Origin of the sequence: Microbacterium sp. 22303 (assembly GCF_052045265.1) — a bacterium.
Classification (GTDB): Bacteria; Actinomycetota; Actinomycetes; order Actinomycetales; family Microbacteriaceae; genus Microbacterium.
The window spans coordinates 281,443-1,022,496 of record NZ_JBQEOQ010000001.1; the positions used below are offsets into that span (position 1 = coordinate 281,443).

Here is a 741,054-nt window from a genome sequence, read left to right on the forward strand (position 1 = left end):
CCAGCGCACTCACCTCGACGGAGCCACCGGCGGGCGGCAGGAACATCACCCGGCCCCCGTCGGGCCGGGTGATCCCGGCGAGCGCATGCAGGAGAGTCGTCTTGCCCGATCCGGATGCCCCCATGATCGCGACGGATTCCCCGGAGGAGATCCGCAGGTCCACTCCGGCCAGGGCGCGAGTGGATCCGAACGACTTGATCAGGCCATGTGCTTCGATGACTGCTGTGCTCATGTCTCCAGCCTGCTCGGCGAGACCCGATGGATCATCGGCCCCCGGAGTGAGGATCGCGATGCGACGTCATCCTCCGGGATGATCCTGGACCGAGGATCAGTCCAGCACCTTCTTCCACGCACCGCCGTGGGCGATCGGGACGAATCCGAGCTGCTCGTTGATGGACAGCATCGGGCGGTTCTCCTCCGCGTTGTAGGTGACCACGCGGGCCGACCTCGGAAAGCGCTCATGCCAGGAGAGCAGGCCCGCCGTCTTCACGAGCAGGCCGAGCCGATGGCCGCGGTGCGCAGCGAGCACGAGGGTGTCGTTCTGCTGCGTGACGCTGTCCTCGGGCCCCTTGAGGGAGAGCTCGTTGTACGCGCAGAGCTCACCAGTCGCGATGTGCTCGGCCACCGTCACCTGCACAGTGTGACCCATGTCGCGCCAGCGGGTGTCCTGTTCGCGGACGCGATCCGCGTCCCAGGTCTCTTCGGGCGAGCCCATCGCCGCGTCCGGCGCGTCGGTCGACATGCGGGACTTCATCCACGCGTACCCGTCGAGCCGTTCGTCTGGGGTCGGCAGCAGCCACTGCACGACGCGGTATCCGGATGCGGCCTCCTCGGCGGCGGCGCGCAGTGCCGGCAGGTGGTCGTCTTCGCCCCAGCGATACTCGCTGACGCGATCGACCTGCTCCAGGGTCCAGCCCTGTGCGAGCAGGAAGCGTGCGGTGTGGTCGCGCGGGACGCTGCCGAATCCGGTCGGCGGTACCAGCGCAGGCTCGTCCGCCGGGAGATGCTCCGTCCACACCTGCAGCGTGTGGACGCCGTCGGCGCGGGCGAGCTGCTCCAGGTGAGCGGCGACCGCGGTGGCGAGGCCTCGGCCCTGCTCCTCGGGGAGCACGCTGATCGCCATCGTGGCGGTGTCGCCTTCGCCGTCGCGCGAGATGTTCAGGAGTGCCACGCCGACCGTGCGCGGCCCGATGACGATCCGCCATTGGCGTCGCTGCGAGTACGCGTCCGAGGTGAGCAGCGGCAGCAGCTCCTCCGGGGTGAAGCTGTCGTCATCCCGGCCCGATGCCGCTTCGAGGCAGCGATTGCGCACCTCGGCGTAGTCGCGGAACGGGCCGGGCGAGCCCGCATCCGCCCGTGCGGGGAGCACGAGCGGATGCAGGGCCGCGCCGGCGGGCAGGGAGATGATCGGGTCGTCGATCCGAGAGCCGGTCATCAGAGGACCTGCCGAGTCGCCGTGCGAGCCAGGCGGTCGGCCTCGTACTGCTCCAGCATGCGGAGGCGACGTGCCTCGGCCTGGGCGGCGTGAGCCCGGTCCTGCATCGACGGCCGTGACCGCACGATGAGGTGCAGGGCGACGCGCAGGGCCACACGCTGGGTGAGCGACAGGTTGCGCAGCTCCTCCTCGCGGGGGAGCTGGATGGACAGGTCACGCTCGGGGAGAGCGCGCTGCTTCGACTCGGTGGGAGGCGAAGCGTGCAATGCGGTGTTCACGGTGATTCGCTTTCGTTGGTCGTGCCGGAAAGGCGGTTTCGCTCCACGGCAGGGTCGTCCGGTAGGACGCCGCGACGTGTCACGGGTGAGGGGACGGATCCGAGACGAAATGTCCGGATCTGCACGGATCCAAGGACACGGTGTCCCGGATCGGGTGGGCGATCGAAGATCGACGCGGAAATCGCGGATCGGATCGCAGACGCACGGAGCGTCAGGCCGGCCTGTGGCCGGGGCGAGGGGAGAGGCGCCTACTACGCGGCGAAACGCTCGCGGAGGCCGGCGGAAGTCGCCGAGGACGCATCGATCCCACGTGCTGGGTTGATATCAGTGCGAGTAATCATGTCGGCAACCTCCTTTCTCGGCTCGGGTTGTCACGCTAGCGGAGCTTCACAGAAGACGTCAAGCCGACACTCAGAAATCCCTGGACCTCGGGCGTTTCCCGCGCGGCCGCAGGGAGCACCGCGATAGCGTAGACGCCGTGAACTTCGCCGATCCCCGAGCGTGCCCATGCACCTGAAGAGCCTGACCCTCAAGGGGTTCAAGTCCTTCGCGCAGCCGACCACGTTCGCCTTCGAGCCGGGCGTCACCTGCATCGTCGGGCCGAACGGATCCGGCAAGTCGAATGTCGTCGACGCGCTTGCGTGGGTCATGGGGGAGCAGGGGGCGAAGACTCTCCGCGGCGGCAAGATGGAGGACGTCATCTTCGCCGGCACGTCTACGCGTGGTCCGCTCGGACGTGCGGAGGTGCAGCTCACGATCGACAACAGCGATGGGGCTCTGCCGATCGAGTACGCCGAGGTGACGATCAGTCGCACCCTGTTCCGCAATGGATCGAGCGACTATGCGATCAACGGCGAGAACTGCCGCCTGCTCGACGTGCAGGAGCTGCTCAGCGACTCGGGGCTCGGCCGGGAGATGCACGTCATCGTCGGTCAGGGGCGCCTGGACACGGTGCTGCAGGCCTCGCCCGAGGATCGGCGCGGCTTCATCGAGGAGGCCGCGGGCATCCTCAAGCACCGGCGCCGCAAGGAGAAGACCCTCCGCAAGCTCGACGCGATGGAGACCAACCTGACCCGGCTCAGCGACCTGGCGGGGGAGATCCGTCGCCAGCTGAAGCCGCTCGGTCGTCAGGCCGAGATCGCTCGCGAGGCGCAGACCATCGCGGCGGTCGTGCGCGACGCCAAGGCACGGATCTTCGCCGACGATGTGGTGACGCTGCGCACGGCGCTCGCCGACCATACCCGCAACGAACACGAGCGTCATGCCGAGCGCGTGGTGCTGAGCGAGCAGGGTGACCGCGTCCGGGCCGAGATCACCCGGCTCGAGGCCCTGCAGAACTCCGCGGCGGTCGACGAGGCGCGGCGGATCTCGTTCGGTCTGGAGCAGGTGCAGGAGCGCATGCGCGGTCTGTTCACCCTCGCGAATCAGAGACTCGCGCTGCTCGGATCCGACGACGATGATGCCGCAGTCACGGCCGTCACCGTCACCCAGGCCACGATCGACGAGGCGAAGCACGAGGCCGAGGAGATCTCGTCGAACATCGGCCGCGCGCAGGACGCCGTGCACGAGGCGACCCGCGAGGTCGCGAATGCGCGGGCGGAGCTGGACGCGCTCGATGTCGACATCGCAGAGCAGAGCGCGCTGGTCTCTGCGCACGACATGCGTCTGACCACCCTGCGCGGGCAGGCGGAGGCCGCCGCGTCCGCTTTGGCCGCCGTCCGCGGCGCGGTGCTCCGGCAGGAGAACGCGCTGGAGGCCGCGCACGAACGCCGTCGCGAAGCCGCAGATGCACGTGAGCGGATCGAGGAAGGTGAGGCGCCCGAGGGCACGGCCTCGGAGCACGCCGAGACCTACGAGCGAGCGCAGGCCCGGGCTGTCGCGGCCGAGACCGCGCTCGGCGAACTGCGCGAGCGGCTGCACGCCGCCGAACGCGAGTCCGAGGCTCTGACGGCGAAGGCCGCCGCGCTGAGCAGCGCCATCGCGGTCACGGGCGGCGCCGCGGAGATCGTCGCCGCGGGATTCGCCGGCGTGCGAGGGCTCGTCGGCGACGCGGTGCAGGTCAAACCGGGGTTCGAGGCCGCGATCGCCGCAGTGCTCGGTCCGCTCGCCGAGGGCGTGCTCGTGGACGACGTGGCGGCGGCTTTCGCCCTCGCCGGGGACGACGCGACGGCCGGCGCCTACGACTTCGTCATCGCCGAAGGAGCAGCCGTATCCGTCGTCGACGCGGGGATCGCGGGGGCGACGCCCGCCGCGCAGGTCGTGACCGCTCCGGCCGGCATCATCGGCGTCCTCTCGCACGTCGTCGTCGTGGAGGATCTGGCGTCCGCCCGTGCCGCGCATGCGGCCGCCACGGCCGCCGCCGGCGTGCCGCTCACGATCGTCACCCGCGCCGGCGAAGTGCTCACGGCGCACACCCTGCACACCGGATCCGGAGGGGAGCGCTCCCGGCTGGAGCTCGTCGCGGAGCGCGATGCGGCCGTAGAGCGCCTCGACGAGGTACGGGTTGTCGTCGACTCGTTGCGCGAAGCTCGCGAGGATGCGACCGAGACGCTGGAGACCGCGCGACGTACGTCCCGCGACGCGTTGCGCACGCTGCGCGAGCACGATGCGGCGCTGGCCGCGCACACCGAGCAGGTCAACAGGGTGGCCGTGCAACACGAGTCGGCCATCGCCGAGTGCGAGCGCCTCGAGTCGGGCCTCGCTCAGGCGCAGTCGGCTGTCGCCGACGCGGAGTCGAACGCGGATGCGGCGAAGAGCGCGCTCGCGGCGGCCGAGGCTGCACCGCGCCCCGTCCTCGACGCTTCGGCACGAGACGGCCTGCTGGAAGCGCTCGAGGCCGCGCGGGAAGCGGAGATCGAGGCGCGCCTCGGTATCGAGACGATGCGTGAACGCGTGCGCGCCGCCGAGTCGCGGGTCGCGTCGCTGGAACGGCAGCGCGAGCGGGAGCGCGAGGCAGCGGCGGAGGCCGCACGACGCGCCGTGGTGCGTCGTGCCCAGCGCGAGACGGCCTCCGGGGTCGCCGCCGAGCTGCCGCGCATCATGGACTCCGTGGATCGCTCGGTCGCGGAGGCGCGTCTGGCGCTCGCGGCCGCGGAGTCCGCCCGTTCCGCCCAGAACGAGGAGCTGGGCGAACTGCGCCGGCAGGATTCCTCGATCCGGGAGCGCCTGGCGGGCCTCACCGAGAGCGTGCACGGCCTCGAGCTGCAGATCCACGAGAAGAAGCTGCACCTGTCCAGCCTGCTCGAGCGCGTGCAGTCCGAACTCGCTCTCGACGAAGATATTCTGATTGCGGAATATGGTCCTGATCAGTTGGTTCCGCGCGATTCAGGTGCGGCGGGCGATACCAAGAGTCTGCTCGCGGCCGCCGTGGCCGAAGAGGCAGCGCAAGGCGCCGAAGGAGATGAGATCGGCGACGAATCCGTCCGCGACGTGAGCGCGCCGACCGCGAGCGGCATCCCGTTCGACCGTCGCATCCAGCAGCGCCGGCTGCAGGAAGCGGAACGCAAGCTCGCCCAGCTCGGCCGGGTGAATCCGCTCGCCCTCGAGGAGTTCGCGGCGCTCGAGCAGCGGCACGCCTTCCTCACCGAACAGCTCGCCGACCTCACCAAGACCCGGCAGGATCTGCTCACGATCATCACCGAGCTCGACGAGCGGATGCAGACGATCTTCGCATCTGCGTTCGAGGACACGCGGCAGGCGTTCGGCGAGGTCTTCCCTTTGCTGTTCCCGGGCGGCGCGGGGAGCATCTCGCTCACGAATCCCGACGATCTGCTGAACACCGGCATCGAGGTCGCGGTGCGCCCGGTCGGCAAGAAGATCGAGCGGCTCTCGCTGCTCTCCGGCGGGGAACGTTCGCTCGCCGCTGTCGCTCTGCTCGTGGCGATCTTCAAGGCCCGCCCCAGCCCGTTCTACATCCTGGACGAGGTCGAGGCGGCGCTCGATGACGCCAACCTCGGTCGGCTGCTGACGGTGTTCGAGCAGCTCCGCGCCAGCTCGCAGCTGCTCGTGATCACGCACCAGAAGCGCACCATGGAGATCGCCGACGCGCTGTACGGCGTCTCGATGCGCCAGGACGGCGTGTCGGCGGTGGTCGGACAGCGCGTCGGGGATCGCGCGGCCGCTGCCGTCTGAGCCGAGACGCTGAACAGCGGGCCGCGCCCTCGGCGAACACGCCGCGTTCGCCGGGTCGCTCCCCGTAGGCTGGAGCCATGGCGGAGAAGTCCTGGTCCCTCGGTCGCGCATTGCGCGGCATGTTCGTCAAGCCCACGATCGACGAGGAGACCTGGGACGATCTTGAGACCGCGCTGCTGACCGCCGACTTCGGCCCGGACATCACCGAGCGACTGGTCGACGAGTTGCGCGCCAAGGTCGAGAAGTACCGCACCACGGATCCGAAGGATCTGCAGCGCATGCTGCGGGAGACGCTCGAGGAGCATTTCGCGAAGTTCGACACCACGCTCAAGCTCACGGAGCGGCCGGCGGTCGTGCTCGTCGTCGGCGTGAACGGCGTGGGCAAGACCACTACGATCGGCAAGTTCACGAAGTTCCTGCGGGGCTACCAGCGCTCGGTCGTCGTGGGCGCCGCCGACACCTTCCGAGCGGCGGCCGTCGAGCAGCTGGCCACCTGGGCGCAGCGCGCAGGCGCCGCGATCGTGCGACCGCAGCAGCACGGGCAGGATCCGGCTTCCGTCGCGTTCCAGACCGTGGACTACGCCAAGCGCGAGGGCACGGAGATCGTCATCATCGACACCGCGGGGCGGCTGCACACGAAGGGCGGGCTGATGGACGAGCTGTCCAAGATCCGCCGTGTCGTGGAGAAGCAGGCGCCGATCAGCGAGGTGCTGCTCGTGCTGGACGCGACGACGGGCCAGAACGGGGTCATGCAGGCGGAAGCCTTCCTCGAGCACGCCGGTGTCACAGGGCTCGTGCTCACCAAACTCGACGGCTCCGCGAAGGGTGGATTCGTGCTGGCGGTGCAGGAGCGCACAGGCATCCCGGTCAAGCTCCTCGGCCAGGGCGAGGGCATCGACGACCTCACCGGCTTCACCCCGCACGTGTTCGTGCAGGCGCTCGTCGGGTCCTGATTCCACGATGGCGAAGAACCTGTCGGCGGCACGCGCGCCACGGACTACCGCCCCGCGCACAAGGCTGGTTTTATAGCGGTATGGCGATCGAACACGACTTCTTCGGACTGCTGTCCTCGGGACCGGACGGATCGATCTTCTGGTCCGAGACGGTGGAGTTCGGCGACCATGCCCTCACCGTGGACCTGACCGCGCCCGATCAGGAGGATGTGTCCCCGGAGTCCCTCGACATCGCGGCCGCGTTCGTGTCGGGCCTGGAGGCGATCGACGACAAGGCCCGCCGCGGCATGCTCGCCGAGGTCGACGACCGCACCAGCGAGGTCACCGAGTACATCCTGCAGCAGCAGGAGGAGTACGGCGACGAGCTCACCGACTATCTCGTCGATGTGAGCGGCGACGCCGCCGTCGACATCATCCGCTCGCTCCGATTGATGAGCATGACGCTGCTGGTCGACGAGCACGGCGGGAGTGAGCCGTTCGCTGTGCTCGAATACGCCCTCGACGCGGACGGCGCGGACGACGTGCTGCTGGTGAACTTCGGATCCGACGGCTCGGTGCTGTCGGTCATGAGCGCCGACTGAGCCCGAGTGCCGGCCGGGCCGGTCGCCCTCCGAAGGGGGAAGTACGGACCGCCGGACGGGAGCGGCCCCCCTGCTCCCCGCCCGGCGATCCGCGTCTCAGACGGCCTGCGCGAAGCCGAGGTCTGCGCTGGCGGCGATGTGAGCCAGGTGCGGCGGGATCTCGCGGCCCTTGGACACCATGGACTGCGCCCAGAGCCGTCCCGCGCGGTAGGACGAACGCACCAGCGGGCCGGCGAGCACGCCGAGGAAGCCGATCCGCTCCGCCTCCTCCTTGAAGGCGACGAACTCGTCGGGCTTCACCCACCGCGACACCGGAAGGTGGCGGGGAGTGGGGCGCAGGTACTGGGTGATCGTGATGATGTCGCAGCCGGCGTCATGCAGGTCCTGCAGCGCCTGTACGACCTCCTCCGGCTCCTCGCCCATGCCGAGGATCAGGTTCGACTTCGTGATGAGACCGGCCTCGTGTCCCTGCGTGATCACGTTGAGGGAGCGCTCGTACTTGAACGCCGGGCGGATCCGCTTGAAGATGCGCGGCACCGTCTCGACGTTGTGCGCGAACACCTCGGGACGCGCGTCGAAGATCTGCCCGAGGAAGGCCGGATCCGCGTTGTGCTCGTTCGCGAGCAGCTCGACACCGGTGTTCGGGTTGAGTTCGTGGATCTTGCGCACCGTCTCGGCGTTGAGCCACGCGCCCGTGTCGGGCAGATCATCGCGGGCGACACTCGTGACCGTGGCGTAGCGCAGACCCATCTGCTGCACGCTCTCGGCCACGCGGCGCGGCTCGTCGGTGTCGTAATCGGCGGGCTTGCCGGTGTCGATCTGGCAGAAGTCGCAGCGCCGCGTGCATTGCGAGCCGCCGATGAGGAAGGTGGCCTCCTTGTCCTCCCAGCACTCGAAGATGTTGGGGCAGCCGGCCTCCTGGCACACGGTGTGCAGGCCCTCGTCCTTCACGAGCGAGTGCAGGGCCTTGTACTCCGGCCCCATCCTCGCCTTGGTCTTGATCCACTCCGGCTTGCGCTCGATCGGGGTCTCCGCGTTGCGGATCTCCAGGCGCAGCAGCTTGCGGCCCTCGGGAGCGGCGCTCATGCTGCCACCTCCGTCGCATACTCCGCAGCGAACGCCATGGCGACCGCGTCGGCGATGTCCGCCGGCGCGATCTCCCGCCCCACCACCTCGCTGACCGTGGTGACGCCGGCATCGGTGATGCCGCACGGGATGATGCCGCGGAAGCCCGCGAGCGTGTTGTCGCAGTTGATCGCGAAGCCGTGCATGGTCACGCCCTGCTGCACGCGCACGCCGATCGCCGCCACCTTGTCCTCACTGAGCGGCCGGCGCACCCACACGCCGCTGCGACCATCGACCTGGTATCCATCCACGCCGAGCGGGCGCAGCACGTCGATGAGCAGGCGCTCCAGGCGGCGGACGTGGGCGACCACGTCCATAGGCTCCGGCAGGCGGACGATCGGATAGCCCACCAGCTGGCCGGGGCCGTGCCAGGTGATCTTGCCGCCGCGGTCGACATCGACCACGGGAGTGCCGTCCTGAGGTCGCTCCTGGGGCTCGGTGCGCTTGCCGGCCGTGTAGACGGCCTCGTGCTCGAGCAGCAGCAGCGTGTCGGGGCGGGTGCCGGCGACGACCTCGGCATGGATCCGGCGCTGCAGATCCCAGCCGTCGAGGTAGGGGACGAACGCGGGGGCGAGGCCCACCGTCTGGATGTCGAGCATGACCGATCCTTCTGATCGAGTTGTTGTATGCGGTTCAATAATAGGGGTGAATGGTCGGATGAGCGCATCGCGATACGGTGTGGTGGTGACCACCCCTGCCCGCGGCGTCGGCCGCCCCCGGGTCTCCTCACGCGAGACGATCGCCGAGGCGGCCTGCGAGCTGTTCCTGGAGTCCGGGTACGAGGGGACCTCGATCGCCGGCATCGCACAGCGCGCAGGCGTGAGCCGGTCGAGCTTCTTCAACTACTTCTCCTCGAAGAGCGATGTGCTCTGGTCGGGTTTCGACGAGCGCCTCGACCGGGCCGTCGCGGCGCTCGCGGAGCCGGATGCGGGAGCGGACTCGGCCCGGATCGAGACGATCCTGGCCGCGATCCTGCAGGGGCTCGAGCCGGATCCGCTGGCGCTCGCGTTCGGCAACGCACAGGCCATGGGTCTCGGCGATGAGCTGCAGCGCGAATCCGCGCTGCGTCAGGGTCGGCTCGCCGCCGCGCTCTCCGAAGCCGCGCGTGGTGCCGGCGTCGAGCGGATCCGCGCCGACGTGCTCGGCGCCGCCTACGCGGTCGTCGTGCTGTCGTCTCTGCGCGTCTGGGCAGAGGGCGGCGCGGGCCACGGATCGCCGCTCGCGCAGCTGCAGCACGCGCTGCCGCGCATCGCCGACCTGCACTGGGGCTGACGCGCCGCGGACGGGGGATCCGCTCGCGTAGAATCGGAGCACCATGGCTACATTTGGCACGCTCTCCGATCGGCTGACCGAGACCTTCCGCAACCTGCGCACGAAGGGCAAGCTGTCCGCCGCCGATGTCGACGGCACCGTCCGCGAGATCCGTCGCGCTCTGCTCGACGCCGACGTCGCGCTTCCCGTCGTGAAGGACTTCACGGCCAAGGTGCGCGAGCGGGCGCTGGGCGACGAGGTCAACAAGGCGCTGAACCCCGCGCAGCAGGTGGTGCAGATCGTCAATGAGGAGCTCATCGCGATCCTCGGCGGTCAGCAGCGCCGTCTCGAGTTCGCGAAGAACCCGCCGACTGTGATCATGCTCGCCGGCCTCCAGGGATCCGGAAAGACCACGTTCGCCGGAAAGCTCGCCAAGCAGCTGCAGGGCGAGGGACACACGCCATTGCTCGTCGCCGCCGACCTGCAGCGTCCGAACGCGGTGACCCAGCTCACCGTCGTCGCGGAGCAGGCTGGCGCCACCATCTACGCCCCGGAGCCCGGCAACGGCGTCGGCGACCCCGTGCGCGTGTCGCGCGACGGCGTCGAGCACGCACGCCGCCAGCAGCACGACATCGTCATCATCGACACCGCCGGACGCCTCGGCGTCGACGCCGAGCTCATGAAGCAGGCCGCCGACATCCGCGCCGCGGTGAACCCCGACGAGGTGCTGTTCGTCATCGACGCGATGATCGGTCAGGATGCAGTCAACACCGCCAAGGCGTTCCAGGACGGCGTGGACTTCACCGGCGTCGTGCTCTCCAAGCTCGATGGCGATGCCCGCGGTGGTGCCGCGCTTTCGGTCGCCTCGATCACGGGCCGGCCGATCATGTTCGCGTCGACGGGCGAGGGTCTCGACGACCTCGAGCCGTTCCACCCCGACCGCATGGCGAGCCGGATTCTCGACCTCGGCGACATCCTCACCCTCATCGAGCAGGCTCAGAGTGCGTTCGATGAAGCTGAAGCGCTCAAGGTCGCTGAGAAGCTTGCGACCGAGACCTTCACGCTCGAGGACTTCCTCGAGCAGATGCAGCAGCTCAAGAAGATGGGCTCGATGAAGAAGATGCTCGGGATGCTCCCGGGCATGGGCCAGATGAAGCAGCAGCTCGAGGACTTCGACGAGCGCGAGATCGACCGCACCGAGGCGATCATCCGCTCCATGACACCGGGGGAGCGCCGCAACCCCAAGGTCCTCAACGGCTCCCGGCGCCTGCGCATCGCGCGCGGTTCGGGCATGACCGTGACCGACGTGAACCAGCTCGTGCAGCGGTTCGAGCAGGCCGCGAAGATGATGAAGACCGTCGCCCGCGGAGGCACACCGAACATCCCCGGCATGGGCCCGGTGCCCGGCATGGGGCGCCCCGGCGCCTCTTCGAAGCGCGGCAAGAAGGGCAAGGGATCCGGATCCCGCTCCGGCAACCCGGCCAAGCGCGCGGCAGAGAACGCGGGCATCGCGACCGGCGAAGCCGGGACCGGATCGGGATTCGGTCTGGGTGGCCGGCCGGCGCCGAGCGAGGCCGACATGGCTGAGATCCAGAAGCTCTTCGGCAAGAACTGACGTCGACGCTCGCGGGCGCCGTGGCCGATGCGGCCCGGCGCCCGCGGCGTGTCCGGCGACGGCGGCGGATACCCAGAACCTCGCATCGTTGTGCGCCGCGACCACCGACGCGCCGGATTCGAGCTTCGCATCCGAACACTAAAGCGTTATAGCCTGGACGCGGCTTCGCGTCTCCAGTGACGGGGCGCGGATCCGCCACGCAACGGAGCGCAACCTGGAGGGTGCATATGGCTGACCTGAACCGCAGAACATTCCTGACCGTCGGAGGTGTCGGGCTGGCAGCGCTGCTCGCCGGGGCGCCGGGGATCGCCGACGCGGCAGCGCGTCCTGCCGCGGGAACCGATGCCGCCGCACCTGTGCCGGCATCCGGGGGAACGCCGCCCGGGCCCTATACGTTCGGCTGGGCCGCTGATGATCTGCTCGCCTTCGACCCCGGCACGACGCCGTGGGCGCGGCACCTGCGCTGTCTGATCCCACGGGCCACGCGCATCGCGCCCTTCGCCGCCACGCAGGCGCATCCGGATCTCGACCCCGCCGTGCAGCTGTCCACGCTCACGATCGACGACGCGGGGAGCACCTACGAGGGCCACAACCAGGCGATCGGCCTGGAGGCGCAGGTGTACACCCAGCGGTACTGGTCGTACATCGACATCTGGGGTACCTGGCACGGACAGGTCAAGGGGCCGGCACCCATCGAGATGATCGATGGGCAGCGTGCCCCCGGACGTCCGTACGGCGTGATCGACATCCCGAATCCCGGCTGGACCGAGGCCGCGCATAAGAACGGCGCGCGCTCCATCGGTGGCTGGTTCTGGCCGCGCCCCGTCGACTTCGACGCATTCCTCGTGCAGTCCGGCGACGGATCCTTCCCCGTCGCGGACAAGATGATCGAGATCCGGAAATACTTCGGATTCGACGGCCTGTTCATCAATCAGGAGGGCAGCGTCAGCGCGGCGCAGATCAAGAAGTTCCAGGACTTCCTGCGTTACCTCAAGCGCGCGGATCCCGATTTCTATCTGCAGGGCTATGACTCGGCGGACTTCGACAGCGGCGAGGTCAGTTATGAGAACAGGCTGAGCGAGAACAACCTGCGCTGGCTGGGCACGCCGGACGCGCCCATCTACGATTCCCTGTTCATGAACTACTGGTGGCAGGCGACCACCGGCGGCGCAGACCGCGATCTCAGCAAGAGCGCCGCATCAGCCGTCGCCGCGGGCTACGACCCTCGCACGGTGGGCTTCGCGGGCGTCGAACACCAGAAGGGCGGGTTCCGGCCCGAAGAGGACTTCGGCAGCGTGGCCGGCCCGGGTCGTCCTGCGCCGACCTCGGTCGCGCTCTTCGTGGACTCCCAGATCTGGCTGAACGGATCGTGGGACGGCACCACGTCCACCGCGGAGGGGCGCGCGACGTACCGCGACTTGGAGCAGCGGTTCTGGTCCGGCCCGACAGGGAACCCGGGGACGTCCGGACGGCTCGAGCCCCGCACGCCCCCGTATCGCACCGACACCCTCAACTACCGGCAGTGGGATGGCATCGCGCACTGGATCACGGAGCGTTCGCCGTACGGCAGCCTGCCGATCGCCACCGACTTCAACGTGGGCGCCGGATCCGCATTCTTCCTCGACGGAACGAAGGTGCGTGACGGCGGCTGGGACAACATGGGCTGCGCGGACCGGGCGCTGACCTGGCAGTACTGGACCGAGGGTGACCTCGTCGTCACGCTGGACGAGTCGGCCAGCTACGGCAGCGGGCACAGCCTCGCTCTGCGCGGCGGGGGCGTGATCCACCTGTTCAAGACCGACCTGACGGCCGCGAAGGCGATGTCTGTCGACGTCCGCGCGCAGGGGCTGCAGACCATCGACATCGGGATCACGTGGCAGGATGCACCGTCCGAGATCGACTGGCAGTCGCTGGCGAAATCGGCGTCCGCGGACTGGGACGGCTGGACCGGCGGGATCGAGATGCACGGGAGACGCGTCGCGCGGATCTCGCTGCGCACCAGTGGCGATGGCCGTCTCGGACGCGTGTCGCTGCGGGAGGCCGGCAAACCGCTGAAGCCATCGACGCCGACCGGCTTCCAGGTCGCCCACGCGGGGGATGCCGGAGACGGGCGACGGCATCTGAGCTTCGCCTGGGATCTCCAGGCCGATGCCGTCGGCTACGACGTGCTGCAGATCGGGGACCGCGGCACCACCTGGCTGGGACGCGTGCACCGCGACGTGTTCTTCGCCGAGGCGGTGGATCTCGCCGGAGGGTGGCAGTTCCAGCTCGTCGCATTCGGCGGCGACCTGCACCGCAGCGCTCCCGTGAAGGCCGCGTTGACCCCCTGATCCATCCCGTTGGAGACATGAGAAAGGCGGGCCCGGTGGATCGTTCCTCCGGGCCCGCCTTTCTTCGTGCGTCAGATCACTTCACGTCGTCGTCGACCCAGTCCATCGACTTGGTGACGGCCTTGCGCCACAGCCGGAGCTGTCGGTCGCGCTCCGCGGCGTCCATGCTCGGCTCCCAGCGACGGTCCTCCTGCCAGTTGGCGGAGAGGTCGTCCAGGCCGCTCCAGAACCCGACCGCGAGGCCGGCCGCGTAGGCGGCGCCCAGCGCGGTCGTCTCGGCGACCACGGGGCGGACCACCGGGACGCCCAGCACGTCGGCCTGGAACTGCATGAGCGCGTCGTTCGCGACCATGCCGCCGTCGACCTTGAGCTCGGTGAGGTCCACTCCGGCGTCGGCGTTGACCGCGTCGAGCACGTCGCGGGTCTGGAACGCCACCGCCTCGAGCGCGGCGCGCGCGATGTGGTTCTTGTTCGCGTAGCGGGTCAGACCCACGATCGCGCCACGGGCATCCGGACGCCAGTACGGCGCGAACAGACCCGAGAACGCCGGCACGATGTACACGCCGCCGTTGTCCTCGACCTGGCGGGCCAGCTCCTCCACCTCGGGGGCGGAGTCGATGATCCCGAGCTGGTCGCGCAGCCACTGGATGAGGGATCCGGTGACCGCGATCGAGCCCTCCAGCGCGTAGTGCGTCGGGCCGTCGCCGAGCTTGTAGCCGACGGTCGTGAGCAGCCCGTTCTTCGAATGGACGATCTCCTCGCCCGTGTTGAAGATCAGGAAGCACCCCGTGCCGTAGGTGTTCTTGCTCTCACCGGTGTTGAACGCCGCCTGGCCGAACGTCGCCGCCTGCTGGTCGCCCAGAATGCCGGCGATCGGGGTCTCCCGCAGCAGCGAGGATCCCTCCGCGGCCCCGTAGACCTCGGAAGAGGAGCGGATCGACGGCATCATCGACTTCGGCACGCCGAAGGCCTCGAGGATGTCGTCGCGCCACTGCAGCGTCTCCAGGTCCATGAACATGGTCCGAGAGGCGTTGGTGACGTCGGTGGCGTGCACGCCGCCGTTGACGCCGCCGGTGAGGTTCCAGAGCACCCAGCTGTCGGTGGTGCCGAACAGCAGGTCGCCCGCCTCCGCCTTGGCGCGCGCGCCCTCGACGTTCTCGAGGATCCAGGCGATCTTCGTGCCGGAGAAGTAGGTCGCCAGCGGCAGGCCGACGATCTGCTTGAACCGCTCGACGCCGCCGTCGGCAGCCAGACGGTCGACGATGGGCTGGGTACGCGTGTCCTGCCAGACGATCGCGTTGTACACGGGCTTGCCCGTGGTCTTGTCCCATACCACGGCGGTCTCGCGCTGGTTGGTGATGCCGACCGCGGCGATGTCGTGGCGGGTCAGGTGCGCGCGCGTCAGAGCGAGGCCGATGACCTCCTGGACGTTGGCCCAGATCTCCGACGCGTCGTGCTCGACCCAGCCGGCCTGCGGCAGGATCTGCTCATGCTCCTTCTGACCGGTGGCGATGATGCTGCCCTTGCGGTCGAAGATGATGGCGCGGCTCGAGGTCGTGCCCTGGTCGATGGCGATGACGTAATCAGCCATGTGCAGTTCTCCTTTGAATAGCGGTTCGGGTTACTTCGCGAGGTGCAGGAGCACCGGAGCGAGGAGAGCGGCGATGGTACCGCCGATGAGCGGGCCGACCACCGGAACCCACGAGTACGCCCAGTCGCTCGAGCCCTTGCCCTTGATCGGCAGGATCGCGTGAGCGATGCGCGGGCCGAGGTCACGAGCCGGGTTGATCGCGTAGCCGGTCGGGCCACCGAGCGAAGCGCCGATCGAGACGACGAGCAGGGCGACGGGCAGCGCCGTCAGCGGGCCGAGGCCTCCCGGCGTGCCGACCTTGACGTCGCCGTAGTCGGCGAACGCGAAGATCACGAACACCAGGACGAACGTGCCGATGATCTCGGTGACGAGATTCCAGCCGTAGGAGCGGATCGCAGGGCCCGTCGAGAAGACGCCGAGCTTGTTCGCCGGGTCGGGCTCCTCATCGAAGTGCTGCTTGTACGCCAGCCAGCAGAGCACGGCACCGATGATCGCACCGAGCAGTTCCGCGCCCGCGGCGACGGCGAACTGAGCGAACGAGATCTTGTTCGCGACCAGAAGTCCGATGCCGACGGCCGGATTCAGGATGGCTCCGGAGTAGGCGGAGACGAGCACGCCGGCGAAGACCGCCAGGCCCCATCCCCAGTTCACCATCAGGAAGCCGCCGCCCAGACCCTTGTTCTTCGCCAGGGCGACGTTGGCGACGACACCGCATCCGAGGAGGATCAGCATCGCCGTTCCGACGAGTTCGGACAGGAAATAGAGCCCCATATTCACTTCAGGCATGTCTCCATTGACCTTTCGCAGAGCATCGGCCCCTCTGCCGATGCGGTGTTCGAGTAGACGCCGAGGAGGGCGGCGGCGGAACCCCGTTACCCGCGGGTGCGGGCGACGAGGGACAGTCCGTGCCGGGTGTTCAGCAGTTCCCGGGTCAGTTCGATCTCGTGGGCAGCGCGTGCGCGGTCCCAGCCCTGCAGCGGCGCGAGCGCCTCGGCGACCTCTTCGAGGATCTCCTCGGTGACGTCGCCGGTGAACGCCAGGCTGGTGCGGCGCAGGATGACATCCTCGAGGCGCACGATCAGCTCGTTCTGCACCATCCATTCGAGTTCGCGCGTCGAGAGCTGCCCACCGGCAAGCGGGGCGTCCGGGCCCTGCTCGACGAATGTCCACACCTCGGCGGCGCGGGTGCCATAGCGCTTCAGCAGCTGCTCGGCACGCTCGCCGGCGCCGGGCAGGTTCTTCGCGATCCAGGCGACGCGCGCCGCGTTGTCCTGCGGGTAGTCCTTGCCGCCACCGATCGCCCGACCCAGGGTCGATACGACGCGCGTGCGACCCAGCAGCTCCAGGATCCGGTCGGAGAGCGACTCGCCGAGGGCGCGGAACGTGGTCCACTTGCCGCCGACCAGGCTGAGATGCGGGACGGCGCGGCTGTTGTCGACCTCCACGCGGTAGTCGCGCGAGACGAATCCGGGTGCGGTGTCCTCGTGACGGGGGAGGGGACGGATCCCACTGAAGCGATACACGATCTGATCGCGGTTCACGTCGATCGTCGGGAAGACGTGGTGCACGAGATCGAAGAAGTAGTCGATCTCCTCCTCGGTGCACAGCGGCACCTCGCGGGGGTCGGCGTCGATGTCGGTGGTGCCGACCATCACCTTGCCCTTGAGGGGGTATATCAGCACGATGCGGCCGTCGGAGTGCTCGAAGAAGATCTCACGGCCCCGGGTCGCGGCGTGCAGCTCGGGGTTGTCCAGAACGATGTGCGACCCCTTGGTGCCGCCCATGAAGCGGGTCAGCTCGCCCATGGCCTCGTTCGTGAGGTCGGTCCACGGGCCCGAGGTGTTCACGACGACGTCCGCGGCGATCGGGAACTCGGTCCCGCTCTCGCGGTCGCGCACGAGCACCGCGTCCCCTTCGTGTCCGATGGCCTCGACATAGTTCAGCGCCACTGCACCGGGGTGCGCCGCACGACCGTCCTGCAGCACGTCCAACGCGAGGCGCTCGGGGTCGTGCATGGAGGCGTCGTAGTAGGTCGCGGTGTACTTGATCTTCGGGTCCATCGAGGGGAGCTCGGCGAGCGACTTCTTGCGGCCGAGGAACTTGTGCCGCGGGACCATGCCGCCGTCGCGCGAGAAGGTGTCGTAGATGGTCAGGCCCATCTTGATGAGGAAGGCGCCGCGCTCCTGCGGCTTTCCGGACTTGTGCGTGAGGAACCGCAGCGGCGCGGACAGGATCCCCGAGAAGGTCGAGTAGATCGGGATCGTCGTCTCGAGTGGCTTGACGTAGTGCGGGGCGATCTTGAGAAGGCCGTTGCGTTCGGTGACCGACTCCTTGACGAGGCGGAACTCGCCGTTCTCGAGGTAGCGGATGCCGCCGTGGATCATATGGCTCGAGGCGGAGGACGCTCCCGAGGCGAAGTCGCCGCGCTCGACGAGGACCACGTCGACTCCCTGCAGAGCGAGGTCGCGGAAGGTGGAGATCCCGTTGATCCCGCCGCCGATCACCAGCACGGTGGTACGGCCCGCTTCGCGTACGCGAGTCACCTCGGGGCGTTCTGCGGCGTTGTGGACGTGGTCGGTCATCTTCGTCTCCTTCCGGATTTCTCACAGCATTCCCCCAGCCGCCCGTATGGTCAAGCGCCGTGCACGAATGTGCAAGAATCGGTCGAATCGATACGCGAAGGGCTCGAAATGGTTGAACGGAAGCGCCAGTCGAAGGCGGTCGCGGCCCTCACCGCAGCCCGGCTCTACTACCTCCAGGACAAGACGATGGATGTCATCGCCGACGAACTCGGGACCTCCCGTTCCTCAGTGTCCCGCCTGCTGAGCTATGCACGTGAAGTGGGGCTCGTCGACATCCGCATCAACTCGCCCCTCGAACATGCGGGGGAGCTCGAGCAGCAGCTGCACGACCGTCTGCACGTGACCGCGCACGTCGTGCCGATGCCGGAGAGCGTGACCGAGGTGGAGCGTCTCGAACGCGTGGCGCTGACCGCGGGCCGCCTGCTCACGCAGATCATCGACTCGAACATGGTGGTCGGGCTCGCCTGGGGTTCGACGATCAGCGCGGTCAGCCGCGACCTCGGGCAGAAGGAGACCCGCGGCACGACCATCGTCCAGCTGAACGGCGCCGGGAACACGCTGACCAGTGGCGTGGAGTACTCGAGCGAGATCCTGCAGCGCTTCGGTTCCGCCTTCGGCGCTCAGGTGCAGCAGTTCCCCGTGCCCGCCTTCTTCGACGACCCCCGCACGCGGGAGGCGATGTGGCGCGAACGCAGCACGCTGCGGGTGCTGGATCTGCAGGCGAAGATGGATCTCGCCGTGTTCAGCGTGGGTTCGCCGAGCGCCGAAGTGCCCAGCCGGGTCTATGTGGGTGGCTATCTGGGCCGGGACGACTATCGGAGCCTGCGCGAGGATCGAGCGATCGGCGACGTGGCGACCGTGTTCTTCCGTGCCGACGGCACCTGGAAGGACATCGCGGTGAACGCCCGTGCAACCGGGCCCGGTCTGGACCGGCTGCGCCGCGTCGCGCGGCGATTCTGCGTCGTGGCGGGGGCGCAGAAGCTGCCGTCGCTGCAGGCGGCGATCGGGGCGCGGCTGGTCACGGATGTGGTGCTCGATGAGGGGCTCGCGCGCCAGCTCGTGGAGGGCTGACTTTTCGAGAGCCGCGGAATCGCCTCGGAGAACCCGGGCTCGCCCTGCTCAGAGCGTCTCGGGGCCCGAGCGGAACTCGCGGATCAGGTGCTCGACGACCTCGTGCAGATCGCCGCCGGTCGCGTCGGCCACAGCGACCTGGCGCTCATAGCTCGCGCCGCCGTGCAGGATGTCGGCGACCCCGCCGAACTGCGCCGAGCACTGCAGATCCGCCGCCACCGGCGCGAGCCGTTCCAGCTCTTCGGTCAGATGTTCCCGCACCGAACGCTGCGCACCGTCGGCCGACACGATGAGCTCGGCATCGAGTCCGTAGCGGGCCGCACGCCACTTGTTCTCGCGGTGGAACCACGGCGCGAGCGGAGTCAGCGTCCGTCCCTCGTCGAGATCACGGGAGAACGACTCCACCAGCACCTGGGTGAGGGCGGCGACCGCGGCGAGCTCGTGCAGGGTCGACATGCCGTCGCAGGCGCGCACCTCGATCGTGCCCCAGCGCGGGGCGGGGCGGATGTCCCAGCGCACCTCGGTGGCATCGGACATCACCCCGGTGCGCACCATGTCGTCGAGGTAGCCTTCGTAGGCCGCCCAGTCCGGGAGCGGCCAGGGCAGGCCCGCCGTCGGCAGCTGCTGGAACACCAGGGCGCGGTTCGAGGCATAGCCGGTGCGCTCTCCGGCCCAGAACGGGCTCGAGGCGGCGAGCGCCTGCAGATGCGGCAGATACGAGGTGAGTGCGCCGATGATCGGCAGCACCTTGTCGCGGTCTTCGACCCCGACGTGCACGTGGATGCCCCAGATCATCATGTTGCGGCCCCACCACTGCGTCTTCTCGATGAGTGAGTGATAGCGGGTCTTGTCGGTGACCTGTTGGTCGTACCACTGCGCGAAGGGGTGGCTGCCTGCGGAGAGCAGCTCGATGCCGGCCGGATCCGTCGCGGCGCGGACGGCCGCGATCGCGGCGGCGATGTCGGCCACGGCGGCGGAGACGGTGGATCCGATGCCGCTCGTGACCTCGATCGTGTTGGTCAGCAGCTCGCCGGTGACGGTGTGCCGCTCGTCCGCGCTCGCCCCCTCCAGATCGCGCAGCAGCTCGGGAGCACGCCCGACCAGATCACCGGTGGCCGGATCGGCGAGCATGAGCTCCCACTCCAGTCCGACCGTGGAACGCGGCGAGGTGGCGAACTCGATCGGCATGGGGCCTCGATTCGGTGCAGGAGGTCGTCGGCCAATGATGGCATGCACGGCGCTAGCATGTGCCGTATGACGTTTTGCGACGGGTGCCGCGCATGAGCGCCGGCTCCATTCTCGTTCCTGCGGAGAGTCTGCGCGAGCAGGTGGAGCGCATGATCGGGGCGCGGATCGTGTCGGGGGAGACACCCCCAGGAGAGGTGCTGACGGTGCCCACCCTGGCCGGCGATTTCGGGGTGAGTGCCACCCCCGTGCGCGAGGCGATGCTGAATCTTGCGCGGCGCGGCTTCCTCCGGCCCATCCGCAACCGCGGCTTCCAGGTCACCGAAGTCTCCGCCGACGAGCTGAACCAGCTCACCGACGTGCGTCTGCTGTTGGAGGCACCGCCGATGCGGCGCGTCGCCGGGGCGATCGACGAAGCGCTCGAGAAGGAGCTCCGCGAGCTCGCCGAGCGCATCGTGGCGGCGGGGCAGGAACGCCGCTTCGAGGAGTACCTCGAGGCCGACACGACCTTCCACCTGCGCATCCTCGCGGTCACGGGAAACCAGAAGCTCGTGGACACCGTGCGTGAACTCCGTCAGCAGACCCGCCTGGTGGGGCTCGTGCGATTGGCTGACTCCGACACCCTCATGCCCACTGCGCGGGAGCATGCGGAGCTCGTCGATCTGCTCGTGGCCGGAGACGGCGAAGGCGCGGAGGCGCTCATGCGCCGGCACCTGGGCCACGTCGGCGGTGTGTGGAGCGGGCGCGAGGAGAACTGAGCCAGGACCCCCTTCCGCTGAGCCTTCCGCATGAGTAATGTGTCACATGGTATTCACCACGAATGCAATGTCGCATCCAGGAGGTCCTCACATGCACACCCGAACCACCCGCGCCCTGCGCGCACTTTCCGTCGTCGTCGCAGCGGGCGCCCTGCTCGCCACCGCCGGATGCTCCGGAGGTCTCGCGAGCGGCGGCGACAGCGGATCCGGAGGCGGATCTGGACCGATCAAGCTCGGCATGCTCGCGCCGTTCTCGGGCAGCGAGTCGGCGTTCGGCAACTACATGAAGAACGGCGCGCAGCTCGCCATCGACGAGATCAACGCGGACGGCGGCATCGACGGGCGCAAGCTGCAGCTCGAGGTGCAGGACGACGCGTGCGACGCGACCACCGCGGTCGCCGCCGCGAACAAGCTCGTCACCGACGGCGTCGTCGCCTCGGTCGGCGGGTACTGCTCGGGCGCCACGCTGCCGACCCTGCCGATCTTCAACGAGGCGAAGATCCCGACGGTGATCCCGGCGGCGAACTCCAACGAGCTCGTGAAGCAGAAGCTCCCCGGCGTGTTCCTCATCAACGGCACGGGCACCCAGCAGGCCGCGTCGGCGGTGAAGTACGCGCAGAAGTCCGGAGCGAAGACCGTCGCGGCGATCAACGATGCGACCGCCTACTCGAAGGATCTCGCCGATTCGTTCGCGCAGCAGGCGAAGGACGCGGGCCTCACGGTCGACTTCAATGCGGTGATCACGCCCGGTGAGAACGACTACTCCGCCGTGGCGACCCAGCTCTCCGGCGCCAAGCCCGACCTCGTGTACTGGACCGGGTACTACCAGGAGGGCGGTCTGATCGCCCGTCAGTCCAAAGACGCCGGCTTCAGCGGGTCCTTCCTCGTCGGCGACGGATCGGTGGACGCGAAGTTCGCCGAGATCGCGGGCAAGGGTTACACCGAGAACGTGCTCGGCACCTTCACCCAGACGCCCGACATGCTCAAGGGCGCCGAGAAGTGGATCGCCGACTACAAGAAGCTCGCAGGAGCCGACCCCGGTCCGTACTCGACCCAGTCCTACGACGCGGTCAAGGTGGTCGCCGAGGCGATGAAGACGGCCAAGGGCACGAAGTTCGACGGTGTGGTCAAGGCGCTCGAGGGACTCAAGGACTTCAAGACGCTCGCAGGTCCGCTCACGTTCATGCCCGACCACACCCGGTCGGGCGGCGGGTTCGTGATCGTCTCGATCGATCCGTCCTCCGGCCAGTTCGTCCTCAAGGACGACCTCCAGGGCTGAGCCGACCGCGGGGGCGATCTTCGCGGATCGCCCCCGTACGGCCTTCGCTCACCCCGGAAAGGACATCCTCGTGATGCAACTCATCTGGAACGGCCTCATCGTCGGCTCGTTCTACGCCCTCGTCGCGCTCGGATACAGCATGGTCTACGGGATCATCAAGCTGCTCAACTTCGCGCACGGTGACATCTACATGCTCGGCGCGTTCGCCGGCTTCGCGACGCTCTCGGCCTTCGGGATCTCGAATGAGAGCTCGATCCCGCTGCTGCTGGTGATCCTGCTGCTGTCCATGGTGACCACCGGCCTCATCGGCGTCGGCATCGAGCGGATCGCCTATCGTCCGCTGCGCAAGAGCCCACGGCTCGCCGTGCTGATCACCGCGATCGGCGTCTCGTTCACCCTGGAGTACGCCGTGCGGCAGATCTTCGGGCCCAACCCCGAGGCGTTCCCGGTGCGGCTGGAGTCCGCCGGCTTCGACTTCCTCGGCATGCGGATCACCCCGGCGCAGATCGTGCTGGTCATCATCGCCGCGGGCCTGATGCTCGTGCTTGCGCACATCGTCGAGCGCACCCGTCAGGGCAGGGCGATGCGCGCGATCGCGCTGGACCCGCAGGGCGCGCAGCTCATGGGCATCAACGTGAACCGCGTGATCGCGACCGTGTTCTTCATCGGATCCGCCCTCGCCGGAGCCGCCGGCGTGATGGCCGGTGCCTACTACGGCTCGATCGACTTCCTGATGGGATTCATCATCGGTCTGAAGGCGTTCACCGCGGCGGTCATCGGCGGCATCGGCAACCTCTACGGCGCGATGCTCGGCGGACTGTTGCTGGGCCTGCTGGAGTCGTTCGGATCCGCATGGTTCGGCGGCGAATGGCGCGACGTGTTCTCGTTCGCGTTCCTCATCCTTTTCCTCACCTTCAAACCGACGGGGCTGCTCGGCGCCCGCGTCGTCGAGAGGATGTGACATGTCCGGCACCGCAACCCCAGGCTCCGTGATCTCGGCGCTGCGCGACGCGAAGCTGCGCGCGCCCTCGCCGCTGTTCGACCGTCCGTCCGCGCCCCGCGGCGTGCTCTCCTCGCAGCAGGGCTTCCTGCGCGTCCTCGGCGGGGTGTGCATCGTGCTCCTCGCCGTGCTCCCGTTCATCGATGCCTCGCGGTACACGATGTCGATCGCGACCAGCGCGCTGATCTACGTGATGCTCTGCATGGGGCTCAACGTCGTCGTCGGCTACGCGGGTCTGCTGGACCTGGGCTACATCGCCTTCTTCGCAGTCGGCGCCTACGTCTCGGGCATCCTCACCACCGTGGTCGGGCTTCCCATGTGGATGGCTCTTCCGGCGACGATCCTGTGCTGCATGGTGGCCGGCATCATCATCGGCGCACCGACGCTGCGTCTGCGCAGCGACTACCTCGCCATCGTCACACTCGGCTTCGGCGAGATCATCCGGATCACGGCCAACAATCTGAAGATCACCGGCGGCCCTTCCGGCATCCACGGCATCCCGACGTGGAGCTTCGGCGGCTGGAGCTTCGCCGACGGCCTCACGATCGGCGGACTGGTCTTCCCGCAGCGGGTGCTCTTCTACTACTTCGTCGCGGCGATCGTCGTGCTCGTCGGCGTGATCGGCGCGGGCCGGCTCGCCAAGGGCAAGATGGGGCGCGCCTGGAAGGCGGTCCGCGACGATGAGGACGCCGCCGAGGCGATGGGGATCAACACCTACCTCGCGAAGATCTCCGCCTACATCATCGGCGCGGTGTGGGCCGGTGTGGCGGGGCAGCTCATGGCGACGCACCTCAGCGCGATCAGCCCGAACAGCTTCCAGTTCCTCTACTCGGCGCTGATCCTGATGGCGGTTGTCCTGGGCGGCATGGGTTCCACCCCCGGTGTGATCATCGGTGCGCTGTTCGTCTCGCTCGCCCCGGAACTGCTGCGCGACTTCTCGGAATGGCGCTTCCTCATCTTCGGCCTGCTGCTCGTCGTGGTGATGCTGTTCCGCCCGGCGGGGCTCTGGCCCTCCACGGCGATCCTGCCGTGGCTGAAGAAGCGGAGACCCGTGCCGCCGCCCACCCAGGGCTTCCTGTCGCCGGTGCCGGTCGACGAGGATGAGACGCCGGTCGAGGCGGAGGACGCGACGGCGGAAGAGGGTGAGACGCGATGAGCGCGCTGCTGGAGGTCTCGGACCTGCGACTGCAGTTCGGCGGCGTGAAGGCCGTCGACGGATTGAGCTTCTCCGTGCAGGAGGGCGAGATCCTCGCCGTCATCGGGCCGAACGGAGCGGGGAAGACGAGCGCGTTCAACTGCATCTCGGGGTTCTATCTGCCCACGTCCGGATCCGTCGTGTTCGACGGCAACGACATCGTGCGCCAGGCGCCGGGTTTCTTGCGGAAGCTGCGCCTGGTGGACCTGCTGCAGAGCTTCGGCCTCTACCGGGTGCTGCCGTCGCGGGTGACGAAGTGGGGGATGGCGCGCACGTTCCAGAACCTGCGGCTGTTCCGCGAGCTCAGCGTGCTGGACAACGTCAAGACCGCCATGCACGCGAACCTGCGCGAGGGCTTCTGGGCGACCTTCCTGCACACTCCCGGCTACCGCCGTGCCGAGCTCGCCTGTGCCGAGGCGGCGCGCGGCTGGCTGGACTTCGTCGGCTTCACGGACGACGAGAACCTCTACGTGACGCAGCTGCCGTACGGCGAGCAGCGCCGCGTGGAGATCGCACGGGCGCTGGCCACGAGTCCGAAGCTGCTGCTGCTGGACGAGCCGGCGGCGGGTCTGAACTTCAGTGAGAAGCAGGCGCTCATGCAGCTCATCCGGCGCATCCGGGACCTCGGCGTCGCGGTGGTGCTGATCGAGCATGACATGGGGCTGATCATGGAGCTCGCCGAGCGCATCGTTGTGCTCAACTACGGCAAGGAGATCGCCGTCGGAACGCCGGAGCAGATCAAGCACGACCCGATCGTGATCGAGGCGTACCTCGGTGTCGAGGACGAGCCGCTGGACGCCACGAAGCTGCAGACCGGCACGGTGGACCTGTCCCGGCTCGAAGGCGACGGCACGAAGAAGGGGAAGCGCTCATGAGCTCGCTCACAGTCCAGGCGGCAGACGTCTACTACGGCCGCGTTCACGCGCTGCGAGAGCTCAGCTTCGACGTGCACGAGGGCGAGATCGTCTGCCTGCTCGGTAACAACGGCGCTGGCAAGTCGACCACGATGAACATGCTCTCCGGGCTCGTACGGCCCAAGAGCGGCACGGTGCGCTGGGGCGACATGGACCTCGCCACCGCGAAGCCGTGGGACATCGTGGCCGCGGGACTCGTGCACGTGCCGGAAGGACGGCGGATCTTCTCCACGATGACGGTGCACGAGAACCTGCTGCTCGGCGGCTACACCGTGCGGGACCAGAAGCTGATCGCCCAGCGCGTCGATCAGGTGTACGCGCTCATGCCGAGACTGGCTGAGCGCCGCAAGCAGCAGGGCGGCACGCTCTCCGGCGGCGAGCAGCAGATGGTGGCGATCGGGCGCGCGATCATCGGAGGTCCGAAGCTGCTGCTGCTGGACGAGCCATCCATGGGGCTTGCGCCGCTCGTCGTGAAGCAGGTCATGGAGACGATCCAGGCGGTGAATGCGCACGGCACGACCGTGCTGCTCGTCGAGCAGAACGCGCGCGCTGCGCTGCGGATCGCGGACCGCGCCTACGTGGTGGAGACCGGTCGGGCGACGCTCTCCGGCTCGGCCGCGGAGCTGGCCGCCGACGCGCGCGTGGTCGACGCGTACCTCGGCGGCTGAGGATGAAGGTCGTCGTGATCGGCGCCGGGGCGATCGGCGCGGCATGCGCACTCGCCTTGACCGAGGCGGGCGCCGAAGTGATCGTCATCGATCGCAGCGGTGTCGCGGGGGAGACCTCGAGCCGGTGCGAGGGGAACATCCTCGTCTCCGACAAGGAACCGGGACCGGAGGCCGATCTCGCGATAGAGGCGAACCGCGCCTGGCGCGCCCTGGCCGCGCGCCTGGACGCGGATCGCGTTCCCGGTCAGCCCGCGACGGAGTTCGAGGCGAAGGGCGGCATCGTCGTCGCCTTCCCCGGGGGCGCCGACGCGCTGAGGTCCTTCGCGGTCTCGCAGCACGGCATCGGCATCCGCGCCGAAGCGCTCGAGGAGGCGGCCGTGCGCGCCGCCGAGCCGCACCTGAGCCCGGAGATCGCTCTCGGCGTGCACTACCCCGACGATGCGCAGGTGCAGCCGAGCCTCGCCACGCAGGCGATGCTCGCCCGGGCGGTGCACCTCGGCGCGCGGCTGATCGTGGAAGAGGTCGTCGCGGGCGTCGTCGTGGCGGGACGTGCGACGGGGGTGCGCACGGCGGGCGGGCTGGTCGAGGCCGACGCCGTGGTCGACTGCGCCGGCCCCTGGGCGGGAGAGACGGCGGCGCTGTTCGGCAGCGTGCTGGACATCCGGCCGCGCCGCGGCACGATCCTCGTCACGGCGGCGATGCCGCAGCGGGTGTTCCACAAGGTCTACGACGCCGACTACGTGAGTGCAGTCGGATCCGGCGACGCCGCGTTGCAGACATCGACCGTGGTCGAGTCCACGCCGTCCGGCACCGTGCTGATCGGATCCAGCCGGGAGCGCGTCGGCTTCTCGGGCGACGGCCTGCTCGCGCCGCTGTCCGAGATCGCCGCCAAGGCGACGCGGTTGTTCCCGTTCCTGCGCGACACCATGCTGTTGCGCACCTACTACGGTTTCCGCCCGTACGCGCCGGATCATCTGCCGGCGATCGGCGCCGATGCCACCATCGCCGGACTCTTCCACGCGGCGGGGCACGAGGGGGCGGGCATCGGACTCGCGCCGACCACGGGCGCACTCATCGCGCACGCCGTGCTGGGTACCCCCGCGCCGTTGGATCCCACGCCGTTCCTGCCCTCGCGGGCGAGCCTGCAGAGCTCCGACGGGCGGGGCCAGGGCGGCGTCGAGAGACGCAGTACGGGCGCACCAGGAAAGGAGGCCGCCGCGTGAGCGTGCAGATCATCGTGGACGGCGCCGCCGTGGAAGGGCGGGATGGCCAGACCATCGCCGGTGTGCTTCTGGGCGCCGGCCGGCGCACATGGCGCACGGCGGCGGGAGAGCAACGGGGCATCTTCTGCGGCATGGGCATCTGCCAGGACTGCGTCGTCACGGTCAACGGCGTGGAGGGCGTCCGCGCCTGTCAGCGCGCGGCGTGCGACGGCGATGTCGTCGAGCGGGAGGGACGGGCATGAGCGCGCGACGCGTGGTGGTCATCGGCGCGGGGCCGGCGGGGCTGGCTGCGGCCGCGGCCGCGGTCGAGGCCGGTGCCGCGGTCACGGTCCTGGACGAGGGGGAGCGCGTCGGCGGACAGTTCTGGCGGCACCACCCGGGGATCACGGATCCGCACCTTCAGCACCAGACTGCGCGGTTCGGACGGCTGCAGGAGCAGCTCGAGGGCGCGCGCGTGCTCGCCTCCGCCTCGGTGTGGCGCATCGAACCGGGGGCTCCGCTGCGCGTGCACGCGCTCATCGGACCCGCGGACGCCGCCCAGCGCCGCGGTGAGACGGTCCTGGCCGACGCCCTGGTGATCGCCACCGGTGCGCACGACCGCGTGCTGCCGGTGCCCGGCTGGACGCTTCCCGGCGTGACCTCGGCCGGCGCCGCACAGGCGCTCGCGAAGCGCGACGGGGTGCGGCTCGGAACGCGGACGGTCCTCGGCGGGGCGGGCCCATTCCTGCTCCCCGTCGCGCAGAGCATCGGCCGCGTCGGAGGGGAGGTGGCCGAGGTCGTGGAGGCGGCGAGCATCACGGCCGTCGCGCGAGGCTGGGGGCGGCGCCCGTGGGAGCTCGCCGCCGCGACCGCCAAGGCCGGGGAGCTCGCCTCGTATCTCGGCTCGCTCGCGGCGCACCGCACGCCGTACCGCTTCGGCGCGGCGGTCACGCGCATCCACGGCGGCACAGTCGTGGAAGCGGCGACCGTGCAGCGCATCGACCGGGACTGGCGCCCGATCCCCGGCAGCGAGCGCACGATCGAATGCGATTCCGTCGCGCTCGGCCACGGCTTCACCCCCCGGCTCGAGGCGGCGATCCAGGCAGGATGCGAGATCGGATCCGACCGATTCGTGCGCGTCGGGTCCCAGCAGGACACGAGCGTCGAAGACGTCTACGCCGCGGGGGAGATCACCGGCATCGGCGGGGCCGACGCGGCGCTCGCCGAGGGGGCGGTGGCAGGTCTCGCCGCGGCCGGGGTCGCCCCGGCGGACATCCGATACCGTGCGCCGCTGGCCGCGCGCCGTCGCATGCGCGCCTTCGCCGCCCGGCTTCAGACGCATCGGATCGAACCCGGCTGGACAGCCTGGCTGGACGCGGAGACCATCGTGTGCCGCTGCGAATCGGTGCGCCGGCGGACGCTCGACGAGTATGCCGACGTCTCATCGCGGGGGATGCGGCTCGCCACGCGTGCGGGTCTCGGCGCATGCCAGGGGCGCACCTGCGGCCGCAGCGTCGAGGACATCGTGGGCGCGCTGGTCGGCTACGACCGCCGTCCTGTGCTGTCCTCGGTGCGGATCGGCGAGCTCGCCGCGACCCGGTCGGACCTCGCGGACTGACCCACATGGAGGATCTTGTTCACTCGTTGTAGTGGGTGATATGTTACATACTACCGTGACGAAGACGTCGCGACGCATTTCGGAGTGGTCAGCGACCAGCCGACGAGCAGCACACGGACCACCCACGAGAACCCGGCCACGGCGGCCGGGCACAGGAGAGAATGGACATCGCAATGACTGAGCAGACCATGGACCTCGGCGGCGTCGTCGTCGCGACGACCCTCGCGTTCACCGAGGACTCCTCGGCACCCGCAGGCCTCGCCGTCGACTACGACAAGTTCGGCGAGCACGTCGACTTCCTGATGTCCAACGGCTGCCGCGGTGTCGGTCCGAACGGCTCGCTCGGCGAGTACTCCTCGCTCACCGACGAGGAGCGCCGCAAGGTCATCCAGGTCGCTGTCGAGGCCGTGGACGGCCGTGGCATCGTCATCGCCGGCGTGCACGGCGTGGGCAGCCACCAGGCGCGGAAGTGGGCCGAGCTGGCTCGCGAGGACGGTGCGGACGGCGTGCTGCTGCTGCCGCCGACCATCTATCGCGCCAACGAGGGCGAGGTCATCGCGCACTACGAGGAGGTCGCGAAGGCCGGTCTGCCGATCATGGCCTACAACAACCCCTTCGACACCAAGGTCGACCTGGTGCCGGCGCTCGTGGCGAAGCTCGCCCAGATCCCAGAGGTCGTGGCCATCAAGGAGTTCTCCGGCGATGTGCGCCGCGTCTACGAGATCAAGGAACTCTGCGACATCGACATCATCGCGGGGGCCGACGATGTGCTCTTCGAGCTCATGGTGAACGGCGCCGTCGGCTGGTTCGCCGGCTACCCGAACGCGTTCCCGCGCGAGGCGGTCGAGCTCTACAACCTCTGCGCCGACGGCAAATGGCACGAGGCCAAGGCCCTGTACGAGCAGCTCGTCGCCGTGTTCCGCTGGGACTCGCGCACCGAGTTCGTGCAGGCGATCAAGCTCTCCATGGACATCTGCGGCAATTCCTACGGCGGCCCCACCCGTCCGCCGCGCGGCCCGCTGAGCGCCGAGCAGCGCGCACAGGTCACCGCCGATACCGAGCGCGCCCTGGCTGCCCTCGCCGCGCGCTCGGCGGTCGTCGCCTGATGCGCACGCCGTCCGTGCTCCGGCGTCTGCACGCCCGGCCCGCCGGAGTCCGCTGATGCGCGCGCGCCGGGTGCTGCAGGCCGTCGACTCGCACACGGAGGGCATGCCGACCCGCGTCGTCACGGGCGGTGTGGGCCGGATCCCCGGCGCGACGATGAACGACCGCCGCCTGTACGCGATGGAGCACCTCGACGGGCTGCGCGGCTTCCTCATGAACGAGCCGCGCGGGCACGCCTCGATGTCGGGCGCGCTCCTGCAGCCGCCGGCGCGCGACGACGCCGACTGGGGTGTGGTGTTCATCGAGGCATCCGGATTCCTGCCGATGTGCGGGCACGGCACGATCGGAGTGGCCACCGTGCTGGTGGAGACCGGCATGGTCGAGGTCACGGAGCCGGTGACCGAGATCCGGCTGGACGTTCCGGCGGGGCTCGTGATCGCGCGTGTCTCGGTCGAGGACGGACGCGCCGTGAACGTCACGATCGAGAACGTGCCCAGCTTCGTGGACCGTCTCGACGAGAGGATCCAGGTGCCCGGGACCGGCGAGATCACCTACTCGGTCGCGTTCGGCGGCAACTACTACGCACTCGTCGACCTCGACGAGGTCGGGCTGCCGTTCGATCGCGCTCGGCAGGGCGACATCGTCCGCGCCGGCCTGCAGATCATGGACGCGATCAACACGCAGGCCCCACCGGTGCACCCGCTGCTGGAGGGGGCGAACCACGTGCACCACGTGGAATTCATCGCGCCAGGATCAGACGCTGTCCGCTCGCGTCACGCCATGGCCATCCACCCCGGCTGGTTCGACCGGTCGCCCTGCGGCACCGGGACGAGCGCCCGCATGGCCGAGCTGCACGCTCGCGGTGAGCTCGCACTGGACACGCCGTTCGTGAACGAGTCGTTCATCGGCACGGAGTTCGTCGGCCGGCTGGTCGGCGAGACGAGCGTGGGCGACAGGCCCGCCGTGATCCCCACGATCACCGGCCGAGCCTGGGTGACCGGGCTCGGCCAGTACATCCTCGACGGGGACGACCCGTTCCCCGAGGGCTTCGTCTTCTAGGAGGAGATGCATGTCTGAGAGCACGCCCACCGTGTCCGAGGTCGCCGCGCGGGCGGCGTCCGCGGCCCGCGCCTTCGCCGCCACGTCGCCTACCGATCGCGGCGCCGCGCTCGTCGCGGTCGCCGACGCCCTCGACGCGCACGCGGGAGAACTCATCGCGATCGCGATGGGGGAGACCGGCCTCACCGAGGCGCGGCTCACGGGCGAGGTGAAGCGCACCTCCTGGCAGCTGCGCCTGTTCGCCGACACGATCGCCGGCGGCGCCTACCTCGACGCGCGGATCGACGCGGCGGATCCCGACTACGTGATCGGTCCGCGTCCGGACGTCCGCCGCGTGCTGGAGCCGGTCGGACCGGTGCTGAACTTCGCGGCGTCGAACTTCCCGTTCGCGTTCTCGGTCGCCGGCGGAGACTCCGCGGCGGCCCTCGCCGCGGGCTGCCCGGTCGTGGTCAAGGCGCACTCGGGGCACCCCGAGCTGTCCCGGCGCACGGCCGCCATCGTCGCGGCGGCACTCGAAGGCGCCGGGATGCCGACGGGCGTGTTCCAGCTCATCGAGGGGCAGCAGAACGGCGTCGACCTGCTGCAGGACGAGCGGATCCGCGCGGGGGCCTTCACCGGCTCCACGCACGTCGGGCGTCTGCTCGCGGACATCGCCGCCGCCCGCCCGCGGCCGATCCCGTTCTACGGCGAGCTGGGCAGCGTGAATCCGGTGTACGCGACGTACGCCGATGCCGAGCTGCTGCAGGGCTTCGTCGCGTCCGTGGCCGGATCCGCCGGTCAGCTCTGCACGAAGCCGGGCTTCCTGTTCGTGCCGGCCGACGCCGACCTGTCCGCGGTCGCACCCGCGGTCGGGGGTGTGGCAGAGCACCGCCTGTTGAACCCCGGCATCGGGCGGGCGTTCGAGGGCCGCAGGTCCGCCGTGCTCGGCGCGGAGGGCGCGACCGTCCTCGCCGAGGGCGAGGTCCACGAGGACGAGGAAGGACAGCGCCACGCCACGCCCACGGTCGTCGCCGTTGACCTCGAAACGCTCCGCTCGCACCGAGAGGCACTGCTCGAGGAGTCGTTCGGACCGCTGTCCATTATCGTGCGCTACACCGACGCATCGGCGCTGCCTGCGGTGCACGAGGAGCTGTTCCCCGGCAACCTCACCTCGACCGTGCACGCGCGTCCGGCCGAGCTGGCCGACGGATCCCTGGACGTGCTCGTCGACGCCCTGGCCGCCACGAGCGGCCGCGTGCTGTTCGGCGGCTGGCCCACGGGCGTCTCAGTGACTCCGGCGATGCAGCATGGCGGCCCCTACCCTGCGACGACCACCGATGCGACCAGCGTGGGCACGGCCGGCATCACCCGGTTCCTGCGCGGAGTGGCGTATCAGAACGCGCCGCAGGAGCTGCTTCCGCCGCCGCTGCGCGACGACAACCCGTGGCACGTGCCGCAGACCCGCAGCGAGGCCGGCCGCTCCACCGAGTGGGGCGCGTCCGCCCGCTGAGGCGCGAGCACGAGTGAGGCGGCCGGCCCGACGACGGGCGGCCGCCCCTTCTCCGTCCTCGGCGGATCAGCTCTGCCGCCGGCGGATCAGCCGACGGCACGCCCGGCGCGCACGACGAGAGCGCGCGCGTCCTGCTCCCACAGCGCCGAGGGCTCGGCCAGGGGGTCGGCCGTCAGCAGCACGGCGTCGCCGTACGCGCCGAGGCCGAGGTGTCCGGTGCGCTCGTCGCGGATGAGGGCGGCGTTGACCGTGGTCATCGATCGCAGCGTCTCCGCCGCGCCGGCCGCCTCGACCTGCAGACGCACCCCGCAGAGCTGATCGTCCTCGAGCTCGCCCATGAGATCGGTGCCGAAACCGACCGGGACGCCGGCGGCGAGTGCGAGACGCACCGCCTCCTGTCCGTGCGAGAGGACCTCGGCGTTCTTGGCGAGGGAGACGGCGTTGAGGCCGATCCCCGCACCGCGTCGGTCCATGGCGTCGTAGGCGGCGAGCGTGGGAACGAGGAAGGCGCCCGCTTCGGCCATGCGCTGCGCCGTCGGGGAGTCGATGAGGTTGCCGTGCTCGATCGACCGGACGCCGTTGTCGATCGAGTGCCGCACCGCCTCCGCGGAGTACGCGTGGGCGGCGACGTAGGACTGCTGCCGGGTGGCTTCGGCGACGACGGCCCGCAGCTCCTCCTCGGAGTACTGGGGCACCCGGATCGGATCCGTCAGCGAGAACACTCCGCCGGACGTCATCACCTTGATCGCGTGTGCGCCCGTGCGCAGCCGGTTCCGGACGGCGAGGCGCAACGGTTCGACCCCGTCGACGATCTCGCACATGTGTCCGTGCGTGAAGCAGATGTCGATGTGCGCGGAGCGCGGATCCCCGTGGCCGCCGGTCTGGCTCAGTGCGGGGCCGGTGAACAGGTAGCGCGGCGAGTCGAAGAGGTCGGCATCGATCGCGCGCGCGAGGCCGATGTCGCCGCCTGCCACGTCGCGCACGGTGGTGAAGCCGCGTGCCAGCGCCGCACCGAGACGGCGGGTCCCGTTGATCGCCGCGAAACTCAGCGGGCCGCGCTCGTCCTCCAGCCCGTCCTGGCTGGTCGCGTAGGCGTGGAAATGCGCGTCGATGAGGCCGGGGATGAGCCACTGGCCATGACCGTCCACCGTCGTCGCGCCGCCGGCCGGGCGATCGGCGACGCGGCCGTCGACGATGTGCAGGTCGCGCTCCTCGAAGCGCTCGCCGTCCCAGACGGCTGCTCCGAGGATGCTGAGGGATCCGGTGCGCATAGGTGCTCCTTGACGGTGATCGGAGGTGAGGGTGAGCCGGGCGAGCCAGGATCCCTCACGATAGGGCAGGCCCCGGACGTCAGCGCAGACTGAAGCCGTCGGGCAGCGGGTCGCCCTCGTCGAGCTCGAAGGCGCACGATCCGACCCGATGCGCGAGGCCGCGCACCTCGGGGATGACGCCGTCCGCGGTGCGCTCGGCGACGCTCGCGTGGAAGCGGGTTCCGAGGATCGAGTCGTGCGTGAGCTCTTCGCCGTCGCCGAGCACGCCGGATGCCGCGAGCAGCGCCACACGGGCGGCTGTTCCGGATCCGCACGGGCTGCGATCCACCTCGCCGTCGGCGAACACCGTCACATTGCGCTGCCAGGGGCCGCGCTCGGTGCGTCCGAGGTCGTCGACCAGGATGGTGCCGTAGACGCCGCTCAGGCGCGCGTCGTCGAGCTGGGCGGCCGGATGCTCGTTCAGCGCCCACTTGATCTCGCGCCCGATGCGGATGAGGTCGGCGGTGTGCTCCGGGAGCACGGACAGGCCGACCGCGAAGGCGGGCAGCGTCGCGTACACGGCGCCGCCGAAGATCAGGTCGACGTCGACCGGCCCGTGCGACGTCTCCAGGGAGATTCCGCGCGCGAGCACCCGCGACTCCACGTTGCGGAAGACCACCTCGGTGATCCGGCCGCCCTGCTGTCGCACGCGGGCCTGCACGCGACCGCTCGGCACATCGATCGTGACCGTCGTCTCGCCGTCCGGATCCGAGGGCACGCGACCGGTGCGCACCGCCCAGGCTCCAAGCGCGATGGTGCCGTGCCCGCACGCCGTGGAGAAGCCGTCCTTGTGCCAGAACAGCACGCCGAAGTCGGCGCCGGCGTCGTCGGGCGGCGTGAGGAAGCCGCCGTACATGTCGTCGTGGCCGCGGGGCTCGAGGCAGAGGAAGCGTCTGACGCCGTCCGCCTCGCCGTTCATCGCGTCGACCCGGCGCTCGGCGACGGTGGCACCGTGGGTCGGCACGCCCTCGACGATCCGGAACGGCTCTCCGGCGGTGTGCCAATCCTCCGTGATCATGGTCATCATCGCTCCTCTCCGGTGCGGACGGCGCGGGCGGCGACCGCCAGATCCTGCCACCCCATGCCGCACGTCTTCACGATCCTCGGCCGGTCCTTGGCGGGGGAGACCTTCCCCGTGAACAGCTCATGCATCGTGACGAGCTCCTCCGGATGCAGCGCGCCGGCATCCAGGGCACGGATGACGTCCCCGGCCTCCGTCGCCGCGACGCGACGGCTCTCCACCACGACCTGACCGCGGCCGAGCAGAGCGGGCGGCAGCTCCGCCTTACCGGGCTCGTGCGAGCCGATCGCGACGACGGTGGCGTCTGTGCGCACCGCGTCGGCGACGAAGAGCGGATCCGTCGCCGTGGTCGCGCACACGATGAGGTCGGCGGCGGCGAGGTCCGCGACGGATCCGACGGCGACATCCGCCTCCGTCGCGAAGTCCCGGGCGTGGGCGACGGCATCCGCGGCCTTGGCCGGATCCCGTCCGATCAGGCGTACCGTGCGGAGCGCGCGCACGGTGCAGAGCGCCCGGACGTGCTGCACGGCCTGAGGTCCGGTGCCGAACACGACGAGGTCGCCGGCATCGGGGCCGGCCAGCGCGTCCACCACGGCGGCGCTGACGGCCGGCGTGCGCAGAGAAGTGAGAGCCGTGCCGTCCATGACGGCGATCGGCGCGAGCGTCGTGCCGTCCAGCACCACGTAGACGGCCTGGATGCGGTCCCGTCCGTGTGCCGGGTTGTCCGGAGCGACGGAGGCGAGCTTCTGTCCGGCCATCCCGCCGAAGGCGGCGGGCATGAGCAGCAGCTGCCCGTGCGGGACATCGAGGATCGTGCGGGGCAGGTCGCCCTCGGGGTCGAAGCCGCCGCGGAGCACCTCGCCGACGGCCCGGATCGCGTCGGCCATGCTCACGCGGGCCGCGAGGGTCGCCGCATCGATGAGGGCGAGATCGGCGATCACATCGGACATGCCCTCACTCTAACCAGTAATATGTCATGCAGTACAGATCGGATGGCAGTCAAACCCACCGTGATCCGCGTCGTTTCGCCTCAGGGCCGCGGATCTGGCAGAATGGACAGCTGGATCACCGCTCGACCCTCTATCCGGCCGTGATCCACCCGCAGAGCTTCCACCGGGTGTGCACCCCACGCTCCAGGTGATCAGTTCGTCTTCCTTCCACACCATTCAGGAGAATCGTGGCTGTCAAGATTCGTCTCAAGCGCCTGGGCAAGATCCGCGCGCCGTATTACCGCATCGTCGTCGCCGACTCGCGCACCAAGCGCGACGGTCGCGTGATCGAGGAGATCGGCAAGTACCACCCCACCGAGGAGCCCTCGTTCATCGAGGTCGACTCCGAGCGGGCGCAGTACTGGCTGTCGGTCGGCGCGCAGCCGACCGAGCAGGTCGCCGCCATCCTCAAGATCACGGGCGACTGGGGCAAGTTCAAGGGTGACAAGGACGCGAAGTCCACCCTCAAGGTCGCCGGCGAGAAGGTGGCCTTCGAGGCCGACTCCTCCAAGAAGTCGGTCATCAAGCCCAAGGTCGAGAAGAAGGAGGCTCCCGTCGAGGAGGCTTCCGTCGAGACCGCCGCCGAGGACGCAGCCGACGCTGCGACCGACGCGGAGTAATCCGTCGTGCTGGCTGCCGCGCTCGAGCACATCGTCTCGGGGATCGTCGATCACCCGGAGGATGTCACCATCACCGCCACCTCGTCGCCCCGCGGCGACGTCCTCGAGGTGCACGTGCACCCCGATGACCGGGGTCGCGTGATCGGGCGCGGCGGCCGCACCGCCAAGGCCCTGCGGACGCTGATCACCGCGCTCGCGGACGGACGTCGCGTTCGCGTCGACGTCGCGGACGACTGAGCGTGGCCACCACCGACCGCCCGTCAGGCCGCAACCAGCTGCGCGTCGGGCGCCTCGTCAAGGCGCACGGCCTCAAGGGCGCGCTCAAGCTGGAGCTGTACACCGACGATCCGGCCGGGCGCTTCGTGCCCGGCGCCGAGTTCACGTTGCAGGTGCCTGAGGCATCTCCGTGGCACGGCAAGTCCATCACCGTCCGCGAGCACCGGGTGATGAACGGCAGCTCCGTCGTGTTCTTCGAGGGCGTCGACGACCGCACCGCGGCCGAAGGCCTGGTCAAGGCGATCCTGTGGATCGACCAGGACGAGACCGAGGAGCCCGAAGACGACGCCTGGTATGACCACCAGCTCACCGGGCTGGACGTCGTCCGCGATGACGTCGTCGTCGGGCGCGTGATCCGCGTCGATCACCTTCCCGCGCAGGATCTGCTCATCGTCCGGCCTGCATCGGGGAACGGATCCGAGATCATGGTGCCGTTCGTCTCGGCGATCGTGCCGACCGTGGACATCGCCGCCGGACGCATCGTCGTGACGCCGCCCGCCGGACTGTTCGAGGAGCTCGCGGACGAGGACGCACCCGCCGACGCCTCCGAGCAGGACGCTCCCGGTGCGGATTGACGTCGTCTCGATCTTCCCGTCGTACTTCGACGGGCTGACCCTCTCGCTGCTGGGCAAGGCGCGCGACAGCGGGATCCTGGACCTGAACGTCCACGACCTGCGGGACTGGACGAGCGATCGGCACCGCACCGTCGACGACACGCCCTACGGGGGCGGCGCCGGCATGGTCATGAAGCCGGAGCCCTGGGGGCTCGCGCTCGACCAGCTCGCGGCCGAGCCCGCTCGCACGGCTTCTGTTCCGGAGCCGCTCGACGCTCGCCCCACCATCATCTTCCCGTCACCGGCGGGCGAGGTGTTCCGGCAGTCGACCGCGCGCGAGCTCGCCGACCGCGAGCATCTGATCTTCGGCTGCGGCCGTTACGAGGGCATCGACGAGCGCGTGTTCGAGGAGGCCGCAAGCCTGGGCGAAGTGCGCCTGATCAGTCTCGGCGACTACGTGCTGAACGGGGGAGAGGTCGCCGTCATGGCGATGATCGAGGCGATCGGCCGACTCATCCCCGGTGTCGTCGGCAACCCTGAGAGCCTCGTCGAGGAATCACATGAGGATGGCCTGCTCGAGTACCCCTCGTACACGAAGCCGTCGGTCTGGCGCGAGCGCGAGGTGCCGCCGATCCTGCTGAGCGGGAACCACGGCGCGATCGCTGCCTGGCGTCGGGAGCAACAGCTCGAGCGCACCCGTCGCCGCCGCCCCGACCTGCTGTCCGACGAGGGCTGAGCGCCGTCCCGCGCTGCTTCATGGCGACCGACCGGAGGCGGATCGGGATCCTGGCGGACCTTCTCAGAGCAGGCGCTCTGTTCCGTGGGCGAGTTCGAAGACGATCCCATGCGGGTGGCGCAGCGCGAGCGTGTCCGCATGCCCGTACCCGAGCATGGCGCCGCGCAGCAGCCGGCCGATCATCTCGTGCGAGACGAGCAGCGGTGTCCCTTCACCGGCCCAGGAGCACTCCTCCAGCGCCCGGAGTGCCCGCGGTCGCGCCGACGCGTAGCTTTCGCCACCGGGGAACGCCCATCCGTATCGGTTCTCCGACCGCAGGGCGCGGACACCGGGGTGGGTCTCATCGATCTCATCCCAGGTGCGCCCCGCGAAGGTCCCCAGATCCACCTCCGCGAGTTCGTCGACGACGACCACGGCCACATCGAGGTGTTCGGCGACGATCTCCGCGGTGCGTCGTGCGCGTCCCAGCGGACTCGTGCAGATCAGCCCGACGCCTGAGCTTTCCAGCCGCCGTGCGATCGCATGCGCGTGCTCGATGCCGGCGGAGGTGAGTGGGGAGTCGAGCCGACCTTGCATCCGGCGCTCGAGATTCCACTCGGTCTGGCCATGCCGCGCGAGGAACAGGCGATCCGGCATCCGTGCGGCGAGAGGCATGCCGACAGAATGGCACAGCACCCGCTTCGGCACAGCGGCCGCTCGGCTCCGGGGTACGCCTCAGCGCGGGCGCATCCGGGATCAGTCGACGCCGAGGAACGTGCGGTCGGTGAGGACGATCGGGCCGTCCTCGGTGATCGCGACCGTGTGCTCCGAGTGCGAGCCACGGGAGCCGTCGGCACTGCGCAGCGTCCAGCCGTCCGGGTCGGTGACGAGCTCGTCCGTGGTCGCGAGGAACCAGGGCTCCAGCGCCATCACGAGGCCGGCGCGCAGCGGGAAGCCGCGTCCGGGCCGGCCGTCGTTGGGCACGTGCGGGTCGCCGTGCATGATGCGGCCGACGCCGTGCCCGCCGAAGTCCGTGTTGATCGAGTAGCCCTCGCCGTGAGCGACGGCGGCGATCGAGGCCGAGATGTCGCCGATCCGGTTGCCGACCACGGCCGCCGCGATCGCTGCATCCAGGGCGCGCTCGGTCGTGTCGATGAGGCGAAGGTCCTCATCGCGCGGGGTGCCGACCACGAACGACACGGCGGAGTCGGCGACCCAGCCGTCGACGGAGACGGCGAAGTCGAGGGAGACGAGGTCGCCGTCGCGCAGTGTGTAGTCGTGGGGCAGTCCGTGCAGCACGGCGTCGTTCACGGACGTGCAGATGACCTTCCCGAACGGGCTCGCGCCGAACGAGGGGTGGTAGTCGATGTAGCAGGACTCGGCACCGGCCTTGCGGATCATGTCGTGCGCGCGCCGATCGATCGAGAGCAGGTTCGTGCCCACCTTGGTCTCGGCACGCAGCGTCGCCAGCGTCTCCGCCACGAAGCGTCCGGCCGCCCGCATCTCCTCGATCTCGGCGGGGGTGCGCAGTTCGATCATTCCCAGTCCTCTCGTCTGGTCCATTCTCTCCTACCTCTCTGGCGGCCGACGCCTCTCCGCCGGCGACGCTCACAGCGAACGCGCGGATCCGCGTCGGTGCCCCCGACGTAGCATCGCGGTATGTGGATCCGGCGCGCTTTCTTCTCCTGGCTGTTCCCGGCCGCCCTGGTGCTGCCGCTGTGGCTGTTCATCGGCTGGGGTGTGTTCCAGGCCGGAGGCTGGGCCTTCCTCTGGGTGCTGTTCGTCGCTCTGCCCTCGGTGCTCGTCGGTGAGGTGGCGTTGGGGTCGCTCGTGCGCGCGCGCCCGACCGTCCGAGAGGAGCGCGCGGTCTCCTGGCGCGACGTCATCGGGTTCACCGTGTGGCATGGCCTCACGATCGCCTTGGGCTTCTTCCCGCAGAGTGCGTTCGGCTGGCTGCTGACCGGCACCATCGTGGCGTTCCTCGGCCTGTTCTGGTCGACCCTCTGGCAGCTCTGGAAGGACCTGGCGGAGCGCGGCAGGGCCGCATTCGCGATCGACGGCGAAGCGATGCGCGCCGCGGCATACGGGGATCCTGGCGGCCCTCAGCGAGAGCGGATGTCGCAGCAGGGAGACGTCTTCGTCATCACGGAGACGGACCGTTCAGGGGCCTGACGCCCGGAGCGCGCGGCCGCGGTCTTCCTCGCGCCCCGGGCGCGACCTCTCCGCGCGCTGAGCCGTGGGCCGGGAGGAGCCGATCCCGTTTTGGTGCGGATCCGGTTCCATGGCAGAATGGTTCTTTGTGCCGTGACCCGGTTCTGCCTCAGGGGAACCCGCGGGCGCTCAGCGCTCCGTTCGGCACACAACACTCCTTTCACCCCTTCCTACATGCATGCGACCTGAGGCGAATGCAGAGAGAGACGATCATGCAGATCCTCGACGTCGTCGACGCGGCTTCGCTCCGCTCCGACATCCCCGACTTCTTCCCCGGCGACACCGTCAAGGTGCACGTCAACATCATCGAGGGCAGCCGCTCCCGTATCCAGGTCTTCCAGGGTGTCGTCATCGGCCGCTCGGGCGACGGTGTGCGCGAGACCTTCGTGGTCCGCAAGATCAGCTTCCAGGTGGGCGTCGAGCGCACCTTCCCGGTGCACTCCCCGGTGATCGACCACATCGAGGTCGTCACCCGCGGCGACGTGCGCCGCGCCAAGCTGTACTACCTCCGCAACCTGCGCGGCAAGAAGGCGAAGATCAAGGAGAAGCGCGACGCGCGCTGACCCATCCGCTTTCGAACAAGCGCCCCGAGACACGGTTCCCGGGGCGCTTGTTCGTTCCCTGGACATGAGAAGCTGGAAGGCGCCGTCAGTCGACGGCCGAGGCCTGTGAAGGATGGCGCATGACGGAAGAGCTCGCGGCGGCCGGACCCGCCGACGCGGTGCGGGAGCAGACGACGCCGCGACGACGCGGCTGGGTGATCTTCCTCCGCGACGTCGTGGTGATCCTGCTCATCGCGGTGCTGGTCTCCTTCCTCGTGAAGACCTTCGTGGTGCGCAGCTTCTACATCCCGTCCGGCTCGATGGAGAACACGCTGCTCGTCAAGGACCGCATCCTCGTCGATGAGGTCACTCCGCACTGGAACGGCTATCACCGCGGCGACGTCGTGGTCTTCAAGGATCCGGGCGGCTGGCTGCCGCCGGCGCCGCCGCAGCCGCCGCGGTCCCCGCTGTTCGAGGCCGGGGAATGGTTCCTCACCCTGATCGGGGTCGCCGCCCCCGACTCGGACGACCATCTGGTCAAGCGCCTCATCGGCCTTCCGGGTGATCATGTCGTGTGCTGCAACTCACTGGGCCAGCTCACCGTGAACGGCGCTCCGATCGACGAGTCGTCGTATCTCAAACCCGGCGTGGGCGACGCACGCGCGTCCAGCATCCCGTTCGATGTCACCGTGCCCAAGGGCGCGGTGTGGGTGCTGGGGGACAACCGCACGCGCTCCGAGGACTCGCGCTATCACCAGGATCAGCCCGGGGGCGGATTCGTGCCGATGCAGAACATCGTCGGGCGCGCATTCCTCACCACGTGGCCGTTCGACCGGTTCGGCCTCGTCGACGGTCACTACGCCGTGTTCAACGGGGTGTCGAAGCCGAAGCCACAGGAGCGCCGCCGTGGCGGTCGTCGAGCCTAGCCTGGTCCTCGAGCGGCGGCTGCTGCGGGAGCACTCCCATCTCATCGCCCTGGACGAGGTCGGGCGAGGAGCGCTGGCCGGCCCGGTGGCCGTCGGCGCGACCGTGGTGGACGCGGCCGCCGCACGACGGCGGGTGCCGCAGGGATTGCGCGACTCCAAGCTGGTGCCGGAGAAGCGCCGGCCCGAGGTCGCCGACCGTGCCGGCGCCTGGGCGCCTGCGAGCGCGGTGGGCTGGGCCTCGAGCGCCGAGATCGACGAGGTCGGCATCATGCGCGCACTGGGCCTCGCCGCGTCCCGTGCGATCATCGCGGCTTGCGGGGACGCCTGGGAGGCCTCGACGGCGCTCGTGATCCTCGATGGCAACCACGACTACGTCTCTGCCGTGCATCCCGGGCGCCTGACCGTGCGCTCGATCATCAAGGCCGACCGGGACTGCGCGTCGGTGGCCGCGGCCTCGGTGCTGGCCAAGGTGGCACGCGATGCCCTCATGGTCGACCTGGCGCCCGAGTTCCCGCACTACCAGTGGGAGCGGAACAAGGGTTACGCGAGCATCGAGCACCGCGAGGCGATCCGTCTGCGCGGGTTGACCCGCCACCACCGCTCGTCCTGGGCGATCGCCGACGCGCCCACGCTGTTCTGACCGCGCGCGAGGATGCGGCCCCGCGGATCCCGCTCTCGTAGGATGGGGGATCATGGATGACGACGCCTTCGACGACTACGACCGTGAGCTCGAGCTCGCCCTGTACCGCGAGTACCGCGACGTGGTCCTGCAGTTCCAGTACGTGGTCGAGACCGAGCGCCGCTTCTACCTCGCCAACGAGGTCAACGTGGTGCGCCGGGACACCGAGCATGACTTCTACTTCGAAGTGTCCATGAATGACGTCTGGGTGTGGGACATCTACCGCGCCGACCGCTTCGTGAAGTCCGTGCGCGTGCTCACGTTCAAGGACGTGAACGTCGAGGAGCTGTCGCGCCGCGAGTTCGAACTGCCGCAGGAGCTCTCACTCGACGGCGAGTGATTCATGCCGTGGCGGGCGCCCTCTGGCCTGACCGCTGCCCCTCCCGCGATCTTCCTCCCCAGGCGGATGATCCCGCCGATTGCGCACGGGTTGCGTGAACGGCGCTCCACGACGCCGCAGCGGCGGTCAGGCTGTCGATCATGGCAGCCAAAGACGATCTCGGACGCGCGGGGGAGGACCGCGCCGCAGCGCACCTGACCCGACTCGGATACCGGATCCTCGACCGCAACTGGCGGTGCGATCAGGGTGAGCTCGACATCGTCGCGCAGCGCGATGGCACGCTGGCGTTCGTCGAGGTGAAGACTCGGCGCACCCTCGACTACGGACACCCGTTCGAAGCGATCGACGAGCGCAAGCGGCAGCGGCTGTGGCGACTGGTGCACGTATGGGTGCGGGAGCACCCGATGGCGAGCCGGGGGCAGGCGCTGCGGCTCGAGGCGATCGGGATCGTGGGCGCGGATCCGGCGATCGGAGTCCTCGAACACCTGCAGGATCTGCGATGACCGCGCGCACCTGGGCGGTCGCCCTGACCGGGTTGAACGGACACATGGTGGACGTCGAGGCGGATCTCTCGCAGCAGACGCCGGGGTTCGATCTCATCGGGCTTGCGGACCGTGCGCTCGGCGAGGCGGTGCGCCGTGTGCACAACGCCTGCCGCAACAGCGGCCTCGACCTGCCGCGGCGCAAGCTCACGGTGAACCTGTCGCCCGCCGGCCTGCCCAAGCACGGGGCCGCGTTCGATCTCGCGATCGCGATCGCGGCGTTCGGCACGACCGGATCCCTCGATGAGGTCTCGCTCGCTCGCACGGTGCATCTGGGCGAGCTCGGACTGGACGGGCGGCTGCGCCCGATTCCCGGGGTGCTGCCGGCGCTGCATGCGGCGCGGGAGGCTGGGTTCGAGCGGGCGGTGGTGCCCGTCGCGAATGAGGCCGAGGCCCGGCTCGTACCAGGGCTCGAGGTGCACGCGGCCGTGAGCCTCGCCCACGTGGCGTTGCTGCACGGTGCCGAGCTGGCCGAGCTCGTCGATCCTGAACCGGTGCTCGCCGCGGCGACACCGGCGCGGAGTGGTCCTGCGCCGGAGCTGGCGGATGTGATCGGACAGGACGAGGCGGTCGCCGCCCTCGTGGCCGCCGCGGCAGGAGGGCACCACCTGCTCCTGTCCGGTCCGCCCGGCGCCGGCAAGACCATGCTGGCGCGCAGGCTCGCCGGGATCCTCCCGGACCTCGACGAGGAGCTGGCCCTCGAAGCCGCCTCGATCCGTTCGCTGATGGGGGAGAACCTCACCCGCCTGGACCTCCGGCCGCCGTTCGTCGCGCCCCATCACAGTGCGTCGATCGCCGCCATGATCGGCGGCGGATCCCGAGCGGCCCGGCCAGGTGCGATCGCCCGAGCCCATGGCGGGCTGCTCTTCCTCGACGAGGCGGCCGAGGCCCCGGGCGGTGTCCTGGACGCGCTCCGGCAGCCGCTGGAGGCGGGGATGATCGAGATCCATCGCGCCGAGTTCACGACGCGCTTCCCCGCGCGGTTCCAGCTGGTGCTCGCCACGAATCCGTGCCCTTGTGGAGCCTTCGGCGTGGTCGGCGAGGAGTGCATCTGCCCTCCCTCCGCGATCCGGCGCTATGCGGCACGGCTGTCCGGTCCGATCCGGGACAGGCTCGACATCGAGGTGCGGGTCGCCCGTGTCTCGGCCGCCCAGGTCAGCACGCAGGAGCGCGGCACGCTCTCGACGGCCGATGCGCGCGGGCGGGTCGAGGAGGCGCGGGACCGCGCTGCGCGGCGCTGGAGGGGCACGCCGTGGCGGCTCAACGCGCACGTGCCAGGCACATGGCTGCGCCAGGGAGATTTCCGGCTCCCCGCCGAGGCGCGGGCGCCGTTGGATCGCGCGTTGCAACGCGGGGCCCTCACGCTGCGCGGATACGACCGGGTCCTGCGGCTGGCGTGGTCGGTAGCCGACCTGGCGGGGGCGGACGCACCGGGGCTCGCCCATGTGGGGCGCGCCCTGTTCCTGAAGAAGGGGATGACGGCATGAGCGCGACGGAGCAGACCACTGCGGCGGGGAGCGCGGAGCGCAGCGAGCGGCGCGCACCGGGCGGCGGAGCACTCGCGGCACGGTTGCGCGCCTTCCGGGAGGACGAGCGCTTCCTTGAGGCGGCCACCCGTGTCCGTCCCGATGCGGAGCGGCCCGAGGTGCGTGACGGCCTGATCTGGAATCTCATCACCGAGCCTGGCGACGGCGTCGCGGGCGCGCTCGTCGCCGCGCTCGGGCCCCAGGAGGCACTGGACCTCATGGCGAGCGGTGAGGGGGATCGCCAGGATGGCGTGGACGACCGCCCGGCAGCGGGAGCGCTGCGGGACGGGCGGCGACGCTGGGCTCCCCGGCTCGACCCGCTGCCGCATCTCGGAGCGCTGCGGACCGCAGCACGCATCGGAGCGAGCCTTCTGCTGCCGCCCGATCCGGAATGGCCCGCGTGCGCAGCAGATCTGGGTGCGCATGCCCCGCACGCGCTGTGGCTGCGTGGCGATCCGACGGTGCTGACGGGAGACGGCGTCGCGCTCGTCGGCGCCAGGGCCTCGTCGAGCTACGGCGAACACGTCGCGGGGGAGCTGGCGGCCGAGCTCGCCGCAGAGGGGCGCGTGATCTTCTCCGGAGGCGCGTACGGGATCGACGGTACGGCGCACCGCGCCGCGCTTCGTGCCGGAGGAAGGACGGTGGCCGTGCTCGCCGGAGGGGTGGATCGGCCTTACCCGAGCGGGCATGCGCAGCTGTTCGAGCGGATTCTGACGAGTGGCGCGCTGGTGAGCGAGGTGGCCTGCGGCACCGCCCCGACCAAGTGGCGGTTCCTGGCACGCAACAGGCTGATCAGTGCGCTCTCCGCCGCGACGGTCGTGGTCGAGGCCGGGCACCGCAGCGGGTCCCTGAACACGGCGGGGCACGCGGCCGCGCTCGGCAGACCGCTCGGCGCCGTACCGGGTCCGATCACCTCGACGGCGTCCGCGGGCTGCCACCGGCTGCTGCGCGACTACGACGCGCGCTGCATCACGTCCGTCGCCGACGTGCGCGAGCTGCTCGGGGTCGCCGCGGTGACGCCGGCGACGGCCTCGGAGGATCCGGACATGGTGCGCCTGGCCGACGCGCTGAACGTGCGCACGCCACGCAGCAGCACGCAGCTCGCGCAGCGCAGCGGGCTGAGCGCGGATCGAGTCGAGGCGCTCCTCGGCATCTTGGAGCTGGATGGCAGCGCGGTCCGCTCCGAGCACGGGTGGCGCAGCATCCTGCAATGAGAGGTCGTGGTGCCCGCGCGTGCTCCCGCCGGTGCAGAGCCGGGGAGCGCATGCTGGAGTCATGCGCGTATCCGAGGCCGCCACGGCGTTCACGACGCACCTCGCCCAGGTGCGGCGGCTGTCGCCGGCGACGGTGCGCGCGTACCGGTCGGATCTGGCCGATCTCGCGGCGTCGACGGCGGATGCGGCGCTCGACGACGTCGATCTCGAGGCGCTGCGGGACTGGCTGTGGCGAGCCACGCAGCGGGGTGACGCGCGATCGACCCTGGCTCGACGGACGGCGGCGGTGCGCTCGTTCTTCGCCTGGGCCGCCGAGGCCGGGCTCATCGCGCACGACCCCGCGCTGCGCCTCGTGACACCCAAGCGAGGGCGCACCCTGCCGGCGGTGGCATCGGCCGACGCGATGCGCGTGCTGCTCGACGAGGCGCGCGACGCCGCACTCGACGGAGATCCTGTCCGGCTTCGCGACAGCGCGATCCTGGAGCTCCTGTACGGATCGGGCATGCGCGTCTCCGAGTTGTGCGGGCTCGCCGTCGACGACGTCGACCTCGACCGAGGCACCGCCCGCGTGCTCGGCAAGGGCGACAGGGAGCGCGTCGTGCCGTTCGGCGCGCCGGCGCGTGATGCGGTCGCCTCGTACCTGCGCCGCGCCCGACCCGTGCTCGTCGCCCGCGCGGAGCGGCCAGGCCCTGCGCTGTTCCGCGGTGCGCGCGGAGGAGCCCTGGGACCGCGCGCGGTGTACGAACTGGTCGCTCGTGTGCTCGCGCCCGTGATCGGCGCGGAGACCGTGGGACCCCACGCGCTCCGCCACTCCGCTGCCACGCACCTGCTCGACGGTGGAGCGGACCTGCGCGCGGTGCAGGAGATCCTCGGGCACGCGAGTCTGGGGACGACCCAGATCTACACGCACGTCTCGGCGGAGCGCCTCGCGGCGAGCTACCGCCTCGCGCACCCACGGGCGTGACGGACGCACGGACGCGCGTCGCCATCATGCCCGTGGCAGTGGTCAGCAGCCGTCGGTCCCGCAGGGCAGCAGCACCGCGCGCGGCACGTCGCCGAACAGCAGCATGGGGTTGATGTAGACGCCGTTCCAGCGCACACCGACGTGCAGGGCACCGGCGGGCGTATGCCCGCCGGTGGACAGGGTCGCGATGACCTCCCCTCGATGCACGATCGTGCCGGGGGCCAACTCCGACTGCACGGGCTCGAACGTCGTGACCAGGCCGTTGCCGTGGTCGATCGTCAGCAGCGGACGGTCGACGACCACGCCTCGGAACGCGATCACGCCGTCGGCCGGTGCTCGGGCCCCGCCTGTCGCCGCGATGTCCATGCCGCGGTGCCCGGGTCCGTAGTCGTGCGCGGGGGCCCGGAACGGCACGAGCACCGAACGCGCGCCCTCGATCGGCCAGAGCCAATCGTGGTCCGGCAGCGAGGAGGAGCCACCCGCCGAAGCGCGCCCCTCCGCTGCCGGACCAAGGCCCGGAGTCGCGGGACCAAGGCCCGGAGTCGCGGGACCAAGGCCCGAAGCTGCCGGACCCCGGCCCGAAGCCCGCGAACTCACCTCGATCTGACCGACGTCGCCGGTGCGTGCAGGACCTCCAGCCGCGACCGCCGCCGGCGACGCCGCCGAAAGCACCACGGGAAGCAGCCCGCCGAGCAATGCGGCCGCCACCGCGAGCAGCCCGAGCGGCGGACGCCCGCCGCGATTCGGGGAGGCAAGGCGACGAGGAGAGTTCATCCTCCGATCCTCCGCCGTGCGGCGTTCGCTCGGTGAGTCTTCCGCGCAATCGGTGCACAGCCTGCGCACCGGCGGGATTGTGCGGACGGATCGCGCGTGTTCCGGCGTCGCGACCCTGATATGCTTGCACGGCACCCCGTCTGTCGGGGTGACTACGCGTGCCCACAGCGTTCAACGTGGCGAACACTCCACAGGTCTCTCGCAGGAGAGCGGAGTGTGCGCCGGGCACCAGGATCGCCGATCACCCGATCGGCAGCACAACCTCAACGAACAAGGAGTACGACCATGGCCGTCGTCACCATCCGCCAGCTGCTCGACAGCGGCGTTCACTTCGGACACCAGACCCGCCGGTGGAACCCGAAGGTGAAGCGCTTCATCCTCACGGAGCGCAGCGGGATCCACATCATCGACCTGCAGCAGTCGCTGGGCTACATCGACAAGGCCTACGACTTCGTCAAGGAGACGGTCGCACACGGCGGCACCATCCTCTTCGTGGGCACCAAGAAGCAGGCGCAGGAGATCCTCGCCGAGCAGGCCACGCGCGTGGGTCAGCCCTACGTCAACCAGCGCTGGCTCGGTGGCCTCCTCACCAACTTCACCACCATTGCGAAGCGTCTCGCCCGCATGAAGGAGCTCGAGGAGCTCGACTACGAGAACCCGGCCGCATCGGGCTTCACGAAGAAGGAGCTGCTGCTCAAGAAGCGCGAGCTCGACAAGCTGCACAAGTCGCTGGGCGGTATCCGCAACCTGACCAAGACCCCGTCGGCCCTGTGGGTCGTCGACGCCAAGCGCGAGCACCTCGCCATCGACGAGGCCAAGAAGCTCGGCATCCCGGTGATCGGCATCCTCGACACCAACGCCGACCCGGACGACTTCCAGTACCCGATCCCCGGCAACGACGACGCGATCCGCTCGGTGTCGCTGCTGACCCGCATCATCGCCGACGCCGCGGCCGAGGGCCTGCAGCTCAAGCACAACCCCGAGGTCGGCGACGCCGAGCCGCTCGCCGAGTGGGAGCAGGAGCTCCTCGAGGCCCCCGCCGCCGACGAGGCCCCCGCGGCCGAGGTCGTCGAGGGCGCGGCCGCAGAGGTCGCCGCGACCGAGTCCGCTGCGGACGAGGCCGGCGCCGAGGCGCACGACGAGACGATCGCCGCTGCTGCCGACGAGACGGTGGCCGAGGTCGCCGCCGCCGAGTCGACCGACAAGTAATCGCCTATCGGTCATCTGGCAGAAGCCAGCTGACCGGCATCCACCACGCATACATACGAAGCAAGGAGCCACCACAACATGGCCAACTTCACCATCGCCGACATCAAGGCGCTGCGTGAGCAGCTCGGAACGGGAATGGTCGACACCAAGAAGGCGCTCGAAGAGGCCGACGGAAACGTCGAGAAGGCCGTCGAGATCCTTCGCCTGAAGGGTGCGAAGGGCAACGCCAAGCGCGCTGACCGTTCCACCAGCGAGGGCCTGGTCGTCGCCCGCGAGCAGGACGGCGCCGTGACGCTCGTCGAGCTCGCCTGCGAGACGGACTTCGTCGCGAAGAACGAGCGCTTCATCGCGCTGGCCGACAAGGTCGCCGACGCAGCCGCCGCCATCAAGGCGGACAGCGTCGAGGCCGCCCTCGCGGCGGACGCCGGCGGTCAGACCGTCGAGCAGCTGATCTCCGACGAGGCTGCGATCATCGGCGAGAAGGTCGAACTGCGTCGCGTCGCCACCATCTCCGGCGAGCGGACCGAGGTCTACCTGCACCGCACGAGCAAGGATCTCCCGCCGCAGATCGGCGTCGTCGTCGCCTACACGGGTGACGACGCGGAGACCGCTCGCAGCATCGCGCAGCACATCTCGTTCGCGAACCCCTCCTACCTCACCCGTGAGGACGTCCCGGCTGCGGACGTGGAGAAGGAGCGCGAGATCGTGACCGAGATCTCCCGCAACGAGGGCAAGCCCGAGGCCGCCCTGCCGAAGATCGTCGAGGGGCGCGTGACCGCGTTCTTCAAGCAGGTCGCCCTGCTCGAGCAGGACTACGCCAAGGACAACAAGCTGTCCGTGGGCCAGGTCGCGAAGGACGCCGGTCTGAACGTGACCGGCTTCGCCCGCTTCAAGGTCGGCGCGTAACAGCATCGAAGGGGTTCGGATCCACCAGGATCCGGACCCCTTCGTCATGCCCCCGCTCCTGCACGGGGGCTGCAGACGATATCTTTTCCCAGACGAGAGGAAGTACTCCATGACCGAACGACAGGGGCGACGACGCGTCGTCCTCAAGCTCTCCGGTGAGGCCTTCGGCGGCGGCCAGCTCGGGGTCAACCCCGACATCGTCAGCCAGATCGCGCGAGAGATCGCCGCGGCCACCGACCGGGTCGAGATCGCCGTCGTCGTCGGCGGCGGCAACTTCTTCCGCGGAGCGGAGCTGAGCCAGCGCGGCATGGATCGTGCCCGCGCCGATTACATGGGCATGCTGGGCACGGTCATGAACGCGCTCGCGCTGCAGGACTTCCTCGAGCAGGCGGGCGCGTCGCCGCGCGTGCAGTCCGCGATCGCCATGACCCAGGTCGCCGAGCCGTACCTGCCGCTGCGTGCAGAGCGGCACATGGAGAAGAGCCGCGTCGTGATCTTCGGCGCGGGCGCGGGCCTGCCGTACTTCTCCACGGACACCGTCGCGGCGCAGCGTGCGCTGGAGATCGGCGCCGACGAGGTCCTGGTCGCCAAGAACGGCGTGGACGCGATCTACACGGCCGACCCCAAGAAGGACACCTCGGCGGAGCGGATCGAGGAGATCACCTTCCAGGACGCGCTCGTGCGCGGCCTCAAGGTCGTGGACTCCACGGCGTTCAGCCTGTGCATGGACAACGGCATGGACATGCGCGTGTTCGGCATGGAGCCCGCGGGCAACATCACCCGCGCGCTGCTGGGCGAACCGATCGGAACCCGCGTCATCGCCTGAGAGCATCGGATCCCCGGGCCGCGCCGCTGGGCGTAGGGCCGGGGATCCGCACATCCTCCCCGATAGACTTGAATCGCAACCCCCTGACGAATAGGAGTCACCGTGATCGCGGATGTCCTCGCCGACACCACCTCCCGCATGCAGCGCGCCGTCGAGGCCGCCAAGGAGGACTTCAGCACGGTGCGCACCGGCCGTGCGAACCCGCAGATGTTCCAGAAGGTCCTGGTGGACTACTACGGCACGCCGACTCCGCTTGCACAGCTCGCATCGCTCGCCAATCCGGAGGCGCGCTCGCTGATCATCACCCCTTACGACAAGACCGCGCTCAAGGCCATCGAGCAGGCGGTCCGCGACATGCCGAATCTGGGCGCGAACCCGACGAACGACGGCAACATCGTGCGCGTCACGATGCCCGAGCTCACGGCCGACCGTCGCAAGGAGTACGTCAAGCTCGTGAAGAGCAAGGGCGAGGACGCGAAGGTGCATGTCCGCGGCATCCGGCGCAAGGCGAAAGATGAGCTGGACGGTCTGAAGAGCGACCTCGGCGAGGATGAGATCGCTCGCGGCGAGAAGGAGCTCGACGCCCTCACGCGCCAGCACGTCGACCTCATCGACGAGGCTGTCAAGCGCAAAGAGGCAGAGCTGCTCGAGGTCTGAGACCGCCTATGAGCACCCCTTCCGGCGACGAGGACGCGTCGAGGATCCCTCCGAGACCGCCGCTTCCGTCGCGCATCCATGACGCTGAGCAGCGCCGCGACGACGAGATCCCACCGCCGCGCGGCCAGGAGAGTCCGGCCCAGCGCAGCGGCGAGAACCTGCAGGCGCAATTCCGTGCGAAGAAGGCTGAGATCGAGACGCATGTCTCGCACGCTCGTGACCAGCTGGATCAGGCGAACGAGCGCATCAAGGAGCGCACCGGGCGCGACCTCGTCGTCGCGACCGGCGTCGGCCTGCTGATCGGCGGTGTGATCCTCGCCTCCCTGCTGCTGGCGAAGTGGTCGTTCGTGGTGATCGGCCTCGCGATCATCCTGATCGCCGTCTGGGAGCTCGTGCTCGCGCTGCGCAGCGGCGGACGCAAGGTCGACCTGTGGCCGCAGCTCGTGCTCGGGGCGGCGCTGGCGGCGGGCGGCTATTTCGCCGAGCCCTGGCTGACCTGGGTGATGCTGTTCGTCGCCGTGTTCGGCGTCGTCGTGTGGCGTCTGGTCGCTCAGATGGTCGCAAAGGACGGGCGCACCTACGGCGACGTCCTCACCGACGCCCTGGCCGGCGGGTTCATCCAGGTGTATGTGCCGTTCCTCGGCGCGCTGATGCTGATGTTGCTGCGTCAGCCCCGCGGAGAGTGGTGGGTGCTCTCGCTCATCGTGGTCGTGGTCGTGGCCGACACCTGCGCCTACGCCTCAGGCCTGCTGTTCGGGCGTGGCGGGCGTCATCCGATGGCGCCTCGCGTCAGCCCCAAGAAGACGTGGGAGGGCTTTGCCGGTGCGGTCCTCGGATCTCTGGTCGCCGGTGCCCTCGTCGGCGTCTTTCTCCTCGGCCTGCCATGGTGGGCCGGCCTCATCGTCGGCGCAGTCCTCGTGGCCTCCGCGACGATCGGCGACCTGGGGGAGTCGCTGCTCAAGCGCGATCTCGGAATCAAGGACATGAGCTCCTGGATCCCCGGGCACGGCGGTCTGCTCGATCGGCTCGACAGCATGCTCCCCTCCGCTGTGGTCGCGCTCGCCCTGTACCTCCTTCTCACCCCTCTGGCGGCAGCATGACCGATTCCGCACGAACCGATCGCGACGCCTCCGGCGCCGCGCCGAGCTTTCCCGTGCTCCCGCGAAGGGAGAAGGGCTATCAGCGCGCCGCTGTCGACACGTTCCTGCTCCGCGCGCGTCGTGCGTTCGAGGACGAGGCGGACGGAATCGGATCCTCCGACATCCGCGCGGCCTCGTTCCCGTTGGTGCGGGGCGGCTATGACATCGCCGCCGTCGACGCCGCGCTGGCCAGGGTCGAGGAGGCATTCGCGCAGCGCGAGCGCGCCCTCGTCGTCTCCACGGACGGCGCCTCCGCCTGGGTCGGGCGGGCGCGCACCGACGCGCAGGTGATCCTGGACCACCTCACCCGACCGCAGGGGCACAAGTTCGCCCGCACCGGGATGCTGACCTTCGGATACCGCGTCGACGAAGTAGATCACGTCGCCAAGCGCATCGTGCGCTTCCTCCGCGACGGCGACGCGCTGACAGCGGAGCAGGTGCGTCAGACCGCGTTCCGGATGCAGCGCCGCGGCTACCGCGAGGAGCAGGTCGATGCGCTCCTCGACGCGACCATCGACGTGCTGCTCGCGATCCGTTGAGCGATTCTCATGGCGAATTCAGGTTCGGCTGGCTAAACTCGGACCCATTGTGACTCCCGATAACGATTCGATTGCGGCGCGCCCCCGAACCGCCGTGCAGAACGACGCAGCCACAGCTCCCCGTCCGGTGGCGAATGCACGCCCCGGTCGGAGTGCGACCTCCGCGGTGCTCGCAGGGCTCGCCGTGGTCGGATTCTCCGTCGCGATCGTGGCTCCCGCCGGGTTCGCGATGTCGGCCTCGGAGCCCGCCCACGCCGCGGCGACCACGGCCTATTCGCTGGCGGCCCGCGACGCGCAGAACATCACCGTCTCCGTGCACGGCGTGACGCCCACCACGCAGACGCGCGATGCGTTCGACGTCTATGTCGCGCCGAAGCCGACTCCGACGCCTGAGCCGGTGGTCGCATCCAGCGATGACTCCTCCTCTTCTTCCGGTTCATCGGGGGATGCGGGACCGATGTACTACAGCGGCGGCGGCGCGCCGGCGGAGTGGATGGCCGCAGCGGGCATCGCATCCAGCGACTGGGGTTACGTCGACTACATCGTGAGCCGCGAGAGCGGTTGGAACCCGAACGCCACCAACAGCGGATCCGGCGCGTGCGGTCTGGTGCAGGCGCTGCCGTGCAGCAAGGTGCCCGGGAACGGCTACGACCCCGTCGACAACCTGCGCTGGGGCAACGGCTACGCCGTGGGCCGCTACGGCAGCTGGGGCGCCGCCGTGGCGTTCTGGTCCGCCAACAACTGGTGGTGAGCGGCGCTCACCCATGCCACGCCCGCACCGACGACGTCAGGAGCGCCCGCAGGAGGATTCGCTCGACCGGCTGATCGCCGGATGGAAGCGTACAGAGGCGCGGGGCGGCTCGGAGTGGTACGTCCAGCCTCTGACGGCGGCGCAGGCGCAGAAGGAGTACGTCTGCCCGGGCTGTCGGAGCGTGATCCCTGCGCGCACCGCGCATCTGGTGGTCTGGCGCGCGGACGGCGTGCTCGGTGACGCGGCCGACCTGGCCGCTCGGCGGCACTGGCACAACGGCTGCTGGAACAGGAGCTGACGTGGAGATCCGCGGACCTCGCCCTCTGCCCGCGCGACGCGAGGACATCGAACTGCGCACCGCGGACGGGCTGCGCCTCGTCGGCGAACTCGCCCTGCCGCAGGCCGCGGATCCGGTGGCGACGCTCGTCACGCTGCATCCGCTGCCCACCGCGGGCGGCTTCATGGATTCGCACATCCTGCGCAAGGCGGCGGCACGGCTGCCGGCGCTGGCCGATCTCGCCGTGCTGCGCTTCAACACACGCGGTACGAGTTCGCCGAGAGGCTCGAGCGAGGGCGTCTTCGACGGCGGAGCGGCGGAGCGCCACGACGTGGCCGCGGCGATGGCGTTCGCGCGGGAGCGCGGCCTGCCCCGGCCATGGCTCGTGGGCTGGTCGTTCGGCACCGAGCTCGCGCTCAAGTACGGCCGCGAGCACGACATCGAGGGCGTCATCCTGCTCGCGCCGCCGTTGCACCGCGCGACCGCCGACGAGGTGGCCGCCTGGGCGCACGACGAGCGGCGCGTCGTGGTCCTGGTCCCCGAGCTCGACGACTATCTGCGTCCGGCCGAGGCCGCGGCGCGGTTCGCAGCGATCCCGCACGTCGAGCTCATCGCCGTGGACGGCGGCAAGCACCTCTGGGTGGGTGAGAGTCAGACTCGTCGCGTGCTGGACGAGATCGTCTCGGCGGTGAACCCCGCCGCACTTCCGCTGTCGCGCGAGTGGCCCGCGGCCTGAGGGCGGCTATCTCTCGTTCATCCTCGGGATGAGCACCTGGCGGTAGATGATCAGGATGCTGGCCGCGACCGGGATCGCGATGAGCGCGCCGAGCAGGCCGAGCAGCGCGCCGCCCGACAGCGCCGCGATCACGACCACGGCTCCGGGCACGGCGACTGCGCGGTTCATCACACGCGGCGAGATGACGTAGGCCTCGATCTGCATGTACACGAGGTAGTAGGCGGCGGCGATCAACCAGGCCCACGGGGGAGACCCGAGCCCGGGGATCAGGCACAGCAGCACGATGAGCGTCGAGCCGGTCAGGGTGCCGACGAGCGGGATCAGGGAGAAGAAGAACGCGATCACTGCGAGCACGATCGGGAAGGGCGCCTGGATGATCGACAGGAAGATGAAGCTCAGCACGCCGTTGATCACGCCCATGGCGACTTGGCCCATGACGTAGTGCCCGACCGAGGCGGTGATCTGCTCGGCGAGATCGATGAAGCGGTCGCGCTTGGAGGCGGGGACGACCTGGTACACGGCGCCCTTGAGCGACGGGATCGCCGCCGTGAAGTAGATCGTCAGGATCAGCACGATGAACGTGCCGCTGATCCCCGCGAAGAGGGCACCTCCGACCACGATCACGCCCTGTCCGATCGAGCTGCTGATATCGCCGAGGTTCTTGTTCAGCCAGTCGTTGACATAGCCGAACACGGTGTCGACGTCGAGATTGGGGAGCAGCCCCTCCAGCCAGTGTTTGAAGTCGGCCATGGCCGTGCCGCTGTTCACGATCTGCGTGATCTGCTGAACGAGCTGGGAGATCTGGGTCACCAGGATGGGGATCACCATCAGCACGATGCCCGCGAACACCCCGAGCACGACCAGGATCGTGATCAGCACGGCCGCCCACCGAGGCAGACGGCGACGGGTCAGCCAGCTCACCATCGGATCCAGGCCGAGGCTCAGGAACAAGGCTGTTCCGACGTACAGCAGGATCGTGGACAGGGATTGCACGCTCTGGATGAGCATGATGCCCAGGCCCACGCCGAGGGTCGCCACCAGGGCGGTGCGGAACGGGTTGTGCAGCTTCATGGGATCCTTCGGGCTGGGCTCTTCAGCGTAACCGGCGCAGCTCATAGAGCCTCAGAGCATCGCCGAACGGCCGTGGCTGAGCGCGCCGAGGGGCCTCTCGTGGCATCCATACAGGTCGTTTCGCTAGTCTGAAACGTCGAGCGGAGATCCCGGGCGCCTGCCCGAGGATCGCGGAGGAGACTTTTCGTGCGTTTTGTATGGGCTGTTCTGGCCTTCGTGCTGGCGGCCGTCCTGATCGGGACGGGCATCGCGCAGCGGACCATCTTCCTCGGCCCGAAGGACGTCGCGGCCGAGCTGGCCGTGAAGGCCCCGCAGGCGTACACGGTGATCGACTCCGCCGTCCTCCGCGCCCACCCGGGGGAGCAGACGCTCGTCGCCCACGGTGACGGCACGATCTTCGTCGCTCAGGCGCGCACCGCCGATCTCGAGGCCTGGCTGAGCGACGCCAGCTACAACCGGATCTCCCTCGCCAAGAACGGCACCATCACCGCGAAGGTGATCGAGCCGACCGTCGCGAGCGACGGCGCGAAGGACGTTCAGCGCAACCCCGCCGGATCTGATCTGTGGCTGGACAGCTTCACCGACAAGAACTCGCTGGTCGATCGGATGCAGGTGCCCGACGGCGTGAGCGTGCTGGTCGCCTCGGACGGGAAGGCCGAGGCGCCCACCGATGTGGTGCTGAAGTGGCCCCTCGACACCGCGACGCCGTGGGCAGGGCCGCTCATGGTCGCGGGAGGCATCCTCTTCCTGGTCGGGCTGGTGCTGTACGTGCTCGCGATCCGGCATTCGCGCAGGGGCCGTGGCCCGCGCCGCAAGGCCCCGCCGCCCCTTCCGGTGACCGAACCCATCGACGTCGCGGACCGCGCCGCCATCGACGCGGCCCCCGAGGCGGACCCCGCTCCAGCCGGGGACCAGGCGTCGCCGGAGTCCGATCAGGCGTCGAGTCAGGACGGCGTCGTGCGCGAGCGCCGTGCCATGGGTCCGAGGCGTCGACGGGCGCTGCTCCTGCTGCCCGCGGTCGGCGTGACCGCCGCTCTGCTCAGCGGTTGCTCGCCGGACATCTGGCCGCATCCCGCGACCTCGCCGACTCCGACGCCGACCGAGACCCAGGCCGTCGAGGCGGGCCAGCAGGCTCCCGCCGTCACCGAGGCGCAGGCAGCACGGATCCTGGAGAGCATCTCGGGCACGCTCGCCGACGCCGACAAGAACCTCGACGCGGCCAAGGCGGGGACCCGCCTGGAGGGCGCGGCCCTCGAGGCGCGCAAGACCGCATATGCCGTGCGCAAGAGCGTCGCCGACTTCTCGCTGCCGGCGACGATCCCGGCCGACAAGGTCAAGATCCTCGTGCCCCAGGCGTACGACTCGTGGCCGCGCACCGTGCTCATGCTCGTCGAGCACGGCAGCGACGACAAGGTCGCCCCGCTGATCATGATGATGACGCAGCCGGATCCGTGGTCCGACTACAAGATCTCCTCGGTCGCCGAGATGCAGGCGTCCGCGAAGCTGCCCAACATGGCTCCTGCCTGGCTGGGCGCCAAGCTCACCCCGCCGGACTCTCCGTTCCTCGTGGCCGCGCCGGATGAGCTGGCCGCGGAGTTCGCGAACGTGATCGATCAGGGCGAGAAGAGTGAGTTCTACGACAAGTTCGACAAGTCGGCGCTCGCCTTCGCCAAGTCCGTGCAGGACAGCCGGGCGACCGTGCTCCAGGCTCTGAAGGACAAGGGCGCCGACGCCACGTCGAGTCTCGCCTTCGCCGCCACCGCCGGCGCCGGCGCGCCCGTCTCCATGTCGAGCATCGACAGCGGCGCGATCGTCTCGGTGACGGTCGACGATTCGCAGACGATCAAGCCGACCAGCGCCGACGCCTCGATCAAGAACGTCGACACGAACGGCACCGTGGTGAATGCTCCCGCGAAAGCTCTGACGGGCGTGGACGAGTCGAAGACGGGCTTCGTGTCCGTGTACGGGATGCAGCTGTTCTTCGCCGTGCCCGCGCAGGGATCCGACGACAAGATCACGCTGCTGGCAGCGTCCCAGCAGCTCCAGAGTGTGACGGAGATCAAATGACCGAGCTGTCCGCCGCCGCCCTCCGCGGCGCTGTCGACCTTTCCTCGCTGCGCAATCGCCCGGCCGCACCCGCATCAGGTGCTCCGGACCAGGAGCAGGGCCCGGTGGACGGCGCCGCGATCCCGCTGGTCGTCGATGTCACCGATGCGACCTTCGGGCAGGTGCTGGAGCTGTCGCAGCGCGTTCCCGTGGTCGTCGACCTGTGGGCCGAGTGGTGCGGCCCGTGCAAGCAGCTCAGCCCGGTGCTGGAGAAGGTCGTCACCGAGCTCGCGGGCCGCGTCGTGCTCGCCAAGGTCGACGTGGACGCCAACCCGCAGCTCGCCCAGGGGTTCCGCGCGCAGTCGATCCCGATGGTGGTGGCGCTCGTGGCGGGTCAGCCCGTGCCGCTGTTCACCGGCGCCGTGCCCGAGGAGCAGGTGCGGGAGGTGTTCGCGCAGCTGCTGCAGCTGGCGGCGCAGCACGGCGTGACCGGGACCATCCCGGTCGGCGAAGCCGCTGCCGGGGACGATGCGGCGGAGCCGGTCGAGCAGCCGCTGCCACCGCTGCACCAGGCGGCGTTCGACGCGATCGAGCGCGGGGACTTCGCTGCGGCGATCGAGGCGTACGAGAAGGCTCTGGCGGAGAATCCGCGTGACGAGGAGGCCCGATCGGGCCTCGGGCAGGTCCGGCTGTTGTTCCGCACCCAGGATCTCGACCTGAACGAGGCGCGCGCCGCGGCTGCGGCTGCGCCGACGGACATTCCCGCGCAGTTCGCCGTGGCAGACCTCGACGTCGCAGGCGGCCACGTGGCCGATGCGTTCGACCGGCTTCTCGACTTGTTCACCGCGGTGCCGGCCGACGAGCAGGGCGTCGTCCGCGAGCGCCTCGTCGAGCTGTTCGGCCTGGTCGGCGACGCGGATGCGCGTGTCGTCGCGGCGCGTAAGCGCCTCGCCACGCTGCTGTTCTGAGCGGTACTGCGGCGGCGGTCAGCCGTTGTCCCGCAGCGTCCGCACCCATTCCTCGGTCTCGCGCGGGTGCGTGAACCGCAGGATCGGCAGATCCGGATGCTATGCGGCGATCTCGGGCATGCGGTCGCGCCACTTGTGCAGTGTCGTGGTCTGCCAGCGCAGGATGTTCTCCTCGGGACCGTGGCGGAGCATGTCCCAGAGCGGCTTCTCGCGGTTGCCGTTCCACAGCTCGGTGCGGCGCACGCTGCGGGAGATCGTCCGACACAGCAGACGCGTGCGCACGATGCGATACGGATAGTCGAGCCAGATCACCAGGTCTGCGCGCGGGGCGAGGATCGGATCCGTGCCTCTGCTCGAGTACTGCCACTCCGTGACCCAGCTGTCGGTCGCGGCGAACTCCCGTACGTCGTCGAGAAATGTGGGACGCGGAGTCCAGTCGGGCCCGTGGAACAGCGCGTCCATCTCGACATGGCGCAGCCCCAGTGTCGCTGCCAGACGGCGTGCCAACGTCGTCTTCCCGCTCCCGGTCACGCCTGCGATGAGGATCCGCCGCGGCGCGGGGGCGGGGGCGGCGGGCACCGGATGAGGCTAGCATCCGGAATATCCCCGGGAACATGCGGTTGAATCGATGTGTGAGTGAACCCATCTCGATCGACATCTGGTCCGACATCGCCTGCCCCTGGTGCTACATCGGCAAGCGCAATCTCGAGGCGGGTCTCGCCGCCACCGCGGAGGACGAGGACGCGCCGCAGGTGTCGATCACGTTCCACTCCTTCGAGCTCTCGCCGGACACTCCCGTCGACTTCGAGGGCGACGAGGCCGACTTCCTCGCCGGCCACAAGGGGATGCCGCGCGCTCAGGTGGAGCAGATGCTCGACCGCGTGACCGGCGTCGCCAAGGAAGCCGGGCTCGACTACCGCTTCGACCTGCTGCAGCACACGAACACCGTCAAGGCGCACGAGCTCCTGCACCATGCCAAGGCACAGGGACGCCAGCACGACATGGAGGAGCGGCTGATGTCGGCCTACTTCGTCGAGGGACGCCACGTCGGCCGCATCGATGATCTGGCCGACCTCGCCGCCGAAATCGGTCTGGACCGTGAGGCCGCGCTCGAGGCCCTGCAGACGGAGCGGCACCTGGCGGACGTGCGTCAGGATCAGGCGCAGGCTCAGGCCTACGGCATCCAGGGCGTGCCGTTCTTCGTGATCGACGGGCAGTACGGCGTCAGCGGCGCACAGCCGCCGGAGGCGTTCGCGGGCGTGCTGCGCGAGCTGTGGGCGAAGCGCGGCGACACCGCCGAGGTGCTCGAGGGCTGACGCCCCGCCGCCCCCTTCCGATCAGGTGGCGGGGGTGGTCAGGCCAGGGCGTCCTCGATGGCCGCGACGATCTCGGGGTCGTCGGGGACCTGGCGCGGACGGAAGCGCCGCACGGATCCGTCCGGGGCGACGAGGAACTTCTCGAAGTTCCACTCCACCCGCCCCGCCTTGCCGTGACCGTCCTCGGTCTGCTTGAGGGTCTTGTAGAGATCGGCGGCGCCGCGCCCGTTGACCTTGACCTTGTCATTGATCGGGAACGAGATCCCATACGTCGTGGAGCAGAATTCGAGGATCTGGTCCACGGACCCGGGTTCCTGCCCGAAGAACTGGTTGCAGGGGAACCCGACCACGGTGAGGCCCCGGTCGCCGAACCGGCGCTGCAGCTCCTCGAGCTGCGCGTACTGCGGCGTCAGTCCGCACTTCGAGGCGACGTTGACGACCAGCACGGGGCCGGTGCCGTAGTCGTCGAGGGTGCGGGTGCCGCCGTCGGCATCGGTGAAGGGGATCTGGCGCAGCGAGGTGTCGGACATATCCCCAAGCCTAGGAGCGACGGGGATCAGAGGCTTCGGATCTGGGACAATGGACAGGATATGACTCTCGCCCCCGCCTCCGTCCGGCCCCTGCAGATCGGTCCGCTGCGCATCGACGTCCCCGTCGTGCTCGCGCCGATGGCGGGCATCACCAACACCGCGTTCCGTCGCCTGTGCCGTGAGTACGGCGCGGGGCTGTACGTCAGCGAGATGATCACCTCGCGGGCGCTTGTGGAGCGCAACGCGATCACCATGCGTCTCATCCAGCATCATGAGAGCGAGACGCCGCGATCGATCCAGCTCTACGGGGTGGATCCGGCCACCATCGCCGAGGCCGTGCGGATCATCGTCGCGGAGGACAGGGCCGACCACATCGACCTGAACTTCGGCTGCCCCGTGCCCAAGGTCACCCGCAAGGGCGGGGGAGCGGCGCTGCCGTGGAAGATCGGACTGTTCGCCGACATCGTCGACCGCGCCGTCAAGGCCGCGGGCGACGTGCCGCTCACCGTGAAGATGCGCAAGGGCATCAACAAGGATCACCTCACGTTCCTCGACGCGGGCCGGGCCGCGGAGGACGCCGGGGCCGCCGCGGTCGCGCTGCACGCGCGGACGGCGGGGGAGTACTACTCCGGACATGCGGACTGGTCGGCGATCGGCGAGCTCAAGCAGGCGGTGACCTCGATCCCGGTCCTGGGCAACGGTGACATCTGGAGCGCGGACGACGCGGTGCGGATGATGACCGAGACGGGCTGCGACGGTGTCGTGGTCGGCCGTGGCTGCCTCGGCCGACCGTGGTTGTTCGGCGAGCTCGCCGGCGCCTTCGGTGACGAGAACGCGGTGCAGGTCGACGCGACCCTGGGCTTCGTCAAGGACGCGTTCCGCCGGCACGCGGAGCTCCTGGTCGAGTTCTTCGAGGACGAGGACCGAGGCTGCAAGGACGTGCGCAAGCACGTCGCGTGGTACTTCAAGGGCTACCCGGTGGGCGGCGAGACGAGGGCAGCCCTCGCCCGCGTGTCGACCCTGCAGGAGATCGACGACATCCTGGGCACGCTCGGAGACGCGCCGTATCCGGGTGCGCCAGCCGAGGGCCAGCGCGGTCGCGCGGGCACGCCGAAGCGCACGGCGCTGCCGGACGGATGGCTGGATTCGCGCGAGGTCGCCTCCGAGGTCACCGACATGATGCGCGGCGCCGAGGTCGAGAACAGTGGCGGCTGAGGACGTCGTGCGCGTCGATGGCTACGACGCGCACGACGCCGCCCGCTTCTTCGCCGAGACCCACCGCTCCGAACGGGACGACTTCGCCCGCGACCGCGCCCGCGTGCTGCACTCGGCGGGGCTGCGCCGTCTCGCGGCGAAGACGCAGGTGCTGAGCCCCGCGAGCACGGCGGACTTCGCCCGAAACCGTCTCACGCACTCGCTCGAGGTGGCGCAGGTGGGACGCGAGCTCGCGGTTGCGCTCGGGGTCTCCGCCGACGTCGTCGACACCGCGTGCCTCAGCCACGACCTGGGGCACCCGCCGTTCGGGCACAACGGGGAGCGCGCGCTCAACGACTGGGCCGAGGACATCGGCGGCTTCGAGGGCAATGCCCAGTCGCTGCGGATCCTCACACGCCTCGAGGCGAAGGTGCTCGACGACCGCGATCGCTCGGTCGGACTCAACCTCACCAGGGCCAGCCTCGATGCGACCTGCAAATACCCGTGGACCGTGGACAGCCCTCTGCCCGATCCCGGCGGCCGGCTCAAGTTCGGCGTGTACCCCGACGATGAGGACGTGTTCCGCTGGATGCGTGAAGGCGCGCCGGGCCGCCTGCGCTGCATCGAGGCGGAGATCATGGATCTCTCCGACGACATCGCCTACTCGGTGCACGACTTCGAGGACGCGATCGTCAACGGCTACCTGGATGTCGCCCAGCTGGCGGATCCGGCCGAGCATCATGCGCTGGTGGGGCGCGTCCAGCAGTGGGTCGGATACGACTTCACCCGTGAGGATCTCGCCGACGCGCTGTACCGACTCACCCGGCAGCCGATGTGGTTGAGCTCCTTCGACCGGTCGCGGCGTGATCTCGCGAGGCTGAAGAACCTCACCAGTGACATGATCGGCCGCTTCGCGCGCGCCGCGGTGTCCGCGACCCGAGAGGCATATCCGGGCACGAGTCTCGCCCGGTACAGCGCGCACGTGGTGGTGCCGAAGGTGATCGAGGCCGAGATCGCTGTGCTCAAGGGGATCATGGGGCAGGCGATCGTCACGATCGACGCCCGTCGCGGCGTCTACAAGGAGCAGCGCCGGGTGCTCAAGCGCCTCGCCGACGCGCTGTGGTCCACGGATGCCCTGTGGACCGCAGGCGCCGACGTGCTCGAACCGGCCTTCGCCGCGGACTTCCACGCGGCCGGATCCGATGCTGAGCGCGCCCGAGTGGTCGTGGATCAGGTCGCCAGCCTGACGGATCAGACCGCGGTGGACTGGCACAACCGGCTGGTCGGGGACATCGACCCCGCCGAGGTCGGCATCTGGTCGCCCCGGCACGCCAGGCCGCGTTCTGCGCACACCCCCCGGGCTGCGCTCGTCGACGTCGAACACGGCGGGCGCTGATGCCCCGGATCCTGCAGGCCGACGTCGACGAGGTCAAGTCGCGCACCAACATCGCCGACATCGTGGGGGAGCGCGTCTCGCTGAAGTCCGCGGGGGTGGGCTCGATGAAGGGTCTGTGCCCGTTCCACGACGAGAAGAGCCCCAGCTTCCACGTGCGCCCGCAGGTCGGCTACTACCACTGCTTCGGCTGCGGCGCCTCCGGCGACGTGTACTCGTTCCTGCGCGAGATGGACCACGTCAGCTTCACCGAGGCGGTGGAGCGCCTCGCCGGTCGCGTCGGATACACCCTGCACTACGAGGACGGCGGTCCCGCGCCGGAGACGAGCGGGCGCAGCCGGCTCTACGCCGCGAACACGGCGGCCGCGGAGTTCTTCCGCGCCCAGCTGCTCAGCCCGGAGGCCGAGTCTGCGCGCGCGTTCCTCGGCCAGCGCGGGTTCGACGCGGGGGCCGCCGCCCATTTCGGCGTGGGTTACGCACCGCGCGGCTGGGACGGCATGCTCAAAGCGCTCAGCGCGCAGGGGTTCACCCGCGACGAGCTCACCGCGGCCGGACTCGTCTCTGCGGGCCAGCGCGGCGTGTACGACCGGTTCCGCGGCCGGGTGGTGTGGCCGATCCGTGACGTGACGGGCCAGACCATCGGGTTCGGCGCCCGCAAGCTCTACGACGACGATCAGGGTCCGAAGTACCTGAACACCCCGGAGACGCCGATCTACAAGAAGGCCCAGGTGCTCTACGGACTGGATCTGGCCAAGCGCGACATCTCCCGCGGCGATCCCAAGCGCGTCGTCGTGGTCGAGGGGTACACCGACGTGATGGCGTGCCACCTCGCCGGCGTCACGACCGCCATCGCCACCTGCGGTACGGCCTTCGGGGCCGAGCACATCAAGCTCCTGCGTCGGGTCATGGGCGACGACTCCGCGGCCGGCGAGGTCGTCTTCACGTTCGACGGCGACGAGGCGGGTCAGAAGGCGGCGCTGCGCGCCTTCACGGAGGACGACAGGTTCAACGCGCAGACCTTCGTCGCCGTGGCGCCCGACGGGCTGGACCCGTGCGATCTGCGCCTGCAGCGCGGTGACCAGGCCGTGCGCGGCCTCATGTCGGCCAAGGTGCCGATGTTCGAGTTCGTGATCGATCGGAAGATCGCCTCGTTCGATCTCGGTACAGCGGAGGGGCGCGTCGGCGCACTGCGCGCGGCGGCACCGATCGTCGGCGAGATTCGGGACGCCCTGCTGCGTCCCGAATACGAGCGAATCCTTGCCCGCCGGCTCGGCATGGACCCTACGGACGTGCATGCGGAGGTACGCCGCCATGAACGCCGCCGTCAGGGCGATGCGGGAACCCGGGAGCAGCGGACCACGACAGCGGCCATGGGCTCGCATCCCGGCGCGCTCGACGGCCCCTCCGCGCCGGTATCCATTCCGGTGGTGACGCTCGCCACGCTTCCGCGCACGGGGGAGGCCTCACTCGAGCGCGACGCGCTCATGGGAGCGCTGCAGTACGGGCATCAGCTCGATCCGGAACTGCTGCAGCGCGCGATGACCGCGCCGTTCTCCGTGCCCGCCCTGGACGCCGTGCGCGAGGCCGTGGCGCAGATCTCCGACCGGCAGCGACCGGGCTGGGCGCTGCAGGCCGTGGACGCCGTGCGGGAGCCGTATCGCGGACTGGGTGGTGAGCTGCTCATGGCGGCGTTCCCCGCGCGGGACGAGCAGGGCGCCCGAGCATCCGCGACGGACCTCTGCCGCCGGCTCATCGCGCGCGGCTTGGAGCGGGAGAAGCACGAGCTGCTGGGTGCGATCCAGCGCCTGCCCGCCGATTCCGAGGGCGCCCGTTCGATCGCGCGTCGCATCGTCGAGATCGACGCTGAGCGGCAGCGCTTCATCGAGTACTGAGGCCCGCCGCGGTCCAGAGCGCCGAGCCCGCAGGCATCGGGCAGGATGGGTGCATGGCACGTGCGACGGGGGATGCATCCACCGCGATCGTCTGCGAGGACATCGTCATCGACCGGATCGGGCACTCCGCTCCCACCAGGGCGATCGATGGCGTGACCTTCGCATTGCCGGCGGGGGAGCTGATGTGCATCGCCGGTGCCACCGGAGCCGGGAAGTCGACGCTGGTCGGCGCCCTCGCCGGCGCCGCCGACCCCTCGATCCGGGTCGTCGGCGGATCCGCGACGGTATGCGGCGTCTCGGTGCGTCATCCCGGACGCCGGCTGCGCGAGTTGACGTATCGGGCCGGCTATCTCCCGCAGAACGCCGGAGCGCTGCTCACTCCGCAGCTGACCGTGCAGGAGATCATCGCAGAGCCGATCCTGCAGCGCGAGCGGCGCGTGAACGTGAAGGCGCTGGCGATCCGGGTGGCGACGCTGCTGGACGAACTGCACCTGCCGCTGGGCCTCGCCGCGTCGTTTCCGTACGAGCTCAGCGCGGGCATGCGCCAGCGCGTCGCGATCGCCCGCGCCCTGGTGCTCGATCCGACCGTGCTGATCGCCGACGAGCCGCTCGCGAACCTCGACCTGGAGGTGCGGCCCGTCGTGTTCGCCGCGATCACGCGCCGTCGCACCGAACGCGGGATGGCGGCGCTCCTGGTCAGCAATGACGCGGCGTTCGCACGCGAACTGGGCGCGGAGACGCTCATGATCCGTGAGGGCCATGTGGTCGCACGGGGCGCGGGCGCGGATCTGCTCTGGACCCCGGGCACCGAGCACCCGCGCTGAGTCGTCCCGGCATGAGGTGAGCCGTAACGGCCGACGAGCCCGAATCGTCGCGGCTCTGCCCGCTCGGGAACGACGAAGGCCCCGTCGTGAGACGGGGCCTTCGAGGGGATCGCTCCCCGGCTTGGACTCGAACCAAGAACCTGCCGGTTAACAGCCGGCTGCTCTGCCAATTGAGCTACCGAGGAATGCTTCCCGCTGCGCGGGCAACTCGTCAACTATAGCAAAGGTTGCGTCCCGACTCCGCCACGGCACGACGCCCGGGCGCGTCGTCGCGCACGTCGTGAACGACGGAAGGGCCCGCCGCAGCGGACCCTTCCTAAGACGCGGCTTCCGGCGCGCTCAGCGCGCGGATCCCTTGAGGGAGCCCGTGGTCTGTCCGGCCGGGTCGCTCACGATGCACTGGACGAGACGGTCGTTCATCTCCTCCCACGTGTCCTTCGTCGGCGTCATGTACGCGACGTCGAGCGTCGAGTCGTCGTACGCGATGCCGATGAATGTCGTGAAGGCGTCACCCGCGCACTTCTCGACCTCCTTGTCGATCGCGGCGGAGTCGTACTCGCCGTCGGGGAGCTTGAACTCGTAGAAGACCTCTTCGTCATGCGGCTTGTCGCACGGGACGACGTCGGTGTCGCTGACGGTCGTCCCGGAATCGCTCATCTTGCAGTCGCCGAGCTTGAGATTGAAGATGCCGATGCTCGAGCTCTGGGTGACCTGGGCCTTGTCGTCGCGCGGCGCGTCGCCGCCCCCGTTGCCGAGGATGCTGCCGATCACGCTGCAGCCGCTGAGCCCGGCGGCCAAGACCAGCGCAGAGCCGACGACGGCGACGCGGCGGAGAAGAGCGCCGGTCGTTCATGGGAATTCCCCCTCTAGAAGCTATGAATCCACGCAGAACGCGGGAACGGTACGAACGTACCGGTGCGGAAGAGGAAATCTCAAACCTGCGCGAAAGATGCGCTGTCCTGGGGAATTTCTGTGCCGAGTGGAAGTTCTCGGGTTCAGCCTTCGAGATCGTCCACGCCGGGCAGCCAGCTGGCGCCGGGGCGGCCCCAGCCACGCTTGCGGGCGATCTTCTGCACGGTCTTCCAGTCGCCGTCGTCGAGGCGATCGACGTAGAGGATGCCGTCGAGATGGTCGAACTCGTGCTGCATGATGCGGGCGCGCCAGCCGTCGACCTCGATACGCACCGCGTCGCCGTTCAGGTCCATGCCGGTCACCAGCACTCGCTCCGAGCGGCGCAGCGGGAACCGCTCGCCGGGGAAGGACAGACAGCCCTCGGACTCGAGGTCCGGGTCGGGGGAGCCGGGCTCGAGGGGCGCCATCCAGAGCACAGGGTTGATGATCTCCCCGCGCCACGGGTTCTCGTCGTCGTCGACATACGAATAGACGTAGATCCGCAGGCCGACACCGACCTGCGGCGCGGCGAGTCCGACGCCGGGGGCGACGTCCATGGTCTCGTGCATGTCCGCCACCAGAGTGCGGATCTCATCGGTGATCTCGCCGACCGGATCGGCGGGGGAATGCAGAACGGGGTCGCCCATGATGCGAATCGGAAGCACAGCCACGCGTCAACCCTAGTCGGCGGCGGGCGGCAGGTAGGCTCGAAGGGTGCTGGAGAACGTGACGCGGACCATGGGGACGGCCGACGTCGGCGAGCATCTCGCCGGGGTGTTCCAGAACCCCGGTCTGCTGATGGGCATCCCTCTCGCCCTCGCCGGAGCCGTGTTCATGTCGCTCGGCGCGCAGTACCAGCACCGCGGTGTGGAGAAGGTGGAGCGACTCAGCGGCTCCGACGCCGCCACAGGCCTCAGCTGGGCGCAGGTCCGCGGGCTGCTCACACGCCCTTCCTGGATCATCGGCACCCTCATGCTGGCACTCGCCATCGTCTGCCAGCTTGCTGCGCTCACCAAGGCGCCGTTGATCGTGGTTCAGCCGCTCGGCGCGATCGCGCTCGTCATCACGACGCTGCTGAACGCCCGGGTGACGGGCGTCGCGCCGACCAAGCGCTCGCTCGTCTCGATCTTCGCGTGCGTGGGCGGCATCTTCATCTTCGTGCTGTTCGCGGCCCTGTTCGCCGTGGAGCGCGAGATCAGCGAGATCCAGCTGTTCACCATCCTCACGATCCTGCTGGTCGTCATCATCGTGCTCGGCACCTGCTGGCTGATCCTGCGGCGCCGTATGCGTGCGCTCTTCTATGTGACCGGCGCCGGCATCCTCTACGGCTTCGTGGCCACGCTCGCCAAGGCCGTGATCAGCCGGATCCAGTTCGGGCAGTTCGACTGGCTCACCGCCGTGTGCGTGATCGCCCTGATCGCGGCGGGTGCCGCAGGCGCCTACTTCGTGCAGACCGCGTACGGCTCCGGTCCGCCGGATCTGGTGATCGCCGGGCTCACCGTGGTCGACCCCATGGTGGCGGTGCTGATCGGGCTGCTCGTGCTCGAAGAGGGAGCAGCGGCGCCGCCGTGGGTGTTCATCGCTTTCGGGGTCTCCGGCGCGATCGCGGGCTGGGGCGTGGTGACGCTCGCCCGCTATCATCCGCAGGTCATCAGCGAGAGCCAGGAGCTGCCGATCACTCGGGGCAGTTCCGGCGATGCGACGCCCTCCGGCGCGCGCGAGGAATCCGGATCTTCGACGACGCAGACGCCGCCCAGCGGGGCCGCGTCGCAGGCCGCCGCGCCCTCGGCCTCGCCCGGGCGTGCTTCCGAGGGTGCTCCGGGTCATCATCCCGATGCGCCGGAGTGGCCGTCGAACGTGGCCCCGTTCCGCCGTGAGGACGCTCCCCGCGCCGGCGGAGACGCCGATGAGCGCGGGAACGGATCCTCCGGGGCCTGAGCGGGAACCGGATCCGGCCCTGCGGGGGTCGGTCAGTAATCGATGTCGATGAGGTCGGGTGCGACCTCGGCGGCCGCTGCCTCGTCGACGAAGTACACGGTGCGCTTGCGCCCCTTGGCGCCGGCGGCGGGCACGTTCTCGTAGTTCGCCCCCGCCAAGGCGAGACCGAGTGCCGAGGCCTTCTCCGCGCCGGTGAGCACGAGCCACACCCGCTTGGAGGCGTTGATCACCGGACGGGTCAGTGTGATCCGCTCTGGTGGCGGCTTCGGCGAGTTCCGCACCGGCAGCACCGCGGCGTCGGTCACCGTGATCTCCGGGCGGTCCGGGAAGAGCGAGGCGATGTGCCCGTCGGGGCCGACGCCGAGGAAGCACACGGCGAACGACGGCCAGGCACGCTCCGCATCGCCGAAGCGCGCGAGCTCCGCCGCGTAGGCCGCGGCGCCCTCGTCCAAGCTCAGTCCTGCATCGCTCGCCGCCATCTCGTGCACGTTCTCCGGCGGGACCGGGATGCGGTCCAGCAGCGCCGCCCGGGCCTGTCCCGCGTTGCGGTCGGGATCATCCGCCGGCACGAAGCGCTCGTCGCCCCACCAGAAGTGCACGAGCGTCCAGTCCACTTCGGTCGCGCGCGGGTGCTCCGCGACCGCCCGCAGCACAGCGGTTCCCATGCTGCCTCCGGTGAGGGCGATGTGGGCGAGCCGCCCGTCCCTGATGCGTGCGTGCACGCGGACGAGGAACCGATCAGCCACGATGCCGGCGAGAGACGCCGGGTCCTCGCCGATGACGACCCGCTTGGCGGGGGAATCCGCAGCCATCGTCAGGCCACCGGCTCCGGGGCCTCGAGCAGCTCCCAGCCCTCGGTGATCACGCGGCCGTAGAGCACGTCGGGGTCGAGGCGGCGCAGCTCCTCGGCAAGGCACTCGCGCAGCGTGCGCCGCGGCAGGTGCAGCTCGTGGTCGGGCTGCCCGGGCTGGGTGAGCACGGCGGATCCCGGTACAGGGCGCTCCAGCAGGATGTCGCCGTTCGCACGGGTCAGGCGCACCGACTTGATGCCCTCGTGCCACACCTCAGGGCTCTCATACGCCCAGCGCACCGGCACATCGAGAGCGAGGCGCAGCCAGCCGGCCAGAAGCGCCGTGGACGGCGAGGCGGCGGACCCGCGTACCTCGATGGCCGTGACGTCTTCGTACGGCGGCTGATCCAGCACCGCCGCGAGCTGCTCGCGCCAGTGCGTGAGTCGGGTCCAGGCCAGGTCGGTGTCCCCAGGCACGTGCGTACGGCCGAGAACTTCGAGCTGAGCGCGCACGTCCTGCGCGGTAGCGGCATCGGTGATGCGGCGCTGCGCGATACGGCCCAGGGGAGAGGCCGCAGGTGCTTCCGGAGCCTCGCGCGGCCACCACACCACCACGGGGGCGTCGGGCAGCAGCAGACCCGTGACGAGGCTCTCCTCGTTGCTCGCGGCGTCGCCGAAGGCGTGCAGCACGACGACCTCGCTCGCACCGGCGTCGCCGCCGACGCGGATCTGCGCATCGAGGTGGGAATCTCCGTCGCTCGTGGTCAGCACGATCACCCGCATCGGGTGCTCGCGGGATGCGTCGTTCGCGGCGTCGATGGCGGACTCGGCGACATCGTCGGTCGCGGCGATGATGAGCGTGAGCACGCGGCCGAGGGCGACGACGCCGCCCTCCTCGCGGGCCTTGACCAGGTTCTTCGCGACCTGGCTGGTAGTGGTGTCGGGCAGATCGATGATCACGGGCGCCTCCAGACACGTCCGTCGCGGGCGAGCAGGGCGTCGGCGGAGGCCGGTCCCCAGGATCCGGGAGCGTACTGCTCCACGGGACCGCCCTCGGCGGCCCAGTACTGCTCCACGGGGTCGAGGATCTTCCAGCTGAGCTCGACCTCCTCATGGCGCGGGAACAGCGGCGGGTCGCCGAGCAGCACGTCCAGGATGAGCCGCTCGTACGCCTCGGGGCTGGCCTCGGTGAAGGCGTGTCCGTAGCCGAAGTCCATCGTCACGTCGCGGACATTGCTGCCGCTGCCCGGGACCTTCGAACCGAAGCGGAGGGTGACGCCCTCGTCCGGCTGCACACGGATGACCAGCGCGTTCTGGCCGAGCTCGGAGGTCTGCCCACTGCCGAAGAGGTGCTCCGGGGCGCGCTTGAAGACGACCGCGATCTCGGTGACGCGGCGGCCCAGACGCTTGCCGGTGCGCAGGTAGAAGGGCACCTCCGCCCAGCGCCGGGTGTTGATCTCGAGCTTCACCGCGGCATAGGTCTCGGTGGCGGACTCCGGATCCATGCCGTCCTCGTCGAGGAACCCGGTGACCTGCTCACCACCCTGCCAGCCGCCCGCATACTGTCCACGAGCCGTCGCGAGAGAAAGGTCGTCGGGCAGCGACACCGCCGCCAGCACTTTCTCCTTCTCGGCGCGCAGGTGCTCTGCGGACAGGCTGATCGGCTCCTCCATGGCGGTGAGGGCCAGCAGCTGCAGGAGGTGGTTCTGGATGACGTCGCGGGCAGCGCCGATGCCGTCGTAGTAGCCGGCACGGCCGCCGACGCCGATGTCCTCGGCCATCGTGATCTGCACGTGGTCGACGTAGTTGCGGTTCCAGATCGGCTCGTACAGCTCGTTCGCGAAGCGCAGCGCCAGGATGTTCTGCACCGTCTCCTTGCCGAGGTAGTGATCGATGCGGAAGATCGAGTCGGCCGGGAAGGTGCCCTCGAGCGCGTCGTTCAGCGCACGGGCCGAGGCCAGGTCGTGCCCGAACGGCTTCTCGATCACCACCCGGCGCCAGTGGTCGGCGTCCTCGTGGCCCTCGACGAGCCCCGAGTCGCGCAGCTGCTGCGCCACGAGCGGGAACTGGTTCGGCGGGATCGACAGGTAGTAGGCATGGTTGCCCATGGTGCCGCGTTCGACGTCGAGCTTCTCGACCGTCTCGCGCAGGCGTCGGAACGCGTCCGGGTCGCCGAACTCGCCCGAGACGAACCGGATGCCCTGCAGCAGCTGTGCCCACGTCTCCTCGCGGAACGGGGTGCGCGCATGCTCCTTGACGGCGTCGTAGACGACCTGGGCGAAGTCCTGGTCCTCCCAGTCGCGGCGGGCGAAGCCGACCAGGGCGAACCCGGGGGGCAGGAGGCCGCGGTTGGCGAGGTCGTAGACGGCGGGCATCAGCTTCTTGCGCGACAGATCGCCGGTGACGCCGAAGATCACCAGAGCGCTGGGCCCCGCGATCCGGCTCAGCCGGCGGTCGTCGGGATCGCGCAGCGGGTTGCGGCCGCGGGAGACGGGAACAGTCATCAGTGGGGGATTCTCCTGAGTGCTCTGTGGAATGCCTACTGCGCGGCCTCGAAGAGGTCGAGCACATCGTCCTGTGGTTCGGTGATCGTCAGGGTCACGACGGGGCGGCCGTGCGCGGCGAGCACACCGGCGTCGCCCGCGGCCTGTGCCTCGATGAGCTGGCCGAACGTGAACGGACGATCCGGGATCTCCAGATCCAGGTCCGTACGCTCCAGGATCTGCAGGAACACGCCCTGGGCAGGACCGCCCTTGTGATACTGACCCGTCGAATGCAGGAACCGCGGGCCCCAGCCGAAGGTGGTCGGACGTGCCGAGTCCGCGGCCACGAGTTCGCGCAGGCCCTGCAGCTGCGGCATCTCGAGGCGGTTCACGTAGGCCTGGATGGACACGTAGCCATCCGTCGGCAGCGTATGCCACAGAGCGTCGAGCACCCCGGCGATCGTGCCGGACGTGAGCAGAGAGGCGTCGGACGCGCGCACCTCGACGCCGTCCTGCACGAAGGCTGCGGGCGACGGCGCCGGGCGCGCGTCCAGCAGCCCACGGGTGGCGACCTTCGCCGACTCCACGTCGGGCTGGTCGAACGGGTTGATTCCGAGCAGGTAGCCCGCGACTGCGGTGGCGTGCTCCCAGACCACGAACTGCGCGCCGAGCGTGCCGCTGACGAGGATCTCGCCGGGGTGGCGTTCGCGGAGGTGGAACTCGTCGGCATCGTCGACGAGGCGCACCAGCTGCAGGTCAACCGGCCGGTTCTCCACCTCGGGGGAGACGGGGAGCAGGACCACGGGAAGGATTCCCGTGCCTTCCTTGCCCGTCGACTCGGCGACGAGCTGCTCGATCCAATCGGGCAGACCCACGATGTGGGTGCCGTCGGTGATCAGACCCAGCTTGTCGCGGCGCGGCCCGCCCGGGGCCTGTGCGCTCGCGGCGATCGCCGCGCCGAGCAGCAGCGCCGGGTTCTCGGCGGAGTCGATCGCGACCTGCAGCAGCGTGGCCTCGGCCTCGTCGAGCAGCTCGGTGATGTCCACGCCGGCGAGACCCGACGGCACCAGTCCGAATGCGGTGAGGGCGGAGTACCGGCCGCCGACGTTCGGATCGGCGTTGAACACCCGGTAGCCGGCGGCGCGCGCCGACTCGTCGAGAGGCGAGCCGGGATCGGTGACGACGACGATGCGCTCGACGGGGTCGATGCCGACATCGCTGAATGCCGCCTCGAACGTGCGGCGCTGCGAGTCGGTCTCGACCGTGGAGCCGGACTTGGACGACACCACGAGCACCGTGTCGGAGAGTCCTGCGTCGATCGCCGCGAGCACCTGCCCGGGCGAAGTCGAGTCGAGGATCGTGATGTCGATGCCGGCGGTCTGCGAGATGACCTCGGGAGCGAGTGAGGATCCGCCCATCCCCGCCAGCACGACCCGGGTGACGCCCTTCGCCGCGAGGTCGGCTCGGAGTGCCAGGATCTCCGGCACCAGGGGGCGCGAGACGCTCACGGCGTCGACCCAGCCGAGGCGGATGCTCGCCTCGGCCTCGGCGGCTTCGCCCCACACGGTCGGATCGCCGTTGGTGATCCGGGAGGCGATCAGCTCGCCCACCAGGCGCGGGACGACCTCGTCGATCGCCGCCTTCGGCGCCCCGGACGTGTGGATCTCGAAGCTCACCGCTGGGCTTCCAGTCCTTCGCGGACCTGGCCGAGCAGCTCGTGCCAGGAGTCGATGAACTTCGCGACGCCCTCGTCCTCGAGCACCTGGGTCACGTCGTCGAAGTCGACGCCGACCGCGGCGAGGCCGGCGAACACCGCGCGGGACTCGTCGTAGGTACCGGTGACGGTGTCGCCGGTGACGACGCCGTGGTCGAAGGTCGCCTCGAGCGTCTTCTCCGGCATCGTGTTGACGACGTCGGCTGCGACGAGCTCGGTGACGTACAAGGTGTCGGGCAGCGCCGGGTCCTTCACACCTGTGGAGGCCCAGAGCGGTCGCTGGCGATTCGCACCGGCGGCGAGCAGGGCCGCGGCGCGGTCGCCCGCGAAGGTCTGCTCGTACAGCTCGTACGCGAGGCGAGCGTTCGCGAGACCAGCCTTGCTCTTGAGCGCGATGGCCTCGTCCGTGCCGATCGCAGTGAGGCGCTTGTCGGTCTCGGTGTCGACGCGCGACACGAAGAACGACGCGACCGACTGGATCGTCGAGAGGTCGATGTCGGCGGCCTTCGCCTGCTCGAGGCCCGCGAGGTAGGCGTCGATCACCTCGGCGTAGCGCTCCAGGCTGAAGATCAGCGTCACGTTGACGCTGATGCCGGCGGCGATCGCCGCCGTGATCGCGGGCAGCCCGGCCTTCGTCGCGGGGATCTTCACGAGCAGGTTCGGGCGATCGACCTTGGCCCAGAGCTCCTTGGCCTGAGCGATGGTGCCTTCGGTGTCGTGCGCGAGGTCGGGGGAGACCTCGATCGACACGCGGCCGTCGACGCGCCCGGTCTCCTCCCACACCGGGCGGAACACGTCGAGGGCGTCGCGGACGTCCTGCGTGGTCGCCTCGAAGATCGCCTCTTCGGCGCTTGCACCGGAGGCGGCGAGCTGCGCGACCTGACTGTCGTACGAGGTGTCGTCGGGGTTGGTGATCGCGTTCGCGAAGATCGTCGGGTTGGTGGTCACACCCACGACGTTGCGCGTGGCGATGAGCTCGGCGAGGTTGCCGGACGTGATGCGGCTGCGGGACAGATCGTCGAGCCAGATGCTGACGCCTGCGGCGGAGAGGGCTGCGGTGGGGGTGGTCATGCGGATCTCCTCTTACGTATTGCTCAAGCGGCCGCGGAAGCGGCGATGGTCTCGTGGGCGGCCGCGATGACGGCCTCCGTGGTGATGCCGAACTTTTGGAACAGGGTCTTGTAGTCGGCGGAGGCCCCGAAGTGGTCGATTCCAACCGAGCGGCCGGTCGAGCCGACGATGCCGTGCCAGCTGAGGGTGGATCCGGCTTCGACCGAGACGCGAGCCTTGACGCCCGACGGCAGCACCGCCTCGCGGTAGGCCTCGTCCTGCTCGGCGAACCACTCCAGGGACGGGGCGGACACCACGCGGGCGTTGACGCCCTCGGCGGCCAGAGCCTCGCGGGCGGCGACGGCCAGCTGCACCTCGGATCCGGTCGCGATGAGGATGACGTCCGGCGTGCCGTTCGGAGCCTCGGCCAGGACGTATGCGCCTCTGACCGTGTTCGACGCCGCGGCGAAGGTGTCACCCGATGCCTCGCCCGTGCCGCGCGCGAAGTTCGGCACGTTCTGCCGGGTCAGCGCGATGCCGGTGGGGCCGCCGTGGCGGCGCAGGATCTCCAGCCAGGCGGCGGCGGTCTCATTGCCGTCGGCCGGGCGCACCACGGTCAGGTTGGGGATCGCGCGCAGCGAGGCCAGCTGTTCGATCGGCTGATGCGTGGGGCCGTCCTCGCCGAGTGCGACCGAGTCGTGCGTCCACACGAACACGCTCGGCACGTTCATGAGCGCGGCCAGGCGCACCGCGGGGCGCATGTAGTCGCTGAAGATGAGGAACGTGCCGCCGAACGGCCGGGTCGGGCCGTGCAGCACGATACCGTTCAGGATCGAGCCCATGGCGTGCTCGCGGATGCCGAAGTGCAGCACACGGCCATAGGGGCTGCCGTCCCAGTCGTGGGTCGACCAGGTCGCGGGGATGAAGGACTTGGCGCCTGCGATCGTCGTGTTGTTGGATCCGGCCAGGTCGGCGGATCCGCCCCACAGCTCGGGGAGCTCGGGGGCGAGGGCATTGATGACCTTGCCGGACGCCGCGCGCGTCGCGAGTTCGGTGCCCGCCTCGAACACGGGGAGCGCGTCCTCGATGCCCTCGGGCAGCTCGTGTGCCTCGAGCCGGTCCAGGAGCGCCTTGCGCTCCGGGTTCGCCGCCGCCCAGGCATCGAAGTCCTGCTGCCAGGCGGCGCGCTCGGAGGCGGCGCGGGCGCCGAGCTCACGGGTGTGCTCGATCACCGCGTCCTCGACGACGAACGACTTCTCCGGATCGAAGCCCAGTACGACCTTGGTCTCGGCGACCTCGTCCGCGCCGAGGGCGTTGCCGTGCACGGACTCGGTGCCCTTCTTGTTGGGCGCCGGCCAGCCGATGATCGTGTTCAGGATGATCAGAGACGGCTTGGAGGTCTCCGCCTTGGCCTGCTCGATCGCGTCGAAGAGCTCCTTCACGTCCTCGACGTAGGTGCCGGTGCGCACCCAGTCCACGTGCTGCACCTGCCAGCCGTACGACTCGTAGCGCTCGCGCACGCCCTCGGTGAAGGCCACGTTGGTGTCGCCCTCGATCGAGATGCGGTTGGAGTCGTAGATGGCGATGAGGTTGCCGAGCTGCTGGTGGCCCGCGAGCGAGGAGGCCTCGCTCGTCACGCCCTCCTGCAGATCGCCGTCTCCGGCGATCACGTAGACGTAGTGGTCGAAGGGGCTCGTGCCGGCGGCGGCCTCAGGGTCGAACAGGCCGCGCTCGTAGCGGGCGGCGTAGGCGAAGCCCACCGCCGAGGCGAGGCCCTGGCCGAGCGGTCCCGTCGTGATCTCCACGCCCTTGGTGTGGCCGTACTCCGGGTGGCCCGGGGTCAGCGAGCCCCAGGTGCGGAGCGCCTCGAGGTCGGTCAGCTCGAGGCCGAATCCGCCCAGGTAGAGCTGGATGTACTGCGTGAGGGAGGAGTGCCCCACGGACAGGACGAACCGGTCGCGCCCGATCCAGTGGGTGTCGGCGGGGTCGTGGCGCAGGACGCGCTGGTAGAGCAGATAGGCCACGGGGGCCAGGCTCATGGCCGTACCCGGATGACCGTTCCCGACCTTCTGCACGGCATCCGCCGCCAGAACCCGAGCGGTGTCCACCGCGCGCCGATCGATCTCTTCCCACAGCAGTTCCGACACTCCAGAGCCCTTTCGAAGACAGTGTGTGCGCCCGCTGTCTGCGCGCCACCCGCGACATCACGGAAGGGCTGGCACGTTGACGGGCGCGCGAGTGTTTTCAGCATAGTGCGGACGCATCGCCGTGTGCCCGGTCACGACACATTGTTGCGCGACGCGCCTCGCAGCGGCGCTCGGGGCGGGAAGGAGGGGCGGGCCGGACCCGCACCGTGGCGTAGGATGAATGAGTTCCCGTGTGCGCATGAAGGAGGCGGTCAGCATCGCGACCACCATCGAGTCCGTCGCCGCCGAGCGCTCTCTGAAGCGGACAATCAAGGCCTACGTCGAGCTGACCAAGCCCCGTGTGCTCGAGCTCCTGCTCGTCTCCACCGTGCCGGTGATGTTCCTCGCGCAGCACGGCCTGCCGAACCTGTGGCTGGTCGCGGCCACGGTGATCGGCGGATCCCTGAGCGCCGGATCCGCCGCATCCTTCAACATGTACATCGATCGCGACATCGATGCGCACATGCACCGCACGGAGAAGCGCCCGCTGGTGACCGGCGAGGTCTCCCCGCGCGGAGCCCTGGTGTTCTCCTGGGTGCTCGCCGTCGCCTCCACCGTCTGGCTCTGGCTGACCACGAACTGGGTCGCCGCCGTGCTCTCCGCCGCCGCGATCTTCTTCTACGTCGTGATCTACACGATGATCCTCAAGCGCCGCACCGAGCAGAACATCATCTGGGGCGGCATCGCCGGATGCTTCCCCGTGCTCATCGGCTGGGCGGCTGTCACCGGATCGCTGGACTGGCCGGCCTTCGTGCTGTTCGTGCTGGTGTTCCTGTGGACTCCGGCGCACTACTGGCCGCTGTCGATGAAGTACAAGGACGACTACGACGACGTCGACGTGCCCATGCTCGGCGTCACCCGCTCCGCATCGCAGGTGGGGCTGCAGATCATCCTGTACGCGTGGGCGACCCTGGCCTGCTCCCTGCTGCTGATCCCGGTGGCCGGGATGGGCCTGGTCTACACCGTGTCGGCGCTGGTGTTCGGCGGGTGGTTCGTGTACGAGTCGCACCGGCTGTACGCGCAGGCGGTGAAGGGCGCATCGGCCAAGCCGATGCGCGTCTTCCACGCCTCCATCACTTACTTGACGCTGATCTTCGTGGCCGTCGCGATCGATCCGTTGCTGCCCTTCTGAGCCTCCTCGGTCGTCGCCTCGTCGGCTTCGGTCTCGATCTGCTGCTCCCGCTCGATCTCGTGCGGCGCGACAGGTGCGTCGAGCGCCCCCTCGGGGTCGAGTTCGGGCTCCGGGCCGAGGTCGACGTCGTCGAACGCGAGAGGCGCCCTGTCGACGGGCTGCGCCGTGGCGGCGCCGAGCAGGGTGGAGAGGACCGCGAGCGCGAGGGCGAGCAGCACGCCCAGCGCACCCGCCCCGATCAGGGCCGAACCGAGCACGATCCAGGACTGACCCCCGTACACCTCGAGCCCGGTCGCACTGCCGTCCTTGAGGGTGGCGGTCATGGTGCCGAGATGGTCGAGGACGGTGAGAACCCCTGCGGCGATGAGGCCGATCGAGGCGACGACGAGGATCCAGAACGGGAGGCTGCGATTCAATGCGCGTGTCATGGACCCAGCCTCACGGGCGAACTCGTGCGTCCGGTCTGCATCGCCTATGAGGCCGGTATGCGTCCGACGCCGACGCGATCCGCTGCACCACGCAAGTGCGGATCAGGGGGAGAGGTCCCGGCGTCCCTGCGCCGGGACCCGCGTCCCCAGCACGCAGGTGAGGATCCGTCCCTGATCCCGAACATCCTGCTAGCGTCCAGAACACATTCCAACTGACCTGATCAGGACGGCGCAAGGACCGGTTCGCGCGCTGTCCGCAAGAGGACATGACATGAGCGACGACGAGCTGCTGGATCTGCTGCTGCGCGAGCGCCCCTTCGACGTGCATGCGGTCGTCGCGCGTTCCGGGCTCGATCACGGACTCGCGCTCGCGAGTCTGGAGCGCCTTGCCGAAGCGGGAAGCCTGTCGTTGCAGGACGAGCTGATCCTGCTCAACCCCCCGGTGCACGCCGCGGCGATCGCGATCGAACGGGTGCTGCAGTCCGAACGCGCCCAGGCGCAGTCCCGCAGCGACCAGCTTGCGGCGATCGTGGACGCCGTGGCCCGTCGCACCTCGTCCTGGAACTTCGGCGAGGCGGTGGCTCAGGACCGGCTCTCGCTGCAGAGCGCCCACGGCCCGCACGCCGCCGAGGACCTGTGGTTCGCCGTCCAGGCATCCCGGGTGGGTTCCAGCGGTCGGGTGCGGGCCGTGCTCACCGACCTCGACCGGTATCGCGCGAGCAGTCCCGAGCGCAGCAGGGCGTTCGCCGCGGCGATGTCGACATACTCCTCGGTGCAGGCGATCATCCCTGCGATGCCGCTCGACGAGCAGCTGGCCGGCATGGTGCGCGCGTTCGGGGACTCCGGTGTGGAGTTCCGCATGCTGCCGGATCCGCCGAGTTGGTTCTGGGTGGACGACCTGGATGTCACCGGGGTGCCGTTGGTGTGGGGCGAGACGGCGCCCCAGAGCGTGCTCGCCGTCGCGAGCCCTGTGATCGCCGGGATGGCGAAGGCCTACTTCGCGGAGCTCTGGCAGCAGGCCAGTCCGGTCGAGAAGGATCCGGGCGGGTATGGACAGCTGCTGCACCGGATGCGACGAGGGATGACCCTGGATGCCGCATCCCGCTCGCTCGGCATCACGCCGCGCACCGGGCGGCGCAGGATCGCGGCGGCGATGGAGCGTTACGGCGTGGCCACGCTGTTCGCCCTCGGGGTCGCCTGGGCGCAGGACGGCAGCCCGGGAGCGGAACGCAGCGCCGGCTGACCGGCGGAGCGGATCAGCCGAGAGGGCGCGTCAGTCGCGAGGGTGCGAGGGCCCGGCGTCCGCGGTGCCGGCGCTCGGAGTGCTTGCGGCTGCAGGCCACGTCGCCCCGGGGCGCTTCAGCCGCAGCACGAGCACCGTGCACGCCGCGACGAGTATCGCTGCCAGCACCATGTGCACACCCACGGCGAGCGGAGGCAGCGCGTTGCGCGCCTGGTAGAGGCCCACGGCGATCTGCACGAGCTCGATCGCGAGCAGGGCGATCACCGCATTGCGGATCGCGGAGAGCGAGTTCGCCAGGGTGATCACGAGCAAGGCAAGGGTGAGTGCGAACAGGGCGTACGCCGGCCAGGAGTGCACGTGCTCGAGGAGGGTCGCGTCGAAGCCGTTGCGCAGCGTCACCGCCGGGTCCCCGGAGTGCGGGCCCGCGCCGGTGGTGAGCACCCCGAAGAGCACCGTCAACGCCAGCACGAACGAGGTGATGTGCACGAGGATCGCGACGCCCTTCGGGACGGCCCGCACCCGCGCCCCGCGCGGCTGTCCCATCCGCACCAGGAAGGCTGCGGACACCGCGACGAGCACGAGCGACACGAGGTAGTGGAACGCGACCATGTTCGGGTGCAGCTGGAAGATGACCAGGATCCCGCCGACCGCGGCCTGCACCAGCACGCCCGCGAAGATGATCCATGACATGACCCAGAGATCGCGTCGTTCCGCGCGGAAGCGGGAGATGAGCACGATCACGGCGATGGCGGCGAGACCGACGAAGAAGCTGAGTCCGCGGTTGCCGAACTCGATCAGGGAGTGGTAGCTCTGCGCGGCTGTCGGGAACAGCGAGTCCGGCGTGCACAGCGGCCATTCGCAGCCGAGGCCGGAATCGGTGAGGCGCACGGCACCGCCGGTGCCGACGATCGCCACTTCGAGAAGGAACGAGACCCAGGCGGCGATCCGCACGCGGAGGTCGACCCGATCGGGAAGCCGATCATGGACTCGGCCCAGGAATCCGGAGCGGGTACGGCGGGCGGGCGGTGTCACGATCTCGGGCATGGCTCCTCCGGAACCCTTCCGGCGGGCGCACTGCGGCCCGGATGTCGGAGGGAACCTGTAGAATCTCAGGTGTCGGCGATGGTCGCAGGAGCGCGGAATGCGCATGGCTCTGCCATCGACAACAGTTTAGGCGCGAATGCTTTGCGTCCATGATGAGGGCCCAGAAGCGGCACCCGTTCCCCTGCAGACTCGATGGGAGCGACGGTGTGCCGGGGCGGATGAACCGTTACGGCCCAAGAGGAGAGTGTGATGTCGGATGTGCTGATCGACCGCCCGGAGCTGGATGGTCTGGGGGTGTACGAGTTCGGCTGGCACGACACGGATGCGGCCGGCGCGACCGCGCGACGCGGCCTTTCCGAGGATGTGGTGCGAGGCATCTCGGCGCTCAAGAGCGAACCGGAATGGATGCTGAAGACGCGTCTGAAGGGCCTGCAGCTCTTCGGCCGCAAGCCGATGCCGACCTGGGGCGCCGACCTCAGCGAGATCGACTTCGACAACATCAAGTACTTCGTGCGCTCCACGGAGAAGCAGGCGCAGAGCTGGGAAGACCTCCCGGAGGACATCCGCGAGACCTATGAGCGCCTCGGCATCCCCGAGGCCGAGCGTCAGCGCCTGGTCGCCGGTGTGGCCGCGCAGTACGAGTCCGAGGTCGTCTACCACCAGATCCGCGAGGATCTGGAGCAGCAGGGCGTCATCTTCATGGACACGGACACCGCGCTGCGCGAGCACCCCGAGTTCTTCGAGGAGTACTTCGGCACCGTGATCCCCGCCGGCGACAACAAGTTCGCGGCCCTGAACACCGCGGTGTGGTCCGGTGGATCCTTCGTGTACGTGCCCAAGGGCGTGCACGTGGAGATCCCGCTGCAGGCCTACTTCCGGATCAACACCGAGAACATGGGCCAGTTCGAGCGCACGCTGATCATCGCCGATGAGGACAGCTACGTCCACTACATCGAGGGCTGCACCGCCCCGATCTACAAGAGCGATTCCCTGCACTCGGCCGTGGTCGAGATCATCGTCAAGAAGAACGCCCGCGTGCGCTACACGACGATCCAGAACTGGTCGAACAACGTCTACAACCTGGTCACCAAGCGCGCGGTCGCGCACGAGGGCGCGACCATGGAGTGGGTGGACGGCAACATCGGCTCCAAGGTGACGATGAAGTACCCGTCGATCTACCTGATGGGCGAGCACGCGAAGGGCGAGACCCTCTCCGTGGCCTTCGCCGGCCCAGGGCAGCACCAGGACGCCGGCGCGAAGATGATCCACATGGCGCCGTACACGCAGTCGTCGATCGTGTCGAAGTCCATCGCCCGTGGCGGCGGCCGCGCCGGCTACCGCGGCGAGGTCAGGGTGGATGCGAACGCGCATCACTCCGCCAACACGGTGCGCTGCGACGCGCTGCTCGTGGACACGAAGTCCCGCAGCGACACCTACCCGGCCATCGACATCCGCGTCGACGACGTGCAGCTCGGCCATGAGGCCACGGTCTCCAAGGTCAGCGAGGAGCAGCTCTTCTACCTGCAGTCCCGCGGCATGCCCGAGGACGAGGCGATGGCGATGATCGTGCGCGGCTTCATCGAGCCGATCGCGCGCGAGCTGCCGATGGAGTACGCGATGGAACTCAACAAGCTCATCGAGATGGGCATGGAAGGATCGGTCGGCTGAATGACCGCCGCTACGACCGCGCCCGTTGAGGCGCAGGACACGCACGCCCACATCGACCCCGCCGCCCAGGTCGCGAACGCAGCCACCGCGCCGGTGCAGACCCGCTCCGAGCGGCCGCACTCGTTCGACGCGGCCGACTTCGGCGTACCCACCGGTCGCGAGGTGAACTGGAAGCACACACCCGTCACGCAGCTGACCGGGCTGTTCCGGACCAGCTCCGACAGCGACGGTGTCACGGTCGATGTGACGCCTTCCCGCTACCTCCGTACGGCACTCGGCTTCGGCGATGCCCCGCGCGGCGAGTTCTTCCGTCCCGAGGACGTCGTCTCCGCAGTCGCCTGGCAGGGCGGCACCGAGGCGCAGCACATCGCCATCCCCGCCGACGAGGAGATCGCCGAGCCGATCTTCGTGCAGCTGGTGGGGCAGGGCGCCGAGCTGCGCGCCGATCAGCACATCGTGATCGAGGCCGGCCCGAACAGCTCGGCGACGGTCGTGCTCCGGCACACTGGATCCGCCCAGCTCGCCCAGAACGTCGAGATCCTCGTGCGAGACGGCGCCCGGCTCACGGTCGTGAGCGCGCAGGAGTGGGCCGACGACGCTATCCACGCCTCGGCGCATCAGGCCCGCGTCGACCGCGATGCGTCGCTCACGCACTTCGTGGTGAGCTTCGGCGGCGGTGTCGTGCGCGTCAACCCGAACGTCGAACTCGCCGGAGCCGGATCCGAGGCACGCCTGTACGGTCTGTCCTACGCGGACGCCGGTCAGCACCTGGAGAGCCAGGTCTATATGCACCACAAGGGCGCGCACACGGTCGGCGACGTGCTGTACAAGGGCGCGCTGCAGGGTCAGGGCGCGCACAGCGTGTGGATCGGCGACGTGCTCATCGGTCCCGACGCGACCGGCACCGACTCCTACGAGGCGAACCGCAACCTGGTGCTCACCGAGGGCGCACGCGCCGACTCGATCCCGAACCTCGAGATCGAGACCGGCGACATCCTGGGTGCGGGCCACGCCAGCGCCACCGGACGCTTCGACGACGAGCAGCTGTTCTACCTGCAGGCGCGCGGGATCACCGAGGAGGAGGCGCGCCGCCTCGTCGTCCTCGGCTTCCTCAGCGACATCGTGCAGCGTCTCGGCGTGCCCTCCCTCGAAGAGGAGCTGCTCGCCGCGATCGAGCTCGAGCTGCAGGCGGTGAACGCGTGACCGCCCAGCGGGCCTGCGCCGTGAGCGACCTGCAGGAGGACACTCCGCTGCGCGTCGAGCTCGACGGGGTGCCGATCGCGGTCGTGCTCGACTCCGAAGGGCAGATCCACGCGATCGGCGACACCTGCACGCACGGTGACATCTCACTGTCCGAGGGGTTCGTCGAGGGCACCACGCTGGAGTGCTGGGCCCACGGATCTGCGTTCTCGCTGTGCTCGGGCAAGCCGCTGAACCTTCCGGCCTACGAGCCGGTCCCGGTGTACGTCACGGAGATCGTCGGAGACGACCTCATGATCGACCCCACCGTCACGAAGGATGTCAGCGGCCTCTGAGCCCGGCATCCGCACACGAAGCTTCACGAATACGAAGGAACCATCCATGACCGTCCTGGAGATCAAGGACCTGCACGTCACCGTCGAGACCGAGGCGGGCACCACGCCGATCCTCAACGGCATCACCCTCACCATGCGCACGGGCGAGACCCACGCCATCATGGGCCCGAACGGATCCGGCAAGTCCACCCTGGCGTACACGATCGCGGGTCACCCGAAGTACACCGTCACGAGCGGTTCGATCACGCTCGACGGTGAGGACGTCCTCGCGATGAGCGTCGACGAGCGCGCTCGCGCGGGTCTCTTCCTCGCCATGCAGTACCCGGTCGAGATCCCGGGTGTCACCGTCACCAACTTCCTGCGCACGGCGAAGACCGCGCTGGACGGCGAGGCGCCCTCGATCCGCCAGTGGACCAAGGACGTGAAGGCGTCCATGGCGAACCTGCGCATGGACCCGAAGTTCGCGCAGCGCAACGTCAACGAGGGCTTCTCCGGCGGTGAGAAGAAGCGGCACGAGATCCTCCAGCTCGAGGTGCTCAAGCCGAAGATCGCCGTGCTCGACGAGACCGACTCCGGCCTCGACGTCGACGCGCTGAAGATCGTCTCCGAGGGCGTCAACCGCGCCAAGGAGCAGACGGACCTCGGCGTCCTGCTGATCACGCACTACACCCGCATCCTGCGCTACATCCGCCCCGACTACGTGCACGTGGTCGTCGCGGGCAAGATCGTGGAGGAGGGCGGTGCGGAGCTCGCCGACCGTCTCGAGGACGAGGGCTACGATCGCTTCCTCGACCCCGCCGCTCCCATCGAAGCGTAGGCTGAAGGCATGACGGCAACGCTGACCGGAGAGAAGTACGACGAGGTCACCGAGGCGCTCAAGGACGTCGTGGACCCGGAGCTCGGGATCAACGTCGTCGACCTCGGTCTCATCTACGACCTCTCCTGGGACGAGGAGAATGACGCCCTCGTCATCCACATGACGCTCACGAGCGCCGGGTGCCCTCTGACCGATGTGCTCGAGGAGCAGACCGGTCAGGCGCTGGACGATGTCGTCGACCGCTTCCGCATCAACTGGGTGTGGATGCCGCCGTGGGGCCCCGAGCGGATCACCGACGACGGGCGCGACCAGATGCGTGCGCTCGGCTTCGCGATCTGACACGCTTCGACCGAAGGGTCTGACGCCGTATGACGGCGTCAGACCCTTCGGCGTTCCCGCGTCGATAGTCTCGAAGGGTGACTTTCGCCGCCGCACGCACCGCAGCCCTCCGCGCGCTGCCGCTCGAACAGCTTCGTCGCCGCTCCAGCACCAAATGGCGTACCTATCCGGACGACGTGCTGCCGCTGTTCGTTGCGGAGACGGACTTCCCCCTGGCCGAAGCGATCACCGAGCGTCTGCACCAGGCGATCGGGCTGGGCGACACCGGATACACCCCGCCCGACCCCGGCCTGCGGGACGCGTTCGTCGCGTACGCGCAGCGCCGGTTCGGCTGGAGCGTGCAGGCCTCGCACATCAGGTCCACGTGCGACGTGATGATGGGTGTGGTCGAGATCCTGCGCGCGGTGCTGGCACCGGGGGACCGGGTGGTCGTGGCGCCGCCGGTGTATCCGCCGTTCTTCGACTGCATCGAGGAAGCCGGCGGCGTCGCGGAGCGCGTGCCGCTCCTGGACTCGGACGGATCCTGGGTCCTCGACGTCGACGGCATCGAACGCGCCCTCGCCGGCGGTGCGCGCGCCGTGCTGCTGTGCAACCCGCACAACCCCACCGGCACCGTGCACAGCCGCGCCGTGCTGACGCGATTGGCGGAGATCGCCGCGGCGCACGGGGCCGTCGTGGTGAGCGACGAGATCCACGCGCCGTTGGTGCAGCCGGGAATCGACTTCACCCCGTTCCTCGCTGCCTCGCCGCTCGCGGCGGAGATCGGCTACGCGGTCACCAGCGCGAGCAAGGCGTACAACCTCGCCGGGTTGAAATGCGCGATCATGGTCACCGCGAGCGAGCAGACCGCCGCCGTGGTGCGCGGACTGCCGCCCGAGGTGGAGTGGCGCACGGGCCTCTTCGGCGCAATGGCGGCGGTAGCCGCCTGGGATCCCGCGAGCGACGCCTGGCTGGACGGCCTCCTCGTCGCCCTCGATGAGAACAGGCGACTGCTCGGCCGACTGCTCGCCGAGCACATCCCGGGTGCACGCTACCGCCTCCCGGATGCGGGCTATCTCGCCTGGGTCGACCTCCGCGACCTCGGCTGGGGCGACGACCCCGCCGGCCGGATACTGCGCGAGGCGAAGGTCGCGCTCAACCGCGGACCGACCTTCGGCGCGGAAGGACGCGGGCATGTCCGCATCAATCTGGGCTGCTCGCCGGAGGTGCTGACCGAAGCCGTGCTCCGGATCGCGGCGCTGGTGCGCGGGTGACGACGCCGGCCCCCGCCGCGACCATCTGGGACCGCCACCGACTCGGCATCACGGTCGGATCCGTCGTGCTCATCTTCCTCGGCGCCATCGAGGCGCTGGCGGTGACGACGGTCATGCCGCTGGTCGCGGCCGATCTGCACGGTGATGCGCTGTACGCGGTGGCCTTCGCCGGGACGCTGGCGACCGGCGTCATCGGCATGGTCGCCAGCGGGGCTTGGAGTGACAAGGTCGGCCCGAGGGCGCCGCTGTACACGGCCGTCGCGCTGTTCATCGTGGGGCTGGTGATCGCGGGGGCCGCCACCGACATGTACACGCTGGTGCTGGGCCGGCTCATCCAAGGACTGGGCGGTGGCGGGCAGACGGTCGCACTGTACGTCGTCGTGGCGCGGGTCTACCCTCCGTCGCTGCACGGGCGCATCTTCGCCGCCTTCGCGGCCGCCTGGGTCGTCCCGTCGATGATCGGCCCGTTCCTCGCCGGCGCCGTCGCGCAGTTCGTGCACTGGCGCTGGACCTTCCTCGGCGTCGCCGTGCTGAACGTGATCGCATTCCTGCTCGTCATCGTCCGGCTCCGCGCCGTCGACCTGCGCACGCAACAGGATCACGCCGCCCCTGCGAACACGGCGCCGGCCGCCGGACGGATCGGCGTCCGGATCCTGCTCTCCGTCGTCGTCGCGGTCGCCGCGGTCGCCGTCGGGTTCGCCTCCGATGCCGCCCCTGCCGTCGGCTGGCCCGTCGCCCTCGCGGCCATCGTCGCCATCGCCCTCGCGATCCGACCCCTGTTTCCGTCCGGGGCGCTGCGCGCGGCGCCGGGACTTCCCAGTGTCGTGCTCATGCGGGGGCTCGTCGCCGGTGCGTTCTTCGCGGCAGAGGCCTACGTGCCCAGGATGCTCATGGAGCGGTTCGATTTCAGCCCCACCATCGCCGGACTCGCTCTGACTACGTCCGCCCTCGCCTGGTCGGCGGCGTCCGCCGTGCAGGGACGGTACGGCGAGAGGCTGGGCAGCCGACGGATGGTCGTCATCAGCCTGACGCTGCTGTCGGCGTCGCTCCTCGGACTCGTCGCCCTCGCCGTCACGAGATCGATGCCGTGGGCGGTCGTGGTGCTCTGGGGGATCGCGGGCGGCGGAATCGGGCTGCTCTACCCCCGTCTGAACGTGCTCACGCTGGCCTACTCGACGCCTGCGGACGAAGGGTTCAACTCCTCGGCGCTCTCGATCTCGGATTCGACGGGATCCGCGGTGACGATCGCCCTCGCGGGGCTGCTGTTCGTGAGCCTGCCGATCGGCGGTTCGGGGTTCCCTGCGGTGTTCGCCGTGTCGGCAGCCGCCATCGTGATCGCGGTGCTGCCCGGGCTGCGGATCGGGGACGGACCCGGTGCGACCGACGCGGATGCCGTCAGCGCGGTGTCGAGGTCAGATCCGCACCGCGGCTGAGCAGGGTGATCCCCGCGTCGAACACCGCGGCGTCATGGCCACCGCGGTCCAGGGCGCCCGTGGAACTCGCGGCGCCATAGCTCTCGCCGTGCATGCGCTGCTGCACGAGGGTGGTGTGGCCCAGGATGAACTGCAGGACGGCCGTGGCCGCGAGACCCGCGTCGGGAAGCGTCGGCGACAGCGCCGCGCGGAGCGCGTCCTCTGCGCGGGAGGGCCCTGGGCGCAGGGCCGCGGAGCTCATGACGACCTCGGCGCCGTCGCGGTACGACAGCAGTGCATCGCGTACGGCGTGCGCCGCATCGAGCAGGTCCTCACCGGGGGTCGGTTCGGGGATGCCCGCGAGGATCCGGTTCGAGACGGCTGACAGCAGGTCCTGCTTGCTGTCGAAGTGCCAGTAGAGGGCACTCGCCTGCACCTCGAGCTCCGTGGCGAGGCGTCGCATGGTCAGATCAGGCAGGCCGTAGCGGTCGAGCAGCTCGAGGGCGACGCCGATGATGTGCTCGCGATCGTGGCGTCCAGTGCGCGCAGGGGTCATGCGGATGAGTATACTGAACGCCGTTCAGGTGAACACTGTTCAGGAAGCGCGCCGGCCGTGACCGATCCGCCGCGCGCATGCAGATCCGAAGGGGAACCCATGACCTCGACCTCCCGTCCGTGGGGCGCCGACGCCGCCCGTATCGCCGTCTTCGCAGCGCTGATCATCGCACTGGGGCTCGTGATCTTTCCGCTGCCCGGGGGAGTGCCGATCACCGGACAGACGCTCGGCGTCATGCTCGCCGGCCTGATCCTCGGTCCGCGTCTGGCGCCGTTGTCCGTGCTCGCCGTCCTCGCCCTGGCCGCGATCGGCCTCCCGGTGCTGGCGGGCGGCCGAGGCGGCCTGGGGGTGTTCGTCGGTCCGAGCGCAGGGTACTTGCTGGGCTGGATCGCGGGTGTCGTCGTGATCGGACTGGTCCTCGGTTCGCGTCGTGTCACGTGGTGGCGAGCGGGTCTGGCCGCCGTGCTCGGGGGTATCGGAGTCGTGTACCTGTTCGGGATCCCGGTTCAGGCGCTCGTCACAGGTGTGCCGCTCGGCGCCACGGCGCTGTCGAGCCTCGTCTTCCTTCCGGGAGACCTGATCAAGGCGGCCGCCGCCACCGTGCTGTGCGTCGCGCTGCAGCGGGCCTATCCGCGGGCGTTCCTGCGGACGGGTGCGCGTGTCGCCTGACGTCGAGCTCAGCGCGGTCTCGCTGCAGCTGGACGGGCGGACGATCCTCGACGACGTGTCGATGACGCTGACGGCGCGAAGGACCGCCGTGATCGGCGCGAACGGATCCGGCAAGTCGAGTCTCGTCCGGCTGCTGAACGGCCTTCACGTCGCGACGACCGGATCCGTGCGCGTGGCCGGCATGGACCCGGCGCGGAACACGCGCGAGGTGCGACGCCGGGTGGGGTTCGTGTTCGCTGATCCGGAGGCCCAGATCCTGATGCCGACACCCGCGGAGGATCTGGCGCTGTCGCTGCGGGACCTCCCCGCGGACGAGCGCACCGCGCGCGTGGAGGAGGCGCTGGACCGGTGCGGCCTGGGCGCGCTGCGCGACGCGCCCGCGTCGGAACTCTCCGGTGGTCAGAAGCAACTGCTCGCCCTGGCCTCGGTGCTGATCGGCCGTCCGGAGCTCGTCGTTGCCGACGAGCCCACCACGCGCCTGGACCTGCGCAACAGCCGCCGCATCGGCGATGCGCTGCTGCAGCTGGAGGCACCTCTCGTCCTGGTGACCCATGACCTCGACCTCGCCGGGCGCTGTGATGAGGTCGTGCTGATCGAGCAGGGGCGCGTGCTCGCGCAGGGCGCGCCGGACGACGTGATCTCCGCATACCTGCAGGTCTGCGCCTGAGGGCCCTGGGATGATCTCGCTCTACCGTCCCGGATCCGGCTTCCTGCACCGGACGCCCGCGGGGGTCAAGCTCGCGCTCCTGGCGCTGAGTGCGTTCTCCTTCTCGTTCGTCCCGGCGACGCAGGGCGCCGGCATCGCCGTCGGCGGTGCGGCGGCGGCGATCAGCGCGCTGTTCCTGCTGGGCGGGCTCGGCGCTCGCGCTCTGGGGGAGGCCTGGTGGCGTCTGCGCTGGTTGGTGCTCATCCTGGGCGCGACGCTCGTGGTCTTCGTGGGCATCCCGGCGGCGATCGTGAACACGGGTCGGCTCGTTGCGCTCGTGCTGCTGGCCGAACTGCTCACCCGCACCACATCGACCAGCGAGCTGATGGCGGTCATCGCATGGCTGCTCCGACCGCTGCGACGGCTCGGGGTCAACCCCGAGGCCGTGGCCCTCGTCCTGTCGCTGACTCTCACGATGGTCCCGGTCGTCGGCGGCTTCGTGCGCCGCGTCCGCGAAGCGCAGGAAGCCCGCGGAGTGCGACTGGGGCCGCGGATGGCTGTTCCCCTGCTCGTGCGCACGCTGCGGCACGCCGACGCGGTGGGGGAGGCCCTCGCCGCGCGGGGGCTGGACTGAGGCCCGCTCGTCCCGTCCCCGGCACGCAGATCCGGCCCAGCCACGCGTCCTATACTGGGAGGCTGGCCATCCGGCCGCTCACCCCCTTCTGAAGAACGGACGTCTGCTGTGCTCGCCGTGCACGATCTCGAGATCCGCGTGGGAGCGCGTCTCCTCATGGAGAACGTCTCCTTCCGCGTCGCCGACGGCGACAAGATCGGTCTCGTCGGCCGCAACGGCGCCGGCAAGACCACGCTCACGAAGGTGCTGGCAGGAGATCTGATCTCCGCCGACGGCAAGGTGGAGCGCAGCGGTGAGCTCGGGTACCTGCCGCAGGATCCTCGTTCCGGCGATCCGGAGATGCTCGCACGCACCCGGATCCTGGATGCACGCGGCCTCGGCTCCCTGCAGCTCGGCATGCGCGAGGCTTCGGAGCAGATGGGCTCGTCGGATCAGGCCGTCGCCGAGAAGGCGATGAAGCGATTCGGGAACCTGACCGAGCGGTTCGAGGCGCTGGGCGGCTACGCCGCCGAGGCGGAGGCCGCGTCGATCGCGAACAACCTGTCGCTGCCGGACCGGATCCTCGACCAGCCGCTCAAGACGCTCTCCGGCGGTCAGCGGCGGCGCATCGAGCTCGCCCGGATCCTGTTCTCCGATGCCGAGACCATGATCCTGGACGAGCCCACCAACCACCTCGACGCGGACAGCGTGGTGTGGCTGCGCGAGTTCCTGAAGGGTTACAAGGGTGGGCTGATCGTGATCAGCCACGACGTGGAGCTCGTCGGCGAGACGGTGAACCGGGTGTTCTACCTGGATGCGAACCGTCAGATGATCGACATCTACAACATGAACTGGAAGAACTACCTGCGCCAGCGGGTGGCCGATGAGGAGCGCCGCAAGAAGGAGCGTGCGAACGCCGAGAAGAAGGCGACCTCGCTGCAGCAGCAGGCCGCCCGGTTCGGCGCGAAGGCCAGCAAGGCCGCCGCCGCGCATCAGATGGTCGCCCGTGCGGAGAAGCTGCTTTCGGGGCTCGACGAGGTGCGCCAGGTCGAGCGCGTCGCCAAGCTGCGCTTCCCGAAGCCGGCGCCCTGCGGCAAGACCCCGCTCATGGCCTCGGGGCTGTCGAAGTCCTACGGTTCGCTGGAGATCTTCACCGATGTCGACCTGGCGATCGACCGCGGCTCGAAAGTCGTCGTACTCGGTCTCAACGGCGCCGGCAAGACGACGCTGCTGCGCATACTCGCAGGGGTCGACCAGCCCGACACCGGTCAGCTCGAACCCGGGCACGGCCTCAAGGTCGGCTATTACGCGCAGGAGCATGAGAACCTCGACGTCTCCCGCTCGGTGTTGGAGAACATGATGTCGGCCGCCCCCGACATCACCGAGACCGAGGCGCGCAAGGTGCTGGGATCGTTCCTGTTCACCGGCGACGACGTGCTCAAGCCGGCGGGCGTGCTCTCCGGTGGCGAGAAGACCCGTCTGTCACTCGCGACGCTGGTCGTCTCGGCGGCGAACATGCTGCTGCTCGACGAACCCACGAACAACCTCGACCCGGCCTCTCGCGAAGAGATCCTGGGTGCGCTCGCGCACTACGAGGGCGCCGTCGTGCTCGTCTCCCACGACCCCGGTGCGGTGCAGTCGCTCAACCCGGAGCGGGTGCTGATCCTGCCCGACGGTGTCGAGGACATCTGGTCCCAGGAGTACCAGGACCTCATCGAGCTCGCCTGACGCTCGACCGCCGTCGCTCTCGGAGCGGCGACGACGCGGAGGTGCGAATCGAGCGCCTCAGTGCTGCTCGACGGCGTCCAGCAGGGCGTCCTCGTCGGCCATGTCGCGGTCGCGGCGGCGCCGCGGCCCGCGCGGGGCGCGACCGGCGGCCTCGTCGCGGTGCTTGACGACCTCGGTGCGGATCACGTATCCGATGAAGATGAAGCCCATGATCGCGAACAGGATCCACTGGATCGCGTAGGAGAGGAACGGACCGGGGTCGTCGGAGGGTGCTTCGAAGGCGTGCGGGCGGGTGGCCGGCGCAGGGGACTCGCTGACGAGTTCTCCGTATGCGCCGGTGTCGACGGCGGACCCGTCGCCGATCTTGTCCGCCACGAGTGCGAGGTTGATGCTGGGCACCTGGCCCTCAGGGGCCCCGCGGCCCGACGGCGGCAGCGGTTCGGCGGGACGCAGCCGTGCGACCACCGTGGCTTCTCCGGCGGGAGGCGCCGGGATCGACGTCGGCACGTCGGATCCGTCCCCGGCGATCACCCAGCCGCGATTGACGATGAACACGCGTCCGTCGTCGGTGCGGAACGGCACGAGCACTTCGAAGGCACTGGTGCCGCCGTGCGGTCGGTTGCGCACCAGCAGCTGTCCCGATGGCTCGTACCGGCCGTGCAGCTCGACCGGGTGCCACTGCGCCTTCTCGGGAAGAGCCTCTCCCGGCGCCAGCATTTCGCCGAGCGGCACGGGCTTCGCATGGTAGTTCTGCTGCACCAGCTCGAGCTGCGTCTGACGGCCGTCATTGCGGGAGAACTGCCAGTTCGACAGATACGCGCACACGACCGCGAAGACGAGTGCGACGGCGAGGTACGCGCTCCAGCGGAGCAGGCGCTGGCGCATCATTCGAGTTCGCCCTCACCCACGGCCGTGTCGATGCGCGCCGGGAAGTCGCGGGCGCGCAGATAGTCGTACAGGAACCTCAGGTGCTCGCCGCACGCGAGCCACACCTTCTCCCTCTCGGGTCCGTGGATTCGCGGGTTGCGCCACACGATCCGATGCGTCGCCGCCGCGCGACAGCCGGCACGCGAGCATTTCAGGACGGTTTCCCTGGGGTTCACGAGCGCGGCTCGGCGGGATGCGCGACGGTCTCGGAGATCGTGATCACCGAGGGCTCCTGCGACGCGGAGGGCCGCTCCTCGGCAGGGGCCTCGATCTCGATGCGCGGCGATTCGACGCCGGTGGGTACGGAGTCGTCGCCGGCATTGGCGAAGACGACCGCGATGTACGGCAGCACGGCGGCGGCGATGCCGAACGCCCAGGTCCACCAGCCCATCGGCTGCACCACGAACATCAGCACGAAGCAGATCATGCGGATCGACATCGTGATCACGTAGTGGCGCACACGATTCCTCGCCTCGTCACGCGGTGCGCGCGGGAGGGAGGTCACGGCGGCGTCTGGAGTCCTTCTCACGATGACTCCAGCCTACGCCGCCGCGACCGGGCGGGATGCCGGGGGCGGCGGATCAGTAGCTGCTGCTGCCCTGCGAGATGCCGTAGATGATCAGCAGGAGGAAGCCCACGCCGATGATCAGGTTGAGGACCGCGCCGACGTAGCCGAGCACGAGGCCGGTGATCGCGAGAGCCTTGCCGCCGAGCGCCGAATCGCGCTTGATCTTCCCCAGAGCCATGTGGCCCGTGATGATCGCGGTGAGCGATGCGAGGAAGGGGATCACGATGTAGGCGAGCCAGCACAGGAGTACGCCCGCGATGCCGCAGATGAGAGCCGTGATCGCAAGGCCGTTCGACTTCAGCGGCGCAGCGTACGGCTGGCCGTACGGCTGCGCATACGACGGCGCGGGGTATCCGGGGGACGCGGGGGCGGCACCCGGATAAGACGGCGCAGCCGACTGCTGCGGCGCAGGGTAGGCCGGCTGCTGCGGGGCCGAGGCCGGGTAGCCAGGCGCCGGCGGCACCGGAGCCTGCGGGGCGGCGGCCGGGTAGGCGGGCTGCTGCGGGGGCACCGGCGCGCCGGGATAGGCCGGGGGCTGCTGGCCCTGGGGCGGGATCCCGCCGTTGTCGTTGCTCATGCTGCTCCTCGCGGTCGATCACAGAGACTGGTCACCTCACAGATTCGCGTGCCGTCAGGGCTCTGTCAATTCCTGCCACCACTTCTGCTCGATAGGCTTGCGTGCCGTACACCTCGATTCTTGGGAGCCCGCATGAGCACTGATCGCGTCGTCCTCGTCACCGGCGGAAACCGCGGCATCGGTCGCGCGATCGCCGAGCGCTTCGTGCGTGACGGCTACCGCGTCGCCGTCACCGCGCGCAGCGGCGAAGGTCCCGAAGGCACACTGACCGTGCGCGCCGACGTCACCGACGCGGCGGCCGTGGACGCGGCGTTCACCGAGGTCGAGCAGAAGCTCGGCCCCGTGGAGATCGTCGTCGCGAACGCGGGCATCACGAAGGATACGCTGCTGCTGCGGATGAGTGAGGACGACTTCGACAGCGTCGTCTCGACGAACCTGGGCGGATCGTTCCGCGTCGTGAAGCGCGCGTCGAAGGGGATGCTTAAGGCGCGGTTCGGTCGGGTGATCCTCATCTCCAGCGTGGTCGGGCTCTACGGCTCGGCGGGGCAGATCAATTACGCCGCGTCGAAGAGCGGGCTGGTCGGCTTCGCGCGCTCCCTCACCCGCGAGCTCGGCGCCCGCGGGATCACCGCGAACGTCGTCGCGCCCGGATTCATCGAGACCGACATGACCGCCGAGCTGCCCGAGGACACGCAGAAGCAGTACAAGGCCAGCATCCCCGCGGGCCGCTTCGCCTCGGCCGACGAGGTGGCCGGGGTGGTCACCTGGCTCGCCTCCGATGACGCCGCATACATCTCCGGCGCCGTGATCCCGGTCGACGGCGGCCTCGGCATGGGGCACTGAAGCAGTCCCGACGGCATGCGCCGGCGGGACTGCTTCCGTCAGCGCACGGCTGCGATCAGGACCTCCGCGAGCCGTTCCGGCGCCGAATACTGCGGCCAGTGGCCGGATCCGATCCGCACGACCTCGGCGTTGCGGATGCTGCGGTATTCGTCGCCGTACGAACCCCACTGCTCGAGGTATCCCTCGAGTTCGGGCTGAGTGAGCGATCCCATGAGCAGCGTCACAGGCACGTCGTAGCGACGTGGATCCGTGAGCGCGATCGGATCCGTCGGCACCTGCACGGGCACGCTCTGCGCGGTCCCGGCAGCCGCCGCCCGCGCCCGGGCATCGAGGTCGGCGACGTCATCGGCGTCGAAGAAGTCCCAGCCCGGGAACGGGATCACTCCGTCGACGACGGGGAACTCGCTGATGCCGCTGCCGGGCGGAGGCGGGACGGTGTCGACGAACACGGCGCGATGCACGCGATCGGGCCGGCCGTCGACGGCGCCCCAGATGACGTTGCCGCCTCCGGAATGTCCGACGAGCACCACATCGCCCGCGGATTCGTCGATCGCGGCGACCACCCTGTCGACCCAGTCGCTCATGCGGATGCCGGACGATTCCGGCGCAGGGACGCCGACGCCGGGCATGGTCAGCGGGCGCGGCGTATGACCGGCGGCGCGGAGCGGGTCGAGCACAGGTGCCCACGAATCGGCATCGAGCCACAGGCCGGGAACGAGGAGGATGTCCATGGATCCACGCTAAGCAGGCCCACCGACAAAGCGCCAGACCCGGCGCCGTCCGGTCTGGCGACACGGGTGTGCGATCAGGGGAGCAGGGGGATGACCTCGGACAGGTCGACAGGGCCCACCACGAGAGAGGCCGCGGCGCGGACGGCGGGCTTGGCGTTGAAGGCGAGCCCGAGCCCGGCCGCCGCCATCATCTGCAGGTCGTTCGCGCCGTCGCCGATCGCGATCGTGGCGCGCGGCGCGACCCCCAGCTCGGCCGCCCACTCCCGCAATGAGGCCGCCTTGGCCGTGGCATCCACGATGTCTCCGTCGACCCGTCCGGTCAGGGCGTCGTCGCGGACTTCGAGACGGTTGGCGCGCCACCGGTCCACGCCGAGTGCGGGCGCGACGGCGTCGAGGATCTCGTGGAAACCGCCCGAGACCACGCCGACCACGCCGCCGCGCTCGTGCACCGCTACGATGAGCTCGCGCACGCCAGGGGTGGGCTCGATGCGGCTCCGCACACGCTCGAACGCCGCTGTGGGGACTCCCGCCAGCGCGTCCACGCGCGAGCGCAGGCTCGTTGCGAAGTCGACCTCCCCGCGCATGGCGGCCTCGGTTGCGGCCTGCACCTCGGCGCGGCGCCCGGCCTCGTCCGCGAGGAGCTCGATCACCTCGTTGCGGATCAGCGTGGAATCGGCATCGAGGACGACGAGGAAGCGCGCGGAGGTCACCCGACGAGCGTAGCGGCCGGGGTCGGCCGTCTCCGCCGCTGTGACGATCGCGGCAGGGGAGTGGTCAGCGCTCGATGCGCTGCCCCTTGCCCACCACCGTGAGCCCGGTCTCCGTGATCGTGAAGCCTCGCTCGAGATCGCGCTCACGATCGACGCCCACGGTCGCACCGTCCAGCAGCACCACGTTCTTGTCCAGGATCGCCCGGTGCACGCGCGCACCCTGGCCCACCCTCACGCCGTCGAAGAGCACGGAGTCGGTGATGGTCGATCCGCCGGCGGCGAGGGTCCAGGGGCCGACCACGCTGCGCTCCAGGTGTGTGCCGGAGAGCACGGATCCGAGCGAGACGATGGAGTCGATCGCGTTTCCGATCCGTCCCACGGAGTCCCGCACGAACTTCGCCGGCGGCGAGTTCACCGCTTGGGAGTGGATCGGCCACTCCATGTTGTAGAGGTTGAAGATCGGCAGCGTCGAGATGAGATCCATGTGCGCGTCGAAGAAAGACTCGATCGTGCCCACGTCCCGCCAGTAGGAGCGATCGCGGGGGGAGGATCCGGGAACCTCGTTCTGCTTCATGTCGTAGAACCCGGCCTCGCCGCGGTTCACGAAGTACGGGATGATGTCGCCGCCCATGTCATGGTCGGACCCTGCGAGCTCGCCGTCGGCCTCGACGGCCTCGATGAGAGCGTCGGCGTCGAACACGTAGTTGCCCATCGAGGCCAGAACCTCGTGCGGCGAGTCCGGCAGCCCGGTCGGATCGGAGGGCTTCTCCAGGAATTCGTTGATGCGGCCGGAGTCATCGCCCGCGACGTCGATGACGCCGAACTGCGAGGCGAGCGCGAGCGGTTGACGGATGCCGGCGACCGTGGCGCGTGCGCCGGAGGCGATGTGCGCCTCGATCATCTGGGTGAAGTCCATGCGGTAGACGTGATCGGCGCCGATCACGACCACGATGTCCGGCTTCTCATCCAGGATCAGGTTCAGGCTCTGCAGGATCGCGTCGGCGGAACCGGAGAACCAGCGCTTGCCGAGACGCTGCTGAGCGGGCACCGAGGCGACGTAGGAGTCGAGCAGGGCGGACATCCGCCACGTCTGCGAGATATGCCGATCCAGGCTGTGCGACTTGTACTGGGTGAGCACCACGATCTGCCGCAGGCCCGAGTTGATCAGGTTGGAGATCGCGAAGTCGATCAGCCGGTACTGCCCACCGAACGGCACGGCGGGCTTGGCCCGATCCGCCGTCAGAGGCATGAGTCGCTTGCCCTCGCCGCCGGCGAGGATGATCCCGAAAACCTTCTTTGGTGCCGACATGCGTCCACCATAGAGCCCCGTCGCCGCGATGTACTACCTTCAGGACATGCGCGTCGACATCATCACCAAGGAGTACCCGCCCGAGATCTACGGAGGGGCCGGCGTGCACGCCGCAGAACTGGTGAAAGCGCTGCGCGGGAGCGTCGACGTACGGGTCAGGGCGTTCGGTGCGGACAGGGATGAACAGGGGGTTACGGCTTATCGGACTCCTGCCGAACTCGCCGATGCGAACGCCGCACTGCAGACGCTCGGCACGGATCTCGACATGGTGCCGGACATCGCCGGGGCCGACGTGGTGCACAGCCACACCTGGTACGCGAACTTCGCCGGGCACATCGCCTCGCAGCTGCACGGCATCCCTCATGTGCTCACCGCGCACAGCCTGGAACCGCTGCGTCCATGGAAGGCCGAACAGCTCGGCGGCGGCTATGCCGTTTCGAGCGGCATCGAACGGCTCGCATACGAGAACGCGGCTGCGGTCATCGCGGTGAGCGGAGGCATGCGCAACGACATCCTGCGCGCGTACCCGCAGGTGGACCCGGCGAAGGTGCACGTGATCTACAACGGCATCGACGTCGACGCCTGGCAGCCGGTCGTCGATCCCGCGGTTCTCGCGAAGCACGGGATCGACCCGTCGCGGCCGTCCGTCGTCTTCGTCGGACGCATCACTCGGCAGAAGGGCTTGCCGTATTTCCTCCGCGCCGCCGAGAAGCTGCCCCCTGAGGTGCAGCTCGTGCTCTGCGCGGGAGCACCCGACACCCCGGAGATCCTGGATGAGGTGCGCGGTCTGGTGGCCGAGCTCACCGCGACCCGGACCGGAGTGGTCTGGATCGAGGAGTTCCTTCCGCGTCACGAGCTGTCCGCCATCCTCACTGCCGCCACGACGTTCGTCTGCCCATCGGTGTACGAGCCGCTGGGCATCGTGAACCTCGAGGCGATGGCCTGCGGCGCCGCGGTCGTGGGCACTGCGACAGGAGGCATACCCGAGGTGGTCGTCGACGGCGTGACAGGACGGCTGGTGCCGATCGAGCAAGTGCAGGACGGCACCGGGACGCCCGTGGATCCGGACCGCTACGTGTCGGATCTTGCCGCCGTGCTGACCGAGGTCGTCTCGGATCCGGAGCAGGCTCGGGCGTACGGCGAGGCGGGTCGGCGCCGTGCGGCGGAGGAGTTCAGCTGGGCCGCGATCGCCGACACGACGACGGCGCTCTACGAGGAGCTCACGGCCCGACCGATAGGCTGAGGGCATGTCTGCCGTCCTCGAATTCTCGGACGTCGTGGTGCGCCGCGACGGACGCAACATCGTCGATCATCTCTCCTGGACCGTCGAGGACGACCAGCGCTGGGTCGTGCTGGGGCCGAACGGCGCGGGCAAGACGACGCTCCTGCAGCTCGCAGACACGCTGATGCACCCGACGCAGGGACGGGTGGACATCCTGGGGGAGACTCTCGGGCGGGCCGACGTCTTCGAGATCCGTCCGCGGATCGGTTTCGCCTCTTCGGCGATGGCCCGCCGGATCCCTGCCGATGAGACCGTGCTGAACACCGTCATGACGGCGGCGTACTCCGTGATGGGGCGGTGGAACGAGTCGTACGAGTCGATCGACGAGCGCCGTGCGGTGCGGGTGCTCGAGCAATGGCACCTGGAGCACCTCGCCGAACGTCACTTCGGCACGCTCAGCGACGGCGAGCAGAAGCGCGTGCAGATCGCCCGAGCCGTGATGACCGACCCGGAACTGCTGCTGCTGGACGAGCCCAGCGCGAGCCTCGACCTCGGCGCACGCGAGGAGCTGCTCGCGTTGCTCGGCGGATTCGCGCAGTCGCCCACGACGCCGGCGATGGTGATGGTGACCCATCACGTCGAGGAGATCCCCGTCGGGTTCACGCACGTGCTGCTGCTGCGCGACGGCGCGATCGTCGCGGCGGGGCCGATCGAGCAGACCCTCACCGCAGAAGCGCTGAGCGAGGCCTTCGGCATGTCCATCTCGCTGGACCGGGCCGACGGGCGGTACGCGGCGCGCGCCGCGTGATCTGTTAGAATCGACCCTTGGTGCTCATTGCGCCACAGACTTCCCTCGCCCCTGGCACAATCCAGGGCACCACGTAAGGAATCCCATGAAGACTGACATCCACCCCACGTACCAGGCCGTCGTGTTCCGCGACCTTGGCTCGGGCGACACCTTCCTGACCCGTTCGACGGTCACGAGCGACAAGACGATCGAGCTGGACGGCGTGGAGTACCCCGTCATCGACGTCGAGATCTCCTCGGCCTCGCACCCGTTCTACACGGGCAAGCAGCGCATCATGGACTCGGCCGGCCGTGTCGAGAAGTTCAACCAGCGCTTCAAGAACTTCGGCGGTTCCTCCAAGTAATCGCTTCTCGGAAGGCCCCCGTCCTCGATCGAGGCGGGGGCCTCCCGCTGTCTAGGCGGCGCCCGGGCCGTCGACGGCGGGTGCCGTCGACCGGATCGTCTCGAGGGCGAACCGGATGCCGTCGATCTTGCCCTCGGCGTGCCGGATCACGCGCCGGAAGCGGTTCTTGCGCTTCGGCTCCTGGGCGAACGTCACGTGCAGGAAGTCGATGACCGTCTGCATCCTCTCGATCTCGTGTTCGAGCATCTCGATGCGCTCGGTGTCGGTCGTCATGGCGATCGCGTCTCCCTTCATCGGGTAACCCTCCATTTTACGACCCGGACCGTGGGGGCGGTATGGTGCACCGGGTTCTTCGCGATCGAGCGGCAGCGTCAGAAGGATCCTGCGGGGGCGTGACGGCGGGAGGCATCGTCGTCGCGGACGGGCCAGCGGCCGTCGACGCGTTCGGTGGGCTCGATCCGGCCTATCCGCACGAAGTAGTCGGTCAGACTCGCGGCCTGCGCACGGGCCCAGCCGATTTGCCGAGTGTGCAGCTCGCCCGCGCTCTCCGGCAGGGGGAAGCGCTGCGCGAGCGCCTGCGCGACCCGCCCTGCCGCGACGGCGTCGGCCGAGGCGTCGTGCGCGCCGGTCAGATCCACGCCGTAGTGCGCCGCCACGATCTCCAGCGTCCGCTTGCCAGGGCGGTACCGGTCATAGGTCTTGTCGATGATCAATGGGTCGATCACCGGGGAGGGGTTCTCCAGGGGCGAGATCCGGTGCCGACGCGCCTCATGAGCGAGCAGGGAGAAATCGAAGGCCGCGTTGTACGCCACGACCGGGACGCCCTGATCGAGCAGCGACCGCAGTGCGGCCACGACCCCGGCGACGACCTGCGCAGCAGGGGAACCGTCGCGGTACGCGCGTTCGGACGTGATGCCGTGGATTGCCGTGGCACCGGCGGGGATGGGGATCCCCGGGTCTGCCAGCCAGGTGCGGGCCGCGATCTCTGCGCCGTGGTGGTCGAGCACTCCGACGTGCGCGGTGACGATGCGATCCCGGGTGACGTCGATCCCGGTGGTCTCCAGGTCGAACACTCCGACGCGGGTCAACCAGGGCGGAAGGGGCGTCGAAGCGGTCATGACGCCACCGTAGGGTGCGGCTCGGACATCGCCGTTCCGGCACGCGGCAGTGCGCTCAGGCGATGCCGATCCCGCCCGTAGACTCGATGCATGCCCGCACCCTCGCCCTATGCTGCGCGTCTGGATCGCATCGCGGTGCACCGGCAGGAGGCCGAGGTCCTCGGCGGGCGTACGGCGTATTGGAGCTACGGTCCCGACGGCGCCGAGGTCACCGTGCTGGCAGTGCACGGCTTCCGCGGCGAGCACCACGGGCTGGAGCCCGTTGTCGCGCACCTGCACGGTGCCGGTAGGGCAGGCTTCGCCGCCGGGATCCGCGTGATCATGCCTGATCTGCCGGGGTTCGGTGAGACCGCGCCGCTGCCCGGCCGCGTGCACGACATCGATGCGTACGCGCAGTGGCTCACGGACTTCGCCGCGGAGGTGGCTCCCGGAGCCGTGATCCTCGGGCATTCGTTCGGTTCGATCGTGGCCTCTGCCGCTGTCGCCGGCGGGCTGGAGACCCCGCGGCTGATCCTGGTCAACCCGATCGGCGCGCCGGCATTGGAGGGTCCGAAGGCCGTGCTCACGCGTCTCGCGATCCTCTACTACGCGCTCGGTGCGCGGCTGCCCGAGGGCATCGGCACCGAGCTCCTGCGCAACAGGATCATCGTGCGGGGCATGAGCATCGCCATGGCGAAGACCCGGGATCCCGAACTGCGCCGGTTCGTGCACGACCAGCACGACACGTACTTCTCACGGTTCGCTGACCGCGAGGTCCTGAGTCAGGCGTTCCGCACGAGTGTCTCGCACGATGTCCGGGAGTTCGCGCCGCACATCGCCGTCCCGACGCTGTTGATCGCGGCGCAACGCGACGACATCACGCCGATCGAGGCGGAGCGGCGCCTGGCGACGCTGTTCCCCGACGCCGAGCTCGTCGAGATCGCGCACGTCGGGCACCTGATCCATTACGAGACGCCGGCCGAGGCGGCGGGAGCGATCAGACGCTTCCTCCGGCCTCTCGCCGTGCCAGCCCCATAAGACCACCGACGCGGAACGGGATGACCTCGCCCATCGCGAGCGAGGTCTCGGTCCGCTCGACGCCGTCGATCGAGAGGATGCGGGCGTCGGTGTCGAAGAGATGGCGGGCGTCGCGGCACGCGACCAGGGCGAGCAGATCGATCGAGCCGCTCAGCCCGTGCGCCTGCACGACCTCCGGCACTCGCGCGAGCTCCGCGATGATCCGCGGCAGCTCGGTCTGACGGACGCCGATGCTCACGAACGCCTGCAGCGGGTAGCCGATCACGGCGGGGGAGAAGGCGCGCTCGTAGGGGAGGAACACGCCGGTCTGGTCGAGGCGGGCCATCCGGGCCTGGATCGTGTTTCGCGAGAGCCGCAGCTTCTCGGCCATTGCGACCACGGTGGTGCGAGGGTCGGCCGAGAGCATCTCGAGGATGTCGAGATCGGTGCGATCGAGGGTTGCCATGTTGCCAAAGGCTAGCACCCTGTTCACAGCGCTGATTTGGCAACATGCTCAGAGCCTGCGGGGATGCTTGAGCGACGTGTCAAGCGGACGTACTCTCAAGGCAAAGCGAAGACGCACCGGATCCTTCTCACGAGGGCGGATCCACTGAGGAGGACGAAGATGTCAACCCACCTTGATCCGATCACCGTCACCGGCATCGGCCTGGACGAACCGGCCGGCCTCATCGATGCCCGCGGCCGTCGCCGCAACGACACGCGTCTGACCCCGTACGTGGCCGACGTCAGCTCCGCACAGCTGCTGTCGCTGCTGCGCGACATGATCGTGCTGCGCCGCCTCGATTCCGAGGGCGTCGCGCTGCAGCGTCAGGGACAGCTCGGCCTGTGGGCCCCGTGTCAGGGCCAGGAAGCCGCGCAGATCGGCTCCGCCCGCGCCCTCAAGAACGACGATGTGGTGTTCCCGAGCTACCGCGAGACCGGCGTGATGCTGGCGCGCGGGGCGCAACCCGGCGACTACGTGCGGATGTGGCGCGGTGAGGAAGGCGCCGCCTACGACCCCGCCGTGATGCACATGGCTCCGCTGCAGATCATCATCGGCGCGCAGACCCTGCACGCGGTCGGCTATGCGCTCGGCATCCTGCACGACGGCTCCGACCAGGTCGCGGTCACCTACTTCGGCGACGGCGCCACCAGCCAGGGCGACGTCAACGAGGCCATGGTCTTCGCGTCCTCCTACCGCGCCCCGGTCGTCTTCATCTGCCAGAACAACCACTGGGCGATCTCCGAGCCGGTCGCCGTGCAGTCGCAGCACCCGATCGCCGGGCGCGCCCCCGGCTTCGGCATCCCCAGCATGCGCGTCGACGGCAACGACGTGCTCGCGGTGTTCGCGGCGACCCGCTGGGCTCTCGAGCAGGCGCGCGGGGGAACCCCGGCTTTCCTGGAGCTCGTCACCTACCGGATGGGTCCGCACACCACGGCTGACGACCCGACCCGCTACCGGGATCCGGCGGAGCTCGAGTACTGGCGCGGCAAGGATCCGCTGGCACGAGTCGAGACCCTGCTGCGCGCCGAGGGTGCACTCACCGACGAGATCGCCGCGGGCTTCGCGGCGGAGGCCGATGAGGCCGCCATGCAGATGCGGGCGGCCTGCCTCAGCCTCACGACGCGCGAACCGCTCGCCGTGTTCGACGGGGTGTACGCGGAACCGCACACCGGCATCGCCGAGGAGCGCGCCGACTACGAGCGCTACCTCGCGACTCTCGCGGACGTGTGACATGGCGCAGATGACGATGGGCAAGGCGCTCGGCGCCGCCCTCCGGCAGTCGCTGGCGGCAGATCCGAAGGTCGTGCTGCTCGGAGAGGACATCGGCAAGCTCGGCGGAGTCTTCCGCATCACGGACGGGCTGCTGGACGAGTTCGGCGCGGAGCGGGTGATCGACACTCCGCTGGCGGAGTCCGGAATCGTCGGCACCGCGGTCGGCCTTGCCATGCGCGGCTACCGCCCGGTCGTCGAGATCCAGTTCGACGGATTCGTGTATCCCGCCTTCGACCAGATCGTGTCCCAGGTCGCGAAGCTGCATTACCGCACGCAGGGCACCGTCCCGATGCCGATCACGATCCGGATCCCCTGGGGCGGCGGCATCGGCGCGGCCGAGCACCATTCCGAGTCGCCCGAGGCGTACTTCGTGCACACCGCAGGGCTCCGCGTGGTCGCCGTGTCGAATCCTCAGGACGCGTACACGTGCCTGCGCCAGGCCATCGCCAGCGACGACCCGGTCATCTTCTTCGAGCCCAAGCGGCTCTACCACGCCAAGGGCGAGGTGGACCTGGAGACCCCACTTGCGGACGCGGCACCGATGGGGCTCGCCCGAGTGGTGCGCGACGGTACCGACGTCACCGTTGTGACCTACGGTGCGATGGTGCGCACCGCGCTCGATGCGGCCGAGGCCGCCGAGGCGGAGGGACGGTCGCTCGAGGTGATCGATCTGCGCTCGCTGTCGCCGGTCGACTACGCCACGGTGTGCGCCTCGGTGCGCCGCACCGGTCGCGTCGTGGTCGTGCACGAGGCCGCGCGCGAGGCGGGGGTCGCCGCCGAGGTCATCGCCAGCATCACGGAGAAGTGCTTCACCTGGCTCGAGGCGGCTCCGCTGCGCGTCACGGGCCACGACATCCCCTACCCGCCCGCGAAGCTGGAGAAGTTCCACCTCCCCGACCTCGACCGGATCCTCGACGCGGTCGACCGGGTCTGCGACGACGAGCAGCTGCTGGAAGGGGTCGACCGATGAAGCAGGAGTTCCTCCTCCCCGACCTCGGTGAGGGCCTCACCGAGGCGGAGATCGTGCAGTGGCTGGTCGCCGAGGGCGACACGGTCACCCTGAACCAGACTCTCGCCGAGGTGGAAACGGCGAAGGCCATCGTCGAACTGCCCTCACCGCACGCCGGCGTGATCACGTCGCTGCACGCCGCCGCCGGCGACGTCGTTCCGGTCGGCGCCCCGCTGGTGGGCTTCGAGATCGAAGGTCAGGCTGCCACGGCCCCCAAGGCTCCGGCGTCCGCCGAGGTCGAGGAGGGCTCAGGGCCGAACCTCGTCGGCTACGGCGCTGCGCCGTCGAACGGCCGCCCGCAGCGTCGTGCCCGCCGGGCCGCGGCCGGATCCGCGTCCGCGACGACCACCCTCGCCTCCGACGTCGACGTGCGGGTCGCCGCGCCGCACGATGACATCGTGGTCGTCCCCGCGCCGCCCGTGCGCGGGGAGCGTCCGCGTTCGACGCCGCCGGTGCGGGCCTACGCGAAGAGCCTGGGCGTGGACCTCGCGCTCGTCTCCGCCGAGCTGGGCGACCGGGTGATCACCCGCGCGGACGTGGACGCCTACCGTGAGCGCGTCGGGCAGCGCGGCGCAGGCGCGCCCGCCGAGACGACTGCAGCTCCGGCGCCGACCGCAGCGCCCGCCCGCGCCGCCAGGGGGGAACGGGCGACCACCCGCGTCCCGATCAGGGGCGTGCGCAAGCACACCGCCGAGGCGATGGTGCAGAGCGCGTTCACCGCACCGCACGTGACCACGTTCCACACGGTCGACGTCACCGCGACGACCGAACTGATCGCCTCGCTGCGGGCGAGCGCCGCACCGGACGCACCGCGCATCGGAGTGCTCACCGTGGTCGCGAAAGCCGTCTGCCTCGCGCTCGCGTCCTATCCCGGGCTGAACTCGCGGTGGGACGGCGAGGCGGGCGAGATCGTGCAGCAGCATTTCGTGGACCTCGGCATCGCCGCCGCAACCGAGCGCGGGTTGATCGTGCCCATCATCCGCGATGCCGAACGGATGCCGCTCGGTGAACTCGCGGCGGCGGTCGCCGAGCTGACCCGCACGGCGCGGAGCGGCAAGACCCCGCCGACCGATCTGGTCGGCGGCACGTTCTCGCTCACCAACATCGGCGTGTTCGGGATCGATGCCGGCACCCCGATCCTGCCGCCGGGGCAGACCGGGATCCTCGCGCTCGGCGCGGTGCGGCGCATGCCGTGGGAGCACAAGGGCGAGATCGCGCTGCGCGACGTCATGACGCTCAGCCTGTCCTTCGACCACCGGATCGTGGACGGGGCCGAGGGGGCGCAATTCCTGAAGGCCGTCGCCGACGTGCTGCAGGAGCCCGGCCGGGCGATGCTGCTGGGCTGAACGTGACTGACCGCGCGGTCCCGGGCCGCGCGGTCAGCGGTTCCGGGGGCGGTCAAGCCCGAGCACCCGCCGGGTCAGGCGCCGTTCCCGCACGATGAAGACGGTGCCGAGCACCCAGAGCGGGACCTGGGTGAGGAACGCCCAGCGGAACGCATCGAGCGAGTAGGTGGCGGGCGTGCCCGCGCCCTGCAGGTCGAGCGCGAGGCCGATCAGGAAGATCGCGATGAGTGCGGCGAGGAAGCCCCCGCCGTTGACCACTCCGGTGGCGGTGCTCAGCCGATGCTGGGGGTTGTGCGTGCGCGCGTGGTCGAACGCGACCATCGAGGCCGGGCCGCCGGTCGCCAGCGCGATGGCCAGCAGGATGAGCAGCCACAGTGGAGCCGTGCCCGGCCACAGGATCACACCGAGCCAGACGAGCACCTGGAGGGCGATCGTCGGCAGCACGAGCATCAGCGATCGGCTCGTCGGATGGCGCGCCGACAGCGTCCCGAGGACAGGACCGAACAGGATCCCGAAGAACACGTAGACCGTCGTCACGAGCGAGGCCGCGCCGATCGAGAGGCCCTCGCCGCTCGTGAGGAACGGGATGCCCCACAGCATCATGAAGGCCGTACCGGCGAACGGCGTCGTGAAGTGGGTCCAGAATCCGAGTCGGGTCCCGGGATGCGCGAGAGCTTCACGCAGGGAGACGCGCAGATCCGCCTGAGAGGTGACGACGCGAATCGCGCCGGTGTCGGTGTTGACCGAGACGTCCTCGGTCAGCTCGGGCGGGCGGTTGCGGATCAGGGCGAATACGAGGACCGTGAACAGCACGCCGAGCCCCGCGAGAGAGCCGAACGTGACGGACCACGTGGTGGAGTGCAGCAGGACGGGCAGGGGGAGCAGCGCGACGAGCTGACCGAGCTGGCCGACGATCCCGGTCAGTTGGGCCATCAGCGGGCCGCGCTGCGCGGGGAACCAGATCGCGACGAGGCGCAGCACGCCGGGGAAGATCGCGGCGTCGCCGGCGCCGAGGATCATGCGCGCGACGATCGCGACCCCGACGTTCGGCGCGAACGCCATCACGAGCTGGCCGACGGCCATGAGCAGCATGCCGGCGACCATGATCGGCCGGGATCCGAACCGGTCCAGCAGCAGACCCACGGGGATCTGCATGAGCCCGTACACCGCGAGCTGGAGCACCGCGAAGAGCGACAGCGTCGATGCGTCGGCCTGGAACAGGTGCGCGGCATCCACTCCGACGGCGGACAGGGACGTGCGGTTCGTGATCGACAGCACGTAGGCCGACACGCCCACGATCCAGATCAGCCACATCCGCCAGGTCGGTGCAGGGGCGGGATTCACGGCTCTCCTCGGGATCGGCGGCGTCTTCGATCCTACGCCCGACCTCGTTCCCGACCGGGTCGCCGCCCCACGGGATCGACGTTCAGACGGTGGCCGTGTCGAGCAGCCGCAACCCGCCGCCGTCCATGGCGAAGCGGTGCACGGAGGCGTTCCCCAGCCGTTCGCCGGGCGCAGGGAGCGTGCCACCCGAGGCATGCTCGAGCAGGGCCCGGATCACGCCGCCGTGGGTGCACACCAGCACCGACTCGACTCGTGGCGCCGAGCGGCGCCGCGCCGCCAGATCGATCCGGGCGAGCGATGCGAGTGCGCGCTCCGTCAGCTGCTGTGCAGTCTCGGCACCGGGCACCTCGTCACGACGCGCTCCGAACCGCTCCCGGTACTGGTCCCAGAGCAGGCCCTCCGCCTCACCGAACTCGTGCTCGCGCATTCCCACGGTGATCAGCGGCGCCGGGAGCCCGAGTTCGTGGGCGATGATCTCCGCGGTCTCCCGCGCCCGGCCGAGCGGGCTCGCATAGATGTGATCGAAAGAGGCGCCGGCGAGTCGCGCGGCGGCGGCTCGCGCCTGGGCGCGCCCGGTGTCGTTCAGAGGGATGTCGGTGGATCCCTGGATCCGGCCCTCGAGGTTCCAGTCCGTCTCGCCGTGTCGGATCAGGGTGATGAGGGTCATGAGAGCAGCTCCTGAAGGGCCGGGAGGACGACGCTCGTGGACGCCGCGATGGTCGCGGAGGCCCAGGCGTCGGCCCGGGTGGGCTCGAGATTGACGATGACGATGGGAAGACTGCGGCGGCGGGCGCGCTCGATGATGCGGATCCCGGAGTTCACGACCAGCGAGGATCCGGCGACGAGCAGCGCGTCGCCCGAGCGCAGCAGCGCCTCTGCAGTGGCGAACCGCTGGGCCGGGATGAACTCGCCGAAGAAGACGACGTCGGGCTTCAGCGGCCCTGCGCAGACCGTGCAGATCGGCAGGACGAAGCCCTCGGTGGTCTCGGGGCGGACGTCGCCGTCGGGCCCGAGCAGCACCTCGTCCGGAACGTCGAGCCAGGCGTTGCGCGCCTCGATCTGCGCTGCCACGGCGTCGCGGGAGAAGCTCTGCCCGCAGTGCAGGCAGAGCACCGCGCGCATGGTGCCGTGCAGCTCGACGACGCGCGCGGATCCGGCGGCGAGGTGGAGGCCGTCCACGTTCTGCGTGATGACGCCGGCCGCGCGGTCGGCCTTCTCGAGCCCGGCGATGGCACGGTGGCCGGGATTCGCCGCGGCGGTGCCGAACGAGCGCCAGCCGAGATGTCCGCCCAGCCAGTACCGGCGCTGCGCGTCCTGGGAACCGAGGAAAGTCTGCACAGTCATGGGCGCACGCCGCGGTGTCGATCCGGCTCCGCGGTATGCGGGGATGCCCGAGTCGGTGGAGAGCCCGGCCCCTGTGAGGAAGGCGATGCGACGGCCGGCGAGCAGTTCCGCGACGGGCTCGAGCTGCGCGTGCAACGACGACGTGCTGCTGTTCATCCGGCCTCCCCGCTCGAGTCTACGGGCGCGATCGTGGACGCCCGCCGCATCGCCGGGCGTGCGCGGCGGTCGCAGGGCTCATCCGCTCGAGCGACCTGCAAGAGTGGATCCGTGCATGAGACCCGCATCGACGACCCTGCAGATCCTCGCCTCGACGACTACCGCGGGCTCACCGACACCGCGCTGCGCATTCGCGGCGATGTCGACAACGGTCTGTACATCGCCGAATCCCTCAAGGTCGTCGAGCGCGCCGTGCGCGCGGGACACCGCCCTCGCTCCGTCCTGACCCAGGAGCGCTGGCTGGGCGGCCTTCGCTCGCTCTTCAGCGGCGGCGCCGACGTCGAGGTCTACGTCTGCCCGGACGCGGTGGTCGAGACGGTGGCCGGGTACCCGGTGCACCGCGGCGCATTGGCGGCCATGCACCGGCCTGCGCTGCCGCCCCTCGCCGATGTCGTGCGCGGAGCCCGCACGCTCCTGGTGCTGGAGGATCTCATCGAGCACCAGAACGTCGGATCCGCCTTCCGCGCGGCCGCGGCGCTCGGCGCCGACGCGGTGCTGGTCTCCGCACGCTGCGCGGATCCGCTCTACCGCCGCAGCGTCAAGGTCAGCACGGGTACCGTGTTCCAGGTGCCATGGACGCGTTTCGATGGCTGGGATGAACTCGCGCCGATCCTGCGCGCGGAGGGGATCCGACTCGCAGCGCTCGCGCTCCGGGACGACGCCGAGACGCTCGAGGCCTACGCCGCGGAGCGCCCGGAACGCGTGGCTCTCGCTTTCGGATCCGAGGGCCCCGGCCTGACCGCCCAGGCGCTGGAGGTCGCGGACGCGGTGGTGACGATCCCCATGTCGGGCGGGGTGGACTCGCTCAACGTGGCCTCGACCGCCGCCGTCGCGCTCTGGGCACTGCAGCACGCGTCGCGCAGCTGACAGCCGTCGCACCCCGGGGCAGGCGACCCGCTCACTTCATGCGGGCCGGCTCACTCGTCGTGCGGCAGCACCACCGGCATCGGCTCGGGACGCTTGGCCTCGATGCTGTCGCCGGAAGACTGGTGGCGCAGGCGCCGCAGAACCCACGGCACCAGATGCGTCCGCGCCCACACCAGGTCCTCATTGCGGGCCTCGCGCCAGGTGCGCACAGGGAACGGGTCCGCCACCATCTCCTGCAGATCGCTGGGCACGTTCAAGGCACGCAGCACCATGCGGGCGACCTCGTGGTGGCCGAGCGGGTTCATGTGCAGGCGGTCGTCGGCGAAGAACCGCGGATCCTGGATCGACTTCAGGCCCCACTGATCGGCGACGATGCAGTCATGCCGTTCTGCGATCGCCCGCACGTTCTCGTTGTAGATCGCGACCTTGCCGCGGAACGGGCGGAACACCGGGGTGAAGTTCGTGTCGATGCCGGTGAAGAGCACGATCGCGGCGCCGGTGCGATCCAGACGCGTGACCATGTCGTCCAGCAGCATGGCGATCTCGTCGGGATCCGTGCCGGGGCGGATGACGTCGTTGCCTCCGGCGCACACCGTGATCAGGTCGGGGTTCAGCGCGATCGCCGGGGCGATCTGCTCGTCGCTGATCTGCCCGATGAGCTTGCCGCGCACGGCCAGATTGGCGTACGCGAAGTCCTCGCTCTGAGCCCCGAGCACCTCGGCCACGCGATCGGCCCATCCTCGATGGCCTCCGGGGACGGCCGGATCGGGGTCTCCGATGCCCTCGGTGAACGAGTCGCCGATCGCCACGTAGCGGTGCCACGGATGCGGCGTCTCGTTGGGGATGTACGGGGTGCGCGGTTCGTGACCGGACATGATCGTCTCCTCCTCGCGGGCGCCTGCGCGGCGCGGCACAGCATCCGAGACTACCCGCGCGCGGCGGCATCGGGGCGGACACCGCGGGCGAGGTTCGCTCATGGTCCGGGCTGTCTCCGGCCTCGTCTATCGTGGAATCCCATGCTCTCCCCGTCCTTCCCTCAGCGCGCCCCTTGGGGTACCGCCGACAGGCTGAGGGCGTGGCAGCGTGAGGCCCTGGAGGAGTACTTCCGCATTCCCGAGCGCCGGGACTTCCTCGTCGCCGCGACACCGGGCGCCGGCAAGACCACGTTCGCGCTCACGCTCGCCGTCGAACTGCTGCGCACGAACGAGATCGACCGCGTGATCGTGGTCGCGCCCACGGAGCACCTCAAGACGCAGTGGGCGGACGCCGCCGCGCGCGTGCACATCCGGCTGGATCCGCGTTTCCGCAACAGCGATTGGGCGCCCTCCCGGCAGTACCACGGCGTCGTCGTGACCTATGCGCAGGTCGCGGCGAAGTCGTCGGTGCACAAGCACCTCACGGAGGACGCGCGCACGCTCGTCATCCTCGACGAGGTGCATCACGGCGGCGACGCGCTCAGCTGGGGCGACGCCATCCGCGACGCCTACGGACCGGCGAAGCGACGCCTGCTCCTGAGCGGCACCCCGTTCCGCAGCGACACCGCGCCGATCCCGTTCGTCGAGTACCTCCCCGACGAGTCGGGTGCGCGGATCTCCAGCACCGACTACGCATACGGCTACGGGCGGGCGCTGCAGGACGGCGTGGTGCGTCCCGTGCTGTTCCACATGTACGCGGGCAAGATGCGCTGGCGCACGAGCGCGGGCGACGAGCTCGAGGCGCACCTCGGTCAGGACAACACCAAGGACGTCACCTCCCAGGCCTGGCGCACGGCGCTGGACCCGGAGGGGGAGTGGATGCCGGCCGTGCTCTCGGCCGCCGACCGCCGCCTCACCGAGATCCGTCATCACGTCCCCGACGCGGGCGGTCTCGTGCTGGCGACCGATCAGACCGTCGCTCGCGCGTACGCCAAGATCCTGCACTCACTGACAGGGCAGCGCCCCACCGTGGTCCTGAGCGACGACGCCACCGCGTCGGAGCGGATCGAGAAGTTCAGCGCCTCCGGCGATCGCTGGATGGTCGCCGTGCGGATGGTGTCCGAGGGTGTCGACGTGCCCCGGCTCGCCGTCGGTGTCTACGCCACCTCGTCATCGACGCCGCTCTTCTTCGCACAGGCGATCGGCCGCTTCGTGCGCGCCCGCCGTCGTGGCGAGGCCGCGAGCGTGTTCCTGCCCAACGTCCCTGTGCTGATGAAGCTCGCCAACGAGCTCGAGAGGCAGCGCGACCACGCGCTGGATCGGCAGTCGAAGGACGACGACGGTCTCGAGGACTCGCTGCTGGAGAGCGCGAACCGCGAGGACGAGGCCTCCGACGCGCTCACCCAGGAGTTCAGCTATCAGGCGATCTCCTCGCTCGCGCACTTCGACCGCGTCGTCTTCGATGGCAAGGAGTTCGGTCAGCTCGCCGAGCCCGGCACGCCCGAGGAGGAGGAGTTCATCGGCATACCGGGTCTGCTCGAGCCCGAGCATGTGCACGAGCTGCTCATGCAGCGTCAGTCCCGGCAGTCGCGGCTGCGGGAAGCGCGCGAGGCGGTCACGCCTGCACCGACCACGACCCTCCCGGAGCCGCTGCATCGCACCCTGCGCGAACAGAGGCAGCTGTTGAACAGCCTCGTCGGCGTCTATGCGCGGCAGACCGGCGATCCCCACGGCGCCGTGCACGCCGAGCTGCGGCGACTGTGCGGCGGACCTGCGGTCGCGCAGGCCACCGTGACCCAGCTGCAGTCGCGGATCGATCTGCTCCGTCGCCGCGTGCGCTCCTGAGCGCTCCCGGCCGCTGAACCGTCCGGAAGGACGCGCCCGGATTCGGCCGGTTCGGATCCCCGAAATGCTGTCAATCCCGGTCCTGGCGGGGCATCCGGCCCCTTGGATCGATAGCGTGGAGCGGTTGCCCGACTCGTGAAGGACCTCATGAACAGCCCCGCCACTGCCCCTGCCGAGCCCACTGCGGCCGATCGCCGCCGCTGGGCGCGCTATCTCGTGGAGGAGCGCGCGGAGGCGCACGTCTATCAGCAGCTCGCTCAGCGTCGCGACGGCGAGGAACGCGAGATCCTGCTCGAACTGGCCGCGGCCGAGGGACGCCACGAGGCGCACTGGCTCGAGCTGCTCGGCGGGGAGCCGCAACGTCTGCCGCGCCCCGGCCTGCGCGCCCGCGTCCTCGGCTGGATGGCAGGCCGCTTCGGATCGATCTTCGTGCTGGCCCTCGCGCAGAGTGCCGAGGCGCGATCTCCGTACGACTCCGAGGTGTACGCCACTCCGGCGATGCGCGCCGACGAGAAGGTGCACTTCGAGGTGGTCCGCGGTCTCGCCGCACGCGGCCGGCGCCAGCTCTCCGGTTCGTTCCGGGCCGCGGTGTTCGGCGCGAACGACGGCCTGGTGAGCAACCTCGCGCTCGTGCTCGGCATCGGCGCCACGGGCGTGAGCAGCGGATTCGTGCTGTTCAGCGGCTTCGCGGGCCTGCTCGCCGGAGCACTCTCGATGGGCGCGGGCGAGTTCGTGTCCGTGCGCTCGCAGCGCGAACTGCTGGAGGCGACGGAGGAGAACGGGCACGGGGACGCCACCGCGAGCGACCTCGACCTCGACGAGAACGAGCTCGCCCTGGTGTACCGCGCCAGAGGCATGGACGCCGACGAGTCGCTGCAGCGCGCCCGCCGGGTCGTGAGCGCGGCCAAGGCGGGCATGGCGCAGCGCGCCACCGGGCCGTTGCGCGTGCCGACCGGAGACGGCGACGAGCATGAGATCATCGGCAACGCCTGGCCTGCTGCGATCTCGAGCTTCCTGCTGTTCGCCTCCGGTGCGATCGTGCCGGTGCTGCCCTGGATCTTCGGCATGCAGGGCACTCCCGCGGTGCTCGTGGCCCTCGCCCTGGTCGGCGTCGCTCTGCTCGGCACCGGCGCGACCGTCGGTGTTCTGTCCGGCGGCCCGCCCCTGCGTCGCGGGCTGCGCCAGCTGGCGATCGGCTTCGGCGCGGCCGCGGTCACCTACGTGCTGGGTCTGCTCTTCAACGTCAGCATGGGCTGAACCACTCCGGCGCGCGGCCTGCTGCGTATCGTCGGCACGCCACGGCGCCCCTGTTGTCAACCCGCTGGTCCCGCTGCGTCTGCGCGCGCATCCTGGGCGCAGACGAAAGGAGCATGCGATGAGTGACCAGGGCAACCCGCACGACGAGTCGAACGCCGAGCGTGAGGGTGTGCAGGACCAGACGCCGAGCCGCACCTCTCAGGAATCGGAGGCAGGCGACCACCGATCCGCAGAGACGAAGAAGGCCCCGGATCCTTTCGGACCCGGGGCCTTCCTACCAGCGTGCGCGAGGGGGGACTTGAACCCCCACGCCCTATTCGGGCACTAGCACCTCAAGCTAGCGCGTCTACCTATTCCGCCACCCGCGCTGGTGTTTTCGGCTGTTCCCAACCGAAGATCGAGATTAGCACGATCCGGGGGCCTGCTCGAACCAGGGTGCGCGTCGGGCGCGTCGCGCGGGTTCGATAGCCTGGTGCCATGCCCCAGCCGGATGCCGAACTTCCCGAGGTCGCGCGGATCGCCGCAGAGCTCATCCGCTTCGACACATCCAACTTCGGCGGTGGCGACGCGAAGGGCGAACGCGAGGCTGCGGAGTACGTCGGGGCGTACCTGGAGTCGCTCGGCCTGCAGCCGGAGTACTACGAGCCCATCCCGCGGCGCACCAACGTCATGGCGCGGGTGGAGGGTCGGAACCGGGACAAGCCGGCGCTCGTCGTGCACGGACATCTCGACGTCGTGCCGGCGATGGCCGGCGACTGGAGTGTGGATCCGTTCGCCGGCGTCGTGCGGGACGGCATGCTCTGGGGACGCGGCGCCGTCGACATGAAGAACATGAACGCCATGATCCTGACGTCGGTGGCTGAGATCCTGCGGGCGGGGGAGCAGCCCGAGCGCGACCTCATCCTGGCGTTCTTCGCCGATGAGGAGAACGGCGGCGTCGAAGGCTCTGCCCTCGTGGTGCAGAACCGTCCGGAATGGTTCACCGGCGCGACCGAGGCGATCAGCGAGGTCGGCGGATATTCGATCCCCGTCGGTGACCAGCGCGCCTACCTGCTGCAGGTCGGCGAGAAGGCACTGATGTGGATCCGCCTCATCGCGAAGGGCAGGGCCGGGCATGGCAGCCGCTTCCACCCCGACAACGCCGTGACGAAGCTCGCCGAGGCCGTGGCCGCGATCGGACGTACGGCGTGGCCGATCCAGCTCACCGACACGACCCGCGAATTCCTGGATCGCATGAGCGCCCTGACCGGCCTTCCTGTGGACGATCCCGATGCCCTCGCCGCGACGGCGGGCCGCGCGGAGGCGTTCCTGCGCTCCACACTGCGCACGACCACGAACCCCACGGTGCTGCAGGCCGGCTACAAGCACAACGTGATCCCCGAGCGCGCCGAGGCGCTCGTCGATGTGCGGGTGATCCCGGGGCAGGAGGAAGACGTGCTCGCGCAGCTGCGTGCGCTCGTCGGCGACGACATCGAGCTCGAGATGGTCGTGCAGGACATCGGCATGGAGACGCCGTTCGCCGGTCCACTCGTCGATGCCATGGTGGCGGCGCTCGAGAGGCACGATCCGGGTGTCCCGGTCATCCCGTACCTGCTCGGCGCGGGCACCGACAACAAGGCGCTCGCCTTCCTCGGCATCACGGGCTACGGCTTCGCGCCGCTCAGGCTGCCCGCCGACCTGGACTTCACCGGCATGTTCCACGGCGTGGACGAGAGGGTGCCGATCGACTCCCTCGTCTTCGGGCAGCGCGTTCTGACCGACCTCCTGCGCACCTACTGACCGCCGCTGCGGATCACGACCACACACCGACCCGCGCGAGCCTGCGCACGACGCGAAAGCGATCCATGCACCTTCTCGAAGCCATCTTCCTGGGGATCGTGCAGGGACTCACCGAGTTCCTGCCGATCTCCTCCAGCGCACATCTGCGGATCGTCGGCGCCTTCCTGCCGAGCGCGCAGGATCCGGGTGCCGCGTTCACCGCGATCACGCAGATCGGCACCGAGGCGGCCGTCGTCGTGTTCTTCTGGCGCGACATCGTCCGCATCGTCAGCCGCTGGTGGTCGGCTCTGATCGGCCGCATTCCGCGCAACGACCCCGACGCCAGGATGGGCTGGCTGATCATCATCGGCAGCATCCCGATCGTGGTGCTCGGGCTGGTCCTCAAGGACCAGATCGAGACCGTGTTCCGCTCGCTGTGGCTGGTCGCCATCATGCTGATCGTCTTCGGCGTGCTGCTCGGTGTCGCCGACGCGATCGGGGCGCGGCGCCGCACCCTCAAGGACCTCACCCTCGGCCACGGCATCGTGTACGGCCTCGCCCAGTCCCTCGCGCTGATCCCCGGGGTGTCCCGGTCGGGCGGCACGATCACGGCAGGGCTCCTGCTCGGCTACGAGCGCGAGGCGGCTGCACGCTACGCGTTCCTGCTCGCCATCCCCGCCGTGTTCGGATCCGGGGTCTACCAGGCGGTGAAGAGCATCGGCGAGCCGAGCGTGTTCTCCGCCGGCGAGACGCTCGCCGCGACGGGCATCGCCTTCGTCGTGGGCCTGGGCGTGATCGCGTTCTTCATGCGCTGGATCTCGCAGCGCAGTTTCCTGCCGTTCGTGGTCTACCGGATCCTGCTCGGCATCGTGCTCATCGTGCTGCTCGCACTCGGCGTGATCAAGCCCTGACCGGCCGCAGGATCGATCCCGGAGCCCGTCGACGCGGCCAGGCGGGTGCGGCTCGTCAGCGCTTGTGCTCGCCCGGGCCCTCGCCGTTGCGGCGGAAGAACCGCTCGAAGGCCTGCGCGATGGCCTCGCCGGAGGCGTCGGGCGACTCCCAGGTGTCGCGCTTCGTCTCGAGCTGCGCGATGTAGGCGGCCATCTCCTCGTCCTCCGCGGCGGCCGCATCGATCGTCGCCTCCCACATGGCGGCCTCGGTGGACAGGGATCCCCGGGGGACATCGACCCCGGTCACCTCGTGCAGCCGGTCCAGCAGCGCCAGCGTGGCCTTGGGAGACGAACCGCCGGTCTGCACGTAGTGCGGCACGTTGGCCCACAGCGACAGGGCGGGGATCCCGGCCTGCTCCGCGGCGTGCTCGAGCGCTGAGAGGATGCCGATCGGGCCCTCGTAGGTCGAGCGCTCGATCCCGAGCGCCTCGCGGACCTCGGCGTTCTCGCTCGACGCGAAGATCGAGATCGGTCGCGTGTGCGGCACGTCGGAGAGCATCGCGCCGAGGGTCACGAATCCGGTGACGTCCTCGCTCAGCGCCGCGTCGATGAACTCCGCACTGAACGCCTGCCACGCGCGGGCGGGTTCGGTGCCCGTGAGCAGCCAGAGTCGCGGCTCCGCACCGTCCGCGCTCCCCGCGGGCCGCAGCATCCGTGCCGTGGGCCAGCGCAGGCTGCGGTTGCCCTCCTGGTCCCGTTCCAGCGTCGGGCGGGCCCACTGGTAGTCGAAGTAGAGTTCCGGATCCGCCGTATGCACGACGTCGTAGCCGCCGTCCTCGATCTGCTCGGCGGCGGCCGACGCGGCTTCACCGGCGTCGTTCCAGCCGTCGAAGGCGGCGACGACGATCCGGGTTCCGAGTACCTGCACGGTCTTCCTTCCTGCGGCGACCTGCGCCGCGTGTTCCGTCCAGGCTAGTCCCCGCCATCATCGGTGGCGCGGCCCCCCGGTACGATGGGGGAGTGAATCAGCACCCTCGCGCGGTCCTCTGGGACATGGACGGAACCCTTGTCGACACCGAACCGTACTGGATGGACGCCGAGACCGATCTCATCGAGTCCTTCGGCGGCACCTGGACGCATGAGCAGGCGCTGCAGCTGGTCGGAAGCGGCCTGATCGACAGCGCGATCATCCTCCAGGGCGCCGGGGTGAAGATGGGCGCTCAGGAGATCGTCGACGACCTCACCGAGCGTGTCCGCGTGCGCCTGCAGCAGGACGGCGTGCCGTTCCGACCGGGCGCGCGTGAGCTGCTGCGCGAGCTGCGCGCGGCGGGCATCCCGACGGCGCTGGTCACCATGTCGCTGCGGAGGATGGCCGAGGACATCGTCTCGCTCATCGGCTTCGATGCCTTCGATGTGATCGTGGGCGGTGACGACGTCGAGCGGCCCAAGCCCTTCCCCGACCCGTATCTGCGGGCCGTTGACGCGCTCGGCGTCGACATCGCCGACACGGTGGCGCTCGAGGACTCGCCGACCGGTCTGCAGGCGGCGCTGTCCGCCCGTGCGGTGGCGATCGGCATCCCGCACATCGTCGAGCTGGACGGCCTCGGGGCCGATGCGATCTGGGAGTCGCTCGCAGGCCGCAGTGTCGACGATCTCCTCGCCGAGTTCACTCGCGTCCGCTCGCTCCGTGCGGAGGCCGCGCTGTGACCGCGCAGCGGCCGAGCGGGCCGTTCCGCGAGGGCGACCGCGTGCAGCTGACCGGTCCCAAGGGGCGGATGCACACGATCACGCTGCGCGAGGACGGGGAGCTGCACACCCACCACGGCGTGCTGCGGCACCGCGACCTGATCGGCTTCCCCGACGGATCGGTCGTGGAGAACAGCTCCGGCAACGAATACCTGGCGCTGCGCCCGCTGCTGCGGGACTTCGTGATGTCGATGCCCCGCGGAGCCGCGATCGTGTACCCGAAGGACGCCGCGCAGATCGTCACCCAGGCGGACATCTTCCCCGGCGCGACCGTGGTCGAGGCCGGTGTCGGGTCCGGGGCGCTCTCGCTCTCGCTTCTGCGCGCCATCGGGCCGACGGGGCGACTGGTCTCGTTCGAGCGCCGGGACGACTTCGCCGAGGTGGCGAGCGCCAACGTCGAGACCTTCCTGGGTGAGCTCCCGGACTCCTGGCGGATCGTCGTGGGCGACCTTCAGCAGGAGCTCGGCGCCGTGTTCGAGCCGGGCACGGTCGACCGCGTGGTGCTCGACATGCTTGCGCCGTGGGAGTGCATCGATGCCGTCGCCGAGGCTCTTGCTCCCGGCGGAGTGGTGCTCTGCTACATCGCCACGGCGACGCAGCTCTCCCGCGTCGCGGAGTACGTGCGCGGCACGGGTCTGTTCACAGAGCCCGAGTCCTCGGAGACCATGGTCCGCGGCTGGCATGTCGAGGGCCTGGCGGTGCGACCCGATCACCGCATGGTCGCGCACACGGGCTTCCTCATCACCGCACGTCGTCTCGCCCCCGGCGCCATCCCGCCCGATGTGAAGCGCCGCGCCGCCAAGAAGCCCAGCTACGGCGATGAGGACGTGGAGGCATGGACCCCCGGCGCCGTCGGCGATCGCGAGATCACCGACAAGAACCTGCGCAAGCGCGTCCGCGAGGCGCAGCGGGCCGCCGGCGGCGCGCGCCTCGCCGCATCGCGCGACGCGGATGCCGAAGGGGCCGAGGCGGGCGATCCGTCCGCATAGACTGGAGCGCGTGCGTAAGACTGCCGCTGCTCTGATCACCCTCGGCCTCGCCGCCCTCGCGCTGGCCGGCTGCTCCGCAGGCCCCTCGTTCGCCGGGAAGGCCTGCCCGACGCAGCCGAGTTCGTCCGGGCTCACCGACTCCGTGACGGTGAAGGGCGACTTCGGCGCCGAGCCGACCGTCACCATCGCGTCGCCCACCAAGGTGCAGAAGGCGAGCGTCGACGATCTCATCGTCGGCACCGGCACTCCGATCACGGCGAAGAACCAGCCGATCGTCGTCGACATCGCGCTGTACGACGCGCGGACCGGGCAGAAGATCGGCGCGACCGGTTTCGACAAGACGACGGCCGCTTCGGACGTGAACACCCTGGCATCACAGGCCAAGCCGCTCGGCGACGCGCTGCAGTGCGCCACCGCCGGATCGCGGCTGCTGGTAGGTTTCCCCGCCGGGACCGCGGCCGAGGGGGCCGCGGTCGCGGTGCTCGACGTGCGCACGGTGTTCCTGCCGCACGCGGAGGGCTCGCTGCAGTACAACGACGCGCTGGGCCTGCCCACCGTCGTGCGCGCCCCGGACGGGCGCCCCGGCATCATCGTCCCGGACGCGAAGAAGCCCGCCAAGCAGGTGGTGCAGACACTCATCCGCGGCGAGGGCCAGAAGGTGAAGAAGACCGACGGCGTCCGCGTGCAGTTCACCAGCGTGGACTGGGACACCCGCAAGGTGGTCAACAGCACGTGGGACTCCCAGTCCGCGGTGATCTCCGGTGCCGCGGGCATCGAGGGCCAGACCGTCGGATCGCAGGTCCTCCTGATCGTTCCGCCTGCGGATGCGAGCGCGGGTACCGGTGCCGACGGCAACGGCACGCAGGCGATCGTCGTCGACATCCTCGGCATCGACGACTCCGCCACGACGGGTCAGTAGATGGCGGAACGGATCCCCGCGGAGGAGCGTCTGACGAATCTCGTCGTGGCGCTCATGGCCACGGAGATCGGGCTGACCAAGCAGCAGATCCTCGCGTCCGTCTCGGGCTACCGCCAGCGGGCGGAGGGCAAGGCGGACGCCCTGGACAAGATGTTCGAGCGCGACAAGGAAGAGCTGCGCTCGCTCGGCATCCCGATCGAGACGCTGGGCGATCACGCCGATCCGAACGATCTGCGCGAAGCCCGCTATCGCATTCCGAAGGCGGAATACGATCTGCCCGTCGACATAGAGTTCACGCCGGCCGAGCTCGCCGTGCTGCGCCTGGCCGGCAGTGTATGGAGTGAGGAGTCGCTGTCCGCCGACGCCCAGGCGGGGGTGCGCAAGATCCGCGCCCTGGGGATCGACGTGGACGAGCCGATCATCGGCTTCGCGCCGCGCATCACCGCGCGCGAGGCCGCCTTCGCCCCGTTGCAGAGTGCGATCGAACGCAGTGTCTCCGTCGCCTTCGATTACCTGAAGCCGGGGGAGCAGGCTCCCCGACGCCGCCGTGTGCAACCGCTCGCCCTCGTGGAATACGAGGCGCGCTGGCACGTGTTCGGTCGGGATGTGGATGCCGAAGGCGATCGCATGTTCCTCCTCACCCGCATCGTGGGCGACGTCACGGTCACGAACAACGCGTTCCCCGCCGAAATGCGCGAGGGCGCGGGGGAGCGGGCACTTGCGAGCCTCGAGGCCGTCGCCGCTGCGCACTCGGCCCTGCTGGAGGTCACGCCCGGAACGGAGGCGGCGCTCCGCCTCGGCCGGCGTGCCGAGCCGGCTGCGCAGGGCATCCGCGTGCGCTACGTCGATCTGCACATCTTCGCGGACGAGCTCGCCTCGTACGGGCCGGAGGTCCGCGTGGTGGAACCCGCCGTGCTCCGCGACGCGGTGATCGTGCGTCTGCGCGCGGCGGCCGCGGCGCATGCAGACGCGAAGGACGGGGAATGATGGCGCAGCGCAAGCCCCTGCTGAGCTCGGACCGCGTCCGCGCCTATCTCACGCTCGTTCCCTATCTGCTCGAACGCGGCGAGGTCTCGCTGGCCGAGGCAGCAGCCGAGTTCGACATGACCGAGGCGCAGATGCGCGCCATGGTCGAGAAGCTCACGGTGATCGGCCTGCCCGGAGACGAGGGCTATTGGCAGGCGCCGCAGGAGCTGTTCGACATCAACTGGGACCTGCTGGATGAGCAGGGGATCATCGAGATCACCAACGATGTCGGCCTGCGCCGCGTGCCGAAGTTCACCGCTCGCGAAGCCGCGGCCCTGGTCGCGGGCCTGCAGCTGGCCTCGGCGGTGCCGGGCGTCGCCGACTCCACTGTCGTGCAGGCGCTCATCGCGAAGCTGTCCAGGGGCGCCGCCGGCCTGCCGGCGGACGTCATCGTCGCACCCGGTCCGGTCGATGAGGTCCGCACCGTCGTCGCGACCGCACTGAAAGAGCACGTCGCGGTGTCGTTCACGTACCGCGCGCCCGACGCGGCGCCCACGACCCGCACCGTGGACCCGGTGACGGTCCTGATCACGAACGGGCAGTGGTACCTGCAGGGCTGGTGCCATCTGCGCCGCGCGATGCGCACCTTCCACCTGGACCGCGTCAGCGAGCCGCGGCTCACCGACATCGCGATCACGCACGGCGACGAACCCGTGCCCGAGCTGTTCGCCGGGGACGGGGAGAGCGACGAGGCGGTGATCCGCTTCCCGGAGCGCCTCGCGCCGTTGCTGCGCGACTATCTGCGCCGCGCCGAGGCCGGCGTCCAGGACGATTCCATGACCGCTACGCTGCATGTGGGGGATCCGCTCAGCCTCAAGCGGCTGGCCGCTCGTTTCGGCGGCGCGGTGGAGATCCTCGAACCCGCATCGGCGCGTTGCGCCGCTCGGGAATGGGCCGTCGCAGCACTTGCGCTGTACTCCGAACAAACCAACCCGCAGTCACGGTAGACTGTGCGCAACACCCGATCCATCAAGGGAGATCATCATGTTCGCCGGACTCAACGGATGGCATCTGGTCATCATCCTCGCCGTCATCCTGCTGTTGTTCGGCGCGGCCAAGCTTCCCGCGCTCGCCAAGAGCATGGGCCAGTCTGCTCGCGTCTTCAAGGGTGAGATGAAGGCGATGAAGGACGAGGACGCAGCAGCTTCCGCGACGGACGCCGCCGCATCGACCCAGGCGCCCGCGACGACCGCTCTGCCGACCCCGGTGCAGAACGCGGCCGACACCACCGCCGTCAACCCGCCGCACGACGCCGGTACCCAGCGCTGACGGGCGTGACCGACGCGTCACCGGCGACGAAGGGGCGGAAGCCGCGTCGCGACAGCACCATGCCCCTGGCCGGGCATCTCATCGAGTTGCGCAAGCGACTCGTCTTCGCCGCCGGCGCTCTCGTCCTCGGCATGGTGATCGCGTTCTTCGTCACCGACCCGATCCTGCACTTCGTCACCGGGCCCATCCGTCAGGTCGCCGAGGAACGGGGCAAGGACCTCGTCGGGTTCACGTTCTCGTCGGTGACCGCGCCGTTCGACCTGCGCATGCGGATGGCGTTCTCGATCGGCATCTTCCTCTCCGCGCCCGTGTGGCTGTGGCAGATCTGGGCCTTCATCATGCCCGGTCTCACGCGGAAGGAGATCAGGTACACGATCGGTTTCGTCGCGTCGGCCGTCCCGTTGTTCTTCGCCGGTTGCTACGTGGGCGTCCTGGTCATGCCGCACATCATCGAGTTGATGGCGGGCTTCACACCTGAAGGTGCGCAGAACCTCTACAACGCGCAGGATTACTACGACTTCATCTTCAAGCTGATGATCGTCATCGGGGTCTCCTTCATCATCCCGGTGTTCCTCGTGGCCCTGAACTTCGCCGGCATCATGTCCGGCCGGGCGATTCTGAAGGCCTGGCGGATCGCGATCCTGATCGCGTGCCTGTTCGCGGCCCTGGCGACGCCCGCCGCCGACGTGGTGAGCATGCTCATGCTCGCCGGCATCCTGATCGTGCTGTACTTCGCGGCAGCAGGGCTGTCGATGCTCTTCGACAGGCGCAAGCACAAGCGCCAGCAGGAGTTCCTCGAGGAGTCCACGGTATGACGTCGCCGGCGGATCGATACGCCGCCGCCCGCGCCGCTCAGGACCACCCCGCCACGACCGCCTTCGCGGCGATGCAGCGCTTTCAGCTGGATCCGTTCCAGATCGAGGGCTGCCATGCCCTGGAGCGCGGCAGCAGCGTCCTCGTTGCGGCGCCCACCGGTGCCGGCAAGACGATCGTGGGCGAGTTCGCGATCCACCAGGCGATGTCGACTCCGGCGGACAAGGCGTTCTACACGACGCCGATGAAGGCGCTGTCGAACCAGAAGTTCCGAGAGCTCGTCGACGTGTACGGCGCGGACCAGGTGGGCCTGCTCACCGGTGACGTCAACATCAACGGCTCGGCCCGCATCGTGGTGATGACCACCGAGGTGCTGCGCAACATGATCTACGCGGATTCCCGCGCCCTCGAGGATCTCCGCTACGTGATCATGGACGAGGTGCACTACCTCGCCGACCGCTTCCGCGGCGCGGTGTGGGAAGAGGTCATCATCCACCTCCCGCAGAGCGTGCGGCTCGTCGCGCTGAGTGCGACGGTGTCCAACGCCGAGGAGTTCGGCGATTGGCTGGACACGGTCCGCGGCAATACCGAGGTGATCGTCTCCGAGATCCGTCCGGTGCCTCTGGAGCAGCACGTGCTCGTGCGAGACGACCTGCTCCCGCTGTTCGACGACCGCGCCGGGATCGCGACCGCGCAGGTCAACCAGGAGCTGCTCCGGATCCGCTCGTTCGGTGGGGCCAACTACGAGCGCAACCGCGATGCCCAGCAGTACCGCAGTGCGCGCCACGCGGGTGCCCAGGGGAGACGACCGCAACGCGGGGGCAAGCGCCCCGTGCGCTCGGCCAATGTGCGCCGCATCGAGCGGCTCGACCGCCCCCAGGTCGTGGACCTGCTGGACCGCGCGAACCTGCTGCCGGCGATCTTCTTCATCTTCAGCCGCGTCGGCTGCGATTCCGCGGTGCAGCAGGTGCGGCGCTCCGGGCTGCGGCTGACCACGGTGGAGGAGCGTCGCGAGATCCGCGCGATCGTCGAGGATCGGGTGCGCACCCTGCGCGACGAGGACCTCGCGGTGCTCGGTTACTGGGACTGGCTGGACAACCTGGAGCGCGGAGTCGCCGCGCACCACGCGGGGCTGCTGCCGGCGTTCAAGGAGGTCGTCGAAGACCTCTTCAAGCAGCGCCTGCTCAAGGTCGTCTTCGCGACGGAGACGCTCGCCCTGGGCATCAACATGCCGGCGCGCACTGTCGTGCTCGAGCGCATGGAGAAGTTCAACGGTGAGGCGCGGGTCGCGATCACTTCGGGGGAGTACACCCAGCTCACGGGTCGTGCCGGCCGCCGCGGCATCGACGTCGAGGGGCATGCCGTCGTGCAGTGGACCGAGGGCATGGACCCGCAGGCCGTCGCCGCCCTCGCCTCGCGGCGCACCTACCCGCTGAACTCCAGCTTCCGGCCCACATACAACATGGCGGTGAACCTGCTGGACCGGTTCGGGCGCAACCGCTCTCGCGAGGTCCTCGAGTCGTCGTTCGCCCAGTTCCAGGCCGACCGCGCGGTCGTCGGACTCGCGCGCACGGTGCGCGAAGCCGAAGCATCGCTGGAGGGCTACCTCGGGTCGATGACCTGCGACCGTGGTGACTTCACGGAGTACTCGGGGATCCGGCGCGAGCTCAGCGATCTGGAGAAGAAGAACCGCGCCGATCAGCAGGCGCCGCGCGCGGTGCGCGAGAAGCGACTGCATCAGATCGAGTCGCTCCGTCGCGCGATGCAGCGCCACGCCTGCCACCGCTGCCCGGATCGCGAACAGCATGCGCGTTGGGCTGAGCGGTACTGGAAGCTCAAGCGGGAGACCGACCGCACCCGACGCCAGATCGAGAACCGCACGGGCACGGTCGCCCGCGTCTTCGACCGGGTGCTCGACGTGCTCACCGAGGTCGGCTATGTGCAGGGGGGCGGAGACCAGCTCACCCTCACCGACGCGGGCCGCACCATGCAGCGCATCTACGGGGAGCGGGACCTGCTCGTGGCGGAGTCGCTCCGGCGGGGACTGTGGGACGGTCTGGACGCGCCGTCCCTCGCCGCCATGGCCTGCGCCCTCGTATACGAACCCCGGCGCGACGACGGCTCGATCGACCCCCGCGATCTGCCACGCGGCCGCTTCCGCATCGCCTGGGAGCGCACGCAGGAGCTCTGGGCAGAGCTCGACGACCTCGAGCACGACAACCGGCTACCAGGATCCGATCGTCCCTCGGCGGGACTCGCCGGCGCGATGCACGCCTGGGCGCGGGGGATGTCGCTCGATGCCGTGCTGGAGGATGCCGACATGGCAGCCGGGGACTTCGTGCGCTGGGCGAAGCAGACCATCGATCTGCTGGACCAGCTCTCCATCGTCGCGCCGAACGCCGACACCGCGCGCACGGCCCGTGCCGCGCTCGACGGTGTCCGCCGCGGCATCGTCGCCTACTCCTCGATGTGACCGTGACCGCCCGCATCGCCGAGCCCGCCGAGGCACGCTCCACGCGCCCTGCATCTCGCCCTGTGCTGCCGCTCTGGGCGGCGCTGCTCGCCGCGGCGACCGCAGGGGGGCTTCTCAACCTGGCGTTCCCCGCGCTGTCGGTGTGGATCGCTGCGTTCCCCGCCGTGGCTCTCCTCCTCGTCGCGCTGATCGGACGCCGCACTTGGTCCGCCCTGCTGGTGGGGTTCGTGTATGGCGCAGTGCTGTTCCTGGTCCTCGTCTCCTGGACGGCGCGCTACCTGGGGCCGATACCGTGGCTCGCTCTGGGCCTGCTCGAGGCGGCGCTGACGGCGGTCGCCCTGATCCCAGTGACGCTCGCGTACCGCTGGATCCCGGTGCTGGTCCGTCCGGGTCTGCTCCGCGCCGGCATCCTCTCCGTGGTGGCGGCGGCCCTGTGGATCGGCCGCGAGCTGTTCCTCGGGAACTGGCCCTACGGCGGGTTCCCCTGGGCGCGCATCGCCTACACGATGTCCGACACCGCGGCGGCGCGGGTGACGAGCTGGATCGGGATCAGCGGACTCGGATTCCTGATGGTGCTCCTCGTGGCGTTCCTCGTCGAACTCGCACGCAGTCGCCCGCGTTCGCGCGGCGCGGCGGTGGTGCCGCCGATCGTGCTGGTGGCGCTGCTCGCGCTCCTTCCGGCGTTCCCCACCGCAGCGGACGGCACGATGCGGATCGGCGCAGTGCAGGGCAACGGTCCGACCGGGTATTTCGACAAGCGCGAGCCACTCGACGTGCTGACCGCGCAGGCGGCGGCGACGGAGCCGCTGTACGGCAAGCGCATGGATCTGCTGGTCTGGCCGGAGGGCGGTCTCGACGGCGATCCGTTCCAGTACCCGGTGCTGTCGGACGCGCTCGACGGGATCGCCACACGCGCGCAGGCACCGATCCTCGCGAATGCGGCCACGCAGAAGGGCGAGCTGTTCTACAACACCTCGTTCCTGTGGCCGACCGACAATCACCGCACGCTGGCGAGGGGTGACGTGCAGACGCATTCGAAGCGGCACCCCGTGCCGTTCGGCGAGTACGTGCCCGATCGTGCGTTCTACAACGCGATCGTGCCGGATCTGATCGGCCTGATCGGCCGAGGGTACACGCCGGGCGTCGATGCACCGACCGTGCGCGTGGGCGCGAAGACGGTGGGGCTGGCCATCTGCTTCGACGTGATCTATGACGAGGTCATCGCCGAGGGCATCGACGGCGGTGCCCAGGTGCTGGTGTTCCAGACGAACAACGCGGACTTCCGCGGCACGGTCGAGAACCTGCAGCAGCTCGGGATCGCGCGCATGCGGGCCGTCGAGACCGGGCGAGCGGTCGTGAACATCTCCACGGTCGGCACCAGTCAGGTGATCCGTGCCGACGGCTCCACGCAGGCCTCTCTGGACGAGGATCGCCCCGGTGCACTGCTCGAAGATGTCGAACTGCGCACCGGGGCGACTGCGGGTGTGCTCATCGGGCCCTGGCTGGAGCAGGTCCTGCTGTGGGGCGGGCTGCTCGTGGTCGTCGTCGCGGGTGTGTCCGGTCGGGTACGACGGGGCCGGTCGGAGGCTTAGGCGCCGATCCGTTCGCGGGTCGGGTCTTCGCCGGCGCCGCGACGTGCGCGGATGAACGCGAGGCGCTCTTCCAGGAGTTCCTCGAGCTCGGCACGGGTGCGGCGCTCCAGAAGCATGTCCCAGTGCGTGCGTCCGCCCTTGTCGCCGTCCGCCGCGATCTCGACGGACTTGCCGTCGATCTGCAGTCGGGCGTCAGCGCCGCACGCGCGGCACTCCCAGGTGGCCGGCGGCTCGGCATCGGCCGCGAACATCAGTGTGGTCACGTGGCCGCAGGTGTCGCAGGAGTATGCGGTCTGCTGGCGTTCCATGAAGACGACGCCCTCTTCGCTCTGAAGGCTCTGGGCGCCGAGTCGGATTCCCCGAAGGCTGCGATCTGCCATTGTGTGGTCCTCTCGTCGCCCTCAGGTATATCGGCCCGGGCTGTGCAGAAGGTGCGAAGGGGGCAAACCATGAAGGCTTTCACAGTCGATACCCAGCCCGGGAGCGCTCAGCCTGCGAAATGGGACTGGGTCCGCCGTACGACGAAACTGGATCTCAGTGCGGGGCGAGGGCCTTGATCGCGACGTCCGCACGATCGGTGACGATGCCGTCGGCGCCGGCGGACACCAGCGCGCGCATGCGTTCGGGGTCGTTGACGGTCCACACGTGAACCTCGACGCCGGCGTCGTGCGCGGCGCGCACGAGTGCCGGCGTGAACACCCGCACCGCACCGAACCGCTCGGGGATCTGCACGGCGTCCAGCCCTCGCAGTATGCGGCGCACCCAGCCGCGAAGACGCAGGGCCGACGCCAGACGCAGCAGCGCGATCGCGGTCCGCCCGCCGGAGGAAGCCGGCAGCACCTCGGCGCCCGCAGCCGCGGCGGCCTCCAGCGCGGCGCGACGGTTGCGGTCGTCGAAGCTCGTGAGCAGCACCCGATGCCCGTGCGCGGCCGCAGCGCGTCCCACGTCCCCGGCAGCTGCGAGCGCCTTCACATCCACGTTGAAGCGCAGCAGCGGGAAGGACTCGAGCGCGTCGGCGAGTGTGAGCAGTCCGCCGTGGGCGGCGAACAGCGCGACCAGCTCGGCCGTCGTGACCTCGGCGACCGGGCGGGGATCTCCGAGCAGTCGTTGCAGCGTCTCGTCGTGGAACAGCACGGCATCGCCATCAGCGGTCGCCCGGCAATCCGTCTCCACGTACTCCGCGCCCGCGGCGTCAGCGGCGGCGATGGCGAGAGCGGAGTTGTCGAACACGGACGAGTCCTCGCCCACCAGACCGCGATGAGCGAGGACTCGCGGCGCCGAGGCGCCCTGGAAGTACGGGTGCGTCACGCGGCGCCGTTTGAAGCTGACGCGGGAGGAGTGGCAGCAGCGGCAGCCGCCGCGCGCGTGGTCGGGACCGCCGCTGCGGGTGCCGTCGAGGTGAACGGAGTGGATCCGCCCGCCCCCGGCGTGAAGGCGCCGCCGAAGTTCTTCAGCGCCTCGGTGAACTCGCTCGGGATGATCCACAGCTTGCTGGACGCGCTCTCACTGATCTTCGGCAGCATCTGCAGGTACTGGTAAGCGAGCAGCTTGTCGTCGGGCTGGCCCTGGTGGATGGCGTTGAAGACGTTCTGGATCGCCTCCGCCTCACCCTCGGCGCGCAGCACCGCGGCCTGCTTCTCACCCTCGGCACGGAGGATGTCCGCCTGCCGCTGACCTTCGGCCTCCAGGATCTGCGACTGCTTGGTGCCCTCCGCAGTGAGGATCGCCGCACGACGGTCGCGCTCGGCGCGCATCTGCTTCTCCATCGAGTCCTGGATCGAGACGGGCGGGTCGATCGCCTTCAGCTCGACGCGGCCGACCCGGATGCCCCACTTGCCGGTCGCCTCGTCGAGGACGATGCGCAGCTGACCGTTGATGTTGTCGCGGCTGGTCAGCGCCTCCTCGAGGTTCAGTCCACCGACCACGTTGCGCAGCGTGGTGGTCGTGAGCTGCTCGACGGCGCCGAGGTAGTTCGCGATCTCGTAGGTCGCGGCGCGGGCGTCGGTCACTTGGAAGTACACGACGGTGTCGATCGACACCACGAGGTTGTCCTCGGTGATCACGGGCTGCGGCGGGAACGAGACGACCTGCTCGCGCATGTCGATGAGAGGGCGCAGGCGATCGATGAACGGCACGAGCAGGTTCAGGCCCGGCATCAGAGTCTTGTGATACCTGCCGAGCCGCTCGACGACGCCGGCGGTGGCCTGGGGGATGATCCTGACCGAACGGGCGATGGTCACCAGCACGAAGATGATGACGGCGATCGCCAGGATCCATCCGATGGCGGTGGGGATGAAGGACGCGCTGTCCATGAAGGGCTGCTCCTGTTTCTCCTAGACGTGGGTGGAACGGACGTACGCGGTGGCGCCTTCGATCCGCTCCACCGTCACGGGGGCGCCGGGGGAGAGGGGCGCGATGACGGGAGCCTCGGAGGCGAGGCGGGCGGTCCAGGTGTCGCCGTTGCTGAGCTTGACCTGACCGGTGAGCGTCGTGACCTCGAGCAGCACAGTGCCGTGCAGCCCGATCAGTGCAGCGACGTTGGATCGGGTCTGGTCCTCGCCGCGATGGAGGCGACGCAGCAGCGGCGGGCGCAGCACGAAGATGAGCAGCACGGCGGCGAGAGCGGCGATGATCACCTGCACCCAGACGGGCCATCCGGTGAGCGTGGAGAGCAGGCCCACGGCCGATCCGAGTCCGAGCATGAGGAAGGTCATGTCGAGAGTGAAGATCTCGATGACGAAGAACAGGACCATGAGGACCAGCCAGCCGATCCACGCCCAGTCCTGGAACATCTGCAGGATCGTGTCCATACCGCCCCCTCTTTTTGCCAACCTATCACGCGGTCAGTGCGCCTCTTCCGCGTCACTCTCCGCGGAATCACGCGGATTGGTAGGGTGTTCTGGTCCCACCCGCGCGCCGCGTGCGCACCCTCTCCGAGGAGTCCCCGTGTCTCAGACCCTTCCCGCAGAATCGCTGACCGGCAAGGTCGCCCTCGTCACCGGATCCTCCCGTGGCATCGGCGCCGACACGATCCGGTATTTCGCGGAGGCGGGGGCGGACGTCGTCATCAACTTCCGCAACAAGGCTCCGCGCGCGGAGAAGCTCGCCGGCGAGGTGCGGGCGCTGGGCCGCCGCGCGCTGGTGATCGGCGCCGATCTGACGGATCCGACCTCTGTCGCCGGGATGTTCGACGCGGTGAAGGCGGAGTTCGGCGGGCTGGACGTGCTGGTGCTGAATGCCTCCGGAGGCATGGAGGCGAACATGGGTGAGGACTACGCACTGCGCCTCAACCGCGACGCCCAGGTCAACGTGCTGGAGACCGCGCTTCCCCTGCTGCGCGAGGGCGGGCGCATCGTCTTCGTCACCAGCCACCAGGCCCACTTCATCCGGACCACGCCGACGATGCCGGAGTACGTGCCGGTCGCGCTGTCCAAGCGTGCCGGCGAGGACGCGCTGCGCGAGCTGATCCCCACGATCGAGGCGCAGGGCGTCGAGTTCGTCGTCGTCTCAGGCGACATGATCGAGGGCACCATCACGGCGACGCTGCTCGAGCGCGCGAACCCGGGCGCGATCTCGCAGCGTCGCGAGTCGGCGGGGCGTCTGTACAACGTCGCCGAGTTCGCCGCTGAGGTGGCATTGGCGGCCGTCGAGCCCGTGCCCGCCGACCACACCCGTCTGATCGGCGACGTCAGCGGGTTCGTCGCCGAGTAGTCCGAACACGCGGAAGCGGCCCGGAGCAGATGCGCCGGGCCGCTTCCGCGTGCAGGAGGAGTCAGAGACCGGCAGCGTCCGCGACGGCCTTAGCGTCCTTCGCGATCGTGATCGCGCGCACGATCTGCATGACGCCGAGCACGACGAGCGAGATGCCGAGGAACAGCCAGAAGAACGGCACGGCTGCGAGCCCCAGGCTGATCACAGCGATGCCCGCCACGATGCTGAGCAGCGCGTAGAGCAGCGTCCAGGTCCTGGACCCGTCCTGCCCCATGAGGCTCAGCGAGACGACGCCGTCGAAGATCCAGCTGACGCCGATGAAGATCACGGTGACGAGCGCGAACGCGACGGTCGCCGCCTGGATGTTCGAGAACGCGATGACGCCCGCGACGATGTAGAGGAGTCCGAGGGCGATGTGGCCGACTCGGGCCCAACCGGACTTCGCGGCGCTGAAGATGCCGAGGCCGATGTAGACGACGCCGGCGACGATCAGATAGGCGGCAACGATTCCGGTGAGGACGAAAGCCGTCTTGACCGGCCACACCAGCATCACGATGCCCGCGATGAGTGCGATGATGCCGGACACGGCGAGGAAGATGCGAAGCGACTTCACGAGGCTCTTCGCATCGGCAACTGCTTCGGACATGGGGGACCCTTTCTGAGTAATCCCTGAGAATCTGGGATGGCCTTACTGTACCGCTCGGCACGGAAGGGATCCGCGAACCCCGCGCCGCCGTGCGAGGATCGGGGGATGAGCCCGGCCGCCGACGAGGATCACCTGCGGGATCTCGCCGCACTGCGAAGGGTCCGGGACCGCATCGATCGGGACTACGCCCAGCCGCTCGACGTCGAGGCCCTTGCCGCAGGGGTGCATATGTCGGCGGGGCATCTGAGCCGCCAATTCAAGATCGTCTACGGCGAGCCTCCGTACTCCTATCTGATGACCCGCAGGATCGAGCGGGCGATGGCCCTGCTGCGTCGCGGCGACGTGTCGGTGACGGAGGCGTGCTTCGCCGTCGGATTCCAGTCGCTCGGGACGTTCAGCACTCGGTTCTCGGAACTCGTCGGTGTCTCCCCGAGCCGCTATCGCGCCGACCCGGGCCTGGGACCGGGGATCCCGTCGTGGATCGAGAAGCAGGCCACCAGACCGATCAGGAATCGAGAAGCCCCGCAGGAGCCACCCGCGTAGCGTGAGCGGCATGGACATCCTGATCAACGCCAGCTTCCTCCCGCACACCGATGCCGAGGAGTCGCTCCACTTCTACCGCGATGTGCTCGGGTGGGAATTGCGCAAGGACGTCGGTTACCAGCAGATGCGCTGGCTGACGGTGGGACCGGCGAACCAGCCGGACACCTCCATCGTGCTCACCCCGCCGGCGGTGGATCCGGGCATCAACGACGACGAGCGGCGCACGATCCTGGAGCTCATGGCGAAGGGCAGCTTCGGGGGAGTGGTGCTCGCGACGGAGAATGTGGACGCGGCGTTCGCCGAGATCGAGTCGCGCGGCGGCGACGTCGTGCAGGAGCCGATCGACCAGCCCTATGGGATCCGCGACTGCGCGTTCCGTGACCCGGCTGGCAACATGATCCGTCTGCAGCAGGTGGGCTGAAGCCTGCGCGGTGCCCCCGGCGACGACGCCGGGCACCGCTATCCTGTGACGCGCCCCTTGCCACCCCGTCCGATCCGGAGAATCACGCCGATGATAGAGCCGCACGTCGCCGACACTCACGATGTGATCCGGGTGCAGGGCGCCCGGGAGAACAACCTGAAGGACGTCTCGATCGAGTTGCCGAAGCGCCGGCTGACGGTGTTCACCGGAGTGTCGGGTTCGGGTAAGAGCTCGCTCGTGTTCGACACGATCGCCGCCGAGTCCCGGCGCATGATCGACGAGACCTACAGCGCCTTCGTCCAGGGTTTCATGCCCTCGGTACCGCGCCCCGACGTCGACGTGCTCGAGGGGCTGACCACGGCGATCCTCGTCGATCAGGAGCGCCTCGGCGCGAACCCGCGTTCGACCGTGGGCACCGTCACGGACGCGAATGCGATGCTGCGGATCCTGTTCTCCAAGCTCGGAACGCCGTACATCGGCGGGCCGACGGCGTTCTCCTTCAACATCCCCACTCAGAAGGCCAGCGGCGTGATGACCGGGCCCGGCGGCGAGAAGAAGATCGTCAAGGATGCGATCTACCTCGGCGGCATGTGCCCGCGGTGCGAGGGCAGAGGGGTGGTTTCGGATCTGGATCTCACCCAGGTCGTCGATGAGACCCGGTCGCTGAACGACGGCGCGATCATGGTGCCCGGGTACACCGCCGACGGCTGGATGGTTCGTCAGTTCGCCGAGTCGGGCTTCTATCCGGCGGACCGGCCGGTCTCGACATTCACGGAGAAGCAGCGTCAGCTGTTCCTGTACGGCGAGATCACCAAGGTCAAGATCAACGGGATCAACATCACCTACGAGGGACTCATCCCGAAGATCACGAAGTCCATGCTGTCGAAGGACATCGACGCGCTGCAGCCGCACATCCGCGCCTTCGTCGAGCGGGTCGCCACGTTCGCGGTCTGCCCGGAGTGCGACGGCACACGGCTCACCGAGGGGGCGCGTTCCTCGAAGATCGACGGCGTGAGCATCGCGGATGCCTGCCGCATGCAGGTCACCGACCTCGCCGCATGGGTGCGTTCGCTCGACCTCCCCGGTGCCGGACCCCTGCTCGAGGCGCTGCGGGCCAACCTGGACGCATTCGTCACGCTGGGACTCGGCTATCTCTCTCTCGAGCGGCCGAGCGGCACGCTCAGCGGGGGAGAGGCGCAGCGGATCAAGATGCTCCGCCACCTCGGATCCTCGCTCACCGATGTCACCTACGTGTTCGACGAGCCCACGATCGGCCTGCATCCGCATGACATCCAGCGCATGAACCGGCTGCTCGAGCAGCTGCGCGACAAGGGCAACACCGTGCTGGTCGTCGAGCACAAGCCCGAGACCATCGCGATCGCCGACCACGTGGTCGACCTCGGGCCCGGTGCGGGCTCTGCCGGTGGCGAGATCTGCTTCGAGGGCACGGTTGAGGGGCTGCGGGCCAGCGGCACGCTAACCGGACGGCATCTCGACGACCGTGCGACGCTCAAGCCCTCGGTGCGGGAGCGGACGGGGGCGATCGAAGTGCGCGGAGCCACGACGAACAACCTGCAGGGCGTCGACGTCGACGTGCCGCTCGGCGTCCTGACCGTGGTGACCGGTGTCGCAGGCTCCGGCAAGAGCTCGCTGATCCACGGCTCCGTGGCCAAGGGCGAGGGCGTCGTCTCGATCGACCAGACGGCCATCAAGGGCTCCCGTCGCAGCAACCCCGCCACCTACACAGGGCTCCTGGAGCCGATCCGCAAAGCGTTCGCGAAGGCCAACGGCGTGAAGCCGGCGCTGTTCAGCGCGAACTCCGAGGGCGCCTGCCCTACATGCAAGGGCGCGGGGGTGATCGTCACAGAGCTCGGCTTCATGGACACGGTGGAGAGTCCCTGTGAGGACTGCGACGGAAAGCGCTTCCAGGCAGCGGTGCTCGAGTACAAGCTGGCCGGGAAGGACATCACCGAGGTTCTCGATATGCCCGTGGCGCAGGCGCACGAGTTCTTCCGTGGGGGAGAGGCCAAGATTCCCGCCGCGGTGACGATCCTGAGCCGCCTCGGGGATGTCGGCCTGGGTTACCTCTCGCTCGGCCAGCCGCTGTCGACGCTGTCGGGCGGCGAGCGTCAGCGCATCAAACTCGCGACCCAGATGGCCGACGGCGCCGCGACCTATGTGCTGGACGAGCCGACGACGGGTCTGCACCTGGCCGACGTGCAGAACCTGCTCGGGCTGCTGGACCGCCTGGTCGACTCCGGCAGATCCGTGATCGTGATCGAGCACCACCAGGCCGTGATGGCGCACGCCGACTGGATCATCGACGTCGGCCCTGGTGCCGGCCATGACGGTGGGCGCATCGTCTACGAGGGCACTCCGGCCGACCTCGTCGCGGCGAAGTCGACCGTGACGGGGGAGCACCTCGCCGCCTACGTGGGTGCGTGAGGGGGCGACGATGGCAGACCTCCGGATCTCGACGCGCAACTCGCGGTTCCAGCTGCTCGAGGCGCTGACGCGCAACCGCAACCACCGCTCACGCGAGCACCGCTTCGTGGTGCAGGGCGTTCGACCGATCTCGCAGGCGATCGAGCACGGCTGGACGATCCTCACCGTGATCCACGACGCACAGCGCACGCTGTCGCCGTGGGCCCGGGACGCGCTGCAGCAGGCGCAGGAGACGATCGCGATGAGCCCGGCCCTGCTCGCCGAGCTGGCGGACAAGGACGAGGGTGCCACCGAGATCATCGCCGTGGTGGCGATGCCGCCGGACGACCTGTCCCGGATCCCGGTGCCGCGCGACTTCCTCGGGATGGTGTTCGACCGGCCCACGCAGCCCGGCAACATCGGATCCATCCTGCGCTCCATGGACGCGCTCGGCGGGCACGGTCTGATCGTCTCGGGTCATGCGGCCGATCCGTACGACCCGAAGTCGGTCCGCGCCTCGACGGGGTCGCTGTTCGCGACGCCCGTGGTCCGCGCGGCATCGGGCGGCCCGGTCTTCGACTGGGTGCGAGATGTTCGCGCGCAGGGCACGCCGCTCACGCTGGTCGCGACCGACGAGCACGGCGATGTCGATGTGTGGGACTACGACTTCGCCCAGCCCTCGCTGGTGCTGATCGGCAATGAGACGACCGGCCTCGCGCGCGGATGGCGCGAGGCCGCGGACGTGATCGTCCGCGTGCCGATGAGCGGTTCCGCGAGCTCGCTGAACGCCTCGAACGCCGCCACACTCATGCTTTACGAGGCCGCACGGCAGCGCGCGGCCATGCGGGGGAGCGCGTGAACCGGGTGAGAGGGACTCCTGTCGCGCTGTGCGTCATCGCGACCGCTGTCCTGCTGTGCGGATGCGGCGCGCAGAGCGTCACCGGGGCAGATCCGACCGCCGTCGCGGCCACGCCATCGCCGTCGCCCACGCCTGCGGACCCGGCCGTCGAGGAGGCTCAGCAGCGAGCAGATCTGTGGCTCGCGACGGGGTCGGTGACTCCGGGCGCGGTGCGCGTCGAAAGCACAGGGGCTGCCTTCTCGTCGTATCAAGGCTGGGTCTGCACGTCGACGATCACGGAGAAGGGCTTCTGGACTGTCACGGGCACGACGGTCGTGGACGTAGCGAACTGGATGATGGATCACCCGACGCCGGGACTCCTGGCGAACCGCACGAGTCATCTCGATCCCGATCGTCCGGCTGATGGCGTTCTGATCGGCAACGTGCCGCGACGAGGCGCCCTCGAAGGTGTTGTCTTCACCGTGCAGTCGATGCCCGACGGTGGTGTCGCGATCCGCGCGGAGATTGGTGCCGAGGCGAAGAACGCGACGTGTCCAACTCCGCCCGGCGGTGGCCGGTGGGGAGAACCAGGAATGGGTTGAGGGGCGACGTTATGTCAGCTTTTCGGGCCCCCGTCGCCGGGCTCTCGGGGAGGAGCGCGCCGATCCGTCTCGGACGCGGTTGTCCTGCCCAAGGTGCTCGCGCCGAAGACCCCGGGTCCCGTTGATCGCACGGGAAACCGCGTACGATCCGATGCGCGCGCGAGGACAGCGACCGAGACAGCTCCCGTACGTGGCGTTGCATCGTCGCCGCGTCCGACCGTCCATTTTTCGACCGTGCGCAGTCTCCGCGGCGCCTTCGATATCGCCGATAATGCACATTATGTCAGATAGAAGTTGAGCGGATGCCACTCCTCCAGCGCTCTACACGGATGTGCTGCCGCGGAGAATGCATTCGACCGCGTCTTCCAGGCCGTGCTCCGTCAGCTCAGGGGTCAGCATGCCGCTCACTGCCAGGCTGGCGTATCCGTTGAGGCTGACGCGGGCTTACTGCAGGCCGTCTTCGCAGTTGCCACCGGGGCGCTGTCTCGACCACAGTTCGTACTCGGATCCGTCTTCGGTTTGGACCAACCACGGCGGAAACCTGACGAATTCATCCATCGCGAGGCCCCACGTCGAGCCTGCCGCAGCCCGGTGGGTCTTGGCCCATTCGTACATCAGCTGACCGGTCTGAGACCAGTCCCGTTCGTTCATCTGCTGGGCGATGTCTGCCGGCATCGGTGCACTCTTCGGAGTGCTGTAGTCATACGTGCACGAATACGTTCGTCCGCTGTCGCTGACGTAGCTCAGCGAGATGGTGACGTTGACCGGGTATCTGAAGTCGCGCACGAGGTCCATCGTCGCGATGACAGCAGCAATGGCTACCGTGGGCGCGACGGCGATCGCGATGGCCGTGATGATCCACGGTGCGAGTCGTCGTCGAGCCGACCCGGTGACCGGCTGGACCGCGGTGCGGGCATCTCCGGCGGGTGTGGTGCGCTCTGAATCCGGCATGTTCTCACGATAACAACTATTGAACACGTTCGAAACAGTGCCGCTCCCCTGGTGACCGAGCCCGGCCAAGGCTCGCCCGTAACGCTCCCCTTCCGAATGCCTCGGCGCGCGCCTATGCGGTTCCGGCCGGTTCCTTCGCGTGCGCCGACGTCTGAGGATCGCGCCAGTACGTCTGGACTACGGCCCCCGTTGCCAGAATCACTTTCGACCTCGGGCGGTACCCCAGAACCTCGTATCTCCTGTCGTTGACGGGATTGGAAGACTCCAGATAAGTCGGGATGCCGAGCGCGTCGTAACGCGACAGTGCTGCGCGAAGCAGGCTCATGCCGTGCCCTCCCCAGCGCCACTCGGGTGCAACGCCGAGGAGTGTGAGGTACGCGTGCGGTTCATCGGGTCGGGCGGCTGCGAACCGCTCCCCTGCTTGAGCGAGCCGGTCCGCAGCGGCGGCGCCCAGAAGTTCGAGAGTCATGGCGTCATAGGCGTCATGGGATGCGTCGGAGACCTCATTCGCGCCGGGTGGCAACCAGACGGATACAGCCTTGAGGGCTGGTCCTGCGGCGACCGTGACCATCGAGTCCGGGAAGCGCAGCGCCTCGGTGCACATGAAGTGCCAGAACGCGTCGGCCACCGCGCGCCGCCGACCGGACTCGGGAAATGCAGGCCCCCACACCGGGTCATCCAGGAACGCGAGCGTGAGTATTCGCGCCATCTCGTCCACGTCGGCTGCGCGTGCAGCGCGCGCGTCCTGCCTGAAGTCGCCCTTGCCCATGCTCTCCTCGAATCCGTTCCCGTCTGCCGCGCTGGTCGCTATCGGAAGCAATGGCCGAGCGATGGCAACCCTAACGCTAGTGCCCTCAGCGTGCATTATGCTGCACTCATGGAATCTCGGCCAGACCCACTTGCGCAGGCCATCGGCGTGCGAGTCAAGCGCGAGCGCATCGCACGCGGATGGACACTCGACCAGTTGGCGGAGCGCTCCGGAGTGAGCCGACGCATGATCGTCAACGTCGAGCAGGGCGCCGCCAACCCGAGCCTGGAGACGCTTCTGCGGATCTCCGATGCTCTGGGTATGGGCTTGCCTGCGCTCGTCGAGCCGCCTGCGCCCAAGACCGCCAAGGTGACCCGTGCCGGCGAGGGGGCGACTCTATGGAGGGGCGAACAAGGCGGATTCGGAATGCTCATGGCCGGCACGGAGCCACCGAACGTCGTCGAGCTGTGGGAGTGGGTTCTCGCCCCCGGGGACCGCCATGAGAGTGACGCTCACGCCAGTGGGACCCGCGAGATGCTGCTCGTGACCGAAGGCGCGGTCACCGTCTCCGTCGGCAACGACGCCTACGACCTGGCGGTCGGTGACACGGTGTCGTTCTATGCGGACATCGAGCACACCTACGTCAACGCTCAGGATAGTCAGGCTCGACTGGTCCTCTGCGCATATGAGCCGGGCGTCGGGATCGCACATGGAGCGGAGACCGACAATGACTGAGACCTTCACATCGCAAGCGCAGGGATCCGCGGGCCCAGGTCGTGGCCGCCTTTCTCGAATCCCGGCGTGGACCATGGCCGTGGTGGCGATGATCTCGGTCCAGCTCTCCAATGCGCTCTCCGTGCCGGTCATCGAGCAGGTCGGCCCGGCGGGCACAGCATGGTTGCGCATGTGCTTCGGGGCGGTGTTCCTCTGGATCATCGCGCGACCCGCGATCCGTTCGCTGCGCGGCAAGGACATTCCTGCTCTGCTCGCACTGGGCGTCGTGACCGGATTCATGACGACCTGCTTTCTCGCCGCGGTCGAACGCATGCCGCTGGGCACGACCGTGGCGATCGAGTTCCTCGGGCCGCTCACTGTCGCAGGCCTGATGAGCAAGCGACGCCGGGCGCTCGTGTGGCCGCTGCTCGCGTTCGTCGGCGTCGTACTGCTCACCGAGCCTTGGCGCGGGAACTTCGATGCCGTGGGCGTCGGCTTCGCCGCCGCCGCCGGAACATGCTGGGGGCTCTACAACGTGCTCACTCAGCATGTCGGGGATCGGTTCTCCGGCATCAGCGGGCTGTCGCTGACCATTCCCGTCGCAGCTCTGACGACGCTGCCGATGGGCCTGCCCCAGGTCATCGGCGGGACGTTCACCTGGTGGGTGCTGCCCGCCGCGGCAGGTATCGCGTTGATCACGCCGGTGATCGCATTCGGTCTCGAGATGATGGCGCTGCGACGGATGTCTCACACCGCGTTCGGCACGCTGCTCTCCATCGAGCCCGCGTTCGGCGTCGTCATCGGGTTGCTCGTGCTGGCCCAGGCACCCAGCCTGGTGCAGGTCGTCGGGATCGCGATCGTCGTCATCGCCGGCGCGGCGGCTCAGCGCAGCGGCTCTCGCACCGAGGAGCCCACGGTCACCGACGCTCCTCCGTCCGCCAGTGAGAGCAGATAGTCCGTTTGTCCGACGGCGCGACCGTGCGGGCATCCTGCCTGCCGACCCGCAGCGGCAGGGGGATCCCGATGCCCTACGCTGACGGGGTGATGGCTGCACCCCGACGGATCCCTGCCGGCGCCGAGCTGGAAATCCTCATGCGACTGTACGGATACCGCTTCACGCGCACCGGTGGCGTGGTCGGCGCCCAGGCATCGAACGAGGCGATCGATGTGACGGCGGCCGAGTCGTCCGGCTGGCCGGTCCGTGTCATCGAGCGGATCCGGCCGGTCGATATCGTCGAGCGCTCGATCGCCGCCGCATCGGTGCTGGACGAGGCAGCCGTGCTCGGCGCCTTCGTCGCAGGCCTCGGCAGTGCCCCGCACGGACGCCAGATCCTGATCTCCTTCGCCTGGGCACGGCATCTCGCGTCTGCGCCTGCGGCCGAGAACGGGTTGCCCGATTGCGGTCTGGACGCGCGTTCGGAGGATGCCTACGAGCTGGATTCGACCGAGGTGCTGCTGCGTCTCGCGCTCGGCTGGGCCTGGAACGAGCAGCCGCATCGCTATCTCCCCGATCTCGAGACCGCGGTCGCGGCGGGCCTCCCCTCCCCCACGGTCGATGACAAGGAGCGGCTACGCGCTTTGCTCGAGGTGATCTCAGCCCAGCCCGACGGCAGTCGCGCAAGCGAACTCGAGAAGGCGGTCGCGCGCGCGAAAGTCGTATCGGGCACAGACAAGTACCAGCGATATGGCATCCTCATCGGGCTCGCCGAGTACGGATTGCTGCCAAGCACTCTCGACCCCAGCTGGGACAGGTTCGTGTCTCGCCGCGAGATCGCCGAGGCTTGGTCTGGCGGACCTCGATCGGACATCACGCCGCCCCTGTCCGGCTGGCGCGGCGGAATCGACGCGGGACGGGCGGCGCGGCTGCTTGCCTTATGAGGATCCCCATGCTGGCGGAACCTCGGCGCAACAAGAAGCGGGCGTCCCGGCACGTGAGTGCCGAGGACGCCCGCTTGCCGTGAAGTCTCAGAGAGCCTGGATGTTCGCAGCCTGCATGCCCTTGGGGCCGCGCTCGGAGTCGAACGAGACCTTCTGGTTCTCTTCGAGGTTGCGGTATCCGTTACCGGTGATCGCGCTGAAGTGCGCGAAGACGTCGGCGCTGCCGTCGTCGGGCGCGATGAATCCGAAGCCCTTTTCGGTGTTGAACCATTTGACGGTGCCAGTGGCCATGTCGTCATTCCTTCTTGTCTGGGACCCGTTGAATGGTCCGCGAATCCGCGACGAGGCCGTCGGGAAATCTGGGGTGGCGCGTTCCGGCGCCAGGGTTCGTCCGTGAACGGACGGGCTGAGAGGGGTCCACGCGAGTCCCGGGGCCGGTGTCGGCCACGAGTCGGATACGGGAACAGCAGGAGAGATCAGAGAACCAACCGGTCAGAATGCATCACAATGGCTGACGCAACCAGAGTCACTGAACTGAATACCCGCTCGATCGATGATCGAGCCCAGAAGCTGGTCCGGAGCAGGACTCCGGCAGAAACCGCAACTTCAACAACCTGGGCAACAGCCTATCCCTTCCCACCTGGGTGAAGGCCCAGAGCGTCACCGATCATGCAGGTCCGTCAGGATGTGCCAGGTCGTAGGCACGAGACACCATCTTCGGTACGACCATGCGCCACGCGTCGACGACGAACTCGCGTGCCTCCCCCGGGTCGAGCGCCGCGAGTTCGGAACGCACCCAATGGAATCGCATGTCGGACGGCGACGGCAGCTGGAATTTCTCGGGTTGACCTCCGACGAGTCCTTCGCGCAGTTCTTTGGGGAAGCCGAACTCCATCGTCCGTTCGTCCGCCGAGAACGCGACATACACGAGCTGACCGACGCGGAACTTCAGCCGCCCTCGGACGTAGACCTCGTACGAGCGTTCCAAGGTGGATCCGAGTGCGCGTACATCCTCGATCGTCGCCATGCTCGACCTCCTTGCGTCGAGAATAGGCCGGTCAGGGAGTGGGATCCCGCACGGTGAGCAGTGAACGACCGTGTGTGCCTTCCTTCGTCACCGTGCCGGTCTCGACGAACCCGAGCTTCTCCAGCGCGCGCCGTGACGCGAGGTTCCAGTCCCACACGCTCGCCCAGAGGCGCGCATGCCCGGACGCGCCGGCCCAGGCGATCACCGCGCGACCGGCTTCTGTGGCGTACCCGTGGTTGTGCACCTCGCGGAGGAGCTCGAAGGCCAGTTCCGGCTGGTTCGCATCGACCGTGCCGTCGAACACCACACCGCAGTATCCGATCGCCTCACCGGTCGCGCGGAGCACCACGGTGAGCAGACCGGGAGCCTCCTGACCGCTCCCCCGACGGATGTCCTTCGCGATATCGGCGACAGTCGGTCGCCCCTCCGCGTCGAGTCGACGGTGGGGAGGAACGCGCTCATCGCGCTCGGTCCACAGCTGATGGAACACGAGGGCGTCTGCTTCCTGCTGCGGTCGCAGGATCAGGCGCTCGGTCGTCAGCGTCGGACGCGTGCTCTCGGCCATGATGCCATCCTCGCATCGGTGTGCACGGTCGGGGGCGGTGGCGCCTTTCGATGGAACACGCTCGGCGGGCGTCAGCGCCGGGGCGTCCAGCCCGACGGCAGCGGACCGGCGAGAAGCGCTCTCTCCTCGTCCGCGTTGAGCGACCAGCCCTGGGCGGCGTCGACGCCGTCGAACCCGCCGCGGGCGAGGCGGAAGCCCAGGTCGTCCTGCGTGGTGCGGGGGTCTCCCCCGCGACGTACCGATGCGCGCACGCTCCAGGCGTCATCGGCGAAACCGCCCCCGCGGAACACGCGGTACTCGCCGTAGCGCGCCGGATCCAGCAGATCCCAGCACCACTCCCAGACGTTGCCGAGGGTGTCGAAGAGCCCGTTCAGGTTCGGCATCCGCTCCCCCACACGTTGCGCGTGGCGCAGGCCATCAGCGGCGGTCCAGGCGATCTCCGGGAGCGGTCCGTAGTGCGGCGTGGTCGACCCGGCGCGGCACGCGTATTCCCACTCCGCCTCGGTCGGCAGGCGGTAACCGTCGGCTGTGACATCCCAGTGCACCTCCGTGCCATCGAAGCGATAGGCCGGATCCAGCCCCTCCCACTCCGAAGCGGCGTTGCAGAAGCGGATCGCGCGCTGCCAGGAGACGTCGACGGCAGGGCGATCAGGGTGCTCGGCCGCGATTCCGAGCAGCTCCGAGACCTGCTCCTCGGTCACCGCGAATGCGCCGATCTCGAACGGTTCCAGGTCCACTCTCCAGCGGCGCTTGGTCCGTGCATCGTGCAAGACGACAGAACCAGCCGGCAGGGCGCGCATCTCGATGTCACTCATCTCAGGGCAGTCTAGGAGCGGCCGAACGTACGATCGGGTCCATGACGGCCGCCGCTTCCCACCGCGCTCTGGATCGGGTCTTCGCGGTGAGCATCGTTCTCAAGGGACTGGACGGCGCAGCCGAGCTGATCGGCGGTCTTGCGTTGCTCTTCCTCTCACCCGCCCGACTGCGCGAGTGGCTCGGCGATGTGGTCGCCTTCATCCTCGTCGGACACGAGCACTCCCCTGTCTTCCACTGGGCGATACACCTCGGCGACTCATGGGGCACGAGGACGACGCTCTTCGCGGCCGCGTACCTGCTGCTGCACGGCGTCATCAAGGTGGTGCTCGTCTGGGCGTTGCTGAGACAGCAGTTGTGGGCGTATCCGTGGATGCTCTCGGCGCTCGCGGTCTTCATCGCGTTGCAGTGCTACGAACTGATCGTCCACTTCAGCTGGTGGATGCTCGCGCTCACCCTCTTCGACGTGTTCATCGTCTTCCTCACCGCGCGCGAGTGGCAACTGCACCTGAAGCGCCGCGCTGCGGGCGCCGATGTCGGAGCCGTCCCGTAGCGTCTCCGACATGACACGCGCGATCTTCTACACCGCCTCGACGCTGAACGGATTCCTCGCAGATCCCGACGACTCGCTGGACTGGCTCCTCACGATCCCGCAGGAGCAGGCCACGGGCGACATCGCGGCGTTCACCGAAAGGGTCGGCGTTCTCGTCGAGGGGGCGTCGACATACGAGTGGGTGCGCGATCACGAGGACCTCCTCCGCCACCCCGAGCGCTGGCAGCAGTTCTACGGCGATCGTCCGACATTCGTGTTCACACGGCGATCGCCGGAGCCCGTGCCGGGCGCCGACATCCGATTCGTGCAGGGAGAGGTCGCCGAGCACTGGCCCGACATCGTCGAGGCAGCCGGTGGCAGGGATGTGTGGATCGTGGGCGGCGGAGACCTGGTGGGCCAGTTCGCGGACGCAGGCCTGCTCGATGAGATCGTCGTCACCTTCGCTCCCGTGACTCTCGCGGCGGGCAAGCCGCTGCTTCCCCGGGACCTCGATCACAGCAGGCTCGTGCTCACCAGTGTTCGCCAGGCCGGGCCGTTCGCCGAGCTCACCTATCGGCTGACCGGACGCTCCTGAGCGCCCTGATGGTGCACCGTCGCCCGGCGTCGGCGGACTGTGCGGAACCTCTACGCTGAACACGTGCCCGAAGCCCTCCTGACCGCCGAGCGACTCGTGCGACGGTTCGCCCGCGACACCAACCTGCTGGTAGCAGGCCGAACCTTCGACGTCATCGGCGAAGGCGATGTTCCCGACGAACTCCGCACGCTTCTCGTTCGCCTCGGAGCTCGCGTGGGCGATGGCGCCGTCGCGTTCGTCCCGGGGGAAGAGGCCGAGATCCTGCTCGACGGGGCCCCGTTCCCTCCGCGGGAGGGCGCCGATGACCGGATCGACTTCGCGGGCGACCACATGCCCGTGTCGCGCGACATCGCCGCGAGGCTGAGGGACACAGGTGCGGTGCGCGGCGTTCGCATCGGCATCGCGATGGTCCTCGAGCCGAAGACGGCGCAGCTCGCCCTGCTCCTGCGCGACGCTGGCGCCGAAGTCGCGGTCTACGCCCACCCGGATGAGATCGACGTCGACGTGGCCGCCGCTCTGCGCGCTCGAGGTATTCCGGTCGACGGGGATCCTGCGCTGTCCGGCGTCGCAGAGCGTGAAGCCGCCGTCGCGTTCCTCCGCCGGGGCCACGAGCTGCTGCTTGATGACGGTTCGCACTTGATCCGGCTCGCGCACGAGGCCGATGTCCTGGCCGACCTCAGAGGCGCGGCTGAGGAGACGACGAGCGGGCTGACTCCCCTGCGCCGGATGGCGGCCGAAGGCGCGCTGCGGATCCCGGTGATCGCCGTCAACGACGCGCCCATGAAGACAGCCTTCGACAACCGCTACGGCACCGGTCAATCCTGTGTGTTCGCGATCGCCGACGTTCTGGACGTGGCAGGTATCGGAATTCGGGACCAGCCTGCGGTCGTGGTCGGCTACGGCCCCGTCGGTGAGGGCGTCGCGGCGCATCTGCGCGCACTCGGCGCCGCGGTCGGCGTGACGGAGACGGATCCGGTGCGCGCCCTGCGCGCCGCGCACGACGGCTATGCGACCGGTCTTCTGAGCGATCTCGCGCCGAACGCCCTTGTCGTCTCGGCCACAGGTGCGCCGCACACGATCGATGCCGAGACCCTCCGCGCGGCCCGCGTCGTGGCCGTGGCCGGCGGCGTGCCCGAGGAGGTGGACCTCGACCCCACGAGCCTGCAGCCGGTCTCGCACGCGGGAGCCGTGCTCCCGCACCTGGAGCAGGTCGGCGACGGCGCCCTGCTCGTGGCTCGAGGAGGCTGCGTCAACCTTGCCGCGGCGGAGGGCAACCCGATCGAGATCATGGACCTGTCGTTCGCGGTGCAGCTGTCTGCTGTCGAGCAGCTGCTCGCCTCGCCGCTGCCGGCGGGAGTGCACCCGTTCCCCGGCGACGCCGACGAGCTCGTCGCCCGTGCTGCTCTCGCGGCGCGCGGCGAGGCCGTCGATGTCCGCAGCACGGCGCAGCAGCGCGCGCAGCAGGGCTGGCGCTCCCCTCGCTACCGCCGGGAGGACGTTGCATGAACGACGTCACTCTCTACTCCGCGGGCCAGGTGTTGCCGATCACGGCACCGCCGATCACCGACGGCGCGGTGGCCGTGCAGAACGGCAGGATCCTGCACGTGGGTGAACGTGCCTGGGTGCGGAGATCCCTCTCGGATCGGGGTCTCACGCCCTCAGAAGTGCACTGGCCCGGCGTACTGATACCTGGGCTGGTCAACGCGCACACCCACCTGCAGTACACCGGCATGGCGGAGGTAGGCCGAGGCCGGTATCGCGGATTCGAGGACTGGGCGACGGCGTTCGACCCCGTGTACGAGCAGGGACGGGACTGGGCCGCGGATGCGGCGGACGGCGCGTCGCGCCTGATCCGCAGCGGGACGACTGCCGCCGCCGATGTCGTGACCGACCGCACCGCGGCATCCGCACTGCACGATGCGGGGTTGCACGGCATCACCTACTGGGAGGTGATGAGCTGGACCAACGCGGAGTGGGCCCGCACCGGACGCCGTCAGGTGGAGGAGTCGCTCGACGCACTGCCCACTCCCCCCGGCACCGGGCTGTCGCCGCACGCCCCCTACTCGCTCGATATCGAACCACTCCTGGAGATCCCTGACATCGTCCGCGAGCGCGGCGGACGCATACACATCCACCTCGGTGAGGCGGCGTTCGAGAGCGAGTTCGCGCACGATCAGGCGCACGCCTGGCATACAGCGGGCCTGGCGAGCTTCCAGGAGCTGCGCGACGCCGGCTTCGGCACGAGCGCGACCGAGTTCGTGGACCAGCTCGGGGTACTCGGACCCGACTGCCATATCGCTCACGGCGTCTACATGAGCGCGCGCGATCGGGCGATCCTGCGCGAACGGCACACGAGCGTCGCGCTGTGCCCCCGCTCGAACGCCGTCATCGGGTTGGAGGAGCCGCCGATCGCCGCATACCTGCGCGAGGGCAACCCGATCGCGGTGGGGACCGACTCGCTCTCGTCCAGCCCCTCGCTGGACCTGCTCGCGGACGTCGCCGAGCTCGCACGCATCGCCCGGTCGCAGGGGTACACCGACCGTGACCTGCACGCGCGGCTCCTGAACGCCGCGACCCTGGGTGGCGCGCACGCCATGGGGATCGACGTCGGCCCGGACCGCACCGGCTACCTCGCCGTGGGCGCGCTCGCAGACCTGGCGTTCTTCGACGTCGCACCGGGGGCGGACGCGGTCGTCGAGCTCGTGGAGTCCGGCGCGGGGCGATCCGCTGCCACCGTCATCGCCGGCGAGGTCCGACACGCGACCGCCGCCTTCGAAACACCCCTGACCGCCCTGTAACGGAGCCACCCATGACTGCGCCTGTTCCCGCGACCGCGATCCGCCTCGATCTCGAACCGCACCCCGAAGGAGGCTGGTTCCGCCGCACCTGGACGAGCGCCATTCCGGTCGAGACCGTCGGCGGCACGCGCCCCGCGGCCACCTGCATCCACTATCTCCTCACGCCGGAGGAATCCAGCGCGTGGCACGTCGTCTCCAGCGACGAACTCTGGCTCTGGCACGGCCCCGGCCGCCTCGAGCTGAGTCTCGGCGGATCCGGAGCCGCTCCGGGAGAAGCCGAGAAGATCGTGCTGGGCCCCGGCGATGCCGCGCAGGCGCTGGTCCCCGCCGGAGTCTGGCAGGCCGCACGCCCCCTCGACGACAGCGAGGTGCTGGTCTCCTGTTTCGTTTCGCCCGGTTTCGACTTCGCCGACTGGCGTCTCGCCGATTCCTCTACGGTATGAACGGGGCACCTGCGCCCGCAGCCATACCCGTCCGCCCCCGCCCCCGCACCTCAGGAGTCCCCGTGTCCCTCGCACCCGCTCTGCGCCGCACCGCGCTCACGGCGACGGTCGTCGCCGCCGCCCTCGTCCTTGCCGCCTGCAGCGGCCCCGCCTCGTCGTCCACGCCGTCCGCTGGTGCGGACGCCACCGGCGCCGCCCTGCAGACCGTCACTGCGGGCAAGCTCACGATCGCCACGGGCGACCCCGACTACGAGCCCTGGTTCATCGACAACGACCCCGCCAACGGCAAGGGCTTCGAGGGTGCTGTCGCCCACGCCGTCGCCACCGAGCTCGGGTTCTCCGACAAGCAGATCGTCTGGACGCGCACCGGCTTCGACGCCGCGATCGCTCCCGGCCCCAAGGACTGGGATCTCAACATCCAGCAGTTCTCGATCTCCGAGGACCGCAAGAAGGCCGTCGACTTCTCGTCGTCGTACTACACGACCACTCAGGCGGTCGTCGCCGCGAAGGGCACCCCCGCCGCCACGGCCACGAGCATCGCCGACCTCAAGAAGGCCAAGGTCGGCGTCGCCACCGGCACGACGAGCTACACCGTCGCGAAGGCGCAGCTCGGCACCGGCGACCTCAGCGTCTTCAACTCGGTCGACGATGTCGTCCAGGCTCTCAAGGGCGGCCAGATCGACGCGATGATCACCGATCTGCCCGGGGCGTTCTACGTGACCGGGGCACAGCTCGAGAACGCCAGCGTGATCGGCCAGTTCGCCGATGACAAGGGCGGAGACCAGTTCGCCTTCGTGCTCCCGAAGAATTCCGCGCTGACTCCGGCCGTCACCAAGGCCGTGGACGCCCTGCGGAAGAACGGCACCATCGCCGAGCTGCAGAAGAAGTGGCTCAGCGAGGCCGTGAACGTCCCCGTCCTGAAGTGACCTCTCCCCTCGCCGACGCGGCGTGGCAGCCGAGCCCCCTCGAGCTGTCGCGTCGCGCACAGCGCCGCCGTGCGACGACGCTTTCCGTTCTGCTCGCACTGCTGAGCAGCCTGGTGGTGGCTGGCGTCCTCGTCATCGTCATCGCCAACACCCCGGGATGGAAGGTCGTGCGTGAGACCTTCTTCGATCCGAAGGTGGCGATCGCGAGCGTGGGCCCGATCTTCCAGGGCCTGCTGCTCAACATCCTCGTGCTCGTGATCGCGGCGGTCTGCGTAGCGCTGCTGGGCACGCTGCTCGCCGTCCTGCGCTCCCTTCGCGGTCCGGTGTTCTTCCCGCTGCGTCTTCTCGCGGCCGCGTACACGGACTTCTTCCGCGGCGTCCCGCTGCTGATCGTGTTGTATCTGGTGGGCTTCGGGATCCCGGCGCTCATGATCTTCCCCCGGATGCCCGCGATGTTCTGGGGCACGATCGCCCTCGTGATCAGTTATTCGGCGTACGTCTCCGAAGTGCTCCGCGCCGGCATGGAGGCCGTGCACCCGTCTCAGCGGGTCGCCGCCCGGTCGCTGGGTCTCACGCATGGGCAGACCCTGCGGATCGTCGTGATCCCACAGGGCGTGCGCAAGGTCGTTCCCGCGCTCATGAACGACTTCGTCTCGATGCAGAAGGACGTGGGACTCATCTCAGTCCTCGGCGCCATCGACGCGGTCCGTGCGGCTCAGCTGCAGGTCGCCGAGACGTTCAACTTCACGCCGTACATCGTCGCCGGACTCTTCTTCGTGATCCTGAGCTGGCCGATGATCCGTCTCACGGACGTCGTCACCGCGCGTCTCAACAAGCGCGAGCAGGCCGGAGGGATCGTATGACCGCCCCCGTGATCGAAGCGATCGGAGTGCGCAAGCGCTTCGGCGACCATGATGTGCTGCGCGGGATCGACCTGGCCGTCGATGCGCATGAGGTCGTCGTGCTCATCGGCGCGTCCGGATCCGGAAAGTCCACGCTCCTCCGCACGATGAACCTCATCGAGCGCGTCGATGACGGGCAGATCCTGCTCTCGGGAACCGACATCACGGATCCGCGGATCGATGCGGACGCGATTCGCGCACGGATCGGGGTCGTGTTCCAGCACTTCAACCTGTTCCCGCACCTCACCGTGCTCGACAACGTCACTCTCGCAGCCCGGCGCGTGCACCGCATGCCGAAGGCGGAGGCGAGCCGGCGCGGCAGGGAACTGCTGACGGCACTCGGCCTCGGAGACAAGGCCGACGCCTACCCCGATCGGCTCTCCGGTGGACAGCAGCAACGCGTCGCGATCGTGCGGGCGATCCTCACGGATCCCGAGCTGCTGCTCCTCGACGAGATCACAAGTGCCCTCGACCCGCAGCTCGTCGGCGAGGTGCTCGATCTCGTCCGGGAGCTCAAGGGGCGCGGTACCACGATCCTCATGGCCACGCACGAGATGTCCTTCGCGCGCGACGTCGCCGATCGGGTCGTCTTCCTCAAGGACGGCGTGCTCGTGGAGCAGGGACCGCCCCAGCAGATCTTCGACGCACCGCAGCACCCTGCGACAGCCGAGTTCCTCGCCCGCGTCTCGCACTGACCGCACGGGGGCTGAGCAGTATCGCGCGACCTGCTCAGCCCGCGGAAGACGGTCTGATCTCGGTCCAGTCGGCGAACTTCGGCCGGCGGCCGTCGCCGGAAGACCGGCGCGTCACACGGCGCTTGATCCAGGGCCCGACGTGCCGCCGGTAGTACGCGGCGGTGCTCAGGGGCTCCTCCTCCGGCACGTCGCGGGCCTGCCACCACTCTTCGGGGGCACCGACGCCGACGGCATCCAGCACCCTCGCGGCCACGCGGTGATGTCCGTTGGCATTCATGTGGAGGCGATCCTCGGCCCAGTACTCGGGTCGGCTGAGTTGGCGGTCCGGCCAGTTCAGCGCCTGGAGCACGTCGGGGCGATCCTGGATCCGGCGGAGCACAGCGGCGGACAGCTCGTCGCCGCGGCGCTGGATCAGTGATGACAACGGGAGTTGTCCCGAGGGGTTCGCTCCGGAGAGCACGATGAGGGTGGCGCCGGCCTCGTCGCAACGCCGGAGCACCCGCGTGAACGCATCGGCGATGTGCTCGATGTCGGCCTTGGGGCGCAGCATGTCGTTGCCGCCGGCGTTGAAGGACAAGTGGGTCGGCTTCAGGGCCAGGGCCGGTTCCAGCTGCTCCTCGACCACCGGCCATGCGAGGCGTCCGCGGATCGCCAGGTTCGCATAGGCGATCGGCTCGCCGAGCGCATCCGCCCAGCCCAGCGCGGCGAGATCGGCCCACCCGCGGACCGTGCCGTCGGGAAGCTCGTCGCCGACGCCCTCACTGAAGGAGTCGCCGATGGCGACGAAACGAACAGCACTCATCCGTTCAGCCTACGACGACGGGGCCGGACAGACGCACGACCGTCCGGCCCCGTCAGCGACCGACGTGGATCAGTCCTCTGCGAGCAGCTTCCGCACCCGCGGGATCACCTCGGTGCCGTAGAGCTCGATGCTGCGCATGAGCGCCTCGTGCGAGGTCGTACCTGTCGCGTACTTGAGATCGAACCGGCCGAGACCGAGAGTGCGCACCGTGTCGGCGATCTTGGCGGCGACCCGCTCCGGCGAACCGGCGTAGACGGCGCCTTCCGGACCCACCTCGTTCTGGAACTGGGCTCGGCTGTACCCGGTGCCCCAGCCCCGCTCGGCGCCGATCGTGTTGCGCATCGTCTCGAAGCCCGGGTACGCGGTGGACCAGGCCTCGTCGTCGGTGTCGGCGATGTGCCCCGGTGAGTGCACCGCGATGGGGAGCGCCTTGTTCCCGAACGCGTCGACGGAGCGGTGGTACAGGTCGATGAACGGGCGGAACCGCGCCGCCGGTCCACCGATGATCGCGAGCATGAGCCCGAGGCCGTGTCGCGCGACGCGCACGACCGACTCCGGCGATCCCCCGACGCCCACCCAGGTGCGCATGCCTGCGGCGGTCTTCGGGAAGACGTCGGCGTTCTCGAGCGGGGGCCGGACGGTTCCCTGCCAGTTCACGGGCTCCTCCTTGAGAAGCTCGACGAACAGTTCGAGCTTCTCCTCGAAGAGCCGGTCGTAGTCGCGCAGATCGAAGCCGAACAGCGGGAAGGATTCGGTGAAGGAGCCGCGTCCCAGCACCACCTCGGCGCGACCGCCGGAGAGCGCGTCGAGCGTGGCGAAGCGCTCGTAGACGCGCACGGGATCGTCCGAGCTCAGCACGGTGACGGCCGTGCCCAGGCGCAGCCGCTCGGTGCGGGAAGCGATCGCGGCCAGCACCATCTCCGGGCTCGACACGGCGAAGTCCTTGCGGTGGTGCTCCCCCACGCCGAAGAAGTCGACTCCGACGCGGTCCGCGAGGGCGGCTTGCTCGACGATGTTGCGGATGGTCTGCGCGCCGCTGAGGGTGTTCCCCTCCGCGTCGACCGTGATGTCGCCGAACGTGTCCAGCCCGAACTCGATGTCCATACCCGATCCTCTTTCTATTCAGCTGAATAAACCGGGAAGGGGCCGCGGACATTCCCGCGACCCCTCGGGCCGGAGCGAGCGCGCTCAGTCGACCTGGAACACGCTCCGCAGCGTGTCGAGCCCGACCCCGCCCATGTCGAGGGCGCGCTTGTGGAACGCCTTGATGTCGAAGGCATCGCCCTCGCGCTCCTTGACCGCGTCGCGGACCTGCTCCCAGATGCGCTGGCCGACCTTGTACGACGGCGCCTGCCCCGGCCAGCCGAGGTAGCGGTTCACCTCGAACTGTCGGAACTCGTCGGACATGTTCACGTTGCGACGCATCATGTCGAGTGCGTAGTCGTGATCCCAGACACCCTCGCCGTCGAGGCGCGGCTTGCCGAGATGCACGCCGATGTCGAGCACCACGCGCAGCGCGCGCATGCGCTGCCCGTCCAGCATGCCAAGTCGGTCGGCGGGATCGTCGAGGTAGCCGAGCTGCTCCATGAGGCGCTCGGCGTAGAGCGCCCAGCCCTCCGCGTGACCGGAGGTGCCGGCGAGCACGCGACGCCAGGTGTTCAGCTCCGCCCGGTTGTACGTGGCCTGGGCGATCTGCAGGTGGTGCCCGGGAACGCCCTCGTGGTAGACGGTGGTGAGCTCGCGCCAGGTGTCGAACTCCGTGACGCCCTCCGGCACCGACCACCACATGCGGCCGGGACGGGAGAAGTCATCGGTCGGGCCGGTGTAGTAGATCCCGCCCTCCTGCGTCGGCGCGATCATGCATTCCAGTTCGCGGATCTGCTCCGGGATGTCGAAATGCGAGGCGCCGAGCTCGGCGATCGCCCGATCGCTGGTCTCCTGCATCCATCGCTGCAGGGCGTCGGTGCCGACGAGCTTGCGCGCAGAGTCGGCCTCGAGGTGGGCCACGGCCTCCTCGACGGTGGATCCGGGCAGGATCTCGTTCGCGATGGCGGTCTGCTCGGCGACCATGCGCGCGAGCTCTTCGCGGCCCCATTCGTAGGTCTCGTCGATGTCGATCGTCGCTCCGAGGAACCGGCGAGAAGCCAGGGCGTACAGCTCGCGTCCCACCGCGTCCTGTTCGCCGGCGACGGGAGCGAGTTCAGCGCTGAGGAACGTGCGCAGGCCGTCGTAGGCGACGCGGGCGGCGGCGGAGCGGTCGGCGAGGTCGCGGGCGAGGCTCGCGGGCAGCTGTCCCTCTTCGGTCGAGGCCTCGGCGACGAACGCGGCGAAGAAGCCGTCGTCGGCCGTGTACCGCGCGATCTGCGTGGCGACCTCGACGACCTGTCGCCGGGCCGGGACGACACCCTTCGCGATGCCCTCGCGCAGAGTCTCGACATATCCGTCCAGCGCGGCGGGAATCGCGCCGAGACGCTCGGCGATGACGCTCCAGTCATCGGCCGTCGCCGTCGGCATGAGGTCGAAAGCCTGGCGCACATCCTGTGCGGCGGAGGCGATGACGTTCAGGTCACGCAGATGCCACTGCGCATCGTGCTGCTCCAGCGTCAGCCCGAGCTCGGCGGAGAGATCCGTCTTGGTGACCCGGTCGATCTCGTCGACGGGCTCCGCCGCCTCGAGCTCTGCGAGTACGCGGCGGGTCTGGGCGATGGCGTGCTCGTGGCCCGCCGGGCTGAAGTCGTCGAGGCGGCCGTTCACCTCGTTGCGGCCGATGTAGGTGCCGAGGATCGGCGAGAGTTCAGCCAGGGTGTCGACCCAGCCCTCCGCGATGTGATCGATGGTGGACGGCCTGCGCGTCGTGGGCTGCTCTGCGGTCATCCCTTGAGCCTATCCACGGAACGGGCTCCGCTCCACGGAACGACGCGGCTGAGGGCGCGCATCGTGGAGCGGTTCCCGTTCCGCGGCGTTGCGTCAGTGCGCGGCCTCGTTCCAGTCGCCGCCGCGACCGACCTGCACGTCCAGCGGCACAGACAGGTCCGCGGCGCCGGCCATGCGCTCGCGAACGATGCGCTCGGTGGCATCCCATTCCCCGGGCGCCACCTCGACCACGAGTTCGTCGTGGATTTGCAGCAGCACCCGGGAGGCGAGGCCGGCCTCGAGCAGGTCGGCGTGGATGCGGAACAGCGCGACCTTCATGATGTCGGCCGCACTGCCCTGGATCGGAGCGTTGAGCGCCGCGCGCTCGGCGTTCTCACGGAGCACGCGGTTCGGGCTGACGAGGTCCGGGAACGGTCGGCGTCGCCCGAAGATCGTCTCGGTGTAGCCGACCTCCTTCGCGGCGATCACCGAGGCGCGCAGGTAGTCGCGCACGGCGCCGAAGCGGGCGAAGTACTCCATCATGAGCTGCTTCGCCTCGGACTGCTCGATGCGCAGCTGCTTGGACAGGCCGAAGGCGCTGAGACCGTAGACCAGGCCGTAGGACATGGCCTTGACCTTGGTGCGCATGGCCGGCGTGACCTCCTCGGGCTCCACGCCGAACACGCGCGCACCCACGAACCGGTGCAGGTCCTCCCCCGAGTTGAAGGCCTCGATGAGGCCTTCGTCGCCGGAGAGGTGCGCCATGATGCGCATCTCGATCTGCGAGTAGTCCGCCGTCAGCAGCGTCTCGTAGCCCTCGCCGACCTGGAACGCGCTGCGAATGCGCCGCGACTCCTCGGTGCGCACCGGGATGTTCTGCAGGTTCGGGTCGGTGCTGCTGAGCCGGCCCGTCTGGCTGCCCGTCTGCACATAGGTCGTGTGGACGCGGTGGTCGGCGCGGATGGCCGTGTCGAGCGACTCGATGATCTGCCGGAGCTTCGTGGCCTCACGGTGCTGCAGCAGCAGATCGAGGAACGGATGCGGGTTGCTCTCCTGCAGATCGGCGAGCACGGCCGCGTCGGTCGAGTACCCGGTCTTGGTCTTGCGGGTCTTCGGCAGCTCGAGCTGCTCGAAGAGGACCTCCTGCAGCTGCTTGGGCGAGCCGAGGTTCACTTCGCGCTCGATGATCGCGAAGGACTCCTCCGCGATGCGGCTCGCGCGCTCTCCCAGCTCCTGCGAGAAGCCGGAGAGGATCTCGTGCGAGACCGCGACGCCCGCGAGCTCCATGTCGGCGAGGGTGATGAGGGTGGGCAGCTCGATCTCGCGGAGCACCCGGTCGACGCTCTCCGGCACATCCGCGCGGAGGGCGGTGGCCACGCGTGCCGCGAACCAGGCGAGCTGCGCCGGCGAAGCGCCCTCGGTCTCGGGCACGAGCTGGCTCGGATCCGCCTCCGGCAGCTTCTCACCCAGGTAGCGGTCGACGAGGTCGGCGAGCGTCTTGTCGGGATAGCTCGGGCGGAGCAGCCATCCCGCGAGGTTCGTGTCGTAGGCCAGCCCGCCCAGGCGCACGCCTGCGCTGTGCAGTGCCTTCACCTGCGGCTTCGCGTCGTGGAAGATCTTCGGCGCGTCGGACGCGAGCCAATCGGCGAGAGCGGCCTGCACCTGCGGCGACCATGAGAGCTCGACGAGGTCGTCGCCGTGCGCGAGCCCCACGCGCCGTGGCAGTCCGCCGGCGGCGGTCACCTCGACCGCGACGTCGCCGGTGGCTGTGGCGAGCCACGCCGCGACCCCTTCGACGGAGAGCTCCGTGGCAGCCGGTACGGCGACGGTGGCAGCGGTCTCCTCGGCGGGCGCATCCTCGCCGACCGCCTCGAACACCCGCGGCAGCAGCGTGCGGAACTCCAGGCGGGCGAAGATGTCGCGCACGGCCTGCGCGTCGATCGGACGCGTCTCGAGGTCTGAGGGGCCGACGGGGAGCTCGACGTCCTGCAGCAGCCGGTTCAGCTTGCGGTTGCGGCGCACGTCCTCGATGTGCTCGCGGAGGTTTCCGCCCACGACGCCTTTGATCTCGTCGGCGCGATCGAGCAGCTCATCGAGCGATCCGAACTGCGTGAGCCATTTCACGGCGGTCTTCTCGCCCACCTTCGGCACGCCGGGCAGGTTGTCGCTCGTCTCACCCACGAGAGCGGCGATGTCGGGGTACTGCTCGGGGCGCACGCCGTAGCGCTCCTGCACGGCGATCGGGTCGTAGCGCTTGAGCTGCGACACGCCCTGCACGTTCGGGTAGAGCAGCGTGACCTCGTCGTTCACGAGCTGGATCGTGTCGCGGTCCCCGGAGACGACGAGCACGTCGAAGCCCTGCGAGGATCCCTGCGCGGCGAGCGTGGCGAGGATGTCATCGGCTTCGATGCCCTCCTTCGTCAGGACCGGGATCGACATCGCCGCGAGGCAGTCCTGCAGCAGCGGGATCTGCCCGCGGAACTCCGAAGGGGTCTCCGAGCGGGTCGCCTTGTACTCCGGGTACACGTCGGTGCGGAACGAGTGCCGCGACGTGTCGAAGGCGATCGCCATGTGCGTCGGCCGCTCCGCCTTGATGAGGTTCACCAGCATCGACAGGAAGCCGTAGATGGCGTTCGTGTGCTGGTTGTCCTTTGTGGTGAAGTTCTCCACCGGAAGGGCGAAGAACGCCCGGTATGCGAGCGAATGGCCGTCGACGACCATGAGGGTAGGCTTTGCGGAGTCCGTCACGACTCCAGCCTAACGAGCCCTGCGGACATCGAATCGAGGAGGATCCGCGTGAGCGACCCTGTGGACACGACCGCTGCACCGACCGGCTCCGGGATGGACTGGGCGGTCGAACGCGGCATGGGCGCCCTGGCGGAGAAGATGGGTCTGAGCTGGGTCGAGTTCTCGGTGGACCGCTGCGTGGCCACGATGCCGGTCGAAGGAAACACGCAGCCGGTCGGGCTCATGCACGGCGGCGCCTATGTCGTGCTCGGCGAGTCTCTGGGCTCGATGGCGGCGAACCTGCATGCCGGCCCCGGGCGACTCGCGGTGGGCGTCGACATCAACGCGACCCACACGCGCTCGGCCACCAGCGGCGTCGTCACGGGCGTGTGCACCCCGGTGCACCTGGGCCGCAGCATCACCGTGCACGAGATCGCCGTGAGCGACGATCAGGGCCGGCGCTGCTCCACGATCCGGATCACGAACATGATCAAGGACCTTCCCGGCGCCTGACCGCTCAGGACCCGCTGTCCGGAGCATCCTCCAGGATCCGCTGGAACAGCAGGTGGTCCTGCCACTCCCCCGCGATGCGCAGGTAGCGCGCAGCGTGACCGATCTCGGTGAAGCCGATGGCCCGCAGCACGCGCTGCGACGCCTCGTTGTGCACGAGCGTCGCCGCCTGGACCCGGTGCAGTCCGAGGTCGTCACGTGCGAGCGCGCAGACGGCGGAGACCGCGGCGCGCATGACCCCGCGGCCCGTCAGGTCCTTGTCGATCCAGTAGCCGAGGTGCGCACTCCAGAACGCCCCGCGCACGATGTCGCTGAGGTTCACCCGTCCCACGATGCGGTGGTCGGCGTCCTCCAGCACGTAGGCGGCAGTACGCCCTTCGTGCACACCGCGCAGAGACTCTCGGACGAACTCGTCCTGGCGCGCGGTGGTGAAGAACTCCGCTGTGCGGAGCGGCTCCCACGGCGCGAGGTGAGCGCGGTTACGGGTGTACGCCGCGGCGAGCTCGGCGCCGTCTCCGGGAAGAAGCGGGCGGAGCAGGATCCCGTCGCCGAGATCCACGCCCTTACTTCTTGGGGGCGAGCTGCTCGATGATCGCCTTCGCCACGTCCTGCATGGTGAGGCGGCGATCCATCGACGCCTTCTGGATCCAGCGGAACGCCTCGGGCTCGCTGAGGCCCATCTTCTCGTTCAGCAGGCCCTTGGCCCGGTCGACGAGCTTGCGGGTCTCGAAGCGCTCGACCATGTCCGCGACCTCGGCCTCGAGCGTGATGATCTGCTCGTGGCGGGCCAGGGCGATCTCGATGGCCGGGAGAAGGTCGTTCGGCGTGAACGGCTTGACGACGTAGGCCAGGGCACCGGCCTCGCTCGCGCGCTCGACGAGCTCCTTCTGACTGAACGCGGTGAGCAGCACGACGGGCGCGATGTTGCCCTTGTGCAGCTTCTCCGCGGCGCTGATGCCGTCGAGCTGGGGCATCTTCACGTCCATGATGACGAGGTCGGGACGCAGCTCCGTGGCCAACTGCACCGCGGTCTCTCCGTCTCCGGCTTCGCCGACGACATCGAAGCCGTTGTCGCGGAGGATCTCGACGATGTCGAGGCGGATCAGCGACTCGTCCTCGGCGACGACAACGCGTCGCGGAGCGGACGAGGCGGGCTGCTCAGGCTGCTGCTCTTCAGTCACGGATCCATCCTACTGGACAGCAGTTTCGGATCTTGTGAACCATGGTGCCGGCGGTGGGACTCGAACCCACACACCCTTCCGGATAGAGCATTTTGAGTGCTCCGCGTCTGCCATTCCGCCACGCCGGCCCGGATCGACTGTAGCGCACCTGCGGATGCCACGAGGGCCGGCCCCATGGGGCCGGCCCTCGTGTGCGCGTCCTACTTGGCCTGATAGGCCGGAGCGGCGCCGTGAACGGTGTCGCCGACACGGTGGATGCGCAGGTCGTTCGTCGATCCGACGATCCCGGGAGGGGAGCCGGAGATGACCACGACCTTGTCGCCCACTTCGGCGAGGCCCGACCCGAGCAGATGCTCGTCGACCTGGTGGAACATCATGTCGGTGTGCGGCACGAAGTTCACCAGGCTCGTGCTGACGCCCCAGGTGACGGCCATACGGCGGCGGATCGCCGGATCCGGCGTGTACGCGAGCATGGGGATGCGCGAACGGAGTCGCGACAGGCGCCGCGCCGAATCGCCCGACTGCGTGAACACGCAGAGGAACTTGGCCTCGACGAATTCGGCGACCTCGAGAGCCGCGAGCGTGATCGCGCCGCCCTGGGTGCGCGGCTTGGTGGTCAGCGGGGCGATCCGCTCCAGGCCGTGGTCCTCGGTGGACTCGATGATCCGAGCCATCGTCTCCACGACGATGACGGGATAGTCGCCCACGCTGGTCTCGCCCGAGAGCATGACGGCGTCGGCGCCGTCGAGGACGGCGTTCGCGACATCGGAGGTCTCGGCGCGGGTCGGCACCGGGCTGGAGATCATCGACTCGAGCATCTGGGTCGCGACGATGACGGGCTTCGCCATGCGGCGGGCGAGCTCGACCGCCTGCTTCTGCACGATCGGGACCGCCTCCAGCGGCAGCTCGACGCCCAGGTCGCCGCGGGCGACCATGATGCCGTCGAACGCGTCGACGATGCTCTCGAGGTTGTCGACGGCCTGCGGCTTCTCGATCTTCGCGATGACCGGGACCTTCACACCCTCTTCGGCCATGATCTCGTGCACGCGGGTGACGTCGGACGCGTCACGGACGAACGACAGCGCGATGAGATCGGCGCCGATGCGCAGACCCCAGCGCAGGTCGTCCTCGTCCTTCTCGCTCAGCGCGGGGACGCTGACCGCGACGCCGGGCAGGTTGATGCCCTTGTTGTTGGACACGGCGCCGGCGACCACGACACGCGTGGTGACGACGGTGCCGTCGGTCTCGATGACCTCGACGCGGACCTTGCCGTCGTCGATGAGGAGGAAGTCGCCGGGCTTGACGTCCTGCGGAAGGCCCTTGAAGGTCGTTCCGCAGATGTCCTTGTTGCCCAGGATGTCCTCGGTCGTGATCTTGAAGATGTCGCCGACCGCGAGCTCGTAGGGGCCGGCCTCGAACTTGCCGAGGCGGATCTTCGGGCCCTGCAGGTCGACGAGGACGGCGACGGCGCGACCGGAGTCCTCCGCCGCGCGGCGGACGTTCGCGTAGTTGTTCTCGTGCACGGAGTAGTCCCCGTGGCTGAGGTTCAGCCGGGCGACATCGACCCCCGCATCGATGAGGGCCCGCACCGTTTCATACGTCGAGGTTGCGGGGCCGAGTGTGGCCACGATTTTGGCACGTCTCAATGCGTTCTCCGATAAGTGTCAGGGGGATGGAATAAGGGCCACGAGGCCGGGGCCAGCCTACGCGGGCTGGACCCCGATCGCGACATCAGACGGGCGGACCGGAGCGGGCAGCACGGTCTGTCCCATGAGGTGCCTGTCCACAGCGGCCGCTGCGGCGCGTCCCTCGGCGATCGCCCACACGATGAGGGACTGGCCTCGTCCGGCGTCGCCGGCGACGAACACGCCCGGGATGGTGGATGCGTAGTCCTCGTCACGCCGGAACGCGCCGCGCTCGGTGCGCTGCGGACCGTCCTCGCCGTACGCCTCGTACTCGGGGCCGGTGAAGCCCATCGCGATGAGCACCAGATCCGCGGGGATCTCCCGCTCGCTGCCGCTCTTGGGAACGCGACGGCCGTCCACGAACTCGGTCTCGGCGACGCGCAATGCGCGCACCTCGCCCGCCTCGTTGCCGAGGAACTCCACGGTGGAGGCCAGGTACTGCCGCTCCCCGCCCTCCTCGTGCGCCGAGGAGACCTCGAACACGGTCGGCATCATCGGCCAGGGCTGGTGCTCCGGGCGTCCCGACGACGGCTGCCGTCCGATCGCGAGGTTCGTCACGCTGAGCGCGCCCTGACGGTGCGCGGTGCCGATGCAGTCGGCACCGGTGTCGCCGCCGCCGATCACGATCACGTGCTTGCCCTCGGCGGTGATCTGGTTCGACACGGGATCCCCGGCGACGGCCTTGTTCGACTCGACCAGGTACTCCATGGCGAAGTGCACGCCGTCCAGGTCCCGTCCGGGGATCGCGAGCTCGCGCGGCAGGGTCGCCCCGGTCGCGATCACCACGGCGTCGTACCGGGCGCGCAGATCGGCCCAGCTGATGTCGGTGCCGATGTTCACGCCGGCGCGGAACCGCGTGCCCTCCTCGGACATCTGGCGCAGGCGCGCGTCGAGGTGCGACTTCTCCATCTTGAAGTCCGGGATGCCGTAGCGCAGCAGCCCGCCGATGCGGTCGTCGCGCTCGAACACCGCGACGGTGTGCCCTGCACGCGTGAGCTGCTGAGCGGCGGCGAGACCGGCGGGGCCGGATCCGACCACGGCGACGGTCTTGCCCGTGAGCCGTTCCGGCGGCTGCGCCTCGACCCAGCCCGAGGCGAAGGCCTCGTCGATGATCGAGACCTCGATCTGCTTGATCGTGACGGCGGGCTGATTGATGCCCAGCACGCAGGCGCTCTCGCACGGCGCCGGGCACAGCCGTCCGGTGAACTCCGGGAAGTTGTTCGTCGCGTGCAGGCGGTCGATCGCCGCGCGGCCTTCGCCGCGCCACGTGAGATCGTTCCACTCCGGGATGAGGTTGCCGAGCGGGCAGCCCTGGTGGCAGAACGGCACACCGCAGTCCATGCAGCGGCTCGCCTGGCGGCGGAGCACGGCCGAATCGCCCGGCTCGTACACCTCCTTCCAGTCCATGATGCGGACCGGAACGGGCCGGCGGGCGGGGAGCTCGCGCTCCGTGACGGTCAGAAAGCCCTTGGGGTCAGCCACCGGTCACCTCCAGGATGCGGGTCCAGACGATGGAGCCGTCGGGGTCGATCCCCTCGGCCTCTGCCTCTGCGCGGGTGCGCAGCACGGCGGCGTAGTCCCGCGGCAGGATCTTCGTGAAAGAGGCGGCGAAGTCGTCGTCCGCCAGGATCTCCGCCGCGAGTGGGGATCCGGTGCGCTCCACATGCTGCGTCAGCAGCTCGCGCAGCTCCTGCGTGTCCACCTCGTCGAGAGCCAGGAGCTCCAGCTCCCCCGCGCTCAGCGAAAGCGGGTTCACGCGCTCGGTGTGCAGATCGCGCACGTAAGCGATGCCGCCGGACATGCCGGCGCCGAGGTTGCGTCCCGTGCTGCCGAGGATCACGGCGACGCCGCCGGTCATGTACTCGAGCGCGTGGTCGCCCACGCCCTCGGCGACGGCCGTCGCCCCGGAGTTGCGAACCAGGAACCGCTCCCCGACCACGCCGGAGATGTGGATCGTGCCGCTGGTCGCGCCGTAGCCGATCACGTTGCCGGCGATCACGTTGTGCTGCGGCACGAATGTCGCATCGGGATGCGGACGGACCGCGATCTCGCCACCGGAGAGACCCTTTCCGACGTAGTCGTTCGCGTCGCCCTCCAGACAGATCGAGATGCCCCGCGGCAGGAACGCGCCGAGCGACTGCCCCGCAGTGCCGTGCAGGGAGATCCGGATCGTGCCCGCGGGCAGCCCCTCTCCCCCGTGCTGCACGGTGACTTCGTGGCCGAGCATCGTGCCGACGGCGCGCTCGGTGTTGCGGATCGGCAGGTCGAAGGAGACCGGCGTGCCCTGAGCGATCGCCTCGCGGGCGGCCTCGAGCAGAGGAGCATCGAAGTGCTTCTCCAGCTCGTGGTCCTGCGCGCGAGCACTGCGACGGGGCTCCCCGGCGGGGAACACAGGACCTTCGAGCACCGGGGCGAGGTCGAGACCGTCCGCCTTCCAGTGCTTGATGGCCGCGTCCGTGCGCAGCAGATCCGCCCGGCCCACGATCTCTTCCAGGCTGCGGAAGCCGAGTGCGGCGAGGTGCTCGCGCACCTCCTCCGCGATGAACTCCATGAAGTTCACGACGAACTCGGGCTTGCCCGTGAACCGCTCGCGCAGCACCGGGTTCTGGGTGGCGACGCCGACCGGGCAGGTGTCCAGGTGGCACACGCGCATCATGATGCAGCCGCTCACCACGAGCGGCGCCGTGGCGAAGCCGAACTCCTCCGCACCCAGCAGGGCGCCGATGATCACGTCGCGGCCCGTCTTCAGCTGGCCGTCGACCTGCACCACGACGCGGTCGCGCATGCCGTTGAGCATGAGCGTCTGCTGCGTCTCGGCGAGGCCGAGCTCCCACGGGGTGCCCGCGTGCTTGAGCGAGTTTAGCGGGCTCGCGCCCGTGCCACCGTCGTGGCCGGAGACCAGCACGACGTCGCTGAGCGCCTTGGCGACACCGGCAGCGACCGCGCCGATGCCGGACTGGCTGACCAGCTTGGTGTGGATCCGGGCGTTCGGGTTGGCGCGCTTCAGGTCGAAGATGAGCTGCTTGAGATCCTCGATCGAGTAGATGTCGTGGTGCGGCGGGGGCGAGATGAGCCCGACCCCGGGCGTCGCGTGCCGGGTGCGCGCGATCCACGGATACACCTTCTGCGGCGGCAGCTGACCGCCCTCACCGGGCTTGGCACCCTGCGCGAGCTTGATCTGGATGTCGTCGGCCGCGGTGAGGTACTGGCTGGTCACGCCGAAACGGCCGGACGCGACCTGCTTGATCGCGCTGCGGCGCTCCGGGTCGACCAGGCGATCCGGATCCTCACCGCCCTCGCCGGTGTTCGACTTCGCGCCGAGACGGTTCATCGCGATCGCGAGCGTCTCGTGCGCCTCCTGCGAGATGGATCCGTAGCTCATCGCACCGGTGGAGAACCGCTTGACGATGGAGGACACGGGTTCGACCTCGTCGATCGGCACCGGCGGGCGCTGCCCCGTGCGCAGCTCGAACAGGCCGCGCAGGGTCTTCAGCTCCTTGGCCTGGTCGTCCACGAGCTGCGTGTACTCGCGGAAGATGTCGTACCGCCGGGTGCGCGTCGAGTGCTGCAGACGGAACACGGTGTCCGGGTTGAACAGGTGCGGCGAGCCGTCACGGCGCCACTGGTACTCGCCGCCCGTCCAGAGGCGCTCGTGCGCACGCGCCGCGGCGTCCTCGGGGTAGGCGAAGTCGTGGCGCGCCTGGTTCTCGGCGAAGACGTCCTCGATGCCGATGCCGCCGAGCTTGGTCTCGGTGCCGGTGAAGTACGCGTCGACGAGCTCCTGGCTGAGGCCGACCGCCTCGAACACCTGCGCGCCGGCGTACGAGCCGACCGTGGAGATGCCCATCTTGGACATGATCTTGAGCACGCCCTTGCCGAGCGCGTAGATCAGGTTGCGGACGGCCTTCTCCGGCGTGATGCCGGTGATGTAGCCGGTGCGCACGAGGTGCTCCACCGTCTCCATCGCGAGGTAGGGGTTCACCGCGGAGGCGCCGTAACCGATCAAGGTCGCGACGTGGTGCACTTCGCGCACGTCACCGGCCTCGACGATCAGTCCGACCTTCATCCGGTCCTCACGGCGGATGAGGTGGTGGTGCACCGCGGACAGCATGAGCAGCGACGGGATCGGGACGAGGTCCTTGTTGGAGTCCCGGTCGCTGAGGATGATCAGCTCCGCGCCGTCCTCGATCGCGGCGTCGACCTCGGCGCACATCTCCTCGAGGCGCCGGGCGAGCGCGTGCGGACCCAGATCGAAATGGTAGAGCCCCTTGATCGTCGCGCTGGAGCGCTCCGGGCGGGCGCGATCGATGTGACGGAGCTTGGCGAGCTCGTCGTTGTCGATGACGGGGAAGTCGAGCACGATCGTGCGTGCGTGGTCGGGTCCCCAGTCCAGCAGGTTGCGCTCCGGCCCGAGACCGAGCGAGAGGCTCGTGACGACCTCTTCGCGGATCGCGTCCAGCGGCGGGTTGGTGACCTGCGCGAACTGCTGCACGAAGTAGTCGAAGAGCAGCCGCGGACGCTCCGAGAGCACCGCGATCGGCGCATCGCTGCCCATGGCGCCGAGCGGTTCGGCGCCGGTCTGCCCCATCGGGGTGAGCAGGATCCGCACCTCTTCCTCGGTGTAGCCGAAGGTGCGCTGACGACGGGTGATCGATGCGACCGGGTGCACGATGTGCTCCCGCTCCGGCAGATCGGCGAGGCGCACGCGTCCCTCATCGAGCCACTCCTGCCACGGGTGCAGGGCGGCGAGGTCTCGCTTGACCTCTTCGTCCTCCACGATGCGGCGCTGGGCGGTGTCGACGACGAACATCGTGCCGGGCTGCAGGCGGCCGCGGCGCTTGATGCGCTCGGGCTCGAACTCCAGGACACCGGTCTCGCTGCCGATCACGACGAGGCCGTCCGTCGTCTCGGTCCAGCGCCCAGGGCGCAGTCCGTTGCGGTCGAGCGTTGCGCCCACGACGGTGCCGTCGGTGAAGATGAGCGCGGCGGGACCGTCCCACGGCTCCATCTGGTTCGCGTGGTACTCGTAGAACGCGCGCAGGTCCGGATCCAGGTCCGTCTGACGCTCCCAGGCAGCCGGCACCATCATCATCACGGAGTGCGGCAGGCTGCGCCCGGTGAGGGTGAGCAGCTCGAGCACCTCGTCGAACGAGGCGGAGTCGCTCGCACCGTCGGTGCAGATCGGCAGCAGCGGGCGGATGTCGCCGAGCAGCTCGGACTCGAGCTGCGACTGGCGGGCGCGCATCCAGTTGCGGTTGCCGCCGACGGTGTTGATCTCGCCGTTGTGCGCGAGCATGCGCAGCGGCTGCGCGAGCGGCCAGGACGGGAAGGTGTTGGTCGAGTACCGGGAGTGCACCACCGCGAGCTCGGAGGCGAAGCGCTCGTCCTGCAGGTCGGGGTAGAACGGCTCCAGCTGCAGAGTCGTGACCATGCCCTTGTAGCCCAGCGTGCGGGCGGACAGCGAGACGAAGTAGGCCCCGAGCTCATGGCCGGCGCGCTTGCGCAGCCTGTAGGCGACCCGGTCCAGCGCGATGCCGGAAAGCGCCTCGGCTCCGCTCGAGGCGGGGCGCGAGACGAACAGCTGCTCGAAGGCGGGGCGGGCCTCGTCGGCGAGCTTGCCGAGGTGCTGGTTCGCGGTGGGCACCTCGCGCCAGCCGAGCACGGTGAGGCCCTCGGCGCGCGCGATCTTCTCGATCCCGGCCTTCTGCTCGCGACGCGACCGCGAGTCGAGCGGGAGGAAGGCGAGCCCGGCCGCGTACTCGCCCACCGGAGGAAGCTCGAACGAGGTGACCGCACGCAGGAACGCGTCCGGCATCTGCGTCAGGATCCCGGCGCCGTCGCCGGTGCCCGCGTCGGAGCCGATCGCGCCGCGGTGCTCCAGGTTGCGCAGCGCCTCGAGGGCGAGCGCGATGATGTCGTGGCCCGGCTCCCCGCGGAGCGTCGCGACCATGGCCAGGCCGCAGGCGTCCTTCTCGAACGCGGGGTTGTACATCCCCTGCTTCGGGGGGTAAGCGCCGGAAGCGCCGTGGGGAGGCTGGAAGTACACCAGTCACCGTCCTCAGATTTCTGATGAACCCGGGGACATCATCGGCCCGCTCGTTCAGTGCGATATTCCCGGTGGACGTACGTCCACCGCAGCGAGGCTCCTGTCGGCGCCGTTCTCAGGGGCGGGAGACGGCGCTCGTGGCGTCCGCCTCCGCGCGATTCTCGTCGGTCTGAGGCTCGCTCAGGTCGACGAAATCATCGGGGTTTTGCGATTCTACCCCAGCGGTGCTCGGCTCCCGACCCGGCTGGTACGGCGAAGGCTCGAAGCCGGGGTGACGGCGAGTCTGCACGAACAGGACGACGATGCCCAGCACGACGCCGAACAGCGCGGCCCAGACGTTCGTGCGCAGCCCGAAGTAGATCTCGCTCGGATCGATGCGGATCGACTCCCAGACCATGCGTCCTGCGCCGTACCAGATCAGGTAGACGGCGAAAAGCTTGCCCCACTGCAGGCGCAGCTTGTGGCCGAGCCAGAGCAGGAACAGGCAGCCCAGAGTGTTCCAGATGACCTCGTACAGGAACGTGGGGTGGAACAGGGTCCCGGGGGCGAGTCCCGCCGGGAAGGCGGAGTTCGTCGACTCGATCTCCAGGCCCCAGGGGAGGTCGGTGGGCAGGCCGAACAGCTCGTGGTTGAACCAGTTGCCGAAGCGGCCGAACGCCTGCGCGAGGATGAGGCCGGGGGCCAGCGCGTCCGCGAAGGCCGAGAAGCGCACGCCGGTCCACTTGCAGCCCAGCCAGGCGCCGATGGCGCCGCCGATGAGCGCGCCGAAGATGGCGATGCCGCCCTCCCAGATGGCCCAGACCGAGCCGGGCTCGAACGGGTTCCAGGTGTTCTTGTCCGGCCCGAAGTAGAAGCCGGGGTGCGTGGCGACGTGGAAGATGCGCGCGCCGATGATGGCGAGCGGCACCGCGATGATGCAGATGTCCACGACGACCCAGCGCTCCGCGCCGCGCTTCGTCAGCCGGTGGTTGGTCAGCAGCGTGGCCACGATGATGCCGGCGATGATGCACAGCGCGTAGAAGTGGATCTGCAGCGGCCCGACCTGGAAGTAGCTGATCGGCGGGCTCGGGATGCTGGCATGCACGCCGATGAGAGCGTTCTGGAGCGCGAAGGGCATGGTCACGAGTCTACGTCGTCAGAGCGCCGTCACCGTGCGATCGCGGTGCCCCTGGCGAGTTCGCGGGTGACCTCCGCGAGCCGATCCACGCCCCCGTCCCGAAGAGCCCGCACGAGGGCGGTGCCGACGATCGCGCCGTCGGCGTACTCCAGCACGCCCGCGATCTGCTCCGCGGTGGAGATGCCGATGCCCACGCACGCACGACCGGCGCCATGTTCCCTGAGGCGTCCGACGAGCGTGCGGGCGGCCTTGTCCAGCTCGGCCCGCTCCCCCGTGATGCCCATGGTCGAGACGGTGTACACGAAGCCCGTGGAGCTTGCAGCGACCAGGTCGAGGCGGGCGTCGGTGGAGGTGGGCGCGGCGAGGAAGACGCGGTCGAGCCTCGTGCGCTCGCTCGCGGCGATCCACTCGGGTGCCGCCTCGGGAGTGATGTCGGGCGTGATCAGACCTGCACCGCCTGCGGCGAGCAGGTCGTCGGCATAGCGGTCGACGCCGTACTGCAGCACGGGGTTCCAGTAGGTCATGACGACCACGGGGGCGTCCACGGCAGCCGTGATGGCCGCGACCGCCGTGAAGAGATCGCGCATCCGGAAGCCGTTCGCGAGCGCCGCCTGCGTCGCCTCCTGGATGATCGCGCCGTCCATCACGGGATCGCTGTAGGGCGGTCCGAGCTCGATGATGTCCACGCCGTTGCGCGCCAGGGCGATCGCGGCGTCGATGCTGGTCTGCAGGTCGGGGTAGCCGACCGGGAGGTAGCCGATGAAGGCGCCCCGACCGGCGTCATGTGCGCGCTGGATGGCCTCTTCGACGCGGCTCATGCGCCGACTCCGTTCTCTGCAGCGCCCTCGTCGTACAGCCCGAAGTAACGGGCCGCGGTGTCCATGTCCTTGTCGCCGCGTCCGGAGAGGCAGACCGCGAGGATCGCGTCGGGGCCGAGCTCCTTGCCGATGCGGATGGCGCCGGCGAGGGCGTGCGCGGACTCGATCGCGGGGATGATGCCCTCGGTGCGGCTCAGCAGGCGCAGCGCCTGCATGGCCTCGTCGTCGGTCGCGGGGATGTACTCGGCGCGGCCGATCGCGGCGAGCCAGGAGTGCTCCGGCCCCACGCCGGGGTAGTCGAGGCCCGCAGAGATCGAGTGCGACTCGATGGTCTGCCCGTCCTCGTCCTGCAGGACGTACGTGCGTGCGCCGTGCAGCACCCCGGGGCGACCGCGTTCGATCGAGGCCGCGTGCTTGGGCGTGTCGACGCCGTCGCCGGCCGCCTCCACGCCGTACAGCCGCACGGTCTCATCATCGAGGAACGCGTCGAACATGCCGATCGCGTTGGAGCCGCCGCCGACGCAGGCGAGCACCGCGTCCGGCAGGCGCCCGGCCTCGTCGAGCAGCTGCTGACGAGCCTCCTCGCTGATGATCTTCTGGAAGTCGCGGACCATCGCCGGGAACGGGTGCGGGCCCGCCGCCGTGCCGAAGATGTAGTTGGTGGTCTCGACGGTCGCGACCCAGTCGCGGTACGCGTCGTTGATCGCATCCTTGAGCGTGCGCGATCCCGTGGTGACGGGCACGACCTCCGCGCCGAGCAGGCGCATCCGGGCGACGTTGAGCGCCTGACGCTCGGTGTCGACCTCGCCCATGTAGATCGTGCACTCGAGACCGAACAGCGCGGCGGCGGTCGCCGTGGCGACACCGTGCTGGCCGGCGCCCGTCTCCGCGATCACCCGGGTCTTGCCCAGGCGCTTGGTCAGCAGCGCCTGACCGAGCACGTTGTTGATCTTGTGGGATCCGGTGTGGTTGAGGTCCTCGCGCTTGAGGAAGATCCGCGCGCCGCCGGCGTGCTCGGCGAACCGCGGCACCTCGGTGATCGGCGAGGGACGCCCGGCGTAGGAGTGCAGCAATGTCGCGAGCTCGGACTGGAATGCCGGATCGGCGATCGCCTCGTGGTAAGCCACGGTGAGCTCGTCGATCGCCGCGATGAGCGATTCGGGCATGAAGCGCCCGCCGAAGTCACCGAAGAACGGCCCCGGCTGATCGCGCAGACTCATGATCCGGCCTCCAGGAAAGAACGCAGGGTGGCGACGGGGTCGCCGGTGACGAGCGCCTCGCCGATGAGTACCGCGTCGGCGCCAGCCGCGCGGTAGTGCGCGACGTCGGCGGGCGTGAGCACGGCGGATTCGGCGATCTTCACGGACGTCGAGGGGATCCGCTCGACCAGCCGGCCGAACAGGTCGCGGTCCAGCTCGAGGGTCTTCAGGTCGCGGGCGTTCACGCCGATGAGGTGCGCACCGAGATCGATCGCGACCTCGAGCTCCTCGGCGGAGTGCGTCTCGACGAGGGGCGTCATGCCCAGCTCGAGGATGAGGGCGTACAGCCGCTCCAGATTCGCGCGGTCCAGGCCCGCCACGATGAGCAGCGCGAGGGACGCACCCGCGGCGCGCGCCTCGAACACCTGGTACGGGGTGGCGATGAAGTCCTTGCGCAGCACGGGGACCTGCACGGCGGCGGTCACGGCCTCGAGATCGGCGAGGCTGCCCCCGAACCGACGTTGCTCCGTGAGCACGCTGATCGCAGACGCCCCGCCCTGCTGGTACAGGGATGCCTGCAGCGCGGGATCCGGGATCTCGGCGAGGGCGCCGCGCGACGGGCTCGCCCGCTTCACCTCGGCGATGATCTTGACCCGGTCCGCGGGCGCCAGCGCGGCGCGTGCGTCGAGGGCGGGGGCGCGATCGAGTGCGGCACGCTCCACGATCGCCAGCGGACGCTCCCGCTCGCGACGGGCGGCGTCCTCGACTGCGCCGGCCGTGAGGTCGGCGAGCACCATTAGTGCGCCTTCGGCTGGTACTTCGGGCCCTTCGCGCCGTATCCGGCCTTGGAGAGCACCCAGCCCACGATCGCGCCGACGACGATCAGCGCGACGCCCACCCAGACCACGACGGGGACGTCGAGGAAGAAGGCGGCGGTGCCCACGCTGAATCCGAGCAGCATGATCACCACGGCGGTCCAGGCCGCAGGCGAGTGTCCGTGGCCGGGATCTGCGATGGGGTTGCTCATGTTCTCCTCCGAGCGTCGGGTGGTCTGGTCAAGTCTATCGGGATCGTGCTTCTCGACGAGGACCGCGGACAGCGCGGGGCGTCGTCGAGGCGGTCTAGCGGGTGGGGTCGGCGCCGCGGCTGAGCTCGTCCCAGCTCTCCACCGCGTCCACCGGTCCGTCGTTCGGCGCCGGGGCGGTGCGATAGCGACGCCCGCCGCTGCGCCACTGCCCCGCGGTGACCAGGGCCAGCCCGCCGCCGAGGAGCAGCAGGATCCAGCCGACGAGCGCAGCCCAGGGCCAAGCGGTCACGGCGATGCCGTCGACGATGGCCTTCAGCGCCGTGTCCCCTGCGAGCCCCGTGGCCTTGGTGAGGGCGGGGCTCACGGCATCCAGCGGATGCTGGAACAGGATGCGCGTGGTCAGCACGAGCAGGAGGGCCCCGACAGCGACCGCGATCGCGGCGAACACGCGCCGCAGCACGGGCCCGACGAGAGCGATGGCTGCACACAGCGCGAGCGCCGTGAGGCTCAGCGGGGCGAGCACGGGCAGCGCCGCGTTGCCGGCGACGTCGAGCGACTCTCCCCCGTCGGCGCGGGTGACGGTCAGCCAGGTCTGCGTCGAGGACAGGACCCCGATCCCGCCCGCGAGCAGGATCAGCAGCAGGCTCGTCGACTTCGCTCGGCGGGCGAGCATCACGCCGTGGCCTTCCCGGCGTCGTCTGCCACAGCCCGGTCCTGCGCCGCGGCGACGACCGGATCCAGATCGCGCCCGTCGAAGCAGGTGCGTGTGCCGGTGTGGCAGGCCACGCCGATCTGGTCGACGAGCAGCAGCACGGTGTCGCCGTCACAGTCCAGCCGGGCGCCGCGCACGTGCTGCACGTGGCCGGAGGTGTCGCCCTTGCGCCAGTACTGCTGGCGGGAGCGGGACCAGTACGTGGCTCGCCCCGTCGTGAGCGTGCGGCGCAGCGCCTCCTCGTCGGCCCAGGCCATCATGAGCACCTCGAGAGTGTCCCACTGCTGCACGATCACGGGGACGAGACCCTGGTCGTTGTAGCTCACGTCGGCGAGCCTGGCATCGAGATCCGTGTTCATCGCACCGTCACCCCCGCGGAGTTCAGCGCCGCCTTCACATCGCCGACGGTCAGCTGTCCGGAGTGGAACACGCTCGCGGCGAGCACCGCGTCCGCGCCCGCGGCGATGGCCGGAGCGAAGTCCTCGGCCTTTCCGGCGCCGCCCGAGGCGATGACGGGCACGCTGGAGACCTCGCGCATGAGGCCCACCAGCTCCAGGTCGAACCCGTCCTTGGTGCCGTCGGCGTCGATGGAGTTGACCAGCAGCTCCCCCGCGCCGCGTTCGATGGCCTCGCGGGCCCAGTCGAGGGCGTCCAGGGAGGTCTCGGTGCGCCCGCCGTGCGTGGTCACGGCGAATCCGGAGGCCGTGCGCGGACTGCGCTTGATGTCGAGCGAGAGCACCAGCACCTGGGCGCCGAAGCGGTCGGCGATCTCGCCGATCAGAGCCGGACGGGCGATCGCCGCGGAGTTCACCCCGACCTTGTCGGCGCCGACGCCCTGCAGGCGGGCCACGTCGTCGACCGAGCGCACGCCGCCACCGACGGTGAGCGGCACGAAGACCTCTTCGGCGGTGCGGCGCACCACGTCGTAGGTGGTGGCGCGCTCATCGACGGTCGCGGTCACGTCGAGGAAGGTGATCTCGTCGGCGCCCTGCGCGGCATAGTGTCGGGCGAGCTCGACCGGATCGCCCATATCGCGCAGGTTCTCGAAGTTCACGCCCTTGACGACGCGGCCGGCGGCCACATCGAGACACGGGATGACGCGCGCGGTGAGCGACATCAGAGCCTCGCGGCGTGGATCGCGGTGACGAGGATGGCCCGTGCGCCGAGCGCGTAGAGCTGGTCCATCACCTGGTTCATGCCACGGCGCGGGATCATCACCCGCACGGCGACCCAGGCCGGGTCCCGCAGCGGCGACACCGTCGGGGACTCGCGCCCTGGCGCGATCGCGGCCGCCTGCTCGACGAGATCGGCCGGCAGGTCGTAGTCCAGCAGCACGAACCGGTGGGCGACCATGACGCCGCGGAGGCGGCGCAGCAGCTTCTCGGTGCCCTCGGCGTCGCCGGGGCGGCTGATCAGCACCGCTTCGGACTCGATGATCACCGGGCCGAAGATCTCCAGACCCGCCTGGCGCAGCGTGGTGCCGGTCTCCACGACATCGGCGATGGCGTCGGCGACGCCCAGGCGCACGGCCGATTCGACCGCGCCGTCGAGCGGCACGAGCTCCGCGGTGACGCCGTGTTCGCGCAGGTAGTCGTCGACGAGCCCCGGGTAGGCGGAGGCGACGCGCACGCCGTTGAGGTCCTCCAGCGTCTTGAACCGTCCGGGCGGGGCGGCGAAGCGGAACGTCGAGCGGGCGAAGCCGAGCTGCTCGATCTCACGGGCGTCCGGGCGGCGCACATCGCGCAGCAGGTCACGTCCCGTGATGCCGACGTCCAGCGCGCCCGAGGCGACGTAGGTGGCGATGTCGCGAGGACGGAGGAAGAAGAATTCGACGTCGTTGTCGGCGTCGATCACGTGCAGGGTCTTGGTGTCGCGGCGGCCGGCGTATCCGGCTTCGGCGAGCATCTCGGCGGCGGTCTCGGACAGCGATCCCTTGTTCGGGACGGCAATGCGCAGCATGGGAGGTCTTTCGTTCGAAGCGATCTGTGTGCGAAAGGAGCCCCGTCGGGGCGCCTCACAGATGTCGGTAGACGTTCTCCAGGGTCATTCCCTTGGCCAGCATCAGCACCTGCAGGTGGTACAGCAGCTGGGAGATCTCCTCGGCCGCAGCCTCGTCGCTCTCGTACTCTGCGGCCATCCACACTTCGGCCGCCTCTTCCACGATCTTCTTGCCGATCGTGTGCACGCCCGCGTCGAGCTCGCGCACCGTCCCGGATCCCTCCGGGCGCTCGGCCGCTTTGCGGCTCAGCTCGGCGAACAGTTCGTCGAAGGTCTTCACCCTCCCAGGCTACCGGCTCGTGCGAGACCCCGGAGCCGCGTGACGGCGGCTTCGATGTCGCGGGAGCCGTAGACGGCGGATCCGGCGACGAACGTGTCGGCGCCTGCGGCAGCGGCCTGCGCGATCGTCGCATCCGAGATCCCGCCGTCCACCTGCAGCCAGACGTCGGAGCCGCGCCGCTTCGCCTCGTCGGCCAGGGCTCGCAGCTTGGGCATCGTCTCGGGCATGAAGCCCTGCCCGCCGAAGCCGGGCTCCACGGTCATCACGAGAATCTGGTCGAACTCGCCGAGGATGTCGTAGAGCGGTTCCGCCGCCGTGCCCGGCTTGATCGCGACGCCCGCCCTGGCGCCGATGCTGCGCAGGGAGCGTGCGAGGGCGACGGGGTCGGACGCCGCCTCGAGGTGGAAGGTGACGCTCGCCGCACCCAGTTCCGCATAGCCCGGCGCCCAGCGGTCCGGATCCGTGATCATCAGGTGCACGTCGAGCGGGATCGGGCTCGTCGCCTGGATGCGCTCGACCATCTGCGGCCCGAAGGTGAGGTTGGGCACGAAGTGGTTGTCCATCACATCCACGTGCGCGAAGTCCGCCGTCGCGATGCGGGCGAGATCCGCCTGCATGTTCACGAAGTCGGCGGCGAGGATCGAGGGATTGATCCGGGGGGCTGCGGGCAGTTCGGCGCGGGATGCGGGCATGCGCCCATTATCCCGGTGCCCGCCGCCGCGATCGTACCGATGCCGCCGTCCGATGGCGGTTCAGGCGTCCTTGACGAGCAGCGACAGGAACATCGCGTCGGTGCCGTGCCGGTGCGGCCAGAGCTGCGCGTGACCGGATCCGTTCGACGGCTCCGGCAGATCGATCGGCTGCTGCGACACGGCACCGAGTGCCTCACGGGCATCGAGCTCGTGCACGTCGTCCCGGTCGCGGAGCACAGTCTGCACGACCGCTGCGGTCTCGGCCAGGTGCGGGGAGCACGTGACGTAGGCGAGGATCCCGCCGGGCTTCAGCGCGCCGAGGGCAGCCGAGAGCAGCTCCTCCTGCAACGCGGCGAGTTCGGGGACGTCGGCGGCGGTCTTGCGCCAGCGCGCCTCCGGGCGGCGCCGCAGCGCTCCGAGTCCCGTGCACGGCGCATCGAGCAGGATCCGGTCATAGGCTGCAGGGCGCTCGGCGGCGAGCACGCGGCCGTCCTCCTCGGCGACCTCGACGCGCAGCGGCACCGCGGCGACTGCCTTGCGCACCAGTCCCGCCCTGGCGGGCGCCACCTCGTTCGCGTCGAGTGTCGCCCCGCCGCGCAGCGCCTCCGCGGCGAGCAGGGCGGTCTTGCCGCCGGGGCCGGCGCAGAGATCCAGCCAGCGCTCCCCCGCCGCCACAGGCCGGACGCCGACGAGCGCGAGGGCGACGAGCTGCGACCCCTCGTCCTGCACGCGCACCCTGCCCTTGTTCGCGGCGACGGTCGCTCCGGGGTCTCCGCCTTCGGATCCGAATGCCGTCGGTGCGTACGGCCGCCGGGGCTCGCGCGGTTCTGCAAGTCCGGGCAGCGCGACGAGCGTGACCTCGGGAGCCACGTTGTCCGCCGCGAGAAGCTCCTCGAGCTCGTCCTCCCGCCCCTCGGCCGCGAGAGCACGGCGCAGGGCGCGGATGATCCAGACCGGATGCGCGTAGCGGAGCCCCAGGCGCTCGTCGTCGGAGCGCGCCGCTGCCGTGACGGCGTCGAGCCATTCCTCCTGCGTGCGCGCGGCGACCTTGCGCAGCACCGCGTTCGCGAACCCCGACGCGCCGCGCCCGCTCTCCAGGGCCACCAGATTCACCGACTCGTTGACGGCCGCGTGCGTCGCGACCCGGGTGGCGAGGATCTGGTGCGCACCGAGGCGGAGGGCGTCGAGCACCGGAGCATCAATGCCGGCGACTTCGCGTCCGGCCGCGGCGGCGATGATGGCGTCGTATGTGCCCAGACGGCGCAGCGTCCCGTATGTCAGCTCGGTCGCGAGGGCCGCGTCCGCAGCGTTCAGTCCCGCATCGCGGATCGCCCCCGGCAGCAGCAGATTGGCGTAGGCATCGGAGGTGCTGACAGCGCGGATCACGTCGTACGCGACGCGACGCGCAGGCTGCACGTCGCGGGGACGCGCGTTCCGCGACGCCGAGTGCTGCGTCGCTCCGCCGGTGTTCTGCCGGCGCGGTGCGCCCTGACCGTCCGCGCGCCGCTTCGGGCCCCGGCGGCCGTCGCCGTGCTGCCGTCCCTGTCCGCTCATCGTGCGTCGCTCTGCTCGCTCGAGGGCGCGGCGGCGTCGAACCGCACGGTCTCGCCGTCGCTGGCCCGCAGGCCGCGGAACCAGTCCGCGGCGGCCATCGCGGGTTTCCCCGCCGGTTGCACGCGCACGAGCAGCAGTGGCGCGCTGCCGGTGCCCACGAGCACGCCGCCCTTGATCCCGTGCAATACGCCCGGCGCCAGCGGATCCGCATCATGCGTCCGCGCGAGCTCGCGCACCTTCAGCGGCGCCCCGTCGATGGCCGTGTGCGCACCCGGCTCGCTGGTGACGCCGCGGTAACGGGCGAACACCATGTCGGCGGGCTCGGTCCAGTCCAGCAGGCCGTCCTCGAGGCCGAGCTTCGCCGCGTGCGTGGGTTCGCCCTGCTGCGGCACGGGGCGAGCGGTGCCACCGGCGATGGCGCCGACGGCTTCCGCCGTGAGCCCGGCACCGTCGATGGCGAGGGAGGCGAGCGCGTCGTCCGCGGTGGCGTTGCCGGCTACGGGGTACACCCGCATCGCGTGCACGTCCCCCGCGTCGAGCGCAGGGACGAGCTGGAACACCGTGGCGCCCAGCTCCGCGTCCCCCGCGATGAGCGCCCGCTGCACCGGGGCGGCCCCGCGCCAGGCCGGCAGCAGGGAGAAGTGCAGGTTGATCCAGCCGTGCTCGGGGGCGCTCAGCAGGGGTTCGCGCACGAGGCCGCCGTAGGCGACGATGACACCGAGTTCGGGGCGCAGCGCCGTGATCCGACCCGTCGCCTCCTCGTCCAGGCGCGCGGCCTTGATCACCGGGATCCCGAGCGCATCGGCCTCCTGCGCGACCGGCGAAGGGGTGAGTATCCGCTTGCGCCCGAGCGGCGCGTCGGGGCGGGTCACGACCGCGACGATCTCGTGCTCGCCGGCGAGGCGACGGAGGGTGGGTACGGCGGCCGCCGGAGTGCCGGCGAAGACGAGACGCATGAGGGTCCTTCGAAGGTGCTGCGGGTTGTTCGAGACGAACGGGGTGGATCGGGTGGTTCAGAGGTCGGGTTCGGTGACGTCGAGCCTCACCGAGAGCGTAGTCCGTGGGGTCCTGCCACGGGCTCGGCGACGGCCCATCGCCTCGGCGATCACGGCGGCGCGGAGCGCGCCCGCCACGCGCGCGCCCTCGGCGTAGGGGAACCGCACGAGCGCGCGCTCCCGGCCGTCGTCGTCGCCTTCGATCGGTACGGGCCCCAGCACGGCGTCCGGCGGCAGCTGCAGCGCGGCGATGTCGTCGAGGGCGCGACGGATGGCGGCGCCGGTGCCCTCGACCTGGGCGACGCGCACGGACGGCGGCATGCGCAGCGGCGCGCGCTCGGCGAGCTCCGTCCGCGCGTACGACGCCTGGGACCAGGTCGCAAGAGCACGAGCCACGGCACCGTCGACGCCGACGAGATGGATCGGCGCTCCGGGCGCGGCGAGGGCGGCCGCGTTCGACCACCAGCGCAGGCAGGACTCCCCGATCCGCAGCTCCGGCGCCTGCAGCATCCGGGAGCCGTCGAGCAGCACGACCGCCCGGTAGCCTCCCTCGGCCAGAGGCTCGGCGCCGCGGGTCGCGACGACGAGGGCCGGCTTCGCGTCGACACGGACCACCGGATGGTTGCCGTCGGCGACGATCACGCGGATCCCCGGGAACGCGCGCCCCAGCTCCTCCGCGGTCCGCTCACTGCCGGATGCGGCAAGACGCACCTTCTCCCCGCCGCAGGAGCTGCACGCCCAGAGGCGCGCCCCGCGTCCGCACCAGGCGCACACCGGTGTCGCCCCGCGATGCGCGGCACCGAGCGGCCCTCCGCAGGCTCCGCAGCGGGCCGGCGCGCGACACGACGCGCACACGAGCGTCGGCGAGAACCCCGGTCGCGCCACCTGCAGCAGCACAGGTCCGGTCGCGGCGGCCTCCCGTGCCGTGAGGAACGCCCGGGACGGCAGGCGTTGACCGCGCCGGTCCAGATCCTCGGTGGAGTCCAGGACCACGCGCGGCAGCTGCCGCTTGGCGGCCGTGATCGCCCGGATCCACCCGGTCTCGACCAAGCGCTCCACGTCGGTCGTGCGGGTGTGGCCGGCGAACAAGAGGGCGGATCCCTCCTGCTCCTGCCGCAGCAGAGCGACATCTCGGGGATGCGCACCGGGCGCGAGCGGCTCGGCCAGCAGCCCGTCGCCGTCGTCCCACAGCATCACCAGGCCCGCTCGCACCGGGGCGTACACGGCGGAGCGGTTGCCGACCACGATGCAGGGGGCGTCCTCGAGCGTGCGGAGGTACGCGCGGTAGCGGTCGGGGCCCGTCTGCCGGGAGTCGAGGCGGGCGATGGGGGCGTCGGGCGCGAGCACGTCGAGGGCGGCGAGCAGCAGGTCGAGGTCGCGGTAGTCGGGGACGACCAGGATCGCCGAGGCGCCGCCCGCCAGCGTGTGCGCAGCCGCAGCGGCCAGCAACCGGGTCCACTCCGGCAGATCGTCGGCGGCCAGGCGCGGGATCGCCTCCACGGCCGCCCGGCCGGAGTCCGCGAGCACATCGGCGAGACCGGCGTACCGCGCGATCGTCTCGGAGACGGCGGGGACCGTCGCCTGCGCGGTTGCGGCACTGTCGCCCTCCGCTTCCCCGGCTGCCGCCAGCCACGCCTTCTCCACGCGGACCTGTCGCTTGGGCACGATCAGCCGCAGCACATCGGATGCGCTGCCTGCGGCGCGGTCCGCCACGCGACGGGCGAGGGTGCAGAGCGGCTCGGGCAGCACCTGGGCGCGGGACACCACGGCGTCGACCTCCGCCAGTGTCCGGGCGTCGTCGTCCTCCGTGGCCACCTCGACCAGGTACCCGTCGATGACGCGCCCCGCGGAACGCAGCGGAACCCGTACCCGCACCCCCGGCAGGGCATCATCGATCAGCTCCGCCGGGATGGCGTAGTCGAACAGTCGATCCAGCTGCGGGACCGGCGAGTCCAGCAGTACGCGGGCGATCGGCCGGGGCACGAGCGGAGCTTGCGGGTGAACGGGGTCGATCAGAGTCCGGCGGCGCGGCGCAGGTCGTCGACGCGCGTCGTCTGCTCCCAGGTGAACGTCGGCAGCTCACGGCCGAAGTGCCCGTATGCGGCGGTGGCGGCGTAGATCGGGCGCAGCAGATCCAGCTCCTCGATGATCGCCTGCGGGCGCAGGTCGAACACCGAGCGGATCGCGCGGGTGATCGTCTCGTCGTCCACGGCGCCGGTGCCGAACGTCTCGACGTACAGCCCCACGGGCTGCGCCACGCCGATCGCGTACGCGACCTGCACCTCGAGCCGATCGGCGAGCCCCGCCGCGACCGCGTTCTTGGCGACCCAGCGCATCGCGTAGGCACCCGAACGGTCGACCTTGGACGGGTCCTTGCCGCTGAAGGCGCCGCCCCCGTGCCGTGACGCGCCGCCGTAGGTGTCGATGATGATCTTGCGACCCGTCAGCCCCGCATCGCCCTTCGGACCGCCGGTCACGAAGGGGCCGGCCGGGTTGATGTAGTGCATGACGCCATCGAGGTCGAGGCCCGTCGTCGCGAGCACAGGGTCGATCACGTGCTCCCGGACGAGCGCCTTGAGCTCCTCCTGGGAGATCTCCGGGTTGTGCTGAGTGGACAGCACCACCGCGTCGACCGTCTTCGGGGTGAAGCCGTCGTAGCCCAGTGTCACCTGGGTCTTGCCATCGGGACGCAGGAACGGCAGCGTGCCGTCGCGGCGCACCTCGGTCAGGCGCTCCGCCAGGCGATGCGCGGTCCACGCCGCCATCGGCATGAGCTGCGAGGTCTCGGTCGTGGCGAAGCCGAACATGATGCCCTGATCGCCCGCGCCCAGGAGATCGCGCGGGTCGGAGGAGCCGCCCTCGCGGTGCTCGTGCGCCTGGTCGACGCCGCTCGCGATGTCCGCCGACTGCTCCCCGACCGAGACGCTCACGCCGCAGGAGGAGCCGTCGAATCCGGTGTCGCTCGAGGTGTAGCCGATGCCGTTGACGACGTCGCGGACGATCGTGGGGATGTCGACGTAGCCCGAGGTCCGGATCTCGCCGGCGACGTGCACGAGGCCCGTGGTGACGAGCGTCTCCACCGCGACGCGTGCTCCGGTGTCCACCGTGAGCAGGCCGTCCAGGATCGAGTCGGAGATCTGGTCGCAGATCTTGTCGGGGTGCCCCTCGGTGACGGACTCGGAGGTGAACAGACGCAGCGCGCTCATCGGTGCTCCTTGGTGTGGAGGGCGGTCGGGCGGGACGGGTTGCGCCCCTGGCAACAGGTCGGTGCGCCCATGCCCAGTATGGACGGAGCCGCCGACATCCACGGACGGGATGACGGCGGCTCCCTTGCGTCGTGCCGGCGGAGGGTCAGCTCACTCCGCGTGGCGGATGCGGAGCTTGTCCTCGTTGATCTCGTGCAGCGCGATGGTCAGCGGCTTGTCCTCGACGGAGGAGTCGACCAGCGGACCCACGTTGTCGAACAGGTTGCCCTCGTGCAGGTCGGAGTAGTAGTCGTTGATCTGGCGCGCGCGCTTGGACGCGTAGATGACGAGCTCGTACTTGGACTCGACACGGTCGAGCAGGTTGTCGATGGGCGGGTCGATGATGCCGTTGTTGTGTCCGGCCATGGTGGACCTCCTGTTGGTGGGATGTTCGGCGACGCATGTCGCGAAGAATTCGGGCGTGCGCGCCCTTCGAGCCCTTCGACAGGCTCAGGAACCGGATGGATCCGTCAGCGCGCAGACGCCGAAGACAATTCTACGACCTCGCGGGCGGCCGTGGCGACGTCCTCGTTCACGACGCGGTGATCGAACTCCGACTGAGAGGCCAATTCGACCTTCGCAGTGCGCAGACGCCGGGCGCGCTCCTCGGCGTCCTCCGTGCCGCGACCGACCAGACGCTGCACGAGCTCGTCCCAGGACGGCGGCAGCAGGAACACGAGGTTCGCGGAGGGATCCGCAGCCCGCACCTGACGGGCGCCCTGCAGGTCGATCTCCAGCAGGACGGTCTTGCCCTCGGCCAGGGCCGCATCGATGGGCCGGCGCGGAGTGCCGTAGCGGAACCGGTTGTGCACGGTGGCGTGCTCGAGCAGCTCGCCCGCGGCGATCATGCGATCGAATTCGGCGTCGTCCACGAAGAAGTAGTGCACGCCGTCCTGCTCCCCCGGGCGCGGTGCGCGCGTGGTCGCGGAGACGGAGAGGTGGATCTCGGGGTGATTCTCGCGGATGTGCGCGGCCACCGTGCCCTTGCCCACCGCAGTGGGTCCGGCCAGCACGAGCAGCCGGCTCCGGCCGGCGCGGGGCACGGGCTGCGGGAAGCGCGTGTCGACCCAGTGACGCAGCGCCTGCTGCTGCCGCGACCCGAGGCCCCCGAGCCGCTTGACCGGGGAGATCTGCAGGTCGGCGAGGATGCGATCGCGCTTGCCCGCGCCGATCGCGGGCAGAGCCGTCAGGAAGTCCGGCACGCGCAGCGTTCCCGCTGTGGAATGCGGGTCGGCCGCGGCCGCGGCCAGCACGTCCTGCGGCGCGGTCACCCGCATGGTGAGATCGCGTTTCAGCGATGCGCGCGCGCGGCGGCGTTCGACCGCTCGACGAGCGGCGGCGACGCGATCGACCTCGGGGACTGCGCGTCCTGCCGGTTCAACCACCCATGACCTCCTGGTAGCGCGCGGCGCGCTCTTCGATCGTCGCTGCGATCCGGTCCGGACCAGCGGACAGGATGCTCCGGCTTTCGGAAGCCAGGACGTTACCTGCCAGCGTACCGAATCTCGAGCGCAGATCCGCGGGTGTCGCGCCCTGCGCGCCGAATCCCGGGGCCAGCAGCGGCACCGTGCGCAGCGTCTCATCGTCCAGTCCGAAATCCTCTCGGTCGATGGTCGCCCCGACCACCAGGCCGACGGATCCGAGCCCGCCCTGCGGTGAGTCGTACGCCGTCACATCCCGGGTGATGCGCAGCGCGGTGGTCTCCCCCGGCGTGACAGCGAGCGCTGCCGGCACGAGCGCCTGCTGCACCGGCGCCCCCTCGGGGTTGCTCGTCGCGGCGAGCACGAAGACGCCCTTGCCCGCGGGAAGCGCGCGCGTGATCGCCTCAGCGAGCGACCCGCCGCCGAGGTAGGGGCTGATCGTGAGCGCGTCGGCCTCGAGCGGTGAGCCCGGCTCGAGCCATGCCTGCGCGTATCCGGCCATGGTGGTGCCGATGTCGCCGCGCTTCGCGTCGGCGACGACCAGGAGCCCCGCCGCACGCGCCGCCGACATCACGTCTTCGAGCGCGGCGAACCCCCGGGATCCGAAGCGCTCGAAGAACGACACCTGCGGCTTGACGATGCCGACGCGCCCCGCGGCGGCATCGACCGTCGCGAGTCCGAACGCCCGCACGCCGTCGGCCGTCTGAGGCAGGCCCCAGGCGTCCAGCAGCGCCTCATGCGGGTCGATCCCCACGCACAGCGGACCGTGCGTGTCGAGCGCCTTGCGCAGTCGCGCTCCGAAGGATGTCACTGTCACGCGCGCGCCAGCCGGTCCTGGGCGTACTCCTGGAGGCTCCGCACCTCGAAGCCCTTGTCCGCCGCGTCCATTCCGCTCACGGCCGCGCCGAGCGTCGCGATCGTCGTGAACAGCGCCTTGTCCGCGGCGACCGCGGCCGCGCGGATCTCGTAGCCGTCGGCGCGTGCGGCCCCGCCGGAGGGCGTGTTCACGATGATGTCGATCGCGCCCTGGTCGATCAGGTCGACGATGTTCGTCTCGCCACTCGCCTGGGTCTCGCTGTACTTCTCGACGACGGTCACCGGGATGCCGTTGCGGGACAGGATCTCGGCCGTGCCCGTGGTCGCCACGATCGTGAAGCCGAGCTGGTGCAGCCGGTGCGCGGGCAGGATCACCGAGCGCTTGTCGGCGTCGGCGACCGAGATGAACACGGTGCCGGACGTCGGGGTGCCGCCGTAGGCCGCGGCCTGGCTCTTCGCGAACGCGGTCGGGAAGTCGCGGTCGATGCCCATCACCTCGCCGGTCGAGCGCATCTCCGGCCCGAGGATCGAGTCGACGATGCGGCCGTCCTTGGTGCGGAACCGCTTGAACGGCAGCACGGCCTCCTTGACCGAGACGGGCGAGCCGAGCGGCACGCGGGAGCCGTCGACCGGCGGCAGCATCCCCTCGTCCTTGAGCTCGGCGATCGTGGATCCGGACAGGATCCGGCTCGCCGCCTTCGCGAGCGGGATCCCGAGCGCCTTCGAGACGAACGGCACGGTACGGCTCGCGCGCGGGTTCGCCTCGATGACGTAGAGCACGCCGGCGCTGATCGCGAACTGCACGTTGAGCAGGCCCCGCACGCCGACGCCCTCGGCGATGGCCAGGGTGGCGGTGCGCACGCGGTCGATGTCGGTGCGGCCGAGCGAGACCGGCGGCAGCGTGCAGCTCGAGTCGCCGGAGTGGATGCCGGCCTCCTCGAGGTGCTCCATGACGCCGCCGATGTAGAGCTCCACGCCGTCGTACAGCGCGTCCACGTCGATCTCGATCGCGTCGTCGAGGAAGCGGTCCACGAGCAGGGGCTTGCCCTCCTCGATGATGACCTCGCCCGCGGTGCGCACGAAGTAGTCGCGCAGCGCCGGGGTGTCGTAGACGATCTCCATGCCGCGGCCGCCGAGCACGAAGCTGGGGCGGACGAGCACCGGGTAGCCGATCTCCTCGGCCACCGCGACCGCGCCCTCGACGTCGATCGCGGTGCCGTTGCGGGGCGCGACCAGACCGGCCGCGTCCAGCAGCCGGGAGAACAGCTCCCGCTCCTCGGCGAGGTCGATCGCCTCCGGGCTGGTGCCGAGCACGGTGTATCCCGCCGCCTCGATCCCCTTCGCGAGTCCGAGCGGGGTCTGCCCGCCGAGCTGGCAGACGACGCCGAGGATGGTGCCGGACTGCGCTTCGGCGTGCAGCACCTCGAGCACGTCCTCCAGGGTGAGCGGCTCGAAGTACAGCCGGTCGCTGGTGTCGTAGTCGGTGGAGACGGTCTCCGGGTTGCAGTTGACCATGACCGTCTCGTACCCGGCGGCGGACAGCGCGAAGGACGCGTGCACGCAGGAGTAGTCGAACTCGACGCCCTGGCCGATGCGGTTCGGCCCGGATCCGATGATGACGACCTTGGTCCGGTCGCTCGGGGTGACCTCGGTCTCGCTGTCGTAGCTGGAGTAGTGGTACGGCGTGAGGGCCGGGAACTCGCCGGCGCAGGTGTCCACGGTCTTGTAGACGGGCCGGATCCCGAGCCCGTGCCGGACGCCGCGCACCTCGGCCTCGGTGAGCCCGCGGAGCTCGGCGAACTGCACGTCCGAGAAGCCGTGGTCCTTGCCGAGGCGGATCGTGGCGGCGTCGAGCTCGGGCGCGGTGCGGATCTGCTCGGCGACCTCGTTGATGAGCACCATCTGGTCGATGAACCAGGGGTCGATCGCCGTGGCCTCGAACGCCTGCTCGATCGTGGCGCCCTTGCGCAGCGCCTGCTGCAGCACGACGATGCGCCCGTCGGTCGGCGTCTTGGAGATCTCGAGGAGCTCCTCGACGCTTCGGCTTTCGGGACCCCAGTGGAACGAGGATCCGCGCTTCTCGAGCGAGCGGAGCGCCTTCTGCAGCGCCGTCGTGTAGTTGCGGCCGATCGCCATGGCCTCGCCGACCGACTTCATGGTCGTGGTGAGCGTCGCGTCGGCGGCCGGGAACTTCTCGAACGCGAACCGCGGGGCCTTGACGACGACGTAATCGAGCGTGGGCTCGAAGCTCGCCGGGGTCACGCCCGTGATGTCGTTCGGGATCTCGTCCAGGCGATAGCCGAGCGCGAGTTTGGCGGCGAGCTTCGCGATCGGGAATCCGGTCGCCTTCGACGCGAGCGCCGAGGACCGGGACACGCGCGGGTTCATCTCGATGACGATGATGCGGCCGTTGGCCGGGTTGACCGCGAACTGGATGTTGCAGCCGCCCGTGTCCACCCCCACCGCGCGGATGATGTCGATGCCGATGTCGCGCAGCTTCTGGTACTCGCGGTCGGTCAGGGTCAGCGCCGGGGCGACCGTGATCGAGTCGCCGGTGTGCACGCCGACCGGGTCGACGTTCTCGATCGAGCAGACGACGACCGTGTTGTCGGCCGTGTCGCGCATGAGCTCGAGCTCATACTCCTTCCAGCCGAGGATCGACTCCTCCAGGAGCACCTCGGTGGTCGGCGAGTCGTGCAGGCCGGCGCCGCCGATGCGGCGCAGGTCGCGTTCGTCGTACGCGAAGCCGGATCCGAGTCCGCCCATGGTGAAGGACGGGCGCACGACCAGCGGGTAGCCGAGCTTCTCGGCACCCTCGAGGAGCTCGTCCATCGTGTGGCAGATCACGGACGCGGCGACGTCGGCGCCGGCGTCGAGCACCAGTTGCTTGAAGATCTGGCGATCCTCGCCCTTCTGGATCGCCTCGACCTTCGCGCCGATGAGCTCGACGCCGTACTTCTCCAGGACCCCGCGCTCGTGCAGCGCCATGGCCGCGTTCAGCGCGGTCTGCCCGCCGAGGGTCGGCAGGATCGCGTCCGGCTTCTCCTTCGCGATGATCGTCTCGATCACCTCGGGGGTGATCGGCTCGATGTAGGTCGCGTCCGCGAAGTCCGGGTCGGTCATGATCGTGGCCGGGTTGGAGTTGACCAGGATGACGCGCACGCCGTCCTCGCGCAGGACGCGGCACGCCTGGGTGCCGGAGTAGTCGAACTCGCAGGCCTGACCGATGACGATCGGGCCGGATCCGATGACGAGGACGGAGTGGATGTCGTCGCGCTTGGGCATTACTTGCTGTCCTTCGTGGAGAGGTGGGCGACGACGACGTCGCGGAAGCGGTCGAAGAGGTAGTTGGCGTCATGCGGGCCGGCGGCGGCCTCAGGGTGGTACTGCACCGAGAAGGCCGGGATCTCGAGGGCGCGGAGGCCCTCCACGACCTGGTCGTTGAGGCCGACGTGGCTGACCTCGACCTTGCCGTACCCGTTCGGGCTGTCGAAGGAGCCCTCGATGGGCGCCTCGACCGCGAAGCCGTGGTTGTGCGCGGTGATCTCGACCCGGCCGGTGGCCTTGTCGAGCACGGGCTGGTTGATGCCGCGGTGGCCGAACGTGAGCTTGTAGGTGCCGAGACCCAGGGCGCGGCCGAACAGCTGGTTTCCGAAGCAGATGCCGAAGTAGGGCAGACCTGCGTCCAGCACCTCCCGGAGCACGGCGACCTGGGCGTCGGACGCCGAGGGGTCGCCGGGACCGTTCGAGTAGAACACGGCGACCGGGTCGATGGCGGTGATGTCGGCGAACGTGGAGGCCTGCGGCAGCACGTGCACGTCGAACCCGCGGGCGGCGAGGTTGTCGAGCGTGGACTGCTTGACGCCGAGGTCGAGCACGGCGAGGTTGCCGATCCGCTCCGACGTCGCGGGCGTGACCTGTGCGGAGGTGACGGAGACCGCGGCGGACAGGTTCTGCCCGGCCATCTCGGGCGCCTCCGCCACGCGGCGCAGCTGCTCATCCGCATCCAGCGCGGCATCCGCGCCGGAGAAGATGCCGCCGCGCATGGATCCGGCCGAGCGGATGTGACGCGTGATCGCGCGGGTGTCGATGCCGCTGATGCCGACGATGCCGTCGCGCACGAGGGTGTCGTCGAGCGAGGCGTTCGCCCGCCAGTTCGAGACGACGCGCGAGGGGTCGCGCACGATGTAGCCGGCGACCCAGATGCGGCGGGACTCGGGGTCCTCGTCGTTCATCCCGGTGTTGCCGATGTGCGGCGCGGTCTGCAGCACGATCTGCCCGGCGTAGGACGGGTCGGTGAGCGTCTCCTGGTAGCCGGACATGCCGGTGGCGAAGACGACCTCGCCCAGGGCGGTTCCGGTCGCGCCGTAGGCGCGTCCGACGTGGCGGGTGCCGTCCTCGAGGACGAGCACGGCGGAGTCGTGAGGAGGGGTCATGCGGATTCTCCAGTCTCGGAGGCAGCGCAGAGGCGCTGAAGGTCGGTGAGCGCGGCGCCTGCGGCATCGGTGTTGCCCAGGTCGCCGGTGATGCGGAGATAGCTGTCGACGACGGTGCCGTCGTCCGTGCGCCAGACCAGGCGGATCAACCCGCCCGGTTCGACGACCCGGTCGATCGTGACCGTCGCGCGGTCGGCGCCGAGCAGCCGCGCCGAGGCGAGGAACACCGTCGGCGAGCCGTCCAGGCTCAGCGCCGCGCCGCGGTCGGTGATGGTGAGCTCGCCCCGTGCTCGATACACGAGTGGGCGCACCGCGAGGCGCTCGAGCGAGTGGTCGTGCCGGGTGGTCGCGACGTAGAGCGTCTCGTAGCGCGCCTGGACCTCGGCGTGCTCGGGAACCCCGATCGGTGCCGCGAGGCCGGAGTCGCGCCGCAGCCGGGCGCGCCACGCCCAGACTCCGGCGAGGATGAGCAGCACGGCGACCCCGAGGACGACCGCGCCGGCGACCTGCTGATTCACGAGCCGAGCTCCACGAGCACGCCGTCGGCGAGCGTCGCGTACCCGCGATGCACGGTCCAGAGGACCTTGCCCGGCAGGTCGCGACCGAGGTAGGGCGAGTTCGTGCTCTGGCCGTGCAGGTCCGCCTCGGCGAACACTCCTTGCGCAGCGGCGTCGTAGAGCGTGAACTCGGCCGGCTGCCCGGCGGCGATCGGCGTGCCGTGCCCGGCGAGGGATCCGATCCGCGCCGGAGCGGAGCTCATGACGCGGGCGACATCGGTCCAGTCCAGCAGTCCGGCCTGCACCATGGCCTGGTGCACGACCCGCAGCGCGGACTCCAGGCCGACCATGCCGTTCGCCGCGGCCTGCCATTCGCAGGCCTTCGCCTCGCTCGGGTGCGGAGCGTGGTCGGTGGCGACGATGTCGATCGTGCCGTCGGCGAGGCCCTCACGCACGGCGAGCACGTCCTCCTGGGTGCGCAGCGGCGGGTTGACCTTGAATCGCGCGTCGTAGCCGCGGGCGAGCTCGTCGGTCAGCAGCAGGTGGTGCGGGGTGACCTCGGCGGTCACCGCCACGCCGCGCTTCTTCGCCCAGCGGATCAGCTCGACGGATCCGGCGGTGGACAGGTGGCAGACGTGCAGCCGGGATCCGACGTGCTCGGCGAGCAGGATGTCTCGCGCGATGATCGACTCCTCGGCGACCGCCGGCCAGCCCGCGAGGCCCAATTCCGCCGATACGGCGCCCTCGTTCAGCTGCGCGCCCTCGGTGAGCCGCGGGTCCTGCGCGTGCTGCGCGATCACCCCGTCGAAGGCCTTCACGTACTCGAGCGCGCGGCGCATGATGAGCGGGTCCCAGACGCAGAAGCCGTCGTCGCTGAAGACCCTGACGTTCGCGCGGGACGAGGCCATGGCGCCGAGCTCCGCGAGCCGCTCCCCCTTCTGCCCGACGGTGACCGCGCCGATCGGCTGCACCGTCGCATAGCCGGCGGCCTCGCCGAGGGCGAGCTCCTGCTCGACGACGCCCGCCGAATCGGCGACGGGTGAGGTGTTGGGCATCGCGAACACCGCTGTGAAGCCGCCGGCGGCGGCAGCGCGGGTGCCGGACAGCACGGTCTCGCTCGCCTCGAAGCCCGGCTCACGCAGGTGCGTGTGCAGGTCGACGAGGCCGGGCAGCGCGACCAGGCCGTCGGCGTCGACGACGCGGGCACCTGCGGCGGAGAGGCCGGCGCCGACTTCGGCGATCCGTCCGTCCTGGACGAGGATGTCCGCGGAATCGGCGCCGAGGATCTTCGCGCCTCGGAAGAGCAGGCTCTCGGTCATCGGTCTCCTCGATTCATTTGAAACTCCTCGGTCCCTGAGCCGGTACCTGTTCTGACGGGCTCAGAGCGCTCCCCGGCCAGCAGCATGTACAGCGCCGCCATCCGCACCGAGACCCCGTTCGCGACCTGCTCCAGCACGGTGGAGCGGGCGGAATCGGCGGCGTCGGAAGAGATCTCCAGTCCGCGGTTCATCGGGCCGGGGTGCATCACGATCGTATCCTCGGGCAGCCGCCGCAGCCGGGCTGCGTCGAGCCCCCAGCGGCGGGCGTACTCGCGCTCGCTCGGGAAGAAGGCCGCGTGCATGCGCTCGAGCTGGATGCGCAGCATCATCACGGCGTCCGGCTCCTCGGCCAGCGCCGTGTCGAGGTCGTACAGCACCCGCGCCGGCCATGCGGTGACGTCCTGCGGGATCAGCGTCGGCGGGGTGACCAGGGTGACCTCCGCGCCGAGCGTCGCGAGCAGCCACACGTTGGAGCGGGCGACGCGGGAGTGCAGCACGTCGCCGACGATCACGACCCGTACTCCGCTGAGATCGCGGCCGCGGCTGTCCGCGCCGAACCGGCGCTTGCGCATCGTGTACGCGTCGAGCAGTGCCTGCGTCGGGTGCTCATGGGTGCCGTCGCCGGCGTTCACGACGCCGGCCGAGATCCAGCCGCTCGTAGCGAGAGTGCGGGGCGCGCCGGACGCGGGGTGGCGCACGACCACGGCGTCGGCGCCGATCGCCTCCAGCGTCTGCGCGGTGTCCTTGAGGCTCTCGCCCTTGGAGACGCTGGACCCCTTGGCGGCGAAGTTGATCACGTCGGCGGAGAGGCGCTTGGCGGCGGCCTCGAACGAGATGCGCGTGCGGGTGGAGTCCTCGAAGAAAAGATTCACCACGGTCTTGCCGCGCAGCGTCGGGAGCTTCTTCACCTCGCGGGACTGGGTGTCGGCCATGTCCTCGGCGATGTCCAGGATCCGCATCGCGTCTTCGCGTGCAAGGGTGCGGGTGTCGAGCAGGTGCCTCATTCGTCCCCTCCCTCGATCGAGACGTACTCCTCGCCGTCGTCCTCGCGCAGGCGCACGTTGACACGCTCGCTGCGGGACGAGGGGATGTTCTTGCCGACGAAGTCGGGGCGGATCGGCAGCTCGCGATGCCCGCGGTCGACGAGGATCGCGAGGCGCACCACGGCGGGGCGGCCGATGGACTGCAGCGCGTCGAGGGCGGCGCGGATACTGCGTCCGGAGAAGAGCACGTCGTCGACGAGGACGACGGTCTTGCCGTCGATCCCGCCCGCGGGGATGTCGGTGCGGTGCGGGGATCGGGTCGGGTGCTTCGCCAGATCGTCGCGGAACAGCGTCACGTCCAGCGAGCCGACGGGGACGGCGGTCTGTGCGATCTCGGTGATCAGCAGCGCGAGGCGCTCGGCGAGAGGGACACCGCGGGTGGGGATGCCCAGGAGGACCAGATCCTCCGCTCCCCGGTTGGATTCGAGGATCTCGTGGGCGATGCGCGTCAAAGCGCGCCTGATGTCGGCTTCCTGCAGCACGATACGTGCGCTCATCTGCCGGCTCCCTTCTCCGCCTCACGGGACGGTGTTAAAGGTTGCTTCTGAGGATGACCTCAGTCTAGCCGAGGCAGCTCCCCGCCATGGACACGACGAGGCTCCGCGGAACTCAGGACGCTTCGCTGAGCACGGCGTCGGTCACCGGATCGATCTGCTTGGCGCGGATCGGATGACCTGCGGTGGAGAGGCATCGGCCCGTTTTCAGATCCCATTTCCAGTCGTGCATGCTGCAGGTCAGCACGCCGTCCTCATCGATGGATCCGGTGCGGGTGAGGTCGGCGCGCAGATGCGGGCACCGGCGCTGGACGACCCAGTCGCCGATCTCGGCGTCCTCGGTCTGATCCGTCTGCTCCTGATACCAGTTCTCGACGTACTCGATCCGGTCGACCGACAGGCACTTGAGGAAGGTGGTGAGGAACTCGTTGAACTTGCCGCTGCGGCCCACGGAGAACTGCATCGACAGGAAGATCGAGTTGGACCAGTCGATCTCGTGGTCGGCGATGTTCGTCGAGACCAGGTCTGCGGGGATCGTGTACCAGTAGATGCACTCCTCCCCCGCGTACTCGCGCACCTTCGCCTTCGGGAAGTCCACGACCATGTCCAGCTCGCCGATGCGGAACCGGACGTTGCCACCGACGCCGAGGCGGATCGTGCGGGACTTCTTCAGCAGCGGCTCCCACCACTCCTTGATCGCGGCGAGCATCTCGTCGGGCGCAAGGATCGGCGAGCGACGTGCCTCTTCGTCGCGGATCTCCTGCTGCCGGCTTGCGCGCTGCTCCTCGAGGTAGTCCCACTTCTCGTCGAAGATGTGGCGCAGCTCATCCTCGGTGTACAGGGTCTGCTCGACCGACGCCACCTCGCGGTCCTCCAGCGTCACCACCGTGCCGGGCACGAACAGGTGCCCGTCGTACTGCGGGGCGAGCTCGTTCATGTGCGCGAGGAACTGCTTCTGGTCCGTGAAGATCGACTCGCCGTTGCGGCCGATCCCGTTGAAGTCGAAGAGCTCGTCGCGCAGGAACATCGGCGGGCCTGCCATCGGGAACACGTGCGGCGCGTCGACCTTCTCGATGTAGTACATCGCGCGCTTGTTCTGCGCCTCCCGCTTGAGGCGGGCGAAGTTCTGCTTGGCGTCGAGGGGCAGGTCGTAGACCATCGGCCACCAGATCGCGCCGGAGACCTGTGTGAAGTACGCGTCGGGCGTGCCGAACTTCAGCAGCTTCTCGAGGTCGAGCGGGTGCGAGTCGTTCTGATTCAGGACGGATCCCGAGCCGTCGTCCACGCTGAGCGACGAGTCTCCGATCGGGCCGTCGCTCGGGGCCCGCAGCGGCGTGATCATGATCTTGAGCGCGCCGCGCTCGATGACCTCGCCGGCAGGCGCGTAGGTGATGTTGTCATACCCGAGAGCGCGGAGATCCTTCTCCAGGTCGTCGGTCGGGTACTCCGGCAGGAGCACCTCGATGTCCTTGCGGATGTAGCGCTCGAGCAGGCGCGGGTCGAAGTGGTCGCGATGCCGGTGCGATACGTACAGGAAGTCGGCCTCGCGTCCGAAGCGCTCCCAGTCGAGGCCGCGGTTGTCGGGGAACGGGAACCAGGAACCGTAGAAGGACGGGCCGAGGACGGGGTCGCAGATGATGTTCCCGCCGACCGTCTCGATGAACATCCCGGCATGCCCGAGTCCCGTGATCCGCATGTTTCTCCTCCTGTGTGGACCTGTCGATCCTACCGGGGCGATTCACGGCGGCCCTGGAGACGGCCCGTGCATAACCCGGATCCGAGCGCTGGCGGCGTCGGGCCTCAGCCGAGCAGTTCCCGGATGTCATCCGCGGTCAGGGCCTGCGCGAACAGATCCTCGTCGTCCAGCACCGCCGAGAACAGGCGCGCCTTGCGCTGCTGCAGCGCGAGCACCTTCTCCTCGATCGTGCCTTCGGCGATCATCCGGTACACGAAGACGCGGTTCTGCTGACCGATCCGGTGGGCGCGGTCGGCGGCCTGGGCCTCGGCCGCCGGGTTCCACCAGGGATCGAGCAGGAACACGTAGTCGGCCTCGGTGAGCGTGAGGCCCGTGCCGCCCGCCTTGAGGCTGAGCAGGAAGGCGTCCTGATCCCCCTCGCGGAACTCCTGGACCACGCGGTCCCGGTCCCTGGTCGATCCGTCGAGGTAGGAGATCCGCAGGCCGGCACGGCGCAGGCGTTCGGCGGCGAGCCCGAGGAACGACGTGAACTGGCTGAACACGAGTGCCCGGTGTCCTTCGGCACGCAGTTCGAGCAGTCGCTCGACGAGCTCCTCGAGCTTGCGGGACGCGATGCCGGCGTCGTCGGGCTCGATCAGGCCGGGCGCCAGGCTCAGCATGCGCAGCATCGTGAGCGAGCGGAAAACGATGAAGCGCTGCCGGTCGAGGTCCTCCAGCAGCCCGAGGATCTTCTGCCGTTCGCGCTGCAGCACCGTGTCGTAGCGATGGCGGTGCGCGGGGGCGAGCTCGACGCGCAGCACCTGCTCCTGCCGCTCGGGGAGGTCCCGGGCGACCAGCTCCTTCGTGCGGCGGATGAGGAACGGGCGGATCCGCCGTCGCAGCAGGTCGATGCGGGATCGACGGTACGGGGCGCCCTCGGCGTTCTCGGGCACCTTGCCCTGCTCGATCGGCTGGATGAAGTCCTCCCGGAACTTCCGCGCCGACGCGAACAAGCCTGGCGACGTGAGGCTGAGCAGCGCCCACAGCTCCCCCAGGCCGTTCTCCAGCGGTGTGCCTGTGGCGGCGTACACCGCCCCGGTGTCGAGCGCGGCGACTGCCTGATGCTGCCGGGTGGCCGGGTTCTTCACGTTCTGCGCCTCGTCGAGCACGACGCCCGACCACGGCCGGCGGGCGAACTCCTCCGCGTCCAGGCGCAGCAGCGTGTACGAGGTGACCACGAGGTCCGCACCGTCGATGTGCGCGGCCAGCTCGACCCCGTGCGCATCCCGGGTGCGATCCACGATCGCGACCCGCATCCCGGACGCGAACCGCTCCGCCTCGCGCTGCCAGACCGCAAGCACCGACGTGGGCGCGACGACGAGCCACGGGGCGTCCCCTTCGGCGGCATCCTCGCGGGCGTGCGCGATGAGCGCGAGCAGCTGCAGCGTCTTGCCGAGGCCCATGTCGTCGGCGAGGATGCCGCCGAGGCGGTGCTGCCACAGGCGCGCGAGCCGCGTGAACCCCTCACGCTGGTACGGGCGCAGCTCCGCGGTGATGGCGGCGGGCAGGGGAACCGGATCCTGGCCCGGATCGGCTCTGAGGCCTTCGACGGAGGCGCGCCAGGCCTGTGCGGGCACGGTCTCGTCGGCAAGATCCTCGAAGTCCTCCCAGAGCGTCACGTGGGTGCGCGCGATTCGCGGACCCGTCTCCCACTCCGCGAGCTCCGCGGCCTCGTCCAGCAGCTCCTTGAGCCGGTCGAAGGCGGGATGCCGCAGCGAGAACCAGGTGTTGTCGACGAGCTTGAGCTTGCCCTGCCGCAGGGCGAGCGCTCGGAACAACGGCTCGAACGGGATCGAGCGCCCGTCGATCCGCACCAGGATGCCGAGCTCGAACCAGTCCGGATCGGTGCTCTCCACCGTGCTGACGGTGATCGACGGATCGCCGGTGAGCTCCGCGTACGTGCGCGGCGTGCCGGTGCGCTCGACGACGAAGCCGCGTTCTTCGAGAGCCGGCACGAGGTGCGAGACGAACTCGGCCGCATCGGCGTCGCGCAGCGTGCCCGCCAGCGTGAACGGCAGGCCCGTGACCTCGGTCCACATCGCGAGCACGGACGGACGCAGCCGCGCTTCCACGGCGCCGTCGCGCACCCCGGTCTCGGCGGCCCGCTCATCGAGGGGGAAGCGCGCGTACCCCGGGTAGTCCCAGTGCAGCCGGTACGCCACGACGTCGTCGGGGCGGAAGTCGACCACGAGCAGCGGGACCGGTTTCGGCGGCGCCGGCAGCGTGACCCCGTGGCCCGCGCGCACGGCAGCGCCGCGCAGGAGCGTCGGATACCCGTCCCGGAAGAACGCCTTCTTGTCGACGGGGGCCACGGTCAGTCCGGCCGGGGCTGCGAGGAGCGCCCGCACACCGTCGGTCAGCGCCACCTGCCCGAGCACGAGATCGATCCTCTTGCCGACGACGCGATGCGCGTACACACCGCCGGATCCCAGCGCCTGTGTGGTCGCGGCGGGGAATGCCTCACCCGTCGCGTCGACCGCGCCGGAGAGCAGGAGCCCGCCGTGGCCGTCCGCCGCGATGTCCACCACGATCCGCAGCTCGTCGGACCACTGCAGACGTGTGCTGCGCTCTGTGGCGACCATGCGGATCCCCGCGTCTGCGGCCGACTGCAGGTGCGGCCACAGCAGCGGCGACGCCACGGGATCCAGCAGCAGCCAGTCCCCCGCCGTGCCGGACAGCAGAGAGTCGCGCGAGATGCTCAGTAGATCGGCGAACCAGCGGGAATGCGCCGCGTCGTATCGTGTGCCAGGCCGGCGAACCGTGTCCCAGTCGGCGTCCGCCTGCACCCAGGCGGATCCGGCGTCGTTGCGCCGCAGCGGACGGACGGCGAGGAACAGCTCGCCCGGATCCTTGACCAGATCCCGTGCGGTGGCGGTGCGCAGCGGTCGTGCGGCCCAGTGCCGTGCGTCTGCACGATCGCGTCGACGCAGTTCGACGCCGAGCGCCAGCGGCACCCCGCTCGCCCGCGCGGACGGCAGCAGTACGCGCCAGTCGTCGGCGTCAGCGGAGCTCATGATCATCCATCCTCCCCTGCGCCGCCGACATCCGAGACCGCGGAGACGGCGAAGCGCCCCACCCGGATTCGCGGGAGAGGCGCCTCGACGGAATGCGTGACGTCAGGCCGTACGGGCGACCCGCGCCAGCACGCCGTGCACGAATGCGCCGGACTCGTCGGTGGAGAACTCCTTGGCGAGTTCCACGGCCTCATCGATCGCGACGGCCGTGGGGACCTCGTCGTTGCGCAGGATCTCCCACACGCCGATGCGCAGCAGCGCACGGTCCACGGCCGGCATCCGCTCGAGCTTCCAGTCCCGGCTGTGCGTGGTGATCTGCTCGTCGATCTCGTCGCGGTGGTCGATGATCCCGTCGACGATCTCGCGCGCATAGAGCCACGATCCTTCGCGCGCGGGCTCGGCGGCGGCGCGCTTGGCCTCCGCGGCGAGGGTCACCGCGAGGTCGTCACCGCGCACGTCGGCGGAGAACAGGATGTCGAGGGCGCGCTTGCGCGCCTTGGTCCGGGCGCCCACGCGTCAGTCGTTGATGCGGCCGAGGTAGCCGCCGGTGCGCGTGTCGACCTTGACCTTGGTGCCGGTCTCCAGGAACAGCGGAACCTGGATCTCGTACCCGGTCTCGAGCGTGGCGGGCTTGGTACCGGCCGAGGAGCGGTCGCCCTGCAGGCCGGGCTCGGTGTAGGTGACCTCGAGCACGACCGAGGCCGGCAGCTCGATGTAGAGGGGGTTGCCGTTGTTCAGCGCGATCTGCACCTGCTGGTTCTCCAGCATGAAGTTCTTCGCGTCACCGACCGTGGCGGCGGCCACGTTGATCTGGTCGTAGTCCTCCTGGTCCATGAAGACGTAATTGTCGCCGTCCGTGTACAGGTAGGTGAAGTCGCGGCGGTCGACGTTCTCGATGTCGATCTTGGCGCCTGCGTTGTAGGTGCGATCCACGACCTTGCCGCTGACGACGTTCTTCAGCTTCGTGCGGACGAACGCGCCGCCCTTGCCGGGCTTGACGTGCTGGAACTCGATGACGTTCCAGAGCTGTCCGTCGATCGAGAGGACGACGCCGTTCTTGATGTCTGCGGTGGATGCCATGGGTCTGAGAAGTCCGTTCTGAAGTCTGCGCGGTCGATCGACCGACGTCCCATCTTACGCGATGCCCGCCGGACGGCCGGTGGGAGCGGCTCTCGCGTGGGGATCAGCCGTCGGCTTGGCCGGCGATCACGAGGATCAGACGGCGGGTCGCGGTCGCGTAGCCCTGCACGCCCTCCCCTACGACGTGCACGGCGGCGACGTCGGTCAGGTACGAGTGATGGCGGAACTCCTCGCGGGCGTACACGTCCGAGATGTGCACCTCGGCGAACGGCAGCGCGACCCCCGTGAGCGCATCGCGCAGCGCGACCGAGGTGTGCGTGTAGGCGCCGGCGTTGATCACGATGCCGGCGCAGTCCTCGCGGGCGTCGTGGATCGCGTCCAGGAGCGCGCCCTCGTGGTTGCTCTGCACGGCACGGATCTCGTACCCGTAGGCCGCCGCGGCCTCGGCGGTGAGACGCTCGACGTCGGCGAGCGTCGCGGATCCGTAGATCCCCGGCTCGCGGGTGCCCAGCAGGTTGAGGTTGGGCCCGTTGACGAGCAGGAGGCGGCGCGGCGTGGTCACGTGCTCACGGTATCAGCGAGGGGCGGGCACGACCGGGCGGGTCATCACGTACTCGCGTCCGTTCTCGAGCTCGGTGATCTGACCCGTGCGCGTGAAGCCGCAGCGCACGTAGGCAGCCTGCGCGCGGTGATTGTCCACGTGCACCTCGAGGGTGAGCTCGGTCAGGCCGCCCTCAGCCGCCCACGCCGCACATTCGTCGAACAGCGCCTCGATCGCCCCGGAGCCGCGATGCCCGTCCGCCACGTACACGCCCACCACGAGCGCGGAGGGGGCCGCGTCCCGATCTCCGATCACCGTGGCCGATCCGAACCACTCGCCGTCGTCCGCGATCGTGACGAACTGGCCGTTGGGGCCGCCCTCGGCAGCCTGCTTCGCGCGGTGCTGCCAGAACTCATCGGGCTGCTCAGACGCGTTCTCGAATGTGTCGAGGAATGCGAGCGCGGCGACGGGATCCTGCAGGGCTCGCAGACGAAGATCCCGCACCTCGCGCCATTCGTCGGTCTCGATGCGCCGGATCGAGAAAGTCACTCGCCGACCTCCTGGTACGCGGCGAAGAGGAGGGACTCGTCGGGGGCCTGCAGCACAGTGGGCTTTGCGATGCCGTCCAGCACGATGAAGCGCAGCATCCCGCCGCGGCTCTTCTTGTCGCGCTGCATGGTGGACAGCAGGGTCGGCCACGCGCCGGCGCGGTACGACGTCGGCAGCCCCAGCGATTCGAGGATCGCGCGGTGCCGGTTGGCGTCGTCGTCCGAGAGCCGTCCGGCAAGCCGGGACAGCTCGGCCGCGAACAGCATGCCGACGGAGATCGCGGCGCCGTGCCGCCAGCGGTAGCGCTCGGCGTGCTCGATCGCGTGCCCGAGCGTGTGGCCGTAGTTGAGGATCTCGCGCTGCCCGGCCTCACGGAAGTCGTCGGAGACGACGCTCGCCTTCATGCCGATCGCGAGCTCGACGGCCCGCCGGAACTCCGGGGTGAGCGGATCGACGGCGCGAGCCGGATCCGCCTCGATGATGTCGAGGATCTCAGGCGACCAGATGAACCCGGCCTTGACGACCTCGGCGAAACCGGCGGTCGCCTCGTTCGGAGTCAGGCTGGACAGTTCGTCCAGGTCGCCGATCACCGCACGCGGGGCCCAGAAGGCGCCGACGAGGTTCTTGCCCTCGTTCGTGTTGATGCCGGTCTTGCCGCCCACGGCGGCGTCGACGAGCCCGAGCACGGTCGTCGGCACCTGCACGATCTGCACGCCGCGCAGCCAGGTCGCCGCGACGAAGCCGGCAAGGTCGGTGACCGCACCGCCCCCGTAGCCGACGACTGCATCGGTGCGGGTGAAGTCGGCCTGGCCCATGATCTGCCACAGGAACTGCGCGACCTCGATGCGCTTGCCCTGCTCCGCATCGGGGATCTCGGCCAGCAGCACCTCGCGCGGGCCGTTCGCCGTGTCGGCGACGATCCGGTCGCGCAGCTGGGCGGCGCGATCGGCGAGCGTCGGCGGGTGCACGACGAGCACCTTGCGCACGCTCGGCGCCAGCGCCGCAGAGACGCGATCGAGGATCCCTCGTCCCACGGTGATGTCGTAGGGGGTGCTCCCCGTCACGCCGATCGTCGTGACGCCGTCGTTCTGCTCCACGCTCATGCTCGTCCTCTCATCCATTCCACGACCTGCTCCGCCACCCGCGACATCGGCACCCGTGAGGTGTCGAAGTGCACGTCGGCGACCTCCTCGTACAGTGCGCGCCGCTCGGCGAAGATCCTCGTCCAGCGCTGCACAGGATCCTCCTCACCCTGCAGGAGCGGACGGGCATCGCCGGCGATCCTCGCCGCCACCGCCTCCGGTGACACGGTCAGCAGCACGACCGGCACTCCCTGCAGCAGCGCTCGGGTCTCGGGGGCGATCACCGCACCGCCGCCCAGGGAGATCACTCCCCCGCCTGCGATGGCCTCGGCGACGGCCTCTCGTTCCCAGGTGCGGAACTGCGTCTCACCGTGCTCCGCGAAGATCGCGGGGATCGGTCCGTGCTCGCGCACGATGACCTTGTCCGTGTCGACGAAGTGGAGCCCTGTGGCCTTCGCGACCCTGCGGCCGATGCTGGTCTTGCCGGACCCCATCGGCCCGATCAGGACGATCGCCGGCTCAGCCGAGTTCATCGTGCAGGATCAGCGCCGCCTCGGAGGCCGGCGTGGTGCGCAGCTCCTCCGGGATCGCGGCGAGGTACGCCTCGAGGTTGCGCCGGGTCTCGGCGACGTTGTCGCCGCCGAACTTCTCCAGCACGGAGTTCGCGAGCTCGATCGCGACCATGGCCTCGGCCACGACGCCTGCGGCGGGCACGGCGCACACGTCGGAACGCTGGTGATGCGCGGTGGCCTGCTCGCCCGACGCCACATCGACCGTGCGCAGCGCGTGCGGGATGGTGGCGATCGGCTTCATTCCGGCGCGCACGCGCAGCACGGTACCGGTGGACATGCCGCCCTCGGTTCCTCCGGCGCGGTCGGAGCCGCGGCTGATGCCGGCCCCGGTGGCGAACAGCTCGTCGTGCGCCGCGGAACCGCGCCGGCGCGTGGTCTCGAAGCCGTCGCCGACCTCGACGCCCTTGATCGCCTGGATTCCCATCAGCGCGTACGCGAGGCGCGCATCCAGACGACGGTCCCAGTGCACGTGAGAGCCCAGCCCCGGCGGCAGACCGTAGGCGAGCACCTCGACGATGCCGCCGAGGGTGTCGCCGTCCTTGCGGGCCGCGTCGACCTCCTCGACCATGCGCGCGGAGGTCGCGGAGTCGAAGCAGCGCAGCGGATCCGCGTCCAGCGTGTCGACGTCATCGGGAGTGGGGAGGTCGGATCCGTCCGGCACCTGGACGGGCCCGATGGACAGGGTGTGGCTGACCAGGCGGATCCCGAGCTCACCGAGGAACGCGCGCGCCACGGCGCCGAGCGCGACCCGGGCTGCGGTCTCGCGAGCGCTCGCGCGCTCCAGGATCGGGCGGGCCTCGTCGAAGCCGTACTTCTGCATGCCGACGAGGTCGGCGTGGCCGGGGCGGGGGCGGGTCAGGGCCGCGCTGCGGCCCCGGGACTTCTCGGTGAGCTCGACGGGATCGGCGCTCATGACCTCGACCCACTTGGGCCACTCGGTGTTGCCGATCCGCATCGCGATCGGGCTGCCGAGTGAGAAGCCGTGGCGAACGCCGCCGGAGATCGAGAGCTCGTCCTGCTCGAACTTCATCCGCGAGCCGCGCCCGTAGCCGAGCTTGCGGCGCTGCAGGTCGGACTGGATCGCCTCGCGGGACAGCGGGACGCCCGCAGGCAGGCCCTCCATGACGGCAATGAGTTCGGGGCCGTGCGATTCGCCGGCCGTGAGCACGCGGAGCATTCCCCTAGTCTCCCATGCGTTCAGAGCGCGACCGGCCGGATGACTTCCGTGTGCGCGTCAGCGCAGAGCCGCCCGCATGACGCCGAGCACGGCGGGCTCGTCCGGCAGCGCTGCATCCGGTGCGCCATTGAGGAAGATCCGGATCTGGGCGACCGCCTGGTGCAGCAGCATCTCCAGTCCGGTCAGCACCGGCGCATCGGTCCACGCCTGTGCGAGCGCGGTCGGCCACGGCGCGTACGCGGCGGAGAACAGCGCGCCGCCCTCTCGCGCGAGCACCGTCATCACGTCATCCGGCAGCGCCGCGCTGCCGGGCAGAGTCGAGACGGTCAGATCCACCGACGGCGGCGGCGGCGAGCCGGATCCGAGCTCATTCGTGGTCGCTTTCAGGCCCATGCGCTGGGCGAAACCGGCGAGCTCCTCGGCCTGCTCCGGTCGCCGCATCCGCAGCTCGACCTCATCGACGCCCAGGCGCAACAGTGACACCAGAGCCGACCGCGCCGTCGCTCCCCCGCCGAGCACGCGCGCGGTGCGCACCTGCGCGAGACCTGCCGCCACGAGCGCGGAGGTGAGCCCGCCGACGTCGGTGTTGAAGCCGTGGATCTCCTCGCCCAGCAGCAGCGTGTTCACGGCGCCGGTGAGGCGGGCGTCGTCGTCGAGGGCGTGGGCGCGTGCATGGGCCCGCTCCTTCAGCGGCATCGTCAGTGAGAGCCCGCGCCAGGTCGCGTCGAGGGAGTCCAAGGCCTCGTCGAAGCCCGCCTCATCCACTTGGCGACGGCCGTACTCCCAATCCAGTCCGAGCAACCGGTAGGCGGCGTTGTGCAGATCGGGAGAGCGGCTGTGGTCGATCGGATCCCCCCAGACGGCCAGTCGCGACGGAGAGGTCACGTCAGCATCCGGAGTCGGGGTTGGCCTTGCACCAGTCCTGCCACTGCTTGACCGCGGCCTCGTGCTCGGCGTAGGTCGTCGAGAACACCGTCTCGCCGGTGTCCAGGTTGACCGTGACGAAGTACAGCCAGGGTCCGTCCGCGGGGTGCATGGCGGCGTCGATCGCCTTGTCGCCCGGATTGGCGATGGGGGTCTTCGGCAGCCCGTCGATCACATACGTGTTCCACGGGTTGTCATCGGTCTGCGCCTCGTCGGAGGTGCTGGCCGAACCGCTGTGCAGTTCGCCGTAGCCGTACTGCGCGGTGGAGTCCATCTGCAGCTTCATGCCCTGATCCAGGCGGTTCTGGATCACCCGCGAGACCTTGTAGAAGTCCGCCTCGGCACGAGCCTCGCGCTGGATGATCGACGCGATCGTGAGCACGCGCTGCTCGTCGCTCGCGGGGACGGCCGCGGAGGCGAGCGAGTCCCTGGTACGCTTCACCATCGTGGCGACGATGTCCTTCGCGGTTGCTCCGGGGCCGAACTCGTAGAGAGCGGGGAAGAGCCAGCCCTCCAGCGACGGGGCGTTCACCCCGTAGTCAGCCGGACTCTGCACGGCCGCCTGGAGATCTGCCAGCGGCACATCCACGCTCTTCGAGATCCGTTCCACGGTCTCGGCGACGGTGTATCCCTCGGGGATCACCGCGGAGTTCTGCATCTTGTTCTTCGGGTCGTTGAGCGCCTTGAGCGCGGCGGCGGCGGTCATCTTCTGCTGCAGCTTGTAGACGCCCGGATAGAACGTGTTGACGATGTTCTCCTTCACCATCATGGTGTAGAACACGTCGGAGGTCTTCGTGACGCCGGCCCGGTAGAGCGCCTCGGACACCTGGTGCCCGCCGTCGCCCTTGTTGATGGTGACGAGCGCATTGCCGGTGGCCTGACCCGCTTCATAGTCCTTCGACGGGCCCCAGCCCATGACCTCGCTGATCTTGTCGCCGTAGGCGTTCCAGACCCAGAGCCCACCGCCTGCGGCGCCGGCGACCAGCACGAACACCACGAGCAGGGCCACCAGACAGCCGCGCCGCTTCTTCCGCTTCGGCGCGACGGGCGGCTCGGCCTCATGGCGGAACAGCGCCTCGAGCGTCGAATGGGTCTCGTCGTGCCGTTCCGCGGGGGTCCCGGTGCCCTCGTCGGAGGCTGCCGGCGTGGACGGGGAGGACGCGGCCGCGCGGGCCGCACGACGGGAACCGGGAACCGCAGGCTGTTCGGCCGGGCGCGGGGTCTGCACCTGCGGATCCGGCAGTGCGCCGAACAGGTCGTGCGAGACGGGGTCGTTCTCCGGCGTGGCGGCCGATGGCGATCGGTCGGACATGTCAGGGGTTCTCCTCGTCGAGGATCAGCGGGGAACCGGCTGGGTTGCCGGTGTTCTTCTCGATGTCGATCGCGTGCTGCAGCAGCACGACGGCGGCGGCCTGGTCGACCACGCCGCGCGAGTTGCGCTGCGTGCGTCCCGAGGCGCGCAGCGCCTGGTGCGCAGTGACCGTGCTCAGGCGCTCGTCGATCAGCCGGACGGCGATCCCGCTGGCACGGCCTAGGGACTCGGCGAACTCGCGGGCGTCGGCGGTCGAGGCGGTGTCCTCACCGCGGAGGTTGATCGGCAGGCCCACGACGAACTCGAGCGGTTCGTATTCGGCGGCGAGTTCCGCGATCCGGCCAACCGCCCCGTCGCCGCGGGGCACGGTCTCCACGGGCACGGCGAGCATGCCGTCAGGATCGCACCTGGCCACGCCGATCCTGGCGCGGCCCACATCGATGCCGAGCCGTACGCCCCGTCGGAACCCGGTCACGCGCGACGCAGCTCCTGCTCGATCGCGGAGAACGCCGCCGGCAGTGCCGCCGCATCGGATCCGCCGCCCTGTGCGACGTCGTCGCGGCCGCCGCCTCCGCCGCCGAGCACGCCGGCCGCGATCTTCGCGAGGGCACCGGCCTTCGCACCCTGGGCACGGGCGCCGTCGTTGGCCGCGACGACCACCATGGGCCGGCCGTTCGCCACGCCCGAGATCGCCACGACCGCGGCTGCGGATCCGAACGTGTCTCGCACGCCGGTCGCGATCTCGCGCACCTCGTCCGCGCCGCCGACCCCGCCGAGATCGTGCGCCACGAACTGCAGCGAGCCGAGGGGCGTGGCTGTCTGCGCGATCGCGGGGACCCGGCCGGCGCGTTCCGCGGCCTCGAACTGCGCGATCCGCTTCTCCGCCGCCTTCAGCTGCGCGGCCAGATCCGTCACGCGCTCGGTGAGCTGGTCGCGCGGCGTCTTCAGCGCAGAGGTGAGCTGTGACACGAGGGCGCGCTCGGCGGCGAACTCGCGGAACGCGTCCGCGCCGACGAGAGCCTCCACACGGCGGTTCGATGCGCCGACCGACGACTCGCCGACGAGATTGATGAGTCCGATCTCAGCGCTCGAGGACACGTGCGTGCCGGCGCACAGCTCCCGCGACCAGGGGCCGCCGATATCCACCATGCGCACGGTCGAGCCGTACTTCTCGCCGAACAGGGCCATCGCGCCGGCGGCCTTGGCGTCGTCCAGGGACATGATCCGCGTGGTGACCTCGAGCCCGTCCTGCACGGCGCGGTTCGCGATCTCCTCGATCTCGGTCTTGGTGTCTGCGGAGAGCGCCTGTCCCCAGGAGAAGTCGAACCGCAGGTAGCCGGCGCGGTTCAGGGATCCGGCCTGAGTGGCGGTCTTGCCGAGGGTGTCGCGCAGGGCCGCATGCACGAGGTGCGTGGCGGAGTGCGCCTGACGGGCGGCTCGGCGGTTGGCGGCATCCACGCTCGTCGTCGCGGGCGCATCGACGGACACCACGCCCGTGGTCACCTCGACGGTGTGGCTGATCAGCCCCGGAACGGGACGCTGGACGTCCAGCACCTCGAGCGCGTAGCCGGGTCCGGTGATGACGCCCTTGTCGGCGACCTGGCCGCCCGACTCGGCGTACAGCGTGGTCTCGGCGAGGACGACCTCCGCCACCTGGCCCTCTGCGGCGTTGCGCACGGGCTGACCGTCGACGAGGATGCCGAGCACGGTCGAGCTGGTCTCGAGCTCGTCATAGCCGAGGAACGCGGTCTCACCCTTCGCGCGCAGGTCGCCGTAGACGGACACGTCTGCGATCTGCCGCTTGCGATTGCGTGCGTCGGCCTTGGCGCGGGAACGCTGCTCCTGCATGAGCGAGTCGAACGCGGCGCGGTCGACGTTCAGGCCCGCTTCCTCGGCGATCTCGAGAGTGAGGTCGATCGGGAAGCCGTAGGTGTCGTGCAGCAGGAACGCCTCGGACCCCTTCAGCGTCTCGGATCCGGCCTTCTTCGTGTCGGCGAGGGCGAGGTCGAGGATCGTGGATCCGGCGTCCAGCGTGCGGCGGAACGTCTCCTCCTCCGCGTCCGCGGCGGCCGAGAGCTGCGCCCAGTCCTGCTCGAGGATCGGGTAGGCGCTCTTCATGGCGTCCTTGGACACCGCGAACAGCTCGGGGAACACCGGCTCGTCGACGCCGAGCAGACGCATGGAGCGGACCGTGCGGCGCATGAGCCGGCGGAGGATGTAGCCGCGGCCCTCGTTCGACGGTCGCACGCCGTCTGAGAGCAGCATGAGCGCGGAGCGCACGTGGTCGGCGACGACGCGGAAGCGGACGTCGTCGGCGTGCTCGGCGCCGTAGCGGCGGCCGGAGAGCTCGACGGCGCGGTCCAGCACGGGGCGCACCTGGTCGGTCTCGTACATGTTCTCGACGCCCTGCTTGAGGAAGGCGACGCGCTCGAGCCCCATGCCGGTGTCGATGTTCTTCATGGGCAGCTCGCCCACGATGTCGAACTCGGTCTTGCCGCGGATGTTCTCGATGAAGTCCTGCATGAACACGAGGTTCCAGATCTCCAGGAACCGGTTGTCGTCTGCGGCCGGTCCCCCGTCCTGGCCGTACGCGGGTCCGCGGTCGAAGAAGATCTCGCTGTCGGGGCCGCCGGGGCCGGGCTGACCCGTGTTCCAGTAGTTGTCCGCACGGCCGAGGCGCTGGATGCGCTCCGGCTTCAGGCCGATGACGTCGCGCCAGATCGCCTCGGCCTCGTCGTCCGTCTCGAAGACCGTGACCCAGAGGTCCTTCTCATCGAAGCCCAGGCCGCCGTCGCTCTCGGAGCCGGTCAGCAGCTCCCAGGCGTAGCGGATCGCGCCTTCCTTGAAGTAGTCGCCGAACGACCAGTTGCCGAGCATCTGGAAGAAGGTGCCGTGCCGGGCCGTGCGACCGACCTCTTCGATGTCGTTGGTGCGGATGCACTTCTGCAGGTCGGCGATGCGCGGGTGCGGTGCGGGGACCACGCCGGTGAGGTAGGGGATCATCGGCACCATGCCGGCCACGGTGAACAGCAGCGAGGGGTCGTCGCTGACCAGTGACGCCGAGGGGACGATCAGGTGATCGTTCTTCTCGAAGTAGCTCAGGTAGCGCTGCGCGATCTCCGCGGTCTTCATGCTCGTCGAGGGGTCCTTGCTGTCAGGGCGCGCCGGAGCGCAGGTTTCGGGAGAGGGAGCGATCCGCGTCAGTCCGCGGCGCCGTCCTGAGTGAGGCGCGCCTCCTCGGCGTGGAAAGCGCCGGCGAGGATCCCGGTGAACTCGTTGATCCGGTCGTCGACGGCCGCCAGCACGTCGTGTCCTCGCGGATCCTTGTTCATGAAATGCGCGGCGACGAAGCCGCCGATCACGCCGATGAGGAACCACAGCAGGGTCTTCATGTCACCACCTCCGGTTCGGGCCCGCTCGTCACAACGCTCTCCATCGTATGCGCAAACGCGAAGGAGGCGCCGGGGATACCCCCGACGCCTCCTCGGCGTGTTCGCAGAGTTCGCTGAACTCCGAGAGCAGAGTCGCTGTGGATCAGCGAGCCGCGTAGTACTCGACGACCAGCTGCACGTCACAGGTCACGGGGACCTCGGCGCGCTTGGGGCGACGGACCAGACGGGCCTCCAGCTTGTCGAGCTCGACCTCGAGGTAGCCCGGAACCGGGGGCAGGACGTCGGCGTGACCGCCTGCGGCCGCCACCTGGAAGGGCTCGAGGCCCTCGCTCTTGGGCTTGACGTGGATGAGCTGACCCGGCTTCACGCGGAAGGACGGGCGGTCGACGAGCTGGCCGTCGACGAGGATGTGACGGTGCACGACGAGCTGACGCGCCTGCGCGGTGGTGCGCGCGAAACCGGCGCGGACCACGAGCGCGTCCAGACGCATCTCGAGCTGCTCGACGAGGTTCTCACCCGTCAGGCCGTCCTTGCGACGGGCCTCGTTGAACTGGATGACCAGCTGCTTCTCGCGGATGCCGTACTGCTCGCGGAGACGCTGCTTCTCGCGCAGACGGACGGCGTAGTCGCTGTCCTGCTTGCGCTTGGTGCGGCCGTGCTCACCGGGAGCGTAGGGACGCTTCTCGAGGTACTTGGCCGCCTTCGGGGTGAGGGCGATGCCGAGTGCACGGGACAGGCGGACCTTGCGGCGGTCCTGGGACTTCGTGACCACGAAGTGTTCCTTTCGATACGCGGCCGTGTCGATCACGGCTCGCGGACGTATCGTCTCGATTCCGCCCCTCACGAGCGCACGCCGGGGCGGACGAGAGGGTGGTGCAGGAGTGGAGAGATGCCCGAAAACACGGTTTCGAGCCGATCCATGCTATCAGATCAGGCCTGTGCGCCTGTCGCAGTGGCTCTGAGTGCGACGACTTGTGCCACGCCCCGCCTACGCCTCCCCCAGGATCCTCCGGATGCGCTCGAGCCGCGCCTGCACCTCGCGCTCTCCGCCGAGCGCCTTGGGCTGATAGTAGCGGCGCCCCCGCAGCTCGTCAGGGAGATACTGCTGCGGCACGATGCCGGCGTCGCTGTCATGCGGATAGCGGTAGCCCTTGCCGTGTCCAAGGCGCTTGGCGCCCGGATAGTGCGCGTCGCGCAGATGCCCGGGTACTCGCCCGAACCCACCCGCACGGATATCCGCGATCGCCGCGTCGATGGCCAGGTAGGCAGCGTTCGACTTCGCCGTGGTCGCGAGGTAGATCGTCGCCTCGGCGAGCGGGATCCGCCCCTCCGGCATGCCGATGAAGGCGACGGCGTCTGCGGCTGCGACGGCGATCACGAGCGCCTGCGGATCGGCCAGGCCGATGTCCTCGGACGCCGAGATGACAAGCCGGCGCGCGATGAAGCGCGGGTCCTCGCCCGCTTCGATCATCCGGGCGAGATAGTGCACCGCGGCATCGACGTCCGAACCGCGGATCGACTTGATGAACGCGCTGATGACGTCGTAGTGCTCGTCGCCCTGGCGGTCGTAGCGCAGCAGCGCACGATCCACCGCCTGCGCCACATCGTCGTCGGTGACGGTCGGCGTCTCGTCCTCGGTGAGGCGATCCGGCGAAGCCGCGACGGCGGCCGCGGCCTCGAGCGCGGTGAGCGCCCTCCGTGCGTCGCCCGAAGCGAGTCGGATCAGGGCGGCCCGTGCGGCGTCGTCCAGCACCGCGCGCCCGCTCAACCCGCGCGGATCGGACACGGCCCGGTCGATCAGAAGGCCGATGTCCTCGTCGGTGAGAGGCTGCAGCGTGAGCAGCAGCGAGCGGGACAGCAGCGGGGAGATGACCGAGAACGACGGATTCTCCGTGGTCGCCGCGATGAGGATGACCCAGCCGTTCTCCACACCCGGCAGCAGAGCGTCCTGCTGCGCCTTCGTGAAGCGGTGGATCTCGTCGAGGAACAGGATGGTCGACTGGCCGTAGAGGTCGCGCTGGTTGAGCGCCTCCTGCATGACCTCGCGCACGTCCTTCACCCCCGCCGTGATGGCCGACAGCTCCACGAAGCGACGCCCTGACAAGCGCGCGATGGCCTGCGCGAGGGTGGTCTTGCCCGTGCCCGGCGGGCCCCACAGGATCATCGAGACGCTCGACGCGGTCTTCGCCGCCGGATCCGCGAGCGCCACGATCGGGGAACCCGGCCGCAGCAGGTGCTGCTGCCCGGCGACCTCGTCGAGCGAGATCGGACGCATCCGCACGGCGAGCGGCGTCTGGCCGCTCATCAGCGGTGCTGCAGGAGTCATGCGGTCAAGGCTAACGTCGTGCGCCGACACGGGGACGCGCGGCACCCCTGGCGAAGTCACGCGTCGCACGGCGCGTCGAGGCGCACGCGATATAAGCTCGGTCCTCGACATCCAGGGAGGATCCATGGCCGCTCGCCGCCCGACGAACGCCCGCGATCAGCGCGCTCGCATGCAGCAGGAGCGCGCGCGCCTGCACGCCGCACGCCAGGGCCTGCACGCCGCGAGCGTCCGGCGCAGAGTGCGTGACAACACCGTCGCCGTGGTCGTGGGAGCCGTCATCGTGATCGGCGCGATCGTGAGCCAGGTCGTGCATGCGGAGGCGACCGCGCCCGCCCCGTCCCCCTCTGCGACGGTCAGCCCGACGGCGGCTCCGAGCTCCGTTCCCGCGCCTGCCCCGACGGCGACGGAGACCCCGGCCGGCTGAGCGGCAGCCCTCTCGCGCCCCGCCCCGGCGTACTAGGCTGGCCCTGTCCTTTCCGCCTCCCGCGGCATGCCGCGCAAGGAGTTCACCGTGTCCACCGAAGAGCACACCCCCGAAAACCCGACGGCCGCCGAGCAGACCTCGCAGCCCGACGCCGAGAACGCCACGACGCCCGTCGCCGACGCAGCCGAGGCCCCGACCGCGGAATCGCCCGAGGTCGCCGCGGCACCCGTCGAGAGCGCCGACGCCGAAACTGCTGCACCGGTCGAGGACGCCAGGCCTGTCGAGGAGTCCGCGCCTGCCGAGCAGACCGGTGAGGCAGCTTCCGCTCCGGCCCCTGCCGTCGAAGCGCGCCCCTCGGTCCCGGCTCCGCGTCCGCCGGCGATGCCCCGGCCTCCGGCCATGCCCCGGCCCCCCGCCTCGGCGATCCGCCCCGCCGTGCCGGTGGCGCCCGTCGTCCCGGCACCGGTGAGCACCAGCGACGCGGCCGAATGGGGTCGCGTCACCGAGGACGGGACGGTGTCCGTTCGCGAAGGCGACGAGTGGCGCGAGGTCGGGCAGTACCCCGACGGCACCCCGGCCGAGGCGCTCGCCTACTTCGTGCGCAAGTTCGAGGATCTCGCCTTCAAGGTGAACACCCTGGAGCAGCGGGTGCAGGCCGGCGGGTCCGGCGCCACGGATCTCGCCAAGCAGGCGCAGCACCTCGTCACCGAGGTCACCGACGCAGCTGCGGTCGGCGACCTCGCGAACCTCCGTGCCCGCCTCGACACGCTGACCGGATCCCTCGCCGACGCCTCTGCGGCAGAGGCGGCCGAGACCAAGGCCGCCGTCGACGCGGCCATCGCCGAGCGCACCGCTCTCGTGGAGCGTTCCGAGGCGATCGCCGCGCAGGACCTCTCCTCCGTGCAGTGGAAGAAGGTCACCGAGGAGATGGGCGCGCTGTTCGACGCGTGGCAGAGCCACCAGCAGAACGGCCCGCGCCTCCCGAAGGGTGCGGCGAATCAGCTCTGGAAGCGATTCCGCGATGCCCGCGCGACGGTTGACCGTCAGCGCCGTGCCTTCTACGCCGAGCTCGACGAGACCCACAAGACCGCGCGCGACCGCAAGTCGCGCCTGGTCGAGCGCGCCGAGGCCCTGGCGCCCAAGGGCGTGGACGGGATTCCCGCCTACCGCAGTCTTCTCGACGAGTGGAAGGCCGCCGGTCGTGCGGGGCGCAAGGCCGACGACGCGCTGTGGGCCCGGTTCAAGGCCGCGGGTGACGCGCTCTACTCGGCGCGCGCCGAGCAGGCGGCGGCGACCGAGGCGGAGTCCGCTCCCCGTATCGAGGCGCGCACCGCGCTGCTCGAAGAGGCCAAGGCCGTCGCTGACGAGCCGAACCTCGCCAAGGCGCGAGCCATGCTGACCCGCATCCAGCGCCAGTGGGATGAGGTCGGACGGATCTTCCCGCGCGAGAAGGAGCGTGCCCTGGACGATCGCCTGCGCGTCATCGAGCAGGAGTTGAAGTCGCGTGAGGACGTCGATTGGAAGCGCAACAACCCCGAGACGAAGGCCCGCGCCGGCGCGATGAGCGATCAGCTCCAGCAGGCCATCGCCAAGCTCGAGGCCGAGCGCGACGCCGCGGAGCAGTCCGGCAACGCCAAGGCGCTCAAGGAGGCGACCGAGGCTCTCGAGGCCCGACGCGCCTGGCTGAACGCTCTCGGGGGCTGAACGACGACACGCACCCCGCATTCGCGGGAGTTGTCCACAGGGCGGGGTTCTCCGGATCCCCGCCCTGTGTCGTGTACCGCACACTGGAGGCATGCGCGACGCGTTCCTGCACCTCCCCGGAGATCGGCTCTCCCTGCCCGAACTCGCGGCAGCGCGCCTGGATGGGGATGTGGTCGAGCTCGGCGAGGCATACGCTCCGGCGGACCTCGTCGAGACGGCCGCTCTCCGGGCCGCTTCACTGGCCTCCCTCGTCGCGGGGCTGCACGGTGCCGCGTTCGCCGGCATGACCGCAGCGTGGATCCATGGCGCCGGGGATTCCCCACCGGATCTGCACGAGTTGCAGAGCGCGACCGGCCGCCGGCTGCGCGCCCCGACGACGCGACGGATCATCGTGCATGATCCGGTGCTGGACCCTTCGGACGTGCAGCACCTCGGCGGCCACGCGGTGACGACCCCGGAGCGCACACTCATCGACCTGCTGCGCTGGCCCGTGACGGTGCCGGAGCGGCATGACTGGGCCCGACTGCTGGTTCTCGCGGATCCGTCGCTCGTCGCCCGCACCGCTGTCCGCCTGGCACGGCTGCACCACGGCCCCGGCTATCACCGCGTCGCACGGTTCCTCTCCGCTCACGGAGCAGAACCGCCGTCCTGCTGAGCGAGACGACCGCGCCTCGGGGCGCGAAGACCTCGCTCAGGACGAGGTGACGCGGTAGACGTCGTAGACGGCGTCGATCCGGCGCACCGCGTTGAGCACGCGGTCGAGGTGCACCGTGTCGCCCATCTCGAAGACGAAGCGGCTGAGCGCCAGGCGATCGTTGGTCGTCTGAACGGTGGCGGAGAGGATGTTCACGTGGTGCTCGCTGAGCACCCTGGTGACGTCGGACAGCAGACCGGAACGGTCCAGCGCCTCCACCTGGATCTGCACCAGGAACACGCTGCGCGTGGTCGGCGCCCATTCGACGTCCACCATCCGGTCCTTCTCGACCGACAGTGCCTTGACGTTCACGCAGTCGGAGCGGTGCACGGAAACACCGCTCCCCCGCGTGACGAAACCGACGATCTCGTCCCCCGGCACCGGGGTGCAGCACTTTGCGAGCTTCACCAGGATGTCGGCCGCGCCGCGCACCAGCACCCCGGAGTCGCCCTCGCGCGGAATGCGGCTGCGTCCCTGGGCGGGGATGTCGATCGCGCCGGTCGAGGTGTCCTCGGTCGTGGAGATGAGCGCGGTGACCTTCTCCAGCACGGACTGGGTGGACACGTGCCCCTCACCGACCGCGGCGTAAAGCGCCGAGACGTCCTCATAGCGCAGCTGGTGCGCGACCTCGGTGAACGACTCCTGGCTCATCAGCCGCTGCAGGGGCAGGTTCTGCCGGCGCATCGCACGGGCGATGGCCTCCTTGCCCTGCTCGATCGCCTCCTCGCGGCGCTCCTTCGTGAACCAGCCGCGGATCTTGTTGCGCGCGCGTGTGCTCTTCACGAACGTCAGCCAGTCCTGGCTGGGTCCGGCGTCGGGGTTCTTCGAGGTGAACACCTCGACCACGTCACCGCTGTTCAGCGCGGTCTCCAGCGGCACGAGCCGGCCGTTGACCTTGGCGCCCATCGTGCGGTGACCGATCTCGGTGTGCACCGCGTAGGCGAAGTCCACCGGCGTCGCACCGGAGGGAAGCCCGATCACCCGACCCTTCGGCGTGAAGACGTAGACCTCCTTCGCGCCGATCTCGAAGCGCAGCGAGTCGAGGAACTCGCTGGGGTCGGCGGTCTCGGCCTGCCAGTCCGAGATATGCGCGAGCCAGGTCATGTCCGCGTCGGCGGTGCCCTTGCCCGTGCCGTTCATCCGCTCCTTGTACATCCAGTGCGCGGCCACGCCGAACTCGGCCTGCTGATGCATCTCGTGCGTGCGGATCTGGATCTCCACCGTGCGGCCGCCGGGGCCGATCACCGTGGTGTGCAGCGACTGGTACAGATTGAACTTCGGGGTGGCGATGTAGTCCTTGAACCGGCCGGGCAGCGGGGTCCATCGGGCATGGATCGCGCCCAGCACCGCGTAGCAGTCGCGCACCGTGCCGACCAGGACCCTGATGCCGATCAGGTCGTAGATGTCGTCGAACTCGCGGCCCCGCACGACCATCTTCTGGTACACCGAGTAGAGCTGCTTGGGCCGCCCGGCGACCTTCCCGCGCACTCGCAGGTCACGCAGGTCGCTCTCGACCGCGTCGACCACCTCGTGGATGTACTTCTCGCGCTGCGGCGTGCGCTGTTTGATGAGGCTGTCGATCTCGGCGTAGATCTTCGGATGCAGCACCGCGAAGGACAGGTCCTCGAGCTCGGACTTGATCGCCTGGATTCCGAGCCGATGCGCGAGCGGGGCATAGATCTCGAGGGTCTCGGTGGCCTTCTTCGCCGCCTTCTCCGGCGGCACGAAACCCCAGGTGCGGGCGTTGTGCAGGCGGTCAGCGAGCTTGATGATGAGCACCCGGATGTCCTTCGACATCGCGACGATCATCTTGCGGACCGTCTCGGCCTGCGCGCTGTCGCCGTACTTCACCTTGTCGAGCTTGGTGACGCCGTCGACCAGCATGGCGACCTCGTCGCCGAAGGTCGCGGTCAGCTCGGTGAGCGCGTAGCCCGTGTCCTCGACGGTGTCGTGCAGCAGCGCCGCCGCGATCGCGCGCGGGCCGAGCCCGAGATCCGCGAGGATCTGCGCCACCGCGAGCGGGTGCGTGATGTACGGCTCGCCGCTTTGTCGCTTCTGACCCTGGTGCTTCTCCGCCGCGACCGCGTACGCGCGCTCGATGATCGCGAGATCGCCGCGCGGGTGGTTCTGCCGCACCGTGCGGATGAGGTTGTCGAGGTCGTTGATCCGGGGCGCGCGCGAGAAGATGCGCGGGACGAGCCTGCGCAGACTCGACCCCTGCGCCGACGCCCCAGGCGTCGTGCCGACCTCGCTCATCCGACCTCCAGGCAGATCATCCTACAAGCGCCGGGGACGGCCGGACGCATCGAGGCTCAGACCTCCACCGCGGTGGCCGTGGCGCGCTCCCGCGCCGCGAGCACGCGCTTGTCGTGCTCACGGATCGCCGGCTCGTTCTCCCGGAACAGCGAGTACAACGGCGCCGCGACGAACAGCGTCGAGTAGGCGGCGACGATGATGCCGACGAAGATCGACAGCGAGATGTCGGTGAGGGTCTGCGCGCCGAGCCAGAACGCCCCGATGAACAGGATCGCGCCGACCGGCAAGGCCGCGATGACGGCCGTGTTGATCGATCTGACGAGCGTCTGGTTCACGGCGAGGTTCACGGCCTCGCCGAACGTGCGGGAGGACTTGGCGCCCTCCTCGGTCGTGTTCTCGCGGATCTTGTCGAACACGACCGTGGTGTCGTACAGCGAGTAGGCGAGGATCGTGAGGAAGCCGATCACGGCCGCCGGGGAGATCTCGAACCCGGCCAGCGCGTACACCCCGACCGTGATGATCAGCACGTCGAGCAGACCGAGGATGGACGCCGCCGACATCTTCCAGGTGCGGAAGTAGATCGCGAGGATCAGGAACGTCAGCGCGAGGAAGATCGCAAGGCCCCAGAGCGACTGGCGTGTCACGCCTTCGCCCCAGCTCGGGCCGATGAACGAGGTGTTCACCTTGTCCTCGGCGACGCCGTACGCCTTCGCGAGGGCGGCCGCCACGTCGTGGCTCTCCTGCTCGCTCTTGAGCTGGGCGGTCTGCACCCGGATGTCGCGGTTGTTGACGGTGGTCACCTTCGTGGTGACATTCGGCAGCACCGAGCGCACCGCGGTCGTCGCGATGTCCTGGTTGCGGTTCGCGGGGGCTTCGACCGTGAACTGGGATCCACCGGTGAACTCGATCGAGAACTGCACCGGACGGAACAGCGGCACCAGCGCGGAGCCCACGACGAGCAGGATCGCGATGATGAACCAGAGCCGCCGCTTCCCGACGAACGGGAACGAGGTCCTGCCGGAGTAGAGGTCGTTTCCGAACTCGTTCATGGAGCGCATCAGTCGTTCTCCCCGTTCCGGCTCGCGCCCTGGGACGCTTCGGCAAGAGCCTCCGCGCGCTTTCGTTCGGCGATGGTCTGACGACGCTCCGCCTCGCCACGGGAGCGGCCGGCGCGCGCCGCCTTGCCCTGAGAGCCGGTGGCGACGGCGCGGTACTCGGTGCGTCCGCGGTAGACGGCGCCGAGCGCCTCCGGGTCCATGCCCGAGAGCGGGTGGCCGTTGCCGAAGAAGCGCGTGCGGGCGAGGATCTGCATCATCGGGTGCGTGAACACCACGAAGATCAGCACGTCGATGAGGGTGGTCAGACCCAGCGTGAACGCGAAGCCCTTCACCGTTGCGTCGGCGAGGATGTACAGCACCACGGCGGCGAGGATGTTGATCGACTTCGAGATGTAGATCGTGCGCTTGGCGCGACTCCAGCCGTCCTCCACCGCACCGGTGATGGACTTGCCGTCGCGCAGCTCATCCCTTATTCGTTCGAAGTAGACGATGAAGGAGTCGGCCGTGAATCCGATCGAGACGATCAGACCGGCGACGCCGGCGAGCGAGAGGCGGAAGCCCATCCGCCAGCCCAGGATGCAGATCAGCACGTAGGTGATGACGGCCATCACGGCGATCGACGCGATGATCACGAAACCGAGGGCCCGGTAACTGAGCAGCGAGTAGATCGCGACGAGGCCGAGACCGATCAGGCCCGCGATGAGGCCGATCTGCAGCTGCTGGGATCCGAGCGTCGCGGAGATGGTGTCGGAGCTCTGCACCGTGAAGCTCAGCGGCAGCGCACCGAACTTGAGCTGGTCGGCGAGGCTCTTCGCCGTCTCCTGGGTGAACGAGCCGCTGATCGAAGGACGCCCGTCGAGGATCACGCCGTTCATGGACGGCGCGGAGATGACGGATCCGTCCAGCACGAACGCGAACTGATTGCGCGGCGTCTGGTTCTGCTGCGTGAACGCGTAGAGGCGCTGGCTGACCTTGCCGAACGCGTCGGTGCCCTTGCCGTCGAAGGTGAGGTTGACCTCCCACTGGGCATTCTGCTGGTTCAGGCCGGCGACGGCGTCCTTGATCGACGTGCCGTCCAGTTCCACCGGACCGAGCAGGTACTTGGCCTGGCCGCTGCTGTCGCAGGCGATCAGCGGCTGGTCCGTGGGCTGCTTCGCCGCATCGCGCTTGGTCTTGCAGTCGTATGCGAGGAACTCGGCCTGCAGCTTCGGCGTCACCCACGACATGTCGCTGCCGTCGGTCGGTGACGGCGACGGCGTGGAGGCGAGATCCGGCGCGGGGGTCGGATACGGCGTCGATTTGCCGTCGTCGCCGACGAAGGACGTGGACGGCGCCGTGGCCGCCAGCACGGCACGCAACTCCATCTTCGCGCTGGCCTGAATGCGGTTGCGCGTCGCCTCGTCCGCCTTGCCGGCGATCTGGACGACGATGTTGCGGCCGCCCTCCGTGGTGATGTCCGACTCGCCGACACCCGAGGCGTCCACGCGCTGGCGGATGATCTGCGCCGCCTGATCGAGCTGCTCGGCGTTGGGATCCTTGCCGTCCGCCGTCTGCGCGCTGAGGATGATCTGCGTGCCACCCTGCAGGTCCAGTGCGAGTTGCGGCGACCAGGAGCTCTTGCCGAAGCCGTACACGCCCAGGGCGTTCAGGCCGAAGAGCACGCCGATGGCGATGAGCAGGCCGAGCAGGACCCGCCAGGCGTGCTTGACGGGAGAAGACGATGCCACGAAGGTTCTTCGCTTTCTGAGGGGGACGGTCTGTCCGGAGGGACGGTCGAGCGGCGCGCGCGGACCGCGTCAGTTCTTGTCGTCGGCGTCGCGCTCCAGGCGCGCCTTGGTCTCCTCGGCCGACTCGATGCGGATGTCCTTGGCGCGCTCGTCCAGCGGGGTCTGCGCGTCGAGAGTCGTCTGCTCGTCGAGCGGCGTGTGCGCCTCATCGGCGACCGGAGCGTTCTGCTCCTCGTCCACGACCCGCAGGATCGCCTGCGAGTGCACCTCGATGACCACGCCGGGCGCGATCTCCACCTTCGCGGGACGGTCCAGGTTCTCCGGGTCGAACTCGACGATCGTGCCGTAGAGGCCGCCCTGCAGCAGCACCTTGGCTCCGGGGACGGTCTGCGTGGCCTTCTTCTCCTGCTCCTCCTTCATTCGCTTGTTGCGCTTGCGGGTCGAGAGGACCATGAAGACGAGCAGGATGGCCAGGACGAAGAACAGGCCGTACTGCGAGAAGAACGTCGCGAGATTCATGCGAAGAGGAGCCTTTCGAGGCGCGCGCCGGCGGTGGGGCGCGGAAGGGGTGGGGAAGGTGAAAGTCTCCAGCGATTATAGGTCATCGAACAACGCGGCCCCCTCGGGGTGCGCGATGCCGAGATGGGCGTACGCCTCCGGCATGGCGATGCGCCCGCGGGGAGTGCGGCCGAGGAATCCGATCCGGACCAGATACGGCTCCACGACGCTCTCGATGGTGTCCGCCTCCTCTCCGACCGAGACGGCGAGTGTGCTGAGCCCTACGGGTCCCCCGCGGAAGCGGCGCACGATCGCATCCAGCACGGCGCGGTCCAGGCGATCGAGGCCGATCCGGTCCACGTCGTAGAGCTCCAGCGCCGCCCGCACGTCATCGACGGAGGCCGAGGATCCGCCACCGTGCACGAGGGCGTAGTCCCGCACGCGCCGGAGCAGTCGGTTCGCGATGCGGGGAGTGCCCCGGGAGCGCCGTCCGATCTCGGCACGCGCGATCGGGGGCACCTCCACGCCGAGGACGATCGAGGAGCGCTCCACGACCCGTTCGAGCTCCTCCGCCTCGTAGTACTCCAGGTGGGCCGTGAAGCCGAAGCGGTCGCGCAGCGGGTTCGGCAGCAGACCCGAACGCGTGGTGGCGCCGACGAGCGTGAACGGGGCGAGATCGAGCGGGATGCTCGTCGCCCCGGCACCCTTGCCGACCATGATGTCGATCCGGAAGTCCTCCATCGCGAGGTACAGCATCTCCTCGGCGGACCGTGCCATCCGATGGATCTCGTCGATGAACAGCACCTCGCCGGGCGTGAGGCTCGACAGCAGCGCGGCGAGGTCACCCGCATGCTGGATCGCCGGCCCGCTGGACATGCGCAGCGGGCGCCCGCTCTCATGCGCCACGATCATCGCCAACGTGGTCTTGCCGAGTCCCGGGGGGCCGGAGAGCAGGATGTGATCAGCCGGGCGATCCTGGATCCTCGCGGCCTCGAGAAGCAGAGTCATCTGTCCGCGCACCTTGTGCTGGCCGACGAACTCGCTCAGGCTCGCCGGACGCAACGCTCCCTCGACGGCGAGCTCGGCCTCGTCGACGACGTCGCCGGAGTCGTGGAACTCAGCCACGAGCACTTCCGCCCTGGGCAGGACCGAGGGTGGCGAGCGTGCGCCGGAGAAGCAGCGCGACGGATCCGCGCTCGGTCTCGCTGGCCTCGGCGGCGCTGCGTTCCGCGGCGTCCGCGGCGATGCGCTCCGACCATCCCAGTCCGATCAGGGCGGCGATCAGCTGCGTTCCGATCTCGTCGGGGACGGACGCGGCGGCGGATGCGGCGACCGGCGCATGGAGCTTGCCGGTGAGCTGCACCACGATGAGCTTGGCGGTCTTCGGGCCGATGCCGGAGACCCGGCGGAAGGGCGCGTCGTCGTCAGCGGCGACCGCGCTCGCGATCTGGTCCACGGAGAGGTGCGAGAGCACCCCGAGCGCGGACTTCGGTCCCACGCCCGTCACCGACAGAAGATGACCGAACACCTCGAGCTCGGCCTGGTCTGCGAAGCCGTACAGCGACAGCGCGTCCTCCCGAACGATGAGCGACGTGTGCAGTCGGAGTTCGTGCCCGACCCTGGCGGTGTGCGCGACGTCGCCGGGCACGGCGACCCAGAAGCCGACTCCCCCGACCTCGACGACGACGGAATCCGTGCTCGCGGACAGCACGATGCCGCGCAGGGAAGAGATCATGAAAGCAGTCTACGCACGTGCTCGTATGTATGTTCGAGCGACACGCTCCGCGTCGGCCCAGGCCTTCTGCGCCGGGGTCAGGGCGTCGGATCCCGGATCCGCTCCCCCGCCGAGTCCCGCACCGCGCCAGGCATGGCAGAGCGCGATCGCGAGGGCGTCGGCGGCGTCGGCCGGCTGCGGGGGTGCGTCGAGCCTCAGGATCCGGGCGATCATCGCCTGCACCTGCTTCTTGTCGGCGGAGCCGTACCCGGTGACGGCCGCCTTCACCTCGCTCGGGGTGTGCGTGGCCGCCGGCAGCTCGTGCTCGGCGGCGATCAGCAGTGCCACGCCGCTGGCCTGCGCGGTGCCCATCACGGTGTGGCTGTTCTGCTGGGCGAAGACGCGTTCCACCGCGACCGCGTCGGGGCCGTGTTCGGCGATCACCGCACGGATCCCCGCAGCGACAGCGGCAAGGCGCTCGCCGATCGGCGCATCCACGGGCGTGCGGATCACGCCCACGTGCACGAGAGTGCCGCGGCGCCTCGCATCGACGTCCACGACACCCACACCGCAGCGCGTGAGGCCGGGGTCGATGCCCAGAACCCGCCGTACGCCCGTCATGCCTCCAGGCTAGGCGCAGCGCAGTCGGTCGGCGCCGAGGCGCGCGGCCAGCCCATATGGCCAGTCAGACGACGGTCCCTGAGCCTGTCGAAGGGACACCGTCGACACGGCCAGTTGTCCACAGCCCCTCCACGGCGGACCGTTTCCGGAAAGACTTGGCCGATGGCTTGGACGTACATTGTCGAGTGCGCAGACGGATCCTTCTATACCGGCAGCACTGCGCTCGACGATGTCGAGGCCCGCGTATGGCAGCACAACAACGATTTTGAACTCGGTGCGAACTTCACGCGCAAGCGGCGGCCCGTGCACCTGGCGTATGCCGAGTGGTTCGATCGCATTGACGAGGCGTTCGCGCGCGAGAAGCAGATCCAGGGCTGGTCTCGGGCAAAGAAGCTGGCTTTGATTCAACACCGCGGGGAGGATCTGCCAGCCTTGGCGCACCCTGTCCACGCTAGAGCCGCAACGTCATCCCGAGGAACCCTGTAACGAGTCGGCTCGTCGTGGTCACTTCGACAAGCTCAGTGACCGGTGCCTTCCGGACCAGAACAACGACGACAAAGGGGGCCGGTGCGCGCCGCAGCGCCACCGGCCCCTTTGCCCTCGGGCTTACTCGTCGTTCTCGAGCTCGGCCTGCACCTCGGCCGTGAGGTCGAAGTTCGCGTAGACGTTCTGCACGTCGTCGCTGTCCTCGAGTGCGTCGATGAGGCGGAAGATCTTGCGCGCCGCCTCGGCGTCGATCTCGACCTTGAGGTTCGGCACGAACTCGACGTCCGCCGATTCGTACTCGATGCCCGCCTCCTGCAGCGCGGTGCGCACCGCGACCAGGTCGGATGCCTCGGTGATGATCTCGAAGCCCTGCGCGTGCGGCTCGATCTCCTCGGCCCCTGCTTCGAGCGCCGCCATCATGACGTCGTCCTCGGTGGTGTTCTCGCCGTCGACGACGATGACGCCCTTGCGGGTGAAGTTGTAGGCGACGGATCCGGGATCGGCAAGCGTGCCGCCGTTGCGGCTGAGCGCTGTGCGCACCTCGGCGGCGGCCCGGTTCTTGTTGTCGGTCAGACATTCGATCATGAGAGCGACGCCGTTCGCGCCATAGCCTTCGTACGTGATCGAGGAGTACTCGACCGACTCGCCGCCGATGCCGGCGCCGCGCTTGATGGCGCGGTCGATGTTGTCCTTCGGGACGGAGGTCTTCTTCGCCTTGAGCACGGCGTCGAACAGCGTCGGGTTGCCCGCGAGATCAGCGCCGCCGAGCTTCGCGGCGACCTCGATGTTCTTGATGAGCTTGGCCCAGGACTTCGCACGGCGCGAGTCGATGACGGCCTTCTTGTGCTTGGTGGTGGCCCACTTGGAATGCCCGGACATATCTCTCCCGCTCGAATCAGCCCCGCGGTTCGTCCCGCCAGGGCATCGTCCATTCTAGAAGATCCGCGTCGGAAGCACCGACGGCGGGGCGCAGAGCCGCGAGACTACGCTGCGACAGCAGCCCGTCGGGCCGCGACCAGCTCCAGGAACCGCGCGTGCAGCCGCGCCTCGCCGTTCATCTCGGGGTGGAAGCTCGTGCCCAGCAGGTTGCCCTGCTGCACTGCCACCACTCCGCCGTCGGGCAGCGCCGCGATCGCCGTCGCCTTCGGCCCGACCCGCGTGATGAGCGGCGCCCGGATGAACGTGGCATCCACCGGCCCTTCGATGCCTTCGATCTCCAGCTCGGTCTCGAAGGACTCGACCTGACCGCCGAAGGCGTTGCGCGCGACCGTGACGTCGAGACCGCCGAAGGTCAGCTGGCCGTCGATCGCGCCCTCGATCTCATCCGCGAGCAGGATCAGCCCTGCGCAGGTGCCGTAGACCGGCAGTCCTTCGGCGATGAGCGCCCGCAGCGGCTCGCGCAGGCCGAAGATCCGGGACAGCTTGTCGATCACGCTCGACTCACCGCCCGGGATCACCAGGCCGTCGAGCCCGTCCAGCTGCTCGGGGCGGCGGACGCGAACCGCCTCCGCCCCGAGCGAGGTGAGGATCGCGGCATGCTCGCGCACATCTCCCTGCAGCGCGAGCACGCCGATCCGCACGGCGGTCGTCACCAGCCGCGCTCCGCGAGACGGTGCGGTGCGGGCAGGTCGGACACGTTGATGCCGACCATGGCCTCACCGAGCCCGCGCGAGACCTGGGCGATCACGGCGGGGTCGTCGTAGGCGGCGGTCGCCTTCACGATCGCGGCGGCGCGGGCGGCCGGGTCGCCGGACTTGAAGATGCCGGATCCGACGAACACGCCGTCGGCGCCGAGCTGCATCATCATGGCGGCGTCAGCGGGAGTGGCCACTCCCCCGGCCACGAACATGACGACGGGCAGGGCGCCCTTCTCGGCGACCTCGGCGACGAGCTCGTACGGGGCCTGCAGCTCCTTCGCCGCGACGTAGAGCTCGTCCTTCGGCAGCGAGGACAGCCGCGCGATCTCGCCGCGGATAGTGCGGATGTGCTTCATGGCCTCGGACACGTCGCCGGTACCGGCCTCGCCCTTGGAGCGGATCATGGCCGCGCCTTCGGTGATCCGGCGCAGCGCCTCGCCGAGGTTGGTCGCGCCGCAGACGAAGGGCACGGTGAAGCCCCACTTGTCGATGTGGTTGACGTAGTCCGCGGGAGAGAGCACCTCGGACTCGTCGATGTAGTCGACACCGAGCTCCTGCAGCACCTGCGCCTCCACGAAGTGGCCGATGCGCGCCTTGGCCATGACGGGGATCGAGACGGCGGAGATGATGCCGTCGATCATGTCCGGGTCGCTCATACGCGACACGCCGCCCTGGGCGCGGATGTCGGCCGGCACGCGCTCGAGCGCCATGACGGCGACGGCTCCGGCGTCCTCCGCGATCTTCGCCTGCTCGGGGGTGACGACGTCCATGATGACGCCGCCCTTGAGCATCTCCGCCAGGCCGCGCTTGACGCGACCGGTGCCGGTGGTCGATTCGGGTGCAAGTTCTGTCATAGGACAGATAATACGCTGTCTGCCACGAACGCTGACACACAGGAGCCGGTGACCGGATCCGCTCCGTCTGGATGAGAGGATCAGAGGATGCTGAAGGTGCTCTCGATCCAGTCCGCCGTCGCGTACGGCCATGTCGGCAACTCCGCGGCCGTGTTCCCGCTGCAGCGCATCGGGGTCGAAGTGCTCCCCGTCTACACCGTGAACTTCTCCAACCACACCGGCTACGGCGCCTGGCGCGGACCGCTGATCGCCCCCGACGACGTGCGCGCGGTCATCACCGGCATCGAGGAGCGCGGCGTGCTCGGCGAGGTCGACGCGGTGCTCAGCGGCTACCAGGGCGGCGAGGGCATCGGCGACGTCATCATCGACGCCGTGGCGCGCGTCAAGGCCGCCAACCCGCAGGCGGTGTACGCGTGCGACCCGGTCATGGGCAACGCCGCGTCGGGGTGCTTCGTCGCGCCTGCGATCCCCGTGCTGCTGCGCGACAAGGTCGTGCCCGTGGCCGACATCATCACCCCGAACCAGTTCGAGCTGGGTTTCCTGACCGAGACCGAGCCCGACACGCTCGAATCGACCCTGGCCTCGGTCGACAAGGCGCGCGCCATGGGGCCGAAGACCGTTCTCGTGACGAGCGTCGCCCGTCCCGATCGGGCAGAGGGCACCATCGAGATGCTCGCCGTGGACGACAAGGGTGCCTGGCTGGTCGCGACTCCGCACCTGCCGATGAAGGCGAACGGATCCGGCGATGTGACCGCGGCGCTGTTCACCGCGCACTATGTCGAGACCGGCGATGCCAAGCTCGCGCTCGAGCGCACCGTGTCGAGCGTGTACGAGCTGCTCCGCCTCACGCTCGAGTCGGACGAGCGCGAGCTGCAGCTCGTGCCGGCTCAGGAGTTCTACGCGAACCCGCCGCTCCAGTTCGAAGCCCGCCGGGTGCGCTGATCGCCCCACGCCCTCGCGCGGCGCACGGCCGCCTCAGACGGGCCAGGCGGCCGCGACCGTGTTGCGCACGTCTCCGAGCAGCTGCGGCAGCGCCTTCGTCTTCGCGATGATCGGGAAGAAGTTGGCGTCGCTGTTCCAGCGCGGCACCACGTGCTGATGCAGGTGCGCATCCACGCCGGCGCCGGCGACCGCGCCCTGGTTCATGCCGATGTTGAAGCCGTCGCAGCGCGATGTCGCCTTCAGCACCCGCATCGCGGTCTGCGTGAGCGCACCGATCTCGGCGACCTCCTCCGCCGTCGCCTCGTCGTAGGTCGCGATGTGACGGTACGGGCAGACGAGCAGGTGGCCGGAGTTGTACGGGAACAGATTGAGCAGCACATAGGCGGTATGCCCGCGGGCGACGATGAGCCGCTCCTCGTCGGGGTGCTTGGGCGCCTCGCAGAACGGGCACTCCTCGCGCAGCGGCTCCGGGCCCGCCTGGATGTAGGTCATCCGGTGCGGCACCCAGAGGCGCTGGAACTCGTCGGGGACGCCCACCAGATGCGCAGCGTCCTCCAGCTGCGCGTCCCCGGCGGCGCCCCCGTCGACGGTCATGCCAGGTCGCCCGCGGTCTGGATCAGCGCGTGGCTCTCGATCGCTCGACGCACGCGCTCGACGGCCTCTGCGAGCGGCACGCCGTTCTCCTGCGTCCCGTCTCGGAACCGGAACGACACCGTGCCCGCAGCGCGGTCCTGCTCCCCCGCGATGAGGATGAGCGGGACCTTGCCCGTGGTGTGGTTGCGGATCTTCTTCTGCATACGCTCGTCGGAGTGGTCGACCTCGGCGCGCACGCCCGCCTCGCGCAGGGCCGCGACGGCGTCATCGAGGTAGTCGGCGAACGCCTCGGCGACAGGGATACCCACGACCTGCACCGGCGACAGCCAGAGCGGGAAATCGCCCGCGTAGTGCTCGAGCAGGATCGCGAAGAACCGTTCGATCGAGCCGAACAGCGCGCGGTGGATCATGATCGGGCGCTTCTTCTGCCCGTCCTTGTCCGTGAACTCGAGTCCGAAGCGCTCCGGCAGGTTGGGGTCGACCTGCACCGTGGACAGCTGCCACACGCGGCCGATCGCGTCGGTGGTCTTCAGGTCGATCTTCGGACCGTAGAAGGCCGCCTCGCCGGGCACCTCGGTGAGCTTCAGACCGGAGGCCAGGGCGACGTTGCGCAGCGCATTCGTCGAGTACTCCCAGAACTCGTCGGATCCGATCCACTTGTCCTTCTCGTCGTCACGCATCGAGAGCTCGAGCTCGAAGTCACTGAGTCCGAAGTCGCGCAGCATCGAGAGGATGAACTCGAGGACCTTGGTGACCTCGGACTCCAGCTGCTCCGGGGTGACGAACAGGTGCGAGTCGTCCTGGGTGAAGCCGCGCACGCGGGTGAGGCCGTGCAGGGCGCCGGAGAGCTCGTTGCGGTAGACGGTGCCGTTCTCGGCGAACCGCAGCGGCAGGTCGCGATAGCTGCGCGCACGCTCCTTGTAGATGAGGATGTGCATCGGGCAGTTCATGGGCTTCAGGTAGTAGTCCTGGCCCTGCTTGGTGACGTGGCCGTCCTCGTCGCGCTCCTCGTCCATCCGGATCGGCGGGAACATGCCGTCGCGATAGGTGACGAGGTGGTTGGAGGTGAGGAAAAGATCCTCCTTGGAGATGTGCGGCGTGTAGACGTAGCTGTAGCCGCCGGCGATGTGCCGGCGACGCGCGTGCTGCTCCATCTCCCCGCGGATGATGCCCCCGCGCGGATGCCAGACCGACAGGCCGGATCCGATCTCGTCGGGGAAGGAGAACAGGTCGAGTTCTTTGCCGAGGCGGCGATGGTCGCGCTTGGCCGCTTCCTCGAGGCGCTGCTGGTAGGCGCGCAGCTCGTCCTTGGTGGGCCAGGCGGTGCCGTAGATGCGCTGCAGCTGCGGGTTCTTCTCGGATCCTCGCCAGTACGCCGCGGCGATCCGGGTGAGGTCCCAGCCGTTGCCGATCATGCGGGTGTTCGGCAGGTGCGGACCACGGCAGAGGTCCTTCCAGACGACCTCGCCGTCCTTGGCGACGTTGTCGTAGATGGTCAGCTCGCCCTCGCCCACCTCGACCGATGCGCCTTCGGTCTTGTCGGCGCCCGGACCCTTCAGCCCGATGAGCTCGAGCTTGAACGGCTCGTCGGCGAGCTCGGCGCGCGCCTCGTCGTCGCTCACGACCCGGCGCACGAAGCGCTGCCCCTCGCGCTGGATCCGCTGCATCTCCTTCGAGATCGCCTTGACATCCTCGGGGGTGAACGGGGTGTCGACGCCGAAGTCGTAGTAGAAGCCGTCGGTGATGGGCGGACCGATGCCGAGGTTGGCCTGAGGCTTGATGCGCTGCACGGCCTGCGCGAGCACGTGCGCCGTCGAGTGGCGCAGGATCGCGAGCCCCTCGGGGCTGTCGATGGTGATGGGCTGGACGTCGTCGTCCTCGTTCACGAGGGCGGCGAGGTCCTTCTGCTCCCCGTTCACGAGCATGGCGACGACGGAGCGGTCGCTGAAAGGTCCGTTCGCGCCGTAGAGCGCGAAACCGTCGCAGGGATAGGACGGCAGTTCGGGGGCGGACGCCGCGGCTTCAGACGGCACAGGATTCTCAGACAAAGGAAGTTCTCCAGTTTGGCGATGGTCTCGGCTCAGCTTCGGACGCGAAGGCGCCCTGCCCGCTCAGGCCCTGAGAGTTCGCGTGCCGGTGACCGCGATCACAGTCGCGTGCGTCACCCGGGCGAAGTCCATAGGAGAATCCTACGCCGCCCCGTGCGGCCGGCCGGTCACGGCACCACCCAGCGCCTCGTCCAGATGCCGCTGCGCGAGCCGCCAGCCGCCGGCCTCGTAGGCGACCACGACGAGCACCGGCCCGGCCAGCACCACGAGCAGGCAGACCCACAGCGGGAGCCCGCCGAAGGCCAGCACGATGCCGAGGAGCGGCAGGATCATCGCGATCGCGTGCAGCAGCAGGCCCCGCATGAGCGAGTGCACCAGATAGGAGTGCAGCAGCGCGACCGACACCATGAAGACGATCACGGGGATCGCGATCATCAGGATGACGACGGGCGTGGCGAGCGGATCCTCATGCCGGTACGCGAACCCGATCGCGTGCAGTCCGGCGCCGACGGCGGCGACGCTCGCGAAGATGAAGGCATGCCCGTAGCCCCATACGAAGGACCGACTCCGGTGCACGGCGAGGATCGGGCCGGACGGCATCACGGTGTACGACCACCACAGGGCGAAGGTCATCGCGACACCGGCGCCGATCACGACCACCGTGTCTCCGGACCACCCCTTCTCGTGCGAGACCTCCTGCGCGGCGGCGAGGGTGCCGATGACCGTCTCGCCCAGCGCGATGATCGTCAGGAGCGAGTAACGCTCCGCGATGTGGTGTGCGTGCCAGGGCGTTCCCCTGCGCTCGCCGTCGCCCTTGCGCTCGGCGACGACGGGGCCGCCCAGTTCGATCAGCCAGCACACCGCTGCGGCCGCGAAGGCGGCGCCGAGTGGCAGCGGCGCCCAGGCCACGATGACCCAGCCGATCTGCGCGACGGCGACGAACAGCACATAGGTGAGGGCGTGCCGGCGGTAGGCGGGTTCGCGCGAGGCGCGCAGCCACTGTGCGAGCAGCCCCACCCTCATGACGATGTAGCCGGAGACCATGACGCGGTTGTCGAAGGCGCCGTGCTCCTCGAGCGACGCGAACATGGCCGGCAGGCCGATCGCGAGCACGATGACGCCCGCCATCTGCACCATCGTGAACACGCGGAACAGCCAGTCGTCCGTGTCGAACGCCGACGCGAACCAAGAGAAGTTGATCCACGCCCAGATGATCGCGACGACCGCGAAGGCGAACGCTCCGACCGCTGCGCCACCGTGTCCGGCTGCGACGCCCTCCACCAGTTGTGTGCTGGCGACCCCGAACGCGGCGGCGAAGACCAAGTCGTACAAAAGCTCCAGCGGCGTGGCCGCTCTGTGCTGCTCATGCAGCGACCGCCCGCGCATCGGGCTCAGCCCATGCCGGTATCTTTCGACGGCGTTCGTCATGCTCTCCCCGATCCCCTCGGACTTCCAGTCCCCTTGGATATGCAGCGTCCAACCTAGCGCGAGCCCGGATCCACCCGACTCCGACGGCGTTCGACGAGCGCGAGCGCGGCGGCGACGGCCTTGATGACCGGAATCTCGCCGAACCGATAGTCGTCCGCGCGGATGAGTCTGGCGGCCAGATCCGGCCGGCGCTCGCGCAGCAGTCCCCTGGCCCGTTCGGCGTGCAGCGCGTTCGAGACGACGGCGATCTCCTCCGCCCCCTCGAGCAGAGGGATCGAGTTGCGGATGTTCTCCTCGGTCGAGTGGCTCTCCGTCTCCAGGAGGACCCTTCCTGGGCATCCCCTCTCGGCGGCGTACCGGGCCAGGATCCGCGCTTCCGGCTCCGGACCCCGCACTGCGCCGCCGGAGAAGATCAGCACGTCATCGGCGCTTCGCAACGTGCGAAGGCCGGCGCGCACGCGGTAGCGGTTCACGGCGTTGGCCCGAGGTCCGCGATTGCCGAAACCCAGCACCAGCACGGCACGGCGCGTGCCGGGGCGACCTTGCTCGAGACCCCGCGCGCTCGCGTGCGCCGAGACCACCTCGCCCCACAGTAAGAATGCGAACCCCGCCGCGGCTGTGCCGGCCGGCAGCATCAGGAGCAGCGACTTCCGCATGCGCCCCAGGTTAGACAGCCGAGGAGCAGTGTGCGCTCCGGCTCGCCTCGGAAACGACAAAACCCCCGGAAGACCGGGGGTTTCTGTTGTGCGCGATACTGGGATCGAACCAGTGACCTCTTCCGTGTCAGGGAAGCGCGCTACCGCTGCGCCAATCGCGCCTGTTCAGGCTATTCAGTTGAGAAGAGCGAGGTGGCGACGGGATTCGAACCCGTGTAAACGGCTTTGCAGGCCGGTGCCTAGCCTCTCGGCCACGCCACCATGTGGATTCGAACCCACATGCGGGAGCCCCCGAAGGGGCTCCTGCACTGGAGCGGATGACGAGACTCGAACTCGCGACCCCAACCTTGGCAAGGTTGTGCGCTACCAACTGCGCTACATCCGCGTTTTGTGTTTCCCCGGTGTCCCGGGCACTTGAAATACATTAGCCGAGGTTTGAGGCTTCACCAAACCGGGGCCCGTTCTCGGGCGTGTCCGGCGCGCGCCCTGGCACAGTCTGCCGCTCAGACGCGCGGGTTCTCCTGAGGCTCGGCGCCACACTCGCACGCCTTCCACGCCCCAGGCGAGCTCGAGCGACGCGATCCTGCGGGCGACGGCGATCACGCGATCCGGGCCGTCGATGAGCTCACCCAGGCCGGATCCTGCGACGGTCATGTCTTCGTGACCGAAGATCGAGGCGAAGTCGCTGCCTGGTGTCGACATCGCGTCGTACGTCCGCTCGACGAGTACCCGGACAGCATCGAACGTCTCCTGATCGGCCTCCATGGCGGTCAGCCTAGGCATGCACGGGCTCGCGACGGAAGCCCCGGCGTTCTCGTCGGGACGCGTCAGGAACAGATCTTCGATGTGGGCGAAGCCGCTTTCACACAGAGGTGCTGACTCAGTCGACGAGCGCCCCTGCCGACAGATTCGCGATCGCTCCCGTCATCGAGGCGGCCCGGTCGGATGCGGCGAACGCCAGATACTCGGCCACCTCGTCCAGCACCGGCAGCCGGCCGAGCAGTGTCGTACCGACGAGGCCACCGACCCAGTCCCCCATCGGGATCCCTCCCGCCGCCGCGATACGTCCGAACATCTCCCGCGTGTAGGACGTCTCCATCGCATCGGAGATGGCGTGCGGGCGCACGCACACGACCCGCACGCCCGCGGGTCCGAGCTCACCCGCCAGCGCGCGCGAGAATCCCTCGAGCCCCGCAGACTGCGCCGCGTTGCCGATCAGCCCGCGTCCCGTGAGGCGGGCGCCCGGCGTGGAGATCGTCAGGATCACTCCACCGCCCTGCGCGATCATGTGGCGCGACACGGCCTTGGCCGTCACGAAGTTGGTCTGCAGGTAGCCCACGACGGGGCGCAGATAGTCCTCCAGCGATGTCTCGCCGATGGGCAGGCCCTGCACGTGGTCGAAGCCGACAGCGTTGAGCGCGACGTCGATGCGCCCGGCCTCCGCGACGACGTCATCGGCATGGCGGTCGACGGCGGCCTGGTCCATCGCATCGACGACGGTGATGGAGACCTCTCCCCCCTCGCCCCTGGCCGCGACTGCCGCGGCCTCGAGGCGAGGGAGCGACCGACCGGTCAGGAAGAGCCTCGCTCCCTCACGGGCGAACACTCGCGCGGCCGCCGCGCCGATCGACCCGCCACCGCCGTGGATCACTGCGACCTTGTTCTCGAGCAGCATGATGCCGCCTCCTCTCCTGTCCTGTTGTGCAACTTTAGAATTGCACAACAGGACAGGGTGCTGCAACCATTGAATTGCAGTAAGCGGATCTACAGTCCCTCGGCGATCTCCTTGATCGCGGCCAACCGGTGTTCCCATTGTCGCCCGATCGCATCGAGCCGTCGCGCGGTCGCACTGAGCTCCTCACCGACGACGCGGTATCGGACCTCGCGCCCCACGCGGACGGGCTCGACCAGAGCGACCTCCGCGAGAACAGTCAGGTGCTTGGCGATGGCCTGCCGCGACACGGGGAACCTCTCGGCAAGAGCGGACGCCGACGCGTCGCCTTCGCCGAGTGCGGCGAGAATGCTCCATCGCGTCTCGTCGCCGAGCGCGGCGAAGACGGGAACGAGGGTCGATGTCATGCGACACCCCCGAACAGGGCGATGAGCTTGTCGAGCTCGGCATCCCACCCGCGACGATGGCTCTCGATGTTCGCCAGCGGATCCGAGGTCTTCTCGAACCCCGACTCCACGACGGTGAGTCGCGTGCCTTCTCCCTCGGGGGCGAGGGTGAAGCGAAAGACGGTCGAGTTCTCCTCATCGAGCTCGACCGGCAGCCGGTCGAGGGCGTTGTCGTTGCTCCAGCGGTAGGTCACCGATCGAGGCGCGTCGATCGCCTCAACCCGGATCGGGACGGCACCATGCCCGTCGAACGTCATCGTCCCGACACCTGCTCCGTCGAGAACGGTGCGCCCGAACCAGAGCGAGAGATGCTCCGGTTCGGTGATCGCGCGCCACACCTTCTCCGCGGGCGCAGCGATCGAGATGCTTCGAGTGACGGTGAAGGCCCGGTCGTCCGCGATCGATGCCTCATTGCGTGTCGTGCTCGTCATAGACGTGCCTCCCGTGGCCCTCCGGAGAGCCTGCGATACCCTCCTGCAACCCAGAGGTTACATCAGGAGCGTGGATCCGATCACGATGCCGGGTCCGCCGTGCGAGTCGACAAGCACCGGAACGACGAAAGCCCCTGGGTCTCCCAGGGGCTTTCTATGGTGGGCGATGCCGGACTCGAACCGACGACCTCTTCCGTGTGAAGGAAGCGCGCTACCAACTGCGCCAATCGCCCATCTGTGGTTTTCACGTGCCCTGAGGCACAGGTAAAGAGCATACCCGATCCCACGAGCACACGAGGACAGCGCCGGTCGGCCGGGCGTGGCGCACCGACCCCGGTCACCGATGTCGGAGGGCCCCGATACCGTCGGCCTCGTGAGCAGCACAGACGTGATCGAAGAGCTGGACGAGATGCAGCGGCGTGCCGTCGAGCATGGCGAGGGACCGCTCGTCGTCGCCACCGGCGCGGGGACCGGCAAGACGCGCGTGCTCACCAGCAGGGTGGCACGGCTGATCGATACGGGCGTGCCCCCGGAGCGGATCCTGCTTCTCACGTTCACCCGGCGCGCAGCCACCGCGATGACCGCGCGTGCGGCGGCGATGGTCGGCGACACGGCGCTCGCCCAGCGCATCGCGGGAGGGACGTTCCACGCCGTGGCGCACCGCGTCGTCGCCGAGTACGCGCAGCACCTGGGCCTGGCGGACGTCTCTGTGCTGGCCCCCGACGACGTCGTCGACCTGATCGATCTGCTGCGTAGCGAGCACGGGCTGGACGGCACCGACCGGCGGATGCCTACGAGCAGGGCGATGGCCGACATCGCCTCCCGTGCCGTGAGCCTGGAGAAGCCGGGACGCGAGGTGATATCCGAGCAGTTCCCCTGGGCGCTCGGACACGCCGACGCGATCATGGGGCTGCTCCGCGCCTATGCGCAGCGGAAGCGCGCCCGCGGCCTTCTCGACCTCGACGACCTCCTGGTGGCGTGGCGCGCGCTCGTACGCGACTCCCATGTGGGTGCGAGGCTGCGCACGCGCTGGGACTGGGTGCTCGTGGACGAATACCAGGACGTGAACCGCGTGCAGGCGGACATCGTGCACGGACTCGCTCCCGACGGGCGTGGCCTGACCGTCGTGGGTGACGATGCCCAGGCGATCTACGGCTTCCGCGGCGCGGGGGCCGGCCAGCTCCAGGAGGTGCTCGAGCGTCATCACGACGCCGAGCTCATTCGCCTCGAGCGGAACTTCCGCTCGACGCAGCCGATCCTCGACCTCGCGAACGCAGCCCGGCCGGAGGACTTCCCGATCCGGCTCGTCGCGGATCGTGCGGGAACCGCGCTGCGCCCCGAACTCATCCGATGCGAGAACGCCGACGACGAGGCCCGCGCCGTCGCAGATCGGATCCTGGCCGTCCATGCCGACGGGGTGCCCTTACGGGAGCAGGCCGTGCTGATGCGCACCGGATCGCACAGTGCGATGCTCGAGGTCGAACTCAAGGTCCGCGACATCCCGTTCGTCAAGTTCGGGGGCATCGGCTACCTCGAGACCGCCCACGTCCGAGACCTGCTCGCGGCATTCCGTGTGGTGCTCAATCCGGGCGACGAAATCGCGTGGTACCGCCTGCTCACCCGGCACCGCGGCCTCGGCAAGGTGAGCGCGCGGCGGCTCGCAGGCATCCTCGCGGATCAGGGCATCGCAGGAGGGTCCGAGGCGATCGCCTCCGCACCCCCGACCGCCCGCGTCGGGCTCGCCACTACGCTCTCACTGCTCGGCGTCGTCGATGCCCAGTCCCCCGTGCCGGATCTGGTGGAGGCCTGCCATGACGCCGTCTCGGCGCTGCTGGAGCAGCACTACCCCGACTGGCAGCGCAGAGCGTCCGATGTCCAGGAGATCGCCGAAGCCGCGGGGCGTCAGAGCGACCTCCGCACGTTCGTCGGCGAGCAGGCGATCGATCCGGTGACGCGGACAGGTGACTGGGCCGCGCAGCCGCATCTGGACGAGGACTGGGTGACGCTGTCCACGATCCACTCGGCCAAGGGCCTGGAGTGGTCGCACGTGCACCTGCTTCGCGCCACGGACGGCGCGATGCCATCGGACATGGCCCTCACTTCGCCCGCCGGCCTGGAGGAGGAGCGGCGCCTGTTCTACGTCGGGCTCACCCGCGCACGCGACACGCTGAGCGTCTATGCACCGGCGACGCTGCCGACGCACCCGACGGCGTTCACCGCACGGCATGTGCAGACCAAGCCGAGCAGATTCCTGACGAGTGCGGCGCTCTCATTCATGACGGTGCTCGATTCGAGGATCCCCGAGCCGGGTCCGACGGCGGCCGCTCCCGGTCCTCGCGTGAGTCTGGGAGAGCTGGACGCCCTGTTCGCGTGACGCCCGGGGCGCGGCTGTTCAAGGCAGTGTCTGCACTGTCTGGCGGGCGATCTCGAGTTCCTCGTTCGTCGGCACCACCAGCACCGTCACTCGGGACGCATCCGTCGAGATGACGCGGATCCCCGCCCCGGACGCCTCGTTGCGCACCGGGTCGATCTCGACGCCCGCGAAGCCCAGCGTGGCCATCGCCTCCCGGCGGACCAGCGCGTTGTTCTCGCCCACCCCGGCGGTGAACGAGATGACGTCGACGCCGCCGAGCTGGGCGATGTACGCCCCCGCGTACCCGCGCAGACGGTGGATGTACACCTCGAACGCAAGGGCCGCGTGCTCGTCGCCCGACGCGGCGCGAGCGAGGACGTCGCGCATGTCCGAGACGCCCGCGAGCCCCTTGAGTCCGCTGCGGGCATTGAGCAGCTCGTCGAGGTCGTGGGTCGTCATGTCGGCCCGACGGGCCAGCGTGAACAGCACGGCGGGGTCGATGTCGCCCGAGCGCGTGCCCATCACGAGCCCTTCCAGGGGCGTCATGCCCATCGACGTCTCCACCGAGCGTCCTCCGCGCACCGCGGTCACCGAGGCGCCGTTGCCGAGGTGGAACACGATCTGGCGCAGGTCGTCCCGCTCACCGCCGACGAACGCCGCGGCCGCCTCGGACACGTACTTGTGCGAGGTCCCGTGGAAGCCGTACCGGCGGATCCGGTGCGCCTCGGCGAGCTCGCGGTCGATCGCGTAGGTGTACGCGGCGGGCGCGAGGGTCTGGTGGAAAGCCGTGTCGAACACTGCGACATGCGGCACGTCCGGGAAGGCGGCCTTCGCCGCGCGGATGCCTTGGAGCGCGCCGGGATTGTGCAGCGGAGCGAGCGCGGAGAGCTCGTCGATGTTGATCTCCACGAGCGGTGTGATGAGCGTCGGCTCGAAGAAGCGCGCGCCGCCGTGCACCACCCTGTGCCCGAGCGCCGTGGGAGGGGACTCCTCGAGGGACGGCCCGTGCGCATCGAAAGCGTCCAGCATCACCTGGAACCCGACGGTGTGGTCGGGGATCGGCAGGATCCGCTCAGTCTCGTGTCCTTGAGCATCGACATGGACCGCTCGACCCTCCGGCTGGCCGATGCGCTCGACCAGCCCCGAGGCCAGGGCGACACCGCCGGCGACGTCGACGAGCTGGTACTTGAAGGACGAGGATCCGCTGTTGATGACCAGGACGATGCTCACGAGGCGCTCCCTTGCTGGGCCTGGATCGCGGTGATCGCGATCGTGTTGACGATGTCCTCGACGAGAGCGCCGCGGGAGAGGTCGTTGATGGGCTTGTTGAGCCCTTGCAGCACCGGCCCCATCGCCACCGCGCCGGCGGATCGCTGCACGGCCTTGTAGGTGTTGTTGCCGGTGTTCAGATCCGGGAACACGAACACGGTGGCCCGGCCGGCCACCGATGACCCGGGAAGCTTCGCCCTGGCGACCGCCGCGTCGGCCGCGGCATCGTACTGGATCGGTCCCTCCACGGGCAGCTCCGGCGCACGTTCACGCACCAAGTCGGTCGCGGCGCGCACCTTCTCGACTTCGGCGCCGGATCCGGAGTCCCCCGTCGAGTACGAGAGCATCGCGACCCGGGGCTCGATGCCGAACGCGGTCGCCGTCGCGGCCGAGGAGATCGCGATGTCGGCGAGCTGCTCGCTGGTCGGATCCGGGATCACCGCGCAGTCACCATAGACCAGGACGCGGTCCGCGAGAGCCATCAGGAAGACCGAGGACACCACGGAGACCCCGGGCCGCGTCTTGATGATCTCGAACGCGGGGCGAATCGTGTGCGCGGTGGTGTGCGCGGCACCGGACACCATGCCGTCGGCGAGGCCCAGGTGCACCATGAGGGTGCCGAAATAGGAGACGTCGGTGACGGTGTCGGCCGCCTGGGCGACGGTGACGCCCTTGTGCGCACGCAGCCGCGCGTACTCCTCCGCGAACCGCGGCACGAGCTCGGGATCCGTCGGCGACACGATGCGCGCCGCGTCCAGGTCGACTCCGAGCTCCCTGGCGCGAGCCCGCACCGCCGCCTCCTCACCGAGGATCACCAGGTCTGCGATCCCACCGGCGAGGACCGCACCCGCAGCCCGGAGCACGCGATCGTCGCCACCCTCCGGGAGCACGATCGTGCGGCGCTCGGTGCGCGCCCGGTCGAACAGCTCGTACTGGAACATCAGCGGCGTCACGACATCCGAGCGCGCGACGCCCAGCCGCGCGATGAGAGCCGGCACGTCGACGTTCTGCTCGAACATCGCCAGCGCCCGGCCCACCCTGTGCGGCGCGTCCACCGAGAGGCGGCCCGGCGCATTCATGATGCGCACGGTGGTGTCGTAGGTGCCGTGATCCGTCGCGATGATGGGCACCCGCGGCCCCAGCCCGTCGAGCAGGCGTTCGATCGGCTCTGGCAGCGCGAACGGCCCGTTCAGCACGATCGCGGCGATCGACGGGAAGGTTCCCGCCGCCTGCGCCAGCAGGGTGGCCAGCAGTACCTCCTCGCGATCGGCAGGCACCACGACCACCGACGACTCGATGAGCCGTGGCAGCACGTTCACCATGGACATGCCCGCGATCATCACGTCCAGCACCTCACGGTCGAGGAGCTCCTCATCACCGCGGACCATTCGCCCGTCCAGTGCCGTGCGCACACCGCGCACGGAGGGCGCAACGAGCGAGCGATCCTCCGGGATCACCCACACCGGCACCTCCTCGGCGCTCGGCGGCCGCTCCCCCAGCACCGCCGCGACGGCGGCCGCAATCTGATCGCGCTGCGCACCGTCGGCGCGGTTGACGACGATCGCGGAGAGCACGGCCCGCTCCTGTGCCAGCTCGGCCATGCCGAGCCTGGCGAGCTGGCCCACCTGCGCGGGTGTGCGCGCCTCGGTGACGCCGAGGCGCTCGCCGTGCCCCGCGGTGTCCCTTCCGCCCAGCACGAGCAGCACCGGCGCCCCGAGATTCGCCGCGATCCGCGCGTTGACCCCGAGTTCCGCGGGAGCCGCCACATCGGTGTAGTCGCTGCCCAGGATCACGACAGCGTCGCACTGCGCCTCCACGGCCCGATAACGCTGCAGGATCCGCCCGAGGGCCGCATCGGGGTCGGCGTGGAGCGCGTCATAGCCGACGCCGATGCACTCGGCCGCATCGAGCCCGACCTCGGTGCGGCTCAGCAGCATCTCCAGCACGTCGTCGGAGCCGTCGCTTGCACGGCTGACCGGACGGAACACGCCCACTCGGGCAGCGGCTCTGCTCAGCGCGTCGATCACACCCAGCGCGACAAGCGACTTGCCGGAGTGACCTTCGATGGACGTGATGAGGATGCTCTTCGCCACGCCCTCAGCCTACGTGCCCGCTCCCTCGCCGCCGCTCATGGCTTCTCGCTGAACGCGGCGAAGAGACGATCCCGGAAAGCGTCCATGCGCCAGGTCGGAGAGCCGTCACGCGGCTGAAGGCCGCGCGTCCACCCCCAGCCGTCGATCGCCGCGAACACCGCGGGGTCGCGGGCGATGACGCTGATCGGCACGTCGTGCGAGGCGCCGGCGCCGCTCACGATCGCGGCGGGCTGGTGATCGCCGAGGACGATGACCACGAGGTTCGGATCGTCGACGTTCTCGAGGAACGAAAGCAGGGATCCGAGCGAGTACTGCACCGACTGCCCGTAGAAGCGCTGGACCGTCTCCGCGCTCTGCCAGACCGTTCCTGCGGATTCGCTCTGACCCGGCTGCGGTTCGTAGACGGAGCCGTCGCCGATCTGCTCCCAGGGCACCAGTTGCGGCAGTGGCGCCCACGGGGTGTGCGACGACACCAGGTCGATCTCGGCCATCACGGGATCATGCGGACCCGTGAGCTCCGTGTCGGCGAAGTGCTTGAGTGTGAACTGGTCGGGAATGCGCGCGTAGCCGAAGCCAGGGCCGCGGTAACCGACGTCCGTCGCGTCGACCAGCGAGTCATATCGATAGAAGGACGACCCGGTGCGCCAGGCCTCGGTGTCCGAGGGCACGTCGGACACCGTCCGCCACCCGGCTTCACCGAATGCCCGCGCCAAGGAAAGGCGGTCGCTGGCGACGAGCTGATCGTATGCCTGCTGCGTCGGCGTCCACACGCCGGTTTGCAGGGTGCCGTGCGCGAGCCAGCTCAGCCCGCCGTAGGTGGGCGATGTGAGCCAGGCGCTTTGCGCGGCGTACCCGTCGGCGACCAGGGAAGCGTTCCCGGCCCGGAGCACATCCGTCACGCCGTCGGCGATCCCCGCGCCCTCCAGCGCGACCCGGCCGTAGCTCTCGACGAACGCGACCACGACGTCCTTGCCCCGGAGTCCGCTGAGCAGGCCAGACGAGGGCATGGCCGCGAACGGATCCTCCGCGATGGCATGCGCGACCGCCGCCTGCTCCGCGAGCACGCGCTCGGTGCGCGACACCGCGGTCGCGACGGAGCCGACCGAGGCGGCGGAGGCGAGGGGATCGCCGGTCGGCGGCGGCGCCACGCCCCCTGCGACCAGCCACACCACCGCGAGTCCCGCGATCACGAGTCGTCCCGCGGCACGTCGCTGCACCACTTCCGAGACGCGGAGGGAGGCCCAGGCCAGCAGCATCGCGCACGCGAGGGCCGCGCAGAGGAGGCTGAGCAGCAGCAGCTCTGCGAGGAAGGGGCCCACCGAGTCGACGACGACCCCATAGGCGGATCCGAGTTGCGGCCAGTCCACGAGGACGAACGGGGTTCCGACGGTGGTACGGAATCCGCGGTCGATTCCGGCGAGAGCAAGGGCAGAGGTGACGAACACACCGAACACCCCGGCTAGGACACGGCGCACGGCGCGCCACGGAACGAGCAGGAGCAGAAGCACGATCAGGAGCGACTCCGCGGGGATTCCGAGGAGTCCGTTCAGTCCGGGAGAGGGCCGATCCGTCGCCAGCAGTCCCGGAGCGAGCGGGAGGACGACGAGCGCCACGATCGCGACGGCCAGACCGGTGCCCCCTCCCCTCTGCGCCGGGGCCGAACCGAGGCGCGACCCTCCTGAGGTTCGACGCCGGGCCGACGGGCTCATGACCATGCGGAAGCGGCCATGGCGTGATCCCGGACGGCGGGATCGCCGTGATCCGTAGGGACGTCGCAGCGATCCGACAGCGCGTAGCGCAGCAGCACGACGTCGCCGATCTGCCGCGTGTCCGCCAAACGGGCACGACGCGAAGCCGTCCAGGGATACCGGCCCGCGGCCGCTGCCCGGGGCGCACCCGACTCGCCGACGAAGAAGGGCGCGATCACGAGCTGCAGCTCATCCACGAGATCGGCCTGGAGGAACTGTGTGAGAACGGCACCGCCTCCCTCGACCATGAGCCGGCGGACTGCGCGGCGTTCGCCGAGGTCGTCGAGCACGGCGGCCATGGTCACCTGCGCGCCGAGGCCGACCACCGTGGCCCGCTCGCCGAGCCGTGAGCGAAGACTGCGCACGCCCTGCAACGGGGTGTACACCAGACGCGGCACCTCCCCCGCGGTGAAGAACGCGGCGTCCGGGGACAGATCACCCGACGCCGTCACCGTCACCTTCATCGGAGACGCAGCGCATCCGGACGACAGCCGCCGCGCACGCCGCGCGGCATCGCGGACCAGCAGTCGAGGGTTGTCCCGCCGCACCGTCGACGCGCCCACCAGGATCGCGTCGTTGCGGGAGCGCACCTCGTCGACCCGGTCGAAGTCGGCCTCGTTCGACATCGCCAGGCGGCGCGGTGCGGAGCCGTCGAGGTACCCGTCGATCGACATCGCACAGCTGAGAGTGACGTACGGTCGCTCGCTCATGGCCTTCTCCTCTGCTCGACGAGAAGCACGACCGCGCCCGGCAGCACGCCGATGAGCGCCAATGCGCCGAACGCGGCGGAGACGGACACGCCGGCGGAGGCGCCGAGGCCGACGAGTGCGAATGCCGCGCCGGCCACGGCCTCCCTCGGGCCCCAGCCGCCGACGTTGAGCGGGATGGCGGAGGCTGCGAGCACGACGAGGCCGACCGCCGCGATCGCACCGTCGGGCCGCAGTCCGACGGCGAGGGACGCCACGAGGAACAGCGCGACGTGCGACGCCACGACTACGACCGATGCGGTGATGATCGTGAGCAGCGCGGCCGGTCTTGCCAGCACCGGGCGGAGCAGGAGGTACTCCTGCCGCAGGAGCCGCCGCGGGCGCGGCAGGGCGACCGCCGTCGCCGCCATCACGACGATCCCGGCCGCGATCGCTCCCGCGCCCCAGACGAGCGGCACGAGCCGGGACCCGAACCCGAGCGGCAACAGGATCGCGAGCGTCAGCACGATCTGCACGATCTGCCCGAGGATCCGTTCGACGGCCACGGCACGAGCGGCGATGCCCAGGCGCGCCTGGTCCCGGCCGTGCGCCCAGGCGCGATGCACGTCGCCGAGGATGCCCGCCGGAAGCACGGCATTGAGGAATTGCGACCGATAGTAGGCGGCGAATCCGGCGCGCCGGCTCAGCGTCAGCCCGTAGCCGGTGGCGACGGCCCTCCAGCGCCACGCGGCGGCCGAGGTCGCGATCACCGCAAGCACAAGGGCCGCCAGCACAGACAGCAGCGAGATGGCGGCGAGGCCTCGCAGGAACGGGCCGAGTCCGACGATCAGCACCGTCGCGACCAGGATCGCGATTCCGGCGCCGACGCGGGCGGCGAAGCGGATCGGGGAGTGATCGCGCCGCCGATCCGCTGCGTCGGGCGCGTACGGGAGGGTGTCCTCCGAGAAGGGGCTCACCGCGGCCATGCGAGCACATCCTGGTGCGAGACGGTGACGCGCAGCGTTCCTTCGTCGAGCTGGGCACTTCTCCGGGCGAGATAGGCGGCGGCATCGTCTGCGAGTTCGGGATGCTGCTCGACGGCCGCATCGACCCAGCCGTCCAGCCACGCGGCGACCAGGGGCGCGTCCGCGGGGCCGAGATGCCACGGCGTCGAGCTCGTTCGGATCCTCCATCCGGCGTCGGCGAACAGCCTCGCCAGGACGGGAGCGGCATCCGGGCCCAGCAGCCGCCGTCCGTCGGCGTCCCGCCGCTGGTGCGCGTTGAACGCGTCTCCGAGGGTGGCGTCGATGTCATCGGGAGGATCGAGGACCACCACTCCCATGACGGAGAGGCTGAAGAACGCGGGAGCACCCGCCGCGACGCAGGCACGGACGATGCGGGCCGCCTCGTCGCGGGTGACGACGTCGAGCAGGGCGGAGGCAGTGACGGCGGACGCGCCGGCGAACGCCCGAGCATCCAGTGCTTCCAGTACCTCGACGCTCGTGACGATGCGGATCGGCCTCCCGGCGTCGTCGACGACCGCGTCGAGGTCGAGGTGCTCGAGGATCCCTGCGTCCCCGTCGCGCAGCACCCACTCCTGGGGGCCGGGCAGCCGAGGGGCGAGCCACCGGGTCATGCCGCCGGTTCCGGCCCCGAGGTCGTGCAGCACGACCGGCCCGGACGGCAGCAGGCGCGCGAGCACGGCAGCGAGCTCCGTCGAGCGAGCGGCGTCATCCGCCGCGGACCGCAGCGCGAGCCACGACGGAGTTGCGGTCGAGACGGAGCTCATGACGTCTCCAGCGCGACGGACACGGCATCCACCGTGTCCGACCAGCTCGGCAGGCTGTCGCGAGCGGCGCGGGTCTCGGCGCGCAGCCGCCGGCGCAGCGCCGGATCCGTCATCCAGCCGTCAAGAGCGGCCGCGAGGGCACCGGGATCCTCGGGTGGGACGAGGAGGGCCCCGCCTCCGGCGACGGTGTCGGGGATGCCTCCCACCGCCGCGGCCAGGACGGGCACGCCGTGCCCGCGGGCCTCGGCGATCGCCATGCCCGAGCTCTCCACGCGGGACGGCGCCACGAGCAACCCGCTGCGGCGATACTCCGCGGCGAGCTCCGGCTCCTCGAGCACACCGGTGAGTCGCACCCTGCCGGAGAACCGCTGTGCCTCGCGTGCCACCGAGGAGGCGAAGCTGCCGGACGGTGGGGAGGATCCGACGATGCGGCACGTCCAGCCCCGTCCTGACAGCCGATCGAGTGCGGCGAGCAGCACGTCCTGTCCCTTGTGCGGTGCCACGATGCCGACGCAGAGAAGGTTCAGCGCGCTCGTCTCCGCGGCGGAGGACGCCTGAGCCCGGGGCACGTCGACTCCCGGCACCGCGATCGTCACGCGGTCGGAGTCCGCCAGCCCGCGCCGGCGGAGCTCCTCCGCTGTCCACCGGCTCGTCACGATCACGTGGTCCGCTGCCGTCAGGGCACGACGCTCCGCATCCGTCGCCCGCGCCGTCGCATCCGGGAACGCCGCCGCGACCATGTGCGCCAGGACCACTGTCCGCGCCCGGGCCGACGCCTCGGCCAACGCCTCCGATGCCCTGAGGGCGACGAGCCCGTCCACGAGCACGGTCGCGCCGCGCGGAACCTCCCCGAGGGCCGCCGCCGCGTCGGAGGAGCCGCTCGTCTCGACGGTCGTGACCCGCCATCCGCGGGCGCCCAGGCCGTCGCGCACGCGCCGGTCGTACACGTTTCCGCCGCTCACCCGGGCGGGATCGTCGATCCCCTCGGGGACGAGGAAGGTGACGGCGCGGCCGGTCACATCGTCACCTCGTACGAGGCCCACGCGATGTGCGATTCGTGCAGGGTCACGGCGATGCCGGTCAGCCTGGCATCGCCGAAGCCGCCGTCGCGCGCCCGCCCTGCGAGCCTGTCGCCGATGATCTGGCACAGCCGCTCGGTCGTGGTGTTGACGCCCTGCAGGTCGGGCTCGTCATCGAGGTTGCGGTACGAGAGCGCATCGACGATCTCGTGCAGCGCGGCCGAGGCCCGACCGATATCCACGACGATTCCGTCCGGATCGAGCTCCGCGGCGCGGAAAGAGGCGTCGACGACATAGGTCGCGCCATGCAGTCGCTGCGCGGGCCCGAAGACTTCGCCGCGAAGGCTGTGGGCGATCATCAGGTGGTCACGGACGGTCACGGCGAAGGTCATGGCCTGCTCCAATCGATGGTCTGGCAGAGCTCGGCCGCGGTGCCGTCGGCGAGGCCCGCAGTCACGTCCGGCAGCTGCCGCCACGATGCGGTCGCCCCGAGCAGGAGGTCGAACGCGGGGTCCTGCAGAAGGCCGAGCGCGAGTGTGAGCCGATCCCGCGTGCTTCGCCGACCGCGACGGGTCGTGGCGACTGCGCCGACCTGGCTCGAGCGGATCCTCAGCCGGCGCGAGTGGAAGTCCGCACCCAACTCGAGCGACACCGGTTCGGCGCCGTACCAGCTCGCCACGAGCACCTCGCCGTCCGTGGGCGCGCACCGCAGCGCCAACTGCAGTCCGGCACCGGATCCGCTGGCCTCGATCACCACGTCCGCGTCGCCGGGCGGAGCCGCAGTGCCGGCGAACCGCGCACCGAGCGCCTCGACGACGCTCCGCTTCTCGGGGTCGATGTCGACCACGGTGACCTCGACTCCGGGGATGCCGCTCGCCAGGCGTGCCACGGCGCAGCCGATCATCCCGGCCCCGACGATGAGCACGCGGTCGCCGATGGCGGGTGCTGCGTCCCAGAGCACGTTCACTGCGGTCTCCACCGCCCCCGCGAGCACCGCCCGCCGGGCCGGCACGCCCTCGGGCACGGGCACGACGGCTCCCTCCGGCGCGACGTACCCCGACTGGTGCGGGACCAGCGCGAACACTGTCCGTCCCCGCAGCGCCAGCGGGCCGTCCTCGACCACGCCGACGTTGAGGTAGCCGTACTTGACGGGGAAGGGGAAGTCGCCGTCCTGGAAGGGAGCGCGCATCCGCTCGTGCTCGGAGTCGGGCACCGCCCCGCGCGCGACGAGCGACTCCGTGCCGCGGCTGATCCCTGTCCACAGGGTGCGCACCGAGACCTCGCCCGGGGCGGCGGGCCGCACCTGTTCGCTGCGGAACTCGCCATGTCCCTGGCCCGTCGTCCACCACGCGGTCGCCGTCTCTGCGCGATCCGCGTGAACCTCGAGCGCCCGCTGCGTCGTGTCACCCATGACTACCATGAAAGTAACACGGAGGCCGGATGCGAAAGGTTCAGCTCACGCCCTGGCTGTGGGGGGCCGCAGGAGTCCTCGCGCTGCTCACGCTCGGTGCGTTCGAACCGCTGTCGCCGGCGGGTTGGACGGTTGCGCTCGGCTACCTGGCCGTGTCGTCCCTGCTGGTCTCACGCGGGCTCCGACGGCGCGGCAGCACGCGCTTCGGCGCCGCCAACGCCGTCACGGCCGCCCGATCGATGCTCGTCGGCATCGCGACGGGCCTCGTCGTGACCTCGTTCACGGATGGAATCTCCGTCGCGCTCTTCGCGACGATCGTGGCCGCAGCCCTCGCCCTCGACGGCGTCGACGGGTACGTCGCGCGCCGGACCGACAGCGTGAGCGAACTCGGCGCCCGCTTCGACATGGAGGTCGACGCGTTCCTGCTGCTTGTGCTGTGCGTGTACGACGTGCGATTCGTCGGCGGCTGGGTGCTCGCGATCGGGCTCATGCGGTACGCCTTCGTCGCCGCGGCATGGGCGCTGCCGTTCCTCGGCCGCACACTCCCCTACCGGTACTGGCGGAAGGTCGTCGCTGCGGCGTGCGGCATCGCGCTGGCGCTGATCGCCACGCAGCTGCTGCCGCCTGTCGCGAACATCGCCATCGCGGCGGGAGCGCTCCTCCTGCTGTGCGAATCCTTCGGTCGCGATGTCGTCTGGCTCGTCCGGATGAACCGGACGAGCTCGCATCTCGTGTCACCCCAGAAGGCCTCGGCTCGAGACGGAAGCAGGTAGCACGATGACGTCGACCACCACCCCGGCGCTGCGGGTCATGCGGATCCTCAGCGCGCTCGTCCTCCTCACCACCGGCGGGATCCACCTCTTCCTCGTGTTCGCAGGAGTCGGCGGGATCCTCGGCGTGATGTTCGTGCTCAACGCCGTGGCGGCACTCGTGCTCGCGGTCGGGATGCTCGTGCTCCACGGCAGGCTCGCGCAGGCCGCGACGGTGCTGTCCCTGCTGTTCCTGATCGCCACACTGGGCGCGCTTCTGCTCGCGCTCACCGTGGGTCTGTTCGGGATCACCGAGGTGTGGACCTTCACGCTCGTCCCGCAGACGGTCGTCATGGAATCGATCGGGATCGTCGTCCTCGCGGTGACGACTGTGCTCGTGCTGCGAAGCGGATCGCCGGCGCGGCGCTGAGCAGTGCGTTCAGCCCGCCCTCAGGCGGCCGCGGTCCATCCGAACCGGCGCTCCAGCACGCTCGCCACGCGCTCGAAGCGGGCGCGGTCGAGAGCGGCCGCTTCGCGCCGCACACCGGAGATGTGCACGCTGTAGAGCTGGTCGATGTCGACCCAGCTCTCCCTGCCCTGCCCGTCCCAGGGACCAGATCCGAGCGAGAGGAAGTCGCGGTCCCCGTCGTGCGACTTGCTGGTCAGCTTGACCGCGTACACCCGCTCCGCCGACTGCACCGCGATCACGAGCACCGGCCGGTCCTTGCCCCGGCCGTCGCGCTCGGCGTACGGCACCCAGGTCCAGACGATCTCCCCCGCGTCCGGAGCACCGTCGCGCCGCGGCGCGTAGGCGACGTGAAGGCCGCGCACCGAGCGGGGATCGAGCTCGAGGGTCTCGGTCGCTCCGCCGTGGCCCACCGTCGGCTCCAGCGTCGCGGTGCCTGTCGAGGCGCCTGCCATCGTGCGAGCTGCGGGGCCCTGCGGCGCCTTCTCACGGGTGGAGGTGTTCGTGACTGCCTTCGCGATCGCCGCCACGGCGGCGAAGAGCGCGGACAGGATGCCGTTGCCATTGGTGGTCACAACGACACCCTATCCGCGCCTGTCCCGCATCCCCGCGGGCCTCAGGAGGTGAGCGCGTAGCCCTCCTCGCCGTGCACCACGAGGTCGACGCCGGCGATCTCGTCCTCGCTGGTGACACGGAAACCGACGGTCTTCTCGATGGCGAAGCCGATGACCAGCGCCACGACGAAGGAGTAGATCAGCACGCCGCCCGAAGCGAGCACCTGCACCACGAGCAGCCGGAGGTCGCCGCCCGTGAACAGGCCCTGCCCCGTCGCGAAGAAGCCGAGGTAGATGGTGCCGATGAAACCGCCGACCAGGTGCAGACCGACCACGTCGAGCGAGTCGTCGTAGCCGAGACGGAACTTCAGCTCCACCGCCAGCGCGCACACCGCGCCGGTCAGCGCCCCGAGCAGCAGTGCCCAGCCCGGCGTCAGGTTGGCGCACGCCGGCGTGATCGCCACGAGGCCCGCGACGGCACCGCTGGCGGCACCGATCGAGGTGGCCTTGCCGCCGCGGATCCGCTCGATCAGGATCCATCCGAGAATGCCCGCAGCGGCCGCTCCGAACGTGTTGATCGTGATCAGCCCGACGCCGTCCATACCCTTCGTGGTCCACTGCGCGCCGGCGTTGAATCCGAACCAGCCGAACCACAGCAGCGCGGCACCGAGCAGCGTGAGGGGCACGTTGTGCGGCTTCTGGATGCCCTTCTGGAACCCGATCCGCTTGCCGAGCACGAGCGCGAGGGCGAAGGCCGCGGCGCCGGCGTTGATGTGCACCGCGGTGCCGCCGGCGTAGTCGATGAACTCGATGCCGCTGTCGGCTCCGAACAACATGGCGCCCAGATGCATGATCCAGCCGCCGCCCCACACCCACGCGGCGATCGGGAAGTAGCCGACGGTCGCGAAGACGCCGACGAAGATGAGCCACGGACCGAACTTCGCCCGGTCCGCGATGGCGCCGGAGATGAGGGCGACCGTGATGATCGCGAACGTGGCGCCGTACCCCACGGTGAGCAGCGCGACGTTGGATCCCTTGCCGCTCGCGAGCGAGGCCAGGCCGAAGTCGGCGAATGGGTCACCGGCAAACTGCGTCGGCGAGGACACACTCGCCATCGACGACCCGAACAGGATCCACAGCACGGCGACGAGCCCGATCGCGCCGAAGCTCATCATCATCATGCTGATGACGCTCTTGGCCTTGACAAGACCGCCGTAGAAGAACGCCACTCCTGGCGTCATGAGCAGTACCAGCGCCGTCGCCGTCACTCCCCAGGAGATGTTCCCTGTTGCTTCCATACTGTGCGCCTCCACCTGATCGCGTCGTGCGTTTCAGTGTGGCGGCGCTGTGTTTCGCGGGAGGGAGGCGCATGTTGCGCCGGTGTTACAGGATCCGCCGCTGTGTGAACAGCGTGTTTCGCGCGTCCGGATCAGCCGGCGACGGGGAGCTCGGCGTGCGAGAGAGCGTTCAGACGCGAGATCGCACGCAGGTACTTCTTGCGGTAGCCGCCGCCGAGCATCTCCTCGCTGAAGACCTCGTCCAGAGGACGTCCGGTCGCCAGGATCGGGATCTGCGCGTCATACGCGCGGTCGACGAAGGCGACGAACCGCAGCGCCTCGGACTGGTCGGTGAGCTGGCGCACATCGCGGATCCCCAGCGCCTCGACTCCGGCGATGAGGCGGATGTAGCGAGACGGGTGCACCTGCGCGAGGTGCTTGACGATGTCGTCGAACGCGTCGTCCGAGACGCGGTGACCTGTGCTCAGCACCGCGATCCGTTCGGCGTAGTCCTCGCCGGACAGCGCCACGGCGTGCCCGTCCAGCGCGCGCTGGCGGAAGTCGACGCCGTCGATGCGGATCGTCTCGAAGCTGTCCGACATCGCATGGATCTCGCGGAGGAAGTCCTGTGCGGCGAAACGGCCCTCGCCCAGCGCGTTCGGCGGGGTGTTGGAGGTGGCCGCGAGCTTCGTGCCGGTGCCGACGAGCTCGCCGAGCAGTCGGGTCATCACCATGGTGTCGCCCGGGTCGTCGAGCTCGAACTCGTCGATGCAGAGCAGATCGGATCCGCGGAGCAGGTCGACGGTGTTGCGATAGCCGAGCGCGCCGACGAGAGCCGTGTACTCGATGAAGGATCCGAAGTACTTCCGCCGGGCGGGCATCGCGTGATAGATCGACGCGAGAAGGTGGGTCTTGCCGACGCCGAAGCCGCCGTCGAGGTAGACACCGGGCTTCGTCTCGGGCACCTTAGGCGCCCGCCGGAACAGGCCGCCGCGCTTGACCGGCTGCGCGCCCGTCGCGAACGTCATGAGATGCTGCTTGGCCTCCTCCTGGGAAGGGTAGGCCGCGTCGGAGCGGTAGCTTTCGAACGTCGCGCCGTCGAACTGCGGCGGCGGCACGAGCCCCGTCAGCAGTTCTGCGCCGGTCATCTGCGGCTGGCGGTCGATGAGGTGGACGACGCCGGAGGTGGCGGCCTGATCGGTCATGCGGATCCTGTGTCGAAGTCTTACCCTGCGGGTGCGCAGGGGCGCACGGGGTTCTAGTGTCGAAGAGACGGATCAACCCTACGCCGTCGCCGTCACGGTTTCACCGCGCGTCATCGCGCGCGACGGGCCGTTCACGGACATCGTCGCCCTGCATCACCACTTCCGAGGGAGCCCCCTGTGACCGTCGAATTCGACACCGCGTCCGCATCGTTCGCCGAGTACGCCGAGCCCGGACGGCTCGTCAGCACCGACTGGCTCGCCACGCACCTCGGCGAACCGGGCCTGGTCGTGGTGGAGTCCGACGAGGACGTGCTGCTCTACGAGACCGGGCACATCCCGGGTGCGGTCAAGGTCGACTGGCACACCGAACTGAACGACCCGGTCGTGCGCGACTACGTCGACGGCGCCGGGTTCGCCGCGCTCCTGAGCCGTAAGGGCATCTCGCGCGACGACACGGTCGTCATCTACGGCGACAAGAACAACTGGTGGGCCGCCTACGCCCTCTGGGTCTTCTCGCTGTTCGGTCACGAGGATGTACGCCTGCTGGACGGCGGGCGCGACCGCTGGATCTCCGAGGGCCGCGAGATCACCACCGAGCTCCCCGGCCGCGCGGCCACCGAGTACCCCGTCGTGGAGCGCGACGACTCGGTGCTGCGCGCCTACAAGGACGACGTGCTCACGCACCTGGGCAACCCGCTCATCGACGTGCGCTCGCCGGAGGAGTACAACGGCTCGCGCACGTCGGCACCGGCCTATCCCGAGGAGGGCGCGCTGCGCGCCGGACACATCCCGACCGCGCAGAACGTGCCATGGGCGAAGGCCGTCGCCGAGGACGGCGGGTTCAAGCCCCGTACCGAACTCGAAGCGATCTATCTCGATGGCGCCGGGCTCAAGGCCGGCGACGACGTGGTCGCGTACTGCCGCATCGGTGAGCGCTCCGCGCACACCTGGTTCGTGCTGAAGCACCTGCTCGGGTTCGAGAACGTGCGCAACTACGACGGATCCTGGACCGAGTGGGGCAGCGCCGTGCGGGTCCCGATCGTCACCGGCGAGGAGCCCGGGTCGCTCTGAGCATGGGAGGATTGCGGTGATGACTGACACCGCTGCCTTCGCCCTCCCCGACGCGCTCGCAGAGATCCGGGACGCGTTCCTGGAGCTCCCCGAAGCGGACCGGCTGCAGCTCCTGCTCGAGTTCTCGAACGAGTTGCCTGCGGTCTCCGAGGAGGTCGCCGCTCATCCCGAGATGGCTGAACGCGTGGCCGAGTGCCAGTCGCCCGTCTACATCTACCTGGAGCTGGCGGGCGGCGCGGTGACGATGCACGCCACCGCGCCCGCAGAGGCTCCGACCACGCGCGGGTTCGCGAGCATCCTCGCGCAGGGCATCGCCGGTCTCAGCCCGGAGGCCGTGCTGGCGATCCCCGACGACTTCCCGCAGTCCATCGGTCTCACCCGCGTGGTGTCGCCGCTGCGCATCTCCGGCATGACAGGGATGCTCATGCGCGCCAAGCGGCAGGTGCGCGCCCGCCTCGCGGCCACCTGACCGATACGCGGCGGAGCCGGCCGACGGAGCCCTCAGCCCAGGGAGCTGTCCTGCGCGAAGCCCTGTTCGCCGAGCCAGTCCGTGATCGCGTCGGTCCACCGGTTCTGGTCGTAGTTCCACAGTTTGGTGTGGCGCGCGCCGGTGAACGGCGGCATGGTCACCAGATCCGGCCGCGCCTTCGCCAGTGCGTGCGAGGCGTCCGAGGGCACGAAGCCGTCGTCGTCGCTGTGCAGCAGGAGGATCGGCACGTCGAGCTCGGCGGAGCGGGCGACCATGTCCAGCGCATCGAACGGGATCGCCTGGTCCGCACCACTGAGCCGTGCGGACCAGGGCTGTTCCAGCGCGTCCATCGCGAGCTGCGGAAGCGGATCCGGCAGCCTCATCGCCTTCGCCTGGAAGCGCAGCACCGTCCGCCAATCCACGACCGGGGAGTCGAGGATCATGCCGACCACGGCGCCGCCGTGGTCCGAGCTCACCAGGGTCTGCAGCGCGATCGCGCCACCCATCGACCACCCCATGAGCAGGATCCGCTCCGCGCCGTGGCGGAGCGCGTACGCGATCGCCGTATCGACGTCGCGCCATTCCGTCGCGCCGAGGCCGTAGGAGCCCGGACGCGTGCGCGGCCCCTCCCCGTCATTGCGGTAGGAGGTGACGAGCACCGGCAGCCCTGCGGCATGCAGCACGGGCACGGCGCGCAGGCACTCGGACCTGGTGGCACCCCGGCCGTGGACCTGGATCACCCAGGTGGTCGACTCCGCCGGGAAGAGCCAGGCCGGGCAGGGCCCTGCCGGCGTACCGATCAGCACCGATTCGTAGGGCAGGTGCAGCTCCCCCGGTGCGAGGTAGTAGTAGCCGCTGAATCCCGCGCGGCGCCCGACCTCGGCACCCGGCTCGATCTGGGTCAGCAGCTTTCGACGCACGCTGCCGGCGTCCGCGTGCAGCACGGCGCCGAGCTTCACGTATCCGGGGGTGCCGTCGACATAGAGGCCGTAGCGCCCTGGCAGCTCGGTGTCCGGCGTCCGTGAGAGCTCGATCGTCTGCGCACCCGTGTCGATCGAGAGCACGTCAGTGTCGTTCTTGCGAGGGGCGGGGGTAACCACCTGGCGCGCGATGCGCAGCACGAGGGCGCTGCCGATCGCCGCACCCAGAGCCGCGGCGCCTGCCAGCGCGATCGCGCCGACCGTCGCGGCGTGCCTGAGACTCTTCATCGCCTCCTGACTCTAGTCTGTCCGCGTGAGCGCTCATCCCGGATCCGACGGCGTCTTCGCGCATGCCGCCGAACAGCTGCGGGCGCTGCGATTCCGCGACGACATCGTGGTGCACGAGATCCCCGCACCGTCCGGCCTCGCGCCCGATGCCCTCGCCCTCGCAGCCGACGTGCGCCCCGACGACAACGGCGACTCGCTGTACGGCACCGGGCGCTTCGTGCTGCTGCACGATCCGTCGGAACCGGACGCCTGGACGGGACCCTGGCGCATCGTGGCGTTCGCTCAGGCTCCTCTCGAGCCCGAGATCGGCACGGATCCGCTGCTCGCGGATGTAGCGTGGTCTTGGCTGATCGACGCGCTCGCGTCCCACGGCGCGACGCATCACTCCGCATCCGGAACCTCCACGAAGACCTTGTCCAGGGGCTTCGGCGGGCTGGCCGCGGAAGGAGACGGCGCGCAGATCGAACTCCGTGCGTCGTGGTCGCCGACCGGATCGCTTGCCCCGCATGCCGAGGCATGGGCGGAGCTGGTCGGAATGCTGGCGGGACTGCCGCCCGGCTCAGAGGACATCGCCGTGTTCGGCGCCAGGAGAAACATCCGTGACTGACTACGTCGTCATCGACAACGACGAGGACTTCGTCGCCGCGGTCCAGACTCTCGCCGCAGGAAGCGGCCCCGTCGCCGTAGACGTGGAACGCGCCTCCGGCTTCCGCTACTCGCAGCGGGCCTACCTGGTGCAGGCCTTCCGACGCGACGCCGGGGCGTTCCTGTTCGATCCGATCGCGATCAGCTCGTTCGCTCCGCTGCAGGAGGCCATCGGCGGTGAGGAGTGGGTGTTCCACGCCGCCAGCCAGGATCTGCCGTCCCTGCACGAGCTGGGGCTGGAGCCCGCGAGCGTGTTCGACACCGAGCTCGCTGCGCGTCTTCTCGGCTATGAGCGCGTGGGCCTCGCGGCCGTCGTCGAGCGCGCTCTGGGCATCGTGCTGGCCAAGGAGCACTCGGCCGCGGACTGGTCGACCAGGCCGCTGCCGAACGCCTGGCTCGAATACGCCGAGCTCGATGTGCTGCACCTCGTGGATGTGCGCGACTTCATCGCCGCCGAGCTCGCAGCGGCCGACAAGACGGCGTTCGCCGCCGAGGAATTCGAGGCGACGCGCGTGCGCCTGCCCAAGCCTCCGCGTGAGGAGCCGTGGCGGCGCCTGAGCGGCCTGCACCAGGTGCGCGGTGCGAGGAATCTCGCTGTGGCCCGCGAGCTCTGGCTGGCCAGGGAGGACTTCGCCCGCGAATCCGATGTCTCCCCCGGTCGTCTCGTCCCCGATCGCGCGCTGATCGCCGCCGTGCAGGCGAACCCGCAGAACAAGGGCGCCCTCGCCGCCGTCTCGGCGTTCACCGGTCGCGCCAGTCGCAGTCAGTTGGACCGGTGGTGGGCGGCGATCGAGCGCGGACGCGAGCGCACCGACCTTCCGCGTGAGCGGGTGCCCAGCGACGCTCCCCCGCCGCCGCGCGCGTGGGCCGATCGCAACCCCGAAGCGGACATCCGGCTGAAGGCCGCACGTGCCGCCGTCGAGGCCCGTGCGGAAGAGCTCGGGATGCCCACGGAGAACCTGCTCACCCCGGACACGCTGCGCAGGATCGCGTGGGAGCCGCCGTCGGAGATCGATGCCGCCTCGATCGGTTCCGCCCTCGCCGCACGCGATGCCAGACCCTGGCAGATTGAGGAAACCGCACAGCGGATCGCGGATGCTTTTGTGGAAGCCGCGCAAACGACCGACGAGGCGCCCGGAGACGCTTCGTAGGTTCAGCCCAACCGATTCATACTCCGTTCTGTGACCCCACCTAGGCTGAGGGGACACCCCTGGAATGCGCAGACCGCCATGACACTCGGTCTCACAAAATAGGGAACCGCGTTCCTCAGGACGTGCGAAACTGTAAGTCCGGCGTGCGTTGGCTGCCGGCAGAACAACGGAGGCCTTGTCCGCGCAGCGGACGGGGCATTGGAGGCAGAGTGGCCGAGATCTCGGACGTCTTCTTCGTCGATGGAGTGCGCACCCCCTTCGGGCGCGCCGGCGAGAAGGGCATGTACTGGAACACCCGCGCGGACGACCTGGCCGTCAAGGCCACGATCGGCCTGATGGAGCGGAACACGAACGTCCCGCTGGACCGGATCGACGACGTCGCCATCGCCGCGACGTCGCAGACCGGTGACCAGGGACTCACCCTTGGCCGTTCGGTGGCGATCCTCGCCGGACTCCCCCAGACCGTGCCAGGCCTGGCCGTCGAGCGGATGTGCGCCGGCGCGATGACCAGCGTCACCACGATGGGCGCATCGATCGGCGTCGGCATGTACGACCTCGCCCTCGCGGGCGGCGTCGAGCACATGGGCCACCACCCGATCGGCGGCAACGCCGACCCCAATCCGCGGTTCGTCGCCGAGAAGATGGTCGACCCGGGAGCCCTGAACATGGGCGTCACCGCGGAGCGCATCTTCGATCGCTTCCCGCACCTCACCAAGGAGCGCTCGGACCGCTTCGGCATGCTGAGCCAGCACAAGGTGCAGGCCGCGTACGACGCCGGCAAGATCCAGCCCGACCTCGTGCCGGTCGCGATCAAGGGTGCCGACGGCGCCTGGGGTCTTGCGACCGAGGACGAGGGCCGCCGGCCGCAGACCACGATGGAGGACCTGGCAGCGCTGAAGACGCCGTTCCGCCCGCACGGGCGCGTCACGGCCGGAACCTCCTCGCCGCTCACCGACGGCGCGACCATGTCGCTGCTCGCCGGCGGCGGAGCCGTCAAGGAACTGGGTCTCACCCCGAAGATGCGCATGGTCTCGTTCGCGTTCGCCGGCGTCCAGCCGGAGATCATGGGCATCGGTCCGATCCCTTCCACCGAGAAGGCGCTCAAGAAGGCCGGCCTGACGATCTCCGACATCGGCCTCTTCGAACTGAACGAGGCGTTCGCGATCCAGGTCATCTCCCTGCTCGACCACTTCGGCATCGCCGACGACGATCCCCGCGTCAACCAGTGGGGCGGCGCGATCGCGCTCGGTCACCCGCTCGCCGCGAGCGGCGTGCGCCTGATGATCCAGCTCGCCGCGCAGTTCGCCGAGCGTCCCGACGTCCGCTACGGCCTCACCGCGATGTGCGTGGGTCTCGGCCAGGGCGGTTCGGTCATCTGGGAGAACCCCTACTTCGACGGCAAGAAGCGGAAGTGACGGCAGCGATGACGAACTACGACGCGATCGACTTCTCGCCCATCATGGACCTCACCGAGGGCGAGGTCGTCACGCACTCCCCCGTGCGCGACGTGCGCCTGCCCTCCGGCAAGGTGCTCGCCCTCATCACGCTGGACAACGGCCGCGATCACACCCGTCCGAACACGCTGGGACCTGCCACGCTCACCGAGCTCGGCGAGACTCTCGCCGGACTCCGCGCCCGCGCTGCCGCCGGCGAGATCGCCGCGGTGGGCATCACCGGCAAGCAGTACATCCTCGCGGCCGGCGCCGACCTCTCCGACATCAGCAGGGTCGGATCCCGCGACAACGCGCGCCTCATCGCGCAGCTCGGACACAAGGTGCTGGGATCGCTCAGCACGCTCGGCGTGCCGTCGTTCGCGTTCGTGAACGGCCTCGCTCTCGGTGGTGGCGTCGAGATCGCGCTCAACTCGACCTACCGCACGGTCGACGCCTCGGCGGCCGCCCTCGCGCTGCCCGAGGTGTTCCTCGGGATCATCCCGGGCTGGGGCGGCGCGTACCTGCTGCCGAACCTCATCGGCATCGAGAACGCGCTCGAGGTCGTCATCTCGAACCCGCTCAAGCAGAACCGCATGCTCAAGCCGCAGCAGGCGTTCGAGCTCGGCATGATGGACGCGATCTTCCCCGCGGCGAACTTCCTCGAGGACTCGCTGCGCTGGGCCGACGCGGTGCTCGGCGGCAAGAAGGTCGAGCGCAAGAACGAGCCCGGCAAGATCGAGCGCCTCACCAAGTGGCCGATCGCCATCAAGATGGCCCGCGGCATGCTCGAGTCCAAGATCGGCACCGTGCCCCGCTCGCCCTACGCTGCTCTCGACCTGCTCGACAAGGCGAAGAGCGGAACCAGGGAGGAAGGTTTCGCACGGGAAGACGAGGCCCTCGCCGACCTCGTCACCGGCGACCAGTTCGCGGCGTCGATGTACGCTTTCGACCTCGTGCAGAAGCGCGCCAAGCGCCCGGTCGGCGCGCCCGACAAGACGCTCGCCAAGAAGGTCACCAAGGTCGGCATCATCGGTGCGGGCCTCATGGCCAGCCAGTTCGCGCTGCTGTTCGTGCGCAAGCTGCAGGTGCCGGTGCTCATCACCGATCTCGACCAGGCGCGCGTGGACAAGGGCGTCGCCTACATCCACGACGAGATCGGCAAGCTCGAGGCCAAGGGCCGCCTGGACGCGGACAGCGCGAACAAGCTGCGCGGCCTGGTCACCGGCACGACCGACAAGTCCCTCTACGCAGACTGCGACTTCGTCATCGAGGCCGTGTTCGAGGAGGTCGGCGTCAAGCAGGCGGTGTTCGGCGAGATCGAGAAGATCGTCGCCGAGGACGCGATCCTCGCGACCAACACCTCGTCGCTCTCCGTCGAGGAGATCGGCTCGAAGCTCGCGCACCCCGAGCGACTGGTCGGCTTCCACTTCTTCAACCCGGTCGCGGTCATGCCGCTCATCGAGATCGTGAAGACGCCGGCGACCACAGATGCCGCCCTGTCGACCGCTTTCGTGGTCGCGAAGGGCCTGGGCAAGAACGCCGTGCTGACCGCCGACGCCCCCGGTTTCGTGGTGAACCGCCTGCTCGCCAAGGTCATGGGCGAGGCGGCCCGTGCCGTGTACGAGGGCACACCCGTCGCCGACGTCGAGAAGGCCTTCGGTCCGCTCGGACTGCCCATGGGGCCGTTCCAGCTCATCGATCTGGTCGGCTGGAAGGTCGCCGCGCACGTGCAGGACACCATGGTGCACGCGTTCCCGGATCGCTTCTACGCGAACGAGAATTTCCATGCCCTGGCGGATCTGGCCGAGGTCGTCGAGAAGGACAAGGGCGGCCGTGTGACCGGCTTCACCAAGGCCGCGGACAAGCTCGTGAAGCAGGCCGCCGGTTCCACCCCGACGCCGGCCGCGGAGATCCTCCGCCGCGTGCAGGACGGGCTCGCGCACGAAATCAGGCTCATGCTCGACGAGGGCGTGGTGCCGGAGGTCGAGGACATCGACCTGTGCCTCATCCTCGGCGCGGGCTGGCCGTTCATCGACGGTGGGGCCTCGCCATACCTCGACCGCGAAGGCGCCTCGGAGCGCGTGTTCGGCGCGACGTTCCACACACCCGTGATCCGCGGGATCGCGAACGCCTGAGAGTTGCGCGACCGATCCGCACGACGAAGGCCGTCTCCCGAGGGAGGCGGCCTTCGTCGCTTGTTCAGGCCTGTTCCGGCCTCGGATCCGCCTCACCCCGTCGCGGCCAGTACGACATCGCGCGTTCGGCGAGGGCCGTGATCGTGAGAGACGGGTTGACGCCGGGGTTCGCCGGGACCGCAGATCCGTCCACGACCGACAGCCCGGGATGCCCCCACACGCGGTGGTACGGATCGACGACGCCGCGCTCAGGCGCATCCGAGAGCACCGCCCCGCCGAGGAAGTGAGCGGTGAGCGGGATCCCGAAGACCTCGGGCCAGGATCCGCGCGCGGACGCCGGGACGCCGGTCTCCCGCGTCATGCGGGCGGCGATCGCCTCGGCCGCGCGATGCGCCTCGGGCAGATGGCTCGGGTTCGGGGCGCCGTGGCCCTGGGCGCTCGTCAGCACATCGCGCCCGAATCGACGCCGCAGGGAGAGCGTGAGCGAGTTGTCGGCGGTCTGCATCACGAGCGCGATGATGCCGCGCTCGCTCCACCGTCGCAGCGTCCCGAGTCGGAACTGTCGGATCGGATGACCCGCGACGGCTCCGAGGAGCGCGCCCAGGCGGCGATGCAGCGGCACATCGCCAGGCACGAGCACGGTCGCCAACGCCCCCATGAGGTTGGATCCGGGCCCGTACCGCACGTTCTCCACATGGGTGCGGTCGTCGACGTGGAATGACGTGGTGATGGCCACGCCGCGGGCGAAGCCGGCCTCCTCCGGCACCGCGGTCGACACCGCGCCGTCCAGCGCCTCCGAGTTGGTGCGGGTGAGCCGGCCCAGCGCATCGGGGATGCGCGGCAGCGCACCGGAGGCCTTCATCCGGTGCAGCAACTGCTGCGTACCCCAGGTGCCCGCCGCGACCACGACCCGCTCCGTGGTGACGGTGCGCTGTCGACCCGCGATCCAGGCGCCACTGCGGCGGGTTGTGACGGAGAACCCGCCGCGCGGGAGCTCGCGGACCTCGACGACCGTGCGCAGGGCCTCGATCACCGCGCCGCGCCGCTCCGCGAGGGCGAGGTAGTTCTTCATGAGGGTGTTCTTCGCCCCGACCCGGCAGCCCACCATGCAGTTGCCGCACAGCGTGCAGCCCGTGCGCGCGGGCCCCTCGCCGCCGAAGAACGGATCCGGCACGGTCACGCCGGGCGCGCCGAAGTACACGCCGACCGGAGCCCGGCGGAAGGTCTTCGCGACGCCGAGGTCCTCGGCCGCTCCGGCCATGATCCGCTCCACCGGCCCGGTATGCGGATAGTGCTCCACGACGCCCAGCATGCGCTTGGCGGTGGCGTAGTGCGGCGCGAGTTCCTCCTGCCATGCGGCGATTCCGGCCCACTGCGGATCCTCGAAGAATGCGGCGCCGGGCTGATACAGCGTGTTCGCGTAGTTCAGGGATCCGCCGCCGACGCCCGCGCCCGCGAGGATCATGACGTGCGGAAGCCGGTGGATGCGCTGCACGCCGAAGCACCCGAACGCGGGAGCCCACAGGTAGCGACGAACGTTCCAGTTCGTCTTCGCGAAGTCCTCATCCTCGAAGCGGCGGCCCGCCTCGTACACGCGGACCCGGTACCCCTTCTCCACCAGCCGGAGCGCGGCGACGGAGCCGCCGAAGCCGGACCCGATCACGACGACGTCCTCGTCGAAGTCGCTCATGCCGCTTCTCCCTTCGGGACCATCACGGTCAGCGACGCCGGACGCACCCGGATGGTGCACTCCCGCTCCGCGATCCGCTCTCCGTCTGCGTAGACCACGAGATCCGGCGCGGAGACGGTGATCTGGCGCACCCGGCGATGCGTCACTTCCGACCGCATCAGATGCCGTCCGCGCAACAGCAGGGGGAACAGCGTGAGCAGCCGGGCGCGACGCAGCGGCGCAACGTGCACGACGTCCAGCAGGCCGTCGTCGGGGCGCGCATCGGGGCAGATCGGCATGCCGCCGCCGTAGCTGACGGTGTTGCCCACAGCGACGAGGGTGCCGGGGGCGTCGCGCAGGGGCGCGCCGTCGCAGGCCAGCCGGAACCGGGTGGGCCTCAGCCGCACGACCTCGATCACGATCGCCAGGTAGTAACGCGCAGCTCCCCGGGGCCACCGCAGCAGATTGGTGCGGTCGCTGACCTTGGCGTCGAAGCCGAGCGCCGCCACCGTGAGGAACGGGGTGGTCCGCCCGCCTGCCGTGATCTCCCCGACGTCGATCCGGCGCGGAACACCGTGCAGCGCGAGCAGCGCGGCGCCCGCCGGGTCGCGCCGAGGCACGCCCAGGGCTCGGGCGAGGTCATTGCCGGTGCCGGCCGGCACGAGCGTCATCGGCACCTCGGTGCCCGCGATCTCGGGCAGGATCTCCGATACGGTGCCGTCACCGCCGACCACGACGAGCGCATCCGGCGGTTCGGCGAGGGCGATCCCGACCAGGCGTCGCGTGTCCGCCGCCGAGGACCCGATGTGCACCTCGACCTGGGCACCGGCCGCTCGCAGCGCGGCCACGGCCTTGTCCGTGGCGGAAGCGCCCCGCCCCTTGCCGGAGCGCGGGTTGGCGATCAGCGCGATCCTCGGCACGTCTCAGGCTCCCGCGGACGGGGCGGGAATCGGCGTCGCCGCGCCGAGCACCGCCCCCGGGTTCATGATCCCGCGCGGGTCCAGTTCGCGTTTGACGGCCGCGAGGATCCGGATTCCCGTCTCTCCGATCTCGTCCGCGAGCCACGGCGCGTGATCGCGCCCCACCGCGTGGTGGTGGCTGATCGTGCCGCCGGCCGCCATGATCGCGTCACCGGCACGATGCTTGATGTCGACCCATGCCTCCAGCGCATCGACGCCGCGCGGGGCCAGCACGGTGAAATACAGCGATGCCCCGGTCGGGTACACGTGCGAGACGTGGCACATCACGAACGACCTGCGCCCCGCCTCGGCGAACCCGGTCTTGAGCGCCGCCGTGACCGCATCGCGCAAGCCCGCGAGCCGGGACCACGTCGTCGCGGTCTCCAGCGTCTCGCAGAACACGCCCGCATCCAGCAGCGCATCGCGCAGGTACGGCCCGTCGAAGCGGGTGCGCAGCCAGTCCTCCGAGGCGCCCTCGCCCTGCGAGGTGCCGCCGGCTGCCTGCAGCAGTGCGGCCGTGCGCGCGCGACGCGCCGCTACGTCGACGCCCTCGAACACGGTGACGGCGCTCGCGCCTTTGGCGAGGGCCTTGCCGATCTTCCCCACCTGGGCGAGGCTCACGCTGGTCTCGGCCTCGTCGGACAAGCGCATCACGGTGGGTCCATCGCCGTGCTGCGCCACGACCCGCAGCGCTGCGGCTCCGGTCGCGAAGTCGGGGAACGTCCACGACTCCATCACGCGTTCGGCCGGCATCGGGTGCACGCGTACCGTGACTTCGGTGATGACGCCGTAGATGCCCTCGGATCCGAGGAAGAGGCGGATGAGATCCGGTCCCGCGGCGCTCCCCGGCGACCGTCCCAGCGCGATGTCGCCCGTCGGGGTCGCGACCCTGATACCGGTGACCATCGTGTCGAACCGCCCGTATCCGGCCGAGTTCTGCCCCGATGAGCGCGCGGCGGCGAATCCGCCGATCGTCGCGTAGCGGAAGCTCTGCGGGTAGTGCCCCAGCTCCATGCCGTGCCCCGCGAGGAACCGTTCCGCCTCCGGCCCGGTCGTTCCGGCGGCGAGCACCGCCTCCGCGCTCACGGCGTCGTAGCGCAGCAGGCCGGTCATCCGGCCGAGATCCAGGCTCACGACGCACCTGTGCGCACCGCGCTCGGGGTCGAGGGCGCCGACGACGCTCGTCCCGCCGCCGAAAGGGATCACGGCGATGTCGCGCTCCGCGGCCAGGCGCAGACACGCGACGACCTGGTCGTGGTCGTGCGGGCGCAGCACCGCGTCGGGCGCGGCCTGGTCCTCCTCACGGCGGCGCAGCAGGTCGGGGGTGGAACGCCCCCCGGCGTGCCGGATGCGGGACTCCGCATCCGTCCGGACGTTGTCGACACCGATCGCCTCGGAGAACGCCTCGACATCGTCGGGGGTGAACCCGGACGCGCTCGGCCGCACGTCGGCGAGGGCGATCGCCGGCTGGGGCCGCCGGATGCGCCCGAGCAGGAGCGGAAGCAGCGATCGCACCGCGAACGGCAGATCCTCGGCCTTCCGGGGATCGCCCCACCCGTTCCAGCGCATGGGAGTGGCCGCCTCGATCGGATCGTCGGCGTCTCTGCCGCTCGGGTTCGTCATGCGTTACAGTGTGACAGATCATGACAAAACGTCAACCCGCGTTCGATGTCCCCCTGCCGAGCTGGGACCCGACGCAGACCCGGATCCTCGAGTCCGCTGAGGCGCTCATCGCGTCGCGAGGCGTACACGGCGTGACGATCGCCGAGCTCGCCCGCCGCGCGCGAGTGAGTCGCCCGACGATCTATCGCCACTGGTCGGATGCCGACGACGTGGTCCGCGCCGCCCTGTTGCGCCGCGTGGCGAGCATCCTCGACCAGTTCTCCGAGCCGGCGACGACCCGCGCCGAGATCATCGAGGACGTGCTCCGGTTCTCCACGCTGTTCCGCGGGGACCCGGTCTACCGGCACCTGCTGACGGATGAGCCCGAGGCGTTCACGCGCTACACCCTGGAGCGGGTCGGATCCAGCCAGCGTGCGATCCTGGCCTGGATCGCGGTCTCCATCTCGGCGGCCCAGGATGATGGATCCGTCCGCCGCGATGATCCGCAGGCGATGGCGGTGATGCTGCTGCTGATCGCGCAGTCCGCACTGCTCTCCCACGGCACGGTGAGCGAACTCATCGACGAGCTCTCCTTCGAACGCGAGCTGCGCACCGCCATCGACGGGCTGCTGCGGCCATGAGCGGCTCTTCGCAACTGAACGCTCGGCGCCGGAGCGAGGAACTGCTCCGCACTGCCGAGGACCGTGTCGACCTGCTCGTCGTCGGGGGCGGGATCACCGGCGCCGGAGTGGCCCTGGACGCGGCGAGCCGCGGACTGTCGGTCGTGCTCATCGAGGCCGAGGACCTCGCCTTCGGCACCAGCCGGTTCAGTTCGAAGCTCGTGCACGGCGGGCTGCGCTACCTCGCGACCGGTGACGTCGCCACGGCGCGGGAGAGCGCGGTCGAGCGCCACCTGCTGATGACGCGGATCGCCCCTCATCTCATCCGCCCGATGGCTCAGCTGCTGCCGTTCTCCCCCGCTGCCACCCCGAAGCAGCGGCTGACAGGCGCCGTGGGGTTCGCACTCGGGGATCTGCTGCGGCTGCGGGCGGGCACTCCGCACGCCGTCCTGCCCGCACCTCACCTCATCACGGCGCGCACCGCGGCTCGGTTGGTTCCGACCCTGCAGGCGGAGCGGCTGCGGGGCGCCGTGCTCGCCGCCGACGGTCAGCTCGTCGATGACGCCCGGCTCGTCGTCGCCGTCGCGCGGACAGCCGCATCCCTCGGCGCCCGGATCCTCACGCGGGTGCGGGCACTCGCGCTGCGCGCCGACGGCGCCCACGTCGAGGACGTCCTCAACGGCGAGAGGTTCGAGATCCGCGCCCGTGCCGTGGTGAACGCCACGGGCGTCTGGGCCGGAGATCTCGATGACGCCATCCGCATGCGGCCGAGCCGGGGCACGCATCTCGTGCTCGACGCCGCGGCGCTCGGGAACCCGACGGCGGCCCTCACCCTGCCGCATCCCGGATCCATCAGCCGCTTCGTGTTCGCTCTGCCGCAGCAGCTCGGACGCGTCGTGGTCGGTCTCACCGATGAAGACGCGCCGGGGCCGGTGCCCTCGGTCGCCGTCCCCACGGAGCCGGAGATCGCGCTCCTGCTCGAGGTCCTCAACCGCGCCCTCGCCACGCCGATCCGGCGCGACCAGGTCCGCGGTGCATACGCGGGGCTGCGGCCGCTCGTCGACAGCGGCGGATCCTCCACTGCGGACATCTCTCGACGCCATCTCGTAGCCGTCTCCGAGAGCGGTTTCGTGAACGTGCTCGGAGGAAAGCTCACCACCTATCGCCGCATGGCAGAGGATGCGGTCGATCGAGCAGTCGCGATCGCAGGTCTCCCCGCGGGGCCGTGCCGCACCGCCACGCTGCCTCTCGTCGGCGCGATTGCGGCTCCTTCGCGCCCCTCGGACGATCTGCACTGGCGTTACGGAGCGGAGGCCGGCCTGGTGCTGGCCCGCGCGCGCTGTGCGGATCCGCGGGAGCGCATCGCCCCGGGCATCGACGTGACACGCGCTGAGATCGAGTTCGCGGTGCGGGCCGAAGGCGCGCTGACCACCGACGACGTGCTGGACAGGCGAACCCGGATCGGCCTCGTGGACGATGACCGCTCCCTCGCCCACGACCAGGTGTCGCGCCTCGTGGCCGAGACGCTCGCCGACCCCGCCTGAATCCATCCCACAGCTTGCGGGACCTGGCGATGGACGCGTGCCTTGCTTCGCGCTATTCTTTGAACATGTTCAGTTCAGAGTCGGACGCCACGTCGAAGCCGCTCACCCCGAAGGCCGAAGCGACAAGAGCGCGGATACGCGCGGCCGCAATGGCCTCATTCGTCGAGCGCGGCTACCCCGACACCACCATCCGACTGATCGCCAAGGAGGCAGGCGTCTCGGTCGGGAACGCCTACTACTACTTCCCTTCCAAGGAGCACCTGGTCCAGGAGCTCTACGACCAGCAGCAGCGGGATCACGGAGCAGTAGCGCGCCCACGGCTCCAGGGTGTGACCGGCCTCGTCGATCGTCTGCGCATCTTCCTCGAGACCGGCCTGGAGACCGTCGGCGCCTACCGCGCCGTCGCACCGGGCTTCCTCAGCGCGATGGTCTCCCCCGACTCCCCGATCAACCCTCTGTCCGTGGAGTCCTCTCCCGCGCGCGAGATGACGATCGGCCTGCTCCGCGAAGTCGTCCAAGGCGCGTCGCATCGTGTGCCGGACGATATCGCCGAGCGTCTGCCCGAGGCGATCTTCCCGATGTATCTCGCGCTCATCCTCCGGTGGACCTATGACGAGTCTCCCGACCAGGCTAAGACCACCCGCCTCCTCGATACCGGACTCAGATTGTTCGCCGTCGCACTCCCGTTCCTGCGCGTCCCCGGTGTCCGCGGTGTGACCCGCGACCTCCTCGACCAGATCGCGGACGTGCGGCCATGAACGCCGAAGAGCTTGCGGCATGGCCGCGGACACCGAAGAAGCCGATGGCGTTCACCCCGGAGGAGTTCATCGCGGGCGCCTTCCGTGCTCTCGGGCTGCACCTCGTGCTGTTGCTCATCGCGTGCGTGCTGGCGGGCACGGTCGCCGCGTTCGTCGACAGACTCGACCAAGCGGATTCGTTGTTTTCCGCCCTCGGGAGAGGCGTGGGCCTCACCATCCTGGTCCAGTTCTACGCCGTGCCGATCTCACTCCTCGCGCTCCTGATCGGAGTGATGCCGGCGCTGCTCCTCGGACGTGCGATCGTCCGGGTGGCGGATTTCCGAACGCATGTCATCGCATGGGCCGGGTTCGGCATCGTCTTCTCGGGTGGGGTGACGGCAGCCGTGATCACCACGCTGCATCTGAGCTTCGCAGGCGTTCTGACCGTCATCGCCGTCGCCGGCTGGGCCTCGGGGTCGGTCGCGATCACGCTCGCCTGGGCGAGGACGGCGTCGCTCGCGCTGCGGAAGGACCGTGGGCTGACTCCGCAGCCCTGGTTCCGTCGCCGGCATCCCCATCCTCAGGCGGCTCCCCGATGACGATGAGCATCGGCACCGACGCGCCTTCTCCCCCGCGGACGCCCGCGAGGCCCATGGCGTTCACCAAGGAGGAGTTCATCAACGGTGCGCTACTCGCCTGGGGATTGACGCTACTGCTGCTGCCGGTTCTGCTGTTCGCGGTGCTGAGCATCGGCTGTGCTACCGAAGTTTCCTCCGTGCCTTGCTCGATCTCGGACGTCTCGTCCCGGCTCATCGGAGCAATCGCCCTCTCACTCGCGGGCGCAGTCGCCAGCGTCCCCGCGTTCTTCCTCTTCGTGCTGCCTGCACATGCGCTCAATCGGACGTGGGAACGGTCAGCACATCCTGCGGTGCACATCACCGTCAATGCGGTGCTCGGTCTGGCTGTCGGCGCCACAGGTTCCTTCGGCGCGCTGTTCGCCCTCGGGATCGTCGGCTTGTCCGCGCTCGCCGTTCCGGTGGTTCTTAGCAGCGCGGTTGCGGCGACGATCGCGTTCCCCCTCGCCTGGAGATTCACCGCGGCACGGGCGCTGAACGCCGATCGCGGCATCGCGGCGCCCTGCGCGTGGAGGTTCCCGAGGTCCGCATCATGACGGACTCCCACGTCCCGCGCTCGCCCCGCACCCCGCAACGGCCCATGGCGTTCACCGGGGAGGAATTGGCACGCGGCGGAGTCTGGACCTGGCTCGTCTTCCTCGCACTGGTGGCCCTGGTCATCGTCGTCCCGGAGTTGGCGTCGACGTTCGCGGCGGGGTGGGCAGGTATCTGGTCAGGGGACGACGCGGGCGCGATCTTGTCCTCCCGCATCGTCGACCTCTTCGCGGGGCTCCCCGTCCTGCTGATTGCGTTCGTCGTCTGCGGCATGCTCTCCGGGCTCGTGGCGCTCGTCGTCACACCGCTCGCCGGTCTGGTCGGACGCGGTCTCGCGCGTGTTCGGCACCGTGCGATCCATCTGTGCGCCCAACTCGCACTGGGCGCGGTCGTGGGCGCCGGCGTCGCCCTCGGGATCGGAGCCCTGAGCGGCTGGTGGTACCCGCCCCTCCTGGCGGCGACCACGGCCACCACCGCTGTCGCCACCGCCACCGGCTGGTGGCTCACGTCGCACAAGGCGCTGCGCGATGACGCCCGAGCCACCGCGGCGCGCTCGGATCCGTCCTAGCGTCGCCGGCGCTCCTCGGCGTCCGCGTCGACGGTGCGCCCCGCCACGATCTCGACCGTGCCCGTGTGCAGCGGCACCTCGCCCGTGGGGCGCGCGATCGGCACGCGGGTGCCGAGCACCTGCGCGACCACGTCCTGTGCGATCTTGCCGGCGGTGAGACCGGCGTCCTCGAGGATCTGGTCGCGGCTGGCGTGGTCGAGGTACTCGTCGGGCAGACCCAGCTCGTCGACGGCGGTGTCGATGCCAGCCTCGCGGAGCACCTGCCGCACGCGCGTGCCGACACCGCCCACACGGATGCCGTCCTCGAGGGTGATGACGAGGCGGTGCCGGGCGGCGAGCTCGACCACTGAGGGCTGCACCGGGATCGCCCAACGAGGGTCGATCACGGTCGCGCCGATCCCCTGGGCCTTGAGCCGTTCCGCCACGTCGAGCGCCAGCGTCGCGAACGGGCCGATCCCGATGAGCAGCACGTCCTCGTCCTCATCACGGGACAGCACGTCCACGCCATCGTGCAGGCGCTCGAGCGCCGGGATCTCGGGGGTCACCGCACCCTTCGGGAAGCGGATCACGGTCGGCGCGTCGTCGACGGCCACCGCTTCCTCGAGCTCCTCGCGCAGGCGCTCGGCGTCACGGGGCGCCGCGATGCGGATCCCCGGCACGATCTGCAGCATGGACAGGTCCCACAGACCGTGGTGGCTCGGGCCATCGGGCCCGGTGACGCCCGCCCGGTCAAGCACGAACGTCACCCCGGCGCGGTGCAGTCCGACGTCCATCAGCACCTGGTCGAACGCGCGGCCCATGAACGTGGCGTAGAGCGCAACCACCGGATGCAGACCGCCGTAGGCGAGCCCCGCGGCCGCGGTCACCGCGTGCTGCTCTGCGATGCCGACATCGTAGACGCGGTCGGGGAACCGCTCCGCGAACGGCGCGAGACCCGTGGGCCGCAGCATCGCCGCCGTCATCGCGATGACCTTCGGGGTGCGCGAACCGACGTCGACCAGCGCGTCGGCGAACACGTCGGTCCAGCCGGTGCCGCTCGCCGAGAGGGGGGCCCCGGTCTTCGGATCGATCTTGTTGACCGCGTGGAACTGATCCGCCTCGTCATCGAGCGCGGGCTGATAGCCCCGGCCCTTCTCGGTGATGACGTGCACGATGACCGGCGCGCCATAGTCCTTCGCGAGCTGCAGCGTCTCGAGGAGGGACGGGATGTCGTGTCCGTCGATCGGGCCCAGGTACTTGATGTCGAGATTGGAATACAGCTCCTCGTTGTTCGAGAAGCGCGAGAGGAAGCCGTGCGTCCCACCGCGCACTCCGCGATAGAACGCGCGCCCGACCGGGCCGAACGCGCGGAAGAACCGATCCGACTTGCGGTGCAGGTCGCGGTACACCCCCGCCGTGCGCACCCGGTTCATGTATCGGGCCATACCGCCGATCGTCGGCGCGTAGGAGCGCCCGTTGTCGTTCACGACGATCACCAGGTTGCGCTCGTTGTCATCGGAGATGTTGTTGAGCGCCTCCCACGTCATGCCGCCGGTGAGCGCGCCGTCGCCGACGACCGCGACGACGTGACGGTCCCCGCGACCTGTCGCGGTGAAGGCGCGCGAGATCCCGTCGGCCCAGCTCAGCGAGCTCGAGGCATGCGAGGACTCGACCACGTCGTGGGCGCTCTCCGAGCGCTGCGGGTAGCCGGCCAGTCCCCCGCGCGACCGCAGAGCGGAGAAGTCCTGACGCCCGGTGAGCAGTTTGTGCACGTACGACTGATGCCCGGTGTCGAAGATGATCGGGTCATCCGGGGAGGAGAACACCCGGTGCAGGGCGATCGTCAGCTCCACGACTCCGAGGTTCGGCCCCAGGTGTCCCCCGGTGCGGGCTACGTTCTCGATCAGGAATGAGCGGACCTCCGCGGCCAGCTCGACGAGCTGTTCGGGGGTGAGCCGATCGAGGTCGCGGGGACCGGAGATGCCGGAAAGGATCGCCACCGTGTCTGCCTCCTGAAGCCAATCGTGCGCGACGAGTCAGAACCCGCAGCACCGAGCCAGCCTACCGAGCAATGCTGCCGGACCGCTGGAGATCTGCCGCATCCGGGCCGACGTAGCGCCCGATCGGACGCAACCGCAACGGCGCGCGCCCGTACTCGTCCAGCGCATGCCCGCACCAGCCGGCGGAGCGAGCAACAGCGAAAACGGTCTCCCCGGCGTCCGCGGGCATCTCCCAGGCCAGCGCCATCACGGCCAGCGCGAGATCGACCGTGGGATGAAGACCGGTCCGGGAATGCACGACGGCGGTGACTTGATCGGCCACGTGCAACGCCGCTTCGGCCTGCGGATCCGCCGTCTCCTGCAACAGGCGCAGCAGCAGCCTCGCCCGCGGGTCGCCGTCCGGGTAGAGCAGCTGACCGAATCCGGGGATCCCCGCTCCGCCCAGGCGTGTCGCGGTCGCCACGGCGGCCGCAGGATCCGCGCCGTCCTGCACCTGCCGCAGGAGGGCGTGCACGGCGGCGCTCACGGCGCCGTGCAGGGCCGAGTCGAGCGCACCGAAACCGGCGGCCACGACGGCATAGGGATGGGCACGCGCCGATGCCGCGGCCCGCGCTGCGAGGGTCGATACCGCCATGTCGTGGTCGACGAGGAGCACGAGTGCGGCGTCAAGCACCCGCACGCGGGCCGGCGTCGCCGGCAGCGCGGTGAGCCGGGGCCAGAGCCGCGCCGCCACCGGTCCACCCGTCGTCCCGCTGGTCGACGCCCCACCGTCGTTCTCCTGACCGACACCGAGCAGCGGGAGCGCATCCACGAGTCCGGCGACGAGACGCGTCGCGACGCGTGCCACGGTCTCCACACGGAGGTCGTAGCGCTCCGGGTCCTCCGCCGCGAGAGCCGCGACCGCCGCGAGCAGTCGGCTGAACGCCCCGGCAGCGGGCGGAAGGGCTGCGACCACGCGGCTCGGCGCTGCGCTCCCGGACCCTTCCAGCGGCAACGCGTCCCGCTGCGGCAGGTCCGTGTGCGCGAAGAGCCACCGTACGATCGCGTCGAATCTCGGCGGCTCGCCCTCCCCCGCGACCAGCTCGTCGATCGGCACCCCCCGGATCCAGAGCTCCCCGTCCTCGATCAGCGCGATGTCCGTGTCGATGACCGCCAGCGGGCTCCCGTCCGCGCCGGCCGCGCGAGCCGCGCCGTGCGAGGGCGAGGTCGCACGGCGGCGGGCACGGGCGAAGCGCTCGACCTCGAGCGGGTCGAACAACGAGCCGTGCGCCCCGCGCTCGCGCGCGATCAGGCCCCGAGAGACATACGCGTAGAGCGTCTCCGTCCGCACACCGAGGCGCGCCGCGGTCTGCGCCGCCGTGAGTGCGTCCATCGCGGGCTCCTTCATTGATCCGATCAACATTGACGATATCCGGATCCATTAGCCATCGTGAGCGAAGAGCCGCCAGCCGCGACTCGCCAGAGAGGAGCCGACATGGCCATCACCATCGATCGCAACAACACGCAGCTCATCGACGTCCCGCGAGGGCTCACCAACGTCGTCGTCGCGGAGACCACGATCGGCGACGTCCGCGGCGAGGAGGGCTTCTTCCAGTACCGGGGCGTCTCGGGTGTTGAGCTGGCCGCCGAAGCCCGATTCGAGGACGCCTGGAGGCTGGTCGCACTCGGCGAGCTGCCCCAGAGCGGAGCGGACGCCGCAGAATTCCGCGCCCGCACCGCCACGACGCGAACGATCCCCGAACACCTGCACGGACCGCTGTCGGCGATCGCGGTCTCGGGTCTGGATCCCATGGCCCAATTGCGCACCGCGCTCGCTCTCGTCTCCGCCGCGGACGGACGGCGCGCGCTCTACGACGAGACCGACGAGGAGCGCGTCGACGACACGATCCGTCTCGCCGCCGTCGCGCCGTCCCTGATCGCGGCACTGCACCGGTGGAGCAGAGATCAGGATCCGATCGAGCCGGACGGCGATCTCGACCCCGTCACGGACTATCTGCGTATGCTCTCGGGCGTCACTCCCGACCTCCGTCTCGCCGCTGCGCTGGGCACGTACCTGACCGCGGCGATCGATCACGGCTTCAACGCGTCGACGTTCACGGCGCGGGTCATCGCGTCCACCGGCGCCGACCTCGCCTCGTGCGTCGGCGGTGCACTCGGCGCGCTCTCCGGGCCGCTGCACGGAGGCGCACCCGCGCGCACGCTCGACATGCTGGACGAGATCGGGACACCCGATCGTGCGGACGCCTGGGTGCGCGAGCGCGTGCAGAACGGCCGGCGGATCATGGGGTTCGGGCACGCGGTGTATCGCACGGAGGATCCCCGCTCGCGCTTGCTGCGCGGCGTCGCTCAGCGGTTGCGCACCGACGGACTCGCGTCGGACCGCGTCGACCTCGCCGTGACGGTGGAGCAGACCGTGCTGCGGGTGCTGGACGAGCTCAAGCCAGGCCGCGCCCTGCGCACGAACGTCGAACTCTACGCCGCAGTCGTCATGGAGGCGTGCGGGATTCCGCGCGAGCTGTTCACTCCGACGTTCGCATCGGCACGCCTGATCGGCTGGGGCGCGCACGCCTGCGAGCAGGTGCAGGACGGCAAGATCCTCCGCCCCTCGTCCCGCTACATCGGAGCGTCGTCACACTCTCGTTGATCGCCACCGACCCCGGGTCTATGCTCGGCGGCAGGCGGGCACGGGGACGCGAGCGATCGTCCCCGTGCGCCCGAAGGACCAGACCCGAACGGCCCGCCGGTGCGCTTGGACATTCCGCGATCGTGGATCCGAGGAGACGAACGTGAACGCGCAGACACCGGCATCCCGCGGCACCGCGCGGCGAAGGACGATCGTCGTCATCGCAGGCGCTGCTGCCATCGCACTGCTCGTGGTCATCGCCTGGATCGTGTGGCGGCCGGCGGGCGGGGCCGCTCCCGCCGCGATCGCGTCGTCCGCACGTCCGGACGTCCAGAACGCACGGGTCGACTCGATCATCCGAGAGTCCATGAAGGCCGACAGTCTCAAGGCGGTGATCGTGCGGGTCACGATCGATGGCAAGGTCGTCTCGATGCAGGCGTACGGCGACTCGATGACCGGCGTCCCCGCCACCACCGACATGCATTTCCGCAACGGTGCGGTGGCGTTCGAGTACGTCTCCACGTTGTTGCTGGAGTACGTCGACGAGGGGAAGATCACCCTCGACGACACGGTCGACAAGTGGATGCCCAGCCTGCCCGAGGCGAACAAGGTCACGCTCAGGATGCTGACGAACCAGACCACCGGATATCCCGACTTCGAGACGGATCCGGAGTGGACCGCGGCCTACAACGCCGACCCGTTCCACGAGTTCACGTTCGACGAGCGATTGAAGGACGCGTTCAATCGCCCTCTGCAATTCGAGCCCGGCACAAACTGGAGCTACGCGCACACCAACTTCATGATCCTCGGCCACATCCTCTCCATGATCGGAGGAGCTCCCCTCGACCAGCTGCTGCAGAAGAAGGTCCTCGGCCCGATGGGTCTGACGCAGACGGCGGCGTACAGCACGGCGACCGTGCCGGAGCCGGTGCTGCATGCGTACAGCTCCGAACGCCGCGTGGCCCTCGGCATCCCTCCGTCGATGCCGTTCACGGAGGAGTCGACGTTCTGGAACCCCGCCTGGGGCACGCCGATCGGAGCGGCCGAGACGACCACGATCACCGACATGGCGACGACCGCGGTCGCCGTCGGCACCGGCAAGCTGCTCTCACCGAAGAGCTTCCACGAGATGACCGATTCGACGTTGATCGGTTTCGGCACACCGCTCCCGGTCTGCGCCGGGTCGTGCTTCACCCAGGTCACCGGTTACAACTACGGGCTCGGGGTGGTGCGATCCGGATCCTGGCAACTGCAGAATCCTCTGCTGAGCGGCTACAGCGCCACAGAGGCGTATCTGCCCTCGAAGAAGATCGCGATCGCGGTGGCGACGACGTTCCTGCCGGGTGCCTTTGACGCGAACGGCATCTACGACAACTCGAGCGACCGGCTGTTCCGGCAGATCGCCACAGAACTCGCCCCGGACGACCCGCCGCCGACGCTTCCGGCGAAGAAGAGCTGACGAGATACACGAACGGGGCCGGCTCCCGAAGGAACCGGCCCCGTTGTGGTGCGCGTGGATCAGACCAGCGAGCGCAGCACGTACTGCAGGATGCCGCCGTTGCGGTAGTAGTCGGCCTCACCGGGGGTGTCGATGCGGACCACCGCGTCGAACTCGACCGTCGGCTTGCCCTCGGGAGAGAACTCGCTCGGCGCCGCGGTCACGCGGACCGTCTTGGGCGTGGTGCCCTCGTTGAGCTCCTCGAGGCCCGCGATCGAGACGATCTCGGTGCCGTCGAGGCCCAGCGACTCCCAGGACTCGCCCGCGGGGAACTGCAGCGGCACGACGCCCATGCCGATGAGGTTCGAGCGGTGGATGCGCTCGAAGCTCTCGGTGATGACCGCCTTCACGCCGAGGAGGTTGGTGCCCTTCGCCGCCCAGTCACGGGAGGATCCGGATCCGTACTCCTTGCCGCCGAAGATCACCAGCGGGGTGCCCTGGGCCTGGTAGTTCGTGGAGGCGTCGAAGATGTACGCCTGCGGGCCGCCGGGCTGGGTGAAGTCGCGGGTGTATCCGCCCTCGATCTGCTCGCCGCCGTTGACGGCCTTGACCAGCGCGTTCTTCAGGCGGATGTTCGCGAACGTGCCGCGGATCATCACCTCGTGGTTGCCACGACGCGAGCCGTAGGAGTTGAAGTCCTTCTGCGCCACGCCGTGCTCGGTGAGGTACTGGGCGGCGGGCGTGCCCGCCTTGATGTTGCCGGCCGGGGAGATGTGGTCGGTGGTGACCGAGTCTCCCAGAGTCGCCAGCACACGAGCACCTGAGATGTCGGTGACCGGAGCCGGGGTCGCCTGCATGCCGTCGAAGTACGGCGCCTTGCGCACGTAGGTCGAGTCGGCGTCCCACTCGAAGACCGGACCGGTCGGCGTGGGCAGGCTCGTCCAGCGCTCGTCGCCGTCGAACACCGTGGCGTACTGCTTGATGAACTGGTCGCGCGAGATCGACGAATCGATGATCTGCTGCACCTCAGCGGGGTCGGGCCAGACGTCCTTGAGGAACACGTCGTTGCCCTCGCCGTCGGTGCCCAGCGCCTGGGTGTCGAAGTCGAAGTTCATCGACCCGGCCAGGGCGTAGGCGACGACCAGCGGCGGGCTCGCGAGGTAGTTCATCTTCACGTCGGGACTGATCCGGCCCTCGAAGTTGCGGTTGCCGGAGAGCACCGCGGTGACGGCGAGGTCGTGCTCGTTGATCGCGGCCGAGACCTCGTCGATCAGCGGGCCCGAGTTTCCGATGCAGATCGTGCAGCCGTAGCCGACCGTGTAGAAGCCGAGGCCCTCGAGGTCCTTGTCGAGACCCGACTTCTCGTAGTAGTCGGTGACGACCTTGGAGCCCGGGCCGAGCGTGGTCTTGACCCACGGCTTCTGCTTCAGGCCCTTGGCGAGGGCGTTGCGGGCGAGAAGGCCGGCGGCGATCATGACGGACGGGTTCGAGGTGTTGGTGCACGAAGTGATCGCGGCCAGCGTCACGGCGCCGTTGTCGAGGATGTACTTCTGCCCGTCCGGCGTCTTGACCTTGACCGGCTTGGACGCGGCCTTCGGGGACCCCGAGGACAGCGTGGGGATCTCGTTGGTCTCGACCTCTTCCCCCGGGACGGATCCCGGGTCCGACGCCGGGAAGGATCCGGAGTCGTTGATGTCGATCGGACCCGTCACGTAGTTCAGGATGTCCTTCTCGAACTGCGCCTTCGACTCGGACAGCAGGATCCGGTCCTGCGGACGCTTCGGGCCGGCGATCGACGGCACGACGGTCGACAGGTCGAGCTCGAGGTACTCGCTGAAGCTGGGCTCGCTGCTGGCGTCGTGCCAGAGCTTCTGCTGCTTGGCGTAGGCCTCGACGAGGGCCACGGCCTGCTCGTCGCGGCCGGTGAGGCGCAGGTAGTCGAGGGTGACGTCGTCGATCGGGAAGATCGCAGCGGTGGAGCCGAACTCCGGCGACATGTTGCCGATCGTCGCGCGGTTCGCGAGGGGCACCGAGGCGACGCCGGCGCCGTAGAACTCGACGAACTTGCCGACCACGCCGTGCTTGCGGAGCATGTCGGTGATCGTCAGCACGACGTCGGTCGCGGTGACGCCGGCAGGGATCGCGCCGGTCAGCTTGAAGCCGACGACGCGCGGGATCAGCATCGACACGGGCTGGCCGAGCATGGCGGCCTCGGCCTCGATGCCGCCGACGCCCCAGCCCAGCACGCCCAGGCCGTTGACCATGGTGGTGTGCGAGTCGGTGCCGACGCAGGTGTCGGGGTAGGCGCGCAGCACGCCGTCGACGGAGCGGTCGTAGACGACCTTCGCCAGGTGCTCGATGTTCACCTGGTGCACGATTCCGGTGCCCGGCGGGACGACCTTGAAGTCGTCGAAGGCGGTCTGGCCCCAGCGCAGGAACTGGTACCGCTCGCCGTTGCGCTCGTACTCGATCTCGACGTTGCGCTCGATCGCGTCCGGGCGGCCGAACAGGTCGGCGATCACGGAGTGGTCGATGACCATCTCGGCCGGGGACAGCGGGTTGATCTTGTTCGGGTCGCCGCCGAGGGCGGTGACGGCCTCGCGCATGGTGGCGAGGTCGACGATGCAGGGCACGCCGGTGAAGTCCTGCATGACCACGCGCGCCGGCGTGAACTGGATCTCGGTGTCAGGCTGGGCCGCCGGGTCCCAGGATCCGAGAGCCTCGATCTGCGCCTTCGTCACATTCGCGCCATCCTCGGTGCGAAGCAGGTTCTCCAGGAGAACCTTGAGGCTGAACGGGAGCTTCTCGTATCCGGGGACCGTGTCGATCCGGAAGATCTCGTAGTCGGTGCTGCCGACCGTCAGGGTGCTCTTGGCACCGAAGCTGTTCACCGTGGACACGGATCCGTCTCCTTCTGTTCGGATGGAAGCGACAGTCGACACCATCTTGCTCGCCCGCTCCCCCGCGCGGCTAGCAAGGCGGGCCTTACCAGTCTGCTCTCGCGGACAGGCGAGCGAAAGGTGCTGATTTATCTTGACGTCAAGATAAATCTAGCACGGTGCGGGCGGCGCCGACTCACCCCTGACGCGTGTCGGCGTCGTGCTTCGGCGGGTACAGCGCGCGCACCAGCAACCACGTCACAGCGACCATCGGCGCGAACAGCGGGAGCCCCATCACGAGCTTGAGCGTGCCCAGCGCCTGCACGTTGCCGGAGAAGTACAGCGGCAGCTGCACGGCCAGGCGCGCGAAGAACAGGGCGGCCCACGCGATCGTGATCCAGAAGAAGGCGCGGCGCTTGCGCTTGTCGGTCCGCCAGCCACGCACGTCGCCCATGAGGAATCCGGCGGCGAGGCCGATGAGCGCCCATCCGATGAGGGCCGAGACGAGCAGCACCGTGCCGTAGAGCGCGTTGGTGAAGAAGCCGGGCACGAAGTTGTCCTGGCCACGCCCCGTCCACAGTGCGAGTCCCGCGGCGACCGCGACGGCGACGAGCCCGCCGAGCGCCGAAGCAGCGGGCGAACGCTGCAGCAGGCGGACCACGGAGAAGATCGCGGCGAGCCCGACCGACACGATCAGCGAGAGCCAGAGCGGATCCGGTCGCAGCGTGTAGATGATGAGGAACGCGGCGCTGGGCAGCACCGACTCGAGCACTCCGCGCCAGCCTCCCATCGCGCTCCACACGACGTGCCCCGTGCTGGCACCGGAGTTCGGATCGATGCCGAGGCGCTGCGCGGCGCCGCCGAGCGCGGCCCCGAGGCTCTGCGCGGCGTCGGGCGCCGGGGGCGGCGCGTACCGATCTTCGGGAGCACCCTCGGACCCGCGCTCCGCGTCGTCCGGCCGCGACGTGCTCACGCCGTGCCGGGGGCCGCGGGCATGCGCAGGGGGATGAGATCGCGCGGGGGCATGGGGGCTCCGCCGCGCACCACGACGATCGAGCGGAACAGGTCCTCGACGGCAGCGGCCGCAGTCTCGTCGGATGCCGCGGCTCCGCCGATCACGCCCCGCAGGAACCAGCGCGGACCGTCGACGCCCACGAACCGGGCGAGACGCGTGACAGCTGCGTCGCCGGCGACAGCGGGGATCTCCGCCAGCAGTTCGGCACCCAGGGCGCCTTCACGCTCGGTGACGGTGCCGCCCTGCTGCGAGATCTGCTCCTGGATCTGCGCGCGCGTCTCGTCCCACAGCCCACTCGAGCGGGGCGCCGCGAACGGCTGCACCTGCAAGGTCGAGTCGGCGTAGTCGAGGCCCACGGCGACGATGCGCTGCGTCTGCTCCTCCACTTCGAGGCGGAGGTTCAGCCCCTCACGCGGAAGGATCTTGATGGCACCGAGGTCGATGTAGGGACGGACCGGGTTGGCCTCGCTCTCGTCGAACGGGCCGTCGACCGCGCGGTCGCGGACGGGCGCCTCCGAGGCGTCCTCCACGGGCTCGATCCCGGACGTGGTGTCGTCGCTCATGCGTTCTCCTGGCTCTGGGTCTGATAGCCGGTGGATCCGAATCCGCCTGCTCCGCGCACCGATTCGTCCAGTGCGTCGACCGGGATGAACCGGGCTCGGGTGACGGGCATGACGATCAGCTGGGCGATCCGATCACCGACCGCGACATCGTACGCCGCATTGCTGTCGGTGTTCAGCAGGCTCACCTTGATCTCCCCGCGATAGCCGGCGTCCACTGTGCCCGGGGCGTTGACGACGGTGATGCCGTGCTTGGCCGCGAGACCGCTGCGCGGGACGACGAACGCGGCGAAACCCTCGGGAAGCGCGATGCTCACGCCGGTGCCGACCAGCGCGCGCTGCCCGGGCTCGAGCCGCAGCGCCTCGGTCGAGACGAGGTCGGCTCCGGCGTCGCCGGGGTGGGCGTAGACGGGAAGCTGGGGCGCGATAATGGGAACGTCCACGGATTCGGTCACGGAAAGAGGCTAATGCAGAACGCAGCACGCGATGCCGGGACCGCCCCGACGGCCACCCGCTACCACGAACGTCTCGCGCCGAGTCTGTGGCTGTTCCTCGCCGCGGCCCTCGGCGGCCCCATGCTCGCGCTGGTGTTCGTGCCGGCCGGATCGGGCGTCGCGCTGATCATCGGCATCGCCGCGACCGTCGCGATCATCGTCCTGATGATCGCCGGGTCGCCGCGCGTGGCGGTGGAAAAGCACGTACTACGCGCCGGCCGGGCCTGGATCGATGCCTCCTGGCTGGGCGAGCCGGAGGTCCGCACCGGGGAGGATGCGCGTCAGGCGCGCGGCCCCGGCCTTCCGGCCCGCGGCTGGCATCTGATCCGCGGCGGCATCGACGGCGTGGTGATCGTGCCGAATACGGATCCGGCAGACCCGGCGCCGAGCTGGACGATCTCCTCGCGCACGCCGGACCGATTGGCCGCTGCGATCGACGCCGCTCGCGCCGCGGCGAACCCGCAGGCCTGAGCAGACCGGATCGGGCGGCGGCCCCCGATGCCGATCGATGTCCCAGACGGCAAACGCCCGCAAACGCAGAACGCGCCCGGAACCGAGAAGGTCCGGGCGCGAGCAGCGAAGGGGAATCAGGCCGCGCATTCCTTGCAGATGGGGCCTGCCTTGTCCTCGTGGTCCAGCTGCGAACGGTGCTTCACGAGGAAGCAGCTGACACAGGTGAACTCGTCCTCCTGCGGGGGCAGCACCACGACGTCGAGCTCGACGTCGGAGAGGTCGGCTCCCGGAAGGTCGAATCCGCCCGGGTTGTCCGAATCCTCAGCGTCGATCGATCCCGACAGCTTGTCGGGGACGCGCTCCTTGAGAGCCTCGATCGACTCGCTCTCGTCTTCGTTCTTGCGCGGAGCGTCGTAATCGGTTGCCATGGGTTTGGATCTCCAGTCTCATCCTGCGAGCGGCTTGGCATCCTGCGTGTGCCGGGCGCCGGGGGTGTTCGGCGGCCCATAGTTTGCATGACGCGCGTGCAAATCGCAAATGCCGCTCTGTCTGCGCATCAGAACTCACGGCACGCCCGCGATATTCCCGGCGGCGCGCACACCGCATGACACCATGAACCGACACTCATTCTGAGGGGCTGAAGCCATGGAACACGTCACGATCGTCGGCGCGGAAGACGACGTCCTCGTTCTCGCCACCGAATCGGGAGAGCGATTCGCCCTCCCGATCGACGAGGTGCTGCGCGCCGAACTGCGCCGGGCCAAGGCCGGTCGCGAGGAGAAGGCTCCTCCGCTGGCTGCGAGTCCCCGCGAGATCCAGTCGCACATCCGCGCCGGGCTGTCCGCGACTGAGGTCGCCGAACTCCTCGGGGTGGACCTCGAAGTGGTGCAGCGCTTCGAGAGCCCCGTGCTCGCCGAGCGCGAGCACATCGTCGGTCAGGCCCTCGCCGTTCCTGTGCTGATCGGCAACGAGGTCGAGCCCGATGCACAGCCGACGTTCGGCGTCGCGATCCGCGCCAAGCTCTCGGAGCTGGCGGCCGCCGACGAGCGGTGGGCGAGCTGGAAGGATGACACCGGCTGGGTCATCAAGCTCGAGTTCACCGCGAACGACGTCGAGCACGATGCACGATGGTCGTTCGACCCGCGCCGCAGCGCGCTGGCGCCGCTCAATGCGGACGCCACGCAGCTGTCCCGCCAGGGCGCTCTGCCGGAGGGGCTGATCCCCCGTCTGCGCGCACTCGACAAGGACCGCTCGTCGCCGTACAAGGACGACACCCGATTCGATTCGGGCGCGTTCGGCCCGCGCCTGGTGCCCGCCCCTGCCGAGCCCGTCGAGGCGGAGGAGGACGGCGCGACCGTCGCACAGGAGCCCCGGTCTGCGCGACACCCTCAGACCGCATCCAACGCCCAGGAGGCGGCGACGCGCAGCGCGTCCTTCGCTCCTGCGACGCCGTCCGACACGGCTGACCTGCTGGAGGCACTGCGCCGCCGGCGCGGGCAGCGCGAGGTCCGACCCACCGTGGAGGAAGAGCCCGAGGAGTCCCGCCCGCTCGCCTTGTTCGAGGCCCTCGAGCCCGGATACGAGCCGGAGCCCGAGCAGTCGACGACGGCCCCCGTCTTGATCGACGGCGACTCCACCCCGCGCCGACGCCGGCGTGAGATGCCGTCCTGGGACGAGATCGTGTTCGGAGCCCGCAGCGACGACTGACCACGGCTGCAGCCGCTGATCGGCCCCGGTCGATCAGCGCGCGAAGGCGCCGAACCGGAGCGACGGCACGCGCAGCTCCTCCGGGCTGAGCGATCCGTGCTGACCGATCATGCCCTGTGAACGCTGATCCTCAGCGGTCCCGTCGTACAGCGCCCAAAGGCCACGGGCGGGTACCACGAGATCGCCGATCCGCTCCTGTGCCTCAGCGATCGGAGCGGATCCGAACAGGCCGCCGTCGATCGCCTGCGCGCGCGTGAGCACGTCCGCAGCGCCCTCGACCCCCGCGGCCCAGGCCGCAGCGATCTCGTCGCGCCTGGCCGGATCCTCCACGTAGACGTGCAGCATGCGCGGCTCCCCCGCGATCGCTGCGACCCCGTCATGCAGGCGGCTGCGCTCGTCGAGGATGAGATGCCTGGTGCGCGGCACGTCGACCATGCCGTGGTCGGCGGTGATCAGCATGCCCACGCCGTCGGGCGTCCCGGCGGGGATCGCCGCATCCAGCTCCTCGAGCGCGCGGACCCATTCCGCTGAGGCCATGCCGTGCTTGTGTCCGGCCTTGTCCGCCTCCGGGAGGTAGCAGTACACGAGTGACCCCTCGTGCTCCTCGGCGAGGCTCAGGGCCAATGCGACGCGCTCGGCCGCCGTGCGGGCGGAGCGGAACTCGGCACCCCGCAGGGTCGCCGCGGAGAAGCCGCTGCCGGCATACTCGGCCAGTCCCACGGCGAACGCCGGACGTCCTGCCGCGGTTGCGGTCTCGAACACGGTCGGCGTGCGCTGCCATTCGGTCGGATCGACGCGCGCCTTCTCCCAGCCTGCCAGCTGGTTGACGAGCACGCCGGTGCGCGGGTCTCTGACCTCGTAGCCGACCAGTCCGTGCCGGCCCGGATCCACGCCGGTCAGCAGGCTCGTGAGGGCGGCCGCGGTCGTGGACGGGAAGACGCTGGAGAGCACGTCCTTCTTCGCCATGGCCCCTGCCAGGCGGCGGGCATGGCCCGCATGCGCGCGCAGGGGGATCGCGCCCAGCCCGTCCATGACGACCAGTACCGCCGACCGCACCCCCGGCAGCACGCCGTCGCGGCCGTCCAGAGCGTTGAACAGGTCGTGCGCCACCCCGGTGATGCTCCGGAGTGAGGGCGGGATCGCCGGTAGCATGAGGGTCATCCGAGTCAGTCTCGCACAGAGCCCGGCACGGATCCGGCGTCGAGAACCGCTCCGCCGCCGCCCGAAACCCGCAGGAAGCCCATGCCCCGCACGACCACGCCGCCCGAGCCGATCGAAGAGCGCATCCAGGACATCGATCTCTCGAGCGAGATGCAGGGATCGTTCCTGGAGTACGCCTACTCGGTCATCTACTCCCGCGCGCTGCCGGACGCGCGCGACGGGCTCAAGCCGGTGCAGCGCCGGATCCTGTTCCAGATGGCGGAGATGGGCCTGCGCCCCGACCGCGGCCACGTCAAGAGCGCCCGCGTCGTGGGCGACGTGATGGGCAAGCTGCACCCGCACGGCGACTCCGCGATCTACGACGCTCTGGTCCGCCTCGCGCAGCCCTTCGCGCTGCGCCTGCCTCTCGTGGACGGACACGGCAACTTCGGCTCCCTGGACGATGGTCCCGCCGCCTCCCGCTACACCGAGGCGCGCCTCGCCCCCTCCTCTCTCGCGCTGACCGAGAGCCTGGACGAGGACGTCGTCGACTTCGTGCCGAACTACGACGGCCAGTTCCAGCAGCCCTCCGTGCTGCCCGCCGCGTTCCCGAACCTGCTGGTCAACGGCGCGAGCGGCATCGCGGTCGGCATGGCCACCAACATGGCACCGCACAACCTCATCGAGGTCGTGGCAGCGGCCATCCACCTCCTCGAGCACCCGGAGGCCACCACCGAGGAGCTCATGGAGTTCGTCCCGGGCCCCGACTTCCCCTCGGGCGGCATCGTGATGGGCCTCGACGGCGTCCGCGACGCCTACGCGAACGGCCGCGGAGCGTTCAAGGTGCGGGGCAAGGTCTCCATCGAGCCGCTCGGACCGCGCCGTACCGGCATCGTGGTCACCGAGCTGCCCTACATGGTCGGGCCCGAACGGGTGATCGAGAAGATCCGCGACGCCGTGCAGGCGAAGAAGCTCCAGGGCATCAGCGATGTCAACGATCTGACCGACCGCAATCACGGTCTGCGGATCCAGATCGGCATCAAGACGGGCTTCGACCCGAATGCGGTGCTGGAGCAGCTGTACCGGCTGACGCCGATCGAGGATTCCTTCAGCATCAACAACGTCGCCCTCGTCGACGGGCAGCCGCGCACGCTCGGACTCAAGGAGCTGCTCAGCGTCTACGTGCGGCACCGTCTCGAGGTCGTCACGCGCCGCAGCCGGTACCGCCTGGCCCGCCGCGAGGAGCGCCTGCACCTCGTCGAGGGCCTCCTCATCGCGATCCTCGACATCGACGAGGTCATCCAGGTCATCCGCTCCTCCGACGACTCGGAGCAGGCCCGCAGCCGCCTGCAGAGCGTCTTCGACCTCAGCGAGCGGCAGGCCGAGTACATCCTCGAGCTGCGCCTGCGTCGGCTCACCAAGTTCTCCCGCATCGAGCTGGAGACCGAGCGCGACGCGCTCCTCGCGGAGATCGCGGCGCTGCAGGAGCTGCTCGGCAGCGAGGCCCTGCTGCGCGGCCAGGTCGCGACCGAGCTCGATGCGGCGGCCGAGGCCTACGGCACCCCGCGGCGCACCCTGCTGCTCAATGCCGCGCCGCCCAAGGCACGCGCCGCCAAGGGCCCTGTGGACACGCAGATCGCCGACGCGCCGACCGTCGTGGTCCTGTCCACCACCGGCCGCGCCGTGCGGGTGGATCTCGAGCCCGGTCAGGAGCTCTCCCCCGCCTCCCGGCGCAGCAAGCACGATGCGATCCTCGCCACTTTGGACACCACCACCCGCACCGAGATCGGTGCGGTCACCACGGCAGGCCGGGTCCTGCGCTTCACCGCGATGGACCTGCCGTCCGTGCCGTCCGCCTCGGTGCACCTCGCGGCGGGCGTGCCGCTGCGCGACTACATCGGCCTGCTCGACAAGAGCGAGCGGATCCTCGCGCTCGTGCGCTTCGACGATGACACGCCGATCGCGCTGGGCACGCGCACAGGGGTCGTGAAGCGCATCGTGCCGTCGTCCCTCCCCGTGAAGCCCGAGCTCGAGATCATCGGGTTGAAGCCCGGCGACGCGGTCGTCGGCGCGGGTCCGGCCCCCGACGACGCCGAACTCGTGTTCGTCACGAGCGACGCCCAGCTGCTGCACTTCGCCGCGTCGGGAGTGCGCCCCCAGGGAGCGCCCGCGGGCGGTATGGCCGGCATCAAGCTCGGCGCCAAGGCCGAGGTGATCGCCTTCTCCGTGCTCGCCGCCGATGCGGAGGCGATCGTGGTGACCGTGTCCGGTGCGACCGGCATGATCGCCGGCACCGATGCGGGCCGCGCGAAGTCGTCCCGGTTCTCCGAGTTCCCCGGCAAGGGACGCGCCACCGGCGGTGTCAGGGCGCACGCGTTCCTGAAGGGCGAGGACCGGCTGACCCTGGCCTGGGTCGGCGCGGAGCCCGCGCTCGCGGTCGGCCCGGACGGATCGGCCCGGGCTCTACCAGAGGCCGGCGCCAAGCGCGACGGATCCGGACAGCCCATCGACGGCGTGATCGGGTCGATCGGCACCGCCCTCGGCGCCTGATCACCGGGTGCCGTCGCCTACAGCCGCAGCGCGAGCGCGTTGGCCGTGAGGCCGGCCGCCGTGCCGCACAGCACGACGGTGTCGCCCGTGCCGACGCGGCCGGATTCCAGGGCACGGGTCAGCATGAACGGCACCGACGCCGACACCATGTTGCCGAACGCCTCGACCTCGTCGACGCGCCGGTCACCGGGCACGCCGATCCGGTCGAGCATCGGACCGAGCGCCGCCGACGCCTGATGCGGGATCCACAGGGCGATGTCGTCGTGGGCGAGGCCGGCCCTCCGCAGGAACCGGTCGAAGAAATCGGGCAGCACGCGCATCATGCCGAGCAGCGCCCGTCGGCCGTCCATGTCGAACAGGTAGTCGGCCGGATCCGTGACGGCGTACTGCTGGGCGGGCGAGTGCGACAACCCTCCGCGCAGCTCGGTGTCGTGCGCGTGCGCGGGCCAGGTCTGCTGCTGGCTGGCCACCACGCCCCGATCCGGCGCGGTCGCGCGGCGGAGCAGGACCGCCACGGCGGCATCGCTGAAGAGTTCGAAGCTCTCCCGCTGGTCGGGGTTGAGGAACCGCGACGCGACGTCGCCCGCCACGACCAGCACGGTCTGGTGGTCGCCGCCCTCCAGATAGCGGGAGGCGATGTCGAGAGCGGTCACGAAGCTCGTGCAGGTCGAGTTGACGTCGAAGGCGGCTGCATGGCCGGCCGAGGTGAGGCGCTCCCACACGAGCGCCGCCGTGCACGGGATCGGCTGGACGCCGGCGGCGGATGCGCCGAGCACCAGATCGATGTCATCGGTCGTCAGGCCCGCATGTTCGATGGCGCGCCGCCCGGCTTCGGCGAGCATGTCGAGGTGCGACACGTCATCCTCGACCCGATATCGCACGCTCTCGCCGAACCGTACCGTGCGGCTCGGGAGCACCCTGCCCCATCCCGCGATCTCACAGCTCCGCATCGTCACGATCCCCCCTCCAGCGCCGCTCCACGCGCCGCAGCTTCCGTCCCGGCTCCGGTGCATACGGCACGAAACGCAGCTCTGCGCGGTCGGCACCGAGACGGTCCGCCAATGTTCCCAGTTCCGCCGCGACGTTCGCCTGCACCAGGGCGAGCGGTGTGTCCGCCGCCGCTTCGATGCCGACCTCGAGCTCGCGACGGCCAGTCTGCACGATCCGGTACTCCGCCACGCCGTCCGCATACACCAGGGCGCGGGACACGAGATCGGCGAACACGTCGACGACGCCGCCGTCCTGCCCAGGCAGTCGCAGCGTGTCGCCTTCGCGTCCCTCGATCCGAGCCAACGCGGTCAAAGCGCTCCCGCACGGACAAGGCGCCTCGCGCTCGCGCAACACGTCGCCGAGGCGATAGCGCACGATCGGCTGCGCCCGGCGGCGCAGATCCGTCACGATGGGCGCGAACCTGTCGTCGCCCAGCGGCTCGCGCTCGATGAGCACGCCGTCTTCGTTGAGGTGCAGCACGCCCTCCTCGCACGTGTGCGCGAGGAACCCTTCGGTGCACTGATACAGCTGATGGATCCGCTCCTGCCGGAGACCGGCCGCGATCCTGCGCGCATCCGAGACCTCGAGCACCTCGGCGACGGCGTAGACCTTCTCCGGGCGCACGGCGATGGCGCCGCTCTCCGCAGCGCGTGCGATCGCCAGCAGCACCGAGGGCGGTGCGACCAGGATCGTCGGCGCGTACCGGGCTAGGCGCTCGAGGTTCTCCGTCATCTCCGCGAACACGTCGAAGTAGGAAAAGGAGACGGCGCGAGATCGGACCGCCTCGTACAGCGTGTTGTCGGCCCGCAGGAACAGCGCGATGCGGTGTCCGAGGATGCGCCCTCGCGGCAGGGTGCGCGCGAGCACCGTCCCCGCCCAAGCCTCCCGCTCCGCACGGCTCACGAGGAACAGGCCGCGGTGTCCGCTCGTGCCGCTGGACAGCCCGATCGAGCAGCCCTCGAGGTCGGCCGCGAAGTCGCGGGAGCGCTCGTTCGCGAGGGCGATCCGCATCGCCTCGTCGCGATGGACGCCGACCGTGTTCAGCTCGTCGAAGCGTTCCATCATGACGCGCTTGTCCATGAGCGGCAGCGCGGCGAGATCGGCGGGGTTCGCTCCGATGAGCAGGCGGAAGTACGCCGATCTGCGCCGCAGGAACCGCAGGTGCCGGCGCAGCAGGCGCCGCTGCCGGCGTTCCACGGCCGCGCGCGTGCGCAACGGCCGCAGCCAGCGTGCGGCGGCGAACTCCGCGACGATGCGCAGCCGGCTCATCGCGGGAGCAGCTCTCGGTCACCGATCGGATCGTGACTGCACACCACTCTGATGCCGGCGCGCGCGAGCGCGACCAGTCGGCATGCGGTGTCGCGGTACGCGTCGCCGTCGTGCTGCAGTGCTCGCGGCAGGGCCCGCATGCGCGGCTCCTCGGCGAGCAGATCGGATCCCCAGGCGGCGTCTCCGGCGAGCAGCACCCGGTCGTCCGCCAGCGCCCCGATGTGCCCCTGCGCGTGCCCGGGGAGGTCGACGATTCTCAGCCCCGCCCCGGGGAACGGATCCGCGATGTGCAGCTCCACGCCCGCGACCTCCGCCTGAGTGAAGTCCGCCCGATCGAGGATGAGCGGATCGACCCCGGGGAACCACGCCGGCAGCAGGCCGGGCAGGATCGCGTCGCGCAGACGCGCACGCCGCAGTGTCTCCAGCTGTCCGGCGGTCGCCACGATGCGCGCCGACGGGAACCGCGCGATCCCGCCGATGTGGTCGGGATGCAGATGGGTGAGCACGACATGCGTCACGCTCTCCGGTGCGACGCCGTCGTCCGCGAGCTGTCGCGCGACGTCGTCCGGGGCGGACATCGTGGGCGGCAGGATGCGCCGGTACACGGCGCCGCGCCAGCCCGTGTCCCAGGGGTCGGGGGCATAACCCGTGTCCACCAGGATCCGGCGTCCGTCCCCGGGCTCGTACAGGAACACCCCGGACGGGAACCCGCGCACCTCACGTCCGCCGCCGCGGAAGAGGATGCCGATGTCGTGCACCGTGCTGCCGCACGCGTAGTGACGCAGCCGGCGCGTCATGCGGCCGCATCCGTTCGCGCGCGCAGGTCGGCGACGGCACGGTCCAGCGCCTCGTCGAGCGACACCCCGGGTGCATAGCCGAGGTGGTCGCGGGCACGGGAGATGTCGAGGGTCTGCGCATACGCGATGGTCGAGAGGGTGTAGCGGGTCAGCGGCGGCTCGGGGTGGGTGGGCAGCACGCGGCAGATCCCCTCGAGCGCCGACGCGAGCGCCCATGCTCCCCGGCGCGGCAGCCGTCGGAACCGGGGCGTCTCGCCGAGCCGCGACAGCAGGCCCTCGAGCAGCTCTCGGAACGGCCGGGGATCGCCGTTGCTGATGTTGTACACGCCGCCGGTCGGATCCCCTTCGCTCAACGCGAGGCGGAGTGCGGTGGCCACGTTCTCCACGGCGGTCACATCGATGAGGTTGTGCCCCTCATCGAAGAGCGGCACGCCGATGCGGCGATGCACGGCGAGCAGCCGCGGGACCAGGCTCGGATCCCCGGCGCCGATGAGTCCGCGCGGGCGCAGGATCACGAGTTCCCGGATCCGCCCGGCCCGCTGCGCCCGGTGCAGCAGCTGCTCGGCGGCGAGCTTCGAGCGGATGTAGTCGTTCAGGCGATTGCCCGGATCCACCTCTTCCTCACGGATGCCGATCCGATCGCGCGCGGCCGCGTACACGCTCGGCGACGACACGAAGACGAACCGGCGCGCCCCGCCCTTCTCGGCGAAACGCAGGGCCGCAGCCGTTCCCTCGACGTTGGCGGCCAGGAAGTCGCGCGGACGTCCCCACGGCGTCGACAGCGCTGCGCAGTGCACGACCGCCTCGACGGGGCGTGCCGCATCCGGAAGATCGGCCAGCGCAGAGACCAGGGTCTCCTCCGGGGCCGCGATCCGGGCGAGCGCCTCCGCATTGCGCCCCGAGGCCAGGACCGGAAGGCCGTGCGCCCTGAGCTCTCGCACGACGTATCCGCCGAGGAAGCCGCCGGCGCCGGTCACGAGCACGGGCCGGGCGGACGCAGACATGCCCCGATGCTATGGCACGATCGCGCCCCCGACGGGAGGTCCGGCGCACATGCGATGAGGCTCGGGGTCCGCCCTAGAGTGGGACGGTGCGCATCGCGATGGTCACGGACTACTACCTGCCCACGCTCGGCGGCGTCCAGACCGCGATCAAGGCGCAGCGCGAAGAGCTCGTGAGCGCGGGGCACGAGGTCGTCGTGTTCGCCCCTCTGAGCGAACCCTCGTCCGACCCGCCTGTCGTGCGGTTGCCGACGGCGCGCGGCTTCGCGCCCGACGGCTACCCGTTCACCTGGCCCCTGCGGGACGCCGCCGCCCAGCTCGAACGCGAACTCGCAGGCTTCGACGTCGTGCACGTGCACACCGAGATGTTCGCCGCGCTCGCCGCCTATCGCGCCGCCCGGGCGCTCGGCATCCCGCTCGTGCAGACCATGCACGGGCGCATCGACGTCTACACGCGCTCGGTGCTCCCCCTGCCGGCGATCACGACGGTGCTGCTCGCCGGCCTGCATCGCCGCGGGCTCGGCTCTGCGCCCGGTTCACGACCGCTTCCCCTCGACACGCGCGCGCACTACACCCGCACCCGCACGGCCCGTCGGATGTGGCGGCTCATGGTGAGCCAGGCGGAGCGCGCGGATCGGGTGATCGTGCCCTCCGCGCACTTCGCGGCGAAACTGGTGGCACAGGGTGTGCAGACGCCGGTGGACGTGCTCTCGAACGGGCTCGAGGCGACGGTGCTCGATGCGATCGGGACGCCCGTCCCGCGCCGGCCGGAGCCGGGAGCCGCGCTGCGGGTGCTCTGGTGCGGACGCCTGTCGCCGGAGAAGCGTCCTGAGATCTTCCTCGACGCCGTGTCCCGCACACCCGGGATCGAGGCCGTGATGCTGGGTGACGGCATCTCACGCCGGACGGTCGCGCGTGAGGCGTCCCGGATCGGATTCGGGCGGGTCGACGTGCGCGGAGCCGTGCCGCAGTCCGAGGTGCTCGACGCGATGCGCACGGCGCACGTGCTGGTGTCCAGCTCCTTCGATTTCGACAACCAGCCGATGGTGCTGCTGGAGGCCGTCGCGGCGGGGCTGCCGGTGATCGTCGCGGATCCCGAGCTGTCCGAGACCCTGCCTCGTCAGGGCCATCTGGTCGCGTCGCGGCCGGATGCCGCCGGTCTCGCAGACGCCCTCGCCGCGCTCCGCGACGATCCGGCGCGCGTCGCCGGCATGAGCGCGGCCGCGATCGCACATCGACCGCATGTCGCGCAGAGCGCCCACCGCGGTGAGCTGCTCCGCGTCTATTGTGCGGCCGGGGCCGCGCGAGCCGCGCGCTGACCCTCAGTCCTCGTCGACGGCGGTCCCGAGCTCCGCGAAGCCCTCCGCGATCACCTCGGCGAGGGTCGCCGCATGATCGCCGTCCGGATCCAGGTCCGGATCGAACACCGTCACGGCAGCGCCCCATGCGTGCGGAGCGAGGTCGCGCAGCAGGCCGATCAGCTCGTCCGGAGCGAGGCCACCCGGGTCGGGGCTGTCCACGGCCGGCATGTGCAAGGGGTCGAGGACGTCGACGTCCACCTGGATCCAGTAGTCGCGCTCGAGCCCCTCGACCGCCCGCACGCGCGACGCTGCCCGCGCGGCGCCGTGCAGGATCACGTCGTCCGCAGGGACGACGAGGGCGATCGCCTCGCGCACCTCGTCGACGAACGCGTCCTCGTAGCGGTGGCCGATGTGCGCCACGCGCGCGGCGTCGAAGTACGGCCCGAGTCCGTCGATCTCGGCGAGTTCCGGCGTGTGACGGTCGATCACGATCGCCAGATCCTCGCCGGCGACGCTGCCTACCCCGGTGCTGTTGCCGGGATGGCGGAAGTCGGTGTGACCGTCGATGTGCACGAGCCCACCGCCGCCGGTCACCCGCGACGCCAGACCTGCGGCGATCGCGAGGCTGCAGTCTCCGCCGAGCACGAGCGGCGCCTGGCCAGACTCCCTGATGTCGAACAGCCGATGGGCGAGCCGCCGGGCGTGCTCCACGATCGCCGCCTGGTTGCGCACCGTGCCCGCCGGACGGCGTCCGTCATCGTCCACGTAGCGTCCGGGCAGCACGATGCCGGCGTCGACCGCTCCCGCGGCGTACAGCCGCCGGTGCAGACCCGCCTCGCGCAGGGCTTCGGGCGCCTTCGCCGTGCCGGGCACACCGCCGCGCACCGGCGGGCGCAGTCCGAGGTTCGTGGGGGCGGAGACGATGGCGACCATCGACTCAGTCTGTCAAGACGCCGCGACGGACTCGGCAGCCGCGCGCGGATCGCGGCGCATCCAGATGTCGATGCCGTCGTTCTGCTCGACGACGAAGCCATGCCGCTCGTACAGACGCCGCGCGGCGGATCCGACGAGCACCTGAAGCCGCAAAGGCCGATCAGCGGGTGCGTCGGCCAGCACGGCACGGAGAACGGACGATCCGATCCCGCGGCCCTGGTGCGGTCCGTCGAGATAGAACATCTCCAGCCACAACGCGTCATGATCGGGGCGCAGTGTGATCGTGCCTGCGGTCTCACCGTCGACGGCGATCATCCAGGTGTGCTCCGGCGAGAAGTGCTCGACGACGCGGGCGCGCGAGCGCGCCGGATCCCATCCGACCAGCGGTTCCAGATCCTGCCGCAGCACCCTCTCCTTGAGCGCCGCGATCGCGTCGACGTCGCCCGGAAGCGCGGGACGCAGCGACACATCCGAGGGGAGCGCGGCCATCAGGCGTCGATCGCCTCGCGGGCCAGGCGATCGGACGAATCGATGATGAACTCGCGTCGCGGGGCGACCTCGTTGCCCATCAGCAGCTCGAACACCCGCCCCGCGGCCTCGGCGTCCTCCATGCGCACACGGCGCAGCAGGCGGCCGGAACGATCCATCGTGGTGGAGGCGAGCTGCTCGGCGTCCATCTCACCGAGACCCTTGTACCGCTGGATCGGCTCGTGCCAGCGCTTGTTCTGCTTGCGCAGCTTCGCGAGCAGGGTGTGCAGTTCGCCCTCGCTGTAGGTGTAGATCGTCTCGTTCGGCTTGGATCCGGGGTTCATCACGATGACGCGGTGCAGGGGCGGCACTGCGGCGAAGACCCGCCCGTCCTCGATGAGCGGGCGCATGTACCGGTAGAACAGCGTCAGAAGCAGCGTACGGATGTGCGCGCCGTCGACGTCGGCGTCGCTCATCAGGATGACCTTCCCGTAACGCGCCGTGGAGAGATCGAAGGAGCGACCGGATCCGGCTCCGATCACCTGGATGATGGAGGCGCACTCCAGATTCGACAGCATGTCGCTGACCGACGCCTTCTGCACGTTCAGGATCTTGCCGCGGATCGGCAGGAGTGCCTGGTACTCGCTCGTGCGGGCGTGCTTGGCCGTGCCGAGCGCGGAGTCGCCCTCCACGATGAACAGCTCGGTCTGTGCGACGTCGGTGGACCGGCAGTCGACGAGCTTCGCCGGCAGCGACGACGACTCCAGCGCGTTCTTGCGGCGCTGGGTCTCCTTGTGGGCACGGGCGGAGACGCGCGCCTTCATCTCGGCGACGATCTTGTCCAGCAGCATCGACGCCTGGTTCTTGTCATCGCGCTTGGTGGAGGCGAAACGCTCGCCGAGCGCCTTGCGGACCACCTGCGCGACGATCGTGCGCACGGCCGGCGTGCCGAGGACCTCCTTGGTCTGCCCCTCGAACTGCGGTTCGGGGACGTTGACGGTCAGCACGGCGGTGAGCCCCGCGAGAACGTCGTCCTTCTCGATCTTGTCGTTGCCGGCCTTCAGGCGACGGGCGTTCTGCTCGACCTGGGCGCGCAGCACCTTGAGGAGCTCCTGCTCGAACCCCTGCTGATGCGTCCCGCCCTTGGGCGTGGCGATGATGTTCACGAACGAGCGCATGCTCGTGTCGTATCCCGTCCCCCAGCGCAGGGCGATGTCGACGGCGCAGACGCGCTCCACCTCGGTCGCGACCATGTGGCCGTCGGGCTGCAGCACCGGCACGGTCTCCTTGAACGTGCCCTCGCCCTGCACGCGCCAGGTGTCCGTGACGGGCGCGTCCGTTGCGAGGTACTCGACGAACTCCGCGATGCCGCCCTCGTAGTGGTACGAGGTCTCGTTCACCGCGTCCATGGCGCCGGTGGCCGGCTCGCCTTCGACGCCGTTCTGCGACGTCGCAGAAGTCGCCGCGCGCTCGTCCCGGACCACGAGCTCGAGTCCCGGCACGAGGAACGCGGTCTGCCGTGCACGGGTCTCGAGGTCGGCGAGCTGGAACGCGGCGTCCTTGGTGAAGATCTGCCGGTCGGCCCAGTAGCGGATCCGGGTGCCGGTGACGCCCCGCGGCGCCTTGCCGATCACGCGCAGCTCGCTGTTGTCCTGGAACGGCGTGAAAGGCGCGTCCGGCCTCTTCTCCCCCGCATCCGTGAAGATCCCGGGCTCGCCGCGACGGAACGACATCGCGTAGACCTTGCCGCCGCGGTCTACCTCGACGTCGAGACGTTCGGACAGGGCGTTCACCACCGAGGCGCCGACGCCGTGCAGGCCGCCCGATGCCGCGTACGAACCGCCGCCGAACTTGCCTCCCGCATGCAGCTTCGTGAAGACGACCTCGACGCCGGTGAGACCCGTGCGCGGTTCGACATCGACCGGGATGCCGCGCCCGCGGTCGTGCACCTCGACGCTGCCATCGGGATGAAGGATGATGTCGATCTTCGAGCCGTTGCCCGCGACGGCCTCGTCGACGGAGTTGTCGATGATCTCCCAGAGACAGTGCATGAGGCCCGGGGAGCCGTTCGAGCCGATGTACATTCCGGGCCGCTTGCGGACGGCTTCGAGACCCTCGAGGACCTGGAGATGATGGGCGGAGTACTCGGCTGTCACAATCCCCCATCGTATCGAGCAGCACGGACTTGGCCCCGACGACACTCCTGGCCGTCACCCGCTCGTCACCGGGCGCGTACGCGGTGAGCGAAACACGCCGTCTCGCGGGCATGACTCTCAGCTCTGCGTGGTTGTATTGAGCACACTCCACACAGCGGACCCGAACAACGAGGAGGCATCGAGATGAACGCGACGACCGAACGGGATAGCACAGTCATCCCCCGCCTCACGGCGATGGACCGATGCGACTCCTGCGGAGCCCAGGCCTACATCGCCGCCGAGGTCAACGGCAGCGAGCTTCTGTTCTGCGCCCACCACGGACGCAAGTACGAGGAGAAGCTCCGCGCGGTGGCCACGAGCTGGCACGACGAGACGTCGCGTCTGCTCGAAGGCTGACCCGCCCATAGACAGAAGCGCCCGGTGTCCTCGGACATCGGGCGCTTTGCTTTCTGCGGCGGGCGACTCCGAGAACGGGAACTCAGCGCGCTTCGCGCCGCACGTGCGCGGTGAGCCGGCACAGGATCTCCTCGCCCACAGTGCCGATCGCCTCCGCGAGGGTCGTCGGCGTGCAGTCCCCATGGGCGCCACGGCCGAACAGCACCACCTCGTCGCCGACGGCGGCGTCGTCCCAGCCGGCCACACGCACCGTGTCCGCGCCGACGGCAAGGAGCGCGCGAGCTCCGGCGGGAGTGCCCACCTGCACGCGCCCGGCGAGGATGCTCGGCAGCCCGTCGAAGGATCCGACCCCGACGATGACCTCGTCGCCCTCGACCTGCAGCACCGGTGCGACGAGCTCGCCCGCGGGGGCGATCCCGGGCAGGTCGGGTCCGTCGGCGGAGCGCACGCCGAAGCAGAAGGCGCCCACACGCACGAGCGTGCCGCGCAGCTCGGGACGAGCCCAGGTGGCAGCGGACGCCGTGAGGTGCCGGTACGGCAGTTCTGCGCCGAGCTCGCCGGCACGTCGCACGGCCGCGAGGAAGAGCTCCTGCGCGGCGTCATCCTCGTCATCGCTCGCCTCGGCGAGGTGGCTCCACGCACCTACGAGCAGCACGTGCCCATCCTTCTGCGCGCGCAATGCCGCAGCGACGCCCTCGTCCCACTCCACGGCCGACAGTCCGTTGCGGTGCAGCCCGGTGTCGACCTTGAGATGGATGCGCGCGACGGCACCGAGTACCGCTGCCCGCGCGATCACCCGGCGCAGATACTCGAGCGTTCCCACGCCGAGGTCCACGTCGGCTCGCAGCGCCGCATCGATCTCCGCATCCGCGGAGGTCGCCCAGGCGAACAATCGGGGCGCCGCACCGATCTCGCCACGCAGCCGGATCGCGGTGGGGATGTCGTAGGTTCCGAACCATCCGACGCCTGCGTCCGCCGCGGCTCTGGCCGCCCAGACGGCGCCGAGACCGTATCCGTCGTCCTTGAGGACCATCATCAGGGTGGAGGGGGCGACGCGCGCGGTCACCGCCGCGATGTTCGCCCGCAGCACGCCCTGGTCCACCCGCAGCACGGGCCCGGTCATGCCTCCCATGCGCGCTCCGTCCGCTGCCCGACGACCGCCACCAGCTCATCGACGCCCATGCCGGTGATCCGCGCCCAGTCCGCGACCCCGGCCGACATCGGGCCGGATCCGCCGAAGTACGTCACCTCGGCGCCCACGGCGACGTCGGCCTCGCCGATGTCCACGACGCAGACGTCCATCGCGATCCGGCCGACGATCGGGTGCACCACGCCGTCGATCTCGACCGCGGCCCTGCTGCCGAGCGCACGCACGACCCCCTGCGCGTAGCCACCGGTGACGAGTGCCAGACGAGAGTCCTCCGGAGCGCGATGGATGTAGCCGTAGGAGACGCCCCCTCCGGCCGCGATGTCCTTGGTCGAGAGCACCCGCCCCGCCACCCGCATCACCGGCCGGCCCGGCAGCGCACCGGTCGCATCCGGCAGGCCGTACAGCAGGCGCGGATCCAGCTCGGGTGCCTCCGTGCAGGTCGCGTCGATGGCTTCCGCACGCAGCAGCGCGACGTCGTCCGCATCGTCCACACGCACGGCCCGCGCACCGGCTGCGGTGACGACCCGGGCCACCTCGAGGAGGCCATGCCCCCAGGCATCCCGGCGAAGATCGGCGACGCCCGCTCCCCCGGCGGCGACGGCTGCAGCCGCCCCGTCCTCGAGCGCGGATCGCGAGATCACGGAACGCAGCATCGCACTCTGCGCAAGCGTGTCGGGGAGCGGCTCGTTCACCGTTCCAGCCTACCCAGGCGGATCCGGCCGGGTCCGCCCGACGCCGGCGCCCGGGGGTTCTCGGAGGCGGGCCACCTAGAATGGACCGGTCCCCGCCCGATCTCCCCGGAGTACGCATGCCCTCGAACGGCCTCGGCCTCAAGTCCCGTCTCGGCTACCTCGCCGAGCGCGCCCGTCGCATCAACGTCGGCTCGGTGATCGAGCGCGCCAAGGAGGCGTCCGCGCAGCACGGCAAGGCCGTCCCCGCCGTCGTGGTGGACATGCTGTGGTCGGCCGGCCGGCACAATGTCGGCTTCCAGGACTACATCGACTACGACTTCGCGATCCTGAACAGGGCCGAGCGCGCCACCTACATGACGCACCCTGTGTCGAACCAGATCTCGGAGCGCTACGCCCACCCCGACTACCGGCACCTGTTCCACGACAAGATCGAGTTCGACGAGAAGTTCTCCGACTTCCTCCGTCGCGAATGGATGGTCGTCAAGCCGGGCAACGCCGACGAGCTGCGCGACTTCGTGCAGCGTCAGGGCACCGTCATCGTGAAGACGCCGATGGGCCAGGCAGGATCCGGCGTGTTCCGTTACCACGCCGCAGACATCACCGACTGGGACGCGTTCCACGCCGACCTGCTCGGCAAGGGCCGTCTGCTCGTCGAGGAGGTCATCCGACAGCACCCCGACCTCGCGGCCGTCTGCCCCGGCACCGTCAACACCACGCGCGTGACCGCGTTCTTCGACGGGGAGAAGACGCACATCCTCGCGATGGCGCAGAAGTTCGGCCGCGGCGAGGTCAGCGACCAGATGTCCTTCGGCGGCTTCTACACGATGCTCGACGACGACGGCCACGCCGTCAGCGCCGGCTACGACTCGCACGGGCACGTGCACGAGCTGCACCCCGACTCCGGCTTCCGCATCGCCGACTTCCAGCTGCCGATGATCGACGAGGTCAAGGCGTTCATCGACCAGGTCGCGCGCGTGGTGCCCCAGGTGCAGTACGTCGGCTGGGACATCGTGGTCGGCCCCGACGGCCCCGTGCTCGTGGAGGGCAACTGGGGCGCCGGCGTGTACGAGAACAAGCCGAGCGTCTCTGGCATCCGCACCGGCCACAAGCCGCGCTACCAGGCCGCCATCAAGTTCTGAGCGCGCCGTTCACGCGAAGAAGGCCGCCCCGTCATCATGACGGGGCGGCCTTCCTCGTGGATCCGGGTGGTCAGGCCGGGCGGATGATGCCCATCGGCGTCGATTCGGTGCCCTGGCCGAGCGGATTGTCCTTGAGGATCGCGACGAGGCGCTTCTCGGCGCCCTTCTCGAGCGTGGAGCCGAGGATGTTGCCGCCGAGGTCGTTGATGTCGACCACGGCCACATCGCACACCCCGCCGATCAGCCGCTGCATCTCGTGCGCCACCTCGCGCGGGCGCGCCGGCCCCAGCACGACCGAGCGGTCGTACGGCGGCATGGTGCCCTCCGTCGGTCCGTCGATCGCGCGGGCCTTCTCGCCGGCGATCCGGTAGAAGTCGCCGCGGCGGCCGAACGCCTTGGTCACGGCCGACACCGCCGCCGCGAACAGGATCCGAGGCGTGCCGCACTCCCGCAGCGCCATCTCCATGGTCTCGGGCATGCCGAGGCCGATGCCGTAGGGCGTGCGCGTCACGTACTTCGACAGGAAGAACGCGAGCCTGCGCGGCTGAATCTCCTCGAGCAGGAACGACCGGCCCTGAGTGATGCCGACGATCTTCTCGGTGATGAACAGAAGGTCGCCCTTCTGCACCTCACCCGCGGCGTACTCGGTGACGATGTCGGCGAGCACGTCGCCGGGCATCACCACTTTGGTGCGGATCGGAATCCGCAGCCAGCGGGCGCCATCGACCGAGATCTCGAGGTTCTTGCCGTCGTTGGGCTTCGGCTCCGCGCTCACTCGAGGTAGTCCCGCAGCGACTGCGAACGGCTCGGGTGACGCAGCTTAGCCATCGTCTTGGACTCGATCTGACGGATCCGCTCGCGGGTCACGCCGAACGTGTCGCCGATCTGGTCGAGCGTCTTGGGCTGGCCGTCGCCGAGGCCGAAGCGCATCCGGATCACGCCGGCCTCGCGCTCGGACAGCGAATCGAGCAGCTGCTCGAGCTGACGCTGCAGCATCGTGAAGCCGACCGCGTCCGCGGGGACCACGGCCTCGGTGTCCTCGATGAGGTCGCCGAACTCGCTGTCGCCGTCCTCGCCGAGCGGGGTGTGCAGGGAGATCGGCTCGCGGCCGTACTTCTGCACCTCGATGACCTTCTCGGGGGTCATGTCGAGCTCGCGGCTCAGCTCCTCGGGCGTGGGTTCGCGGCCCAGGTCCTGCAGCATCTGCCGCTGCACGCGGGCGAGCTTGTTGATGACCTCGACCATGTGCACGGGGATGCGGATGGTGCGGGCCTGGTCGGCCATGGCGCGGGTGATGGCCTGACGGATCCACCACGTCGCGTAGGTCGAGAACTTGAAGCCCTTGGTGTAGTCGAACTTCTCGACCGCGCGGATGAGACCGAGGTTGCCCTCCTGGATGAGGTCCAGGAACTGCATTCCACGGCCCGTGTACCGCTTCGCGAGCGAGACCACGAGTCGCAGGTTGGCGCCGAGCAGGTGGCTCTTGGCGCGCTGACCGTCGCGGGCGACCCACTGCAGGTCGAGTCCGAGCTGGCCGGTCTTCTCGGCCGCCGACATCGCCGAGAGCTTCTCCTCGGCGAACAGGCCGGCCTCGATCCGCATCGCGAGCTCGACCTCTTCGGCCGCGTTCAGCAGCGCGACCTTTCCGATCTGCTTCAGGTAGTCCTTGACCGGGTCGGCGGTGGCGCCGGTGATCTGCGTCGAGTAGACGGGGACGTCGTCCTCGTCGGTGGAGCTGATCCGGATCGCACCCGTGGGCAGCGGCTCGGTGAAGGCGGGCTTGCCGCCCTCCTCCTCGTCGCCCTCATCGTCCGCGGGGGCTTCCTCCGGAGCGGTCTCGCTCTCCGCCTCGTCCTTGCTCTTCGCCCTGGACGTCTTCTTGGCCGCCGGCTTCTTCGCCGCCGCCCTCTTCGGCGCGGCGGTCGCCGCGACGTCGACGGCCTCGGCCGCGACCTCCTCGGGCTCGGCCTGGTCGCTCTTGGTCCGGGTGTTCTTCTTCGTGGCAGTCGTCACGTCTCGCCTTTCAACGGAGCGCTAGCGCAGGCGCCCTGTGGTTCTTGGCCTGTGGGCCTTGACAGCCCGTGCCCTTGCGGGCACTAGTAAGACCCTTGTCAAGTCCCCGACCTTGCGGAGAGGGTATTGACAACGGGTCGTCAGATAAGTATCGCACACTCTGCGGGCGCAGACACCGGATCCCGCATTCCGCCTGAATCCTCCCGGGACACTCCCGGAATCGCTCAGATCCGGCCGTTCTTGTCCTCGTCGCCACCGGGCCGGGTAGCCAGGAATCGCTCCAGCTCCGCGGCGAGCTCATCGGCGCTGGGGAGTGATCCCTCGTCGAAACGCGCAGGCGCCTCGTCCTCCAACTCCAGCCCGGACATGTAGGCGTCATACCGGTGCTCAAGGGTCTGCACCATCTGACCGAGCTCCTCGTTGTCACGCACCTGCTCGTCGACCCGCTCGAGATACTCCGCGCGCTTCTCCCGCAGCGCATCCGTGAGCAGCACCAGACCCGTGGCCGCCATGACCTTCTCGGCGGCGGTGAGAACGGCATCCGGGTACTCGGTGTCGGCGAGATAGTGCGGCACGAGCAGGACGAAGCTCGCGACACTGCGCTCCGCCTGCACGAAGCGGTACTCCAGCAGATGGCCCGCCGTGCCGGGCACCTGCGTGCGCGGGCGCCACACCGAATGCGCCGCCGTGAGCTCGGCCCGGTTGCCGCTCGCGGTGACGCCGATCGGCCGGGTGTGCGGAACCGGCATCGCGATGGAGTGGACCCACGTGACGGTGGATACCTCGTACTCCGCGGCGAAGTCGAGGACCACATCGGCGAACGCGTTCCACGCGAAGTCGGGTTCGTAGCCGGCGAGAAGCAGGAACGGCCGCCCCAGCGCGTCGTGCGCCAAGGACAGCTCGAGCCGCGCGGGCTTCAGCTCCGCGATGTGGTCCTGATCGAAGGTGAGCACCGGGCGGCGCGCACGGTAGTCCAGCAGCATGTCGTTGTCGAAGACCAGCACCGGCTGCGGATCCGTCGTCTCAGAAAGGTGATCGATGAGCCCCGACACCGCGGATCCCGCGTCCGTGAAGCCGGTCAGCAGGATGACGAGCGGCAGGCCGGACGGCACGCCGCCGGGGTAGGCGACGCGTTCGTGGATCTCTCCGGAGATGGGCATGCCTCCATGCTACGAGTCGCCCCGCCCCGCGGATCCGCTGAGCGCTGACAGCGAACACGCGGGCGGGGCCATCCTCTCTTCGTGCACGGCGCCGAACCTAGGATGGAACCCATGACGTCACCTGCGCTCGAGCTGCACACAGGCGCTCCGGCGGACGCGAACGCTGATGCGGTCGTGCTCGTCGTCGCCGGTCTCACGGACACCCCGGAAGACCTGTCCCCCTTCTCCACCGCCCACGCCGCGCTGACCGCGGTCGGCTTCACCGGGAAGGCGGGCGCGTACGCGCGCATCCCCGCTCCCGAGGTCGCGGACGTCCCGGTCGCCGTCGTGAGCGCAGGATCCGCGCCGGATGCGGATGCCGTGCGCGAGGCCGTCGGTGCCGCGCTGCGCACACTCACCGGGTTCGAGCGCGTCTTGGTGCTGCTCGGCGACGCCGTGGCCGAGTTCGCGACGGCTGCGGCCGAAGGCGCGCTGCTCGGCGCCTACCGCTTCGACGACTACCGCTCCGGCGAACAGCCGAAGCGCGCCGGGACGGTCGTGCTGCATGCCGACCTCTCCCCCGACGACGTCGCGCACGCGACGGCGCTCGCCGGCGCTGTCGCGCTGACCCGCGATCTGGTCACCACCCCGGCCGAATGGCTGGGGCCGGCAGATCTGGCGGCGCGTGCCGTCGACGAGCTCTCCGGACTCGACGTCGCCGTCGAGGTGCTCGACGAGGCCGCTCTCGCCGCCGGGGGCTTCGGAGGCATCCTCGGTGTCGGTCAGGGATCCGACCGCCCGCCGCGCCTCGTGCGCCTCGACTACTCCCCCGCCGATGCGGTCAGCCACATCGCCCTCGTGGGCAAGGGCATCACCTTCGACACCGGAGGCCTGTCGCTCAAGCCGCCGGCGAGCATGGTCGGCATGAAGACGGACATGGCGGGTGCGGCCAGCATCCTCGCCGCGACCAAGGCCGTCGCGGCTCTCGGCCTGCCCGTCCGCGTGACCGCCTGGATGTGCATCGCGGACAACATGCCGTCCGGCTCGGCGATCCGCCCGGGCGACGTGCTGCGCTTCGCCGACGGGCAGACCGTGGAGGTGCTCAACACCGATGCGGAGGGGCGTCTCGTCCTCGCGGACGGGCTCGTCGCGGCGAGCCGTGAGCACCCCGATGTGATCCTCGACGTCGCGACTCTCACCGGCGCCATCATCGTCGCCCTCGGGATGCGCCACACCGGCGTCTTCGGTGACGACGACACCGTGCAGGAGGTGCTGACCGCGGCGGCCTCGACCGGTGAGGCCGCCTGGCACATGCCGCTTCCCGAGCACATGGAGGACGAGCTGAAGTCGCCGATCGCCGACCTGGTGAACGCCAAGATCGGCGACCCTGCCGGCGGCGCCCTCTTCGCAGGCCTGTTCCTGCGCCGCATGGTCGGACGCACCTCCGACGAGGCCGACGCACCGCGCATCCCCTGGGCGCACCTCGACATCGCCGGATCGTCCGAGCACAAGGGCGCCCCGTACGGCTTCACCGACAAGGGCGCCACAGGCGCGATCGTGCGCACGCTGATCGCCTTCGCCGAGGCCCGCGCGAACGGAGTACACGCATGACCGCTCACGCCTTCGACATCGTGATCCTCGGCGGCGGCAGCGGCGGATACGCCGCGGCGCTCCGCGCCGCCGAACTGGGCAAGTCCGTCGCGCTGATCGAGAAGGACAAGGTCGGCGGCACCTGCCTGCACCGCGGATGCATTCCCACCAAGGCGCTGCTGCACTCGGCGGAGATCGCCGAGAACGTCCGCGATGCCGCGAAGTACGGCGTCGGCGCTTCCTTCGACGGGATCGACCCGGCCGGTGTCCGCTCCTATCGGGAGGGGATCGTCGCCAAGAAGTACAAGGGCCTCGAGGGCCTCATCAAGGCGCGCGGCATCACCGTCGTCGGCGGCGAGGGCGTTCTGCGTCCGGACCGGACCATCGCGGTCGGGGACGACGTGTACACCGGATCCGATGTGATCCTCGCGACCGGGTCGTACAGCCGCTCGCTGCCCGGCCTGGAGATCGGCGGACGGATCCTCACCAGCGAGCAGGCGCTCGCACTCGAAGAGGTGCCTCAGCGCGTCATCATCCTCGGCGGCGGTGTGATCGGCGTCGAGTTCGCGAGCGTCTGGCGCTCCTTCGGCGCCGAGGTCACGATCGTCGAGGCGCTCGACCACCTCGCCCCCAACGAGGACATCGCGCTGAGCAAGGGGCTCGAGCGCGCGTTCCGCCGGCGGGGCATCACCTACTCGCTGGGCGTGCGGTTCGCGAGCGCCGCCCAGACCGAGCACGCCGTCACCGTGACTCTGGAGAACGGCACCGCCTACGAGGCCGACTACCTGCTCGTGGCCGTCGGCCGGGGCCCGGCCACGGCGGGCCTCGGCTTCGAGGAGGCCGGCGTCGACATGGACCGTGGTTTCGTGCTCACTGACCCCGAGCTGCGCACGAACGTCGACCACGTCTGGGCGGTCGGCGACATCGTGCCAGGGCTTCAGCTCGCGCACCGCGGGTTCCTGCAGGGCATCGCCGTCGCCGAGCGCATCGCGGGGCTGAGCCCTGCAGTGATCCCGGATGCGCAGATCCCCCGCGTCACGTACTGCAGCCCGGAGGTCGCCTCGGTCGGGGTGACCGAGGCCGCAGCGATCGAGGCGCTGGGCGCCGATGGGGTCGTCGCCTACGAGTACAACCTCGCCGGCAACGGCAAGAGCGAGATCATCGGCACGGCCGGGCTCGTCAAGGTCGTGCGCCAGAAGGACGGCCCCATCCTGGGCGTTCATCTGCTGGGCGACCGTGTCGGAGAACTCATCACCGAGGGGCAACTCGCGGTGAGCTGGGATGCGCACCCCGAGGACATCGCCCCGCTGATCCACGCCCACCCGACGCAGAGCGAGGCTCTCGGCGAGGCGTTCCTCGCCCTCGCCGGCAAGCCACTTCACGCATTGTGAAAGATTTCTTGCGCATCGTGGAATTCAAGGCTGGGCTGAACGCCCTGTTGCCCACTAAGCTGAACACCATCACGAACTTCCTTAAGGAGACTCCGTCATGAGCACACCCGTGGTCCTTCCCGCCCTCGGCGAAAGCGTCACCGAGGGCACTGTGACCCGTTGGCTCAAGCAGGTGGGCGACACCGTCCAGGCCGACGAGGGCCTGCTCGAGATCTCGACCGACAAGGTCGACACCGAGATCCCCTCGCCGGTCAGCGGCGTGATCGAGGAGATCCTCGTCGCCGAGGACGACACCGTCGAGATCGGTGCGATCCTCGCCCGTATCGGTGACGGCTCGGGCGCATCGGCTCCCGCCGCCCCCGCTGCCGAGGCCGCTCCCGCCGCCGAAGCGCCGGCTGCCGAGGCGCCCGCACCTGCCGCCGAGCCCGCACCTGCCGCTCCGGCTGCCGCTCCCGCCGCGTCTTCGGACGCCACCGACGTGCGCCTCCCCGAACTGGGCGAGAGCGTCACCGAGGGCACCGTGACCCGCTGGCTGAAGCAGGTCGGCGATGACGTGGCCGTGGACGAGCCGCTGCTGGAGATCTCGACCGACAAGGTCGACACCGAGATCCCCTCGCCCGTCGCCGGCACGCTGCAGGAGATCCTGGCCGCCGAGGACGAGACCATCGCCGTCGGCGCGGTGCTCGCTCGCATCGGCAGCGGCGCTCCGGCTGCTGCCGCACCGGCAGCCGAGCCGGCCCCGGCTCCCGCAGCCGCTGCACCGGCACCTGCCCCCGCCGCTCCCGCAGCTGCGCCGGCACCTGCCCCCGCTGCACCCGCCGCTGCTCCCGCACCCGCCGCTGCATCCGCACCGAGCGCCGCGACGCCGGCACCGGCAGCTCCGGCTGCCACCGACGCCGGCTCCGACTCGGTGTACGTGACGCCGCTCGTGCGCCGTCTCGCCGCCGAGAAGGGCGTCGACCTGGCGTCGATCACCGGCACCGGCGTGGGCGGACGCATCCGCAAGGAGGATGTGCTGAATGCCTCCGCGACCCCGGCTGCGGCACCCGCTGCAGCCGCCGCACCGGCGAAGGCCCGTGAGATCTCGCCGCTGCGCGGGACCACCCAGCCGATGTCGCGTCTGCGCAAGGTGCTCGCCGAGCGTGCTGTCGCATCCATGCAGCAGACCGCTCAGCTGACCACGGTGGTCGAGGTCGACGTCACGAAGCTCGCCGCGTACCGCGACGAGGTCAAGGGCTCGTTCCAGCAGAAGACCGGCGACAAGCTCTCGTTCCTGCCGTTCTTCGCCCTCGCTGCCGCCGAGGCTCTGCAGGAGTTCCCGATCGTGAACGCCACGGTGGACGGCACGGACATCGTGTACCCCGCGTCGGAGAACATCTCGATCGCGGTGGACACCGAGCGCGGCCTGCTCACGCCCGTGCTGCGCGATGCCGGATCGAAGAACATCGCGCAGATCGCCCGGGAGATCGCCGATCTCGCGGCGCGCACCCGCGACAACAAGCTGAAGCCCGACGAGCTGGCCGGCGGCACCTTCACACTGACCAACACGGGTTCGCGCGGCGCGCTGTTCGACACCCCTGTGGTGTTCCTGCCGCAGTCGGCGATCCTCGGCACCGGCATCGTGGCGAAGCGCCCCGGTGTGATCACGGTGGACGGCCAGCAGGCCATCGCGGTGCGGTCCTACGTCTACCTCGCTCTGTCGTACGACCACCGCACGGTCGACGGGGCCGACGCCGCACGGTTCCTGTCGTCGGTGAAGGCGCGCCTGGAAGCGGCGGACTTCGCCGCTCAGCTCGGCGCCTGACCACACTCACGGGGCTCCGGTCCCCTCGGATGGCGGGTTCGCGATGTCGTACACATCGCGGATCCGCCATTCGGCGTCCCGGCGGATGATCACGACCATCTGCGCTCCCTCTTCGGAGGCGTTCCTGATCGCGGCGATATCGCCGTAGTCCTCGATCAGCACCGGCGGTTCGTCTGCCTCCCGCAGGTGCCGGGATGTGGTCGCACCGCCGTCCCACACCTCCGCGCACTCCGGCTGCGGGTGCACCTCGCAGCTCCGGCCCGCAGCGATCAGCTCTTCGCCGGCGGCCCGTGGATCCGACTGCGCCGACGCACCGAGGGCGCGGGGCCGTACAGGAGCGGCCGGCGTCGCTCCCCCGCGGTCAGGCAGCGTAGGAGACGGGGACGGCAAGGGCGGCCGTCCGGTCGACGTTGGAACGGCCGGAGTCGCCGTGGACGGACGGTCGGCCGCGTCAGCACTGCCCGAGCCGGACGGCCACAATGCGCCGACCACAGCGATCACGGCGGCCGCCGACACGGCGACAAGAACTGGCCCCCTCCACCGCTTGCGTTCGACAGACCGATCCGGCCGCGATGCGGGGAGCCGGGACTGCACCCGGGCCGTTCTCCGGAACGGCATGACGCGCCCGGCACGTTCCCGCACATGCTCCAGGGCATCGCGCAGCCGCAGCATCAGCACCGGCCCGGGGGCGGAAGAGCGCCTGCCGCGTGCGTGGCGCCCCTTCGCCCCCGCGGGGCGATTCCGCTGTGCCACAACCTCCCGTCGCCCGTCGTCTCGTGCGGCGGTACGCAGGTCTCTCCGTCGCGGAGGACGGTCGCCTCCTTGCGGCGACGTCCGCAAGGTGTCCCTCCTCTGGCTCCCGTCGTCAGGATCCGGGACCCCGCCGACGTCCAGTCGCAACGCTCGCGGGGCGGCGATCTCGAGCAGTTCGCCTTCCCACCGCGCGGCTTCGACGCGGAGGCGGCGCGGATCATCCAGCGCGTCGGCGAGGCGTGTCAGCACGCGACGGAGCGCACGGTCCTCGATCCGCGCCTCGAGATCACGCAGCAGCCGTTCTCCGGTCTCGCGCGGCGATCCCCCGGCACCCGGCGAGTCGGCCGCTCCGATCGCGAACAGTGGACGCGCCTCATCGGTCAGCCACCAGCCGCCGTCCAGGCCTCCTTCGGCCTCATCGTCCGCGCTCGAACGTGCGCCTGCACTCCGCTCGCCGGACGGCGCGTCCTGCGGGACCTCCAGCTCGAGCACACCGCGCAGCACGCTGACCGCGAGGGTCACCGCTTCACCGTGTCCGATCCCGCCGGTGTCCGCCGATTGCGCGAGGTGCGCACGCACGGTGCGCACGCACCACGGCAGCAGCACGTCCTGCCCATCCGGCCTCAGCGCGACATCGAGCGGCGCGGCCACGTGCTCGGCGCCGGCGAACACCCATCCGGCCCAGCCGTGCAGCTGCGCCGCATCGACCCGCACAGCCTTGCCGTTCCTGCACGTGACGAGCTCGCCGTCATACGGACCCTCCCCCTCCGCGAGCACACGGACGGTGCGATGCGCACCCGCCACGGCGATGCCTCTGCTTCGTTCCGTCATGCCCCCATCCCAACGCGCCGGCATCCCTCACAACGGGGGCATCACGCAATCCGTGCACATTCCGGATCGCGAGCCCTCTGTGCAGGACGATGCTGTTCGCCCACCGCGTGTCCATCCGGGCCGTCACGGCCTCGCAGAATCGGTAGGCTGGAGGGCATGGCAAAAAGTCCCTCCGCGACGGAGAAGCAGCCCGGCTTCTTCTCGCAGCTGCGCTCGCTCTTCCGCTTCACCCGGGAGATCTACCCGTGGCTGCCCTGGGCGCAGATCGCGCTCCTGGTCGTCGGCGTCCTCGTCGGCCTGATCGTCGGCTACCTGATCCCCCCGTTCCAGATCTGGAGCCTCGTACTGTGGGGCATCACCGGCCTGCTGCTGGGTGTGCTGGGCGCCATGTTCCTGATGACGCGCCTGTCCACGACCGCGATGTACCGCAAGATCGACGGCATGCCCGGCGCGGCCGGCCATGTCCTCAGCACTTCGCTGGGCCGCAGCTGGCAGGGTTCCGAGGTCCCGGTCGGCGTGAACCCGAAGACGCAGGACGCGGTCTACCGCGCGATCGGTCGCGGCGGCATCGTGGTCGTCGCCGAGGGCGCGCGCGGCCGGCTCACCCGGCTCGTCAAGGATGAGAAGACGAAGGCGATGCGCGTGGCCCAGGGCGTGCCCGTGAACGTGTTCTACGTCGGTCACGGCGAGGACGAGGTCTCGATCGACAAGCTCTCCAAGACCATCAAGAAGCTGCCCAAGGCCATCGACAACGCGACCATGGCCGCCGTGATCAAGCGCATGGAGTCGGTCTCCCAGTCCGTCGCCTCGCTGCCGATCCCCAAGGGCATCGACCCGCTCAAGACGCGCGCACCGCGTCCGCGCTGAACCTGCTCCTGACGCGACGAGCGCCCGGTCCCCTTTCGGGGCCGGGCGCTCGTCGTATGGCCGAGGGGACTCGCTCAGCCCGTGGTGTCCGGCATGTGCTCCTTCTGGAGCTTGCGCACCTTGGCCCGCCGGCGACGGCGCTCCGGGATCATCGAGCGCATCTCGTCGAGCTTGCCGAAGCACAGCAACCGGTCCTCGTCCTCGAGCACGACGTGCTTGCGCGGATTCGGGATCACCGTGACGCCGCGGTGCAGCGTGAGGACGGTGATGTCGCGATCCCACAGACCGAGGTCGCCGAGCTGCTTGCCGACCTGCTCCGCGCCGGCGTGGATCACGAGCTCGGCCACGCCGTAGCCGGTCGAGACGCTCAGGCGCTGGCGCACGTCGATCTCGGGGAAGTTCACCTGGTTGGCGATGAAGTCGATGATCGCGCCGGCCACGTCCAGCCCGGTCGCCGCCTCGATGCCCTGCAGGCCCGGCGAGGAGTTGACCTCCATGACCAGGGGCCCGTCCTCCCCCTCGAGCATGTCCACACCCGCCACGCGCAGCCCCATGATCTGCGCGGCCCGCACGGCCGTCTGCTCGTAGATCGGGTCGAGGTGCACGGCCTCGACGGTGCCCCCGCGGTGCACGTTCGAACGGAACTCGTCGCCGTTCGCCACGCGCCGCATGGCCGCGACCACCCGATCACCGACGACGAGGGCCCGGATGTCGCGGCCCCGGCTCTCCGAGATGAACTTCTGGATCAGCACGTTCTGCTTGGTCGAGTGCAACGTCTCGATGATCGCCTCGGCGACTTTGACCTGCGGGGCGAGGATGACGCCGATCCCCTGCGTGCCCTCGAGCAGCTTGATGACGACCGGCGCCCCGCCGACGCGTTCGATCGCAGGACGCACGTCGGCCCGGTTGCGCACGAACGCCGTGGGCGGCATCGCGATGTTGTGCCGGGAGAGGATCTGGTTCGCGCGGAGCTTGTCCCGCGCGCTGGAGATGCCGTTCGCGGTGTTCGGCGTGTAGACGTCCATCTGCTCGAACTGACGGACCACCGCCGTGCCGAAGTACGTGATCGAGTTGCCGATGCGCGGGAGGATCGCGTCGTAGTCGCTGAGACGGCGCCCGCGGAAGTGCAGATCCGGTTCGTCCGCCGTGAGGTCGATCGCGAAGCGCAGCGTGTTCAGCACCTTGATCTGGTGACCGCGCTGCGTCGCGGCGGCACGGAGGCGCTGGGTCGAGTAGGACTGCGGGGCGCGCGAGAGCACGGCGAGCTTCACGGTGATTTCCTGCCAGGATGTGTGTTGTGGACCGACCTACTCATTCAAGCACCCTAATCGGGTGGCGGGAGTGGGTGTCGCTCCCCGACGTCGGAATCCCCTGGATCAAGGCGAAGGTCGACACCGGGGCGCGAAGCTCATCGCTGCACGCCCAGCACATCCGCGAGTTCGAACGCGACGGCGCCCCGTGGGTGCGGTTCGACGTGCGCCCCTGGCAGGGCGCGCACGAACTGGTCCCGGTGGAGCTGCCGGTGTTCGACCGCCGCGACGTGCGCTCCTCATCCGGGCACGCGCAGAGCCGCCTGGTGGTGCTGCTCGATCTCGTGCTGGTCGACCACAGGGTCACCGCAGAGGTCACTCTCAGCAATCGCAGCGAGATGGGATTCCGGATGCTGATCGGCCGCGAGGCGCTGCGACAGGGCTTCACGATCGACCCGGCGCGCTCCTTCGTCGGAGGCAAGGCCCCGAAGACGTTCCGCCGCCTCAACCGCGGTCACGCCGCCGCCTGAAGGCTCTGCGGAGCCTTGCCCATCTCCTGCGCGATCGCGTCGTAGCCCGGCGCGTCAGGCGCGGATGAGCACCGTTCCGACCGCCTTGTCGTGCAGCCCGCGCTGATCCGCATCGAAGATCACGGCCGGGATCACGAAGACGAGCAGCAGGGTGCGCACGATCGGACGCCACGGGCCCACCCAGGAACCGTTCATCATGACCAGGCGCAGGCCCACGATCCGGTGCCCCGGGCTGCCGCCGATAGTCGGGATGAACACGATCTGCAGCACGGCGAACACGATCATCGGCGCGAACTGGGTGATGCCCGCCTCCTTCGGCAGGGCGAACTGCTGGAAGCCGAGGAACGCGCTCGCGATGATCGATGCCGCGGCGTAGTCGATCACGAGAGCGGCGATCCGTCGTCCGATCCGGCCGACGCTGCCCGGGCCGGTCTTCGGGAGACCGAGTCGTTCTCCGGGGTAGCTCTGCGCGGTGTCGGACATCCCTCCAGCCTAGGCGAGCGCGCTCCCTGATCCCGCCGCGGACGCCTCAGCCGCAGGCAGACCCGTAACACGCCGGAAACATTCCAGACACGGCCGCGTCATCCCCTGCTCGTAACCTGCTTGCAGGTCGCTCGACCGCACCCGTTCCTCCAGGAGTTGATGCATGTTCACCACCCCCGCCGACGTGCTCGCGTACATCCGCGACAACGACGTCAAGTTCCTCGACATCCGCTTCACCGACCTGCCCGGCGTGCAGCAGCACTTCAACATCCCTGCCGCGACGGTCGACGAGGACTTCTTCGCCAACGGCCAGCTGTTCGACGGCTCCTCGATCCGCGGCTTCGCGTCGATCCACGAGTCCGACATGCAGCTCATCCCCGACGTGACCACGGCCTACGTCGACCCGTTCCGCGAGGCCAGCACGCTCGTCATGGTCTTCGACATCTACAACCCGCGCACGGGTGAGATCTACAGCAAGGACCCGCGTCAGGTCGCCAAGAAGGCCGAGAAGTACCTCGCCTCGACCGGCATCGCCGACACCGCGTACTTCGCCCCCGAGGCCGAGTTCTACATCTTCGACGACGTGCGCTACTCGGTCACCGCCGGTGAGAGCTTCTACAAGGTCGACTCCGAGGAGGCCGCGTGGAACAGCGGCCGCGAGGAGGAGGGCGGCAACCTCGGCAACAAGACGCCGTTCAAGGGCGGCTACTTCCCCGTGGCGCCGGTGGACAAGACCGCCGACCTGCGCGACAACATGACGCTGAACCTCATCGACGCGGGGTTCCACCTCGAGCGCTCGCACCACGAGGTCGGCACGGCCGGTCAGCAGGAGATCAACTATCGCTTCGACACCATGGTGCACGCGGCGGACGACATCCTGAAGTTCAAGTACATCATCAAGAACACCGCTGAGGAGTGGGGCAAGACGGTCACGTTCATGCCGAAGCCGCTGTTCGGCGACAACGGATCCGGCATGCACACGCACCAGTCGCTCTGGCTGGACGGCAAGCCCCTGTTCTTCGACGAGAACGGCTACGGCCAGCTCAGCGACACCGCCCGCTGGTACATCGGCGGCCTTCTCAAGCACGCGCACGCGGTACTCGCCTTCACCAACCCGACCCTGAACAGCTACCACCGCCTGGTGAAGCACTTCGAGGCGCCGGTCAACCTGGCCTACTCCGCCGGCAACCGCTCCGCCGCGATCCGCATCCCGCTCACGGGCTCCAACCCGAAGGCCAAGCGCATCGAGTTCCGCGTTCCGGACGCCTCGGGCAACCCGTACCTCGCCTTCGCCGCGCAGCTCATGGCCGGCCTGGACGGCATCCGCAACCGCATCGAGCCGCTCGAGCCCATCGACAAGGACCTCTACGAGCTTCCCCCTGAGGAGGCCAAGAACATCCCGCAGGTGCCGAACTCCCTGCTGGACTCGCTCGAGGCTCTCCGCGCCGACCACGCCTTCCTGCTCGAGGGCGGCGTGTTCACCGAGGAGCTCATCGAGACCTGGATCTCCTACAAGTACAACAACGAGATCCTGCCGATGGCCCAGCGCCCGCACCCGTACGAGTACGAGCTGTACTACGGAGTGTAACGAGATTCCGCGGATTTCCGGGCCCTGAGGGGCCTGGTTTCCGTGGAGGTTTCCGCACGAAACTTCAGAGAGCGCCCGTCTCAGGTTCCCCCGACTGAGGCGGGCGCTTTCGCGCGTCCAGGACCGCGGACACGGCGGCCCGCGACGACTCATCCCGATCGGGCCACAGGTGCCCGTAGGTATCGAGGGTGGTCTTCGCTGAGGCGTGACGGAGCCGCGCCTGCACGGTCTTGATGTCGAGGCCGGCGGCGATCAGCAGACTCGCGAAGTAGTGGCGGAGGTCGTGGATCCGGAAGTCCTCGGGCAGGCCCTTCACGGTGGCTCGAGCTTCACGCCACGCTGTCTCGATCGTGTACGGCGCCACGGGACGGCCGAACGCGCCGACGACGATCGTGCTGCTCCCCCACTTCACGACGTTGACGCGCAGCTGCAGGGCGAGCTCGCGCGGGATCGGGATCGGATTCTTTGACTCGTCGGTCTTGAGCGGCTCGGCCGGGTACTGGATCGCGGGCGTGATCACGCCCGCCTTCGCGTCGACGTCTTCAGCTCGCAGCGCGGCGATCTCGGCGACGCGGAGGCCCGCGAAGGCGCCGAGCAGCACGACCGGTCGGAAGTGCTCCGGCAGAGCATCGTAGAGCGCCCAGATCTGTTCCGTGGTCGCGACGTACGCGCGCTGCTTCGCGGCCTTCGGCGACGTGCTCCGGTTGCATGGGTTCTTTGGTGCGAGACCGTCCTGCACCGCGTCGGCGAACAGCTGCGACAAGCGCCTGTGCAGCGCGTAGACGTAGCTCGGCGCGTACCCGCGCCCAGATAGGCCCGCGACCCACGTTCGGACTTCAGACGGGCGCACAGCAGTCAACGGGCGGTGCCCCAGGTCGGCCTTGATGATCGCGAGGTGCGTGGACGCCTGGCGCACGGTCGACGTGCGGTGACGCTTGTACCCCTCGATCCAGGTATCCGCCCACTCGCCGACCGTGATGCGCGCCCGGGCGGCGGGCAGGTGGGTGCCGGCGTCGACGGCCGCGGCTTGCTTGTCGACCCACGTCTGGGCCTCGTCCTTGAGGCGAAACCTCTTCGCGTGTTCCTTGCCGGTCTCGTCGTGGTAGCGGGCGCGCCAGCGCAGGCCCTGGCCGTGGTTGCGGGACGCGATCTTGTTGCCGTCCCCGTCGCGCACCCACCAGCGATCCTCGACGAACTTCCTAGCCACGATCGGTCACCTTCGCGGCACTCGGGTCTCGACCCACTTAGGGAATGAGCGTGCGTACATCGAGCCCGGTTCGTCCTCGGCTTGCTTGCTCGCGTCGTGATCGGCGAGCACCCAGCCCCATGCGTCGTCCGCTGACATGCGGCCAAATCCGGTCATTTCTATCTCGTCTTCTGGGCCGCGCGTGTAGGGCATGAGGAGGCCCAGTGGGGACACACCCAGCGCGACCGAAAGTGCCATGAGGTCGTCCACCTCCACCCGGCGATCACCACTCTCGAGGCGACCCACGCTCGCGACGGGGATCGGATGCTCGAGCGCATCGAGGCGTTGGGATAGTTGCGCCTGCGTCAACTGGAGCACCGTCCGGACACGTCGAACGTTCTCCCCCACGATTGTCGCAGTCGGCCCTGCCGGGTTTCCGCGTTGCCGCGTTCGAGTCTCTGTTGCCATGCAACGAGACTAGTTGACTTGCAACGCAGAAGCACGTATCTTGCGTTGTAACGCAGAGCACCTGCGTTACAACGCAAGGGAGTTGAGATGGCAGACAAGGTCCTGTTCATCCGAGAGGTCGCAGACCGCCTCGGGCGCAGCGAGGCGCAGCTGCGCTGGATGATCACGAAGGGCACAGCGCCGAAGAGCGCGATGATCGCCGGCCGTCGGTGCTGGCGGGAGTTCCGACGTCGAGAAGTTCATCGACGACGCATTCGCCGATGCGGAGGTGCGGTGACCATGCCCGACACGAAAAATGCCCTCGCCGGCCAGGGCGAGGGCGAGATCGGCACCATCTCCCAGCACGGGGCAGGAACGATCCTGGATCAGGATACGCCGGAGAGCGTTGAGGAAGCGATCGAGCAGGGCTGGATCGCTGACCGCGCGCTCGGGTTCACACCGATCATGTCTTTCAACGTTGCGCGTGGCATCGCTGAGGCAGAGTTCGCGAGGTCCGGTCGGCGCTTGCTGATGGTGAACCGGAACCCGGGGCGCGGGCCCGATATCCTCTATGCGCCGGATCTCGTCAGGGCGCTTCGGTATTGGTACGCCGAGATCCCGAGCTATGCCGACGTCCTCCCTGACCGCCCGTCGCCGGCGCCCACCGTCGACGCGGAGCGGATCCCCTGCGCACAGTTCCCGTGGTGCGACAGACACTACGAGGGCGAGGCTGAGGCCGACCGCCTGGCGCACTCCGGGACGATCGCCGACCTCAAAGGCGAGCACGTGCAGACCGTGGTGAGCGCATGGTTCGCCGACGACGAGCCCGGTTCCCTCGAGTTCGACATCGCACCGTTCTCGGAGTGGTCGATCACGCCCGGGAACATCGAGGCCGAGATCGCGGAGGCGATCGCACACCTGGTGAGCGCTCGCGAGTCGATGCTCGCCGTGGCAGCGGGAGTGGTCTCGTGAGCGGCCCGGCGAAGTCGGCGCCGACTGAGCGGCCGCGGTACCTGTCGCCGGAGCAGGTGTGCGACATCGTCCCGGGGATGACGGTCGCGAACCTGCAGGAGCTGCGGAAGACCGGGCGAGGGCCGGCGTACTACAAGCCGACGGGGGCCGGTGGGAAGGTCATCTGCTACGACGAGGCTGAGGTGTACGCGTGGGTTCTAGGGTCGCGGATCGGGACGAGGGAGCAGCCATGACCGGTATCCAGGTGACCGTCTGCCGCCCTCAGCGTGGCTCTGCGGGTCAGGTGCTCGTCCAGGTCGAAGAGGCCGTCACGGTGGCGCTCACGTCCGATGAGGCCCGGGATCTCGGGAGGGGCATCCTGTCGGCGGCGATCGAGCTCGAGCGTGCCGAGCGCGCGAAGGGCCGGGAAGCACGGCACCGCGCCGCCGTGAAGGAGCTCCGGCGTCCGTCACGGGTCGATGAGGAGCTTCGGGAGCGCGATGCATGAGCAGGAAGCCGGCGCCCGTGTGGATCGCGCGCCGCGGATGCTCGCACTTCGGGCTGAGCGCGGTGGAACGCGCTGTGCTCATGTGCCTGTGGGATCACGCCGACGCGAGGAACGAGGCGTATCCATCGGCGCCGACGATCGCGGCCGAGACGGGATTCGGGGATCGGGCGGTGAAGAGTGCCCTGGCGGAGCTCGAACAGCGCGGGTTCACGGCTCGAGCGGCGGGGTCGTCCCCTCGGGGTGCGCATTCTCGGCATGCGGTCCGCTACGTGCTCACGACGTCGCCGAAGCTGGTGACGTCGTGAGCGGTAGTGCACCAGGTGCACTACGGAACCGGGCTGGTAGTGCACCACGTGCTGTACGCGGTAGTGCACCTGGTGCACCCAGAAGTAAGAACATGTTCCGTTGGCCGCGCTGCCGGGCGCAGGACGCCCTTTCTGAGGCGTCCCGAGCCGCACTCAGCGGTCGCCGATTCCGGAGCAGATTGATCCGAGATCAGATCATGCGTAGCGGCCGGCTTGCCGGTCGCTGCCCCTCCGGCGAGGAGGCTCAAGGCGACGTCACGCTGGGTGCACGGCAGAGGCATGTCCGGTCCCAGCGTGCTCGCGGTCTTGCCGCCTCCCGGCGGCGCTGGCTGGGGATGACGAGCTGGCAGGGTGCTTGCTCCCGTCACCCGGCCGACGGGTCCGAGGGTGCGCTCGAGGTGGCCGGTTCCCAGCGCAACCACAGACGCGCGCGGGGCGCGGTCGCATGAGCGGGGCACTGGCACGTCCCCCGGCCGGGTACATCTCCCCGTCCGGGGACGTGCTGGTCCCGCCGGAGCTCGCGCGGATCCTGTACACGCACGGGCACCTCGACGAGTTCCACCAGGCCAAGGGTCATGTGCGCCCGGATCTCGGGAACCTGCTCGAGGCGTTGCGGATGGCCGGCACGCGGTGGGCGGGTGCCGATCACGGAAGCATCCCGGCGGTAGTCGCGGAAGTCCGCGCAGAGTGGTTCACGACCAAGCAAGTGGGGCTCCGGACAGGGGTTTCGCCGCGCAGGGTGCTGCAACTGATCGAGTCGGGTCGGTTGCAGGCCGAGAAGTTCGGCGGTAGATGGCGGATCCGTGCTGAGGATCTCCGTCACCTGCTGGCCGCGAGGAATCAGGAGCGATGACATGGGAAGCGTGACGACTGCGCCGGCTGTGGTGTCGACGGAGCAGCTGCGATCTGAGGCGCTCGGCAGGGTGCGTGGCTACGTCGACCCTGTGTCGGGAGGGCGCAGGGAGAACGCGCTGCTCACGCATCTCGACGCGGTTGCAGCCCGGACTCGTGAGGCGTACGCGAACTACGAGCACGCGATCGAGTTCGCCGACACCTTCGACGAGATCCTGCAGGCGCAGCTCGCCGCGATCGACTCGGACCGGTACGCCCGAGCGGCCGAGCAGATCGGGATCGATCTTCGCGCTCTCGTCGACAGGACCCGCAACGTCCGGCCCACGTTCGGCGCTGACGACGTGGCGCCGGCTCTCGCGTTCCTCGACGAGCAGCTGCGGACGCTCATGGCCGAGGTGAGGGAGCAGGAACCAGCCCTCGCTGGCATCCACGACGCACGCTCCGCGCTCCGCGGCGGTGGCGAGGCACAGGACGCTTGGGCGGTCATCGAGGCTGCTGTGGACCGGTACGCGGCTCTGCGTGCGGCACAGCGGCACCTCGTCGTGAACCTCCTCGGCACCGACGGCGCGCAGTACCGCATCGAGGTGCTGAACCGTACCGGGCACCTGCGGAACCCGCTCGACCACGAGAGGGCCTTCCAACACCGTCGAACCACACACAGCGCCCGTGAGCTAAGTCTTGGCGAGGCTGCGCTCGTCGAGTGGATCCAGGCCGCGCCGCGGCCGCCGTTCAACCGCACCGGGAACGACGTCCTCCCCGTCGATCCGATCGCGTACCTGCGGTGGATCGCCGACGGCAACAAGGCGTGGATCCCGGGCGTCGACGAGATGATCCGCGTCGACGAGCTCGCGGACCGGATCCTCAATCGTGCTGGGAGTCCCGCACAGCGCACCGCCGCCCGAGACGCGTACTACGCCCGTGACGGTGTGACCAAGGAACCCGGCGTGAAGAGGGAGATCTGACATGGCTGACCACGAGAAGCAGGGCAGCATGCGCCGCGGCCGTGACCTCTACGACGAGATGCACACCGCGGAGGGACGCCAGTCCGCCCGGGACCAGCGCTCCGCAGGCACGCTCGCTGCCGGCCGTGACCTGTACGACAAGCACCATCCCCGACCGAAGGACGCAGACCAGTGAGCACCCCGACCCAGCACGGCGCCGCCGTCGACGCGTTTGTGACCCGTCAGGCCGCACCCGGCCTGACGCCGCCGCTCGACACCGAGTACCTCGCCGCTCAGGTGCACGCGCACCTTGCCGGCGCACTCGGCACCGGCACGGCGTACACCACCGCCGACGCCCTCATCGCCGCGGCGGAGGCTCTGCCCGCCGGCGCCGACAAGACCACACCGCTCCGCCTCGCCCTGATCCACGCGATCCGGGCAGCGCGGTAACGACAGGACTCCGAGCGTGATGGCCCGATCAGACCTTTCCGTTCACACGCTCGGAGTCCGCATGCCGCTACTTCGACGACACCTCGACGCTCCCGGGCTGCGGCCCGCCCTCGACCAGCCTGTACGCGTAGGCGAGATCCCTCGTCTTGCTCGACTGCGATGCCAACGTGTAGGTGTTGTCGCGGATGTTCGCCACCGAGTCAGCGATCAGATCCATCAGCGCAACGCGCGCCCTGTCCTGAGCCGCGATGATCTGCTCCGTCGTGATCTTGTCCGTCATCTCCACCATCCCTTCGTCCCCAGCCCAGCGCTGCGGCAACACCCCACATCGTGCCTTGAACCACCGACATCCGACCCTGGGGGGATGCCCCTAAGAGGCCGACCAGCACCGGACCGCCGGGGAGGTGGCTCCGGTTTGATTCGGATTCAAAGATTTACGAGAAGGGATTCAGCATGACGCTGATCACTGGCACCATCACCGACTCGGCCGGGGCTCCGGCGAACGGGCGTATCGAGTTCGTTCAGGCTCAAAGGCTGGATACGGGCTACTCGCTCGTAACCCAGACCGTTGCGACCGCGCAGGTCGTCGACGGACAGATCCGAGCGCTCGACGGGTCTCCGTTCGACATGCCAGCGAACCCGGAAGGTACAGCGGTGCGACTCCGGGAGATCCTGGGCGGGCGCACGTTCGAGTGGTGGACGCAGATCCCTGCGACGGACGCGGAGTACCGGTCGCTGATACCAGTGGAACCGGTCGGGACTCCGCTGTATGCGCCGCCGCCATGGCTGACCGACGTCTTCGCGGCACGCGGGGACGCTCTAACTGCCAGCGGAGCGGCTGTGGCCTCAGCGTCGTCGGCCGCGTCGGCAAAGTCTGCAGCGGAGACGGCACGTGACGAGGCGGTCGCTGTCGGGAACACCAACGACACGATCATGGCCGCGGTCGCCAGTAATGGTGTTAGCGCATTCGCTGGGGTGCTATCGTCCACGATCGACGGTGAAGCGCGCCCGATCGTTCGTAGCCGTGGACGTGCGCATGGAGTGTTCCGCATCGGCGAGGACTACGGCGGCGACCCAACCGGAGCAACCGTCTCCACGACATCTGTGCTGGCAGCGTTCGCTGACGCTGCCGCATGGGCATCGGGATCGTTCAACTCACAGACGTCAAAGGGTGCGACGGTCGTTGTCGACGGCATCTTCCTTGTGAACTCGCCGATCAAGTTGGTGTCTGCACATTCCGGGCTCAAGATCCTCGGCAACGGCCGCACCTCCTCGCGACTCGTCAACAACACCACTGATCTCATTCAGATCCTCGAGGGCAGCATGCCGATCGACGTCTTCGCGGCTAACGTCTCGTTCGAAACCGGAGCGGCGGGCGGGCATGTGCTCTCGGTCGGCACCGACATCACCCTGACGAGCGCGCTCACTTCCGGTGCAGCTGTGACCTCACTGGTGGTGTCCCCGCTGCCCGCGTCGATCGCATCGGGCGCGACCGTATCGACTGTGATCCCGAACGTGTCCCAGCAGGACTGGACAACGACCGCGGCTGTCGCGGCTGGCGCGACCTCCATTCCTGTGGCGTCTCAGACGGCGAACACCAACTACCCGATCGGTAGCTACGTGACGCCGCCGAGCGCGGCTATCCGCACGTCGAAGTTCGACCACTGCCGGTTTCTGACTCGCAACCCGGCGTCCTCGCTCATCCGGCAGCGCGGTAACTCCAACTTCCTCGCGACCACGTTCGACACTTGCGATCTCGACCGTGCCGCGGGCACGGTCCCCGCGGTTGACATCCAGACCGTCTCAGGGAGCCTCCACAACAGCAACCTGTGGCTGAACTGCTGGGCGCATGGCCACAACACCTCAGCGGCACCTTTCTTCTACCTCCGGCCCCGGTCGGGCTGGTACTACGACACGTCATTCGTGAACGTGACCGGTGAGCAGAACGGTGGAGGATTCATCCACCTGTACGCCTGTGACGCGGTCATTATCGAGAATTGCCCTGACTGGGACTACGCCCCGGCATACGCCGGGAGCCTGTTCAAACTCGCCCCGGTGGGGTCTGCCGTGTGCAACAACTGGGAGATCACGAACTCGTTCCGCCTTGCGAACGCGGGCGGTCTGGGTGCAGGCGTGTTTGACATCGAGGCCGGTTCGGCAACCCAACGCAACGGGCACATCTTCGGGTGTAAGCCTCCTGGTGTGGCCCCGGTGTACAGCCTGAACGGCGATGTGAAGATCGATGGCGAAGGGCAGGGGTTCAAGACGATCACGGCGGCGGGCACGACGACGCTGACGCTGTCCGACCCGCGCAACATCGTCGTGAACACTGCGAGCGCCGTCACGCTGGCGCTCCCTGCGGTCACGGCTGCTGCCCTTGGGCGCGAATTCAATGTCGTCAACGTCGGAGCAGGAGTGGTCACGATCGCCACCACCGTTTCCGGAACCGCGGGGCGGACGCTGAATCAATGGGATCGGATGACGATCCGCACGGACGGCTCAACTGCATTGTTCGGCCGTATCTGGTTCATGGTCTGAGAGGAACAACGATGGATCTGAATGCGCTGATCGCGAGGCAGAAATCGATGCTCGAGAAGCGGATCAAGACTCCGCTCGAGGTGGAGGTCGTGCTCGCCGACCACGTGGTGACCGTGGTGATGCCACTGATGATGCCGGGGGCCTTCTTCGACCTGTCGACGGCGTTTCCGGCGTCGTCGGCGCAGGAGCTCCGGCGGTTCGGGTTCGGGTTGGAGGAGGTCGCCCGGCACTATCCGGACATCGTGATCCGCGACGGTGACGAGGAGGACAACCTGCTCTCGGTGGCCGTCGACGGGAAGGATAAGGAGATCCACTACGGGTGGCCGGAGGTGTACGACGTTCGCGACTACGACGACCGTCAGAGCATCCGTGCTGCGATCTGGGGCGAGTACGTGTATCGGCCGCAGCAGGCGAGGACGGCTCCTCTCGGGAGGGACCGCGCTCACTGCCATTCCGAAGTGGCAGTCGTTCAAGGCGACTGTCGCCGAGGCCGGTCTGTCCCTCAAGGGCGTCGGGTTGTCGGCGGGAGCCGCAGGCCTCGCGCTCGGGGGCCTGTTCCTGGTCGTGGGTGAGCTCGCCGCGAAGCAGCAGCGGGGCGCGGAGCTCGCTCAGCAGTACGCGGACACGATCGCGGCCGGCGCGGACAAGGTCGGTGACGCGGCCCGGAAGATCACGGTCGAGCAGCTGAAGAAGGGCGGCGATTGGCTTTCGTTCAACTGGCAGTCCGCGTACGACGCGGCAGACAAGCTCGGCATCTCCCTCGACACGGTCACCGATGCGGCGATGGGCAACCAGGGCGCCATGGCCAAGCTGAAGCCGTACTACGACGCGCTCGGCGCCGACACGGCGAAGTTCTACGACCTCGCATCGAAGACCGGCATGAGCGCCGCAGAGACCCGCTTGGCGCTCGAGGCGCTGACGAACGGGATCGGCTCGCAGAACGAGGCGATCAAGCGCGGTGTCGAGCTCAAGGGGCAGGAGCAGCGCGCGAACGAGGACACCGTATCCTCGACGCAGACCCCGGCCGAGGTTCGTTCTCGAGGACCACTCGACGAATTACTCCTAAGACCCGGATGAGAAGGCGCGGGCGCAGCGGACACAGCTGACCCGGGCGCTCGACGCGCACGGGATCCGCTGAAGGAGCAGCGTGCGCCGGAGGTGTCCGCTACGCTCACGATCGTGAGCGAAGAAACGAAGGCTGAGATCGACCGAGCACGCACGGCCCTGGGTGAGGCACAGACCCACGCCAGCGCAGTGAAGCGATCCGCGCTGGAGAGTATCGCGTCAAACATGCCGGCAAAGGTCGATGCGATCGCGAAGCGAATCGCGCACGAGTATCCCGAGGTCACGCGCGAGCTCGGCGCCGATCGCGTCGCCCAGCTCCGCGAGGATCTTGCCAAGGAAGCAAAACGGCTGGGCGATCAGTTCGTGGGTGCTATCGACGAGATCAATTGGCCGCGCTCTGAGCCCTATAGTCAGGTCCGATCTCAGGACATCGAAAGCGCGCTGACCGCGAGGTTCCGGGGGAAGGTCAACGGTCCGTCGGACATCCTTGCGCGCGCCGGGTACCTCAAGACCAACCTCTATCACCGAGAAGCCGTTCAGACGCGTCCGAGGGAGCTCTTCGACGGCGAGGATTTCGGACCCGTGGCCGAGGCGCTTACCGCGCTGAGCAAGGCCGAGGATAGCTTCAAGAAGGCCCTTGCGGCAGACGACAGAGCGGTGGTCAACGACCTGTGGGGCGACTAGCACCGCGCGCGGAGCCTGACGTAGCCGTGGGGACAGAGCACGAGGTAGGGCTCGGAAGGAGAGACATCATGGCGAACGACTACTCGACTGCCTGGGACGCGCTGGCGAACGCGATCGGCGCCGCGAAGGGTGAGAGCTCGGGCTACATCGACGACGTGGAACACCTCACGGTCGATCAGCAGCTCAAGGTCGCCGAGATCGCGGCTCTGCTGTCGATCTCGCAGGAGCTCTCCGCGCTGAACCCGCAGAACACGAAGTCGCGCGGCAAGGACGGCGTCTGGCGGGATGGCTGGGGCCGCGAGATCGCGGACTGACGGTAGCTGCCGAGAAGGGAGTCCCATGGCCGTCCTCTACATCGCCGGTGCGCAGCTGCACGTCGACAGCGCGACCGCGGTACGCCTCGTGGAGCAGAGCGAACTCACCGCACCTGGCGGAGTGCTCTGCATCGAAGGCACCGGCGCCGATCAGGGTCTCTACATCAGGGTCCCGTACGGCACAGCCTTCGTGGTGGATCGTCGATAGCGTCGAGCGCTCCCGTGGGTCTCTGAGCGTCGCAGACATCGAAGCGCCGCGCGAGCACCTCGGACGGGATTAGGCCTGTCAGGCCGGGCGTAAGCGATCGGGGAAGGGCATTTGGCCCGCTACGCAGCGTGGACTGAGCCGGTGCGGCGGATGTCTGCCGGGGTCATCCCCGCCCACATCCCCGCCGCTGGACGACCGGCGATCGCGAACGCCTCGCAGAGCTCGAGCAGCGAGCACGCACGGCAGATGCCGCGCATCATCGCGGTCTCCTCGGGGTCATCGAACCGGTCGCGGGTGAACCCGTCGAGCCCGTCGCACGCCGGCGGGCTGTCTTCCATCGCCCGCACGAGCGCCGCGTGCGCGTGCTGACCGACGAACTCGGGCAGATCCGCGAGCAACGGCGCCAGGTCCACATGGCTCTGCGCGGACGTGTACGCCTCGCTGGCGGCGTCAGAGGCATCCTCAGGCACCTGGAGGTGTCCGCGGCCCTTGCGGCCTGTCACGGAGGTGGGGAGAGAGAGATCCGGTAGCCCGGCCGTGCGCCGATCCTTCCGGAGCCTGTAGAAGTGCACCGGGGAGGCCTTCATCCGGTCCCGCCACCACGCGAGCAGCACGTCCTCACGCACGACCCGGAACCGTTGCCCGGTGTCGTCGGTCCGCCACTCCATCGGCATCCCGTTCTGGCGCCACACGCGGATGCTGTGCTCGCTGCGCTTCACCCGCCTCGCCGCAGACGCGTACGTGAGCCAGGTTTCCGTGGCGGTTTCCGTCGCAGGTCCACTCAAGCCCATCATCGGCCACCACTCCCCTACGCCTAGATCCGCGGAATCACTCGGATCCCACCCTCAGCCGATGCCGTCCATTCATCCGCGGACAGTACGAGCTGTACTTCGGCGTCTGACCCCCGATCCGACGAACGCCCTCGACCTTCATGGTCGGGGGCGTTCGTCGTTCCGCCCGGCACGGCGTGGTTCGTCGCGGCGGATTCACGGACATGACAAGGTGAGGCCAGTCACCCCGGTGACTGCATCTCCGGCCCGCAGAGGAGTCAGCATGCTCACCCCCACCACCGTCAAGATCTCATTCTGGATCTTCCTGATCGGCATCATCCTCGACGTCGTCGGCGCCGTCCTGATCATCATCGCGGGAGCGGCCGTCACCACGACCGGCGACTCGGCCACTGTCGCGGGCACCAGCGTCGACGGGACCGTCCTCATCGCCACGGGTGCCATCGCACTCGTGTTCGCGATCATCGAGCTGTTCATCCTCCGGAGGATGAAGGCAGGCAGGAACTGGGCACGCATCGTGCTGACGGTCCTGGAGATCCTCTCGATCGGCTCACTGTTCAGCGGCACCAACGGCATCGGGATCCTCGCCCTCCTTCTCGGCATCGTCGCAGTCGTGCTCTTGTGGCTGCCCGCCTCGAACACCTACTTCCGCGGCGCCTGAGGTCTCGTGCGCTCGGCCCGGGCCGAGAGACCCCGGCACCTTATCCGGTTCAGGCGCGGACCAGCAGCACTCCGGGACGGATGCCCGCGGTGAAGGAGCGCACCTGGCCGCGCTCCTCGCCGTCGATCTGGAAGGGCTGCGGGCGCGCCAGCTCTACTCTGATGCGCTGCGCCGAAGCATGCCGCACCACGTCGGTGCTGGTCGTCTCGCCACCGAGGAGCCTGCGCAGACCGTTGTCCCAGACGACGGTGCGCACCGTCTCGAACCAGTCCGCCACGCCCTCCGCGCTGACGAGAAGGAGATCCAGCCGCCCGTCGTCCGGCACGGCGTCCGGAAGCAGGGTGATCCCGCCTTGGATCATGCCGCAGTTGCCGATCATGAGGGTGTGGATCCGCGCCCGGTCCGCGTGCTCCCCGTCCAGGGCGAGCTCGACGGAGACGAGCTCGGTCCCGGCGGCCGCGGCGCCCAGCGCCTTCACATAGGCGAGCCAGCCGGCCTTCGCCTTGAGCTCCTCGTCGGTCTCCTCGAGCATGCGCGCATCGAGCCCGAGGCCGGCCATCACGACGAACACGTGCTCTCCCGGAGCGTCACCCTCGCTCACCTCGATGGTGCCCACGTCGATGCGGCGCGGCTCTGCGGTGAGCGCGTGGGCGACCGCGGCCGCGACCCCGTCCAGCGGCACGCCCAGATTCCTGGCGAGCAGGTTGCCGGTGCCGTGCGGCAGGATCCCGAGAGCGGCATCGGTGCCGGCGAGCACCTCGGCCACTGCGCGGACCGTGCCGTCGCCACCCGCCGCGAAGACGAGCTCGCAGCCGGCATCGACCGCCTCCTGCGCCATCGCCCGTCCCGGGTCCTCCTCGGTCGTCAGGAAGAACCGGATGTCGGCATCGGAGATGTGCGCAGCGACCGCGGCGCGCACCTCATCCTCCGATTCGAGCTTCACCGGATTGCGGACCACGCCGATCATCGTCATGAGACCATCCTCGCCGCATCGCCGGCCGAACGCCGCGCACAGCGCCCGTCAGCCGTAGAACAGCGTCTCGAAAGCCTTCCTGGCGCGCCGCGTCACGCGCAGGTATTCCTCCTCGACGGCGGCCGCCGAGCGGTCGGGGTAGCCGAGGATCCGGCCGACGCCGTCGAGCTCGCGCGGATCAGCCGGCAGCACGTCCTTCGTCTGCCCGGTGAGCAGCGTCATCGCCGAGCGCAGCCGGCTGGAGAGCCGCCATGCCTCACGCAGCCGCTCCCCCGCCGCGGCCGGCACGAAACCGTTCTCGACGGCGACGTCGAGTGCCGCCAGCGTCGAGGTCGTGCGCAATGCCGGCACGGCATGCGCATGCTGCAGCTGCACGATCTGGATCAGCCACTCCACGTCGCTGAGAGTGCCGGGGCCGAGCTTGAGGTGCCGGCGCGGGTCCACGCCCTGCGGCAGGCGCTCGCCCTCGACGCGTGCCTTGATCCGCTTGATCTCCCGCAGTGACGTGAGATCCAGCGCCTCCGGATAGCGCACGCCGTCGGCGAGCTCCAGGAAGCGCTCGATGAGCTTGTGGCTGCCCGCGACGCCACGGGCGCGCAGCAGCGCCTGAGCCTCCCAGGACAGCGACCAGCGGCGGTAGTACGCGGCGTACGCGTCGAGGGTACGCACGAGAGGGCCGTTGCGCCCCTCTGGGCGCAGATCCGCGTCGAGCTCGAGCGGAAGCCGATGGTCGGTCAGGTGCTCCCGCAGCCCTGCGACGATCCGCGCGGCGAGCTGCTGCGCACGCTGCGCGTCGACACCGTTCGCGTCGTACACGAAGAGCACATCCGCGTCGGATCCGAATCCGAGCTCCGCGCCGCCGAAGCGCCCCATTCCGATGACGGAGAAGTCCAAGACGTCGTCTTCGTCAGGCACGACATCGCGGCGCACGGCTCGCAGCGCGGCCTGGATCGCGGCATCGGTGATCGTCGTGAGCGCCAACGCGACCTCGTCGATGCTCAGCACGTCCAGCACGGCGCCCATCGCGGTGCGCAACAACTCCCGGCGTCGCAGCGCCCGTACCGAGCGCATCGCATCCAGGATCGTGTCGTGCCGGGTCTGGATCGCCCTGGCCTCCTCATCGAGCGCCTGCCACGGCCGCGGTCGCAGCTGCTCGGTGCTCTCCAGCCACGCCACCGACTCCGGGATCCACTCCATCAGCTCGCCGATGTACCGCGAGGTCGAGAGCACGCGGGTGAGCCGCTCCGCGGCGCCCGACGAGTCGCGCAGCATGCGCAGGAACCAGGGCGTGTCGCCGAGCCGCTCGCTGATGCGCCGGAACGCGACCAAGCCGTAGTCGGGATCCGTGCCGTCCGCGAACCAACGCACCATCACCGGCATCAGGTGCCGCTGGATCGTGGCCTTCCGGCTGAGTCCGGTGGTCAAGGCGCCGATGTGGCGGAGCGCACCGGCAGGGTCGCGGAAGCCGATCGCGGCGAGGCGGTCGTGCGCCTGGTCCGTGGAGAGCGTGCGCTCCTCCTCCGGCAACGATGCGACCGCGCTCAGCAGCGGACGATAGAACAGCCGGGTGTGCAGGTCCCGCACCTCACGGCGCACGTCCTCCCACACCCTCCTGATGCCGTCCGCAGTCTCGGCGAGGCCGGTGGCGCGGCCCAGCACGCGCAGCGCCTCCTCCTCGCGCGGCACGAGATGGGTGCGCTGCATCTCGCGCAGCTGCAGCCGGTGCTCGATCAGTCGCAGCACCCGGTAGTCCTGCGCGAACAGGCCGGCCTCGGCTCGGCCGATGTAGCCACCCGCGACGAGCGCGTCGAGCGACTCCAGCGTGCCCCTCGTGCGGATCTGCGGATCCGTGAGGCCGTGCACGAGCTGCAGCAGCTGCACGGTGAACTCGATGTCGCGCAGTCCTCCCGGTCCGAGTTTGAGCTGGTACGGCACGTCCTCGGCAGCGATGTGCTCGGTGACGCGCTCGCGCATGCGCTGCACGCTGCCGACGAAGTCCTCGCGTGCTGCACTCGACCACACCTTGGGCTGCACAGCCTCGATGTATGCCGTGCCCAGGGCGTCATCGCCGGCGATCGCCCGCGCCTTCAGCAGCGCCTGGAACTCCCAGCTCTTCGCCCAGCGGTCGTAGTAGGCGACGTGTGAGCCCAGGGAGCGCACGAGCGCGCCCTGCTTGCCCTCGGGGCGCAGCGCCGCGTCGACCTCCCAGAGCGGCGGCTCGGACTCGATCCCGGCGATGACCTGCATGGTCTCCCGCGCCAGCCGTGTGGCGATGTCGATCGCCCTGGGCTCAGTCAGCCGCTCCTCATCCGCGGTGCCCGCGACGAAGATGACGTCCACGTCGCTGACGTAGTTCAGCTCGCGCGCCCCGGTCTTGCCCATGCCGATGATCGCCAGCCGGGTCAGAGCGACGTCCCGCCGGACGTCGGCGGAACCGGCCGCGATCGCGGTGCGCGCGATCGCGAGCGCCGCCTCCAGCGCAGCGGACGCCGCATCCGCGAGCGCCGCCGAGACGTCCGCCACCGCGGCGACCGGATCCGATGCGGTCAGATCCCACGCCGCGATCCCTGCAACCGCACGCCGGTACGCGATGCGCAGCCGGATCCGGGCCGCCGCGTCTCCGGTCGCCGCGAACCCGTCCGCCGCGTCCACTGAGGACAGCAGCAGGTCGCGCAGCCGCTCGGCGCTCGGCAGCGCCGAGCGGTCCTCACGCAGCAGCGCCAGCTCCTCCGGACGGCGTTCGAAGAACCGACCGAGGCCCGGCGAGGCCCCGAACACCGCCCAGGCGCGGGCGCGCGACGCCGCGTCCGACAGCACGGCTGACACCGCAGACGGATCTCGGCGGGCGACGCGGATGAGCCCGGCCAGCGCCTCGTCGGGGTCGGCGCTGCGCAGCGGCTCGATCAGCGTCGACGGCGTGAGCCCGGTGATCTCGCCCAGTTCACGCAGCCCGGCGGACGCGGCGGACAGGCCGACGAAGCCCAGCCGGGCGAGCGCGGACAGCGAGAGCGAGTCGTCGAAACGGGGCACTGCGACCCCTGCTCAGAGCAGTTCGAGGTTGCTCTTGAGCTCGAACGGCGTGACCTGACCGCGGTACGCCTCCCACTCCTTGCGCTTGTTCAGCAGCACATAGTTGAAGACCTGCTCGCCGAGCGTTTCGGCGACGAGTTCCGACTCCTCCATGAGTTCGAGTGCGTGGTCCAGGCTCGCAGGCAGCGCCGCGTAGCCGAGCGCACGCCGTTCCGCGTCGCTCAGAGACCAGACGTTGTCCTCGGCCTCGGGCGGCAGCTCGTAGCCCTCCTCGATGCCCTTGAGCCCGGCCGCGAGCATGAGGGCGTACGCCAGATACGGGTTGGCCGCAGAGTCCAGGGCGCGGTACTCGATCCGCGTGGACTGGCCCTTGTTGGGCTTGTACATCGGCACCCGGATCAGCGCGGAGCGGTTCGCGTGGCCCCATGTCACGAAGCTGGGCGCCTCGTCGCCGCCCCAGAGCCGCTTGTACGAGTTCACGAACTGGTTCGTCACCGCCGCGATCTCGTTCGCGTGCCGCAGGAGCCCCGCGATGAACTGGCGCCCCGTACGGGAGAGCTGGTACTTCGCCCCCTCCTCGTAGAACGCGTTCAAGTCGCCCTCGAACAGCGACAGGTGCGTGTGCATGCCGCTGCCGGGGTGGTTGTTCAGGGGCTTCGGCATGAACGTCGCGTACACGCCCTGCTCGATCGCCACCTCCTTCACCACGGTGCGGAAGGTCATGATGTTGTCGGCGGTGGTGAGCGCGTCCGCGTAGCGCAGGTCGATCTCGTTCTGGCCGGGACCGCCCTCATGGTGGCTGTACTCCACCGAGATGCCGAGGTCCTCCAGCATCCGCACAGCGCTGCGCCGGAAGTCGTGCGCCGTACCGCCGGGCACGTTGTCGAAATAGCCCGCCGAGTCCGCCGGGACGGGCCCCTCGGGTCCGAACTGCGACGACTTCAGCAGGTAGAACTCGATCTCGGGGTGCGTGTAGAACGTGAAGCCCGCATCAGCCGCCTTGGCGAGGGTGCGCTTGAGCACGTGCCGCGGGTCCGCGACGGCCGGACGACCGTCCGGCGTGGTCAGGTCGCAGAACATCCGCGCCGTGGGGTCGATCTCCCCGCGCCAGGGCAGGATCTGGAAGGTCGTCGGATCCGGCTGCGCGAGCAGATCCGACTCGAAGGTGCGGGTCAGGCCCTCGATCGCGGAGCCGTCGAACCCGATGCCCTCGGCGAAGGCGCCCTCGACCTCGGCCGGGGCGATCGCCACCGACTTCAGGGTGCCGATCACGTCGGTGAACCAGAGTCGGATGAACTTGACGCCGCGCTCCTCAATGGTGCGCAGCACGAAGTCCCGCTGCTTGTCCATTCCGCTCATCGAGTACCGTCCGTGCCCTTGCCCCAGTTGTCCTCGGCCGCATCCTCATCGGCCCAGGCCTTGGCACGCTCCTGGAGCACCTCCGGGGCGCGACTGGCCTCCTCGGCGGTGTCGAACGGGCCGATCCGGTCGATAGACGGCGATTCCAGACCGTATTCGACCTCACCGGTGCTGCTGTTGAACCAGTACTTGTTCTCGCCGGACATCGCTGCTCCTCCTGGGCTTTGTCACGATCCTACTGGCGTGCCCGCCTCTCGCTAGGCTGTTGCGCATGGCAAAAGCGATCGGCGTCGACATCGGCGGCACGGGTATCAAGGCAGGAATCGTCGACCTCGAGCACGGGACCATGGCGTCCGACCGCGTACGTGTGCCCACCCCCGAGGGCGCCTCGCCCCAGGATGTGCTGACGGCCGTCCAAACCGTGCTGCGGACCCTCGAGGTGCACGAGTCGACCCTTCCACTCGGCGTCGCCTTCCCCGCGATCGTCAAGCGCGGAAGGACGCTCTCCGCCGCCAACGTCTCGAAGAAGTGGATCGACTTCGACGCCGAGCGCTTCTTCCGGGACGGCCTGGGTCGCAACATCGTCTTCGTGAACGACGCGGACGCTGCCGGTGTCGCCGAGGCGCGCCACGGCGCGGCACGCGACGTCATCGGGCTCACCCTGATGACCACGCTCGGCACCGGCATCGGCTCCGCCTTCCTGTACGACGGCGTCCTGATCCCCAACTCCGAACTCGGGCACCTCAACTTCCGCGGGTTCGAATCCGTGGAGAAGTGGGCGGCCACCTCCGCCCGCGAACGCGAGGGGCTCAGCTGGGCGGCATGGGCCGAGCGCCTGCAGGCCTTCTACTCGCACATCGAGTTCCTCTTCAGCCCCGACCTGTTCGTCGTCGGCGGGGGCGTGTCCAAGAACGCAGGCGATTTCCTCCCGCTTCTCGAACTCAAGACACCGATCGTCCCGGCCATCCACCGCAACAACTCCGGCATCATCGGCGCGGCCTCGCTCGCGGGCGACTGACGCCCCCTGCACGCCGAAAGGCCCGGATCCGCTGAGCTGCGGATCCGGGCCTTCTTCGTGAGAGGAACGGGCCGGCCTGTACGCCGGGTTCTGTGCCGGGGCCCCTCTCGGGGCATCCCTTCGACGGTCATCTCTCTCGGCGACGCGTTGCCGCGCCGCTCCAGCGGCCTACCCGGGGACTCGGCGAGCCGCGTCATCATCCCCTGTCTGGCCTTGCTCCGGGCGAGGTTTACCTGGCGGGCCGTGTCGCCACGGCCCCGGTGGTCTCTTACACCACCCTTTCACCCTTACCTCGGTCCTTGCGGGCCGCGGCGGTCTTCTCTCTGTGGCACTGTCTCGCGGATTGCTCCGGGTGGGTGTTACCCACCGCCCTGCCCTGTGGAGCCCGGACGTTCCTCGGTGCGGTCTCCCGCCACGCGACCGTCCAGCCGACCCGTTCACATCCAGTCTACGAGTCCTTGCCCGCGTCCTCGGCGATGCGCAGGTCGAGGGGGATGTCGATCTCGAATCCGGGGAACAGCCGGCGCGTCGCCGCGTCCGCCGCGTCCTGCACCACACGCGCGGCCTCGTCGGCCTGCGCGACAGGCGCGTGCACGATCACCTCGTCGTGCAGGAAGAACGCCAGATGCGCGCGCCGTGAGAACACCGGTCCAGAACCGGACGCAGGCTCGGCAGCCTCGGGCAGCGCGGTCAGGCGGTGCCGGATCTCGGCCAACCAGAGCAGCGACCATTCGGCTGCGGTGCCCTGCACCACGAAGTTGCGGGTGAACCGGCCGCGATCCCTGGCCCTGCTGCGGGCCAGCCGCTCGTCGGCGCCGTCCGCATCGGGGTCGCTCGCCCGCGACTGCGTCGCGGTCCAGAGCACATCCGGCCGTGGCGAACTGCGGCCGAGCAGCGTCGAGACGACGCCCCCGTCCTCCCCCGTCTTCGCCGCGCCGTCCACGAGCGCCATCGCCCGGGGGAAGACGCTGCGCAGCCGCGGACCGAGCTGGCCGCTCGGTCCCGTGGTCGCGCCGTACATGGCCCCGAGGACCGCGTACTTCGCCTCCTGACGCGTCTGGACCGCACCCGAGCGCACGACGCCCTCGTACAGGTCGGCGCCACGCGCAGCCGCAGCCATCGCCCGGTCCTTCGACATCGCCGCGAGCACCCGCGGCTCCAGCTGCGCCACGTCCGCGCACACCAGCGTCCAGCCGGCATCGGCGCGCACCGCCGGGCGCAGGCTCCGCGGGATCTGCAATGCTCCCCCGCCGCTGGACGCCCAGCGCCCGGTGACCACGCCGCCGGTGAGGTAGACGGGCCGGAAGCGCTCCTCGCGCACCCACTCCGCGAGCCACGCCCAGCCGTTGGCGGAGTAGAGCCGAGCCAGCTTCTTGTACGTCAGGAGCGGTTCGACGACGGGGTGCTCGACCTCGCCGAGTTCCCAGCGCGAGGTCGAGTCGATCAGGATCCCGGCCCGCCGCAGCGCCTTCAGCAGACGCGGCGGGCTGTCGGGGTTGACCGTGGCGTCCTCCAGGGTCTCACCGATCACGGCCGCGAGCTCGGCCATCCGAGCGGGCCGCGCACCGGGCACCGGCCGCGGGCCGAGCGCCTCGGCGAGCAATTGCTCGTGCACGGCAGCGCTCCACGGCAGGCCGGCGGCCGTCATCTCCTCGGCGACGAGAGCCCCGGTCGACTCGGCGGCGCACAGCAGAGCGAGGCGACCGTCCGGGGCACGCCCCAGAGCGGCGCGCTGGCGAGCGTACTCGGCGAGGAGTTCATCGATCTCCACGTACGGGTCGCCGGAGGCCTGTGACGCGACCTCATGCAGATCGAACAGCGCGGGCGTCTCGATCGTCGTCGCCAGCGGATCCGACCGGATCCAGCGCGACGAAGCCGGGACCGGATCCGCCAGACTCGCCGTGTCGCGCAGGATCGCGTGGCAGAGCACCAGGTCGTGCGCGCGGCGGATCCTGATCCCGGCGGCGAGCAGCGGCGGGTACACCTCGCGGAGATGACGCACCACCCACCGCGGATGGGCCCGCTCCTCCAGAGCGGCCACCTCGGTGGTCAGCGCGGATGCCGCGATCTCATTCCTGCACAGCTCTGCGCCGTCCTCGTCGAACAGCACCAGAGTCCAGCTGGTTCGTGCGGACCGCCCCAGCACGACCTCGTGCGGAGCAGCCGATTCGATCATGTCTTCGAATCTACGCCCTCCGGGAGCCAGGCACGGCATCCGCGATTCTGTACACCGGATCCTCGGGTGTGTCGGTGTGTATCGCCGCGCGCGCACCCGAACCCGGCGGCGGTTAGCGTGGAGTCACCGGAGAGGAGTCCCCCATGTCCGATGCGTCCCCCTTCATCGCCCACAACGGCTTCGCCCTGCCTGCCCAGGGCCTCGGCACCTACGGTTTCCGCGGAGAGGCCGGTGCGGATGCGGTCCGCAGCGGCATCGAGAACGGCTATCGGCTGATCGACTCCGCCTTCAACTACGAGAACGAAGGTGCGGTCGGCTGGGGCATCTCCGGGGCAGCCGTCGACCGGGCCGAACTCATCGTCACCTCGAAACTCGCCGGGCGCCACCACGCGCGCGCCAAGGCGCTCGACGCGATCGAGGAGAGCCGGTTCCGCCTCGGCGTCGATGCGATCGACCTGTTCCTCATCCACTGGCCGCTGCCGCGCGTGGACGCGTACGTCGAGGCCTGGCAGGCGCTCATCGAGGCGCGCGACCGGGGCCTGGTACGCCAGATCGGCGTGTCGAACTTCCTGCCGGAGCACCTGGAACGCATCGAGGACGCGACCGGGGTGCGCCCCGTGGTCAACCAGATCGAGCTGCACCCACGCTTCCCGCAGGAGGAGGCCCTGGCGTACCACCGCGCTCACGGCATCCTCACCGAGGCGTGGAGCCCGCTCGGCAGGGCCGGCGAGGTGCTCGAAGATCCGGCGATCACCGCCGTCGCCGCAGCGCACGGTCTGACACCGGCGCAGGCTGTACTGGCCTGGCACGCCGGACGCGGCGTGGTGGCGATCCCGAAGGCCGCCTCGGCCGAGCATCAGGCGTTGAACCTCGCCGCGGCCCAGGTGCGGCTGAGCTCCGACGAGATCGCCGCGATCACGGCTCTCGGCGCACCCGACGGGCGCCTCTGGGACGCGGATCCGGCCACGCACGAGGAATTCTGAGCGCGCTCCACCGCCGGGGTCGGCGCCGCCCGGCTCACTCCGCGGGGGCGGAGCTCTTCAGGCCCGACTCCTCGGTGCGGATCAGGATGCACCCGCACTCGGGGCATGAGACCACGTCGTCGTCCGCAGCCTGGCGGATGGCGTTGAGGTCCGTACCGGAGAGCACCATGCGGCACCCCTCGCAGGTGGCGCGGCGCAACAGCGCCGCGCCCGCGGTGCGTCCGACGCGGCGCTGGTACTCGGCCATGAGCGACGGGGAGACCGAGTCGACGAGCGCGACGCGGTCTCGAGCGAGCTGCTCGCCCTCGGTCGTCGCTGCGGCGATGAGGGCTTTGGCCTCCGCGGTCAGCCGCGTGCCCTCGGCCACGGTCTGGTCGATGAGCGCCTGCTGGGCGGAGACGGCCGCCTCGGCATCCTCCAACCGGCCCATGAGCTCGAGCTCGGCGTCTTCCAGGTCGCTGATCCGGCGTGCGAGGCTCGCGATCTCCTGCTCGAGGGCGACCGCGTCCTTGGGGTTCTGCGTGGCAGCGAGCCGGCCGGCATCGCGGTCGCGGCGCTGTGCCGCGAGGGCGACATCCGACTCGAGGCGCTTCAGCTCGGTCTGCACGTCATCGCGCGTTCCGGCCAGTTCGGTCAGCTCGCGCAGCTGTCCCTGCCGCTGCGCGGAGAGCTCGTTGATCCGCTCCCCCTGCACCGGATGCGTGCGCGCGTAGTCGGCCTGCGCGATACGGCGGTCGATGTCGGCGATGTCGAGGAGCACGATCTGGTGCGCGGGGTTGGCTTTCACGCGTCCAAATCTACGCCAGGCGGGAATCCGGCCGCGCGCGCATCCCGCGTCAGGACACGTCGCCGTCGACGTAGAGCCATTGGCCGTCCTCGCGCACGAAGCGACTGCGCTCATGCAGCACGCCACGACCCGTCGCGTCCCGGTGGATCGCTTCGAACTCCACGATGCCCTCCGTGTCGAAGGGCCCTCCAGCGTGCTTCGCGAGGATGTCGAGGCGGAGCCAGCGCAGATGCGCGTCGAGGTCCAGCTGCGCCGGCCGGGTCGTCGGATGCCAGGAGCGCAGCAGGTACGCGGCATCGCCGACCACGAACGCCGTGTAGCGGGAGCGCATGAGACGCTCCGCGGTGGGCGCAGGTCGCCCCGCGAGGATCGGACCGCAGCAGGTCTCGAAGAGGTCGCCGCTGCCGCAGGGGCAGCGCTGCGCCGCCCTTCCGGCCATCGATCCATCGCTCATCCCGTCCAGCCTATTCGTTGATGTCGATACCCTTCGGAATACCCCTAGGGGGTATATGGTTGGTCCGATCATGGACGAACGAACGCAGAACGGCAGCCCCCACGCCGACGGCATCGCGACGCACGGTCATGGAACGGCGCACGAGACGCCGACCCCGACGGATCACACGCAGATGCACGACTCCCCTACGGATCACGGCGACATCGATCACGCGGAACTGCACGCCCACTCGGGCCATGCCGGCCACTCGGGCCACGCCGGTCACTCGGGCCATGCCGGCCACTCGGATCACGACGGCCACTCGGGCCACGCCGGGCACGGCGATCACGTCGCGCGATTCCGACGCCTGTTCTGGATCATGCTCGTGCTGGCGGTCCCCGTCGTCGCCTTCTCCCCCATGTTCGCCATGCTCGTCGGATACCACGTTCCCGACGCCCTCGTCGTGCGGGCGATCCCGCCGGCGATCGGCACCGTGCTGTACGCGTGGGGCGGACAGCCGTTCCTGGCCGGCGCGATCTCCGAGCTGCGCGCACGGCGTCCGGGGATGATGCTGCTGATCGCGCTCGCGATCACCGTCGCCTTCCTCGCCTCCTGGGGTGCGACTCTCGGACTCCTCGACCATGAACTCGACTTCTGGTGGGAACTCGCCCTCCTCGTCGTGATCATGCTGCTCGGGCACTGGATCGAGATGCGTTCCCTGGCCCAGACGACATCCGCCCTCGACTCACTGGCCGCACTCCTGCCCGATGAGGCGGAGCGCGTCGTCGGCGACGACGTGGAGCTCGTGTCACCGGCGGAGCTCCGGGTCGGCGATGTCGTCCTGATCCGCCCCGGCGGACGCGTGCCCGCGGATGCGGTGGTGGCGGAGGGATCCGCCACCGTCGACGAGTCCATGATCACGGGCGAGTCGCGCGCGGTGCCACGCACCGTGGGCGACCATGTCGTCGCCGGCACGATCGCGACGGACTCGGCCCTGCGCGCTCGCGTGACGGCGGTGGGTGCCGACACCGCCCTTGCGGGCATCGGACGGCTCGTGGCTGAAGCGCAGTCGTCCTCGTCCCGGGCGCAGCGCCTCGCCGACCGCGCCGCGGGCTGGCTGTTCTGGTTCGCCCTCATCGCCGGCATCGTGACCGCCGTGGTGTGGACCGCGATCGGCCTCCCCGACGCCGCCGTCGTCCGGGTCATCACCGTGCTCGTGATCGCCTGTCCGCATGCACTCGGCCTGGCGATCCCGCTGGTCGTCTCGATCGCGACGGAGCGGGCCGCGCGCGGCGGGATCCTGGTGAAGGACCGGATGGCCCTCGAGCGGATGCGCCAGGTCGATGCCGTGCTGTTCGACAAGACCGGCACGCTGACGGAGGGTGCTCCCGCTGTGATCGGGATCGCCGTCGCGGCGGGCTTCACCGAGGACGAGGTGCTCGGCGCCGCCGCCTCTGCAGAGTCCGACTCCGAGCACCCGCTCGCCACGGCGATCCGCACGGCCGCTGAGAACCGCGGTCTGGCCCGCGGCGCCGTGTCGGGATTCCGCTCCGAGCCGGCGCTCGGTGTCCGGGCCGTCGTCGACGACCGCAGCGTCGAGGTGGGCGGACCGGGGCTGCTCGCGCAGACCGGCGCGGCGGAGATGCCCGAGGCGTCGGCGTGGCGTGCCGAGGGTGCGATCATCCTGCACGTGCTCGTGGACGGAAGGCTCGCCGGAGCTCTCAAACTGGCCGATGCGATCCGGCCGGAGTCCCGCGATGCGGTGCGGGCACTCCAGCAGCGCGGCGTCGACGTCGTCATGATCACCGGCGACGCCGAGGCGGTCGCCGCGTCCGTGGCGGCGGAACTCGGCATCCGGCGGTTCTTCGCGGGCGTGCGCCCCGAGGACAAGTCGGCGCGGGTCGCCGAGCTGCAGGCCGAGGGACGGGTGGTCGCCATGGTGGGCGACGGTGTCAACGACGCCCCCGCACTGGCCACGGCGGACGTGGGCATCGCGATCGGGGCCGGCACCGACGTGGCCATCGGATCCGCCGGGGTCGTGCTGGCCAGCTCGGATCCGCGCTCGGTGGTCGCGACGATCGAGCTGTCGCGGGCCGCCTACCGCAAGATGCGGCAGAACCTGTGGTGGGCGGCCGGGTACAACCTCGCCGCCGTGCCTCTCGCCGCGGGCGTGCTCGCCCCCATCGGCTTCCTGTTGCCGATGTCGGTCGGTGCGATCCTGATGTCGGTCTCCACCGTGGTCGTCGCCCTCAACGCGCAGCTGCTGCGCCGGCTCGACCTGCGGCCCGAGAGCGTCGCCGCCTCACCGGAGCACGGCTCGCACTGAATGTCCGGTGGCCCGGCCGGATCGGACTCAGAGTCCGATCCGGTCCAGAGCGCCTGCCAGACGATCGACCGTGCCGTCCACATCCGCGAGCTTGTCGAGACCGAACAGCCCGATCCGGAACGTCGAGAACGATTCCGGCTCTCCGCAGTGCAGCGGCACACCGGCCGCGATCTGCAGCCCCTGCTCGCGGAACAGCGCTCCGGTGCGCAGTCCCGGCTCCGTGGTGTGCACCACGGCGACGCTCGGCGAGGCGAATCCCTCCGCGGCCACCGAGGGCAGACCACGCTCGGCCAGCAGGGCGCGCACCCGGCTGCCGAGGTCCCACTGAGCGGCACGCAGCGCCTCGAAGCCCCGCTCGCGGGTCTCGGTCATGAGTGCGGCGTTGTGCGCGAGCGTGTCGGTCGGCATGGTGGCGTGGTACGGCGCACGGCCCGCCACATACTCCTCGGAGATCCACAACCATTTCGCCAGGTCCATGGCGAAGCTCGTCGACGTGCGCGACGTCACAGCCTCGCGACCCGCGTCGCCGAGCATCACATAACCGGCGCCGGGTGATCCGCTCCACCCCTTCTGCGGAGCGCTCAGCAGCACGTCCACGCCGAGGGCTGCCATGTCCACCCAGAGGGCACCCGACGCGATCGAGTCCAGGACGAACAGCCCGCCGACCTCGTGCACCGCGTCGGCGAGAGCGCGCACATAGTCATCGGGCAGCAGGATCCCCGCCGCCGTCTCGACGTGCGGTGCGAAGACGACCTCGCTGCGCTGGGCGCGGATCGCGGCGACCACCTCGTCGATCGGTGCGGGGGCCCAGGCAGCCTGCGCGCCATCGGAATCCGGGCGCGCCGCGCACACAACCGTGTTGTGCGCGATGTCGCCGGCATCGAGGATCTGCGACCAGCGGTAGGAGAACAGTCCGTTGCGCACGATGAGGCAGCGGCGCCCGGTGGCGAGCTGGCGAGCGACGCCCTCCATCGCGTAGGTCCCGCCACCCGGGACGATCGCCGTCGTCGTCGCACCATAGGCGGCCCGCAGATCGGACTGCACGCTCTGCATCACGCGGACGAATCGCGCGGACATGTGGTTCAGGGAGCGGTCCGTGAAGACCACCGAGTACTCCAGCAGGCCGTCGGGATCGACATCGTCGTGCGGAAGGTTCATGCGCTCAGCCTGGCACACCGCTCCCGCTAGGCTGGAGGGAACGCGCCTATAGCTCAGTTGGTAGAGCACGTCCTTTACACGGATGTGGTCGGGAGTTCGAGTCTCTCTGGGCGCACCGCGAGCGGCGTCGCCCGTACGCGCGACGCCGCGAGGCGCCCATCGATCAGACGAGCCTCTTGCCCTCCGTCTTCGGCGCCCACAGCCAGGTGACCAGCGCGCCGAGTGCGAGCACCCCGGCGAGCCAGTACATCGACACGGACACTCCCCACTTCTCCAAGCTGATCGGCAGCAGGAATGTCCCGATCGCCGAGCCGATGCGGCTGGTCGCGTTGAGCAGGCCGACGCCGCTCCCCCGCAGATGCGTCGGGAAGAGCTCGGGCGGGTACACCTGGGTGATGTTCGACGCCGCGGACATCACGAACGAATAGACCACGAACGGGATGAGCATCAGCCACGGCGACGCCTCCGCGAGGAGCCCGAGCAGAGCCAGCATCACGGTCATGATGACGAACGTCCAGAACGTGAAGGCCTTGCGCGGGAATCGCACGATCGCCCAGAGGCCCGCGACGCCACCGGCCAACAGGAAGATGTTGATCAGCAGGTTCTGCACGTTCGCGTCCGACACCTTCATCGCCTCGAGGATCGTGTAGACGAACGTGTAGATGGCGAAGTACGGGAGCACCTGGCAGGTGTAGAACAGGATCCCGAACCAGGTGCTCTTGCGCAGCGCGGGGCTGAAGAGCTCGCGGTAGCTGCTCTTCTCCTCGACATGAGCTGCCGGGATGAAGATGTTCCCCGTCTTGAGATACTTCTCCGCGATCGCTGCGGCCTCATCGCCGCGCCCCCTGCTGATGAGCCAGCCCGGCGACTCGGGTGAGCCGATGCGCACGATCAGGACGAACAGAGCCGGGATGAATCCTGAGGCGAGAAGCCAGCGCCAGGTGTCCGGGCCCACGTTCACATAGGCGCCGATCACGTTGGCGATGACATAGCCGACGGTCCACAGCACGGTCAACGAGGAGAGCATAAGGCCGCGGGACTTGCGCGGCGCGAACTCCGACAGGAGCGTCGGACCGACGGCGTAGTCCGCGCCGAGACCGAAGCCGATCAGCAGGCGAAGCACGAAGATCGTCTCGACGTTCGGTGCCCAGAACTGCGCCAGGGATGCGGCGGCGATCAGGATGAAGTTCAAGACGTAGACGCGCTGCCGACCGATCCGGTCGCTGATCCGGCCGAGGATCAACGATCCGAAGAACAGGCCGATCAGCGCCGAGCTCGCCAGCATGCCCTGCCAGAACCCGTCGACGTGCCACTGCTGCGACAGCAGGGGCAACGCGCCGCCGATGATCCCCAGCGCATAGCCGTCCGAGAAGTTGGCGCCGAAGGTCATCATCGTGACCTTGAAGTGGAACCGTCCGAACGGGATCTGATCGAGAGCGATCTTCCCTTCGGGGACCGGCTCCTGGGCCTCGTCGGTGATGGCGGAATTCATCAGCAGCTCCCTTGCCACGTTGTGTTCCCATGTAGTGAAATAGTGATTGTTCACCACATGAAACTTGGTGACTGCCAGAATGTCAAGACCCGAGTGCGAAGCGCTCCGTCGGAAGGAGTCCCATGATCGACGCGAAGGGGCGGTCGAATCGAGCCACCGCGCCTGCGGCGGCGTCCGCAGGCGTCACGATCGTGCTCGGCGACCAGCCGCTGCAGTTGGACGACATCCGCGTCTTCGCCGAAGATGGCGCGCGCGCGGAATACTCGGCGGCGGCCGTTGATGCCATCGCTCTTGCCCACGACACCCTGCTGCACCTCGCCGAGACGCGCCCGGTCTACGGTCTCTCCACGGGAGTCGGCGCGCGGCGCAGCGTCGCCGTCGTGCGCGACAGGGCGTCGTGTCTGCGCCTCTGGCGCAGCCACGCGCTCCAATACGGTCCTGCCGTCGACGCCGAGCGCGTACGGGCGATGCTGCTCATCCGCGCCAACCAGCTCGCGCAGGGCGGATCCGGCGTCAGCCCGGCGCTCGCCGGCGCCCTGCTCGCCGCGACGACCCGCGAGGATCCGCCGACGGTGGCCTTCGGCGGCGCGCTCGGCACGGGCGATCTCGGCGCGCTCGCGGCCCTTGCGCTCCAGATCACCGCGGACGAGCCCTCCGGTCCGTTCGCCGCTTCCGACGGCCTTCCGTTCATGAGCAGCAGTGCGCTGACACTCGCCGATGCGGCGCTCACGCTCGTCGATCTCGATCGTGCGATCGATGCGGCGATGGTGCTCGGTGCCGCCACCGCGACAACACTTCGGACGACGGCCGAGCACTTCGCGGCGGCGGCGTTCGCGGACCGCTACCCGGCGATGCGCGATGCCGCGACCAGGCTCGCCCCCTCCGACACCGGCCCCAGCGCGCGAGTGCAGGACCCCTTCTCGATGCGCCTGCTGCCGCAGTCGCTCGGCTCCGTGCGGTTGTCCTGGGAGCGCTGCCGGGATGCGATGCTGGCCGAAGTCAACAGTGCGCACGAGAACCCCCGCGTGTTCATCCGTGAGGAGCAGGTCGCGCACACCGGCAACTTCTACACCGTCGACCTGGAACTCGCCTGCGGTACGGCGCTGCGCGCCCTCGCTCAGGACGCGAGCCTGCTCCTCGCGCGGCTCGGGCTGCTCATGAACCCCCGCTACACCGGTCAGGCCGAGTTCCTCGGCGACGGAACTCCCGATGCGACGGGGGCGATGATGCTGGAGTACGTCGCGGCCGCGGCGCTCGCCGACATCCGGGACCTCGCAGCCGCGCACGGGGGTCATGGCGTGCATCTCTCGCTCGGCGCCGAGGAGCATGCACCGTTCACGCCGCAGGCGGTGCGGCGCCTCCGTCTCGCGACGGAGAGCTACCGTACGATGCTCGCCTGCTTCGCGGTCGCCCTGCGTCGCCTGCCCGGTGCGGAAGACCTGCTGCGGGGTTTGCCGGAGAGGCACGGCGGGCTCGAGGATCGCGATCTGAGCAGTGAACTCGCCGACACCGCGTCGGCGCTGGATAGGATTCGGCTCGGTGAGTCGCACGAGTAAACGGAGGAGCATCGATGAGCACGATCGGACCCGGCGGGGTGCCTGCCGCGGAGGAGAGAGCTGAGGCGCTCGACTCGGGTTCGGGTCCCCGTTCCGTGCACAGGGCGCTCGAGCTGCTCACGATCGTGGTCGAGACGGGACCCCAGCCGCTCACCGAGCTGGCGCGCGCGAGCGGTCTGCCCACGAGCACGACGATGCGTTCGCTGCGCGCCCTCGAGCACTGGGGCTATGTCGCACGCACAGCCGACGGCGGCTACGTCTCCGGTCACCGCTTCGCCCGCTCGCGCTTCGACGCAGAACCCGCCACCGCGGAGCACCTCTTCGAGCGCTCCGCAGAGGTGCTGCAACGGCTCACGGACCTCAGCGGAGAGTCGAGCTACCTGACCGTTCGCGGCCCCGGGCGCAGCTGCATCTATCTGCGTGAGGTGCAGAGCGACCAGCCGATCCGGCACGTCGGCTTCGCCGGATGGGCGGGCCGTACGGTGCAGATGGACGGCTCGGCGGTCGGCGCCGTGCTGGACGGCGAGACGCCGGACACCGGGTTCGTGACTCTCGGTGCGGTGTCCGCGCCCGACGCCACCGTCATCGCGGCTCCCGTGCTCGACAGCGAGGGCGCCGTCGTCGCGGCCCTCAGCATCGTCGGGCCGAGTTTCCGCATGGGTGCGGATCGCGTTCAGCAGCTCGGCGGGCTCGTGCGCGACGCCGCGCAGAACCTGACTGCGGTACTCCGCCCCGAGCACTCCGCACCGACGACGGCGGACGCAGACCTTCGATAACCGGCCTGACCGCTGGGAGGGCTAGGCTGAGATCCGCGCGTCTTTTGTGCGGAGTCGACAAGCCTCCCCGGCGCCGCATCCCGATTTCGTTGGCATGACCTGCCAGACAGACGAAAGGCCTCCTGTGACTGTTCACGACCAGGATCCGTACTCCCAGGGCCCGCTCGACAGCGATCCCGAAGAGACCAGCGAATGGCAGCAATCGCTCGACGAACTCGTCGACGCGAAGGGCCACGGCCGCGGCCGCGAGATCATGCTCAGCCTGCTGAAGCGCTCGAAGGACCTGCATCTGGGCGTGCCGATGGTCCCGACCACGGACTACATCAACACCATCGCCCCGGAGAACGAGGCCGCCTTCCCCGGCGACGAGGACCTCGAGCGCCGATACCGGCACTGGATCCGCTGGAACGCCGCGATCACCGTGCACCGCGCGCAGCGGCCCGGCATCGGCGTCGGCGGTCACATCTCCACCTACGCCTCGGCCGCCTCGCTGTACGAAGTCGGCCACAACCACTTCTTCCGCGGGCGCGATGACGCCGCCGGCGGGGACCAGATCTTCTACCAGGGCCACGCCTCCCCCGGCATGTACGCGCGCGGCTTCCTCGAGGGCCGGATCACCGAGCAGCAGCTCGACGCGTTCCGCCAGGAGAAGTCCGGCGCCCCGAACGGCCTTCCCTCCTACCCGCACCCGCGGATGATGCCGGAGTTCTGGCAGTTCCCGACCGTGTCGATGGGCCTCGGACCGATCAACGCGATCTACCAGGCGATGACGAACAAGTACCTCGCCAACCGCGGCATCAAGCAGAACGACTCCCATGTGTGGGCGTTCCTCGGCGACGGCGAGATGGACGAGGTCGAGTCGCGGGGCCAGCTCCAGGTGGCCGCGAACGAGGGTCTGGACAATCTCACCTTCGTGATCAACTGCAACCTGCAGCGCCTCGACGGCCCTGTCCGCGGCAACGGCAAGATCATCCAGGAGCTGGAGAGCTTCTTCCGCGGGGCCGGCTGGAACGTCATCAAGGTCGTCTGGGGCCGGGAGTGGGACGACCTGCTCGCCCGCGACACCGACGGCGCCCTGCTGAACCTGATGAACGTCACGCCCGACGGCGACTACCAGACCTTCAAGGCGGAGAGCGGCGCCTACGTGCGCGAGAACTTCTTCGGCCGCGACGAGCGCGCGCTCGCCCTGGTCAAGGACTACTCCGACGACGACATCTGGCACCTGCGCCGCGGCGGCCACGACTACCGCAAGGTGTACGCCGCCTACAAGGCAGCGATGGAGCACAAGGGCCAGCCGACCGTCATCCTCGCCAAGACCGTCAAGGGCTACGGCCTGGGTCCGCACTTCGAGGGCCGCAACGCAACCCACCAGATGAAGAAGATGACGCTGGACGACCTCAAGCTGTTCCGCGACACCATGCACATCCCGATCTCGGACGCGCAGCTCGAGGCCGACCCGTACCGTCCGCCGTACTACCACCCGGGACAGAACGACGAGACGATCCAGTACATGCTGGAACGCCGTCGCGACCTGGGTGGCTTCCTCCCCGAGCGCCGCAGCACTCACGTCGGCCTGAACCTCCCCGAGGACAAGGACTACGCGCTGCCGAAGAAGGGATCCGGCAACCAGGAGGTCGCCACGACCATGGCCTTCGTGCGCATGGTCAAGGACCTCATGCGGGTCAAGGGCTTCGGCGAGCGGATCGTCCCGATCATCCCCGACGAGGCGCGCACGTTCGGCATGGACGCGTACTTCCCCACGGCGAAGATCTACAACCCGAACGGCCAGAACTACACTGCGGTCGACCGGGAGCTGCTGCTCGCGTACAAGGAGAGCCCGCAGGGGCAGATCATGCACGTGGGCATCAACGAGGCCGGCGCGGCTGCGGCGTTCACCGCCACCTCGACGGCGTACTCCACGCATGGCGAGCCGCTCATCCCGATCTACATCTTCTACTCGATGTTCGGCTACCAGCGCACCGGCGACGCGTTCTGGGCGGCCGGCGACCAGATGGGCCGCGGCTTCATCATCGGCGCCACGGCCGGTCGCACCACGCTGACCGGCGAGGGCACGCAGCACGCGGACGGCCAGTCCCCGCTGCTCGCCTCGACCAACCCCGCCACGCTCGTCTACGACGCGGCGTACGGCTACGAGGTCTCGCACATCGTGCAGGCCGGCATCGAGCAGATGTACGGCGGCACCCACCCGAACCCGGACGTCATGTACTACCTGACGGTGTACAACGAGCCGATGCGGATGCCGGCAGAACCTGCGGACGTGGACGCGGAGGGGATCCGGAAGGGTCTGCACCGCATCTCCGTCGGATCCGGCGAGGGGCAGCGCGTGCAGTTGCTCGCCTCGGGCGTCGGTGTGCCGTGGGCGATCGAGGCACAGGAGCTGCTGCTCGCCGATTGGGGCGTGTCCGCGGACGTGTGGTCGGTCACCTCGTGGACCGAGCTGCGTCGCGACGGCCTGGCCGTCGACGAGCACAACTTCCTGCACCCGGACCAGGAGCCGCAGACGGCGTACCTCACCGAGAAGCTGAAGGACGCCCAGGGTCCGTTCATCGCGACGAGCGACTACATGCACGCGGTGCAGGACCAGATCCGCCAGTGGGTCCCCGGTGCGTACTACACGCTGGGCGCCGACGGCTTCGGCTTCGCCGACACGCGTGCCGCCGCTCGCCGCTTCTTCAAGATCGACGGCCCGTCCATGGTCGTCCGCGCTCTGCAGGCGCTCGCGGACGAGGGGCGGATCGACCGCTCCGTCGTGGGACAGGCGATCGCGAAGTACGACCTGTACAACGTGAACGCCGGCACCAGCGGCAACGCCGGTGGCGACAGCTGATGCCAGCGGCACGATGAGCAGACCTCCCGAGATGACCAAGGAGGAGACGCTGGCGTGGCTGCGCCGCATCTCCGGGGATCTCGCCACGGCGACCCTGCAGCGTCTCGAGGACTCGCTGCCCTGGTACGCCGAGATGCCACCGGCCCGACGCTCCGCCGTCGGGCTGGTGGCCCAGGCGGGCATCACCTCGTTCATCCAGTGGTACGACGACCCCACGTCGACCCCCTGGATCGCCGCGGACATCTTCGCCGCCGCACCGCGTGAGCTGCTGCGCAGCGTGAGCCTGCAGCAGACGCTGCAGCTCATCCGCGTCACCGTCGAGGTGACAGAGGAGCGCGTGGCAGGCAACGGCCAGCACCTGCGCGACGCCATCCTGCTGTACTCGCGCGACGTGGCCTTCGCGGCCGCCGATGTGTACGCGCGCGCCGCCGAGGCCCGAGGGCTGTGGGACGCGCGCCTGGAGGCGCTCGTCGTGGACTCGATCCTCACCGGCGAAGCCGACGAGGAGCTGCCCAGCCGCATCGCCGCCCTCGGCTGGCACGGCCACGGCGAGGTCTGCGTGATCGTGGGAACCACACCGCCGCAGTTCGATGTGGACCAGGTGCGCCGCACCGCGCGCAAGCTGGCGGTCGACGTGCTGATCGGCGTGCAGGGGTCACGACTCGTGCTGGTGGTCGGGCGCGCCAAGCCCGCCGCCACGGACGACGCCACCGACGGCACTGAGCCCGCTGAGTTCTCCTTCGCGGAGATCGCCCGCACCTTTGAGCCCTCCTTCGGGCCGGGGCACATGGTGGTCGGCCCCGCCGTCGCCGCACTCGTCGACGCCGGGCAGAGCGCCCGTGCCGCCCTGGCCGGTTTCGCCGTGGCGCGCGCCTGGCGCGGCGCGCCGAGGCCCGTCGACGCCGACGAGCTGCTGCCGGAGCGCGCGATCGCCGGCGACCCGCTGGCCAAGCAGACCCTCATCGAGCGCGTGTTCCGTCCGCTGCACGACCACTCCACCGACCTCGTCACGACGCTGTGGAGCTACCTCGACAACGGCCGTTCCCTCGAGGCGACCGCGCGGGAGCTGTTCGTGCACCCGAACACCGTGCGCTACCGCCTGAAGCGCATCAGCGAGGTGATCGGCTGGGACGCCACCGGTCCGCGTGAGGCCTTCATCCTGCAGACCGCGCTCGTGCTCGGCACGATCGGCACGGCGGATCCGGTCCGGCGCGGACTTCGTCCTCGTCGCCCGCGCTGATCCTTCGACGCCGCGATACCGAACGCGTTGTACGTCTCAGATAACCGATCTGCGGATTCTTGTGAGGGTTGAGCCACCGAAACCGGCGGATCGTTGGCAGACTGGGAACGTGATCGTCTTCGCATGCCCTGGACAGGGCTCCCAGACCCCCGGCTTCCTCTCCCCCTGGCTCGAGCTCGACGGTGTCGCCGACGACCTCGCCGCGTACTCGGAGGCCGCCGAGGTCGACCTGATCCAACACGGCACCGTCTCCGACGCCGACACGATCCGCGACACCCGCATCGCGCAGCCTCTGATCGTCGCCGCCTCGCTGGTGGCCGCGAAGGCCCTGCAGGAGCGCGCGGGCCGCGGCCCTGACGGGATCGCCGGCCACTCGGTCGGCGAGTTCGCCGCCGTGTCGGGTGCCGGCGTGATCCCCGCCGAGACCGCGATGCGCTTGGTCGGCATCCGCGGCCGCGCAATGGCCGACGCCGCAGGCAGGACCCCGACCGGGATGAGTGCCGTCCTGGGCGGCGACGAGGAGGCCGTGCTCGCGCTGCTGTCCGACCTCGACCTCACCCCTGCCAACTACAACGGCGGCGGTCAGATCGTCGCCGCAGGCGCCCTGCCTGCCCTCGCGGCACTGGCCGAGGCCCCCGTGCGCGGATCCCGCGTGATCGCGCTGCAGGTCGCCGGCGCGTTCCACACGCACTACATGGCCTCCGCCGTCGACACGCTGCGCGAAGCCGTCGCCGGCGTCGACGCGGCAGATCCGACGGTGACGCTCTGGACGAACAAGGACGGATCCGTCCTCGCAGACGGCGCCACGGCGCTGGAGAACCTCGTCACCCAGGTCTCCTCCCCCGTACGGTGGGACCTGTGCATGGCCTCATTCGCCGAGCGCGGTATCACCGGCCTCATCGAGCTGACCCCGGCAGGCGCCCTCACCGGTCTTGCCAAGCGCGGGCTGCGCGGCGTTCCCGCCGTCGCTGTGAAGACCCCGGACGACCTCGACGCGGCGGTCGCGCTGCTGAACGGCGCTGACGACAACGGAGAAGCAGCATGACCACGCTCAAGCAGGCCACCGGCCCCGCGTACACCCGCATCTACTCCGTGGGCGCCGCCCGCGGGGAGAACGCCGTTCCGAACGAAGACCTCATCGGCCCGATCGATTCGAGCGACGAGTGGATCCGTCAGCGCACCGGCATCGTCACACGTGCCCGTGCGCTGCCGACCACCGACGCGATCGATCTGTCCACGGCCGCCGGGATCGAGGCGATCGAGAAGTCCGGCGTGGCGCCGTCCGACATCGACCTCGTGATCGTGGCGACGATCAGCAACCCGAAGCAGACCCCCTCCGTCTCGGCGATCGTGGCCGACAGGGTCGGCGCGAACCCGGCCGCCGCCTACGACCTCAACGCGGCCTGCGCCGGTTACGCCTACGCCGTCGCCCAGGCGGATGCCCTGATCCGCGCCGGCGCCGCTCGGTATGCGCTCGTCATCGGCGCCGAGAAGCTCTCCGATGTCGTGGACCCGACTGACCGGAGCATCTCGTTCCTGCTCGGCGATGGGGCCGGCGCCGTCGTTGTCGGCCCCAGTGACTTCCCCGGCATCTCGGGCACGGTCTGGGGCTCGGACGGCTCGAAGGCCGACGCGGTCGGCATGAACCACACCCTCACCGAGTTCCGCGATGGGCAAGCGCCCTGGCCGACGCTGCGCCAGGAGGGCCCGACCGTGTTCCGCTGGGCTGTCTGGGAGATGGCCAAGGTCGCCAAGCAGGCGCTCGAACAGGCCGGCGTCGAGGCATCGGATCTGGCCGCCTTCATCCCGCACCAGGCCAACATGCGCATCGTCGACGAGTTCGCCAAGCAACTGAAGCTGCCCGAGACGACCGTGATCGCGCGCGACATCGAGACCACCGGCAACACCTCTGCCGCGTCGATCCCGCTCGCCACGCACCGCCTGCTGCAGGAGCACCCCGAGCTCAGCGGCGGACTCGCCCTGCAGATCGGCTTCGGCGCCGGCCTGGTGTTCGGCGCGCAGGTCGTCGTGCTCCCCTGACCGGGCGCCGCCGACTCCTAGACTGTTCACCGGTTCCAACCATCCAAAGAAAGAGGAAATCATGGCCTTCAGCAACGACGAGGTCCTCGCTGGCCTTGCAGAGCTCATCACCGACGAGACCGGCATCGACGCCTCGGAGGTCGCTCTGGAGAAGTCCTTCACCGACGACCTGGACATCGACTCGATCTCCATGATGACGATCGTCGTCAACGCCGAGGAGAAGTTCGGCGTCACCATCCCCGACGACGAGGTCAAGAACCTCAAGACCGTCGGTGACGCCGTGAGCTTCATCGTCGCCGGCCAGGAGTGACACCCGCGGATGCCACCCCCGCGCTTCTGCGGGGCGTGGCATCCTCCTCTTCCGCCCCCAACGACCCCTGAGCGTTCGACAGGCTCAGCAACCGGTCGATCGCAGCACCCACCCGATCCCCGAGAAGGAACACGCATGACCAAGCGCATCGTCGTCACCGGCATAGGTGCCACGTCCGCCCTGGGCGGCACCGCCCCGGAGAACTGGGCGAACCTGCTCGCCGGTGTCTCCGGCACGCACACCCTCACCCACGACTGGATCGAGACCTACCAGATCCCGGTGACGTTCGCTGCGGAGGCGTCCGTCCGCCCGGAGGAGGTCCTTCCCCGGCACGAGGCCAAGCGCCTGGATCCTTCGGTGCAATTCGGCATGATCGCCGCCCGCGAGGCCTGGGCCGACGCGGGAGCCCCCGACATCGCCCCGGAGCGCCTCGGCATCGACTGGGCCACCGGCATCGGCGGCCTGTGGACCCTGCTGGATGCCTGGGACACGCTGCGTCAGAAGGGCCCGCGCCGGGTCATGCCCCTCACCGTGCCGATGCTCATGCCCAACGCGGGCGCGGGCAACCTGTCGCTGCATTTCGGTGCGAAGGCCTTCGCGCGCACCGTCGTGAGCGCATGCGCCTCCAGCACCGAGTCGATCGCGAACGCCTACCAGCATCTGCAGGACGACCTCGCCGACGTCATCATCGCCGGTGGCGCGGAGTCCGCGATCCACCCGATCACCATGGCCTCGTTCGCGTCTGCGCAGGCCCTGTCTCGTCGCAACGACGACCCCGAGCACGCCTCGCGCCCCGGCGCGATCGACCGTGACGGCTTCGTCATGGGCGAGGGCGGCGCAGCCCTGGTCATGGAGACCGAGGAGCACGCCAAGGCCCGCGGCGCGAAGATCTACGCCTACGTGGTGGGCGGAGGCGTCTCTGCGGACTCGTACCACATCACCGGCAACGACCCCGAGGGCCATGGCGCGGCCCGCGCCGTGGAGCAGGCGCTGGCACAGGCCGGCGCGACCCCCGACGAGGTCACGCACATCAACGCGCACGCCACGTCGACCCCGGTCGGCGACCCGAACGAGTACGGCGCCCTGAAGCGCGTCTTCGGCGACCGGATCGACGAGATCCCGGTGTCGGCGACCAAGGCGTCCACCGGGCATCTGCTCGGCGGCACGGGCGCGCTCGAGGCGGTCTTCACGATCCTCGCGCTGCGCGACCGGGTGGCTCCGCCGACGATCAACATGACCGAGCCGGATCCGGCGGTGCCGTTCAAGCTCTCCGGTGAGGCGCAGCCGCTCGGCGACGGCCCGCAGCTCGCGATCAGCAACTCGTTCGGCTTCGGCGGGCACAACGCGGTCGTCGCGTTCCGCTCCTACGACGGCTGATCCGCACGGACGAGAATCGCCCCGGTCGCTTCCTCATCGAAGCGGTCGGGGCGATTCTCATTCTTTTCGGTTGTGCTGTTCTGTTATCTCTCCGGCCCAGGACCGGGGATACGCTTTCTCGGGTTCCGGGTCCTTGCTCTCCGACCCCCGATAATCGCGCCTCCTCCGATCCCCGTCCCTTCGTGTGATCCGGTGCCCTCGATCCCTCGGACCCCGGAGACCGGATCACACGAGTCCTTTCCGACCCGCCAGCGCCGCGGTCAACCTAACCGCCAGCGCAGCGGCCTATCCCACCTTGTGGAGCCAGACCACGCGGGCGTCGTCGCTCGCATGCCGGAACGGCTCGAGCTCTTCGTCCCATGCGGATCCGAGTGCGACGTCGAGTTCGCGCTGCAGCTCGATCGGGCTGCCGGCGGCGATCTCCATGGCGTAGCGGATCCGGTCCTCGCCGACGACGATGTTGCCTGCAGCGTCGGTCTGCGCATAGTGCACACCCAGGTCGGGCGTGTGCAGCCACCGGCCTCCGTCACTGCGCGGGGTCGGATCCTCCGTCACCTCGAACCGGAGGTGCTCCCAGCCGCGGATCGCGGTCGCGAGAGCGGCGCCCGTGCCCACGGGACCGTCCCAGTAGAACTCGGCCCGGCGGGCGCCATCGAGGACGGGCTGCTCGGTCCACTCGAAGTTGACGGCGCGCCCGATAGCGCGTCCGACCGCCCATTCCAGGTGCGGGCAGAGCGCGCGCGGTGCGGAGTGGATGTACACCACTCCGCGTGCTTGTGCAGCCATGGTCTCTCCGTTTCATCAGGTGCGTCTTCCCCTACGACCTGATCCGCGAAGCACGGCGTTATGCGGTTATGGGCCCATTCTCACTGATCATCGGCGAAATCACAACTGTGTAACTCATTGCGAAAAGGAAACGGTCCCCGGCGCCGAAGCGCCGAGGACCGTCTATAGGACGAGGGAGGCTCAGGCCTCGCTCATCGCGATCTTCTCCTTCTGACCCTTCGCGGCGTAGTACGCGGCGCGGGCCGCGTCACGGCGGGCCTGCTCCTCGTAGCCGGCGTCGAGGGTCGCCTGGTCGACAGGGTAGTTCTCCACCTCGTCCGTGCCGTGGTACTTCTCGATGTAGGCGTCCAGCTCGGGGCCGGAGGTCCACGACGTGATGAGGCAGTAGCGCGGCTCGGTGCCGTTGTGGGTGGCGGCATGCCAGAGGCGCTGCGTGTCGACGATCAGCTGCGCGCCGGCCGGAAGGGCGATGCGGTACTCGACGCTCGGGTCGGTGCGGTTCTCGCGCAGGACGAAGTAACTGTCCTTGTCGTCGGTGAGGTTGAAGAAGCCGCGCACGACCCAGCCGGTGCCGTCAGGGTTGAGGCGGTTGTTGTCGTCCTGGTGCAGGTTGTAGAGGCACTCGCCGTAGGGCGTGGGCTGCAGCTCGATGACACGGCAGCGACCGACGTTCGCACCCGGCTCCTGCGCACGGCGCGTCAGGTTCGGGGCCTTCGAGGTCTGCGCGTCGATCCAGACGCCGTCCTTGTCGGTGCGCGGGGGCACGTGGTTCCAGAAGCCGTTGCACTCGATCTCGCCCTTGGCGGAGGCGAGCGGAGCGAAACGGGTGTCACCCGAGGACTTCCAGTCGTTGTACTCGATGTCGAGCCACTCCTTGGGGTCGAGCTCCTGGTTGTAGCTGTCGAGGACGACGAAGCCCTTGTCCTCGAGGGCGGCGGACTTGATGTATGCCATGAGCGAGTCATGTCCTTTCATAAAGGGGCCAGCACGTTTTAACAGGCCCTTCTTAGGACAGCCTAACAGCGCGCCTTCGACGCACCCGGAGGGCCGGCCGTGAATATCCAGGCGCCTCCGGTCGCTGAATAGACTGGTCCCGGCAGCACGCGATCCGAGGAGAAGCCCAGCAGCATGAGCACGGCCACGAACGTCGAAGCAACCGCAGTCTCAACGATCGAGTGGCTCTCCTCCCCCGCGACCACGATCGTCGTGCCGGTCTACCAGCGCCAGTACCGCTGGGACATCGGCGGCTGCGAGAAGCTCCTGTCCGACATCCGCGCCGTGGCGGACGAGGACGACGCGCATCGGCACTTCATCGGCTCGATCCTCTCCGCCGAGGACCATGCCCACCCGGACGCCGACCTGATCCTGATCGACGGTCAGCAGCGCATCACGACGCTCATGCTGCTCATCGCGGCCCTGCACCACGCGGTGCGCGAGATCGATCAGGAGCTCGCCGACGAGCTGGCGCGGGTGCTGGTGCGACCCGACGACGCGCACCGCACCAAGCTCCGCCCGCATGAGGCCTGGGCCGGCCTGTTCGAGTCCGTCGTGCTGGACCGGCGCGGCGCCGACCAGCCGGAGTCGCGCTTCGACGACAACTACGCGTTCTTCCGGTCCCAGGTGCACGCCGACGAGGCGCCGCGGATCTGGCGAGGGCTGCAGAAGCTCGAGCACGTCTCGATCACCCTCGGCGAAGCCGCCAACGCGCAGCAGATCTTCGAGAGCCTCAACTCCACCGGAGAGCCGCTGCGCGATCACGAGCTGATCCACAACTACATCCTCATGGGGCTCTCGCACGCGCAGCAGCAGCAGGTCGAGGAGGACTTCTGGCTGCCGATCGAGCGCAACACGGGCGAGGCGATCGGCGCATTCTGGCGCCACTTCCTGATCATGACCACCGGCCGCGAGGTGTCCGTCGATGGCGAGCACGGCGTCTACAGCGCGTTCCGGCATGAGTTCCCGCACATGGGCATGGAGGACCTGCCGGCGCAGGCGAGCGTGTGGCGGGAGTTCTCGGACATCTACCGGATGCTGCTGAATCCCTCGCAGGAGCGGGATCCGGAGATCCGGCGGCAGCTGGTCTACATCAACACCTTCGGGCGCTCCACGTATCCGCTCGTGCTCAGCGCCTATCGCGACCACCAGCTCGGCGTGATCTCCAAGGACGAACTGGTGCAGACGCTGGAGCGGATGCAGTCGATGCTGCTGCGCCGCGCGGTCGTCGGCATCCCGAACGACCGTCTCATCGCCCGACTCTGCCGTGCCAGGGCACAGGGACCGGAGGAGCTGCTGCGCGCCTTCGCCCGGATCACGCCGTCGGACGAGCGGATCCGGGTGGCGCTGAAGTTCACCGACCTCCCTCACGCGCTGTACGTACTGGGCCGGATCGAAGGCGTCGCCGACCCCGGTGGCTTCGACGTCGAGCACATCGTGCCGACCGCGCCGCACGACTCCTGGTCCGGCGACGGCGTGCGTGCATGGAGCGAGTACTCCGAGGACGAGCAGAACAGCCACCGCGCCCTCGCCGGGACGCTGGGCAACCTGACCCTGCTGGAGGAGCCTCTCGCCGAACGCGTCTACGGCGCGTCGTTCCCGGACAAGCGCGATGCCTACCGCCGCAGCAGGGTCGATGAGAACACCGCCCTCGCCGGTCTCGACGCGTGGGGCACCGCGGCGATCGCGGAGCGGACGGCCGCGCTCACCGACGCGTTCGTGCAGGTGTGGCGCCGACCCGCCGTCGTGGACATCGACGACGACGGACTCACCCCGATCCTCGACGCCGTGCGACGGCGCGGCTGGCCGACCGGATGGGAGCGGGAGTTCGACTACGTCGAGTATCGCGGTGAGCGCTGGGAGGTTCCGGACGTGAAGTACCTGTTCAACCGCGTCTTCCGGCGCGGCTGGACGGACACGCGCGACGCTCTCGACGCGTTCAACGACCGCAACGGCGGGCCGATCTACGACGAGAAGGCGTGGAACGGGACCTGGGACGAGCTGGACGAGGGCCACTTCCTCTACATGGGGTGGGACGCGAAGTACATGATGAGCGCGGTGCAGGGCCTCCTGGAGGAGTCGGGCCTGGCCGCGGAAGTGTTCGTGAAGTACTCCTACATCGGGAATGTGATGTGATGACGATCTCTGCCGCCGCTCCTTTCGAGAGCACTGTGATCCGCCGCCGGATGATGGACCTCGCCGTCGAGGAGCACACCCTCACCGTGCCGCTCGTGTGGTCGGATCCCTCCGACAGCCGCACGATCGACGTATTCGCCTCCGTCGTCGCACGCGAGGGCGGAGAGGATCTCCCCTATCTGGTCTTCCTCCAGGGTGGTCCCGGTTCCGAGGCGCCCCGCGCGCTTCATGCGCCGGCGGCGCCGTCGTGGCTGGATCAGGCCCTTCAGCACCACCGCGTGGTCATGATCGATCAGCGCGGCACCGGTCGGTCCACCCCGGTCGGCGACGGCATCCTGTCCCTCGGGTCGGAGACGGTGGCGGAGTACCTCACCCATCTGCGCGCGGATGCGATCGTGCGGGACTGCGAGGCGATGCGTTCGCATCTGGGAGTTGACCGCTGGAACGTCCTCGGGCAGTCGTTCGGCGGATTCACGACTCTCGCGTACCTCTCCACCGATGCCTCGTCGATCGATCGGGCGTACCTGACCGGCGGCCTCAGCACGGTGACACGCAGTCCAGACGAGGTGTACGCGCTCTGTTACGACAAGATGCGCGATGCGTCGGAGCGGTACTACCGGCGCTTCCCCGAACACCGCGAACGCATGCGCCGCCTGGTGGATCTCGCATCGGCCGGCGAGATCGTGCTGCCGAGCGGCGAGGTCGTCTCGCCGTCCCGGTTGCGCTCGGTGGGATCCGCCCTGGGCACCAACGACGGCTGGCAGACGCTCTGGCAGCTTCTCGAACTGGATCCGTCGAGCAACGCGTTCCGCTACGACCTCGCGAGCGCGATGCCGTTCGGCGGTCGCAACCCGCTGTACTTCGTCTTCCACGAGTCCAGCTATGCGAACGGCCATGTCACGGACTGGTCGGCCGAGCGCGTCGAGCCCGACGACTTCGTCCAGGATGTCACGCTGTTCACCGGCGAGCACATCCGTCGCGAGTGGACGGAGACGGTCCCGGCTTTCCAGCCGTGGCGTGAGGTCGCACTGACCCTGGCCGACCACGAATGGCCCGCGATCTACGATCCCGCGGCGCTGGCCGCATCCGGTGTGAAGGGCGCCGCCTCCGTCTACGTGAATGACCCGTACGTTCCGATCGAGTACTCGTTGGAGACCGCGGCGCTGCTTCCGGATCTGCGCCTGTGGGTCACGAGCGAGCACGAGCACAACGGGTTGCGCGCCGGGCGCGTGTTCGAGCACCTCGTCGACCTCGCCCACGACCGCCGGGTGCGCTGACCCCCGCCGACCTGACCCCGACGCTGGCGCACGGGAGCGGTGCGCGCGGCGTCAGCCGGCGCGCACCGCCTCGTAGCCGGGCAGCAGTGCCTGCCAGCGCTCCTTCCAGGCCGGCGCCGGCTGGGACGAGGACCACCCGGTCGGATGCGCTGTCGCGCCTGACTCCAGCGCACGCCGGAGGTCTTCGAGATGCACCTGCCATCCCGCGGCGTGGAAGTGGAGCACTCCGACGCCCAATCCGCGTTCCTCGACGACCAGCCGGGATCTCTCCCCCTCAGCGGACAGCCAGGCCTCGATCACCGTCTCCTCGTCCGTGCCCGGTTCCTGGGTGATGACAAGGTGATGCGGAGCCTCGCAGACGTCGATCCGCATGGATCCGGTCCAGGTGCTCGTGAAGGTGGCGCGCAGCATGCCACCCGGACGGAAGTCGCCCGCCAACTGGGCGATCCAGCGCGCCGCGCGCTCCGGATCCGTGCACGCCTGCCACAGGTCGTCCACGTCGGTGTCGTAGACGTCCTCCACGCGGATCGCGCCCGTGGCGTCGTCGAGCTCCCACATCGTGCCGGTCATGATCATGTCCTGTCCTTCTTCCCTCGGGCGATCTCGGTATGCAAGGCGTCGAGTCGCTGCGTCCACAGATCGCGGTACCGTTCGAGCCACTCGTCGAGGTCGGCGAGCGCTTCCGGCCGCAGCCGGTAGATGCGCCGCTGTGCATCCTGTCGCACGTCGACCAGACCCGCTTCGCGCAGCACCCGCAGGTGGCGGGACACTCCCGGCCGCGCGATCGGCAGCGCATCGGCCAGCTCCCCCGCGGTCGCATCGTGATCCCGCAGGATGTCCAGCACGACGCGCCGGTTCGGGTCGGCGAGGGCCTGCAGTACGGCGTCCATGGCCCTGAACGTACCGCATCGGGTACGTACCCACAAGGTTACATTCGGGCGGAACGTAGCGGCGTCGCGTGCGCTCGTCAACCCCGTGGTGTTCGATCCGCCGTCCTGTGAACGTGAGATCCACGACACACGAGAGGAGACGCGCACATGAGCGCTGCAGACCACGTGAAGAACGCGGCGGAGAAGATGTCCGGCAAGGTCAAAGAGGGGGCCGGCAAGGTCACCGACAACGAGGAACTCGAGAACGAGGGCCGGATGGATCAGGCCAAGGCCGACCTCAAGGAGGCGGGCGAGCACCTGAAGGACGACGCGAAGAACGCCGGCGAGCACATCAAGGACGCGATGGACCGCTGATACGAACAGACGCGCCGCCCCGCCGGACATCTCCCCGATGCCCGGCGGGGCGAACGCGACATCACGCTGACTCGTCTGCGTGCGTCACACCCGGGCGCCGTCGAACGATCCCGTCAGCACATCGACAAGAGCATGCCCGTGCGTCATTTGCGGGTGGTGTCCGGCACCGGGCACCGAGATCAGCTCGACGTTCGGACGCGACCTGAGCATCTCCTCCTCTCTGGGATCGAGCGGATCCTCGCTTCCCGTGATGATGCGGATCGGGCCGTCGAATCGCCCGAGCACCTCTCGGAGCTCGGACCGCCACCGGGCCGAACTCGCCAGGGCGAGCTGCGCAGCGACCCTCGCAGCCCCGCTGCGCTTGAGATCGCCGACGGTGGACTCGAGAGCGGCTGCGCTCGCGTCCGACCCGGTGAGCCGGAACGACAGCCGCACCGGGTCGATGCGGCGCAGGTAGGCGCGTACGAACGGCCGCAGGCTCGCTGAGACTCCGGCCCGGGGCTGGAGGAAGAACGGCGCGACCAGAGTGAGCGACGTGACCCGGCCCGGGAGCCGATCGGCCGCGAGCACCGCCGCGGCCGAACCGAGCGAATGGCCGATGATCTCGACGGGCTCCTCGCCCAGCAGGCCCGGCAGCCACCGATCCCAGTCCCGCACTCCGGTGCCGCCGCTGAGACCGAGGCCCGGGAGGTCCAGGGCGCGCGCATCGACGGCCTCGGCGACTTCGGTCCAGGTGTCGGCGTTGACGGGCAGCCCCGGGAGGATCAGCCGGGTGGCGTCGCGCCGGCCGAGCTCGAACGTCTTCAGCCCGCCGACGTCCACGAACCTCCGGTCGTCGGCCCCGGCACGGCCGAAGCGATGCGCCGCCAGATGGTCGGCCCAGCGATCGAGGGAGACCAGGACGTCCGGCGTGCGGATCCCGTTCCGCTGCGCCAGCTCGATCGCGGATGTCGTCGGATAGCGGTCGTCCGACAGGAAGCCGAGCGTCTCGGGATCCGCCTTGGTGATGCGCGACGGAAGCCGCTTGATGACACCGACGGGCACGCGCAGCCACGGAACCTTCGCGCCGAGGTGCCGGCCGACGTGCGTGAGCAGCTCCGCCAGCGGCGGGGTGTCGTCGTCGAGCACCCAGTAGGCTGTGCCGACAGCCGCCGGGTCGATCGCGGCCGCCGCCATGAAGGCCGCCAGATAGTCGACCGTGAGAACGGGCAGGAACGTGCCCCTGCCCGCGGGCAGCGCGGTCGCCGTCCCGTCCCAGATCTGCTCGATCGTGGTGGCCAGCCCGATGTGCTGATCGGACTCCCCCGTCGCGCTGTCGCCGATCACGCTCGCCGGATTGACGATCGTCCACGGGATCCCGCGCTCGTTGGCCTCGGCCTGGAAGATGGCGTCGGATTCCACCTTGGACGCCTCGTAGCCGCCGAGCTCCTTGTAGACCGCGGCACGATGTGCGTCCGACCACGGGACCGTGGCAGGATCCTGTCCCCCGACCCGGTAGCCGGAGATGTGGACGACGCGCTGCAGCTCGGGAAGCCCCTCGGCGAACTCGATCAGCTTCTCGACGATGCCGACGTTCGCGTCGCGCGCCTCCTGGGCGGGCATACCGAACCGGTAGGAGCCTGCGCAGTTGTGGATCTCGGTGACGGACGAGAACGCCGCGGCACCGCCGGAGACGATCTCCGGCGCATCGAAGTCGACGATCGTCGTGCTGATGCTGCGCGTCAGACCGTGCTCGCTCAGCCATCGTTCGACGCGTGCTGCAGATGCGGCACTCCGCACCGCGGCGGTGACGTTCGCACCGGACTCCGCGAGGGTCAGCACGAGGTGCCGGCCGATCAACCCCGAGGCCCCGAAGACCAGCGCGTGACGGGGCGCCTCCTGCGCGGTCATCGCGTGATCCCCTCAGCCTGGATGCGCTGCTCGATGAGCGTCGCCACGACGTCGGCGGCCGCGATCAGGGGTTGGACGCTCCGCATGGCACGGGAGACGATCACCGCTCCCTCGATCGTGGAGACGACGACCGTCGCGAGGGTACGGGCCTCTTCGGCGCCGATGCCTCCGGCTTCGAGGAGCGCGGCCGTCGGCGTGATCCAGGACGTGAAGGCCGTCGCGCACGCCTGTCGGATCCGCTCGCTCTCCGCACCCATCTCGAGAGCGACCACCGAGACCGGGCAACCCAGCCGGAAGTCGCTTTCACTGACGATGTCCGCCAATGCCTCGATCACGACGCGGGCCGTCGCAGCCGCGCCGTCCGCCGACTCGGCAGCCTCCGCGATCAAGGTCTCGAACTGCGTCGTGGCGAGCTCGACCGCGGCGACGCCCAGGCCTTCCTTCCCGTCAGGGAAGTGGAAGTAGATCGATCCCTTGGGTGCCGCGGCGTGGTCTGTCACCGCGTTCAGGCCCGTGCCGCTGTAGCCGCTGGTCTGGATGAGTTCGAGCATGGACTCTGTGAGCCGTGCCTTCGTGAGGTCTCCCTTTGATGCCATGCGCACAAGAATAGACCGGTCTACATATTTTGCAAGTCGACGAAGAGGTGCGCGCGTCGTACAGGACTCGAAGTGTGGGGCGGGCGGGACTTGAACCCGCGATCGTTGGGTTATGAGCCCACTGCCTTCACCAGCTTGGCCACCGCCCCGGATCTTCGAGACTACCGGGCCAGGGCGACCCTCCGGTGCACTCGGCTCAGAGCGGGGTCGCCTGGCGGTGCAGCGCCGAATGCTCGCGGTAGACCCGGGCGTTCTGGCGCAGCCCTTCCCTCTCCTCGGCAGAGAGTTCGCGGCGGACCTTGGCCGGCACGCCCGCGACGAGCGATCCGTCCGGCACTTCCATGCCGCTCAGCACCAGCGCACCGCCGGCGATGAGACATTCGGATCCGATCACGGCCCCGTTCAGCACCACGGCCCCCATGCCGATCAGCGATCCGTCGCCGATCGTGCAGCCGTGCACGACCGCGTTGTGGCCGATCGACACATCGTCGCCGATGGTGACGCCATGGCCAGGGTCGACGTGCACCGAGACGCTGTCCTGCGCGTTGCTGCCGGCGCCGATCCGGATCTCCGCGGAATCCGCGCGGAGTACGGCGTTGTACCAGACGCTGGAGCCCTCGCCGATCGTCACCGCCCCGATCACTTTCGCGCCCGCGGCGAGGAACGCCGTGGAATCGATGACGGGGATTCGGCCGGGCAGGGACAGGACGGTGGCATCGTCGCTCATACTGCGACCCTATCCGCCCCGCCCTCGCGCGCGTCCCCGGTCAGCCGATCCCCATCGCGCTCTTCAGCGCCGCGGTGTACTGCGGGGCGAGGGAGTTCGCGAACGTCACCGTGATGTGGTCCTGGTCACGGTAGATGTTGGCTCCGCCGACCACCGCACGGCAGTTCTCGTCGTCGCAGAAGACCTTTGTGAAGTCGAGCAGCGTGACATCCTTCTGACCATGCGCGGCCGCGCGCAGCGGGTCCTTCTCGGTCAGCAGGTCGGAGCGCGAGCCGTCGCAGGCGCTCGGGGCGCGGGTGCGCAGACACTTGTTCGGGTCGGTCTCCCAGACGGGGTTGTCGACGACGGTGACCACGGGCGTTCCCTTGGACGTCTGCGTGGCCCAGGCCTCGCGGTACCCGGCGACCGCCGCCTCGTAGGAGGAGGCATGATCCCCCGCGGCGTACGGCGTCGTGGAGAGCGCGGCGGTGAAGATCGCGTCGAAGTGCCGCTTCTCGAGCTGCTTCGCCACCGCGGCGCGATACTGCGTGCACGCGTCGCCGAACGCCCCGCCGGTGGACAGCGGCGTGGTGTTCCACGGACAGGCGCCCTTGAAGTACGTGGTGAGGTGCCACCCTTCCTTCTCCGCGATGCCCTGGAACGTGGTGAGCAGCTGATACGCGTGGCTGTCGCCGATCAGAGCGACCTGCTTCGCGTTCGGGTCCTTTGAGCCGAACTCGCACGAGACCGGCCGTGCGTCGTTGAGCTGCACGAAGCACTGCGACGCCTCCGGACGGTCGACGCCCGCGAAGCCTGGGGCGGGAAGGATCTCATCGGACTTGGTCCCCGCACAAGACTCATCGAGGATGGCCGCCGCACCGAAGCACGCCGGGGGATTCGCACGAAGTTCGGCGATGGCCTGCACGCCCTGCTGGTAGGTGCCCGCGTTCGCGGCCCAGCCGACGCCCGCGGCACCCGCGACGATCACCATCGCAGCGAGTGACGCCCACAGCGAGAGCCGCGGCTTGCGCGAGGTCAGGGGCTTCCAGGTGCGGGTCGGATCCTCCACGAACTTCTTGGTGAGCCAGGCCAGCAGGAAGCAGATGCCGACCAGCGCGACGCGGTGGTAGATCGTGAGGCCCCAGAACGGCACGGACGGCGCGATGATGATGAGCGGCCAGTGCCACAGATACAGGCTGTACGAGATGTCGCCGGTGAAGCGCATCGGCCGCATCGCCAGGATGCGGGTCGGATGCCACCAGCGCTCGGTGTTGGAGGCGGCGATGACCGCCGCCGCCGCAAGCGTGGGGATCGCAGCCATGTAGCCGGGGAACGGCGTCTGCGCGTCGAAGCGGTAGATCACGACGAGCAGCACGATGATGCCGCCCCAGCCCAGGATGAAGCTGCCGATCGCGTTGCTCACGCGGAGGCGGGGCACCAGGGCGAGCACGGCGCCCACACCGAACTGCCACATCCGGCCGAAGGTGACGAAGTATGCGGGCGCCGGATTCGTCGCCGTGAACCAGACGCAGAACGCGAAGGAGACCACCGAGACGATGCCGATCGCGATCGCCGCCGCGCGGAGGCGGGAGCCGCGGAAGTGCTTCACCGCGATCCATGCCGCGAGCAGCATGATCAGCGGCCAGAGCACGTAGAACTGCTCCTCGAGGGACAGCGACCAGTAGTGCTGCACCATCGTCGGATCGCCGGCGTGCGCGAGGTAGTCGGCCGAGTTCAGCGCGAGGAACCAGTTCTCGACGTAGAAAGTGGACGCCACGATCTCCTGCAGCTCCGCGGGGAGCTGGGACAACGGCGACAGCACCGGGATCGCCGCGACGATCGCGCAGAACAGCAGCACGAGCAGCGACGCAGGAAGCAGGCGTCGCGCACGGCGAGCCCAGAACTGGCCGAGGTTCACCCGCCCCGTGGCGTTCAGCTCACGCGCAAGGTGCGCGGTGATCAGGAACCCGGAGATGACGAAGAAGATGTCGACGCCGACGTAGCCGCCGCTCAGCCGTCCCGGCCAGAAGTGGTACAGCACGACGGCCAGCACCGCGATCGCGCGCAGACCCTGCACATGAGGGATGAAGTTCGATCCGACCTTCTGCGCGGCGGAGGTGCCCCGCGTTTCGGATGTACGGAGTCGGCGCAGGGCCGCACGGGAGGAGGTACCAGCTGTTGCCACCTGACGAAGGTATCCCGGATCGCTGAGTCCTCCCGTCCTCCACGCGGTGCGCTCGTGGATCCACAGGGAAGGCCAGCCTTGCCGAAATAGCATCTGACCTGCGAGTTAGCGTTGCCTCAGCTTGCTTGCGGAACAAACTGAGCCGAGTAGCGTTGCTCTCAAGACATCAGCACGCACGGATCCGAATGATCACCGAGGAGTCATCATGAGCAACGCCGAGACCATCACCCAGGCCACCGTCGACCCGACCGTCGCGGCCGGCGCCGCCCAGTTCCTGACCCCGGTCGTGCTGGGCCTCCAGGCGCTCACCGTGAACGGCAAGCAGGCGCACTGGCACGTGCGCGGCGCGAACTTCGTCGGCGTGCACGAGCTGCTCGACGTGATCGTCGACCACGCAGGAGACTTCGCCGACACCGCCGCGGAGCGCATCGTCGCTCTGGGCCTGCCGATCGACGCCCGCGTCACGGTCGTCGCCGAGAAGGCCGGCGCGACGCAGGTCCCCGCCGGATTCACCCGTTCGGACGACCTCGTGCGCGCCGTGATCGCCGACATCGACGCGATCCTCGTCAACGTGAAGGCCGCTGTCGAGGGCCTCGACGAGATCGACCTCACCAGCCAGGACGTGGCGATCGAGATCCAGCGCGGCCTCGAGAAGGACCGCTGGTTCCTCGTCTCGCACATCGCCGCCTGACCCACGGCGCACAGCTCGGAAGGACCTCCGCCCCGCTCAGGGACGGGGGTCCTTCTGCAAGTAGGCGAGCACGGCCAGCACGCGACGATGGTCGGTGCCGGAATCCTCGAGGCCGAGCTTGGCGAAGATGGCGGACACGTTCTTCTCCACCGCGCCCACCCCGATGCTCATGCCGGCTGCGATCGACGCGTTGCTGCGCCCCTCCGCCATCGCCTCGAGGACTTCGCGCTCCCGAGGGGTGAGACGACCGACCGGATCGGGTCCGGTACGCATCAGCTGCTGCACGACCCGAGGATCCAGCACCGTCCCGCCCTGGCTGACCTGCTGGACGGCTCCGGAGAGCTCTTCGAGTGAGGTGACCCTGTCCTTGAGGAGATAGCCGACTCCCCCGTCGCCGGCCCCGAGCAGTTCCCTCGCATAGACGCCTTCGACGTACTGGCTGAGCACGAGGATGCCCACCTCGGGGAGAGCCGCCCGCAGCGCCAGAGCTGCGCGGATCCCTTCGTCCCGGAACGACGGAGGCATCCGCACGTCCAGCACGGCCACCGTCGCGGCCGCAGCACGGGTGCGCGCCACCACGTCCTCGGCGTCGGCATACGCGCCGACGGTCTCGAATCCGGCCTCGGCGAGCAGACGCACGAGACCTTCGCGCAGCAGGATCGAGTCCTCGAAGAGGATCACCCGCAGCGGAGTCTGCTGATCGGTCACGCCCTTCAGACTAGGGCGCGGCAGGCCAGAGCGCGGGCGCTCACCGCGCCGTCGGTGCGGCCCGCGGCGGCGCAGCTCACGCGGAGACGGGCACCGTCACCGTCACGATGGTCGGGCCGCCGGCCGGGCTGTCGATGTGCATCGCGCCGCTCAGGCCCTGCACCCGCCGGGCAAGGCCTTCGAGTCCGCCTCCGGGGCGCGGGGCGGCACCGCCGTGACCGTCGTCCAGCACGGTGACGCGGACCACGGGTCCTTCCCGGACCGCGGTCACCGATGCGCTGTCCGCTCCCCCGTGCTTCACGGCGTTGGTCAGCAGCTCCGCGACCACGAAGTACAGGTTGCGCGCGGCTTCGGGGCTCAGTGCCGCCGTGATGGAAGGGGCGACCTCGACCCGAACCGGAAGCGCACTGGCGGCCGCGAGCCCGGCGATCGCCTCGGCGATCCCCCGGTCCTGCAGCAGCGGCGGCGCGACACCGCCGGCCAGCGCCCTCAGCTCGTCCAGCGCGGCCTGGGCGTGCCCGCGAGACTCCTGTGCGAGCACCGCCACCGCCGCGGCATCGCCGTCCGCCGCGCGCCGCTCGAGCGCGGCGAGATCCATCTGCAGGCGCACCAGGCGCTGCTGCGGGCCGTCGTGCAGGTCCCGCTCGAGCCGGCGCAGCCCGGCGTCCTCCGCCTGCACGGCCGCACCGCGTGAGGCGTCCAGACCCTGGACCTGCGCCACCAGGTCGTCGGACTCCCATCGCCCAGTCAATGCGGCGGCGACCGTGCCGTGCAGTCGTGCGAGGCCGCTGAGCACGAGCGGCAGCGTTCCCAGGAAGACCAGCCCGACGACCAGGTACAGCATCGAGGCCCACAGATGCGGATCCGGAGACGGGTCGAACCCGCCGAAGATGTGCTGCACCGCCCAGGGGACCCAGACGCTCTCGGCGTTGCCGTCGGGGATGAACGACGACCAGAACCAGTACGTCGGGCCGCCGAGCGCCATCGAGACCCAGATCGTGGCGATGGCGAACGTGACGATCGCCACGATCGGGCGCACGAGCAGGCTCGACAGCAGCGCCATCCAGTAGTGCGCGTTCCGCAGCGGTTGCGTCAGACGGGCCCAGGACCCGGTGCCCTTCGTGCCGCGGTGCCAGTCGGGCGCGGCGATGGCGGGGTGGTCGGTCATCCGCAGCAGCGCCCGCTCCGCCTCGGCGAAGCCGCGGGCGATGTAGAGAGACCCCACCAGCACCGGCACTCCGATCACCAGCACGAGGGAGCCGATGCCGACGCCGAAGACGGTCCAGGTCACTCCCATCGCCAGGATCGCGAGCGGTACCGACAGCAGCACGAGGAAGAGCGCGTTGCCGGGCGCCGCAGCCCATGCCCGCCCATATCCGCGCCGGGGCGCGGCCGGCGGCGCCGGGAGGCGCGAGTCGAGGGAGCGGGTCGCGGTTGTCATCGGGAGATCTCCTGGTCCATGCCTCTGGTGCGCTGATTCGCACCGGCTTCCACGATGCCCGTCCCGCGGGCGTCGGACCAGGGCGCCTGCTGCCGGATCCGCACGGGGGTTAACCCCCGTGCGTCACCCGTCCGCCGACCAGCGTCGCCGCCACGGGCATCGTGCGGAGCCCGTGCGCGTCGGCGGTCGCCGGATCGGCGCCGAGCAGCGCCAGATCCGCGGCAGCACCAGGGCGGATGCCGGCGTCACCGCCGGTCCCGCCGCGGGCGCTCGCGGCGAGGGCGGTCTGCAGGTCGACCCGCTCCTCGGGATGCCAGGGTGCGCGGTCATCGTCGGTGCGGAAGACGGCCGCCGAGATCGCGTGCCACGGATCCAGCGCAGCCACCGGCGCATCCGATCCGAAGCGCAGCGTCGCCCCCGCCCGGTGCAGCGAGGCCAGCGGATAGCCGATCGCGGTCTGCCCAGCCCAGAGCGCGTCCGCCGCGTCCCTGTCGTCGAGGGCGTGCTGCGGCTGCACGCTCGCGGCGACGCCGAGTCGCCCGAACCGCGCGAGATCGCCGTGGCGCACGAGCTGGGCATGCTCGATCGTGCCCTGGGCCCCGGTGGCGGCGAAGGCGTCCAGAGCTGCGGTGACCGCGAGGTCCCCGATCGCATGCAGGGCGATCTCAAGGCCCGCCCCGGTGGCTCGCAGCAGCAGCTCCTGCAGCTCGGCGGGCGGCACGGTGAGCACGCCGTGGTTGTGCGGATCGTCGGCATAGCCCTGACTGCTGGCGGCGGTGCGCGTGCCCAGCGACCCATCGGAGATGATCTTCAGCGGCCCTGCGTGCACGAGTCCGAGCGGGTCCTGATCCATCGCCTGACCCGTGTGCAGTCCCTCGGCGATCGCACGGTCGAGGTCGTGCGGATAGACGGCGAACTCGACGCGATGCATGTCGAAGCCGCGCGCGAGTCGTCGAGCCCAGGCCTCGGCGTTCCATGCCATGTCGAAATCCACCAGACCGACGACGCCGCGGCTCGCGGCTCGCCGGGCGGCCGCAGCGACCGCCTCGTCGGCGACCACCGGATCCGCGGCGTTCAGCCGGCGGGAGATCTCGAAGGCGTCCTCTTCGCGCAGCATCCCGTCCGCGGCGACGGGGAAGCCCTCCCGGCGGAAGGCGGCAGTGTTCAGCCACACGCTGTGCACGTCGGCGTTGATGAGGTAGGTCGGGATCTCACCCGTGTGCTCATCGAGCAGGGCCAGGGCGGGCCGGTCTGCCCAGCGCACGTCGCGGAAGCCGGATCCGACCCGGCGACCGTCGCCGAGCACGGACGCGAGCGACATGCGTGCGGCCGCCTCGACGGCGCTCGCGGTGCCGGCGAGGTCCTCCCGCTGCGCGGCGAGTGCCCATTGCACGGTGTGCACGTGGTGATCCCACAGGCCAGGGACGATCCACGCGCCGTCGCCGTCGAGCACCTCGCCCCGTAGCGGAAGGGCTCCGGTGGGGGCGATGTCGGCGATCCGGCCGTCTTCGAGCAGCACGTCCACCGGGCCATCCACGGCCAGCAGCCGACGGTCCGCCGTGGCGATGCGCACAGCGCGGATCGCGTCGAAGTGCGCTCCGACGTCCGACGCCGTCATCGGGTGCCCGCCCGCGCGGCGAGGCGGGCGTCGTGCGCGCGCTGCATCTCGGCGGCCAGCAGCGGATTCGCGTAAACGCCGTCGCCCTGCAGCTCGAGGATCACGTTCTCGATCACGTCGTCGGGCTTGTTCTGGCTGAGCTTGCGTTTGGCGGTGATGCGCGTCGGAGTGAGCCGGAAGCCGACGGTGCCCGCCTCGAGCCGGCGCACGAACGCCTCGTCGTTCGGCGGTGTCCAGATGCCGCGCGGGTCGGCGAGTCTGCCCTCGAAGTGGTCCACGAGATGACCGAGGACGCGGAGGTTCTCCGCGGTGTCGAGCAGCTCCGGGACGCCCGACAGATGCACCGCGACATAGTTCCACGTCGGCACGGCGGCCGCCGTGTCGACGTACCAACCGGGCGAGATGTATCCGTGCGGACCCTGGAAGATCACCATCAGCTCCTGGGATCCGAGTCCCAGCACGATGTCGTCCGGACGGCCGACGTGCGCGACGATCGTGAGGTCGTCGCGGTCCGGATCGAGCAGCACCGCATAGTGCGACGCGGTCGTGCCGTTCTCGTCTCGGCCCACCAATGTCGCCCAGGGATTGGCGGCGATGATCCGCCGCAGTTCTGCGACATCCGTCATGGCGAAACTGGGGTTCTGGCGCATGGTTTCAGCCTACGGTCGCCCGCCCTTCCAGAGCCTCAGCGAGCGGGATCCGTCACGCCTGGCATCGCGGGCACCAGTACAGCTTGCGGGCGCCGATCTCCTCGAGCACGATGCCGGTGCCGCACACACGGCAGGGCAGGCCCGTGCGGTGGTACACCCAGTGCCGGTCGTCTCGATGCGCCATCGCGGCGCGGTACTGGTCGGCCGTGAGGTCGTCCATGGTCATCATCTGACCGGTCTCGACGCCGATCGCGAGCAGACGGACCCAGTCCCGCCAGAGCGCGCGCACGGTCTCCTCCGGCACGTCGCGGCCCGGAGTGTGCGGGTTCAGCCGGGCCCGGAACAGCAGCTCGGCGCGATACACGTTGCCGATCCCGCTGACCACGGACTGGTCCATGAGCAGCAGAGCGATCGGCACCGCCCTGCGCCGCACAGCGGCCACGAAGCGCTCCTCGCCCTCGTCCACGTCGCCCACCAGCGGATCCGGTCCGAGCTTCGCGACCGTGGCGAGCATCTCGTCGGGCGTCTGCAGCACGCAGGCGGTGGGCCCGCGCAGATCGGCGCAGGTCGAGTCCGTCATCAGGCGCAGGCGCACCTGTCCGACCACGGGCGGCGGCCATTCGGCGCCCTCATCGGCGAGCCCCTTGGTGGCCTCGGACATGCGCACGTGCACACGCGTCTTCCGCGGGGCACCGATGGAGGCCAGCGAGTTCTCGCCCGCGTCGTCCAGGATCGGCGCCTCGTCCGCGATCGACGATGCGTCCAGATCGGTGCCGCGTTGATTCGTCTGGCCCATCCGCCCGTTCGCCGACGCGATCGTCGGATCCACGAGGATCTCGCCGGAGAAGTCCCAGGCCCCGTAGAGTCCCAGGTGCACGCGCAGCCACAGATCCCCCTCGGTCTCGAGGAACATCTGCTTGCCGACCGCCTGCACGCTCTCCACCGCACGACCGTCGAGCAGAGCGGCACCCTCCGCGAAACGGCCCTGCGGGCTCGATGCGAAGACGGGCTTGCCGACGAAGTTGCGGGCGAACTGCCGCGCGATCCGGTGGACGGAATGGCCCTCGGGCATCAGGCGCGCGGGTCCGGGAGCAGCGATCCGTCGCGCTCGAAGTCCGCGATCTGCGCGATCCGGCGCACGTGCCGCTCCTCGTTCGAGAACGGCGTGGCGATGAAGCGGTCGATGAAGCCGGCGACCTCGTCGAAGGTGTGCTGGCGCGCGCCGATCGCGATCACGTTCGCGTCGTTGTGCTCGCGGGCGAGCTCCGCCGTCGCGATGCTCCACACCAGGGCCGCGCGGATGCCCTCGACCTTGTTCGCCGCGATCTGCTCGCCGTTGCCGGATCCGCCGAACACGACGCCGAGCGCCTCGACTCCCGCGCGCTGGTCGCGGATCGTCGCCTGTGCCGCGCGGATGCAGAACGCGGGGTAGTCGTCCAGTGCGTCGTACTCGACCGGTCCGTGGTCCACGACCTCATGACCTGCCTCGGCGAGATGGTGCTGCAGCTGCGTGGAGAACTCGAGACCGGCGTGATCGGTGGCGATGTGGATGCGCATGCCTCAATCCTACGGAGCGCCGCGACCACCACGGGGCGGCGTGACACGGCCGCCGGGCGCTGTCAGGGCGCGATGCCGGCCGCAGCCGGCTTGAACCCTGCGCGGATGTTCTCGCAGCACCCCGGACGGCACACGTCGAACGCGGGACCGAGCGCGGTGACGTGCGCGCGATCCGCCGCCGGGCGCCCCTCCAGGCGCTCCTGGACGAGGTCGACGATGCCGGCGACGAAGGTGTCGGAGACCCCCGGGGTCGGCGTGCGGACGAAAGCGAGGCCCGCCTCGGCGGCCGCGTCCTTCGCCTCGGTGTCGAGATCCCAGAGCACCTCCATGTGGTCGCTCACGAAGCCGAGCGGGACCACGGCGACCGCGGTGCGACCGCGAGCGGGCAGCTCCTCGATCACGTCGCAGATGTCGGGCTCGAGCCACGGCTGCGAGGCGGGGCCGGAGCGCGACTGGTACACGAGCTCCCACGGCACGTCGGCGGCCGCGGGCAGCAGCTCGGCCACGCGGCTCATGACCCAGGCTGCGACCGACTCGTGCTGGGCGGCGTACGCGCCGCCGGGGCCCCAGTCGACGTCGCGCGGGCCGGAACGCAGGGCATCGTCGGTCGGCACGCTGTGGGTGGTGAACAGGACCTGGATCGCCGAGGCGTCGACGCCGTCGGCCGTGAAGCCGACGATCGCGTCGCGCACGCCCTCCACGAAGGACGCGACGAATCCGGGGTGGTCGTAGAACGGGCGGATCTTGTCGATCGTCACCGTCTCGCCGAGCTCCGTCTCCTCCAGCACGCGGGCGAAGTCCTCGCGGTACTGACGGCAGCTGGAGAAGGAGCTGTACGCGCTCGTGGCGAACGCGAGCAGCGTGGTGTCCCCGCTGTCGGCGGCCATGGTCACCGCGTCGGACAGGTACGGAGCCCAGTTGCGGTTGCCCCAGTACACCGGGAGGTCGATCCCGCGGCGGGTGAGCTCGGTCTCGAGCGCGGCCTTGAGCGCGCGGTTCTGCGCGTTGATCGGGCTCACGCCACCAAAGTGCCGGTAGTGATGCGCCACCTCTTCGAGCCGCTCATCCGGGATGCCGCGGCCTCGAGTGACGTTGCGCAGGAACGGGATCACGTCGTCCTGCCCCTCCGGGCCGCCGAATCCTGCGAGCAGGATGCCGTCATAGGCGACGGGCGTCTCCACGAACTCCGGCCCGCTCGCGGCGGGCGCGGAGGCGAAGGGAACGGTTGCTGCGGTCACGTTTCGAGCACTCACCCTTCCATCTTCCCCTGAGTTTCCTTTGCCACGGCCGTGCGCCGACTCGATGCCCTCCTGGAGGCAGCGGGCACCCGCGAAAAACCGCAACACGCGCTCTGGCGTAGGCTGGGACGGTTGCCGCCGGCGCCAGCAGCGCGAATCTTGCGGCCGAACCCCTCACCCCCTGGGAGTCTGAGCAGTGCCTGGAGAGAACCTCACCCGCATCGAGGCGCAGGAGCGCCGCGCGATCGTCGACACCGAGTCGTACGAGATCGCGCTCGACCTGACCAAGGGCGCGGAGGTGTTCGGATCCCGCAGCGTCGTGCGCTTCACCGCCACCGAGGGATCCTCGACCTTCATCGACCTCATCGCGCGCGAGGTGCGCGAGATCACTCTGAACGGCGAGCTGATCGATCCGACGACGGCCTACGCCGACTCGCGCATCGCGCTGGACGGCCTGGCGGGCTCGAACGTGCTCGTCGTCGACGCCGACTGCGAGTACACCAACACCGGTGAGGGCCTGCACCGCTTCGTCGATCCTGTCGACGGCGAGGTCTACCTCTACTCGCAGTTCGAGGTGCCCGACTCCCGCCGCGTCTTCGCCGTGTTCGAGCAGCCCGATCTGAAGGCGACGTTCCAGTTCACCATCACCGCGCCCGCTGCGTGGAAGGTCGTCTCGAACTCCCCCACCCCCGAACCGATCCGCCACGACGCGTCGAACGGATCCGGATCCGACCAGAACGGCGCGGTCGCGACGTGGGGCTTCGAGCCCACCCCGCGGATCTCCTCGTACATCACGGCGATCATCGCGGGCCCGTACGAGGAGACCTTCTCCGAGCTGACCAGCGCCTCCGGCCGCGTGATCCCCCTCGGCGTCTACGGGCGCAAGAGCCTGTGGGAGCACCTCGACGCGGACTACATCTTCGACAAGACCCGCGAGGGCTTCGCCTATTACGAGGAGAAGTTCGGCGTCCCGTATCCGTTCGCGAAGTACGACCAGCTCTTCGTACCGGAGTTCAACGCCGGCGCCATGGAGAACGCCGGCGCGGTGACCTTCACCGAGACCTACGTGTTCCGCAGCAAGGTGACCGACGCCGTCAAGGAGCGCCGCGTCGTCACGATCCTGCACGAGCTCGCGCACATGTGGTTCGGCGACCTCGTCACCATGAAGTGGTGGAACGACCTGTGGCTGAACGAGTCGTTCGCCGAGTGGGCGTCGACCATCGCGACCGCCGAGGCCACCGAGTGGACCGAGGCGTGGACGACGTTCAACGCCATGGAGAAGACCTGGGCCTACCGTCAGGACCAGCTCCCCTCCACGCACCCGGTCGTCGCCGAGATCAACGACCTCGACGACGTGCAGGTGAACTTCGACGGCATCACGTACGCGAAGGGCGGATCCGTCCTCAAGCAGCTCGCCGCGTGGGTGGGCATCGAGGCGTTCTTCGCCGGCGTCTCCGAGTACTTCAAGAAGCACTCCTGGCAGAACACCGAGCTCAGCGACCTGCTCGTCGAGCTGGAGCGCACCAGCGGCCGCGACCTCACCGTCTGGTCGAAGAAGTGGCTGGAGACCGCGGGAGTGAACACGCTCGCGCCCGTCATCGCCGAGGCTGGGGACGGCACCATCTCGCGCTTCGCCGTGACGCAGACGGCTCCCGCCGACTACCCGACGATCCGCCCGCACCGCCTGGGCATCGGCTTCTACAACCTCGACGCGACGGGCGCTCTCGTGCGCACCCACCACGTCGAGGTGGACGTCGACGGTGACCGCACGGAGCTTCCCGAACTGCAGGGCCTGAAGCGCCCGGATCTGGTGCTGCTGAACGACGAGGACCTCGCCTACGCGAAGATCCGTCTCGACGAGCGCTCCCTCGCGACCGCCGTCGCACACCTCGCCGACATCAGCGACCCTCTCGCCCGCTCGCTCGTATGGGGTGCCGCCTGGGACCAGACCCGCGACGCCGAGAGCGGCGCGAGCGACTACATCGACCTCGTGCTGGGCAACATCGGCCGCGAGACCGAGTCGACCACGGTGCGCACCACGCTCAGCCAGCTGCAGACCGCCGCCGCGCTGTACGTCACCCCGGAGCACCGTGAGGCCGCCCGCACCCGGGTCGCCGACGGCCTGTGGGCGCTCGCGCAGAGCGCGGAAGCCGCCTCCGACAGCCAGCTGCAGTTCGTGACGGCGTTCGCGAACTCGCTCACCACGCCCGAGCACGCCGACGTCGTGCGCCGCCTGCGCGACGGCGCACTCACCCTCGACGGCCTCACGATCGACACCGACCTGTCGTGGCAGCTGCTCGTCGGCCTCGCCACGGTCGGCGCCGTCGACGGGGCCGCGATCGATGCCGCGCTCGAGGGCGACAACACCGCCAAGGGCGCGGAGTTCGCCGCGCAGGCCCGCGCCGCGCTGCCCACGCCCGAGGACAAGCAGGCCGCGTGGTCGTCGCTCGTCGAGCACGACGACCTGTCCAACACGATCGTCCGCTCCGCCGCCCTCGGCTTCACCCACCCGGCCGGTGTCGCACTGCTCGAGCCGTTCGTCGCGCAGTACTTCGACGCCCTGCTCCCGATCTGGGAAGGCCGCACGTTCCAGGTCGCGAACTACCTGATCGTGGGCCTGTACCCGAAGGCGCTCGCGAACACCGCCCTGCGCGACGCGACCCGCTCCTGGCTCTCCGCCCACCAGGACGCCGCGCCCGCGCTGCGCCGCCTCGTGTTCGAGAACCTCGCCGACGTGGAGCGCGCCCTCGCCGCTCAGGCGCGCGATGAGGAGGCCTTCGAGTCCGCGGCCGCGCAGAGCTGACGCACGACCTCGAAGGGGCCGAAGGAGACTGCTCTCCTCCGGCCCCTTCGTCGCGTCCCGAGCGGACAGCGCCGGCTCACGGCGCAGCGCCGTCGACGCTCAGAGCCCGCCAAGGGCCGCAGCCATAGGATCGTGAACGATGAATATCGTCTCCTTCGAGGATCAGGCCGCCAAGATCGCAGACCTGTGGGCCCAGACGCTCGACGTCCTCGGCAAGATCGGCATGAAGGCGCTCTGGAGCGTCGTCACGATCGTCGTCTGCGTCCTCATCGCCTATGCGCTCCGCTTCGTGATCCGCCGCGTCGTCCGCCGGATCGTCGCCGGCGCCAAGTCCAAGGCCGAGGTCACCGACACGAGGGCGCTGGAGCGCTCCCCGCTCGCGGACATGCGGCTCGTACAGCGCACCAGGACCCTCGGCACCATCCTGCAGAACATCGTCAACGTGATCCTCGTGGTGGTCGCTGTCGTCCTGATCGTGAACATCATCGAGCCCACGCTGCTCGGGTCTCTGACGCTGCTCACCGCCGCCGTCGGCGCAGGCCTCGGTTTCGGTGCCCAGAACATCGTCAAAGATGTGCTGAACGGCATGTTCCTCGTCGCCGAGGACCAGGTCGGCATCGGAGATGTGGTCGACCTGGGCCTCGCGTCGGGTGTCGTCGAATACGTCAGCGTGCGGATCACCCAGGTGCGTGACGCGAACGGCACGCTCTGGTACGTCCGCAATGGCGAGATCACCCGGATCGGCAACATGTCGCAGGGATGGGCGCGCGCGATCATCGACCTCGGGGTGCCGGCGGATGCGGACGTCCCCGCGGTCGAGGACGCTCTGCTCGCCGCCGCCCAGGGGCTCGCGAAGGATCCGAAGTGGCGCACCCGCATCGTCGAGAAGCCCGAGATCTGGGGACTGGAGTCGATCGAGGGCGATGCTCTCGTGATCCGGGTCGTCATGAAGACCCGCACGAATGCGATGGACGACGTCGCCCGCGAGCTGCGGATGCGGCTGCGCGACGCCATGCTCGGCATGGAGCTGACCGTCCCCAGCATGGCCACGGTGCAGCTCGCCGGCCCCGAGGGTGCCCGCCGGGTGCACGGCGCGAACCCGCCGCGCACCCGCCCGAACCCGGTCGCGACGGCGCCCACGGTGCCGGAACGCGGATTCTGGCGCAAGAAGAAGACCGAGGGCGAGAAGCCCGCCACGGCCACGCCCCCGCCGCGCACCAAACCGGCGCCGACCGCACCTGCGCCGAAGAAGACCGAGAAGCCGAAGACGCCGCCTTCCGCCCCGCAGAGCCTGCCGCTCCCTCCGCTCCCCGATCCGCAGAGCCCGCAGGATCCGCAAACCCCTGGAGACGAACGATGAGTGAACCGGTGTCCTTCTACGACGAGGTCGGCGGCCACGCGACGTTCCAGCGCCTCGTCGAGGTGTTCTACCGCGAGGTTGCGCTCGACCCGGTCCTGAAGCCGATGTACCCGGAAGAGGATCTCGGCCCTGCGGCGGATCGCCTGCGCATGTTCCTGGAGCAGTACTGGGGCGGCCCCACGACCTACGGTGAGCAGCGTGGGCACCCGAGGCTGCGCATGCGTCACATGCCGTTCCACGTCGACCCGGACGCCCGCGACCGCTGGCTGCGCTGCATGCGCGCCGCCGTGGACGACGCCCGCCTCTCGCCGATCCACGAGGCGACGCTGTGGGACTATCTCGAGCGCGCCGCGCATGCGATGGTGAATACATTCGAGCCGAGCCGCACGACCACGACGGGCGCCCCGACCCCTGACGGGCGCCCCGTCCTCTAGCGGCGCCCACCGCACGTACACCGAGTTCGACGGAGATCTCATGACCGCGACCACGACCACTCACTCCACCGACGTCCTCGTCATCGGCTGGGGGCTGTCCGGCCTCGTCGCCGCCGCGGAGGCGACCGCCGCAGGCAGACGCGTGATCGTGGTGGATCAGGAGCCGCGGACGAACCTGGGCGGACAGGCGTGGTGGTCCTTCGGCGGGCTGTTCCTCGTCGACTCCCCCGAACAGCGCCGCATGGGCATCACGGACTCCTACGAGCTCGCCCGACAGGACTGGTTCGGCAACGCGGGCTTCGACCGCGACGAGGACGCCTGGCCGCGGCGCTGGGCAGAGGCGTATCTCCAGTTCGCGAGCGGCGAGAAGCGCGCATGGCTCCGGGAGCGCGGCGTGGGCTTCTTCCCGGTCGTGGGCTGGGCCGAGCGCGGAGGCTACGGCGCTCTCGGACCCGGCAACTCGGTCCCCCGCTTCCACATCACCTGGGGCACGGGCCCCGGCATCGTGGCGCCCTTCCAGGCCGCGCTCGAGCAGGCGGAGCGGACCGGGAGCCTGGTCGTGCTCCCACGGCACCGGGTCACCGCGCTCACCGCCCTCGACGGCGTCGTCACGGGCGCACAGGGCGAGATCCTCGCATCGTCCGCCGCCGCCCGCGGCGTGCAGAGCGATCGTGAGCCGATCGGTGCCTTCGAGATCACCGCGAGCGCGACGATCGTGACCTCGGGCGGCATCGGCGGCAACCACGACCTCGTGCGCGCCGCATGGCCCGAACGGCTGGGCGCACCGCCGACCGACATGCTCACCGGCGTGCCCGCCTATGTGGACGGATCCATGCAGGCCGTATCGGCGGCGGCCGGGGCACGGCTCATCAACGGCGATCGGATGTGGCACTACGTCGAGGGCATCCGCAACTGGGATCCGGTCTGGCCCGGTCACGGCATCCGGATCCTCCCCGGCCCGTCATCGCTGTGGCTGGACGCCACCGGCAGGCGCCTGCCCGTGCCGCTGTACCCCGGGTTCGACACGCTCGGGACCCTGGCGCATTTGCGCACGACCGGGCACGACCACTCCTGGTTCGTGACGACGCGGCAGATCGTGGAGAAGGAGTTCGCTCTCTCCGGTAGCGAGCAGAACCCCGACCTCACCGGCAAGGACATACCGCTGCTCGTGCGCTCCCGGCTCGCCAAGGGCCCCACGGACCCGGTGCAGGCGTTCCTCGAGCGGGGCGAGGACTTCATCGTCGAGGACGACCTCGGCCGGCTGATCTCAGGCATGCAGGAGCTCCCGGGCGGAGACGCCCTGGACCCGGCGCGGGTTCGCGAGGAGGTCGTCGCGCGGGATCGCGAGATCGACAACGACTTCACCAAGGACGCGCAGATCGCGATGCTGCGTTCGGCCCGCGCCTACCGCGGCGATCGGCTGATCCGCACGGCCGCCCCGCATCGTCTGCAGGACCCGTCCGCTGGTCCGCTGATCGCCGTGCGGCTGCGCGTGATCACCCGCAAGTCGCTCGGCGGCATCGAGACGGACCTGGACGGGCGCGCTCTCGGCGGCGACGGTGCAGCCGTGCCGGGGCTCTACGCCGCGGGCGAGGCGAGCGGCTTCGGCGGCGGCGGTGTGCACGGCTATCGGGCGCTAGAGGGAACGTTCCTCGGCGGCTGCCTGTTCTCGGGACGCCAGGCCGGGCGCGCGGCGGCGCAGGCGGTCTGAGCACCCGTCGAGCGCCTGGACCTCGCGCGGCGGGAGTGCCATGATCGCGGCATGGACGCGGAAGAGCTGCGAGCACGCCAGGCTCCGCTCAAGGAGCGCTACCGGCAGGATCCGGAACTGGCGAGGGTGATCTCCGGCGCGACCGGCGACTATCGCGACCCCGGCATCACCGCGACGATCGACGGATGGTCGGGGCCGGTCCGCGCTGGACAGCACCCCGCGACCGGGGGCGACGGATCCGATGCGTGCTCGGCGGACCTCCTCATGCAGGCGCTGCTGGGTTGTGTCGGCGTGACGTTCCGCGCCGTCACCACGGCGATGGGCGTGACCGTGCAGAACGTCAAACTCGCGGCGGAGTGCCGCTGGGACGCACGCGGCACGCTCGGTCTGGACCGTGAGGTGCCGGTCGGCGTCGGCGACATCGCCGTCACGATCACGATCGACAGCGACGCCGACGATGGACGCCTGGAACGGATCGCCGCGTCGACCGAGCGGTACTGCGTGGTCGGTCAGAGCCTCGCATCCCCTCCGACGATCACGGTCGTCCGGCGCTGACCGCCGCGGCGTGAACCCGGACGCGCCGCCCGACTCGTGCTGCGCCTCAGCTGGCGGCGCCGGTCGAGCGCACCGGCGTCAGCCCCACCGCGGCGGGCCCGCGGCTGAGCACGTGACCGCGCGCGAACGCGAGGCGCGTCCAGCGGCCGGAGGTGGTGATCGGCACCTGCTCGGCACCGGAGATGAAGCCGAAGGCGTGCGCGGCGAAAGCGATGCCGCGGGGCAGCCCGAGGAGGTCCTCGTCGGGCTCGCCCCAGATGGCGGCACGCAGCGCGCGGACCGCGTCCTCCCCTGCGCCGACCGGGGATCCGTGCGCGACAGCGGAGATGCCCCACTGCGCACGCTGCGCGATGACGTCGGCGCCGAGCGTCCCCGCCGTCGCCCAGCCACTCCGGGGCGGTGCGACGCCGGCCCAGGAGGGGCTGCGGCCGGTGTCCGGAAGCGCGAGGGCGCGCGGGTCCTCGGTGGTGGTGAGTTCGTCGATCACGATGTCGCACCGCAACTCGGGGTCGGCCCGGACGATCCGCATCGCGAGGATCGTCGGCGTCGCGTCGAACAGGGTCTGCGGCACGAGGGCCGCCGCCGTCATCGCGAGCACCCCTCCGTCGGCCTGCAGCCGGACCCCTTCATCGCCGGCGCGCGCGGCCCGGGAGACGAAGGTGAGCGCATCACGCGCAGTGTCGGCATCGGCGAGGATCAGCGGCGTGGGCACGCCCTCTAAACTAGCAACCGGCCGCGACCGGTCCCCCGGTGTGTCGCGGCGCGGAGAGGATCCCATGACGCCCGACGAGCACGCCCGCCGATCTGTCGAGATGCTGCTGGGGATCCTCGATCTCGACTCCTCGGACGCCCGCACCACCGAGGACATCTTCACCGGCGTGTCGCACCCGATGCCTACGGGGCGGATCTACGGCGGGCAAGTGCTCGGCCAGTCCCTCATCGCGGCGGAGCGGACGATGCCGGATGGCCGCGTCCCGCACTCCATGCACGGCTATTTCCTGCGCGCCGGGGACGCCTCCCAAGGCCTCACTTTCGCCGTGGACCGGATCCACGACGGCCGTTCCTTCTCGACGCGGCGGGCGCAGGCCTATCAGAACGGGGTGCCGATCTTCTCGATGATCGCGTCGTTCCAGGACGAGAACCCGGGCATCGAGCACGCGGCGCCGATGCCCGACGGCATCCCGGATCCCGAAGACCTCCTCCCCGACGAGGAGCTGTCCGACGGGATCCATCCCCTGTCCAAGCGCATGCTCACCGATCGGCCGGTGGACATGCGTCATGTGGAGGGCCCGCTGTTCGGTGCGGGCGCCGAGAAGTCCGCGCACCAGGCGGTGTGGATGCGCATGCGCGCGCCGTTCCCGGACGATCCTGCCCTGCACCGCGCGGCGCTGGCGTACCTCAGCGACATGTCGATCCAGGAATCGATCCTGCGCGCCCACGGGCTCAGCTGGAATGTGCCTGGCCTGAAGGTCGCGAGCCTGGACCACGCCATGTGGTGGCACCGCCCGGGGCGCGTCGACGACTGGCTGCTGTACGTGCAGGAGTCGCCGAACGCCCGCGGAGGCCGGGGCCTCGCCACAGGGCGGATCTACGATCGCGGTGGCGCATTGGTGGCCAGCGTCGCCCAGGAGATCACGATCCGGGTGCCGGAGGCCTGATCAGCCGGGCCCGTCAACGACGGCCCGGCCACTCCGCGACCGCGCTCAGCGGTGCGCGTAGACGATCGACGGTCCGGAGAACGGCGACCATGCCTCGCGCATCTCCGGGCCGATCCGAGTGGGACGACCGGTCGCTGCGTCCACCAGCACGATGATCGCCGTCGAGCGCGCGTACAGCACCCGCTCCTCCAACGCCGCGTCGTTGTACACCTCGTAGCAGACCTCGATGCTGGATCCGCCGAGCTTTCCGAACCACATCTGCACCTCGAGGGGATGACGCTGGTACGGCACGGGCGCGAGATACTCGATCTCCTGCCGGGCGACGAGCGTGATCACACCGGCGTCGAGCCCCGAGCTCAGTACGGCCGTGCTCGGGCCGTGCTCGCCCTCCCCCGGGCGCCAGAAAGCCCGCACCCGAGCTTCCTCGAGCAGCTTCAGCATCGAGGTGTTGTTGACGTGGTTGAAGGCGTCCAGGTCGCCCCAGCGCAGGTGGATCGGGATGTGCAGACGCTCCCCCGCCGCGGCCCCCTCGGGAGCCGCGGTCAGGGGAGCTTCCGCAGCGGTCCCAGAGGCCGTCGAAGGGTCAGTCACGCGTGAGCCTGCGGTGCGTGGAGCGGTGCGGGTTGGCCGCGTCGGCGCCGAGCCGCTCGATCTTGTTCGCCTCGTAGGACTCGAAGTTGCCCTCGAACCAGTACCACTGGTCGGGGTTCTCATCGGTACCCTCGTACGCCAGGATGTGCGTCGCGATCCGGTCCAGGAACCACCGGTCGTGCGTGATCACCACGGCGCAGCCGGGGAACTCCAGCAGGGCGTTCTCCAGCGAGCCGAGGGTCTCCACGTCGAGATCGTTGGTCGGCTCGTCGAGCAGCAGCAGGTTGCCGCCCTCCTTGAGGGTCAGCGCCAGGTTGAGACGGTTGCGCTCGCCGCCGGAGAGGACTCCGGCCTTCTTCTGCTGGTCCGGGCCCTTGAAGCCGAACTTGGAGACATAGGCGCGCGACGGGATCTCGATCTTACCGACCATCATGATGTCCAGGCCGTCGGAGACGACCTCCCACAGGGTCTTGTCGGGATCGATGTTCGCGCGGGACTGATCGACGTAGCTGATCTTCACCGTCTCGCCGACCTTGAGATCGCCGCCGTCCAGCGGCTCCAGGCCCACGATCGTCTTGAACAGCGTGGTCTTGCCGACGCCGTTCGGGCCGATCACGCCGACGATGCCGTTCGGCGGCAGGCTGAAGCTCAGCCCATCGATGAGCGAGCGATCGCCGAAGCCCTTCTGCAGCTTCTTCGCCTCGATCACGACGTTGCCCAGACGCGGACCCGCCGGGATCTGGATCTCCTCGAAATCGAGCTTCCTGGTCCGCTCGGCCTCCGTGGCCATCTCCTCGTACCGGGCCAGGCGCGCCTTCGACTTGGTCTGGCGGCCCTTGGCGCTCGACCGCACCCACTCCAGCTCGTCCTTGAGGCGCTTGGCGAGCTTGGCATCCTTCTTGCCCTGGATGTCGAGACGCTCCGCCTTCTTCTCCAGGTAGGTCGAGTAGTTGCCCTCGTAGCCGATCAGGCGGCCCCGGTCGACCTCCGCGATCCACTCGGCCATGTTGTCGAGGAAGTACCGGTCGTGGGTGATCGCGATCACGGCTCCCTTGTAGGCCTGCAGGTGCTTCTCCAGCCACAGCACGCTCTCCGCGTCGAGGTGGTTGGTGGGCTCGTCGAGCAGGAGCAGATCCGGCTTCTGCAGCAGCAGCTTCGCGAGCGCGACGCGGCGCTTCTCGCCGCCGGAGAGCTTGGTGACCGGCTCATCGGCCGGCGGGGTGCGCAGCGCATCCATGGCCTGCTCGAGCTGGGAGTCGAGGTCCCAGCCGTCCGCCGCGTCGATCTCCTCCTGCAGCACGCCCATCTCGGCGAGCAGAGTGTCGAAGTCGGCGTCGGGGTCCGCCATCTGCGCGGAGATCTCGTTGAAGCGGTCGAGCTTGGCCTTGATCGCAACTCCCTCCTGAATGTTCTCCAGGACGGTCTTCGACTCGTCGAGCTCGGGCTCCTGCATCAGGATGCCGACGCTGAAGCCGGGGCTCAGTTTGGCCTCGCCGTTGGAGGGCGTGTCGAGCCCGGCCATGATCTTCAGGATGGTGGACTTTCCGGCGCCGTTGGGACCGACCATGCCGATCTTCGCCCCGGGCAGGAACGCCATCGTGACGTCATCGAGGATGAGCTTGTCGCCGACCGCCTTGCGGGCGCGGACCATGGAGTAGATGTATTCGGCCACGAGGGCACTCCTTCTGTCGTGGTGACGACGATTGCGAAAGGCTGCGGGTCGCTCCCCGGGCCGTGCACCGCGGGATCGACACTCCAGCCTACCCGGGGCGGGTGCCCTTCCTCCCCGAGGAGATCTACGGTGCGACGGGCACGGTCCTGCCGATCAGGCAGCGACCGCCGTCCACCTGCGGCAGCACCGCAGTGACCGGATCCCCCGTGGACGGCCCGACCTGTCCGACCAGGCACCGATCCTTCCCCCACCGCACCGAGAACTGGATGCTCTCCGCCGGGTTGCCCACGGTCGACTCGTCCGCTGTGACCTCCATGTCGGCTCGGGCGAACCCCGCGGCGGCGAGCGCGTCGATGTACGCCGAGCCCGAGGCGCGGCGCTCCCCGGCCCAGACCTGCGCGACGATGGCGGCGAACACCGGAAGGTTGTCCTCGGCGGAACCGTCCGGGTGCAGCGCAGGCGGGGTGGAGGGCGACGCGGTCGTGCCGCTCGGGGTCGCGGTCGGCGTCGAGACAGGCGATGAGGACGGGACGGGGGAACCGTCCGAGCAGCCGCTCAGGATGAGCGTCGCGGCCATGGCCAAGAGCGCGAGGGGGCGGGTCACGGGAGTTCGAACGACCACAGCCCGGGATCCACGCACGCTCAGAGTCTATGCGGCACGCGTCGTGGACGATCCTGCCGACCCGACCCCCCGCTCGGTCCGATCAGTACGGCGACTCCTGGCTTCCTGCACTCCCCCACGCGTCGGACGCCGTCGACTCCTGCGCGCCGGCACCGACGACCGCCAACGCCGATCCGTCGCGATCAGCCGCACCGTCCTCGCTGGCGGGCGTCGTCTGATGCGACATCCGGTGATAGACGCTGCGGCCGCGTCGCAGATCCGGTCCGATGCAATCGGCCTCGATCTCCACGCTGATCCGCTTGCCGTCCTTGCCCTCCCACTCACGCAGCTTCAGGCGCCCGACGACCACGACCGCGTCACCCTTGGTGAGCGAGGCCTCCGCGTTCTCCGCCAGGGCTCGGTACGCCCTGACCTCGAACCAGTTCGTCCCGGCGTCGATCCAACCGCCGGCGCCGTCCGGGCGGCGGTGGTTGGTGGCCATCCGGAAGGTCAGGGTGGGGATGCCGGTCGCGGTGGCCCCTCGTTCCGGGTCCGTCGCGACGTTTCCCAGCACCGTGATGGTGTCGGCCATGATGATCTCCTCTGCTCTCGCGGAACCCGTTCGGGCCCCGATCCTGCAGGAAAGCGTGGCGCGCCGATCGTCCCTGTGGAGGGGGCTTCGCGCATCCGGTGAGCAACTGGTCGACGTGGCGTCCTGTGGAGGAGGATCGAGCGCGGTTCGGGTCAGTGCACGAACAGGAGCAGCGTCGCCACCGCGATGAACAACGCTCCGAAGACGATGTTGAGCGTGCGCTGGCCCCGCGCACTGGAGGTGAGCCGGCGGAAGCTCTGCGCCGTCGCGGCGAAGACGAACCACATCACGACCACGTCGATCACCACGGTCGTCCCGATGAGGATCAGATACTGCGGCCACGGATCGCGGTCGAGCCGGATGAACTGCGGCACGAACGCGAGGAAGAACACGATGGCCTTGGGGTTGAGCAGGTTCACCCAGAACCCACGGCGGAGCATGGGCCACCGCCCCTCGGGCGGTCGCAGTTGCTCGGGATCCGCGGCAGCCTCGGGAACGCGGGCGAGGATGAGCCGGATGCCCAGGTACACGAGGTACGCCGCGCCGAGGTAGCGGATCGTCTCGAACAGCCACGGCACGCGCGCGACCAGAAGGCCCACGCCCGCGGCGACGATCGCCACGTGCACCACCAGCGCGAGCTGCTGCCCGATGATCCCCCAGATCGAGCGCCGCCATCCCTCGTTGAGCGAGTTGGTCATGGTGTTGATCGCGCCCGCGCCCGGCGTGAGGCTGATCACCACGCACGCCACCACCAGCGAGAGCCACACAGTCACGGTCACCAGCACAGTGTAGGGACTGTGCGCGCGACCCGGATCCCGGCTCTTTGCGCGAATGTCGGAGGCCGTCCTTATGTTCGAAACAGAAGGAGGAACCATGACCACGAACATCACGCCGGCACCGACCATCCGCTGGGCGACTCCTGTTCTCACCCGCTCCGTGGAGACGCTGCAGCCCGCCGGAGAGCGTCTCTGGCGCGTACTCGACGGCCGCGGGGCGATCCGCGGACACCTGCGGATCATGCCGCACGACCTCGGCCTGCGTTACCGCGCCGAGCGTCTGCACCTCCCGTCGGGCACGTTCCGCGTCGTCGGAGACTTCTGGAGCGCCGACGACGCCGTCGCCGCATTGCGCTTCTGACCTCCGCCACCTGGTGGGACCGGCGCCTCGCTCGTTTCTTGGCCAATCCTTAGGCCAGGCATCGGAACATGGATCCGGCGCACGCGAACGCGGATGCCGCCTCCGGTGTCGTCATCGCGAGGGACGCGACGAGAGAGATCCCACCATGACCGAGCTTCGACGCTCCCGTACCCGCCCGCTCACCGGTATCGAGCGCGCAGCGCAGCGCCCCCTGGTCTCGGTGATCGTCGCCGTCGTAGGCGCGGTGGCGGTCGTGGCACTCGGCTTCGCCATGAAGGCCACTCAGGCGGATCAGGGTCTGGTCGCGGCCTTGAACACGACGCACACCGGTGCGTGGGGCGCTTTCTCCAGCTTCGTGTACAAGGCGATCGAACCACTGCCCGCCGTGGCGATCACGCTGGTGATCGCCGGAATCGTCTGGGCGGTGTCGCGCTCGCTGCGCATCGCGATCCTGTTCGGTCTCACCGTCGCGTTCACCTGGCTGCCCGTCGCGGCCGTCAAGATCCTCGTCGATCGCCCGCGGCCGGATGCGTCGCTCCTGGCTCACCCGTTCTCGCCTCTGCAGACCGACGGATCGTTCCCGAGCGGCCACACCGCCTACATCGTCGCCCTGGCGATCGCCTTCTGGTTCCTGCTCCGTGACACCCGGTACGCGTGGCTGCCGATCGTCCTGGGCATCATCGCGACGGTCGTGATCGGCCTCGCCGTGGTCAGCGACGGCCTGCACTTTCCCACCGACGTGCTCGGCTCGATCGCGTGGGCGCTGACCACGGCCGCTGCGGTCCGTTGGCTCATCGTCGACGTGATCGCGTCAAGAGTGCACCGCCGCGCAACGCGCTGATCGGCTCCTTCCCGCCGAACTGATGTCAGCAGCCCTCGGTACGGTGAGGACACGGGGCGAGGAGGGCCGACATGCCCAGCAAGGGCGCAAAGCTCTACGAGATGCAGGCGCAGCATCGGGCTCGAAACTTCGAGCGCATGATCGAGTACTTACTCGTACATCCGTGCGTCGATTGCGGTATCGCCGACCCTGTCGTGCTGGAGTTCGATCATCTCCCTGAGTTCACCAAGCGATTCGAGATCGCAAGGGCGATCACGGCTTCCACACGCTCATGGGCGGCCATCGCTGAGGAGATTTCGAAGTGCGAGGTCGTCTGCGCGAACTGTCATCGCCGTCGTACGGCGAGACGCGCTGGCACACGCAAGCATCTGATATCCCTGGCACTGATCAGATCTGAACGGGGCGGCCCGGATATGCTGAACAGCGACCCCCAGTAGCTCAGCGGAAGAGCATCGACCTTCTAAGTCGCCGGTCGCACGTTCGAATCGTGCCTGGGGGACGTCTTGCAGGCGTCAAGCTAGCGCGTCGGCGGCGCTCAGTAGGATGGCCGCATGGTTTCTTCGTCCGAGAACGATCGTCTGGTCTGGATCGACTGCGAGATGACGGGGCTCGATCTCGCCATCGATGAACTCGTGGAGATCGCGGTCGTGATCACCGACTTCGAGCTGCGCCTGGTGGATCCGGGGTTCCAGGTGGTCATCCGCGCGAGCGACGCCGCCCTGGCGCAGATGAACGACTTCGTGACGAACATGCATCGCACCTCCGGCCTGTACGAGGAGATCCCCGGCGGCGTGTCCCTCGCCGAGGCGCAGGCACAGACGCTCGCCTACATCCGGCGGTTCGTGCCGCAGGAGCGCAAGGCTCCCCTGGCCGGGAACACGATCGGCACCGATCGCATGTTCCTCGCGAAGTACATGCCCGACGTCGACCAGTACCTGCATTACCGCAACGTCGACGTGTCGAGCATCAAGGAACTGTCGCGCCGCTGGTACCCGCGGGTCTTCTTCCACGCCCCGGCGAAGGACGGCGGGCACCGCGCCCTCGCCGACATCCTGGAGTCCATCCGGGAGCTGGAGTACTACCGCCGAGCGGTGTTCATCGACCAGCCCGGACCGACCACCGAAGAGGTGCAGGCGACATCCGATGCCGTCGTGTCAGAGTTTGCCTCAAACCTGTAATACACTGGTCAGGTTGCCCGCTCAGGCAGGCACATGGTGGGTATAGCTCAGCTGGTAGAGCGCTGGCTTGTGGTGCCGGATGTCGCGGGTTCGAGTCCCGTTACTCACCCCATCGAAGAGGCCTGGATCCTTATGGATCCGGGCCTCTTCCGTTTCCATGGACCCCCGCGTCTTCGGCAGCTGCGTCACGGCTAGCATCGAACCATGGCCTCCTTCGTGCGCACCGCGACAGATGCGGACCTCGCAGAACTCGCCCGGATCGAGGACGAGGCCGACACCGTGTTCACCGCCCTGTTCGGCGCCGCGCTGGGCGGCGTCGCACCTTCTGGTGCAGCCCGCGCGTCCGAGCCGGGTTTCGTCCTCGTCGTCGCGGAACAGGAGGGCGGCGCGCCCGTGGGCTTCGTGCACGTGCTCACGGAAGACGACCACGCGCACCTCGAGCAGCTCTCCGTGCTTCCGGCGCACGCGCGCCGCGGCCACGGACGCGAACTGGTCGAGGCTGCTCTCGACGAGGCCGCCGACCGCGGCTACCGCACCGTCACGCTGCGCACCTTCGCCGACGTGCCGTGGAACGCGCCGTTCTACGCGTCGCTCGGCTTCACGGAGACCGTCTCTCCTGACCAGCCGTTCTACCGCGCTCTGCTCGACACGGAACAGCGGATCGGCCTGAACGACCTCGGACGCCGTGTGCACATGACGATCGACCTCGCCGGTGGCATGGAGATGGATCCGGAGGCGTTCGAGGAGCTCGTCGCGGATGAGCTCGACCGCCTGCCCGACGAGATGGTCGAGGGCCTGGAGAACCTGGTCTTCGTCGTCGAGGATCGTCCGGAGGACGGCTCGCTCGACCTGCTCGGAATATACGACGGCCTGGCTGTCACCGAGCGTGGGAACTACGGCATGGGCGAGCTCCCCGACCGCATCGTCGTGTACCGCGAACCCCATCTGGCCCAGTGCCGCGACGAGCAGGAGCTGCGCCACGAGGTGCACACGACGCTGGTGCACGAGATCGCGCACTATTACGGGATCGACGATGCTCAGCTGCACGAGATGGGGTGGGCATGAGCGCGCCTCTCCTCACTCCCGCCGTCGATGAGCAACTCGACCTGCAGGCTGCACCTGCCGTGCCGTGGGAGCTCGTCGTCTGGGACGATCCGGTCAATCTCATGAGCTACGTGGTGCGGGTGTTCCGCACCTACTTCGGATATCCGAAGGACCACGCGACCCGCCTCATGCTCGCGGTGCACAACGAGGGACACGCCGTGGTCGCCGTCGGTCCGCGCGAGACCATGGAGGTGCACGCGCAGGCCATGCACGACTACGGGCTGTGGGCGACCGTGCGCCGGTCGGGAGAGTGAGCGGGATGACCGGATCCGGGATCCACCTGCCGATGCAGTCGATCGAGGCGCAGCATCTCGCTGAACTCGTCGAGCAGTTCCTCGAGCTGCTTCGCGACACCGAGATCGGCGAGGACGCGGCCTTGAACCGACTGACACCTGTCGTGTACCCGGAAGACGCGGACGCGTCGGCCGAGTTCGCCGATGCGACCAGTGCTGATCTGCTGGACCGCCGCGCCGCCGACGCACGCGTGGTGCAGGCAGGGCTGGTCGCACTCGGCGAAGGACCCGACGCGCCGCAGCAAGAGCTGTCGCTGGCCGGTTCCGAAGTCGACCCCTGGCTGCGCACGCTCGCGTCCCTGCGTCTCGTCATCGCCTCGCGGCTCGGCATCGAGGACGACCCCGCCCCCGACCCGGACGATCCGCGGCTCGGGGTGTACGAATGGCTGGGCTACCGGCTCGACCTGCTGGTGGACGCCGCGGACGAGCTCGACGGCGTCTGACCGGCTACGGAATCGAGACCACCAGCGTGGCGTACCCGATCGGGTCGTCTCGGCGGATGTGCGCGACCTCCTGCTTCGCCCAGCGTTCCCAGTGCGGGCGGAACAGCTCGCCATCCCGATCCAATGCCCGGCGCTTGCGGCTCGCCTCGGGAGATTCGACCCACACCCGTACGTCAGCGATCCGCGCGGCTCGCGGAGTGAGGGATCCGCAGCCCTCCAGGATCACTCCGCGCGAGGGGTCGACCGCATAACTCTCCGCATACTCTCCGGCCTCCCAGTCGTAGCGCTGCCACGTGCCGACGAGATCACGTCCGTGCGGACGCAGGATCTGCTCGTAAGCCCGCTCGGCGCCGGCGTCCATTCCGTCCCAGCCGGGATAGATCGAGTCCAGGGCGATCAGCTGCGGAGCGGTGCGCAGCGGCCAGTGCTCGGCCAGGAGGCGCGCGAGAGTGGACTTGCCTGCTCCGCTGCGCCCATCCACGAGCACCACTGGGTTGGAGGCCTGCACGGCACGGACGGCGTCGGCGATGCGGGCGACCGCGACGCTCAGCGCGCGTGCGACCGGATCGTCACTTCTTGAGGGCACGGACGATGCGGGAGATCGCGCGTCCCGCAACCCAGACGAAGGGCACGGCGACGGCCAGTAGCGAGACCAGGTTCGGCTCGAATCGCAGCCCCTCCTCGCGGCGCACGTACACGCCGAGCGGGATCGCGATCCCGCCACCACCGCCGCCCTCGCCCTCGGCGCTGCCTTCAGCGCCGCCGGAGCCTCCGCCGAAGCCGGAGAAGGTGAGCGCGACCGGGGTGAACTGGGCGCCGTCCACCTCCTGGGGCTCGCCGTAGGCGCTCTTGACGCCGAAGGACGCGGAGTTCTTGCCAAGCTCGAGTGCGATGTGCGGCATGCGTCCACGCTAGCCCACGCCGGCAGCCTCGACCACCGGCCGCGTCCGCGTCGCGCTTGCGCACCGGCGCCTCACCGGATCAGTCCAGACCGTGCGCGCGCGGATGCGGCGCAGACCCCCGTCCCGCACGCGCACCCAGGTGCCGCGCGCGGGTGACCATGCCGGATCCGAACTTCGCTTGCGCGCTGTCCAGCGCGTCCTCGATACGCCGCCACTCGGCGTCGTCGTCCCACAGTCCGAGTGCACCGCCGGCGTCCGTGAGGCGCTCCGCTCGCACGCCGACCAGTCGCACCGGATCGCGCCTGTCGATCGCCTCGAACAGCGTGCGCGCGACCTCGCCGATGCGCTGACCCACGGACGTCGGCTCGGGAAGAGTCTGGGAGCGGCTCACCGTGGTGAAGTCGGAGAAGCGGATCTTGATCGCCACCGTGCCGGCCTCCCAGCCGGCTCGGCGCAGCCTCGCGGCGACCCGGTCTGCCAGCCGCAGCAGCTCGGAGCGCAGCGCCTCGCGATCGGAGACGTCGATGTCGAACGTCTCCTCATGCCCGACGCTCTTCTCCACGCGGTTCGTCTCGATGCTCCGCGGGTCCCGACCCTCGGCCAGTTCGCGCAGGCGCTGCGCGAGTGCGGGGCCGACCACCCGTTCGAGCGCCGACGCCGGAGTGGCGCGGATGTCGCGAATGAGTCGGATGCCGCGCGACTCCAGTGATTCCGCCGTCTTCGGTCCGACGCCCCACATCGCGCGCACCGGTTTGGTGGCGAGGAAGTCGAGGGTGTCGGCGGCGGCGACGACGAGCAGACCGTCGGGCTTGGCCATGGTCGAAGCCATCTTGGCGACGTGCTTGGTGGCGGCGACCCCCACGCTGCAGCTGATGCCGACTTCGTCCTGCACACGCTCGCGGATCATCGCGCCGATCCGCCCCGGGCTCCCCCAGAGGCGCCGCACACCGCGCACGTCGAGGAAGGCCTCGTCGATCGAGAGCGGTTCCACGAGCGGCGTGACCTGCTCGAAGATCGTCATGACCTGCTTCGACGCGTCACGGTACCTGGTGAAGTCCGGCGGCACGATCCGCGCAGCGGGGCAGAGCCGGATCGCCTGCGAGACCGGCATCGCCGAGCGCACGCCGTAGCGGCGCGCCTCGTAGGACGCGCTGGACACCACGGAGCGCCCGTCCGGGGATCCGATGATCAGCGGCAGCCCGCGCAGGGTGGGGTCGTGCAGCACCTCGACCGCCGCGTAGAACGCGTCCATGTCGACATGCAGGATCCCGGTGCCGGTGTCGTCGGCGTCGGGCGCGGAGACGATGCGCCCCGATCCGTCACCTCGTCCCATGGATCCATTCTCGCGGAGACCGCCGACATCGGATCCGCCCTCTTTGACCGGGCGGTCGATCAACGCGGTAGAATCGTGAGCGACCCCCTTTTCGGGAGCCATCTGACTGCAAGGAGGATGAGTTCGATGAAGAAGTGGACACGCTGGCAGGACTGGGTGGCGGTCGCCGCCGGTCTGGTCGCCGCTGTCGCGGGCATCTGGATGACACCCGCCATGGGCATGTCGATGACCATGATGCTCGTTCTGGGTGCGTTGATGATCGCTGCCGGGGTATGGAGCCTCGCAGCGCCCGGTCTCGTGTCGATGGAGTGGATCCTCGCCGCGATCGGAGCGCTGCTCTTCATCTCCCCATGGATCGGCTCCTACGCCGGAGATACAGGTCCCGCCTGGACCTCGTGGATCTGCGGAGCCGTCTGCGCGGTCGCGGGGCTCTGGGCGCTCGTGCCCGCCGAGAAGGCGCACCGTGCTTCGCACGGCGGCCCCACGGCGGCTCACGCGTGACCTGCGCGGCCGCACAGGGTGCGGGACGCTGGGAGGCCCCCGTCCCGCACCGTTCTGAGGAAGCATCATGACCGAGAGTCCCGATGCCGGCGACGCGCGCACCAGGATCCTCGACGCCGCCGAGACGCTTTTCGCGCGCCACGGCTTCGACGGCACATCCACCGCCCGGATCGCGCACGCCGCCGCGGTGCCCAAGGGCCTGCTCTTCTACTATTTCCCGACCAAGCCCGACATCCTCGCGGTGCTCATCGATGAGCGACTGCGCACCACCGCCCTCGATGCGGCGCCGCTCGCGGTGCGGGGCGACCCCGTGCAGACGCTCATGAACGTGGGCGAGCGCGTTCTGCGCGACCGGGAGGCGTCGGATGTGCTGCGCGAGATCCTCTGGCACGAGTCCCACGTGCGCCCCGAGGTCGCCACCGCACTCTCCCGCTACCGCCGAGCGCTGCACGATACGGTCGAGCGCGCGCTGGCCGCCTGCCTCCCCGCCGGTACGGATCACGGCGCGGTACGGGCCGCCGCCGACGCCTGGTCGGCGACGATCACAGCCCGGCCCCTCGAGGCCGGTGCCGAGGAGAGCCCCGAGGAGCAGCGCCGCAGGCTGCACGAACCGGCCAGCCTGCGGGCGATCGCCCGCATCCTCGGCGCCGGTCTTCAGGCGGCGACGCTCAAGGGCGCCGCACTCTGAGTGCGGCGCCCTTGAGCCTGTACTGAGCGGTCGTCGCTATTGCGCGGCGCGCTCCAGGATGAGCTCGCGGACGCGTGCGGCGTCGGCCTGACCCTTCATTGCCTTCATGACGGCGCCGATGACGGCACCGGCGGCCTGGACCTTGCCGTCCTTGATCTTCGCCATCACGTCAGGCTGCGCGGCGAGGGCCTCATCGATCGCGGCGATGAGTGCGCCGTCATCCGAGACCACGGCGAGCCCGCGCGCATCGACGACCTGCTGCGGGGTGCCTTCGCCGGCGATGACACCCTCGAGCACCTGCCGGGCCAGCTTGTCGGTCAGCGTGCCCGCGTCGACGAGCTGCTGCAGGGCGGCGACCGACGCCGGGTCGATCAGCGTTGCGGCGTCCACCTCGCGCTCGTTGGCGATGCGGCTGATCTCACCGGTCCACCACTTGCGCGCGGTGTCGGCGGTCGTGCCGGCGGCGATGGTCGCCTCGACCTCGTCGAGCAGCCCGGCGTTCACGACGCCCTGGAACTCGATGTCGCCGAAGCCCCAGTCCGCCTTGAGCCGGCGACGACGGGTGACGGGCTGTTCGGGCAGCGCCGCGCGCAGCTCCTCGACCAGATCGCGAGCCGGCCGGACGGGCAGCAGATCGGGCTCCGGGAAGTACCGGTAGTCGTCGGCATCCGACTTCGGACGACCGGGCGATGTCGTGCCGGTGTCCTCGTGCCAGTGCCGGGTCTCCTGCGTGATCGTTCCGCCGTCCGCGAGGATCGCGGCCTGACGCTGGATCTCGTAGCGCACGGCGCGCTCCACGGAACGCATCGAGTTGACGTTCTTCGTCTCGGTGCGGGTGCCGAGCTTCTCCTGGCCACGGGGGCGCAGGGAGACGTTCGCATCGCAGCGCAGGTTGCCGCGCTCGAGGCGCGCCTCGGAGATGCCCAGGCCGCGCACGATGTCGCGGATCGTGGCCACGTACGCCTTGGCGATCTCGGGAGCGCGGTGCTCGGCGCCGAAGATCGGCTTGGTGACGATCTCGACGAGCGGAACGCCGGCGCGGTTGTAATCCACGAGGGAGTACTCCGCACCCTGGATGCGACCGGTCGCGCCGCCCATGTGGGTGAGCTTGCCGGCGTCCTCCTCCATGTGCGCGCGCTCGATCGGGATCGTCACGAGCGTCCCGTCTTCGAGCTCGACCTCGACCGATCCCTCGAACGCGATCGGCTCGTCGTACTGCGAGATCTGGTAGTTCTTGCCGAGGTCCGGGTAGAAGTAGTTCTTGCGCGCGAACCGGCAGGACTCGGCGATCGAGCAGCCGAGCGCGAGGCCCAGACTGATCGAGGAGCGCACAGCCGTCTCGTTCACGACCGGGAGCGATCCCGGGAGGCCCAGATCCACCGGTGCGATGAGCGTATTCGGCCCGGCGTCGTGGTTGCGCTCGTTCGCCGGGTTGGGCGCGTCGGAGAACATCTTGGTCTCGGTGTTGAGCTCGACGTGCACCTCGAAGCCGAGCACCGGCTCGAACAGTTCGAGCGCCTTGTCGAAGTCCATGAGCTTCACGGCGGCCATCAGCGGGTTCCTCCCTGCGGTCCCTGAGCTTGTCGAAGGGTCGGTGCGCGGTCGAGCAGCGGCCCGCCCCACGCGTCGACGAGCAGCGACTCCAGCGCGGCGCCGACCCGGTACAGGCGTGCGTCCTCGCGGGCGGGGGCGAGGAACTGGATGCCGACGGGCAGTCCGTCCTCCTCGGCCAGGCCCGACGGGATCGAGATGCCCGGGACGCCGGCAAGGTTCGCCGGGATCGTGGTGAGGTCGTTGAGGTACATCTGCAGCGGATCGCCGATCTTCTCGCCGAGCTTGAACGCCGTGGTGGGCGCGGAGGGCGTGGCGATGATGTCGACCTGCGCGAACGCCGCGTCGAAATCCTGCTGGATGAGGGTGCGCACCTTCTGCGCGCTGCCGTAGTACGCGTCGTAGTACCCGGCCGACAGCGCATAGGTGCCGAGGATGATGCGACGCTTGACCTCCGGGCCGAAGCCGACCTCGCGAGTGAGCGACATGACGTCCTCGACCGTGCCGCCGCCCTCGGGCGTGACACGCAGGCCGAAGCGGACCGAGTCGAACTTGGCCAGGTTGCTCGAGGCCTCAGCGGGGAGAATCAGGTAGTACGCGGCGACGCCGTACTCGAAGTGCGGGGCGGAGATCTCCACGATCTCCGCGCCCTGGGCCTCCATCAGCTTCAGCGCGGCGTGGAAGGATCCCGCGACGCCGGACTGGAAGCCGGAGTCGGGCAGCTCCTTCACGACGCCGACCTTCAAGCCCTTGAGCACCTGTCCGGTCGCGCCCTCGCGCGCGGCCGCGGCGAACGACGGCCAGGCGTCGGGGAGCGACGTGGAGTCCTTCGGGTCGTGACCGCCGATCACGTCATGCAGCAGGCCCGCATCGAGAACGGTTCGAGCCACGGGACCGACCTGGTCCAGGCTCGAGGCGAGGGCGATCGCGCCGTAACGGCTGACGCCGCCGTAGGTCGGCTTGATGCCGACCGTTCCGGTGACGTGCGCGGGCTGGCGGATCGAGCCCCCGGTGTCGGACCCGAGCGCGATCGGCGCCTCGAACGCGGCCACGGCGGCAGCCGAGCCACCACCCGAGCCGCCCGGGATCCGGTCGAGGTCCCACGGGTTGTGCGTGGCCCCGTAGGCGGAGAACTCCGTGGAGGAGCCCATCGCGAACTCGTCCATGTTGGTCTTCCCGATGCCGATGAGCCCGGCCGCCCGCGCACGGGCGACGACCGTCGCATCGAACGGCGACCGGTATCCCTCGAGGATCCGGGATCCGCTCGTGGACGGCTGGTCGGTCGTGACGAGCACGTCCTTGATGGCGAGCGGCACTCCGGCGAGTTCGCCCAGGTCCTCCCCCGCGGCGCGGCGGCCGTCGACGTCGGCCGCCGCGTCCAGCGCGTGCTCGTTGACGTGCAGGAAGGCGTGCACATCGCCGTCGACGGCAGCGATGCGGTCGAGGTGGGCCTGCGTCGCCTCGACGCTCGACACCTCTCCGGCGGCGAGCTTGGCACCGAGCTCGGCGGCGGTCCAGCGGATGATCTCGCTCACTGCTCCTCCCCCAGGATCGCGGTGACCCGGAAGCGGTCCCCGTCGGCGTCGGGCGCATTCTGCAGCGCCTGCGCGGTGGTGAGGGTCTGGCCCACGACGTCCTCGCGGAAGACGTTGTGCATCGCGATCGGGTGGCTCGTGGGCTCGACGTCGGGCGTCGCCACCTCCGACACCTTCGCGATGTTGTCGACGATGGCGTCCAGCTGACCGGTCAGCTGCGTCACCTCGTCGTCGGAGAGCTGGATGCGCGCGAGCACGCCGAGATGGCGTACGAGATCAGGGGTGATTTCAGACACCAGGACAGTCTAGCCAGCGGGCGTCGCCCGCCCCGCCGCGGCGGCGGGCCCCTGACGCACCCGGCCTCAGTCCTGCAGCACGAGGAAGAGTGCGGTGTCCCCGCACCGCACGACCCGCGTTCCCTCGCCGCCACCCGCCGACAGAGCGCCCTCGCGCAGGGCGGTGAGCGCACTTTGCACGTCCTGCCCCCGCAGCAGGGTCCCGGTCACACGGTGCGAGTCGCTCGAGGCGACCACCCGGCCCGATCCGTTCACGACCGTGCCGGTGCCGGCCGCCTCCCGCAGGATCGGCAGGATCACGCGCTCCAGCCGCGACACGTGCACGTCGATGCCGACCACACCGACCATCCGCCCGTCGTGCATGACGGGGGTCGTCACCGTGACCGTGTAGTCGTCGGTGCACAGGTAGTCGACGTAGGGGCCGGTGACGTGGCGCTCGCCGGTGCGCTCCGGCACCCGCCACCACTCCAGCTGGCGGTAGTCGCGGAACTGATCCGACTCCGGGTCGTTCACCGCTTCCAGACGTCGCACGCCGCCGCGATCGCCGCGATCGAGGCCGTGGATCTCGCGCAGCCACCATGCCAGATGCCAGGGCGCATCGGCGAGGAGCCCTGGGGTCGCGACGAAACCGGCCCCGGTGACGAGTCCTCCCGGCGCCTCCAGAGCCGGTCGTGCCAAGGCATCCATGAAGGGATCCAGCGCCGCGGCGGCGGGGGCAGTGCCCTGCACCGCGAAACCGTGGAACTCGTCCTGAACGGCGGTGCGCCATCCTTCCACGAGCGCGAACAGGGGCGCGAACGTGCCTTCGATGCGCTGGGCGATGCGTGCGTCATGCTCGGCGACAGTGCCGGTCATCTCGCGCTCCTTCTTCGTGTGTTCCGGTGTCACGCCCGCGCGGGCGTGGTGGTCTCTGCCGCGGCTTCCAGCCGAGACTTCTCGTCCAGCAGCCATTCGACGCCACTGGCGATGCGACGCACGGCGATCGCCCTGGCCCCCTCGGTGTCGGCGGCGCCGATGGCATCGAGTTCAGCACGTCGGGCGGCGCGGCTGCGGATCCGATTGTCCTCCTCGCGCAGGCCCAACCAGATCAGCGAACCGATCTCGGCCTGCAGACGGAGCTCTTCACGCACGAGTCTCGGCGATTGACTGAGGGCCGCGACCTCGAGCTGGAACCGGGCGACGGCGCGGCGCGCGGCGCCCATCGTGGAGAGGTCCTCGTGCTCCTCGAGCTCGCGCAGTCCCTGCACGTCGTCGTCACCGGCGCGGTCGGCGGCGAGTTCCGCGGCCATGCCCGCGATCGCGGCATAGTGCGTGGACGCGTCCCGCAGCTCGACTCGACTGATCGCCCTGATGCGCTCATCGGTGAAGCGACGCGCGGTGTCCGGGTCGAAGGTGACGAAGCTCCCGCCGTCGCGACCGCGCCTGGTCTCGATCAAGCCGGCATCGCGCAGCGCTTCCAGTGCCTCACGGGCCGTGACGACGGCGACGCCGAGCCGGCGCCCCAACTGCGACTCGCTCGGCAGCCGCTCTCCGTCGTGCAGCACGCCCGACGTGATCGCGTCCTGCAGGCGGCGCTCCACGATCTCGGCCCGACCGATGTCCGACAGCGGCGCGAACACGGCCGACCGCGCGGGGTCCACACCTGCCGACACCTGTGCCACGCCGCTCTCCTTCCAGGCTCCTGACACGACGGTAACACGGGTGTTGACAAAATCCTCTGTTCCCATATGATTCCATTCATCTACTAACAGAGGATTAGTCCTCGCATCGAAGGAGATGTGATGGCGGACAAGCCCGTCGCGATCAGACTCACCGGACTCACCCGTTCATTCGGATCCGTCACCGCCGTCGACGGCGTGGATCTGGAGATCGCCGAAGGAGAGTTCTTCTCCATGCTCGGACCGTCCGGATCCGGCAAGACCACCGTGCTGCGCCTCATCGCCGGTTTCGAGCAGCCCACGGAGGGAACCGTGGAGTTGTTCGGGGAGGACGTGACGGCCAAGGCGCCGTTCGACCGGGACGTGAACACGGTGTTCCAGGACTACGCGCTGTTCCCGCACATGACCGTGCTCGACAACGTCGCCTATGGCCTGCGGGTGCGCGGCATGCGCACCAAGGAACGTCGCGAGCGCGCGCGAAAAGCGCTCGCCAGCGTGCGCCTCGAGCACGTCGCGGATCGCAAGCCCAGCCAGCTCTCCGGCGGACAACGGCAGCGCGTCGCGCTCGCCCGCGCCACGGTCGTCGAGCCGAAGGTGCTGCTGCTGGACGAGCCGCTGGGCGCGCTGGATCTGAAGCTGCGCGAGCAGATGCAGGTCGAGCTGAAGCAGATCCAGCGCGATCTCGGCATCACGTTCATCTTCGTCACCCATGACCAGGAGGAGGCGCTGACGCTGTCGGACCGCATCGCGGTCTTCAGCGCAGGGCGGATCGAGCAGCTGGGCACGCCGTTCGAGCTCTACGAGAAGCCCGTCTCGCGATTCGTCGCCGACTTCGTGGGCACCTCGAATCTGTTCGACGACGTGACGAGCGAGCTCGTGCTCGGCCGCACCGGTCACCATTCGCTGCGCCCCGAGAAGCTCGCGGTCTCCCCTGCCCCTTCTGTCGAGCCCGGCTACCGCTCCGCTCCGGGCGTCCTCGCGGAGGCCATCTATCTCGGCTCCGGCGTGCGCCTCGTGGTCGACCTCGATCAGGGCCCCCGGGTCACGGTTCTGGAGCAGAACGTCGGCGGGCGCGCGCACGGCGCCCACGGCGACCGGGTCTTCGTCTCCTGGCGCGACGTGGATCTCGTCGCTCTCGACAACGCCCCGGCCGCGGAGCAGAACGAGACCCCCTCCCGCACCATCCGCACGGCCGGCGCCCGCTGACCGGCATCTCTCGCACCCCGCACGCAGAAGAACGAAGGAGTATCCCATGCGAAAGAACACACTCAAAGCCCTCGTGGCCATCGGCCTCTCCACGGCCGTCATCGCCGCCCTGTCCGGCTGCGGCACGGCCGGGTCCGGTGGCGGTGCCGCCGCGGGGCCGGTCGACAAGCTCGGCAAGGCCGAAGGCGCGGTCAAGATCCTGGCGTGGCCGGGCTACGTGGAGGACGGCTCGAACGATCCGAACGTCGACTGGGTCTCCGATTTCACCAAGGCCACCGGCTGCAAGGTCGAGGCGAAGACCTTCGGTACGTCCGACGAGGCGCTGAACCTCATGAAGACCGGCGACTACGACGTGGTGTCCGCATCCGGTGATGCCTCGCTGCGTCTCATCGCCTCGGGCGACGTGGCAGAGGTCAACACGAAGCTGCTGAAGAACTACGACGGCATCTTCCCGTTCCTCAAGGATCGCGCCTGGAACACCGTCGACGGAAAGCACTACGGCGTCCCGCACGGCTACGGCGCCAACCTGCTGCTGTACAACACCGACACGTTCCCGACCGCACCCACCTCCTGGGATGTCGTCTTCGACAAGGCCTCGGAGCACAAGGGCAAGATCACCGCCTACGACTCCCCGATCTACATCGCCGACGCCGCGGTCTACCTCATGGCGCACAAGCCCGAGCTCAAGATCACGAACCCCTACGCGCTGGACCAGAAGCAGTTCGATGCGGCGGTCTCCCTGCTCAAGGAGCAGCGGCCGAACATCAGCGAGTACTGGGGCGACTACCTCAAGGAGGTCCAGTCGTTCCAGTCCGGCGACAGCGTCGCCGGCACCACCTGGCAGGTGATCCAGAACACGCTCGAGGGCGAGGACGCCAAGACCGCCGTCGTGCTGCCCGAGGAGGGCGCGACCGGCTGGAGCGATACCTGGATGATCTCCTCCAAGGCGAAGAACCCGAACTGCGCGTACGCCTGGCTGGACTACATCTCCAGCCCGAAGGCGAACGCGGCGGCCACCGCCTACTTCGGCGAGGCCCCCTCGAGCGACAAGGCCTGCGACTTCCGCGACGACTGCGCGTCGTATCACGCGGGCGACGCGGACTACGCCAAGAAGATCTGGTACTGGACCACGCCCATCGCGAAGTGCCTGGACGGCCGCACCGACGTGAAGTGCATCGACTACGCCGGCTGGACCACAGCCTGGCAGCAGATCCGGAACTGATCGGATCCGGTCGCCCGGGGCATTGCGCTCCGGGCGACCGGGCCGGGATTCGAAAGGCCGTCATGAGCACCATCGCACCGGCGAAGACACCGCCGCGCACACCGATCCCGTTCCCGCGCCGCACTGCGGCGCGACGCGGATCCGTCTACCTCTCCGCGCATCCGCGCGCTCGGCTCGCCCTCCTGCTGTCCGCCCCGCTGTTCTGGCTGGGAGCGGTGTACGTCGTCGCATTGGCGCTGCTGCTGGTCACCGCGTTCTGGACCACCGACACGTACACGGGGCAGATCCGCACCGAGTTCACCCTCGACAACGTGGTGACGGTCGTCACCGACGCGTTCTACCAGGGCATCACGCTGCGCACAGTGGGGATCGCCCTCGCCGTCACCGCGATCGACGTGGCCCTCGCGCTGCCGATCGCCTACTTCATGGCGATGGTCGCCTCCCCGGCCTTGCAGCGCACCCTCGTGGTGCTGGTGCTGACCCCGCTGTGGGCGTCATATCTCGTGAAGGCGTTCGCCTGGCGCTCCGTGCTCTCCAGCGACGGCATCCTGGACTGGCTGCTGCGACCGCTCGGCGGGCATACGCCCGGATACGGCATCGCCGCGACGATCATCACGCTGTCGTACCTGTGGTTGCCGTACGTGATCCTCCCGATCTACGCCGGACTGGAGCGGGTGCCGAGCTCTCTGCTCGAGGCCTCCGGCGACCTGGGCGGACGGAGCTGGGCGACCCTGCGTCTGGTCGTGTGGCCGATGGCGCTGCCCGCGATCATCGCCGGCACCATCTTCAGCTTCTCGCTGTCGCTGGGCGACTACATCACGATCGGCATCGTCGGCGGGGGCGCCCAGATGCTCGGCACGCTCGTCTACCAGGACATCGGCGCGGCGAACAACCTGCCGCTCGCGAGCGCGATCGCACTCATCCCGATCGTCATCATCTTCGGCTACCTGTTCCTCGTGCGCCGCACCGGCGCCCTGGACAACCTGTAGGAGTCACCGTGCGCATCTCCCTCGGAACCAGGGTCACCCTCGGCATCATCACCGCCGTGATCCTCGCGGTCGTGTACGTGCCGCTGGTGGTCGTGCTGATCAACTCGTTCTCCACGTCGTCCTCGCTCACCTGGCCGCCACCCGGCCTCACGCTGGAGTGGTGGGGCCGGGCGTTCCGCAGCGACGGCGCGCTCGAAGCCGTCGGCACCAGCGCGCTCGTCGCGCTGATCTCCTCGGCCCTCGCGCTCGTCCTCGGTACGATGCTGTCGTTCGCGCTGCAGCGGTTCTCGTTCTTCGGCCGCACGACGGTGAACCTCCTCGTGATCCTGCCGATCGCACTGCCGGGCATCATCACCGGCATCGCGCTGAACAACCTGTTCCGCACGATCCTCGGGGTGCCGCTGTCGATCTGGACCGTGATCATCGCGCACACCACGTTCTGCCTCGTCACCGTGTTCAACAACGCCGTGGCCAGACTGCGGCGCATGGGCACCTCGTTCGAGGAGGCCTCGGCCGATCTCGGCGCCGGAATCTGGACGACGTTCCGCCTGGTCACCTTCCCGCAGCTGCGCTCCGCCCTGCTCACCGGCGGCCTGCTCGCCTTCGCGCTATCGTTCGACGAGATCGTGGTGACCACGTTCACCGCCGGATCCGGGGTGCGCACCCTGCCGATGTTCATCATCGACAACGTCGCCCGCCCCAACCAGGCTCCGATCGTGTCCGTGATCGCGGTGGTGCTGATCGTCGTCTCGATCGTGCCGATCGCCCTGGCACAGAAACTCTCCGGCAGCGAGCAGCAACGCCGGTGAGACGTCCCGGGCGGCGCGGAGGGGGTTGCGCCGCCCGGGATCGTGCATCCTCCAGGGGCGGCATAGGCTGAGCGCGTGACGACGTTCGTTCCTCCGCGCCCATGGACCGCCAGCTACGCCGAGGGGGTGCCGGAGGACCTCGCGGAGGTATCCGGATCCCTCGTCGACATCGTGGAGGCATCCGCGCGCGACTACCCGGATGCACCCGCGCTGCAGTTCTTCGGCCGCACCACCTCCTATCGCGACCTGCAGTCCTCCATCGAGCGCGCGGCGTCGGGCCTGAAGGCGCTCGGCGTCAAGGCCGGAGATCCGGTCGCGATCGTGCTGCCGAACTGCCCGCAGCACATCGTCGCGTTCTATGCGGTGCTGCGCCTGGGCGCCGTCGTCGTCGAGCACAACCCGCTGTACACGCCCCGCGAGCTGCGCAAGCAGTTCGAGGACCATGGCGCGAAGCATGCGATCGTCTGGAACAAGGTCGTCGCGTCCGTCCAGGAGTTCCCCTCGGACCTCGCCATGACGAACCTCGTGTCGGTCGATGTGACGCGCGCGATGCCTGCCCTCACCCGCTTCGCACTGCGGCTGCCGATCGCCAAGGCTCGCGAGTCTCGCGACGCCCTCACATCCAAGGTTCGCGGCACGGTGACGTGGGAGTCGGTGGTCGGGTACGCCCCGCTCCCCACCACGCATGCGCGCCCTGCGACCGACGACCTCGCCATCATCCAGTACACGTCGGGTACCACCGGGACGCCGAAGGGCGCCTCCCTGACGCACCGCAACCTGCTCGCCAACGCCGCACAGGCGCAGGCCTGGGTGCCGTCGATCACGCGCGGCGACGGCTGCGTCGTCTACGCGGTCCTGCCGATGTTCCACGCCTACGGGCTGACGCTGTGCCTCACGTTCGCGATGTCGATGGGCGCGCGGCTGGTCCTGTTCCCGAAGTTCGATCCGGATCTGGTGCTCGACGTGGTGAAGAAGCACCCGGCGACGTTCCTTCCGCTCGTGCCACCCATTGCGGATCGCCTGTTGAAGGCGGCCACCGAGAAAGGCGTGTCGCTCGCGGGCATCGAGGTCGCGATCTCGGGTGCGATGGCGCTGCCGCACGAGCTCGTCGTGCCGTTCGAACAGGCCACGGGCGGCTACCTCGTCGAGGGCTACGGCCTCAGCGAGTGCTCCCCCGTGCTGATGGCGAACCCCGTCGCGGACAACCGCGTGCCCGGCACCGTGGGGCTTCCCCTGCCCGGCACCGAGTGCCGCGTGGTCGATCCCGATCAGCCGTCGAACGATGTCGAGCCGGGGCAGCCCGGTGAGCTGATCGTCCGCGGGCCGCAGGTGTTCTCCGGCTACTACGGAAAGCCGGAGGAGACCGAGGCCGTGTTCGTCGATGGCTGGTTCCGCACCGGCGACATCGTCACGATCGACGAGGGCGGGTTCGTGCGCATCGTCGATCGGATCAAGGAGCTCATCATCACCGGCGGCTTCAACGTCGCCCCCACCGAGGTGGAGGGCGCGCTGCGCCAGCACCCCGATGTCGTGGATGCCGCGGTGGTGGGACTTCCCAGCGAGCACTCCGGCGAGGAGGTCGTCGCGGCGATCGTCGTGGATCCGGGCACGGACGTCGACGTGGAGGCGGTCCGCGAGTTCGCCCGCGGGATCCTCACGCCGTACAAGGTGCCGCGCCGCATCTTCGTGGTCGACGAACTGCCGAAGTCACTGATCGGCAAGGTGCTGCGGCGCCAGGTCAAGGAGCGCCTGGTCGCGCTGACGTCCGGAAACTGACCCATCCCCCGGTTTCGAAGCGCGCAATTGGCTCGATTCTGCCGGCGGATCGAGTCATTTGCGCACTCTGAACTGCGTTCCCCCAGGCGGGGGACGGTACTCTGAGTTGTGACCCGAGACGACGCGACGCCGACCGAGACCCCCATCGACACCACTGCGGAGGGCGACGGAGCGACCGAAACGGAAGCGCCCGCCGGACCGGGCTTCGAGGATCTCGGGATCAGCGGCCCCGTCCTCGCCGCGATCAAGGCGCTCGGATACGAGACGCCATCGGCGATCCAGCGCGAGACGATTCCGCTGCTGCTCGGCGGCCGCGACGTGCTGGGCACGGCGCAGACGGGAACGGGCAAGACCGCAGCGTTCGCTCTGCCGATCCTGGAGAACCTGGACCTGCAGCAGAAGAAGCCTCAGGCGCTGGTGCTCGCCCCGACCCGCGAGCTCGCTCTGCAGGTTGCCGAGGCGTTCGAGTCCTATGCCGCGAAGATCCCCGGCGTGCACCTGCTGCCCGTTTACGGCGGTCAGGGCTATGGCGTGCAGCTGTCGGCGCTGCGCCGAGGCGTGCACATCGTCGTGGGTACGCCAGGACGCATCATGGACCACCTCGCCAAGGGCACCCTCGACCTGTCGGAGCTGAAGAACCTGGTGCTCGACGAGGCCGACGAGATGCTGAAGATGGGCTTCGCCGAGGATGTCGAGCAGATCCTCGCGCAGACGCCCGACACCAAGCAGGTGGCACTGTTCTCGGCGACCATGCCCGCCACGATCCGCCGCCTCGCGCAGCAGTACCTGCACGATCCGGCGGAGATCTCGGTCAAGGGCAAGACCACGACCAACGCGAACATCACGCAGCGCTATCTCGTCGTGTCGTATGCGCAGAAAGTCGACGCGCTCACCCGGATCCTCGAGGTGGAGAACTTCGAGGGCATGATCGTCTTCGTCCGCACCAAGAACGAGACCGAGACGCTCGCCGAGAAGCTCCGCGCACGCGGATACTCCGCCGCCGCGATCAACGGCGACATCCCGCAGCCTCAGCGCGAGCGCACCGTCGGCCAGCTCAAGGACGGCAAGCTCGACATCCTCGTCGCGACCGACGTCGCCGCCCGAGGTCTCGACGTCGAGCGGATCAGCCACGTCGTGAACTTCGACATCCCGACCGACACCGAGTCCTACGTGCACCGCATCGGCCGCACGGGTCGCGCGGGCCGCTCCGGCGACGCGATCAGCTTCATCACGCCGCGCGAGCGCTACCTGCTCAAGCACATCGAGCGCGCGACCCGCCAGCAGCCCGCCCAGATGCAACTCCCGACCACCGAGGACGTGAACAGCACGCGCTTGGCGCGCTTCGACGACGCGATCACTGCGGCGCTCGAGGAGACCGGGCGCATCGAAGGCTTCCGCGACATCATCGCCCACTACGTGCGCAACCACGACGTGCCCGAGGGCGACGTCGCCGCCGCGCTCGCGATCGTCGCGCAGGGCGAGACGCCGCTGCTGCTGGATCCGGAGAACGACCCTCTGTCGGCAGCGGTCGCCGCCGACAACCGTCCTCCGCGCGCCGACCGTGCGGAGCGCTCGGGCGGCCGCGACTCCCGGGACCGCGACGACCGCGGATCCCGCCCGGAGCGGCGCAGCCGGGGCGACTACACCCCGTACCGGATCGAGGTCGGCCGCCGTCACCGCGTCGAGCCGCGGCAGATCGTCGGCGCGCTCGCGAACGAGGGCGGGCTCGGTCGTGACGACTTCGGCGCGATCACGATCCGTCCCGACTTCTCCATCGTCGAGCTCCCGTCGAACTTGGATTCCTCGGTGCTGGACCGGCTGCGCGACACCCGCATCTCGGGCCGGCTCATCGAGATCCAGCGCGATTCCGGCCGCCCGAACCGGGGCCCGCGACGCGATGACCGCGGCCGGGACGACCGCGGCTACGGCGATCGGCCGCGCCGTTCGTACGACGGCGGATCCGGCGACCGTGGCTACGGCGACCGGCCGCGACGCGACGACAGCCCGCGGGACGACCGTCGCAGCGACGACCGTCCCCCGCGCAAGCCGCGCCACAAGGACTGAGCCCGTTCGCATCCCGGGTTCGCTGAGCCCGTTCGCTTCCCGGGTTCGCTGAGGCTCGGGCGCACCGTGTCACGCACGGACGCCCGAGCGCTCAGCGGGCGACGTCGGGGGTGATCTCCTCGTCACCGTGCCGGTGCACGACCTTCCATGCGCCGTCTTCCCGCCGGTATACCTGGGTCACGCGCAGCACATAGCCGCGCGGACGCCCATCGACGGTCGTGGAAGTGATCTCGCGATGGGCGGTGTACGCCAGATCGCCGGACACCTCAGCGGCGAGCAGCTCGACACTGCTGGAGGTCGCATCCGAGAAGGACTCCCCCAGCTTTCGGAACATCTGCCGCACCTCCTCGCTCCCAGACGCGCTGACCCAGGCGCCGAACAGGGTTACCGGCTCGATCTCCGACCACGTTGCGAACCGCGGACCGGGATCACCCGAATGCAAGGCGTTCTCCGCTGACTGCCAGGTCGTGCGGAACCAGTGCAGGAACTCATTGCGCTCGTCCATGGCGGTATTCAACCCCTCGGCTCGCATCGGGGGAAGAGCATCGTTCGTCCCATCAGACGGCGATGACCGGCTTCGTCCGCACCGGGCCCAGCCAGGTCGCGACGAGGACAGCGGTGACGGATCCGGCCGCCATGATGGCCGCCAGCACGATGATCTGGAACCGACCGGCCTCGAGGGGTGAGAGACCGCCGAAGATCGCGCCGACGAATGCGCCCGGGAGCACGACGAGACCGGTCGTCTTGGTCTGATCGACCGAGGGGATCAGGGCCTCGCGCACGGCGCCGCGCGCGAGGTCCAGCGTCGAGCGCCGCGACGTGGCTCCCAGAGCGAGCCACCCCTCGACCTCTTCCCAGTGGTCGAGGACCGTCCTCCGGAACAACCTGCCCGTGAGCGTGGCGATGTTCATCGTGTTCCCGATGATGATCGCGCCGATCGCCAGCGCGTACCGAGGGGTGGGGGCCAGCGCGCCGGATCCGAAGACCGCTGCCGCTGCCACGGCGATGCCCGCCGCGATCGAGGTCGACATCACGAGCGCCCCGTGCCCGCTCCACCCGATCCGCTGCGTCGCGACGGAGACCGCCACGCCGAACATCACCAGAAGCGCGACCGCGATCAGCGCGGGCTGCGTGATGATACCGCCGAGGATCAGGCTGATGATCGCCAGCTGCACGACACCACGCGCGATCGCCGCGGCGGGCGCCCACGATCCTCGCACCCGGAACAGCAGGAGGGCGGCGGTCGCCACGGCGACGAGGATGCCGACGCCGATCAGGGTCGGGATCAGATCGACGGAAGCGCTCACGACCGCGAGCCTATCCCCCGCCGCATACGACGGACGCGGGACATCAGAAGGGCGGTGGGTCGTTCGTTCGGAAACCGGTCGGGGTGATGACTTGGACGGTGTGGTTCTCGCGGTTCCGGTAGATCATCCTGGTGCGATGTCGTCGCACATGATCGGCGGGGCACAGTGGTCGCAGGTTGCCGGTGTCGGTGAGGCCACCTCGGGACCACATCTGTGCATGGTCGAGGTCGGCGTCGAGGGCGAGCCGGTCGCAGCCGTCCCTCGCGCAGGTCCCGTGCTGCAGGACCAGCCAGTCCCGCTGCGCCTTCGTCGGCCGATACGTACGCCGATCCAAGTCGAGCACGATGCCGCGGACGGGGTCGGTGATCACCCGCCGGAACCCGGTCGCGTCCAGGAACGCCTGCCGTGCGGTGGCCGGGTCGATCGGACCATGCCCGACCAGCTGCGCCTCGGACGCCGACGCGACCGGACTGCCCGTCGCACTCAGCGAAGAGGCAGCGCTCGCCGTGGTGGCGGCGACGCCCGCGGCGACACCGAACGCGGATCCGGGATTGACACCGGCCAGCAGGCCGATCGGTACGGTCACGAACACCGTCGTCTTCACCGCCCGGTCAGTACCGACACCCAGCAGCCAATCGCACAGCAAGTCCGCACGAACCTGATCCCTCGTGCGCCCCTCCCGGCGGTCCTTCTGGAGGTGTTTCGCGGTCGAGGTGAGGCGTCGCTTGATCGCAACCGCCTTCACCGTCGGGATCAGGGCTGTCAACCAGGACATCCCGTCACCGGCGTCTTCCACGACCACCCGCCGGTCCACCATCCCGCGGGCATGTTTGCGCTCGGGCGGGGTGGGGTCGAGCCGGTCGGTGAGGATCGTCACCCGGCGCCGGAACGTGCTCACCGGCAGGCGCAGCGCCCACTTCGCCGCAGTCTGGTCGATCAGAGCAATCGCGTCGTTCGCGTATGCCCGCGCGGACGCATCCGCGCCGGCCGGAGCCCGCAACCGCAACACCGCCGAGACGGCGGCCTCCACAAACCGCAGGGACACGAACCCGTCCCGGGCGTGCTCCCACAACAACGGCAGACACTCCGCCGCGGTCGACGCGGTGCACTCCAGCGAGCGGACCTCGTTCTCCGAGATCTGCAACCGCACCGCCACATCGAAGAACACCGACCGCCGCGCATGATCCGCATCATCCGGACCATCCCCGACCGTGTAGATCTCAGGGTGCCGGCGGGCCAGGTCCACGACCTCCACGATCCGCTCCGCACGCCGCACCGCCCGCTGATTCAACGCGACATCATCCTCCTGCAACCCATCCAGGATCCGCGCCGCGACGAACGTCTCATCCACCACCATCACCCGCGGGACGCCGACGAAAGTCGACTCCTCGAACGCTTCAACAGTGGTGGGTTCCATCTCCCGAGTCTAGCACTTATGTTCGAACTACGGAAGAGCCGAACCGCGTAAATCCGCGGAATTCCGCCGTGAACGCACCGTCAATCGAGCGCGTCCGGCCCCTCCGTCACGAGCAGGTGGAACTGCGCCGCGTCGAGGATCCGCAGTCCGAGCTCCTCCGCCTTGGCGAGCTTGGAGCCGGCGCCGGGTCCCGCGGCCACGAAGTCGGTCTTCTTCGAGACGCTCGACGCGGCCTTTCCCCCGGCCTTGATGATCGCCTCCTGCGCCCCCTCACGGGTGTAGCCGTCGAGGGATCCTGTCGCGACGATGGTGAGACCTTCGAGCACACCGCCCTCCGCGGCCGCGGCCCCGGGTCCAGGATGTCCAGGCGTCGCCCATTGCACACCCGCGTCAGCCCAGCGCTGCACGATGTCCTGGTGCCAGTCGACGGTGAACCAGTCCAAGAGCGAGTCGGCGATGATGCCGCCGACGCCCTCGACGGCCGCGAGCTCCTCACGGGAGGCCGCGCGGATCGCGTCCAGGGATCCGAACCACTGCGCCAGCGCGCGTGCGGCGACGGGGCCGACGTGGCGGATGTTCAGGGCGACCAGCAGACGCCACAGGTCCTTGGTCTTCGCCTTCTCGAGCTCGGCGAGCAGCTTGACCGCCTGGGAGGACGGCTGGGCGGCATTGACGCCCTCCTTCTTCTCCGCGGCGTTGGGGTTGCGCCGGAACGGAGCACGGGTCTTCACGATCCCGTCCTCGTCCTCCTTCGGGAGTCCCGTCTCCGCGTCGCGCACGACGACCTCGATGGGCACGAGCTGCTCGAGCGTGAGGGTGAACAGGCCCGCTTCGGTCTCGAGCGGCGGCACCGCAGGGTGGCTCGGCTGCGTGAGCGCGGCTGCGGTGACCTCGCCGAGCGCCTCGACGTCGAGAGCCCCGCGCGAGCCGATGTGCTCGACGCGGCCGCGCACCTGCGCGGGGCACGATCGCGTGTTCGGGCACCGCAGATCGATGTCGCCCTCCTTGGCCGGAGCCAGGATCGACCCGCACTCGGGGCAGCGCTCCGGCATCACGAACTCGCGCTCGGAGCCGTCCCGCCGCTCGACCACCGGGCCGAGCACCTCGGGGATCACATCGCCGGCCTTGCGCAGCACCACCGTGTCGCCGATGAGGACTCCCTTGGCCTTCACCACGTCCTTGTTGTGCAGGGTGGCCTGGCGGACGACGCTGCCGGCGACGTGGGCGGGCGCCATGACGGCGAACGGCGTGGCGCGGCCGGTGCGGCCGACCGACACCACGATGTCGAGCAGTGTCGTCTGCACCTCCTCCGGCGGGTACTTGTAAGCGATCGCCCACCGCGGTGCGCGGCTCGTGGCGCCGAGCTCATCGTGCAGGTCGAGCTCGTCCACCTTGACGACGATGCCGTCCAGCTCGTGCTCGATGTCGTGCCGGTGCTCGCCGAAGTACGCGACGAAGTCCGCCACTTCGTCGATCGAGGCGCACACCTTGGTGTGCGGACTCGTGGGCAGACCCCAGCTCGCGACAAGCTCGTAGATCTCGCTCTGTGCGGCGACGGGCGGGTCCGGCCAGGCGCCGATCCCGTGCACGTACAGGGCGAGCGAGTCGACGCGGAGCAGCCCCGCCTCGAGCTCCATGCCGTCCTTCTTGTCCAGCTGCTGGCGCAGGCCCCCGCTCGCGGCGTTGCGCGGGTTCGCGAACGACGGGAAGCGCCGCGCCGCCGCGGTACGGGCCTTCTCCTCATCGAACGGCTTCTTGACGCCGCCGCGCGCCTCCCACCGTTCCAGGGCCTCGGCGTAGGCACGGTCCCGGAAGGCGGCCTGTGCGGCGTTCAGCCGTTCGAAGGCCGCAACCGGGATGAAGACCTCGCCGCGCACCTCCACGATCGCGGGATGACCGGATCCGCTCAGCCGCTCGGGGATGCCGGCGACGCGCAGGGCGTTCTCGGTCACGATCTCGCCGACCCGTCCGTCGCCGCGTGTGGCAGCAGAGGTGAGCACGCCGTGCTCATAACGCAGATTGATCGCAAGGCCGTCGATCTTGAGCTCGGTGAGCCAGGCGACGTCTCGGCCCGCGGCAGCCCGGGTCTTGGCCGCCCATTCGCGCAGCTCCTCGATCGAGAACACGTTGTCGAGACTGAGCATGCGCTCCGCGTGCTCGATGGTCTGCAGCCCCGTCGCCTCGGCCGCACCCACCATCTGGGTGGGCGAGTCCTGTCCCTGCAGCTCGGGGTGCAGGCGCTCGATCTCCTCGAGCCGGTGCATCCAGCCGTCGTAGGTGGCGTCGTCGACGAGCGACGTGTCGCGCCCGTAGTAGGCGTCCTTCGCCTCCAGGATGCGGGTCGTCAGCTCCTCGGCCTCGACACGGGCGGCTTCCAGCGAGATGTTCTCCGGCACCCCTGAAGTCTACGAGCGGGCGCCGACATCTGCGGGCGGCCGCACCGGATCCTCAGAGCCGGGCGATCGCTTCGATGTCCGCCCGGAATTCGGCGATCTCGTCTGCGGAGACGGTCGCCCTCGTGCTCCCGAGAGCCCGCGCGTAGTCGTCGGTGTCGAGCGCGGATACCTGCGCACCATCGCTCAGCGCCCGGGCCAGCGCCTCCTGGGATGCACGCCGTGCGGCGTACTCGATGTCGGCGGGCGTGAGCCCGTCGCTGGCCGCGACCAGCCGGTCCAGATCGACGTCGCCGGCCGACTCCACCGGGATGTACCGCGCCCAGATCGCCCTTCGCGCATCGGCATCGGGCAGGCCGATCGGGATCACGTAGTCGAAGCGCCCGTGCCGGAGGAACGCCGCGTCGAGCGCGCGCACGAAGTTCGTCGCGCAGATCAGGATCCGCCCCTCCCTGTCGCGGAAATCGGCGACGAGCTTGAGCAGCTCGTTCGTCACGCCCTGCGTCGGCGACGGCGGCGTGCCGCCGCGGCGGGAGGCGATCTCCTCGACCTCGTCGATGAAGACGACGGCGTGCTCGAGCTCGTCGATGGTCTCGAACGAGGCGCGCAGCCCGCCGGCGAGACCCGCGCCGCCATCGGCCAGTCGCGACGGGAACAGCTCCACGAACGGCCAGTCCAGCCGGGAGGCCACCGCTCGGGCGAACGTGGTCTTGCCCGTCCCCGGAGGGCCGAACAGCATGACGGCACGCGGGGGCACCACCCCGAACCTCTCGGCGAGATCCGGTCGAGCCAGCGGAGTCACCAGACGCTCCTCGAGCAGGGTCTTCTCGTGCGTCATCCCGGCGACGCGATCCCACAGGTGCGGGGGGAGGATGCGTCCGCCGACCTCTTTGAGAGCGTCGATCTCGCGCCGCTGGATGGGCATCGCGCGCTCGAGGTAGCGCACGGAATGGTGCACATGGAAACCGTTCTCGGTGAACGCCCCGAGCCCATCAGCCTCGGGGATGAGCACCGAGAGCTTCGCCAGGCCCAACGGCGCCATCTTTCTCTCCAGCGCGTGCAGCAGTGACGAGCTCACCTCGGATCCGGCGTCGTCGAGCGTCCCGAAGAACACGATCCAGCCCTGAGCGTGCGCACCGCGGCCGACGGCGGCACCCACGAGCAGCTCACCCTGCACCGCGACGACGGCGTGATCCTGCTGGCACGAGGCGATCACCTCGGCGAGCGAGTAGATCGGCCACTCGTTCTCGCGCGTGACCTGCCCCCACAGCCGGACGATCTGGTCCAGATCGTCCCCATGGAAATCGCGGATGTACGTCCTCGTCATGGCGGCTCCTCCGTCGGGCAGTGCACCCATCATCACAGAGTCCCGCGCGCGCCGACCACGACATGACGTCGGCGACAACCCGGGTCGTCCGCGACGACAGCGGGCTCGGACGACAGCGGGCTCAGACGCCGGCCGGCACCGCCGACACCGTGCGATCGATCGTGAACTGGCCGAGCACCCGTGTTCCGACGTACAGCACGGCGCTCTGACCGGGCGCGACGCCGTCGAGCGGGGCGTCGGGCACGACCCGGACGCCGTCCTCCGAGACGAAGGCGCGCGCGGGAACCGGATCCGCATGGGCTCGGATCTGTACCTCGCAGACGAACTCCTGGGTCGTGGGCGCGGCTCCCGCCCACGAGCGCCGCTCCCCCGAGATCTCGGCGATCGCGAGCGCCTCCTTGGGGCCGACCACGACAGTGTTGGACACCGGACGCACCTCGAGCACGAACCGTGGCTTGCCGTCGGGAGCAGGCACACCGAGGCGCAGTCCACGGCGCTGGCCGACGGTGAACGCGTGCGCGCCGTCGTGGCTGCCGACGACGTTGCCGCCCCGGTCCAGGATCTCGCCCTGCTCGGCGCCGACCTTCTCGGCCAGCCAGCCGCGGGTGTCGCCATCGGGGATGAAGCAGATGTCGTGACTGTCCGGCTTCTGGGCCACGCTCAGCCCGCGCTCCGCGGCTTCCGCGCGCACAAGCGCCTTGGACGGCGTGGATCCGAGCGGGAAGTATGTGTGCGCGAGCTGGTCGGCGTTCAGCACGCCCAGCACGTAGGACTGGTCCTTCGCCGCGTCCGAAGCTCGATGCAGCTCGAGGCCTTCCTCGCCGTCGACGAGCGTGGCGTAGTGCCCGGTGCACACGGCGTCGAAGCCGAGCTCGATCGCGCGCTCCAGGAGCGCGGCGAACTTGATCTTCTCGTTGCAGCGCAGACACGGATTGGGCGTACGACCGGCCCGGTACTCCGCGACGAAGTCGTCGATCACGTCCTCGCGGAACCGTTCGGAGAAGTCCCAGACGTAGAACGGGATGCCGAGCAGGTCCGCGGCACGACGGGCGTCCATCGCATCCTCGATCGTGCAGCAGCCGCGGCTGCCGGTGCGCAGGGTGCCGCCCGCCCGCGAGAGCGCGAGATGCACACCGACCACGTCGTGCCCGGCCCCGACGGCCCGCGCAGCGGCCACGGCGGAGTCGACTCCCCCGCTCATCGCCGCCAGAACACGCATGGATCCAGTGTACGAGCGGATGGCTGGGCAGGCGCTTCGAGAGGATCGGCGCCGCAGGTCAGCGGGCGCCGCCGGAGGTCCGCTCGTACGCATCGCCGATCGCGGCGAGCACGGCGTCCACGTCGGCGTCGGACGAGGTCCGCCCGAGCGTGAACCGGATCACGCTGCGCGCCTCGACCTGGCTGCGTCCGAGCGCCTGGACGACGTGCGAGGGCTCGGCGATCCCGGCCTGACAGGCGGATCCGGCCGATGCCGACACCCCGGCCACGTCGAGCAGGAACAGCAGGCTCTCGCTCGGCGCGCCGGGGAACAGCAAGTGCGCGTTGCCCGGCAGCCGCCCCGCCGGATCAGGATCCCCGAGCAGCTCGGCGGAGGGCACCCGCTCCCGAATCCCGGCGACGAGGCGATCGCGCAGCGCACCCAGCCGCACGGCCTCCGCAGCCCGCTCGGCGACGGCGAGTTCTGCGGCGAGCGCGAACGCGGCGGCCCCGGCGACGTCCTGCGTGCCGGAGCGCAGTCCGCGCTGCTGCCCCCCGCCGTGCTGAAGCGGGGCGAGGCGGGCCGTCCGGGCGACGACGAGCGCCCCCGTGCCTGTGGGTGCGCCGATCTTGTGGCCGGCGATGCTGAGCGCCACGAGCCCCACACCCGCCGGCGCGTCGCCCCGGAGAGCGGCGAACGACAGCGGCAGGTGCCCGAAGGCCGCGACCGCGTCCAGATGCAGGGGCACACGGGCCGACGTGGCGGAGGCGGCGAGCGCGGCGGCGTCATTGACGGTGCCGATCTCGTTGTTCGCGACGAGCGCGGTGGCCAGGGCCACGCCGTTCGAGGCGAGCCGTGCCGCGAAGGCGTCGGCGGGGATCCGCCCCACCGCATCCAGCGCGACCGGCACCACCTGGGCCCCCTCACCGGCGAGCGCGGCGACGGTGTCGAGCGTCGCGTGGTGCTCCCCGTCCGGGAGCACGATGGACCCGCGCCCCGAGAGCCGGGAGCGCCACAGCCCCTGCACGGCGAGGTTCACCGACTCTGTGCCTCCCGAGGTCAGCACGACCTCGATCGGATCGCACTCCAGCGCGGCCGCGAGGCGCTCTCGCGACTCCTCCAGGATCCGGCGCGCCCGCTGCCCGGCGCCGTGAGTGGAGGAGGCGTTCCCGGTCTGACGAGCGACGCGCAGCCACTCCTCGGCGGCCTCGGGCCGCAGGTCGGTGGTGGCCGCATGATCCAGGTAATGCACCCCACCACTCTCGCACCTCGCCCTGGGACGGGACTCGGTGGCACGGATCGCGGAACGCGGTGGCATCCCGACCCGCTGGTGCCGCGTATTCTGTCCCTCATGTGTCCGCATGCAATAGAGGACGAGACGCCGGCACCCGACGGCGAAAGCTGCTCCCTGTGCAGCCCGTCCCTGGACGACCTCGGCGTCCGCCTTCACGACGGGACCGCCACGCTGCGCGTCTGGTCGCAGAACGCGTCCGCGATCGAGCTCGTGATCTTCGATGAGACCGACCTCGACTGGGAGACCGCTCAGCTCGCGCTGGAGCGCCGGCCCGGAGGCGTCTGGGAGATCACCACCGAGCTCCTGCAGCCGGGGACCCGCTACGCCCTGCGCGTGGATGGAGCACACAGTCCCGGCAACACGTTCAACCCCGAGACGCTGCTGCTCGACCCCTACGGCCGGGGCCTCGCCCAGGGCGACGGCTACGAGGAATGGCGCTCGGTCGTCATCGCCGACGGATTCGACTGGGGCGACGTCACCAAGCCGCAGACCCCCCTCGACCGCACCGTGATCTACGAGGGCCACGTCAAGGGACTCACCAAGCGCCACCCCGGCGTCCCTCCCGCCCTCCACGGCACCTACGCCGGAGTCGCGAACCCCGCGATGATCGAGTACTACCGCGAGCTCGGCATCACCGCGGTCGAGCTGCTCCCGGTGCAGGCGTTCGCGTCGGAGCCGCGACTTCTGGACCGCGGCCTGACGAACTACTGGGGTTACAACACCCTGAACTTCTTCACGCCGCACACGGCCTACGCGACCGAGGAGGCGCGCAAGGGCGGCCCGGAAGCCGTGCTGCGCGAGTTCAAGGGCATGGTGAAACTGCTGCACGAGGCCGGCATCGAGGTGATCCTCGACGTCGTGTACAACCACACGAACGAGGAGGGCATCGGCGGTCCGCGCACGAGCCTGCGCGGCATCGACAACGCCCTCTACTACCGCCAACAGCCGGACGGCAGCTACATCGACACCACGGGCTGCGGCAACACCCTGAACACCGCGACGCCCGCGGCGGCCCGCCTGGTGCTGGACTCCCTGCGCTACTGGACGACGGAGATGCAGGTCGACGGGTTCCGCTTCGACCTGGCCACCGCCCTCGGCCGGGACGAGGGCAACGCCTACACCCCGGAGCATCCGCTGCTGCAGGCGATCAGGACGGATCCCGTCCTCGCCGGTGCGAAGATCATCGCCGAGCCCTGGGACGTGGGCCTCGGCGGCTGGCAGACCGGCAACTTCCCCACCGGATGGAGCGAGTGGAACGACCGCTACCGGGATCGCGTCCGCAACTTCTGGCTCAGCGACATCGACTACGCCCGTCGCGCCTCGGCGCCGACCGGCATCGGCGGATTCGCGAACCGCCTCGCCGGATCCGCGAACACGTTCAGTGACGAGCGCGGCCCGCTCGCCAGCATCAACTTCGTCACCTCGCACGACGGCTTCACCCTGCACGACCTGGTCTCCTACGACGTCAAGCACAACGAGGCCAACGGCGAGAACAATCACGACGGCGCCGACATGAACCGCGCCTTCAACCACGGCGCGGAGGGACCCACCGACGACCCGGCCATCCTCGCCGCGCGGCGCAAAGCCATGCGCAACCTGCTGGGCACCCTGATGCTCTCCGCCGGGGTGCCGATGCTCACCGCCGGAGACGAGTTCGGGCGCACCCAGCGCGGCAACAACAACGCCTACTGCCAGGACTCGGCGCTCAGCTGGCTGAACTGGGAGCACGAGCCGTGGCAGCAGGACCTTCTTGCGCACGCGACGCTGCTCACCCGGCTGCGGGACGAGAATCCGGCGCTGCGCCCTCTGCTCTACGCCCGTCTCGGTGAGCACATCCCGAACGCATCCGTCATGGACTGGTTCGATCAGGACGGCGAGACGATGGAGGTCGAGCAGTGGAACGACCCCCGCAACCGCACGCTGCAGTACGTGGCAGCCTCCACGCCCGACAAGGAGGCGTTCAACCGCATCCTGCTGATGGTGCACGGCACGGAGTCGCCGATCGATGTGCGCCTGCCCGCCCTCGAGGGCGTGACGCGCTACGTCTCCCTGTGGTCGAGCGCGGATGAGCGTCCCTCGGCGGTCGAGACCGTGCACCGTCCGGGCGATGTGATCGCACTGCCCGGCACGTCGATGCGACTGTTCCGCGCGGAGTGACACGCCCGTTACCTCTTCCGACCTCGGAGCGCGGTAGGTTCGGGGTGTGTCCGAACGATCTGCCGCACAGTCCTCATCCGATGCTCTCCGCAGCACCGCGCAGATCCCGGTGCGCGCCCTGCCCGACAACGATGCGGCGGACGCGCAGACCACGCGCATCCCTCTCGCGGATCCCTCCCCCGCGGCCCCTGAGGGCTTCCATCCCAAGGCGTTCGCCGGCGAAGTGATCCCCTTCCGGGTCGTGGCCTTCCGCGAGGGCCACGACATCATCGGGGTGCATCTGCGGCTGCGCACCCCGAACCACCAGGAGAGCCTGCATCGGCTCACTCCGCGGGGCGACGGCACCGACCGCTGGCAGGTCGATGTGGCCCTCGACGAGACGAACGCGTGGACGTTCCGCTTCGAGGCGTTCGCCGACGAGTTCGCCACGTGGGCGCATGCCGCGGAGCTGAAGATCGCGGCAGGGGTGGACGTCGCGGTGATGCGCGCGCTCGGGGCGCAGCTGCTGACGCGCGCGGCGAAGGACAAGTCCCGTCCGAAGCCCGAGCGCAAGCGCCTCGCCGCTGTCGCGGAGGGGCTGAGCTCCCCCGACGGGACCGCCGAGGACGCTCTCGCCGTCGCGACCGATCCGGGGCTCGCCGCCCTCTTCGCCGAGCGTCCGCTCACCGCCCTGGACTCGGCGACGCCCTGGCAGACGATCCTCGTCGAGCGCACGATCGCCGGGGCCGCGGCCTGGTACGAGTTCTTCCCGCGTTCCGAGGGCGCCGTGCGCACGGCCGACGGCACGATCGCGAGCGGCACGTTCGCCACCGCCGCCGAACGTCTTCCCGCAGTCGCCGCGATGGGCTTCGACGTGCTGTACCTCCCGCCGATCCACCCGATCGGGCGCCTCAACCGCAAGGGGCCGAACAACTCGCTCACCGCCGGGCCCGACGATCCGGGCTCGCCCTGGGCCGTCGGCGCCGCCGAGGGCGGCCACGACGCCGTGCACCCCGATCTCGGCACTCTCGCCGATTTCCGCGCGTTCGTGGAGAAGGCGGAAGCACTGGGTCTCGAGGTCGCCATCGACCTCGCGCTGCAGGCGGCCCCCGATCACCCCTGGGTGAAGGCTCACCCGGAGTGGTTCACGGAGCTGCCCGACGGCACCATCGCGTACGCGGAGAACCCCCCGAAGAAGTACCAGGACATCTACCCGCTGAACTTCGACCGGGATCCGGTGGGCCTGTACACGGAGGTGCTGCGCATCGTCGAGCACTGGATCGCGCAGGGCGTGAAGATCTTCCGCGTGGACAACCCGCACACCAAGCCGCTGCGGTTCTGGGAGTGGCTGATCCGCACCGTGAACACGAAGCATCCCGATGTGGTGTTCCTCGCCGAGGCGTTCACCCGCCCCGCGCCCATGCGAGGTCTCGCCGCCGTCGGATTCCAGCAGAGCTACAGCTACTTCACCTGGCGCAACACCAAGGCGGAGCTGGAGGAGTTCCTGCTCTCGGTCTCACACGAGACGGCGGACTACATGCGTCCGAACCTGTTCGTGAACACCCCTGACATCCTCACCGAGTACCTCCAGTTCGGCGGGCGCGCGGCATACAAGATCCGTGCCGCGATCGCCGCGACCGGCGCTCCGCTCTACGGCGTGTACGCCGGATACGAGCTGTACGAGAACGTGGCCCGGCCCGGCTCCGAGGAGAACATCGACAACGAGAAGTACGAGTACAAACTGCGCGACTGGGCGAAGGCCGAGGCGGAGGAGCGTTCGCTCGCCCCTTACCTCACCCGGCTCAACGAGATCCGTCGCGCGCACCCTGCGCTGCGTCAGTTGCGCAATCTGCAGCTGCACTGGAGCGACGATGACGCGGTCCTGGTGTTCTCCAAGCGCCTGGACGCGCCGTTCACCGGCACGGGCTCCAGCGACACGATCGTCGTCGTCGCGAATGTCGACCCGCACTCCGTGCGGCAGACCACCGTGCATCTCGACACTCTCGCTTGGGGTGTCGAGCCCGGAACGGCGTACGAGGTCGAGGACCTCGTCACCGGATCCGTCTGGACCTGGACGGATCACAATTTCGTGCGCCTGGACGCCTTCACGGAGCCGGTGCACATCCTCCATGTGAAGGGGCAGCCATGATCACCACTGCGATCGATGAGGCTGTGCTCGAGGCGGTGGCCTCGGGCTCGCACCACGACCCGCACTCCGTGCTCGGAGCGCATCCGCAACCCGAGTCGGGCGGAAGACGCATCACGATCGTGCGCGCACTGCGACCTCTTGCCAAGGGCGTCTCGGTGCTGCTCGACGGCGGCGTCGAGGTTCCCCTCACGCATCTCGCGGAGGGGATCTGGGAGGGCGAGGTGACCGGCCCCACCGGCGCCTACAGGATCAAGGCGACCTACGGCGATGGTCCCGACTGGATCTCCGCCGACCCCTACCGGCACGCCCCCACCATCGGCGAACTCGATCTGCACCTCATCCGCGAGGGTCGCCACGAACGCCTCTGGGAGGCGCTCGGTGCGCACCCCCGCTTCATCGACGGCGACCAGGGCACCGCATTCGCCGTGTGGGCGCCGCACGCGAAGGCGGTGCGGATCGTCGGCGACCACAACAAGTGGGACGGACGCCTCGACGCGATGCGCTCGATGGGCTCCAGCGGCGTCTGGGAGCTGTTCCTTCCCGGCATCGACGTCGGCGCGCACTACAAGTACGAGATCCTCACCCCGCACGGCGACTGGATCCTCAAGGCGGATCCGATGGCGCAGCTGGCCGAGACACCGCCCGCCACGGCCTCGATCGTCACCCGCTCCGAGTACTCCTGGGGCGACGGCGCCTGGATGACCCGCCGAGCCGCGACGCACGCCGTCGCACAGCCGATGAGCGTCTACGAACTGCACCTCGGTTCCTGGCGTCCGGGTCTCGGATACCGCGACATCGCCGACGAGCTCATCGAGCACGTCACCGCGACCGGATTCACCCACGTGGAGTTCATGCCCGTGGCCGAGCATCCGTTCACCGGCTCCTGGGGCTACCAGGTGACGGGCTACTACGCCGCGACGCACCGCTACGGCGAGCCGGACGATCTGAAGTACCTCATCGACCGGCTCCACCAGGCGGGGATCGGCGTGATCATCGACTGGGTCCCCGGCCACTTCCCCAAGGACGCCTTCGCGCTCGCCCGCTTCGACGGCGAGCCCGTCTACGAGCACCCGGACCCGCGCCGCGGCGAGCACCGGGACTGGGGCACGCTCATCTTCGACTACGGCCGCAACGAGGTGCGCAACTTCCTCGTGGCGAACGCGCTGTTCTGGCTGGACGAGTTCCATGCCGACGGGCTGCGCGTGGACGCGGTCGCCTCGATGCTGTACCTGGACTACTCCCGCAACGACGGCGAGTGGGAGCCCAATGTGCACGGCGGGCGGGAGAACCTGGAGGCGATCCGGTTCCTTCAGGAGGTCAACGCGACCGCGTACCGCAAGCATCCCGGGATCGTGATGGTCGCCGAGGAATCGACGAGCTTCCCCGGCGTGACCGCGCCCACCGACCACAACGGCCTCGGCTTCGGGTTCAAATGGAACATGGGCTGGATGAACGACTCGCTCGTGTACATCGAGCGCGACCCGCTGTACCGCTCGCACCATCAGGGTGAGATGACGTTCTCGTTCGTCTATGCGTTCGGGGAGAACTACATCCTGCCGATCAGTCACGATGAGGTCGTGCACGGCAAGGGCAGCCTGCTCTCGAAGATGCCGGGCGACCACGCCGCCAAGCTCGCGAACGTCCGCGCGTATCTCGGCTACATGTGGGGGCACCCGGGCAAGAACCTGCTGTTCATGGGCCAGGAGTTCGGCCAGCTCTCCGAGTGGTCCGTGGACCGGGGCCTCGACTGGTGGCTGCTCGATCAGCCGTCCCATCGTCAGCTGCAGGAGTTCGTGGGCGCGCTGAACAGCACGTACCGGCAGAACGCGCCGCTGTGGGAGCGTGATCACGACAGCAGCTCGTTCACCCGGATCGGCGCGCCGGACTGGGATCCGAACATCGTCGCGTTCGTACGCCGCGACGCGCACGGCGGGCATCTGGCGGTGATCAGCAACTTCGCGGGCTCCACTCGGCACGGTGTGCGGCTCGATCTGCCGCTGGCGGGAGGTTGGACCGAGGTCCTGAACACCGACGCCGCCGAGTTCGGCGGGCACGGCCAGGGCAATCTCGGGCTCGTGTACGCCGCCGATGTCGAGAACGGCTCCCCGCAGGCGACGCTGACCATCCCCGCCCTGTCCACGATCTGGCTGCGGCATCAGAAGGATCCGCATGTGCCGATCGTGAGCAAGGGCTGAGACGATTCCGCCGGTGTCGACACTGATCAGTGAGAGACACCGAACGGAGCCGGCATGGCACACGACGCACACGACAGAACGCTCGTCGCACGTGCGGCTGCGGGGAGCGAGACCGCCTTCCGCACGCTGTACCGCGCGTACGTCCGCCCCGTCTACTGGATCGCCTACGGCATCCTCGGCGACGCCGGCGATGCCGAGGACGTGACCCAGGAGGCGTTCGTCGTCGCCTGGCGCAAACTGCCGGACCTCGAGCTGGCCGGCGAATCGCTGCTGCCGTGGCTGGCGACGATCTGCCGGTTCCAGGCGGCCAACCGGCTGCGCCGGCGTCAGCGAGATGCCGCGCACACCGCCGCGGGCATGGACGAGCAGGTCCCCGCGCTGATCGACGTCGAGCAGCAGGTCATCGCCGCAGAGTTCGCCGACCGCATCGCCGCTGAGCTGGGCGGCATGAGCGTGCTGGACCGGGAGATCTTCCGGCTCTGCGCGACCGAGGGCTGGGACTACCGCGCCGCAGCCGCCGAGCTCGGCGTCGGGCATGGCGTCGTCCGCAACCGTCTCTCCCGCGTGCGCACCCGCCTGCGCGGCGCTGTGACCGAAACGGAGCCCGCATCATGACCATCACCCCGACCGAGCTGCCTCCGCTGTCCGACGAGAGCGTGGACCGCATCGAGGAGGCCGTCTTCGCGCAGATCGCCGAGGAGCGCGACGCCGGGAAGGCACGCTCCGCCGCGGCGCGTCACCGCACTCGCCGCCGTGGATGGCTGACCGCGGGCGGCATCGCCGCCGCGTTCCTGGTCGGCGTTCTGGTGACCCCCGCGATCCTGAACGCCACCGGATCCCTCTCCTCGGGATCATCCGGTTCCGCCGCGTCCGCGCCGTATGACGCGTCGTCGGGGGCGAAGCCGCTGACCGGAGCCGCCAAGGATCTGGCGCAGACCTCGGAGGGCGCCACGTCCGGCGCGGCGGGTGGCTCCGCCCCCGCGGCAAACGCGCCGCGCGACGTCATCCGCACCGGATCCGCCACTGTCCAGGTCGACGACGTGCGCAAGGCGGCCGATGCGCTGGCCGCTCTCGCGAAGAAGCACGGCGGCTTCGTGGAGAGCCAGCAGATCGGCTCCGCGCAGGCACCTGTGCCGACCGATGGCGGGATCGCTCCGCCAGCCACAGGAGACGGCTGGGTGACTCTGCGCGTGCCGGCCGCGGACCTCGATGCGGTGATGGACGCACTGCGGACGCAGGGCACGGTGCTGGCGACCTCGGTGGGCACGAACGACGTGACCACCGCGACCACCGACTTGCGCGCCCAGATCGATTCGCTGACTGCTTCCGTCACGCGCCTGACCCAGCTGATGTCGCAGGCGACCTCGGTGGCGGACCTGCTCACCGCCGAGACCGCGCTCACCGACCGTCAGACCCAGCTGCAGTCGGCCCAGCAGCAGCTGAAGGATCTCGAGTCGCAGGTGGCGATGTCCTCGGTACAGGTGACGCTGGTGCGCGAGGCTCCCGCGGCGGCCGACCCCGCCGGTTTCGGCGATGGTCTCGCAGCCGGCTGGAAGGGTCTCATCATCTCCCTGAACGCCCTCGTGATCGCGCTCGGCTTCCTCCTGCCGTGGCTGGCACTCGCGCTCGTCGTCGCGCTCATCGTCTGGGCGATCGTGCGCGCACGCCGGACCCGGCGCGACCGCCCGGTCGTCGCCGAGAGCGCACGGGCCGACGACATGAGCTGAGCCGCCGCTCCGCGCGCGGGCTCGCGGGCCTCGACCCACGCCCGAGTGAGCCGCAGTCAGTAAGCGCGGGCGACGACCGCGACCAGATCCGTCTCCGACGCCTGCGGGTCGGGCAGGCGGCCGTCGCGCGTCTGCAGGCAGCGCACCGTGATGGCGTCCCGGTTCAGCTCCTTCTCGCCGGCCTCGCCGAGTGCGCTCCAGTCGATGACGGCGAATCCGGTCCGGGCGGCTTCCCGAGCCTCGGCGATCGTGGACACGCGTGCGGTGCGGTCACCCAGGCGGGTGCGAGCGGCGGCGAAGAGGTCGGCCTGGATCTCGTCCAGCAGTGCGGGTACGCGCTGGACGGCCTCGGTCCAGCGGGACCGCTGCTTGCCGGCACGGTCGCGGCGCACGACGGTGAGTTCTTCGGCGTCCAGATCCCGCGGCCCCACCTCGATGCGCACCGGCACGCCTTTGAGCTCCCACTCGGTCGCGCGCCGGCCGAACCTCGTCTGCGTGCGGTCGTCGAGCCTCACGCGGACACCGGCGGCCGTGAGGTCGGCGACGATCGTCTGCGCCGCCGCGAGGGTGCGCGCGTCCTCCTTCACGACGAGCACGACGACCTGGTGCGGCGCGATGCGCGGCGGCAGGACGAGGCCGGACGCGTCCCCGTGCGACATGATGAGCCCGCCCATCATGCGGGTGGACGAGCCCCACGACGTGGTCCAGGCGGTCCGCGCGACGCCCTCCGCGTCGGAGAACGTGATGCCGAACGCGTTCGCGAAGTTCTGCCCCAGCTCGTGCGAGGTCGCCATCTGCAGGGCCTTGCCGTCGCCCATCATGGCCTCGCAGGTCATGGTGTTGATCGCTCCCGCGAAGCGCTCGGACGGGGTCTTGAAGCCGGGGAGCACCGGGATGGCCAGCACGTTCTCCAGGAAGTCCTTGTAGACGTCCAGGTGGATGCGGCGCGCATAGTCCGCAGCATCCTCCCGCGTGGCGTGCGCGGTGTGCCCCTCCTGCCAGAGGAACTCGGTGGTGCGCAGGAAGACCCGGGGGCGCATCTCCCAGCGGACGACGTTGGCCCACTGGTTCAGCAGCAGGGGCAGATCGCGATGCGACTGGATCCACTTCGCCATGACCTCACCGAACAGAGTCTCGCTCGTCGGACGGACGACGACCGGCTCGGCGAGCTCCTTGCCTCCGGCGTGGGTCACCACGGCGAGCTCGGGGCTGAAGCCCTCGACGTGCTCGGCCTCGCGCTCCAGATAGGACTGCGGGATGAACAGCGGAAGATAGACGTTCTCCGCACCGGTGGCCTTGATGCGCGCGTCCATGGCGGACTGCATCCCCTCCCACATCGCGTAGGAGTACGGGCGCATGACCATCGTGCCGCGCACCGGACCGTTGTCCGCCAGTTGCGCCTTCTCCAGGACGTCCTGGTACCACTGGGGGAAATCGTTCTCGATCGACGCGAGAATGCCCTGTCGCTCAGCCACGTTTCGAGGATACCGAGGCGTACCCGATCCGGAGACGACGAAAGCCCTCGGCGAACCGAGGGCTTTCGTGTGCTGTCTGTGACCCCAGCGGGATTCGAACCCGCGTTACCGCCGTGAGAGGGCGGCGTACTAGGCCGCTATACGATGGGGCCGTCTTGGCGATCCGTTTCCGTCTCGCGACAACCGTTCAAGTATGACATGACGCTCAGCACCCGCCAAATCGAGCCCGGCTCGACGCGAACCCCGGGTGTGTCGCGGCCCCGCGGGATTACGCTCGAGGAATGCGCATCACCAAGCATGAGCACGCGGCGCTCCGCGTCGAGGACCACGGGCAGACTCTGCTCATCGATCCGGGGAGCTTCACACTCCCCCTGGACGACCTGCAGCACCTCGTGGGCATCGTGATCACCCATGAGCATGCCGACCATTGGACTCCCGACCACCTGGATCGCATCCTGCGCGACGCGGCCGGAACGCCGATCTTCGCGCCCGCCGGCGTCGTGCGCGCCGCGGAGGGATACGAGATCACCGAGGTCGCTCCCGGCGACACCGTGACCGTGGGAGACTTCACGCTGCGCTTCTTCGGCGGCGTGCACGCCGAGATCCACTCCTCGATCCCGCTCGTCGACAACGTCGGCGTGCTGGTGGACGACGAGCTGTACTACCCCGGTGACTCGTACGCCGTCCCGGAGGGTGTCACGGTTGGCACCCTCGCCGCACCTCTCGGCGCCCCCTGGCTGAAGATCGGGGATGCGATCGACTTCGTGCTCGCCGTGAAGCCGCGCCGCGCATTCGGCACGCACGACATGACGCTCTCGGTGATCGGTGCGACCATGCACCGCGCACGCCTGAAATGGGCCACCGAGCAGGACGGCGGCGATTTCGTCGAGTTGAATCCCGGCGACGACCTCGAGGTCTGACCGCGGTCATCCCTCCGCACCGGCGCGCGGGGACGCTGCGGCGTTCCGTCTCGAGACGACGGCGACCGCCGCCGAGGACGCGACAACCGCCACCAGAGCTCCGAGCAGGATCGCGGCTCCCTCTCCGGGCAGCAGTGCGCGGGTCTCGACGCCGAGCGCGACCGCGGCGACGGGGACGCCGAGCTGTCCCGCTGAGGCCACCGCCTGCGCCCAGGGCAGGCCGGTGATGCGCCCTGCGAGGTGGGCGATGACCGCCGCAGCACCCAGCACGAGACCGAGCAGGATCATCTGCGGGTGGGATCCGAGATCGCGCAGATTGATCGAGGCGCCGAGCCAGACGAAGAACAGCGGCCCGAAGAATCCCTCGGTCATGCCGAACAGCTGGCGGGCCAGTCGACGAGGCTGACCGACTGCAGACAGAACCAGCCCCAGGGTGAAGCCCGCCATCATGACCGAGACGTGCGTGAACTGAGCGATCCCGGCCAGCCCGAACAGGGCGAGCAGGCTGAAGCGCAGCTCGAGCGCGAACTGACGCGACTCCGACACCTCGTGCAGGACGCGCAGACGATGCGTGCCGACCCGGCGCAGCAGCACCACGAGCAGGACCCCGACCACGGCGATGCCCAACCCGCCGAGTGCGACGAGCGGCACCCTCTCGGGTTGCAGTACGAGAGGGAGCGCGACGATGCACGCGACATCGGCGATCGCGATCTGCGCGATCAGCTGCGCGGCGGAATCGGCCGAGATGTCCAGGGACTGCAGCATGGGCAGCACGAGCGCCGCGGACGAGGATGCGATGAGCACGGCGTAGACGGCGCCGTGCGACGTCGCGAACAGCAAGGCGGTCCCGACGCCCAGCGCCACGGCGACCGCGGCCACGATCGCGGCACCGCCCGCTCCGCGCCCCACCGCCGCGCGCACGACGGTGTCCCGGACGGGGATGTGCGAGCCGATCACCAGCATGATGAGACCGAATCCGAGCTGGGCCAGCAGCGTGAACGTCGGCTCCGCGGCGTCCACCCAGCCGAACCCGGTCGATCCGATCAGGAGTCCTGCGGCGAGCTCTCCGGCGATCACCGGGATCCGCCAGGCGCGCCTCGTGGAGAGCAGGGGACCGGCGAGTCCCACCAGCACCAGCAGCGCGAGCGTCGCGAACGTCATGCGCACACTTTAGATCCGCCGGTCCGAGCGCTCCGGGATCCGGAGGCCGCGACTTGCCGCCCTGACGCCGCGACGCTCAGCCCGCGAGGACACCCTGCGCCTCGCGCACCCGGATCGCGCGCTGCTGATGGTCGCGCTGCTCGAGCACGAGCCGTCGGAGGGCGGCAGGGGCCTCAGGGTGCGTGTCGAGCCAGCCGTCCACGAGCTCGGTGGTCTCCGTCTCGGGGTAGAGCCCGATCACGAGGCGCCGGGCGATCTCGATGGAGCGCTCGCTCCAGGCCTCCTCGATGCGCGAGAAGTACTCCACGTCGAAGACCTCGACGAGATCGCGGCGCCCGCCTGCCCCGAAACCACGGATGGTGGCGTCGAGGTGATCGTTCGTGAGCGTCAGGTCGCCCCAGGCCGCCCGCCAGTCGGCGGCGCGCACCGCGGCGCTCGGCGTCGACGCCGCCGCGGCGAGTGCCGCCGTGCGTCCACTCGCGGTGTGGTCGCGCAGCTGCTCCTCGGTGATCTCCTCCGCCCCGGCGTGGCCGGTGGCCACGAGTGCGGTCAGCAGCACCCAGCGCAGATCGGCGTCCATGGGGAGTCCCTGGGGCCCCGCTCCGATCAGCAGGGTGGAGACGTCGAGACGCCTGCTGTCGTCGAACGCCGCCGCCGCGGCGAACGCGCGCGCCCAGATCAGCTGGGCGTCGCTGCCGGCCGCAGCACCGCCGAGTGCCGCCCAGGTCGCATCCAGCCAGGTGCGCCGCGCATCCGCCCGTTCGGACTCGGGCAGATAGTGCCCGATCGCGGACGGGGCGTTCAGCACCACCCCGCCGAGCAGCGAGCTGTCGGTCTCCCGGGGCGCGTGCGCGACGACGATCTCCAGGTACTTCGCGACGGCGAGCTCGCCGTCGCGCGTGGCGTTCCACAGCGCCGACCAGATCAGGCCGCGCGCGAGCGGGTCGTCGATCCAGGAGAGCCCGCGCTCGACGGCGGACAGCGAGCGCTCGTCCAGCCGCGCCTTCGCATACGTGAGGTCGCCGTCGTTGAGCAGAACCAGATCGGCATCGGGAAGGGCGACGGGAGTCCGCTCCTCGGCGAGGTCGACCGGGATCCGCTCGCGCACCACCAGCGTGTCGCCCTGCAGGTCGTACAGGCCGATCTGCAGCCGGTGCGGTCGCGGGTCGGTCTGCACGACCACGGCGTCACCGTCCGCATCGCGCTCGATGCTCAGCGTGCTCATGCCGGTGGTCTGCAGCCATGCCTGCGCCCAGGCCCGCATGTCGCGGCCGGACGCCTGCTCGAGCTGGACCAGCAGGTCTTCGAGCGTGGTGTTGCCGTACGCGTGCCTCGCGAAGTAGCGGCGGGCGCCCTCGAAGAACGCGTCCTCGCCGACGAACGCGACGAGCTGCTTGAGCACGGCGGCCCCCTTCGCGTAGGTGATCCCGTCGAAGTTCAGCTTCGCGGCCTCGAGGTCCGGGATGTCGGCGACGATCGGATGCGTGCTGGGCAGCTGGTCCTGCGTGTACGCCCAGGCCTTGCGCCGGTTCGCGAAGGCCACCCAGGCGTCGGTGTACTCGGTCGCGGCGACCGACGCGTGCGAGCCCATGTAGTCCGCGAACGACTCCTTGAGCCACAGGTCGTCCCACCACTGCATCGTGACGAGATCGCCGAACCACATGTGCGCCATCTCGTGCAGGATCGTGTTCGCCCGCGCCTGCCGCTGGGCCCGGGTCGCGGCGCCCCGGTACAGGTACGACTCGGTGAAGGTGACCAGGCCCGGGTTCTCCATCGCGCCGATGTTGTACTCGGGCACGAAGATCTGGTCGTACTTGCCCCACGGATACGCGAAGTCGAACGCCTCGGCGAAGAAGTCCAGGCCCTGCCGCGTGACCTCGAGGATCTCGTTGGCGGCGAGGTGCTCGGCCATCGACGCCCGGCTGAGCACCGACAGCGGTACGACGACGTCGTCACGGCGCCACTCCGACGACACGCGCGCATAGGGACCCGCCGCGATGCAGGTCAGGTAGCTGGACAGCGGCAGCGTCGGCGCGAACTCGACCGTCTGCGCTCCGTCGCGGGTGCTGGTGGCGACGGGCGACTGGTTCGACAGCGTCTCCCAGCCCTCCGGCGCGGTCACCACGACCGTGATCGCCGCCTTCATGTCGGGCTGCTCGAAACACGCCATGAACCGCCGGGCGTCGGCCGGCTCGTCGTGCGTGTACAGGTAGACACCGGCGTCGACCGGATCGACGAACCGGTGCAGCCCCTCCCCCGAACGGCTGTATGCGCCGGTCGCGCGGATGACGACGGTGTTGTGCGCTACCAGACCGCGGAGCCGGATCCGCGCGCCGTCCCATTCCACATCGCGGGACTGCCCGTTCACCACGACCTCGTGCACGGCCTCGCCGAGGAAGTCCGCCCAGGTTTCGGCGGTCGTCGCATCGAATTCGAGCGTCGTCGTCACGGGGAACCCCGTGTTCGCGGCGTCGAGCGCGCCGGTGACGTCGAGCTCGAGCCGGATGCGGTGCAGGTCGACCGCCGCGGATCGCGCGGCGGTCTCGGTGCGGGTGAGGTTGGCGGTGCTCATGCTTCCATCGTTCCATGCCCCGAGCCGGTGCCGGGGCGCGCGGACGCTGTGCCAGCATGGTCGCATGACAGAGCAGCCTGGTCGTACGACAGAGCAGACCGCCGCCCTCCCCGAGCGGAGCAGGATCGTGCAGGAGCACGTGCGCGCCGCGGGACTCGCTGCGCAGGTGCGGGAGCTGCCCGATTCCGCACGTACTGCCGTCGAGGCCGCCGCGGCACTGGGCTGCGAGGTCGGGGCGATCGGTTCCAGCCTGCTCTTCCTCGCCGACGGCGAGCCCCTGCTCGTGATGACCAGCGGCCGGCACCGCGTCGATCTCGGCCTGCTCACTGAGGCCGTGGATGCGAAGTCGGTGGCGATGGCGCCCGCGGCGACCGTGCGGGAGGTGACGGGGCAGGCCATCGGAGGCGTCGCGCCGGTCGGCCACCCCGCTCCGGTGCGCACCGTCATCGACGCCGCGCTGCGCGACTACGACGTCGTCTGGACCGCCGGAGGCACCCCGCACACCGTCATGCCCCTGTCGTTTGCGGAGCTCGTCGCGCTCACGGGCGGCGAGGTCGTGGTCGTCGCGGAGGACTGAACCCGCCCCCTTTGCGGGCTCCGAGGCGTGATCCAGGAGGCGTCCAGACTCGATCCCTACCGTGGAAAGGGATGTCACAGAACGGTAACAGCAGGATCAGTTCTCTCGACGGACTCCGCGGTCTCGCCGCCGGGATCGTCCTCATCCACCATGCCTCGCTGATCGCGGAGCCATGGATCGATCCTGCCGGCTGGGCCCTGCTGACGCAGTCCCCGCTCAAGCTGCTGCTGGCCGGATCCGAGGCCGTCATGGTGTTCTTCGTGCTGTCCGGGATGGTCGTCGCCCTGCCTGCACTGCGGACGGGCTTCTCCTGGGCGCGGTACTACCCGGCGCGCCTGGTACGGCTGTACGTGCCGGTGATCGCGGCACTGGGCTCCGCCGCGCTGCTGGTCCAGCTGATCCCGCGCGATGCGTCCACGATGCCCGAGGACTCGTGGATGCAGGACGCGCAGGCGACCAGCGTGTCGGCCGGCGACGTGCTCTCGCAGATGACCCTGCTGCGATCGGACTATCCGATCGACAACGTGCTGTGGTCGCTGCGCTGGGAGCTGTTCTTCTCGCTGCTGCTGCCGCTGTACCTCTGGGTCGCGCTGCGCGTGCGCCGGTTCGCGATGCCCGCGGCCGCGCTGGCCGTCGTCCTCATGTTCCTGGGACGCACGACGGGCAACTCCGCGCTCGCCTACCTGCCCGTGTTCCTGCTCGGCACCCTGATCGCCGTGCGTTTCGCGGATCTGCAGACCTGGGCCGACCGACCGCGGGTGCGCCGGACCCTCCCCTGGCTTGCGGCGGCCGCCTCGGTCCTGCTCATCGCAAGCTGGCTGGCGCGTCCGCTCACCGGGGGCACGGTCGTGGCGGACGTGCTGTGGGCGCTCGCCGGTGCCGGTGCCGCGCTGCTCGTCGTGCTCGCCATCGTGTGGCCAGGCGCACACCGGCTGCTCGAGACGCGGACGATGCAGTGGCTGGGGAAGGTGTCGTTCAGCCTGTACCTCGTGCACGCCCCGATCCTGGCGTCGCTCTGCTACCTGCTCGGCGCGGAGCAGTGGTGGCTCGCGTGCCTGGTCGGGATCCCCCTGAGTCTCTTCGCGGCCGCACTCTTCCACGCGCTCGTGGAGCGGCAGGCACAGGATCTCGCCCGGCAGGTGGGCGGCATCGGGGCGGCGCTCGCCGAGCGTGCGCACGTCAGCCGGATACGCGCGGCCCGACGAGCAGTGCTCGCCCGCGCGGAGTAGGCCCGCGCCCCCGAGGTCAGGAGCGGACGGCTGCCTCGCGCCGCTGCCGGCGGCGGGACACGGCACCGTAGATCGCGCGCAGCACGGCTCTGGCGCCGAACCGTGCGGCGATCCCTGCGGCGCCGAACGCGCACGCGATCAGCACCGCCCGTGGATCATGCAGATCGACGTCGAACACCCTGGATCCGAACGGGGTGAGGATCACGGCGAGCATGCCGCCGATCATGGCGCCGACGAGCCCGATCTTCCACGGCCGGAACGGACGGGCCACGCTGATCAGTACGAAGAACGCGACGATCACGAGGGCCAGGAACGCCGTCGACGAGGTCAGTTTGCCCTCGGCGTGGTCCGTGCCGAACACGGCACGTGCGGTCAGATACGCACCGTAGGACGCGAGCGCCGCGCCGATGCCGCCAGGCACGGCCGCATCGAGCACCCGGCGCACGAAGCCGTCCTGCGCGCGGGCCGTGTTCGGGGCGAGGGCGAGGAAGAACGCCGGGATCCCGATCGTGAACCACGCGATGAGCGTGACGTGCCGGGGCAGGAACGGGAACGGCACCGCGGTGACGGCCACCAGCAGCGCCAGCAGGATCGAGTACAGCGTCTTGGTGAGGAACAGCGTCGCGACACGCTCGATGTTGCCGATCACGCGGCGCCCCTCGGCGACCACGTGCGGCAGCGTGGCGAACGAGTTGTCCAGCAGCACGATCCGCGACACGGCGCGCGCGGCCGGCGAGCCGGATCCCATCGCCACGCCCACATCGGCGTCCTTGAGCGCGAGCACGTCGTTGACCCCGTCGCCGGTCATCGCCACGACGTGACCGTCGCCCTGCAGCGAATGCACCATCGCGCGCTTCTGCGTGGGGGTGACCCGGCCGAACGCCGTGCGGCTCTGCACCTCCGCGTCGAAGTGCGCGGACTCGGGATCCAGGGTGCGCGCGTCGACGGCGTTGCGCCCGTCGGGCACGCCGGCCTCGGCGGCGATGGCGCCCACCGCGGCCGCGTTGTCGCCCGAGATGACCTTGATCGCCACGTCCTGCTCCGCGAAGTAGGCGATCGCACCCGGCGCCTCGGCGCGCAGCCGCTGGTCGAGGATCACGAGCGCGGTGGCGGTGAGTCCATCGGGGAGACCGTCTCCCGCGGCCTCGGCGCCCGGTAAGGCGGACGCGGTGCGCGCGAGAGCGAGCACGCGCAGCCCCTCCGAGGCGAGCGCGTCGGAACGGGTGCGGGCGGCATCGCCGACAGACAGCAAGACGTCCGGGGCGCCGAGCACCCAGCTCTCCACCGCGCCGGTCTCGGCATCCGCCGTCTGCATCGCCGCCCACTTGCGCGCCGAGGAGAACGCGATCGACGTCTGCACCGGAAGCGCCGGTACGTCGCCCACGTGCTCGAGGATCGCCGTCATGCTGGCGTTGGGCTTGCCCTCCGCGCGCCCGATCGCAGCGAGCGCCGCCTCGATGCGGGCGCCGTCGGTGCCGAGCCGTTCCACGGCCCCCACCCGCATGCCGTCCTCGGTCAGCGTCCCGGTCTTGTCCGTGCACACGACGTCGACCCGGGCGAGCTGCTCGATCGCAGGCAGGTCCTGCACCAGGCATCGCCGACGGCCGAGGCGGATCACACCCACCGCCATGGCGACGCTCGTCATCAGCACGAGGCCCTCAGGCACCATCGGCACGAGCGCAGCGACCAGCCCCCGTACCGCGCTGCGCCAGTCCTGTGCATGCCCCCAGATCTGGTTGATGATCGTGAGTACGCCCACCGGGATCAGCGCCCAGGTCACGTACTTGAGGATCTGGTCGATCCCGGCGCGCAGCTGCGAGGAGGGCTTGCGGAACTCCGAGGCCTCCTTGGCGAGCCGCGCGGCGTATGCGTGCTCGCCCACGGCCGTCGCGCGGAAGCTCGCGGATCCCGCGGCAACGAAACTGCCCGACTTGAGCTCGTATCCGGCTCCGGCGAGAACCGGCTCCGACTCCCCCGTGAGCAGTGACTCGTCCACTTCGAAGCCCGTCGCATCGAGCACTTCGCCGTCCACCGGGATCTGATCTCCCGCGGCGACGAGCACGACATCGTCGAGCACGAGGTGCTCCACATCGATCTCCGAGACACCCTCGGCCCGCTCCACGCGGGCCGGAGCCTTGCTCAGCAGCGCGAGCCGGTCCAGCGTGCGCTTCGCCCGGATCTCCTGCACCATGCCGACCACGCTGTTGACGATGATGAGCAGTCCGAACAGTCCGTCGATGAGGTAGCCGGTGCCCAGGATCAGCAGGAACATCACCAGGTAGATGCCGTTCACGCGGGTGAAGGCGTTCGCCCGGAAGATCTCCCCGAAGCTGCGGCTCGTGCGCGAGCCGATGACGTTGCTCTCGCCGCGGGACATCCTCTCGGCCACCTGTGTGGCGGTCAGCGGAGCACGGGTGATCATCCGCTCACGCTAACAGCGGACGCCCTCTCCTGGCGCAGGGCAGGCAGATAGCAGGCCGCGCCGAGGATGCTGAACACCCCGGCGACGATCGTCGCGGTCGCCGCCGACGTCGCTCCGGCGAACGCGGTCAGCACCAGCAGCCCGATGCTGTAGGCCCCGCCGGAGACCATGGAGTTCAACGAGAGCACCGTGGCCCGGGTGGACCGATCCGCCTCGCGGTGCAGGAGAGCTGCGTGCATGGGGCCGGCGGCGCCGTGCGCGAGATAGGTGAGTCCGTAGCCGATGAGCAGGCCGACCATCCCCGAGGAGAGCCCCATGAGGACGACGAAGGCTCCGTTCAGGATCCGGCTCAGGATCGCCGTCCAGGCCACTCCGATCACGCTGCTCAGCCTGCTGGCGAGCAGGGATCCGACGGCGAACAAGCCCCACGCGGCGGCCGATGCCGGCCCGAACACCGCGGCGGCCGCCGCTTCTCCGCCGAGCAGGTCCTCCAGCTGCACCGGGGTGAGCGTCTCGAAGGCGATCATCGCGACCGACCAGAACACCTCGACGAGCACGAGACCCGCCAGCACCCGGGAGCGCACCGCGCGGCGCAGCCCGTCCGCGATCGTCCGCGGGGCCTGCCGCGCGGCGTGCGCCATGGCCGGGAGCACCCGCATCGTTTCAGCCCCCTCCTGAGGGGGCTCCCGGACCAGCGCGATGACGAGGACCGTGTAGGCCGCGTACAGTCCGATCGCCACGACCAGCGGCAGCACGAGCGCGGACAGTCCGGCGAGCGGGTGCCACGCCACCAGGAGGCCGCCGACCAGCGCACCGCCGGCGATCGCGACGCCGAGCACGGTGGCGGCGCGTGCGAGGGGGCGCGCCACCTCGGCGTGCGGATCGTGCTCGTGCACGGCATCGACGAACCAGGCCTCCAGCGCCCCGGAGTCGAGCACGCGGAACACGCCCTGCAGAAGCAGCGACACGGCGAACAGCGCGAACGAGTCGGCGAGCAGGAACAGCACGGCGGCCACCACCGCGAGCACTCCGGACGCGGCGAGCACCGGGCGACGGCCGAGCGTGTCGGCGAGGGCGCCGGTGGGCAGTTCCAGCGCGAGCGCCACGAAGCCCTGGATGGCGAGGATGGATCCGATCTCGGCGATCGACAGGCCGCGCTCGAGCGGCAGCAGCACCGTCACCCCGAGCGTCACGCCGACCGGGAGCCAGCGCAGCGCCGAGAGCAGGAGCAGACGCCGCTGCGCCGCGGCGATCGCGACTCCGGCCGCGGCGCCTGCGACGCCGGCAGTCACGACTCCTCCGGCGGGTCGAGGTCGATCGGCGTGGACTGCACGACGACGTGCACCCGTCGCGACGCCCGGTCGCCCTCCCCGATGCGACGGTACTTCTCTGCCAGCGCCTCGAACTCGGCGTGGAACTCCGCGAGCTGATCCGGCGTCACCGTGAGCAGCACGTCCTCCAGTCCGAGGCGGTCGACCCACGCTGCGGGCCACGAGCCCTCAGCGTCGAGCCAGCGCTCGGCACGCGCGGCGAACTGCCGCACGTAGTCGCGGCGCAGCCAGCCCAACGCGGCCTGCGCGTCCTCGTCGTCGGCGAAGTCGGAGTTGCTCCAGGAGTGGTAGTCGGTGCTGGCTCGCCAGATCCGTCGCTTCCCGGCGCCATCGCCGGTGTCGGCGACGAGACCGACGTCCTCCAGGGCGCGGAGGTGATAGCTCGTCGCTCCCGTGTTCGTGCTCAGCGCCGCAGCGAGCTCGGTCGCGGTCGCGGGGCCGTGCACGCGCAGCTCACCGAGGAGGCGGGAGCGCAGCGGATGGGCGAGCACACGCACCGCGCGTTCGTCGAGGCGCATGCCGACGGGGTGTTCCGGAGTGTCCATGCCCCCATGCTTGCACGCACAGAATCTGTGCACAAGTATTATGCACGGATTCCATACGCACCTCGGATCCGCGAGACTGCATCTGTGCGACGAGACTGCGTGGCAGAACTGCAGTCTCGTGACTCAGATGCAGTCTCGCGGTCAGTAACGACCGGTGCGGTCAGCGGTGCCCCGTCTTCGCCGCGAGCGCACGGGGGCCGAGCTCGTGCAGCACGCCGTCGTGCAGATCCAGCACCCGGTCCGCGCGGGTGAGCATGGCGGCATCGTGCGTCGCCACGATCGCGGCGGTGCCGCGCTCGTGCACGAGGCCCGCGATGAGATCCATGATCTGCGCCCCGGTCTCGCTGTCCAGCTGCGCGGTGGGCTCATCCGCGATCAGCACTGCCGGATCCATCACCAGTGCGCGGGCGATCCCGACGCGCTGCTGCTGCCCGCCGGAGAGTTCGGCCGGGCGCTGCCGTGCGTGATCGGCCAGTCCCACCGCCTCCAGCGCCCGGGCGACGCGCTGCTCGCGCTCGGCCACGGGCGTGCGGCGGATCCGCAGCGGAACCTCGACGTTCTCCGCTGCGGAGAGCACCGGCAGCAGACCCGCGGTCTGGAAGATCGAGGCGATCCGCTCCCCCAGCACGTGGCTCGCGTCGCCGGCGCTGAGATCGTGCTCATCCAGCAGCACCCGTCCGCTGGTCGGCCGGTCCAGGCCGCCGAGCATCGTCAGCAGCGTGGTCTTGCCGGATCCGGAGCGCCCGGTGATCACGACGAGCTCCCCCGCCGAGACCGTCAGATCGACGTCGCGGACGGCGGTGACATCGCCGCCGGGCGCGGGGAACACCCGGGTCAGCCCTTCCGCGCGCAGCACCTCGGTCATGACTGCTCCTCCTGCGGGGGCGCCGCACTCGGCGCCACCCGCACGTGGTCGGGCTCCAGCGTCAGGCGCACACGGTCGCGCAGGTCCAGCGCACTCACGAACTCGCCGGGCAGCTGCATGCGGCCGGCCCGGTCGAGCACCGCGAACTCCTGCGCGGTGCGGACCTCGCGCCCCTCGTCGTCGGTGTGGGTGCTGCGCAGTGTCTCGGTCGAGGTCCGGCCGTCGCGGATCCGCACGGTCCGGTCGACATGCTCGGACACTGCCGCGTCGTGCGTCACGATGAGCGTCGTGACACCGTGCTCGGTGTTGACGGCCTGCATCGCGGCGAGCACATCGGCGCTGGTGCGCTCGTCCAGCTCGCCGGTGGGTTCGTCGGCGAGCAGCACGCGTGGTTCGTTCGCGAGCGCGACGGCGATCGCGACGCGCTGCTTCTGGCCCCCACTCAGCTGTGCAGGCCGCTGGTCGGCCACTTCTGCGACGTCGAGAAGCTCCAGCAGCGCCTGCGCGCGACCGGCGCGCTCCCCCGCGGGCACGGTGCGGGCGACGCCGTGCGCCAACGCGATGTTCTCCCGCGCTGTCAGATACGGAACCAGATTGCGCCCGGACTGCTGCCAGACGAAGCCGACGCTGCGACGGCGATAGCGCAGTCGCTCCGCGGCGCGCATCGTCACCAGGTCGTGCCCGGCCACGCGGGCGCTGCCGGCGGTCGGCGCGTCGAGCCCGGCGAGGATGCCGAGCAGCGTGGACTTGCCGGATCCGGAGGCGCCGACGAGGGCGACCATCTCCCCGGCCCCCACGCGCAGGTCCAGGCCCTGTAGCGCCTGCACTTCCACGCCCTTGGCGGTGAAGATGCGCACCAGTCCCTCGCATGCGATGTCGACATCGGTCATCGCCAGCTCCCTCTCCGTGCGGTCATGATCCCACGTCCCTCGTCGCCGTGGGCGTCCTTCTCCTCGGCCGTCATCCGTCATCCCTCGTCATCCGCGACCCTGATCGCATCCGCGGTGCGCAGCCGCATCGCCGCAGCCGTCGCCAGGAGCACGGCCACCGCGGTGACCGCCGCGAAGCCGAGCACCGTCGCGGCCAGCCAGATCACGGGGAGGCCGAGCGCGGGGGCGTTCTGCCCTCCCGTGAAACCACGCAGGTCCAGCGCCCCGACCACGAGCCACGACATCGCGAGGCCGCAGACGACGCCCACGGGAAGAGCCACGACGAGCGCCGGCCCCACCTCCCAGGCCACGAGCGGCAGCTCCGCCCGCCGCGGAAACCCGACGGCGCGCAGCAGCGCGAGCAGCCGGGCGCGCGCCGTGGATCCGAGCAGGAGTGTCTGCATGATGGCGAAGACGAGCAGAATCGCCACGATCGCCGTCGCGACGAACAGCGCGACGCGCAGCGCGGACGACGCCGGATCCGAGGCCGCTTGCGCGATGATCTGCTCGGCCGTCGTGGCGGTGGCTGTCGCGCCGAGCCGCGCCGTCAGCGCTTTCGCGACCGCACGCGGGTCGTGGCCGGGCGCCACGGAGGCGAACAGTCTCGTGACCAGGGGCGAGGCGACGCCGAGCCTGTCGATGTTCGCACGGTCGACGATCACCCACTTCTCCGCGCTCCCGAACGGCGTCGGCTGCGCGGTGCGCGCGACGACCTGCACCGCGTGTCCGTTCACCGTGAGCGCGTCGCCGAACTGCGCGAGCAGCTGCTCCGAGGCGACGACCGGCACGGATCCACCCGATGCCGACGCCAGCGACGCGGGCAGCGGCAGGGCGCCGTCGGAGCCCCGCTGCACTCGCGCGAAGGCATCCCGGTCGACCGCATAGACGCGCACCCGGTCGGAAGCACCGGACGAGGCGCCCTGACCGATCTCGTCGGCGTCCAGCGTCGCGACCGCCTCGACGCCGGGGATCTTCCGTGCGGCCTCGATCTGCGCATCCTCGAAGTACGGCATCGACACGGCCACGTCCGCGCCGGTGGCGTCCCGCGCCGTGCGGCTGATGCCGTCCGAGACGGTCGCCGCGAACGACACCGAGAAGACCGCCACCGCGATGCCGATCACGGCGGCGAGCGCCGGCGCGGTGCGCAGCGCGGCATCGCGCAGAGCCCGGGCCGGGCCCAGAAGAGCGATCAGCCCGGTGCGGCGCTCGGCGGTGCGATGCAGCCCGTCCAGCAGCAGCGGGAGCAGCCTCAGCACCGCCACCGTGCCCACCGCGCCGATCAGCACCGGCATCGCGAGCAGCACCGGATCCACCCGGACCGCCTCGCCACGGCTCAGGAGGAGGACGGCGAACGCGACGGCGAGCACCACGATGACGGCTTCTGCGAGCATGCGCCGCCACGGCCGCGCCCGCTGTCCACTCCCGTCACGGCGTTCAGCACGGCGCAGGTCCGCGATGACGGTGAGCGGCACGGTGCAGGCCGGGACGAGCACCAGCACCGCTGCCACCAGCCAGGCCAGAGCGTGCGGTCCCTGCGGCGACAGCGCCGCCCCGACCGCCAGCCCGATTCCCGCGCCGAGCGCCCCGAGCACGAGCGCCTCCCCGCCGAGGACCGCGGACAGTTGCGACAACGACGCGCCCCGGGCGCGGGCGAGCGCGGCGGCCCGCCAGCGACGCAGTGCCAGCTGCCGTCCGGCAAGGCTCAGCACCACCGCAGCCACCGCGAGAGGACCCACGGCAGCGACCGCGACGACCGCATCGAGCGCATCAGCCCTCGCCACTCCGCGATCGAGCGCATCCGCCACCGGGGTGACGTAGACCAACCCGCGGTCATAGAACGAGCCCACCGCCCCGACGTGTATCGGGTTCGCCAGGAAAAGTCGCAGCTGCGCGCCGACCTTCGCGGCACTGCCCGAATCAATCGCCTCCTTGTGCACGGGGATCCAGGAGAAGGTCGAGGTCTCCGCACGCAGTTCGCCGAGCATCCCCGCCTCGTCCGGCGCCATGAAGCCGACGGTCTGCAGGATGATGTCGCCGTCCGACGTGTATTTGATGGCGGGCTCGACCGAGCCGACCAACATCTTCCAGTCGAGCTCGTCACTGCCGTTCGGTGCCACCAGGCCGGTCAGCCGCACGACCAGATCCTGCCGGTGCCGGGTCTCGCCGACCTTCCAGTCCAGCGCCCGGGCCGCTTGCGCCGTGAGCACCACTTCGATCCCCTCTGCCGGATCCGTGCTCTTCGGGTACTCGCCCTGCACGAGCACGCTGCGCCGCGCGAGCCCCGGATCCATGACGAGCTGCACCAGGTTCTTCGGAACGGCCCGGTCGGCGAAGAGGCCGGTCGCGCCGAAGGCGCCGATCATCCGAGGAGCGCCGAGAACGCTCCGCAGCGGCTCGGGCTGCCTGTCCCGGGCCGTTGCGACGACGCCCAGGGGCCCTGACCACGCATCGACTGTCGGCGTCCCCTCCAGGCCGGCGATGCCGGAGTACGCCGCAGTGAGGGATCGACCCACGTCGGGGATCCCGCCGATCTGGTGCTGCACCGTCGCGGTGCGGGCCTGGTCGATGAGCGCGGGCACCAGCACGCCCACGAACGTCAGCGCGGCGATCGCGAGCACGAGGAAAGCGGAGAGCAGCGGCGAGGTGAGCACGGTGCGCAGGATCACCGTGGGCGCGGCGGGATGGCGCGTCATGAGCCGCTTCCCCACATGACCGGCAGCACCACGGCCACGACGGCGAGCCCCGCCGCCACGCCGCCGAGCGCGCCGAAGATCGCGATGCCCGTCACCTCGGCGAACCTCGCGGACCGCTGTCGTACGGTGCTGAGCCCGAGGGCGCGCAGCGCGGTGCGCTCCTCCGTGCGGCGGGACCGATCCGCGGCGACGGCCGAGAGGAAGCCGAGCAGGCCCAGGAGGGCGGCGGCCGCAGATCCCAGGGCGAGCAGGATCGCGGACGACCCCGTGATCGGAGCGTCGCTCACCGCGGCGGGGGTGAGGATCCGCACCGGGGTCTTCGCCCGGGAGCGGATCGTCGCGGCCACGGATGACGGATCCGAGGTCGCGACCCACAGCTCGTTGGCGGGCAGCCCCTCGGCCATCGACGTGGCGGCGGTGCGATCGGCGAGGATCCCGGGGCCGGATCCGACGCCCGCGATCGTCGGAACGATCGCGGACACCTCAGCCTCCAGGCGCGCACCCTCGGGTCGCAGAGTGATCGCGAACCGCGTCCCCTGCGCGGCGCCGAGCCGCTGCGCGAGAGCCGTGGTGATCGCCACGGGCAGGCGGCCACCGGATCCGGCTGTGAGCGCCGCCCGGTCCGCCGCGGGGAGCGCCACGGCCGACGGGTCGACGGCGACGAATGCCACGGTGTCCGCACCGACCTCCGCGTCCCGACTCAGCACCTCGGCGGCAACGGTGACCGTCGGCAGCGCGGCGGTCTCCGCTGCGGTGAGCGGCACCGCCTGCTGTGCACCGACGGACGCACGGACATCCAGCCCGAGCGCGGCCCGGACGGCCGAGTGGTCGACAGCGGCGGCGAGCGGGCCCACGCCGACCGCCATCGTCGCGGATCCCGCGGCGAGGGCAAGGCACAGGATCGCGACCGCCGCGATACCCGCCCGGCGCGCGATCTGGCGCAGCGGCAGCACGGGCATGATGCCGCGACCCCGGCGGGCGACGCGTTCGGCGATCGCTGCGACGAGCACGGCGAGCGCCGGGACGAGCAGGCCGAGTGCGAGCAGCGATGCGGCACCGGCGGCCGATGCGACCGGATCCGCGGTGCCATCGTCCGCGACCACGCCGCCCCGCGTGAAGAGCTGCCAGAGCGCGAACCCCGCCAGAGCCGTGACGACCAGCGCCGGCAGCAGGAGTGCCAGCATGATCCCCCGACCGGCATCGGAGCGCGCCGCTGCCGCCGGTGCGGACGCACGTACCGCGGTGAAGGCGGCGGCACCGGCGGCGATCAGGACGGTGAGCGCGGCGGCCACGATCGTCGAGGCGCCGAGAATTCCGGCGGGGAGCAGGGCGATCACCGCCAGGACGGCGCCGATGCCCGTCGCCGCCGTGGCCTCACCGGCGGCCGCAGCGGCGACGCCGGTGGCTGCGGCGCCGCGCGCGCGGATCAGACGCAGCTCTTCCCGGCGGGCTCCCGCCAGTGCGGTCAGGATCACGGCGATCGCGATCGCCCCGAGCGCCACGATGATCGCAGTGGGCACCGCCATCATGCCGCGGGCGACCGCGACCGCCCGAGTCTGGCGGTCCAGCAGGTCGCCGAGCGCGCCCTCGACCGCGGTGTTGGAACTGTTGTCCGCGTCGACCTCGGCAGGAAGCTGTACCAGCCGGGCCAGGCCCGCGCGGTATCCGTCCAGCCTGTCGGCGGTCAGTGAGGTCGGCTGGACGGTCCAGGTGATTGTCGGCGTGGTCCACAGCCGTGCCATGTCGTCCGCAGTGATCAGCACCGGCCCTGCCGCGCCTTCGGAATCACCGGAACCCACCGCGGGGTCTCCAGCCCAGGTGGGATCGGCGGCATCCTTCGCCGTCCAGGTGCCGACCACGATGACGTCGACGATGCCGCCGGACGCATCCGCACCGAGCGGGATCCGATCGCCGATCCGCCACCCGCGCGTCTCCGCGGCGGCCGCCAGCACGGCCGCCTCGCCGGAGCGTCTCGGCCACTCGCCGTCGACGAGCTCGCCGCGATCGGCGATGCCCTCCCCGCCGATCGCCTGCACCGCATCGGGGTTGCCGACCGAGATCTCGCTCACGGCCATCCGGCTGACCGCGATCGGGGTGCCGGCGAACGCCTTCGTGATCGCCGCTCGCACAGCGCGGTCCTGCGCGTCAGGATCCTCCGCACGCAGCGCCGTGACCTTCGTGACGCGCGTTCCCGGTTCGGCGTGTTCCGCGACCTGGCGCACACCGTCGCCCACGAGCCGGACCGACAGCGCCTCGGTCGCCCCGACGCCGAGCACGACGAGTCCGGCGGCGAGCAGCACGAGCACGAGTCGCGCGGTCTGCTGCCGCGCCCGCCTCACCGCAAACGTCATCGTCCTCGCCTGTGTCACCGACCGCCGCGCGCGCTCGTCGCGGGATCGTTATTGATCCGAACGAAACGCACTTCCCCATCCTGGAGGCAGCGCTGCGACCGCGCAACGGTGTTCTCCGCTGCGACCGGGCGCAGCACGCACACGCGCGTTCAGGCCTCGCGCACCGCGATCTCCTCCGGCTGCGGCACACCGTTCGCGGCCGCGGGCAGCCGCCGCTCGAGCGCGATCGTCAGAGCGCAGATCAGCAGGGAACCCGCCACCATCGCCACGATGAACCAGATCTGACGCCCCTCGCCGAGCAGCATGCCGGCCGCGATCGGCCCGGCGATCGCCCCGCCCTGGAAAGCCGCGGCGTTGATCGCGTTGTATCGCCCGCGGCTGCGGTCGGAGGCCAGATCGTTGCAGATCGCGGGCACCGTGGGCTGCAGCATGGTCTCTCCGAAGGCGAAGACGCCCATGAACAGCAGCACGCCGATCGCTGAGACCAGAGTCTTCGGCAGCAAGCCGGTGAGCCCCAGCAGCACCCAGGAGAACCCCCAGACCAGGGTCATCACCTGCATCACGCGGGTGCGCCGGTGTCCGGCGATGAACTTCAGGACGGCGAACTGCAGAAGCACGATGACGGCGGTGTTGACCGCGAATGCGAAGCCGATGACCTGCGTCGAGACGCCGGACACCTGGCGGGCGAAGGCCGGGAACCCGCCCTCCATCTGCCCGTAGCCGATGAACACCGCGAGGAAGGTCAGCAGTGTGAGCCAGAGCACCGCCGGACGGCGCAGGATCCGCCGGTACCCCTCCGCCGGCTCTTCGTGCTCGTCGCCGGGCTCGGCATGCGTGCGCACATGCCGCAGCGGCCCGAGCAGCAACGCCATCGGGATCAGCGAACTCGCGGCGTCGATCAGGAAGATCGCCACGAACGTCTCGGGCCGGTGCACGTCGACGAAGAAGCCGCCGAGGATCCCGCCCACGCCGATGCCGAGATTGATCAGGGCGAAGTTCACGCCGAAGTACTGCTGGCGCAGCTCACCGGCGACGATCGTGGCGATCAGCGCATTGAACCCGGGCCATGAGACGCCGAAGTTCACTCCCATCAGCACGAGCGCTATCGCCGCCACGACCGGCGATGTCGCGAACGCGAGAAGGGTGCAGCCCGCGATCATCGACACGAGGCCCGCCAGCAGGATCCGCCGGGCGCCGTAGCGGTCGATCAGGGTGCCGGCGGGTGCGGTGACCACCAGCCCCGTCACGGCGATGACGCTCATCAGCGCACCGGAGACGCCCAGGTCGAACCCGCGCACCTCGTGCAGATAGATGATCGTGAAGGGGAGGGTCAGCCCGCGGCCCAGCGTCTGGATCGCGACGGTCGACAGCAGCCAGCGCCCGGTCGTGGGCAGCGCTGTCCAGAAGGTTCTCATTCCGGTCACCCGCCAAGTCTGCCGGGTGCCTCGGACATCACTCCGCGCGGACGGCGATCCTGGCCAGCGCCTGCGCCAGATCGCGGATGAGATCCTCCGGATCCTCCAGCCCGATCGAGAGCCGAACGATGTCGGCACCGGGACGAGCCTCCGCCGCGACCGGCCGGTGCGTGAGCGCCGCCGGGTGCTGCACGAGGGAGTCGACGCCGCCGAGCGACACCGCGTGCGTGAACAGCCGTACGCAACCGGTGAGGGCCTCGGCGGCGGCATAGCCGTCCCGCAGGCGCACGGCGATCATGGCGCCCCCGCCGCGCATCTGCCGCGGGATGAGACCGCGCTCGTCGCCGATGCCGGGGTAGAACACCTCGGCCACGGCGGGGTGTTCGGCCAGCCACGCCACGACGCGCTCGGCGGAACGCTGCTGCCGTTCCATGCGCACGGGCAGCGTCGCGAGCCCGCGGTGCAGCAGGTACGCACCGAGCGGATGCAGCAGCGCACCGGTGATCGCACGGACGCGACGCAGCGCCCGCGCGGTCTCCTCCGAGCACGCGATGACGCCGGCGATCACATCGCCGTGCCCGCCGATGTACTTCGTCGCGCTGTGCAAGGACATGGCGGCGCCGAGATCCAGGGGGTTCTGCAGCAGCGGGGTCGCGAACGTGTTGTCGACGACCACGGGCACATCACCCGCCTGTGCGACGACCGCGGCGATGTCGACCAGGTCCAGGGTGGGGTTGCCCGGCGTCTCGACGACCACGAGGCCCGTGTCGGAGCGAAGGTGCGCGTGCACCTCGTGCTCGGCGCAGAACGTGGTCTCGGCGCCGAGGAGCCCGGAGTCGAGCAGGTGATCGGTGCCGCCGTAGAGCGGACGGACCGCGACGATGTGGTGCTTGCCGGCCGCCATGGTGTGCGACAGGATCGCCGCCGTCATCGCGGCCATGCCGCTGGAGAACGCGACGGCCGCCTCGGCGTGCTCGAGCTCCGCGAGGCCCTCCTCGAAGCGCGCGACCGTCGGGTTCCACAGCCGCGCATAGACGTTGCCGCCGTCCGGCAACGGCTGCCCGCCGGTCGCCATCGACTCGTAGGAGTCGCCGCCGTGCGCGATGTCGGGCAGCGGGTTGGTCGAGGAGAGGTCGATCGGCGCGGCGTGCACGCCGAGGGCGGCGAGGTCTGCCCGGCCGGCGTGCACCGCGACGGTCTCGGGACGCAGGGGCATGTCACGCAGGGAATCGTCGTCGCTCATGCACACAGGATCCCTCCACGCACAGCAAACTGCTATCTGCGTTGCTGCACGGATCCGCAGATGATGTCAGTCTTGTGTTCAGCACAACAAACGGGCGATACGAGGAGTGGATCTTGAGCACGGAGCAGCACGGCGTCGACGGCCTCGATCTGCGCATACTCGCCGCCCTGTCCGAGCACCCCGACGCCCCGATCAAGCAGCTCGCGGCCGCGCTGGGGATCCCCGCCTCCACCTGTGCATTCCGGCTGCGCTCGTTGCGCACGCGGGGTGTGATCCTCGGGCTGCGCCTGCAACTGGATCCTGCCGCGCTCGGCCGCCCGGTGCAGGCCGTGATCCGGGTGCGGCTGGGCAACCACAGCAAGACCGGTGTGGAGGCGCTGTTCGACGCACTGGAGACGACCGAGGGCGTGCTGCAGGTGTTCCACATCGCGGGTGCCGACGACTTCCTCGTGCACGTCGCCGTCGCCGATGCCGCCGCGCTCCGCGACATCGTGCTGGAGCGCATCACGGTGCACGACGTCGTCCGCGCCACCGAGACGCAGCTCGTGTTCGAACGCCGCGACGGCTCGGGGCTCGCCGCGCCGCGCTGACAGCCCGGCTGTACAACGTCGCGGAGGTTGGGCACTCTGAAGGGGTGGCCGCCCGCCACCGCGCGGATCCGGCACGAACCGCGCGATCATCGCAGAGAGAGCAGCGTATGACCGCCTCTGACAACGCCCCCGCCGGCACCATCGCTCCCCCGTCTGCACCGCACGAGACGCCGCGCTGGATCCGCGCTGTGCTGACGTATCTGCTGCGCAATCCGTTCAGCGCGGCGCTGGCCCTGGTCGTGCTGGCCGCCGGATTCGTCACGGGGACGTTCCTCGGACGGTTCCCGCAGGAGTTCGCCGCATCGGTGAGCACCACGATCGAGGACGGCGACTGGTGGACCCCGCTCACCGCGCTGCTGTTCGGAGACTCGGTGATCGGCGGGGTGCTCGCGATCCTGCTGATCCTGACCGCCGGCGCGTACGCGGAGCGCAAGCTCGGCAGCGTCCGCGCCGCGTGGACCTTCTTCTTGACCGGCGTCCTCGCGATGGTCATCGGCCTGGGCGGCCAGTGGCTGCTGGTCTCGTGGGGCTCGCAATGGGGCCTGCTCGCCAGCTACGACGCCGTCGCGGATCCGACGATCGGCACCGTCGGCATGCTGATGGCGGCGAGCGCCCTCGCCCCGGCGCTGTGGCAGCGCCGCATCCGCGTCGTCGGCTTCACTCTGCTGATGATGTTCGCGCTGTACGCCGCGGACAGCGACAGCGTGTTCCGGCTCATCTCCGGGGCGCTCGGGCTGCTCCTCGGCCTCGTGCTGGCGCGCGGCGCGATACGGCCGACCTGGCATCGCAGCTCCCATCGCGAGGTGCGCACCCTGGTCGCGGCCATCGTCGGCGCCACGGGACTCGGGCCGTTCATCGTGCTGATCTCGGGCGCCTGGTACTCGCCGCTCGGGCTCGTGGTCTCGGGATTCTCCCCGATCGAGGCCGCCACCATGCCCAAGTCCTGCGTCGATGACTTCACCGCCGACTGCGTGCGCCAGGCCGACGCGATCCTCAACTCGGGCCCAGGGCCGTTCCTGGTGAGCCTCGTCCCACTGGTGCTCACGCTGGTCGCCGCCTGGGGGCTGCGCACAGGCCGCCGCGCCGCGTGGATCATGGCGCTGGCGGTCAACGCCGTGATCGCCCTGCTGACGGCCACGTCGGTGGGCATCAACGACCTGCTCGACGACAAGCTCCGCGGCGCCCTGCTCATCGAGGACGGGATCGCGATGGTCCTGGCCGTCCTCGTCCCGATCGGCGTGATCGCCCTGCTGCTGTTCACCCGGCGGCACTTCCGCGTCGCCGCGCCTCCCGCCGCCGTGCGACACTTCATCCTCACCGTGGTCGGTGCGTTCGTGGTCTTCGCCGGGCTCTATCTCGCCATCGGGCTGATCGACGGCGACAACTACCTGGACGGCCAGCCGTCGGTGGGCGAGCTGGTCGCCGACATGGTGCGTCCCTTCGTCTCCAGCGGGCTGCTACCCGCCATCTCCGATGCAGGGATACCGATCGACGGCGCAGCGCTGTTCGTCTACCAGTGGGTGGGCGTGCCGTTCTGGATCGTCTTCATCGTCGCCAGCGTGCGGCTGTTCCGCGCCACCCAGGTGGACCGCGCCGTCGTCGAGGAGGCGCGGTTCCGAGCGCTGCTGCGCGAAGGGGGCGGCGGCACCCTCGGATTCATGGGCACCTGGGCCGGCAACAGCTACTGGTTCACCGCCGACGGTCGGGGTGCCGTCGCATACCGCGTCATCCGCAAGGTCGCCCTGACGGTGTCGGATCCGGTGTGCGCCGAGGGAGCCGAGCGGGAGACCGTCGAGGCCTTCATCGCCTATTGCGAGTCCCAGGGCTGGTCGGCGTGCTTCTACAGCTTCCACGAGCGCTACCTGCCGATCTTCCAGTCCTTCGGCTGGCAGTACATGTCCGTCGGCGAGGAGACCGTGATCGACCTGCCGGGCTTCGAGCTCGCCGGCAAGGCGTGGCAGAAGGTGCGCCAGCCGCTGAACCGCGGCGAACGCGAGGGCATCACCACGCTGTGGTCGACGTGGAACGACCTGCCGACCCGTTACTCGCGGGAGATCACCGCCGTCAGCGAGGAGTGGGTCGCCCACAAGAAGCTGCCGGAGATGGGCTTCACCCTCGGCGGCATGGAAGAGCTCAAGGACTCCGATGTCGGCATCTTCCTCGCCCTCAACAAGGACGGCGGGATCGAGGCCACCACGAGCTGGCTGCCGAGCTGGACCGACGGGAAGGTCACCGGCTGGACCATCGACTTCATGCGCCGCAGCGACGGATCCATGCCCGGCATCATGGAGTTCATCATCGCCTCGGCGGCCCTGCACATGAAGGAGCAGGGCGCACAGACACTCAGCCTGTCCGGTGCACCGCTGGCCACCAAGCCCGGCGAGCAGGCCCCGGATCCGACCGTCATGACCCGCCTGCTCGGCTGGCTCGGAGAGATGCTCGAGCCCGCCTACGGGTTCACGTCGCTGTTCCGGTTCAAGAGCAAATTCAACCCGCGCTACGAGACCATCTACATGGCCTATGCGGATCCGGCCAAGCTCGCGGCCATCGGGCTCGCGATCGGCGAGGCCTACCTTCCCGAGGCCACGCCGAAGGAGTATCTGGCGCTCGCGCAGACCATCACCAACCGCGGCGGCGGGCGCTGACGACGTGCTCCGATCGCGCCACGCCGAGACGGCGTTTGACGGCCAATGTATGGAACTCTCAGGAACGATCCGTATTATTACGGAGTTGTAACACCCCTCCGTTCCCCCCGATGGCGGAGACGTCACACCCCCTCCGCTGCCCGAGGAGCACATCATCAGTTCGCGAGCCCCCGAAACCGCGCACCCCTCTGCCCGCACGACAGAAGCCCCGTCCGCGACCGTCGGCACCACCGCGCCCCGTTCGCGCCGGGAGATGAGGGAGGCCGCCGCACAGGCGACCACGTCCGCGCAGACCTCTGCACCCGCCGGCACCTCGAGCGCCCCGGCCGAGCCGGCCCCGCAGCCGCTGTTCGACCCGACTGCACCCCAGGCGCGCGTGCCCGCACCCCCGCAGGCCCCCGAGCCGGCGACCCGCTCCGCGGCCCCCGCGCACATCGTCCCCGCCGGCACGCGTCCCCGTCGTGGCGCCAAGAACATCGGGCGCAGCACCGGCGCCGCCCTCGCGATCTCGGCGCTCGTCGTCGGCACCGCGCTGCCCGCCCTCGGCATGGTGCATGCGGGTGACGCCAAGCCTTCCAACAGCGCATCCGCCGACATCCGCGCACAGTCGTTCACGGCCGCAGGCGATGTGCTTCCCGATGTGCAGGTGCACGGCACGTTCACGGCGACCACGCCCTCCGAGCTCAGCGCGATGCAGGCGGCGACCGCCGCCGCCGAGCGCACCGGCGTCGCCTCGATCGCCAAGCCCGGTCAGGTCATCTACCCGATGGCCGCGGGCTCGTACACGTTGACCGATGGCTTCGGCGCCGCCCGCACCGGGCGCAGCCACATGGGCCAGGACTTCGCCGCCGGCATCGGCACCCCCATCTACGCCGTGGCCGACGGCTGCGTCACGCTCTCGTCCGAGAGCTACCAGGGCTACGGCGTGACGGTCGAGATCGCGCACCCGTCCCTGAGCGGCAGCAACGCCGTCTCCACGCTCTACGGGCACATGACCTATGGCAGCCGTGCGGTCCAGGCCGGCGAGTGCGTCACCGCGGGTCAGTTCATCGGCCGGGTCGGCGACACCGGCTGGACGGTCGGATCCTGCCTGCACTTCGAGGTGCACATCAACGACAGCGCCATCGACCCGCTCGCGTGGCTTCAGTCCAACGTCTTCTGATCCGACGTCGCACGAGAAGAGGCCCCCGCCCCGGCGAGGGTCTCTTCTCGTCTGCACCCCGGGCCGTGGCTCAGTGGTGCGCGTGCGGATCGACGAGCGGCAGATCTGCACCGACCCCATGATCGTGTGGATCCCCGTTCTTCGCGGCATCGGTCTGCGCCAAGCCCGGCATCGCGAGCGCAGCGACGAGGAGGGCCCCCACAGCCACCCCCGCCGCCCGCGACCGGGAGGCTCGGACCGGCCCCTCCCCCTTGCCGGTCCGGGCCACCCCCGCTTCCCGCATCCGCGCCGCCATCGCTCCCGAAGCGATGGCCAGCGCAGACGAGGTCCCCACCGCGATCACCGGTGCCCCTCCGACGAGGGCGACAGCCCCCATCAGCACCGCGATGATCGCGCCGACCGCTGCGGCTCTTCCCCCGCGGATCCGCCCGGCACGGAGCACGGCGACACCCCAGGCGATCTCCGCGGCTCCGACCACGAGCATCGGCGCCAGCAGCATGATGGCGTTCCCATCGCCATCTGCGCGGGCGACCGCGGCCCCGATCGCCAAGTGGATCAGACCCGCGCCCCAGGCGAGGAGCGCGGGCCAGCTGCGCAGCACGACGACCTCAGGCCATCGCCTCGCGGGACGCGCCGCGTTCGACGCCCAGCCCGACCGCGAGCAGCAGCAGCGCGCTCGCGAGGTGCAGGAAGTGATCGAACGTGTTCAGCGCGAGGATGTTCGCCGCGGTCCCCACGAGGAAGAATCCGACGATGCCGAGCAGCAGGTATGCCGCCCCCACGACGGTGTTCACGCCCTTCGCCGCACGCGTGGACGCGAGACCCGCAGCGAGCAGTGCGGCGCCGATGAGCAGGTGGGCGACGTTGTGCAGCGGGTTGACCATGAAGATCCCGAGCAGCATTCCTCCCTGGGTCGCCAGGAAGGAGACTCCTCCGGTCACGGCGAAGCCGAGTGCTCCGACGACGATGTAGACGGCGCCGAAGATGACGGCGATCAGACGGTTCGGTGACGAACGCATTGCTCCTCCTCGAGTGCGGCACGGTGCCGCTCACCCTCTGTTCGGAGCCGTCTGCGGATCGGATGGGATCGTCTTCGGAGCGTGCGGACCGATGGCGGGGCGAGAATCCGCGGAAGCCGCGTCCGCACGCCGACCGCCGCTCGCTTGAGCACGCCGCGAAACCGGATCCGCTCGTACGCGCAATGGGAGATTGTTAACGCGCGCGTTGTTGTCGTCGTCACCCGGGCATGGTTGCATCGGTCCTCATGACAGATGAAACACATCTCCACCGCCACGCCGACGCCCCGCAGCCCCGGTGGTGCTCCTGCGCCGTCCCCGATGACATCGAGCAGGAGCGACGCTCAGGGCTGAGCCGGCGCGGATTCCTGACCGGCGTCTCCGCGGCGAGCGCCCTCGCGGCGGCCGGCTGGGTCGCCACCAGCTCCGATTCGGCGTCCGCGGCTGCAGGCGGTGTCGGCAAGTCCGTGACCATCACGATCATGGGCTCCTCCGACATCCACTCGCATGCGGTCAACTGGGACTACTACAAGGACGCGGAGTACACCGACAAGGCCGGCAACGTCGTCGGCCTGTCCCGCGTCTCCAGCGTCGTCAACCAGATCCGCGCCGATCGCGGGCGGGACCGCACGCTGCTCTTCGACGCCGGCGACACCATCCAGGGCACCCCGCTGGGCTTCTACTACGCGACCATCGACCCGATCACCACGAGCGGCGCGATCCACCCCATGGCCGCGCAGATGAACGCGATCGGCTACGACGCGGTGGCCCTGGGCAATCACGAGTTCAACTACGGCCTCGACTTCCTCGACACGTGGATCTCGCAGATGAATGCGCCCGTGCTCGGCGCGAACGCCGTGCACGCGGGAACCACCGTGCCCGCGTACACGCCCTACACGATCAAGACGCTGCACCCCAAGGGCGCCAAGCCGATCCGGGTCGGCGTGCTCGGCCTCACCAACCCGGGAATCGTCATCTGGGACAAGGCCAACGTGAGCGGCAAGCTCGAGGTGCTGGACATCGTCGAGACCGCGAAGCGCTGGGTGCCCGTGATCCGCGACCAGGGCGTCGACGTGCTCGTCGTGAGCGTGCACTCCGGCGACAGCGGCACCTCGTCATACGGCGACGCGCTGCCCAACGAGAACGCCGCGGCACTGATCGCCGAGCAGGTGCCCGGTGTCGACGCGATCCTGTTCGGCCACGCGCACAAGGACATCCCGCAGCGGTTCGTGACCAACGCCACCACGGGACAGCAGGTCGTGCTCAGCGAACCGATGTGCTGGGGCCAGCGCCTGAGCGTGTTCGACATCGAGCTGCAGCAGGTCAAGGGTCAGTGGACGGTCGTGTCGAAGAAGTCCACGAACGTCAACACGAACACGGTCGAGGACGACCCGGCGCTCGTCTCCCTCATCCAGGCGCAGCACGACGCCGTGGTCGCGTACGTCAACAAGCCCGTGGCGAACTCCACGGAGGAGCTGTCGGCCGCCGAGTCCTGCTGGAAGGACACCGCGATCCTCGACTACGTCAACAAGGTGCAGGTCGACACCGTGACGAAGGCGATCGCCGGCACGGCGGAGGCATCGCTGCCGATCGTGTCGATCGCCGCTCCCTTCAACCGGCAGGCGACATTCCCCGCCGGGGAGGTCACCATCCGCGACGTCGCGGGGCTGTACATCTACGACAACACGCTCATGGCCTCGGTGCTCACCGGTGCGCAGATCAAGGACTACCTGGAGTACTCCGCGAAGTACTTCCAGCAGGTGGCCCCCGGCGCCCCGGTGGATCCGGCGAGCTGGACCAACGCGCTGAACACCCCGGACTACAACTACGACCAGTTCTCCGGAGTGACCTACGACGTCGACATCGCGCAGCCGCAGGGATCCCGGATCCAGAACCTGTCCTGGAACGGCGCGCCCGTCGACCCGGCGCAGAAGTTCGTGGTCGCGGTGAACAACTACCGCCAGTCGGGCGGCGGCGGCTTCCCGCACATCGCGACCGCGCCGGTCGTCTACAACGCGCAGGTCGCGATCCGTGAGGCCATCGTGTCCTACGCCTCGGCGGCCGGCACGATCGACCCGAAGGACTTCCACGTCGTGAACTGGCAGCTCACGCGCGCGGGAACCCCGGTCTTCTGAGCGCTCACGACGCCCCTCCGTTTCGATTCCGCGCGGAGGGGCGTCGCCGTGCCGCCTCTACTTCACAGTGGGCGGCGCGGGGATCGCGTAGCCGGACGGGGCGATGTTCGCGTCGAGCGACTTCTTCCATGCCCCGGAGGAGATGTAGTCCTTGAGCGCGGTGCGCACGGTGTCGAGCCGGTCGTCGCCCTGCTTCAGTCCGATCCCGTAGTTCTCATCCGTGAAGCCCTTGCCGATCACGCGCAGCACGCCCTTGTATTCGGGCAGTGTCGCGAAGCCGGCGAGGATGAGGTCATCCGTCGACACCGCATCGACGGTGCCCGCCGCGAGGTCGCGCACGCACTCCGACCAGGACGGCACCTTCACCACCGTGATCTTCCCGCGGTAATGCGCGGTGAGGTAGTCGATCGAGGTCGTCCCCGCGGCCGCGCAGACCTTCTTGCCGTCGAGGGTCTCCGGACCGGTGATCGTCTCGTCGTTGCGGCGGATGAGCAGATCCTGGTGCGCGACGAAGTACGGGCCGGCGAACGCGATCTCCTTCTCCCGTTCCGGGGTGATCGAGAACGTCGAGACGACGAGGTCGACCTTGCCCGAGGTGAGCGCGCTCACCCGCTCATCCTGATCGATGCGCTGCCACGTGATGTTCTTCGTGGGTACGCCGAGCTTGCCCGCGACGTAGTTCGCCGTGTCGATGTCGAAGCCGGCATAGCCCGCGTCCGTCTTGAGGCTCACGCCGGGCAGGTCGTCTGCGATGCCGATCGTGAGGGTCGCGGATCCGGTGGCGTTGTTGTCGCCGGTGTTCTGCGGGGTCGCGGAGGAACAGCCGGCGACGAGCACCGACACCGCGACGAGGCCCGCCGCGACGAGGCTGAGACGGCGCATGTCACCGTCCCCCTTCGCTCTTGTCCGAGCCGCCATCATGCGGGTTCTTGTCCGGCTCCTCGAGGTTGTCCCACTCGTGCATCTCGATCTCGATGGGACCGATATCGATGCCCTCGTCCTCGTGGTCCTCATCCCGGTCGTGCACGTCGAACTGCACGGTGCCGAGGGCGGCGATCGACTCGGTGCGCGGGCCGGGCTCCCGAGGCGGATAGCGCAGACCGCTGTCAGTCCATTTGCTGAGCATCCGCCCGTCGGTGTGCGCGGCGACCTTCCCCTTCACGATCAGCCAGCCGAGCTCGAAGATCACGAGCAGCACGGGGATCCCCACGACGACCACGACGAAGCCGGTCTTGTGCCAGAAGTACGGGGAGGCCTGCCACCCCGAGATCGCCATGCCGACGATCACGAACACGAGGAACGCGAGGCCCAGGTAACTCGTCCACGGAGTGCCCGGTGCGCGGAACGTGCTCGCCGGCAGCACTCCCCTGTCGCTGAGTCTTCGCAGACGCAACTGACAGATGAAGATCGTGCCCCAGGTGAACACCACCGCGATCGAGGCCGCCTCCAGCGCGATCTCGAAAGCATCGGGGCTCACCGCGTTCAGGATGGATCCGAACACGTAGACGACCGCGGTCATCACGATGCCCGCCCAGGGGACGCCGGACTGGCTCATCTTGAGCGTGAAGCCCGGGGCCTGCTTCGCCATGCCGAGACTGCGCAGCACCCGCCCGGTCGTGTACAGCCCCGAATTCAGCGACGACATCGCCGCGACGATGAGGATCGCCTGGATCACGTTGGCCATCCAGGGGATGCCCATCCGCCCGAACACGGTCACGAACGGGCTGATGCCCGGAGTGAACTCGCTCGTCGGCAGGATGCAGACCAGCAGCAGCAGCGCACCGCAGTAGAAGACGCCGATACGGACGATGACCGCGTTCACGGCCTTCGGCACCTCGCGCTTCGGATCCTCCATCTCACCCGCCGCGATGCCGACCATCTCGATGGCGGCGTACGCGAAGACGACGCCCGACATCACGATGATCGGTCCGTACCAGGCGAAGCCGTCACCCGAGGGCCAGAATCCGCCGGGGTTGGACCAGAGGTTCTGGATCCCCGCGCGATGCCCTCCGACGTCGAAGCTGAACGCCACCACGACGATCCCGACGACGAGGAAGACGATGATCGCGGTGACCTTGAGCACCGACGCCCAGAACTCGAACTCGCCGAACGCCTTCGCGGAGAGCAGGTTGACCACGAGCACCACGGCGAGCGCGATGAGCACCGTGGCCCACGTGGGCATCTGCGGCCACCAGTACTGGATGTACAGTCCGACGGCGCTGAGCTCGGCGATGCCGGTGAGCGCCCAGTTCGTCCAGTACATCCAGCCCGTGTAGTACGCCGCCTTCTCGCCGAAGAACTCGCGCATCCACGACACGAAGGCGCCGGAGGTGGTGCGGTACAGCACGAGCTCGCCGAGCGCGCGCATGAGGAAGTAGGCGATCACGCCCACGAACGCGTAACTGAGCACGAGGGCGGGGCCGTTGCTGTGCAGCCGGGAAGCGGATCCCAGGAACAGGCCCGTGCCGATCGCACCGCCGATCGCGATCATCTGCACCTGTCGGCGGTTCAGGCTCTTCTTGTACCCGGCCTGCTCCGCATCGTGCTCCGCGCCGTGGTCTTCGGCGTGCGTGAGACTCCCGGCATCGGTCTGCGACATGCGATCCCCCTGTCGTTCACCCGTGGTCACCGGTGGGGCGGGTCGCAGGACGGCTCGGAGCATCGGTGCTGACGTGGTGCCGAGGATGGCACGTTTTCTGGACCGAGGGCAACGGATCCCCGGCGCGTTCCGGTTCCGGCGCTCAGCCCTGCCGCTCGGCGATGTCTTTCACGGTGCGCACGAGGCTGTCCCACATCGTCGTCGAGTGCAGGGCGGCCGCCTCATCGGGGTTGTTGTCCTGGCTCAGCGTGAACTCGACCGGGCCGTCCCCCGCGATCGTCCAGGTCAGCGTGTGGTAGTTCTCCGGGATGTCGGGCTTCCCCGTGAGAGGGCTGAAATGCGTGCAGACGAGACGCCGCCCCGGCTCGGCCTCCAGGATCACGCCCTTGTCCTCATAGGCGCGCCCCTCCCACTCCCCCTGCCAGCGGATCGGCGCCCCGACCGTCCAGTCCGTGACGACCGTCGTCCCGAACATGAACTCCCGGACCGCGTCCGGATCCGTCAGCACCTCCCACACGCGGTCGGGGGACGCATCGATCGTGATGCTCGACGTGGCGACGTGGTCCTCGGACATGCTCGACTCCCGTTCGTTCGGCCCTCGCCCCATGATCCGCCGAAACCCGCGGCGCGTACAGAGCGGCTACCGGATGCGGTCGCGGTCGCGTCCGGTGTCGCCCGTGCACGGCATGATGAGGTGCGTGGATCCGGATCTCGGATCCCTTCTGATGAAAGGCTCAGGGCGTGGCAGGCGACAAGATGCAGGACTGGGTGCAGGCGCGCGCCGACGAACTCCCCGGCGTCACGGTGGATCAGCCGTTCGGGCCAGAGGTCGACGTCTTCCGGGTGCGCGGTTTGATGTTCATGGCCCTCTCGCCGTCGACCGCGACGAGCGTGACGCTCAAGTCGGCGCCGGCGGATGCGGAGGCCTTGCGCGCCACGTTTCCCGCGATCATCCCCGGCTACCACATGAACAAGCGTCACTGGATCACGCTGCTCGCCGACGGAAGCCTCGAGCACGGTCTCGTCGAGGAGCTCGTGACCGAGGCCTACCGCCTCGTCGTCGCGAAGCTCCCGCGGGCGCAGCGCCCGGTGGATCCAGAGGTCTTCGGGCGGGTGTGACCCGCGGTCAGTCCACCGTCACGACCACCTTGCCGACGGTGCGGCCCGCCGCGAGATGAGCGAGGGCGGCGCCAGCCTCCGCGAGCGGCCAGGTGCGCTCGATGACCGGAGCAATCCGGCCGTCCGCGGCGAGCGCGAGCAGTTCGCGGAGCGCCTCCGGCTTGGAGGTCGCGGTGAGCGGGTGGAGCGGACGCCGGGAGAACACGGAGAGCGCGGCCGCGCGGGCGACCCGCGGAATCGGGCCGAGCACGCGCCCGCCCTCACCCGCGACGAGCACGGCGGATCCGCCGTCGCGCACGAGTCTCCGCACCGCACGCAGCGGACTGTCGCCGGCGATGTCCACCACCACGTCGAAGCCGCTCTCCGGCAGGTCGGCGAGCGGCACGGTCCTGCGGTCGTAGGTGGTCGACGCCCCAGGGATGCGACGAGGGCGCGGTTCCGCTCGGAGCACGACGCGTGCACCTCGGCGCCGCGCACCGCGGCGACCTGCACCGTGAACGTGCCGACGCCTCCGGACGCGCCGAGCACGAGCACGCGGTCGCCCGATGCGACGTCGGCCCGGAGGAGCGCCTGCCACGCCGTTCCGCCGGCGATGGGCAGCGCCGCGGCGGTCACGGGGTCGACCTCGGCCGGGCGGGGCACGAGGCGGCCCGCCGGCGCGATCGCGTACTCGGCGAGCCCGCCGCCGCCGGGGATCTCCCCCACCACCTCATCGCCCACTGCGAATCCCGAGACGTCGGGGCCGAGGGCGACGACGGTGCCCGCGACGTCTACGCCACGGACCGGCTGCTTCGGTCGCGACCAGCCGAACGCGCTGCGCAGCAGCAGCGGCTCGCCGGTCATGATGTGCCGGTCCGCCGCGTTCAGGCCCGTCGCCCGCACACGCAGCAGCACCTCGCCTCGCTGGGGTTGCGGGACATCGATCCTCGTCCGCGTGACCTCGTCCACTCCGCCGTAGCGGGTCTGGATCCAGGCATCCATGTCGTTCATCTCATACCTCCGGGTACTGGAAGACGTCGTCGAGACCGACCTCGAAGACGCGGGCGAGCTGGAACGCGAGCTCGAGGGTCGGCGAGTACCGGCCCGCCTCGATCGCGATGAGGGTCTGGCGCGTCACCCCGACACGGGAGGCGAGCTCGGCCTGGGTGAGGCCACGGGTGTCGCGCAGTGCGCGGATCGAGTTCGTGACCCTGGTCGGCTTGACCATCAGAGGCCCCTCCGATACGCGATGAGCCGCGCGATGCCGCCGACGATCGCGGCGACCGCGAAGCCGAAGAACATCGTGTGGGCGATCCAGAACCAGTCGGCGCGCACGGCGCACAGGATGAGCACCCCGACGCCCGCGATCGCGAGGAAGGCCTGCTCGATACGCGTGCCCATCCGAGCGATGTCGCGATCGCGGATGTCGCTCTTGCCGACCCCTCCCGGCTCGCGCATGCCCGCGACGATGCCCCAGAGAATGCTGATGACGATTGTCACCGCGATGCTGGCGCCGATCGTCCACAGCATGATCGGCACCCAGTCGACGTCGGTGAGCGGGCCTGTGCCTGCCTGGCGGAGCACGACCACGACGTACACCGCCATGGCGATGATCGTGACGACGAGGCCCGACCAGACGTTGCGCTCCTCGTAGACCATGAGCGTCTCCTCTTGTCAAAGATTCTTTACACGGCGATCGTGCGGACCCTTCATCCGTCATGTCAAGAATCTTTTACAAGTGGAGCGTCACCCCACCAGAGAGAGACTTCCGCCCCGTCAGCGAGGAGGCCCCACTCAGGGAGCCGGGACGAGGATGTCGCGCACGAGCGCGTCGAGCTGCGCGTCGGCGTCGAGGAACTGGCGCAGAGTGTGGCGCGCAGCACCGAAGTCCGCGAACTCCTCGGGCGCCATGCCGTCCACGTCGTACGCGCGGCGGAACTCGCTGAGAGCGAGCAGCTCGTCGAGGATGCCGGCGTCGACGGGCTCATCGATGCGGACGGCGACAGGGATGCGGCTGGCATCGATGCGATCCTGCCAGTCGAACGGCGGCGAGACGACGAGGTCGCCACCGACGAGCTCGGACCACTGCAGATGAGTGCGGAACGCCGCCGACAGCACGCGACTGCGGAAGCCCCGCTCGCGGAAGACTCGGTAGGCCTGCTTGAGCGCCGCAACACCGGCCCAGTCGAGCGTGCCGGGCCTGGTGAGGATCCGATTCCTCGCCGCCCAGACCTTGAGCCAGTCGTCGAGGCGCCCTCCCATGATCGTCACGACGTGGCCGAACTCGCGGTCGGGCAGCCCGTCCGCAGCACGACGGTCGAGGGCACGCTCCAGCGCCTCGCCGACCGCGATCGCCTGAGGCACGGTGAAGCTGAGGGTGGCGTTGATGCTCACCCCGCGATAAGCCGCCTCCTCCATCGCGGCGATGCCGGATGCGGTCGCGGGGATCTTCACGATGATGTTCTCCGCCAGCCGGGCGAATGCGACCGCCTGCTCCACGAGGGCGTCGACGTCGCGATGAAGGCGCGGGTCGGTCTGGATGGAGAGGCGCCCGTTGCGCCCACCGCTCTCGGCGAACGCCGGTTCGAGGAGTTTCGCCGCATCGATGGAGAGCGCCTCGACCGCAGCCCATCCGAGGGCAGACTCGCCCCACGTCGGATGCTCGGCGGCCAGCGCACGCAGGCGCGGCGTCCACACGTCGGGATGGGCGCGGATCGCGGCGAGTGCGATCACGGGGTTGCATGTCGCTCCGACCGCGCCGAGGGCGATCGAACGACGCAGTTCCTCGGGGTCCGCGGAGTCGTTCCACAGGGCCGTGGGCGTGTGGGCTGCCGCCCAGGCGAGCGGGGCCTCACCCGCGTGCGCACGAGTCATGTCTTCTCCTTCGGCGCGCCGCGGCATCAGGCCGCGGTGCCGCCCGTCGCCGGCACTGCCAGCTCGCCGGTCACGTACTGCGCCCGCCCGAACCCGAACGACCAGTCCTGGGGGCCGTTCTCGACATAGCCGATGAAGACGTCCTCACCCGCGACGCCGACGCTCTCCAGCCGCCGCCCGATCTCGGCATACAGCTGCTGCTTGGTCACGGTCGTGCGCCCCCGCTGCGTGAAGATCTGGATGATCACCGGGTCGGTGCGCTCGAACCCGAGGCCCGCGTCCTCCGCGACGATGGTCGCGGCCGGGCGTGAGGTGATCACCTGGAATCGATCGCGGACCGGAATGCCGTACACCGCGACGATCGCCTCATGGATGGCTCCGGCGATCTCTTCAGCATTAGTGCGCGTGTCGCTCAGGTCGATGCGGACGAGGGGCATGATGGTTTCTCCTTGAGACGCGGGGAACTCCACTGTAACATATTGTCCTGTCATACATACATTAAGAATGGAGGGCTCCGTGAAGAAGCTCAACGTCGGCCTGGTCTCCGTGGGCTGGATGGGACGCCTGCACTCGCGCGCCTACCTGGCGGCAGCGCACCACTATCCGGAGCTTCCGGTCCGCGCCGTGCTGGCACGCGCCGCCGACCCCGACCAGGGCGGGCGCGAGCACGCCGTGGACGTGCTGGGCTACACCGATGCCGTCGCCGACTATCGCGACGTGCTCGCCGACACCGACATCGACGTGGTCTCCATCTGCGCGCCGAACTTCCTGCACCACGAGATCGCCCTGGCGACCGCGGCAGCCGGCAAGCACTTCTGGATCGAGAAGCCGATGGGCCGCAGCGCCAGGGAGTCGCGCGAGATCGCACAGGCCGCCGCTTCCGCCGGCGTCATCACGGCCGTGGGCTTCAACTACCGTCACGCCCCGGCGATCGCCCACGCCAGGGCGCTCGTGCGCAGCGGCGCACTCGGCGAGATCACCAACGTGCGCGTCTCGTTCCTCGCCGACTACTCCTCGGATCCGCTCGGCGCGCTCACCTGGCGATTCGAGCGCGCCCGCTCCGGATCCGGTGTGCTCGGCGACCTGCTCTCGCACGGATTCGACCTCGCGCAGTTTGTGGTCGGGCGGATCTCGCGGGTATCCGCCGACACCGAGACCTTCCTCCGCCGGCGCCCGCTGCCCTCGGCGGATGCAGCCAGCCACTTCAGCCGGGGAGCGGCGGATGCGCCGACCGGCGACGTCGAGAACGAAGACTACGCCGTCGTGATGGCGCGGTTCGAGAACGGCGCGATCGGCGTCTTCGATTCGAGCCGCATCGCGGTCGGTCCGCGCGCGGAGTACACGATCGAGGTCTACGGCACGCGCGGGTCATTGCGCTGGGACTTCCAGAGGCTCAACGAGCTGCAGCTCGCCGACGACGCCGCGGGCTACCGCACCATCATGGCGGGCCCGGAGTTCGGCGACTTCAGGCGCTTCCAGCCCGGCGCAGGCACGAGCATGGGCTTCGATGACCTCAAGACGGTCGAGGCATCCCTGTTCCTGCGGTCGGTGGCCGAAGGCCGCCAGTTCGCGCCGTCCGCCGCCGACGGCTGGTCCGCTGCGGAAATCGCGGATGCCGCGCTCCACAGCGCGCAGACGCACGAGTGGGTGACGGTCCCCCTCGCGGAAGGCGTCACGACGTTCGACGCCTGAACTGCACAGAGAAGGGCGTGCACGGGATCCCGTGCACGCCCTTCTCTGTGCAGTTCAGTTCGCGCGGAGGTTCTGGGGCAGGAAGATCGTCCCCGTGGTGACCTCCTCCTCCAGCTGCTCCAGTGTGCGGCCTCGGGTCTCCGGTACCGCCCGGTAGACGAAGAACAGCGAGAGTGCGCCCAGCGCGGCGAACACGAAGAATGTTCCGGTGATGCCGACGGCGGCGATGAGCGAGGGGAAGTAGAGCCCGAGGAAGAAGTTGGCGATCCACAGGCAGAAGACCGAGACGCCCATGCCGAACGCACGCATCTTCAGCGGGAAGATCTCCGAAAGGGTCACCCAGACGGCGACGTTGAGGAACGTCTGCATCGAGCCGACGAACGCGACGACGAGGAACAGGATCACGAAGGGGCGCAGCGGGTTGCCCGCCGGGAGCATGATCGAAGCAATCCCGATGAGGACGTGACAGGCGGTTGTCAGCGCGAAGCCGAGCAGGAACGTCTTGCGGCGACTGAACCTGTCCATGATGCTGACGGCGATGATCCCACCGACCACGGCGATGACGCCGGGGGCGATGTTCGCGATGAGGGCCGCACTCTTGGAGAACCCGGACTCCGTCAGCACCTGCTGGCCGTAATACATGATCGAGTTGATCCCGGTGAACTGCTGCGCGATGCCGAGACCGATGCCGACCAGCAGGATGCGACGCAGCCACTTGTCGCTCAGGATGCTCTTCCAGCCCAGCTTCTCCGCCTCCTCCTCGTCCCGGATCTTCTCGATCTGCGCGAGCTCGAGTTCCGCCCGTTCGGCGGGGCGCAGCTCGGACAGCACCTTCAGCGCCTTCTCGTGGTGGCCGTTGTCGGCGAGCCAGCGGGGCGACTCGGGCATGCGGAACATCCCGAGGAACAGCGCGAGCGCGGGAAACAGCTGGATGGACAGCATGATGCGCCACACGCCTTCGTGCTCGCCCCAGATGATGCCGATGATCGCGTTGATCACGAAGGCGGCGAGCTGCCCGACCACGATGGCGAGTTCGTTGCGGCCGGCCAGAGATCCGCGGATCTCGTAGGGCGCGAGCTCCGCGAGGAAGACGGGCACGACCGTGGACGCACCGCCCACTGCAAGACCGAGGAGGAACCTGCCCGTGATCATCACCTCGATGCTCGGCGCGAGAACGCAGGTGAGCGCACCGAAGAAGAACAGCACCGAGAGGAGCGTGATGGTCTTGCGACGTCCCCAGGCATCCGCGACGCGACCGAGGGCGACCGCTCCGATCGCAGCGCCGAGCAGAAGCGATGCGGTGACAAGACCCTCCGTGAAGGGCGTGAAGCCGAGCTCCTGCCCCATGGGGCCCAGTGCGCCGTTGATCACGCCGGTGTCGTAGCCGAAGAGCAATCCGCCGAGGGTCGCGATGAGTGCGACGACGCCCAGGCGCTTGCGATAGGGCCCGGGCGTCAGAGACGGAAGCGCCGACGCCGATGTGTCGTCATGCGCGGAGGGATGGGACATGGAGACTCCTTCGTCGTGCCTTTTCTCCACGGTGCCATGAAAACTATGTCCTGTCAAACTAACATTTGCATTTTGCCGGGAATCACCCCTCCCGCACCGGGCCCGTGCTGCCGCGGACGACGAGCTCAGGCGCGTCCAGATATGTGGTGACCGGCGCCTCGGGCTCGCCGATCCGCTGTATCACCGCGTCCAGCGCCCGCGCCGCGAGAGCGCGCGGGTCATATCTGACCGTGGTCAGCGCGAGGTAGGGCAACGCTGCGATCGAGCTGTCGTCGAACCCGACGACCGAGAGGTCCTCCGGCACCCGGACTCCGCGGCGCACGAGCGTAGCCAGCACTCCGGCTGCGCTGCGGTCATTGCCCGCCATGATCGCGGTCGGAAGACTCGGGCGCGCCAGCAGCACCGAGGCGGCTTCCGCCCCGCCCGCCTCGGTGAAGGTGCTCTCGATCAGGTCCGGCGCCATCGACCGACGCCACAGCGCTTCGAGGTAGGCGTTGCGACGGTCGGCGGCATTCGGCCCCGCGCCGCCGGTGACGTAAGCGATGCGCTCGTGCCCGAGCTGGGCGAGATGCCCGACCAGCATCTCGACGCCCAGGCCGCTGTCGACGCGCACGTCATCCACGGGGCCGGAACCGCGGGGCCCTCCGAGCTGCACCACCGGCACCCGGGAAGGAAGCCCGTCGATGGTCGCCGCGCCGCCGTCGGCGGCGAGCACGACGAGTCCCTCGATCCGCTGCCCCAGCAGATCCGCGATCACGCTGCGCTGCGGACGTCCGGGGCCGAGCGGGCCGAGCACGAGCGAGTAACCCCGCTCGGCAGCATCCACGAGCAGCGCCTCGACGAGATCCACCTCGAACGGCTCACGCATGGTGAAGAGCACGCCCAGCCGGTAGCTCCGACGTCCGCGCAGGAGGCGCGCCGATGCGTCCGGATGGTATCCGAGCTCCTCAGCCGCGGCGAGCACTCGGCGGCGGCTCGCCTCGCTCGGCCCCGGTTGCTCGCGCAGCACGAGTGAGACGAGCTGACGGGACACACCGAGGTGATCGGCGAGGTCCTTCATCGTCGGCCGCGCCCGTCCCGGGACCGCGAACCCGTAGGCGCGCACCTCCCCTTGCCGCGTGAGGGCAGGATCCGTCGGCGTTTCGCGCATTCCCCCATGGTGGCATGCCCCGGTCGTGACCGAACAGTCGTAGCACGAGATATTAGCACGTGCTAGTCTCGGCGCAGCCCGCGCCGCGCGGGTCGACATTCCGTCTCATTGAGGAGAGAACTCCATGTCCACCGCCTCCCCCGTACGCCTCGGCCTCATCGGCTCGGGCTGGATCGGCGCGTTCCACGCCGAGAGCATCGCCCGCCGCATCCCCGACACCGAGCTCGTCGCCGTCGCCGACCCCGTGCCCGGCGCCGCCGATCGGGTCGCGGCGCCTCTCGGCGTCGCACGCGTGTATCTCGACGCCGCCGACCTCCTCGCCGATCCGGCCGTCGAGGGCGTCATCATCTCGTCGCCCGCGTTCACGCACGCAGACCTCGTGGTGGCGGCGGCAGAGGCCGGTAAGGCGGTGTTCGTCGAGAAGCCCATGGCTCTCACCCTCGAGGACGCCGACCGCGCCATCGCAGCCGCGTCATCCGCCGGCGTTCCTCTTCAGGTGGGATTCAACCGGCGTTTCAGCGCGGACTTCGCCGCCGCGCACCGACTCGTGCGCGCGGGCCGGGTGGGCACGCCCCAGTTGCTCCGTTCCCTCACTCGAGACCCCGGCCTCGCGAACCCGGGCGGTGTCAAGCCGTGGACGATCTTCCTTGAAACGCTGATCCACGACTTCGACACGCTCAACTGGCTCAACGCCGACGCGCGACCGGTCGAGGTCGTCGCCCTCGCGGACGCGCTCGTCGCCCCCGAGCACAAGGCCGGCGGACTGCTCGACACGGCTGTGGTGACCATCCGCTACGACAACGGCGCCCTGGCCATCGCCGAGGCGAACTTCTCCGCCTCGTACGGTTACGACATCCGCGGCGAGGTCTTCGGCGCGGACGGAATGGTGACGGCGGGCGACATCCACTCCACGAGCGCGCGGTACTTCGGCGCGGAAGGTGCGACGGCGGAGACCACGCGCCTGAACATCGACCTGTTCCGGCAGGCGTACACCGAGGAGCTCGAGGCGTTCGCCGCCGCCGTCCGCACCGGCGAGGTCACGGGGGCGAGCGGCGAGGACGCCCGCGCCGCACTCGCGCTGGCGCTCGCCAGCCGCGCCTCGATCGAGCGCGGCGCGATCGTCCGCCTCGATGATGACGGCCGGGTGACCTCATGAGCGTCGCCACGCGCAGCTCCGGCGCGACACTGGCCGCCTCTGCCGAGATGCTGTTCGTCGATCTGCCATTCGAGGAGCGAGTGCGCCGGATCGATGCCCTCGGCTTCCAGGTCGAGATCTGGGACTGGTCGGCCAGGGAACTCCCCTCCCTTGCCGCGACCGGTGCGACGTTCTCGTCCATGACGGGCTATCTGACGGGCACCCTCACCGATTCTCAGGGCGCGCACGAGCTCCTCGACACCGCGCGGCTGTCACTGGAGGCGGCCGCGGTGCTGGACTGCCCGCGGCTCAACCTGCACGGCACGGGGCTCGATGCGCACGGCCTGCCGGTCGCACCGCGGTCGAGCGTGACCGGGCGGGATTGGCTCGCCGCAGCCCGCACGCTCGAGCAGATCGCAGCCCTCGGCGAGCAGCACGGCCGCGTCTTCCTCTTGGAGAACCTCAACACGGCGGTCGACCATCCGGGAACACCCTTCGCCAAGGCAGCGGAGACCATCGCCCTCGTCGAGGCCGTCGGCAGCCCGCATCTGCGGCTCAATCTCGACCTCTATCACGCTCAGATCGGCGAGGGGAATCTGATCGAACTGCTCGAACGCGCGGAACCGCTGATCGGCGAGATCCAGGTGGCCGACGTCCCCGGCCGCTGCGAACCCGGGACCGGGGAGATCAACTACCCCGCGATCGCCGCATCGCTTCGACGCATCGGCTACACGGGAGTCGTCGCCCTGGAGAGCTGGGCCCAGGCTTCCAGCGAGGCCGCGCTGGAGGCTTTCAGAGACGCCTTCGCAGGCGCCGTCGACTAACGCCTTCGGCGTACGACACCTGCTCGCCCTGCGGAGAATCGCACGGGGCGCCCGAGGGCGCCCGACCAAGGATCCATTTTGACCATATGTCCATACATAGTCTTGACAGTGCATCTCGATTGAGAGATTGTTAAGTCAAAGCACGGCAACGAAGCCGACGAGGAGAAGACCCAGATGGGCGAAGAAGCCCGGTTCCCCATCAGGCCGTTCGTCGTGCCGGCGTCCCGCTCCGGGATGCACCACCCGACGAAAGGAACTCCTGTGACCCTGACCACACCTCGAAAGGTCGCGGCGATCGGCGCCGCGGCCGTCGCCCTCGCTCTCGCTCTCACCTCGTGCAGCGGCGGAGGTGCTCAGCAGACCGCGAACACCGGCGGAGGCGGCAGCAACGGCGACTCCGGCTACAAAATCGCGATGATCACGCATGAGACGCCCGGCGACACGTTCTGGGACAAGATCCGCGCCGGCGCCGAGCAGGCGGCGAAAGACACCGGCGTGAAGCTCACCTACTCGAACGACCCACAGGCAGACAAGCAGGCCCAGCTCATCCAGACGGCGATCGACTCCAAGGTCGACGGCATCGCGACGACGCTCGTCACGCCGGACGCGCTGGCCGGATCCGTCAAGGCGGCGCAGACGGCGGGCATCCCCCTTGTCGGCTTCAACTCGGGCATCGACCAGTACAAGCAGCTTGGCGCGCTGATGTACTTCGGCTCGGACGAGAACCTGGCCGGAAACAGCGTTGGGGAACGACTGGCCGGCGAGGGCGCGAAGCACCCGTTGTGCGTCATCCAGGCGGCAGGCTCGGTCGCCCTGGAGGCTCGTTGCGCCGGCGTCAAGGACAAGGTCGCCGGCACGGAGAACATCCAGGTCAACGGCACGGACGACTCCGCGGTCGTGTCGAGCCTCCAGGCGAAGCTCGCCCAGGATTCCTCGATCGATGCGATCGTGACTCTCGGCGCGCCGATCGCGATGGATGCCCTCAAGGCGATGAGCCAGGCGAACAGCAAGGCGAATCTCGTCACGTTCGATCTCAACCAGGACGCGGCGCAGGCGATCAAGGACGGCAAGATCGACTTTTCCGTCGACCAGCAGCCGTACGTGCAGGGCTACATGGCGGTCACCGCGCTGTACCTCTACATCAAGAACGGCAATGACGTCGGCGGCGGCCAGCCCGTGCTGACCGGCCCGTCGATCGTCGACAAGGCCAACATCGACAAGATCCTTCCGTTCACCAAGAAGAACACCCGCTGACCGGGTGGTGCGGGCGGGTCGCAAGCCGCCCGCACCATCGGTCTTCCTCGACAAGGAGATCCGCAATGAGTCAGCAGCTCACACCGGCGGCGGCGGGCGCAGCGCCCTCCGAATCCGCCAACCGCATCACGCGCCACTGGTCGAACCGGTTGCTCGCCCGCCCCGAGTTCGGTGCGGCCGTCGCCGCCGTCATCATCCTGGTGTTCTTCCTCATCATCGCGCCGTCGTTCCGGTCGGCGGACTCGATCTTCACGATCCTCTACCAGGCCTCCACCATCGGCATCGTCGCCGTTGCGGTCGGCATGCTCATGATCGGCGGCGAGTTCGACCTCTCCGCGGGTGTCATGGTGACCTCCGCCGGACTCTTCAACGCGCTGTTCAGCTACTACCTCGGCGTCAACCTCATCCTCGGCGCCGTCACCTCCCTCCTCTTCGCCCTCGCAGTCGGCTTCCTCAACGGCTACCTCGTCATGAGAACGGGCATCCCGAGCTTCCTGATCACACTGGGATCGTTCTTCGTCCTGCAAGGGGCCAACCTGGGCGTCACGAAGCTCGTGTCCGGCACGGTGTCCAGCCCCGACATCACTAAGATGGACGGCTACGCCTTCATGCAGACGGTCTTCGCCGGATCCTTCCAGATCGGGACCGTGACCGTATGGAACACGGTCGTCTTCTGGCTCGTCTTCGTGGCACTCTCGGGGTGGGTGCTGCAGAGGACGAAGGTCGGCAACTGGATCTATGCGGTCGGCGGCAACGCCGCATCCGCGCGCGCCGTCGGCGTTCCGGTGACGCGTGTGAAGATCGGCCTCTTCATGACCGTGTCGTTCCTGGCGTGGTTCGTCGGCATGCACACGCTGTACCGTTTCAACACCCTGCAGGCCGGCAACGGCGTCGGCAACGAGTTCCTCTACATCATCGCGGCCGTCGTCGGCGGCACGCTGATGACGGGCGGCTACGGCAACGCGATCGGCGTCGCGATCGGCGCCTTCATCTTCGGCATGACCTCGCTCGGCATCGTCTACGCCGGGTGGGATCCCAACTGGTTCCGCAGCTTCCTCGGCGTGATGCTGGTGCTCGCCGTGCTGGTGAACCTCTACGTGAAGCAACTCTCGACCAAGCGGAAAGTGAGATGACCGCCATGACCGATGCACTGCACTCCGCGGCCCCGGCCGGACGAGGCACCACGCTGATCCAGATGACGGACGTCGGCAAGACCTACGGCGCCGTGCGCGCGCTCAAAGGGATCAACCTGAGGGTGAATGCGGGCGAGGTCACCTGCGTCCTCGGCGACAACGGCGCGGGCAAGTCGACCCTGATCAAGATCATGGCGGGCCTGCACGACCACAACGAAGGGGTCATGCAGGTCAACGGGGACGAGGCCCACTTCTCCTCGCCCAGGGACGCGCTCGCCGAAGGCATCGCGACCGTCTATCAGGACCTCGCCGTCGTCGGCCTGATGGAGACGTGGCGGAACTTCTTCCTCGGCTCCGAGCTCGTCCGTGGGAGGTTTCCGCTCGCCGGCATGAGGATCCGCGACATGAAGGAGATCGCCGACACGGAGCTGCGCAAGATGGGCGTCGTCGTCAAAGACATCGACCAGCCCATCGGCACGCTCTCCGGCGGGCAGCGGCAGTGCGTCGCGATCGCCCGCGCCGTGTACTTCGGCGCCAAGGTCCTGATCCTCGACGAGCCCACCGCGGCGCTCGGCGTGAAGCAGTCGGGCGTCGTGCTGAAGTACACCGCGGCGGCCCGCGACGCAGGCCTCGGCGTCGTGTTCATCACCCATAACCCGCACCACGCGTACATGGTCGGAGATCACTTCATCATCCTCAAGCTCGGCCAAGCGGTGCTCGACAAGAAGCGCGAAGAGGTGGCGCTCGACGAGCTCACGCGTCAGATGGCCGGCGGGGACGAGCTCACCGAGCTCAGTCACGAGCTCAAGGAACTCGGCGGCATGACCAACGCGATCAAGACCATCGAGCAGGGGGCCTCGGCGCGGCGGGGCTGATCTCGCACACGCGGGGAAAGAGGGGCGGCGGAGCTTCAGAGGGGCCCTCCGCCGCCCCTTCGTCTTGAGAGCGATGCGCCGGGAGGGGCGGTCGAACCCCGCACCACCAGATGCGGCTCGAGCGTGCGATGCACGGCCTCGTCCGTAGAGCCGAGGATGCGCGCCACCAGCAGCCGCCCTGCCTCGCGGCCGACCTCGACACTCGCATCGTCGACCGTGGTGAGATCCACCAGCCGAGCCGTGGCCAGCGTGGAATTGTCGTAGCCGACGACGGACAGCCGCCTCGGCACGTCGTAGCCGAGCTCGCGCGCCGCGCCGAGGGCTCCGAGTGCCATCGTGTCGTTCGCGGCGAAGACCGCCGTCACCTCCGGCATCCGGCGCAGGACGTCGAGCGCCGCACGATAGCCGCCCTCCTCCGTGGCGGTCGCGGACGGCGCCGCCGCGAACCACGGCAGCCCCGCCTCGGCGATCACGGACGCGGCGCTGTCCGCGCGGGCCGCTCCCGCTCCGCCTCCGGCCGGGAGATGAGCGATCCGCGTGTGCCCGAGGGACAGCAGGTGGCCGACGGCGAGCCGTGCTCCTCGCCGGTCGTCGTTCGCCACCGAGTCCACCGCCGTCGAATGCCGTTCACGCGTACCGGCGATCACCAGCGGCGGCGCGGCCGGTCCGAGCAGCGCGTCGGGGACGTCCATCGCCACGACGATCCCGTCGAGCCCGCTCGAGAGCAGGCCGTCCACGGGATCCTCCGTCGTGGACGCCGTCGCGACGTCCACGACGCTCAGCCGATACCCCTCGGGCCCCAGGACGTCGTTCAGGCCGCGCGCGAGATCCACGAACCAGAGGTTCGTGTAGTCGTCGATGAGCAGGCCGACGGCATTGGTGCGCCTCGACGCGAGCGAGGTCGCCGCCCGGCTCGGCCGGTATCCGAGGTCGAGGATCGCTTTCTCCACGGCCCGACGGGAAGCGTCGCTCACTCTCGGTGCGCCTCGCAGCACCAGCGAGACCAACGATTTCGAGACACCGGCAGCCGCGGCCACGTCGTAGATCGTGGGCTTCGCCGACCTCATCCGCCGCTCTTCCATCTCGCCGTCATTCCATCACACCTCGACATTCACCCTCCTATTGACAGGACATATATACAAGATTACGCTCGCCATTGGAGCGCTCCAGCAAGCGCCCGGATCCCGCCGACGGGCCTCTCTCGAAACGTCGGCCCACCCGAGAGGAGAACAATGAGCACGACCGACATCGGTGTCGCCGTCATCGGAGCAGGAATGGCGGGCAAGGCCCACGCCGCGGCCTACCGCAGCGCGACGACCCTCTACCGCGCGGCGCTCCCGTCCGTCCGCCTGGTCGCGATCGCCGACGCCTACGAGCCCGTCGCCGTCGACACAGCCGCGCGCTTCGGCTACGACCGGCACGAGACCTCATGGCAGGCGATCGTGGAGGCCGAAGACATCGACGTGGTGTCGATCGTCGTGGCCAACGCACTGCACCGCGAGATCGCCGAGGCAGCGCTCGCCGCCGGCAAGCACGTGCTCTGCGAGAAGCCGCTCTCCGACACGATCGCGGATGCCGAGGCCATGGTCCGCGCGGCCGCGCGATCGTCGCGTCTCGCACGGGTCGGGCTCACGTTCCGCCGCTCCCCCGGTATCGCCTTCGTGCGCAAGCTCGTGCAGGACGGGACGCTCGGCCGGGTGTTCCACGTCAACGGCGGATACTTGACCGACTACGGCTGCGACCCTCAGACGCCGATCAGCTGGCGATACAAGGGGCCGGCCGGTTCCGGCGCCCTCGCGGATGTCGGCAGCCACCTCAGCTACCTCGTCGAGTTCGTCGGCGCCGCGGACATCACCGGTGTCCGCGGAGGGCACCTCAGCACGGTCATCGGCCGACGGCCCAAGCCGCTCGGTGCGATCTCCGGCCGCGGCAAGGTTGAGGTCTCGGACGAGCAGGACACGGTCGAGAACGACGATGTCGCGGTGTTCTCCGCCGACCTCGCGAGCGGCGCGACCGCGACCGTGCAGGTCTCGCGCGTCGCCGCGGGCCACCCGAACACGCTCACGCTCGAGGTCTACGGGGAGCGCGGAGCCGCCCGCTTCGACTTCCGCAACCCCGGTCAGGTCGAGCTCTTCCTGCACGAGGCGGACTCCGCGACCTCGGGATGGCGAACCATCGTCCTGGGACCGTCCCACCCGTACTGGCAGGGCGGCCTGCCCATGGACGCCCCGGGCGTCGGCATCGGCCAGAACGAGGGCTTCGTCTTCCAGGCCAGGGCCATGCTCGAAGAGGTCGCCGGTCTCAGCGAGGCCGAGTCGCTGCCCCGCAACGCGAGCTTCGCCGACGGCCTGCGCAATCTGCGCCTTCTCGAGGCGGCCTCGCAGTCCGCACTGACCGGAGGAATCGCCGTGCCCGTTCCGGATCCCGCCGCCGCGTCCCTCACCGCCTGAACATCCAGAGAACAAGGAGCCACCATGCGACTCGGCGTCTACAACGCGATCCTGCACGACCGCACGCTTCCCGAAGCGCTGTCCGTCATCGCCGACCTCGGTCTGACGGGCATCGAACTGAACACCGGCGGGTTCCTGCCCGCCACCCACATCCCCACGTTCGACGAGGTCCTCGCGTCCGATACGGCGCGCGATGACTTCCTCGGCGTCTTCGAGGGGACGGGCGTGAGCCCGGCGGGCCTGAACTGCAACGGCAACCCGCTGCACCCCAACCCCCTGATCGGGGAGAAGCACGCGGAAGACGTCCGCCGCGCGATCCGCTTCGCCTCCCGCATCGGACAGCACCGCGTCGTGACCATGTCGGGTCTGCCCGGCGGCGAGCCGAGCGCGGCGCACCCCAACTGGATCGTCAACGCGTGGAACTCCGCCGCCCTCGATGTGCTCGACTATCAGTGGAACGTCGCAGCGGCGTTCTGGCGTGAGATCGACGGCCTCGCCGGCGATCACGACGTCAAGGTCGCCCTGGAGCTGCACCCGCAGAATCTGGTCTTCAACGCGGCCGATGTGCACAGGCTCGTCAACCTCGCCGGCGTCGCGCACGTCGGTGTCGAGCTCGACGCCTCTCACCTGTTCTGGCAGCAGATGGATCCGATCGCCGTCGTCCGCCACCTCGACGGTCTGGTGTATCAGGCCGCCGCGAAGGATGTGCGGGTGAACCCCGGGAATGCGGCGCTCTACGGAGTGCTCGACAACTCGTTCCGGCGCCTGTCGCCGGACGAGCCGCGGGTGAACCTCGGCGGCGACGAGTGGGCCAACGAGTGGCCCGTGGACTCCGCGTGGGACTTCGTGGCGCTCGGCAAGGGTCACGACGTCGGGTTCTGGACCGAGTTCCTGCGCGCCCTGCACGAGGTCGATCCGGACATCTACGTGAACATCGAGCACGAGGACGTGTCCCTCGGCCGCATCGAGGGCCTTCAGGTCGCCGCGGCAGTGCTCAAGGAGGCGGACGCCGCGTTGACCGCGTCGCTCTGAGCCTCGTTCCCGGAGACGTGAAGGCCGGGGCGCTGTCGCAGCGCCCCGGCCTTCACGTCTCCCGCGGTACCGATGGTCCTCAGCCGATGAGCTCTCGCAGCCGCTGAAGCTGGAACCGCGAGACGTCGTCCGCGTTCTCGTCCTCGGCGAACACGTTGGACACGATGAGAGCGTCCTCGCGAGCCAGGTATCCGATCGCGCGGAGCGTGCCGAACAGCTCCTGCCAGTCCACGTCGGCGTCGCCGATGCGGAGGTGCTGGTGGATGCGGGCTGCGTTGCCCGGCGGGTTGGAGATGTAGCGCAACCCGTGCGAGCGACGGTGATCGAAAGTGTCGGCCGTGTACACGGCCCCGAGACGGTCCCCGAGTTCTGGGAGGAGGGTCGTCGCCCGATCGCCGTAGTGGAACGTGTGGGACGCGACGTACACGAAGCCGATCGCCCGGGAGTTGAGACCGCGAAGGACCCGCCACGCCTCCAGGCCGTCCTCGACGAAGTCGTCGGGATGCGGATCGATGTTCAGGCGAAGCCCCTCGCGCTCGACGATGGGCAGCAGCTCTTCCATCGACCGGTAGAACGCCGCCTCGGAGTCCTCCTGATGGTCGGGGCGGCCGGAGAACTCGGTGTTGATGACCGGGACGCCGAGTTCCACGGCCAACTGGATGACGCGTCGGAAATTGCGCACCGCCGCCTCCCGCTGCGGCTCCTCCGGCCAGGAGATCCGCTGCACCGGCAGGATCGCAGGGATCCCGACGCCGGCATCCGCGGCCACCTTCTTGAACCTCGCCACGAGGTCGTCATCGGCCTTCGGGTACCGGTAGAACGGCGAGAAGTCGACGTGCGGCGTCAACTGCAGGTACTCGTAACCGAGTCGCGCGGCGATCTCGGGGAGCTCCAGCAGCGTGGCGTCGTGATGGTACGGCGTGGGGTCGAGAGCGATCTTCACCATGTCTTCTCCTCGATCACTGTGCTCGTGTCACGCATAGAACGCGGGACGCTCGGTGGCCTCGACCGCGACGACGCCGCCGCCGAGGGCCTTCACCCCCGCCTCGCAGGCGAGGGCGACACGGTAACCGTCCCACGCGTTGGGTCCGTCGACCAGGGTGCCGCTGCGCACCGCGTCCACCCACCGCTGGACCTGCTGGTCATAGGCCGCGGCGAAACGGGTCACGAAGCTCACGTGCTCGGCGACCGCGAACCGGCCGTCGCGCCATATCTGCAGGCCTGCGGGCTGACCGATCCGCGCGAGCCCCTTCTCGAAGACCGCCTCGGTCGCGACCTGGTAGCCGAACTGCACGCTCACATTCATCTCGACGTCGACGAGCACGCCGTTCTCGAGCTCCATGAGCACGAGGATGGGCTCGCGCAGATGCGCAGGCGAAAGCGAATTGCGGCGCGGGTACTTGACCTCCACTGTCCTGACCGGAGAGCCCGCCAGCCAGGGAACCACGTCGAACTCGTGGACGACGGAGTCGTTGATGAGCATCTCCTGCGTGTAGCCGTCGGGCACCGACGGGTTGCGATGCGCGCACCGCAGCATCATGAGCTCGCCCGAATCCCCCGTCTCCACGAGGGAGCGCAGGGCCTGGTACTCGGCATCGAAGCGGCGCATGAAGCCCACCTGGATGTGCGGGCGGTCGAGCTTCTGCTCGAGCTGGAGGATCTCCCACGAGGACGCGGAGTCCGGCGTGAGCGGCTTCTCGCACAGGATCGGCAGCTTCGCCTCCAGCGCGGGAACCAGGACCGGCTCGTGGAATCGGCCGGGCGTCGCGATGAGCACGGCGTCCACCGCGCCGGCCGCGATGGCGTCTTCGATCCGCGCGAACGTCCGGGCGCCCGGCGCGTTCTGCGCGGCAGCGGCGGCCCGTCCGGCGTCGGGCTCGACGATCGCCGAGACGGCGGCCCCGGAGATCCGCCGGGTGATGCGGGCGATGTGATCTGCGCCCATGAGGCCGGCGCCGACGACGCCGACGCGAAGGTCGTTGGTCATGTCATGTCTCCTGGAAGGTTCAGTGCACGCGGGCGAGGTGGGTGCACGAGAAGATGTGCTCGCGCGTCCGCTGGGCGATCGGGAAGGGGCGGTCGACGTCGCAGCCGTACATGTCCTGCTCGACGATCGCGAAGATCTCGGAGTCGATCGCCGCGACCGCTTCGATGATCGGGGCGAGGTCGGGCACGCCCTGCGGCGGTTCGATCATGATCCCCTGGGCGACGGCATCCGCGAACGGCACGTCATTCTTCAGCACGTCATATAGGAGCGAGGTGTCGACCTGCTTGAGGTGCAGGTATCCGATCCGGTCGGGGCGCTCCTCGATGAGCTTGACATTGTCGCCCCCGTAGTACGCGAAGTGACCGGTGTCCAGGCACAGGTTGGTGTACCGGGGGTCGGTCTCGTCGAGGAACCGCAGCACCTCACGGGTGGTGCCCACGTGGCTGTCGGCATGCGAGTGGAACTGCTGCGCGACGCCGAACTCCTCGAGAAGCGCCTTCCCGAGGCGATCGTGTCCGGCAGCGAGCTTCTTCCACTGCTCGTCGCTGAGCGTTCGCGGCTCCAGCACCTCGCTGGTCGCATCGCTGCGCCAGAGGTCGGGGATGACGACGAGGTGCTGGGCGCCGAGCTGCGAGGCGAGACCGGCGACGGCCAGAGCCTGGTCCCAGGCCCGCTGCCACTGGTCGTCGCCCTTGTGGAAGCCCGTGAACACCGTACCCGCCGAGAGCTTGAGCCCGCGCGAGCCGAGCTCGTCCTCCAACTGGTGCGGGTCCGTCGGCAGGTAGCCGTAGGGGCCGAGCTCGATCCACGAGTAGCCGGCTTCGACGACTTCGTCGAGGAAGCGCTGCCACGGCACCTGCTTCGGGTCGTCCGGGAACCAGACGCCCCACGAGTCGGGGGCCGTGCCGACGCGAAGGCCGGCGCGCTCGGTCGTGGCGATGACGGCGTCTTCGGGGAGGGAATCAGTCATGGGTTTCTCCGAGGGGTGTTCTGTGTCGGCTCAGCCGAGGAGCGGTTTCTGATGGGCCTGCTGCTGGAGGTACTCCGCACGGGCCTGCTGCGTGGACGCGAGGGTGGAGACCTCGGGCACCGGCACGTCCCACCATCCCGCGCCGTCGGGCGCGTAGATCAGCGGGTCGCTGTTGATGTGGATGAAGGTGGAGCGATCGGAGGCCTTGGCCGCGGCGACGGCCGCCTTGAGGTCGTCGATGGCCGAGGCCGTCGGCTCGACCTCGATCACGTCCACGCCGTAGCTGCGAGCGTTCGCGGCGAGATCAACAGGCAGGATCCGTTCGCCCTGGAAGTTGCGGGACTGCGGGTCGTACTCCCGGTACCAGGTGCCGAAGCGCTCGGATCCGACGGTCTCGGAGAGATGTCCGATCGACGCGTAGCCGTGGTTCTGGATGAGGATGACGATGAGCTTGACGCCCTCGGCGACGGCCGTGACCAGCTCCGTGTTCAGCATGAGGTACGAGCCGTCGCCCACCATCACGATCACGTCGCGGTCGTCGCCGTCCGCGACGAGACCGCGCTTGGCCCCGAGGCCCCCGGCGATCTCGTAGCCCATGCAGGAGAACGCGTACTCGACGTGGTAGCCGAGCGGATCGCGCACCCGCCAGAGCTTGTGCAGGTCGCCGGGCAACGATCCCGCGGCCTGCACGATGACGTCCGCCGGCGCCGAGGACTGCTGCACCGCGCCGATGATCTCCGGCTGTCCCGGGAGGGCGAGCCCGGAGGGCGCGAACGCGTCGTCGACGAGCCCGTCCCACTCCGCCTTCTCGCGCGCGATGCGCTCGGCGTACTCCGGGGAGACTCCGAAGCCTTCCAGCGCGACGGCCAGTTCGACGAGCGCCTCGCGGGCGTCGGCGATGACCGGGAGCTGGGAACCGTGCTTGTATGCGTCGAACGAGGCGACGTTGATGTTCACGAAGACGACGCCGGGGTTCTGGAACGCCGAACGGGAGGCGGTGGTGAAGTCGCTGTAGCGCGTGCCGATGCCGATGACGACGTCGGCCTCCGCGGCGAGCCGGTTCGCCGCGAGGGTGCCCGTCGCGCCGACGCCGCCGAGGTACTGAGGGTGGTCCCAGTTCAGCACTCCGCCGCCCGCCTGCGAGCTGCCGACCGGGATGCCGGTCTCCTCGGCGAGAGCCTTCAGGCGGCCCTCGGCGCCGGAGTACAGCACGCCGCCTCCCGCGACGATGAACGGCCTCTTCGCGCCGCGGATCGACGCGACCGCACGGGCCAGCGCACCGCGCTCCGGCAGCGGCCGGCGGAGGTGCCACTCCCTGTCCTGGAGGAAAGCGATCGGCACGTCCAGCGCCTCGGCCTGCACGTCCTCGGGCAGCGCGATCGTGACCGCGCCCGTCTCGACCGGGTCGGTGAGCACGCGCATCGCGGCGAGCGCGATCGAGAACAGCTGCTCCGGTCGCTGCACGCGATCGAAGAAGCGCGACAGCGGGCGGAACGCGTCCGTCACCTGGATGCCGAGGTCGTGCGGATGCTCCAGCTGCTGCAGCACCGGGTCTGCCACCCTGGTCGCGAAGGTGTCGCTCGGCAGCAGCAACGCGGGCAGCCGATTGGATGTCGCCAGCGCCGCTGCGGTCAGCATGTTGGCGGCCCCGGGACCGACCGACGCCGCGGCGGCGTAGGTGCCCCGCCGACGGTGCATGCGCGCATAGCCGACGGCCTGGTGCACCATCGCCTGCTCGTTGCGGGCCTGGAAGTAGGGCATGAGGTCGGGGCTCTCGACATTGGCCTGCTTCAGCGCCTGGCCGATGCCGGCCACGTTGCCGTGCCCGAAGATCCCGAAGACGCCCGGGATCGTGCGCTCGCGGATATCGCCGTCCACCGTCCACTGGTGCGCGAGGAACTCGATCAGCGCCTGGCTGACCGTCATGCGCCTGGTTTCCGTCATGCGCCGGCCTTTCTACTGTCGTTCGGGAAGGGGAGGCGGGGGTCGAGATCCTGACCGTCCCAGGTGTCGCGCACCCACGCATGCGCGGGGTCGTCGCTGATCAGCCAGGCCCGGTCCGGATCCGGACCGGCCATCACGTTCAGGTAGTAGAGGTCGTAGCCCGGGGCGGCGACCGCGGGACCGTGGTATCCGTACGGCACGAGCGCGATGTCACCGGTGCGCACCCTGGCGTTGATGTCGATCTCCCCCACCGGGGAGGCATACGTGCTGAACATGCCGAACGCGGCACTCTCGTCGGCGGAGGCCGCGGCCTCCTGCGCCGGCGCGGACTCGAAGTAGTAGATCTCCTCGAGGCGGGACTCGTGGCCCGGGACGCGCTCGTCGTGCTTGTGCGGTGGATACGACGACCAGTTCTCGGCTGGAGTGATCACCTCGCACACGATCAGACGTGCGGCGTCCAGCGCCTGCGGTGTCCCGAAGTTGTGCACCTGCCGGCTCGACGCGCCTCTGCCGCGCAGCTCGACGGGCGTCTCGGACGCGGCGATGTACCGCGAGGCGCGCCGCTCCGTCGTCGGGGCCTCGGCGATGGCGACACGGCCGCGGCCGCGGATCTCCGCCGTCGTGCCGGTCGGCAGGTAGAGCACATCGGTCGGCCCTGCGAACACCGAGGGGCGCCCCTGCAGCAGTGTCTCCTCCTCTCCCGGATGCTGGTGGTGCGTCACCGTGAACGATCCGGCGAGCGGAACGATGATCCGCTCGACAGCCACCCCCTCGAGGGCGAGCTCGTCGCCGTCGACGAGTTCCGCGACCCGGATGCCGGTGTACTGCCAGCCCGGGGTCGTGGCGTCGACGACGCTCTCCCAGCCGTCACGGCGGAGCTCGCCGCGACGGTGGAACCAGCGCTGTTCATTCATGTCGTGCTCTCGTGGGTCGATGTGCCAGGGGGAGGACAGCCGCAGCCGCGAGTCCCCAGCTCGCGGCTGCGGAGCGTGGTGCCGGCGCGTGTCCGATCAGTCGTTCTGCGGGAAGCCGAGGTTGATGCCACCGTGAGCGGCGGGATCCAGCCAGCGACTCGTGATGGCCTTCTCACGGGTGAAGAAGTCGAAACCGTGCACGCCGTACGCCTTCGCATCGCCGAACAGCGACTTCTTCCAGCCGCCGAACGAGTGGTACGCGACAGGGACGGGAATCGGCACATTGATACCGATCATGCCGACCTGCACCTCGTTCTGGAACCGGCGGGCCGCGCCACCGTCGTTCGTGAAGATCGCGGTCCCGTTGCCGAACTGCCCCGAGTTGATGAGGTCGAGGCCCTCGTCGTACGACTGCACCCGCACGACCGACAGCACAGGGCCGAAGATCTCCTCGGTGTACGCGCGCGAGGTCGTGGGGACGTTGTCCAGCAGCGTCGGGCCGAAGAAGAACCCGTCCTCCGCGCCCTCCACCGAGAACCCGCGACCGTCGACGATGACGGTCGCACCATCGGCCTCGGCGATGTCGACGTACTCCGACACCTTCGATCGGTGGACGTCGGTGATGAGCGGCCCCATGTCGGGCTCGGGCGTGGATGAGCCGTTCCCGATGCGCAGGGTGCCGATGCGCTCGGCCACCTTCGCGATGAGTTCGTCGGCGACGGGCTCGACGGCGAGCACCACCGAGATCGCCATGCACCGCTCCCCCGCGGCTCCATAGCCGGCGTTGATCGCCATGTCGGCGGCGAGGTTGAGATCGGCGTCGGGGAGAACCAGCATGTGATTCTTCGCACCGCCGAGGGCCTGGACTCGCTTGCCGTGCTTCGACGCCGTCTCGTAGATGTACTGCGCGATCGGCGTCGACCCGACGAACGAGATCGACTGCACGACCGGGCTCTCCAGCAGGCCGTCGACGGCGAGCTTGTCGCCCTGCAGGACGGTGAACACGCCGTCGGGGAGCCCCGCCTCCTGCCACAGCCGGGCCATCCAGAGTGCGGCGGACGGATCCTTCTCGGAGGGCTTCAGCACGACCGCGTTGCCGGCCGCGATCGCGATCGGGAAGAACCACATCGGCACCATCGCCGGAAAGTTGAACGGGCTGATGATCCCGACGACGCCGAGCGGCTGCTTGAGCGAATACACGTCGATGCCGGTGGACGCGTTCTCGCTGAACGCGCCCTTGACGAGGTGCGGGAAGCCGGTCGCGAGCTCCACGACCTCCTGGCCCCGCAGGATCTCCCCCATCGCGTCCGAGAGCACTTTGCCGTGCTCGGCGGTGATCAGCTCCGCCAGTTCGCCCTTGCGTGCGTTCAGCAGCTCGCGGAACGCGAACAGCACGGCCTGGCGCTTCGCGATCGAGTATCGCGACCAGACCTCGAAACCCGCACCCGCCGATGCGATCGCGGCCGCGATGTCCGTCTCGTCGGCGAGTGCGACCTCGGCGCGCACCGCGCCGGTCGCGGGGTTGTACACGGGCGTGGTGCGTCCGTTCGCGGGAACGACGGACGCCCCGTTGATCCAGTGCCCGATGATGAGGGGCGTCTGCTCCGCCTCGATCGCCGGCGATGTCTCAGTGATGCTCATGCGAGTGCTTCCTTCGTAGGTTTCAGAGTCCGGTGTGGACGAGGCCGGCCGCGATGTCCACGGCAGCGGCGACGTCGCCATCGGGCGGATAGAGGAGGGTGCGGCCCACGGTGAGCCCGCGGACGCCGGGGAGGGAGAGCGCGTCCTCCCACGCGGCGAACGTCTGGTCCGGATCAGCCCCGGAATCACCGCCGAGCAGAAGCGTCGGCATCGTCGTCGCAGCCATGACGCGCTCCATGTCCTCGACGACCGGCAGCTTCATCCAGGTGTAGGCGCTGGACGCCCCGAGCCCGGAGGCGATCGCGATCGAGAGGATGACGGCATCGGTCGACAGGTCGTTCACGATGCGCCCATCGACCCAGCGGCTCATGAACGGCTCGAGCATGATCGGCAGCCCCGCCGCGACCGCCTGCGAGACGGCATCGGCGGTCGCCTGCAACGTGGGAGCCGTGGCCTCGTCGTCGAGGTTCACGCGGATCAGTGTCTTCGCGAAGTCGATGCCGTCCGCAGCCATCGTCGGAACGTCGTAGCCCGTGTAGCGGTCATCCATCTCGAATCGTGCCCCGCGCAGGCCCCCGCGGTTCATCGAACCCACGACGATCTTGTCGTCGAGGAGGCCGAGGCCGGCGAGGTCGTCGACGATGTCGGGGGTGCCGAGCACGCCGTCGACACCCGGCCGGCCGAGGGCGATCGCCATCCGTTCGAGCAGGTCGTAGCGGTCCGCCATCGCGGTCGGGTTCGCCCCCACTGCGAGCGCACCGCGAGCGGGATGGTCTGCCGCGACGATGAACAGGCGTCCGTCGCCGTTGAGCACGTCTCTCCGACGCCGGCCCGTCAGCCGTGCGCGGAGCTGCTCGGGGTGCCGGGCACGGAGTTCGCGAAGCTCCGCGAACTCCTCCTCGCCAGGGGTCATCCTGCTCATCTCAGTACCCCTTCTCGAGGACGGCTTCGACCTCGCCGGCCGTGGGCATCGCGGTCGAGCACTCGCGGCGGGAGGCGACGATCGCGCCCGCGACGTTCGCGAAACGCAGGATGCGCTCGAGTTCCCATCCGGACAGCAGGCCGTGGATGAGCGCGCCGCCGAACGCGTCCCCCGCGCCGAGACCGTTCACCACCTCGACGGGGTGAGGCGGCATTTCGACGGTCTCGTCCCGCGTCTTGGCGAGGACGCCCTTGGGGCCCTGTTTGACGATGGCGAGCTCGACGCCTCGTTCGAGCAGCGCGTCGGCGGCGCGCAGCGGCGCGGTCTCGCCGACGGCGATCTCGCATTCCTCACGGTTGCCGACGGCGACGGTGACATGCGGGAGGGCGTGGGCGACCTGCGTCGAGGCCTCCGCAGGGTCGGCCCAGAACATCGGCCGGTAGTCGAGGTCGAGGATGGTGTGCTGTGCACGGTCCCGGGCGTGGAGTGCGGCGAAGTGCGTGGCGCGGCTCGGCTCCTGGCTGAGGCCGGTGACGGTGAGCCACAGGACGCGTGCGCGCCGGACGGCGTCGAGGTCGAGGTCGGACGGTTCGATGTCGAGATCCGGCGCCTTCGGCTCGCGGTAGAAGTAGAGCGGGAAGTCATCGGGAGGGAAGATCTCGCAGAACGTGAGGGGCGTCTTCAGCCGCGGGTCGACTCCGACGTACCGATTGTCGACCCCGAGACGGTCGAGCTCGCGCAGCAGGTAACGCCCGAAGGGGTCGTCGCCGACACGCGACAGCAGCGCGACGTCGTGGCCATGCCGGGCGGCGGCGACGGCGACGTTCGCGGCGCTGCCGCCGAGGTACTTGCCGAAGGTGTCGACGTCGGCGAGCCCCCGTCCGTCCTGCAGGGGGTAGAGGTCCACGCCCAGCCGTCCGGCTGCAAGCACATCGAGTTCGAGGGTCGGTTCGCTCATACGCCGCCGGACACCACCTTCGCTGATTCGCCTCAGGAAGCAGTTCGTCCCTGAATTGTCCTAACAATAACACAAGCTCTCGCGGTTGCAAGGGACAATCTCGCGTGACAAGGGCGCCAGGACGTAAGGTTGTGACGACATATTGTCGAACGGAGGCTTTCCATGGCGAACGACGAGCCCATCTGGCCGGACCAGCTCTTCCAGGACCTCGATCGCACCGGCCCCGTGCCGATCTACTTCCAGATCTCCAGCAGGCTCGAGACGGCGATCCAATCGGGAGACATCCCCCCGGGGGCGCGGCTCGAGAACGAGATCGCGATCGGACAGCGCCTCGGCGTCTCACGGCCGACGATTCGCCGTGCCATCCAGGAGGTCGTCGACAAGGGACTCCTCGTGCGCCGGCGCGGTATCGGCACCCAGGTCGTCCAGGGTCAGGTGACGCGGCAGGTCGAGCTCACGAGCCTCTACGAAGACCTCACCAGCTCCCATCACGCCCCCGGAACGATCGTGCTCGCGCACGACGTCGTTCCGGCGACCGAGCAGATCGCGACCGCACTGGGACTCGAAGCAGGCGCCGACGTCGTCTATCTGCGCCGTCAGCGCACCACCGACGGCGTTCCGGTGGCGGTGCTGGAGAACTATCTGCCTCCCGAGTTCGGCGACATCACCACCGAGCAACTGAGCGAGCGAGGGCTGTACCAGATCCTCCGCGCGCGGGGGGTCGCCATACAGATCGCGAAGCAGCGGATCGGTGCTCGCCGAGCGGCGGGCGACGAGAGCGAACTGCTCGACATCGACCGCGGGGGCCCGGTACTGACCATGGAGCGCGTCGCCTACGACAACTCGGGCCGGGCGATCGAGTTCGGTCACCACTGCTATCGGCCCGACATGTACAGCTTCGAGACCACCCTCGTCGCCAAGTAGCCGCGGCCGAATGCTCGATCTGGCGCCGTGGGCGTGGATGCTGCTCGCCCTCGCCGCGGCCATCGTCGGCGTCTCGAAGACCGCCCTGCCCGGGGCCAGCACGATCTCCGTCGCCGTCTTCGCCGCATTCCTTTCGGCGCGGACATCGACCGGCGCGCTCCTCATCCTGCTCATCATCGGTGACGTCTTCGCCCTGCTCGCCTATCGGCGTCACGCGCATTGGCCGACGCTGGTGCGTCTCGCGCCCGCCGTGGTCGCCGGCGTCCTGTTCGGCGCGCTCTTCCTGGCGTTCGCGGACAACACGCTCGTGAAGCCCGTCATCGGCATCATCCTGCTCGGGATGGTGGCATTCACCCTCTGGCAGCGCCGCACTTCCCGCGGCGCTGCCTGCACGGGCCTCGCGATGACGGCCGGCTACGGCTCGCTCGGCGGCTTCACCACGATGGTGGCCAACGCCGGCGGTCCGGTCATGTCGATGTACCTGCTCGCCATGAGGACGCCTGTGAAGGTGTTCCTCGGCACCGCAGCCTGGTTCTTCGCCATCGTCAACATCGTCAAGCTGCCGGTCCTCGTCGGTCTCGGGCTCATCACGGTGCCGGTACTCATGGTGGACGCCGTGCTCGCCCCGCCGGTCGTCGTCGGAGCCCTGTTCGGTCGATGGATGATCCCGCACGTGCAGCAGGCTCTCTTCGACCGGATCGTCATGATCCTCACCGTCGTCGGTGCGGCCTATCTGCTCGTTCCCTGACCCTTCGGCGAGCGGCATCGTCGATGAACCGCTGTTCTTCCGGCCCCCGGATTCAGCGCTGGGTGACGCCGAGCGCGATTCTGCGAGCGCTCTCGATGCTGATCGAAGCCGACGAAGCGACCTCGGAGACAGGTTCCCCGGCGGAGAGCCATCCGACAAGGGAACGGCGCTCGCGCGGCGTGGCCGCGCCCCAGATCCCGTCCCGCTCGTCATTGACGATGGCGCACCCCAGGCAATCTTCGCGGGCAGGGCAGCCCGCGCAGATCTCCTTGGCGTGGTTCGCACGCTCCCAGGCTTCGGGGAAGAAGATCTCGGGTATCACCATGGAGCAGTGTGCCGACGCGCGCCACTCCTCATCGCGATCGTGGATCACCGGCGCGGACGGAGCCGCCGTCACCAAGGCAATCCCCACGACACGGCAGCGGAGTTCACGGTGCCGGAGATCCTCGCCAGGGGCCTGCAGCCTTCCCGTTCATCACCGAGATCCACAACTGCGCCGGGTCCTACCGGTTCGGCATGACGGCTCTGGAGCCCGCACCGCGAACGTCGGCATCGTCGAGAATCTGATCGACTTCGCCGCGGATCTCCCCCACCTGCAGCGCGTGGTCCACATCTCGGGCTACCGCGTCGGCGGACAGGACCCCGCAACCGTTCCGTGGTCGGATGACCACCGCACCGCCGTCTACAAGGAGCTCGGCGCCTACGGAGCGTCGAAGGTGGAATCCGACGCGATCTTCCAGGCCCGAGCCCTGGAGCGCGGAATCCCCTGGACGATCGTCAATCCGTCCAGCGGGATCGGCGACAGCGTGACCGGAGAGTCCGACCAGCAGATCGGGCTGGCCACCACCATCGAGCAGATCTGGGACGGCACCGCGGCCGCGCGGCCCGGGAACGGGTCGACCTTCCTCCCGGTCGTCACGGTCGACCATCTGGCCGCCTTCATGGCGGCAGCAGCGCTCGCTCCGGCTGCGATGGGCACGGCCTACTGGGTTCTCGACGACGCGACCCTACCGCTGGCGGAGCTGCTCACGCAGGCCGGCCGGCACCTCGGCGGGAAGGTCCCAGGTCTGAAGATCCCGGTGAGCGTCATCAAGCGGCTTCCGCAGTGGGTCACCAAGGCGGATCCGGAGACGCTCGGTTTCCTGTCCTCCGACCGCTACCCGACGGACTCCGCTGTCGAGCTCGCCACGAGGAACGGCATCCCTATGCCCGACGTGCGGTGCTCGCTCGACCGGTGGGCCGACTACCTGGCCGCACACCGGTTCGAAGCGGCGAGGGGCGACGGGCGACGGTTCGTCGACGCCGGTGGTGAGAGGACGTTCGAACTCGGCGCATCCGGATCCAGCCGTCTGATTCTTCCCGGTCTGCCGGTCAACGCGGACACCTGGGCCGCCGTGGCGTCGGGCATCGGCGCGCGCGCCGTCGACCTGCCCGGACTCGGGCTCAGCGGCGGAAGGGGCGTTCAGGACTGGGAGCGGTGGCCGCCCGCCGTGCTGGGCGAGGAGCCCGCCGACCTCATCGGCCGCTCTCTCGGTGCGGCTGCGACGGTGATCGCGGCGGACCGATACCCGGCTGGGGTGAATTCCCTGACGTTGATCGCGCCGTTCTTCCTCCAGGCTCCGTCGGGCGCCACAGCCACGCTGCGGCCGCTCGTCGGCGCGAAGCGCTGACGCGGTTCCGCGGCCCGGTCCGCATCGTCACCGGAAGCGAGGACCCGATCGCGCCGGACGCCGGCGAGCTGCGCAGGTCGCTCCCGGACGTCGAGCTGATCTCGGTGCCGGGCGCCGGTCACCATCCGCAGCTGACGCATGGCGATGCTCTCGTCGGGCTGCTCCAGGGATCGTTCGCGACGGAGACGACCGAAATCTCGGCCGCTCTGCCTTCCTGGCGGACATCGACGAGAGCCCCGAGTCGCACCGGGAACGACAGAGGCCCGGACCACTGATTTTCTCAGTGTTTCCGGGCCTTCTCTGCTGGCTGGGGTACCTGGACTCGAACCAAGAACAACTGAACCAGAATCAGCCGTGTTGCCAATTACACCATACCCCAAGGGCGAAACCGGAGCCTCGCACCGAGAGTCAAGCTTACCCGAGCTGATCCCCGGATCCAAACCGGGGCGGGATCCCGCGCGCGTCGCGCTCCCCCGCCCCGGCCCGTGATCGGGTCAGCCCAGGAACTCGGCCAGCGCGCGGAGGCGGCGGAGCGTCTCGTCCTTGCCGAGCAGCTCCATCGACTCGAACAGCGGCGGCGACACCCGGCGTCCGCTCAGGGCGACGCGCGGCGGGCCGTAGGCGACGCGGGGCTTGAGACCGAGACCGTCGATCAGCGCGGCCGCCAGGGCATCCTGGATCGCCTCCGGCGTGAACGTGTCGAGCGGCTCGAGCGCCGCGGCGGATGCCGTGAGCACCTCGGCGGCGTTCGCGGGCAGCCCCTTGAGCGCGTCCTCGTCGTATGACACCTGGTCGGAGAACAGGAAGCCGAGCAGGCCGGGCACTTCGCCGAGCAGCTGCACGCGCTCCTGCACGAGCGGGGCGGCGCGGAAGGCCAGCACGAGCTGCTCGTGCGTCGGCTCCCCGTCGAACACGTCGGCGGCGGCGAGGTACGGCAGGATCCGCTCGGCGAAGTCCTTCGCCTCGAGCTTGCGGATGTGATCGCCGTTGATCGACTCGGCCTTCTTCTGGTCGAAGCGGGCCGGGTTCGGGTTCACGTTGACGATGTCGAACGCGGCCGTGAACTCCTCGAGCGAGAACACGTCGCGGTCGGGGCCGATCGACCAGCCGAGCAACGCGAGGTAGTTCAGCAGGCCCTCGTGGATGAAGCCGCGCTCGCGGTGCAGGAACAGGTCGGCCTGCGGGTCGCGCTTGCTGAGCTTCTTGTTGCCGGTCTCCCCCAGCACGAGCGGCATGTGCGCGAAGCGCGGCACGAAGGTCGTCACGCCGGCGTCGATGAGCGCACCGTAGAGCGCGAGCTGACGCGCTGTCGACGGCATCAGATCCTCGCCGCGCAGCACGTGTGTGATGCCCATGAGCGCGTCGTCGACCGGGTTCACCAGCGTATAGAGCGGGGCGCCATTGGGGCGCACGACGACGAAGTCGGGGAAGGATCCGGCCGGGAACGTGACCTCGCCGCGGATGAGGTCGACGTAGGTGACGTCTTCATCCGGCACACGCAAACGCAGCGCGGGCTGGCGACCCTCGGCGCGGAACGCGGCCCGCTGCTCCTCGGTGAGGTCGCGGTCGAAGTTGTCGTAGCCGAGCTGCTTCGCGCGGCCGTTCGCCTCGTTGCGGGCGTCGATCTCCTCCGCCGTCGAGTAGCTCTCGTACACGGATCCGGCGGCCTTGAGCTTCTCGATCACGCCCTGGTAGATGTCACCGCGCTGCGACTGGCGGTACGGCCCGTGCGGGCCGCCGACCTCGACGCCCTCATCCCAGTCGATCTTGAGCCAGGTCAGCGCGTCGACGAGTTGGCGGAAGCTCTCCTCGCTGTCGCGCGCGGCGTCGGTGTCCTCGATGCGGAACACCATCTTGCCGCCGGTGTGCCGGGCGTAGGCCCAGTTGTAGAGCGCCGTGCGGACCATGCCGACGTGCGGCAGACCCGTCGGCGAGGGGCAGAAGCGGACGCGGACGTCAGCACCGGACGCGGTCGTGGTGCGGGGATCGGGAGTAGCCATAGCCCTTCGATTCTAGTTGCGGGCGGCCTGCCTCCCGAGCAGGGTCCGGGGCCGGACGGGAGAACCCCGCCCGGCCCCGGATCGTGGAATCACTGCGCGACGAGCTGTGCGACGTACCCCGGCACCATGGGCGCGCCCCATCCGGTGGTCAGGTCGTAACCGTCCGTCGTGGCGTAGCCCGGCACGGCGTTCGGCGTGAGCGAGCCGTCATCGGCGAGCGCCCACATCCGGTTGCTGTCGAGCACCCCGCTCGGCGTCGTCCCGTAGGTGAGCGGAACGATGTCGTTGAACGCCGACGAGTGGTCGAACGACGCGCTGTACAGCGCCTTGTTCAGATCGCCGATCGGGCCCTTGCCCGCGGCGGCCCGCGCCTGGTTCGCGATCGCGGTCGCCGCGGCCGCCTGCGGGGACGCCGCCGAGGTGCCGCCGAAGACGCCCCACGCCGCGGGACCCTCGGTGCTCGGGAAGTACGTGTGGTAGACCAGCACGCCTCCGTTCACCGCCGCGTTCCACGCGAGGTCCGGCACGCCGCGCGCACCGCCGACGACGCCGGAGACGCCGTCCTGGTACGCCGGCCGCGAGTACACGGTCGACAGGCCGCCGCCTGTGCCGATCTGGAAGCCGCCCTCGTTCCACACGGGCTCGGTGTTGCCGCCCGAGTTCCACGCCCAGTACGCCGGGTTGCGGGCGCCGCTCGCGAGATACGGCACATCCTGGGTGGGGTTCCACGTCCAGCCGTCCTGCACCTGGGTACCGCCGACAGAGGTCACGTACGGCGAGACGTTGGGGTAGCTGACCTCGGGCGTGGATCCGACCGTGCCGGCGCGGTGCGAACGGACGTATCCGGTGGATCCGTCATCGCCGGACGACGCGAAGAACGTGTCGCCCTTCGCGATGCCGCGCTGGAAGGTCTGGTCGAACTTCGTGAACTGCGTCTTCGCCGCGGAAGCGGATCCGAAGGTCTGCTCGTCGGTGCCGAACGACATCGAGAACACCGTCCCCGAGGGGTACTTCTGGATCGCCCAGTCGATCGCCTTCATCAGGTTGGGGACGCCCTGCACGCCCTGCGTCTCCGCGGGCGGGGTGGACAGCAGCACGATGTGCGCCTTCGGGGCCATCGCATACGCCCACTGCACGTCGAGGTTCGCCTCACCGGCCCAGCCGGCGGCGGAGTTCGGCCCGGACTGGCCGACACCCTTGCCGGTCGGGTTCTTGTAGTCGGGCGTGCCGAGCGGCGAGACCGCCTCGAAGTCCGGGGCAGGTCCACCGAACGTCTGGGCGAAGAAGGCCAGGTCATCGGCGGCGGTCGGGCTGCCGTAGGCGTCCACCAGCACGATCGTCTGTCCGGCGCCGTCGTTGCTGGAGGCGAGCGGACCCAGGCCGTAGTGCGCACGCAGCTGATCCGGCGTGTAGCAGTGGATCGTCGTCGACACGCGGTTGTCCGGTGCGGGCCGCTGGCAGGCGATCGCCGCGCCTCCGGCGTCAGCCTGCGAGGTGAAAGCGCTGTCGGGGGCCTGCGCGGCGAACGGCGTGACCGTCGCTGCGGACGGCGGTGGCGACGAGACGGGGGCCAGGGCGAGCGCGGTCGCTCCGGCCATCGCGGTGACGCCGAGTGCGGCGAAGAGGGTCCTGGTACGTGACATGCCAACCTCCTTGTTGACGGATCACCCGGGCCGCCGGGTCAGCGGTGCGGGACCGCCCACGACGCTACACCCGCACCAGCGCTCTGATACCGGATGTTCAGCGGTCTCATAAGGACGGATCCCGGCTCATCGCCCTCAGTGCCGGGACCGACCGTCAGCGCTTTCCGAAGGGCGACAGCACGATGATCGCGGCGACCACGACGAGGGCGGCGACGGCGAGGCCCGCGTAGGAGAACGACTGCAGGATGACGCCCGCCAGCACCGCACCGCCGGCCGCGCTCAGGCTCATGATCGAGTCGCTGCGGCCCTGGCGGCGCGTGCGCAGCGCGGGCGCCGACGCCTCGGTGAGCAGAGCTGCACCGGCGACGGTCGCGGCGCTCCAGCCCAGGCCCAGCAGGATGAGCGCGACCATGACGCCCCACGGCGTCTCCCCCGCGAACATCGCGAAGCACAACGATACGACGAGCAGCGCCTGCCCGAGCAGCACCGTGCGCAGCCGGCCCCAGCGGTCGGCGAGGATGCCGAACACCGGCGACAACCCGTACATCCCGGCAACGTGCATGGCGATCGTCACGCCGACGAGCACCGTGACGTCGAGTTCCATCGACATCCCGTCGTGCATGCCCCCCATCGAGCCGCCGGACATGGCCATGTGCGACAGATGCACCGGGGTCATCGCCATGACCGAGGCCATCGTGACGTGCGAGCCGGCGATCGCGAAGATCGCGTAGCGGGCGGCGACCGGGCGGTCGACGCGCTCGATGCCGGCCGCGACGGATCCGGTCTCGGGCAGCATGCGCGAGGTGAGCAGCGGATCCGGCCGGAGGGCGATCAGGTACAGGGCGAACGCCGCGACCTGCGCCACCAGCGAGAACAGGTAGGAGCCGGTGTGCTCCGGCATGCCGATCACCCGGCCGAGTTGCTCGCCCGGTCCGAGCAGCAGCGGTCCTGCGACCCCTCCGATCGTGGTCGCCCACACGACGACCGACAGATCCCGCCCTCGGTGCTGCGGCTGTGCCAGGTCGGTCGCGGCGAACCGGGACTGCAGGTTCCCGGCGTTGCCCATGCCGATCATGATGATGCCGACCAGCAGCAGCGGGAACACGCGGACCGCGGCCGCCGAGATAACCACCACGATGCCGAGAAGCGCGAACAGGTTGCCCGCCGTCAGCGCGAACCGGCGGCCGCGCAGCCCGGCGAGGCGCGCCAGCGGGATCGCCGCGAGGGCGGCGCCGAGCGTCACAGAGGCGGTGGCGAGGCCGGAGAGCGCGTCGCTTCCCGAGATGTCCGCCGCGAGCAGCGCGCCCAGCGAGACCGTCGCGCCGAAGGCGATCCCGCCGAGGACCTGACCGAGCGAGAGGATTCCGACGGTGCGACGCTGGATCCTCGTGCGCTCCAGTTCGGTCAGGATCGCTGCGGTCACGACGCGGGCACGGCGTCGCGCACAGCGTTGCGCAGCGTCCCGATTCCTGAGATCTCGACCTCGACCGTGTCACCGGCCTCGAAGGCGCCCACGCCGGCCGGAGTGCCGGTCATGATCACGTCGCCCGGCAGCAGCGTGAAGACGGCCGAGGCATACGCGATGATGTCGGCGACGGAGTGGATCATGTCGGTGAGAGGGGCGTGCTGGCGCACCTCGCCGTTCACCCGGGTGGTGAGCTCCGCGGCGTCCAAGTCGACATCGGTCTCGATCCACGGTCCCAGCGGGCAGAACGTGTCGAAGCCCTTGGCGCGCGACCACTGGCCGTCCTTGCGCTGCAGGTCGCGAGCTGTGACGTCGTTGCCGATCGTGTATCCGAACACGTACTGCTGCGCGTTCTCGGCGGCGACGTTCTTGGCGATGCGCCCGATCACGACCACGAGCTCGCCCTCGTGCTCGGTGCGCTCCGAGAGCGCGTTCGGGCGCACGATGGTGTCACCGGGGCCGATCACCGCGGTGTTCGGCTTGAGGAACAGCAGCGGCTCCGCCGGCGCCTCGCCGCCCATCTCCGCGGCATGGTCGTGATAGTTCTTGCCGACGCAGACCACCTTCGAGCGCGGGATGACCGGGGAGAGCAGCGCCACGTCGGCGAGCGGCACCCGCTCCCCCGTCGTCTCGTAGCCCGCGAACATCGGGTCGCCGGCCAGCACGACCAGCTCGCCCTCGTCGAGGATCCCGTACTTGATGCCGTCGTTGTGGCTGAACCGAGCGATCTTCACATGCTCAGCCTATCCACGACGCGCGATCAGCCCGTCGTCTCGGCCTTGTTGCCGCCGGCCTCGAGCACGTCGCCCGCGGGCAGCTCCTTGTGCCCGCCGAACTGCAGGCGCATCGCCGAGAGCACCTTGTTCGCGTACAGGTCCTCGTCCCGCGATGCGAAGCGCTCGAACAGCGACGCGGCGAGCACCGGCACCGGCACGCCCACGTCGACGGCGGCCTTGACCGTCCAGCGGCCCTCGCCCGAGTCGGACACCCGGCCGGCGAGACCGTCGAGTGTTGGGTTGCCCTGCAGAGCCGCGGCGGTGAGGTCGAGCAGCCACGACGAGATGACGGATCCGCGCCGCCACAGTTCCGCGACCTTCGGGGTGTCGATGTCGAACTGGTAGTACTCGGGCTCCTCGAGAGGTGCGACCTCGGCTGAGTGCTCGGCCTCGCGGATCCCCGCGTCGGCGTTCTCGAGCAGGTTCAGCCCCTCGGCCAGCGCCGCCATCACGCCGTACTCGATGCCGTTGTGCACCATCTTCACGAAGTGACCGGCACCGGACGGCCCGCAGTGCAGGAATCCGAGCTCCTCGTCGCCGAGCTCACCGGTACGGCCCGGGGTGCGCTCGATCTCGCCCACGCCCGGGGCGATCGTCTTCAGGATCGGGGTGATCGTCGCGAACGCCTCGTCGGGCCCGCCGACCATGAGGCAGTAGCCGCGCTCGAGGCCGAAGACCCCGCCGCTGGTTCCGACGTCGACGTAGTTCAGGCCCTTCTCCCGCAGCGCCTTGGCCCGGCGCACGTCATCGCGATAGTTGGAGTTGCCGCCGTCGATGAGGATGTCCCCGGGCTCGAGCACCTCGCTGAGCTCCTCGACGACCCGGCCGGTGAGTCCGGCGGGGATCATCAGCCAGACGACGCGCGGGCCGTCGAGCTTGGCCGCGAGATCGGCGTAGTCGGTCGCGCCGATCGCGCCCTCCGCGACGAGCGTCGCGACGGCATCCGGATTGACGTCGTAGACGACGCACTCGTGCCCTCCGCGCATGAGGCGGCGCACGATGTTCGCCCCCATCCGTCCGAGTCCGACCATGGCCAGCTTCATAGCGGGGTCCTCTCCTGTCAGGGATCGCAGTTCATGCGCCGCCTCCGCGTCGGAGGCGGTGTGGATCGTGCGGCGGGTCAGGCGTCCAGGCGGACGAGCCAGCCGTGGGTGTCCTCACGACGGCCGTACTGGATGTCGGTGAGCTCCTCGCGCAGCGACATGGCCAGCTCGGTCGACTCTGGGCCCTCGTGCACGATCTCGAAGTCGTCTGCCATGAGCGTGCCGATCGGCACCACGACCGCGGCGGTGCCGCAGGCGAATGCGCCGACGATCTCGCCGGACGCGGCACCATCGCGCCACTCCTGGATGGAGACCTTGCGCTGCTCGACCTCCAGCCCGCGATCCTTCGCGAGCTGCAGGATCGACGCGAGCGTGATGCCCTCGAGGATGGAGTCGCTGGCCGGGGTGATCAGCTTGTTGTCACGGGTGACGAGCACGAGGTTCATGCCGCCGAGCTCCTCGATGTACTCGCCGTCGAGGAACAGGACCTGCTGGCAGCCCTTCTTGTACGCCTCCTCCTGCGGGAGCAGGCTCGAGGCATAGTTGCCGCCGGTCTTCGCCGCGCCCGTTCCGCCGTGACCGGCGCGGGCGTAGTCACGGGACAGCCAGATGTTCACCGGCTGCACGCCGCCAGGGAAGTACGCTCCGGCCGGGCTCGCGATGAGGTAGTAGGCCACCTTCTTCGCGGCCCGCACACCGAGGAAGGCCTCCTTGGCGAACATGAACGGGCGGAAGTAGAGGCTCTCCTCGGGGTTGCTGGGCACCCAGGAGGAGTCGACGGCGACGAGCTGCTTGAGCGACTCGATGAACAGCTCGGTCGGCAGCTCGGGAAGAGCCAGGCGCCGCGCAGAACGCTGCAGGCGGGCGGCGTTCCGGTCGGGGCGGAAGGTCCACACGGATCCGTCCGCGTGCCGGTAGGCCTTGAGACCCTCGAAGATCTCCTGCGAGTAATGCAGCACGGCGGCGGCCGGGTCGAGCTCGATGGGGCCGTACGGCGAGACGCGAGGACGGTGCCACCCGCCCTTGTCCGACCAGCACAGATCGACCATGTGGTCGGTGAAGTGCTGCCCGAAGCCGGGCGCGGCGAGGATCTCCTCGCGGTCGGCGTCGGAGCGCGCGTCCTCGTTACGGGTGACGCGCCAGATGAGTCCGGCGGGTGACGGAGCCTGAAGAGGGAGTTCGATGGTCATGAATGCGTCCTGACAGGTCGAAGGGTGCGGCGTCGTGCGCTGACTTCAGGTTACGCCTGGAGCCGGGCGATGATCGCCGCGCCGGTCTGTTCGGTGGTGCGGGCGCCGTCCCGTGCGGCGATGTCCTCCTCGACGGCACGCTGCACGCGTGCGGCCTCGTCGCTCAGCCCCAGGTGGTCCAGGAGCAGAGCGACCGAGAGGATCGCTGCGGTGGGGTCGGCCTTCTGCTGGCCCGCGATGTCGGGTGCCGAGCCGTGCACGGGCTCGAACATCGACGGGAACGCGCCGTCGGGGTTGATGTTGCCCGAGGCGGCGAGGCCGATGCCACCGGTGACGGCGCCGGCCAGATCCGTGAGGATGTCCCCGAAGAGGTTGTCGGTGACGATCACGTCGAAGCGCGAAGGGTGGGTGACCAGGAAGATCGTGGCCGCATCGACGTGCAGGTAGTCTACGGCCACGTCGGGGTGCTCCTGCGCCACCTCGTCCACGATGCGCTTCCAGATCGCGCCGGCGTGCACCAGCACGTTGGTCTTGTGCACGAGTGTGAGCTTCTTGCGGCGCTTCTCCGCGAGCGCGAAGGCGTAGCGCACCACCCGCTCCACACCGAATGCGGTGTTCACGCTCGTCTCGTTCGCGACCTCGTGCGGGGTGCCCTTGCGGATCGCGCCGCCGTTGCCGACGTAGGGTCCCTCGGTGCCCTCGCGGACGACGACGAAGTCGATCTCGCCCGGATCCGCCAGCGGTCCGGGCGCACCCGGGTACAGCTTGGACGGACGCAGGTTCACGTAGTGGTCGAGCTCGAAGCGGAGCTTGAGCAGCAGACCGCGCTCGATGTTCGCATCCTTGAGGCGCGGATCCCCCGGCTGCCCGCCGACGGCGCCGAGCAGGATCGCGTCGTGCGCGCGGATCGCATCCAGATCCTCATCGGTCAGCGTCTCGCCCGTCTCCAGGAAGCGCGCGGCGCCGAGCGAGAACCGGGTCTTCTCGAACGTCACGGGGCTCGAGGCGGTGACGGCGTCGAGCACCTTCTCCGCCTCGGTGACGACCTCGGGACCGATGCCGTCACCGGGGATGACAGCCAGCTTCACGACACGGGACGACGATTCCGACACGGGCGCTCCTTGCGATTCGTTACGGGTGGAGGATCCCAGGCTATCGGGAGCCGGAGACCCTCCCGACAAAGAGTCGTCCCCCTCAGAACGACCTAGGGACCGTGCTGAGGGGGACGACTCGAGAATGGCGGTCAGTTGCCGAGCCGGCGCCCGAGGGTGAGCGCTGCGATCGTCGCGGCGCAGATCACCAGGAAGCCTCCGATGAGCGAGGTCACCATGACGCCGGTGCCGAACGCCTCGGATGCAGCCTGCTGCAGCGCCAGTCCGAGCGCCTCCGGCAGCTGCTCGGCCGCGGAGAACGCTCCGGCGAGAGTCTCCTTCGCGCGATCGGCCAGCCCCTCCGGCACGCCCGCCGGCACGACCAGCGAGGTGCGGTAGAACGCGGTGATGATTCCGCCGAGGATCGTGGTGCCGAGCACGGCGCCCAGCTCGTACGCCGTCTCGGACACGGCACTGGCCGCGCCAGCCTTCTCCGGCGGGGCCGCGGCGAGGATGAGCTCGTTGGAGACGGTCTCCGCCGCGCCGATGCCGATGCCGAGCAGCACGAACGCGACGATCAGCGGCGCCACGCCGTGCGCATGCGTGGTGAAGGCCACCACGAGGTAGCCCGCGAGCGAGAACACCAGGGCGGCCGGGACGAGGATCTCGGGGCGCACGCGGCGCGCGATCGGCACGACGACGAGGCCGGAGACGATCATCATGGCCATACCCGGGATGAGCGCGAGGCCTGCCTCGACGGGCTTGAGCCCGAGCACCAGCTGCAGGTGCTGCGACACGTAGTAGAGGAAGCCGACGAGCGCGACCACGCTGAGCAGGTTCACCAGGATCGCGCCGCTGAACATCCCGCGGCGGAAGAGCGCCATGTCGAGCATCGGGACCTCCGCGCGCAGCTGCCGGCGCACGAACAGCACACCCATGCCGACGCCGACGATGATCAGGATCACGACGAGCGGGGTGATGCCGTCGACGGCGAATTCCTTGATCGCATAGACCACGGGCACCATGGTGGCCATCGACATCAGGATGCTGAGCAGGTCGATGCGTCCCGGATTCGGATCCCGGCTCTCCGGGACCAGGATCGGTGCGAGGATCAGCAGCGGGATGAGCACGGGCACGGCGACGAGGAACACGGATCCCCACGCGAAGTGCTCGAGCAGCACTCCCCCGACGATCGGCCCGAGTGCGGAGCCGGCGGAGAACGCGGCCGCCCACACGGCGATCGCGAGCCGTCGCTGCTCGCGGTTCTGGAACACCGAGCGCAGCAGCGAGAGCGTCGACGGCATGAGCATCGCGCCGAAGAACCCGAGCAGAGCGCGGGCGGCGATCAGCAGCGCCGCCGTGGGCGCGAACGCGGCGAGCGCGGAGACGAGCGCGAACCCGGTGGCGCCGATGAGCAGCATCCTCCGTCGCCCGAAACGGTCGCCGAGCGTGCCCATCGTCACCAGGAGTCCCGCGAGCACGAGCGGGTAGACATCGATGATCCAGAGCTGCTCGACGCCATTGGGGCTCAGCGCCGTCGAGATCTCCGGCAGAGCGAAGGACAGCACGGTGTTGTCGACCGAGACCAGCAGCACCGGCAGCATGAGCACGACCAGCGCCGCCCAGCCGCGTGCACCGACGCGGGGGCCGTCCTCGGTCCCCGGCAGGGAGATCGACGCTGTTGCGGACATGGTGCACCTCTCGGTTTCATCGCGGAAGGACGAGTTACTTAACCGTCCAGCTGGTATAGTAACAGACATGGCCAGACCTCCGCATGCCCGTGAGCGCGTTCTCGACGCCTACGAGGCCCTGCTCATCTCCGCGGGAGAGCGCACCGCGACCCTCGACGCCGTGGCACGGGCCGCCGACGTCTCCAAAGGCGGTCTGCTCTATCACTTCGCGTCGAAGGACGAACTCGCGAGTGCGATGATCGGGCGCCTGGACCGTCTCGTCGAGGAGGACGTCGCGACGATGGTCGAGGCGCCGGAAGGCCCCGTCGAGTACTACCTGCGCACGTCGGTGATGATGGACGACTCGCTCGACCGCGCGATCATCGCGGCATCCCGGCTGGCGCAGGGCGGCAGCTCGTCTGCGGCGGAGGCTCTGCACCGGATGCGCGATCGCTTCGCGGAGGGGATCCGCCCGCACGTGCGCGATCAGGCGGCGCTCGACCTCGTGCTGCTGCTCAGCGACGGCCTGTTCTTCAACAATGCACTGGACGCGGCCGGATCCGACGGAGTCGTGCCCGCCGGGGCCGGTCTCGACGCGCTCGTCACCCTGGTGCGGCGGTCCGTCGAGAATTGACGCCGTCCCGACGCGAAGAACCGCCGCCCCGATCGTTCGGGGGCGGCGGTTCTTCGTGAGCCGGGTCAGGCCTCGACGAGCTCGATCTGACGGAACAGGTCGGCGTCGATCGCCTCGCGCACCTCGTCGAGGAGGGTCTCCGGGATCGGCGAGTCGAGCGTGAGCACGGACAGCGCCTGGCCGCCGGCCGTCTCGCGCGCGATCTGCATGCCGGCGATGTTGATGCCCGCGTCGCCGAAGCGCTGCCCGTAGACCGCGACGATGCCGGGGCGGTCGGTGTAGAGCATGACGACATGGTGCTTCTCGATCGGCAGCTCGACCGCGTGGCCGTTGATCGCGACGAGCTTCTCGATCTGCTTCGGGCCGGTCAGGGTGCCGGACACCGAGACCTGGCTGCCGTCGGCGAGCGCGCCGCGCAGCGTGATGACGTTGCGGTATTCCTCGCTGACGTCGTCCTGCACAAGGCGCACGGCGACGCCGCGCTGCTCGGCGAGCAGCGGCGCGTTTACGTACGACACCGTCTCGCTCACGATCGGGGTGAAGACGCCCTTGAGCGCGGCGAGGCGCAGCACGCTGACCTCGTAGCCGTTGAGCTCGCCGTGGACCTCGACGTCGAGGCTCGTGAGCGGGGACTGGGCGAGACCGGAGAGGATCTGACCGAGCTTCTCGGTGAGCGGGATGCCAGGGCGCACGTACGGGTCGATGACGCCGCCGGCCACGTTGACGGCGTCCGGAACGAGGTCGCCGCCGAGGGCGAGGCGCACCGAGCGCGCGACGGAGACGCCGGCCTTCTCCTGCGCCTCGTCGGTCGACGCACCCAGGTGCGGGGTGACCACGACGTTCGGCTGCGCGGTGAGTGCGCGCGCGGCGCTGCCCTCGACGGGCGGCTCGGACGTGAAGACGTCCAGGCCGGCACCGGCGATCTCGCCGTTCTGCAGGGCGACCAGCAGCGCCTCCTCGTCGATGAGCCCGCCGCGCGCGACGTTGACGACGTACGCGGTCTTCTTCATCGCGCGGAACTGCTCGGCGCCGATCATGCCGGTGGTTTCCGGCGTCTTCGGCATGTGGATCGTGAGGAAGTCGCTCTCGGCGACCAGGTCCTCGAGGCTGAGCAGCTGCACGCCGAGCTGCTGGGCGCGGGCGCTCGTGACGTAGGGGTCGTAGGCGACGACGCGCATGTCGAACGCCGCCAGGCGCGCCGCGACGAGCGCGCCGATCCGGCCGAGGCCGACGATGCCGACCGTCTTCTCGAAGAGCTCGGCACCGGTGTAGGAGCTGCGCTTCCACTCCCCCGCCGACAGCGAGGCGTGTGCCGCCGGGATCCGGCGGGCGAGGCTGAGGATGTGGCCGACGGTGAGCTCGGCGGCGGAGACGATGTTCGATGTGGGCGCGTTCACGACCATGACGCCGGCGGCCGTCGCCGCCTTGATGTCGACATTGTCGAGGCCGACGCCCGCCCGGGCGACGACCTTCAGCACCGGGGCGTGCGAGAGCGCCTCCGCGTCGATCTTCGTGGCCGAGCGGATCAGCACGGCATCGGCGTCGGCGAGGGCGGCGAACAGCGCCTCACGGTCGGTGCCGTCCACCGAGCGGATGTCGAAGTCGGGACCGAGCGCGTCCACCGTGGCGGGAGACAGCGTCTCCGCGAGCAGGACGATGGGTTTGCGGGCAGACGTGTTCACGGCATTCTCGGGCACAGAGAGATCCTTCGGGGCTGGGAAGGGGGATCCGGACGCGCCGCACCGTCGGGGCGCGATAGTGCCCACACTCTACCCGAGGCGCCAGAGCCGCCCCGACCGTGTGACGGCGAGAGACCGGGGCGGTCAGTGCGTGCCGGAGAGCGTGTAACCGACCACGTCGAGCCAGAACACGGCGACCAGGCCCAGGCCCGCGAGCAGCACGAGCGCCACCGTGCCGAGCCGGCGCCGCCGGGTCAGCGCGATCGCGACGACGTAGATGACGGCCGGCAGGATGATCGCCAGGATCAGTGCCACCCAGGTCGTCGCGCCGACGGCGAGGCCCACGAGCGGGATCATGTACGCGATCGCGTTCCAGATCGCGTAGGCGTACAGCAGGCCGAACACGCCCAGCAGCGTGTAGAAGATCCAGCGCGGACGCCGCGGATCGGTCTGCGGTGCGGTCGACATGGACTCGGCGCTCATGCTCCCACCGTCCCGAACATCACGAAGGGCCACGGCACCAGCAGCGCGGCGCCGGCGATCAGCGCCACGACTCTGATCCAGGTCGCCCTGCCGCGGGTGAGCATCCAGGCCGCGGCGAACCAGAGCACCGGGGCGAGCGCTGCGAGCCACATCCAGGGGAAGTACATCCAGTCCACGAGCAGCAGGGACGCGCGCGGACGCAGACGGAAGCCGCCCACGATCCAGCCCACCGCGAAGAGCAGGTACACGCCGCCGATGATCCCGTAGAAGACCAGGGCTGCGTTGCCGATCCCCGCCGGTTCGTCGTCGGCGTCGGTCTCGACCTCTGCAGCCGACGTCGCCCCGCCCGTCGCGGCGCGCGCCACCGGAGTTACGGCTGCGCTCTCTCCGACCCGCTCCGCCTTCTGAGCGCCGCCCGCGGAGGTCTGTGCCCGCGGCACTGCAGGGGGCACATTCTTCGCGGCAGCGTCCGGCGCATCGGGCTCGTCGCCCTCCCAGCGCAGCGCGTCGTCCGGGTCGGTTGTCATGTGTCCAGCGTAGCGACCGATATCCCACGCGTGCGGCTTCGCCGCCGCTAGGCTCAGGTCCAGCATCAGGGGGAAGGGAAAGGACCACCGTGCCCGAGAACAGCAGCAAGAGACCCGCCCGCACCGCAGCGAGCAAGAGCGCTTCCGCCGCGGCCGCCAACGGCCCCGCGGATCCGCCCGCCGGCTGGGTGCCCACCCCGGAGGCAAAGGCGACCGCGACCCGGTTCCGCTGGATCGCGGCCGTGCTCTGGGCCGTCGCCATCGCCGCCGAGGCCGTCGGCATCTTCTGGCTGCTGCGTCAGCGCCAGGTGGTCGGCGAGGACGGCAAGCTCGTCCGAAACCCCGACACAGGCCTGCTCGAGCAGCAGGGCGCGACCGTCACCTTCCCGCAGTGGGCGTTCATCACGCTCATCGTGCTGTTCGTGGTGATCGCCGCGCTCTCGATCACCGGATCCTTCCTGTGGAAGAAGGCGAATCATCTGGATCCGGCCCGCCGCTCCGACACCGTCCGCTTCTTCGTGCAGAACCAGCTCGGCGCGATCATCGCGATCATCGCGTTCGTGCCGCTCATCATCATGGTGTTCCTGAACAAGGACATGGACAAGGGGCAGAAGACGATCGCGGGCATCGTCGGCATCGCGCTCGCCGCGCTCGCCGTGGTGCTCGGCATCGACTTCAAGCCTGCGTCCGTCGAGCAGTACACGGCGGACCAGTCCACGGTCATCCAGCTGCTGGGCAAGGATCAGGTCACCTGGGTCTCCGGCGGCGCCGTCTACCACGTGTGCGACAAGGTCTCGGACATCCAGACCGGCAGCGCGATCCAGACCGGGACCACCGCCGATGCCGTCGCGGCGGGCAAGGAGCGCCTCACGCTGAAGTTCGCCTCGGAGCTGGAGAAGTGCGGCCTGCCGGTGCCGGAGAACGCCACGGCGATCGCTGACGCACTGCGTCAGATCCAGGGCGGGCAGACCGTCACCCTTCCCGCTCCGGTATGGGGCGCAGGAGTCCAGGCTCCCCTGACGGTGCCGGACGCGGCGTCGAGCGGCTCCGAGCCCTCGCCGACCAGCACGCCCTGAACCGAGCGGCCCCGCCGCGACCGCTGCGAAGAGCGCGACGCTCCCGAGAGGGCGTCGCGCTCTTCCTCGTCAGGGGACCGACGGCTCGGAGGCGGCCACGGTCAGAGGCGGCGGGTCAGAGTCGCACGCGCAATGCGGCAGCGGCGTGGCGCACGATGCCGCCGTCGGTCACATCGAAGCCGGGATCCCCGCCGCCGGGACCGCTCGGCGCGGTGTCCCCGGAGGGCCGGCGTGCGGAGAGGTGGATCGCGTCGACGCCGCAGGCGACGAGCCGGGGGATGTCCTCGACGCCCACGCCTCCCCCGGCCATGATCTCGAGCCTGCCGTCCGCCTCCGCGACGAGGGCGCGCAGGGTGTCGCGACCGTCGATGCTGCGGGCGGCCCCTCCGCTCGTCAGGACGCGCCGTACCCCGCTCGACACGAGATGGTCGACGAGTGCCGCGGGCTCCGGCACCGTGTCGATCGCCCGGTGGAAGACGAGATCCGCGGCACCCGCGGCGCTCCTCCAGCGCTCGAGAGCGCCGCGGTCCACGGCGCCGTCGGCGGTCAGCGCGCCGACCACGACCGCTCCCGCGCCGCGACGGACGAGATCGGCGATGTCGGCGGCCACGAGGTCGACCTCCTCGGCGCTGTAGACGAATCCGCCGACGCGCGGCCGGACGAGCACGGCGATGCGCTCCGGATCGTCGGCCACGGCGAGGACCGCGTCGACCGTCGCCCCCGAAGGCGTCAGGCCGCCGGTCGCGGCGAGCGCCTGGCAGAGCTCGACGCGATCCGCGCCGCCCGCGAACGCCGCCCGCGCTCCGGTCGGCCCATCGACGGCGATCTCGAGCGCGATGCGCGTCACGGCGCGACCGTGAGAGTGGCAACGGGCTCGGCCCGCAGCCCCGCGGGGATGCGCACGATCCGCGTGCCGTCGCCGGATGCCTCCGATTCCGCGGCGGAACCGTCCGCCCAGCGCGTCGCACCGTCGGCCAGTTCGGCGGGAAGGCGGACCTCCCCCGTGCTCGGGTCGAGGGCGTGCACGTGCAGCCCCTCCGCGGACCGCGTGTAGCGGCGCGGCTCGCCGATCTCCTCGCCGAAGCGCACCCAGGGACGCGTCCCGTGGATCGCATCGCCGTTCACACGCATCCATGCGCCGAGATCCTGCATCGTGCGGCGCTGCAGCTCCGGGATCCGCCCGGCCGCGTCTGGACCGACGTTGATGAGCAGGTTCCCGTTCTTGGAGACCACGTCGACGAGCATCCGGATCAGGTCCGGCCCGGACAGCGTCTGCCGCTCGTCCTCGGCCTGGTTGTATCCGAACGAGTAGCCGAGGCCGCGCGTCGACTCCCACGGCGCCTCGAGGATGCCGGGGATGTGCGTGTACTCGCGCGTGAGGAAGCCGTGATACGGCACGCCCCAGCGGTCGTTCACGACGCCGTCCGGCACTCGCTCGAAGTAGCGGCGCAGCAGCGCGGCGACCGCGAAGTCGTCGTGGCCCTTGCCGCCGTCGGGCCATTCGATGTCGTTCCAGAGCACGTCCGGCGAGAACCGCTCGACGAGCTCGTCGAGCTGCGCGGCCGCGTAGCGCGAGAAATGCTCGTCGTTGCGGCGGTAGCGGAACAGGTCGGTGTCCGACTCGATCGCCGGGAAATCGCTCGCGTGCCAGTCCAGCGCGCCGGAGAAGTACACCCCGAAGCGTGCGCCGGCACGTCGCGTGGCGTCGTGGAGCTCCGCGATGAGGTCGCGCCGGGGCCCGCGGGCCACCGCGTTGAAGCCGGTCGTGCCGGTGTCCCAGAGGCAGAAGCCCTCGTGGTGCTTGGTCGTCGGGATGACGTAGCGGGCACCTGCGTCCACGAGCTCGCCGATGAAGGCGTCGGCGTCGAAGGACGACGTGTCCCAGAGGTCTGCGAGGTCCTCGTACGACGTGCCGGGTCCGTAGAGCTCCTGGTGCCGCTGCCAGGTCGGGCTCCCGGTGATCCGTACGGTGTTGCCGTACCACTCCGCGTACTGGTGCCAGGCGTACGCGTCCTCGGTCGGGATGTTCACGCCCTCGCCGTGCTGCACGGCCCAGGCCGGCACCGAGTACAGCCCCCAGTGCACGAAGAAGCCGAGCTTGGCGTCGCGGTACCAGTCCGGCACCCGGGTGGCGGGATACGCCGGAGCTTCGGATCCGAAGTCGGGTCCGGTGCGCGTCTCGAAGTTCATCATGCGGACAGCTCCTCTCCGCGACGGCTCACGTGCGCGGTCAGGGCCGGCGTGCCGTCGGCGTCGAACGGGAAGACGCCCGGCGCGAGCCGGTGGTGCCCCAGGCGGAGCAGATCCTGGTCCACTCCTCCCGGTGTGAGGGCGAGGGTCCAATCGGCGGCGAGGTCGTACAGCTCGGGCTCGAGGTACCCGATCTTGACGATCACGATGTCGGCGCTCTCGGGATCCAGCCCCAGCATCCGGAAATCGTCGAGGTGGTGGAAGGGCTTGCGCCGCTCGGTCACGATCGCGTGCACGCTGCCGGCGCGGAGCACGACCTGCGTGCCCGCCTCGGGGTCGCCTTCGGTGATCGAGAACACCTCGCCCGTGATCGGCACGGGACCGCGGGGGCCGGGGTCCACTCGCCCGCCGACCTCGAGGGTCACGGTCGCGCCGACGCCGGCGGTCACGGCCTGTGCCACCGCCGCGGGATCGAACACGGAGGCGTGCACGACGACCCGTCCCTGCTCCGCGAGCTCGGGGCGCGCGAGCAGCTCGCCGAGGGTCCAGGAGAGGTCGCCCGCTCCGCCCGCGGTGGGGTTGTCGCCGGAATCCGAGATGACGTACGGGTGCGCGGTTCCCGGAGTGAGCGCACGGTCGAGCGCCTCGTCGAGGCCGGCGGTCGGCCCCACGAAGACGAAGTCGGCGCGCGCGTCCCAGTACTGCCGGGCAAGGCGCTCGGCCTCCCGCGCGATGACGGCGCGGTCGTCACCGGTCACCATCACGATCGCCATGTTGCGCGGCTCATCAGCCCAGGCGTAGCCGACCCAGATCGCCGCGTCCACGACGCCGTCGAGCTCCTCCACCTCAGGCACCTGCGCGTAGATGCCGCGCGCCGGCTCCAGCCGTGTGCTCGTCTTCTCCCCCGGCAGCAGCACGGGCACCGGCACCCATGCCTTGTAGGGACGGCGCTGCATCGGGTCGGATCCGTACGGACCGCGCAGGCGCGCGAGCAGGTTCCACACCGCGCGCTCCTTGGTGTTCATCCAGTCCTCGTGCGGCGCCATCCGGTAGCAGGTGAGCAGATCCAGCGCGTCGCGCAGCACCTCCGACACGTTGCCGTGCAGGTCCATCGAGGTCGACACGAGCGCGTCGTCGCTGAGCGCGGCGCGCACGGCCGCCGCCAGGTCGCCCTCCGCGTCCTGCATGCCGACGACGCTCATGGCGCCGTGGATGTCGAAGAAGAATCCGTCGAACGGACCGCCCGCGGCGATCTCGGCGCGGATGCCGCGCACGATCGCCTCCTTCATCCGCTGGTAGGTGGCCGGCGCCACGGCTCCGCCCGGCAGCGAGCGCCCGTGGTGGATCGGGACCCACTCGGCCGCCTCGCGCAGTTCACGGCCCTCGTCGAGGAACGGGTAGTACCGCAGGAGGTCGGCGCCCTCGCGGATCGTGAACGCCTCGTCGCCGGAGATGTGCGGCGAGAACGTGCTGGACTCGATCGAGATCCCGGCGATGCCGATCCGGGGGCGATCGAGCCCTCCGTCCTGGACGGCCGGGAGCGGCCCCATCCAGACCGTGTCGGCCTCGGGGCGGATGTGCGGGGTGGGCGCTGTCATGGCGGCGGTCGTTCCTTCTCAGGCGATGCGGGTGGTTCAGACGGGGGCGGGGACGGAATCGGCGAGTCGCGCGGAGGCGAGCGCCGCGGCTCCTCGCGCGACGGCGTCGGCGGAGATCTCCGCGGGCACGATGCGCAGCGGGAACCCGGAGACCGGGGCGTCGGTGCGCAGCGCATCGAGGATGCCGGGCTCGAGCAGATCCCAGGCCTCGCGCACCCCTCCGCCGATCACGACCATGCCGAGATCGAGCAGGGAGGACGCGACGGAGGCGGCGAGAGCCGTCGCACGGGCCGCGTCCGTGAAGACGTCGAGCGCCGCGGTCTCCCCGGCCCTCGCCCGATCCGCGATCTCCGGGGCGATGGCATCGGATCCGGTCGCCGCGCGGTAGCGGCGGGCGATCGAGGTGCCGGAGGCGAGCGTCTCCAGGTGTCCGGTCTGCCCGCAGGTGCACACCAGGTCGCTGAAGCCGGGCGTGTGCCCGATCTCCCCCGCCGCGCCGTGCACGCCGTGGTGCACCGCGCCGTCGAGGGCGATCGCGCCGCCGACCCCCGTGCCGAGCATGATGCCGAGCACGTCGCTCTCCCCGCGGGCCGCGCCCCAGCGCAGTTCGCCGAGCAGGAAGGCGTTCACGTCGTTCTCGACCCACACGGGCACGCCGAGGCGCAGCGCGAGCTCGTCGGCGAGCGCGAAGCCGCTCCAGTCGGTGAACGTGGCGGAGGCGGCGACGACGACGCCGCGCTCCTGGTCGATCACGCCTGCCGCACCGACGCCCGCCCCGGCCAGGGAAGCGCCGAGCGCGTCGCACAGCCGGAGGACGAGACCGGCGGCGGCGTCCGCCATCGCGGCGCCTCCCTCCGCGGCGGGCGCCGGCACGACGCCCTTCGCCAGGACCGCGCCGGTCTCGTCGGTCAGCACGGCGGAGATCTTCGTCCCGCCGATGTCGACGCCCGAGATCACGGGCGCACTCGTCTCCCGGTGCTGCGCGGCACCGGATCCTGCATCGTGAGTCATCGTCCGCCGAGCCCCGCCATCGCGATGCCCTTGACCAGGTGCTTCTGCAGCACGATCACGAGGATCGTCGTCGGCACCATCGAGATGATCGCCGCCGCCATCTGCAGATCCCAGCGCGTGCCGGTCAGGCCGGAGAAGGTTGCCAGGCCCACCGGGAGCGTGCCGTGCGCGTTGTAGTCGACCGTCACGATCAGCGGCCACAGGTAGCTGTTCCAGAACGAGAGGAAGGTGAAGACGGAGAGCACCGCGACCGCGGACTTCGCCAGAGGCAGGATGATCTGGAGGAAGGAGCGCAGGGGTCCCGCGCCGTCGACACGGGCCGCCTCTTCGAGCTCGTAGGGGATGCCGCGGAAGAACTGCCGCATGAGGAACGTGCCGAAAGCGGTGAACGCGAACGGGAAGATCAGTGCCTGGTAGGTGTCGACCCAGTTCAGCCACTGCATCACCTGGAACATCGGGATGACCAGCACCTCAGCCGGGACCATGAGGGTCGCAAGGAACAGCACGAACACCGCGTCGCGTCCACGCCAGCGCAGCCGGCCGAAGGCGTACCCCGCGGTCGTCGAGACGATGAGGACGACGAGGGTTCCGGCGATGGCCACGAAGAACGAGTTCCCGATATAGGTGAGGAACGGACCGTACGCGAACACGTCGGCGAAGTTCGACCAGCGCACCTCGGATCCGACGAGCTTCGGCGGCATCGAGAACATCTCGTTGTTGGGCTTCAGCGCCGAGAAGAACGAATAGATCAGCGGAGAGACGAAGATGAGCGCCGCGAGGTAGACGAAGACGTGCGCGATGATGAGTCGCGTCCGCTCGCCGCCGGACAGCGGCGCCTTCGAGCGCTTTCCGCGGTCCTCGACCGCGACCTCCACCGACTCGGAGGACTCCCGGATGGCCGCCTGCTGCAGATCAGTGCTCATAGTGCACCCACTTCTTCTGCGCCCCGAACTGCAGCGCGGTGATGATGATGATGAGCGCGAACAGGATCCACGCGCCGGCGGCGGCGATGCCGAGATCCTGGAACTTGAAGCCCTGGTTGTAGATGAACTGGACCAGAGGCTGCGTCGCGTTGCCCGGGCCGCCTCCGGTGAGCAGCTGCGGCTGCGCGAACACCTGCAACGACGTGATCATGGTCATGATCGTCGCGAAGAAGATCGACGGCGAGATCATCGGGACGACGACGCTCCACTGCATCCGGAAGCCGGAGGCCCCGTCGATGCGCGCCGCCTCGATGACCGATTCCGGCAGCTGCTCGAGCGCGGCGGAGAAGATCAGCATGTTGTAACCGAGCCCCTGCCACACGCTCATGATGATGACCATCGCCATGGCCCAGAACGGGTCGGCGAGGAAGTTCGGCAGCTTCATGCCGAACCAGCCCTGCGCGATCCCGTTGAACAGGCCCTGGGGCTGCAGCATCATCTTCCAGACCAGGACGCTCGCCACCATCGGCGTGACGACCGGGATGAAGAACAGCACGCGCAGCGCGCCACGCCCGCGGATCCGCGGGCCGAGCGCCATGGCGAGGATCAGCGAGCAGACGATGCTGAGAGGCACGTAGACGATCGTGAAGACCGCGGTGTTGCGCATCGCCGGCCAGAAGTCCGGGCTCGACGTGAAGAGCTTGATGTAGTTCCCGACGCCGTTGAACGTCTTGTCGCCGAACGTGGGCCAGTTGTAGAAGCTCATCACGATGGAGAGCACGACCGGCACGACGGTGAACACGGCCAGGCCGATCAGGGCGGGACTCGCGAAGCCGAGCGCCTGACGGCCCTCCGCGCGCGTAAGGGATCCGCGACGGGGCGGAGCACCGCGTCGGCTCTGCGACGCGCGGCGGCGGGATGCGGCGATGGTCACCGTTCCTCCTTCTTCCAGATTGGTGTCCCGGTCCGGCGGACGGATCCGCCGGACCGGGAGTCGATCACTTGCCGAACTGCTGCTGAGCGCTCTTGAGCACCTCGGCCATGGGGGTCTGGCCGTTGTAGACGCTCACCAGCTGCGGCTGGATATAGCTGCCGACCTTCGACCAGTTGTCGGTGACGTACTGACCCTGCACGTTCGCGAAGGCGGCCTTGAAGACCTCTTCGACCTGGGGACGGAACTTCTCATCGATGGACTGGAAGTACAGCGGCTGGCTCTCCGCACGCGCCGGGTAGCTGCGGCCCGAGGAAGCGATGTAGTCCTGCGAGTCCTTGCTGAGCAGCGAGCCGAGCACCTTGAGCGCGGCGTCCTTGTTCTTGCAGGTCTTGGAGATGCCGTATCCGGAGCCGAGGATGAGGCTCAGCGAGTCCTTGCCCTCACCCGGCAGCGGCGCCATGCCTGCGGTGAAGCCCGCCTCGTTCTTCAGGTAGCTGACGGCGTTCCAGGTGCCGTCGACCGCCATCGCGGCGTTGCCGTTGGAGTACTGATCCTCGCCCCAGCCGCCGTCCGAGGCGCTGGCGACCGGCAGAGCGACCTTCTGGTCCGTGACGAGCCCCGCGTACCAGGTCGCGGCGTCGGAGAACTTCTTGTCGGTGAGCTGCAGCTTGCCGTCCTGCGACGCCGGCTGCACGCCCGCCTTCGCGATCGGCAGCGCCTGCCACTGGAAATCGCCCATGCCGACGGCGAAGCCCTGCTTGCCGTCGCGGGTGGCGGCCTTGGCGGTCTTCTCGAAATCATCGAAGGTCCAGCCCGGCTTCGGGTCTGCGGCGCCGGCGGCCTTGAGCTGATCGGCGTTGTAGTAGACGAGCATCGTGGCGGTGTCGAAGGGGAGGCCGTACAGGTCGCCCTTGTTCTTCAGGATCTCGGTCGTGCCCGAGGCGAAATCGTCCTCCTTGAGGCCCGCGGTCTTCAGGTCGTCCGCGGTGAGCTTCTGGAAACCCGAGGTGTAGCCGGACAGCATGCCGCTGTTCATGCCGGTGACGCACGCCATGTTGCCGGAGGCCATGTTCGTGGTCAGCTTCGTGAAGAAGTCGTTCCACGGCGCGGTGCGCAGCTCGATCTTCAGGTCGGGGTTCTGCTTCTTGGCGACGTCGATCTGCGCCTGGAGCGCCTTGGTGTCGTCGGCGGATCCCGCCCACATGTCCACCACGACGGTCTTGTCGTCGGCGCCGGCGCTGCTGCTCGAGCTGCCACAGCCGGTCAGCGCGAGCGCGGCGCCCACCGTGAACGCCGCCACGGGGACGAGGTGAGTCTTCTTCATTGAAATGCCTCCTCAGGCACGAACAGATCCTTGCTTCATTCGATGTCGAACGAAGTAGTTCGGGGTTGTGCCCTCATCTTGTCAGAGGCACCCGGGAAACTCCAGCCGAACATCGGATGTTTGCGTCGGATCGTGAGAATTCCGTGATGAATCCCGAAGTCCGGCGACTTCCGCATTAGAGTGATCTTCATTCGACCTCGAAGGAAGTGTCATGGCACGTTCGGCAGACCGGTCCCCTGACCGTCGTGAGACACCCACGTCCGGTGACCACGCACGACAGATCGTCGAGCTGGTGACGCGCGGGGAGGCATCGTCCCGCTCGGATCTCGCGCGCCTGCTCGGCATCGCACCGTCGACCGCCTCCCTGCGCGTGCAGGAGCTCGTCGACGCTGGAATCCTGCGAGAGAACGGTCAGGCGCAGTCCTCCGGCGGGCGGCGCGCCCGCCGCCTCTCCCTGGGCGGCACGCCGCACCGCGTGCTCGCCGCGGAACTCGGGGGCGAGCACGCCCGATTGGGCGTCCTCGACCTCGGCGGTCATCTGCACCGGACAGCCACGATCCCGATCACGATCGCAGACGGCCCTGAGGCGACGCTCGCCCTCGTCGAGGCTGGTCTTCGCGAGCTCGCGGAGGGGGCAGACATCCGAGCTGTGGGCATCGCGCTCCCCGGGCCCGTCAACTTCGAGACCGGCAGCGTGGACCAGCCCTCACGGATGCCCGGGTGGCCCGGGTTCCGCGTCGGCGAGGCTCTGACCGAACGCTTCGGCGTCCCCGCCGCCGTCGACAACGACGCGAATCTCAGGGCGCTGGGCGAGCACCATCGCAGTCTCCACCGGGATCAGCACAGCATCACGGTCAAAGCCGGTACGGCGATCGGATCCGGCATCATCGTCGCCGGTTCCGTGCACCGTGGCGCCACCGCGGCGGCCGGCGACATCACGCACACCCGCGTCGCCGAGGCCGCGGACATCCCGTGCTCCTGCGGCAACCACGGCTGCCTCGAGACCATCGCGAGCGGTGCAGGTCTCGTCCGCCAGATGCGCGAGCGCGGCGTTGCCGTCTCCGGCGCCGCGGAGGTGCTGGAACTCGCACGCAACGGCGACCCGATCGCGACCACACTCGTGCGCACGGCCGGCACGCACCTCGGTCAGGTGCTGTCCGGAGTCGTGAACTTCTTCAACCCGCACGCCGTGTTCCTCACCGGCAGCATGAGCGCGAGCGAGCCCTTCCTCGCCGCCGTGCGCAGCCGCGTGTACGAGGCCTGCCATCCCCTCGCCACCCAGACCCTGCGGATCGAGTCCGCCCAGACGGGGCCGGATGCGGCGCTGTACGGCGCGGCCCGGCTGGCGATGAAGCTCGTCGACCCCGTGGCGTGAGCCTCGAGGCCGCGCCGGTCAGGCGCCCGGTGCGAGCGTCAGCTCGATGACGGGGATCAGCACGTCGGGGCGCTGCACGGGCAGATGTACCGTCAGAGTGCCCTCAGCCTCCCCCGCCGGCGTCATGAGAGTCGCCTCCTGGTCAGGATTGGTGACCGACGTCTTCAGCCAGGATCCGTCGTTCAGCAGCCGCGCGTAGGTCACCCGGTCGGCGAGGCCCTCGAGGTGCACGTATCCGAGCGGCCACGAGAACAGGTGCAGGTAGAGGCGGTCCCCGCGTCGGGTGTAGACGCCCTCGCGGGGAGCGGCGAAGGCAGCGTGCCCGGCACCGACGATCGCGTGGCGGTGCAGCCGCATCCACTCGCCGAGCTCGGCGAGCACCCGCTCATCGCGGGGGGCGATGCTCCCCCGGCCGTCCGGCCCGACGTTGAGCAGCATGTTGCCGTCCATCGACACGGAGTCGGCGAGCATCTGCGCGAGCAGCACAGCCGACTTCTGGTCGTGGTTGTCGCGGTGGTAGCCCCAGGAGCCGTTGATCGTCTGGCACGCCTCCCAGACCTGCGGCTGGCCGTCGACCACGATCGGCGCGGTCGGCTGATACTGCTCCGGGGTCACGAAGTCGCCGGGGATCCCGAGGCGGTCGTTCACGAGCATCTGCGGCTGCAGTTCGCGGCAGAGAGCGAGGAGCGGCTCCGCGTCCCAGTCGCGCGGCCCCTTGCCTTCCCAGCCGTCCTTCGCCTCGGGGTAGGTGAAGTCGAAGAACAGGTAGTCGATGTCGCCGTACTGCGTGAGCAGTTCGCGCACCTGTCCGTGCAGATACGCCCGGTAGCGGTCCATGTCGCGCTCGCGGTTGCGATCGAGCTCGATCGCGTCGTCGCGGCGCGGGTGGTTGGCGTCGACGGTGAAGTCGGGGTGGTGCCAGTCGATCAGCGAGTGGTACAGGCCCACTCGCAGCCCCTCCGCCCGCAGCGCGTCGACATACTCGCGGACGAGATCCCGACCGCACGCGGTGACCGAGGTGTAGTCGGTGAGCGCCGAATCCCACAGGCAGAAGCCGTCGTGGTGCTTCGTGGTGAGCACCACATATCCCATCCCCGTCGCCTTCGCGCGGCGGGCGAGCGCGGCGGCGTCGAAGAGATCGGGGTCGAAGTGGTCGAAGTAGACCCGGTACTCCTCGGCGGTCAGGCGCTCGTAGTTCTGCACCCACTCGTGCCGCGCGGCTCCGCTGTACAGGCCGAAGTGCACGAACATCCCGAACCGGGCCTCGTCGAACCACTGCTGTCGCATCCCTGCCTCTTTCTCGTTCCTGGGGTGGTGCGGCTCAGACGGAGGGGTGCCCGACGACGCCCTTGCGCAGCAGCGCGTTGCCGTATTTGCGGGTCTCCCCCGTGCGCACCATGAGGTAGGCGCCCTTCGCGACGTCGTAGTACGCGAAGCGCTCCACGAAGCGCGTGGTCCGCTCCTCGGTGCCGGCCGCGGTCATGAGCTCGCGCTGCACGTCGAGCACGGACCCGTCGGCGGACTCCATGAGGTCCATGCCGGGGGCGTCGTCGAGCGGCAGCACCGAGCGGATCGCCGCGACCACAGCGGGCGTCGTCGTACCGGGCAGATCGACGACGCGCGCGCCGAGCGCCCACGCCGGGAAATGCGCGTCGGCGATGACGACCGCGTCCGAGTGGCCCATCCGATCGAGGTGCAGCAGCAGCTCACCGGTGAGCAGCGGGTCGATTCCTTCGAGCATGTCGTTCCCTTCGTCGTGGCCGTTGCGCCGGTCGCCGCTCAAGCCGGGATGAGCGTCTCGGCCGCGAGCTCTCCCCAGAGCTCCGCGGGGATGTCGATCGCGGCGAGCTGCGCGTTCTGGCGAAGCTGCTCCGGACGGCTTCCGCCGACCACGACCGAGGTCACGACCGGGGACTGCAGCGGGTACTGTATCGCGGCAGCCGGCAGCGGCACGTCGTGCGCGCGGCAGATCTCGGCGATCCGGGTGAGCCGCTGCCAGAGCTCCTCCGGCAGCGCCCCGTACTCGTAGCGTCCGTCACGGCGCGGCTCGCTCTGCGCGAGCAGCCCGGAGTTGAACACCGAGGCGGCGACGATGTCCGTGCCGTGCTCGGCGCAGGCCGGAAGCACGTCGACCGCCGCCGGCTGCTCGAGCAGCGTGTATCGCCCGGCCACCATGATCGTGTCGAGGTCGGCGGAGCGCACCGCGGCGGTGAGCGCGTCGGCGGTCATGGATCCGATGCCGATCCGCCCGACCTGCCCTTCCGCACGGAGCGACTCGAGCGCGGGGAACGCCTCTGCGAGCGCGAGATCCAGGTCGTGCCGCTCCGGGTCATGCAGGTAGAGGATGTCGATGCGTTCGATGCCGAGGCGCTCGCGAGACTCGTCGAGGCTGGCGCGGATCCCCGTCTCCGAGAAGTCCCACACCCGCTGCAGGTCGTCCGGGACGAAGAAGTCGTTGGCGGTGTCGAGTCCGCCCGCGACGTGCTCGGGGTTCGGGCGCAGCAGCCGGCCCGCCTTGGTGGAGAGCACGTACTCGTCGCGCGGCTTCGTCCTCAGGAACGCGCCGAGCCGGCGCTCGGAGAGGCCGAGCCCGTAGTGCGGCGCCGTGTCGTAGAGCCGGATCCCGCTCTCCCACGCGGCATCCAGCACCGCCCAGGCCTCCTCGTCGGTCAGCGCGCGGAACAGGTTGCCCACGTTCGCGGCGCCGTACCCGAGAGCCGGGATCGCGGGCCGGGCGGCGGTGTCGACGGACTCAGACATGCGCGCCCGCCTCACGGCGCTCGCCGGTCCAGGTGAACTCGGCGCGGCTGGCCGCCTTCATCTCCATGCCGTTGCCGGGCTCGGTGGGCGCGGTGTACGAGCCACCACGGATGTCGGTCGGCACCACGAAGTGCTCGTGCAGGTGATCCACGTACTCGATCATGCGCCCCTCGCGGCTGGCGGAGACGGCGACGAAGTCGAACATGGACAAGTGCTGCACGGCCTCGCACAGGCCGACGCCGCCGGCATGCGGACACACCGGGACGCCGAACTTCGCGGCGAGCAGCAGGTTCGCGATGTTCTCGTTCACGCCCGCGACGCGCACGGCATCGATCTGCATGACCTGGATCGCCTCGGCCTGCAGCAGCTGCTTGAAGATCATCCGGTTCTGCGCGTGCTCGCCGGTCGCGACGCGGATCGGCGCGACGCCTCGCGCGATCTCGGCGTGGCCGAGCACGTCGTCGGGGCTGGTCGGCTCCTCGATCCAGGCGGGGTGGAACTCGGCGAGAGCGTTCACCCAGGCGATGGCCTCGGACACCTCCCAGCGCTGGTTCGCGTCGATCGCGATGGGGAAGTCGGGGCCGCACACCTCGCGGGCCTTGCGGAACCGGCGGATGTCGTCGTCGAGGTCGGCGCCGACCTTGAGCTTGATCTGCGTGAACCCGTCGGCCATCGCCTCCCGGGCGAGGCGCTCGAGCTTCTCGTCCGAGTAGCCCAGCCAGCCCGGGCTCGTGGTGTAGCCCGGGTAGCCGGTGGCGAGCAGTTGCTGCTCGCGCTCGGCACGGCCGGACTCGGCGTCACGGAGGATCGCCAGCGCGTCCTCACGGGTGAGGGCGTTGGTGAGATAGCGGAAGTCGACGAGCTCGACGAGCTCCTCCGGGGTCATCCGGGCGAGCAGCTGCCAGAGCGGGAGCCCGGCGCGCTTGGCCTTGATGTCCCACAGGGCGTTGATCACGGCGCCGATGGCCATGTGCATGACGCCCTTCTCCGGCCCGAGCCAGCGCAGCTGCGAGTCGCCGATGAGCTCTCGGAACGTCCCGCCCATGTCGTCGAGCAGCGGCTCCAGCTCACGGCCGACCAGGTGCCCGGCGAGCGCGTCGATCCCCGCGACCTGCACATCGTTGCCACGGCCGATCGTGAAGACGAAGGCGTGCCCGTCGATGCCGTCCGCCGCGTCGGTGCGCACGATGACGTATGCCGCGGAGTAGTCGGGGTCGGGGTTCATCGCGTCGGAGCCGTCGAGGCTGAGCGAGGTGGGGAATCGGATGTCGCTGGTCTCCAGCGCGACGATGCGGCTCACGGTTCTCCTGTTCTGGGCCTGATGTCGAGAACCGGGGGCGCGGACGACCGGATCGCTTCTCGACAGTTGGAGTGTAAACATCGGATGTCTATACTGTCAACGCGGGATGCGTTCGCCCTCGCCGTTCTGGCGGAGGATCCATCCATCCCCGAGACAAGGCAGGAGAATCATGAAGTTCGCGCGTCTGGGCGACTCCGGATCCGAGATCCCCGTCGTCATCGCCGAGGACCGTACGTACGATCTGCGGTCCGTGACCTCCGATGTGGACGGCGACTTCCTCGCCACCGATCCGGTCGGGCGCACACGTGCCGCCCTCGATGCCGGCACCCTGCCGGAGCTCGTCGAGGCGGACGCGCTTCGCATCGGTTCGCCGATCGCACGCCCGAGCGCGGTGATCTGCGTGGGGCAGAACTACGCCGCGCACGCCCGCGAGTCGGGGGCGGAGCCGCCCACGGTTCCGATCCTGTTCCTGAAGACCCCGAACACCGTGGTCGGCCCCGACGACGCGGTGACCATCCCACGCGGCAGCGAGAAGACCGACTGGGAGGTCGAGCTCGGCATCGTGATCGGATCCCGCACCGCCTACCTCGACTCCCCCGCCGAGTCCGCTGCGCACATCGCCGGGTTCGTCGTCTGCAACGACGTCTCCGAGCGGGCGTTCCAGATGGAGGTCTCCGGCGGGCAGTGGTCGAAGGGCAAGGCGGCTTTCGGGTTCAATCCGACCGGCCCGTGGCTGGTCACGCCCGACGAGGTCGACGTGCAGAACCTGCGGCTGCGCAGCTTCGTGAACGGCGAACCGCGGCAGGACTCGAACACGAACGACATGATCTTCTCGGTCGCCGAGATCGTGCACCACATCTCGCAGTACATGACGCTCGAACCCGGGGACCTGATCCTCACGGGCACGCCGCAGGGCGTCGCGTTCGGCGGGAAGTTCCCGTACCTGCGCGCCGGGGACGTCGTGGAGATCGACATCGAGGGGCTGGGCGGCCAGCGTCAGGAATTCAAGGCATGGGAGGCACAGGCATGACCGGTCAGGTCGAGGGACTCGTCGCGATCGTCACGGGCGGCGCGTCAGGGATCGGTGCGGCGATCGCCGCGCAGCTGCACGATCAGGGCGCGCAGGTCGCCGTGCTCGACCGGGACGTGACCGGCGCCGATGCGCGATTCGCCGCGTTCACCGCGGATGTGTCGGACCGTGCGAGCGTCGACGCCGCGATCACCGCGATCGGCGAGCGTTTCGGTCGCATCGACATCGTCGTGAACAACGCCGGGATCGGCGCCCAGGGCGACGTCGCGGCGAACGATGACGACGAATGGGCACGCGTGCTCTCGATCAACGTGACCGGCATCGCCCGGGTGTCCGCCGCGGCGCTGCCCTGGCTGCGACGCTCCCCCGCCGCGGCGATCTGCAACACCGCGTCGATCGCCTCGACCACCGGCCTGCCCCAGCGTGCGCTCTACTCCGCATCGAAGGGCGCGGTGTCGGCCCTCACCAGGGCCATGGCCGCGGACCACCTCCGCGAGGGCATCCGGGTGAACGCGGTCAACCCCGGCACCGCGGACACCCCGTGGGTCGGGCGCCTGCTCGACTCCGCCGCCGACCCCGCTGCAGAGCGCGCCGCGCTCAGCGCCCGCCAGCCGCACGGCCGGCTGGTGTCGCCGGACGAGGTCGCCGGTGCCGTGGTCTACCTCGTCAGCCCCGCTTCCGGATCCACCACCGGCACCTTCATCGAGGTGGACGGCGGGATGGCCCAGCTGCGCCTGCGGGCGGAATAGGCCCCACGCTCGGCCGCCCGGGCTCAGGCCTGGGTGGCCTGGGTGGCCTGGCGCAGCCAGCGCTCCACACCCGCGATGTGCGCGGTGGCGAGCGAGGTCGCGAGAGACGGATCGTGCTGCGCGATCGCGTCGGCGATGGCACGGTGCTCGGAGAGCGTGCGCTCGACGGCGCCCTGCTCGGTGAGACCGCGCCACACCCTGGCCCGGATGGTCTGACTCGACAGGCTGTCGATGAGGCTCGCGAGATATCCGTTGCCGGTCATCCGCACGATGTCCTGGTGGAAGCGGATGTCGTGCGCGACGAGGTCGTCGATCGAGACGCCCGCATCGACGCCGGCGATCTCGGCCTGCAGGGCGGCGATCGCCTCGTCGTCGCCGTGCGTCGCGGCAAGGCCCGTCGCCTGGGATTCGAGCATGCGGCGCACGGCGAACAGCTCGAGCAGGGAGTCGTCGTCGTGCATGTCGATGACGAAGCTGATCGCCTCGAGCAGCAGATGCGGTTCGAGACTCGTCACGTATGTGCCGTCGCCGCGACGCACATCGAGGACGCGGATCACCTCGAGCGCCTTGACGGCCTCCCGCATCGAGTTACGGCTCAGACCGAGCCGCTCGGCAAGCTCCTTCTCCGGGGGCAGCCGGTCGCCCGGGCCGAGTTCGCCCGACACGATCATCGCCTTGATCTTCTCGATCGCCTCGTCGGTGACTGCCATGGCGTCATCCTAGGGGCTTTTCACGAACATCGGATGTCTGCGCCACAACGGCGTCGATCTGCGGAAGGATGTGCCCATGCGCGTACTCGACTCCCATCTGCATCTGTGGGATCCGTCCCGCCTCGTCTACGAGTGGCTCGCCGGGCCGCTGGCCCGTCGCTACGCGACCGAAGAGCTTGCGCAGGCAGCCGTCGACGGCGTCGAACGCGCCGCGGCGATCTTCGTGCAGGCGGAGTGCGTCGAGAGGCAGTTCCTCGATGAGGTGCGCTGGGTCGCGGAGACCGCCGCGGCCACCGGCGTCGTCGGCATCGTGGCAGGTGCCCGGCTCGACCGCGGCGAGCAGACGGCTGTGCATCTCTCGGCCTTGACCGCACTCGACGGGGTGGTCGGAGTGCGGCACAACCTGCAGGACGAGCCCGATGGCACCGCGCGCAGCGACGCCTTCCGCGACGGTGCGGCCGCCCTCGCCGCGCACGGGCTCCGATTCGACGCGTGCGTGCGCGCCCATCAGCTGCCCGACCTCTCCGACCTCGCGGCGGCGGTGCCCGCGCTGCCGATCGTGCTCGACCATCTCGGCAAGCCCGCGATCGGCACCGCCTCGGATCCGCTCCGCCCTTCCGGCGTCTGGCTCAGCGACATGACAGACCTGGCGGTGCATCCGCAGGTGTCCGTCAAGCTGTCAGGCCTCCCTGCCGAGGCCGGCGGCTCCTGGAGCCCGGCGCAGGTGATCCCCTTCCTCGACGCGGCCGCCGAGGCGTTCGGATCGGACCGGCTGCTCTGGGGCAGCGACTGGCCGGTCTCCGCCGTCACCGGCACGGCGCACGAGTACCGACCCGAGAGCCGCGACCTCTGGGCGCGAACGGTGGCGGACTGGGCCGTCGAGCGCGGCCTCGACGTCGACGCGATCTTCTGGGACAACGCTGCGTGGTTCTACGGCGTGGCCTGACCCGCTCCTCGCGGTTGCCCGCCGGGGGTTCCGCGCCGATTCCGTGCCGTTCACAGGAAGGTCATCAGGTTGTTGGGTGAGGCTTGCCTTACCTATTATGTGATTCGCGACTCCCGCACTTCTCCCTCCACGAAGGACACTCCGTGAACCGTTCCCTCCGACTGCTCTCCGCCGCCGCGGCGGCCTCCGCCGTCGCCCTCGCGCTCACCGCCTGCAGCGGCTCCCCGGCGCCGACCTCCAGCACGGGTGGCGGCGACGACCTCGCCGGTCAGACCATCACGATCTACAACGCGCAGCACGAGGAGCTCACGAAGTCGTGGACCGACGCGTTCACGAAGGCGACCGGCATCAAGGTCCAGGTGCGCAACGGCGACGACACCGAGATGTCGCAGCAGCTCATCCAGGAGGGCGATCGCTCCCCCGCCGACGTGTTCCTCACCGAGAACTCGCCGTCGATGTCGGCCGTCGAGAAGGCCGGCCTGTTCACCTCGCCGGGCGATGAGGCGCTCAAGAACGTCCCGACCGAGTACCGCCCGTCCTCCGGCAAGTGGGTGGGCATCGCCGCCCGCTCGACCGTGTTCGCGTACAACACGTCGAAGCTCACCGAGGCTCAGCTCCCGAAGTCGCTCATGGATCTCGCCGACCCGTCGTGGAAGGGCCGCTGGGCCGCGTCCCCGTCCGGCGCCGACTTCCAGGCCATCGTCTCGGCGCTCGTGCAGCTCAAGGGCGCCGACGCCGCCGAGGAGTGGCTGAAGGCCATGAAGACGAACTCCGTCGCCTACAAGGGCAACTCCACCGCGATGAAGGCCGTGAACGCCGGCGAGATCGACGGCGCCGTCATCTACCACTACTACTGGTTCGGCGACCAGGCCGAGACCGGTGAGAACTCCAAGAACGTGCAGCTGCACTACTTCAAGAACCAGGATCCGGGCGCGTTCGTCTCCGTGTCCGGCGGTGGCGTGCTGAAGTCGAGCAAGCACCAGGCCGCCGCGCAGAAGTTCCTCGCGTTCGTCACCGGTTCGGAGGGTCAGAAGATCCTGCAGACCGGCACCTCGTTCGAGTACCCGGTCGGATCCGGGGTGGCCGCCAACCCGAAGCTCGTCCCCCTCAAGGACCTGCAGGCGCCGACCATCGACCCGGCTACGCTGAACTCCAAGCAGGTCACCGATCTGATGACCCAGGCTGGCCTGCTCTAAGGCGCAGACATCACCACGACGACCACCTCCCGCGTCGCGGCCGGAGCGCGACAGCTCCGGCCGCCCCGCGGCGTCTCCCGGGGGTCCTGGGTCGTCATCGCGGCGGGCGTCGTCGTGGCGGCGCTCTCGCTTCTGCCGCTGTTGTTCGTGGTGGCGACCGCGGCGCAGATCGGCTGGGCCGAATCGGCCGCGCTCATCTTCCGACCCCGCGTCGGCGAGCTGCTCACGAACACCGTGCTCCTCGTCGCGATCACCGTGCCGCTGTGCGCCGTGATCGGGGTCGGCGGCGCCTGGCTCGTGGAGCGCACATCGCTCGCGGGCGCCGGCGCGTGGGGCGCGATGCTCGCGATGCCGCTGGCGATCCCCGCGTTCGTCAACTCCTATGCCTGGGTCTCCGCGATCCCCTCGCTCGCCGGACTCGGATCCGGTGTGCTGCTGGCGACCCTGTCATACTTCCCCCTCGTGTATCTGCCGGTGCGCGCGGCGCTGGCCCGACTCGATCCCGCTCTCGAGCAGGCCGCCGCGAGCCTCGGCCGCGGACCGGTGCGCGTGTTCTTCGGCACCGTGCTGCCACAGCTGCGGCTGGCGCTGCTCGGTGGTGCGCTGCTCGTCGGGCTCCATCTGCTGAGCGAGTACGGCGCGTTCGCGCTGATCCGGTTCGACACCTTCACGACCGCGATCATGGATCAGTACCGGTCCACGTTCAACGGCTCCGCAGGCAGCATGCTCTCCGGCGTGCTGATGCTGCTGTGCTTCGCCCTGCTCCTGCTGGAGAGCCGGGCCCGAGGACGCGCCCGCTATGCACGGATCGGATCCGGCTCCGCGGCACCGCCCCGCCGGATCCGGCTGCGCGGATGGCAGCTCCCGGCGCAGGTCGCCCTGCTCGCACTCGGGATCGCCGCCCTCGGAGTGCCCGCCGTCGTGATCGGCGGATGGCTGGCCTACGGCGGTGCGGCGGTCTGGACGGCGCCCGATCTCGTGCCGACGCTGCTGCAGACCCTCGGTCTCGCTCTCGGCGGCGGCGTGGTCACGGTCCTCGCCGCGTTCCCCCTGTCCTGGCTCGCGGTGCGCCGACCCGGCGCGTTCAGCCGACTGCTGGAGCGCACGAACTACGTCACGAGCTCGATGCCGGGCATCGTGCTCGCGCTCGCGCTCGTCACCGTCTCGCTCTTCTTCGTGCCGGCGCTGTACCAGACCACCGCGCTGCTGCTCCTCGCGTACGCGCTGCTGTTCCTGCCCCGCGCACTGGTGCCGCTGCAGGCGGGCATCGCACAGGCGCCGCAGAGCCTGGAGGAGGCCGCGCAGGCTCTCGGGCGCCGCCCGCTGCGCGCGTTCATCGGAGTCACCCTGCGCCTGGTGGCCCCCGCCACGGCCGCTGCCCTGGCGATGGTGTTCCTCGCCGTGGCCGGGGAGCTCACCGCGACGCTGCTGCTCTCGCCGATCGGGGTGCAGACGCTGGCCACGCGGTTCTGGAGCCTGTCGAGCGAGATCGACTTCGCCGGCGCGGCGCCCTATGCGACGCTGCTGATCGTGCTCTCCGCCCCCATGACCTACCTGCTGTTCCGCCAGTCCACGGTGCTCTCCACCGCGGACGTATCGGCCGGCCGCTCCACGACATCCGCCCCCACGACCACGGAGACCGCATGACCGCACACAATCTCGGATCCGTCGGCGCCGTGCCCTCCCCCGGCACGGGCCCACTGCCGACCGCGCACCTGCAGGTCGCCGGCGTCACCGCCTCCTACGGAGGCCATCGCGTGCTGCACGGCGTCGATCTCGCCGTGCAGACCGGCGGCATCACGGCCATCGTCGGCGCTTCGGGCTCGGGCAAGACCACCTTGCTGCGGATCATCGCCGGCTTCGAGCGCCCCGACGAGGGCGAGGTCGTGCTCGGCTCCGCCACGGTCGTCGGGCCCGGAACCTGGGTGCCCGTGCACCGCCGCGACATCGGCTACGTCACGCAGGACGGCGGGCTCTTCCCGCACCTGACGGTCGCGCGCAACATCTCCTTCGGGCTGGACGATCTCAGCCGAGCCGAACGGAACCGCCGGGTGGCCGAGCTGCTGGACCTCGTCTCGCTCCCGAGCGACGTCGCGGACCGGCGCCCCGATCAGCTCTCCGGAGGACAGCAGCAGCGCGTCGCGATCGCCCGGGCGCTTGCGCGCGAGCCCGAGCTGATGCTGTTGGACGAGCCGTTCTCCGCGCTCGACACCGGCCTGCGCGCCGCGACGCGCGAGGCGGTGGCGCGAATACTGACGGATGCCGGGACGACGACCATCCTCGTCACGCACGACCAGTCCGAGGCGCTGAGCTTCGCCGACCAGGTCGCCGTCATGCGCGACGGCCGCCTGGTGCAGACCGGGCATCCGTTCGTGGTGTACACGCGCCCCGTGGACCGCGGCGTGGCGGAGTTCCTCGGCGATGCGATCGTGCTGGATGCGTGGCTGGACGGGTCCCTCGCCTCCTGCGCGCTCGGCTATGTGCCGGTGCGCAACCCGCCGGCGCGAGGCCACGTGCAGCTGATGCTCCGGCCGGAGCAGGTGCAGCTCGTCGCCGACTCGCCCATCCGCGCGACCGTGGAGAAGGGCGTGTACTTCGGCGCGGAATCGTCGGTGCGGATCCACCTGGAGCCGCGCACCGACACCGATCCTCGGTTGTCCGCGGAACCGCCCACGATCACGATCCGGCACTGGAACGCGGCTCTGACCCGGCCCGGCCAGCGCATCGCCCTGCGTGTGGTCGGCGAGGGCGTGGCCTTCCCTGTGTAGCGCCGCGCCGTCGCTCGTGGACGAAGAGCGGGCGCCCCCGAAAGGGACGCCCGCTCCGTATGGCTGGCGAGGTCAGCGCGCGGCGCTGCCCTCGACGTAGTCCTCGTCCTGCGACTTCCAGGCGAACAGAGCGCGCAGCTCCTTGCCCGTAGCCTCGATCGGGTGACCCTGCTCCTTCTCGCGGAGGGCGAGGAACTCGACGGCGCCGTTGTCCTGGTCCTCGATGAAGCGGGTCGCGAAGGCGCCGGACTGGATGTCCGCGAGGACCTCCTGCATGCGCTGCTTGACGCCGGCGTCGATGACACGGGGGCCGGAGACGTAGTCACCGAACTCGGCGGTGTCGGAGATCGACCAGCGCTGCTTGGCGATGCCGCCCTCCCACATCAGGTCGACGATCAGCTTGAGCTCGTGCAGCACCTCGAAGTAGGCGATCTGCGGCTGGTAGCCCGCCTCGGTGAGCACCTCGAAGCCGGCCTGCACGAGGTGGCTCATGCCACCGCAGAGCACGGCCTGCTCGCCGAACAGGTCGGTCTCGGTCTCCTCGGTGAAGGTCGTCTTGATGACGCCGGCGCGGGTGCCGCCGATCGCCTTCGCGTAGGACAGCGCGGTCGCCCAGGCGGTGCCCGAGGCGTCGCGCTCGACGGCGATGATGTCCGGGATGCCGCGGCCGGCCACGAACTCGCGGCGCACGGTGTGGCCGGGGGCCTTCGGCGCGATCAGGATCACATCGACGCCCTCGGGCGCGTCGATGTAGCCGAAGCGGATGTTGAAGCCGTGCGCGAAGGCGAGGGTCTTGCCCGCGGTCAGGTTCGGCGCGATCGACTCGCTGTAGATGCCGCGCTGGTGCTGGTCCGGCGCGAGGATCATGATGAGGTCGGCCCACTGCGTCGCCTCGGCGACGGTCTTGACCGGGAAGCCGGCCTCGGTCGCCTTGGCGATCGAGTTCGAGCCCTCCTTGAGGGCGATCGCGACCTCGACGCCGCTGTCGCGCAGGTTCATCGCGTGCGCGTGGCCCTGCGAGCCGTAGCCGACGATCGCGACCTTCTTGTTCTGGATGATCGACAGGTCCGCGTCTGCGTCGTAGAAGATCTCGGTGCTCACTGTTGTTTTCTCCTTGTTGGGGTTCTGGATGCCGGGCCGCCCGCCTGCTTCGACACGCTCAGCAGTCGAGGGACCGGCCGTGGTTCTGTGTCAGCCGCGCAGCACGCGCTCGGTGATGCTCTTGCCGCCTCGGCCGATCGCGAGCAGGCCCGACTGGGCGAGCTCCTTGATGCCGAACGGCTCGAGCGCCCGCAGCAGTGCGTCGACCTTGCCCTTGTCGCCGGTGACCTCAACCACCAGCGCTTCGGGGGCGTAGTCCACGACGGACGCGCGGAAGAGGTTCACGACCTCCAGCACGTTCGAGCGGGTGTTGTTGTCGGTGCGCACCTTGACGAGCATGTGCTCGCGCTGCACGGACGCGTTCTGCTCCAGCTCGACGATCTTGATGACGTTGATCAGCTTGTTCAGCTGCTTGGTCACCTGCTCGAGCGGGAAGTCCTCGACGTCGACGACGACCGTGATCCGGGAGACCCCGGGAACCTCGGTCACGCCCACGGCGAGAGACTCGATGTTGAAGCCGCGGCGCGCGAACAGGCCGGCGACGCGGGTCAGCAGACCAGGGGTGTCCTCCACCAGGAGGCTCAGCACATGCGTGGACATGATCAGTCCTCCTCGTCGAAGGCGGGCGCGTGGTCGCGCGCGTACTGGATGTAGCTGTTGCTGACGCCCTGCGGCACCATCGGCCACACCATGGCATCCGCGCTGACGACGAAGTCGATCACGACGGGGCGATCGTTCGTCTCGAGCGCGAGCTTGATGGCGGCGTCGATCTCCTCCTCCTTCTCCACGCGGATCGCGAGGCAGCCGTATGCTTCGGCGAGCTTGACGAAGTCGGGGATCCGGATCGTCCCGTGCCCGGTGTTCAGGTCGGTGTTCGAATGCCGGCCCTCGTAGAACAGCGTCTGCCACTGGCGGACCATGCCGAGGGAGGAGTTGTTGATGATCGCGACCTTGATCGGGATGTCGTTGATGACGCAGGTCGCAAGCTCCTGGTTGGTCATCTGGAAGCAGCCGTCGCCGTCGATCGCCCAGACCACGCGCTCGGGCTGGGCGACCTTGGCACCCATGGCGGCCGGCACGGCGTAGCCCATCGTGCCGGCGCCGCCGGAGTTCAGCCAGGAGTTAGGGCGCTCGTACTTGATGAACTGCGCCGCCCACATCTGGTGCTGCCCCACGCCCGCGGCGTAGACCGCCTCGGGGCCGGTCAGCTCGCCGATCCGCTGGATCACGTGCTGCGGCGACATCAGGCCGTCCTCGGGAGGCGTGAAGCCGAGCGGGAACTCGGCGCGCAGGCCGTCGAGGTACGCCCACCACTCCTCGATGTCGCCCTTGGCGCCGCCGGTGATGCCGCGGAACGCCACCTCCAGGTCGGTGATGACCTCGCGCACGCCGCCCACGATCGGCACGTCGGCCGTGCGGATCTTGGAGATCTCGGCGGGGTCGATGTCGACGTGCACGACCTTCGCGTTCGGGGCGAACAGCTCGGCCTTGCCGGTCACGCGGTCATCGAATCGCGTGCCGAGCGCGACCAGAAGGTCGGCCTCCTGCAGCGCCAGCACCGCGGGCACCGTGCCGTGCATGCCGGGCATGCCGACGTGCTGCGGGTGCGAGTCGGGGAACGCGCCGCGCGCCATCAGCGTGGTGACGACGGGGGCGCCGGTGAGCTCGGCGAGCGCGAGCAGCTCCTCTGAGGCGCGGCCGCGGATGATGCCGCCGCCGACGTACAGCACGGGCTTCTTGGCCTCGGCCAGCAGCGTGGCCGCGGCCTGGATCTGCTTGCCGTGCGCCTTCGTCACCGGGCGGTACCCGGGCAGGTCGTACTTCGGCGGCCAGACGAACGGCGCCGTCGCCTTCTGCGCGTCCTTGGTGATGTCCACGAGCACGGGACCCGGACGACCGGTCGAGGCAATCTCGAACGCTGCCGCGATCGCACCGGGGATGTCCTCGGGGCGCTTGACGAGGATCGAGTGCTTCGTGATCGGCATCGTGATGCCGACGATGTCTGCCTCCTGGAACGCGTCCGTGCCCATCAGCGTGGAGAACACCTGGCCCGTGATCGCGACGATCGGGATCGAGTCCATGTACGCGTCGGCGATCGCCGTGACGAGGTTCGTCGCACCGGGGCCCGAGGTCGCGATGGTCACGCCGACCTTGCCGGACGCGGTGGCGTAGCCCTCGGCGGCATGCCCGCCGCCCTGCTCGTGGCGGACCAGGATGTGCCGGAGCTCGGTCGAGCTCATCAGCGGGTCGTAGACCTCCATGATCGCACCGCCGGGGATGCCGAACACATCGGTGACCCCGAGCAGTTCGAGGGAGCGGACGACGGCCTGCGCGCCGGTGAGAACGGGTGCCGACGCCGGACGGGCGGGCGGACGAGGGACGGCTGGAGCGGTATCAGCGGTCATCTGGGTTCCTTGCGGTGGTGGACGATCGGCGGAAGCGGCGGGACAGAACCCCGCCACGGAGAACTCTCCGCCCCGGTCCGCTCGAGGCGGACCACAGGGGTCGGGAATGCTGGGCTGGAACGCCTCGGGTGCAGCGCGGAGAAGTCGGCTCTTCGTCGCGACGAACACCGTCGCGGTATGAGCCCGGCTCAGGCGTCCCGGCGCGTGAGCCGAGAGCGCGAGCCGCGATATCGACCCGAATCAGATCACCATCGCGCCCGACGGCCAGCAAGACCGCCGGAGCTCTGCGTCCGACCCGGGATCCGGTTGTGCCGATCACGTCTCGAACGTGCATCAAGCCTAACGCATGATCGGCCGTGCTCCTGCCGGCGCGGCGCGCGACGGACGGACGATCGGATCCGTGCTGCGCGCGCATGGAAGCAGTCTATTGCGCGGCCGCTCTGGCATCCGCCAGGGCGTCGAGCAGCACGGCGAACGCCGCCGGATCCGCGACCCGCAGCGTCGCCGCCGTCTCGCCGGCGCCGATCCGCACGCCGAGGTCCGCGCCGCCGAGCGTGCGCATGCCGTCCTCGTCCGTGACGTCGTCACCGGCGAACAGCACGGCGGTGGCGCCGACGTGCTCGCGCAGCCGCGAGAGCGCAGCGTCCTTGCCCTCGTCGCGCCAGGAGTATTCGCGCAGATGGTGCCCGGTGCGTCGCCGCCAGGAGGGGATCCGCTCGGGCGCCCATTTCTCGACGCGCACGAAGGCCAGCTCCTCCTGCCCGGGCGCGGCCGAACGCGTGTGCACGCCGAACCCGAACGTCTTCGGCTCGTAGACGACGCCGTCGAGGTCTCCGATCAGTTCGCGCAATTCGGCGATCACCTCGTCCCGGTCCCCCGGTTCGGTGGAGAGGTCGGTCTCCTCCCCTGTGTCGGGGAACCAGAACTGCGCACCGTGAGATGCGGCGAGCAGGATCCTGGATCCGTCCTCGTGCTCGGTGATCTCCCGCAGATCGTGCAGGCTGCGGCCCGACGCGTACGCGACGAATGTCTCCGGAAGGGCGGCGAGCCGGTTCACCGCGGCCACGGCCGCCGGCAACGCTCGCGCCGCCATCGGATCGACCACATGCGGCGAGACGGTGCCGTCGAAATCGAGCGCCACCAGCAGTCGCGGGGTGCGGGCGATCGCGGCGAGCGCGGGATCGGTCTCGGCAGCGGTCCAGTCGCGGGTCATCGTGCACTCCGTACGTTCTCGAGGGCCGCGAGGAACTCCCGCGACCAGGCGTTCACATCGTTCTCGAGCACCCGCTTGCGCAGGGCCCGCATGCGCCGGGACTGCTCCCGCGGCGGCATCTCCACAGCCTGCATGATCGCGTCCTTGAGCCCCTCGATGTCGTGCGGGTTCACGAGCACGGCCTGGCGCAGCTCATCGGCGGCACCGGTGAACTCGCTGAGCACCAGCACGCCGCGGTGATCCCCGCGGGTGGCGACGTACTCCTTCGCCACGAGGTTCATGCCGTCTCGGAGCGCCGTCACGAGCATCGCGTCCGCGGCGAGGTAGAGCGCCACCATCTCCTCCCGCGGGAACCCCTGGTGCAGGTAGCGGATCGCCGTGTGGTCCATGGTGTCGTGGTCGCCGTTGATGCGCGCCACGGCCAACTCGATCTCGTCGCGCAGCTGCACGTACGCGTCCACCCGCTCGCGGCTGGGGCTGGCAACCTGCACGAGGGTGACGTCCTCGACGGAGATCCGCCCGGCGTCCATCAGCTCCCCGAACGCCTTGATCCGGTGCCGGATCCCCTTGGTGTAGTCGAGCCGATCGACCCCGAGCAGGATCTTCTTCGGGCTGCCGAGGCCCTCGCGGATCTCGGCGGCACGGGCGCGCACATCGGGCCTCGCGGCGAGCTCGGTGTAGGGCGTGGTGTCGATCGAGATCGGGAAGGCACGGGCGACGGTGGTGCGGGGGCCGCCGTACGGCACGGACACGGTGGAGCCCTTGACGTCCAGCCGCAGCCGGCGGCGCACGGCGGCGAGGAAGTTCGTCGCGTCCTGCGCGCGCTGGAAGCCGACGACGTCGGCGCCCAGCAGACCCTGCAGCACCTGGTCCCGCCAGGGCAGCTGGGCGTAGAGCCCGTGCGCGGGGAACGGGATGTGGTGGAAGTAGCCGATCGTGACGTCGGGACGGCGCTCGCGCAGCATCGCGGGAACGAGCTGCAGCTGGTAGTCGTGCACCCATACCGTGCCGCCCTCGGCGACCGCGCTCGCGGCCCGCTCCGCGAACCGCCGGTTCACCCGCACGTACGCGTCCCACCACTCGCGGTGGTACTGCGGCGAGGAGATCACATCGTGGTAGAGCGGCCAGATCGTGTCGTTCGAGAACCCCTCGTAGTACTCCTCGACGTCCTGCGTCGAGAGCGCCACGGGCAGCAGCCGGATGCCGCCCTCGGTGAACGGCTTGAGGTCGAGGTCCGGCTGTCCGGCCCAGCCCACCCAGGCGCCGTCGACGGACTGCATGACGGGCTCGAGTGCGGCGACGAGACCGCCCGGCGAACGGCGCCAGATCACCTCGCCGTCGGGGCCCGGAACACGGTCGACCGGCAGTCGGTTCGCGACGATCACGAACGAGGCGGTGGGTGTGGACGAAGTCATGGGAACGCTCCTCACGGCAGCGGCGGATGCCTCCTCCAGGCTAGTCACCCGATGCGCCCCGACGTCGTCCCGCGTCAGGAAGCGCTGCGTCCGCCCCGCGCCAGCACCGCGTTCACGAGGCCCGTGAGCAGCACCAGGCCCGCCGCGATCACCGGCAGCAGCAGGGACGCCTGCGCCCCCGAGGCGTCGGCGACCTGGCCCGTGACCACGGCGCCGACGGCCTGCCCGACGATCATCGCGGATCCGAGCATCGTCATGACGGTGGCCGACCGATCGACGGGTCCGAATGCGGCGCCCAGGCTGAACTGGGTCACCAGAGTGGGACCGATCCCGCAGCCCATCACGGCCAGCGCGACGAGCATGGTCAGAGAGTCCCGCACCCAGAGCAGCATCAGGCTCCCCCCGAACAAGATGCCCGCGAACAGCAGCCAGCGAGCAGGCAGGGAGAACCGGGCGGGCAGCAATGCCACGCTGAGCGCCAGGATCGCGGATCCCACCCCGAGCGCTCCGTAGAGCAGCCCCGCCTCCTCCGGGCGCCCGTGCTCGGTCATGAACGCCGTGAGCGAGGTGAGCATCGCCCCGAAGAACACGCCGACGCCGAGCATGCCGGCCACGACGATGAGCAGCCGGGGCCGGAACAGCTCCGACACCCGCGACGTGGCGCGGCCGTCGGCGCCGCGCTGCGTCGACACATGAGCGGCGGTGGGGTGCAGGGCGAACGCTCCCACGAACACGAGGATGAGTGCGGCGGCGAGCACGAGCGGCATCCACGGAGCGATCGCGGTGGCCAGCACACCGACCAGGAACGGCCCGAACACGAACACCGTCTCGTCGGCCGCGGACTCGTACGACATCGTCGACGATGTCGTACGCGCTCTCCGCTCGGCCGGGACGCGCTCGGCGATGATCGTGACCAGCCGCGACCGCGACATCGGAGAGACCTGCGGAGCGGTGGCGCCGATCGCGAACGCGCTGAGCAGCACGAACGGCTCGGCGGCGGACGAGTAGACGACCAACGTGAACACCACGAGGGCCGCGGCGTTGGCGACAGCGACGACGGCGAGCACGACCCGCTGACCACGGCGATCGGCAGCGGCGCCCAGCAGCGGACCGAAGCACGCGCTGCCGATGCCGACCGCAGCCGAGGTGAGCCCGCCGAGAGCCACCGAGCCGCGGGCTGCGACCACGACGGTCAGCACGCCGACGACCATCATCGCGAACGGCAGGCGGGCGATGAAGGCGATGACGAAGTAGGACAGCCCGACCCTGCGGAACAGGCTGGGAACGGCGGGGACGGGCGAGGTGCGCGAAGAGGTCATTGCGGAACAGGTCTCTGGCGTCGCCGCACGAGGGGGACGCAGTCAGGTGCCGCCGCTTTCCGCCGGAAGAGCCGGCGGCCGGTAATGCACAACGGTGATCGGCCCAGTGTATCGGGAGCGCCATCGTTCGGCGCAGAGCGCATCTCCACGGAGCGCGCCGCTTCTCCTCCCGCCGCGGATGCGCTGGTTAGACTCGGTCGCATGCGCAACTACCTCTTCGCGAGCGGCCTGTTCAGCGCGATCACCGGTGGGATCGCGCTGCTGCGCGGCACCCGGGACGCGCCGATCACCTGGCGCGCCGTCCTGGCGTGGCTGAGCTGGGGCATCACGATCGCCCTCGCGGTCGGAGCCATCGTGGACTTCCGCCGCGACGAGCGCGGTGAGTCCGTGTCCTACGACTCCCCCGTTGCGCCGGTGCAGTACAAGCGCGCGAAGAAGGAGCTGAAGGCCGAGCTCAAGGCGCAGCGCAAGGCCGACAAGGCCTGACCCGGCGCATACTCGCGCCGGCTCGGACGAGCCGCTGCGTCAGACCAGATCGATCTGGTAGTGGATGAAGCCGCTGCGCTCGGCGACGCGGTCGTAGAGGCGCCGTGCCGTGGTGTTGCTCTCCGCGGTGAGCCAGTAGAGCTTGTCGCTTCCGGCGGCCCGCGCCGCCTCGGTCACGTGAGCGATCAGGGCGCGGCCGACTCCTCCGCCACGGACGGAGGGATCCACGAAGAGGTCCTCGAGGTACGTGTAGCCGGTCTTCGACCAGGTGGCCGGGTGCGCGAACCAGTGCACGATCCCGACCGCGCGGCCGTCGTCGTCGCGCGCGATCGCCCCGTGGATCTCGCCGGACGGATCCGTGATCCGGGCGAAGGTCGATGCGGTGACGTCATCGGCGAGCGCGGACTCGTAGAACGTCAGATACGCCTGCCAGAGCGGCAGCCAGTCGTCGCGGTCCGCCGCCGTCAGAGCCTGGATCGTGGTCATGCGCCGATCCTACGGGGCGGCGCTCCGGCCGCAGGACCGGGCGCCGCCGCGTCGTCTCAGCGCGTGAGGATGAGCGCCTCGCCCTGACCGCCGCCGCCGCACAGCGCCACCACCGCGGTGCCGGAGCCGCGGCGCACGAGCTCGTGCGCCATGTGCACGGCCAGCCGGTTGCCGCTCGCTCCGATCGGGTGTCCGATCGCGATGCCGCCGCCGTGCACGTTGACGATCGCCGGATCCAGGCCGAGCACAGCCTCGGAGCGGGCGACCACGGCCCCGAACGCCTCGTTGATCTCGACCAGATCCAGGTCTGCGGCGGTGATGCCCTGCTTCTGCAGCGCCTTCTGGATGGCGTTCGCCGGCTGCTCCTGGAGGGAGTTGTCGGGACCCGCGGTCTGTCCGCTGGCACCGACTGTGACGAGCACAGGCCATCCCTGGGCCTCGGCGTTGGCGCGCGTGGTGACGACGACCGCCGAGGCACCGTCGGAGATCTGCGAGGAGTTGCCCGCCGTGATGGACCCGCCCTCGGCGAACGCCGGCCGCAGCCCCGCGAGCGTCTCCACGGTCGTCTCGGGCCTGATGCCCTCGTCCGCCATCAGCACCACCGGCTCACCGCGCCGCTGGGGCACGCTGACGGGCACGATCTCGCCCTCGAACACGCCGCCGTCCCTGGCGGCGGCAGCGCGCTGGTGCGACCGGGCCGCGACCTCGTCCTGCGCCTCGCGGGTGAGCCCGAAGCGCGGGTTGTGCCGCTCGGTCGACGCCCCCATGCTCTCCTTGTCGTAGGCGTCGGTGAGGCCGTCGTACGCCATGTGGTCGAGCACCTCGACGGATCCGTAGGTCCAGCCGTCGCGGGAGCCCATCAGCAGGTGGGGCGCCCGCGTCATCGACTCCATGCCGGCGGCGACCACCGTGAGCGCGTCACCGGTGCGGATCATCCGCGCCGCGTCGATGATCGCCGTGAGCCCCGACAGGCATACCTTGTTCACGGAGTGCGCAGGCACGTCCCATCCGATGCCCGCCCCGATCGCGGCCTGCCGCGCGGCGTTCTGCCCCGATCCGGCGGCGAGCACCTGCCCGACGATGACTGCGTCGATCTCGGCCGGATCCACGCCGCCCTGCTCGAGCGCGCCGCGGATCGCGAACGACCCCAGCTGCGGCGCCGTGAACGGGGCCAGCTGACCCTTGAGACGCCCCTGCGGCGTGCGCGCCGCCGCGACGATGACGATGTCGTCTGCACTCATGGTCACTCCAGTCCTTCCGCGACCAGCAGCGTCGGCTGGGTCGCATCCTTCACATCCTGCACGCTCACGCCGGGCGCGAGCTCGACGAGCCGCAGTCCCTCGGGCGTGACGTCGATCACGGCCAGATCCGTGATGATCCGATGCACCACCGCGCGGCCGGTGAGCGGCAGTGAGCATTCGTCGACGATCTTCGCGGAGCCGTCGCGGGCGACGTGCTCCATCAGCACGATCACGCGCCCCGCCCCGTGCACCAGATCCATCGCGCCGCCGGGACCCTTGACCATCTTGCCGGGGATCATCCAGTTCGCCAGATCCCCCGAAGCGCTCACCTGCATCGCGCCGAGGATCGCGGCGTCGATCTTGCCGCCGCGGATCATCCCGAAGCTGAGGCCCGAGTCGAAGAACGCGGCTCCGGGCAGCGTGGTGACGGTCTCCTTGCCGGCGTTGATGAGGTCGGGGTCGACCGCGTCCTCCGCGGGATACGGGCCGACGCCGAGGATGCCGTTCTCGGACTGCAGCACGAGGGTCACGCCCTCGGGAACGTAGTTGGGCACGAGCGTGGGCAGCCCGATGCCGAGGTTCACGTAGGAGCCGTCGGACAGCTCGCGGGCGGCGCGCGCCGCCATCTCGTCGCGGGTCAGAGCCATGTCAGGCCTCCCTTGTTCCGGCGGACGCCGAGGGCTGCACGGTGCGCCGCTCGATCCGCTTCTCGATGTCGGATCCGACCTCGACCACGCGGTGCACGAACACGCCGGGCAGGTGGACGTGATCGGGGTCCAGCTCCCCCGGCTCGACCAGCCTCTCGACCTGCGCGATGCAGATGCGGCCCGCCATCGCGGCGAGCGGGTTGAAGTTGCGGGCCGCCTTGTTGAAGATCAGGTTGCCGTGCCGGTCTCCGAGCGCCGCGTGCACGAGCGCGAAGTCGGTGGTGATCGCCTCTTCGAGCACGAACTCGCGCGGCTGCCCGTGCATCTCGAAGGTGCGCACGTCCTTGGCGGGCGACGCGATCGCGATCGACCCGTCGGCGGCGTAGCGGCGCGGCAGACCGCCCTCCGCGACCTGGGTGCCGACGCCTGTCTGCGTGTAGAAGGCCGCGATGCCGGAGCCCCCGGCACGGAGCTTCTCAGCCAGGGTGCCCTGCGGCGTCAGCTCGAGCTCCAGCTCGCCGGACAGGAACTGGCGCTCGAACTCCTTGTTCTCGCCTACGTACGAGGATGTCATCTTGCGGATCCGCTGCGCGCCGAGCAGCAGACCCAGCCCCCAGTCGTCGACGCCGCAGTTGTTGCTCACCACGCTGAGCCCCGAAGTGCCCTGCACCAGCAGAGCCTGGATGAGCGCGCTCGGGTTGCCGGAGAGCCCGAACCCGCCGACGGCGAGCGAGGCCCCGTCCGGGATGTCGGCCACCGCGTCCGCCGCGGAGGCCCATTGCTTGTCGATCACTCGCCACTCCTTCGTGTGGGATACGACTTCCACTCTGCGCCGGTGCGCCGGGGCGTTCAAGCCCGCGCTTGCGATGTGGTCACCCACGTCGCTAGCGTCCACATCATGGAACACACGTCGCCCGCAAAGCGCTCGGTACCCGGCGCCCAGGCGATCGCGCGCGCCGCGGAGCTGCTCCGCCTCGTCACGGCCGCACCCGACGGCGCCGCGCTGCAGCGGCTCGCCGCGACCTCGGGACTCAGCCGCTCGACCGTGCATCGGCTGCTGTCGGCACTGCGCGCGGAGGGCCTCGTGGACCAGGATCCGCAGACCGCTCTCTGGATGCCCGGACCGGAGCTCTATCTCATGGGAACAGTGGCCGCGGCGCGCTACGACATCACCGAGCTCGCCCGCGACATCGTGCGCTCCCTGGCGGTGAAGACCGAGGAGAGCGCGTTCCTCTCGGTACGGAGAGCGGATGAGACCGTGTGCCTTCTGCGCGAGGAGGGCGCATTCCCCATCCGCTCCTTCGTGCTCAGCGAGGGGGTGCGCTTCCCGCTCGGCGTCGCCAGCGCCGGGCTCGCGATCCTGTCCTTCCTGCCCGACCACGATGTGGATGCCTATCTCGGGCGGCACCCGGAGCTCGGCGAGCGATGGGGGCGCACGCACGCCCCCGGACCGCTGCGCCGTCGCCTGGCCGAGACCAAGGCGCGCGGGTACGCGGTGAATCCCGGGCTCATCGTCGAGGGCAGCTGGGGCATGGGGGCCGCGGTGTTCGACCGCGACGGTCGTCCGGAGTGGGCCCTGAGTCTCACCGGAGTCGAGTTCCGCTTTGGCCCCGATCGCCTGCCCGCGCTCGGACGGACGCTGCTCGCGCACGCGCATCAACTCTCCGCCCGGATCGCCGGCCGCGCCGCGCGCTGACCGCCGGGGCCACCGGCCGCGCCGCGCGCTGACCGCCGGGGCCACCGGCCGCGCCGCGCGCTGACGCCGGGACCATCGGCCGCGGCGGGTCCGCGCCGCGGCCGATTCACTCCGCTCACTGGTCGCGTAATGCGGTTCTGATTGCGCCAGAACCGCAATCTGCGACCAGTGAGCGTGCGGACCCTTGCCAGATGCATACCATTGGATATATACTTCAGGTATGAATCACGGCGAGATCCTGCAGTCGATCGTGTTCTCGACGCACACGCTCACCCGCATCGCCGCTCAGGAGGCCGGAAACGACGCTCCTGCCGCGCAGTGGCGGGCGCTGAGCCTGCTCGACGGGCAGGACGGGCAACGCGTCGGAGAGCTCGCGAAGGCGAGCCGCACCACGCAGCCCGGGATGACCCGGATGCTCGGCCAGTTGGAGCAGGAGGGGCTTGTACTGCGCTCACCCGACCCCGAGGATTCCCGGGCGACGGTCGTGACGATCACGGCCGACGGGCGTCGCGCCCTTCAGGCATGGCGCGAAGAGTTGCAGCAGATCCTCGCGCCGCGATTCAGCGACCTCGACGACACGGACTGGCAGCACCTGGCCCGCGCCGCGGAGATCCTGCGCACGCATTCGCTTCTGGAAAGGACAGCACGTTGAGTACCACCGGTTCCTCGGTATCGATCTGGAGACAGCCCGCACAGGTGTGGGCGGTCGCCTTCGCCTGCGTCGTGGCGTTCATGGGCATCGGATTGGTCGACCCGATCCTCCCCGCCATCGCCAAGTCCCTCGAGGCGACGCCCGTTCAGACCGAGCTGCTGTTCACCAGCTACCTGCTCGTCACCGGTGTGGCGATGCTGTTCACGAGCTGGATCTCCAGCCGCATCGGGGCCAAGGCCACCCTGCTGATCGGCCTCGCGCTCATCGTGGCCTTCGCGCTGTTCTGCGCGCTGAGCGGCAGCGTCGACGCGATCATCGGCTTCCGCGCCGGCTGGGGCCTCGGCAACGCGCTGTTCATCTCCACGGCGCTCGCGACGATCGTCGGCGCCGCCAGCGGCGGATCCAGCGCCGCGATCATCCTCTATGAGGCCGCCCTCGGTCTCGGCATCGCGATCGGACCGCTGCTCGGCGGGCTCCTCGGCGAGGTCGCCTGGCAGGGACCGTTCTTCGGCGTCGTGGCACTCATGGCCATCGGCTTCATCGCGGTGCTCACACTGCTGCGCGGACCGTTCGAGAAGCGCGAGCCGGTGCCGTTCTCCGCGCCGTTCAAGGCTCTCGGCCGTCCGGCCCTGAGCGTGCTGGCCGTCGCCGCCCTGTTCTACAACATCGGCTTCTTCGTGCTGCTGGCGTTCTCGCCGTTCCCCCTCGGGTTCAGCGCTATCGGCATCGGCCTGACCTTCTTCGGCTGGGGCATCGCGCTGGCGGTCACGAGCGTCTGGGTGGCGCCGATCCTGCTGCGCCGGATGCCGATCACCCGGATCATCCTGTTCGTGCTGCCGCTGCTGGCGATCGACCTGATCGTCGCCGGAGTCCTGGTGGCGACCCCGATCGCGCTGGTGATCTGCATCATCGTCGGCGGTCTGCTGCTCGGCATCATGAACACCGTGCTCACCGAGGCCGTCATGGAGGCGACGGATCTGCCGCGCTCGGTCGCATCATCGGCCTACTCCGCGGTGCGATTCATCGGCGGCGCCGTCGCTCCTCCCCTCGCCGCGCTCCTGTCCCACCTCTGGGGTGACACCGTGCCCTACCTGTTCGCGGGGGTCTCCGTGCTCATCGCCGCACTGGTGGTGCTCTTCGGGCGCCGTGCACTCGCGCACATCGACCGTGGCTCGCACGATGCCGCAGAGGATGCGGAGGCGATCCTCATCGGCGACGCCGCCTGAGGATCCGCACCCGACCCGAACGGATGCCGCGAACGGCCCGTCCCGCACGACGCTGCGCGGGACGGGCTTCGTCGTCGGTGCCGGGCTCTACGCTGGAACCATGCTGATCGGTGTCATCCGCCCTGTCGAATCCAAGACCCACACCGTGCAGGCCGAGGAGCTGGACGAGATCCAGGATCTGCTCGCCGCCGAGACCCCGAAGGGATGGCAACTCGCCTCGGCCCCCGTCGCGATGGCCAAGAAGGACACCGTGCTGACCGCGGAGGGGACCATCGTGCGCCGTGACGGCGTGCAGGAGATCGAGGCAGACGACATGCCGGCGCTCGAGGCGAAGGTGCCGAGCGGCTATCAACTGCTCTCGGTGCGGGTGGTCTGAGCGCCGGAGCCGATCGTGACCGACCTCGAGGCGATCGCGGCCGACCTGTACGCGGGTCCGCCCGGCGACTTCGTGTCCGCGCGGAACGCCCGCGCGAAGGAGGCGGAGGACGCAGCCGTCGCCGATCGGATCCGGGCCCTGCGGAAGCCGAGCGTCGCCGCATGGGTCGTGAACGTCTTCGCCCGCGAACGAGCGCAGCAGCTCGACCAGGCCCTCCGGCTGGCCGACGAGCTGCGGGAGGCGCAGGCTGACATCGACGCGGTGACGCTCGCCGAGCTCACCCGCCAACGCCGTGCGCTGACCGAACAGCTCGCCGCCGAAGCCGCCGCCCTCGCGACAGCGCGCGGCGAACGCATCACCACGGCAACCCGCGACGCCGTCCGCCAGACGATCACGGCCGCATTCTTCGATCCCGCCGCCGCCGCGGCCGTCGCATCCGGCCGGCTCGTGCACGAGCTCGAGCCGTCGGCCGAGTTCCCCCTCGACTTCGACACGATCCTGGGCGGCGGCGCACCGTCCGGCCGCCCCACCCCGCCCGAGCCCGTGGACGAGGTCAAAGCCCGGCGGGAGCTGCGGAAGGCCCAGGCCGCATTGCACGATGCCGAGCAGGCTCATGTGCGCGCCACGCGGGAGCTCGGCGCGGCCGACCGCGACGTTCAGGACGCCTCGGCGCGTGCGGCACAGCTGGACACGCGGATCGCCGACCTCGAGGCCGACCTGGTCCGCGCGCATTCCGCCGCGGTAGCCGCGCGCACCGAGGCCACCGCTGCTGCAGACCGCCGGACGCAGGCCGCCGACCGTGCGACGACGACCGAGAAGGCTGTCGAGGCCGCACAGCGCGCCGTCGATGCGCTGAACGCCGAAGCCTGAGCCGGCCCGGCCTGAGGCGCCTCACCGACGCTTAGCGGCCCAAGGGGCGACTCGTCAACCCCCCCCCTTCACCGCCGGATCTGTGGGACTCTAGAGGAGTTCCCCACATGCGATCACTCGGATCGCGCCTCTTGGCACGGGTTTCCGTGGCGACGAACAGGCGAAACGGGTGACCCCTCATGGGCGTACTTTTCTACGGCAGTGCCGAGCACGCGATCGAGATCGACGACGTCGCTCTCGCACACCTCAAGGTCGTGATCGCGACCAAGCTCCGACGGAACGAGAGCTTCACGCTGTCGTGGATGCACGACAGCGGCCAGCCCCTCGGCCGGTCCACGATCTGGCTGCATCCGTCCATCGAGCTGCGGTTCGCGTTCGAAGAACCGACTCCCCCGCCGCTCGATCCGGCGAGGATCCAGGCATACGCGAACTCCGCGAACACGTCCGGCGGCATCCTCGTCCCGGAAGAACACATTCTCGGATCGAGCCGCGGTGTCGTACTCACGGCCTGAGCTCGCCGGCAACCCGCAGGAGTGATCAGCCCGCTCCGTCTCGGTGCGGGCCCCGAGCTCCCTGGAGCGCAGAAAAGCCCCGGTAGATGGCGAGATCTAATCGGGGCTTATCCGTGCACCCCCTCGGACTTGAACCGAGAACCCACTGATTAAGAGTCAGTTGCTCTGCCGATTGAGCTAGAGGTGCGTATCTGGCCGGTTCCCCGGCCGAGGAATCACATTACCAGCGGATCCGACGGAAGCGAAATCGGGGCCGGGTCCGCGTGCATCCCTGGCGTGTCGTCCGCCCGGAGTGCGCTCTGGGCCGCGTTCGCCCAGGGTTCCTCCGCTCGCCGCCGGTATCCTGAAGACGTGTCTGAGACCCGCGCCGAAGCCGATTTCCAGAGCGACCTCGACCTCGCTCTCCGCCTTGCCGATGCCGCCGACGCGCAGTCGCTGCCGCGCTTCGACGCCGCAGATCTGAACGTGTCGCTCAAGGCCGATCGCTCCCACGTCACGGATGCGGATCTGGCGACGGAGCGCGTGATCCGGGAGATCCTGCAGGCCGAGCGCCCGGAGGACGGGATCCTCGGTGAGGAGTACGGCACCTCGGGCGACACGCACCGGCAGTGGATCGTCGACCCGATCGACGGCACCGCGAACTTCCTTCGCGGCGTGCCCCTGTGGGGAACGATGATCAGCCTCGCCGTCGACGGTGTGGCCCGGGTCGGTGTCGTCAGCATGCCGGCGCTCGGCCGACGCTGGTGGGCCGCCCCCGGCCTGGGCGCCTGGGCTTCGACCGATGCGGAGCCGCGCCGGATCCGGGTGTCGGAGGTCGCGGACCTGGATGACGCGAGTGTGAGCTTCCAGAGCATCTCCCAGTGGGACGAGGCCGGGCATCTCGACACGCTCATCGCCCTGAGCCGGCGCGTGTGGCGCGACCGCGCCTACGGCGACGTTTTCTCGTACATGATGCTCGCCGAGGGCCGCATCGACATGGTCGCGGAGTTCGGCGTCAAGGAGTACGACATCGCGGCGGCTTTCGCGATCGTCGCCGAGGCGGGCGGCACGGCCACGGCGTTCGACGGCGCGCCCACGCTCTCCGGGCGCTCGGCGCTCGCCACGAACGGCGTCTTGCACCCGGCGTTCCTGGAGCAGCTGCGCACGTCGGTGGCGCAGCCCGACCCGGCGGGACTGCAGAGCCCGGCCGCTCCCTGATGCGCCTCCTCGCACGCGTGGTGCTGCCGCTGGGGCTCGCTGTCGGCGTGCTCACGGCAGCCACCGCGTGCGGCGGCGGTGCCTCCCCCGGCGTCACGGCCAAGCCCACGTCGGACGCGACGAGCACCGTCCCCGATCCGGCGGCGCAGCCGTCGACGGATGCGCCGGCGACCCCTCCCGCCGCGCTGAGCTGCGAGACCCTGATCCCGTCGGACACCGTCGCCGCCCTGCACAAGCAGGGGTGGGCCGCGATGAAGCGCGACTTCGCCTTCGGGCCGGATGCGCTGCCCGGCGGCATCGAGTGCCTGTGGTCGGATCCGGCCACCGCCTCCGACCGCGGTCTGCTGTACGGGTGGGCGCCGATCTCCTCCGCCGAGGCGAAAGCCCGCCAGGAGCAGCTCATCGCATCGGGCTGGACCCGTGAGGACAGCGACCGGGGTGTGTACATCACGGCCGATCCGCGCGCCTCGCTCAGCAAGGACGAAGACGGTTACGGCATGACCTATCTCTTCGGCCCGGGCTGGGTGACCGTCTCCGATACGAAGCAGGGCCTGGTCCTGATCGAACCCCGGGGATGATCGCGAGTTGCCCGCCACCCCGCGGCCTTCTACTGTCGAGAGCGTGATGGCAGATGCGCTCCAGTCCGCGTGGTCCGACGTCGCGAGCCAGGATCCGGTGCGCATCGCCCAGGCCCTCGACGCCTTCCGCGGACTGCTCCCCCAAGCGCTGATGACCGAAGGGGAAGGCGGCGATGCGCACCGCAGCGCGCTGCGCGGACTGGCCTACGGCCTGGACGAACTCGGCCGCGAGGACGACGCCCGAGAGCTGTACCGCACGCTCGCAGAGGTCTGCGAGACCGCTCTCGCGGATCAGGCGATTCTGGACGAGCACCGCCAGCAGCTCTTCGACGACCGCCTCTACGCCCGCGCCGCCGAGCAGATGGTCGGGCAGACGTCGGCCTCCGCCGCCGTCGTGGCGGCCCTGGACGCCCTCATCGCCGAGGGCGAGCACGAGCTCGGCGGTGCGCACGGCCGCGTGCTGTGGCTGCTGGACCGGCGCGCCCAGCTGCTCACCCGGATGAACCCGGCGGAGGGTCTGCATGCCTACGACCTGCTCATCGCCCGCGCCGCGGCCGCGGCCGAGCAGAGCGAGAACCACTTGACGGCGCTCGCAGCGAAGGCCACGGAACTCTCCCGGCTGGACGAGGACGAGCAGTCCGCCCTGCTCTGGGGCCAGGTGCTGGACGGGCGCCGTGCGTTGCTGGGAATGGACGCGCCTGCCACGCTCGACGCCTGGTGGTGGCGCGCGAGGACCCGCTACTGGTCGGGCGACGCGTCCGGAGCCGATGCCGACCTCTCGCTGCTGATCCCGGCGCTGCAGCGGCAACGCGGTGAGGACGACGCGCTCACCCTGGACGCGATGAAGTTCCGCACCACCACACTGCGAGTGCTCGCCCACGACGGAGCGATCGCCGAGGATCCGCTGCCACTGGTGCGCCGGATCGCCGTGCTGGAGACCGCGCGCTTCGGCCCGGGCGCCGACCAGGTGCTCACCTCCCGGATGATGGCGGTCGAGGTGCAACTCGATCGCGCGGACAGCCCAGGAGGGTGGCCCGGGCTGATCGCGGAGGCCCGTGAGATCGTCGACGACACCGCGGATCGCCCGCCCCGCGCCTCACTCGCGCTGCGCTCGCGCGACCTCCTGGCCCGCGTGCTGCGCGAGGCCCGCGAGCAGGAGCCGTCGCCTGCGCTCATCGAGACCGCGCTCACCACAGCCGTCGCCCGATGCGCGCATCTCGACCGTGCTGTCGAGGGGCTGCCGCGCGCCGGCGTCGCGGCGGAAGCCGATCCGGGGTCAGACACGGATCGGACGGCCGACGCGGATCCGGATCCGTCCCTCGCCACGCCGCAGCAGCTCGCGAATGACATCGCACACGCATGGACCGATCTGTCCCGATGGCACGAACCGCACTCCCCCGAAGCCCTGGACGCGCTTCGGGCAGGCGCCGACCGACTCCGCGGGTTCGGCGCTGCCGGGCGCCGGAGCGAGATCGACGTGCGGGACGACCTCGGCTCAGCCCTCCGCGATGCCGGCCGTGGATCCGACGCTCTCGCCGAGTTCGAGCGGTCGCTGGAACTGCAGCTGAGTCTCGCCGCGGAGGCCTCGACCGCCGGGGACCGGCACACCGCCGCGACCAGGCTGGCGCAGTCCCGGTACGCGCTCGGCGCCACGCTGCGCGGTATCGGACGCAATGCGGAGGGCGAGGCGCTGCTCGCCGACGCCATCGAGATCGCGCAGCACGATGGCGCCGCCCCGCGGATCATCTCCGAGCTCCGGGACACCCGCGCGCTCGCCCTGCAGGATCTGGGGCGCAGCGACGAGGCCGCCGCCGAGATGCGTGCGCTCTACGAGGCGTCGGGAGACGTCGGCCACGCGATCGACCTCGCCGCGGTGTATCTGCGCAGCGACCGTGCCGCCGAGGCGGAGGCGCTGCTGCGGCCCGTCCTGGCCGAGTTGGAGGCGGAGGGATCCGCCGAGACCGCCCAGGCCTCCCGCGTCATCGGCAATCTCGCCCTCGCCGCGTGCCAGCTCGGCCGCGATGCCGAAGCCGCGGCGACCTACGACCGGCTGTACGGGCTGCAGTCGCGCATCCTCGGCACGGAGCACCGCGACACTCTCATCACTCTGCACAACCGTGCGCAGGAGGAACGGCACCTCGGCCGCTTCGGCGAGGCGGTCCGTCGCTTCGAATCGGTCCTCGCACGGCGCACGGCCGCTCTCGGCGCCCGCGATCCGCACACTCTCAGCACGCTCTCCGCGCTCGCCGGCACGGTCGCCGATGCCGGTGACCTGCCCCGCGCCAGGGAGCTGACCGAGCGCGTCGTCGCAGAGACGCGAGAGGTCCTCGGCGAGACGGATCCGCAGACGCTGCACCGCATCCGCGATCTGGACGGGATCCTCGCCCGTCTCGGCGACGCCCAGCAGGATCGCGACATGCTGGCCGACCAGGTCAGGGCCGGGTTCGCATCGGGAGAGGGCGCGTCCGACGACGGATCCTCCTCGCCCGGGCTCGCGGCGCTGCGCTTTGCCGACCACCTTGCCCGGCAGAGTCGCTACGGCGATGCCCTCGTCGAATACAGCCGCGCCCGCGACGCGCTGAGCGCGAACGCCGGCATCGACTGGCTGCGGGCCGAACGCGGCGCCGCCGAGTGCTCGAAGCGGCTCGGCGCATACCGTGAGGCCGCCGACGCCTACGCGCGCATCGTGCCGCAGCTCGAGCGGCTGCTGCCCGGCGACCGGTGGGCCCTGGCAGACGCACTGAACGACCGCAGCCTCGCTCTGTCGCATCTGGGACGTGTCGACGAGATGGCCGACGTGCAGCGGCGGGCGATCCAGGTCGCCGACGGCGCCGGCTCCGACCCCGGGCGGGCCGTGCAGCTGCGCATCTGGCTCGGTCGACGCCTGGCCGAGGCCCAGCGCTTCCCGGAAGCGCTCGCGGCGTACGACGATGCCGCCGAGACCGGCGCCCGAACGGTCGGCGCGGAGCACGCGATCACGCTCGACGCCATCGACGATCGTGCCGAGACGCTGATCTCGCTCGGACGGCATCGCGAGGCGCTGCGGATCTACCGCACCAACATCCCCGCCATGGAGCGCGTGCTCGGCGCCGACTCCGCGGCTGTGCGACGCGCTCGCGGCAAGCAGAAGGCGTCCGCCCAGCAGACCTCGAAGACCCGCTCGGCGATCATCGGCGGCGTGATCGTGGCCACGATCCTCGTCTACGTCATCGTGTCGCGGATGACCTGAGTGACAGGCTACTGAGCGCCGGCGCCCTCTACGATCGGCTGCATGACCGTTGTGATCGTCGAGTACGCCGCCCTCCCTCCGCGCCCGTGGAAGAACGGCCGCGGTGTCACCCGGATCCTGTTCGACGACGCCGACGCCACGGACGCATGGACCTGGCGGATCAGCATCGCCGAGATCACCGGCACGCAGCCGTACAGCGCCTACCCCGGAGTGCACCGAGGGCAGGTCGCACTCGGTCCCGGTGCCGTCGACCTGGTGATCAACGGCCGGAACACGGTGCTGGCGGTCGATGAGGTCATCGAGTTCGACGGCGAGGACGAGGTCACCGCGACACCGCGCGAGGCCGGATTCCTCGACCTGAACGTCATGACCCTCCGGGACACCTGGGATTCGACCGTGCAGGTCACCGACGCCCCGACGTTGAGTGCCGGGCCCGGAGGTCCGACGGCGCTGATCGCCCTCGACGACAGCAGCACGCTCGATGACCGACCGCTCGCGCGCCTCGACGCCGCCCTGCTCGGGCCAGGCACGACCTGCGCGCTGCGCGGCCGTTTCGTGGCGGCGCGACTGCGCCGGAACTGAGGCGCGCGCGAAGAAGCCCCTGCGGTCCGTGGCGAAGACACGGGTCCCAGGGGCTTCTCGCAGTGACAGCGGCTTGGTTCTGACGAGCGGAGCTCGTGGTGGAGCTGGGGGGAATCGAACCCCCGTCCAACGCTGAGTCTCCACGCCTTCTCCGGGCGCAGTCTGTGCAGACGTTCTGCTCGGCTCCGACCTTTGTCACAGACACCTAAGTCGACAAGCCCAGCCTGGGAAGAGTCCCACGTGACGTCCAGACGCCGTCACGCAGCAAGATTCCTAGATGACGCCAGGATCCGTATCGGAATCACATACGGCCTGACGGACTATCGGGCTCGCTTACGCAGCGAGGGCGAAGTCAGTGCGCTTTGCATTGGCACTTATTGTTTTGCAGGGAGCGTTCACGAGATAACCCTGCATCCTCGGCCCGCTTCTCGTGGATTCACAGGCGCTGTCGAAACCGATCAGCCCCGTGGTCCTTCCTGCGAAGGAGCCGCTGTCACTCTGTGGAATTACCAGCGGGAGCCGTAGCACCCGAGCATCACAGACTACAACGGATCCGGAAGCCGCGCCATTCCGGGCCGACCGCGACGATGCCCCGGCGTCGCCCCCGGGGCATCTTTGCCGATCAGTGACGACGATGTCGCGTGATCACTTGCCGCCGCCGTTGCACGCCACCCCCGGTGACGGCACGAACTCCTTCAGGCCGGCTTTCACGAGCGACCCGTAGGACTGCACGCCGTGATACCTGTCGACGCCGCCAGGGCTCTGATTGCCCCGCACCGCGATGGCGTCGTCGTCGAAGCCCGGAGGGTTGTTCTCCACCGAGTCCATCCTGTCGAGCCCTGAGTAGGCGCATTCGGACGCGGCGTGGGACGGTCCGGATGTCGGATCTCCGTTCCCGTTGGTCTCGCCTGCATATGCCGCGCTGGATCCCGCTGCAACGAGCCCCAGCGCGATCGCACAGGCGATCGCCAGTCGTTTCATCTGGTCTTCCTCCTTCACGCAGTTCTCTTCGCCGTGGCGCGGAACTGCGCCGCGGTGGCCGAAGTCTACGCGCGCACCGAGGTGGCGTGAAGGGCAGGCGGGCATCACACCCGCCACGGGGGGGGGAGCGTCGTGGTGGTCTCTCCAAGACGGCGAGATGGGGCCGTGCCGTAGAGTCGCGGCATGAGCGAGGTCGTCATCACCGTCCGCGGCGAGCATGAGGTGCGGATCGCGCCCGAGCGCGCCATCGTCACCCTGTCCGTCGCACTGGACGGGCCCGACCGCGAGGCGGTCGTCTCACGGACTCTGGCACTGGCCGACCCGGTCCGTGCGAGCATCGTCGCGCGCGAGGGATCCGGCGCCGTCGAGTCGTGGTCGAGCCGCCGGCTCGCCGTGCGCTCGGAGCGCCCCTGGAGCAATGACGGCACGCGGCTCGCGCTCGTGCACCACGCCTCGGTCGACTTCGCGGCCACCTTCACCGACTTCGCCGAGCTCTCCACGTGGGTGGCCGAGGTGTCCGCCTGGGACGGCGTCTCCGTGTCCGGAACCTCCTGGATCCTCACTTCTGAGACGCGAGCACGCGTCGAGCAGGAGGTCGCCGCCGAGGCAGTGCGAACGGCGGTCACACGGGCCGGCGCCTATGCGACCGCGCTGGGCCTGACGAGGGTCGAGCCGATCGAGATCGCGGATGCCGGCCTGATCACCAACCACACCGCCGCGGACATGGCCCCGAAGGCGATGCGCGCATTCGCCGCTCCCCCCTCGGGCGCCGGGCTCGAGCTGCAGGGCGATGACCTCACCGTCTCCGCGACCGTCGAGGCGCGGTTCGTCGCGGCCTGAGCGGCGACGGACCGCGCCTCGCGGGCGGTCTCGGACTCAGGCCCGCCTGCGACGTGCGACGATCACGGTGATCGCCCCGGCCAGCAGCAGCACGAGCGCCGCGCCGAGCGCGGGGAACGGATCCGCTCCGGTCGCCGGCAGCGCCCCCGCCCCTGTGCCGCCCGGGACCGTCGTCGGCGCGGGCGTCGGCGTGATGCTCGGGGACGGCGTGGGGGTCGGTGTGACCGCCACCGGCGTCAGGACGAAGTCCTGGCCCTCGATGAGCTCCCCGGCATCCGTGAGCGTGACGGAGCGGCTGACCGGCGTGGCGCCGGTGTATCCGTCGGGCACGGTGACTGCGATCGTGTATTCCCCCGGCGGAAGGTCACCGAGGGCGTAACCGCCGTCGCCGTCCGTCGTGACCGTGACGGCGCCGTCGGGCCCGGTCACCGTGACGGTGGCGTTCGCGATCGCACCGCCGTCCTGCGCGGTGACCGCACCCGCGACGGATCCGAGACGGGCGAGTGCGAAGTCGACGTCGGTGACGTCCAGCGCCCCGACCGCCTCTGCGCGGGACGCGGCGCCGGAGACGGCATAGCCCTGGGGCGCCTGAACGGCGACCGTGTAGTCGCCGGAGGGAAGCCGTGGGAAGGAGTAGGTGCCGTCGGCGGCGGTCAGGGTCTGCGCCGTGCCGCCCGGACCGTCCGCCGTGACGACCACTCCGCCGACTCCGTGACCTGCCGCGGTCACGGTGCCCGACAGCGTCGGCAGCTCCTGCAGGACGAAGTCCTTCCCGGTGATCGGCGTCTCGTCGTTGCCCGGCACGGTGAACGGGCTCGGCGAGGAGATCACCGAATAGCCGTCGGGTGCGGTGATGGTGACCGCGTGGATCCCCACGGGGACGTCGTCGAGCAGATAGGTGCCGTCGGCGGCTGTGACGACCGTGCGTCCGCCGTCGAGCGTCACCGTCGCACCGGCGACCGGATTGCCGTGCTGGTCGCGCGCGGTTCCCGACACCGGAACCGGAACGATGTCACGCACCGAGAAGTCGGCCGTCCCGTCAGCGTTCGAGACGTCGACCGTACGGGAGGGGTCGTCGGAGATCTTGCCCGTCGGCGGCGTGATCTGCACGCGATAGCCGTCGGTGGCCAGCACATCGGGGAACGAATAGGTGCCATCGGTCGAGGTCGTGGCCTCACCCAGGACGGACCCGTCGGATCCGATCAGACGCACGACGGTGCCGTCCGAGGGCCCACCGGCGCTCGTGTCTGTCACGGTGCCCGAGATCGTGCGCGTGATGGCCGCGAACCACGTCTGGTAGACCGGGAACCCGGCGCGGCGGGTGAACGCGAACGTCAGGGAGGCGATCGGCGCGTTCGGTTCGAACCAGGCGGACGCCCCGCTCGTGTCCGTGGCGGTCGGGTTGCCGGTGAGCGTCGTCGTGGCGGGGTCCCAGCTCGGCACGTCCGCGGCATCGCCCGTGCAGGACGGCTTGCCGGCGAGGCCGGGGGCGCAGTAGTTGAACCCGCCGCGGAAACCGAGCTGTGCGGCGGTGAGCGTCTGCCCGTCAGGACCGAGAGCCGTGATCCGCACCTTGTCGGCGTCGATGTCGCCCAGCACGAACGTCCAGTTGACTGTCGGCGTCGGTCGAGTGAAGGTGTAGGTGGTCTCGGAGGGAGACGTGGCGTTGTCGGCGCGCGGGCGCAGGTTCAGATACTGCTGGTCGCGGCTGCTGCCGTACTTCGCCCCGACGTCGGTCGATGCGGCCAGCCAGACGCTGGCACCGGAGATCACACCGACGGATCCGCCGCGCGAATCGCTGGTGTAGTCGGCCTGCAGCTGCAGCGAGGCGATCTGCACGTGCCCCGAGTACGCGCCGCTGGACCCCTGCATATCACCCCAGTCGGCCCAGGGCGTGCCGGTCGCGGCGGAGGCGGGCACGCCGAAGGCGAGGGCGGTGAGCGCTGTCAGAGCGGCGGCGGCGAACGCGACGGTACGTCTCATACCGATATGTTGGCAGAGATCCGCGCCCGCCGCCGCCCAAGGCGCCCTCCGACGAGAAGACCTCGATCGCCCGGAAGCGCTCGCGGCCGCCGCCCTCAGACCGCGAACGGCGCGAGTTCCGCCGCGAGCCTCTCGTTGACGTGCGCATGGATGCGGGTCCCCGCCTCCTCGTGCGCGACGTCGATCAGCAGTCCGCTCTCATGCACGGCCGCGACGAGATCGCCACGGTCGTACGGTACGACGGCGTGGACCTCCACGGCCGGCTTCGGCAGCACTTCGTCGATCGCGGCACGCAGCTCGGCGATGCCCTCACCGCTGCGCGATGACACGAAATGGGCCCCGGGAACGAGCCCGCGCAGCACCATCCGCTCATCGTCGCTCAGCAGATCGGCCTTGTTGAACACGATGATCTCGGGGATGCTGCGCGCTCCCACGTCGCCCATCACGTCGCGCACCGTCTTGATCTGCCCGGCCGGATCCGGGTGGGATCCATCGACGACGTGAACGATGACGTCCGCGTCGGCGACCTCTTCGAGGGTCGAGCGGAACGCCTCCACGAGCTGGTGCGGCAGGTTGCGCACGAAGCCGACGGTGTCGGTGAGCGTGTAGACGCGGCCGTCCGTCGTCTCCGAGCGGCGCACGGTGGCGTCCAGCGTCGCGAACAGGGCGTTCTCGACGAGCACGCCCGCACTGGTGAGCGCGTTGAGCAGGCTGGACTTGCCGGCGTTCGTGTACCCCGCGATCGCCACGGAGGGGATCGTGTGGCGCTTGCGCTCGGCGCGCTTGGCCTCGCGGGCAGGCTTGAAATCGCGGATCTGCTTGCGCAGCATCGCCATGCGGGTGCGGATGCGGCGGCGGTCGAGTTCGATCTTCGTCTCACCAGGCCCGCGCGAGCCCATGCCCGCGCCGCCGGCGCCGACCTGGCCACCGGCCTGACGGCTCATCGACTCGCCCCAGCCGCGCAGCCGGGGCAGGAGGTACTCGAGCTGCGCGAGTTCGACCTGCGCGCGCCCTTCGCGGCTCTTGGCGTGCTGGCTGAAGATATCGAGGATCACCGTGGTGCGGTCGATGACCTTCACCTTGACGACGTCCTCGAGGGCACGCCGCTGGGAGGACGCGAGCTCCGTGTCGGCGATCACCGTGTCCGCGCCCACCGCGGCCACGATGTCCTTGAGCTCCTGGGCCTTGCCGCGACCCAGGTAGGTGGCGGGATCCGGGTGCGGCCGACGCTGCAGCAGGCCGTCCAGCACGACGGCACCGGCAGTCTCGGCGAGCGCGGCGAGCTCGCGCAGGGAGTTCTCGGCGTCCTCCTGCGCTCCCTGCGGATACACGCCGACCAGCACCACGTTCTCCAGTCGGAGCTGGCGGTACTCGACCTCGGTGACGTCCTCGAGCTCGGTGCTCAGGCCTGCCACGCGCCGCAGCGCGTGCCGGTCCTCCACCTCCCACTGCTCGCCGTCGGCGGAGGTGTAGCCGGCGGTGGCCGTGTCCTGCAGCGCCTGTGCGGATCCGAAGACGTGCGATTCCGCCCGTCGCTCCGCTGCTGCCAGGACGCGCTCGACCGCGTCGCCGTGCTCGTCTTGTGTCGTGGACTGCGTCATCCGCACCTTTCTCGTGCCCGCCGATTCAGACGGGCGCCTTAACTTTAGCTGTGAGTGTCCGCTACGCTCGCTCCATGGGCTCGGACCACTACTTCACTGCGGCCCCCGCCAGCCCCGAGAACCTCCGCAGGATCAGGGTGACCCTCGCGGGCAAGGAGATCGAACTCACCACCGCGGCCGGAGTCTTCAGCCCCGATCACGTGGACGTCGGTACCTCCGTGCTCCTCGCGAACACTCCGCCTCCGCCTCCCGGCGGGCATCTGCTCGATCTCGGGTGCGGCTGGGGTCCGATCTCGTTGTCGCTCGCTCTCGCCGCGCCGCACGCGACCGTGTGGGCCGTGGACGTGAACGAGCGGGCGCTCGACCTGGTCCGTCGCAACGCGGCGGAACTCGGCCTCGACAATGTCAACGCCGTCACACCCGACGATGTTCCCGCCGACGTGAGCTTCCGCACCATCCGCTCCAACCCGCCCATCCGGGTCGGCAAGAGCGAGTTGCACGATCTGCTGGAGCGGTGGATTCCGCGTCTGGATGAGCGCGCCGACGGCTGGTTCGTGGTGAGCCGCAACCTCGGAGCGGATTCGCTGCAGCGCTGGCTGGCGACCACGTTCGCCGACGGCTACAGCGTCTACCGCGCGACGACCGGCCGCGGCTTCCGCGTGCTGAAGGTGCGCCGGCACGGCACGCCGCGCACCGAAGCCATCGAGCTGCCCTAGCCCAGGCACCGGCCGCTGCGCCTGTCGAAGCGTCCGGCCCATGGATCCGGGCCCTTCGACGGGCTCAGGGACCGGATACGCGGTCCCTGACGGCGAACTAGCTCGATCAGACGAGTTCGATCTCGCCGGAGAAGGCGAGCTGGGCGGGTCCGGACAGGAACGCGTGCTCGTCCCCCGCTCGCGGTGCCATCGTCACCCGGAGCGTTCCGCCCGGGACTTCCACGAGCCACTCGTCGGGAGCGCCCGCGCCGGCCCAGTGCCGCACCGCGAGAGCGGTCGCCACCACGCCGGTGCCGCAGCTGAGGGTCTCCCCCACGCCGCGTTCGAACACGCGCATGCGCACCCGGCCGATGCCGTCCTGCACCAGCGGTTCCGCCGGCACGACGAACTCGACGTTCGCGCCGTGCTCGGGCATCGGAGCGAGCTCCGGACCGTGCGTGAGCTCGAGGCCGTCCAGCTCCGCGTCGGAGGCGATCGCCACGACCACGTGCGGGTTGCCGACGTCGATGCCGAGGCCCGGACGCGGAACGCTCAAGCCCGTCGCACGCGCCAGCGGATCATGGCCGGAGAGCCGCCACCCGCCGATGTCGACCCGGTAGCCCTCCGCGCTGCGCGTGACCTCGCGTACACCGGCGCGCGTGCCGATGGAAAGCGCTCCGCCCTCGACGAGCTCCGCGAGGCCGGTGCGGAGAAGGTAGTGCGCGAACACCCTGACTCCGTTGCCGCACATCTCGGCGACGGACCCATCGGCGTTGCGGTAGTCCATGAACCACTCCGCGGCCGGGTCCTCCGCGAGCGCCGCCGTCCCCTCGGGAAGGGCCGCGGAGCGCACCACGCGCAGCAGGCCGTCCGCGCCGATGCCGAAGTGGCGGTCGCACAGGGCGGCGACCTGGTCGGCCCCGAACTCCAGCGCACCGTCGGGGTCGGCGATGATGACGAAATCGTTGCCCGTGCCGTGCCCCTTGGTGAATGCGACCATGCCTCGATTCTAGGGGCGGCGCTTCTGCGGCCGCTGCGCGGACGGCACCCTCCCCGCGGCGGTTCCGCCGCTCTGCCGGGAGCAGATCCGCTCCCGGCAGATCTGCTGGCGCCGCCCTCGCACGTCGCCGCACGCTGAGGTCATGACCGATGACATGCCCCGCAACCTCTTCGACGCCGACACGCGGCGGATGCTGTTCGCGCGCCGGGTGCTCGTACTCGACGGCGCGCTCGACGACGACAACGGCGTGCTGCTGATGACCCAATTGCTCGCCCTGGCCGCCGAGGATCCGGACGCCGACATCACGCTCTGGATCCACTCCCCCGGCGGCTCCGTGCCCGCGATGCTCGCGATCCGCGACCTCATGCGCACCGTGCCGTGCGACGTCGCCACGATCGCCTTCGGGCTCGCCTGCAGCGCCGGTCAGTTCCTGCTCTCGGCCGGGACGAAGGGCAAGCGCCGTGCGCTGCCGCACAGCCGGATCCTGCTGCATCAGGGATCTGCGGGCATCGGCGGAACCGCCGTCGATGTCGCGCTGCAGGCGGCGGATCTGCGGCACACGCGCGACACCGTGCTCGGTCTCGTCGCCGACGACACCGGGCAGAGCATCGAGCGCGTCTTCGAGGACTCGCTGCACGACCGCTGGTACAGCGCCGAGGAGGCGCTCGCCTACGGATTCATCGACGAGATCACCACGGACTTCGCCGCAGTACTTCCTCGTCCCACTCGCCGGAGCATCGGCCTGACCGCAGAAGGAGCCTGACATGGCCTCGTTCCTAGTCCCCAACGTCATCGCGACCTCGTCCCGCGGCGATCGCGTCCTGGACGTCTACTCGCATCTGCTCGCCGAGCGGGTGATCTATCTCGGGACACCGCTGGATGCCGACGTCGCCAACGTTCTCGTGGCACAGCTGCTGCATCTCGACGCCACGGGCAGTGACAGGGACATCCAGCTCTACATCAACTGCGAGGGCGGCGATCCCAGCGCCATGCTCGCCGTCTACGACACCATGCGCTTCATCCGCTCGGACGTGGCGACGTTCTGCATCGGGCAGGCCGTCTCGGTCGGTGCGGTCCTGCTGGCGGCCGGTGCCGCGGGCAAGCGCGCCGCGCTCCCGCACGCCAGGGTGATACTGCATCAGCCCGCCGCGCAGGGCCGCGGCACGATTCCCGACCTCATCCTGCAGGCCGACGAGGTCGTGCGCGTGCGCGACAGCCTGGAGCAGATCCTCGTCGCGCACTCGGGGCAGAGCGCCGAGCGACTGCGCACCGACACGGATCGGGACCTCGTGCTCACCGCGGAGGCCGCTCGGGAGTACGGACTCGTGGATCAGGTCGTGACGCAGGCTCCCCCGAGCGCGCTCCCCGCCGGAGCGGGAGACGCTCAGGCGGCCAGCGCGTAGGCGGCGCGCGCGGGCTGAGCGGGCTGCCGGATCGGCGCCGCCGAGCCGATCGTGATCCGCTCGGCGACGCCGAGGGTGAGATCGAGGAGGGTGAGATCGAGAGCACCGGACACCGCGGCGAGCATCTCGCTGGATGCCTCCTTGCGTCCGCGCTCCATCTCCGACAGGTACTGCGGCGAGACGCCCGCACGCTGCGCCGTCTCAGCGAGCGTCTCGCCGCGATCCGTGCGGGCGTCGCGCAGCAGCTCCCCCACAACGCTCCGCCAGAGCCGCTCGGGTTCGCCGCCCGGGCTGGTGCGTGGCCCGTGCGCGGTGGTGCGATCAGTGCGGAAGGGGTCAGTGGTCGCGGTCATGGCGCCATGCTAGGCACGGCTCCTGCGCGGATGCGACCGGATCCGCTCTGAGCAGAATCCCGCTCGATCGCCCGCCGGAAGATGGGTGAGTTCCCCGATTCCGGATGCGCCGTCGAGCGATGGAATCGAAGAGCGGAACAGCTCCGCGCCCTCAAGGAAGGAAACGCTCATGGCGCTCTTCATGGATGTTCACACGCTCGACGGCCCGGTGGCGATGGCCGACGTCGCCGCAGCGCATGCCGCGGATCTGGCCACGCAGGATCAGCATGGCGTGCACTACCTGCGGTACTGGGTCGATGAGTCCGCGGGCAAGATCTTCTGCCTCGTCGACGCCCCCGATGCGGAGGCCGCGAACACGGTGCACCGCGAGGCTCACGGTCTCGTCGCCGACGAGATCCATCTCGTCAACGAGGGTGTCTGAGCGGTTGAATGGAGACGTGCTCGTCGAACGGGATGCCCTCCTGGCCGAGCTCGTCACCGATCTCGACGACGCGCTCGCGGGAACCGGCCGTGTCATCTTCCTGGGCGGCGAGGCCGGAGTCGGCAAGACCGCATTGGTGCGGTCGCTCGCCCGGTTGGCGCGCCCGCGCTGCCGTGTGCGGATCGGCGGTGCGGACAACGTCACGACACCGGGCGCGCTCGGTGCCTTCCAGGACGCGATACCGGAGATCGCCGCATCCGTCACCGCCGGCGGGGACCGGATCCGACTGTTCCGCGAACTCAGGGATCTGATCGCGGCGGCCCCCGCCCTGCTCGTGCTCGAGGATCTGCATTGGGCGGATGAGGCGACCTTGGACGCGGTCCGGTATCTCGCTCGCCGCATCGAGACGTCTCCCGTCCTCGTGGTGGCGACCTATCGGCACGACGAGATCACCGCCCGTCACCCGCTCACCGCGCTGCTCGGCGATCTCGCCACAACCGCCGAGGTGCGCCGGCTGCTCGTACCGCCGCTGACCGTCGACGGCGTGGCACGACTCATCTCGGAGTCCGGCGACGCGGTGGATCCGACCGCCCTCCACCTGCGCACCGGAGGGAACGCGTTCTTCGTGACCGAGAGCCTGGCGATCGGAGGCGTTGCGCTTCCCGCCACGGTCAGCGACGCGATCCTCGCTCGCGTCTCCCGGCTGACTCCTGCCGCCCAGGACGTGGCCGCGGCCGCGGCGATCCTGGGGGCGGGCGCCGATGCCGAGCTGCTCGCGCGCATCAGCGGGCAAGCGCTGGACGCCGTCGACGAGTGCACAGATGCGGGCGTACTCATCGAGGTCGGCGGATCCCTGGGGTTCCGTCACGAACTCGCACGCGAGGCGGTCGAGCAGAGTCTGTCGGCCGTGCGCCGCCGGCAGCTGCACGGACGAGCGCTGCGTGCCCTGGCCGAACGGACCCCCGAGGACCACCGCACCCTCGCACACCACGCGGCGGGCTGCGGCGACGAGGCCGCCGCGATGGCGCATGCCGTCGCCGCCGCGGAGAAGGCTGCACGCGGCAGCGCGCACCGGGAGGCGGCGGAGCATTACCGCCTCGCCGTGCGGCACTGCATCAGCGCCACCGAACGGGCGGAACTGTTCGTCGCGCTTTCCTACGAGTGCTATCTGACCGACCAGCTGCCGGAGGCGCTCACCGCACGACAGCAGGCGCTCGAACTGCACGAGGTCATCGGCGACGCCCTGCGGCTCGGCGACGACGAGCGGTGGCTCTCGCGCCTCTCCTGGTTCTCCGGGCACGGGAACGATGCGCAACGCTACGGCCTGCGAGCCGTCACCACCCTGGAGCAACTGGCACCGGGTGTGGAGCTGGCCTGGGCGTACAGCAACTACGCCCAGCTGCGCATGCTCGCCGAGGAACCCGAGGAGGTCGAGCACTGGGGGCGCAAGGCGCTCGAACTCGCTCGCGCTCTGGGCAGTCCTGACATCGAGAGTCACGCGCTCAACAACCTCGGCACCGCCGAACTCCAGTCCGGCCGGGTGGAGCAGGGTCAGCGGGATCTGACCCGCAGTCTCGACATCGCCCGAGCCGCCGACCTTCCCGAGCATGTGGCGAGGGCGTACACCAATCTCGGCTCCTCAGCGGTGCTGCAGAAGCGCCTCGCCGATGCGCATGTGTTCCTGAGTGCCGGGATCGCGTTCTGCGAGGACCGTGACCTCGACTCGTGGGCCGGATACATGACGGCATGCCTCAGCCTCGCGCTCGCCGACGAAGGCCGCTTCGACGAAGCGCTGGCCTCCGCCGATCCGCTGCTGGACCACGCCGGAACGGCGCCGGTCTCCCTCATGCCCGCAGCCGGAGCGGCCGCCCGGGTCCTTGCTCGACGCGGATCCGACGCGACGCCGAGGCTGGCGCTCGCCCAGCGTCTGGCGGCGGAGGCGGGCGAGCTGCAGCGCCTCGCACCCGCGGTGTGCGCCGCCGCCGAGCACGCCTGGCTCACGGGCGACGCAGGGCCATCGGCGCGCTGACGGCATCGACGTGGGAGCTCGCTCTCGCCCACGACGAGGAATGGGCCACGGGCGAGCTCGGATGGTGGCGCATGCTCGGTGGGGCGCCCTTCGCCGCCGCCGGTCGCGTGGCGGAGCCGTTCGCGCTCATGCTGACCGGCGATCCGCGGGCGGTGCAGGCCTGGACGGACCGGGGCTGCCCCATCTGGGCCGCGTACGCGGCGATGCTCGATCCGGACGTCGCCGTCGTCGACCACGCTGTGCGCGCACTCGATCAGCTCGGCGCCGTTGCAGCGATCGAGGCGATCCTGCGCACCCGGCATGCACACGGGCTCGCGCTCCCGCGCCGTCCCCGCGCGCAGGCTCGCGGCAACCCCGCCCAGCTGACGGCGCGCGAACTCGAAGTGCTCGGTCTTCTCGGTGAGGGCCTGTCGACCCCGGAGATCGCCGAGCGCCTCATCCTGTCCCGGCGCACCGTGGAGCACCACATCGCCGCGGTGCTCCGCAAACTCGGCGAGCCCACCCGTGGGCGCGCGGTCGCCGCGGCGTCCCGGCGAGGACTGCTGCCGGTGTGACGGCCGCGAGCCGGATCCGGTCCGCGGCCCGATCAGATGTCGTGGATGAGGCGCTTACCCGTGTTGCCTACCTCGAAGCGCTCATAGCCGAGCGCGTCGTAGAAGCCGAGCACCTGCTCGTTGCCGGCCCGCACCATCAGCTGCACCTTGGGGCACCCCATGGCGAGCAGGAGCCGCTCGGCCTCGGCGACGAGCGCGCGGCCGATGCCTGCACCGCGCCGGTCCGAGACGCTGGCGAGGTAGTACAGCCAGCCGCGGTGCCCGTCGTAGCCCGCCATCACGGATCCGACGATCCGTCTGGTGTCATCCGTGCCCGTTCCAGCACCGTCCGCGACTGGTTCCTCGGCGACGAGGAAGAGTTCGGGCTGCACTGCGAGCTTGCGCTCGATGTCGGCGCGGGGGTCGTTCCACGGGCGGGTCAGCCCCGCGTCCTCCCAGAGGGCGACGACAGCATCGGTGTCGCGCCGGTCGAAGGTCCTGATCGTGAACCCAGTGGTCATGCTCGTTCCTCCACGATGGCCTGCACGCCGATCGGCGCGAGCGCGTCGACCCACTCCGCCTCGGCGTATCGCCGGAACCAGGACACCTGGCGCCGCGCGTACCGACGGGTCAGCGCCTGGGTCTCGGCGATCGCCTCGTCCTGCGTGAGCACGCCGGTCAGCTGGGCCAGCGCCTGCGCGTAGCCGATCGCACGCCGTGCCGTCGTGCCCTGCTCGAGTCCATCGCCTCGCAGGCGCTCCACCTCGTCCAGCATGCCCTGCTCCCACATCCGCTCCACACGGCGGTCCAGGCGCTCGACCAGCGACGCCCGCTCGACGCCCAGCGCCAGCACGCGCGTGCGCGGACGCCACAGCAGCGGCTGCTCGGGCAGCGCGGCGCCGTGGTTGCGCTCGCCCTGTGCGAGCACCTCGAGCGCCCGCACGATGCGGCGGCCGTTCTTCGGATCGACCCGTGCGGCGGTCGCCGGATCCTGCTGCTGCAGCCGCGCGAGCAGCGGGCCAGGACCGTCCTGGTCCAGTTCCGCCTCGAGGCGCGCACGCAGCGCGTCATCCCGCGGCGGGAAGCGGAAGTCGTACAGCACGCTGGAGACGTAGAGACCCGATCCGCCGACGAGGATCGCATCCGCGCCGCCGGAATGGATCTGTTCGATCGCGCTGCGCGCATGCGGTTGATACCAGGCCACCGCCGCGTCCTCGGTGACCTCGAGCACGTCGAAGAGGTGATGCGGGATCCCCCGCCGCTCGCTGACCGGGAGCTTTGCGGTGCCGATGTCCATACCGCGGTAGAGCTGCATCGCGTCGGCGTTGACGATCTCCGCGCGCCGTCCGCGCGCCTCCAGCGCGTGTGCGAGGTCCAGTGACAGGTCGCTCTTACCCGTGCCGGTTGCACCCACGATCGCCCACAGACGTGGAGCACTGTCGGCGGACTCTTCGCCCGGCTCAGGGACCGACACTCCGCCCGGTGCGCTCACACTCCGGCGCGGAGCGTCGGCAGCCCCAGCGACACCGCGCGCGGCGCCCCGCCGGCGGCTGCGGGCGCGGCCGGCACCGCGCACGACTCCGACTGCGCGCGGTCCCAGGCATCGCCGCCGCGCGTGCGGCGGATCCGCAGCGGCGCGCCGTCGACCGCATCCGCGAGCAGATGGAACGGTGCCGCGTGCGTGATCGTCACGGTCACGACGTCGCCCGGACGCGGGCGCTCCGAGCCCTCCGGCAGTTCGAAGTGCACCAGGCGGTTGTCCTGCGCACGGCCGGTGAGCCGGTGCGTCTCTGCATCCTTCTTGCCCTCGCCCACGGAGACCACGACCTCGACCTCGCGGCCGAGCTGCTTCTGGTTCTCCTCCAGCGAGATCCGCTCCTGCAGGGCGATCAGCCGCTCGTAGCGGGCCTGCACGACCTCCTTGGGGACCTGGTCCGCCATGGTCGCGGCGGGTGTGCCCTCGCGGATCGAGTACTGGAACGTGAACGCGCTCGCGAAGCGGGCCTGCTCGACCACGCGCATCGTGTCCTCGAAGTCCTCCTCGGTCTCGCCGGGGAAGCCGACGATGATGTCGGTCGTGATCGCCGCGTTCGGGATCTTGGCGCGGACGCGGTCGAGGATGCCGAGGAACTTCTCGCTGCGGTAGGAACGGCGCATCGCGCGCAGAATGCGGTCACTGCCGGACTGCAGCGGCATGTGCAGCTGCGGCATGACGCTCGGCGTCTCGGCCATCGCGTCGATCACGTCGTCGGTGAAGGCGGCCGGGTGCGGGCTGGTGAAGCGGATCCGCTCCAGGCCCTCGATCTCGCCGGCAGCGCGCAGCAGTTTGCCGAACGCCTCGCGGTCGCCGAACTCGACGCCGTAGGAGTTCACGTTCTGCCCGAGTAGGGTGATCTCGATCGCGCCGTCCTCGACGAGCAGGCGGATCTCGTTGAGGATGTCGCCGGGGCGGCGGTCCTTCTCCTTGCCGCGCAGGCTGGGCACGATGCAGAAGGTGCAGGTGTTGTTGCACCCCACCGAGATCGACACCCAGCCGCTGTGCGCCGAATCACGGCGGGTCGGCAGCGTGGACGGGAAGACCTCGAGCGCCTCGAGGATCTCGAGCTCGGCCTCGCCGTTGTGGCGAGCGCGCTCGAGCAGCCCCGGAAGGGACCCCATGTTGTGGGTGCCGAAGACCACGTCGACCCAGGGCGCCTTGTCGAGCACGGCCTGCTTGTCCATCTGCGCCAGACAGCCACCGACGGCGATCTGCATGCCGGCGTGCTTGTCCTTGCGGCTCTTCAGATGCCCCAGGGTGCCATAGAGCTTGCCCGCGGCGTTGTCGCGCACCGCGCAGGTGTTGATGATGACGATGTCCGCCTCGTCGTCGACGGCGGCGCGGACGTAGCCGGCACTCTCCAGCGAGCCCGACAGACGCTCGGAGTCGTGCACGTTCATCTGGCATCCGAAGGTGCGCACCTCATAGGTGCGCCGCTGCCCGGCCTCATCGAGCGCCGCGGCGGAGGGCGCGATGAGCGTGGGCTCTGAGAGGGGAATGGTCATAGTGCCTGCCATTCTACTTTCGCCTGGCGGGAACGAGCCCCGCCGTTCGGCGCGGAGATTCCCGCGTCGACACCGTACCCGGGGCTCGGCCGCCGGGCTCAGCTCTCTTCGAACCGCACCCGCCCGACGCCCGAACCGCGCTGCGTCTCACGCCAGGCCGTGCGCGCCGCCGTCAATGCCACGCTCCCGCCGTACCCGCGACGGGACAGCTGCCCGACGAGCCGGCGGACGGCGGTCTCCTCGTCGTAGCGACGCAGCCCCGCCACCTTTGACCGCGCGTAGTCGAGCGCCCGCTCGGCGTCATCGTCGTCCAGGACGGACAGCGCCTCGTCGGCGATCTCCCTCGGAATGCCGCGCTGACTGAGCGTGCGAGCGATCGCCACGCGTCCCTGTCCCTTGCGCTCAGACCCCGAGGTCACGAGGAGCTCGGCCAGGGACGCGTCATCGAGATACCCGCGCTGCTCGAACTGCTCGACCAGGAGCTCGCGCTCGTCGGCCGGGACGCCGTTCTCTCGTAGCACGTCTCGCGCTTCCCTGCTGGAGAGCTGCTTGGAGCGGAGCTTGCGCACCAGCAGCTCACTCGCGTCGGGGATCGGATCGTTCGGGGTCGAAGCGTCCCCCGTGCTGTGCCGACCGACGGCACGCAATCCTCGTCGGTCGGGCGAGAACGCCGCGCGCTCGGACGCCCTCGCCTCTCCTGGAGCCAGAGCCGCGGCGGCCGGATGCCGGGAGCTGGGCCCCCGACGCTCCGCCGCGGATTCCTCCGCCCAGGTCGACCGCCACTCCGCCGCCGTGGGCGGAGTGGCGGGTGTCGAGCTCGCCGGGCGCGAGCGTGCTCCGTCGGCCCCCGCACCGCGCCCACCGAACAACGGGATCACGGGGGCGAGGCGCTCGTCCTCGGACGATGCCCCGCCCCTCTCATCGCTCACGGATCACCCCGGTCGCCGAGCTTCGCGGTCAGGCCGGACGCCGCTGCGCCAGCTCGTCGGACGCCGTCGGAGCAGCGGCCGCTGCACCACCGATGCCCAGCTTCTGCTTGATCTGCGTCTCGATCGTCTCGGCGATGTCGGGGTTCTTGAGCAGGAAGTTGCGAGCGTTCTCCTTGCCCTGGCCGAGCTGGTCGCCGTCGTAGGTGTACCAGGCGCCGGACTTCTTCACGATGCCGTGGTCCACGCCGAAGTCGATCAGGCTGCCCTCGCGGGAGATGCCGACGCCGTAGAGGATGTCGAACTCGGCCTGCTTGAACGGCGGGGCCATCTTGTTCTTCACGACCTTGACCCTGGTGCGGTTTCCGACCGCCTCGGTGCCGTCCTTCAGCGTCTCGATGCGGCGGATGTCGAGACGGACCGATGCGTAGAACTTCAGCGCCTTGCCGCCCGCGGTGGTCTCCGGCGAGCCGAAGAACACGCCGATCTTCTCGCGCAGCTGGTTGATGAAGATCATCGTGGTGTTGGTCTGGTTCAGGCCACCCGTGAGCTTGCGCAGCGCCTGGGACATCAGTCGCGCCTGCAGGCCGACGTGCGAGTCGCCCATCTCGCCCTCGATCTCCGCACGCGGCACGAGAGCGGCCACGGAGTCGATGACGATGAGATCGATGGCCCCCGAGCGCACCAGCATGTCCGCGATCTCGAGCGCCTGCTCACCGGTGTCGGGCTGGGAGACGAGCAGCGCGTCGATGTCGACGCCGAGCTTCTTGGCGTACTCGGGGTCGAGGGCGTGCTCCGCGTCCACGAAAGCGGCGATGCCGCCGGCACGCTGGGCGTTGGCGATCGCGTGCAGGGTCAGCGTGGTCTTACCCGAGGACTCCGGGCCGTAGATCTCGACGATGCGCCCCCTCGGCAGTCCGCCGACGCCGAGCGCGACGTCGAGCGCGATGGATCCGGTGGGGATGACCGCCACGGGAGCGCGCTCATCGCTGCCCAGCCGCATGACCGAGCCCTTTCCGAACTGCTTGTCGATCTGGGCGAGGGCGGTCTCGAGGGACTTCTCGCGGTCTGCGGGAGAGGGCATGGGGTGCTCCTTCGTGTCGTGAACTGCCGCCTGTAGGCTGTCGCGGCCGCCCCGGGTGGGGCGAGCTCTCCGACAAGGCGTATGACCTCGTGGTCATGTCCAACACGCTAGGAGGAGCCACCGACATTCAGTCGGAGTCCGCGGGAACCGTGCAGAACCTGCTCACGAGATCATCTGTGCAGGACGATACGCGCATCTCGAACATGTCTTCGACGACACGCCGAGGAGAACGAGGAATGGATCGAACACCACGCGGCCGGATCCGACCGGAGTCAGCGCCGCCGGGGCTCGAGCCGACCCGCGCCGTATCGGCGCGATTCAGGGACGTCCATCTCCGCGCACAGCGCCAGCCACACATCCCGCGGGGGGACGCCGGCTTCCAGAGCCTGAGCGGCGGTACGACCGCCGACGGCCCTCAGCACGAGGTCCTCGACGAGGGCGCCGCCACGGGATCCGAACTCGGCATCGACCGCCCGGAGGAACTCGCTGCGTCGCATCCCGTCAGCGCAGCGACAGCTCGGACTCGACCGAGGCCACCAGTTCGTCGGGGACGACGTCGGGGATGACCTGCAGGCCCTCGAGCTCGGCGATCCTGTCGCCGACCTCGCGCATGATGGTGGAGATGGGCACGTCGAGCGCTTCGGCCACCGAGGCGAGGATCTCGCTGGAGGCCTCCTTCTGTCCGCGCTCGACCTCGCTGAGGTATCCGAGCGCGACGGACGCCTTGCCCGCGACCTGGCGGAGCGTGCGCCCCTTCTGCAGACGGAAGTCCCGCAGCACGTCACCGATCTCCTGTCGTACGAGAATCATCGGGACCTCCTCTCCCCCATCGCCCGGCCCCAAGCGCCGGATCGGATGGTCAGTCTAACCCGACCTGTCAGGTTCGACACTACTGTTTCGTTCTGTGCGTTGAATGTGAGCACACTCGACTCAACTTCGTCGAGAAGCACTCTATTCCCGGTCATCCCGACCGGGCGCGGCGGCATCGATTCCCGTCCCGGTCACCGCCTCGAGGAGCAGCACCAGAGCCGCCTGAACCGCGGCCGCGCGGATCGCGGATCGGTCTCCCCCGAAGCTGAACGCCCGGCTGGTCGCGCGCTCCGCCACACTCACCCCGACGTGCACGGTGCCGACCTGCTTTCCGCCCTGCGACGTGGGCCCGGCGACACCGGTCGTCGAGACGCCCACGTCCGCGGCGCGCCCGTCCACCGCCAGTGCCCTGCGAACGCCCGCCGCCATCTGCTGAGCCACCTCCGGATCCACGGGACCGTGTGCGGCGAGCAGGACCGGATCCACTCCCAGCACGGAGGACTTGATCGGCGTGGCGTAGGCGACGACCGCCCCGTTGAGCACGTCCGATGCTCCCGGGATCGCCACGAGCGCCGCGGACAGAGCCCCGCCGGTGAGCGACTCGGCGACGGCCAGCGTCATCCCGCGCTCACGCAGCGCATCGAGCACGGCGGCCGCGGCGCGACCCGTCGCATCGGACATCAGGACACCGAGCCCCGGTCCGTGCGGGATCCGCGCACCTGCGCCACGACGTAGTCGATGCCGCTCAGGATCGTCAGGATCAGCGCGACAACCATCAGCACGGTGGTCGTGATCGACCACGCCGGCAGTCCGATCCAGACATGCAGCGGCAGCAGCGCCCAGGACAGCGCGACGGCCTGCACCGTCGTCTTGATCTTGCCCATCCATGCGGCGGCGACGACGTGCTCCTTGACGATCATGAAGCGGTGCACGGTGATGCCCCACTCCCGCACCAGGATGACGAGCACCAGCCACCACCACACCTCGCCGAGGATCGCGAGTCCGATGAAGCCCGCTCCGGTGAGCAGCTTGTCGGCGATCGGATCCCAGAGCTTGCCGAAATCGCTGACCAGGTCGTATCTGCGGGCGAGGTAGCCGTCCACCCAGTCGGTCGAGATCGCCAGGATGAACAGCCCCGCGGCGACCCACCGCAGCACGGGCTGCGTGATTCCATTCGTCCCGCCGAGCAGCAGGAGCACGAAGAAGACGACGGCGAGAGGGATGCGCGCGACGGTGATCGCGTTCGGCAGCTGCCGCGGGATCGCCATCAGTCGCGCCCCGTCAGACCCCAGGCGTCCTCATCGGTCTCCGCCTCGACCTCAGGAAGCCCGCGGTACTGCGCCTCGAGCGGATCCTCGCCGTAGCGGTCGTCGGAGCCGTAGGACGCCGCGGGCGCCGGAGCGGCGGGACGCGGTGGCACCCCAGCCGCAGGCATGGGCGCGGCGGCAGCCGGAGCGGGGTGCGCGGAGGGCGGATCCTCGCCGCGCAGCTTGGCCAGCACCCCGGGCAGCTGCTCGGTGGTGACCAGGACGTCACGGGCTTTGGACCCCTCGGAAGGGCCGACGATCTCACGGGATTCGAGCAGGTCCATGAGCCGCCCCGCCTTGGCGAAGCCGACGCGCAGCTTGCGCTGCAGCATCGACGTCGAGCCGAACTGCGAGGAGACGATGAGCTCGGCGGCGGCGAGGAGAAGTTCGAGGTCGTCGCCGATGTCCTCATCGACCTCCTTCTTCTTGCCCTCGACGGCCTCGGCCACGTCGGGCCGGTACTCCGGACGCGCCTGGCTCGTGACGTGCTTGACGACCGCGTCGATCTCGCTCTCGTCGACCCAGGCGCCCTGCAGCCGGAAAGGCTTGGAGGAGCCCATCGGCGAGAACAGCGCGTCGCCCTGGCCGATCAGCTTGTCGGCACCGGGGCTGTCCAGGATCACGCGGCTGTCGGTGACGCTGGTCACGGCGAACGCGAGGCGCGACGGCACGTTGGCCTTGATGAGGCCGGTGACGACGTCGACGCTCGGACGCTGGGTCGCGAGCACCAGGTGGATGCCGCTCGCGCGGGCGAGCTGGGTGATGCGGACGATCGAGTCCTCCACATCACGCGGTGCGACCATCATCAGATCCGCGAGCTCGTCGACCACGACCAGCAGGTACGGGTAAGGCTTGAGCACGCGCTCGCTGCCCGGGGGCACCACGACCTCGCCCGCGCGCACGGCACGGTTGAAGTCATCGATGTGGCGGAAGCCGAACGACGCGAGGTCGTCGTACCGCATGTCCATCTCCTTCACGACCCACTGCAGCGCCTCTGCGGCCTTCTTGGGGTTCGTGATGATGGGCGTGATGAGGTGCGGGACGCCGGCGTAGCTGGTGAGCTCCACACGCTTCGGATCGATCAGGACCATGCGCACGTCGGCCGGGCGGGCGCGCATGAGCAGGCTCGTGATCATCGAGTTGATGAAGCTCGACTTTCCGGATCCGGTGGATCCGGCCACGAGCAGATGCGGCATCTTGGCGAGGTTGGCGACGACGATGCTGCCGCCCACGTCCTTTCCGACGCCGATCGTCATCGGATGCGTGCTCTTCTGCGCGGCCGGCGACCGCAGCACGTCTCCGAGCGCCACCATCTCCTTGTCGGCGTTCGGGATCTCGATGCCGATCGCACTCTTGCCGGGGATGGGCGACAGGATCCGCACGTCGTTCGACGCGACCGCGTAGGCGAAGTTGTTGCTCAGCTGCAGGATCTTCTCGACCTTGACGCCGTGTCCTACCTCGATCTCGTACTGGGTCACTGTCGGACCGCGCGAGAAGCCGGTGACCTTCGCGTCCACGTTGAACTGGCTGAGCACGTTGGTGAGCTGCTCGATGACGCGATCCGTGGCCTCGGAGCGCAGCACCGGCGGCGGGCCCGCCTTGAGCGCGCCGGGAGAGGGCAGGATGTACGGGGCCACCGGAGCCTGCGGGCCGTCCTTGCCGGGACCATCGGTGCCGAAGCCATCGAATCCGGCCAGTTCCAGCTCGCCGGTGTCGCCGTCGTCGAGCAGTGCAGTGCTCTGCTGCTCCGCCAGGGAGTCTGCGACGGCGCGCACGTCGGTCAGCACCTCGGTGGCCGCGTCGTAGGGATCGTCGTCCTTGATGACGGCCTGATCGTAGGCAGGCGTCGCCACGACGGTGGGGGTGTCGTCCTGCGCGGTGAGCAGCTCGGTGAGATCCTGCGAGCCGAGCCCGCCATCGGGGTCCTCTTCGCGGCCCGTCTTGTTCCGCCGCCACCAGGGCAGCACGTCCGGGTCGTCGACCTTGTCCGCCTCGTCGACCGCCGCAGCGTCATCGGCGGGGGCGCTCTTCGAGGGGCGCTCGGCGTCGAACATCCACGCGTACAGGTCGCCCAGGCGCTGCCCGATGCGGTTCGGCGGCGTCTTCGTGAGGATCAGCACGCTGAGCGCCGCCAGCAGCGACAGCACGATGTACGCCGGGATCGAGGTCAGGTAGCTGAGCGGCTGGCCCAGCAGCCAGCCGAACAGACCTCCGGCGGCGCTGAGCGCGACCATGCCCTGTCGCGGCTGCGGCATGCCGCCGGCGACATGGCAGAACCCCGCCAGGGTGATCACGAACAGTCCGAAGCCGATCCCGATCCGTCCGTTGTCGTGCACGGAGGAGGGATGACGGAACAGCCAGCCGGCCAGGAGGAGCAGCAGCACCGGCATGATGAACGCGGCGCGGCCGATCAGGGCGCCCACGGAGTAGGCGCTGATATTGGTCGCGACCGTGTTGCCGATGAAGAACCACTCGTTCACGGCGCCGGCGACCGCGAGCAGCACGAGCAGGAACGGGAAGCCGTCACGGCGCTGGTCCTTCTCCAGCGTCTCCAGGCCGAAGGCGCGGAAGAGCCCGCCGACGCCGTGCGCGAGGCCCGTCCAGGCGCGCACCATCACGGGCGGCTTGTCGGGGTCGTCGACATACTTCCTCGGGGCGGGCGCGGCCTTGGGCTGACTGCGCGGCTTCGCCCCGGACGTGGAGCGACTGCGCGGCGAGGGCTTCTCCGCCGCGCTCTTGGTCGCATTCGAACTCCTGGGCACGCGTCCACGCTACGGCCGCAGACCGACATCGGCCCGCAATGACGCGGCTTTCCGCGGGATTGCGGCCTCATTCAGGCGCAGGATGCGGGTCGGTCACGCCTCGATGACGAGCGGCACGATCATCGGGCGACGACGCAGCTTCTGGTTGACCCAGCGGCCGATCGTGCGGCGCACGATCTGCGAGAGCGCGTGGCTGTCGCGCACGCCGTTGCCGGCGGCCTCCTTGAGCGCGGCGACGATCTTCGGCGCGACATCCTCGAACACCGAGTCGTCCTCCGCCACGCCGCGCGCGTGGATCTCCGGCCCCGAGATGATGCGCCCGGTGGTGGAGTCGACCACGACGATGACGGACACGAAGCCCTCCTCGCCGAGGATGCGCCGGTCCTTCAGATCCGCGTCGGTGATCTCGCCCACCGTGGAGCCGTCGACGTACACGAAACCGATGTCGAGCTGCCCCGCGACGCGCGCGACGCCGTCCTTCAGGTCGATCACGGTGCCGTTGGAGCCGACGATCGTGCGCTCCGCGTCGATGCCGGTGTCCTGCGCGAGCTTCGCGTTCGCGATCAGGTGCCGGTACTCGCCGTGCACGGGCAGCACGTTCTTCGGCTTGAGGATGTTGTAGCAGTAGATCAGCTCGCCCGCCGCCGCGTGGCCCGAGACGTGCACGCGGGCATTGGCCTTGTGCACGACGTTCGCGCCGAGCTTGGTCAGCCCGTCGATCACGCGATAGACGGCGTTCTCGTTGCCGGGGATGAGGCTCGAGGCGAGGATCACCGTGTCGCCGGGGCCGGGCTCGATCGCGTGGTCGAGGTTCGCCATGCGGCTGAGCACGGCCATCGGCTCGCCCTGGGATCCGGTCGACATGTAGACGATCTGGTCGTCGGGAAGGTCGCGCGCCTTCTTGTAGTCGATGAGCACGCCGTCCGGCACCTTGAGGTAGCCCAACTGCTCCGCGATGGTCATGTTGCGGACCATCGAGCGCCCGAGGAACGCGACCCGGCGGCCGTTCGCGTGCGCGGCGTCGATGACCTGCTGCACGCGGTGCACGTGGCTGGAGAAGCTCGCGACGATGACGCGGCGCGGCGCCTTGCCGATCACCTGGTCGAGCACCGGCCCGATGGAGCGCTCGGTCGGCGTGAACCCGGGCACGTCGGCGTTGGTCGAGTCGACGAGGAACAGGTCCACACCCTCCTCGCCGAGGCGCGAGAACGCACGCAGGTCGGTGATGCGCCCGTCCAGAGGCAACTGGTCCATCTTGAAGTCGCCGGTGGCGAGCACCATGCCTGCGGGCGTGCGGATCGCCACCGCCAGGGCGTCGGGGATGGAGTGGTTGACCGCGACGAACTCGAGGTCGAACGGGCCGACCTTCTCGTGCTGGCCCTCCTTCACCGTGAGGGTGAAGGGCCGGATCCGGTGCTCCTTGAGCTTTGCCTCGACGAGCGCCAGGGTGAGTCCGGAGCCGATCAGCGGGATGTCGCCCTTGAGCCGCAGCAGATACGGCACGGCGCCGATGTGGTCCTCATGCCCGTGCGTGAGCACGACGCCGACGATGTCGTCGAGGCGGTCCTTGATGGGCTCGAAGTCGGGCAGGATCAGGTCGACGCCGGGCTGGTGCTCTTCGGGGAACAGCACGCCGCAGTCGACGACGAGGAGCTTGCCGTCGTACTCGAAGACGGTCATGTTGCGGCCGATCTCCCCCAGGCCGCCCAGGGGCGTGACACGGAGGGTGTCGGGGGCGAGAGCTTCGGGCTCGGCGAGGGGAATGGTCATGTGGTGCCTCCTAGGCGGGGCGCACTGCGCGCCCGATGTTCGTGATTCCCCTGCCGGGTCGGAGCGGATCCTCCCGCGCCTTTCGCGCGGATCCGTCCCGCTCCGGTCCGATGCCCATCGGTCATGACCTCATCGGGTCGTGCCGTGCACCTTGGGGAGGGCGCCGCCGGCGGCGGCATTGCGGTCGGGGCGGAAGTCGGAGAAGTCCGCACCCGGGATGTCCTTGACGAGAGCGAGCTCGTCCTCGATGAGGGCGGCCTCCCACTCCTCCGGCCCCACCAGGGGCAGGCGGACGCGGGGGCTCGTGATGCGGCCGAGGCCGTGCAGGATGTACTTCGCCGACACGGTGCCGGGCACGTGCGTCATGGCGGCCCGGACGAGCGGCTCCAGGCGCTTGTGCTCGGCAGTAGCCGCGGCGAGGTCGCCCCGGTTCACCGCGTCGACGATCGCCCGGTACGGCGCCGAGGTGATGTTCGCCGTGACGCCGATGAGGCCGGTGGCACCGATCGAGAGGTGCGGGAGCACGTTCGAGTCGTCGCCGGAGAAGTACATGAGGTCGGTCTGGTTGAGCACGCGGCTGACCTCGGAGAAGTCGCCCTTGGCGTCCTTCACGGCGAGGATGTTGGGGTGCTTGGCGAGGCGCAGGATCGTCTCGTACTTGATCGGCACGCCGGTGCGGCCGGGGATGTCGTAGAGGATCACCGGGAGGTCGGTGGCGTCGGCGACCAGGCGGAAATGCGTGAGGATGCCCGCCTGCGTGGGCTTGTTGTAGTACGGCGTGACGATCATGATGCCGTCGGCGCCGAGCTTCTCGCTGGCCTTGTACAGCTCGATCGCGTGCGCGGTCTCGTTGGATCCGCCACCCGTGATGATCTTGGCCCGGCCTCCGGATACGTCCTTGCCGACCTCGACGAGACGCAGCTTCTCGGCGTCGGTGAGCGTCGAGGTCTCTCCGGTCGTGCCCGTGACGACGATGCCGTCGGCACCGTCGCTGATGACGCGGTCGATGTGCTTCTCGGTCGAGGCCCAATCGACCTCGCCGTCGGCCGTCATCGGGGTGATGAGGGCGACGAGCACCTGTCCGAAGGGATTGCCCGTATGCGTCATGCGTCCAGCGTAATGGTTCGGGCGAGGCTCACGCTGTCGCGGAGACGCGGATGACGTCGCCCCTGGCCAGATCGACGCCGGGCTTGAGCAGCAGGCCGGCCATGGTCCCCTCCGGCGCCTCGGTCGCCTTCTTGCGGAACATCTCGATGCCCGTGATCGTACTGACGCCGACCTCGGCCGCGCCCCGGCGCACCGCCACCCGGTCGCCGACGCGCATCGTGCCCGTCGTGGTCTTGCCCGTGGCGACCTGGCCGCGTCCGGTGATCGTGAAGACGTCCTCGACGACGAACTCCGCGGCGCCCACGCCGCTCGTGGAGCGTTGCGCGGCCGAGGCGATGCCCGTGCCCGGCGCGATCCCGGCGGCGGCCAGACGCTCCGCCTCCTGAGCGTTGTACTGCCGGAGCATGTCGTTCGCGTCCAGCGGATCCTTCTTCTTCCCGAACCAGCCCATGACTTCGAGCCTACGGGGACGGCCGTTAGGCTCGCGCTCATGGCCTGGCACACGCGGGAATCGCGCATCGTCTACGACAACCGCTGGATCTCGGTGCGCGAGGATCAGGTCTCCGGCCCCGCCGGTGACGGGATCTACGGCGTGGTGGCCCTGAAGAACCCGGCGGTGTTCGTCGTGGCTCTCGACGAGGAGGAGCGGGTGTGCCTGGTCACGATCGACCGGTACACGACAGGGCGTTCGGTCGAGGTGCCGGCGGGAGGCACGGACGGGGAGGATCCGCTCGTCGCCGCACGACGCGAGCTGCGCGAGGAGACCGGGCTCGAGGCGCAGGAGTGGACGCCGATCGGCACGATGAACGCACTCAACGGCGTGACCGTGGCGCCCGAGCATGTGTTCCTCGCCCGGGACCTGCGCCAGGCCGTCGACAGTGCGCACACGCAGGCCGAGGAGGGCATCGACGACGTCGCGTGGGTGCCGTTCGCCGAGGCGCTCGCGATGATCGCCGACGGGCGGATCACCGACGGTGAGACCGTCGCCGCGCTCGCCTATGCCGGCATCCGGCTGGGTCGGTTCGCCTGAGCCTGCCCCAGCTCACATCCGGCCGCGACGGGCGATGCGCGTGGTGAGCGAGCGCGGGACCAGCCTCGAGCCCGCGATCATCGCCTTGTAACGCAACGACGGGATCACCACCGACCTGCCACGGGCCGCAGCACGAAGGCCCTGGCGCACGACATAAGGCGCGTCCAGCCACATGAATGACGGCACGCCCTCCTCGCCGGCGGCGAGGCCCATTCGGGCATGGAAGGTGGTGTGCACGAATCCGGGGCAGAGCGCGGTCACGGTGACGCCGTCGCTGGCGTATTCGTCGTTCGCCCAGCGGCTGAACCCGATGATCCACGCCTTGCACGCGGAGTAGGTCGACCGTGAGACGAAGCCCGCGGACGAGGCGACGTTGATGATCCGCCCACCGCGACCGCGCATCACCCCGAGCGCGGCATGCATGAGCCGCATCGGAGCCTCGACCAGCACCCGGAGATGGCGCACCTCGTCGGCGACGTCGTTGTCGGCGAAGTGCAGCGGCAGCCCGAACCCGGCGTTGTTCACGAGCACGTCGATGGGGCGTCCGGCATCCGCGATCCGTCGCGCGACGCGGTCGACGTCCTGCTCCACCGCAAGGTCGGCGACGAGCACCTCGACCGTGACGCCGTGCCGTGCACCCAGCTCCGCGGCGAGCGCCTGCAGCGCGTCCTTCGAACGGGCGACCAGCACCAGGTCCGCACCGCGGTCCGCGAGCTGGCGGGCGAACTCCGCGCCGATTCCGGCGCTGGCGCCGGTGATGAGGGCGGTGGGCATGCGGATCCTCCTGTCGGGAGCGGGCGATGCGGTCAGCGCTGGTAGCCGAGGAAGCGGAAGCGGATCCCGGTCCTGCTGGTCTGCCACTCCCCCTCGGAGACCAGGCGGAAGCCCTTGCGCGAAGGGGCGAAAGCGTCTCCGGGCACGTCCAGATCGAGCTCGGTCACCTCCAGACGATCGGCCTCGCCGACCACCTCGCGGAAGATCTCGCCCCCGCCGATCACCCAGGTCTCCTCGAGTCCGGCGAGCGCGTCGGCGATCGACGCCGCGCGGCGGGCGCCGTCGGCGGCCCAGTCGGCCTGCCGGGTGATCACGATGTTCTCGCGGCCGGGCAACGGGCGGAACCGCTCCGGCAACGACTCCCAGGTGCGGCGCCCCATGACGACAGGCGCACCCAGGGTGATCTCCTTGAAGTGCGCGAGGTCCTCAGGAACGTGCCACGGCATCGCGCCGCCGGCCCCGATCACTCCGCCATGCGCCTCGGCCCAGATCAGTCCGATCCGAGTCATACCGCGACCGCCGCGCGGATAGCGGGGTGGTGCTGATAGTCCTCGACCACGAAGTCCTCGTATGCGTAGTCGAAGATCGACTCCGGCTTCCGCGTGATCCGCAGGGTCGGGTACGGATACGGCTCGCGGGTGAGCTGCTCCTGCACCTGCGCGACGTGGTTGTCGTAGATGTGGCAGTCTCCACCGGTCCACACGAAGTCGCCCGGCTCGAGGCCGGTCTGCTGCGCGACCATGAGCGTGAGCAGCGCGTACGAGGCTATGTTGAAGGGCACCCCGAGGAACAGGTCGGCGCTGCGCTGGTAGAGCTGGCAGGACAGTTTCCCGTCCGCCACGTAGAACTGGAACAGCGCATGGCAGGGCGCGAGCGCCATGTCGGGGATGTCGGCCGGGTTCCACGCCGACACGATGATGCGGCGGGAGTCCGGGGAGTTCCGGATCTGGTCGATCACCTGCTGCAGCTGGTCGATGTGCCCGCCGTCCGGCGTCGGCCAGGAGCGCCACTGCACGCCGTAGACCGGACCGAGATCGCCGTCGGCGTCGGCCCACTCGTCCCAGATGGTGACGCCGTTCTCCTGCAGCCAGCGCACGTTCGAGTCGCCGCGGAGGAACCACAGCAGCTCGTACGCGATCGACTTGAAGTGCACGCGCTTGGTGGTGATGAGCGGGAAGCCCTGCGACAGGTCGAAGCGGATCTGCCGGCCGAACACGCTCGTCGTGCCCGTGCCGGTGCGATCGTCCTTGTGCGTGCCGCTGGCCAGCACGTCGCGGAGCAGGTCTTCGTACGGCGTGGGGATCGCGGCGCTCATGGTTTTCAGCGTACCGGCGGCGGCGGACAGCCGGGCCGTCCGACGGGCTCCGGGAGCCGGGGCGCTGACTCGAACCGTCATATCCGACCCCAGCACCTTTCCTGGACGTAGCCTCGTACCATGTCCCTGCCGATCGCGCTCGTCGTGGTCGCCGCTCTGCTCGCGGCGACCGTGGTCGCCGGCGTCCTGCTGCGCGGGCGGGACGGCCGCGCGGTGACCGTGCGCGGCGACCGGCACGTGGATCCCGCCGATCTCATGCGCCCCCTGGGCGCGCAGGCGACACTAGTGCAGTTCAGCACCGAGTTCTGCGCGCGCTGCCCGCAGGTGCGGCGCATGCTCGGATCCGTCGCCGCCGAACGCGAGGGTGTCGTGCACGCCGAGGTGGACCTCACCTCCCGCTCCGACCTCGCCACGCGCTACAAGGTGCTGTCCACCCCGACGACCTTCATCGTCGATCCGGAGGGCCGGATCCGATCCCGCTTCACCGGCGTGCCCACTCGGGCCGCCGTGCTCTCGGCGCTCGACGGCGCCGACGACCTCCAGGAGGCCTCCGCATGACCGCTCCCGCCGGTATCGACCCGCGCGGTCCGCGCTTCGCCGCGTGGATCACGTCCGCCCTGCTGCTCATCGCGACACTGGTCGGGCTCACCAGCCCGCCGTTCAACCTGCCCGCGTTCCTGCTCACGCTCGTGATCGCCGCCCTGTTCCTGTGGGGTGTGCTCTCACCGCGCACGCAGCCGTGGGGCGTGCTGTTCCGCACGCTCGTGCGTCCGCGCCTGGCCCCGCCGTTCGCGCTCGAGGACCCGCGTCCGCCTCGATTCGCCCAGGGCGTGGGCCTGTTCGTGGTCACGGTCGGCCTGATCCTGCACCTGCTCGGCGTGCCGTGGGCGCTGCCGATCGCCACCGCGATGGCGTTCGTCGCCGCCTTCCTGAACGCCGCGTTCGGACTGTGCCTCGGCTGCCAGCTCTATCTGCTGCTGCAGCGCGCCGGGATCCTGGGCCGCACGCCGAGACTTCCCTGAAAAGCGAGGTTCCGCTGCGGGCCGATCGATAGGCTGGCACCTCACCCACCCCGATCGGAGGATCCCCATGTCCGTCACCAGCGAAGCCGCAGCCACGTGGACCGGAAGTCTCATCGAGGGTGAGGGATCCGTCTCCTTCTCCTCCTCGCACCTGGGCACGTTCCCCATCAACTGGAAGGCGCGCTCGGAGGGCTCCGACACGACGACCACTCCCGAGGAGCTCATCGCCGCCGCGCACTCGTCCTGCTTCAGCATGGCGCTCTCCCACGCCCTGGCAGGCAACGGCACCCCCGCCGAGCGCGTGAACACCACCGCGTCGGTCACCTTCAAGCCCGGCGTCGGCATCACCGGCAGCCACCTCAACGTGAACGCCTCGGTGCCCGGCCTCGACGCGGAGACCTTCCAGCGCCTCGCGCAGGAGGCCAAGGTCGGCTGCCCCGTCTCCGCGGCGCTTTCCGGCATCGAGATCACCCTCGAAGCGACCCTGGCCTGAGGCTCGCCGTCCCGCCGAGCGGCCGCGTCCCCCCGAGGGATGCGGCCGTTCGCATATCGGGCCCCGGGCGTGCCGGAGCTACTTGGCCAGGCGGATCGCCGCGCGGATCGCGGCGCGGGCATCCTTGCGGTGCCCCGCCGCATCGTGCACCACGCCGAGCCGGTACTGTGCGCGCCAGTCCCCCGGCTCCTCGGCAGCCGCCGAGCCGTACTCTGCGAGCAGCCGGTCGGCGTCGTCGGGAAGGAGTCGTCCGTTCGAGCGCAGGTGCTCCGGCGCCTCGGGCATCCCGCCCTCGCCGTCCAGCGTGCGGCCGAGCCGATCGGCGGCAAGGCCGAACTGCAGCTCGCGCACCAGGGCCCAGGCCCCGATCAACGGCATGACGAGCAGAGCGACGCCCATGGTGATTCCGAGAGCCTGGCCGGACCCCAGCAGCACCACCGCACGCCAGCCGACGAGCGCGATGTACAGCACGAGAAGCGCGGCCATGACCACGACGCCGATCCGGGATCCCATCCCTCCATCCTAAGCCGACAGGCCGTCCCGGCCGACGGCTGCGGCCCTCGCCCTCCCGCGCGCGGTCCGCATCGGCGCGCACCGCAGGACCGTGCCGGAAAGCCGACGACAGCGCCGCGACAGCGCTCCGAAAGCGCTGCCGCCGATGCTCGGAGCATGACGAATCCCACCACCGACTGGGCCCTCGAGGCCGACGGACTCGTGAAGGTGTTCGGAGCGAACCGCGCGGTCGACGGCGTCGACCTGCAGGTGCGCACCGGCGCCGTCTACGGTGTCCTCGGCCCCAACGGCGCCGGCAAGACGACCACCATCAACATGCTCGCGACGCTGCTGCGTCCGGACGGCGGCACCGGCCGCGTGTTCGGGCACGACGTCGTACGCGAGCCGCACATCGTGCGACAGCTCATCGGTGTGACCGGGCAGTTCGCCTCGGTCGACGAGACGCTGTCCGCCACCGAGAATCTCATGATCTTCGCCCGGCTGCTCGGGCTGAGCCGCACCGCCGCGAGGGCCAAGTCCGCCGATCTGCTCGAGCGCTTCGGTCTGACCGAGGCGGCGAAGCGACCGCTGAAGAACTTCTCGGGCGGCATGCGACGCCGACTCGACCTCGCCGCATCCCTCCTCGCGCAGCCGCCGCTGATCTTCCTCGATGAGCCCACCACCGGTCTCGATCCCCGCACGCGCGGACAGATGTGGGACACGATCCGCGAGCTCGTCAGCACCGGATCCACGGTGCTGCTCACCACCCAGTACCTCGACGAGGCCGATCAGCTCGCCGACCGGATCGCCGTGATCGACCGCGGGAAGGTCGTCGCCGAGGGCACCCCCGACGATCTCAAGGCCTCGGTCGGCACCTCGTCGCTGCAGCTGCGCGTCCGGGATGCTGCCGACACCGACGACGCCCTGAGCGCGATCGAGCAGACCCTCGGCGTCCGCGGCGTCCTCTCCCCTGAAGCGTCCCGGATCACCGCCCCGATGGCGGATCCCGACCGCATCGCCGATCTGCTCATCACGTTCCGCGAGGCCGGCATCGGCCTCACCGAGATGAGCGTCCAGAAGCCCACGCTCGACGAGGTGTTCCTCACGATCACCGGCCACACGGCCGACGAGGCGCCTGCCGCCGATCCCGTCTCCGCACCGTTCCAGGAGGTCCGCGCATGACCACCCTCGCCCCCACCGCCGGCCGTATCGTCCCCGCAGCCGAGCGCCGGCTGAGCCCGCGCGCGAGCCTGTCCCTGACCCTGCGCAACACCCTCACCATGGCCGCCCGCGGTCTGATCAAGATCCGGCGGACGCCGGAGCAGCTGTTCGACGTGACCGTGCAGCCGATCCTGTTCACCCTGATGTTCACGTACATCTTCGGCGGCGCGATCTCCGGCAACGTCTCGAACTACCTCCCGGTGATCATCCCCGGGATCCTCGTGCAGACCGTGATCACCACGTCGGTCGTGACGGGAGTCCAATTGCGCGAGGACATGGACAAGGGCGTGTTCGACCGGTTCCGCTCCCTGCCCATCGCGCGCATCGCGCCCCTCTCCGGAGCGCTGCTGGCGGACACGGTCCGCTACGGCATCGCCACGGTCCTGACGTTCGTGATGGGCTTCCTGATGGGCTACCGTCCTGCCGGCGGGGTCGGCGCCGTGATCGCGGCGGCCGTGCTCGTGATCGTGTGCGCCTGGGCGATCAGCTGGATCTTCGCCTTCGCCGGCGTCATCGCCCGCACCGCGTCGAGCGTCCAGGGGATCTCGATGATCATCCTGTTCCCGCTCACGTTCCTCTCCAACGCGTTCGTGCCGGTGGACACCATGCCGGGCTGGCTGCAGTGGTTCGTGAACATCAACCCGGTCTCCCACCTGGTCACCGCGGTGCGCAACCTCGCCGACAGCGGCACGGTGGGCGTCGATCTGTGGATGTCGCTGCTCGGCGCCGCCGTGATCGTGGCCGTGTTCGCCCCGCTCACCGTCAAGGCGTACATGCGCAAGGCCTGATCCCGGGTCCGGCACGACGGGGCGTCCTCCGAAGAGGACGTCCCGTCGTCGTGCTCAGCGCCCGCGCAGCAGGGCGAACGCCCGATCGACGCGGCCGGAGAGCGACAGCTCCGTGGCCGCATGGCGCGCGGCCACGACGGTGGCCGGCCCGCAGATCCGCGTCGCCTCGGCGAAATGCCCGTCCAGGCGCAGGGTCGGCAGATCCTGCCGCGCGCCGAGCGTCTCGGCGACGCCCAGCGCCTCGACCGCGCGATCGCGCAACGCCGGATCCTGCAGCGCCCACGCCGCCCATCCGACCAGCACGGTGCCGAGCACGGGGCTGTCGGTGAGCTCCGGACGCATCCGCCAGCCGGCGATCATCCGGCCGCGCATCCGGCGGACCCATCGCGCGAGGTCGGCGGGGTCGGCGCCCGGCACCCGGGAACGCGCGCTGACGTAGCCCGCGATCGCCATGAGAAACCACGGCGAGCGCCGCTGCGAGGGCGAGGAGAAGTGCGCGAGCCCCCGTGCGAAGGCGTCGAAGGCCTCGGTCTGCTCGCCCGCCTGCAGGTGGACCGCACCGAGCCCGTACCAGCCGATGGACGCCAGCTCGAGCCCGTCCTGGCTGAGCTCGCGGCTGGCCACGAGACTGCGGAACAGCGCATCCGACTCCTCGATCCGGCCGAGTGCCAGCAACGCCGCGCCACGCACCCACTTCTGCTGCCGCAGCGCGTCGACCGCGTCGAACTCCGCGAAGATCGCCGCCGCGCGGTCGAGCCACATCAGCGCCTCCGCCGGGCGTGCGGACTGACTCGCCAGTTGCGCGGCTGCATCCGCGGCGGTGGCCGCCGCCCAGCGCTCACCGCTGTCGTTCGCGAGACTCCACGCCGCCTGCGCCGCGATCAGCGCCTCGTCGGGATCGCCCTGGTTCTCCGAGAAGTGCGCCAACAGCATCTCGGCCATCAGCCGGGAGCGGCGATCATCGGATGACCGCATCGCCTTCAGCTGCTCCTCGACGTGCTGCTGATCCCGCGACGCGGTCATCACGACGACGAGCGCTCGCCACGCCGCGCTGATCGCACCACCCGCTCTGCGCTCCCAGAGGCGCAGCAGCGCGAGCGCGCGCAGGGCCCGCCGGTCATCCATCGCCAGGCTGCCGAGCGTGGCCATGACGAGCGCGATCACGACGATGTCGCAATCGAGCTCCTCGTCGTTCCGTCCTGCGCTCCACAGCCGTTGCGCGGCCTCGATCACCACGACCCGGAACGCGAAGACCTCGCTGAACGCCCCGCGCATGAACCAGCTGGGCCCGATGAGGGCGAACAGTCGCAGCGCCTCCTGTTCCCGATCCTCGCCGAACAGCCGGTGCAGCACGAACACGAGATTGTCATGCTCCTGACCGATGTCGCCGTGTGCCTCTGCCGTGACGCCGCTGGGGAAAATCGCACCGGACGTGAGCCGTTCACCCACGAACGCCGCCGCCCACCGTGTCACCGCGGTCCACGCTGCGTCCTCCTCGCCGGCATCGGCGAGCCTGGCGAGCCCGAACTCGCGCACGGTCTCCAACATCCGGAAGCGCACCCGTGCACCGCTCTCGGTCACGACCAGCAGCGACTGCGCGGCGAGGCGGTCCAGCACGTCGTCGGCAGGCGCGCCGAGGATCGCGGTCGCGGTGTGCGCCGAGAAGCCGCCGGGCAGGAACGACAGCGTCGCGAGCGCCCGCTGCGCCTCGGCATCGAGCAGATCCCAACTCCAGCCGATCACGGCCTCGAGGGTGCGATGCCGCTCCGGAGCAGCGCGGTCTCCCGAAGTCAGCAGGGCGAACCGGTCCGCCAGGCGGTCCTCGAGCTCGGCGAGCGACATGGTGCGCACTCGTGCGGCTGCGAGCTCGATCGCGAGCGGCAATCCGTCCAGATGCGCGCACAGCCGCGCCACAGCGTCGGCATCGAGCATGACGCCCGGTCGGACCGCCTCGGCCCGTTCGGCGAACAGCCGCACCGCCGGAGCGTCCGGATCCGCCGCGATCCCGAGCGGATCCAGGACGAGGATCCGCTCCGCACCGATCGCCAGCGAGGTGCGGCTCGTGGTCAGCACGCGCAGCGCAGGCACCGCCTGCAGCAGGTCCGCCGTCCATGCCGCGACGCCGTCGATGACCTGCTCGCAGTTGTCCAGCACGAGAAGGGCGGGCCGCTCGTTCAGGACGGCCACGATCCTGGCCCGCAGGTCGGGACGCACGTGGGTCTCGGACAGTCGAGCACCCGGCGCCGCCTCGCTGATGCCGAGGGCCGCGGCGATCGCGATCGGAACGCCGGCGTCGTCGCGGACGCCGGCGAGCGGGACCACAGCGACCACGTCGACGCGCGATCCGGCGGCGAGTGCGTGCGCGAGCCGCGTCTTGCCGAGCCCGCCAGGGCCGACGATCGTCACGGCGCGGGCGATGGCGAGCAGCGCGCCCGCCTGGCGCATCGCGTCCTCGCGGCCGATGAGCTCGTTGGGCGCGGCCTGTACGCCGATACGCACGCGTGGCCCACTGTCCTGGTCACGCAGCAGCTGCGCGTTGAGCTCGGTGACGGCCGGTCCCGGCGATGCACCCAGGTGCTCGGCCAGTGCGGCGCGCAGCCGGGCGAACACCGCAAGGGCCTCCGCCGCACGATCGTCGGCCGCGAGCGCCGACATCAGCTCCGCCTGAGCCGTCTCGTCGAACGGACGTGCGGCCGCGAGCTCCGACAGGATCGCAACCGCCTCATGGGAGCGCCCCGCGCTCACGAGGGACGCCGCCAGGTCGCGCTGCAGCGCATCGCGCAGCTCAGCGGACTCGGCCGCGAGATCTTCCGCGATCGGCGCGTCGCCCAGGTCGACGCCCGGTTCGCCGCGCCACAGTCCGATCGCCTCTCCCAGCAGCCGGATGCGGTCGGGATCGCCGTCGCCGAGCGTCTCCGCCTCGGCCCGCAACCGGCGTGCGGTGTGCAGGTCGGTGTCGTCGGTGCCGAGCGCATAGCCTCCCGGCGCACTCGCGATGGCGTCGGAGCCGGCCAGCGCCCTGGCCCGTGAGACGAGGGTCTGCAGCGCCGCCTTCGGATTCTGCGGCTGGTCGTCGCCCCAGACCTCGGCCGCCAGCGCAGGCACGGAGCGGGTGGTGCCGGTGCCGGCGAGCACGAGCGCCGCCAGCAGCGCGCGCATGGGCGTTCCGCCGGCGTCGCGATCCGCGATCCGCACCGGGCCGAGCACGCCGATGCGCGCGGTCATGCCCGCGGCCGGATCCCCAGATCGATCACGTTCTCCAGGCCGACGACCACACCGCGCAGGTCGCGCGCATAGGGCAGGGCGAGGCGGATCCCCGGCGCGTACGCCGCGGCGGACTGCACGGTGTCGTGCACGATCGACAGCGACTCGCCGGGGCCGGAGAGGATGACCTCCTGCTTCGCGATCACACCCGGGCGTCGCAGCGAGTGCACGGGCACGCTCGCCACCTGCTGCCCGCGGGCGCGCTGGTCGACGTGCGGCGCGTCCACAGGGCCCTGCTCGGCCCGTGCGGCCGCGATGAGCTCGGCGGTGCGCACGGCCGTGCCGCTGGGCGAGTCGATCTTGGTGTGCTGGTGCGCTTCGATGATCTCCACGGATCCGAAGAACGGCGCGGCGAGAGCGGCCAGGGCCGTGCCGAGCACGGATCCCATCGAGAAGTTGGGCACGAACAGCGCCCCGGTGCCGGCGTCATCGATGGCCGGGCGGACCTGGGCGATGCGGTCTGCGGACCATCCGGACGTCGCGACGAGAAGGTTGATGCCCCGATCCGTCGCGGCGCGCACGATCTCGACGCTGGAGGCGGGGGTGGTCGCGTCGATGACGAGGTCCGCGCCGTCGAGCTCGTCCATGGCGCTGTTCGACCCGAGCACCGCGCCGAGTTCGAACCCGTCGAGGTGCGAGATCACATCGCCGATGATGGTGCCGAGCTTGCCGGAGGCGCCCACCAGGGCCACGCGCGTCGTCATGTCCACAGTCTATTCAGCGCTTCCGACGCGGATCCCGCCGGTCGTCACGCATCCGACGCGGATCCTCGGGGTCGTCATGGTTTCGGAGGCGGCAGGTCTCCGAGCCCCTCGACGCGTCCGGGGCGCCCGACCTGCGGCATCGATTACCGTCGGATCATGCCCACGTTCCGCATCGCCTCCCCCGAGGACGACGACGCCCACGCCGTGCTCGTCGACTACTTCACCCTGCGCGCGGCGGAGTTTCCCGGCGGCACCTACTCCCCCGCATTTCCGACGGCGGCGGCGTTCCAGGCCCCGGACGGCGTCTTCCTCCTGCTCGAAGACGAAGACGCGATCGTCGGCTGCGGCGGAATCCGCCGCGTCTCGATGCCCGAGGGCGAGACCGACGTGTTCGAGATCAAGCACGTGTTCCTGCGCCCGGAGACCCGGGGCCGCGGCTGGGGCCGGCTGCTGCTGGACGAGTTGGAGCACCGCACCCGCGGATTCGGCGCCCGCGCGCTCGTGCTCGACACGCACCACACGCTCGAGGCGGCGGGGCACCTGTACCTCAACAGCGGCTTCGCCGAGATCCCGCGCTACAACGACAATCCGAACGCGACCCGGTGGTACCGCAAGGATCTGGAGCAGGCATGAGGCTGTGGTCGGTGCACCCGCGCCACTACGATCGGCAGGCGCTGACGGCGTGCTGGCGCGAAGGCCTGCTCGCCCAGGCGGTCATCGCGGATCCGACCCGCCGCGGCTATGCGCACCACCCGCAGCTCCAGCGTTTCCGGGAGACGAGGGATTCCCTCGCCGCGATCGGCGACTACCTCGCGGCGATCGTCGACGAAGCCGACGCCCGCGGATATCGGTTCGCGCGCGAGAAGATCCTCAAGACCGGTCCGGTCGAGCGCATCCCGGTCGCCCGTGGTCAGCTCGAGTACGAATGGGGGCATCTGCTCCGCAAGCTCGAGGGGCGCACCCCAGAGCTCTGGGAGCGGTGGCGCACGACCTCGCTGCCGGACCCGCATCCGCTGTTCGCGGTCGTCGAGGGCCCGATCGCGGACTGGGAGCGCGTCGGCTGAACGCCCTTCGGCTCCGACCACGGTCCCGGCGCTGCACGGCGGATCCGAGCAGCCTTCAGACCAGGAGCGGATCCGGCAGACCGGTGCGCAGCTCCATCGGGAGGTGGCTCAGGTCGTTGTGCGCGACCAGGCTCCACGGGCGGCCCTGCTTCTGCGAGATGACGGTGAGGCCGCAGTTGGCCTGGTTCAGCGTCATCCAGCGCCACTCCGGGGCTTCCAGCACTTCGCGCACGAACCAGCTGATGACGAAGTTGTGCGTGATGAGGACCTCATGCACGTCTCCGGGCTTGCGCACCAGGAACTCGTTCACGGCGTCGCCCATCTGCGCCCGACCGGCTTCAATCTCCGCGTCGGTGATGGATCCGAAGAAAGGCTCGAAGACGGCCGGAGTCTCCTCCGTCATGCCGGTGGGCACGCAGTCGAACAGCAGCGCCGACGGCTCCGCTTCGACCGAGGGGATCCGCTCCGAGATCGCACGGGCCGTCTCGGCGGCGCGCAGCAGCGGAGAATGCCAGATCGCGTCCAGCGGGAGGCCGGACAGGCGGTCGGCGATGTGCTCGGCCTGACGACGTCCGCGCGGTGAGAGGGGTCCGTCGGCCAGACCGTGCTCGGCGTCCTGATGCTCGCCGTGCCGGACCAGATAGATGTAATGCGTCACAACCGCTCGCCTCGTCGCCGGCTCCGTGGCCGGGGTGCTTCCAGCCTATGTCACAGATCGGACACGGCCACCCACCAGGCCGGGTCAGCTCGCCGCGCGGGTGAGCTCGGCCAGCTGCGCACGGCCGAGGGCCACGCCCGCGCCCTGCATCAGCTCGTCGACCTGCTCGGTGGCGAAGGCATTCACGATGGGCGCCGTGATCGTGCGCTGGGCGAGCAACCAGGCGATCGCGACGGCGGCGACCGGAACCTGCAGCTCCGAGGCGGCGATGTCGAGCGCCCGCAGCACCTTGATGCCGCGACGGTTGATGTTGCCGCGCAGCTGCATGCCGCGCACCCCCTGCAGCGACTGCTTGGTGCGGTGCCGACCGGAGAGGAACCCGTGCTCGAGGGCGTGCGACGGTGTGACGGCCAGCCCTTGCGCCGCGGCGACGAGGCGGAGATCGCCTTCGAACCCGGCCCGGCGCATCAGGTTGTACGGCACGTCCAGCACTTCGATGCGCGGATAGCCCGCGGAGGACAGGATCCGTGCTTCGACGAGACGCTCTGCGGTGAAGCCGAAGGCGCCGAGCGCCCGCACCTTGCCGGCCTCGACGAGCCATTCGGCCGTGGCCAGCGTGTCTTCGAGGGCGCTGCCGTCGTCGATCGTGCCGTCGAGGTAGAGCACATCGATGCGTTCGACTCCGAGGCGGGTCAGCGACGCTTCCACAGCGCGCACCAGGTTCACCGGTCCGATGCCCGGGTTGTCGGGGTGACCGCCGACGCGCACGCTCAGGACGATGTCGTCGCGGTTTCCCCGCGTGGCGAGCCACCGGCCGATGATGTGCTCGCTGCGTCCTGCGGCGAAGCTGTCGGCCGTGTGCACGGCGTTGCCGCCGAACTCGGCGTAGCGATCGAGGATGTGCAGCGCGGTGTCGGCATCGGTGTTCCAGCCGAACTCGGCGCCGCCGAGGATGAGCGGGAAGGAACGGATGCCGGTCTCCGCGAGGGGAACGCGCAGGGAGGTTCCGATGCCGGGTCCGACCACCGGGATCGGCGCGGACGGGTGCGGCGTGACGACCGCGGGCGCGCTGGTGACCGCAGGTACGGCGCCGCCGAGTGCGGACCCGTTTCCGGATCCGACGCTGAAGAGACGCATGCGATCACCCCCGTGTCTGCTGCGTTGATTTCTGAGACGCACCCCCCGGTGCGTCCCTTAGAGAGTAAGGGAGGCCTCGGACGCTTCCGTTCATTGAGACGGCCAGGAGGAGAACAATGCGTAACGGTTCGGTCACGAAAACCACGGAAGGCCCGTCGTGTCCTCCTTTCGGCGGACACGACGGGCCTTCCGGCGGAGGATCAGACCTCGGCGACCTCAGCGGCGGGCTCGGCCGCCTCTGCCGGAGCCTCGTCGATCACGGGCTCGAGCGAGAGCTTGCCGCGGTCGTCGATCTTCGTGATCTTCACGAGGATCTTCTGGCCGACGGAGAGCACGTCGTCGACGTTCTCCACGCGCTTGCCACCGGCGAGCTTGCGCACCTCGGTGACGTGCAGCAGGCCGTCCTTGCCCGGGAGCAGGGAGACGAACGCGCCGAAGGTCGCGATCTTCACGACCGTGCCCAGGAACTGCTCTCCGACCTCAGGGTTGGTGGGGTTGGCGATCGCGTTGACCTGCGCACGGGCCGCCTCGGCCGAGGGGCCGTCGGTCGCGCCGATGTAGACGGTGCCGTCCTCCTCGATGGAGATCTGCGCGCCGGTCTCGTCCTGGATCGCGTTGATCGTCTTGCCCTTCGGGCCGATCAGCTCGCCGATCTTGTCGACCGGGATCTGCACGCTGATCACGCGCGGCGCGGTCGGCGCCATCTCGTCGGGGCTGTCGATCGCGGCGTTCAGCACGTTGAGGATCGTGAGGCGCGCCTCCTTGGCCTGGGTCAGCGCGCCGGCGAGCACCTCGGAGGGGATGCCGTCGAGCTTCGTGTCCAGCTGGATCGCCGTGACGAACTCGCTCGTTCCGGCGACCTTGAAGTCCATGTCGCCCAGCGCGTCCTCGGCGCCGAGGATGTCGGTGAGCGCCGCGTAGCGGGTCTCACCGTCGACCTGGTCGGACACGAGGCCCATCGCGATGCCGGCGACCGGTGCGCGCAGCGGCACACCCGCGTTCAGCAGCGACAGGGTGGAGGCGCAGACGGAGCCCATCGAGGTGGATCCGTTGGAGCTGAGCGCCTCGGACACCTGACGGATCGCGTACGGGAACTCCTCGCGGGTCGGCAGCACCGGCACGAGCGCGCGCTCGGCGAGGAAGCCGTGCCCGATCTCGCGACGCTTCGGCGAACCCACGCGGCCGGTCTCACCAGTCGAGTAGGGCGGGAAGTTGTAGTGGTGCATGTAGCGCTTGCTCGTCGTCGGGGACAGCGAGTCGATCTGCTGCTCCATCTTGAGCATGTTCAGCGTGGTGACGCCCAGGATCTGGGTCTCGCCGCGCTGGAAGATCGCGGAGCCGTGCACGCGCGGGATGACCTGCACCTCGGCGTCGAGCGGACGGATGTCCGCCAGACCGCGACCGTCGATGCGCACGCCCTCGGTGAGGATGCGGCCGCGCACGATCTTCTTCGTGACCGACTTGTAGGCGGCGGAGAACTCGCTGAGCGCGACCTCGGGCTGCTCGCCCGCCTCGACGGCGGCGACGAGCTCGCCCTTGACACGGTCCTTGATCGCGTCGTCGGCGTTCTGGCGCTCCTGCTTGTCGGCGATCTGGTAGACATCGACGAGCTCGGCGTAGGCGCGCTCGGCCACGAAGTCGTACGTGCCCTCGCTGTACGGCAGGAAGACCGGGTACACACCCGGCTCCTTCGACGCCGTGGCGGCGAGCTGGGCCTGCGCCTCGACGAGCTGCTTCAGGAACGGCTTGGCAGCTTCGAGGCCCTGCGCGACGATGTCCTCGCTGGGCTTGGTGGCGCCGGCCTTGATCAGGTTCCAGCTGCCCTCGGTGGCCTCGGCCTCGACCATCATGATCGCGACGTCTTCGGTGCCGTCACCCTTGGTGACGACGCGGCCGGCGACGACGAGATCGAAGACGGCCTGCTCGACCTGCTCGGCGTTCGGGAACGCGACCCACTGGTCGGCGTGCTCACCGTGGCCGGGGATGAACGCGAGGCGCACACCGGCGACCGGGCCGGAGAACGGCAGACCCGAGATCTGGGTCGACGCGGACGCGGCGTTGATCGCGAGCGCGTCGTAGTACTCGCCGGGCGCGATCGAGAGCACCGTGATGACGATCTGAACCTCGTTGCGCAGGCCGTCGACGAACGACGGACGCAGCGGACGGTCGATCAGACGGCAGACGAGGATCGCCTCGGTGGAGGGACGGCCCTCGCGGCGGAAGAACGAGCCCGGGATCTTGCCGGCAGCGTACGAGCGCTCCTCCACGTCGACGGTCAGTGGGAAGAAGTCGAAGCCCTCACGCGGCGACTTGCCCGCGCTCGTGGCGGAGAGGAGCATCGTCTCCTCGTCCAGGTAAGCGGCGACCGCGCCCTGCGCCTGCTGCGCGAGACGGCCCGTCTCGAAGCGGACGGTGCGGGTGCCGAAGCGGCCGTTGTCGAGAACGGCCTCAGTAGCGGTGATTTCAGGACCTTCCAAGAGGTCTCTCCTTCTTTGTTTAGGCTCGCTCTCCCGTGTGGAGCGCGAGCATGGACGGATGCGCACAGAGGCATCCTGTTCGATCCTATCAGCGCGGCGCGCCTGAGACCGCGCCGTCAGACCTCGCTGGGCTCGCGCACCCCGCGCTCCCGACCGAGGCGGACGTAGTCGTGGTGCTTGGCGCTGCGTCCGTCACCCGCGGCGCGCCCGTGCAGCCGGCGCCAGACCCACGGCAGCGCGTGCCGGCGCCACCACACTCCGGCACCGGTGCGCTCGGTCGCGTGCAGCGCCTCATCGAGCGCGCCGAGCTCGTCGGCCAGCGCCACGCCGAGCGCGACGCCCGCGCGATACGCGAGGAAACGGTGCCCGCGACTGGAGAGGTGCACGAGGTCCTCCCCCCAGTTCGGCCGCTCGGCGAGCTGCGGGTGCAGATCCGTGTCGAGCAGGATCGCGCCCTGACGGCGGGCGATGCCGGCCAGTGCCGTGGCCCAGGCGGAGAACCGGCGGGCATAGATGCGTGCCGCCGGGTTTCCGGGCAGGAACGCCGTGACCAGGAGCACATCGGCGCCGGTCTCGCGCAGCTGTCGCACCGTGTCCTCGAGGCGTGCGGCGAGGAGCGGTATCGCGACCCGCTGCTTCACGAGGTCGTTCGCCCCCACCAGGATCGACACGAGGTCGGGGCGCAGCTGCAGGGCACGATGCAGCTGGGTTCCGCATACGTCCTCGACCCGCTTGGAGCGGATGGCGAGGTTCGCGTAGTCCAACGGCTCACGGGCGGCCAGCAGCAGGGCGAGGCGGTCTGCCCACCCGCGCAGCGCGCCGTCGGGGCCGGGGTCGCACAGGCCCTCGGTGAGCGAGTCGCCGAGCGCGACATAGCGGCGCCAGTGCTTGCGCTCCCCCGCTGGCGTGGGCTCCGGCCGCACAGCCCGGGGCGCCCGCAGGCCCGCGTCCGCACGGTGCAGCTCCTGCGCCTCGACGAAGTGTCCGAGGAGCTGATCGCACACCGCGCTCCAGCTGCGGCCCTCCACCGCATCTCGGCCGGCCCGGCCGAACGCCTGCCGCTTGCGCGCGTCGCCGGCGAGATCCCGCACCCGATCGCGCAGATCCTGCAGGTCGCCCGGGCGGTACAGCCAGCCGTCGATGCCCTGGCGCACCAGGTCCAGCGGGCCGCCCCGACCGGTCGCGACCACGGGGATCCCGCTCGCGTGCGCCTCCTGAAGGGTCTGCCCGAACGTCTCGCTCTCGCCCGGGTGCACGAAGACGTCGAACGACGCCATCGCCTGAGCGAGCTCCGGGCCGCTGAGGTGGCCGAGGAACACCGCGTGCGGGAGCAGCGTCTCGAGCCGCGCTCGGGAGGGTCCGTCTCCGACGATCACGAGCCGGATTCCCGGCAGATCCGCGAGGACCTGCAGGTCCTCGACCTGTTTCTCCGGCGCCAGCCTGCCCACGTAGCCGACCACGGCCTCAACGCCGGCACGGTGCTCCCATGCCCCGTCTCGCCGCTCCGGGCGGAAGCGCTCCGCATCCACGCCGCGGCCCCAGCGACGCACCCGATCGACTCCGAGCCGGGCGAGCTGATCCTCCGATTCGGACGACGGGGCGAGGGTGAGGGTGGCGCGCCGGTGCAACCTCGCGATGTGGGCCTCGGCGAGCGCCGTCGTGAGCGAGACCCCGTAACGCGCGGCGTACGCGGCGACATCGGTCTGGTACGCAGCGACCGCGGGCACCCCGATCCGCTCCGCGGCGAGCGCCCCGCGCCAGCCGAGGGCGAACGGCGAGGCGAGGTGCACCACGTCGGGCGCGAAGCGGGCCAGCGACACGGACAGCCGATGCGCGCTGGAGGTGCCGACGCGCACGGTGCGGTAGCCCGGCAGCGCCACGGACGGGATGGGCTCGACCCTGGCGTGCCCGATCATGCGCGGCATGCCCTCCGCAGCGGGGGCGTACACCCGGGCCTCGTGCCCGTGGCGCTCGAGGTGGCGGAGGATCTGCAGAACGGATCCGGTCACGCCGTTCATGTGCGGGAGGAAGGACTCGGTCACGATCGCTGCTCTCACGCGATCAGGATCCCGCCCGTTTCCGCCCCGCAGCGCCGGAAACCGGTGCGATCACGGAGTGTTCACCGGATGCACCGCGATCGGTCACCGCGTGTCTGCCGGGGCGCCCCCTACCCGTCCCGCTTCGTTCTTCCAGGACTGCGGGACGCCCCCGGCGCTAGGCTGGCGCCATGAGTACCGACGACACCGCCGCCGCGGACATGAAGCGCAAATTCAAGGAGGCGCTCGAAAAGAAGAACGCCCAGCAGCATCAGGGCGAGGCGCACCTGAACGGCGACTCCGCCGTGCACGCCGCGCACGGGGCGCAGACCAGGCGCGAGTTCCGCCGCAAGAGCGGCTGATCCTGTATCCACCGCGAAGGGCGCCGACGAGGGATCGTCGGCGCCCTTCGTCGTCCGCGCATCCACCGGCAGGGGTGGGAATCCACAGCGAGCGGGGTTAGCGTCGAAGGGTGATCCTTCCCTCCGGCTCCGCCGCACCTGCGCCTGGGCGCAGAGCACGCGCCTCGCGCCCGCTCCTGGCGCTCGTGGCCGGCGTGCTGCTGACGGTGCCGCTCGCGGTGGCCGCACCGGCATATGCCGACGACTACCCCTCGTGGCAGGACGTGCAGAACGCCCAGGGAAACGAACAGGCCACGCAAGATCAGATCACCCGCATCAACGACGCCCTCGCGACCGCTCAGCAGAAGGCCGCCGACGCCTCGACGGCGGCGATGAAGGCGGCCCAGGCGGCGGACGCGGCTCGTGCCGACGCGGACGCTGCCGCGCACCGGGCGGACGAGCTGGGCGTGCAGGCCGCGGCAGCCGAGCAGACCGTGCAGCAGACGCACGAGCAAGTCGGTTCGCTGATCGCCGCCCGCGCGCGTGCCGAGACCGCGTCGCCCCTCACCGTGCGGCTCTTCACCTCGGCGGATCCGGACGAGCTGCTCACGCGCCTCGGCGCACTGCAGCAGCTCGACGCGACCTGGGCGAAGCTCGGCGAACGCGCGATCGCCGTGCAGGGCGTCGCCACGTCGCTGCAGGATCAGGCGCAGGTCGCCCGCGCGGCCAGGGACGCCCTCGCGACCTCTGCCGAGGACGCGGCGCAGAAGGCGAAAGCCGCCGCCGACGCGGAAGCCGCCGCCGTCGCCGATCTGCAGGGCCACGTCACCACGTTGTACTCGCAGCTGGCCGCCCTGAAGAACACCACGGCCGACGTGGAGCGACGCTATCGGATCGGCCAGCAGGTCGCCGAGCAGGAACGGGAGCAGGCGGCAGCCGCCGAAGCGGCCGCTGCCGCGGGGTCCGGGGGCGGAAGCGGCGGAGGCTGGGACGGGCTCGGCGGTGACGGCGTGAACGTCGATCCGGCCGGAGCCCAGGCGTATGCCGCCGGGCAGCTCGGCAATTACGGCTGGGGCCAGGATCAGTTCCCGTGCCTGTACCGGCTGTGGATGCAGGAGTCGAGCTGGCGGGCGGATGCCCTGAACCCGGACAGCGGGGCCTACGGGATCCCGCAGGCTCTTCCGGCTGACAAGCTCGCGGCGGCCGGCGCCGACTGGCGCACCAACGGGAACACCCAGATCGACTGGGGCCTCAGCTACATCCAGGACCGCTACGGATCCCCCTGCGGAGCCTGGGCGCACGAGGTGTCGAACAACTGGTACTGACCGGCCTGGTTCAGCTCTCGGCGAGCGTTGCACCCGCGGCTTCGAGCACGACCGGATCCGCACAGCCGCGCGCGAAGCCGGCGATCCTGCGGCGGACCTCATACCCGAGAACGACGGTCCCGATCCGCTCCGCGACCGGTGCGAGCCAGGTCGGGCGGCAGGTGAAGTTGTATTTCCAGACCGCGCGCGTGCCCCCGTCGACGGGTTCGAAGCGCCACCCCGCACCGAGCGTGCGGAAGAACCACGGGCCCTTCTCCATCACCATCCCGACGTTCGTCGGCGGCGCGTACGAGACGTAGTGGGTGATCATCGACAGCCCGAATCGCTGCCGGGTGAACGTGCGCACGCCCTTGGCCGGCGTCGTCGCGCCATCAAGGAAGTGCTGCGCCCGGATGAAGCCATCCCAGCGGCGCCGCACCTCTCCTGTGGTCTGCGAAACCGCGTACGCGAGCACGGGCGGGATGGGGACGACGACGGCGGCCTGAACGACGGGCATGCTCCGACGCTATCGCCCCTGGTCGCGGCGAGAGGCTGCGACGGCCGACGAGCCGAGGCGGGGAGCCGTCGTCTGCGCTCCCTGCCCCGGCTCGATCCCGGCGATTCGGGTCAGCCGCGCTCGGCGCGGGCCCGCGCCCGCTGCTGCTTCGCGGCCATCTCCTCGACCGCCGCGTGCCCGAGCGTCTCGGTGCTGACAGGCTCGGCTCCGTCCTGCACGGCCGGCTGCCCGTCGTGCCCCACGCCGTCCAGCAGCGACTCGTCGAACGGCCGTGCGCCGGAGAGCACCTGACGCACCTGCTCCGCATCGATCTGCTTCGTCCAGGTGCCGATGAGGATCGTGGCGACGGCGTTCCCCGTGAAGTTGGTCAGCGCGCGCCCTTCAGACATGAAACGGTCGATCCCCACGATCACTCCGACCCCGTTCACGAGATCGGGACGGTAGGCCTGCAGGCCACCGGCGAGGGTCGCGAGTCCGGCGCCGGTGACGCCGGCCGCGCCCTTGCTCGCGATGATCATGAACACGAGCAGGCCGATCTGCTCCGGGATGGACATCGGCTGTCCCAGACCGGTCGCGATGAACAGTGACGCCATGGTCAGGTAGATCGCGGTGCCGTCGAGGTTGAAGGAGTAGCCGGTCGGCACGGTGATGCCCACCACGGGCTTGGCCACACCCAGATGCTCCATCTTCGCGATCAGCCGAGGCAGTGCCGACTCCGACGAGGACGTCCCGACGATCAGCAGGTACTCACGCCCGAGGTACTTCATCAGCTGGAAGATGTTCACCCCGGCGACGAGCTTCAGGATCCCGCCGAGCACCACGACGATGAACACGATGCAGGTCAGGTAGAACGCGCCGAGGAGGATCCCGAGGCTCCAGATCGCCGCGACGCCGGTCTTGCCGACCACTGCCGCGATCGCGCCGAACGCACCGAGGGGGGCGAGCCACAGGATCATTCCGAGCACGCGGAACACGAGCGTCTGCAGGTGCTTGATCGCTCCCATGATGGGCGCGCCTCGATCCCCGAGCCCCTGCAGCGCGAAACCGACGAGGAGCGCGATGAAGAGCACCTGCAGCACGCTCTCGCCGGTGAAGGCGCCGAAGAACGTGGCGGGGATGATGCCGAGAATGAAGTCCTGCGTCGTCTTGGCCTCGGTCGTGGCCGCCTCGTAGGTCGCGCCGGCCATGTGCAGACCCTCACCCGGGTGGATGATGTTGCCGACGATCAGGCCGATCGCGAGGGCGAAGGTCGACATGACCATGAAGTAGATCAGCGCGAGTCCGCCGATCTTGCCGACCGTCGCCGCCTTGGCGATCGATCCGACGCCGATCACGATCGTGCAGAAGATGATCGGCGCGATCATCATCTTGATGAGGCTCACGAACCCCTTGCCGATGGGCTCGAGGCCCTGTGCGAACTGCGGGAACAGGAGTCCCACCGCTATTCCGAGGCCGACCGCCACGAGTACGGACAAGTAGAGCCAGGTGTGCTTGTCCCAGGAGTTCTTGCCGCGGCGCCAGTCGTGCCGCGGGAGTCTGAAACCTTCGGTGAGAGCCATCATCGCCTCCGCTGAGTGAACAGGACGCCCGCACCACGTCGGGCGGGCCGTGTCGACCATGGTGTGCAGCGACGACGCCCGGCGGCGAGTTCTGTTCGTATTGAAACCGGGGCGAAATCTGAGCAGGCCGCACTGCGCGCCGCGACTCGCGCATACTGTCTGAGGAGGTCCGGATCGGCGATGGCGACGACAAGACGCGGCGGCGTGCGCAGTGCGGCTTCGCGCGTGTTCGCGCTGCTGATCGGATCCGTGCTGCTGATCGGCGTGGCGATCGGCGCGTTCCTCACCTGGGAGGCGCAGACCTCGGCACGGCAGGAGGCCGAGCACGTCACGGCCGCGATCGCGCGGGCGCTCTCCGTCGCCCCGGAGATCGAAACGGCCGTGACCGCGACGGACCGTTCCGCCGCGGAGACGGACCTGCGCAGCTACGTCGAGTCCGTGCGCACGGGCGCGGGGCTGGACTTCATCACCGTCATGGACGGACACGGCGTGCGGCTCACGCACCCGGATCCGGCGCAGGTCGGCGGGCACTACATCGGCACGATCCCCCGCGACGACCGCGCCCTCACCGAGCAGTACACGGGAACCCTCGGCCCGTCCGTGCGCACCATCGCTCCCGTCCGCGACGCCGCAGGGACGGTCGTCGGCTGGGTGTCGGCAGGGGTGACCGTGGAGTCGCTGGGCGGCGCCCTGCTGCGACGCCTGCCGGTGATCCTGCTCCTCACCCTGGCCGTCGTCGCGCTCGGCGCGCTGGGCGCCGTGTTCGCGCGGCTCGCGACACGGCGCATCACCGGCGATCTCGACGCCCGCGACGTGCGAGAGGCGGTGGCCGGCTACGAGTCGGTGCGCACACTCGGCGAGGCGCTGCGCGCACAGACGCACGAGCACGGCAACCGCCTGCACACGGCGTTGTCGCTCCTGGAACTCGACCGACGCGAGGAGGCGATCGCCCTGCTGTCGGAAACCTCCGCGCAGAGCCAGTCCGTGATCGATCAGATGACGCTGCGGGATGGGGATCCGACGCTCGGCGCACTCCTGCTGGGCAAGGCCTCGCAGGCGAAGGAGCGCGGCGTGCGCTGGCACGTGCACGTGGATCCGGCGGCGCCGCGCGCGGATCTGACCCCCGTCGACGCGGTCGCCCTCGTCGGCAATCTCATCGACAACGCCCTCGACGCCGCGTCTCAGGCGGAGTCCGGCGCCGACCGCTGGGTGCGTGTCGACGTGGCCGCGGACGACGGCGGAGCCGTCGTGATCACCGTCTCGGACGGAGGTCCCGGCATCCCGGTCGAGCTCCGGGAGCGGATCTTCGAGCACGGCTTCTCCACCAAGCCCAGCGACCGCTCGGGGCGCGGAGTGGGGCTCGCGCTCGTCCGGGACATCGTGACGGCCGCGGGCGGAAGCGTCGAGCTCTCCACCGAGCCCACGGCGTTCCGTGTGACGCTGCCCGGCATCGGACGTGAAGGGAGAACCGCATGATCGGAGTGCTGCTCGTCGACGATGACCCGCTCACACTCGAGCTCCACGCGGCCTACATCGCCCGGCTCGATGGGTTCGAGGTCGTCGGAGAGTGCACCGGCGTGCGGGCGGCGCTCAACGCCCTCTCCGCGGACGCGGGGCGGATCGACCTGGTCCTGCTGGATCTCACGATGCCGGACGGATCGGGCATCGACGTGCTGCGCCGCATCCGCGGTGCCGGCAGTGCGATCGAGGTGATCGCGGTGACCAGCGTGCGTGATGTCGAGGCTGTGCGGCGGATGTCGGCGCTCGGTGTGGCGCAGTACCTGCTCAAGCCCTTCCCGTTCGCGGTCTTCCGCGAGCGTCTGCAGCAGTTCCGCGATCGTCACGAACGCGCGGCCGGTCTCGCCGGTGCCGCCAGCCAGGAGGAGATCGACGCCCTCATCGGAGGTCCGGCGACCGGCACCATCGCCCTGCCGAAGGGGCTCGCCGCCGAGACGCTGCACGCGGTCACCGCAGTGCTGCGCGCGCACGGCGACCTCTCGGCCGGCGAGGCCGCGCCTCTCGTCGGCGTCTCCAGGGTCACTGCGCGCCGATACCTGGAGCACCTCGTCGCGCAGCAGGTCGCGATCCGCGCCCCGCGCTACGGCACGCCGGGCCGGCCCGAGACGGCGTACCGCCTGGCTGGGGACGCCACCGCGCCGCGCTGAGGCCCGGTGGATCGCCGCTCGGCATTCGAGCCGCGACCGCGGTCGGCCAGGTCCCGGCCGCCAGGTCCGCGCCGCGGAGATGCGGGTGTCCTGGTGGCGCGTCCCGCGGTGATAGCGTCGTCGTGTCCTCAGGGCGGGGTGCAAGTCCCCACCGGCGGTGTCGCGGCATGTCCGCGCGAGCCCGCGAACGGTCCCCATGGCGGGGACCGCCGATCCGGTGCGATTCCGGAGCCGACGGTCACAGTCCGGATGAGAGAGGACAGAAGGAGCAGTCCACCATGCCCAGAATCGCCATCGTCGCCGCGCAGTGGCACGCCGAGATCGTCGAGCAGACGGTTTCCGCATTCGTCGAACGTCTCGCGGAGCTGGGCTTCGACGAGGTCGACGTGTTCCGTGTCCCCGGCGCGTTCGAGATCCCCCTGCACGCGAAGCGTCTCGCACGCACAGGGCGCTACCAGGGCATCGCCGCGAGCGCTCTCGTCGTGGACGGCGGGATCTACCGGCACGATTTCGTCGCCGGATCCGTCGTCGACGCCCTCATGCGCGTGCAACTGGAAACGGACGTCCCGGTGTTCTCCGCTGTGCTCACGCCGCACCATTTCCACGAGCACGACGAGCACCAGGACTACTTCCGTCGCCACTTCTCCGTGAAGGGTCGTGAGCTCGCCGAGGCCGTCTCGGCCACGGTGCAGAGCCTCGCCGCGATCGACTGACGACCGCTCGACGCCCGCACCGGGGCCCGACGCGGGTCGGCGTGCGCGTCGAGGCCCCGGCCGTGGCCGACGCCGCTGCGCTGCACAGTGGACCTCAGCGCGGCAGGCGTCCCTCGTGCAGCACGCCGTCAGGATCCGCGCTCGCTCGGATCGCCCGGAGCCGATCGAGGTCGGCCGCCGTGGCGCACCGCTCGAGCGTCTGACCGGGCGTGAGGAAGGTCGGCACCGTCCGGTCAGCCGCGACCGGGGCGAGTAGTTCGAGGAGGCCCGCGATGCTCGCGTCGCCGGGCTCGGCCGGCGCGCCCGGGAAGTTCGGCACGAGCGCATGCAGAAGCCATGACGCCGAGGCCAGGGAGGCGAAGCCGGACCGCCGTGGTGCGTCGAGGGCGCCCCCCAGCATGCGCAGATCGATCCCGACGATCGGCGACTGCTCGGGCGCCTGGCGGAACTGCACCAGCGCGTCGATCGTGGCATCGTCGAGCCGGTCGAGGGCGAGGGAGGCGCCCCGGCCCGCGGTCGGATCCGTCGGCTCACCCGATGCCGCCGCGAGCGCGGCGGGCGAGGTGGGGCCTGAGGTCTCGCGCTGGACGGCGCCGGCCCGGCGCACGCCCGCCAGGAACGCGTCTGCCGCACCATGGGAGGACAGGGCCTGCACCGTCACGAAGCTCTTTCCGCGGATCTCCTCGGGCAGCATCGGCGCATCCGGCATCCGCATCGAGTTCGTGAACACGTTGAGCGTCGCCGCCGCGGACGCGGCGAGGTCCCGCACGGCGCGGATCACGGCAGCGGAGTCCGCCGCATCGAACGTCAGAGAGGCGCCCCACTGCTCCGGAGCACGAACGAGGTCGATCTCGAGCGCGGTCACGATGCCGACCACGCCGCCGGCGCCGCGGAGCGCCCACATGGCCTCGCGGTCGCTGTCGTCGTCGATGCGCTCGTGCGTGCCGTCGGACCGCAGCACCCACGCCGCGCGCAGGTTGTCGGAGCCGAGTCCGGCGGTGCGGCTGAACCAGGAGTGTCCGCCGCCGAGCGTGTACCCGGCGACCGAGACGACGGGGCTCGTGCCCGCGGGGGCCGCCCAGCCGGTGCCTTCCAGGGCGTCCACCACCGCACCCCAGCGCACGCCGCTGCCGACCACCACGACGCCGGCCTCGAGGTCGATGTCGAGCCGGTCGAACGCCGCCGTCCGGACGATCACGGCCCCGGCCAGGTCCCCGGAGGCGCCATGCCCGCTGGGCTGCACGGCGATCGGCGTTCCGGCCTCGCACGCGGCGGCGAGGATCCTGCGCAGATCATCGAGACCGGCAGGCGTCGCCACCGCGGCCGGAAGCTGGTCTATCGAGAGGTTCCATGGGCGACGAGCCGCATCGAATCCATCGTCTCCGGCGCGCAGGAGGGAGCCGTCGAGCTCGCTGAGAAGGGCATCGAACGCAGTCAGAAGGGGCATGACGCCACCGTACGATGTCCCACGGACATTCGTCGGCGGTGTCACGCCCCGATGCTCTGAAGCCGGCCTACTCCCCCGCGAGGCCTCCGAGCAGATGACCGAAGGAGCGGCCTTCGCCGAGGTAGTTGCCCGGGTCGAACGGATCCTTGTCGGCCGCCGGCTCCCGGCGGGCCATCGCCTCGGCGAGCTCGCGCGCCCCGCGCTCGACGCGCGTGCTGAGCGGCGCGACCTCGTCGGCCTTCGCACCCCAGTCGCTCGACGCCGCGAACACCCCGGTGGGCACCGGCTCGGCGTGCAGGTAGGTGAACAGCGGACGGATCGCGTAGTCGATCGCGAGCGAGTGCCGTGCGGTGCCCGCGTTCGCGCCGATCAGGACGGGCTTGCCGGTGAGCGCATCCGGATCCAGCACGTCGATGAACGACTTGAACAGACCGGAGTAACTCGTCGAGAAGATCGGCGTCACGGCGATGATGCCGTCGGCCGAGATCACCGTGTTGATCGCCGAGTCCAGCGCCGGCGGCGCGAACCCCGTGAGCAGGTTGTTCGTGATGTCGTGCGCGAGATCGCGCAGCTCGATCACGTCGACGCTGACCTCGGAGCCGAGCTCAGTGAGCCGGTGCGCGGTCTCCGCCGCGAGGCGGTCGGCGAGCATCCGCGTGGAGGACGGGTTGCTGAGCCCCGCGGAGATCACCGCGATGCGACGCGCGCCCATCTCAGTTCGCCCCCTTCGCGGCCGCTGCGCCGAAGGAGGAGCCGGCGGCGGCCGGAACCGCGCCGCCGTCCTGGTAGGGCGAGCCGGCGGTCAGGTTGTCACCGCGGTTCGCGCCGGGGCGCGCCTCGCGCGACGGCCCGTCGCCGTACACGGCCTTGACCCGGGCGGCGTGGGTCGGAGCGTCCGGCACGGTGGCGGGGCGGTTCTGCGCGAGCTCCTTGCGGAGCACCGGCACGACCTCGCCGCCCAGGATGTCGAGCTGCTCGAGCACGACCTTGAGCGGGAGCCCCGCGTGGTCCATGAGGAAGAGCTGGCGCTGGTAGTCGCCGTAGTGCTCGCGCATCGCGGCATAGCGGTCGATGACCTGCTGCGGAGAGCCGACCGTGAGCGGCGTCATCTCGGTGAAGTCCTCCATCGACGGGCCGTGGCCGTACACCGGCGCGTTGTCGAAGTAGGGACGGAACTCGTCCACCGCGTCCTGCGAATTCGCCCGCATGAACACCTGTCCGCCGAGGCCGACGATCGCCTGCTCCGGCGTGCCGTGACCGTAGTGCGCGTAGCGCTGGCGGTACAGCTCGATGAGGCGCTGGTAGTGCTCCTTGGGCCAGAAGATGTTGTTCGCGAAGAAGCCGTCGCCGTAGTAGGCGGCCTGCTCGGCGATCTCCGGCGTGCGGATGGAGCCGTGCCAGACGAACGGCGCGACGCCGTCGAGCGGGCGCGGGGTGGAGGTGAAGCCCTGCAGCGAGGTGCGGAACTTGCCCTCCCAGTCCACGACGTCCTTGGTCCACAGCTCGTGCAGCAGGGCGTAGTTCTCGATCGCGAGCGGCAGGCCCTGACGGATGTCCTTGCCGAACCAGGGGTAGACCGGGCCGGTGTTGCCGCGGCCCATCATGAGGTCCATACGACCGCCGGAGACGTGCTGCAGCATCGCGTAGTCCTCGGCGATCTTCACCGGGTCGTTCGTCGTGATGAGCGTCGTGGAGGTCGAGACGATGAGACGCTCGGTCTGCGCGGCGAGCGCCGCGAGGAAGGTCGTCGGGCTCGACGACCAGAACGGCGGGTTGTGGTGCTCGCCGATCGCGAAGACGTCGAGGCCGACCTCTTCCGCGTGCTTGGCGATCGTGAGCGTGTTCTGGATCCGCTCACGCTCGCTCGGCGTCTCGCCCGTCACCGGGTTCCGGGTGATGTCGCTGACCGACATGAGGCCGAACTGCATGCCCGACCAGGTGCTCGACTCGCTCACTGCGTTCTCCTTCAGATTTCTATTCACTTGAATATATCTGTTGAAACACCCGCCTGCGAGAAGTATTCCCGGGATCCACGAGATCGGCCAGGGCGGCTACGAACGCAGGAGCGCCCGCCCGGTGCAGGACGAGCGCTCCGTACGAACAGCGCGCAGGTCAGGCGAACAGCTCGGACCCGACGTACGAGCCCTTGTGCGCCCCGGCCGGGATCGCCCAGATGCCGGATCCGATGTGCTTGATGTACTCGCTCATGAGGTCGGTCGACAGCCTCTTCTGGAGGGCGACGAACTGCTCCGGCGAGCGCTGGTAGGAGAGGAAGAACAGGCCGGCATCGAGACGGCCCAGCTCGTTGTTGCCGTCGACGTAGTTGTAGCCGCGGCGCAGGATGCGGATGCCGTCGTTGACCGTGGGGTGCGCGAGTCGCACATGGGAATGCTCGTCGATGCGACCGCCATGGAACGACGGCTCGGCGAACTCGCCTCCACCCGACAGCGGCGCACCGCTGCCCTTCGCCCGGCCGATGGTGCGGTCCTGCTCGGCCAAGCGCAGACGGTCCCAGGTCTCGATGAGCATCGCGATCTTGCGTGCGACGAGATACGAGCCTCCGGCCATCCAGGCGGGCTCGTCCTTCTCCGATACCCAGACGTGCTCGGCGAGGGCCTCGGTGTCGTCGGCGAGGATGTTCGCGGTGCCGTCTTTGTATCCGAAGAGGTTGCGCGGGGTCTGCTGGTCCGCGGCGGTGCGCGAGGTGCGACCGAAGCCGAGCTGCGACCAGCGCAGCCTGGCGCGGCCGAACGCGATCCGGCTGAGGTTGCGCACGGCGTGCACCGCGACCTGAGGATCGTCGGCACAGGCTTGGATGCAGAGGTCACCACCCGTATAGCCGGCATCGAGGGCGTCGCCGACGAAAACCGGCAGATCGGCGAGCACGGACGGACGCCGATCGGCGATGCCGAACCTGTCCCCCTCCGCGAGGAAGAGGGACGGTCCGAGCCCGAAAGTGATCGTGAGGCCCGCCGCCGTGAGCCCCTGCGCCTCGCCGGTGTCGTCCGGCGGCGCCTCCGGGGAGCCCCCGACGGCACCCGAGGCGCTGACCTCGAGACCCTTCGCCAGCCGGGACGCGGCGTAGCTCCAGTCCTGCAGCAGTGAGATGAGATCGTCGCGGCTCGCACGCGGCATCATGTCGAAGCTCGCGAAATGCAGATGCTCCTGCACGCGGGTGGTGATCCCGGCCTGGTGAGCCCCCTCGAACGCGTACTCGTCGACGGGAGCGGATCCGCCGAGCACCCCGGTCGCGGCGACAGCCGCCGCACCGCCGGCACCGACGGCGATGCCGGCGACGCCGCTGCCGAGCGCCCAGCCGATCAGCCCGCGGCGGCTGATGCCGGTGCGCGCGTCGGTGGTCGACGACCCTTCCGGCACCGCGGCGGCGGGGCGAGCGGATCCTTCCGAGGACTCAGGGACCGTCATGTCAGCCGAGGATCGTGCTGGTGAGCTTGGAGAGCGGCTCGGCGAGCGCGTTCAGCAGGTCGGTGAGGTCGCGCTTCTGGGTCTCGGTGACCGTCGAGTACGCCGCGAAGCCGTCCTTCAGCGAGCCGTGCACCGCGAGCTCGGCCTCCAGCGCGGAGAATCCGCGATCGATCTGCTCCACGAGCTTCTTGCCCTCGGAGCCCTTGCTCTCGGCGAACTCGCGCACGACGGAGAAGGCCATCTTGGATCCCTCGACGTTCGCGGCGAAGTCGGAGAGGTCCGTGCCGGACCACCAGTCCTCCTCGCCCGTGATCTTGCCGTTGGCGACCTCGTCAAGGAGCGAGATCGCGCCGTTGGAGATGCCGGCGATGCCCTTGGACTCGAGGTCCTTCACGAAGGCGTCGGAGTGGACGTGGTCGTAGAGCTCCTGCAGGTCGGCGAGGAGCTTGTCGGCGAAGGTCGCGCGCTCGGCAGGCGTCGAGGGCGCCCAGTCGAGGTTCGCCGGGGTGGTGCCGTCAGAGTTCATCGCGCCCGCGGCCGGAGCCCACAGGTCCTTCTCGATGCGGTGGAAGCCGGTCCAGTCGATGCCCTCGGCCTTGGCGTCGAGCTCGCGGAAGTCCAGGCGCGGGTCGAGCGTGCCCAGCTGCTCCGCGATGGGCTCGATGCGCTCGTAGTAGGCGCGCACGGTCGAGAACTGGGCCTTCGCTGCCGCGTCGTCACCGCCGCGGTACGCGTCGGCGAAGGTCTTCGCCGCTGGCAGGAGCTGGTCGACCTGATCCTTCACGTACGAGGCGTACTGCGTGAGCGCCTTCTGCTTCTGCGCGGCGTCGCCGCCGGTCTCCGCGACCTTCTCGCCGCTGACGGAGAACGCGGTCTTGCCGACACCGGCACCGATCATCCCCGGCTTGCACACCGTGAAGTACTCGCCCGGCTGAGCGACGACGGTGAGAGTGCGCGAGGCGCCCGGCGCCACGTTCTCGACCTCGCCGACGATCCGCACGCCGTCATGGGCCAGCAGATAGAACTCGGTCACCTCATCGCCCTTGTTGCTCACGTCGAAGGCGAGCGTTCCGCTGGTCGCAGTGCCGGCCGAGACGCTGCACGCGTCCGCCGTGGACGCGACGGTCAGGCGTCCGCTCGCGGCGACGTCGGACTTGGCGACGCACCCGGTGAGGGCGAGGCCGAGGGCGGCGACGGCGCCGAGGACGGCGATCGGTCGGCGGGCGATGGTCATGAGGCTCCTTCAGGAGTGGGCGAGACGGTCGTGGCTGCGGCACGGGTGGCCGCCGACTCGGTCTTGACGGGCGTGGCGGAGACGACGGCAGGCGTGGAGGAGGAGCGGGTCGTGCCCGGCGCCGTGCGGCGCAGCCCGCGCACGAACAGCGTGCCGACGATCGCGATGTACAGCACCCAGGCGATGACCTGGAGCCAGCTCATCCGCGGCATGAAGCCGACCGTGGCCTGCAGCAGCACGGCGAGGGCGCTGTCGGGGCGGATCGCGGCGGTGACGTCGAACGCCCAGCCGAACGGCACACCCGCCCAGCCGACGAGCACCGCGCCGGCCGCGTCGAGCGGCGCGGCCGCGGTGAACGGGCCGGGCACGACGCCGGCCTCCTGCAGGTCGCTGAGCGCGTAGGCGAGCACGCCGGCCGCGATGATGACCAGGAGGCCGCCGGTCCAGGTGAAGAAGCGAGCGAGGTCGAGCCGCACGGCGCCGCGGGCGAGCAGCCAGCCGGCGAGCATCGCGACCACGAGCCCGAGAACTGCGCCGAGGATCGCCGACGGGGCGTCGCCGAAGGACTGCACCATGGACCACAGCAGCAACGTGGTCTCCACGCCCTCGCGAGCCACGGAGACGAAGCCGACCAGCACCAGCGCCCACACGGTGCCCGCCTCGAGCGCGCGGTCCACGCCGCCCTGCAGCGTGGCCTTCATGGTGCGACCCGCCTTGCGCATCCAGAAGATCATCCACGTGACCATTCCGACCGTGACCAGCGACAGCGTGCCGCCGATGATCTCCTGGCCTTGGAACGTCAGCGCGTAGGCGCCGAAGGTCAGCACGGCGCCGATGACGAGGGCGAGCAGGATCGCGGCCCCGACACCGGCCCACATCCTCGGCAGCACGTCCTTGCGATCGAGGCGCTTCAGATAGGCGACGAGGATGCCGACGACGAGCGCGGCTTCAAGGCCTTCACGAAGGCCGATGAGGAAGGTGGCGAGCACGAGGGGCGGTTTCCTGGAGAGTCATGAAGTAAGGGATGCCTTACCTCAAAAACTCTAGCATCCGCTTCTCCGGTCTCCAGACACGAGAACCGTGACAAATCCGTCCCGGTAATCCTCGGCAACAATCGCCCAGCGCCCGCCGCGCCCGTCCTAGCCTCGCCTCATGGCCGATCTGAACCTCCCGATCCTTGACCTGTCCCGACTCGACGCGGGTCCCGAGGCCGCCGCAGCATTCCGTGACGACCTGCGCGCGGCGACCCACGACGTGGGCTTCTTCTACCTGACCGGTACGGGCGTCACCCCCGAGCTCGAACGTCGCCTGCACCAGGCCGCGAAGGACTTCTTCGCGTTGCCGGAGGATGAAAAACTCGCGATCGAGAACGTGAAGAGCCCGCACTTCCGCGGGTACACGAGGATCGGCGGCGAGCGCACGCAGGGCGCCGTGGACTGGCGCGAGCAGATCGACATCGGGCCGGAGCGCGAGGCCGTCGACGGCGGCCCCGGCTACAACCGCCTGATCGGGCCGAACCTGTGGCCCGAGGCCCAGCCCGAGCTGCGCGAGGTCGTCGCGGAATGGCATGAGCATCTCTCCGGCGTGGCCCGCAAGCTGCTACGGGCGTGGGCGCTCGCGCTCGGCGCGGAGGAGACGTACTTCGAGCAGAACTTCGGGGATCCGTCGACGCTGATCAAGATCGTCCGCTACCCGGGCACCCACGAGCCCGAGCCCCAGCAGGGTGTCGGCGCCCACAAGGACTCGGGTGTGCTGACGCTGCTCTGGGTCGAGCCGGGCAAGGGAGGTCTGCAGGTCGAGCGCGACGGCTCCTGGGTCGACGCTCCCCCGGTCGACGGAGCGTTCGTGGTCAACATCGGCGAGCTGCTCGAGTACGCGACCGACGGCTACCTCAAGGCGACCAACCATCGGGTGGTGTCGCCGCAGGCTCCGGACGAGCGGATCTCGATCCCGTTCTTCTTCAACCCGGCACTCGATGCGCGCCTGCCGCTGATCGATCTGCCGACGGAGCTGGCCGCGCAGGCGCGAGGCGTCACCAAGGATCCGTCCAACCCGATCCACGCCCTCTACGGCGAGAACGCGTTGAAGTCGCGCCTGCGTGCACATCCGGATGTGGCGGCGATCCACCACGCGGATCTGGTGGGAGCGCCCGCCTGAGCGCAGCCGACGACCCAGCGGTGCGCCGGCACCGCACAGGCCCGACGCCCCTCGCTCAGTTCTCCAGCACGCCGTCCAGCTGCGCGAGGACGGGCTCGCGGCTCATCTCGATGTGCGCGTACATCTGCGCCGCCGCGAGGGGCCCGCGACCGTGTGCGATCGAATCGACGAGCTCGACGTGCTCGTCCGTCTGCTCGCTGTCCCTCGCCTCGCGGGTGAGCCGGAACACCCACTCCATCCTGCCGACGAGCGGACCCAGGCTGCGCAGCAGCAGCCGACTACCGCTGAGCCGGACGATCTCGGAATGGAACTCGAGGCTCGCCGCGCGAGCCGCCGCCGCGTCGCCGACCGATGCCTCCTCGTGCAGCGCTCGGAGCCGGTCGATGCTCTCGACCCCGGCGTGCACGCGCTCCGCGGCGCGCTGCGCGGCGAACGGCTCGAAGCAGAGCCGTGTGTCGAACAGGTCATGGATGTCGGCGCGGGTGAGCGGCGTCACGTTGGCTCCGCGGTGCCTCGAGGTCATCACGAACCCCTCGGCTTCCAACCGCTGCAGCGCCTGGCGCACCGGGATACGGGACACCTGGAAACGCTCGGAGAGCTCGCGCTCCTTCAGCCAGGCACCGGGCGCGACCCCGCCGTCGATGATCGCGCGGAGCAGATCGCGGTAGACGCGGTCGGCGAGCGCGAGGGCGGTGCCCTCCGACTCAGGACCGGTCTCCATCAGCCGCCCTCTTCTCTCCCGCAAGCGGGAACACCGGCGGGAACAGCCCGCCGCCACCCAGGTGGTCGCGCTCGTCGTAGCCGGCGCGCATGATGTCGAACAGGACCTGAGAGTCCTCGCGGACGGCGTCCAGATCGATCCCGTCGATCGCGCCGTCGCGCATCACGACCTTGCCCGCGACCATCGTAAGGCACGCGTCTCGAGCGCTCCCGGCCAGCACGAGGTTGCGCAGCGGGTCCTCGATCGGACCGAAGCGCACGTCGGAGAGCCGGAACGCGGTGAGGTCGGCGGCGGTGCCTTCGGTGATGCGGCCGAGATCGGGCCGGTGCAGCGCGCGCGCGCCGCCGAGCGTCGCCGCCTCCACATAACCGGCCAGGTCGCCGGCAGCAAGCGAGCGGTTCTGCACCTTCGCGACGGAGACGCCGGTGTCGATGCCGCGGATCAGATCGGGCGGGAACGAGTCCGTGCCGAGCGAGATGTTCAGTCCGGCCTCCTTGTAGCGGCCGAACGTCTCCAGCTCGGATCCATAGCGCGCGTTGGTGAGCGGGCAGTGCACGATCGAGACCCCTGCCTCGACGAGGGTCACGAGATCTCCGCGGTCCTCGCCCCACACCCGGGGGTTGACGTCGAGGAAGACACCGTGCGGGATGATCAGGCGGTCGTCGAGCAGTCCCTGGCGGCGGATCAGCTCGAGCGGCGTGCATCCGTGCTGCTCGAGGATCCAGTCGCGCTCGAAATCGCCCTGGAGGGCATGCAGGCGCACCAGGGCGCCGCGCTCCCTGGCCGCATCCGCGGTCGCCGACAGCAGCTCGGGCGTCAGCGTCTCGATGCGGCAGGGCAGGAAGACCGGCGTGAGAAGAGGATCCGCCCAGGATCGCACCGTGTCATGGAATCGGATCGCGTCGGCGAGCCCTGCCGCGCCCTCTGTCTCGTCGAAGAGGATCGCGCGCCGCCCGTCCTGCACCACGTTGACCCCGGAGCGGTAGGAGGGGCCGAGGAAGCCCCGCAAACCGAGCGTGCGGGAGAAATCCGCCATGGCGAGGAAGTCATCTGCGTTCTCCGCCCATGCGGAGTGCACCTCGGAGGCGATCGGCATGTAGCTCGTGATGCCGTGCAGGGCGAGCTGCACGAGCGCGATCTGCCTGATGCGCCGGCGCTGGGCGGTGCTGAACACGTGCTGTCGACGTGCGAACCAGTCGTCGGACCACTGCAGGCGACGGGCGTGCTCGGGCGTCGACCAGGAGTCGAGGATGAGGTGATCGATGTCGGTGAGCGCGTCCAGGTCGATCAGCCCCGGCATCAGCAGGCACTCACCGAGCTCCAGCGTGCGTTCGGCGTCCCGTGGCGCCTCGTCCCGCGACCCCACGAAGGCGATGCGGTCGTCGTCCACCAGCACGGCGCCGTCGCGGAGCGCCGTGTGCGAGGTGCCGTCGAAGGCCAGGACATGATCGGCGGTGATCAGGGTGCGCACGAGTTCTACTTTCCTCGAAACGGGGCAATTGGTATCCAAAACCTATCGACTCGCTCTCCTGGAGACAACTCATGTCGCCCGTTGGCGGTGCACTCGCGATCGTTGGTATACAAATTCGTCCATCTTGGTATACAATTCCGAAGACCCCCTTTCCCGACCATCAAGGAAGATCGTGACGGAAACGCTGACGACGGTCCCGACCACCGAGGCCCTCACCACCCCGAAGATCGCGACCGGCCGCTCCCTGCTGGGCACCGCCTGGTTGCGGATCCGCCGCAGCCGGATCGCGCTGGCGTCATTCGGCGTGGTCATCGCGATCGTGCTGTTCGCGCTCCTGGCCCCGCTGCTCACGGCGATCGAAGGACAGAGTCCGTTCACGACGCACACCGGCCCGGAGACGCTGGACAACTTCAACACCCCGGGTCTGCCGCTGCCGCAGTTCATGTACCCCTCGGCTGAGCACTGGCTCGGCGTGGAGCCGGGTCTCGGCCGCGACCTCTTCGCCCGCCTCGCGTATGGCGCGCAGGTCTCCCTCACCATCGCGCTGCTGGCCACGCTGGTCTCCGTCGTCCTGGGCACCATCATGGGTGCCGCCGCCGGCTTCTTCGGCGGCAAGGTGGACATGGTCATCAGCCGCCTGATCGACCTCTTCCTCGCGTTCCCGCACCTGCTTCTGGTGCTCTCGCTCACCCCGATCCTGCAGTCCCGGCTGCGCGGCACCGCCCTCGGCCAGGGCAGCTTCGTGCCGATCGCCTCGCTGGTGATCATCCTCGGCTTCTTCGGCTGGGCGTATCTCGCTCGCGTCGTGCGCGGGCAGGTGCTCAGCATCCGCGAGCAGGAGTACATCGAGGCCGCGCGATCCTACGGCGCCTCCAAGCGCACCATCCTGTTCACGCAGGTGATCCCGAACGTGTCCGGCGTCGTGCTCGTGTACGCGACGATGATGATCCCGACCAACATCTCGGCCGAGGCCGCGCTCTCCTTCCTCGGCGTCGGCGTCAAGGATCCGACACCGTCCTGGGGCCAGATGCTCAACGCAGCCCAGTCGGGTAACTGGTACCTCGTCGACCCCTGGTTCCTGATCGTTCCCGGCACCGCGCTCGTGATCACCGTCCTCGCCTTCAACCTGCTCGGCGACGCGGTCCGCGACGCCCTCGATCCCAAGGCATCGCGCAGCTGAGCGCGACCGTGTCTGCCGGGATCGCCCGCACCCCACGCACTTCCCTGTCCATCCACCCAAGAAGAGAAGAACCATGAGACACAGCCGTCCCCTGTTCGCCGCCTCCGTCGTGGCCGTCGCGCTCGCCGTGACGGGCTGTTCGGCCGGATCCGCCTCCGGCGGCACCGCCACCGGCGGCGCGACCGCGAACAACCCCTACGCCCCGCATGTCGTGAACGAGGGCTTCAGCACCAAGGGCGGCAACGTCAACGTGCTGATGTCCAGCGATTTCCAGACCCTCGACCCCGGCAACAGCAACTACGTGCAGACCGCCAACGTCGGTCAGCTCTACTACCGCACCCTGACCATGGCGAAGGAGACCGCCGGCCAGCCGCCGAAGGTCGTGCCCGACCTCGCCACCGACCTCGGCAAGGCCTCCTCCGACGGCCTCACGTGGACCTACACACTCAAGGACGGCGTCAAGTACGAGGACGGATCCCCGATCACGTCCGCCGACATCAAGTACGGCATCGAGCGCACCTTCGCCCGCGACGTCTACACGCAGGCTCCGCAGGAGCTCAACGCCGTGCTCGACGCTGACACCTACAAGGGGCCGTACTCCGGTGGCGACCTCGCCGCGATCGAGACTCCGGACGCGAAGACGATCATCTTCCACCTGAAGCAGCCGTACCCCGACTTCCCTGCCCTCGCCTCGCGCTCCAACAGCGCTCCGGTGCCGCAGGCGAAGGACACCAAGCTCGACTACACCAACCACCCGATCTCCTCGGGGCCGTACATGATCTCGAGCTACGACCGCGGTCGCGAGCTCAAGCTCGTGCGCAACCCGAACTGGGACGCGAAGACGGATGAGAACCGCACCGCGCTGCCCGACTCGTTCTCCTTCTCGCTGTCGACCGCCCAGGCGACGATCAGCCAGCAGCTGCTGAGCGACTCCGACCCGACCGCGATCACGCTCGACTCGAACGGCGCCCTGCAGGCCTCCGATGCCGCGCGCCTCAGCGACCAGACGATCAAGCCGCGCACCGCGGGGGGCCTGCTCGGCTGCACCGACGTGCTGAACTTCAACACCACCACGATCACGGACCCCGACGTGCGCCACGCCCTGGCGCTCGCGATCGACCGCGCGTCGATCCAGGTGCAGTACGGCGGGCCGCGCTTCGGCAAGCTCACCAACTCCTACCTGAACGACGCCCAGGTGGGCTGGATCAAGCCGACGATCGACCTCGACCCGGCCGGCAAGCCGAAGCTGGACGAGGCCAAGAAGCTGCTGCAGGGCAAGACCGTTCCCACGACGCTCACCTACGGCTACTCGAACGCCACCGAGCGGTTCAAGAACCTCGGCACGGTGTTGCAGCAGAACTTCAAGGAGCTCGGCATCGACCTGCAGATGGTCGCGATCCCCGCGCCGAACTACTACACCACGCTCGCCGGCGACCAGATGCCCGACATCGCCCGCGCGGGCTGGTGCGGCGGCGCCGCCTCCGGCTCGACCCGCACGACGGTGGATCCGAACCTCGGTCCGAGCCTCGACGGCACGACTTACGGGTTCAGCAACATCTCGCGCTACTTCGACCCCACGGTCTCCGGCGAGATGTACAAGCTGCGCGACACCAACGGCTCGTCCGAGGAGCTCAACACCAAGTGGACCGAGCTCTACAACAAGGCCATGGAGACGTACCCGATCGTGCCGCTGTTCCGCACGTACACCTCGAGCGTCGTCGGATCCAAGATCCAGAACGCCCAGGTCGGCTACTTCTTCGGAAGCATCGACCTGTCCACCGTCGGCGTCAAGAACTGACGCCTCCGCACTCCTGAAAGGACGGGGCCGGCCCTTCGCGGCCGGCCCCGCACGGGACAGCAATGATCGGATTCCTCGTCCGCCGGGTGGCGGGCCTCGTCCTCCTCCTCCTCGTCGTGAGCTTCGTCACGTTCGCGCTCTTCCAGATCGGCCCGTCCGATCCCGCCGCCGCGGCGTGCGGCCAGGAGTGCACGCCGGAGCGCATCGAGCAGGCGCGCGTCGCGCTGGGCATGGACAAGCCCTTCTTCGTGCAGTATTTCGCGTACCTCTCCGGCCTCTTCGGGCCGCGCATGATCGGCGCACCGGGCGCGGAGCAGCTCTGCGCATGGCCGTGCCTGGGCAAGTCCTTCCAGACCAACGAGAGCGTCACCGACGTTCTCGCCCGCGCCCTCCCGTACACGCTGTCGATCGCCGTCGGCGCGGTCGTGCTGTGGACGATCGTCGGCGTCGGCCTCGGCCTGCTCGCCGCGATCCGCAAGGGCAGGGCGACCGACAAGCTCATCGTCGGCGCCGCCTCGGTCGGCGTCTCGCTGCCGATCCCGGTGACCGGCCTGCTGCTGCTGCTGGTCTTCGTGAGCACCCTGCACTGGCTGCCGTTCACGAGCAATCAGATCAGCAGCCCGTTCGGACCGGCCGGCCCCGCCGGCTGGTTCCTCAACTATCTGCTGCCCTGGGTCGCCATCGCGGTGCTGTTCAGCGCGCAGTACATCCGCATCACACGCAACAACATGATCGAGACATTCGGCGAGGACTTCATGCGCACCGCCCGGGCCAAGGGCCTGGGTCGCCGCGAGATCGTCTTCCGGCACGGCGTGCGCGCCGGTATCACACCGATCGTGACCATGCTGGGCCTCGACATCGGCGCCCTGCTCGGCGGCGCCGTGCTCACCGAGCAGATCTTCTCGGTCCCGGGCCTCGGCTTCACGGCCGTGCACGCGGCGGTCGCCGGAGACCTTCCCGTCACCATGGCCATCACCATGCTGGCCGCGTTCTTCATCATCACCGCCAACGTCGTCGTCGACCTCGCCTACGCCGGCATCGACCCGAGAGTGAGGGTCAGCTGATGGCCACCCCGTTCCTCGACATCCGCGATCTGCGGGTCGACTTCCCCACCGACGACGGCGTCGTGCACGCGGTCAACGGCATGGACCTCACCCTCGAGCGCGGCGACACGATCGGCATCGTCGGCGAGTCCGGATCCGGCAAGACCGTCACCAGCCAGACGCTGATGGGGCTGCTCAAGGAGACGAGCGCCCGTGTCACCGGGCAGATCCTGTTCGAGGGCACCGATCTCGTGCCGCTCAGCGAGAACGAGATGCGTCCGTTCCGCGGTCGCAAGATCGGGATGATCTTCCAGGACCCGCTCTCCGCGATGCATCCGTTCTACACGGTCGGCACGCAGATCGCCGAAGCGTACCGGGTGCACAACAGGGTGAGCGCGAAAGCCGCCAAGGCGCAGGCCATCGACATGCTGGCGCGCGTCGGCATCCCGGATCCGGTGTCCCGCTACGACTCCTACCCGCATGAGTTCTCCGGCGGCATGCGCCAGCGCGCGATGATCGCGATGGCCCTCATCTGCGAGCCGGAGCTGCTCATCGCCGACGAGCCGACCACCGCGCTCGACGTCACGGTGCAGGCGCAGATCCTCGACCTGATCTCATCGCTGCAGCAGGAGACCGGATCCGCCGTCGTCTACGTGACACACGACCTCGGCGTCGTCGCCGAGGTCTGTCAGCGCGTGATCGTCATGTACGGCGGGCAGTGCGTCGAGCAGGCCGACATGGAGGACGCCTTCCTGCGCACCGCGCACCCGTACACGAAGGGCCTGCTCGCCTCGATGCCGTCGATGGCGGATGAGGCCGGACGCCTCACGCCCATTCCCGGCTTCCCTCCGTCTCTGCTCGACCTGCCGCAGGGCTGCCTGTTCGCCGACCGCTGCCCGGTGGCGCACCTGGTGCCGGGCAACCGCTGCCGCACCGAGCGACCTGCGCTGCACGGCGCGGGATCGCACCGATCGCGCTGCCACCTGTCCGAGGGGCTCGGCACGTCCCAGCCGATCACGATGGAGGCCGCACGATGACCGCCCCGCTGCTGCAGGTCGAGGGCCTCGCCAAGCACTTCCCCGTCTCGCAGGGCATGTTCAAGCCGAGGAGCATCGTCAAGGCCGTCGACGGCGTGTCCTTCACGCTCGAGCGCGGCAAGACCCTGGGCCTGGTGGGTGAGTCCGGCTGCGGCAAGTCGACGACCGGCCGGTTGCTCATGCGCCTGCTGACGCCGACCGCCGGGAGCATCCGCCTGGACGGCGCCGACGTCGCGGGCCTGAAAGGCTCCGAGCTGCAGGACTTCCGCCGCCGCGTGCAGATGGTGTTCCAGAACCCCGCGTCCTCGCTGAACCCGCGCCAGACCGTGGGGGCCGCGATCGCCGCACCGCTGCGCGCCCAGCACATCAGCCCCAAGGAGGGGATGAAGACCCGCGTGCAGTCGCTCATGGACCGGGTGGGACTGCGGCCGGAGCACTACAACCGCTTCCCGCACGAGTTCTCCGGCGGCCAGAAGCAGCGCGTCGGGATCGCCCGGGCGCTGGCACTGGAACCCGACGTGGTGATCTGCGACGAGCCCGTGTCCGCGCTCGACGTGTCGGTGCAGGCGCAGGTGATCAACCTGCTGCAGGACATCCAGGCCGACACCGGCATCTCCTACGTCTTCATCGCGCACGACCTCTCGGTCGTCAAGCACTTCGCCCATGACGTGGCCGTGATGTACCTGGGCAAGGTCATGGAGCTCGGCACTAGGGACGAGGTCTTCGACGCCCCGCGGCATCCCTACACGCAGTCGCTGCTGTCTTCGGTCCCCTCCCCCGATCCGCACGCGGATCGCAGCGGGCGGATCCGTCTCACCGGCGATCTGCCGCATCCGTCGAACCCGCCCAGCGGCTGCGTGTTCCGCACGCGCTGTCCGGTCTTCGCGCTGCTGGACGAGGAGAAGAAGAAGATGTGCGTCGAGCAGGTGCCGTCCGGTGCGGTCGCCTGCCACCACCTGGCCGAGGCCGCCGCGTTCGCGGCGAGCACCCCTGAAGAGAGGAAGATCCTTGCTGATTCGTGACGTCCGCCCCTGGGGCGGTTCCGCATCCGACGTCGTCATCGAGGACGGTCGCATCGCGGCCGTGCGCCCGCACGACGAGACGGCCCCGCTCGGGGCTGGGGATGTGGACGGCCGCGGACGTCTGCTGCTGCCTTCGTTCAGCGACGTGCACGTGCATCTGGACTCCTCCCGCATCGGCCTGCCGTTCCGCGAGCACACCGGTGCACCCGGCGTGTGGGCCATGATGATGAACGACCGCCGCAACTGGCGCAACACCGACGTGCCGCACGCGGAGATCGTCGCCGGCACGCTGGAGCGCATGATCGCTCGCGGCACCACGCGGGTGCGCACCTACGCGCAGGTCGACGTGGACTGCAAGCTGGAGAAGTTCGACTCGGTGATGGCGGCGAAGGAGAAGTTCGCCGATCAGGCCGACGTGCAGGTGATGACCTTCCCGCAGGCCGGGATCCTCCTGGAAGAGGGCACGGTCGACTACCTCGAGGAGTCGCTCAAGCAGGGCGCCGACGTCATGGGCGGCATCGACCCTTCGCAGCTCGACCGCGATCCGGTGAAGCACCTGGACATCGTGTTCGGTCTGGCCGAGAAGTACCAGGTCGAGATCGACATCCATCTGCACGAACCGGGTCACCTCGGCGTGTTCAGCGCTGAGCTCGTGCTGGAGCGAGTGCGCGCGCTCGGCATGCAGGGCAAGGTCACGATGTCCCACGCCTACGAGCTGGGCGGAGTGGACGAGGCCACCAGCCGCCGGCTGATCGACGAGTTCGCCGCACTCGACATCGCCATGGCGAGTGTCGCACCCGCGGCCCGCAACCAGCTGTCGCTCGTCGACCTGGTCTCCTCGGGCGTGCGATTCGGGCTCGGCGAGGACGGCCAGCGCGACTACTGGAGCCCGTACGGCAACTGCGACCTGCTCGATCGCACCTGGCAGCTGGCGTTCACGAACAACTTCCGCCGCGACGAGCACATCGAGATGTGCCTGGCGATCGCGACCATGGGTGGCGCCAGCATCATGTCGCACGATTTGCCCCGCCTGAACGGAGTGCGGGACCGCCCTGGCACGGCCGTCGGCGATCGCGCCGACCTGGTGCTCGTCGACGGTCAGACCCCGACCAGCACCGTGATGGACCGCGGCACCGATCGCACCGTCCTCCATGACGGGCGCGTCGTCGCCGATGGGCTCCGTGTCCTCGCGAGCTGATCGGGCGGACGGCGACGCCGTCCAGGCCGGACGCGCGGGGGGTCGCGCTCGGCTCGCACCGACCGGGAGCGTCGCCCGAGCCCTCGCGCTCGGTACCGCGCTCCTGGTCGGCGTCAATCTGCGCCCGGCGATCACGTCGGTCTCCGCCCTGCTGGATCAGGCGACGAGCGAGTTCGGGTTGGGGGGCGTGGAGCGCAGCCTGCTCGCGACGCTGCCCGTCATCGCCTTCGGGCTCACCGCGATGCTCGGGCCGCTGCTGGCCCGGCGGATCGGCACAACCCGTGCCATCCTCGCTGCGATGTCGGTGCTCGCCGCCGGCCTCGTGCTGCGCGTCCTCAGCGGCTGGATGCTGCTGCCCGGCACGTTCCTCGCGGGGGCGGCGATCATGGTGGCCGCGACCCTGTTGCCGCCCTACCTCAAGGCGCTCGGCGCGAGCGGGCTCTGGGTAGGCCTCAGCAGCATGTCCTTCGGCATCGGCGCCGCGCTCGGCGCCGGCCTGGCCGTGCCCTTGGACGAGGCGTTCGGGCTGCGTCCGGCGCTCGCCGCCTGGGCCGCCCTCGCGGTGCTCGCCGCGCTGGCGATGCTCGCCGTGGGCCGCGGATCGGCAGCCACCGCGCCGATCGGCGAGCCAGTGTCGATCCCTGCTGACGCGAGGACGACCGTCGCCCTGATGACGGCCGTGTTCTCGCTGCAGGCGCTGCTGTACTTCGCAGTGACCACCTGGCTTCCGCTCATGCTGTCGGCGCACGGCGAGACCCGGGGTGCCGCGGGCGGGCTGCTGGGCTGGTTCAGCCTGATAGGACTGGTCCCGACGCTCGTCGCACCGGTGATCGCCCGTCGGCGGCGGATCCTCACCTGGTTCGGTCCCGGCCTCGGCGTCGTCATGGCAGTGGGTTTCGTGTGGTTCGGCCTGGACGGCGGCCACGACCCGGCGGTCGTGACGGTGCTCGGCATCGCGCAGAACGCCGGATTCGGGCTCGCCATGGGTCTGCTCGTGAGCCTGTCCGCCGATGAGGCCTCCGCCGGCATCCTCTCCGCGATCGCGCAGGGGGTCGGCTACGCCGTGGCCGGCAGCGGCAGCCTGGTGCTCGGCATCCTGCACGACGCGACCGGAACCTGGACCGTCAGCCTGCTCCTCATGGCGCTGTGCGCGGCCCTGCTGGCCGTGTCCGTGACGCTGGTCATCCGCCGCCGCCCCGTGTCGCTGATCCGGCGCTGATCACGCTCGCGCCTCCGCCTGCGCGCGCCGATCCGCCTCAGCCTGCGCCCGCGGATCCGCCGACGGCACGGGCACGCGGATTCAGATCGCCGATCCGCCCCCGCCGACGATATCGCGCAGCGCCTGCACGTGCGCCTCGAACGCCCGCGAGCCCGGGGCAGTCGCCCGCACCCAGGTGCGTGGGCGCGCGCCAACCTGCCCCTTGCGGACGACCACATAGCCGACGGCCGACAGCGCCGCGATCGCCTTACTCACTGCGGAATCGTTCGCCTGCAGCACGTGCGCGAGCGTCGCGAAGTCCATCTCCACGCCATCGCGCAGCGCCGCCATCATCGAGAAGCGGATCGCTCCCGCGAAGGTGTCGTCGAGCCGCGTACGCGGATGCGGTTCAGGCATCGGAGCCCACCGGCCAGAGCGCGGCAGCGCCGAACACGAGGAGAACCGCTCCCCCGGCGACCATGCCGAACAGAACCGCTTCTGCGGGTCGGACCGCGCCGAGCACTGGCGCGATGAGCACGATCGCGGTCGACAGCGCGAACGCGACCCACTGCGGCGGGCGCCACATCGCGCCGAGCTCCGGGACCGCGTTGAGGAAACGCCCGGCGCCGGCGATGACCAATGCGATCACGGCGAGGATGACGACGAACGCTGACGTTCCGCCGGGCGCGGCAGCCAACGGCCCGACCATCGCGATCGACCCCAACCCGAGACCGAAGAAGAACGTGGCGAACCGCCCTGCGACGTTCATCACCGCGTGCTCCGCCGGTGGCATCCGCGGCGTGCCCTTCGCCTCGCGCATCATCACGCCGGCGGCCCAGACACCGCTGCTGATCAGGAGGATGGATCCGATCACGGCGAGCACGACCGGTGCTTCCCCTCGTAAGAACGTGAGGAAGACAGCGACGACAAGGATCCCGGCCCCGACGGCCGAGAGCGCGTTCTGCACCGCACGCCGGGCACCGTGAAGCGCTGCCCGTGCGCGATACCGTTCGCGCAGCCCTCGGGCGAGCTGATCCCATAAGAGCACGACGACCAGTGTCGCGAGAGCCGGGATGGAATGCATGCTGACCGAGTCATCCCGGAGCGCCTGCGCCAGAATCCATGACGTGAACGCCGCCGTGGGAATGATCGCATCGACGAGCAGGATCCCGCCCAGCCGACGCCGATCCAGCAGCTCGTCGCGTCGCGAGGAGATCCCGGATAGAGCATCGAGCGCCGCGCGGGCCTCTTGGGGGGAACCGGTCAGGCCGACGTCGTTGCCGCGTCCGTTCTCGCTCATGTCGCCCTCACTCATCCGTCGGTTCCGGCCGCACGCTCACGACGATGCTCACCACGAGGATCAGTGCGCCCAGCATGATGCTCACAGGGAATGCTGCGCCGGGGGCGATCGCCAACAGCATCACGACTGTTGCGGCGGCCGCGGCCCCGATGGCGAACATCGTCCATTGCGGCGCGTGCCACATCTCGCCGACGGCGGTGGCACGGCCGGAGAACTGACCGATCAGCACGACCACCGTCGCCGCGACACAGGTGAAGGCCGAGATCGTCGTCCCGAAACGCGGCTGCGCATCCAGACCTGTCGCGACGATGCAGGCGGTGAGGACGATCCCGCAGATGACGGTCGTGATGCGCCCGGCCCTGGTGAACTCCGCATGCGGCGGCGCCGGTCTCCCATGCTGATCCCGCGCCGCGTGCGACAGGATCCGCCATGCCCAGAGTCCCGACGCCGCCGCGAACAGCGCCGGCAGACCGGCCCAGAGCGGGGACAGCGGGGCGACCGCGAGGTCCACGATCATGATGCCCAGGAACGCGACCAGCGCGCCGACGATCAGGAGCACCTGCACCGTCCGCTGTCTTGCCGTCAGCGCCAGACGCGCGCCATAGCGCTCGCGGAGCCCCGGTACCAGCGACACCCAGGTGAGGTACACCGCGATCGCGCTCACGGGCGTCGTGGTCGATGTCCCTGCTCGACGCTGCAGCATCCATGCAGTGAGGAACACCAGGAAGTACGCGGCCAGTGCGACGCCCTCGATGATGGCGAGTCGGGCCAGCCGACGGCGGTCGATCACGATCTCACGCCTGGACTGCAGGCCGGGCAGCACATCCAGATAGGCCTGCGCGACGCGAGGATCCGGGGGCTCCAGCGGGTCCTGCCCGGGTATCGACTCCTGCTCCACAGTTCCCCCTCGATCCGTTCAGTCGCTTTCCACTAGGAAAGCTCACTCCACTTTCCTACAGGAAAGCAGGCCCCCGGACAAGAAGGACAAAGGTCGAGGCCCGCCCCACACCGTGGGACGGGCCTCGCAAGAATGTTTAGCGCGATTGTACGCTGGCTGCGCTGCTGCTTAGCGGCGGAGTCCGAGACGCTCGATCAACGACCGGTAACGGTTGATGTCGACGTCCTGGAGGTAGCCGAGCAGACGACGGCGCTGACCGACGAGCAGGAACAGGCCACGACGCGAGTGGTGGTCGTGCTTGTGCTCCTTGAGGTGCTCGGTGAGGTCCTTGATGCGCTGCGTCAGCATGGCAACCTGCACCTCGGGGGATCCGGTGTCACCGGGGTGCGTCGCGTACTCTTCGATGATCGCCTTCTTGACGTCTGCTTCCAGTGCCATAGGTGATCCCCTTCCTCTTTGCTGCGCGGTGCCCGACGCCTGATGCGTGGGCTCTCTTTATCCGCGGCCGATCGAACGGCAACCGCACAAGTCTATCAGCACCGGGCGGCTCCGTGCGCCGAGCCGGATCCCGGCCGCTCGTCACGCCGATACGCTCGATGAGTGAGTCACCTGATCGACCTGAGCCCCTTCCGGCAGAGCCCGGCCTTCGCCCGGATGTGGATCGGATCCACCCTCAGCGGGATCGGCGGTCAGCTCACGGTCGTCACGGTCATGCTGCACGTGTTCGCGCTCACGCACAGCACCTTCGCCGTGTCCATGATCGCGGTCGCCGGGCTGGTGCCGATGATCCTCGCCGGCCTCTACGGCGGCATGCTCGCCGACGCGTTCGACCGGCGACGCGTCGCGCTCATCGCGGCTGTCATCACCTTCGTCGCGACCGCACTGCTCGCGACGCTCACCTGGACGCACGCGGAGACGATCTGGTGGCTCTACGCCCTGAGCATGATCATCGCCGCGTCGAACTCGGTCGGCATGGCCACGCGCACCGCGATCATCCCGCGCCTGCTCTCCCGGGACATGCTGGCGCCCGCCTCGGCACTGAACGGCGTGGCCTTCGGCATGACCGTCATGGCAGGCCCCGCCCTGGCCGGTCTCCTCGTCGCACTCACCGGCTATGGCTGGACCTACACGATCGACGTGATCCTCATGCTGTCGATGTTCCTCGGCCTGTGGACGCTGCCCGCCCTCAAGCCCGAGGGCGAGATCGTGCGCCCAGGACTCGCCTCGCTCGTCGACGGCTGGCGCTTCCTGCGCCGCGCGGGAAACATCCGGATGCAGTACGTCCTCGACGTGTGCGCGATGACGTTCGGCCAGCCCCTGGCCCTGTTCCCGGCGCTCGGCACGGTGATCCTGGGCGGCGGCGCGGTCACCACCGGCCTGCTCACCGCGGCGGTCGCCGTGGGCACCTTCCTGTCGAGTCTGTTCTCGGGGCGCATCGTGCACTACCGCTGGCACGGCCGCGGCATCGCCAGGGCGGTGCAGGCGTACGGCGCGATGATCGCGCTGTTCGGTGTGGTCCTGCTCGTGGGTGCCCTGCTTCCGGGCGCACCGGCGACCGCGAGCTCGCCGAACGTTCTGCTGATCGCGCTCGGGTGCGTCGCTCTGGCGTTCTCGGGCGCAGCAGACAACGTCAGCTCGATCTACCGCAACACGATGATGCAGGCCGCCGTGCCCGACGCGATGCGCGGCCGCCTGCAGGGCGTGTTCATCATCGTCGTCGCGGGCGGGCCGCGTCTCGGCGCCCTGTATGCGGGAGTGCTGGCCTCGCTCACCGCGCTGTGGTTCCCGCCGCTCCTGGGCGGGATGCTCGTGATCGGGCTCGTGGCGCTGTTCGTGCGGCTGAGTCCGCGCTTCCGCGCCTACGACGCCGAGGATCCGCAGCCCTGAACGCCCCGTGCGCGGAGACTGCGGATCCTGATGCGCGTCAGTGCTGTCCGGCGGGCTGGCGGATCGCCACGTTGATGCGGTTCCAGACGTTGATCGCGCTGATCGCCAGGATCAGCGCGGACAGCTGCCGCTTGTCGAACTGCGCCGACACCTCGGCCCACAGTTCGTCGGGCACCGGATCCGCCTTGTCCGCGATCCTGGTGAGAGCTTCGGTGAGCGCGAGCGCCGCCCGCTCCCCTGCCGTGAACAGCGGAGCCTCGCGCCACGCCGCGACGCCGAATACGCGCTCTTCGCCGGCGCCGTCGGCGCGCATCTCCTTGGCGTGCTCGATCGTGCACCAGCTGCATCCGTTGATCTGGCTGGCCCGCAGATGCACGAGATGCAGCAGTTCCTCCGGCAGATCGGTCGAGCCCGCCACCTTGCTGAGCCCGGTGAGCGCGTCGAAGCCGCCCTCGAGCAGGAATGCGGGGTGCGGCATCCGCGCCTTGATGGCGACGGCGGTGGTGGTGTCGATGGTCTGGTCGATGGTCATGTCAGACTCTTCCCGTTCTTCTCATGAGACGCCGTCCCGATTCGGACGGTCACTCTGATGACACGCGGGCCGGAGGAGATGTGACATGACGGACGAGAATTCTCTTGTGGAGCGCTTCGAGGAGCATCGTCCCCGGCTGCGCCGGCTCGCGCAGCGCATGCTCGGATCCACCGCGGAGGCCGACGACATCGTGCAGGAAGTGTGGCTGCGGGCTTCCGCGGCCGGCGCGGACGACGTGAAGAACTTCGGCGGCTGGTTGACCACGATCGCTTCCCGCGCCTGCCTGAACGTGCTGCGTTCTCGCGCCTCGCGGGGCGAGATCCCGCTCGACGACGAAAGGACGGGCCCGGTCGTCGAGATGGAAGAGCGGGCACCGGATCCCATGCAGGAGGCGCAGCAGGCGGAGGCCGTCGGCGCCGCACTCACGGTCGTGCACGAACGCCTCTCCCCCGCCGAGCGTGTCGCCTTCGTCCTGCACGACTCCTTCGATGTGCCCTTCGAGCAGATCGCCGACCTGCTCGAACGCTCCCCCGACGCGGTACGGCAGCTGGCCAGCCGCGCGCGCCGCCGAGTGCGCTCGGCCGACGTCGCCGGCATCCGCTCTGCCAGGGAGCGACGTCCCGTGGTCGATGCGTTCTTCGCGGCCGCGCGCGCGGGCGACTTCGACCGCCTGGTGTCGTTGCTCGCCCCCGATGTCGAGCTGCGGATCGAGCAGGGCCTCTCCGTCACGGCGCTCGTGCGCGGCGGCGCGGCCGTCGCGGGCCGGGCGCTCATGTTCGCGATTCCGGACGCCGTGCTCCGTCCCGTGCTCGTGGACGGTCTCCCCGGCGTCGTGGTCACCGTCCGCGGACAGGCGGTGTCGATGATGGCGTTCGACGTCGCTGGAGACCGGATCGCGGCGATCGATGCGTTCGCGGGTCCGGCGCGCGTGGCCGAGCTGTCGCTGCCGCGTTGACACCAGCGGGATCCTCAGGCCCTACGACGGGCGATGTCCCCGCCCGGGTGCACACTGACGGCATGAGCACCACGAGCCGCACGACCACGCTGCCCCTGACCGGGCCGTACGACCTCCGCGAGGTCGCACTCATGGGATTCGGCCACCGCGACGAGGCGGCCTTCGACGGAGTCATGCGCCTGGCCTTCTGCACCGACGCGCTCGACGCCCAGGTCGGGGTCGAGGTGCGACAGCACGACGGCGAGCTCGCCCTGACCGTGCACGGGGAGGGCGACCTGACCGCGATCACCGCGCAGGTCGCCCGTGTCGTCTCCGCCGATCACGACGGTTTGGCGTGGGCGGCGGTGTGCGCTGCGGATCCCGTGCTCGCGCGCGTGCACGCCGAAGCGCCGGGGTTCCGTCCTTCGAACTTCTACAGCCCGTACGAAGCCGCGGTCTGGGCGGTCCTCTCGGCCCGCCGCGCACGCCGGCAGGGCATCGCGCTGCGCCGACGTCTGTCCGAGCAGCACGGCGCCGTGTTCGCGCTCGCCGGACGCCCCGAGGCGGCGCTGCCGCTACCTGGGCAGCTTCTCGGCCTCGACGCGATTCCCGGACTGCCCGCGGACCGGATGCCCCGACTGCACGCCATCGCGCGCGCCGCACTGGACGGGCAGCTCGACGTGGAGCGGCTGGCTCGCATGACGCCCGCCGAGGCGATGCTCGACGTGCAGCGCCTGCCCGGCATCGGCCCGTTCTACGCTGCGCTCATCGTGATCCGCGCGTGCGGACTCGCCGACGTGCTGTCCACCCAGGAGGATCACACCCGAGCCGCGGTCCAGGCGCTATACGGCCTCGATCACAGGCCGGGCGATGCCGAGCTGGAGCGGATCGCCGAGGCCTGGCGTCCGTTCCGCACCTGGGCGGCCGTGTCGCTGCGAGCGGTCGGGACCCGGCTCATCGATCAGCCCGCGGCCTGACCAGCACCGGGAGAGCCTCTCGAGACGCGAAAGGGCGGGGCCGCGCGATGCGGCACCCGCCCAAGGGATGAACCCGGATTACGCCTCGAGGGCGCCCTGCAGGTCGAGCGTGATCGTGACGTCCTTGCCGACGAGCACGCCGCCGGTCTCCAGCGCCGCGTTCCAGGTGAGGCCGAAGTCCTCGCGGTTGATGACGGCCTTGGCAGACGCGCCGGCCTTGTAGTTGCCGTACGGGTCGGAGCCGAAGCCACCGAAGTCGAGCTCGAAGGTGACCGGCTTGGTCACGCCGTGGATGGTCAGGTCACCGTCGACGAACAGGTCGCCGCCCTCGGCACGCGCGCCGGTGGAGACGAAGTCCATCGTGGGGTACTTCTCCGCGTCGAAGAAGTCGCCCGACATCAGGTGACCGTCGCGGCCGGCGTCACCGGTGCTCAGCGAGGTGACGTCGACGCTCGCCTCGACGCGGGCCTCGAGCGGGTTCTCCGGGGCGACGAGCGTGGCGCTCTTGACGCCGAACGTGCCGCGCACCTTCGAGATCATCATGTGGCGGACACTGAAGGTCACCTCGCTGTGGGCGGGGTCCAGGGTCCAGGTGCCGCTGCGGTAACCGGGGATGTCGATGCTCATTGCTGCTCCTCGTGCGAAGTTCTGGGCCACCGCTCCTGCGGCGACATCACCGTACAACTTACATTCAACTGAATGCATTCCCGATTCGCCGAACTTTTTCGAGATCACCTCCGACACGACGAAGGCCCCGTTCAAGACGGGGCCTTCGCGATCGTGCTCGTCAGCCGACGGCGATGAGATCGATGATGAAAATGAGGGTCTTGCCGCCGAGGAAGTGACCGGATCCGGCAGGTCCGTAGGCGAGCTGCGGGGGGATGATCAACTCGCGGCGTCCACCGACCTTCATGCCGGGAATGCCTTCCTGCCAGCCCTGGATCAGGCCGCGGAGCGGGAACTGGATGGTCTCGCCACGGCCCCAGGAGGAGTCGAACTCCTCGCCGGTGTCGTGCTCGACACCCGCATAGTGCACGGTCACGGTGTCGCCGGGCTTCGCCTCGTCGCCGGTTCCCTCGATGATGTCGCGGATCACGAGCTCCGTGGGAGCGGGTCCGGTGGGGGCGTCGAACTCGGGCTTGGTGCGCTCAGTCATGCCTCCATACAACCCGACGGGTGCGGCTCGGTCAACGCGAGGCCCTGCGCCGACGGCGAACAGCGCTCGGCACGTGTCGCGGAGAGTCGCGGCGCCCGATCCTTGACATCCCCGCCCCACGGGTGCAACCTGTTTTCAGATCAACTCAGCGCCCGGAGGACTTGCAGGCATCGCCGCAGCACCGGGCGCTGAGTCTGTCTCAGACCGCGAGCAGGGCGTCGCGCGCCGCGTGGGTGCGCTGCAGTAGAACCTGCTCATCCTGGGTCGCCAGCGGATCCCTTCCCGTGATGATGCGCTGCCGCACGGAGGCGAGCGTGGTCGCGTCCTTGATGAACCCGCGCATGATCGGGCGACGGTCGCCGCGTAGTCCCGACGCCCACCGCAGACCGACGCGCCGGCCCGCAGGCGTCGCGAGCATCGACACCTCCTGCGGCGTGAACCAGCCTGCAGTCGCATAGTCGCTGAGCCGGGCGTAAGTGAGGCGCGCCTCCTCCTTGCGCAGCAGGATGATCACGACGATGAAGCCGACGAACAGCGGAACCTGCAGCACGAGGTACAGCACGAAGAAGTTGCCGATCATCGAGGAGCCGTTCCAGAGCGCGTGCAGCGCCATCGCCCCCAGCACGCCTACCGCGCCGAAGCCGAGCGCGCGCGCTGCCGAGGCGCCGCGACGCGCGGCAAGCCCGATCGCGAACCCGGTCACCGAGGTGAACATCGCGTGAGCGAAAGGCGACATGAGTCCGCGCAGCACGAAGGTGACGGTCAGATCCGGCGCCCCGCCCTCGATGAGACTGATCGCGAAGTACTGGATGTTCTCGGTGAAGGCGAAACCCGCGCCGACCAGCGCGCCGTACACGATGCCATCGATCGGGCCATCGAAACTGCGACGAGCCATCACGAAGATCAGGAAGACGCCGAGGCCCTTCGCCGTCTCCTCGACCATCGGTGCCTGGAGCACCGCGGTCAGGTCGTCGCTGCGCTGGCCGAGCAGCAGCGTCAGCAGGAGATCGACCACGAGCGCGAGGCCCACCGATGCGATCGCACCCCACGCGATCGCGAACGCGACCAGCGACTTCGGCTCCGGCTCCCACCGGTCGATGAAGAACACACCGAAGAACACGATCGTCAGGGGCACGAGCGCGAGCACCATGCCGATCATCGACGCGGCAGGGCCGAGCGCCCACACGAAGTAGGCGATGAGGCCCAGGAGCACGAATCCGAGCGCGCCGAACGCCCAGACCGAGGCGTGCCGGCCTTTCGCGGACGGCACCGGCAGCGCCGGCACCGCCTGGACGGGAGCGGGCGGTGTGTACGCGTCATAGGCGACGGCGCCGTGGTGCTCCGGGCGCTGAGCGAGCACCGAGCCGTACACCGGCGAGATCGGCGTCGATGCCGTCTGCGGGTAGTTCTGCGGCTGCACGTACTGCGGCTGCTGGGCGTACTGGGGCTGGGCGAGTGAGGGCTGGGCTGGCGAGGGCTGAGCGAGCTGCGTCGCATACGACTGCGGCGACTGGCCCGTCAGCGGCGAGGGCTGCGCGGCCGCAGGCGGCTGGTACGGCGACGACGCGGCGGGCGACGGGCGCGGGGCAGGGCGCTGCGCGGCGGGATCGCCGTGTCCTCCAAAGCTCATGCCCAAAGCCTAGAGGCTCACCGCCACGGAGCAGCGGATACGCCCGGTAGCGTGGAGGCATGCGGTTCGCTCATCTGCGCCGTCCCGAATCCGACCTTCCCGCCCTCGCCGTCATCGACGGTGCCGGGGCGACGCTCGTCTCCGATCTCGTGGATCCGGCCCCTGCCACCCTCCAGCAGCTCATCGAAGGCGGCGACGTCCTTCTCGACGCCGTCCGCGACGCGCACGCGCGCGGCGAGGCTCCCGTGCACGCACTCGACGGATTCGCCTACAGCGCCGCGGTACTCGCTCCGCCGGTCGTGCTGGCCGTGGGGCTGAACTACGCCGCGCACTCGAGTGAGCTCGGGCTGAAGACCGATACGGCGCCGACCGTGTTCACGTTGTGGCCGAACTCCCTGACCGGCCACGAGCAGACCACGTCGTGGCCGCGCGCCCTGTCGGAGTCGGTGGACTACGAGGCCGAACTCGGCGTGGTGATCGGCGCCGCCGCGAAGGACGTGTCCGCCGAGGATGCCCTCGACCATGTCTGGGGCTACACCGTGGTCAACGACATCACCGCACGCGACATCCAGTTCGCCGAGGCGCAGTGGTCGCGCTGCAAGTCCTTCGACGGCTTCTCCCCCACCGGGCCGGTCGTCGTCACGGCCGATGAGATCCCGGATCCGCAGGATCTGCACATCTGGACCGTCGTCGACGGCCACCGGGTGCAGGACGCGTCGACCGGACAGATGGTGCGCCCGGTCTCGGCGCTCATCGCGCACCTCTCCCGCTCGCTCACGTTGCGTCCCGGAACCCTGATCTCGACCGGCAGCCCTGGCGGCGCCGGCTACTCGCGCGACCCGCAGATCTTCCTCCGCGACCGTTCGACCGTGACGGTCGGCATCGACGGGATCGGCGAGCTCACCACGCATTGCCGGATCCTGGACTGATCCGTCTCCGTCGTCGTCCGCAAAGAACGCACGACAACGGCGAACGGCCCGCCACTCGGAGGAGTGGCGGGCCGTTTCCACGTGCGGCGGAGTTCAGACTCCGGCGTTGACGTCCTTCGACGGGATGACGGGGATCGCCGCGGTGATGGTCTCGAGACCCGACAGGCGGGCCGGCGACAGCTGCTTGGTGACGTCCTCACGCGACATCAGACCGGCCTCGACCACGAGGTCGGCGACGTTGCGGTTGGTCAGCAGGGCGGTCTTGGCGAGGGCTGCCGAGGCGGCGTAGCCGATGAACGGCGTGAGCGCCGTGATCACGCCGACCGAGGAACCGACCATGGCGCCCAGACGGTCGCGGTTGGCGGTGATGCCGTCGACGCAGTTCACGCGCAGGGTCCACATCGCCTGACGCATCCAAGTGATGGACTGGAAGATCGAGTGCGCGATGACGGGCTCGAACGCGTTCAGCTGCAGCTGACCGGCCTCGGACGCCATGGTCACCGTGACGTCGGATCCGGCGACGGCGAACGCCACCTGGTTCACGACCTCCGGGATGACCGGGTTGACCTTGCCCGGCATGATGCTGGAGCCGGCCTGCATCGCGGGCAGGTTGATCTCGCCGAGACCGGCCTGCGGACCCGAGGAGAGCAGACGCAGGTCGTTGCAGATCTTGGAGAGCTTCATCGCGTTGCGCTTGAGCGACGAGGAGAAGGACATGAAGGATCCGGTGTCGCTGGTCGCCTCGACGAGGTCGGTCGCGGTGGCCAGATCCAGACCCGAGATCTCACGCAGGTGCTTCAGCACGGAGGCCGCGTAGGCGGGGTGCGTGGTGATTCCCGTGCCGATCGCGGTGGCGCCCATGTTGATCTCGTACATGAGCCAGGCGTTCTCGGTGAGGCGCGTGTGGTCGTAGCCGAGCGTCGACGCGAAGCCGTGGAATTCCTGGCCGAGGGTCATCGGGACGGCATCCTGCAGCTGGGTGCGACCGACCTTGAGCACGTCGTGGAATTCGCGCGCCTTGTTCAGGAACGACACGCGCAGCAGGTCGAGCTCGTCGAGCAGCGAGCGCAGGTTCAGCGACAGCCCGATCTTGACCGCCGTCGGGTAGACGTCGTTCGTCGACTGGCTGCGGTTGGTGTGATCGATCGGCGAGAGGAAGGCGTAGTCGCCCTTCTCGCGTCCGGCCAGCTCGAGCGCGATGTTGGTGATGACCTCGTTCGCGTTCATGTTCGTCGAGGTGCCGGCCCCGCCCTGGATGACGCCGACGATGAACTGATCGTGGAACTCGCCGTTGATCACCTTCTGCGCGGCGGCGTCGATGAGGTCCGCCTTTTCCGCGTCGAGCGTGCCGATCTCCTTGTTGGCGCGGGCGCTGGCCTGCTTGACCATCGCGAGCGCCTCGATCAGTTCCGGGTAGACGGAGATGGGGCGCTTCGTGATCGGGAAGTTCTCGGCGGCGCGGAGCGTATGGATCCCCCAATACGCGTCGGCAGGGATCTCCTTGCTTCCCAGGGAGTCGGTTTCGGTACGGGTGGCAGGCGCAACGGCGGCCATGGACACATCCTCGTGAGTGATGGCGAACAGGGAAGGGGGATGTATCCATCCTACCCGTCGCCGATCACCGCCCCGGCTTGCGCGAGAACGCCTCGAGCCTCTGCTCGGGCTCCAGCTGCGCCATCCGCTCGACCCACGCGGTGCTGAACGTGTCGACCGGCGTCGCCTCGACAACCGGGACCACGGTGTGCGTGATGGTCTCCGGGCGCACGTGCACGAGCTGGAAGGACTGCGCGGCGTCCATGCCGTTGACCCGGTCCCCCGGGCTGGCGACGTCCATGGTGTAGCAGGTGGCGGATGCCACGCTCACGGGGATGCCCGCGAACGTCGCATGCAGCGAATAGTGCAGGTGCCCCGCGAGAATTCCGCGAACATCGGATCCGCGCAGCACCTCGGCGAGCTCGTCCTGATGGCGCAGCTCGAGGATGTCGAAGAACGGGATGTGGCTCGGCACCGGCGGATGATGCATCGCGAGCAGAGTGCCGTGCGGTGCGGGCGTGCGCAGCTGATCGGCCAGCCAGTCGCGCTGCTCCGCGTCGATGTCTCCATGGTGCCAACCGGGGATGGTGGAGTCCAGCGCGATCACGCGCAGACCGTCCAGATCCCACACGCCCGTGACCGGATCCTCGCTGGGCGCGACGTCGAGCAGATGCTCTCGCATCGCGGGGCGCTCGTCGTGGTTGCCGGCCACCCAGATCACGGGGGCGCCGAGGCGCTCGGACACGGGCTCGACGACGGCGCGCAGCCGACGGTAGGCGTCGGGTTCGCCGAGGTCGGCCAAGTCGCCGGTCACGACGATCGCGTCGGGCGCGTCCGTCGCGCTCTCGATCGCCGCGAGCGTGCGCGCCAGCATGGTGTCCACGTCGAAGCGTCCGCCCAGCGCCGCCCCTCCGGCCAAGAGGTGCGGGTCGCTCACGTGCACCAGGGTGTGCGTGGGCGGGGCGTAACGGCCGAACTGCACAGTCATGGTCCTCAGGCTAGCCCCGCGACGACGGCCTTCTCGGACGGCGCCGCGCGGGCCTGCTACTTCACGACGATGAGCACGATGCCGCCGAGCACCGCCGCCGCGCAGACGGCGAAGCACGCGTAGGCCGCGATCTGGGCGAGCGTCTTCTGCCCGTCGCTGAGCGGGCTCTTGCGGGCGGCCTTCGCGGCGGCCTTCGCCGCGCGCTTGGCCTCCTTCTCGCTGATCACCGTGATCGCGTCGGTGAATTCGGCGGGCGTCACCACCGGAACCCTGCCCGCCCGCACGAGCATCCGCAGGCCGAGCGCGTAGAAGCCCACGACGACGAGAGTGCCGACGAGTGCGGCGCCGAGCACCTGGAAGAACGCCTCCCAGTGGATGACCACGGTCATCGTCCCGTCCCCTTCTCCTTGGCCTTCGCACGTTCGCGGGCGCGCTGCGCCCTGGCCTGCCGCGGGGTGAGCGGCGGCTCCTCCGGCACCTCGATGGCGCGCCCGGAGTCGGCGACCTCACTGAACGCGTTGTTCGCCGTGACGGCGTTGCGACGCGAACGCAGGAACAGGGCGACGATCACGGCGAGCGCGAGGACCGCATCGATCAGAACGCCCCAGCCGCCACCGACGACCACGATGAATGCCGCCAGGGCCCCGACGAGCCCGGCCGCGGGAAGCGTGAGCACCCACCCGACCGCGATACGGCCGACGGTGCGCCAGCGCACGGCCGATCCGCGCCGGCCGAGGCCGGATCCGATCACGGATCCGGAGGCGACCTGCGTGGTGGACAGCGCGAACCCGAGCGCGCTGGAGGCGAGGATGGTGGCCGCGGTGGACGTCTCGGCGGCGAAGCCCTGCGCGGGCTTGACGTCGGTGAGACCCTTGCCGAGGGTGCGGATGATGCGCCAGCCGCCCAGGTATGTGCCCAGCGCGATCGTGAACGCGCAGGCCACGATCACGTAGATGTGCGGCTGGTGGTCACCCTGCGCCTGCCAGCCGACCGAGATCAGCGCCAGCGTGATCACGCCCATCGTCTTCTGCGCGTCGTTCGTGCCGTGGGCGAGCGCGACGAGCGACGACGTGAAGATCTGTCCCCAGCGGAAGCCGCTGCGGCCGTCGGGTTTGCCGTCGTAGCGGCGCGTGATCAGATACGCGAGCTTGGTGGCGAGGTAGGCGATCAGCCCGGCGGTGAGAGGTGCGATGAGCGCCGGGAGGACGACCTTGGACAGCACGACGCCGAAGTTGATGCCGCTGAGCCCGACGCCGACCAGCGTGGCCCCGATGAGCCCGCCGAAGAGCGCATGCGACGAGCTGGACGGCAGTCCGAGCAGCCAGGTCAGCATGTTCCAGGTGATCGCGCCGATGAGGCCCGCGAAGATGAGCGACGGCATGAGGTGCGCGGTGCTCGAATCCTCCTGGATGATGCCGCCGGACACCGTCGCGGCGACCTCGGTGGACAGGAACGCTCCGACGAGGTTCAATCCGGCGGCGAGCATGACCGCGGTCCGCGGTTTGAGCGCGCCGGTCGCGATGGGGGTGGCCATGGCGTTCGCCGTGTCATGGAACCCGTTGGTGAAGTCGAAGAAGAGTGCCAGCAGGATCACCAGCACGACGATGAGGGCTGCGGTTTCCACCGTTCGCTTTCGTGAAGTGGAGGGACGTGACGAACGAAGAGTTCACCGGGGGTTCAGCATCCGTTAACGGGCCGGTTGCATCCTCCCACCCCGGCCCAAGCCGGTCAACTCGACGCCCCCCGCTGCAGGCTCCGCCCGCGCCCTGGCGGCCTCGGCTAGCGTTGATGCGTGACCTCCGTCTCCGAGACCGCTCCTGCTCCTTCCCCCGTTCCGCCGCGCGCGGCCCGCCGTTCGCTGATCCGCACCCACCACGGCGACGTGTTCGACGACCCTTACGACTGGCTGCGCGCGAAGGACGATCCCGAGGTGATCGCGCACCTCGAGGCCGAGAACGCATACACCGATGCACGCCTCGGACATCTCGAGCCGCTCCGCGAGACGCTGTTCCAGGAGATCAAGGCGCGCGTGCAGGAGTCGGATCTGTCCGTGCCCACCCGTCGCGGCGACTGGTGGTACTACGGCCGCACGGTCGAGGGGCAGCAGTACGGCCTGCAGTGCCGCGCCGCGGTCTCCTCCCCCGACGACTGGACCCCGCCGGTCCTGGACGCCTCGGTGCCCGTACCGGGCGAGCAGATCCTGCTCGACGGCAACGCCGAGGCGGAGGGCCACGAGTTCTTCGCGATGGGCGCGTTCGATGTCTCCGACGACGCCACTCGCCTGCTGTGGTCGACGGATTTCGAGGGCGACGAACGCTACACGGTGCATGTCCGCGACCTGCTCTCGGGCGAGACGCTGCCCGATGAGATCCCCGGTACGTCCGGCGCGTTCTTCACGCCCGACGGCACCGCCGTCGTCTACACCACCGTCGACGACTCCTGGCGTCCGGACACCCTGTGGCTGCACCGCATCGGCACCCCTGTGGCCGACGACGTGCAGCTGTTCCACGAGCCGGACGAGCGGTTCTGGCTCGGCGCGGGGATCACCCGCAGCCGGAAGTACCTCGTGATCGGCGTCGGCTCCAGCATCACGAGCGAGGAGCACCTCGTCGACCTCGACGATCTCACCGCTCCGCCGCGCGTGGTGTGGCCGCGGCGCGAGGGCGTGGAGTACTCGGTCGAGCACGCCGTGGTCGACGGCCGCGATGAGCTGCTCATCCTGCACAACGACGGCGCGCTGGACTTCGAGCTGGTCGCGGTCTCCGCGTCGGACCCGCAGGGTGAGCGCCGCGCGATTCTGCCGCACACCCCGGGCCGCCGGTTGCTGGATGTGGACGCATTCCGCGACGTCACCGTCGTCGCCTACCGGTTCGAGGGCCTCGAGCGTATCGCGCTGATGGATCCGGCGACGGGGGCGCTCGACGAGCTCGGGTTCGACGAGCCGCTGTTCTCGGCGGGCTTCGGCGGCAACCCCGAGTGGGCCGCGCCGTTCCTGCGCCTCGGCTACGGTTCGTTCGTCACGCCCTCGACCGTCTATGACCTGGAACTGGCGACCCGCACGCTGCACCTGCGCAAGCGCCAGCCGGTGCTGGGCGGCTACGACCCGGCGGACTACGGTCAGCGCCGCGATTGGGCGGTCGCTGCGGACGGCGCCCGCATTCCCGTCTCACTGGTGTGGAAGCGCTCGTTCGGCGAGCCCGGAGCGGAGCCCCGCGCCGTGCACCTGTACGGCTACGGCTCCTACGAGCACTCCATCGACCCTGGTTTCTCGGTCATGCGCCTGTCGGAGCTGGATCGCGGCGTGGTCTTCGCGGTGGCGCACGTCCGCGGCGGCGGCGAGCTGGGCCGGCAGTGGTACGAGGACGGCAAGCTCGGCCAGAAGGCGAACTCGTTCACCGACTTCGTCGCGTGCGCGCGCCATCTCATCGACGCCGGCATCACCGTCCCGGACCGGATGGTCGCCGAGGGCGGGAGCGCCGGCGGACTGCTCATGGGCGCGGTCGCGAACCTCGCCCCGGAGCTGTTCCACGGGATCCTCGCCTCGGTGCCCTTCGTGGACGCCCTGACGACGATCCTGGATCCGTCCCTCCCCCTGACCGTGATCGAGTGGGACGAGTGGGGCGACCCGCTGCATGACGCCGAGGTGTACGCCTACATGAAGTCGTACTCGCCGTACGAGAACGTGCGCGACGGCGTCGCCTACCCGTCGATCCTCGCTGTCACCTCGCTCAACGACACGCGCGTGCTGTACGTGGAGCCCGCCAAGTGGGTGTCCCGCCTGCGCGACGCCGGGGCGGAAGACGTCCTGCTCAAGTGCGAGATGGTGGCCGGCCACGGCGGCGTCAGCGGCCGGTACAACTCCTGGCGCGAGCGGGCCTTCGAACTGGCCTGGATCCTGGACCGCCTGGGAGCGGCCGCCGCCTGAGCCCGACGAGGGTCCTGGGAGCGGCCGGCCGGCATCCGTTCCGCTGGATCCGCGTCCCGAGATCAGGACGAATGACCCGAATCAGGAGGATCCGGGCGAAATCGTCCTGATCTCGGTCGTTCGTCCTGATCTCGGCGCGAGGCGGTCGTCCTCCACAACCGGCAATCCTCGGTTCCCTTGTGGACAACCCGTGATCCGGCCCCCTTTGCGTCCAGTCTGGATGGATGGACCTGCTTCCCTGGCTCGCCGCACACGGTGGCGTCTCGCACACCTCTGCGCTGTACCAGGCGGGATTCAGCAAGCATTCGCTCGCCGCGGCAGCCTCGGTCGGCGCGGTCGGCCGGGCGCGCAGGTCCTGGATCGTGCTGCCCGACGCCCCACCCGAGCGCGTTCGCGCGGCGCAGTTGGGCGGACGCGTGACGTGCGTGACACAGGCCGCGGCGCAGGGCCTCTGGGCGCCGCAGGATCCGGCCGCGCACATCGCCGTGGCCGCCAACGCCTCCCGGCACGACAGCGACGGGGTCCGTTTGCATTGGGGATCCGGCCCGGCGCCCGCTTCCGCTCACGAGGTCGTGGATCCGCTCATCAACGTGCTCTTCCACGTCGCGCACTGTTTGAGTGCAGCCGACGCGCTGGCCGTGTGGGAATCCGCGATCCGGAAGAAGAAGGTCAGCGTCGATGTGCTGCGCAGCGTGCGGTGGCGCTCCGAAAGTGCGCGGCGGCTCATGAAAGCGGCCGACATCCTGTCCGACTCCGGGCTCGAGACGCACTTCGTCGCACTCATGCGCGAGATCGGGGTCGTCGTGCGTCAGCAGATCATCATCGACGGGCACCCCGTCGATGCGCTCATCGGCGACCGCCTGATCGTGCAGCTCGACGGCTTCCAGTTCCACAGCACGGCCAAGGATCGCCGCCGCGATCTGCGGGCAGATGCCCGGCTGGCGCTACGGGGCTTCGTGGTGCTGCGCTTCGACTACGCCCAGCTCATGTTCGAGCCGCGCTATGTCCAGGACATGGTCCGCGCGGCGATGGCACAGGGACGCCACCTCGGTACGCGCTGATCCGGCACCCGCACCCGGGCTCCGGACCGTGACCTGGATCGACGTCCCTGTTGTGTATCCGGACCCACGTCCCCGGAGCCCCACCCCGAGACCAGGACGAATGACCGAGATCAGGCGGATCCGAGGCAAATCGTCCTGATCGGGGTGAATGTTCCTGATCTCAGGACGTGGACCGGATTCGGCCGGCGACACGGCGCGGAACGCCTCGCGGCACTCAGCCGAAGAGGGTCGCCGCTGCGTCGTAGCGGTTGCGCGGCACCGTGTTGAGCTCGCCGAGGGCGTCCTCGAACGGCACGCGGACGATCTCGGTGCCGTGAAGGGCCACCATCTGCCCCCATGCCCCATCGACGACCGCATCCGCGGCGTGCATGCCGAGCCGCGTCGCGAGGACGCGGTCGAAGGCGGACGGGGCGCCTCCGCGCTGGATGTGACCGAGGATCGTCGCACGGGTCTCGATGCCCGTGAGCCGCTCGATCTCCGGGGCGAGCAGATCGCCGATGCCGCCGAGCCGCGGGCGGTTGAACGCGTCCAGGCCCTTGTCGCTGTACGCCTCGTCCATGTCCTTGAGCTTGAAGCCCTCGGAGACCACGACGAGCGGTGCTCGCCCGCGATCGTTCGCGCTGGACACGAGGGCGGCGATCTCCTCGAGCGACATCGGCACCTCCGGGATGCAGATCACGTGCGCTCCGGCTGCCATGCCCGCGTGCAGGGCGATCCAGCCCACGTGACGGCCCATGACCTCGGCCACCATGCAGCGCCGGTGGGAGTCACCCGTGGTGCGAAGACGATCCATCGCCTCGGTGGCGATGTTGACGGCCGTGTCGAAGCCGAACGAGTAGTCGGTGGCGCGCAGGTCGTTGTCGATGGTCTTCGGCACCCCGAGGACGTTGATCCCCTCCTTGAACAGACGATCCGCGGCCGCCAGCGTGCCCTCGCCGCCGATCGCGATGATGCCGTCGATCTTGTGCCCGTACAGCGTCTTGGCGATGTTCTCCGCGCCGCCGCGCGGGCCCTCGTACGGGTTGGTGCGGCTGGTGCCGAGAATGGTGCCGCCGACCTTCGAGAGTCCCTTGACCTCGTGCCGCGTCAGGGGGAAGAAGTCGCCGTCGACGACGCCGCGCCAGCCGTCGCGGATGCCGACGAATTCGAGGCCGTACGCCTCGGTGCCCTTGAGCACGACGCCGCGGATGACCGCGTTCAGGCCGGGGCAGTCGCCGCCGCTGGTCAGGATGCCGATCTTCATGGGTCGTCCTCGGGAGGGGAAGGGGATGGAAGCGCGGCGCCGTTGCCTCGTTCGACCCTAGTGCCGATCGGCTCTCCGGCGCCATTCGACAGCACCGAAAAGCGGCGTTCTTACGCACCCCATCACGGACTTCTCGTCTTCTTGAAGAAAAACGGCGCTCCGCCTCCATAAACCAGGAGAAGAAGCGCCGTTCTTGACGTTCGCCGTTGGGATGCGGTCAGTCGCCGCCGAGCGCCTGACGAAGCAGGTGCATGAGCGCCGCCAGCTGCACAGGCTCGCTCGCACCCTCCTCCACGACCTCGCCGTCGAGCGCCCGAGCCGCGAGGCCCTGCTTCTGGTCGATGAGCTCGGCGATCTTCGTGTCGAGGGTGTGCGCCGCGATGATGCGCCATGCAGTGACCGGCTCGTCCTGGCCGATGCGGTGCACGCGGTCGATCGCCTGGGTCTGCTCCGCCGCGGTCCAGCTGAGCTCGGCGAGCACGACGTTCGACGCGGTCTGCAGGTTCACGCCGACGCCGGCCGCAGTGAGCGAGCACACCGCGATCCCGACGTCGGGGTCGCTGTTGAACGCGTCGACCGCCTGCTGCCGCGCGATCGCAGTCTGGTCGCCCCGCAGCGACACCGAACGGATCCCCGCAGCCGCGAAATGCGCCTCCGCCTGATCCATCACGTCGACGTGCTTGGCGAAGAACACCACTTTGCCAACGGAGCGCTGCAGCTGCGCGGCATAGTCCGCAGCCAGCAGCGCCTTGGCCTGGCCGATCTTGCGCACCATGGTGAAGACGTTGTCCCCGCCGGTGCCGGCGGCCTTCGACTCCTCCAGCTCGCCGTGCGCGACGAGCCGGACGATGTCCTCGTCGATCTCGCCGTGGGCGAGGCCCCGATCTCCGCGCGCCTCGATGATCCGGCGGTACTTCGCCGCCATCCGCGCGCCGAGTTCGGCCTCGGCCTGCCGGATCCCGCGCCCGAACTCGTCGTCCAGCTGCACCGGCAGATCCGCGATGAGCTTGTCGGGCAGGTCGGCCGCCACGTCCTTCTTCTTGCGGCGCACGATGCCCATCGAGATGACCGCGTCCCTGGCCTCGCCATAGAACGACTTGTCCGCGGGTGTCAGCCCCGTGGCGTCGAGCTTGTCCGCGAGCTCCGCGGAGGGGCGCTCGCCGTTCGTCCAGCCGAGGAAGCGCCAGATCGCGTCGAAGTCCTCGACGTCGTTGATCAGCGGGGTTCCCGTGAGGGCCATGAACAGGGGATGCGCACCGGCGGCCTGCTCCCGAATGCGGGAGGCCAGCGCCAGCACGTTCTGCGAGCGCTGCGAGGACAGGTTCTTGATGAAGTGCGCCTCGTCGACGACCATGCCGCGCAGGCCGATCTCGCCCAGCCAGGACAGATGCCGATCGAGGATCTCGTAGTTGACGATGAAGATGTCGGCGAACGCGTCCACGTCCTGGCCATCGCCCTGGATCACGGCGGCGCGGCGCTGCGGAGTCCACCGCTCGACTTCGCGCGCCCAGTTCATCTTCACCACGTTCGGGACGACGACCAGAAGCGGATACGCGTCGGCGATGGAAGCGGCGAGCACCGACTGCGCGGTCTTGCCGAGACCCGGCTCGTCGGCGAGCAGGAACGAACGATGCCCGGCACGCACCGACTCGAGGAAGCGCGACTGATGCACCATCACCTCGAGGCCCTTCGGCGAGAGGTGGTCGTACTCGGGCAGCGGCGGCAGCTCCATCGAGGCCATCCCCCCGCCCGCCCCTGACTCGAACGCCTTGTACAGCGGCCCCATGAGGTCCCAGCCGTCCAGGCGGCGTCGCGGGGTGGACGCGGGCCGCGGGGTGAGATCCGGCGCCAGGAACGGGTTCGCCAGCATCCGCGACTCCACGGACGGCGGGGTCACCTGGCGTTCGGCGAGCGCTGCCGGCACCACCGGCGCCTGCTGCACCCGGATGACATCGGCGATGACGAGCTCCTCCGGCGCGAGCTCGGCGCCGGACTCCAGCAGCCAGTCGCGGCGCATGCGCTTCGCGACGGGGCTCGTGGCCTGGTCCGCCTCGAGCAGCTGGATCAGCGACGTGTCACGCGCGGCGGTCTTCGCGAGGATGGTGGCCACACCGTCCAGACGCTTGAGCTGCTCCGCGCGGGCGGCGTCGCCGAGCGCCGCGTCGCCCTTGGCCCTGGCACGCTCCTCGCGCACCAGGAACGCGATCACCTGGAACTTGACGCGGTTGGTGGGGCCGAGCTTCCCGTGCTGGGCCTTGGCCTCGATCTCGCGCACCTTGCGCGCGAGAATCGGGATCAGCGGCGCGTCTTCGTCTCGACGCGACGTCTTCTTCCGCCGAGTGGCGGTCGCCGTGGTCGGCATGCTCCTCCTGAGCGTGGATGCCGTCTCCAGAGGACGGCGACTGATCCGAACAATGACCGTCGGGATGATGCTGCGTCCCGACGATGCGTATCCGCGGACGGGCGGCTGCCGAGAGGCATCGCAGACCGAGCGGACGAGAACCCCGCAGGCGTGCATCGCGCACGTCGATCACAACGGGTTCGCGGTCAGTTTACGCCACGCGAGCCGCCGTGCGGTCACTCAGCGGGCGAGTTCGCGCGATCCGGTTCGCTCACGCCCAGCAGGAGCCGCGCCTGCTCCACGTCCGAGGCGATGCCTGCGACGAGCGCATCCATGCTGTCGAAGGCCGTCATCCCCCGCAGCCGATGGGTGAACTCCACCGTCACGTCATGGCCGTAGAGGTCCAGCCCGGGACTGTCGATCGCATGCGCCTCGACCTGGCGCTGCAGCACGTCGTCGAACGTGGGGTTGGTTCCGACGGAGATCGCCGCGGGGTGCACGACGCCGGTGGTGTGGTCCACCAGCCTGCCTGCGTAGACGCCGTCGGCGGGCACCATCTCGTCGAGGAGGGCAGGAAGGTTCGCGGTCGGGAATCCGAGTTCGCGGCCGCGCTTCAGACCGTGCACGACCTCCCCTCGCACCGACACCGGGCGCCCCAGCACGGCGCCCGCGAGCGCGACGTCACCCGCGGAGAGCAGCTCGCGCACCCACGACGAGGAGACCCGTCGGTCGGTGCCCTCGAGGAAGACGTCCTCGATCACGTCGACCGTGAAGTCGCTCCGCTCGCCCAGCTCGGCCAGCAGCGCCGGGGTTCCCCTGCCGCCACTGCCGAAGCGGAAGTCGCGGCCGACGAGGACGGTGGCGACATGCAGCGCGTCGACGAGGATCGCCTGGGCGAAGTCCTCCGCCGTGCGCGAGGCCAGCCGCTCGTCGAAGGTGAGCACGAGAACCGCATCCAGACCGCACGCCGAGAGCAGCTCGACCTTGCGCTCGACGGACACCAGATCGTCCGGGCACCGATCCGGACGCAGCACGCTCAGCGGGTTGCGGTCGAAGGTCACGGCCACCGTCTTCGCCCCGATGCGCGCCGCGTCCTGCTGCGCGCGGCGGAACACCGCGCGGTGGCCGGCGTGCACGCCGTCGAACTTGCCGATCGCGGCGACGGTGCGTCCGAAGTCCGCGGGGACCTCGGACGGATCGCGGAAGACGATCATGCGGCGGATCCCTCCGACGAGCCGGCGCCGGAGACGGCGGCAACGGTGCGGGACGGGCGATGCGTGATGAGCCACCACAGCCCGACCATCGGCAGGAACAGCGGGATCAGCACGTAGCCGAGGCCGAACTGCGACCACACGGTCTGGTGCTGGAAGAGTGCGGGGTGGGTGAGACTCAGCGTGCCCACGACCAGCACGCCGACGAGCTCGAACACGATCGCGACCCAGGCGACGCGGTACCAGCCCGGGCGGCCGGATCCGATCAGAGCGAGCGTCGCGACGATGTAGACGACCGCGGCGACCGCCGACAGCGAGTACGCCAGCGGAGCCTGGTCGAACGCGCGCACGATCTGCACGAAGGATCGGCCGGTGGCTCCCAGCGCCATCACGGCGTACACGATCACGAGCACGCGGCCCACGCCGCGCATCCGAGGGCGAGACGGCACGACCGAGGAGGTCCCCGATGGGGACGCAGGGGAATCGGACGGGGTCGAGGATCGCGCGGTGCTCATGGCAGGGTCCATTCTACGGAACCCGATGACACCGGGTCCGCACAGCCGGTGCTGCTCAGCCGCCGATCGGCGTCGTCCAGATCACCTGCATCCGCCAGATCATGACCGCGATCGACAGTGCGACCACGCCCATGATCACCGTGCTCCAACGGGAGCGCTCGAGCAGCGCCCAGACCGCTCCGCCGATCGGCAGCAGCACGGCGGAGACCAGATACACGCCGTACTCCAGCGGGTCGCCGAGAGCGGGATTCCCCGTGAACGGCAGCACGATGGCCAGGACGACCTGCACGATCAGCAGCAGCTCGATCAGGGCCAGCGACCCCACGGTCCAGTCACTCGGACGCTTGCCTGCGAAGCCCATGATCAGGCAGAACAGGCCCGCCGCGACCGCGACCACGATCTGGATGACGGTGAACCACAGGATCATGACGCCCCCTCCGGCATGTTCATGGCGCTCTTCAGGTCATCACCGCGACGCTCCACGATCCCGATCAGCACACCGTCGGGATCGATCGCCGCGGCGCGCGGACCCTCGAGCCTGGCACGCTGGGCGACAAGGCGCTTGCCGTGACGCAGATCGACCGCCTCCTTCGCGCTGACCGCGAGGACGGGAAGGATCCGGGCCGCCGCAGCGGCAGCGGTGAGCGGCCGCGCCTCTGCGAGAGTTTCCAGCGTCGAGGCATCGGCCACGTCGAACGGCCCGACACGCGTGCGGCGCAGCGCCGTGAGGTGGGCGCCGACGCCCAGGGCCGCCCCGAGATCGCGAGCGAGGGCACGGATGTAGGTTCCGGACGAGCAGTCCACGACGACGTCGAGGTCGCGCATGCCGTCGTCGGCGGGGCTGTCACCGAGCACGTCGAAGCGCGACACCACCACATCGCGGGCAGCGAGGACGACGTCCTCCCCCGCGCGCACGCGGTCGTACGCCCTGCGTCCGTCGACCTTGATCGCGGAGACGGCGCTCGGCACCTGCGAGATGGCGCCGGTGAGCGCGGCGATGCCGGCGGCGATCTCATCCGCAGCGATCGCGGAAACACGCTCGGGGTCGGCCGAGGCGGTGATCTCGCCGTCCGCGTCGTCCGTGCTCGTGCTCTGACCGAGGCGGATCGTGGCGTGGTAGGTCTTGTCGGCACCCACCACGAAGGTGAGCAGACGCGTGGCCGCTTCGACGCCGATGACGAGAAGCCCGGTGGCCATCGGATCGAGCGTACCGGCGTGCCCGACCTTGCGGGTGCCGAACACCCGGCGGGTGCGGGCGACGACGTCGTGACTCGTCATCCCGCCCGGCTTGTCGACGAGCAGGATGCCGCTGGTTGCCATGCTCCCAGCCTAGAGGCCGCGACAGTCCGGATCCGACCGGTCCGCCGGCGATGCGACGCGGTTCCGCGGGAGCGGTAGCGTGGTCTCCCGTGCCCGACTCCCCCGCCTCCGCGCCGATCGCGTCCGCGCTGATCGCCTGGTTCCGCGAGCACGCGCGGGACCTGCCCTGGAGACGGGCGGAGTACCTCGCCGCGTACGGAGCGTGGGGCGTGCTGGTGAGCGAGTTCATGCTGCAGCAGACACCGGTCAACCGGGTGATCCCGCATCTGGAGGCGTGGCTGGCACGTTGGCCCGATCCGATCTCGCTCGCTGCGGCGACTCCGGCCGAGGTGCTGCAGCAATGGGCGAACCTCGGATATCCCCGACGCGCGCTGTGGCTGCACCGGGCCGCGATCGCCGTCCGCGATGAGCATGGCGGGGTGACGCCGCGCGACGTCCCCGCACTGCTGGCGCTCCCCGGCATCGGCGACTACACGGCTCGCGCCGTGTCGGTGTTCGCGTTCGGCGACCGCCATCCCGTCGTGGACACCAACACGCGCCGGGTCATCGCCCGCGCCGTGCACGGGCGGGCCCAGCCGGATCCTCCTTCACGCCGCGATCTGGACGACATGCTCGCGCTGCTGCCCGACGAGGCGGAGGACGCCGCCGTCGTGAACGCCGCGACCATGGAGCTCGGTGCGACCGTGTGCACCGCCCGCAGCGCGGACTGCGCACGGTGCCCGCTCGCCGAGCTCTGCGCGTGGCGCGCCGCGGACTTCCCCGACGGCGAGGACCGGCGGCGACGGCAGGCGAAGTACGAGGGTTCGGACCGGCAGGCGCGCGGCGGCGTGCTCCGCGCGTTGCGGCACGCCGAGGGCCACCGTCTGCCCGCCGATGCCGTCCTCGCCGACTGGCCGGATCCGGTGCAGCGCGACCGTGCGATCGACTCGCTCGTCGCGGACGGGCTGCTCGAGGCCACCGATGGCGAGCTGATGCTGCCGCGCTGACCGGCCACGCACCGCCGCTGTCCGCGCGCCCCTCAGAGGTGCTGGTCGGTGCGGTGTGCGAGCACCGTCAGCTCGTGACGGGTGCGCACGTCGAGCTTCGCGAAGATCCGGCCGCCGTGCACCTCGACGGTCCGCACCGAGACGTGCAGCGCGAGCGCGATCTCGCGATTCGCGCGCCCCTCGGCCATGAGCAGAGCGACCTCGAGCTCACGGGCGGTGAGGACCGGCTCCCAGGCCGCGCGGCAGACCTCCAGCGATGACGGCACGGCACCCGTCTCTCCGGCGGCTTCCGCCGCGCGCTGCCGGCGCTCGGCCATCATCCGCAGTCGTCGATCGACCATGCCGCGCCATGCCCGCGCCCCGGACTCCTCGAACAGGCTCCGCGCGGCGCGCAGGTGCCGCACGCCTCGGCCGCGGTCGCCCCGTGCCGCGCACGTGGAGCCCAGCAGCGCCTCGACCCTTGCCCGTTCGAAAGGCGAACGGATCCCCCGGCTCTCCTCGGCGACCGCATCGAGGTCGGTACGCCAGGACGACTCGCGCGCGGCCCTGACGCGCTCGCGCAAGGTCCGTGCCGCCGTCGCCTCGGGAGGCTCCGGCGCCGTCGCCGCACCCAGCGGACCGATCTCGTCCAGCCCGGGCAGACCGAGGGGCTCGGAGGGTCTGCCGCGGTCCGTCCACAGGCCCATGTGCACGGCGGCCTCATCGCTGCGTCCCTGCAGATAGGCGTCGATGGCGCGGTCCACGAAGCCATCGGGCTCCTGCGGCCACGGAACGGATGCGGCGAGCTCCCGCGACAACGCTCCGATGCGGCCGTCCACGGCGAGATCCAGTCGCCGGGACAACGCCACGGCGAGACCGGCGAACGGCAGCGCCACGGGGAGCTCCGCCGCGGACGCCGCGAGAAGCTCATGGGCGGTGCCGATGCGTCCCGCCCAGACGTGCAGCAGCACTTCGGCGACAGCACGGCGGGCGCGCAGCAGCGGACCATGCTCCTGCAGACCGGTCACGGGAGCGTCGCCGCAGATCGCGACAGGCTCGGCCAGTGCGCGCACCCCGGCATCCGGGTCGCCGTCGAGGCCGGCGCACAGCGCGTGCGCCACGCGCTGGACGGCATCGCCGTCGTCGATCGCCCCCGCATCCGCGTGGCCCGCCAGCGCATCGCACCAGGCCAGCAGCGTCGCCCGCACCTCCGTGTCCTCACCGAGTCGTGCTGCGATGGCGAGCCACGCTGTGCTGCGTTCGCGGTCACCGCGCTCAGCGCCGAGGGACGCGCCCAGCACCGCGGCGAGCCGGTATCCCGGGCCGGACGCATCAGGCGGGACCAGCAGATCGGGCGCCGGCACCGCGCCCTGTCGCAGCGTGTGCGCGAGCACGAAGGCCGCCGTCGCCCCACCGCGATGTCCGCCATCGATGCGCAGCGCCTGCTCGATGCGTTCCACGGCGTCCGCTACCCAGCCTCCGGCCAGCGCCGCACGTCCGCTGCACAGCAACGCGCTCGCGTGCGCGGACGATCCCGGTCCGGCATGCTCCACGGCCTCTGCGGCGCAGGACCAGGCACGCCCGGCAGCTCCTTCGCGCAGCGCCGCGTACGCCAGCTCGATGAGCGGTTCGACCAGGCCGGGATCGGCCGCCACGGCGCCACGGGCGCGGTGCCACAACGCCGCGTGCTCATCCCCTGCCTCGGCGAGCACCACGGCCAGCCGTCGGTGTGCACGCAACCGATCCTGCGATGTCGCCGTCGCCAGCAGATGCGCACGCAGTGTCGGATCGGCGAAATGGAACCTCCCGCCGCGCAGCTCGGCGAGACCGGCGAGCTGCGACCGAGCAACGCCGTCCGGATCACACCCCACGATCGCGCCCAGCGCCTGCACCGATCCTGAGCCGCACAGCGCGAGCGCGAATGCGCGCTCCCGATCCGCGTCGCGCGGCAGCACGCGCTGAGCATGCGCCTCCAGCGCGGGGACTGCCGGAAGGGCGTCGGGCAGCACCCGCCATCCCCGGCGATGTTCAGGATCCAGCGCGGCCAGCATCTCAGCGGCCGCGACGGCGTCACCACCGCAGATGCGATCGATCGCGGAGCGCACGTGCGGCGCGACATCGCGGGTACCGCAGGCCAGACGGTCGGACTTATCCTCCGACGGCGCACCGGGCGCCCGGATCCTCGCCCGCTCTTCGGTCCTGCCTGTCGTCGCGCCGTTCATCGCTGCGCAGCCCCCCCGCCGCCATCGTGCGCCACTTCGCGCACGTGGGTTGGATGCTAACAAGAGACGAGCGCGGACCCCAACTTCTTAGACCCGGTGGAATAATCGCCCAACGCAGGAGACATGCGCGCAAGCAACGACGAGAGGCCCTGGGACACAGTGTCCCAGGGCCTCTCGCAGCGATGTCACGGTGCCATGGCACCGCCCTGAATCGATCAGTCCTCGTCGCCCTCGCGGGGCTTCACATACGGATCTTCCTCGCCCGCGAACGCGGCGGACGCGGCGATGCCGGCGACCTGCTCGTCACGTTCGCGCGCCTGCCGGAGCAGATCACTGATGTGGTCGGCGTTCTCGGGCAGCGCGTCGGGGATGAACTCGAGCGTGGGCACGAGCCGGATGCCGAGCTGACGTCCGACCTCCTTGCGCAGGAGCCCGGTCGCTGACGTGAGCGCCGCACCCGAGGCCACGCGCTCCTCCTCCGTGCCGAGCACGGTGTAGAACGCGGACGCGTGCTGCAGATCACCGGTGACGCGCACGTCGGTGATCGTCACGAAGCCGAGGCGCGGATCCCGCAGCCCCTTCTCCAGCCGCTCAGCGAGGATGACGCGGATCCGATCCGCGAGTCGTGCCTGTCGTTCTCCGGCCATGTCCTTACCCTCTCACTCTTTCGCCCGCGTGGAACGCAAGCGCGGAGCAGGAAGGCACCCTGTGACGACCGTCGGGGCGTCCGCGAAGCGGACCGGGGCCCCGTAAGGTCGGCACAGGATGCCATCCTGCGCAACCACGTGCTTAGCCGCGCGGCTTCTCCACCATCTCGGTCGTCTCGATCTCGTCGCCGACCTGGATGTCGTTGTACTTGCCCAGGCCGATACCCGCCTCGAAGTCCGTGCGGACCTCGGTGACGTCGTCCTTGAAGCGGCGCAGCGACTCGATGGCCAGGCCATCGGCGAGGACGATGCCGTCGCGGATGACGCGCGCCTTGGCGTTGCGCGTGATCGTTCCCGACCGCACGATGACACCGGCGATGTTGCCGAACTTCGAGGAGCGGAACACCTCGCGGATCTCGGCGACACCCGACTGGACCTCTTCGAACTCCGGCTTGAGCATGCCCTTGAGGGAGTTCTCGATCTCGTCGATCGCGTTGTAGATGACCGAGTAGAACCGCACGTCGACGCCCTCGCGGGACGCCGCCTCACGGGCCTTCGGGTCGGGGCGGACGTTGAAGCCCACGATGATCGCGTTGTCGATCGTCGCCAGGTTCACGTCCGACTCGGTGACCGCGCCGACACCGCGGTGGATGATGCGCAGCTGCACCGAGTCGTCGACCTCGATCTTGAGCAGCGACTCCTCCAGCGCCTCGACGGCACCGGACACGTCGCCCTTGATGATGAGGTTGAGCGTCTCGACCTTGCCCTCTTCGAGAGCACGGGTGAAGTCCTCGAGCGAGATGCGCTTGCGGGCCTTCGCCAGCTGCGCGTTGCGCTCGACGGCTTCACGCTTCTCGGCGATCTGACGGGCCATGCGGTCCTCGTCGGTCACGATGAAGACGTCACCGGCACGCGGGACCGAGTTCAGACCCTGCACCTGGACCGGGCGGGAGGGAGCTGCGGCCTCGACCGCGTCACCGTTCTCGTCGATCATGGCGCGGACGCGTCCGTATGCGGTGCCCGCGACGATCGCGTCACCGATCCGGAGGGTTCCGGACTGGATCAGCACCGTGGCGACCGAACCGCGGCCCTTGTCGAGCTTCGCCTCGATGGCGATGCCTCGCGCGGCCTTGTTCGGGTTCGCGGTGAGGTCCAGACCGGCGTCCGCGGTGAGCAGAACGGCGTCCAGGAGCTCCTGGATTCCGGTGTTGGCACGTGCGGAGACGTCCACGAAGATGACGTCGCCGCCGTACTCCTCTGCGACCAGGCCGTACTCGGTGAGCTGCTGACGGACCTTGGCCGGGTTGGCCTCGGGCTTGTCGACCTTGTTGACCGCGACCACGATCGGCACCCCGGCCGCCTGGGCGTGGTTGAGCGCTTCCACCGTCTGCGGCATGATGCCGTCGTCGGCCGCGACCACGAGGATCGCGATGTCGGTCACCTGCGCACCACGGGCACGCATGGCGGTGAACGCCTCGTGACCCGGAGTGTCGATGAAGGTGATCGCGCGCTCGATGCCCTCGTGCTCGGTCCACACCTGGTAGGCACCGATGTGCTGGGTGATGCCACCGGCCTCGCCCTCGATGACGTTGGTCTGCCGGATCGCGTCGAGCAGTCGGGTCTTACCGTGATCGACGTGACCCATGACGGTGACCACCGGGGGACGGATCTCGAGGTCCTCCTCGCTCTCCGCCTCCAGCTCGGCCTCGAGGTCGAGACCGAAGCCCTCGAGGAGCTCCTTGTCCTCGTCCTCGGGCGAGACCATCTGAATCGTGTAACCGAGCTCGGCGCCGAGCACCTCGAACGTCGCCTCGTCCAGCGACTCGGTGGCCGTGGCCATCTCGCCGAGGTTGAACAGGATCGTCACGAGCGTGCCGGGCTGCACGGTGTAGCCGCGCAATGCCTCGAGCTTGTCCGCGAAGTCGGCGATCGAAGCACCGCGACGCAGACGGATGATCTCGCCGTTGCCCTTCGAGACGTTGACGCCGCCGACGACCGGCGCCGACCGCATCTCGAATTCCTGCCGCTTCGCCCGCCGCGACTTGCGCTGCTTGCTCTTGCCGCCGCCCTTGCCGAACGCGCCGGCCGTACCGCCGCCGGGGCCGCGGCCGCGGCCGCCACCACCGCCGGGACGACCGGCGAAACCGCCGGCCGGGGCACCAGGAGCGCCACCAGGGCGCTGGAACCCACCGGCACCGGCACCACCGGGACGGCCGGGGCCGCCGGTGCGCTGCTGGAACGGAGCGCCGGGACGACCGGCACCGCCGGGACGACCGGGACCACCGGCACGGCCGCCGGGGCCGGGACGGGGTCCGCCGACGCGCGGCGAGCCGGGGCGCGGAGCCTGCGGACGCGGGATGTTGCCCGGCGTCGGGCGCTGGCCCATGCCCTGCGCGGAGGCGAACGGGTTGTTACCCGGACGCGGACCCGCGGGACGCGAGCCCATACCCTGCTGCGAGGCGAACGGGTTGTTGCCGGGGCGAGGTGCGCCGGGGCGCGGAGCGCCGGATCCGCCGGGCTTGTCCGCAGACGGCTTCTCCGCAGCGGTCTGGGCCGGAGAGGGCGCAGCCGGAGCCGCGGGAGCCTCGGCCGCCGGTGCCGGGGTCGGCTCTGCGGGCTTGGCCGGTCCCGGCTTCGGGCCGGGAGTCGGCGCCTTCGGGCCGGGCTTGGGCGCGCCGGAAGACGCTGCTGCGGGGGTGGCCGCAGCAGGCTTGGCGGCCGGGGCGGTCGCGGAAGCGGCGCCGGCCGGCTTGTCGGCCTCGATGGCAGCACGCAGCTTGCGCGCGACCGGGGGCTCGATCGTGGATGAGGGGGACTTCACGAACTCGCCGAGCTCCTTGAGCTTCGCGAGTGCAAACTTGCTGTCGACGCCGAGTTCGGCGGCGATCTCGTGCACGCGTGGTTTACCAGCCACAATTCTCCTGTCAGGGTCGGTCCGCCCTGGCAGGGCAGACCACTAGTCGCGGACGGGTCTCATTTCGAGCCGTTCACTTTGTTTCCATAGCCGTTCAGCCGTTTCTCGAGGGTCTGCATGTTCTCTGCTTCCGGGAATTCCATCGCAGTGGACACACGGAGTGCACGGGCGAAGGCGCGTCGCCGCAGGGCGGTGTCCACGCACTCCGGAGTCGGATGCACCCACGCACCCCGCCCCGGCAGCACGGCCTGCTCGTCGAAGACGAGCTCACCATTCCGGATTGCCACCCTGAGCAGGGCGGTGCGAGATGCACGAGCGCGGCAACCGACACACGTTCGTACAGGATCCATCTTACACCTCGGGCGCGGCAGGCGAACGCGGCCGCTCAGGCCCCGTCGAGGATCGAGTCCGGCTGGATGTCGATCTTGGCGCCGGTGAGCTTCGCGGCGAGGCGGGCGTTCTGCCCCTCCTTGCCGATCGCGAGCGACAGCTGGTAGTCGGGCACCAGGGCCCGCACGGCCTTCGTGCCGGCGTCGAGCACGAACGCGCTGGTGACCTTGGCGGGCGACAGCGCATGCGCGACGAACGTCGCGAGATCCTGGTGATAGTCGACGATGTCGATCTTCTCCCCCGCGAGCTCCTCGGTGACCGCGCGGACACGGCGGCCCATCTCGCCGATGCACGCGCCCTTGGCGTTGATGGCGGGGTCGTTCGCCTTCACCGCGATCTTGCTGCGGTGCCCGGCCTCACGGGCCAGCGCGACGATCTCGACGAGGCCCGCGGCGATCTCCGGCACTTCGAGTGCGAAGAGCTTGCGCACGAGACCCGGGTGCGTGCGGGACACGGTGATCGCGGGACCCTTCATCCCCTTGGCGACCGACGTCACGTAGACCCGGATGCGGGTTCCGTGCGTGTACTCCTCACCTGGGACCTGCTCCTCGGGCGGGAGGATCGCCTCGACGGATCCGAGGTCGACGTGGATCATGCGCGGGTTCGGGCCCTGCTGGATGACACCGGCGACGATGTCGCCCTCCTTGCCGCGGAACTCGCCGAGAACGGCGTCGTCGGCGATGTCGCGCAGGCGCTGGCCGATGACCTGCTTCGCGGCGAAGGCGGCGATGCGGCCGAAGTCATCGGGAGTGGAGTCCTCCTCGCCGATGACCGCACCCTCCTCATCGCGCACGGGGATCAGCACGGCGACGTGGCCGGTCTTGCGGTCGAGCTCGACGCGGGCGCCTTCGGTCAGCACGCCCTCCGCAGAGTCATGCTTGGCGTAGGCGGTCAGGACGGCCTGTTCGATGATCGCGATCAGCTCGTCGAAGGGGATCTCCTTCTCCCGCTCGATCGTGCGCAGCAACCCGAGATCGATATCCATGACGGCCTCCCTGTTCAGCTCTCGTCGGCGCGCACCCGCACGCACGACATCCGTACAACGATACCCTGGCGAGACCCGTCTCGGCGAAGGCTGGTGGCCTCCGGGTCCGAGATCTCACCGACGAAGACCCCCGAGGAGAACGCGTGCCCGAGTTCGACACGATCGTGATCGGCGCCGGCATGTCCGGTACGACCGCAGCGCGGCTGCTCACCGCGGCCGGTCAGCGCGTGGCCGTGCTGGAGGCGCGGGACCGGGTCGGCGGGCGCATGCACACGGACCGCGGCGCGGGCTTCTCCGTGGATCTCGGCGCGTCCTGGATCCATGGCATCGAGGATTCCCCGCTGTGGGAGCTCGTGCGGGCCCTGAACGTGCCGACCATCGAGTTCACCGTGGGCAGCTTCCAGGCCGGCGGCCGCCCCATCGCCGACTTCGACGGCGAGGCGCGGCGCCTGTCCGCCGCAGAGAGTGCGCAGTGGGTCACCGACGTCGCCGCGGCCGACCTCGCGGTGGAGCAGGAGATCTCCCGGTCCTCCCCCGGCGACACCTACCGCGAGGTGACGGAGCGCGCCTTGGACGCCCTGGAGCGGCACCGGGATGCGATGGATCCGGAGCGCGTCGACGAGATCCGCGAGTTCTTCCGGCACCGCGTCGAGGAGCAGTGCGGCGCCTGGATCGGCGACCTCGACGCGCACGGGCTCGACGAGGACGCGATCGACGGCGACGAGGTCGTCTTCCCGCGCGGTTATGACGAGTTGCCCGCCCGCATCGCCGCCGGGCTCGACGTCCGGCTCGAGCACGTGGTGCGGCGCATCGTGCGCAGCACGGAGGGAGTGCGGGTCGAGACCGATCGCGGCGTCTTCACGGCCGCACGGGCGGTCGTCACCGTGCCCCTCGGCGTGCTGAAGGCCGGCGCGATCGCGTTCGAGCCCGCGCTGCCGGCAGAGATCGCGGATCCGATCGCGCGGCTCGGGATGGGCGTGTTCAACAAGATCTTCCTGCAGTTCCCCGAGCGCTTCTGGGAGGAGGGGGTGTACGCGATCCGCGCTCTCGGCGAGCCCGGCGAGCACTGGCACTCCTGGTACGACGTGTCCGCGATCAGCGGCCGGCCCACGCTGCTGACCTTCGCCGCCGGGCCGTTCGGGAGGCATGTGCAGACGCTGACCGACGACGTGATCTCCGCCGATGCCATGGCGGCGCTGCGCCGGCTCTACGGCGAGGACATCCCCACGCCGGTCGCGCGCTGGATCACGCGCTGGGGACAGGATCCGTTCTCGCAGGGCTCCTACTCGCACCTCGCGACCGGATCCTCGCACGAGGACCACGACGCCCTCGCAGGCCCGGTCGACGGGATGCTGCACTTCGCCGGAGAGGCCACCTGGGGCGCAGAGCCGGCGACGGTCGGCGGCGCCTATGCCTCGGGGGTGCGCGCCGCAGAGCGCGTCCTCGGCCACGCCGTCGATCTCGACGCCTTCGCCGCGGGGATCCTGCGCTCCGAAGCCTGAGTCGCGGGCCGGGTCAACGGCGCGGCGCGGATCCGAATCGGTTGATCGCACCGATGATGCGGAACAGGCCGCCGACCGCGCGCTGGTCCAGGTGCATCGACAGCCGCGGCAGCTCGACCCGGTCCTTGTCGGCCAGTTCGGCCGGGTGCGGGCCGGATGCTTCGATGCGGCCGGATGAGAGCAGGGATCCGAACTGCTCGTTCAGCTGGGCGATCTCGTCGGAGGTCGCAGCGGCGCGCAGCCGCAGCACCAGCAGATCGCCCACCCACCGCAGCGAGTCGTAGTTGCGCCAGAACCCGGTGATGACGGCCGTCGCCTCCGACACCGAGTCCGTGATCTGGACGCGGTCGAAGTCGCCGGGAGAGATCACCCCGGTCGGTGCGAGGTCCTCCTGCACGAAGCGCTCCAGGCCGCGCCAGAACGTCCCGCCGGGCTCGTCCAGCAGCACGATCGGCATGGGTTCGGCCTTGCCGGTCTGCTGCAGGGTGAGCAGCTCGAACATCTCGTCCAGGGTGCCGAAGCCGCCGGGGAGGCAGATGAAGCCGCGGGACTCCTTCATCAGCATGAGCTTGCGCGTGAAGAAGTACTTCATCGCCACGACGTGCTCCTGCTCGCCGACGATCGTGTTCGCCTTCTCCTCGAACGGGAGTCGGATGGACACCCCGAGAGAGCGCTCGGGGCCCGCGCCCTCAGCAGCGGCCTGCATGATCCCCGGGCCCGCGCCCGTGACCACCATCCAGCCCTCCGCGGCGAGCGCGGCCGCCACGTCGCGCGCCTGCCGGTACAGCGGGTCGTCCTGGGCGGTGCGGGCGGATCCGAAAACCGTTACCTTCGGAACCCCGTGGAACGGCGCGAACAGCCGGAACGCATCACGCATCTCGCTGAGCGCGGCGGAGGCGATCTTCAGGTCGAGACGGTCCGCGCCGTCCTCGCCGAGCAGCACTGCGGTCTGCAGCATACGCAGGATGAGACGCCGGTCGGCGCGCACTCCGGCGCCGTCGAGCACCGTGTTGATCTCGGCCCGGAGGGTCGGAGGCAGGATCTCGTCGGTCATGCCTCCAGCGTGTCACGCCGCGATGAAGGGCGGGTGCCGCCGCGCGGAGCGGTCGTCGCCCCGTGGGCTCTTTCAGCCCAGCGCAGTCCAGGGCATCGGCCGCTCCGGCAGCCGCGCACTGTCGTCGGGGAAGTGCGGCAGCGCCTCGCCACCGGCGCGGATGCACAGCCAGCGCAGTTCGCCGGTGCTGTCCGGTCGCGCGCGCCAGGTGCGCGGCACACCCTGGCCGACGCGCACGACCGTGCCGGGCCCGACTTCCACGACATCGTCGCCGACACCCATCTGACCGTGCCCGGCGAGGAAGACGTAGAGCTCCTCGATCCGGGAGTGGGTGTGCCAGTAGCCCGCCTCCTCGCCGGGAATCAGGGCGTTGGCGGTCATGCCGATGTACTGCATGGTCAGCTCATGATCGACGACGCGTCGTCCGTCGCGGGAGCGAGACTCGTCGAACCCGCCGTGGAAGTCCCGCCATTCGTCCGGGCTGCCGATGCTCATCACCTCGTAGCCGCTCATGCACTCTCCTCCTCTGCGCTCTCGCGCGCTTCCTCACCATCACGCCATGTCCGGAGCCATCCTGATCCGTCGCGCGTGTACACGATGCGGGTATGCCGACGATCGGTCGAGCCCTGCCAGAACTCGATCCGGCTCGGCACGATCCGCCAGAGCACCCAGTCCCCCTCAGCCACACCGGCCCGCGCCGCGGCCGATCGCGCCGCGAGGTCGGCCGCGCTCTCGTCGGACGCGGCTTCGCGCACAGGGCCGCGCACCCTCACGGCGCGCAGCACCGGCTGCCACCAGAAGTTCAGGGCGGCCGCGGGGTTCGCCGCGAGCTGCTGCCCCTTGGCGGATGAGCGCGGTCCGGCGAACGCCCAGCCGCGCTCATCGACATCCTTGAGGATGAGCGTGCGCGCGTCCGGAACGCCATCGGCATCGACCGTCGCCAGGGTCGCCGCATGCGGTTCGGCGACTCCCGCCTCGGCCGCGGTGGTGATCCAGTTCAGAAAGAGGGCGAGCGGATCGTCCGGCACCGATCCGGGGTGCAGCGCCGGTGCGGATCCGGTGAGCGCGGGGCGTGCTCGCAGCCAGGCGGCAGGCGTGGTCTCCATGTCTCCATCCTGCAGGACGCGCGCCGGCGGCCGGCCCAGCGCGCCGCGAACCGGGCTGCCCCGCACGGATCTCACGACGAAGCCCCGCGCATCCTCGTCGGATGCACGGGGCTTCGCAAGGTGTCGTCGCTCAGCGCGCAGTGAGCGACTGCACTGCCTTCTCGATGGAGACGGTGTCACGTTCGCCGGTGCGGCGGTCCCACAGCTCGACCTGGCCGTCGGCGGCACCGCGGCCGACGACGAGCACACGCGGCACGCCGACCAGCTCGGCGTCGCCGAACTTCACACCGGGCGAGACCTTGGGGCGGTCGTCGTACAGCACGTCGAGCCCGGCTGCCTCGAGCTGCGCGGACACGTCAGCCGCGACATCGAAGGCGAGCTGATCGCGACCGGCCGCCACCACGTGAACGTCGAACGGCGCGACCGCGGCGGGCCAGATCAGTCCCTTCTCGTCGTTGTTGAGCTCGGCGATGATCGCGAGGATCCGGGTCACGCCGATGCCGTAGGAGCCCATCGTGACGGTCACCAGCTTGCCGTTCTCGTCGAGCACCTTCAGCCCGAGCGCCTCGGCGTACTTGCGGCCGAGTTGGAAGACGTGGCCGATCTCCATGCCGCGCGCGAGATGCACCGGGCCGGATCCGTCGGGCGCGGGGTCGCCCTCGCGCACGTTCGCGATCTCCACGACGCCGTCTGCGGCGAAGTCACGGCCGGCGATCACGGAGTGCGCGTGCTTCTGGTCGATGTTGGCGCCGGTGATCCAGCTCGTGCCCTCGACGATGCGGGGATCGAGGAGGTAACGGATCCCGGTCGCGGACTCCTCGCCGAGGATCGCCCCCGTGGGCGACCATGGGCCGATGTAGCCCTTGACGAGCAGCGGGTTGTTCTCGAAGTCGTCCGCCGTCGCGGCTTCGACTTCGGCGGGAGCGAAGGCGACCTCGGCTCGTTTCTCATCGACCTCGCGGTCGCCCGGGATCCCGACGACGACCAGTTCGCGGGTGCCGTCGAGGTGAGTGAGCGCGAGCACGACGTTCTTGAGCGTGTCGGCCGCGGTGAACTCCCCCTCGAGGTTCGCGTTCGCGTGCGCCACGAGCGTCTCGATCGTGGGCGTGTTCGGCGAGTCGAAGATCACGGGAGCGCCGTCGGCGTCGAACGGGACCGCGTCGGGGACGGCCGTCGTGTATGCCTCGACGTTGGCCGCGTAGCCGCCACCGGAACGCACGAAGGTGTCCTCGCCGACGGGGGTCGGGTGCAGGAACTCCTCGCTGCGGGAGCCGCCCATCGCCCCGGCATCGGCCTGCACGATGACGTATTCCAGCCCGAGGCGCTGGAAGATCCGCTCGTAGGCGTCACGCTGTGCCTGATAGCTGGCGTCGAGGCCGGCGTCACTGGCGTCGAAGGAGTACGCGTCCTTCATCGTGAACTCACGGCCGCGCAGGAGCCCGGCCCGGGGCCGTGCCTCGTCCCGGTACTTGTCCTGGATCTGGTAGATCGTCAGCGGCAGGTCCTTGTACGAGGAGTACAGGTCCTTCACGAGCAGAGTGAACGCCTCTTCGTGTGTGGGCGCGAGGAGGTAGTCGCCGCCCTTGCGATCGTTCAGGCGGAAGAGCAGGTCGCCGTATTCCTCCCAGCGCCCTGTCGCTTCGTATGCCTCGCGCGGCATGAGGGCGGGGAAATGCACCTCCTGAGCGCCCGCGGCAGCCATCTCCTCACGGACGACCTTCTCGATCCGCGCCTTGACGCGCAGACCCAGTGGGAGCCAGGCGAAGATGCCGGCGGCCTGCGGTCGGATGTATCCGGCGCGGATCAACAGCTTGTGGCTCGCAACCTCGGCGCCGGCCGGGTCTTCGCGGAGCGTACGGAGGAAGAAGTTCGAGAGACGAGTCACCACGGCACAAGTCTAGTGACGGCGATCGCCCCGCCTGTGCGGGTGCGCAGGCGGGGCGATCGATCGGACGGATCGGCTCAGGGGCCGACGCTCGTCAGTTCAGCGCGCGGGTGTTCGCCGGGATGATGCCCCCGGCGTAGATCTCGGCGGCGTTGTCCTGCAGCGCGGTGAGGGCGACCCGCTGCGGCAGCGGACCGAAGGAGATGCGGGCGGCGCCGAGCGCCTCGTACTCGGTCGAGGTGAGCGCGCCGGGCAGACCGATCACGCTGACCTTGCCGTGCCCGATCCCGTCGACGAGGGCGCGGGTGGTGTCGGCGTCGAGGATGCCCGGCACGAACACGCAGGTGGCTCCGGCGTCCAGGTAGGCGCGGCCGCGCTCGATCGCGTCGGCGAGCGACTCGGAGGCCGGGCGTCCGCCACCGCGGACGAAGGCGTCGGTGCGCGCGTTCAGCACGAACGGGACGCCCTCGGCCGAACCTGCGCGGATCATCGCCTCGACATTCGCCGCCGCCTCGGCGAGGGGGCGCAGCCGGTCCTCGACGTTGGCGCCGACCACGCCCGCGCCGATCGCGAGACGAACCGTCTCCCCCGCGTCGTCGTAGCCGTCGTCGAGATCAGCGGTCACGGGCAGCTCCACGGCGGCGGCGATGCGCCCGACCATGTCGAGCATGAGCTCGCGCGGGATCGCGCCGTCGGCGTAGCCGAAGGACGAGGCGATCGAATGGCCGGCCGTGGCGATGGCCGTGGTCTCCGGAAGGGCGGCGATCGCCTTTGCGGAGACGACGTCCCACACGTTGACGACGCGGAGGATCTCGGGGGCCGCGTAGAGCGCGGCGAGGGTGCGGGCCTTGTCGGCGGTGCTGGTCATGACACCACGCTAATGCCCGCCCTCGACAGGGGGCCCGGCTTAGGCTGAACCCATGCCTCAGCGCCGATCGCACGTCGCCCCGTCCGCCGCGCAGTCAGAGCTCGCCACCGCGCTCGCGGCCCTGCGCACCGAGATCGACGCGCCCACCGAGTTCTCGCCCGAGGCGCTCGCCGAGGCGGCGTCCGCCACGGCTCCGACGCCGGACCTGGACCTGCGCGACATCGCGTTCGCGACGCTGGACCCGGCCGGATCCATGGATCTCGACCAGGCCTTCCAGATCGAGCGGAGCGGATCCGGCTACACCGTGCGGTACGCGATCGCGGACGTCCCGTCGTTCGTGACGCCGGGTGGCGCGCTCGACGAGGCGGCTCGCGCCCGCGGCGAGACGCTGTATGCCGCGGACGGCACGATCCCACTGCATCCGCCGGTGCTCAGCGAGGACCGCGCCTCGCTGCTGCCGGATCAGGACCGTCCGGCTCTGGTCTGGACCTTCGCACTCGACGCTGCCGGATCCGTCACCGATACCCGTCTCGAGCGGGCGCTGATCCGGTCCCGCGCGAAGCTGGACTACGTCACGACCCAGGCCGACCTCGACGCCGGACGGGACACACCGGCTGCGCTCCTGCCCGAGGTCGGCCGGCTGCGCCTGGACCAGGAGGCGCAGCGCGGCGGCGCGAGCCTGAATCTGCCCGACGAAGAAGTGGTGCGCCGCGACGACGGCTCGTACGCGATCGACCGTCGCTCGCCACTGCCGATCGAGGATTGGAACGCGCAGCTGTCGCTCATGACGGGCATGGCGGCGGCGCAGCTGATGCTGCAGGCCAAAGTGGGGATCCTGCGCACCATGCCTCAGCCCGACGACGCCGCGTTCGAGACGTTCCGGCGGCAGACCGAGGCGCTCGGCGTGCCGTGGACCGGCGGACGGTACGGCGACTACCTGCGAGGACTCGGCAAGGACGACCCGCGCACCCTGCCGATCCTGGAGGCGGCGTCGGCGCTGTTCCGCGGTGCGGGGTACGTCGCGTTCGACGGCGAGGCGCCGGCGGAGACGACGCAGGCGGCGATCGCTGCGCCGTACGCCCATGCCACCGCACCGCTGCGGCGCCTCGTCGACCGCTGGTCGCTCACGATCTCGCTGGCCGTGAGCCGCGGCGAGGTGATCCCGGCATGGGTGCACGAGAGCCTGGCGCAGGTTCCGGACCTCATGCGCGCGTCCGCTCAGCGCTCGTCGACGCTGAACTCGCGCACCCTCGACCTCGTGGAGGCGGCTCTGCTGGCACCGCGCGTCGGCGAGACCTTCGATGCGGTCGTGATCCGCCGGGGCGGTACGCGTGGAACGGTGCAGATCACGGATCCGCCCGTGACCGCATCGCTGGGGCTGCCGGATTCGGCAGTGGCAGGGTCGACGATCCGGGTGAGGCTGGACTCGGTCGACGTCGCGAAGGGGCAGGTCTCCTTTGCCGTCGTCTGACGACTCTGCGGAGGCGCTCTCGGCGTGGCTGCGCACCCACGCGCATCGTCTGCGCACGCTCAACCCCGACGAGGAGGACGACGCGGACCTCGAGCCGCTTCTGGACATCGTGGGCGATGCCCGTGTCGTCGCGATCGGCGAGTCGATGCACCGCGTGCACGAGTTCTTCGCACTGCGCCATCGCCTGTTCCGATTCCTCCATCGTCGCGCCGGGTTCACGGCGCTGGTAGCGGAGAGCGGCCTGCCTGAAGGTCGGCACGTCGACGGATGGATCCGCACCGGCAGTGACGGCCTGCGCAACGCCCTGCGCGACGGGGTCTCGTACCGGTTCGGCGCGTGCCAGGAGATGCTCGATCAGCTCACCTGGATGCGCGAGCGCACCGCGACCGGACGATCGGCTCCGCGGTGGTACGGGATGGACTTGCCCGACTCCTCGGCGAGCGCACTGCCGGGCATCATGGCCGCGCTCGAGGTGCTCGACGAAGCGGATCCGCTCTACGCCGCACACGTGCGCGCCGCAGTGCTGCCCCGGTTCGCGTATCTTCCCGACGACCGCGCCGGCCTGGCACAGGCGGCGCCGTCGATCCAGGCGTATCTGACATTGCCCGACCCGGATCGCGCCGCGATCACGGTCGGCATCGCCGACCTCGCCGCACGGATCCGCGCCCGCCGACGCGAGGAAATCGCCGGGCTCGGCGGCGACGCGGACGCCGAGGCGCGCGTGGACTTCGCGATCCGTGCGGCGGAGGCCGCCCGCGCAGCCGACGCATTCCTGCAGGCGATGACCGCCGGCCCTACCCGGACCTGGCCTGCCGCGAACATCCGTGACGAATGGATGGCCGACACCGTCGAGTGGATCCTGCAGCGCGAGCCCCGCATCCTCGTCGCCGCGGCCAACGGGCACGTGCAGCGCACCCCGTTCTCCGCTCCCCCGTTCGTACTGGAGGAGATGACGACCTTGGGCGGGCATCTCGCCGATCGGCTCGGCGACGACCTCGTGGTGATCGGCACCGCGTTCGGCGGCGGCGAGCAATGGCTGCACCGGCCGGACCCCGCGGATCCGCCCGGACACTCCCGTCCGTTCATCGCCCCGCTCGCACCACTCGAGGAGTCCAGCCTGGACGCGGTGCTGGCACGCTCGGGCATCGGTGACGCCGTGGTGGACCTGCGCACGCTCCCCCCGGGCCCCGCCTCCGCGCTCGACGCGACCACCGGCTGGCACAACGGCGACGTGATCCAGCCCGGCCATGCACGGGACGCGTTCGATGCCGTGGCATTCGTCCGGACGGTGTCGCCGTGGCGGACCTGGATCGACGATCGGGGGTTGGAGCGGCGCTAAGCCTGTACGGGGCCCGCCGACGTCGTCATCACCAGCAGCTGCGGATCGGAAAGATCCAGCGTCACCGTGATCGACACGAACTCCGCGAGGGACGAGGCATGCGTGCCTCCGCACAGGATCGACGCGGTGCCCTCGGGCAGCTCGCACACCCAGCGGCGGCGATCGACGATGGTCTCGCCCTCGACCTCGACCCGGCTCGGTGCCCCGGACGCGACCCACGCGGCGAGCTGCGCGTTGATGCGCTCCTCGCGCTCCCCCAGCGAGGCGGCGAAGCCCTCGGTGTCGAAGCCGGCCTTGCGCAGGCTCTTGCCGAGGCGGTACTCATCGACCGCGCCGTCCTCATGGATGAAACTGGTCTGATTCGCGCGCCCCTCGAAGTCGGGGTTCCCCAGCGCGTCGGATCCGGCGTCCTTGCGCCACAGGTCGGCGACCGCGAGGTCCAGGGCCAGCGAAGCGAGGTGACAGGCGGTGTGCCCGCGGCTCAGCCCCGCGCGGTACGCCGCATCGACGGTGGCCTCGGCCGCAGCCCCGGCGGCGAGCGCCGACGGAACCACCTCGATGCGGTGCCCGACGAGCCAGGTCCAGCCCTCCGCGCCGCGCTTGACCGGGATGTCCGCTCCGACCGCGACCTCGCCCTCGTCGCTCACCGCCGCCATGACCGCCTCGGTCACCGCGACCTCGACGTCGTCCACGCGTAGCGAACCCCGGTCCCCCGGCTGGTCCGGCCAGGTGTGGTCGACCGGGTGGAACGGGGTGCGGTCCAGGACGACGACGGCGCCGTCGTCCGCCGGATGCACACCCACGACACGCGCGGACTCGACGAGGGACCCCGAAGGGAAGGTGACGATCGTGGCGCTGGTCACGAGGTGACGACCTGCGCGGTGCCGAGCGGCGCGCCCGGGCCCATCTCCTCGGCGATGCGGTTCGCCTCCTCGATGAGCGTGGCCACGATGTCCTCCTCGGGCACGGTCTTGATGACCTCGCCCTTGACGAAGATCTGTCCCTTGCCGTTGCCGGAGGCGACGCCGAGGTCGGCCTCGCGGGCCTCGCCCGGGCCGTTCACGACGCAGCCCATGACGGCCACGCGCAGCGGCACGGTCATGTCCTTGAGACCCTCGGTCACGTTCTCGGCGAGCGTGTAGACGTCGACCTGGGCGCGCCCGCAGGACGGGCAGGACACGATCTCGAGCTTGCGCTCGCGCAGGTTCAGGGACTGCAGGATCTGGTGCCCGACCTTGACCTCTTCGGCGGGGGGCGCCGACAGGGACACGCGGATCGTGTCGCCGATGCCCTCGCCGAGCAGGATCCCGAACGCGGTCGCCGACTTGATGGTGCCCTGGAACGCGGGGCCCGCCTCGGTGACGCCGAGGTGCAGCGGCCAGTCGCCCATCGCGGCGAGAAGGCGGTAGGCCTTCACCATCACGACCGGGTCGTTGTGCTTGACGGAGATCTTGAAGTCGTGGAAGTCGTGCTCCTCGAACAGCGACGCCTCCCAGCGCGCGCTCTCGGCGAGCGCCTCCGGAGTGGCCTTGCCGTACTTCTCGAGCAGGCGCGGGTCGAGAGAGCCGGCGTTCACGCCGATGCGCAGCGACACGCCCGCGGCCTTCGCCGCTGCGGCGATGGCGCCGACCTGGTCGTCGAACTTGCGGATGTTGCCCGGGTTCACACGCACCGCCGCGCAGCCGGCGTCGATCGCCTGGAACACGTACTTCGGCTGGAAGTGGATGTCGGCGATGACCGGGATCTGGCTCTTCTTCGCGATGATGTGCAGCACATCCGCGTCGTCCTGCGACGGCACGGCGACGCGCACGATCTCGCAGCCGGAGGCCGTGAGCTCGGCGATCTGCTGCAGCGTCCCGTTGATATCGGTGGTCTTGGTGGTCGTCATCGACTGCACGCTGACAGGAGCACCGCCACCGACGAGCACCTTGCCCACCTTGATCTGGCGGCTCTTGCGTCGCGGGGCGAGGACGTCGGGGATCTTGGGCATCCCCAGGTTCACGGCTGGCACGTCTCCCAGGTTACCCGTGCGCGGCTGGACGGGATCCGCGCGCGAGCTGAGCGCGCGCCGCGAACGTCATGACGTGCTGCCCCGCTGCACCGTTGTGGTAGTTTCGGCGCATGTCCGCGAACCGCTCTTGGTGGCCCGCCTCTTAGGCGGAGAGTTCGCGACCCACGATCCAGACCGCCTTCCGGGGCGGTCTTGTCGTTTCTGCCGCGTCGGATCCCTCTCTCAGGAGCACCTTCATGACCACCGCCGACCGGATCCACGCTCTCGACTCGTCGTTCGTCCTGCTTGCCCGCGAGGGCTCGGACAGCGTCGAGCTGCTCACCGGCGAGATCGTCGATGTGACCAACCTCGCCGACATCCCCCTCGGCTCCGGTGACGAACGCCGGGAGGTGTTCTCACTCGTCCCCTATCGCCAGGTGCGCGAGCGTGGCTTCGAGGCGCAGGACGACGGCGCCCCGCTGCGCTGCCTGATCGTGGACGAGCACCAGTACCTGCCGGCCGACGAGGTGCGGGCGGCGCTGCCCGCCGATCCGATCCCGCTGCACGACGGTGGCTTCGACCTCAGCGACGAGGAGTATGCGGCCATCGTCGAGCGCGTGATCGCCGACGAGATCGGCCGCGGTGAGGGCGCCAACTTCGTGATCCGCCGCGACTACACGGCCCGCATCGACACGGCGATCCCCGACGCGGAGCGCACGGCGGCGCTCACCTGGTTCCGGGCGCTGCTCGAGCACGAGCGCGGCGCATACTGGACGTTCGCGGTCGTCACCCCGGGCGTGGTCGCCGTCGGCGCGAGCCCGGAGGCGCACGTCGTCGCGCAGGGCGGCGTTGTGACGATGAATCCGATCTCCGGCACGTTCCGCCATCCTGCCGGCGGCTCGACGACGGCCGCGCTCGGCGAATTCCTCTCCTCCACGAAGGAGACGGAGGAGCTTTTCATGGTGGTCGATGAGGAGCTCAAGATGATGAGCGCCGTCTGCTCCGACGGCGGCCGGATCACCGGTCCGCACCTCAAGCAGATGTCGCGCCTCACCCACACCGAGTACATGCTGCGCGGCAGCAGCCGACTGGACCCGCGCGACATCCTGCGCGAGACGATGTTCGCGCCGACCGTGACCGGATCCCCGATGCAGAACGCGTGCACGGTGATCCGCCGGCACGAGCGCAAGCCCCGCGGCTACTACTCGGGCGTGGCAGCGCTCTTCACCCCGAACGATGCCGGCGGACACGACCTGGACGCGCCGATCCTCATCCGCACCGTCTATCTGAAGGACGGCGAGGTGAGCGTCCCGGTCGGCGCCACGCTCGTGCGCCACTCCGACCCCGCCGGCGAGGTCGGCGAGACCCACGGCAAGGCCGCCGGCGTGCTGGGCGCGATCGGCGCCGTGTCGCGGGACACCGCCGCCGAGGCGCGCGAGGACGCCGACGCCCCCGGATCCGGCTCGACCCCGGCCGAGGATCCCGGGATCCAGGCGCTGCTCGCCTCCCGCAACGCCCGCCTCGCGGAGTTCTGGATCAACCCGCAGGATGGCGGCACCGGGGCGACGGCCACCGCGCCCTTCGCCGGCCGCACGGCCGTGGTGGTCGACGCCGAGGACCGGTTCACGACGATGCTCGCGCACCAGCTGCGCCACCTCGGACTCGACGTGCGGATCCAGCCGTGGGCCGACGCCGACGACGCGGAGATCGACGCCGCGGATCTGCTCATCGCGGGCCCGGGCCCGGGCGATCCGCGAGACGACTCCTCGACCCGCATCGCCCGGATGCGTGCGCTCGTCGCACGGCGCCGCGAGAACGGACGCCCGCTGCTCGCCGTGTGCCTCAGCCACCAGATCCTCGCGGACTCCCTCGGGATCGCGCTCGCACCGCTCGCCAGCCCGCACCAGGGGCTGCAGAAGTCGGTGCCGGTGTTCGGCCAGGACGCCTCGATCGGCTTCTACAACACGTTCACGGCACGCGTGGCGCCGGGCACGACGGCAGCCGGCGTGGCCGAGGTGTCGGCGGATCCGATCTCCGGCGATGTGTACGCGCTGCGCGGGCCGGGGTTCGCGTCGGTGCAGGGCCACCTGGAGTCGATCCTGTCCCGGGACGGGATGACGACGCTGCAGCGCCTCGTCGGGCACGCGCTCGACGGGCGCTGAGCCCGGCCTCCCCTTGGCGCACGAGGAGGCGCCGCCGATCCCGACGGCGCCTCCTCGGCAGGCATCGCCTATTTGGTGTTCAGCTTGAAACTTCCGCTCCAGCTCGCCCCGGCATACCGTCCGGCGATCCCGGCCCAGGACACGGAGACCGGGTAGGTGCCCGGCTTCAGCGTCAGCTTCAGTGCGGTGGAGGCCACCCCGTTCGCGCCCGTCTGGGCGGTCACGGTCTGGCTGCCGATCACGAACGTCACGGTCTGGTTCGCGATCGGACGGCCGAGCACGTCGGTCACGGTCGCGGACAGCGGGATCTTCGCGTTCGGCTTGCTGGACAGCGTGCCCGTGTAGGCGATCGCCGAGGCCATCGACGTCACCGTCTGCGAGACGGCCGCGGAGCTGCTCGCGACGTACCGGGCATCGCCCGCGAACGCCGCGGTGATCGGATAGGAGCCGCTCGGGAGCGTCTCCGTCACGGTCGCCGCGGCTGTCCCGGAGCCGTCCGCGGTCGCCGTGGCGAGCTGCGTCGCACCGCCGGCCGTGGTGAAGGCCACCGCCGCGCCGTTGACGGGCCGCCCGAACTCGTCGATCACCGCGCCCCGGTAGGCGACAGGGGCCGAGTAGGTCGCCGTCAGATCGCCCGTGAACGACGTGCTCGTACTGCGGGCGCGCACCGTGACCGAGACGTCCTTGGCGGTGCAGGCGCCGTGGCGATCGCACACCGTCACGGTGACCTGCGCGGTTCCCGGATCCGCCCACTGGTGCGTCTCCGAGGGTCCGCCCGTCACGATCGCCGAGCCGTCGTGGAAGTCCCACGCGTACGTCAGCGTGGACTGCTCGGCGGCGCCCGGATCCGTTGCCTGCGCCTGCAGCGTCAGCGGACGCCCCCATGCGACGGTCGGGTCGGCCGGCGTCACGATCACGGCCGGCGGAAGGTTGTTCACCCCGACGCCGAACGTCGTCGTGCCGGACAGGCCCGTCACGTCGGTCGCGGCGACCATGCCCGAGAACGGACCGGACTCCGCGAACACGTGCGTCGTGGGGCTGCCGTATGCGGTGCCTCCGTCGGAGAAGCTCCACACGAACGTGGCTCCCGCGGCGCACGGTCCTGTCGCGACCGCGCTGAACGGGATCGCACTCCCCTCGTCTCCGGTGAAGGTCGGAGCGGCCGTCACGGTGGGCGGCACGTTGTTCGCCATCGCGCTGCCGAGCGCGTAGGTCACGTCGGGTGCCGTCTCGGCGAACCCGCTGTCGTTGGTGGCGAGCGTATCGGTCGTGTCGTACACCGTGATGTTCGGTGCGCCCGGGAGAGTGAACGGCGGGTACGGCACCACGATCGGGATGACCGCCGGAGCCGAGACCTCGACCGTCCAGACCAGCTCGGTCACCGTGTGCACGGTGCCCTGCAGCCCGAGGCCGGACAGTCCGTACGTCACCGGGGAGCCCACCGGCGTCGTGCAGGGCACCGACACCTGATCCGTCACCGGCTGGCCGGTGCCGAGGTCCAGAGGGCCGATCTGTCCGTTCAGCGACCTCGTCGCCGCAACCGCGGACACCGAGAACGTCGCGGTCGTGCGCAGCTTTGCCGAGACCTGCGGGTTGAGCGGGCATGTGTTGGCGTCGGGGACCGATCCGGGGATGTCAGGGCACGGCGGCGGGACCACGGTCACGTCGCTGGACTCTGCGATGCACGTGGCGGTGTCGCCATCCGCGCCGAGGGTGCACGGCGTGCTGGCGTTCATGACCGTGGGCGCGAACGCGATGGGGACGGAGCTGCCGCTGACGTCCACCGACCCGGAGAAGCCGACGGTGTGCTCCACGGTGAGCGTGCCGGCGCCGGGCTGCCGGGTGAGAACCGGATCGACCGCTCCTCCCTGGCGGACCGTGCTGTCGTCCCATCCGGCGGAGACGACGTCCGACTGCGCGAGCGCCAGGTGGGTGGTGAGGGTCGCGGTGCCGTTCAGGGCACCGGTGACGGTGTAGTCGGCGGCGGGCAGATCCATCGCCTGGCTGAAGGCGACGGTCTGGTTCTGGCCGACCGGACTCGCGAAGGCGGGAGCCGGTGTGAGGAGGGCGGTGGCGAGGGCGATCGCAAGACCTGTGATCACGGCACGCCGCGTCTTTGCGACGGTGTTCATCGGGGGCCTTTCCTAGAGGGACGGCTACGGGTGCCCGCAGCGTACGTCCCTAGAGAGTCGGCGCCTGTCCCCCTGATACACGGTCACGATCAGGATCTGCGGCGCCCCCGGTGATTCAGCCGATCGACACCGGGTGGAACAGGTCGGCCACGAGCAGCAGGCCGCCCATGCCGACCAGCAGCGCCGCCACGACGATCGTGAGCGGCACGAGCCGCGTGGCGTCCACGGGCTTGGGCTTCGGACGCTGGAAGAGCTTCGCCCACGCTCGCTTCAGGCCGTCCCACAGCGCGACCACGATGTGCCCGCCGTCCAGGGGCAGCAGCGGGATGAGATTGAACACGAACAGCGCGATGTTCAGCGACCCCATGAGGCTCAGCAGCACGGCGAACCGGTTCAGAAGCGGCGCATCCGCTGCCGCCACCTCGCCGGCGATGCGGCCGACCCCGATCACGCTGAGCGGACCATTCGGATCGCGCGGCGTGCCGGTGACCAGGGAGACGCCCACATCCCACAGCCGCACCGGCAGGTTGCCGATGAGCTGCACGACGGATCCGGTGTTCGCCATCGCCTGCTCGAAGCCCGCGGACAGCGGCTGCTGCACGTAGGCGAGCTGGGCGCCGACTCCGGCATAGCCGACCGTGTGCATGACGGCGTTGCCCTTGTCGTCGACGACGGCGCGCCCGTTGGCGTCCGCCTCCTGGCGCTGCGCGGCGACCGGGGTCAGCTGCAGAGTGAGCCGTGATCCGGCGCGCTCGACGACGAGCGGGATTGCCTTTCCGGGTGATGCCTGGATGATCGCGCTGGCCTCGGCGAACGTGCGGACGTCCTTCCCGTCGACCGAGACGATCCTGTCCCCCGGCTTGACCCCGGCCTGCGCCGCAGGGGCCACCGGATCCGAGGCGGAGCACGAGGTCTGCGTGGATCCGGCCGGCAGCACGCATTCCGAGACCGAGGCGATGGTGGTCGTACCCTGCTGAAGACCGATCCCGCTCAGCAGCACGGTGAAGATCACGACCGCCAGCACGAGGTTCATGAACGGTCCGCCGAACATGACGATGACGCGCTTCCAGACCGGGAGCAGGTAGAAGACGCGGCTCGCGCGCTCGGGGTCGATGGTCTCGTCGTTGGCGGCCCTGGCGTCCTGGATGAGGGTGCGGAAGGCGCCGCGCGACCGGCTCCGCCCGCCCTCGTCACCCTCGTCGCCGGGCGAGGGCGGGTACATGCCCGACATCGAGATGAAGCCGCCGATCGGCAGCGCCTTGACGCCGTACTCGGTCTCGCCGATCTTCTTCGAGAACAGCCGGGGACCGAAGCCGATCATGTACTGGCCGACGTGCACGCCGAACAGCTTGGCGGGCACGAGGTGCCCCAGCTCGTGCAGGGCGATCGACACCCCGAGTCCGACCAGCACGAACAGCAGGCCGGCGACGTACAGCAGGATCTCCACCCCGCCACGCTACCGGTGCCGGGCTAGGAAACGCCCGTGCTGAGGCTGTGCAGTCGCCAGGATCCGCGGGATCCGAAAGCTCACGCCTGAGCGGCGATCATCCGGTCGGCCGTCGCCCTCGCCCACTGCTCCGCGGCGGCGAGGCTCTCGACGGTGAGCTCGTCCGGCGGATCATGCGCGTCGACCACCCGCTCGATGGTGTCGACGATGGCGAGGAAGCCCAGCCGCCCCTCGTGGAAGGCGTTCACGGCCTGCTCGTTCGCGGCGTTGTACACGGCGGGGTAGGTGCGCCCCGCTCGTCCGACCTGCTTGGCCAGGACCACGGATGGGAAGGCCGCGTTGTCGAGCGGCTCGAACGTCCAGCTCGCCGCCTTCGTCCAATCGATCGGCCGCCCCGCACCGCCCACGCGGTTCGGCCAGTCGAGCCCCAGCGAGATCGGCAGGCGCATGTCGGGCGGAGAGGCCTGGGCGATCGTGGATCCGTCCACGAACTCCACCATCGAGTGCACGATCGACTGCGGGTGCACCACCACCTCGATCCGCTCGTAGTCCACGTCGAAGAGCAGATGCGCCTCGATGACCTCGAGCCCCTTGTTCACGAGCGTCGCCGAGTTGGTCGTGACCATCCGTCCCATGTCCCAGGTGGGGTGCGCCAACGCCTCGGCCGGTGTGACGGCGGCCATCTGCTCGCGGGTCCGGCCACGGAAGGGACCGCCGGAGGCCGTGACGACGAGGCGGCGCACCTCCTGCTTGGTGCCTGAGCGCAGCGCCTGCGCGATGGCGGAATGCTCGGAGTCGACGGGCACGATCTGACCCGGCTGCGCGAGTGCGGTGACGAGGGCGCCGCCGACGATGAGCGACTCCTTGTTCGCCAGAGCCAGCGTGCGGCCGGCCTTGAGGGCCGCGAGCGTCGAACCGAGGCCGATGGATCCGGTGATCGCGTTGAGCACGACATCGGCCTCGACGTCGCGGACCAGCTGCTCCGCCTCGGCGGCGCCGAGTGCCGTGTCGTCCACGCCGAACTCCTCGGCCTGCTGCTGCAGCAGGTCGGCCTGCGTACCCGCGGCGAGGCCGACCAGCTCGAACCGATCCGGATTCGCCTTGATGACGTCGAGAGCCTGAGTGCCGATGGAGCCGGTGGAGCCGAGGATGAGGACGCGACGCATGGCCTCAGCCTAGGCCGTGCTCCGCCGACGGATGAGGGCCCGTGGCATCGGCGATGCTCACGGGCCCTCGTTCGATCAGCGGCGGGTCACTGCGCGGGGGCCGCCGTGGGGACCGTGCCGAGGATGTCGATCACGAACACCAGCGACGAGTTCGCGGGGATCGAGCCGCTGGCCTTGTCGCCATACCCTTCGGCCGGCGGGATGACGACCAGCACCTGCGAGCCGACCTTCTGGCCTTCGAGCGCCTTCTTGAAGCCGGTCACCACGCCCGTGGTCTGGAACTGCGCCGGAGCCTTCCGCTTCCAGCTGGAGTCGAACTCCTTGCCATCCGCCCAGGTCACGCCGCGGTACTGCACGATCACGTAGTCGCCGCTCTGCACCGTCGGGCCATCGCCCTGCTTGAGGTTCGCGATGGTGGTCGTCGCAGGCGGGTCGGCCTTCGGGATGGTGATCTCCGGAGCGCCGTCCTTGTCGAGCTTGACGGTCGGCATGCCCTCGACCGGAGCCACTTCCTTGCCCTTCGCAACGGTCGGGAGGGCCTTCGTGGACTGCGCGTAGACGACGACGGGCTTGCCGCCCTCACCGAACATCTTGCCCGGGACTGCCACCACGACCGCCGAGCCGAGCGGCTTGCATTCCAGCGCGGCGACGAACAGCGACTGCTGGTTCGGGTCGAGCAGCACGGGCAACTGGTCGTCCACCCCGCGGGCGCTGGAGTCGAGGACCGTGCCGTCCGTGGCGTTCACGATGCGGTACTGCACGGAGACCAGATCCCCGGCGACCACGTTCTTCCCGTCGCCCTTCTTCACCACCGTGCGCTCGACGGCGGTGGCCGCGTCAACGTCGGTGCCGGAGGGCACCGTGACCTTCAGGTCCTTGCCCTCGCCCTCGACCTTGACGGCGTCGGAGGCCTTGCCCGGCTTCGCGTCGAGGAGGCACGACGACGACGCCGACGGAGACGGCGAGGCCGAGGGGTTCGCGGCACCGGCACAGCCGGACAGCAGGAGAGCCGTCGCTGCGACGGCGGACAGAGCAGCGGCAAGGCGGATGCGCACGGAAGACCTCGAGACGTAGAGACGAACCCGCCCATCCTGCCCTATCGGGCTTTGCCGCCGCTGGGAGGTGGTGTGAATCCGCTCCCGATCCGCCTCGCGCGCCCATTCCGATCGCGGAATGGATCCTGATCTAGCCTTGTCTGGTGACCCCGCAACACGAACCCGCAGCGTCTGCGGACCGCGACGAGGCCGTCGCAGAGCTGGAGCATCTCGAAGACGAGGTGCATCGCGCCGGTGCCACCTATCTGCTCGGCCGGATGATCCTCATCCCGCTCACCCGGCTCATCTACCGCCCTCGCATCGAGGGGCGCGCGAACGTGCCGAAAGACGGCCCGATCATCATCGCGTCGAATCACCTCTCCTTCATCGACTCGATCGCGATCCCGGTCGCAGCTCCCCGGCGCGTGCACTTCCTGGCGAAGTCGAGCTACTTCGAGGGCACGAGTCTGAAGGGTCGCTTCGTGGCGAACTTCATGCGCGCGGTCGGCGCGATCCCGGTGCGCCGCGGCGCGGGCCAGGCCGCGCTGGACGCCCTGGACGAACAGCGCAAGCTACTGGACGCGGGGCTCGCCGTCGCGCTGTACCCGGAAGGCACGCGTTCGACCGACGGGCGCCTGTACAAGGGACGCACGGGCGTCGCCTTCCTCGCGCTGCAGACGGGGGCAAGAGTGGTGCCCGTCGGAGTGATCGGCACCGACAAGGCCATGCCGGTCGGGGCGAGCATGCCCAAGATCGGCTCCAAGGTCACGATCCGCTTCGGCGAACCACTGGATCTCTCGCACCACGGCGCGGCGAACTCCGGCCGTGCCCGCCGCGGCGCGACCGACGAGATCATGGCCGCGATCCACGCGCTCAGCGAGCAGGAGCTCGCCGGCGTCTACAACGAGGTGCCGGCGCAAGGCGCGATCGAGAAGATCAAGCAGGCGCTGCCCCACGAGCGGCGCTGACCGGGCGGGTCACGCCGGATCGACGGACGGGACTGTCGACGCATCCGCGACCAGGATCGTGGCCTCGTGATGCACCGGGAACGACACCGAGTTCGCGATGAAGCACCACGCGTTGGCCTGCGCATGCGCGGACTCCGCGGCTTCGCGCATGGACTGCTCGGCGATCGTGACCACGGGGTGCAGTGTCACCTCGGTGAACGCCCCGCCGCCGCGCCCGTCCTCCTGCATCGTGCCGGTGGCCTCGTCACGGTAGTCGACGACCACGACGCCTGCCGTCACGCAGGCGTGCAGATAGCTCAGCAGATGGCACTCGCTGAGCGCCGCGAGAAGCAGATCCTCGGGGTTCCAGCGGGTGGGATCGCCCCGGAACGGCTTGTCCGACGAGGCCAGCACGTCCGGCTTGCCCGCGACGCTCAAAGTGCTCGCGCGGTCATAGTCGCGATAGCCCGAGGTGCCCGTTCCCCGGTTGCCGGTCCAGGTCGTCGTGAGGGCGTAGCGGTGCGTGCCGAGGCTCATACATCCATGGTGCCAGGATCCGGCCGGCGCCGGCCCGAATGCCGCCTGTCGACGGCGTCTGCGCCCACTAGGCTGGCTGTCGTGGTGCAGACTCTGACCGTCCAGGATGCCGTGGAACTCGCCGTCGTCGAACGGAACGGATTCGTCGAATCCCGCCACATCGGAGCGGCCGTCGTGCTCTCCCCGGAAGGCGAGGTCCTCGCCCGCCACGGCAACGCCGACGCGCTGGTGCTGCCCCGCTCCAGCCTGAAGCCGCTGCAGGCGATCGGCTGCCTCACCGCCGGCGCTCCGCTGGAGGGCGAGCAGCTCGGTCTCGCCACGGCGAGCCACATCGGCACCGACCGGCACGTGGCCGTGGTGCGCGAGATTCTCACGGCAGGCGGGCTCACCGAGGACGACCTCGGCTGCCCCGCGGATTGGCCCGGCGACTCGGCGACCAGGGACGAGCTCGTGCGCGATCACGCCGGCAAGGCGCGCATCCGGATGAACTGCTCCGGCAAGCACGCGACCATGCTGCGCGCCTGCGTCGCGAACGGCTGGCCCACCGCCGGGTACCTCGACGTGGACCACCCGCTGCAGGTGCACATCAAAGACGTCGTCGAGCGGCTCAGCGGCGAGCGCGTCGCCGCCACGGCGATCGACGGCTGCGGCGCCCCGGTGCACGCCATCACCCTCACCGGGCTCGCACGGGCCGTGCATCGCATCGGCAGCGCCTCGGAGCGGTCGCCGTTCGCGTTGCACCGGGTGGCCGGCGCCCTGGTGCGCACGGTGCGGGAGAACCCGTGGACGATCGAAGGCCCAGGGCGCCCCGACACCATCGCGATCGAGAAACTGGGCGTGTTCGCCAAGCACGGCGCGGAGGGCGTGATGGTGATGGTCGCCCCGAACGGTGCCACCGTCGCCCTGAAGATGCTGGACGGATCCGGCCGTGCGGCCGCGATCGTGGCCGCCACCCTGCTCGCCCGCGCGGGCGCGCTGACCGACGCGCAGGTGGACAGCCTCGCCTCGGCCCTTCCACTTGCCGTCCTCGGAGGCGGCAGCGGCGTGGGGGCCATCCGCCCCGGCGCCGGAATCTGAACGCCCCCAGAAAGGGCCAGAACCCGCGGGCGGGAAAAGCCCATCAGGGAAAAGGAAAGGAGCCACGATGAGGATCTCTGTCCCCAGCGAGGTGAAGAACAACGAATTCCGCGTCGCGCTCACGCCCGCCGGAGTGCACGACCTCGTGCAGGCCGGTCATGAGGTCGTCGTGCAGTCCGGCGCCGGTGCCGGATCCTCGATGTCGGATGCCGACTATCTGGAGGCGGGAGCGACGCTGCTCGATGACGCCGACGAGGTGTGGGCTCGCGCCGAGCTGGTGCTGAAGGTGAAGGAGCCGATCGCCAGCGAGTACCACCGCTTCCGCAGCGACCTGGTGCTGTTCACGTATCTGCACCTCGCCGCCGATCGCCCGCTCACCGACAAGCTCGCAGAGTCGGGCATGACGGCGATCGCCTACGAGACGGTGCAGCTGGCCTCGGGTGCACTGCCGCTGCTCGCGCCGATGAGCGAGGTCGCGGGTCGCCTTGCCCCGTTGGTCGGCGCGAACACGCTGATGCGCTCGAACGGCGGCCTCGGTCTGCTGATGTCGGGCGTTCCCGGAACCCGCCCCGCCACCGTGACGGTGATCGGCGGCGGCGTCGCCGGCGCGAACGCGGCCGTGATCGCCGCAGGCATGGGCGCGGACGTGACGATCTTCGACACGAACATCGCGCGGCTGCGCTATCTGGACGACTTCTTCGGCGGCCGGGTGAAGACCGCGGCGTCGAACCCGTTGGATCTGCGCCGCGCCGTCGTGAACTCGGACCTCGTCATCGGATCGGTGCTGATCCCCGGGGCCAAGGCGCCGAAGCTCGTCACGAACGACATGGTCGCCGAGATGCGCCCCGGCAGCGTGCTCGTGGACATCGCGGTGGACCAGGGCGGCTGCTTCGAGGACACCCACCCGACCACGCATGACGACCCCACGTTCCGCGTGCACGACACCGTGTTCTACTGCGTGGCGAACATGCCCGGCGCGGTGCCGAACACCTCGACCTCGGCCCTGACGAACGCGACGCTGCCCTATGTGCGGCAGATCGCGGGCCGCGGCTGGCAGGCGGCGCTGCGTGCCGATGCCGCTCTCGCCGGCGGTCTCAACGTGACCGGCGGGAAGATCGCCAACGCCGGCGTCGCGACCGCGCACGAGCTGCCCCTCACGCCGCTGGACGAGCTGCTGGGCTGACATCGCCCCGCGGGGTGGGAAGGATCACCCGGGACGGACGCCCGTCCCGATCGATGGTCCATGCCCGCCCCGCGTGCGGCACGGCGTACGGCGGCAGCTCGCGCACGCCGGTGAGCATGCGCAGTTCTCTGGTTGCCTCGGCGAGCACGACGACCTCGCCACCGCGGACGATCCGCTGCCACAGCGCGTATTGCCGTTGCCATGCCTCCCCGTCGCCGACCAGCACGATGAGGCCCGCGGCCTCCCGCTCTGCGGAGGCCGCGCGTTCCGCCGAACGAGCGATCGCATCGTCCGCGCGAATCCGTGCCGGTGCGGCGGACTCATCGAACCGCCCTGCGCCATCCGGAAGGATCACGGGCACGCCATCCACGAGCACTTGCACCGCGGCGCGGCCGAAGCGCCCGCCGAGCCTCTCCGCCGTCCGCGCCGGTGCCGTGCTCACCACGCCGACGAGCATCGCCCGCGGCTCCCACTGCGGCGTCTCCGGGTGCGCCGCCGTCCGCTCCAGGGGCGAGGAGCCCGGTGCTCCCGCCTCGGCCTCGGCCTCCGGCAGCACGAACTGCACCTCGGCGCCGCCCAGCCGCGCCCGGCCCGGGGGCCGGTCGGGGTCAAAGGTGCCGGGCTCACCGCCGGCGGTGAGGTGCTCCGTGCGGCTCACGGTGCGCAGCAGGGCGCGCTCCGGCAGCAGATCCGCGACCGCGGAGATCTGCCCGCTGCATCGTGACGCGCTGAGCAGCACGGTCCCTCCGTGCTCGGCGGCGAGGCGGACGACGCGCTGCAGCCGCTCCACCCACGCGGAGGCGTACTCGAGCGGGAACGCGGCGAGGTGCCGATCGACATCGTCGACGGCCAGCAGCGGCGGCACCGGGCGGCCGCCGTCCGCGATCTCGTCGATCAGAGACCACGCCTGCTCGGGATCCGGCCTCAGCAGCACGCCTCCCGGCACCTGCGCCACCGCGGCCCTCAGCACGCTGCTCTTGCCGGCCCCCGGGCCCCCGAACACCACGAGGCCGCGGTCCTCGCCGATGCGCAGCGTGCGCACCGTCTGCCGCTGCTGCTCCGGTTCGTCCGCGAGGCCGAGCGTGATCTCCCCGGGCGCAGCGGCGGGGAGATCGGCCCGCTGCAGCTGCGCGGGCAGTGCCGCCTGCCACGGGCTCCGCGCCCGCGGGACACCGCGCCAGTGGGCCGCGATCGTGGCGAGCTCATCGGCGCTGGTCCGCGCGACGCGGAACACGGCGGGCGCCGCGTCCTGAGGGCGGCGGACGTAGGCGAGACCGCGTCCTGCGAGGTCTCCGGGCAGAGCCGCTGCCGCGTCGCTGCCGATCATGATCCTGCTGTCGGCGGGATCCGTGACGCGCAGGGCGATCCGCAGAGGGCAGTTCGCCGCCAGCGCGTCGCGGATGACCCCGGTGGCGCGCTGGGTGCCCAGGATGAGGTGCATGCCGAGAGCGCGACCGCGGGCGGCGATGTCGGTGAACACCGCCGCCAGATCAGGATGCTCCTGCAGCAGCGCCGCGAACTCGTCGACGACGATCACCAAGCGGCCCAGCGCTCCCCCGGTCTCCGCGACGCTGCGGGCGCCCGTCTCCGCGAGGACGCCCTCTCTGCGCCGCAGCTCGGCACGCAGGCTCCGCACCCCGCGCTCCGCACCATCGGCGTCGAGGTCCGTGATGACGGCGGCGACGTGCGGCAGGGCGCGCAGCGGCTCGAAGGCCGTGCCGCCTTTGAAGTCGGCGAGCACGAAGGTCACCTGGTCTGCCGAGTGCGTGGCAGCCAGCGCGGCGACCCAGCTCACCAGGAGCTCGCTCTTGCCCGCGCCGGTGACACCGGTCACGAGCGCGTGCGGCCCGTCCGCGACGAGGTCCGGCACCACCGCCCCTTCCGCATCCCGCCCGATCGCCGCCCTCAGGCCCTCGCGCGCCACGGACTCCGGCCCGACGTTCCCCATGTGCCACTGGCCCGGCGGAGGCGGCAGCACCTCCTGCAGCGTCACCGCCGCGGGAATCGCCGCCTCATCGTCCTGCTCCCGGATCAGAACCTGCACGATCGCCTCCGCCTGCTCGCGGGAGATCCCCTCCGCCGCACAGTCGTGCGTCCCCTGCGGGGTGCGCAGCCGGGCCGATGCGGGCTCCGTGACGTCGAGCACCGCGTGGTAGCCCACCGGCGGTGGCGTTCCCGGCTCGAGCAGACAGAGCCTGGGGCCGGACGGCGCGCTCCGCTGCACGCCGAGATGCACGACACCGGCGTCATGCCGGGCAAGGCGGGCCTGGGGCAGACCGTCAAGCCCGAGCGCGGCCACGGCGTCTCCCTCGAGACGGACGGCGCCGTTCGCGTGCCGAAGGCACAGCTGCAGCACCATCGCCCTGGCCACGGCGGCGGCGATCGGCGCGGGCCCTCGCACGCACACGCCATCGGACAGGCGCACCAGGACCGGCACCCCCGTCACGGCGCTGTGCTGGACGCGGAACGCTTCGGCTCTTCCCCCGGTGCCGCTGAACCGCAGCGGCGAAGGCCCGTCTCCGCGGCCGGCTGCGATCTCGACCGTGTCCGCGAGAGCGATCGGACGCGTCGGCGGGTCCACGAGGCAGGCGGCGATATCGGGGACGGCCCGCAAACGGCGGGCTCTCTCCTCCGACTCCCGGTCATCCACGATCTGTTCGACTCGCGACCAGGCCTGCGTCTCCTCGGCCCGTGCGACACGTGCCGCGCGGCGACGCTGGCGCACGCCGTCCAGGAAGGAGCCGAGGATCATGACCGGCCCGAGGGCCGCGAAGCACAGGGACAGGGGCGAGCCCGTGACGGCGAAGAGCACGATCCCCGAGACCACGGGCACTGCCGCGGCGAGCAGTGGGAGCGAGCCGCGCTGCGGGGCGGCGGCGACAGCGGGGAGGATGATCGTCTCAGCGGGATCCATTCCGCCATCCCACCGTGAACCGCCCCGACGCGGGGCGCGCTCAGCGCAACCGGTGCACTACTCGACGGCGATCGGCGCTGTGGAGGAGGACCCCTCGTCGGCCGATGTGCGGTGCACGTCCACCACGATGACGGTCACGTTGTCCCGCCCGCCGTTCTCCAGGGCAGCGGCGAGCATCGCGTCGACCGCGGCGCCCGCCGTCGGATTGAGTCCGAGGAAGTGCTGGATCCCGTAGTCGGTGAGTTCCTTGGTGAGCCCGTCCGAGCAGATCACGAACCGATCGCCGTCCTGCACGCTGAACTCGCGGTAGTCGGGCGGCAGCGCCTCGCTGACTCCGACCGCGCGGGTGATCACGTTGCTGTACGGATGCCCCTCCGCCTCCTCGGGGCTGAGCCGCCCGGCCGTGATCAGCTCCTGGACGACGGAGTGGTCCGTCGTGACCTGGCTGAGGACTCCGTCGCGCAGCAGATACACCCGGGAATCGCCGATGTTCAGCGAGACCCAGCGCGCGTCGTCGCCGACGAGGGTGAAGAAGACGCCGGTGAGCGTCGTCCCCGTGCCCTCGTCCGTGGTGTCCGGGTGCGCGGTGATGTCGTGCACGGCGCTGACCAGGGCGGTCTCGATCGTCTCCGTCGTGATCTCCCCCGCGGCGACCGCCTCCTCGAGGCGCACGATCGTGCGCTGACTCGCGATCTCACCTCCCGCGTGGCCGCCCATGCCGTCCGCCACCACGAACAACGGGAACTCGGCGAGGAGGGAGTCCTGGTTGTTCTCCCGGCGACGGCCGGTGTCCGTCGCGCCGGCCCACGTCAGGACGACCGTGTCGCCGGACGCCAGCGCGACCTCGCGCTCGTGCGAAACCTGGCTCATCGCGGTCCTCCGCATCCTCGTGCGATCGGAACGACCGCTGAAATCTCACACATCGTAATGGATCCCCGGCCTCGACACACGGCTCAGACGGCCGGATCCGCCGGGAGCGGAAAGAGGGCGTCGATCGTGGCGAGGTCCTCCGAGGTCGGGCTCCACGCCGCGCCCGCGCGCGCGTTCGCCTCGATCTGCTCGGCGGAGGTCGCGCCGGCGATCACGGAGGCCACGCCGGGTTGCGCCAGCAGCCAGCCGAACGTCGCCTCGAGCATGGTGATGCCACGCTCGTCGCAGAACGCGCGATAGGCGTCCAGCGCGTCCCAGGGCGCGTTCTCCCAGAGATGGGCCCTGGTGCGCATGATCCGGCTCTGGGAGGGTCCGCCGTCGCGAGTGAACTTGCCCGTGAGCAGGCCGTTGTGCAGCGGGAAGAACGGGAAGAAGCCGAGGCCGAACCTGTTGACCGCCGGCAGCACCTCCCGCTCGGCCGCCCGGGACAGCAGCGAGTACTGGTTCTGCGAGGAGATGAAGCGCGCGCTCCTCGTCGCGCTCAGCTCCGCCTCGGCGATCTGCCAGCCGCTGAAGTTGGAGTGGCCGAAGTAGCGGATCTTTCCTTCGCGGACGAGTTCGTCCAGGGCGTCCAGCGTCTCATCGATCGGGGTGAGCGGATCCGGCCAGTGCAACTGGTACAGGTCGATCCAGTCGGTGCGCAGACGACGCAGCGACTCCTCGACGGCCTTGCGCACGTAACGGCGGGATCCGAGACCCGCGGGGAAGTCGTAACCCATGTCGACGGACGCGTAGCCGAACTTGGTGGCGAGCACCACGCGATCACGGCGGCCGTCGAGCGCCTCACCCATCAGGCTCTCGCTGAGGCCGGGATCCTTGCCGTACATGTCCGCGGTGTCGAGGAACGTCACGCCGTGGTCGATCGCCGCGTCCAGCACCTGGATGGTGCCCTGCAGCGTCTCGGTCGCCGTGCCCGCCCGTCCGAAGTTGTTGCATCCGAGTCCCACCGCGGAGACCAGGAGCCCGGACGATCCGACACGACGTTCAGCGCTCATGCCTCCAAACTACAGGCCGACCCGGGATGCGGTCGGCGGGCATGCGGGAAGCCCCGGTCGAAAGACCGAGGCTTCCCACGTCGTCCGCGATCCGAGGACCGGGGCACTATCGGAGCGTCACGCCGGGGGCTGCTCGCCGTTCTCCGGAGCGGCTGCCGGCGGAGCCGGAGGCGCGGGCGGAGCCGGCGGAGTGACCGGCACGTCCGGGGCAGAAGCCGGCGGAGCTGCCGGCGGCTGGAACGTCGGCGGCGTGGCCTGCGGCGCCGGCGGCTGGAAGCCCTGCTGCGGAGCCTGGGGCGCGGCGGGCTGGCCGTAGCCGGGCTGCTGCGGCGGCGCGTAGCCCTGGGCGGCCGGCGGCTGGTAGCCCTGCGGCGCTCCGTAACTCGGGGCCGCGGCCTGCGCGGACGGCTGCACCGGGATGCCCTGCCAGACCGTGCGGTCTGCGAAGAAGCCATTGCCGGCCCACGAGGCGGGAGCGATGTTCGGGTTCCAGCGCGACTTGTCGAAGGCGTTGATGCCGAGCCAGACCAGGCTGAGGAAGACGTAGAGCACCACCCAGCCCGCGCCCTTCTGCAGCTTCAGACCGACGCGCCAGGCTGCGAGGCATGTCAGCGCAAAGGCGGCGAGGCCGATGATCTGCCCGATGACGGGGATCCAGCCCAGCACGATCGCTCCGCCGAACGCGTAGAGGACCAGCCAGGGGCTGAGGTCACCCAGCTTCAGGAACACCATCGAGGAGTAGACCGGAACCCAGGCGCGCCACTTGCCCTGAACGCCTGCCTTGTCGAAGATCTTCATCAGGAAGAGCGAGCCGAGTACGTAGAAGACGATGGCGAAGATAAACCACGTCAACGCGGCGATCAGGTACACAGCCGCGTAAGCGCCGCTGTCTCCGTAAGAGTCCATGTTTCCCTCCGGGAATCGGTTCATGATGCATTCGCATCGAGCAGCCTCAGCTGAGAATCAGCTGGGTGCCTCGACGCGAAACACCCTACCGCGTCCTGGCGTCGCACTCACGAACTATTTGCGGGTCGTCGGCTGATCCGTCACCAGCTCGAGGACGCCGTGCTCACTCGTCTCCCTCAGCGGCACGCCCGAACGCTCCGCCCAGTTCAGGAGGGTACGGCGCGATCCGATCTTCGGACGCTGCTGCACCAGACGACGCACGAAGTCGCCCTTGGCGTGCTTGTTGAAGTGGTTCAGCGCCTTGCCCTGCTCCGTCACCACACGCACGTACGCCGACGGCAGACCCTCGGGAACGGGTCCCAGATCCACGTACGCCTCGGAGCGCAGGTCCAGCACGAAGGACGGCGCCGAGGCGGCGAGCTCGGCCGACACGGCGTCCGCCCACAGTCGTCGTAACGGGGGCAGTCCCGGCACCGATGCCCCGGCGCCGAGCCGATACGACGGGATCGCGTCGAGGGCGCCGACCGGACCGAAGGGCGCGCTGTGCACGAGCACATGAGCTCCCAGCCAGCGCCGCGCGTAGCCGTCGAGCGTTGCGGCATCGAGCGCGTCGTAGAGCACGCCCGTGTAGCGGTCCACGGCGGGCATGACCTCGGCCGTCCGCAGCCGGGCGTTGTCGTACAGGGCTTCGGCGAGCTGCTTGTCGCTGAGCTTGAGCACCCGGCGTGTCGCGTCCGCGTCGGCGGCCAGTGCCATGAGGGCGTCGCGCAGCTGCTCGCGCTGCGGCAGCAACCCTGGCAACGCCCATGCCGAAGGCTCGGGCGCCTCCGATGTCCCGCCCGGGCGCTTGGTCTCCGATGGCGGCAGCAGGATCTTCATGTCACTCCCCCGGACAGACGTCCGCCCCGGTTCCCCGCAAGAGGCGGGGAACCGGGGCGGACGTGCAGGATGCTGTGGATCAGGCGACGAGCGCCGCGTTGCCCGCGACGATCGTCAGGGCGTTGCCCTCCATCGAGACGAAGCCGTCACGCGCGCTGGCGAGCACCTTGGTGCCATCCAGCTGAGTGATACGGACCTGGCCCTCGGCGAGGATGGCCAGCACGGGCTCGTGACCGGCCATGAAGCCCAGCTCGCCCTCGACGGTCTTCGCGACGACGAGGCTGGCCTCGCCGGTCCAGACCTCCGCGTCGGCGGAGACGAGGCTGACGTGCAGTGATGCAGCACCGGGCGCCATGATCAGGCGTTCTCCTTCTGGATGCGAGCCCAGTTCTCCTCGACGTCCGAGATCGGGCCGACGTTGAAGAAGGCCTGCTCCGCGACGTGGTCGAAGTCACCGCGGCAGATCGCGTCGAACGACTCGATCGTGTCCTTGAGCGGGACCGTGGAGCCCTCGACACCGGTGAACTTCTTCGCCATGTAGGTGTTCTGGGACAGGAACTGCTGGATGCGACGCGCGCGCGCCACGACGATCTTGTCCTCTTCGGAGAGCTCGTCGACACCGAGGATCGCGATGATCTCCTGCAGCTCCTTGTTCTTCTGCAGGATCTGCTTGACCGTGGTGGCCACGCGGTAGTGGTCCTCACCCAGGTAGCGGGGGTCCATGATCCGCGAGGTCGACGTCAGCGGGTCGATCGCCGGGTACAGACCCTTCGAGGCGATCTCACGCGAGAGCTCGGTGGTCGCGTCGAGGTGCGCGAACGTCGTGGCGGGAGCCGGGTCGGTGTAGTCATCGGCCGGCACGTAGATCGCCTGCAGCGAGGTGATCGAGTGGCCGCGCGTCGAGGTGATGCGCTCCTGGAGCACGCCCATCTCGTCGGCGAGGTTCGGCTGGTAGCCCACCGCGGACGGCATACGGCCGAGCAGCGTGGAGACCTCGGATCCGGCCTGCGTGAAGCGGAAGATGTTGTCGATGAAGAGCAGCACGTCCTGCTTCTGCACATCGCGGAAGTACTCCGCCATGGTCAGCGCCGACAGGGCGACGCGCAGGCGCGTCCCCGGCGGCTCGTCCATCTGACCGAAGACGAGGGCGGTCTTGTCGAAGACGCCCGCCTCCTCCATCTCGGCGATGAGGTCGTTGCCCTCACGGGTGCGCTCGCCGACACCGGCGAACACCGACACACCACCATGGTCCTGCGCGACGCGCTGGATCATCTCCTGGATGAGGACCGTCTTGCCGACGCCCGCACCGCCGAACAGGCCGATCTTTCCACCCTGCACGTACGGGGTGAGCAGGTCGATCGACTTGATGCCGGTCTCGAACATCGTGGTCTTCGACTCGAGCTGGTCGAAGTTCGGGGCCTTGCGGTGGATCGGCCAGCGCTCGGTGATCTCGATCTGCTCGCCGGGCTCGGCGTTCAGGACCTCGCCGATCACGTTGAAGACCTTGCCCTTGGTGACGTCGCCGACGGGCACCGAGATGGCCTCGCCGGTGTCGCGCACCTCCTGGCCGCGGACCATGCCGTCGGTGGGCTTGAGCGAGATGGCGCGGACGAGGTCATCGCCGAGGTGCTGGGCGACCTCGAGGGTGATCTCCGTCGACTCCTCGCCGATGGTGATCGTCGTCTTCAGTGCGTTGTAGATGTCGGGGATCGAGTCGTGCGGGAACTCGATGTCGACGACCGGGCCGGTGACGCGAGCAACGCGGCCGACGACCGTCGTAGCGGTGGCAGTCATAATTCGTCTCTCTCCTGAGGGGTCTTACTTGCTCGACGACAATGCGTCGGCGCCGCCGACGATCTCGGCGATCTGCTGCGTGATCTCCGCCTGACGCGCGTTGTTGCGCAGGCGGGTGTAGTCGGTGATGAGCTTGTCGGCGTTGTCGCTGGCCGACTTCATCGCCTTCTGCGTCGCGGCCTGCTTGGCGGCGGACGACTGCAGGAGGGCGTTGAAGACCCGGCTCTGGATGTACACCGGCAGGATCGCGTCGAGCACCGTCGCCGCATCCGGCTCGAACTCGTACAACGGGTACACGGCACTCGAGGTGTCGGCCGCGTCGGCCTCCGCGATCTCCAGCGGAAGCAGGCGCACCGTCTCGGGCGACTGGGTCATCATGCTGACGAAGCGGTTGTACACGAGGTGGATCTCGTCCACGCCGCCCTGCTGGCCACCGCGCTCGAAAGCCTCCAGCAGCGAGGCAGCGATGGCCTCTGCCGTGTGGAAGGACGGCGTGTCGGTGTCACCCGTCCACTCCGCGGCGGCCTCGAGGCGCCGGAACTGGAAGTACCCGACGGCCTTGCGACCGACCAGGTAGAACACCGGCTCGCGACCCTCCGAGCGCAGGAGCTCGGCGAGCTCCATGGCCTCGCGCAGGATCTGCGAGTTGAACGCGCCGGCCAGACCCCGATCGCTCGAGAAGATCACGACCGCGGAGCGGCGGATCGTCTCGGGCTCACGGGTGAGCGGGTGGTCGACGTTGGAATGCGTCGCGACGGCGGACACGGCCCTCGTCACGGCCCGCGCGAAGGGCGAGGACGCGTTGACACGCGCCATCGCCTTCTGGATGCGCGAAGCCGCGATGAGTTCCATCGCCTTCGTGATCTTCTTGGTCGTCTGAGCAGAAGAGATCTTCTGCTTGTAGACCCGGAGTTGTGCGCCCATAGCTGAGAATCCCCGCGATTACGCGCGGCGGCCCTTGACGATCTTCTCCTGGTTCACGTCGTCGACGTCCGCGGCGCTGTGCTCCTCGTGTCCGGGAGCGCCGATGCCGTGGCCCTTGCCGCCCTGGAACTCGAGGAGGAAGGCGTCGGTGGCCTTCTCCAGCTCTGCGACCGTGTCGTCGTCGAGGACGTTGGTCTCACGGAGGGTGTCGAGCACGGTGGTGTTGCGACGCAGGTGATCCAGCAGCTCGCGCTCGAAGCGCAGCACGTCCTCGACCTCGATCGAGTCGAGCTTGCCCTTGGTACCGGCCCAGATCGAGACGACCTGCTCCTCGACGGGGTACGGCGAGTACTGCGGCTGCTTGAGCAGCTCGGTGAGGCGCGCGCCGCGAGCCAGCTGACGGCGGGAAGCCTGGTCGAGGTCGGACGCGAACATCGCGAAGGCCTCGAGCGAGCGGTATTGCGCCAGCTCGAGCTTCAGCGTGCCGGAGACCTTCTTGATCGACTTGACCTGGGCGTCACCACCGACGCGGGACACCGAGATGCCCACGTCGACAGCCGGACGCTGGTTGGCGTTGAACAGGTCGGACTGCAGGAAGATCTGGCCGTCGGTGATCGAGATCACGTTGGTCGGGATGTACGCCGAGACGTCGTTCGCCTTGGTCTCGATGATGGGCAGGCCCGTCATCGAACCGGCGCCGAGTTCGTCGGACAGCTTCGCGCAGCGCTCCAGCAGACGGGAGTGCAGGTAGAAGACGTCACCCGGGTAGGCCTCGCGGCCCGGCGGACGGCGCAGCAGCAGCGACACGGCGCGGTAGGCCTCGGCCTGCTTCGACAGGTCGTCGAAGATGATCAGGACGTGCTTGCCACCGTACATCCAGTGCTGGCCGATGGCCGATCCGGTGTAGGGGGCGAGGTACTTGAAGCCGGCCGGGTCGGACGCCGGGGCGGCGACGATGGTCGTGTACTCCAGGGCGCCGGCCTCTTCCAGCGCGCCCTTGACGGAGGCGATGGTCGAGCCCTTCTGGCCGATCGCGACGTAGATGCAGCGGACCTGCTTGTTGACGTCGCCGGAGTCCCAGTTGGCCTTCTGGTTGATGATCGTGTCGATCGCGATCGCGGTCTTGCCGGTCTGGCGGTCGCCGATGATGAGCTGGCGCTGGCCGCGGCCGACCGGGATCATCGCGTCGATGGCCTTGATTCCGGTCTGCATCGGCTCGTGCACGCTCTTGCGCTGCATGACGCCAGGCGCCTGCAGCTCGAGAGCACGGACGCCCTCCGTCGCGATCTCACCGAGGCCGTCGATCGGGTTGCCGAGCGGGTCGACCACCCGGCCGAGGTAGCCGTCGCCGACCGGGACGGAGAGCACCTCACCGGTGCGGGTGACCTCCTGGCCGGCCTCGACACCGGAGAACTCGCCGAGGACGACGACACCGATCTCGTGCTCGTCCAGGTTCAGTGCGAGTCCCTTGGTGCCGTCGGCGAAGGTCACGAGCTCGTTCGCCATGACGCCGGGCAGGCCCTCGACGTGCGCGATGCCATCCGCTGCGTCGATGACGGTGCCGACCTCGGTCGCCACGCCGCCCGTGGGCTCGTACGCGGCGACGAAGTCCTTCAGCGCGTCACGGATGACGTCGGGGCTGATCGAAAGTTCTGCCATTGTCTTCCCTTTGTGTATGGGTGCGCGGCTTCCCGCGCGAAGTCGTGTTTCAGCCCGCGAGCTTGTGCCGGAGATCGGCGAGGCGGGCGGAGATGCTGCCGTCGATGACATCGTCCGCGACCTGCACGCGCAGGCCTCCGACGACGGAGGAGTCGAGCACCTCGTTCAGCGCGATCTGGCGGCCGTAGCGACCGGCCAGAACCGCGCGGAGACGGTCGCGCTGCGGCGCGCTCAGCGGAGCGGCGGTGTGCACCGTCGCGACGATCCGGTCGCGCTGCGTGGACACGATGCGCATCGCCCTGCTCAGCAGCCGGCGCACGCGGCGCCCACGCTGCTGGCGCACCAGCGAGGTGAGGATCAGCGACGTGGCCGGGTGCAGGCTCGCACCGACCAGCTTCTGCACGAGCGCGGCCTTGCCCTCACCGCCGCCCAGGCGGCTGCCCAGGGCGAGTTCGAGATCGGCGTTGTCGGCCACCAGGCGCGACACCGAGAACAGTTCGCCCTCGATGTCGGCGTCGGGCGCGGCGATCGCCGCAGCGCGCACCGCCAGCTCCTCCACACCGTCGACCAGGTCGGCGGCGGAGGACCAGCGCTGCGAGACCGCGACGGTCAGCACCTGCTGCGCAGGCGCCGACGCGCCGGCGAAGACGCGCGACACGAGTGCCGCGCGGGCCTCAACCGGAGCAGACGGATCGGCGAGCGCGCCGCTCAGCGCGGAGGACTCACCGATCAGGCGCGTAGCGGAGAACAGGTCTCCGGCGACGTCGAGGGTGATGCCCTGCGCGGCGGTCAGAGCGCTGCTCGACGCCTCAAGGGCCTGAGCGGTCGCGCTGCCCATTACTTCGCCGCCTCGGAGGCCTCGAGGTCCGCCAGGAAGCGGTCCACGACGGCCGTCGCGCGTGCGTCGTCGGAGAGGGTCTCGCCGACCACGCCACCGGCGAGGTCGAGGGCGAGGCCGCCGACCTCGTTGCGCAGCGAGACGAACGCCGTCTGGCGCTCGGCCTCGATCTGCGCGTGTGCGGCTGCGGTCGTGCGAGCGGCCTCTGCGGCAGCGGTCTCCTTGGCCTCGGCGACGATCTTCTTGCCGTCCTCACGGGCGGTCTCGCGGATCGCGCCGGCCTCGGTGCGGGCCTCGGCGAGCTGGCGGGTGTACTCCTCCAGCGCGGCCTCGGCCTGCTTCTGCGCCTCATCGGCCTTGGCGATGTTGCCCTCGATGGCCGCGGAGCGCTCGTCGAGCATCTTCGTGAACCGGGGAAGAGCGAACTTCCACACCACGAACAAGATGATCAGGAAGAACAGACCCGACCAGACGAGATCGTAGGTCTCGGGAAGAATCGGGTTCTTCGTCTCACCCTCGGCCGCGAGGTGCGTGACAAGAGCGTTCAGCATCCTGTCTCCTTCGGGATTCGAGTGCGGGTTACGGGAAGGGGATGAAGCCGACGGCGATGCCGATGAATGCGAGCGCCTCGGTGAAGGCGATGCCGATCCACATCAGGACCTGCAGGCGACCGGCCAGCTCGGGCTGGCGGGCGACACCCTCGATCGTCTTGCCGACGACGATGCCCACGCCGATGGCCGGGCCGATGGCGGCGAGGCCGTAGCCGATTGCCGCGAGGTTGCCGTTGACTGCTGCGAGAACCGTAGTAGCGTCCACGGATTTTTCCTTTCGTTGTGGGCGGCAGGTTCGCCGCCCGCAGGGGTTGTCAGTGCTCTTCTGCGACCGCGAGCTGGATGTAGACCGCGGTGAGGACGGTGAAGACGTAGGCCTGGAGGACAGCGACCAGGATCTCGAGGGCCGTGAAGGCGCCTCCGAAGGCGAGGGTCGGGATGCCGAGGACGGCCCAGCCGCCACCCGCCGTGAAGAAGAAGAACCAGGTGGCCGAGAAGCACAGCACGAGCAGCATGTGCCCGACGACCATGTTCATCAGCAGTCGCAGCATGAGGGTGACCGGGCGGATCACGAACGTCGAGATGATCTCGATCGGCGTCACGATGAAGTAGACCGGCCACGGCACGCCCGAGGGGAACAGTGCGTTCTTCACGAAGTTCTTCGGGCTCTTCTTGAGGCCCGCGTAGATGAAGGTCACGTAGCTGATGACCGCCAGCATGAGCGGAACAGCCGCGACGCTGGATCCGGCGATGTTCAGGAACGGGATGATGCCCGTCAGGTTGAAGAACAGCGTCATGAAGAAGATCGTCGTCAGAAGCGGCAGGAAGCGGTCGCCGTCCTTGCGTCCGAGCAGGTCGTGCGCGATGCCGCCACGGACGAAGTCCAGGCCCATCTCCACGACGCTCTGGAACCGCCCGGGGACGATCTTCATGCGTCGGGTGCCGAGCACGAGGAAGAGCACCAGGACGAGCACCGAGAACGCCTGCACCAGGTTGATGCGTGTCACGCCGATGCCGGCGATGTAGAACAACGGCGCGGGAAAGAAGTCGTCGATGGACGGTCCGTGGAACCCGCCGTTGTCGGCCAGTCGAGGGATCATGGTCGCAGCAAGATTAAACAGCGCGGGCTCCAGCGTCGGGGCACCGGGGGCTACCGGGGCGTCGGTCGATATGCTTCACAGCGCAACGCTCGCGTGACGAGCGGGCTCGGGTTCCAGCCTATCAGACCAGTGAGTTGCCTGAATCCGCGTCCGGAGCCTGCTGTGAGCCGGTTCCCGCGCCCGGAGCGACGTCTTCGGGGGCGACGGTCGGCAGGGATGCGTCGCTGACGACGGGCAGCCGCATCTTCAGGAACACCACCGCGTCGATCGCGAGCGAGACCAGCACGCCTGCCAGCAGCGCCCAGAAGAAGACGAGCGGCTCCAGCCAGGGCTGCCCGCGCAGAACGAGGATGAGCACGAAGAACAGCCCCAGCTTGAGGAACCAGCCGCCCATCACGATCGCGAAGAACAGCTGCACGTACAGCTCCTGCCCGAACCAGCGGTTGGCGATGAGGATGCTGCCGGCTGTGATCGCCCCGAAGAGCACCGCGATGAGGGCGCCGATCAGGCCGCTCCACACGCCCGGGGCGCCCTTGAGCACTCCCCCGATGATCCCGGCCACGATCGCGAGTACGACGGCGGCGATGCCGGAGGCGATCAGCGCCGTGCGCAGGACCGGGGTGCTGGTGACGGGGCTCTGGCCGGCGGAGGGGCGGTCGCTCGCGGAGCTCATTTCGATTCCTTCTGGGATGCGCGCGGACGCGACGGGATGAGGGTGACGACGAGGCAGGCCGCGGCCCCGACGACGCCGAAGATGATGCCGGCGGCGTATTCGCCGTACCAGCCCTCGCGCGAGCCGATGTACATCAGCAGCACGGCGATCGAGATGATGGCCGTCCACGCGTAGAAGATGAGCACGGCATCGCGGCCGCGGTGGCCGAGGTCGAGCATGCGGTGGTGCAGGTGCTTACGATCGGGCGAGAACGGCGACTTGCCCGCGCCCATGCGTCGCAGCACGGCCAGTCCGAAATCGAGCAGCGGCAGCAGCACCACGACGACCGGCAGCAGGATCGGGATGAACGCGCCGAGCAGCTGGGAGCGCCCGATCTGCGCGTTGGTGAGCACAGCGGGATTCAGCTGCCCGGTGATGGCGACGGCGCTGGTCGCCATGAGCAGGCCGATCACGAGGGCGCCGGAGTCGCCCATGAACAGCTTCGCGGGGCTCCAGTTCATCGGCAGGAATCCGATGCATGCGCCGATCAGCACGGCCGCGATGAACGGGGCGAGGCTGAAGTAACTGGACTGGCCGATGTCGCGGGCGATGATGTAGGAGTAGGCGAAGAAGACGCCGTTGGCGATGAGGCAGACGCCGGCGACCAGGCCGTCGAGCCCGTCGATGAAGTTCACCGCGTTCATGACGATGACGATCGCGAACATCGTGATCACGATGCTCAGCCAGTTGGATCCGATCACGGGCTCGGCGAGCGGGAGCGAGGCAATCTGCAGCCCGCCGACGATCGTCACCAGCCCCGCGGCCAGGAACTGCGCTCCCAGCTTGATCATCCAGTCCAGATCCCACAGATCATCGATGACGCCGACGATCGCGATGAGCAGGACCGCGCCGACCACCGACCACATCGTCTGCGGCTGCGCCCAGATGATGTGGAAGAACGGACTGGCCGCGCTCGCGGCGAACGCCGCCAGGATGCCGAGCAGCATCGCCACTCCCCCGAGCCGCGGCGTCGGCGTCGTGTGCACATCGCGCTCACGGATGCCCGGGTACAACTTGAAGCGCAGACTCAGCTGCCACACCGCCCACGAGCAGGCCAGGGTCACGGCTGCCGTGAGGATCACGGTGAACAGGTACTGCTTCACGGGGTCGCTCTCCTCCGGCCGGGATCAGGGCTGCTCGTCGAGCAGGTCCCCGAGCACGCGGGCGAGCTCGTCGCGGGAGACCGCACCCTCGCGGAGCACGCGCACCTTCGCGTCCTCGCCCCCCGGGCGCACGAGCGACGTGGCGTCGACGATCGTGGAGGCGACGCCACGGGTCGCGGGACCTGCGTCGAGGTAGACCTCGATGCTGTCGCCGAGCATGCCCTTGGCCTGATCGACCTCGACGGCGGCCGGCTCCCCGGTCAGGTTCGCACTGGAGACTGCGAGCGGGCCGGTCTCCTCGAGCAGGGCGAGCGCGACCCGGTGGTCGGGCATCCGCACGGCGACCGTGCCGTGGGTCTCGCCCAGATCCCAGACCAGGGACTGCTGCGCGGGCAGCACGATCGTGAGCCCGCCGGGCCAGAACTCGTCGACCAGACGCTGCACCGGCTCCGGCACGGTCTCCACGAGGGCGGCGAGAGTGGCAGTGCTGCCGACGAGGACGGGCGGCGGCTGCTGGCGCCCTCGCCCCTTCGCATCGAGCAGGCGCTGCACGGCGGCGGGGCTGAAGGCATCGGCGCCCACGCCGTAGACGGTATCGGTGGGCAGCACGACCAGCTCGCCGCGGCCGATGGCAAGACGGGCCTGGCGCATACCGGTGAGGATCTGATCCGCGTCGCGGCTATCGAAGACTGAGGACATGACCGGCCCAGTCTACGGGGCGCGGCGCCGTGCGCCCTGAGCGGGCGTGCGGATCTCTCCGCGCCGGCGGATCCGGCTACGGGCGGATCGCCGTCGTCGCGCGGTCGCGCTGGGTCAGGTCGCGGTGCGTCGCCGTCGCGCGCCAGCCGTCCGCAGCGAGGAGCTCACGGATCGCGTCGCCCTGCACCTCCGCGTGCTCGAGCACGAGCGTCCCGCCGGGATGCAGCAGCGCCCAGGCGCGGCGGCTGATCGCGCGCACCACGTCGAGTCCGTCGGGGCCGCCGTACAGCGCGAGCGCAGGGTCGTGAAGGCGCACCTCCGGATCGCGCGGGATGGCATCGTCCGGCACATACGGAGGATTGGAGATGACCACGTCGACCGTGCCGTCCAACTCCCCCAGCTCCGAGCGGAGGTCGCCGAGCACCAGGGCGAGGTTCTCCTGCCCCGCCGTGTTCCGCAGCGCCCAGGCGTGCGCCTCGGGCGAGAGCTCGACGGCATGCACCTGTGCGTGCGGCACCTCCGTCGCGAGAGCGAGGGCGATGGCTCCGGATCCGGTGCACAGATCCACGCCGACTGGAACCGGCGAGGCGGTCGCGAGCAGCGCGTCGATGGCGAACTGCGCGACGATCTCGGTCTCCGGGCGCGGCACGAACACACCGGGCCCCACCGCCAGCTCGAGGTGGCGGAACGGCGCCATGCCGGTGAGATGCTGAAGCGGCTCCCGCGCGGCACGGCGTGCGACGAGCGCGTCCAGGGCAGCCTCGTCCGCATCGGTCAGCACGTCTCCGCGGATCATCGCCGCCTGGACGGCGCCGCGACCGAGCCCGAGGACGTGCCCGGCCAGGAGCTCGGCGTCGACGACGGGATCCGGGACGCCGCCGTCGCCGAGGGTCGTGGCGGCGCGGCGGAGGGCATCGGCAAGGGGCACGGACATAGACGTCCAGCGTAATGCGGGCGTCACATTCACCGGGCCCACACGCCATCGTCCTAGGCTGTGCTCGATCGTGTCCCCGTCGGAAGCGGGATGGGATCGTGGCAACCCCGAAGAAGTGCGTCCATCGAAAGGTCCCTCATGGCAGGCATCCACTCCGACATCACCAGCACGTTCGGCAACACCCCGCTCGTCAAGCTGAACCACGTGACCGAGGGCCTCGGCGCCACGGTGCTGGTCAAGCTCGAGTCGTTCAACCCGGCCTCGAGCGTCAAGGACCGCATCGGCATCGCGATCGTCGACGCCGCGGAGGCCTCCGGCGAGCTGAAGCCCGGTGGCACGATCGTCGAGGCGACGAGCGGCAACACCGGCATCGCCCTGGCCATGGTGGGCGCCGCGCGTGGCTACCGCGTGATCCTGACGATGCCCTCCTCCATGTCGAAGGAGCGCCGCGTGCTGCTGAAGGCGTTCGGCGCAGAGCTCGTGCTGACCGACCCGACCCTGGGCATGAAGGGCGCGATCGAGAAGCTGCAGGAGATCATCGCGGAGACCCCGGGGGCCGTCTGGGCCCGACAGTTCGAGAACGCCGCGAACCCGCAGATCCACCGCGAGACCACGGCGCAGGAGATCCTGCGCGACACCGACGGCGACGTCGACTTCTTCGTCGCGGGCATCGGCACCGGTGGCACCATCACCGGCACCGGTCAGGCCCTCAAGGCGGCCAACCCCGAGGTGAAGGTCATCGCCGTCGAGCCGACCGACTCCCCCCTGCTCAGCGAGGGGCACCCCGGCCCGGCGAAGATCCAGGGCATCGGCCCGAACTTCGTCCCCGCGATCCTGGACCGCGACGTCATCGACGAGATCATCACCGCCGGCTTCGAGGAATCCCTCAGCACCGCCCGGGACCTGGCGGCGAAGGAGGGGCTGCTGGTCGGCATCTCCGCCGGCGCAGCCGTCGCACAGGCGCTGAAGGTCGCCGCACGCCCCGAGAACACGGGCAAGACCATCGTCGTGATCGCGCCGGACACCGGCGAGCGCTACCTGTCCACCGCCCTGTTCGAGGACCTGCGCGAGGACTGATGCCGCACTCTGGCATGTCGTGGGCCGGGCGGATGCGCGAAGACATCGCATCCGCCCGTCTCCGCGACCCCGCCGCACGTGGCGGGATCGAGATCGCCCTGCTCTACCCGGGTCTGCACGCCATCTGGGCGCATCGCGTGAACCATGCGCTGTGGACGCGCGGACTGCGCTTCCCGGCACGGATGGGCTCGCAGGTCGCCCGCTGGCTGACCGGCGTCGAGATCCACCCCGGCGCCACGATCGGCCGTCGCTTCTTCATCGACCACGGCATGGGCGTCGTGATCGGTGAGACCGCCGAGGTCGGCGACGATGTGATGCTCTACCACGGGGTCACCCTCGGCGGCCGCACCCGCGACGCGGGCAAGCGCCACCCCACGCTCCAGGACGGCGTCGTGGTCGGCGCAGGAGCGAAGATCCTCGGCCCCGTCGTCATCGGTGCGCGCTCCGCCATCGGCGCCAACGCCGTCGTCACGAAGGACGCGCCCGCCGACTCCGTGCTCACCGGGGTTCCCGCCAGGGCCAGACCTCGTGTCGAGGGAGAGAACACGGCGAGGATCCTGTCGGTGCCCGACTACTCGATCTGACCTCGCCCCCGCGGGGCCTCCTCGTCAGCGCTTCTTGGCCGCGGCCTTGAGCGCCGCCGCTTCGCGCACCTCCCGCTTGATCAGCAGCAGCGGCAGGACGACGGTGCAAACCGCCGTGATGATCCAGACCACGACCGGTCCGAGCACCCAGCCGAGCGCATCGGTGATCCGCAGGCCGCCGATGGGCAGCAGCACGACGATGAGCAGCGCCACGAAGGTGGAGATGATGCCGATCCCGCCCAGCAGCGCCGGCGCGTAGCGGTTGGCCATGGACGTGATCCAGGGCGCGAGCAGGCTCTGCAGCACCGTGAAGATGAGCACGCACAGCACGAAGCCCCACCACTTGCTCCACTCGATGGTGAAACCCGTCAGCAGCAGATCGGCCACGATGAGGCCGATCGCGGAGGATGCCACGAAGATCAGGGTGCGCGTGAGGAAGAGGCTCATGGCCGGAGCATAGCGGGGCACGGGTGCGCGCCCCGCTCGCGACGCGTACTGTCGGGGCATGCGCTGGGTGCTCCATGTGGACCTCGACCAGTTCATCGCGGCCGTCGAGGTGCTGCGCCGTCCCGAGCTGGCCGGGCTTGCGCTCATCGTGGGCGGTCGCGGCGATCCGACCGAGCGCGCGGTGGTGTCGACGGCGTCCTACGAGGCGCGCGCGTTCGGCGTGGGCTCGGGGATGCCGCTGCGGATCGCGGCTCGCAAGGCTCCGGATGCGGTGATCCTGCCGGTGGACGCGCCCGCGTATCTGGCCGCCTCCGCCGAAGTGATGGCGGCGGTGCGGGCCCAGCCGGGCGCCGTGGTGCAGGTGCTGGGCTGGGACGAGGCGTTCGTCGGCGTCGACACGGACGATCCTGAGGCGTACGCGCGGCGCCTGCAGCATGCCGTCCTGGAGTGCACCGGACTGCACTGCAGCGTAGGCATCGGGGACACGCTCGTACGGGCGAAGATCGCGACCGGGTTCGGCAAGCCCCGGGGCGTGTTCCGCCTCACGGCCGAGAACTGGGACGACGTGATGGGCGAACGCCCCGTGATCGAGCTCTGGGGCGTCGGCCCGAAGGTGTCGAAGCGCCTCGTGGCGCTCGGGATCCGCACGGTCGCCGAACTCTCGACCGCGCCGGAGGACGGGCTCGTCGCCGAGTTCGGCCCGCGGATGGGGCTCTGGTACCGCGAACTCGGACAGGGCGGCGGATCCGCCGTCGTCGACGACACCCCCTGGGTCGCGCGCGGGCACAGCCGTGAGACGACCTACCAGACCGATCTCGCCGACCGCGCGGAGATCGAGCAGGCCGCACTGACGCTGCTCGAACAGGTTCTGGACGGCGTCGCCGAGGACGGACGGCCCGTCATCGGCCTCGGGCTGAAGGTGCGCTACGCCCCGTTCACGACGAAGACGTTCACCAAGCGGATCCAGGAGACCGTCGACCGCGATCTCGTCATCGCGAAGGCACGGGAGCTCATCGCCCGGATAGAGCCCGACCGGCCGGTGCGGCTGCTGGGGATGCGTGCCGAAATGGCGCTGCCGGACGACGCGCGCGAAGGACGCACACCCACGCGCGGAGCGTGGTGACGGAACGCTCTCCAGGGTGTCGGGCGGTCAGTCCTCGGTGCCGAGGGCGGCGAGCCTGGCCTCCTCGTCCGCGTGGATCGCGGACTCGATGAGCGGCTCGAGCGCCCCGTCCATCACAGCATCGAGGTTGTAGGCCTTGAACCCGGTGCGGTGATCCGCGATCCGGTTCTCGGGGAAGTTGTAGGTGCGGATCCGCTCGGAGCGGTCCATGCCGCGGATCTGCGAGCGACGCGCATCGGAGGCCGCGGCGTCGAGCTCCTCCTGCTGCTTGGCCAGCAGACGGGCGCGCAGCACCCGCATGGCCGCCTCACGGTTCTGCAGCTGCGACTTCTCGTTCTGCATGGACACGACGATCCCGCTCGGCACGTGCGTGATGCGCACCGCGGAGTCCGTCGTGTTCACGGACTGGCCGCCAGGCCCTGAGGAACGGAACACGTCGATCTTGAGGTCGTTCTGGTTGATCGCGATCTCGTCGGGCTCATCCACCTCGGGGAACACCAGCACCCCGGTGGTGGACGTGTGGATCCGGCCCTGCGACTCGGTCGCCGGTACGCGCTGCACCCGGTGCACGCCGCCCTCGTACTTGAGGTGGGCCCAGACGCCCTGGGAGGGGTCCGTGGAGGATCCCTTGATCGCGACCTGCACGTCCTTGTAACCGCCGAGATCCGATTCGGTGCGATCGAGCAGCTCGGTCTTCCAGCCCTTGGACGCCGCGTACTGCACGTACATGCGCAGCAGGTCGGCGGCGAAGAGGGCGGATTCGGCTCCGCCCTCCCCCGCCTTGATCTCCATGATCACGTCACGGGCGTCATCCGGATCCCGAGGGATCAGCAGGCGCCGGAGCTTCTCCTGGGCGGCCTGTAGCCCCTCCTCCATGCCGGGGATCTCCGCCGCGATCGAATCGTCCTCGCGGGCGAACTCGCGCGCGGTCTCGAGATCCTCGCCGGCGGCGATCCAGTCGTCATGCGCCTTCACGATGCGGCTGAGCTCGGCGTAGCGGCGGTTGACCCGCTTCGCCCGCGCCGCGTCGGCGTGCACCTCAGGGTCGGAGAGCTCTCTCTCCACCCTGCGGTGCTCGTCGCGCAGCGACTCGACCTGCTCGAACATGACGACCGGATCCCTCCCGGATGAGGCAGCGTTCAGGCTGCGCGGATCAGCGGATGCTGTTCTCGGACGCGTGGCTGTGGCCGGTGCCCGCGGAGGGCTTCCCCAGCTGCGCGTTCTGCATCTGCAGCAGGAACTCGACGTTCGAGTCGGTCTCCTTGAGCTTGCCGAGGACGACCTCGAGCGCCTGCTGCGGGTCGAGCCCGGCGAGGGCACGGCGCAGCTTCCAGGTGATCTTGACCTCGTCGGGGCTCAGCAGCATCTCCTCGCGGCGGGTCGAGGACGCGTTGACGTCCACGGCCGGGAAGATCCGCTTGTCGGCCAGCGCGCGGCTCAGGCGCAGCTCGCTGTTGCCGGTGCCCTTGAACTCCTCGAAGATGACCTCGTCCATCTTGGATCCGGTCTCCACCAGTGCGGTCGCGAGGATCGTGAGGGATCCGCCGTTCTCGATGTTGCGCGCGGCGCCGAAGAAGCGCTTCGGCGGGTAGAGCGCCGATGCGTCCACGCCGCCGGTGAGCACGCGGCCGGAGGCCGGAGCGGCGATGTTGTACGCGCGGCCGAGGCGGGTGATCGAGTCGAGCAGCACGACGACGTCGCGCCCCAGCTCCACCAGGCGCTTGGCACGCTCGATCGCGAGCTCGGCGACGGTGGTGTGATCCTCTGCCGGACGGTCGAAGGTCGAGGCGATGACCTCGCCCTTCACCGTGCGCTGCATGTCGGTGACCTCTTCGGGGCGCTCGTCGACGAGCACGACCATGAGGTGCACCTCGGGGTTGTTCTGCGCGATCGCGTTGGCGATCTGCTGCAGCACGATCGTCTTGCCGGCCTTCGGGGGCGCGACGATGAGGCCGCGCTGGCCCTTGCCGATCGGGGCGACGAGATCGATGATGCGCTGCGTGAGCTTCTCCGGCGCCGTCTCCAGGCGCAGGCGTTCCTGCGGGTAGAGCGGGGTGAGGGCGGAGAACTCGACGCGGTTCGCGGCGTCCTCCGTGCTCAGGCCGTTGACCGAGTCGACCTTCACCAGCGCGTTGTACTTCTGGCGGCCCTGCTGCTCGCCCTCGCGGGGCTGCTTGATCGCACCGATGACGGCGTCGCCCTTGCGCAGGTTGTACTTCTTCACCTGGCCGAGCGAGACGTACACGTCGCTGGGGCCGGAGAGGTAGCCGGTGGTGCGCACGAAGGCGTAGTTGTCGAGCACGTCGAGGATGCCCGCGATCGGGATGAGGACGTCGTCCTCGCCGATCTCGGTCTCGAACTCGTCGACGTTCTGGTTCTGACCGCCCCGGCGCTTGTTGCGCTGGCGGCCGCGGCCAGTGCCGCCGTCCTCGTCGATGTCCTGAGCGCCGCCACGGCCGCCCTGGTTGTTGTTCTGGCCGTTGTTGTTGCTCTGGCCGTTGTTGTTCTGGCCACCGTTGCTCTGGCCGTCCTGGCCTCCGTTGCGGTTGCGGCTGCGCGAGCGGGACCGGCTGCGGCTGCGGCCGCTCGTCTCCTCGCCGCCGTCGGCGGAATTGTCGGCAGGCTGCGCGTCGGCAGGCGCCGCGTCCGCGGGCGCCTCCTTCGTGACCGGCTCGGCTGCGGCCTCAGCCGGCGCCGCCTCGCCGGACTCCGCCGGGGCGTCGTCGGTCTTCTTCGCACGGCTGCGGCGCGGGGCCCGCGCCTTCGGGGCCTCTTCGGCCGACGCGTCGGCCGCGAGGGCGGCGTCAGCAGCAGGGCCAGCGTCGGCGGCAGGGGCAGCGTCGGCGGCGGCCGTCTCGGCGGGAGCCTCCTCGGTCTTCTTCGCACGGCTGCGGCGCGGGGCCTTGGCCTTCGGAGCGTCCTCGGCCGGTGTCTCGGCGGCGGGCGATGCCTCCCCGCCTGCGGGCGCGGACTCCGCAGCCTCCGCGGCCTTCGCGGCAGCGGTGGCCGTGGTCGCGCGGCGCGGAGCGCGCTTGCGCGGGGCCTTGGGTGCGTCTTCGGCGGACGCCTGCCCGGCCGGAGCCGAGGTCTCGATCTGGGTCTCGGAGATAGTCTCCACGAGTACTCCTCTTGTAAGTCGTGGGAAATTCGACGCGCACACGGCAGATGCCGGGGCGCGACCGCACGATCATGCCGAGAACAGGCTGTCCCCTGCATGCCACCCGGAGAACACGCTCGCAGAGAGCTCGGTGACCGGCTCGTGGTGCGGTTTCGGGTGCTGTGCGGCTGACGCATGAAGTGCGTCGCGGGTCGGGATCACGATTGTGACGAAGAACCCTCCGCTCGTTCCCTCACTGTACCACCTCGCACATCGACGGCGACCATCTGCGGGATCCACGGAGTGTCCGTGGCAGCCTCGGCGATCCGCACCGCGTCGAGGCGGCTGCCGGGTCCGTCGCACAGCACCAGCACGCTGGGGCCGGCGCCGGAGACCACCGCCGCGAATCCCTCGGCGCGCAGCGCGCGCACGAGCCGGTTCGTCTCGGGCATCGCGGGAGCGCGGTAGTCCTGGTGCAGACGGTCGTCGGTGGCGTCCAGCAGCACGTCCGGGCTCTGCGTGAGCGCGGCGATGAGCAGCGCGGAACGGGAGACGTTGAACACCGCGTCCTCGCTCGGTACCTGTTCGGGCTGCAGGCTGCGCGCCGCCTTGGTCGACATCGTGTAGCCGGGCACCAGCACCAGCGGCGAGACGCCGCGGTGCACGAGCAGCTTCTTGTGCTGCGGTCCGCGCGTAGCCGTCCATGCGATGGTCAGCCCGCCGAACAGCGCGGGAGCCACGTTGTCTGGATGCCCCTCGAGCTCCGTCGCAAGACGCAGCAGCGCGTCGTCGTCGAGCTCGACGATCCCGTTCAGCAGGCCCTTCGCGGCCAGCACGCCGGCCGCGACCGCGGCGCCGGACGAGCCGAGCCCGCGACCGTGCGGCACGCCGTTGCGGGCCACGAGACGGATCCCCGGCATCGTGACGCCGACATCCGCGAAAACGTGGGCGATCGATCGGACGACGAGGTTGGAAGCGTCACGGGCGATCTCATCGGCGCCGGATCCGGAGACCTCGACCTCGATCCGTCCCGGCTCGAGTGCCGTGACCTCGAGCTCGTCGTACATGCTCAGCGCGAGGCCCAGGGTGTCGAACCCGGGGCCGAGGTTGGCGCTCGTGGCGGGGACGCGCACCTCGACGGTGCGCCCCGGCATCGGGCCGGTCGCAGCGTTCACCGTCACTCCCCCTCGACCCGCAGCACCGATACCACGCGGGTGACGGCGTCGCTGTCGGCGAGGCGGGCGACCGTCTCGCTGAGAGCCTGTTCGGTGGCGCGGTGGGTGCCGATCACGAGGCGGGCTGTGCTGCTCTGCTCGCCCCGCTCGATGGTCTGCAGCGCGGTGGCGATGGAGACGCCGTGGTCGCTGAGGATCCCGGCCACCGTGGCGAGCACTCCCGTGACGTCGGCGACTTCGATCGTGATCTGGTAACGCGTGGTGATGTGTCCGAACGGCGCGATCGGCAGATTCTGCCGAGCCGACTCCCCCACGCCGACACCGCCGGCGATGTGCCGGCGTGCGGCCGAGACGACGTCGCCCAGAACGGCGGACGCGGTCTGCACGCCGCCCGCACCTGCACCGTAGAACATGAGCGGGCCGGCGGCCTCGGCCTCCACGAAGACGGCGTTGTTGCCGCCGTGCACGCTGGCCATCGGGTGCTCCCGGTCGATCAACGCCGGGTACACGCGCACCGAGACGGCGTCGCCGCCGTCCTCGGTCAGACGCTCGCACACGGCGAGAAGCTTGATCACATAGCCCGCTCGACGGGCGTCGGCGATCATGTCGGCGGTGACGGACTCGATGCCCTGGCGATGCACGTCATCGATCGAGACCTGCGTGTGGAACGCGAGGCTGGCGAGGATCGCAGCCTTCTGGGCCGCGTCGTAGCCCTCGAGATCGAGCGTGGGGTCGGCCTCGAGGTACCCGAGGTCGGTGGCGATCTGCTGCGCCTCCTGGGCGCTCAGGCCCTGGCGGTCCATGGAGTCGAGGATGTAGTTCGTACTGCCGTTGACGATTCCGAAGATCCGCTTGATGCGGTCGCCGGCGAGCGAGTCCCGCAGCGGGCGGATGATCGGTATCGCGGCGGCGACCGCCGCCTCGTACGACACCGATGCGCCGACCTGATCCGCAGCCTCGAAGATCTCCGCGCCGTGCGTGGCCAGCAGCGCCTTGTTGCCGGTGACGACGTCGGCCCCGCTGCGCAGCGCCTGGAGCACGTAGCCGCGCGCCGGCTCGATGCCGCCCATGAGCTCGATCACGATATCCGCACTCTGGATCAGCACCTCGGCATCGGTCGTGAGCAGCTCGCGCGGCAGCTCCGCGTCGCGCGGCGCATCGACGTCCCGGACGAGGATCCCGGCGAGTTCCAGCCGGGCGCCGCTGCGCTCGGCGAGGTCGCCCTGATGCTCGAGGAGCAGGCGCGCGACCTGGGATCCCACGGATCCAGCCCCGAGCAGGGCGACGCGGAGGGTGCGGCGGGTGCCGTCGAGTTCCGTCATGCTTCTCCTTCTCCGGTGCGGGCACCGGTGCGCTCCTTCGTCCGCGGAGCGGCGATGCCGGCATCCCTGGAGAGGAGGTCGTCGAGGGTCTCCCCCCGGACGATCACCCGCGCGTGACCGTCGCGCACGGCGACGACCGCGGGACGCGGGGTGTGGTTGTAGTTGCTGGACAGCGCGTGACAGTACGCGCCGGTCGCCGGCACCGCGAGCAGGTCGCCCGGAGTGACGTCGGAGGGGAGGTACTCGTGATCGACGACGATGTCCCCCGATTCGCAGTGTGAGCCCACGACCCGCGCGAGCACCGGTGCGCCGGTGCCCTCCCGTGAGGCGATGCGCGCCGAGTACTCGGATCCGTACAGCGCAGGGCGGGCGTTGTCGCTCATACCGCCGTCCACGCTCACGTAGAGGCGCCCCCCTCGTTCGCCGAGCGAGACCTCCTTGGTGGTTCCGACCTGGTACAGGGTCACACCGGCCTGACCGACGACGGCGCGTCCCGGCTCGAACGCGAGGGTCGGGAGCGGGATCCCGCGCACCTCGCACTCGCGGGCGACCGCCTCGACGATGGCGGTGGCGAGCTCCTCGATCGGCGTCGGATCGTCGGCGGCCGTGTAGGCGATACCGAAGCCGCCGCCGAGGTTGAGCAGGGGCAGCTCCCCGCCCGCGCGTAGCTCGGCGTGCAGTTCGACGACGCGCGAGGCGGACTCTGCGAAGCCGGCGGATCCGAAGATCTGGGATCCGATGTGGCAGTGCAGACCGCGCAGCTTCAGGCTGGGGATCTCACGGATCCGCTCGACGAGGGCGGGCGCGGCTTCCAGCGGGATGCCGAACTTCTGGTCCTCGTGCGCCGTGGCGAGGAAGTCGTGCGTCTCCGCGTGCACGCCACTGTTGACCCGCAGCAGCACACGCTGCACATATCCGTCGGATCCCGTGCCGGCGCTGCGACGCTCGGCGATCGCGCCGAGGCGCTCGATCTCGATAGCGGAGTCGACGATGATCGTGCCGACACCGACCTGGACGGCGCGCTCCAGTTCGGTGACGGTCTTGTTGTTGCCGTGGAAGCCGATCCGCGACGGCTTGATGCCGGCGGCCAGCGCGATCTCGAGCTCGCCGCGGCTGCAGACGTCGACGCGCAGGCCCTCCTGGGAGACCCAACGCGCGACCTCCGTGCTGAGGAACGCCTTGCCCGCGTAATACACGCGCGCCTTGGTGCCGTGAGCGGCCGCCGCGACGTCGAAGGCAGCCTTGATCCTGGCCGCGTGGGCACGCACCTCGCCCTCGTCCAGCACGTAGAGCGGGGTGCCGAAACGTGCGCGCAGCTCAGCGACGCCGACGCCGCCGAGCTGCAGCTCTCCGTCGGCGTCGCGCCGTGCGGAAGCCGGCCACACCCCCGGGGCGAGATCGTTCGGATCAGCCGGTTCCTTCAGCCAGTCCGGGGCGAGCGCGTCGGGCGATGCGGGAAGCACAGGGCACCAATCGTCGTGTGTGTCTCGGGTGTTCGAGCCCGGCCCAGAGCGTGCCGAGTTCTGAGAATTCTAAGGCACCGCATCGGTCCGCCCCGACGGGTGTGACGTCCCGGGACGGGGCCGCGCGGCACGGTGGCGAGTCTGGTTGGATGAGCGGATGCGCGGATTCCATCACGTCGAACTCTGGGTGCAGGACGTCACACGTTCCGCCCCCGGATGGGACTGGCTGCTCGGACGGATCGGCTTCGCGTCGGCGGAGGCCTGGACTGAGGGCCGCTCGTGGCGGAACGGAGACGCGTACCTCACGATCTGCTCGGCCCCTGCCCTGCACGGAACCGGCCACGACCGCCGGCTGCCCGGCCTGAACCACCTGGCCTTCCACGGCGGGTCCCGGAGCGACGTCGACCGACTGATGGCCGCGGCACCGCAGCACGGCTGGAGCGCCTTGTACGTCGACCGGTACCCGCATGCCGGCGGTCCGGATCACTACGCGGGATGGCTTGAGAACAGTGAGGGATTCAAGGTCGAGGTCGTCGCGGAATCCTGAGATCCGTCGGCGCCCGCGGTGCCCTTCCGTCGGAGATGTGCGCTTCGATCGGAGGAATTCGACGACTCCCTCCGACGAAGAGGTACGACTCCGTGCGAGGCGTACGACTGTCCGCGCTCTCCGTCCCGCGACCTCGGCCCGTTCAGCGCGCTTCTGCGAGGTGAGGCGACACGGAACGGCCGCCTCGTCACGGGCTTTCGAACCGGCATCCGCGTCTCGCTACGCTCGGAGGATGGGCACCATGACCGCCTCCGAGCGCACTCCGGCACAGAAGCCCTGGCTGCCGCGCACGATCGACGCGCTGCTGGGCCGCGTGCTCCGCTGGCGCGTCACACGCACCTGGCTGCTGTACTCCGAGAAGCACGGGCCGTCCCTGGCCGACGGCATCACCTACCGCGCGCTGTTCAGCCTGTTCGCCGCCGTTCTGCTGGGGTTCTCGGCCGCAGGGCTGTGGCTCACGGGCAATCCCGAGGCCCTCGCCGCTCTCGTCCGGACCGTGGACTCCGCTGTCCCGGGGCTGGTCGGCCACGGCGGCCTCATCGATCCGAACAGGATCGCCGCACCCGCCGGACTGTCGGTCGCGGGTGTCGTCTCGCTCGCGGGACTCGTCGGCGCGGCACTCGGCGCGATCGGGTCGCTACGCATCGCGCTGCGCATGCTCGCCGGCGCGCTCGCCGACGACGTGCAGTGGTACTGGGTGATCGCTCGCAACCTCGGGCTTGCGCTCGGCATCGGAGTCGGCTTCGCGCTGAGCGCGGCCGCCACGGTGGTCGGCTCGGTCGGCCTGGACCAGATCGCGGAGCTGCTGGGCCTCCGGCACTCGCCCGCGACCGCGTGGATCGAGCGGATCCTGTCGCTTGTCGTCGTGTTCGCGCTCGACACCGCGCTCATCGCCGCGCTGTTCGCGGTGCTCTCCGGAGTGCGCGCGGGCGCCCGCACTCTCTGGGCGGGGTCCGCGCTCGGCGGCCTCGGTCTTCTCGTACTGCAGCAGTTGTCCACGCTCTTCGTCGGCGGAGCCGCGTCGAACCCGCTGCTCGCCTCCTTCGCGGCGCTGATCGCGCTGCTGCTGTGGCTGAACCTGTCCGCGCAGGTCGTGCTGTTCGCGAGCGCGTGGATCATCACCGGCGTCGAGGACGCGGAGGACAGGGCGACCGGCAGGCCTCGTTCGTTCGCCGAGCGGCGCCTGGACCGGGCCGAGCGGCTGCTGACCGCGACCACGGCCGAGCGCGACGCAGCGCGCGAGCAGGTCACGACGGAGCACGCCGGATCCTGACGGCTACGACGCGGGGCAGGTGCCGTTCTCGAGCAGTGTCGGATCCGTCGTGATCGCGCTGTCCGCGGAGAACGTCGCCACCAGCGCGCCGGCAACCACGCGAAGTCCGCTCAGGTGCACGCCCGCCGGCAGCCGGTCGGCGATGCAGAGCTTCTGCGTCGCGAACAAGGGCTTCAGTGCCGCCCCGAACGGGGTCGATGCGATGGTGTCGGGATCGACGGTGAGCGCGCCGATCGTCGCCGAGGTCGGCGTGAAGGTGAGCTCGCCGCCCGCAGCCCCCGGGGTCAGCGCGAGCGCGAGCGGCACGGTGGCGCCGAAGAGCTTGACGGATCCGGTCGCCTCGAGGTCCTCTCCGTCCAGCGTCACGGACTCGATCGGCGTGGATCCGGCAGCCGCCGTGATCGCCTTCTCGAGCTGATCGCCTGTGATGCGGAAGGTGCCCTTCGCGGCGCCGAGCGCGCCGCCGCGGATCGGCACACCGGTCGCATCGACCTGGACGGCGCTCGTGATCGGACCGATCGCGACGCTCTTCGAGGAGATGCGGACGTCGTCCAGCCGACCCGCCACGAGCTGCGGCAGTACGATCCCGCCCACGTTCACGTCCATCTGCTGGTCGGCGGGGAGTTTCAGCGCCGTGATCACCTGCGAGCGGATCTGCTGCGCGACGACGGCGCGCGCCACGAACTCGCCGCCCACGACGAGGGCCGCGAGCACGACCACGACGATCCCCAGCACCCACGGCCAGCGCGCACGCCGGCGCGGCGGTGGCACGGCGACCGGTGCCGACGGCAGCGAGGGTCGAGGTGGGAGCCCCGCATCGAGCGCGGCGCCAGGCGCCGCGCTCCCGAAAGCCGCGGTCGTCTGCGACCCGCCGGTCGGCGGCAGCGGCACCGTCGGGTGCTCGGAACCGAGGTCCCGCGGATACGGTTCCGTCGGGTGCGTACCCTCCTCCGCGCCGCTCACGTCACATCCGCTCCGGCGCGGACACCCCGAGCAGGTCGAGGCCGTTGCGCAGCACCTGGCCCGTGGCGTCGTTCAGCCACAGGCGGGTGCGGTGCACGTCTTCGATCGGGTCGTCGCCCTGCGGGATCACGCGGCAGTTGTCGTACCAGCGGTGGTACAGCCCCGCGAGCTCCTCCAGGTAGCGGGCGACGCGGTGCGGCTCGCGCACCTCGGCGGCGAAGGCCACGATCCGCGGGAACTCCTGCAGCGCGCCCAGCAGCGCCGACTCGGTCTCGTGCGTCAGCAGCTCGGGCGCGAACGCCGACCGGTCCACGCCGGAGTCAGCCGCGTTGCGGGCGACGTTGTGCGTGCGCGCGTGCGCGTACTGGACGTAGAACACCGGGTTGTCATTCGTGCGCTTCTGCAGCAGCTCCGGGTCCAGCGAGAGCGGGGAGTCGGCCGGCGAGCGCTCGAGCGAATACCGCAGCGCGTCCGTGCCGAGCCATTCGCGCAGGTCGTCCATCTCGATGATGTTGCCGGCCCGCTTGCTGAGCCGGGCGCCGCCCACCGAGACCAGCTGCCCGATGAGCACCTCGACATCCTTCTCCGGGTCGTCGCCGGCAGCGCCGGCGAGCGCCTTGAGGCGGTGCACATAGCCGTGGTGGTCGGCGCCGAGCAGGTAGATCTTGTGCTCGAAGCCGCGGTCGCCCTTGTTCAGGTAGTACGCGGCGTCGGCGGCGAAATACGTGTACTCGCCGTTGGAGCGGCGGATCACGCGGTCCTTGTCGTCGCCGAAGTCGGTGGTGCGCACCCACACCGCATCGTCCTGATCGAACACGTGCCCCTGCGCGCGCAAGCGGTCCACGGCCTCGTCGACAAGGCTCGGGCCGCCGTCCTCGCCCTTCGCATGCAGGATCCGCTCGGAGAACCAGACATCGAAGACGACATTGAACTTGGCCAGTGATTCCTGCTGCTCGGCGAGCTGGTACCGGTAGCCGAGCTCGCGGGCGACGTCGAGCTGCACCTCGGGGTCGAGGGCGAGGAAATCGGGGCGATCGGTGAGAACGCGCTGCGCGATGTCGGTGATGTAACTGCCCGCGTAACCGCCCTCGGGGGTCGGCTCGCCCTGCGCTGCGGCCACGATGGATCCGGCGAACCGTTCCATCTGCGCACCCGCGTCGTTGATGTAGAACTCGCGCGCCACGGTGGCCCCGCTGGCGTCGAGCAGACGCGCGATCGCGTCGCCGAGAGCGGCCCAGCGGGTGTGCCCGATGTGCAGCGGCCCGGTCGGGTTCGCGGACACGAACTCGACGTTGATCGACCGGCCCGCCTGCGAGTCGTTACGGCCGTATGCCTCGCCCGCATCCACGATCACCTTGGCGAGGGCGCCGGCCGCGCCCGCTTCGAGGCGCACGTTGAGGAACCCCGGCCCTGCGACTGAGGCCTCGGCGATGCCGTCCACGGCGCCGAGTCCGTCGGCGATCTGCTGCGCGAGCTCGCGCGGATTCGTGCCGAGCTGCTTCGCGAGGCGCATCGCGATGTTGGTGGCCCAGTCGCCGTGCTCACGGTTGCGCGGACGCTCCAGCACGATGTCGCCCGCGGTGAGCGGAAGGGGCTCGCCACCTCGTCGCTCGTCCGCGATCGGCGCGAGGACGGACAGGATCGCTGTGGCGAGAGCTTCGGGATTCATAGGGTATCGATTCTAGGGCGTGTCCCCTTGCGGAATCGTCGTGTGCGGGGCGGGATCCGCCAGCGGAACCCGAGCCCGCATCGCCTCGCCGATCCCCGCGCGCACGCGCGCCAGCGTCCTCTCATCCACCCGGAGTCCCGCGTGGCGGAGGGCGAGCATCGTCGCACCCGCGGCGCCGCTGTCGACCAGCACGAACGGCTGGTCGCCGAAGGCTGCGGTCACATGCGCGCGCAGCACCCGCTGCGGCGCGCCCGGCCTCGACACGATGCTGCCGCCGACCACGACCGGCCCCGGTGCTGCCTGCACGAGCTCGATCGTCTGCGCCAGCTGCTCGCCCGCCTCCTGCAGGATCCGCTCCGCAACCGGATCCTGCTCCTCGGCCGCATCGAACACGAGCGGAGCGAAGGCCGCAAGCTGCACGGGCCGCTGCGCATACAGCACGCGGATCAGCTGCTCCAGGCCGACCGGTCGCCCATCGCTCCCCCGGCTCAGAGCGCCCTCTCCGGCGATGCCCGCCGCCTGCAGCACCCGCGGGGTGAGGACGGTCGCGGGGCCGAGTCCGTCCAGCTCCGCCACGGCGGCGGCGGCCCCCGCACGCCCGATCCAGAAGCCGCTGCCCCGGTCGCCCAGCAGCCAGCCCAGCCCGTCCGCCGTCGCAACGATGCGCCCGCCCTCCACGCGCACGGCGCTCGCACCCGTTCCGCACACCACGCCGTACCCGACCGGCGCGACGGCGCCACTCGCGTACATGGCCAGCAGATCCGATTCGAACCACAGCGCGCCCGCGAACCCGTTTTCCTTCAACGGCTCGAGGATCCAGTCGGATGCACCGCCGCGCGCATCATGACCGGCCATGGCGACGACGATCTCGGACACCTCGGACAGGCTGGCACCACCTGCGGCCAGGGCGCCGGCGATCGCGCCGCGGACCTCGGCAAGGGCCGCAGGAATACCCGATGAAGTGGGATTCCCGCTGCCGCCGCGACCGAAGCCGACGACGCGTCCTTCGCCGGTCGCGAGCACCGCTCTCGTGGAGGTGCCTCCTGCATCCACACCGATCACGAGCATCTTGCACCCCAATTTGTTATCTGCCCTACTTGATTTTTCACCCGGGACCTGATGAGAATGTTTTTCACCCGAACCCCGTCGTAGCACGACGCGTTTTCACCGGAGGCTATGGTGCCACTCATGCAGGATGTCGGCAACGAGTTGTCGATCACGCAGCGCATCTCGCTGCGGCGTCCTGCGATGCCCAAGGCCATGGCGAAGATCGCGGCCGTGATCGCCGCCCACCCCACAGCCCCGGTCGAGCTGACCATCACCGAACTCGCCGACCAGGCCGGCACCTCGGCCGCCACCGTCACCCGCTTCTGCCGCGCGATCGGCTTCGAGGGGTACACGCAGTTCCGCGTCGGCGTCGCGGCCGAGTCGGGACGAGGCGATGCCGGCACCACGTGGCGCACCGACATCGCGGACGACATCGGGCAGGACGACCCGGCCGACCGGGTGCTGCTCACGCTGCTCGGACTGCACACGCGCAGCATGGAGGTCACGACCCGCCTGCTGGATCTCGACGATGTCCAGCTCGTCGCACGCGCCATCGCCGAGGCGCGGCACGTCGACATCTACGGCGTCGGCGGCAGCGGCGTCATCGCCGACGAGTTCCGCGGCCGGCTCTATCGGATCGGCGTGAACGCGCATTCCTGGTCCGATGTGCACGACGGCCTCACCAGCGCGGTGCTGCAGGACGGTTCCTCGGTCGCGGTCGGGATCTCCAACACCGGCAGAACCGAAGAGACCATCGAGATGCTCTCGCATGCGCGCGCCGCCGGAGCCCTCACTGTCGCGATCACGACCGATGCCGACTCCTGGCTCGCCGCCAGCGCCGACGTGGCCCTGATCACCGCCTCGGAGAACCCGGCCCAGCGCCCCGATGACCTCTCCATCAAGCACGCGCAGCTTCTCGTGGTCGATCTGCTCTACGTCCTCGTCGCGCAGCGCACACTCGGCGAGGCCGCGACACGTCTCGCGGCCAGCGCGATGGCCGTCTCCGCGCACCGACGTTCCTCCGCTCCGCACGAAGCCCGCCGAACCCCCCGCACGAAGGAGTCCACCCGATGAGCGCCTCTCCCCTGGATCTGCTCCGCGAAGCCGAGACGCGCCTCGAGCGCCTCGCCGCCGATGCGGAGCGCGGCGCGCTGGATCCGGCCATCGACCTGCTCGTCACCGCATTGCGCGACGGCGGAGTCATCCAGGCGTTCGGCACCGGGCACTCCGAGGCGTTCGCGATGGAGATCGCGGGGCGCGCGGGCGGACTCATCCCGACCAACCGCATCGCGCTGCGCGACATCGTGCTGCACGGCGAACGCACCGCCGACGTGCTGACCGGCTCCCTCGAGCGCGAGCCCTGGGTGGTCGACGAGCTCATGGCGGTCTCCCCCGTGGCTGAGAACGACGTCTTCGTGATCGCCTCGAACTCCGGCGTGAACGGATCCATCGTCGGCGTCGCACTGTGGGCCAAGGAGCACGGTCACAAGGTCATCGCCGTGACCAGCCTCGAGCACACCGCCCGGGTCGAGCCCAAGCACCCGAGCGGCAAGCGTCTCAGCGAGATCGCCGATGTCGTGATCGACAACCTCGCCCCCTACGGCGATTCGACCCTGAACGTCACCGAGACCATCTCGGCCGGCGCGATCTCGTCGATCACCGCCGCGTTCATCGCTCAGCTGCTCACCCTGGGCGTCGCCCGCGCGCTCACCGACGCCGGCGAGGTTGCGCCGATGTACATCTCCGCGAACATCCCCGGCGGTGACGAGCACAATTCCGCGCTCGAAGCGCGCTACCTCGAGCGGCTCCGCCGCGGCGCCTGAGGGCGCCCACAGACTCATCCTCTCCCTCACCCTCACCACCCACTAGGAAGGCAAGAATCACATGGAAACCAGAGATGCTTCCATCAGCCGTCGCTCGCTGCTGCGCGGGGCTGCTCTCGCAGCGGTCATGGTGCCGCTCGGCGTCAGCCTGGCGTCCTGCGCTGGTCCGAGCGGCTCCGGCGGCGGCAACGCCGGTGGCGGCACGAAGTCCGCCGACAACCCGTTCGGCGTCGCAGCGAACTCCAAGGTCGACGCGGTGATCTTCGACGGCGGCTACGGCGTGGACTACGTCGAGAACGCGGCGAAGATCATGGGCGGGAACAAGAAGCTCGGCGGCGCGACCGCCAAGATCTCCCCGTCCACCAAGATCGCGCAGGAGCTGCAGCCGCGGTTCGTCGGCGGCAACCCGCCGGACCTGATCGACAACTCGGGTGCGAACTCGATCGGCTGGAACACGATCCTCGACCAGCTCGAGGATCTGTCCGATGTGCTCGAGTCGAACAACCTCGAGGGCACCAAGATCAGCGACACGCTCTACGGCGGCGTCAAGGATCCCGGCACGTTCGACGGCAAGTTCGTCGCGATCAACTACTTCATGACGGTGTTCGGCCTGTGGTACTCGTCGAGCCTGTTCGAGAAGGACGGTTACAAGGTCCCGACCAGCTGGCAGGACCTGAAGGACCTCGGCGCGGCGGCCAAGGCCAAGGGCAAGTACCTGTTCGTCTGGGGCAAGGAGGCGGCGACGTACTACCAGACGCTCGTCATCGACTCCGCGGTGATCCAGTCGGGCGACGACGTGCGCCTGCCCCTGGAGAACCTGAAGGAGAACTGCTGGTCGCACCCGACCCTGCAGGCGATCCTGACGATCCTGTACGACCTGATCCAGGCCGGCTACATGAAGCCGGGCGGGTCGGGCACCCAGTTCACCCAGGCGCAGTCGCAGTGGAGCCTGGATGAGGCCGCTCTGCTCTACCCCTCGGGCTCGTGGATCGAGAACGAGATGAAGAAGCAGACCGCGGACGGCTTCAAGATGATGGGCATCCCGGAGCTCCCGCTGGACGACAAGCAGACCACGCCGAAGGGCACCATGCGCGCCGAGGCCGGCGAGCCGTTCATCGTCCCGACCAAGGCGAAGAACGCGGCCGGTGGCAAGGAGCTGCTGCGCACCATGCTGTCGAAGGATGCGGCGACCTGGACGGCGCAGCAGAAGTTCGCGCCGACCATCGTGAAGGGCACGGTGCCGGACGACGCCTTCGGCTCGACCGCGCTCGCATCGCAGATCAAGATGCTGGACGCGGCCGGCGACAACGTGTTCACCATCAAGTCGACGAACCTGTACGGCATGAACTCGGACCAGTTGCCGATCTGGAACTCGTTCCTCGACGGCAAGATGACGGTCGATGAGATCACCAAGCAGCTGCAGGCGCTCGTCGACAAGGTCCGCAACGACAGCTCGGTGAAGAAGATCGAGATCAAATGAGCAATTCAACAGTCAGCGGCGGGTCTGCACTGCAGACCGCCGCTGTGGTTACAGCACGCTCGGGGCGGCGCAAGCCGCCCCGAGCGGGGCTCCCGCGCAAGATGACTCTGGACTATGCGTCGTTCCTTGCGGTCTTCCTGGTGCTTCCGGTCGCGATCTTCCTGATCTTCGTGATCTGGCCGTTCATCCAGGCGGTCTACTTCTCGCTGACGAACTGGACCGGGTTCTCCCCGCAGATGGGCTTCGTCGGCCTGGACAACTTCGTGAGGCTGTTCCAGGACGGCGCCTTCATGCAGGCGATGGGGAACAACATCCTGCTGGCGATCGTCGTTCCGCTGATCACGATCATCATCGCCCTGGTGTTCGCGAGCCTGATCACCGTCGGCGGACCCAGCCATGGTCAGGTACGCGGTCTCAAGGCCTCGAGCTTCTACCGGGTGGTGTCGTTCTTCCCCTACGTGATCCCGGCGATCGTCATCGCGATCCTGTGGAACATGATCTACGCGCCGAGCGGCCTGCTCAACGGCATCCTGGGCCTCTTCGGCATCGACAACAACCAGTTCGCCTGGCTCGGCGACCAGCGCACGGCGATGCCCGCGTCGATCTTCGTGATGGTCTGGGGCATGGTCGGCTTCTACATGGTGCTGTTCATCGCCGCCATCAAGGGGATCCCGGCGGAGACGCTGGAAGCGGCCCGCATCGACGGCGCCGGTCGATTCCGCACGGTGACCTCGATCATGCTTCCGCAGATCCGCGACAACGTGCAGACCGCATACATCTATCTGGGGATCGCGGCGCTCGACGCCTTCGTCTACATGGCAGGCCTGAACTCGACCGGCGGCCCGGGCAACAGCACCCTGGTGATGAGCCAGTACCTGTTCCGCACCGCCTTCGAGAAGGGGCAGTTCGGTCTGGCCAGCGCCATGGGCGTGGTGCTCGCCGTTCTCACCCTGGTGTTCGCCGGTCTCGTGATGGGTGTGTTCCGCCTCACGGGCGGCAAGGATGAAGGAGGACGCTCATGAGCGTCGAGACCCGCGCAGCGATCACGATCGATCCGGGCGCCCGGCAGGTCGAGCACAAGACGAAGTCCACCGCGAGCGACAAGGTGGTCGGCGGGGTCTCGCACGTCATGCTGGTCATCTGGGCGATCATCGTGATCCTCCCCCTGGTGTGGACGATCATCGGCTCGTTCAAGACCACGAAGGAGATCTTCAAGTCGCCCTTCGGGCTCCCGGCGAACTGGAACTTCGATAACTACGTCACGGCATGGGTCGGCAACAACTTCGGTCGCATGTTCCTGAACACGATCATCGTGGTCGGGTTCTCGCTGTTCCTGGTGATGCTGCTGGGCGCGATGTGCGCCTACGTGCTGGCACGGTTCTCCGTTCCCGGCAGCAGGGTGATCTACTACCTGATGCTGGCGGGGCTCACCTTCCCCGTGTTCCTCGCGATCGTGCCGCTGTTCGGCATCCTGCAGAAGATCGGTCTCCTGGGAACGCTGCCGGGCCTCATCCTCACCTACGTGGCATACGCCTTGCCGTTCACGGTCTTCTTCCTGTACTCGTTCTTCAAGTCGCTGCCGTACGAGATCCAGGAGGCGGCCTACATGGACGGCGCCAGTGAATGGCGCACGTTCTTCCAGGTGATGCTGCCGATGGCCAAGCCGGGCCTCGCCGCGATCGCGATCATGAACTTCCTCGGCCTGTGGAACCAGTTCCTGCTGCCGATTGCCCTGAACCCGAACCAGGACAACTACGTGCTGAGCCAAGGCATGGCCGCTTTCGCCTCGTCGGCGGGCTACTCGCTCGACTTCGGTGCGATGTTCGCGGCGGTGATGATCACGATCATCCCGGTGCTGCTCATCTACATCTTCTTCCAGCGTCAACTGCAGGGATCCGTCTCGCAGGGCACCTCGAAGTAGTCCATGGGACGGATGGGAACGACAGGAACCCATCCGTCCCGCCACCTGTCCCACCACCATCCGCCCGCGGCTGTGAGAGGGCGCTCGCATGCGCGCCCGCTGCCCGCAGGCACACGTTCTGGAGCACGATGTCGATCTCCGCAGATACTGCTGCGCACCACCCGACCCCCGCACAGTTGCGCTGGCAGCGCGGCGGTATCGGGGTCTTCCTGCATTTCGGCCTGAACACGTTCGCCGGCGTCGAATGGGGTGACGGAACACTGCCGGCCGCGAGTTTCGACCCGCGGCTCCTCGATGCACGGCAGTGGGTGGCCGCAGCGCAGCTGGCGGGTGCGACGTACGTCGTGCTGACGGCCAAGCATCACGACGGCTTCTGCCTGTGGCCCACATCGACCACCGACTACTCCGTGGCTTCCAGCCCGTGGCGGAACGGCAAGGGCGACGTGGTCCGGGAACTCGCCGATGCCTGCGCCGAAGCCGGGATGGGCCTCGGACTTTACCTCTCGCCGTGGGACCGTCACGAGCCGCGTTACTCGGATCCTGCGGCGTACGACGACTTCTATTGCGCTCAGCTCACCGAACTGTGCACCCGGTACGGCGACCTCGTCGAGGTCTGGTTCGACGGCGCGGGGTCGGCCGGCCGGAGCTACGACTGGGAGCGGATCGTCGAGGTCGTGCGCACCCACCAGCCCGAGGCCGTGATCTTCAACATGGGCGATCCCGACATCCGCTGGGTCGGCAATGAGGACGGCCTCGCCGCTGATCCCGTCGAGTACGTGGTCGACGTCACGCGCAACGATGTGCACACCGACGAAGTGCTCGACTTCGGCGAGCGCTATCTGCCCCCGGAATGCGACGTCTCGCTGCGCCACGGCTGGTTCTGGCATCCCGACGACGCCCCGAAGAGCGTGGAGCACCTCCTGGCGATCTACTACCGCTCGGTCGGGCTGGGCGCCAACCTGCTGCTGAACGTCCCCCCGAATCGTGACGGACTCATCGACGATACGGACCTGGTTCGGCTGCGGGAGTATTCGCAAGAGCGGGAACGCCGCTTCGGAACGCCGCTGCCCGCCGCGCTCACGCCTCTCTCCCCCGGTCGCTGGAGGGCCGACTTCGGCTCCGACGTCCACATCGATCACCTCGAGCTCGTCGAGGAGCTCGAGAACGGTCAGCGCGTCGCCGCGCATCGCATCCTGGCGTCCGGAGTGGAGGTCTGCTCGGGTCAGACCATCGGCGCCGGCCGATTGCACGCCTTCCCCGGGCGCACCCTGGGCGCGGTCGAGATCGAGGCGATCGGCCCCGATCCCGTGCTCCTGTCCGTGCGCGGCTTCCGGACCGGGAGCGAGAGCATCCCTGTCCCCCCTTCCGTCGAGGAGTACCGGGCGGCCGACGGCGACATGATCCTCATGTGACCGCCCTCACGGGAAGGCGGGCTCTTGGCCCGGCGTCACGCCGGCCGCTGCGCCGTCACTCGCCATATCCCCCTACCGCACGGTCAGCGTCACGTACTGCGAGGCGTTGCCCGGAGCCTGCTGCTCGAGGCGCATCCTCTCGTTCACGTACTGCAGGGTCAAGCCGCTGTTGCGGTTGACCAGGCGGTAGGTGGTGGATCCGTCCAGCGATGTGCCGTCGGTCGCGACGCGCTGCAGGTACCACTGATCGCTGCCACCCGGCGTCCCGAGGCCGGCCGAGGTCAGAGGCTGGGCGTCGGCCTGCGGCGCCCCGACCGTGACGACCGCGTCGACGGCGCGCTGCTCGGCCGGCGCGGATCCGGAAACCCGGAGGTCCTTGCCGGTCGCGGCGTCGACGATGCGGTAGAAGCCGCTGTTCTGGCTGCCGTCGCGCACGTCCTTCACCGGCTGGAGCTTCCAGGTGGACACGCCCGTGGCCGCTCCGTCCCCGCCGTCCAGGCCGGGTCCGCGGTTCGCCGTCACGGCCTTGCCGCCGACCCGCAGCACGTAGGCGGAATCTCCGGACACCGCTTTGCCGGCCGTGTCCCGCGGGGTGTACTCGGTGCTCACCGCCGCGGATCCGTCGCCGGCGGTCTGCGCGATGTCGAACACCTTGGCGGTCAGATCCGAGATCGTCAGGAACGAACGTCCGGTGACGTTCTGGTTCGTCAGGCTGCCGTTGTCCAGAGAGGTGAGGTAACCGCCATTGGATCCGGCGGGCATGAGGCCCACGACCTTCCAGGAGTTCGGGTCGCCGAGATCAGCCGTCTCATAGACGTTCCCGTCGTAGCCGACGATGCGGTACAGCCCGGAGAACGCGTTGTACGAGATAGCCGACTCGTTGTTCGCCGACGGCAGGTACAGATGACCGGTGTTCGGATCCTTGTAATACGCACTGTTCGTGATGAGATCCACGGTCTGGGAGGCACCGGTGGCCGGATCCGTCTGCGTCACGTAGATGCCGCCCGTGACGACCTTGACGCCGTTCTCGTACTTGTCGTCGACCGCCTTGAGCGTCAGGTCCTGGCCGGTCACGTCGTCGTGGTACGACACGGTCCGGTCCGGCGCAGACTCCGCTGTCGCGTTGTTCACGATCGTGTGCGTCAGCGTGTTCGCCGTGTAGGTGTTTCCGGACGCGTCGGAGAACACGATGAGGTGATCGGCGGCGACCTTCGCGGCCTGGTACGACGCGGTGGCGTTGTCGCCGGATCCCTGCCAGGCGATGAGGTCGGTCGCCGGGTCGTACACGACGTTCAGCCCGCCGACGGAGTTGACGTTGCCGTCGATGCCGCCGATGCCCGGCTGCGACCACGAGCCGTTGTACCACTTCTGCCAGGTGCCGCTGGCCATGCCGCCGCTGATCGGCGCGCGGGCCATCTCGGTCCAGCTGGCGAGGGTCGAGGAAGCCGGCTTCTTGTAGATCTTCACGTTGTACGTGATGTAGAAATAGCCCGTCGAGTAATCGATGAACAGCCGGCAGCCGGAGTTGCCGAACGGATACGACTGACCGGGTGAGGCGGCGCTGTCGATCACCTGATCGTCATCCCACGCCGAGGTGAGCGCCGGCCCCTGGTACTGCCAGGAGGCGCCTTCGTCCTTCGAGGTCGCGAGCAGGATCCGGTTGTTGTGGTGCCCGGTCGAGATCTTCTGATCGACCGTCGCGTCTGCACCCTTGGTCTGCCAGGGATCGAACTGGAACTCGTCGTTGAGCAGCGCGTGCCACGTGCCCTGCGGATCCACCCAGACGCCGATGACGTCGCAGTGGTCGTCCTGCTGAGGCGACGGGATCGGGAAGGTCGGATCCTTGTCGAGCTGGTAGCAGATGGTGCCCGCGTCGGCATAGTACGCGGGCGCCTGAACCTTCTGCGTCGTGGTGCCCATCCCTGCGGACACCGCGCCCATGTCGGTGTTCGTGAACGTGCGCGCCCAGGCGTTGCCAGGGTTCGTGTTGTAGGACGTGAGCGCATTGCTCCAGTGGAATTGGCCGTCCTTGCCGAGATACGCCGAGCCGGCGATGTCGCTGGTCAGACCGCCCTTCATGGTGGTGGTGCCGGCCGCGACGTACTGCGGCGGAGCCGGGGTGGTGCCGGCCTGCGCGGTGGCGGGCAGCGCGAGAGCGAGGACGGCCCCTGCGGCGAGCGCCGGGGTCAGCCGTCGCCAGCGCGCTTTGCTTTGCGCGGTGCGGTGTTGTTTCATGGTGGTGCCCTTTCCTGTTCCTCTTCGAAGCGGAGGGTTTGGGTGTGTCCTTCCCGTTCCCACGTCGCAAGCGCGGAACGGGAAGGCGCCCGCTCATGCGTTCACACGAGCGCGACGTCGGGGTTGGGCTCGCGCAGGCCGCTCTCCGGGTCCGCAGGCGCGATCTCGAGGGCGAGCACGGTCGGCATGCCCGTGGCGGCGGGGGCCGCGAGCTGGGCGGTGTGGGCGTCCAGTTCGGTGAACGACACGGCGGTGTCGTCATCGAGTGCGCGCACCCCGCGCAACGCGACGCCGGGCGGCAGCGCGATCGTGAGGATGCCGGAGACCGGGATCCGGGTGACGATCGCGTGCACAAGGGCGGATCGTTCGGCTGACTCCTCCGCCTGCAGGGGCATCGTGTAAAAGCCCCATCCGGGGTAATCCCACCCTTCAGCCGGCCCGCTGCCGTGCACGGCTGCCCCGTTCATGGCCATCCAGGCGCCGACCTCGTCGGCCAGGGCGACCTCGACGGGGGCGAGCGAGCCGTCGCCGCGCGGCCCGAAGTTCAGCAGGAGGTTGCCTCCCAGGCTCACGGTCTGCGCGAGCTGCTCCACGACCTGCGCCGGCGTCTTGCGCCCTCGCTCCGCCCAGGCGGAGTCATGGAAGCCCCAGCTCGCCTGGGTGAGGGTGGCGCAGGCCTCCCAGTCGTGCACGGCGACCGACCGGTCCCACGGCGCGGGGAGCCGGCGCTCGTAACCGCTCTCGTAGTCGCCCATCAGGGAGCCGTTGGAGTCGAAATGCCGTGCGCCCCTGTCATCGGCGCGGAGACGGCTGTTCACGATCGCGCCGGGGATCCGTTGCTTGAGCCGCTGCTCGATCTCGTGGGTCCAGCGCCCGTTCGCCTTCACGGACTCGTCCCAGGTGCCGTCGAACCAGAATCCGCGCACCTGCGGGTATCTCTCCGCCAGCTCGAGCAGCTGGTTCGTCGCGAAGTCGAGATAGCGGTCGAACGCCACGCGATCGTCATCGGACTCGATGGCGTATCGCCAGTCCGGGTGATGCCAGTCCAGCACCGAGTAGTAGAGGTGCGTGGCGAGACCTTCGGCGCGATACGCGTCGAGGATCTCGCCGAGCACGTCGCGCCCCGAGGGCGTGGCGGCGACGCTGAAGTCGGTGTACGCGCTCGGCCACAGGCAGAAGCCGTCGTGGTGCTTCGTGGTGATCGTGACATAGCGCGCGCCCATGCGCTTCGCCGTGCGGGCCCACTCCGCCGGGTCGAATCCCTCCAGCGTGAAGTCGGCGGCGAGCGCACCCCACTCCTCCCGGCTCACGTGCGCCGAGTGCATGAGGAACTCCGCGGCGAACTCGATCGTGCGCCCCTGCCACGTCCCCGCGGGGATCGCATACAACCCCCAGTGCACGAACTGCCCGAACCGATCGGCACGGAACGCCCGCATCGTCGGGTCCTGTCGGCGCCCCTCCGGTCCCGCGCCGTAGCGCAGCTCGATCATCGGGCCTCCCCCCGAGGACCGGTGAGGCCCGGGTGCTCGTCCCATGGGACGAACGTCGCCAGGTCGAACTCGGAGGTCGCGCCCGAGGCCCACGTCAGGCGCACGAGGGTGCCATCGACATCCACCCGCACCCGATCGCGCCACTCCTGCGGGTCGACCGCGCCGCCGCGTTCGAGCACGTGCAGGGTGACCACGACCGTGTTCCTCGTGCTGGTGCGGCCCTGCAGGGCGGGAGTCGCGGAGTGCGAGCCCATCGCGTTGGCATCGCGGTAGGCGAACACGCGCGCCCGCTCGGGGCGACGGCTTGCATCGTCGGCGACGGCGGGCCGAGGAGCGTCCCACCCGTGCAACCCGATCACCGCGGAGAGCAGGCCGTCGCGGCCCTGCGCCCAGGCGCCGTCCTCGAAGACGCCGGTGGCCAGCTCGGCGTCGTCGGCGACCGCCCAGCCGCCCTCGCGCATCGGCCACGGCCGATCCGTCTGAACGAGATGCGCACGCACCTCGGCGGTGCCGTCGCCCGCGGTCACCGTGGTCACTGCGGTCCCGGGCAGCGCACGGCGATGCAATTGCGGTACGTGCACGGATCCGGCGAGATCCCCCTCGACTCGCGTGGCCCGCAGGGAACTGCGCCTGCTGCCGGCGCCCTCGTCGTCGAGCAGCGCGAAGTGCGAGTCGATCGCGTCGACCCAAGCCGGCCCCGTGCCCGGTGCGGTGTGCGTCGAGTACGCGAACTTCGCGTAGTGCGGGTCGTCGCGGTCCTCGTCCTCGCCGACGGGCAGCGTGGCGTGATCCGAGCCGTGGTTCGCCATCCGCACGATGCCGTCCGAGGCTCCGCTGAGCACCCACCCCACGGGCTCGATCGGGGCGGTGAAGGAGCCGTGATCGGAGGGCTGGGCCTCCTCGATCGCAGTCCAGACGGGAGCCGTCTCGGGCTGGGCCAGCCCGAGGAATCCGATGCCTGCCAGATACGGGGATCCGAAGCCGCTGTAGTCCTGGCACATCGGCTCGAACTCGCCGTACCACCCGAGCGTGAGCGGGCCGTCGGCACCGACTCCCTGCGCGGTGAAGCGCGAGAGCACTCCCGATGCGATGCGGCGGGTCTGGCCGGGGCTGAGCGCGCTCACGCCCGACGCCTCGGCGCACCAGAGAGCGGCCAGCGCCGCCGTGCGGTAGGTCAGCGAGCGGCCCTGATGCAGGAGCGAGCCGTCGGCGGCGACCATGTGGGCCTGCGACGCGGTGAAGTCGTGCAGTCGCTCGAGATACCGCTGCCCCTCTGCGGTGTGCACGGTGTCCGTCATGCGGTACCAGGCCCACAGGTAGGGATGGATGGCCCAGGCGTTGTAGTAGTCGACCGCATGCTCCGGCCCGTCCGTGTACCACCCGTCGCCGAGGTACCAGCTCTCCACCCGCGCCACGTTGCGCGTCGCGTGCAGACCGCGCACGTCTTCGCCGACCGCACGCAGGAAGCCTTCCGCCATGGCGGGGAACAGCTGCCAGTTGTTCTGCCACACCTCGCAGCGGGCGTGATGACGCAGCCAGTTCCCGATCTGGAGCTGCTCCGGCCGGGTGAGGCCCGACCACAGCCGATCGCGGCTGATGTGCAGGGAGAACGCGATGTTCGCGGCCTCCACGATCGAGTTCGTGATCCCCGTCAGCGGCAGCCGGCAGCTGACTCCGCGGGGCCACTCCTCCTCACCACCCGCCCGGGTGCCGGCCAGCAAGGCCCGGGAGTAGTAGTCCAGGTGCGCCTGGACGGCCGGATCCGCGGCGTCGGAGGCGCCCGCGATCCGCGGCGCCGCGAGCAGGAACGACCGGCCCACGGTCTCCATCCCCTCCCGCCGCACTCCGTCGCCGGTGATCCTTCCTGGCAGGCGCGGCAGGGCGCCCTCCGGGCTGGCATGGCGGCGCACCTGGCTAAGCCAGTCGTCCGCCACCGCCTCCCACTGCGCCCTGCCCCAGCCCGTGAACGGGGAGAGGACAGGTTCCATCGCGATTCTCGTCGAGATGTCTTCCCTCACGGTTCCCTCTCCCCCGCTGCCCTCTCCCACGTTCACGGATCCGCTGCCTCTCAGGCGCTCGGGGACGGACTGGCCGTCGCGCCGCTCAGCGCCTTCTGGAACTCAGCGCGGATCGTGTCTCCGCCCGCGCTCTTCCATGTCGAGATCGCGCTCTTCACGTCGTTCAGGGAACCACGCCCGGCGATGAAGTTGGTCACCGCGTCCGAGACGGGCTTGGCGATCGTGAGCCCCTGCTTCGCGTTGGTGGGACTGAACAGGCCGACGGTCGGATCCGGGACGCCGATCGGGACGAGCTTCGAGTACGCGTCGTGAAGCACCTTGATGGCGTCGGGGAACTGCGGCGAGTACAGCGTGTTGGGGCCGGCCGCCAGGTACTTCCACGGCACGGCCGTGTTCAGGGGCGCGGCGGACGTGGGGATCGGGTTGCCCTTGCCGTCGCGCGTGTAGTCGGTGCCCTCCGCGCCGTAGTTCATGAGGAGATACTCCTCGCTGCCGAACGGCGCCGCGAGGAAGTTCGCGACCTGCAGCACCTGCTTGATGTGATCGGCGCTGCCCTTCTTCACCATCGTCCAGGCGAAGTCGATGTTGTCGAGCCACACCGTGGCCTTGCCGCCCGTGGCGCTGAACGGGATGAACGGGGCGACCTTGTTCGCGGGGTTCGCCGCGGGGACGGTCTGCTGGTATCCGCCCGGCTTGCCGAATGCCGGCAGTCCGTCGTAGATCTGCGCGACCTGGCCGGAGATGAACGCGTTCGACATCTGCGACTTGGTCCAGCCCTCACTGCCGGGCGCGAAGCATCCCGCGGCGTAGAGCTTCTGCACGAAGGAGACCATCTCCAGGTACTCCGGCGTCTCGATGTCCTTCACGAGCTTGCCGCTCTTCATCGTCCAGTTGTACGGGACGTGGAAGATGTGCTCGAACGGGATGAGCCCGAACTTGGTGCTGCCCAGCGCCCAGCGGCTGCCACCGGTGAGCTGCTTGGCGAGGGCGAGGTAGTCGTCCGCGTTCTTGATGGTCGAGGTGTCGGTGACGCCCGCGGCCTCGAAGAAGGTCTGGTTGATGAAACCGGATCCGCCGGTCATGCCGCGCGGGATCGGGATGCCGTAGAGCTTGCCGTTCTGCACCGCCGGCTTCCAGAACGCCTGCGGGATGTTGGCGAGGTTCGGATAGTCCTTGGACTTGTCGCCCGCGAGGAACGGGGTAAGGTCCTGACACGCGGATTCCAGGAAGCCGATGATGTCGGCGATGGCCGCGCCGTCATTGAGCATCAGGTCCGGCATGTCCCCACCGGCGATCACGGTGTTGAGCTTGGTGTCGTAGTCGTCACTCGAGACCGCGGTGATGTCGACCGTGCCGCCGAGACGCTTGTTGATCTCCTGCCAGGCCGGGTTGGAGGCGGCAGGCGTCGGCGGCGGGCCGAAGATGTTCGTGATCGCCGTGATCTTCTGTCCCTTGAGGAAGGGCGCCGGCACCGCGCGGAACGGCTTGGCCGGGTAGTTGAAGAAGGCCGCTGGAACGCCCTCGGCGGTTCCCGCGAGGTCGGGCGTGGCCCCCTTCAGCGGGATGTACTTCGGCAGCACCGACGCCGAGGCCGCGGAGGCGTTCAGTGCGCCCTTGGTGCCGCAGCCGGCGAGGGAGCCCGCGGTGACGACGCCGAGGACGCTGAGGGCGGCGAAGGACAGGAAGGTCCGCCGGTTCGTTTCGAGAGCCACGTTGGGCTCCTTTCTGTAGAGGGAGGTGGATCGATCGGGTGGAGCGGGCCTCAGCCCTTGACGGCGCCGGTGAGGACGCCCTTGGTGAAGTACTTCTGCAGGAAGGGGTAGACGAGCAGGATCGGGATGACGCTGATGACGACGACGGCCATCTGGATCGCCTGGGACGGCGCGGAGATCTCGCCGACCGAGGCGGTGTCGAGCGGCGATCCGAGCAGCACGTACTGGCGGAGGATCATCGACAGCGGCCACTGGTCGCTGTTCAGGTAGAGCATCGCGTTGAAGAACGCGTTCCAGTAGGCGACCGCGTAGAACAGCCCGACCACGGCGAGCACACCCTTCGACAGCGGCAGCACGATCTTGACCAGGATCCGGAAGTCGCCGGCGCCGTCGATCCGCGCCGCCTCGAACAGCTCCTGCGGCAGCCCCATGAAGAACGACCGGACCACGACGAGATTGAACGCCGAGATGAGGGTGGGAAGCACCAGCGCCGCGTAGCTGCCGAGCAGGCCGAGCTGCTTGACCATGAGGAAGCTGGGGATGATGCCCGGCGTGAACAGCATCGTGAACAGCGCCGTGAGCAGGATGAATTTGCCCAAGGCCAGATCGCGCCGGGACAAGCCGTAAGCCATGCCGACGGTCGCGGCGAGCGAGCACAGCGTGCCGATCACGGTGATGAGCATGCTGCGCACGAGGGCGGCGGTCACGATGCCGCCGGAGAAGATCGTCTCGTAGGCGGCGAATGTCGGGTGCAGCGGGAACAGCACCAGGCCGTTGGCGTTCGCGATGTCGGTGCTGTCCGAGAGGCTCGTGGAGAGCACTGTGAGGAACGGGTAGATCGTCGCCACGCAGATCAGCGTCACCACGACGGCCTTGCCCGTGATGCCGAGACGGCTGGGCTTCTCCATCCAGGCCGGCCGCGTCGATTCAACGCTGCGGTTCTTGCGTCGGGTACGGGGCATGACGACCGCTCTGGTCGTCAGCTGCACGTCACTTGCCACTGGAGTACACCCCTTCCTGGCCGAACAGATGAGCGACCTTGTTCGCGCCGAGCACGAGCGCGAGGCCCACGACGCCCTTCACGAGACCGACGGCCGCAGCCGGGCCCCATTGCCCGTTCTGGATGCCGTGGTAGTAGACCCAGGTGTCGAGCACCTCGCCTGCTCCCGCGCCGACGTTGTCGCGCTGCAGCACGATCTGCTCGAAGCCGACCGAGAGGATGCTGCCCAGGTTCAGGATGAGCAGCAGGATGATGACCGGCATGATCCCGGGAATGGTGATGGTCTTCATGCGCTGCCAGGGACCGGCGCCGTCGACGGCCGCGGCCTCGTACAGTTCCTGGTCGATGTTCATGAGCGCAGCGAGGAAGATGATCGTGCCCCAGCCCGCGTCCTTCCAGGCGGACTGGATCGAGACGAGGAACGGGAAGAACCACGGGGTGGTCATCGCCTGGAACGGCTTCATCCCGAGCGCCTCCATGAGATGCGGCACGACGCCGGTCGCACCCAGTACCTGGCCGAAGATCGAGACGATGATGACCCAGCCGAGGAAGTGCGGCAGGTAGACGACGCTCTGCACGAACTTGCGGATCCGGTTCGACATGATGCTGTTCAGCAGCAGGGCCAGCACGATCGGGATCGGGAAGAACAGCACGAGCTGCAGGCCGGTGATCACGAGGGTGTTGCGCAGCGCCTGCCAGAACGTCGGATCCGCGAAGATCTTCACGAAGTTGTCGAAGCCGACCCAGGCGCTGTCGATGAAGCCGAGGTATGGCTGGTAGTCCTCGAAGGCGACGATGTTGCCCGGCAGCGGCAGCCAGTGGAACACCACGAAGTAGAGGAACCCCGGGGCGATCAGCAGCAGCATCATCCGGTCGCGCTTGATCCGCGCCCAGAGGCTGCGCTTGCGGTGCGCGGGGGCGTCGGTCGTCGCTGCCCGACGGCGCCCTTTCGACGCGGGACGCGCGGAGGGCGCATCCGCGGCGCCACTGACGGGAGGCGTCGTGCTCTGCACGAGCGGCTCGCTGTAACTGCTCATCTTCGACCTCGACCTGCCACAGGGAAACTCCATCGTCCTCGGCAAGAGCTAGAAAGCGCTTGCTGTGCTGCGAACGTACCCGACGGATCTGCGAGTGTCAACGATGCGACCATGTTTCGGCGAAACATTGATTTTCATGGGATCTAAGCCCGTAGGATTCACCGCGGGCTGGACCGAACGCATAGTATGCGCTTACTATCTGGATGCAGAAAGAAAGGATCGCCGTGGATCACAACCCCTCGACCGCCCACCCCGCCGCCGTGATCGTCATGGCGGAGGACTCCTTCGCGGAGGTGTTCTCCAGGGAGGCGCTCGCGCGACTGCGGAACACGGTCGAGATCGCGGGGCCGCTTCCGATCACGGATTTCGCGGCGCCCGCCGCCCGAGAAGCTCTCCGCGAGACTCGCGTCATGCTGACGGGCTGGGGCGCCCCGCGCATCGATGCGCACGTGCTCGACCTCGCCCCTCGACTCGAGGCGGTGGTGCACACCGCCGGCACCGTGAAGACCTTCCTCGACGCCGAGGCGTTCCGCCGCGGGATCAGGGTGAGCACGGCCGCGGCGGCCAATGCCACACCGGTGGCGGAGTTCACACTCGCCGCGATCGTGTTCGGGCTCAAGCGTGCGAGCCGGTTCGCACATCAGCTGCGCACCACGCGGCGGCATCGCATCGTCGACGGGATCCCCCCGATCGGGACCAACGGGGTCACGATCGGGATCCTCGGCGCCTCGAGGGTCGGGCGTGAGGTCATCGCCCTGCTGTCCCGGCTGGATGCGCGGATCCTGGTCTGCGATCCGTATCTGACCGCGTCGGAGGCCGCGCGGCTCGGCGTCGAAGTCGTCTCCCTTCCTGAGCTGTGCCGTCGCAGCGACGTGCTCACGCTGCACGCTCCCAGCACGCCGGACACACGCCGCATCATCGGCGCTCGCGAACTCGGGCTGCTGCACGACGGCGCCCTGATCGTGAACACCGCGCGGGGCGCCCTCATCGACACGGACGCCCTGTCCGCGGAGCTCGTGAGCGGACGCCTCGACGCGTATCTGGATGTGACGGATCCGGAGCCGCTGCCGGCGGACTCGCCGCTTTACGCCCTGCCGAACGTGGTGATCACGCCGCACATCGCCGGCGCGCTCGGCAACGAGATCCGCCGGCTGGGCGACTCGGCCGTGCGCGAGGTCGAGCAGTACGTTGGTCGAGGGATCCTCGCGCACGAACTCCGTGCCGACGAGCTGGCGTACACCGCCTGATCGAAGCAGAGCACGACGCGAGAGAGCGGGCCGCCGGCCCACGAACGGAGGATGGGATGACGACGCAGGACGATCGCGCCACGGTGGGCGCCATGCACACCGTGACCATGTCCGATGTCGCCGAGCGCGCGGGCGTCTCCTCGGCCACCGTCTCCCGGGTGCTCAACGGCAACTACCCGGTGGCGCAGGCGACGCGCGACGCCGTCAACCGGGCCATCGATGACCTCGGCTACACGGCCAACGCGCACGCCAGAGCGCTCGCAAGCTCGGCGACGCACAGCGTCGGCATCATCGTGAACGACCTGGTCGATCCGTTCTTCTCCTACATCGTGCGCGGCGTCGAGCAGGAGGCCGCCGCCACGGGCCGGCTCTGCATCGTGGCCGCCTCGCAGGGCGACGTCGATCGCGAGATCGAGCTCATCGACCGCATGATCAGCCAGCGCGCCGACGCCGTGATCGTCGTCGGCGGGGGTTACGACGATCCCCGCGCCCGACGCCGGATGGCCGAGCGCGCGCGGACCCTGGCCGGCATCGGATCGACGCTCGTGCTGTGCGGCCGCCCCTCGGTCGGCGAGCAGGCACCGACGAAGATCGTCGGCTACGACAACGAGGGCGGCGCCTTCGCGGTGACGCAGCACCTCATCGCCCAGGGACACCGCCGGATCCTCTACCTCGGCGGCCCGATCGGCCTCTCCACCAGTGTCGCGCGTCTGGCCGGCTTCCGTCGCGCGATGCAGTCCCACGGCTACGAGGTGCCCCCGGAGCTCGTGCACCAGGGGGCGTTCGGACGCCGTTTCGGCCACGCCACGATGGGCGAGATCCTCGACGGGAACCCGGGGATCACGGCGGTGTTCGCGGCGAACGACCTGGTCGCCGCCGGCGCACTGGACGCGATGACCGCACGCGGCGTGCGCGTGCCGGAGGACATCTCGCTCGTCGGCTACGACGACATCCCGCAGTCCAGCGAGCTCACCCCCAAGCTCACCACCGTGCACGTGCCGCTCGAGGACATGGGGCGCGAGAGCGTGCGCCTCGCCCTGAGCCGCACCGACGACGCCTTCGGCCGCCATGCCGACGGCGAGATCATCGTCGGGACGCGCCTCGTCGAGCGCGAATCCGTCGCTGCGCCGCGCACGACCCCGTGGGCGCCCGGGCGCTGAGCCTACGGCGACGATCACGCCAGCTTCGCTGCCCACACGACGAAGGGCCGCCCATCCGGGCGGCCCTTCGTCGAAATGCGTGCCCCCGACAGGAATCGAACCTGCGACCTACGGTACCGGAAACCGGCGCTCTATCCGCTGAGCTACGGAGGCGTACCGAACGAGCCTAGCATCGGATCCGCCTCCTCTCCGACCGCGCAGGATCCCGGTAGTGTCGCGAGAAACCGACCGATCGATGAGGACCCGATGAGCGCTTCCGTTCCCCCGGCACCCTGGCCGCACACGGCCGTGGAAGAGCCCCGCGTCCCCCGAGGAACGCCGGTCTACACCGCCTGGGGATGGGTGAGTGCCTGGACCACCGTCGCCGGGGTCGCCGTCTCGGCCGTCTCACTGTGGCTGATGACCGGCCCGATGCTCAGCTACGTGCGACGCGTCGCCGAAGTGAGCAGCATGGCCGCCTCAGGAACGAGAGTGCAGCCCGGCGTCGTGTCCGCGATCATCTTCGACCTGATGCCGGGGATCGTTGCGGCCTCGATGCTCGGCACGCTTCTGGGCTGGGCGCTCTATGCGCTCGTGATCGTCGCCGGGTACCGCGATTACGTGCAGCTCGGCCGGCTCGGCTACCCGAAGCGCTTCCACTGGGCGTGGAGCTTCCTTTCGCCGGTGTATCCGATCGGCCGTGCCGTCGTGGTGCGCCGGCAGGCGGGAACGGGCTCGGCCACGATGTGGATCGCCCTTGCCGCGACTGCTGCGAGCTTCCTACTCACCATCGGCTGGTCGTTCTGGCTGATGTTCGCGATGTTCGACGCCATGCGCGCCGGGCTGGGCACGATCGCCTGACCGCGCCGTCGGCGCGAGCCGGATCAGAACAGCGTGACCACCAGCAGCACGACCGCGATCAACGGGGTCGCTCCCTGCACGATCGCCGCACGCGCCTTGGACCGATCGGAGAGGATGAGCACGAGCGCCGCGGCGAGCATCGATCCGGCTCCCGCGAGCATGAGCGCGATTCCGACACCGGCCGATCCCGCGCCGACGAAGACGATTCCGATCACCACCGTGATCGCGAGGAACAGGTTGTAGAAGCCCTGGTTGAACGCGAGCGGCCGTGTCGTCTCGGCATCCTCGGCGGATGTGCCGAAGATCCGTCGCGTCGACGGATGCGTCCAGCGCACCGACTCCAGCACGAAGATGTAGACGTGGATGAGCGCGGCGAGCGCGGCGAACACGGATCCGATCAGCAGGAGCATGGGCCGATTCTGCCGCGCGCCGCGCACCGACGCGAGAGGCGCGCGCTAGCGATGATCTGAATGCACCGGAGCGGCGGTCGCGGGAGGCTCCCCGACCTCGTCGACGGTGTGCCCGGCGCACGGCATCGCGGTCACGCTGGCCCGCTCGATGCGAGAGACCGTGAACCACCGCATAGCGTCACGCAATCGGCACCATCCGACGAGGTACCACTGGCCTTGCGTGGATGCGAACAGGACGGGTTCGACGTCACGTGCGGTTGTCGTCCCGTCCCCCGCCGTGTAGCGGATGCGGACGACACGCTGATCCGCCATCGCCTCCTCCAGCGCAGACCTGATCGCACGCGAAGGCGCGAGAACCGCGTCCACCCAGACGCGCTCGGCCAAGGCGTCCGCCCGTGCGCGGGTCCGGGGATCGAGGACGTCCATGATCTTCCGGATCCCGGCTGCCGCCAGATCCGCGTAGGGGGCATCGGAGGCCGCCGACACGGCCGCCATGAGCGCGACCGCCTGCGCGGGAGACAGGCTGACCGGCGGCAGCGACGCACCCATCGCCATTCCGTAGCCGCCCCCGGGGCCCGGACGCGACCAGATGGGCGCACCACTGCTCTCGAGCGCAGCGAGATCTCTCTTGACGGTGCGAACCGACACGCCGAACTCTCGTGCCAGCCGCTCAGCGGAGCAGCCCCGGGATCCGCTGCGGCGCAGCGTCTCGGACAGGGCGTGGAGTCGCTCTGCGCGCTTCACCGCGTCGCCGCCGAATATTTCATGACATAAATAGTGACATACACGTGCCTGCGGCACGCCCGAAGCTGGTGGCATGACAAAGAAGACGGAAAGTCCCACCATCCTTCTCATCGCCGGCCATTGGCTGGGCGCCTGGGCATGGGACGACGTGCGCGAGCACCTGGACTCCGCCGGCTCTCACGCCGTCGCGATGACGCCGCCGGGTCTCGACCCCGACGACCCCCAACGGGCCGAGAGGACTCTCGACGACCAGGTCACGGCGATCCTCGACGTCCTGGCTCGAAACGGCGTCTCCGCGAGCACGCCCGCGATCGTCGTCGCTCACAGCGGGGCGAACTTCCCCGTCTCCCTCCTCCTCGACCGGCACCCCGAGCTCGTCCGTCGGGTGGTCTGGGTCGATTCCGGACCGGTGGCCGCAGGGAGCGCTTTCGCCGCTGACCTCCCGGAGGACGTGCAGGACCTTCCACTCCCCGCGTTCGACGTCCTCGCGCAGCAGGCGAGCCTCGAGGGACTCGGTGCCGAGGTCCTTGCACGCTTCCGAGCCCGAGCCGTCCCCGAGCCCGGCCCCGTGCTGCGCCAGCACGTCGATCTCGCGAACGGCGCCCGCAACGGGATCCCGACCACCCTGGTGTGCTGCTCGATCCCGAGCGCGCAGCTGCTGGACCTGGCACGAGGGGGCCATCCCATGTTCGCCGAGGTCACGAACCTCGAGCACCTCGACGTCGTCGACCTCCCGACCGGTCACTGGCCCATGTGGAGTCGTCCTCGCGACCTCGCCGAGGTCATCCGCTCGGCGGCGTCTCACACCGGTTGAACGGTGCGCGCTCCGACGGGGCCGATCCGTCGCAGCCGGCGCATCAGCCCCGCGGCACGCGGCGGTAGGTCAGATCGCGGATCTCGCGGCCCTTCGCGATGCCCTTGCGCTCGAACGCGGTCATCACGCGCCCGTCGAAGCGCTGCGCCCACTCCCCCTCGAACGCGCGCTCGAACTCGGGCGCCTCGTCGAGCACCTCGCGCATCTGCAGCGCGTAGTCCTCCCAGTCCGTGGCGAGTCGCAGCAGTCCCCCGTCGCGCAGAGCTGCGCCCGCGGTGGCGCCGAAGCCCGGCCGCACCAGGCGGCGCTTGGTGTGCCGCTTCTTGTGCCAGGGGTCGGGGAAGAAGATCCACACCTCGTCGGCGGAGCCCGCGGGAAGGTACGTGGCGAGCACTTCGGGCGCGTTCGCCTCGATCAGCCGCAGGTTTCGCACGCCCTCGCGCTCGGCATCGAGCATCGTCCTGGCGAGCCCCGCACGGAACACCTCGACCGCCAGGAAGTCCCGCTCGGGGTGTGCTGCCGAGGCGGAGACGATCGCGTGCCCCTGGCCGGATCCGACCTCGACGGTCAGCGGCGCCTCGCGCCGGTATGCCGCGGCGACGTCGAGCCGCGCTTCGGGGTGCACCGAGGTCCAAGCCACGTTGCGCGGCACATCCAGCACGAAGAACTCGGCCAGTTCGGCGAAGGCGCGCTCCTGCGCCTCGGACATGCGGCCGCTGCGGCGGACGAACGAGACCGGCTCGTCACGGAAGGTACGCGGTTCGGGCATCCCTCCAGGGTATCCGCCGTCCGGGGTCGCGCCCGCCCGTCCTGCCCCGCGGGTGGAGCGGCCGCTCATCGTGCGCCGCCCGAGGCCGGCCCCGCGACGGGTTCCGTCACGAAGTCGATGAGCTCCTCGACGCGGCCGAGCAGCGACGGCTCGAGGTCGCGATAGCTGTTCACCCGCGAGAGGATGCGCTTCCATGCGTGCGCGAAGTCGGCCTGCGACGCGGTCGGCCATCCGAAGGCCCTGCAGATCCCGGTCTTCCAGTCGATGCCGCGCGGGATCTCGGGCCAGGCGCGGATCCCCATCGCTGCGGGCGTGACGCACTGCCACACGTCGATGTACGGGTGCCCGACGATGCGCAGGTGCGCCCCGTGCGGGCCGCGCATGATCTGCTCCACGATGCGGGTCTCCTTGGAGCCGGGCACGAGGTGGTCCACGAGCACACCGTAGCGACGGTCGCGCCGCGGCGGGGCCGCAGCGAGCAGCTCCTCCAGCAGATCGACACCCTGCAGGTACTCCACGACGACGCCCTCCGCGCGCAGATCGTCGCCCCAGACCTTCTCCACGAGCTCCGCGTCGTGCCGGCCCTCGACGAGGATCCGGCTCGGCAGCGCGGTGCGCGCACGGGAATCCCCGACCGCGAAGGATCCGGAGGCGGTGCGCTTGGTCCCGCCTGAGGCCGCGCCTGCCGCGCGAGCAGGGTGCACCAGCCGCACGGGCTCGCCATCGATCATGAAGCCCGCGCCCATCGGGAACAGCCGGCGGCGTCCCCGGTAATCCTCGAGCTCGACCTGTCCGCCCTCGATCCGGGTCACCGCACCGCAGAACCCGTCCACCGCGACCTCGACCACGAGGTCCTTCTCTGCCGCGACGTCCACGGCGACCTTCGCACCGCGCTCGCGCCAACCGCTCGCGAGCACATCGGATCCGTACCTGTCATCCATCGTCTCCAGCCTATCGAGAGCACCCCTCTCCTTTCGGAGTCCTACGGCCGGCACGGGCAGGAGAAACAAAGGGAGACACAGCCTAGACTCGCTCCTGGGGCCTGCCGGACCCCGGGAGGAGCGAAGATGCGCGCGCGCTGGGCTGTCGTCGTAGGTGTGGTCCTGGGTGCGCTCGGCATGTCGCTCGGATCCGCATCGGCGCTCGCGAGCACGGACGCGACGGCGCCCGCCCCGGCCTCGGCGCCGGTGACGTTGGGCTCGCAGTTCATCACCGATGAGGTCGGCGCGCTGGGCTCCTCAGAGACGGAAGAGCTCAACAGCCGGCTCGAGGACCTCAGCCGGTCGCAGAACATCCAGCTGTTCGTGGTGTTCGTCGACACGTTCTCCAACCCGGACAACAGCCAGGAGTGGACGAACCAGGTCGCGGTCGACAATGGTCTCGGCCAGCAGCAGTATCTGCTGGCTGTCGCCACGCAGTCACGGCAGTACTATCTGTCCGCCGACAAGGCGGGTCCGATCCCGCTGTCCCGCGTGGACCAGATCTCCCAGTCGCTCGTGAATGATCTGCGCACGCAGGACTGGGCCGCCGCCGTTCGCACAGCCGCGGCAGGGTTCCAGGGATCCGGATCCTCGGGGACGGATCTGGGTGGGATCCTGTTGATCGTCCTCTGCGTCCTCGCCATCGTCGCCGCGATCATCGTTCTGGTGGTGATGCGCCGTCGCGCCGCCGCCCGGGTGAAGTCGGTCGCGACCGATCCGGTCGGGGATCCGCTCGATGCCATCAGCGATGAGGAGCTGGCCAAGCGCGCGGGCCTCGCCCTCGTCCACACCGATGACGCGATCACGTCCTCCACCGAGGACCTCGGATTCGCCACGGCGCAGTTCGGCGACACTGCGACCAGCACGTTCACCGACGTGGTCGCCAAAGCCAAGAGTAAGCTCGATGAGGCGTTCTCCCTCAAGCAGAAGCTCGACGACGAGGTGCCCGACACAGACCAGCAGCGTCGCGACTGGCACCTGCAGATCATCCGGCTGTGCGAGTCGGCCGACACCGCGCTGGACGCGAACGTCGCGGCGTTCGATGAGCTCCGCAAGCTGGAGCAGAACGCGGAGCAGGCCCTCGCCCAGCTGAAGGCGCATCGCGCAGCCGCGGCTTCGGCAGTGGCTGCGGCCCCTGCCGCGCTGCAGGCGCTGGCCGCCGAATACGACGCTTCTGCTCTGCAGACGGTCGTCGGCAACCCCGCCGAGGCCGCAAGCCGGCTGGAGCTGGCCGACTCCAACATCGCTCAGGCCGCCGACCTCATCGGGCAGGGGAAGCGCGGTGAGGCCGCCTTCGCGATCCGCACCGGTGAAGAAGGCGTGCTGCAGGCGTCGCAGCTGGCAGCAGCGATCACGACCCTGCAGACCGACCTTGCCGCGACCGAGACACAGGCGCAGGCGCTCATCGCGAATCTCGAGCAAGACCTTGCGGGAGCCGCAGCGTTGCCTGCATCTCCCGAGCTGAACGCCACGATGGCGGCGACCCGCACCGCGCTGGATCAGGCCCGCACCGACGCCACCGGCACGGGACGCCGGCCCCAGGCGGTGCTGGAATCGCTGACGGCGGCCAACACCCGGATCGACAGCACCGTGGACGCGATCCGCAACGCTCAGCAGCAGGCCGAGCGCGCCCAGCAGGTGCTGGAGCAGACGCTCACGCAGGCGCGCGCGGAGATCTCCACGGCGAACAGCTACATCACGACGCACCGCGGCGCGATCGGCCCCGATGCGCGAACCAGGGCCGCACAGGCATCCGCGGAGTACGACCAGGCCGAAGCTGCGCGTGTCGCGGATCCGAACGCCGCACTGCAGCACGCGCAGCGGGCGATCGCCCTCGCCCGCGAAGCCACCCAGCTCGCCGCGGGCTCCATCGACTCGTGGAGCGACGGCGGAGGCGGCTGGGGCGGCGGAGGCGGCGGAAGCCGCAGCGGCATGGGCGACGCGATCCTCGGCGGCATCATCGGCGGCATCCTGTCCGGCGGTGGCGGTGGCGGCCGAAGCAGCGGAGGCTGGGGCGGCGGAGGCGGCGGTTGGCGCTCCAGTGGCGGAGGCGGCGGGTTCAGCCCCTCCAGCTTCGGCGGCGGCAGCCGCGGCGGATCGGGCGGCCGCTTCTGATACCCCCTAACTCGACTTCTCCTCACGTGCACGACCATCACGACCGGAAATCTGGAAAGGACATCCCATGACCAAGCAGTCCATCTTCGGCCGCATCTCCACCCTGATGAAGGCCAACATCAACGCCCTCCTCGACTCCGCCGAGGATCCGCAGAAGATGATCGACCAGCTCGTCCGCGACTACACCAACAACATCGCGGACGCCGAGTCGGCCATCGCCGAGACCATCGGCAATCTGCGTCTGCTCGAGCGCGACCACCAGGAGGACGTGCAGTCCGCCGCGGAGTGGGGCAACAAGGCCCTCGCCGCCAGCCGCAAGGCCGATGACCTGCGCGGAGCCGGCAACACCGCCGACGCCGACAAGTTCGACAACCTCGCGAAGGTCGCCCTGCAGCGTCAGATCAGCTCCGAGCAGGAGGCGAAGACGGCCGAGCCGCAGATCGCCGCCCAGACCGAGATCGTCGACAAGCTCAAGTCCGGCCTGAACGGCATGAAGGACAAGCTCGTCGAGCTGAAGAACAAGCGCAGCGAACTGCTCGCCCGCGCCAAGGTGGCCGAGGCGCAGACCAAGGTGCAGGACGCCGTGTCGTCGATCAACGTGCTCGACCCCACCAGCGAGCTGGGCCGGTTCGAGGACAAGGTCCGTCGCCAGGAGGCGCTGGCCCAGGGCAAGGCGGAGCTTGCTGCGTCCAGCCTGGACGCGCAGTTCGAGAGCCTCGAGGACATCGGCCAGCTGACCGAGGTCGAGGCCCGTCTGGCAGAGCTGAAGGCCGGATCGACCAAGCCCCAGGAAGCGCTCGAGGGCTGAGATGACCCGCTTCCTCGTCGTCCCGCAGTGGCAGGGCTCCCCTGCCCCGCGGGCGATGCTGCTCACCGAGGGGGCGTCGGCCATCGCCGGCGACCTCCCGAGCGCCCGCACGACGGTGCTGGAGGTCCCGCTCGAGGCCGGAGACGCCGAGGGTACGGGCGTGCACAGGCTCAGCAGCCTGCGCCGCACGAGGGAGCTCATCGAGGAAGCGATCACGGCGCATGCCGAGCCCACGCTCGTGGTGGGCGGTGACTGCGGCGTCAGCGTGGCCGCGGTCGCCGCCCTCCCTGGCGCACTGCACGACGTCGCGATCGTCTGGTTCGACGCGCACCCCGACCTGCACACCCCGGAGTCGTCGACCTCCGGTGCCTACGCGGGCATGGCGCTGCGCGCTCTGCTCGGCCACGACTCGTTCCCGATCGACGGCCCCCAGGGGCTCAGCGCGGAGCGCACGGTGCTCGTGGGCGCGCGATCCGAGGACGACGCCGAGAGCGCGTACCTGGCGGAGTCCGGGATCATCCGACTCGACGACCTCGAGGACGCACGGGCGCTGGCGCAGGCCGTGGCCGCCACGGGCGCATCGCGCGTGTACGTGCACATCGATGTCGACGTGCTGGATCCGTCCGAGCTCGTCGGAGTCTCGTCCGCCGTGCCGTTCGGCCTGCGCACGGCCGATGTCGTCGGCGCGGTGAAGGCGCTGCGCGAGCAACTGCCCCTGGCAGGCGCGACCATCGCCGGCTTCGCCCCGCGCTCCCCCGGCGACGCGGTGCAGGACCTGGGCGCGATCCTGCGTCTGATCGGCGCCCTCGCGTGATCGCGGGCGACGCCGCCCGCATCGCCGCGATCGAAGCCGAGGCCGCCGAGATCCTGGAGCGGTCCCGGCGTCGGGACCTGCGTCTGCCCTCGGTGCTGCTGCGCTCCCCGATCAGCCGTCTCGGATACGCCTGGGGCATGGCCGTGGGCTGGATCTGGGGCGGTCTGTGGAGCACCGGCGAGATCGAACGTCGCGAGGGGCTGTGGATCTTCCGCGGAATGCCCGCGTGGACCTTCGCGCGAGGTGGCGTCTGCGTCGCGGGCTGCTACCTCACCGGCGACGACGTGCCGGACGACCGCGTCCTGCGACATGAGGCCGTGCACAAGCAGCAGTGGCTGCGCTACGGCCTTCTGATGCCGTTCCTGTACCTGTTCGCGGGACGGGACCCGCTGCGCAACCGCTTCGAGATCGAAGCAGGTCTGGAGGACGGGCACTACCTGCCGAGGCGGTGACTCAGGACAGCCCGAAGCGCTCCGGTGCGGTGATCCGCTCGGCGGCCATGCCCAGCCGCTCCCGAAGGTGCTCGGCGATGTCGGCCGTGCCGAGGAAGCCGCAGAGCAGCGTCACCGTAGTGTGCTCCCCCGCGCCGTCGCACAGCATCTCGTCGGACCAGGCGATCGCGGCACGAGCTGCGGCGGTGCCGCGCGCGCAGCGACGCCCGGTGCCGGGCTCGCCCGTACGCGAACTCCTCGGCAGCCAGCTGACGGTCATCCGCGGAGGTGCGGAGACCGTGGAGATGGAGTCGGCATCGGGCACCTCGATGAACACGCGGCCGGTCGCGCACAGCGGCAACGTCGCCAGAGCCGCCTCCAGTTCGGCCAAGGATCCCTCGTCGGCGACGATCAGATGCTGGGCCTTCGTGGAGCGACGCTGGGCACGGCGTTCGGCGCGTGCGGTGGTGCGGATCGCGGTGGTCATGATGTCTCTACGATATCACCGGATGAAGGGTTGCCTAACCTACCCCAAGACCGCCGCTGAGCGCCCTTCAGTCGACCAGCGCGGCTCCCAGAGCGTCCAGCTCGGCACGGCTCAGCCCGGCGCCGAGCAGATAGTCCGCCGCCGAGCCGTGTCGCTCGTCGATGCTCTTCAGCAGATCGCGCATCACCGGCGCCGGCGACTGAGTCGCCACCGCGATCGCGTCGTGGGCGATCGGCAGCCGCTCCTCGAGCCACTTCGCGATCGCTCGGTTGCGTGATTCCGGAAGCTGCGAGGCGGTCAGTGCGTAGTCGTCCACGATCGCATCGCGATCCGCGCCGACGGCGGCGAGCGCGAGCGCGACGCTGACGCCGGTGCGATCCTTGCCGAGCGTGCAGTGCACCAGCGTGGGCTCCCCCTCGGACAGGATCCGGACCACCTGGACGATGCGGTCCGCACCGTCCTCGACGATGTGCCGGTACAGGCCCGCGAGACTCACATCGCCCAGCAGGAACGAGGCGACGGACCCCGCGAACAGAGGAATGCGATCGATGCGCAGCCCGGGCAGCGCACACGGCTCGGCACTCGCCTCGCTGTCATCGCGGAGGTCGACGACGCGCGCGACCCGCTCGGTGAGGAACGAGTGCGCCTCCGGCCCGACGTGCGCGAGGTTCCCGGAGCGGAACAGTACACCCTCGCGAATACGGGAGGTGCCGGCCGGAATGCCGCCCACGTCGCGCAGATTCGTGATGCCGGGTACGTCGAGCAGGATCATCCGCGCCTCCTCACCGTTCGCCGTTGCCGCATGCCTCCAGCCTAGGGTGTGTCCGCCGCGTCGGGCCCGGTACCGGGCGGCCTCCGAGCCGGCCGGCGAGCGGCAAGGACTCGGGGCATCCCTAGGATGGAGCAGGTGCGTGACGGGCGGCGAAGGGGCTGACGATGAGCGTGGAGATCGGGCGGCGCGGCGTCCTCGACGACGTCCGCGTGGCGGACTTCTCCCGTGTACTGGCCGGCCCGTACGCGACCATGACCCTCGCTGACTTCGGCGCCGACGTGCTGAAGATCGAGCCGCCGGCCGGTGACGACACCCGGCACTGGCATCCACCCGTCGACGCCGACGGCACCGCCACCTACTTCGGCAGCGTCAATCGCAACAAGCGCTCCATCGCGCTGGATCTGACCCTGGACGCCGATCGCGCCCAGGCACTGCGACTCGCCGGTACCGCGGACGTGCTGATCGAGAACTTCCGTCCCGGGGTGATGGAGCGGTTCGGTCTCGGCTTCGACGCCGTCCGCGCCGTCAATCCCGGCATCGTGTACTGCTCGATCACCGGGTTCGGTACCGGCACGGGCGCCTCGCTCGCGGGGTACGACCTGCTCGTGCAGGCCGTGGGCGGGCTGATGTCGATCACCGGCGATCCGGAAGGATCCGCAGCGAAGGCCGGGGTCGCGCTGGTCGACGTGCTGTGCGGGCAGAACGCCGTGGCCGGCATCCTGCTCGCCCTGCGCGAGCGTGAGCGCACCGGCCTCGGCCAGCGCGTCGACGTCAATCTGCTGCAGAGCCTCCTGTCGGCGCTGACGAACCAGGCGGCCTCGACGCTCGCCACCGGGGTCCCGCCCCGGCGTCTGGGCAACCAGCATCCGTCGATCGCCCCCTACGCCCTGTTCCGCGCCGCAGACCGGGACCTGGTCATCGCCATCGGCAACGACAAGCAGTTCCGCGCGCTGGCCGTCGCGCTGGGACAGGCGGCGCTCGCGACCGATCCGCGCTTCCTCCGCAACGCCGACCGCGTCGCCCATCGGGATGCGCTCACGACGCTGATCGAGCAGGAGCTCGCGCACGCCGAAGCCGCGCACTGGATCGACCGGTTCCGTGCGGCAGGGATCCCCGCCGGCCTCGTGCACGACGTGGCGGAGGCGCTCGCCTTCGCCGAAGGATTGGGGCTCGATCCGGTGGTCGCGCTCGGGGCCTCCCGCACGATCGCGAACCCGATCCGGCTCGGCGACGCCCCGGCCGCCTATCGCACACCGCCGCCCGCTCTGAACGACTCCGCGCCCGCCGCCTGGCGCACCGAAAGGACCTGAGATGACGACTGCTCCCCGCATCGACGCCGTTTTCGACCTCGACGCTCTGCTCACCCCTGAGGAGCGCGACTGGCAGCTGCGCGCGCGGGCGTTCGCGCAGGAGCGGATCCTGCCGGTCATCGAGGAGGACTTCGAGAACGCGCATTTCCGCCGCGAGCTCATCGCCGAGCTCGGCGCCGGCGGATTCCTCGGCATGCACCTGACCGGCTACGGGTGTGCCGGCGCCGGCGCGGTGTCCTACGGCCTCGCCTGCCTCGAGCTGGAGGCGGCGGACAGCGGGTGGCGGACCTTCGTCTCGGTGCAGGGATCGCTGGCGATGAGCGCGATCGCGAAGTACGGCTCTGAACAGCAGAAGCAGGCCTGGCTGCCGCGCATGGCCACGGGCGATGCCGTCGGCTGCTTCGCGCTCACAGAGCCGCAGGGCGGCAGCGACCCTGCGGCCATGATCACCACGGCGCGCCAGGAGGGCGACGGCTGGGTGCTCGACGGCGCCAAGCGCTGGATCGGGCTCGCCTCCCTCGCCGATGTCGCCGTGGTCTGGGCGCGCGTGGACGATCCAGCGTTCGGCGACGGCGGGCGGGCGGTACGGGGCTTCCTCGTGCCGACCACGACACCGGGGTTCACCGCGACTCCGATCACGGGCAAGCTGTCCATGCGCGCATCCGTGCAGTGCGATGTCGCTCTCGAGAGCGTCCGCCTTCCCGCGGATGCGATGCTTCCCGGCGCCGAGGGGCTCTCCGGCCCGTTCGGATGCCTGAACGAGGCGCGCTACGGCATCATCTGGGGTGCGATGGGGGCGGCGCGCAGCTGCCTCGAGGCGGCGCTGGATCGCTCGACGAGCCGGGAGGTGTTCGGCAAGCCGATCGGGGCCAACCAGCTCACACAGGCCAAGCTCGCCGACATGCTCGTCGAGGTCGAGAAGGGCGTGCTGCTCGCCCTGCATCTCGGGCGCCTCAAGGAGCGCGGCGCGCTCACCGCCGCGCAGATCTCCGTCGGCAAGCTGAACAGCGTGCGCGAGGCGCTCGAGATCGCGCACCAGGCGCGCACGATCCTTGCGGGCGATGGCATCACGAACGCCTATCCCGTGATGCGGCACGCGGCCAACCTCGAGTCGGTGCGCACCTACGAAGGCACCGATGAGATCCACCAGCTGGTGATCGGTCGAGCCCTCACCGGATTGAGCGCGTTCTGACCTGGGATCTCGACTCTGACCCGAGGCTTCCGATGAGGTTAGAGCATTCCGCCTGCATAGGCTCGCTCTGAATTACTGCAAGTTACCTCCTGTGACGCTCCGAGCGCGCACTTTGATCCCTCATTTCACGTCGGCGACTGCGCGGGAGCACAATGAGGGCGTGTCCCACGTCGCTCCAGAAGAGATCACCGAGTTCTCCTTCCTCGCCGGTCAGGCCGCGGCGCTCGGCGTCCCGATCCCACCGGTCGAACGCCTGAGCCTGACCCTCGCCGACGGTCGCACGCTGAGCGCGCTGCGCTACGGCGACGAACCGGTCGAGGTCACCCTGCTGCACGGCGCGGGCCTGAATGCGCACACCTGGGACACCACGGTGCTCGCCCTCGGCCGGCCCGCCCTGGCAATCGACCTCGCGGGCCATGGCGACTCCTCCTGGCGCGACGACGCCGACTACACCGGCCGCACCCTGGCCGCCGACGTGATCGAGGCACTGCGCACCTGGACCGACCGCCCGCAGGTGCTCGTCGGCCAGTCGCTGGGCGGGCTCACCGCGGCAGCGATCGCCGCCCGCGCCCCGGAGCTCGTGCGCGAGCTCCTCGTCGTCGACATCACCCCCGGCGTCGACCAGAGCGTCGGCCCCGCGGCCCTGCGCGAGTTCTACCGCGTGGTCGACGCCGCCTCCCGCGACGAGCTCGTCGACCGCGCCCAGCAGTTCGGCTTCGGCGGATCCCGGGATGACACCGCCCGCGGCGTGTTCCTGAACACGCGAGTCCGCCCCGACGGCCGCGTGGAGTGGAAGCACCACTTCGCGCACATCGCGGCTCGGCTGCTGGATGCGCCGCCCGCGGCGGCATCGACCGGAGCGCCGTCCGCGATCCTCGGCGAGCACGGCTGGGCGGATCTCGATGCCGTCGTCGCCCCGCTCTCCCTGGTCCGCGCCGGTCACGGGTTCGTCTCGGACGACGCCGAACAGGAGTTCCGCGCACGTGCTCCCCGCGCACGAGTCCTGCACCTCGAAGGCAGCCACAACCTGCAGGAGACGGCCCCCGCAGCCCTCGCCGAGATCATCCGCACCGCCGCAGACAGCATCGGCCCTGAGCCCGTCGAGGAGCCCGGATTGTGACGCCGCGTTCCGCCGCCGAAGCCCGGCGCTGAACCGCCGCCCTAGGCTCGACCGCACACCGCAAGACCCGCACGCACCGCACATCGCACACCCGCACAGCACCCCACAGCACCGCCCGAGAGGATCCCCCGCATGCACCGCACCCGCGCTGCCCTCGCCTCGCGCCGCCGCGCGCCGCGCCGCGCCGCCGTCGCCCTGCTCACCGGCCTGACGGCCGCCGCCCTCATGCTGTCCGCCTGCACCGGATCCCCCGCTCCGTCGGGAAGCAGCGCCTCGGGAGCCGCCGACGCGAACGCCACGCTCACGGTGGGCCTCGTGCTCGAACCGTCGAACCTCGACATCCGGCACACCAGCGGCGCCGCGCTCGAGCAGGTGCTCGTCGACAACATCTACGAGGGGCTGGTCAGCCGCACGCAGGACAACAAGATCATCGACCGGCTCGCGAAGAGCCACGACATCTCATCCGACGGCCTGACGTACACCTTCGTGCTGAACGACGGCATCACCTTCCACAACGGCACGAAGCTCACATCATCCGACGTCGTCGCCTCGCTGCAGACCGCCAAGGACGACAAGACCGTCCAGGGGCACGCCGACCTCGCCGACGTCGCGTCGATCGAAGCCAAGGATGACAAGACGGTCGTCATCACGCTCACGCAACCCAGTCAGAACTTCCTGTTCAGCCTCACCGGCGCCGCGGGCCTCGTGTTCCAGAAGGGCGACACGACCGACCTGCAGGCCGCCGAGAACGGCACGGGGCCGTTCACCCTCACGCAGTGGAAGAAGGGCGATTCGCTCTCCTTCGCCCGCAACGACACGTACTGGGGCGCCAAGGCCGGCGTGAAGAGCGTCGTCTTCGACTACATCCCCGATTTCACCGCCGGCGTGAACGCCGCGCAGAGCGGCACGCTGGACGTGCTCACCGCGGTGGACGCGAACCTCGCGCCGCAGCTCGATAAGAACGGGACCTTCACCATCACGAAGGGCCGTACCACCGACAAGGGGACCCTCGCGTTCAACAACGCCAAGGCCCCGCTGAACGACCAGCGCGTCCGCGAGGCGCTGCGCCTGGCGATCGACCACAAGGCGCTGATCGAGGCGCGCGGCGTCGGGACGACCCTGTACGGTCCGATCCCCCAGCTCGACCCCGGGTACAAGGATCTGTCCAGCACGGCGCCGTACGACCCGGAGAAGGCCAAGTCGCTGCTCAAGGAGGCGGGCCAGGAGAATCTCGCCCTCACCCTCACGATCCCCTCGTTCTACGGCACGACGGTTCCGCAGCTGCTCACCAGCGACTTCAAGAAGGTCGGCGTCACGCTCACGGTGAACTCGGTCGAGTTCCCCGCGTGGCTGGACTCCGTCTACACCAAGCACGACTACGACCTCAGCTTCGTGCTGCACGTCGAGCCGCGCGACTTCGGCAACTTCGCCAATCCGGACTACTACTTCGGCTACAACAACCCCGAGGTTCAGAAGCTCTACGCGCAGTCGCAGACCGAGTTGGACGCGAAGAAGTCGGCCGACCTGCTCTCCCAGGCCGCCGAGATCGTCGCGAAGGACGCCGCGGCCGACTGGCTGTACGAGGATCAGACCCTGACCGCGGTGCGTCCCGGGGTGAACGGCTTCCCGAAGGACTCGATCAACTCGCGGCTGGATCTGCGCGGCGTCACCGTCACCAAGTAGCCTCAGCCCTGTGCTCCGCTACGCGCTCACCCGGGGAGCCCTGCTCATCGCGGGGCTCCTCGTCGCGAGCGCGCTGATCTTCCTCGCGCTGCGGGTGTTCCCGGGCGACGTGGCGCAGCTGCTCGCGGGGAACAAGGCCACGCCGGAGCAGGTCGACGCGATCCGCAAGGGCCTCGGTCTCGATCAGCCGCTCGTGCTGCAGTACCTCGGCTGGATCGGGGGCGTGCTGCACGGCGACCTGGGCACGTCGCAGCTCAACGGCGCCTCGGTCGCCGCCGAGCTCGCCCAGAAGGCCCAGGTGACGGTGCCGCTCGCGACGCTGTCGCTGCTCGTCGCCCTGATCATCGCCATTCCCCTGGGCATCGGATCGGCCCTGCTGCGCGGACGCGCGGCCGGCACGGCGCTGAACACGGCCGCCCAGGCGGTCGCCGCCGTCCCGGTCGTCTGGGCGGGCATGATGCTGGTCGTGGTGTTCGCGGTGTGGCTGGGCTGGCTGCCCGCGCAGGGCTTCCCCCGTGGGGGCTGGGCGGATCCCGGCGCGGCGTTGCAGGCGCTGATCCTGCCCGCGTTCACGATCGGCACGATCGAGGGGGCGCTGCTGCTGCGCTTCGTGCGCAGCGCGACCCTGCAGGCCGCAGGACAGGACTTCGTGCGCACCGCGGCGGCGAAGGGGCTCACCCGCAACCGCGCCCTCCTCCGGCACGGACTGCCGGCGGTCGGGCTCTCGATCATCACCGTGCTCGGCATCCAGGTGGCCGGCATCATCGTCGGATCCGTCGTCGTCGAGCAGCTCTTCACGCTGCCGGGGATCGGGCGCATGCTCGTGGCCGACGTCGGCACGCGCGACCTCGTGAAGGTGCAGGGCGAGCTGCTCGTGCTCACCGGCATGGTGCTCATCATCGGCTTCGTCGTGGATCTGCTGCACCGCGCGCTCGACCCCCGGCAGCGGGAGGCCGACGAATGACCACGCTGCGCCGCCTCCGCTCCTCCGCCGCCGGGCTGTTCGGCCTCATCGTCGTGGCCGCGATCCTCGTCACTGCCGTCGTCTCGCTGTTCTGGACGCCGTTCGACCCGCGCGCCACCGATGTCGCCTCCCGCTGGCTGGCCCCGAGCTGGCCGCATCTGCTCGGCACCGACCTGACCGGTCGCGACATCCTGAGCCTGATCATGGCCGGATCCCGCACGACAGTGCTCGTGGCGGTCGGTGCGGGTGCGATCGCCACCCTCATCGGCCTCGCCCTCGGTGCGCTGGGCGCGCTCACGGCGCGCTGGATGCGCGAGACCGTGGCGGTGCTCGTCGACGTCCTCATCGCGTTCCCCGTGCTGATCATCGCGATGCTGATCTCCACGGTGCACGGCGGATCCCTCTGGGTCGTCGTCTGGGCCGTCGGGATCGGATTCGGCGTGAACGTCGCCCGGGTCACCCGCCCCGAGCTGCGGCGGGTGCAGCACAGCGACTTCGTGGTGGCCGGACGCGCCTCCGGCCTCACCCCGCTGCAGAACCTCGTGCAGCATCTGCTGCCCAACATCGCCCCTGTCTTCATCGTGCAGCTGAGCTGGGCCATGGCCACGGCGGTGCTCGCCGAGGCCGGGCTGTCGTACCTCGGCTTCGGCGCGTCGGTCGTCGACCCGTCCTGGGGCATCCTGCTGGCCGACCTGCAGCGCTACATCCAGATCCACCCGCTCACCGTGGTGTGGCCCGGGCTCGCGATCACGATCACGGTGCTCGCGTTCAACCTGCTCGGCGACGCGCTGCGCGACGCGACGGATCCCACGCTGCGCACCGGACGGCGCCCGGCGAACCGGGCGCGCGCCGGCCAGCCGCGCCTGCCGGAGGTGACCGCATGAGCCTCGAGGTGACCGACCTCGTCATCGAGATCGACGGCCGCCGGGTCGTGGACGGCATCTCGTTCGCCGTGCCGGATGGCACGCGCCTGGGACTCATCGGCGAGTCCGGATCCGGCAAGTCGCTCACCGCGCTCGCGATCATGGGGCTGCTGCCGGACGGCGCCACGGCGTTCGGCAGCGTGCGCTGGAACGGCCGGGAGATCCTGAACCTGCCCGACCGCGAGCTCGCCGGGATCCGCGGCGACGAGATCGGCATGGTGTTCCAGGAGCCGCGCACCGCTCTGAACCCGATCCGCACGATCGGCCGCCAGATCGCGGAGACGATCCGGATACACGAGCGCATCGGCCGGCGCGCCGCCAGGGTTCGAGCGATCGGCGAGGCGGCCCGCGTCGCTCTGCCGGATCCCGAGCGCATCGTGGACCGCTATCCGCATCAGCTGAGCGGCGGCCAGCGCCAGCGCGCCGCGATCGCCATCGCCCTCGCTGCGAGGCCGCGACTGCTCATCGCCGACGAGCCGACGACCGCGCTGGACGTGACCATCCAGGCCGGGGTGCTGCGCCTGCTGCTGTCGCTCGTGGAATCGGACGGGATGTCGCTCGTGTTCATCACGCACGACCTCGCCGTGCTCGCGCAGGTCGCGACGCACGCCGTCGTGCTCGCCGACGGCCGGGTGATCGAGTCCGGACCGCTCGAGACGCTGCTGACCGCGCCGGAATCGCCGATCACGCAGGGCCTGCTGCGCGACGCGACGGCGACCCTGTGGCGCGGGGAGGAGGAGGGATGAGCGACCCGATCACGGTGCCGGACGCCGCGCACGACGAGCCGCTGATCCGCGCGCGAAGGCTGCGCCGCAAGTACCTCGCAGCCCGGAAGGAACCGTTCGCGCGGCGGGCCCGCTCAGTCGCTCTGGACGACGTGGACCTCGATGTCATGGCAGGTCGCGCGCTCGGCATCATCGGCGAATCCGGATCCGGCAAATCCACCCTGATCCGGCTGCTGCTGGGGCTCGACCGCCCGACGGCGGGCACCGTGCACGTCGACGGACGCCCGGTGGACGCACGTGCGTCGGCGCGGGCGCTGCACTGGCTGCGCCGCGAGACGGGTCTGGTCTTCCAGGATCCGTACGCCTCTCTCGATCCGCGCCAGTCGGTCGGCCGGATCGTGTCGGAGCCTCTGCGCGCGCTGGGCATCGACGGCGATCACCGCGCCAGAGTCGCCGAGGTGCTCGACCGCGTCGGCCTGGATCCCGAGACGGCATCGCGCTACCCGCACGAGTTCTCCGGTGGCCAGCGTCAGCGCGTGGCCCTGGCCCGCGCGATCGCGCATCGACCCCGGATCCTGATCGGCGACGAACCGATGTCCGCTCTGGACGTCACCGTGCGCGCACAGATCCTCGACCTGCTCCGCGAGCTCAGCCGTGACGGCATGACCCTTGTGCTGGTGTCCCACGACATCGGCGTGGTGCAGAACCTGTGCGACGACGTCGCCGTGATGAAGGACGGACGCATCGTCGAGCACGGCCCCACCGCGCGTGTGCTGCACCACCCCGAGCAGGACTACACGAAGCGGCTGCTCGCGGCGATCCCCGTCATCCCGGGGCGCTGAGCCCCGGGAACGCGTTCAGAGCCGGTACACCCGGCGGGCGTTCTCGGCGCCGATCATCTCCAGCACGCGGCAGGCGTCGGCCTCGCTCCATTCCCCCTCGCGCACCCAACGGCCCAGAGCGACCGCCATTCCGCGCCGCCACAGGATCGATCCCACCAGGTGCAGTTCGGGCAGGCCGAACGCGTCCGAGGAGTAGAGCTGCTTCGCGAACGGGGCGAGCTCGAGAGCCTCCGCGACGAGCTGCCGGCTCTGCGCGCCGAGGTAGTTCACGCCAAGGCCGATGTCGAAGTAGACGTTGTCGAAGCCCTGCGCCAGGTACGCCGCCTCACGGTGGTACGGGTAGCAGTGCAGCAGCATGATCGGCGTGCGCTGCACGTCGGCGCGACGGAGCAGCGGCAGCAGCAGCATCGGGTTCGTGCGGTGCAGGTCGAGGTCGCGGTCGCCGAAGCCGACATGCACCTGCAGCGGCAGGCCGAGCGCGACCGCCGCGTGCACGACGAACGCTTCGAGCACAGGATCCGACAACCGCGGCTTCTCCTGGCCGAGCGCGGCCCAGCGCTCCACGGCTGCCGCCACGGCGGCGTCGGCCGGCGGCTCCCAGTCGATGTCGAAGCCGACGCGGTACGCGACGATGGTCTTGAAGCCGGTGGCCTCGACCGCGGCCTCGGTGATCGCCGCGCGGAACGCCTCGGCGAACTCGGCCGGGGCGACGCCGTCGGCGAGCAGCCCCTCGGCGACGAGCTCGAGACGTACGATCTCGCTGGTCGCACCGCCCGACTCCTCGGCCATCGCCGTCGGGTCCGTGATCGGGCGCAGGCTGAAGCCGGTGTCCATGACCCAGTGCTGGACGCCGGCGGGGCGCAGCAGCACCCGGTCCAGCTCGGCGGGGGCGAGCGCGCTGCGCGCCGCCCAGTACTCCTCGGCGGGCGCGTGCCGCTCGATGCCCAGCAGCGGGGCGCACCAGCGCCGGAATGCGAAACCGGGCTGGGAGTCGAACTGCGTCATGAACGCGGGGATCGGATCCGTCGACGCCTCGTTGAACGACTCCTCGAACGCGGCGCGGTCGATCGGATCGACGTAGCAGCCGTGCACGTGGTGGTCGACCAGCGCGAGCGACTGCGCGGTCTCGGCGAGGCGGGGCGGGATGCCCTCCAGCCCCTCCAGGATCCCGTTCTCCTCGAACGCGTGCTCACCAACCGGCATATTCCTGCACCTCCTCGTCGCTGACCCGACCCGCGATCGCATCGGCGATCGCCCGGTCGAGGATGTCCGCCGCGCGGTCGATCTCATCATCCGTGATGACGAGCGGCGGCGTGATCTCCAGGACGTTGCCGCCCACGTAATAGACGACCGCGCCGAGCTGCCAGGCCCGGTAGACGACGCGGCGTGCGAGCTCGCCGTCCGGCTGCAGCCCGTCGCGATCGCGGACCAGCTCGAGCCCGATCGTGAGCCCGCGTCCGCGTACATCGCCGATCCGCTCGGCCGACAGCCCGCCCTCGAGGCCCTCGCCCGCGGCCAGGCGCCGCAGCGCCGCCGCGAACCGGTCGCCGGCCTGAGCGGCCCGTTCGACGAGCCCCTCCTCGGCGATCGTCCGCAGCACGGCGCGGCCCGCCGCGGTCGACACGGGGTTGCCGGCAGTGGTCAGCAGGGCGGATCCGGCCGGGCGGTCCAGGATCGCGGCCGGTCCCACCGCCGCGGAGAGCGGGATCCCGGCGCCGAGCGCCTTGCCGAACGTGACGATCTCGGGCACGATGCCGTCGTGCTGGAACGCGTGCAGCGTGCCGGTGCGGGCAAGTCCGACCTTGACCTCGTCGACCACGAGCGGCACGCCGGCTGCGCGGCAGGCCTCGTGCACGGACCGCAGGAACCCGTCCGGCGGGACGACGAGCCCGCCGTCGGAGAGGATCGGCTCGACGATCAGGCAGGCGACGCGATCCGTGGCCAGGGCGTTGCGGATCGCGGCCAGGGATGCGGCGACGTCGGCGTCGGTCCCGGCCGGGCCGGGGCGGAACGGGTTCGGGTACCGCACGAGCACGAGATCCGGATCGCCGACGTGCCCGGCCTCGATCTGCTGCCCGGACACCCCCATCGCGAGCCCCAGGCCGCCGTGGTAGCCGTGCTCGAACGCGACGACGGTGCGGCGTCCGGACGCGTAACGACAGGAACGCAGCACCACGTCGTTGGCGTCGGATCCGGCATGGCCGAGGTAGACGCGGCGCTCGCCATCGCCCGACGCGGGGACGAGCGCGAGCAGGTCCTCCGCGAGGCCGACCGAGTCGGGGTGGATGGCCGACAGCCCGCCCGCGCCGGGCGCGGTCCGCACGGCGCGGGACACCGCCTCGACCACGGCGGGATGGCCGTGGCCGAGGCCGTTCGCGGTCCAGGTCGCGGACAGATCGATCAGTCCGCGCCCGGCCGGGTCCACCAGGACCGAGCCGTGGCCGCTGACGACCTCGAGCGGGAAGAAGCGCAGCTTCTCGACGCCCGCGATCGCCCGGGCGTCGCGCGCGAGCAGGGAGAGCGTCATCTGTCCTCGGCGGGGCCGGTGAGGTGGATCGGGTCGAGCTCCTTGCCCAGGCCGGGCAGTTCGAGCTCGCGGGCGAGCGAGGCGCCGACCTGCTTGGCGATCTTCGACGCAGCGAGCGCGAGGATCAGCCCGAGCGCGCACCAGAGCAGCGCGACGACGCCGGCCGCGGACGGATCCGCCGAGTCCTTCACGTTGAACCAGATCACGATGACGATCACGATCGCGCCGAGCACCGGCAGCACCGTGCCGAGCACGCGTCCGCCGCCGCCGTGCACGGCCTGGAACCGGCCGTGGTTGACGAAGTACACCGCGGCGACCTCGACCATCAGGTACGCGACCATGAGGCAGACCGTGCCGGCGACCGCGAAGTAGAAGTACGCGTCGATCGCGGCGTTGCCGGTGCCCATCACGGGCCAGCCGGTCGCGGCGCAGATCAGCAGCGTGACGACGACCACGGCGAGCACGAGCCAGGCCGCGCGACGCGGGCCGCCCTTGGGGTGCAGCACGCCGAGCGAGCGCGGGCCGAAGCCGTCGCGGGCGAACGCGTAGAGCATGCGGCTCGCGGTCGCGACCGTCGCCATGTGCGAGCCGAACGCGGCGCAGGTCGCGGTGAAGATCGCGATCACGCCGAACCACGGCCCGATGTACTGCGTGCCGAGGTCGCCCAGGGTGTTGCCGGAGGTGCCGAAGGCCTTGAGACCAGCCTCGTCGGTGCCGAAGCCGATGGTCTGGGCGAACATCACCACGACGAAGAGCACGCCGGTGATGATCAGGGTGCCGAACAGCGCTCGCGGGATGTTGCGCTTGGGGTTGTTCGTCTCCTCGCCGAGCGACGCGCAGGCCTCGAATCCGGCCCAAGACAGGAACGCCGCGACGACGCCCGAGAGCACCTGGCCGACGTCGATGCCGGTGAAGCTGAAGCTGGAGAAGTCGATGCCGGTGGTGTGCGCGCCGCCGTGCCCGAAGATCGCGATCACGAGGATGATCATCGCGATGATGCCGACACCCTCGATGATCAGCAGCACCTTGGCGATGAGCGCCACATCGCGCCCCGCGAGGAGGAAGGAGAGTGCAGCTCCGACGATCATGATGAGTGGCCACGGCAGCTGGATCGGGTGCTCGACGCCGGGCTGGAACGCCGCGATCAGCGCGTTCACGAACGCCGCGGTGAGGGCGAGCGTGCCGATCGAGAAGCCGACGTAGGCGCCGAGCATGGCCCAGCCGGAGAAGAAGCCGGTGCGGGGACCGACGGTGCCGCCGATCAGCCCGTAGGCGGATCCGGCGTGGTTGAGGTGGCGGGTCAGGCGCATGAAGCCGTAGCCGACGAGCGCGACGCCGATCGCGCCGATCACGAAGACGAGCGGCACGGACTTGCCGACGATCGCGACCAGACCCTGGCCGTTGCCGGACATAGCGAGGGTCGGACCGACGGTGGCGAGCGACAGGGCGAGTGCGGCCCAGAGCGGCAGGGCGCGGCGCGGCGCGGATTCAGGCGCCGCGGCGGGCGCGGAGCCGGGTTCGGTGGCGGACATTCGGGTCTCCTCCGTGGGGGATGGATGAGGGATGGTGCGGTTCGGGCCGCGGGTCGGGTGTCTTCGGTCGCTGAGCCTGTCGAAGTGGTCGATCAGGTGGGAGTCCCTTCGACAGGCTCAGGGACCGAGGCGGAGGCTCAGCTCCACGCGAGGCGGAAGGCCGCCGTGATCTCCGCGAGCGAGGCGTCGGCGTAAGCGGAGAGCTCGTGCCGCCGCACGGCGACCGCGCCCTCGACGATGCCGGGGCCGAAGAGCTCGTCGGCGAGCGCGGAGGAAGCGAGCCGGTCGAGTGCGGCAGACGGCTCGGCGTCGAGCCGGAGCCGAGCGGACTCGGGCGTCTCGGCGGGGTTGCCGACGACCTCCTCGGGCAGCGGCAGCTCGCGCTCGATGCCGCCCAGGGCGGATCCGAGGAAGGCCGCGGCAGCGAGGTAGAGATTCGCGCTCGGGTCGACGATCTTGAGCTCGATGTTCGCGCCGTGCGGGTTGCCCGGCGTGCCGGCGAGGAACCGCAGTGCGGCCTCGCGGTTCTCCAGGCCCCAGCACACCGCAGCTCCCGACCAGGATCCGGGCTTGAGTCGCAGCGACGAGACGACGGATCCGGCGTAGACCGCGAGCAGCTCGGACAGCCCGTCGAGCACGCCGCCGATCGCGCTGCCGCCCTCATCGGAGATGCCGTGCGGGCCGTCGCCGGTGCCGAACAGGTTCCGCCCATCGCGGGCGAGCGAGAGGTGCAGGTGCATGCCGTTGCCGGATCCGCCGACGAACGTGAGCGGCGAGAACGACGGCGCAAGTCCGTGCCGGGCGGCGACGAGGCCGATCAGGATCCGGGTGAGCACAGCGGTGTCGGCCATCTGCACGGGCGGCAGCGGCGCGAGGGAGACCTCGAACTGGTCGGTGCCGTACTCGGCGTGGATCTGCTCAGTGCCCACGTTCGCGTCCTCGAGCGCGCGGGTGAGGTCGGTGAGGAAGGCGCGGCGGGCCACGACCGAACGCATCCCGTACGCGGCCCAGGATCCGTCCTCGAGCTGCGAGCCGTCGACGTTCACGAGGGTGAACTCGAGCTCGGCGCCCATGAGCGCAGTCAGTCCTGCGGCGGCGACCCGCTGCTCCTGGTCGATGAGTCGGCCGCGGGCGCACAGCGCGGATCGCGCGCCGCTCTGCTCGTGATAGCAGGTGGGACCCCACGCCATCCCGTCGCCGATCGGACGGACGGCGGCGGCGTCGAGGCGCAGACGCAGGTCGCCGGAGACGCCGATGTCGCCGGTGAACGCGATGCCGTTGTCGGCGCAGAACACCACCCAGGAGGGCGAGGCCCCCATCCCGGAGTTCACGAAGCTCGGCAGCCGGCGCAGCGGGACGGCCTTGCTGCGGGTCACGCCCGCGAAGTCGAGGGCCGTGCCGACGAGCAGCTCGACACCATGGTCGCGGAGGGCGCGGACCGTGTCATCGAGCGCGGTGTCTTCGGGCACGGCGGATGCCTGGTCTCGGTCGTTCGGGTCGGGGTCGGTCACGGGGACATCCCTTCTTCGGGGTTCACTTCGTCGTGAGGCATCGTCGCAGCAGCCTGTTACGGCTTGATGTCATGCCTGTTACAGTGTTGCACACATTACAGATTCTGTTACGTTTGAACCAGAATCACTCGGAACGACGCGGTCGCAGCGATGAGGGCGACCGCCCGGAGCGGAGGTCTCCCATGTGTCGCCTGTTCGCGTACGTGTCCCCCGGCACGTCCACCGCCGACCGCGAGCTCGGCGAGGACGGCATCGAGAGTTTCCTCTCTCTGGCGCGGCTGCACGGAGACGGCTGGGGCTGGGCCGGTGTGGAGCACCTCGGCGACGCACCCGTCGTCCGCAAGTCGCCTCTGTCCGCCGCCGCCGACCCCGATTTCCGGCGCACGATCGGCACGGCCGGCCACGCCGCGATGATGCACCTGCGCTGGGCGACCCTCGGCCTGCCCGTCGAGCTGTGCAACGCCCACCCGTTCCGGCTCGGTGACGTCTCCTTCGAGCACAACGGATCCCTCAAGCCGATCGGCCGGGCCCGCGCGATGCTCTCGCCTGAGGCCCTCGCCCGCATGACCGGCGACACCGACAGTGAGATGTACTTCGTGCTCATCCAGGAGCAGCTCGATGCCGGCCTCGACCTGCCGGGCGCCACCCTCCAGGTGGTGCGGCGGTTGCGCGAAGCCTTCCCGCTGTCCAGCCTCAACGCGATCCTGCTCGACCGCGAGCAGCTCGTCGTGGTCCACGCAAGCGCCCGCAGCGTGCTGCCCGACGACGACCTCGACGAGATCGCCCAACTCGGCGGCCTGCCCGATGAGCACAATGAGGACTACTTCGCATTGCGGTGGAAGCGCTCCGCCGACGGCGCCGTGCTGATCAGCTCGACCGGCGTGGCCGGAACCGGCTGGACGCCGCTGCCCGCCGAATCGGTCACGACAGTGCAGCTGGGCGACGGAACGATGCGCACGGAGTCCCTCGACGCCCGGCACGCGAGCCCCGCGTGACAGACTGAGCCCTATGGCCGACGACGAGACCCTCGCCGACCTGGTCGCCGCATCGTTGCCCGAGCTCAGCCGTGCCGGGCGCCAGGTCGGCCGCGTGCTGCTCGCCGACTACCCGAGTGCAGGCCTGTCCACTCTGGCCGACCTCGCGGAGCGTGCCGGAGTGAGCCCTCCCACCGTGCTGCGCTTCGCGCAGAGCCTGGGCTTCGGCGGGTTCACGGAGTTCCAGCGCGCGCTGCGCGACGAGCTGACCCGACGCTCCTCCGGTCCGCTCGTGCGGCTGAGCGCCCCGGCAGAGGCCGGCACGCCGCGCGAGGTCGTGGTGCGCGATGCGACCGTGCAGGCCGAGCGCACCCTCGAGTCGTTCGCTCGGATCCCCGATGCCTCGTACGCCGCCGCCGTCGACCTGCTCGCGGATCCCGGTCGGCGCATCCTCCTCACCGGGGGCCGCTTCACCTATCTCGCGGCGTTCCACCTCGGCACGCACCTGCAGGAGCTGCGCGCGGGGGTGCGCATGTTCAACGACCCCTCGGGACATGACCTCGGTGCCGTCGTCGACATGACACCGCGCGATGTGCTGGTGCTGTTCGACTTCCACCGCTACCAGCGCAGCGCGGCCGACCTCGCCGCGGCGGCGAAGCGCCGCGGGGTCGCGCTGCTGCTCGTCACCGATGGTCTGGAATGCCCGATCGCGCCCCGCGCCGACGTCGTGCTCGACGTCGCGAGCTCGACCGATCACGCGTTCCAGAGCGACTCGGCGGCGTTCATGCTGAACGAGCAGCTGCTCAACCTTGTGCTCGAAAGGATCGGCGAGCCCGCGCACACGCGACTCGCGCTGTGGGAGCGCATGCGCGAGGGCGAACTGCTCACCTAACCTGCATGCCGCACCTACGGAATGCTGACCCACGGCCAAGCACAGCACCACTTCCGCCGGGATCGCGGTCGTCTCACAGGCCCGAAAACTGCGCCACAATGAACCCTCGGCGCCCCACGCGTCGCTTCGCTCGACGGAGCAACCATCATGCAGAATGTGGATATGTCTCCCCGAACCCTCTGGCGAAAAGACAACGCCGATCAAAAGATCGGTGAGGCGCTCGTCGATCTCATCATGTCATGGTCCGAGTGGTGCCATCGTCGCGTGGACAGCATTCATCCGCTCGAAGGAGAACGTGGTCGTCGTCGACATTCCATTGATTGCACCCCACCCCCTGACCCCCGTCTCCACCTGGACGACGCCCGAAGATCAGAAAAATCCATCGAAGGAAATGATGGGCAGATGATCCTTCCACTGGGCTTGGTTGCAAAAGGTCCGCTCCGTCATTTCGACGCGTGCGATCCTAATGGAACGCCGCTCCCCATTCTGCGCAGCGATGAGATTTCACAGTGCGAAGTATCAATGTTGGCGTACATGCTCGAGGTCGACGGGGTGCAGCTAACGACTGACGCTCGCGACGCTCTGCTTGAGCTCGTCGGACCCAAGACCTCGATCGCAGACCATGCTGCGGTTCGACGGTTGCTGACGACCGGGATCTGGCGCGATGTCCACGTGTGGTCACTCAAAGAGACCCCGACGGAGGTGACGCGCGGGATGATTCGCACGTTCTCCAGCCATTTCCTCCTACTGGCCGTTCTCGATTCTCGAATGGCCGGCACGAGACAGGTTCTCAAGTTTTCGTACCATTGGGGAATCTCGAACAAGATCGTGGACATTTTGTCGGCACCACTAATCGCAATCGGCGCATCAAGGCGCATCGAGGTTCCGCTGGATCAGGCCGCGGCAACACGCTCATTCCACTTCGAGTTTCAAACTCCAGATGGATTGAGATGTCTTGCTGTAAGATTGCCACCGTCGGGCAACGAAGGAACAACCTCTGGAGGAAGATCAGACTCGACGGGTCTTCCCGTCGCGCATGCACACGGATCGTATAGTTCGGAGCCAACCGAACCGGCGCGCGTCTACGTCCAGTTGCCCCGCAGAAGTCTTTGGCTTGCAACCACACTGGCTTCCTTATTCACGCTCGTTGTAGCTGCAGGTCTATTACTTCTCCCGTTCGCCAAGGAGGTGTGGTTGAAGGCACCTGACTCCGCGGCAGCGCTACTGATCGCTGCGCCAGCGGTCTACTTCGGCCTTCTCGCGGCTGGGCGAGAACACACGCTCGTGTCAGGCCCTTTAAGGTTCCTTCGATTGCTGATGTTCTTGTCCGCGGTGTCACTCTTTAGCATTGCAGCGAGTATCGTCGGAGAGCTTCATCAGCCTTGGTTGGACCTGCTGTGGTGGGCCATCCTCGTGTGGCATGTGGTCATCTTCGGCTTCCTCTTGATTGGGCGCATCACGGTTGCGGCTCTGATAGCGCGAAGGATGCGTTCCCACCGCGATGTCCGACCCCATACGTACGTTGGTCAGCTATAGTCCAGATCAGGAGGCCCTCATGAGCGACAAGAACTACGCTGTTAGCGGCGAACATCGCCCTCCCTTTGCGTTCGGCTCCAGTCGCATGACCTCGCTCGGTTCGTCAGGCGCGTTGATCATTGGCCCGAACTCGCCGCAGCATGTTGAGCAGTACCGCAGCAATGATTCTTGGGTGGGTAAGAGCCGGCACAAGCGATAGCCATCTGCTGTGCGCGTGGCGCTCAGAGCGACTTCTGCAGGAACAGCACGTCGAGGGTGCGGCCGAACTTCACGCCGACGTTCTTCAGGTGTCCGGCGTCCACGAAGCCGTAGCGGCGGTGCAGGGCGATCGAGGCTCCGGCCGCCGTGGGCTCGATCACGGCGATGAGCTCGTGCAGCCCCGCCTTCGCCGACGCGTCCAGCAGCGCTTCCAGCAGCGCCTTCCCGAGTCCGCGCCCTGCGGCGCCGGGGCTCAGGTAGATCGTGTTCTCCGCGCTGAACCGATAGGCCGACTTCGCGCGCCAGTGCTGCGCGTACGCGAAGCCGAGCACAACGCCATCCGAGTCCTCCGCGACGAGGAACGGCAGGCCCGTCTCCGCGAGGATCTCGAGCTTGTGCTCCCAGACCGCGAGATCGGTCTCCTCCTCGTCGAAGGTGACGGTGCTCGTGCGAACGTAGTGGTTGTAGATGTCCCGGATCGCGGCGAGATCCGGGCTCTGCACCGGTCGGATCCTCCCGGCGTCCCTGCCGGTCTGCGGCACGGTCGGGGTGTCGCTCATGCGATCCTCCAGTCGACGGGGTCCGCGCCCTGCTCCTCGAGCAAGGCGTTGACCCGCGAGAACGGCCGGGATCCGAAGAACCCGCGGCTCGCGGACAGCGGCGACGGGTGCGCGGAGGCGATGACCGGGGTCGAACCCAGCAGGGGGCGCAGCCCTTCGGCATCGCGGCCCCAGAGCACCGCGACGAGCGGGGCGTCGCGGGCGACGAGGGCGCGGATCGCGAGCTCGGTGACCTTCTCCCAGCCCCAGCCGCGGTGCGAGGCGGGTGTGCCGGGGCGCACCGTGAGCACCCTGTTCAGCAGCATGACGCCCTGATCGCTCCACGCCGAGAGATCGCCGTGCGCGGCCGGCGCGATTCCGAGGTCGGTCTCCAGCTCGCGGTAGATGTTCCCGAGACTGCGCGGCAACGGGCGCACCGCCTTGTCCACGGCGAAGGACAAGCCGATCGGATGCCCGGGAGTGGGATACGGATCCTGACCGACGATCAGGACCTTGACGTCGGCCAGCGGGCGGGCGAACGCGCGCAGCACGTTCTGCCCGGCCGGGAGATAGCCGCGGCCGGCGGCGGTCTCAGCGCGCAGCCGGTCCCCGAGCTCGGCGACGAGCGGCGCGACAGGAGCCAGGGCCTCCGCCCAGCCCGCATCGAGCTGGCCGTCCTCGGCGAGCTCGGCGAGCGTCCTGGGCATCAGAGCACCGCCCGATCGCTCGAGACGGTCACGCCCTCGGAGCCGGGGAACACCCGCCAGACGCTGCCCTCTCCCGCGATCCGCAGGCCCTCGGCGTCGGCGATGAGCACGGTGCTCTCATCGATCCCCAGCCCGCCGTCGAGGGCGCCGGCCTCGGTGGCGGCGATGAGGCGGCTGAGCGTGCCCCACTGCGCCACGTGCACGTCGATCGAGACGTCGACCAGACCGATCCCAGGCACGACGGTGATCTCGTCGAGATCCTCGGCGGTCTCCTCCGGGGCGATCGCGACCTCTCCGATCCGCCAGCCGCCGAGGATCGCGCGCTCGGCGGCGATCATGGCACCGGCCGAGAAGCCGAGATACGGCGTGCCGCCCTGCACCGCGGTGCGGATCACGTCGTACCCGGCTTCGAGGGCCGCATGGTACGCCGGGGTCAGCCCGCCCCCGATCGCGATCGCGATCGCGTCGACATCGTCGAAGACACCCGGATCCACCAGATCCGTCAGTCCGACGGTCGTCACGCGGGTGTCGAGAGCGATCGCGCCGTCTGCGGTGAGCGCATCGATGAGATTGGCGGCGTGGCCCGGATGCGCGTCCTCGCGCACGGTGACGACGGCCACGCGCGGCACGTCGACCCCCTTCGCGGCCGCGACGGCCTGCACCTCGGCGGTGAACGGCGCGAAGGCGGCGCGGCCGAAGCCGCCGCCGATCAGGTGCACGCCCATGGTCAGTCCTCCCCGCGCGGGCGCAGCGGCCCGCGCGCGAGCAGGTGCGCCGCGGCCTGGGCCACCGGGCGGATCACGACGAGGTCGAGGTTCACGTGCCCCGGCGCGTTCAAGGCGTAGGCGATCAGGTCGGCCACATCCGCAGCGACCAGCGGCGCCTCGACGCCCGAGTAGACGGCCTCTGCGGCGACCTCATCGCCGCCGAGGCGGCGCAGGGCGAACTCCTCGGTGTGCACGAGGCCCGGGGCGATCTCGGTGACCCGGATCGGCTCGCCGTTGAGCTCCTGGCGCAGCACCTGCGGGATCATCGACTCCGCCGCCTTCGCCGCGTTGTATCCGGATCCGCCCGGATACGACTGGCGGGCCGCGGTCGAGGTGAGGAACAGCAGGTCGGCGTGACCGCCGTGCGACGCGGCGGCACGCAGCTGCGGCAGCAGGGCCGCGGTGAGCTGCTGCACCGCGAGCACGTTCGCCTCGAACATCCACCGCCACTTCTCCGCGGATCCGTCCTCGACCCGCTCCGTGCCGCGGGCGCCACCCGCGACGTGCACGACCGCGTGCAGCGGTCCGGTCTGCGCCAGGTGCTCCGCGAGACCCGCGATCTGTTCCGCGTCGGTGAGGTCGGCGGCGTACGCCGTCGATCCGGTCTCCGCGGCGAGCGCCTGCAGGCGGTCCTCGCGGCGCGCGACGCCGACGACGTCCCAGCCACTCGCCCGCAGCGCCCGCACCGTCGCTTCGCCGATCCCGGTGCTCGCCCCCGTCACCACCGCACGTCTGCTGTTGTGGGGACCGTCGTTCATCGCGCTGTTCGCCATGCGTCAACGCTACGGGATCCACGCGCGCGCATCGACGACAGCCCATCGTCGATGCGACCTCCGGATCCGCGGAATCATGCGGCCGATCCCTGTTACGTCACATTTCCGCGGCCTTGTTGACAGCGGCCGCGGGTTCGTACTCTCGATACAACGCCACCGGTTCTCGCGCCCGTCGAAGCCACGGCCCACTGCCCTGCGACGCGGTTCGGTGTCGCTGATCCTGAAGGAGACACTCATGACCGCTGCAGAGAACTGGCGTTTCGAGACCAAGCAGATCCACTCCGGTGCTGCGCCGGATCCCGTCACCAAGGCCCGCGCCACGCCGATCTACCAGACCACGTCGTACGTGTTCGACAACGCGGACCACGCGGCGAACCTGTTCGCACTGGCCGAGTTCGGCAACATCTACACCCGCATCCAGAACCCGACTCAGGATGTGCTCGAGCAGCGCCTCGCCGCTCTCGAGGGCGGCACCGGCGCCCTCGTACTCGCGTCGGGTCAGGCCGCCTCGACCTTCGCGATCCTCAACATCGCCCAGGCCGGTGACCACTTCGTCTCGAGCTCCTCGATCTACGGCGGCACCTACAACCTGTTCAAGTACACGCTCGCCAAGCTCGGCATCGAGGTCACGTTCGTCGAGAACCAGGACGACATCGAAGAGTGGCGCCGCGCGGTCCGTCCCAACACCAAGCTGTTCTTCGCGGAGACCATCGGCAACCCGCAGATCAACGTCCTCGACATCAAGGGCGTCGCCGGCGCCGCGCACGAGGCGGGCGTGCCGCTCATCGTCGACAACACGATCGCAACCCCGTACCTGATCCGCCCGTTCGAGCACGGCGCCGACATCGTCGTGCACTCGGTCACCAAGTTCCTCGGCGGCCACGGCACGACGATCGGCGGCGCGATCATCGACGGCGGCTCCTTCGCCTGGTCGCAGAACGTGGAGAAGTTCCCGGGTCTCACCGAGCCGGACCCGTCGTACCACGGCGCCAGCTACACGGCGGCCGTCGGCGATGGCCTCGCCTACATCATCAAGGCCCGCGTGCAGCTGCTCCGCGACCTCGGATCCGCGATCGCGCCGCAGAGCGCCTGGAACCTCATCCAGGGCATCGAGACGCTGTCGCTGCGCATCGAGCGCCACGTGCAGAACGCGCAGGAGATCGCCGAGTGGCTGGACGGCCGCGACGACGTCGCCAGCGTGAACTACTCGGGGCTGCCCACGTCGCCGTGGTACGCCGCCGCGAACACCTACGCCCCGAAGGGCGTCGGCGCGGTCCTCTCGTTCGAGCTGAAGGGCGGCGTGGACGCCGGCCGCGAGTTCGTGAACAGCCTCACCCTGTTCAGCCACCTCGCCAACATCGGCGACGTCCGGTCGCTGGTGATCCACCCCGCCTCCACCACGCACGCCCAGCTCACCCCCGAGCAGCAGCTCACCACGGGCGTGACCCCGGGCCTCGTGCGCCTGTCGGTCGGTCTCGAGAACATCGAGGACCTCAAGGCGGACCTGGATCAGGCCCTCGCCGCGGCGCGCAAGGTCTCCGAGGCCGCCCGCGCCTGACGACTCCTCCTCAGAGACGGGAGCGGACCGAGCACCCCGACCCCCCGGGATCCCCCGCCTCCTTC

The 741,054-nt window shown here is 69.8% G+C and carries 700 protein-coding genes, 15 tRNA genes, 2 other RNA genes, 3 pseudogenes and 1 riboswitch (1 of these 721 only partly in view); of the genes and pseudogenes, 309 read left to right on the forward strand and 411 right to left on the reverse strand.

Annotation, left to right across the window (positions count from 1 at the left end; all coding sequences use genetic code 11):
- From ACTJI8_RS01305 to ACTJI8_RS01315, 3 genes are all read right to left on the reverse strand, one after another.
- Positions 1 to 232: the beginning of an ABC transporter ATP-binding protein gene (locus ACTJI8_RS01305; protein WP_440731611.1), read on the reverse strand. It extends 464 nt beyond the left edge of the window; 232 of the gene's 696 nt are visible here — the first part of the coding sequence; it begins with the start codon at positions 230 to 232; its stop codon lies beyond the left edge, outside the window.
- A gap of 96 nt (positions 233 to 328) precedes the next feature.
- The gene (locus ACTJI8_RS01310) at positions 329 to 1,435 is read right to left on the reverse strand and encodes an N-acetyltransferase family protein (protein ID WP_440731612.1); all 1,107 of its coding nucleotides are present in this window, start codon (positions 1,433 to 1,435) and stop codon (positions 329 to 331) included.
- A complete protein-coding gene (locus ACTJI8_RS01315; protein WP_440731613.1) occupies positions 1,435 to 1,713 on the reverse strand; it encodes a hypothetical protein in 279 nt (92 codons plus the stop codon). The genes ACTJI8_RS01310 and ACTJI8_RS01315 overlap by 1 nt, the downstream gene beginning before the upstream one ends.
- Before the next feature lie 507 nt (positions 1,714 to 2,220).
- On the opposite strand from ACTJI8_RS01315, the gene smc reads away from it, so the two are divergent.
- The 3 genes from smc to ACTJI8_RS01330 all read left to right on the forward strand — a co-directional run bounded on the left by smc (position 2,221) and on the right by ACTJI8_RS01330 (position 7,378).
- Positions 2,221 to 5,844: a chromosome segregation protein SMC gene (gene smc, locus ACTJI8_RS01320; protein ID WP_440732422.1), complete on the forward strand. Its 3,624-nt coding sequence runs from the start codon at positions 2,221 to 2,223 to the stop codon at positions 5,842 to 5,844.
- Positions 5,845 to 5,921: 77 nt separating this feature from the next.
- A complete protein-coding gene (ftsY, locus tag ACTJI8_RS01325) occupies positions 5,922 to 6,797 on the forward strand; it encodes a signal recognition particle-docking protein FtsY (protein ID WP_440731614.1) in 876 nt (291 codons plus the stop codon).
- Positions 6,798 to 6,877: 80 nt separating this feature from the next.
- Positions 6,878 to 7,378, forward strand: coding sequence for a DUF2004 domain-containing protein (locus tag ACTJI8_RS01330; protein WP_440731615.1), 501 nt, complete (start codon positions 6,878 to 6,880; stop codon positions 7,376 to 7,378).
- Positions 7,379 to 7,474: 96 nt separating this feature from the next.
- On the opposite strand, the gene lipA is transcribed toward ACTJI8_RS01330, so the two are convergent.
- Positions 7,475 to 8,464 (reverse strand): lipoyl synthase, encoded by a 990-nt coding sequence (gene lipA, locus ACTJI8_RS01335; RefSeq protein ID WP_440731616.1) that lies wholly within the window; start codon positions 8,462 to 8,464, stop codon positions 7,475 to 7,477.
- Positions 8,461 to 9,102 carry a lipoyl(octanoyl) transferase LipB gene (gene lipB, locus ACTJI8_RS01340; RefSeq protein ID WP_440731617.1) on the reverse strand — a complete coding sequence of 214 codons (642 nt, stop codon included), beginning with the start codon at positions 9,100 to 9,102 and terminating at the stop codon, positions 8,461 to 8,463. The genes lipA and lipB overlap by 4 nt, the downstream gene beginning before the upstream one ends.
- Positions 9,103 to 9,160: 58 nt before the next feature.
- On the opposite strand from lipB, the gene ACTJI8_RS01345 reads away from it, so the two are divergent.
- The 3 genes from ACTJI8_RS01345 (at position 9,161) to ACTJI8_RS01355 (ending at position 13,699) form a co-directional block, all read left to right on the forward strand.
- Positions 9,161 to 9,775: a TetR/AcrR family transcriptional regulator gene (locus ACTJI8_RS01345; RefSeq protein ID WP_440731618.1), complete on the forward strand. Its 615-nt coding sequence runs from the start codon at positions 9,161 to 9,163 to the stop codon at positions 9,773 to 9,775.
- Between the two features lie 43 nt (positions 9,776 to 9,818).
- Positions 9,819 to 11,369, forward strand: a complete 1,551-nt coding sequence (ffh, locus tag ACTJI8_RS01350; RefSeq protein ID WP_440731619.1) for a signal recognition particle protein — start codon at positions 9,819 to 9,821, stop codon at positions 11,367 to 11,369.
- A gap of 227 nt (positions 11,370 to 11,596) precedes the next feature.
- Positions 11,597 to 13,699: an endo-beta-N-acetylglucosaminidase gene (locus ACTJI8_RS01355; RefSeq protein WP_440731620.1), complete on the forward strand. Its 2,103-nt coding sequence runs from the start codon at positions 11,597 to 11,599 to the stop codon at positions 13,697 to 13,699.
- A gap of 76 nt (positions 13,700 to 13,775) precedes the next feature.
- On the opposite strand, the gene glpK is transcribed toward ACTJI8_RS01355, so the two are convergent.
- From glpK to ACTJI8_RS01370, 3 genes are all read right to left on the reverse strand, one after another.
- Positions 13,776 to 15,290: a glycerol kinase GlpK gene (glpK, locus tag ACTJI8_RS01360; RefSeq protein ID WP_440731621.1), complete on the reverse strand. Its 1,515-nt coding sequence runs from the start codon at positions 15,288 to 15,290 to the stop codon at positions 13,776 to 13,778.
- Between the two features lie 30 nt (positions 15,291 to 15,320).
- On the reverse strand, positions 15,321 to 16,076 hold the full coding sequence (locus tag ACTJI8_RS01365) for an MIP/aquaporin family protein (RefSeq protein ID WP_440731622.1): 756 nt from the start codon (positions 16,074 to 16,076) through the stop codon (positions 15,321 to 15,323).
- 86 nt (positions 16,077 to 16,162) lie between these two features.
- A complete protein-coding gene (locus ACTJI8_RS01370) occupies positions 16,163 to 17,872 on the reverse strand; it encodes an FAD-dependent oxidoreductase (RefSeq protein ID WP_440731623.1) in 1,710 nt (569 codons plus the stop codon).
- A 108-nt stretch (positions 17,873 to 17,980) separates the two neighbouring features.
- Between ACTJI8_RS01370 and ACTJI8_RS01375 the strand changes: the two genes are divergently transcribed.
- Positions 17,981 to 18,943, forward strand: coding sequence for a sugar-binding transcriptional regulator (locus tag ACTJI8_RS01375; RefSeq protein WP_440731624.1), 963 nt, complete (start codon positions 17,981 to 17,983; stop codon positions 18,941 to 18,943).
- Between the two features lie 48 nt (positions 18,944 to 18,991).
- On the opposite strand, the gene ACTJI8_RS01380 is transcribed toward ACTJI8_RS01375, so the two are convergent.
- The gene (locus tag ACTJI8_RS01380; protein WP_440731625.1) at positions 18,992 to 20,131 is read right to left on the reverse strand and encodes a glutamate--cysteine ligase; all 1,140 of its coding nucleotides are present in this window, start codon (positions 20,129 to 20,131) and stop codon (positions 18,992 to 18,994) included.
- A 92-nt stretch (positions 20,132 to 20,223) separates the two neighbouring features.
- On the opposite strand from ACTJI8_RS01380, the gene ACTJI8_RS01385 reads away from it, so the two are divergent.
- From ACTJI8_RS01385 to ACTJI8_RS01440, 12 genes are all read left to right on the forward strand, one after another.
- Positions 20,224 to 20,886, forward strand: a complete 663-nt coding sequence (locus ACTJI8_RS01385; protein WP_440731626.1) for a GntR family transcriptional regulator — start codon at positions 20,224 to 20,226, stop codon at positions 20,884 to 20,886.
- Positions 20,887 to 20,977: 91 nt separating this feature from the next.
- Positions 20,978 to 22,165 carry a branched-chain amino acid ABC transporter substrate-binding protein gene (locus ACTJI8_RS01390; RefSeq protein ID WP_440731627.1) on the forward strand — a complete coding sequence of 396 codons (1,188 nt, stop codon included), beginning with the start codon at positions 20,978 to 20,980 and terminating at the stop codon, positions 22,163 to 22,165.
- 73 nt (positions 22,166 to 22,238) lie between these two features.
- Positions 22,239 to 23,126: a branched-chain amino acid ABC transporter permease gene (locus ACTJI8_RS01395; protein ID WP_440732423.1), complete on the forward strand. Its 888-nt coding sequence runs from the start codon at positions 22,239 to 22,241 to the stop codon at positions 23,124 to 23,126.
- A 1-nt stretch (position 23,127) separates the two neighbouring features.
- Positions 23,128 to 24,321 (forward strand): branched-chain amino acid ABC transporter permease, encoded by a 1,194-nt coding sequence (locus tag ACTJI8_RS01400; protein WP_440731628.1) that lies wholly within the window; start codon positions 23,128 to 23,130, stop codon positions 24,319 to 24,321.
- Positions 24,318 to 25,235, forward strand: a complete 918-nt coding sequence (locus ACTJI8_RS01405) for an ABC transporter ATP-binding protein (RefSeq protein WP_440731629.1) — start codon at positions 24,318 to 24,320, stop codon at positions 25,233 to 25,235. Before ACTJI8_RS01400 ends, ACTJI8_RS01405 begins: the two co-directional genes overlap by 4 nt.
- On the forward strand, positions 25,232 to 25,942 hold the full coding sequence (locus ACTJI8_RS01410; protein WP_440731630.1) for an ABC transporter ATP-binding protein: 711 nt from the start codon (positions 25,232 to 25,234) through the stop codon (positions 25,940 to 25,942). The genes ACTJI8_RS01405 and ACTJI8_RS01410 overlap by 4 nt, the downstream gene beginning before the upstream one ends.
- Positions 25,943 to 25,944: 2 nt before the next feature.
- Positions 25,945 to 27,165 (forward strand): NAD(P)/FAD-dependent oxidoreductase, encoded by a 1,221-nt coding sequence (locus ACTJI8_RS01415; RefSeq protein ID WP_440731631.1) that lies wholly within the window; start codon positions 25,945 to 25,947, stop codon positions 27,163 to 27,165.
- Positions 27,162 to 27,407, forward strand: a complete 246-nt coding sequence (locus ACTJI8_RS01420) for a (2Fe-2S)-binding protein (RefSeq protein ID WP_440731632.1) — start codon at positions 27,162 to 27,164, stop codon at positions 27,405 to 27,407. The genes ACTJI8_RS01415 and ACTJI8_RS01420 overlap by 4 nt, the downstream gene beginning before the upstream one ends.
- Positions 27,404 to 28,762: an FAD-dependent oxidoreductase gene (locus ACTJI8_RS01425; RefSeq protein ID WP_440731633.1), complete on the forward strand. Its 1,359-nt coding sequence runs from the start codon at positions 27,404 to 27,406 to the stop codon at positions 28,760 to 28,762. The genes ACTJI8_RS01420 and ACTJI8_RS01425 overlap by 4 nt, the downstream gene beginning before the upstream one ends.
- A gap of 173 nt (positions 28,763 to 28,935) precedes the next feature.
- Positions 28,936 to 29,868 carry a dihydrodipicolinate synthase family protein gene (locus tag ACTJI8_RS01430; protein ID WP_440731634.1) on the forward strand — a complete coding sequence of 311 codons (933 nt, stop codon included), beginning with the start codon at positions 28,936 to 28,938 and terminating at the stop codon, positions 29,866 to 29,868.
- A 55-nt stretch (positions 29,869 to 29,923) separates the two neighbouring features.
- Positions 29,924 to 30,925, forward strand: a complete 1,002-nt coding sequence (locus tag ACTJI8_RS01435; RefSeq protein WP_440731635.1) for a proline racemase family protein — start codon at positions 29,924 to 29,926, stop codon at positions 30,923 to 30,925.
- A gap of 10 nt (positions 30,926 to 30,935) precedes the next feature.
- The gene (locus ACTJI8_RS01440; protein WP_440731636.1) at positions 30,936 to 32,414 is read left to right on the forward strand and encodes an aldehyde dehydrogenase family protein; all 1,479 of its coding nucleotides are present in this window, start codon (positions 30,936 to 30,938) and stop codon (positions 32,412 to 32,414) included.
- Positions 32,415 to 32,500: 86 nt separating this feature from the next.
- On the opposite strand, the gene ACTJI8_RS01445 is transcribed toward ACTJI8_RS01440, so the two are convergent.
- The 3 genes from ACTJI8_RS01445 to ACTJI8_RS01455 form a co-directional block, all read right to left on the reverse strand.
- Positions 32,501 to 33,685 carry an amidohydrolase family protein gene (locus tag ACTJI8_RS01445; protein WP_440731637.1) on the reverse strand — a complete coding sequence of 395 codons (1,185 nt, stop codon included), beginning with the start codon at positions 33,683 to 33,685 and terminating at the stop codon, positions 32,501 to 32,503.
- A gap of 79 nt (positions 33,686 to 33,764) precedes the next feature.
- Entirely contained in the window at positions 33,765 to 34,748 is a 984-nt protein-coding gene (locus tag ACTJI8_RS01450) for a proline racemase family protein (RefSeq protein WP_440731638.1), read from the reverse strand.
- Positions 34,748 to 35,695, reverse strand: coding sequence for an ornithine cyclodeaminase family protein (locus ACTJI8_RS01455; protein ID WP_440731639.1), 948 nt, complete (start codon positions 35,693 to 35,695; stop codon positions 34,748 to 34,750). The genes ACTJI8_RS01450 and ACTJI8_RS01455 overlap by 1 nt, the downstream gene beginning before the upstream one ends.
- 227 nt (positions 35,696 to 35,922) lie before the next feature.
- Here ACTJI8_RS01455 and rpsP point away from each other — a divergent pair, with 227 nt between their 5' ends.
- Genes rpsP through trmD form a run of 4 tightly spaced genes read left to right on the forward strand, consistent with a single transcriptional unit; the run spans position 35,923 to position 37,920 of the window.
- On the forward strand, positions 35,923 to 36,354 hold the full coding sequence (gene rpsP / locus ACTJI8_RS01460; RefSeq protein ID WP_440731640.1) for a 30S ribosomal protein S16: 432 nt from the start codon (positions 35,923 to 35,925) through the stop codon (positions 36,352 to 36,354).
- A 6-nt stretch (positions 36,355 to 36,360) separates the two neighbouring features.
- Positions 36,361 to 36,591, forward strand: a complete 231-nt coding sequence (locus ACTJI8_RS01465; RefSeq protein ID WP_045273224.1) for an RNA-binding protein — start codon at positions 36,361 to 36,363, stop codon at positions 36,589 to 36,591.
- A gap of 2 nt (positions 36,592 to 36,593) precedes the next feature.
- Positions 36,594 to 37,205, forward strand: coding sequence for a ribosome maturation factor RimM (rimM, locus tag ACTJI8_RS01470; protein WP_440731641.1), 612 nt, complete (start codon positions 36,594 to 36,596; stop codon positions 37,203 to 37,205).
- On the forward strand, positions 37,195 to 37,920 hold the full coding sequence (gene trmD, locus ACTJI8_RS01475) for a tRNA (guanosine(37)-N1)-methyltransferase TrmD (protein ID WP_440731642.1): 726 nt from the start codon (positions 37,195 to 37,197) through the stop codon (positions 37,918 to 37,920). Before rimM ends, trmD begins: the two co-directional genes overlap by 11 nt.
- 63 nt (positions 37,921 to 37,983) lie before the next feature.
- Here the strand turns inward: trmD and ACTJI8_RS01480 are convergent, their stop codons facing one another.
- Together ACTJI8_RS01480 and map are read right to left on the reverse strand one after the other, a co-directional pair.
- Positions 37,984 to 38,574, reverse strand: a complete 591-nt coding sequence (locus ACTJI8_RS01480) for a histidine phosphatase family protein (RefSeq protein WP_440731643.1) — start codon at positions 38,572 to 38,574, stop codon at positions 37,984 to 37,986.
- Positions 38,575 to 38,655: 81 nt separating this feature from the next.
- Positions 38,656 to 39,438: a type I methionyl aminopeptidase gene (gene map, locus ACTJI8_RS01485; RefSeq protein ID WP_440731644.1), complete on the reverse strand. Its 783-nt coding sequence runs from the start codon at positions 39,436 to 39,438 to the stop codon at positions 38,656 to 38,658.
- Between the two features lie 120 nt (positions 39,439 to 39,558).
- Between map and ACTJI8_RS01490 the strand changes: the two genes are divergently transcribed.
- From ACTJI8_RS01490 to ACTJI8_RS01530, 9 genes are all read left to right on the forward strand, one after another.
- Positions 39,559 to 40,071: an MFS transporter permease gene (locus ACTJI8_RS01490; RefSeq protein WP_440731645.1), complete on the forward strand. Its 513-nt coding sequence runs from the start codon at positions 39,559 to 39,561 to the stop codon at positions 40,069 to 40,071.
- A 251-nt stretch (positions 40,072 to 40,322) separates the two neighbouring features.
- On the forward strand, positions 40,323 to 40,673 hold the full coding sequence (gene rplS / locus ACTJI8_RS01495) for a 50S ribosomal protein L19 (protein WP_440732424.1): 351 nt from the start codon (positions 40,323 to 40,325) through the stop codon (positions 40,671 to 40,673).
- A gap of 119 nt (positions 40,674 to 40,792) precedes the next feature.
- On the forward strand, positions 40,793 to 41,578 hold the full coding sequence (gene lepB, locus ACTJI8_RS01500; protein ID WP_440731646.1) for a signal peptidase I: 786 nt from the start codon (positions 40,793 to 40,795) through the stop codon (positions 41,576 to 41,578).
- Positions 41,559 to 42,218, forward strand: a complete 660-nt coding sequence (locus ACTJI8_RS01505) for a ribonuclease HII (protein ID WP_440731647.1) — start codon at positions 41,559 to 41,561, stop codon at positions 42,216 to 42,218. The genes lepB and ACTJI8_RS01505 overlap by 20 nt, the downstream gene beginning before the upstream one ends.
- A gap of 52 nt (positions 42,219 to 42,270) precedes the next feature.
- On the forward strand, positions 42,271 to 42,597 hold the full coding sequence (locus ACTJI8_RS01510) for a DUF2469 family protein (RefSeq protein WP_045273217.1): 327 nt from the start codon (positions 42,271 to 42,273) through the stop codon (positions 42,595 to 42,597).
- A 140-nt stretch (positions 42,598 to 42,737) separates the two neighbouring features.
- On the forward strand, positions 42,738 to 43,100 hold the full coding sequence (locus ACTJI8_RS01515) for a YraN family protein (protein ID WP_440731648.1): 363 nt from the start codon (positions 42,738 to 42,740) through the stop codon (positions 43,098 to 43,100).
- Positions 43,097 to 44,626, forward strand: a complete 1,530-nt coding sequence (locus ACTJI8_RS01520; protein WP_440731649.1) for a YifB family Mg chelatase-like AAA ATPase — start codon at positions 43,097 to 43,099, stop codon at positions 44,624 to 44,626. The genes ACTJI8_RS01515 and ACTJI8_RS01520 overlap by 4 nt, the downstream gene beginning before the upstream one ends.
- A complete protein-coding gene (gene dprA / locus ACTJI8_RS01525; protein WP_440731650.1) occupies positions 44,623 to 45,879 on the forward strand; it encodes a DNA-processing protein DprA in 1,257 nt (418 codons plus the stop codon). The genes ACTJI8_RS01520 and dprA overlap by 4 nt, the downstream gene beginning before the upstream one ends.
- Positions 45,880 to 45,940: 61 nt before the next feature.
- Entirely contained in the window at positions 45,941 to 46,843 is a 903-nt protein-coding gene (locus ACTJI8_RS01530) for a tyrosine recombinase (RefSeq protein ID WP_440731651.1), read from the forward strand.
- A gap of 42 nt (positions 46,844 to 46,885) precedes the next feature.
- Here the strand turns inward: ACTJI8_RS01530 and ACTJI8_RS01535 are convergent, their stop codons facing one another.
- Positions 46,886 to 47,617: a murein hydrolase activator EnvC family protein gene (locus tag ACTJI8_RS01535; RefSeq protein ID WP_440731652.1), complete on the reverse strand. Its 732-nt coding sequence runs from the start codon at positions 47,615 to 47,617 to the stop codon at positions 46,886 to 46,888.
- A gap of 285 nt (positions 47,618 to 47,902) precedes the next feature.
- On the opposite strand from ACTJI8_RS01535, the gene rpsB reads away from it, so the two are divergent.
- From rpsB to ACTJI8_RS01580, 9 genes are all read left to right on the forward strand, one after another.
- On the forward strand, positions 47,903 to 48,826 hold the full coding sequence (gene rpsB / locus ACTJI8_RS01540; protein WP_440731653.1) for a 30S ribosomal protein S2: 924 nt from the start codon (positions 47,903 to 47,905) through the stop codon (positions 48,824 to 48,826).
- 78 nt (positions 48,827 to 48,904) lie between these two features.
- Entirely contained in the window at positions 48,905 to 49,732 is an 828-nt protein-coding gene (gene tsf, locus ACTJI8_RS01545; protein ID WP_440731654.1) for a translation elongation factor Ts, read from the forward strand.
- A gap of 109 nt (positions 49,733 to 49,841) precedes the next feature.
- Positions 49,842 to 50,558 (forward strand): UMP kinase, encoded by a 717-nt coding sequence (gene pyrH, locus ACTJI8_RS01550; RefSeq protein WP_440731655.1) that lies wholly within the window; start codon positions 49,842 to 49,844, stop codon positions 50,556 to 50,558.
- Positions 50,559 to 50,660: 102 nt separating this feature from the next.
- The gene (gene frr, locus ACTJI8_RS01555; protein WP_045273202.1) at positions 50,661 to 51,215 is read left to right on the forward strand and encodes a ribosome recycling factor; all 555 of its coding nucleotides are present in this window, start codon (positions 50,661 to 50,663) and stop codon (positions 51,213 to 51,215) included.
- A gap of 8 nt (positions 51,216 to 51,223) precedes the next feature.
- Positions 51,224 to 52,315 carry a phosphatidate cytidylyltransferase gene (locus ACTJI8_RS01560; RefSeq protein WP_440731656.1) on the forward strand — a complete coding sequence of 364 codons (1,092 nt, stop codon included), beginning with the start codon at positions 51,224 to 51,226 and terminating at the stop codon, positions 52,313 to 52,315.
- The gene (locus tag ACTJI8_RS01565; protein ID WP_440731657.1) at positions 52,312 to 52,893 is read left to right on the forward strand and encodes a DivIVA domain-containing protein; all 582 of its coding nucleotides are present in this window, start codon (positions 52,312 to 52,314) and stop codon (positions 52,891 to 52,893) included. The genes ACTJI8_RS01560 and ACTJI8_RS01565 overlap by 4 nt, the downstream gene beginning before the upstream one ends.
- A 127-nt stretch (positions 52,894 to 53,020) precedes the next feature.
- The gene (locus ACTJI8_RS01570) at positions 53,021 to 53,644 is read left to right on the forward strand and encodes a transglycosylase SLT domain-containing protein (protein ID WP_440731658.1); all 624 of its coding nucleotides are present in this window, start codon (positions 53,021 to 53,023) and stop codon (positions 53,642 to 53,644) included.
- 13 nt (positions 53,645 to 53,657) lie between these two features.
- Positions 53,658 to 53,942 carry a hypothetical protein gene (locus ACTJI8_RS01575; protein ID WP_440731659.1) on the forward strand — a complete coding sequence of 95 codons (285 nt, stop codon included), beginning with the start codon at positions 53,658 to 53,660 and terminating at the stop codon, positions 53,940 to 53,942.
- Between the two features lies 1 nt (position 53,943).
- Positions 53,944 to 54,657, forward strand: coding sequence for an alpha/beta hydrolase (locus ACTJI8_RS01580; protein ID WP_440731660.1), 714 nt, complete (start codon positions 53,944 to 53,946; stop codon positions 54,655 to 54,657).
- A 6-nt stretch (positions 54,658 to 54,663) separates the two neighbouring features.
- Here ACTJI8_RS01580 and ACTJI8_RS01585 read toward each other — a convergent pair whose 3' ends face one another.
- Positions 54,664 to 55,728: an AI-2E family transporter gene (locus ACTJI8_RS01585; RefSeq protein WP_440731661.1), complete on the reverse strand. Its 1,065-nt coding sequence runs from the start codon at positions 55,726 to 55,728 to the stop codon at positions 54,664 to 54,666.
- Between the two features lie 186 nt (positions 55,729 to 55,914).
- Here ACTJI8_RS01585 and ACTJI8_RS01590 point away from each other — a divergent pair, with 186 nt between their 5' ends.
- Positions 55,915 to 57,795 (forward strand): glycosyl transferase, encoded by a 1,881-nt coding sequence (locus tag ACTJI8_RS01590; RefSeq protein WP_440731662.1) that lies wholly within the window; start codon positions 55,915 to 55,917, stop codon positions 57,793 to 57,795.
- The gene (locus ACTJI8_RS01595) at positions 57,792 to 58,742 is read left to right on the forward strand and encodes a tetratricopeptide repeat protein (RefSeq protein ID WP_440731663.1); all 951 of its coding nucleotides are present in this window, start codon (positions 57,792 to 57,794) and stop codon (positions 58,740 to 58,742) included. The genes ACTJI8_RS01590 and ACTJI8_RS01595 overlap by 4 nt, the downstream gene beginning before the upstream one ends.
- 99 nt (positions 58,743 to 58,841) lie before the next feature.
- Here the strand turns inward: ACTJI8_RS01595 and ACTJI8_RS01600 are convergent, their stop codons facing one another.
- A complete protein-coding gene (locus ACTJI8_RS01600) occupies positions 58,842 to 59,321 on the reverse strand; it encodes an AAA family ATPase (RefSeq protein WP_440731664.1) in 480 nt (159 codons plus the stop codon).
- A 53-nt stretch (positions 59,322 to 59,374) separates the two neighbouring features.
- On the opposite strand from ACTJI8_RS01600, the gene ACTJI8_RS01605 reads away from it, so the two are divergent.
- Positions 59,375 to 60,058 carry a DsbA family oxidoreductase gene (locus ACTJI8_RS01605; RefSeq protein ID WP_440731665.1) on the forward strand — a complete coding sequence of 228 codons (684 nt, stop codon included), beginning with the start codon at positions 59,375 to 59,377 and terminating at the stop codon, positions 60,056 to 60,058.
- A 38-nt stretch (positions 60,059 to 60,096) separates the two neighbouring features.
- Here the strand turns inward: ACTJI8_RS01605 and ACTJI8_RS01610 are convergent, their stop codons facing one another.
- Positions 60,097 to 60,588 (reverse strand): glutathione peroxidase, encoded by a 492-nt coding sequence (locus tag ACTJI8_RS01610; protein WP_440731666.1) that lies wholly within the window; start codon positions 60,586 to 60,588, stop codon positions 60,097 to 60,099.
- Between the two features lie 60 nt (positions 60,589 to 60,648).
- Here ACTJI8_RS01610 and dusB point away from each other — a divergent pair, with 60 nt between their 5' ends.
- Genes dusB through ACTJI8_RS01630 form a run of 4 tightly spaced genes read left to right on the forward strand, consistent with a single transcriptional unit; the run spans position 60,649 to position 65,891 of the window.
- Positions 60,649 to 61,803, forward strand: a complete 1,155-nt coding sequence (gene dusB, locus ACTJI8_RS01615; RefSeq protein WP_440731667.1) for a tRNA dihydrouridine synthase DusB — start codon at positions 60,649 to 60,651, stop codon at positions 61,801 to 61,803.
- Positions 61,793 to 63,178 carry a deoxyguanosinetriphosphate triphosphohydrolase gene (locus ACTJI8_RS01620; RefSeq protein ID WP_440731668.1) on the forward strand — a complete coding sequence of 462 codons (1,386 nt, stop codon included), beginning with the start codon at positions 61,793 to 61,795 and terminating at the stop codon, positions 63,176 to 63,178. The genes dusB and ACTJI8_RS01620 overlap by 11 nt, the downstream gene beginning before the upstream one ends.
- Positions 63,178 to 65,067, forward strand: coding sequence for a DNA primase (dnaG, locus tag ACTJI8_RS01625; RefSeq protein WP_440731669.1), 1,890 nt, complete (start codon positions 63,178 to 63,180; stop codon positions 65,065 to 65,067). The genes ACTJI8_RS01620 and dnaG overlap by 1 nt, the downstream gene beginning before the upstream one ends.
- Positions 65,068 to 65,120: 53 nt before the next feature.
- Complete coding sequence (locus tag ACTJI8_RS01630; protein ID WP_440731670.1) at positions 65,121 to 65,891, forward strand: ATP-binding cassette domain-containing protein; 771 nt, start codon at positions 65,121 to 65,123, stop codon at positions 65,889 to 65,891.
- Positions 65,892 to 66,003: 112 nt separating this feature from the next.
- Here the strand turns inward: ACTJI8_RS01630 and ACTJI8_RS01635 are convergent.
- The 3 genes from ACTJI8_RS01635 to def form a co-directional block, all read right to left on the reverse strand.
- Positions 66,004 to 66,076 (reverse strand) — tRNA-Asn (locus tag ACTJI8_RS01635).
- 154 nt (positions 66,077 to 66,230) lie between these two features.
- Positions 66,231 to 66,662, reverse strand: coding sequence for a septum formation family protein (locus ACTJI8_RS01640; RefSeq protein WP_440731671.1), 432 nt, complete (start codon positions 66,660 to 66,662; stop codon positions 66,231 to 66,233).
- Positions 66,663 to 66,886: 224 nt separating this feature from the next.
- Positions 66,887 to 67,453, reverse strand: a complete 567-nt coding sequence (gene def, locus ACTJI8_RS01645) for a peptide deformylase (RefSeq protein WP_440731672.1) — start codon at positions 67,451 to 67,453, stop codon at positions 66,887 to 66,889.
- A 43-nt stretch (positions 67,454 to 67,496) separates the two neighbouring features.
- On the opposite strand from def, the gene ACTJI8_RS01650 reads away from it, so the two are divergent.
- Complete coding sequence (locus ACTJI8_RS01650; RefSeq protein WP_440731673.1) at positions 67,497 to 68,720, forward strand: DMT family transporter; 1,224 nt, start codon at positions 67,497 to 67,499, stop codon at positions 68,718 to 68,720.
- A 32-nt stretch (positions 68,721 to 68,752) separates the two neighbouring features.
- On the opposite strand, the gene pgl is transcribed toward ACTJI8_RS01650, so the two are convergent.
- Genes pgl through tkt form a run of 6 tightly spaced genes read right to left on the reverse strand, consistent with a single transcriptional unit; the run spans position 68,753 to position 76,904 of the window.
- Positions 68,753 to 69,532 (reverse strand): 6-phosphogluconolactonase, encoded by a 780-nt coding sequence (gene pgl, locus ACTJI8_RS01655; protein ID WP_440731674.1) that lies wholly within the window; start codon positions 69,530 to 69,532, stop codon positions 68,753 to 68,755.
- Between the two features lie 2 nt (positions 69,533 to 69,534).
- A complete protein-coding gene (locus ACTJI8_RS01660; RefSeq protein ID WP_440731675.1) occupies positions 69,535 to 70,470 on the reverse strand; it encodes a glucose-6-phosphate dehydrogenase assembly protein OpcA in 936 nt (311 codons plus the stop codon).
- A complete protein-coding gene (gene zwf, locus ACTJI8_RS01665) occupies positions 70,467 to 72,014 on the reverse strand; it encodes a glucose-6-phosphate dehydrogenase (protein ID WP_233309394.1) in 1,548 nt (515 codons plus the stop codon). Before zwf ends, ACTJI8_RS01660 begins: the two co-directional genes overlap by 4 nt.
- A gap of 35 nt (positions 72,015 to 72,049) precedes the next feature.
- Positions 72,050 to 73,669 carry a glucose-6-phosphate isomerase gene (locus ACTJI8_RS01670; protein WP_440731676.1) on the reverse strand — a complete coding sequence of 540 codons (1,620 nt, stop codon included), beginning with the start codon at positions 73,667 to 73,669 and terminating at the stop codon, positions 72,050 to 72,052.
- Positions 73,666 to 74,778, reverse strand: coding sequence for a transaldolase (gene tal / locus ACTJI8_RS01675; protein ID WP_440731677.1), 1,113 nt, complete (start codon positions 74,776 to 74,778; stop codon positions 73,666 to 73,668). The genes ACTJI8_RS01670 and tal overlap by 4 nt, the downstream gene beginning before the upstream one ends.
- 23 nt (positions 74,779 to 74,801) lie before the next feature.
- Positions 74,802 to 76,904: a transketolase gene (gene tkt / locus ACTJI8_RS01680; RefSeq protein ID WP_440731678.1), complete on the reverse strand. Its 2,103-nt coding sequence runs from the start codon at positions 76,902 to 76,904 to the stop codon at positions 74,802 to 74,804.
- A 238-nt stretch (positions 76,905 to 77,142) separates the two neighbouring features.
- On the opposite strand from tkt, the gene ACTJI8_RS01685 reads away from it, so the two are divergent.
- Positions 77,143 to 78,075, forward strand: a complete 933-nt coding sequence (locus ACTJI8_RS01685) for a heme o synthase (RefSeq protein WP_440732425.1) — start codon at positions 77,143 to 77,145, stop codon at positions 78,073 to 78,075.
- Here the strand turns inward: ACTJI8_RS01685 and ACTJI8_RS01690 are convergent.
- A complete protein-coding gene (locus tag ACTJI8_RS01690) occupies positions 78,021 to 78,503 on the reverse strand; it encodes a dinucleotide-utilizing enzyme (protein WP_440731679.1) in 483 nt (160 codons plus the stop codon). The genes ACTJI8_RS01685 and ACTJI8_RS01690 overlap by 55 nt on opposite strands.
- 271 nt (positions 78,504 to 78,774) lie before the next feature.
- On the opposite strand from ACTJI8_RS01690, the gene ACTJI8_RS01695 reads away from it, so the two are divergent.
- Positions 78,775 to 79,746, forward strand: a complete 972-nt coding sequence (locus ACTJI8_RS01695) for a helix-turn-helix transcriptional regulator (protein WP_440731680.1) — start codon at positions 78,775 to 78,777, stop codon at positions 79,744 to 79,746.
- Positions 79,747 to 79,776: 30 nt separating this feature from the next.
- Here ACTJI8_RS01695 and ACTJI8_RS01700 read toward each other — a convergent pair whose 3' ends face one another.
- Positions 79,777 to 80,790 (reverse strand): COX15/CtaA family protein, encoded by a 1,014-nt coding sequence (locus ACTJI8_RS01700; protein ID WP_440731681.1) that lies wholly within the window; start codon positions 80,788 to 80,790, stop codon positions 79,777 to 79,779.
- Between the two features lie 249 nt (positions 80,791 to 81,039).
- Between ACTJI8_RS01700 and sufB the strand changes: the two genes are divergently transcribed.
- From sufB to ACTJI8_RS01735, 7 genes are all read left to right on the forward strand, one after another.
- Positions 81,040 to 82,458 (forward strand): Fe-S cluster assembly protein SufB, encoded by a 1,419-nt coding sequence (gene sufB, locus ACTJI8_RS01705; protein WP_440731682.1) that lies wholly within the window; start codon positions 81,040 to 81,042, stop codon positions 82,456 to 82,458.
- Positions 82,459 to 83,661: a Fe-S cluster assembly protein SufD gene (sufD, locus tag ACTJI8_RS01710; protein WP_440731683.1), complete on the forward strand. Its 1,203-nt coding sequence runs from the start codon at positions 82,459 to 82,461 to the stop codon at positions 83,659 to 83,661.
- Positions 83,658 to 83,993 carry a non-heme iron oxygenase ferredoxin subunit gene (locus tag ACTJI8_RS01715; RefSeq protein ID WP_292721013.1) on the forward strand — a complete coding sequence of 112 codons (336 nt, stop codon included), beginning with the start codon at positions 83,658 to 83,660 and terminating at the stop codon, positions 83,991 to 83,993. The genes sufD and ACTJI8_RS01715 overlap by 4 nt, the downstream gene beginning before the upstream one ends.
- A 46-nt stretch (positions 83,994 to 84,039) precedes the next feature.
- Positions 84,040 to 84,810: a Fe-S cluster assembly ATPase SufC gene (gene sufC, locus ACTJI8_RS01720; protein WP_440731684.1), complete on the forward strand. Its 771-nt coding sequence runs from the start codon at positions 84,040 to 84,042 to the stop codon at positions 84,808 to 84,810.
- Between the two features lie 9 nt (positions 84,811 to 84,819).
- A complete protein-coding gene (locus tag ACTJI8_RS01725) occupies positions 84,820 to 85,149 on the forward strand; it encodes a metal-sulfur cluster assembly factor (protein WP_045252088.1) in 330 nt (109 codons plus the stop codon).
- 77 nt (positions 85,150 to 85,226) lie between these two features.
- Complete coding sequence (locus tag ACTJI8_RS01730; RefSeq protein WP_440731685.1) at positions 85,227 to 86,402, forward strand: MalY/PatB family protein; 1,176 nt, start codon at positions 85,227 to 85,229, stop codon at positions 86,400 to 86,402.
- Complete coding sequence (locus ACTJI8_RS01735) at positions 86,399 to 87,835, forward strand: MFS transporter (RefSeq protein ID WP_440731686.1); 1,437 nt, start codon at positions 86,399 to 86,401, stop codon at positions 87,833 to 87,835. Before ACTJI8_RS01730 ends, ACTJI8_RS01735 begins: the two co-directional genes overlap by 4 nt.
- Here ACTJI8_RS01735 and ACTJI8_RS01740 read toward each other — a convergent pair.
- Positions 87,798 to 88,370 carry a TetR family transcriptional regulator gene (locus ACTJI8_RS01740; protein ID WP_440731687.1) on the reverse strand — a complete coding sequence of 191 codons (573 nt, stop codon included), beginning with the start codon at positions 88,368 to 88,370 and terminating at the stop codon, positions 87,798 to 87,800. The genes ACTJI8_RS01735 and ACTJI8_RS01740 overlap by 38 nt on opposite strands.
- Before the next feature lie 99 nt (positions 88,371 to 88,469).
- Here ACTJI8_RS01740 and ACTJI8_RS01745 point away from each other — a divergent pair, with 99 nt between their 5' ends.
- The 4 genes from ACTJI8_RS01745 to ACTJI8_RS01760 all read left to right on the forward strand — a co-directional run bounded on the left by ACTJI8_RS01745 (position 88,470) and on the right by ACTJI8_RS01760 (position 92,026).
- Positions 88,470 to 89,039, forward strand: a complete 570-nt coding sequence (locus ACTJI8_RS01745) for a biotin transporter BioY (protein WP_440731688.1) — start codon at positions 88,470 to 88,472, stop codon at positions 89,037 to 89,039.
- Positions 89,029 to 89,706 (forward strand): energy-coupling factor ABC transporter ATP-binding protein, encoded by a 678-nt coding sequence (locus ACTJI8_RS01750; RefSeq protein ID WP_440731689.1) that lies wholly within the window; start codon positions 89,029 to 89,031, stop codon positions 89,704 to 89,706. The genes ACTJI8_RS01745 and ACTJI8_RS01750 overlap by 11 nt, the downstream gene beginning before the upstream one ends.
- Positions 89,707 to 89,716: 10 nt before the next feature.
- A complete protein-coding gene (locus tag ACTJI8_RS01755; protein ID WP_440731690.1) occupies positions 89,717 to 90,319 on the forward strand; it encodes an energy-coupling factor transporter transmembrane component T family protein in 603 nt (200 codons plus the stop codon).
- A 108-nt stretch (positions 90,320 to 90,427) separates the two neighbouring features.
- Positions 90,428 to 92,026 carry an ABC-F family ATP-binding cassette domain-containing protein gene (locus tag ACTJI8_RS01760; RefSeq protein WP_440731691.1) on the forward strand — a complete coding sequence of 533 codons (1,599 nt, stop codon included), beginning with the start codon at positions 90,428 to 90,430 and terminating at the stop codon, positions 92,024 to 92,026.
- A 57-nt stretch (positions 92,027 to 92,083) separates the two neighbouring features.
- On the opposite strand, the gene ACTJI8_RS01765 is transcribed toward ACTJI8_RS01760, so the two are convergent.
- From ACTJI8_RS01765 to ACTJI8_RS01780, 4 genes are all read right to left on the reverse strand, one after another.
- Positions 92,084 to 92,914, reverse strand: a complete 831-nt coding sequence (locus tag ACTJI8_RS01765) for an SURF1 family cytochrome oxidase biogenesis protein (protein ID WP_440731692.1) — start codon at positions 92,912 to 92,914, stop codon at positions 92,084 to 92,086.
- The gene (locus ACTJI8_RS01770; RefSeq protein ID WP_440731693.1) at positions 92,911 to 93,060 is read right to left on the reverse strand and encodes a hypothetical protein; all 150 of its coding nucleotides are present in this window, start codon (positions 93,058 to 93,060) and stop codon (positions 92,911 to 92,913) included. Before ACTJI8_RS01770 ends, ACTJI8_RS01765 begins: the two co-directional genes overlap by 4 nt.
- 65 nt (positions 93,061 to 93,125) lie before the next feature.
- Complete coding sequence (locus ACTJI8_RS01775) at positions 93,126 to 93,458, reverse strand: DUF3099 domain-containing protein (protein WP_440731694.1); 333 nt, start codon at positions 93,456 to 93,458, stop codon at positions 93,126 to 93,128.
- A 76-nt stretch (positions 93,459 to 93,534) separates the two neighbouring features.
- On the reverse strand, positions 93,535 to 94,098 hold the full coding sequence (locus ACTJI8_RS01780) for a DUF4190 domain-containing protein (protein ID WP_440731695.1): 564 nt from the start codon (positions 94,096 to 94,098) through the stop codon (positions 93,535 to 93,537).
- Between the two features lie 132 nt (positions 94,099 to 94,230).
- Between ACTJI8_RS01780 and fabG the strand changes: the two genes are divergently transcribed.
- Positions 94,231 to 94,941 carry a 3-oxoacyl-ACP reductase FabG gene (fabG, locus tag ACTJI8_RS01785; protein WP_440731696.1) on the forward strand — a complete coding sequence of 237 codons (711 nt, stop codon included), beginning with the start codon at positions 94,231 to 94,233 and terminating at the stop codon, positions 94,939 to 94,941.
- A gap of 38 nt (positions 94,942 to 94,979) precedes the next feature.
- Here fabG and ACTJI8_RS01790 read toward each other — a convergent pair whose 3' ends face one another.
- From ACTJI8_RS01790 to ACTJI8_RS01800, 3 genes are all read right to left on the reverse strand, one after another.
- Complete coding sequence (locus ACTJI8_RS01790; protein ID WP_440731697.1) at positions 94,980 to 95,672, reverse strand: alpha/beta fold hydrolase; 693 nt, start codon at positions 95,670 to 95,672, stop codon at positions 94,980 to 94,982.
- 74 nt (positions 95,673 to 95,746) lie between these two features.
- Positions 95,747 to 96,382 carry a phosphoserine phosphatase SerB gene (serB, locus tag ACTJI8_RS01795; RefSeq protein WP_440731698.1) on the reverse strand — a complete coding sequence of 212 codons (636 nt, stop codon included), beginning with the start codon at positions 96,380 to 96,382 and terminating at the stop codon, positions 95,747 to 95,749.
- A gap of 64 nt (positions 96,383 to 96,446) precedes the next feature.
- Positions 96,447 to 97,691, reverse strand: a complete 1,245-nt coding sequence (locus ACTJI8_RS01800) for a glucose-1-phosphate adenylyltransferase (RefSeq protein ID WP_440731699.1) — start codon at positions 97,689 to 97,691, stop codon at positions 96,447 to 96,449.
- 46 nt (positions 97,692 to 97,737) lie between these two features.
- Here ACTJI8_RS01800 and glgA point away from each other — a divergent pair, with 46 nt between their 5' ends.
- The 3 genes from glgA (at position 97,738) to ACTJI8_RS01815 (ending at position 100,064) form a co-directional block, all read left to right on the forward strand.
- Entirely contained in the window at positions 97,738 to 98,934 is a 1,197-nt protein-coding gene (glgA, locus tag ACTJI8_RS01805) for a glycogen synthase (RefSeq protein WP_440731700.1), read from the forward strand.
- A 4-nt stretch (positions 98,935 to 98,938) separates the two neighbouring features.
- Complete coding sequence (locus ACTJI8_RS01810; protein ID WP_440731701.1) at positions 98,939 to 99,721, forward strand: ABC transporter ATP-binding protein; 783 nt, start codon at positions 98,939 to 98,941, stop codon at positions 99,719 to 99,721.
- An 85-nt stretch (positions 99,722 to 99,806) separates the two neighbouring features.
- Positions 99,807 to 100,064 carry a type B 50S ribosomal protein L31 gene (locus ACTJI8_RS01815; protein ID WP_233309421.1) on the forward strand — a complete coding sequence of 86 codons (258 nt, stop codon included), beginning with the start codon at positions 99,807 to 99,809 and terminating at the stop codon, positions 100,062 to 100,064.
- Between the two features lie 51 nt (positions 100,065 to 100,115).
- Here ACTJI8_RS01815 and ACTJI8_RS01820 read toward each other — a convergent pair whose 3' ends face one another.
- Both ACTJI8_RS01820 and ACTJI8_RS01825 read right to left on the reverse strand, forming a co-directional pair.
- Positions 100,116 to 100,358: a hypothetical protein gene (locus ACTJI8_RS01820; RefSeq protein WP_440731702.1), complete on the reverse strand. Its 243-nt coding sequence runs from the start codon at positions 100,356 to 100,358 to the stop codon at positions 100,116 to 100,118.
- A 77-nt stretch (positions 100,359 to 100,435) separates the two neighbouring features.
- A complete protein-coding gene (locus ACTJI8_RS01825; RefSeq protein ID WP_440731703.1) occupies positions 100,436 to 101,182 on the reverse strand; it encodes an exonuclease domain-containing protein in 747 nt (248 codons plus the stop codon).
- Between the two features lie 90 nt (positions 101,183 to 101,272).
- Here ACTJI8_RS01825 and ACTJI8_RS01830 point away from each other — a divergent pair, with 90 nt between their 5' ends.
- A complete protein-coding gene (locus tag ACTJI8_RS01830; protein WP_440731704.1) occupies positions 101,273 to 102,199 on the forward strand; it encodes an alpha/beta fold hydrolase in 927 nt (308 codons plus the stop codon).
- On the opposite strand, the gene ACTJI8_RS01835 is transcribed toward ACTJI8_RS01830, so the two are convergent.
- Positions 102,159 to 102,644: an Lrp/AsnC family transcriptional regulator gene (locus ACTJI8_RS01835; protein WP_440731705.1), complete on the reverse strand. Its 486-nt coding sequence runs from the start codon at positions 102,642 to 102,644 to the stop codon at positions 102,159 to 102,161. The genes ACTJI8_RS01830 and ACTJI8_RS01835 overlap by 41 nt on opposite strands.
- 159 nt (positions 102,645 to 102,803) lie before the next feature.
- On the opposite strand from ACTJI8_RS01835, the gene ACTJI8_RS01840 reads away from it, so the two are divergent.
- From ACTJI8_RS01840 to ACTJI8_RS01850, 3 genes are read left to right on the forward strand one after another with little or no spacing between them, the layout of a single operon-like run.
- Positions 102,804 to 103,913, forward strand: coding sequence for a thiamine pyrophosphate-dependent enzyme (locus tag ACTJI8_RS01840; protein WP_440731706.1), 1,110 nt, complete (start codon positions 102,804 to 102,806; stop codon positions 103,911 to 103,913).
- A gap of 1 nt (position 103,914) precedes the next feature.
- A complete protein-coding gene (locus ACTJI8_RS01845) occupies positions 103,915 to 104,925 on the forward strand; it encodes an alpha-ketoacid dehydrogenase subunit beta (RefSeq protein ID WP_440731707.1) in 1,011 nt (336 codons plus the stop codon).
- The gene (locus ACTJI8_RS01850) at positions 104,922 to 106,310 is read left to right on the forward strand and encodes a dihydrolipoamide acetyltransferase family protein (protein ID WP_440731708.1); all 1,389 of its coding nucleotides are present in this window, start codon (positions 104,922 to 104,924) and stop codon (positions 106,308 to 106,310) included. Before ACTJI8_RS01845 ends, ACTJI8_RS01850 begins: the two co-directional genes overlap by 4 nt.
- Before the next feature lie 33 nt (positions 106,311 to 106,343).
- Here the strand turns inward: ACTJI8_RS01850 and ACTJI8_RS01855 are convergent, their stop codons facing one another.
- The 3 genes from ACTJI8_RS01855 to ACTJI8_RS01865 all read right to left on the reverse strand — a co-directional run bounded on the left by ACTJI8_RS01855 (position 106,344) and on the right by ACTJI8_RS01865 (position 109,154).
- On the reverse strand, positions 106,344 to 107,624 hold the full coding sequence (locus ACTJI8_RS01855) for an MFS transporter (protein ID WP_440732426.1): 1,281 nt from the start codon (positions 107,622 to 107,624) through the stop codon (positions 106,344 to 106,346).
- 112 nt (positions 107,625 to 107,736) lie between these two features.
- Positions 107,737 to 108,321, reverse strand: a complete 585-nt coding sequence (locus tag ACTJI8_RS01860; protein WP_440731709.1) for a histidine phosphatase family protein — start codon at positions 108,319 to 108,321, stop codon at positions 107,737 to 107,739.
- The gene (locus tag ACTJI8_RS01865) at positions 108,318 to 109,154 is read right to left on the reverse strand and encodes a Sir2 family NAD-dependent protein deacetylase (protein WP_440731710.1); all 837 of its coding nucleotides are present in this window, start codon (positions 109,152 to 109,154) and stop codon (positions 108,318 to 108,320) included. Before ACTJI8_RS01865 ends, ACTJI8_RS01860 begins: the two co-directional genes overlap by 4 nt.
- Positions 109,155 to 109,265: 111 nt before the next feature.
- Here ACTJI8_RS01865 and ACTJI8_RS01870 point away from each other — a divergent pair, with 111 nt between their 5' ends.
- Complete coding sequence (locus ACTJI8_RS01870; protein ID WP_440731711.1) at positions 109,266 to 110,081, forward strand: TrmH family RNA methyltransferase; 816 nt, start codon at positions 109,266 to 109,268, stop codon at positions 110,079 to 110,081.
- 50 nt (positions 110,082 to 110,131) lie between these two features.
- Here ACTJI8_RS01870 and ACTJI8_RS01875 read toward each other — a convergent pair whose 3' ends face one another.
- Entirely contained in the window at positions 110,132 to 110,956 is an 825-nt protein-coding gene (locus ACTJI8_RS01875; protein ID WP_440731712.1) for an SGNH/GDSL hydrolase family protein, read from the reverse strand.
- 141 nt (positions 110,957 to 111,097) lie between these two features.
- Between ACTJI8_RS01875 and ACTJI8_RS01880 the strand changes: the two genes are divergently transcribed.
- Positions 111,098 to 112,840, forward strand: a complete 1,743-nt coding sequence (locus ACTJI8_RS01880; protein ID WP_440731713.1) for a DEAD/DEAH box helicase — start codon at positions 111,098 to 111,100, stop codon at positions 112,838 to 112,840.
- A gap of 147 nt (positions 112,841 to 112,987) precedes the next feature.
- Positions 112,988 to 114,097: a VIT1/CCC1 transporter family protein gene (locus ACTJI8_RS01885; protein WP_440731714.1), complete on the forward strand. Its 1,110-nt coding sequence runs from the start codon at positions 112,988 to 112,990 to the stop codon at positions 114,095 to 114,097.
- Between the two features lie 283 nt (positions 114,098 to 114,380).
- On the opposite strand, the gene ACTJI8_RS01890 is transcribed toward ACTJI8_RS01885, so the two are convergent.
- A tRNA-Leu gene (locus ACTJI8_RS01890) sits at positions 114,381 to 114,465 on the reverse strand.
- Positions 114,466 to 114,574: 109 nt separating this feature from the next.
- On the opposite strand from ACTJI8_RS01890, the gene ACTJI8_RS01895 reads away from it, so the two are divergent.
- Together ACTJI8_RS01895 and ACTJI8_RS01900 are read left to right on the forward strand one after the other, a co-directional pair.
- Positions 114,575 to 115,876, forward strand: a complete 1,302-nt coding sequence (locus tag ACTJI8_RS01895; protein WP_440731715.1) for a M20/M25/M40 family metallo-hydrolase — start codon at positions 114,575 to 114,577, stop codon at positions 115,874 to 115,876.
- A gap of 65 nt (positions 115,877 to 115,941) precedes the next feature.
- Complete coding sequence (locus ACTJI8_RS01900; protein ID WP_440731716.1) at positions 115,942 to 116,766, forward strand: undecaprenyl-diphosphate phosphatase; 825 nt, start codon at positions 115,942 to 115,944, stop codon at positions 116,764 to 116,766.
- Positions 116,767 to 116,821: 55 nt separating this feature from the next.
- Here the strand turns inward: ACTJI8_RS01900 and ACTJI8_RS01905 are convergent, their stop codons facing one another.
- Positions 116,822 to 117,673 carry a PAC2 family protein gene (locus ACTJI8_RS01905; protein WP_440731717.1) on the reverse strand — a complete coding sequence of 284 codons (852 nt, stop codon included), beginning with the start codon at positions 117,671 to 117,673 and terminating at the stop codon, positions 116,822 to 116,824.
- A gap of 92 nt (positions 117,674 to 117,765) precedes the next feature.
- Between ACTJI8_RS01905 and ACTJI8_RS01910 the strand changes: the two genes are divergently transcribed.
- The 9 genes from ACTJI8_RS01910 to lnt are packed head-to-tail and all read left to right on the forward strand — an operon-like array spanning position 117,766 to position 127,572.
- The gene (locus tag ACTJI8_RS01910; RefSeq protein WP_440731718.1) at positions 117,766 to 118,452 is read left to right on the forward strand and encodes an HAD family hydrolase; all 687 of its coding nucleotides are present in this window, start codon (positions 117,766 to 117,768) and stop codon (positions 118,450 to 118,452) included.
- A complete protein-coding gene (locus tag ACTJI8_RS01915; RefSeq protein ID WP_440731719.1) occupies positions 118,449 to 119,480 on the forward strand; it encodes a tRNA (adenine-N1)-methyltransferase in 1,032 nt (343 codons plus the stop codon). The genes ACTJI8_RS01910 and ACTJI8_RS01915 overlap by 4 nt, the downstream gene beginning before the upstream one ends.
- Positions 119,481 to 119,490: 10 nt before the next feature.
- On the forward strand, positions 119,491 to 120,399 hold the full coding sequence (locus tag ACTJI8_RS01920) for an FKBP-type peptidyl-prolyl cis-trans isomerase (RefSeq protein WP_440731720.1): 909 nt from the start codon (positions 119,491 to 119,493) through the stop codon (positions 120,397 to 120,399).
- The gene (locus ACTJI8_RS01925) at positions 120,400 to 121,386 is read left to right on the forward strand and encodes a helix-turn-helix transcriptional regulator (RefSeq protein WP_440731721.1); all 987 of its coding nucleotides are present in this window, start codon (positions 120,400 to 120,402) and stop codon (positions 121,384 to 121,386) included.
- A complete protein-coding gene (locus ACTJI8_RS01930) occupies positions 121,383 to 122,372 on the forward strand; it encodes a helix-turn-helix transcriptional regulator (protein WP_440731722.1) in 990 nt (329 codons plus the stop codon). Before ACTJI8_RS01925 ends, ACTJI8_RS01930 begins: the two co-directional genes overlap by 4 nt.
- A gap of 37 nt (positions 122,373 to 122,409) precedes the next feature.
- Positions 122,410 to 122,694, forward strand: a complete 285-nt coding sequence (gene tatA / locus ACTJI8_RS01935; protein WP_440731723.1) for a Sec-independent protein translocase subunit TatA — start codon at positions 122,410 to 122,412, stop codon at positions 122,692 to 122,694.
- A gap of 59 nt (positions 122,695 to 122,753) precedes the next feature.
- Positions 122,754 to 123,509 carry a twin-arginine translocase subunit TatC gene (gene tatC, locus ACTJI8_RS01940; RefSeq protein ID WP_440732427.1) on the forward strand — a complete coding sequence of 252 codons (756 nt, stop codon included), beginning with the start codon at positions 122,754 to 122,756 and terminating at the stop codon, positions 123,507 to 123,509.
- Positions 123,506 to 125,980, forward strand: a complete 2,475-nt coding sequence (locus ACTJI8_RS01945; protein WP_440731724.1) for a DEAD/DEAH box helicase — start codon at positions 123,506 to 123,508, stop codon at positions 125,978 to 125,980. Before tatC ends, ACTJI8_RS01945 begins: the two co-directional genes overlap by 4 nt.
- Before the next feature lie 2 nt (positions 125,981 to 125,982).
- Positions 125,983 to 127,572, forward strand: a complete 1,590-nt coding sequence (lnt, locus tag ACTJI8_RS01950) for an apolipoprotein N-acyltransferase (protein ID WP_440731725.1) — start codon at positions 125,983 to 125,985, stop codon at positions 127,570 to 127,572.
- Here the strand turns inward: lnt and ACTJI8_RS01955 are convergent.
- The 4 genes from ACTJI8_RS01955 to ACTJI8_RS01970 form a co-directional block, all read right to left on the reverse strand.
- Positions 127,569 to 127,952 carry an RNA polymerase-binding protein RbpA gene (locus ACTJI8_RS01955; protein ID WP_440731726.1) on the reverse strand — a complete coding sequence of 128 codons (384 nt, stop codon included), beginning with the start codon at positions 127,950 to 127,952 and terminating at the stop codon, positions 127,569 to 127,571. The two genes, lnt and ACTJI8_RS01955, sit on opposite strands and share 4 nt — an antisense overlap.
- A 154-nt stretch (positions 127,953 to 128,106) precedes the next feature.
- On the reverse strand, positions 128,107 to 128,880 hold the full coding sequence (locus tag ACTJI8_RS01960) for a glycerophosphodiester phosphodiesterase family protein (RefSeq protein WP_440731727.1): 774 nt from the start codon (positions 128,878 to 128,880) through the stop codon (positions 128,107 to 128,109).
- Positions 128,877 to 129,884 carry an SPFH domain-containing protein gene (locus ACTJI8_RS01965; protein WP_440731728.1) on the reverse strand — a complete coding sequence of 336 codons (1,008 nt, stop codon included), beginning with the start codon at positions 129,882 to 129,884 and terminating at the stop codon, positions 128,877 to 128,879. Before ACTJI8_RS01965 ends, ACTJI8_RS01960 begins: the two co-directional genes overlap by 4 nt.
- 21 nt (positions 129,885 to 129,905) lie before the next feature.
- Positions 129,906 to 130,382 (reverse strand): NfeD family protein, encoded by a 477-nt coding sequence (locus ACTJI8_RS01970; RefSeq protein ID WP_440731729.1) that lies wholly within the window; start codon positions 130,380 to 130,382, stop codon positions 129,906 to 129,908.
- Positions 130,383 to 130,518: 136 nt separating this feature from the next.
- On the opposite strand from ACTJI8_RS01970, the gene ACTJI8_RS01975 reads away from it, so the two are divergent.
- Positions 130,519 to 131,283, forward strand: a complete 765-nt coding sequence (locus tag ACTJI8_RS01975) for an SDR family oxidoreductase (protein WP_440731730.1) — start codon at positions 130,519 to 130,521, stop codon at positions 131,281 to 131,283.
- 61 nt (positions 131,284 to 131,344) lie between these two features.
- Here the strand turns inward: ACTJI8_RS01975 and ACTJI8_RS01980 are convergent, their stop codons facing one another.
- Positions 131,345 to 131,929: an HdeD family acid-resistance protein gene (locus ACTJI8_RS01980; RefSeq protein WP_440731731.1), complete on the reverse strand. Its 585-nt coding sequence runs from the start codon at positions 131,927 to 131,929 to the stop codon at positions 131,345 to 131,347.
- 105 nt (positions 131,930 to 132,034) lie between these two features.
- Between ACTJI8_RS01980 and ACTJI8_RS01985 the strand changes: the two genes are divergently transcribed.
- The 5 genes from ACTJI8_RS01985 (at position 132,035) to ACTJI8_RS02005 (ending at position 136,757) form a co-directional block, all read left to right on the forward strand.
- Positions 132,035 to 132,472 carry a helix-turn-helix transcriptional regulator gene (locus ACTJI8_RS01985; protein WP_440731732.1) on the forward strand — a complete coding sequence of 146 codons (438 nt, stop codon included), beginning with the start codon at positions 132,035 to 132,037 and terminating at the stop codon, positions 132,470 to 132,472.
- Between the two features lie 10 nt (positions 132,473 to 132,482).
- On the forward strand, positions 132,483 to 132,893 hold the full coding sequence (locus tag ACTJI8_RS01990; RefSeq protein WP_440731733.1) for a VOC family protein: 411 nt from the start codon (positions 132,483 to 132,485) through the stop codon (positions 132,891 to 132,893).
- Between the two features lie 90 nt (positions 132,894 to 132,983).
- A complete protein-coding gene (locus tag ACTJI8_RS01995; RefSeq protein WP_440731734.1) occupies positions 132,984 to 135,338 on the forward strand; it encodes an ATP-binding cassette domain-containing protein in 2,355 nt (784 codons plus the stop codon).
- Positions 135,339 to 135,348: 10 nt separating this feature from the next.
- On the forward strand, positions 135,349 to 136,176 hold the full coding sequence (locus tag ACTJI8_RS02000) for a TrmH family RNA methyltransferase (protein WP_440731735.1): 828 nt from the start codon (positions 135,349 to 135,351) through the stop codon (positions 136,174 to 136,176).
- 194 nt (positions 136,177 to 136,370) lie between these two features.
- Positions 136,371 to 136,757 (forward strand): hypothetical protein, encoded by a 387-nt coding sequence (locus tag ACTJI8_RS02005; RefSeq protein WP_440731736.1) that lies wholly within the window; start codon positions 136,371 to 136,373, stop codon positions 136,755 to 136,757.
- Between the two features lie 444 nt (positions 136,758 to 137,201).
- On the opposite strand, the gene ACTJI8_RS02010 is transcribed toward ACTJI8_RS02005, so the two are convergent.
- Both ACTJI8_RS02010 and ACTJI8_RS02015 read right to left on the reverse strand, forming a co-directional pair.
- A complete protein-coding gene (locus ACTJI8_RS02010) occupies positions 137,202 to 137,708 on the reverse strand; it encodes a hypothetical protein (protein ID WP_440731737.1) in 507 nt (168 codons plus the stop codon).
- 112 nt (positions 137,709 to 137,820) lie between these two features.
- Positions 137,821 to 138,477, reverse strand: a complete 657-nt coding sequence (locus ACTJI8_RS02015; RefSeq protein ID WP_440731738.1) for a GNAT family N-acetyltransferase — start codon at positions 138,475 to 138,477, stop codon at positions 137,821 to 137,823.
- A 108-nt stretch (positions 138,478 to 138,585) separates the two neighbouring features.
- On the opposite strand from ACTJI8_RS02015, the gene ACTJI8_RS02020 reads away from it, so the two are divergent.
- From ACTJI8_RS02020 to ACTJI8_RS02030, 3 genes are all read left to right on the forward strand, one after another.
- The gene (locus tag ACTJI8_RS02020) at positions 138,586 to 139,191 is read left to right on the forward strand and encodes a helix-turn-helix domain-containing protein (protein ID WP_440731739.1); all 606 of its coding nucleotides are present in this window, start codon (positions 138,586 to 138,588) and stop codon (positions 139,189 to 139,191) included.
- An 88-nt stretch (positions 139,192 to 139,279) separates the two neighbouring features.
- Entirely contained in the window at positions 139,280 to 140,125 is an 846-nt protein-coding gene (locus ACTJI8_RS02025) for an EamA family transporter (protein WP_440732428.1), read from the forward strand.
- A gap of 5 nt (positions 140,126 to 140,130) precedes the next feature.
- Positions 140,131 to 141,048, forward strand: coding sequence for a hypothetical protein (locus ACTJI8_RS02030; RefSeq protein WP_440731740.1), 918 nt, complete (start codon positions 140,131 to 140,133; stop codon positions 141,046 to 141,048).
- Positions 141,049 to 141,135: 87 nt separating this feature from the next.
- Here the strand turns inward: ACTJI8_RS02030 and ACTJI8_RS02035 are convergent, their stop codons facing one another.
- The 4 genes from ACTJI8_RS02035 to ACTJI8_RS02050 all read right to left on the reverse strand — a co-directional run bounded on the left by ACTJI8_RS02035 (position 141,136) and on the right by ACTJI8_RS02050 (position 143,455).
- Entirely contained in the window at positions 141,136 to 141,339 is a 204-nt protein-coding gene (locus tag ACTJI8_RS02035; RefSeq protein WP_440731741.1) for a cold-shock protein, read from the reverse strand.
- A gap of 376 nt (positions 141,340 to 141,715) precedes the next feature.
- Entirely contained in the window at positions 141,716 to 142,075 is a 360-nt protein-coding gene (locus ACTJI8_RS02040; RefSeq protein WP_440731742.1) for an MmcQ/YjbR family DNA-binding protein, read from the reverse strand.
- A 31-nt stretch (positions 142,076 to 142,106) separates the two neighbouring features.
- Positions 142,107 to 142,640, reverse strand: coding sequence for a GNAT family N-acetyltransferase (locus ACTJI8_RS02045; RefSeq protein ID WP_440731743.1), 534 nt, complete (start codon positions 142,638 to 142,640; stop codon positions 142,107 to 142,109).
- A gap of 71 nt (positions 142,641 to 142,711) precedes the next feature.
- Positions 142,712 to 143,455 (reverse strand): formylglycine-generating enzyme family protein, encoded by a 744-nt coding sequence (locus tag ACTJI8_RS02050; protein ID WP_440731744.1) that lies wholly within the window; start codon positions 143,453 to 143,455, stop codon positions 142,712 to 142,714.
- Between the two features lie 41 nt (positions 143,456 to 143,496).
- Between ACTJI8_RS02050 and ACTJI8_RS02055 the strand changes: the two genes are divergently transcribed.
- From ACTJI8_RS02055 to ACTJI8_RS02090, 8 genes are all read left to right on the forward strand, one after another.
- A complete protein-coding gene (locus ACTJI8_RS02055) occupies positions 143,497 to 144,006 on the forward strand; it encodes a DUF2127 domain-containing protein (RefSeq protein WP_440731745.1) in 510 nt (169 codons plus the stop codon).
- 10 nt (positions 144,007 to 144,016) lie between these two features.
- Positions 144,017 to 144,580, forward strand: a complete 564-nt coding sequence (locus ACTJI8_RS02060; RefSeq protein WP_440731746.1) for a dihydrofolate reductase family protein — start codon at positions 144,017 to 144,019, stop codon at positions 144,578 to 144,580.
- A 63-nt stretch (positions 144,581 to 144,643) separates the two neighbouring features.
- Entirely contained in the window at positions 144,644 to 146,086 is a 1,443-nt protein-coding gene (locus ACTJI8_RS02065; protein WP_440731747.1) for an adenosylhomocysteinase, read from the forward strand.
- Positions 146,083 to 147,378 (forward strand): amidohydrolase family protein, encoded by a 1,296-nt coding sequence (locus ACTJI8_RS02070; protein WP_440731748.1) that lies wholly within the window; start codon positions 146,083 to 146,085, stop codon positions 147,376 to 147,378. The genes ACTJI8_RS02065 and ACTJI8_RS02070 overlap by 4 nt, the downstream gene beginning before the upstream one ends.
- An 11-nt stretch (positions 147,379 to 147,389) precedes the next feature.
- Positions 147,390 to 147,821, forward strand: a complete 432-nt coding sequence (locus tag ACTJI8_RS02075) for a cupin domain-containing protein (RefSeq protein ID WP_440731749.1) — start codon at positions 147,390 to 147,392, stop codon at positions 147,819 to 147,821.
- 62 nt (positions 147,822 to 147,883) lie between these two features.
- Positions 147,884 to 148,747 (forward strand): ABC transporter substrate-binding protein, encoded by an 864-nt coding sequence (locus tag ACTJI8_RS02080; protein WP_440731750.1) that lies wholly within the window; start codon positions 147,884 to 147,886, stop codon positions 148,745 to 148,747.
- Positions 148,744 to 149,610 carry an amino acid ABC transporter permease gene (locus ACTJI8_RS02085; RefSeq protein ID WP_440731751.1) on the forward strand — a complete coding sequence of 289 codons (867 nt, stop codon included), beginning with the start codon at positions 148,744 to 148,746 and terminating at the stop codon, positions 149,608 to 149,610. Before ACTJI8_RS02080 ends, ACTJI8_RS02085 begins: the two co-directional genes overlap by 4 nt.
- Positions 149,607 to 150,344, forward strand: a complete 738-nt coding sequence (locus tag ACTJI8_RS02090) for an amino acid ABC transporter ATP-binding protein (RefSeq protein ID WP_440731752.1) — start codon at positions 149,607 to 149,609, stop codon at positions 150,342 to 150,344. Before ACTJI8_RS02085 ends, ACTJI8_RS02090 begins: the two co-directional genes overlap by 4 nt.
- A 34-nt stretch (positions 150,345 to 150,378) precedes the next feature.
- On the opposite strand, the gene ACTJI8_RS02095 is transcribed toward ACTJI8_RS02090, so the two are convergent.
- The 4 genes from ACTJI8_RS02095 to polA form a co-directional block, all read right to left on the reverse strand.
- Positions 150,379 to 151,146, reverse strand: coding sequence for an SGNH/GDSL hydrolase family protein (locus tag ACTJI8_RS02095; protein WP_440731753.1), 768 nt, complete (start codon positions 151,144 to 151,146; stop codon positions 150,379 to 150,381).
- A 69-nt stretch (positions 151,147 to 151,215) separates the two neighbouring features.
- Positions 151,216 to 152,250 (reverse strand): LLM class flavin-dependent oxidoreductase, encoded by a 1,035-nt coding sequence (locus tag ACTJI8_RS02100; RefSeq protein ID WP_440731754.1) that lies wholly within the window; start codon positions 152,248 to 152,250, stop codon positions 151,216 to 151,218.
- 84 nt (positions 152,251 to 152,334) lie between these two features.
- On the reverse strand, positions 152,335 to 154,020 hold the full coding sequence (locus ACTJI8_RS02105) for a DUF885 domain-containing protein (protein WP_440731755.1): 1,686 nt from the start codon (positions 154,018 to 154,020) through the stop codon (positions 152,335 to 152,337).
- Positions 154,021 to 154,113: 93 nt separating this feature from the next.
- Entirely contained in the window at positions 154,114 to 156,747 is a 2,634-nt protein-coding gene (polA, locus tag ACTJI8_RS02110) for a DNA polymerase I (RefSeq protein WP_440731756.1), read from the reverse strand.
- 93 nt (positions 156,748 to 156,840) lie between these two features.
- Between polA and ACTJI8_RS02115 the strand changes: the two genes are divergently transcribed.
- Complete coding sequence (locus tag ACTJI8_RS02115) at positions 156,841 to 157,239, forward strand: hotdog fold thioesterase (RefSeq protein ID WP_440732429.1); 399 nt, start codon at positions 156,841 to 156,843, stop codon at positions 157,237 to 157,239.
- 4 nt (positions 157,240 to 157,243) lie between these two features.
- On the opposite strand, the gene ACTJI8_RS02120 is transcribed toward ACTJI8_RS02115, so the two are convergent.
- The 46 genes from ACTJI8_RS02120 to ACTJI8_RS02345 all read right to left on the reverse strand — a co-directional run bounded on the left by ACTJI8_RS02120 (position 157,244) and on the right by ACTJI8_RS02345 (position 207,515).
- Positions 157,244 to 157,795 carry a GNAT family N-acetyltransferase gene (locus ACTJI8_RS02120; RefSeq protein ID WP_440731757.1) on the reverse strand — a complete coding sequence of 184 codons (552 nt, stop codon included), beginning with the start codon at positions 157,793 to 157,795 and terminating at the stop codon, positions 157,244 to 157,246.
- A 4-nt stretch (positions 157,796 to 157,799) separates the two neighbouring features.
- A complete protein-coding gene (locus tag ACTJI8_RS02125; protein ID WP_045252013.1) occupies positions 157,800 to 158,417 on the reverse strand; it encodes an ANTAR domain-containing response regulator in 618 nt (205 codons plus the stop codon).
- A gap of 42 nt (positions 158,418 to 158,459) precedes the next feature.
- Positions 158,460 to 158,545: transfer RNA gene (locus ACTJI8_RS02130), tRNA-Leu, on the reverse strand.
- 72 nt (positions 158,546 to 158,617) lie between these two features.
- The gene (gene pyk, locus ACTJI8_RS02135) at positions 158,618 to 160,063 is read right to left on the reverse strand and encodes a pyruvate kinase (RefSeq protein WP_440731758.1); all 1,446 of its coding nucleotides are present in this window, start codon (positions 160,061 to 160,063) and stop codon (positions 158,618 to 158,620) included.
- A 57-nt stretch (positions 160,064 to 160,120) separates the two neighbouring features.
- Positions 160,121 to 161,584 carry a glutamate synthase subunit beta gene (locus ACTJI8_RS02140; RefSeq protein WP_440731759.1) on the reverse strand — a complete coding sequence of 488 codons (1,464 nt, stop codon included), beginning with the start codon at positions 161,582 to 161,584 and terminating at the stop codon, positions 160,121 to 160,123.
- A complete protein-coding gene (gltB, locus tag ACTJI8_RS02145) occupies positions 161,577 to 166,094 on the reverse strand; it encodes a glutamate synthase large subunit (RefSeq protein ID WP_440731760.1) in 4,518 nt (1,505 codons plus the stop codon). The genes ACTJI8_RS02140 and gltB overlap by 8 nt, the downstream gene beginning before the upstream one ends.
- Before the next feature lie 169 nt (positions 166,095 to 166,263).
- Positions 166,264 to 167,265, reverse strand: coding sequence for a prolipoprotein diacylglyceryl transferase (gene lgt / locus ACTJI8_RS02150; protein WP_440731761.1), 1,002 nt, complete (start codon positions 167,263 to 167,265; stop codon positions 166,264 to 166,266).
- 29 nt (positions 167,266 to 167,294) lie between these two features.
- Positions 167,295 to 168,083, reverse strand: coding sequence for a tryptophan synthase subunit alpha (gene trpA, locus ACTJI8_RS02155; RefSeq protein ID WP_440731762.1), 789 nt, complete (start codon positions 168,081 to 168,083; stop codon positions 167,295 to 167,297).
- Positions 168,080 to 169,303, reverse strand: coding sequence for a tryptophan synthase subunit beta (trpB, locus tag ACTJI8_RS02160; protein ID WP_440731763.1), 1,224 nt, complete (start codon positions 169,301 to 169,303; stop codon positions 168,080 to 168,082). Before trpB ends, trpA begins: the two co-directional genes overlap by 4 nt.
- A complete protein-coding gene (gene trpC / locus ACTJI8_RS02165) occupies positions 169,300 to 170,076 on the reverse strand; it encodes an indole-3-glycerol phosphate synthase TrpC (protein WP_440732430.1) in 777 nt (258 codons plus the stop codon). The genes trpB and trpC overlap by 4 nt, the downstream gene beginning before the upstream one ends.
- A gap of 2 nt (positions 170,077 to 170,078) precedes the next feature.
- The gene (locus ACTJI8_RS02170) at positions 170,079 to 170,309 is read right to left on the reverse strand and encodes a DUF6704 family protein (RefSeq protein WP_440731764.1); all 231 of its coding nucleotides are present in this window, start codon (positions 170,307 to 170,309) and stop codon (positions 170,079 to 170,081) included.
- Positions 170,310 to 170,403: 94 nt separating this feature from the next.
- Positions 170,404 to 170,982 (reverse strand): Trp biosynthesis-associated membrane protein, encoded by a 579-nt coding sequence (locus ACTJI8_RS02175; protein WP_440731765.1) that lies wholly within the window; start codon positions 170,980 to 170,982, stop codon positions 170,404 to 170,406.
- Complete coding sequence (gene hisI, locus ACTJI8_RS02180) at positions 170,982 to 171,380, reverse strand: phosphoribosyl-AMP cyclohydrolase (RefSeq protein WP_440731766.1); 399 nt, start codon at positions 171,378 to 171,380, stop codon at positions 170,982 to 170,984. Before hisI ends, ACTJI8_RS02175 begins: the two co-directional genes overlap by 1 nt.
- Positions 171,377 to 172,138 (reverse strand): imidazole glycerol phosphate synthase subunit HisF, encoded by a 762-nt coding sequence (gene hisF, locus ACTJI8_RS02185; RefSeq protein ID WP_440731767.1) that lies wholly within the window; start codon positions 172,136 to 172,138, stop codon positions 171,377 to 171,379. The genes hisI and hisF overlap by 4 nt, the downstream gene beginning before the upstream one ends.
- On the reverse strand, positions 172,138 to 172,980 hold the full coding sequence (gene hisG / locus ACTJI8_RS02190) for an ATP phosphoribosyltransferase (RefSeq protein WP_440731768.1): 843 nt from the start codon (positions 172,978 to 172,980) through the stop codon (positions 172,138 to 172,140). The genes hisF and hisG overlap by 1 nt, the downstream gene beginning before the upstream one ends.
- A 55-nt stretch (positions 172,981 to 173,035) precedes the next feature.
- Positions 173,036 to 173,299, reverse strand: coding sequence for a phosphoribosyl-ATP diphosphatase (locus tag ACTJI8_RS02195; RefSeq protein WP_440731769.1), 264 nt, complete (start codon positions 173,297 to 173,299; stop codon positions 173,036 to 173,038).
- Positions 173,296 to 173,991, reverse strand: a complete 696-nt coding sequence (gene rpe, locus ACTJI8_RS02200; RefSeq protein ID WP_440731770.1) for a ribulose-phosphate 3-epimerase — start codon at positions 173,989 to 173,991, stop codon at positions 173,296 to 173,298. Before rpe ends, ACTJI8_RS02195 begins: the two co-directional genes overlap by 4 nt.
- A 60-nt stretch (positions 173,992 to 174,051) precedes the next feature.
- Positions 174,052 to 175,545: an RsmB/NOP family class I SAM-dependent RNA methyltransferase gene (locus ACTJI8_RS02205; RefSeq protein WP_440731771.1), complete on the reverse strand. Its 1,494-nt coding sequence runs from the start codon at positions 175,543 to 175,545 to the stop codon at positions 174,052 to 174,054.
- Complete coding sequence (locus ACTJI8_RS02210) at positions 175,542 to 176,501, reverse strand: methionyl-tRNA formyltransferase (RefSeq protein ID WP_440731772.1); 960 nt, start codon at positions 176,499 to 176,501, stop codon at positions 175,542 to 175,544. Before ACTJI8_RS02210 ends, ACTJI8_RS02205 begins: the two co-directional genes overlap by 4 nt.
- Before the next feature lie 57 nt (positions 176,502 to 176,558).
- Complete coding sequence (locus tag ACTJI8_RS02215) at positions 176,559 to 178,523, reverse strand: primosomal protein N' (RefSeq protein WP_440731773.1); 1,965 nt, start codon at positions 178,521 to 178,523, stop codon at positions 176,559 to 176,561.
- 29 nt (positions 178,524 to 178,552) lie between these two features.
- A complete protein-coding gene (gene metK / locus ACTJI8_RS02220; protein WP_440731774.1) occupies positions 178,553 to 179,746 on the reverse strand; it encodes a methionine adenosyltransferase in 1,194 nt (397 codons plus the stop codon).
- Between the two features lie 150 nt (positions 179,747 to 179,896).
- Positions 179,897 to 180,151: a DNA-directed RNA polymerase subunit omega gene (gene rpoZ, locus ACTJI8_RS02225; RefSeq protein ID WP_045273081.1), complete on the reverse strand. Its 255-nt coding sequence runs from the start codon at positions 180,149 to 180,151 to the stop codon at positions 179,897 to 179,899.
- Positions 180,152 to 180,255: 104 nt separating this feature from the next.
- Positions 180,256 to 181,170, reverse strand: a complete 915-nt coding sequence (gmk, locus tag ACTJI8_RS02230; RefSeq protein WP_440731775.1) for a guanylate kinase — start codon at positions 181,168 to 181,170, stop codon at positions 180,256 to 180,258.
- A complete protein-coding gene (gene pyrF, locus ACTJI8_RS02235; RefSeq protein WP_440732431.1) occupies positions 181,163 to 182,017 on the reverse strand; it encodes an orotidine-5'-phosphate decarboxylase in 855 nt (284 codons plus the stop codon). Before pyrF ends, gmk begins: the two co-directional genes overlap by 8 nt.
- Positions 182,018 to 182,019: 2 nt before the next feature.
- On the reverse strand, positions 182,020 to 185,307 hold the full coding sequence (gene carB, locus ACTJI8_RS02240; RefSeq protein WP_440731776.1) for a carbamoyl-phosphate synthase large subunit: 3,288 nt from the start codon (positions 185,305 to 185,307) through the stop codon (positions 182,020 to 182,022).
- The gene (gene carA / locus ACTJI8_RS02245) at positions 185,307 to 186,458 is read right to left on the reverse strand and encodes a glutamine-hydrolyzing carbamoyl-phosphate synthase small subunit (RefSeq protein WP_440731777.1); all 1,152 of its coding nucleotides are present in this window, start codon (positions 186,456 to 186,458) and stop codon (positions 185,307 to 185,309) included. The genes carB and carA overlap by 1 nt, the downstream gene beginning before the upstream one ends.
- Positions 186,455 to 186,976: a PH-like domain-containing protein gene (locus ACTJI8_RS02250; RefSeq protein ID WP_440731778.1), complete on the reverse strand. Its 522-nt coding sequence runs from the start codon at positions 186,974 to 186,976 to the stop codon at positions 186,455 to 186,457. Before ACTJI8_RS02250 ends, carA begins: the two co-directional genes overlap by 4 nt.
- Positions 186,973 to 188,274, reverse strand: a complete 1,302-nt coding sequence (locus ACTJI8_RS02255) for a dihydroorotase (protein ID WP_440731779.1) — start codon at positions 188,272 to 188,274, stop codon at positions 186,973 to 186,975. Before ACTJI8_RS02255 ends, ACTJI8_RS02250 begins: the two co-directional genes overlap by 4 nt.
- Positions 188,271 to 189,278: an aspartate carbamoyltransferase catalytic subunit gene (locus ACTJI8_RS02260; protein ID WP_440731780.1), complete on the reverse strand. Its 1,008-nt coding sequence runs from the start codon at positions 189,276 to 189,278 to the stop codon at positions 188,271 to 188,273. The genes ACTJI8_RS02255 and ACTJI8_RS02260 overlap by 4 nt, the downstream gene beginning before the upstream one ends.
- On the reverse strand, positions 189,275 to 189,814 hold the full coding sequence (gene pyrR, locus ACTJI8_RS02265; protein ID WP_440731781.1) for a bifunctional pyr operon transcriptional regulator/uracil phosphoribosyltransferase PyrR: 540 nt from the start codon (positions 189,812 to 189,814) through the stop codon (positions 189,275 to 189,277). Before pyrR ends, ACTJI8_RS02260 begins: the two co-directional genes overlap by 4 nt.
- Before the next feature lie 112 nt (positions 189,815 to 189,926).
- The gene (locus tag ACTJI8_RS02270; RefSeq protein ID WP_440731782.1) at positions 189,927 to 191,507 is read right to left on the reverse strand and encodes a Rieske 2Fe-2S domain-containing protein; all 1,581 of its coding nucleotides are present in this window, start codon (positions 191,505 to 191,507) and stop codon (positions 189,927 to 189,929) included.
- A gap of 104 nt (positions 191,508 to 191,611) precedes the next feature.
- Positions 191,612 to 194,560, reverse strand: coding sequence for a DEAD/DEAH box helicase (locus ACTJI8_RS02275; RefSeq protein WP_440731783.1), 2,949 nt, complete (start codon positions 194,558 to 194,560; stop codon positions 191,612 to 191,614).
- A 102-nt stretch (positions 194,561 to 194,662) separates the two neighbouring features.
- Complete coding sequence (gene nusB / locus ACTJI8_RS02280) at positions 194,663 to 195,073, reverse strand: transcription antitermination factor NusB (protein ID WP_440731784.1); 411 nt, start codon at positions 195,071 to 195,073, stop codon at positions 194,663 to 194,665.
- Positions 195,074 to 195,076: 3 nt separating this feature from the next.
- The gene (gene efp / locus ACTJI8_RS02285) at positions 195,077 to 195,640 is read right to left on the reverse strand and encodes an elongation factor P (RefSeq protein WP_045273064.1); all 564 of its coding nucleotides are present in this window, start codon (positions 195,638 to 195,640) and stop codon (positions 195,077 to 195,079) included.
- A gap of 103 nt (positions 195,641 to 195,743) precedes the next feature.
- On the reverse strand, positions 195,744 to 196,202 hold the full coding sequence (gene aroQ, locus ACTJI8_RS02290) for a type II 3-dehydroquinate dehydratase (RefSeq protein ID WP_440731785.1): 459 nt from the start codon (positions 196,200 to 196,202) through the stop codon (positions 195,744 to 195,746).
- A gap of 12 nt (positions 196,203 to 196,214) precedes the next feature.
- Positions 196,215 to 196,730: a GNAT family N-acetyltransferase gene (locus ACTJI8_RS02295; RefSeq protein ID WP_440731786.1), complete on the reverse strand. Its 516-nt coding sequence runs from the start codon at positions 196,728 to 196,730 to the stop codon at positions 196,215 to 196,217.
- Entirely contained in the window at positions 196,727 to 197,833 is a 1,107-nt protein-coding gene (aroB, locus tag ACTJI8_RS02300; RefSeq protein ID WP_440731787.1) for a 3-dehydroquinate synthase, read from the reverse strand. Before aroB ends, ACTJI8_RS02295 begins: the two co-directional genes overlap by 4 nt.
- Positions 197,830 to 198,345, reverse strand: a complete 516-nt coding sequence (locus ACTJI8_RS02305; RefSeq protein WP_440731788.1) for a shikimate kinase — start codon at positions 198,343 to 198,345, stop codon at positions 197,830 to 197,832. Before ACTJI8_RS02305 ends, aroB begins: the two co-directional genes overlap by 4 nt.
- The gene (aroC, locus tag ACTJI8_RS02310) at positions 198,332 to 199,561 is read right to left on the reverse strand and encodes a chorismate synthase (RefSeq protein ID WP_440731789.1); all 1,230 of its coding nucleotides are present in this window, start codon (positions 199,559 to 199,561) and stop codon (positions 198,332 to 198,334) included. Before aroC ends, ACTJI8_RS02305 begins: the two co-directional genes overlap by 14 nt.
- A 57-nt stretch (positions 199,562 to 199,618) precedes the next feature.
- Complete coding sequence (locus ACTJI8_RS02315) at positions 199,619 to 200,446, reverse strand: shikimate dehydrogenase family protein (RefSeq protein WP_440731790.1); 828 nt, start codon at positions 200,444 to 200,446, stop codon at positions 199,619 to 199,621.
- Between the two features lies 1 nt (position 200,447).
- Positions 200,448 to 201,797: an endolytic transglycosylase MltG gene (mltG, locus tag ACTJI8_RS02320; protein WP_440731791.1), complete on the reverse strand. Its 1,350-nt coding sequence runs from the start codon at positions 201,795 to 201,797 to the stop codon at positions 200,448 to 200,450.
- A gap of 1 nt (position 201,798) precedes the next feature.
- Positions 201,799 to 202,272, reverse strand: a complete 474-nt coding sequence (gene ruvX, locus ACTJI8_RS02325; protein WP_440731792.1) for a Holliday junction resolvase RuvX — start codon at positions 202,270 to 202,272, stop codon at positions 201,799 to 201,801.
- Positions 202,269 to 204,929 carry an alanine--tRNA ligase gene (gene alaS, locus ACTJI8_RS02330; RefSeq protein WP_440731793.1) on the reverse strand — a complete coding sequence of 887 codons (2,661 nt, stop codon included), beginning with the start codon at positions 204,927 to 204,929 and terminating at the stop codon, positions 202,269 to 202,271. Before alaS ends, ruvX begins: the two co-directional genes overlap by 4 nt.
- Positions 204,930 to 204,997: 68 nt before the next feature.
- Positions 204,998 to 205,189 carry a hypothetical protein gene (locus ACTJI8_RS02335; RefSeq protein WP_440731794.1) on the reverse strand — a complete coding sequence of 64 codons (192 nt, stop codon included), beginning with the start codon at positions 205,187 to 205,189 and terminating at the stop codon, positions 204,998 to 205,000.
- A 142-nt stretch (positions 205,190 to 205,331) separates the two neighbouring features.
- Positions 205,332 to 205,961, reverse strand: a complete 630-nt coding sequence (gene rpsD, locus ACTJI8_RS02340; RefSeq protein WP_440731795.1) for a 30S ribosomal protein S4 — start codon at positions 205,959 to 205,961, stop codon at positions 205,332 to 205,334.
- A 216-nt stretch (positions 205,962 to 206,177) separates the two neighbouring features.
- Entirely contained in the window at positions 206,178 to 207,515 is a 1,338-nt protein-coding gene (locus ACTJI8_RS02345; RefSeq protein ID WP_440731796.1) for a replication-associated recombination protein A, read from the reverse strand.
- A 124-nt stretch (positions 207,516 to 207,639) separates the two neighbouring features.
- Here ACTJI8_RS02345 and ACTJI8_RS02350 point away from each other — a divergent pair, with 124 nt between their 5' ends.
- The 3 genes from ACTJI8_RS02350 to ACTJI8_RS02360 all read left to right on the forward strand — a co-directional run bounded on the left by ACTJI8_RS02350 (position 207,640) and on the right by ACTJI8_RS02360 (position 210,298).
- Positions 207,640 to 207,939 (forward strand): hypothetical protein, encoded by a 300-nt coding sequence (locus ACTJI8_RS02350; RefSeq protein WP_440731797.1) that lies wholly within the window; start codon positions 207,640 to 207,642, stop codon positions 207,937 to 207,939.
- Positions 207,940 to 208,026: 87 nt separating this feature from the next.
- The gene (locus ACTJI8_RS02355; RefSeq protein ID WP_440731798.1) at positions 208,027 to 209,643 is read left to right on the forward strand and encodes a DUF349 domain-containing protein; all 1,617 of its coding nucleotides are present in this window, start codon (positions 208,027 to 208,029) and stop codon (positions 209,641 to 209,643) included.
- Positions 209,644 to 209,734: 91 nt separating this feature from the next.
- Entirely contained in the window at positions 209,735 to 210,298 is a 564-nt protein-coding gene (locus tag ACTJI8_RS02360) for an SAM-dependent methyltransferase (protein WP_440731799.1), read from the forward strand.
- Positions 210,299 to 210,334: 36 nt separating this feature from the next.
- Here the strand turns inward: ACTJI8_RS02360 and ACTJI8_RS02365 are convergent, their stop codons facing one another.
- The 7 genes from ACTJI8_RS02365 to ruvC form a co-directional block, all read right to left on the reverse strand.
- On the reverse strand, positions 210,335 to 212,593 hold the full coding sequence (locus tag ACTJI8_RS02365; RefSeq protein ID WP_440731800.1) for a RelA/SpoT family protein: 2,259 nt from the start codon (positions 212,591 to 212,593) through the stop codon (positions 210,335 to 210,337).
- A gap of 56 nt (positions 212,594 to 212,649) precedes the next feature.
- The gene (gene secF, locus ACTJI8_RS02370; protein ID WP_440731801.1) at positions 212,650 to 213,651 is read right to left on the reverse strand and encodes a protein translocase subunit SecF; all 1,002 of its coding nucleotides are present in this window, start codon (positions 213,649 to 213,651) and stop codon (positions 212,650 to 212,652) included.
- A complete protein-coding gene (secD, locus tag ACTJI8_RS02375) occupies positions 213,651 to 215,378 on the reverse strand; it encodes a protein translocase subunit SecD (protein ID WP_440731802.1) in 1,728 nt (575 codons plus the stop codon). Before secD ends, secF begins: the two co-directional genes overlap by 1 nt.
- A 69-nt stretch (positions 215,379 to 215,447) precedes the next feature.
- The gene (locus ACTJI8_RS02380; RefSeq protein WP_440731803.1) at positions 215,448 to 215,897 is read right to left on the reverse strand and encodes a preprotein translocase subunit YajC; all 450 of its coding nucleotides are present in this window, start codon (positions 215,895 to 215,897) and stop codon (positions 215,448 to 215,450) included.
- A gap of 75 nt (positions 215,898 to 215,972) precedes the next feature.
- Positions 215,973 to 217,001 carry a Holliday junction branch migration DNA helicase RuvB gene (gene ruvB, locus ACTJI8_RS02385; protein WP_440731804.1) on the reverse strand — a complete coding sequence of 343 codons (1,029 nt, stop codon included), beginning with the start codon at positions 216,999 to 217,001 and terminating at the stop codon, positions 215,973 to 215,975.
- Positions 216,994 to 217,611 carry a Holliday junction branch migration protein RuvA gene (ruvA, locus tag ACTJI8_RS02390; protein ID WP_440731805.1) on the reverse strand — a complete coding sequence of 206 codons (618 nt, stop codon included), beginning with the start codon at positions 217,609 to 217,611 and terminating at the stop codon, positions 216,994 to 216,996. Before ruvA ends, ruvB begins: the two co-directional genes overlap by 8 nt.
- Before the next feature lie 9 nt (positions 217,612 to 217,620).
- Positions 217,621 to 218,211, reverse strand: a complete 591-nt coding sequence (gene ruvC, locus ACTJI8_RS02395; protein ID WP_440731806.1) for a crossover junction endodeoxyribonuclease RuvC — start codon at positions 218,209 to 218,211, stop codon at positions 217,621 to 217,623.
- Between the two features lie 162 nt (positions 218,212 to 218,373).
- On the opposite strand from ruvC, the gene ACTJI8_RS02400 reads away from it, so the two are divergent.
- Positions 218,374 to 218,697: a GIY-YIG nuclease family protein gene (locus tag ACTJI8_RS02400; RefSeq protein ID WP_440731807.1), complete on the forward strand. Its 324-nt coding sequence runs from the start codon at positions 218,374 to 218,376 to the stop codon at positions 218,695 to 218,697.
- 120 nt (positions 218,698 to 218,817) lie between these two features.
- Here the strand turns inward: ACTJI8_RS02400 and ACTJI8_RS02405 are convergent, their stop codons facing one another.
- From ACTJI8_RS02405 to pdxS, 3 genes are all read right to left on the reverse strand, one after another.
- Entirely contained in the window at positions 218,818 to 219,576 is a 759-nt protein-coding gene (locus ACTJI8_RS02405) for a YebC/PmpR family DNA-binding transcriptional regulator (protein ID WP_440731808.1), read from the reverse strand.
- Positions 219,577 to 219,680: 104 nt separating this feature from the next.
- The gene (pdxT, locus tag ACTJI8_RS02410; RefSeq protein WP_440732432.1) at positions 219,681 to 220,292 is read right to left on the reverse strand and encodes a pyridoxal 5'-phosphate synthase glutaminase subunit PdxT; all 612 of its coding nucleotides are present in this window, start codon (positions 220,290 to 220,292) and stop codon (positions 219,681 to 219,683) included.
- On the reverse strand, positions 220,286 to 221,188 hold the full coding sequence (gene pdxS, locus ACTJI8_RS02415; RefSeq protein WP_440731809.1) for a pyridoxal 5'-phosphate synthase lyase subunit PdxS: 903 nt from the start codon (positions 221,186 to 221,188) through the stop codon (positions 220,286 to 220,288). The genes pdxT and pdxS overlap by 7 nt, the downstream gene beginning before the upstream one ends.
- Before the next feature lie 90 nt (positions 221,189 to 221,278).
- Between pdxS and pdxY the strand changes: the two genes are divergently transcribed.
- Complete coding sequence (pdxY, locus tag ACTJI8_RS02420) at positions 221,279 to 222,130, forward strand: pyridoxal kinase PdxY (RefSeq protein ID WP_440732433.1); 852 nt, start codon at positions 221,279 to 221,281, stop codon at positions 222,128 to 222,130.
- Positions 222,131 to 222,163: 33 nt separating this feature from the next.
- Here the strand turns inward: pdxY and ACTJI8_RS02425 are convergent, their stop codons facing one another.
- From ACTJI8_RS02425 to ACTJI8_RS02480, 12 genes are all read right to left on the reverse strand, one after another.
- Complete coding sequence (locus ACTJI8_RS02425; protein WP_440731810.1) at positions 222,164 to 222,724, reverse strand: HIT family protein; 561 nt, start codon at positions 222,722 to 222,724, stop codon at positions 222,164 to 222,166.
- Positions 222,721 to 224,649 carry a threonine--tRNA ligase gene (gene thrS / locus ACTJI8_RS02430; protein WP_440732434.1) on the reverse strand — a complete coding sequence of 643 codons (1,929 nt, stop codon included), beginning with the start codon at positions 224,647 to 224,649 and terminating at the stop codon, positions 222,721 to 222,723. Before thrS ends, ACTJI8_RS02425 begins: the two co-directional genes overlap by 4 nt.
- Before the next feature lie 264 nt (positions 224,650 to 224,913).
- Entirely contained in the window at positions 224,914 to 226,200 is a 1,287-nt protein-coding gene (locus ACTJI8_RS02435; protein WP_440731811.1) for a low temperature requirement protein A, read from the reverse strand.
- Between the two features lie 53 nt (positions 226,201 to 226,253).
- A complete protein-coding gene (locus tag ACTJI8_RS02440; protein ID WP_440731812.1) occupies positions 226,254 to 226,856 on the reverse strand; it encodes a YdcF family protein in 603 nt (200 codons plus the stop codon).
- An 89-nt stretch (positions 226,857 to 226,945) separates the two neighbouring features.
- Positions 226,946 to 227,017: transfer RNA gene (locus ACTJI8_RS02445), tRNA-Val, on the reverse strand.
- A 29-nt stretch (positions 227,018 to 227,046) separates the two neighbouring features.
- Positions 227,047 to 227,117 (reverse strand) — tRNA-Cys (locus ACTJI8_RS02450).
- A gap of 48 nt (positions 227,118 to 227,165) precedes the next feature.
- Positions 227,166 to 227,241 (reverse strand) — tRNA-Gly (locus ACTJI8_RS02455).
- Positions 227,232 to 227,621, reverse strand: coding sequence for a hypothetical protein (locus tag ACTJI8_RS02460; protein ID WP_440731813.1), 390 nt, complete (start codon positions 227,619 to 227,621; stop codon positions 227,232 to 227,234). Before ACTJI8_RS02460 ends, ACTJI8_RS02455 begins: the two co-directional genes overlap by 10 nt.
- A gap of 115 nt (positions 227,622 to 227,736) precedes the next feature.
- Positions 227,737 to 228,531: an SDR family NAD(P)-dependent oxidoreductase gene (locus ACTJI8_RS02465; RefSeq protein ID WP_440731814.1), complete on the reverse strand. Its 795-nt coding sequence runs from the start codon at positions 228,529 to 228,531 to the stop codon at positions 227,737 to 227,739.
- A gap of 89 nt (positions 228,532 to 228,620) precedes the next feature.
- Positions 228,621 to 228,935: an ArsR/SmtB family transcription factor gene (locus tag ACTJI8_RS02470; RefSeq protein ID WP_440731815.1), complete on the reverse strand. Its 315-nt coding sequence runs from the start codon at positions 228,933 to 228,935 to the stop codon at positions 228,621 to 228,623.
- Complete coding sequence (locus tag ACTJI8_RS02475; RefSeq protein WP_440731816.1) at positions 228,932 to 229,405, reverse strand: SRPBCC domain-containing protein; 474 nt, start codon at positions 229,403 to 229,405, stop codon at positions 228,932 to 228,934. The genes ACTJI8_RS02470 and ACTJI8_RS02475 overlap by 4 nt, the downstream gene beginning before the upstream one ends.
- A gap of 157 nt (positions 229,406 to 229,562) precedes the next feature.
- Positions 229,563 to 229,638 (reverse strand) — tRNA-Val (locus tag ACTJI8_RS02480).
- A 140-nt stretch (positions 229,639 to 229,778) separates the two neighbouring features.
- Here ACTJI8_RS02480 and ACTJI8_RS02485 point away from each other — a divergent pair.
- Complete coding sequence (locus tag ACTJI8_RS02485; protein ID WP_440731817.1) at positions 229,779 to 231,779, forward strand: ATP-dependent helicase; 2,001 nt, start codon at positions 229,779 to 229,781, stop codon at positions 231,777 to 231,779.
- A gap of 18 nt (positions 231,780 to 231,797) precedes the next feature.
- Here the strand turns inward: ACTJI8_RS02485 and ACTJI8_RS02490 are convergent, their stop codons facing one another.
- The 9 genes from ACTJI8_RS02490 to ACTJI8_RS02530 all read right to left on the reverse strand — a co-directional run bounded on the left by ACTJI8_RS02490 (position 231,798) and on the right by ACTJI8_RS02530 (position 241,773).
- The gene (locus ACTJI8_RS02490) at positions 231,798 to 232,988 is read right to left on the reverse strand and encodes an acetate/propionate family kinase (RefSeq protein WP_440731818.1); all 1,191 of its coding nucleotides are present in this window, start codon (positions 232,986 to 232,988) and stop codon (positions 231,798 to 231,800) included.
- Positions 232,985 to 235,120, reverse strand: coding sequence for a phosphate acetyltransferase (gene pta, locus ACTJI8_RS02495; protein ID WP_440731819.1), 2,136 nt, complete (start codon positions 235,118 to 235,120; stop codon positions 232,985 to 232,987). Before pta ends, ACTJI8_RS02490 begins: the two co-directional genes overlap by 4 nt.
- Positions 235,121 to 235,155: 35 nt before the next feature.
- Positions 235,156 to 236,733: a CDP-alcohol phosphatidyltransferase gene (locus ACTJI8_RS02500; RefSeq protein WP_440731820.1), complete on the reverse strand. Its 1,578-nt coding sequence runs from the start codon at positions 236,731 to 236,733 to the stop codon at positions 235,156 to 235,158.
- 92 nt (positions 236,734 to 236,825) lie between these two features.
- On the reverse strand, positions 236,826 to 237,578 hold the full coding sequence (locus ACTJI8_RS02505) for a RibD family protein (protein ID WP_440731821.1): 753 nt from the start codon (positions 237,576 to 237,578) through the stop codon (positions 236,826 to 236,828).
- Positions 237,575 to 238,540 (reverse strand): lysylphosphatidylglycerol synthase domain-containing protein, encoded by a 966-nt coding sequence (locus ACTJI8_RS02510; protein ID WP_440731822.1) that lies wholly within the window; start codon positions 238,538 to 238,540, stop codon positions 237,575 to 237,577. Before ACTJI8_RS02510 ends, ACTJI8_RS02505 begins: the two co-directional genes overlap by 4 nt.
- A complete protein-coding gene (locus ACTJI8_RS02515) occupies positions 238,528 to 239,343 on the reverse strand; it encodes an SAM-dependent methyltransferase (protein ID WP_440731823.1) in 816 nt (271 codons plus the stop codon). Before ACTJI8_RS02515 ends, ACTJI8_RS02510 begins: the two co-directional genes overlap by 13 nt.
- Entirely contained in the window at positions 239,340 to 240,362 is a 1,023-nt protein-coding gene (locus ACTJI8_RS02520; RefSeq protein WP_440731824.1) for a glycosyltransferase family 4 protein, read from the reverse strand. The genes ACTJI8_RS02515 and ACTJI8_RS02520 overlap by 4 nt, the downstream gene beginning before the upstream one ends.
- Positions 240,359 to 240,754 carry a 6-pyruvoyl trahydropterin synthase family protein gene (locus ACTJI8_RS02525; RefSeq protein ID WP_440731825.1) on the reverse strand — a complete coding sequence of 132 codons (396 nt, stop codon included), beginning with the start codon at positions 240,752 to 240,754 and terminating at the stop codon, positions 240,359 to 240,361. Before ACTJI8_RS02525 ends, ACTJI8_RS02520 begins: the two co-directional genes overlap by 4 nt.
- On the reverse strand, positions 240,751 to 241,773 hold the full coding sequence (locus tag ACTJI8_RS02530; protein ID WP_440731826.1) for a zinc-dependent alcohol dehydrogenase: 1,023 nt from the start codon (positions 241,771 to 241,773) through the stop codon (positions 240,751 to 240,753). Before ACTJI8_RS02530 ends, ACTJI8_RS02525 begins: the two co-directional genes overlap by 4 nt.
- A 29-nt stretch (positions 241,774 to 241,802) precedes the next feature.
- Between ACTJI8_RS02530 and ACTJI8_RS02535 the strand changes: the two genes are divergently transcribed.
- Together ACTJI8_RS02535 and ACTJI8_RS02540 are read left to right on the forward strand one after the other, a co-directional pair.
- On the forward strand, positions 241,803 to 242,546 hold the full coding sequence (locus ACTJI8_RS02535) for a CDP-alcohol phosphatidyltransferase family protein (RefSeq protein ID WP_440731827.1): 744 nt from the start codon (positions 241,803 to 241,805) through the stop codon (positions 242,544 to 242,546).
- Between the two features lie 4 nt (positions 242,547 to 242,550).
- The gene (locus tag ACTJI8_RS02540) at positions 242,551 to 242,952 is read left to right on the forward strand and encodes a hypothetical protein (RefSeq protein ID WP_440731828.1); all 402 of its coding nucleotides are present in this window, start codon (positions 242,551 to 242,553) and stop codon (positions 242,950 to 242,952) included.
- A 20-nt stretch (positions 242,953 to 242,972) separates the two neighbouring features.
- Here the strand turns inward: ACTJI8_RS02540 and ACTJI8_RS02545 are convergent, their stop codons facing one another.
- The 3 genes from ACTJI8_RS02545 to zapE all read right to left on the reverse strand — a co-directional run bounded on the left by ACTJI8_RS02545 (position 242,973) and on the right by zapE (position 246,024).
- Complete coding sequence (locus tag ACTJI8_RS02545) at positions 242,973 to 243,563, reverse strand: type II toxin-antitoxin system PemK/MazF family toxin (protein ID WP_440731829.1); 591 nt, start codon at positions 243,561 to 243,563, stop codon at positions 242,973 to 242,975.
- 41 nt (positions 243,564 to 243,604) lie between these two features.
- The gene (locus tag ACTJI8_RS02550; RefSeq protein WP_440731830.1) at positions 243,605 to 244,840 is read right to left on the reverse strand and encodes an ammonium transporter; all 1,236 of its coding nucleotides are present in this window, start codon (positions 244,838 to 244,840) and stop codon (positions 243,605 to 243,607) included.
- 131 nt (positions 244,841 to 244,971) lie between these two features.
- Complete coding sequence (gene zapE / locus ACTJI8_RS02555; RefSeq protein WP_440731831.1) at positions 244,972 to 246,024, reverse strand: cell division protein ZapE; 1,053 nt, start codon at positions 246,022 to 246,024, stop codon at positions 244,972 to 244,974.
- Between the two features lie 177 nt (positions 246,025 to 246,201).
- Here zapE and ACTJI8_RS02560 point away from each other — a divergent pair, with 177 nt between their 5' ends.
- Positions 246,202 to 247,095, forward strand: coding sequence for a sulfurtransferase (locus ACTJI8_RS02560; RefSeq protein ID WP_440731832.1), 894 nt, complete (start codon positions 246,202 to 246,204; stop codon positions 247,093 to 247,095).
- Positions 247,096 to 247,114: 19 nt separating this feature from the next.
- Positions 247,115 to 247,564 (forward strand): SufE family protein, encoded by a 450-nt coding sequence (locus ACTJI8_RS02565; RefSeq protein ID WP_440731833.1) that lies wholly within the window; start codon positions 247,115 to 247,117, stop codon positions 247,562 to 247,564.
- A gap of 32 nt (positions 247,565 to 247,596) precedes the next feature.
- On the opposite strand, the gene ACTJI8_RS02570 is transcribed toward ACTJI8_RS02565, so the two are convergent.
- The gene (locus ACTJI8_RS02570) at positions 247,597 to 248,772 is read right to left on the reverse strand and encodes an alpha/beta hydrolase family protein (protein ID WP_440731834.1); all 1,176 of its coding nucleotides are present in this window, start codon (positions 248,770 to 248,772) and stop codon (positions 247,597 to 247,599) included.
- Positions 248,773 to 248,797: 25 nt separating this feature from the next.
- Here ACTJI8_RS02570 and ACTJI8_RS02575 point away from each other — a divergent pair, with 25 nt between their 5' ends.
- The 4 genes from ACTJI8_RS02575 (at position 248,798) to ACTJI8_RS02590 (ending at position 254,136) form a co-directional block, all read left to right on the forward strand.
- Positions 248,798 to 249,379, forward strand: a complete 582-nt coding sequence (locus ACTJI8_RS02575; protein ID WP_440731835.1) for a DUF3000 domain-containing protein — start codon at positions 248,798 to 248,800, stop codon at positions 249,377 to 249,379.
- Positions 249,372 to 250,568 carry an HRDC domain-containing protein gene (locus ACTJI8_RS02580; RefSeq protein ID WP_440731836.1) on the forward strand — a complete coding sequence of 399 codons (1,197 nt, stop codon included), beginning with the start codon at positions 249,372 to 249,374 and terminating at the stop codon, positions 250,566 to 250,568. The genes ACTJI8_RS02575 and ACTJI8_RS02580 overlap by 8 nt, the downstream gene beginning before the upstream one ends.
- A gap of 209 nt (positions 250,569 to 250,777) precedes the next feature.
- On the forward strand, positions 250,778 to 251,983 hold the full coding sequence (locus ACTJI8_RS02585; protein WP_440731837.1) for a thiolase family protein: 1,206 nt from the start codon (positions 250,778 to 250,780) through the stop codon (positions 251,981 to 251,983).
- Positions 251,984 to 251,991: 8 nt separating this feature from the next.
- Positions 251,992 to 254,136: a 3-hydroxyacyl-CoA dehydrogenase NAD-binding domain-containing protein gene (locus ACTJI8_RS02590; protein WP_440732435.1), complete on the forward strand. Its 2,145-nt coding sequence runs from the start codon at positions 251,992 to 251,994 to the stop codon at positions 254,134 to 254,136.
- A 64-nt stretch (positions 254,137 to 254,200) separates the two neighbouring features.
- Here the strand turns inward: ACTJI8_RS02590 and ACTJI8_RS02595 are convergent, their stop codons facing one another.
- Genes ACTJI8_RS02595 through ACTJI8_RS02605 form a run of 3 tightly spaced genes read right to left on the reverse strand, consistent with a single transcriptional unit; the run spans position 254,201 to position 258,387 of the window.
- Positions 254,201 to 255,826 (reverse strand): GMC oxidoreductase, encoded by a 1,626-nt coding sequence (locus ACTJI8_RS02595; RefSeq protein ID WP_440731838.1) that lies wholly within the window; start codon positions 255,824 to 255,826, stop codon positions 254,201 to 254,203.
- Complete coding sequence (locus ACTJI8_RS02600) at positions 255,823 to 256,725, reverse strand: diacylglycerol/lipid kinase family protein (protein WP_440731839.1); 903 nt, start codon at positions 256,723 to 256,725, stop codon at positions 255,823 to 255,825. Before ACTJI8_RS02600 ends, ACTJI8_RS02595 begins: the two co-directional genes overlap by 4 nt.
- Positions 256,726 to 256,728: 3 nt before the next feature.
- Entirely contained in the window at positions 256,729 to 258,387 is a 1,659-nt protein-coding gene (locus tag ACTJI8_RS02605) for an FAD-binding oxidoreductase (protein WP_440731840.1), read from the reverse strand.
- 20 nt (positions 258,388 to 258,407) lie between these two features.
- Between ACTJI8_RS02605 and ACTJI8_RS02610 the strand changes: the two genes are divergently transcribed.
- From ACTJI8_RS02610 to ACTJI8_RS02635, 6 genes are all read left to right on the forward strand, one after another.
- Entirely contained in the window at positions 258,408 to 259,007 is a 600-nt protein-coding gene (locus ACTJI8_RS02610; RefSeq protein WP_440731841.1) for a TetR/AcrR family transcriptional regulator, read from the forward strand.
- Positions 259,004 to 260,530 carry an FAD-dependent oxidoreductase gene (locus ACTJI8_RS02615; RefSeq protein ID WP_440731842.1) on the forward strand — a complete coding sequence of 509 codons (1,527 nt, stop codon included), beginning with the start codon at positions 259,004 to 259,006 and terminating at the stop codon, positions 260,528 to 260,530. Before ACTJI8_RS02610 ends, ACTJI8_RS02615 begins: the two co-directional genes overlap by 4 nt.
- Positions 260,531 to 260,595: 65 nt before the next feature.
- Positions 260,596 to 261,288: a TetR family transcriptional regulator gene (locus ACTJI8_RS02620; RefSeq protein ID WP_440731843.1), complete on the forward strand. Its 693-nt coding sequence runs from the start codon at positions 260,596 to 260,598 to the stop codon at positions 261,286 to 261,288.
- A complete protein-coding gene (locus ACTJI8_RS02625; protein ID WP_440731844.1) occupies positions 261,285 to 261,866 on the forward strand; it encodes a hypothetical protein in 582 nt (193 codons plus the stop codon). The genes ACTJI8_RS02620 and ACTJI8_RS02625 overlap by 4 nt, the downstream gene beginning before the upstream one ends.
- Positions 261,867 to 261,919: 53 nt before the next feature.
- Positions 261,920 to 262,438, forward strand: a complete 519-nt coding sequence (locus ACTJI8_RS02630) for a hypothetical protein (protein ID WP_440731845.1) — start codon at positions 261,920 to 261,922, stop codon at positions 262,436 to 262,438.
- Positions 262,435 to 263,004 carry a hypothetical protein gene (locus ACTJI8_RS02635; RefSeq protein ID WP_440731846.1) on the forward strand — a complete coding sequence of 190 codons (570 nt, stop codon included), beginning with the start codon at positions 262,435 to 262,437 and terminating at the stop codon, positions 263,002 to 263,004. Before ACTJI8_RS02630 ends, ACTJI8_RS02635 begins: the two co-directional genes overlap by 4 nt.
- On the opposite strand, the gene dxs is transcribed toward ACTJI8_RS02635, so the two are convergent.
- Both dxs and ACTJI8_RS02645 read right to left on the reverse strand, forming a co-directional pair.
- The gene (dxs, locus tag ACTJI8_RS02640; RefSeq protein WP_440731847.1) at positions 263,001 to 264,983 is read right to left on the reverse strand and encodes a 1-deoxy-D-xylulose-5-phosphate synthase; all 1,983 of its coding nucleotides are present in this window, start codon (positions 264,981 to 264,983) and stop codon (positions 263,001 to 263,003) included. The two genes, ACTJI8_RS02635 and dxs, sit on opposite strands and share 4 nt — an antisense overlap.
- A gap of 61 nt (positions 264,984 to 265,044) precedes the next feature.
- Positions 265,045 to 266,355: a citrate/2-methylcitrate synthase gene (locus ACTJI8_RS02645; protein ID WP_440731848.1), complete on the reverse strand. Its 1,311-nt coding sequence runs from the start codon at positions 266,353 to 266,355 to the stop codon at positions 265,045 to 265,047.
- A 102-nt stretch (positions 266,356 to 266,457) separates the two neighbouring features.
- On the opposite strand from ACTJI8_RS02645, the gene ACTJI8_RS02650 reads away from it, so the two are divergent.
- Together ACTJI8_RS02650 and ACTJI8_RS02655 are read left to right on the forward strand one after the other, a co-directional pair.
- Entirely contained in the window at positions 266,458 to 267,627 is a 1,170-nt protein-coding gene (locus tag ACTJI8_RS02650; RefSeq protein ID WP_440731849.1) for a citrate synthase, read from the forward strand.
- A gap of 142 nt (positions 267,628 to 267,769) precedes the next feature.
- Positions 267,770 to 269,065 carry a serine hydrolase domain-containing protein gene (locus ACTJI8_RS02655; RefSeq protein ID WP_440731850.1) on the forward strand — a complete coding sequence of 432 codons (1,296 nt, stop codon included), beginning with the start codon at positions 267,770 to 267,772 and terminating at the stop codon, positions 269,063 to 269,065.
- A gap of 59 nt (positions 269,066 to 269,124) precedes the next feature.
- On the opposite strand, the gene acnA is transcribed toward ACTJI8_RS02655, so the two are convergent.
- The 4 genes from acnA to dut all read right to left on the reverse strand — a co-directional run bounded on the left by acnA (position 269,125) and on the right by dut (position 273,953).
- Positions 269,125 to 271,944 carry an aconitate hydratase AcnA gene (gene acnA / locus ACTJI8_RS02660; RefSeq protein ID WP_440731851.1) on the reverse strand — a complete coding sequence of 940 codons (2,820 nt, stop codon included), beginning with the start codon at positions 271,942 to 271,944 and terminating at the stop codon, positions 269,125 to 269,127.
- Between the two features lie 175 nt (positions 271,945 to 272,119).
- Positions 272,120 to 272,896: a DUF3159 domain-containing protein gene (locus ACTJI8_RS02665; protein WP_440731852.1), complete on the reverse strand. Its 777-nt coding sequence runs from the start codon at positions 272,894 to 272,896 to the stop codon at positions 272,120 to 272,122.
- Positions 272,893 to 273,501, reverse strand: coding sequence for a DUF3710 domain-containing protein (locus ACTJI8_RS02670; RefSeq protein WP_440731853.1), 609 nt, complete (start codon positions 273,499 to 273,501; stop codon positions 272,893 to 272,895). Before ACTJI8_RS02670 ends, ACTJI8_RS02665 begins: the two co-directional genes overlap by 4 nt.
- Positions 273,498 to 273,953, reverse strand: coding sequence for a dUTP diphosphatase (gene dut / locus ACTJI8_RS02675; protein ID WP_440731854.1), 456 nt, complete (start codon positions 273,951 to 273,953; stop codon positions 273,498 to 273,500). Before dut ends, ACTJI8_RS02670 begins: the two co-directional genes overlap by 4 nt.
- 12 nt (positions 273,954 to 273,965) lie before the next feature.
- On the opposite strand from dut, the gene ACTJI8_RS02680 reads away from it, so the two are divergent.
- Positions 273,966 to 274,463 (forward strand): DUF3093 domain-containing protein, encoded by a 498-nt coding sequence (locus ACTJI8_RS02680; RefSeq protein ID WP_440731855.1) that lies wholly within the window; start codon positions 273,966 to 273,968, stop codon positions 274,461 to 274,463.
- Positions 274,464 to 274,579: 116 nt separating this feature from the next.
- Here the strand turns inward: ACTJI8_RS02680 and ACTJI8_RS02685 are convergent, their stop codons facing one another.
- Positions 274,580 to 274,873 (reverse strand): DUF4193 domain-containing protein, encoded by a 294-nt coding sequence (locus ACTJI8_RS02685; protein ID WP_440731856.1) that lies wholly within the window; start codon positions 274,871 to 274,873, stop codon positions 274,580 to 274,582.
- A 217-nt stretch (positions 274,874 to 275,090) separates the two neighbouring features.
- Between ACTJI8_RS02685 and sepH the strand changes: the two genes are divergently transcribed.
- The gene (gene sepH, locus ACTJI8_RS02690; protein ID WP_440731857.1) at positions 275,091 to 276,152 is read left to right on the forward strand and encodes a septation protein SepH; all 1,062 of its coding nucleotides are present in this window, start codon (positions 275,091 to 275,093) and stop codon (positions 276,150 to 276,152) included.
- A 33-nt stretch (positions 276,153 to 276,185) separates the two neighbouring features.
- Here the strand turns inward: sepH and ACTJI8_RS02695 are convergent, their stop codons facing one another.
- Positions 276,186 to 277,313, reverse strand: a complete 1,128-nt coding sequence (locus ACTJI8_RS02695) for an alkaline phosphatase family protein (RefSeq protein ID WP_440731858.1) — start codon at positions 277,311 to 277,313, stop codon at positions 276,186 to 276,188.
- An 81-nt stretch (positions 277,314 to 277,394) separates the two neighbouring features.
- On the opposite strand from ACTJI8_RS02695, the gene ACTJI8_RS02700 reads away from it, so the two are divergent.
- Positions 277,395 to 279,842 (forward strand): DNA gyrase/topoisomerase IV subunit A, encoded by a 2,448-nt coding sequence (locus tag ACTJI8_RS02700; protein WP_440731859.1) that lies wholly within the window; start codon positions 277,395 to 277,397, stop codon positions 279,840 to 279,842.
- A 17-nt stretch (positions 279,843 to 279,859) separates the two neighbouring features.
- Here ACTJI8_RS02700 and ACTJI8_RS02705 read toward each other — a convergent pair whose 3' ends face one another.
- The 4 genes from ACTJI8_RS02705 to ACTJI8_RS02720 form a co-directional block, all read right to left on the reverse strand.
- Positions 279,860 to 280,699, reverse strand: coding sequence for a 3-oxoacyl-ACP synthase III family protein (locus ACTJI8_RS02705; protein WP_440731860.1), 840 nt, complete (start codon positions 280,697 to 280,699; stop codon positions 279,860 to 279,862).
- A gap of 79 nt (positions 280,700 to 280,778) precedes the next feature.
- On the reverse strand, positions 280,779 to 282,101 hold the full coding sequence (locus tag ACTJI8_RS02710) for a F390 synthetase-related protein (protein ID WP_440731861.1): 1,323 nt from the start codon (positions 282,099 to 282,101) through the stop codon (positions 280,779 to 280,781).
- Positions 282,098 to 282,898, reverse strand: coding sequence for an MBL fold metallo-hydrolase (locus ACTJI8_RS02715; RefSeq protein WP_440731862.1), 801 nt, complete (start codon positions 282,896 to 282,898; stop codon positions 282,098 to 282,100). Before ACTJI8_RS02715 ends, ACTJI8_RS02710 begins: the two co-directional genes overlap by 4 nt.
- Complete coding sequence (locus ACTJI8_RS02720) at positions 282,895 to 283,902, reverse strand: NAD-dependent epimerase/dehydratase family protein (protein ID WP_440731863.1); 1,008 nt, start codon at positions 283,900 to 283,902, stop codon at positions 282,895 to 282,897. The genes ACTJI8_RS02715 and ACTJI8_RS02720 overlap by 4 nt, the downstream gene beginning before the upstream one ends.
- An 86-nt stretch (positions 283,903 to 283,988) precedes the next feature.
- Between ACTJI8_RS02720 and ACTJI8_RS02725 the strand changes: the two genes are divergently transcribed.
- Entirely contained in the window at positions 283,989 to 285,218 is a 1,230-nt protein-coding gene (locus ACTJI8_RS02725) for a glycosyltransferase (protein WP_440731864.1), read from the forward strand.
- Between the two features lie 3 nt (positions 285,219 to 285,221).
- On the opposite strand, the gene ACTJI8_RS02730 is transcribed toward ACTJI8_RS02725, so the two are convergent.
- The 3 genes from ACTJI8_RS02730 to ACTJI8_RS02740 are packed head-to-tail and all read right to left on the reverse strand — an operon-like array spanning position 285,222 to position 288,757.
- The gene (locus ACTJI8_RS02730) at positions 285,222 to 286,133 is read right to left on the reverse strand and encodes an arginase family protein (RefSeq protein WP_440731865.1); all 912 of its coding nucleotides are present in this window, start codon (positions 286,131 to 286,133) and stop codon (positions 285,222 to 285,224) included.
- Positions 286,134 to 286,145: 12 nt separating this feature from the next.
- Positions 286,146 to 286,622 carry a GNAT family N-acetyltransferase gene (locus ACTJI8_RS02735; RefSeq protein WP_440731866.1) on the reverse strand — a complete coding sequence of 159 codons (477 nt, stop codon included), beginning with the start codon at positions 286,620 to 286,622 and terminating at the stop codon, positions 286,146 to 286,148.
- Positions 286,622 to 288,757, reverse strand: a complete 2,136-nt coding sequence (locus ACTJI8_RS02740) for a DNA gyrase/topoisomerase IV subunit B (protein ID WP_440731867.1) — start codon at positions 288,755 to 288,757, stop codon at positions 286,622 to 286,624. The genes ACTJI8_RS02735 and ACTJI8_RS02740 overlap by 1 nt, the downstream gene beginning before the upstream one ends.
- A gap of 183 nt (positions 288,758 to 288,940) precedes the next feature.
- On the opposite strand from ACTJI8_RS02740, the gene ACTJI8_RS02745 reads away from it, so the two are divergent.
- Positions 288,941 to 289,153 (forward strand): DUF7455 domain-containing protein, encoded by a 213-nt coding sequence (locus tag ACTJI8_RS02745; RefSeq protein WP_440731868.1) that lies wholly within the window; start codon positions 288,941 to 288,943, stop codon positions 289,151 to 289,153.
- Positions 289,154 to 289,235: 82 nt separating this feature from the next.
- Here ACTJI8_RS02745 and ACTJI8_RS02750 read toward each other — a convergent pair whose 3' ends face one another.
- Both ACTJI8_RS02750 and ACTJI8_RS02755 read right to left on the reverse strand, forming a co-directional pair.
- Positions 289,236 to 290,285, reverse strand: a complete 1,050-nt coding sequence (locus ACTJI8_RS02750) for an alanine racemase (RefSeq protein ID WP_440731869.1) — start codon at positions 290,283 to 290,285, stop codon at positions 289,236 to 289,238.
- Positions 290,273 to 290,995 carry an alanine racemase gene (locus ACTJI8_RS02755; protein ID WP_440731870.1) on the reverse strand — a complete coding sequence of 241 codons (723 nt, stop codon included), beginning with the start codon at positions 290,993 to 290,995 and terminating at the stop codon, positions 290,273 to 290,275. Before ACTJI8_RS02755 ends, ACTJI8_RS02750 begins: the two co-directional genes overlap by 13 nt.
- A 116-nt stretch (positions 290,996 to 291,111) precedes the next feature.
- Here ACTJI8_RS02755 and ACTJI8_RS02760 point away from each other — a divergent pair, with 116 nt between their 5' ends.
- Positions 291,112 to 292,134, forward strand: coding sequence for a sugar-transfer associated ATP-grasp domain-containing protein (locus tag ACTJI8_RS02760; protein ID WP_440731871.1), 1,023 nt, complete (start codon positions 291,112 to 291,114; stop codon positions 292,132 to 292,134).
- A gap of 70 nt (positions 292,135 to 292,204) precedes the next feature.
- On the opposite strand, the gene ACTJI8_RS02765 is transcribed toward ACTJI8_RS02760, so the two are convergent.
- The 3 genes from ACTJI8_RS02765 to ACTJI8_RS02775 all read right to left on the reverse strand — a co-directional run bounded on the left by ACTJI8_RS02765 (position 292,205) and on the right by ACTJI8_RS02775 (position 295,307).
- Positions 292,205 to 292,909: a coenzyme F420-0:L-glutamate ligase gene (locus ACTJI8_RS02765; RefSeq protein WP_440731872.1), complete on the reverse strand. Its 705-nt coding sequence runs from the start codon at positions 292,907 to 292,909 to the stop codon at positions 292,205 to 292,207.
- On the reverse strand, positions 292,906 to 294,147 hold the full coding sequence (locus ACTJI8_RS02770; protein WP_440731873.1) for an RNA polymerase sigma factor: 1,242 nt from the start codon (positions 294,145 to 294,147) through the stop codon (positions 292,906 to 292,908). The genes ACTJI8_RS02765 and ACTJI8_RS02770 overlap by 4 nt, the downstream gene beginning before the upstream one ends.
- A gap of 224 nt (positions 294,148 to 294,371) precedes the next feature.
- The gene (locus ACTJI8_RS02775) at positions 294,372 to 295,307 is read right to left on the reverse strand and encodes a proteasome assembly chaperone family protein (protein ID WP_440731874.1); all 936 of its coding nucleotides are present in this window, start codon (positions 295,305 to 295,307) and stop codon (positions 294,372 to 294,374) included.
- A gap of 111 nt (positions 295,308 to 295,418) precedes the next feature.
- Here ACTJI8_RS02775 and ACTJI8_RS02780 point away from each other — a divergent pair, with 111 nt between their 5' ends.
- From ACTJI8_RS02780 to sucB, 3 genes are all read left to right on the forward strand, one after another.
- Complete coding sequence (locus tag ACTJI8_RS02780; protein ID WP_440731875.1) at positions 295,419 to 296,897, forward strand: leucyl aminopeptidase; 1,479 nt, start codon at positions 295,419 to 295,421, stop codon at positions 296,895 to 296,897.
- Positions 296,894 to 298,267, forward strand: a complete 1,374-nt coding sequence (gene lpdA / locus ACTJI8_RS02785) for a dihydrolipoyl dehydrogenase (protein ID WP_440731876.1) — start codon at positions 296,894 to 296,896, stop codon at positions 298,265 to 298,267. The genes ACTJI8_RS02780 and lpdA overlap by 4 nt, the downstream gene beginning before the upstream one ends.
- A gap of 97 nt (positions 298,268 to 298,364) precedes the next feature.
- Positions 298,365 to 300,071, forward strand: coding sequence for a 2-oxoglutarate dehydrogenase, E2 component, dihydrolipoamide succinyltransferase (gene sucB / locus ACTJI8_RS02790; protein WP_440731877.1), 1,707 nt, complete (start codon positions 298,365 to 298,367; stop codon positions 300,069 to 300,071).
- 6 nt (positions 300,072 to 300,077) lie between these two features.
- Here the strand turns inward: sucB and ACTJI8_RS02795 are convergent, their stop codons facing one another.
- Positions 300,078 to 301,655 carry a hypothetical protein gene (locus ACTJI8_RS02795; RefSeq protein ID WP_440731878.1) on the reverse strand — a complete coding sequence of 526 codons (1,578 nt, stop codon included), beginning with the start codon at positions 301,653 to 301,655 and terminating at the stop codon, positions 300,078 to 300,080.
- Positions 301,656 to 301,811: 156 nt separating this feature from the next.
- Here ACTJI8_RS02795 and ACTJI8_RS02800 point away from each other — a divergent pair, with 156 nt between their 5' ends.
- Positions 301,812 to 302,522, forward strand: a complete 711-nt coding sequence (locus ACTJI8_RS02800) for a DUF4191 domain-containing protein (protein ID WP_440731879.1) — start codon at positions 301,812 to 301,814, stop codon at positions 302,520 to 302,522.
- 74 nt (positions 302,523 to 302,596) lie between these two features.
- On the opposite strand, the gene ACTJI8_RS02805 is transcribed toward ACTJI8_RS02800, so the two are convergent.
- The gene (locus ACTJI8_RS02805; RefSeq protein ID WP_440731880.1) at positions 302,597 to 303,793 is read right to left on the reverse strand and encodes a RimK family alpha-L-glutamate ligase; all 1,197 of its coding nucleotides are present in this window, start codon (positions 303,791 to 303,793) and stop codon (positions 302,597 to 302,599) included.
- Between the two features lie 17 nt (positions 303,794 to 303,810).
- Here ACTJI8_RS02805 and ACTJI8_RS02810 point away from each other — a divergent pair, with 17 nt between their 5' ends.
- Positions 303,811 to 304,302, forward strand: a complete 492-nt coding sequence (locus tag ACTJI8_RS02810) for an ATP-dependent zinc protease family protein (protein WP_440731881.1) — start codon at positions 303,811 to 303,813, stop codon at positions 304,300 to 304,302.
- Positions 304,303 to 304,356: 54 nt separating this feature from the next.
- Here ACTJI8_RS02810 and ACTJI8_RS02815 read toward each other — a convergent pair whose 3' ends face one another.
- Positions 304,357 to 304,785, reverse strand: a complete 429-nt coding sequence (locus ACTJI8_RS02815; RefSeq protein ID WP_440731882.1) for an RDD family protein — start codon at positions 304,783 to 304,785, stop codon at positions 304,357 to 304,359.
- A gap of 163 nt (positions 304,786 to 304,948) precedes the next feature.
- On the opposite strand from ACTJI8_RS02815, the gene glnA (ACTJI8_RS02820) reads away from it, so the two are divergent.
- A complete protein-coding gene (gene glnA, locus ACTJI8_RS02820) occupies positions 304,949 to 306,373 on the forward strand; it encodes a type I glutamate--ammonia ligase (RefSeq protein ID WP_440731883.1) in 1,425 nt (474 codons plus the stop codon).
- Positions 306,374 to 306,437: 64 nt separating this feature from the next.
- On the opposite strand, the gene ACTJI8_RS02825 is transcribed toward glnA (ACTJI8_RS02820), so the two are convergent.
- On the reverse strand, positions 306,438 to 307,580 hold the full coding sequence (locus ACTJI8_RS02825) for a tyrosine-type recombinase/integrase (RefSeq protein WP_440731884.1): 1,143 nt from the start codon (positions 307,578 to 307,580) through the stop codon (positions 306,438 to 306,440).
- 6 nt (positions 307,581 to 307,586) lie between these two features.
- Positions 307,587 to 308,027 (reverse strand): helix-turn-helix domain-containing protein, encoded by a 441-nt coding sequence (locus ACTJI8_RS02830; protein ID WP_440731885.1) that lies wholly within the window; start codon positions 308,025 to 308,027, stop codon positions 307,587 to 307,589.
- A gap of 87 nt (positions 308,028 to 308,114) precedes the next feature.
- Between ACTJI8_RS02830 and ACTJI8_RS02835 the strand changes: the two genes are divergently transcribed.
- From ACTJI8_RS02835 to ACTJI8_RS02870, 8 genes are all read left to right on the forward strand, one after another.
- Positions 308,115 to 308,978, forward strand: coding sequence for a helix-turn-helix transcriptional regulator (locus ACTJI8_RS02835; RefSeq protein ID WP_440731886.1), 864 nt, complete (start codon positions 308,115 to 308,117; stop codon positions 308,976 to 308,978).
- Between the two features lie 77 nt (positions 308,979 to 309,055).
- On the forward strand, positions 309,056 to 309,211 hold the full coding sequence (locus ACTJI8_RS02840) for a hypothetical protein (protein WP_440731887.1): 156 nt from the start codon (positions 309,056 to 309,058) through the stop codon (positions 309,209 to 309,211).
- On the forward strand, positions 309,208 to 309,465 hold the full coding sequence (locus ACTJI8_RS02845) for a hypothetical protein (protein WP_440731888.1): 258 nt from the start codon (positions 309,208 to 309,210) through the stop codon (positions 309,463 to 309,465). The genes ACTJI8_RS02840 and ACTJI8_RS02845 overlap by 4 nt, the downstream gene beginning before the upstream one ends.
- A complete protein-coding gene (locus tag ACTJI8_RS02850; protein ID WP_440731889.1) occupies positions 309,462 to 309,770 on the forward strand; it encodes a helix-turn-helix domain-containing protein in 309 nt (102 codons plus the stop codon). The genes ACTJI8_RS02845 and ACTJI8_RS02850 overlap by 4 nt, the downstream gene beginning before the upstream one ends.
- 445 nt (positions 309,771 to 310,215) lie before the next feature.
- The gene (locus tag ACTJI8_RS02855) at positions 310,216 to 310,623 is read left to right on the forward strand and encodes a helix-turn-helix domain-containing protein (RefSeq protein WP_440731890.1); all 408 of its coding nucleotides are present in this window, start codon (positions 310,216 to 310,218) and stop codon (positions 310,621 to 310,623) included.
- Between the two features lies 1 nt (position 310,624).
- Positions 310,625 to 311,584, forward strand: a complete 960-nt coding sequence (locus ACTJI8_RS02860) for a hypothetical protein (RefSeq protein WP_440731891.1) — start codon at positions 310,625 to 310,627, stop codon at positions 311,582 to 311,584.
- 1 nt (position 311,585) lies between these two features.
- A complete protein-coding gene (locus tag ACTJI8_RS02865; protein ID WP_440731892.1) occupies positions 311,586 to 311,759 on the forward strand; it encodes a hypothetical protein in 174 nt (57 codons plus the stop codon).
- The gene (locus tag ACTJI8_RS02870) at positions 311,756 to 312,013 is read left to right on the forward strand and encodes a hypothetical protein (protein WP_440731893.1); all 258 of its coding nucleotides are present in this window, start codon (positions 311,756 to 311,758) and stop codon (positions 312,011 to 312,013) included. The genes ACTJI8_RS02865 and ACTJI8_RS02870 overlap by 4 nt, the downstream gene beginning before the upstream one ends.
- 67 nt (positions 312,014 to 312,080) lie before the next feature.
- On the opposite strand, the gene ACTJI8_RS02875 is transcribed toward ACTJI8_RS02870, so the two are convergent.
- Positions 312,081 to 312,293 (reverse strand): hypothetical protein, encoded by a 213-nt coding sequence (locus tag ACTJI8_RS02875; RefSeq protein WP_440731894.1) that lies wholly within the window; start codon positions 312,291 to 312,293, stop codon positions 312,081 to 312,083.
- Positions 312,294 to 312,466: 173 nt separating this feature from the next.
- Here ACTJI8_RS02875 and ACTJI8_RS02880 point away from each other — a divergent pair, with 173 nt between their 5' ends.
- The 6 genes from ACTJI8_RS02880 (at position 312,467) to ACTJI8_RS02905 (ending at position 316,822) form a co-directional block, all read left to right on the forward strand.
- Positions 312,467 to 314,551: a hypothetical protein gene (locus ACTJI8_RS02880; RefSeq protein WP_440731895.1), complete on the forward strand. Its 2,085-nt coding sequence runs from the start codon at positions 312,467 to 312,469 to the stop codon at positions 314,549 to 314,551.
- A gap of 11 nt (positions 314,552 to 314,562) precedes the next feature.
- On the forward strand, positions 314,563 to 315,123 hold the full coding sequence (locus ACTJI8_RS02885) for a hypothetical protein (RefSeq protein ID WP_440731896.1): 561 nt from the start codon (positions 314,563 to 314,565) through the stop codon (positions 315,121 to 315,123).
- Positions 315,068 to 315,628 carry a hypothetical protein gene (locus tag ACTJI8_RS02890; RefSeq protein ID WP_440731897.1) on the forward strand — a complete coding sequence of 187 codons (561 nt, stop codon included), beginning with the start codon at positions 315,068 to 315,070 and terminating at the stop codon, positions 315,626 to 315,628. Before ACTJI8_RS02885 ends, ACTJI8_RS02890 begins: the two co-directional genes overlap by 56 nt.
- A 102-nt stretch (positions 315,629 to 315,730) precedes the next feature.
- On the forward strand, positions 315,731 to 316,300 hold the full coding sequence (locus ACTJI8_RS02895) for a hypothetical protein (RefSeq protein ID WP_440731898.1): 570 nt from the start codon (positions 315,731 to 315,733) through the stop codon (positions 316,298 to 316,300).
- 68 nt (positions 316,301 to 316,368) lie between these two features.
- Positions 316,369 to 316,614 carry a hypothetical protein gene (locus ACTJI8_RS02900; RefSeq protein ID WP_440731899.1) on the forward strand — a complete coding sequence of 82 codons (246 nt, stop codon included), beginning with the start codon at positions 316,369 to 316,371 and terminating at the stop codon, positions 316,612 to 316,614.
- 25 nt (positions 316,615 to 316,639) lie between these two features.
- Entirely contained in the window at positions 316,640 to 316,822 is a 183-nt protein-coding gene (locus tag ACTJI8_RS02905) for a hypothetical protein (RefSeq protein ID WP_440731900.1), read from the forward strand.
- Between the two features lie 119 nt (positions 316,823 to 316,941).
- Here the strand turns inward: ACTJI8_RS02905 and ACTJI8_RS02910 are convergent, their stop codons facing one another.
- Positions 316,942 to 317,541: a WhiB family transcriptional regulator gene (locus ACTJI8_RS02910; RefSeq protein ID WP_440731901.1), complete on the reverse strand. Its 600-nt coding sequence runs from the start codon at positions 317,539 to 317,541 to the stop codon at positions 316,942 to 316,944.
- A 334-nt stretch (positions 317,542 to 317,875) separates the two neighbouring features.
- Here ACTJI8_RS02910 and ACTJI8_RS02915 point away from each other — a divergent pair, with 334 nt between their 5' ends.
- Entirely contained in the window at positions 317,876 to 318,271 is a 396-nt protein-coding gene (locus ACTJI8_RS02915; RefSeq protein WP_440731902.1) for a hypothetical protein, read from the forward strand.
- Positions 318,272 to 318,320: 49 nt separating this feature from the next.
- On the opposite strand, the gene ACTJI8_RS02920 is transcribed toward ACTJI8_RS02915, so the two are convergent.
- From ACTJI8_RS02920 to ACTJI8_RS02935, 4 genes are read right to left on the reverse strand one after another with little or no spacing between them, the layout of a single operon-like run.
- The gene (locus ACTJI8_RS02920; RefSeq protein ID WP_440731903.1) at positions 318,321 to 319,244 is read right to left on the reverse strand and encodes a diacylglycerol/lipid kinase family protein; all 924 of its coding nucleotides are present in this window, start codon (positions 319,242 to 319,244) and stop codon (positions 318,321 to 318,323) included.
- A 48-nt stretch (positions 319,245 to 319,292) separates the two neighbouring features.
- Positions 319,293 to 322,274 (reverse strand): bifunctional [glutamine synthetase] adenylyltransferase/[glutamine synthetase]-adenylyl-L-tyrosine phosphorylase, encoded by a 2,982-nt coding sequence (locus tag ACTJI8_RS02925; RefSeq protein WP_440731904.1) that lies wholly within the window; start codon positions 322,272 to 322,274, stop codon positions 319,293 to 319,295.
- 12 nt (positions 322,275 to 322,286) lie between these two features.
- Complete coding sequence (gene glnA, locus ACTJI8_RS02930; protein WP_440731905.1) at positions 322,287 to 323,624, reverse strand: type I glutamate--ammonia ligase; 1,338 nt, start codon at positions 323,622 to 323,624, stop codon at positions 322,287 to 322,289.
- Positions 323,625 to 323,629: 5 nt separating this feature from the next.
- Positions 323,630 to 323,839: an SPOR domain-containing protein gene (locus ACTJI8_RS02935; RefSeq protein ID WP_440731906.1), complete on the reverse strand. Its 210-nt coding sequence runs from the start codon at positions 323,837 to 323,839 to the stop codon at positions 323,630 to 323,632.
- A gap of 65 nt (positions 323,840 to 323,904) precedes the next feature.
- Here ACTJI8_RS02935 and ppgK point away from each other — a divergent pair, with 65 nt between their 5' ends.
- Positions 323,905 to 324,651: a polyphosphate--glucose phosphotransferase gene (gene ppgK, locus ACTJI8_RS02940; protein ID WP_440731907.1), complete on the forward strand. Its 747-nt coding sequence runs from the start codon at positions 323,905 to 323,907 to the stop codon at positions 324,649 to 324,651.
- 63 nt (positions 324,652 to 324,714) lie between these two features.
- Here ppgK and rnpB read toward each other — a convergent pair.
- Positions 324,715 to 325,087, reverse strand: an RNA gene (gene rnpB / locus ACTJI8_RS02945) — RNase P RNA component class A.
- Between the two features lie 12 nt (positions 325,088 to 325,099).
- Positions 325,100 to 326,827, reverse strand: coding sequence for a bifunctional 3'-5' exonuclease/DNA polymerase (locus ACTJI8_RS02950; RefSeq protein WP_440731908.1), 1,728 nt, complete (start codon positions 326,825 to 326,827; stop codon positions 325,100 to 325,102).
- A 143-nt stretch (positions 326,828 to 326,970) separates the two neighbouring features.
- Here ACTJI8_RS02950 and ACTJI8_RS02955 point away from each other — a divergent pair, with 143 nt between their 5' ends.
- Positions 326,971 to 327,810 carry an aldo/keto reductase gene (locus tag ACTJI8_RS02955; RefSeq protein WP_440731909.1) on the forward strand — a complete coding sequence of 280 codons (840 nt, stop codon included), beginning with the start codon at positions 326,971 to 326,973 and terminating at the stop codon, positions 327,808 to 327,810.
- A 34-nt stretch (positions 327,811 to 327,844) separates the two neighbouring features.
- Here ACTJI8_RS02955 and ACTJI8_RS02960 read toward each other — a convergent pair whose 3' ends face one another.
- Entirely contained in the window at positions 327,845 to 328,597 is a 753-nt protein-coding gene (locus ACTJI8_RS02960) for a zinc ribbon domain-containing protein (RefSeq protein ID WP_440731910.1), read from the reverse strand.
- Positions 328,598 to 328,646: 49 nt separating this feature from the next.
- Complete coding sequence (locus ACTJI8_RS02965; RefSeq protein ID WP_440731911.1) at positions 328,647 to 329,051, reverse strand: YchJ family protein; 405 nt, start codon at positions 329,049 to 329,051, stop codon at positions 328,647 to 328,649.
- 70 nt (positions 329,052 to 329,121) lie between these two features.
- Between ACTJI8_RS02965 and ACTJI8_RS02970 the strand changes: the two genes are divergently transcribed.
- Complete coding sequence (locus tag ACTJI8_RS02970; protein ID WP_440731912.1) at positions 329,122 to 331,356, forward strand: heavy metal translocating P-type ATPase; 2,235 nt, start codon at positions 329,122 to 329,124, stop codon at positions 331,354 to 331,356.
- Positions 331,357 to 331,383: 27 nt separating this feature from the next.
- On the opposite strand, the gene ACTJI8_RS02975 is transcribed toward ACTJI8_RS02970, so the two are convergent.
- A complete protein-coding gene (locus ACTJI8_RS02975) occupies positions 331,384 to 332,514 on the reverse strand; it encodes an aminotransferase class V-fold PLP-dependent enzyme (RefSeq protein ID WP_440731913.1) in 1,131 nt (376 codons plus the stop codon).
- Positions 332,515 to 332,556: 42 nt separating this feature from the next.
- Between ACTJI8_RS02975 and ACTJI8_RS02980 the strand changes: the two genes are divergently transcribed.
- Positions 332,557 to 332,629 (forward strand) — tRNA-Val (locus ACTJI8_RS02980).
- A gap of 48 nt (positions 332,630 to 332,677) precedes the next feature.
- Here the strand turns inward: ACTJI8_RS02980 and ACTJI8_RS02985 are convergent.
- Complete coding sequence (locus ACTJI8_RS02985; RefSeq protein ID WP_440731914.1) at positions 332,678 to 334,006, reverse strand: MFS transporter; 1,329 nt, start codon at positions 334,004 to 334,006, stop codon at positions 332,678 to 332,680.
- 122 nt (positions 334,007 to 334,128) lie between these two features.
- On the opposite strand from ACTJI8_RS02985, the gene ACTJI8_RS02990 reads away from it, so the two are divergent.
- From ACTJI8_RS02990 to ACTJI8_RS03025, 8 genes are all read left to right on the forward strand, one after another.
- Positions 334,129 to 335,562, forward strand: a complete 1,434-nt coding sequence (locus ACTJI8_RS02990; protein ID WP_440731915.1) for an aromatic amino acid lyase — start codon at positions 334,129 to 334,131, stop codon at positions 335,560 to 335,562.
- Between the two features lie 14 nt (positions 335,563 to 335,576).
- Positions 335,577 to 336,338 carry an IclR family transcriptional regulator gene (locus ACTJI8_RS02995; RefSeq protein ID WP_440731916.1) on the forward strand — a complete coding sequence of 254 codons (762 nt, stop codon included), beginning with the start codon at positions 335,577 to 335,579 and terminating at the stop codon, positions 336,336 to 336,338.
- 124 nt (positions 336,339 to 336,462) lie between these two features.
- Positions 336,463 to 339,186 (forward strand): pyruvate dehydrogenase (acetyl-transferring), homodimeric type, encoded by a 2,724-nt coding sequence (aceE, locus tag ACTJI8_RS03000; RefSeq protein ID WP_440731917.1) that lies wholly within the window; start codon positions 336,463 to 336,465, stop codon positions 339,184 to 339,186.
- 13 nt (positions 339,187 to 339,199) lie between these two features.
- Positions 339,200 to 340,426, forward strand: a complete 1,227-nt coding sequence (locus ACTJI8_RS03005) for a PucR family transcriptional regulator (protein ID WP_440731918.1) — start codon at positions 339,200 to 339,202, stop codon at positions 340,424 to 340,426.
- Between the two features lie 109 nt (positions 340,427 to 340,535).
- The gene (locus tag ACTJI8_RS03010) at positions 340,536 to 341,471 is read left to right on the forward strand and encodes an ACP S-malonyltransferase (protein ID WP_440731919.1); all 936 of its coding nucleotides are present in this window, start codon (positions 340,536 to 340,538) and stop codon (positions 341,469 to 341,471) included.
- Positions 341,468 to 342,466: a beta-ketoacyl-ACP synthase III gene (locus tag ACTJI8_RS03015; RefSeq protein ID WP_440731920.1), complete on the forward strand. Its 999-nt coding sequence runs from the start codon at positions 341,468 to 341,470 to the stop codon at positions 342,464 to 342,466. Before ACTJI8_RS03010 ends, ACTJI8_RS03015 begins: the two co-directional genes overlap by 4 nt.
- A gap of 61 nt (positions 342,467 to 342,527) precedes the next feature.
- On the forward strand, positions 342,528 to 342,776 hold the full coding sequence (locus ACTJI8_RS03020) for an acyl carrier protein (RefSeq protein WP_045270633.1): 249 nt from the start codon (positions 342,528 to 342,530) through the stop codon (positions 342,774 to 342,776).
- A gap of 135 nt (positions 342,777 to 342,911) precedes the next feature.
- Positions 342,912 to 344,153, forward strand: coding sequence for a beta-ketoacyl-[acyl-carrier-protein] synthase family protein (locus tag ACTJI8_RS03025; protein ID WP_440731921.1), 1,242 nt, complete (start codon positions 342,912 to 342,914; stop codon positions 344,151 to 344,153).
- Between the two features lie 285 nt (positions 344,154 to 344,438).
- Here the strand turns inward: ACTJI8_RS03025 and ACTJI8_RS03030 are convergent, their stop codons facing one another.
- Entirely contained in the window at positions 344,439 to 344,939 is a 501-nt protein-coding gene (locus ACTJI8_RS03030) for a DUF3145 domain-containing protein (RefSeq protein WP_440731922.1), read from the reverse strand.
- A 180-nt stretch (positions 344,940 to 345,119) separates the two neighbouring features.
- Positions 345,120 to 345,893, reverse strand: a complete 774-nt coding sequence (locus ACTJI8_RS03035; RefSeq protein ID WP_440731923.1) for a hypothetical protein — start codon at positions 345,891 to 345,893, stop codon at positions 345,120 to 345,122.
- A 174-nt stretch (positions 345,894 to 346,067) separates the two neighbouring features.
- Between ACTJI8_RS03035 and ACTJI8_RS03040 the strand changes: the two genes are divergently transcribed.
- Together ACTJI8_RS03040 and ACTJI8_RS03045 are read left to right on the forward strand one after the other, a co-directional pair.
- A complete protein-coding gene (locus ACTJI8_RS03040) occupies positions 346,068 to 348,068 on the forward strand; it encodes a DUF262 domain-containing protein (RefSeq protein ID WP_440731924.1) in 2,001 nt (666 codons plus the stop codon).
- Positions 348,068 to 349,345 carry an alpha/beta fold hydrolase gene (locus ACTJI8_RS03045; protein WP_440731925.1) on the forward strand — a complete coding sequence of 426 codons (1,278 nt, stop codon included), beginning with the start codon at positions 348,068 to 348,070 and terminating at the stop codon, positions 349,343 to 349,345. Before ACTJI8_RS03040 ends, ACTJI8_RS03045 begins: the two co-directional genes overlap by 1 nt.
- Positions 349,346 to 349,396: 51 nt before the next feature.
- Here the strand turns inward: ACTJI8_RS03045 and ACTJI8_RS03050 are convergent, their stop codons facing one another.
- Both ACTJI8_RS03050 and ACTJI8_RS03055 read right to left on the reverse strand, forming a co-directional pair.
- Entirely contained in the window at positions 349,397 to 349,921 is a 525-nt protein-coding gene (locus ACTJI8_RS03050) for an SRPBCC domain-containing protein (RefSeq protein ID WP_440731926.1), read from the reverse strand.
- Positions 349,918 to 350,235, reverse strand: coding sequence for an ArsR/SmtB family transcription factor (locus tag ACTJI8_RS03055; protein WP_440731927.1), 318 nt, complete (start codon positions 350,233 to 350,235; stop codon positions 349,918 to 349,920). Before ACTJI8_RS03055 ends, ACTJI8_RS03050 begins: the two co-directional genes overlap by 4 nt.
- 147 nt (positions 350,236 to 350,382) lie before the next feature.
- On the opposite strand from ACTJI8_RS03055, the gene ACTJI8_RS03060 reads away from it, so the two are divergent.
- Positions 350,383 to 350,589 (forward strand): CsbD family protein, encoded by a 207-nt coding sequence (locus tag ACTJI8_RS03060; protein WP_440731928.1) that lies wholly within the window; start codon positions 350,383 to 350,385, stop codon positions 350,587 to 350,589.
- Positions 350,590 to 350,673: 84 nt separating this feature from the next.
- On the opposite strand, the gene ACTJI8_RS03065 is transcribed toward ACTJI8_RS03060, so the two are convergent.
- The 5 genes from ACTJI8_RS03065 to ACTJI8_RS03085 all read right to left on the reverse strand — a co-directional run bounded on the left by ACTJI8_RS03065 (position 350,674) and on the right by ACTJI8_RS03085 (position 355,966).
- Positions 350,674 to 352,479 (reverse strand): alpha/beta fold hydrolase, encoded by a 1,806-nt coding sequence (locus ACTJI8_RS03065; RefSeq protein ID WP_440731929.1) that lies wholly within the window; start codon positions 352,477 to 352,479, stop codon positions 350,674 to 350,676.
- Positions 352,476 to 353,075, reverse strand: coding sequence for a TetR/AcrR family transcriptional regulator (locus ACTJI8_RS03070; RefSeq protein WP_440731930.1), 600 nt, complete (start codon positions 353,073 to 353,075; stop codon positions 352,476 to 352,478). The genes ACTJI8_RS03065 and ACTJI8_RS03070 overlap by 4 nt, the downstream gene beginning before the upstream one ends.
- A 75-nt stretch (positions 353,076 to 353,150) precedes the next feature.
- Positions 353,151 to 353,224 (reverse strand) — tRNA-Ile (locus tag ACTJI8_RS03075).
- A 47-nt stretch (positions 353,225 to 353,271) separates the two neighbouring features.
- Positions 353,272 to 353,802 (reverse strand): gamma carbonic anhydrase family protein, encoded by a 531-nt coding sequence (locus tag ACTJI8_RS03080; protein ID WP_440731931.1) that lies wholly within the window; start codon positions 353,800 to 353,802, stop codon positions 353,272 to 353,274.
- A 40-nt stretch (positions 353,803 to 353,842) separates the two neighbouring features.
- Positions 353,843 to 355,966, reverse strand: a complete 2,124-nt coding sequence (locus tag ACTJI8_RS03085) for an acyltransferase family protein (RefSeq protein ID WP_440731932.1) — start codon at positions 355,964 to 355,966, stop codon at positions 353,843 to 353,845.
- A 205-nt stretch (positions 355,967 to 356,171) separates the two neighbouring features.
- On the opposite strand from ACTJI8_RS03085, the gene ACTJI8_RS03090 reads away from it, so the two are divergent.
- On the forward strand, positions 356,172 to 356,657 hold the full coding sequence (locus tag ACTJI8_RS03090; protein WP_440731933.1) for a Dps family protein: 486 nt from the start codon (positions 356,172 to 356,174) through the stop codon (positions 356,655 to 356,657).
- A gap of 36 nt (positions 356,658 to 356,693) precedes the next feature.
- On the opposite strand, the gene ACTJI8_RS03095 is transcribed toward ACTJI8_RS03090, so the two are convergent.
- From ACTJI8_RS03095 to ACTJI8_RS03125, 7 genes are all read right to left on the reverse strand, one after another.
- Complete coding sequence (locus ACTJI8_RS03095; protein WP_440731934.1) at positions 356,694 to 357,365, reverse strand: response regulator; 672 nt, start codon at positions 357,363 to 357,365, stop codon at positions 356,694 to 356,696.
- A gap of 76 nt (positions 357,366 to 357,441) precedes the next feature.
- Entirely contained in the window at positions 357,442 to 358,806 is a 1,365-nt protein-coding gene (locus ACTJI8_RS03100) for a sensor histidine kinase (RefSeq protein WP_440731935.1), read from the reverse strand.
- 109 nt (positions 358,807 to 358,915) lie between these two features.
- On the reverse strand, positions 358,916 to 360,424 hold the full coding sequence (locus ACTJI8_RS03105; RefSeq protein ID WP_440731936.1) for an amidohydrolase: 1,509 nt from the start codon (positions 360,422 to 360,424) through the stop codon (positions 358,916 to 358,918).
- Complete coding sequence (locus ACTJI8_RS03110) at positions 360,421 to 361,074, reverse strand: FMN-binding negative transcriptional regulator (RefSeq protein ID WP_440731937.1); 654 nt, start codon at positions 361,072 to 361,074, stop codon at positions 360,421 to 360,423. Before ACTJI8_RS03110 ends, ACTJI8_RS03105 begins: the two co-directional genes overlap by 4 nt.
- A 52-nt stretch (positions 361,075 to 361,126) precedes the next feature.
- Positions 361,127 to 362,146 (reverse strand): Fpg/Nei family DNA glycosylase, encoded by a 1,020-nt coding sequence (locus ACTJI8_RS03115; protein ID WP_440731938.1) that lies wholly within the window; start codon positions 362,144 to 362,146, stop codon positions 361,127 to 361,129.
- On the reverse strand, positions 362,146 to 362,631 hold the full coding sequence (locus ACTJI8_RS03120) for a ribose-5-phosphate isomerase (protein WP_440731939.1): 486 nt from the start codon (positions 362,629 to 362,631) through the stop codon (positions 362,146 to 362,148). The genes ACTJI8_RS03115 and ACTJI8_RS03120 overlap by 1 nt, the downstream gene beginning before the upstream one ends.
- Before the next feature lie 62 nt (positions 362,632 to 362,693).
- A complete protein-coding gene (locus ACTJI8_RS03125) occupies positions 362,694 to 363,869 on the reverse strand; it encodes a ferrochelatase (RefSeq protein ID WP_440731940.1) in 1,176 nt (391 codons plus the stop codon).
- Positions 363,870 to 364,065: 196 nt separating this feature from the next.
- Between ACTJI8_RS03125 and pepN (ACTJI8_RS03130) the strand changes: the two genes are divergently transcribed.
- From pepN (ACTJI8_RS03130) to ACTJI8_RS03150, 5 genes are all read left to right on the forward strand, one after another.
- A complete protein-coding gene (pepN, locus tag ACTJI8_RS03130; protein ID WP_440731941.1) occupies positions 364,066 to 366,672 on the forward strand; it encodes an aminopeptidase N in 2,607 nt (868 codons plus the stop codon).
- A gap of 139 nt (positions 366,673 to 366,811) precedes the next feature.
- Positions 366,812 to 368,032, forward strand: coding sequence for a mechanosensitive ion channel domain-containing protein (locus ACTJI8_RS03135; RefSeq protein WP_440731942.1), 1,221 nt, complete (start codon positions 366,812 to 366,814; stop codon positions 368,030 to 368,032).
- Positions 368,029 to 368,466 (forward strand): globin, encoded by a 438-nt coding sequence (locus tag ACTJI8_RS03140; protein WP_440731943.1) that lies wholly within the window; start codon positions 368,029 to 368,031, stop codon positions 368,464 to 368,466. The genes ACTJI8_RS03135 and ACTJI8_RS03140 overlap by 4 nt, the downstream gene beginning before the upstream one ends.
- A gap of 40 nt (positions 368,467 to 368,506) precedes the next feature.
- Positions 368,507 to 370,177: an FAD-binding dehydrogenase gene (locus ACTJI8_RS03145; protein WP_440731944.1), complete on the forward strand. Its 1,671-nt coding sequence runs from the start codon at positions 368,507 to 368,509 to the stop codon at positions 370,175 to 370,177.
- A 51-nt stretch (positions 370,178 to 370,228) separates the two neighbouring features.
- The gene (locus ACTJI8_RS03150; protein ID WP_440731945.1) at positions 370,229 to 370,732 is read left to right on the forward strand and encodes an OsmC family protein; all 504 of its coding nucleotides are present in this window, start codon (positions 370,229 to 370,231) and stop codon (positions 370,730 to 370,732) included.
- 46 nt (positions 370,733 to 370,778) lie between these two features.
- Here ACTJI8_RS03150 and ACTJI8_RS03155 read toward each other — a convergent pair whose 3' ends face one another.
- Complete coding sequence (locus ACTJI8_RS03155; protein WP_440731946.1) at positions 370,779 to 371,444, reverse strand: hypothetical protein; 666 nt, start codon at positions 371,442 to 371,444, stop codon at positions 370,779 to 370,781.
- Positions 371,445 to 371,508: 64 nt separating this feature from the next.
- Here ACTJI8_RS03155 and ACTJI8_RS03160 point away from each other — a divergent pair, with 64 nt between their 5' ends.
- Positions 371,509 to 372,390, forward strand: coding sequence for an acyl-CoA thioesterase (locus tag ACTJI8_RS03160; protein WP_440731947.1), 882 nt, complete (start codon positions 371,509 to 371,511; stop codon positions 372,388 to 372,390).
- 45 nt (positions 372,391 to 372,435) lie between these two features.
- On the opposite strand, the gene ACTJI8_RS03165 is transcribed toward ACTJI8_RS03160, so the two are convergent.
- The 5 genes from ACTJI8_RS03165 to ACTJI8_RS03185 all read right to left on the reverse strand — a co-directional run bounded on the left by ACTJI8_RS03165 (position 372,436) and on the right by ACTJI8_RS03185 (position 376,625).
- The gene (locus ACTJI8_RS03165) at positions 372,436 to 372,936 is read right to left on the reverse strand and encodes an acyl-CoA thioesterase (protein ID WP_440732436.1); all 501 of its coding nucleotides are present in this window, start codon (positions 372,934 to 372,936) and stop codon (positions 372,436 to 372,438) included.
- Between the two features lie 37 nt (positions 372,937 to 372,973).
- A complete protein-coding gene (gene ettA / locus ACTJI8_RS03170; RefSeq protein WP_440731948.1) occupies positions 372,974 to 374,653 on the reverse strand; it encodes an energy-dependent translational throttle protein EttA in 1,680 nt (559 codons plus the stop codon).
- Between the two features lie 124 nt (positions 374,654 to 374,777).
- Positions 374,778 to 375,257 carry a DUF6993 domain-containing protein gene (locus ACTJI8_RS03175; RefSeq protein WP_440731949.1) on the reverse strand — a complete coding sequence of 160 codons (480 nt, stop codon included), beginning with the start codon at positions 375,255 to 375,257 and terminating at the stop codon, positions 374,778 to 374,780.
- 100 nt (positions 375,258 to 375,357) lie between these two features.
- The gene (locus tag ACTJI8_RS03180; RefSeq protein WP_440731950.1) at positions 375,358 to 375,846 is read right to left on the reverse strand and encodes a single-stranded DNA-binding protein; all 489 of its coding nucleotides are present in this window, start codon (positions 375,844 to 375,846) and stop codon (positions 375,358 to 375,360) included.
- A 152-nt stretch (positions 375,847 to 375,998) separates the two neighbouring features.
- The gene (locus tag ACTJI8_RS03185) at positions 375,999 to 376,625 is read right to left on the reverse strand and encodes a LysE family translocator (RefSeq protein ID WP_440731951.1); all 627 of its coding nucleotides are present in this window, start codon (positions 376,623 to 376,625) and stop codon (positions 375,999 to 376,001) included.
- Positions 376,626 to 376,719: 94 nt separating this feature from the next.
- On the opposite strand from ACTJI8_RS03185, the gene ACTJI8_RS03190 reads away from it, so the two are divergent.
- The 10 genes and pseudogenes from ACTJI8_RS03190 to ACTJI8_RS03235 all read left to right on the forward strand — a co-directional run bounded on the left by ACTJI8_RS03190 (position 376,720) and on the right by ACTJI8_RS03235 (position 380,842).
- Positions 376,720 to 376,983, forward strand: a complete 264-nt coding sequence (locus tag ACTJI8_RS03190) for a hypothetical protein (protein WP_440731952.1) — start codon at positions 376,720 to 376,722, stop codon at positions 376,981 to 376,983.
- Between the two features lie 145 nt (positions 376,984 to 377,128).
- A complete protein-coding gene (locus tag ACTJI8_RS03195; RefSeq protein ID WP_440731953.1) occupies positions 377,129 to 377,824 on the forward strand; it encodes a phosphatase PAP2 family protein in 696 nt (231 codons plus the stop codon).
- Between the two features lie 71 nt (positions 377,825 to 377,895).
- The gene (locus ACTJI8_RS03200; protein WP_440731954.1) at positions 377,896 to 378,261 is read left to right on the forward strand and encodes a hypothetical protein; all 366 of its coding nucleotides are present in this window, start codon (positions 377,896 to 377,898) and stop codon (positions 378,259 to 378,261) included.
- A tRNA-Arg gene (locus ACTJI8_RS03205) sits at positions 378,252 to 378,323 on the forward strand. The genes ACTJI8_RS03200 and ACTJI8_RS03205 overlap by 10 nt, the downstream gene beginning before the upstream one ends.
- Before the next feature lie 52 nt (positions 378,324 to 378,375).
- Positions 378,376 to 379,002: an oligoribonuclease gene (orn, locus tag ACTJI8_RS03210; RefSeq protein WP_440731955.1), complete on the forward strand. Its 627-nt coding sequence runs from the start codon at positions 378,376 to 378,378 to the stop codon at positions 379,000 to 379,002.
- 36 nt (positions 379,003 to 379,038) lie between these two features.
- Positions 379,039 to 379,114: transfer RNA gene (locus ACTJI8_RS03215), tRNA-His, on the forward strand.
- A gap of 92 nt (positions 379,115 to 379,206) precedes the next feature.
- Positions 379,207 to 379,608: pseudogene (locus ACTJI8_RS03220) on the forward strand (GNAT family N-acetyltransferase); the annotation flags it as partial.
- A gap of 111 nt (positions 379,609 to 379,719) precedes the next feature.
- Complete coding sequence (locus ACTJI8_RS03225) at positions 379,720 to 380,067, forward strand: metallopeptidase family protein (protein WP_440732437.1); 348 nt, start codon at positions 379,720 to 379,722, stop codon at positions 380,065 to 380,067.
- Positions 380,064 to 380,360 (forward strand): ATP-dependent Clp protease adapter ClpS, encoded by a 297-nt coding sequence (gene clpS / locus ACTJI8_RS03230; protein WP_440731956.1) that lies wholly within the window; start codon positions 380,064 to 380,066, stop codon positions 380,358 to 380,360. Before ACTJI8_RS03225 ends, clpS begins: the two co-directional genes overlap by 4 nt.
- Before the next feature lie 5 nt (positions 380,361 to 380,365).
- On the forward strand, positions 380,366 to 380,842 hold the full coding sequence (locus tag ACTJI8_RS03235) for a DUF2017 family protein (RefSeq protein WP_440731957.1): 477 nt from the start codon (positions 380,366 to 380,368) through the stop codon (positions 380,840 to 380,842).
- Between the two features lie 4 nt (positions 380,843 to 380,846).
- Here ACTJI8_RS03235 and ACTJI8_RS03240 read toward each other — a convergent pair whose 3' ends face one another.
- The 3 genes from ACTJI8_RS03240 to dinB form a co-directional block, all read right to left on the reverse strand.
- Positions 380,847 to 381,428 carry a hypothetical protein gene (locus tag ACTJI8_RS03240; RefSeq protein ID WP_440731958.1) on the reverse strand — a complete coding sequence of 194 codons (582 nt, stop codon included), beginning with the start codon at positions 381,426 to 381,428 and terminating at the stop codon, positions 380,847 to 380,849.
- Complete coding sequence (locus ACTJI8_RS03245; RefSeq protein ID WP_440731959.1) at positions 381,412 to 381,744, reverse strand: hypothetical protein; 333 nt, start codon at positions 381,742 to 381,744, stop codon at positions 381,412 to 381,414. Before ACTJI8_RS03245 ends, ACTJI8_RS03240 begins: the two co-directional genes overlap by 17 nt.
- A 79-nt stretch (positions 381,745 to 381,823) precedes the next feature.
- Positions 381,824 to 383,077 (reverse strand): DNA polymerase IV, encoded by a 1,254-nt coding sequence (gene dinB, locus ACTJI8_RS03250; RefSeq protein WP_440731960.1) that lies wholly within the window; start codon positions 383,075 to 383,077, stop codon positions 381,824 to 381,826.
- Between the two features lie 126 nt (positions 383,078 to 383,203).
- Here dinB and ACTJI8_RS03255 point away from each other — a divergent pair, with 126 nt between their 5' ends.
- Both ACTJI8_RS03255 and ACTJI8_RS03260 read left to right on the forward strand, forming a co-directional pair.
- Positions 383,204 to 383,578, forward strand: coding sequence for an SPW repeat protein (locus tag ACTJI8_RS03255; protein WP_440731961.1), 375 nt, complete (start codon positions 383,204 to 383,206; stop codon positions 383,576 to 383,578).
- A gap of 67 nt (positions 383,579 to 383,645) precedes the next feature.
- Positions 383,646 to 384,266: a TetR/AcrR family transcriptional regulator gene (locus ACTJI8_RS03260; RefSeq protein ID WP_440731962.1), complete on the forward strand. Its 621-nt coding sequence runs from the start codon at positions 383,646 to 383,648 to the stop codon at positions 384,264 to 384,266.
- 36 nt (positions 384,267 to 384,302) lie between these two features.
- Here the strand turns inward: ACTJI8_RS03260 and gatB are convergent, their stop codons facing one another.
- From gatB to ACTJI8_RS03285, 5 genes are all read right to left on the reverse strand, one after another.
- Positions 384,303 to 385,817, reverse strand: coding sequence for an Asp-tRNA(Asn)/Glu-tRNA(Gln) amidotransferase subunit GatB (gene gatB / locus ACTJI8_RS03265; RefSeq protein ID WP_440731963.1), 1,515 nt, complete (start codon positions 385,815 to 385,817; stop codon positions 384,303 to 384,305).
- Positions 385,817 to 387,352 (reverse strand): Asp-tRNA(Asn)/Glu-tRNA(Gln) amidotransferase subunit GatA, encoded by a 1,536-nt coding sequence (gene gatA, locus ACTJI8_RS03270; RefSeq protein WP_440731964.1) that lies wholly within the window; start codon positions 387,350 to 387,352, stop codon positions 385,817 to 385,819. The genes gatB and gatA overlap by 1 nt, the downstream gene beginning before the upstream one ends.
- Positions 387,349 to 387,648, reverse strand: coding sequence for an Asp-tRNA(Asn)/Glu-tRNA(Gln) amidotransferase subunit GatC (gene gatC, locus ACTJI8_RS03275; RefSeq protein ID WP_440731965.1), 300 nt, complete (start codon positions 387,646 to 387,648; stop codon positions 387,349 to 387,351). The genes gatA and gatC overlap by 4 nt, the downstream gene beginning before the upstream one ends.
- A 66-nt stretch (positions 387,649 to 387,714) precedes the next feature.
- On the reverse strand, positions 387,715 to 388,503 hold the full coding sequence (locus ACTJI8_RS03280) for a cache domain-containing protein (RefSeq protein WP_440731966.1): 789 nt from the start codon (positions 388,501 to 388,503) through the stop codon (positions 387,715 to 387,717).
- Positions 388,504 to 388,532: 29 nt separating this feature from the next.
- Positions 388,533 to 389,309, reverse strand: coding sequence for a FadR/GntR family transcriptional regulator (locus ACTJI8_RS03285; protein ID WP_440731967.1), 777 nt, complete (start codon positions 389,307 to 389,309; stop codon positions 388,533 to 388,535).
- Positions 389,310 to 389,429: 120 nt separating this feature from the next.
- Here ACTJI8_RS03285 and ACTJI8_RS03290 point away from each other — a divergent pair, with 120 nt between their 5' ends.
- The 6 genes from ACTJI8_RS03290 to ACTJI8_RS03315 all read left to right on the forward strand — a co-directional run bounded on the left by ACTJI8_RS03290 (position 389,430) and on the right by ACTJI8_RS03315 (position 397,372).
- Positions 389,430 to 390,512, forward strand: a complete 1,083-nt coding sequence (locus ACTJI8_RS03290) for an ABC transporter ATP-binding protein (protein ID WP_440731968.1) — start codon at positions 389,430 to 389,432, stop codon at positions 390,510 to 390,512.
- Positions 390,513 to 390,558: 46 nt separating this feature from the next.
- A complete protein-coding gene (locus ACTJI8_RS03295) occupies positions 390,559 to 391,734 on the forward strand; it encodes an ABC transporter substrate-binding protein (RefSeq protein ID WP_440731969.1) in 1,176 nt (391 codons plus the stop codon).
- A 62-nt stretch (positions 391,735 to 391,796) separates the two neighbouring features.
- Positions 391,797 to 392,723, forward strand: a complete 927-nt coding sequence (locus ACTJI8_RS03300; protein WP_440731970.1) for an ABC transporter permease — start codon at positions 391,797 to 391,799, stop codon at positions 392,721 to 392,723.
- A gap of 8 nt (positions 392,724 to 392,731) precedes the next feature.
- Entirely contained in the window at positions 392,732 to 393,532 is an 801-nt protein-coding gene (locus ACTJI8_RS03305; protein ID WP_440731971.1) for an ABC transporter permease, read from the forward strand.
- 75 nt (positions 393,533 to 393,607) lie between these two features.
- Positions 393,608 to 395,308 (forward strand): long-chain-fatty-acid--CoA ligase, encoded by a 1,701-nt coding sequence (locus ACTJI8_RS03310; protein WP_440731972.1) that lies wholly within the window; start codon positions 393,608 to 393,610, stop codon positions 395,306 to 395,308.
- A 108-nt stretch (positions 395,309 to 395,416) separates the two neighbouring features.
- Entirely contained in the window at positions 395,417 to 397,372 is a 1,956-nt protein-coding gene (locus tag ACTJI8_RS03315) for a DEAD/DEAH box helicase (RefSeq protein ID WP_440731973.1), read from the forward strand.
- Positions 397,373 to 397,463: 91 nt separating this feature from the next.
- Here the strand turns inward: ACTJI8_RS03315 and ACTJI8_RS03320 are convergent, their stop codons facing one another.
- From ACTJI8_RS03320 to ACTJI8_RS03350, 7 genes are all read right to left on the reverse strand, one after another.
- Positions 397,464 to 397,877 (reverse strand): YybH family protein, encoded by a 414-nt coding sequence (locus tag ACTJI8_RS03320; RefSeq protein ID WP_440731974.1) that lies wholly within the window; start codon positions 397,875 to 397,877, stop codon positions 397,464 to 397,466.
- 52 nt (positions 397,878 to 397,929) lie between these two features.
- Positions 397,930 to 398,679 carry an ABC transporter permease gene (locus ACTJI8_RS03325; RefSeq protein WP_440731975.1) on the reverse strand — a complete coding sequence of 250 codons (750 nt, stop codon included), beginning with the start codon at positions 398,677 to 398,679 and terminating at the stop codon, positions 397,930 to 397,932.
- A gap of 43 nt (positions 398,680 to 398,722) precedes the next feature.
- Positions 398,723 to 400,096 carry a DUF222 domain-containing protein gene (locus ACTJI8_RS03330; protein WP_440731976.1) on the reverse strand — a complete coding sequence of 458 codons (1,374 nt, stop codon included), beginning with the start codon at positions 400,094 to 400,096 and terminating at the stop codon, positions 398,723 to 398,725.
- 80 nt (positions 400,097 to 400,176) lie between these two features.
- Positions 400,177 to 402,492 (reverse strand): NAD-dependent DNA ligase LigA, encoded by a 2,316-nt coding sequence (gene ligA / locus ACTJI8_RS03335; protein ID WP_440731977.1) that lies wholly within the window; start codon positions 402,490 to 402,492, stop codon positions 400,177 to 400,179.
- Positions 402,493 to 402,544: 52 nt separating this feature from the next.
- Positions 402,545 to 403,816 carry an ATP-binding protein gene (locus tag ACTJI8_RS03340; RefSeq protein WP_440731978.1) on the reverse strand — a complete coding sequence of 424 codons (1,272 nt, stop codon included), beginning with the start codon at positions 403,814 to 403,816 and terminating at the stop codon, positions 402,545 to 402,547.
- A 121-nt stretch (positions 403,817 to 403,937) separates the two neighbouring features.
- On the reverse strand, positions 403,938 to 405,035 hold the full coding sequence (gene mnmA, locus ACTJI8_RS03345; protein ID WP_440731979.1) for a tRNA 2-thiouridine(34) synthase MnmA: 1,098 nt from the start codon (positions 405,033 to 405,035) through the stop codon (positions 403,938 to 403,940).
- A gap of 58 nt (positions 405,036 to 405,093) precedes the next feature.
- Entirely contained in the window at positions 405,094 to 406,266 is a 1,173-nt protein-coding gene (locus ACTJI8_RS03350) for a cysteine desulfurase family protein (protein ID WP_440731980.1), read from the reverse strand.
- Positions 406,267 to 406,365: 99 nt separating this feature from the next.
- Here ACTJI8_RS03350 and glgX point away from each other — a divergent pair, with 99 nt between their 5' ends.
- The 5 genes from glgX (at position 406,366) to ACTJI8_RS03375 (ending at position 414,515) form a co-directional block, all read left to right on the forward strand.
- Positions 406,366 to 408,465, forward strand: coding sequence for a glycogen debranching protein GlgX (glgX, locus tag ACTJI8_RS03355; RefSeq protein WP_440731981.1), 2,100 nt, complete (start codon positions 406,366 to 406,368; stop codon positions 408,463 to 408,465).
- A gap of 109 nt (positions 408,466 to 408,574) precedes the next feature.
- Positions 408,575 to 410,593 carry an alpha-1,4-glucan--maltose-1-phosphate maltosyltransferase gene (locus ACTJI8_RS03360; protein ID WP_440732438.1) on the forward strand — a complete coding sequence of 673 codons (2,019 nt, stop codon included), beginning with the start codon at positions 408,575 to 408,577 and terminating at the stop codon, positions 410,591 to 410,593.
- Positions 410,590 to 412,788: a 1,4-alpha-glucan branching protein GlgB gene (glgB, locus tag ACTJI8_RS03365; RefSeq protein ID WP_440731982.1), complete on the forward strand. Its 2,199-nt coding sequence runs from the start codon at positions 410,590 to 410,592 to the stop codon at positions 412,786 to 412,788. Before ACTJI8_RS03360 ends, glgB begins: the two co-directional genes overlap by 4 nt.
- A gap of 54 nt (positions 412,789 to 412,842) precedes the next feature.
- A complete protein-coding gene (locus ACTJI8_RS03370; RefSeq protein ID WP_440731983.1) occupies positions 412,843 to 413,403 on the forward strand; it encodes an RNA polymerase sigma factor in 561 nt (186 codons plus the stop codon).
- The gene (locus ACTJI8_RS03375) at positions 413,400 to 414,515 is read left to right on the forward strand and encodes a DUF4349 domain-containing protein (protein WP_440731984.1); all 1,116 of its coding nucleotides are present in this window, start codon (positions 413,400 to 413,402) and stop codon (positions 414,513 to 414,515) included. Before ACTJI8_RS03370 ends, ACTJI8_RS03375 begins: the two co-directional genes overlap by 4 nt.
- Before the next feature lie 56 nt (positions 414,516 to 414,571).
- Here the strand turns inward: ACTJI8_RS03375 and proS are convergent, their stop codons facing one another.
- Together proS and ACTJI8_RS03385 are read right to left on the reverse strand one after the other, a co-directional pair.
- Positions 414,572 to 415,990 (reverse strand): proline--tRNA ligase, encoded by a 1,419-nt coding sequence (proS, locus tag ACTJI8_RS03380; RefSeq protein ID WP_440731985.1) that lies wholly within the window; start codon positions 415,988 to 415,990, stop codon positions 414,572 to 414,574.
- 79 nt (positions 415,991 to 416,069) lie between these two features.
- Positions 416,070 to 416,142 (reverse strand) — tRNA-Glu (locus ACTJI8_RS03385).
- A 129-nt stretch (positions 416,143 to 416,271) separates the two neighbouring features.
- On the opposite strand from ACTJI8_RS03385, the gene ACTJI8_RS03390 reads away from it, so the two are divergent.
- On the forward strand, positions 416,272 to 416,910 hold the full coding sequence (locus ACTJI8_RS03390) for an MBL fold metallo-hydrolase (protein ID WP_440731986.1): 639 nt from the start codon (positions 416,272 to 416,274) through the stop codon (positions 416,908 to 416,910).
- A 6-nt stretch (positions 416,911 to 416,916) separates the two neighbouring features.
- Here the strand turns inward: ACTJI8_RS03390 and ACTJI8_RS03395 are convergent, their stop codons facing one another.
- Positions 416,917 to 418,071: a cation:proton antiporter gene (locus ACTJI8_RS03395; protein WP_440731987.1), complete on the reverse strand. Its 1,155-nt coding sequence runs from the start codon at positions 418,069 to 418,071 to the stop codon at positions 416,917 to 416,919.
- Positions 418,072 to 418,147: 76 nt separating this feature from the next.
- Positions 418,148 to 420,643 (reverse strand): aminopeptidase N, encoded by a 2,496-nt coding sequence (gene pepN / locus ACTJI8_RS03400; RefSeq protein WP_440731988.1) that lies wholly within the window; start codon positions 420,641 to 420,643, stop codon positions 418,148 to 418,150.
- Between the two features lie 64 nt (positions 420,644 to 420,707).
- Here pepN (ACTJI8_RS03400) and ACTJI8_RS03405 point away from each other — a divergent pair, with 64 nt between their 5' ends.
- Both ACTJI8_RS03405 and ACTJI8_RS03410 read left to right on the forward strand, forming a co-directional pair.
- Positions 420,708 to 421,220, forward strand: a complete 513-nt coding sequence (locus ACTJI8_RS03405; protein ID WP_440731989.1) for a YbaK/EbsC family protein — start codon at positions 420,708 to 420,710, stop codon at positions 421,218 to 421,220.
- A 71-nt stretch (positions 421,221 to 421,291) separates the two neighbouring features.
- Complete coding sequence (locus ACTJI8_RS03410) at positions 421,292 to 422,449, forward strand: acyltransferase family protein (protein WP_440731990.1); 1,158 nt, start codon at positions 421,292 to 421,294, stop codon at positions 422,447 to 422,449.
- A 16-nt stretch (positions 422,450 to 422,465) separates the two neighbouring features.
- Here ACTJI8_RS03410 and ACTJI8_RS03415 read toward each other — a convergent pair whose 3' ends face one another.
- The 9 genes from ACTJI8_RS03415 to ACTJI8_RS03455 all read right to left on the reverse strand — a co-directional run bounded on the left by ACTJI8_RS03415 (position 422,466) and on the right by ACTJI8_RS03455 (position 436,243).
- Entirely contained in the window at positions 422,466 to 424,871 is a 2,406-nt protein-coding gene (locus ACTJI8_RS03415) for an HAD-IC family P-type ATPase (protein WP_440731991.1), read from the reverse strand.
- Positions 424,868 to 426,163 (reverse strand): MFS transporter, encoded by a 1,296-nt coding sequence (locus ACTJI8_RS03420; protein WP_440731992.1) that lies wholly within the window; start codon positions 426,161 to 426,163, stop codon positions 424,868 to 424,870. The genes ACTJI8_RS03415 and ACTJI8_RS03420 overlap by 4 nt, the downstream gene beginning before the upstream one ends.
- Positions 426,160 to 426,747 carry a helix-turn-helix domain-containing protein gene (locus ACTJI8_RS03425; RefSeq protein ID WP_440731993.1) on the reverse strand — a complete coding sequence of 196 codons (588 nt, stop codon included), beginning with the start codon at positions 426,745 to 426,747 and terminating at the stop codon, positions 426,160 to 426,162. Before ACTJI8_RS03425 ends, ACTJI8_RS03420 begins: the two co-directional genes overlap by 4 nt.
- Positions 426,748 to 426,907: 160 nt before the next feature.
- The gene (locus ACTJI8_RS03430) at positions 426,908 to 427,612 is read right to left on the reverse strand and encodes an ABC transporter ATP-binding protein (RefSeq protein ID WP_440731994.1); all 705 of its coding nucleotides are present in this window, start codon (positions 427,610 to 427,612) and stop codon (positions 426,908 to 426,910) included.
- Complete coding sequence (locus ACTJI8_RS03435) at positions 427,609 to 428,502, reverse strand: ABC transporter ATP-binding protein (RefSeq protein WP_440731995.1); 894 nt, start codon at positions 428,500 to 428,502, stop codon at positions 427,609 to 427,611. Before ACTJI8_RS03435 ends, ACTJI8_RS03430 begins: the two co-directional genes overlap by 4 nt.
- A 77-nt stretch (positions 428,503 to 428,579) precedes the next feature.
- Entirely contained in the window at positions 428,580 to 431,234 is a 2,655-nt protein-coding gene (locus ACTJI8_RS03440) for an FtsX-like permease family protein (protein WP_440731996.1), read from the reverse strand.
- Positions 431,231 to 433,585 (reverse strand): hypothetical protein, encoded by a 2,355-nt coding sequence (locus tag ACTJI8_RS03445; protein WP_440731997.1) that lies wholly within the window; start codon positions 433,583 to 433,585, stop codon positions 431,231 to 431,233. The genes ACTJI8_RS03440 and ACTJI8_RS03445 overlap by 4 nt, the downstream gene beginning before the upstream one ends.
- Positions 433,586 to 433,734: 149 nt before the next feature.
- Positions 433,735 to 435,000: an MFS transporter gene (locus ACTJI8_RS03450; RefSeq protein ID WP_440732439.1), complete on the reverse strand. Its 1,266-nt coding sequence runs from the start codon at positions 434,998 to 435,000 to the stop codon at positions 433,735 to 433,737.
- Positions 435,001 to 435,037: 37 nt separating this feature from the next.
- Positions 435,038 to 436,243 carry a trans-sulfuration enzyme family protein gene (locus ACTJI8_RS03455; RefSeq protein ID WP_440731998.1) on the reverse strand — a complete coding sequence of 402 codons (1,206 nt, stop codon included), beginning with the start codon at positions 436,241 to 436,243 and terminating at the stop codon, positions 435,038 to 435,040.
- Positions 436,244 to 436,356: 113 nt separating this feature from the next.
- Here ACTJI8_RS03455 and ACTJI8_RS03460 point away from each other — a divergent pair, with 113 nt between their 5' ends.
- The 3 genes from ACTJI8_RS03460 (at position 436,357) to ACTJI8_RS03470 (ending at position 440,640) form a co-directional block, all read left to right on the forward strand.
- Positions 436,357 to 436,833, forward strand: a complete 477-nt coding sequence (locus ACTJI8_RS03460; protein ID WP_440731999.1) for an Lrp/AsnC family transcriptional regulator — start codon at positions 436,357 to 436,359, stop codon at positions 436,831 to 436,833.
- 107 nt (positions 436,834 to 436,940) lie between these two features.
- Positions 436,941 to 439,478: a bifunctional lysylphosphatidylglycerol flippase/synthetase MprF gene (locus ACTJI8_RS03465; RefSeq protein WP_440732000.1), complete on the forward strand. Its 2,538-nt coding sequence runs from the start codon at positions 436,941 to 436,943 to the stop codon at positions 439,476 to 439,478.
- A 253-nt stretch (positions 439,479 to 439,731) separates the two neighbouring features.
- Positions 439,732 to 440,640 carry a peptidoglycan DD-metalloendopeptidase family protein gene (locus ACTJI8_RS03470; RefSeq protein WP_440732001.1) on the forward strand — a complete coding sequence of 303 codons (909 nt, stop codon included), beginning with the start codon at positions 439,732 to 439,734 and terminating at the stop codon, positions 440,638 to 440,640.
- Positions 440,641 to 440,710: 70 nt separating this feature from the next.
- On the opposite strand, the gene ACTJI8_RS03475 is transcribed toward ACTJI8_RS03470, so the two are convergent.
- Together ACTJI8_RS03475 and ACTJI8_RS03480 are read right to left on the reverse strand one after the other, a co-directional pair.
- Positions 440,711 to 441,241 carry a hypothetical protein gene (locus ACTJI8_RS03475; protein WP_440732002.1) on the reverse strand — a complete coding sequence of 177 codons (531 nt, stop codon included), beginning with the start codon at positions 441,239 to 441,241 and terminating at the stop codon, positions 440,711 to 440,713.
- A gap of 7 nt (positions 441,242 to 441,248) precedes the next feature.
- Complete coding sequence (locus ACTJI8_RS03480) at positions 441,249 to 441,659, reverse strand: DUF4383 domain-containing protein (RefSeq protein ID WP_440732003.1); 411 nt, start codon at positions 441,657 to 441,659, stop codon at positions 441,249 to 441,251.
- A gap of 245 nt (positions 441,660 to 441,904) precedes the next feature.
- Between ACTJI8_RS03480 and ACTJI8_RS03485 the strand changes: the two genes are divergently transcribed.
- Entirely contained in the window at positions 441,905 to 443,791 is a 1,887-nt protein-coding gene (locus ACTJI8_RS03485; protein WP_440732004.1) for a bifunctional metallophosphatase/5'-nucleotidase, read from the forward strand.
- A 57-nt stretch (positions 443,792 to 443,848) separates the two neighbouring features.
- On the opposite strand, the gene ACTJI8_RS03490 is transcribed toward ACTJI8_RS03485, so the two are convergent.
- From ACTJI8_RS03490 to ACTJI8_RS03500, 3 genes are all read right to left on the reverse strand, one after another.
- Positions 443,849 to 444,673 (reverse strand): transporter substrate-binding domain-containing protein, encoded by an 825-nt coding sequence (locus ACTJI8_RS03490; RefSeq protein ID WP_440732005.1) that lies wholly within the window; start codon positions 444,671 to 444,673, stop codon positions 443,849 to 443,851.
- Position 444,674: 1 nt separating this feature from the next.
- Positions 444,675 to 446,390 (reverse strand): amino acid permease, encoded by a 1,716-nt coding sequence (locus ACTJI8_RS03495; protein WP_440732006.1) that lies wholly within the window; start codon positions 446,388 to 446,390, stop codon positions 444,675 to 444,677.
- A 142-nt stretch (positions 446,391 to 446,532) separates the two neighbouring features.
- Positions 446,533 to 446,964 (reverse strand): SRPBCC domain-containing protein, encoded by a 432-nt coding sequence (locus ACTJI8_RS03500; protein WP_440732007.1) that lies wholly within the window; start codon positions 446,962 to 446,964, stop codon positions 446,533 to 446,535.
- 167 nt (positions 446,965 to 447,131) lie between these two features.
- Here ACTJI8_RS03500 and ACTJI8_RS03505 point away from each other — a divergent pair, with 167 nt between their 5' ends.
- Positions 447,132 to 447,509 (forward strand): MmcQ/YjbR family DNA-binding protein, encoded by a 378-nt coding sequence (locus tag ACTJI8_RS03505; RefSeq protein ID WP_440732008.1) that lies wholly within the window; start codon positions 447,132 to 447,134, stop codon positions 447,507 to 447,509.
- 7 nt (positions 447,510 to 447,516) lie between these two features.
- Here ACTJI8_RS03505 and ACTJI8_RS03510 read toward each other — a convergent pair whose 3' ends face one another.
- The 6 genes and pseudogenes from ACTJI8_RS03510 to ACTJI8_RS03535 all read right to left on the reverse strand — a co-directional run bounded on the left by ACTJI8_RS03510 (position 447,517) and on the right by ACTJI8_RS03535 (position 450,799).
- Positions 447,517 to 447,960 (reverse strand): zinc-binding dehydrogenase, encoded by a 444-nt coding sequence (locus ACTJI8_RS03510; protein WP_440732009.1) that lies wholly within the window; start codon positions 447,958 to 447,960, stop codon positions 447,517 to 447,519.
- A gap of 239 nt (positions 447,961 to 448,199) precedes the next feature.
- Positions 448,200 to 448,499, reverse strand: a pseudogene (locus ACTJI8_RS03515) (alcohol dehydrogenase catalytic domain-containing protein); the annotation flags it as partial.
- 1 nt (position 448,500) lies between these two features.
- Positions 448,501 to 448,716: a helix-turn-helix transcriptional regulator gene (locus ACTJI8_RS03520; RefSeq protein ID WP_440732010.1), complete on the reverse strand. Its 216-nt coding sequence runs from the start codon at positions 448,714 to 448,716 to the stop codon at positions 448,501 to 448,503.
- Complete coding sequence (locus ACTJI8_RS03525; protein ID WP_440732011.1) at positions 448,716 to 449,147, reverse strand: hypothetical protein; 432 nt, start codon at positions 449,145 to 449,147, stop codon at positions 448,716 to 448,718. The genes ACTJI8_RS03520 and ACTJI8_RS03525 overlap by 1 nt, the downstream gene beginning before the upstream one ends.
- A gap of 135 nt (positions 449,148 to 449,282) precedes the next feature.
- Complete coding sequence (locus ACTJI8_RS03530) at positions 449,283 to 450,362, reverse strand: transaldolase family protein (protein ID WP_440732012.1); 1,080 nt, start codon at positions 450,360 to 450,362, stop codon at positions 449,283 to 449,285.
- A 26-nt stretch (positions 450,363 to 450,388) separates the two neighbouring features.
- Positions 450,389 to 450,799, reverse strand: coding sequence for a tautomerase family protein (locus ACTJI8_RS03535; protein ID WP_440732013.1), 411 nt, complete (start codon positions 450,797 to 450,799; stop codon positions 450,389 to 450,391).
- Positions 450,800 to 450,866: 67 nt separating this feature from the next.
- Here ACTJI8_RS03535 and ACTJI8_RS03540 point away from each other — a divergent pair, with 67 nt between their 5' ends.
- Complete coding sequence (locus ACTJI8_RS03540) at positions 450,867 to 452,054, forward strand: Gfo/Idh/MocA family protein (protein WP_440732014.1); 1,188 nt, start codon at positions 450,867 to 450,869, stop codon at positions 452,052 to 452,054.
- A gap of 54 nt (positions 452,055 to 452,108) precedes the next feature.
- Here ACTJI8_RS03540 and ACTJI8_RS03545 read toward each other — a convergent pair whose 3' ends face one another.
- The gene (locus ACTJI8_RS03545; RefSeq protein ID WP_440732015.1) at positions 452,109 to 453,563 is read right to left on the reverse strand and encodes a sugar porter family MFS transporter; all 1,455 of its coding nucleotides are present in this window, start codon (positions 453,561 to 453,563) and stop codon (positions 452,109 to 452,111) included.
- Between the two features lie 82 nt (positions 453,564 to 453,645).
- Positions 453,646 to 454,713: a LacI family DNA-binding transcriptional regulator gene (locus ACTJI8_RS03550; protein ID WP_440732016.1), complete on the reverse strand. Its 1,068-nt coding sequence runs from the start codon at positions 454,711 to 454,713 to the stop codon at positions 453,646 to 453,648.
- Positions 454,714 to 454,837: 124 nt separating this feature from the next.
- On the opposite strand from ACTJI8_RS03550, the gene ACTJI8_RS03555 reads away from it, so the two are divergent.
- From ACTJI8_RS03555 to ACTJI8_RS03575, 5 genes are all read left to right on the forward strand, one after another.
- Positions 454,838 to 455,869, forward strand: coding sequence for a Gfo/Idh/MocA family oxidoreductase (locus ACTJI8_RS03555; RefSeq protein WP_440732017.1), 1,032 nt, complete (start codon positions 454,838 to 454,840; stop codon positions 455,867 to 455,869).
- Complete coding sequence (locus tag ACTJI8_RS03560) at positions 455,866 to 456,672, forward strand: TIM barrel protein (RefSeq protein WP_440732018.1); 807 nt, start codon at positions 455,866 to 455,868, stop codon at positions 456,670 to 456,672. The genes ACTJI8_RS03555 and ACTJI8_RS03560 overlap by 4 nt, the downstream gene beginning before the upstream one ends.
- Before the next feature lie 261 nt (positions 456,673 to 456,933).
- Complete coding sequence (locus ACTJI8_RS03565) at positions 456,934 to 457,926, forward strand: sugar ABC transporter substrate-binding protein (RefSeq protein ID WP_440732019.1); 993 nt, start codon at positions 456,934 to 456,936, stop codon at positions 457,924 to 457,926.
- A 65-nt stretch (positions 457,927 to 457,991) separates the two neighbouring features.
- Entirely contained in the window at positions 457,992 to 459,059 is a 1,068-nt protein-coding gene (locus ACTJI8_RS03570; protein ID WP_440732020.1) for an ABC transporter permease, read from the forward strand.
- On the forward strand, positions 459,056 to 459,934 hold the full coding sequence (locus ACTJI8_RS03575) for an ATP-binding cassette domain-containing protein (RefSeq protein WP_440732021.1): 879 nt from the start codon (positions 459,056 to 459,058) through the stop codon (positions 459,932 to 459,934). Before ACTJI8_RS03570 ends, ACTJI8_RS03575 begins: the two co-directional genes overlap by 4 nt.
- Before the next feature lie 35 nt (positions 459,935 to 459,969).
- On the opposite strand, the gene ACTJI8_RS03580 is transcribed toward ACTJI8_RS03575, so the two are convergent.
- Positions 459,970 to 461,001: a LacI family DNA-binding transcriptional regulator gene (locus ACTJI8_RS03580; protein ID WP_440732022.1), complete on the reverse strand. Its 1,032-nt coding sequence runs from the start codon at positions 460,999 to 461,001 to the stop codon at positions 459,970 to 459,972.
- Positions 461,002 to 461,166: 165 nt separating this feature from the next.
- Here ACTJI8_RS03580 and ACTJI8_RS03585 point away from each other — a divergent pair, with 165 nt between their 5' ends.
- Complete coding sequence (locus ACTJI8_RS03585; RefSeq protein ID WP_440732023.1) at positions 461,167 to 462,384, forward strand: Gfo/Idh/MocA family protein; 1,218 nt, start codon at positions 461,167 to 461,169, stop codon at positions 462,382 to 462,384.
- A 24-nt stretch (positions 462,385 to 462,408) separates the two neighbouring features.
- Positions 462,409 to 463,416: a sugar phosphate isomerase/epimerase family protein gene (locus ACTJI8_RS03590; RefSeq protein ID WP_440732024.1), complete on the forward strand. Its 1,008-nt coding sequence runs from the start codon at positions 462,409 to 462,411 to the stop codon at positions 463,414 to 463,416.
- Positions 463,417 to 463,495: 79 nt separating this feature from the next.
- Here ACTJI8_RS03590 and ACTJI8_RS03595 read toward each other — a convergent pair whose 3' ends face one another.
- The 8 genes from ACTJI8_RS03595 to iolC all read right to left on the reverse strand — a co-directional run bounded on the left by ACTJI8_RS03595 (position 463,496) and on the right by iolC (position 472,752).
- On the reverse strand, positions 463,496 to 464,362 hold the full coding sequence (locus ACTJI8_RS03595) for a sugar phosphate isomerase/epimerase family protein (RefSeq protein ID WP_440732025.1): 867 nt from the start codon (positions 464,360 to 464,362) through the stop codon (positions 463,496 to 463,498).
- Between the two features lie 27 nt (positions 464,363 to 464,389).
- On the reverse strand, positions 464,390 to 465,403 hold the full coding sequence (locus tag ACTJI8_RS03600; RefSeq protein ID WP_440732026.1) for a Gfo/Idh/MocA family protein: 1,014 nt from the start codon (positions 465,401 to 465,403) through the stop codon (positions 464,390 to 464,392).
- Positions 465,404 to 465,422: 19 nt separating this feature from the next.
- A complete protein-coding gene (locus ACTJI8_RS03605) occupies positions 465,423 to 466,373 on the reverse strand; it encodes a sugar phosphate isomerase/epimerase family protein (RefSeq protein WP_440732027.1) in 951 nt (316 codons plus the stop codon).
- Between the two features lie 30 nt (positions 466,374 to 466,403).
- Positions 466,404 to 468,317, reverse strand: a complete 1,914-nt coding sequence (iolD, locus tag ACTJI8_RS03610; protein ID WP_440732028.1) for a 3D-(3,5/4)-trihydroxycyclohexane-1,2-dione acylhydrolase (decyclizing) — start codon at positions 468,315 to 468,317, stop codon at positions 466,404 to 466,406.
- The gene (iolB, locus tag ACTJI8_RS03615) at positions 468,314 to 469,231 is read right to left on the reverse strand and encodes a 5-deoxy-glucuronate isomerase (RefSeq protein ID WP_440732029.1); all 918 of its coding nucleotides are present in this window, start codon (positions 469,229 to 469,231) and stop codon (positions 468,314 to 468,316) included. The genes iolD and iolB overlap by 4 nt, the downstream gene beginning before the upstream one ends.
- Before the next feature lie 96 nt (positions 469,232 to 469,327).
- A complete protein-coding gene (locus ACTJI8_RS03620) occupies positions 469,328 to 470,872 on the reverse strand; it encodes a CoA-acylating methylmalonate-semialdehyde dehydrogenase (RefSeq protein WP_440732030.1) in 1,545 nt (514 codons plus the stop codon).
- 22 nt (positions 470,873 to 470,894) lie between these two features.
- The gene (locus ACTJI8_RS03625) at positions 470,895 to 471,794 is read right to left on the reverse strand and encodes a class I fructose-bisphosphate aldolase (protein WP_440732031.1); all 900 of its coding nucleotides are present in this window, start codon (positions 471,792 to 471,794) and stop codon (positions 470,895 to 470,897) included.
- A gap of 1 nt (position 471,795) precedes the next feature.
- Positions 471,796 to 472,752 (reverse strand): 5-dehydro-2-deoxygluconokinase, encoded by a 957-nt coding sequence (gene iolC / locus ACTJI8_RS03630; protein WP_440732032.1) that lies wholly within the window; start codon positions 472,750 to 472,752, stop codon positions 471,796 to 471,798.
- A gap of 162 nt (positions 472,753 to 472,914) precedes the next feature.
- On the opposite strand from iolC, the gene ACTJI8_RS03635 reads away from it, so the two are divergent.
- Both ACTJI8_RS03635 and ACTJI8_RS03640 read left to right on the forward strand, forming a co-directional pair.
- Positions 472,915 to 473,676, forward strand: a complete 762-nt coding sequence (locus tag ACTJI8_RS03635; protein WP_440732033.1) for a GntR family transcriptional regulator — start codon at positions 472,915 to 472,917, stop codon at positions 473,674 to 473,676.
- Positions 473,677 to 473,686: 10 nt separating this feature from the next.
- Positions 473,687 to 474,424, forward strand: a complete 738-nt coding sequence (locus ACTJI8_RS03640; protein WP_440732034.1) for a sulfite exporter TauE/SafE family protein — start codon at positions 473,687 to 473,689, stop codon at positions 474,422 to 474,424.
- A 52-nt stretch (positions 474,425 to 474,476) separates the two neighbouring features.
- On the opposite strand, the gene ACTJI8_RS03645 is transcribed toward ACTJI8_RS03640, so the two are convergent.
- A complete protein-coding gene (locus tag ACTJI8_RS03645) occupies positions 474,477 to 474,821 on the reverse strand; it encodes a WhiB family transcriptional regulator (RefSeq protein WP_440732035.1) in 345 nt (114 codons plus the stop codon).
- Here ACTJI8_RS03645 and ACTJI8_RS03650 point away from each other — a divergent pair.
- A complete protein-coding gene (locus ACTJI8_RS03650) occupies positions 474,748 to 476,094 on the forward strand; it encodes an SDR family oxidoreductase (RefSeq protein WP_440732036.1) in 1,347 nt (448 codons plus the stop codon). The two genes, ACTJI8_RS03645 and ACTJI8_RS03650, sit on opposite strands and share 74 nt — an antisense overlap.
- Before the next feature lie 304 nt (positions 476,095 to 476,398).
- Here the strand turns inward: ACTJI8_RS03650 and ACTJI8_RS03655 are convergent.
- The 9 genes from ACTJI8_RS03655 to ACTJI8_RS03695 form a co-directional block, all read right to left on the reverse strand.
- Positions 476,399 to 476,473, reverse strand: a tRNA-Gln gene (locus ACTJI8_RS03655).
- A gap of 115 nt (positions 476,474 to 476,588) precedes the next feature.
- Positions 476,589 to 478,094: a glutamate--tRNA ligase gene (gltX, locus tag ACTJI8_RS03660; RefSeq protein ID WP_440732037.1), complete on the reverse strand. Its 1,506-nt coding sequence runs from the start codon at positions 478,092 to 478,094 to the stop codon at positions 476,589 to 476,591.
- An 89-nt stretch (positions 478,095 to 478,183) separates the two neighbouring features.
- Positions 478,184 to 479,737, reverse strand: coding sequence for a S53 family peptidase (locus tag ACTJI8_RS03665; RefSeq protein WP_440732038.1), 1,554 nt, complete (start codon positions 479,735 to 479,737; stop codon positions 478,184 to 478,186).
- A 154-nt stretch (positions 479,738 to 479,891) separates the two neighbouring features.
- Positions 479,892 to 481,160 (reverse strand): MFS transporter, encoded by a 1,269-nt coding sequence (locus ACTJI8_RS03670; protein ID WP_440732039.1) that lies wholly within the window; start codon positions 481,158 to 481,160, stop codon positions 479,892 to 479,894.
- The gene (locus tag ACTJI8_RS03675; RefSeq protein WP_440732040.1) at positions 481,157 to 481,936 is read right to left on the reverse strand and encodes a fumarylacetoacetate hydrolase family protein; all 780 of its coding nucleotides are present in this window, start codon (positions 481,934 to 481,936) and stop codon (positions 481,157 to 481,159) included. Before ACTJI8_RS03675 ends, ACTJI8_RS03670 begins: the two co-directional genes overlap by 4 nt.
- A 26-nt stretch (positions 481,937 to 481,962) precedes the next feature.
- Positions 481,963 to 483,021: a phosphogluconate dehydrogenase (NAD(+)-dependent, decarboxylating) gene (gene gnd, locus ACTJI8_RS03680; protein WP_440732041.1), complete on the reverse strand. Its 1,059-nt coding sequence runs from the start codon at positions 483,019 to 483,021 to the stop codon at positions 481,963 to 481,965.
- Positions 483,022 to 483,098: 77 nt separating this feature from the next.
- A complete protein-coding gene (locus tag ACTJI8_RS03685; protein WP_440732042.1) occupies positions 483,099 to 484,211 on the reverse strand; it encodes a branched-chain amino acid aminotransferase in 1,113 nt (370 codons plus the stop codon).
- Between the two features lie 50 nt (positions 484,212 to 484,261).
- Positions 484,262 to 485,323, reverse strand: a complete 1,062-nt coding sequence (locus ACTJI8_RS03690) for a 3-isopropylmalate dehydrogenase (RefSeq protein WP_440732043.1) — start codon at positions 485,321 to 485,323, stop codon at positions 484,262 to 484,264.
- A gap of 131 nt (positions 485,324 to 485,454) precedes the next feature.
- On the reverse strand, positions 485,455 to 486,993 hold the full coding sequence (locus ACTJI8_RS03695) for an MFS transporter (protein ID WP_440732044.1): 1,539 nt from the start codon (positions 486,991 to 486,993) through the stop codon (positions 485,455 to 485,457).
- Positions 486,994 to 487,060: 67 nt separating this feature from the next.
- On the opposite strand from ACTJI8_RS03695, the gene ACTJI8_RS03700 reads away from it, so the two are divergent.
- Positions 487,061 to 487,606, forward strand: a complete 546-nt coding sequence (locus ACTJI8_RS03700) for a TetR/AcrR family transcriptional regulator (RefSeq protein ID WP_440732045.1) — start codon at positions 487,061 to 487,063, stop codon at positions 487,604 to 487,606.
- A gap of 65 nt (positions 487,607 to 487,671) precedes the next feature.
- Here the strand turns inward: ACTJI8_RS03700 and serA are convergent, their stop codons facing one another.
- From serA to ACTJI8_RS03715, 3 genes are all read right to left on the reverse strand, one after another.
- Positions 487,672 to 489,303, reverse strand: a complete 1,632-nt coding sequence (gene serA / locus ACTJI8_RS03705) for a phosphoglycerate dehydrogenase (protein WP_440732046.1) — start codon at positions 489,301 to 489,303, stop codon at positions 487,672 to 487,674.
- Between the two features lie 126 nt (positions 489,304 to 489,429).
- On the reverse strand, positions 489,430 to 489,768 hold the full coding sequence (locus ACTJI8_RS03710) for a hypothetical protein (protein ID WP_440732047.1): 339 nt from the start codon (positions 489,766 to 489,768) through the stop codon (positions 489,430 to 489,432).
- Positions 489,765 to 490,295, reverse strand: a complete 531-nt coding sequence (locus ACTJI8_RS03715) for a hypothetical protein (protein WP_440732048.1) — start codon at positions 490,293 to 490,295, stop codon at positions 489,765 to 489,767. The genes ACTJI8_RS03710 and ACTJI8_RS03715 overlap by 4 nt, the downstream gene beginning before the upstream one ends.
- Before the next feature lie 89 nt (positions 490,296 to 490,384).
- On the opposite strand from ACTJI8_RS03715, the gene ACTJI8_RS03720 reads away from it, so the two are divergent.
- Positions 490,385 to 491,371, forward strand: coding sequence for a hypothetical protein (locus ACTJI8_RS03720; RefSeq protein WP_440732049.1), 987 nt, complete (start codon positions 490,385 to 490,387; stop codon positions 491,369 to 491,371).
- A 115-nt stretch (positions 491,372 to 491,486) separates the two neighbouring features.
- Here the strand turns inward: ACTJI8_RS03720 and ACTJI8_RS03725 are convergent, their stop codons facing one another.
- From ACTJI8_RS03725 to ACTJI8_RS03755, 7 genes are all read right to left on the reverse strand, one after another.
- Positions 491,487 to 492,218, reverse strand: coding sequence for a copper homeostasis protein CutC (locus ACTJI8_RS03725; protein WP_440732050.1), 732 nt, complete (start codon positions 492,216 to 492,218; stop codon positions 491,487 to 491,489).
- A complete protein-coding gene (locus ACTJI8_RS03730) occupies positions 492,215 to 493,564 on the reverse strand; it encodes an alpha-L-fucosidase (RefSeq protein WP_440732051.1) in 1,350 nt (449 codons plus the stop codon). The genes ACTJI8_RS03725 and ACTJI8_RS03730 overlap by 4 nt, the downstream gene beginning before the upstream one ends.
- On the reverse strand, positions 493,561 to 495,111 hold the full coding sequence (locus tag ACTJI8_RS03735; RefSeq protein ID WP_440732440.1) for a M81 family metallopeptidase: 1,551 nt from the start codon (positions 495,109 to 495,111) through the stop codon (positions 493,561 to 493,563). Before ACTJI8_RS03735 ends, ACTJI8_RS03730 begins: the two co-directional genes overlap by 4 nt.
- Before the next feature lie 84 nt (positions 495,112 to 495,195).
- Positions 495,196 to 496,170, reverse strand: a complete 975-nt coding sequence (locus tag ACTJI8_RS03740; RefSeq protein WP_440732052.1) for an ROK family protein — start codon at positions 496,168 to 496,170, stop codon at positions 495,196 to 495,198.
- Positions 496,167 to 497,093 carry a carbohydrate ABC transporter permease gene (locus ACTJI8_RS03745; protein ID WP_440732053.1) on the reverse strand — a complete coding sequence of 309 codons (927 nt, stop codon included), beginning with the start codon at positions 497,091 to 497,093 and terminating at the stop codon, positions 496,167 to 496,169. The genes ACTJI8_RS03740 and ACTJI8_RS03745 overlap by 4 nt, the downstream gene beginning before the upstream one ends.
- Entirely contained in the window at positions 497,083 to 498,027 is a 945-nt protein-coding gene (locus ACTJI8_RS03750; RefSeq protein ID WP_440732054.1) for a carbohydrate ABC transporter permease, read from the reverse strand. The genes ACTJI8_RS03745 and ACTJI8_RS03750 overlap by 11 nt, the downstream gene beginning before the upstream one ends.
- A gap of 64 nt (positions 498,028 to 498,091) precedes the next feature.
- A complete protein-coding gene (locus ACTJI8_RS03755; protein WP_440732055.1) occupies positions 498,092 to 499,351 on the reverse strand; it encodes an ABC transporter substrate-binding protein in 1,260 nt (419 codons plus the stop codon).
- Between the two features lie 211 nt (positions 499,352 to 499,562).
- Here ACTJI8_RS03755 and ACTJI8_RS03760 point away from each other — a divergent pair, with 211 nt between their 5' ends.
- On the forward strand, positions 499,563 to 500,726 hold the full coding sequence (locus ACTJI8_RS03760) for an ROK family protein (RefSeq protein WP_440732056.1): 1,164 nt from the start codon (positions 499,563 to 499,565) through the stop codon (positions 500,724 to 500,726).
- 18 nt (positions 500,727 to 500,744) lie between these two features.
- Here ACTJI8_RS03760 and ACTJI8_RS03765 read toward each other — a convergent pair whose 3' ends face one another.
- From ACTJI8_RS03765 to ACTJI8_RS03780, 4 genes are read right to left on the reverse strand one after another with little or no spacing between them, the layout of a single operon-like run.
- Positions 500,745 to 502,013 (reverse strand): alpha-L-fucosidase, encoded by a 1,269-nt coding sequence (locus tag ACTJI8_RS03765; protein WP_440732057.1) that lies wholly within the window; start codon positions 502,011 to 502,013, stop codon positions 500,745 to 500,747.
- 34 nt (positions 502,014 to 502,047) lie between these two features.
- Complete coding sequence (locus ACTJI8_RS03770) at positions 502,048 to 502,467, reverse strand: RbsD/FucU family protein (protein WP_440732058.1); 420 nt, start codon at positions 502,465 to 502,467, stop codon at positions 502,048 to 502,050.
- Positions 502,468 to 502,505: 38 nt separating this feature from the next.
- A complete protein-coding gene (locus ACTJI8_RS03775) occupies positions 502,506 to 503,486 on the reverse strand; it encodes an aldo/keto reductase (RefSeq protein ID WP_440732059.1) in 981 nt (326 codons plus the stop codon).
- The gene (locus ACTJI8_RS03780) at positions 503,479 to 504,786 is read right to left on the reverse strand and encodes an L-fuconate dehydratase (RefSeq protein WP_440732060.1); all 1,308 of its coding nucleotides are present in this window, start codon (positions 504,784 to 504,786) and stop codon (positions 503,479 to 503,481) included. Before ACTJI8_RS03780 ends, ACTJI8_RS03775 begins: the two co-directional genes overlap by 8 nt.
- A 169-nt stretch (positions 504,787 to 504,955) precedes the next feature.
- Here ACTJI8_RS03780 and ACTJI8_RS03785 point away from each other — a divergent pair, with 169 nt between their 5' ends.
- Positions 504,956 to 505,816 carry a fumarylacetoacetate hydrolase family protein gene (locus ACTJI8_RS03785; protein ID WP_440732061.1) on the forward strand — a complete coding sequence of 287 codons (861 nt, stop codon included), beginning with the start codon at positions 504,956 to 504,958 and terminating at the stop codon, positions 505,814 to 505,816.
- Positions 505,813 to 506,565 (forward strand): SDR family NAD(P)-dependent oxidoreductase, encoded by a 753-nt coding sequence (locus tag ACTJI8_RS03790; RefSeq protein ID WP_440732062.1) that lies wholly within the window; start codon positions 505,813 to 505,815, stop codon positions 506,563 to 506,565. The genes ACTJI8_RS03785 and ACTJI8_RS03790 overlap by 4 nt, the downstream gene beginning before the upstream one ends.
- Before the next feature lie 23 nt (positions 506,566 to 506,588).
- On the opposite strand, the gene ACTJI8_RS03795 is transcribed toward ACTJI8_RS03790, so the two are convergent.
- On the reverse strand, positions 506,589 to 507,275 hold the full coding sequence (locus ACTJI8_RS03795; protein WP_440732063.1) for a FadR/GntR family transcriptional regulator: 687 nt from the start codon (positions 507,273 to 507,275) through the stop codon (positions 506,589 to 506,591).
- A gap of 76 nt (positions 507,276 to 507,351) precedes the next feature.
- On the opposite strand from ACTJI8_RS03795, the gene ACTJI8_RS03800 reads away from it, so the two are divergent.
- From ACTJI8_RS03800 to ACTJI8_RS03815, 4 genes are all read left to right on the forward strand, one after another.
- Complete coding sequence (locus ACTJI8_RS03800; RefSeq protein WP_440732064.1) at positions 507,352 to 508,221, forward strand: amidohydrolase family protein; 870 nt, start codon at positions 507,352 to 507,354, stop codon at positions 508,219 to 508,221.
- Positions 508,222 to 508,364: 143 nt separating this feature from the next.
- Positions 508,365 to 509,417: an iron ABC transporter substrate-binding protein gene (locus ACTJI8_RS03805; RefSeq protein WP_440732065.1), complete on the forward strand. Its 1,053-nt coding sequence runs from the start codon at positions 508,365 to 508,367 to the stop codon at positions 509,415 to 509,417.
- Positions 509,418 to 509,531: 114 nt separating this feature from the next.
- Positions 509,532 to 511,064 carry an ABC transporter permease gene (locus tag ACTJI8_RS03810; protein WP_440732066.1) on the forward strand — a complete coding sequence of 511 codons (1,533 nt, stop codon included), beginning with the start codon at positions 509,532 to 509,534 and terminating at the stop codon, positions 511,062 to 511,064.
- The gene (locus ACTJI8_RS03815) at positions 511,061 to 512,185 is read left to right on the forward strand and encodes an ABC transporter ATP-binding protein (RefSeq protein ID WP_440732067.1); all 1,125 of its coding nucleotides are present in this window, start codon (positions 511,061 to 511,063) and stop codon (positions 512,183 to 512,185) included. Before ACTJI8_RS03810 ends, ACTJI8_RS03815 begins: the two co-directional genes overlap by 4 nt.
- A gap of 72 nt (positions 512,186 to 512,257) precedes the next feature.
- Here ACTJI8_RS03815 and ilvC read toward each other — a convergent pair whose 3' ends face one another.
- The 6 genes from ilvC to ACTJI8_RS03845 all read right to left on the reverse strand — a co-directional run bounded on the left by ilvC (position 512,258) and on the right by ACTJI8_RS03845 (position 519,638).
- Entirely contained in the window at positions 512,258 to 513,286 is a 1,029-nt protein-coding gene (ilvC, locus tag ACTJI8_RS03820) for a ketol-acid reductoisomerase (protein ID WP_440732068.1), read from the reverse strand.
- 90 nt (positions 513,287 to 513,376) lie between these two features.
- Positions 513,377 to 513,886: an acetolactate synthase small subunit gene (ilvN, locus tag ACTJI8_RS03825; protein ID WP_440732069.1), complete on the reverse strand. Its 510-nt coding sequence runs from the start codon at positions 513,884 to 513,886 to the stop codon at positions 513,377 to 513,379.
- 2 nt (positions 513,887 to 513,888) lie between these two features.
- Complete coding sequence (locus ACTJI8_RS03830) at positions 513,889 to 515,691, reverse strand: acetolactate synthase large subunit (RefSeq protein ID WP_440732070.1); 1,803 nt, start codon at positions 515,689 to 515,691, stop codon at positions 513,889 to 513,891.
- Positions 515,692 to 516,115: 424 nt separating this feature from the next.
- Positions 516,116 to 516,904 carry a trehalose-phosphatase gene (otsB, locus tag ACTJI8_RS03835; protein ID WP_440732071.1) on the reverse strand — a complete coding sequence of 263 codons (789 nt, stop codon included), beginning with the start codon at positions 516,902 to 516,904 and terminating at the stop codon, positions 516,116 to 516,118.
- A complete protein-coding gene (locus ACTJI8_RS03840; RefSeq protein WP_440732072.1) occupies positions 516,901 to 518,319 on the reverse strand; it encodes an alpha,alpha-trehalose-phosphate synthase (UDP-forming) in 1,419 nt (472 codons plus the stop codon). Before ACTJI8_RS03840 ends, otsB begins: the two co-directional genes overlap by 4 nt.
- Positions 518,320 to 518,393: 74 nt before the next feature.
- On the reverse strand, positions 518,394 to 519,638 hold the full coding sequence (locus tag ACTJI8_RS03845; RefSeq protein WP_440732073.1) for an MFS transporter: 1,245 nt from the start codon (positions 519,636 to 519,638) through the stop codon (positions 518,394 to 518,396).
- A gap of 201 nt (positions 519,639 to 519,839) precedes the next feature.
- On the opposite strand from ACTJI8_RS03845, the gene ACTJI8_RS03850 reads away from it, so the two are divergent.
- Complete coding sequence (locus ACTJI8_RS03850; protein ID WP_440732074.1) at positions 519,840 to 520,124, forward strand: hypothetical protein; 285 nt, start codon at positions 519,840 to 519,842, stop codon at positions 520,122 to 520,124.
- Between the two features lie 39 nt (positions 520,125 to 520,163).
- On the opposite strand, the gene ACTJI8_RS03855 is transcribed toward ACTJI8_RS03850, so the two are convergent.
- Genes ACTJI8_RS03855 through ACTJI8_RS03870 form a run of 4 tightly spaced genes read right to left on the reverse strand, consistent with a single transcriptional unit; the run spans position 520,164 to position 523,291 of the window.
- Positions 520,164 to 520,610, reverse strand: coding sequence for an N-acetyltransferase family protein (locus tag ACTJI8_RS03855; RefSeq protein ID WP_440732075.1), 447 nt, complete (start codon positions 520,608 to 520,610; stop codon positions 520,164 to 520,166).
- A gap of 56 nt (positions 520,611 to 520,666) precedes the next feature.
- Complete coding sequence (locus ACTJI8_RS03860) at positions 520,667 to 521,851, reverse strand: acetyl-CoA C-acetyltransferase (protein ID WP_440732441.1); 1,185 nt, start codon at positions 521,849 to 521,851, stop codon at positions 520,667 to 520,669.
- A 2-nt stretch (positions 521,852 to 521,853) separates the two neighbouring features.
- Positions 521,854 to 522,498 (reverse strand): 3-oxoacid CoA-transferase subunit B, encoded by a 645-nt coding sequence (locus ACTJI8_RS03865; protein WP_440732076.1) that lies wholly within the window; start codon positions 522,496 to 522,498, stop codon positions 521,854 to 521,856.
- A 1-nt stretch (position 522,499) separates the two neighbouring features.
- Positions 522,500 to 523,291: a CoA transferase subunit A gene (locus tag ACTJI8_RS03870; protein WP_440732077.1), complete on the reverse strand. Its 792-nt coding sequence runs from the start codon at positions 523,289 to 523,291 to the stop codon at positions 522,500 to 522,502.
- A gap of 105 nt (positions 523,292 to 523,396) precedes the next feature.
- Between ACTJI8_RS03870 and ACTJI8_RS03875 the strand changes: the two genes are divergently transcribed.
- From ACTJI8_RS03875 to ACTJI8_RS03900, 6 genes are all read left to right on the forward strand, one after another.
- Positions 523,397 to 524,194 (forward strand): IclR family transcriptional regulator, encoded by a 798-nt coding sequence (locus tag ACTJI8_RS03875; RefSeq protein WP_440732078.1) that lies wholly within the window; start codon positions 523,397 to 523,399, stop codon positions 524,192 to 524,194.
- A gap of 220 nt (positions 524,195 to 524,414) precedes the next feature.
- Positions 524,415 to 524,846, forward strand: coding sequence for a MarR family winged helix-turn-helix transcriptional regulator (locus ACTJI8_RS03880; RefSeq protein WP_440732079.1), 432 nt, complete (start codon positions 524,415 to 524,417; stop codon positions 524,844 to 524,846).
- Positions 524,843 to 526,072 carry an MFS transporter gene (locus ACTJI8_RS03885; protein WP_440732080.1) on the forward strand — a complete coding sequence of 410 codons (1,230 nt, stop codon included), beginning with the start codon at positions 524,843 to 524,845 and terminating at the stop codon, positions 526,070 to 526,072. The genes ACTJI8_RS03880 and ACTJI8_RS03885 overlap by 4 nt, the downstream gene beginning before the upstream one ends.
- A 100-nt stretch (positions 526,073 to 526,172) precedes the next feature.
- Complete coding sequence (locus ACTJI8_RS03890) at positions 526,173 to 526,448, forward strand: hypothetical protein (protein ID WP_440732081.1); 276 nt, start codon at positions 526,173 to 526,175, stop codon at positions 526,446 to 526,448.
- A gap of 15 nt (positions 526,449 to 526,463) precedes the next feature.
- Positions 526,464 to 527,318, forward strand: a complete 855-nt coding sequence (locus tag ACTJI8_RS03895; RefSeq protein ID WP_440732082.1) for a transposase — start codon at positions 526,464 to 526,466, stop codon at positions 527,316 to 527,318.
- A 179-nt stretch (positions 527,319 to 527,497) separates the two neighbouring features.
- A complete protein-coding gene (locus ACTJI8_RS03900; RefSeq protein WP_440732083.1) occupies positions 527,498 to 527,830 on the forward strand; it encodes a DUF7882 family protein in 333 nt (110 codons plus the stop codon).
- A gap of 114 nt (positions 527,831 to 527,944) precedes the next feature.
- On the opposite strand, the gene ACTJI8_RS03905 is transcribed toward ACTJI8_RS03900, so the two are convergent.
- Positions 527,945 to 528,017 (reverse strand) — tRNA-Lys (locus tag ACTJI8_RS03905).
- Between the two features lie 164 nt (positions 528,018 to 528,181).
- Here ACTJI8_RS03905 and ACTJI8_RS03910 point away from each other — a divergent pair.
- From ACTJI8_RS03910 to ACTJI8_RS03925, 4 genes are read left to right on the forward strand one after another with little or no spacing between them, the layout of a single operon-like run.
- Entirely contained in the window at positions 528,182 to 529,027 is an 846-nt protein-coding gene (locus ACTJI8_RS03910) for an inositol monophosphatase family protein (RefSeq protein WP_440732084.1), read from the forward strand.
- Entirely contained in the window at positions 529,027 to 529,605 is a 579-nt protein-coding gene (locus ACTJI8_RS03915; RefSeq protein WP_440732085.1) for a hypothetical protein, read from the forward strand. Before ACTJI8_RS03910 ends, ACTJI8_RS03915 begins: the two co-directional genes overlap by 1 nt.
- Positions 529,606 to 529,651: 46 nt before the next feature.
- Positions 529,652 to 532,834: a tetratricopeptide repeat protein gene (locus ACTJI8_RS03920; protein WP_440732086.1), complete on the forward strand. Its 3,183-nt coding sequence runs from the start codon at positions 529,652 to 529,654 to the stop codon at positions 532,832 to 532,834.
- A 42-nt stretch (positions 532,835 to 532,876) separates the two neighbouring features.
- Positions 532,877 to 533,416: a HutD/Ves family protein gene (locus ACTJI8_RS03925; RefSeq protein ID WP_440732087.1), complete on the forward strand. Its 540-nt coding sequence runs from the start codon at positions 532,877 to 532,879 to the stop codon at positions 533,414 to 533,416.
- 96 nt (positions 533,417 to 533,512) lie between these two features.
- Here ACTJI8_RS03925 and ssrA read toward each other — a convergent pair.
- Positions 533,513 to 533,882: a transfer-messenger RNA gene (gene ssrA, locus ACTJI8_RS03930) on the reverse strand.
- A 179-nt stretch (positions 533,883 to 534,061) separates the two neighbouring features.
- Positions 534,062 to 534,397: a hypothetical protein gene (locus tag ACTJI8_RS03935; RefSeq protein ID WP_440732088.1), complete on the reverse strand. Its 336-nt coding sequence runs from the start codon at positions 534,395 to 534,397 to the stop codon at positions 534,062 to 534,064.
- A gap of 183 nt (positions 534,398 to 534,580) precedes the next feature.
- On the opposite strand from ACTJI8_RS03935, the gene ACTJI8_RS03940 reads away from it, so the two are divergent.
- Positions 534,581 to 535,237 carry an SIMPL domain-containing protein gene (locus tag ACTJI8_RS03940; protein WP_440732089.1) on the forward strand — a complete coding sequence of 219 codons (657 nt, stop codon included), beginning with the start codon at positions 534,581 to 534,583 and terminating at the stop codon, positions 535,235 to 535,237.
- A gap of 36 nt (positions 535,238 to 535,273) precedes the next feature.
- Here ACTJI8_RS03940 and ACTJI8_RS03945 read toward each other — a convergent pair whose 3' ends face one another.
- Entirely contained in the window at positions 535,274 to 537,220 is a 1,947-nt protein-coding gene (locus ACTJI8_RS03945; RefSeq protein ID WP_440732090.1) for an MSCRAMM family protein, read from the reverse strand.
- A gap of 95 nt (positions 537,221 to 537,315) precedes the next feature.
- The gene (hflX, locus tag ACTJI8_RS03950; RefSeq protein WP_440732091.1) at positions 537,316 to 538,821 is read right to left on the reverse strand and encodes a GTPase HflX; all 1,506 of its coding nucleotides are present in this window, start codon (positions 538,819 to 538,821) and stop codon (positions 537,316 to 537,318) included.
- Between the two features lie 74 nt (positions 538,822 to 538,895).
- Between hflX and ACTJI8_RS03955 the strand changes: the two genes are divergently transcribed.
- Positions 538,896 to 539,537, forward strand: a complete 642-nt coding sequence (locus ACTJI8_RS03955; protein WP_440732092.1) for a class I SAM-dependent methyltransferase — start codon at positions 538,896 to 538,898, stop codon at positions 539,535 to 539,537.
- A gap of 106 nt (positions 539,538 to 539,643) precedes the next feature.
- Here the strand turns inward: ACTJI8_RS03955 and dapF are convergent, their stop codons facing one another.
- Positions 539,644 to 540,516 carry a diaminopimelate epimerase gene (gene dapF, locus ACTJI8_RS03960; protein WP_440732093.1) on the reverse strand — a complete coding sequence of 291 codons (873 nt, stop codon included), beginning with the start codon at positions 540,514 to 540,516 and terminating at the stop codon, positions 539,644 to 539,646.
- A 142-nt stretch (positions 540,517 to 540,658) separates the two neighbouring features.
- Here dapF and ACTJI8_RS03965 point away from each other — a divergent pair, with 142 nt between their 5' ends.
- Both ACTJI8_RS03965 and ACTJI8_RS03970 read left to right on the forward strand, forming a co-directional pair.
- Entirely contained in the window at positions 540,659 to 541,279 is a 621-nt protein-coding gene (locus ACTJI8_RS03965) for a ClpP family protease (protein ID WP_440732094.1), read from the forward strand.
- Between the two features lies 1 nt (position 541,280).
- Positions 541,281 to 541,919: a ClpP family protease gene (locus ACTJI8_RS03970; RefSeq protein WP_440732095.1), complete on the forward strand. Its 639-nt coding sequence runs from the start codon at positions 541,281 to 541,283 to the stop codon at positions 541,917 to 541,919.
- Here ACTJI8_RS03970 and ACTJI8_RS03975 read toward each other — a convergent pair.
- The gene (locus tag ACTJI8_RS03975) at positions 541,901 to 542,272 is read right to left on the reverse strand and encodes a helix-turn-helix domain-containing protein (RefSeq protein WP_440732096.1); all 372 of its coding nucleotides are present in this window, start codon (positions 542,270 to 542,272) and stop codon (positions 541,901 to 541,903) included. The genes ACTJI8_RS03970 and ACTJI8_RS03975 overlap by 19 nt on opposite strands.
- Positions 542,273 to 542,441: 169 nt before the next feature.
- Between ACTJI8_RS03975 and ACTJI8_RS03980 the strand changes: the two genes are divergently transcribed.
- The 3 genes from ACTJI8_RS03980 to ACTJI8_RS03990 are packed head-to-tail and all read left to right on the forward strand — an operon-like array spanning position 542,442 to position 545,276.
- On the forward strand, positions 542,442 to 542,693 hold the full coding sequence (locus tag ACTJI8_RS03980) for a DUF4242 domain-containing protein (protein ID WP_440732097.1): 252 nt from the start codon (positions 542,442 to 542,444) through the stop codon (positions 542,691 to 542,693).
- A gap of 16 nt (positions 542,694 to 542,709) precedes the next feature.
- Complete coding sequence (locus ACTJI8_RS03985) at positions 542,710 to 544,722, forward strand: ATP-binding protein (RefSeq protein WP_440732098.1); 2,013 nt, start codon at positions 542,710 to 542,712, stop codon at positions 544,720 to 544,722.
- A complete protein-coding gene (locus tag ACTJI8_RS03990) occupies positions 544,665 to 545,276 on the forward strand; it encodes a LuxR C-terminal-related transcriptional regulator (RefSeq protein ID WP_440732099.1) in 612 nt (203 codons plus the stop codon). Before ACTJI8_RS03985 ends, ACTJI8_RS03990 begins: the two co-directional genes overlap by 58 nt.
- Before the next feature lie 32 nt (positions 545,277 to 545,308).
- Here the strand turns inward: ACTJI8_RS03990 and ACTJI8_RS03995 are convergent, their stop codons facing one another.
- From ACTJI8_RS03995 to ACTJI8_RS04055, 13 genes are all read right to left on the reverse strand, one after another.
- Positions 545,309 to 545,776, reverse strand: coding sequence for a GNAT family acetyltransferase (locus ACTJI8_RS03995; protein ID WP_440732100.1), 468 nt, complete (start codon positions 545,774 to 545,776; stop codon positions 545,309 to 545,311).
- Positions 545,773 to 546,747 (reverse strand): tRNA (adenosine(37)-N6)-dimethylallyltransferase MiaA, encoded by a 975-nt coding sequence (gene miaA / locus ACTJI8_RS04000; RefSeq protein WP_440732101.1) that lies wholly within the window; start codon positions 546,745 to 546,747, stop codon positions 545,773 to 545,775. Before miaA ends, ACTJI8_RS03995 begins: the two co-directional genes overlap by 4 nt.
- A complete protein-coding gene (gene miaB / locus ACTJI8_RS04005) occupies positions 546,744 to 548,297 on the reverse strand; it encodes a tRNA (N6-isopentenyl adenosine(37)-C2)-methylthiotransferase MiaB (RefSeq protein ID WP_440732102.1) in 1,554 nt (517 codons plus the stop codon). Before miaB ends, miaA begins: the two co-directional genes overlap by 4 nt.
- 98 nt (positions 548,298 to 548,395) lie before the next feature.
- Positions 548,396 to 549,226, reverse strand: a complete 831-nt coding sequence (locus ACTJI8_RS04010; protein WP_440732103.1) for a regulatory protein RecX — start codon at positions 549,224 to 549,226, stop codon at positions 548,396 to 548,398.
- Positions 549,227 to 549,254: 28 nt separating this feature from the next.
- Entirely contained in the window at positions 549,255 to 550,307 is a 1,053-nt protein-coding gene (gene recA / locus ACTJI8_RS04015; RefSeq protein WP_440732104.1) for a recombinase RecA, read from the reverse strand.
- A gap of 272 nt (positions 550,308 to 550,579) precedes the next feature.
- A complete protein-coding gene (locus ACTJI8_RS04020) occupies positions 550,580 to 550,804 on the reverse strand; it encodes a DUF3046 domain-containing protein (protein WP_440732105.1) in 225 nt (74 codons plus the stop codon).
- A gap of 4 nt (positions 550,805 to 550,808) precedes the next feature.
- A complete protein-coding gene (locus ACTJI8_RS04025) occupies positions 550,809 to 551,117 on the reverse strand; it encodes a helix-turn-helix domain-containing protein (protein ID WP_233309681.1) in 309 nt (102 codons plus the stop codon).
- Between the two features lie 141 nt (positions 551,118 to 551,258).
- Complete coding sequence (locus ACTJI8_RS04030; RefSeq protein ID WP_440732106.1) at positions 551,259 to 551,798, reverse strand: CinA family protein; 540 nt, start codon at positions 551,796 to 551,798, stop codon at positions 551,259 to 551,261.
- Complete coding sequence (pgsA, locus tag ACTJI8_RS04035; RefSeq protein WP_440732107.1) at positions 551,798 to 552,385, reverse strand: CDP-diacylglycerol--glycerol-3-phosphate 3-phosphatidyltransferase; 588 nt, start codon at positions 552,383 to 552,385, stop codon at positions 551,798 to 551,800. Before pgsA ends, ACTJI8_RS04030 begins: the two co-directional genes overlap by 1 nt.
- Positions 552,385 to 555,186: a DNA translocase FtsK gene (locus ACTJI8_RS04040; RefSeq protein ID WP_440732108.1), complete on the reverse strand. Its 2,802-nt coding sequence runs from the start codon at positions 555,184 to 555,186 to the stop codon at positions 552,385 to 552,387. The genes pgsA and ACTJI8_RS04040 overlap by 1 nt, the downstream gene beginning before the upstream one ends.
- Positions 555,187 to 555,279: 93 nt before the next feature.
- Entirely contained in the window at positions 555,280 to 556,956 is a 1,677-nt protein-coding gene (locus ACTJI8_RS04045; RefSeq protein WP_440732109.1) for a ribonuclease J, read from the reverse strand.
- 129 nt (positions 556,957 to 557,085) lie between these two features.
- Positions 557,086 to 558,063 carry a 4-hydroxy-tetrahydrodipicolinate synthase gene (gene dapA / locus ACTJI8_RS04050; RefSeq protein WP_440732110.1) on the reverse strand — a complete coding sequence of 326 codons (978 nt, stop codon included), beginning with the start codon at positions 558,061 to 558,063 and terminating at the stop codon, positions 557,086 to 557,088.
- Positions 558,064 to 558,091: 28 nt separating this feature from the next.
- Complete coding sequence (locus ACTJI8_RS04055) at positions 558,092 to 558,514, reverse strand: EF-Tu/IF-2/RF-3 family GTPase (protein ID WP_440732111.1); 423 nt, start codon at positions 558,512 to 558,514, stop codon at positions 558,092 to 558,094.
- A 39-nt stretch (positions 558,515 to 558,553) separates the two neighbouring features.
- Between ACTJI8_RS04055 and ACTJI8_RS04060 the strand changes: the two genes are divergently transcribed.
- Positions 558,554 to 559,093, forward strand: coding sequence for an NUDIX domain-containing protein (locus tag ACTJI8_RS04060; protein WP_440732112.1), 540 nt, complete (start codon positions 558,554 to 558,556; stop codon positions 559,091 to 559,093).
- Positions 559,094 to 559,105: 12 nt separating this feature from the next.
- Here ACTJI8_RS04060 and ACTJI8_RS04065 read toward each other — a convergent pair whose 3' ends face one another.
- Genes ACTJI8_RS04065 through ACTJI8_RS04075 form a run of 3 tightly spaced genes read right to left on the reverse strand, consistent with a single transcriptional unit; the run spans position 559,106 to position 561,182 of the window.
- Positions 559,106 to 559,867 (reverse strand): SDR family NAD(P)-dependent oxidoreductase, encoded by a 762-nt coding sequence (locus ACTJI8_RS04065; RefSeq protein WP_440732113.1) that lies wholly within the window; start codon positions 559,865 to 559,867, stop codon positions 559,106 to 559,108.
- Positions 559,868 to 559,899: 32 nt separating this feature from the next.
- The gene (locus ACTJI8_RS04070; RefSeq protein WP_440732114.1) at positions 559,900 to 560,376 is read right to left on the reverse strand and encodes a dihydrofolate reductase; all 477 of its coding nucleotides are present in this window, start codon (positions 560,374 to 560,376) and stop codon (positions 559,900 to 559,902) included.
- Entirely contained in the window at positions 560,373 to 561,182 is an 810-nt protein-coding gene (locus ACTJI8_RS04075; protein ID WP_440732115.1) for a thymidylate synthase, read from the reverse strand. The genes ACTJI8_RS04070 and ACTJI8_RS04075 overlap by 4 nt, the downstream gene beginning before the upstream one ends.
- A 120-nt stretch (positions 561,183 to 561,302) precedes the next feature.
- Here ACTJI8_RS04075 and ACTJI8_RS04080 point away from each other — a divergent pair, with 120 nt between their 5' ends.
- The 3 genes from ACTJI8_RS04080 (at position 561,303) to ACTJI8_RS04090 (ending at position 562,697) form a co-directional block, all read left to right on the forward strand.
- Positions 561,303 to 561,740: a TlpA family protein disulfide reductase gene (locus tag ACTJI8_RS04080; RefSeq protein ID WP_440732116.1), complete on the forward strand. Its 438-nt coding sequence runs from the start codon at positions 561,303 to 561,305 to the stop codon at positions 561,738 to 561,740.
- Positions 561,737 to 562,204, forward strand: a complete 468-nt coding sequence (locus ACTJI8_RS04085; RefSeq protein WP_440732117.1) for a DUF4395 domain-containing protein — start codon at positions 561,737 to 561,739, stop codon at positions 562,202 to 562,204. Before ACTJI8_RS04080 ends, ACTJI8_RS04085 begins: the two co-directional genes overlap by 4 nt.
- A 67-nt stretch (positions 562,205 to 562,271) precedes the next feature.
- Positions 562,272 to 562,697, forward strand: a complete 426-nt coding sequence (locus ACTJI8_RS04090; RefSeq protein WP_440732118.1) for an OsmC family peroxiredoxin — start codon at positions 562,272 to 562,274, stop codon at positions 562,695 to 562,697.
- Between the two features lie 78 nt (positions 562,698 to 562,775).
- Here the strand turns inward: ACTJI8_RS04090 and ACTJI8_RS04095 are convergent, their stop codons facing one another.
- Complete coding sequence (locus tag ACTJI8_RS04095) at positions 562,776 to 563,210, reverse strand: hypothetical protein (protein WP_440732119.1); 435 nt, start codon at positions 563,208 to 563,210, stop codon at positions 562,776 to 562,778.
- 156 nt (positions 563,211 to 563,366) lie between these two features.
- On the opposite strand from ACTJI8_RS04095, the gene ACTJI8_RS04100 reads away from it, so the two are divergent.
- Together ACTJI8_RS04100 and ACTJI8_RS04105 are read left to right on the forward strand one after the other, a co-directional pair.
- Complete coding sequence (locus ACTJI8_RS04100) at positions 563,367 to 564,371, forward strand: ATP-binding cassette domain-containing protein (RefSeq protein WP_440732120.1); 1,005 nt, start codon at positions 563,367 to 563,369, stop codon at positions 564,369 to 564,371.
- On the forward strand, positions 564,368 to 565,198 hold the full coding sequence (locus ACTJI8_RS04105; protein ID WP_440732121.1) for an ABC transporter permease: 831 nt from the start codon (positions 564,368 to 564,370) through the stop codon (positions 565,196 to 565,198). Before ACTJI8_RS04100 ends, ACTJI8_RS04105 begins: the two co-directional genes overlap by 4 nt.
- A 54-nt stretch (positions 565,199 to 565,252) precedes the next feature.
- Here ACTJI8_RS04105 and ACTJI8_RS04110 read toward each other — a convergent pair whose 3' ends face one another.
- Together ACTJI8_RS04110 and dapB are read right to left on the reverse strand one after the other, a co-directional pair.
- Complete coding sequence (locus tag ACTJI8_RS04110; protein WP_440732122.1) at positions 565,253 to 568,423, reverse strand: ATP-binding protein; 3,171 nt, start codon at positions 568,421 to 568,423, stop codon at positions 565,253 to 565,255.
- Positions 568,420 to 569,166, reverse strand: a complete 747-nt coding sequence (gene dapB, locus ACTJI8_RS04115) for a 4-hydroxy-tetrahydrodipicolinate reductase (protein ID WP_440732123.1) — start codon at positions 569,164 to 569,166, stop codon at positions 568,420 to 568,422. Before dapB ends, ACTJI8_RS04110 begins: the two co-directional genes overlap by 4 nt.
- A gap of 156 nt (positions 569,167 to 569,322) precedes the next feature.
- Here dapB and ACTJI8_RS04120 point away from each other — a divergent pair, with 156 nt between their 5' ends.
- Together ACTJI8_RS04120 and ACTJI8_RS04125 are read left to right on the forward strand one after the other, a co-directional pair.
- Positions 569,323 to 569,799: a GNAT family N-acetyltransferase gene (locus ACTJI8_RS04120; protein WP_440732124.1), complete on the forward strand. Its 477-nt coding sequence runs from the start codon at positions 569,323 to 569,325 to the stop codon at positions 569,797 to 569,799.
- Positions 569,796 to 570,230, forward strand: coding sequence for a pyrimidine dimer DNA glycosylase/endonuclease V (locus ACTJI8_RS04125; RefSeq protein ID WP_440732125.1), 435 nt, complete (start codon positions 569,796 to 569,798; stop codon positions 570,228 to 570,230). Before ACTJI8_RS04120 ends, ACTJI8_RS04125 begins: the two co-directional genes overlap by 4 nt.
- 55 nt (positions 570,231 to 570,285) lie before the next feature.
- On the opposite strand, the gene ACTJI8_RS04130 is transcribed toward ACTJI8_RS04125, so the two are convergent.
- The 4 genes from ACTJI8_RS04130 to ACTJI8_RS04145 all read right to left on the reverse strand — a co-directional run bounded on the left by ACTJI8_RS04130 (position 570,286) and on the right by ACTJI8_RS04145 (position 576,559).
- Positions 570,286 to 570,888: a histidine phosphatase family protein gene (locus ACTJI8_RS04130; protein WP_440732126.1), complete on the reverse strand. Its 603-nt coding sequence runs from the start codon at positions 570,886 to 570,888 to the stop codon at positions 570,286 to 570,288.
- A gap of 84 nt (positions 570,889 to 570,972) precedes the next feature.
- Entirely contained in the window at positions 570,973 to 572,025 is a 1,053-nt protein-coding gene (locus ACTJI8_RS04135; protein WP_440732127.1) for an aldo/keto reductase, read from the reverse strand.
- Between the two features lie 200 nt (positions 572,026 to 572,225).
- A complete protein-coding gene (locus ACTJI8_RS04140; protein WP_440732128.1) occupies positions 572,226 to 574,502 on the reverse strand; it encodes a polyribonucleotide nucleotidyltransferase in 2,277 nt (758 codons plus the stop codon).
- Between the two features lie 116 nt (positions 574,503 to 574,618).
- Positions 574,619 to 576,559 (reverse strand): glycosyltransferase, encoded by a 1,941-nt coding sequence (locus ACTJI8_RS04145; protein ID WP_440732129.1) that lies wholly within the window; start codon positions 576,557 to 576,559, stop codon positions 574,619 to 574,621.
- Positions 576,560 to 576,729: 170 nt separating this feature from the next.
- On the opposite strand from ACTJI8_RS04145, the gene ACTJI8_RS04150 reads away from it, so the two are divergent.
- The gene (locus ACTJI8_RS04150) at positions 576,730 to 576,900 is read left to right on the forward strand and encodes a DUF5302 domain-containing protein (protein WP_440732130.1); all 171 of its coding nucleotides are present in this window, start codon (positions 576,730 to 576,732) and stop codon (positions 576,898 to 576,900) included.
- 110 nt (positions 576,901 to 577,010) lie between these two features.
- Positions 577,011 to 578,204 (forward strand): hypothetical protein, encoded by a 1,194-nt coding sequence (locus tag ACTJI8_RS04155; protein ID WP_440732131.1) that lies wholly within the window; start codon positions 577,011 to 577,013, stop codon positions 578,202 to 578,204.
- 10 nt (positions 578,205 to 578,214) lie between these two features.
- Here the strand turns inward: ACTJI8_RS04155 and ACTJI8_RS04160 are convergent, their stop codons facing one another.
- Both ACTJI8_RS04160 and ACTJI8_RS04165 read right to left on the reverse strand, forming a co-directional pair.
- On the reverse strand, positions 578,215 to 578,700 hold the full coding sequence (locus ACTJI8_RS04160) for an SRPBCC family protein (protein ID WP_440732132.1): 486 nt from the start codon (positions 578,698 to 578,700) through the stop codon (positions 578,215 to 578,217).
- 110 nt (positions 578,701 to 578,810) lie between these two features.
- The gene (locus tag ACTJI8_RS04165; protein ID WP_440732133.1) at positions 578,811 to 580,259 is read right to left on the reverse strand and encodes a cation:dicarboxylate symporter family transporter; all 1,449 of its coding nucleotides are present in this window, start codon (positions 580,257 to 580,259) and stop codon (positions 578,811 to 578,813) included.
- A 180-nt stretch (positions 580,260 to 580,439) separates the two neighbouring features.
- On the opposite strand from ACTJI8_RS04165, the gene ACTJI8_RS04170 reads away from it, so the two are divergent.
- From ACTJI8_RS04170 to ACTJI8_RS04180, 3 genes and pseudogenes are all read left to right on the forward strand, one after another.
- Positions 580,440 to 581,735 carry a sensor histidine kinase gene (locus ACTJI8_RS04170; protein WP_440732134.1) on the forward strand — a complete coding sequence of 432 codons (1,296 nt, stop codon included), beginning with the start codon at positions 580,440 to 580,442 and terminating at the stop codon, positions 581,733 to 581,735.
- On the forward strand, positions 581,732 to 582,424 hold the full coding sequence (locus tag ACTJI8_RS04175; RefSeq protein ID WP_440732135.1) for a response regulator: 693 nt from the start codon (positions 581,732 to 581,734) through the stop codon (positions 582,422 to 582,424). The genes ACTJI8_RS04170 and ACTJI8_RS04175 overlap by 4 nt, the downstream gene beginning before the upstream one ends.
- A gap of 120 nt (positions 582,425 to 582,544) precedes the next feature.
- Positions 582,545 to 582,689, forward strand: a riboswitch (FMN riboswitch).
- A 7-nt stretch (positions 582,690 to 582,696) separates the two neighbouring features.
- Positions 582,697 to 583,137, forward strand: a pseudogene (locus ACTJI8_RS04180) (6,7-dimethyl-8-ribityllumazine synthase); the annotation flags it as partial.
- Positions 583,138 to 583,231: 94 nt separating this feature from the next.
- Here the strand turns inward: ACTJI8_RS04180 and ACTJI8_RS04185 are convergent.
- The 6 genes from ACTJI8_RS04185 to efeU form a co-directional block, all read right to left on the reverse strand.
- Positions 583,232 to 584,584, reverse strand: coding sequence for an FAD-binding oxidoreductase (locus ACTJI8_RS04185; RefSeq protein WP_440732136.1), 1,353 nt, complete (start codon positions 584,582 to 584,584; stop codon positions 583,232 to 583,234).
- A gap of 67 nt (positions 584,585 to 584,651) precedes the next feature.
- A complete protein-coding gene (locus ACTJI8_RS04190; protein ID WP_440732137.1) occupies positions 584,652 to 585,296 on the reverse strand; it encodes an FMN reductase in 645 nt (214 codons plus the stop codon).
- A gap of 1 nt (position 585,297) precedes the next feature.
- A complete protein-coding gene (locus ACTJI8_RS04195) occupies positions 585,298 to 586,512 on the reverse strand; it encodes an LLM class flavin-dependent oxidoreductase (protein WP_440732442.1) in 1,215 nt (404 codons plus the stop codon).
- 184 nt (positions 586,513 to 586,696) lie between these two features.
- Entirely contained in the window at positions 586,697 to 588,010 is a 1,314-nt protein-coding gene (gene efeB, locus ACTJI8_RS04200) for an iron uptake transporter deferrochelatase/peroxidase subunit (RefSeq protein ID WP_440732138.1), read from the reverse strand.
- Between the two features lies 1 nt (position 588,011).
- Entirely contained in the window at positions 588,012 to 589,244 is a 1,233-nt protein-coding gene (efeO, locus tag ACTJI8_RS04205; protein WP_440732139.1) for an iron uptake system protein EfeO, read from the reverse strand.
- Entirely contained in the window at positions 589,241 to 590,233 is a 993-nt protein-coding gene (gene efeU / locus ACTJI8_RS04210; protein ID WP_440732140.1) for an iron uptake transporter permease EfeU, read from the reverse strand. The genes efeO and efeU overlap by 4 nt, the downstream gene beginning before the upstream one ends.
- A gap of 163 nt (positions 590,234 to 590,396) precedes the next feature.
- Here efeU and ACTJI8_RS04215 point away from each other — a divergent pair, with 163 nt between their 5' ends.
- A complete protein-coding gene (locus ACTJI8_RS04215; RefSeq protein ID WP_440732141.1) occupies positions 590,397 to 591,401 on the forward strand; it encodes an isopenicillin N synthase family dioxygenase in 1,005 nt (334 codons plus the stop codon).
- A gap of 55 nt (positions 591,402 to 591,456) precedes the next feature.
- Here the strand turns inward: ACTJI8_RS04215 and ACTJI8_RS04220 are convergent, their stop codons facing one another.
- Complete coding sequence (locus ACTJI8_RS04220; RefSeq protein ID WP_440732142.1) at positions 591,457 to 592,122, reverse strand: GntR family transcriptional regulator; 666 nt, start codon at positions 592,120 to 592,122, stop codon at positions 591,457 to 591,459.
- On the reverse strand, positions 592,106 to 593,593 hold the full coding sequence (locus tag ACTJI8_RS04225) for a chlorohydrolase family protein (RefSeq protein WP_440732143.1): 1,488 nt from the start codon (positions 593,591 to 593,593) through the stop codon (positions 592,106 to 592,108). The genes ACTJI8_RS04220 and ACTJI8_RS04225 overlap by 17 nt, the downstream gene beginning before the upstream one ends.
- Positions 593,594 to 593,765: 172 nt before the next feature.
- Here ACTJI8_RS04225 and ACTJI8_RS04230 point away from each other — a divergent pair, with 172 nt between their 5' ends.
- The 7 genes from ACTJI8_RS04230 (at position 593,766) to ACTJI8_RS04260 (ending at position 602,090) form a co-directional block, all read left to right on the forward strand.
- A complete protein-coding gene (locus tag ACTJI8_RS04230) occupies positions 593,766 to 594,773 on the forward strand; it encodes an ABC transporter permease (protein WP_440732144.1) in 1,008 nt (335 codons plus the stop codon).
- 73 nt (positions 594,774 to 594,846) lie between these two features.
- Entirely contained in the window at positions 594,847 to 596,571 is a 1,725-nt protein-coding gene (locus ACTJI8_RS04235) for an ABC transporter substrate-binding protein (protein ID WP_440732145.1), read from the forward strand.
- A gap of 62 nt (positions 596,572 to 596,633) precedes the next feature.
- A complete protein-coding gene (locus ACTJI8_RS04240; RefSeq protein ID WP_440732146.1) occupies positions 596,634 to 597,635 on the forward strand; it encodes an ABC transporter permease in 1,002 nt (333 codons plus the stop codon).
- Complete coding sequence (locus ACTJI8_RS04245) at positions 597,635 to 598,651, forward strand: ABC transporter ATP-binding protein (protein ID WP_440732147.1); 1,017 nt, start codon at positions 597,635 to 597,637, stop codon at positions 598,649 to 598,651. Before ACTJI8_RS04240 ends, ACTJI8_RS04245 begins: the two co-directional genes overlap by 1 nt.
- Positions 598,648 to 599,673, forward strand: coding sequence for an ABC transporter ATP-binding protein (locus tag ACTJI8_RS04250; RefSeq protein ID WP_440732148.1), 1,026 nt, complete (start codon positions 598,648 to 598,650; stop codon positions 599,671 to 599,673). The genes ACTJI8_RS04245 and ACTJI8_RS04250 overlap by 4 nt, the downstream gene beginning before the upstream one ends.
- The gene (locus ACTJI8_RS04255) at positions 599,660 to 600,871 is read left to right on the forward strand and encodes an amidohydrolase family protein (RefSeq protein ID WP_440732149.1); all 1,212 of its coding nucleotides are present in this window, start codon (positions 599,660 to 599,662) and stop codon (positions 600,869 to 600,871) included. Before ACTJI8_RS04250 ends, ACTJI8_RS04255 begins: the two co-directional genes overlap by 14 nt.
- The gene (locus ACTJI8_RS04260; protein WP_440732150.1) at positions 600,855 to 602,090 is read left to right on the forward strand and encodes an MFS transporter; all 1,236 of its coding nucleotides are present in this window, start codon (positions 600,855 to 600,857) and stop codon (positions 602,088 to 602,090) included. The genes ACTJI8_RS04255 and ACTJI8_RS04260 overlap by 17 nt, the downstream gene beginning before the upstream one ends.
- An 81-nt stretch (positions 602,091 to 602,171) precedes the next feature.
- Here ACTJI8_RS04260 and ACTJI8_RS04265 read toward each other — a convergent pair whose 3' ends face one another.
- From ACTJI8_RS04265 to rpsO, 4 genes are all read right to left on the reverse strand, one after another.
- Entirely contained in the window at positions 602,172 to 602,486 is a 315-nt protein-coding gene (locus ACTJI8_RS04265; RefSeq protein ID WP_233309607.1) for a transcriptional regulator, read from the reverse strand.
- Entirely contained in the window at positions 602,479 to 603,369 is an 891-nt protein-coding gene (locus tag ACTJI8_RS04270) for a hypothetical protein (RefSeq protein WP_440732151.1), read from the reverse strand. The genes ACTJI8_RS04265 and ACTJI8_RS04270 overlap by 8 nt, the downstream gene beginning before the upstream one ends.
- A gap of 7 nt (positions 603,370 to 603,376) precedes the next feature.
- Positions 603,377 to 604,267, reverse strand: coding sequence for a hypothetical protein (locus ACTJI8_RS04275; RefSeq protein ID WP_440732152.1), 891 nt, complete (start codon positions 604,265 to 604,267; stop codon positions 603,377 to 603,379).
- Between the two features lie 168 nt (positions 604,268 to 604,435).
- The gene (gene rpsO / locus ACTJI8_RS04280) at positions 604,436 to 604,705 is read right to left on the reverse strand and encodes a 30S ribosomal protein S15 (RefSeq protein WP_018187174.1); all 270 of its coding nucleotides are present in this window, start codon (positions 604,703 to 604,705) and stop codon (positions 604,436 to 604,438) included.
- Positions 604,706 to 604,867: 162 nt separating this feature from the next.
- Between rpsO and ACTJI8_RS04285 the strand changes: the two genes are divergently transcribed.
- Positions 604,868 to 606,154 (forward strand): MFS transporter, encoded by a 1,287-nt coding sequence (locus tag ACTJI8_RS04285; RefSeq protein WP_440732153.1) that lies wholly within the window; start codon positions 604,868 to 604,870, stop codon positions 606,152 to 606,154.
- A gap of 37 nt (positions 606,155 to 606,191) precedes the next feature.
- On the opposite strand, the gene ACTJI8_RS04290 is transcribed toward ACTJI8_RS04285, so the two are convergent.
- The gene (locus tag ACTJI8_RS04290) at positions 606,192 to 606,686 is read right to left on the reverse strand and encodes a carboxymuconolactone decarboxylase family protein (RefSeq protein WP_440732154.1); all 495 of its coding nucleotides are present in this window, start codon (positions 606,684 to 606,686) and stop codon (positions 606,192 to 606,194) included.
- Between the two features lie 85 nt (positions 606,687 to 606,771).
- Here ACTJI8_RS04290 and ACTJI8_RS04295 point away from each other — a divergent pair, with 85 nt between their 5' ends.
- Together ACTJI8_RS04295 and ACTJI8_RS04300 are read left to right on the forward strand one after the other, a co-directional pair.
- Positions 606,772 to 607,641: a sigma-70 family RNA polymerase sigma factor gene (locus ACTJI8_RS04295; protein WP_440732155.1), complete on the forward strand. Its 870-nt coding sequence runs from the start codon at positions 606,772 to 606,774 to the stop codon at positions 607,639 to 607,641.
- Positions 607,642 to 607,703: 62 nt separating this feature from the next.
- Positions 607,704 to 608,597: a DNA-3-methyladenine glycosylase family protein gene (locus tag ACTJI8_RS04300; protein ID WP_440732156.1), complete on the forward strand. Its 894-nt coding sequence runs from the start codon at positions 607,704 to 607,706 to the stop codon at positions 608,595 to 608,597.
- A 78-nt stretch (positions 608,598 to 608,675) separates the two neighbouring features.
- Here the strand turns inward: ACTJI8_RS04300 and ACTJI8_RS04305 are convergent, their stop codons facing one another.
- From ACTJI8_RS04305 to ACTJI8_RS04315, 3 genes are all read right to left on the reverse strand, one after another.
- Positions 608,676 to 609,224 (reverse strand): YceI family protein, encoded by a 549-nt coding sequence (locus ACTJI8_RS04305; protein WP_440732157.1) that lies wholly within the window; start codon positions 609,222 to 609,224, stop codon positions 608,676 to 608,678.
- 160 nt (positions 609,225 to 609,384) lie between these two features.
- Positions 609,385 to 609,753: an FKBP-type peptidyl-prolyl cis-trans isomerase gene (locus ACTJI8_RS04310; RefSeq protein WP_378805776.1), complete on the reverse strand. Its 369-nt coding sequence runs from the start codon at positions 609,751 to 609,753 to the stop codon at positions 609,385 to 609,387.
- Positions 609,754 to 609,952: 199 nt separating this feature from the next.
- On the reverse strand, positions 609,953 to 611,383 hold the full coding sequence (locus tag ACTJI8_RS04315; RefSeq protein ID WP_440732158.1) for a PrsW family glutamic-type intramembrane protease: 1,431 nt from the start codon (positions 611,381 to 611,383) through the stop codon (positions 609,953 to 609,955).
- Positions 611,384 to 611,442: 59 nt separating this feature from the next.
- Here ACTJI8_RS04315 and ACTJI8_RS04320 point away from each other — a divergent pair, with 59 nt between their 5' ends.
- Positions 611,443 to 612,312: a fumarylacetoacetate hydrolase family protein gene (locus ACTJI8_RS04320; RefSeq protein ID WP_440732159.1), complete on the forward strand. Its 870-nt coding sequence runs from the start codon at positions 611,443 to 611,445 to the stop codon at positions 612,310 to 612,312.
- A gap of 93 nt (positions 612,313 to 612,405) precedes the next feature.
- Here ACTJI8_RS04320 and ACTJI8_RS04325 read toward each other — a convergent pair whose 3' ends face one another.
- The 4 genes from ACTJI8_RS04325 to ACTJI8_RS04340 form a co-directional block, all read right to left on the reverse strand.
- Positions 612,406 to 613,866, reverse strand: coding sequence for an aspartate ammonia-lyase (locus tag ACTJI8_RS04325; protein WP_440732160.1), 1,461 nt, complete (start codon positions 613,864 to 613,866; stop codon positions 612,406 to 612,408).
- A gap of 64 nt (positions 613,867 to 613,930) precedes the next feature.
- A complete protein-coding gene (locus ACTJI8_RS04330; RefSeq protein ID WP_440732161.1) occupies positions 613,931 to 614,833 on the reverse strand; it encodes a metallophosphoesterase in 903 nt (300 codons plus the stop codon).
- Positions 614,834 to 614,889: 56 nt separating this feature from the next.
- Positions 614,890 to 615,222 (reverse strand): peptidase, encoded by a 333-nt coding sequence (locus ACTJI8_RS04335; RefSeq protein WP_440732162.1) that lies wholly within the window; start codon positions 615,220 to 615,222, stop codon positions 614,890 to 614,892.
- On the reverse strand, positions 615,219 to 616,457 hold the full coding sequence (locus ACTJI8_RS04340) for an anion permease (protein WP_440732163.1): 1,239 nt from the start codon (positions 616,455 to 616,457) through the stop codon (positions 615,219 to 615,221). Before ACTJI8_RS04340 ends, ACTJI8_RS04335 begins: the two co-directional genes overlap by 4 nt.
- Before the next feature lie 168 nt (positions 616,458 to 616,625).
- On the opposite strand from ACTJI8_RS04340, the gene ACTJI8_RS04345 reads away from it, so the two are divergent.
- Positions 616,626 to 618,758 (forward strand): S9 family peptidase, encoded by a 2,133-nt coding sequence (locus ACTJI8_RS04345; protein WP_440732164.1) that lies wholly within the window; start codon positions 616,626 to 616,628, stop codon positions 618,756 to 618,758.
- 224 nt (positions 618,759 to 618,982) lie between these two features.
- Positions 618,983 to 619,819 (forward strand): DUF559 domain-containing protein, encoded by an 837-nt coding sequence (locus tag ACTJI8_RS04350; protein ID WP_440732165.1) that lies wholly within the window; start codon positions 618,983 to 618,985, stop codon positions 619,817 to 619,819.
- A gap of 214 nt (positions 619,820 to 620,033) precedes the next feature.
- Here the strand turns inward: ACTJI8_RS04350 and ACTJI8_RS04355 are convergent, their stop codons facing one another.
- From ACTJI8_RS04355 to truB, 6 genes are all read right to left on the reverse strand, one after another.
- The gene (locus ACTJI8_RS04355; RefSeq protein WP_440732166.1) at positions 620,034 to 621,062 is read right to left on the reverse strand and encodes a 6-phosphofructokinase; all 1,029 of its coding nucleotides are present in this window, start codon (positions 621,060 to 621,062) and stop codon (positions 620,034 to 620,036) included.
- Between the two features lie 217 nt (positions 621,063 to 621,279).
- Complete coding sequence (locus tag ACTJI8_RS04360; RefSeq protein ID WP_440732167.1) at positions 621,280 to 623,424, reverse strand: DEAD/DEAH box helicase; 2,145 nt, start codon at positions 623,422 to 623,424, stop codon at positions 621,280 to 621,282.
- 215 nt (positions 623,425 to 623,639) lie between these two features.
- Positions 623,640 to 624,617 (reverse strand): bifunctional riboflavin kinase/FAD synthetase, encoded by a 978-nt coding sequence (locus tag ACTJI8_RS04365; RefSeq protein ID WP_440732168.1) that lies wholly within the window; start codon positions 624,615 to 624,617, stop codon positions 623,640 to 623,642.
- Positions 624,614 to 625,045: a hypothetical protein gene (locus ACTJI8_RS04370; protein WP_440732443.1), complete on the reverse strand. Its 432-nt coding sequence runs from the start codon at positions 625,043 to 625,045 to the stop codon at positions 624,614 to 624,616. Before ACTJI8_RS04370 ends, ACTJI8_RS04365 begins: the two co-directional genes overlap by 4 nt.
- A 139-nt stretch (positions 625,046 to 625,184) precedes the next feature.
- Complete coding sequence (locus ACTJI8_RS04375) at positions 625,185 to 625,556, reverse strand: hypothetical protein (RefSeq protein ID WP_440732169.1); 372 nt, start codon at positions 625,554 to 625,556, stop codon at positions 625,185 to 625,187.
- Positions 625,553 to 626,449 (reverse strand): tRNA pseudouridine(55) synthase TruB, encoded by an 897-nt coding sequence (gene truB / locus ACTJI8_RS04380; protein ID WP_440732170.1) that lies wholly within the window; start codon positions 626,447 to 626,449, stop codon positions 625,553 to 625,555. Before truB ends, ACTJI8_RS04375 begins: the two co-directional genes overlap by 4 nt.
- A gap of 89 nt (positions 626,450 to 626,538) precedes the next feature.
- Between truB and ACTJI8_RS04385 the strand changes: the two genes are divergently transcribed.
- Positions 626,539 to 627,435, forward strand: a complete 897-nt coding sequence (locus ACTJI8_RS04385) for an A/G-specific adenine glycosylase (RefSeq protein WP_440732171.1) — start codon at positions 626,539 to 626,541, stop codon at positions 627,433 to 627,435.
- A gap of 32 nt (positions 627,436 to 627,467) precedes the next feature.
- Here the strand turns inward: ACTJI8_RS04385 and ACTJI8_RS04390 are convergent, their stop codons facing one another.
- The 5 genes from ACTJI8_RS04390 to nusA all read right to left on the reverse strand — a co-directional run bounded on the left by ACTJI8_RS04390 (position 627,468) and on the right by nusA (position 634,572).
- Positions 627,468 to 629,519, reverse strand: coding sequence for a LuxR C-terminal-related transcriptional regulator (locus tag ACTJI8_RS04390; RefSeq protein WP_440732172.1), 2,052 nt, complete (start codon positions 629,517 to 629,519; stop codon positions 627,468 to 627,470).
- A gap of 332 nt (positions 629,520 to 629,851) precedes the next feature.
- Positions 629,852 to 630,283: a 30S ribosome-binding factor RbfA gene (rbfA, locus tag ACTJI8_RS04395; RefSeq protein ID WP_440732173.1), complete on the reverse strand. Its 432-nt coding sequence runs from the start codon at positions 630,281 to 630,283 to the stop codon at positions 629,852 to 629,854.
- A 142-nt stretch (positions 630,284 to 630,425) separates the two neighbouring features.
- Positions 630,426 to 633,197 (reverse strand): translation initiation factor IF-2, encoded by a 2,772-nt coding sequence (gene infB, locus ACTJI8_RS04400; protein ID WP_440732174.1) that lies wholly within the window; start codon positions 633,195 to 633,197, stop codon positions 630,426 to 630,428.
- Between the two features lie 59 nt (positions 633,198 to 633,256).
- Positions 633,257 to 633,547, reverse strand: a complete 291-nt coding sequence (locus ACTJI8_RS04405; RefSeq protein ID WP_440732175.1) for a YlxR family protein — start codon at positions 633,545 to 633,547, stop codon at positions 633,257 to 633,259.
- Between the two features lie 35 nt (positions 633,548 to 633,582).
- The gene (gene nusA / locus ACTJI8_RS04410) at positions 633,583 to 634,572 is read right to left on the reverse strand and encodes a transcription termination factor NusA (RefSeq protein ID WP_440732176.1); all 990 of its coding nucleotides are present in this window, start codon (positions 634,570 to 634,572) and stop codon (positions 633,583 to 633,585) included.
- A gap of 143 nt (positions 634,573 to 634,715) precedes the next feature.
- Here nusA and ACTJI8_RS04415 point away from each other — a divergent pair, with 143 nt between their 5' ends.
- A complete protein-coding gene (locus tag ACTJI8_RS04415) occupies positions 634,716 to 636,074 on the forward strand; it encodes a flavin monoamine oxidase family protein (RefSeq protein WP_440732177.1) in 1,359 nt (452 codons plus the stop codon).
- Between the two features lie 13 nt (positions 636,075 to 636,087).
- On the opposite strand, the gene ACTJI8_RS04420 is transcribed toward ACTJI8_RS04415, so the two are convergent.
- The 5 genes from ACTJI8_RS04420 to ACTJI8_RS04440 all read right to left on the reverse strand — a co-directional run bounded on the left by ACTJI8_RS04420 (position 636,088) and on the right by ACTJI8_RS04440 (position 640,987).
- Positions 636,088 to 637,128 carry a TIGR00730 family Rossman fold protein gene (locus ACTJI8_RS04420; protein ID WP_440732178.1) on the reverse strand — a complete coding sequence of 347 codons (1,041 nt, stop codon included), beginning with the start codon at positions 637,126 to 637,128 and terminating at the stop codon, positions 636,088 to 636,090.
- 72 nt (positions 637,129 to 637,200) lie between these two features.
- Entirely contained in the window at positions 637,201 to 637,641 is a 441-nt protein-coding gene (locus tag ACTJI8_RS04425) for a cupin domain-containing protein (protein WP_440732179.1), read from the reverse strand.
- Complete coding sequence (locus ACTJI8_RS04430) at positions 637,638 to 638,234, reverse strand: pyridoxamine 5'-phosphate oxidase family protein (protein WP_440732180.1); 597 nt, start codon at positions 638,232 to 638,234, stop codon at positions 637,638 to 637,640. Before ACTJI8_RS04430 ends, ACTJI8_RS04425 begins: the two co-directional genes overlap by 4 nt.
- Before the next feature lie 130 nt (positions 638,235 to 638,364).
- Positions 638,365 to 640,122, reverse strand: a complete 1,758-nt coding sequence (locus ACTJI8_RS04435; protein WP_440732181.1) for a proline--tRNA ligase — start codon at positions 640,120 to 640,122, stop codon at positions 638,365 to 638,367.
- Between the two features lie 91 nt (positions 640,123 to 640,213).
- Positions 640,214 to 640,987 carry an isocitrate lyase/PEP mutase family protein gene (locus tag ACTJI8_RS04440; RefSeq protein ID WP_440732182.1) on the reverse strand — a complete coding sequence of 258 codons (774 nt, stop codon included), beginning with the start codon at positions 640,985 to 640,987 and terminating at the stop codon, positions 640,214 to 640,216.
- Positions 640,988 to 641,039: 52 nt separating this feature from the next.
- On the opposite strand from ACTJI8_RS04440, the gene ACTJI8_RS04445 reads away from it, so the two are divergent.
- On the forward strand, positions 641,040 to 642,458 hold the full coding sequence (locus ACTJI8_RS04445) for an RNB domain-containing ribonuclease (protein WP_440732183.1): 1,419 nt from the start codon (positions 641,040 to 641,042) through the stop codon (positions 642,456 to 642,458).
- Positions 642,445 to 643,797, forward strand: coding sequence for an erythromycin esterase family protein (locus ACTJI8_RS04450; protein ID WP_440732184.1), 1,353 nt, complete (start codon positions 642,445 to 642,447; stop codon positions 643,795 to 643,797). Before ACTJI8_RS04445 ends, ACTJI8_RS04450 begins: the two co-directional genes overlap by 14 nt.
- Here the strand turns inward: ACTJI8_RS04450 and ACTJI8_RS04455 are convergent.
- Entirely contained in the window at positions 643,794 to 644,660 is an 867-nt protein-coding gene (locus ACTJI8_RS04455; RefSeq protein ID WP_440732185.1) for a hypothetical protein, read from the reverse strand. The two genes, ACTJI8_RS04450 and ACTJI8_RS04455, sit on opposite strands and share 4 nt — an antisense overlap.
- Positions 644,657 to 645,808, reverse strand: coding sequence for a flavodoxin-dependent (E)-4-hydroxy-3-methylbut-2-enyl-diphosphate synthase (gene ispG, locus ACTJI8_RS04460; RefSeq protein ID WP_440732186.1), 1,152 nt, complete (start codon positions 645,806 to 645,808; stop codon positions 644,657 to 644,659). The genes ACTJI8_RS04455 and ispG overlap by 4 nt, the downstream gene beginning before the upstream one ends.
- 236 nt (positions 645,809 to 646,044) lie before the next feature.
- Here ispG and ACTJI8_RS04465 point away from each other — a divergent pair, with 236 nt between their 5' ends.
- Positions 646,045 to 647,949, forward strand: coding sequence for an anthranilate synthase family protein (locus ACTJI8_RS04465; RefSeq protein ID WP_440732187.1), 1,905 nt, complete (start codon positions 646,045 to 646,047; stop codon positions 647,947 to 647,949).
- Between the two features lie 68 nt (positions 647,950 to 648,017).
- On the opposite strand, the gene ACTJI8_RS04470 is transcribed toward ACTJI8_RS04465, so the two are convergent.
- From ACTJI8_RS04470 to ACTJI8_RS04485, 4 genes are all read right to left on the reverse strand, one after another.
- Positions 648,018 to 650,081 (reverse strand): PKD domain-containing protein, encoded by a 2,064-nt coding sequence (locus ACTJI8_RS04470; RefSeq protein WP_440732188.1) that lies wholly within the window; start codon positions 650,079 to 650,081, stop codon positions 648,018 to 648,020.
- A gap of 115 nt (positions 650,082 to 650,196) precedes the next feature.
- Positions 650,197 to 651,528: a M50 family metallopeptidase gene (locus ACTJI8_RS04475; RefSeq protein WP_440732189.1), complete on the reverse strand. Its 1,332-nt coding sequence runs from the start codon at positions 651,526 to 651,528 to the stop codon at positions 650,197 to 650,199.
- A gap of 80 nt (positions 651,529 to 651,608) precedes the next feature.
- Entirely contained in the window at positions 651,609 to 652,694 is a 1,086-nt protein-coding gene (dxr, locus tag ACTJI8_RS04480; protein WP_440732190.1) for a 1-deoxy-D-xylulose-5-phosphate reductoisomerase, read from the reverse strand.
- A gap of 86 nt (positions 652,695 to 652,780) precedes the next feature.
- Positions 652,781 to 653,749, reverse strand: coding sequence for an FKBP-type peptidyl-prolyl cis-trans isomerase (locus ACTJI8_RS04485; RefSeq protein WP_440732191.1), 969 nt, complete (start codon positions 653,747 to 653,749; stop codon positions 652,781 to 652,783).
- 257 nt (positions 653,750 to 654,006) lie between these two features.
- Here ACTJI8_RS04485 and ACTJI8_RS04490 point away from each other — a divergent pair, with 257 nt between their 5' ends.
- Positions 654,007 to 654,696: a lysophospholipid acyltransferase family protein gene (locus tag ACTJI8_RS04490; protein WP_440732444.1), complete on the forward strand. Its 690-nt coding sequence runs from the start codon at positions 654,007 to 654,009 to the stop codon at positions 654,694 to 654,696.
- Positions 654,697 to 654,705: 9 nt separating this feature from the next.
- Here ACTJI8_RS04490 and ACTJI8_RS04495 read toward each other — a convergent pair whose 3' ends face one another.
- Complete coding sequence (locus ACTJI8_RS04495) at positions 654,706 to 655,212, reverse strand: OsmC family protein (protein WP_440732192.1); 507 nt, start codon at positions 655,210 to 655,212, stop codon at positions 654,706 to 654,708.
- 81 nt (positions 655,213 to 655,293) lie between these two features.
- Between ACTJI8_RS04495 and ACTJI8_RS04500 the strand changes: the two genes are divergently transcribed.
- The gene (locus tag ACTJI8_RS04500) at positions 655,294 to 656,289 is read left to right on the forward strand and encodes an asparaginase (protein ID WP_440732193.1); all 996 of its coding nucleotides are present in this window, start codon (positions 655,294 to 655,296) and stop codon (positions 656,287 to 656,289) included.
- Between the two features lie 67 nt (positions 656,290 to 656,356).
- Positions 656,357 to 657,472: an alanine dehydrogenase gene (gene ald, locus ACTJI8_RS04505; RefSeq protein WP_440732194.1), complete on the forward strand. Its 1,116-nt coding sequence runs from the start codon at positions 656,357 to 656,359 to the stop codon at positions 657,470 to 657,472.
- On the opposite strand, the gene ACTJI8_RS04510 is transcribed toward ald, so the two are convergent.
- The 17 genes from ACTJI8_RS04510 to prmC form a co-directional block, all read right to left on the reverse strand.
- Positions 657,444 to 660,386: an FtsK/SpoIIIE domain-containing protein gene (locus tag ACTJI8_RS04510; RefSeq protein WP_440732195.1), complete on the reverse strand. Its 2,943-nt coding sequence runs from the start codon at positions 660,384 to 660,386 to the stop codon at positions 657,444 to 657,446. The two genes, ald and ACTJI8_RS04510, sit on opposite strands and share 29 nt — an antisense overlap.
- Before the next feature lie 57 nt (positions 660,387 to 660,443).
- Positions 660,444 to 661,256 (reverse strand): PP2C family protein-serine/threonine phosphatase, encoded by an 813-nt coding sequence (locus tag ACTJI8_RS04515; protein ID WP_440732196.1) that lies wholly within the window; start codon positions 661,254 to 661,256, stop codon positions 660,444 to 660,446.
- Positions 661,257 to 661,339: 83 nt separating this feature from the next.
- Positions 661,340 to 662,311, reverse strand: a complete 972-nt coding sequence (locus ACTJI8_RS04520) for an aldo/keto reductase (protein WP_440732197.1) — start codon at positions 662,309 to 662,311, stop codon at positions 661,340 to 661,342.
- 117 nt (positions 662,312 to 662,428) lie between these two features.
- Positions 662,429 to 663,217, reverse strand: a complete 789-nt coding sequence (locus ACTJI8_RS04525; RefSeq protein WP_440732198.1) for a large exoprotein — start codon at positions 663,215 to 663,217, stop codon at positions 662,429 to 662,431.
- A gap of 114 nt (positions 663,218 to 663,331) precedes the next feature.
- Positions 663,332 to 664,096, reverse strand: a complete 765-nt coding sequence (locus tag ACTJI8_RS04530; protein ID WP_440732199.1) for a YaaA family protein — start codon at positions 664,094 to 664,096, stop codon at positions 663,332 to 663,334.
- A gap of 79 nt (positions 664,097 to 664,175) precedes the next feature.
- On the reverse strand, positions 664,176 to 664,451 hold the full coding sequence (locus tag ACTJI8_RS04535; protein ID WP_440732200.1) for a F0F1 ATP synthase subunit epsilon: 276 nt from the start codon (positions 664,449 to 664,451) through the stop codon (positions 664,176 to 664,178).
- A gap of 2 nt (positions 664,452 to 664,453) precedes the next feature.
- Entirely contained in the window at positions 664,454 to 665,890 is a 1,437-nt protein-coding gene (gene atpD / locus ACTJI8_RS04540; RefSeq protein ID WP_440732201.1) for a F0F1 ATP synthase subunit beta, read from the reverse strand.
- A gap of 24 nt (positions 665,891 to 665,914) precedes the next feature.
- Positions 665,915 to 666,814, reverse strand: a complete 900-nt coding sequence (locus ACTJI8_RS04545) for a F0F1 ATP synthase subunit gamma (RefSeq protein ID WP_440732202.1) — start codon at positions 666,812 to 666,814, stop codon at positions 665,915 to 665,917.
- An 18-nt stretch (positions 666,815 to 666,832) separates the two neighbouring features.
- Positions 666,833 to 668,473, reverse strand: coding sequence for a F0F1 ATP synthase subunit alpha (atpA, locus tag ACTJI8_RS04550; RefSeq protein WP_440732203.1), 1,641 nt, complete (start codon positions 668,471 to 668,473; stop codon positions 666,833 to 666,835).
- Between the two features lie 49 nt (positions 668,474 to 668,522).
- Positions 668,523 to 669,311, reverse strand: coding sequence for a F0F1 ATP synthase subunit delta (locus ACTJI8_RS04555; RefSeq protein WP_440732204.1), 789 nt, complete (start codon positions 669,309 to 669,311; stop codon positions 668,523 to 668,525).
- Positions 669,311 to 669,862 carry a F0F1 ATP synthase subunit B gene (locus ACTJI8_RS04560; RefSeq protein WP_440732205.1) on the reverse strand — a complete coding sequence of 184 codons (552 nt, stop codon included), beginning with the start codon at positions 669,860 to 669,862 and terminating at the stop codon, positions 669,311 to 669,313. The genes ACTJI8_RS04555 and ACTJI8_RS04560 overlap by 1 nt, the downstream gene beginning before the upstream one ends.
- 28 nt (positions 669,863 to 669,890) lie before the next feature.
- Positions 669,891 to 670,127, reverse strand: a complete 237-nt coding sequence (gene atpE, locus ACTJI8_RS04565) for a F0F1 ATP synthase subunit C (RefSeq protein ID WP_292716640.1) — start codon at positions 670,125 to 670,127, stop codon at positions 669,891 to 669,893.
- A 49-nt stretch (positions 670,128 to 670,176) separates the two neighbouring features.
- Positions 670,177 to 670,962 carry a F0F1 ATP synthase subunit A gene (gene atpB, locus ACTJI8_RS04570; RefSeq protein WP_440732206.1) on the reverse strand — a complete coding sequence of 262 codons (786 nt, stop codon included), beginning with the start codon at positions 670,960 to 670,962 and terminating at the stop codon, positions 670,177 to 670,179.
- A gap of 121 nt (positions 670,963 to 671,083) precedes the next feature.
- Positions 671,084 to 671,635: a hypothetical protein gene (locus ACTJI8_RS04575; protein WP_440732207.1), complete on the reverse strand. Its 552-nt coding sequence runs from the start codon at positions 671,633 to 671,635 to the stop codon at positions 671,084 to 671,086.
- Entirely contained in the window at positions 671,632 to 672,777 is a 1,146-nt protein-coding gene (locus ACTJI8_RS04580) for an MraY family glycosyltransferase (protein WP_440732208.1), read from the reverse strand. The genes ACTJI8_RS04575 and ACTJI8_RS04580 overlap by 4 nt, the downstream gene beginning before the upstream one ends.
- Before the next feature lie 24 nt (positions 672,778 to 672,801).
- Complete coding sequence (locus ACTJI8_RS04585; RefSeq protein ID WP_440732209.1) at positions 672,802 to 673,476, reverse strand: L-threonylcarbamoyladenylate synthase; 675 nt, start codon at positions 673,474 to 673,476, stop codon at positions 672,802 to 672,804.
- 76 nt (positions 673,477 to 673,552) lie between these two features.
- Positions 673,553 to 674,410 carry a peptide chain release factor N(5)-glutamine methyltransferase gene (gene prmC / locus ACTJI8_RS04590; RefSeq protein WP_440732210.1) on the reverse strand — a complete coding sequence of 286 codons (858 nt, stop codon included), beginning with the start codon at positions 674,408 to 674,410 and terminating at the stop codon, positions 673,553 to 673,555.
- A gap of 138 nt (positions 674,411 to 674,548) precedes the next feature.
- On the opposite strand from prmC, the gene cysK reads away from it, so the two are divergent.
- Positions 674,549 to 675,487, forward strand: a complete 939-nt coding sequence (gene cysK / locus ACTJI8_RS04595; protein ID WP_440732211.1) for a cysteine synthase A — start codon at positions 674,549 to 674,551, stop codon at positions 675,485 to 675,487.
- A complete protein-coding gene (epsC, locus tag ACTJI8_RS04600; RefSeq protein WP_440732212.1) occupies positions 675,487 to 676,071 on the forward strand; it encodes a serine O-acetyltransferase EpsC in 585 nt (194 codons plus the stop codon). The genes cysK and epsC overlap by 1 nt, the downstream gene beginning before the upstream one ends.
- 24 nt (positions 676,072 to 676,095) lie before the next feature.
- Here the strand turns inward: epsC and ACTJI8_RS04605 are convergent, their stop codons facing one another.
- Positions 676,096 to 676,518, reverse strand: coding sequence for a hypothetical protein (locus ACTJI8_RS04605; RefSeq protein ID WP_440732213.1), 423 nt, complete (start codon positions 676,516 to 676,518; stop codon positions 676,096 to 676,098).
- Positions 676,519 to 676,576: 58 nt separating this feature from the next.
- On the opposite strand from ACTJI8_RS04605, the gene ACTJI8_RS04610 reads away from it, so the two are divergent.
- The gene (locus ACTJI8_RS04610) at positions 676,577 to 677,641 is read left to right on the forward strand and encodes a DNA polymerase IV (RefSeq protein ID WP_440732214.1); all 1,065 of its coding nucleotides are present in this window, start codon (positions 676,577 to 676,579) and stop codon (positions 677,639 to 677,641) included.
- Positions 677,642 to 677,668: 27 nt separating this feature from the next.
- On the opposite strand, the gene prfA is transcribed toward ACTJI8_RS04610, so the two are convergent.
- The 5 genes from prfA to lysA form a co-directional block, all read right to left on the reverse strand.
- Positions 677,669 to 678,748, reverse strand: coding sequence for a peptide chain release factor 1 (gene prfA / locus ACTJI8_RS04615; RefSeq protein WP_440732215.1), 1,080 nt, complete (start codon positions 678,746 to 678,748; stop codon positions 677,669 to 677,671).
- Positions 678,749 to 678,794: 46 nt separating this feature from the next.
- On the reverse strand, positions 678,795 to 680,759 hold the full coding sequence (rho, locus tag ACTJI8_RS04620; RefSeq protein WP_440732216.1) for a transcription termination factor Rho: 1,965 nt from the start codon (positions 680,757 to 680,759) through the stop codon (positions 678,795 to 678,797).
- 197 nt (positions 680,760 to 680,956) lie between these two features.
- Positions 680,957 to 681,892, reverse strand: a complete 936-nt coding sequence (gene thrB, locus ACTJI8_RS04625; RefSeq protein WP_440732445.1) for a homoserine kinase — start codon at positions 681,890 to 681,892, stop codon at positions 680,957 to 680,959.
- A gap of 23 nt (positions 681,893 to 681,915) precedes the next feature.
- The gene (locus tag ACTJI8_RS04630) at positions 681,916 to 683,235 is read right to left on the reverse strand and encodes a homoserine dehydrogenase (RefSeq protein ID WP_440732217.1); all 1,320 of its coding nucleotides are present in this window, start codon (positions 683,233 to 683,235) and stop codon (positions 681,916 to 681,918) included.
- Positions 683,232 to 684,698 (reverse strand): diaminopimelate decarboxylase, encoded by a 1,467-nt coding sequence (gene lysA, locus ACTJI8_RS04635; RefSeq protein WP_440732218.1) that lies wholly within the window; start codon positions 684,696 to 684,698, stop codon positions 683,232 to 683,234. Before lysA ends, ACTJI8_RS04630 begins: the two co-directional genes overlap by 4 nt.
- A 157-nt stretch (positions 684,699 to 684,855) precedes the next feature.
- On the opposite strand from lysA, the gene ACTJI8_RS04640 reads away from it, so the two are divergent.
- Complete coding sequence (locus tag ACTJI8_RS04640) at positions 684,856 to 685,245, forward strand: VOC family protein (RefSeq protein ID WP_440732219.1); 390 nt, start codon at positions 684,856 to 684,858, stop codon at positions 685,243 to 685,245.
- Positions 685,246 to 685,477: 232 nt separating this feature from the next.
- On the forward strand, positions 685,478 to 686,518 hold the full coding sequence (locus tag ACTJI8_RS04645; RefSeq protein ID WP_440732220.1) for a YhjD/YihY/BrkB family envelope integrity protein: 1,041 nt from the start codon (positions 685,478 to 685,480) through the stop codon (positions 686,516 to 686,518).
- 3 nt (positions 686,519 to 686,521) lie between these two features.
- On the opposite strand, the gene ACTJI8_RS04650 is transcribed toward ACTJI8_RS04645, so the two are convergent.
- The 3 genes from ACTJI8_RS04650 to ACTJI8_RS04660 are packed head-to-tail and all read right to left on the reverse strand — an operon-like array spanning position 686,522 to position 690,218.
- On the reverse strand, positions 686,522 to 687,481 hold the full coding sequence (locus tag ACTJI8_RS04650; protein ID WP_440732221.1) for an LmeA family phospholipid-binding protein: 960 nt from the start codon (positions 687,479 to 687,481) through the stop codon (positions 686,522 to 686,524).
- Position 687,482: 1 nt separating this feature from the next.
- Positions 687,483 to 689,150 carry an arginine--tRNA ligase gene (argS, locus tag ACTJI8_RS04655; protein ID WP_440732222.1) on the reverse strand — a complete coding sequence of 556 codons (1,668 nt, stop codon included), beginning with the start codon at positions 689,148 to 689,150 and terminating at the stop codon, positions 687,483 to 687,485.
- 12 nt (positions 689,151 to 689,162) lie between these two features.
- Positions 689,163 to 690,218, reverse strand: coding sequence for an N-acetylglucosamine kinase (locus ACTJI8_RS04660; RefSeq protein ID WP_440732223.1), 1,056 nt, complete (start codon positions 690,216 to 690,218; stop codon positions 689,163 to 689,165).
- 120 nt (positions 690,219 to 690,338) lie between these two features.
- Between ACTJI8_RS04660 and ACTJI8_RS04665 the strand changes: the two genes are divergently transcribed.
- The 6 genes from ACTJI8_RS04665 to ACTJI8_RS04690 all read left to right on the forward strand — a co-directional run bounded on the left by ACTJI8_RS04665 (position 690,339) and on the right by ACTJI8_RS04690 (position 696,833).
- Positions 690,339 to 691,271, forward strand: a complete 933-nt coding sequence (locus ACTJI8_RS04665) for a MurR/RpiR family transcriptional regulator (RefSeq protein WP_440732224.1) — start codon at positions 690,339 to 690,341, stop codon at positions 691,269 to 691,271.
- Entirely contained in the window at positions 691,268 to 692,020 is a 753-nt protein-coding gene (locus tag ACTJI8_RS04670) for a sugar isomerase domain-containing protein (protein WP_440732225.1), read from the forward strand. Before ACTJI8_RS04665 ends, ACTJI8_RS04670 begins: the two co-directional genes overlap by 4 nt.
- Before the next feature lie 61 nt (positions 692,021 to 692,081).
- Entirely contained in the window at positions 692,082 to 693,500 is a 1,419-nt protein-coding gene (ngcE, locus tag ACTJI8_RS04675) for an N-acetylglucosamine/diacetylchitobiose ABC transporter substrate-binding protein (RefSeq protein WP_440732226.1), read from the forward strand.
- Positions 693,497 to 694,522, forward strand: coding sequence for a carbohydrate ABC transporter permease (locus ACTJI8_RS04680; RefSeq protein WP_440732227.1), 1,026 nt, complete (start codon positions 693,497 to 693,499; stop codon positions 694,520 to 694,522). Before ngcE ends, ACTJI8_RS04680 begins: the two co-directional genes overlap by 4 nt.
- Before the next feature lie 107 nt (positions 694,523 to 694,629).
- Positions 694,630 to 695,421 carry a carbohydrate ABC transporter permease gene (locus ACTJI8_RS04685; protein WP_440732446.1) on the forward strand — a complete coding sequence of 264 codons (792 nt, stop codon included), beginning with the start codon at positions 694,630 to 694,632 and terminating at the stop codon, positions 695,419 to 695,421.
- Positions 695,422 to 695,549: 128 nt separating this feature from the next.
- On the forward strand, positions 695,550 to 696,833 hold the full coding sequence (locus ACTJI8_RS04690) for an alpha-L-fucosidase (RefSeq protein ID WP_440732228.1): 1,284 nt from the start codon (positions 695,550 to 695,552) through the stop codon (positions 696,831 to 696,833).
- Between the two features lie 72 nt (positions 696,834 to 696,905).
- Here ACTJI8_RS04690 and ACTJI8_RS04695 read toward each other — a convergent pair whose 3' ends face one another.
- The 6 genes from ACTJI8_RS04695 to ACTJI8_RS04720 form a co-directional block, all read right to left on the reverse strand.
- Positions 696,906 to 699,068 (reverse strand): hypothetical protein, encoded by a 2,163-nt coding sequence (locus tag ACTJI8_RS04695; protein ID WP_440732229.1) that lies wholly within the window; start codon positions 699,066 to 699,068, stop codon positions 696,906 to 696,908.
- A 101-nt stretch (positions 699,069 to 699,169) separates the two neighbouring features.
- On the reverse strand, positions 699,170 to 700,558 hold the full coding sequence (locus tag ACTJI8_RS04700; RefSeq protein WP_440732230.1) for an alpha-L-fucosidase: 1,389 nt from the start codon (positions 700,556 to 700,558) through the stop codon (positions 699,170 to 699,172).
- The gene (locus ACTJI8_RS04705; protein ID WP_440732231.1) at positions 700,555 to 702,546 is read right to left on the reverse strand and encodes a DUF2264 domain-containing protein; all 1,992 of its coding nucleotides are present in this window, start codon (positions 702,544 to 702,546) and stop codon (positions 700,555 to 700,557) included. The genes ACTJI8_RS04700 and ACTJI8_RS04705 overlap by 4 nt, the downstream gene beginning before the upstream one ends.
- Positions 702,547 to 702,626: 80 nt before the next feature.
- Positions 702,627 to 704,288, reverse strand: coding sequence for an extracellular solute-binding protein (locus tag ACTJI8_RS04710; protein ID WP_440732232.1), 1,662 nt, complete (start codon positions 704,286 to 704,288; stop codon positions 702,627 to 702,629).
- Between the two features lie 50 nt (positions 704,289 to 704,338).
- On the reverse strand, positions 704,339 to 705,289 hold the full coding sequence (locus ACTJI8_RS04715) for a carbohydrate ABC transporter permease (protein ID WP_440732233.1): 951 nt from the start codon (positions 705,287 to 705,289) through the stop codon (positions 704,339 to 704,341).
- A complete protein-coding gene (locus ACTJI8_RS04720) occupies positions 705,279 to 706,325 on the reverse strand; it encodes an ABC transporter permease (RefSeq protein ID WP_440732234.1) in 1,047 nt (348 codons plus the stop codon). The genes ACTJI8_RS04715 and ACTJI8_RS04720 overlap by 11 nt, the downstream gene beginning before the upstream one ends.
- Positions 706,326 to 706,549: 224 nt before the next feature.
- On the opposite strand from ACTJI8_RS04720, the gene ACTJI8_RS04725 reads away from it, so the two are divergent.
- Both ACTJI8_RS04725 and ACTJI8_RS04730 read left to right on the forward strand, forming a co-directional pair.
- Positions 706,550 to 707,572 carry a hydroxyacid dehydrogenase gene (locus ACTJI8_RS04725; protein ID WP_440732235.1) on the forward strand — a complete coding sequence of 341 codons (1,023 nt, stop codon included), beginning with the start codon at positions 706,550 to 706,552 and terminating at the stop codon, positions 707,570 to 707,572.
- A 56-nt stretch (positions 707,573 to 707,628) separates the two neighbouring features.
- Positions 707,629 to 708,732: a LacI family DNA-binding transcriptional regulator gene (locus ACTJI8_RS04730; protein ID WP_440732236.1), complete on the forward strand. Its 1,104-nt coding sequence runs from the start codon at positions 707,629 to 707,631 to the stop codon at positions 708,730 to 708,732.
- 80 nt (positions 708,733 to 708,812) lie between these two features.
- On the opposite strand, the gene ACTJI8_RS04735 is transcribed toward ACTJI8_RS04730, so the two are convergent.
- Positions 708,813 to 708,885, reverse strand: a tRNA-Arg gene (locus ACTJI8_RS04735).
- A gap of 93 nt (positions 708,886 to 708,978) precedes the next feature.
- Between ACTJI8_RS04735 and ACTJI8_RS04740 the strand changes: the two genes are divergently transcribed.
- Entirely contained in the window at positions 708,979 to 709,572 is a 594-nt protein-coding gene (locus ACTJI8_RS04740; protein WP_440732237.1) for a hypothetical protein, read from the forward strand.
- A gap of 23 nt (positions 709,573 to 709,595) precedes the next feature.
- On the opposite strand, the gene ACTJI8_RS04745 is transcribed toward ACTJI8_RS04740, so the two are convergent.
- Together ACTJI8_RS04745 and ACTJI8_RS04750 are read right to left on the reverse strand one after the other, a co-directional pair.
- Positions 709,596 to 709,982: a DUF1304 domain-containing protein gene (locus ACTJI8_RS04745; protein WP_440732238.1), complete on the reverse strand. Its 387-nt coding sequence runs from the start codon at positions 709,980 to 709,982 to the stop codon at positions 709,596 to 709,598.
- Positions 709,983 to 710,027: 45 nt separating this feature from the next.
- Positions 710,028 to 710,726 carry a helix-turn-helix transcriptional regulator gene (locus tag ACTJI8_RS04750; protein ID WP_440732239.1) on the reverse strand — a complete coding sequence of 233 codons (699 nt, stop codon included), beginning with the start codon at positions 710,724 to 710,726 and terminating at the stop codon, positions 710,028 to 710,030.
- A 73-nt stretch (positions 710,727 to 710,799) separates the two neighbouring features.
- On the opposite strand from ACTJI8_RS04750, the gene ACTJI8_RS04755 reads away from it, so the two are divergent.
- Positions 710,800 to 711,540: an alpha/beta fold hydrolase gene (locus ACTJI8_RS04755; RefSeq protein WP_440732240.1), complete on the forward strand. Its 741-nt coding sequence runs from the start codon at positions 710,800 to 710,802 to the stop codon at positions 711,538 to 711,540.
- Positions 711,541 to 711,583: 43 nt separating this feature from the next.
- Here the strand turns inward: ACTJI8_RS04755 and trmB are convergent, their stop codons facing one another.
- Positions 711,584 to 712,309 carry a tRNA (guanosine(46)-N7)-methyltransferase TrmB gene (gene trmB / locus ACTJI8_RS04760; RefSeq protein WP_440732241.1) on the reverse strand — a complete coding sequence of 242 codons (726 nt, stop codon included), beginning with the start codon at positions 712,307 to 712,309 and terminating at the stop codon, positions 711,584 to 711,586.
- Positions 712,310 to 712,374: 65 nt separating this feature from the next.
- Positions 712,375 to 713,250 (reverse strand): DUF3097 domain-containing protein, encoded by an 876-nt coding sequence (locus ACTJI8_RS04765; protein ID WP_440732242.1) that lies wholly within the window; start codon positions 713,248 to 713,250, stop codon positions 712,375 to 712,377.
- 126 nt (positions 713,251 to 713,376) lie between these two features.
- Here ACTJI8_RS04765 and ACTJI8_RS04770 point away from each other — a divergent pair, with 126 nt between their 5' ends.
- The 4 genes from ACTJI8_RS04770 to ACTJI8_RS04785 all read left to right on the forward strand — a co-directional run bounded on the left by ACTJI8_RS04770 (position 713,377) and on the right by ACTJI8_RS04785 (position 717,478).
- A complete protein-coding gene (locus ACTJI8_RS04770; protein WP_440732243.1) occupies positions 713,377 to 715,404 on the forward strand; it encodes a TPM domain-containing protein in 2,028 nt (675 codons plus the stop codon).
- Positions 715,405 to 715,471: 67 nt separating this feature from the next.
- Positions 715,472 to 716,212 (forward strand): PspA/IM30 family protein, encoded by a 741-nt coding sequence (locus tag ACTJI8_RS04775; RefSeq protein ID WP_440732244.1) that lies wholly within the window; start codon positions 715,472 to 715,474, stop codon positions 716,210 to 716,212.
- Position 716,213: 1 nt separating this feature from the next.
- Positions 716,214 to 717,026, forward strand: a complete 813-nt coding sequence (locus tag ACTJI8_RS04780; RefSeq protein ID WP_440732245.1) for an arginase family protein — start codon at positions 716,214 to 716,216, stop codon at positions 717,024 to 717,026.
- Between the two features lie 83 nt (positions 717,027 to 717,109).
- Positions 717,110 to 717,478, forward strand: a complete 369-nt coding sequence (locus ACTJI8_RS04785) for a Fe-S oxidoreductase (RefSeq protein ID WP_440732447.1) — start codon at positions 717,110 to 717,112, stop codon at positions 717,476 to 717,478.
- 1 nt (position 717,479) lies between these two features.
- Here the strand turns inward: ACTJI8_RS04785 and ACTJI8_RS04790 are convergent, their stop codons facing one another.
- On the reverse strand, positions 717,480 to 717,944 hold the full coding sequence (locus ACTJI8_RS04790) for an SIP domain-containing protein (protein ID WP_440732246.1): 465 nt from the start codon (positions 717,942 to 717,944) through the stop codon (positions 717,480 to 717,482).
- A gap of 67 nt (positions 717,945 to 718,011) precedes the next feature.
- Positions 718,012 to 718,716: a tyrosine-protein phosphatase gene (locus tag ACTJI8_RS04795; RefSeq protein WP_440732247.1), complete on the reverse strand. Its 705-nt coding sequence runs from the start codon at positions 718,714 to 718,716 to the stop codon at positions 718,012 to 718,014.
- A 164-nt stretch (positions 718,717 to 718,880) separates the two neighbouring features.
- Here ACTJI8_RS04795 and ACTJI8_RS04800 point away from each other — a divergent pair, with 164 nt between their 5' ends.
- The 8 genes from ACTJI8_RS04800 (at position 718,881) to ACTJI8_RS04835 (ending at position 727,475) form a co-directional block, all read left to right on the forward strand.
- Positions 718,881 to 720,026, forward strand: a complete 1,146-nt coding sequence (locus ACTJI8_RS04800; RefSeq protein WP_440732248.1) for a CaiB/BaiF CoA transferase family protein — start codon at positions 718,881 to 718,883, stop codon at positions 720,024 to 720,026.
- 1 nt (position 720,027) lies between these two features.
- Positions 720,028 to 721,218 (forward strand): acyl-CoA dehydrogenase family protein, encoded by a 1,191-nt coding sequence (locus ACTJI8_RS04805; protein WP_440732249.1) that lies wholly within the window; start codon positions 720,028 to 720,030, stop codon positions 721,216 to 721,218.
- 160 nt (positions 721,219 to 721,378) lie between these two features.
- Complete coding sequence (locus tag ACTJI8_RS04810; protein WP_440732250.1) at positions 721,379 to 722,338, forward strand: alpha/beta fold hydrolase; 960 nt, start codon at positions 721,379 to 721,381, stop codon at positions 722,336 to 722,338.
- 132 nt (positions 722,339 to 722,470) lie between these two features.
- Positions 722,471 to 724,021: an ABC transporter substrate-binding protein gene (locus ACTJI8_RS04815; RefSeq protein WP_440732251.1), complete on the forward strand. Its 1,551-nt coding sequence runs from the start codon at positions 722,471 to 722,473 to the stop codon at positions 724,019 to 724,021.
- Between the two features lie 10 nt (positions 724,022 to 724,031).
- Positions 724,032 to 724,985, forward strand: a complete 954-nt coding sequence (locus tag ACTJI8_RS04820) for an ABC transporter permease (RefSeq protein ID WP_440732252.1) — start codon at positions 724,032 to 724,034, stop codon at positions 724,983 to 724,985.
- A complete protein-coding gene (locus tag ACTJI8_RS04825; protein WP_440732253.1) occupies positions 724,982 to 725,869 on the forward strand; it encodes an ABC transporter permease in 888 nt (295 codons plus the stop codon). Before ACTJI8_RS04820 ends, ACTJI8_RS04825 begins: the two co-directional genes overlap by 4 nt.
- Entirely contained in the window at positions 725,866 to 726,654 is a 789-nt protein-coding gene (locus tag ACTJI8_RS04830) for an ATP-binding cassette domain-containing protein (protein ID WP_440732254.1), read from the forward strand. The genes ACTJI8_RS04825 and ACTJI8_RS04830 overlap by 4 nt, the downstream gene beginning before the upstream one ends.
- On the forward strand, positions 726,651 to 727,475 hold the full coding sequence (locus tag ACTJI8_RS04835; protein WP_440732255.1) for an ABC transporter ATP-binding protein: 825 nt from the start codon (positions 726,651 to 726,653) through the stop codon (positions 727,473 to 727,475). Before ACTJI8_RS04830 ends, ACTJI8_RS04835 begins: the two co-directional genes overlap by 4 nt.
- A 15-nt stretch (positions 727,476 to 727,490) precedes the next feature.
- On the opposite strand, the gene ACTJI8_RS04840 is transcribed toward ACTJI8_RS04835, so the two are convergent.
- From ACTJI8_RS04840 to ACTJI8_RS04855, 4 genes are all read right to left on the reverse strand, one after another.
- The gene (locus ACTJI8_RS04840; RefSeq protein WP_440732256.1) at positions 727,491 to 728,678 is read right to left on the reverse strand and encodes an amidohydrolase family protein; all 1,188 of its coding nucleotides are present in this window, start codon (positions 728,676 to 728,678) and stop codon (positions 727,491 to 727,493) included.
- Complete coding sequence (locus ACTJI8_RS04845; protein WP_440732257.1) at positions 728,665 to 730,002, reverse strand: aspartate aminotransferase family protein; 1,338 nt, start codon at positions 730,000 to 730,002, stop codon at positions 728,665 to 728,667. The genes ACTJI8_RS04840 and ACTJI8_RS04845 overlap by 14 nt, the downstream gene beginning before the upstream one ends.
- Positions 729,999 to 731,534 carry an APC family permease gene (locus ACTJI8_RS04850; RefSeq protein WP_440732258.1) on the reverse strand — a complete coding sequence of 512 codons (1,536 nt, stop codon included), beginning with the start codon at positions 731,532 to 731,534 and terminating at the stop codon, positions 729,999 to 730,001. Before ACTJI8_RS04850 ends, ACTJI8_RS04845 begins: the two co-directional genes overlap by 4 nt.
- A gap of 137 nt (positions 731,535 to 731,671) precedes the next feature.
- On the reverse strand, positions 731,672 to 733,045 hold the full coding sequence (locus ACTJI8_RS04855; RefSeq protein ID WP_440732259.1) for a glutamine synthetase family protein: 1,374 nt from the start codon (positions 733,043 to 733,045) through the stop codon (positions 731,672 to 731,674).
- A gap of 182 nt (positions 733,046 to 733,227) precedes the next feature.
- Here ACTJI8_RS04855 and ACTJI8_RS04860 point away from each other — a divergent pair, with 182 nt between their 5' ends.
- From ACTJI8_RS04860 to ACTJI8_RS04875, 4 genes are all read left to right on the forward strand, one after another.
- Positions 733,228 to 734,040: a class II glutamine amidotransferase gene (locus ACTJI8_RS04860; RefSeq protein ID WP_440732260.1), complete on the forward strand. Its 813-nt coding sequence runs from the start codon at positions 733,228 to 733,230 to the stop codon at positions 734,038 to 734,040.
- A 13-nt stretch (positions 734,041 to 734,053) separates the two neighbouring features.
- Positions 734,054 to 734,911 (forward strand): MurR/RpiR family transcriptional regulator, encoded by an 858-nt coding sequence (locus tag ACTJI8_RS04865; RefSeq protein ID WP_440732261.1) that lies wholly within the window; start codon positions 734,054 to 734,056, stop codon positions 734,909 to 734,911.
- Positions 734,912 to 735,058: 147 nt separating this feature from the next.
- Positions 735,059 to 736,447 (forward strand): hypothetical protein, encoded by a 1,389-nt coding sequence (locus tag ACTJI8_RS04870; protein WP_440732262.1) that lies wholly within the window; start codon positions 735,059 to 735,061, stop codon positions 736,445 to 736,447.
- Positions 736,448 to 736,466: 19 nt separating this feature from the next.
- Positions 736,467 to 736,646, forward strand: a complete 180-nt coding sequence (locus tag ACTJI8_RS04875; protein WP_440732263.1) for a hypothetical protein — start codon at positions 736,467 to 736,469, stop codon at positions 736,644 to 736,646.
- 22 nt (positions 736,647 to 736,668) lie between these two features.
- Here the strand turns inward: ACTJI8_RS04875 and ACTJI8_RS04880 are convergent, their stop codons facing one another.
- Genes ACTJI8_RS04880 through ACTJI8_RS04895 form a run of 4 tightly spaced genes read right to left on the reverse strand, consistent with a single transcriptional unit; the run spans position 736,669 to position 739,431 of the window.
- Positions 736,669 to 737,205: an N-acetyltransferase family protein gene (locus tag ACTJI8_RS04880; protein ID WP_440732264.1), complete on the reverse strand. Its 537-nt coding sequence runs from the start codon at positions 737,203 to 737,205 to the stop codon at positions 736,669 to 736,671.
- Complete coding sequence (locus ACTJI8_RS04885) at positions 737,202 to 737,891, reverse strand: uracil-DNA glycosylase (RefSeq protein ID WP_440732265.1); 690 nt, start codon at positions 737,889 to 737,891, stop codon at positions 737,202 to 737,204. Before ACTJI8_RS04885 ends, ACTJI8_RS04880 begins: the two co-directional genes overlap by 4 nt.
- Positions 737,891 to 738,616, reverse strand: a complete 726-nt coding sequence (locus ACTJI8_RS04890; RefSeq protein ID WP_440732266.1) for a Type 1 glutamine amidotransferase-like domain-containing protein — start codon at positions 738,614 to 738,616, stop codon at positions 737,891 to 737,893. Before ACTJI8_RS04890 ends, ACTJI8_RS04885 begins: the two co-directional genes overlap by 1 nt.
- A gap of 2 nt (positions 738,617 to 738,618) precedes the next feature.
- Positions 738,619 to 739,431: an SDR family oxidoreductase gene (locus ACTJI8_RS04895; protein ID WP_440732267.1), complete on the reverse strand. Its 813-nt coding sequence runs from the start codon at positions 739,429 to 739,431 to the stop codon at positions 738,619 to 738,621.
- A gap of 235 nt (positions 739,432 to 739,666) precedes the next feature.
- Here ACTJI8_RS04895 and ACTJI8_RS04900 point away from each other — a divergent pair, with 235 nt between their 5' ends.
- Positions 739,667 to 740,989: a bifunctional o-acetylhomoserine/o-acetylserine sulfhydrylase gene (locus ACTJI8_RS04900; protein WP_440732268.1), complete on the forward strand. Its 1,323-nt coding sequence runs from the start codon at positions 739,667 to 739,669 to the stop codon at positions 740,987 to 740,989.
- The last annotated feature ends 65 nt before the right edge of the window (positions 740,990 to 741,054 follow it).

Coding starts and splice junctions, on each gene's coding strand:
- thrS (WP_440732434.1), bottom strand. CDS start 224,649: ATGCTCGTGAACGGGGAGCAGAAGGACCTCGCCGCCCTCGTGAACGAG.
- secF (WP_440731801.1), bottom strand. CDS start 213,651: ATGCGCTCCATGAACGAGTTCGGAAACGACCTCTACTCCGGCAGGACC.
- ACTJI8_RS04320 (WP_440732159.1), top strand. CDS start 611,443: ATGCGGTTCGCTCATCTGCGCCGTCCCGAATCCGACCTTCCCGCCCTC.
- ACTJI8_RS04640 (WP_440732219.1), top strand. CDS start 684,856: ATGCGCGGATTCCATCACGTCGAACTCTGGGTGCAGGACGTCACACGT.
- ACTJI8_RS04150 (WP_440732130.1), top strand. CDS start 576,730: ATGAGTACCGACGACACCGCCGCCGCGGACATGAAGCGCAAATTCAAG.
- ACTJI8_RS02970 (WP_440731912.1), top strand. CDS start 329,122: ATGGACGAACGAACGCAGAACGGCAGCCCCCACGCCGACGGCATCGCG.
- ACTJI8_RS03055 (WP_440731927.1), bottom strand. CDS start 350,235: ATGGACGCCGTACTGCAGGCCCTCGCCGACCCGAACCGGCGCGTCGTG.
- ACTJI8_RS02205 (WP_440731771.1), bottom strand. CDS start 175,545: ATGAGCGGACAGGGACGGCAGCACGGCGACGGCCGCCGGGGCCCGAAG.
- sufB (WP_440731682.1), top strand. CDS start 81,040: ATGTCGGATGTGCTGATCGACCGCCCGGAGCTGGATGGTCTGGGGGTG.
- ACTJI8_RS04865 (WP_440732261.1), top strand. CDS start 734,054: ATGGCCGACGACGAGACCCTCGCCGACCTGGTCGCCGCATCGTTGCCC.
- ACTJI8_RS01330 (WP_440731615.1), top strand. CDS start 6,878: ATGGCGATCGAACACGACTTCTTCGGACTGCTGTCCTCGGGACCGGAC.
- ACTJI8_RS04165 (WP_440732133.1), bottom strand. CDS start 580,259: ATGGCTCTCACCGAAGGTTTCAGACTCCCGCGGCACGACTGGCGCCGC.
- ACTJI8_RS02700 (WP_440731859.1), top strand. CDS start 277,395: ATGCCCCGCACGACCACGCCGCCCGAGCCGATCGAAGAGCGCATCCAG.
- ACTJI8_RS02595 (WP_440731838.1), bottom strand. CDS start 255,826: ATGAGCGACTTCGACGAGGACGTCGTCGTGATCGGGTCCGGCTTCGGC.
- ACTJI8_RS01365 (WP_440731622.1), bottom strand. CDS start 16,076: ATGCCTGAAGTGAATATGGGGCTCTATTTCCTGTCCGAACTCGTCGGA.
- ACTJI8_RS01565 (WP_440731657.1), top strand. CDS start 52,312: ATGACCGATTCCGCACGAACCGATCGCGACGCCTCCGGCGCCGCGCCG.
- ACTJI8_RS04890 (WP_440732266.1), bottom strand. CDS start 738,616: ATGGGCGTGCACCTGATCGGCGGCGGCTTCGGCCGCGCCGCCTTCGCG.
- ACTJI8_RS02255 (WP_440731779.1), bottom strand. CDS start 188,274: ATGACCGAGAGCCTGCTCTTCCGAGGCGCGAAGATCCTCGGCGCCGAT.
- hflX (WP_440732091.1), bottom strand. CDS start 538,821: ATGACGCAGTCCACGACACAAGACGAGCACGGCGACGCGGTCGAGCGC.
- ACTJI8_RS01830 (WP_440731704.1), top strand. CDS start 101,273: ATGCCCGCACCCTCGCCCTATGCTGCGCGTCTGGATCGCATCGCGGTG.
- ACTJI8_RS03180 (WP_440731950.1), bottom strand. CDS start 375,846: ATGGCCGACACCATCACGGTGCTGGGAAACGTCGCGACGGACCCGGAA.
- ACTJI8_RS04555 (WP_440732204.1), bottom strand. CDS start 669,311: ATGGGCAGCGCGACCGCTCAGGCCCTTGAGGCGTCGAGCAGCGCTCTG.
- ACTJI8_RS03830 (WP_440732070.1), bottom strand. CDS start 515,691: ATGACCGCTGATACCGCTCCAGCCGTCCCTCGTCCGCCCGCCCGTCCG.
- ACTJI8_RS04665 (WP_440732224.1), top strand. CDS start 690,339: ATGCAGGATGTCGGCAACGAGTTGTCGATCACGCAGCGCATCTCGCTG.
- ACTJI8_RS03635 (WP_440732033.1), top strand. CDS start 472,915: ATGGCGAACGACGAGCCCATCTGGCCGGACCAGCTCTTCCAGGACCTC.
- ACTJI8_RS02515 (WP_440731823.1), bottom strand. CDS start 239,343: ATGAGCTCCGTCTCGACCGCAACTCCGTCGTGGCTCGCGCTGCGGTCC.
- ACTJI8_RS04170 (WP_440732134.1), top strand. CDS start 580,440: ATGGCGACGACAAGACGCGGCGGCGTGCGCAGTGCGGCTTCGCGCGTG.
- alaS (WP_440731793.1), bottom strand. CDS start 204,929: ATGAAGACCGCGGAGATCGCGCAGCGCTACCTGAGCTACTTCGAGAAG.
- ACTJI8_RS04120 (WP_440732124.1), top strand. CDS start 569,323: ATGCCCACGTTCCGCATCGCCTCCCCCGAGGACGACGACGCCCACGCC.
- ACTJI8_RS03005 (WP_440731918.1), top strand. CDS start 339,200: ATGAGCAGACCTCCCGAGATGACCAAGGAGGAGACGCTGGCGTGGCTG.
- ACTJI8_RS04525 (WP_440732198.1), bottom strand. CDS start 663,217: ATGGACTCTTACGGAGACAGCGGCGCTTACGCGGCTGTGTACCTGATC.
- ACTJI8_RS02950 (WP_440731908.1), bottom strand. CDS start 326,827: ATGATCGAATCGGCTGCTCCGCACGAGGTCGTGCTGGGGCGGTCCGCA.
- ACTJI8_RS02985 (WP_440731914.1), bottom strand. CDS start 334,006: ATGAATTCCGCCATCACCGACGAGGCCCAGGAGCCGGTCCCCGAAGGG.
- ACTJI8_RS04135 (WP_440732127.1), bottom strand. CDS start 572,025: ATGCGTCTCTTCAGCGTCGGATCCGGAAACGGGTCCGCACTCGGCGGC.
- dapA (WP_440732110.1), bottom strand. CDS start 558,063: ATGACGCATACGGGCAATCCCTTCGGACAGGTGCTCGTCGCCCTCATC.
- ACTJI8_RS02380 (WP_440731803.1), bottom strand. CDS start 215,897: ATGAATCTCGCGACGTTCTTCTCGCAGTACGGCCTGTTCTTCGTCCTG.
- ACTJI8_RS01430 (WP_440731634.1), top strand. CDS start 28,936: ATGACTGAGCAGACCATGGACCTCGGCGGCGTCGTCGTCGCGACGACC.
- ACTJI8_RS04740 (WP_440732237.1), top strand. CDS start 708,979: ATGAGCGCTTCCGTTCCCCCGGCACCCTGGCCGCACACGGCCGTGGAA.
- ACTJI8_RS04060 (WP_440732112.1), top strand. CDS start 558,554: ATGGCCTGGCACACGCGGGAATCGCGCATCGTCTACGACAACCGCTGG.
- ACTJI8_RS03685 (WP_440732042.1), bottom strand. CDS start 484,211: ATGACCATCGAACTCCCTCTTCAGGCTCCGTCACCCGCCGGACTCATC.
- ACTJI8_RS03800 (WP_440732064.1), top strand. CDS start 507,352: ATGCGCGTACTCGACTCCCATCTGCATCTGTGGGATCCGTCCCGCCTC.
- ACTJI8_RS02590 (WP_440732435.1), top strand. CDS start 251,992: ATGACGAACTACGACGCGATCGACTTCTCGCCCATCATGGACCTCACC.
- ACTJI8_RS03080 (WP_440731931.1), bottom strand. CDS start 353,802: ATGAGCGACGATGCCACCGTCCTGTCCCTGCCCGGCCGAATCCCCGTC.
- ACTJI8_RS02745 (WP_440731868.1), top strand. CDS start 288,941: ATGAACGCGACGACCGAACGGGATAGCACAGTCATCCCCCGCCTCACG.
- ACTJI8_RS02460 (WP_440731813.1), bottom strand. CDS start 227,621: ATGGAGGCCGATCAGGAGACGTTCGATGCTGTCCGGGTACTCGTCGAG.
- ACTJI8_RS03880 (WP_440732079.1), top strand. CDS start 524,415: ATGAATCACGGCGAGATCCTGCAGTCGATCGTGTTCTCGACGCACACG.
- ACTJI8_RS04270 (WP_440732151.1), bottom strand. CDS start 603,369: ATGAGCGAGAACGGACGCGGCAACGACGTCGGCCTGACCGGTTCCCCC.
- gatB (WP_440731963.1), bottom strand. CDS start 385,817: ATGGCCGCCGTGAAGCTCATGGACTTCGACAAGGCGCTCGAACTGTTC.
- ACTJI8_RS01560 (WP_440731656.1), top strand. CDS start 51,224: ATGAGCACCCCTTCCGGCGACGAGGACGCGTCGAGGATCCCTCCGAGA.
- recA (WP_440732104.1), bottom strand. CDS start 550,307: ATGCCCTCTCCCGCAGACCGCGAGAAGTCCCTCGAGACCGCCCTCGCC.
- ACTJI8_RS02060 (WP_440731746.1), top strand. CDS start 144,017: ATGACACGCGCGATCTTCTACACCGCCTCGACGCTGAACGGATTCCTC.
- ACTJI8_RS03065 (WP_440731929.1), bottom strand. CDS start 352,479: ATGACCGCGCAGGAGGCGCCCCGTCACGCGCTGGTCTTCGGGGCCTCG.
- ACTJI8_RS03775 (WP_440732059.1), bottom strand. CDS start 503,486: ATGTCTGAGTCCGTCGACACCGCCGCCCGGCCCGCGATCCCGGCTCTC.
- ACTJI8_RS03425 (WP_440731993.1), bottom strand. CDS start 426,747: ATGGACACTCCGGAACACCCCGTCGGCATGCGCCTCGACGAACGCGCG.
- ACTJI8_RS01765 (WP_440731692.1), bottom strand. CDS start 92,914: ATGATGCGCCAGCGCCTGCTCCGCTGGAGCGCGTACCTCGCCGTCGCA.
- ACTJI8_RS01900 (WP_440731716.1), top strand. CDS start 115,942: ATGCACCTTCTCGAAGCCATCTTCCTGGGGATCGTGCAGGGACTCACC.
- ACTJI8_RS03875 (WP_440732078.1), top strand. CDS start 523,397: ATGGAACACACGTCGCCCGCAAAGCGCTCGGTACCCGGCGCCCAGGCG.
- ACTJI8_RS02425 (WP_440731810.1), bottom strand. CDS start 222,724: ATGACCGTCGACGGGGGCGCCGCCGGGGACGCGCAGCTGGAGGACGCT.
- ACTJI8_RS01820 (WP_440731702.1), bottom strand. CDS start 100,358: ATGAAGGGAGACGCGATCGCCATGACGACCGACACCGAGCGCATCGAG.
- ACTJI8_RS02070 (WP_440731748.1), top strand. CDS start 146,083: ATGAACGACGTCACTCTCTACTCCGCGGGCCAGGTGTTGCCGATCACG.
- ftsY (WP_440731614.1), top strand. CDS start 5,922: ATGGCGGAGAAGTCCTGGTCCCTCGGTCGCGCATTGCGCGGCATGTTC.
- ACTJI8_RS03585 (WP_440732023.1), top strand. CDS start 461,167: ATGAGCACGACCGACATCGGTGTCGCCGTCATCGGAGCAGGAATGGCG.
- ACTJI8_RS02090 (WP_440731752.1), top strand. CDS start 149,607: ATGACCGCCCCCGTGATCGAAGCGATCGGAGTGCGCAAGCGCTTCGGC.
- ACTJI8_RS01755 (WP_440731690.1), top strand. CDS start 89,717: ATGATCTCGCTCTACCGTCCCGGATCCGGCTTCCTGCACCGGACGCCC.
- tatA (WP_440731723.1), top strand. CDS start 122,410: ATGTTCGCCGGACTCAACGGATGGCATCTGGTCATCATCCTCGCCGTC.
- rbfA (WP_440732173.1), bottom strand. CDS start 630,283: ATGGCCGGAGAACGACAGGCACGACTCGCGGATCGGATCCGCGTCATC.
- ACTJI8_RS04240 (WP_440732146.1), top strand. CDS start 596,634: ATGATCGGATTCCTCGTCCGCCGGGTGGCGGGCCTCGTCCTCCTCCTC.
- pgsA (WP_440732107.1), bottom strand. CDS start 552,385: ATGGCGATCCCGCGGCAGCTGCCGAACGCGATCACCGTCGCGCGCATC.
- ACTJI8_RS02475 (WP_440731816.1), bottom strand. CDS start 229,405: ATGACGAGCACGACACGCAATGAGGCATCGATCGCGGACGACCGGGCC.
- ACTJI8_RS01425 (WP_440731633.1), top strand. CDS start 27,404: ATGAGCGCGCGACGCGTGGTGGTCATCGGCGCGGGGCCGGCGGGGCTG.
- ACTJI8_RS01450 (WP_440731638.1), bottom strand. CDS start 34,748: ATGACCATGATCACGGAGGATTGGCACACCGCCGGAGAGCCGTTCCGG.
- ACTJI8_RS03435 (WP_440731995.1), bottom strand. CDS start 428,502: ATGACCGATGTCGACATCGCATGCGAGGGACTGGTGCGCATCTTCACC.
- dxr (WP_440732190.1), bottom strand. CDS start 652,694: ATGCGTCGCGTCCTCATCCTCGGCTCCACCGGCTCCATCGGCACTCAG.
- ACTJI8_RS03535 (WP_440732013.1), bottom strand. CDS start 450,799: ATGCCCCTCGTCCGCATCGACCTGAGCGACACGCGCACTAATGCTGAA.
- ACTJI8_RS02720 (WP_440731863.1), bottom strand. CDS start 283,902: ATGTCTGCGTCCGCCCGGCCCGTGCTCGTGACCGGCGCCGGCGGCTTC.
- ACTJI8_RS03135 (WP_440731942.1), top strand. CDS start 366,812: ATGAATATCGTCTCCTTCGAGGATCAGGCCGCCAAGATCGCAGACCTG.
- ACTJI8_RS01725 (WP_045252088.1), top strand. CDS start 84,820: ATGACGGCAACGCTGACCGGAGAGAAGTACGACGAGGTCACCGAGGCG.
- ACTJI8_RS04220 (WP_440732142.1), bottom strand. CDS start 592,122: ATGGAGACCGGTCCTGAGTCGGAGGGCACCGCCCTCGCGCTCGCCGAC.
- trpA (WP_440731762.1), bottom strand. CDS start 168,083: ATGAGCCGCGTCGAAGAGGCCATCCAGCGCGCACATGACGCCGGTCGG.
- lipA (WP_440731616.1), bottom strand. CDS start 8,464: ATGAGCGCCGCTCCCGAGGGCCGCAAGCTGCTGCGCCTGGAGATCCGC.
- ACTJI8_RS01685 (WP_440732425.1), top strand. CDS start 77,143: ATGAAGGAGGCGGTCAGCATCGCGACCACCATCGAGTCCGTCGCCGCC.
- carB (WP_440731776.1), bottom strand. CDS start 185,307: ATGCCCAAGCGCGACGACATCCACTCCGTCCTCGTCATCGGATCCGGC.
- ACTJI8_RS03945 (WP_440732090.1), bottom strand. CDS start 537,220: ATGAGACGTACCGTCGCGTTCGCCGCCGCCGCTCTGACAGCGCTCACC.
- ACTJI8_RS02025 (WP_440732428.1), top strand. CDS start 139,280: ATGATCTCGGTCCAGCTCTCCAATGCGCTCTCCGTGCCGGTCATCGAG.
- zapE (WP_440731831.1), bottom strand. CDS start 246,024: ATGACCGATCAGGCCGCCACCTCCGGCGTCGTCCACCTCATCGACCGC.
- ACTJI8_RS02570 (WP_440731834.1), bottom strand. CDS start 248,772: ATGAAGAGTCTCAGGCACGCCGCGACGGTCGGCGCGATCGCGCTGGCA.
- ACTJI8_RS03590 (WP_440732024.1), top strand. CDS start 462,409: ATGCGACTCGGCGTCTACAACGCGATCCTGCACGACCGCACGCTTCCC.
- ACTJI8_RS04845 (WP_440732257.1), bottom strand. CDS start 730,002: ATGACGCTCTCCCTGCTCGCGCGCGACGCCCGGGCGATCGCGGGCGTC.
- ACTJI8_RS02020 (WP_440731739.1), top strand. CDS start 138,586: ATGGAATCTCGGCCAGACCCACTTGCGCAGGCCATCGGCGTGCGAGTC.
- ACTJI8_RS02830 (WP_440731885.1), bottom strand. CDS start 308,027: ATGGCAACAGAGACTCGAACGCGGCAACGCGGAAACCCGGCAGGGCCG.
- ACTJI8_RS03970 (WP_440732095.1), top strand. CDS start 541,281: ATGGCCTCGTTCCTAGTCCCCAACGTCATCGCGACCTCGTCCCGCGGC.
- ACTJI8_RS03020 (WP_045270633.1), top strand. CDS start 342,528: ATGGCCTTCAGCAACGACGAGGTCCTCGCTGGCCTTGCAGAGCTCATC.
- orn (WP_440731955.1), top strand. CDS start 378,376: ATGGTTTCTTCGTCCGAGAACGATCGTCTGGTCTGGATCGACTGCGAG.
- ACTJI8_RS01990 (WP_440731733.1), top strand. CDS start 132,483: ATGGACATCCTGATCAACGCCAGCTTCCTCCCGCACACCGATGCCGAG.
- ACTJI8_RS01405 (WP_440731629.1), top strand. CDS start 24,318: ATGAGCGCGCTGCTGGAGGTCTCGGACCTGCGACTGCAGTTCGGCGGC.
- ffh (WP_440731619.1), top strand. CDS start 9,819: ATGGCTACATTTGGCACGCTCTCCGATCGGCTGACCGAGACCTTCCGC.
- ACTJI8_RS02470 (WP_440731815.1), bottom strand. CDS start 228,935: ATGACATCGACCCTCGTTCCCGTCTTCGCCGCGCTCGGCGACGAGACG.
- ACTJI8_RS03595 (WP_440732025.1), bottom strand. CDS start 464,362: ATGGTGAAGATCGCTCTCGACCCCACGCCGTACCATCACGACGCCACG.
- ACTJI8_RS01810 (WP_440731701.1), top strand. CDS start 98,939: ATGTCTGCCGTCCTCGAATTCTCGGACGTCGTGGTGCGCCGCGACGGA.
- ACTJI8_RS03605 (WP_440732027.1), bottom strand. CDS start 466,373: ATGACTGATTCCCTCCCCGAAGACGCCGTCATCGCCACGACCGAGCGC.
- ACTJI8_RS04795 (WP_440732247.1), bottom strand. CDS start 718,716: ATGATCCTGCTCGACGTACCCGGCATCACGAATCTGCGCGACGTGGGC.
- ACTJI8_RS01800 (WP_440731699.1), bottom strand. CDS start 97,691: ATGTCGGCACCAAAGAAGGTTTTCGGGATCATCCTCGCCGGCGGCGAG.
- ACTJI8_RS03150 (WP_440731945.1), top strand. CDS start 370,229: ATGGACGCGGAAGAGCTGCGAGCACGCCAGGCTCCGCTCAAGGAGCGC.
- lpdA (WP_440731876.1), top strand. CDS start 296,894: ATGACCGCTCACGCCTTCGACATCGTGATCCTCGGCGGCGGCAGCGGC.
- ACTJI8_RS03465 (WP_440732000.1), top strand. CDS start 436,941: ATGACCGCCTCTGACAACGCCCCCGCCGGCACCATCGCTCCCCCGTCT.
- ACTJI8_RS03390 (WP_440731986.1), top strand. CDS start 416,272: ATGCGCATCACCAAGCATGAGCACGCGGCGCTCCGCGTCGAGGACCAC.
- ACTJI8_RS01835 (WP_440731705.1), bottom strand. CDS start 102,644: ATGGCAACCCTCGATCGCACCGATCTCGACATCCTCGAGATGCTCTCG.
- ACTJI8_RS04575 (WP_440732207.1), bottom strand. CDS start 671,635: ATGAGCTCCGCGAGCGACCGCCCCTCCGCCGGCCAGAGCCCCGTCACC.
- ACTJI8_RS02815 (WP_440731882.1), bottom strand. CDS start 304,785: ATGTCCGACACCGCGCAGAGCTACCCCGGAGAACGACTCGGTCTCCCG.
- ACTJI8_RS04510 (WP_440732195.1), bottom strand. CDS start 660,386: ATGGATCCCGCTGAGACGATCATCCTCCCCGCTGTCGCCGCCGCCCCG.
- ACTJI8_RS01385 (WP_440731626.1), top strand. CDS start 20,224: ATGAGCGCCGGCTCCATTCTCGTTCCTGCGGAGAGTCTGCGCGAGCAG.
- ACTJI8_RS04705 (WP_440732231.1), bottom strand. CDS start 702,546: ATGGAACCTGTCCTCTCCCCGTTCACGGGCTGGGGCAGGGCGCAGTGG.
- ACTJI8_RS03735 (WP_440732440.1), bottom strand. CDS start 495,111: ATGGGGCCGCTCCCGGCCGTCCAGGACGGAGGGCTCGATCGCCCCCGG.
- ACTJI8_RS01780 (WP_440731695.1), bottom strand. CDS start 94,098: ATGAGCAACGACAACGGCGGGATCCCGCCCCAGGGCCAGCAGCCCCCG.
- ACTJI8_RS03925 (WP_440732087.1), top strand. CDS start 532,877: ATGACCGTTGTGATCGTCGAGTACGCCGCCCTCCCTCCGCGCCCGTGG.
- sucB (WP_440731877.1), top strand. CDS start 298,365: ATGAGCACACCCGTGGTCCTTCCCGCCCTCGGCGAAAGCGTCACCGAG.
- ACTJI8_RS01375 (WP_440731624.1), top strand. CDS start 17,981: ATGGTTGAACGGAAGCGCCAGTCGAAGGCGGTCGCGGCCCTCACCGCA.
- ACTJI8_RS03855 (WP_440732075.1), bottom strand. CDS start 520,610: ATGACCACGATCCAGGCTCTGACGGCGGCGGACCGCGACGACTGGCTG.
- ACTJI8_RS01825 (WP_440731703.1), bottom strand. CDS start 101,182: ATGACCGCTTCGACGCCCCTTCCGCCCTGGTTGACCCGCGTCGGAGTG.
- ACTJI8_RS03145 (WP_440731944.1), top strand. CDS start 368,507: ATGACCGCGACCACGACCACTCACTCCACCGACGTCCTCGTCATCGGC.
- ACTJI8_RS01845 (WP_440731707.1), top strand. CDS start 103,915: ATGGCGCAGATGACGATGGGCAAGGCGCTCGGCGCCGCCCTCCGGCAG.
- ACTJI8_RS04045 (WP_440732109.1), bottom strand. CDS start 556,956: ATGACCATTCCCCTCGCCGAGCCCGAAGCTCTCGCCCCCGACACCCTC.
- ACTJI8_RS04545 (WP_440732202.1), bottom strand. CDS start 666,814: ATGGGCGCACAACTCCGGGTCTACAAGCAGAAGATCTCTTCTGCTCAG.
- ACTJI8_RS04190 (WP_440732137.1), bottom strand. CDS start 585,296: ATGGGCGCGCGTCGCATCGCGGTGATCTCCGCGGGGCTCAGCAACCCG.
- zwf (WP_233309394.1), bottom strand. CDS start 72,014: ATGACTGTTCCCGTCTCCCGCGGCCGCAACCCGCTGCGCGATCCCGAC.
- iolB (WP_440732029.1), bottom strand. CDS start 469,231: ATGAATGAACAGCGCTGGTTCCACCGTCGCGGCGAGCTCCGCCGTGAC.
- ACTJI8_RS04605 (WP_440732213.1), bottom strand. CDS start 676,518: ATGAGCCTCTTCCTCACGCGCACCCTGATCTTCGTGGCATCCTCCGCG.
- pgl (WP_440731674.1), bottom strand. CDS start 69,532: ATGGCTGCGGATTCCCCCGCCAAGCGGGTCGTCATCGGCGAGGACCCG.
- pepN (WP_440731988.1), bottom strand. CDS start 420,643: ATGAGCACCGCCAACCTCACCCGCACCGAGACCGCCGCGCGATCCGCG.
- ACTJI8_RS01575 (WP_440731659.1), top strand. CDS start 53,658: ATGCCACGCCCGCACCGACGACGTCAGGAGCGCCCGCAGGAGGATTCG.
- ACTJI8_RS03405 (WP_440731989.1), top strand. CDS start 420,708: ATGACAGAGCAGCCTGGTCGTACGACAGAGCAGACCGCCGCCCTCCCC.
- ACTJI8_RS02680 (WP_440731855.1), top strand. CDS start 273,966: ATGCAGAACGCAGCACGCGATGCCGGGACCGCCCCGACGGCCACCCGC.
- ACTJI8_RS03330 (WP_440731976.1), bottom strand. CDS start 400,096: ATGGAACCCACCACTGTTGAAGCGTTCGAGGAGTCGACTTTCGTCGGC.
- ACTJI8_RS04065 (WP_440732113.1), bottom strand. CDS start 559,867: ATGCCCACCGCCCTCATCACCGGCGCCAGCGCCGGAATCGGCGCGGAG.
- ACTJI8_RS02405 (WP_440731808.1), bottom strand. CDS start 219,576: ATGTCCGGGCATTCCAAGTGGGCCACCACCAAGCACAAGAAGGCCGTC.
- ACTJI8_RS02900 (WP_440731899.1), top strand. CDS start 316,369: ATGGCGAACGACTACTCGACTGCCTGGGACGCGCTGGCGAACGCGATC.
- ACTJI8_RS01790 (WP_440731697.1), bottom strand. CDS start 95,672: ATGGACATCCTCCTCGTTCCCGGCCTGTGGCTCGATGCCGATTCGTGG.
- rplS (WP_440732424.1), top strand. CDS start 40,323: ATGCAGATCCTCGACGTCGTCGACGCGGCTTCGCTCCGCTCCGACATC.
- ACTJI8_RS04025 (WP_233309681.1), bottom strand. CDS start 551,117: ATGATTCTCGTACGACAGGAGATCGGTGACGTGCTGCGGGACTTCCGT.
- ACTJI8_RS04700 (WP_440732230.1), bottom strand. CDS start 700,558: ATGATCGAGCTGCGCTACGGCGCGGGACCGGAGGGGCGCCGACAGGAC.
- ACTJI8_RS03740 (WP_440732052.1), bottom strand. CDS start 496,170: ATGACTCACGATGCAGGATCCGGTGCCGCGCAGCACCGGGAGACGAGT.
- iolC (WP_440732032.1), bottom strand. CDS start 472,752: ATGAGCGAACCGACCCTCGAACTCGATGTGCTTGCAGCCGGACGGCTG.
- ACTJI8_RS04350 (WP_440732165.1), top strand. CDS start 618,983: ATGGACCTGCTTCCCTGGCTCGCCGCACACGGTGGCGTCTCGCACACC.
- atpD (WP_440732201.1), bottom strand. CDS start 665,890: ATGACTGCCACCGCTACGACGGTCGTCGGCCGCGTTGCTCGCGTCACC.
- atpB (WP_440732206.1), bottom strand. CDS start 670,962: ATGATCCCTCGACTGGCCGACAACGGCGGGTTCCACGGACCGTCCATC.
- ACTJI8_RS02625 (WP_440731844.1), top strand. CDS start 261,285: ATGAACGCCGAAGAGCTTGCGGCATGGCCGCGGACACCGAAGAAGCCG.
- ACTJI8_RS03450 (WP_440732439.1), bottom strand. CDS start 435,000: ATGAGAACCTTCTGGACAGCGCTGCCCACGACCGGGCGCTGGCTGCTG.
- ACTJI8_RS04630 (WP_440732217.1), bottom strand. CDS start 683,235: ATGACGGAACTCGACGGCACCCGCCGCACCCTCCGCGTCGCCCTGCTC.
- ACTJI8_RS03195 (WP_440731953.1), top strand. CDS start 377,129: ATGACCGAGCTTCGACGCTCCCGTACCCGCCCGCTCACCGGTATCGAG.
- ACTJI8_RS04330 (WP_440732161.1), bottom strand. CDS start 614,833: ATGACTGTGCAGTTCGGCCGTTACGCCCCGCCCACGCACACCCTGGTG.
- ACTJI8_RS02850 (WP_440731889.1), top strand. CDS start 309,462: ATGAGCAGGAAGCCGGCGCCCGTGTGGATCGCGCGCCGCGGATGCTCG.
- ACTJI8_RS02360 (WP_440731799.1), top strand. CDS start 209,735: ATGCGCGACGCGTTCCTGCACCTCCCCGGAGATCGGCTCTCCCTGCCC.
- ACTJI8_RS03840 (WP_440732072.1), bottom strand. CDS start 518,319: ATGACTTCGTCCACACCCACCGCCTCGTTCGTGATCGTCGCGAACCGA.
- ACTJI8_RS03070 (WP_440731930.1), bottom strand. CDS start 353,075: ATGGCATCAAAGGGAGACCTCACGAAGGCACGGCTCACAGAGTCCATG.
- ACTJI8_RS04465 (WP_440732187.1), top strand. CDS start 646,045: ATGACCACCGCCGACCGGATCCACGCTCTCGACTCGTCGTTCGTCCTG.
- ACTJI8_RS03600 (WP_440732026.1), bottom strand. CDS start 465,403: ATGACCAACGACCTTCGCGTCGGCGTCGTCGGCGCCGGCCTCATGGGC.
- ACTJI8_RS03845 (WP_440732073.1), bottom strand. CDS start 519,638: ATGACCTCTTCGCGCACCTCGCCCGTCCCCGCCGTTCCCAGCCTGTTC.
- ACTJI8_RS03225 (WP_440732437.1), top strand. CDS start 379,720: ATGGAGATGGATCCGGAGGCGTTCGAGGAGCTCGTCGCGGATGAGCTC.
- fabG (WP_440731696.1), top strand. CDS start 94,231: ATGAGCACTGATCGCGTCGTCCTCGTCACCGGCGGAAACCGCGGCATC.
- ACTJI8_RS04670 (WP_440732225.1), top strand. CDS start 691,268: ATGAGCGCCTCTCCCCTGGATCTGCTCCGCGAAGCCGAGACGCGCCTC.
- ACTJI8_RS03340 (WP_440731978.1), bottom strand. CDS start 403,816: ATGACGAGGACGTACATCCGCGATTTCCATGGGGACGATCTGGACCAG.
- ACTJI8_RS03710 (WP_440732047.1), bottom strand. CDS start 489,768: ATGAGCGCCGAGTCCATGTCGACCGCACCGCAGACCGATCCGCGGCGT.
- ACTJI8_RS03545 (WP_440732015.1), bottom strand. CDS start 453,563: ATGTCCCATCCCTCCGCGCATGACGACACATCGGCGTCGGCGCTTCCG.
- ACTJI8_RS04835 (WP_440732255.1), top strand. CDS start 726,651: ATGAGCGACCCGATCACGGTGCCGGACGCCGCGCACGACGAGCCGCTG.
- ACTJI8_RS04880 (WP_440732264.1), bottom strand. CDS start 737,205: ATGAGCGACACCCCGACCGTGCCGCAGACCGGCAGGGACGCCGGGAGG.
- ACTJI8_RS02965 (WP_440731911.1), bottom strand. CDS start 329,051: ATGAGCGATGGATCGATGGCCGGAAGGGCGGCGCAGCGCTGCCCCTGC.
- ACTJI8_RS03625 (WP_440732031.1), bottom strand. CDS start 471,794: ATGAGCAGGATGACCCCTGGCGAGGAGGAGTTCGCGGAGCTTCGCGAA.
- ACTJI8_RS02530 (WP_440731826.1), bottom strand. CDS start 241,773: ATGGGTGACACGACGCAGCGGGCGCTCGAGGTTCACGCGGATCGCGCA.
- ACTJI8_RS04800 (WP_440732248.1), top strand. CDS start 718,881: ATGAGCGTGGAGATCGGGCGGCGCGGCGTCCTCGACGACGTCCGCGTG.
- ACTJI8_RS03060 (WP_440731928.1), top strand. CDS start 350,383: ATGAGCGCTGCAGACCACGTGAAGAACGCGGCGGAGAAGATGTCCGGC.
- sufC (WP_440731684.1), top strand. CDS start 84,040: ATGACCGTCCTGGAGATCAAGGACCTGCACGTCACCGTCGAGACCGAG.
- ACTJI8_RS03540 (WP_440732014.1), top strand. CDS start 450,867: ATGGAGGGCTCCGTGAAGAAGCTCAACGTCGGCCTGGTCTCCGTGGGC.
- ACTJI8_RS01490 (WP_440731645.1), top strand. CDS start 39,559: ATGTGGATCCGGCGCGCTTTCTTCTCCTGGCTGTTCCCGGCCGCCCTG.
- ACTJI8_RS03495 (WP_440732006.1), bottom strand. CDS start 446,390: ATGTCGCAGACCGATGCCGGGAGTCTCACGCACGCCGAAGACCACGGC.
- ACTJI8_RS03745 (WP_440732053.1), bottom strand. CDS start 497,093: ATGAGCACTGATCTGCAGCAGGCGGCCATCCGGGAGTCCTCCGAGTCG.
- ACTJI8_RS03040 (WP_440731924.1), top strand. CDS start 346,068: ATGAGCACGGCCACGAACGTCGAAGCAACCGCAGTCTCAACGATCGAG.
- ACTJI8_RS02170 (WP_440731764.1), bottom strand. CDS start 170,309: ATGAGCAACCCCATCGCAGATCCCGGCCACGGACACTCGCCTGCGGCC.
- ACTJI8_RS02095 (WP_440731753.1), bottom strand. CDS start 151,146: ATGAGTGCTGTTCGTTTCGTCGCCATCGGCGACTCCTTCAGTGAGGGC.
- ACTJI8_RS03105 (WP_440731936.1), bottom strand. CDS start 360,424: ATGACGGCGTCGGACGTCGGAGCGCACTTCGACGCGATCCGCGCTGTG.
- ACTJI8_RS04425 (WP_440732179.1), bottom strand. CDS start 637,641: ATGAGCGGCTACGAGGTGATGAGCATCGGCAGCCCGGACGAATGGCGG.
- ACTJI8_RS03560 (WP_440732018.1), top strand. CDS start 455,866: ATGAGCGTCGCCACGCGCAGCTCCGGCGCGACACTGGCCGCCTCTGCC.
- ACTJI8_RS01310 (WP_440731612.1), bottom strand. CDS start 1,435: ATGACCGGCTCTCGGATCGACGACCCGATCATCTCCCTGCCCGCCGGC.
- ACTJI8_RS02035 (WP_440731741.1), bottom strand. CDS start 141,339: ATGGCCACTGGCACCGTCAAATGGTTCAACACCGAAAAGGGCTTCGGA.
- ACTJI8_RS02045 (WP_440731743.1), bottom strand. CDS start 142,640: ATGGCCGAGAGCACGCGTCCGACGCTGACGACCGAGCGCCTGATCCTG.
- ACTJI8_RS03455 (WP_440731998.1), bottom strand. CDS start 436,243: ATGAGCGACGACGATTCCCTGCGTGACATGCCCCTGCGTCCCGAGACC.
- ACTJI8_RS04830 (WP_440732254.1), top strand. CDS start 725,866: ATGAGCCTCGAGGTGACCGACCTCGTCATCGAGATCGACGGCCGCCGG.
- ACTJI8_RS02040 (WP_440731742.1), bottom strand. CDS start 142,075: ATGGCGACGATCGAGGATGTACGCGCACTCGGATCCACCTTGGAACGC.
- ACTJI8_RS01370 (WP_440731623.1), bottom strand. CDS start 17,872: ATGACCGACCACGTCCACAACGCCGCAGAACGCCCCGAGGTGACTCGC.
- ACTJI8_RS04420 (WP_440732178.1), bottom strand. CDS start 637,128: ATGACCGACGAGATCCTGCCTCCGACCCTCCGGGCCGAGATCAACACG.
- dinB (WP_440731960.1), bottom strand. CDS start 383,077: ATGGGACGAGGTGACGGATCGGGGCGCATCGTCTCCGCGCCCGACGCC.
- rpoZ (WP_045273081.1), bottom strand. CDS start 180,151: ATGGCCGGACACAACAACGGCATCATCGACCCGCCCATCGACAACCTG.
- ACTJI8_RS04070 (WP_440732114.1), bottom strand. CDS start 560,376: ATGACTCGGATCGGACTGATCTGGGCCGAGGCGCATGGCGGAGTGATC.
- ACTJI8_RS02345 (WP_440731796.1), bottom strand. CDS start 207,515: ATGACTCCTGCAGCACCGCTGATGAGCGGCCAGACGCCGCTCGCCGTG.
- ACTJI8_RS02915 (WP_440731902.1), top strand. CDS start 317,876: ATGCTCACCCCCACCACCGTCAAGATCTCATTCTGGATCTTCCTGATC.
- ACTJI8_RS03620 (WP_440732030.1), bottom strand. CDS start 470,872: ATGAGCATCACTGAGACATCGCCGGCGATCGAGGCGGAGCAGACGCCC.
- ACTJI8_RS03045 (WP_440731925.1), top strand. CDS start 348,068: ATGACGATCTCTGCCGCCGCTCCTTTCGAGAGCACTGTGATCCGCCGC.
- ACTJI8_RS03815 (WP_440732067.1), top strand. CDS start 511,061: ATGACCGCACACAATCTCGGATCCGTCGGCGCCGTGCCCTCCCCCGGC.
- ACTJI8_RS04585 (WP_440732209.1), bottom strand. CDS start 673,476: ATGTCCTCAGTCTTCGATAGCCGCGACGCGGATCAGATCCTCACCGGT.
- ACTJI8_RS04745 (WP_440732238.1), bottom strand. CDS start 709,982: ATGCTCCTGCTGATCGGATCCGTGTTCGCCGCGCTCGCCGCGCTCATC.
- ACTJI8_RS03375 (WP_440731984.1), top strand. CDS start 413,400: ATGACCATCACCCCGACCGAGCTGCCTCCGCTGTCCGACGAGAGCGTG.
- glnA (WP_440731905.1), bottom strand. CDS start 323,624: ATGGACAAGCAGCGGGACTTCGTGCTGCGCACCATTGAGGAGCGCGGC.
- ACTJI8_RS01535 (WP_440731652.1), bottom strand. CDS start 47,617: ATGAACTCTCCTCGTCGCCTTGCCTCCCCGAATCGCGGCGGGCGTCCG.
- ACTJI8_RS01630 (WP_440731670.1), top strand. CDS start 65,121: ATGGCACGTGCGACGGGGGATGCATCCACCGCGATCGTCTGCGAGGAC.
- nusA (WP_440732176.1), bottom strand. CDS start 634,572: ATGGATATCGATCTCGGGTTGCTGCGCACGATCGAGCGGGAGAAGGAG.
- ACTJI8_RS04365 (WP_440732168.1), bottom strand. CDS start 624,617: ATGATCGTCTTCCGCGATCCGTCCGAGGTCCCCGCGGACTTCGGACGC.
- gltX (WP_440732037.1), bottom strand. CDS start 478,094: ATGGCTACTCCCGATCCCCGCACCACGACCGCGTCCGGTGCTGACGTC.
- ACTJI8_RS02335 (WP_440731794.1), bottom strand. CDS start 205,189: ATGAAGACCCTGCTGTGGTTCCTCATCGGCGTGATCGGCGGCTTCGTC.
- ACTJI8_RS03520 (WP_440732010.1), bottom strand. CDS start 448,716: ATGGTCAAGCCGACCAGGGTCACGAACTCGATCCGCGCACTGCGCGAC.
- ACTJI8_RS03485 (WP_440732004.1), top strand. CDS start 441,905: ATGACAGATGAAACACATCTCCACCGCCACGCCGACGCCCCGCAGCCC.
- hisF (WP_440731767.1), bottom strand. CDS start 172,138: ATGTCGCTCACCGCGCGCGTCATCCCGTGTCTCGATGTGGCCGCCGGC.
- gltB (WP_440731760.1), bottom strand. CDS start 166,094: ATGTACAACCCCGCGTTCGAGAAGGACGCCTGCGGCCTGGCCATGGTC.
- dprA (WP_440731650.1), top strand. CDS start 44,623: ATGAGCGCGACGGAGCAGACCACTGCGGCGGGGAGCGCGGAGCGCAGC.
- ACTJI8_RS04110 (WP_440732122.1), bottom strand. CDS start 568,423: ATGACCGCGCGCATCGGCGTGCTCGGCCCGGTGCGGATCGCGGATCGC.
- ACTJI8_RS01530 (WP_440731651.1), top strand. CDS start 45,941: ATGCGCGTATCCGAGGCCGCCACGGCGTTCACGACGCACCTCGCCCAG.
- ACTJI8_RS01740 (WP_440731687.1), bottom strand. CDS start 88,370: ATGACCCCTGCGCGCACTGGACGCCACGATCGCGAGCACATCATCGGC.
- ACTJI8_RS02635 (WP_440731846.1), top strand. CDS start 262,435: ATGACGGACTCCCACGTCCCGCGCTCGCCCCGCACCCCGCAACGGCCC.
- ACTJI8_RS03575 (WP_440732021.1), top strand. CDS start 459,056: ATGACCGCCATGACCGATGCACTGCACTCCGCGGCCCCGGCCGGACGA.
- ACTJI8_RS01745 (WP_440731688.1), top strand. CDS start 88,470: ATGACCTCGACCTCCCGTCCGTGGGGCGCCGACGCCGCCCGTATCGCC.
- ACTJI8_RS04900 (WP_440732268.1), top strand. CDS start 739,667: ATGACCGCTGCAGAGAACTGGCGTTTCGAGACCAAGCAGATCCACTCC.
- ACTJI8_RS02075 (WP_440731749.1), top strand. CDS start 147,390: ATGACTGCGCCTGTTCCCGCGACCGCGATCCGCCTCGATCTCGAACCG.
- ACTJI8_RS04775 (WP_440732244.1), top strand. CDS start 715,472: ATGACCAAGCAGTCCATCTTCGGCCGCATCTCCACCCTGATGAAGGCC.
- ACTJI8_RS02365 (WP_440731800.1), bottom strand. CDS start 212,593: ATGAGCGAGGTCGGCACGACGCCTGGGGCGTCGGCGCAGGGGTCGAGT.
- carA (WP_440731777.1), bottom strand. CDS start 186,458: ATGACCCCTCCTCACGACTCCGCCGTGCTCGTCCTCGAGGACGGCACC.
- ACTJI8_RS02865 (WP_440731892.1), top strand. CDS start 311,586: ATGGCTGACCACGAGAAGCAGGGCAGCATGCGCCGCGGCCGTGACCTC.
- ACTJI8_RS03290 (WP_440731968.1), top strand. CDS start 389,430: ATGGCGGACAAGCCCGTCGCGATCAGACTCACCGGACTCACCCGTTCA.
- ACTJI8_RS02735 (WP_440731866.1), bottom strand. CDS start 286,622: ATGGCCGCGCTCCCCTCGGATGTGTCGCTGCGTCCCGCGCTTCCGGGC.
- ACTJI8_RS01415 (WP_440731631.1), top strand. CDS start 25,945: ATGAAGGTCGTCGTGATCGGCGCCGGGGCGATCGGCGCGGCATGCGCA.
- ACTJI8_RS03280 (WP_440731966.1), bottom strand. CDS start 388,503: ATGACCGGCACTGTCGCCGAGCATGACGCACGCATCGCCCAGCGCATC.
- ACTJI8_RS02175 (WP_440731765.1), bottom strand. CDS start 170,982: ATGCTCGCCCGCCGAGCGAAGTCGACGAGCCTGCTGCTGATCCTGCTC.
- ACTJI8_RS04360 (WP_440732167.1), bottom strand. CDS start 623,424: ATGCCGACCACGGCGACCGCCACTCGGCGGAAGAAGACGTCGCGTCGA.
- ACTJI8_RS04850 (WP_440732258.1), bottom strand. CDS start 731,534: ATGTCCGCCACCGAACCCGGCTCCGCGCCCGCCGCGGCGCCTGAATCC.
- ACTJI8_RS04645 (WP_440732220.1), top strand. CDS start 685,478: ATGGGCACCATGACCGCCTCCGAGCGCACTCCGGCACAGAAGCCCTGG.
- ACTJI8_RS02800 (WP_440731879.1), top strand. CDS start 301,812: ATGGCAAAAAGTCCCTCCGCGACGGAGAAGCAGCCCGGCTTCTTCTCG.
- ilvN (WP_440732069.1), bottom strand. CDS start 513,886: ATGTCCACGCATGTGCTGAGCCTCCTGGTGGAGGACACCCCTGGTCTG.
- efp (WP_045273064.1), bottom strand. CDS start 195,640: ATGGCATCCACCGCAGACATCAAGAACGGCGTCGTCCTCTCGATCGAC.
- ACTJI8_RS03770 (WP_440732058.1), bottom strand. CDS start 502,467: ATGCTCGAAGGAATCGACCCGCTGCTCACCGGTGAGCTGCTGCTGCAC.
- ACTJI8_RS04825 (WP_440732253.1), top strand. CDS start 724,982: ATGACCACGCTGCGCCGCCTCCGCTCCTCCGCCGCCGGGCTGTTCGGC.
- metK (WP_440731774.1), bottom strand. CDS start 179,746: ATGAGCGCGCTGCGTCTGTTCACCTCCGAGTCCGTCACCGAGGGGCAC.
- ACTJI8_RS03015 (WP_440731920.1), top strand. CDS start 341,468: ATGACCACGCTCAAGCAGGCCACCGGCCCCGCGTACACCCGCATCTAC.
- ACTJI8_RS03440 (WP_440731996.1), bottom strand. CDS start 431,234: ATGACGCGCCATCCCGCCGCGCCCACGGTGATCCTGCGCACCGTGCTC.
- ACTJI8_RS02435 (WP_440731811.1), bottom strand. CDS start 226,200: ATGACGAACGCCGTCGAAAGATACCGGCATGGGCTGAGCCCGATGCGC.
- ACTJI8_RS03765 (WP_440732057.1), bottom strand. CDS start 502,013: ATGCGACAGCAGTGGTTCGACGAGGCCCGGTTCGGGATGTTCGTGCAC.
- ACTJI8_RS03785 (WP_440732061.1), top strand. CDS start 504,956: ATGAAGTTCGCGCGTCTGGGCGACTCCGGATCCGAGATCCCCGTCGTC.
- ACTJI8_RS03890 (WP_440732081.1), top strand. CDS start 526,173: ATGCTGATCGGTGTCATCCGCCCTGTCGAATCCAAGACCCACACCGTG.
- ACTJI8_RS02400 (WP_440731807.1), top strand. CDS start 218,374: ATGGCTTGGACGTACATTGTCGAGTGCGCAGACGGATCCTTCTATACC.
- iolD (WP_440732028.1), bottom strand. CDS start 468,317: ATGACGGAAACCAGGCGCATGACGGTCAGCCAGGCGCTGATCGAGTTC.
- ACTJI8_RS04175 (WP_440732135.1), top strand. CDS start 581,732: ATGATCGGAGTGCTGCTCGTCGACGATGACCCGCTCACACTCGAGCTC.
- sufD (WP_440731683.1), top strand. CDS start 82,459: ATGACCGCCGCTACGACCGCGCCCGTTGAGGCGCAGGACACGCACGCC.
- miaB (WP_440732102.1), bottom strand. CDS start 548,297: ATGACCATTCCCCTCTCAGAGCCCACGCTCATCGCGCCCTCCGCCGCG.
- ACTJI8_RS04805 (WP_440732249.1), top strand. CDS start 720,028: ATGACGACTGCTCCCCGCATCGACGCCGTTTTCGACCTCGACGCTCTG.
- ACTJI8_RS02715 (WP_440731862.1), bottom strand. CDS start 282,898: ATGACGCGCCGGCTGCGTCACTACGCGTGCGGCAGCACGGTGCACGAC.
- glnA (WP_440731883.1), top strand. CDS start 304,949: ATGTTCACCACCCCCGCCGACGTGCTCGCGTACATCCGCGACAACGAC.
- cysK (WP_440732211.1), top strand. CDS start 674,549: ATGGCAGGCATCCACTCCGACATCACCAGCACGTTCGGCAACACCCCG.
- atpA (WP_440732203.1), bottom strand. CDS start 668,473: ATGGCAGAACTTTCGATCAGCCCCGACGTCATCCGTGACGCGCTGAAG.
- aroB (WP_440731787.1), bottom strand. CDS start 197,833: ATGAGCGTGGAGCAGAACGACGGCGTCACGACGATCGGCGTGACGGGG.
- ACTJI8_RS02210 (WP_440731772.1), bottom strand. CDS start 176,501: ATGCGTCTCGTCTTCGCCGGCACTCCGGCGGCCGCCGTACCCACCCTC.
- ACTJI8_RS03860 (WP_440732441.1), bottom strand. CDS start 521,851: ATGAGTGCAGACGACATCGTCATCGTCGCGGCGGCGCGCACGCCGCAG.
- ACTJI8_RS03260 (WP_440731962.1), top strand. CDS start 383,646: ATGACCGAGAGTCCCGATGCCGGCGACGCGCGCACCAGGATCCTCGAC.
- ACTJI8_RS02105 (WP_440731755.1), bottom strand. CDS start 154,020: ATGACCGCAGAGCAGCCCACGACGCGCAGGCCGTCCACCATCGATCAC.
- ACTJI8_RS02750 (WP_440731869.1), bottom strand. CDS start 290,285: ATGGGAGGCATGACCGGGCCCGTGCTGCGGGTGGACCAGGGCGTGCTG.
- ACTJI8_RS04105 (WP_440732121.1), top strand. CDS start 564,368: ATGACCACCCTCGCCCCCACCGCCGGCCGTATCGTCCCCGCAGCCGAG.
- ACTJI8_RS04020 (WP_440732105.1), bottom strand. CDS start 550,804: ATGCGACGCAGCGAGTTCCTCCGGGCGGTCGATGCCGAGTTCGGATCC.
- ACTJI8_RS04870 (WP_440732262.1), top strand. CDS start 735,059: ATGCAGAATGTGGATATGTCTCCCCGAACCCTCTGGCGAAAAGACAAC.
- ACTJI8_RS04685 (WP_440732446.1), top strand. CDS start 694,630: ATGCTGGTCATCTGGGCGATCATCGTGATCCTCCCCCTGGTGTGGACG.
- ACTJI8_RS04470 (WP_440732188.1), bottom strand. CDS start 650,081: ATGAACACCGTCGCAAAGACGCGGCGTGCCGTGATCACAGGTCTTGCG.
- tatC (WP_440732427.1), top strand. CDS start 122,754: ATGCCCCTGGCCGGGCATCTCATCGAGTTGCGCAAGCGACTCGTCTTC.
- ACTJI8_RS01930 (WP_440731722.1), top strand. CDS start 121,383: ATGATGGCGCAGCGCAAGCCCCTGCTGAGCTCGGACCGCGTCCGCGCC.
- ACTJI8_RS02760 (WP_440731871.1), top strand. CDS start 291,112: ATGCCCTCGAACGGCCTCGGCCTCAAGTCCCGTCTCGGCTACCTCGCC.
- ACTJI8_RS01995 (WP_440731734.1), top strand. CDS start 132,984: ATGATAGAGCCGCACGTCGCCGACACTCACGATGTGATCCGGGTGCAG.
- prfA (WP_440732215.1), bottom strand. CDS start 678,748: ATGTTCGAGCAGGTCGAGTCGCTGCGCGACGAGCACCGCAGGGTGGAG.
- ACTJI8_RS04295 (WP_440732155.1), top strand. CDS start 606,772: ATGACGGACGAGAATTCTCTTGTGGAGCGCTTCGAGGAGCATCGTCCC.
- ACTJI8_RS02685 (WP_440731856.1), bottom strand. CDS start 274,873: ATGGCAACCGATTACGACGCTCCGCGCAAGAACGAAGACGAGAGCGAG.
- ACTJI8_RS01440 (WP_440731636.1), top strand. CDS start 30,936: ATGTCTGAGAGCACGCCCACCGTGTCCGAGGTCGCCGCGCGGGCGGCG.
- ACTJI8_RS01510 (WP_045273217.1), top strand. CDS start 42,271: ATGGATGACGACGCCTTCGACGACTACGACCGTGAGCTCGAGCTCGCC.
- ACTJI8_RS01390 (WP_440731627.1), top strand. CDS start 20,978: ATGCACACCCGAACCACCCGCGCCCTGCGCGCACTTTCCGTCGTCGTC.
- lipB (WP_440731617.1), bottom strand. CDS start 9,102: ATGCTCGACATCCAGACGGTGGGCCTCGCCCCCGCGTTCGTCCCCTAC.
- argS (WP_440732222.1), bottom strand. CDS start 689,150: ATGAATCCCGAAGCTCTCGCCACAGCGATCCTGTCCGTCCTCGCGCCG.
- ACTJI8_RS04495 (WP_440732192.1), bottom strand. CDS start 655,212: ATGAGCCTCGGCACGCACCGCTACGCCCTCACGACGACCTGGACCGGC.
- dusB (WP_440731667.1), top strand. CDS start 60,649: ATGACTCTCGCCCCCGCCTCCGTCCGGCCCCTGCAGATCGGTCCGCTG.
- ACTJI8_RS04335 (WP_440732162.1), bottom strand. CDS start 615,222: ATGACCGTGGTCATCCACTGGGAGGCGTTCTTCCAGGTGCTCGGCGCC.
- glgA (WP_440731700.1), top strand. CDS start 97,738: ATGCGCGTCGACATCATCACCAAGGAGTACCCGCCCGAGATCTACGGA.
- ACTJI8_RS03500 (WP_440732007.1), bottom strand. CDS start 446,964: ATGTCCGAGGACCACGTCGCCACGTCGAGCATCACGATCGATGCGTCC.
- ACTJI8_RS01885 (WP_440731714.1), top strand. CDS start 112,988: ATGAACAGCCCCGCCACTGCCCCTGCCGAGCCCACTGCGGCCGATCGC.
- ACTJI8_RS04315 (WP_440732158.1), bottom strand. CDS start 611,383: ATGAGCTTTGGAGGACACGGCGATCCCGCCGCGCAGCGCCCTGCCCCG.
- ACTJI8_RS03755 (WP_440732055.1), bottom strand. CDS start 499,351: ATGAAGAAGACTCACCTCGTCCCCGTGGCGGCGTTCACGGTGGGCGCC.
- ACTJI8_RS04610 (WP_440732214.1), top strand. CDS start 676,577: ATGCGCTGGGTGCTCCATGTGGACCTCGACCAGTTCATCGCGGCCGTC.
- ACTJI8_RS04875 (WP_440732263.1), top strand. CDS start 736,467: ATGAGCGACAAGAACTACGCTGTTAGCGGCGAACATCGCCCTCCCTTT.
- ACTJI8_RS02000 (WP_440731735.1), top strand. CDS start 135,349: ATGGCAGACCTCCGGATCTCGACGCGCAACTCGCGGTTCCAGCTGCTC.
- ACTJI8_RS03935 (WP_440732088.1), bottom strand. CDS start 534,397: ATGAAACGACTGGCGATCGCCTGTGCGATCGCGCTGGGGCTCGTTGCA.
- glpK (WP_440731621.1), bottom strand. CDS start 15,290: ATGGCTGATTACGTCATCGCCATCGACCAGGGCACGACCTCGAGCCGC.
- ACTJI8_RS01480 (WP_440731643.1), bottom strand. CDS start 38,574: ATGCCTCTCGCCGCACGGATGCCGGATCGCCTGTTCCTCGCGCGGCAT.
- ACTJI8_RS04520 (WP_440732197.1), bottom strand. CDS start 662,311: ATGAGCGCTGAACGTCGTGTCGGATCGTCCGGGCTCCTGGTCTCCGCG.
- ACTJI8_RS02875 (WP_440731894.1), bottom strand. CDS start 312,293: ATGACGGACAAGATCACGACGGAGCAGATCATCGCGGCTCAGGACAGG.
- ACTJI8_RS04720 (WP_440732234.1), bottom strand. CDS start 706,325: ATGAGCAGTTACAGCGAGCCGCTCGTGCAGAGCACGACGCCTCCCGTC.
- ACTJI8_RS04075 (WP_440732115.1), bottom strand. CDS start 561,182: ATGAGCGCCGCGATCCCCACGCCGTACGAAGACCTGCTCCGCGACGTG.
- ACTJI8_RS01400 (WP_440731628.1), top strand. CDS start 23,128: ATGTCCGGCACCGCAACCCCAGGCTCCGTGATCTCGGCGCTGCGCGAC.
- ACTJI8_RS01595 (WP_440731663.1), top strand. CDS start 57,792: ATGACCGAGCTGTCCGCCGCCGCCCTCCGCGGCGCTGTCGACCTTTCC.
- ACTJI8_RS04055 (WP_440732111.1), bottom strand. CDS start 558,514: ATGGGCTGGTTCGGGAAGAAGAAGGATCCGCTGGACGCGAACGACATG.
- dnaG (WP_440731669.1), top strand. CDS start 63,178: ATGCCCCGGATCCTGCAGGCCGACGTCGACGAGGTCAAGTCGCGCACC.
- rpsO (WP_018187174.1), bottom strand. CDS start 604,705: ATGGCACTGGAAGCAGACGTCAAGAAGGCGATCATCGAAGAGTACGCG.
- ACTJI8_RS02010 (WP_440731737.1), bottom strand. CDS start 137,708: ATGCCGGATTCAGAGCGCACCACACCCGCCGGAGATGCCCGCACCGCG.
- map (WP_440731644.1), bottom strand. CDS start 39,438: ATGATCGAACTGCGCACCCCCGCCGAGATCGAGGAGATGCGGGCGGCC.
- ACTJI8_RS04490 (WP_440732444.1), top strand. CDS start 654,007: ATGATCCTCATCCCGCTCACCCGGCTCATCTACCGCCCTCGCATCGAG.
- ACTJI8_RS01850 (WP_440731708.1), top strand. CDS start 104,922: ATGAAGCAGGAGTTCCTCCTCCCCGACCTCGGTGAGGGCCTCACCGAG.
- ACTJI8_RS02730 (WP_440731865.1), bottom strand. CDS start 286,133: ATGGTCGCCATCGTCTCCGCCCCCACGAACCTCGGACTGCGCCCGCCG.
- ACTJI8_RS04355 (WP_440732166.1), bottom strand. CDS start 621,062: ATGAAGATCGGCATCCTGACCAGCGGCGGCGACTGCCCCGGCCTGAAC.
- lepB (WP_440731646.1), top strand. CDS start 40,793: ATGACGGAAGAGCTCGCGGCGGCCGGACCCGCCGACGCGGTGCGGGAG.
- ACTJI8_RS02260 (WP_440731780.1), bottom strand. CDS start 189,278: ATGAGGCACCTGCTCGACACCCGCACCCTTGCACGCGAAGACGCGATG.
- ACTJI8_RS04375 (WP_440732169.1), bottom strand. CDS start 625,556: ATGATCCTGTGGTTCACCGTCATCCAGATCGTGGTCGCGGTCGCGGCG.
- ACTJI8_RS01815 (WP_233309421.1), top strand. CDS start 99,807: ATGAAGACTGACATCCACCCCACGTACCAGGCCGTCGTGTTCCGCGAC.
- ACTJI8_RS02605 (WP_440731840.1), bottom strand. CDS start 258,387: ATGACGAACCCGAGCGGCAGAGACGCCGACGATCCGATCGAGGCGGCC.
- ACTJI8_RS02955 (WP_440731909.1), top strand. CDS start 326,971: ATGTCCGATGCGTCCCCCTTCATCGCCCACAACGGCTTCGCCCTGCCT.
- thrB (WP_440732445.1), bottom strand. CDS start 681,892: ATGCCGGGGCGCACCGTCGAGGTGCGCGTCCCCGCCACGAGCGCCAAC.
- ACTJI8_RS04215 (WP_440732141.1), top strand. CDS start 590,397: ATGGCCGATCTGAACCTCCCGATCCTTGACCTGTCCCGACTCGACGCG.
- ACTJI8_RS02440 (WP_440731812.1), bottom strand. CDS start 226,856: ATGCGGAAGTCGCTGCTCCTGATGCTGCCGGCCGGCACAGCCGCGGCG.
- ACTJI8_RS03395 (WP_440731987.1), bottom strand. CDS start 418,071: ATGACGTTCGCGACGCTCGCGCTGCTGGTGCTGGTGGGACTCGCCGGT.
- ACTJI8_RS02015 (WP_440731738.1), bottom strand. CDS start 138,477: ATGGGCAAGGGCGACTTCAGGCAGGACGCGCGCGCTGCACGCGCAGCC.
- ACTJI8_RS04660 (WP_440732223.1), bottom strand. CDS start 690,218: ATGCTCGTGATCGGTGTGGATGCAGGAGGCACCTCCACGAGAGCGGTG.
- ACTJI8_RS04245 (WP_440732147.1), top strand. CDS start 597,635: ATGGCCACCCCGTTCCTCGACATCCGCGATCTGCGGGTCGACTTCCCC.
- ACTJI8_RS03715 (WP_440732048.1), bottom strand. CDS start 490,295: ATGACAACCGACCCGGACGACGCGCTGCGCTGGGAGGGCGACGAGCCC.
- ACTJI8_RS03300 (WP_440731970.1), top strand. CDS start 391,797: ATGAGCACCATCGCACCGGCGAAGACACCGCCGCGCACACCGATCCCG.
- ACTJI8_RS04440 (WP_440732182.1), bottom strand. CDS start 640,987: ATGACCAGCACCGCCGACAAGGCCCGCACCCTCGCCGCGCTCTACGCG.
- ACTJI8_RS03795 (WP_440732063.1), bottom strand. CDS start 507,275: ATGGCAGTCACCGACGAGGCGATCGAGAAGATCAAGGCGATGATCGTG.
- mltG (WP_440731791.1), bottom strand. CDS start 201,797: ATGTCCGACCGATCGCCATCGGCCGCCACGCCGGAGAACGACCCCGTC.
- ACTJI8_RS02050 (WP_440731744.1), bottom strand. CDS start 143,455: ATGAGTGACATCGAGATGCGCGCCCTGCCGGCTGGTTCTGTCGTCTTG.
- ACTJI8_RS03480 (WP_440732003.1), bottom strand. CDS start 441,659: ATGCGTTCGTCACCGAACCGTCTGATCGCCGTCATCTTCGGCGCCGTC.
- pyrR (WP_440731781.1), bottom strand. CDS start 189,814: ATGAGCGCACGTATCGTGCTGCAGGAAGCCGACATCAGGCGCGCTTTG.
- dapF (WP_440732093.1), bottom strand. CDS start 540,516: ATGGTCGCATTCACCAAGGGGCACGGCACGGGCAACGATTTCGTCATC.
- ACTJI8_RS02855 (WP_440731890.1), top strand. CDS start 310,216: ATGAGCGGGGCACTGGCACGTCCCCCGGCCGGGTACATCTCCCCGTCC.
- ACTJI8_RS04250 (WP_440732148.1), top strand. CDS start 598,648: ATGACCGCCCCGCTGCTGCAGGTCGAGGGCCTCGCCAAGCACTTCCCC.
- ACTJI8_RS03940 (WP_440732089.1), top strand. CDS start 534,581: ATGAGCGAGGTCGTCATCACCGTCCGCGGCGAGCATGAGGTGCGGATC.
- ruvC (WP_440731806.1), bottom strand. CDS start 218,211: ATGACGGGCGTACGGCGGGTTCTGGGCATCGACCCCGGCCTCACGCGC.
- ACTJI8_RS02525 (WP_440731825.1), bottom strand. CDS start 240,754: ATGACCTTCGCCGTGACCGTCCGTGACCACCTGATGATCGCCCACAGC.
- ACTJI8_RS04690 (WP_440732228.1), top strand. CDS start 695,550: ATGTCGATCTCCGCAGATACTGCTGCGCACCACCCGACCCCCGCACAG.
- ACTJI8_RS04095 (WP_440732119.1), bottom strand. CDS start 563,210: ATGGGATCCCGGATCGGCGTCGTGGTCATGGCCGCGCTTCTCGTGCTG.
- ACTJI8_RS02880 (WP_440731895.1), top strand. CDS start 312,467: ATGACGCTGATCACTGGCACCATCACCGACTCGGCCGGGGCTCCGGCG.
- ACTJI8_RS03490 (WP_440732005.1), bottom strand. CDS start 444,673: ATGCGCCGTCTCAGCCTCGTCGCGGCGGGCCTCGTCGCGGTGTCGGTG.
- ACTJI8_RS04325 (WP_440732160.1), bottom strand. CDS start 613,866: ATGGCCGCCGTTGCGCCTGCCACCCGTACCGAAACCGACTCCCTGGGA.
- ACTJI8_RS03415 (WP_440731991.1), bottom strand. CDS start 424,871: ATGATCACCCGTGCTCCGCTGACCGCCACACAGGTGGCCGAGAGGATG.
- hisG (WP_440731768.1), bottom strand. CDS start 172,980: ATGCTGCGCATTGCCGTCCCGAACAAGGGATCGCTGTCCGAGACCGCC.
- ACTJI8_RS01875 (WP_440731712.1), bottom strand. CDS start 110,956: ATGTCCGGTCACGAACCGCGCACCCCGTACATCCCCAACGAGACGCCG.
- ACTJI8_RS02630 (WP_440731845.1), top strand. CDS start 261,920: ATGGCGTTCACCAAGGAGGAGTTCATCAACGGTGCGCTACTCGCCTGG.
- ACTJI8_RS02780 (WP_440731875.1), top strand. CDS start 295,419: ATGACGTCACCTGCGCTCGAGCTGCACACAGGCGCTCCGGCGGACGCG.
- ACTJI8_RS03050 (WP_440731926.1), bottom strand. CDS start 349,921: ATGATCATGACCGGCACGATGTGGGAGCTCGACGACGCCACGGGCGCG.
- ACTJI8_RS01970 (WP_440731729.1), bottom strand. CDS start 130,382: ATGGACACGATCCTGCAGATGTTCCAGGACTGGGCGTGGATCGGCTGG.
- ACTJI8_RS03035 (WP_440731923.1), bottom strand. CDS start 345,893: ATGGCATACATCAAGTCCGCCGCCCTCGAGGACAAGGGCTTCGTCGTC.
- ACTJI8_RS02350 (WP_440731797.1), top strand. CDS start 207,640: ATGGCCGCTCGCCGCCCGACGAACGCCCGCGATCAGCGCGCTCGCATG.
- lgt (WP_440731761.1), bottom strand. CDS start 167,265: ATGCCCTTCGCGCTCCAGAACGCTCTCATCGGCGTGCATGCCAGCATC.
- ACTJI8_RS03640 (WP_440732034.1), top strand. CDS start 473,687: ATGCTCGATCTGGCGCCGTGGGCGTGGATGCTGCTCGCCCTCGCCGCG.
- ACTJI8_RS02615 (WP_440731842.1), top strand. CDS start 259,004: ATGAGCGGCTCTTCGCAACTGAACGCTCGGCGCCGGAGCGAGGAACTG.
- ACTJI8_RS04090 (WP_440732118.1), top strand. CDS start 562,272: ATGTCCGTCACCAGCGAAGCCGCAGCCACGTGGACCGGAAGTCTCATC.
- ACTJI8_RS03900 (WP_440732083.1), top strand. CDS start 527,498: ATGGGCGTACTTTTCTACGGCAGTGCCGAGCACGCGATCGAGATCGAC.
- ACTJI8_RS04430 (WP_440732180.1), bottom strand. CDS start 638,234: ATGGAGACCACGCCTGCCGCCTGGCTGCGAGCACGCCCCGCGCTCACC.
- ACTJI8_RS01860 (WP_440731709.1), bottom strand. CDS start 108,321: ATGACCCTCATCACCCTGATCCGACACGGCGAGACGGACTGGAACCTC.
- ACTJI8_RS02990 (WP_440731915.1), top strand. CDS start 334,129: ATGATCGACGCGAAGGGGCGGTCGAATCGAGCCACCGCGCCTGCGGCG.
- ACTJI8_RS03530 (WP_440732012.1), bottom strand. CDS start 450,362: ATGACTCGTGCGCACGCGGGTGAGGCCCCGCTCGCCTGGGCGGCAGCC.
- ACTJI8_RS03695 (WP_440732044.1), bottom strand. CDS start 486,993: ATGTCCGCAACAGCGTCGATCTCCCTGCCGGGGACCGAGGACGGCCCC.
- ACTJI8_RS01515 (WP_440731648.1), top strand. CDS start 42,738: ATGGCAGCCAAAGACGATCTCGGACGCGCGGGGGAGGACCGCGCCGCA.
- ACTJI8_RS04895 (WP_440732267.1), bottom strand. CDS start 739,431: ATGGCGAACAGCGCGATGAACGACGGTCCCCACAACAGCAGACGTGCG.
- ACTJI8_RS03865 (WP_440732076.1), bottom strand. CDS start 522,498: ATGGCTCTGACCCGCGACGAGATGGCGGCGCGCGCCGCCCGCGAGCTG.
- ACTJI8_RS01690 (WP_440731679.1), bottom strand. CDS start 78,503: ATGACACGCGCATTGAATCGCAGCCTCCCGTTCTGGATCCTCGTCGTC.
- ACTJI8_RS03980 (WP_440732097.1), top strand. CDS start 542,442: ATGGCGCTCTTCATGGATGTTCACACGCTCGACGGCCCGGTGGCGATG.
- ACTJI8_RS03245 (WP_440731959.1), bottom strand. CDS start 381,744: ATGCCGCACATCGCACTCGAGCTTGGCAAGAACTCCGCGTCCTTCGGC.
- ppgK (WP_440731907.1), top strand. CDS start 323,905: ATGGCAAAAGCGATCGGCGTCGACATCGGCGGCACGGGTATCAAGGCA.
- ACTJI8_RS02565 (WP_440731833.1), top strand. CDS start 247,115: ATGACTGACACCGCTGCCTTCGCCCTCCCCGACGCGCTCGCAGAGATC.
- ACTJI8_RS04085 (WP_440732117.1), top strand. CDS start 561,737: ATGACCGCTCCCGCCGGTATCGACCCGCGCGGTCCGCGCTTCGCCGCG.
- ACTJI8_RS01955 (WP_440731726.1), bottom strand. CDS start 127,952: ATGGCAGATCGCAGCCTTCGGGGAATCCGACTCGGCGCCCAGAGCCTT.
- ACTJI8_RS04030 (WP_440732106.1), bottom strand. CDS start 551,798: ATGTCCGATGCGACGGGTCGCGCCGCGGCCGCCGTGCTCGATGCGCTG.
- ACTJI8_RS02710 (WP_440731861.1), bottom strand. CDS start 282,101: ATGAGCCGGCTGCGCATCGTCGCGGAGTTCGCCGCCGCACGCTGGCTG.
- ACTJI8_RS02610 (WP_440731841.1), top strand. CDS start 258,408: ATGACAAAACGTCAACCCGCGTTCGATGTCCCCCTGCCGAGCTGGGAC.
- glgX (WP_440731981.1), top strand. CDS start 406,366: ATGTGTCCGCATGCAATAGAGGACGAGACGCCGGCACCCGACGGCGAA.
- truB (WP_440732170.1), bottom strand. CDS start 626,449: ATGGCAACCAGCGGCATCCTGCTCGTCGACAAGCCGGGCGGGATGACG.
- ACTJI8_RS01980 (WP_440731731.1), bottom strand. CDS start 131,929: ATGTCCGAAGCAGTTGCCGATGCGAAGAGCCTCGTGAAGTCGCTTCGC.
- otsB (WP_440732071.1), bottom strand. CDS start 516,904: ATGACCCGCGACTGGACCGCTGCCGAGACCGATCCCGCGCTCGCCGCG.
- ACTJI8_RS02935 (WP_440731906.1), bottom strand. CDS start 323,839: ATGTCCGGCGAGAACAAGTACTGGTTCAACAGCAGCACCGGTGAGGTC.
- ACTJI8_RS01985 (WP_440731732.1), top strand. CDS start 132,035: ATGAGCCCGGCCGCCGACGAGGATCACCTGCGGGATCTCGCCGCACTG.
- ACTJI8_RS04195 (WP_440732442.1), bottom strand. CDS start 586,512: ATGCAGTTCGGCCTCATGTCGGTCAGCGACATCACCCGGAACCCGGTG.
- ACTJI8_RS01855 (WP_440732426.1), bottom strand. CDS start 107,624: ATGTGGCTGATCTGGATCGTGGGCGTGTCGGCCTACGTGCTGTCGATC.
- rpe (WP_440731770.1), bottom strand. CDS start 173,991: ATGCCCGCATCCCGCGCCGAACTGCCCGCAGCCCCCCGGATCAATCCC.
- ACTJI8_RS03160 (WP_440731947.1), top strand. CDS start 371,509: ATGACGCCCGACGAGCACGCCCGCCGATCTGTCGAGATGCTGCTGGGG.
- ACTJI8_RS03650 (WP_440732036.1), top strand. CDS start 474,748: ATGGAGCAGTGTGCCGACGCGCGCCACTCCTCATCGCGATCGTGGATC.
- ACTJI8_RS02535 (WP_440731827.1), top strand. CDS start 241,803: ATGCGAAAGGTTCAGCTCACGCCCTGGCTGTGGGGGGCCGCAGGAGTC.
- ACTJI8_RS02845 (WP_440731888.1), top strand. CDS start 309,208: ATGACCGGTATCCAGGTGACCGTCTGCCGCCCTCAGCGTGGCTCTGCG.
- ACTJI8_RS04080 (WP_440732116.1), top strand. CDS start 561,303: ATGTCCCTGCCGATCGCGCTCGTCGTGGTCGCCGCTCTGCTCGCGGCG.
- ACTJI8_RS02905 (WP_440731900.1), top strand. CDS start 316,640: ATGGCCGTCCTCTACATCGCCGGTGCGCAGCTGCACGTCGACAGCGCG.
- ACTJI8_RS04535 (WP_440732200.1), bottom strand. CDS start 664,451: ATGGCGCCCGGTGCTGCATCACTGCACGTCAGCCTCGTCTCCGCCGAC.
- ACTJI8_RS01355 (WP_440731620.1), top strand. CDS start 11,597: ATGGCTGACCTGAACCGCAGAACATTCCTGACCGTCGGAGGTGTCGGG.
- ACTJI8_RS03975 (WP_440732096.1), bottom strand. CDS start 542,272: ATGACCGCGACCACTGACCCCTTCCGCACTGATCGCACCACCGCGCAC.
- ACTJI8_RS02510 (WP_440731822.1), bottom strand. CDS start 238,540: ATGGCCGCGGTGAGCCCCTTCTCGGAGGACACCCTCCCGTACGCGCCC.
- ACTJI8_RS04370 (WP_440732443.1), bottom strand. CDS start 625,045: ATGCGCGGCGTGGGCCGCGTGCTCGTGATCGTGTACGCCGTGATGGCG.
- ACTJI8_RS04730 (WP_440732236.1), top strand. CDS start 707,629: ATGACGACGCAGGACGATCGCGCCACGGTGGGCGCCATGCACACCGTG.
- ACTJI8_RS04770 (WP_440732243.1), top strand. CDS start 713,377: ATGCGCGCGCGCTGGGCTGTCGTCGTAGGTGTGGTCCTGGGTGCGCTC.
- ACTJI8_RS04445 (WP_440732183.1), top strand. CDS start 641,040: ATGCCTCAGCGCCGATCGCACGTCGCCCCGTCCGCCGCGCAGTCAGAG.
- ACTJI8_RS03320 (WP_440731974.1), bottom strand. CDS start 397,877: ATGGACGAGCGCAATGAGTTCCTGCACTGGTTCCGCACGACCTGGCAG.
- ACTJI8_RS04305 (WP_440732157.1), bottom strand. CDS start 609,224: ATGAGCATCGACATCCCCGGTTACCGCAGCGGCACCTGGACCCTGGAC.
- sepH (WP_440731857.1), top strand. CDS start 275,091: ATGGAACACGTCACGATCGTCGGCGCGGAAGACGACGTCCTCGTTCTC.
- ACTJI8_RS04780 (WP_440732245.1), top strand. CDS start 716,214: ATGACCCGCTTCCTCGTCGTCCCGCAGTGGCAGGGCTCCCCTGCCCCG.
- gnd (WP_440732041.1), bottom strand. CDS start 483,021: ATGAAGCTGGCCATGGTCGGACTCGGACGGATGGGGGCGAACATCGTG.
- ACTJI8_RS01865 (WP_440731710.1), bottom strand. CDS start 109,154: ATGAACAGCAGCACGTCGTCGTTGCACGCGCAGCTCGAGCCCGTCGCG.
- ACTJI8_RS03730 (WP_440732051.1), bottom strand. CDS start 493,564: ATGATGAACTTCGAGACGCGCACCGGACCCGACTTCGGATCCGAAGCT.
- ACTJI8_RS02775 (WP_440731874.1), bottom strand. CDS start 295,307: ATGCCCATCTCCGGAGAGATCCACGAACGCGTCGCCTACCCCGGCGGC.
- ACTJI8_RS02540 (WP_440731828.1), top strand. CDS start 242,551: ATGACGTCGACCACCACCCCGGCGCTGCGGGTCATGCGGATCCTCAGC.
- ACTJI8_RS04885 (WP_440732265.1), bottom strand. CDS start 737,891: ATGCCCAGGACGCTCGCCGAGCTCGCCGAGGACGGCCAGCTCGATGCG.
- ACTJI8_RS01410 (WP_440731630.1), top strand. CDS start 25,232: ATGAGCTCGCTCACAGTCCAGGCGGCAGACGTCTACTACGGCCGCGTT.
- ACTJI8_RS03470 (WP_440732001.1), top strand. CDS start 439,732: ATGAGGGAGGCCGCCGCACAGGCGACCACGTCCGCGCAGACCTCTGCA.
- trmB (WP_440732241.1), bottom strand. CDS start 712,309: ATGCCCGAACCGCGTACCTTCCGTGACGAGCCGGTCTCGTTCGTCCGC.
- epsC (WP_440732212.1), top strand. CDS start 675,487: ATGCCGCACTCTGGCATGTCGTGGGCCGGGCGGATGCGCGAAGACATC.
- ACTJI8_RS03115 (WP_440731938.1), bottom strand. CDS start 362,146: ATGCCCGAGGGCCATTCCGTCCACCGGATCGCGCGGCAGTTCGCCCGC.
- efeO (WP_440732139.1), bottom strand. CDS start 589,244: ATGACCATCGCCCGCCGACCGATCGCCGTCCTCGGCGCCGTCGCCGCC.
- ACTJI8_RS01945 (WP_440731724.1), top strand. CDS start 123,506: ATGACGTCGCCGGCGGATCGATACGCCGCCGCCCGCGCCGCTCAGGAC.
- ACTJI8_RS01395 (WP_440732423.1), top strand. CDS start 22,239: ATGCAACTCATCTGGAACGGCCTCATCGTCGGCTCGTTCTACGCCCTC.
- ACTJI8_RS02305 (WP_440731788.1), bottom strand. CDS start 198,345: ATGAACTCGGCTGAGCCGGCGATCGTCCTGATCGGGCCGATGGGGTCC.
- ACTJI8_RS02795 (WP_440731878.1), bottom strand. CDS start 301,655: ATGACGGAACGAAGCAGAGGCATCGCCGTGGCGGGTGCGCATCGCACC.
- ACTJI8_RS01925 (WP_440731721.1), top strand. CDS start 120,400: ATGGCGGAACGGATCCCCGCGGAGGAGCGTCTGACGAATCTCGTCGTG.
- ACTJI8_RS03580 (WP_440732022.1), bottom strand. CDS start 461,001: ATGAGGTCGGCGAAGCCCACGATCTACGACGTGGCCGCGGCTGCCGGT.
- tal (WP_440731677.1), bottom strand. CDS start 74,778: ATGACCACCCCCACCGCAGCCCTCTCCGCCGCAGGCGTCAGCATCTGG.
- ACTJI8_RS01345 (WP_440731618.1), top strand. CDS start 9,161: ATGAGCGCATCGCGATACGGTGTGGTGGTGACCACCCCTGCCCGCGGC.
- ACTJI8_RS03200 (WP_440731954.1), top strand. CDS start 377,896: ATGCCCAGCAAGGGCGCAAAGCTCTACGAGATGCAGGCGCAGCATCGG.
- ACTJI8_RS02840 (WP_440731887.1), top strand. CDS start 309,056: ATGACGGTCGCGAACCTGCAGGAGCTGCGGAAGACCGGGCGAGGGCCG.
- ACTJI8_RS01520 (WP_440731649.1), top strand. CDS start 43,097: ATGACCGCGCGCACCTGGGCGGTCGCCCTGACCGGGTTGAACGGACAC.
- ACTJI8_RS04680 (WP_440732227.1), top strand. CDS start 693,497: ATGAGCAATTCAACAGTCAGCGGCGGGTCTGCACTGCAGACCGCCGCT.
- ACTJI8_RS04765 (WP_440732242.1), bottom strand. CDS start 713,250: ATGGATGACAGGTACGGATCCGATGTGCTCGCGAGCGGTTGGCGCGAG.
- ACTJI8_RS02100 (WP_440731754.1), bottom strand. CDS start 152,250: ATGGACATCGAGTTCGGGCTGGACACGTTCGGCGACATCACGGTCGAC.
- ACTJI8_RS04265 (WP_233309607.1), bottom strand. CDS start 602,486: ATGCCTGAACCGCATCCGCGTACGCGGCTCGACGACACCTTCGCGGGA.
- ACTJI8_RS03445 (WP_440731997.1), bottom strand. CDS start 433,585: ATGACGTTTGCGGTGAGGCGGGCGCGGCAGCAGACCGCGCGACTCGTG.
- ACTJI8_RS03550 (WP_440732016.1), bottom strand. CDS start 454,713: ATGCGCGAAACGCCGACGGATCCTGCCCTCACGCGGCAAGGGGAGGTG.
- ACTJI8_RS03955 (WP_440732092.1), top strand. CDS start 538,896: ATGGGCTCGGACCACTACTTCACTGCGGCCCCCGCCAGCCCCGAGAAC.
- ACTJI8_RS03850 (WP_440732074.1), top strand. CDS start 519,840: ATGCGCAACTACCTCTTCGCGAGCGGCCTGTTCAGCGCGATCACCGGT.
- clpS (WP_440731956.1), top strand. CDS start 380,064: ATGAGCGCGCCTCTCCTCACTCCCGCCGTCGATGAGCAACTCGACCTG.
- ACTJI8_RS04860 (WP_440732260.1), top strand. CDS start 733,228: ATGTGTCGCCTGTTCGCGTACGTGTCCCCCGGCACGTCCACCGCCGAC.
- ACTJI8_RS02465 (WP_440731814.1), bottom strand. CDS start 228,531: ATGCTGCTCGAGAACAAGGTCGCAGTGATCCACGGCGGTGGCGGGTCG.
- ACTJI8_RS01895 (WP_440731715.1), top strand. CDS start 114,575: ATGCCCCAGCCGGATGCCGAACTTCCCGAGGTCGCGCGGATCGCCGCA.
- ald (WP_440732194.1), top strand. CDS start 656,357: ATGAGGATCTCTGTCCCCAGCGAGGTGAAGAACAACGAATTCCGCGTC.
- ACTJI8_RS03030 (WP_440731922.1), bottom strand. CDS start 344,939: ATGGCTGCACAAGCACGCGGAGTGGTGTACATCCACTCCGCACCGCGC.
- ACTJI8_RS02645 (WP_440731848.1), bottom strand. CDS start 266,355: ATGGACGCACTCACGGCGGCGCAGACCGCGGCGCGCCTCGGTGTGCGG.
- ACTJI8_RS02115 (WP_440732429.1), top strand. CDS start 156,841: ATGGACTGGGCGGTCGAACGCGGCATGGGCGCCCTGGCGGAGAAGATG.
- ACTJI8_RS04300 (WP_440732156.1), top strand. CDS start 607,704: ATGAGCACCACGAGCCGCACGACCACGCTGCCCCTGACCGGGCCGTAC.
- ACTJI8_RS01695 (WP_440731680.1), top strand. CDS start 78,775: ATGAGCGACGACGAGCTGCTGGATCTGCTGCTGCGCGAGCGCCCCTTC.
- ACTJI8_RS02055 (WP_440731745.1), top strand. CDS start 143,497: ATGACGGCCGCCGCTTCCCACCGCGCTCTGGATCGGGTCTTCGCGGTG.
- ruvA (WP_440731805.1), bottom strand. CDS start 217,611: ATGATCTCTTCCCTGCGCGGCATCGTGCTGTCCGCGAGCACGGATTCC.
- ACTJI8_RS04125 (WP_440732125.1), top strand. CDS start 569,796: ATGAGGCTGTGGTCGGTGCACCCGCGCCACTACGATCGGCAGGCGCTG.
- ACTJI8_RS04405 (WP_440732175.1), bottom strand. CDS start 633,547: ATGGATCCTGTACGAACGTGTGTCGGTTGCCGCGCTCGTGCATCTCGC.
- ACTJI8_RS04100 (WP_440732120.1), top strand. CDS start 563,367: ATGACGAATCCCACCACCGACTGGGCCCTCGAGGCCGACGGACTCGTG.
- ACTJI8_RS03090 (WP_440731933.1), top strand. CDS start 356,172: ATGAGCAACGCCGAGACCATCACCCAGGCCACCGTCGACCCGACCGTC.
- ACTJI8_RS04310 (WP_378805776.1), bottom strand. CDS start 609,753: ATGACTGAGCGCACCAAGCCCGAGTTCGACGCCCCCACCGGACCCGCT.
- ACTJI8_RS03110 (WP_440731937.1), bottom strand. CDS start 361,074: ATGCGCCAGAACCCCAGTTTCGCCATGACGGATGTCGCAGAACTGCGG.
- ACTJI8_RS03295 (WP_440731969.1), top strand. CDS start 390,559: ATGCGAAAGAACACACTCAAAGCCCTCGTGGCCATCGGCCTCTCCACG.
- ACTJI8_RS03255 (WP_440731961.1), top strand. CDS start 383,204: ATGAAGAAGTGGACACGCTGGCAGGACTGGGTGGCGGTCGCCGCCGGT.
- ACTJI8_RS01965 (WP_440731728.1), bottom strand. CDS start 129,884: ATGGACAGCGCGTCCTTCATCCCCACCGCCATCGGATGGATCCTGGCG.
- ACTJI8_RS01880 (WP_440731713.1), top strand. CDS start 111,098: ATGCTCTCCCCGTCCTTCCCTCAGCGCGCCCCTTGGGGTACCGCCGAC.
- ACTJI8_RS02860 (WP_440731891.1), top strand. CDS start 310,625: ATGGGAAGCGTGACGACTGCGCCGGCTGTGGTGTCGACGGAGCAGCTG.
- dapB (WP_440732123.1), bottom strand. CDS start 569,166: ATGACGACGCGCGTGGCCCTGGTGGGCGCCTCCGGCAAGCTCGGCACC.
- ACTJI8_RS02620 (WP_440731843.1), top strand. CDS start 260,596: ATGTTCAGTTCAGAGTCGGACGCCACGTCGAAGCCGCTCACCCCGAAG.
- ACTJI8_RS03025 (WP_440731921.1), top strand. CDS start 342,912: ATGACCAAGCGCATCGTCGTCACCGGCATAGGTGCCACGTCCGCCCTG.
- ACTJI8_RS03525 (WP_440732011.1), bottom strand. CDS start 449,147: ATGGTCTACGAGGAGCGCAACGTCTGGTCGGGCCTCGTCGTCACGATC.
- ACTJI8_RS04815 (WP_440732251.1), top strand. CDS start 722,471: ATGCACCGCACCCGCGCTGCCCTCGCCTCGCGCCGCCGCGCGCCGCGC.
- ACTJI8_RS01455 (WP_440731639.1), bottom strand. CDS start 35,695: ATGTCCGATGTGATCGCCGATCTCGCCCTCATCGATGCGGCGACCCTC.
- ACTJI8_RS03570 (WP_440732020.1), top strand. CDS start 457,992: ATGAGTCAGCAGCTCACACCGGCGGCGGCGGGCGCAGCGCCCTCCGAA.
- ACTJI8_RS04185 (WP_440732136.1), bottom strand. CDS start 584,584: ATGCCCCTTCTGACTGCGTTCGATGCCCTTCTCAGCGAGCTCGACGGC.
- hisI (WP_440731766.1), bottom strand. CDS start 171,380: ATGAACACGGATCTCGATGCCAGGCTCGCCGACGTGAGCTACAACGAC.
- rpsB (WP_440731653.1), top strand. CDS start 47,903: ATGGCCGTCGTCACCATCCGCCAGCTGCTCGACAGCGGCGTTCACTTC.
- ACTJI8_RS04840 (WP_440732256.1), bottom strand. CDS start 728,678: ATGCCGGTTGGTGAGCACGCGTTCGAGGAGAACGGGATCCTGGAGGGG.
- ACTJI8_RS02975 (WP_440731913.1), bottom strand. CDS start 332,514: ATGAACCTTCCGCACGACGATGTCGATCCCGACGGCCTGCTGGAGTAC.
- ACTJI8_RS03965 (WP_440732094.1), top strand. CDS start 540,659: ATGACCGATGACATGCCCCGCAACCTCTTCGACGCCGACACGCGGCGG.
- ACTJI8_RS02885 (WP_440731896.1), top strand. CDS start 314,563: ATGGATCTGAATGCGCTGATCGCGAGGCAGAAATCGATGCTCGAGAAG.
- ACTJI8_RS02270 (WP_440731782.1), bottom strand. CDS start 191,507: ATGCGGATCACGGGACTCGGGCATGCCGGGATGTTCATCGAGACGGTC.
- ACTJI8_RS02670 (WP_440731853.1), bottom strand. CDS start 273,501: ATGAGCGACGACACCACGTCCGGGATCGAGCCCGTGGAGGACGCCTCG.
- ACTJI8_RS02810 (WP_440731881.1), top strand. CDS start 303,811: ATGTGTGTTGTGGACCGACCTACTCATTCAAGCACCCTAATCGGGTGG.
- ACTJI8_RS04790 (WP_440732246.1), bottom strand. CDS start 717,944: ATGACCACCGCGATCCGCACCACCGCACGCGCCGAACGCCGTGCCCAG.
- ACTJI8_RS03555 (WP_440732017.1), top strand. CDS start 454,838: ATGTCCACCGCCTCCCCCGTACGCCTCGGCCTCATCGGCTCGGGCTGG.
- ACTJI8_RS02695 (WP_440731858.1), bottom strand. CDS start 277,313: ATGACCCTCATGCTACCGGCGATCCCGCCCTCACTCCGGAGCATCACC.
- pdxS (WP_440731809.1), bottom strand. CDS start 221,188: ATGACAGAACTTGCACCCGAATCGACCACCGGCACCGGTCGCGTCAAG.
- aroC (WP_440731789.1), bottom strand. CDS start 199,561: ATGCTCCGCGTGCTCACGGCCGGCGAATCGCACGGCCCCGAACTCATT.
- ACTJI8_RS02550 (WP_440731830.1), bottom strand. CDS start 244,840: ATGGAAGCAACAGGGAACATCTCCTGGGGAGTGACGGCGACGGCGCTG.
- ACTJI8_RS02995 (WP_440731916.1), top strand. CDS start 335,577: ATGAGCACGATCGGACCCGGCGGGGTGCCTGCCGCGGAGGAGAGAGCT.
- ACTJI8_RS03120 (WP_440731939.1), bottom strand. CDS start 362,631: ATGCGCATCCACATCGCCACCGATCACGCCGGTCTCGAGTTCTCCACG.
- efeB (WP_440732138.1), bottom strand. CDS start 588,010: ATGACGGTCCCTGAGTCCTCGGAAGGATCCGCTCGCCCCGCCGCCGCG.
- ACTJI8_RS03100 (WP_440731935.1), bottom strand. CDS start 358,806: ATGACAACCGCGACCCGCTCCCTCGACTCGCGCCTCCCGGCGCCGCCG.
- ACTJI8_RS01380 (WP_440731625.1), bottom strand. CDS start 20,131: ATGCCGATCGAGTTCGCCACCTCGCCGCGTTCCACGGTCGGACTGGAG.
- ACTJI8_RS02275 (WP_440731783.1), bottom strand. CDS start 194,560: ATGAGCTCCGCTGACGCCGACGACTGGCGCGTACTGCTGCCGTCCGCG.
- ACTJI8_RS02835 (WP_440731886.1), top strand. CDS start 308,115: ATGGCAGACAAGGTCCTGTTCATCCGAGAGGTCGCAGACCGCCTCGGG.
- ACTJI8_RS04235 (WP_440732145.1), top strand. CDS start 594,847: ATGAGACACAGCCGTCCCCTGTTCGCCGCCTCCGTCGTGGCCGTCGCG.
- ACTJI8_RS03700 (WP_440732045.1), top strand. CDS start 487,061: ATGGCCAGACCTCCGCATGCCCGTGAGCGCGTTCTCGACGCCTACGAG.
- ACTJI8_RS03410 (WP_440731990.1), top strand. CDS start 421,292: ATGTCACAGAACGGTAACAGCAGGATCAGTTCTCTCGACGGACTCCGC.
- ACTJI8_RS03665 (WP_440732038.1), bottom strand. CDS start 479,737: ATGTCACGTACCAGGACCCTCTTCGCCGCACTCGGCGTCACCGCGATG.
- prmC (WP_440732210.1), bottom strand. CDS start 674,410: ATGTCCGTGCCCCTTGCCGATGCCCTCCGCCGCGCCGCCACGACCCTC.
- ACTJI8_RS03370 (WP_440731983.1), top strand. CDS start 412,843: ATGGCACACGACGCACACGACAGAACGCTCGTCGCACGTGCGGCTGCG.
- pyrH (WP_440731655.1), top strand. CDS start 49,842: ATGACCGAACGACAGGGGCGACGACGCGTCGTCCTCAAGCTCTCCGGT.
- ACTJI8_RS02505 (WP_440731821.1), bottom strand. CDS start 237,578: ATGAGCGAGCGACCGTACGTCACTCTCAGCTGTGCGATGTCGATCGAC.
- ACTJI8_RS04515 (WP_440732196.1), bottom strand. CDS start 661,256: ATGAGCCAGGTTTCGCACGAGCGCGAGGTCGCGCTGGCGTCCGGCGAC.
- ACTJI8_RS01585 (WP_440731661.1), bottom strand. CDS start 55,728: ATGAAGCTGCACAACCCGTTCCGCACCGCCCTGGTGGCGACCCTCGGC.
- ACTJI8_RS03430 (WP_440731994.1), bottom strand. CDS start 427,612: ATGACCGAGGTGCTGCGCGCGGAAGGGCTGACCCGGGTGTTCCCCGCG.
- ngcE (WP_440732226.1), top strand. CDS start 692,082: ATGGAAACCAGAGATGCTTCCATCAGCCGTCGCTCGCTGCTGCGCGGG.
- ACTJI8_RS01435 (WP_440731635.1), top strand. CDS start 29,924: ATGCGCGCGCGCCGGGTGCTGCAGGCCGTCGACTCGCACACGGAGGGC.
- ACTJI8_RS04755 (WP_440732240.1), top strand. CDS start 710,800: ATGACAAAGAAGACGGAAAGTCCCACCATCCTTCTCATCGCCGGCCAT.
- ACTJI8_RS01840 (WP_440731706.1), top strand. CDS start 102,804: ATGTCAACCCACCTTGATCCGATCACCGTCACCGGCATCGGCCTGGAC.
- ACTJI8_RS03915 (WP_440732085.1), top strand. CDS start 529,027: ATGCGCCTCCTCGCACGCGTGGTGCTGCCGCTGGGGCTCGCTGTCGGC.
- ACTJI8_RS03995 (WP_440732100.1), bottom strand. CDS start 545,776: ATGACCACTGGGTTCACGATCAGGACCTTCGACCGGCGCGACACCGAT.
- ACTJI8_RS04530 (WP_440732199.1), bottom strand. CDS start 664,096: ATGAAGATCCTGCTGCCGCCATCGGAGACCAAGCGCCCGGGCGGGACA.
- ACTJI8_RS03920 (WP_440732086.1), top strand. CDS start 529,652: ATGGCAGATGCGCTCCAGTCCGCGTGGTCCGACGTCGCGAGCCAGGAT.
- ACTJI8_RS02650 (WP_440731849.1), top strand. CDS start 266,458: ATGGCCATCACCATCGATCGCAACAACACGCAGCTCATCGACGTCCCG.
- ACTJI8_RS03790 (WP_440732062.1), top strand. CDS start 505,813: ATGACCGGTCAGGTCGAGGGACTCGTCGCGATCGTCACGGGCGGCGCG.
- ACTJI8_RS03190 (WP_440731952.1), top strand. CDS start 376,720: ATGACCACGAACATCACGCCGGCACCGACCATCCGCTGGGCGACTCCT.
- ACTJI8_RS04160 (WP_440732132.1), bottom strand. CDS start 578,700: ATGCCCGTCGTTCAGGCCGCCGTCGTCGTCCCCATCCCGCCCGTGCTC.
- ACTJI8_RS02920 (WP_440731903.1), bottom strand. CDS start 319,244: ATGACGATGATCGGCGTGGTCCGCAATCCGGTGAAGCTCGAATCGGAG.
- ACTJI8_RS01445 (WP_440731637.1), bottom strand. CDS start 33,685: ATGCGCACCGGATCCCTCAGCATCCTCGGAGCAGCCGTCTGGGACGGC.
- ACTJI8_RS03140 (WP_440731943.1), top strand. CDS start 368,029: ATGAGTGAACCGGTGTCCTTCTACGACGAGGTCGGCGGCCACGCGACG.
- ACTJI8_RS04560 (WP_440732205.1), bottom strand. CDS start 669,862: ATGCTGAACGCTCTTGTCACGCACCTCGCGGCCGAGGGTGAGACGAAG.
- tsf (WP_440731654.1), top strand. CDS start 48,905: ATGGCCAACTTCACCATCGCCGACATCAAGGCGCTGCGTGAGCAGCTC.
- mnmA (WP_440731979.1), bottom strand. CDS start 405,035: ATGCGTGTTCTGGCGGCGATGAGCGGGGGAGTCGACTCCGCCGTGGCC.
- ACTJI8_RS03235 (WP_440731957.1), top strand. CDS start 380,366: ATGACCGGATCCGGGATCCACCTGCCGATGCAGTCGATCGAGGCGCAG.
- smc (WP_440732422.1), top strand. CDS start 2,221: ATGCACCTGAAGAGCCTGACCCTCAAGGGGTTCAAGTCCTTCGCGCAG.
- trpB (WP_440731763.1), bottom strand. CDS start 169,303: ATGAGTCTGCGCGATCAGCCGGGGCCGTTCTTCGGTGACTTCGGCGGG.
- glgB (WP_440731982.1), top strand. CDS start 410,590: ATGATCACCACTGCGATCGATGAGGCTGTGCTCGAGGCGGTGGCCTCG.
- ACTJI8_RS04695 (WP_440732229.1), bottom strand. CDS start 699,068: ATGAAACAACACCGCACCGCGCAAAGCAAAGCGCGCTGGCGACGGCTG.
- ACTJI8_RS04290 (WP_440732154.1), bottom strand. CDS start 606,686: ATGACCATCGACCAGACCATCGACACCACCACCGCCGTCGCCATCAAG.
- ACTJI8_RS03760 (WP_440732056.1), top strand. CDS start 499,563: ATGGCACGTTCGGCAGACCGGTCCCCTGACCGTCGTGAGACACCCACG.
- ACTJI8_RS01610 (WP_440731666.1), bottom strand. CDS start 60,588: ATGTCCGACACCTCGCTGCGCCAGATCCCCTTCACCGATGCCGACGGC.
- ACTJI8_RS01700 (WP_440731681.1), bottom strand. CDS start 80,790: ATGCCCGAGATCGTGACACCGCCCGCCCGCCGTACCCGCTCCGGATTC.